The 922,746-nt window shown below is 40.5% G+C and carries 869 protein-coding genes, 2 other RNA genes, 22 pseudogenes, 11 riboswitches and 1 other annotated feature (2 of these 905 only partly in view); of the genes and pseudogenes, 221 read left to right on the top strand and 672 right to left on the bottom strand.

What is annotated here, in order from left to right; genetic code table 11:
* Together hutU and QUF73_05050 are read right to left on the bottom strand one after the other, a co-directional pair.
* A protein-coding gene (gene hutU / locus QUF73_05055) for a urocanate hydratase (protein MDM5225572.1) crosses the window boundary here: on the bottom strand, positions 1 to 956 show its 5' portion. The gene continues 706 nt to the left of window position 1, outside the view; the window shows 956 of its 1,662 coding nt (coding positions 1–956); the start codon lies at positions 954 to 956; its stop codon lies off the left edge, out of view.
* Between the two features lie 171 nt (positions 957 to 1,127).
* The gene (locus QUF73_05050) at positions 1,128 to 2,612 is read right to left on the bottom strand and encodes a helix-turn-helix domain-containing protein (GenBank protein ID MDM5225571.1); all 1,485 of its coding nucleotides are present in this window, start codon (positions 2,610 to 2,612) and stop codon (positions 1,128 to 1,130) included.
* A 148-nt stretch (positions 2,613 to 2,760) separates the two neighbouring features.
* Between QUF73_05050 and QUF73_05045 the strand changes: the two genes are divergently transcribed.
* On the top strand, positions 2,761 to 3,213 hold the full coding sequence (locus QUF73_05045; GenBank protein ID MDM5225570.1) for a hypothetical protein: 453 nt from the start codon (positions 2,761 to 2,763) through the stop codon (positions 3,211 to 3,213).
* Between the two features lie 195 nt (positions 3,214 to 3,408).
* Here the strand turns inward: QUF73_05045 and safA are convergent, their stop codons facing one another.
* Positions 3,409 to 4,035, bottom strand: a complete 627-nt coding sequence (gene safA / locus QUF73_05040; protein MDM5225569.1) for a SafA/ExsA family spore coat assembly protein — start codon at positions 4,033 to 4,035, stop codon at positions 3,409 to 3,411.
* 295 nt (positions 4,036 to 4,330) lie between these two features.
* On the opposite strand from safA, the gene pflB reads away from it, so the two are divergent.
* The 4 genes from pflB to QUF73_05020 all read left to right on the top strand — a co-directional run bounded on the left by pflB (position 4,331) and on the right by QUF73_05020 (position 9,336).
* Positions 4,331 to 6,556 carry a formate C-acetyltransferase gene (gene pflB, locus QUF73_05035; protein ID MDM5225568.1) on the top strand — a complete coding sequence of 742 codons (2,226 nt, stop codon included), beginning with the start codon at positions 4,331 to 4,333 and terminating at the stop codon, positions 6,554 to 6,556.
* Positions 6,557 to 6,650: 94 nt separating this feature from the next.
* Positions 6,651 to 7,379, top strand: a complete 729-nt coding sequence (pflA, locus tag QUF73_05030) for a pyruvate formate-lyase-activating protein (protein ID MDM5225567.1) — start codon at positions 6,651 to 6,653, stop codon at positions 7,377 to 7,379.
* A gap of 896 nt (positions 7,380 to 8,275) precedes the next feature.
* On the top strand, positions 8,276 to 8,653 hold the full coding sequence (locus tag QUF73_05025) for a hypothetical protein (protein MDM5225566.1): 378 nt from the start codon (positions 8,276 to 8,278) through the stop codon (positions 8,651 to 8,653).
* A gap of 101 nt (positions 8,654 to 8,754) precedes the next feature.
* On the top strand, positions 8,755 to 9,336 hold the full coding sequence (locus tag QUF73_05020; GenBank protein MDM5225565.1) for a hypothetical protein: 582 nt from the start codon (positions 8,755 to 8,757) through the stop codon (positions 9,334 to 9,336).
* A 39-nt stretch (positions 9,337 to 9,375) separates the two neighbouring features.
* On the opposite strand, the gene nadE is transcribed toward QUF73_05020, so the two are convergent.
* Both nadE and QUF73_05010 read right to left on the bottom strand, forming a co-directional pair.
* Positions 9,376 to 10,197 (bottom strand): ammonia-dependent NAD(+) synthetase, encoded by an 822-nt coding sequence (nadE, locus tag QUF73_05015; protein MDM5225564.1) that lies wholly within the window; start codon positions 10,195 to 10,197, stop codon positions 9,376 to 9,378.
* 27 nt (positions 10,198 to 10,224) lie between these two features.
* Positions 10,225 to 11,682: a nicotinate phosphoribosyltransferase gene (locus QUF73_05010; GenBank protein MDM5225563.1), complete on the bottom strand. Its 1,458-nt coding sequence runs from the start codon at positions 11,680 to 11,682 to the stop codon at positions 10,225 to 10,227.
* A gap of 406 nt (positions 11,683 to 12,088) precedes the next feature.
* Between QUF73_05010 and QUF73_05005 the strand changes: the two genes are divergently transcribed.
* Entirely contained in the window at positions 12,089 to 13,150 is a 1,062-nt protein-coding gene (locus tag QUF73_05005) for a DUF1906 domain-containing protein (GenBank protein MDM5225562.1), read from the top strand.
* Between the two features lie 175 nt (positions 13,151 to 13,325).
* On the opposite strand, the gene QUF73_05000 is transcribed toward QUF73_05005, so the two are convergent.
* A complete protein-coding gene (locus tag QUF73_05000) occupies positions 13,326 to 14,255 on the bottom strand; it encodes a lysylphosphatidylglycerol synthase domain-containing protein (protein MDM5225561.1) in 930 nt (309 codons plus the stop codon).
* Between the two features lie 637 nt (positions 14,256 to 14,892).
* Here QUF73_05000 and yidC point away from each other — a divergent pair.
* Complete coding sequence (yidC, locus tag QUF73_04995; GenBank protein ID MDM5225560.1) at positions 14,893 to 15,681, top strand: membrane protein insertase YidC; 789 nt, start codon at positions 14,893 to 14,895, stop codon at positions 15,679 to 15,681.
* Between the two features lie 114 nt (positions 15,682 to 15,795).
* A complete protein-coding gene (locus tag QUF73_04990) occupies positions 15,796 to 16,350 on the top strand; it encodes a YhcN/YlaJ family sporulation lipoprotein (protein MDM5225559.1) in 555 nt (184 codons plus the stop codon).
* A gap of 47 nt (positions 16,351 to 16,397) precedes the next feature.
* Here QUF73_04990 and QUF73_04985 read toward each other — a convergent pair whose 3' ends face one another.
* From QUF73_04985 to QUF73_04960, 6 genes are all read right to left on the bottom strand, one after another.
* Complete coding sequence (locus tag QUF73_04985) at positions 16,398 to 16,601, bottom strand: DUF6501 family protein (protein MDM5225558.1); 204 nt, start codon at positions 16,599 to 16,601, stop codon at positions 16,398 to 16,400.
* Positions 16,602 to 16,648: 47 nt separating this feature from the next.
* Complete coding sequence (locus QUF73_04980; GenBank protein MDM5225557.1) at positions 16,649 to 16,891, bottom strand: hypothetical protein; 243 nt, start codon at positions 16,889 to 16,891, stop codon at positions 16,649 to 16,651.
* A 197-nt stretch (positions 16,892 to 17,088) separates the two neighbouring features.
* Positions 17,089 to 17,958, bottom strand: coding sequence for a gamma-glutamylcyclotransferase (locus QUF73_04975; GenBank protein ID MDM5225556.1), 870 nt, complete (start codon positions 17,956 to 17,958; stop codon positions 17,089 to 17,091).
* Positions 17,959 to 18,599: 641 nt separating this feature from the next.
* Positions 18,600 to 20,288, bottom strand: coding sequence for an AMP-binding protein (locus QUF73_04970; GenBank protein ID MDM5225555.1), 1,689 nt, complete (start codon positions 20,286 to 20,288; stop codon positions 18,600 to 18,602).
* A 197-nt stretch (positions 20,289 to 20,485) separates the two neighbouring features.
* Positions 20,486 to 20,884 (bottom strand): secondary thiamine-phosphate synthase enzyme YjbQ, encoded by a 399-nt coding sequence (locus tag QUF73_04965; protein ID MDM5225554.1) that lies wholly within the window; start codon positions 20,882 to 20,884, stop codon positions 20,486 to 20,488.
* A gap of 13 nt (positions 20,885 to 20,897) precedes the next feature.
* Positions 20,898 to 21,692, bottom strand: a complete 795-nt coding sequence (locus QUF73_04960; GenBank protein ID MDM5225553.1) for a VOC family protein — start codon at positions 21,690 to 21,692, stop codon at positions 20,898 to 20,900.
* Between the two features lie 209 nt (positions 21,693 to 21,901).
* Here QUF73_04960 and sda point away from each other — a divergent pair, with 209 nt between their 5' ends.
* Positions 21,902 to 22,033, top strand: a complete 132-nt coding sequence (gene sda / locus QUF73_04955) for a sporulation histidine kinase inhibitor Sda (GenBank protein MDM5225552.1) — start codon at positions 21,902 to 21,904, stop codon at positions 22,031 to 22,033.
* 311 nt (positions 22,034 to 22,344) lie between these two features.
* Here the strand turns inward: sda and odhB are convergent, their stop codons facing one another.
* The 3 genes from odhB to QUF73_04940 form a co-directional block, all read right to left on the bottom strand.
* A complete protein-coding gene (gene odhB / locus QUF73_04950; protein MDM5225551.1) occupies positions 22,345 to 23,598 on the bottom strand; it encodes a 2-oxoglutarate dehydrogenase complex dihydrolipoyllysine-residue succinyltransferase in 1,254 nt (417 codons plus the stop codon).
* Position 23,599: 1 nt separating this feature from the next.
* The gene (sucA, locus tag QUF73_04945; protein MDM5225550.1) at positions 23,600 to 26,443 is read right to left on the bottom strand and encodes a 2-oxoglutarate dehydrogenase E1 component; all 2,844 of its coding nucleotides are present in this window, start codon (positions 26,441 to 26,443) and stop codon (positions 23,600 to 23,602) included.
* 335 nt (positions 26,444 to 26,778) lie between these two features.
* On the bottom strand, positions 26,779 to 27,018 hold the full coding sequence (locus QUF73_04940) for a hypothetical protein (protein MDM5225549.1): 240 nt from the start codon (positions 27,016 to 27,018) through the stop codon (positions 26,779 to 26,781).
* Between the two features lie 164 nt (positions 27,019 to 27,182).
* On the opposite strand from QUF73_04940, the gene QUF73_04935 reads away from it, so the two are divergent.
* The 6 genes from QUF73_04935 (at position 27,183) to QUF73_04910 (ending at position 35,987) form a co-directional block, all read left to right on the top strand.
* Entirely contained in the window at positions 27,183 to 27,362 is a 180-nt protein-coding gene (locus QUF73_04935) for an H-type small acid-soluble spore protein (protein ID MDM5225548.1), read from the top strand.
* Between the two features lie 197 nt (positions 27,363 to 27,559).
* A riboswitch (SAM riboswitch) is annotated at positions 27,560 to 27,676 on the top strand.
* A 76-nt stretch (positions 27,677 to 27,752) separates the two neighbouring features.
* Complete coding sequence (locus QUF73_04930) at positions 27,753 to 28,865, top strand: methionine biosynthesis PLP-dependent protein (protein MDM5225547.1); 1,113 nt, start codon at positions 27,753 to 27,755, stop codon at positions 28,863 to 28,865.
* The gene (gene metC, locus QUF73_04925; protein ID MDM5225546.1) at positions 28,862 to 30,046 is read left to right on the top strand and encodes a cystathionine beta-lyase; all 1,185 of its coding nucleotides are present in this window, start codon (positions 28,862 to 28,864) and stop codon (positions 30,044 to 30,046) included. The genes QUF73_04930 and metC overlap by 4 nt, the downstream gene beginning before the upstream one ends.
* A gap of 4 nt (positions 30,047 to 30,050) precedes the next feature.
* Positions 30,051 to 31,901: a bifunctional homocysteine S-methyltransferase/methylenetetrahydrofolate reductase gene (locus tag QUF73_04920; protein ID MDM5225545.1), complete on the top strand. Its 1,851-nt coding sequence runs from the start codon at positions 30,051 to 30,053 to the stop codon at positions 31,899 to 31,901.
* The gene (gene metH / locus QUF73_04915) at positions 31,894 to 35,340 is read left to right on the top strand and encodes a methionine synthase (protein MDM5225544.1); all 3,447 of its coding nucleotides are present in this window, start codon (positions 31,894 to 31,896) and stop codon (positions 35,338 to 35,340) included. The genes QUF73_04920 and metH overlap by 8 nt, the downstream gene beginning before the upstream one ends.
* A gap of 92 nt (positions 35,341 to 35,432) precedes the next feature.
* Positions 35,433 to 35,987 carry an HAD hydrolase-like protein gene (locus QUF73_04910; protein MDM5225543.1) on the top strand — a complete coding sequence of 185 codons (555 nt, stop codon included), beginning with the start codon at positions 35,433 to 35,435 and terminating at the stop codon, positions 35,985 to 35,987.
* Positions 35,988 to 36,037: 50 nt separating this feature from the next.
* Here the strand turns inward: QUF73_04910 and QUF73_04905 are convergent, their stop codons facing one another.
* From QUF73_04905 to QUF73_04895, 3 genes are read right to left on the bottom strand one after another with little or no spacing between them, the layout of a single operon-like run.
* A complete protein-coding gene (locus QUF73_04905; protein MDM5225542.1) occupies positions 36,038 to 36,373 on the bottom strand; it encodes a DUF3889 domain-containing protein in 336 nt (111 codons plus the stop codon).
* Between the two features lie 25 nt (positions 36,374 to 36,398).
* Positions 36,399 to 36,539 (bottom strand): hypothetical protein, encoded by a 141-nt coding sequence (locus QUF73_04900; protein ID MDM5225541.1) that lies wholly within the window; start codon positions 36,537 to 36,539, stop codon positions 36,399 to 36,401.
* Positions 36,539 to 37,063: a hypothetical protein gene (locus tag QUF73_04895; GenBank protein MDM5225540.1), complete on the bottom strand. Its 525-nt coding sequence runs from the start codon at positions 37,061 to 37,063 to the stop codon at positions 36,539 to 36,541. Before QUF73_04895 ends, QUF73_04900 begins: the two co-directional genes overlap by 1 nt.
* A gap of 153 nt (positions 37,064 to 37,216) precedes the next feature.
* On the opposite strand from QUF73_04895, the gene QUF73_04890 reads away from it, so the two are divergent.
* Complete coding sequence (locus QUF73_04890; GenBank protein MDM5225539.1) at positions 37,217 to 37,525, top strand: hypothetical protein; 309 nt, start codon at positions 37,217 to 37,219, stop codon at positions 37,523 to 37,525.
* A gap of 33 nt (positions 37,526 to 37,558) precedes the next feature.
* Here the strand turns inward: QUF73_04890 and QUF73_04885 are convergent, their stop codons facing one another.
* Positions 37,559 to 38,131: a hypothetical protein gene (locus tag QUF73_04885; protein ID MDM5225538.1), complete on the bottom strand. Its 573-nt coding sequence runs from the start codon at positions 38,129 to 38,131 to the stop codon at positions 37,559 to 37,561.
* A 161-nt stretch (positions 38,132 to 38,292) separates the two neighbouring features.
* On the opposite strand from QUF73_04885, the gene QUF73_04880 reads away from it, so the two are divergent.
* On the top strand, positions 38,293 to 38,493 hold the full coding sequence (locus QUF73_04880; protein MDM5225537.1) for a hypothetical protein: 201 nt from the start codon (positions 38,293 to 38,295) through the stop codon (positions 38,491 to 38,493).
* Positions 38,494 to 38,536: 43 nt separating this feature from the next.
* Here the strand turns inward: QUF73_04880 and QUF73_04875 are convergent, their stop codons facing one another.
* Both QUF73_04875 and QUF73_04870 read right to left on the bottom strand, forming a co-directional pair.
* Positions 38,537 to 39,364 carry an aldo/keto reductase gene (locus tag QUF73_04875; protein MDM5225536.1) on the bottom strand — a complete coding sequence of 276 codons (828 nt, stop codon included), beginning with the start codon at positions 39,362 to 39,364 and terminating at the stop codon, positions 38,537 to 38,539.
* Positions 39,365 to 39,490: 126 nt separating this feature from the next.
* The gene (locus tag QUF73_04870) at positions 39,491 to 39,697 is read right to left on the bottom strand and encodes a zinc ribbon domain-containing protein (GenBank protein ID MDM5225535.1); all 207 of its coding nucleotides are present in this window, start codon (positions 39,695 to 39,697) and stop codon (positions 39,491 to 39,493) included.
* A 148-nt stretch (positions 39,698 to 39,845) separates the two neighbouring features.
* Between QUF73_04870 and QUF73_04865 the strand changes: the two genes are divergently transcribed.
* Positions 39,846 to 40,232, top strand: a complete 387-nt coding sequence (locus QUF73_04865; protein MDM5225534.1) for a globin — start codon at positions 39,846 to 39,848, stop codon at positions 40,230 to 40,232.
* An 85-nt stretch (positions 40,233 to 40,317) separates the two neighbouring features.
* On the opposite strand, the gene QUF73_04860 is transcribed toward QUF73_04865, so the two are convergent.
* From QUF73_04860 to QUF73_04850, 3 genes are all read right to left on the bottom strand, one after another.
* A complete protein-coding gene (locus QUF73_04860; GenBank protein ID MDM5225533.1) occupies positions 40,318 to 40,713 on the bottom strand; it encodes a hypothetical protein in 396 nt (131 codons plus the stop codon).
* A gap of 104 nt (positions 40,714 to 40,817) precedes the next feature.
* The gene (locus tag QUF73_04855; protein ID MDM5225532.1) at positions 40,818 to 41,822 is read right to left on the bottom strand and encodes a DUF3231 family protein; all 1,005 of its coding nucleotides are present in this window, start codon (positions 41,820 to 41,822) and stop codon (positions 40,818 to 40,820) included.
* Positions 41,823 to 41,986: 164 nt separating this feature from the next.
* A complete protein-coding gene (locus tag QUF73_04850) occupies positions 41,987 to 44,155 on the bottom strand; it encodes a beta-propeller domain-containing protein (protein ID MDM5225531.1) in 2,169 nt (722 codons plus the stop codon).
* Positions 44,156 to 44,302: 147 nt separating this feature from the next.
* Between QUF73_04850 and QUF73_04845 the strand changes: the two genes are divergently transcribed.
* Entirely contained in the window at positions 44,303 to 45,241 is a 939-nt protein-coding gene (locus QUF73_04845) for a DMT family transporter (protein MDM5225530.1), read from the top strand.
* Between the two features lie 42 nt (positions 45,242 to 45,283).
* Here QUF73_04845 and QUF73_04840 read toward each other — a convergent pair whose 3' ends face one another.
* A complete protein-coding gene (locus QUF73_04840; protein MDM5225529.1) occupies positions 45,284 to 45,412 on the bottom strand; it encodes a hypothetical protein in 129 nt (42 codons plus the stop codon).
* A 270-nt stretch (positions 45,413 to 45,682) separates the two neighbouring features.
* On the opposite strand from QUF73_04840, the gene QUF73_04835 reads away from it, so the two are divergent.
* Entirely contained in the window at positions 45,683 to 45,829 is a 147-nt protein-coding gene (locus QUF73_04835; protein MDM5225528.1) for a hypothetical protein, read from the top strand.
* Positions 45,830 to 45,850: 21 nt separating this feature from the next.
* On the opposite strand, the pseudogene QUF73_04830 reads toward QUF73_04835, so the two are convergent.
* Positions 45,851 to 46,279, bottom strand: a pseudogene (locus QUF73_04830) (CAP domain-containing protein).
* Between the two features lie 562 nt (positions 46,280 to 46,841).
* Between QUF73_04830 and QUF73_04825 the strand changes: the two are divergent.
* On the top strand, positions 46,842 to 47,018 hold the full coding sequence (locus tag QUF73_04825; protein ID MDM5225527.1) for a hypothetical protein: 177 nt from the start codon (positions 46,842 to 46,844) through the stop codon (positions 47,016 to 47,018).
* Between the two features lie 46 nt (positions 47,019 to 47,064).
* On the opposite strand, the gene ltaE is transcribed toward QUF73_04825, so the two are convergent.
* On the bottom strand, positions 47,065 to 48,096 hold the full coding sequence (ltaE, locus tag QUF73_04820; GenBank protein ID MDM5225526.1) for a low-specificity L-threonine aldolase: 1,032 nt from the start codon (positions 48,094 to 48,096) through the stop codon (positions 47,065 to 47,067).
* Between the two features lie 463 nt (positions 48,097 to 48,559).
* Here ltaE and qoxA point away from each other — a divergent pair, with 463 nt between their 5' ends.
* Genes qoxA through qoxD form a run of 4 tightly spaced genes read left to right on the top strand, consistent with a single transcriptional unit; the run spans position 48,560 to position 52,416 of the window.
* The gene (qoxA, locus tag QUF73_04815) at positions 48,560 to 49,549 is read left to right on the top strand and encodes a cytochrome aa3 quinol oxidase subunit II (GenBank protein MDM5225525.1); all 990 of its coding nucleotides are present in this window, start codon (positions 48,560 to 48,562) and stop codon (positions 49,547 to 49,549) included.
* Positions 49,539 to 51,515 carry a cytochrome aa3 quinol oxidase subunit I gene (gene qoxB, locus QUF73_04810; GenBank protein MDM5225524.1) on the top strand — a complete coding sequence of 659 codons (1,977 nt, stop codon included), beginning with the start codon at positions 49,539 to 49,541 and terminating at the stop codon, positions 51,513 to 51,515. Before qoxA ends, qoxB begins: the two co-directional genes overlap by 11 nt.
* Positions 51,505 to 52,110, top strand: a complete 606-nt coding sequence (qoxC, locus tag QUF73_04805) for a cytochrome aa3 quinol oxidase subunit III (GenBank protein MDM5225523.1) — start codon at positions 51,505 to 51,507, stop codon at positions 52,108 to 52,110. Before qoxB ends, qoxC begins: the two co-directional genes overlap by 11 nt.
* On the top strand, positions 52,111 to 52,416 hold the full coding sequence (gene qoxD / locus QUF73_04800; protein ID MDM5225522.1) for a cytochrome aa3 quinol oxidase subunit IV: 306 nt from the start codon (positions 52,111 to 52,113) through the stop codon (positions 52,414 to 52,416).
* 37 nt (positions 52,417 to 52,453) lie between these two features.
* Here qoxD and QUF73_04795 read toward each other — a convergent pair whose 3' ends face one another.
* From QUF73_04795 to thiT, 3 genes are all read right to left on the bottom strand, one after another.
* Positions 52,454 to 52,693: a hypothetical protein gene (locus tag QUF73_04795; GenBank protein MDM5225521.1), complete on the bottom strand. Its 240-nt coding sequence runs from the start codon at positions 52,691 to 52,693 to the stop codon at positions 52,454 to 52,456.
* Positions 52,694 to 52,815: 122 nt separating this feature from the next.
* Positions 52,816 to 53,085 (bottom strand): hypothetical protein, encoded by a 270-nt coding sequence (locus tag QUF73_04790; GenBank protein ID MDM5225520.1) that lies wholly within the window; start codon positions 53,083 to 53,085, stop codon positions 52,816 to 52,818.
* A 99-nt stretch (positions 53,086 to 53,184) separates the two neighbouring features.
* On the bottom strand, positions 53,185 to 53,784 hold the full coding sequence (gene thiT, locus QUF73_04785; GenBank protein ID MDM5225519.1) for an energy-coupled thiamine transporter ThiT: 600 nt from the start codon (positions 53,782 to 53,784) through the stop codon (positions 53,185 to 53,187).
* Between the two features lie 66 nt (positions 53,785 to 53,850).
* Positions 53,851 to 53,953, bottom strand: a riboswitch (TPP riboswitch).
* A 265-nt stretch (positions 53,954 to 54,218) separates the two neighbouring features.
* Between thiT and QUF73_04780 the strand changes: the two genes are divergently transcribed.
* Positions 54,219 to 55,949: an AAA family ATPase gene (locus tag QUF73_04780; GenBank protein ID MDM5225518.1), complete on the top strand. Its 1,731-nt coding sequence runs from the start codon at positions 54,219 to 54,221 to the stop codon at positions 55,947 to 55,949.
* Positions 55,950 to 56,130: 181 nt separating this feature from the next.
* A complete protein-coding gene (locus QUF73_04775) occupies positions 56,131 to 57,438 on the top strand; it encodes an ATP-binding protein (GenBank protein ID MDM5225517.1) in 1,308 nt (435 codons plus the stop codon).
* Positions 57,439 to 57,561: 123 nt separating this feature from the next.
* Here QUF73_04775 and QUF73_04770 read toward each other — a convergent pair whose 3' ends face one another.
* Both QUF73_04770 and QUF73_04765 read right to left on the bottom strand, forming a co-directional pair.
* Entirely contained in the window at positions 57,562 to 57,714 is a 153-nt protein-coding gene (locus QUF73_04770) for a lmo0937 family membrane protein (GenBank protein ID MDM5225516.1), read from the bottom strand.
* Between the two features lie 143 nt (positions 57,715 to 57,857).
* The gene (locus tag QUF73_04765; GenBank protein MDM5225515.1) at positions 57,858 to 58,736 is read right to left on the bottom strand and encodes a TetR/AcrR family transcriptional regulator; all 879 of its coding nucleotides are present in this window, start codon (positions 58,734 to 58,736) and stop codon (positions 57,858 to 57,860) included.
* A 173-nt stretch (positions 58,737 to 58,909) separates the two neighbouring features.
* Between QUF73_04765 and QUF73_04760 the strand changes: the two genes are divergently transcribed.
* Positions 58,910 to 61,972, top strand: a complete 3,063-nt coding sequence (locus QUF73_04760; protein MDM5225514.1) for an efflux RND transporter permease subunit — start codon at positions 58,910 to 58,912, stop codon at positions 61,970 to 61,972.
* 232 nt (positions 61,973 to 62,204) lie between these two features.
* On the opposite strand, the gene QUF73_04755 is transcribed toward QUF73_04760, so the two are convergent.
* The 9 genes from QUF73_04755 to QUF73_04715 all read right to left on the bottom strand — a co-directional run bounded on the left by QUF73_04755 (position 62,205) and on the right by QUF73_04715 (position 69,814).
* On the bottom strand, positions 62,205 to 62,978 hold the full coding sequence (locus QUF73_04755) for a divergent polysaccharide deacetylase family protein (GenBank protein ID MDM5225513.1): 774 nt from the start codon (positions 62,976 to 62,978) through the stop codon (positions 62,205 to 62,207).
* An 86-nt stretch (positions 62,979 to 63,064) separates the two neighbouring features.
* Positions 63,065 to 64,138 (bottom strand): ABC transporter substrate-binding protein, encoded by a 1,074-nt coding sequence (locus QUF73_04750; GenBank protein MDM5225512.1) that lies wholly within the window; start codon positions 64,136 to 64,138, stop codon positions 63,065 to 63,067.
* Positions 64,135 to 64,938 carry an ABC transporter permease gene (locus tag QUF73_04745; GenBank protein ID MDM5225511.1) on the bottom strand — a complete coding sequence of 268 codons (804 nt, stop codon included), beginning with the start codon at positions 64,936 to 64,938 and terminating at the stop codon, positions 64,135 to 64,137. Before QUF73_04745 ends, QUF73_04750 begins: the two co-directional genes overlap by 4 nt.
* Positions 64,938 to 65,741, bottom strand: coding sequence for an ABC transporter permease (locus QUF73_04740; protein ID MDM5225510.1), 804 nt, complete (start codon positions 65,739 to 65,741; stop codon positions 64,938 to 64,940). The genes QUF73_04745 and QUF73_04740 overlap by 1 nt, the downstream gene beginning before the upstream one ends.
* Entirely contained in the window at positions 65,731 to 66,837 is a 1,107-nt protein-coding gene (locus QUF73_04735; GenBank protein ID MDM5225509.1) for an ABC transporter ATP-binding protein, read from the bottom strand. Before QUF73_04735 ends, QUF73_04740 begins: the two co-directional genes overlap by 11 nt.
* A gap of 148 nt (positions 66,838 to 66,985) precedes the next feature.
* A complete protein-coding gene (queE, locus tag QUF73_04730; protein MDM5225508.1) occupies positions 66,986 to 67,717 on the bottom strand; it encodes a 7-carboxy-7-deazaguanine synthase QueE in 732 nt (243 codons plus the stop codon).
* A complete protein-coding gene (queD, locus tag QUF73_04725; protein ID MDM5225507.1) occupies positions 67,710 to 68,186 on the bottom strand; it encodes a 6-carboxytetrahydropterin synthase QueD in 477 nt (158 codons plus the stop codon). The genes queE and queD overlap by 8 nt, the downstream gene beginning before the upstream one ends.
* Before the next feature lie 3 nt (positions 68,187 to 68,189).
* Positions 68,190 to 68,849: a 7-cyano-7-deazaguanine synthase QueC gene (gene queC / locus QUF73_04720; protein ID MDM5225506.1), complete on the bottom strand. Its 660-nt coding sequence runs from the start codon at positions 68,847 to 68,849 to the stop codon at positions 68,190 to 68,192.
* A gap of 52 nt (positions 68,850 to 68,901) precedes the next feature.
* Positions 68,902 to 68,944: riboswitch (PreQ1 riboswitch) on the bottom strand.
* A 147-nt stretch (positions 68,945 to 69,091) separates the two neighbouring features.
* The gene (locus tag QUF73_04715) at positions 69,092 to 69,814 is read right to left on the bottom strand and encodes a CBS domain-containing protein (protein MDM5225505.1); all 723 of its coding nucleotides are present in this window, start codon (positions 69,812 to 69,814) and stop codon (positions 69,092 to 69,094) included.
* A gap of 335 nt (positions 69,815 to 70,149) precedes the next feature.
* Here QUF73_04715 and pxpB point away from each other — a divergent pair, with 335 nt between their 5' ends.
* The 5 genes from pxpB (at position 70,150) to QUF73_04690 (ending at position 74,850) form a co-directional block, all read left to right on the top strand.
* Positions 70,150 to 70,860, top strand: coding sequence for a 5-oxoprolinase subunit PxpB (gene pxpB / locus QUF73_04710; protein ID MDM5225504.1), 711 nt, complete (start codon positions 70,150 to 70,152; stop codon positions 70,858 to 70,860).
* Complete coding sequence (locus QUF73_04705; protein ID MDM5225503.1) at positions 70,857 to 71,867, top strand: biotin-dependent carboxyltransferase family protein; 1,011 nt, start codon at positions 70,857 to 70,859, stop codon at positions 71,865 to 71,867. Before pxpB ends, QUF73_04705 begins: the two co-directional genes overlap by 4 nt.
* 1 nt (position 71,868) lies before the next feature.
* Positions 71,869 to 72,639 (top strand): 5-oxoprolinase subunit PxpA, encoded by a 771-nt coding sequence (locus QUF73_04700; protein ID MDM5225502.1) that lies wholly within the window; start codon positions 71,869 to 71,871, stop codon positions 72,637 to 72,639.
* Positions 72,640 to 72,847: 208 nt separating this feature from the next.
* Positions 72,848 to 74,038: a divalent metal cation transporter gene (locus tag QUF73_04695; protein ID MDM5225501.1), complete on the top strand. Its 1,191-nt coding sequence runs from the start codon at positions 72,848 to 72,850 to the stop codon at positions 74,036 to 74,038.
* Positions 74,039 to 74,058: 20 nt separating this feature from the next.
* Entirely contained in the window at positions 74,059 to 74,850 is a 792-nt protein-coding gene (locus tag QUF73_04690) for a putative hydro-lyase (protein ID MDM5225500.1), read from the top strand.
* A gap of 25 nt (positions 74,851 to 74,875) precedes the next feature.
* Here the strand turns inward: QUF73_04690 and QUF73_04685 are convergent, their stop codons facing one another.
* Both QUF73_04685 and QUF73_04680 read right to left on the bottom strand, forming a co-directional pair.
* Positions 74,876 to 76,018 (bottom strand): metallophosphoesterase, encoded by a 1,143-nt coding sequence (locus QUF73_04685; GenBank protein MDM5225499.1) that lies wholly within the window; start codon positions 76,016 to 76,018, stop codon positions 74,876 to 74,878.
* 199 nt (positions 76,019 to 76,217) lie between these two features.
* Positions 76,218 to 77,063 carry an SDR family oxidoreductase gene (locus QUF73_04680; GenBank protein ID MDM5225498.1) on the bottom strand — a complete coding sequence of 282 codons (846 nt, stop codon included), beginning with the start codon at positions 77,061 to 77,063 and terminating at the stop codon, positions 76,218 to 76,220.
* A 107-nt stretch (positions 77,064 to 77,170) separates the two neighbouring features.
* On the opposite strand from QUF73_04680, the gene QUF73_04675 reads away from it, so the two are divergent.
* Both QUF73_04675 and QUF73_04670 read left to right on the top strand, forming a co-directional pair.
* Positions 77,171 to 77,482 carry a hypothetical protein gene (locus QUF73_04675; GenBank protein MDM5225497.1) on the top strand — a complete coding sequence of 104 codons (312 nt, stop codon included), beginning with the start codon at positions 77,171 to 77,173 and terminating at the stop codon, positions 77,480 to 77,482.
* Positions 77,483 to 77,522: 40 nt separating this feature from the next.
* Positions 77,523 to 78,536: an AI-2E family transporter gene (locus QUF73_04670; GenBank protein MDM5225496.1), complete on the top strand. Its 1,014-nt coding sequence runs from the start codon at positions 77,523 to 77,525 to the stop codon at positions 78,534 to 78,536.
* A gap of 32 nt (positions 78,537 to 78,568) precedes the next feature.
* Here QUF73_04670 and QUF73_04665 read toward each other — a convergent pair whose 3' ends face one another.
* From QUF73_04665 to thiM, 11 genes are all read right to left on the bottom strand, one after another.
* Complete coding sequence (locus tag QUF73_04665) at positions 78,569 to 78,979, bottom strand: HIT family protein (protein ID MDM5225495.1); 411 nt, start codon at positions 78,977 to 78,979, stop codon at positions 78,569 to 78,571.
* Positions 78,980 to 79,828, bottom strand: coding sequence for a hypothetical protein (locus QUF73_04660; protein MDM5225494.1), 849 nt, complete (start codon positions 79,826 to 79,828; stop codon positions 78,980 to 78,982).
* A gap of 199 nt (positions 79,829 to 80,027) precedes the next feature.
* Positions 80,028 to 81,095 (bottom strand): undecaprenyldiphospho-muramoylpentapeptide beta-N-acetylglucosaminyltransferase, encoded by a 1,068-nt coding sequence (locus QUF73_04655; protein MDM5225493.1) that lies wholly within the window; start codon positions 81,093 to 81,095, stop codon positions 80,028 to 80,030.
* Positions 81,096 to 81,134: 39 nt separating this feature from the next.
* On the bottom strand, positions 81,135 to 81,449 hold the full coding sequence (locus QUF73_04650) for a multidrug efflux SMR transporter (GenBank protein MDM5225492.1): 315 nt from the start codon (positions 81,447 to 81,449) through the stop codon (positions 81,135 to 81,137).
* Positions 81,446 to 81,784, bottom strand: coding sequence for a multidrug efflux SMR transporter (locus QUF73_04645; GenBank protein ID MDM5225491.1), 339 nt, complete (start codon positions 81,782 to 81,784; stop codon positions 81,446 to 81,448). Before QUF73_04645 ends, QUF73_04650 begins: the two co-directional genes overlap by 4 nt.
* Positions 81,785 to 81,855: 71 nt before the next feature.
* A riboswitch (guanidine-I (ykkC/yxkD leader) is annotated at positions 81,856 to 81,955 on the bottom strand.
* A gap of 62 nt (positions 81,956 to 82,017) precedes the next feature.
* The gene (locus tag QUF73_04640) at positions 82,018 to 82,296 is read right to left on the bottom strand and encodes a hypothetical protein (GenBank protein ID MDM5225490.1); all 279 of its coding nucleotides are present in this window, start codon (positions 82,294 to 82,296) and stop codon (positions 82,018 to 82,020) included.
* A gap of 85 nt (positions 82,297 to 82,381) precedes the next feature.
* Positions 82,382 to 83,137: an exodeoxyribonuclease III gene (locus QUF73_04635; GenBank protein MDM5225489.1), complete on the bottom strand. Its 756-nt coding sequence runs from the start codon at positions 83,135 to 83,137 to the stop codon at positions 82,382 to 82,384.
* Positions 83,138 to 83,281: 144 nt separating this feature from the next.
* On the bottom strand, positions 83,282 to 83,596 hold the full coding sequence (locus QUF73_04630; GenBank protein MDM5225488.1) for a hypothetical protein: 315 nt from the start codon (positions 83,594 to 83,596) through the stop codon (positions 83,282 to 83,284).
* Between the two features lie 102 nt (positions 83,597 to 83,698).
* Positions 83,699 to 84,367, bottom strand: a complete 669-nt coding sequence (gene thiE, locus QUF73_04625; GenBank protein ID MDM5225487.1) for a thiamine phosphate synthase — start codon at positions 84,365 to 84,367, stop codon at positions 83,699 to 83,701.
* Positions 84,357 to 85,181 (bottom strand): bifunctional hydroxymethylpyrimidine kinase/phosphomethylpyrimidine kinase, encoded by an 825-nt coding sequence (gene thiD / locus QUF73_04620; GenBank protein MDM5225486.1) that lies wholly within the window; start codon positions 85,179 to 85,181, stop codon positions 84,357 to 84,359. Before thiD ends, thiE begins: the two co-directional genes overlap by 11 nt.
* A 12-nt stretch (positions 85,182 to 85,193) precedes the next feature.
* The gene (gene thiM, locus QUF73_04615) at positions 85,194 to 86,006 is read right to left on the bottom strand and encodes a hydroxyethylthiazole kinase (GenBank protein ID MDM5225485.1); all 813 of its coding nucleotides are present in this window, start codon (positions 86,004 to 86,006) and stop codon (positions 85,194 to 85,196) included.
* A 125-nt stretch (positions 86,007 to 86,131) separates the two neighbouring features.
* Positions 86,132 to 86,244, bottom strand: a riboswitch (TPP riboswitch).
* A gap of 116 nt (positions 86,245 to 86,360) precedes the next feature.
* Here thiM and QUF73_04610 point away from each other — a divergent pair.
* On the top strand, positions 86,361 to 86,822 hold the full coding sequence (locus QUF73_04610) for an OsmC family protein (protein MDM5225484.1): 462 nt from the start codon (positions 86,361 to 86,363) through the stop codon (positions 86,820 to 86,822).
* A gap of 33 nt (positions 86,823 to 86,855) precedes the next feature.
* Here QUF73_04610 and QUF73_04605 read toward each other — a convergent pair whose 3' ends face one another.
* Positions 86,856 to 87,605, bottom strand: coding sequence for a Cof-type HAD-IIB family hydrolase (locus QUF73_04605; protein MDM5225483.1), 750 nt, complete (start codon positions 87,603 to 87,605; stop codon positions 86,856 to 86,858).
* Positions 87,606 to 88,001: 396 nt separating this feature from the next.
* Here QUF73_04605 and QUF73_04600 point away from each other — a divergent pair, with 396 nt between their 5' ends.
* Both QUF73_04600 and QUF73_04595 read left to right on the top strand, forming a co-directional pair.
* Complete coding sequence (locus QUF73_04600) at positions 88,002 to 88,568, top strand: sigma-70 family RNA polymerase sigma factor (GenBank protein ID MDM5225482.1); 567 nt, start codon at positions 88,002 to 88,004, stop codon at positions 88,566 to 88,568.
* Positions 88,561 to 89,640, top strand: coding sequence for a hypothetical protein (locus QUF73_04595; GenBank protein ID MDM5225481.1), 1,080 nt, complete (start codon positions 88,561 to 88,563; stop codon positions 89,638 to 89,640). Before QUF73_04600 ends, QUF73_04595 begins: the two co-directional genes overlap by 8 nt.
* Positions 89,641 to 89,682: 42 nt before the next feature.
* On the opposite strand, the gene QUF73_04590 is transcribed toward QUF73_04595, so the two are convergent.
* A complete protein-coding gene (locus QUF73_04590; protein MDM5225480.1) occupies positions 89,683 to 89,973 on the bottom strand; it encodes a hypothetical protein in 291 nt (96 codons plus the stop codon).
* A gap of 140 nt (positions 89,974 to 90,113) precedes the next feature.
* On the opposite strand from QUF73_04590, the gene QUF73_04585 reads away from it, so the two are divergent.
* On the top strand, positions 90,114 to 91,175 hold the full coding sequence (locus tag QUF73_04585) for an AbrB family transcriptional regulator (GenBank protein ID MDM5225479.1): 1,062 nt from the start codon (positions 90,114 to 90,116) through the stop codon (positions 91,173 to 91,175).
* A gap of 55 nt (positions 91,176 to 91,230) precedes the next feature.
* Here the strand turns inward: QUF73_04585 and QUF73_04580 are convergent.
* Positions 91,231 to 92,426, bottom strand: a protein-coding gene (locus tag QUF73_04580) for an IS3 family transposase (GenBank protein MDM5225478.1) whose coding sequence is annotated in 2 segments (ribosomal slippage) — positions 91,231 to 92,120 and positions 92,120 to 92,426 — 1,197 coding nt in all. Because the reading frame shifts where the segments join, the coding sequence is not laid out codon by codon here.
* Positions 92,427 to 92,536: 110 nt separating this feature from the next.
* Positions 92,537 to 93,289, bottom strand: coding sequence for a C39 family peptidase (locus QUF73_04575; GenBank protein ID MDM5225477.1), 753 nt, complete (start codon positions 93,287 to 93,289; stop codon positions 92,537 to 92,539).
* Between the two features lie 299 nt (positions 93,290 to 93,588).
* Here QUF73_04575 and QUF73_04570 point away from each other — a divergent pair, with 299 nt between their 5' ends.
* Complete coding sequence (locus QUF73_04570; GenBank protein MDM5225476.1) at positions 93,589 to 94,524, top strand: MerR family transcriptional regulator; 936 nt, start codon at positions 93,589 to 93,591, stop codon at positions 94,522 to 94,524.
* Between the two features lie 156 nt (positions 94,525 to 94,680).
* On the opposite strand, the gene speD is transcribed toward QUF73_04570, so the two are convergent.
* Complete coding sequence (gene speD, locus QUF73_04565) at positions 94,681 to 95,505, bottom strand: adenosylmethionine decarboxylase (GenBank protein ID MDM5225475.1); 825 nt, start codon at positions 95,503 to 95,505, stop codon at positions 94,681 to 94,683.
* A 235-nt stretch (positions 95,506 to 95,740) separates the two neighbouring features.
* Here speD and QUF73_04560 point away from each other — a divergent pair, with 235 nt between their 5' ends.
* Together QUF73_04560 and QUF73_04555 are read left to right on the top strand one after the other, a co-directional pair.
* Positions 95,741 to 96,883, top strand: a complete 1,143-nt coding sequence (locus QUF73_04560; protein ID MDM5225474.1) for a CAP domain-containing protein — start codon at positions 95,741 to 95,743, stop codon at positions 96,881 to 96,883.
* A gap of 134 nt (positions 96,884 to 97,017) precedes the next feature.
* The gene (locus QUF73_04555) at positions 97,018 to 97,446 is read left to right on the top strand and encodes a cell wall hydrolase (protein MDM5225473.1); all 429 of its coding nucleotides are present in this window, start codon (positions 97,018 to 97,020) and stop codon (positions 97,444 to 97,446) included.
* A 44-nt stretch (positions 97,447 to 97,490) separates the two neighbouring features.
* Here QUF73_04555 and QUF73_04550 read toward each other — a convergent pair whose 3' ends face one another.
* The 9 genes from QUF73_04550 to QUF73_04510 form a co-directional block, all read right to left on the bottom strand.
* Positions 97,491 to 98,090, bottom strand: a complete 600-nt coding sequence (locus QUF73_04550; GenBank protein MDM5225472.1) for a YdcF family protein — start codon at positions 98,088 to 98,090, stop codon at positions 97,491 to 97,493.
* Positions 98,091 to 98,213: 123 nt separating this feature from the next.
* A complete protein-coding gene (locus tag QUF73_04545) occupies positions 98,214 to 98,849 on the bottom strand; it encodes an FMN-dependent NADH-azoreductase (GenBank protein ID MDM5225471.1) in 636 nt (211 codons plus the stop codon).
* 217 nt (positions 98,850 to 99,066) lie between these two features.
* Complete coding sequence (locus QUF73_04540; GenBank protein ID MDM5225470.1) at positions 99,067 to 99,216, bottom strand: hypothetical protein; 150 nt, start codon at positions 99,214 to 99,216, stop codon at positions 99,067 to 99,069.
* Positions 99,217 to 99,395: 179 nt separating this feature from the next.
* Positions 99,396 to 100,625: a CNNM domain-containing protein gene (locus QUF73_04535; GenBank protein MDM5225469.1), complete on the bottom strand. Its 1,230-nt coding sequence runs from the start codon at positions 100,623 to 100,625 to the stop codon at positions 99,396 to 99,398.
* Between the two features lie 347 nt (positions 100,626 to 100,972).
* The gene (locus QUF73_04530; protein ID MDM5225468.1) at positions 100,973 to 101,671 is read right to left on the bottom strand and encodes an ABC transporter ATP-binding protein; all 699 of its coding nucleotides are present in this window, start codon (positions 101,669 to 101,671) and stop codon (positions 100,973 to 100,975) included.
* Position 101,672: 1 nt separating this feature from the next.
* The gene (locus tag QUF73_04525) at positions 101,673 to 102,626 is read right to left on the bottom strand and encodes an ABC transporter permease subunit (GenBank protein MDM5225467.1); all 954 of its coding nucleotides are present in this window, start codon (positions 102,624 to 102,626) and stop codon (positions 101,673 to 101,675) included.
* 35 nt (positions 102,627 to 102,661) lie between these two features.
* Entirely contained in the window at positions 102,662 to 103,135 is a 474-nt protein-coding gene (locus tag QUF73_04520; GenBank protein MDM5225466.1) for a nitrous oxide reductase accessory protein NosL, read from the bottom strand.
* Positions 103,125 to 104,477, bottom strand: a complete 1,353-nt coding sequence (locus tag QUF73_04515; GenBank protein MDM5225465.1) for a NosD domain-containing protein — start codon at positions 104,475 to 104,477, stop codon at positions 103,125 to 103,127. Before QUF73_04515 ends, QUF73_04520 begins: the two co-directional genes overlap by 11 nt.
* 127 nt (positions 104,478 to 104,604) lie before the next feature.
* The gene (locus QUF73_04510) at positions 104,605 to 105,666 is read right to left on the bottom strand and encodes a multicopper oxidase domain-containing protein (protein MDM5225464.1); all 1,062 of its coding nucleotides are present in this window, start codon (positions 105,664 to 105,666) and stop codon (positions 104,605 to 104,607) included.
* A 357-nt stretch (positions 105,667 to 106,023) separates the two neighbouring features.
* Here QUF73_04510 and QUF73_04505 point away from each other — a divergent pair, with 357 nt between their 5' ends.
* Positions 106,024 to 106,854 (top strand): undecaprenyl-diphosphate phosphatase, encoded by an 831-nt coding sequence (locus QUF73_04505; protein ID MDM5225463.1) that lies wholly within the window; start codon positions 106,024 to 106,026, stop codon positions 106,852 to 106,854.
* A 1,420-nt stretch (positions 106,855 to 108,274) separates the two neighbouring features.
* Here the strand turns inward: QUF73_04505 and QUF73_04500 are convergent.
* Positions 108,275 to 108,841, bottom strand: a complete 567-nt coding sequence (locus tag QUF73_04500; GenBank protein ID MDM5225462.1) for a DUF1836 domain-containing protein — start codon at positions 108,839 to 108,841, stop codon at positions 108,275 to 108,277.
* Between the two features lie 139 nt (positions 108,842 to 108,980).
* Between QUF73_04500 and QUF73_04495 the strand changes: the two genes are divergently transcribed.
* Together QUF73_04495 and QUF73_04490 are read left to right on the top strand one after the other, a co-directional pair.
* On the top strand, positions 108,981 to 109,628 hold the full coding sequence (locus QUF73_04495; protein ID MDM5225461.1) for a hemolysin III family protein: 648 nt from the start codon (positions 108,981 to 108,983) through the stop codon (positions 109,626 to 109,628).
* A gap of 175 nt (positions 109,629 to 109,803) precedes the next feature.
* On the top strand, positions 109,804 to 110,472 hold the full coding sequence (locus QUF73_04490) for a CotY/CotZ family spore coat protein (GenBank protein ID MDM5225460.1): 669 nt from the start codon (positions 109,804 to 109,806) through the stop codon (positions 110,470 to 110,472).
* A gap of 82 nt (positions 110,473 to 110,554) precedes the next feature.
* Here QUF73_04490 and QUF73_04485 read toward each other — a convergent pair whose 3' ends face one another.
* Positions 110,555 to 110,923 (bottom strand): hypothetical protein, encoded by a 369-nt coding sequence (locus QUF73_04485; protein MDM5225459.1) that lies wholly within the window; start codon positions 110,921 to 110,923, stop codon positions 110,555 to 110,557.
* An 11-nt stretch (positions 110,924 to 110,934) separates the two neighbouring features.
* Positions 110,935 to 112,119: a ParM/StbA family protein gene (locus tag QUF73_04480; protein MDM5225458.1), complete on the bottom strand. Its 1,185-nt coding sequence runs from the start codon at positions 112,117 to 112,119 to the stop codon at positions 110,935 to 110,937.
* Between the two features lie 183 nt (positions 112,120 to 112,302).
* Here QUF73_04480 and QUF73_04475 point away from each other — a divergent pair, with 183 nt between their 5' ends.
* The 3 genes from QUF73_04475 to QUF73_04465 all read left to right on the top strand — a co-directional run bounded on the left by QUF73_04475 (position 112,303) and on the right by QUF73_04465 (position 116,589).
* Positions 112,303 to 113,088 (top strand): DUF3794 domain-containing protein, encoded by a 786-nt coding sequence (locus QUF73_04475; GenBank protein ID MDM5225457.1) that lies wholly within the window; start codon positions 112,303 to 112,305, stop codon positions 113,086 to 113,088.
* A 284-nt stretch (positions 113,089 to 113,372) separates the two neighbouring features.
* Complete coding sequence (locus QUF73_04470) at positions 113,373 to 114,149, top strand: DUF3794 domain-containing protein (protein MDM5225456.1); 777 nt, start codon at positions 113,373 to 113,375, stop codon at positions 114,147 to 114,149.
* Positions 114,150 to 114,231: 82 nt separating this feature from the next.
* A complete protein-coding gene (locus QUF73_04465; protein MDM5225455.1) occupies positions 114,232 to 116,589 on the top strand; it encodes a hypothetical protein in 2,358 nt (785 codons plus the stop codon).
* A 46-nt stretch (positions 116,590 to 116,635) separates the two neighbouring features.
* On the opposite strand, the gene QUF73_04460 is transcribed toward QUF73_04465, so the two are convergent.
* Positions 116,636 to 117,394 carry a hypothetical protein gene (locus QUF73_04460; protein MDM5225454.1) on the bottom strand — a complete coding sequence of 253 codons (759 nt, stop codon included), beginning with the start codon at positions 117,392 to 117,394 and terminating at the stop codon, positions 116,636 to 116,638.
* A 411-nt stretch (positions 117,395 to 117,805) separates the two neighbouring features.
* On the opposite strand from QUF73_04460, the gene QUF73_04455 reads away from it, so the two are divergent.
* Both QUF73_04455 and QUF73_04450 read left to right on the top strand, forming a co-directional pair.
* Positions 117,806 to 118,771 carry a glycosyltransferase gene (locus QUF73_04455; GenBank protein MDM5225453.1) on the top strand — a complete coding sequence of 322 codons (966 nt, stop codon included), beginning with the start codon at positions 117,806 to 117,808 and terminating at the stop codon, positions 118,769 to 118,771.
* Between the two features lie 18 nt (positions 118,772 to 118,789).
* Positions 118,790 to 119,452 carry a sulfotransferase family protein gene (locus QUF73_04450; protein MDM5225452.1) on the top strand — a complete coding sequence of 221 codons (663 nt, stop codon included), beginning with the start codon at positions 118,790 to 118,792 and terminating at the stop codon, positions 119,450 to 119,452.
* A gap of 110 nt (positions 119,453 to 119,562) precedes the next feature.
* On the opposite strand, the gene galU is transcribed toward QUF73_04450, so the two are convergent.
* Positions 119,563 to 120,444 (bottom strand): UTP--glucose-1-phosphate uridylyltransferase GalU, encoded by an 882-nt coding sequence (galU, locus tag QUF73_04445; GenBank protein MDM5225451.1) that lies wholly within the window; start codon positions 120,442 to 120,444, stop codon positions 119,563 to 119,565.
* 388 nt (positions 120,445 to 120,832) lie between these two features.
* On the opposite strand from galU, the gene QUF73_04440 reads away from it, so the two are divergent.
* From QUF73_04440 to QUF73_04430, 3 genes are all read left to right on the top strand, one after another.
* The gene (locus QUF73_04440; protein ID MDM5225450.1) at positions 120,833 to 122,371 is read left to right on the top strand and encodes a methyltransferase domain-containing protein; all 1,539 of its coding nucleotides are present in this window, start codon (positions 120,833 to 120,835) and stop codon (positions 122,369 to 122,371) included.
* Between the two features lie 84 nt (positions 122,372 to 122,455).
* Positions 122,456 to 123,199: a sulfotransferase family 2 domain-containing protein gene (locus QUF73_04435; protein ID MDM5225449.1), complete on the top strand. Its 744-nt coding sequence runs from the start codon at positions 122,456 to 122,458 to the stop codon at positions 123,197 to 123,199.
* Between the two features lie 66 nt (positions 123,200 to 123,265).
* A complete protein-coding gene (locus tag QUF73_04430; protein ID MDM5225448.1) occupies positions 123,266 to 123,982 on the top strand; it encodes a sulfotransferase family 2 domain-containing protein in 717 nt (238 codons plus the stop codon).
* A 216-nt stretch (positions 123,983 to 124,198) separates the two neighbouring features.
* Here the strand turns inward: QUF73_04430 and QUF73_04425 are convergent, their stop codons facing one another.
* Both QUF73_04425 and QUF73_04420 read right to left on the bottom strand, forming a co-directional pair.
* Positions 124,199 to 125,095 (bottom strand): sulfotransferase, encoded by an 897-nt coding sequence (locus QUF73_04425; GenBank protein MDM5225447.1) that lies wholly within the window; start codon positions 125,093 to 125,095, stop codon positions 124,199 to 124,201.
* Positions 125,092 to 126,678, bottom strand: coding sequence for a hypothetical protein (locus tag QUF73_04420; protein MDM5225446.1), 1,587 nt, complete (start codon positions 126,676 to 126,678; stop codon positions 125,092 to 125,094). Before QUF73_04420 ends, QUF73_04425 begins: the two co-directional genes overlap by 4 nt.
* 239 nt (positions 126,679 to 126,917) lie before the next feature.
* Between QUF73_04420 and QUF73_04415 the strand changes: the two genes are divergently transcribed.
* The 4 genes from QUF73_04415 to QUF73_04400 all read left to right on the top strand — a co-directional run bounded on the left by QUF73_04415 (position 126,918) and on the right by QUF73_04400 (position 130,615).
* On the top strand, positions 126,918 to 127,757 hold the full coding sequence (locus tag QUF73_04415) for a hypothetical protein (protein ID MDM5225445.1): 840 nt from the start codon (positions 126,918 to 126,920) through the stop codon (positions 127,755 to 127,757).
* A gap of 45 nt (positions 127,758 to 127,802) precedes the next feature.
* Entirely contained in the window at positions 127,803 to 128,771 is a 969-nt protein-coding gene (locus QUF73_04410) for a hypothetical protein (GenBank protein MDM5225444.1), read from the top strand.
* 76 nt (positions 128,772 to 128,847) lie between these two features.
* Entirely contained in the window at positions 128,848 to 129,843 is a 996-nt protein-coding gene (locus QUF73_04405; protein MDM5225443.1) for a hypothetical protein, read from the top strand.
* Between the two features lie 40 nt (positions 129,844 to 129,883).
* Complete coding sequence (locus QUF73_04400) at positions 129,884 to 130,615, top strand: methyltransferase domain-containing protein (protein ID MDM5225442.1); 732 nt, start codon at positions 129,884 to 129,886, stop codon at positions 130,613 to 130,615.
* Between the two features lie 86 nt (positions 130,616 to 130,701).
* Here the strand turns inward: QUF73_04400 and QUF73_04395 are convergent, their stop codons facing one another.
* Both QUF73_04395 and QUF73_04390 read right to left on the bottom strand, forming a co-directional pair.
* On the bottom strand, positions 130,702 to 131,667 hold the full coding sequence (locus tag QUF73_04395; protein MDM5225441.1) for a glycosyltransferase family 2 protein: 966 nt from the start codon (positions 131,665 to 131,667) through the stop codon (positions 130,702 to 130,704).
* A 282-nt stretch (positions 131,668 to 131,949) separates the two neighbouring features.
* Positions 131,950 to 132,915 carry a glycosyltransferase family 2 protein gene (locus QUF73_04390; GenBank protein ID MDM5225440.1) on the bottom strand — a complete coding sequence of 322 codons (966 nt, stop codon included), beginning with the start codon at positions 132,913 to 132,915 and terminating at the stop codon, positions 131,950 to 131,952.
* Between the two features lie 319 nt (positions 132,916 to 133,234).
* Here QUF73_04390 and QUF73_04385 point away from each other — a divergent pair, with 319 nt between their 5' ends.
* Positions 133,235 to 135,013: an SLC13 family permease gene (locus QUF73_04385; GenBank protein MDM5225439.1), complete on the top strand. Its 1,779-nt coding sequence runs from the start codon at positions 133,235 to 133,237 to the stop codon at positions 135,011 to 135,013.
* Positions 135,014 to 135,198: 185 nt separating this feature from the next.
* Here the strand turns inward: QUF73_04385 and QUF73_04380 are convergent, their stop codons facing one another.
* The 13 genes from QUF73_04380 to QUF73_04320 form a co-directional block, all read right to left on the bottom strand.
* On the bottom strand, positions 135,199 to 135,657 hold the full coding sequence (locus QUF73_04380) for a dTDP-4-dehydrorhamnose 3,5-epimerase family protein (protein ID MDM5225438.1): 459 nt from the start codon (positions 135,655 to 135,657) through the stop codon (positions 135,199 to 135,201).
* A complete protein-coding gene (rfbD, locus tag QUF73_04375) occupies positions 135,654 to 136,514 on the bottom strand; it encodes a dTDP-4-dehydrorhamnose reductase (GenBank protein ID MDM5225437.1) in 861 nt (286 codons plus the stop codon). Before rfbD ends, QUF73_04380 begins: the two co-directional genes overlap by 4 nt.
* A complete protein-coding gene (gene rfbB / locus QUF73_04370; GenBank protein ID MDM5225436.1) occupies positions 136,501 to 137,460 on the bottom strand; it encodes a dTDP-glucose 4,6-dehydratase in 960 nt (319 codons plus the stop codon). Before rfbB ends, rfbD begins: the two co-directional genes overlap by 14 nt.
* Positions 137,457 to 138,197, bottom strand: coding sequence for a sugar phosphate nucleotidyltransferase (locus QUF73_04365; protein ID MDM5225435.1), 741 nt, complete (start codon positions 138,195 to 138,197; stop codon positions 137,457 to 137,459). The genes rfbB and QUF73_04365 overlap by 4 nt, the downstream gene beginning before the upstream one ends.
* 507 nt (positions 138,198 to 138,704) lie before the next feature.
* Positions 138,705 to 138,998, bottom strand: a complete 294-nt coding sequence (locus QUF73_04360; protein MDM5225434.1) for a hypothetical protein — start codon at positions 138,996 to 138,998, stop codon at positions 138,705 to 138,707.
* Between the two features lie 156 nt (positions 138,999 to 139,154).
* A complete protein-coding gene (locus QUF73_04355) occupies positions 139,155 to 139,451 on the bottom strand; it encodes a Stf0 family sulfotransferase (protein MDM5225433.1) in 297 nt (98 codons plus the stop codon).
* Positions 139,452 to 139,846: 395 nt separating this feature from the next.
* Positions 139,847 to 140,707 carry a right-handed parallel beta-helix repeat-containing protein gene (locus tag QUF73_04350; protein MDM5225432.1) on the bottom strand — a complete coding sequence of 287 codons (861 nt, stop codon included), beginning with the start codon at positions 140,705 to 140,707 and terminating at the stop codon, positions 139,847 to 139,849.
* Positions 140,682 to 140,876: a hypothetical protein gene (locus QUF73_04345; protein MDM5225431.1), complete on the bottom strand. Its 195-nt coding sequence runs from the start codon at positions 140,874 to 140,876 to the stop codon at positions 140,682 to 140,684. The genes QUF73_04350 and QUF73_04345 overlap by 26 nt, the downstream gene beginning before the upstream one ends.
* A 299-nt stretch (positions 140,877 to 141,175) precedes the next feature.
* Positions 141,176 to 142,144, bottom strand: a complete 969-nt coding sequence (locus QUF73_04340; protein MDM5225430.1) for a right-handed parallel beta-helix repeat-containing protein — start codon at positions 142,142 to 142,144, stop codon at positions 141,176 to 141,178.
* 278 nt (positions 142,145 to 142,422) lie between these two features.
* A complete protein-coding gene (locus tag QUF73_04335; protein MDM5225429.1) occupies positions 142,423 to 143,445 on the bottom strand; it encodes a right-handed parallel beta-helix repeat-containing protein in 1,023 nt (340 codons plus the stop codon).
* A gap of 236 nt (positions 143,446 to 143,681) precedes the next feature.
* Complete coding sequence (locus QUF73_04330) at positions 143,682 to 144,719, bottom strand: right-handed parallel beta-helix repeat-containing protein (GenBank protein ID MDM5225428.1); 1,038 nt, start codon at positions 144,717 to 144,719, stop codon at positions 143,682 to 143,684.
* Between the two features lie 237 nt (positions 144,720 to 144,956).
* The gene (locus QUF73_04325) at positions 144,957 to 145,985 is read right to left on the bottom strand and encodes a right-handed parallel beta-helix repeat-containing protein (GenBank protein MDM5225427.1); all 1,029 of its coding nucleotides are present in this window, start codon (positions 145,983 to 145,985) and stop codon (positions 144,957 to 144,959) included.
* A gap of 239 nt (positions 145,986 to 146,224) precedes the next feature.
* Positions 146,225 to 147,253 carry a right-handed parallel beta-helix repeat-containing protein gene (locus tag QUF73_04320; protein MDM5225426.1) on the bottom strand — a complete coding sequence of 343 codons (1,029 nt, stop codon included), beginning with the start codon at positions 147,251 to 147,253 and terminating at the stop codon, positions 146,225 to 146,227.
* Between the two features lie 350 nt (positions 147,254 to 147,603).
* On the opposite strand from QUF73_04320, the gene QUF73_04315 reads away from it, so the two are divergent.
* The 5 genes from QUF73_04315 (at position 147,604) to sat (QUF73_04295) (ending at position 152,636) form a co-directional block, all read left to right on the top strand.
* The gene (locus QUF73_04315; GenBank protein MDM5225425.1) at positions 147,604 to 148,521 is read left to right on the top strand and encodes an NAD-dependent epimerase/dehydratase family protein; all 918 of its coding nucleotides are present in this window, start codon (positions 147,604 to 147,606) and stop codon (positions 148,519 to 148,521) included.
* A gap of 1 nt (position 148,522) precedes the next feature.
* Positions 148,523 to 149,851 (top strand): UDP-glucose/GDP-mannose dehydrogenase family protein, encoded by a 1,329-nt coding sequence (locus tag QUF73_04310; protein MDM5225424.1) that lies wholly within the window; start codon positions 148,523 to 148,525, stop codon positions 149,849 to 149,851.
* Entirely contained in the window at positions 149,852 to 150,796 is a 945-nt protein-coding gene (locus QUF73_04305) for an SDR family oxidoreductase (protein ID MDM5225423.1), read from the top strand.
* A 71-nt stretch (positions 150,797 to 150,867) separates the two neighbouring features.
* Positions 150,868 to 151,494, top strand: a complete 627-nt coding sequence (gene cysC / locus QUF73_04300) for an adenylyl-sulfate kinase (protein MDM5225422.1) — start codon at positions 150,868 to 150,870, stop codon at positions 151,492 to 151,494.
* A 5-nt stretch (positions 151,495 to 151,499) separates the two neighbouring features.
* Positions 151,500 to 152,636 (top strand): sulfate adenylyltransferase, encoded by a 1,137-nt coding sequence (gene sat / locus QUF73_04295; protein ID MDM5225421.1) that lies wholly within the window; start codon positions 151,500 to 151,502, stop codon positions 152,634 to 152,636.
* Between the two features lie 124 nt (positions 152,637 to 152,760).
* Here sat (QUF73_04295) and QUF73_04290 read toward each other — a convergent pair whose 3' ends face one another.
* The 4 genes from QUF73_04290 to QUF73_04275 all read right to left on the bottom strand — a co-directional run bounded on the left by QUF73_04290 (position 152,761) and on the right by QUF73_04275 (position 157,926).
* On the bottom strand, positions 152,761 to 153,423 hold the full coding sequence (locus QUF73_04290; GenBank protein ID MDM5225420.1) for an HAD hydrolase-like protein: 663 nt from the start codon (positions 153,421 to 153,423) through the stop codon (positions 152,761 to 152,763).
* Positions 153,424 to 153,563: 140 nt separating this feature from the next.
* Positions 153,564 to 154,382 carry a 3-deoxy-manno-octulosonate cytidylyltransferase gene (locus tag QUF73_04285; GenBank protein ID MDM5225419.1) on the bottom strand — a complete coding sequence of 273 codons (819 nt, stop codon included), beginning with the start codon at positions 154,380 to 154,382 and terminating at the stop codon, positions 153,564 to 153,566.
* 51 nt (positions 154,383 to 154,433) lie between these two features.
* Positions 154,434 to 156,041 (bottom strand): aldolase catalytic domain-containing protein, encoded by a 1,608-nt coding sequence (locus QUF73_04280; GenBank protein MDM5225418.1) that lies wholly within the window; start codon positions 156,039 to 156,041, stop codon positions 154,434 to 154,436.
* Positions 156,042 to 156,375: 334 nt separating this feature from the next.
* A complete protein-coding gene (locus QUF73_04275; GenBank protein ID MDM5225417.1) occupies positions 156,376 to 157,926 on the bottom strand; it encodes a hypothetical protein in 1,551 nt (516 codons plus the stop codon).
* A 449-nt stretch (positions 157,927 to 158,375) separates the two neighbouring features.
* Here QUF73_04275 and QUF73_04270 point away from each other — a divergent pair, with 449 nt between their 5' ends.
* Entirely contained in the window at positions 158,376 to 158,837 is a 462-nt protein-coding gene (locus QUF73_04270; protein MDM5225416.1) for a hypothetical protein, read from the top strand.
* A gap of 169 nt (positions 158,838 to 159,006) precedes the next feature.
* Here the strand turns inward: QUF73_04270 and QUF73_04265 are convergent, their stop codons facing one another.
* The 3 genes from QUF73_04265 to QUF73_04255 all read right to left on the bottom strand — a co-directional run bounded on the left by QUF73_04265 (position 159,007) and on the right by QUF73_04255 (position 160,700).
* The gene (locus QUF73_04265) at positions 159,007 to 159,510 is read right to left on the bottom strand and encodes an IS3 family transposase (GenBank protein ID MDM5225415.1); all 504 of its coding nucleotides are present in this window, start codon (positions 159,508 to 159,510) and stop codon (positions 159,007 to 159,009) included.
* Between the two features lie 8 nt (positions 159,511 to 159,518).
* Positions 159,519 to 159,815: a helix-turn-helix domain-containing protein gene (locus QUF73_04260; GenBank protein MDM5225414.1), complete on the bottom strand. Its 297-nt coding sequence runs from the start codon at positions 159,813 to 159,815 to the stop codon at positions 159,519 to 159,521.
* Positions 159,816 to 159,905: 90 nt separating this feature from the next.
* A complete protein-coding gene (locus QUF73_04255; protein MDM5225413.1) occupies positions 159,906 to 160,700 on the bottom strand; it encodes a PHP domain-containing protein in 795 nt (264 codons plus the stop codon).
* Between the two features lie 440 nt (positions 160,701 to 161,140).
* On the opposite strand from QUF73_04255, the gene QUF73_04250 reads away from it, so the two are divergent.
* Both QUF73_04250 and QUF73_04245 read left to right on the top strand, forming a co-directional pair.
* Complete coding sequence (locus tag QUF73_04250) at positions 161,141 to 161,905, top strand: type II toxin-antitoxin system SpoIISA family toxin (GenBank protein MDM5225412.1); 765 nt, start codon at positions 161,141 to 161,143, stop codon at positions 161,903 to 161,905.
* On the top strand, positions 161,886 to 162,059 hold the full coding sequence (locus QUF73_04245; GenBank protein MDM5225411.1) for a type II toxin-antitoxin system SpoIISB family antitoxin: 174 nt from the start codon (positions 161,886 to 161,888) through the stop codon (positions 162,057 to 162,059). Before QUF73_04250 ends, QUF73_04245 begins: the two co-directional genes overlap by 20 nt.
* Positions 162,060 to 162,331: 272 nt before the next feature.
* Here QUF73_04245 and QUF73_04240 read toward each other — a convergent pair whose 3' ends face one another.
* The 8 genes from QUF73_04240 to QUF73_04205 all read right to left on the bottom strand — a co-directional run bounded on the left by QUF73_04240 (position 162,332) and on the right by QUF73_04205 (position 170,749).
* The gene (locus tag QUF73_04240; GenBank protein ID MDM5225410.1) at positions 162,332 to 163,702 is read right to left on the bottom strand and encodes an aldehyde dehydrogenase; all 1,371 of its coding nucleotides are present in this window, start codon (positions 163,700 to 163,702) and stop codon (positions 162,332 to 162,334) included.
* Positions 163,703 to 163,824: 122 nt separating this feature from the next.
* Entirely contained in the window at positions 163,825 to 164,421 is a 597-nt protein-coding gene (locus tag QUF73_04235; GenBank protein ID MDM5225409.1) for a flavin reductase family protein, read from the bottom strand.
* Positions 164,422 to 164,441: 20 nt separating this feature from the next.
* Positions 164,442 to 165,689 (bottom strand): MFS transporter, encoded by a 1,248-nt coding sequence (locus QUF73_04230; GenBank protein ID MDM5225408.1) that lies wholly within the window; start codon positions 165,687 to 165,689, stop codon positions 164,442 to 164,444.
* Between the two features lie 24 nt (positions 165,690 to 165,713).
* Positions 165,714 to 167,222, bottom strand: a complete 1,509-nt coding sequence (locus QUF73_04225; GenBank protein MDM5225407.1) for a sodium:solute symporter family protein — start codon at positions 167,220 to 167,222, stop codon at positions 165,714 to 165,716.
* Entirely contained in the window at positions 167,219 to 167,479 is a 261-nt protein-coding gene (locus QUF73_04220; protein MDM5225406.1) for a hypothetical protein, read from the bottom strand. Before QUF73_04220 ends, QUF73_04225 begins: the two co-directional genes overlap by 4 nt.
* A gap of 25 nt (positions 167,480 to 167,504) precedes the next feature.
* The gene (gene leuD / locus QUF73_04215; protein MDM5225405.1) at positions 167,505 to 168,110 is read right to left on the bottom strand and encodes a 3-isopropylmalate dehydratase small subunit; all 606 of its coding nucleotides are present in this window, start codon (positions 168,108 to 168,110) and stop codon (positions 167,505 to 167,507) included.
* A complete protein-coding gene (gene leuC, locus QUF73_04210) occupies positions 168,107 to 169,534 on the bottom strand; it encodes a 3-isopropylmalate dehydratase large subunit (GenBank protein ID MDM5225404.1) in 1,428 nt (475 codons plus the stop codon). Before leuC ends, leuD begins: the two co-directional genes overlap by 4 nt.
* Before the next feature lie 12 nt (positions 169,535 to 169,546).
* Complete coding sequence (locus QUF73_04205; GenBank protein ID MDM5225403.1) at positions 169,547 to 170,749, bottom strand: CaiB/BaiF CoA-transferase family protein; 1,203 nt, start codon at positions 170,747 to 170,749, stop codon at positions 169,547 to 169,549.
* Positions 170,750 to 170,968: 219 nt separating this feature from the next.
* Between QUF73_04205 and QUF73_04200 the strand changes: the two genes are divergently transcribed.
* Together QUF73_04200 and QUF73_04195 are read left to right on the top strand one after the other, a co-directional pair.
* Positions 170,969 to 171,640, top strand: a complete 672-nt coding sequence (locus QUF73_04200) for a GntR family transcriptional regulator (GenBank protein ID MDM5225402.1) — start codon at positions 170,969 to 170,971, stop codon at positions 171,638 to 171,640.
* Positions 171,637 to 172,521, top strand: a complete 885-nt coding sequence (locus QUF73_04195) for a hydroxymethylglutaryl-CoA lyase (GenBank protein MDM5225401.1) — start codon at positions 171,637 to 171,639, stop codon at positions 172,519 to 172,521. The genes QUF73_04200 and QUF73_04195 overlap by 4 nt, the downstream gene beginning before the upstream one ends.
* A gap of 586 nt (positions 172,522 to 173,107) precedes the next feature.
* Here QUF73_04195 and QUF73_04190 read toward each other — a convergent pair.
* The 4 genes from QUF73_04190 to QUF73_04175 all read right to left on the bottom strand — a co-directional run bounded on the left by QUF73_04190 (position 173,108) and on the right by QUF73_04175 (position 176,417).
* Positions 173,108 to 173,425 carry a nuclease-related domain-containing protein gene (locus tag QUF73_04190; protein ID MDM5225400.1) on the bottom strand — a complete coding sequence of 106 codons (318 nt, stop codon included), beginning with the start codon at positions 173,423 to 173,425 and terminating at the stop codon, positions 173,108 to 173,110.
* A complete protein-coding gene (locus QUF73_04185; GenBank protein MDM5225399.1) occupies positions 173,422 to 173,688 on the bottom strand; it encodes a nuclease-related domain-containing protein in 267 nt (88 codons plus the stop codon). Before QUF73_04185 ends, QUF73_04190 begins: the two co-directional genes overlap by 4 nt.
* A 94-nt stretch (positions 173,689 to 173,782) precedes the next feature.
* On the bottom strand, positions 173,783 to 175,036 hold the full coding sequence (locus QUF73_04180) for a methyl-accepting chemotaxis protein (protein MDM5225398.1): 1,254 nt from the start codon (positions 175,034 to 175,036) through the stop codon (positions 173,783 to 173,785).
* 220 nt (positions 175,037 to 175,256) lie between these two features.
* Positions 175,257 to 176,417, bottom strand: a complete 1,161-nt coding sequence (locus QUF73_04175) for an MFS transporter (protein MDM5225397.1) — start codon at positions 176,415 to 176,417, stop codon at positions 175,257 to 175,259.
* A gap of 248 nt (positions 176,418 to 176,665) precedes the next feature.
* Between QUF73_04175 and QUF73_04170 the strand changes: the two genes are divergently transcribed.
* Together QUF73_04170 and QUF73_04165 are read left to right on the top strand one after the other, a co-directional pair.
* Positions 176,666 to 176,830: a hypothetical protein gene (locus QUF73_04170; protein MDM5225396.1), complete on the top strand. Its 165-nt coding sequence runs from the start codon at positions 176,666 to 176,668 to the stop codon at positions 176,828 to 176,830.
* A gap of 120 nt (positions 176,831 to 176,950) precedes the next feature.
* Positions 176,951 to 177,973, top strand: a complete 1,023-nt coding sequence (locus tag QUF73_04165; protein ID MDM5225395.1) for a DUF1646 family protein — start codon at positions 176,951 to 176,953, stop codon at positions 177,971 to 177,973.
* 53 nt (positions 177,974 to 178,026) lie between these two features.
* Here QUF73_04165 and QUF73_04160 read toward each other — a convergent pair.
* From QUF73_04160 to QUF73_03930, 47 genes and pseudogenes are all read right to left on the bottom strand, one after another.
* Positions 178,027 to 178,996 (bottom strand): annotated as a pseudogene (locus QUF73_04160) (zinc-binding dehydrogenase).
* A gap of 126 nt (positions 178,997 to 179,122) precedes the next feature.
* Positions 179,123 to 180,262 (bottom strand): glycerate kinase, encoded by a 1,140-nt coding sequence (locus QUF73_04155; GenBank protein ID MDM5225394.1) that lies wholly within the window; start codon positions 180,260 to 180,262, stop codon positions 179,123 to 179,125.
* Positions 180,263 to 180,283: 21 nt separating this feature from the next.
* Positions 180,284 to 181,567 carry a GntP family permease gene (locus QUF73_04150; GenBank protein MDM5225393.1) on the bottom strand — a complete coding sequence of 428 codons (1,284 nt, stop codon included), beginning with the start codon at positions 181,565 to 181,567 and terminating at the stop codon, positions 180,284 to 180,286.
* 107 nt (positions 181,568 to 181,674) lie between these two features.
* On the bottom strand, positions 181,675 to 182,775 hold the full coding sequence (locus QUF73_04145; protein MDM5225392.1) for a sugar diacid recognition domain-containing protein: 1,101 nt from the start codon (positions 182,773 to 182,775) through the stop codon (positions 181,675 to 181,677).
* A 102-nt stretch (positions 182,776 to 182,877) separates the two neighbouring features.
* Positions 182,878 to 183,486, bottom strand: coding sequence for an NAD(P)-dependent oxidoreductase (locus QUF73_04140; GenBank protein ID MDM5225391.1), 609 nt, complete (start codon positions 183,484 to 183,486; stop codon positions 182,878 to 182,880).
* On the bottom strand, positions 183,467 to 184,240 hold the full coding sequence (locus QUF73_04135; GenBank protein MDM5225390.1) for a sirohydrochlorin chelatase: 774 nt from the start codon (positions 184,238 to 184,240) through the stop codon (positions 183,467 to 183,469). Before QUF73_04135 ends, QUF73_04140 begins: the two co-directional genes overlap by 20 nt.
* Before the next feature lie 35 nt (positions 184,241 to 184,275).
* Positions 184,276 to 185,052, bottom strand: coding sequence for a uroporphyrinogen-III C-methyltransferase (cobA, locus tag QUF73_04130; GenBank protein MDM5225389.1), 777 nt, complete (start codon positions 185,050 to 185,052; stop codon positions 184,276 to 184,278).
* Positions 185,053 to 185,361: 309 nt separating this feature from the next.
* Positions 185,362 to 185,961: an adenylyl-sulfate kinase gene (gene cysC, locus QUF73_04125; protein MDM5225388.1), complete on the bottom strand. Its 600-nt coding sequence runs from the start codon at positions 185,959 to 185,961 to the stop codon at positions 185,362 to 185,364.
* 12 nt (positions 185,962 to 185,973) lie between these two features.
* The gene (gene sat, locus QUF73_04120; protein ID MDM5225387.1) at positions 185,974 to 187,119 is read right to left on the bottom strand and encodes a sulfate adenylyltransferase; all 1,146 of its coding nucleotides are present in this window, start codon (positions 187,117 to 187,119) and stop codon (positions 185,974 to 185,976) included.
* Between the two features lie 26 nt (positions 187,120 to 187,145).
* Positions 187,146 to 188,210, bottom strand: coding sequence for an inorganic phosphate transporter (locus QUF73_04115; GenBank protein ID MDM5225386.1), 1,065 nt, complete (start codon positions 188,208 to 188,210; stop codon positions 187,146 to 187,148).
* A 15-nt stretch (positions 188,211 to 188,225) separates the two neighbouring features.
* Complete coding sequence (locus QUF73_04110) at positions 188,226 to 188,942, bottom strand: phosphoadenylyl-sulfate reductase (GenBank protein ID MDM5225385.1); 717 nt, start codon at positions 188,940 to 188,942, stop codon at positions 188,226 to 188,228.
* A gap of 104 nt (positions 188,943 to 189,046) precedes the next feature.
* The gene (locus tag QUF73_04105; GenBank protein ID MDM5225384.1) at positions 189,047 to 189,205 is read right to left on the bottom strand and encodes a YezD family protein; all 159 of its coding nucleotides are present in this window, start codon (positions 189,203 to 189,205) and stop codon (positions 189,047 to 189,049) included.
* Between the two features lie 198 nt (positions 189,206 to 189,403).
* On the bottom strand, positions 189,404 to 190,468 hold the full coding sequence (locus tag QUF73_04100) for a M14 family zinc carboxypeptidase (protein ID MDM5225383.1): 1,065 nt from the start codon (positions 190,466 to 190,468) through the stop codon (positions 189,404 to 189,406).
* A 262-nt stretch (positions 190,469 to 190,730) separates the two neighbouring features.
* Positions 190,731 to 191,717 (bottom strand): Gfo/Idh/MocA family oxidoreductase, encoded by a 987-nt coding sequence (locus QUF73_04095; protein ID MDM5225382.1) that lies wholly within the window; start codon positions 191,715 to 191,717, stop codon positions 190,731 to 190,733.
* Between the two features lie 97 nt (positions 191,718 to 191,814).
* Positions 191,815 to 192,648, bottom strand: coding sequence for an ABC transporter ATP-binding protein (locus tag QUF73_04090; protein ID MDM5225381.1), 834 nt, complete (start codon positions 192,646 to 192,648; stop codon positions 191,815 to 191,817).
* 349 nt (positions 192,649 to 192,997) lie between these two features.
* Positions 192,998 to 193,540 carry a gamma carbonic anhydrase family protein gene (locus QUF73_04085; GenBank protein ID MDM5225380.1) on the bottom strand — a complete coding sequence of 181 codons (543 nt, stop codon included), beginning with the start codon at positions 193,538 to 193,540 and terminating at the stop codon, positions 192,998 to 193,000.
* A gap of 18 nt (positions 193,541 to 193,558) precedes the next feature.
* Positions 193,559 to 195,070 carry a tripartite tricarboxylate transporter permease gene (locus QUF73_04080; protein MDM5225379.1) on the bottom strand — a complete coding sequence of 504 codons (1,512 nt, stop codon included), beginning with the start codon at positions 195,068 to 195,070 and terminating at the stop codon, positions 193,559 to 193,561.
* A 30-nt stretch (positions 195,071 to 195,100) separates the two neighbouring features.
* Positions 195,101 to 195,607 carry a tripartite tricarboxylate transporter TctB family protein gene (locus QUF73_04075; protein ID MDM5225378.1) on the bottom strand — a complete coding sequence of 169 codons (507 nt, stop codon included), beginning with the start codon at positions 195,605 to 195,607 and terminating at the stop codon, positions 195,101 to 195,103.
* Positions 195,608 to 195,691: 84 nt separating this feature from the next.
* A complete protein-coding gene (locus tag QUF73_04070; GenBank protein ID MDM5225377.1) occupies positions 195,692 to 196,513 on the bottom strand; it encodes an enoyl-CoA hydratase-related protein in 822 nt (273 codons plus the stop codon).
* Between the two features lie 19 nt (positions 196,514 to 196,532).
* Complete coding sequence (locus QUF73_04065) at positions 196,533 to 197,753, bottom strand: CoA transferase (GenBank protein MDM5225376.1); 1,221 nt, start codon at positions 197,751 to 197,753, stop codon at positions 196,533 to 196,535.
* Positions 197,754 to 197,909: 156 nt separating this feature from the next.
* Positions 197,910 to 198,563 carry a GntR family transcriptional regulator gene (locus QUF73_04060; GenBank protein ID MDM5225375.1) on the bottom strand — a complete coding sequence of 218 codons (654 nt, stop codon included), beginning with the start codon at positions 198,561 to 198,563 and terminating at the stop codon, positions 197,910 to 197,912.
* Between the two features lie 279 nt (positions 198,564 to 198,842).
* Positions 198,843 to 199,832, bottom strand: a complete 990-nt coding sequence (locus tag QUF73_04055) for a tripartite tricarboxylate transporter substrate binding protein (GenBank protein ID MDM5225374.1) — start codon at positions 199,830 to 199,832, stop codon at positions 198,843 to 198,845.
* Between the two features lie 362 nt (positions 199,833 to 200,194).
* A complete protein-coding gene (locus QUF73_04050; protein ID MDM5225373.1) occupies positions 200,195 to 201,529 on the bottom strand; it encodes a (Fe-S)-binding protein in 1,335 nt (444 codons plus the stop codon).
* 18 nt (positions 201,530 to 201,547) lie between these two features.
* A complete protein-coding gene (locus QUF73_04045) occupies positions 201,548 to 202,984 on the bottom strand; it encodes an FAD-binding oxidoreductase (GenBank protein MDM5225372.1) in 1,437 nt (478 codons plus the stop codon).
* A gap of 12 nt (positions 202,985 to 202,996) precedes the next feature.
* Entirely contained in the window at positions 202,997 to 204,895 is a 1,899-nt protein-coding gene (locus QUF73_04040; protein MDM5225371.1) for a sigma 54-interacting transcriptional regulator, read from the bottom strand.
* A 113-nt stretch (positions 204,896 to 205,008) separates the two neighbouring features.
* Positions 205,009 to 205,707: a hypothetical protein gene (locus QUF73_04035; GenBank protein ID MDM5225370.1), complete on the bottom strand. Its 699-nt coding sequence runs from the start codon at positions 205,705 to 205,707 to the stop codon at positions 205,009 to 205,011.
* 29 nt (positions 205,708 to 205,736) lie between these two features.
* The gene (locus tag QUF73_04030) at positions 205,737 to 206,903 is read right to left on the bottom strand and encodes an alanine--glyoxylate aminotransferase family protein (protein ID MDM5225369.1); all 1,167 of its coding nucleotides are present in this window, start codon (positions 206,901 to 206,903) and stop codon (positions 205,737 to 205,739) included.
* Positions 206,904 to 207,828: 925 nt separating this feature from the next.
* Positions 207,829 to 208,020, bottom strand: a complete 192-nt coding sequence (locus QUF73_04025; GenBank protein MDM5225368.1) for an IDEAL domain-containing protein — start codon at positions 208,018 to 208,020, stop codon at positions 207,829 to 207,831.
* A 202-nt stretch (positions 208,021 to 208,222) separates the two neighbouring features.
* Complete coding sequence (gene mdh, locus QUF73_04020) at positions 208,223 to 209,173, bottom strand: malate dehydrogenase (GenBank protein ID MDM5225367.1); 951 nt, start codon at positions 209,171 to 209,173, stop codon at positions 208,223 to 208,225.
* A 36-nt stretch (positions 209,174 to 209,209) separates the two neighbouring features.
* Positions 209,210 to 209,596: a BMC domain-containing protein gene (locus QUF73_04015; GenBank protein ID MDM5225366.1), complete on the bottom strand. Its 387-nt coding sequence runs from the start codon at positions 209,594 to 209,596 to the stop codon at positions 209,210 to 209,212.
* Position 209,597: 1 nt separating this feature from the next.
* Entirely contained in the window at positions 209,598 to 209,870 is a 273-nt protein-coding gene (locus QUF73_04010; GenBank protein ID MDM5225365.1) for a EutN/CcmL family microcompartment protein, read from the bottom strand.
* Complete coding sequence (locus QUF73_04005; protein MDM5225364.1) at positions 209,852 to 210,526, bottom strand: hypothetical protein; 675 nt, start codon at positions 210,524 to 210,526, stop codon at positions 209,852 to 209,854. The genes QUF73_04010 and QUF73_04005 overlap by 19 nt, the downstream gene beginning before the upstream one ends.
* Positions 210,523 to 211,176: a phosphate propanoyltransferase gene (locus QUF73_04000; protein ID MDM5225363.1), complete on the bottom strand. Its 654-nt coding sequence runs from the start codon at positions 211,174 to 211,176 to the stop codon at positions 210,523 to 210,525. Before QUF73_04000 ends, QUF73_04005 begins: the two co-directional genes overlap by 4 nt.
* Positions 211,177 to 211,206: 30 nt before the next feature.
* On the bottom strand, positions 211,207 to 211,500 hold the full coding sequence (locus QUF73_03995) for a BMC domain-containing protein (protein ID MDM5225362.1): 294 nt from the start codon (positions 211,498 to 211,500) through the stop codon (positions 211,207 to 211,209).
* A 16-nt stretch (positions 211,501 to 211,516) separates the two neighbouring features.
* Positions 211,517 to 213,046 carry an aldehyde dehydrogenase family protein gene (locus QUF73_03990; GenBank protein ID MDM5225361.1) on the bottom strand — a complete coding sequence of 510 codons (1,530 nt, stop codon included), beginning with the start codon at positions 213,044 to 213,046 and terminating at the stop codon, positions 211,517 to 211,519.
* Between the two features lie 35 nt (positions 213,047 to 213,081).
* The gene (eutL, locus tag QUF73_03985; GenBank protein ID MDM5225360.1) at positions 213,082 to 213,735 is read right to left on the bottom strand and encodes an ethanolamine utilization microcompartment protein EutL; all 654 of its coding nucleotides are present in this window, start codon (positions 213,733 to 213,735) and stop codon (positions 213,082 to 213,084) included.
* A gap of 11 nt (positions 213,736 to 213,746) precedes the next feature.
* Positions 213,747 to 214,763 carry an ethanolamine ammonia-lyase subunit EutC gene (gene eutC / locus QUF73_03980; GenBank protein MDM5225359.1) on the bottom strand — a complete coding sequence of 339 codons (1,017 nt, stop codon included), beginning with the start codon at positions 214,761 to 214,763 and terminating at the stop codon, positions 213,747 to 213,749.
* A gap of 12 nt (positions 214,764 to 214,775) precedes the next feature.
* Positions 214,776 to 216,140 (bottom strand): ethanolamine ammonia-lyase subunit EutB, encoded by a 1,365-nt coding sequence (locus tag QUF73_03975; GenBank protein ID MDM5225358.1) that lies wholly within the window; start codon positions 216,138 to 216,140, stop codon positions 214,776 to 214,778.
* A 17-nt stretch (positions 216,141 to 216,157) separates the two neighbouring features.
* Positions 216,158 to 217,606, bottom strand: a complete 1,449-nt coding sequence (locus tag QUF73_03970; GenBank protein MDM5225357.1) for an ethanolamine ammonia-lyase reactivating factor EutA — start codon at positions 217,604 to 217,606, stop codon at positions 216,158 to 216,160.
* A gap of 164 nt (positions 217,607 to 217,770) precedes the next feature.
* Positions 217,771 to 218,271 carry a EutP/PduV family microcompartment system protein gene (locus QUF73_03965; GenBank protein ID MDM5225356.1) on the bottom strand — a complete coding sequence of 167 codons (501 nt, stop codon included), beginning with the start codon at positions 218,269 to 218,271 and terminating at the stop codon, positions 217,771 to 217,773.
* 13 nt (positions 218,272 to 218,284) lie between these two features.
* Entirely contained in the window at positions 218,285 to 218,626 is a 342-nt protein-coding gene (locus QUF73_03960; protein ID MDM5225355.1) for a BMC domain-containing protein, read from the bottom strand.
* A gap of 28 nt (positions 218,627 to 218,654) precedes the next feature.
* Positions 218,655 to 219,914, bottom strand: a complete 1,260-nt coding sequence (gene eutH / locus QUF73_03955; GenBank protein MDM5225354.1) for an ethanolamine utilization protein EutH — start codon at positions 219,912 to 219,914, stop codon at positions 218,655 to 218,657.
* A 179-nt stretch (positions 219,915 to 220,093) separates the two neighbouring features.
* Complete coding sequence (locus QUF73_03950) at positions 220,094 to 220,666, bottom strand: response regulator (protein MDM5225353.1); 573 nt, start codon at positions 220,664 to 220,666, stop codon at positions 220,094 to 220,096.
* Between the two features lie 2 nt (positions 220,667 to 220,668).
* A complete protein-coding gene (locus tag QUF73_03945; protein ID MDM5225352.1) occupies positions 220,669 to 222,093 on the bottom strand; it encodes a sensor histidine kinase in 1,425 nt (474 codons plus the stop codon).
* 180 nt (positions 222,094 to 222,273) lie between these two features.
* On the bottom strand, positions 222,274 to 223,140 hold the full coding sequence (gene eutC / locus QUF73_03940; GenBank protein ID MDM5225351.1) for an ethanolamine ammonia-lyase subunit EutC: 867 nt from the start codon (positions 223,138 to 223,140) through the stop codon (positions 222,274 to 222,276).
* A 16-nt stretch (positions 223,141 to 223,156) separates the two neighbouring features.
* Positions 223,157 to 224,515 carry an ethanolamine ammonia-lyase subunit EutB gene (locus tag QUF73_03935; protein ID MDM5225350.1) on the bottom strand — a complete coding sequence of 453 codons (1,359 nt, stop codon included), beginning with the start codon at positions 224,513 to 224,515 and terminating at the stop codon, positions 223,157 to 223,159.
* A 209-nt stretch (positions 224,516 to 224,724) separates the two neighbouring features.
* Complete coding sequence (locus QUF73_03930; GenBank protein ID MDM5225349.1) at positions 224,725 to 225,762, bottom strand: P1 family peptidase; 1,038 nt, start codon at positions 225,760 to 225,762, stop codon at positions 224,725 to 224,727.
* Positions 225,763 to 225,871: 109 nt separating this feature from the next.
* Here QUF73_03930 and QUF73_03925 point away from each other — a divergent pair, with 109 nt between their 5' ends.
* A complete protein-coding gene (locus QUF73_03925) occupies positions 225,872 to 227,047 on the top strand; it encodes an MFS transporter (GenBank protein MDM5225348.1) in 1,176 nt (391 codons plus the stop codon).
* Between the two features lie 742 nt (positions 227,048 to 227,789).
* Here the strand turns inward: QUF73_03925 and QUF73_03920 are convergent.
* Together QUF73_03920 and QUF73_03915 are read right to left on the bottom strand one after the other, a co-directional pair.
* The gene (locus QUF73_03920; GenBank protein MDM5225347.1) at positions 227,790 to 228,575 is read right to left on the bottom strand and encodes an SDR family oxidoreductase; all 786 of its coding nucleotides are present in this window, start codon (positions 228,573 to 228,575) and stop codon (positions 227,790 to 227,792) included.
* A gap of 12 nt (positions 228,576 to 228,587) precedes the next feature.
* Positions 228,588 to 229,361 (bottom strand): class I SAM-dependent methyltransferase, encoded by a 774-nt coding sequence (locus QUF73_03915; protein MDM5225346.1) that lies wholly within the window; start codon positions 229,359 to 229,361, stop codon positions 228,588 to 228,590.
* A 642-nt stretch (positions 229,362 to 230,003) separates the two neighbouring features.
* Between QUF73_03915 and QUF73_03910 the strand changes: the two genes are divergently transcribed.
* The gene (locus tag QUF73_03910) at positions 230,004 to 231,653 is read left to right on the top strand and encodes a M14 family metallocarboxypeptidase (protein ID MDM5225345.1); all 1,650 of its coding nucleotides are present in this window, start codon (positions 230,004 to 230,006) and stop codon (positions 231,651 to 231,653) included.
* A gap of 331 nt (positions 231,654 to 231,984) precedes the next feature.
* Here QUF73_03910 and QUF73_03905 read toward each other — a convergent pair whose 3' ends face one another.
* From QUF73_03905 to ssrS (QUF73_03885), 5 genes are all read right to left on the bottom strand, one after another.
* Positions 231,985 to 232,464, bottom strand: a complete 480-nt coding sequence (locus tag QUF73_03905; GenBank protein MDM5225344.1) for an SRPBCC family protein — start codon at positions 232,462 to 232,464, stop codon at positions 231,985 to 231,987.
* A gap of 47 nt (positions 232,465 to 232,511) precedes the next feature.
* The gene (locus QUF73_03900; GenBank protein ID MDM5225343.1) at positions 232,512 to 233,750 is read right to left on the bottom strand and encodes an MFS transporter; all 1,239 of its coding nucleotides are present in this window, start codon (positions 233,748 to 233,750) and stop codon (positions 232,512 to 232,514) included.
* A 107-nt stretch (positions 233,751 to 233,857) separates the two neighbouring features.
* On the bottom strand, positions 233,858 to 234,835 hold the full coding sequence (locus QUF73_03895) for a ring-cleaving dioxygenase (GenBank protein ID MDM5225342.1): 978 nt from the start codon (positions 234,833 to 234,835) through the stop codon (positions 233,858 to 233,860).
* Between the two features lie 105 nt (positions 234,836 to 234,940).
* Positions 234,941 to 235,081, bottom strand: a complete 141-nt coding sequence (locus QUF73_03890; protein MDM5225341.1) for a hypothetical protein — start codon at positions 235,079 to 235,081, stop codon at positions 234,941 to 234,943.
* Between the two features lie 104 nt (positions 235,082 to 235,185).
* Positions 235,186 to 235,381, bottom strand: a non-coding RNA gene (gene ssrS, locus QUF73_03885) — 6S RNA.
* Positions 235,382 to 235,697: 316 nt separating this feature from the next.
* On the opposite strand from ssrS (QUF73_03885), the gene QUF73_03880 reads away from it, so the two are divergent.
* Positions 235,698 to 235,859 (top strand): hypothetical protein, encoded by a 162-nt coding sequence (locus tag QUF73_03880; protein MDM5225340.1) that lies wholly within the window; start codon positions 235,698 to 235,700, stop codon positions 235,857 to 235,859.
* Between the two features lie 171 nt (positions 235,860 to 236,030).
* Here QUF73_03880 and QUF73_03875 read toward each other — a convergent pair whose 3' ends face one another.
* From QUF73_03875 to QUF73_03860, 4 genes are all read right to left on the bottom strand, one after another.
* Entirely contained in the window at positions 236,031 to 237,296 is a 1,266-nt protein-coding gene (locus tag QUF73_03875; GenBank protein MDM5225339.1) for an OFA family MFS transporter, read from the bottom strand.
* Positions 237,297 to 237,418: 122 nt separating this feature from the next.
* Positions 237,419 to 238,027, bottom strand: a complete 609-nt coding sequence (locus tag QUF73_03870; GenBank protein MDM5225338.1) for a TetR family transcriptional regulator — start codon at positions 238,025 to 238,027, stop codon at positions 237,419 to 237,421.
* A 13-nt stretch (positions 238,028 to 238,040) separates the two neighbouring features.
* Complete coding sequence (locus QUF73_03865) at positions 238,041 to 238,466, bottom strand: DUF5392 family protein (protein ID MDM5225337.1); 426 nt, start codon at positions 238,464 to 238,466, stop codon at positions 238,041 to 238,043.
* 14 nt (positions 238,467 to 238,480) lie between these two features.
* Positions 238,481 to 239,200 carry a GTP pyrophosphokinase family protein gene (locus QUF73_03860; protein MDM5225336.1) on the bottom strand — a complete coding sequence of 240 codons (720 nt, stop codon included), beginning with the start codon at positions 239,198 to 239,200 and terminating at the stop codon, positions 238,481 to 238,483.
* Positions 239,201 to 239,544: 344 nt separating this feature from the next.
* Between QUF73_03860 and QUF73_03855 the strand changes: the two genes are divergently transcribed.
* Positions 239,545 to 239,988: a MarR family transcriptional regulator gene (locus tag QUF73_03855; protein MDM5225335.1), complete on the top strand. Its 444-nt coding sequence runs from the start codon at positions 239,545 to 239,547 to the stop codon at positions 239,986 to 239,988.
* Between the two features lies 1 nt (position 239,989).
* A complete protein-coding gene (locus tag QUF73_03850) occupies positions 239,990 to 241,192 on the top strand; it encodes an MFS transporter (GenBank protein MDM5225334.1) in 1,203 nt (400 codons plus the stop codon).
* A gap of 65 nt (positions 241,193 to 241,257) precedes the next feature.
* On the opposite strand, the gene QUF73_03845 is transcribed toward QUF73_03850, so the two are convergent.
* Positions 241,258 to 244,770 (bottom strand): S8 family serine peptidase, encoded by a 3,513-nt coding sequence (locus QUF73_03845; GenBank protein MDM5225333.1) that lies wholly within the window; start codon positions 244,768 to 244,770, stop codon positions 241,258 to 241,260.
* A 386-nt stretch (positions 244,771 to 245,156) separates the two neighbouring features.
* On the opposite strand from QUF73_03845, the gene QUF73_03840 reads away from it, so the two are divergent.
* Positions 245,157 to 246,401, top strand: a complete 1,245-nt coding sequence (locus tag QUF73_03840; GenBank protein MDM5225332.1) for a helix-turn-helix transcriptional regulator — start codon at positions 245,157 to 245,159, stop codon at positions 246,399 to 246,401.
* 234 nt (positions 246,402 to 246,635) lie between these two features.
* On the top strand, positions 246,636 to 247,895 hold the full coding sequence (locus tag QUF73_03835) for a helix-turn-helix domain-containing protein (protein ID MDM5225331.1): 1,260 nt from the start codon (positions 246,636 to 246,638) through the stop codon (positions 247,893 to 247,895).
* A 46-nt stretch (positions 247,896 to 247,941) separates the two neighbouring features.
* Here the strand turns inward: QUF73_03835 and QUF73_03830 are convergent, their stop codons facing one another.
* The 3 genes from QUF73_03830 to QUF73_03820 all read right to left on the bottom strand — a co-directional run bounded on the left by QUF73_03830 (position 247,942) and on the right by QUF73_03820 (position 249,833).
* A complete protein-coding gene (locus QUF73_03830) occupies positions 247,942 to 248,541 on the bottom strand; it encodes a TasA family protein (protein MDM5225330.1) in 600 nt (199 codons plus the stop codon).
* Positions 248,542 to 248,620: 79 nt separating this feature from the next.
* Positions 248,621 to 249,163, bottom strand: coding sequence for a signal peptidase I (locus tag QUF73_03825; GenBank protein ID MDM5225329.1), 543 nt, complete (start codon positions 249,161 to 249,163; stop codon positions 248,621 to 248,623).
* The gene (locus tag QUF73_03820) at positions 249,135 to 249,833 is read right to left on the bottom strand and encodes a DUF4047 domain-containing protein (GenBank protein MDM5225328.1); all 699 of its coding nucleotides are present in this window, start codon (positions 249,831 to 249,833) and stop codon (positions 249,135 to 249,137) included. The genes QUF73_03825 and QUF73_03820 overlap by 29 nt, the downstream gene beginning before the upstream one ends.
* 227 nt (positions 249,834 to 250,060) lie before the next feature.
* Here QUF73_03820 and QUF73_03815 point away from each other — a divergent pair, with 227 nt between their 5' ends.
* Complete coding sequence (locus tag QUF73_03815; GenBank protein ID MDM5225327.1) at positions 250,061 to 251,842, top strand: M4 family metallopeptidase; 1,782 nt, start codon at positions 250,061 to 250,063, stop codon at positions 251,840 to 251,842.
* 58 nt (positions 251,843 to 251,900) lie between these two features.
* Here QUF73_03815 and QUF73_03810 read toward each other — a convergent pair whose 3' ends face one another.
* Positions 251,901 to 252,368 carry a hypothetical protein gene (locus tag QUF73_03810; protein MDM5225326.1) on the bottom strand — a complete coding sequence of 156 codons (468 nt, stop codon included), beginning with the start codon at positions 252,366 to 252,368 and terminating at the stop codon, positions 251,901 to 251,903.
* A 115-nt stretch (positions 252,369 to 252,483) separates the two neighbouring features.
* Entirely contained in the window at positions 252,484 to 253,200 is a 717-nt protein-coding gene (locus QUF73_03805) for a sulfite exporter TauE/SafE family protein (GenBank protein MDM5225325.1), read from the bottom strand.
* Positions 253,201 to 253,311: 111 nt separating this feature from the next.
* Here QUF73_03805 and QUF73_03800 point away from each other — a divergent pair, with 111 nt between their 5' ends.
* From QUF73_03800 to QUF73_03785, 4 genes are all read left to right on the top strand, one after another.
* Entirely contained in the window at positions 253,312 to 254,007 is a 696-nt protein-coding gene (locus QUF73_03800) for a response regulator transcription factor (protein ID MDM5225324.1), read from the top strand.
* Complete coding sequence (locus tag QUF73_03795; protein ID MDM5225323.1) at positions 254,000 to 255,004, top strand: sensor histidine kinase; 1,005 nt, start codon at positions 254,000 to 254,002, stop codon at positions 255,002 to 255,004. The genes QUF73_03800 and QUF73_03795 overlap by 8 nt, the downstream gene beginning before the upstream one ends.
* 99 nt (positions 255,005 to 255,103) lie before the next feature.
* Positions 255,104 to 255,865 carry an ABC transporter ATP-binding protein gene (locus QUF73_03790; GenBank protein ID MDM5225322.1) on the top strand — a complete coding sequence of 254 codons (762 nt, stop codon included), beginning with the start codon at positions 255,104 to 255,106 and terminating at the stop codon, positions 255,863 to 255,865.
* Positions 255,855 to 257,795 carry an ABC transporter permease gene (locus tag QUF73_03785; protein MDM5225321.1) on the top strand — a complete coding sequence of 647 codons (1,941 nt, stop codon included), beginning with the start codon at positions 255,855 to 255,857 and terminating at the stop codon, positions 257,793 to 257,795. Before QUF73_03790 ends, QUF73_03785 begins: the two co-directional genes overlap by 11 nt.
* Before the next feature lie 121 nt (positions 257,796 to 257,916).
* On the opposite strand, the gene QUF73_03780 is transcribed toward QUF73_03785, so the two are convergent.
* The 3 genes from QUF73_03780 to nagB form a co-directional block, all read right to left on the bottom strand.
* On the bottom strand, positions 257,917 to 258,012 hold the full coding sequence (locus QUF73_03780) for a hypothetical protein (protein ID MDM5225320.1): 96 nt from the start codon (positions 258,010 to 258,012) through the stop codon (positions 257,917 to 257,919).
* Between the two features lie 88 nt (positions 258,013 to 258,100).
* The gene (locus QUF73_03775; GenBank protein ID MDM5225319.1) at positions 258,101 to 258,838 is read right to left on the bottom strand and encodes an SIS domain-containing protein; all 738 of its coding nucleotides are present in this window, start codon (positions 258,836 to 258,838) and stop codon (positions 258,101 to 258,103) included.
* Between the two features lie 14 nt (positions 258,839 to 258,852).
* The gene (gene nagB / locus QUF73_03770) at positions 258,853 to 259,590 is read right to left on the bottom strand and encodes a glucosamine-6-phosphate deaminase (protein ID MDM5225318.1); all 738 of its coding nucleotides are present in this window, start codon (positions 259,588 to 259,590) and stop codon (positions 258,853 to 258,855) included.
* Between the two features lie 290 nt (positions 259,591 to 259,880).
* Here nagB and nagE point away from each other — a divergent pair, with 290 nt between their 5' ends.
* Entirely contained in the window at positions 259,881 to 261,257 is a 1,377-nt protein-coding gene (gene nagE, locus QUF73_03765; protein ID MDM5225317.1) for an N-acetylglucosamine-specific PTS transporter subunit IIBC, read from the top strand.
* A gap of 39 nt (positions 261,258 to 261,296) precedes the next feature.
* On the opposite strand, the gene chbG is transcribed toward nagE, so the two are convergent.
* From chbG to QUF73_03740, 5 genes are read right to left on the bottom strand one after another with little or no spacing between them, the layout of a single operon-like run.
* A complete protein-coding gene (chbG, locus tag QUF73_03760) occupies positions 261,297 to 261,995 on the bottom strand; it encodes a chitin disaccharide deacetylase (GenBank protein ID MDM5225316.1) in 699 nt (232 codons plus the stop codon).
* A 59-nt stretch (positions 261,996 to 262,054) separates the two neighbouring features.
* A complete protein-coding gene (locus tag QUF73_03755; GenBank protein ID MDM5225315.1) occupies positions 262,055 to 263,377 on the bottom strand; it encodes a 6-phospho-beta-glucosidase in 1,323 nt (440 codons plus the stop codon).
* Between the two features lie 13 nt (positions 263,378 to 263,390).
* Positions 263,391 to 263,705, bottom strand: a complete 315-nt coding sequence (locus tag QUF73_03750) for a PTS lactose/cellobiose transporter subunit IIA (protein ID MDM5225314.1) — start codon at positions 263,703 to 263,705, stop codon at positions 263,391 to 263,393.
* Between the two features lie 12 nt (positions 263,706 to 263,717).
* Positions 263,718 to 265,052 (bottom strand): PTS transporter subunit EIIC, encoded by a 1,335-nt coding sequence (locus tag QUF73_03745; protein MDM5225313.1) that lies wholly within the window; start codon positions 265,050 to 265,052, stop codon positions 263,718 to 263,720.
* 2 nt (positions 265,053 to 265,054) lie between these two features.
* Complete coding sequence (locus QUF73_03740; GenBank protein MDM5225312.1) at positions 265,055 to 265,360, bottom strand: PTS sugar transporter subunit IIB; 306 nt, start codon at positions 265,358 to 265,360, stop codon at positions 265,055 to 265,057.
* Between the two features lie 285 nt (positions 265,361 to 265,645).
* Here QUF73_03740 and QUF73_03735 point away from each other — a divergent pair, with 285 nt between their 5' ends.
* Positions 265,646 to 266,377: a GntR family transcriptional regulator gene (locus QUF73_03735; protein ID MDM5225311.1), complete on the top strand. Its 732-nt coding sequence runs from the start codon at positions 265,646 to 265,648 to the stop codon at positions 266,375 to 266,377.
* Between the two features lie 898 nt (positions 266,378 to 267,275).
* Here QUF73_03735 and QUF73_03730 read toward each other — a convergent pair.
* Both QUF73_03730 and QUF73_03725 read right to left on the bottom strand, forming a co-directional pair.
* Complete coding sequence (locus QUF73_03730; protein MDM5225310.1) at positions 267,276 to 267,797, bottom strand: GrpB family protein; 522 nt, start codon at positions 267,795 to 267,797, stop codon at positions 267,276 to 267,278.
* Positions 267,798 to 267,821: 24 nt separating this feature from the next.
* The gene (locus QUF73_03725; protein ID MDM5225309.1) at positions 267,822 to 268,520 is read right to left on the bottom strand and encodes a class I SAM-dependent methyltransferase; all 699 of its coding nucleotides are present in this window, start codon (positions 268,518 to 268,520) and stop codon (positions 267,822 to 267,824) included.
* A gap of 342 nt (positions 268,521 to 268,862) precedes the next feature.
* On the opposite strand from QUF73_03725, the gene QUF73_03720 reads away from it, so the two are divergent.
* A complete protein-coding gene (locus tag QUF73_03720) occupies positions 268,863 to 269,138 on the top strand; it encodes a YqhV family protein (protein MDM5225308.1) in 276 nt (91 codons plus the stop codon).
* A gap of 31 nt (positions 269,139 to 269,169) precedes the next feature.
* Here the strand turns inward: QUF73_03720 and QUF73_03715 are convergent, their stop codons facing one another.
* Both QUF73_03715 and ssrS (QUF73_03710) read right to left on the bottom strand, forming a co-directional pair.
* Complete coding sequence (locus QUF73_03715) at positions 269,170 to 269,880, bottom strand: polysaccharide deacetylase family protein (protein ID MDM5225307.1); 711 nt, start codon at positions 269,878 to 269,880, stop codon at positions 269,170 to 269,172.
* A 93-nt stretch (positions 269,881 to 269,973) separates the two neighbouring features.
* A non-coding RNA gene (ssrS, locus tag QUF73_03710) (6S RNA) lies at positions 269,974 to 270,169 on the bottom strand.
* Positions 270,170 to 270,317: 148 nt separating this feature from the next.
* Here ssrS (QUF73_03710) and QUF73_03705 point away from each other — a divergent pair.
* From QUF73_03705 to QUF73_03690, 4 genes are all read left to right on the top strand, one after another.
* A complete protein-coding gene (locus QUF73_03705) occupies positions 270,318 to 271,352 on the top strand; it encodes an ABC transporter permease (protein MDM5225306.1) in 1,035 nt (344 codons plus the stop codon).
* 1 nt (position 271,353) lies between these two features.
* On the top strand, positions 271,354 to 272,067 hold the full coding sequence (locus QUF73_03700; protein MDM5225305.1) for an ABC transporter ATP-binding protein: 714 nt from the start codon (positions 271,354 to 271,356) through the stop codon (positions 272,065 to 272,067).
* A 116-nt stretch (positions 272,068 to 272,183) separates the two neighbouring features.
* Positions 272,184 to 272,864, top strand: a complete 681-nt coding sequence (locus tag QUF73_03695; GenBank protein ID MDM5225304.1) for a response regulator transcription factor — start codon at positions 272,184 to 272,186, stop codon at positions 272,862 to 272,864.
* Positions 272,861 to 274,240: a HAMP domain-containing sensor histidine kinase gene (locus QUF73_03690; GenBank protein ID MDM5225303.1), complete on the top strand. Its 1,380-nt coding sequence runs from the start codon at positions 272,861 to 272,863 to the stop codon at positions 274,238 to 274,240. The genes QUF73_03695 and QUF73_03690 overlap by 4 nt, the downstream gene beginning before the upstream one ends.
* Before the next feature lie 361 nt (positions 274,241 to 274,601).
* On the opposite strand, the gene QUF73_03685 is transcribed toward QUF73_03690, so the two are convergent.
* The 3 genes from QUF73_03685 to QUF73_03675 form a co-directional block, all read right to left on the bottom strand.
* A complete protein-coding gene (locus tag QUF73_03685) occupies positions 274,602 to 276,962 on the bottom strand; it encodes an FdhF/YdeP family oxidoreductase (protein MDM5225302.1) in 2,361 nt (786 codons plus the stop codon).
* 296 nt (positions 276,963 to 277,258) lie between these two features.
* Positions 277,259 to 278,521, bottom strand: coding sequence for an OFA family MFS transporter (locus QUF73_03680; GenBank protein MDM5225301.1), 1,263 nt, complete (start codon positions 278,519 to 278,521; stop codon positions 277,259 to 277,261).
* 366 nt (positions 278,522 to 278,887) lie between these two features.
* The gene (locus QUF73_03675) at positions 278,888 to 279,739 is read right to left on the bottom strand and encodes a glycerophosphodiester phosphodiesterase (GenBank protein ID MDM5225300.1); all 852 of its coding nucleotides are present in this window, start codon (positions 279,737 to 279,739) and stop codon (positions 278,888 to 278,890) included.
* A 264-nt stretch (positions 279,740 to 280,003) separates the two neighbouring features.
* On the opposite strand from QUF73_03675, the gene QUF73_03670 reads away from it, so the two are divergent.
* The 3 genes from QUF73_03670 to QUF73_03660 all read left to right on the top strand — a co-directional run bounded on the left by QUF73_03670 (position 280,004) and on the right by QUF73_03660 (position 280,916).
* The gene (locus tag QUF73_03670; protein MDM5225299.1) at positions 280,004 to 280,177 is read left to right on the top strand and encodes an aspartyl-phosphate phosphatase Spo0E family protein; all 174 of its coding nucleotides are present in this window, start codon (positions 280,004 to 280,006) and stop codon (positions 280,175 to 280,177) included.
* Positions 280,178 to 280,403: 226 nt separating this feature from the next.
* Complete coding sequence (locus QUF73_03665; protein ID MDM5225298.1) at positions 280,404 to 280,571, top strand: hypothetical protein; 168 nt, start codon at positions 280,404 to 280,406, stop codon at positions 280,569 to 280,571.
* A gap of 18 nt (positions 280,572 to 280,589) precedes the next feature.
* Positions 280,590 to 280,916, top strand: a complete 327-nt coding sequence (locus tag QUF73_03660) for a redoxin domain-containing protein (protein ID MDM5225297.1) — start codon at positions 280,590 to 280,592, stop codon at positions 280,914 to 280,916.
* A gap of 558 nt (positions 280,917 to 281,474) precedes the next feature.
* Here the strand turns inward: QUF73_03660 and QUF73_03655 are convergent.
* The 7 genes from QUF73_03655 to proB form a co-directional block, all read right to left on the bottom strand.
* Positions 281,475 to 282,734, bottom strand: coding sequence for an ATP-binding protein (locus tag QUF73_03655; GenBank protein MDM5225296.1), 1,260 nt, complete (start codon positions 282,732 to 282,734; stop codon positions 281,475 to 281,477).
* Positions 282,735 to 282,896: 162 nt separating this feature from the next.
* Positions 282,897 to 283,904: a 4-hydroxythreonine-4-phosphate dehydrogenase PdxA gene (gene pdxA / locus QUF73_03650; protein MDM5225295.1), complete on the bottom strand. Its 1,008-nt coding sequence runs from the start codon at positions 283,902 to 283,904 to the stop codon at positions 282,897 to 282,899.
* Positions 283,891 to 285,198, bottom strand: coding sequence for a four-carbon acid sugar kinase family protein (locus QUF73_03645; GenBank protein ID MDM5225294.1), 1,308 nt, complete (start codon positions 285,196 to 285,198; stop codon positions 283,891 to 283,893). Before QUF73_03645 ends, pdxA begins: the two co-directional genes overlap by 14 nt.
* A 13-nt stretch (positions 285,199 to 285,211) precedes the next feature.
* Positions 285,212 to 286,204 carry a 2-keto-3-deoxygluconate permease gene (locus QUF73_03640; GenBank protein ID MDM5225293.1) on the bottom strand — a complete coding sequence of 331 codons (993 nt, stop codon included), beginning with the start codon at positions 286,202 to 286,204 and terminating at the stop codon, positions 285,212 to 285,214.
* Between the two features lie 185 nt (positions 286,205 to 286,389).
* Positions 286,390 to 288,084, bottom strand: coding sequence for a PrpR N-terminal domain-containing protein (locus tag QUF73_03635; GenBank protein MDM5225292.1), 1,695 nt, complete (start codon positions 288,082 to 288,084; stop codon positions 286,390 to 286,392).
* Positions 288,085 to 288,197: 113 nt separating this feature from the next.
* Positions 288,198 to 289,430 (bottom strand): glutamate-5-semialdehyde dehydrogenase, encoded by a 1,233-nt coding sequence (locus QUF73_03630; GenBank protein ID MDM5225291.1) that lies wholly within the window; start codon positions 289,428 to 289,430, stop codon positions 288,198 to 288,200.
* Positions 289,430 to 290,551, bottom strand: a complete 1,122-nt coding sequence (proB, locus tag QUF73_03625; protein ID MDM5225290.1) for a glutamate 5-kinase — start codon at positions 290,549 to 290,551, stop codon at positions 289,430 to 289,432. The genes QUF73_03630 and proB overlap by 1 nt, the downstream gene beginning before the upstream one ends.
* A gap of 45 nt (positions 290,552 to 290,596) precedes the next feature.
* Positions 290,597 to 290,821, bottom strand: a binding site (T-box leader).
* A gap of 176 nt (positions 290,822 to 290,997) precedes the next feature.
* Between proB and QUF73_03620 the strand changes: the two genes are divergently transcribed.
* The gene (locus QUF73_03620) at positions 290,998 to 292,671 is read left to right on the top strand and encodes a ribonuclease J (protein MDM5225289.1); all 1,674 of its coding nucleotides are present in this window, start codon (positions 290,998 to 291,000) and stop codon (positions 292,669 to 292,671) included.
* Between the two features lie 169 nt (positions 292,672 to 292,840).
* On the opposite strand, the gene QUF73_03615 is transcribed toward QUF73_03620, so the two are convergent.
* From QUF73_03615 to QUF73_03600, 4 genes are all read right to left on the bottom strand, one after another.
* A complete protein-coding gene (locus QUF73_03615) occupies positions 292,841 to 293,293 on the bottom strand; it encodes a S1 domain-containing RNA-binding protein (GenBank protein MDM5225288.1) in 453 nt (150 codons plus the stop codon).
* 391 nt (positions 293,294 to 293,684) lie between these two features.
* A complete protein-coding gene (locus QUF73_03610; GenBank protein ID MDM5225287.1) occupies positions 293,685 to 294,647 on the bottom strand; it encodes a bile acid:sodium symporter family protein in 963 nt (320 codons plus the stop codon).
* Between the two features lie 110 nt (positions 294,648 to 294,757).
* Positions 294,758 to 296,374: an AarF/ABC1/UbiB kinase family protein gene (locus tag QUF73_03605; protein MDM5225286.1), complete on the bottom strand. Its 1,617-nt coding sequence runs from the start codon at positions 296,372 to 296,374 to the stop codon at positions 294,758 to 294,760.
* Between the two features lie 122 nt (positions 296,375 to 296,496).
* On the bottom strand, positions 296,497 to 297,261 hold the full coding sequence (locus QUF73_03600) for an alpha/beta fold hydrolase (protein MDM5225285.1): 765 nt from the start codon (positions 297,259 to 297,261) through the stop codon (positions 296,497 to 296,499).
* An 815-nt stretch (positions 297,262 to 298,076) separates the two neighbouring features.
* On the opposite strand from QUF73_03600, the gene QUF73_03595 reads away from it, so the two are divergent.
* The 3 genes from QUF73_03595 to QUF73_03585 are packed head-to-tail and all read left to right on the top strand — an operon-like array spanning position 298,077 to position 301,214.
* Entirely contained in the window at positions 298,077 to 298,640 is a 564-nt protein-coding gene (locus QUF73_03595; protein MDM5225284.1) for a biotin transporter BioY, read from the top strand.
* Positions 298,641 to 298,675: 35 nt separating this feature from the next.
* A complete protein-coding gene (locus QUF73_03590; GenBank protein MDM5225283.1) occupies positions 298,676 to 300,127 on the top strand; it encodes an AMP-binding protein in 1,452 nt (483 codons plus the stop codon).
* Positions 300,123 to 301,214: an acetyl-CoA C-acyltransferase gene (locus QUF73_03585; protein MDM5225282.1), complete on the top strand. Its 1,092-nt coding sequence runs from the start codon at positions 300,123 to 300,125 to the stop codon at positions 301,212 to 301,214. The genes QUF73_03590 and QUF73_03585 overlap by 5 nt, the downstream gene beginning before the upstream one ends.
* A 167-nt stretch (positions 301,215 to 301,381) precedes the next feature.
* On the opposite strand, the gene QUF73_03580 is transcribed toward QUF73_03585, so the two are convergent.
* The 5 genes from QUF73_03580 to QUF73_03560 form a co-directional block, all read right to left on the bottom strand.
* Positions 301,382 to 301,969, bottom strand: coding sequence for a hypothetical protein (locus QUF73_03580; GenBank protein ID MDM5225281.1), 588 nt, complete (start codon positions 301,967 to 301,969; stop codon positions 301,382 to 301,384).
* A 12-nt stretch (positions 301,970 to 301,981) separates the two neighbouring features.
* Positions 301,982 to 302,626, bottom strand: a complete 645-nt coding sequence (locus tag QUF73_03575) for a hypothetical protein (protein MDM5225280.1) — start codon at positions 302,624 to 302,626, stop codon at positions 301,982 to 301,984.
* Between the two features lie 226 nt (positions 302,627 to 302,852).
* Positions 302,853 to 303,410 (bottom strand): GNAT family N-acetyltransferase, encoded by a 558-nt coding sequence (locus QUF73_03570; protein ID MDM5225279.1) that lies wholly within the window; start codon positions 303,408 to 303,410, stop codon positions 302,853 to 302,855.
* 123 nt (positions 303,411 to 303,533) lie between these two features.
* Positions 303,534 to 303,953, bottom strand: coding sequence for a hypothetical protein (locus tag QUF73_03565; protein MDM5225278.1), 420 nt, complete (start codon positions 303,951 to 303,953; stop codon positions 303,534 to 303,536).
* A 46-nt stretch (positions 303,954 to 303,999) separates the two neighbouring features.
* Positions 304,000 to 304,425, bottom strand: coding sequence for a VOC family protein (locus QUF73_03560; protein ID MDM5225277.1), 426 nt, complete (start codon positions 304,423 to 304,425; stop codon positions 304,000 to 304,002).
* A 202-nt stretch (positions 304,426 to 304,627) separates the two neighbouring features.
* Here QUF73_03560 and QUF73_03555 point away from each other — a divergent pair, with 202 nt between their 5' ends.
* Positions 304,628 to 304,852: a hypothetical protein gene (locus tag QUF73_03555; protein MDM5225276.1), complete on the top strand. Its 225-nt coding sequence runs from the start codon at positions 304,628 to 304,630 to the stop codon at positions 304,850 to 304,852.
* 32 nt (positions 304,853 to 304,884) lie between these two features.
* Here QUF73_03555 and QUF73_03550 read toward each other — a convergent pair whose 3' ends face one another.
* The 3 genes from QUF73_03550 to QUF73_03540 all read right to left on the bottom strand — a co-directional run bounded on the left by QUF73_03550 (position 304,885) and on the right by QUF73_03540 (position 308,317).
* Positions 304,885 to 305,889 carry a LysM peptidoglycan-binding domain-containing protein gene (locus QUF73_03550; protein MDM5225275.1) on the bottom strand — a complete coding sequence of 335 codons (1,005 nt, stop codon included), beginning with the start codon at positions 305,887 to 305,889 and terminating at the stop codon, positions 304,885 to 304,887.
* Positions 305,890 to 306,226: 337 nt separating this feature from the next.
* Complete coding sequence (locus QUF73_03545) at positions 306,227 to 307,228, bottom strand: LLM class flavin-dependent oxidoreductase (protein MDM5225274.1); 1,002 nt, start codon at positions 307,226 to 307,228, stop codon at positions 306,227 to 306,229.
* Between the two features lie 135 nt (positions 307,229 to 307,363).
* Positions 307,364 to 308,317: an EamA family transporter gene (locus QUF73_03540; GenBank protein ID MDM5225273.1), complete on the bottom strand. Its 954-nt coding sequence runs from the start codon at positions 308,315 to 308,317 to the stop codon at positions 307,364 to 307,366.
* A gap of 106 nt (positions 308,318 to 308,423) precedes the next feature.
* Between QUF73_03540 and QUF73_03535 the strand changes: the two genes are divergently transcribed.
* Positions 308,424 to 309,302: an AraC family transcriptional regulator gene (locus QUF73_03535; protein ID MDM5225272.1), complete on the top strand. Its 879-nt coding sequence runs from the start codon at positions 308,424 to 308,426 to the stop codon at positions 309,300 to 309,302.
* 10 nt (positions 309,303 to 309,312) lie between these two features.
* Here the strand turns inward: QUF73_03535 and QUF73_03530 are convergent, their stop codons facing one another.
* On the bottom strand, positions 309,313 to 309,921 hold the full coding sequence (locus tag QUF73_03530) for a hypothetical protein (GenBank protein MDM5225271.1): 609 nt from the start codon (positions 309,919 to 309,921) through the stop codon (positions 309,313 to 309,315).
* 218 nt (positions 309,922 to 310,139) lie between these two features.
* On the opposite strand from QUF73_03530, the gene QUF73_03525 reads away from it, so the two are divergent.
* Positions 310,140 to 310,619, top strand: coding sequence for a DinB family protein (locus QUF73_03525; protein ID MDM5225270.1), 480 nt, complete (start codon positions 310,140 to 310,142; stop codon positions 310,617 to 310,619).
* A gap of 59 nt (positions 310,620 to 310,678) precedes the next feature.
* Here QUF73_03525 and QUF73_03520 read toward each other — a convergent pair whose 3' ends face one another.
* The 4 genes from QUF73_03520 to QUF73_03505 form a co-directional block, all read right to left on the bottom strand.
* Positions 310,679 to 310,909 (bottom strand): hypothetical protein, encoded by a 231-nt coding sequence (locus QUF73_03520; GenBank protein MDM5225269.1) that lies wholly within the window; start codon positions 310,907 to 310,909, stop codon positions 310,679 to 310,681.
* A gap of 395 nt (positions 310,910 to 311,304) precedes the next feature.
* Positions 311,305 to 313,134 (bottom strand): LTA synthase family protein, encoded by a 1,830-nt coding sequence (locus QUF73_03515; GenBank protein MDM5225268.1) that lies wholly within the window; start codon positions 313,132 to 313,134, stop codon positions 311,305 to 311,307.
* A complete protein-coding gene (locus QUF73_03510) occupies positions 313,121 to 314,731 on the bottom strand; it encodes an aminotransferase class V-fold PLP-dependent enzyme (GenBank protein ID MDM5225267.1) in 1,611 nt (536 codons plus the stop codon). Before QUF73_03510 ends, QUF73_03515 begins: the two co-directional genes overlap by 14 nt.
* Before the next feature lie 3 nt (positions 314,732 to 314,734).
* Positions 314,735 to 315,313, bottom strand: a complete 579-nt coding sequence (locus tag QUF73_03505; protein ID MDM5225266.1) for a glycerol-3-phosphate acyltransferase — start codon at positions 315,311 to 315,313, stop codon at positions 314,735 to 314,737.
* Positions 315,314 to 315,664: 351 nt separating this feature from the next.
* Here QUF73_03505 and QUF73_03500 point away from each other — a divergent pair, with 351 nt between their 5' ends.
* From QUF73_03500 to QUF73_03485, 4 genes are all read left to right on the top strand, one after another.
* Entirely contained in the window at positions 315,665 to 316,411 is a 747-nt protein-coding gene (locus tag QUF73_03500) for a metal ABC transporter ATP-binding protein (GenBank protein ID MDM5225265.1), read from the top strand.
* Positions 316,411 to 317,268, top strand: coding sequence for a metal ABC transporter permease (locus tag QUF73_03495; GenBank protein ID MDM5225264.1), 858 nt, complete (start codon positions 316,411 to 316,413; stop codon positions 317,266 to 317,268). Before QUF73_03500 ends, QUF73_03495 begins: the two co-directional genes overlap by 1 nt.
* Before the next feature lie 35 nt (positions 317,269 to 317,303).
* Positions 317,304 to 318,245 (top strand): metal ABC transporter substrate-binding protein, encoded by a 942-nt coding sequence (locus QUF73_03490; protein ID MDM5225263.1) that lies wholly within the window; start codon positions 317,304 to 317,306, stop codon positions 318,243 to 318,245.
* A 618-nt stretch (positions 318,246 to 318,863) separates the two neighbouring features.
* Positions 318,864 to 319,238 carry a metal-dependent transcriptional regulator gene (locus tag QUF73_03485; protein ID MDM5225262.1) on the top strand — a complete coding sequence of 125 codons (375 nt, stop codon included), beginning with the start codon at positions 318,864 to 318,866 and terminating at the stop codon, positions 319,236 to 319,238.
* Between the two features lie 242 nt (positions 319,239 to 319,480).
* Here QUF73_03485 and QUF73_03480 read toward each other — a convergent pair whose 3' ends face one another.
* The 9 genes and pseudogenes from QUF73_03480 to QUF73_03440 all read right to left on the bottom strand — a co-directional run bounded on the left by QUF73_03480 (position 319,481) and on the right by QUF73_03440 (position 326,080).
* Complete coding sequence (locus QUF73_03480; protein MDM5225261.1) at positions 319,481 to 319,882, bottom strand: hypothetical protein; 402 nt, start codon at positions 319,880 to 319,882, stop codon at positions 319,481 to 319,483.
* 35 nt (positions 319,883 to 319,917) lie between these two features.
* Positions 319,918 to 320,265: a DUF3221 domain-containing protein gene (locus tag QUF73_03475; protein ID MDM5225260.1), complete on the bottom strand. Its 348-nt coding sequence runs from the start codon at positions 320,263 to 320,265 to the stop codon at positions 319,918 to 319,920.
* Between the two features lie 2 nt (positions 320,266 to 320,267).
* The gene (locus QUF73_03470; protein MDM5225259.1) at positions 320,268 to 321,029 is read right to left on the bottom strand and encodes a GNAT family N-acetyltransferase; all 762 of its coding nucleotides are present in this window, start codon (positions 321,027 to 321,029) and stop codon (positions 320,268 to 320,270) included.
* An 81-nt stretch (positions 321,030 to 321,110) separates the two neighbouring features.
* Entirely contained in the window at positions 321,111 to 323,351 is a 2,241-nt protein-coding gene (locus tag QUF73_03465; GenBank protein MDM5225258.1) for an excinuclease ABC subunit UvrA, read from the bottom strand.
* 164 nt (positions 323,352 to 323,515) lie between these two features.
* A pseudogene (locus QUF73_03460) lies at positions 323,516 to 323,665 on the bottom strand (GNAT family N-acetyltransferase).
* 429 nt (positions 323,666 to 324,094) lie between these two features.
* Positions 324,095 to 324,235, bottom strand: a complete 141-nt coding sequence (locus QUF73_03455; protein MDM5225257.1) for an FbpB family small basic protein — start codon at positions 324,233 to 324,235, stop codon at positions 324,095 to 324,097.
* Positions 324,236 to 324,267: 32 nt separating this feature from the next.
* Complete coding sequence (locus tag QUF73_03450) at positions 324,268 to 324,717, bottom strand: flavodoxin (GenBank protein ID MDM5225256.1); 450 nt, start codon at positions 324,715 to 324,717, stop codon at positions 324,268 to 324,270.
* Positions 324,718 to 324,732: 15 nt separating this feature from the next.
* Positions 324,733 to 325,620: a hypothetical protein gene (locus tag QUF73_03445; GenBank protein MDM5225255.1), complete on the bottom strand. Its 888-nt coding sequence runs from the start codon at positions 325,618 to 325,620 to the stop codon at positions 324,733 to 324,735.
* On the bottom strand, positions 325,613 to 326,080 hold the full coding sequence (locus QUF73_03440; protein ID MDM5225254.1) for a flavodoxin: 468 nt from the start codon (positions 326,078 to 326,080) through the stop codon (positions 325,613 to 325,615). Before QUF73_03440 ends, QUF73_03445 begins: the two co-directional genes overlap by 8 nt.
* Positions 326,081 to 326,256: 176 nt before the next feature.
* On the opposite strand from QUF73_03440, the gene QUF73_03435 reads away from it, so the two are divergent.
* Positions 326,257 to 327,090 (top strand): TIGR02206 family membrane protein, encoded by an 834-nt coding sequence (locus QUF73_03435; GenBank protein ID MDM5225253.1) that lies wholly within the window; start codon positions 326,257 to 326,259, stop codon positions 327,088 to 327,090.
* 527 nt (positions 327,091 to 327,617) lie between these two features.
* Here QUF73_03435 and QUF73_03430 read toward each other — a convergent pair.
* The 3 genes from QUF73_03430 to QUF73_03420 form a co-directional block, all read right to left on the bottom strand.
* Complete coding sequence (locus tag QUF73_03430; GenBank protein MDM5225252.1) at positions 327,618 to 328,967, bottom strand: S8 family peptidase; 1,350 nt, start codon at positions 328,965 to 328,967, stop codon at positions 327,618 to 327,620.
* 126 nt (positions 328,968 to 329,093) lie between these two features.
* On the bottom strand, positions 329,094 to 329,216 hold the full coding sequence (locus QUF73_03425; protein MDM5225251.1) for a 5'-3' exonuclease H3TH domain-containing protein: 123 nt from the start codon (positions 329,214 to 329,216) through the stop codon (positions 329,094 to 329,096).
* Positions 329,217 to 329,334: 118 nt separating this feature from the next.
* Positions 329,335 to 329,730, bottom strand: a complete 396-nt coding sequence (locus QUF73_03420; protein ID MDM5225250.1) for a hypothetical protein — start codon at positions 329,728 to 329,730, stop codon at positions 329,335 to 329,337.
* A gap of 910 nt (positions 329,731 to 330,640) precedes the next feature.
* On the opposite strand from QUF73_03420, the gene QUF73_03415 reads away from it, so the two are divergent.
* The 5 genes from QUF73_03415 to QUF73_03395 all read left to right on the top strand — a co-directional run bounded on the left by QUF73_03415 (position 330,641) and on the right by QUF73_03395 (position 332,917).
* Positions 330,641 to 331,453 carry a hypothetical protein gene (locus tag QUF73_03415; GenBank protein ID MDM5225249.1) on the top strand — a complete coding sequence of 271 codons (813 nt, stop codon included), beginning with the start codon at positions 330,641 to 330,643 and terminating at the stop codon, positions 331,451 to 331,453.
* 196 nt (positions 331,454 to 331,649) lie between these two features.
* Positions 331,650 to 332,153, top strand: a complete 504-nt coding sequence (locus tag QUF73_03410; GenBank protein ID MDM5225248.1) for a sigma-70 family RNA polymerase sigma factor — start codon at positions 331,650 to 331,652, stop codon at positions 332,151 to 332,153.
* A gap of 65 nt (positions 332,154 to 332,218) precedes the next feature.
* Positions 332,219 to 332,437 (top strand): DUF1659 domain-containing protein, encoded by a 219-nt coding sequence (locus tag QUF73_03405; GenBank protein ID MDM5225247.1) that lies wholly within the window; start codon positions 332,219 to 332,221, stop codon positions 332,435 to 332,437.
* Between the two features lie 43 nt (positions 332,438 to 332,480).
* The gene (locus QUF73_03400; protein MDM5225246.1) at positions 332,481 to 332,699 is read left to right on the top strand and encodes a DUF2922 domain-containing protein; all 219 of its coding nucleotides are present in this window, start codon (positions 332,481 to 332,483) and stop codon (positions 332,697 to 332,699) included.
* Positions 332,700 to 332,779: 80 nt separating this feature from the next.
* The gene (locus QUF73_03395; GenBank protein MDM5225245.1) at positions 332,780 to 332,917 is read left to right on the top strand and encodes a YvrJ family protein; all 138 of its coding nucleotides are present in this window, start codon (positions 332,780 to 332,782) and stop codon (positions 332,915 to 332,917) included.
* 57 nt (positions 332,918 to 332,974) lie between these two features.
* Here the strand turns inward: QUF73_03395 and QUF73_03390 are convergent, their stop codons facing one another.
* From QUF73_03390 to QUF73_03285, 22 genes are all read right to left on the bottom strand, one after another.
* Complete coding sequence (locus tag QUF73_03390) at positions 332,975 to 334,102, bottom strand: FAD-binding oxidoreductase (protein ID MDM5225244.1); 1,128 nt, start codon at positions 334,100 to 334,102, stop codon at positions 332,975 to 332,977.
* Positions 334,103 to 334,120: 18 nt separating this feature from the next.
* Positions 334,121 to 334,453, bottom strand: coding sequence for a DUF1904 family protein (locus QUF73_03385; GenBank protein MDM5225243.1), 333 nt, complete (start codon positions 334,451 to 334,453; stop codon positions 334,121 to 334,123).
* Positions 334,454 to 334,538: 85 nt separating this feature from the next.
* Complete coding sequence (locus QUF73_03380; GenBank protein ID MDM5225242.1) at positions 334,539 to 335,612, bottom strand: FAD-dependent oxidoreductase; 1,074 nt, start codon at positions 335,610 to 335,612, stop codon at positions 334,539 to 334,541.
* Positions 335,613 to 335,951 (bottom strand): (2Fe-2S)-binding protein, encoded by a 339-nt coding sequence (locus tag QUF73_03375; protein MDM5225241.1) that lies wholly within the window; start codon positions 335,949 to 335,951, stop codon positions 335,613 to 335,615.
* A 20-nt stretch (positions 335,952 to 335,971) separates the two neighbouring features.
* Positions 335,972 to 337,051, bottom strand: coding sequence for an NAD(P)/FAD-dependent oxidoreductase (locus QUF73_03370; protein ID MDM5225240.1), 1,080 nt, complete (start codon positions 337,049 to 337,051; stop codon positions 335,972 to 335,974).
* Positions 337,041 to 337,364: a (2Fe-2S)-binding protein gene (locus tag QUF73_03365; protein ID MDM5225239.1), complete on the bottom strand. Its 324-nt coding sequence runs from the start codon at positions 337,362 to 337,364 to the stop codon at positions 337,041 to 337,043. The genes QUF73_03370 and QUF73_03365 overlap by 11 nt, the downstream gene beginning before the upstream one ends.
* Positions 337,365 to 337,380: 16 nt before the next feature.
* Positions 337,381 to 338,181 carry an ABC transporter permease gene (locus QUF73_03360; GenBank protein ID MDM5225238.1) on the bottom strand — a complete coding sequence of 267 codons (801 nt, stop codon included), beginning with the start codon at positions 338,179 to 338,181 and terminating at the stop codon, positions 337,381 to 337,383.
* Positions 338,178 to 339,095, bottom strand: coding sequence for an ABC transporter permease (locus tag QUF73_03355; GenBank protein MDM5225237.1), 918 nt, complete (start codon positions 339,093 to 339,095; stop codon positions 338,178 to 338,180). Before QUF73_03355 ends, QUF73_03360 begins: the two co-directional genes overlap by 4 nt.
* A gap of 5 nt (positions 339,096 to 339,100) precedes the next feature.
* Entirely contained in the window at positions 339,101 to 340,177 is a 1,077-nt protein-coding gene (locus QUF73_03350; protein ID MDM5225236.1) for an ABC transporter ATP-binding protein, read from the bottom strand.
* Positions 340,178 to 340,193: 16 nt separating this feature from the next.
* The gene (locus QUF73_03345) at positions 340,194 to 341,285 is read right to left on the bottom strand and encodes an ABC transporter substrate-binding protein (protein ID MDM5225235.1); all 1,092 of its coding nucleotides are present in this window, start codon (positions 341,283 to 341,285) and stop codon (positions 340,194 to 340,196) included.
* Between the two features lie 200 nt (positions 341,286 to 341,485).
* On the bottom strand, positions 341,486 to 342,202 hold the full coding sequence (locus QUF73_03340) for a GntR family transcriptional regulator (protein MDM5225234.1): 717 nt from the start codon (positions 342,200 to 342,202) through the stop codon (positions 341,486 to 341,488).
* A gap of 1,157 nt (positions 342,203 to 343,359) precedes the next feature.
* Positions 343,360 to 344,496, bottom strand: coding sequence for a mannitol-1-phosphate 5-dehydrogenase (locus QUF73_03335; protein ID MDM5225233.1), 1,137 nt, complete (start codon positions 344,494 to 344,496; stop codon positions 343,360 to 343,362).
* 12 nt (positions 344,497 to 344,508) lie between these two features.
* Positions 344,509 to 346,599: a PRD domain-containing protein gene (locus QUF73_03330; GenBank protein ID MDM5225232.1), complete on the bottom strand. Its 2,091-nt coding sequence runs from the start codon at positions 346,597 to 346,599 to the stop codon at positions 344,509 to 344,511.
* A gap of 88 nt (positions 346,600 to 346,687) precedes the next feature.
* Complete coding sequence (locus QUF73_03325; protein ID MDM5225231.1) at positions 346,688 to 348,601, bottom strand: PTS mannitol transporter subunit IICBA; 1,914 nt, start codon at positions 348,599 to 348,601, stop codon at positions 346,688 to 346,690.
* A 158-nt stretch (positions 348,602 to 348,759) separates the two neighbouring features.
* Positions 348,760 to 349,215 (bottom strand): hypothetical protein, encoded by a 456-nt coding sequence (locus QUF73_03320; protein MDM5225230.1) that lies wholly within the window; start codon positions 349,213 to 349,215, stop codon positions 348,760 to 348,762.
* Positions 349,212 to 349,655 (bottom strand): DUF2243 domain-containing protein, encoded by a 444-nt coding sequence (locus QUF73_03315; GenBank protein MDM5225229.1) that lies wholly within the window; start codon positions 349,653 to 349,655, stop codon positions 349,212 to 349,214. Before QUF73_03315 ends, QUF73_03320 begins: the two co-directional genes overlap by 4 nt.
* Positions 349,656 to 349,769: 114 nt before the next feature.
* Positions 349,770 to 350,912 (bottom strand): Ger(x)C family spore germination protein, encoded by a 1,143-nt coding sequence (locus tag QUF73_03310; GenBank protein ID MDM5225228.1) that lies wholly within the window; start codon positions 350,910 to 350,912, stop codon positions 349,770 to 349,772.
* A complete protein-coding gene (locus QUF73_03305) occupies positions 350,912 to 352,372 on the bottom strand; it encodes a spore germination protein (GenBank protein ID MDM5225227.1) in 1,461 nt (486 codons plus the stop codon). Before QUF73_03305 ends, QUF73_03310 begins: the two co-directional genes overlap by 1 nt.
* Positions 352,332 to 353,465 carry an endospore germination permease gene (locus QUF73_03300; GenBank protein MDM5225226.1) on the bottom strand — a complete coding sequence of 378 codons (1,134 nt, stop codon included), beginning with the start codon at positions 353,463 to 353,465 and terminating at the stop codon, positions 352,332 to 352,334. Before QUF73_03300 ends, QUF73_03305 begins: the two co-directional genes overlap by 41 nt.
* 143 nt (positions 353,466 to 353,608) lie before the next feature.
* Positions 353,609 to 354,514, bottom strand: a complete 906-nt coding sequence (locus tag QUF73_03295) for a cupin domain-containing protein (protein MDM5225225.1) — start codon at positions 354,512 to 354,514, stop codon at positions 353,609 to 353,611.
* Positions 354,515 to 354,663: 149 nt separating this feature from the next.
* Positions 354,664 to 355,317 carry a DsbA family oxidoreductase gene (locus QUF73_03290; GenBank protein ID MDM5225224.1) on the bottom strand — a complete coding sequence of 218 codons (654 nt, stop codon included), beginning with the start codon at positions 355,315 to 355,317 and terminating at the stop codon, positions 354,664 to 354,666.
* Positions 355,318 to 355,779: 462 nt separating this feature from the next.
* A complete protein-coding gene (locus tag QUF73_03285) occupies positions 355,780 to 356,787 on the bottom strand; it encodes a DUF3231 family protein (GenBank protein MDM5225223.1) in 1,008 nt (335 codons plus the stop codon).
* A gap of 103 nt (positions 356,788 to 356,890) precedes the next feature.
* On the opposite strand from QUF73_03285, the gene QUF73_03280 reads away from it, so the two are divergent.
* Positions 356,891 to 357,433 carry a hypothetical protein gene (locus QUF73_03280; protein ID MDM5225222.1) on the top strand — a complete coding sequence of 181 codons (543 nt, stop codon included), beginning with the start codon at positions 356,891 to 356,893 and terminating at the stop codon, positions 357,431 to 357,433.
* A gap of 17 nt (positions 357,434 to 357,450) precedes the next feature.
* On the opposite strand, the gene QUF73_03275 is transcribed toward QUF73_03280, so the two are convergent.
* The 4 genes and pseudogenes from QUF73_03275 to QUF73_03260 all read right to left on the bottom strand — a co-directional run bounded on the left by QUF73_03275 (position 357,451) and on the right by QUF73_03260 (position 360,311).
* Entirely contained in the window at positions 357,451 to 358,566 is a 1,116-nt protein-coding gene (locus QUF73_03275) for a cysteine desulfurase family protein (GenBank protein ID MDM5225221.1), read from the bottom strand.
* A gap of 257 nt (positions 358,567 to 358,823) precedes the next feature.
* A pseudogene (locus QUF73_03270) lies at positions 358,824 to 359,519 on the bottom strand (peptidase E).
* 42 nt (positions 359,520 to 359,561) lie between these two features.
* Complete coding sequence (locus QUF73_03265) at positions 359,562 to 359,942, bottom strand: VOC family protein (GenBank protein ID MDM5225220.1); 381 nt, start codon at positions 359,940 to 359,942, stop codon at positions 359,562 to 359,564.
* Positions 359,943 to 360,035: 93 nt separating this feature from the next.
* Positions 360,036 to 360,311 carry a hypothetical protein gene (locus QUF73_03260; GenBank protein ID MDM5225219.1) on the bottom strand — a complete coding sequence of 92 codons (276 nt, stop codon included), beginning with the start codon at positions 360,309 to 360,311 and terminating at the stop codon, positions 360,036 to 360,038.
* Between the two features lie 174 nt (positions 360,312 to 360,485).
* Between QUF73_03260 and QUF73_03255 the strand changes: the two genes are divergently transcribed.
* Entirely contained in the window at positions 360,486 to 360,779 is a 294-nt protein-coding gene (locus tag QUF73_03255; protein MDM5225218.1) for a phospholipase, read from the top strand.
* Between the two features lie 113 nt (positions 360,780 to 360,892).
* Positions 360,893 to 361,264: a VOC family protein gene (locus QUF73_03250; protein MDM5225217.1), complete on the top strand. Its 372-nt coding sequence runs from the start codon at positions 360,893 to 360,895 to the stop codon at positions 361,262 to 361,264.
* Positions 361,265 to 361,330: 66 nt separating this feature from the next.
* On the opposite strand, the gene QUF73_03245 is transcribed toward QUF73_03250, so the two are convergent.
* Positions 361,331 to 361,558, bottom strand: a complete 228-nt coding sequence (locus tag QUF73_03245) for a hypothetical protein (protein ID MDM5225216.1) — start codon at positions 361,556 to 361,558, stop codon at positions 361,331 to 361,333.
* Positions 361,559 to 361,715: 157 nt separating this feature from the next.
* Between QUF73_03245 and QUF73_03240 the strand changes: the two genes are divergently transcribed.
* A complete protein-coding gene (locus QUF73_03240) occupies positions 361,716 to 362,585 on the top strand; it encodes an EamA family transporter (GenBank protein ID MDM5225215.1) in 870 nt (289 codons plus the stop codon).
* Between the two features lie 252 nt (positions 362,586 to 362,837).
* Here the strand turns inward: QUF73_03240 and QUF73_03235 are convergent, their stop codons facing one another.
* The gene (locus QUF73_03235; GenBank protein MDM5225214.1) at positions 362,838 to 363,683 is read right to left on the bottom strand and encodes a GNAT family N-acetyltransferase; all 846 of its coding nucleotides are present in this window, start codon (positions 363,681 to 363,683) and stop codon (positions 362,838 to 362,840) included.
* 69 nt (positions 363,684 to 363,752) lie between these two features.
* Positions 363,753 to 364,259, bottom strand: a complete 507-nt coding sequence (locus QUF73_03230; GenBank protein MDM5225213.1) for a hypothetical protein — start codon at positions 364,257 to 364,259, stop codon at positions 363,753 to 363,755.
* Between the two features lie 508 nt (positions 364,260 to 364,767).
* Here QUF73_03230 and QUF73_03225 point away from each other — a divergent pair.
* Positions 364,768 to 365,640, top strand: coding sequence for a methyltransferase domain-containing protein (locus QUF73_03225; GenBank protein ID MDM5225212.1), 873 nt, complete (start codon positions 364,768 to 364,770; stop codon positions 365,638 to 365,640).
* Positions 365,641 to 365,642: 2 nt separating this feature from the next.
* Positions 365,643 to 367,109 carry an ABC-F type ribosomal protection protein gene (gene abc-f / locus QUF73_03220; GenBank protein ID MDM5225211.1) on the top strand — a complete coding sequence of 489 codons (1,467 nt, stop codon included), beginning with the start codon at positions 365,643 to 365,645 and terminating at the stop codon, positions 367,107 to 367,109.
* A 56-nt stretch (positions 367,110 to 367,165) separates the two neighbouring features.
* Here the strand turns inward: abc-f and QUF73_03215 are convergent, their stop codons facing one another.
* The 5 genes from QUF73_03215 to blaOXA all read right to left on the bottom strand — a co-directional run bounded on the left by QUF73_03215 (position 367,166) and on the right by blaOXA (position 373,434).
* A complete protein-coding gene (locus tag QUF73_03215; GenBank protein MDM5225210.1) occupies positions 367,166 to 367,294 on the bottom strand; it encodes a hypothetical protein in 129 nt (42 codons plus the stop codon).
* 456 nt (positions 367,295 to 367,750) lie between these two features.
* Complete coding sequence (locus QUF73_03210) at positions 367,751 to 369,994, bottom strand: metallophosphoesterase (protein MDM5225209.1); 2,244 nt, start codon at positions 369,992 to 369,994, stop codon at positions 367,751 to 367,753.
* A 591-nt stretch (positions 369,995 to 370,585) separates the two neighbouring features.
* Entirely contained in the window at positions 370,586 to 371,161 is a 576-nt protein-coding gene (locus tag QUF73_03205) for a glycerol-3-phosphate responsive antiterminator (GenBank protein MDM5225208.1), read from the bottom strand.
* 238 nt (positions 371,162 to 371,399) lie between these two features.
* Positions 371,400 to 372,437, bottom strand: a complete 1,038-nt coding sequence (locus QUF73_03200) for an SDR family oxidoreductase (protein ID MDM5225207.1) — start codon at positions 372,435 to 372,437, stop codon at positions 371,400 to 371,402.
* Positions 372,438 to 372,636: 199 nt separating this feature from the next.
* Positions 372,637 to 373,434, bottom strand: coding sequence for a class D beta-lactamase (gene blaOXA, locus QUF73_03195; GenBank protein ID MDM5225206.1), 798 nt, complete (start codon positions 373,432 to 373,434; stop codon positions 372,637 to 372,639).
* 146 nt (positions 373,435 to 373,580) lie between these two features.
* On the opposite strand from blaOXA, the gene QUF73_03190 reads away from it, so the two are divergent.
* Positions 373,581 to 374,927: a PLP-dependent aminotransferase family protein gene (locus tag QUF73_03190; GenBank protein MDM5225205.1), complete on the top strand. Its 1,347-nt coding sequence runs from the start codon at positions 373,581 to 373,583 to the stop codon at positions 374,925 to 374,927.
* Between the two features lie 115 nt (positions 374,928 to 375,042).
* Entirely contained in the window at positions 375,043 to 375,534 is a 492-nt protein-coding gene (locus QUF73_03185; GenBank protein ID MDM5225204.1) for a hypothetical protein, read from the top strand.
* Between the two features lie 146 nt (positions 375,535 to 375,680).
* On the opposite strand, the gene QUF73_03180 is transcribed toward QUF73_03185, so the two are convergent.
* From QUF73_03180 to QUF73_03100, 17 genes are all read right to left on the bottom strand, one after another.
* Positions 375,681 to 376,853, bottom strand: coding sequence for an MFS transporter (locus QUF73_03180; GenBank protein MDM5225203.1), 1,173 nt, complete (start codon positions 376,851 to 376,853; stop codon positions 375,681 to 375,683).
* A 202-nt stretch (positions 376,854 to 377,055) separates the two neighbouring features.
* Positions 377,056 to 378,024, bottom strand: a complete 969-nt coding sequence (locus QUF73_03175) for a hydroxymethylglutaryl-CoA lyase (protein ID MDM5225202.1) — start codon at positions 378,022 to 378,024, stop codon at positions 377,056 to 377,058.
* A complete protein-coding gene (locus tag QUF73_03170; protein ID MDM5225201.1) occupies positions 378,024 to 379,229 on the bottom strand; it encodes a CoA transferase in 1,206 nt (401 codons plus the stop codon). Before QUF73_03170 ends, QUF73_03175 begins: the two co-directional genes overlap by 1 nt.
* Positions 379,230 to 379,511: 282 nt before the next feature.
* A complete protein-coding gene (locus QUF73_03165; GenBank protein ID MDM5225200.1) occupies positions 379,512 to 380,006 on the bottom strand; it encodes a 3-isopropylmalate dehydratase small subunit in 495 nt (164 codons plus the stop codon).
* Positions 379,997 to 381,250 (bottom strand): 3-isopropylmalate dehydratase large subunit, encoded by a 1,254-nt coding sequence (locus QUF73_03160; GenBank protein ID MDM5225199.1) that lies wholly within the window; start codon positions 381,248 to 381,250, stop codon positions 379,997 to 379,999. The genes QUF73_03165 and QUF73_03160 overlap by 10 nt, the downstream gene beginning before the upstream one ends.
* Before the next feature lie 42 nt (positions 381,251 to 381,292).
* Entirely contained in the window at positions 381,293 to 382,336 is a 1,044-nt protein-coding gene (locus tag QUF73_03155; protein ID MDM5225198.1) for an ABC transporter substrate-binding protein, read from the bottom strand.
* 20 nt (positions 382,337 to 382,356) lie between these two features.
* A complete protein-coding gene (locus QUF73_03150; protein ID MDM5225197.1) occupies positions 382,357 to 383,238 on the bottom strand; it encodes an ABC transporter permease in 882 nt (293 codons plus the stop codon).
* Complete coding sequence (locus tag QUF73_03145) at positions 383,190 to 383,966, bottom strand: ABC transporter ATP-binding protein (protein ID MDM5225196.1); 777 nt, start codon at positions 383,964 to 383,966, stop codon at positions 383,190 to 383,192. Before QUF73_03145 ends, QUF73_03150 begins: the two co-directional genes overlap by 49 nt.
* Before the next feature lie 2 nt (positions 383,967 to 383,968).
* Positions 383,969 to 384,760, bottom strand: coding sequence for an IclR family transcriptional regulator (locus QUF73_03140; GenBank protein ID MDM5225195.1), 792 nt, complete (start codon positions 384,758 to 384,760; stop codon positions 383,969 to 383,971).
* Between the two features lie 232 nt (positions 384,761 to 384,992).
* Positions 384,993 to 386,078, bottom strand: a complete 1,086-nt coding sequence (locus QUF73_03135; protein MDM5225194.1) for a hypothetical protein — start codon at positions 386,076 to 386,078, stop codon at positions 384,993 to 384,995.
* A gap of 73 nt (positions 386,079 to 386,151) precedes the next feature.
* Positions 386,152 to 387,258: an o-succinylbenzoate synthase gene (gene menC / locus QUF73_03130; protein ID MDM5225193.1), complete on the bottom strand. Its 1,107-nt coding sequence runs from the start codon at positions 387,256 to 387,258 to the stop codon at positions 386,152 to 386,154.
* A gap of 21 nt (positions 387,259 to 387,279) precedes the next feature.
* The gene (locus QUF73_03125; GenBank protein ID MDM5225192.1) at positions 387,280 to 388,098 is read right to left on the bottom strand and encodes a GNAT family N-acetyltransferase; all 819 of its coding nucleotides are present in this window, start codon (positions 388,096 to 388,098) and stop codon (positions 387,280 to 387,282) included.
* A gap of 2 nt (positions 388,099 to 388,100) precedes the next feature.
* Entirely contained in the window at positions 388,101 to 389,225 is a 1,125-nt protein-coding gene (locus QUF73_03120; protein ID MDM5225191.1) for a M20 peptidase aminoacylase family protein, read from the bottom strand.
* Positions 389,222 to 390,085: a MurR/RpiR family transcriptional regulator gene (locus QUF73_03115; GenBank protein ID MDM5225190.1), complete on the bottom strand. Its 864-nt coding sequence runs from the start codon at positions 390,083 to 390,085 to the stop codon at positions 389,222 to 389,224. The genes QUF73_03120 and QUF73_03115 overlap by 4 nt, the downstream gene beginning before the upstream one ends.
* A gap of 175 nt (positions 390,086 to 390,260) precedes the next feature.
* Entirely contained in the window at positions 390,261 to 391,340 is a 1,080-nt protein-coding gene (locus tag QUF73_03110; protein ID MDM5225189.1) for a Ger(x)C family spore germination protein, read from the bottom strand.
* Positions 391,337 to 392,428 carry a GerAB/ArcD/ProY family transporter gene (locus tag QUF73_03105; protein ID MDM5225188.1) on the bottom strand — a complete coding sequence of 364 codons (1,092 nt, stop codon included), beginning with the start codon at positions 392,426 to 392,428 and terminating at the stop codon, positions 391,337 to 391,339. Before QUF73_03105 ends, QUF73_03110 begins: the two co-directional genes overlap by 4 nt.
* 42 nt (positions 392,429 to 392,470) lie before the next feature.
* Positions 392,471 to 393,997: a spore germination protein gene (locus QUF73_03100; protein ID MDM5225187.1), complete on the bottom strand. Its 1,527-nt coding sequence runs from the start codon at positions 393,995 to 393,997 to the stop codon at positions 392,471 to 392,473.
* A gap of 49 nt (positions 393,998 to 394,046) precedes the next feature.
* Between QUF73_03100 and QUF73_03095 the strand changes: the two genes are divergently transcribed.
* On the top strand, positions 394,047 to 394,295 hold the full coding sequence (locus QUF73_03095) for a hypothetical protein (GenBank protein ID MDM5225186.1): 249 nt from the start codon (positions 394,047 to 394,049) through the stop codon (positions 394,293 to 394,295).
* Positions 394,296 to 394,790: 495 nt separating this feature from the next.
* Positions 394,791 to 395,303, top strand: a complete 513-nt coding sequence (locus QUF73_03090) for a DUF3189 family protein (GenBank protein ID MDM5225185.1) — start codon at positions 394,791 to 394,793, stop codon at positions 395,301 to 395,303.
* An 86-nt stretch (positions 395,304 to 395,389) separates the two neighbouring features.
* Here QUF73_03090 and QUF73_03085 read toward each other — a convergent pair whose 3' ends face one another.
* From QUF73_03085 to QUF73_03075, 3 genes are read right to left on the bottom strand one after another with little or no spacing between them, the layout of a single operon-like run.
* Positions 395,390 to 396,991, bottom strand: coding sequence for an ABC-2 transporter permease (locus QUF73_03085; GenBank protein ID MDM5225184.1), 1,602 nt, complete (start codon positions 396,989 to 396,991; stop codon positions 395,390 to 395,392).
* Positions 396,991 to 397,893, bottom strand: a complete 903-nt coding sequence (locus QUF73_03080) for an ABC transporter ATP-binding protein (GenBank protein ID MDM5225183.1) — start codon at positions 397,891 to 397,893, stop codon at positions 396,991 to 396,993. Before QUF73_03080 ends, QUF73_03085 begins: the two co-directional genes overlap by 1 nt.
* A gap of 2 nt (positions 397,894 to 397,895) precedes the next feature.
* Positions 397,896 to 398,498, bottom strand: a complete 603-nt coding sequence (locus QUF73_03075) for a TetR/AcrR family transcriptional regulator (GenBank protein MDM5225182.1) — start codon at positions 398,496 to 398,498, stop codon at positions 397,896 to 397,898.
* Positions 398,499 to 398,953: 455 nt separating this feature from the next.
* Between QUF73_03075 and QUF73_03070 the strand changes: the two genes are divergently transcribed.
* The 3 genes from QUF73_03070 to QUF73_03060 all read left to right on the top strand — a co-directional run bounded on the left by QUF73_03070 (position 398,954) and on the right by QUF73_03060 (position 401,480).
* Entirely contained in the window at positions 398,954 to 400,072 is a 1,119-nt protein-coding gene (locus QUF73_03070; protein ID MDM5225181.1) for a YibE/F family protein, read from the top strand.
* Positions 400,069 to 400,845 (top strand): YibE/F family protein, encoded by a 777-nt coding sequence (locus tag QUF73_03065; GenBank protein ID MDM5225180.1) that lies wholly within the window; start codon positions 400,069 to 400,071, stop codon positions 400,843 to 400,845. The genes QUF73_03070 and QUF73_03065 overlap by 4 nt, the downstream gene beginning before the upstream one ends.
* A 143-nt stretch (positions 400,846 to 400,988) precedes the next feature.
* A complete protein-coding gene (locus QUF73_03060) occupies positions 400,989 to 401,480 on the top strand; it encodes a CBO0543 family protein (GenBank protein MDM5225179.1) in 492 nt (163 codons plus the stop codon).
* 39 nt (positions 401,481 to 401,519) lie between these two features.
* Here QUF73_03060 and QUF73_03055 read toward each other — a convergent pair whose 3' ends face one another.
* The 6 genes from QUF73_03055 to QUF73_03030 all read right to left on the bottom strand — a co-directional run bounded on the left by QUF73_03055 (position 401,520) and on the right by QUF73_03030 (position 406,744).
* The gene (locus QUF73_03055) at positions 401,520 to 402,290 is read right to left on the bottom strand and encodes a DUF817 domain-containing protein (protein ID MDM5225178.1); all 771 of its coding nucleotides are present in this window, start codon (positions 402,288 to 402,290) and stop codon (positions 401,520 to 401,522) included.
* A 106-nt stretch (positions 402,291 to 402,396) separates the two neighbouring features.
* Positions 402,397 to 402,606, bottom strand: coding sequence for a helix-turn-helix transcriptional regulator (locus QUF73_03050; protein ID MDM5225177.1), 210 nt, complete (start codon positions 402,604 to 402,606; stop codon positions 402,397 to 402,399).
* Positions 402,607 to 402,615: 9 nt separating this feature from the next.
* Complete coding sequence (locus tag QUF73_03045) at positions 402,616 to 403,098, bottom strand: DUF2975 domain-containing protein (protein ID MDM5225176.1); 483 nt, start codon at positions 403,096 to 403,098, stop codon at positions 402,616 to 402,618.
* Positions 403,099 to 403,320: 222 nt separating this feature from the next.
* Positions 403,321 to 404,196: a GT-D fold domain-containing glycosyltransferase gene (locus QUF73_03040; protein ID MDM5225175.1), complete on the bottom strand. Its 876-nt coding sequence runs from the start codon at positions 404,194 to 404,196 to the stop codon at positions 403,321 to 403,323.
* A 32-nt stretch (positions 404,197 to 404,228) separates the two neighbouring features.
* Entirely contained in the window at positions 404,229 to 405,737 is a 1,509-nt protein-coding gene (locus tag QUF73_03035) for a glycosyltransferase (GenBank protein ID MDM5225174.1), read from the bottom strand.
* A 71-nt stretch (positions 405,738 to 405,808) separates the two neighbouring features.
* The gene (locus tag QUF73_03030; GenBank protein MDM5225173.1) at positions 405,809 to 406,744 is read right to left on the bottom strand and encodes a hypothetical protein; all 936 of its coding nucleotides are present in this window, start codon (positions 406,742 to 406,744) and stop codon (positions 405,809 to 405,811) included.
* A 128-nt stretch (positions 406,745 to 406,872) separates the two neighbouring features.
* On the opposite strand from QUF73_03030, the gene QUF73_03025 reads away from it, so the two are divergent.
* Complete coding sequence (locus tag QUF73_03025) at positions 406,873 to 407,757, top strand: glycosyltransferase (GenBank protein ID MDM5225172.1); 885 nt, start codon at positions 406,873 to 406,875, stop codon at positions 407,755 to 407,757.
* A gap of 9 nt (positions 407,758 to 407,766) precedes the next feature.
* Positions 407,767 to 408,612, top strand: coding sequence for a hypothetical protein (locus QUF73_03020; protein MDM5225171.1), 846 nt, complete (start codon positions 407,767 to 407,769; stop codon positions 408,610 to 408,612).
* A gap of 109 nt (positions 408,613 to 408,721) precedes the next feature.
* Here the strand turns inward: QUF73_03020 and QUF73_03015 are convergent, their stop codons facing one another.
* The 9 genes from QUF73_03015 to QUF73_02975 form a co-directional block, all read right to left on the bottom strand.
* Entirely contained in the window at positions 408,722 to 409,876 is a 1,155-nt protein-coding gene (locus tag QUF73_03015) for a M20 family metallopeptidase (GenBank protein MDM5225170.1), read from the bottom strand.
* Positions 409,877 to 409,907: 31 nt separating this feature from the next.
* Positions 409,908 to 411,590, bottom strand: a complete 1,683-nt coding sequence (gene ggt / locus QUF73_03010) for a gamma-glutamyltransferase (protein ID MDM5225169.1) — start codon at positions 411,588 to 411,590, stop codon at positions 409,908 to 409,910.
* A 299-nt stretch (positions 411,591 to 411,889) separates the two neighbouring features.
* On the bottom strand, positions 411,890 to 414,763 hold the full coding sequence (locus QUF73_03005) for an ATP-binding protein (protein MDM5225168.1): 2,874 nt from the start codon (positions 414,761 to 414,763) through the stop codon (positions 411,890 to 411,892).
* Positions 414,753 to 415,124: a response regulator gene (locus QUF73_03000; GenBank protein MDM5225167.1), complete on the bottom strand. Its 372-nt coding sequence runs from the start codon at positions 415,122 to 415,124 to the stop codon at positions 414,753 to 414,755. The genes QUF73_03005 and QUF73_03000 overlap by 11 nt, the downstream gene beginning before the upstream one ends.
* Positions 415,125 to 418,370, bottom strand: coding sequence for a hypothetical protein (locus tag QUF73_02995; GenBank protein MDM5225166.1), 3,246 nt, complete (start codon positions 418,368 to 418,370; stop codon positions 415,125 to 415,127).
* Entirely contained in the window at positions 418,367 to 419,776 is a 1,410-nt protein-coding gene (locus tag QUF73_02990; GenBank protein MDM5225165.1) for a glycosyltransferase, read from the bottom strand. The genes QUF73_02995 and QUF73_02990 overlap by 4 nt, the downstream gene beginning before the upstream one ends.
* Positions 419,777 to 419,778: 2 nt before the next feature.
* The gene (locus QUF73_02985; GenBank protein ID MDM5225164.1) at positions 419,779 to 420,822 is read right to left on the bottom strand and encodes a hypothetical protein; all 1,044 of its coding nucleotides are present in this window, start codon (positions 420,820 to 420,822) and stop codon (positions 419,779 to 419,781) included.
* Positions 420,823 to 422,445, bottom strand: a complete 1,623-nt coding sequence (locus QUF73_02980; GenBank protein ID MDM5225163.1) for a diguanylate cyclase — start codon at positions 422,443 to 422,445, stop codon at positions 420,823 to 420,825.
* 428 nt (positions 422,446 to 422,873) lie between these two features.
* Positions 422,874 to 423,428: a DUF3231 family protein gene (locus QUF73_02975; GenBank protein ID MDM5225162.1), complete on the bottom strand. Its 555-nt coding sequence runs from the start codon at positions 423,426 to 423,428 to the stop codon at positions 422,874 to 422,876.
* A gap of 166 nt (positions 423,429 to 423,594) precedes the next feature.
* On the opposite strand from QUF73_02975, the gene QUF73_02970 reads away from it, so the two are divergent.
* A complete protein-coding gene (locus tag QUF73_02970; protein MDM5225161.1) occupies positions 423,595 to 424,170 on the top strand; it encodes a CBO0543 family protein in 576 nt (191 codons plus the stop codon).
* Between the two features lie 49 nt (positions 424,171 to 424,219).
* On the opposite strand, the gene QUF73_02965 is transcribed toward QUF73_02970, so the two are convergent.
* Together QUF73_02965 and QUF73_02960 are read right to left on the bottom strand one after the other, a co-directional pair.
* Positions 424,220 to 424,900 (bottom strand): lysoplasmalogenase, encoded by a 681-nt coding sequence (locus tag QUF73_02965; protein ID MDM5225160.1) that lies wholly within the window; start codon positions 424,898 to 424,900, stop codon positions 424,220 to 424,222.
* 52 nt (positions 424,901 to 424,952) lie between these two features.
* Positions 424,953 to 425,519 (bottom strand): MOSC domain-containing protein, encoded by a 567-nt coding sequence (locus QUF73_02960; GenBank protein MDM5225159.1) that lies wholly within the window; start codon positions 425,517 to 425,519, stop codon positions 424,953 to 424,955.
* A 227-nt stretch (positions 425,520 to 425,746) separates the two neighbouring features.
* On the opposite strand from QUF73_02960, the gene QUF73_02955 reads away from it, so the two are divergent.
* Positions 425,747 to 426,331: a hypothetical protein gene (locus tag QUF73_02955; GenBank protein MDM5225158.1), complete on the top strand. Its 585-nt coding sequence runs from the start codon at positions 425,747 to 425,749 to the stop codon at positions 426,329 to 426,331.
* Between the two features lie 180 nt (positions 426,332 to 426,511).
* Here the strand turns inward: QUF73_02955 and QUF73_02950 are convergent, their stop codons facing one another.
* From QUF73_02950 to QUF73_02805, 30 genes and pseudogenes are all read right to left on the bottom strand, one after another.
* The gene (locus QUF73_02950; protein ID MDM5225157.1) at positions 426,512 to 427,006 is read right to left on the bottom strand and encodes a CBO0543 family protein; all 495 of its coding nucleotides are present in this window, start codon (positions 427,004 to 427,006) and stop codon (positions 426,512 to 426,514) included.
* A 146-nt stretch (positions 427,007 to 427,152) separates the two neighbouring features.
* Positions 427,153 to 428,349 carry a CbiX/SirB N-terminal domain-containing protein gene (locus QUF73_02945; protein ID MDM5225156.1) on the bottom strand — a complete coding sequence of 399 codons (1,197 nt, stop codon included), beginning with the start codon at positions 428,347 to 428,349 and terminating at the stop codon, positions 427,153 to 427,155.
* 296 nt (positions 428,350 to 428,645) lie between these two features.
* Positions 428,646 to 429,632 carry an ABC transporter substrate-binding protein gene (locus tag QUF73_02940; GenBank protein MDM5225155.1) on the bottom strand — a complete coding sequence of 329 codons (987 nt, stop codon included), beginning with the start codon at positions 429,630 to 429,632 and terminating at the stop codon, positions 428,646 to 428,648.
* A 23-nt stretch (positions 429,633 to 429,655) separates the two neighbouring features.
* Entirely contained in the window at positions 429,656 to 430,420 is a 765-nt protein-coding gene (locus tag QUF73_02935) for an ABC transporter ATP-binding protein (protein MDM5225154.1), read from the bottom strand.
* A 2-nt stretch (positions 430,421 to 430,422) separates the two neighbouring features.
* The gene (locus tag QUF73_02930; GenBank protein ID MDM5225153.1) at positions 430,423 to 431,463 is read right to left on the bottom strand and encodes an iron ABC transporter permease; all 1,041 of its coding nucleotides are present in this window, start codon (positions 431,461 to 431,463) and stop codon (positions 430,423 to 430,425) included.
* Positions 431,460 to 432,296, bottom strand: a complete 837-nt coding sequence (locus tag QUF73_02925) for a class I SAM-dependent methyltransferase (protein ID MDM5225152.1) — start codon at positions 432,294 to 432,296, stop codon at positions 431,460 to 431,462. The genes QUF73_02930 and QUF73_02925 overlap by 4 nt, the downstream gene beginning before the upstream one ends.
* A 64-nt stretch (positions 432,297 to 432,360) precedes the next feature.
* Entirely contained in the window at positions 432,361 to 432,900 is a 540-nt protein-coding gene (locus QUF73_02920; protein ID MDM5225151.1) for a cob(I)yrinic acid a,c-diamide adenosyltransferase, read from the bottom strand.
* 13 nt (positions 432,901 to 432,913) lie between these two features.
* The gene (locus QUF73_02915) at positions 432,914 to 433,468 is read right to left on the bottom strand and encodes a nitroreductase (GenBank protein ID MDM5225150.1); all 555 of its coding nucleotides are present in this window, start codon (positions 433,466 to 433,468) and stop codon (positions 432,914 to 432,916) included.
* Complete coding sequence (gene cobA, locus QUF73_02910; GenBank protein ID MDM5225149.1) at positions 433,462 to 434,223, bottom strand: uroporphyrinogen-III C-methyltransferase; 762 nt, start codon at positions 434,221 to 434,223, stop codon at positions 433,462 to 433,464. The genes QUF73_02915 and cobA (QUF73_02910) overlap by 7 nt, the downstream gene beginning before the upstream one ends.
* Positions 434,220 to 434,849, bottom strand: coding sequence for an NAD(P)-dependent oxidoreductase (locus QUF73_02905; protein ID MDM5225148.1), 630 nt, complete (start codon positions 434,847 to 434,849; stop codon positions 434,220 to 434,222). Before QUF73_02905 ends, cobA (QUF73_02910) begins: the two co-directional genes overlap by 4 nt.
* The gene (locus QUF73_02900) at positions 434,818 to 436,203 is read right to left on the bottom strand and encodes a cobyrinate a,c-diamide synthase (GenBank protein MDM5225147.1); all 1,386 of its coding nucleotides are present in this window, start codon (positions 436,201 to 436,203) and stop codon (positions 434,818 to 434,820) included. The genes QUF73_02905 and QUF73_02900 overlap by 32 nt, the downstream gene beginning before the upstream one ends.
* Positions 436,203 to 437,336: a cobalamin biosynthesis protein gene (locus tag QUF73_02895; GenBank protein MDM5225146.1), complete on the bottom strand. Its 1,134-nt coding sequence runs from the start codon at positions 437,334 to 437,336 to the stop codon at positions 436,203 to 436,205. The genes QUF73_02900 and QUF73_02895 overlap by 1 nt, the downstream gene beginning before the upstream one ends.
* A complete protein-coding gene (gene cobM, locus QUF73_02890) occupies positions 437,329 to 438,111 on the bottom strand; it encodes a precorrin-4 C(11)-methyltransferase (protein MDM5225145.1) in 783 nt (260 codons plus the stop codon). Before cobM ends, QUF73_02895 begins: the two co-directional genes overlap by 8 nt.
* Positions 438,108 to 438,812: a precorrin-2 C(20)-methyltransferase gene (gene cobI, locus QUF73_02885; GenBank protein ID MDM5225144.1), complete on the bottom strand. Its 705-nt coding sequence runs from the start codon at positions 438,810 to 438,812 to the stop codon at positions 438,108 to 438,110. Before cobI ends, cobM begins: the two co-directional genes overlap by 4 nt.
* Complete coding sequence (cbiE, locus tag QUF73_02880; GenBank protein MDM5225143.1) at positions 438,813 to 440,006, bottom strand: precorrin-6y C5,15-methyltransferase (decarboxylating) subunit CbiE; 1,194 nt, start codon at positions 440,004 to 440,006, stop codon at positions 438,813 to 438,815. It abuts the gene before it with no gap.
* The gene (locus QUF73_02875; protein ID MDM5225142.1) at positions 439,981 to 441,117 is read right to left on the bottom strand and encodes a cobalt-precorrin-5B (C(1))-methyltransferase; all 1,137 of its coding nucleotides are present in this window, start codon (positions 441,115 to 441,117) and stop codon (positions 439,981 to 439,983) included. Before QUF73_02875 ends, cbiE begins: the two co-directional genes overlap by 26 nt.
* Positions 441,092 to 441,766, bottom strand: coding sequence for a precorrin-8X methylmutase (locus QUF73_02870; protein MDM5225141.1), 675 nt, complete (start codon positions 441,764 to 441,766; stop codon positions 441,092 to 441,094). The genes QUF73_02875 and QUF73_02870 overlap by 26 nt, the downstream gene beginning before the upstream one ends.
* On the bottom strand, positions 441,754 to 442,524 hold the full coding sequence (gene cobK / locus QUF73_02865) for a precorrin-6A reductase (GenBank protein MDM5225140.1): 771 nt from the start codon (positions 442,522 to 442,524) through the stop codon (positions 441,754 to 441,756). Before cobK ends, QUF73_02870 begins: the two co-directional genes overlap by 13 nt.
* Positions 442,525 to 442,533: 9 nt before the next feature.
* Positions 442,534 to 444,156, bottom strand: coding sequence for a precorrin-3B C(17)-methyltransferase (cobJ, locus tag QUF73_02860; protein ID MDM5225139.1), 1,623 nt, complete (start codon positions 444,154 to 444,156; stop codon positions 442,534 to 442,536).
* Between the two features lie 231 nt (positions 444,157 to 444,387).
* A riboswitch (cobalamin riboswitch) is annotated at positions 444,388 to 444,566 on the bottom strand.
* Positions 444,567 to 444,796: 230 nt separating this feature from the next.
* Positions 444,797 to 446,131 carry a D-serine ammonia-lyase gene (gene dsdA, locus QUF73_02855; protein ID MDM5225138.1) on the bottom strand — a complete coding sequence of 445 codons (1,335 nt, stop codon included), beginning with the start codon at positions 446,129 to 446,131 and terminating at the stop codon, positions 444,797 to 444,799.
* Positions 446,132 to 446,157: 26 nt separating this feature from the next.
* Positions 446,158 to 446,478 carry a multidrug efflux SMR transporter gene (locus tag QUF73_02850; protein MDM5225137.1) on the bottom strand — a complete coding sequence of 107 codons (321 nt, stop codon included), beginning with the start codon at positions 446,476 to 446,478 and terminating at the stop codon, positions 446,158 to 446,160.
* Positions 446,479 to 446,519: 41 nt separating this feature from the next.
* Positions 446,520 to 446,849, bottom strand: coding sequence for a multidrug efflux SMR transporter (locus tag QUF73_02845; protein MDM5225136.1), 330 nt, complete (start codon positions 446,847 to 446,849; stop codon positions 446,520 to 446,522).
* Between the two features lie 33 nt (positions 446,850 to 446,882).
* Positions 446,883 to 447,749, bottom strand: a complete 867-nt coding sequence (locus tag QUF73_02840) for a Cof-type HAD-IIB family hydrolase (protein ID MDM5225135.1) — start codon at positions 447,747 to 447,749, stop codon at positions 446,883 to 446,885.
* A 37-nt stretch (positions 447,750 to 447,786) separates the two neighbouring features.
* On the bottom strand, positions 447,787 to 448,569 hold the full coding sequence (locus QUF73_02835) for a DeoR/GlpR family DNA-binding transcription regulator (GenBank protein MDM5225134.1): 783 nt from the start codon (positions 448,567 to 448,569) through the stop codon (positions 447,787 to 447,789).
* 24 nt (positions 448,570 to 448,593) lie between these two features.
* Positions 448,594 to 449,607, bottom strand: coding sequence for an ABC transporter ATP-binding protein (locus QUF73_02830; GenBank protein ID MDM5225133.1), 1,014 nt, complete (start codon positions 449,605 to 449,607; stop codon positions 448,594 to 448,596).
* Positions 449,604 to 450,479 (bottom strand): ABC transporter permease subunit, encoded by an 876-nt coding sequence (locus QUF73_02825; protein ID MDM5225132.1) that lies wholly within the window; start codon positions 450,477 to 450,479, stop codon positions 449,604 to 449,606. Before QUF73_02825 ends, QUF73_02830 begins: the two co-directional genes overlap by 4 nt.
* Positions 450,476 to 451,330 carry an ABC transporter permease subunit gene (locus QUF73_02820; protein ID MDM5225131.1) on the bottom strand — a complete coding sequence of 285 codons (855 nt, stop codon included), beginning with the start codon at positions 451,328 to 451,330 and terminating at the stop codon, positions 450,476 to 450,478. Before QUF73_02820 ends, QUF73_02825 begins: the two co-directional genes overlap by 4 nt.
* A 93-nt stretch (positions 451,331 to 451,423) precedes the next feature.
* Positions 451,424 to 452,257 carry an alkaline phosphatase family protein gene (locus QUF73_02815; GenBank protein ID MDM5225130.1) on the bottom strand — a complete coding sequence of 278 codons (834 nt, stop codon included), beginning with the start codon at positions 452,255 to 452,257 and terminating at the stop codon, positions 451,424 to 451,426.
* Entirely contained in the window at positions 452,247 to 453,359 is a 1,113-nt protein-coding gene (locus tag QUF73_02810; GenBank protein MDM5225129.1) for an extracellular solute-binding protein, read from the bottom strand. Before QUF73_02810 ends, QUF73_02815 begins: the two co-directional genes overlap by 11 nt.
* A gap of 384 nt (positions 453,360 to 453,743) precedes the next feature.
* Positions 453,744 to 453,872: pseudogene (locus tag QUF73_02805) on the bottom strand (DinB family protein).
* Positions 453,873 to 454,192: 320 nt separating this feature from the next.
* A riboswitch (purine riboswitch) is annotated at positions 454,193 to 454,292 on the top strand.
* Positions 454,293 to 454,373: 81 nt separating this feature from the next.
* Here QUF73_02805 and guaC point away from each other — a divergent pair.
* Complete coding sequence (gene guaC, locus QUF73_02800; GenBank protein ID MDM5225128.1) at positions 454,374 to 455,357, top strand: GMP reductase; 984 nt, start codon at positions 454,374 to 454,376, stop codon at positions 455,355 to 455,357.
* A gap of 350 nt (positions 455,358 to 455,707) precedes the next feature.
* Here the strand turns inward: guaC and QUF73_02795 are convergent, their stop codons facing one another.
* Together QUF73_02795 and QUF73_02790 are read right to left on the bottom strand one after the other, a co-directional pair.
* Positions 455,708 to 456,082 (bottom strand): BsuPI-related putative proteinase inhibitor, encoded by a 375-nt coding sequence (locus QUF73_02795; GenBank protein ID MDM5225127.1) that lies wholly within the window; start codon positions 456,080 to 456,082, stop codon positions 455,708 to 455,710.
* A 185-nt stretch (positions 456,083 to 456,267) separates the two neighbouring features.
* Entirely contained in the window at positions 456,268 to 460,011 is a 3,744-nt protein-coding gene (locus tag QUF73_02790; GenBank protein ID MDM5225126.1) for a S8 family serine peptidase, read from the bottom strand.
* Positions 460,012 to 461,562: 1,551 nt separating this feature from the next.
* Between QUF73_02790 and QUF73_02785 the strand changes: the two genes are divergently transcribed.
* Both QUF73_02785 and QUF73_02780 read left to right on the top strand, forming a co-directional pair.
* Complete coding sequence (locus QUF73_02785; GenBank protein ID MDM5225125.1) at positions 461,563 to 465,987, top strand: S8 family serine peptidase; 4,425 nt, start codon at positions 461,563 to 461,565, stop codon at positions 465,985 to 465,987.
* Between the two features lie 130 nt (positions 465,988 to 466,117).
* The gene (locus QUF73_02780) at positions 466,118 to 470,431 is read left to right on the top strand and encodes a S8 family serine peptidase (GenBank protein ID MDM5225124.1); all 4,314 of its coding nucleotides are present in this window, start codon (positions 466,118 to 466,120) and stop codon (positions 470,429 to 470,431) included.
* A gap of 446 nt (positions 470,432 to 470,877) precedes the next feature.
* Here QUF73_02780 and QUF73_02775 read toward each other — a convergent pair whose 3' ends face one another.
* From QUF73_02775 to QUF73_02750, 6 genes are all read right to left on the bottom strand, one after another.
* Positions 470,878 to 471,960 (bottom strand): hypothetical protein, encoded by a 1,083-nt coding sequence (locus tag QUF73_02775; protein MDM5225123.1) that lies wholly within the window; start codon positions 471,958 to 471,960, stop codon positions 470,878 to 470,880.
* A gap of 668 nt (positions 471,961 to 472,628) precedes the next feature.
* Entirely contained in the window at positions 472,629 to 477,023 is a 4,395-nt protein-coding gene (locus QUF73_02770; protein ID MDM5225122.1) for a S8 family serine peptidase, read from the bottom strand.
* Between the two features lie 1,160 nt (positions 477,024 to 478,183).
* Complete coding sequence (locus tag QUF73_02765; protein MDM5225121.1) at positions 478,184 to 482,332, bottom strand: S8 family serine peptidase; 4,149 nt, start codon at positions 482,330 to 482,332, stop codon at positions 478,184 to 478,186.
* A gap of 235 nt (positions 482,333 to 482,567) precedes the next feature.
* Complete coding sequence (locus QUF73_02760) at positions 482,568 to 483,209, bottom strand: response regulator transcription factor (GenBank protein MDM5225120.1); 642 nt, start codon at positions 483,207 to 483,209, stop codon at positions 482,568 to 482,570.
* Position 483,210: 1 nt separating this feature from the next.
* Positions 483,211 to 485,034, bottom strand: coding sequence for a GAF domain-containing sensor histidine kinase (locus QUF73_02755; protein ID MDM5225119.1), 1,824 nt, complete (start codon positions 485,032 to 485,034; stop codon positions 483,211 to 483,213).
* A 373-nt stretch (positions 485,035 to 485,407) separates the two neighbouring features.
* A complete protein-coding gene (locus tag QUF73_02750; protein MDM5225118.1) occupies positions 485,408 to 486,625 on the bottom strand; it encodes an MFS transporter in 1,218 nt (405 codons plus the stop codon).
* A gap of 510 nt (positions 486,626 to 487,135) precedes the next feature.
* On the opposite strand from QUF73_02750, the pseudogene QUF73_02745 reads away from it, so the two are divergent.
* Positions 487,136 to 487,441: pseudogene (locus tag QUF73_02745) on the top strand (aldehyde dehydrogenase family protein).
* Between the two features lie 72 nt (positions 487,442 to 487,513).
* On the opposite strand, the gene QUF73_02740 reads toward QUF73_02745, so the two are convergent.
* From QUF73_02740 to QUF73_02720, 5 genes are all read right to left on the bottom strand, one after another.
* Positions 487,514 to 488,128 (bottom strand): flavin reductase family protein, encoded by a 615-nt coding sequence (locus QUF73_02740; GenBank protein ID MDM5225117.1) that lies wholly within the window; start codon positions 488,126 to 488,128, stop codon positions 487,514 to 487,516.
* Between the two features lie 23 nt (positions 488,129 to 488,151).
* Positions 488,152 to 489,090, bottom strand: coding sequence for a ring-cleaving dioxygenase (locus QUF73_02735; protein MDM5225116.1), 939 nt, complete (start codon positions 489,088 to 489,090; stop codon positions 488,152 to 488,154).
* Between the two features lie 150 nt (positions 489,091 to 489,240).
* Positions 489,241 to 489,639: a DoxX family protein gene (locus QUF73_02730; protein ID MDM5225115.1), complete on the bottom strand. Its 399-nt coding sequence runs from the start codon at positions 489,637 to 489,639 to the stop codon at positions 489,241 to 489,243.
* A gap of 194 nt (positions 489,640 to 489,833) precedes the next feature.
* Positions 489,834 to 490,070: a DUF896 domain-containing protein gene (locus QUF73_02725; GenBank protein MDM5225114.1), complete on the bottom strand. Its 237-nt coding sequence runs from the start codon at positions 490,068 to 490,070 to the stop codon at positions 489,834 to 489,836.
* Positions 490,071 to 490,259: 189 nt separating this feature from the next.
* A complete protein-coding gene (locus tag QUF73_02720) occupies positions 490,260 to 490,967 on the bottom strand; it encodes a Crp/Fnr family transcriptional regulator (GenBank protein MDM5225113.1) in 708 nt (235 codons plus the stop codon).
* Between the two features lie 112 nt (positions 490,968 to 491,079).
* Here QUF73_02720 and QUF73_02715 point away from each other — a divergent pair, with 112 nt between their 5' ends.
* The gene (locus QUF73_02715; GenBank protein ID MDM5225112.1) at positions 491,080 to 491,433 is read left to right on the top strand and encodes a DoxX family protein; all 354 of its coding nucleotides are present in this window, start codon (positions 491,080 to 491,082) and stop codon (positions 491,431 to 491,433) included.
* Between the two features lie 354 nt (positions 491,434 to 491,787).
* On the opposite strand, the gene QUF73_02710 is transcribed toward QUF73_02715, so the two are convergent.
* The 4 genes and pseudogenes from QUF73_02710 to QUF73_02695 form a co-directional block, all read right to left on the bottom strand.
* Positions 491,788 to 492,645 (bottom strand): glycosyltransferase family 1 protein, encoded by an 858-nt coding sequence (locus QUF73_02710; protein ID MDM5225111.1) that lies wholly within the window; start codon positions 492,643 to 492,645, stop codon positions 491,788 to 491,790.
* Positions 492,646 to 492,656: 11 nt separating this feature from the next.
* A pseudogene (locus tag QUF73_02705) lies at positions 492,657 to 492,931 on the bottom strand (hypothetical protein).
* 22 nt (positions 492,932 to 492,953) lie between these two features.
* Entirely contained in the window at positions 492,954 to 493,532 is a 579-nt protein-coding gene (locus QUF73_02700) for a hypothetical protein (GenBank protein MDM5225110.1), read from the bottom strand.
* A 392-nt stretch (positions 493,533 to 493,924) separates the two neighbouring features.
* Positions 493,925 to 495,064 (bottom strand): low temperature requirement protein A, encoded by a 1,140-nt coding sequence (locus QUF73_02695; GenBank protein MDM5225109.1) that lies wholly within the window; start codon positions 495,062 to 495,064, stop codon positions 493,925 to 493,927.
* Positions 495,065 to 495,334: 270 nt separating this feature from the next.
* Here QUF73_02695 and QUF73_02690 point away from each other — a divergent pair, with 270 nt between their 5' ends.
* Together QUF73_02690 and ycaC are read left to right on the top strand one after the other, a co-directional pair.
* Complete coding sequence (locus QUF73_02690) at positions 495,335 to 495,892, top strand: NAD(P)H-dependent oxidoreductase (protein MDM5225108.1); 558 nt, start codon at positions 495,335 to 495,337, stop codon at positions 495,890 to 495,892.
* Between the two features lie 185 nt (positions 495,893 to 496,077).
* A complete protein-coding gene (ycaC, locus tag QUF73_02685) occupies positions 496,078 to 496,722 on the top strand; it encodes an isochorismate family cysteine hydrolase YcaC (protein ID MDM5225107.1) in 645 nt (214 codons plus the stop codon).
* A 508-nt stretch (positions 496,723 to 497,230) separates the two neighbouring features.
* Here the strand turns inward: ycaC and QUF73_02680 are convergent.
* The 4 genes from QUF73_02680 to QUF73_02665 all read right to left on the bottom strand — a co-directional run bounded on the left by QUF73_02680 (position 497,231) and on the right by QUF73_02665 (position 502,102).
* Positions 497,231 to 498,595: an amino acid permease gene (locus QUF73_02680; protein ID MDM5225106.1), complete on the bottom strand. Its 1,365-nt coding sequence runs from the start codon at positions 498,593 to 498,595 to the stop codon at positions 497,231 to 497,233.
* 129 nt (positions 498,596 to 498,724) lie between these two features.
* Complete coding sequence (locus tag QUF73_02675) at positions 498,725 to 500,359, bottom strand: M20 family metallopeptidase (GenBank protein MDM5225105.1); 1,635 nt, start codon at positions 500,357 to 500,359, stop codon at positions 498,725 to 498,727.
* Positions 500,360 to 500,403: 44 nt separating this feature from the next.
* On the bottom strand, positions 500,404 to 501,207 hold the full coding sequence (locus QUF73_02670; protein ID MDM5225104.1) for an arginine deiminase family protein: 804 nt from the start codon (positions 501,205 to 501,207) through the stop codon (positions 500,404 to 500,406).
* Between the two features lie 40 nt (positions 501,208 to 501,247).
* On the bottom strand, positions 501,248 to 502,102 hold the full coding sequence (locus tag QUF73_02665; GenBank protein ID MDM5225103.1) for an arginine deiminase family protein: 855 nt from the start codon (positions 502,100 to 502,102) through the stop codon (positions 501,248 to 501,250).
* 176 nt (positions 502,103 to 502,278) lie between these two features.
* Between QUF73_02665 and QUF73_02660 the strand changes: the two genes are divergently transcribed.
* Positions 502,279 to 503,016, top strand: a complete 738-nt coding sequence (locus tag QUF73_02660) for an IclR family transcriptional regulator (GenBank protein MDM5225102.1) — start codon at positions 502,279 to 502,281, stop codon at positions 503,014 to 503,016.
* A 181-nt stretch (positions 503,017 to 503,197) separates the two neighbouring features.
* Here the strand turns inward: QUF73_02660 and QUF73_02655 are convergent, their stop codons facing one another.
* Entirely contained in the window at positions 503,198 to 504,154 is a 957-nt protein-coding gene (locus QUF73_02655) for a DMT family transporter (protein ID MDM5225101.1), read from the bottom strand.
* 140 nt (positions 504,155 to 504,294) lie between these two features.
* Here QUF73_02655 and QUF73_02650 point away from each other — a divergent pair, with 140 nt between their 5' ends.
* The gene (locus QUF73_02650; protein MDM5225100.1) at positions 504,295 to 505,155 is read left to right on the top strand and encodes a LysR family transcriptional regulator; all 861 of its coding nucleotides are present in this window, start codon (positions 504,295 to 504,297) and stop codon (positions 505,153 to 505,155) included.
* 181 nt (positions 505,156 to 505,336) lie between these two features.
* Here QUF73_02650 and QUF73_02645 read toward each other — a convergent pair whose 3' ends face one another.
* Positions 505,337 to 506,221, bottom strand: a complete 885-nt coding sequence (locus QUF73_02645) for a diguanylate cyclase (protein MDM5225099.1) — start codon at positions 506,219 to 506,221, stop codon at positions 505,337 to 505,339.
* A gap of 248 nt (positions 506,222 to 506,469) precedes the next feature.
* On the opposite strand from QUF73_02645, the gene QUF73_02640 reads away from it, so the two are divergent.
* Positions 506,470 to 506,745 carry a transporter gene (locus QUF73_02640; protein ID MDM5225098.1) on the top strand — a complete coding sequence of 92 codons (276 nt, stop codon included), beginning with the start codon at positions 506,470 to 506,472 and terminating at the stop codon, positions 506,743 to 506,745.
* Positions 506,746 to 506,966: 221 nt separating this feature from the next.
* Here QUF73_02640 and QUF73_02635 read toward each other — a convergent pair whose 3' ends face one another.
* Together QUF73_02635 and QUF73_02630 are read right to left on the bottom strand one after the other, a co-directional pair.
* Positions 506,967 to 507,254 carry a hypothetical protein gene (locus tag QUF73_02635; GenBank protein MDM5225097.1) on the bottom strand — a complete coding sequence of 96 codons (288 nt, stop codon included), beginning with the start codon at positions 507,252 to 507,254 and terminating at the stop codon, positions 506,967 to 506,969.
* A gap of 539 nt (positions 507,255 to 507,793) precedes the next feature.
* Positions 507,794 to 508,354, bottom strand: a complete 561-nt coding sequence (locus tag QUF73_02630; protein ID MDM5225096.1) for a hypothetical protein — start codon at positions 508,352 to 508,354, stop codon at positions 507,794 to 507,796.
* A gap of 1,421 nt (positions 508,355 to 509,775) precedes the next feature.
* On the opposite strand from QUF73_02630, the gene QUF73_02625 reads away from it, so the two are divergent.
* Positions 509,776 to 510,162, top strand: a complete 387-nt coding sequence (locus QUF73_02625) for a hypothetical protein (GenBank protein MDM5225095.1) — start codon at positions 509,776 to 509,778, stop codon at positions 510,160 to 510,162.
* A gap of 381 nt (positions 510,163 to 510,543) precedes the next feature.
* On the opposite strand, the gene QUF73_02620 is transcribed toward QUF73_02625, so the two are convergent.
* The 5 genes from QUF73_02620 to QUF73_02600 form a co-directional block, all read right to left on the bottom strand.
* Positions 510,544 to 511,815 carry a hypothetical protein gene (locus QUF73_02620; GenBank protein MDM5225094.1) on the bottom strand — a complete coding sequence of 424 codons (1,272 nt, stop codon included), beginning with the start codon at positions 511,813 to 511,815 and terminating at the stop codon, positions 510,544 to 510,546.
* Entirely contained in the window at positions 511,808 to 513,148 is a 1,341-nt protein-coding gene (locus QUF73_02615; protein MDM5225093.1) for a type IV secretion system DNA-binding domain-containing protein, read from the bottom strand. The genes QUF73_02620 and QUF73_02615 overlap by 8 nt, the downstream gene beginning before the upstream one ends.
* Positions 513,149 to 513,167: 19 nt before the next feature.
* Positions 513,168 to 513,806, bottom strand: a complete 639-nt coding sequence (locus QUF73_02610; GenBank protein ID MDM5225092.1) for a hypothetical protein — start codon at positions 513,804 to 513,806, stop codon at positions 513,168 to 513,170.
* A 45-nt stretch (positions 513,807 to 513,851) separates the two neighbouring features.
* On the bottom strand, positions 513,852 to 514,931 hold the full coding sequence (locus tag QUF73_02605) for a hypothetical protein (GenBank protein MDM5225091.1): 1,080 nt from the start codon (positions 514,929 to 514,931) through the stop codon (positions 513,852 to 513,854).
* Between the two features lie 74 nt (positions 514,932 to 515,005).
* Positions 515,006 to 515,887: a M48 family metalloprotease gene (locus QUF73_02600; GenBank protein MDM5225090.1), complete on the bottom strand. Its 882-nt coding sequence runs from the start codon at positions 515,885 to 515,887 to the stop codon at positions 515,006 to 515,008.
* A 334-nt stretch (positions 515,888 to 516,221) separates the two neighbouring features.
* Between QUF73_02600 and QUF73_02595 the strand changes: the two genes are divergently transcribed.
* The 3 genes from QUF73_02595 (at position 516,222) to QUF73_02585 (ending at position 518,754) form a co-directional block, all read left to right on the top strand.
* Positions 516,222 to 516,809: a TetR/AcrR family transcriptional regulator gene (locus tag QUF73_02595; protein ID MDM5225089.1), complete on the top strand. Its 588-nt coding sequence runs from the start codon at positions 516,222 to 516,224 to the stop codon at positions 516,807 to 516,809.
* A gap of 469 nt (positions 516,810 to 517,278) precedes the next feature.
* On the top strand, positions 517,279 to 517,467 hold the full coding sequence (locus QUF73_02590) for a hypothetical protein (GenBank protein ID MDM5225088.1): 189 nt from the start codon (positions 517,279 to 517,281) through the stop codon (positions 517,465 to 517,467).
* Positions 517,468 to 517,650: 183 nt separating this feature from the next.
* Positions 517,651 to 518,754, top strand: a complete 1,104-nt coding sequence (locus tag QUF73_02585) for a GerAB/ArcD/ProY family transporter (GenBank protein MDM5225087.1) — start codon at positions 517,651 to 517,653, stop codon at positions 518,752 to 518,754.
* A 578-nt stretch (positions 518,755 to 519,332) separates the two neighbouring features.
* Here the strand turns inward: QUF73_02585 and QUF73_02580 are convergent.
* From QUF73_02580 to QUF73_02520, 13 genes and pseudogenes are all read right to left on the bottom strand, one after another.
* Positions 519,333 to 519,749, bottom strand: a complete 417-nt coding sequence (locus tag QUF73_02580) for a VOC family protein (GenBank protein MDM5225086.1) — start codon at positions 519,747 to 519,749, stop codon at positions 519,333 to 519,335.
* A gap of 171 nt (positions 519,750 to 519,920) precedes the next feature.
* A complete protein-coding gene (locus QUF73_02575; protein ID MDM5225085.1) occupies positions 519,921 to 520,670 on the bottom strand; it encodes a class I SAM-dependent methyltransferase in 750 nt (249 codons plus the stop codon).
* Positions 520,671 to 520,996: 326 nt separating this feature from the next.
* Positions 520,997 to 521,335 carry a VOC family protein gene (locus tag QUF73_02570; GenBank protein ID MDM5225084.1) on the bottom strand — a complete coding sequence of 113 codons (339 nt, stop codon included), beginning with the start codon at positions 521,333 to 521,335 and terminating at the stop codon, positions 520,997 to 520,999.
* Between the two features lie 519 nt (positions 521,336 to 521,854).
* Positions 521,855 to 523,036, bottom strand: a complete 1,182-nt coding sequence (locus tag QUF73_02565; GenBank protein MDM5225083.1) for a styrene monooxygenase — start codon at positions 523,034 to 523,036, stop codon at positions 521,855 to 521,857.
* Positions 523,037 to 523,511: 475 nt separating this feature from the next.
* Positions 523,512 to 524,447: a transporter substrate-binding domain-containing protein gene (locus QUF73_02560; protein MDM5225082.1), complete on the bottom strand. Its 936-nt coding sequence runs from the start codon at positions 524,445 to 524,447 to the stop codon at positions 523,512 to 523,514.
* A 307-nt stretch (positions 524,448 to 524,754) separates the two neighbouring features.
* On the bottom strand, positions 524,755 to 525,273 hold the full coding sequence (locus QUF73_02555) for a putative metal-dependent hydrolase (protein ID MDM5225081.1): 519 nt from the start codon (positions 525,271 to 525,273) through the stop codon (positions 524,755 to 524,757).
* Positions 525,274 to 525,503: 230 nt separating this feature from the next.
* Positions 525,504 to 525,857, bottom strand: a complete 354-nt coding sequence (locus QUF73_02550; GenBank protein MDM5225080.1) for a (2Fe-2S) ferredoxin domain-containing protein — start codon at positions 525,855 to 525,857, stop codon at positions 525,504 to 525,506.
* Between the two features lie 25 nt (positions 525,858 to 525,882).
* Positions 525,883 to 526,755 carry a hypothetical protein gene (locus QUF73_02545; protein ID MDM5225079.1) on the bottom strand — a complete coding sequence of 291 codons (873 nt, stop codon included), beginning with the start codon at positions 526,753 to 526,755 and terminating at the stop codon, positions 525,883 to 525,885.
* 28 nt (positions 526,756 to 526,783) lie between these two features.
* The gene (locus QUF73_02540; protein ID MDM5225078.1) at positions 526,784 to 529,204 is read right to left on the bottom strand and encodes a heavy metal translocating P-type ATPase; all 2,421 of its coding nucleotides are present in this window, start codon (positions 529,202 to 529,204) and stop codon (positions 526,784 to 526,786) included.
* Between the two features lie 92 nt (positions 529,205 to 529,296).
* The gene (gene copZ, locus QUF73_02535) at positions 529,297 to 529,536 is read right to left on the bottom strand and encodes a copper chaperone CopZ (protein ID MDM5225077.1); all 240 of its coding nucleotides are present in this window, start codon (positions 529,534 to 529,536) and stop codon (positions 529,297 to 529,299) included.
* Between the two features lie 97 nt (positions 529,537 to 529,633).
* Positions 529,634 to 529,840, bottom strand: coding sequence for a copper chaperone CopZ (copZ, locus tag QUF73_02530; protein MDM5225076.1), 207 nt, complete (start codon positions 529,838 to 529,840; stop codon positions 529,634 to 529,636).
* A 16-nt stretch (positions 529,841 to 529,856) separates the two neighbouring features.
* On the bottom strand, positions 529,857 to 530,204 hold the full coding sequence (locus QUF73_02525; protein ID MDM5225075.1) for a metal-sensitive transcriptional regulator: 348 nt from the start codon (positions 530,202 to 530,204) through the stop codon (positions 529,857 to 529,859).
* A gap of 795 nt (positions 530,205 to 530,999) precedes the next feature.
* A pseudogene (locus QUF73_02520) lies at positions 531,000 to 531,898 on the bottom strand (IS3 family transposase).
* A gap of 35 nt (positions 531,899 to 531,933) precedes the next feature.
* On the opposite strand from QUF73_02520, the pseudogene QUF73_02515 reads away from it, so the two are divergent.
* Positions 531,934 to 532,179, top strand: a pseudogene (locus QUF73_02515) (IS1595 family transposase).
* A 297-nt stretch (positions 532,180 to 532,476) separates the two neighbouring features.
* Here QUF73_02515 and QUF73_02510 read toward each other — a convergent pair.
* The 9 genes from QUF73_02510 to QUF73_02470 form a co-directional block, all read right to left on the bottom strand.
* Positions 532,477 to 534,534, bottom strand: coding sequence for a penicillin-binding protein 2 (locus QUF73_02510; protein MDM5225074.1), 2,058 nt, complete (start codon positions 534,532 to 534,534; stop codon positions 532,477 to 532,479).
* A gap of 135 nt (positions 534,535 to 534,669) precedes the next feature.
* Complete coding sequence (locus QUF73_02505; protein ID MDM5225073.1) at positions 534,670 to 536,463, bottom strand: BlaR1 family beta-lactam sensor/signal transducer; 1,794 nt, start codon at positions 536,461 to 536,463, stop codon at positions 534,670 to 534,672.
* Positions 536,463 to 536,852, bottom strand: coding sequence for a BlaI/MecI/CopY family transcriptional regulator (locus tag QUF73_02500; protein MDM5225072.1), 390 nt, complete (start codon positions 536,850 to 536,852; stop codon positions 536,463 to 536,465). The genes QUF73_02505 and QUF73_02500 overlap by 1 nt, the downstream gene beginning before the upstream one ends.
* A 128-nt stretch (positions 536,853 to 536,980) precedes the next feature.
* Positions 536,981 to 539,011: a penicillin-binding transpeptidase domain-containing protein gene (locus QUF73_02495; GenBank protein ID MDM5225071.1), complete on the bottom strand. Its 2,031-nt coding sequence runs from the start codon at positions 539,009 to 539,011 to the stop codon at positions 536,981 to 536,983.
* A 73-nt stretch (positions 539,012 to 539,084) separates the two neighbouring features.
* Entirely contained in the window at positions 539,085 to 539,258 is a 174-nt protein-coding gene (locus tag QUF73_02490) for a hypothetical protein (GenBank protein ID MDM5225070.1), read from the bottom strand.
* 645 nt (positions 539,259 to 539,903) lie between these two features.
* Positions 539,904 to 540,401, bottom strand: coding sequence for a DinB family protein (locus tag QUF73_02485; GenBank protein MDM5225069.1), 498 nt, complete (start codon positions 540,399 to 540,401; stop codon positions 539,904 to 539,906).
* A gap of 466 nt (positions 540,402 to 540,867) precedes the next feature.
* Entirely contained in the window at positions 540,868 to 541,338 is a 471-nt protein-coding gene (locus tag QUF73_02480; protein ID MDM5225068.1) for a DinB family protein, read from the bottom strand.
* A gap of 367 nt (positions 541,339 to 541,705) precedes the next feature.
* Positions 541,706 to 542,221 (bottom strand): SRPBCC domain-containing protein, encoded by a 516-nt coding sequence (locus QUF73_02475; protein MDM5225067.1) that lies wholly within the window; start codon positions 542,219 to 542,221, stop codon positions 541,706 to 541,708.
* An 87-nt stretch (positions 542,222 to 542,308) separates the two neighbouring features.
* On the bottom strand, positions 542,309 to 542,635 hold the full coding sequence (locus tag QUF73_02470) for a metalloregulator ArsR/SmtB family transcription factor (GenBank protein MDM5225066.1): 327 nt from the start codon (positions 542,633 to 542,635) through the stop codon (positions 542,309 to 542,311).
* Positions 542,636 to 542,935: 300 nt separating this feature from the next.
* On the opposite strand from QUF73_02470, the gene QUF73_02465 reads away from it, so the two are divergent.
* The gene (locus tag QUF73_02465) at positions 542,936 to 543,916 is read left to right on the top strand and encodes an NAD(P)-dependent alcohol dehydrogenase (protein ID MDM5225065.1); all 981 of its coding nucleotides are present in this window, start codon (positions 542,936 to 542,938) and stop codon (positions 543,914 to 543,916) included.
* 181 nt (positions 543,917 to 544,097) lie between these two features.
* Here the strand turns inward: QUF73_02465 and QUF73_02460 are convergent, their stop codons facing one another.
* Entirely contained in the window at positions 544,098 to 544,421 is a 324-nt protein-coding gene (locus QUF73_02460; protein MDM5225064.1) for a hypothetical protein, read from the bottom strand.
* A 315-nt stretch (positions 544,422 to 544,736) separates the two neighbouring features.
* The gene (locus QUF73_02455) at positions 544,737 to 545,282 is read right to left on the bottom strand and encodes an XRE family transcriptional regulator (protein ID MDM5225063.1); all 546 of its coding nucleotides are present in this window, start codon (positions 545,280 to 545,282) and stop codon (positions 544,737 to 544,739) included.
* 115 nt (positions 545,283 to 545,397) lie between these two features.
* Here QUF73_02455 and QUF73_02450 point away from each other — a divergent pair, with 115 nt between their 5' ends.
* The 3 genes from QUF73_02450 (at position 545,398) to QUF73_02440 (ending at position 547,484) form a co-directional block, all read left to right on the top strand.
* On the top strand, positions 545,398 to 546,021 hold the full coding sequence (locus QUF73_02450) for a LysE family translocator (GenBank protein ID MDM5225062.1): 624 nt from the start codon (positions 545,398 to 545,400) through the stop codon (positions 546,019 to 546,021).
* Positions 546,022 to 546,151: 130 nt separating this feature from the next.
* Complete coding sequence (locus tag QUF73_02445) at positions 546,152 to 546,499, top strand: PadR family transcriptional regulator (GenBank protein ID MDM5225061.1); 348 nt, start codon at positions 546,152 to 546,154, stop codon at positions 546,497 to 546,499.
* The gene (locus tag QUF73_02440) at positions 546,486 to 547,484 is read left to right on the top strand and encodes a hypothetical protein (protein MDM5225060.1); all 999 of its coding nucleotides are present in this window, start codon (positions 546,486 to 546,488) and stop codon (positions 547,482 to 547,484) included. The genes QUF73_02445 and QUF73_02440 overlap by 14 nt, the downstream gene beginning before the upstream one ends.
* A 62-nt stretch (positions 547,485 to 547,546) precedes the next feature.
* Here the strand turns inward: QUF73_02440 and QUF73_02435 are convergent, their stop codons facing one another.
* The 15 genes from QUF73_02435 to QUF73_02365 form a co-directional block, all read right to left on the bottom strand.
* On the bottom strand, positions 547,547 to 548,896 hold the full coding sequence (locus QUF73_02435; GenBank protein ID MDM5225059.1) for a cytosine permease: 1,350 nt from the start codon (positions 548,894 to 548,896) through the stop codon (positions 547,547 to 547,549).
* Between the two features lie 96 nt (positions 548,897 to 548,992).
* A complete protein-coding gene (locus QUF73_02430) occupies positions 548,993 to 549,322 on the bottom strand; it encodes a cupin domain-containing protein (GenBank protein MDM5225058.1) in 330 nt (109 codons plus the stop codon).
* Position 549,323: 1 nt separating this feature from the next.
* Positions 549,324 to 551,072 (bottom strand): hydantoinase B/oxoprolinase family protein, encoded by a 1,749-nt coding sequence (locus QUF73_02425; GenBank protein MDM5225057.1) that lies wholly within the window; start codon positions 551,070 to 551,072, stop codon positions 549,324 to 549,326.
* A complete protein-coding gene (locus tag QUF73_02420; protein ID MDM5225056.1) occupies positions 551,073 to 553,118 on the bottom strand; it encodes a hydantoinase/oxoprolinase family protein in 2,046 nt (681 codons plus the stop codon).
* Positions 553,119 to 553,161: 43 nt separating this feature from the next.
* Positions 553,162 to 553,707 carry an XRE family transcriptional regulator gene (locus QUF73_02415; protein MDM5225055.1) on the bottom strand — a complete coding sequence of 182 codons (546 nt, stop codon included), beginning with the start codon at positions 553,705 to 553,707 and terminating at the stop codon, positions 553,162 to 553,164.
* A 252-nt stretch (positions 553,708 to 553,959) separates the two neighbouring features.
* Positions 553,960 to 554,877, bottom strand: a complete 918-nt coding sequence (gene cyoE / locus QUF73_02410) for a heme o synthase (protein ID MDM5225054.1) — start codon at positions 554,875 to 554,877, stop codon at positions 553,960 to 553,962.
* A gap of 258 nt (positions 554,878 to 555,135) precedes the next feature.
* The gene (locus QUF73_02405; GenBank protein ID MDM5225053.1) at positions 555,136 to 555,882 is read right to left on the bottom strand and encodes a hypothetical protein; all 747 of its coding nucleotides are present in this window, start codon (positions 555,880 to 555,882) and stop codon (positions 555,136 to 555,138) included.
* A gap of 198 nt (positions 555,883 to 556,080) precedes the next feature.
* Entirely contained in the window at positions 556,081 to 556,440 is a 360-nt protein-coding gene (locus tag QUF73_02400) for a hypothetical protein (protein MDM5225052.1), read from the bottom strand.
* 164 nt (positions 556,441 to 556,604) lie between these two features.
* Positions 556,605 to 557,261, bottom strand: a complete 657-nt coding sequence (locus QUF73_02395; GenBank protein ID MDM5225051.1) for a malonate decarboxylase holo-ACP synthase — start codon at positions 557,259 to 557,261, stop codon at positions 556,605 to 556,607.
* The gene (gene mdcD / locus QUF73_02390; GenBank protein MDM5225050.1) at positions 557,255 to 558,946 is read right to left on the bottom strand and encodes a biotin-independent malonate decarboxylase subunit beta; all 1,692 of its coding nucleotides are present in this window, start codon (positions 558,944 to 558,946) and stop codon (positions 557,255 to 557,257) included. Before mdcD ends, QUF73_02395 begins: the two co-directional genes overlap by 7 nt.
* Positions 558,924 to 559,235, bottom strand: a complete 312-nt coding sequence (locus QUF73_02385) for a malonate decarboxylase subunit delta (protein MDM5225049.1) — start codon at positions 559,233 to 559,235, stop codon at positions 558,924 to 558,926. Before QUF73_02385 ends, mdcD begins: the two co-directional genes overlap by 23 nt.
* 18 nt (positions 559,236 to 559,253) lie before the next feature.
* Entirely contained in the window at positions 559,254 to 560,123 is an 870-nt protein-coding gene (locus tag QUF73_02380) for a triphosphoribosyl-dephospho-CoA synthase (GenBank protein ID MDM5225048.1), read from the bottom strand.
* A gap of 18 nt (positions 560,124 to 560,141) precedes the next feature.
* A complete protein-coding gene (gene mdcA, locus QUF73_02375; GenBank protein MDM5225047.1) occupies positions 560,142 to 561,788 on the bottom strand; it encodes a malonate decarboxylase subunit alpha in 1,647 nt (548 codons plus the stop codon).
* 31 nt (positions 561,789 to 561,819) lie between these two features.
* Entirely contained in the window at positions 561,820 to 562,746 is a 927-nt protein-coding gene (gene mdcH / locus QUF73_02370; GenBank protein ID MDM5225046.1) for a malonate decarboxylase subunit epsilon, read from the bottom strand.
* Between the two features lies 1 nt (position 562,747).
* Positions 562,748 to 563,407, bottom strand: coding sequence for a GntR family transcriptional regulator (locus tag QUF73_02365; protein MDM5225045.1), 660 nt, complete (start codon positions 563,405 to 563,407; stop codon positions 562,748 to 562,750).
* Between the two features lie 289 nt (positions 563,408 to 563,696).
* Between QUF73_02365 and madL the strand changes: the two genes are divergently transcribed.
* Together madL and madM are read left to right on the top strand one after the other, a co-directional pair.
* Positions 563,697 to 564,110, top strand: a complete 414-nt coding sequence (madL, locus tag QUF73_02360; protein ID MDM5225044.1) for a malonate transporter subunit MadL — start codon at positions 563,697 to 563,699, stop codon at positions 564,108 to 564,110.
* Positions 564,091 to 564,855 carry a malonate transporter subunit MadM gene (gene madM, locus QUF73_02355; GenBank protein ID MDM5225043.1) on the top strand — a complete coding sequence of 255 codons (765 nt, stop codon included), beginning with the start codon at positions 564,091 to 564,093 and terminating at the stop codon, positions 564,853 to 564,855. Before madL ends, madM begins: the two co-directional genes overlap by 20 nt.
* Positions 564,856 to 564,949: 94 nt before the next feature.
* Here the strand turns inward: madM and QUF73_02350 are convergent, their stop codons facing one another.
* Both QUF73_02350 and QUF73_02345 read right to left on the bottom strand, forming a co-directional pair.
* A complete protein-coding gene (locus QUF73_02350) occupies positions 564,950 to 565,516 on the bottom strand; it encodes a competence protein ComK (GenBank protein ID MDM5225042.1) in 567 nt (188 codons plus the stop codon).
* A 669-nt stretch (positions 565,517 to 566,185) separates the two neighbouring features.
* A complete protein-coding gene (locus tag QUF73_02345) occupies positions 566,186 to 566,824 on the bottom strand; it encodes a hypothetical protein (GenBank protein ID MDM5225041.1) in 639 nt (212 codons plus the stop codon).
* Between the two features lie 202 nt (positions 566,825 to 567,026).
* Between QUF73_02345 and QUF73_02340 the strand changes: the two genes are divergently transcribed.
* Entirely contained in the window at positions 567,027 to 567,491 is a 465-nt protein-coding gene (locus tag QUF73_02340; protein ID MDM5225040.1) for a hypothetical protein, read from the top strand.
* Between the two features lie 48 nt (positions 567,492 to 567,539).
* Here the strand turns inward: QUF73_02340 and QUF73_02335 are convergent, their stop codons facing one another.
* The 13 genes from QUF73_02335 to QUF73_02275 all read right to left on the bottom strand — a co-directional run bounded on the left by QUF73_02335 (position 567,540) and on the right by QUF73_02275 (position 584,148).
* Complete coding sequence (locus QUF73_02335) at positions 567,540 to 568,661, bottom strand: hypothetical protein (GenBank protein MDM5225039.1); 1,122 nt, start codon at positions 568,659 to 568,661, stop codon at positions 567,540 to 567,542.
* Between the two features lie 17 nt (positions 568,662 to 568,678).
* A complete protein-coding gene (locus QUF73_02330; protein ID MDM5225038.1) occupies positions 568,679 to 569,701 on the bottom strand; it encodes a Nif3-like dinuclear metal center hexameric protein in 1,023 nt (340 codons plus the stop codon).
* 417 nt (positions 569,702 to 570,118) lie between these two features.
* Positions 570,119 to 570,481: a Na-translocating system protein MpsC family protein gene (locus tag QUF73_02325; protein ID MDM5225037.1), complete on the bottom strand. Its 363-nt coding sequence runs from the start codon at positions 570,479 to 570,481 to the stop codon at positions 570,119 to 570,121.
* Positions 570,482 to 570,800: 319 nt separating this feature from the next.
* Positions 570,801 to 571,916: a Ger(x)C family spore germination protein gene (locus QUF73_02320; GenBank protein ID MDM5225036.1), complete on the bottom strand. Its 1,116-nt coding sequence runs from the start codon at positions 571,914 to 571,916 to the stop codon at positions 570,801 to 570,803.
* On the bottom strand, positions 571,913 to 573,010 hold the full coding sequence (locus QUF73_02315; GenBank protein MDM5225035.1) for an endospore germination permease: 1,098 nt from the start codon (positions 573,008 to 573,010) through the stop codon (positions 571,913 to 571,915). The genes QUF73_02320 and QUF73_02315 overlap by 4 nt, the downstream gene beginning before the upstream one ends.
* Complete coding sequence (locus tag QUF73_02310; GenBank protein MDM5225034.1) at positions 573,010 to 574,545, bottom strand: spore germination protein; 1,536 nt, start codon at positions 574,543 to 574,545, stop codon at positions 573,010 to 573,012. The genes QUF73_02315 and QUF73_02310 overlap by 1 nt, the downstream gene beginning before the upstream one ends.
* Positions 574,546 to 574,708: 163 nt before the next feature.
* Positions 574,709 to 575,875, bottom strand: a complete 1,167-nt coding sequence (locus QUF73_02305; protein ID MDM5225033.1) for an amidohydrolase family protein — start codon at positions 575,873 to 575,875, stop codon at positions 574,709 to 574,711.
* Positions 575,876 to 575,945: 70 nt separating this feature from the next.
* Positions 575,946 to 577,067 (bottom strand): Xaa-Pro peptidase family protein, encoded by a 1,122-nt coding sequence (locus QUF73_02300; GenBank protein MDM5225032.1) that lies wholly within the window; start codon positions 577,065 to 577,067, stop codon positions 575,946 to 575,948.
* 35 nt (positions 577,068 to 577,102) lie between these two features.
* The gene (locus QUF73_02295; protein ID MDM5225031.1) at positions 577,103 to 578,518 is read right to left on the bottom strand and encodes a sodium:solute symporter family protein; all 1,416 of its coding nucleotides are present in this window, start codon (positions 578,516 to 578,518) and stop codon (positions 577,103 to 577,105) included.
* 189 nt (positions 578,519 to 578,707) lie between these two features.
* On the bottom strand, positions 578,708 to 579,892 hold the full coding sequence (locus QUF73_02290; protein ID MDM5225030.1) for an amidohydrolase family protein: 1,185 nt from the start codon (positions 579,890 to 579,892) through the stop codon (positions 578,708 to 578,710).
* 110 nt (positions 579,893 to 580,002) lie between these two features.
* A complete protein-coding gene (locus QUF73_02285; protein MDM5225029.1) occupies positions 580,003 to 581,580 on the bottom strand; it encodes a helix-turn-helix domain-containing protein in 1,578 nt (525 codons plus the stop codon).
* A 160-nt stretch (positions 581,581 to 581,740) separates the two neighbouring features.
* Positions 581,741 to 582,856, bottom strand: coding sequence for an endospore germination permease (locus QUF73_02280; protein ID MDM5225028.1), 1,116 nt, complete (start codon positions 582,854 to 582,856; stop codon positions 581,741 to 581,743).
* Positions 582,857 to 582,942: 86 nt separating this feature from the next.
* The gene (locus tag QUF73_02275) at positions 582,943 to 584,148 is read right to left on the bottom strand and encodes a Ger(x)C family spore germination protein (protein ID MDM5225027.1); all 1,206 of its coding nucleotides are present in this window, start codon (positions 584,146 to 584,148) and stop codon (positions 582,943 to 582,945) included.
* Positions 584,149 to 584,339: 191 nt separating this feature from the next.
* Between QUF73_02275 and QUF73_02270 the strand changes: the two genes are divergently transcribed.
* Positions 584,340 to 585,923: a spore germination protein gene (locus QUF73_02270; protein ID MDM5225026.1), complete on the top strand. Its 1,584-nt coding sequence runs from the start codon at positions 584,340 to 584,342 to the stop codon at positions 585,921 to 585,923.
* A 95-nt stretch (positions 585,924 to 586,018) separates the two neighbouring features.
* On the opposite strand, the gene QUF73_02265 is transcribed toward QUF73_02270, so the two are convergent.
* Both QUF73_02265 and QUF73_02260 read right to left on the bottom strand, forming a co-directional pair.
* Positions 586,019 to 586,252 (bottom strand): hypothetical protein, encoded by a 234-nt coding sequence (locus tag QUF73_02265; protein MDM5225025.1) that lies wholly within the window; start codon positions 586,250 to 586,252, stop codon positions 586,019 to 586,021.
* 163 nt (positions 586,253 to 586,415) lie between these two features.
* Positions 586,416 to 587,012, bottom strand: coding sequence for a LysE family transporter (locus tag QUF73_02260; protein MDM5225024.1), 597 nt, complete (start codon positions 587,010 to 587,012; stop codon positions 586,416 to 586,418).
* A 113-nt stretch (positions 587,013 to 587,125) separates the two neighbouring features.
* On the opposite strand from QUF73_02260, the gene QUF73_02255 reads away from it, so the two are divergent.
* A complete protein-coding gene (locus tag QUF73_02255) occupies positions 587,126 to 587,683 on the top strand; it encodes an XRE family transcriptional regulator (GenBank protein ID MDM5225023.1) in 558 nt (185 codons plus the stop codon).
* Between the two features lie 162 nt (positions 587,684 to 587,845).
* On the opposite strand, the gene QUF73_02250 is transcribed toward QUF73_02255, so the two are convergent.
* The 5 genes from QUF73_02250 to QUF73_02230 all read right to left on the bottom strand — a co-directional run bounded on the left by QUF73_02250 (position 587,846) and on the right by QUF73_02230 (position 593,241).
* Positions 587,846 to 588,949, bottom strand: a complete 1,104-nt coding sequence (locus QUF73_02250) for an ABC transporter permease (protein MDM5225022.1) — start codon at positions 588,947 to 588,949, stop codon at positions 587,846 to 587,848.
* Positions 588,949 to 590,214 carry an ABC transporter permease gene (locus QUF73_02245; protein MDM5225021.1) on the bottom strand — a complete coding sequence of 422 codons (1,266 nt, stop codon included), beginning with the start codon at positions 590,212 to 590,214 and terminating at the stop codon, positions 588,949 to 588,951. The genes QUF73_02250 and QUF73_02245 overlap by 1 nt, the downstream gene beginning before the upstream one ends.
* A 12-nt stretch (positions 590,215 to 590,226) precedes the next feature.
* Positions 590,227 to 591,159 carry an ABC transporter ATP-binding protein gene (locus QUF73_02240; GenBank protein MDM5225020.1) on the bottom strand — a complete coding sequence of 311 codons (933 nt, stop codon included), beginning with the start codon at positions 591,157 to 591,159 and terminating at the stop codon, positions 590,227 to 590,229.
* 116 nt (positions 591,160 to 591,275) lie between these two features.
* On the bottom strand, positions 591,276 to 591,908 hold the full coding sequence (locus tag QUF73_02235) for a response regulator transcription factor (protein ID MDM5225019.1): 633 nt from the start codon (positions 591,906 to 591,908) through the stop codon (positions 591,276 to 591,278).
* A 211-nt stretch (positions 591,909 to 592,119) separates the two neighbouring features.
* Entirely contained in the window at positions 592,120 to 593,241 is a 1,122-nt protein-coding gene (locus tag QUF73_02230; GenBank protein ID MDM5225018.1) for a sensor histidine kinase, read from the bottom strand.
* A gap of 389 nt (positions 593,242 to 593,630) precedes the next feature.
* Here QUF73_02230 and sigJ point away from each other — a divergent pair, with 389 nt between their 5' ends.
* A complete protein-coding gene (sigJ, locus tag QUF73_02225) occupies positions 593,631 to 594,500 on the top strand; it encodes an RNA polymerase sigma factor SigJ (protein MDM5225017.1) in 870 nt (289 codons plus the stop codon).
* 122 nt (positions 594,501 to 594,622) lie between these two features.
* On the opposite strand, the gene QUF73_02220 is transcribed toward sigJ, so the two are convergent.
* The gene (locus QUF73_02220) at positions 594,623 to 595,099 is read right to left on the bottom strand and encodes a carboxymuconolactone decarboxylase family protein (protein MDM5225016.1); all 477 of its coding nucleotides are present in this window, start codon (positions 595,097 to 595,099) and stop codon (positions 594,623 to 594,625) included.
* Positions 595,100 to 595,513: 414 nt separating this feature from the next.
* On the opposite strand from QUF73_02220, the gene QUF73_02215 reads away from it, so the two are divergent.
* Positions 595,514 to 596,872 carry an IS1182 family transposase gene (locus QUF73_02215; GenBank protein MDM5225015.1) on the top strand — a complete coding sequence of 453 codons (1,359 nt, stop codon included), beginning with the start codon at positions 595,514 to 595,516 and terminating at the stop codon, positions 596,870 to 596,872.
* Between the two features lie 264 nt (positions 596,873 to 597,136).
* On the opposite strand, the gene QUF73_02210 is transcribed toward QUF73_02215, so the two are convergent.
* From QUF73_02210 to QUF73_02150, 13 genes are all read right to left on the bottom strand, one after another.
* The gene (locus QUF73_02210; protein MDM5225014.1) at positions 597,137 to 597,397 is read right to left on the bottom strand and encodes a nucleoside triphosphate pyrophosphohydrolase; all 261 of its coding nucleotides are present in this window, start codon (positions 597,395 to 597,397) and stop codon (positions 597,137 to 597,139) included.
* A 61-nt stretch (positions 597,398 to 597,458) separates the two neighbouring features.
* The gene (locus QUF73_02205; GenBank protein ID MDM5225013.1) at positions 597,459 to 599,699 is read right to left on the bottom strand and encodes an N-6 DNA methylase; all 2,241 of its coding nucleotides are present in this window, start codon (positions 599,697 to 599,699) and stop codon (positions 597,459 to 597,461) included.
* 538 nt (positions 599,700 to 600,237) lie between these two features.
* A complete protein-coding gene (locus QUF73_02200) occupies positions 600,238 to 600,942 on the bottom strand; it encodes an HNH endonuclease domain-containing protein (protein ID MDM5225012.1) in 705 nt (234 codons plus the stop codon).
* Positions 600,890 to 601,144, bottom strand: coding sequence for a hypothetical protein (locus QUF73_02195; GenBank protein ID MDM5225011.1), 255 nt, complete (start codon positions 601,142 to 601,144; stop codon positions 600,890 to 600,892). The genes QUF73_02200 and QUF73_02195 overlap by 53 nt, the downstream gene beginning before the upstream one ends.
* A 487-nt stretch (positions 601,145 to 601,631) precedes the next feature.
* A complete protein-coding gene (locus QUF73_02190; GenBank protein ID MDM5225010.1) occupies positions 601,632 to 601,910 on the bottom strand; it encodes a nucleoside triphosphate pyrophosphohydrolase in 279 nt (92 codons plus the stop codon).
* Between the two features lie 126 nt (positions 601,911 to 602,036).
* The gene (locus tag QUF73_02185) at positions 602,037 to 603,794 is read right to left on the bottom strand and encodes a DUF2075 domain-containing protein (protein ID MDM5225009.1); all 1,758 of its coding nucleotides are present in this window, start codon (positions 603,792 to 603,794) and stop codon (positions 602,037 to 602,039) included.
* Positions 603,787 to 605,250 carry an NUDIX domain-containing protein gene (locus QUF73_02180; GenBank protein MDM5225008.1) on the bottom strand — a complete coding sequence of 488 codons (1,464 nt, stop codon included), beginning with the start codon at positions 605,248 to 605,250 and terminating at the stop codon, positions 603,787 to 603,789. The genes QUF73_02185 and QUF73_02180 overlap by 8 nt, the downstream gene beginning before the upstream one ends.
* 570 nt (positions 605,251 to 605,820) lie before the next feature.
* A complete protein-coding gene (locus QUF73_02175; GenBank protein ID MDM5225007.1) occupies positions 605,821 to 607,857 on the bottom strand; it encodes an AIPR family protein in 2,037 nt (678 codons plus the stop codon).
* Positions 607,858 to 608,414: 557 nt separating this feature from the next.
* Positions 608,415 to 608,759, bottom strand: coding sequence for a hypothetical protein (locus QUF73_02170; protein ID MDM5225006.1), 345 nt, complete (start codon positions 608,757 to 608,759; stop codon positions 608,415 to 608,417).
* An 11-nt stretch (positions 608,760 to 608,770) separates the two neighbouring features.
* A complete protein-coding gene (locus QUF73_02165; GenBank protein MDM5225005.1) occupies positions 608,771 to 610,738 on the bottom strand; it encodes an AAA family ATPase in 1,968 nt (655 codons plus the stop codon).
* Between the two features lie 25 nt (positions 610,739 to 610,763).
* Entirely contained in the window at positions 610,764 to 610,943 is a 180-nt protein-coding gene (locus QUF73_02160) for a hypothetical protein (GenBank protein ID MDM5225004.1), read from the bottom strand.
* On the bottom strand, positions 610,936 to 613,047 hold the full coding sequence (locus QUF73_02155) for a DEAD/DEAH box helicase family protein (protein ID MDM5225003.1): 2,112 nt from the start codon (positions 613,045 to 613,047) through the stop codon (positions 610,936 to 610,938). The genes QUF73_02160 and QUF73_02155 overlap by 8 nt, the downstream gene beginning before the upstream one ends.
* Complete coding sequence (locus tag QUF73_02150; protein MDM5225002.1) at positions 613,038 to 613,577, bottom strand: hypothetical protein; 540 nt, start codon at positions 613,575 to 613,577, stop codon at positions 613,038 to 613,040. The genes QUF73_02155 and QUF73_02150 overlap by 10 nt, the downstream gene beginning before the upstream one ends.
* A 189-nt stretch (positions 613,578 to 613,766) precedes the next feature.
* On the opposite strand from QUF73_02150, the gene QUF73_02145 reads away from it, so the two are divergent.
* A complete protein-coding gene (locus QUF73_02145) occupies positions 613,767 to 614,735 on the top strand; it encodes a site-specific DNA-methyltransferase (GenBank protein MDM5225001.1) in 969 nt (322 codons plus the stop codon).
* Between the two features lie 341 nt (positions 614,736 to 615,076).
* Here QUF73_02145 and QUF73_02140 read toward each other — a convergent pair whose 3' ends face one another.
* From QUF73_02140 to QUF73_02125, 4 genes are all read right to left on the bottom strand, one after another.
* Positions 615,077 to 615,301: a hypothetical protein gene (locus QUF73_02140; protein MDM5225000.1), complete on the bottom strand. Its 225-nt coding sequence runs from the start codon at positions 615,299 to 615,301 to the stop codon at positions 615,077 to 615,079.
* Between the two features lie 93 nt (positions 615,302 to 615,394).
* Positions 615,395 to 616,429, bottom strand: coding sequence for a 5-methylcytosine-specific restriction endonuclease system specificity protein McrC (mcrC, locus tag QUF73_02135; protein MDM5224999.1), 1,035 nt, complete (start codon positions 616,427 to 616,429; stop codon positions 615,395 to 615,397).
* Positions 616,407 to 618,872 (bottom strand): AAA family ATPase, encoded by a 2,466-nt coding sequence (locus QUF73_02130; GenBank protein MDM5224998.1) that lies wholly within the window; start codon positions 618,870 to 618,872, stop codon positions 616,407 to 616,409. The genes mcrC and QUF73_02130 overlap by 23 nt, the downstream gene beginning before the upstream one ends.
* A 364-nt stretch (positions 618,873 to 619,236) precedes the next feature.
* Positions 619,237 to 621,453, bottom strand: a complete 2,217-nt coding sequence (locus QUF73_02125) for a hypothetical protein (protein ID MDM5224997.1) — start codon at positions 621,451 to 621,453, stop codon at positions 619,237 to 619,239.
* Positions 621,454 to 621,749: 296 nt separating this feature from the next.
* Here QUF73_02125 and QUF73_02120 point away from each other — a divergent pair, with 296 nt between their 5' ends.
* The 3 genes from QUF73_02120 (at position 621,750) to QUF73_02110 (ending at position 622,794) form a co-directional block, all read left to right on the top strand.
* Positions 621,750 to 621,920, top strand: coding sequence for a hypothetical protein (locus QUF73_02120; protein MDM5224996.1), 171 nt, complete (start codon positions 621,750 to 621,752; stop codon positions 621,918 to 621,920).
* A gap of 200 nt (positions 621,921 to 622,120) precedes the next feature.
* Positions 622,121 to 622,597, top strand: coding sequence for a YaiI/YqxD family protein (locus QUF73_02115; GenBank protein ID MDM5224995.1), 477 nt, complete (start codon positions 622,121 to 622,123; stop codon positions 622,595 to 622,597).
* Positions 622,598 to 622,602: 5 nt separating this feature from the next.
* Positions 622,603 to 622,794 carry a hypothetical protein gene (locus QUF73_02110; GenBank protein ID MDM5224994.1) on the top strand — a complete coding sequence of 64 codons (192 nt, stop codon included), beginning with the start codon at positions 622,603 to 622,605 and terminating at the stop codon, positions 622,792 to 622,794.
* 410 nt (positions 622,795 to 623,204) lie between these two features.
* On the opposite strand, the pseudogene QUF73_02105 reads toward QUF73_02110, so the two are convergent.
* The 4 genes and pseudogenes from QUF73_02105 to QUF73_02090 form a co-directional block, all read right to left on the bottom strand.
* Positions 623,205 to 623,410 (bottom strand): annotated as a pseudogene (locus QUF73_02105) (IS1595 family transposase).
* Between the two features lie 80 nt (positions 623,411 to 623,490).
* On the bottom strand, positions 623,491 to 624,591 hold the full coding sequence (locus QUF73_02100; GenBank protein ID MDM5224993.1) for a hypothetical protein: 1,101 nt from the start codon (positions 624,589 to 624,591) through the stop codon (positions 623,491 to 623,493).
* Complete coding sequence (locus tag QUF73_02095) at positions 624,588 to 626,039, bottom strand: hypothetical protein (GenBank protein ID MDM5224992.1); 1,452 nt, start codon at positions 626,037 to 626,039, stop codon at positions 624,588 to 624,590. Before QUF73_02095 ends, QUF73_02100 begins: the two co-directional genes overlap by 4 nt.
* Before the next feature lie 17 nt (positions 626,040 to 626,056).
* Complete coding sequence (locus tag QUF73_02090; GenBank protein MDM5224991.1) at positions 626,057 to 626,278, bottom strand: hypothetical protein; 222 nt, start codon at positions 626,276 to 626,278, stop codon at positions 626,057 to 626,059.
* Between the two features lie 1,708 nt (positions 626,279 to 627,986).
* Between QUF73_02090 and QUF73_02085 the strand changes: the two genes are divergently transcribed.
* Positions 627,987 to 629,030 (top strand): UvrB/UvrC motif-containing protein, encoded by a 1,044-nt coding sequence (locus tag QUF73_02085; GenBank protein MDM5224990.1) that lies wholly within the window; start codon positions 627,987 to 627,989, stop codon positions 629,028 to 629,030.
* A 229-nt stretch (positions 629,031 to 629,259) separates the two neighbouring features.
* Here QUF73_02085 and QUF73_02080 read toward each other — a convergent pair whose 3' ends face one another.
* From QUF73_02080 to QUF73_02010, 15 genes are all read right to left on the bottom strand, one after another.
* Positions 629,260 to 630,558 (bottom strand): (Fe-S)-binding protein, encoded by a 1,299-nt coding sequence (locus tag QUF73_02080; GenBank protein ID MDM5224989.1) that lies wholly within the window; start codon positions 630,556 to 630,558, stop codon positions 629,260 to 629,262.
* Complete coding sequence (locus QUF73_02075) at positions 630,555 to 631,955, bottom strand: FAD-linked oxidase C-terminal domain-containing protein (protein ID MDM5224988.1); 1,401 nt, start codon at positions 631,953 to 631,955, stop codon at positions 630,555 to 630,557. The genes QUF73_02080 and QUF73_02075 overlap by 4 nt, the downstream gene beginning before the upstream one ends.
* A gap of 17 nt (positions 631,956 to 631,972) precedes the next feature.
* A complete protein-coding gene (locus tag QUF73_02070) occupies positions 631,973 to 633,397 on the bottom strand; it encodes an NAD-dependent succinate-semialdehyde dehydrogenase (GenBank protein MDM5224987.1) in 1,425 nt (474 codons plus the stop codon).
* Positions 633,384 to 634,691 (bottom strand): aspartate aminotransferase family protein, encoded by a 1,308-nt coding sequence (locus QUF73_02065; protein MDM5224986.1) that lies wholly within the window; start codon positions 634,689 to 634,691, stop codon positions 633,384 to 633,386. The genes QUF73_02070 and QUF73_02065 overlap by 14 nt, the downstream gene beginning before the upstream one ends.
* Positions 634,688 to 635,215 (bottom strand): gamma carbonic anhydrase family protein, encoded by a 528-nt coding sequence (locus tag QUF73_02060; protein MDM5224985.1) that lies wholly within the window; start codon positions 635,213 to 635,215, stop codon positions 634,688 to 634,690. The genes QUF73_02065 and QUF73_02060 overlap by 4 nt, the downstream gene beginning before the upstream one ends.
* A 45-nt stretch (positions 635,216 to 635,260) precedes the next feature.
* A complete protein-coding gene (locus QUF73_02055; protein MDM5224984.1) occupies positions 635,261 to 636,406 on the bottom strand; it encodes a CoA transferase in 1,146 nt (381 codons plus the stop codon).
* Between the two features lie 37 nt (positions 636,407 to 636,443).
* A complete protein-coding gene (locus QUF73_02050) occupies positions 636,444 to 637,439 on the bottom strand; it encodes an aminopeptidase (protein ID MDM5224983.1) in 996 nt (331 codons plus the stop codon).
* A 46-nt stretch (positions 637,440 to 637,485) separates the two neighbouring features.
* Entirely contained in the window at positions 637,486 to 638,250 is a 765-nt protein-coding gene (locus tag QUF73_02045; GenBank protein ID MDM5224982.1) for an enoyl-CoA hydratase/isomerase family protein, read from the bottom strand.
* A gap of 8 nt (positions 638,251 to 638,258) precedes the next feature.
* Entirely contained in the window at positions 638,259 to 639,392 is a 1,134-nt protein-coding gene (locus QUF73_02040) for a 2-keto-3-deoxygluconate permease (protein ID MDM5224981.1), read from the bottom strand.
* A gap of 118 nt (positions 639,393 to 639,510) precedes the next feature.
* Positions 639,511 to 639,957, bottom strand: coding sequence for a tripartite tricarboxylate transporter TctB family protein (locus tag QUF73_02035; GenBank protein MDM5224980.1), 447 nt, complete (start codon positions 639,955 to 639,957; stop codon positions 639,511 to 639,513).
* A gap of 21 nt (positions 639,958 to 639,978) precedes the next feature.
* Positions 639,979 to 641,013, bottom strand: a complete 1,035-nt coding sequence (locus QUF73_02030) for a tripartite tricarboxylate transporter substrate binding protein (GenBank protein MDM5224979.1) — start codon at positions 641,011 to 641,013, stop codon at positions 639,979 to 639,981.
* Positions 641,010 to 642,527: a tripartite tricarboxylate transporter permease gene (locus QUF73_02025; protein ID MDM5224978.1), complete on the bottom strand. Its 1,518-nt coding sequence runs from the start codon at positions 642,525 to 642,527 to the stop codon at positions 641,010 to 641,012. Before QUF73_02025 ends, QUF73_02030 begins: the two co-directional genes overlap by 4 nt.
* Positions 642,528 to 642,542: 15 nt before the next feature.
* On the bottom strand, positions 642,543 to 643,523 hold the full coding sequence (locus QUF73_02020) for a hypothetical protein (protein ID MDM5224977.1): 981 nt from the start codon (positions 643,521 to 643,523) through the stop codon (positions 642,543 to 642,545).
* Between the two features lie 242 nt (positions 643,524 to 643,765).
* Positions 643,766 to 645,550: a sigma 54-interacting transcriptional regulator gene (locus QUF73_02015; GenBank protein ID MDM5224976.1), complete on the bottom strand. Its 1,785-nt coding sequence runs from the start codon at positions 645,548 to 645,550 to the stop codon at positions 643,766 to 643,768.
* A 347-nt stretch (positions 645,551 to 645,897) separates the two neighbouring features.
* On the bottom strand, positions 645,898 to 646,962 hold the full coding sequence (locus tag QUF73_02010) for a tetratricopeptide repeat protein (protein MDM5224975.1): 1,065 nt from the start codon (positions 646,960 to 646,962) through the stop codon (positions 645,898 to 645,900).
* Between the two features lie 294 nt (positions 646,963 to 647,256).
* On the opposite strand from QUF73_02010, the pseudogene QUF73_02005 reads away from it, so the two are divergent.
* Both QUF73_02005 and QUF73_02000 read left to right on the top strand, forming a co-directional pair.
* A pseudogene (locus QUF73_02005) lies at positions 647,257 to 647,569 on the top strand (DinB family protein).
* A 17-nt stretch (positions 647,570 to 647,586) separates the two neighbouring features.
* A pseudogene (locus QUF73_02000) lies at positions 647,587 to 647,865 on the top strand (hypothetical protein).
* A 49-nt stretch (positions 647,866 to 647,914) separates the two neighbouring features.
* Here the strand turns inward: QUF73_02000 and QUF73_01995 are convergent.
* Both QUF73_01995 and QUF73_01990 read right to left on the bottom strand, forming a co-directional pair.
* A complete protein-coding gene (locus tag QUF73_01995) occupies positions 647,915 to 649,732 on the bottom strand; it encodes a LysM peptidoglycan-binding domain-containing protein (protein MDM5224974.1) in 1,818 nt (605 codons plus the stop codon).
* 288 nt (positions 649,733 to 650,020) lie between these two features.
* A pseudogene (locus QUF73_01990) lies at positions 650,021 to 650,149 on the bottom strand (branched-chain amino acid ABC transporter permease).
* Positions 650,150 to 650,257: 108 nt separating this feature from the next.
* On the opposite strand from QUF73_01990, the gene QUF73_01985 reads away from it, so the two are divergent.
* On the top strand, positions 650,258 to 651,097 hold the full coding sequence (locus QUF73_01985; GenBank protein ID MDM5224973.1) for an isocitrate lyase/phosphoenolpyruvate mutase family protein: 840 nt from the start codon (positions 650,258 to 650,260) through the stop codon (positions 651,095 to 651,097).
* A 140-nt stretch (positions 651,098 to 651,237) separates the two neighbouring features.
* On the opposite strand, the gene QUF73_01980 is transcribed toward QUF73_01985, so the two are convergent.
* The 12 genes from QUF73_01980 to QUF73_01925 all read right to left on the bottom strand — a co-directional run bounded on the left by QUF73_01980 (position 651,238) and on the right by QUF73_01925 (position 662,353).
* Positions 651,238 to 652,200 (bottom strand): DUF3231 family protein, encoded by a 963-nt coding sequence (locus QUF73_01980; protein MDM5224972.1) that lies wholly within the window; start codon positions 652,198 to 652,200, stop codon positions 651,238 to 651,240.
* 134 nt (positions 652,201 to 652,334) lie between these two features.
* The gene (locus tag QUF73_01975; protein ID MDM5224971.1) at positions 652,335 to 652,799 is read right to left on the bottom strand and encodes a hypothetical protein; all 465 of its coding nucleotides are present in this window, start codon (positions 652,797 to 652,799) and stop codon (positions 652,335 to 652,337) included.
* A 305-nt stretch (positions 652,800 to 653,104) separates the two neighbouring features.
* Positions 653,105 to 654,058: a branched-chain amino acid ABC transporter permease gene (locus tag QUF73_01970; protein MDM5224970.1), complete on the bottom strand. Its 954-nt coding sequence runs from the start codon at positions 654,056 to 654,058 to the stop codon at positions 653,105 to 653,107.
* Between the two features lie 41 nt (positions 654,059 to 654,099).
* A complete protein-coding gene (locus tag QUF73_01965) occupies positions 654,100 to 654,969 on the bottom strand; it encodes a branched-chain amino acid ABC transporter permease (protein ID MDM5224969.1) in 870 nt (289 codons plus the stop codon).
* A 20-nt stretch (positions 654,970 to 654,989) separates the two neighbouring features.
* Positions 654,990 to 655,694 carry an ABC transporter ATP-binding protein gene (locus tag QUF73_01960; protein ID MDM5224968.1) on the bottom strand — a complete coding sequence of 235 codons (705 nt, stop codon included), beginning with the start codon at positions 655,692 to 655,694 and terminating at the stop codon, positions 654,990 to 654,992.
* Positions 655,672 to 656,445 (bottom strand): ABC transporter ATP-binding protein, encoded by a 774-nt coding sequence (locus tag QUF73_01955; protein ID MDM5224967.1) that lies wholly within the window; start codon positions 656,443 to 656,445, stop codon positions 655,672 to 655,674. Before QUF73_01955 ends, QUF73_01960 begins: the two co-directional genes overlap by 23 nt.
* Positions 656,446 to 656,484: 39 nt before the next feature.
* Positions 656,485 to 657,699, bottom strand: coding sequence for a substrate-binding domain-containing protein (locus QUF73_01950; GenBank protein MDM5224966.1), 1,215 nt, complete (start codon positions 657,697 to 657,699; stop codon positions 656,485 to 656,487).
* Positions 657,700 to 657,770: 71 nt separating this feature from the next.
* Positions 657,771 to 658,769: a 3-oxoacyl-ACP synthase gene (locus QUF73_01945; GenBank protein MDM5224965.1), complete on the bottom strand. Its 999-nt coding sequence runs from the start codon at positions 658,767 to 658,769 to the stop codon at positions 657,771 to 657,773.
* Positions 658,769 to 659,185: a MaoC family dehydratase gene (locus QUF73_01940; protein ID MDM5224964.1), complete on the bottom strand. Its 417-nt coding sequence runs from the start codon at positions 659,183 to 659,185 to the stop codon at positions 658,769 to 658,771. Before QUF73_01940 ends, QUF73_01945 begins: the two co-directional genes overlap by 1 nt.
* 4 nt (positions 659,186 to 659,189) lie before the next feature.
* Positions 659,190 to 660,671, bottom strand: a complete 1,482-nt coding sequence (locus QUF73_01935) for an o-succinylbenzoate--CoA ligase (GenBank protein MDM5224963.1) — start codon at positions 660,669 to 660,671, stop codon at positions 659,190 to 659,192.
* Between the two features lie 14 nt (positions 660,672 to 660,685).
* Positions 660,686 to 661,288 carry a TetR/AcrR family transcriptional regulator gene (locus QUF73_01930; GenBank protein ID MDM5224962.1) on the bottom strand — a complete coding sequence of 201 codons (603 nt, stop codon included), beginning with the start codon at positions 661,286 to 661,288 and terminating at the stop codon, positions 660,686 to 660,688.
* Between the two features lie 171 nt (positions 661,289 to 661,459).
* Positions 661,460 to 662,353, bottom strand: a complete 894-nt coding sequence (locus QUF73_01925; protein MDM5224961.1) for a Virginiamycin B lyase — start codon at positions 662,351 to 662,353, stop codon at positions 661,460 to 661,462.
* A gap of 467 nt (positions 662,354 to 662,820) precedes the next feature.
* Between QUF73_01925 and QUF73_01920 the strand changes: the two genes are divergently transcribed.
* Positions 662,821 to 664,077, top strand: coding sequence for a dicarboxylate/amino acid:cation symporter (locus QUF73_01920; protein ID MDM5224960.1), 1,257 nt, complete (start codon positions 662,821 to 662,823; stop codon positions 664,075 to 664,077).
* Between the two features lie 67 nt (positions 664,078 to 664,144).
* Here QUF73_01920 and QUF73_01915 read toward each other — a convergent pair whose 3' ends face one another.
* From QUF73_01915 to QUF73_01890, 6 genes are all read right to left on the bottom strand, one after another.
* Positions 664,145 to 664,606 (bottom strand): DUF3574 domain-containing protein, encoded by a 462-nt coding sequence (locus tag QUF73_01915; GenBank protein ID MDM5224959.1) that lies wholly within the window; start codon positions 664,604 to 664,606, stop codon positions 664,145 to 664,147.
* A gap of 217 nt (positions 664,607 to 664,823) precedes the next feature.
* Entirely contained in the window at positions 664,824 to 665,171 is a 348-nt protein-coding gene (locus QUF73_01910; GenBank protein MDM5224958.1) for a GIY-YIG nuclease family protein, read from the bottom strand.
* 17 nt (positions 665,172 to 665,188) lie between these two features.
* A complete protein-coding gene (locus QUF73_01905) occupies positions 665,189 to 665,944 on the bottom strand; it encodes a DUF2087 domain-containing protein (GenBank protein MDM5224957.1) in 756 nt (251 codons plus the stop codon).
* Positions 665,945 to 666,197: 253 nt separating this feature from the next.
* Positions 666,198 to 666,350 carry a hypothetical protein gene (locus QUF73_01900; GenBank protein MDM5224956.1) on the bottom strand — a complete coding sequence of 51 codons (153 nt, stop codon included), beginning with the start codon at positions 666,348 to 666,350 and terminating at the stop codon, positions 666,198 to 666,200.
* Between the two features lie 525 nt (positions 666,351 to 666,875).
* Positions 666,876 to 667,322 carry a CBO0543 family protein gene (locus QUF73_01895; protein MDM5224955.1) on the bottom strand — a complete coding sequence of 149 codons (447 nt, stop codon included), beginning with the start codon at positions 667,320 to 667,322 and terminating at the stop codon, positions 666,876 to 666,878.
* Positions 667,255 to 668,343 (bottom strand): DUF2515 family protein, encoded by a 1,089-nt coding sequence (locus QUF73_01890; GenBank protein ID MDM5224954.1) that lies wholly within the window; start codon positions 668,341 to 668,343, stop codon positions 667,255 to 667,257. The genes QUF73_01895 and QUF73_01890 overlap by 68 nt, the downstream gene beginning before the upstream one ends.
* Before the next feature lie 119 nt (positions 668,344 to 668,462).
* On the opposite strand from QUF73_01890, the gene QUF73_01885 reads away from it, so the two are divergent.
* Both QUF73_01885 and QUF73_01880 read left to right on the top strand, forming a co-directional pair.
* Positions 668,463 to 670,334 carry a prenyltransferase/squalene oxidase repeat-containing protein gene (locus QUF73_01885; GenBank protein MDM5224953.1) on the top strand — a complete coding sequence of 624 codons (1,872 nt, stop codon included), beginning with the start codon at positions 668,463 to 668,465 and terminating at the stop codon, positions 670,332 to 670,334.
* Positions 670,335 to 670,714: 380 nt separating this feature from the next.
* Positions 670,715 to 671,068: a hypothetical protein gene (locus QUF73_01880; protein MDM5224952.1), complete on the top strand. Its 354-nt coding sequence runs from the start codon at positions 670,715 to 670,717 to the stop codon at positions 671,066 to 671,068.
* A 163-nt stretch (positions 671,069 to 671,231) separates the two neighbouring features.
* On the opposite strand, the gene QUF73_01875 is transcribed toward QUF73_01880, so the two are convergent.
* From QUF73_01875 to QUF73_01825, 11 genes are all read right to left on the bottom strand, one after another.
* A complete protein-coding gene (locus tag QUF73_01875) occupies positions 671,232 to 672,044 on the bottom strand; it encodes a sugar phosphate isomerase/epimerase family protein (GenBank protein MDM5224951.1) in 813 nt (270 codons plus the stop codon).
* Positions 672,031 to 673,221, bottom strand: coding sequence for a dihydrodipicolinate synthase family protein (locus tag QUF73_01870; protein ID MDM5224950.1), 1,191 nt, complete (start codon positions 673,219 to 673,221; stop codon positions 672,031 to 672,033). Before QUF73_01870 ends, QUF73_01875 begins: the two co-directional genes overlap by 14 nt.
* Entirely contained in the window at positions 673,193 to 674,383 is a 1,191-nt protein-coding gene (locus tag QUF73_01865) for a Gfo/Idh/MocA family oxidoreductase (protein ID MDM5224949.1), read from the bottom strand. Before QUF73_01865 ends, QUF73_01870 begins: the two co-directional genes overlap by 29 nt.
* A gap of 194 nt (positions 674,384 to 674,577) precedes the next feature.
* Positions 674,578 to 675,846, bottom strand: a complete 1,269-nt coding sequence (locus QUF73_01860; protein MDM5224948.1) for a TRAP transporter large permease — start codon at positions 675,844 to 675,846, stop codon at positions 674,578 to 674,580.
* Positions 675,843 to 676,364: a TRAP transporter small permease gene (locus tag QUF73_01855; protein MDM5224947.1), complete on the bottom strand. Its 522-nt coding sequence runs from the start codon at positions 676,362 to 676,364 to the stop codon at positions 675,843 to 675,845. Before QUF73_01855 ends, QUF73_01860 begins: the two co-directional genes overlap by 4 nt.
* Before the next feature lie 66 nt (positions 676,365 to 676,430).
* Positions 676,431 to 677,465 (bottom strand): TRAP transporter substrate-binding protein, encoded by a 1,035-nt coding sequence (locus QUF73_01850; GenBank protein MDM5224946.1) that lies wholly within the window; start codon positions 677,463 to 677,465, stop codon positions 676,431 to 676,433.
* Positions 677,466 to 677,581: 116 nt separating this feature from the next.
* Complete coding sequence (locus tag QUF73_01845; GenBank protein ID MDM5224945.1) at positions 677,582 to 678,430, bottom strand: AraC family transcriptional regulator; 849 nt, start codon at positions 678,428 to 678,430, stop codon at positions 677,582 to 677,584.
* A 264-nt stretch (positions 678,431 to 678,694) separates the two neighbouring features.
* The gene (locus QUF73_01840) at positions 678,695 to 680,269 is read right to left on the bottom strand and encodes a SagB family peptide dehydrogenase (protein MDM5224944.1); all 1,575 of its coding nucleotides are present in this window, start codon (positions 680,267 to 680,269) and stop codon (positions 678,695 to 678,697) included.
* Between the two features lie 23 nt (positions 680,270 to 680,292).
* The gene (locus QUF73_01835) at positions 680,293 to 682,236 is read right to left on the bottom strand and encodes a TOMM precursor leader peptide-binding protein (protein MDM5224943.1); all 1,944 of its coding nucleotides are present in this window, start codon (positions 682,234 to 682,236) and stop codon (positions 680,293 to 680,295) included.
* Positions 682,233 to 684,161, bottom strand: coding sequence for a putative thiazole-containing bacteriocin maturation protein (locus QUF73_01830; GenBank protein ID MDM5224942.1), 1,929 nt, complete (start codon positions 684,159 to 684,161; stop codon positions 682,233 to 682,235). Before QUF73_01830 ends, QUF73_01835 begins: the two co-directional genes overlap by 4 nt.
* 171 nt (positions 684,162 to 684,332) lie before the next feature.
* A complete protein-coding gene (locus tag QUF73_01825; protein MDM5224941.1) occupies positions 684,333 to 684,569 on the bottom strand; it encodes a heterocycloanthracin/sonorensin family bacteriocin in 237 nt (78 codons plus the stop codon).
* A gap of 353 nt (positions 684,570 to 684,922) precedes the next feature.
* Between QUF73_01825 and QUF73_01820 the strand changes: the two genes are divergently transcribed.
* Positions 684,923 to 686,344, top strand: a complete 1,422-nt coding sequence (locus QUF73_01820) for a Na+/H+ antiporter NhaC family protein (protein ID MDM5224940.1) — start codon at positions 684,923 to 684,925, stop codon at positions 686,342 to 686,344.
* A 108-nt stretch (positions 686,345 to 686,452) separates the two neighbouring features.
* Positions 686,453 to 687,907, top strand: coding sequence for a flavin monoamine oxidase family protein (locus QUF73_01815; protein MDM5224939.1), 1,455 nt, complete (start codon positions 686,453 to 686,455; stop codon positions 687,905 to 687,907).
* A gap of 93 nt (positions 687,908 to 688,000) precedes the next feature.
* Here the strand turns inward: QUF73_01815 and QUF73_01810 are convergent, their stop codons facing one another.
* From QUF73_01810 to QUF73_01795, 4 genes are all read right to left on the bottom strand, one after another.
* Positions 688,001 to 689,905: an endonuclease MutS2 gene (locus tag QUF73_01810; protein ID MDM5224938.1), complete on the bottom strand. Its 1,905-nt coding sequence runs from the start codon at positions 689,903 to 689,905 to the stop codon at positions 688,001 to 688,003.
* Positions 689,906 to 690,944: 1,039 nt separating this feature from the next.
* Complete coding sequence (locus tag QUF73_01805; GenBank protein ID MDM5224937.1) at positions 690,945 to 691,118, bottom strand: hypothetical protein; 174 nt, start codon at positions 691,116 to 691,118, stop codon at positions 690,945 to 690,947.
* A 222-nt stretch (positions 691,119 to 691,340) separates the two neighbouring features.
* On the bottom strand, positions 691,341 to 691,607 hold the full coding sequence (locus QUF73_01800; protein MDM5224936.1) for a hypothetical protein: 267 nt from the start codon (positions 691,605 to 691,607) through the stop codon (positions 691,341 to 691,343).
* A 329-nt stretch (positions 691,608 to 691,936) separates the two neighbouring features.
* Positions 691,937 to 692,554, bottom strand: coding sequence for a GNAT family N-acetyltransferase (locus QUF73_01795; GenBank protein ID MDM5224935.1), 618 nt, complete (start codon positions 692,552 to 692,554; stop codon positions 691,937 to 691,939).
* Positions 692,555 to 692,775: 221 nt separating this feature from the next.
* Here QUF73_01795 and QUF73_01790 point away from each other — a divergent pair, with 221 nt between their 5' ends.
* Entirely contained in the window at positions 692,776 to 693,564 is a 789-nt protein-coding gene (locus QUF73_01790; GenBank protein ID MDM5224934.1) for an HAD family hydrolase, read from the top strand.
* Between the two features lie 154 nt (positions 693,565 to 693,718).
* Here the strand turns inward: QUF73_01790 and QUF73_01785 are convergent, their stop codons facing one another.
* The 25 genes from QUF73_01785 to QUF73_01665 form a co-directional block, all read right to left on the bottom strand.
* Positions 693,719 to 694,405: a copper homeostasis protein CutC gene (locus QUF73_01785; protein ID MDM5224933.1), complete on the bottom strand. Its 687-nt coding sequence runs from the start codon at positions 694,403 to 694,405 to the stop codon at positions 693,719 to 693,721.
* A gap of 46 nt (positions 694,406 to 694,451) precedes the next feature.
* Positions 694,452 to 695,468, bottom strand: coding sequence for an asparaginase (locus tag QUF73_01780; GenBank protein ID MDM5224932.1), 1,017 nt, complete (start codon positions 695,466 to 695,468; stop codon positions 694,452 to 694,454).
* 28 nt (positions 695,469 to 695,496) lie between these two features.
* On the bottom strand, positions 695,497 to 696,651 hold the full coding sequence (locus tag QUF73_01775) for an ROK family transcriptional regulator (GenBank protein MDM5224931.1): 1,155 nt from the start codon (positions 696,649 to 696,651) through the stop codon (positions 695,497 to 695,499).
* A gap of 231 nt (positions 696,652 to 696,882) precedes the next feature.
* Positions 696,883 to 697,770 (bottom strand): sugar phosphate isomerase/epimerase family protein, encoded by an 888-nt coding sequence (locus QUF73_01770; protein ID MDM5224930.1) that lies wholly within the window; start codon positions 697,768 to 697,770, stop codon positions 696,883 to 696,885.
* Between the two features lies 1 nt (position 697,771).
* A complete protein-coding gene (locus QUF73_01765; GenBank protein MDM5224929.1) occupies positions 697,772 to 698,833 on the bottom strand; it encodes a Gfo/Idh/MocA family oxidoreductase in 1,062 nt (353 codons plus the stop codon).
* A gap of 5 nt (positions 698,834 to 698,838) precedes the next feature.
* Positions 698,839 to 699,747, bottom strand: a complete 909-nt coding sequence (locus tag QUF73_01760; protein ID MDM5224928.1) for a sugar phosphate isomerase/epimerase family protein — start codon at positions 699,745 to 699,747, stop codon at positions 698,839 to 698,841.
* Between the two features lie 130 nt (positions 699,748 to 699,877).
* Positions 699,878 to 700,846: a dipeptide ABC transporter ATP-binding protein gene (locus QUF73_01755; protein ID MDM5224927.1), complete on the bottom strand. Its 969-nt coding sequence runs from the start codon at positions 700,844 to 700,846 to the stop codon at positions 699,878 to 699,880.
* Positions 700,839 to 701,828, bottom strand: a complete 990-nt coding sequence (locus QUF73_01750) for an ABC transporter ATP-binding protein (protein ID MDM5224926.1) — start codon at positions 701,826 to 701,828, stop codon at positions 700,839 to 700,841. The genes QUF73_01755 and QUF73_01750 overlap by 8 nt, the downstream gene beginning before the upstream one ends.
* A 14-nt stretch (positions 701,829 to 701,842) precedes the next feature.
* Positions 701,843 to 702,739, bottom strand: a complete 897-nt coding sequence (locus QUF73_01745) for an ABC transporter permease subunit (protein MDM5224925.1) — start codon at positions 702,737 to 702,739, stop codon at positions 701,843 to 701,845.
* Between the two features lie 12 nt (positions 702,740 to 702,751).
* Entirely contained in the window at positions 702,752 to 703,675 is a 924-nt protein-coding gene (gene gsiC / locus QUF73_01740) for a glutathione ABC transporter permease GsiC (GenBank protein MDM5224924.1), read from the bottom strand.
* 74 nt (positions 703,676 to 703,749) lie between these two features.
* Positions 703,750 to 705,333, bottom strand: a complete 1,584-nt coding sequence (locus tag QUF73_01735; protein ID MDM5224923.1) for a glutathione ABC transporter substrate-binding protein — start codon at positions 705,331 to 705,333, stop codon at positions 703,750 to 703,752.
* Positions 705,334 to 705,703: 370 nt separating this feature from the next.
* Positions 705,704 to 706,561 carry an ABC transporter permease subunit gene (locus QUF73_01730; protein MDM5224922.1) on the bottom strand — a complete coding sequence of 286 codons (858 nt, stop codon included), beginning with the start codon at positions 706,559 to 706,561 and terminating at the stop codon, positions 705,704 to 705,706.
* Complete coding sequence (locus QUF73_01725) at positions 706,561 to 707,346, bottom strand: ABC transporter permease subunit (GenBank protein ID MDM5224921.1); 786 nt, start codon at positions 707,344 to 707,346, stop codon at positions 706,561 to 706,563. Before QUF73_01725 ends, QUF73_01730 begins: the two co-directional genes overlap by 1 nt.
* Positions 707,336 to 708,124 carry a phosphonate ABC transporter ATP-binding protein gene (phnC, locus tag QUF73_01720; GenBank protein MDM5224920.1) on the bottom strand — a complete coding sequence of 263 codons (789 nt, stop codon included), beginning with the start codon at positions 708,122 to 708,124 and terminating at the stop codon, positions 707,336 to 707,338. Before phnC ends, QUF73_01725 begins: the two co-directional genes overlap by 11 nt.
* A gap of 91 nt (positions 708,125 to 708,215) precedes the next feature.
* Positions 708,216 to 709,250, bottom strand: a complete 1,035-nt coding sequence (phnD, locus tag QUF73_01715) for a phosphate/phosphite/phosphonate ABC transporter substrate-binding protein (GenBank protein MDM5224919.1) — start codon at positions 709,248 to 709,250, stop codon at positions 708,216 to 708,218.
* A gap of 118 nt (positions 709,251 to 709,368) precedes the next feature.
* Entirely contained in the window at positions 709,369 to 710,073 is a 705-nt protein-coding gene (locus QUF73_01710; GenBank protein ID MDM5224918.1) for an ATP-binding cassette domain-containing protein, read from the bottom strand.
* A gap of 29 nt (positions 710,074 to 710,102) precedes the next feature.
* On the bottom strand, positions 710,103 to 711,281 hold the full coding sequence (gene phnM / locus QUF73_01705) for a phosphonate metabolism protein PhnM (GenBank protein MDM5224917.1): 1,179 nt from the start codon (positions 711,279 to 711,281) through the stop codon (positions 710,103 to 710,105).
* Positions 711,282 to 711,318: 37 nt separating this feature from the next.
* Positions 711,319 to 712,164: an ATP-binding cassette domain-containing protein gene (locus QUF73_01700; GenBank protein ID MDM5224916.1), complete on the bottom strand. Its 846-nt coding sequence runs from the start codon at positions 712,162 to 712,164 to the stop codon at positions 711,319 to 711,321.
* Positions 712,165 to 713,019, bottom strand: coding sequence for an alpha-D-ribose 1-methylphosphonate 5-phosphate C-P-lyase PhnJ (locus QUF73_01695; protein MDM5224915.1), 855 nt, complete (start codon positions 713,017 to 713,019; stop codon positions 712,165 to 712,167).
* Complete coding sequence (locus tag QUF73_01690; protein MDM5224914.1) at positions 713,012 to 714,145, bottom strand: carbon-phosphorus lyase complex subunit PhnI; 1,134 nt, start codon at positions 714,143 to 714,145, stop codon at positions 713,012 to 713,014. Before QUF73_01690 ends, QUF73_01695 begins: the two co-directional genes overlap by 8 nt.
* Positions 714,133 to 714,753 (bottom strand): phosphonate C-P lyase system protein PhnH, encoded by a 621-nt coding sequence (gene phnH / locus QUF73_01685; protein ID MDM5224913.1) that lies wholly within the window; start codon positions 714,751 to 714,753, stop codon positions 714,133 to 714,135. Before phnH ends, QUF73_01690 begins: the two co-directional genes overlap by 13 nt.
* A gap of 18 nt (positions 714,754 to 714,771) precedes the next feature.
* The gene (phnG, locus tag QUF73_01680; protein ID MDM5224912.1) at positions 714,772 to 715,194 is read right to left on the bottom strand and encodes a phosphonate C-P lyase system protein PhnG; all 423 of its coding nucleotides are present in this window, start codon (positions 715,192 to 715,194) and stop codon (positions 714,772 to 714,774) included.
* Positions 715,195 to 715,317: 123 nt separating this feature from the next.
* Complete coding sequence (locus QUF73_01675; protein ID MDM5224911.1) at positions 715,318 to 716,019, bottom strand: GntR family transcriptional regulator; 702 nt, start codon at positions 716,017 to 716,019, stop codon at positions 715,318 to 715,320.
* A gap of 141 nt (positions 716,020 to 716,160) precedes the next feature.
* Positions 716,161 to 716,796, bottom strand: a complete 636-nt coding sequence (locus QUF73_01670) for a DapH/DapD/GlmU-related protein (protein MDM5224910.1) — start codon at positions 716,794 to 716,796, stop codon at positions 716,161 to 716,163.
* Positions 716,797 to 716,828: 32 nt separating this feature from the next.
* Complete coding sequence (locus QUF73_01665; protein ID MDM5224909.1) at positions 716,829 to 717,695, bottom strand: PHP domain-containing protein; 867 nt, start codon at positions 717,693 to 717,695, stop codon at positions 716,829 to 716,831.
* 208 nt (positions 717,696 to 717,903) lie between these two features.
* Between QUF73_01665 and QUF73_01660 the strand changes: the two genes are divergently transcribed.
* Positions 717,904 to 718,035 (top strand): hypothetical protein, encoded by a 132-nt coding sequence (locus QUF73_01660; GenBank protein ID MDM5224908.1) that lies wholly within the window; start codon positions 717,904 to 717,906, stop codon positions 718,033 to 718,035.
* Positions 718,036 to 718,087: 52 nt separating this feature from the next.
* Here QUF73_01660 and QUF73_01655 read toward each other — a convergent pair whose 3' ends face one another.
* From QUF73_01655 to QUF73_01645, 3 genes are all read right to left on the bottom strand, one after another.
* Positions 718,088 to 718,267: a twin-arginine translocase TatA/TatE family subunit gene (locus QUF73_01655; GenBank protein ID MDM5224907.1), complete on the bottom strand. Its 180-nt coding sequence runs from the start codon at positions 718,265 to 718,267 to the stop codon at positions 718,088 to 718,090.
* Positions 718,268 to 718,303: 36 nt separating this feature from the next.
* Complete coding sequence (locus tag QUF73_01650; GenBank protein MDM5224906.1) at positions 718,304 to 719,713, bottom strand: metallophosphoesterase; 1,410 nt, start codon at positions 719,711 to 719,713, stop codon at positions 718,304 to 718,306.
* A 78-nt stretch (positions 719,714 to 719,791) separates the two neighbouring features.
* Positions 719,792 to 720,994: a metallophosphoesterase family protein gene (locus QUF73_01645; GenBank protein ID MDM5224905.1), complete on the bottom strand. Its 1,203-nt coding sequence runs from the start codon at positions 720,992 to 720,994 to the stop codon at positions 719,792 to 719,794.
* 314 nt (positions 720,995 to 721,308) lie between these two features.
* Here QUF73_01645 and QUF73_01640 point away from each other — a divergent pair, with 314 nt between their 5' ends.
* The gene (locus tag QUF73_01640; GenBank protein MDM5224904.1) at positions 721,309 to 722,100 is read left to right on the top strand and encodes a DeoR/GlpR family DNA-binding transcription regulator; all 792 of its coding nucleotides are present in this window, start codon (positions 721,309 to 721,311) and stop codon (positions 722,098 to 722,100) included.
* A 140-nt stretch (positions 722,101 to 722,240) separates the two neighbouring features.
* Positions 722,241 to 722,399: a hypothetical protein gene (locus QUF73_01635; protein ID MDM5224903.1), complete on the top strand. Its 159-nt coding sequence runs from the start codon at positions 722,241 to 722,243 to the stop codon at positions 722,397 to 722,399.
* Positions 722,400 to 722,449: 50 nt separating this feature from the next.
* Here QUF73_01635 and QUF73_01630 read toward each other — a convergent pair whose 3' ends face one another.
* The 5 genes and pseudogenes from QUF73_01630 to QUF73_01610 all read right to left on the bottom strand — a co-directional run bounded on the left by QUF73_01630 (position 722,450) and on the right by QUF73_01610 (position 727,199).
* The gene (locus QUF73_01630; protein MDM5224902.1) at positions 722,450 to 723,421 is read right to left on the bottom strand and encodes an HD domain-containing protein; all 972 of its coding nucleotides are present in this window, start codon (positions 723,419 to 723,421) and stop codon (positions 722,450 to 722,452) included.
* A gap of 82 nt (positions 723,422 to 723,503) precedes the next feature.
* On the bottom strand, positions 723,504 to 724,220 hold the full coding sequence (locus QUF73_01625) for a TIGR02206 family membrane protein (protein ID MDM5224901.1): 717 nt from the start codon (positions 724,218 to 724,220) through the stop codon (positions 723,504 to 723,506).
* A gap of 393 nt (positions 724,221 to 724,613) precedes the next feature.
* Entirely contained in the window at positions 724,614 to 724,988 is a 375-nt protein-coding gene (locus QUF73_01620; GenBank protein MDM5224900.1) for a hypothetical protein, read from the bottom strand.
* A gap of 230 nt (positions 724,989 to 725,218) precedes the next feature.
* Positions 725,219 to 726,267: pseudogene (locus QUF73_01615) on the bottom strand (IS1595 family transposase).
* An 83-nt stretch (positions 726,268 to 726,350) separates the two neighbouring features.
* A complete protein-coding gene (locus QUF73_01610) occupies positions 726,351 to 727,199 on the bottom strand; it encodes an STAS domain-containing protein (GenBank protein ID MDM5224899.1) in 849 nt (282 codons plus the stop codon).
* A 741-nt stretch (positions 727,200 to 727,940) separates the two neighbouring features.
* Between QUF73_01610 and QUF73_01605 the strand changes: the two genes are divergently transcribed.
* Complete coding sequence (locus tag QUF73_01605) at positions 727,941 to 728,645, top strand: YqcI/YcgG family protein (GenBank protein ID MDM5224898.1); 705 nt, start codon at positions 727,941 to 727,943, stop codon at positions 728,643 to 728,645.
* Between the two features lie 24 nt (positions 728,646 to 728,669).
* Here QUF73_01605 and QUF73_01600 read toward each other — a convergent pair whose 3' ends face one another.
* A complete protein-coding gene (locus QUF73_01600; GenBank protein ID MDM5224897.1) occupies positions 728,670 to 729,359 on the bottom strand; it encodes a DUF421 domain-containing protein in 690 nt (229 codons plus the stop codon).
* Between the two features lie 179 nt (positions 729,360 to 729,538).
* Here QUF73_01600 and QUF73_01595 point away from each other — a divergent pair, with 179 nt between their 5' ends.
* From QUF73_01595 to QUF73_01580, 4 genes are read left to right on the top strand one after another with little or no spacing between them, the layout of a single operon-like run.
* The gene (locus tag QUF73_01595) at positions 729,539 to 731,665 is read left to right on the top strand and encodes an MMPL family transporter (protein ID MDM5224896.1); all 2,127 of its coding nucleotides are present in this window, start codon (positions 729,539 to 729,541) and stop codon (positions 731,663 to 731,665) included.
* Between the two features lie 42 nt (positions 731,666 to 731,707).
* Entirely contained in the window at positions 731,708 to 732,379 is a 672-nt protein-coding gene (locus tag QUF73_01590) for a response regulator transcription factor (protein MDM5224895.1), read from the top strand.
* Positions 732,376 to 733,770, top strand: a complete 1,395-nt coding sequence (locus tag QUF73_01585; protein MDM5224894.1) for an ATP-binding protein — start codon at positions 732,376 to 732,378, stop codon at positions 733,768 to 733,770. The genes QUF73_01590 and QUF73_01585 overlap by 4 nt, the downstream gene beginning before the upstream one ends.
* A gap of 6 nt (positions 733,771 to 733,776) precedes the next feature.
* Positions 733,777 to 734,175, top strand: coding sequence for a hypothetical protein (locus QUF73_01580; protein ID MDM5224893.1), 399 nt, complete (start codon positions 733,777 to 733,779; stop codon positions 734,173 to 734,175).
* A gap of 73 nt (positions 734,176 to 734,248) precedes the next feature.
* On the opposite strand, the gene QUF73_01575 is transcribed toward QUF73_01580, so the two are convergent.
* The 12 genes from QUF73_01575 to QUF73_01520 form a co-directional block, all read right to left on the bottom strand.
* Positions 734,249 to 734,605, bottom strand: coding sequence for a hypothetical protein (locus QUF73_01575; protein MDM5224892.1), 357 nt, complete (start codon positions 734,603 to 734,605; stop codon positions 734,249 to 734,251).
* 421 nt (positions 734,606 to 735,026) lie between these two features.
* A complete protein-coding gene (gene arsC, locus QUF73_01570; protein MDM5224891.1) occupies positions 735,027 to 735,446 on the bottom strand; it encodes an arsenate reductase (thioredoxin) in 420 nt (139 codons plus the stop codon).
* A 28-nt stretch (positions 735,447 to 735,474) separates the two neighbouring features.
* Entirely contained in the window at positions 735,475 to 736,770 is a 1,296-nt protein-coding gene (locus QUF73_01565; protein MDM5224890.1) for an arsenic transporter, read from the bottom strand.
* Positions 736,771 to 736,784: 14 nt separating this feature from the next.
* The gene (locus QUF73_01560; protein MDM5224889.1) at positions 736,785 to 737,129 is read right to left on the bottom strand and encodes a metalloregulator ArsR/SmtB family transcription factor; all 345 of its coding nucleotides are present in this window, start codon (positions 737,127 to 737,129) and stop codon (positions 736,785 to 736,787) included.
* Between the two features lie 570 nt (positions 737,130 to 737,699).
* Positions 737,700 to 738,197: an arsinothricin resistance N-acetyltransferase ArsN1 gene (locus QUF73_01555; GenBank protein MDM5224888.1), complete on the bottom strand. Its 498-nt coding sequence runs from the start codon at positions 738,195 to 738,197 to the stop codon at positions 737,700 to 737,702.
* Positions 738,198 to 738,208: 11 nt separating this feature from the next.
* Complete coding sequence (locus QUF73_01550) at positions 738,209 to 739,459, bottom strand: MFS transporter (GenBank protein MDM5224887.1); 1,251 nt, start codon at positions 739,457 to 739,459, stop codon at positions 738,209 to 738,211.
* An 18-nt stretch (positions 739,460 to 739,477) separates the two neighbouring features.
* A complete protein-coding gene (locus QUF73_01545; GenBank protein ID MDM5224886.1) occupies positions 739,478 to 739,687 on the bottom strand; it encodes a hypothetical protein in 210 nt (69 codons plus the stop codon).
* A gap of 39 nt (positions 739,688 to 739,726) precedes the next feature.
* On the bottom strand, positions 739,727 to 741,106 hold the full coding sequence (locus QUF73_01540; GenBank protein MDM5224885.1) for an FAD-dependent oxidoreductase: 1,380 nt from the start codon (positions 741,104 to 741,106) through the stop codon (positions 739,727 to 739,729).
* Positions 741,107 to 741,178: 72 nt separating this feature from the next.
* Positions 741,179 to 741,628: a MarR family winged helix-turn-helix transcriptional regulator gene (locus QUF73_01535; protein MDM5224884.1), complete on the bottom strand. Its 450-nt coding sequence runs from the start codon at positions 741,626 to 741,628 to the stop codon at positions 741,179 to 741,181.
* Between the two features lie 131 nt (positions 741,629 to 741,759).
* Positions 741,760 to 742,074, bottom strand: coding sequence for a multidrug efflux SMR transporter (locus QUF73_01530; protein ID MDM5224883.1), 315 nt, complete (start codon positions 742,072 to 742,074; stop codon positions 741,760 to 741,762).
* On the bottom strand, positions 742,074 to 742,409 hold the full coding sequence (locus QUF73_01525) for a multidrug efflux SMR transporter (protein MDM5224882.1): 336 nt from the start codon (positions 742,407 to 742,409) through the stop codon (positions 742,074 to 742,076). Before QUF73_01525 ends, QUF73_01530 begins: the two co-directional genes overlap by 1 nt.
* 75 nt (positions 742,410 to 742,484) lie before the next feature.
* A complete protein-coding gene (locus tag QUF73_01520; GenBank protein ID MDM5224881.1) occupies positions 742,485 to 743,069 on the bottom strand; it encodes a TetR family transcriptional regulator in 585 nt (194 codons plus the stop codon).
* Between the two features lie 193 nt (positions 743,070 to 743,262).
* On the opposite strand from QUF73_01520, the gene QUF73_01515 reads away from it, so the two are divergent.
* Positions 743,263 to 743,997 carry an SDR family oxidoreductase gene (locus tag QUF73_01515; GenBank protein ID MDM5224880.1) on the top strand — a complete coding sequence of 245 codons (735 nt, stop codon included), beginning with the start codon at positions 743,263 to 743,265 and terminating at the stop codon, positions 743,995 to 743,997.
* A gap of 98 nt (positions 743,998 to 744,095) precedes the next feature.
* On the opposite strand, the pseudogene QUF73_01510 reads toward QUF73_01515, so the two are convergent.
* Positions 744,096 to 744,846: pseudogene (locus QUF73_01510) on the bottom strand (SDR family oxidoreductase).
* 76 nt (positions 744,847 to 744,922) lie between these two features.
* Here QUF73_01510 and QUF73_01505 point away from each other — a divergent pair.
* Together QUF73_01505 and QUF73_01500 are read left to right on the top strand one after the other, a co-directional pair.
* Positions 744,923 to 745,429, top strand: a complete 507-nt coding sequence (locus tag QUF73_01505) for a PadR family transcriptional regulator (GenBank protein MDM5224879.1) — start codon at positions 744,923 to 744,925, stop codon at positions 745,427 to 745,429.
* A gap of 244 nt (positions 745,430 to 745,673) precedes the next feature.
* On the top strand, positions 745,674 to 746,864 hold the full coding sequence (locus QUF73_01500) for an MFS transporter (protein ID MDM5224878.1): 1,191 nt from the start codon (positions 745,674 to 745,676) through the stop codon (positions 746,862 to 746,864).
* 57 nt (positions 746,865 to 746,921) lie between these two features.
* On the opposite strand, the gene eutH (QUF73_01495) is transcribed toward QUF73_01500, so the two are convergent.
* The 15 genes from eutH (QUF73_01495) to QUF73_01425 all read right to left on the bottom strand — a co-directional run bounded on the left by eutH (QUF73_01495) (position 746,922) and on the right by QUF73_01425 (position 767,552).
* The gene (eutH, locus tag QUF73_01495) at positions 746,922 to 748,019 is read right to left on the bottom strand and encodes an ethanolamine utilization protein EutH (protein MDM5224877.1); all 1,098 of its coding nucleotides are present in this window, start codon (positions 748,017 to 748,019) and stop codon (positions 746,922 to 746,924) included.
* 96 nt (positions 748,020 to 748,115) lie between these two features.
* On the bottom strand, positions 748,116 to 749,234 hold the full coding sequence (locus QUF73_01490) for a Xaa-Pro peptidase family protein (protein ID MDM5224876.1): 1,119 nt from the start codon (positions 749,232 to 749,234) through the stop codon (positions 748,116 to 748,118).
* Positions 749,235 to 749,413: 179 nt separating this feature from the next.
* A complete protein-coding gene (locus QUF73_01485; GenBank protein MDM5224875.1) occupies positions 749,414 to 751,096 on the bottom strand; it encodes a sigma 54-interacting transcriptional regulator in 1,683 nt (560 codons plus the stop codon).
* Between the two features lie 189 nt (positions 751,097 to 751,285).
* Positions 751,286 to 751,630: a helix-turn-helix domain-containing protein gene (locus tag QUF73_01480; protein MDM5224874.1), complete on the bottom strand. Its 345-nt coding sequence runs from the start codon at positions 751,628 to 751,630 to the stop codon at positions 751,286 to 751,288.
* A 354-nt stretch (positions 751,631 to 751,984) separates the two neighbouring features.
* Positions 751,985 to 755,125, bottom strand: coding sequence for a beta-galactosidase subunit alpha (gene ebgA / locus QUF73_01475; GenBank protein MDM5224873.1), 3,141 nt, complete (start codon positions 755,123 to 755,125; stop codon positions 751,985 to 751,987).
* Positions 755,126 to 755,148: 23 nt separating this feature from the next.
* A complete protein-coding gene (locus tag QUF73_01470; GenBank protein ID MDM5224872.1) occupies positions 755,149 to 755,979 on the bottom strand; it encodes a carbohydrate ABC transporter permease in 831 nt (276 codons plus the stop codon).
* Positions 755,976 to 756,905, bottom strand: a complete 930-nt coding sequence (locus tag QUF73_01465) for a sugar ABC transporter permease (GenBank protein MDM5224871.1) — start codon at positions 756,903 to 756,905, stop codon at positions 755,976 to 755,978. The genes QUF73_01470 and QUF73_01465 overlap by 4 nt, the downstream gene beginning before the upstream one ends.
* Before the next feature lie 434 nt (positions 756,906 to 757,339).
* Positions 757,340 to 758,635 carry a sugar ABC transporter substrate-binding protein gene (locus QUF73_01460; GenBank protein ID MDM5224870.1) on the bottom strand — a complete coding sequence of 432 codons (1,296 nt, stop codon included), beginning with the start codon at positions 758,633 to 758,635 and terminating at the stop codon, positions 757,340 to 757,342.
* A 76-nt stretch (positions 758,636 to 758,711) separates the two neighbouring features.
* On the bottom strand, positions 758,712 to 760,283 hold the full coding sequence (gene gcvPB / locus QUF73_01455) for an aminomethyl-transferring glycine dehydrogenase subunit GcvPB (protein ID MDM5224869.1): 1,572 nt from the start codon (positions 760,281 to 760,283) through the stop codon (positions 758,712 to 758,714).
* Positions 760,284 to 760,310: 27 nt separating this feature from the next.
* Positions 760,311 to 761,699, bottom strand: a complete 1,389-nt coding sequence (gcvPA, locus tag QUF73_01450) for an aminomethyl-transferring glycine dehydrogenase subunit GcvPA (GenBank protein ID MDM5224868.1) — start codon at positions 761,697 to 761,699, stop codon at positions 760,311 to 760,313.
* A gap of 56 nt (positions 761,700 to 761,755) precedes the next feature.
* The gene (locus tag QUF73_01445) at positions 761,756 to 762,535 is read right to left on the bottom strand and encodes an SDR family oxidoreductase (protein ID MDM5224867.1); all 780 of its coding nucleotides are present in this window, start codon (positions 762,533 to 762,535) and stop codon (positions 761,756 to 761,758) included.
* Between the two features lie 45 nt (positions 762,536 to 762,580).
* Complete coding sequence (locus tag QUF73_01440) at positions 762,581 to 764,131, bottom strand: UDP-glucose--hexose-1-phosphate uridylyltransferase (protein ID MDM5224866.1); 1,551 nt, start codon at positions 764,129 to 764,131, stop codon at positions 762,581 to 762,583.
* 29 nt (positions 764,132 to 764,160) lie between these two features.
* A complete protein-coding gene (gene galE, locus QUF73_01435; GenBank protein ID MDM5224865.1) occupies positions 764,161 to 765,162 on the bottom strand; it encodes a UDP-glucose 4-epimerase GalE in 1,002 nt (333 codons plus the stop codon).
* A gap of 15 nt (positions 765,163 to 765,177) precedes the next feature.
* Positions 765,178 to 766,338, bottom strand: coding sequence for a galactokinase (locus tag QUF73_01430; protein ID MDM5224864.1), 1,161 nt, complete (start codon positions 766,336 to 766,338; stop codon positions 765,178 to 765,180).
* A 128-nt stretch (positions 766,339 to 766,466) separates the two neighbouring features.
* Positions 766,467 to 767,552 (bottom strand): M24 family metallopeptidase, encoded by a 1,086-nt coding sequence (locus QUF73_01425; protein ID MDM5224863.1) that lies wholly within the window; start codon positions 767,550 to 767,552, stop codon positions 766,467 to 766,469.
* A gap of 132 nt (positions 767,553 to 767,684) precedes the next feature.
* Here QUF73_01425 and QUF73_01420 point away from each other — a divergent pair, with 132 nt between their 5' ends.
* Positions 767,685 to 768,902, top strand: a complete 1,218-nt coding sequence (locus QUF73_01420) for an ROK family transcriptional regulator (GenBank protein MDM5224862.1) — start codon at positions 767,685 to 767,687, stop codon at positions 768,900 to 768,902.
* A gap of 117 nt (positions 768,903 to 769,019) precedes the next feature.
* Here QUF73_01420 and QUF73_01415 read toward each other — a convergent pair whose 3' ends face one another.
* The 6 genes from QUF73_01415 to QUF73_01390 all read right to left on the bottom strand — a co-directional run bounded on the left by QUF73_01415 (position 769,020) and on the right by QUF73_01390 (position 776,798).
* Positions 769,020 to 770,732, bottom strand: coding sequence for a trehalase family glycosidase (locus QUF73_01415; GenBank protein ID MDM5224861.1), 1,713 nt, complete (start codon positions 770,730 to 770,732; stop codon positions 769,020 to 769,022).
* Between the two features lie 43 nt (positions 770,733 to 770,775).
* On the bottom strand, positions 770,776 to 771,603 hold the full coding sequence (locus QUF73_01410) for a carbohydrate ABC transporter permease (protein MDM5224860.1): 828 nt from the start codon (positions 771,601 to 771,603) through the stop codon (positions 770,776 to 770,778).
* Positions 771,604 to 771,621: 18 nt separating this feature from the next.
* Positions 771,622 to 772,566 (bottom strand): sugar ABC transporter permease, encoded by a 945-nt coding sequence (locus QUF73_01405; GenBank protein MDM5224859.1) that lies wholly within the window; start codon positions 772,564 to 772,566, stop codon positions 771,622 to 771,624.
* A 14-nt stretch (positions 772,567 to 772,580) separates the two neighbouring features.
* Entirely contained in the window at positions 772,581 to 773,789 is a 1,209-nt protein-coding gene (locus QUF73_01400) for a sugar ABC transporter substrate-binding protein (protein ID MDM5224858.1), read from the bottom strand.
* Between the two features lie 164 nt (positions 773,790 to 773,953).
* On the bottom strand, positions 773,954 to 775,108 hold the full coding sequence (locus tag QUF73_01395) for a response regulator (protein MDM5224857.1): 1,155 nt from the start codon (positions 775,106 to 775,108) through the stop codon (positions 773,954 to 773,956).
* A complete protein-coding gene (locus QUF73_01390) occupies positions 775,089 to 776,798 on the bottom strand; it encodes a histidine kinase (protein ID MDM5224856.1) in 1,710 nt (569 codons plus the stop codon). Before QUF73_01390 ends, QUF73_01395 begins: the two co-directional genes overlap by 20 nt.
* 356 nt (positions 776,799 to 777,154) lie before the next feature.
* Here QUF73_01390 and QUF73_01385 point away from each other — a divergent pair, with 356 nt between their 5' ends.
* From QUF73_01385 to QUF73_01375, 3 genes are all read left to right on the top strand, one after another.
* Positions 777,155 to 777,664: a hypothetical protein gene (locus QUF73_01385; GenBank protein MDM5224855.1), complete on the top strand. Its 510-nt coding sequence runs from the start codon at positions 777,155 to 777,157 to the stop codon at positions 777,662 to 777,664.
* A gap of 129 nt (positions 777,665 to 777,793) precedes the next feature.
* Positions 777,794 to 778,378 carry a sigma-70 family RNA polymerase sigma factor gene (locus QUF73_01380; GenBank protein ID MDM5224854.1) on the top strand — a complete coding sequence of 195 codons (585 nt, stop codon included), beginning with the start codon at positions 777,794 to 777,796 and terminating at the stop codon, positions 778,376 to 778,378.
* The gene (locus tag QUF73_01375; protein ID MDM5224853.1) at positions 778,368 to 779,117 is read left to right on the top strand and encodes an anti-sigma factor; all 750 of its coding nucleotides are present in this window, start codon (positions 778,368 to 778,370) and stop codon (positions 779,115 to 779,117) included. The genes QUF73_01380 and QUF73_01375 overlap by 11 nt, the downstream gene beginning before the upstream one ends.
* A 49-nt stretch (positions 779,118 to 779,166) precedes the next feature.
* On the opposite strand, the gene QUF73_01370 is transcribed toward QUF73_01375, so the two are convergent.
* From QUF73_01370 to QUF73_01360, 3 genes are all read right to left on the bottom strand, one after another.
* Positions 779,167 to 779,610, bottom strand: coding sequence for a hypothetical protein (locus QUF73_01370; protein ID MDM5224852.1), 444 nt, complete (start codon positions 779,608 to 779,610; stop codon positions 779,167 to 779,169).
* 115 nt (positions 779,611 to 779,725) lie between these two features.
* A complete protein-coding gene (locus QUF73_01365) occupies positions 779,726 to 780,520 on the bottom strand; it encodes an extracellular solute-binding protein (GenBank protein ID MDM5224851.1) in 795 nt (264 codons plus the stop codon).
* Between the two features lie 184 nt (positions 780,521 to 780,704).
* Entirely contained in the window at positions 780,705 to 782,096 is a 1,392-nt protein-coding gene (locus QUF73_01360; GenBank protein MDM5224850.1) for a PLP-dependent aminotransferase family protein, read from the bottom strand.
* A 101-nt stretch (positions 782,097 to 782,197) separates the two neighbouring features.
* Here QUF73_01360 and QUF73_01355 point away from each other — a divergent pair, with 101 nt between their 5' ends.
* The 3 genes from QUF73_01355 to QUF73_01345 all read left to right on the top strand — a co-directional run bounded on the left by QUF73_01355 (position 782,198) and on the right by QUF73_01345 (position 785,234).
* A complete protein-coding gene (locus QUF73_01355) occupies positions 782,198 to 783,127 on the top strand; it encodes a DMT family transporter (GenBank protein MDM5224849.1) in 930 nt (309 codons plus the stop codon).
* A gap of 116 nt (positions 783,128 to 783,243) precedes the next feature.
* Entirely contained in the window at positions 783,244 to 784,287 is a 1,044-nt protein-coding gene (locus QUF73_01350) for a putative sulfate exporter family transporter (protein ID MDM5224848.1), read from the top strand.
* A 59-nt stretch (positions 784,288 to 784,346) separates the two neighbouring features.
* A complete protein-coding gene (locus QUF73_01345) occupies positions 784,347 to 785,234 on the top strand; it encodes a selenium metabolism-associated LysR family transcriptional regulator (protein ID MDM5224847.1) in 888 nt (295 codons plus the stop codon).
* A 1,026-nt stretch (positions 785,235 to 786,260) separates the two neighbouring features.
* Here the strand turns inward: QUF73_01345 and QUF73_01340 are convergent.
* From QUF73_01340 to QUF73_01310, 7 genes are all read right to left on the bottom strand, one after another.
* Complete coding sequence (locus QUF73_01340; GenBank protein ID MDM5224846.1) at positions 786,261 to 787,742, bottom strand: APC family permease; 1,482 nt, start codon at positions 787,740 to 787,742, stop codon at positions 786,261 to 786,263.
* A gap of 143 nt (positions 787,743 to 787,885) precedes the next feature.
* Positions 787,886 to 789,550: an amidohydrolase gene (locus tag QUF73_01335; protein ID MDM5224845.1), complete on the bottom strand. Its 1,665-nt coding sequence runs from the start codon at positions 789,548 to 789,550 to the stop codon at positions 787,886 to 787,888.
* A gap of 15 nt (positions 789,551 to 789,565) precedes the next feature.
* Positions 789,566 to 791,026 carry a sodium:solute symporter family protein gene (locus QUF73_01330; protein MDM5224844.1) on the bottom strand — a complete coding sequence of 487 codons (1,461 nt, stop codon included), beginning with the start codon at positions 791,024 to 791,026 and terminating at the stop codon, positions 789,566 to 789,568.
* 281 nt (positions 791,027 to 791,307) lie between these two features.
* Positions 791,308 to 793,077, bottom strand: coding sequence for a sulfoacetaldehyde acetyltransferase (gene xsc, locus QUF73_01325; protein ID MDM5224843.1), 1,770 nt, complete (start codon positions 793,075 to 793,077; stop codon positions 791,308 to 791,310).
* A 92-nt stretch (positions 793,078 to 793,169) separates the two neighbouring features.
* Complete coding sequence (locus tag QUF73_01320; protein MDM5224842.1) at positions 793,170 to 794,531, bottom strand: aspartate aminotransferase family protein; 1,362 nt, start codon at positions 794,529 to 794,531, stop codon at positions 793,170 to 793,172.
* Positions 794,532 to 794,582: 51 nt separating this feature from the next.
* The gene (gene ald, locus QUF73_01315) at positions 794,583 to 795,716 is read right to left on the bottom strand and encodes an alanine dehydrogenase (GenBank protein ID MDM5224841.1); all 1,134 of its coding nucleotides are present in this window, start codon (positions 795,714 to 795,716) and stop codon (positions 794,583 to 794,585) included.
* Positions 795,717 to 795,908: 192 nt separating this feature from the next.
* Entirely contained in the window at positions 795,909 to 796,634 is a 726-nt protein-coding gene (locus QUF73_01310) for a GntR family transcriptional regulator (protein ID MDM5224840.1), read from the bottom strand.
* A gap of 441 nt (positions 796,635 to 797,075) precedes the next feature.
* Here QUF73_01310 and QUF73_01305 point away from each other — a divergent pair, with 441 nt between their 5' ends.
* Positions 797,076 to 797,528, top strand: a complete 453-nt coding sequence (locus QUF73_01305) for a nucleoside deaminase (GenBank protein ID MDM5224839.1) — start codon at positions 797,076 to 797,078, stop codon at positions 797,526 to 797,528.
* 67 nt (positions 797,529 to 797,595) lie between these two features.
* On the opposite strand, the gene QUF73_01300 is transcribed toward QUF73_01305, so the two are convergent.
* Together QUF73_01300 and QUF73_01295 are read right to left on the bottom strand one after the other, a co-directional pair.
* A complete protein-coding gene (locus QUF73_01300) occupies positions 797,596 to 797,823 on the bottom strand; it encodes a hypothetical protein (protein ID MDM5224838.1) in 228 nt (75 codons plus the stop codon).
* Positions 797,824 to 797,889: 66 nt separating this feature from the next.
* Positions 797,890 to 798,510 (bottom strand): YitT family protein, encoded by a 621-nt coding sequence (locus QUF73_01295; GenBank protein ID MDM5224837.1) that lies wholly within the window; start codon positions 798,508 to 798,510, stop codon positions 797,890 to 797,892.
* 272 nt (positions 798,511 to 798,782) lie between these two features.
* On the opposite strand from QUF73_01295, the gene QUF73_01290 reads away from it, so the two are divergent.
* Entirely contained in the window at positions 798,783 to 799,427 is a 645-nt protein-coding gene (locus tag QUF73_01290) for a 2OG-Fe(II) oxygenase (protein ID MDM5224836.1), read from the top strand.
* Between the two features lie 627 nt (positions 799,428 to 800,054).
* On the opposite strand, the gene QUF73_01285 is transcribed toward QUF73_01290, so the two are convergent.
* Positions 800,055 to 800,816 carry an SDR family oxidoreductase gene (locus QUF73_01285; protein MDM5224835.1) on the bottom strand — a complete coding sequence of 254 codons (762 nt, stop codon included), beginning with the start codon at positions 800,814 to 800,816 and terminating at the stop codon, positions 800,055 to 800,057.
* A gap of 182 nt (positions 800,817 to 800,998) precedes the next feature.
* Here QUF73_01285 and QUF73_01280 point away from each other — a divergent pair, with 182 nt between their 5' ends.
* Together QUF73_01280 and QUF73_01275 are read left to right on the top strand one after the other, a co-directional pair.
* Positions 800,999 to 801,601 carry a TetR/AcrR family transcriptional regulator gene (locus tag QUF73_01280; GenBank protein MDM5224834.1) on the top strand — a complete coding sequence of 201 codons (603 nt, stop codon included), beginning with the start codon at positions 800,999 to 801,001 and terminating at the stop codon, positions 801,599 to 801,601.
* Positions 801,602 to 801,840: 239 nt separating this feature from the next.
* Positions 801,841 to 805,530 carry a polysaccharide deacetylase family protein gene (locus QUF73_01275; protein ID MDM5224833.1) on the top strand — a complete coding sequence of 1,230 codons (3,690 nt, stop codon included), beginning with the start codon at positions 801,841 to 801,843 and terminating at the stop codon, positions 805,528 to 805,530.
* 102 nt (positions 805,531 to 805,632) lie between these two features.
* Here QUF73_01275 and QUF73_01270 read toward each other — a convergent pair whose 3' ends face one another.
* The 3 genes from QUF73_01270 to QUF73_01260 form a co-directional block, all read right to left on the bottom strand.
* A complete protein-coding gene (locus QUF73_01270; GenBank protein MDM5224832.1) occupies positions 805,633 to 806,250 on the bottom strand; it encodes a hypothetical protein in 618 nt (205 codons plus the stop codon).
* Positions 806,251 to 806,375: 125 nt separating this feature from the next.
* Entirely contained in the window at positions 806,376 to 806,657 is a 282-nt protein-coding gene (locus QUF73_01265; protein MDM5224831.1) for a hypothetical protein, read from the bottom strand.
* A 135-nt stretch (positions 806,658 to 806,792) separates the two neighbouring features.
* Complete coding sequence (locus QUF73_01260) at positions 806,793 to 808,229, bottom strand: 6-phospho-beta-glucosidase (protein ID MDM5224830.1); 1,437 nt, start codon at positions 808,227 to 808,229, stop codon at positions 806,793 to 806,795.
* 231 nt (positions 808,230 to 808,460) lie between these two features.
* Here QUF73_01260 and QUF73_01255 point away from each other — a divergent pair, with 231 nt between their 5' ends.
* The 3 genes from QUF73_01255 (at position 808,461) to QUF73_01245 (ending at position 811,005) form a co-directional block, all read left to right on the top strand.
* Entirely contained in the window at positions 808,461 to 809,186 is a 726-nt protein-coding gene (locus QUF73_01255; GenBank protein MDM5224829.1) for a MurR/RpiR family transcriptional regulator, read from the top strand.
* 63 nt (positions 809,187 to 809,249) lie between these two features.
* Positions 809,250 to 809,633: a VOC family protein gene (locus QUF73_01250; GenBank protein MDM5224828.1), complete on the top strand. Its 384-nt coding sequence runs from the start codon at positions 809,250 to 809,252 to the stop codon at positions 809,631 to 809,633.
* A gap of 136 nt (positions 809,634 to 809,769) precedes the next feature.
* Positions 809,770 to 811,005 carry a Bcr/CflA family efflux MFS transporter gene (locus tag QUF73_01245; GenBank protein MDM5224827.1) on the top strand — a complete coding sequence of 412 codons (1,236 nt, stop codon included), beginning with the start codon at positions 809,770 to 809,772 and terminating at the stop codon, positions 811,003 to 811,005.
* Between the two features lie 32 nt (positions 811,006 to 811,037).
* Here the strand turns inward: QUF73_01245 and QUF73_01240 are convergent, their stop codons facing one another.
* On the bottom strand, positions 811,038 to 811,379 hold the full coding sequence (locus tag QUF73_01240; GenBank protein ID MDM5224826.1) for a n-acetylglutamate synthase: 342 nt from the start codon (positions 811,377 to 811,379) through the stop codon (positions 811,038 to 811,040).
* A gap of 68 nt (positions 811,380 to 811,447) precedes the next feature.
* The gene (locus QUF73_01235; protein MDM5224825.1) at positions 811,448 to 811,990 is read right to left on the bottom strand and encodes a GNAT family N-acetyltransferase; all 543 of its coding nucleotides are present in this window, start codon (positions 811,988 to 811,990) and stop codon (positions 811,448 to 811,450) included.
* A gap of 143 nt (positions 811,991 to 812,133) precedes the next feature.
* Between QUF73_01235 and QUF73_01230 the strand changes: the two genes are divergently transcribed.
* Together QUF73_01230 and QUF73_01225 are read left to right on the top strand one after the other, a co-directional pair.
* Positions 812,134 to 813,555, top strand: coding sequence for a VWA domain-containing protein (locus QUF73_01230; GenBank protein MDM5224824.1), 1,422 nt, complete (start codon positions 812,134 to 812,136; stop codon positions 813,553 to 813,555).
* 147 nt (positions 813,556 to 813,702) lie between these two features.
* Positions 813,703 to 814,659, top strand: a complete 957-nt coding sequence (locus tag QUF73_01225; GenBank protein MDM5224823.1) for a beta-ketoacyl-ACP synthase 3 — start codon at positions 813,703 to 813,705, stop codon at positions 814,657 to 814,659.
* A 53-nt stretch (positions 814,660 to 814,712) separates the two neighbouring features.
* Here QUF73_01225 and QUF73_01220 read toward each other — a convergent pair whose 3' ends face one another.
* The 3 genes from QUF73_01220 to QUF73_01210 all read right to left on the bottom strand — a co-directional run bounded on the left by QUF73_01220 (position 814,713) and on the right by QUF73_01210 (position 816,997).
* On the bottom strand, positions 814,713 to 814,913 hold the full coding sequence (locus QUF73_01220) for a hypothetical protein (GenBank protein MDM5224822.1): 201 nt from the start codon (positions 814,911 to 814,913) through the stop codon (positions 814,713 to 814,715).
* Between the two features lie 139 nt (positions 814,914 to 815,052).
* Positions 815,053 to 815,421, bottom strand: coding sequence for a hypothetical protein (locus tag QUF73_01215; GenBank protein ID MDM5224821.1), 369 nt, complete (start codon positions 815,419 to 815,421; stop codon positions 815,053 to 815,055).
* A 613-nt stretch (positions 815,422 to 816,034) separates the two neighbouring features.
* Positions 816,035 to 816,997: a LacI family DNA-binding transcriptional regulator gene (locus QUF73_01210; protein MDM5224820.1), complete on the bottom strand. Its 963-nt coding sequence runs from the start codon at positions 816,995 to 816,997 to the stop codon at positions 816,035 to 816,037.
* Between the two features lie 89 nt (positions 816,998 to 817,086).
* On the opposite strand from QUF73_01210, the gene QUF73_01205 reads away from it, so the two are divergent.
* Complete coding sequence (locus tag QUF73_01205) at positions 817,087 to 817,263, top strand: hypothetical protein (protein MDM5224819.1); 177 nt, start codon at positions 817,087 to 817,089, stop codon at positions 817,261 to 817,263.
* 117 nt (positions 817,264 to 817,380) lie between these two features.
* Entirely contained in the window at positions 817,381 to 817,623 is a 243-nt protein-coding gene (locus QUF73_01200) for a DUF2164 domain-containing protein (GenBank protein ID MDM5224818.1), read from the top strand.
* Between the two features lie 134 nt (positions 817,624 to 817,757).
* Here QUF73_01200 and QUF73_01195 read toward each other — a convergent pair whose 3' ends face one another.
* Positions 817,758 to 817,886, bottom strand: coding sequence for a hypothetical protein (locus QUF73_01195; GenBank protein ID MDM5224817.1), 129 nt, complete (start codon positions 817,884 to 817,886; stop codon positions 817,758 to 817,760).
* A gap of 206 nt (positions 817,887 to 818,092) precedes the next feature.
* Here QUF73_01195 and QUF73_01190 point away from each other — a divergent pair, with 206 nt between their 5' ends.
* Positions 818,093 to 818,581 carry a J domain-containing protein gene (locus tag QUF73_01190; protein ID MDM5224816.1) on the top strand — a complete coding sequence of 163 codons (489 nt, stop codon included), beginning with the start codon at positions 818,093 to 818,095 and terminating at the stop codon, positions 818,579 to 818,581.
* Here the strand turns inward: QUF73_01190 and QUF73_01185 are convergent.
* The 3 genes and pseudogenes from QUF73_01185 to QUF73_01175 all read right to left on the bottom strand — a co-directional run bounded on the left by QUF73_01185 (position 818,578) and on the right by QUF73_01175 (position 820,378).
* Positions 818,578 to 818,949: a GNAT family N-acetyltransferase gene (locus QUF73_01185; GenBank protein ID MDM5224815.1), complete on the bottom strand. Its 372-nt coding sequence runs from the start codon at positions 818,947 to 818,949 to the stop codon at positions 818,578 to 818,580. The two genes, QUF73_01190 and QUF73_01185, sit on opposite strands and share 4 nt — an antisense overlap.
* A 234-nt stretch (positions 818,950 to 819,183) precedes the next feature.
* Positions 819,184 to 819,923: pseudogene (locus QUF73_01180) on the bottom strand (class I SAM-dependent methyltransferase).
* Positions 819,920 to 820,378, bottom strand: coding sequence for an NUDIX domain-containing protein (locus QUF73_01175; GenBank protein ID MDM5224814.1), 459 nt, complete (start codon positions 820,376 to 820,378; stop codon positions 819,920 to 819,922). The pseudogene QUF73_01180 and the gene QUF73_01175 overlap by 4 nt, the downstream one beginning before the upstream one ends.
* Positions 820,379 to 820,593: 215 nt before the next feature.
* Between QUF73_01175 and QUF73_01170 the strand changes: the two genes are divergently transcribed.
* Positions 820,594 to 821,814 carry an MFS transporter gene (locus tag QUF73_01170; protein ID MDM5224813.1) on the top strand — a complete coding sequence of 407 codons (1,221 nt, stop codon included), beginning with the start codon at positions 820,594 to 820,596 and terminating at the stop codon, positions 821,812 to 821,814.
* A 53-nt stretch (positions 821,815 to 821,867) separates the two neighbouring features.
* On the opposite strand, the gene QUF73_01165 is transcribed toward QUF73_01170, so the two are convergent.
* The 8 genes from QUF73_01165 to QUF73_01130 form a co-directional block, all read right to left on the bottom strand.
* Positions 821,868 to 822,194 carry a YnfA family protein gene (locus QUF73_01165; protein ID MDM5224812.1) on the bottom strand — a complete coding sequence of 109 codons (327 nt, stop codon included), beginning with the start codon at positions 822,192 to 822,194 and terminating at the stop codon, positions 821,868 to 821,870.
* A gap of 29 nt (positions 822,195 to 822,223) precedes the next feature.
* The gene (locus tag QUF73_01160) at positions 822,224 to 822,964 is read right to left on the bottom strand and encodes an MOSC domain-containing protein (protein MDM5224811.1); all 741 of its coding nucleotides are present in this window, start codon (positions 822,962 to 822,964) and stop codon (positions 822,224 to 822,226) included.
* Positions 822,965 to 823,162: 198 nt separating this feature from the next.
* Positions 823,163 to 823,372 (bottom strand): DUF2187 family protein, encoded by a 210-nt coding sequence (locus QUF73_01155; GenBank protein ID MDM5224810.1) that lies wholly within the window; start codon positions 823,370 to 823,372, stop codon positions 823,163 to 823,165.
* Positions 823,373 to 823,475: 103 nt separating this feature from the next.
* On the bottom strand, positions 823,476 to 823,760 hold the full coding sequence (locus QUF73_01150; GenBank protein ID MDM5224809.1) for a YrhK family protein: 285 nt from the start codon (positions 823,758 to 823,760) through the stop codon (positions 823,476 to 823,478).
* A 76-nt stretch (positions 823,761 to 823,836) separates the two neighbouring features.
* Entirely contained in the window at positions 823,837 to 824,565 is a 729-nt protein-coding gene (locus tag QUF73_01145) for a ZIP family metal transporter (protein MDM5224808.1), read from the bottom strand.
* A gap of 117 nt (positions 824,566 to 824,682) precedes the next feature.
* Complete coding sequence (locus QUF73_01140) at positions 824,683 to 825,273, bottom strand: NADPH-dependent FMN reductase (GenBank protein ID MDM5224807.1); 591 nt, start codon at positions 825,271 to 825,273, stop codon at positions 824,683 to 824,685.
* 23 nt (positions 825,274 to 825,296) lie between these two features.
* On the bottom strand, positions 825,297 to 826,145 hold the full coding sequence (locus QUF73_01135) for a VOC family protein (GenBank protein ID MDM5224806.1): 849 nt from the start codon (positions 826,143 to 826,145) through the stop codon (positions 825,297 to 825,299).
* A 13-nt stretch (positions 826,146 to 826,158) separates the two neighbouring features.
* Positions 826,159 to 826,563: a DoxX family protein gene (locus QUF73_01130; GenBank protein ID MDM5224805.1), complete on the bottom strand. Its 405-nt coding sequence runs from the start codon at positions 826,561 to 826,563 to the stop codon at positions 826,159 to 826,161.
* Between the two features lie 142 nt (positions 826,564 to 826,705).
* Between QUF73_01130 and QUF73_01125 the strand changes: the two genes are divergently transcribed.
* Positions 826,706 to 827,011, top strand: coding sequence for a helix-turn-helix domain-containing protein (locus QUF73_01125; protein MDM5224804.1), 306 nt, complete (start codon positions 826,706 to 826,708; stop codon positions 827,009 to 827,011).
* Between the two features lie 652 nt (positions 827,012 to 827,663).
* Here QUF73_01125 and QUF73_01120 read toward each other — a convergent pair.
* The gene (locus tag QUF73_01120) at positions 827,664 to 828,539 is read right to left on the bottom strand and encodes a 5'-methylthioadenosine/S-adenosylhomocysteine nucleosidase (GenBank protein MDM5224803.1); all 876 of its coding nucleotides are present in this window, start codon (positions 828,537 to 828,539) and stop codon (positions 827,664 to 827,666) included.
* Between the two features lie 128 nt (positions 828,540 to 828,667).
* Positions 828,668 to 828,771, bottom strand: a riboswitch (purine riboswitch).
* 139 nt (positions 828,772 to 828,910) lie between these two features.
* On the bottom strand, positions 828,911 to 830,263 hold the full coding sequence (gene brnQ / locus QUF73_01115; GenBank protein MDM5224802.1) for a branched-chain amino acid transport system II carrier protein: 1,353 nt from the start codon (positions 830,261 to 830,263) through the stop codon (positions 828,911 to 828,913).
* Positions 830,264 to 830,557: 294 nt separating this feature from the next.
* Here brnQ and QUF73_01110 point away from each other — a divergent pair, with 294 nt between their 5' ends.
* Entirely contained in the window at positions 830,558 to 831,217 is a 660-nt protein-coding gene (locus tag QUF73_01110; GenBank protein ID MDM5224801.1) for a GntR family transcriptional regulator, read from the top strand.
* A 43-nt stretch (positions 831,218 to 831,260) separates the two neighbouring features.
* On the opposite strand, the gene clpP is transcribed toward QUF73_01110, so the two are convergent.
* The 8 genes from clpP to QUF73_01070 all read right to left on the bottom strand — a co-directional run bounded on the left by clpP (position 831,261) and on the right by QUF73_01070 (position 837,663).
* The gene (gene clpP, locus QUF73_01105) at positions 831,261 to 831,842 is read right to left on the bottom strand and encodes an ATP-dependent Clp endopeptidase proteolytic subunit ClpP (GenBank protein MDM5224800.1); all 582 of its coding nucleotides are present in this window, start codon (positions 831,840 to 831,842) and stop codon (positions 831,261 to 831,263) included.
* A 26-nt stretch (positions 831,843 to 831,868) separates the two neighbouring features.
* Positions 831,869 to 832,543 (bottom strand): sigma-70 family RNA polymerase sigma factor, encoded by a 675-nt coding sequence (locus QUF73_01100; protein MDM5224799.1) that lies wholly within the window; start codon positions 832,541 to 832,543, stop codon positions 831,869 to 831,871.
* A 183-nt stretch (positions 832,544 to 832,726) separates the two neighbouring features.
* Positions 832,727 to 833,926, bottom strand: coding sequence for a phosphoglycerate dehydrogenase (locus QUF73_01095; GenBank protein MDM5224798.1), 1,200 nt, complete (start codon positions 833,924 to 833,926; stop codon positions 832,727 to 832,729).
* 67 nt (positions 833,927 to 833,993) lie between these two features.
* Positions 833,994 to 834,072: riboswitch (ZMP/ZTP riboswitch) on the bottom strand.
* Between the two features lie 289 nt (positions 834,073 to 834,361).
* Positions 834,362 to 835,075, bottom strand: a complete 714-nt coding sequence (locus tag QUF73_01090) for a polymer-forming cytoskeletal protein (protein MDM5224797.1) — start codon at positions 835,073 to 835,075, stop codon at positions 834,362 to 834,364.
* A gap of 17 nt (positions 835,076 to 835,092) precedes the next feature.
* Positions 835,093 to 835,716, bottom strand: coding sequence for a YhbD family protein (locus QUF73_01085; GenBank protein ID MDM5224796.1), 624 nt, complete (start codon positions 835,714 to 835,716; stop codon positions 835,093 to 835,095).
* A 199-nt stretch (positions 835,717 to 835,915) separates the two neighbouring features.
* Positions 835,916 to 836,674 carry a GNAT family N-acetyltransferase gene (locus QUF73_01080; GenBank protein ID MDM5224795.1) on the bottom strand — a complete coding sequence of 253 codons (759 nt, stop codon included), beginning with the start codon at positions 836,672 to 836,674 and terminating at the stop codon, positions 835,916 to 835,918.
* Positions 836,675 to 836,726: 52 nt separating this feature from the next.
* Complete coding sequence (locus QUF73_01075; GenBank protein MDM5224794.1) at positions 836,727 to 837,218, bottom strand: tetratricopeptide repeat protein; 492 nt, start codon at positions 837,216 to 837,218, stop codon at positions 836,727 to 836,729.
* 91 nt (positions 837,219 to 837,309) lie between these two features.
* The gene (locus QUF73_01070) at positions 837,310 to 837,663 is read right to left on the bottom strand and encodes a YolD-like family protein (protein ID MDM5224793.1); all 354 of its coding nucleotides are present in this window, start codon (positions 837,661 to 837,663) and stop codon (positions 837,310 to 837,312) included.
* 142 nt (positions 837,664 to 837,805) lie between these two features.
* On the opposite strand from QUF73_01070, the gene QUF73_01065 reads away from it, so the two are divergent.
* On the top strand, positions 837,806 to 839,992 hold the full coding sequence (locus tag QUF73_01065; protein MDM5224792.1) for an FUSC family protein: 2,187 nt from the start codon (positions 837,806 to 837,808) through the stop codon (positions 839,990 to 839,992).
* A 220-nt stretch (positions 839,993 to 840,212) separates the two neighbouring features.
* Here the strand turns inward: QUF73_01065 and QUF73_01060 are convergent, their stop codons facing one another.
* The 9 genes and pseudogenes from QUF73_01060 to QUF73_01020 form a co-directional block, all read right to left on the bottom strand.
* A complete protein-coding gene (locus tag QUF73_01060) occupies positions 840,213 to 840,482 on the bottom strand; it encodes a DUF1450 domain-containing protein (protein MDM5224791.1) in 270 nt (89 codons plus the stop codon).
* A 323-nt stretch (positions 840,483 to 840,805) separates the two neighbouring features.
* On the bottom strand, positions 840,806 to 841,240 hold the full coding sequence (locus tag QUF73_01055; protein MDM5224790.1) for a MarR family transcriptional regulator: 435 nt from the start codon (positions 841,238 to 841,240) through the stop codon (positions 840,806 to 840,808).
* Positions 841,241 to 841,324: 84 nt separating this feature from the next.
* Complete coding sequence (locus tag QUF73_01050; GenBank protein MDM5224789.1) at positions 841,325 to 842,695, bottom strand: TrkH family potassium uptake protein; 1,371 nt, start codon at positions 842,693 to 842,695, stop codon at positions 841,325 to 841,327.
* Positions 842,696 to 842,737: 42 nt separating this feature from the next.
* Positions 842,738 to 843,394 carry a TrkA family potassium uptake protein gene (locus QUF73_01045; protein MDM5224788.1) on the bottom strand — a complete coding sequence of 219 codons (657 nt, stop codon included), beginning with the start codon at positions 843,392 to 843,394 and terminating at the stop codon, positions 842,738 to 842,740.
* A gap of 79 nt (positions 843,395 to 843,473) precedes the next feature.
* Positions 843,474 to 843,624, bottom strand: a riboswitch (cyclic di-AMP (ydaO/yuaA leader).
* Between the two features lie 114 nt (positions 843,625 to 843,738).
* A pseudogene (locus QUF73_01040) lies at positions 843,739 to 844,416 on the bottom strand (endonuclease).
* A gap of 60 nt (positions 844,417 to 844,476) precedes the next feature.
* Positions 844,477 to 844,836, bottom strand: a pseudogene (locus QUF73_01035) (DUF6359 domain-containing protein).
* A gap of 232 nt (positions 844,837 to 845,068) precedes the next feature.
* Positions 845,069 to 845,593 (bottom strand): DinB family protein, encoded by a 525-nt coding sequence (locus tag QUF73_01030; GenBank protein ID MDM5224787.1) that lies wholly within the window; start codon positions 845,591 to 845,593, stop codon positions 845,069 to 845,071.
* A gap of 64 nt (positions 845,594 to 845,657) precedes the next feature.
* On the bottom strand, positions 845,658 to 846,677 hold the full coding sequence (locus tag QUF73_01025) for a serine hydrolase (protein ID MDM5224786.1): 1,020 nt from the start codon (positions 846,675 to 846,677) through the stop codon (positions 845,658 to 845,660).
* Positions 846,678 to 846,827: 150 nt separating this feature from the next.
* On the bottom strand, positions 846,828 to 847,277 hold the full coding sequence (locus tag QUF73_01020; protein ID MDM5224785.1) for a GNAT family N-acetyltransferase: 450 nt from the start codon (positions 847,275 to 847,277) through the stop codon (positions 846,828 to 846,830).
* Between the two features lie 117 nt (positions 847,278 to 847,394).
* On the opposite strand from QUF73_01020, the gene QUF73_01015 reads away from it, so the two are divergent.
* Positions 847,395 to 847,919 carry a GNAT family N-acetyltransferase gene (locus QUF73_01015; GenBank protein MDM5224784.1) on the top strand — a complete coding sequence of 175 codons (525 nt, stop codon included), beginning with the start codon at positions 847,395 to 847,397 and terminating at the stop codon, positions 847,917 to 847,919.
* Here the strand turns inward: QUF73_01015 and QUF73_01010 are convergent.
* Positions 847,900 to 848,109, bottom strand: a complete 210-nt coding sequence (locus QUF73_01010; protein MDM5224783.1) for a hypothetical protein — start codon at positions 848,107 to 848,109, stop codon at positions 847,900 to 847,902. The two genes, QUF73_01015 and QUF73_01010, sit on opposite strands and share 20 nt — an antisense overlap.
* A 53-nt stretch (positions 848,110 to 848,162) precedes the next feature.
* Here QUF73_01010 and QUF73_01005 point away from each other — a divergent pair, with 53 nt between their 5' ends.
* The 5 genes from QUF73_01005 to QUF73_00985 all read left to right on the top strand — a co-directional run bounded on the left by QUF73_01005 (position 848,163) and on the right by QUF73_00985 (position 852,936).
* Complete coding sequence (locus QUF73_01005) at positions 848,163 to 848,348, top strand: hypothetical protein (GenBank protein MDM5224782.1); 186 nt, start codon at positions 848,163 to 848,165, stop codon at positions 848,346 to 848,348.
* 125 nt (positions 848,349 to 848,473) lie between these two features.
* A riboswitch (cyclic di-AMP (ydaO/yuaA leader) is annotated at positions 848,474 to 848,619 on the top strand.
* Between the two features lie 150 nt (positions 848,620 to 848,769).
* Positions 848,770 to 849,993, top strand: coding sequence for a dicarboxylate/amino acid:cation symporter (locus QUF73_01000; GenBank protein ID MDM5224781.1), 1,224 nt, complete (start codon positions 848,770 to 848,772; stop codon positions 849,991 to 849,993).
* 177 nt (positions 849,994 to 850,170) lie between these two features.
* Positions 850,171 to 850,542, top strand: a complete 372-nt coding sequence (locus QUF73_00995) for a MerR family transcriptional regulator (protein ID MDM5224780.1) — start codon at positions 850,171 to 850,173, stop codon at positions 850,540 to 850,542.
* A 137-nt stretch (positions 850,543 to 850,679) separates the two neighbouring features.
* Positions 850,680 to 851,990, top strand: a complete 1,311-nt coding sequence (locus QUF73_00990) for a hemolysin family protein (GenBank protein MDM5224779.1) — start codon at positions 850,680 to 850,682, stop codon at positions 851,988 to 851,990.
* Positions 851,991 to 852,330: 340 nt separating this feature from the next.
* Positions 852,331 to 852,936 (top strand): DedA family protein, encoded by a 606-nt coding sequence (locus tag QUF73_00985; GenBank protein MDM5224778.1) that lies wholly within the window; start codon positions 852,331 to 852,333, stop codon positions 852,934 to 852,936.
* A 142-nt stretch (positions 852,937 to 853,078) separates the two neighbouring features.
* Here QUF73_00985 and QUF73_00980 read toward each other — a convergent pair.
* The 11 genes and pseudogenes from QUF73_00980 to QUF73_00930 form a co-directional block, all read right to left on the bottom strand.
* Positions 853,079 to 853,622, bottom strand: a pseudogene (locus tag QUF73_00980) (DUF1572 family protein).
* A gap of 304 nt (positions 853,623 to 853,926) precedes the next feature.
* Positions 853,927 to 854,115 (bottom strand): annotated as a pseudogene (locus QUF73_00975) (hypothetical protein).
* Between the two features lie 351 nt (positions 854,116 to 854,466).
* Positions 854,467 to 855,012 carry a general stress protein gene (locus QUF73_00970; GenBank protein MDM5224777.1) on the bottom strand — a complete coding sequence of 182 codons (546 nt, stop codon included), beginning with the start codon at positions 855,010 to 855,012 and terminating at the stop codon, positions 854,467 to 854,469.
* A 102-nt stretch (positions 855,013 to 855,114) separates the two neighbouring features.
* Positions 855,115 to 855,480 carry a DUF805 domain-containing protein gene (locus QUF73_00965; protein ID MDM5224776.1) on the bottom strand — a complete coding sequence of 122 codons (366 nt, stop codon included), beginning with the start codon at positions 855,478 to 855,480 and terminating at the stop codon, positions 855,115 to 855,117.
* A 528-nt stretch (positions 855,481 to 856,008) separates the two neighbouring features.
* Positions 856,009 to 856,488, bottom strand: coding sequence for a hypothetical protein (locus tag QUF73_00960; GenBank protein ID MDM5224775.1), 480 nt, complete (start codon positions 856,486 to 856,488; stop codon positions 856,009 to 856,011).
* Positions 856,489 to 856,763: 275 nt separating this feature from the next.
* Positions 856,764 to 857,264: an RNA polymerase sigma factor gene (locus tag QUF73_00955; protein MDM5224774.1), complete on the bottom strand. Its 501-nt coding sequence runs from the start codon at positions 857,262 to 857,264 to the stop codon at positions 856,764 to 856,766.
* Positions 857,265 to 857,280: 16 nt separating this feature from the next.
* Positions 857,281 to 859,500 (bottom strand): HAMP domain-containing sensor histidine kinase, encoded by a 2,220-nt coding sequence (locus QUF73_00950; GenBank protein MDM5224773.1) that lies wholly within the window; start codon positions 859,498 to 859,500, stop codon positions 857,281 to 857,283.
* Positions 859,478 to 860,170 (bottom strand): response regulator transcription factor, encoded by a 693-nt coding sequence (locus tag QUF73_00945; GenBank protein MDM5224772.1) that lies wholly within the window; start codon positions 860,168 to 860,170, stop codon positions 859,478 to 859,480. Before QUF73_00945 ends, QUF73_00950 begins: the two co-directional genes overlap by 23 nt.
* 266 nt (positions 860,171 to 860,436) lie before the next feature.
* On the bottom strand, positions 860,437 to 861,564 hold the full coding sequence (gene dnaN, locus QUF73_00940; GenBank protein MDM5224771.1) for a DNA polymerase III subunit beta: 1,128 nt from the start codon (positions 861,562 to 861,564) through the stop codon (positions 860,437 to 860,439).
* A 69-nt stretch (positions 861,565 to 861,633) separates the two neighbouring features.
* Positions 861,634 to 862,089, bottom strand: coding sequence for an NUDIX hydrolase (locus QUF73_00935; GenBank protein MDM5224770.1), 456 nt, complete (start codon positions 862,087 to 862,089; stop codon positions 861,634 to 861,636).
* 20 nt (positions 862,090 to 862,109) lie between these two features.
* On the bottom strand, positions 862,110 to 862,922 hold the full coding sequence (locus QUF73_00930; protein ID MDM5224769.1) for a pentapeptide repeat-containing protein: 813 nt from the start codon (positions 862,920 to 862,922) through the stop codon (positions 862,110 to 862,112).
* 146 nt (positions 862,923 to 863,068) lie between these two features.
* Between QUF73_00930 and QUF73_00925 the strand changes: the two genes are divergently transcribed.
* Positions 863,069 to 863,410, top strand: coding sequence for a hypothetical protein (locus QUF73_00925; GenBank protein MDM5224768.1), 342 nt, complete (start codon positions 863,069 to 863,071; stop codon positions 863,408 to 863,410).
* A gap of 37 nt (positions 863,411 to 863,447) precedes the next feature.
* Here QUF73_00925 and QUF73_00920 read toward each other — a convergent pair whose 3' ends face one another.
* On the bottom strand, positions 863,448 to 864,236 hold the full coding sequence (locus QUF73_00920; protein ID MDM5224767.1) for a DUF4111 domain-containing protein: 789 nt from the start codon (positions 864,234 to 864,236) through the stop codon (positions 863,448 to 863,450).
* Between the two features lie 226 nt (positions 864,237 to 864,462).
* Here QUF73_00920 and QUF73_00915 point away from each other — a divergent pair, with 226 nt between their 5' ends.
* Both QUF73_00915 and QUF73_00910 read left to right on the top strand, forming a co-directional pair.
* Entirely contained in the window at positions 864,463 to 865,392 is a 930-nt protein-coding gene (locus QUF73_00915) for an ABC transporter ATP-binding protein (protein ID MDM5224766.1), read from the top strand.
* Complete coding sequence (locus QUF73_00910) at positions 865,352 to 866,515, top strand: ABC transporter permease (GenBank protein ID MDM5224765.1); 1,164 nt, start codon at positions 865,352 to 865,354, stop codon at positions 866,513 to 866,515. Before QUF73_00915 ends, QUF73_00910 begins: the two co-directional genes overlap by 41 nt.
* A gap of 98 nt (positions 866,516 to 866,613) precedes the next feature.
* Here the strand turns inward: QUF73_00910 and QUF73_00905 are convergent, their stop codons facing one another.
* Entirely contained in the window at positions 866,614 to 867,780 is a 1,167-nt protein-coding gene (locus QUF73_00905) for a TraB/GumN family protein (protein MDM5224764.1), read from the bottom strand.
* 224 nt (positions 867,781 to 868,004) lie between these two features.
* Between QUF73_00905 and QUF73_00900 the strand changes: the two genes are divergently transcribed.
* Positions 868,005 to 868,631: a metal-dependent hydrolase gene (locus QUF73_00900; GenBank protein MDM5224763.1), complete on the top strand. Its 627-nt coding sequence runs from the start codon at positions 868,005 to 868,007 to the stop codon at positions 868,629 to 868,631.
* Between the two features lie 28 nt (positions 868,632 to 868,659).
* Here the strand turns inward: QUF73_00900 and QUF73_00895 are convergent, their stop codons facing one another.
* The 8 genes from QUF73_00895 to QUF73_00860 all read right to left on the bottom strand — a co-directional run bounded on the left by QUF73_00895 (position 868,660) and on the right by QUF73_00860 (position 876,902).
* Positions 868,660 to 869,106 (bottom strand): GyrI-like domain-containing protein, encoded by a 447-nt coding sequence (locus tag QUF73_00895; GenBank protein MDM5224762.1) that lies wholly within the window; start codon positions 869,104 to 869,106, stop codon positions 868,660 to 868,662.
* Positions 869,107 to 869,227: 121 nt separating this feature from the next.
* Positions 869,228 to 869,437, bottom strand: coding sequence for a DNA-binding protein (locus QUF73_00890; GenBank protein MDM5224761.1), 210 nt, complete (start codon positions 869,435 to 869,437; stop codon positions 869,228 to 869,230).
* Between the two features lie 13 nt (positions 869,438 to 869,450).
* Positions 869,451 to 872,669: a DEAD/DEAH box helicase gene (locus QUF73_00885; GenBank protein ID MDM5224760.1), complete on the bottom strand. Its 3,219-nt coding sequence runs from the start codon at positions 872,667 to 872,669 to the stop codon at positions 869,451 to 869,453.
* Positions 872,670 to 872,788: 119 nt separating this feature from the next.
* Positions 872,789 to 873,253, bottom strand: coding sequence for a hypothetical protein (locus tag QUF73_00880; protein ID MDM5224759.1), 465 nt, complete (start codon positions 873,251 to 873,253; stop codon positions 872,789 to 872,791).
* 234 nt (positions 873,254 to 873,487) lie between these two features.
* Complete coding sequence (locus QUF73_00875) at positions 873,488 to 874,108, bottom strand: LysE family translocator (GenBank protein ID MDM5224758.1); 621 nt, start codon at positions 874,106 to 874,108, stop codon at positions 873,488 to 873,490.
* A 104-nt stretch (positions 874,109 to 874,212) separates the two neighbouring features.
* Entirely contained in the window at positions 874,213 to 875,163 is a 951-nt protein-coding gene (locus tag QUF73_00870) for a rhodanese-related sulfurtransferase (GenBank protein ID MDM5224757.1), read from the bottom strand.
* Between the two features lie 134 nt (positions 875,164 to 875,297).
* Positions 875,298 to 876,323 carry a DUF2332 domain-containing protein gene (locus tag QUF73_00865; GenBank protein ID MDM5224756.1) on the bottom strand — a complete coding sequence of 342 codons (1,026 nt, stop codon included), beginning with the start codon at positions 876,321 to 876,323 and terminating at the stop codon, positions 875,298 to 875,300.
* A 15-nt stretch (positions 876,324 to 876,338) separates the two neighbouring features.
* Complete coding sequence (locus tag QUF73_00860) at positions 876,339 to 876,902, bottom strand: histidine phosphatase family protein (protein ID MDM5224755.1); 564 nt, start codon at positions 876,900 to 876,902, stop codon at positions 876,339 to 876,341.
* A 68-nt stretch (positions 876,903 to 876,970) separates the two neighbouring features.
* On the opposite strand from QUF73_00860, the gene QUF73_00855 reads away from it, so the two are divergent.
* Positions 876,971 to 877,111 carry a hypothetical protein gene (locus tag QUF73_00855; GenBank protein ID MDM5224754.1) on the top strand — a complete coding sequence of 47 codons (141 nt, stop codon included), beginning with the start codon at positions 876,971 to 876,973 and terminating at the stop codon, positions 877,109 to 877,111.
* Positions 877,112 to 877,129: 18 nt separating this feature from the next.
* Here the strand turns inward: QUF73_00855 and QUF73_00850 are convergent, their stop codons facing one another.
* The 12 genes from QUF73_00850 to QUF73_00795 all read right to left on the bottom strand — a co-directional run bounded on the left by QUF73_00850 (position 877,130) and on the right by QUF73_00795 (position 887,478).
* A complete protein-coding gene (locus QUF73_00850; GenBank protein ID MDM5224753.1) occupies positions 877,130 to 877,744 on the bottom strand; it encodes a GNAT family N-acetyltransferase in 615 nt (204 codons plus the stop codon).
* Positions 877,741 to 878,229 (bottom strand): NUDIX domain-containing protein, encoded by a 489-nt coding sequence (locus tag QUF73_00845; GenBank protein MDM5224752.1) that lies wholly within the window; start codon positions 878,227 to 878,229, stop codon positions 877,741 to 877,743. Before QUF73_00845 ends, QUF73_00850 begins: the two co-directional genes overlap by 4 nt.
* Positions 878,230 to 878,251: 22 nt before the next feature.
* Positions 878,252 to 878,998, bottom strand: a complete 747-nt coding sequence (locus QUF73_00840; protein MDM5224751.1) for a class I SAM-dependent methyltransferase — start codon at positions 878,996 to 878,998, stop codon at positions 878,252 to 878,254.
* Between the two features lie 11 nt (positions 878,999 to 879,009).
* Positions 879,010 to 879,468 carry a GNAT family N-acetyltransferase gene (locus tag QUF73_00835; protein ID MDM5224750.1) on the bottom strand — a complete coding sequence of 153 codons (459 nt, stop codon included), beginning with the start codon at positions 879,466 to 879,468 and terminating at the stop codon, positions 879,010 to 879,012.
* Between the two features lie 15 nt (positions 879,469 to 879,483).
* Positions 879,484 to 880,143, bottom strand: coding sequence for a hypothetical protein (locus tag QUF73_00830; protein ID MDM5224749.1), 660 nt, complete (start codon positions 880,141 to 880,143; stop codon positions 879,484 to 879,486).
* Positions 880,144 to 880,157: 14 nt separating this feature from the next.
* Positions 880,158 to 880,310, bottom strand: a complete 153-nt coding sequence (locus QUF73_00825) for a hypothetical protein (GenBank protein MDM5224748.1) — start codon at positions 880,308 to 880,310, stop codon at positions 880,158 to 880,160.
* Positions 880,311 to 880,400: 90 nt separating this feature from the next.
* Complete coding sequence (locus QUF73_00820; protein MDM5224747.1) at positions 880,401 to 880,922, bottom strand: DinB family protein; 522 nt, start codon at positions 880,920 to 880,922, stop codon at positions 880,401 to 880,403.
* A gap of 63 nt (positions 880,923 to 880,985) precedes the next feature.
* Entirely contained in the window at positions 880,986 to 881,459 is a 474-nt protein-coding gene (locus QUF73_00815) for a GyrI-like domain-containing protein (protein MDM5224746.1), read from the bottom strand.
* A gap of 14 nt (positions 881,460 to 881,473) precedes the next feature.
* Complete coding sequence (locus QUF73_00810) at positions 881,474 to 882,634, bottom strand: alanine--glyoxylate aminotransferase family protein (protein ID MDM5224745.1); 1,161 nt, start codon at positions 882,632 to 882,634, stop codon at positions 881,474 to 881,476.
* Positions 882,635 to 882,704: 70 nt separating this feature from the next.
* Positions 882,705 to 883,547, bottom strand: a complete 843-nt coding sequence (locus QUF73_00805; GenBank protein MDM5224744.1) for a nuclease-related domain-containing protein — start codon at positions 883,545 to 883,547, stop codon at positions 882,705 to 882,707.
* 372 nt (positions 883,548 to 883,919) lie between these two features.
* A complete protein-coding gene (gene cysI / locus QUF73_00800; protein MDM5224743.1) occupies positions 883,920 to 885,641 on the bottom strand; it encodes an assimilatory sulfite reductase (NADPH) hemoprotein subunit in 1,722 nt (573 codons plus the stop codon).
* A gap of 25 nt (positions 885,642 to 885,666) precedes the next feature.
* A complete protein-coding gene (locus QUF73_00795; GenBank protein MDM5224742.1) occupies positions 885,667 to 887,478 on the bottom strand; it encodes an assimilatory sulfite reductase (NADPH) flavoprotein subunit in 1,812 nt (603 codons plus the stop codon).
* A gap of 195 nt (positions 887,479 to 887,673) precedes the next feature.
* Between QUF73_00795 and QUF73_00790 the strand changes: the two genes are divergently transcribed.
* Complete coding sequence (locus QUF73_00790; protein ID MDM5224741.1) at positions 887,674 to 888,573, top strand: LysR family transcriptional regulator; 900 nt, start codon at positions 887,674 to 887,676, stop codon at positions 888,571 to 888,573.
* A 120-nt stretch (positions 888,574 to 888,693) separates the two neighbouring features.
* Positions 888,694 to 888,903 (top strand): methionine aminopeptidase, encoded by a 210-nt coding sequence (locus tag QUF73_00785; protein MDM5224740.1) that lies wholly within the window; start codon positions 888,694 to 888,696, stop codon positions 888,901 to 888,903.
* Between the two features lie 53 nt (positions 888,904 to 888,956).
* On the opposite strand, the gene QUF73_00780 is transcribed toward QUF73_00785, so the two are convergent.
* Both QUF73_00780 and QUF73_00775 read right to left on the bottom strand, forming a co-directional pair.
* Positions 888,957 to 890,135, bottom strand: coding sequence for a M20 family metallopeptidase (locus QUF73_00780; GenBank protein MDM5224739.1), 1,179 nt, complete (start codon positions 890,133 to 890,135; stop codon positions 888,957 to 888,959).
* Positions 890,136 to 890,232: 97 nt separating this feature from the next.
* Positions 890,233 to 890,748 carry a YbaK/EbsC family protein gene (locus tag QUF73_00775; protein MDM5224738.1) on the bottom strand — a complete coding sequence of 172 codons (516 nt, stop codon included), beginning with the start codon at positions 890,746 to 890,748 and terminating at the stop codon, positions 890,233 to 890,235.
* 201 nt (positions 890,749 to 890,949) lie between these two features.
* Here QUF73_00775 and QUF73_00770 point away from each other — a divergent pair, with 201 nt between their 5' ends.
* The gene (locus QUF73_00770) at positions 890,950 to 892,062 is read left to right on the top strand and encodes an aromatic acid exporter family protein (GenBank protein MDM5224737.1); all 1,113 of its coding nucleotides are present in this window, start codon (positions 890,950 to 890,952) and stop codon (positions 892,060 to 892,062) included.
* A gap of 39 nt (positions 892,063 to 892,101) precedes the next feature.
* Here the strand turns inward: QUF73_00770 and QUF73_00765 are convergent, their stop codons facing one another.
* The 4 genes from QUF73_00765 to QUF73_00750 form a co-directional block, all read right to left on the bottom strand.
* Complete coding sequence (locus tag QUF73_00765) at positions 892,102 to 893,163, bottom strand: SDR family NAD(P)-dependent oxidoreductase (protein ID MDM5224736.1); 1,062 nt, start codon at positions 893,161 to 893,163, stop codon at positions 892,102 to 892,104.
* Positions 893,164 to 893,309: 146 nt separating this feature from the next.
* On the bottom strand, positions 893,310 to 894,077 hold the full coding sequence (locus QUF73_00760) for a hypothetical protein (protein ID MDM5224735.1): 768 nt from the start codon (positions 894,075 to 894,077) through the stop codon (positions 893,310 to 893,312).
* Between the two features lie 139 nt (positions 894,078 to 894,216).
* A complete protein-coding gene (locus QUF73_00755; GenBank protein ID MDM5224734.1) occupies positions 894,217 to 895,728 on the bottom strand; it encodes a helix-turn-helix domain-containing protein in 1,512 nt (503 codons plus the stop codon).
* Between the two features lie 154 nt (positions 895,729 to 895,882).
* Positions 895,883 to 896,563, bottom strand: coding sequence for a response regulator transcription factor (locus QUF73_00750; GenBank protein ID MDM5224733.1), 681 nt, complete (start codon positions 896,561 to 896,563; stop codon positions 895,883 to 895,885).
* Positions 896,564 to 896,762: 199 nt separating this feature from the next.
* Between QUF73_00750 and QUF73_00745 the strand changes: the two genes are divergently transcribed.
* The gene (locus QUF73_00745) at positions 896,763 to 898,811 is read left to right on the top strand and encodes a molybdopterin oxidoreductase family protein (GenBank protein ID MDM5224732.1); all 2,049 of its coding nucleotides are present in this window, start codon (positions 896,763 to 896,765) and stop codon (positions 898,809 to 898,811) included.
* A 30-nt stretch (positions 898,812 to 898,841) separates the two neighbouring features.
* Here QUF73_00745 and QUF73_00740 read toward each other — a convergent pair whose 3' ends face one another.
* Entirely contained in the window at positions 898,842 to 899,375 is a 534-nt protein-coding gene (locus QUF73_00740) for a topology modulation protein (protein MDM5224731.1), read from the bottom strand.
* A 125-nt stretch (positions 899,376 to 899,500) separates the two neighbouring features.
* Between QUF73_00740 and QUF73_00735 the strand changes: the two are divergent.
* Positions 899,501 to 900,520: pseudogene (locus tag QUF73_00735) on the top strand (DUF3231 family protein).
* 40 nt (positions 900,521 to 900,560) lie between these two features.
* Here QUF73_00735 and QUF73_00730 read toward each other — a convergent pair.
* Positions 900,561 to 901,061: an NUDIX domain-containing protein gene (locus tag QUF73_00730; GenBank protein MDM5224730.1), complete on the bottom strand. Its 501-nt coding sequence runs from the start codon at positions 901,059 to 901,061 to the stop codon at positions 900,561 to 900,563.
* A 148-nt stretch (positions 901,062 to 901,209) separates the two neighbouring features.
* Here QUF73_00730 and QUF73_00725 point away from each other — a divergent pair, with 148 nt between their 5' ends.
* Complete coding sequence (locus QUF73_00725) at positions 901,210 to 902,076, top strand: YitT family protein (GenBank protein ID MDM5224729.1); 867 nt, start codon at positions 901,210 to 901,212, stop codon at positions 902,074 to 902,076.
* Positions 902,077 to 902,120: 44 nt separating this feature from the next.
* Here the strand turns inward: QUF73_00725 and zupT are convergent, their stop codons facing one another.
* From zupT to QUF73_00685, 8 genes and pseudogenes are all read right to left on the bottom strand, one after another.
* Positions 902,121 to 902,930 (bottom strand): zinc transporter ZupT, encoded by an 810-nt coding sequence (zupT, locus tag QUF73_00720; protein ID MDM5224728.1) that lies wholly within the window; start codon positions 902,928 to 902,930, stop codon positions 902,121 to 902,123.
* A 259-nt stretch (positions 902,931 to 903,189) separates the two neighbouring features.
* Positions 903,190 to 903,783: pseudogene (locus QUF73_00715) on the bottom strand (glycosyltransferase family 2 protein).
* Positions 903,784 to 903,844: 61 nt separating this feature from the next.
* Positions 903,845 to 904,264 carry a DUF1801 domain-containing protein gene (locus QUF73_00710; GenBank protein ID MDM5224727.1) on the bottom strand — a complete coding sequence of 140 codons (420 nt, stop codon included), beginning with the start codon at positions 904,262 to 904,264 and terminating at the stop codon, positions 903,845 to 903,847.
* Positions 904,265 to 904,384: 120 nt separating this feature from the next.
* A complete protein-coding gene (locus tag QUF73_00705; GenBank protein MDM5224726.1) occupies positions 904,385 to 905,230 on the bottom strand; it encodes a pirin family protein in 846 nt (281 codons plus the stop codon).
* Positions 905,231 to 905,291: 61 nt separating this feature from the next.
* The gene (gene wrbA, locus QUF73_00700; protein MDM5224725.1) at positions 905,292 to 905,903 is read right to left on the bottom strand and encodes an NAD(P)H:quinone oxidoreductase; all 612 of its coding nucleotides are present in this window, start codon (positions 905,901 to 905,903) and stop codon (positions 905,292 to 905,294) included.
* Positions 905,904 to 906,014: 111 nt separating this feature from the next.
* Positions 906,015 to 906,617: an alpha/beta hydrolase gene (locus QUF73_00695; GenBank protein ID MDM5224724.1), complete on the bottom strand. Its 603-nt coding sequence runs from the start codon at positions 906,615 to 906,617 to the stop codon at positions 906,015 to 906,017.
* Between the two features lie 20 nt (positions 906,618 to 906,637).
* Complete coding sequence (locus QUF73_00690) at positions 906,638 to 907,576, bottom strand: ring-cleaving dioxygenase (protein MDM5224723.1); 939 nt, start codon at positions 907,574 to 907,576, stop codon at positions 906,638 to 906,640.
* A 94-nt stretch (positions 907,577 to 907,670) separates the two neighbouring features.
* A complete protein-coding gene (locus tag QUF73_00685; protein MDM5224722.1) occupies positions 907,671 to 908,099 on the bottom strand; it encodes a MarR family transcriptional regulator in 429 nt (142 codons plus the stop codon).
* A gap of 223 nt (positions 908,100 to 908,322) precedes the next feature.
* On the opposite strand from QUF73_00685, the gene QUF73_00680 reads away from it, so the two are divergent.
* On the top strand, positions 908,323 to 909,522 hold the full coding sequence (locus QUF73_00680; GenBank protein MDM5224721.1) for an iron-containing alcohol dehydrogenase: 1,200 nt from the start codon (positions 908,323 to 908,325) through the stop codon (positions 909,520 to 909,522).
* A gap of 33 nt (positions 909,523 to 909,555) precedes the next feature.
* Here QUF73_00680 and modB read toward each other — a convergent pair whose 3' ends face one another.
* From modB to QUF73_00645, 7 genes are all read right to left on the bottom strand, one after another.
* Positions 909,556 to 910,224, bottom strand: a complete 669-nt coding sequence (gene modB, locus QUF73_00675) for a molybdate ABC transporter permease subunit (protein MDM5224720.1) — start codon at positions 910,222 to 910,224, stop codon at positions 909,556 to 909,558.
* Positions 910,221 to 910,358, bottom strand: coding sequence for a hypothetical protein (locus QUF73_00670; protein ID MDM5224719.1), 138 nt, complete (start codon positions 910,356 to 910,358; stop codon positions 910,221 to 910,223). The genes modB and QUF73_00670 overlap by 4 nt, the downstream gene beginning before the upstream one ends.
* Before the next feature lie 84 nt (positions 910,359 to 910,442).
* Complete coding sequence (locus QUF73_00665; protein MDM5224718.1) at positions 910,443 to 910,970, bottom strand: GNAT family N-acetyltransferase; 528 nt, start codon at positions 910,968 to 910,970, stop codon at positions 910,443 to 910,445.
* Between the two features lie 160 nt (positions 910,971 to 911,130).
* The gene (gene corA, locus QUF73_00660; protein ID MDM5224717.1) at positions 911,131 to 912,087 is read right to left on the bottom strand and encodes a magnesium/cobalt transporter CorA; all 957 of its coding nucleotides are present in this window, start codon (positions 912,085 to 912,087) and stop codon (positions 911,131 to 911,133) included.
* Between the two features lie 162 nt (positions 912,088 to 912,249).
* On the bottom strand, positions 912,250 to 913,059 hold the full coding sequence (locus QUF73_00655; GenBank protein ID MDM5224716.1) for a GNAT family N-acetyltransferase: 810 nt from the start codon (positions 913,057 to 913,059) through the stop codon (positions 912,250 to 912,252).
* Positions 913,060 to 913,197: 138 nt separating this feature from the next.
* Positions 913,198 to 913,875, bottom strand: coding sequence for an NAD(P)H-dependent oxidoreductase (locus QUF73_00650; GenBank protein ID MDM5224715.1), 678 nt, complete (start codon positions 913,873 to 913,875; stop codon positions 913,198 to 913,200).
* 104 nt (positions 913,876 to 913,979) lie between these two features.
* Positions 913,980 to 914,450: a GNAT family N-acetyltransferase gene (locus tag QUF73_00645; protein ID MDM5224714.1), complete on the bottom strand. Its 471-nt coding sequence runs from the start codon at positions 914,448 to 914,450 to the stop codon at positions 913,980 to 913,982.
* A gap of 304 nt (positions 914,451 to 914,754) precedes the next feature.
* On the opposite strand from QUF73_00645, the gene QUF73_00640 reads away from it, so the two are divergent.
* The gene (locus QUF73_00640; GenBank protein ID MDM5224713.1) at positions 914,755 to 915,384 is read left to right on the top strand and encodes a flavodoxin family protein; all 630 of its coding nucleotides are present in this window, start codon (positions 914,755 to 914,757) and stop codon (positions 915,382 to 915,384) included.
* A gap of 57 nt (positions 915,385 to 915,441) precedes the next feature.
* On the opposite strand, the gene QUF73_00635 is transcribed toward QUF73_00640, so the two are convergent.
* The 7 genes from QUF73_00635 to QUF73_00605 all read right to left on the bottom strand — a co-directional run bounded on the left by QUF73_00635 (position 915,442) and on the right by QUF73_00605 (position 921,478).
* Positions 915,442 to 916,473 carry an STAS domain-containing protein gene (locus QUF73_00635; GenBank protein MDM5224712.1) on the bottom strand — a complete coding sequence of 344 codons (1,032 nt, stop codon included), beginning with the start codon at positions 916,471 to 916,473 and terminating at the stop codon, positions 915,442 to 915,444.
* 265 nt (positions 916,474 to 916,738) lie between these two features.
* On the bottom strand, positions 916,739 to 918,160 hold the full coding sequence (locus QUF73_00630; protein ID MDM5224711.1) for a HAMP domain-containing sensor histidine kinase: 1,422 nt from the start codon (positions 918,158 to 918,160) through the stop codon (positions 916,739 to 916,741).
* Positions 918,144 to 918,830 carry a response regulator transcription factor gene (locus QUF73_00625; GenBank protein ID MDM5224710.1) on the bottom strand — a complete coding sequence of 229 codons (687 nt, stop codon included), beginning with the start codon at positions 918,828 to 918,830 and terminating at the stop codon, positions 918,144 to 918,146. The genes QUF73_00630 and QUF73_00625 overlap by 17 nt, the downstream gene beginning before the upstream one ends.
* 70 nt (positions 918,831 to 918,900) lie before the next feature.
* Positions 918,901 to 919,107: a hypothetical protein gene (locus QUF73_00620; GenBank protein ID MDM5224709.1), complete on the bottom strand. Its 207-nt coding sequence runs from the start codon at positions 919,105 to 919,107 to the stop codon at positions 918,901 to 918,903.
* A gap of 139 nt (positions 919,108 to 919,246) precedes the next feature.
* Complete coding sequence (locus QUF73_00615; GenBank protein MDM5224708.1) at positions 919,247 to 920,617, bottom strand: MATE family efflux transporter; 1,371 nt, start codon at positions 920,615 to 920,617, stop codon at positions 919,247 to 919,249.
* 118 nt (positions 920,618 to 920,735) lie between these two features.
* Positions 920,736 to 921,062: a metalloregulator ArsR/SmtB family transcription factor gene (locus QUF73_00610; protein MDM5224707.1), complete on the bottom strand. Its 327-nt coding sequence runs from the start codon at positions 921,060 to 921,062 to the stop codon at positions 920,736 to 920,738.
* A complete protein-coding gene (locus QUF73_00605; protein ID MDM5224706.1) occupies positions 921,062 to 921,478 on the bottom strand; it encodes an SRPBCC domain-containing protein in 417 nt (138 codons plus the stop codon). Before QUF73_00605 ends, QUF73_00610 begins: the two co-directional genes overlap by 1 nt.
* A gap of 172 nt (positions 921,479 to 921,650) precedes the next feature.
* On the opposite strand from QUF73_00605, the gene QUF73_00600 reads away from it, so the two are divergent.
* Complete coding sequence (locus QUF73_00600; protein ID MDM5224705.1) at positions 921,651 to 922,451, top strand: DUF169 domain-containing protein; 801 nt, start codon at positions 921,651 to 921,653, stop codon at positions 922,449 to 922,451.
* A gap of 99 nt (positions 922,452 to 922,550) precedes the next feature.
* Positions 922,551 to 922,746, top strand: the start of a protein-coding gene (locus QUF73_00595) for a class I SAM-dependent methyltransferase (GenBank protein ID MDM5224704.1). Its footprint extends 407 nt past the window's final position; 196 of the gene's 603 nt are visible here — the first part of the coding sequence; its start codon is at positions 922,551 to 922,553; its stop codon lies off the right edge, out of view.

Genomic DNA, 922,746 nt, shown 5'->3' with positions numbered 1-922,746 from the left:
TCAAATGTGACTGCACCTTTCTTTTGCATGTCCAGCATAGCTTGAACATGTACAGCCATGCTTGCCTTTGATTTCTGAACATATTCAGCAGCATTTTCCTTTCGCAGAACAGCTGCTTTTTCTAAAGAATAGCCGATTGGAACATAGCCATTTAAAGGATCATGTGCAGAAGTCTGGTCAGTCAGGACATCCGGGATGAAGTTCATTTCAAGCATTTTTGGCAGAATTTCAGCTGCATTGCCTAAAAGACCGATAGAAATCGGGCGGCCTTCATGTTTTGCCTCTGATGCCAATTTAATAGCCTCTTCAATTGAATATACTTTTGTATCCAGATATTTGGTTTCAAGTCTGCGGTCAATGCGGTGTTCATCCACATCAATTGCAATGCAGACACCATCATTCATTGTTACTGCAAGCGGCTGAGCGCCACCCATTCCGCCAAGGCCTGCTGTTAAAGTAATGGTCTGTTTCAGTGAGCCGGAGAAGTGCTGTCTGCCTAGTTCGGCAAATGTTTCATAGGTTCCTTGTACGATTCCCTGGCTGCCGATGTAAATCCAGCTTCCGGCTGTCATTTGGCCATACATCATCAGGCCTTTCTTATCTAGCTCATGGAATGTATCCCAGTTTGCCCAGGCAGGCACTAGATTCGAGTTGGCGATCAATACCTTAGGTGCATCTTTATGTGATTTAAAGACCGCAACCGGTTTTCCTGATTGGACAAGAAGTGTTTCATCGTCTTCTAATTCATGCAATGTTTTTACAATCGCGTCATAGCAATCCCAATTTCGCGCTGCTTTCCCAATGCCGCCGTAGACAACCAGTTCTTCTGGAATCTCTGCAACTTCTTTGTCTAAGTTATTCATAAGCATGCGGAGTGCTGCTTCCTGAATCCAGCCCTTAGCATGAAGCTCACTGCCTTGATAGTTTTTTATTTCTCTTTTTGTTTCCGCTTTCATTGTTATCCCTCCAATGTTATCTCATATTTAGATTTTATAATGAGAACTATCTGAAAAGTATAATAATTAAGTTTGATTTTTTATAATTTTGTTAGATTTTTAAGTGTTTTTTTAAAAATTTTATATAAATTTAAGTATTTTTATAATTAAACCAAAAAAATAAACCCCCGGTTACACGGAGGTTTTATGCATGCTCTTTCTAAATTGATTTGGCGGCATTCCTTTAATCTTACTAAATACTTTATTGAAATATTGCTGATTGCGGAAACCGCACACAGACGCGATTTCCTTAATGCTTATTTCTGATTCCAGCAGCAGCTTGGCTGATTGCCTTATCCGGGTTTCATTAAGCAGCTCCCGGAACGACTTGCCGCATTTTTTTGCAAGCATGGAGCTGATATAATTTGGGTTTCGATCTGCATATTCAGCTGCCCTTTCAAGCGTAACCTTAGGGTCCCAGTAATTCGTTTCTATAAAGAATAGGACTCTGTCAGTAAGTTCCAGCTTCAGCTTTTTATCAGAGCGTATGGTTTCAAAAATATAGGAAATGAAGCTGATCATTTCGTTAATGACCCGGTAGATCAAGGGGGAATAAAGGATAGTCTGGAATAAACGTAGATATTCTTTCTCCATATCCCCGTCTGCCAGCCGGAACGTCTTCATATGCCTGCGAATTTGCGCAAGGATACTGGTCAGCCGAATTCTGATGAGACCCGGTTCCGGATAAGGGTCTGCCAAAATAAGAAACTCCTCGTAAAACCATGACTTTAGCGCTTCTAAATCAGACTGATTCAGGAAATCAATCCATCTGCTTTGTTCCTCAGGAGTTAAGAACGGATCAATCGAAAGCCACTTAGGCAATGAGTTCTCCTCAATTACCTGATTAAATCCCCGGTAAAAAGTTAACTCCATCAGTTTCCTGTTCGCGAGATAATGGTTTCTGACGGTTCCGCCGTCCTCCTTACCCGTATAAATGCTGATCGCAATTTGTTCTGCTGACGTTTCCTGCCAATCTCTCATAAACCTGAGGCTCTCCTCTTTCCAGGCCACATCAGATTTCTCAGCAATAATCAAAATCATATCACTCAAAATAAAATAGTGAACTGTTTTTTGGAAAGTATAGCTTTCAAGAAATTTATATAGCTTTGGAAGCTCCAGCGGATTTTCAGTCTTAATTCCGATAGATACAAGTGGTTTAACCGAATTAGATTCTTCTATAAATAAATCCTGGTAATTGAAGTCTTTTTCAGATTTCTGAATAGGATTTTGTTTAGCAGTCCGATTAGTCATCTGATTACGCCTATGAATCTTTCTCGCCGATTTTAATAAAATATCTGCTGAAATCGGCTTAAGTATTAAATCGGATACACCCATGTCGATGGCTCTTTTTGCTTGTGAAAAGGTCGCTTCCATTGTTAAGGCAATCAAATCCGGCCCTATGATCTGAGTGGTTTTTAAAAATGAACCATAACTTTCTTCATTTATTAGATCAAGTTCAAAAATCAATAGGTCTGGCTGAAAAGTTTCAAGCTTCTTAATAAGCCCTGATTCATTTTGAGCGGACTCTACTTGCCATGCGTTCATAGAAGATTTAAGAAGCCACTCTATGCCTTTTGTATCGTACTCATCCCGATTGGCCACAAGTACTTTGTACATGCTGCCACATCCTTTTTTAATTCTATTATGAAATAATATTTTGGCAGATGTAAAGAAATTATCGCAAAAATCTCAGAAATATTAGACAAGTTATGATGCCCTTCCTGCATATCTATATATGGACAACCAATTAGGAAGGAGTATGAGCATGCCTTTTCTTGTATTAAAGAAACGCAGCATCATTGCATTTGTCATCCTATTTTCAGTCATCGTTTCTGCGTCAGTATGGTTTTTTTCAAAGTCTGATAGTATGACGGTATTCAACCAGACGGAGGGCGAAAAAGTCCGGGAAATTCATATGGTTACAGGAGAATTTAAAGCCAAGCTGCCTGATGGCAAAGAAATTGAAGCTTATCGCTGGGATCCGGGAACTATTTTTCTGGAAAAAGGTGAAAAGGTAAATCTGAAGATTTGGGGAGTCAATGGAATGGAACATCCATACATCATAGAAGGAACTGATATTAAAGGTGTCGTAAAGAAAGCAGAAGAAACGGTTGTCCCTCTTCAATTTGATAAAGAAGGCGTTTACCGTCTAGTGTGTCTTACTCATCCGGATAAGGATAAAAGCGGACCGATGATCGCTTATATTGTAGTAGACTAATGGGAAAAGCAAAAGCACCGGAAAATCCGGTGCTTTTTTTAAATAAATAGAAAGCTTTGTACTCCAAAAACTGTCTAGCTCCAGCGCCTACCCCCTCGAGGTCACAAGCCAATCCTCCCAAAAGGCAAAGAACGCCTTTCCGGCAGGCTCGTCCTGTGCTTGTCGGGGGTGGGCAAGGCGCTTCCGCTTTTCTTCTTACCTCCCAATAAACATTTGTGTCCAGTAATGGCCATAATAACCGCCCTGTGCGTATCCCACTCCGATTTCTGTGAAATTGGCTGATAGGATGTTCTTGCGGTGACCCTCGCTGTTCATCCATGCTGTTACAACTTCCTGAGGGGTTTTTTGCCCTGCAGCAATGTTTTCTCCAGCGGTTCTGTAAGTAATTCCAAAGCTCTTCATCATATCAAACGGGCTTCCGTATGTAGGAGAGTTGTGATCGAAATACTTCTTATTGATCATATCCTGAGATTTGTATCTTGCCACTCTCGCAAGTTCCCAATTTGATTTTAATGGCTTTAATCCATACTTTGCCCTTTCCTGGTTTACGAGCTGAACCACCTGCTCTTCAACACCGGTTGTGGCTTTTGATACTGTTGGGATATTCACCTTTTGCCCAGGATAAATGAAGTTCGGATTTGAAATCTGCCCGTTTGCATTAATGATTTCAGGAACTCCCACCTGATACTTCAGGGCGATCTTCCACATTGTATCCCCTGGCTGAACGGTATGTATTGTTGATGCTTTTGCATCAAAATTGAATCCAAAGACAAGTGCGACAGACAACGTTAGAATGAATGAAATTTTTGATAGTGTTTTCATATTTATATTTAATCAAAATCTCTTATTCTATTAAACAGGTAATTGTTGGCGCTGATTGTAAGAATTTCATGATCTTCTCTTCAATTATCTTCAAGTTTGATTTTCAATCTCTATATAACAGTTCAAAAATACGACTGGTTTTATAGTACACATAAGCGTTATTAAATACAGTTTTACTATATTTCACAATACGTTCAAAATGTTTGTGATTTATTTCACATTATATCTGTTATATTGAATGTATAGTTAAGTTGTAATAACTGTTATACACATTGAAAATATGAGGTGAACTAATATGGAAAGTTGGAATGGCTTTAAAAAAGGCATTTGGACACATGAAATTGATGTTAGAGACTTTATTTTAAAGAATTACTCACCTTTTTTCGGGGATGAATCATTTTTGGAGGGTCCAACAGAAGCTACTTCTTCATTATGGGAACAAGTGATGGAACTGACGAAAAAGGAACGTGATAATGGCGGTGTGCTCGATATGGACACAGAAATCGTCTCAACCATTACCTCACATGGACCTGGTTACCTGGACCAAAAAAAAGAAAAAATCGTGGGTGTTCAGACTGACCGTCCGTTTAAGCGCTCTCTTCAGCCATTTGGCGGAGTCAGAATGGCTGTGGCAGCTTGTGAAGCATACGGCTATGAAGCCAGCAAAGAGATGGAAAAGATATTTACAGACTACCGCAAAACACATAACCAAGGCGTGTTTGATGCCTATACCGATGAAATGAAACTTGCCCGCAAAGTCGGCATTATTACTGGCCTGCCAGATGCATATGGCCGTGGCAGGATTATCGGTGATTACCGCAGGGTTGCTCTTTATGGAGTTGACCGCTTGATTGAAGCCAAAAAAGCGGATTTGAAATCAACTTCAGGTGTGATGACGGAAGACAATATTCGCCTTAGAGAAGAGATTTCAGAACAGATCAGGGCTCTGGATGAACTGAAGCAGCTGGCAAACAGCTATGGTTTTAATATTTCAAAGCCTGCAGGAAACGCTCTTGAGGCTTTCCAATGGCTGTATTTTGCCTATCTTGCTGCCATTAAAGAACAAAATGGAGCAGCTATGAGTCTTGGCCGTGTCTCGAGTTTTCTTGATATTTTCATAGAAAGAGATATCCAGAAGGGCTTGCTTACCGAGAAAGAAGCCCAGGAACTGGTCGATCACTTTGTAATGAAGCTGCGCCTTGTCAAATTTGCGAGAACGCCTGACTATAATGAATTATTCAGCGGCGATCCTACATGGGTTACTGAGTCCATTGGCGGGATGGCTCTTGATGGCCGACCGCTTGTCACGAAGAATTCTTACCGGTTCCTTCATACTTTGAATAATCTTGGTCCAGCACCTGAACCGAATTTAACAGTATTATGGTCCAGCAAGCTTCCGGAGAACTTCAAAAAATATTGCGCAAGGATGTCAATAGAAACAAGTTCAATTCAATATGAAAACGATGATATCATGCTTCCTGAATATGGGGATGATTATGGAATTGCCTGCTGTGTTTCTGCAATGGAGATCGGAAAACAAATGCAATTTTTCGGTGCAAGAGCAAACCTTGCAAAGGCCCTGTTATATAGCATTAATGGCGGAAAGGATGAAATACTCAGCGTTCAAGTCGGCCCTTCCTATGCCCCAATTGCCTCAGACATCCTTCAATATGAAGAAGTGATGGAGAAGTTTGATTTAATGATGGAATGGCTGGCAGATCTCTATATTAATACGCTGAATATCATTCATTACATGCATGATAAATATAGCTACGAACGGATCGAAATGGCTCTTCATGACTCCGGAATTCTCAGAACAATGGCTACTGGCATTGCGGGTCTGAGTGTAGCGGCCGACTCATTAAGTGCGATCAAATACGCAACTGTTAAGGCAATCCGTGATGAGAGTGGGCTAGTGATTGATTTTATGACAGAAGGAGATTTCCCGAAATACGGCAATAATGATGATCGCGTTGACAGCATAGCTATAGATCTGGTTGAACGGTTTATGAAAAAGCTCCGCAAGCATCCGTCATACAGAAACTCTATGCATACGATGTCTATATTAACCATTACATCCAATGTGGTATATGGCAAAAAAACCGGCAATACGCCTGATGGCCGACGTGCCGGCGAGCCATTCGCCCCGGGAGCAAATCCGATGCACGGGAGAGATACGAAAGGAACACTTGCTTCCCTGTCTTCTGTTGCAAAACTACCCTACAAACATGCGCTGGATGGCATCAGCAACACCTTCTCCATTGTCCCTAAAGCACTCGGAAAGGATGCTGATAGCCGTATTCGCAATCTGGTATCTATACTGGATGGATATTCCATAAAGTCCGGACATCACCTAAATGTAAATGTATTCAATAAAGAAACGCTTCTGGATGCCATGAAACACCCGGAGGAATATCCGCAGTTAACCATTAGGGTATCAGGCTATGCTGTGAACTTCATTAAGCTGACTAAAGAGCAGCAGCTTGACGTTATCAATCGAACATTCCATGAATCAATGTAACCAATAGGAGGGCGGGCCTTTATGCCCCCTCTTCAAAAAAAGCTTGAGCAAAGGTGCTGTAGCTGCGCCGGCTGTTTTGGAAAGGAAGATGAAGATGTACGGCAACATTCATTCAATTGAGTCATTCGGAACAGTAGATGGGCCTGGCATTCGTTATGTCATTTTTACACAGGGGTGCCTCCTTCGCTGTCAATTTTGCCATAATGCGGACACTTGGGAAATTGGGGCAGGAAAACAAATGTCCGTTTCAGAAATCATGAATGATCTGCAATCCTATCTCCCTTTTTTGGCGGCATCCGGAGGCGGCATTACAGTGAGCGGCGGTGAACCTTTGCTTCAGATCCCTTTTCTTATAGAACTTTTTAAAGAATGCAAGAAACTAGGCATTCATACTGCGATAGATTCATCGGGAGGCTGCTATTCCACCTCCCCGTTTTTTCAAACCCAGCTGAAAGAGCTCCTGGACTATACGGACCTGGTGCTGCTGGATTTGAAGCATATTGATAGGGATAAGCATAAAAAACTGACAGGTCTTACAAATGATCATATTCTTCAATTTGCCCAGTATCTGTCAGATAATCAGGTGCCGGTATGGATCCGCCACGTACTTGTGCCCACAATATCTGATGATGAAAGTGATCTGGAACAGCTGGGACGTTTCATTAAAGAGTTGAATAATGTGAAAAAAATTGAGGTTCTTCCCTATCACAAGCTTGGTGTTTATAAATGGGAAGCGCTCGGATTGGAATATCCGCTGAAGGATATTGAGCCGCCAAGTGAGGAAATGGCGGAATGGGCTTATCAGCTTTTGACTGGGTTATAAAAAGTTGGTTTTGAATTAGGATTTTAGATACAGCGTTTTACGTGGTTTGCCCCAATTGCGATTGGGGCTTTGTTTGTATCTTGTATTTGTTCGTTTTTGCAGTATATGTGTTGGGTTCGGACTCAAAACCGTGAACGGATGCTCGCTGAGTCCGAAGTTCGCTGAAGTTCGGACTCAAAACCGCGAACGGATGATCGCTGAGTCCGAAGTTGACCGGTGTTCGGACTCAAAATCGCGAACGGATGGTCGTTGTGTCCGAAGTTGACCGGTGTTCGGACTCAAAATCGCGAACGGATGGTCGTTGTGTCCGAAGTTGGGATGGGTTCGGACTCAAAACCGCGAACGGATGGTCGTTGTGTCCGAAGTTCGCTGAAGTTCGGACTCAAAACCGCGAACGGATGGTCGCTGAGTCCGAAGTTGACCGGTGTTCGGACTCAAAACCGCGAATGGATGCTCGCTGAGTCCGAAGTTGCCCGGTGTTCGGACTCAAAATCGCGAACGGATGCTCGCTGTGTCCGAAGTTGCCCGGTGTTCGGACTCAAAATCACGAATGGATGCTCGCTGTGTCCGAAGTTCGCTGAAGTTCGGACTCAAAATCGCGAACGGATGGTCGTTGTGTCCGAAGTTGACCGGTGTTCGGACTCAAAATCGCGAACGGATGGTCGTTGTGTCCGAAGTTGGGATGGGTTCGGACTCAAAACCGCGAACGGATGGTCGTTGTGTCCGAAGTTCGCTGAAGTTCGGACTCAAAACCGCGAACGGATGGTCGCTGAGTCCGAAGTTGACCGGTGTTCGGACTCAAAATCGTAATCAGATACTCGCTGAGTCCGAATTCAGCTTGATTTCAGTATCATTTCACCCTCTTATAAGCTATTATTAAATGGAGGTGGATAAATATGACAAATTCATTAAAAAGGCCTAAGTGGCTATGGTTTGGTGTACTAACATGTTTAATTCTGCTTTCCAACTATACCCTATATAGAACCCCCCTTTTTGATCCGGTTCCAGACGAAGCGGCGGTTGGCTCACTGTTTGATTTTCTGGTCGTTGTACCGCTATTGGCGTATTTCCTCATTCTGCGCAAGAGATATTCGCTAAAGTATTTAGGAGCAGTCATTTTAGCAGGATACGCTGCTGCTTATTTTATTATCCCTGCCAGTCATTTCCTTCAATTTGCTTTTTTGCCCTATTTAATCGTTTTTTCCGAAATGCTTTTTATGGGCTGGAGCTATTTATTGCCTATAAGATTCTTGCTAAACTGCCAGTACTTTTGAGAGAATATCGCAGGCTGAATGGAATCAATTCGCTTTTTCTATTTAATGCTAAGAGATCCGCGGATAAGCATTTACCCCATCATAAAATAGGGTCTGTTTTTGTGACTGAATTTGCAATGTTTAATTACTCCCTGTTTTCATGGAAAAAGAAAACTTTGATAAAGCATGGCGATTCTTTTACCTATCATAAAAAAACAAGTGTGAATGCTGTTTTTATTATGCTGATCCATGCGATTGCCATTGAATCAATCGGACTGCATTATTGGCTTCATGCATGGAATGCTATTGCTGCATATATCCTATTAATAGCAAATATTTATGGCATTTTGTACTTTCTGGCCGAGATAAACGCCACCCGCTTAACACCTTTCGTGCTTACTGATTCACACTTGCTGCTGCAGTCCGGATTCTCAAAAAGTATGTACCTTCCATTGGAAAATGTTAAAGAAATCATGTATTATGATGGTCCGGAAAAGTTCAGCAGACAAAAAATGAATGATTTATTTGATGCCAGAGTGCCTGATTTAATTCAAGAAAAGCCGATGTTCGAAATTCTGCTGAAAGATCCCCAAGTTTATGAATTAATGTATGGTTTAAAAAGACAGGCCAGCCGCATCGTGCTGAATGTGGATGAACCAGAACGGTTTTACCAGGAAATATTGAATAGGCTGAACCAAAAATAAAAGGAAAATCCCTTAATGGATTTTCCTTTTTAAGTGGGCTTATTTCCACCAGTTATCGTGCATGGATGCAGGCAGCTGGCGCTTGTGTTCAGAAACCAGGTAGCGTTTTTCAATTTTTTCTGCAGCTTCCGGATTTACTGATTTTCCTTCAAGGTAGTCATCCAGTTCATCGTATGAGATACCTAATTCAGTTTCATCAGCCTGTCCGGGTTTCTGGTCAAGAAGATCGGCTGTAGGCACTTTTAAGTATAGTCTTTCTTCTGCCCCAAGCTCTTTAAGAAGAGCTTTTCCCTGTCTTTTTGTCAGTCCGGACAGCGGCAGGACATCTGCGCCGCCATCGCCATATTTTGTAAAGAATCCAGTCACTGCTTCTGCAGCATGATCCGTGCCGATGACCAGCAAGCCATATTGGCCCCCAATCGCATATTGGGCAATCATTCTCATACGGGCTTTAACATTGCCTTTATGATAATCCTTCAGGGGTTCTTCCGGAATTATACGATCATACTCGGTTTTCACTTCATCGACTGCATTTTTAATATTAAAGACCACTTCTTTGTCAGCCTGAATAAAGGAAAGGGCAAGCTGGGCATCCTTCTCATCCTGCTGAACGCCGTACGGAAGGCGGACAGCTATAAATGTTGCTTCCTTCCCTTCTTTTCGAAGCTCTTCAACAGCAAGCTGGGCAAGTCTTCCTGCAAGAGTGGAATCCTGGCCGCCGCTTATGCCAAGTACATAACCTTTTGAATTTGTTTTAACAAGATAATCCTTTAGAAACTCAATTCGTTTCTTTATCTCTTCCTTTGGATCGATATTCGGATTTACATTTAAACTTTCCATAATTTCTTTTTGCAGATTCATTGCAGGTTCCTCCCTCTTCTTAAAGCTTCAGCCTTTTATATTTTGTTTCACCTGGCTGATCATTTTCATCTTATTATCCCAGCACTCCTGGCTAAGGTCGACTGGGTATTCCTCCGGATTTAGAGAACGGCGGTACTCATCCCATAAAACATTGAGATTTTCCTTTGCAAAGCTCTGCATCTCTTTTAAAGATGGAACTTTATAAGTAAGCTTGCCTTCCTGAAAAATCACTTTATGCAGTTCCCTGGCTTCGAAATTTGTAACGAACTTGCTTATAAACGTATGAACAGGATGGAACATCTTAAGCTTTGGCTCAGCTTGAGGGTTTTCATGATCCAGCGCAATATAGTCCCCTTCTGATTTGTGGTTATCACTGTTAATAATCCGATAAACTCTCTTTAATCCGGGAGTTGATACTTTCTCCGGGTTGCCGCTTATTTTTATGGTGTCAGCCATTTTGCCATCCTCATCTTCAATTGAAACGAGTTTATAAACAGCTCCTAATGCAGCCTGTTCGTACGCCGTGATCAGTTTTGTGCCAATTCCCCAAATATCGATTTTCGCTCCTTGAGCTTTCAGATTTATGATGGTGTATTCATCCAGATCATTTGAAGCAATAATCTTTGCTTCGGGAAAACCTGCATCATCCAGCATTTTTCTTGCTTTTTTAGAAAGGTAAGCCAGGTCCCCGCTATCAAGCCTTATACCTTTAAAGTTAATTTGACCCCGCATTTCCTTCGCCACTTTAATTGCGTTCGGTACTCCTGATTTAAGGGTATCATACGTATCGACGAGAAAAACACAGTCCTTATGGGTCTGGGCATATTTCTTAAAAGCTGTATACTCGTCCCGGTAAGCCTGTACAAATGAATGGGCATGGGTCCCTGCAACAGGAATGCCAAACTTCTTGCCTGCTCTAACATTAGATGTGGCATCAAAGCCGCCGATATAGGCAGCTCTTGTTCCCCAGATAGCTGCGTCCATTTCATGGGCTCTTCTTGAACCAAATTCCATGGCTGTTCCATCGCCAATTACTTCTCTGATTCGAGTTGCTTTTGTAGCAATCAATGTTTGGTAGTTAATGATATTCAAAATAGCTGTTTCAATGATCTGGGCTTCAGCCAGGGGAGCTTCGACACGCAAAATTGGCTCATTGCCAAATACAAGCTCACCTTCTTCCATTGATTTGATGGTCCCTGAAAACCTCATGTTTTTCAAGTATTCGAGGAAACCTTCTTCATAATTCAATTCGTTTTTTAAGTACTGCAGATCACTGTCTGTAAATCTGAAGTTTTCTATATATTCTATAACTCTTTCCAGGCCGGCAAAAATTCCATAGCCGTTGCCAAAAGGCAGCTTCCTGAAGAACACTTCAAAGACCGCCTTTTTATTATGTATGTTGTCTTCCCAGTAAGTCTGGGCCATATTTATTTGGTACAAATCAGTATGCAAGGATATACTATCATCCGTAAATTCCCTCTGCATTATCGAAAACCTCCTGTGACAAATATAACAATTCCTTTTAAAAATCTGTTATATGCTATTATCCCCCATTCAATTTTTTATCATCTTAAATGGATGAAAAATTTGGCTATTATTTTAATAGTAGTGAAATTCATCGTCTTTATCAAATTTTTCAACCTCTAAGCATACGGTTATTTACCCGTTAAGGATTTTTTTACACATTCTTTAGTGTTTGTTCGTTATATTGAACAATGATATTATCCTGTTATAACACTTTAAAATTATTTCCCGAGTGCCGCATGCCGCGATATTATATTGAAATAAGAAGCGGAAATATTGTCTCAGACTGCACTCCCCTATTCCTGCAATCACCAACTTTCCGCCCTCCGCATAAGATGTCATGAACTGACAAGGAGGGCTGTGAGATATGGAAAGACGGGGCCTTTTGCCTTTCGTTGTGACCGCATTTTTTGCCGTAATGATTTCGATCTTTGCTTTCTCCCTGATGGATTCAAAGGATGACGGGCCAAAAACTCAGACCATTCCAGATGGCCAAAGCAAAAGCAATGACAGTGATATCAGTAATCAAGTAAAAAATAATATAAAAGGCAATAAAGCCAATGTAAATAACTCAATCGACAATGATTTGAATAATGGTGAAGATAGCCAAATTGACAATAATGTTACGAATGACATTGAGGTAAATGTGGATGTTAATGTAACTAATACAATAAAAAATAAGGCTGATCAAAATCAGGACCCTGGTCAAACAGGAAATGGAAATGAAAACAGCGGCAGCGATAAAGGTGCGAAAAATGACCAGGAGGGAAAGCCAGAGGATGATGAAGTCGTTTGGGGTGTGGACTCGGCAAGTCTCACCACAAGCGACTTGCTTTCATGCGTACGGGAAAACTTCGGGTCTCCTAAAGTGTGGGGACGCTATTTAGGTGAAAAAGAAGGTGTATCAGCTGGCATCACACCTCAGGAGGCTGAACTTCTGCAAGGCAATGATATTAAATTACTCGTGATTTGGAATCGATTTAATGATGCAACAGGCCTTGAAAATGGACAGAGTGAGGCAAGAGCAGCTGTTCAATTGGCACAGGAGCTCGGGATACCGGAGGGTGTTGCGATTTTTGCCGATATTGAGCCTGATTATCCTGTTGATTCTTCCTTTATAGAAGGCTGGTATCAAGCAATGGAGGAGTCACCCTATCATCCTGGCATATATGGGATTTTTGATAAGGAACAGGCGCTGACTAAATCTTTCAGTCAAGCAGCAGCCGAAAATTCTTCCCTTCTTGAAAACACATTCATATGGACAGCTGCGCCAAATGTAGGAATCACTGAGCAGGAACAGGCACCTGGATATAAACCTGAAGCTCCTGCAAATTCATTGATTGCAGGCTGGCAGTACGGAATTGATGCGAAGGTGTGCAATATTGATACAAATTTATTCAGCAAAGACATTCTTGATGTTCTTTGGTGAGTGAGAAAAGCGGAAGCGCCTTGCCCACTAAGGAACGCAGACTAATAGCGCCACGTCCTGTGGCAACGTCTGCATGACCCGAGTCCCTAGGAGCCGCTGCTAGACAAGCTTGTGACCTCGAGGGGGTAGGCTGCTTGCGCTAGACAACAAAAATAAAGAGCCCACAAAGGCTCTTTTATATTTTGAAGCTGTTTTTCGGCATTCCGTTATTCCAAAACTGGTTCATGACAAACGGCGTGCCAATAAACACAGGAACTATATAATAGCTGAGACGGTAGAACATGAGAATCAAGAGCCCCAATTCGGTGGGAACACCTTGTGATTCCAGTCCGATCAAAAATACAAAATCAAAGGAACCAATGCCTCCAGGGATCATACTCGCAATGCCAGCGCAAGCTGAAATGATGACAATGGGAAACAGAACAAAAAATGAAATCGATACTTCAAGGGCCCGGGCAATTCCCCAGATACATATGATAATAAATAGCCACTCCGATAAAGAAACAGCCAGCAATTCCCCTGCAAATCCTTTTTTAATGTGCTTCGTATTCCAAAATGACGACTTGAAAAAGTAAACGCTCAGCAGCAGAGGTGTATAAGCCGCAACGGCCCAGACTGCAATCTTTATAAGTTTAACATCATCGTATAAATGTAAATCTGTAAAAAGGACGATCCATGACAATATAGACAAGCCGGTCAGGTAAAAAAGAGACAGCTTGGCAATTATTTTGATATATGGAGTACTGCCAGTCAGGTAATCCTTATAAAAATAGGACCTGAGTGTAGCTCCGGCCACACCACCAAATCCGATAAAGTTAGAGAATGCGTTGGCAGATAAAGAATAAAATAATAGCTTTTTTTTAGGAACTCTAATTCTGAAAAGCCTTTGGAGGATTTCATCATAAAAATACATTGGAAAAAGCGCAGCCAGTCCCAATAAAAGGATAAAAAATAGTCTGCGGAAAGTTAGCCGGTCAATATAAAGCTCAAGGAGAGCCCAATTAAAATCATTGAATATCCCTTTTGCCTCCAGCATGACAAACAGCAAAATGAATAAGGGTACGAGGAGTTTGGCAAGCGTTATAATTGTTTTTTGTTTTAACAAAGACAAAATACCCCACCATTCATGTATTGAACTAGAGATAATGATTAATTAATCTCCCTGATAGAGTGTATCATACTAAAGCCGAAAATATATATACTTTCTCCTATTATATTCCTGCATATGGACAATAGAATGGACATACGATAACTTTTTTGCAATTGGTTTACATCTGCAATTGTTTTCAATGCAGCATTCAATTATACTTAAATCTGTGAATAGAGGTGAAATAATATCTTTGAAATAATAACTGAATCGTCTTTTATTTCATCAGAATATACTCTTTATTTAACATATATCATTGGTTTAGCTGCAAAGCTGTTAATCATTTGGAAAATAGAGCCGACTTTATACAGTAATAGATATATTGATAACGAAAAAAGAGAATATGAAAGCCTTCCAGGGTTCTGCATGGATCGGGGCTTTATTTGCGATTCGATTCAGTCCTGGATTGCAAAACTTATACTAAAAAAAGGCGATCAAAGTGATGAGCCAGAAGGTCTCTCCCCTATTTAAAGAAAAAAATAGCGGGAGGTTTGACCTGTATGAGAAAAATTAGACTGTTACTAGCCATTACCATGATTACTGTACTGCCAATATCCCCTATTTAAAGAAAAAAATAGCGGGAGGTTTGACCTGTATGAGAAAAATTAGACTGTTACTAGCCATTACCATGATTACTGTACTGCCAATATTCTTATCTGCCTGCCAGGCTCAAGGAGGACAAGGCACAAGCTTTTTCCATCATTATTTTGTCGATCCGTTTGCATTGGCAATACATGGAACTGCTGTTTTCTTTCATGGCAATTTCGGCTTGGCCATTATCTTCATTACCATAATGATTAGGCTGATATTAATGCCTTTAATGCTAAAACAATATAAAAATCAAAGCGTAATGAAAGAAAAAATGGATAAGTTAAAACCTGAAATTGAAAAAATTCAGCAAAAGCTGAAAACATCGAAAAAGCCACAGGAGCAGCAAAAACTGCAGCAGGAAATGTTCGGTTTGTATCAATCTCACGGAGTGAATCCTTTGAATGCTGCGGGATGTCTGCCAATCTTTATTCAAATGCCCATTCTAATGGGGTTCTATTATGCCATAAGAGGAAATCAGGAAATTGCTGCACATTCATTTCTCTGGTTCAATCTTGGTCATTCTGATATTTGGATCACAATCATTGCAGGAATTGTTTACTATCTTCAGTACCGATTCACTCTAACTAATATGACTGTGCAAACGCCAAAACAAATGAAATTCATTGGTTTATTGTCTCCTGTAATGATTATGCTGGTTTCTTTAAATGCTCCTGCAGCTTTGCCGCTATATTGGACTGCGGGCGGAATTTTTTTAGTTTTTCAATCATGGCTTGGCAGAAGATTATATACAAAGAATAAACCTGATACTGTGCAGTTCATGTCAGAATCGTAATTACGGGGAGCGGGCTTAATGCCATGCTCCTTTTTTGTTTATTTTATTAAAGAAATCTGAATAACAGCGCCTATTTTTGGAAAGATAAGGGGGAAAACGGAAGGAGGTAAGTAAATGATCAAAGGTAAATTATTTATGGCAGGGGCATTGTCAGCTGCATTACTTGCAGGCTGCGGCATGAATGACGCGGATATGAATGAAACAGCTCAAAGAAACAGGGATTTGACAGAGCCTACAAAAGTGAACGACACCAACTATGGCGAAAATGGACGCACCACTGAACCGGGGATTGATCTTACCCGCACGGGAACAGACAATGAGAATCGAAATGAATCCCCGCGAATGAAGGTTGCTGATAAAGCTGCCGATAAAATTACCTCTATTCCAGAGGTTGAGTCTGCGAATGTAATCGTGACAGACAATAATGCATATGTTGCCGCACGCTTGAGTGATGGAAATGGAGAATTGACTAAGGATGTCGAGGGAAAGATTTCCGATCAGGTAAAAGGAGTCGATCAGGACATTGATAATGTATATGTTTCTGTTAACCCCGACTTTTATGATCGAATGACAGGATATACAGAAGACATTCAAGCCGGTCAGCCAATTGAAGGATTTTTTGATGAATTTACAGAAACTGTCCGGAGAATTTTTCCTGCACAAAGGTAAGCAATATAAAAAAACGGCCAATTTAACTGGCCGTTTTCTTCATTGGATTAAGCATCCTGGAAATAGTCTTTATAAAATCCGCTTACTTTTCCGGAATTGTCTACGATGAAATAGAATTCCTCAGTTTCATTTTTTACATCATAGATATTCCCTGCTGTTAAAGCCCTGTCTACAATGTATTTTGCTGCATCTGTATGCACGCATTTTACTTTTTTCAATGTTTCGCGTTCATGCCATTTTAAATGAATCAATATTGCCACTCCTTCACAGTCTGCATGCTTTATATGATTAGTATTTATTATAAAGAATACGAACTGCTGTCTGCAACTAGATTCTCTCTAACTTCTGGCATTAACTTCATTATTTTCCGGAATCTCCTGATTTTATCCGCCTCAAATGTATACACTTCTCCAGTTAGCGTGTTTTTCATTGTTACATAGTTAATTTCACAGATTTGGTCTATTCGTACAAACTCTAAATTATCATAATGTTCGCTATCATATTCCACTTCATAAAAGCCATTATCTGCTATAATTTTCATTTTGATGACCTTCTTTCTAAGATGATGGCAAAGGTAATATACCACCCGCTTAGCCTGTTTCAAACCACCAATTAAAAATTTTGCATTATTTTAATCCTTCCCATTCACTTAATTACATTGGACTGCCTTTATTGTAGAAGAATCAGCAAATATAGAAAAAAAGGATGAACTTTTGCTCATCCTTAAGTCTTACGCTGCTATGCATCCAATCTAATTTGAACACCCAGTTTTTCCAGCTGCTGTTCAAGCTTTCTGTAATAATCGTCACTTACTCTGCCTCTTGCTCCCCGGAGAATTTCAAGGGCGTAATGGTCAGGCGGGGGCAGCTCCCCCTTTTTATTGTAGACATGAAAAGTCAGGACATCTCCATAAAAATTATCTCCAACTTTGACATTAACAAAGGCAGGACGGTACCATTGCCCATAAAAACCTTCTCTATGGAACAGGTAGTCAACTGCTTCATAAGGAAGTTCATATAGAACTCCTTCAGTGACGCCGCCATTTTCTATAATGTCTGCCCTTCCTCCATCATCCCTGAAAAATAGGTATTGCATCGAATAACCGGCCAGCGTTCCCCCTCCGACGATGGTTTTGAAATGGTGATCTACCTTTGCCACGCAAAACCTCTCATCATCCATGCAAGAACCGTAAGCAAAATAAAAGGTCTTTTCCGGTTTATCCTTCATTAAGCGGTAAAGCTTCCAATCCCCGTGAAGAATGGGTTCGGCTAAGAGTTCATCCCGGCAGGAAACATATACAAGTGCACTTACATCTCCTGCATCAGTATGAACAGTCTGTTCCACCCTGTCATACAAATTATCTTTTCTTCCTGGGATATAATCCTCAAGTTCATCCAGGTCAGTGAAATGATCTAAATGCACTTCATAAAGCTCTCCATACACTTTTTGGTCAAGTGATGGTTTCATAGAGGGATAGCCAAGTCCTGTATCATATAATTCCCCATATACCCATGCCTGCTCGGCAATGCAGGCACTGCCTTTTAAAACGAAGTGATTTGACTCGTGTTTTCTTAAGGTTCCATAAACAAACAGCTTTTGAGTTGTCATTAGCACTTGCTCCCCCTTATTTCTCTTTTGTTTATTATACTATCATTTTCTGAAGATTCTTTTCAAAAGGCTCTTTTCGTATAAATTGTTGTTTTACTGCTATCAATATTGTCCGTTGATTTCCGCTCCAGGCTGCTCGCTTTCCGCGGGGCGGGCGGTGAGCCTCCTCAACGCTCCGCGTCTGCGGGGTCTCACCTGTCCCGCTACTCCCGCAGGAGTCTCGCGCCTTCCGCTGCAATCAACTCAGCAAATAATATACAAAAAGCAACAAAACTTGCGGAAACAGCCTTTAAAAAAATTAAGACGGAGAGTATTCTCCGTCCTAGCTGCATTGGCATACTGTGAACTTTTTTACTAAAGGAAGCTTTCAGCAAAATTTTTCCTTTGTATTATCTTGAAACGGATTGATTTGACTTAATTCTACTTTCTCCTTAAGCTTAGCTTTATTTAAAACTTCCATGACATAAATTTCTTCATACATGTTCTATTTCTCCCTTCAATTTATCTTTAATCTCATTTTATATACTTTCACGCAGTAAAACATTGGCTGTGGGATTGAGATTTATTAAGACTTATGAATGAAGGAAGGCGGAGTTTTATAAATAAACCTGCTGGAAGTGTCCCAGCAGGTTAAATGTACTTTATTTCAATGTATTTGCTTTTTCGATGACTTCTTTAGCTTGTTCACGCAATCTGAATTTCTGGATTTTTCCAGAAGCTGTCATTGGATAATCCTTCGTAAACTCTATATAGCGAGGGATTTTATGGTGTGAAATTTTCCCTTTGCAGTATTCGCGAAGTTCGTCTGGTGTTAATTCAGAGCCTTCTTTTACGATTATCCAGGCGACCACTTCCTCACCATAGATGGCATCTGGAACTCCAACCACCTGAACGTCCAGAATTGCTGGATGCGTATAAAGAAATTCTTCAATTTCGCGGGGATATATATTCTCTCCTCCGCGAATGATCATATCCTTTAGTCTTCCAGTAATTTTACAGTACCCGTTCTCATCCATAACAGCGAGATCACCTGTATGGAGCCAGCCATCTTCATCAATGGCTTCTTTTGTAGCATCAGGATTTTTATAATATCCCTTCATGACATGATAGCCTCTTGTACACAATTCCCCTTGTTCTCCAAACGGTACTTCGTTATTGGTGCCTGGTTCCACAATTTTCACTTCTACATTCGGCAGTGCTCTTCCCACAGATTCCACTCTCAGCTCAATCGGATCATCCGTCCGTGTCTGCGTAATGACTGGAGAGGATTCTGTTTGTCCATATGCAATGGTTATTTCGCTGGCACCCATCCTTTCAATTACGCCTTTCATGACTTCAATAGGGCAATTGGATCCAGCCATTATGCCAGTACGGAGATTCGATAGATCATACTTTGAGAAGCCAGGATCATTCAGCTCTGCAATAAACATTGTCGGCACCCCATGCAGGCCTGTACATTTCTCATCCTGGACCGTCTGCAGAACAGCTTTAGGACTGAACTCCTGCACCGGCACAATGGTTGCCCCGACGGATATGCATGCCATTGTTCCCAGTACGCACCCGAAGCAATGGAAAAACGGAACAGGAATACATAAGCGGTCATCTTTTGTTAAACGCATGCAATTAGCAATATTATAGCCATTGTTAACAATGTTGTTATGGGTTAGCATAACCCCTTTTGGAAAGCCTGTGGTCCCTGAAGTATATTGCATATTGATGGCATCGTCCGGGTCCAGGGTCCCCATGCGTTCATTGAGTTCTGCGTCTGTGACTGATTCGCCCATCCTGATAATATCTTCCCAGCTGTATGTTCCAGGAAAGCGTTTTTCTCCCATCACGATAACATTTTTTAAAAAAGGAAGTCTTTTGCTTTTCAGCTGCCCTGGCTCAGAATCCTTAAGTTCCGGGACGATACTGTATAGCATTTCTATGTAGGAGGTTTCTCTGAACTTTTCCATTAGAACAATAGTGGTACTGTCAGATTGCTTTAATAGATATTCAAGCTCAGCAGCTTGGTAGTTTGTATTAACTGTTACAAGGACAGCACCCATTTTGCCTGTTGAGAACTGGCATGTTAGCCATTCGGGCGTATTGGTTGACCATGCGGCAATATGCTCCCCTTTTTCAAGACCCAGCTTCATAAACCCTTTGGCAGTAAGCCTGCAATATTCATTAAACTCCTTATAACTCATTCGGAGCCCGCGATCTGCGTAAACTACAGCTTCATGATTCGGGTGAAGGCAGGCTTTCTCCTCCAGGAGCTTCCCTACTGTTAGATTCATTAGTTCCGTCATCCAGAAATCCTCCTTGGTATATGATGATCTAATCATTGTGTAAAGATTTCTCTAAGATGCTGATATAAAACGCTTTCATTTTATGTTATCATACATTGCTGAATATTCAATATTTTCATATATTTATAACTTATAAATTTTCCTGGCTCAGATTTCATAACTCTAGATTCATCAAATTTGTATTCTTTTATAATAAAAAACTGCCCCTTAATCCAGGAACAGCTTCCATATGTTCAAACTAAAATTTTTACATAAAATGTTCTCGTCCTTGGCCCATCAAATTCACAGAAGTAAATCCCTTGCCAGGTGCCCAGCAGCAGCTGCCCTTCTGTAATGATGATATGCTGTGAAGAACCGACAGTGACCGCTTTCATATGCGCTGCGGTATTCCCTTCTATATGAAGGTCTTTTTGCTGATCCCAGGGATATATTTCATTGAATCGGCGGATCATATCTGTCTTAACATCCGGATCAGCATTTTCATTTATGGTGATGCCGGCAGTTGTATGCGGGCAATAGACGATTGCTGCTCCTTCAGCGATTCCGCACTGGTTAATGTATGCCTGTACTTCTGAAGTTATTTCAAGGAACTGGTCTCGTTCTGAAGTGTTTACAGTGAATTTCCTTAACAATGGGCTCCCTCCTTTAAAAATAAACAGCTTCAAATAGGGTTATTTCTTTTTCAAGGCCAGGCGAAAACTGAACAGCAAAGGGCTTCTCCCCCCTTTTTTTCAGAATTTCCAAAGCCCTTCCTTCATCCTGCAATGGCTGGCAAAAGGTGAGTTTTAATGATCCAATTTCAATGGATGCTCTCTTCTCTTTATCATCGCTGCTTATGTAAACATCAGCGATGAAAATTGGCATAATCGCCTTCCATGACTCCGCAGACTTTTCACAATCATTGGAGGCTATAAATACTTCTTCAATTTTTTTATTTTCAAGGTTTTCATCAATAAAGCCAAGATGCCGCAGTTCTTCAAATCTTCTATCGTCTTCCATGCCCCAGTCAATAAAAAAAGGATATTTATAATGGGGGTTTTCTTTTATGAACAGCATCTTCCACGAAAGCATGCTTCCATCCTGCCTCTTCCTGCTTCCTTCAAAAATTGGAAGGGTCTCAAAGCCTTTCCTCTTTAATTCAGCCTTTAGGTTTTCAATATTACTGGTTCGGAAGCAGAGCTGCCCGATGCCTTCCCCTAACAGGAGTTCATCTGTCAGCTGATTAATGAGCGGGTTTTCAGCAGCAGCGGCAATATGATTTACTTCAATAGATAAATATTCAATGTATGCCTGCCCGATATATAAAAGGCTGTTATATGTCCCCCAGTTTTCATGGCTCCCTCCCAATACTGCTTTATATCCCACATTCTCCCATTTCGCCACTGCTCCAGATGGATCAGCTTTAATAAAGTGGACGAGATGGTCTAGTGCCAGATTCATTAGAGGCTTCCTCCTTTATACAATCTATTTATATAAATCTTACCTTCGGTTTGTATGCGAGTCCACTATCAGCTGCTGAAATGCGTCAACAAAAAATGTCATCATAATGAAATAAAACTTTTCTTTATAAAGGGTTCACAAAAACTTAAAAAACCTTTACAATAATTAAAAATAGAATATTCAATCCATTTAACCAGGAGGTATGCATAATGAAAATTATGAGTAATGAACAGCTGGTCGTCTCGTATCGTGATGCATTGAAGTCAGGGTCTGAAAAGGAATGGATTAGGATATTAAAAACTGAAATTCAAAAACGGGGATTGAAGCCGTTTAAAGAGTAAGTTTCAACTTAACTTTAATTTGCCAAATACTTAGTGGGTATGTAGAGCGGGAGCTATTCCCGCTTTTTTTAATATTTTCGCACGGATTTTGGCAGTTTATTTGCTTTTTTGATATTTTCATATTCTTGTTCACTTAGAACCCCTAATTTCTTTAACACTGTACTATATTGGAGTATCTTCATTTGTCTTCTTCTCAAGCTCATCACCTGCTTTTTTATTATAATATTCATAACAAGTACAATGTTTCCTTAATGCAAATTATTTTCCATAATAAAACCAGAGCGGAATTCCGCTCTGGTTTTATTATGTTATTATGCTTCAAATAGAAGGCTTTCTGGATCTTCAATCAGTTCCTTGACGCGTTTCAAGAATGTTACAGCTTCTTTTCCATCAACAATACGGTGGTCATAGGAAAGTGCGATATACATCATTGGACGGTTTTCCATTCTTTCAGCATCAATTGCAACCGGGCGCAATTGAATGGAATGCATTCCAAGAATACCAACCTGTGGTCCGTTCAGGATTGGCGTAGACATCATGGAGCCAAATACACCGCCATTTGTGATAGTGAAGCTTCCACCCTGCAGGTCTGATAAGGCAAGTTTGTTGTCTCTGGCCTTAACCGCAAGGTCCATGATATCCTTTTCGATTTCAGCAAAGTTTTTGCGGTCTGCATCACGTACAACCGGAACGACAAGACCTTCTGGTGCTGACACGGCAATACCTATGTCATAGAATTTTTTAAGGACAATTTCATTGCCTTGAATTTCAGCATTTAAATAAGGATTTTTCTTAAGGGATGCAACTACCGCTTTTGTGAAAAATGACATGAAGCCAAGCTTAACATCATTTTCTTCAAAGAATTTATCTTTGCGGTTCTTGCGAAGGTTCATCACATTTGTCATGTCCACTTCATTGAATGTTGTCAGCATCGCTGCAGTTTGCTGAACTTCTACAAGGCGGTTTGCAATTGTCTGGCGGCGGCGGGACATTTTGATTCGTTCCACTTCTTTTCCGCCAGCCTGCTGTTCTGCAGGTTTTGAAGCTGCTGCCGGTTTTGGTGCCTGAGCTTGCTGTTTTGCTTGATTTGGATTGAAAGACTCAACATCCTGGGTTCTGATTCTGCCCAGTGGATCAGCTGTCGGCACCTGGCTTAGGTCAATCCCTTTTTCTCTTGCCAGCTTGCGTGCTGCCGGAGAAGCGATCGGACGCTGTCCGCCTGCTTTTTCTTCAGCCGCTGGCTGTGCGGGCTGATCATCTGCTTTAGGCTGTTCAGCTTTAGGCGCCTCAGGCTTTTCTTCCGCTTTTTCTGGAGCAGGTGCAGCTTGTCCGCTTTCATTAACGATAGCAATGGTTTCACCTACATTAACAGTGTCGCCTTCCTGGGCTTTGATTTCCTGTAATACACCGCTATGTTCAGAGATTATTTCAACATTTACCTTATCCGTTTCAAGTTCTACAACATAGTCACCCTTATTTACAGTGTCACCAGGCTGTTTTAGCCACTGTGCCACCGTACCTTCTGTAATGGATTCCGCCAATTCTGGAACTATGATTTCTGCCACCTTAATTTCCTCCTTCTTGCTTGCGTGTTAGGGTTTCATCTATTATGCGTGCTTGTTCTTTCTTATGAACAGTCGGGTCACCTTCAGCAGGGCTTGAACGTCGTCTTCTTCCAATATAGGTGACGTCTATATCACTTCCGGCAATTTCTTTCAGTCTAGGTTCAACGAAATTCCATGCACCCATATTTTTTGGTTCTTCCTGAATCCAGACGATTTCTTCTACATTCGGATAGCGGGTTAAAATTTCTTTAATTTGATCCATTGGGAATGGATAGATTTCTTCCACACGTAAAATATGGAACCAATCCTGATCCTGGTAGTTTTTCAGGTTTTCGGATAAATCAATTGTGATTTTACCTGTTCCTAGAATTATGCGTTTAACTTTTTCGTGATTTTGACCAAGGCCAGGCTGTTCCATAACAGACTTGAATTCTCCTTCGCTCAATTCCAATCCATTTGAAGCGACATTCGGATTGCGCAGCAGACTCTTAGGAGACATGATCACTAATGGGCGAACTTCCTCTTTTCCGAGAATGGCAGCCTGTCTTCTTAAAATATGGAAGTACTGTGCTGAAGAAGAAAGATTGGCAACTGTCCAGTTGTTTTCTGCTGCAAGAGTCAGGAATCTTTCCAGGCGTGCACTTGAATGTTCAGGTCCCTGTCCTTCATAGCCATGCGGAAGAAGCATGACAAGACCTGATTTTTGGCCCCACTTCGCACGGCCTGCAGCAATAAACTGGTCAAACATTACCTGTGCCGCATTGGCAAAATCACCATACTGAGCTTCCCATAGAACAAGTGTTTCTGGAGCGAATACATTATATCCATATTCAAAGCCTACGACAGCAGCTTCAGATAATGGGCTATTATGAACCGCGAAAGATGCCTTGGCAGTTGAAAGCTTGTGCAATGGTGAATACGCTTTTCCAGTTGTATGATCGTGCAGAACAACGTTTCTTTGTGCAAATGTACCTCTCTCGGAATCCTGGCCAGTCAGTCTGACAGGGGTACCATCAGATAAGATGGTTGCAAAAGCCAGTGTTTCGGCAAGTCCCCAATCAATCTTGCCGTCTCCTTCAAGCGCTTCCAATCTGCGCTGTAAAATTTTGCCGAGTTTATCAAACACTTTGAAATCCTCTGGCCATTTTAATAATTCTTCGTTAATTTGCTTTAATTTATCGACAGTCACAGCTGTTTTAATTTTTGGCAGACCCTTTTCGACTGTTTCAGGTGGATTGGTTAACTCCGCCTCTTTCTTTTCATTTGGCACTTTTTCATAGGCAGCCTTCATTTTTTCCAGTACTTCATGATGAATGCCTTCTGCTTCTTCTTTGGAAATGATCTTTTCATTTAGAAGCTTATCAGCATACAGCGCTTTCACCGTTGGACGCTTGCGAATAATGTTATACATGAGAGGATTAGTCGTCATAGGCTCGTCCATCTCGTTGTGCCCAAATCTGCGGTATCCAATTAAGTCGATAAGGAAATCTTTTTGGAATTTAGCACGATATTCACAAGCAATTCTTGCCGCTGCGACTACTGCTTCAGGTTCATCTGCATTAACATGAAGAATCGGCATTTCATAACCTTTGGCAAGATCACTTGCATATCTGGTAGAACGTGAATCATGTGATTCTGTTGTGAAACCAATTGTATTATTGGCAATGATATGGATCGAACCGCCCGTATTATATCCAGTCAGCTGCCCAAGGTTCAGTGTTTCTGCTACAATTCCCTGTCCTGGGAATGCTGCGTCTCCATGAATGATAATGGCTAAAGCAGCTTTTGGATCTACTTCAGGATAACCGGCTTTTGTTCTATTATCCTGTGAAGCTCTAGTGTAGCCCTCAACCAGTGAACCTACAAATTCAAGATGGCTCGGATTGTTAGCTAATGTCAGTCTGGCTATGGTCGTATTCTCATCTTTGATCTGTTTATCAAGACCAAGGTGATATTTAACGTCACCTGTCCAGCCGTAATTGATTCCGACAGATCCTTCGGAAGGAACCAGTTCTTTATTTGGCGCATGCTGGAATTCCGCGAAGATCATTTCATATGGCTTTCCAAGCACATGTGCAAGAACATTTAACCTTCCCCGGTGGGCCATTCCGATGTTAATCGTTTTGGCTCCATCAGAAACAGATTCAGAAACAATTTCATCCAGTAATGGAACCATTGTATCAAGACCCTCAATTGAGAATCTTTTCTGTCCAACGAAAGTTTTATGAAGGAACTTTTCAAATTCCTCAACTTCAGTCAGCCTTCTTAAAACTTTCAGTTTTTCCGCCTTCTGCATTGACAGTTTGTGGCTGTTAGCCCCTATTTTACGGCGGAGCCAGTCTTTTTCGTTTTCATCAAATATATGCTGGAATTCAAAAGCAATTGGTCCCATATAAGCGCTTTTCAGGAATTCAATTGCTTCAAGTCCGTTGCGTAATGGATATGTGGCGTCTTTAGTAATGACCCCAGCAGGAATCTCTTTTAAATCATTTTCAGTTAAGCCATATTTACTCAGTTCGAATAATGCACTTTCAGATTTATTGTTACCCAGCGGATAAATATCTGCAGCCAAGTGGCCATATGTGCGGATATTATCAGCAAGGCGAATTGCAGCAAGTGTTTTTTCAAGCTGTCCGGCATTCATTGGCTGATTTGCTGATGAAGCCAATTGGTTTTTCCCTTCACTCGCCAGAGGGGACCCATTTCTTTCAAAGTAGTCTTTCATTTCAGGATCAATTGAAGATGGATCCTCTAAGTATCTTTCATATAGTTCAATAACGTAGCCAAGGTTGGGGCCATGAAATCCTTGTTCAAAAGGTCCCTCACCATTCAATGGCTTTTTCATGGAAAATTACCTCCATAACTGTTTTTAAGTAAATAATTCAAATGCATTTTTCTCCCCTGAAAATACAATACCCATCTAAAAGATGCATTAACGTTTTATTTTTACGAATAATAATATTTTTCAGAGGATAAAACGTTTCCACAGTTATTCTAACACGGAAAATCTAGTTGTACAAAGATAAAAACATGAATATAGTGGAAAACTATTAAAAATTTTTTTTTAGTAATTACTTATTCTAATAAAATGTTTTGTTAAATGTTAAACAATTATAAATAAGAAATAACTGGGTGGTTTTTATAAGAGGCAAAAATAAAAAGCCGAAGTGCTGTTCGGCTTTAAAAAGTCTCAACTAAGTTAATATAGATTTGTTTCGCTGCATTCGCATTTTTTCTGTTTTCTTTTAGGGAAGATTCAATTGCTTCTCTCGTTTCCACAGGAAAATCAAAATGGCCGCAAGTTGTACATTTTTCGAACATGGAACCAGAAACATTTACTTCAATGCCATCCATGGTCTGAAATACTGCTGGTCCTTCAGATTCCGCAAACCGGTGGCGGCAGTGGCTATGTTCACGCATATTAGCTTCCCTCCAAGAAAAATTTCATTTGCCTTCATTATAAAACAAATATTCAGAACTTTAAAGCGATCCACTTCTAACATTTTATGCCAAGGTTTTTTCAAAAGAATAATTTGTTTATTTTTTAGACACATTAAAATTATTCAAATTCAGGAGGTTTTTCCATGAATATTGGCAGAGCAAAAGAGATTGCTGAGTCTGCTGAAATGTACAGTGTTACTTTCAATGGCATCCCGATCATCATTCAGCATGTAGACGAGCAGACTAAGACAGCACGCATTTACACAAAAGCAGATTCTGAAAAAGAAATGGATGTGCCGGTTAACGATTTGGTTGAAGAATGAATACACTAAAAAACTTTCCAGAATGTAATGGAAAGTTTTTTTGTTCAAGCTCTTCCTCATCCCCCTTAAAACGTGCGCTTAGGACAAAAGGACTCAAGACACCTGAGCGGATATTTTTTATAACATAAAATATTCAAAAAAGTGTTGACGATTAGCGGTTTACTGTAGTAAAGTTTAGAGAAAATTTAATATTTGATTTCTTATCCAGAGAGGTCGAGGGTAAGGCCCGACGACGCCTCAGCAACCAGCAATCATTTTTTTGATTGAAAAGGTGCTAATTCCTGCAAGTTTCTTAAAAACTTGAAAGATAAGAAGAATGGCTGATCACATTAAAAAGTCTTCTTCTTATAGAAGGCTTTTTTTTATTTTTTCTAAGGAGTGGTTACAAGCATGTATAATATTGACACCAGATTAGCGCAAATCGGAAACAGGAGCGAGTCAGCAACAGGTGCAGTCAATCCGCCAGTATATTTTTCCACGGCATATCGCCATGAAGGCATCGGCCAGTCAACTGGCTTTGACTATAGCAGAACAGGCAATCCCACCCGCCAGCTGCTTGAAAAGGCAATCGCCGATCTTGAAGAAGGCGATCAAGGCTATGCCTGCAGCTCTGGAATGGCCGCAATTCTTACCATACTTTCTCTTTTTAAATCCGGAGATGAATGGATAGTATCCAAGGATTTATATGGCGGTACATATCGTCTTCTGGAACAGGGCTTCAAGAAGTGGGGACTTCAGAGCAAATATGTAAATACCAGCAATCCCGAAGATGTTGAAAATTTAATCACGGAAAAGACCAAGGCAATATTTCTGGAGACTCCAACTAATCCTCTGATGGAACAGACTGACATTCAATTGATAGCAGAAATTGCCCAAAAGCATAATATCCTCCTTATCGTTGATAACACGTTTTATACCCCCCTCCTTCAGCAGCCGTTAAAGCTTGGAGCTGATATTGTCATCCATAGTGCAACAAAGTATCTTGGCGGGCATAATGATGTCCTTGCCGGATTAATTGTTGCAAAGGGCAAAGAGTTATGTGAGGCACTGTCTATGAACCACAATGCCGCAGGTGCTGTCCTTAGCCCTTTTGATTCATGGCTGTTGATCAGAGGCATGAAGACACTCTCTCTCCGCATGGAACGGCATGGAGAAAATGCGAAGGAATTGGCAGAATTTTTATCAGTCCATGATGCAGTAACGGATGTCCTTTATCCCGGCAAGGGAGGCATGATATCTTTCCGAATCAAGGATGAATCCTGGGTGAATCCATTTCTGCAGAGCCTCTCCCTTATCTCCTTTGCAGAAAGCCTTGGCGGAGTCGAGAGTTTCATAACTTATCCAGCAACCCAGACACATGCGGACATTCCTGAAGAAATCCGCATTGAAACCGGTGTCTGTAATAGGCTTCTGCGTTTCTCGGTTGGAATAGAAAATGCAGAAGATTTGAAGGCGGATCTTGAACATGCTTTTGCTAAGGTTGTTAAGGAGGCAGTACGATGAGTTCGAATTACACATTCCAAACGAAATTACTTCACAATAATCAAAAATTCGACCCGGAAACAGGAGCTGTCAGTGTACCGATCCAGCATGCCTCCACTTTTCATCAAAAAGATATTGATGCTTTCGGAAAATATGATTACAGCCGCAGCCTGAATCCAACAAGGGAAGCGCTAGAAGAAGTCATAGCGGAGCTTGAAGAAGGTATTAGAGGGTTTGCCTTTTCTTCTGGAATGGCTGCCATTTCTACAGCATTCCTCCTCTTATCACAGGGAGATCATGTTGTCATTACAGAAGACGTATATGGCGGAACCTATCGCATGACAACAGAAGTCCTGTCCCGTTTTGGCATTGAGCACACATTTGTTGATATGACAAATCTTGAGGAAGTAAAAGAAGCAATCCGTCCCAACACAAAGGTTTTCTATGTAGAGACTCCTTCCAACCCGCTGCTGAAAGTGACAGATGTACAGGCCATCAGTTCAATTGCAAGACAGCATGGAGCCCTGACATTTGTGGATAATACATTCCTGACCCCTGCCCTTCAAAAACCGCTCTCTTTAGGTGCAGATATAGTACTGCACAGCGCAACCAAATTTTTATCCGGACACAGCGACGTCGTTGCTGGTCTGGCGGTTGTGAAAGATCCGGAATTAGGCGCAAGACTTGCTTTTCTCCAGAATTCCTTTGGAGCTGTTCTGGGTGTTCAGGATGCCTGGCTTGTGCTGAGAGGCATTAAAACGCTGCAGGTAAGGCTTGATCAGTCTGTGAAATCAGCTGAGAAAATTGCTGGCTTCCTTCATGATCACCCATCTGTTAAGAAAGTGCATTATCCAGGTTTTGCAGATCATCCCGGATATGAAATCCAGAAAAAGCAGGCTGTGAACGCAGGTGCCGTCTTATCTTTTGAGCTTGAAGATGAGCTATCAATGAGAACATTTGTTGAGAATGCCAAAATACCTGTTTTTGCAGTAAGTCTGGGAGCTGTTGAATCCATCCTCTCCTACCCTGCAAAAATGTCGCATGCAGCCATGCCTGCATCCGAACGGGAGCAGCGAGGAATAACGGACAGTCTTCTTCGTCTATCTGTTGGCCTGGAGAGCGCAGATGATATTATAGAAGATTTCAAGGCAGCTTTATCTGCTGCCGGACAAACAAAACATTCGATTTTACAGCGGGGGTGATATTTTGAGTTTCCTAAATAAATTAAAGAATGAAATCATCATAGCAGATGGCGCGATGGGAACTCTTCTTTACTCCTATGGTACCGACAGCTGTTTTGAGGAATTAAATCTATCACAATCTGAACAGATCCAGCACATCCATGAAGCATATATAGGCGCAGGGGCTGAATTGATCCAAACAAATACGTATGCGGCGAATTATCTGAAGCTGCAGCGATATGGACTGGAGGACTCTGTTAAGGAGATTAACAGTGCGGCAGCAAGAATTGCCAAAAAAGCTGCCAAGGGCCGCGCATATGTTGCTGGTACAATCGGCGGGATCAGAGGATTCAAGCCCAACATGATTACACTTGAAGAAATAAAAAGAAGCTTTAGAGAGCAGCTATATTGCCTGCTGCTTGAGGATGTAGATGGTATTTTGCTTGAAACCTATTATGACCTGGAAGAACTTGAGACAGTCCTTGCCATAGCCAGAAAAGAAACGGATTTGCCGATTATCGCACAGGTGTCTCTTCAGGAAGCGGGTGTTCTTCAGAACCAGACTTCTATCGCTGATGCTTTAACAAAGCTTGAAGGCATTGGTGCGGATGTTGTGGGAATCAATTGCAGGCTTGGTCCGCATCATATGCTGAAAACTCTAGAAAGTGTACCTTTGCCAAAGCATGCCTATCTTTCTGCTTATCCAAATGCCAGTATTCCAGCCTATACGGACGGCAAATTCCATTATGAAGGAGATGCAGAATATTTCCGGCAGTCAGCGATTGAATTCCGAAATCAGGGTGTCCGCCTGCTTGGAGGCTGCTGTGGAACAACACCTGACCATATCAAGGCGTTTTCTGACGTTTTAAAAGGAATTCCGCCAATCGAGGAAAAAGAGACAAAAGCAATCAATAAAGTCATTGTTTCTGAAAAGCCATCGTCGTCAAGAGAGCTCCCTCCTCTTCAGGATATTGTCAGGGAAAAGCCTTCTGTTATTGTAGAATTGGATCCCCCAAGGAAGCTTGATACTACACGCTTTTTTGAAGGTGCAAAAGCATTGAAGGAAGCCGGAATAGATTCTATTACACTTGCAGATAACTCCCTTGCTTCCCCCCGGGTTTGCAACTCTGCGCTTGGCTATCTCGTCAAGCAGCAGACAGGATTGCGCCCGCTTGTTCATGTGACCTGCAGGGATAGGAATATAATTGGTCTGCAATCCCATTTAATGGGGCTGCATGCACTTGGATTAAATGATATTCTTGCCGTTACGGGTGATCCTGCACGTGTCGGTGATTTTCCAGGAGCATCTTCCGTATATGATGTCTCATCATTTGAATTGATCAGTATGATCAAGCAGTTGAATGAAGGGTTATCTTTTTCAGGGAAAGATCTTGGCCAGAAAGCTGCTTTTTCAGTTGCAGGCGCTTTTAACCCCAATGTCCGCTCATTGGAAAAAGCTGTTGGACGGCTTGAAAAGAAAATTGAACATGGTGCGGATTATTTCATCTCGCAGCCTGTTTTTTCTGAAGAGAAGCTGCTGGAAGTTCATGAGGCTGTGAAAGATTTAGAAGCACCTGTTTATATAGGCCTAATGCCTCTTACCGGCAGCCGGAATGCCGAGTTTCTTCATAATGAAGTTCCGGGAATCAAAATTTCCGACAGCATTAGAAACCGAATGGCTTCATTGAAAGATGATCCTGCAAAGGCTGGAGCTGAAGGCATTGCTATTGCAAAGTCGCTGATCGATGCCGCGGCTGAGCTGTTTAATGGCATTTACCTTATCACTCCATTTATGCGCTATGAAATGACTGTCGAACTATCAAACTATGCCCGTGAGACAACCGAACGGCTTTCAAGGAGGAAACAACATGCATAAAACATCACTGCAGGAGCAGCTAAAAAAGAAAATCCTGATCATGGATGGAGCAATGGGCACCATGCTGCAGAGAGCCAATCTAACCGCCGATGACTTTGGCGGCGAAGAATATGAAGGCTGCAACGAGAATTTAAATATAACAGCTCCTTCTGTGATTGAACATATCCACCTTGAATACTTAAAAGCCGGAGCAGATATTATTGAAACCAATACCTTTGGCGCAACCAGCATTGTTCTGGCAGATTACGATCTGGAAGAAAAGGCTTATGAACTAAATAAAATTGCTGTTGAAATTGCCAGGGAAGCTGCAGACCGCATTTCAACTCCTGAATGGCCAAGATATGTGGCTGGTGCCATGGGACCTACGACGAAGACGCTTAGTGTAACCGGCGGGTCTTCATTTGAAGAAATGATCGCAGCTTATGAAGAACAAGCCACAGGGTTAATTGACGGTGGAGCCGACCTTCTCCTCCTGGAAACCAGCCAGGACATGCTGAATGTGAAGGCTGGTTTTATCGGCATTGAAAATGCATCAAAAAAGACGGGAATAAAACTTCCCCTCGTCGTTTCGGGAACGATTGAACCGATGGGCACAACTCTTGCAGGCCAATCGATTGAAGCATTTTATATTTCGCTGGAACACATGAAACCTCTGGCAGTCGGACTCAACTGTGCGACAGGTCCCGAATTCATGCAGGACCATATCCGTTCTTTATCAGGATTGGCTTCCACAGCTGTCAGCTGCTATCCCAATGCAGGATTGCCTGATGAAGAAGGACAGTACCATGAAACTCCGGAATCACTGGCGAGCAAGCTTGAGGGCTTTGCCAAGGAAGGCTGGCTGAATATTGTAGGCGGCTGCTGCGGAACCACACCTGAACATATCCAGGCAATTGCTGAATCAGTTAAAGGTTATAAACCAAGGAATTATGATGGGAATTCTCTGCACAAAGTTTCTGGAATTGAACCTCTGATTTATGACGACCCGACATTAAGGCCCATTATGGTCGGCGAGCGCACAAATGTAATTGGCTCACGCAAGTTTAAAAGGCTGATTGCTGAAGGAAAGTTTGAGGAAGCTGCTGAAATAGGCCGGGCACAGGTAAAAGGCGGAGCCCACGTTATTGATATTTGCCTTGCAGATCCTGACCGTGAAGAAATGCAGGATGTTGAAAATTTTATCAAGGAATTAGTAAAAAAAATTAAGGTTCCGCTGGTTATAGATTCTACTGACGAAACGGTTATCGAGAAGGCCCTCACCTATTCACAGGGTAAAGCCATAATAAATTCCATTAATCTGGAGGATGGCGAAGAAAGATTCGAAGCTATTGCTCCACTGATCCATCGATATGGTGCAGCTGTGGTAGTAGGTACAATAGATGAAGACGGAATGGGTGTTACGGCTGAAAGAAAACTTGAAATTGCAAAGCGTTCATATGATTTGCTTGTAAATAAGTATGAAATTCCGCCTGAGGATCTTATTTTTGACCCCCTCGTCTTCCCTGTCGGGACAGGGGATGAGCAATACATCGGGTCTGCAAAGGCAACGGTAGATGGTATAAGACTTATTAAAGAGGCTCTCCCGGAGGTACAAACCATTCTGGGAATCAGTAATGTTTCATTCGGCCTCCCTCCTGTCGGCAGGGAGATATTAAATTCAGTATTTCTGTATCACTGTACTCAAGCAGGCCTCGATTATGCGATTGTGAATACGGAAAAACTGGAAAGATTTGCCTCTATTTCAAAGGAAGAGGTCTTAATGGCTGAAAAACTTCTTTTCGAAACTACTGATGAATCACTTGCCATTTTCACTGATTTTTACCGGGATAAGAAGAAAGAAAGCAAAAGTGTTCTTCCAGATATGACACTTGAGGAACGCCTCGCCTATTATATTCTGGAGGGAACAAAAGAAGGGCTCCTGCCTGATCTTGATCTGGCCCTCCAAGCATACCCTGCTCCTCTTGATATCATTAATGGGCCTTTAATGAATGGAATGAAGGAAGTAGGAAGATTGTTCAATGATAACCAGCTGATTGTTGCAGAAGTCCTTCAAAGTGCGGAAGTTATGAAAGCATCTGTTGCTCATCTCGAACCTTATATGGAAAAAGATGCTGCACAATCTTCATCCAAGGGGAAAATCATCCTCGCAACCGTTAAAGGTGATGTCCATGATATAGGGAAAAATCTTGTGGATATTATTTTAAGCAATAATGGATATGAAGTAATAGACCTGGGTATCAAGGTCTCCCCTGCTGAACTGATTGAAAAAATCAGGCGTGAGAATCCGGATATGGTCGGCCTTTCAGGTCTGCTTGTAAAATCCGCACAGCAGATGGTCATTACGGCACATGACATGAAACAGGCAGGAATCGATATTCCGATATTAGTAGGCGGCGCTGCACTGTCGAGAAAGTTTACAGATACTAAGATCTCCAAGGAATATGATGGACTCGTGCTATATGCCAAGGATGCCATGAATGGACTTTCTCTAGCCAATCAGCTTCAGGAGCCCGAAGAAGCGGAGAAACTGCGGATTCAGCAGGCAGAAAAACAGGCAGCCGTGCTGAATGCAGTCCCATTTGACCGCGGATCGGTTGCAGTTGCAGTAAAGCCTAAACCAACAGTCAGCACAAAAGTGCCGGTATTTGTTCCAAAAGACTTAAAGCGGCATCTGCTGAAAACATATTCCCTCTCACATGTCGAGCCGTATATAAATAAGCAAATGCTGATTGGCCATCACCTTGGCTTAAAAGGAAACCTGCAAAAGCTGCTCGCAGAAAAAGATGAAAAAGCAATTAAGATTAACACAATGGTTGATGAACTGATTGCTGAAGCAAAAGAGAAAAACTGGATTGAACCAAAAGCAGTTTATCAATTCTTCCCTGCCCAGTCAGATGGCGATAAGGTGTATATCTATGATGAAGATGAAAAAACGGTCATTGAAACGTTTGAGTTCCCTCGCCAGGAAACGGAGCCATTTCTATGTCTGGCAGACTTTCTTAAATCAAAAGAAAGCGGTCAAATGGATTATGTTTCCTTCTTTACTGTGACAGCCGGGAAAGGAATACGCGGTATAGCAGACAGTTTAAAAGCCGAAGGCAGATTTTTGGAAAGCCACGCCCTGCAGTCGCTGGCTTTGGAGACAGCTGAAGGGCTTGCCGAGCTGATCCATCGTCAGATTCGGGATCGCTGGGGATTCCCTGATCCAGTTGAAATGACTATGAAAGACCGTTTTGCGGCGAAATACCAGGGACAGCGCTTTTCTTATGGATATCCTGCATGCCCAGAGCTTGAGGATCAGAAAAAGCTATTTAAACTTATACAGCCTGAAGATATCGGAGTTAAGCTTACAGAAGAATGTATGATGGAGCCGGAAGCCTCTGTATCTGCAATGGTTTTTGCCCATCCGGAAGCAAGATATTTTAATGTATTAAGATAGTAAAAATACCCGGCAAAATTTGCCGGGTATTTGCCTATTCCTTTTTAAAACCTTTACAATGGTTACATAGCATAGCAAGGAGGGAGATTTTTATGAATGTTCTCTGGGATTTAGATGGCACAATTCTTGATACATGGCCTACTTTGGTTCAGTCTTTTATTCGCATATCCGGCAAAGAGCTGGATCCACAAGAAGTTCTTACGCCCCTTAAAAACGGGACAGCATATCAGAAATTTAATGTTTCTCCGGAAAAAATTGCTGATTTTCGTCAAATGGAAGCAACTTTTAAGCATGATGAGAAGCCATTATTTCCACATGTAAGGAATATATTAGAGCAAAATAATGTAAACGTGCTGGTAACCCATCGGAACCGGCAATCCACGGAGGAGCTGCTTGAGTATTGGAAACTCACTTCCTATTTTGAAGAAGTTATCTGCCCTGAATTTGATGGGTTCTGTTTAAAGCCGCATCCGGAATCCTATGAATATCTTCATCGGCGTTATCATATTGATCTGGCTATTGGTGACCAGGATACAGATTTAATGCCTGCCAGACAGATCGGCATCAGTACCTGTGCGTTCCGCAATCCCAACCCATATGCAGACTTCGCGATTGATTGCTATTCAAATTTTGAATTTGAGAAATAAGGAACCGGGGACTTCAATATGATAAAGTCCCTGGTTTTATTCCGATCAAGTTAATTAGCTGATCTTCGCGTATTGATCCTGATTACTCTGTCAGTTTTGGAATCAAATTCAATATCAATGTATAAACCGAATTCTTTGCCCTCATCCTCTACCCATAGCTTGAACTTTTCGATCTCTGTCGTTTGTCTCTTTTCTCTGCCGATATGCAAGTAGTCAAGAATTTTAGCTTTAGGGTATTTCTTTTTTGCTGTTTCCATTGCAAGTCTGCCCCATTTAGCATATGCTGGCTCTGGTCTCTCAGCATGCGCTTCTACGGACAATGCCCGAATGGGAATGTATTCTGATAAAGCAATCAAAACCATAAGGCTGATAATTATTTTTTTCATTTTATACCTCTTTCAGTAAAAGATCTTAATCGTTATTCCCGTTATTCATTGTTTCTTCCTTCATCCGTTCTTCTTCTTCCTCTACACAGATATAAGCAATTTGTTCTTCCATTAGATGATGGAGAATATCTTTATCATCTGTACAGGACATGTCTCTTTTTTCCATTATCCTCTCTCCTCTCTCCCATTTATTCGGGACTTATTAAAATAATTCCTGAATCCGCCAACTGCCGCCGATAGCATTTTTTTATCCACAAATACCATATGGAAAACATACATAAATATTGATTTCATCAAGAACAGCATAAATAGCTTCAGCTGTGAAAAACGGAGAAGCTTCCAAATCCCGATCTTTTTGAACCAAGTATAAAAAGGGTAGGCGAAAAAGGCATCAACAACTGCATTCAAAAGGAAATACAGCAAGGGCCTTCCATAAGCTAATTTTAATATCCATATAGATCCTGCAAAAAAAGGCCCTAATATCATTGGCAGTTCTCCACTGAGCTTTGGATGAAGTCTTTCCTTAATAGTCCACCATTTGTTTTTTTCAGCGATAAACCCTTCTATCAGAACATAAAGGCACATAAAAATGGCTGCTGGATAAAAACGTTTAAAATCCCTTTTGCCTATGAACGGAACAGTCAGCCAGGAAAGGAGAATTATAAGCACCAAATATAGCTTCTTTTTCATCTTACTCCACCTTTTTTTTAAGGTTTTGTATTTAAAGGAAATTTATTCATTCTTTCCGGTTGAACGGCAGATATTTTAAAATTGCTTAAAATATGTGTTTTGAAAGTTCCGATGTGTGTAATAGATTAACAAGCATATAAGGAGCTGATCAGCATGTTAACAATGTATAAATGCAAAAATTTCAATAAAACTGGTAAAATTCTTCTCCCCAGCAAGTGGCGCAGCCAATTTGGGCTTTTGCCGGGAAAACTGGCTGATCTTCGCTTCGACCAGGATCAAATAATTATTGAGAAGGCCAATTTGGATTCAACTCATAATAAAAGACTTATTTCTGAAAATGGCTCTATCCATATCCCAAAGGAACTTCAGCATCTGCTTGATATAACGGAGGAAGAAGAATATTGCCTTTTCATTGATGAGGAAGATAAGAGTTTTGTCCTTAAGGTGATTTCAGAACGCTAAAAAAGCCGCAGCTATTTCCTTAGCAGCAGCTTTTTAGCAGATATATTTTCCTGTCAGCTTTGAAAGTGCCCTGCAAAACTTTTCCCAGCCTTTAGGGAATGCCTGAATCCCCTGACTCTCAAAAATATTTTCCTTTGTAATCAGCTTTATGGACCATGTCACACTATCCAATATGATTCCTGGGTTTTGGTATTCCTTCTGCCACTTCCAAATTTTCAGCCGATATAATTCTTTCTTGAATTCATCAATGCTGCCTGATGCTGCAGGCAGTTCATTTCTAGGTGAGAACGAACTTAAATGCCATTCAAAATATACAAATCGCCCGTTGATAAAGTCCACTTCAATTTTGTACCATGGCCCGGGATAACCGCCGAGGCTGATACTCAAAAGGATGGGGTCTTTATCAGGGTCAATCGTGACAATATTATTTTTTATATGGAAAATTTCTCTTTTTCTGCTTATGACAGATTTTACATGTGATAATTCAAGCGGTTTCCGGTTGGCATTCTGAAAGTTACTTAGTCTATTCATTTCGTCAAGCAAGGAAGGGATGGATATAGCCCCCTTTTTCTCCAAGATATCCAAAATATTCTCGAAAATACTCATTGTTTCTTCCTCCATCAAAACAGGGTGGGCTTATGTACCAAAGAATGTTTTCTTCCCTAATATCCTTTTTTCCCTCTGTGCAAACATTCTTTAGTGCTTAAGCATCGTGTGTGAATAAATTCCGCCTGCTCATTGCACGCTATTGATTGGGAGGTGCAGCCATGGATCCAATAAAACCAGGAAGCAAAAAGCTGCCGGATTTCGAAGAACTGGATGATCGATTGATTGCCGGGCATACTTCGGGGCCAACACTTGTGATAAAGACAAATCTTGATCCGGAAAATTCGACTGAAGATAATCCTTACTTTAAGAATGAAGGCGAAACGGCTACAGAAGAATTTCGGGATTATTTTGAGGAGTAAAAGCAAACCGGCAGGCTTATTGCCTGCCGGTTTGCTGCATTATTTAGAAATCGAAGTTGTCAGGGTCCGGACCTACTCGTCTATTTTCATTTAAGCTGCTGATTTTGTCCATATCTTCTGAAGAAAGCTCAAAGTCAAATACATCAGCATTTTCAATGATGCGATGTTCTTTTACTGACTTGGGTATTGTAACAATTTCGTTCTGAAGATCCCATCTTAAGATAACTTGTGCAACCGATTTGCTGTACTTTTGGGCAATTTCCTTCAATGCTGCGTTTTCAAGAAGCTCTCCCTGTCCCAGTGGTGACCATGCTTCTATTTGAATGTCCTGCTCCTTGCAGAAGTCCCTAAGCTCAGCCTGGTTCAGCAAAGGATGAAGCTCTACCTGGTTAACCATGGGGGTAATTTCAGCATCCTGCATCAGATCTTCAAGGTGGTGGATCTGGAAGTTGCTCACACCAATTGCCTTTACTCTCTTTTCTTTATAAAGAGTTTCAAGAGCTTTCCATGTTTCTTTATATTTCCCTTTCACAGGCCAATGGATCAGGTAAAGGTCAATATAATCAAGACCCAGCTTTTCAAGGCTGGTTTCAAATGCATTGATTGCAGAAACATAGCCCTGGTCAGAATTCCAAACTTTTGTGGTAATAAAAAGTTCTTTACGAGGTATGCCCGCTTCCTTGATTGCCTGGCCTACACCTTCTTCATTCTGATAGACTGCCGCCGTATCAATGCTTTTATATCCTGCTTTAAGGGCTGATTTAACAGACTGGACAACTTCCTCTCCGTCCTGTACCTTGAAAACACCCAGTCCCAGCCATGGCATTTTGACACCGTTATGTAATGATGCAGCAGATTGTAAATTTTTCATTCTTTCACCTCTTTTTATCAATTAGGGTACTGGATAATTTTCTCACATTCGTTTCAGTTAACAAAATTTATTGCTTAAAAAAAGAAAAACATTGCCCCATGTTGGGCAATGCATGATCAGTTACTTTTATCCGCCGAAGAAAAAATCGAGTACGTTTCCTGCAGTGGAAGAGTTTTTATTATAAAATTCTGAGTATCCGCAGTTTTTACAGTAAACTACCAGAAAACGGTTATGCTGAATATCAAACATTTTGGAAAGTCCCGTACCAGTCATGGCAACTTCTTTTTGGCCGGCATCACTGCTGCCGCATTTAATACAGCCTTTTTTCCCCATATTCTCACCCTTTCGATTTCTTTCTTTAATTTACGTTCACAACTGAAAAAAGTTTCGCCAATAATCATACTGTGATTTAAATCACATTTAAGTTAATATAACTTCTATATAATGAGAATGAAAAAAATGTAATTCAAGCAGGTGAAGAATCGTGCATGATTTTAAGACACTTTTTGAAGAAATAGGCGGAACTGAGACCATTGAAAAGCTAGTGGAGGCGTTTTATCCCCGTGTTTATGCAGATCCCGTATTAAGTCCCCTTTTTGAAGGTGATATAGAGGACATTAAGCGAAAACAGAGGATGTTTCTTACACAATTTCTTGGAGGACCGCCTCTATACAGCCAGGAGTTTGGCCCGCCTGCCATGAAACAAAGGCATCTGCCATTTGAGATTACACCTTTAAGAGCACAAAGATGGCTTGCCTGCATGAAAGAGGCCTTTAAGGAAACGGGGCTGGATCAAAACCCTGCATCTGCTCTATTCTATGATCGACTAATGCAGGTGGCGGCCATTATGGTTAATAGTCCAGAATAAAATTAGACCTTCCGTCCGGAAGGTCTAATATCAGTTAGATTAGAAAGTTTATAATTTTGATCGTCAAGTCCCAGTGCTTTTTCAGTTATAGTGATTCAAAATATTCTTTTGCATGGTCTGCTGACTGGAACATTTTAACTTCTGTTACCTCTTTTTCATCATAAGCTACTCCTAGAAATCCATCCGCAAGCTGCAGGATATCAGCAGATGAGGTGTTTTCATCTTCTGCGATAACTGTTTCTTCCATTTCAAGCTGCCCTTTTTCCGCCCAAGATTGTACTTCGGCCGAGTAAGTATCAATATTCATTCCCTCATCAATACGATCATCCAATTCAGTAACTGAGAGTGGCTTTTCTTCACCTTCTGTATTCGTAGCTTCGTTATATTCCTGGCTATTAGTTGAATCATTCTCTGCTTCTTCCTCTGCACTGCAAGCTGTCATCAGTATGCAGGCGGTAAAAGCAAGCATCCATTTAAGCATATCTGTTCATCTCCTTTTAATTATTCTAAGCTAGTAATCTATACCCCAAATTTTGGTCTGCATTCATAATAAAAAAATAAAGCACCCACAAAAAGGTGCTTCAGTTATTTACTCCTGAGCTCTTCTCTATCAAGTGATTGAGGCGGCTTTTCCAGCCAGCCGTTGTCAATCATAATTTTTGCTCCATCATCTGCAAAATCACCGATTTTAATCATCATTTTAGCATACTGAATAGCCAGGTCTTTTCTAATGCTCGCACCGATGGCTATGCCAAAGTCCATTACGCCGACCGCAGTTATGCTGGCGATCAGAAACATCATTAATCTATCCGAAAAAGGTGAGGTGGTTGAGTCTGTAATGGACCCATCCCATGTGCTTGGATAGGCAACATCGTCATTTTTCAAGACATTGAGAAAATATTCTACATGCTCCAGGCTCATTTCATACCCTTTTTTAAAATAGTCGCTTATTTTTTTTTGTTTGGCTACCTGGCTGAATGCCAAAAGCATGGTTTTGGCAATATTGGATAACTCGATATTCGTACCAAGATGGGCAATTTCAATGGCCAGCAGCTGCCTCCTTTTGCCTACAATTCCCCCCAGAAAACGATGGTCTGATACATACTTTACTTTCTTAGGATATTCTATATATGGTGATCGAATGAAAATTCCCTTTTCTTGCATAGCCTCAGCAGCCATATCAAAAAGTTTTTCAGTTTGTTCATAGTATTTTTTAAACATGCTGCGAACGTCTTTTCTTGCAGAAACTGACTTAGCAAGTGAATAGGCATTCAATCCGGTTCTTCCCAAATGATGCATGAATCTTAAATAGGTTATGTCTGAAAATAATTTGGGAGTGTCATTGTGCAGGTCTGTTTCATTAAATCCATCAGGTATTGGAAATTCTTCTTTTTTAAAGAGTGAGGCAATGTCGTCTATGTGATCCTGGGCGATAGATAGCGCGTACTTCAATACCGGCAAGACATCTGGATCTTCATTTGTTTTTATATAGTGCTTTATGCAGCAGACTGCTGCAGTATCTGCCACATATGTATTCCAAAGCATGGCCAATTCGGACGATATCAATTTAGGAATACTGCTGCCGTTCATATACTCACCAGCCGTTTAGTAAAATTATATTTATATATTATTAGCATTATATTTGCCTTCATTCAACATTTCTATTCAAATATATGGTAATTTATTTCCATTATTGTTTTTTATCGGCGGATTAAGAAAAAGAACCAGCCAGAAAAGAGGCCGGTTCCTTTAAATTAATTTAACTCAAGTTCTCCTGCTTTTTTGAATCCATCTATATGGTATGCATCAACTTTTTTTGGAGAAATGCTATAAATGTGGTCACCGATATAGATAAGCCTTTCGATTGTATCTTCCCATTCTTCATAGATTGCATTTTCTGTCTGATGGGTAATTTTACTTTGAAGCTCGATTCCATTTTGGGCAGTAATTTTGTATACTAACGCACCCTGGAAGTCGAATTTGGATTCAAACTGGCTTCCTTCTTTATTTTGGTAGATCGAAATGGGGAATCCATATAGATTATTCTTTTTATGAATGAGCAGTGCTTTGTGATCGTAATTTAAAGGTGAATATGTTCCGCGTCCTCCTATTATTTCTGTATCTTTTTCCACGGGCTTATTTGTATTGCTTACATCAAATAAAGATATTTTAACACCGTCCGTTGTAATAACAGGCTGACTGCCTGGTCCCTTGCCTCCTGTTATCTTCGTATCATGTCCGAAGCCAATGAGATGGTTTTCATCCAATGGGTGCAGATAATTGCTGAAGCCGGGAATTTTTAATTCACCCAGTACAGAAGGTTTTTCCGGATCTGACCCATCAATGACAAAGAGCGGGTCCGTTTCCTTAAAAGTAACCATATAAATTCGGTCATTCATAAACCTTGCAGAATAAATCCTTTCCCCTCTAGCCAGGTCTTCAAGCTGTCCAATCTGATTTAAATTTTTATCCAGAATATAAAGGCTGTTAGATGAGGGAGTTCTTTCGTCCCTGGCCTCCCCCTTGGTTGTTACCACTCTGAAGTTTCCATTATATTCATCCATTGAAAACTGATTTAAAACGGTGCCTTTTATTTCAGCTGATGTCTGAAACTCGACTCTTCCGCCTTTAATATTGAACTTATAGATGCTCGTATCCGGATGGGGCATCTGTCTGTCTGCGATGATTTCATTACTGTAATTGGCGGCTGATAAATATAGATTATTATTGGACATGTAGAATTCATTTCCGCTGCCTAAGTAGCTTGTGACAGATAGTGGCTCTCTGCTTGCTCTTACACTCAATACAGCTATATTAATATAATTTGCGTTTTGGGAACCAGGAAAATATTTTATCTCATCATAATCAACGATCTGCTGCTCCCTGCTCTTGGCAGTATCAAAATACCGAGGACGCAGATCTGCATTTTTATTTCTTTCCAGAATCCAATATTCGGGATAATAACTTGTAATCAAATATACCTTTCCATCCATTAGCCTGGAAGCAAGCAAACTGCCTTCGATGTCTGCCTCTCTAATTTGTTTTGGTTTTTGTTTATTTTCGATATTGAAAACAATCGTTTTTGTGGAATGAAATGCTGGAGCAATCTTTTTTTCTGAAGCCGCTTTTCCAATATGATCAGGAGCATCTTTATAGCTGTGGCCCACAACTATTAATTGATTCCCTTCTATAAATAATTGATAAGGAGAGAAGGCTTGATTAAATGTTAATTCAGAATCCATCTTCATTTTATCAGCCGGCATGGCCTTAATAATCTGGACTTTATTATCAGTGATTTTGTATATATGCGTGCCATCCGTTTTTATCAGATCAGCCTCATCTATACCGGCTACTTGAACATTTGTCCCGGAATAATCTGCACCTGCAGAATCTGCTGAGCTCTTTTCATTGCTGTTCTCCTCGCTCACTGCCATATCCCTTCCTGCAAGGAAAGTCCTTTCTTCATTTAGCATTTTTGAGAAGTAATTGTTCAATTTATTTCTTGAGCCGATTGCCGGCAGAGTATCTATAACTTTGAAAGCAGTTTTTACTGATTGATTCAGATTTTGCCCGCCCTCTGTTTTGATATCTTTTGTCAGGACCAAGGTATAATGTGGAGAATTTAGATTATATCCTTCAGCAGGGGGCTGAATTTCAATGGATTTATTATTATTCTCCAGAGAGATTTTTACCTGCTCTTTTCCCCCCTCTTCATTCAAAATATAAACGGAGCTGCTGTTGACACTATCTGGATTAAGTTCTTTTGAAAATGTGATTTCCCACACTTTATTATCCAGAACTGTAACTTCTCCATTATTTTCTGCCGGATTATTGACAATTTTCAATCTGTTAAGGAATGAAAAAGACGCCAGTAAAATAATGATCAGTGTGATTCCGCCTAGAAAAAGCCATTTTTTCTTCATAGAAGACACCCCTTTTTAAGTAAGTTGACGGGATAAATCTTCCAATAGTTACAAATTTATATTTATTTATTTTCTGAAATTAATGAATTTTATTGACATTAAAGGTAAAATTTATTTTATTACAGTGCAGGAAGAAGGTTTTCTCAAATGCTGGATGAGACAAACAAAAAGTACGGTTTTTTAATGCTGATTTTAGCGAACATGATTTGGGGAGGTAATTTTGTTATTGGCAGAATTGGTGTCGATTATTTTCCACCTCTCCTCTTTTCCCTAATGCGATGGATCATTGCATTCTTGCTTTTAACTCCATTTATGGTCAAGCAGCTAAAAAAAGATTGGAACATTATTTGGCAGCATAAGCGGATACTTTTGCTATTGGCGGTGACAGGCGTTGCCGGTTACAATACAATCATTTATTTTGCGCTGCAATACACCACTTCGATTAATGCATCAGTGGTAAATAGTACTACACCCCTATTTATCGCTATTCTAGCCATATTTATATTAAGAGAAAAGCTTCTAGCTCACCAGGCAGCAGGAATTCTCCTGTCAGTCTTTGGGATTTTATATATTATTTCAAAGGGATCGATTGAAATGTTTCTTTCATGGAAAATAAATGCTGGAGATTTATACGTATTGGCAGCAGTCATTATGTGGGCATTGTATTCGGTAATTGGTAAAAAATATTCAGACGTATTGCCTGTGCTATCTGCTTTTTATGCATCATCATTTCTCGGCATTTTACTATTGGCGCCCTTAAGCTTGATTGAATATTTGGTGATGGAAGAAGAGCCTGTCTTCTCCTTAACTTCAGCAGGAATCTTGCTGTATGTTGGTTTCCTGGCTTCAATTATGGCTTTTCTATCCTGGAATTTTGGAGTTTCCTTAATAGGTGCAGCCAAAGCAGGGGTTTTCCTGAATCTTCTTCCTGTTTTCGCCATCATATTCGCATTGTATTTTACTGAGGTAAAATTGTATTTGTATCAGTTAATCGGAGGAGGAATAGTCATCTTAGGTGTAGTAATATCTTCTGCAAAAACGCTTCGATTTAAGGATCAATTACAAGAAAATAAGTTTTCAGCATAAAAACTCCCCTCAGTTCCTGACTGAGGGGAGTTTCCAAATATATTACCAATCCTGGGTTCGCTCTAATAAATGATCAATTTCTACATGTCTGATCATATAGCCAAGTTCTTCTTCGGCAATTTCCGATGTGGCTTCTAATAGCTGATCAATATCCATTTGCACCAATCTCATAACCAGACCTCCTGATTTAATGAAACTAAAATCTCTTTCCTGCTATACTATTCGCTGTGTATCAGACAGGTATGGGGGCAGCCAAAAAAATTTATCAGTATTAATTCCCCAGCTGTTTTAGAACTTAAACATTTATAAAAAAACCAAGGTTGAATGATTGTTCACTATTTGTCACGGCTCCGCCGGAAAATAAATAGTATATAACAAGTTTTAAAAAATCTTAAAAGGGAATAGAGTCATAAAATACATTGCTGTTTGAAGGTGTCTATTATGAATACTAACTTTAGTGATTTTGCAAAGCTTTTGGAATCTGCTCTTGATAAAGGGCAAACAAATAACGAAATGACCATTCATGAATTGCTTGATGATATAAAAAATCAGCTTGAACCTTTAATCAACAAAAAAGAAATCGGCTAATTAGCATTAGCCGATTTCCTTTTATTTAGCTATAAACATTTGTGTCCAATAGGAGCCATTTTCCGTATATCCAACACCAATATGTGTGAAAGTGCCGTTTAAGATATTTTTCCGATGCCCTTCACTATCCATCCACGCTTGAACAACTTGTTCAGGAGTCTGCTGTCCCATTGCAATATTTTCGCCAGCGCTGCTGTAATTGACCCCAAAATCCCTCATCATATCAAATGGAGAACCATAAGTTGGGCTTGTATGAGAAAAGTAATTTTTCTGCTGCATATCATTTGATTTCGCTTGTGCAACATTACTTAGCGGATTATCTGATTTTAATGCATTTAGGCCATTTTTCTGACGTTCTGCATTTGTTAATTCGATTACTTTAGATTCAAAGTTATTTATTGCATCATTTTGAGCTGCGGGTGCCTGTCCGCTATCTCTACCTTCTTGTGGTGCAGCTGATTCTGGCTGCTGTCCGCCTCCCTGCCGATCTGGCTGCGCAAATTGGCGGCTTTCAGGCTGTTGGGGTGTCATCCCCTGATCTTGCTGCTGGTCTTCTCCGAATTGGAATAAGGGCATTCCGCCATCATCTGTTAATTGGCTGTGTGGAAATTCCTGACTTGGTGTTGCTGTACTGTAAGAATTCGGGTCAATGGTGAGATAGCCATTATTAACACGCTGCAATTCCAGAGGTGCTGCTCCCCGCCTTTCTCTATCCACATTCACATTATTCGTATTGCTTATTTCCTGGAGATCTTCCCCTGTTAATGCCCCGGAATCCATTCCTTGCTCAGCATTATTATTACATGCCGCAAGCATGAGAATCAGGAAGAGGCCAAGCAGAAAATTTTTCTTTAATTTCATTTTCAATTCTCCTTTAGAAAGTGTTATTTCAACTTTCTTATCATATGGAGTCAGTCATAAAGTATAGGTGGAAAAATTGAGAAATCATCGAAAGAGAACGTAAACATTGTTTGGCATATCTTATTGATAAAGATAACAAGGAGGGTTTTCTTTGGGGCAATATATAATTACAGGCATAGATGGTGCACATTATTATGGATATCCTCAGATGCACTATGGGGCCTGGTGGCAGCCTATTCATCAAGGCTATCCCTATCACAGCATTTGGCATCAAAGTCATTTTCATTCCAAGCATTACACTTTTGTTCCGATGCAAAGAATAATTTGAAACAGAAAAACGCATGTTTAACGGAGAACATGCGTTCTAAATCTGATTAAAAAGTTTGCTCAAGCGTTTTTTGAACGGCTTTTATTGCATGATCAAGTTGGAGCTTAGTCACGTCATAGTGAGTGACAAAACGCACATAAGAGGGTCCAAAAGTTCCTGAAAGCACGCCTTCATCTTTTAACCTTTCAACAAATTCAGATGAATTCATTTTAAGATTTTTTACATCAGCGACAATGATATTCGTATCAACTTGATTGACGATTTCAATGCCTTTGATTTGTCCAAGTCTCTGTTCAAGATATTGAGCATTTTCGTGATCCTCGGCTAAACGCTCTCTCATATTCGTTAATGCAACAAGTCCGGGAGCAGCTATAATCCCAGCCTGGCGGAGCCCCCCGCCCAATCTTTTCCGCCATTTTCTTGCTGCAGAAATAAATTCTCTGCTTCCTGCAAGAATGGAACCCACAGGAGCTCCGAGCCCCTTGGAGAGACATACTTGCACAGTGTCACAATGATACGCCAATTCAGAAGCTGGCAGGTTTAAGGCTGCGGCTGCATTAAACAATCTTGCCCCATCAATATGTACGGGTATATTATTGGTTTTTGCAATGCTGTATATTCCTTTCATATTATCTATAGGTATTACGGCACCGCCAGCTCTGTTATGAGTATTTTCCAGACAAATCAATCCTGTTTCCGGATAATGCTGATCTTCTCCCCTAATAGCAGACTCCACTTCAAAGGGATTCATTGCACCTCTTATTCCATTTAGCGTCCTTGTCTGAACGCCGGCAAATGCGGATGAAGCGCCGCTTTCATAATAAAAAATATGGCTTTCTGCTTCGAGAATGATTTCATTGCCCGGCCGGCAGTGTGTTAAGATGGCAATCTGGTTTCCCTGAGTGCCGCTCGTTACAAACAGAGCTGCCTCCTTACCAAGCACCTCAGCAGCAGTCTCTTCCAATTTATTGATTGATGGATCCTCTCCATATACGTCATCCCCAACTTCTGATTCATAAGCAGCTTTCCTCATTTCTTCAGTTGGCTTTGTAACTGTATCACTTCTTAAATCAATCATTTCCTCACCCTGTCCTTCTCTATTTTTAGTCCATGTTACTGTACTATTCAGTATTTTTCAACAAAGGGAGAATGAACTTTATTCATTCATTAATTATTGCATTTAAGTTTTTATTGGAGATTTATTGCTCGAGGTTAAAGTAATTCAGAAATTTAGGGTGTCGCATTAAAGTTCAAAATTTGTTCAAAAGTTGTTTTGATGACCAAAACCCTGCATTAATGCTATTTGTGCAAAATTATCAGATGCCCAATCCACTTACATTTATTTCCTTCCCACTTTTGTCACAACTTTTCACATTTGCTTATGTTAAGATCATTTACACAGTGATAACTAAGTTAAATAAAGGTTTAAAGGATGTTTATGTTTACCAGCTATATATTTTTTTGGCATCTTTGTGAAAACCCGCACATTATTTGTGAATTATTTAACAATAGTTTTTTGTCAAAAGGAGATGAAACATCAGATGAAGAAAATTCTGCTCTCTTTAACAGCTCTATTGCCCTTAATGGTTCTCAGCGGCTGCAATATGGTTGTATTTGAACCTCAGGGCCCCGTTGCAAGAAGCATAACCGAATTAATTAACTGGTCCCTGATCTGGATGCTTCTTGTCGTTGCAGTTGTTTTTGGATTGTTCGGCTATATTGTCTGGAAATACAGGGAACGACCTGAAAATAAAGATTATGAACCCCCGGAGGAGCATGGCAGTACACTCCTTGAAATTATCTGGACTGGGATTCCGATATTAATTGTCATTGCCCTAACAATCCCGACAGTAAAAACTCTTTACGCTCTGGAAGAAACACCAAAGGGCTATGAAGAAAAAGAACCTATTACAATACATGTAACATCTGCTGACTGGAAATGGATTTTCAGCTATCCTGAAGAAGGCATTGAGACAGTGAACTATGTAAATATACCGGAAGATACGCCAGTTCTCTTTAAGATGACATCTGCAAGCACCATGCAATCTTTCTGGGTACCAGCTCTTGGCGGACAAAAGTATACAATGCCAAAAATGGAAACAGAATTGTATCTTGCTGCAGACAACCCTGGATCTTATGAAGGCCAGAACACGAACTTTAACGGCCGAGGATATGCGGATATGAAATTTGAAGTGCTTGCACAAACCCAGGAAGATTTTGACCAATGGGTTGACGACGTTAAGGATACAGCTCCCAAGCTAACGGAAGATGAGTATGAAGGGCTGCTGAAGCCTACTCATTTAGGAAGACTGACATATTCCAATACTCATTTAGAATGGGTCAATCATGCTGATCCTAATTCGAAGGCTTATACAAATCCTGAGCTCTACAGAGGCCATGGATATCAAGGTAAAACGTTCGAAGAAGATGACAATTATAAAAATGAGAATCCAAACGTAATTGAAGGTCATGGCGAAGAAGAAAGCCATGATAGTCAAGAAAACCATGGAGGTGACCATCATGGGCATTAAATGGGATGAGTTTTTTATTACTGGGGACCCCCTTATACTAGGTTCACAGATAGCTATATTATTAACGATGATTGGTGCAGTCGCTGGCATCACTTATTTAAAAAAGTGGAAGTACCTGTGGACAGAATGGCTGACTACAGTTGATCATAAAAAAATCGGTATAATGTACATCATCTCCGCAGTATTGATGTTTTTCCGCGGCGGGATGGACGGACTGCTGATGAAAGCACAAACATCACAGCCTGAAATGGAATTTCTGAATTCCCAGCACTATAATGAAATCTTTACAACACACGGCGTTATTATGATTCTTTTCATGGCTATGCCGTTCTTAATTGGTTTAATGAACGTTGTCATTCCTCTGCAGATCGGTGCGCGTGACGTTGCCTTCCCACAGTTGAATGCACTGAGCTTCTGGCTGTTCTTCAGCGGAGCTATGCTATTTAATATTTCCTTTGTCATCGGGGGATCGCCTGATGCAGGATGGACTTCTTACTTCCCTCTTGCAGGCAAGGAATTCAGTCCGGGAATCGGAAATAACTATTATGCAGTCGCTCTGCAGATTGCCGGTATCGGTACTTTAATGTCAGGTATTAACTTTATCGTTACCATTTTGAAAATGAGAACAAAAGGCATGACATTGATGAAAATGCCGATGTTCTCTTGGACTACCTTTGTAACATCGATTCTAATTGTGGCTGCTTTCCCTATCTTCACAGTTGCATTGGCATTGATGACTTTTGACCGCCTTTATGGAACACATTTCTTTACAGTGTCAGGCGGAGGCATGGATATGCTTTGGGCAAACCTGTTCTGGCTATGGGGCCATCCTGAAGTATACATTGTTGCCCTTCCTGCTTTCGGGATTTTCTCTGAGGTTATTGCGACTTTCTCAAGAAAATCATTGTTTGGCTACAAATCGATGGTATTTTCCATCCTTGGAATTGCGCTTTTAAGTATGGTTGTATGGGTTCACCATTTCTATACAATGGGTTCAGGCCCTGCTGTTAACTCTTTCTTCTCCATCACGACGATGGCGATTGCCATACCGACTGGTGTTAAGATGTTCAACTGGCTGTTTACCATGCGAAAAGGACGCATTAAATTTACTTCCGCCATGCTTTGGGCACTGGCATTCGTCCCATGCTTCGTCATAGGCGGGGTTACAGGCGTAATGCTGGCAATGGGTGCAGCGGATTATCAGTATCACAATACATTATTCCTGGTTGCCCACTTCCACTATGTATTAATTCCGGGTGTAGTATTTGCCGTATTTGCAGGTCTGTACTACTGGTGGCCAAAAATGTTCGGCTTCATGCTGAATGAAAAAATCGGAAAATGGCATTTCTGGCTATTCGTTATCGGCTTTAACGTAACATTCATGCCTATGTTCTTCCTTGGATTAAACGGAGCTGTAAGGCGTGCTTACACTTACTCTGCTGAGTCAGGATTTGCGCCACTCTTCATGCTATCGGCAATTGGTTCTATCATTTTGGCAGCCGGATTTGCTGTATTCTGCTACAACATTTACTGGAGCATCCGCTATGCAGACAGAAACATCTCAAGCGACCCATGGGATGCAAGAACATTGGAATGGTCTACTGCGTCACCTGTTCAATTTTATAACTTTGCAAAACTGCCGGAAGTTAAATCCCTTGATCCTTTCTGGCACATGAAGAAAAAGAATGAAGGCTTAACTTTACATGACAGTGAAATCGAAGAGATTCATATGCCAAGCAATTCCTGGCTTCCAATTTATATGGGTGTCATCTTCGGCATCGCAGGCTTCTTCCTTGTATTTGAATGGCACATCGCTGCGGCTGTTGCTGCAATCGGCATTTTTGCTGGATTGATCATCCGTTCATTCGATTACAACGAAGGCTTCCATGTTACAAAAGATGAAATTCACAGAATTGAAAATGCCTGGAGAAAAACAGAAGGAGAGGTGCATGATCATGTCAGCTAAAGTGGATACTTCCTTGCCCCTTGAATATCAAACTGAGCAGGACCGGATGAATATTCTTGGCTTCTGGGTTTTCCTTGGCGCTGAAATCGTTCTATTTGCCACTCTGTTCGGAGTATATGGTGTATTATATGAACGCTATGCAGGAGGACCGACACATAAAGATATCTTTGTGATCAAGGATGTCATGATTCAGACAGTCCTCCTTTTGACAAGCAGCTTTACAATGGGCATCGCCATTTTTGAAATGCGCCGCCATAATCTTAAAGGGCTAATCACCTGGCTGGTGATTACCCTTGCTCTTGGCGCAGGATTCCTATTCATGGAGATTAATGAGTTTATCCATTATGCCCATGAAGGCGCAACGATGCAGACAAGTGCGTTCCTGTCCAGTTTATTTGTTTTGCTGGGAACACACGGAGCTCACGTAACATTGGGAATTGGCTGGGCAACTATGGTCATCATCCAGCTATTAAAAAGAGGCCTTACCCCTACTACAGCAAGAAAAACATTTATTATCGGCCTTTACTGGCACTTCCTTGATGTAGTCTGGATCTTTATTTTCACATTCGTGTATTTGAAAGGACTGGTGGCTTAAATGGAACATCATCAATCAAAAAGCTTCCCGATAAGCCATGTCATTGGATTTGTTGTCTCCCTTGTGCTGACATTTGCAGCAGCAGGTATTGCCCTCAAAACGAACCTTTCTTTTAAAGTGATCATGTGGATCATCGGCTCACTGGCTGTCATTCAGGCTGGCATGCAGCTGTTCATGTTCATGCACCTAAGAGAAGGTGAAGACGGCAAAACGAACTTAGTAAATATGATTTATGCCGTATTTATGGTTATCGTTATTGTAGTAGGTTCTATTTGGGTCTTAACCTCTGGGCATGCTTCACATTAATACAGTAAAAAACCGGTCTCCCATTTGGAGGCCGGTTTTATTTGTATTGTCTGATTCCTTTGCTTCCCTGCGTCATTTCCTCCATTACGTTGATAAAAAAGCCAAAACCAAATATCAGCATGGAAGAAACCATAACGCTTAAGCCAATTGATAAAACATATTGCCCTGTGAGACCGCTTACAAAAAAGCTTGAAATAAAGACAATTAATCCTAAAAGTATACCGGCTGCTGTTACATTCCTAAAAAAGTGAAGCACCTTTTGCTGTTTTAATGTCATGTTTTCATCCCCTTTTATTTAATATTCTAACTATGTTCACAAATTTGTCAAACTTTTTGTCACAAATCTGTCAAATTTAAATTAAGAAAGAAAAAAAGCCTTGCAAGATGCAAAGCGATTTTCTACTGATATAGTTTTTTAATGTTCTCCAAATCTTTCTTTAAACTGCATATTTCTTGCCTGGTCAGCATTAACGGCATTTGATCGTACAGTGTAATAATTTGTCCTCCCTCATCCTCCTCATGAAGGGATAAATAGTTATACAAATTTTCACATTGATTTTTGTTGAGGATTGACTGGGTGGTGAAACTTTTAACTTTTTGTATTTCAAAGGCACTGGTTTCTGCATCAAAGACACCTGTAATGATGTTACCCTGCAATGTGTTTAACAAACAATCACTCCCCTTTTTGAGTAATATACCCATTTTTCAGGAGCAATTTCCTTTTATATGAAAAAACCTCTTTGAAATTTTTCAAAGAGGCAGTTTTTATTATGAAGCACGTTTTTGAGTTCGAAGACCTTCATCCGATTTTCTTATGATTAATCTTGGTGCCGACGATATGATTAATGCTGCTAAAATGGAGCAGAGAATAGCTGCTCCAAGCATTGTCGCGCCATTTGCCAGGAAGGAGAATAGCACAGGCGACATCCCTTCTGGCGCATAGCTTCCGAAGAAAAATACACCTGCTATAAAATGCCAGAAATACCGGGCAAGACTTCCGGCAAACACAGCTAATATTACCCAGCCTAATGCCTTCTTCTTGTTTCCGCTGCGCAGCTGATTTTGAATTGGGAGGTAAAACAAACCGGCAAAACCAATACAGGCAAATGCCACAAAATACTCAATAAATGCCTGTAGCGGAGTAGCAATCCAGGCATCTCCCATGGCAATCTGCAAAATTCCCCATAAGAGGCCTGCGATGAAGCTTACCTTAAACCCCCACCTGAAAGCCAAAATAAAGATCGGAATCATCGCGGCAGAAATGGAAATGGACGGTGACAGCTTGATTGACGGCAGAAAATCCAGAATGATGGCAAATGCTGCAAAAAATGAAGCTTCAATCATCGCGGTTAAGCTTAATTTTTTCATAAAAAAATCCCCCTTTAATCGTATGACGATACCCCAAGGGAGAACAAGCAGGCAGAAATTCCCCTTCCGCCTTTTATTCCACATTCCTGCGCTAGCATTATCTAACAGGTTCAAAGGGTCAGAACAGCGAACTGTTCACTCTCAGCAAAATGCTCCCCTTGTGGCACGTTATTGAATTATCCGATTTTAGTATATATGAAATGAAAGATTGTGAAAAGGATTCTTTTAAAAAACTTTTTAGCTTTTCTGCCAGGTTTTCACCCTGCTTGTCACATTTTTTTCACATATAGATGCTATCTGAAAGCTGTTGTAGCACACTTTCTTATAAACTATATTATTTTTCCATAATTTACAACGTTTAAAAAGAGTAAAACCCTGTTATTAACAATATTATTTCCTTATAATGTAGGTATGTTCAATGAGGAGGGAAATAGTTGAAATCACGTCTTAAGAAGCCTTCGACGATTGTTTCTATTGCATTGGTGATCACTGTGATTTTGGCGGCGGTTATTTGGACCGTACAAGCAGGAAAAAAGGATGTGACAGTTCCGTTTTCTTCTGTGGAAAAAGTTATTGCCTCCCAGGATGGAAAGACTGTTGCAGTACAGGAATATAAAAATGGGAAACTGCTGATCACTGCCCCTGATGGCGAGTACATCTCCCATGTGCCTCCCAACAGTGAGATGGTTGATAAATTAGTAGAAACCTATAATATACAATATACGTTCGCAACCACAGAACCTTATGCCCCTTGGATTCTGGGCGGTGTAGTCCTTTTGCTCATAGCCATTGGAATTTACCTGTTTAAGTCTGGAAAAGGCGGAATGGGTGCTACAAATACAATGAAGCAAAGTGTTTCTAAGGCAAAGCCCCTTCCTTCCATTTCACTTGAAGATGTTGGAGGAATTCAGGAAGAAATGAAAGAGGAAATCATGCAGACTCTTTCAATATTAAAAGAACCTGAGCGCTCTCTGAAAATGGGCATTAAGCCGCCGAAGGGAATTCTATTATACGGGCCTCCTGGAACGGGGAAAACATTGCTGGCTCAGGCAATCGCTAAAGAACTTGGAGCAACATTTTTCTCAACCAGCGGTTCCGGTTTTAATGAATTGTTCGTTGGTGTGGGAGCATCGCGAGTAAGAAACCTTTTCCAAAATGCCAGAAAGCATGCTCCTGCCGTCGTCTTCATAGACGAAGTAGATGCACTTGCAGGACGAAGAAAGCAGCATGGCGGTGAAGAAAGCGAAAAAACATTAACTGAACTTCTAGTCCAGCTGGACGGCGGACATTCCAATGATGGAATCCTATTTATTGCCGCCACTAACCGGAAGGATATGCTCGATGAAGCCTTCCTTCGTCCCGGACGGATTGACTTCTCCTTCAATGTCCCTCTTCCTGATACAAAGGGCCGAAGAGAGATTATCAATATTCACACAAAAAATAGATTGCTTGCTGAGGATGTCATGATAACACTTGGCGATTTAGCAGAAAGCACTTCTGGATTCTCGGGAGCAGATCTTCATTCCCTTTTTGAAACGGCAAGCCGCAGAGCTGTCCGTAACGGCCAGGAAATTATCTCAAAGGAAGATTTGGATTATGCGCTTGACCGGACCATTTTGGGAACAACCACCCGGGCTTTACAGGATTACGGAACGAAGCAGCGCGTTGCCATACATGAAGCTGGCCATGCATTAGTGGCTGCTTTAACAAAACCCGGATCCGTCCGAAAAGCAACCATTATTCCGCGTGGCGAAGCACTTGGGTATGTAGCTCCTATACAAAAAGAACTTCACTTATCGACTTCAAGTGAATTGCTTGACCAGGTTGCCATGATTCTTGCAGGCGGTGTATCAGAGCGTATGATTCTTGGCGAGCATAGCATTGGAGTAAGCGGCGATGTTAAACAAGCCAAGCATATCATAGAGCAAATGGTTGATACCGGGTTACTGGATAACGGCTTTGAACTTACTTTTAACAAAGGACAAAAAGAAGCTAAAATGCAGGATCTTTTCCAAAAAGCATTGGAAAGATGCGAGTTGATCATCGCAAATCATCAGCCCCAATTTGATGCACTGGTAGAAGCCCTTCTTGAAAAAGAAACTCTGGAAGGCAGTGAAGTCCAGGAAATAGTTGGAGAATTGAAGACTGAAATGGTAATAGCATGATGAGGAACCAGCCTTCTTTGAAGGCTGGTTTTTTATTTAGGAAATGAGGAGACTTTGAATCAATCCATAATAATGTTATGTAAACAATCTTTATGGTAAAAAGCAGAATAAATAATTGTTCCCATATAAAGGATTCTTCCTCTCTTTTGTTTAATAATTATTATAGCTGCTTTTTGGAGGAATGGTTCTTTTGTATGACTTTATAGCTGACTTGATTCTGCACTTTTTGATTATGATGATGATCCCTTTTGCACATAAACTCATCTCTCGACGGGGAGTCCGCATGAGGATTGCATCACCTTTTTTATCTGTTCTAATATTAGTGCTTTTCCTGACTATCGCTTTTCCAGTGGAAATTGCAGGCAGTCAGTTTTTTGATTTAAAATTTATCCCTGTGTTTGTCGCTTTTTTTTACATTAGCCCTCTCTCAGGCTTTTTGACTATCTCTGTATTGGTTACTCTTAAGGGGTTTTTTTCACCCGGAGATATGTGGATTACGCTAATAAATTATTCAATTATTTCTGCTCTCTTTTTCTTAGCGTCGAAATTTTATCAAAAATGCACATTTAGACAAAAACTCAGTGTAGCTGTCTTATTTTATCTTCCCATTACGATAACCAGGTATGTGATTTTCCTTCAGGAAGATATTAATGAAGAAGCGGTGTATTTACTGCTGTTTTCAGCAAGTTCTATTGTGACTCTTTCTATGATCATCTATTTGATTGAAATGAATCTGCATCAGGAAAAGGTGATGCAAAAACTGAGAAATGCGGATAAATACAATGCGATCAGTCAGCTGGCCGCGTCGGTAGCACATGAAATCAGGAATCCAATGACTACTGTAAGAGGTTTTCTGCAATTACTTAAAAATGACAAAAACCTGACTGAAGACCAAAAGAAATTTATTAAAATTTCATTGGAAGAGCTGGATAGAACCAATCTTATAATTAGTGATTTCCTCTCACTTGCACGCCCGGATTCCCCTGTTTCAAGTAAAGTCTCACTATCTGAAGTATTGGTGGAAGTGGCTGAGTTTATGCGGCCATTTGGACTGATGGCAAAGGTTGAAATAAGGACAACTATATATGAGGGCCTTTTTATCAATGGCAATCAAAATGAAATAAAGCAATTATTTATTAACTTAATAAAAAATAGTGTAGAAGCTATGCCTAATGGCGGTCTTCTGGAGGTTTCAGCATTCAAAAACGATACATCAGCAGATATACATATTAAAGATGAAGGTGTTGGGATATCAAAAGATATACTCCAAATGCTCGGTCAGCCCTATTACTCTACAAAAACAAAAGGAACCGGCTTAGGATTAATGATTTCTTTTGACATTATCAATCGGCTGAAAGGAAATTATATAATAGAAAGTGCAGAGAACAAAGGAACCACCTTTACTATTAAGCTTCCATTATATATTTCCTCTGAAGAAATACAGCATCCTTCTTTCCAAAATCTGTCTAAAGGTCAGCGTAATAATTAGAGTTAACCCCAAATGCACCGGACGATTAATAAATAGCGCTCGATATACTATAGGATAGCTGATGACAATTAACTAGATAACAAGACCACTGAATAAAGCCTCCAATAAGGAAGGCTTTTTCCTCTATCCTCTGCCAGATGCTCTTCCTCTAATAAAGTTAACAACTATGATAATCGCTGCTATTACCAGCAGTATATGAATGATGCCTCCTGCAACTTTAAATATTAATCCGAGTATCCATAAAACAAGCAGAATACCTGCTATAGTCCAAAGCATACAATTCACCCCTTCCTGTTGATTTATTATTTACATACCCCTAACAATCAGGACTAATTCATGAGTAAATGAAAAATGCAAAAAAACATTGCCGCACTTTTTACAGTTCTGACAATGTTATGTTTTGCAATGGATGGATATATTTATTCAGAAAGTATTTCATTTTCCAGCACTTTTGCAGCAGCCGCTATTTCCACGTTCTCTTTTAATAAAGCGAATAGCCCTTTGATTACCACCATTTCAGGTCTGGATTTTCTTGTTTCTTCTGATATGCGATTGGCAATTTCTTTTATTGCAGATGCTTCACTTTTTTCCAAATCCTTAAGCTTGCTATAAAACGACTTCCATGCCTGCTCCCTTTTCTCAAATGAAATGAATGCACCTTCTTTGTCCATTTCAACAGAAAAATCCTTCATCATCTCTTCATCCAGAATCGGATGGCTGTTCCCCCTGATAAAGTCATTTGCCATTGCGTCGAGCTGTCTAACGATATGTTTCCCTATTTTTGCTGGTGAAATTTCCGCCTTTCCTGAAACCATGAGCATCATATAGGTCCGGTAAATGGATTGGATCATGAACAGCAAATCCCATTTATATGCTGAGACTTCTTCGCCATAGAGACTGATAAGACTCTTTTCCAGCCAGGAAAATAACCTTCCTCTCATTCTGTGTTCCATAGCGGAAATTTTTTTATTATTTGTAGCAGCTTCTCCTCTCATATGCATTTTCATATATGCTTTATATTCCAATATGCCTTCAAACTGTACTGTAAATTGCTTCTTAAGCTTTTGAAGCGGCGGCAGATCTTCATCCAGACCGATGATAAATACCCTCTCAAATACCAGCTGCTGATAATGTTCATAAATCGATATCATCAGATCTTCTTTAGAAGTAAAAAAAGAATAAAGGGATCCCTTGGAAATACCTACCCCATCGGCGATTTCCTGCATGGATGTCTGGTTGTACCCTTTCTCTGCAAAAAGGTTTACCGCCGTTTCTAAAATTGCTTCCCGTTTATTCATATCCTAAACACCTCATAACTGATTTTCGTCCGTCAGCACATCCATTCTTGACTCCATTAACAAAACACCTCAAAATGACTATTGAGTCAGGAGAAAAACCTTTATTTTTCAATATGTAAAAAGTATTTTATTTTCATTTTGACCCGAAAGTCAATTTTTAAGGAGGAGAATTTATGCTTGAATGGATTCTAAAACGCTCTAAAATCATATTAATCTTATTTTTATTGTTTATTATCGTAGGAGCCTTTACATTTTTACAGCTCCCTCAAAGGGAAATTCCTGAAACAGCCATTAATATCGGGACGGTAAATACGGTATATCCCGGAGCGACTGTTGACAGTGTGGAGAGAAATATTACCAATCCCATGGAGACTAAATTGCAGTCCATTGAAGGGATTGAAGAAATCAGTTCATCCTCAGCAGCAGGTTTCTCTGCTATTATCGTAACCGTATCTGACGGAGAAGACAAAAAAGAAGTGTTCAGCAATATCCGGCAGGCTGTTTCAGACGCTGCCGCCGGATTTCCTGAAGAAGCATTTGAGCCTGAAATTAATGAAACGAATGTAAAAATGCCAATCGTTTCTTACCACCTTACAAGTGACAGTATAGATAACCTTCTTCCTTTACAGGATGAACTGGCACGCTGGAAGGAAGAAGTTGAATCGTTAAAAGGTGTTGAAGGTGTAACTATAAAAGGTTTAGCAGAAGAAGAAATCGCTATACAGCTTGACCCTGAATCATTAAAAGAAAAAGGCATCATTCTGCCTGATGTGATCGAGGCAATAAATGAAGAATACTACCCTGCGCCCATAGGAAAACAAGAATTAAATTCAGAAATCGTTCAATTGACAGTCGATCATTTTACAACTGAGGATGAGATGGAAAATGTATATGTTGGAAAGACCCCTCAGGGTGAATCAGTCGTTCTTGGTGATATTGGCAATGTGGAAATTGTCCTGAAGGAAAAAGAAGATATTGTTACATTTAAAGGCAAACCTTCGATTTCATTCACAGCTTTTGTGGAAGCAGGACAGGATATTCCGTCAGTTAATGAAATCGTAAGCGAAAAAACGGAGGAACTCAGCGAATCCCTGCCTGAGAATGTGACTTTTGAGAAATATTATTCACAGGCGAATCTAGTCACCGAGATTTTTGACGGCCTGTTCCTATCCCTTTCCATCTCAGTCATTGCAGTAATATTAACAACCGCCCTTGGTCTTACTGTTTCAGGTGCATTCGTTGTTGCACTGGCTATACCGATTTCAGTATTAATGGGGCTTATTCCCCTGCCGGTTTCCGGAGTTGATTTAAATCAGATTTCGGTGATTGGTGCCATAATCGCATTAGGGATTTTGGTTGATGACTCCATAGTTGTTAATGATAATATCCAAAGACGGTATAAACTTGGAGACAATGCATTAAAAGGAGCTATAAATGGGACAAAAGAAATCTGGGTTTCGATTGTTACGTCCTCCCTTGCGATTGTTTTTACCTTCCTGCCGCTTATCTTTCTGTCTGGAGGGAATGGAGCATTTATCCGTGCGCTGCCGACAGTGCTGATAACTACCATTTTGGCTTCAACTTTGGTTGCGCTGATATTTGTGCCAATAATGCGCTACATGATGTACAGCAGAACGAGCAGGAAAATTTCGGATGCACCCGGTTTATTGGGAAAGCCGCTGAATAAATCAGCAGATCTATATGCTGACAAGCTTTTGAAGTCTTTTTCCAAGAAGCCTAAGCTTATTTCTTTCTTAGGCTTGATGGTTACTACAGCTATTTTAGGGCTTGCTGTGTTAACACCCTTTGAATTCTTCCCTGCTGCAGATCGTGAAGAAGTGACGATTGATGTGACTTTGCCAATCGGTACAACACTTGAAGAGACTGCCAAAGAACTCGAGAACATTGAAAAGATGCTTTTTAGCGACAAGGGTGTGAAGGAAACAAGTGTCTTTGCCGGGACAGGTTTGCCTAACTTGTTCAATAGCTCCCTTAATGCGACTGGTTCCAATACAGGTCAGATTGTTGCCCGGGTAGACCGTGAGAACCAGACGGCACAGGGGCTAATTGATGACTGGTCATCCATTTTGAGAGAGAAATATCCCGATTCAGAAATATTCATGGAAACGATACAGCAGGGGCCTCCTGCTGGTGCACCTGTGACGGTAACAGTCAAAGGGCCAGAGTTAGATAAACTTCTGGAACTCCGTGATAACCTCTCTAGGGAAATGAATGAAGCAGGAGCCGATTTTGTAGTCGATAATATTGGCAGTCTGCAACCAACTTTAAAATACGTACCTAAGAGAGAGCTTCTTGAGGAATATGGGATAACCGTAAACGAGATCAGTGAGCAGATTCGTCTGGCCACTGAAGGAATACCTCTTAAAGCTTTTGATAATGGTGTTGTTAAAAGAGATATGAGTATCCTTCTTGGTGATCAAGGTGCTGAACTTGACCTATCAAAACTGGAAATCCCGGCGGAAAGCACACAGGGTGGACCACCGGCTTTGATTTCCGCTGACACGCTCGTTGAGGCAGAAAGAACGGAGGAAATCCAGCGGATCCCTCACCTCAATGGAGAAAGGGCCATTACAATCAGGGCTTTCCCGAAGGATGAGAAAACCTTTAAGGAAACAGTGCAAAATCTAGTCGAAGACGAACGTGAAAAATTGAATGATCAAGATTACAGCATTTCAATAGGCGGGGAAAATCAGGCACAAAATGATTTCTTTGCCGAAATAACGGTATTGTTTATTATCGTGATTTTCCTTGTCTATTTGCTGATCGCATTTCAATTTAATTCGCTTGGCCTGCCATTCCTTGTGTTAGTTGCCGTATACCTGGCGATTGCCGGTGCAATTCTTGGCTTATTCGTTACACAAACGCCAATCAGTTTCCTTGCTGTAATGGGCATGGTTTCATTGACAGGCATAGTAGTCCGGAACTCTGTTGTTTTAATTGAATTTATGGAACAGGGATTAAAAACAGGAATGTCCATTCAAGAAGCAGTGGTTGAAGCTGGACGTGTCAGATTCAGGCCCATTATTCTGACTGCCCTTACTTCGATTGTTGCATTAATACCTGTTGCAGTAAGCGGCGACGCACTTTTCACTCCGCTTGCCATCACCATCATCTCAGGCATCTCATTCTCGGTCATCCTGACCCTGATCATTGTTCCGATGATGTATCTTGCGTTTAAAAAGGTGCCAGACACACATGCCACTCAAGATCAATAAGATCATACGAAACCTTCCTGCATTCAGGGAGGTTTTTTTGCATCCTTTTCCTATCACTGCATATACTATATTCACGGCAGCCCACCTCTTCTAACATCGCTTCGTTGCGGGACTAACCAGACCGGAATGTGGGCGGCCACCTTTTGGGGTGCCAGGCACCTATACCACCATTAAAACGCTTCTATACACACCATGAACAAAGCTGCAAACCTGGTTAGGTTTGCAGCTTTTTTTATGGTCCTTCGTCAATAAGTTCGTAGCCTGGAATCAGTTCTGACAGCGGCACTATTTCTGCTTTCTTTTTATAAACAGGTATATACTCTTTAAGCACATTAACCATTTTTGTTCCTGTGATGCCGACATGGCCTATTGCAATGATGCGTTCATTTTTCACCAGTTTTTCAGCGAGTCTGTCTGCCTGTTTTGTGATATGGGCAGTAGTGTATATGTCATCAAAGAAAATATTGTTTTCAACATATGGTACACCCATTTCATTTGCCAGTTTACCGACGACACTTTTCCCGGTTGTTTTGCTGTCGAGATAAAATAACCCGTGTTTTTTGCATACTTCAAGGACAATTCTCATGACCCGTTCATTTTCAGTGGCTCTCGAACCCATATGGTGATTCATCCCGACAGCATGCGGCACTTCTTTAATGGCACTCTCCACCCTGCTGCGGATTTCTTCATCGGTTAAATCTGTTGTGATTGCCCCCGGCCCCAGCCAGCTCCTCTTTCCTCTTTTCGGCTCCATCGGCATATGAACGATCACTTCATGCCCATTTTTACTCGCCAGTTCTGCATCATCTTTTGTCGTTGGCATGAAAGGCATGATGGCAACCGTTAAGGTCACCGGAAGCTCCATCATTTCTGCTGTTCCCTTCATGTTGTTTCCCAGATCGTCAATGACAATGGCCAATTCAGGTTTTAGCGGGGCAGCACTAATGGGAGTTCCTATACTTGCGAATGAAAAAATCAATAAAAATATACTGATGAATATTTTCATTTTCCATCCTCCTTTGAGCTAGCATACCCTGAATCTTTAAAACAGTTCCAATGCAAAAACTGCCAGGAATTGACCCTGGCAGCACTTTATTTTTTATGCATTTTAAACTCAAGGAAAAGCTCGTTATAATAAGCAAGCATCCTTTTTCCCAGGTTCTCATAAACCTCCAGCCGAGCTGTCATTTCTTCATCCGGATAGAATCGTTCATCTGAGATTGTTTCTTCATCCATATATTTCAGCGCTTCTTTATTCGGCGTTGAATATCCAACGTATTCTGTATTTTGTGCCGCATTTTCCGGGTCAAGAATGAAATTCATGAACTGGTGGGCCGCTTCTGGGTTTTTGGCAGTCTTAGGGATAACCATATTATCAAACCAAAGATTGGAGCCTTCTTCGGGAAGTACATATTCCAAATTATCCTTCTCCCACATGAGCTCCTGTGCCGTGCCGGACCAGACCACCCCTATGCCGGCTTCATCATTTTCCATCAGCATTCTGATTTCATCACCGACAATGGCTTTAATGTTAGGAGTAAGACTATCAAGTTTTTCTTTGGCTTCGATCAAATGGTCTCTATTTTTGTCATTCAGCGAATAATGGAGACTGTTGAGACCCATGCCCATTACTTCCCTTGCCCCATCAATCAGCAGGATCTGGTTCTTAAATTCAGGGTCCCATAAGTCATTCCAGCTTGTGATTTTTTTATCTCCTAAAATATCGGTGTTATAAAGGATTCCAACTGTGCCCCAGAAATAGGGAATCGAATATTCATTCCCGGGATCAAAAGGCAGGTCCATGAAACGCTGATCAATATATTTCAGATTCGGAATTTTCGAATGGTCGACCGGCAAAAGCAGGTCTTCTTCTTTCATTTTTTCTATCGCATATTCAGATGGAACTGCAATATCATAGGCTGTGCCGCCCTGTTCAATTTTCGTCATCATTGCTTCATTAGAATCGAATGTCTCATAGATGACTTTTATGCCTGTTTCCTGTTCGAACTTTTCCACCAAGTCTGCATCTATATAGTCGCCCCAGTTAAAAATGGTCAAAGTATTGCCGCTTGTGTAGCCCTGGGAGGAATTCAGCCCTGAAACGATGTACAATAAGGCAAATGAAACAATTAAAACGGCAGCGAGCGCCTGGACAAGCTTCTTCATTGCCTTACCCCCATTCCATTCGGCTTCTCATTTCGTTTTGTAATAAAGTAATAGCCTGTAACCAGAATGATTGTAAATAGGAAAAGCAAAGCAGATAAAGCATTGATATTTAAAGAAACTCCCCTTCTTGCCAGTGAATAAATCTCAACAGACAAAGTGGTAAAGCCGTTGCCTGTAACAAAGAAAGTTACCGCAAAATCATCCAGGGAATACGTCAGGGCCATAAAAAAGCCAGCGATAATTCCAGGAGTAATATAAGGGAGAATGACTTTAGTCAGCACATTAAACCTGCTTGCCCCAAGATCCATGGCTGCATAAATCATGGACGTGCTCATTTCTTCTATTTTAGGCAAAACCATCAGCACGACAATTGGAACACTAAAGGCTATGTGCGCAAGCAAAACAGATACAAATCCAAGCTTAAGCCCGATCATTGTAAACAGAATCAAAAACGAGGCGCCTATTATGACATCCGGACTGACAATCAGCACATTATTCAGTGATAGGAGTGTGTTTTTCACTCTGCGTTTTCTAGCATAAGCAATGGCAAGTGCTCCAGCCACTCCAATAATGGTCGAAATCGCTGCAGATAAAAGGGCAATAATAACGGTGTTAAGGACTATGATGAGTAATCGGGTATCAGCAAACAGCTCCCGATACCAATCCAAGGTGAAACCTTCGAATTGATACATGGTCCCTCCGATGTTGAATGAATAAAATATCAAGTAAAAGATCGGGGCGTACAGGATGATAAAGATAAGAGCCAAATAAATCGCAGGCCATTTCCTGTTCATTTTCATTATAGAATCCCCCGCTTTCTTCTGCCTGTCAGCACCATAATGAATACCATTGCAATAATCAGGAAGACAGCAATGGTCGAGCCCATTCCCCAGTCCTGTGTCACAAGGAAATGCTGTTCAATGGCTGTTCCAAGAGTGATGACACGGTTTCCTGCAATCAGCCTTGTCAGCATGAATAATGACAGTGCAGGGATAAAGACTATCTGGCATCCCGCTTTCACGCCATCAAGTGTCAAAGGAAAAATAACGCGTTTAAATGTTACCCAGGAAGACCCGCCTAAATCATTGCTGGCATCAAGAAGGGTTGGATTCAGTTCATCCAAAGAATTAAATATCGGCAAAATCATGAAAGGAAGAAAGATGTATACCGACACAAAGATAAAGCTGAAATCAGTGAACAGAATTTGCCTGCCCCCTATTCCCATCGCATCCAAAAAGCTATTCGCTGCACCATATGTTCCAAAGATGCCCAGGAAAGCATAGGCTTTCAAAAGCAAATTAATCCACGATGGCAGGATAATTAATAAGAGCCACAGCTGCTTATGTTTCGTCTTAGTAAGCAAATAGGCCGTCGGATAAGCGATCAGCAATGAAAATAACGTAATTAAAAAGGCATACCAAAAGGAGCTAAGGGTCATTTTTAAATAAACGGGTGTAAAGAACTTTCTATAATTCTCCAAAGTGAAGTGCCCTTCAATATCAAAAAACGAATAATACAGAACCAGAAGCAATGGCGCTACAACAAAGAGGGCAATCCAAAGGACATAAGGAATTAAATAAAAGTTGCGGGAATTAGTTCTCATGGCTTCCCTCTTCATATGCTTCAAGACGCTTATCAAATTCCTCTTCTGTTTCCCCATGCCTCATGACGTGTATAGCTTCGGGGTCGAAATGAAGGCCAATTTGAGCCCCGACTGTCGCCTTTTTGGTTGAATGGACCAGCCACTCATTGCCATCGCTGTCATAGCAGCTGATTTCATAATGGACTCCCCTAAAGAGCTGGGAGTCAACTTGTACCTTCAGTTTCCCATCTTCCGGTGCGGTAATAGCCAGGTCTTCAGGACGGATGACGATCTCCACATCTTCATTTGACTCAAAGCCGCCATCAACACACTCAAATAACTTTCCGGCAAACTGTACCTGATAATCTTTAATCATCGTTCCAGCAACAATATTGGATTCCCCAATGAAATCTGCTACAAAGCGATTGATCGGCTCGTCATAAATATCAGTAGGAGTTCCGCTTTGCTCGATGCTTCCGCTGTTAAGTACGAAAATTTCATCTGACATGGCCAATGCTTCTTCCTGGTCATGTGTGACAAAAATAAAAGTAATGCCAAGATTTCTCTGCAGTTCCCTCAGCTCGTATTGCATTTCGGTCCGGAGCTTTAGGTCAAGTGCGGATAAAGGTTCATCCAGGAGAATGACTTCTGGTTCATTTACAATGGCACGGGCGATGGCAACACGCTGGCGCTGTCCCCCTGACATTTCTTTAATTTCACGATTTTCGTAGCCTTCAAGGTTCACAAATTTTAGCGCTTCCTTTACTTTCCTCTCGATATCCGCTTTCTTCATTTTTTTGATTTTTAAGCCGAATGCAATATTTTCATACACATTCAGATGCGGAAATAGAGCGTAATCCTGAAAAACAGTGTTTACTTGCCTTTTGTTGGCTGGAACATTATTTATGATTCCCCCATTAAAAAAAATGTCCCCTTCGGAAGGCTCAGTAAAGCCGGCAATCAATCGCAATATGGTTGTTTTCCCGCAGCCCGATGGCCCTAAAAGGGTATAGAACTTCCCGCGTTCAATTTCAAAGCTGACATCCTTTAAAACTGGCGGATCATTATCATATCTTTTTGTTACGGAATTAAATCGAATAATGGTGTTATCTGTCATCTAACTCTCCCTATCTATAGAAATTTACAGCACTTATGTATTGTTAAGTTCAAACGTATAATATCATAAAATTATCGGAATCTGTCATAAATTGCTGAACATCCTTAACAAAAAAATCCCGCACCCATTGGTGCGGGATTATCAGATACTACACTCCCCGCTTATTGCCCCATACATATGTATGCAGCTGCGGAAGTACTTTAACATCTGTTAGATCACTGTCATGTATCGTTTTTTCAATGAGCCAATCATATTTATTAAGCAGTCTCTGCAATAAATTGCGGTCGTCTGCTGTAACAGTGTCATCATTTCCCACCTGCAGATAAAACGGAACACCGGGATAGCGCTTATGAACGTTTTTAGCATATTCATAATCCTTATCATCAAAAACAACAATCTTCAGTGAGAACTGCTGGTCAGCCTTTCTTTTGATCTGAAGATTATTCACGATATAATCGAGCACATCATAGTCTGTATTCATGCCTGAGCTAGGAGGTTTTGGGGAAAGGGTCAGTTCATCAATTTCATAAAACCAATCCTGCCATCGGCTGCCCTGTGTTTCCAGGCAGACCTTAATTTTTTCTGCTTTCAGCAAAGAAATGAGTTCATTCAAATTTTTTAATAAAGCTGGGTTGCCTCCCGAAATGGTCACAAATGAAAATCCATCCCCGCCCAGCTCTTTGAGCTCCTTCCAGATTTCATCCGTTTCCATTTGACGGATACTGTCTTTTGCACTTCCATCCCAGGTAAAGGAGGAATCACACCAGCTGCATGAATAATCACATCCTGCTGTACGGATGAACATCGTTTTCTGGCCGATCACCATTCCTTCCCCCTGAATGGTCGGTCCAAAAATTTCAAGAACAGGGATTTTACTCAACCTCCATCCACTCCCTTCTTGCTTCTGCATAGCTTGTAGGGGTTTCAAAAAGGCGCACAAATTCGACTCTTGCACCGATATATTGGTCATTTCTGTTTTGGAGGCTTTCTGTCATTTTTTCATAAATCCAGACAACCATATTCTCTGCCGTCGTATTCATTGGCGGCAGCGTTTCATTCAGATACTTGTGGTCGAGGAATATTTCAATTTCGTTTTTCCAGATTTCTTTAATGTCGCCGAAATCAATTATTAACCCTCTGTTATCCACAAATCCGCTTATGCCAAAAATCACCTTGTAGGTGTGCCCATGCAGGTTTTTGCATTTGCCTTCATAGCAATGCAGATGATGGGCTGAATCAAAAGTGAATTCCTTGCTGACCATTACACGCTTATGATGGTATTTCAGCTGATCGGGTTTAATATCCTCATTAATCTTCTGCAGTTTATCAACAATCCTGAAACCGTACATGGCTTAAAGTTCCTCCTTTTCCTTGAGGTATTCTTCAAGGCCATTTTTCCTTAAATGGCATGCAGGACACTCACCGCAGCCATCAGCCGGAATTCCGTTATAGCATGTCAGCGTTTTTTCTCGCACATAATCAAGGGCATTTAATTCGTCCGCCAGCTTCCATGTCTCTGCTTTGTTGAGCCACATTAAGGGCGTATGGATCACAAACTGTTCATCCATTGATAGATTAAGTGTGACATTCAATGATTTTATAAAAATATCTCTGCAATCAGGGTAGCCGCTGAAATCTGTTTCGCACACCCCGGTTATAATATGCTTTGCATTTATCTGACTGGCCAGCACACCAGCAAATGACAGGAATAAAAGGTTTCTCCCAGGCACAAATGTGGATGGAAGCTCGCCTTCCTCTCCATTCTTTACTTCAATCTCATCTCGGGTCAGTGCATTTGGTGCCAGCTGATTCAATAGGGACATATCTAGAATATGGTGCCTGATCCCCAGCTCTTTTGCTATTTGCTGTGCACATTCTATCTCCAGCTTATGACGCTGATTATAATTAAAAGTGACTGCTTCCACTTCTGCAAAACGTTCCTTTGCCCAGAATAAGCAAGTTGTACTATCCTGACCGCCGCTGAACACAACGAGCGCTTTATCATTTTTCATATAAAAATTCTCCTTTAAATAGAAAAACAGGACCACTAAGAAAGCAGACCCGTTTTCCTTAGTTTTTTAAAGAGGGTAGCTAGAACCTCTACCGTGTACACGGATTTTGCTATTGAACTATCAGTTTATATTATCATCTTTGTTGGCTTTTTAGAAGGTTTTAATTTATACAGCAAAAAGTTTTATTATTCAAAAGACTTCCACAAAAAAGGTGCAGCTGTTCAGTGCACCTTTTTTGCGTTTTAATTTTCGGAATCGGCTTCCAGGAGGTCCCAGGCTGTTATGATGCCTTTTGGTTTTTCAGTCGGCATTCCATTCTCGGTAACAATGATCCCTTCAAGCTTTTCATTTTTATTTCGGCAGTCCTCAAACATATCCTCTAATTCAAAGATAGACGCATCTTTGCCGGCAAACGAGATTTGATGCTTTGATTTCTTGTTGAAAAGCTCTTTAATTCTCACCTTTTTCAACTGGATTGTTTCTTCTGTAAAGTGCTCTGCCATCCATTTCACGATATCTGCCGAAGTTAATAGCCAGGAATATTCCTCTTTTCTCGAGTAAATCGGGAATTGGGAGTGTGAGAATTTGTTGATTATGGCCAGTACATCCGTTAGCTTGCCATCTTCATAAAAATAAAAAACTGGAGTTGCAGCTATGGAGAGTGCGGTTTTTGGCTTTTCAAAATGGCCGGCAATTTTTTCAATCTTCTCTACCGTCTCGAGATGAGGCTCAGCAATATAATAATCAAGGTCTATTTTTTCATGAACAATGGCATTCCGCAGCTTGGCAAACTGATGCAAATCATCTTCATATAATCGAATCAGGGAATGATTTTTCTGAATTTCTATAAGTTTATAAAATCTATCTGTTCTGGCGTTTTTAGCAGATTGTTTTAAGGCCTTGTGAATACGGTTAAAGGCAGCCTCAAATCTTGCTGATAAGTTCATTTCTATATCTGCTTCCAATATGATCTCTCCCTAAATGGTAATGTACCTCCTTTATTCCCAAAATAACGGACAAAATAAACTTTGAAGATATTGGTTCGCCTGCTAAAAGAATAATTTGCACAAATAGAATTTTCAATCTATTATATAATATTATATTCTTTAGCTGAGGACTTTGCATAAATATATAACTTTACTAATAAATTTTTTCGTTCTAGCGTTAAAATACATGACTTTACCTTTTTTTAGGAAAGAATAATGAATGTATTTCTTTTGAACGAAAATGAATATTTATTATTACCGAATAATATTTTGTTCCTCAGGACAAGAAATTTACTTCGAAAGCTGGTGAAATCATGAGATACACTTTACACCCATTGGGGGATGATGCCGTTCTTATTGAGCTTGGGAAAGAAATCAGCCAGGGAACACATCAGAAAGTTCAGTCACTGACTGCCTTTCTCGAAAAACATCCACCTGAATGGATGGTTGAATACATACCTGCTTATACAACTGTAACCATTTTTTACAATCCATTTGAAGCCTATCAGCTTTCAAATGGCCAGCTCCCGTTTGATTTCGTGTGTTCACTAATAAAACCGCTTATTGAAGAGCTGACGGAAACTGATGCATCGAAACCTCAAATTGTTGAAATCCCGGTATGCTATGGTGGAGAATTTGGGCCGGATCTTGATTTTGTTGCGGAGCATAATGGGATTACCCCTGAAGAAGTAATTGAAATTCACTCTTCAGGCAGTTACCTGGTCTATATGATTGGATTTGCACCAGGATTTCCTTTTATTGGCGGGATGTCAGAACAAATTGCCGCACCAAGAAGGGATTCGCCGCGTTTAAAGATTCCCGAGCGCACAGTAGGAATTGCCGGGATGCAGACAGGGATTTACCCCATTGAAACTCCAGGCGGCTGGCAGCTGATTGGACGTACTCCTGTTAAATTGTTTCGGCCGATGGAAGAATCCCCTACCCTCTTGAAAGCAGGCGACAAAATCAAATTCAAGCCAATCAGTCTGGAAGAATACAACCATTGGGAGGAGACGGAACAATGATTAAAGTTGTAAAGCCCGGACTCCTTTCAAGCATTCAGGACTTGGGAAGAACCGGCTATCAAAAGTTTGGCGTGATTGCCAGCGGGGCAATGGACCCTTTTTCGCATCGGATGGCCAATCTGCTCGCTGGAAACGAAGAAAATGATCCTGTATTAGAAATAACGATGATGGGTCCAATACTTACATTTGAAGATGATATATTAATTTCGATTTGCGGCGGGGACCTTTCCCCTTCCATCAATGGCAAGCCTGTTCGGACATGGAGATCTGTTTTTGTAAAAAAAGGCAGTGAACTTAAATTCGGCGGCTGTCATAAAGGGTGCCGAGCTTATCTGGCTGCTGCGGGCGGATTTGCCGTACCTGAAGTAATGAACAGCAAATCTACATATCTGCGTGCAGGTATCGGCGGTTATAAGGGCAGAGCATTAAAATCAGGGGATCTGCTGGAAACCGGCAAACCTTCACTCCAGTCATTGAAAATGACGGAGTATTTGACAAAACAGAGCCTTGATAGGACTTTTGCTGAAAACGACTGGGGTATTGCATCAGATCTCATACCGGACACAGCGGCAAATCCTGAAATCAGAATAACCAGGGGCCGCCAATTTGATTTATTTTCTAATGAAAGCAAGGTTCAGCTTTTAAATCATGCCTTTGAAGTGACCGCACAATCGGACAGGATGGGGTATAGACTGAAAGGCCCTGCCCTTGCGCTATCAGAACATGCTGAACAAATATCTGAGGCCGTAAATTTTGGTTCCATTCAAGTTCCTCCGGATGGAAATCCGATTGTATTGCTGGCTGACAGGCAAACAACTGGGGGTTACCCAAAAATTGGACAGGTTGCTGCGGTCGATCTTCCGCTTCTGGCGCAGGCCAAACCCGGAGACACCCTAAGTTTTGCAGAAATATCAAATAAACAGGCACAGCAGTTATTAATTAATAGAGAAATGAAATTAAAGGAATTAAAGCAAGGGATTTTTTTAAAAACCAGAGGAGGAAATTAAGATGCACATTGTAGACATCAATTGTGATATGGGAGAAAGCTTTGGCTCTTACAAGATGGGGCGCGATGAGGAAATTCTTGAACATATTACTTCTGCCAATATTGCATGCGGCTTTCATGCCGGCGACCCTGCGACCATGCGAAAAACAGTTAAGATGGCACTTGAGAAGAATGTTGGCCTGGGTGTCCATCCGGGACTCCAGGATCTGCATGGATTCGGACGAAGGGATATGAGCATAACCCCTCAGGAAGCTTATGACTTAGTGGTGTATCAAATTGGCGCTTTGTATGCTTTTGTGAAATCAGAAGGCGGAAAGCTTCAGCATGTAAAACCGCACGGTGCATTATTCAACATGGCCTCCAAAAGCGCGCCTTTATCAGAAGCAATCGCAGAAGCTGTTTATAAAGTGGATCCTGAACTGATTCTGTTCGGGCTCTCAGGAAGCGAATTAGTAAAAGCCGGCAGGAAAATTGGACTCCGCTCTGCAAATGAAGTGTTCTCAGACCGTAGCTACCAGGAGGATGGATCACTTACTTCAAGAAGGGAAAGCAATGCCCTTATTACAGATCACAGCGACGCTGTAAATCAGGTAATCCGCATGGTCAAGGAAGGGAAAGTTAATTCTGTCCAGGGCACTGACGTTTCCATAGAGGCCAATACGATATGCATCCATGGTGATGGGGAAAGCGCACTTGAATTTGCCCAATATATTCCTAAGGCACTGAACGAAGCAGGTATCCAGATAGCAAAAATCAGCGATTTTTTGAAATAAAATCGGAATTCATGGAGATAATGAAAAATTGGTGCCCCTTTATGGATGCTTAGGGATAAGCAAGCGCCAGTGGCACTTTTCGTCCGGAATAGTTCCGTTGAAGCTGACTAATTAAGCGCGAATGGCACTCAATCAGTACAGATAGTGCTGATGCAAGGTAAAAGAAGCAAGAATGATAACCACAAATAGAATAATTGGGGGAAATTGAATGAAAAAGCAATCAAATGCCAGTATACTGCTTGGTGCCGCATTCCTTATGGCCACTTCTGCCATTGGACCAGGCTTCCTGACACAAACGACAGTATTTACAGAAACCCTGCTTGCGAGTTTTGGATTTGTTATTTTAATTTCTATTATTATTGATATTGGTGCACAGATGAATATCTGGAGAATTATCGCCGTTTCAGAAAAGCGTGCACAGGATATTGCCAATGAAGTTCTTCCGGGTCTGGGTCATTTCCTTGCTGCCCTGATTATCATGGGCGGTCTTGCTTTTAATATCGGGAATATTGCTGGTGCCGGGTTAGGTACAAATGTTATTTTCGGCATATCCCCTGAAATGGGCGCCCTTTTAAGCGGAATTTTGGCAATCGGCATCTTTCTTGTAAAAGAAGCGGGCAGATTAATGGACCGCTTCACACAGATTTTAGGTTTTGTCATGATTGGATTAACTCTTTACGTAATGTTTACGGCCCAGCCTCCTGTTGGTGAAGCTGTTGTCAAAACGTTCGTGCCGGATAAAATTGATATCCTTGCCATTATTACGCTTGTCGGCGGAACAGTTGGAGGTTACATCACTTTTGCTGGAGGCCATCGCTTAATTGATGCAGGTGTCAAAGGAAAAGAATCACTGCCGGAAGTCACAAAGAGCTCTATCAGTGCAATCGGAATTGCCTCTATTATGCGTATCTTTCTTTTCCTTGCCGCGTTGGGTGTGATTTCACAAGGGTTGACACTCGATCCATCCAACCCTCCTGCTTCTGTCTTCCAGCTGGCGGCGGGCAATATTGGATATAAGATGTTTGGAGTAGTTATGTGGGCAGCTGCCATTACTTCTGTTGTCGGTGCAGCCTATACATCGGTCTCATTCATTCGGACATTGAGCCCTGCTGTCGAGAAGTATCATAAATGGGTAATTGTCGGTTTTATCGCCATTTCTACATTTGTTTTTGTTTTGATTGGCAAACCGGTGAAAATCCTGGTTTTAGTTGGTTCATTAAACGGGCTTATCCTGCCAATTGCATTAGGAGTAATGCTGATTGCTGCCTATAGAACCAAAATTGTCGGCGATTATAAACATCCGCTTTGGATGACGATTTTCGGAGTCATTATCGTGATTGCCATGTCTTACATGGGGGGGTACTCATTAATCAATGGAATCCCTGAGCTATTTAAATAAACACGAAAGGAGATTTTTACATGAACTCCCCTTCTCAATTGAATCCCGATGAGGCTCGCAAATTAATCCGTGTCAAGAGCTGGGATAATCCAACTGCAGGAATGGCTAATGGCTATATTCAGGCTAATCTGGCTATATTGCCAAAGGAACTGGCCTTTGAATTTCTGCTCTTCTGCCAGCGTAATCCTAAATCCTGTCCAATCATTGATGTGACTGAACCAGGTTCACCGGTGCCAATGCTGTCAGCTCCAAATGCTGATATTAGAACCGACCTGCCAAAATACAGGGTATATAAAAACGGAGAGCTCGCCGAGGAACTTTCAGACATAACATCTTATTGGAATGATGATATGGTAGCATTCCTGATCGGATGCAGTTTTACGTTCGAAGACGCTTTGCTTAAAAATAATATCCCTATACGCCATATTGAGGAAAATCGGAATGTCCCGATGTATAAAACAAATATTGGGTGTGTGGGTGCAGGCCGGTTTGAAGGGCCAATGGTAGTGAGTATGCGTCCGATGACAGAGAAAGAAGCCATTAGAGCTGTACAGGTGACAAGCCGCTTCCCATCTGTCCATGGGGCCCCTGTCCATATCGGAAATCCTGAAGCAATCGGCATTAACAATATTCAGCGCCCTGATTTTGGCGACAATGTAACCATTAAGGATGGGGAAGTACCAGTTTTCTGGGCCTGCGGTGTAACTCCTCAGGCAGTTGCCATGCATGTGAAGCCGGAGATTATGATTACACATGCTCCGGGACATATGTTTATTACTGATTTGAAAAATGAGGAGTTTTCGGTTTTATAAGAAAAAGGCGTCCAATGGGCGCCTTTTACTTTTTATTTTTCAAATAATTCAGGGCATCATTATGATCCTTTTTCATAATCTGTTCAATTAATGGGTCTGCGGGGATGGCTTCCCTGCTTTTTTTATTGATTGTCCGGTAAACGGGCCTGATCGACGAAAGACTGCTTTTAACTTTCCATTCGCTATCCTGAAAGACAATTTTCAAATCGATGAGACCAAGATGATTGCCCCAGTATCCAGCTTGGACAGCAGCTGTTCCGTTAATGGTACCAGCCTTTAAGTCAATTCCAGGCAGCTTCTGCAGTTCATCTTTGACAGGAAAAACAGAATGGCTGTGCCCGAATAGAATGGCATCTAATCCTTTAACTTTGCTGAGGGCATGAACTGAATTGCCCTTTTTTTCATCCAGCCCTTTATCGGATTGGAGACCGGTATGTGCAAGAGCAACAATGATATCTGCCCCTTTACTTTTCATAATAGGAATAAAATGCTCGGCAGTTTCCTTTATATTTTTCACTTTAAGGTTTCCGCGAAAATACTCTTTATTCCATTCCGCAACAATTGGTGTGATAAAGCCGATGACTCCAACTTTCAGCTTATGCTTCACCCCGGCTGTATCTGTCACTTCTTTCTCTATGATGGTGTAGGGATTAAAATAATTCAGATCATCCTCATCGAGCTGATTGCTGTCTTCAATATATATATTGGCATTGACATAAGGAAAGTTTGCTCCCCTGAGGCTCTCTTCCATAAAATCAATTCCGTAATTAAATTCATGATTTCCCACTGTCGCAGCATCATAAAGCAAAGTATTCATTGCTTTAAAAACAGGATGGACATTAGCCATGTCAAGCGGATGGCTTCTATAGGCATACTCATCGAGTCCGTTGCCTTCAAGAATGTCCCCATTATCAAATAGAAGGGAGTTAGGAGACTCATTTCTTGCCTGCTTAATCAAGCTGGCCGTTCTTGAAAGCCCAAACTCCACTGTTTTCTTGCGGTCTTCGTAATCATAACTCATCATGTTTCCATGCAAATCAGTGGTTTCCATCAGGCGCAGATGGATGGTTGGCGGTCCGGATACTTCAGCTTCCGTCTGGTTCCAGACAATCAGCAGGGCTATGAATAATAACAGCGTGATTAAGTACTTTTTCATTCCCTTTTTCATTCCATCTCCCCCAGATGATCAAAGATTGGTTTTCTTATTTTCTCTAGATGCATGAAAATTAATCAGAGATTGGGGACTTAAGAAAAAAGAATGAAAAAAGGAAACTTTTGAAACTTTATATCATTCTATTCGTTATAAAAAAAAAGGAGGTCCTGCATGGTAAAACCAAAAAAGTTCCGGGTTTGGGCATTGTAATTAATTAGTCTTTGTAGAGAGTTTTTAATACGATTTTCTCCCAGCTTTTCCAGTTCAGAAGGTTTTTCAGGCGTATTCTTGTGCGTACACCCTTTCCTACTGGGTACCTGAGTGCAGGTTCTTTTTCCTTAAGAATGCTCACTGCTTTTTTCGCAACGATTAGCGGATCTTCATAAAAGGGCTCGCCTTTATCAAGGTAATTTTGAATTTTTGTCATATATGGATAATAAGGTGAGTCTTTCTTCAATGATGGTTCCGCTATCTTTTTCCCTGTTGTCCAGATGCCAGTCCTGAAAGATCCTGGCTCAATCATCACAACATTTACGCCAAACGGTTTCATTTCAAGCCTAAGTGATTCACTCCACCCTTCTACAGCAAATTTTGATGCGGCATATGGCGATAAGCCTGGAAACCCGATTTTTCCGCTGATGGAACTTACATTTAAAATGGTTCCTGTTCTTTGTTTCCGCATAAATGGCAGAACCGCCTGTGTTACTGCAAACGTTCCAAAAACATTTGTCTCAAATTGATTTCTATACTCGTCCAGCGGTATTTCTTCCGCAAATCCTGCCCCTGCATAGCCTGCATTATTGATTAAAACATCAATTGAAGGCAATCGGAGGAGCAGGTTTTTAAAGCTTTCAATGGATGAGGGTGAGGTGACATCCAATTCGTGAATGGATATCTGCTCATGAACTCCCTCTCGTCTAGCTTTCTCCATTAATATTTTGCTTCTATTCATTTTTCTCATTGTTGCAATAACTTGAAAATCATTCTTTGCCAGCTCAATGGCCATTAAGGTTCCAAACCCGCTGGAACAGCCGGTAATGGCAGCATATTTCCTATCCAACTATCATCATCCTTTCTCCGTAATGAATTTTTCCATTTCGACTGTAAATAGATATATAATTAAATGATAAAGTATTATAAAATAGTAAATATATTGATAATAAAAGGATGAACAAGTTGGCACACATATTTTTAAGCATTTTCCTGCTTGTATCCGGTTTGTCTTCATCTGTGCAGCAAAGCAAGGAGCCGATTGATTTCAATGTACAACTGCAGGGTCATGCCATTGTTATTGATTCACCTGCCCTAAAATGCCCTGCATTGAGCAGCACATTAGCAGCTTCAGTAAAATTAACGGCGAAGCTGACCTATTATAAAGAAGACCGGACCCATTTTCAGGCGATACATTCCCGTGCAATTCACAGAAGTAATGAATACATGATTCCATATATGTTCCAGAGTAATTATCTCCGCATTTAGTGAAATTTAAAGAAACTTAAAACAGTGTGGAGGAATGAAATTGGAAACGATTAAGTCATTTTTAAATAATAACGGCATAAAACGATTCATTATTTTTGGAATAATTGTCCTTGCTCTTTACCTGCTGAGGAGCATGATTAATTTAATACTGATAACATTTATATTTTCATTTTTGATGGATAGGCTTGTGAAGCTTGTACTTTCGAGGTTTAAACTGAATAGGAAACTGACAGTTATAACCCTTTATATGGGAATCATCGGCCTGCTTTCTATAGGGATTATCAAGTACCTCCCTTTAATTGTATCTGAAATTTCACAGTTGTTTAAACAGGTTGAAAGCTTTTACACCCAAAAACATGACAATATTGTAATTACATATATTGTTCAAATGCTCGAAACAAATGAAATTACGAAATATCTTGAACAGGGCTTTGCGTTCCTGCTTCAATATTTTTCCGATATTAGTCATATTGCCATCCAGGTATTGCTTTCTTTAATACTAAGTTTGTTTTTCCTGCTTGAAAAACCGAAACTTATCGAATTTACCTTGAAATTTAAACACAGCAAAATCGCTGACTTTTATAATGAAATCGAGTATTTCGGAAGTAAATTTGTGCAAACATTCGGGAAAGTAATCGAGGCGCAGTTTGTCATTGCCACAGTCAATTGCATCCTGACAACACTTGCATTATGGATCATGGACTTTCCTCAGCTAATGGGATTATCAATTCTGATTTTCCTGCTGGGATTAATTCCTGTAGCAGGTGTCATTATTTCGCTTGTCCCGCTATGTACAATCGCCTATTCTCTCGGCGGATTCATCCAAGTATTTTATATAGTACTTGTCATTATGGTGATCCACGCCATTGAAGCGTATATTTTAAATCCGAAGCTTATGTCTTCCAAAACGGATTTGCCTGTCTTTTATACCTTTATTGTCCTGATTTTCTCTGAACATTTCTTCGGTGTTTGGGGATTAATCGTCGGTATACCAGTGTTTGTATTTATGCTGGATGTTCTTGAAGTCAAGAGCAATCCGCCGAAAATACAGTAATTTAAAAACACACAGTCCCGCTGTGTGTTTTTTCAGCTTTTCAGAAATCTCCTACTATTATCGGGCTGCTTCAGCCAATGCCTGAGCCCTTTTCCTGCGTGTGGTTCATCATTATATCTGGGTATGATGTGCAGATGGCTGTGAAGAATGGATTGATTTGAAGCTTCCCCCACATTCCAGCCAAGAGTGTATCCATCTGGTGCATACTTTTTATCTAAATAATCTTTAGCTTTTTGCAGAAGTTCATATGTATCTTTCCACTCTTCCTCCGTTAGGTGAAAAGCATCGGAATGATGCGCTTTTGGCACTATGACCCCGCAGCCCTCCAATACATCCTGTTCTTTATCGTGCTGAAGAAAATAACAAGTGCTGTTTTCAAAAATGATATTTTGGAGAGGGTCCTTTTGCGGACTGCAAAAAGGACAATGATCCTGATATGGCATTTAATTATTTCCTTTCTTTGCGGGGTGATTGATCAGCAAATTCTCCAAAGCGGCTTTATGTGAATGCTTATCATATTCAGAGTTATTGATTACAGTCTTTCGGATAGACAGCTCCTTCAAGATTTCCTCTTCAGCCTGTCTCCTTGCTTTAAGAACCTTTATAGTGCCATCTGCCCCGCTTAAATGATTTTTCTTTCCATATCCTTGATCGGTATAATAATGGATAAAACCTTCAGACCAGGATTGCGGCCGTTCTTTTAAGGCTTTCTTGAACGAAAAGTCAAGGTTATCCTGACTGATATAAATTAAAATCGGATTCAGCTTTTTCACCGAATTTTCCAATGCTAATACATAATTCAGAATCTTTGTAATTGGAGCTCCATATTTAATCATACCGACTGTTACAGGATTCTGTATAAAACAGCATTCAAAAATATGTACTTTTTTGCTGCTGGCAGCTCGATTGGAAAATCGTTCCCAATTCTTGATTATAAGTTTCATATTTTGATCCAAAGGAAGCTCATAGATATCATTTTTAAATGCTTTCTCATAAAATGTGTTTGGAATATCAGGTCCAAGCTTTTTATACGGCAATAAATAGCCTTTACCTTCCGGATAGCTTTTTTCGATAATTTGGTCTTTAAATGATCTGTATTCTTCCAGCAAACGATGCCACTCGTCATTCTCAAAAAAGGCGACGCTCTCATAATCTGCCGGATGATCCAGATCACCTTCGCAGAATAGCTCTGACTCGATACCCTTTTGCATCAAAATTTCATGAACTAATCTTGCAGTAGTGGATTTTCCTGAACCAGGAAGACCCTCGATTAAAATTAGTTTTGAATCCATTGAATCACCTTCACAATATTTAGAATTTCCATTCTATTGTAATGCATAAAAAGAAAAACAAACAGCATTATTAACTGTTTGTCGTTTGGATGAGGTTTATTTTATTGCCGGAATAATATTTATGGCTCTATGGCGACCAATCGGTAAAAAGCCTATGAATTTGACGCCGTGATCATATAAAAACCTGCACTCAAAATTATCAGCGGTGTTTTTGAATTTCCTTTATCAAAACAGTTAGTGCATCGCTTGTTGGCGAGGCTTGCATGTTATTAATGATTTGCCCTTTTCTTTTTTCGAGTTTATCCAGTGATTCAAGAAGGCTGTCTTTTGTTAAGTTCTCTTCATCCAATGTAAGCGAGAATCCTTTTTTTAAGAACGATTCAGCGTTTAGTATTTGGTCCCCCCTGCTTTGTTTTTTGGTTAGCGGAATGATGAGCATAGGAAGCTTCAAAGCAAGGAATTCAAAAATGGCATTGGACCCTCCCCTGGTGACGACTGTATCTGTTGCAGCGAGGATATCAGCAAGCTCATGGCTAATGTATTCGAATTGTCTGTAGCCTTTAATGTTTATTAAACTCTCATCCTTCTGGCCTTTGCCGCATAGATGAACAATTTGGTATTTAGAAGTCAGCTCCTGAAGGGATTCCCGGATCGTTTCATTAATTTTCTTAGCCCCCAGACTGCCTCCCATTACAGTCATAATTGGCTTTTTATCGGTAAATCTAAGAAACTCCCTTCCTCTCTCCTTATCACCTGAGAAGATTTCCCTTCTGATCGGAGATCCTATGGACGTAGTCTTTCGCGCAGGAAAATGTGCTGCAGCTTCATCGAATGAAGTAAAAATCCTGTCTGCAAACCGCTGAGAAATTTTGTTTGCAAGTCCTGGAGTCAGATCACTTTCATGAATAAAAATTGGTATTTTTAATGAGCTTGCCGCAATAATAACAGGCACCGATACAAATCCGCCTTTTGAAAATACAAGCTTTGGCTTAAGCCTTTTGAGCAGCTTTCGAGCTTCGATAATCCCTCTTAACACACGAAATAGATCTTTTGCATTTTCTTTATCCATGTAGCGTCGGAGTTTTCCGCTGCTAATTCCGTAATAAGGTATGTTAATCTCAGAAATCAATTCTTTTTCGATTCCTTTTATCGAACCGATATAGTGAATATCCCATTCTCCTTGAGAAAGTTCATTTATTATGGCGATATTCGGAGTCACATGCCCGGCAGAGCCGCCCCCTGTAAAAACAATCTTATTTTTCTTCATTTCCTACCTGCCTATCCAATTTTTAATTCCATTATATATCTAAGATACAAGTTTAAGTCCGATTGCAGCACTTAATACCATTGCAATAAAAAATATCCGTTTGGCATCTTTGGGCTCTCCGTACAGAATCATGCCAAGAATGGCTCCTCCAGAGGCACCGATTCCAGTCCAGACCGCATAAGCTGTACCCATCGGCAGTTCTTTCATTGCCAGCGCAAGAAATATGAAGCTGGCGCCAAAACTGCCAATCAGCAGGAATAATGATTGCCAATTTCGTTTTTTGTGCAAGCTGTTAATCATGGCGACACCTGTCATTTCAAAAAGCCCAGCCAGAATTAGAAACACCCAGCTCATGAACGTTCAGCTCCTTTTGATTTATCTTCATTTGTCACTAGCTTTAAGCCCAGAACACCTAATAACAAAATAAGAACAAGCAGTATTTTAGATAATTTCAATGGCTCTCCGAAAAATATGATTTCAGATAATACTGTACCGGCAGTGCCCAAGCCAACAAAGACTGCATATACAGTTCCCACAGGCAGGACTTTGCCAGCCATTATCATCAAATAAAAACTGACTGCTATGCATATGATGGTCCCTGCCCATGATAATGGATCATCCGCATGCTTTAAACCTATCACCCAAAACACTTCAAAAAACGCGGCTATAAATACCTTTAGCCATTGCATGAAATCAGCCCCTTTTTAACGTATTATTCCCGGAAAAAAGAAAAAAGCCCGGAAGATATCTGATGAACAGTATCTCCCAGGCTTTTATCCTTCCGTGGCATAGCTTTTATAGCTATGAGTTTTCTCTCGGACCAGGCCAGCAGAAGCTGCGGAACCCTAGAAAACCTTTTTATTAGATTTAATGGCATTATAACAAAATACACATAGATTTTCCATAATAATTAATGGAAATATCAAGACACATGATTAGCAAGGACATATTCTTTTTCCCAATTCCGGCTGTCTGATATTTCAGCTGATAAAGAATGCAATGAGGATATAGATGCGATATGACTGATTGATGGCGGATAGGGGCTTTTCCTAATATGACCTATTATGCAGCTCAAAGCCATCTCATAGTCGAATTCCCGGCAATAATTAAAATAATAATGAACGATTTCGTTCTTGATCCGAAAAGGCGGATATATTCTTTCAATAAGAACAAAAAGCTTCAGCATCTCTGTTTTGTTCATTCTACCATTCCTTTATTATAATGTTATTTCAATTATTGCCTGTTTTACTAAAACAAAACCCCTGCATCACCGCAGGGGTTTCGCTTTACATATCCAATTCAAGCGCTACCGGGCAATGATCGCTGCCCATAATGTCGCAGTGAACCTGTGAATCTATTATTCTTTCTTTTAGATTTTCGGACACGATAAAATAATCAATCCGCCAGCCTATATTCCGCTCTCTTACCTTGGCCATATACGACCACCAGGTATATGCTCCTTCGGCTTCAGGGTATTTATAGCGGAATGCATCAACAAACCCAGAACCAAGCAATCTGGTCATTTTTGCCCGTTCTTCATCCGTAAAACCTGAGTTGCCCATGTTGGATTTAGCATTTTTTAAATCTCTTTCGAAATGAGCCACGTTTAAGTCACCGCACATGATCACAGGCTTAATCTGATCCAGGCCGAGTAAATACTCCCGGATCCGCTCTTCCCATTCAAGACGGAATGGAAGCCGGGCCAGGTCACGCTGTGAATTCGGCGTATAGACATTAACGAGATAAAAGCTTTCATACTCAAGCGTGAGAATCCTGCCTTCAGGTTCTGTTTCGTCATCGCCCAATCCATAGCGAACAGAAAGCGGTTCTTTTTTTGTAAAAACAGCTGTACCGGAATATCCTTTTTTTATCGCATAATTCCAGTATTGGTGATAGCCTTCCAATATGAGCTCGATCTGTCCTTCCTGCAGTTTGGATTCCTGAATGCAAAAAATGTCTGCATCCACTTCTTTGAAGTAATCCATGAACCCTTTTTTCACACATGCCCTTATGCCATTCACATTCCATGAAACCAGTTTCATTGCTATTATATCTCCTTATGTTAAAAAATCTGCCTGTATACAACATTATCATGGATATTCATTACTTGCACAGGTAAAGTACTGTAACGTGAACGGCAATCAACAAAAATACGGGTAAATATATCATACTTTGAAAAGAGTGGCTTATTGCTTAAATATCATGGTTCCGGCATTCATCTGCACTAATTTGACCTTTTCACCCCGCTTAATACTTTCATATAATGTTGCCGTCAGCTCAAAGGATTTGCCATTATCCAGCCGAATCCAATATTCTTCGTGCGTGCTAAAGTTGCTCAAGTAATTATCAACCGAAGTCTGCCGATATTTTTCCTCTATTTTCCCTTCGAATTCAGCCATTTTTGTTTCCGCAGCCACAAGTCCTGAAAAGAAGCCATAATAGACGACCAGCAATACGGCTGCCATTTGAATATAGAGGCCTGTTTCCATCCACTTTTTCAATTGTTCATCCCTCTGTTTCTATTGTTTTTTAGTGAGCTACCCTCAATAGATTGGGATAAACATGAGAATTTCAAACGTCCTTATAATAAAAAAATGCCCAGATCAATGGGCATTTCTCATTATACTATTTACTGCATCATGTAATTGTTTTGCTGATTCTTCAGGTAAATCCGCCTGGCTGATTGCAGAAATGACAGATACACCGTCCGCTCCTGTCTTAATAATGGGAGGTGTATTTTCAGAAGTAATTCCGCCTATTCCTACAACAGGAATTTGGATATCAGCAGATCTCAATTCTGTCAAAAAAGTAAGCCCCTGAACGACTTTGGCATCTTCCTTTGTGGATGTTGGATAAATAGGCCCTATGCCAAGGTAATCTGCGCCTTGACGGATCGCTGTTTCAGCTTCCTTCATGCTGTGCACTGAGACTCCCAGGATTTTGCTGCCAATTTTCCTGCGGACCACATCGGCTGCTTCATCGTCCTGGCCTATATGGACACCATCTGCATTTATTTTTAGTGCCAATTCAATGTCATCATTTACAATAAAAGGGATATTGCTCTCTTTGCAGATTGCTTGGAACTTTTTTGCGAGCGATTCCTTTTCTTTTCCATGAAGGCAACCGGCTCCTTTTTCACGGAATTGAAATAACGTTATGCCTCCTTTGATGGCTGATTGAAGGACTTTTTCAGGATCATGATGGCAATTTGTGCTGCCCATTATAAAGTATACTTTTAATAAGTTTCTCATTTCCTGCGGATTAACAGCCATATACTTCAGTCTCCTTCTTTCTTCTATTGAACGCCCAGTGATTGGTAGGTCCATGACCGCTGCCAATTCCCAATTCATATTCAATTGCTGCCTGGATGAATTGTTTTGCCCGATCAACAGCTTCTGGCACGGTAAGGCCGTCAGCAAGGCCAGCGGTTATAGCAGCCGAAAAAGTGCAGCCTGTTCCATGTGTGTTGGCTGTTTGTATTCTGTTGCTCTTAAATTCCGAAAAACTTTCTCCGTCAAATAGAAGGTCTGCTGCTATGTCTTTTGCTTCATCATGCCCGCCTTTTATGATGACATTTTTCGCTCCAAGGTGATGCAGTTTTTTTGCTGCTTCTCTTTTATCCTCCAGTGAACGAATCCTTATATCCGTTAAAACCTCTGCCTCTGGAATATTCGGGGTAATCACCATAGAGAGAGGTATAAGATGCTTTTTCATCGCTAATACCGCTTCATTTTGAAGAAGACTTGCTCCTCCCTTTGCAATCATCACTGGATCAATGACGACATTTTCCCAGCCGTATCTCACAATTTCATTGGAAACACTCCCGATTATATCTGCACTAAAAAGCATTCCTGTCTTCACAGCGTCAGGTCTGAGGTCTTCTCCTATCGATTGAATTTGAGCAGAAACTGCCTCTGCTGTCATTGGATAAACTCCCTGAACGCCCTTGGTGTTTTGAGCTGTTACCGCAGTCAAAGCAGACATGCCAAAAACACCGAGTTCCTGAAATGTTTTTAAGTCTGCCTGAATGCCCGCGCCGCCGCCGCTATCCGAACCCGCTATGGTTAAAGCTTTGTTCACTTTCATTTATATTGCCTCCTATCCGTTCGTTTTTTCAAAAGAGCCATATGATGCAACATCTGCAGCAGAAATGTTATATAAGCTATTCAAAAACTCGATTTGGAAAGTGCCTGGGCCTTTGCCATCCGATTTTTCTGCAGCGATTTCTGCGGCAGTGCCATAAATGACCAATGAAGTTACTGACGCTTTTACAGGATCCTTTTCGACAGCAGCGAAAGCTCCTATTACAGAAGTAAGAAGACATCCGGCTCCCGTTACTTTCGTTAGAAGAGGATGGCCATTGTTAATGGCAAAAGTGGATCTTCCATCTGAAACGATATCCTGTTTTCCTGTGATAACAGTGACTGCACCAAGTTCTTTTGCTGCCGACACAGCAAGCTCTGAAGTATTTCCTGCTGCTTCAACTGCATCTACGCCCTTAATACTCCATTTCTGTCCAGCAGCGTTGGCAATTTCTGCAGCATTGCCTCTTATGATGGTAATATTTAATTCTTCTAATATTCTTTTAGCTGTTTCTGTGCGATAGGCCGTGGCGCCTACACCAACCGGGTCAAAAATGACTGGCACCCCATGCTGATTTGCTGATTTGCCCGCTATGAGCATACTTTTTACTTCTTTTTCAGTCAGTGTTCCCATATTGAGAACCAATGCACCTGCTATTTTAGCCATGTCAGCTGCCTCTTCATGTGCATATGCCATCACTGGTGATGCCCCGATTGCCAGCAGGCCATTTGCAGTAAAGTTTGTTACCACTACATTTGTAATATTATGTACAAGAGGGTTTGACTCTCTTATTTTTTCCAATAGACTGCTAATCTCCTGAATGTTCACATTAAATCCTCCTCTGCAATCTCCACTCAATAGCTTTTCCCCTTTTGCCCCTTGTGAATGAGAACAAAATAAAAACCAGATCCGCAATTGGACCTGGCTGAATAATCTAAGAGAAAGAACATCGTTCCCCGCAATTACTACTTTCCTACGCTGGTATGATCCAGATCTGGTCCGAAGGGTAAAAAACAGTCCGGTTTCTTTCTCAGCCCGCGAGCATCGGGCACCCCTAGCAGTAAAACTATTAAGTTGGCTGTTTTCATCTTAGCCTGAAACGTTAAATCTGTAAAGTCTTGCAATTCTGGCTGTCCCTCTTTAAGGTGTAAATAGAAATACATAACTTGGAGGAACCAAAGAATGGCTGAACATCAATTCCATTTAAAAGCACATTGGCCAGGACTTCGAAATGATGTCGGAGAAATTGAAACAGGCGGGCTTAAAACAAAGGTATCCATTCCGCCAGAAATGGAAGGTCCCGGAATCGGAACGAATCCGGATGAAATGCTGCTGGGGGCGGCGGCAACTTGTTATATTATTACCCTGGCAGCCATGATGGAACGGAGCAAACTCAAGAAAGAAAATCTTACGATGGAATCAATTGGAATTGTGGATGTAACCAAAGGAGTAATCACCTATAAGAAAATTATTCATCGTCCTGTTATCTTGTTAAACGCTGACGCGACTGAAAAGGATCATTCACTTGCGCGAAAGCTGGCTCAAAAAGCTGAGGCATCCTGTATGATTTCCAGAGCGATTAAAGGAAACGTAGAAGTAGAATTGGAAGAAACCATTCTAAATGCCAAAAAATCATCGAAATAAGCCAAAACCGGCATGATTGCCGGTTTTTATTCTTTAAAGAGCCCACTTTCGGATTGCCTGTGCAACACCAGCTTCATCATTTGTTCCCGTAACAGCATTGGCTGTTTCTTTCACAATATCCTGAGCATTTCCCATTGCTACTCCCCAGCCTGCTTCCCCGATCATGGCAATATCATTCAAGCTGTCACCCATTGCCATTACATTTTCCATCGAAATGCCAAGAAGCTCTGTTACCTTCTTGATACCTTTGGCTTTATTGATGCCCAGAGCATTTACCTCAATATTGGTTAAGCTGGAATTTGTAATTTCCAGGTCCCCTTTTGTTTGAAGCTCTTTATGAATGAGTTCCCTGATTTCATCATCTGATATATCAAACCCAAATTTAAGCCATTCATGGTCATGAATATTTTCAGGCATTTCATTCTTCCAAACCTGTTCACAGCTGGTTGCCCAGAAATTGGTCTTATGTGACTGGGATAGGTCCCACATCCATTCCATTACTTTAGAATCAACTGGGGTCCTTGAGATTGATTCACCATCAGGGCCAAATATTTCACTGCCGTTGACCGTGATCAAGTAGGAGTTCAACTCCAAAGAATCTGCATGATCGCCTGCCGTAAGCCTGGATCTTCCAGTGCTCAAAATAACTTCAATTCCTTTTTCCTTCGCCTCTCGTATGGCCTTACGGTTTTCATCAGGAATTTCCCCTCTGGAATTCAACAAGGTTCCATCCATATCAAGAGCGATTAATTTGATCTCTGGAGCAATATTTGATTGCGACATAATAATCTCCCTTCTTTCTTGCACAATATAGCCATTATATAAATAAACAATCCTCCCATCAAAAAGAAAACACTTGGGCAGAATCATTTTGTTAATATATGGATTATTATTCCCAACCTAAATGTATAGGCTGGAATTACTTAATTTGAACAAATGAGGTGATGATGAATGTCTTCCATATTATTTTGGTTCCTTCTGTTCTTAACCTATGCATTGATGTGTTTTTTTTAATCAGGATTAAATAATCAGGCGCACACCAAATGGTTTGCGGTTTTTTTGTATAATCTTAATAAATGCAAAAAGTTGAAGCGATATGCTTGTATCTGTCGTCTAACTGTCAGTCAAACAAAAGGCAGCCGAAATCGGCAGCTGGCATTTAAGCAAGGAGGCAGTCATGTGAGCACTGATGAGTATGTAAAACGGTCAATTGCTGATCAAGTGGACCGTGCTCTCGTTCTTGAAATGATCATGGATGAGTATGGAACCGTTCTGAAGAGATTAATATACAGTTATGTTAAAGACTGGAATGCTGCCAGTGATCTAACACAGGATACCTTTATTACTGTGTATGAAAAGCTGGAAAGTTTCCAGCAAAGATCTTCCTTTAAAACGTGGATTTTTACAATTGCTATTAATAAAAGCAAAGACTATCTTAAAAGCTGGCATTACCGCAATATGATTATGAATGAAAAGGTTTTTTTCCTGAAAAAGGATAGAGAAAAAGATCCTGAAGCATCCTTTCTTGAACAGGATGAACAGCATGAATTGCTAAAAACGATAGAATCCCTAGCAGTAAAATATCGCGAAGTCTTCCTTCTCCATTATTACCAGGATCTCAGTCTGGCTGAAATAAGTGAAGCTCTTAATATTCCCATTTCAACCGTAAAAACACGGCTGTACAGAGGACATGAAAAAGTCAGGAAGATAATATCTGCATCAGAAAGAGGTGAACAGCATGGCTGATCTGAATCATGAAGTGAAGAAAGTATTGAATGCTGCATGGACGAAAGATTCAGTTTTCACAGAAGAGGAAAAACAGAGAGTCAGAAACCGGATCGGCACTTCTGCTGTTAAAAGCAGAAAAAAAGACTATGTTCCAATGCTTCTTTCTGCAGCTGCAGCTGCTGGGTTTGTACTATTGATTGGCGGGATTGCCGGAATTCAGACAGATGTCTTTACCAAGCAAAATGGACAGGAGACCGTCATTGCAGATAAAGATTTTTATCCTGGCCTTACTGAGGGTGATATGCTAAACAACTGGAAATTGAATGGTTTTGAGAAGGACTCATATGGGCACCTATCTGCATTTTTTACTGGGAAGGCAGAGGTCACAGGCACTCTGGATTTTCGTGAAGAAAATGTATATTTTCTGCCAGATCGTGATTCCTTAAAATTGCTGCCGCTCATGGATGGCAAGAACATAAAAATGACTTTTAATGAAACGGATCAGGAGATGCTAAAAAAGGTATTTGGCGCAGCCGCACCAATTAAAGCAGAAGGTGTTTCTATAATTATAGGCGGATATCGCGCTGCGGAAGGCTCTGTACATCTGGCTGAAGTCTTGGAGGTGGCAGCGCCAAAAGAACCTGAATCGGAAGCTGTTCCATTCCAGCTGCCCCTGAATAATAATGCGGAACTGGTCCTTCGGGAGCCTTTAAACCATGTGTATAAAGAATTTTCTTTAAGAGGGACGGATGAGATCTTAAGAGGTTTAAGCCCGGCAGAAGTTTTCCAGCTGTACTTGTTTGCAGAGGAAATTGAGGATTATTATACTCAATATGCATTGTTTAACCATGATCCGGGTATCGAAAAACCGTTTCCTACCCTGAATCATTACCTTATTGCTATAACCGAGTCTCCATCTATCCCAGAAGAACAGACATTATTGCATCGAGTGAAGAACGCCCGTTTAGAAGTAGTCATTATTGATGACTCTTCAGCTTATATTTCAATTTCTGAGGAGGATGGGTTTGGCTTCGGCCTGAGCAAAAACAGCGAAGGAATATGGAAAGTAAACTGGATGCCAATCCAATAAATTGGCTGAGCTTGTACCCCTGATGGTGCAGGCTCTTTACATTTACCTAAATAGGCCCCCAAAGAACACGATGATCGCTAAGACGGATGAAAGAAACAGTGTGAGGATAATGGAAAATAATACATGAAAGCCCTCCTGCCAGTTTTGGACTTTCTTTAAGACAAAAATACTCACGAGGAAGACAAGGACTGTCAGGAGCAGGAGGAGCGAAAATGGACGATGGCCGATTTTATTCAGATAAATATCATACAGAGGCGAAAAACCCATCAGCAAAAACAAACCGAGGCATATAAACGATAAGATGAAAACAAAATGGCTTAATTTTTCCGGCATGGTTAGTCCCCCTTCTATAAAATGATCTTCTCTTTAATAAATTGTATGAAAACATATGATTTTATAAAACTTGTAATTCATTCATTGTTTTTATATGGTATAAATATCTTTAGGTATACTAAATAAAAGAAGGTTTTATTGTGAATAAGAATTTATTAATCACATTTTTTACTGCTGTATTGGGTGCAGTATTATTTTCTTTGCTGCATATTCCGGTCGCCTTTTTGCTTGGTGCATTGACTGCCGTTATGATTGGAAGCAGGCTCAGCAGGATTCCGTTTTATTGGCCTGCCGGATTTCGCGATGGCGGGATTATCCTCGTCGGATACAGCATCGGCCTTTCTTTTACACAGGAAGCGGTCCTGCTTATCCTTCAGAAGCTCCCTTTTATTTTGCTCGTTACCGTTTGCATGGTTCTCTTTAGCGCCATATCTGCATTTCTCATTGCGAAATTAATGGGCATCGACTATCCGACAGTTTTGATCGGCAGTATTCCCGGAGGTCTGTCACAAATGATTCTTCTGGCAGAGGAAGTCAAAGGAATCGATATCACGGTTGTTACCTTTATGCAGGTCGCACGGCTGACGATGATTATCTTCATCGTCCCTGTACTAGTATTCGGACCTTGGCTGAATGTATCTAGTGGTCCAGGTTTTGAAGCTGCAGAACCTCTATGGAGAGATTTATTCCCTGATATTTTCCTGTTTGTCTTCGTTTCAGCCGCTGGCATTATCCTAAGCAAACGCCTGAGGCTCCCTACGCCGTACTTGCTCGGTCCGATTATGGGAACCGCGGCTCTTGTCATTTCCGGTATAAATGGACCTGAACTCCCGCCAGCTGTTTTGGATTTATCACAGCTATTAATCGGGGCCCACATCGGCATGATGATGAAGCCGGAAAAGCTGGCCAATAAACTCAAAACCATTTCATTGGCTGCCTTAAGCGGCCTGCTGCTCATTACGGGTTCGGTGCTGCTTAGTTTTATGATTATGCACTTTTTTCACCTTTCACCTGCCACCAGCTTTTTGAGCCTGGCACCCGGAGGAATGGATCAAATGGCCATAATGGCCCATGAAACCGGCGCCGACTTAGCCATAGTAACAGGCTATCAGCTATTTCGGCTGTTTTTTATCTTCTTTGTAGTACCTCCATTTTTAAAATGGATTTTTTTAAAGTATGAGAAATTGGCATCCTCAAGCTAAAAAGAAGGGACTGCAAGTGGTCTTACCCCTGTCAAGTAGACAACCTTAAAAAAGACTAAGCAGCCAGTGTGAGTCGGTATTCAACCGGAGCACACTGGTTTAGTTTTTTCTGGAATCTTTTATAGTTATAGAGATACATGTATTCTTCAAGTATTTGAATTAATTCTTTTTCTGTTTTAAACTGTGATCGATATAGCTTCTCTGTCTTTAGATGAGAGAAGAAAGACTCAATACAGGCATTATCGAGGCAGTTTCCTTTGCGAGAATGGCTGCCTTGAATGCCTATTTTCTTTAACTTTTTGTGGTATTGATTAGACGTGTATTGGAAGCCTTGATCTGAATGCAGGATCGCACCATACACGTTTCTTTTTTGTGTTAATAGATCGATTGTATTAAGGACCAATTCTAAGTCATTTCTCTTTGAAATATTCCAGGCTAAAACCTCATTGTTATAAAGATCGAGTATAACGGAAAGGTAATAAAATGAATCTCCAACTTGAATATACGTAATGTCTGTTACGTATTTCTCATCTGGTTTTAGAGCCTTAAAGTTACGGTTTAATAAGTTTGAGTAAATAACGGAAGGCTTCCTTCCGAAGAAGTTTCGCTTCTTCCTAATTTCAGCTCGAATATTCATATCAGTCATTAATCGATATACCTTCTTATGATTAATATGAAATCCTTCGTCTTTAAGAGCTATTTTCATACGAGGGTAACCATAAAAAGGGTATGTATGATGAATAGCCATAATATGTGATTTTATTAGATATTCTTTGGTCTGCCTGTCCTCCCTAAGGGAGGTCGTTTTAAGCCACTTATAATAACCTGATCTTGAGACTTGCGCAATCTCAGCTAACCAAGCGATAGGGTAAATACCACTTAGTTCGTTTATGATTTCGAATCGTTCTGCTTTTGGGATGATCCCTCCTCGTGTAGATTTGGATACCGCTTTTTTAGGTATTCAACCTGAGCTTTATAATAATCCCTTTCCTCTTGGATACTTTTAAAGTTCGTTCTGGGGCGCCCTTTAAGTGGATTACTGTCTGTGTTACCGCCTGCACGTCCCCTTAAATCTTCAAAGGACTCTCCCTGATTAAATTTCATAACCCATTTCTTTAATTGGGTTGGACTTCGAAGACCTAGCTCTTCCGATACTGTTCGGTAACTTTTGTTTCCTTCTTTGTATAGGTTTACTGCTCTTATTTTAAAATCTTCTGTATATTTTTGATACGTTCTTCCTGTTTTCCCCATGAAAAATCCCCTCCAAGTTAAGTGTATCACCATTTTTTATGATGGTCTTTTTACACTGTCTACTTAGAGGGGATAATATCAAAGCGGCAGCCCCTTCTTTTGCTATTATGCTAGTTAATGACAATGGCCTGTGATCCCATTAGCTCCCAGGCTTCTATAAACTGCTGTTTGGGCACCTTTTTATTTTTTGTGCCATACGGGTCGTTAATATAGATATATTCCTCGTCATATCCGGTAATTGCAACACTATGCATTTGGAATGTCACATCGACTGGCCCGCCCGGTGTATTCCAGGTTTCGAAGGATGCTGCGGGCGATAGGCTTGCAGTTGTAATAATCCAGACCGGCGATCCTTCTGCAATTTTTTCAAGCACCACATCAAATGGTTTGCCAGTCAGATTCTCAGCACGTTCAGGAAAATACTTTTTCGCCACTTCGAAAATCGGCCCCTGATAAACGCCTAATCCTGGGCCATCCTCCATGTTGCCGACAAAGCCTTCATTGGGATTCCCGTATTCACCTCCGCTATACCTAAGCGGGACCCGTTTAATTTCCTGTGCTAATTTATTTTTAGATACCTGAATGCCTTCATAACTTATAATCATTGCTAAACTAGTAATCTCACACCCATTATACAGACGGGGACTATCCATTTGATTGTACAAGGGCACATCCAGGAGAACGGATTTCTTCTGAATTTCCTGCTTCACAATCGGTACATGGTTTGCCTCTGCATGCGGAACTGCACTATAGTGAATTTCTTTTTGTTTAGACGGCTCACCGCTCCCCATCTTTATGCTTCCAAAGGTCAGCGTCAAACCAACCCCGGCAGCAACAGACAAAGCAATAATTCTATTACCCAATTTAACCTGCTCCCTCTTAATCTCGATGTTTTTAATAACATTCTAGTCTCCTAAACTCAACTTCCATTTTGACATAGCCGCCCTGATATGACAAATAGCTTGCTGGCTGTCAAATTCTTCATGTTTTTTGTCAGAATGGCTCCTTTTTGCTTTTTTCTGATGAATATCGTCTTCTTTTGATAGCTTTTGTCAAGCGGCAGGAAAAAACGGGATATCATGCTGAATAGTTAGTTAGAAGTTGTTTCGGAACTGGCATCCGAATGTTTCAGAATCTATTTTTTATGAAAGGGCTGAGTAAAATGGATACGCAATATATGAAAGCTTATACAATTAAAGAGGTTTCGAAAATGCTGAATGTGCCTCCTGGAACACTAAGGCAATGGGAAAAGGATTTAAATGGACTTTTGATGATTCCCCGGTCAAAACAGGGAGCCCGATTTTATACAGACCATGAAATTGGATTGCTTGAAAAGGTTAAGCAGATGCGCGATAAAAATTTAAGCAAGGATATGATCCGTGAATTAATGCAAAAACATATGGACTTTGCTTTTGAAACCGGTTCAGAAGCAAATGAAACATCCTTGGCGGAAATAAATCAGGAAACAGCATTACATACAGAGAATCAGGCTGTCATGGACTCCAAACAGTTCATGGCATTGATGGATAGTTTCAGGGACAGTTTAATTGCAGATGTCAGAAATGAAATTCGCAGCGGCGTTCGAAAGGAAGTTTTAGACGAAGTGAAAAAAGAAATTAGCAAAGGATCTTTGCATACTGTTAAAAGCTTGTCGGATTCGATCTATAAATCAGGAGAAAAAACGAAAGAGGAAATTGAATCACTAGGCGCAAGGATTGTGCAGTCTTCTGAGAATACTTCCGAAGCGTTCGGAACTCTTTCGAAAAGAGTTGCGAAAAGTACGAAACGTACTTCAGATCAAATTCATCATTTGACAAACAAGCTGGCAGAATCCTCGGAAGCGTCTTCTGAAGAGTTCAAAACCATGATTCATTACATTTCATCTTCTGCTGAGGTGACCAGCACCGAAATCAGCTCGCTGATTGAAACGTTAAACACAGACAGAGAAATTTATATCGATACAATTAATAAAGAACGGGAACAATACTGGCATGAGGTAAAGCAGCGGGAAGAAGTTTTTCAGGATATGATCGTCTCATTCCGAAGCGCGGCTGCTGCACAGGAACCCGAGAAAAAATGGTGGGAGTTCTGGAAATAGATTATGTGATTATTTTTGGGTTGTGCCATTTAATTTATATATTTTCATTAAAAGAACCAGGAGTATATGCTGTTCTCCTGGTTATAATTTTGCCTTCGATCTGGTACTATTTGGTTTGGGTATTAAAAGATGTCCAATTCCTGAGGCTTTTCAAGTTTATTCTGCTATAGAACCGGGTTTAATATTTTTCCCGTAAAAAATTTCGTCCATCTCCGTAATAAGCCGTTCAGTGATCTCTTCTGCTTCCTCGGGATCAAGCTTTTCCTTCGTGTATCCAAATAAATAATTATCTAAATCAAAATCCCTTATTTTACATTTTGTGTGAAAGGTGTGAGCCTGATAAATATTCACATCGATCATATCAAAATCTTCTTTTACTTCTTCAGGAATATAATTTTGGATTGAACTGATGTCATGGTCGATATAGAGTTTTTTTCCGTCCGTGTCCCGTGTAAATCCCCTCACTCTGTAGTCGATTGTCATGATGTCCGTATCAAAGGAATGGATGAGGTAATTAAGGGCTTTTAGCGGGGAGATTTCTCCGCATGTTGATACATCAATATCGGCCCTGAATGTGCTGATTCCTTCGTCGGGATGATATTCAGGATAGGTATGGACGGTAATATGGCTTTTATCCAGCTGCATGACTACATTATCAGGCAGCGGGCCAGGAGATTCATCATAAGATTCATCCGGGACTTCTACTACCGGTCCTTCAGATACCAGGACGGTCACACTTGCACCTTGTGGCACATAATCCTGCTGTGCCACATTTAAGACATGGGCACCAATGATGTCCGAAACATTCTTTAAAATCTTTGTAAGCCGCTCCGCACTGTATTCTTCATCAATATAATCTATATAGGCTTCACGCTCTTCCCTCGTCTTTGTATAACAGACATCATACATATTAAAGCTGAGTGATTTCGTCAAATTATTAAAACCATGGAGTTCAATTCTTTGTTCCGGTGTTAATTTCAACATGCTTCCCCCTTTGCAGCAGCTATCCATCTATTCATTTTTATAATTATGTTACCCAAACTATCCTTTTAAAAACGGAAAATATCTAATCGCGCAGCCAAAAGCGTTAGAGAATATGCTAAACAGGGTAGAAAAATAAGGAAGGCATCAATGTTTTGCAATTCCGCATTTTTAAATCTTATAATGAATGGGCATACCTTTGATATGGGTTGAAAGGTATATGGGAGGAGATTTATTGAGGAAGTTTTTATTTATTTTTATCCTGTTATTTATCGGTTTCGTCTTTTCACAGCCAGAAGGGAAATTGGCAGATGAATCTAATTCAGGAACTGTAATTGATTATATAAAATCTGATATTCAGCTTTTTAAAGACAATGAAGAAGTGCTGGCTATTATAAATGGTGTGATGGAAGAGGCACAAAACTGGGCAGATGAATTCCTTCAGACAATCGGGCAATATACCGGTGACGAAAATGAAACTACAGAGGATAAAGCCAAAAAGCCTGTTTTGGAAGCTCCTGAAGAGCAAACCTTTTCTATTCATAATATAGAAATTGGCGATGAGAAGTCGGAAATAGAGAGCAAGCTCGGCTCCTCGAAACGTTCCTCCGCAAATGAATTTGGAACAGACTGGCATGCTTATCATGATCAATATCAAAATTTTGTAATGGTCGCTTATGACAAGCAAGAGAAAGCTGCAGGTATCTATACTAATCAGGATTTGATTTCTTCATCAAAAGAGATAGCCTATGGAACGCCAAAGTCTTCAGTTTTTCAGCAGCTTGGGGATCCGCTGGACAAAATGAGAAAGGGCTTTGTCATCTATCAGCTCGAAGAGAATCGGGATTATGATTTATACGAATTGGATGGGAATTATGTAACCATATTTTACGATAAGCATCGTGACAATACGGTAACTTCCATACAAATAATCAGCAAATCACTTGAAGAGCAAAAAGATTCCTTTTATGCCAATGCCAGCAGCTCTCTAAAGGAAGGATTTGAATATCAGCTTTTCGATATCACAAATGCCGAGAGAGTAAATCACGGGGTTCCTGTTCTGGAGTGGGATGAAACGGTTAAGGAAACGGCGCGAAAGCACAGCAGCGATATGGCGGATAACAATTATTTTGATCATACCAACCTGCAGGGCCTATCCCCTTTTGACAGAATGCAGGCGGATGAAGTTTCATTTATGGTCGCCGGCGAAAACCTTGCTTCCGGTCAATTCAGCAGTATCTTTGCTCATGAAGGATTAATGAACTCACTTGGCCACCGCAAAAATATTCTGCGTGCCGATTATGAATTTTTAGGTGTTGGCGTTGCTTTTAATTCAAAATCACTGCCTTATTATACGGAAAACTTTTATGCCAAATAAAAGCTGTTTGTAAAAATCCCCTTTAAATTATTCTGTTCGTTCAGCCTGGCGGGAAAATCCCGTATTTAACATTTCCCCTTTTTGTGCATACCATATATCAGCCTATAAAAAATAGGGAAATGAGGGTGAGACAGATGGCAGTGGTGAAGGCACGTGATCAAGATATAGATTTGCTTGCCCGCCTCCTTCGAGCTGAAGCAGAAGGAGAAGGCCAGCAGGGCATGTTAATGGTAGGAAATGTGGGAATTAACAGGATCAGGGCCAACTGCTCTGATTTCATTGGAATTCGGACCATTCCGGATATGATTTATCAGCCGCATGCTTTTGAAGCTGTCCAGAAGGGCTATTTTTATCAGCGGCCGAGAGAAGTGGAAAGGAGACTCGCACGGAGGGCTGTAGGAGGGGAACGGCTTTGGCCATCCAAATTTTCTTTATGGTATTTCAGGCCGCCGGGAGATTGTCCAGCTACATGGTATAATCAGCCTTTAGTAGGAAGATTCAAGCTTCATTGCTTTTATGAGCCTACAGCGGGAGAATGCGAGAACATTTACAATACATTTTAAAAGAATCCCTGCCATTTATTTTTGGCGGGGATTTTTCCTGAAGATTATATTTCCAGATCGATTAGAATGCCCTTTTTTACGTAGTCAATTAATTTCCCAGCTTCATCAAACACTCTTTTTCTCCCATAAGGATTTTGCATCCATTGTTCCTTCCCGGTTGCACCGTCATCAGAACATACAAGAGAATAGTGAATCCACTCTGGCATATACGTCAATAATGTCATGTGCAGCCTTCTCATGTGAAAAGGCGCCGTCACAATGATGATATTGGATATGTTCTCCAGACCGCACATACGATCCATAACCAGCATAGAGGCAAGCACATTTTCTTTCGTATGAAGAGAGATATTCTCAATGAAAAGGTCTTTTGGAGGAATTCCGTACCCTATTGCTTTTTTCATTAACATTTCTGCTTCAGTCAATTCATAGCCAGGCCACTTTACACCGCCGGAGAAAAGAAATTTATTAGCCCTGCCTTCTTGATAAAGTCTGATGGCTTGAGGAAGCCGATATTCTGCTGCCTTGCTGCTTCCTGGCACAAAAATTAAATCCCCTTTATCGAGATTATCTTCAATCCCAAAGTATAGCAGCTTGGATACAGCATCCTCATTTAAATGACTGGGGCTGAATTCCGAGATTTTCACAAATCTCCCTCCTTTCGTTCCCAGCTTTTTAATTGCCTTTATTATACTATTCATCAAGGACAAGAGCTCTACTTATATATGCCTAATTCATAAGAAAAAGCAGCGGAAATCCGCTGCTTTAGATTAGAATGTTTTCGCTTTGTCTTTTGCACGTGCAATAGCATCTGCTTTGATTTCTTCAGCTTTATCAGGCATTGCGTTGTGCCCTTCCACAAATAGACCCTCGAATGAAGGAACACCGAAGAATTGCATTAATACTGTCAAATAGCGGTGACCCATTTCCATCTCTGCTGCAGGTCCTTCGGAATAGATGCCTCCGCGAGCCTGGATGTGAATCGCTTTTTTATCAGTCAATAAACCAATTGGGCCTTCTGCCGTATACTTAAAAGTTTTGCCGGCTACTGCTACAGAATCAAGATACGCTTTCATTACTGGAGGGAATGAGAAGTTCCAAAGCGGTGTAACGAATACAAATTTATCGGCTGCAACGAATTGTTCGCTTAATTCGGATAAGCGGCCTACTTTCGCCTTTTCATCTTCTGATAGTTCCTCAAAACCTTTTCCGGACTGAAGTTTGCCCCATCCGCTGAATACATCCACATCAATTTGCGGGATATTTTCCTTGTATAAATCAATGTGAACTACTTCATCATTTGGATTAGCTTCCTTGTATGAATCAATAAAAGCCTTTCCTGCTGCCATACTATATGACACTTTATCGTCATGAGGGTGTGCTGTAATATACAAAACTTGAGCCATAATTCAATCACCTTTCTATTTTGAGTTGACATTTTAGTTTGAATCAGAAATAAAGTATGTATTCATCTGCAGTATGAACATTTTTATTCTTAATCCGAGATAATCATATTCAAAATAAAATAGAAATTCAAGTCATCTGCTCATGCCTATTTTTATTACCCTAATTATTTGAAATTTAATCCACTGAAAATAAAAAGACCCAGTACGGGTCCTCAGGTTATTCTTGTTCTTCAGTTGAGTATGGATTGGTTCCAATATTTTTTCTCATTTCGTCTGTCAGTTCAAAAGGAATGCTTGAGTTTGCTTTGTCATCTTTATCATAGTTCATTTGCACGCTTCCGTCATAATGGAATGGTTTATTTTCCATGCTAAGGTCACCCCGAATAGATTATTTTTATTTTATTATACACTGAAAAGGACCTATTTTATCAGAAAAATAGAAAAATTATATATTTATTTTCCTGCTCCTATTGTCCCCATGGAGCATCAATTTTTATTCTGTTTTCTTAAGAAATAAAAAACATTATTTCCATAAGGAAATAATGCTCAAGGGGTCTTTTTCTTGATTTCGACCAGTTTTAGCCTGTTGTCTTCAATTGATTTTATTTCAAAATGCAGGTGATGATAATCCAATGTTTCCCCTACTGCAGGAAAATGGCCTAGTTCTTTCAATAAGAAACCGGCAAGAATATCCTCATCTTCAGGGATTTTTGTTTTAAAAGCCTCATTAATTCTGCGGATTGAAAGTTTTGCGTGTACAATAATATGGTTTTCAGTCAATTCATCAATAAGGATCTCGCTGTCTTCATCCGTTTCATCCTCAATTTCCTGCCCCAGCATGGCTTCAAGAATATCTTCATGTGTGATAATCCCTTTTGTTCCGCCATATTCATCAAGAACAATTGCAAGGTGCTTCCTTTCTTTCATCATCATTTTGAAGACCTTATCAATGCTATGAAATTCATATACAAACAAAGGCTCCAGGTCAGTAAAATCTTTTAAGGTTTTCTCAGGCTGACTGGACCAGGCGAGCAATATCTTTGAATGAAAAACTCCGACAATATTATCCATATTGTCTTTATATACCGGATACCTTGTAAAACGGTTATCCATTACAATATACTTTGCCTCTTCTATCGTCGCGTCATAAGGAATGCCTTCAATGTCCATTCGCGGGGTTTTCAGTGCGTCGCTGACATCTAAATTATAAAAATCTATGATCCCTTTAATTCGTTGTGTTTCTTCTTCATGGAAAGTCCCTTCGCTTGTTGCGATATCAACCATGGTAATGAGCTCTTCTTTTGATACAGATACAGAATCTGCTTCATTTTTAGAAAGGAATTTAATGATGCCTCCCGTGAACTTGGATATTAAAAAAGTTACCGGCTTTAAGATAATCATGAGAACTCGAATTACCGGAAACACAAGGTAGGCAATTTTGTCGGCAAAGCTTGCCGCAACTGATTTTGGCAGAACTTCTGCAAATAAGATAAGTGCTACAGTCAAAATACCTGTTGCCACACCCACGTTAAATCCGTAATCAAGCGCAATGATGGTAACCAGTGTCGGCAGCATGATATTTGCAATATTATTGCCGATTAAAATAGAAGTAATCATCTCATCAGGTTTTGAAACAACCTCTAATATTCTTTGCGACTTTTTATCGTTGTTATCAGCTCTGGATTTTAATTTCATTTTGTTAACAGCAGTCAATGCCGTTTCACTTCCCGATAGGAAAAAGGACATAAACATAAAAAACAAAATAGCAATAAACAAAGTTGGTTTCCTCCATTTTTATATATCCATTCTTTTGTAATTGTTTTTACCCAATTCGCACACGCAAAAACTGTGCCTTGCAAATTTGAATAATTATCCATTCATTATAAAGTAAATGAAAGCTTATCTAAAATCATAAGCATTTCGAATGGCAGAACCTTTTGCAATAAAATAAATCTATTTGCCATTATAAACTTGAGCAAATTATTTGAGGGAAGAAGGACTAGCATTTTTTACTTCTTTGATGCTTCATGCTTATTATCCCGTCAGATGCATGGGGAGATACGGGAGACAATCAATAGAATACATATAAAAAAGCGGTTCCCAATTGGAATCGCTTTTTAAATTCACCCTGATTTATGTTCACTTTCATGAATCGAAAGAAATACTTCCTCCAGTGATGCGCATCTGTATTCTTTATATAATTGATCTAGTGTTCCATAAAATTTTAATTTCCCATTAAATAAAATGATTAGTTTGTCTGCGATCTCCATGGCATCTCTCATAATATGACTGCTGACAATGATGGTTTTATTCTCCTCTTTCAGTTCCTTAATTATTTTCTTTAGCTGAATTACCCAATAGGGGTCCAATCCGTCTGTCGGTTCATCGAGTATATAGATTTCCGTTTCCGCAAGCAGACACTGAGCAAGATTAAGCCGCTGGGACATCCCTTTTGAGAATCCTCCAGCTTTTTGGTTTCGCTCGTTCCACAAACCTGTTTTTTCTAATACCCATTTGATCGATTCCTTATTTTTATTTAGAAATCGCCTGTAATAATCAAGGATTTCGTAAGGTGTAAGTTCTGATGGGAAAATCATTTGGTCAGGCATATAAGCAAATGGCTTTCGCTGTTTCGAATGGAATACCACATTTCCTGTGGTCGGTCTTTCAACTCCTGTAAGCATTTTAATCATCGTACTTTTTCCGGCTCCATTTCCCCCGCATAAGACAATACAATCTCCCTTATTAATATGGAGATTCAACGGTGCCAATGCTGTCTTTTTTTTATATGCTTTGGATAAATCTTTCAATTCCAATATCATCTTACACACCTCTCTTCGTTAAAATCCGGGCTGATGATATGATAGTTATAAGAATAATGAGGATAATGGATAATGTCAGGGCAAGTGTGAGAGATCCATTTGTCCCCCACTTCTCGATCATTAAGTATTCCGGACCAAATACATATTCGGAATTCAGTTTTGATATAGACCATACACGAACGGACTCCACAGGGTTTAGAAGGATTAAAAAGAACAGACTAATTTGCTTAAATGAATAAGGAATCCATCCGGTAACTGAAAAAATGATGAATTCATATACAAACACAATAATGATCCAGAAAATAATAGCTGCTGACAGTCCTTGCATCCTTGATTTAGAAATAGCTCCAATCAGTAAAGAGGCTGCTGAGAATACAAGGATTAAAAGCATATTAACCAGCAGAAATACTTGATAAATATGTGCTGCAAAGGAACTGCCCGACAAAGAGAAAAAGAAGCCGAAGAGACCATATGATAGGCCAATTACAAAGAATAATGAGAGAACCAAAGACAGGAATTTGCTGATCAGGTAAAATCCTGCAGAAGCATGATAGGTTTTGTATAAGGATAACCTTCCATTTTCTTTATCGGCAATAATGGAACTGCCGCCAAGGATCATACAAATGATCGGCAGCATCCATAGAGAAAGGTTCATCAGCATAGCAATCGAACGATTGTATGCAGACTGGCTAAATCCAGATGTATGCCCCTCTTCCGGCTTTGTTTCTTTGAGGCCGTAATATTCAGGATTAACACCCATGGTTTCAATATTGTCATTCACACCTTCCAGTCCATATGAAACTTCAGCGGGATCTGATTTTACAGATTGAAGACCATACAAGTAAAGAAGTCCTGCCAGAAAGAAAAAAAGTATCATAAAATTTAAAAGCCACCTGCTTCTTAACAGCAGCCGAAGCTCATATTTAGTCATAGAATACAATAGTTCGGGATTCATATGGATTCCTCCTCATGCTGAGGGATATTTAAGCTTTAATGGCTGTGTTTCATTCCATCACTTTTAAAGTTCGTAATATCTGCTTTTAGAAGCTCTTCCATCGAATACGCTGTACCTCCGTGTTTTTTCTGATATTCCTCGGCTTTTTCCAATGATTCAAAAGCAGCAATCCCATAGCTCATGGGACTTTCTATATTGCCGTTCTGTATAAAAGTGCTTGCTTCAAGCGATATCCATTCGCTGCTGAGGTAATCATGTACAAAGGCAGCATCAAATTCAGGATTCCCAGTCTGTATATATTGAGTCATGCAGCCGATATCATCGAACAAAACAGGCTCACCGCTTTTCAAAATGAGCTGTGCTGCTGATTCCAGCTCTGCAATACCCATATTGCAGTTATCACAGCTATCCTTATTCTGTATAATTTCTGCCGGTTCCGAAGCTGATGACGCGCAGGCACTTAACAATATCATCAGAATTGCTATTAGGAGAATCGTTCTATATTTCATTGTGCTTCCTCCCAAAATTCAATATAAGCAAACTTGCCAAAGTGATCAGGAAAAAGAATAGGATTAAAGGAAATTCATGGCTATGATAGATATGATTTTTTTCTGAAATATATTTTTTCTGTTTCACAGGCGCAGGTTCAGCAAGTGGTGATTCATCTATGATAAATGCGTCTGATGGAATCGGAGTGTATTGTTCAATCATATTCCACAGCTCTACGGCTGGACTTTGATAAAAGACCTGCAATAACGGCTCTTCATCTGCCATCTGATAAAAAACATCTCCGCTTTTATAGGCAAAGTCCACTTTATGGTCATTATCCAAATTTAATAAATGATGATCATCAAAATAGTTTCCATAATTGTCTTTACTGAATAGATTCCTGTTATCTTTTTCCGAGATGACTTGCCTTGTATTCCCTGAAAAATTATTTAAATAAATGGTGTTATCATTTGAATTCTTTCCAATTTCCAGGCCGGTATCATTTTGCAGAACATTGTTAAATTCAAGTCTGTTCCTTTGTGCATTTTCAAGAATAATCCCCCTGAAATTGCCTTTTACAATGTTGGAAGATATTTTGGAATCGAATGTGTCATAAATAAAAATTCCTGCTCCGTCAATCTCTGTATTACTAAAGAAGTAGTTTTCAAGTATAAAAACTTCATAGCTTTGCATGATCATAAGGCCGTTAATGCTTTCGGTTACCTGATTGTCTGCTATTAATACATTGCGCGAATCCATCGTATGCACGCCATACCGTGCTTTAAACATGAAGTTCCCTGTGACTTCGCAAAAATCTGAATAGGACACATAAACTCCATCCTGTGTGTGATAGAAGTAATTATCCTTTACTGCAGTATTAGGAGCTTCAACTAAATAAATGCCAAAGCCTTTGTGCCGATTCATGCCATGGAAACTGGTAATGAGGTTATTTTCAAACCTGTGCCCATAGGATTTCCTTGCATAGATGCCGTGAAATACATTTCTCAGGGCTATATGATGAAGATAGGTGCGGTCTCCTTTCACATATATTCCAGCATTCTGTGATCCGCTTCCCTCCACTTCCAGATTTTCCACAATGACATCATCTGCTGCAATCGTAAGCACATGGCCTTTTTCTGTTCCCGTTATTCTTGTTCCTTTATCTCCAATAATGTGAACCTTTCTCTCTATAAGGAAATTCCCTTCATAAATTCCGGATTGTAATTTTATGATTGATACCTTGGGGTCTGACAAGGCCTCTTTCAGCTCTTTTGATGAGGCTGCAGTCAGTTCCTGGGCCGAAGCTTTTCCGGCCAGGATCAAACTGAAAAATAATAGTAACCATCCGATTTTTTTATACACTCAGCGTCACCTGCCCGGAAATTTGCATTCTGGCAGCCTATCAATTCTAAATAGACCGCCAGAAAAAGGATTCCATTTTTAATTTGTATCTTGTATAATTTATTTTAAGTTGAGTTTTTATTTATATTTAATGGCTCATTGTAGCCTTGCCGTCGTCTTCTCCGGTCTCAGTTACCTTCAGGATGGCGACGGCTCCTTTTTGTGCATGGTTAAATTGATGAGTAACAATTGGATAGCTGCCTGCCTTGGTAACTGTAAATTCCACTACTGCACCTCCGCTTGCCGGGAGCATGACCGTTTGGAGACCTTTATAGCGGTTATAAGGGTTGCCATCAATGTATACGTCATCAAACACAGTGCCAACCACATGGAAAGAGCTTACTTCATTTGGCCCTACATTATTTACATATATCCTCACTTTATCCCCTACTTTAGCAAGAAGCGGTTTATCCTTAAGTGTGAACGTATCCCCATTTGTATTAGGATCTCCTTCTTTTAAAGCTTTTGTGGAGAAAACCACATGACTGGGAACTCCGTTTGTAAAATCCTCCAGATCGTTGTACTTATACCATTCGTTTTGAATAATTGTATATTCTCTATCAATCTCTTTATCAGTCGGATAGCCGTCTTTAGGCTTTACAATTATAGTTCCGTGCATGCCATTTGCTATATGTGATAAAACCGGTGAAGTTCCGCAATGATACATAAACACGCCTGGTTTATTTGCAGGATAACTGAATGTTCCTGTTTCATCTGGCTGAACGTTGGAGAAGTCTTTTGAAGGAGCTGCGTGTACAGCGTGAAAGTCCATGCTGTGAGGTATTGCCGGATCCATGTTTTTTAAGGTGAAATTGATTGTGTCCCCTTCATTGACGACAACTACAGGGCCTGGTGCTTCACCATTAAACGTCCATGCTTTATAGAATTTTCCTTTGTCGATTTCAATATCCGTGATTTGGGAAGTCATTTCCACATTTACTTCATTCTCCCCGACTCTTTCAATTTTCAATGGAATGGGTTCCTGATTTAAGTCTTTATGCGGAGCGATTGCCTCGGGCTGAGCTGTTTCTGCCGCCAGAACCTTTTCCTCAGGCTGAAGGGAATTTTCCGGTGCTGCCCCCTGGCTGCATCCCGTTATTAAACCAATGCCTATAGCCGAAGCAAGCAGATATTTTACTCCTTTTTTCATCTTGATTTCCTCCTTATAATCGATTGGTTTATCTGCTTTTATCATATGGTAAATTTGGACTGAATTTGGTGATTTTTCTCACAAGACTTTGAAATTCTGTGAAGAGTTTGTGAATTAGTGATCGAACTTTTTGTTGATAAAAGAATAGAAGATTTATTACCTTGAACGGCTTTTATAATGCCATAATCGCCTGGTATGTCAATCATGCAGACGCATAAAGCACGTTTCAGCTAATTAATAGGCACTTTACATCTTTATTACTTTGTAAAAAATTGTTCCTATCTGTCTTAAATGGTTTATAATCATTAAATGGAGTTTAGTTGCATCAGATGGAATAAAAGGAGAATTAATTAGAAGATGGATTTTATTATGATACTAAAAGCAATTATTTTGGGATTTGTTGAAGGAATGACGGAGTTTGCTCCTGTGTCCTCTACAGGACATATGATTATTGTGGATGACATGTGGCTCAATACAAAAGAGTTTTTGTCAAAATATGAAGCTAATACATTTAAAGTCGTCATTCAGCTCGGTTCCATTTTAGCGGTTGTGATTATTTTTAAAGAACGGTTCATTGAAATGCTCGGTCTTGGGGGAAGGAGCAAAAACACTGAAGAAAAACAAAGCCGTCTGAAATTGTCTCAAGTGATTGTCGGGTTAATTCCTGCCGGGGTTCTTGGAGTGTTGTTTGAGGATTATATTGATGAACACCTGTTTTCAACTGAGACGGTACTGATTGGTTTGGTAATTGGTGCATTTCTGATGATTTTTGCCGATATTTTTGGAGGCAAAAGCCCGAAAACAGTTTCTGTTGATCAAATCACCTACAAACAGGCTTTATCTATTGGATTGATTCAGTGCTTCTCACTTTGGCCAGGTTTCTCACGTTCAGGTTCAACCATTTCAGGCGGCGTGCTGCTTGGCCTGTCGCACCGTGCTGCAGCTGATTTTACTTTTATCATGGCTGTGCCCATCATGGCTGGCGCGAGTTTTCTATCATTAATAAAAAATCTCGAGTACTTTTCAGTCGATGCGCTTCCATTCTTTATTGCAGGCTTCATCAGTGCATTTGTTTTTGCATTGATTTCAATCCGCTTCTTTTTGAAGATGATCAATAAAGTTAAACTTATTCCTTTTGCCATTTACAGAATTGTACTTGCAGGGGTTATATACTTCATATTCCTATAAAAGATGAACCCGGGCCTTTTGCTGCCCGGGTTTTGTTTTGGGTTATTGTGCGAAGCCGGGACTGGTTCGGACTCTGGCTCGGGGATTTCTCCTTTTTCTGTCCGATGTCATAGCAGGTTCGGACTCTGGTATGGGGATTTTCCCTTATCTGTCCGAAGTCATAGCAGGTTCGGACTCTCCCACGGGAGTTTTCCCTTTTTCTGTCCGAAGTCGTAGCAGGTTCGGACTCTGGTACGGGGATTCTCCTTTTTCTGCCTGAAGTCATAGCAGCTTCGGACTCTGCCACGGGAGTTTTCCTTTATCTGTCCGAAGTCGTAGCAGGTTCGGACTCTGCCACGGGGAGTTCTCCTTTTTCTGTCCGAAGTCGTAGCAGGTTCGGACTCTGGCTCGGGAGTTTCTCCTTTTTCTGTCCGAAGTCATAGCAGGTTCGGACTCTGGTACGGGGATTTCTACTTTTTCTGTCCGAAGTCGTAGCAGGTTCGGACTCTGGCTCGGGAGTTTCTCCTTTTTCTGTCCGAAGTCATAGCAGGTTCGGACTCTGGTACGGGGATTTCTCCTTTTTCTGTCCGAAGTCGTAGCAGGTTCGGACTCTGCCACGGGGAGTTCTCCTTTTTCTGTCCGAAGTCGTAGCAGGTTCGGACTCTGGTACGGGGATTCTCCTTTTTCTGCCTGAAGTCATAGCAGGTTCGGACTCTGGCTCGGGAGTTTCTCCTTTTTCTGTCCGAAGTCATAGCAGCTTCGGACTCTGGCTAGGGGATTTCTACTTTTTCTGTCCGAAGTCGTAGCAGGTTCGGACTCTGGCTCGGGAGTTTCTCCTTTTTCTGTCCGAAGTCATAGCAGCTTCGGACTCTGGTACGGGGATTTCTCCTTTTTCTGTCCGAAGTCGTAGCAGGTTCGGACTCTCCCACGGGAATTTTCCCTTTTTCTGTCCGAAGTCGTAGCAGGTTCGGACTCTGCCACGGGGAGTTCTCCTTTTTCTGTCCGAAGTCAAGGCAGGTTCGGACTCTGCCACGGGGAGTTCTCCTTTTTCTGTCCGAAGTCGTAGCAGGTTCGGACTCTGGCTCGGGAGTTTCTCCTTTTTCTGTCCGAAGTCAAGGCAGGTTCGGACTCTGCCACGGGAGTTTTTCCTTTTTCTGTCCGAAGTCAAGACGGGTTCGGACTCTGGCTCGGGAGTTTTCCCTTTTTCTGTCCGAAGACGAAACTGGATCGGACTCTATGAGCGTCATGTCGTTTTCTCCTGTCCGAACCAATTGCTTATTATTAAAACAAATTTTTAAAGAAGCTGAAAATCACCCTCGGAATCCACAGTAGGATCCGAAACAGTAATGAGATCACAATGGAATCCAGGAATTCGGACATAATTTCCCGCATCAGCCCTGGTTTTCGTTTTGGCTTTTTATTGATGGCGGTTCCCGCCTTCCTATTTTTGATCCGCTTCATTTTTTACATCGTCGACAATGCGTTCAGCAGCTTTTCGGTATAAGTTGCTCATGTGAACCAGTGAAGCTGCCAGCAGTACTTTTTCAAGCTCATCTGGCTGATCTTTATTTAGCTCTTTTGCTTCCTCTGCTGCCCTGGCTGCCTGATTATCCAGATCATTCCTAAATGCATCGACATTAAGTTTAGTTAAATCGAGGTAAAGCTGATAAAAATGGTCCAGATCCATCTTTCCTTCTGCTGTTTGAGTGTTGACGCCATTTAACAGGCTTTTAATATCGTTTATGGATAGAGCTCCTTTAAGCTGATAAATGAAAGCAATTAAAATAAGGTGCTCCTTTGAATATTTTTTATTTTTGACAGGAAAAAATAATTTCCCTTTTGCATAGTTATTTATCATTGTCTTAGTAAGCACTTTTTCCTCTTCGTTTCTCGTCGTACTGCCAAAAGTATTTTCAAATAGCTGGATCACTTGATCCATATATAAATCTATCTGCGGGATATCTTCCAATTGAATCTGATTATCCGCAATGAGTTTTTCCATTTCCATATTTATCCCTCAAATCCTCAGCTTATTATATAAATTCTACTTAAAAACGCGTAAGTTGTAAACATTGACTAGATATCGTTTTATATATTATATTAAGTAGTTATAAAAACTACATAAGAGAACATTAGGAGGAGATATTATGAATTCATACATCCGGGAGCCCATTAATGGACTGACCCATTTGGCAGGGGCCATTTTATCCTTTGCCGGATTGCTTGCCATGGTTATCAAAGCCTCACTGACAACATCGTCACCGCTTGCCATTACTGCTGTTGCCATTTTTGGAATCAGTTTGATGCTGCTCTATTCAGCATCAGCAACCTACCATATGGTGATAGCCAAAGATAAAGTCATTGCCTTTTTAAGAAAGCTTGATCATTCCATGATTTATGTATTGATTGCAGGTTCCTATACACCTTTTTGCCTTATTACCTTAAATGGTGTGACCGGCTGGGTTCTGTTTTCCATTGTTTCTGCTGTTGCTTTATCAGGGATTCTGTTTAAAATGATCTGGTTCAGCTGCCCCCGCTGGCTATCAACAGCCTTATACATTGCAATGGGATGGATTATTGTCTTTGCTTTTTCGCCTCTTTCTGAGTCTTTAAGCTATCCTGGAGTAATGCTTCTTTTGCTTGGAGGCATCCTATACACGATCGGCGGAGTGATTTATGCAATTAAACCAAAATTCCTGGAGTTCAAACATTTGGGTTTTCATGAGATTTTTCATATTTTCATTATGATGGGAAGCATGGCACATTTTCTTTGTGTGTTTATGTTTGTACTTTAGTCATATATTTATTAAGCATATTATTGGCACTCCTGCTCAATCTATAGGGTGCCTTAGTATAAATATAGTTTATTTTCTTAAATTTTTTCTCAAGTAATAGGCGAGATTCTCACTCAAAATCAACCAGTGTACCGTATGCTAATTTTGAGTAATTATTTAAAGGGAGTGAGAATCGATGTTTAAGTATAGTCATCAGGAAGATAAAGATGAAAGCAGCTGCTGCCATGACGACGATAAACATAGGGACTGCATGGAAGAAGAAAGCAGTGACGACTGCCATGATAAGGAGAAAAAAGAGAAGGATAAGGGTAAAAAAGATGATAAAGATGATAAAGATGATAAAGATAAAAAAGATCATCACAAACACCCTACACATCATAAAGTATGCGTAAGGGAAGTCTTAGCAGCCATTCTTAACGCTCAGAAAAAAGCGAAGCGTGATGATGAGTGTAAAACATCTTGCAATGAATCTATAAAAGAGCTTTTGGGAGATTCTAAAAAGCCAAAGAAAAATGCAATTCCTTTCATTCTTTATAATGAAGAAGCTGAACCTTTTAAAGCTAGTGGTGTAACCATCTTCAGCCATTCTAAGCAAAAGAAGTTTGCATGTATCGAATCTTTTATTTTCAAAATCAAAGATCTCGATGGTAAATGTGCCGTACTTGAATTATTAACCTTTAAACACGGAAAATGTTCAAAAGATCCATTCAAAAAGAGTATTTGTTCACCATGCAATCAAATTGACTGCGAGGATGTCTCAGATCTAATGGGGACTGGTATCTGTATTAATGTTGATCTTTCCTGTTTCTGTGCTGTTACGTGCTTGCCTGCTGTGCGTTTATAGCATGAACAAAGCAGCATGCTGGGAAAGAGTAAAAAAGGTGTACCTTCTATAACGGTGCACCTTTTTACATAGCTAATAATAATTAGCCGCCAAATGCCTCTAATACATCTTCTACCTCATTCAAATCAAGGTTAGATGTTTCGTTTAATTGTGTTAGTCCATTTCCAATTTGACCATTTCCTTTTGGAAGATAACCCATTTGCATCATTCTTTTAATTTCTCTTATTTCTTCAAGGAGTAAACTGTTGCCGCTGCTTATACTCTTTGGATGCAAATAGCTATTTAGAGCTGTTAATACCAAGTGGATAAGAGTACTATTGTTTGAATGATATTCAATTTGTTCCAGAACCTTAGGTAATACCTCAATGGATTCACCGGTTCTCACATCAATGAATTTGTCAGGAAGAGTAAGAGCAGTCTTATTAACATAGTCTGTATATGTCCTGAACATTTCCATCATCCCTAACCTTTAGTGGAAATTGCGTGATTTTCTTGTACTTTCTTTAACTGATTCATTTTAGCTAAAATCATTAAACCCTGAACATTTAACTTTTCCATGTCTTGCGGGAACATTAGCTCAATTGGCCGGCCCCTTTCATTCCACCTTACTGCTGCTTCCTGGATTTGCTTCCGTGCCAATTTCGCTGCTCCACCTACTGCAATATAGCGGACGGCTCCTTTGATTTCAGTTGTACTGCTTCTCACACGATCAAAATGCTCAAGATATTTAATAGCCATTGATTTTAACTGAGGGATAATATATTTGCTAATATCCTTTCTTACACCAGCAAATGGTTCAACATACCATTCTGATTGTCCCGCAGCCAATTTTTCCTCCAATTCAGCTCTTGAATCAAATCGGAACATTTCCTTTTTGCTTACTCTTTGGATAATATTATCAATAAATTGGTTGATCCCGAATGGTTCTCCCTCTACAGATGCAACAGGCCTATTATTTTTAATTCCCACAAAATCCACAGAGTCTCCACCGAGATCCCCAATTATGATTCCTTTAATTGATTCTTTAACCAGTTCTTCATTCTTTACTTCGAGAGTCTCATGATCTCTTGTTAACGCCAGGTATGCACAGGCTCCTTCAGCCCCAACAATGATATCTTTAATTTCTAATTTAACTTCTAATTCTTTAGGTTCTAACACTCCGGGCACTTTATGAAAAATGACTGTATGGGTACCTGCCAGCTTATCTTTTAATCGTGTTTTTCTTTCTTTATACTGAGTTGTTGGAAGTGATACAGCTAATTGGTCAATAGTGTACTGTATTTCTGTTTCTTCAGGAAACTGAAGCAATGCATGATAGGCTGCCAAACCAAACAACAGCAAATAGGTTCTGTCTTCATCGGCTTTTTGGTTGTTAAATGCAGTTAAACTAACATCTCTTTGTCTGGCAGCTCCTTTGCCAATATAGAAAATTTCTCTTTTATCAATCACAGCCGTGCTTTTGACTTCGACAATAAGGTTCTCTTCCAGCATGATATCCTCATCATCATATGGCTTTTCGTAAAATTCTTCATCAAACAGAGCAATAGCATTTGGCAGCTGATATTCTGAAAGAATTCCATTGTCTGATGCTAAAGCTTTATACCAGCTGTTTCCAATATCTACAGCAAGAAAATTTTGATTTTCCATAGATTCCTCACTCCTCCTTCTGAATCCTATGCGTGATAGGAGTCCAATTGTGCCCGTACTTTTATAATTTTTTTTAGACTAATATAGAAAAATTGGCCAAATTTCCACGTTTGTACTACTGCAAATAACCATGGAAACGCATAGGATAACATGAACCTAAAATCAAAGGGAGGAAAATAAAGAATGGATAAGAATAAAAATTGTATTGATTTAAATGTTTCTGCTTCTGTAGAACAATGTGAAAGTGTTTCTACCGGGGGACCGCCAACTACACCTGCAGGACGCAGAATTATAAGAGTACCAGTCGTTTTGGCTGAAAGATTGGTAAGTACCAGCCTCGTAGCGAATATTCATTTTCCAGAACCTGTGCTGGAAATTAAGGATATTAAAAAGACGTTAAAGATCGTTCAATGCCGCCTTCTGCTGCCATCAATCCCAGCTGGTTCACCGAATCTGTTCCCGCAGCGTGATCTAAATCTATTCCTAAAAGGATTTGTACGCAAAAATATACAATTTGCAACTCCATGTCCAAACACTTCCAGCTCCTGCGTTTCATCAGAAATTAGATCTTTAACAGTTGATGTGCCTTTTGAATGTGTGACCAGGATTCCAGCAGCAGATTTTGTCTCACCATTCACACCGCCTCAGCTGCCAATCCAAAACACACGAGAAGAATTTGATTTCTTTAGAGCTCAAGAATTAGGCAAGGGATTCCCTGAAAAAGACGAATTTCTTTCAAATGATTTATCCCAATTTCATCAAGTAAGTACGCAATTTTTCAATCAGCTTCCTTTCTGCGAATTAATTTCAAGCAGAATCACTGAATGGGATGAAGCAATTGACAGAGAACCCCTACCTGGCTCTGGACCATTAAAAGAAGGCACATTTACAACTATAGTGGAAAAGATGTTCTTAGAGTTTACTGTTAAGGTTCTGCAAAATCAGCAGGTCCGAGTGATGGTTGATTAATAAATCAATTAAGAATCCCTCCAACTTTGGCGAGTGGCAATAGGATTCTCCCAGGCGATATCTTGATTCTTTTGGAATCGGGGTATTGCCTTTTTCTTTCAAAATAATATATTCAATAGTTATGAAATTGACAAAAATAAAAATACATAGTGCCTTCACACTTTATTTTTTCCTATTTTTTAGGGAGTGGTACCTCCATTTCCGCAAATGCCCATGGGCAACCGCCCAAACATGGACGTTTATCATGCATAGGATGCAATATCTTGATTTTAGGAGGATCCCAAATGTCAGATAAACATAAAGATCATAAAAACCATGAATGCCAAGTAAAAACTACTCATTGTAATTGTGAAAGTCATGAAAACCACCATCCGCAAGTATCTATTGGAAAAATAGTTGCAAAGGTTCCAGTTGTCCTAGCTGAACTTACACTTCAAATAAATGTGGATGCGGTTATTACCTTCCCAGAACCAGTGCTGGAAATTAAAGATATCAAAAAACATGTAAAGTTAACTCAATGCAGATTGCTGCTCCCTACAAACAAGTTATTTATAAAAGGTTTTGTAAGGAAAAATATTCAATATGCAAGTCCGAGTCCGGAGATTGAACCAAGCACTTCGAAATCTGTTTCTTCCGATATTCATTCTTTCACGACAGATATTCCATTTCAGTGCACAACAGAGATTAAGAAGTTTCTAACCTGTCCTGTTATGCCTAAGACAAATAAACGCAATGAATTTGATTTCCTGGTTTCACAGCCTCTTCCATCAGGCTTCCCGGAAAAAGATGAATTGCAGTCAAATGATCTTTCCCAATTCCACCAGGAAAGCAAGCAATTTTATAATGAATTGCCTTTCTGTGAGTTAATTTCGAGTAAGATTATTGAATGGGATGAAGCAATTGATCGGGAGCCGCTGCCAACCTCATCTCCACTTGGAGAGGGATTTTTTACAAAAGTAGAAGAAAAAATGGTTCTTGATATTGACCTTAAAGTACTCCAAAAACAACAGATACGTGTAGCTTCAACAACCAATGATGATTGCTGCGACTGCTGTGATTAAGATTCTTACAGGAATCTCAAAGTAAGGAGGGGATTGGAGAGAATGGTTTATATACCAATATCTTCCATTTGATATGAATAATATGAATGATGCTTATAACCGTATTTATGGCTTCCATGAAAGAACTCCTTCAATAGAAGAACGCAACAATAAGCCCGATCCTCTCTTTTTTTCGCAGAAGGATCAGGTAAATAATCAGGAAATCAAGGGCCAACTGAATAACCAGGAGATGAAAACCAGGGAGCAGCCAGCTGCTCCAGGGAATTCATCAAGCAAAAGCGGATCTAAACCTTTCATATTGCCGCCGCCAAAGATAGAAGCACAGCAGTTAATTCGAAGACCGAGAGCTTCAAGAGAAACAAACAAAAATAAAGTTCCAAAAAATAAAGAAATTATTAAGGAAAAGAAGAGCCAAAAAATTGGAGAGAAAAAGAACTCATCAGACAAATCCCGGATAGATAATAAGGGAAGAGACTCTTTCATGCTTACTCCATTCTCTCCAATGCTTTCCTGGTCTCCAGCATTCCCTGAAAAAAAAGCTGCCGGAAGGACTCACTTCTATTTAAAGGATATGACTGCTTCTGAAGGAGTTGAGGAAGTTTTTTCAATGCTGAATGACCATCAGTTTTTTCATGATGAAAGTTCAAAGGAGAATTCTCCCTCCATTGAGGAATCGCATCCTTATTCTGGCGAATTTATGGCTGATAAAAGTAATGGAAATAGTAATGAACTTAATAAAAGTTCATTACTGGAGCAAGAATTTCTTTTGATGCTGCAAGGAAAAGAAACTGGAAGATCGGAGAGTTCAGATACTGCCATTGAAAGATTATCTTTTTTTGAAAATAAACTAACCAGCGGTGCGGAATCAGAGTCGCAGGATTATTTAGCTGCTCCTACAGAGGAGGAACTTCCCCTTGTGGAAAAATTTTACTCAATGCTCTATGAATCCTCCTCTGAGGAAGTACTTCGATCTCTATATAATCATCCCCCTTCGCAGCAGGATGAAGTTTTTTCAATGATGTCAGATTTGCATTCAGAACAAGAATCCTCTGCAGAGAAAAATGACTCTCTTGACACTTATCTAATGGTTGATGAGGAATCATCTGCTGCAAAAGAAATAAATCATGTAAATACCCTTAGTGCTAATGAAGAATCATCATCTTTAGTCAGCTTTCAGCCAGATGAAAAAGACCTGCACATATCACAGGATGAAGTGTATCTTGAGACTGATGAATCCGGACTTCCAGAAGATTATGACTTGGCTCCATATAAAGGCGAATTTTCATCCTTATTGGAAAAAGCCTATTCAATATTAGAGGATTCACATCCTGAAAATAATGATTTTCAAGGATTTCAGGGATATGACGATATAGAACCAAATTTAAAAATACAAGAAATATTTTCGAGTCTTCTCCAAGAAGCCCATGAATCAAAAAACAAGAACGAAAATATGATTGCAGAATCTGATGAAAATCTCCAAAAGGTCTCATATTTGCTTGAAAGTTTTTCTCACATTCTTAATTCTGAAAATGAAGAAACATCTTCAGCGATTGAGGACCTGGCTTTAACAGATATTGAGCTGCCTTCATGCGAGCTTGAGTCCGATTGTCAGGATAGTTCATGTTATTCAAATTTAGAGGAATCAAAGAATGCAGAATTTCTGGGTATAAGTGAGGAAGAGTCATCTTCACGTGAAAAATCCTTTTTGAATCTTGAAGAATCATCCTCTCACCCAGAATCCTGTTATGAGGATTATGAAGAATCATCATCAGAAGTTATAGAAAGCGCCTGCGAATCCTCTTCTCTTGAGGATGTTTTTGATCGGAAACTCTGTCCTGATGAAACGGGCGAAGAAAATTCATCCCATACAGCACACATTAAGAAATGCTTCCCAAAAGTCATTATGCCAACCGTAAAAGTACCCGTTCTTGTGGAAAAGCTGAACATTGAAATAGACATTTTTGATGCTTTCCCTATCCATTTGCCAATTAAGAACATCACTAAATTGGAATGGTCCATTCAAACACTGGAAACGAATGTTATTCTCCCTTCCAGTGTAATATTTTTAAAAGGGACACTTATAGCGGATCTTGAATATGTAGATAATGCTATAGGAGGTTCTCTTCATACAATGAAAATACCTGTAAAGTGGGATAAAACGGCAGATGCAGATTGGCTTTATCCTCCAGTAATGCCAATAGCGGGCTTCCAGAAGGAATATACCTTTAAGACAGATGACGATCAGGGGATAAGTTCACATTATGAAGCCGCTCAGTATTTTTCAGAGAAAATAGAAGCCCAATTACAAAGTATTCATTTTGTATGGCACAATGACATTCTAGAGAATGAAAAACCAGAAATCTATATTCAGGGAAGAGCTATTCTGGAAATTGATTTACTGCAGAAACAGTATGTGGATCTTAATTTAGTAAATAAATAATTTATTAATATAAGGGTGCCTAAAAATAAGGCACCCTTTTCCGCATTTATCTGCGGCGAGTAATTTTTTTAAATTTTGCGGCCATAGTCTCTGCGCCTGTTGAGCCATTTGGAGAAGGTTCTGCAACTTGCTGTTTTTGTGACAATTTAAGGAAAAGTACAACATTCATTTTTTCAGTAATTTTATTGAAACGTCCCCAGTTATCAAAATCACTCAGAATATCCCACTGATCTACTTGAGAGGCAAGCAATTTGCATTTAATCGGCTCATTATTGATTTCAAAAGTGATGGATCCGAAATTACAGCGATCTGCACTCATTCCATCTTTTGAAATCTCCCTGATTTCTAAATTGCCGCTGTCTTTGCTGCTGAATGGATCCTCGAAAGGAAAGGCTACAGGGTTAATAAGGTCAACAAAGTCAAAACATCTAAAAGGTACATTCACACTAAAATCCCTGACGCAGCTTCCACCGTCAACAAATTGAATATTTTTGTGCACAAACCCTTCTACGAATAGTTTCACTCTAAAAGGATCAGAAAAATCCGGTGTAGCCTTACATTGTGTTAAATGAACATTCTTTCTGATATTTTTAATATCAGTCGCAAAAGTAGGCAAATGAATATCTGCTTCTACCAATGTTTCTACTGTCACATCTGCCAAAACAACAGTTTCTTCAGTTCCTCCAATTAGAAACGTGTCAATATCACAGCCTGTGCTTTTTGATTTTACTTCGTGGCTTGCCGGCATTGGCGGGCACGCTTTATGATCATTGCAGCCACAGCCATGGCCAGTATTGTTTTTCATAAATTCCACTCCTTATAAGTTTTTGTCAACTATAACTTTAAGTGCAATACCGAAAATAGTAATTGACTTAAATTTTTGACTTACTTATATATATGTCTAAATCTATAAAAGGAATGGACTAGTGCCGATAGGTTTCTGTCTATTTTTCATTTTTTTGTAAGATTAATGCCTTACACACTACTATATAATGTTAACCCCCTGCAGGATTTTCTATTTACTGCTTCAATCTTTGGCCTTTAATGGCACTGAATGCACCTATTCTCACAATGATTGCTTTTTGACATATATTAAAAGCAGAATTAAAGTTCCATAACTAAAAACGATGCCGATACAGCGGGAGTGCACTTCATTTTATTTTAATTCTGAAAGAAAATGCATTTTTTTATTTCAATTAGATTTGGGTGATTATATATGAGAATCCTTTTTATAACTTCAGGATATAAAGGAATTTATGATTGGTTTGAATCATGGATACAAGCTGAATTAATTAAAGAGCATAAAGTGTCTTTTTATTATTTTAATCAGGGTGTAAAAGAACTGGAATCGATTTTACAGACATTTAAACCTGATCTTGCTTTAACACTAGTTGGGTACAAAATGACAAAAATGATGTTGGAAATCCTCAAACAATATGGGATTAAAACTTCGATTTGGCTGACAGAAGATCCCTATAATATCGATCGCTCCATTGGCCTTATGAACGATTTTGATTATTTATTTACTATCGACACGGCAGCGCTTGAGTTTTATGAAAAAAAGGGTCATAGCAGAGCTTACCATTTACCGCTGGCTGCAAACCCTGATGTTTTTTATCCCAAAAAGGTTCCAGAAGAATTCAAAAGTGATATTTGCTTTGTTGGTTACCCATATCCTGATCGTATACATCTGCTGGAATTCATACTTGAAAAAACATCTTACAAAGTTCGTGTGGTTGGAAATTGGAGCCGTTATTTACGGAGTTATCGGAAATATAGTAACTTAAACATAGATGAAGGATGGGTAGAGCCTCAAATAGCAGCAGACTATTATAATGGGGCAAAAATAGTGCTTAATTCTCATCGCCCCTCAAATTTGCGGCAAAATAAAAACAAGCTGGGTATTACAGGAAAAAGCATTAATAATCGTACATTTGATGTGGCAGCTTGTTCAGCATTTCAGCTTATAGAGTTTAGAGAAGATTTACCCAAACATTTTATTGAAAATAAAGAAATAATTGCTTTTAGAAATATGCAAGAACTTATTGAGAAAGTTCATTATTATATGAAAGCTGACAAAGAACGAGACGCTATCGCTAATAAAGCCAGAAGCCGAGTATTACAAGAACACACCTTTCAGCACCGTATAGAGCAAATGCTTTCACTAATTGGCAAACCATAATGCAAAGGAGTGTTAAGCATGGGGAAAAAAAGCAGTCTTTTTCTGGTTTTATGCCTTCACCGTTCTGGCTCTAGTGCAACTGCTGGGGTGATGCACTTATTAGGAATTCACATGGGAACTAAGCTCCTAACAGCCTCCCCTTTTAACCCCAAGGGCCATTTTGAAAATATGGACTTTGTAGCAATCAATCAGGAAATCCTTCAAGCTGCCAAAGCTTCATGGAATAATCCGCCCAGCAATAAAATAATCGGAGCTTCAAACTTCACAATATCTAAAATACAGAGCTTTATTGCTGATAACGTAAAACCTGTTTGGGGATTAAAAGATCCCAGGATATTATTAACTTTTGAAGTTTGGAAGCCATTGTTAGAAGAAGTGGCAGACATTACTTATGTTTTTATTCATCGGCCATTTGAAGCTTCTGTCCGTTCAATGGCAAATCGGGATCGTAAGGGAATTGTAAATGCATCACAAATATTAACACCATATTTGATAAATCTCTATCATTATCGTCATACCTATGGCATTCCATCTGAAAACATCATTGATGTTTATTTTGAGGATATGCTGACTAATCCGAAGCCGCTTGTTAAAAAGTTTAATGAAAAAATCGGAAATTCACCCGGTTACAACCTTAAGGAAGTTGAGAATTTTTTAGACAAAACCTTAAAAAAATTCTAATTAAAAGATCTAGATAAAAGCCATGGTTTTATAGGCTAAATTTTGATTTACTATATTAACATTTCTAAAAATAAAAACACCGCTCCGAAATTTAGGCGGTGTTTCTTGTATTATGAGAGCAAGCTATTCTTCCTGACAATATCAGCTAGAAAATGGAGAACTTCCTTTTCAAGATCTTCACGTTGTAATGCAAATTCAATTACAGTTTTCAGGTATCCAAGTTTATCGCCAATATCATAACTCTTGCCATTAAATACATGAGCATAGACTGATTCATAATTAAGAAGAGCAGAAATTGCATCAGTTAGCTGGATTTCATTTCCAACCCCAGGTTCTTGCTTATCTAGCAGCTCAAAAATCTTGGGAGTAAGAATATACCTTCCAAAAATAGCCAAATCGGATGGTGCATGTTCTCTGGCAGGCTTTTCAATTAAACTGAGAATATTATAAACTGGTCCTTTCCCCTTTTCTACGTCCACAATACCGTACTTATGCACGTCTGCTTCTTCAACATGCTTAATTCCTATTATTGAATTATGGCAGCTTTCAAAAACCCCCATCATATCCTTAAGACAGGACTTTTTTTCTTCCACAAGAGTATCTCCCAGTAAAACAGCAAAAGGTTCGTTTCCAACAAACTTTCTTGCACACCAAATTGCATGTCCTAATCCATTAGGCTCACTTTGTCGGATATAATGAATATTGGCTAACTGTGAAATCTTTTTTATTTCCTGCAGTTCCTCTAGCTTTCCTTTTTTATTTAATGTTTGTTCTAATAAAAAAGAAGAATCAAAATGATCCTCAATCGCTTTTTTCTCTTTCCCTGTTACAATTATGATGTCATTTATTCCTGCCTCAACTGCTTCTTCAATAATATACTGAATTGTTGGTTTATCAATTATAGGCAGCATTTCTTTAGGCAAGGCCTTCGTTAATGGCAGCAGTCTAGTTCCAAGGCCAGCTGCGGGAATAACCGCCTTTCTTACTTTCACTTTTCCATACACCTCCATTTGAAACAAACCTACATAATTTAGGTTATGGATTTAAACCTCCCTTTGGCACGGCTCATTCACTACATACAAAATTTGGTTTTAAGAACAGGAGAAATTTGTGAGAAGTATTGTTTTTTTTAGTTGTTAATTTATAAAAGCCCTTTGCAATTTGGACAATCAACTTAATATGGAATGATGAATAAAATGGTACAAAGTCAAGGCCTTTTATGCAGACTAAAGCAAAGCTTGTCAATGTAAAAAAGGGCTATTTATATCCGTTCTGCCATGACATATCAATGTAGATGTTCATATCTTATTAAGTAGTGGCATGTCTAAATGAAACTTAGTGATGAAAATATATCGTAACTTATTTAAGAAAGGAGAAGTTATGACACACAATTACTTTCAACTAAAGGATCGTGTTGCTGGCTGTAACCTATTAAATATTGATCAAAACCTTATAGGCCATAAAGATATATCCAGTTTCACACTTTCCTTTGTCAGTAATATAAAAGAAAAAAACATATTGGTGATTGGCTTCGGCTGTGAAAATCTCTGTTCACAGATGTTCACAGCTGGACTTGAAAATTACCAAATAATTGATTTAAAACAAGATGATTTTAGGGATGAAAATAATCACTTTACTGACTCCATAATAAATATGGAATTGAATAAAAAAATCGATAAATACGGTCAATTCTTCGATGTAATTATCATGAATGAAGTGATTGAGTATATTCCAATTTTCAAAATGGAACTGGTTTTGGAAGAATTAAAGCAAATTCTTAAGCCTGGCGGACATATTGTTTTAAGTATTTCTAACTGCAATAATCCATATGAAGATGGTCATGGATTTTTGAGTTTCAATTCATCAGGCATTCATGGTAATAAAGAAACTGTTGACATTGATACCTTATTAAAAACTTGTTTAAAACATAATTTCATCTGTTCTAAGGCTGATAAGAGGTTCTTTGGATTTGTTCGCAGAAGTGATATTAAGCATTTTGCTCCCCCAAAAAAGAATAATTATTTAGACAAATACATTCCATCCCTATCTAAAGACAAGCGCCATGCCAAACCTGATAAAGAAACTGGACGATTAATGATTGGATGTGTGACAGAAAACAATGCAAAGTATCAGCGGCAAACTTTAAATCTGGTAAAATCGATTCGCTGGTTTGGAGGGAAAATGGCTGGGGCAGATATATTTGTTTGCATCGTTGATGAAGCAGATGATGAATTTGTATTGGAGCTTAAAAAATGGGGAGCTTTTGTACGTATAGTAAAACGGTTCAGTGAACATCATCCGCAATCCAATAAACTTAGATTTTTTGAATTACCAGAAATTGACTTTTATGATACAATTATGTTTTTGGACTGTGACACAATTATTGTTCAAGACCCATTAAAATATATTGATGGAAAAAGCTTTCAGGCGGAAATGGCAGCAGGAGCAACTGTACCGCACGAATTATTTAAAGAAATTTTTTATCATTACCAATTAAAAGTGCCAGAACGAACATATAAGACAGCTTTATCAAGAATATCCACTATATGGTATTGCAATGCAGGTGTATTGATATTTCCGAAATCTATCCTCCAAACATTTTTCCCTGTATGGAGGGAGTACACTGAAGATCTTATAAAAAATAAGCACTTGCTAAAAGACTACTTTAAGTTCTGTGAACAAGCTTCATTGACATTGTCCTTTGTCAAAAACCCCGTTCCATTTAAGAAACTGCCGATGAAAATGAATTTTCCCCTGGTGGGCAGATATGCGCCGGAAATTCAACAATGCGACCCCGTCATTATTCATTATCATCATCGTTCTGAAGACTCGGGCTTTATTCTTGAGGTTACGAAAAGTCATTATGCACAAAAGAGAATTAAGGAATTCAACCAAATGTTAAAAAAATATGGCAATTAAATTTTTCCATGTATATTAGTAACCCTGCCACTTATTATTTCCAATAATTCAAATAACCATAATAAACATCAAGAGGTGAAAACGTTGGATAAAAGTAAGGAATTGATCATTCATACCCATATCCCCAAAACAGGCGGAATGACTTTGCGGTCTATCGCAAATAAAAATTACGATAAAGAAAAAATGTTAACGAATGTTTTTTCATCCAGTGTTTCGAAATTTATAAAGGATATTGGGGAGAAGACAGATATTGAATTTGTAACTGGCCACCACCCATTCGGCCTTCATAAATATACCAATAGACCTTGCGCTTATATCACTATGCTTCGGGACCCAGTTGAAAGGGTTATATCCATGTATTTTTATAACCTTCGCAAGGAAAATCACCCTCTTCATAAAAAAGTTAAGCAACTAACCTTTGAAGAATTTATAAATGATAAGGGGTTATTTCGACGAACAGTAAATCGGCAAACTCAAAAAATAATTGGAAGCTTAATACCCAAAGAAAGCGATTTGCAGAAGGCAAAAAACATTCTAAATAAACATTACAAAGTTGTTGGCATAACAGAAATGTTCGATGAATCAATCTATTTGATGAAAAAAGAACTTGGTTGGCAAAATATTAGCTATGAAAGAAAGAACTATACAGCGGATCGGCCAACAAGAGAACATTTTTCCAATGATGTTATAGAAAGAATTAAAGAGCTCAATCATTTAGATATGCAGCTATACACCTGGGCAAAAAGAAACTTCATAGAACGATTAGAAGCATTGGACAGTAGCTCCAAGCAGGAATTGGAGGTTTTTTTAAACAGAAATAATAATTGATTTAATAAGGTTGCAGAAAACCCTGCAAATCTTTATTAGTTTTAAAACAAAGGAGAAGTGACTGACATGAAAAATAAAATGCCTGCAGATGACCGTCTTCTTATTTTCATGCATATACCAAAAACCGGTGGAATGACATTGAAAAGAATAATTAAGAGACAGTATCCAGATAATATGATATTAAAAGATATTACGGACGGTAAAATCCAGGAATTCAAAGAAAAGTTGGAAGAAAGAGATTTCAAATTTGTATTCGGGCATCTTTCGTTTGGGCTGCACCTTCACACCACTAAACAATGTACTTATATTACAATGTTGAGAGAACCAATTGATCGAGTTATTTCCATGTACTATTATGTTTTAGGCAAAGAAAAGCATCCATTACACGGTATTGTAAAGGGGCTGTCATTTGAAGAGTTCCTTGATCATCCTGATTTAAAGAATCATACGAATAATATGCAAACCAAAAGAGCACTTGGCAAAAATTCGTTGATAACTACTGATCTTGAACTAGCGAAATTAAATTTGCTGAATCACTTCACAGTAATTGGCATAACAGAAATGTTTGATGATTCTATAAAGCTAATGAAAGAAAAATTAAATTGGAATGACATTTCATATGTTAGAAAAAACAAAACAAAAAAAAGGTTAAGCAAGGATGAACTTGGTCAGAGAATCATCAGCAAAATAACTGAAAATAATGAGCTGGATATAGAATTATACAACTGGGCCAAAAATAAATTAGAGGAAGATTTAAAATCTTCTAGTGACAGCTTTAAATAAATTAGATAAAAAAATAAAAAAAATTGATATTTTATTTACTCAATTAAGTGGATAACCGAGTGTTATTGACACAAGGCTTATCCACATTATTTTTAGAAATTTTTATTTCATTTTCTCTATCCATATCTAATTCTTAATAATATCAAACAAAATTTTTACATACTAAAAAGAGGGTCTAGCCCTCTTTTTTTCCAGCTCCATTATTTTTTTTTATGTTCAAAGGTTGTTAGAAAGTTGCTGTTTATACTTTTTGAAGAGATCGTCTTCAGGGAAAATCGTATTCAGACTCTCACCATTTTTCAGAACGAAATTTAACAACCTATTAATTTCGTTTTTATTCAATCGAGTACTCCATAATTCATTGCGATCTGGATTTATCTTATTTAATAAGGATTTCGGAAGAATTGCAGGCAAACCAAGGAAATTAAGACAGTTTGAGAGGATTTTCTCCGGCTGTGAGACTAAGTCCTCTTCTTTAATGATGAAAATACGATCAGAAGAAATGGAATTTGCAAATTCTGAAATTGCTTTGTTTGTTTCATACCAGTATTCTGCTAGATATCTTACATCACCGCCAGGGAAACAACGTTCTCGATCAATATGACTGGGGATAGCAGTGAAAAAGCATTCCCAGCAGCGAACAGTATCTGGATCATTTTTTGGGGGCCAATAATGAACCACATTACGGTTTAAAATCTTTTTTAGGCTTGCCGTTACACTCGGCATATCACGGTAAATCCATATGAATTTTGCATCTGGAAACAATTCATTAACAAAAGGCATTTTGTTCCCCAGATGAGGATTTTTGTTAAGAAATAAAGAGTTTTTCAGTTTTTTACTCCCCTTATTTTTCCTCATTTCATCTATAAATGCCTTTGAAAGTCTTTCTCTCTGTCCTGGTTTGACATCCTTTTCGGTTAAATGGGGACATTTGTGGTCAAATGTTTTTGGTGCTGCCATTGGAACCCCTGCTTCCCTTGACCATACCCTTCTTAATTCAAAAGGACAGTGGATAATATTTGGATGTGTGCCTAACAACTCTGCGAACAGTGTAGTTCCGCTTCGCATACATCCGACTAAAAAAACAGGCTTTTTAATATTTCTTATAGTCATGATCGTTCCTCCTTATTACAATATTCAATAAGACGTCTATTAAAGTATTGCACTCTGTTCCTCGCAAAAGAACTGGATGTTTTATCAATAATTAATCCTTTCTCGTCCACGTTGTTATGATAGTGAATGATAATTGGATCACAGTTTTTCACTTTAGAAAGATTACTTTCCAGGAGGTGAAAATTCATTTCCATCGGCAGTTTGCTAAACGGAATCGGATGAGCAGCGTAAGCTAGTGTGAGTGATGCTTGCTCGCAAAAGTTAAAATACCTTCCTAATAAATATTTTTTTTCTATAAGATTATGAGTATATTGTTTCCATATTGGATAAAAAACCTGAAGGATTTTCTTTGGGAATATCAAAACGCCTGCATTGCAGTATAACATCGTTGGCGTATTTGTCACTGCGGTTCTGTAATGAAGGGGAAGCAGCTTCAATCCGAAATGGGAAAAAAGACTTTTAAAAACATAGTGCGGAACAGTTGGGCCTGCAGCAAATTCAGCCTGAAAGTTCACTCCATCTATGAAAGGATACGGATCTTGGACGACAATTGTATCACAATCCATAAGCATAACAGTGTCGTAAAAACCTATTTCATCCAGTTCAAACAGCCTCAATTTATTTGATTGGGGATGATCTTCACTAAACCGTTTGACAATCCGGACAAATACTCCTAATTTCTTCAGTTTATCAACAAATTCCGGATCTGCCCTATCGACAATGCATACAAAAATATTAGCACCTGCCATATGACCGCCAAACCAGCGAACAGATTGTACTAATCTTAATGTCTGATCTCTATATTTTTCAATATTTTCTGTCACACAACCGATAAGCAGCCGGCCCGCACCAAGAACAACTTTTTCTATTTCTTCATCTTCATAGTTTTCTTTCATCTCAAGTCCATGTTCACTTAATATTTTTGTATGGCAGGAGAGGTACATTTCTTGCTTTTCCTTCTCAAATAAATGAAGATCAGACTTCAAAACCATTCCAAAACAATTGTTTTTATAGCTTGCCAAAATAAAACCCTGCTGCAGACATGTCCTTAAAATTGTATCGATTGTTTGCTTATGGCATCGTTCATCTAGAATCTGGTCTGGGGATTCGCATTCCTCTAAAGTATTTGGATTGTTAAATAAAATAGTTTTTAATACGATATAACCGCCCTGGCACAGTAAATTTTTTATTACCCCCCAAATTTTTTCCATTTCAAAAACTGGAATATATTCGATCATTTGATTTAGGGCGATGACATCGTAGGTTTTCCCTTCGCTTAGATTTTCTGGTTCACACCATTCATAATTTATTAATAAACCTTTAAGTCCTTCACAACAAATCTCTTCAGCAACTTCACTGTAATTTAATCCGGAATACTTCTTCATTCCATGGATAGATAACTCATTTTGATCTGCCTTTGTATATCCTATCTCTAGGGTCTTTTTATTTTTCAGTTTCGGAACGAAAAACTTTATAAAGTTATATAGAATATTGGACTCGAAGCAATTCTTCTTACGGTCCTTTTCCCTTTCAGCTATACCAATATAATCTTCCTGTAAATTTAGTGCAGGAAACCTTTCCATACCTCTCTCCCCTCTCATGGAAAGTGTTAGCCAAAAAATCATTCCTCCTTTTAGAATATGTAAGCCTCTATTGTTAGGGACTAGGTAAAAGCTGATTATTAGTTATGCGCTAATTGTATTAAATTACAATTTATAGTCTTTTTGGGCTATTGTAAGTGTCCGCTCTCACTTACAAACATATTTATATAAAACGGGATTAATGAGGATGGGTTTTCAGAAATTTTAAGGAGTGAAGCAGGTTGATATTTTGTACAATTGCACAGCCCAATCAATTAGCGGCAGCATTAATATTAGCCAAATCAATAAAGAAGCACCATCCCGAGGCAAAAATGGTGTTATGTTTAACAAGCAAAGAAATACCGGGGGCTGCAAAACGTTACCGCCATATTGATCATGTAGTATCTGAAAATGATTTTGGAAGTGGCCTTTTAAAAAATTTAAGCGAATTTTACTCAATTATAGATAGATCTCGTGCTCTCAAAGCGCCTTTTCTTAACTATCTATTCAACCAATTTACCAATGAGGATGTTTTTATCTATCTTGATTGTTTTACTAAGATTTTTGCCCCCTTTAGCGAACTATTATCAACTTTAGAACGGCATTCTATCATATATTCAACATATTGTCTGACATCTCCCTCTGAGAGCGGTATTTTAAATGAGTTCGATCTTTTAAAGAACGGTAATATTAATGGGGGATTCCTCGCTTTCAAAAGAACGGAAGAATCCACCCAATTTATAAAGAAATTTCATCGGCTTATTAAGAAAGACGTAAATAAAAACAAACGAGGATCAGTAGAAGGTTTGTTTATTGATGAAAGATGGCTTTGTTTAATGATTGGACTCTTTAATATTTATTTTTTTAAACATCCTTCCTATCATCTTGCTGTTTGGAATTTACATGAAAGTGAACGGAAAATTGAAAAAATAGATGGTGGAAGCTGGGGCATAAAAGGAAATCCAATTAAATCCTTGAACTTCGCCGACTTAAAAGGATCATTACACTGGACACTGAATGATAATATAGTTAATTTACTTCAGGAAAATTACAAAAAAAGGTTAGATTCAATAAAAAGCTAAAGTCCCTATTGATTAATACCATTCAATGTTTGGAGGAAAAAGACTTTGATCATTGCAACCGTTTCTTCTTTAAATTATTTGTACAAAGCAGAAGTTTTGGCAAAGTCAGTAAAAGAACAACACCCTGATGCTAAGGTAATCGTTTGTTTAGTGGAAAAAGAAATGCATCCAGATGCACAAAGTGTTCCATTCTTTGATGAAATAATACTTGCTAAAGATTTAGGAATTGCTGATTTTGATAAATATATATTTAAATATGATGCAGCTGAGGCTGCTTGGGCACTTAAAAGTCAGGTTTTAATGTATTTGTTAGTAAATGAAAAAAAGCATGACCAAATTATATATCTTGATTCAGATATTATGCTCTATAGCCCTTTAACTGAAGTTCAGGCAAAATTAAAGAAATATCCGATTGTTCTTACTCCACATGATATACAGAAGGGGCCCAGAGGAGTTTATTTATATAATGGAATTTTCAATGCTGGATTTATAGGCATAAGCAGGAGCCGTGAAGCAAAAAAATTTATTGACTGGTGGGCTAAAAGAGTTACACGTTACTGTTATAGAGATCGGAGTCTTCGTCTTTATGATGATCAAGGATGGTTAAAACTCGTTCCCACCTACTTTGAAACTTATATACTAAGACACCCAGGGTACAATATTGCATTTTGGAATTTACATGAAAGAAAATTAAGTTTATCAAATTTGAAAGAATATACAATAAACGATAATTATCCTCTCCGATTTTTCCACCACTCCCAGCATTCTGCTATTCTTAAAGAAGCTGTGGAGAAAGAAAAGAACAAAATTCTTTTAGATTTATATTTGGAATATACCGAAGAATTAATGCAGGCCAAATTGTTCCCTCTTTCTAAAAAACCCTGGAGTTATGATTTTTTCACAGATGGCAGCAAAATAAAAAAAATATCCAGAAGGAATTATTTAACTGATACCCGATTTCAAAAACAGGCAAATCCTTTCACTTTATCAAACGAAAAACTCACTGTATCTTAAATCGAATAAAACCGCTACCAACAAAAAATATAAAATTATGTTGGGAAACTGGAAAAAAAAGGGGGGGGATTAATCAGTGATTTTCATTAGTGTATCAACTTTAAATTATCTTCACAGAACGGAGATAATGGCTAAATCAATAAAAGAATTCCATCCTGACTCAAAAGTTATCATCTGTTTGATTGAAAGTGAAATGCAGCCTGAAGTTAAGAATATACAGGTATTTGATGAAATATTACTTGCTAAGGATTTAGGAATTCCGAATTTTGATCACTATATTTTTAAATATACCGCTTCTGAAGCTTCCTGGGCATTAAAAAGTGAATTAATGAGATATGTATATAAAAATGAGGTGCAAGAAAATTACTTTATTTATATTGATTCAGATACAAGGCTTTACAGCTCTATAATTGAAGTTCAGCCTATTTTGGACATGTACCCAATTGTATTAACGCCACACTGCATCAAAAAGCCAAAAGATGAGTACTTACAATTTGGGATCTTTAATGCGGGATTTTTGGGAATCAAAAGATCAGATGAAGCTGAAAACTTTATTAATTGGTGGGCTGATAAAGTAGAATGGCATTGTTACATGGACTGGGACCGATTTATATTTGTTGATCAAGGGTGGTTAAAACTCGTCCCAACCTACTATAACGCATACATTTTAACACATCCTGGATACAATGTTTCTTTTTGGAATTTCGACGAGCGAAAAGTTTACAAAGACCAAGATAAACAATACACAATAAATAATCTTCCACTGCGTTTTTTCCACTTCTCCCAACTTCTTACATCCCTTAAAGAAGCTGTAGAAAATTCCAACAATGAAGTAGTCCGAACTTTATATGGGGATTATTTAGAAGAGTTAAAGATTTCGAGTGTGTACCACCTGTCAGCTGAACCATGGAGTTACGCCTTCTTTGAAAACGGCGACAGGATCAAACACATAACACGCAAAACATATCTCCATCATTCTCAACTCAATTTATCTTTAAATCCATTTTCCTTATCAAATGATAAATTAAATGACTGTTTTCAGGAAGAAATACTTGTCTCCAAGTTTTTATAAATTATAAATCAAGAAAAAATTTAAGAAAGAAGTGATGTTGGTGTATACACACAAATTTTTTGAAGAAATCGAAAATGGAGCACAAAAATCTGCTGAGCAAATAGTACCAATTGTTATGGATTTAATAAACCCAACTTCTGTAGTAGATGTTGGATGCGGAACTGGGAACTGGCTATCAGTATTCAAAGATAATGGTGTTAAGGAAATATTAGGAATAGATGGTGACTATATCGATCGCAGCCAATTAAGGATTTCGGAAAGGGATTTTCTTCCGTTTAATTTGGAAAATTATGTTGATATAAATAAAAAATTTGACCTGGTTATTACCTTGGAGGTTGCAGAGCATCTGCCGGAAAAATGTGCGGATATCTTTGTACAATCTTTAGTGAATTTGGGGCAAATTATATTATTTTCAGCCGCTGTCCCCTTACAGGGAGGGTTAAACCATATCAACGAGCAGTGGCCGCCATATTGGATAGATCGCTTTAAAAATCACGGGTATGAGGTTATCGATTGCATTAGATACAAGATATGGAATAATAAAGATATTGCAGGTTATTATGTTCAAAATACACTGTTGTTTGTAAGAGAAGATATTTTGCACAACTATCCAAAACTCTTAACAGAACAAAAGAATAACCATTCTCTACATTCAATTGTTCATCCAGTTATGTTTGAATGGAAGGCAAGTCAAGTAGATTTGTTAAAAAAGAAAGTTAAAAAGCTCCAAAAACGATTAAAGGAAAAAAATAATAAAAAAAAAAAACAGTAACATCCCCAAAAAAAATAATATATCATTATAAAAAAGCGTACGCTATTTGTACGCTTTTTTCAATGATTTGAAGGAAAAGGGTTAAACTAATATTCCCTTTTTAACTTAAAAAACTCCTTTGCCATTTCTTCACAATTTTCCAGCAAGTTAAGAAGTGCATCTACTTCATTTTCTTTCGTATATTTAAGTTTAAGAGGCTTACAAAATGATAAATCTAAAGGTTTATGAACAAGGGTTATATCTTTCAATTCTGTTTCGCAATGGTAATCTCTCACTAATTGAATTAAGTCCTCCTCTGTCCTGCTTCTGCTATCCTTAATAATTTGAACAAACCTCTCTAAAAAATATAAGTTCTCAATTTTTTGTCTTGATAATCTATTGATCCAGGTAACAAGCAATTTCGACTTGAATTGCTCTAATGAGCGAATAGGAAAATGAGCAATCTTCAATTCTTTTAAAAAATTTTTCTTTACTTTCTTTTTTCCGCGATTTATTCGGTATTTATGATTGCCCTCTGAAAGAGTTCCAGGATATTTTTTTGCAAAATTAGCTGTTACAACAACTTTATGATTGGTCTCATGATAATCTGCTCTTGCATAGGTAATCCTTTTGGGAATAAACAACTCGTTCCTATTATCATACTCATTCAAAACGTACGTTCTCCAAGCTATATGATGCAGCTGATTTAAATCAATCTTGTTTAGAACGTCACAGGGATGTTCCAGGTGATCATTGGAAACTAAAAACTCATCTGCATCGAGGGGAAGGATAATATCGGGCTGAAACTGTTCAAATGTGTTCAACATTAATTGTGTTGTTTTTTTGCCCTGAGCGAATTCATGATCAGTGTCGTAAGAAATAAAGATTGGAAGACCTTCCTCCTTAAGCTTTTCAAGAATTTCAGGAGTTCTGTCAGAACTCATATTATCCAAAAACACCATCCCATCGAAAATATGCTGATGATACCTGACGAAAGATTCAATAATATCCGCCTCATTTTTCACCATGCTAACGGAGAAAATTTTCCTCTCTGTTCTTCCAGATTCCAGCACTATGAACCACCTTTTCCTTTTTTATTTTTAATTATTAAAGATATATCCATGGAGTACCGCAGATCATGTACTTTTTCGGCCCTTTATTAAACAAGCAAACAGCCCCTTCCATGCTGGCTGAATATGGTTTATAGGTATACGGAGAGTTTTCCGATTTCTTTATTCAGATCTCAGTTATCGAATAGATTTTTTGTTATTAAATCGCGATTTCTTTTTTGAGGACTCCCAAGCATAAAGTGTACATTTTTGACGCTTTTTCTATGCCAAACTATAGGATATTTTCTACTTATTGCGCTTTAACAATGCAAAATTCTTGGCCAATTCTTCACTGTTTTCTAGAAGGTTAAGAAAAGAATCCACTTCAATTGCATTTGTATATTTGAGATTAATGGATTTACAGAGAGATAGATCTATAGGTTGATTAACAATTTTTACATTTTCTATATCCGTTCTGAATGGGAAATGTTTGGCTAATTGGATTAAGTCATGCTCCGACTTACTTCTGCCTTCCTTAATAGCTTGAACAAACCTTTTTAAATATAATTCATTTGCATCTTTTCTTGCTAATCTATTGATCCATGCGATAAGCATTTTCGATTTGAATTGTTCTAAAGAACGAATAGGAAAATGAGCGAGTTTCAACTCTTCTATCATGTTTACCTTTACTTTTTCTTTTTTTCGTCCTATTAGAAAGTTATGATTCCCCGTCGTAAGAGTACCTCTAAAGTTATTAGCGAATAAATATGGAACCACTACTTTATGGCGATTTTCATGGTTATCTTTTCGAGCATAAGTAATCCTTTTTGGAATGAACAGCTCATTTTTATTTTCACCTTCATTCAAAACATATGTCCTCCACATAATATGGTGAAGCTGCTCTAAATTAATTTTGTTCAGGATGTCACGGGGATGATCAGTATTATTAGTTGAAACCAAAAACTCATCTGCATCGAGAGGGAGAATGATATCCGGATGGAATTGCTGAAAAGTGCTCCGCATTAATTGTGTTGTCTTTTTTCGCTGAGCATACTCATGATCAACGTCATATGAAATATAAATTGGAAGCCCTTCCTCCCTTAATTTTTCTAGGATTTCAGGGGTTCTGTCAGAACTCATATTATCCAAAAATACCATCCCATCGAAAATATGCTGATGATACCTGACAAATGATTCAATAATATCCGCTTCATTTTTTACCATGCTAATTGAGAAAATTTTCCTCCCTTTTTCCCTTGTATTTTTTCCCATCTTTTTCACTCCTTCTTAATCGGTTCATATTAAAGAGCTCTTTATAAATATATGTTTTCTGATGTTTTTAGTGTCGGCAGGAAAGAGTTAATAAAAATGGTCTTCATCACTGGGTTTATGCTTGTTTTCTGTTTATGCCGTATCCATTCATTCAAACCGCTCATAAACTGAAATTATGATATTTCTTAACGAAGGAAGGAGAATCTGTGATACGCGCCAAAAAATGCCTCGTAAGCTTTTAGATAAACTATAAATTTATCCTATATTCGGTAAAAAATATTCGAGACAGAATTATTTCATAGGAAGGAGCAATTTTCTTATGACATGGGAAATTGCATTTGTGTTAACTGCTATTTTAGGTATGCTCGGTTGTCTAATACTAGAAAAAGAAAGACCTGAAGTAATTGTTTTTATTACATTAGTCGTATTTTTATTAACCGGTATTATTTCTGCAGATGAAGCATTAAATGGTTTTTCTAATGAAGGCATGTTGACCATTGCATTGCTGTTCATAATAGCCGGTGCTATTCAGAAGAGTGATTTAGTTAAAATTACACTTTATAAACTTTTAAATCCCAAAGATAAAGAAAAAATGACGTTATTAAAAATCGTGTTTCCTATTTCTGCTATATCCGCATTTATGAATAATACACCTATAGTTACTACGTTTACTCCTATTTTAAGAAAATGGTGTGAAAACAATCAGCTCTCTGCTTCTAAGCTCCTAATTCCGTTATCATATGCAACGATTCTTGGCGGAACCATAACCATTATAGGAACCTCTACAAATTTGGTGGTGCATGGACTTCTTCTGGATTACAATCTTCCCGGTTTTTCTTTTTTTCAACTGGGGATAGTGGGGATTCCAATCACACTCTTGGGGATCTTTTACCTTTATACAATAGGCTATCATTTACTTCCTACTAATAAAGCCCAGAGAAATGTTGAAGAAATAAGCAGGGAGTATATAGGGGAAGTTAGGATCACTGAAGAATATGAGCATATTAATAAAACGATAAAGGAAGCGAAATTAAGGAAACTTGCTGGGCTTTACCTCTTGGGCATTATTCGTGACAATGACATGATAACACCAGTTACAAGTTCTACCATCATAAAGGCTAATGACCGACTAATTTTTACTGGTTTAATCTCGACCGTTGCTGAACTTCAGTCCATAAAAGGGGTTAATCTTGAAACAAATACAGGTCCTTTGCTGGATGGTTTAATAACTGGTAATTCCAAGCTGGTTGAAGCAGTTGTTTCTCATCATTCTTCTCTTTTGCACAAAAAAATAAATGAAACACATTTTCGTGGAAAATTTGATGCTGCCGTAATTGCTGTCCACCGAAAAAATGAAAGAATTAACTGCAAGATTGGAGAAATTGCTTTAAAGCCTGGAGATACTCTTTTAATGGTGACTGGCCATGATTTTAAAGAAAGAAATCACTCTCATGATTTCTATGTTGTAAATGCAGTAAATGAAGAAAAGCTGCCTGCTACTATTTCACGCCAAAAAGGATGGTTTACCATCGCAATTATGATTATGCTTATTTCTTTAGTCGCTCTAAATCTTTTAACTATGTTGAAAGCTGTAGCATTTGCCGCCGTTTCATTATTTATCTTAAGAATTATTACTCCAGAGGAAGCAAAAAGATTTATTAAATTTGATGTTTTACTAATTATTGCATCTTCATTTGGTATCGGAACAGCATTAATTAACTCGGGAACTGCAGAATGGATTGCCAATAGCATCTTATCATTTGTTCAGCCCTTTGGAATTTTCTTTCTGCTATTCGTAGTTTATCTAGTTACCAACCTCTTTACAGAAATAATTACAAATAATGCAGCAGCAGCGATGATGCTTCCTATTGCAATGGAGGTATCCTCACAAACTTCTATTAATCCTATAGCAATGGCAGTGATAGTCGCAATCTCTGCCTCAGCCGGATTTTCTACCCCGATTGGCTATCAAACCAACATGATTGTTTATGGTCCTGGAGGATATACTTTTAAGGATTATTTAAAGGTCGGTATTCCACTGAACATTATCGTTATGGCGGCAACGGTAATAATCGTATATTTTGTATGGGTAAAGTAATGAATAGGTATAAAAACGAAACAGCTGTTTATTTAGAATATACAAAAATTCCACAATTATTATTAGCTTGCTATATAAAGGAGAAAACAAAAACTAGCCGAGAAGATAAAATAGCATAATGCTTCCAGGCTTATGAACGGTGTAATCCCCGCTTGACTGATTCATTTATGTCCTTGCGGGGGTTTTTATCGGTTTTCAGTTATCCATTTAAAGTCTATAACAGGATCATTCCAGGGAATTCTCTTTTCATCTGGATCATTTGGGTTATATGATTCAGTTGTAAAATAAATTATCACTGCGGGCTCTTGCCCAAGTACTCTATACCCATGTGCGACACCTCTGGGAATAAAAAGCATAATGGGATTTTCCTCCCCCATATAATAAACATCTGTTGTTCCATTAGTCGGTGAATCTTCTCTTAAATCATAAAGAACAACTTGAGCATTACCGGTGGGAAAAAACCATAAATCATCCTGCTTTTCATGATAGTGAAAAGCTTTAATTACACCAGGGTAGCTCATAGACCACGACGCCTGCCCAAATTTTGGTAAAAACTCAGGTTCATTATCACGGATGAGTTCTGTAAAAAAGCCCCGGTCATCACAATGCTTAATAAGATTCTTTACTTTAATCCCTTTTATCATTCACCCAGCTCCTTCCTTAAAAACTCCTGTAGTGCTTCTTTCCAAGGCCTTAGAGGGTTTATCCCTTCTTTAAGCAGCGCATTTTGTTCCATGACTGAATAAAGGGGCCTTGGGCAAAGGGACCCATATTCTTTCGTCATTACAGGTATTATTAGTTCTGAATCGAAACCTGCACCTTTTAATATTGCTTTTGCAAACGTATTCCAAGTGCATGGACCGGAATTACATACATGATAAATGCCATTTTTTTTATCTAGTAACTGAATTATCGTTTCAGCCAGATCATTTGCATAAGTAGGACAGCCTATCTGATCGTTGACCACCTTAATTTCTTTGCCCTTCTTTGCATTTTGGATCATAGTTTTTACGAAATTGGCTCCATCGTGTCCAAAAAGCCATGAAGTTCGTATTATTGAAGCATTATTAAATAAACCTGCCAGCCTTTCACCAAGTAATTTGCTGATTCCATAAATAGATTGAGGATTTGGATCGTCATCTTCCGTATATGGAGATTGCTTTTTTCCATCAAATACATAATCGGTACTGATATAAAACATCCTTGCATGAATTTTATTAGCTGCTTGTGCCACGTATCCAGTACCGAGAGCATTTACTTCAAATGCTTTCTTACGGTCCATTTCACATTGATCAACTGAAGTAAATGCGGCAGTATGAATAATATATTGCGGCTGATAATCCGATATTACATTGACGACCTGGACATAATCTGTAATGTCCAAATCCTTTTTTCCGAGACCCGCTACTGAATGAAATTGGCCCAATTTTCTTACTAACTCCTTGCCTAATTGGCCATGAGCTCCAGTTATTAAAATATCCACCTTCTCACTTCCTGCCATCCATTCTCATTAAATACCATTCTATAGTCCTTTTAATTCCATCTTCGAAAGAGACTCTCGGTTTCCAGCCAAGTTCCCTATATATTTTCGATATATCCAAAGCGTACCGTCTATCATGACCTTTTCGATCCTGAATAAACTTTATTAATTGTGTATCCTTTTTTAAATATTTAAGTATAATTTGTATTATTTCTAAATTAGTCTTTTCTTCAGAGCCACCAATATTATAAACTTCACCTATTTTCCCGTTTTCAAGAACCAAATGAACAGCTTTACAATGGTCCTCAACATATATCCAGTCACGTATATTTAAACCATCACCGTATATGGGAATGTCCTTGCCTTTTTGGGCATGATAAATAGCTTTTGGAATTAACTTTTCAGAATGCTGCATGGGGCCGAAGTTATTGCTGCATCGGGTAATTATCAATGGGAGTTGATGTGTATGATAATATGATCTGACAAGCAAATCAGCGCTTGCTTTACTCGCAGAATACGGATTGTTAGGTGTAAGAGGACTAACTTCATTAAATGGAGGTTCAAATGGTTCTAGAGAGCCATATACTTCGTCTGTTGATATTTGGATCATCTTACGGGCTTTTCCCATTAGGACAGCTTGTAATAAATTAAAAGTGCCATTAATATTTGTTCGAATGAATGGAGCTGCATCTATGATGCTGCGGTCGACATGTGATTCTGCAGCAAAGTTAATAATAGCTTCATATTGCTGGTCAAATACTCCGACTAAATCAGTCTCTTTAGCAATATCGCAATTAATAAAATGATAGCGATTCGATTTTTCAAATTGTTGAATCATATTCTGATTTGCGGCATAGGTCAAAGAATCTGCGTTGGTGATATAATAATTTGTGTTGCACAACATATATGAAATAAAATTTGAACCTATAAACCCTGAACCGCCAGTTATTAGGAGGTGTTTTTTCAATAGGTATCATCCTCCAATTTATACTCGTTTACGTATTGAAAAGCTTTATAAAGTGATACGTGTGTACCTGCATCAATCCACCACCCCTTTAAGATGTCATATTGAAGCTCATTTTTCTTTGCATATAAATTATTCACATCTGTTATTTCAAGTTCATTCCGATTTGAAGGGTTAATGGCATCAATTAACTGAAATACTTTCTTGTCATACATATATATTCCGGTTACACAAAAGGAAGAAGGTGGATTGGCTGGTTTTTCAATGATGGATTTTATTCTCTTCATATTATCATCTAAATGGGGAACCCCGTATCTAGATAGATCTTTTACTTCTTTTAAAAGGACTCGGGCACCTTTATCCTGTTTTTGAAATGCCTGAATATAGGGAGTTAAAGATTCTTCGAAAATATTATCACCGAGGATGGTTATGAATTTTTCATTCTCTATAAAATCTTTCGCACACATAAGGGAATCTGCTATACCTCCTCCTTTATTTTTCTGTATCTCATAAGAAAGCTTAATATCGAGTTCCTTACCATCTCCCAATATCTTAAGAAATGAATTTAAATCGTTCTTATTCGTAATGATTATGATTTCATATATTCCCGCATCCCTTAATTTAAATATAGGCCAATAGATCATCGGGTAAGGACCAACGGGCAAAAGGTGCTTATTGATAATTTGGGTAAACGGCCTTAAACGAGAACCGGTTCCACCAGCAAGAATAACCCCTTTCATTTGTATAAAACCCCTTCTTCAGAAATTATTCCTTTATGAATTTCTATATAATATATGTGTAACATCTTTATTTGACTTTAATTCATTTTTATAATTATCCCTCTAAAATAAATGAAGTTCTAATCTGCTCCTTCTGAACTAAAATGTATATACTTAACTGATTAGTCCATTAGATATTAATAAAGCACTTGCAAATAGCAAGTGCCTATTATGGAAATAATAATTGTTGGTCAATAAATAATTTAACTAAGAAAATATTTGAAGGTCATACTAAAAGTTCAACTTGGCTTTTCGGTTCATCTAATTTGCATGATTATCGTCACAAGGTTATTTCTCTAGTAGGCTAGTACCGTAAGTTAAGCAATATCACAGCCTGCTGGGGCTTATCTAATACCCAATTCCTTAAAAATCCGCAGCGAAATAAAATTCAGCTTTAATCCATATAAAAAAGTATGTGAAAATGATAATAGAATATGGAGTATACTATTGTTATATTTAAAAACAATTTTAGATGTATTCTCTATCAGTTTTTTCAAGTAACGCTTCTTTAAATTTTAAAACAAAATCATTGGGTACTATTTTTTTGATTTTTCTCTCACCTAAAGAGTTAATGTCCAGTTTAACTCCAGCCTTTGCACCTATATCCAGCAAATAGTTCGGATAGTCATTTCTAATTTCTTCATATACCAAAGGTAAATAATTTATTCCTTGTTTCTTTATAAATCTTTGTAATTGCCTATCATGCCTATATGTCTTGTCATATATTCTATTAAAAAGCTCTGTATCTATATTATCAAGCAACTGATTTTCTTTAAGTGAATTGGAGTTTTTGGTCTTAATTTTTTTTCATCGATTATGTGCCATAAATTTGTTTTTGCTGATCTGTAGTGTGATAATGCTTGTTCAAATTTATTCTTACGCTGAATATATATAAAAGTTACATTTTCAAACTTTTCTTTAAAAACTGCAATGCAAGTTCACGATATTTTTAGTATTGGTTTCTGTGTCTAATACTCTATCACTTATCCAAAATCCAAACATATCAAGGTGGTTATACATCAATTTAATAGAATAAAAATCAGAGTTATTGAGGTTTCCATTTGAGGTAAAATATTCGACTAATTGTTCACCTGCTGTGCCTTTATTTTGATTAAGCACTTGCCAAAAATGTTCTTCTGGTGTGCCTAATACTCCAAGAGATTTTATATCTTCGCATAGCATAGTACTTCCACTTCGTTGTGTGGATAAAATCACCAAAGCTTTTTTTCCTTAAAAATTATTTCAGGTATCTCTTTTAATAAATTCTTTTGTTTGTACATACACCCCACCTTTTCCTTATTTTTATTTTAAATAGGGAGCAATCCATTTATGAAGAAGTAACAACGTTTTCAACAGTTCAGCCAGCTGCTTTGCGAATAAAAAACCTGTTTCTATTATTAATACATAATATGAATATTTCAGTAGAATGTATCCGACAAATGTGGACAAGTGATTAAAATGGATATTTAGAGGATAACCAAAAGCCCGTGGGTATTTCGATTATTAGTGACAGAATAGTAAAAGCCGCCTCTATAAAGTCAAATTGAGACAGCTTTTTCTTTAAATCATAATATTAGTTTCTTTTATCTGCTGGAGAACAGACTATTTCATTAGGAGCAGAGTCCAGGAGGGGAACTGGTTTGACAATTGTTTTCATCAAAGGTGTTATTTGTATCTGCTGGAGTATCTGCTTGAATATCGGGTATATTGCCACTTAGTGTATTCTCTCGAACAGCATTATCGTCTGCATCACTAGTTAGGTGTATGCCAGGACTTGCGTTCTTCTTCACCAGGTTTTGATCCACAATGTTTTCATTTGAGTCACTATCTAGTTCAATTCCTGTAAAAGCGTTCTTCTTAATCTTATTGCCAATGACGCGATTATTTTCTCCACCATTTAAATCGATGCCATCTCCATTGTTATTTTTCACATTGTTATTAAATAACAAGTTATTATCTAACCCATCCAGGAATATTGCATCGAGGGAGGAGCTGCGATTCACCCTATTCCCAAAGACAAGGTTACCATCTGAAAAAATAAAAACCCCACCTGCATTGTTTTTGACAACATTATCAATGATCAGTGTTCCGCTTCCACTATTAACTTCAATTCCCGTATTACTGTTGCCAATCACCCTATTCTTAAGGAAAAGATTGTTACTCCCTATTAAATCAATACCATCATCTTCATTTTCTATAATCTTACTTTCTACCACATAATTGTTATTTCCATCTAATTCAATTCCATCACTGCCGTTTTCTGTCGATGTTATATTAAAGATCAAGTTGCGATCTCCTTGAATATCGATTCCGTCATCTCCATTGTTTTGAACTTTAAGATCGCGGAGGATGTTGTCACTCGTATTGACTAGAATCCCATTAGAACTATAGTCTCTAACTGTAAATCCAGCAATTGTCACAAAAGCTGAGCCCACTGTAATACCATCACCACCGGAACCTGTCCCATCCAAAATTGTCTGGCCGATCCCAGCTCCAAGAAGTCTGAGGCGATCCAGTCCGAGCTGGAATGACAACATTTTCTTCAAAAACGCCTGCCGCTACACGAATTGTATCTCCAGGATTTGCTCCAACAAAAGCTGCGTTAATACTTCCGCCAGCAGGAACATTAATTACCGTCATCTAATCTCACCTCCTTTTAATTAACTTAATATATGATATGAATTTTTAATAGAATTGTATCGGACGAATGTGGACAAGTTAAAAAAATGTGTTCTTAGAGGATTGGTAATAGCCCGTAAACTATAAGTGCTTTCTGACATTGGAAAGAGAAAAGAAAAAGCTGATTCAAAAATTCATTTTTGATTCAGCTTTTTCTTTAATTCATTTACTTTTAGTCCTGTAGAGGGATTCTCTTATTTCATTGATTAGGAGCAGAGTCCTGGGGAGAGCTTGTTTGACAATCGTTTTCATCAAAAGTGTTATTTGTATCGAGCTGGAGTATCTGCTTGAATGTCCGGTGTATTGCCACTGAGTGTATTCTCTCGAACAGCGTTGTCATTTGCATCGGATGTTAAAAGGATTCCAGGACCAACGTTCTTTTTCACCAGGTTTTGGTCTACGATGTTTTCATCAGAGTCACTATCCAGTTCAATTCCTGTAAACGCGTTTTTCTTTACTTTATTGCCCACAATGCTATTGTTATCTCCGCCTGCTACATCAATCCCATCCTCGCTGTTATTTTTCACATTGTTATTAAAAACTAAGTTATTTGCAAACTCAGATAGATCGATTCCATCGCTGGTGTTGCGGTTAAAGTTATTCCCAAAGATGAAGTTACCATCGGAACCAACGTCGATCCCATCATCACCGTTGTTTTTGGAAACATTATCGATAACAATGTGTCCTCCTATTACTTCAATACCTTCAGAAGTGTTTCCAATTACCTTGTTACTTAATGCTAGATTGTTGACACCATGCAAAACAATGCCTATACTTTCATTTTCTTTAAACATACTTTCGATCACATAGTTACTGTTTCCATCTATGTGAATACCATCAGAACCATTCTCGTTTGATTCAACATTGATAACTAAGTTACGATCAGCGGCAGTATAGATTCCAAGATTTCCATTGTTTAGAACTTCAAGATCGCGGAGGATGTTGTCACTTGTATTGACTAGAATCCCATTAGAACTATAGTCTCTAACTGTAAATCCAGCAATTGTCACAAAAGCTGAGCCCACTGTAATACCATCACCACCGGAACCTGTCCCATCCAAAATTGTCTGGCCGATCCCAGCTCCAAGAAGTCTGAGGCGATCCAGTCCAGCTGGAATGACAACATTTTCTTCAAAAACGCCTGCCGCTACACGAATTGTATCTCCAGGATTTGCTCCAACAAAAGCTGCGTTAATACTTCCGCCAGCAGGAACATTAATTACTGTCATCTAATCTCACCTCCTTTCAATTAACTTAATATATGATATGAATTTTTAATAGAATTGTATCGGACGAATGTGGACAAGTTATTAAAATGTGCTTTTAGAGGATTACTAATAGCCCGTCGAAAAAGATAGGAAAAATACTATGAGTGATTTCCGACTTATTAAGAGTAGAAAAAAGAAAAAAGCTGACTCTGTATATTCATTTTTCAATGAATATTGAGGCAGCTTCTTCGTTTTAGTCCTGTTATCTTACCTTGATCTTGCAGGTGATATTCAATACTTTAGGAGCAGAGTCCTGGAGGGGAACTGGTTTGACAATCGTTTTCATCAAATGTGTTATTTGTATCTGCTGGTGTATCCGCTTGAATATCAGGGGTATTGCCGCTAAGTGTATTCTCACGAATAGCGTTGTCATTTGCAGTGGAGGTTAAAAGAATACCAGGTCCTGCGTTCTTTTTCACCAGGTTCTGGTCAACGATGTTCTCATCGGAATTAATATCTAGTTCAATTCCTGTCAAAGCGTTCTTCTTTACTTTATTGCCGATGACGCGATTGAATTCTCCGCCATCTAAATCAATCCCGTCCTCGTTGTTATTTTTCACATTGTTATTTAAGACCAGGTTATTGTTTACTCCTGATATTTCAATTCCATCAAATGAGTTACTGTTGAACTTATTCCCAAAGATAAGGTTACTTCCAGACACAATGTCAATCCCGTCGTCTTCATTGTTTTTGGAAACATTTTCGATAACAATATGTCCTCCATCTATTTCAAAACCATCACTCATATTGCCGATTGCCCTATTTCTCAATGCAAAATTATTTGTACCTGTTAATTCAACACCGTCGTCTTCATTTTCTATAAACTTACTTTCGAGCACATAATTGTTATCTCCACTGACAAAGATTCCATTATCGCCGTTCTCTGCTGATCTGATATTAAAAATCAAGTTGCGAGCTCCAAAAATACTGATGCCATTCCCGCCATTGTTTTGAGCTTCAAGATCACGGATTATATTATCTCCTGTATCAACCTGAATCCCATTGCCACTATAGTCTCTTACCGTAAAACCGGCGATGGTAACAAAGCTTGAGTTGACCACCAATCCATCCCCTGGGGACCCTGTCCCATCCAAAATCGTTTGGCCGATCCCTGCTCCAAGAAGTCTGAGTCGATCCAGTCCAGCTGGAATGACAACATTTTCTTCAAAAACGCCTGCAGCTACACGGATTGTATCTCCAGGGTTTGCTCCAGCGAAAGCTGCGTTAATACTGCCGCCAGCAGGAACATTTATTACTGCCATCTAATCTCACCTCCATTCTATTAAGTTAATATATGTTATGTAAATTTCGATAGGATGTATCGGACGATCGTGGACAAGTTTTAAAATGTGCAGATAAAGGATTGCTATAAGCCTATTGATAAGAGAAGAAAAAGAAAAAGCTGACTCTGTATATTCATTTTTCAATGAATATTGAGACAGCTTCTTTGATTTAGCCCTATTATCTTTCCTTGATCTTGCAGGTGATATTCAATAATTTAGGAGCAGAGTCCTGGAGGGGAACTAGTTTGACAATCGTTTTCATCAAACGTGTTATTCTCATCAGCCGGGTCATCTGCTTGAATGTCCGGTGTATTGCCGCTAAGTGTATTCTCACGAACAGCGTTGTCATTTGCAGTGGAGGTTAAAAGAATACCAGGTCCTACGTTCTTTTTCACCAGGTTCTGGTCAACGATGTTCTCATCGGAGTCAAAATCTAGTTCAATTCCTGTAAAAGCGTTCTTCTTTACTTTATTGCCGAGGATGCTGTTGTTATCTCCACCTTCTGCATCAATTCCATCACCACTGTTATTCTTCACATTGTTATTAAATAAGAGATTATCGTTAAATTCTCCCAGTTCAATGCCATCGCTTGTGTTGCGATTGGCCCGATTGCCAAAGATGAGGTTACCATTAGAAGAAACGGCAACCCCATCATCTCCATTGTTTTTAGAAACATTATTGATGACAAAACTTGGGCCGCTTCCAGCTACCTCAAAACCGCCACTTTGGTTGCCAGTCACCCTACTATTTAAAACTAAATTGTTTGCTCCATGCAAAACAATCCCGAAAGATTCATTTTCATTAGTCTTACATTCAATCACATAGTTGTAGTTTCCATCTAGGTGGATACCATCCTCACCGTTTTCTTCCGAAATTACTTTGAAAATCAAATTACGATCACCAGAGTCATTATCGATTCCACTTTGCCCATTGTTTAGAACTTCGACATCCCGAATGATGTTATTACTGGAAGTAATATTAATCCCGCTAAAATCATAGTCTCTGACCGTTAGTCCTTTGATTGTTACGTGGTTTGAATTAATATCAATCCCATCATCAGAGATACCTGTCCCGTCTAAAATCGTTTGGCCTATCCCTGCACCAATAAGTCTCAGGCGGTCCAGTCCTGCTGGAATTTCAACAAATTCATCAAAAGTGCCGGCTGCTACGCGGATTGTATCTCCAGGATTTGTGTTTGGATCATTAATGGCATCGTTAATACTTTCACCTGCATTTACAAAAATTACTGCCATCCAATCTCACCTCCTTTTATTAAGTTAATATATGTTATGTAAATTTTGATAGGATGTATCGGACGAATGTGGACAGGTTTTAAAAATGTGCAGATAGTGGATTGCTATAAGCCTATTAATGATAGAAGAAAAAGAAAAAAGCTGACTTTGTGTATTCATTTATCAATGAATATTAAGGCAGCTTCTTTGTTTTAGTCCTATTATCTTACCTTGGCCTTGCAGGTGATATTCAATACTTTAGGAGCAGAGTCCTGGAGGGGAACTGGTTTGACAATCGTTTTCATCAAAGGTGTTATTTGTATCCGCTGGGGTATCTGCTTGAATATCCGGGGTATTGCCGCTGAGTGAATTTTCTCTAACTGCATTATCGTCTGCATCACTTGTTAAAAGAATACCAGGACCTACGTTCTTTTTCACCAGGTTCTGATCAATGATGCTCTGATCAGAGTTTTCATCTAATTCAATACCCGTGAACGCGTTCTTCTTTACCTTATTCCCGATGACTCGATTGTTATCTCCGCCATCTAAATCAATCCCATCATCGCTGTTATTTTTCACATTATTATTAAAAACCAAGTTATTGTTATCATCAGCTAAAACTATTCCACCTAATGAGTTGCGATTGAACCTATTTCCAAAGATAAGATTACCTCCAGTGAAAGTGTCAATCCCATTTCTTTCGTTGTTTCTGGAAACATTATCGATAACAACGTGTCCTCCGTCTACTTCCAAACCATTGCCAAGGTTCCCGATTGACCTATTTCTAATAGCTAAATTATTTGTACCTCTTATATCCATGCCGGCGTCTTCATTTTCTATAAACTTACATTCGACTACATAGTTGTTATCACCATCAACTTGGATTCCATCACTGCCGTTCTCTGTCGCTTTTATATTAAGGACTAAGTTACGTTCGGCTATGGAAACAATAAAGATTCCATCTTCTCCATTGTTTCGAGTTTCAAGGTCACGAATGATATTATCACTGGTATCAATCAGAATCCCATTAGAACTATAGTCTCTTACCGTAAAACCTGAAATTGTCACAAAAGCTGAATCAACTGTAATTCCTGAACCTGCGGAACCTGTCCCGTCCAAAATCGTTTGACCGATCCCGGCTCCAAAAAGTCTCAGGCGGTCCAGTCCTGCTGGAATGACAACAACTTCATCAAAAGTGCCGGCAGCTACACGAATGGTATCTCCCGGATTTGCTCCAGCGAAAGCTGTGTTAATACTGCCGCCAGCAGGAACATTTATTACTGCCATATATTCTCAACACCTTTCTATTAAGTTAATATATGTTATGAAAATTTCGATACGATGTATCGGACGATCGTGGACAGGTTTTTAAAATGTGCAGATAGTGGATTGCTATAAGCCTATTCTAATGATAGAAGAAAAAGAAAAAAGCTGACTTTGTATATTCATTTTTCAATGAATATTGAGACAGCTTCTTTGTCTTAGTCCTATTTTCTAACCTTGACTTGCAGGTGATATTCAATACTTTAGGAACAGAGTCCTGGAGGGGAACTGGTTTGACAATCGTTTTCATCAAAGGTGTTATTTGTATCCGCTGGAGTATCTGCTTGAATATCCGGGGTATTGCCGCTGAGTGAATTTTCTCGAACTGCATTACCGTCTGCATCACTTGTCAGAAGAATACCAGGACCAATGTTCTTTTTCACCAGGTTTTGGTCAACGACGTTTTCATTTGAGTTAAAATCCAGTTCAACTCCTGTAAACGCGTTCTTCTTTACTTTGTTGCCTACGATCCTGTTGTTATCTCCGCCTGCACTAACAATCCCATCATTGCTGTTATTTTTCACATTGTTATTAATGACCAGGTTATTGTTAAATCCTGACATTTCAATTCCGTTGTCTGTGTTGCGATTGACCCTATTTCCAAAGATAAGGTTACCACCAGTAACAAGGTCAATCCCATCGGCTGCATTGTTTTTGAAAACATTGTCGATAACAATGTGTCCTCCATTTACTTCAATGCCATCAGCCATGTTACCATTAGCCCTATTTCGTATAGCTAAATTATTTGTACCATTTAATACAATACCGTCATCTTCATTTTCTATAATCTTACATTCGACCACATAGTTGTTATTTCCGTTAACAAGGATTCCATCGTTGTTGTTCTCTGTCGATTTTATCTTAAAAATCAAGTTGCGTTCTGCAACAGCTACGATTTCAATTCCCACTTGTCCATTATTTTGTACTTCGAGATTACGGATGATATTATCACTTGTATTAACCAGAATACCACTAGCAGTATAATCTCTTACCGTAAAACCGGCGATGGTCACAAAGCTTGAGTTTACCACCATTCCATCCCCTGGGGAACCTGTCCCATCCACAATTGTCTGACCGACCCCTGCACCCAGAAGTCTCAGTTGATCCAGGCCAGCTGAGATGACAATATTTTCTTGAAATACGCCTGCCTCTACCCGGATTGTATCACCAGGATTTGCTCCTGCGATAGCTGCGTTAATACTGCCGCCAGCAGGAACATTAATTACTGTCATTTAATCTCACCTCTTATCTATTAAGTTAATATATGTTATGTAAATTTTGATAGGATGTATCAGATGAATGTGGAAAAGTTTTTAAAATGTGTATAAAGCGGATTACCAAAAGCCTAAAGGTATCCTCTGGATTCTATAGAAAGATCATTAATTAAATTTTGCGTCTTTTAGAATCGAAGATACCAAAATCACTTCATAGTAAATAAGCTTTAACTGCCTTCCTATTTTTACAAACATGTTTATTTCTTGATACGGGCAGTTGCCGGTGTCGTATTTTGTTAAGAAGCATAATATAGAACACATGAGAAATACGAGGGTAAACTTAGTAAGGAAATAGGTGGTGAATTAACATGAAGGTACTAGTTACAGGGGGTTTAGGCTTTATAGGGTCGCATCTTGCAGACCGCTATGTGGACCTCGGTTATGAAGTAATTATTTTGGATAATCTTTCAACCGGTACACTAGCTAATCTAAATCCTAATGCCCGCTTTATTTCAATGTCTCTGTTAGATAATGAAGTCTCTGAATTAATAAAGAAAGAAAAACCCGACATCATTAATCACCATGCGGCACAAGTAAATGTAAGAAACTCAGTTGCTGATCCCTTTTACGATATTGAATTAAACTTGCTTGCGACTGTTAGGCTGTTGGAAGCTGCAGGCCACGCTGGTGTAAAAAAATTTATTTTCTCTTCATCGGGAGGCACGGTATATGGGGCAGCACCAAATAAGCCAACCTCAGAAGAACACAAAACAAATCCCATTTCTCCATATGGAATAAATAAACTTGCAGCAGAGTATTATATAGATTTCTACGCCAAATTTTATGGGTTTCAATCGGTCATATTACGTTATTCAAACGTATATGGAATCCGCCAAAATCCATTATCCGAGTCTGGTGTAATTTCAATTTTTGCGCATAGAATAAAAAATCAATTACAGCCTGTTATCTACGGTAACGGAGAGCAGGTTCGAGATTATATTCATGTCAGTGATGTTGTAAATGCCAATATTATATTCAGCCAACTAGATACTTCATTACAGGGAATTTTCAACGTAGGAACTGCTAAAGGCACTTCATTAAATGAACTTATCACCTTCTTTTATCAGTTTTTTCCAGAATCCATTCCCCCTCTATATAAAGACGCTAAGGACGGCGATTTGTTTTACAATGTACTATCAATTAATAAATTAGCTTCTTTAGGTTGGTCTCCCAAAATAAGCCTCGAAGAAGGGATTAAACAACTTTGTCAACACAGGGGGATATAACATGAAAATTTGTATTTTAGGTGCGGGCTATGTGGGTTTGGTTACCGGTACATGTTTTTCTGAATTAGGATATGATGTAGTTTGTGTTGACCATAACCCTGAAATTGTTGAAGAGTTAAATAAAGGTAAAATCCCCATCTATGAACCTGGATTAGAGGAATTGGTTAAGAAAAATGCTGCAGACGGACGTTTAACATTTACTGCTAATATCCAAAAAGCTATACAATCAAGTTTATTTATCTTTATTGCTGTTGGGACTCCTTCCGCTGAGGACAATTCTGCAGATCTCTCTTATGTGTTTAATGCAGCTGAACAGATAGGCACCTATTTGAACTCTTACTCTATTATTGTTAATAAATCAACTGTTCCAATTGGAACAGCAGAAAGAGTAAAAGGCATTGTCAGGCATGCTCTTAATAAGAGAGATTTACGTGATCTGGATTTTGACATTGTTTCCAATCCCGAGTTTTTAAGGGAAGGCAAGGCCATAAAGGACTTTTTAAATCCGGACCGCATCATAATAGGAAGTGATAATCCTCAAGCTGCAAATCAAATGAAAAAACTTTATGACCCTATTGCATATAAGGGGCATCCGCTGCTTGTAATGGATCTTCCTTCAGCTGAACTTACTAAATATGCAGCAAATGCCATGCTTGCAAGCCGCATTAGTTTTATTAATGAAATAGCTGAGATAGCTGATTCATTCGGTGCTGATATTAAAATGGTGCAGGAAGGAATCGGATTAGATCATAGGATAGGCCATGCTTTTTTATCACCAGGTATAGGATACGGAGGCTCTTGTTTTCCAAAGGATGTTAAGTCATTAATTAAAACTGCTTCAGATAAAAATATTCCCACATACTTGCTGGAATCAGTTGAAAAAGTGAATCTTTTCCAAAGAAAAAAACTGTTTAAAATGATTGTCGATCAATTCGGTGAATCAAATCTATCAAAGCTTAAATTTGCCTTATGGGGATTAGCTTTTAAACCTGAAACTGATGATATCCGTGAAGCCCCTTCAATTGAAATTCTTCGATTGTTAGTTAGACATGGAGCAGAAATCCATGCATGTGACCCTATTGCCAATGGCAGGGTTCGGAAAGTTTTTGATGATGATAGAATAGAATACTTTCAAGATCCATATTCAGCTATTTCAGGTACAGACGCTTTAATCATTTGTACAGAATGGCCACAATTTCTGCAAGCCGATTTAGATAGAATGAAGCAGCTTCTTAATAAGCCTATCATATTTGACGGACGTAATATTTATGACCCTAAGGTTATGAAAGAGAGAGGATTCATTTATAAATGTATAGGGAGGAACGCATAAATGAAAACCAAAAAAATTCTTATCACTGGGGGTTCTGGATTTTTAGGTTCTCATTTATGCCGATTCCTTTTACAACAAGGCCATGAAGTAATTTGCCTTGACAATTTATATACAGGACGAAAGGGAAATATAGCAGATCTAATAAGAAATAAGCGTTTTACATTTATCCTGCATGATATTGAACAGCCGATTGATATTAAAGCAGACGAAATCTACCATCTCGCATGTCCTGCATCCCCTCCCCACTATCAGCTTGACCCAGTTAAAACATTAACCACTAACTTTATTGGATCTATGAATCTGCTTGAACTGGCAAAAAAGTATAAAGCAAAGATACTATTCGCCTCAACCAGTGAGGTATATGGAGACCCCCTTATCCACCCGCAAAAAGAATCTTATAATGGGAATGTCAATCCAATTGGGCCAAGGGCCTGTTATGATGAAGGCAAACGATGTGCTGAGTCATTATTCTTTGAATATTTTAGGCAGCATCAAGTGAATATACGCGTGATCCGCATCTTTAATACGTATGGCCCTGGGATGGCACTAAACGACGGAAGAGTTGTCAGTAACTTTATCCTTCAAGCCCTTCAGGGAAACGATATAACTGTTTATGGTGATGGAAGCCAAACAAGATCATTTTGTTTTGTAGACGATCTGATTACTGGAATGATTTCCATGATGAATCATACTGAAGGTTTTCCAGGTCCGGTTAATATAGGAAACCCAGCAGAAGTTACTGTCATAGATTTAGCGAGAAAAATAACAAGTCAAATAGGCGACTCTGTAAAAATTACTTTTTTACCAATACCACAAGACGATCCTGCCCGCAGAAAACCTGACATCTCTCTTGCAAAGGATTTATTAGGCTGGATGCCAACTGTTTCCCTGGATGAGGGTCTCAAGAAGACAATTGAGTATTTTAGAAAAGAAAACAGCAGATAAGGCATCACAACTTTTAATTATTGGCTGTGATGCCCTTTCCAATGATGGGGCAAGGAAAGGAGATTGTAATAATGGCTGTGAACGAAAATAATAAAAACGTTATCTGGCATCATTCCGCAATAAAAAAAGAAGATAGACAAAAATTAAACGGGCACAAAAGTTTAATGATTTGGTTTACGGGTTTATCTGGATCAGGAAAATCCACTATCGCAAATGCTCTTCAGCATGAATTATACAAAAACAATTTAAACGTATATTTATTAGATGGAGATAACCTTAGGCATGGAATAAATTGTAATCTATCTTTTTCTTCGGAGGATAGGAAAGAGAATATAAGAAGAACTGCTGAGATTGGCAAACTTTTTGTAGATGCAGGGATTGTTGTGCTTGCTGCTGTTATTTCTCCATTTGAAAAAGACCGGTTACACGCAAGAAAAATATTCCTGCCTGATGAATTTATTGAAGTTTATGTGAAATGTTCATTGGAAGAGTGTGAAAAACGAGATCCTAAAGGCCTTTACAAAAAAGCAAGAAATGGTGAGATTAAACAGTTTACAGGTATTGACCAGCCTTATGAAGAACCCAAAAATCCAGATATCGTTCTTGATACCAATGAACTATCACTTGTCCAATCCGTTGAGCTGCTTTCTTCATATATTTTCGAAAAAGTTGGTCTCAAACAAAATACAAAGGAGTGATTAATTTGCCATTAAGTGTTCCTCATGGCGGAAAATTAATCAATCAAATAGACTTAAGCTTAGATGCCTCTGATATAACTGGAGAAATAGAAATTGATTCTATGGCACTGTCTGACTTAGAGCTAATTGCCAATGGGGCATACAGCCCGATTTCCGGTTTTCTTGGTAAAGAAGACTATGAATCTGTGATAAATAATATAAGGTTGTCAAATGGGGTTGTATGGAGTATCCCCATTACTCTCCCAGTTAGTGAAAATGCAGCGGAGAATCTAAAAATCGGGGAAAAAGTTAAGCTTAAATTTGAAAACATCGTCTATGGTATATTAGATCTTAAAGAAATTTATTCCCCTAATAAAACAGAGGAAGCAAAACATGTCTATCAAACAACAGATCAAAATCACCCAGGTGTAAAAAAGCTTTTTGAACGTCCTAATGTGTATTTGGCTGGCCCTATTACATTAACAAAGCTCCCCCCAAAAAAAACTGATTTTATAAAGTACTATAAAACTCCTTTAGAAACCAGGAGAGAATTCGAAAAGAATAACTGGAAAACAGTTGTTGGTTTTCAAACCAGAAACCCTATACACCGTGCCCACGAATATATTCAAAAATCAGCGTTGGAAATAGTGGATGGCCTGTTTTTAAATCCATTAGTTGGAGAAACAAAATCGGATGATATTCCAGCGAATATTCGTATGAATAGCTATAAAGCATTATTAAAAAACTATTTTCCCCCTGATAGGGTATATTTAGCGGTTTTCCCTGCTGCCATGAGGTACGCTGGACCAAAAGAGGCTATTTTCCATGCACTGGTTCGAAAAAACTTTGGCTGTACCCATTTTATTGTAGGAAGAGATCATGCCGGAGTGGGTAGTTATTACGGAACTTATGATGCACAAAAAATCTTTACCCAATTTAGTGCAGAAGAAATTGGGATTGTGATTCTTTCCTTTGAACATAGTTTTTATTGTACTAAATGTGAAAATATGGCCTCCGGAAAAACATGTCCCCATAACAAGGAAGACCATCTGCACTTATCCGGTACGAAAGTTCGAGATATGCTGCGGAAAGGAATTACTCCACCTTCGCAGTTCAGTCGTCCTGAAGTAATTAAAATTTTAATTGATGGTTTAAAGAAATAGTAATATAAAGAAGCTGACCTCATTTTTATAAGGTCAGCTTCTCTGTTTTTCAAACTTTTGCTGTTTCTATTTTAAAATAAAAAGAGAGACATTCAGATACTTATATTTTAATAGAGTGCAAAGTTTAATCTTTGGTTAGATCATACAATGAATTAATAACTAACTTAGCTTTCGTTCTGCACATTTCATCCTGCTTTTGGGATTGAACAGTATATTTTGCCATATATATAAAGTCTATTTTATGTTTTCCTGCAGCCACCATATCTGAGATGGCATCACCAATTAAAACTGCCTTTTTATTCGGATTATTTCTGAGTATATCTGCAATACATTCCAGTTTAGTTTTTGGGGACCCATAAATCGCTTGAAAGTAATGACTCAAATTTCTATCGATAAAGACATGATTTAATTCTTTTTCGTCGCTTCCAGAAGCAATGTATAATCGTTTTTTTAACACTTGCAGCTCTGTTAATAAGCTTATACATCCTTCTGTTATTTCAGAATCTCCATAAATTTGATTACATAATCTTCCGTACTTTTGCAAAAACTCATTGTAAATCTTTTCTTCGAATGGAACTTTAGCAAAATCACTTAAAAATTCTTTGAATTTTATATATCTTGATACACCAAAGGTTCTTTTACAATGTTCCACAAAATCATCAATTTTCTTTTGAGGGTAACCTTCCACTGCTTTTCCGAAAGCTTCACATTTTAACAAGTTTACATCCAAAATAACTCCGTCACAATCAAAAATAATAATATCATATTGATTTAATCTATCTTTCATTTATTTCCTCCCCATGCTTTTTGATCTATCCTAAAGAGCCAGTATGGGAAATGAATAATAATTAATTTTCTATGTTTTAAATCTCGACCTACATGAAAGCTATTCCAGCATACACGCATAATCCGCCATCATTAATTGTTTTAGAGCCCCCGCTCTTTTATTGCAGATTCTGCACGGTGGATATCTTCTGGTGTGTCAACTGCAATTGAATCACTAGATAGCTGAATCATTCGGACTTCCCATCCAAGTTCTAAAAAACGGAGAATTTCAATATCTTCTATACTTTCTAACACTGTTTTCTTTCTCAGGGATGCAAAATCCACTAATGCTTTCTTCGGAAAGGCATATGCACAAATTTGACGCCAAGCCTTTTCAAAACCGTGTTCTTTATTAGATGGTATGGCTGAACGAGACATGTATAACAATCGATAATCTGGCCGAAAAACCACTTTTGGAATTGAACTGCTTTTGAAAAGTAATTCATCATTAATTTGACAAAAACCATTTAAAACCTCGCCAGGAAAGTTCTCCGCTTCTAAAATAAGCTTTTCTAAATCTTTAGGGTTAAATAATGGTTCATCACCTTGAACATTTATATACACATCCGCATCCACCTGGTTTGCACACTCTGCAATTCGGTCAGTCCCGGTGAGACAGTCTTTTGATGTCATTAAGACTTGGATGCCATTTGCTTCACATATTTTTCGGATTCTATCATCATCTGTTGCAACATAAACCAGTTCCGAAGGGCATGCTTTAATGCATTGATGGTAGGTTCTGATTATCATCGGAATCCCCGCTAATTTAATTAGAGGTTTTCCTGGCAGCCTTGAAGATTTGTAACGGGCTGGAATTATGACACAATATTTCATAACAACCTCCAAACAATAGGTTCTATAAATTTTTCTGTTGTGAACATCAGATTTCAAATCTATGCATTGGCTCATGTATTTTGACATAATATCTATTCCAAAACAGGATCCTTTTTTCTTTGAAGCCAAAGGAACTTTTTATAAAACATAAATAGAAGTGGAATGAACTTTATATTGAGTTGGTGTAACTGCAGCTATTGGAGGTGTACCATGCAACTGCGAAAACCTGAATAATAATTGATCCACCTCATTGCTTCTTGGATCTCCTGTACCGTATCCGTCAAAACCGGCCAATAAAATTCGCGAGGCTTTGCCGCTTGCTGCAATAGCTAATGCATATGCAATGACAAGGGAGTTTGGCAGAACACAATAATTCTCTTCAAACCTAAAAGTTTTTTCCTTAATCGAAATACCGAAATCCAGTATGTTTTTGCCGCTATATGCATTGATTATTTTTTTTGGCAGCATGGAGAATGGGATAACAAGAGGCTGGGGCAAATTATTATGAATAGTGCTGTCTGTAAGCAGGCGTACAGGATGGCATGCTGCACGAATATCGATTAATTCTGAAGCAATTTGAGTTTGTGTGTTTAATGCAATAACAAAAGGCTTTTCTCTTTGAATGTAATCCTCCAATGCTTGACGATGCTTGACAATTCCTTGTCCGGTACCAATAATAACAACTTCCCTATCATTTATCATGTCTGCCGGATTCCAAGTTCCCTTTGGTTCATCAGCATAGAAGTTACGGGCTGCTTCTAAAGTGTTAATACTAAATTTTTTCCCGCCTTCGGATTTTAAGTGATCTATTATACCTAGTATGTCCTCCGCATTATAGCGTGAATCATTAAGCATCTCCTGAATGTAAGTGGGATGGATTCCGTATTTTCCTGCCAAATAATAATACGCATTAGTCCCCCATCCATATTCATGCTGCATCGGTTTAAAGAACTTTTGAATAACCTTCAACAAAGGAATAGGGTTGGAGTGCACCTGTCGCTGCGAATTCAGTTCTATAGCTATATATTCTGTTTTTGCATTTCCTGGACCACGGCCCATTCCTGTAACAGTACTATCAATCCAAGTAACCCCTTCTTCCACGGCACGCATAGAATTAGCCAAAGCAAATCCCATATTATCGTGCGTGTGTATACCCAAGGGTCCCTTCCAATCCTCACGGAGAATATTTATTATTTCCGACGTTCGTTCAGGATCTAAACTGCCCATACTGTCTGCAAAGTATAGAACATCAATAGGTGACCTATTCGCTGATGAGGCTAACTTTTTAATCTCTGGAATACTGCGGTCAGCCACTTGCATAAGATTGAATCCTACAGTATACCCCTTACCTTTTAGCCAGTGGCATGCTGGCAGCGCAGCCTCAAACTCATGTACATGACAAGCAAAGCGAACTAGGCTCACGGGTGAATCTGCTGCTGGTGTAAAAAAGTCAGATAAAAACGTTTCAATACCATTGGGATATTTTAACATATCACCTGCATTGACCATAACTCCTAATTTTAAGCTATCCGGAATGTCCAGACTGCGAATGAAATTGTCACTTGTATAAGCACAGGCACCTTTAAATCCCTCTTTGCTGAATCCTCGAAAACCTAATTCCACATAATCAACAGCCATCGCATCCATTGCGTATAAATATTCTTGGATAAGGGAACGATCAAAGTCCCAGGAGTTATAATACCCGCCATCTCGAAGTGTGCAGTCCAATAGCTTTAATTGATCCAATTCCTTTCCCTCTTTCTTAAAAAAATCCCATCATTAAATCAGTAAACTTAAAAGGCTAACTAGTTGATTAGGAGCAACAAATTTAAACAAAATTGTTTGGTTAAATAAAATAAATCATTTCCTTTAAACATAATATGTAACACGTTTAAAATGGTATGGACTATAGCCATTGTTGAGCAAATGTGGATTCGAACAGGGAACATGACCAAAACATTGCAAATGATGAAGTATGATCTAGAAGTGATTGCTGGTTATTCTTTTATTAAAAGGAAAAGAATATGGAGGGCCGTTATTAGGCTCCTCCTGCTAGCATCTTAAAAATGTTAAAATCCTGCTATTTTTTTGAAAGGAACTTTTGCAGCTTTTTCATGAAAATGGAGCAAACAACTTCTGGATCCACACTGTAGCTTACATTAGGTCCTTCATTTTGGTTTTTATCATTTAGGATGTTATTTACGAACTTTTCAGGGATTTTATAAATATAGGGGTGTTTGTGCAGGTTGATTCTTTTGATGGTATTTAAATGTGCCACACCATGTTTTCCACAAACATGGGCAACATACATAGTATCTGTAGAATAACTTGTTAAGAAAAAATCCACCTGTGATGCATAAGCAATTTTCTTATAAGAAGTACTTCCAATAAGATTAAAACTCGGAATCGATGGATCAATTATGTTTAATATTTGTTTTGCAACTTCTGCGTCCTCTCGGGCAATTTCCTTTCTGAATAGTTTTTCATTTTGTACTTCTGTAGAAGTTAAGCCATCTAACACAACTCCAACATTTGGATATAGTTTATGCACTTCCCGGACAATTTTTTCTATGCCTTCAACCTTTTCGACCCATGACCTTTTTTCACCGCATATTCCGAACCACAAAATTGGAAAGCAATCCTTTAATTTTTCAAATTTTCTTCTTTCCTTAGGGTGTGTTAATAATCTATCAATTGACTTACTGATCAGTAAATTATTTAAGTCTGAAAATAGCTTTTCCGAATAGCACCTATTGTTTGAAGATGGCTGAATAATAAATCCATAATTATCATATAGAATCTCGTTCAGGTCTTTTTTATCAACTGCTTGTTCTTCACAAGGAAGTGAATATAGGTTTTTTACTGAATAGAACATCCCATCTTCAAATGAAATAATCTTAGGAATATTGCTGAAATGATTATTTTTTTTTAATTCAAGACCTGATACATGGCGGAAATTGTGAATGATTGGCAAGAAATCTCTAAAATAATGATAAGGTCTTTGGCAGGAAACTAAAAGACCATAAAGAGATACCCTATTTCTCGATTGTAAAAAGATTAAAATTTTATCAAATATGCGAACCATTTCTCGGTTTAGTTGCTGTACATGTTTTATCAGGTTTTTATTTCTGTATTTTTTACCTGTAATCTCAATAACAATCTTCCTTGTAGGAAAATAAATACCAGTAAAACTAAATCGCTGAATTATATAAAAAGATTCATTTCCATCTATAAACCTTAGGAAATTCCTGCCCATATGCACAGGGAGATAAATGCTCTGCCTTGAACTAGCTTTTTCATTTCCAAAAATGCTATCTATTAGAATTTCATTTTTTTCTATAGCCATTACAAGGAGCTGATTGATAAAATTAGGCTCTTTTATTAAAGAATAGAGCTTTTTAATTTGGCTTTTTTCATGTTCATTAAACAATTTAGCTGTATTAACTTCATCTAAATTATTATAAAATGTCAGCTCTCCTGTTAGCCATTTATCTATATCCTCCATCGAAAGGCTTTGGAGGGCTTCTACATGTAAACTATTTATTTCGGAAAAGAGATCTTTATTATAATAATTCCAGCATTCCATGGCTAATTCAATATTAATATCATGCTTCGCTTGATCCGCGTTCAAATTTATAACACATCCTTATTGCTATTATAGTGACTCAAGTACATTCACCTGCTTAAATCTATTCGAGTATAGATAATTTATTTTTTTTAAAAAGAAAATTCTTAAAATACCATTAATTACAATATATGTTCGGTTAAAACACCTGTATAGTTCATCTACCCGAAAATATAAAAATTGTATGTTTCCATTGTATGTTTCCTTTAGAAGTTGAAATAGAAAGTTTGATCATCTCTAGTAAAAATTGCAACTTAAAAACAGAAGAAAACCAAAACTATTCAATTAAATCGAATACTATACATTTTATATCAACATACCCATACGATAGATCATTGATTCGCATACTATGTACTGAAAATATACATCATGGAGATAATGAAAGGAGTGATGAAGTGAAGAGTCTTTTCTTGTCAGATCGAGATATCCATTCCATAAAATTATGGTTATCTCGTATGAAGACTCCTAAAAATGTTAAAATAAAAAGAAAAGAGAAGGGTATACGGGCAGAAAGTATTTTACAGCTAAAATATGATATGATTGGCAGTGGCTCCCACCGAATTGTTTACGACCTCCAGAATGATTATGTATTAAAAATAGTCATTTCTCGCAAGGGATTTTTTAATAATGAAAATGAATATACCCTATACAATAACTGTCCTCCTGATTTAAAAAAGAATCTTTGTCCAGTAGTGGAAATTGGACAAGGCTGGATCATCATGGAAAAAATGGTACCCGGAATACCTATGGATGAAAAATATTCAGAAAAATTAACCCATTTGGAAAACAAATTTTTATATTATGGAATTACTCCTGTCGATGTAAAAAATACCAATCTAGCATTATCGTCCGAAGGAGAAATCGTTGTTATTGACTATGGGAATTTTGAAACCTTAAATAGGAATTCCTGGAACTGAATTCCTCCGTGATACAAGAAATTAAATCTACATCTCCCTTAAAATTAAAAAAGAATGTTCTGTTATTTTCATATTTGAACCGCTTTATCACCATTAAAAACAAATATAAAAAAGAGCTGTTTCAATTTGAAGTGACCCCTGTAAAGTAGACAATAATAAAAAAGAACAATTATGCAGCCTGAGTCCTGAATGGATAAGTCCTCAGGTTGTTTAATTTCTTTTGAAAACATCTATGATTATAGAAATTCATATATTTTTTTAAGGCGTCTTTATCCTCTTGAGCGGTTTTGAATGAATATAGATAAAAACATTCAGTCTTAAAATGGCTAAAGAAGTTTTCCATACAAGCATTGTCCCAACAGTTGCCCTTTCTATCTCTCATAAGTCGCTGTATCCGTTTGTGGTTAATGTGCAGTCCATATATTTTTTCTAACCACACCTGGACCCGTCGATAACCGTAAATTCCTCGTAGTTTTTTATGGCATTCCATGATTTTTTTCTTTACTTCCTCATCCTCCAGCTGCTTTGCGGTAGGAGACTCTTGTCGCTTTAACCACTTGTAATAGCCAATTTTAGAAACGCCAGCTATCTGACATAACAAAGAAATAGGATAATTCCTTTGAGACATTTCAAGGATGACTTCGAATTTCTTCGTTTTTGGAAGTTTAGTCATTCCTCCCTTCACATTTTTAAGAGCTTTTTTAGCATTTCATTCTCTGCTTCTAGTCGTTTTATTTTAGCTTCAGGATCTTCCGGAGAGGTTCGGGGTCTGCCTTGACCGGGTCCTTTTGCTTTCCTGCGTTTTTCTTCCAGCCCCTTTATCCCTTCAGCCTTAAAATGTTTAACCCAACGTCTTACCATTGAATGATTAATATTCAGTTCCTTAGCGACTGCTTCATAACCCATTCCCTCTTTTAAGTAAAGGTCTACGGCTCTTTTCTTAAATGTAACATCATATGTCTGTCTCGTTTTCCCCATCAAAAATCCCCCCATTGTAGACAGATTAGTACGCTTTCTTTTTTCTGTCTACTATAGGGGGATCATATCAATTTAACAGCTCTTTTTTTTTTATAAATCATATCCAAAATCTCCCATTAAGTGCTCTTCATTATGAAAGTCTGATCCGCCTGTAATTAGTTTTTTATACTTTTGTCCTAAACCTTTGTAACGATTGGCATCTTCCGGCTGGTGTTTACGATGCCAAACTTCAATTCCATCAAAAGAAAGCTGCATTAGCTCCTCTACTATTACATCATCCTGAATAAGGATAGGGTGCGCCAGGACTGCCACACCGCCTGACTGATGTATGAGCTTTATTCCCTCTTCAGGCGAAAGAACCATTTTATCTACTGCACATGGTTTTCCATCTCCTAAGTACAAATCAAAGACTTCCTGTGTATTTTTTGCATATCCCATGTCAACCACTGCTTTTGCAATATGAGGACGTGCTATAACTTCTCCCTTGCTATGCTTATGGACATCTTTTTCTGTGATAGTCATTCCCAGCTCACAAAATTTTTTTACAATTATTTGAGCCCTGTTTTCCCGGTAGTCTCGAATTTTCTTCAAAACTGCCAATAACTCTTTTGACTCGTGTAATTGATACCCTAAAATATCAATGTTCTTCCCCTTATATTTAGTGCTTAACTCGATTCCCGGAATAACATTTACATTCAGTTTTTTTCCTGCTTCCATTGCTTCTTTGATTCCATCCATAGTATCATGGTCAGTAATTGAAATGGTTTTGATCCCCTTTTCAGCTGCCTTTTCCACTATCTCTGAAGGTGAAAAGCTCCCATCTGACGCGGTAGTGTGCAAATGGAGATCAAATTGGCCATTTTTAATTATTATATTAAGTTCCATTATATTTAACTCCTTTCGATGTGTTGAACTCTTTTCTCCTGCAGCTGTCTCCTTGGATTCTATAATATGAGTGATCTTCAATATTGGCTGTCTTATCGCCCAAACAATTGATAAGTTTATTTTGTGTGTTTTGCTACCTAATGTTTTTTATTTTTTTCCCCTTTAACAGCTCACAATCCAATTAACCACTAAAAAATCCTTTTTAACCTGCGGAATCCCATTCCCTTCCTTACACAATTCCACCGCTTTCTGGATACTTCGGTGATTAATAATTGAAAGGATAATCAAGGCTAATATAATGATAAATAGGTATTTCCTCATATTTTTCCTCCGGCCCAATTTATTTTCAAATTTCTGACATAATCTCTGTTATAATGAAACTATAAGGCAAATTCCGCGAATTTTCCGAATTAAATCCATGGATGGACGAGGCGATTCTTTTGCTCCTTTTCTTTAAGATTGTGGTTTGGATAATTGTCGCTTGTCTCGGGTTTTATGTTTTTTCTGTTTGGAGATGGGAAAAGAAGGTTAAGGAAAGAATGTTTGCGATTCGGAAAACCTGGTATATCATTTATATACTGGGAGCAGTTATTTATTGGACCAAAGAGCCGGCTTCCATTTTTAATGACTGGCTGAATTACCTGATTGTCGCGATAATTTTTGCGCTTATTGACGCATTTGTGTTCCTGGGCTCATACCTGAAAAGAGTCGGCAATAATGAACTGGCTACGGATACGATGGAATTGCTCGAAGAAAATAATGACCTATTGAACTCACAGATGAATAAACTGAAATCCTTTCAGTATTTGTTGAAAAATGAACCGATCGACGTATATTATGGAGATATGGAAGCCTATATTGCCGGCATTGAAAAGCTTATGGCCGATTACTCGGAAAAAGTGGATATGAAAGCTTCTTTATGCAAATACATGACACAGGAAGATAAAGATTATTTGCTTGAGCACTATCCTGATAAAGCGTTAATTCACAGCCGGCTGGACCGCAAGGAAGTGTATTACGATGCCGATGAAAAATTGGCTTTGATTCCTTTTTCCATCCTTGAAGATTATTATGTTATTAAATTGACCTCCGATGATTTTGTCACCGAATTCGACTACTTATTATTCACTTCACTCATATCAATATACGACCTAATGCTCCCTGCTGAACAGGAGGACGAAGACCATGAAGGAACCAGCGGATAATGAAAAGCAGAGATTGAGTACAAAGAACAACATGAAAATCATGAAAAAGAAGTCGAGGATCAGACTTCCTGACTTTGAAGTCAGCCCACATACCGAACGGATTATAAAAGAGAATAAAAGATTGATAAGTGTTTATACAAAAAGCAAAGCATGAGCATACTATATGGCGTGGAGGAATTTTCCTTCCACGCCATTATTCATGTTCACTCATCAAGGACATATAATTTAAAAACACATTCTATTTAAAGGGCTGATCGAAATGAAAAAGCTGACTAAAAAAGTAAAAAATATAGACTTCCCCACCTTTTCTTTATCCCCTTATACGAAAAATCTTTCTAAAAAAACGGAAGCTGCGATTGAGACTTTAAACAAAGGGAAAAAGCTGCCCAAAAATAATGCATAAAAAACCGCCTTGCATGAAGACTGTTATTTTATAAAAAGCTTCACTTTTTTCAATGCATCCTTTGTAGTCGGATATCGGAATGGCAAATCGAATCTGGTGGTTTGCTTCAGTATGCTTTTTTCATGCGAAAACACATCAAAGCTTCCCTTTCCATGATAAGCGCCAATCCCGCTCTCTCCTACTCCCCCGAAAGGCAGATATGGTGAACTAAGATGATAAACAGTATCATTAATGCATCCCCCTCCAAAGGAAATGCTGCTTAATAACTGGTTTTGGACACCCTCACTTTCTGTGAAGATATATAGCGCTAAAGGTTTCGGGCGTGCTGTTACCTCTGCAATCATCCCGGACAAGTCGTCATATTCCAGCACCGGCAGGATCGGTCCAAATATTTCATCCTGCATGACCTCATCAGCCCATGTAATATTACCGAGAACGGTTGGTTCGATGCTTAAAGAATTTAAATCATGCCGGCCCCCGTGAATAGTGGTGCCATTTGTTAAAAATTTGGTGAGACGGCTGAAGTGTTTTTCACTGACGATTCTCGTGAAATGGCCGGATGCAATCGGATGTTCTCCATAAAGCTCCTGTATGGCTTGTTTTAATTCTTTCAGGAATTCTTCTTTAATCCTGCTGTGAACATAAATATAATCTGGAGCTACACAAGTTTGGCCGGCATTAATATACTTTCCCCAAGCAATTCTCTTAGCAGCAAGCTTCACGTTAGCATCTTCATGCACGATGCACGGACTCTTACCTCCCAATTCAAGGGTAACGGGAGTAAGGTGCCTGGATGCTGCTTCCATGATGATTTTTCCGACAGGGACACTGCCTGTGAAGAAAATATAATCGACCTTTTCATTTAATAGGGCTGTGCTTGTTTCTGCGTCGCCTTCAACAACTGAAATATACTCTTGCGGGAAATGATTGCTGATCATTTTTGACAGCAATGCCGAAGTTTTCGGTGTTAATTCTGAAGGCTTCAGAATTGCGCAATTCCCTGCGGCTATCGCTCCGATCAGGGGGGCAATCGCGAGCTGAAAAGGATAATTCCAGGGCGCTATGATTAGCGCAACTCCATATGGTTCAGGATATATATAGCTTTTCGAACCGAATTGGGCAATTGATGACTTCACTTTTCTGGGTTTGGCCCACTTTTTTAAATGTTTCAACGTATAGCGGATTTCCTCCAGCAGGATTCCAATCTCCGTCAAATACGCATCGAACTCACTTTTATTGAGATCCGCCTTTAACGCATCCATCAATTCCTGCTCATGCTGCTTAATGACCGAGCGAAGCTTGCCGAGCGCTTCCATTCGGAATGTGACATCCTTTGTTTTACCCTGGGTGAAGAAATTTCTTTGTTTTTGAATGAGATCCGCGTAGTTTTCCATGGAATACCTCCAGATGGGTCTAAGGTTTAAGGATATATTACCATCTTGACTGGCGGAAATACATAAATAGGTATACTCCCATTGCAAAAAAATGCCGGCCATAAGGTCCGGCATTTGAAAATTTATCTCGGCAGCTTGAAGAATTCGCTGCTTTCACTATAGTTTCCTGCCAGCCTTCCAAGCGGCTGCAGTTTTTCTAAATTCACTTTATAATTATCGAGATAGTAATCATCGTCAATATGATAATGTACCATTCTCCCAATAATAAGATGATCACTTCCCAGCTTAATTATCTGTTCCAGCTTGCATTCCATATGGATTGGTGCTTCTTTTACCCTCCTAGGTGCAACCAAACGACTTTCAGCATCGGAAAGCCCTGCCGCTTCAAACTCATCAGCCTCACGCGGGAGATTCTCTGCACTTTTTTGCATTTGGTTTCCCAATGGCGCAGGAACTACATTGATGACAAACTCTTTTGTTGCTCGAATATTGACCAATGTATCTTTTTCTGTTCCTTCCCTGTCGCCCACGCCAGGTCCAATTGAAATACAGAGCATGGGCGGATTTCTTGAAACAACAGTGAAAAAACTGAAAGGTGCGAGATTCTGGCCGCCTTCCTCAGATACAGTGGAAACCCAGGCAATCGGCCTTGGGACGACAGATCCGGTTAATAATTTGTACACTTCTTTTTCTCCAAGTTCCGAGGGGTTAAATTCCAAACGAATCACTCCTTCCACTTTTAAATAACAAAGTTATTCTTTTTATTCATCATCGATAATGCTGTCAGTAAAGTAAAAACTATAAACATCATACCTGTGATTAAAAACCACCCTGAAGAAAATTGACCAGTCTTATCCACGATTAAACCGAACAAGGGCGGAATGATAATGGCTCCGGCTGATCCCAGTGTGATACTGATCCCGCTTGAGATGCCAGCTTGTTCTTTCGGAACCAATTCACTTGCAAGATTCATCCAGATGCCATTGAATCCTGAAGCTGCAAATCCAAAAAGAGCTGTAATGGGAACCATTACCCAAAAAGGGGCTGAAGTTATGACAGCAGCTGACGTACTGGCCAATGCGGTAATAATGGTAATAATCATAAGGATTACAACACGCTTTCCTTCAAACAGCCTGTCGCTTATGATTCCCCAGGCAACCCTGCCAACGGTTCCGGATACTTCAGATATAACCAGGAGAATACCTGATAAAAAGATTGAAATTTTCAGCTGTTCATAGGCAAATAAAACAATATACGTATTTAAGCACATTTGCGTGCCATTCAAACCGAGAGCACTAAAGCTTATCAGCATTAAGGCTTTATTTTTAAACATTTTAAACATCGATCTATAAAATTGGAGCAAACTCATGCTGCTGCCTTTCGCTTGTTCCAGTTCAGGCGGATCCCGGTAAAAATGATAGGAGACGAATCCGCCCGCCAATAAAAGAATGCAGGCCGTAAGAAGTACAATTCTCCAGCCAAAAGTTACACTAAGCGGAAGCAGTATCAAACTGGCCAGAGCCGACCCTGCTGTGATGCCGGTTTGTTTTATTCCCATTGCTGTTCCCCGCTGTTTGAGCGGGAACCAATAAATGATGCCTCTATTTGTGATCGGGTGCATGGAACCATACCCAATTCCGCCGATAACAATCAATAACAGGACAAGCCAGAAATCATGAAGCAAGGTCATGAACAGAAAGCCTAACCCCATTAAAGCCGAAGCCAGGACCAATAATTTACGGGAGCCTGCCAGGTCAGTCAGAAAGCCGGCTGGAACTGAAATGATCGCCTGGCCCAAAAAGAGAGCCGCCGGGAGCATGCCAATTTGCGACTTGGTCAAGGAAAGATCCTCCCCGATTAAAACGCCCAGCGGTCCAATGCTTCTGCCGACAAATGCTACCATCAGCTGTGCGAGCAGAAGAAATAAAAGCATTTTCCATGGATTTTCATTGATGGCAAATTGTTTTTCTGCCAGTGAATTACTCATAATCAATCATCTCTTTTTTGGCTATTAAGCCTTTAAATTGATTGCAGTCAAATCTTCCTCCAGAACTTTGCTTTTCGAAACAGCCGGAGCTAAAAGGGAGCCTGCAATACAGATAAAGAAGTTCAGTCCCAGCCCAATGACGCCGCCGTGAATTCCATAGATCGTTTTATAGCCTGTAAGCGTAAGCACTCCTGCTAATATGGCGCCTGCAAGCATTCCCCAGAAAACAGCCTTTACTGATAAGCGCTTCCAATATAAGCCCAGTACAAAAGCCGGGAATACCTGAACAAGCAATTCGAATTTCAAGACGAAAATTTCATATAGCGTTCCCGGAGGATTCCAGGCAATCCACAGAAGAAAGATAATGGCAATGATTCCGCATACTTTCCCGACCATGACCTTCTTATGTTCAGATGCTTTAGGATTGATGAATTTTCCATATACGTCATTTGAGAGCATGGATGAAAAGCTGAGCAGAACAGAGTCGGCTGTAGAAATAATGGCAGCAACTATCCCGCCAAAGAAGATGATCATAATCCAGTAATAAAATGGATTAATGGCGGCAATCTCATTGGCCATCAGACCTACGAGCTGTTCAGAACCCGTCTTATCCAGTCCTGGAAAAAGCATAATTCCAATAATACCTACCATAAATACAAGCCCTGTTGTAATGGGCGGCATCCATGCCATGCGGGCAAATGATTTTTTCAGTGTTTTTTCGCTTTGCGCAGAATATATTCTTTGAACAGCGTGCGGATAAATACTTGCTCCCAGTCCAACAAGCAGGAGCATACTTAGCCAATTGATATTCACTTCCATTGGAGGGACTGCTGTTTTTGCAGGCTCCATTTCTGCTACATACCTGGTAACTTCAGAGAAATTTCCTCCGACAAGATACAAGCCGCCAATCAGGAAGACAATGATTCCGATCATAAGAACAATGCCCTGCATAACATCCGTAAAAGCAACTGCCTTCATTCCGCCCATCCACTCATAGGCAAGCATAACAGCTACAAAGACGATAACAGCTATTTGGTATGGGATAGTGCCGCCTGTCATCCCTGACACAGCCTGACCGATTGCTACCAGCTGTTCTAAAAGATAGTTTCCAAGCCCCCAAAGCATGAGAAAAATACTAAGCAGAGTGACTGCCTTTGATTTAAAGCGATGATCGATCCAGTCAGTAGGTGTAACAAAGTTTCTTTTCTTTGCAATAACATATAACCTTGGTGCGAACAGTAAATAAATTCCGATAATGATTGTCATAAATGAAATGGACTGAATCCACGAGAAACCTGTTCTATATGCAGTTGGTGCATATCCGACAATGGTATTTCCGCTATATTGCGTCGCATATAGGGTGAAAAAGAGTGCAATAAAACCGAGATTCCTTCCGGCAAGGTAGTACCCTGAAAGACTGTGATGTAGGTTCTTCTCACCTCTGCCGGATAAGTATCCAATTACCAGCATGATGATGGCAAAGGCTGATAAAATAATGATCCCATCTGTGCCTGCAAATGCTAAATCATTCATGATTTATCCCCCTTTGCTTGTTCGGCTTCTTCCTGGTCCTCCACGATATTCCACTCATTCACACAAAGCCAGCTTAAATATCCGCACATAATAATGGAAAAAGCTGTCGAAATAAATGCCCATAGCGGAAACCCGAGAATATAGGGCTCTGCAGCTGCATCCGGGAAATACCAGGGGACTACACCAAGTGTTATGATGGCGAGGACTATCCAAATCCACTTTTTTCGAATAGGTTCTTTTATCGTTCTGTTTTCCATATGGCTTCCTCCCTTTTACTGAAATTTAAATTCCCAGCTTATAGAAAATCTTATGTGCCGATTCAAATGAGTCTATTAATTCAGCCGATTGAAGGGTTGCTCCGATTTCGTCCAGCCCTTTTAACAGCTGGTCTTTTCGATAAGAAACGATATCGAATTCGGCTATATATCCGAAAGAGTCTTCAATTCTTTGATTTTCTAAATCTACCCTCAGCTGATAACCAGGTGATTCATTGCTTTTTTGAAATAAAACTTCTATATCCTTTTCAGGCAAGACCACTGGAAGGATGCCATTTTTAAAACAATTATTATAGAAAATATCAGCGAATGATGGTGCCAGGATCACTCTAATCCCATATTCTGCAATCGCCCAGGGTGCATGCTCTCTGGATGAACCACAGCCAAAGTTTTTCCTTGCCAGCAGAATTGGTGCATGCCGGTAGGGTTCACGATTTAGAATGAAATCCGATTTTTCCCTGCCATTTTCGTATCGCCATTCATAGAAGAGGAATTCGCCAAATCCAGTCCTTTCAATTCTTTTTAAAAACTGTTTTGGAATGATGGCATCTGTGTCAACATTTACAGCATCAAGCGGAGCTGCTATGCCAGTAAATCTGGTAAAAGACTTCATTGTACACTGACCTCCTTTCTATACTTAACAGGCCACTCCCTTACATCTATAAACCGGCCGGCAATGGCTGCTGCTGCAGCCATATCAGGACTGACCAAATGAGTCCTTGCATTTCTTCCCTGCCTGCCTTCAAAATTCCGGTTGGAAGTGGATGCACAGCGTTCTTCAGGAAGAACCAAATCCTCATTCATACCGAGGCACATGCTGCAGCCCGCTTCTCTCCATTGAAAACCGGCATTGATAAAAATTTGGTCGAGCCCTTCAGCTTCTGCCTGCATTTTTACAAGCTGTGAACCAGGAACAACAAGAGCATCCACATGTTCAGCAACTTTGTAACCGTTTACGATTTTTGCCGCTTTTCGAAGATCTTCTATTCGGCTGTTTGTACAGGAGCCGATAAAGACTTTATTGATCACTATTTCTGTGATAGGTGTTCCTGGCTGAAGGTCCATGTATTTTAATGCTTTTTTAGCTGGTCCTATTTGATCTGCAGGCAAATCTTCCATTAACGGTATATCTTCTGTAATACCTGCTACCTGGCCCGGATTCGTCCCCCAGGTAACCTGCGGGATTACTTCAGCTGCGTTAAAGTCAGCTGTCAGTTCAAATTCGGCATCTTCGTCAGTATAATATTTCTTCCATTCTGCAAGAGCCTCTTCCCACTCCATTCCAACAGGAACAGCTTTTTTTCCTTTCAAATAGTTAAAGGTTTTTTCGTCAGGCTGAATCAGTCCTGCCCTTGCTCCCATTTCAATGCTCATATTGCATACAGTCATTCGCTCTTCCATTGTTAAATTACGAATCGCTTCACCACGATACTCCACAACATAGCCTGTTGCAAAATCATGACCATACTTTCCAATGAGCGAAAGAATCAGATCTTTGGCAGTCGTTCCTTGCGGCAAATTGCCGCGTATATTAATTGCTAATGTTTTGGCTTTAAATTGCTTTAATGTTTGAGTGGCAAGGACATGCTCTACTTCACTCGTGCCAATGCCAAAGGCAAGTGCCCCGAAAGCTCCATGTGTAGAGGTATGACTGTCACCGCAAACGATGGTCATTCCTGGCTGTGTTAACCCAAGCTCCGGAGCAATGACGTGTACAATTCCCTGATTTCGGCTTTCCATGTCAAATAGCTGTATGCCGAACTCCCTGCAGTTTTTTGTCAGAGCGTCGACTTGCTTTTTGGCGATTTGGTCTTTAAAAGGAAGAGAACGGTCGGTCGTTGGAATGCTGTGATCCATGGTAGCCACAGTCAGATCCGGCCTTCTCACTTTGCGATTCTTAATTCTTAAGCCTTCAAATGCCTGAGGTGATGTGACCTCATGTACTAAATGAAGATCAATGTACAAAAGGGAAGGCTGATCCTGTTCCTCCATGACTGCATGCTTTTCCCAGATTTTCTCATATAAGGTCCGCCCCATTCTGAAGCCCTCCTAAATGATATTATTTTTCTTCAATTCTTCTAATCTCTCTTCATTGAAACCAAGAAAGCCTGTGTATATTTCATGATTATGCTTGCCCATTTCTTCCGGGCCGGCATGCTTCACTTCCCCTGGTGTCCTGCTTAATTTTGGGACAATGCCAGGCATCGGAAATTCTCCCAGCTGCGGATGCTCTACTTTAATAATCATGTCGCGTTCTTTATAATGCGGATCTTCCAGAATATCTTTAGCCGTATAAATTAGCCCTGATGGAACTCCCTTATCTTCAAGAATTTTAAGCGCTTCTTTAGCGGGGAGAGTCTTTGTCCATTCTTCAATCATGGAGTCAAGAAGCTTCATGTTTTCTCCTCTTGCATGGTGAGTCGCGAATCTTGAATCATCTGCCAATTCCGGCTGCTCCATGGCCTCGCATAACCTGCGGAACACTCCATCTGCATTGGCCCCTATGACGATGTATGTTTTATCATTCGTGAAGTAAATGTTAGATGGAGCTACACCTGGCAGGATATTGCCCATCCTTTCCCTTATGTATCCTGCTAAGAGATAATCCGGAATAATGCTTTCCATCACAGAGAAGACAGATTCATAGAGGGCCGTATCGACAACCTGTCCCTTTCCCGAACGCTCCCTCTCATGTAATGCAACCAGGCAGCCAATTGTAGCAAAAAGTGCAGCCAAAGTATCGCCCATTGAGACACCAATTCTTGAAGGCGGCCTGTCTGGGAAACCGGTTACATTTCTGAGCCCTCCCATTGCTTCACCGACACTTCCAAATCCAGCACGATGCTTATAGGGTCCTGTCTGTCCATAGCCCGAAGTCCGTACCATGATTAATTTAGGGTTGATTTCGGAAAGTGCTTCATAGGAAAGATTCCATTTTTCCATTGTACCCGGGCGGAAATTCTCAATGACAACATCAGCTCCTTTAATAAGCTCCCTTAAAATCTGCTGCCCTTCTTCCTCCCTAAGGTTTAATGTAATCGATTTTTTATTTCGCGATTGAATCGGCCACCAAAGGCCCACGCCATCCTTTGACTTCCCCCAGTTTCTCATAGGGTCTGATTTTCCCGGAGGCTCGACCTTGATGATTTCAGCACCGAAGTCCCCAAGAAGGCGTCCTGAAAATGGACCAGCTAAAAGTGTGCCAAGCTCCAGGACTTTTATATCTTCCAATGGAAGCTGTTTTTCTGACATGGATTTCCCTCCTGTTATCACTTTCATGTAATGTTAAATTTCAATTTTCTTAATCTTGTATACAAATTTAATTGTTTGTATACAATAAGTCAATGAGAATTTTAAAATTTTTCTGAAATTAAATGATAATCCTTTATTCTAAGCTATTTTCAATAAAATTTTCAGAATATTTGTTGTAATAATTCTTCCGTTTGTATACAATACAATTGAGGTGTTGATATGGATGCATACGAATTTATTAGAGATGCCATTATTGAAGGGAAATTTGCCCCTGGCATGCGGCTTGCGGAGGAATCATTGGCTAAAGAGATGAACCTTAGCCGCACACCTATTAGAGAGGCAATTAGACAGCTTGAAGCAGAAGGCCTCGTCATTCCATTAAAGCGCGGTGTCAGCGTAAGGCATTTTACAAAAGATGATATAAGGCAAATCTATGACCTGCGCACACTTCTGGAAGGGTACGCTGCCAGTCAGGCGGCGATCCACCGGACAGAAAATGACCTGCTGGAAATGGAAAGAGCCAATATTTTATATGAAGAAGCAATTAGCCGATATGTGGAATCCGATATGGAATGCCTGAAAGATATTGTTCAGGTAAACCAGAAATTTCATGAAACGATAGTGGCTGCTTCCAAAAATGAGCATATTCATTTCCACATTTCAAAGGTTGTCGTAGTTCCAATCGTGTTCAGGTCCTTCTATTGGTATAACAGCTTTCAGCTTAAACAATCCCTTGAAGTGCATAAAACCATTTTGGAAGCAATCCAAAATCGGGAACCCGAACGTGCCCGCATTGCCATGCATGAGCATATTTACCAGGGACGTGATCATGTTTTGAAGCACCTGGAGCAAATTAAAAATATTCAGCTGCTGAAGGAGGAAGTAAAGTGATTGAAATTTGTGAAGTTGGTCCACGTGATGGTCTGCAAAATGAGTGCAAAATTGTTCCAACGGAAACAAAAGTTAAATTGATTACTAGATTAATTGATTCCGGCATCCGTAATATAGAAGCCGTATCTTTTGTCAATCCGAAGGTTGTTCCTCCCATGGCTGATGCAGAGGAAGTTTTGAAATCGCTTCCTAAAAGGCATGGCGTCCGGTACGGCGGTCTGGTTTTAAGCCGCTCTGGCCTGGAACGTGCACTCAAAACTGATGTAGATTTTCTTCATGTTGTAACAACAACAAGTGATTCATTCAATTTACGGAATGTGAAAAGGACTGTTGAGCAGGCTGTTGATGAGCTCTCATTAGTGATTAAGGATGGTGCTGCATCTGGAAAGGGTGTGGCTGGGGTATTGGGAACAGCATTCGGCTGCCCTTTTGAAGGTGAAGTTCCAATGGATAACGTTCTGAAAGCAGCAGAGAAGTTTTTGGAAGCAGGCTGTACGGAAATCACCCTGGCTGATACAACGGGCATGGCGAATCCTATTCAGGTGCAAAAGATGGTAGATTCGTTTTTCGATGCGTTCGGAAGAGATTTTTCGCTTGGCCTTCATTTCCATAATACGCGCGGTTTGGGACTGGCAAATGTATTGGCGGGATATCAGGCGGGTGTCCGCCGCTTTGATTCCTCGATTGCCGGACTTGGCGGATGCCCATTTGCACCGAAAGCAGTCGGAAATGTTTGTACGGAAGATATGATCAATATGTTCCACGGAATGGGTGTGGATACGGGGACGAACCTTCCTTCTGTACTGGAAACAGCAAATTGGATGGAAACAGTGATGGAACGGCCGCTGGATGGAATGTTAATGAAGGCGGGAATAGCTTAATTGCGGGAAAAGCCATCTGGGGGATGGCTTTTTTTAGTCGTTATGGCTGAAAACGAACAATTTTTTATCTTTTGAATGCATCTTTTCCCCAGTTTGCTAGTTCTTTTCCTTATATTCTTGACTTGTTTCCCCATTTATTAAATTGCTTTCCTCTTTTTCTATGATCCTTTCCCCGATTTTTCAATTGTTTTCCTTTAGTTCATAATTGTAGATATTTTAAACTTTCAAATACACCCTTTGTGATCTTTCACCTTTATGTGGTATACCCATATTGGAAAGTAATCTCGTTGCTGAATTTAAGGAACTTACATGTGTGAATACTCTAAACTCCTTACTAGAGATGACTGGCTTTATCAGCAGAAAATAATCCTGGACAGCTTGATGATGAGCTTTGTCGGATATGGATTTGCAGGCAGGACAATGCCATTTCCCCCAATAAAAAATCATTGGGAGTGCAGAACATACGGGACAATATACACCCGTAAGTATGGTATCGGGATAAATGTTTAAATATTTCATTATATCAATTTCATACTCAACATGTTTATTTAAAAGTATATGGCTAATTTTTTTAATTGTTTTTCATTTAACTCTCAATAGAATATGATTTTTTTATGGAGTTAAGGTTACTTAAAAATCGGTGGGCATGCATAACTTTTTTTGAGGTTTGTTTAGATGGAGATTTGATGATGGTGGAAGGGCTGCTGATAATGACGGCAAATTCTATGGGGATATCCAGAAAAGCATTTGCCGCCAGCCACTTTTTTAATTGCCTGCTTTGGTGTTCAGCCTGGGAAATGGGGTCGTGGAAAGCTTCCTCCTTTTCGTTATGGATTCGAATGAGCTGGTGGAATTCGGGTTCAAAGATGATGGTTCCGTTCCAGTTTTTCACCTCAAGGATCATGGCAAATCTTTCGTTAGAAGTAAGGTATCAATCTGGAAAAATTGACTTCCATTCGAAAGCCAAAGGCCATGGTATATCCAATACTCCTTTCCGTCCAAAAAACTTAAATAATAATCCAGCTTTTGTTCCCCTATAAATCCAGCTCTGCGTTTGATCAATTCAGATACTGCCCTATCCCTCCCCTGCTCCATTTCAGGCATGCGCCTTATTAATGCTTCCAGTTTTGTTATGAAATCGGGCACCTTTCTTTCTTTTTTTAACAATTTAAATCACTCCTCTCCTTTTATAATTCTTTGAAGTGGTTAAATACCCTTCAAACTTATAAAAGAGTTCAGGTTTTCACCTAAACTCCTTTTACTACAGTTTAAATCTGCTGATCAACCCTTTCAAATCCTCCGCCATACTCGTAAGCTGGTCAGCTGAGAGTGATATTTCCTCCATTGATGCAGCCTGCTCTTCCGTTGAAGCCAGTACACTTTGTGTGGCCATGGCTGATTCATTTGCCACATGGGATATCTCGTCCATGGATTGAACCATTTGCTGTGAACCGACAGACATTTGCTGAATGGCTGATGCGACTTCCTCCATTTGATCCGTCACCGTGCTGACAGACTGCTGGATTTGTTTGAATGAATCGCCTGCATCCTTCATGACTTCCATTCCTTCTGTTACTTCATGATTAACCGTATCCATTGTTTGGACAACCTGATTGGTTTCTTCCTGGATTTTTGATATCAGCTGGCTGATTTGCAGGGTGGATTCCGCAGATTTTTCAGCGAGATTTCTAACCTCGTTTGCTACAACAGCAAAGCCTTTTCCCTGTTCTCCTGCGCGGGCCGCCTCAATAGCAGCATTTAAAGCCAGAAGATTTGTTTGGGCGGCAATGCCCGTAATTACTTCGATGATCTTTCCGATCTCTTGTGAACGCTGGCCAAGGCCTTTTACCACCTTGGATAAATCCTGTACATTTACATGAATGGAGTTCATTTGGCATCCTGCTGTTGAAATGGATGCAGAACCATGATTTGCTTTTTCCAGTGAATCGTTGATTTGTTCTGTAACCTGTTCTGAGTTTGCAGCGACGTGTGTCAGGCTTTCGGACATCTGCATGATGACATTGGAAGCAGTTCCGACTCCCTTGACCTGGTCATCGGCACCTGCTGCTACTTCTTCAATGACCTCAGCTATGTGACTTGTTGCCATATTGGTCTGCTGGGCACCAGATGATAGCTGCTGTGCATATTGTGTGACTTCGTTCGAAGCCAAAACCACTTTATTCAGCACTTCCTGCCAGGCAGATGCAGTATGATTCAATGCTGTAGCAATCGATCCAAGCTGCCCCACTGATTTTTCGTCAAGTCTTGTGGACATATGTCCATCTGCAAGTTCATCGATAAACCTATTAATTTTGCTGATGGGTGCAATAAACTTGCGGTAATTCATAAATGCGGATAATATTCCCGCAAGTGAACCGAGAATCACTATAAAAGCAATGGTGATCCAAAAAGCGCTTCCTTCCAATCCATTACCAACGCATACTGCAGCGCTTATGATCAATACAGTCGGGATAATGACGAGTAAAGTACGGAGCATATAGCTAAGTTGACTCATGAAACGGACCCCTTTTTCTATCATTTATTATAATAAAAAAATGATTTACAAATTCCTCCTCAAATATCTTCTTTTACCACCGGACAATTTGATTATAGTGGATAAAAGGAAAATATATCAATATATTTCGAAGGATTGTTTTTAAAATAATTGAAATAGTTCGTCATTTTTTTACAAATAGAAATGCCAGCCTTCCAAGAAGCTGGCATTTTAATCATATCTATTCAGCTGCAGCAGTCCTTCTCTCTTTTTTAGCCATGGAAAGAACGGCAGTGCCAAGAGCAATAATAATAAAAACACTGCCTGCTGCTGCATTGTATTCTACAGAGGTTGTCTCGATCATGATGCCGCCGATCATGCTGCCGAATGCCATTCCCATGTGAACTGCGGAGTTGTTCAATGTTTGCTGGATATCAGAAGTTTCCGGTGTTACTTCAATTAAATAGCTGTGTATGGCCGGTGTGATCGCCCAGCTGAGCATACTCCAAATGACTACCGCGATCAGGAAAACGGGCAGAGAAAAAGCGGCGAACGGCAATGAGAAAAGGGTAATCCCAAACATGGCAAGGAGAGTCAAAATGACAGATTTTGCACCAAAACGGTCAGCCAGGAGACCGCCGATTCCTCCTCCGATGACAGCAGCAATTCCAAAAATCAGGTAAACAATGCTGACCCAGCTGCCGTCAAGCCCCATTTTCATCTTCAGGAATGGAGTAAGGTAACCGTAAAAAGTTAAATGGCCAGTCATTAACAGGAACGATGTTATTTGTGTTAGAGCAATTTTGCGGCTTTTCAGGGTTTTAAGCTGGATGCCTATTGGAACAGCGGGCTTTGGAGCAACTTTGCCCATAAAGAAATGAACGCCTGCCATTGATATGACTGTCAGTGCAGATATGAGTACAAACGGAGCGCGCCAGCCAAAAACATTTCCAAGCATCAATCCAATGGGCACACCCAGCACAAGGGATGCACTAATCCCCATAAAGACGATGCCGATGGCACGTGCACGATATTCTTCTGTGACGATGTAGGAAGCCATTGTCATACATAATGCGATAAGCAGTGAGCCGCTGGCTGCCGCTAAAATCCGGCCAACTAATAATACACTGTAATGCGGGCTAAATACGGCAACAATATTTCCGGCCAAAAATACAGCCAATGATATCATCATTAAACGGCTGCGTTCCATTTTAACCGTTATCGTGAGCAGGACAGGCGCAGCAATGGCAAAGGCGAGCGAAAATACTGTAATTAACAGACCCGCCTGCCCCAAACTAACACCTAAATCAGAAGCTACAAGATCCAGCAGCCCCCCTATAATCAGTTCCACCATTCCAACAACAAACGATATGATTGCTAATAAATAGATGCGTTTATCCAAGCTAAACTTCCTCTCTAGTATTCAAGCTGTTCTCAGAAATTTTAATAAAATAACATCTTAACATACCAAATAGCTTTAGCTCAAAGGATAGAATAATCTAAAAATAATTAAGGCTATTTTGTAAATATAATTTCTTTTTTGGGATAAAATATAACTATCTTACTAAAACATCTTCCATAAATTTCATGTTTGAATATAACGATTAAATAGGAATGTAACTAACAAATACTGTAAGGGAGTTGATTCATTTGTTGGACAATCAACCAAAGAAAGAGCACAGTTTATCCCCTCTAACGTCACCTGCCATTGACGAAATACAGCCTGCGGGTACAACTCCTGCTGACACAAATGCCATAAATAGCATTGAGCCTGAATTTGATCTTACTGGAACAGTTTTAAATGACTATAACTAAGTGATAATCCCTGCGGTTCTCCAGCAGGGGTTTTTTTATGGCAAGTTTGTCCGATTCTCAGCATATGCATGTAGTATTCCTTGTGTTTAACTTGGAAAATAACCAAATGGAGCAGGATTTATGATTTATTTGTTAGTGGTTATTTTCATTATTGTCCTTGTCATGCCTTTTCTTTCTGAGTTTGTGGAAAAAAATCTGGAGATGTTTCTATTTGTAATGGGGCTTTCAGCTGCAATGGCAAGCGGAGTACTGAATAGCGGACTATTTGTAAAAGCAGCACAGGAACCTGTAAAAATTACTCTTGCTGTCTTTATTGCAGGACTTCTGTTTAAGTGGTTTCAGGCAAATTTGGAAAGAAGCATACTTTCAGTAAGCCGGATTATGCCTTTTCGTTTATTTGCAGCTTTAACTGTCATTTTTCTTGGGTTAATTTCAAGCGTTATTACAGCCATTATCGCTGCATTAGTTCTTGTATTAATCGTCAGTGCCCTTCGGCTGGACAGAAGCTCTGAAATCAGGCTGACCGTACTCGCCTGTTTTTCGATTGGTCTGGGCGCAGCATTGACGCCGATTGGCGAACCGCTTTCCACCATTGCAATCAGTAAAATGAAAGAAGATTTCTTCTTTTTGATGGAATTGGTTGGACCGCAAATCACCATCGCCCTCCTATTTTTCGGAATTATGGCCGCACTGGCTGTTAAGCCTCCTGCTTCAGGGAAAGCATCTTTTACAAAAAAGCCTGCCAGTGAAAACTATGAAGAGATTTTTGTGAGGGCTTTAAAAATATATTTCTTTGTCATGGGCCTGACGATGCTTGGGGCTGGTTTTGAACCGTTAATCAACCACTTCTTAATAGGGTTAAATCCGCTATTATTATATTGGATCAATATGATTTCTGCTGTACTGGACAATGCAACACTTGCAGCTGCTGAAATTAGCCCATCAATGGACTATTTTACCGTTCAATCCATTCTTCTTGGACTCCTGATCAGCGGCGGAATGCTTATTCCAGGCAATATTCCCAATATTATTGCTGCTGGTAAACTGCAGATTACGAGTAAAGAGTGGGCAGTATTCGGGGTTCCTTTTGGGCTGGTCACTATGATTGGTTATTTTGTGCTTATATTGGTCATGGGAAATTGAAAGGGGATTGGCCCCTTTTCAATTTCCTTTTTAATATTGTTTACATAATATTATTATCGTATATCCAGTAATATTTTACCGGTGCTCATCCTGCTTTCGATCAGCTTATGAGCTTCAGCTGCTTCTTCCAAAGGAAACCTGTGCCCAATTCTAATTTGCAGTTTCTCTTCTTTTAAAAACTGCATGACTTTTTGAGCTGAGTGATTCCGGACGCTTCTTTCTTGTTGTGCCGAGACTGTAGCCCAAGGCAGAACGGCAGCTCTTATGCAGGTCATTGGTATTTATGATCCCTTGTTTGCCGCTCGAATTGCCGAATTGAATAAGCCGGCCATAGTCAGCCAGACAACGGAAACTTTTCTGAGTTATGCTGCCGGCAAGAGAATCCAGGATAATATCCGCACCTTTTCCGCCGGTTATTTCAATTACCTTTTCTGCAAAATCATTCTGTTCGTATACAAGGACATGATCAGAACCTGCTTCCACAGCAGCAGGTACTTTCGTTTCACTGCCAACAGTTCCAATAACCAGACCTGCTCCTAATATCTTTGCCATTTGGATTGCAGTAGTGCCTACCCCGCCTGCTGCTGAATGAACCAGAACGGTTTCACCATTTTGGATTCTTGAAATATCTGCAAGCAATTTATAAGATAAAAAAGAAACAGTCAGGGATGCTGCAGCTATATCCAACTCTACTTCATCCGGCACTGCAAATGTCAGGTTTTCATCGGCTGCAGCGTACTCACCATAAGATCCTTCAGAAGGAAACGCTGCAACACGATCACCAATATTAAAATTTGTAATTTCACTCCCAATTTCCACTACTGCTCCTGCTGCATCAAGGCCGGGAATAAACGGAAATAGGCCAGTTCCTCCCTGCCCAATTCTCGCTTTCACATCAGCAAAATTGACGCTTGCTTTTTCCACTTTAATCAATACTTGATTCCGCTTTATTTTTGGAATTTCCATTTCTGTGTAAGTCAATACGTCCGGATTACCATATTGTGTTACTGCAATTGCTTTCATATGATTGGCCTCCATTTATGTAATCCTTTAACATATTCGATATTTGAGACCAATAAGCCTCTTTTTGCTAAGGCTGACAACTCGAATTAAGGCTATAAAAAAGAAGCTGCATTTCACAGCCTCTCATTATAGTGATCCACTCATTTTCATACTGGCAGCAATGTTCCTCGCTGTTCTTTCCATATATATTGCTGCCTTCTCCAAAGCTTCCGGAAGGGTTACAACACCTGGGACAATGCTGAATAGAGCATCGATTCCGTGTTCATGCACAATATCGCTGTCGTCTGATAAAGAACCTGCAAGACCGATTACCGGTATCCCATGTTTCTTTGCCGCTCTAGCCACACCGATTGGCGTTTTTCCATATATGGTTTGGCTGTCAATTTTTCCTTCTCCAGTAATGACAAGGTCCGCATCCTTTACCTCATTTTCAAAATCTACGGCATGAAGGACGATTTCGATCCCTTTTTTCAAGTCGGCATTTAAAATGGCAAGCAGACTTCCCCCTATTCCTCCGGCAGCACCTGCCCCCTCAATATGTCGGAACTGTTTGCCGAGGGCGTTTTCGATCACATCTGCGAAATGCCCTAAATTCTGATCCAGCAGCTCAACCATCTCAGGTGTCGCTCCTTTTTGAGGGCCAAAGATCGCGGAGGCACCTCTTGTACCGGTCAAAGGGTTATCAACGTCACAGGCCACTTCGAAATGGACATCTCGAAGTCTTGAATCAAGACCTGACAGGTCTATTGCTGCAAGCTGAGCAAGAGACCCTCCGCCTGGACCGATGTCACTTCCAGTTTTATTAAGGAGTTTACCGCCTAAGGCTTGAATCATTCCTGCTCCTGCATCATTTGTAGCACTTCCGCCAATTCCAATAATGATGTGCTGAACTCCTGAGTCCATTGCCGCTGCGATTAACTCACCTGTTCCCCAGGTTGATGTAATTAAGGGGTTCCGTTTTTCTGAAGGAACCAAATGCAAGCCTGACGCAGCTGCCATTTCAATGACAGCTGTCTTTCCATCCCCCATTAATCCAAAGAATGCCTTGACAGGTTCCCCGAGAGGTCCTGTAACAGTCCGCTCTATAATCGTACCTTCCGTTGCATCAACAAGCGATTGGACCGTTCCCTCTCCTCCGTCAGCCATCGGCATTTTTTTGTAATCTGCTTCGTGAAAAATAAATTTAAAGCCTCTTTCAATGGCATTTGCAGCCTCAAGTGCCGATAAACTTTCCTTAAATGAATCCGGGGCAATCACGATTTTCATATTTGACCCTCTCCCTTTCTATTAGCAAAAAAGCTTAAAGACTCCAAATATAAGTGTAGAAATGACTGCAAGAGTTAAACCGATAAGCGATTCATATGGCATCAGCTTCAAGCGCTCCTTAATATCCATATTGACACTTCCTGCCGTTGCGTGGAAAAAGCTTCCGTGCGGCAAATGGTCCAGTACGGTTGCTCCTGCATGGATCATGGCTGCGCCTGCAAGCGCCGATACTCCCAATCCTAAAATTGTACTGCCAAACACACCACTTGCCACTGCTGTGCCTGCAGTTGTGGATGCCGTAGCAGCTGACATGAAAATACCAGAGACAGGCGCCAGCAGATAGGCTGGAAGACCTGAAGATGTTAATCCATTAATTATCACATCTTTTAAGCTTGAGTTTGCAATGATTCCAGCCAGGGTTCCTGTTCCAAGAAGCATAATGGCAACGCCTGACATTTTGTTTAAACCGGAAATAGCATACTCATTGATTTTCCTTGTCTTCTTCATCGCAATGGCTCCGATAATTCCCCCGGCTGGAAGTGCCACCATCGGATCAATATTAATATCAAATAATGGGCGAAGCGCCAATAAAATAATTGTAACCAGCGGCGCAATCATGGCAGTGATAAATAATGGAAGCTTTGTATTGCTGTTCACTTCCACTTCGCCATCTGAGATAGCTGACCCCTTATTTATAAGTTTCTTTGTAATGAAATACGTAACAGCAAGTCCAAATATGGCCGGGATGATTCCTGCAGCCATAACCGAAGTAAGCGGAACACCGAATGCGTCTGAAGCTGCAATGGCATTCGGATTTGGTGACATGATGTTCCCTGCTTTCCCTCCGCCAATCATCGCCAGCAAAATGGCTGTTTTTGAAAGTTTTGCCCGCTTCGCGATAGCTAAGGCAATAGGTGATACGGTAATGACTGCCACATCAACAAATACACCGACCGTTGTCAGGATCATTGTTGCCACTGCTAAGGCTAGAAGCGCTCGGGTTTCTCCCAATTTTTTTACTATTGTTTCGGCAATTGAGGAAGCCGCGCCAGATTCAATCAGGACACCTGCTAATATGCCGGCAGCCAGGATTCTGAGCACCGCCGGTATGATGCCTTTTGCTCCTTCCATCATTAAATTAACAGTGCTTGCAATATCTGCACCTCCGACTAAGCCGCCTATTAAAGCACCTGCTACCATTCCATAAGCAGGCGGAACTTTTTTCAAGATTAATAGTATGGCAATGACTAAGGCTGTTATTGCTCCTAAAGCGCTTACAGTTACATCCACATTTAGCCCTCCCATGATGATTTGCTTATGAATCTATTGTAAGCGTTTGCCTTTTCTATTACATCGTGAATGCTGATGAAAAAAAACGGCTAGAACACTCTATTAATTGTGCATTTGCACAATTACTGTAAATCGTTTACTAATTTCGCCACATAAAGTTCGAATAGCATTTTCACATTGCGGGGGTCTTTTCCAGTAAATTCAGTTATCTTATCCAGACGGTATCTCAGGGTATTGCGGTGAATAAATAAATGATCCGCTATTTTGCCAAGATCTCCTCCTTCTTTTATGAAAACATCAAGAGTATGTGCCAGCTCCCCTTTTTTATCCTGGACAAGGAGCCGGTCATAAAAAGAAAATGTGTGTTCTTCTTTTTGGGCGAGCATGGATAGCTTTATTTCCAGCCAGTAATTTTCATAACTGTAATATTCGGCGTCACGGTGAATTTTTGGGCCAAGGACAGTCAGCTGCTGCGCATGCCGATAAGAGGACCTCAAGCCGCTTATGTTCTCCGATGTGTTTCCGATAGCAACTGCCGCTTTCCTCTTTGTAAGGCCGGCAATCCTCTTTAAAGCAGCGATTTGTTCTGAATGCTCCCCTGCTTTTAATATGACAATTTCATTATTGAACGTAACCCCTGTTAAATCCTGTTTTCCCAATTCAAAATGGATGTCATTGAAAAGCTTTTGATTCATGGTTCCAAGTTCTTCGTGCAGCTTGAGTACAATCACGGTTCTCGGGATTTTCATGTCATACCCGAGGAAGCCGGCCCTCTCTTCTAGCCACGCTTCATTTAATGGTTCTTCAGAAATAAGGAGGTTCACAATCTCACTTTGGAGCCGCTGCTTCCATTGTACTCTCTCCAAAAGAAACGATTGCTCCAAAACCAGTTCTGCTGCCATTTTAACAAGCTCTGCGAAATTCCTGATTTGCTCGGGTTCCCCCGTTATACCGACTACACCAATAATTTGATTATGAAAACGGATGGGCAGATTGATTCCAGGCTTGGCCCCTTTAAGCTCGGCGGCACTTCTTTCATCAATCTCCACACTTTCACCTTTTTTCAGGACCAGCAGAGCTCCATCATGAACCTGATTAATCCTTTCCTTTTCACCAGAACCGATAATAACGCCTTCTTCGTTCATAACATTTATGTTTTTGTTCAGGATTTTCATAGTCCGCTCCACTATTTCCTGAGCGAGTTCATAGGATAAAAAATGCACATTCCCCGCCGCCTTCCTGCTTCGTTACTATCAATGTACCATAGTAGATTTGCACAATAAACAAAATAAAAAACCGTGTGTCAGGACACGGTTGAGAGTCGATTATTTTAATGAGTTCAGATATGACCATTTACTTTCCCGCTCATCCTCCGACAGGCGATAGCGGTCATCCAGCAATTCGGCGAGAAGTTCATTTTTCTCAGCTGAATGGATAGAAAGTTTTTTAATATGTTCACGGCATTTTGCGAGAAATTCTGAATAACCCGTCCAGCTTTCATCAAATTGTTCATCCAGCTGTTTTTTTAGCTTTCGGGTCAGCTTTGGACTTGCACCATTAGAGGTGACTGCGATTTGAAGCGGTCCGCGCCTTACAGCTGCCGGAAAGACTACATTTCCTTCTCCTGCTTCATCGACAACACAGACAAGCTGACATGGATCCAGCGACTTAGCCAGATGCTGGTTGGTATCACGATTATTTGTGGCCAGAATCGATAAAAAAGCATCTTTAAAATCCTCAGGCTGCGCTTCCCGCTTAATGAGTTCATATCCTCTTTGACGGGCGAAAGGAATGATTTCGTCTGAAAAAACAGGAGCAACAAATGTAATATGGGCTCGTTCTCCATCAAGGGTTTTCGCTTTTCGAAAGGCAATTCTGCCGCCGCCTGCAATGACGATCTTCTTGCTGGTTAAATTAATGAATAACGGCTGCATTCACATTCTCCTCTCTATTCGCTTTTTCAGCGACAAGATTCTGAATAGCCCTATGCCGTCCTAATGTATCAGTTAGTTTCACAGAGCAGCCTTCTCTTATTTTCCTATTTACCTCTCTGATTACCTCACTTAATAAAAGCCCCGGGAATAATAAATATGGGATGACAATGACCCTTCCGCTGGCACCATTGCAAATAGAATCAAGTCCATCCTTGAAGGATGGGGAAGCAGCTGCCAAATAGCAGACTTGCACATTCCTTACACCAAGCCGCTGGCTGATTCCCCTTTTGATTGAGTCAAAGGATTTAAGAATAGAAGGGTCACTGCTTCCTCTTCCCACAATTAAAAGCGAATCATCAGAACGGATTGGCTGTGTTTCTGCTGTAACAAGCTCTGTAATTGCGTCAAGAATGCTGTCCTGGACTCCAAACGGATCCGCCATCCTTACAGTTATGGCCGAATATTTTGTTATTAATGGGGCAAGCGCTTCAGGGATATCCTGCTTAATATGACCCGCTGCCAGCAAAAATAGAGGCACAATCACAATTTCTGCTGCTCCCTCTTGGACGCAGTATTCAAATCCAGCCTCAATGTCCGGCTCTGTTAATTCAAGGAAACAAAGCTTTTGTATAGGAGCGTCTACCTTTTTCATGACACTCCCGATAAAAAAATTTGCTTCGGCAGCGCCTTTTTTAGAACGTGTGCCATGGCCGATGTAAAGGACAGCTTTCATTTGGCGGCTCCTTTCCTTGATGGACTTTCTTAATTCTGCTTAATCGCAGCACATCCCTATCCATGCACCACAGGCAGATGAGGCGCAATTTCCTCTTCGAACCAGTTGATTTTGTGATGCATTTTTACAACATCACCAATGACAATCATGCTTGGATTTGTGATGTTTGATTCTTTCACTTTGATCTCAATATTTGCAAGGGTGCCCGTTACTGTCCGCTGTTCTGAAAGTGTTCCCCAGTGCACGAGGGCGATTGGTGTTTGAGGGGATTTTCCGTTATGAATGAGATTTTTTACAATATTAGGCAAGTGGGAAACACCCATATACACACAAATCGTGTCAACTGCATGGGCCAGGTGGGCCCACTGGTGTTCGGCTTCTTCGTTTCCTGCCTGATGTCCGGTGACAAAAGCGAAACTTTTGCTTAAGGTACGGTGTGTTACAGGAATCCCCGCATAAGCAGATGCCGCGATTCCTGCAGTGACTCCAGGCACAATTTCAAATGGCACATCATTATTGGCACACTCTTCTGCCTCTTCCCCGCCCCTGCCGAATACAAATGGATCCCCGCCTTTTAGACGGCAAACCATCAAACCTTTTTTTGCATATTTCACAAGAAGATGATTGATGGTTTCCTGCTTCATGACGTGGTGATTGGGAAGCTTGCCGCAATACACCAGCTGTGCTTCTTTTTTTGCATGATTTAACAGTTCCCGGTTCACGAGACGATCATATAGAACGACATCCGCCTCCTCCAGGCAGCGCATTCCCTTAAGAGTCATAAGTTCCGGATCTCCCGGACCGGCACCTACTAAAAAAACTTTTCCCGTCATTCCCCATGACCGTCCTTTCTGTAATGTCTTCTAATATATGCATTTTAACGCTTTTCCTAAGCTAATAATCTAATTGTTTTCTATAATACCATTTTTCAGGGTGAAATAGTAGGAATTATTTTTTCAGAAAAGGAGTCTCCTATTAGAAAGAGACTCCCGGTTCTTATCGCAGTCTAACGGGCAGTAAGACCCCCACTTCATGACTCAGAGGAATCAATGGAGAATAAGTGGGGGTCCAACTGCCCGTAAAGGCCCGATTGGTTCAACTAACAATCAGCGGGAAAAACCCCCACTGATTGAAGTTTCACTTTATAGGATATTCTTTTCACGCAAATGTGTTAATATCTGCCCGACTGCTTCTTCTACTGTGAACTGGTCAGATCGGACCGTAATTTCAGGGTTTTCTGGTGCTTCATAGGGGGAATCGATTCCTGTAAAGTCCTTTATTTCCCCGCGCCGTGCTTTCTCATATAATTTCTTTGGATCCCGCCGTTCGCATTCTTCGAGCGGACAGTCTATGAAGACTTCAATAAATTCTCCTTCTTCAAACAGCGCCCTAACCGTTTCTCTGTCCGACCGGAATGGAGAGATAAAGGCAGTTGTGACGATCTTGCCGCTGTCCACAAACAGCTTTGCGACTTCCCCAATGCGCCTGATATTTTCATTTCTGTCAGCTTCTGAAAAGCCAAGGTCTTTATTTAATCCGTGTCTGACATTGTCGCCGTCCAGGACATATTCATTGATGCCCTGTCGAAACAGTTCGTGGGACACAGCATTTGCAATAGTGGATTTCCCGGAGCCTGATAGGCCGGTAAACCACAGAACCACACTTCCGTGGCCGTTCTGTGCCCGTCTGTCTTCCTTCATAATCGCAGCGTCATGCCAGGTGATGTTGGTTGCCTTTGTCATTATAACCGCCCCTTATACCGTTTCTTTTTCTCTCATGCCTTCAATTAATACTTCGACTACCTCTTTGCGGCTGAAAGTGGCTGGCGGCAGCTCCCCGTTCCGGAGCATTTCCCTTACCTTTGTGCCGGAAAGAATGACCCGGTCTTCTTTGCTGTGAGGGCAGGTTTTATCAGATGCCATGCCTTCGCACTTATTGCAGTAGAAGCTGTGCTCAAAGAACAGCGGTTTGATTCCAAGCTCTTCTTCTGTGAAATGGCTGAAAATATGCTGCGCATCATATGTGCCATAGTAATTGCCGACACCTGCATGGTCTCTTCCAACGATGAAGTGTGTACAGCCGAAGTTTTTACGGGCAATCGCATGGAAGATTGCTTCCCGCGGTCCCGCATATCTCATTGCTGCCGGATAAACAGCCAGCTGTGTGCGGTCTTTTGGATAGTAATTTTCCAGGAGAACCCGGTAGCTCTTAAGACGTACATCGGCCGGGATATCATCAGATTTTGTTTCACCCACAAGCGGGTTCAAAAACAGCCCATCCACCGTTTCCAAAGCAGCTTTTTGGATGTATTCGTGTGCCCGGTGTACAGGGTTCCTAGTCTGGAAACCAACCACTGTTTTCCATCCTTTCTCTTCAAACAGTGCTCTTGTTTCTTTTGGCTCAAACCACACATCTTCCGCTATGCCTTTTCCTGGCTTTTTAATCAGTGTTACCTCGCCCGCAACATAAACCGGACCGCGTTCAAAAAGTCTTTTTACTCCAGGATGGGCAGTTTCTTCAGTCTTGTAGACTTCACGCGCCTCTTTGCTTAAATCAGGCTCATACCATTCTGATACTGTAATAACTCCGTATTCTTCATCTTCGTGAACCAGCTTGAACTTCTCTCCGGCTGCAAGTTCTTTGGCTTTTTTCTCGGAAACCGGCAATGTAACCGGAATGGACCAAATAGTTCCGTCTGCTAATCTCATTTTTTCAACAACAGATTCATAGTCTGCTTTTCCAAGGAAACCTGTCAGAGGACTGAATAAGCCGACACCTATAAGTTCCAGATCACTTAGGGCGATGGCATCTATTAAAATTTCTTTTTCAATTCCTGTCAGGTCATAATTTGGATTATAGCTTTGAATTAATTTTCCTCCATGAGGTTTCGGCAGAGCCATTGTTCATCAACCTTTCTTTTTCAGATTTACTTTTTTTCAGTTATCGGCCTTGCGGCAGCAGGTGCCTGATTCATTAAGAATCTCACTCCAAAAACAGAGATTAGCACACCGGCCATGGCAATCACCGGATATACATTTTGTTCAATGAGCAGCTGAATGAGCGTATAGGATAGGACCATCGATAATACTGGTGAAACAACCCAAACGACTAATAGCTGAACGACGATGTCCTTCTTAAAGACTGATCGTCCCTGCTTTACAAATCCAATTCCGATGATGGAGGAAGTGGTGATTTGCGTTAAAGGGACAGGGATTCCAAAAACGGAAGCAATCGTAACAATTCCTGCTCCTGTTCCTGAAATGACACAGCCTTCTTCAAGACGGATTTTTGTAATCTTTTTGCCATTCGTTTCGAGGACATTTTTCCCCAGTAAAATGGCTCCTAAAGCGACAAACAGCCCGCCCCAGAAGATTCCGCTGCCTGTGCTCATAATGCCTGCACCTACAAGCGGACCGACTGCATTTGCAACATTATTCATGCCTGCAGAGAATGCTTCAAACACGCCCATAAAAATGACGAGTATGGCTAAAATCGGAGTAGCCTTAGGCTTTTTAATCAGGTTCTGTATAAAGTTTCTCTTTAAAAAAGCGGCTGCCGCTATGGCAATTAAAAAAGCGGCAAATGGAGTAAACAGCCAGAACATGACTATCCAGGCAAGCTTTCCGGCAAATACGGATTGGTAGACGATTCCTGCACCAACAACAGAACCGACAGTCACCTCACTGGTAGACAGCGGGATGCCGAATACATTTGCCAGAAACAGCGATAAAGCTGCAGATGCAATCACAATCAGCGCGATGGCTACAGTAAAGGTCTCTTTAGGAACAATACCGCTTCCCATTGTCTTTACCACTTCTCCTCCGCCAAGCCATGCTCCGAAGAAAACGGCCAATCCGCAAAGAACAAGAGCTAAAATGCGGTTTTTTAGGACACCTGAACCATACGCGATCCCCATGGATGCTGCTGCTCCGCTTGCCCCGATATTCATGGCGAAAAATAAACCGACTGTGACCGCTATAATCGTAAGCATGGTATCATCCTCCCTCTAGCTGGTGTGAAGGCCGCATTCCGTTTTGCCTGTGCCAGACCATCTTCCGGCACGGGAATCGCCATTTTCATCGACTGCCTGTGTACAGGGAAAACAGCCGATGCTTGGATATCCATTGTCATGCAAGGTGTTGTATGGCAGGTCTTTTTCCCTGATATAGGCCCAAACTTCATCCCATGTCCAGTGAATCAGCGGGCAGATTTTGATATTCTTGAACTTTTCATCCCTGTTAAGGAAATGAGTATTCGCTCTTGTCGGCGATTGCTCACGACGAAGGCCAGAGATCCAAGCCTGCTTCGGTGTTATCGCTTCTCTTAATGGAATCACTTTGCGGATCTGGCAGCATGAATTAGGCTCCCTTTTCCAAAGTGCCGAACCATATTCTGCAGCCTGCTGGTCCAGTGTCAGCCTGGGCTCTTTCCGCTCAATCCTAAGCGAGGGGAAACGCGCCTCGATTTTATCAATCACTTCATAGGTTTCGAGGAAGTGAAGCCCGGTGTCCAAAAAGACAATATGTGCATCAGGTTTGATTTCCTGGATTAAGTCAATCAGCACAATGGCTTCTGCTCCGAAACTCGATGCATAGACAATCTTGTCTTCTTGGTAATTTGTATAGGCCCATTCCAATACATTGCGGGCGCCTTTTAATTTATCATCAATTGGGAATGCATCAGAAATCTGATTCCAAATTTCATATGTCACTGCAGTGCTCATCTTGCAGTACTCCTTTCACTTTCCTGAAAATTTTTTCTCAACCAAAAAAGGCAGTTTTCCCGCCTGAAAAAATCTTTCAGGTGGAAAAACCGCCTCTAGTTTGTCTAGTCAGCGCGCTTATTTGGTTGAAGACGAACCTTTTCGTTCTTCTCAAGTTGTATGACTTTGCCATCCTGGACGACCAATGTGATCGATCCGAATTTAATGCTCCCGAGCATCTGCTTCAAGTGAGCAGATAACTCTTCCCAGTCAGCCTGTTTCAGTGAGGCTCGCCTCCTTTTTTAAGTATAGGAAAATATAAGTTTATTAGTTTATTTTTGTGATGTTGAGATTAATCCTACCATACCCATAGGAATTGTCAACAACTTATTTGAATAAAATTATAAAAATCTGATAAATGGGCTTTTTTTCCCTGATATCAACAAAAAACACCCCCGGCAATTGCCGGGGATGCAGCTCTTTTACTCATCAGCTTCTTCGTTTTGTCTTGTTGTCTGTTCAGGCAAAGTATCCCAGAAGCTTGTGTCAGCAGAATTGATTGAACCATCTGCTATTGCTTTTACTGTCGCATCGAGTGTTGTGATTGTCTGCTTGATGAGATAACCATTGCTCTTTTGTCCAAGGGCATAAGGCTCATAGTTGTGGTCGGACATTCCGCGCATTTCAAAAAGCAGGGTGGAAATGTCATAACGGACAGCTGCACCGTTTCGGCCAATGTTTTCACCTGTTCCGCCGACATATTTCCCAATATGGCCCCAGCCTGTATCGTGAAGTGCATTAAATACAACTGAACCCAGCTTTTTAGACTTTTCAAGAACCTCTGGCTTCACATTGCTGTTAGTTGGATAAAGAATTGATCCCGATACCAGCTTTCCTTCTGTTTCACTTAAGGTACCCTGATGATGAAGATCGATCATGTAATCGATCTTGTATTTTTGGAACACTTTTTCATGGAGAGCACGTGCCTCCGGCTCCATTTTGCTTGGTTCTTTATCATGTTCCCGATTTAAATCTACACGGTTTGCATTATAGCGGGTTAAATGGCGATCGCCATCGGCAAGATAATCGTCAAGTGAGAAGTTCACATCTCCCATTGCTCCATCCGCGTTCAGCATAGGTATCACAAGAATATTGACATCTTTAAGGACCCCGCTTGTCTTGCCCGTGCCCAGGTGCTTAATAAACTCCATCGCTCCTTCAGTTGTCAGCTGCTCATTCCCGTGCTGCTGAGTCAGAAAAAGAACCGTCGGATTTTCAGGATTGGATATGTATTTTGCCATGTAAATATCACGGCCTTTTACTGTCTGGCCGATTACTTCAAGCTGCATGGCCTCCTGCTTGGCATCCTGCGTCTTCAAATATTCTGTTAAACTATCATATGTATGCAGAATGGAAGTCTGAATGGATCCATTTCCTGTGCCCGGCCCATTCCCTACGGCACCTGCAGGCATCCCCACTGCTGTAACTGCACCCAAAGCCATTAAACCAGATAGTGATACAGAAAGAACTTTTTTCTTCAAAGTCATAAATTCATACCCCCAAATTAATAGTTATCTTTCACTATTAATTCTAGTGAACTAATTGAAGAGTGATAATAGAGTATGATGCCTATTCTTTTGACAAATTTCGCATACCGAAATAAGTATAAAAAGAGTAGTTTAATGACGAAATAGTGTGTAAAATTAATCCAAAATTACCAATTTAGCAAGAAAATCCCAAAAAATCCCTTTTGTTTATATGTAAAAAGAACTAAAAAGAACCGGACAATAGAATGTCCGGTCCTTCGTTTTACTTTCGATCTGCCGGGTAGACAACACCAATTTGCCTTCGAGCTTCTTCCATGATCTCCATTGTGATCATGGAGTTAGCGAAGGAGTTGATATCCGATTCTGTCTTTCCAGCCTGAACCAAACGGATGAATTCTTTGGCTTCGTAATACATAGAATCACTTAATTGGTCCTGAGTGAGATCCTCCCTCTCTCCGTTCCGATAATGCAATTCAACTTTTTCAGGTGCACTTATTTTATCTATAACGATATTTCCCTCTTCCCCTTGAATTTCTGCAGGCAGACTGGAATTGGTTATTTTGCTGTACATGATGACCGCATCCATGCCAGGGTATTTAAGGACAAGGCTTCCTTCCCCATCGACTCCAGATTCCAGCATATAGCCTGCTGCTTTAATCTCCTCTGGTTTACCGAATAAAGCCACAAGCGGATACACACAGTAAATCCCTATATCCATAAGTGAACCATTCGAAAAATCTGGATTGAATGCATTCAGCACGGTTCCCTGCCTGTATGCATCATAACGGGAAGAATATTGGCAAAAGCTTGCAAAATACCTGCGTACCTGTCCGATTTTATGGAGATTTTCTTTTACAGCCAAAAAATTAGGCATAAAGGTAGACTTTAAGGCTTCCATAAGAAGAACGCTGTTTTCCCTGGCTGCTGCAATCATGGTTTGCAATTCCTTTGTATTAGAAGCTATCGGCTTTTCACATAAAACATGAACTTTGTTTTCCATAAATATGACCGCCTGATCAGCATGCAGGGAATTCGGGCTCGCAATATAAACGGCGTCGATTTCACCGCTTGCGGCCATTGTTTTTAAATCAGTAAAAGTCCTCTCCACACCATATTTGCCTGCAAATTCTTTTGCTTTTTCTTCTGTACGTGAATAAACAGCAGCCAGCTGAAAATCTTCTGCCTGCAGTGCCGCTTTTAAAAATCTTTCTGTAATCCAGTTAGTGCCTACTAAACCGAAACGAACCAAGACCATTCCTCCATTATTTATGTATAAGATATCTTCATATAATGAAGGACAATTTGGTAAAAATCAACCGTTTGCCATTTTGCGAGGCAAATAGTTTTCATCGGTTTCCTGCTCCGATAAACTGGGATGCGACTTTTACCCGTACCCAAGGACGCCCATTTTCCCACTCTACTGTTATTGGTACACGGAATGTTTCTTCAAGGAGCGAATCCGTCAATGTTTCTCTTTTTTTGCCTTGTGAAATGACGTTTCCTCCCTTCAGCAGCATGGCATGGGTTATGGAAGGTACAATTTCCCCAATATGATGGGTAACATAAATGATCGTGGGACCATCCGGCTGAGCAGCCATTTTTTCAATCGAGCGAAGCAATTCTTCCTGCGAATAGATATCAAGCCCATTGCATGGTTCATCGAGAATAAGCAGCCTTGGTGAAGCCATTAAGGCTCTTGCAATCATTGCTTTTCGTTTTTCACCCTGTGAGAGGGATGTGAGAGTTTGATCCTGAACATGGCTAATATTGAACTGATGCATTAAGTCCTTTGCTTTATCCAGGTCCTGCTGTGTTATTTCTTGATAAAGGCCTATCGAGGCAAATCTTCCGCTCAAGACAATTTCAAGGGCAGTTTCTGATGGACGGAATTGAAATTTATCGTCCAGCGACGTGCTTACCCAGCCGATGGATTTTCTAAGCTCTGGTATATTCGTCTTGCCATAAAGATTTCCTAATACTGAAACTTGCCCGCCATTAGGCCACAGATAGCCGGTAATCATCTGCAGAATCGTTGTTTTCCCTGATCCATTCAAGCCTAATAGGGCCCAATGTTCTCCTTTTCTGACATTCCATGAAACTTTGTTCAGTATCTGCTTTCCGTTTCTTTTCCAGCTTATCTTATCCAGTGAGATAATACTGCTGCACTTCTCATGACTCATTTTTATCCTCCTTCTATTCTTTTGGCTCTTTTCGTATAAATTGTTGTTTTCGCCTATCAATGTTGTCCGTTGATTTCCGCTCCAGGCTGCTCGCTTTCCGCGGGGCGGGCGGTGAGCCTCCTCGACGCTCCGCGTCTGCGGGGTCTCACCTATCCCGCTACTCCCGCAGGAGTCTCGCACCTTCCGCTGCAATCAACTCAGCAAATAATATACAAATAGCAACAACCTTACGGAATCAGCCATTCTTTTCTAACTGAACCATAACCTTAAACTAAAAAGAGCTGAAGACAGTATAGACTTCCATAGAACCTTCTGGAAATCCTTTGTCTTTAGCTCATGCTTTTAAAAATTACTTCATTTTTGCATCAATCATCCCAGAAGCAATACCAGCCCGGCGAAATTTCACAGCGTTTTTTTGATAAAATTCTGCCCCTGCAAGGATACGCTCATGCAGTTCCTCCTTAACCGGCTTTAACGCTTTTGCGGGAACGCCGGCTGCAAGGATGTTTTTCTCAATCACTCTATTTTCACCGACTACTGCTCCAGCAGCTATGACGGCACCTTTCTTAATGATGGCACCGTTAAGTATAATCGCTCCCATGCCGATCAGGGCACCATCTTCAATGGTGCATCCATGAATCACACAATTATGGCCGATTGTGACATTTTGTCCAATGCTGACAGGGTAACCTTCATCCACATGAATCATTGTTCCCTCCTGTACATTGGTGCCCCTTCCAATACGAATGGAATCATTGTCCCCGCGCAGCACAGAATTGAACCAAATGGATACATCAGCCTCCAGTTTTACATTGCCGATGATATAGGTGTTAGGTGCCAAATAGACAGTTTCATGAACGTCTGGCTTCAGTCCTTCAAAATCAAAGATCATTTCCGGAACACCTCCTTCTTAAGAAGCTACAGTTTGATCTGTACCGCTTGCATTGTTTCTGCGCTTCTTAATCCACTTATTAATGAATGGATACAATATACTGATGATGGATAGGACAATGAAGGTTAAGGCAATCGGCCTTGTGAAGAAGATGGAAATATCATTGTTGGACATCTGCATGGCCCTTCTGAACTGGTCTTCAGCAATGGGACCGAGCACAACGCCAAGCACGATAGGTGCCAGCGGAAATTTGGCGTTTTCCAGATAGTAGCCGATAATTCCGAATACCAGCATCATAGCAACATCAAAAATCGAATTCCTGACTGCGAATGTGCCAACAATACAAAAGAGAACGATGAGTGGTCCAATGATTGTGTAGGGCACTTGCAAAATCTTAGAGAATACCGAAATAAACGGTTTGGCAATAACTAAAATCAGCAAGTTGGCAACAAGAAGTCCCATCAGGATGGTATAAATGAGAGAACCTTGTGTGGAAAACATCAAAGGCCCCGGCTGAATTCCATGCAGAATAAAAGCGCCGAGCAGTATAGCGGTTGTCGCGCTGCCCGGAATTCCCAGAGAAAGCAATGGCACCATGGCACCCATTGCTGCTGCATTATTGGCAGATTCAGGTGCAGCTACTCCTTCTGGAATTCCAGTTCCAAATTCTTTAGATCTTTTTGACCACCTGGCAGCCTCACTGTAGCTGAGCATGGCTGCAGTAGTTGCACCTATTCCCGGAAGGATTCCAATAAACACACCTAATAAGGAAGAACGTCCAACGACGCCAGAAATTCGTTTCATGACATTCCAGTTTGGAAGTTCGGAACTCACTTTTTGCTTTACATTCACCTTGTGGACCTGCTGGACTCTTCTCAGCACCTCTGAAATGGCGAATAATCCAATCAGAACAGGGATAAAGTCAATTCCCGACATTAACTGTCCTGAACCGAATGTAAATCTTGGCACACCAGTCATTGTATCGATGCCAATAGTGGCAATGAACAAACCGAAGGAAACACCAATGAATCCTTTAACCAGATTGCCTGCACTCAAAGAAGCTACTACCGTCAGACCCATTAGTGCCAATGCAAAATACTCCGGGGACGAAAATCTAAGAGCAAAAGAGGCAAGCAGCGGCGTCAAAAAGATTAATACCAGCGTTCCAAAAACACCCCCTGTGGCGGAACTGAAGATGGAAATGCCAAGGGCTTTTCCCCCTTCCCCCTTCTTGGCCATGGGATACCCGTCGAAAACCGTTGCCACCGCTTCTGGTGTGCCTGGGGTTCTAAACAGAATAGCGCTTATGGACCCTGAAAAAACAGATGTGGCATAAATGGAGGTCAGCAGCAAAAATGCTGCAGCCGGATCCATTGCATAACTGACAGGAAGAAGGATTATGACCAGCATGGTTCCGCTTATACCCGGGATCCCTCCACCAATGAAACCAAGCAGGACACCGACCATAAGAATGAAAAAATTAAAAGGCTCAAAAAGATTGCCAAAACCGCCTAAAAGTCCTTCTATCATTCCGTTCACCTCTTTTATTAAAGTTGGCTATTAATAAAACAGCAAGCTAAGTGAATAAAAAATCCCGGTTCCCCGCGGGAAAGGCAAATTCAATAAAATGGGAAACAGCACGATAGAACCGGCAGTTGCCAGAATACCTGTCAGCAGAGCTCGAATATAGCTTTTCATTCCAAACAAAAGCGCCATCACAAAAATCCCCAGAATCGTCGCAGCAATAAAACCAACATAACCAAGAAAAAAGATATAGATTGCAAGAACTGCAAACAAGAGGAAGAACTTTTTCGGATGAACGAGCTGCTCTTCATTATCTGCATCTGCTGAATCATTGTCATTACCCTTTATATTCGGAACGTTATTCACCTTTAGAGCCCTCATCAGCAGGATAACCGATAGAATTAGCATTAGGATCATTAAAGCTGCTGGCCATGTTCCTGCAGAAATGAAATTCCCTGTCCTATTTTCCACCTGGAGTGACATAACCAGAAAAAAAGATGAAAAAACGATCATGATAATCGAAAGATTTCGTTCCAGCTGCATCTCTTATCCCCCCAAAAATTCAATTTAATTGGAGGAGGCTGTGAGCCTCCCTGCGATTTTGATCACACTTCATTCCCTATCCACTTAAGAATATTTAAAATCAGGCTTCCGTTTTTCCAAAAATGAACGCACCCCTTCCCGATAATCCTCCGAAAGAAACGAGTCAATAACAAGCTCGGCTGTTGCAGGTGAATCTTCAATGGCTCCGGCAAGCACTTCATTAATGATTTTTTTTGAACCCCTGACTGACAGCTGAGCATTTCTGCAAATTAACTCTGCATATCTGACCGTTTCCTCCTTAATGGATTCTGCAGGATATATCCGATCGATGAGACCTATCCGATACGCTTCTCCTGTATCCAAAAGCCTTCCTGTGTAAAGAATATCTTTGGCTTTCGCCGGGCCGACAAGATCTACAACATTTTTGGTTCCCGGTGTATTGTATACTAGGCCAAGTTTTGCTGGAGTAATGCCGAACTTGCCCTGTTCATCAGAGAATCTAAAATCACAGGCAACCGCAATTTCACATCCGCCGCCAACACAAAAACCCTGTATCATGGCAATCGTTGGCTTTGATGCATCCATGATTGATTTTTCTGCTATCATCGTAGCCTTGTTATACTTTTCAGCGCCTTCTGCGGTATACCTTAAAGTCTTAAATTCGCTGATATCTGCGCCTGCCGAAAAAGCAGCAGATCCAGTACCTTTAAAAATGATTACTTTTACATTGGCATCATTTTCGCATTCCTCAATAAGCTGTGGAATCCTTAACCAGATTTCATGACTTAGGGCATTCCTTTTATCCGGCCGGTTGAAGCATATGAATGCAATTTCTCCTTCAACCTGAAGATAAACCGGTTCACTGTAAGTCTTATCCCCGCTGAATGCTTCCAGATTCTTAGACATATCACTAACGACCTTTCTTCTATTTTTTATTCAGGATGGGCCTTTCAACCAAGGTCTTCACAGCCCCGGATTTTGTTAAATTTCTTATGGAATCTTCGTCATAGCCCAAACCATTCAACACTTCAATCGTGTCCTGTCCGAAGAGAGGAGAGGGAGTTTTCACCTCACCTGGAGTTTTTGAAAATTTTGCGGGAATGCCAATCATCTTCATTTTTCCGATTAATGGATGCTCCACTTCCTGAATCATGCCTCTTGCTTCATAATGCGGATCCTGAACTGCCTCTGCAAAGTTGTTGATAGGCCCCGCAGGTACTCCTGCTATTTCACAAAGTTCAATCCAATACCTTGTATCTTGATGCATTAATACAGCCTCAATATCTTCTTCCAGCTCACTCACATGTTTGTTTCTCAATAAATTGGTTTTATAGCGCGGATCTGTCAGCCATTCAGGCTTTCCGGCTACGTCCTCGCAAAATCTTTCCCATGTCCTTTGATTGGCACATCCAAGCATCATATATCCCGATTTTGTTTTAACAGCCTGGTAAGGAGCAGACACACGGTGCCTCCAGCCGGTAGCTTCCGGTATCGTTCCTTCTGCAAAATAAGCTCCTGCCTCCCACGTAAACCATGGAAGCCCGATCTCAGCCAGGGCAATATCCACATGCTGTCCTTCCCCAGTCTTCATCTTATGGATAAAGGCGGCCAATATCGAATAGGCTGCAGTTATGCCTGCCCCGATATCATAAACGGCGATGCCGGATTTCATCGGACGCATTCCTTTTTCTCCGGTCATGCTCATAAGCCCTGTCATCCCCTGGGCCACCAGATCGAAACCGCCCTTATGGGAATAAGGGCCAGTCTGGCCATAACCTGAGATAGAACAATAGACTAACCCAGGATTAATCTTCTTTAGGCTTTCATAGTCTATGCCAAGTGATTTTGTTACTCCCGGGCGGTAATTTTCAACCACAACATCTGCTTCTTTAGCCAATTGATAGAAGATTTCTTTTCCTTCTTTGGTTTTAAGGTTTAATGCTATACTTTTTTTATTTCGGTTTATTTGAAAAAAGCAGGTAGATTCCCCATTTACATATGGGCCCATTTGGCGGGAATCGTCTCCTCCGTTCACTTTCTCCACTTTCATGACTTCCGCACCGAGATCTGCGAGGACCATAGTGCAATACGGACCAGCCATGATTTGCGATGCATCAAGGACTTTCATTCCTTGTAATGGTCCCATTCAGAACACCCCATTTGAAAATAATGTCTCAGAAGTGAGCCCGAAGTGACCGGCAGCTGTTCATTTCTATACATTCCTAATTTGTGCATGTTATAATAAAATCGATTTTCATGAGGATGGAGCATTTCTATTTTGGCGAGTGGAGATGCTCCTTTTTTATTTGCGGATCATATTCATTCCGCGCTCCAGATCGTTGCGCAGATGATTTTCTGCAGATTGATAGACAGCTATGTCGTCCCGGGCTTTAAGAGCATGAAGGATTTGGCGATGTTCCTTAAGAATTTCTCTATTATGCTCGTTGTTTTTTAGGATATTGGCCCGGTAAAGCAAAAGAAATGAACGTACTTGCTGCAGCAAGTGTACTGCCCGTTTGTTTGGGCTAGCTTCCAAGAGCCGATCATGAAACTTTGCATTCCATTCAAGTAACTGAAGATGGTTTCCTGCGGTAAAGGCATCTTCTGCTCTTTCAAGGATTTTTCCGATGACATCAAGCTTCTCATCTGTAATCGTTTTCAAAATAAGTCCCAATATTTGAGGCTCAAGCATGATGCGAGTTTCGTATAAATCATTAAAATCGGCTTCATCCAGTTTTACAATAGCCAGCCCCAGCTGATCCTGAACCAGCAGCCCTTCTATTTGCAGCTGGCGGAGAGCCTCTCGTAACGGAGTCCGGCTTATATTGTATTTTTCCGCCAGGTGAGAAACATTGATCTTCTCACCTGGTATTAATTCACCTGACAAAATGGAACTTTTTATAATGTCATAGATTTGCTGATAAAGCGGCTGCGTAAATTTCAGGCTTTGCACCATCTTTGCCTATCCTCCTTCTTTATCTTTTAGAAGAAATGTATTATCCTTTCCTCCTGCTGTATACTGTGTGCTGTATCCTGGATACAGCTACTATGGCGATCATATCTGCCAGTCGTAATGGCAGTCAATAACCTGAGCAAAAGCTCTCAAGATTATATAAAACTAGTTTTCCTTCGACAAAAATCTTCAGCAGCCTATCGGGCAAATCTATGAAAATCTATCATAAACCTTGCAGGAGGCAAAAGCAGATATCCTGCCTTTCGGGGCTATTTTATTCAATCATTCTTTTAATAGAGAACCGTAAGTGTCGATTAGCTTTTCAAATTCAGCATTATACTCTTCTGAATTTAGCCAGCCATCCCGAAGGTGCAGGTAATTGGCCATTTCATACTCTTTATAGTCCGGACGTTCTTTCGCTTCCTCAAGGGCTTTTTCAAGCGCTGAAATGATTTCCGGCGGTGTATCTGCGTGGACCATGAAGCCTCTGCCCTGGCCGTCTGTTACATTTATCCCCATTTCAGTTGAAATCGGCACGTCCTCAAAGCCTTCCATTTTGTCTTCAGTAAACGCAATCAGCATTTTAATATCTCCGCTTTCCAGCTGGGCGATCGATGGGCCAGGCTCCTCTGCAATGACATCGATATGTCCCCCGAGCAGTGCTGCTGTCATCTCTCCTGAGCCTTCAAATGAGATATAATTAAACTTTGTTCCAGTGGCTTTTTCAAACTGTTTGACTACCAGTTCATCAAAGCCTGCTGAACCTGTACCGCCAATCGTGATTTTGCCAGGTTTTTCCTTAGCCTTTGCGATAAGATCATCAATATCCTTGAACTTGCCATCGCTTTTGACTTGGAGGGTCATGGTATCATTTTGGACCCTTCCGACAGAAGTTAATTTGCTCAAATCATTTTTTTCCACACCTGCTGCAATATTTACGGGATGATTGGATGTTGCAGACCAGATGGTATAGCCGTCAGCAGGCTGCCTGGTCACATGGTCAGCGGAATTGATCCCCGCTGCACCAGGCATATTCACAACATTTATGTTTACACCAAGAATATCTTTAAGTTCTTTTGCAATGGCCCTTGCAAAATTGTCACTGCCCCCGCCCGCACCAAAGCCGACAATAATTTCAATCTGCCGCTCGGGATAATTGCCGCTGCTTTTCTTTTCCTCCGAGCTTGCTCCCTGAGGTGAAGAATTACATGCCTGCAAAAAGAATACCAATGCAATTGCAAGAGACAAAAACGAAATCCTCTTTAATTTCATGTTAATTTTCCCCCATATTAAGAAAAGTTTTAAATTTCTGTAAATTAGATGCGTAATTATTCCCTATTAAACAACTTAGAATAAATGTTACTTATTCTGATATGGATCTATTCCTGGGTCAGGATAGTCACCTCCCTATGAATGTAATGTGTCATTAAAGTACAATGCAATTTTTGTGCCGAAAAGCAAAAAACTTAATTAATATTTTTTTACGGAAATCAAAATCGTAAGCGGTTTCAAAACAAATAGGACATTCAGACTTTTAATGAATTTCATTTCTAAGTTTCTTCCAATACACTTAATAGTCATTTTTGTTCTCTTTTGAAACAATTTGTCCACTCTTCTGTTTCAATTTGAAACTCTTATTGTTCATTTGCAGATTCAGCCCTTTCAATTGACTCCATCAGATAGTCTGCAACATGCTTCGTTTCAATCTTATCTTCCATTCCTTCGCGGTAAACCCCCATTTTCATTTGGAGGAAACACCCTGGATTGGCTGTTATTAGAACAGCTGATTCAGTTTCTTTGACTCTGGACATTTTCTTATCCAATATTTCATTTGCAAGTCTTGGCTGCAATAAATTATAAATACCGGCAGAACCGCAGCAATATTTCTTTTCAGGAAGATCCACATACTCTGAGTTTGGAATTTCCTTCACCAATTTAGCTGGAGCATCCTTCACTTTCATAACATATTGCAGATGGCAGGAAGGCTGATAGGTTACTCTTTCGCCTCTTCCGGCAGTTTCAGGCATTTTGCCTTTTTCATAAATGATCTCACTGATATCCCTTATTTTGGCTGAGAATGCTTTTGCCCTCTCCAGCCAATGGGGATCCCCCCGAAATAAGTCCGCATATTCCGCAAGTGCAGCACCGCATCCTCCGGCATTGGTAATAATATAATCAACATTAGCTTCTTCAAAAGCCTGTATATTCGCTTTGGCCAATTCAATGGCCTTGTCTTTTTTTCCGCTATGATGGTGCAGTGCTCCGCAGCACATCTGTGCTTTTGGTGTAACAACATCAAAACCAGTCTTTGACAGCAGTTTAATAGAATTATCATTTGTTTCTCTAAACATTACATCCATAATACAGCCGTGGAAAAAGGCTACCCGGCCCCTTGCTGTCATCTCTTCATTAGTCCTTGGAGTATACTCGGGATGGTGTTTCCGACCTGAAGGCGGCAAAATGGAAGGTGTGATTCTTTCCATCTGCCTCATCTGCTCTGGGAAGAACTTTAAAATCCCCAGCCCTCTAGTTACAGTTTGAAGGCCGCTTTTTTGATAAAACCACAAAAGATTGCCAACAGTATTCAGCCTTTTTTGGTTGGCAAGAACATGATCAAAGAAGTAATCTTTAAAAGTCCGTGCCGGATATGCAGGTTTTTTTATATCCGTTTGAACAGGTGTTTCAGCCGCTGCTGCTATTCGCTCCTTGGCGAGCATGACGATATCAGGGACCTGAACATCGATTGGACAAGCATCCACACAGGCTGAGCATAACAGGCATCGATCGAGCTGATCTTTGATTTCCTGATTTACGGGGATATTGCCCTCAATCAGACTTCTTGCCATCAATACTCGGCCCCTGGGACCATCAGCTTCCCTGCCTGTGATATTTAATGTCGGGCAAACATTGCGGCAGGCACCGCAGCGCACACACGTTTGCATGGATTCTTCCGCCGTCAGCAATTTCATTTTCCGTTCACCTCCATCCTAGTTAGGCAGTGCCATCTTGCCTGGATTCAGAATATTTTTTGGATCAAGAGTCCTTTTAATAGCCCGCATTACTTCCATAGCAGGACCATGCTCAACATCCATATATTTGGCACGGACAATTCCCACCCCATGTTCAGCGGTCGTCGTTCCTTCCATTTTGATGGCCAGTTCGTGAATATCGTCGATCATTTTCTGCACATTTTCCATTTCAATTTCATTGTTCATGTTCACTACCGGTCCGGTATGCATATTTCCATCGCCAACATGGCCGTAAATTCCGCAGATAATTCCATATCGTTCTGCGATATTATGAATCTTCCGAAGCGTTTCAGGGAGTCTTGAAATTGGCACACAAATATCCTCGCCGCCATACACCCGGAAACCGCCCGGCTTCAATAGTCCAACAGCAGCACCAACAAGCTTTCTTGCCTGCCAGAGCTTTTCACACTCTTCCGGCTCATCGCTGAACTTTATATAATTAGTAAATTTTTCAACCACCTTCCTGAGCCGGTTCACCTGGGAGGTTACCTCCTCCTTGGCACCATCCACTTCAAAAACAAGTATAGCTTCATTATTCAGGGGAAGATTCAGCTCAGGCTTCATCATGTTGACAGCCTTCGTACAATTGAAGTCCATGATTTCAATGGCAGATGGCTGCAGGCCTGAAGAAAAAACAGCGTTAACCGCCTCTCCCGCATCTTCCAATCTTTCAAATGAGCATAGGACAATTCCTCTTGTGACGGGGAGCGGCAATAATTTCAGGCGAAGGCGGGTCACGATTCCAAGAGTGCCTTCCGAACCGATCATTAAGTGGGCAAGGTCGTACCCGGAGACCGATTTAAGAGCCTTCGATTTTACGCCGCCAGTCACAATGATGTCACCAGTGGGCAGTACGACTTCCATTCCCAGGACATAATGACGGGTAACACCATATTTGACTGCCCTCAGTCCGCTTGAATTGTTGGAAACCATGCCTCCCACTGTGCACATATTGGCGCTTCCCGGGTCAGGAGGGAACCTTAATCCATAGGGATGTAAAGCCTCATTTAAATCATTTTGGATGACTCCCGGCTCAATCATCACCTGCATATTCCTGTGATCAATTTCCAGTATTCGGTTCATTTTTGATAAATCCAGCATAATGCCGCCCTTAACCGGCACGGCTCCGCCTGTTTGTCCGGTGGCTGCCCCTCTCGGGTATAAAGGGATATTAAATTCGTTGGCCAGCCTGACACATTCACTGACCTCTTCAGTTGACAGTGCAATAACAGCCACTTGAGGCAGTTTCGGACGGAGCTGTGTTTCAAAGGATGCATCATAGGAGTAGGTCATCATATCAGTGCAATTGGTTAATAGCCGGTCCTCTCCGAAGATATCTCTTAATCGGGATATGACATTTTCATCCAGTGGAGGCGGTGTCATGGTTTCGTTCATTATTTCTCCTCCTTACAAACTATTTATTTTTCGCCAGAGGGTCGTTCTGCCGATCCCCAGAATCTTTGCTGCTTCTGTTTTATTGCCGTTTACCTGCTTCAGCACGTTCAGAATATACTCTTTCTCATAGTTTTGAAGCTTCGTTTCTTCATCAAGTTCTTCATTATTGCAGTATTGTTTTAGCTCATGTAATTTGGTAAAGTCTTTCCCGCCTGCTGCTATAACAGTTTCTGAATCAATCATATTTTCAGGGGAAAGGATCATTGCTCTTTCAACAATGTTCCTGAGCTGGCGTATATTACCCGGCCAATGATAGCTTTGCATAATTTTCATAGCTTCAGCAGTGAAACCTTCAATATTTCTCCGAATGCCCGGTTCCAATTCTTTTATAAAAAAATTACATAACAATGGAATATCAGGTATCCTCTCACGCAAGGACGGAATTGGGATGTCAAGAATATTGAGGCGATAATACAAATCAGCCCGGAAGCTCCCATCTTCGACCATCTTCTCAAAATCACGGTTTGAAGCAGCGATGACCCGAATATTAATGGGGATCACTCTTTCATCCCCAAGCCGCATCACTTCGCCTTCCTGCAAAACTCTAAGGAGCTGGGCCTGGAGGGATTCAGCGAGTTCGCCAATTTCATCAAGGAAAATGGTTCCCTGATGAGCCAATTCAAATAAGCCTGTTTTCCCTCCCTTTTTCGCTCCCGTAAAGGCTCCTTCGACATAGCCGAACAACTCGCTTTCCAGCAGGTTTTCAGGAATAGCCGCACAATTCACAGCAACGAATGGCCCTTCCGACCGCTTGCTGAAGCTATGGATCAAATGCGCGAACACTTCCTTTCCCACACCTGTTTCCCCCGTCAGCAGAATAGTAGAATCCACCTGTGAATATTTCTTCACCTTTTGGATCGCTTTTTGATACATCTCACTTTCCCCGACAATATTATTTAAACTGTATTTCGTAACATGTCCGCGGTGAAGGAGCTTTTTGCGGATTTCCTGCTCCTGCTGCTGAAGTCTATGAACCTCCTGAAACGTACAGACAGCACCAAAGACCTTTTGCTCGTGCCTGATGGGTATTCGATTTGCAACCACTTTTACACCATTGGCATCCTGGATGCGGTTCAGCTCTTCCTTACCAGTCGAAAGAACTTTTTGCATTTGTGAATTAACGAGAATATCATCAATCGACTTACCGATAACCGAATCATAGGGCAGGTTTAAGATGCTGTAAACGGAAGGATTGCATACTGTAATAATCCCTTTTTCATCCACAGCAATTACACCATCAGCAATAAAATCCAGAATTGCCTGGAGCTCCTTCGTTCGCTTCAGTTCTGTCCGCCTCACATCAATCAGGCTTCTTGCTTCATGAATGGCCTGGATGACCGATTCCACTCCAGACGTTAATATCACAGTTTGTATCGAATCATTTTTAACTCTGTTCGTAAAAATACTTTTGCCAATCAGGACATCAATCTCTTTTTTGCTGAGAGCTTCAACGGCTGCTTCAGCTTCCTCAGGTACTATTACGGTATGCTTTTCAATCGAAAGGCCCAGAACAGATTCAATTGTTTCGATTCCCTGCAAAACATCCCGGGTGTCAGCTATCCCAACCTTCTGTCCGAGTTTTTGTGCTTCTTTGATGGTTCGGAGCAGGTCATATCCGGTTATGGGAATCTGTACGACGGGTATGCTCAGGTCGGACTCAATGAGCTTTAATCCCATGGTTCCTCTGCTGATGATTACTTCTGTTCCGGCTTTTTCAAATTCTTTAGCAGCTGCAATAGCATTTCGGAAGGTCACTTTTCGTATAGCGACATCTTCTCCTGTTTTTTCCGCAGCTTCCTTTGATACCTGTATCAGCTCGTCAATTGGGGTTAGAATGGCTATTTCGGACATCACGTCACCTCATTTTCCTTTTTCTCTTGGACAAGTTTTATTATTATATTAAGTTAATATTATCAGATGCCAAGGAAAATTTCGGTAAGTTTTCGTAATAATCAGTCTATTTATTAAATTAGGAAAGTACCAGCTTTTACTTTAATTACACTTTCAACCTGACCAAAGGGGCCCCCAGGTGAAAACATCCCCACTGCTGTGCCGGAAAGCTGAAAAAAATAGGATAGATCCTTAAGGTCCTCATCATTCAGCTGTTCAAAAACAGTGCCTCCTAAAATCACTGCATTTCCTATTAAACTGTCATCAAAAATGTCAAGCAGATGGCTGCAGAGCATTTTACCGCTTACTTTTCCGTTTAAAGCTCCGTTGACTTCAATATAAGCTGTATCAGGTATGAACATATTAAACGATCCAGCTGCCAGGCAAGCCGCCATTGAATCAGGCGAGATGACGATGGGGATGGCTCCCCTTCCTCCCAGACACTTAATATCCCCATCTATTCCTGCGATGACCATGCCTTTCAGCGAAATATCTTCTGTACAGAAATGTTGGGACAAATCGCAATCTATTAGTCTTATTCCTTTTCCTTTACAGAACATACGGATGACTTCATCTTCTTCATCTCTAAGTGAAAATAGAATCTTGGCTGGATTTTTAGCGTTTTTGTAACCTTGTCTGTTAAAAGCTTTGATCACATTAAGTGAATTTTGGCCGCTGACGAATAGGAAATCTGGTGTCACATTGATCTGATCCCCTGGAATAACTGAATGCAGATTTGCCAGTTCGGCGAGTCGTTTTTCAAATAAATTCACCGGGATCACGTCTCCTTAGGACCAGCAATTTAGCAGTATGGATTTTCGAGCCAATGCCGCTGTGCGGCGGAAACTCCTGCACCTAACTCCACTTCGTGTCCGCTCTTCTTTAAAGCAAGCTCCATTGCAGCAAACATCTTCAGCATATCTGCCGCATCCGTATACCCCATATGGCCGAGACGCAAAATTTGATTCTTCACCTTTCCAAGACCGCCCCCCAATGCGATATGGAATTCTTCCCGCATCATCTTTCTGAATTCATCGGCATTATTTAATTTTACGGCTGTCAGGGTTGGACTGGCAGCCGAATCATCCACCAGCAATTCAAGACCTAATGCCCGCACCCCTGCCCTTGTCATATCCCGAAGAGCAGTATGCCTTTTGTATTCAGCTTTTATTCCTCCGCTTTTTTCTATCATATTGCAGGCCTCGAGCAGCCCGCACACAAGTGATATATTTGGCGTGTAAGGCGTTCCTGTTCCTGATTCCAAGCCTTTTTTATAAAGTTTAAGGTCAAAGTAAAAGGATGGGCACTGATGTTTATTCACAATGTTCCAGGCCTTTTCACTCAATGTTATTAATGCAAGCCCAGGCGGCAGCATTAACGCTTTCTGTCCTCCAGTTGCCACAATATCGATGCCCCACTCGTCCATATATAAAGGTGTTCCGACTATTGAGCTAACTGCATCCACGAGGAAAATGGCATCCGTTTCTTTTACAACGGCCGCTATCTCTTTAATATTATTGATTGCAGATGTGGATGTTTCACAGTGTGTCGCAAAGACAGCCTTTGCCTCAGGATTTTCCTTTAATGCATTTCTCACATCATCAGGATCTACAATCGTTCCCCATTCCGCATCGACCCGAACGGTTTTGCAGCCGAGATGGTCCGTAATTCCCTGAAGGTATTCCCCAAAGTAGCCGACTACACAAAGGATGATTGTATCATTGGGACTAACCGTATTGATAATAGCTGTTTCAAGAGCGGAAGCTCCGCTTGAGGTAAGCGGGATCACCAGGTTATCAGTCTGGAATATCATTTTGGACTTTTCAGTGGTTTCCTGAAGTACATCCTGGAAGGCTGGATTCCGGTAATCCATCATGGGATGATCAAAACTTCTTAGCATAGCACGCTGTATTTCTTTCGGAACCTGAACTGGCCCCGGCAATCTTAAGTCCAATTTTTCTTCAAACATAACTTCCTCCCCTTATCGTTTCTGATTAATATCTTGCTAATGGGATATGTTGCAATTTCCGTGCCAATTTTGAATGCCTTTTGTACAAAGGTTTGTTTGTTAGGGGAGTGTTCTAGTGTTTCATTTTGGAACGATTTGGAACAGGTTGGTGAAACAGCTGGTAGGGGATAGCGGGAAGATGTTGATTTGGGATTAGGAAATGTATGAAGCGGCAATGAAGGCGGTTTTCTTTGGCTGCTGTGGATTATGGGCTTCATGAAGGCTTATGACGTCGATTTTCTTTGTTTGCTCGGGATTTTGGGCTCCATGAAGCCTTTATGACGACGGTTTTCTTTGGCCGCTCGGAGTTTTAGGCTTCATGAAGCTTCTATGACGACTGGTTTCTTCAGCTGCTCGGGGTTTTGGGCTTCATGAAGCCTTTATGGCGACGATTTTCTTCAGCTGCTCGGGGTTTTGGGCTTCATGAAGCCTGTATGACGACATTTTTCTTTGGCTGCTTTGGATTTTGGGCTTCATGAAGACTTTATGACGACGGTTTTCCTTGACTGCTCGGGATTTTGGGCTTCATGAAGCCTTTATGACGACGGTTTTCTTCAGCTGCTCTGGATTTTGGGCTCCATGAAGCCTTTATGACGACGATTTTCTACAGCTGCTCTGGATTTTGGGCTTCATGAAGACTTTATGACGACGTTTTTCTTCAGCTGCTTGGGATTTTGGGCTTCATGAAGACCTTATTACGACGGTTTCCTTCGACTGCTCTGGATTTTGGGCTTCATGAAGCCTTTATGAAGACCTTATGACGACGATTTCCTTCGACTGCTCTGGATTTTGGGCTTCAAGTAGACCATAAGATTCTTCAAACAACAAAAGGCAGCCCCATTCTTTCGAACAGGCTGCCTTTTTTACATTTTTAATTGTGGGTTTTCTAAGAAATCTTTTTTAATTCATCTGTTAGGCGGATGAATTCTTCTTTGTTTCGGCTAGTTAGTGCTTCATCAATTTTTTCGCGAAGCTTTTCTTTTCGGTATTCCTTAAGAGCTTGATTTAGGACTTGTTCTGCTAACAATGACACGTTTTCCTCAGACTGTTCCGGCGAGTTAAGTAGACGTTTTTCCATTTAAAATCAACCCCTTGACCTTTTTTCTATTGTAACAGAAGTTTTCAGATTATTCAAATCATTATTTACTGGAAATTTTGTCAGCAGCTGCTAAGCTTGTTAATTACAATGTACCCGGTAAGTGAACAGTTTAAACAAAAACAAAGAAGCTGACTCATGAGAAGAATTAACTTCCTCACAAGTCAGCTTTCCCAATGCACACTTAGGCTTTGGCTGTTTCAAGTATGCTCATTACATTTTGTACAGACTTAACGGATTGATCAAGGGCTTTTTTCTCATCGGCAGTCAATGGAATTTCAATGACACTTTCTATTCCATTTCCGCCCAGGATTGTGGGCACTCCCAGATAGATGTTACTGTATCCATATTCACCTTCCAAATAGGCAATTGAAGGAAGGATGCGTTTTTTATCTTTCAGAATCGCTTCAGCCATCTCAACCATTGAAGCTGCAGGAGCATAATAGGCACTTCCCTGGCCAAGCAGATTTACAATTTCTCCTCCGCCTTTCCTGGTTCTTTCCACAATCGCTTCAATTCGGTCAGCAGGCAGAATTTTCTCCAGCGGAATTCCGCCAGCATAAGAATACCTGACGAGCGGAACCATGTCATCTCCATGGCCGCCAAGGACGAAACCTGAAATATCTTCAATGGAAACTCCAAGCTCTTGAGCCACAAAGGTATTAAAGCGGGCTGTATCCAATACTCCTGATTGGCCAATTACCCGATTCTTCGGAAAACCAGTGGTTTTATAGCAGACATAGGTCATGGCATCGACAGGATTGCTTAATACAATGATATAGCTTTCCGGGGCGTATTTTTTTATATTTTGAGATACTTCTCTCATAATCTTCTCATTGACAGCGACAAGATCGTCCCGGCTCATTCCGGGTTTTCTTGGCTTTCCGGCCGTAATCAATACTAAATCTGCATCTTGAATGTCTTCATAGCTTGAAGTGCCGGTTATGCTGGCATTGAAGCGCTGAACCGGGCCAGCTTCAAGCATATCAAGGGCCTTGCCTTTTGTTGGGTTCGTCTGTGAAGGTATATCTACTAAGATTATGTCACCCAATTCTTTTTGGGCCATCATTAGTGCTGCTGTCGCACCCGTAAAGCCTGAACCGATAACGGCAATCTTTCTTCTTTTAAAAGCCATGGCTATTCCTCCATTTCATCATACTAGTGGAGTACTCTATTTATCTTCTACGCTATCCAGTTCCGCCGCAGATATCTGTTTCTTTTTGCTTCCTCCCTTTTTTACGGGGAGTGATTCAGGAGCTGGTTCTTGTTTCATTTCCTTTGGTTTCCTGTCATCTAGCAAAGCTTTCTTGATATCTTCATCAGGATGAGGTATAACATGCGCTGACACGAGTTCACCCACTCTTGCAGCTGCTACCTTACCTGCATCCACAGCAGCCTGAACAGCACTTACATCCCCCTGAACCAAAACCGTTACTAAGGCGGCGTCCACTTTTTCCTGCTTCACCAAAGTAACATCGGCAGCTTTCAGCATGGCATCTGCTGCTTCAATGGACCCAATCAGCCCTCTTGTTTCAATCATGCCAAGTGCTCTAGCCATCCTATTTCACCTCTTTCTTTTCAACGTCAACAGAATCGATAATTCCAATAACCAATGCATCAATTGGCAATCTTATATTCCCGGACATGTTTGAAGCTGAACTTCCACGCGTTACGAGAACTTGATCACCGACTCCTGCCCCAATACGGTCAACCGCAACGAATGATTTTTCTGCTGAAAGTCCATGAGGCTCGACAACCAAAAATTTCAGGCCAGTTAAATCATCCTCTTTTCTTGTGGCCCATACATTGCCGATTACCGTTCCCATTTCCATGTGTTTTCAGCCCCTTTTGTATCCATTACAATGATGCTTTTTCCCAATTCCCGTGCTGTATCACGTGCTAAAGGTGTTATAATGGTCTGTTGATCTGCGAGGATTTCATTCATTTTGCATTCTTGAACATCTCTTTGTGTAATCAGCTTCTTTGAGTCTGGCTGAACTGCATTGATAGGCTTTGGCGCTGCAAAATCCTCCAGGCTATTGATTTCAACCCCGAACTTAAACAGCTTTTCCTTATACTCCATTAAACTTGAAAAATACTCCCTGTTTGTTTTCTTCTCTCCATTCAGGATTTTATAAAGAGTTGTTTTCGGAATTAAGGTAACAGGGACATAATCAATAATACAGGCTGAGAGAAGCTCGCTTTCCGGTGTATCGCAAATGCCCAGTGCCCCTTTCACAAACAAGTCCTGGGAAGCATCAAGAAAAATAACCTTCATAACAGTATGCAGCTCAGCTTCTTCACTAAAGTCATAAGGAAGGACATTCCAGTTTTCCTCTAACACTTCTAATATATTTGCATCGACTTTATCTAAATCCCCAACTGCGAGGATATTATGTTTAGCTTTAGTATTTGGAGCAGATTTAGCACCTAATAATTTTTTCACCACTTCTTCAACTATTTGCTCAATTAAATGCCGGTCAATCATAAGTTTACCTCTTGCCTTACTAGCCTGCCAGCTGTTTTTCCGGTAATCAGTCCTGCATTGGCTTCATCAGTATCAATATGCATTTCAAGTCTATACCGGGGTGAGACTCTAATTAGCACATTCCCAAAGGATATTGGACGTTCTCCCTCTGCCTCAACTTTGACGTATTCCCCATTTTCCACGCCAAAAGCTTCAGCATCTTCCGGAGCCATATGAATGTGTGCCTGCGCAATAATCAGACCTTCTTTTTTATAAATGCTGCCCTTGGGTCCTATCAGAGTAACAGGCGAAGATCCTTCTATATTCCCTGATTCGCGAAGCGGAGGTTTTAACCCCAGCTTGATCGAATCAGTACGGCTGACCTCTACCTGGGTCATATTGCGGGCAGGACCAAGAATTCGCACTTTTTCAAGGCTTCCTCTTGGTCCTGCGATGGTTATAGTTTCGTTAGCAGCGAATTGGCCAGGCTGAGATAAATCAGCTTTTTTTGTAAGCTGACAGCCTGTTCCAAAAAGAATCTCCAAATCACTTTGACTTAAATGACAGTGCCGGGCAGAGACAGCCATTGGAATTGAATGATCTTTTCCTGAGGAATCTTTTATCCTTGAGACGATTTCCTCTACAATCGATTGAATGGCTTGCTCGTTCATGGTTTAAGCTCCTAACTTAGTAATCTTGTATTAAAGCTCCACATCAATTTTTGGAAGAATGCTTTCCAATTCGTTATGAGGACGAGGAATGACATGAACCGATTTCAATTCTCCAACACGCTGTGCTGCTGCAGCTCCCGCATCAGTTGCCGCTTTGACAGCACCTACATCGCCGCGCACAAGGACCGTTACAATTCCCCCTCCTACATGCACCTTTCCGACTAAATGAACATTCGCAGCCTTCACCATGGCGTCAGCAGCTTCCACTGAAGCAACCAGCCCTTTAGTTTCAATCATTCCTAATGCAGTTAATTCTCTAGCCATTTTTATTTCCTCCTAATTAGTTAGTTTGATATTTTTTCATCACTTGATTGACCATGTCGGCAATCATCTTTGCATCCACTTCGCCATCTGGCGATACTTGCTGAAGAACCTGTTTAACAATATGATCAACATCCCGGCTTCCGGCTTGCTCTATTTCAGCTTTAGAAGATGATGCAGCCGGTTTTGGGATGGTGACTTCTTTCGTACCATAAGCCATTCTTTTAATATTGATCAGGTGGCGTACTGTCACATTGTCAGAGGTAATGTTGCCGCCGAATGAACCGCATCCCAGTGTCAGAGAAGGCATTAGTCCGGTTGTCGCCCCAACAGCACCAATCGAGGAAAGCGTGTTGACCATCATCCTCGAAACAGGCATTTCAAGGGCAAAATCCTTAGCCACTGCTTCATCATTCGTATGAATGGAGAGGCTATGCCCTCTTCCGCCCAAATTGAGGAGCTGCAGGCATATTTCTTTTGCCTCCTGATAGCTTTCTGCTGTATAAAGGGCAAAAACCGGAGATAGTTTTTCAATTGAAAATGGTATGTCTTTGCCTACTCCAGTTTCTTCAGCAATTAAAACTCTTGTATCTTCAGGGACTTGAATACTAGCCATGGCTGCGATTTTAACAGCACTCTGCCCGACGATATCCGGATTCAGCTTTCCCGGTGAAGGCGAAATGACTTTTTCCAAAGCCGCTTTTTCAAGCTTATTTAAGAGATAAGCTCCATTATTTCTGAGTTCTCTAGTGGTCATTTCTTTGATGTTGCGATCGACGACAATCGATTGTTCAGTAGCGCAAATCGTTCCATTATCAAAAGATTTACTGTCAATAATCATTCTGACCGACTGGGCCACCTTAGCGGTTTTTTCAATATAGCAAGGAACATTTCCAGGTCCTACTCCATAGGCAGGCTTGCCTGAGCTATACGCAGCCCTGACCAGTCCGCCGCCGCCTGTTGCCAAAATGAGATTGATGTCGCGATGCTTCATTAATTCGTTTGTTGCACTCATTGAAGGCTTTGAGATCCATCCAATCAATCCTTCAGGTGCACCAGCCTGAATGGCTGCTTCATTGACAATTTTTAGAGCTTCAACTGTACATCTCACTGCTCTTGGATGAGGGCTCACGACAATGGCATTTCTTGTTTTTAGAGCAATCAGTGCTTTAAAAAAGGCTGTTGAAGTTGGGTTAGTAGTTGGAATGATGCCTGCAATGATACCGTAAGGATAGGCAATTTCCGTTACTTTATTTGCCCGGTCCTCACTTATGATGCCTACTGTCTTTTCATCTTTGATAGACTCATAGACAGCCTTAGAACCGACTTCGTTTTTAATTTTTTTGTGCTCGGCTATGCCCATCCCTGTTTCCTCTACCGCCATCCGGGCAAGGTAAAGTGACTTGGCATAAGCAGCTTCAGCGGCAATTTTGACGATCTCGTCAACCTGCTCCTGCGTATAGGCCATATACTTTAACTGCGCTTCCTTGGCTCGCTTTACAGCATTCCGCATTTCCTGCATGGATTGAAGATCATGATCGAATTGCAAGATTCCCACGCTCCTTTCAGGATATTTTGAAAAAATTAGTACTTTATAGGATTCTGAGAAATTTCCAAAATGGCATCCCGGAAAGCATCAGCTGCTGCCTGGCATGCTGATTGAGAGCCGGTCAGCAGCCCTCCGCCAAAGTTAGTTTCCGAAGGCGGACCGAAAAATTTAACCATTTCTACATCCGCCGCTTTTAGAGCAGCGTCGAGTCCATAAACGGCTTCCAATGGCGGAGCTATTAAATACGCTATAGGCTCTCCGATTTTGATGCCTGCTTCCTTTGACAGATAGGACCCTGTTCTGGAAACAACATGTGCATAAATGGCATGCGCTTTTTCCTGATCAAGCGCTTCAAAATATGCATCGGATTCAGCTGTCTGAAGTACAGCCTCTATGCCGCTTTTGACTTCATCAGGGGAAGGCCCTGCCATAATTCCAATCATTTCACCTGATAATGGTCCAGAAGCATGAGCAGCACCCGCATAAAAGGACCTGGCATAAACTACTTCGACATCCGCTCTTTTAGTAGCTTCATCGAGTGCGGTATAGCCTACGTCATCGACTGTAGAGGTGAAAATTGCCAGGCTTCGGTGATGGGGCTGAAGCTGAAACTGCTTTGCAAGCTCCTGGTCCACATTAGGTATCACCCGAACAGCCAATATATCAGCGTGAATACGTTCTAATCCCATTTTTCCGCCTCCTACCCTTCCTTTTTAACGAGCGATACACCACTTGCTTCATACTTAATTACTTTTTGGATGACCGTTCCGAGATAGGCGCCAGCCTCTGCGGGAGGAATTCCTCCTTTATGTATATTGGAAATTACCATCCGGTCAGCTTCGATCGTTCCTTTTCGGGGCTCATAGCAAAGATAGGCACTCAGTGATTCTGCACTGACCAAACCAGGACGTTCGCCTATCAATAACACAACTACTTTGGGCTTCAGGAGTTCCCCTACTTCATCCATAACAGCCACCCTGCCTTTTTCGATATAAAAAGGGGTCCCCATATCGAGGCCTAAACTTTTTAGGGATTGCTGCAGGGATAAATAAACATCCTCGGCATTTTCTTGTATGGCACTTGAGCTAAGCCCGTCAGACAGAATGATTTGAACAGTTGGTGCCTTTTGGCATTTAGTAATAATGAGCTTTTTAGCTTCTTCTGAAAGCTTTCTGCCATAATCGGGCCTTCGGATATACACTTCTTTTTCATTCACAAGCGTATTGACTTTAAAGAGTCCTAGACGGTTTATAAGATCGTCATTTACATCTCCATAGACAGCATCGACTGCTGCTGCATGGTCGAAGCGGAATTTCAGCCATGTGTCTGTCTTCGGTCTGGAACCTGCTCTTCCCACCCCGATTCTTGCAGGTGTTTTGCTCTTGAGTGCCTCAAGTTCAACTGGATCTGCCGGATTATCAACGCCTGCCTTTTCTGAATAACTTTCGGTCATATCATGACTCGCTTTATCTGTTGAGGTCATTTTAAGATCATTTGTATTCTTATAGCTTTTTATTTTTATTAGACCGTCTGTATCCTGTTTGCCAGCCTCAATAGCCTCCACTGACATCTTGGATGATTGTTTGCTGGGGTTCGATGTATGGTTCCAAAATTTTACTCCTGCGCTGCTTTCTTGCCCTTTCACATCAGAGGTTTGCTGCGATTGAAGTTTTTCCACTACAAGACGTGTTACTTTTTCAATCAGTTCAGGATTCATTATTTTCAACTCCTATCGTGAAAAAATGGTTGGATCGCCTGCGATTTTGCTCAGCTTTCCATTTTCGAAGATTCCCATTTTCTCAAGCCAATCCCTGAATATTGGAGATGGCTGCTTGTCCATCGTCTGCCTAAGGGTGGCAACGTCATGATAGCTCATGGATTGGTAATTGAGCATGCAATCATCTCCCATTGGGGCAGCAATAATAAAATTCACTCCAGCTGCTGTCAGCAGCACGCCTAGGTCTTCGATATCATTTTGATCGGCTTTAATATGGTTCGTGTAGCAGATATCAACCCCCATTGGGATTCCGTGCATTTTCCCCATAAAATGGTCCTCAAGCCCAGCCCTGATGACTTGCTTATTGTTGTACAAATACTCAGGCCCAATGAACCCAACCACTGTATTTACGATGTAAGGGTCATAATGCCGGGCAAAGCCATAATTTCTCGATTCCAGTGTCATCTGATCCATTCCAAAATGAGCTTCAGCGGAAAGCTCTGAACCCTGGCCCGTTTCAAAATATAAGCGCTGAGGCCCGGTGCCGGTGCCGAGAGTTCTTGCCATATCATTTGCTTCCTCAAGAAGTGAGGCAGTAATTCCGAATGATCGGTTGGCAGCCTCTGTTCCGGCTATGCTTTGGAAGATCATATCGGCAGGTGCTCCCTGTTCGATTGCCTTCATTTGAGCTGTTACATGCGCAAGCACACAGTTTTGTGTTGGTATTTCCCAGTCCTTAATAAAAGCATGTGTGGCATGGAGCAGCCTTTTTACACTCTCAACCGAATCATCCACAGGGTTAATTCCTATCACAGCATCACCTATGCCGTAGGATAAACCTTCTTTGAGAGAGGCAATCATGCCATCCACATTATCGGTTGGATGATTAGGCTGCAGACGGGAAGCCAGGGTCCCTTTATATCCAATCGTTATATTGCATTTGGTTAGTATTTCGATTTTGTTTGCCGCGTGAACAAGATCAAGATTGGACATGATTTTTGCGGCAGCGGCAATCATTTCACTGTTTAATCCCCTGCTGATTCGTTTTAGATTTTCACCAGTCGTGTCATCACTCAGGATATATTCACGAAGTTCAGCAACTGACCAATTTTTTATGCTCTGATAGACGGGTTCATTAATCCCGCTTTCTATAATTCTCGAAACCTCATCCTCTTCAGGCGAAAGCATCGGATTTTCCCGGATATCTGCTAATGTTAAATGACTTAGTACCAATTTAGCGGCAATTCTTTCCTGAACGGTTTCCGCTGCGATTCCCGCGAGGCGGTCCCCTGACTTTTCTTCATTTGCTTTAGCGAATAAATCTTTCAGATTATTAAACTGATATACATTTCCTAAATGACTGGTTTGCAGCTTCATAAATAATCCCTCCTTTCTTACTGATGGAATGTCAATGTTTTAATGACAACAGGTACTACATTGGTTTGAAGCAGGTGGCCGATATCTATGTAATCGCCATGTTCGACCTTAATCTGGTCGATGCATACGATACTTTGCATTGTTTCCTGAACTTTAATCGTCTGGCCAAGGACTTTTGCGTGGTCGCTTTCTAATACGACAACAAGCGGCTGTTCTGGTATTGGCTTTGCTTGTAAGGATTTCAGCAAGACTGAAGATAACTCCTGAATATCACGAAAGCCCAAATATGGCAGTGCCGTTAAATACAGGGCGAAATTTTGTCCCTCCTTCTGGGGGTCATAAATTTCCACCGCCTTTTTTACTGCTTCTTGAATCTGATGGAGACCTTTTTCCAGATTGTGATCAAATCGGATCTGATAGACTGGCAAATTGCGAATTGGCAATTCATTGCCTTCAGCATGGATGGTTGCCCCGCTGATTTCTGTCGTTTGTGTACCTGCTCCGAGAACTGTTGCCCTGACCGTCTCATCCGGTTCCAACCATTTGAAGGAGGCCAGCTCACGGCAATTTTGTAATGACTGTGCCAGCTGTTTTCCAATATCGTCATATTGAGCAGGAGAGGAGTCAGCGTTTTCAAATTGGTACAGGCATTCACTGATTCCGCCGGAAAACATGATGTAATCTATTTCCTCTGTCCAATTTGGATCATGTCCCAGAAGCAGAGGCAAATCAGGTTGATGCAGATCTTTCCTAAGCATTCTGCCAATGACTTCTGCCATGTAGTCTGTCAGTTTTCCGATGATAGGGTGATTTCTGCTGTCCCCTCTTTTTAAATCAGTCCCCCATTGCCGAAGGATTTGTTGAACAGGAGGAGAAATACTCTTTATATTGCCGTCAGCAAATTCAATCAGTCTGCCGCCGATATGCAGCGTGCATGTCCCGCATAGCCTTCCTGAACGATAAACTGCGGCATTGGCAGTGCCTCCGCCAATATCAACATTAGCCACAGTTTTTCCAGTCCTTTTAGATAATTCATAAGCTCCTGATCCTTTTGCAGCAATGATTCCTTCTAAATCAGGGCCGGCTGTTGCAACAAGAAAATCTCCTGCATGGTCAGATAAGGTATGGACCATTTCTTCGGCATTCTGTTTTGTTGCCGTTTCTCCTGTTATAATGACAGCCCCTGTTTTAATATCAGCCGGCTCGATTCCCGCAGATATATACTCCTCTCTGACAAGCCTCTCTACAGCTTCAATATCAATAGATGAAGCAGTCAGAAGAGGAGTCCGGTAAATCGGGCTCCGGTAGAGCACTTCCTTATCGATAATTTCGATTCGCGGCATATGGGTTCCGCCAGCCATATTCATGAGAGAGAATCTGCTGATGACGAGTTTGGTCGTACTCGTTCCGATGTCGATTCCTGCGCTGATAATATTCTCTTTTTGTGCATCGTAACGCTTCAACATGATCCCCGCCTTACTGCAGCAATTTTAACTTATTTGCAGGAAAATAAAAAAAAGGCACCCCATATGAGCAACCATTAATTGATTGTTCATACAAGGCACCTTTGCCTGATATATTTTTTTGTATAATTAAAATATATTCTATTATCTTCATTTTGTAAAGGGTTTCATCTGAAAATTACGACATCATCCGGCAATGAATCTGCATAATCCTTCATTTCTTGAAGAGAATGGCATTTCACCAAGCAGCGTATTTCTTCTATTCCTTTTCCGGAAATAGCGGAGGTAATCACTATAGGCCCTTTTGGAACTGCATTTCTAAGCTGGCTGAGTGCTGAGTTTACATCCGCTTGTTCAGAATCGCTTTTTGTCACGACTCCGATTGGCAGCTTATTAAACCCATTGCTAAAACCCGGCGGAAAAATGGTTTTCCGCTTTGTAGAATCCTGCAAATATAGTACATGGGTCACTTCGAGTGCCGTAGCCATGATATTTTTATAGAAAAATGGATTCTCTGTATATTCCCCCGGCGTATCCACAATCCAGTCAAAATAGTTCAGTGCCTGTGTTTTAACCGCTTCCGCTTTGCGGCCAAGAAGAGCATTTGTTAAAGTCGACTTTCCAGCCCCGATGGAACCGATCAGCATCGCTCTGTTCATTTTGGACATTATATACAGCTCCTTATGATTTAGTTATTTCCGAAGGAGTGTACCTTAGTGTTTCAGATAAAAAGCGGTTGATTTCCTCCATGGCCATTTGCACAGCTGACACGGTTCCTACAATTACAAGGCTGCCTGTGAACCGGTCCAGGAATCCTATCTGCACGTCTGCAGCTTTTGTCGCCAGATCTCCTGCAATGATAACCGTTTCACTTGGTGTCAGTGTTAAAATCCCTAACGCACCTGCCTGCTGGATCCCCAGTTTTTCAAACATATCCGGATCGGGATTTGCGATTAAATGGCTGAGTGTTACTTGTTTTCCCGGCACAAATTCTTGAATAAATCGTTGTTTTTCTTCATTCATTGCTTCGGCCCTCCCAGGTGAATGCTGCTTATATTGCTTTTTTTACTTTTTCTTCTTTTGTTAAATATTCATCTTTTCCGATTATGCCAGCTTCACGGTCTTTTTTCTCCAATTCCAGAGCCTTAGGCACAGATAGCCAGTACGCTAAACCAATTCCGATGATCCCAGCAGAAATTTTACCGGCTATAATTGGAAGGATTAATGTTGGCTGGAAATTTGCTGTAAAGGATAAATGGTCACCAAGCAAAAAGGCCGCACAGACTGCAAAGGAAATATTAATGACTTTATCTTTAGGCGGCATTGTTCTGACCAATTTAAACATGGCCAGGATGTTAGCGATTGTGGCAACTATCCCTGCACTGCCTTCCTTGCTTAATCCCACCTTACGGCCAATTGCCTCCAGAGGGCCGCCGGCATACTTTTGCAGAAGATAGACCATCGGAAATGCACCTGCAAGCATGATTCCAATATAGCCGGCAGTCTCAAGCGCCCGGAACTGATCCTCCGAATCCGCCATGATTGGGTGGAAGCCCCAGCCTCCAAATACAGTTGAGAATAATCCAGTGAAAATTTCGACGATAGAAAAGACCAAAACCAGCTTAATTCCCGCATCTAAAATACGTCCAAACCACATGAACCCGTTGATCATTAAATCCGGCAGGAAATATAACCCCAGTGCAATCAGGACTACAAAGATTAAAAGCGGACTTAAATTCAATAAGATTTGTCCCAAACCGAGCGCGAACTGATATTTTGCCTCACCGGATGTGGAAATGAAATCCCTGAAGCTTGAGCTGGAAACCGCAATAATCACACTTGAAATGAAAGCACCGATTGGAATGGTCAGAACGCCTGACATCACACCAAGAGCCATATATTTATGGTCTCTCTTATCAAGCATGGCCAGGCCCATCGGTATGGAGAAAACGATGGTTGCACCCGCCATAAAACCGACAATCATCGCCATAATCCAGCCTTCCTGTGTTTGCTTTAACACTTCAGCTAACTGGTAGCCGCCCATATCGGTTGCCAATATGGCAGTTGCAGCTATTGCAGGATCTGCCCCGATCGCAGCAAAAAATGGACCGCAGACCTTATCGATAAACCACGATAAATATGGAATGGAAGCCATGATCCCGGCAGCCGGGACAAAAATGTGGCCAACAGCATGAAGCCCCTCCATAAATTGCTTGCCTAACCCTTCATCACTGTTACGGATGGCTGCAAAAGCTCCTGCTACAGCACAAGCCATGATAATGTAAATAACAATTTTACCTACCATTTCCATCATAAATCCCTCCCTAAAAAGTTTTATATGTTAACGGAATCCTGCAGCTTCTTTACAAGAAAATAGGATAAAATAGCAGTTTGATAGTATAAAAATAGGTAAAAAGACAAAAAGGTGCCGTACGTCAGCTGTTGCAGACGCATGGCACCTTTGCCTGTTCTATCCACTTGTAAAAGATATTAAGCGTTATATTTTACTATGATACGCTTTGCCACATTTTCCAGTGTAACCTGTTTGTTCATGCTGATCTTTCGCATTTTTCTAAAAGCATCGTCTTCAGGCATGTTAAACTTTTGCATTAAAATGCCTTTTGCTTTTTCAACTATTTTTCTTTCATTTAACTTTTGATTCATGGATTCCACTTGTTCCCGGAATGCATTTGCATTCTCTGCCTGCCTGAGGGCAATTTCAACCGCAGGAATCAGACTGGCTTCATTAACAGGCTTAACAAGGTAGCCGAGTATATTTGCCTGTTTGGCTTTATCAATATATTCCCGCTGACTGTATGCTGTAAGGATCAGGATGGGTGTATTGATTTTGTTGGAAATGATTTCACTTGCTTTTAGTCCATTCAGATTAGGCATCTTGATATCCATCAGGATTAAATCAGGCTTTAATGAAAAAGCAAGCTCAACCGCCCTTTCACCATCGCCTGCCTCAGCAACTACTTCATAGCCAGCATCCATTAGCATCAAACTTAAGTCCATGCGGACAATCGATTCATCCTCCACAACCATAATTCTTTTTTTCACAGCTATTCCGCCTTCCTTTCAAAGGGAAATTGCACAGCTGCAATGGTCCCTGATTCAGCCCGTTCGATTAAAAAATGACCGGATAGATCATGCTCGATCATCATTTTCACAATATCTAAGCCTAGAGAAGGTTTTGCTTCCGGGGAATACCCTTCACCGTTATCAATGACTTCAACCTTAATTTCGTCATTGGAATATTCGAAACAGACTTCGACTATCCCTTCATTCATATGTTTAAATGCGTGCTTTACACAATTCTGTATAAGTTCATTGATGACCAGAGACAGGGATACAGCTTTTTCAGAGTCGATTAAAAGCTTTGGTCCCCTGTACTGAATATGTATCTTTTTCTGCTCGTGTTTTGCTTCATGGACCAGCATATTGCCAACTTTCTCTATTAAGCTGTAAATATCTACTTCATCCACACTTGAGCTCGAGAGAATAATTTCATACACCGAAGCAATACTTGAAATGCGGTTCAGACTTTCCACGAAATGCACCTTGCTTTCTTCCGGCACACCCCTTCTCATCTGAAGCCTCAAAAGGCTGGCAACAGTCTGCAGGTTATTTTTAACACGGTGATGGATTTCCCGTATGGCCACAGATTTAACAGCAATCTCCCGTTCCTTTTCCCTGAGCTCTGTGAGATCTTTAAGTATGATGAAGGTTCCATTCGACTTACCGGCAAGATCAAGACTTATTTTCTTAACACGGAATACCTTATTCATCATTTTCATTTCTTTTACAAGGAGCTCTTCCGGCTCGTTAAGAATTTCTTGAATACATGGAAAACAATCAATCAGCGGAACACCGGGCCTGCAATTTTCCTTTCCAATTTCGTGAATGAGATTGGTTGCTGCAGGATTGTTATAGACAACTTTATTTTCATTGTCAATAAAGAATAGCGATTCCTCAATTACCTCTGGAATGATCGGCCGATCTTCTGCCATGCCAATGAGTATACCGCTCAAGGTTTCAGTCGCTTCTGATAACGCTTCCATTTTGAGCTGCCGCTGAAGCTTCTCACTGATGTCCTTCTCCATAATCAGCGCTCCGATGACACGGTCCTCTGATCCTTTAATCGGCACCACGCTTTGTTCCACCGTCTTGCCCTCCTGTGTTAAGGCGCGATTGAGAAACATATTTTTCCCTGTCCTCAGGGTATATAAAACGGCGGGTTCAAAAGCTTCATAGGCGAACTTGCCTGCTACAGGCTTCTGATAAACGGATTTAGCAGTATTTGGGGCAGCTTCAGCTACTACTATCGCATGTTTGCCTTCTTTAGTAGGGCAATCAACAAAAACGTTTGCCTGGTTCAAATCGGCGATTAATGAAAGATTTGCAGAGACCTCTTTAATTCTTTCGACATCCATTTTTGAAAGACTTGTATGAAGAGTGCATAACTCTTCGACTGAGAAGTTTGGCATAGGCGGAGATCTCCCAATAAATTTTTAAAAGTGTCAGAATATATAAAAATATTATAGGGAATGCAGAAGAATGTCAACATCGTTTTCGATTGTTTAATAGGAAATATGGTACAGTTATGGAATTCTCCTGGAGAATGGAAAAGGCAGCTGGAAAAAATGGAATCCTGCTGCCTTCCTACACTATTTAAGCTGTGCTAATTTTACACCGCTGGCTTTATGCTTTAATATTACCTCTATTAAATCGGCCAGATGGGCACCCGCCTCAACAGGGGGGACACCTCCCTCATGAATATTGCTGATAACAGTACGATCTGCTTCGACAGTGTCCTCATTAGGCTGGTATATCAGGTAGGCACTAATGCTTTTAGCGGTTGCCAATCCAGGCCTTTCTCCTATGAGTGAAATGACGCAATCACAATTGACAATAGAAGCTAAATCATCCTGAATCCAAACTCTGCTCCGCTTAATAAAAACTGGATTTCCAATGGTTATATTTTTCGATGATAAACCCTGGACTAGCGCAGGCAGCAGATCTCTTATATTTGCCTCAACACCTGTTGAACTCAATCCATCCGATACAATGATTTGAACCTGTTTATTTTTCGGAAGGTTTTCTGCAGCCCATTTTCTGGATGTATCATTGAGTTGTCTCCCGCTGTCCAGGTCCATTAAGTATTGGTCCATCGTTTCAGATTTTGAAAAGAGCACAGGCAGCTTTAATTCCTTCAGCAAATCCTCAGAAACGTCTTTAAACACTGCGTCCTGGGCTGCTGCGTGATCTATCCTGAATTCCAGGTAATTCTTTGTTTTCATTCGTGTTCCAGTATGTCCTATCCCAATTCTGGCTGGAGTAATGGATTGCACCTTCTCGATCTCTTCCCGATTGGCTGGCTGTTCTACACCCACTTGTTTGATCTGTTCGTAAATGATATTACGGACATTTGATTCCTCTGATTCTGCAGATTCTTTTGCCACATGCTGGCTTTTTATTTGCCCTTCTTTTTGGAGCTCTTCCATTACCTGCTTTACGATTGTCTGAATATCCATTAGTCTTTCCCCCTTCCTACTTAAAAATAGATAGATCTCCCGCACGTTCGGTTAGTTTGCCATTTTCCATAATTCCCATTTTCACAAGCCATATTTCGAATTCACGAAGGGGGCGGAGCCCAAGCATTTCTCTTAAGCTTGCATCATCATGATAGCTGGTATCCTGATAGCTTAGCATAACGTCGTCTCCTCCAGGCACGCCCATATAAAAATTCGCACCGGCAAGAGCAGTCAGCATACCGGCGATTTCCTGATCATTTTGATCTGCCTGCATATGGTTGGTATATGTAGGGGCTATCCCCATTGGAAGTCCATGCATTTTCCCCATAAACAGGTCCTCGAGATCTGCACGAATTACCTGTTTGCCGTCATAAATTGTCTCAGGCCCGATAAAACCTGATACATTATTAACCATGAACGGCTTCCAATGCCGGGCGTATCCATAGGTACGTGCTTCGAGTGTCTGCATATCTATTCCAAAATGGGCATCAAGCGATACTTCCGATCCCTGGCCAGTTTCAAAGTATAGCTGATTCGGGCCAGTAGATGTGCCTTGTGTGGCCATCAGCTGAAAGGCTTCATCAAGAATTTCCTTTGAAACTCCAAAATCATCATTTGCCGCCTGTGTCCCCGCAAGGCTTTGGAACATAAGAGCTATAGGGGCTCCTTTTTTGAGGGCATGCATTTGTGTTGTAATATGGGCAAGAACACAGTTCTGCGTTGGGATTTCCCACTTTTGAATAAAATCATGAGTCATATGTAAAATCCTCGAGACTGATTCCACAGAGTCATTGTTGGGGTTCACACCTATAACAGCATCACCCGAACCATAGGACAGGCCTTCTTTCATAGATGCAAGAATACCCTCGGGATTATCAATGGGATGATTTGGCTGACAGCGGAATGCCAGGCGTCCAGGCTCGCCAATCGTTGTATTGCAATGGGCAGTTGGCCTGATTTTCTGTGAAGCCATTACAAGGTCAATGCTCGACATCAGCTTTGCTGCAGCGGAGATCATTTCGCTCGTCAGACCCCTGCTGATTCTGAACAAATCCGAGGTACTGGTATGGTGTGACAAAATATAATTCCTTAATTCTCCAACAGACCAGTTTGCGATATCTTTATAAATAAAAAGATTAAGATCATCATAGATTATGCGGGTTACTTCATCCGTATCATATGCAATAACCGGATTCTCATATATTTCCTTAAGTGTTATTTCACTTAACACCACTTTGGCTGCCATTCGTTCAAGAGAAGATCCAGCAGCAATGCCTGCCATTTTATCCCCAGATTTCTCCTCACTGGCTTTTGCCAAAACATCTGCAATTGAACGGAATTGATAGGTTTCATTCTTTAATTTACATGTAAACATAAATTGCCTCCCTTCGAATATAGGGAGCGGTCTGCACCAGCTATAATCTTATTAGTAAGCGGTTACATTCTGCTCCATACAAAAAGGCGCCTTAACAGAATAAGCCATAAAACAGCTTACCTATTAAGGCGCCCTCACCTGGTATTTTCACTTGTCCATAATTATATCAAGTAATTAACTGAAAAGATAGACTTTTTCGAATAAATGTCTTATGAAAACATCCCCTCCACTACTCTTCCCTCCCGTCCTTTCGTCGTTACTCCCTGGGACAAGGAATTCAGAATCGCTTCCTCCGCGGCTTCTGCAGCACCTTGAAAAAGCCTATTCATAAGCGGATGGTCGTCTCTGATAAAACAGGCATTTTCCATCATATTGATGCTCCCGTGAGAAACTTTATTGGCAGTTGAAAAAGCAATGACGATATCCCCGCTGCCATTGCTGAAATGGCTGCCTGTCCTGCCGAGGCCAATGCCGCATCTTTTGGCAAGCCTTTTCAGCTGCCTGTCACTGACGGGTGCGTCCGTGGCCAGGATGATCATAATTGAGCCATCAGGCGTGTCTTTGGTTTCCTGCGGAATTTCTGACAGGCCGTATTTGCTGAATGGAAATTCGTCTTTATTGCCAAAATTGGTGACCACCAGACACCCGATTATGTAGTCTTTTGAGCTTTGTTCTTCGCTGATGATTCGCGATGACGCTCCTGCTCCGCCCTTATATCCGAAACACACCATGCCTTTCCCTGCTCCGACCGCACCTTCCTCCGCTCTTTCCGGATTGGCATTTTCAATGGCTGCTATTGCATGTTCCGGTCTCACAGGAAGTGTCCGAATGGAATTTAGGTACCCATCATTGCATTCTCCCACGACGATATTGACCGTTCCAGTTGTGTCTCCAATTTCAGGAGTGGTTCGTAACAAATATTCCAGGGTTCCATGTGTGACCGCCGGAACCCCAAATGTGTTTGTCAGCATAATGGGAGATTCAATCAGGCCTAATTCTTCAACCTGAACCAGACCCGTCGTTTTTCCAAAGCCATTGATGACATAGCTTGCTGCCGGGACCTTTTCACGGAATAAATTTCCTCCATGGGGCAAAACTGCGGTTACGCCGGTACAGGCATATTGGCCATTATTGAGAGGATAGTCCAGAGTGATTTGGCCCACCATGACCCCTTCTGCATCTGTGATGCAATTCTTTTTGCCAGGCTGCAGTTTTCCAATCGTTATTCCTCTTTCTCTAATCTTCATTTGGTTCCTCCTTAAAGTGGCATTCATTAGAATTTCCATTTGTTTTCATTTATAATAGAAAAATATTTAGATTACCTAATCATTTTACATCGTTTTTGGGAGGATTTATATGGCTCATACTCTAGCAAAAAAACAGAATGCAGGCTCTGAAAAGATTTGGTCCAGAGATTTTGTGCTCATATTGATGTCCAACTTTTTTATTTTTCTCGGATTTCAAATGACATTGCCCACCATCCCTCTTTTTGTAGAAAAATTGGGAGGAAATGACCAGCTGATCGGGATTGTAGTCGGCATTTTTACATTCTCTGCTCTGCTATTGCGCCCTTATGCAGGACATACGCTGGAGACAAAGGGAAGGCGTTTTGTCTATTTAACGGGCCTTGCGATTTTTGTACTTTCAGTTGGTTCATTTGGATTTGTTAATAGTCTAATCTTCTTATTTGTCTTAAGGATTGTCCAAGGATTTGGCTGGGGTTTTTCAACAACAGCCTCCGGAACCATTGCCACCGATTTGATACCTGCTAAGCGGCGCGGGGAAGGGATGGGCTACTTCGGTCTTTCCGGGAACATAGCCCTGGCTTTCGGTCCCACCCTGGGACTGGCGCTTGCCGGAGTTATATCTTTCAAACTCTTATTTTTAATTTGTGCCCTGCTGGGTTTAGCCGCACTGGTATTATCATCAAGAATCAAGTACAAGCAGGCTGAAAAACAAAGTGTTCCCTTGAAGCGATGGGATATCTATGAAAAAAGTGCCTTAAGGCCTTCATTTCTTTTATTTTTCATTACCGTTACCTTCGGCGGCATCGCTTCGTTTCTCCCAATATACTCTGCTCAAAAAGGCATAGGCGGAATACACTGGTATTTCCTGCTGTTTGCGATTGCCTTAATGATTTCCCGGACTTTTGCCGGCAGATTATATGATCAACGGGGACATCAGGCTGTGTTTTTACCTGGTGCGGTGCTGATTTTAGCAGCCATGTTTCTGCTGGCATGGCTGCCGAACAGCATGATCATGTATATAGCGGCCATTCTTTATGGTCTGGGATTTGGATCTGTCCAGCCTGCCCTACAGGCCTGGTCTGTCAAAGAAGCGCCTGCCAATCGCCGCGGGATGGCCAATGCAACGTTCTTCTCCTTTTTTGATCTCGGAGTTGGGATAGGTGCAATGGTCTTTGGCCAAATCGCCCATTTGTTTGGCTACAGCAGCATTTATATGACTGCAGCCGGTTCGGTAGGAATCTCCATACTATTATATATCTGGATACTGATTACAAAACGAGGTTAACGAGAATGACGATTTTCCTAAGAGATGCGGAAAATCGTCTTTTTTTTATGCTGAGTTTTCCAGCAGGTGCACCGGGTTTTTACTCTCACACCGGGATTTTCGATTTCTCTGTCCGAAGTTGGCCCGGGTTCGGGCTCTCACACCACGATTCTTGCCTTCACAGTCCAAAGCTGCACACGGGTTCGGTCTCTCACACCGGGTTTTTCGACTTCTCTGTCCGAAGTTGACCTGGGTTCGGACTCTCACGCCGGGTTTTTCGATTTCTCTGTCCGAAGTTGGCCTGGGTTCGGACTCTCACTCCGGATTTTTCGACTTCTCTGTCCGAAGTTGCACCGGGTTCGGACTCTCACTCCGGGTTTTTCGATTTCTCTGTCCGAAGTTGCACCGGGTTCGGACTCTCACGCCGGGTTTTTCGATTTCTCTGTCCGAAGTTGGCCTGGGTTCGGACTCTCACTCCGGGTTTTTCGACTTCTCTGTCCGAAGTTGCACCGGGTTCAGACTCTAAAACCTGGATTTTCGACTTCTCTATCCGAAGTTGCACGTGGTTCGGACTCTCACTCCGGGTTTTTCGACTTCTCTGTCCGAAGTTGGACCGGGTTCGGACTCTCACTCCGGGTTTTTCGATTTCTCTGTCCGAAGTTGGCCCGGGTTCGGACTCTCACACCACGATTCTTGTCTTCACAGTCCAAAGTTGCACACGGGTTCGGACTATCACTCTAGCTGTCCGAACAAAAAAAGCTTGCTATAAAGCTTTCACCATCCCGCCATCGACCAATATGGAGCTTCCCGTCACATAGCTGCTTGCGTCGGAAGCCAGGAAAGTTACGACATTCGCAAATTCTTCCGGGGTTCCATATCTGCGCAGCGGGATATTGCGTTTGGCTCTTTCTGCTACTTCTTCTTTGGAGATGTTTTGCTGGTCCGCGTTATGCTGATCCAGATAATCAACTCTGTCCGTCGCAATCCTTCCCGGAGCTACTGTATTGATTAAGATATTATAAGCTGCCAATTCCTCTGAGAGTGTTTTGGTCAGACCGACAATGCCCAACCGGAATGTATTGGACAGCAGAAGTCCTGGTATCGGCTGCTTAATGCTTGAAGAAGCAATATTAATGATCCTGCCGCCATTTTTCTTTAATTCGGGAAGTGCTTCCCGGATCAGTCTTACATGGCTTAATAAATTTAATTGAAATGCTTTTTCCCAATCTTCATCTGTTAAGGTTTCAAACGTTCCCCCGGGAGGTCCGCCTGCATTATTGATTAAAATATCGATTCCGCCAAGTGTTTCTGCCGTATATTTGACTAACAGTTTTATTTCTTCCGGATTTGTAACATCTGCACGGTGATACTGAACATCAACATGATATTGGTCACGGAATTCCTTTTGAACGGCTTGCAGTTTTGCTTCGTCCCTGCTTGTAATCATCACATCGGCGCCTTCCTGTGCAAGCTGTGCCGCAATTGCTTTTCCCAGCCCCTGGCTTGAAGCCACCACTAGCGCTTTTTTATTTTTCAGGTTTAAATCCATCACTGTTTCCTCCTATTTTTTCACGCAAAGTGCCATCCATTCATCCACTTTAAAGGATTGCACCCTGCCTTCATGAAATTCGATTTGAAAGTAATCCGCAGCAGCTTGATCAGCCTGCAAAATATAATCTTCCACTGCCTTAATCTGTTCGTCACTTTCGGCTGTCCTTCTTACCCAGGACGGAAATTCAAATTTTTTCTTCCTGCTCTTCGAGTTCATTTCATTCAGCCCGGAAGCAGCAAACAGCTTTCTCCACTCTCCTGTCGACAAACACCGGTAATGACTGTCATCCCGGAATTTCTCGACAGTGTTCATATAGTCAGCCAGCTCTTTTTCATCTGGTGTTACGTTATCGATCATCAGGAAATGGCCGCCTGGTTTTAAAACCCTTCCAGCTTCCGAAATGAACTTTTCCGGATTCGGAAAATGATGAGGGGCTATCCGGCAGGTGACCGCATCAAAGTATTGATCCAGAAATGGCAAAGCTTCAGCATCCGCGAGGACATACCAGATGTTTTTAAAGCCTTCCAGATGGCTTGCGGTATTGGCCAGCATTTCTTTTGTCATATCAGATGCAAAGACCTGAGAAACAAAAGGTGCCAGACTTTTGGCCACATGCCCGCCTCCTGTTGCGATATCTAATACCACCCAATCTTTCTGCGGTTTCAGAGTTTGAACGAGCTGGTTAAGCTCAGCTAAATCAGCATGAATTTTGCTTGTCACATATTTTTCTGCATTTTTACCGAATGTATTTTGCACCTTTTTCTTTACTCCATCCTTTTCCATATGAAATCACCCTCATTAAAAGTAGGATCAGCACTACTAATTATGTTCTATACAAATCCTTATAATCCTGTCAGTTTAATAGAAAAAGAGCCTGCCACTTGTTAAATGGCAGGCATCCGATTATCTTGCAGGTACAAGTATAAGGTTTCCTTTTGTTTGCCTCGACTGCATTCTTTCATGCACTTTGGCAGTCATCAAGAGGATGGATTTCCCCAATTGTCAGCTTCAGCTTTCCTTCAGCTGCATATGTCAATAATTCCTTCATGCTCGGCTGCAGCAGTTCGGGTTTTCTCATAATCTGCGGAAAGTAAAATCCGATTGCTAATTGGTTCCGTCCCATTAAGGATGAAGGATAAAACCGGCTTTGCTTATCAACTTATTTTCAGAAAATTTATAAATTTTATAATTTCAACTCCTAACCAAAGCACTGTTTTTATTGAGATAGGAAGTAGGGAATTTTTGCTAGTTAGAAACAATTCTATTTCGTTCCCCGAATTATATTAGAACTAAGCACCTACAATTACTTCTTTTTAAACAAATCATTCATTAAACTCCTCAATTTATACTATTCTAAATTTTTTGACACTTAAAATATTCTTCATCTATTATTGAATTGAAATTAGAAGAGGAGGAAATTAGCCGATGAAAAAACTAGTAAAAAAACGCACTATTCCTGTACTCCTGTCTGCTGCTTTATTGGCTGCACCCGTGGTTCAGGCAGAAACTCCCTATTACGGGAAATCATACAGCCAGCCTGAACAAGTAAGACACCTCTTTCCTGAAATCGAGGTGACTGACAAGACTCCTGCCTTTTCAAGGGACGGGGATGCATTTACTTCTCAAGAAGAAATGATGTCTTACATAAAGCAGCTCGAAGCTAAAAGTCCTTACCTGACTGTTAAATCAATCGGAACATCTCAAGAAGGCCGTGAAATACCAGCCCTTTATTTCACAAAGGATAAGCATATAAGACCAGGTTATTTATCAAAAAAGCCGATTGTATGGGTTCAGAGCCAGATTCATGGCAACGAACCTGCCAGTGGTGAATCTATCCTGGCCCTGGCCAACAGGCTTGCCGGTGATTTAGGCAAGGACGTTTTGGACGATATTAATGTCATTGTCATACCAAGAGTCAATCCTGATGGTTCCTACGCTTTTACAAGACAGCTTGCCAACGGCCTTGACGGAAATCGCGATCATATAAAACTCGAATCACCTGAGGTCAAGGCAATTCATGAAGAATTCAAAAAATATTCACCGGAAGTCGTGATTGATGCTCATGAATATTCAGTGTACAGCAGTGCTTTTAATCAAGTTGGAGAACAGGGCGCGTTGAAGTATCACGATATTCTGATCCAGTCTGGCCGAAACCTCAATATACCGGAAAAAATCCGTCAGGCATCTGACAGTATATTTGTTGAACCTGCTATGGAAGAGCTTGAGAATAATGGCATCTCCGCAGAAATTTACTATACAGCAGGCCTGGATGACCAAGGTGAAATTGAAATTATCGAGGGCTCCACTGAACCAAGAATTGGCCGGAATTCATTCGGACTTCAGCCAGCATTCTCCTTCCTGGTAGAAAGCAGAGGCATTGGCATCGGCCGTGAAGATTTTTCGCGCAGAGTGAACGCCCAAATTGCCACTCATGAGAGCATTCTTAAGCAAACAGCCAGTCATGCAAGACAAATTAAAAATCTAGTAGCATTTGAAAGACTTAATCTTATTAAAAAAGGCCTAAAACCAAATGACAATGACCCAATAATCATTGATAGCGAAAACAAAGAGATCGAGAATGAGACTCTTGAAATGGTTGATATTGCAACAGGCACTGTTCAGGATATCCCTGTTAAATACTTAAGTGCTACAGACGCAGAACCAACATTGGTTAGGGATAGACCTACTGCCTATTTAATAAAGCCAGGTCATGACGAAATCGCGGAAAAATTAAAGGATCAAGGGTTAAAGGGCTTTAAACTCCCGAAAAATGTAAGCCTTCCAGCTGAAGCCTTTACAGTTACCTCTAAGGAAGGTGCTGGGAATTATGAAGGCAGGGAGCTTGTTGAAGTTGAAACTGAGGTGACTAAGAAGGACATCACCTTCCCGAAAGGAACTTATGTTTTTCTGACCGCTCAGCCTCAGACAAATCTGCTTTCCCTGTCGCTTGAGCCTGAATCAGTGGACAGTTATACAACATTTGGCTATGTTCCTTCTGAAATTGGTAAGGAATTGCCGATTTACCGCTTCACCATTGATCCGAAGAAATCAAACATGAAACCGTTTATGAAATAGAAAAAATGCTGCCGCATAATTTTAAATAGTTCCGTTTTTGAGAAGAAACATGTAAATTGTATATGAATTAGCATATCAATTTGTAATTGGTATGCTTTTTTCATTGGTAAAGTAAAACGGTCCATCGGAAAATGTATATAGTGAGGTTTGGATGGCAGTAAAGAAAAAAGTTAACTATAAACTGGGATGATTATTCTATATACAAAAGTGTTCTTCCGAATATCACAAATTAAAATAAAAAAAGGATGGGGTTTCATTTAATATGGCCCCACCTTTTTTTGCTAAATATATTCTTATTCATTTTGCTAATATAAATTTATCAGCCCATTTATTATTGCTTTATGGCCTCAGTTGCTGCTTTATATTCTTCATACCAATTTTTCCATTCTTCTTTCCGGCTGCCTTCTTCTGCTCCATCAAGCAGACGTCCAATCTCATTAAGACACACATGCCATCCTGCAAGATCCCTTGGTGTATGATCTGTTATTTCACTTATTTTTTCAATTAAAATCAACTCTGTCCCGCCCTTTAATTCATTCAGCTCAAAGCGGACAATATCATCACCCCATGTGTATTCTAGGATCGCAGGCCTTTCAAACCCGAGGATTTCCATTTCCTCAAAGCTGCCATCACCCATATCAAATTTGAATTTTCCACCATTCTTTAAATCCTCAGCCTGCAGCTCAGGAAACCATTTTTTCAGCTGATGATTGTCAGTAAGCATCGCCCAGATTTCTTCCCTTGGATGTTTCAGCATTCGTTCAAAGACAGCAGTATAGCCATTTGTTTCTTTTTTTAATAAAGCTTTCATCATCTCGTCTCCTTTTTAATGATTTGTCCTCAAAATACTGCATAAAATTAGCCTTTAACCAATTGGCGTTCTTTTTCCTTTATTAACCCTGCACCCATCAGTCCAATCAATGAAAAGATGACCGGAATAATAAATCCATACTGGTATCCAGCTTCAAATGTATCCAAAACTTTACCGAAAATAAATGGCAGCAAAACTGCGCTCAGAAAACCACCGGTGTTGGCAAAACCTGAAACGACACCCACGTCTCGAATGTCAAATGATTTTCTGACAATCGCAAATGTCAGCGTACTTGCCCCATTCCCATAACCCATGACCAGGAAAAGAACAATCAGGAGCGGATATGGAGGTTTGCCTTGGAATACGAGAAAAACTGCCCAACCGAGAACGACGATTATGTGGGCAAAAAGATAAGGGCGTTTAATGCTGCCCATCCGTCCTGATATGAAGCTCATTAACGGAGCACCAATAATTGCCCCAATCAGTCCAATCATGACTAGCTGGCTGGATTCGGAACGGGTCAAATCATACATTTCCATTCCATATGGCACTGCCCATGAACCGATGAAGCCAACATAAGTGCCAACCACACCAAAGTGACACAAAAATGTGGCCCATGCCTGACGGTCAGAAAAAATTCTCTTTAATATGTTGGCTGTTTTCTCAGCTGGCTCCTTCTTACCTTTTGTTTTCTTAAGTTCTATGCCCATCCGGGATGGCTGCAAAATTAAAATAAAATACAGCAATAAGGCGAGGATGGTCAAAATAATGCCCACCGCCAAAAACGGAATGCGCCAGCCCCATATGGAAATCCAAATGGAAAATGGCACAGTCGCGAGCAAAAATCCAAAGCTCCCTGACATGCCCGCAAAACCAAGCAATTTCACAAATTCATTTACTTTAAACCATCTGCCTAAAATAATGACAACATTAATCCAGATGGTAGCATCACCTATTCCAACTAGCATCCTTGCCGCAAAAAGGATGTATTCATTCGCTGCAAAGCTGAATAATAAAGTCCCTATTCCGTTAAGAAGTGTTCCGGCGATTAAAAATACATTTGGGCCAAAACGGTCCGATAATATTCCAATGGGAACCTGCAGGCTTGCATAGGCGAAAAATTGGATGCTCGTCAGGAGACCAATTGCTGCAGCTGTCACGCCGAATTCCTTCATTAATTGATCAGTAATTAAACCAGGTGCTGTCCTTTGGCTTACGATTAAAAAGTATGTAAATAAAACCGCGCCAAAGACAAGCCACCTGTATTTGCTTTTATGTTTCTCCACTGCCCTCTGCTCCTATTTACTAAAGAATACCCTCCATTATACGCTAAAAAAAGGCAGCTGTCCTCCACTGCGTTAAAGCAGTGGAATGACAGGTGCCTTTGGCCTAGTTATTCTTTTACAAGATTCTTCGTGCTTCTTACTGTATCGATCGGACGGACATAGCTTTCGATTTGGTCCCTCTTCGGCTCCAGGAATGGCGGCAGTGACAGTTTTTCCCCAAGTGTTTCATATGGCTCGTCACCCATGAATCCAGGTCCATCTGTCGCGAATTCAAATAAAATCTGCGGAGCAACCCGGGAATATAAAGAACCGAAGAAAAAGCGATCTACAAATCCTGAAGTCTGGAAGCCAAAGCCTCTCAAATGCTGATCCCATTCCTCAAGAACAGACTTATCTTCCACGCGGAATGCGGCGTGATGGACTGTTCCATAGCCCTGGCGTGCCTGAGGAAGAGACGGGTTATATTCCACTATCACCTGAGCCCCATTTCCGCCTTCACCCACTTCAAACAAATGGAAGTCTCCCTCTTGTGCAATTTCCTTAAAATGCAGAACCTTTTCCATCATTTCCTTAAAATAATCAAATTGAGCTACCCTTACGAAAAGCGGCCCCAGGCCAGTGATCGCGTATTCTAACGGAATCGGCCCATTCTGCCAAGGTGTGCCCGATGTTACACCTTTATTGGTTTGATCTGAGATCAATTGGTATTTTTGATCATCGAAATCTGTGAAGGACAGGGTCTTCTTGCCGAACTGCTCTTTGATCCCGGAATGAGGAACCTCTAAGCGGTCAAACCGCTTTACCCAATAATCGAGTGCCTCATCTGTCGGAACCCGGAATGAAGTTTTTGATATTTCATCCGTTCCATGTGATCCCTTTGGAATACCAGGAAAATCAAAAAATGTCATATCCGTTCCCGGACTTCCTGCATCATCTGCAAAAAATAAGTGATACGTTTGAATGTCATCCTGATTAACTGTTTTCTTTACTAAACGCATTCCTAATGTATATGTGAAGAACTCATAATTTTTTTCAGCACTGCTTGTTATAGCGGTGACATGGTGAATACCTTTTAATTGTTTCAAGTTAACTTCCTCCCCTATGTTATTTATCTTAAAATAAAATATCTTTAATTCGAGATAATTTTACTTTATCACGGCTTACTAATGGTGTCAATATTACTGGGGGCTTTAGAAAAAGGATTTAATGATGTCTTCCTCATGATTGCATTCCTTGCAGATGTATTCAATTTCCAGTGCATCTTCCCTGGCAATGTGAAAAGTTTCTTTTCCGCAGACTTCGCAAAATCTCTTTTCCGTAATTTCTTTCATTATTACATCTCCTGTTAATGTGTCGTTTATCTTGGTTTAACCAGAATTTTGATTTCTAAACGCAAAAAAACCAGCTCTCCTTGAGAACTGGTTAATTTTCATATATACAGCCGCCATTGCCGTAAATAATGATAAGAAAGTTTTAAACCACCACTCCTCAAAGTGGGTGTTCGCAGAAACATTCCTGCTTGTCCTCCTTGTCATATAGACGAAGGCCTGTCATTCCCGTTTCAATGTAAAACTCCCTGTTACAGCTTAAAGGTTAAAACTTTATTATGATTACGAACAATGCAGCTTGTATTTATATAGTAACGGATATTGGCGGATTTTTCAATGGGCATGCTCAGTCTTTTTATTGTACGAAAAACAAATATTAAAAAGGGGTTGAACAGTTATTGTTGAATATATTTTACACTAGTGAACCAATCGGAGGATTTTAAATGAAACAAAACCCTATTATTTTTTCTATCCTATGGCGACAGTCTTGACTTCTTGATCCATAGCGCCCGCATTCTATCCTTTACCCCTGCCAATTACGGCCATTTTGTAATACATTTCCCATTTTCAACAAATACTTTTTAAATTGTATGAATGAATAGGTGGTGGTGCAGTATGAATGGAGGAAATTTCACTTTACCTGGAGGAAAAGGAAATCGAAGTGAAGCCGGGACAGTCGATTTTTGAGGCGGCAAGGGATCATCATCCTTTTCTCCCGGGAATTTGTTCTTCCCAGCCGGATTTGGTAGTTGGCGTCATTCAGAATTGTGATACATGCTAGCTGGAGAGCCGAAACAAAGGTCTGTGAAATCTGCGGGTACAGGGAGGAACATGAATACAGCTTTGATATGCTGATTATTTGCCCGGAATGCTCCAATGACCGTGTTCATCCATTCTCCTTTGAAAATTAATAAAGAACTCCTGCCAGCTAATCCGGCAGGAGTTCTTCTCTTTATTCAATGACAAGCTGTCCGCTTGCTCTTTTTTGATTCTTCGCAGTTCTGATTTTCTTGATGTCGCGTTTCATCAGCAGTGAGACGATGAAGCCGATGGCAAGCATGGTGCCAAATACATAGAAAGTAATCGTATAGCTTTGCGTATTTTCATATATGCTGGATACGAGCATAGGGCCGACCACACCAGCGATGGACCACGAAGTAAGCAGATAACCATGAATAGCGCCAAGCTGTTTGGTACCAAACAGGTCTCCAATAAAGGCAGGAAGCGATGCAAATCCACCTCCATAGCATGAAACAATGATATAGAGGAATACAGAAAAGATAAATGAGTTTGTAATGAATGGAAGTATGAAGAAGGCAGCAACCTGGATCAGGAAGAAGGTCATATATGTATTTCCTCTTCCAAGGTAATCTGATGCAGATGCCCAGCCAATTCTTCCTCCGCCATTAAAGAGTCCCATTATGCCAACGATGCTTGCAGCCGTGATGGCGCTTGCCCCAGTGATTTCCTGTGCCATTGGTGCGGCAACCGAGAGAATCATGATACCTGCAGAAATATTGATGAACATCATAATCCAAAGAAGCCAGAAACGCTTGGTCTTAATTGCTTCATTGGCAGTCAGCTGTGCCAGATCTGCCTTTACCGGCCGCTCTTCCGTGTTCTCTTCCATTCCTTCTGGTGCCCATCCTTGAGGCGGCTTTGCGATATAAAGCGATCCCAAAATCATCAGAATAAAATAACTGATTCCCAGGACATAGAAGGTTGTCGGAATCGAAGTTGCGATCATTAATCTGCTTGCAATGGGGCTAGTGATCAGGGCCCCAGCACCGAAGCCCATAACTGCCATTCCTGTGGCAAGTCCCCTTCTGTCAGGAAACCACTTAACCAATGTGGAGACAGGCGCAATATAGCCGAACCCGAGACCCAGTCCCCCAATGACACCAAAAAAAATCAGGAATAGGACATAGTTCTCCAATTGTATGGCGAATCCGGACCCAATAATCCCAATTCCAAAGAAGACTGCGGCAATCATGGCTGAAACTCTTGGTCCCCGCTTTTCCACAAACCGCCCAAAAAAGGCTGCCGCAATCCCAAGGATAAAAATCGCAATGGTAAATGCCAGTGAGACATCGGTTTTTTCCCAGCCAAGCGTTTCTTTCAATGGGTTTTGATAGACGCTGTACGCATACACCGAACCAATCGATAAATGAATGGCGACAGCTGAAAGGGCAATCAGCCATCTATTCTTGTTCGCCATATATAACCCCTTTCCTGAAAATTGTTTTATATATTCCCCTAATAGGGAATAAGCTCCATGCTATTTTTTACGTTCCCAAAAAAGCCTGTCTCTAATCCTTTTAGAGACAGGCTTTCCGAAAATCATCCTGATACAAACCCTTTTTTTAATAAATAGATTTCTGTTCTATAATTATTTACTGCTTCATCGAATGGCAGTTCCCCCGCAAATTTTTTTACGATATTGTGGAATGTGACGGAGGAAATAATCTGCATCATATGAAAAAGTTCATGCTCGTCCTGTATATTCAGCCGCTCCTTATTAATCAGATTGCTGATTTTCTTGAAATTCTCATTCAGGTCATTTTCACCGAAGCTTCTTGCCATAACATTTTCGATTCGATGCGTCATATTGAGAAATAAATTCCTCAGAAACTGCAGATTTTCTTTTTCCTCGGTAATGATGGCTGTATAAAAATCGATCATCGCATCAAAAATATCGCCCTTATTTTTGCGGAGCGCTTCCAGAAAGTGAAGCTTATATGCAGAAACATGGCTATTCAATAAGTAGAAAAACGCATCTTCTTTGTCGTCAAAATATTGATAAAAGCTGCCGCGCGGGATTTTGGCATCTTTTATGATATTGGATATGGATGCCTGATAAAGCGGGACGCGGGCAAATTCCTTTTTCGCCGCATGGACTAAGCTTCCCCGTTTGTCTTCAGGCAAATTGAAAAAAGTAATTTTGGGCAAGTTCGGTTCCTCCTTACTGCCAGTCTCTTTTTTCCTCCTTTAAAAATTGGATAAAATAAGGGACTGCCTTTCTGGGATTCTCATTGATCAGTGCTTGATATCTCGTTTTAATAGGGTAAGAAGCCCATTGGCTTTTAGTGATCCGTTCTTTAATGTACTGAGAGCTCAGTTTCTGAATTTCCAGCTGCTGATGTTTCCCTTCTTTAGAAAGCGCGAAACCGAGCGCACCAATAATGGCGTAAATCAGAATGGTTACCGGCGATGTTTTCTCATCCTGCACGGTGAAAAATAAGGTCATGAGATTGATTAATGACAGAATAATCAAAGGTGTTGACCAAAAAATATATCTGGATGCTTTTTTCATTACGGGGGATACTTTTTCTTCAAGCTGCTCCAGCTCTCTTTTTACGAAATTCGGCATATCTGTCCACACTTGCATCTATTTCGTCTCCTTTAAGTTCTTATCCCTTTCCTGGCCAGCAGAAATTGAAGGCTTTCAGGGGAAAAAATCATGGCTTCATCATCTTCCAGCTGTTTTAGACCAATCATTTCCTCATGGATATTCTCCATTTTCCGATCGAGGCGTGAAGCCGTGTCAGCTGCCTCTTTCAGTTCATTCACTATTCTTTGCGGAATTTCTTTATTGTACTTGTAGTAAATCTTGTGCTCCAGGCTCGCCCAGAAGTCCATGGCGATCGTCCTGATTTGAATCTCAACAGGAACCAGCTCTTCCCTGTCAGACATAAAAATGGGGATCTGGACAATCAGATGCAGGCTCTGATAGCCATTTGGCTTTGGGTTCTGAATATAATCCTTGCATTCGAGCACGGTTATATCCTTCTGGCTTTCAAGCATGGCTTTGATTTTATATATATCGGACACAAACGAACATGTAATGCGGACGCCCGCAATATCCCGAATATTTTGCTGAATGGATTCTAAAGAAATCTCCAAATTTTTTCGCTGAAGCTTTTTAAATATACTTTCAGGAGATTTAATTCGTGATTTTACATGCTCAATCGGATTATAGTCATGCACATACTGAAATTCTTCTTTCAGGATATTTATTTTCGTGTTTATTTCTTCCAATGCGAACTTGTAGGACATCATAAAACGCACTAAATCAGTCCTTAGTTCTTTCAGTGACATTTGCTCAGGCATATTTGTGACCATATGGGCTCCTTTGAATTTTCGCCTTATTATTGAGAGGTTTAATATTGGATGGCTTTTTGCAGACTGCTGCATTTACTCCCTGTTTCTGCAATTCAGAAATAAGCAATTGAATTTTGGACAATGCTTTCACCTCGATGTGACACTGTGTCATCCTTACAATTGAATTGTATATGACATGGTGTCACACGTCAACTGGATATGACACAATGTCATAAATTTGCCTTCTTTTGATTTAATGGATAGCTCTTTTAGAAACAAAGCTCTGGCCTATTTACATGTCATCACTTTGAGCTGTATAATAAATAATTAGTTACTCTTGATAACTATTACTCAAGGTAACCAAATTGGAGGTTTTTAAGATCGAAACATTTCAGCGGTTTTTTCATCAGCTTGTGCTATTGTATCGCCCATTTGAGAATAGGCTGAACAATGAATTAAGCAGGCATCATTTATACAGGGCTCAATGGTCCATCATGTATTACTTGAATAACGATGGCTCCGGTACACTGGTGGAGCTTTCACATTATCTTGGCGTTGAAAAACCAACGGTGACAAGGACGATTGCAAAATTGGAGGAAATGGGCTATTTAGAACCTGTTCCGACTAAAGACAAACGGGAAAAAAGAATGCAGCTGACCGATACTGGCAGGAAGGTTTATCAGGAGGTCCGCGTTACTATTGATGAATTCGAACAGGACATTTTAAGAGGAATTTCAGAGGAGGAACAGCTGGAAGGGATTCGTCTGATGAGCGAAATCCGCAAAAATTTAATGCAGGGAGAGTTATAAATTGAATCAGCCTAAACCGAAGCTTTGGACAAAAGATTTTATTATTGTGTCATCCGTTAATTTTTTCTTAACATTGATTTTCTATTTGCTGATGGTGACCATTGCTGTCTTTGCAGTGGATTACTATAGTGCCACAACTAGCCAGGCCGGGCTTGTTACGGGAATCTTTATTATTGGAACGCTCATTGGCAGGCTTTATATCGGGCGGGCAATTGATAACATCGGGCGTAAGAAAACACTTTTTATCGGTTTGATCTTTTTTACGCTGACGACTCTTTTATATTTCGTGAACATTGGAATTGCTTTCCTTCTGGTTACCAGGTTTATACACGGCATTGCTTTAGGTGTGGCGAGTACGGCGACTGGGACCATCGCAGCACAAATTATTCCTGCAGCCCGAAAAGGAGAAGGAATTGGCTACTTCAGCATGAGCACTACGCTTTCGACAGCTGTTGGACCATTTATTGGCTTATTGATGCTGCAAAAAGTTTCTTTCCAAATGATTTTTGTCTTCTGTCTGGCCATCGGCATCATTGCCCTGATTACATCCTTCATTTTATATGTTCCTGCAATAGAAACCTCAGGTGTGAAAAAGCAGGGCTTCCAAATTTCCAGCTTTATCGAGCCAAAAGCAGTCCCGATTGCATTCATCACACTGGCAATCGCATTCGGTTATTCCGGGGTCCTCTCTTTTATCAATTTTTATGCGATAGAAGTCGATTTAGTCAAGGCTGCGAGCTTTTTCTTTCTTATCTACTCGGCCGCTGTCCTGGTTTCACGTCCATTTACCGGGCGGCTGATGGATCTTAAAGGAGCAAATTATGTTATGTACCCCGCTTTTATCTTATTTGCGGCAGGCATGTTTGTGCTTAGCGCAGCCAACAGCAGTTTTACCCTGCTATTGGCTGGAGCGCTGATTGGGCTGGGATTTGGAAACATGCAGTCCTGCACCCAGGCAGTGGCCGTCAAGCTGACACCTGCACATCGGATGGGGCTTGCGACATCAACTTTCTTCATATTTCTTGATGCAGGCTTGGGATTTGGACCTTATTTGCTGGGATTCGTTATTCCGATTACAGGCTATGGGAAACTCTATGGTATGATGGCAATCTTTGTTTTATTATCAGCCATTTTATATTATTTCCTGCATGGGAAGAAAGAAGCTTCAGCTCTAAAAAAATTGAACACATCTGTTTCTGCCTGAACCTAAGGCATTGCAAAATATTAAAAAGCCATGGACCTTTTTACCGTCCATGGCTTTTGATCGTTTTAGTTCTGAAATACTGTAACAGTTTTAGGACTCGTGGTCACTTTAAAGCCCTGCTTACTTGATACATCCGCACTAATGGTGTAAGTTCCATTCGGAAGATCTGCGTCTGGAGTCCACTTCAAGTGAATTTCATGTTCGTTTTCCACATTGATTGTGTCAACGGTTTTTCCTGCTTCATCTTTAATGTTCACTGTCCAGTTTACGCGGTTATTTGCAAATGCATTGATGCCGGCAGGCGTGTTTGCATTCACATTTTTATTAGGATAAACACTGAAGTAGCTCACCAGCATTCCTTCATTAATATAGGAAGGATCGCCCCATACAGCATAGCTCTGGTTTAATGCATGGTCGACACCCAATACGACGACGCTCTTCGGTTCTTCTTTTACAAGGGCTGAAGTTTTTCCAGGTTCCAGCGGCATATACTTCCCGTTATACCAGATGATTGCACCATTATAGCCGCTCCCCCCTTCGTTATCTTCTGACTTGAAGGAAATCTCATATTGGCCGTCCTTTGGCTTTACTTGAATATCCGAGACTATTGGTGCAACTGAGTCTACGTGAACCGGAAGCCTTACTTCCTGAGGTTTGGCATCCTTGTAATCAAGTGTTGTCTTGATCACATATTGATAAGTGCCATCTTTAACGAATTTCCCGTTTTGATCCTTAACGTCCCATAAATAGCCGTTAATCATATAGTCACGGAAAGCCATGATATTTTTGCGGAATTTCCATGGTTTTCCTGTATATTCACTGAAGTCGCCTAAATAATTTATGGTTTCCCCTTTATCATTCTCCACGTACATTTCTGTCTTTTGTAAATTGCGGAGAGCTGTAAAGGTTGGGAATACACCAGGCAATACAGCATTTGGAGAAATGACAATTCGATCCATATTAAATGTTCCAGTATATGGGTCATATCCCATTGGGAATTGCGCGCCTTCATCGTTCCAAAGCACGGTATATCCTAAAAAAGCATCTTTCTCCCATGCAGCTGGGTCGAGGTTTTGCGGCTTGTCCCATTGTCCAAAGTAGCCCATATATGGAATTGTTAGCGGCACAGCGGCGTCATTGTTTTTACCCGTTGGCACAAGACGGACATATCCTTCGACAAATGTGCCCTTTTTCAGGCTATCCGGCAATTGAATCTGTACATCCAAACTCTTATTTTGTCCTGGCTTAATTTTAAGCGTTTTTCCTTCTTTGCCGGTCACTTTTTCACCATTTACGATGGCAGAAGCACCTGAAATCCGCTTGCTGGTCATTGTTAAATATTCCTTGGTATCCAAATTACCGTCATTGTCCAAGTCAAACTCTTTTGTTTCAGTTTCGTCGGTTAAAACATCAACGTACACTTTATATTCCAATTCTTTCACTTCAGCATTTTGAAGTGCTTCGACATTCAGTTTGAAGTGTGCTTTCTCATTAATCTCCTTAAGAGCAACCGCTCCTGCCTGTTCCAAAGGAGCATTTTTATTTGTGACAAGTACAGGTGTTTTGATCGCATTTTGTATTTGCATTAATCCGGATCCCTGTAGGCGTGGTGAGTAAGGGACCTGGCTATTTGCCCGCGGATCCTGAATGATTTTTGACGTATTCATTAAGGCGATTTTCGCTTTTAATGCCGTTTCTTTGGATTGCGGCAATCCTTTTTCATATAAAGCCTGAAGCAGCAAAGCTGATCCGCCTGCGACATGAGGCGCCGCCATGGACGTACCGCTCATTATTTCATATTCATTGCCGGGAACAGTGGAATAAATCCCTCCGCCTGGTGCTGATAGCTCAGGTTTGATGTCAAGCGTGTGCGGCGTTCCAAAAGATGAAAAGTCTGACATGTTATCTTTATCAGCATTATCCACCCAAACACCTTTGCTCATCTGCATCTTCACTGTTTGTCCCTTAGACAGCTGCGAAATTAAAGCATTCCCGTCCTCCTTGCTGGTTGTTGCTGCAGGGGTTAAGTACGGGCTAAAATACAAGAAAGGATAATCAGCTTCATCATGAGGCGGTACAAGGATAACCGCCTTGGCACCATTTTTTCTGGCTTCAGATTGTACATATGAATATAAACCATATTTTTGTTCTGGCTTTGCCACGACAATTTTGCCTGCAACATCTTTCCCGGCAAAATCAGCTGTCTTTCCTTCCCCTACATAGACCATTTCATAACTTTCTCCTGATGATAGAACTTTTGATAGCTTGAAGTTTACATGGGTCTGATCCTGATATGGAAGTTGCAAACCGCTTTCATCAGTAAGTGCATTCATATGCAATTTAGTATTTTCATAGGATGCTACTGATAGCGCAAACGGGCTTACAGAAGGTTCTCCGACAGTGCCGATATCCGGATTTTCCGCGTATGGCTTGGCAGAAGCCTCCAAAATATTATTTTTTGTGCTGTAAGATGAATTGCCTCCAGCAACTACCACTAGGGTGCCCTGCTCAGTTGCTTCCCGGATTGACTTTTGGATTGGATCATTTTCTTCTCCAACAAAGCCGGCATCTGACCCAAGACTCATGTTAATGACATCAGCCCTCATTGTCACAGCGTGTTCAATTCCAGCAATAATATCATCTTCATAAGCTCCTCCGCCGTTATCAGAAAATACCTTTTCGGCTAATAACTGGACACCGGGAGCAATCCCCTTGACCCCATCATTTTCCTCATCGCCATTAGCACCTACTGTACCGGCGACATGCATGCCATGTGGACTTCCATACTGTCCGCGGGGTATGACATCCGCATCTTGATCGGCCCAGTCATAGCCTGTCGGCACTTTGTCACTATACCAGACGTCATTAATTTCTGTTTCAGAGAGTTTTGCCTGAATTCCTCCCTCAGACCATTTCTGCTTGTCTTTCCCATCATCCGTCAATATCATATCCTGGTGTGTATAGTCCAATCCGGAGTCAACGACAGCAACAAGCAGCCCTTCGCCTTCATAGCCATGCTCCTCCCAAACCTTCTGTGCCTGCACTAATTCCTTGCTGGCACCCATGGATGGCTGAAATGTTCTCGCAATATGTACGTTAGTGACACCAGGAATTGCCTGAATTTCTTTTAAATTACGAAACTCGGTTTCCAGGCTGAAACCATTAAACCCCTCATAAAAGCGATGCTTCACTTTCTTGAAAGTTTTTTTCTTGGAAAGCGCTGAAATAACCTCGTCTTGTTTTGCCTTCATTTTACTTTTTTTGCTTTGTTTCGTTTTTTCAGCATCTGCAGGCTGTTCGACCTCAACAATTACACGTAAAATTTCATTTGGCTCATATGGTTTCGTTAACCCTTTTTCTTTCAGATCCTTATATCCCAGCTTGTCCACTGCCTTTGCTTCAGCCTGATATTGCTGGTCCAAAAATATTTTCTGCCCCTGCTTAACAATGTCTTCAACACTTGGAGCCTCGATCTGATCTTCCTGAGCTCCTTGTGCCGAGACTGTTCCCCCGAATAGCATTGCTGCTGCCAATGCAGAAGCCAGCACCTTATAGGGTACCCCTTTTTTCACTTTCATTTCTTCCCCGCCCTTTCCCACTGATAAATCTATATTTTTTAACTATTCATACAATTAATTGTAGGGCCGGGTCTGAGAGAAGTAAATTGGGGGAATTTAAAAGGAGTCATCTGTTGAATTTCAGAACTTTATATCCAGATCTCAGGATCTCCTTCTATTAAAATAGTATTAAAGACATATTCCCTAACCTAATTTCTATTAACTTTCTCACATTCTGGTAAAAAAGGCTCTTTTGAATTACCCCAAATTGAAATCTTTAAAAACCTCTTAGGAATAATATCCCAAGATCCTTTGGAAAAAACAGACATCTGACATTTCCTGGCTATCTGTTTCCAGCCAATAAGGTATGCTACGATACTATTCAGAACCACAGGGGGGATGCTGTTTTGAAGGAAGGCTTAATTATAAAATATTACCGGGAACGCGCTGGATTAACCCAAACGCAGCTGGGCGAAGGGATTTGTTCTGTGACTCATATCAGTAAAATAGAGCGGGGACATACACAATATTCGTCTGAAATCACAAATCTGATCTGTAAACGGCTGAACATAGATCTTATAAAAGAGCTTGAAAAGTTTGATATGCTGGAAACTAAACTTCATGAGTGGCTGGATGCCATGGTTAAACAGCAAAAAGAAGATATAGAATTAATTAAAGAGGAATTAGCCCAAAATCCTTACCTGCATTTTTCAGAAACAAAATATTTTCATTCAATCCTTTTGGCTCGCTACCACCTCATGCAAGGAGAGTTTGATAAGAGCAAAGTGCTTTTAGACAGCTGCCAGAAAGCTTGGAATACACTTGATCGTTTTGAAAGAAGTCTCCTCGAACATATATGGGGCATTTATTTTCTAAACTTACAGAATTGCAAAGAAGCCATCATCCATTTAAAGAATATAAATCCTAAAGATTATAATAACCATGAATTTTATTTTCACCTCGCAACCTCTTCCCATTTGATGAATGATAAGGTAAAAGCCTATCACTATGGCACTCTTGCACTATCCTATTTTCGGGAAACTAATAATTTCAAAAGAATTCTTGATACAGAAACCGTTTTGCTGATACAAATGGGTACATACGACCTTTGCCAATTTGAAGAAACCGTCAAGCAGTATCGTACTTTAATCAAATCCTGCCGGACTCATAAAGAAGAAGCCAGGGAAATGAACCTTTGGCATAATCTTGCCGTTGAATACTTTGCAAAAGGCTTTTATTCAGAAGCGAGCGAAGTTTATAAAAAGCTATTGAAACAATGCGAGGTTAATCCAAACCCATCTTTAAAATTAAGCGCTATTAGAGGCTATGTTCATAGCTGCCTTAATCTGGATCATTATAAGAAACAAAATCTCAGATCCTTGCTGGACGATGGTCACAGGCTAGCTGAACAATTTCAAAATAAAACCTATCAATATGTTTTTTATATGCTCGATATCCTTTTAGAAGATAAAGACATAAATGATTACTATCTCTTTTTAGAAAACACATTCCTTCCCCACCTTCTTGAATTAGGGAATAGCACATTAATCAATCTCTATGAAAAAGAATTATTCCATTATTTCAGGAAGTCTTCACAGCATGAAAAAGCAAGTAGGCTTGCAGCCAAGTACTTCGAGCCGCTCATCCATTAAACAGCAGAAAAATCTCCTTATCTTTCTTAGGAGATTTTTCTTTTTGCACTCTTTTCTGCTTTCTCCCAGTTGAGCCTTTTCTCCTTATTTCCTGTTCACTCCCCCAAAGGTGCTATGTCTTATGACTCTAAAAATTCCCCCAAAAAGGAAAATCTTAGATTAAAGATAATTAAGTATTTAAGAGACAGCTGCCTGGCATATTCACCTATTATTAATAGATAAGGAGAGGGTCACATGCTGGAAGGGGAAATTATTAAATTCTACCGGGAAAAGTCTGGTCTTACACAAGCTATGTTAGGTGAAGGGATATGTACTCCTACCCATGTAAGCAAGATTGAAAGAGGGAAAACAGCCTATTCACCGGAAATCATTTCGCTTTTCTCTGCCGTATTAAATATTGACATTCAAAAGGAGATTGAATACTTCCGGGATCTGGACAAGCGCCTGCAGGAATGGCATAAAGCTATCATCATGTATAGAACAGCCAAGGCTGATGAACTCAAAAATGAACTGGAAAGCTCGCCTTTTATTCAAGCTTCTAAATATGCAGCCCACTATCTGCTATTAAAGGCAAGATATCATTTGCTGCACCAGGATTTAGAGGAAGCATCCCGGATTATTAAGCAAATAAGCAATGAGTTTCCTAACCTCCCCCTTTTTGAGAGAAATTTATTTTACCATGTTCAAGGGATGTATTATATTAATCAAGCAATAAAACCTGATAGCCCGGATCAGCAAACAGCACTTCAAGTCTTAAAAAATATCGATATAAATGAATATGGCAATGAAGAATACTTTTATCACCTGGCAATTGCCTATCATTATATTGATTCAAAAATCATGGCTTACATGTTTGCGGAAAAATCATTACAGCATTTCAAAAACACGAACAACTACACGATGGCGATAAAAGCTGAATCCATTATCCTCCTGCAGATCAGCAGTGATATCTTAACCGACATGGATAAACTGGCAGAACGTTATCATCATTTAATCTGGGACTGTGAACGAATTGGATTTCATGACTATAAAGGGCTCCTCTACAATAATTTAGGATTTGAGTATTTTAATAGGGAACAATATGCTAAGGCAAAGGATTGCTATACACAGGCCTTGCGTTTAGCTGACATGAATACAATCATTTATCTTCAGCGGTTATATTCTTACCTTAATTGCTGTATTGAAGGCAAATTATCCGGCAAAACAGCTCTACTTAAAAAAGCATGCGAAGGGATCCAGGTTTCAAAGGAATTAAAAAGCACTTTATACTTATCATTATTTAAACTTTCCAGGTATCAGCTTGAAAATCAGCCTGAGAAGTATTTTAAGTATTTGGAAGAAAAAGCTTTTCCTGAATTTGTTAAAATTAAGCATATGATTCTCATGCGCAGGTATGGAAAAAAACTTTATGAATATTACATTGAGACAGGAAAACATGAAAAAGCCATTCATCTGAACAGGCAGCTAGAAGGCAAAGAATTAATTAAAGTGTAAAAAATCCCTTGAATCTTCCTTCAAGGGATTTTTTTGTCCGCCTATATTATTTTACTGTTCCTTCAGCCTGTTCTGCATTGAATTTCCATTCTACCTGCAGCGCATCTCCCTGGAATTCGTTTTGGTCCTCTCCGTTATCCACAAATTCGAACAGCGCTATTATTTTATCGGTTTCCCCAGGTTTCAGGCCATCCGGTACTGTTCCCCCTCCTACAAAGTTATCAATGGCTGTTAAATCCGGAGTTTGTGATTGCAGTTCATGCAAAGTCGTCTCTGCAACCTGGACGGTTGCGTTAGCCTGATTATATAGGATCGTGACTTTAATATGCTTGCCGAAATCATCTGCATTTGCAGCCCCATTTAATTTTGCATCTTCCACCTGATAATTTGTATGCAGCAAGATCTTGGAGATATCAAGAGTGCCGCTATTTGTGATGGTAAATTCACGTGAAACTTCATCACCTGGCTTTAAATCGCCAATATTGACGATTGTTTCAGGGTTTACCGCCAAATCCAGGGTACCTGCTGCAAATGTGTTATTCGTAACCTCCGTATCGCTGAAGTAAGCGTATGTACCCCCACCCATTAATGAAAAACCTAAAGCAGCTGTCAAAAGTCCTTTACTTACCTTTTTTGCAAATCCCATGTGTTACTTCCTCCTTTAAATACTATTAATTTATTTAACTCTTATTTACCTGTGGCAGATAAGAGGCATAACCGAAGTATTAAGCGTTTTTAGTTTCGTATTCTTTAAGAGCCAGAAAGATAGTCCTCCCTGCAGATAGCAGCAGGAGCAGTCCCGGGATAAACAGCAGGAGTGCGGCTCCTTCCTTGGATGCTGCATACTCAGCAGCATAGCCTGCATATGGAATGGTAAAACCCGCATATTTACCGGTTATATTTTCAGGCTGCACATATTCCATATCCGGAGCGTCATTATTGTCGCCTTTCGTTTGATATAAAATCCCGGTTTTCGCTTTCTTTACTTCGACAATTCTATGGGTAATTAATTTGTCTCCTGATTTAAAGGTAATAATATCTTCCGTTTTTAAATTTTCTTTACTGTCCAGCTCTTTCACCAGTATGATGGATCCTGTCATGAAGGCCGGTTCCATCGATCCCGATAAAACAGCTTTTGCCTGATACCCTGCAAGGGACGGTTCTCCTCCGGATGCTTTTGAGGATATCACCCAAATAGCAAGCAGGCAGAGGAGCATCAATCCTGCTGCACTGATACATTTACTCAGTATTTTCAGGACTTTCTTCATTGGCTATTTCCTCCTCTTCATTCTTCTGTGTTTGATCGCTGATCACAGAATGTTCCTCCATAAGGTTCGCTTGTTCTTCATTTGTCTCTTCTTGGTCAATCTTTTGCTTCGGTATTTCTATTTTTCCTTCTTCATCCAACTTGTTTGTTTTAAGGCCTTCGCCTTGCTGCTCTATCTTCAGCTCCTGCAATTTTTGATTAAAAAGCTGTTCCAGCTCCTGAAGATAAAGAGAATCATTTATTCTCATAAGGAGCTTGTCTACTTTTAGAAAACCTTCACTTACAAACTCATATCCTTCTTTTTTTTCTGCTTGCCGGTCCAGTTTTTCCAGTTCAGCTCTTATTCTATGAAGTTCCTCCAAGCTGGCTATTATCTGTTCTTTTTTTCTCAAAAATTCAGAGGGCGGATCTGCGGTCCCATTTAAGAGCCCGTTCTTAACAGATGTTTCTAAACCCGCCTGCTCTTTTACTATTTGTTCACTGCTTATCCTCGCTTTCTCTTCAAGCCCGTGAATATATGACGGGAAGACAAAAGCAGTGGAGATTATAATTGGCTTTGCCTCTGCCTGGCTTGTAAAGGCAGCTTCTGTTTTCCCGACAAGCTGAGTGCCCGTATAAAAACTCAGGCAGCAAAGACATGGCAACAAGAGTTTATTCAATCCCTTCTTCATCCCCCGCTCTCCTCTCGAAAAGGTGTCTGTGGAACAAGCATACGAGAGGTCATATGCAAAGTAAATTGGGTTATTTTGCGGCATTCCAAGGCAAAATACAGGCTATTTTGATTTCCGAATTCATAAAAGACAGTCATTTCGCTGATCCCAATAACCCAATTGACCATTTGTGGAATTTTCAGAATAATGAACTTTGAAATACCAATCCAAACTAAGAGGTGATCCGTTTGAAAAAAAATCAGCTGAAAAAGAAAGTCCTCCCTGCAGTTCTGGCAGCTTCGTTTGCCATCTCAGGACTATCACTGCCCGCCAAAAATGTGCTGGCAAATGAAGAAATCGTTAAGTATCATCAGGAATTAAAGACGCCTTCCTACATAATTGGGAACTGGCAAGCTCCGGAAGGACTGAGCAAGGAAGAAGCCGTATATGCATTCCTTCAATCAAAGGCAAACGTATTCAAAAATGCGGGCTACGAGGCCAAGGATCAATTTAAAATCATTGATCAATTTAATGACAAGGAAACAAACTCACACCATTTCAGAACTGTAGAGCAATACAATGGAATTCCTGTATATGGATCACAGCAGACTATTGCTTTGGATGACAAAAACAATGTGACAGCATTCTTCGGCAAGGTTACTCCAAATTTAGCGCGTTCTATTATTCCTACAGATGCGAAACTGGGCGAAGATGAAGCATTGGAAAAGGTAAAGGAAAGCATTAAAGATAAAATCGGAGAAGTGAAGAGTTTTGATGGTATAGAAGGAGAACTTGTTATTTATCCGCATAATGGGCAAAAGCATCTGGCTTATTATGTAAAAGCTTCCACCTCAGCGCCGGTACCGGGGTATTGGCATTATTTTGTAGATGCTGCAACTGGAAACTTCATTCATAGCTATAATGCCATCGCGGAACTGACACCATCTTTGCCTGAACAACCAGATGCACAGCAGACTGCTTCTTCCCAGCCTGCACCGAAAGCACTGCCGACTGTTTCAGAACCTGTTCAAGCAAGAGGAATGGATATTTTCGGGACACTTCAATCATTCCAGGCGGTTAAAGACCCGGAAACAGGAACTCACTATTTATTCGATGGGACAAGATCTGAAGGTGTCCATACATTTAAAGCGAACCGCATGCCTGAAAACGCGTTTATAATCCTTTCAGGTCTGCTTGGAATGACGGGGTTCGAGGTGGAAAGCAGAAACAACTTCTTCTATGATCCTTCTGCGGTGTCTGCCCATGTGAACGCAGGAAAAGTTTATGATTATTATAAAAAGGTTCATGGCCGGGATTCCCTTGATGGTGATGGGATGAAATTAGTTTCAACTGTCCATATCGGTTCGAAGTGGAACAATGCTGCATGGAATGGGAAGCAGATGCTATACGGTGATGGTGACGGGACTCGCATGATTTCCCTCTCTGGCGGTCTTGATGTGATCGGGCATGAAATGACACATGGAGTGATCACCAATACAGCTGATTTAATTTATGAAAATGAATCCGGTGCAATCAATGAATCCATTGCAGATATTTTAGGGGCTTTCGCTGAAAATAAAACAGGCGAAGATCTTTGGTTATTAGGTGAAGATATTTGGACGCCAAATACACCAGGTGACGGTCTTCGTTCGATGAGTGACCCGGCTTCTGTCTATATTGGCGGCTATACAGAATCAGGCTACTACCCTGATCACTACAGCCAACGTTATATAGGAGATCTTGATAAAGGCGGTGTCCATATCAACAGCAGCATCAACAACAAAGCTGCCCACCTGATCACAGATGGAGGCACTCATTACGGTGTTTCGGTTACCGGCATTGGAAAAACAAAAGCCGAGAAGATCTTCTACAGAGCACTTACCCATTACCTGACAGCAAGCTCCGACTTCAGCCAAATGCGCCAGGCAGCCATCCAGGCAGCAAGAGACCTGCATCCAGATCGAAACGGACAGCCTTCAGCTGAGGTAAACGCAGTCATGGCAGCATATGATGCTGTTGGTGTTCAGTAAAATTATCTTCTAAAATAAAGAGAAACTCGCCACATATTTATTTAGTGTGGCGAGTTTTTTAATATAACTTTGCCTTCCTCATAGCTGAAAGGATGCCTAAAATTACGGTGATGATATGGGTTAAGAAAAAGGTGTAAACATTAAAATAAAGACTATTTGTGTATTGATTGAACAAGCCAAAACGATAAATTCTTGATTCTGGGTTATCGGGTGTTCCTCCAAGAGCAATGATCAGCTCTCTTGTGTAATCATGAATTGCAATAATCAGCAAAACACAGCAGGCAAGTGAAAAAAGTAAAATTCCTATAGTCATTTTATTATTTTTTACAAACTTTGCTTTTGCCAGCTTATAAGTAAAGATCCAACTCGAAATAAAGACAGGTGTAAAAAGAAAGATTATGAGAATGCCTAAATTTCCATTGCCGGAAATCACATTCGGGTCTACCGTAAATAGATGTTCTATAAGGTAAAAACCTGAAAATGAAAACAGGAAGGATAAAATCCAATGGATAAGTTTTTTACTCAAGAGCAGACACCCTTTTCGTGATTTGCTTTCTGCCGTATTTCAATTAATGTCAAGGCAGCTTAATACTAATTAACACTATTTTAATAGCCCTGCCTTTTGGGTTCATGCTGACTTACTAACTCACACTCTCAACCAGCAGGTAAATCCCTGTAAAAATCAATATAATGTATGTAAAGACCTTGAAAAAACGCTGATTGATTTTAACAAATAAAATTTGTCCCAGGTATAGACCCAGCAGCACCAGCGGCAAAGCATTCAAGCTTGAAAGCCAAATCGTCTTATTGGTCCCAGCAAAGATAATCTGAAATAACAGACTGGCCGAGTAGATAAACAAGTAGAAAGCCAAGGTGGTTCCCCTAAGCCGCTCTTTTTGAGTATCAGTTCCTGAAAAATACAACAGGAGCGGCGGGCCGGGCATGCCAATGCTTGTTGTCATTATTCCTGACAATCCGCCCGCTGAATAATCCCTCCGGCTTGTTTCTTTCACACGGAAATTCGCCATCAAAAGGATCGTTAAAAGCAAAATAATTAAGCTGACAGCTAACTTCAGCCTGGAGATGTCCAAAAATAAAAAAATGGCAATACCGATAGGCAGCCCGGCTGCACTTCCAATGGCAAACCTTTTCAAAACTCCAAAGTCTGTATCCTTCCTGATTTTTGAAAATAATGCAGCAGAAATAATTAAAGATAAAATCAAATTAATTTGAATGGCTTCTCTAGGTTCAAAAAGAAGCAGCAAAAATGGTGTTGCCAGGATTGAGAAGCCAAAACCCGTGCTTGTCTGTAAAATGGATGCAATTAAAATAATTAGGATGAAAAGAAAGATTTCCATGCACAAAACCTGCTTTTTACCCTATTTTAACACAGCACGGAAACAATCTGGCACACCTTGAGCTTTTCCTATACAATAATGGAAGGAATATGCAAAAGTGTGGTGAGTTGATTGTTTAAAGTGCTTTTAATTGAGGACGATGCCTCCCTTTTTTCTGAAATCAAAGATCGACTCTCCCAGTGGTCTTATGAAGTTTATGGAATTCAGGACTTCAGTGGAGTCATGAAAGAGTTTGCTGGCATTCAGCCTGATTTGGTCATTATCGATATCCAGCTTCCGAAGTTCGACGGGTTTCATTGGTGCCGGATGATTCGTTCACATTCCAATGTGCCGATTATTTTCCTGTCATCCCGGGATCATCCAACAGATATGGTCATGTCCATGCAGCTTGGCGCTGACGATTTTGTCCAAAAGCCCTTCCACTTCGAAGTCCTGATTGCCAAAATACAGGCAATCCTCAGACGTGTCTATAACTATAGTTCAGTTCAGAATAACCTCAAGACCTGGTGCGGTGCGGCGGTTGATTTCGAAAAGAATACCGTTACAAATGAGATTGGGTGCATAGATTTAACGAAAAATGAAATTTACATATTAAGGCTTCTGATAGAAAGAAAAAATCAAATTGTCAGCAGGGATGATATCATTAATAGCCTATGGGATGACAAACGATTCATTAGTGACAATACTCTTACGGTCAATATTAATAGACTAAGGAAGAAGCTTGATGAAATCGGGCTTGGTGTCAGGATCGAAACAAAAGTCGGCCAGGGATATATGGCAATTGAAGAGGATGCCTCACATGTTTAGGAAATATATCAGGGAACGGTTAAGCTGGATCCTGCTGTTCGGTTTCCTTCAGGTGCTTGCTGCCTTTGTAGTATATATGGATTCGGCCATATCCCTTAAGCCCTTCCTTTATTACACCTTTTTATCTGCAATCATTTTCACTGGGTTCATCTTTCTCCGATATCAAAAAGAAACACGATTTTACAGAGAAGTAGCCGAGCGGGAAGATAATTTAGATTTATCGAGCATACCGGAGTCTGAAAGCCCATTTGAAAAAATAGTGGAGTCTGGGCTGGTTAGCCAAACCGAACGGTTTAAAAAGGAGTTCACCCAGAACTGGACACTTCTCGAGCAGGAAAAAGATGAACTGCTGTCCTGGATTCATGAAGTAAAAACACCCCTGACTGCCATGCATCTCATGATTGACCGGATTGGGGATCAGAACCTTAAATCCGCCCTTACTTATGAATGGCTTCGCATCCACCTTCTTCTTGATCAGCAGCTGCATCAAAAAAGGATTCCTTCTATGGAAAATGACTTGTATATTGACATGATTAATCTTGAAGACATCCTATTCAGTGAAATCAAATCTCTGCAGTCCTGGTGCATGCAAAAAGGCATTGGCTTTGAAATTGAATTGGAAGAAACAGAAGCTCTGAGCGACGCGAAATGGTTCAGTTTTATCATTCGCCAGCTTTTAACCAATGCTGTGAAGTATAGTGAGGAATCAGATATTATTATTTCGAGTTCCCAGCATGACGGTAACATATCCTTGAGGATTCAGGATTTTGGCAGAGGCATTGATCAGAGGGATTTGCCGCGAATCTTTGAGAAGGGGTTCACATCTACTGCCAATCACCATGAAAACGCAGCAACAGGCATGGGGTTATATTTAGCCAAAAAAGCAGCAGACCAGCTAAAAATAAAAATCCATGTGGAGTCTTGTTTAGGCAAAGGCACAATCATGACACTTGTCTTCCCAACAAGAAATGATTTCGTCAGCATAACAGGCATGTGACAAAAATGTCACATGCTTTTGCTGTTTGTTCGTTCAATCGAAGGATTTACATAAACGTAACCTTCTATAATCAAGCTATCAAAGAAAGGATGGTTACACATGTTTGTACTTGAAGCCAAAAAAATTCATAAAAGCTACGGCAATAAATTTAATAGGCAGGAAGTATTAAAAGGAATTGATTTAAAAATTGAAACGGGTGAATTTGTAAGCATTATGGGCGCTTCAGGTTCCGGGAAGACCACTCTTCTCAATGTACTCTCATCTATTGACAGTGTAAGCGGCGGAGAAATTAAAATTGAAGAAAAGGAAATGACAAGGCTGAAGGAAAAGCAGCTAGCCCAGTTCCGCAAGAAGCATCTTGGGTTTATTTTTCAGGAATATAATCTCCTGGATACATTGACAGTGAAGGAAAATATTCTTCTCCCACTTTCCATCAGCAAAACACCAAAAAAAGAGGCAGATGAAAAGTTTGCAGCGGTTGCGGGTGAGCTGGGTATATTCGAGTTAAAGGATAAATACCCTAATGAGATTTCCGGCGGGCAAAAGCAGCGGACTTCTGCAGCTCGTGCTTTCATTCATGAACCAAGCATCATTTTCGCGGATGAGCCGACGGGTGCGCTGGATTCGAAATCAGCATCAGACTTATTAAATAAGTTAAGTGATTTAAATGAGAAAAGGAAAGCAACGATCATCATGGTCACCCATGATCCTGTGGCGGCCAGCTTCTGCAGCCGGGTTATTTTCATCAAGGATGGTCAAATTTATACTCAGCTGAATAAGGGTGATCAATCAAGACAGGCTTTTTTCAAGGATATTATGAAAACACAAGGCGTTTTGGGCGGTGTGCAGCATGAGCATTAATGCTATCATCCTCCGCAATCTGAAAAAGAATCTGAAAAATTATTATCTCTATGTGTTCGCTCTCATTTTCAGTGTTGCGCTCTATTTCGCCTTTGTCACCCTCCAATATGATCCATCGATGTCTGAAGCAAAAGGCTCGATTAAGGGTGCAGCAGCAATCAAAACCGCTTCTATCCTGCTCGTGGCGATCGTTTCCATCTTTCTTCTGTACGCCAACACTATTTTTATCAAAAGGCGAAGCAAAGAAATCGGGCTTTTTCAGCTGATTGGAATGACAAAAAATGAAATTTTCAGGCTGCTTAGCCTGGAAAATCTTATACTGTACTTTGGGTCCTTAATCATTGGAATCTTTATCGGCTTTTCAGTTTCGAAATTAATACTGATGATCCTTTTTAAATTGACAGGTGTTGAAGGCATTGCTTCATTGCATTTTTCAAGTGAGGCGCTTTTGCAGACAGTCATCGTCTTTACGGTTATTTATGTTTTCATCATGCTGATGAACTTTGTTTTTATCAAAAGGCAAACCATTCTATCTTTATTCAGAGTGGTTTCGGTTGCAGAAGGAAAAGTCAAAAAGCTGTCCATATTGGAAATGATATTAGGCGTGCTTGGTTTAGCCCTGATCATTGCCGGCTATTATATCTCTTCCCTTTTATTTGGCGGGGATTTCACATCCATGAACGAGCTGTTCCTCGCGATGGTGGTCATCCTTGCCTCCGTTATCATTGGAACCTATCTTTTCTACAAAGGATCGGTCAGCTTTATCGCCAGCCTGATCCGCAAAAGGAAAGATGGATACCTGAATGTAAACGAAGTGCTTTCATTATCCTCCATCATGTTCCGCATGAAGTCGAGTGCACTGCTTTTAACAATTATTACAACTGTGTCCGCCCTTGCGATCGGGCTGCTGTCATTAAGCTATATTTCTTACTACTCAGCGGAAAAATCGGCCCAGGATAGCCTGCCCTCCCACTTTTCGTTCACTGACAAGGAAGATGCAGGGAAGTTTACTGGGAGCCTTCATAAAGAGGGCTTAGAGTATAAGGAACAAAGCATTGAGGTATTGCAGGTGGATGCTGATATGGAGGACATCCTGGATGTCAATCTGGAAGAAATGAATTTTGATTCGCCAACCATGCTTTTGCCGGTTGTAAGCGAAAAGTCCATAGCTGGCATGGAACTTTCCCCTAAAGAAACCGTGCTGACTGGATATAATGATGCACTGCAGAAGTTCATGACGCTGAAGGAATCAGGAAAGCTTGAGTTTAAGGGAAAAACAAATACCATTAAACAAAATTATTTAGGGCTAAATAAAGACTTTGTCATCCCGTTTTATTTTACAGCAGGCGGGCTGCCGGTGGCCATTGTGGATGAGCAGGTGTATGAAGAGCTGAAAGCTGACCTTAATCCTGAGATCCAGCTGGAGGATTCGCTTTTCATCGGAGTGGATATGAAGAATGACAGCGATATTGAAAAAGCCAATACACTCTTCAAAGAGATGGAGTTCAGCGGCAGAGCCGATTCCCAGCAAGAGATGAGCACAAGGCAAAAAATGAACATGGGACTGATCATGTTTATTGTCGGTTTTCTCGGCTTAACCTTCCTGGTCACTTCGGGCTGCATTCTATATTTTAAACAAATGGATCAGAGTGAGGATGAAAAACCAAACTATACAATCCTGCGGAAACTTGGCTTTACACAGGGAGACCTGCTGCGAGGAATTCAATCCAAAATGGCTTTCAACTTTGGAATTCCGCTTATCGTCGGCCTCCTGCACAGCTACTTTGCCGTAAAATCCGGCTGGTTCTTCTTCGGAAGCGAGCTTTGGATGCCGATGATCCTGGTTATGGTGCTTTACACGGTGCTTTATTCGATTTTCGGAATATTGTCTGTGATCTATTCGAAAAAAGTGATAAAAGATGCACTATAAAATGAAAAAACCGTTCAGGTATGCTGGCCTGAGCGGTTTTTTCTGCAGTTTTCCAGAGCTTGTTTGCAAGTTTTCTAAGTTTATTTGCAAATTTCTGGATTTGTTTGCATTTTCTTCGCATTTATTTGCAAATTGTCTCTTTAGGTTCATACTTTTTAATACTTTTCATTAGCTGTGATTCAACAATTAACTTATCCAGTTCCCGGCTTAATTTCAAGGCCTTTTCATCAGTTAGTCCCCTTTAATAAATGCAATCAATCATAGCTTGCCTGGTCTGTTCAATTGCCTTAACCAATTCCATTTCTTTATCCTTCCAGCAGCGGAATTCGGGATATATATTTTTTAACCAGCTCGGGGTTATGCTGTTCTGCTCCGTCTACATTGCCGCTTTTAAAGATAGGTGGTTCGAACCCGTTTTCAATCATCATTTCCACTGCTTCCGCCATCAGGCTGTTTACAATCGCAAACCCAATAATAGATGAGGCGGAGCCAAAACGGATGCCCAATGCTGAATGCTCCATTAATGCGTCCCCTGGTTCTATATGATTGTCGATCGCCAAATCCACAGATGAATAAAGATATTTTCCGTCTTTGTGCCGGGAGGATTGTGTATTCGCATAACGCGGGGATGTGATCCCAATAACGAATGCTCCACTCACTTTTGAGATTTCAGCTACATCGATCGGGACTGGATTTCGTCCTGATGTTGATGCTACAATGACGACATCACCAGGCAGGATATCAGCATTCTCCATAAAGCTTCCCGCAAGATCATTTTGTTTTTCCATGAAAGAGGAACGGACTGCTCCTTTATGAAGCATTAAATCCTCTACAAAGATAGGCTTAATCGGGGCCAGCCCACCTGCCCGGTAAAACAGCTCTTCCCCGAGCATATGAGAGTGTCCGCATCCAAATACATGAATAATCCCATTGTTTTGAATACACTCAGCCAAAGCACGGGCGGCATTTTTCAATTTATGACTCTCTTCTTTTTCCACAAGGGTCAATAATTCTTTTACTTCATTCAAATATTTCGCAAGCATTGCTACTACCCCATTTATACCGAGACTTTTGATGCGCTTAGAGCCGCTTCGTCGGCAATCACTTTCACGTTTGGATGATTTTTTAAGATAGATGCCGGGAAATGTTCATTAACACCATTTCCAAGAAGCCTTTGAATGGCATCCGCTTTTGCTTCACCTGAAGCGAGAAGAAGGATCTCCCTGCTCTGCATGATCGTTGAGATTCCCATTGTAATGGCTTGGGTCGGCACCTCTTCGATCGTATTAAAAAACCTGGCATTGGCTTTAATAGTAGAATCTGCTAAATCAACAATATGAGTTTTAGATAAAAAAGACGTTCCAGGCTCATTGAAGCCAATATGTCCATTATTGCCGATCCCCAAAATTTGCAGATCTATGCCGCCATGGTTTTTCAGCTTACTTTCATAATTACGGCATTCTTCTCCCAAATCCTCAAGCGTACCATTGGGAACAAAAGTATTTCCCTTTTGGATGTCCAGAAGATTAAACAATACTGAATCCATAAAATAACGGTAGCTTTGCGGATTTTCCCCTGAAAGACCAATATATTCATCCAGATTAAAAGTTGTTACGTTTTTATATGATGTTTTGTTGTCCTGATGATCTTCAATCAACTTTTTATAGGTTCCCACAGGAGTGCTTCCGGTTGCCAATCCCAGTGTTGCTTCAGGAAGCTTTCGGACCTTCCTGATGATATAATCTGCTGCGGTTTTACTCATTTGTTCATAGCTGGTTACTTTAATAATCTCCATACTGAGTTTCCTCCTTGCTTAAAAAGCTGAATAAGAATATATTTGCACTTTTACATGCAAAATATAGTAATTAAATAAACCCATTTATATTAAATATCGTATCATCCTAAAGTATAGTTGTCTATACCAATTTCATTGTTAGAAAAGTCTTAATATAAGAAAGAAAATCCTGCACTTTAGAATTTTTTCTTTTAAAATGGTATAGACAACTATATTTATATTTTGGTATGATTACGACAGTTTAGTAAAACGCTTTCTTATTCATTATTTTTTATTAAGGAGAGATCAATATGTTAGGATTCTTACAAAGAATTGGTAAGGCATTAATGCTTCCGATTGCCGTCTTGCCTGCCGCCGGTCTTCTGCTCCGCTTTGGACAAGATGATTTATTGGGCATTCCGTTTATCGCAAATGCCGGCAATGCCATTTTCGCCAACCTGGCACTTATTTTTGCCATCGGGGTTGCGATGGGATTCGCAAAAGACAGTAATGGTGCAGCTGCCCTTTCAGGCGCCATCGGTTTTCTTGTATTAACCGAAGGGGCAATTGCCATCGATGAAAATATTAATATGGGAGTACTGGGCGGTATTATTGCCGGTATTATTGCTGGATTATTATATAACCGCTTCCATGATATCAAACTTCCGGATTGGCTCGGATTCTTCAGCGGCCGCCGCTTCGTTCCGATTATTACTTCAGTAACGATGATTCTGCTGGCTGCCATCGCAGGTTTTGCCTGGCCTCCAATTCAGGGCGCAATCGATTCATTGGGCAACTGGATTATTGGTCTTGGCGCTTTGGGATCAGGACTATTTGGATTCTTAAACCGCCTGCTTATTCCATTAGGACTTCATCACGTATTGAATAGTTTATTCTGGTTCCAGTTCGGCGAATTTGAAGGAGTTAATGGAGATATTGCCCGCTTCTTTGCCGGAGACCCGTCAGCAGGCGCTTACATGACTGGATTCTTCCCTGTTATGATGTTCGGTCTTCCAGCTGCTGCATTTGCAATCATTGCAACAGCTAAGCCTGAAAAAAGAAAAGCGGTATCAGGAATGTTCATCGGTCTTGCACTAACTTCATTCCTGACTGGTATTACGGAGCCAATCGAGTTCTCATTTATGTTTATTGCACCGCTCCTATATGGAGTGCACGCAATCTTAACCGGAGTTTCCATGTGGGTTACCTCTCTATTGGGCATCCGCGATGGCTTCACATTCTCAGCAGGCGCACTCGATTTTGCGCTGAACTTTAATATCGCTGAAAAGCCGCTGCTGCTTTTGGGAATTGGCGTCATTTACGCTATTCTTTACTTCGTTATCTTCTATGCCTTAATAAAAGCGTTTGACCTGAAAACGCCTGGACGTGAAGATGAAACAGACACAGTTGAAGAAGAAGAGGCACCTGCTAGTCAGGGCAATAATAAGTATGAAGTTATGGCCAGCCATTTTATCAAAGATATTGGCGGAGCTGACAACATCACTTCCATTGATAACTGTGCAACACGCCTTCGCTTAAATATTGCTGATATGGAAAAGGTTAAGGAAAGTGCTCTGAAGGCACATGGTGCAAAAGGAATCATGAAATTAAGCAAGACAAACCTTCAGATCATTGTTGGAACAGATGTGGAGTTTGTAGCAGATGAAATGAAGAAAATAAAGAAGTAAAGACTAAAAAACAGTGTCCTCTACCGGGCACTGTTTTTCTTATAGAAGATTTATTTCAGGTGGAAGGTTTGTGGAGCACAGTATTTCCAGCTCTTTTAAACGCTTTAAATTATAAGATGACCCTTCCATTAGCAATTGATCTGCGAATGCCGGATGGCACATGACTTCCACTGTTTCCCCGTCCTCCGCCTTTTCTGCCAGCATGCTGAAATAATCTTCCTGAATGCCATCTCCGTAAAAATCGAATAAGCATCTGTTAGAATAGCTTTTGACCCCTTCAAGCGGAAAGTCGCCATTGACTCTGAAAGGGAGATCGTATTTATTGGACAGGTTTTGAACCACTGGGAGAAGCTCTTCGCGTGTATGAACGTGATGATGGCTATCCAAATGGGAAGGCGCAAGACCAGCCCTGAGAAAACGGTCAATTTGTGCAGACCACTCAAGCTCGAGCTCTTCTGCGGATATTCCCTCCAAATCTGCCTGTGTTCTGAAGTATCCATCTTTATTCGTTAAGGTTCTTAAATGGGATAATAACGGCTTCCCGCATGTCAGAACTAAATGAACGCCAGTTCGTAAACCCGGGTATTGTCTGGCCATTGCCAGGGCCTGCCCAGTTCCGGGCATGTTCATCATCATGGTGGCGGAATTGACAATTCCAAATAGGTGGCTGTGCAAAATTCCATAGTTAACTCCGGGACTATAGCCGAAATCATCAGCATTGACGATGAGTTTGATCATAATTATTTTCCTCCGGTTGCATAGCTGCAAGGCAGCATGAAATGGCTGCCCTGCAAGTTTTATTGAAATTGCGGCAAATAGGTACGATGAGCTTCGAGCATTTCATCAAGTATCTTTTTAGCTATTTTATCGGAATCCACCAGCGGATTGATTGTCATCGCTAGAAGAGCAGTATTGTAATCACCAGTCAGGGCCGCTTCTATGGTCACTCTTTCAAAGGATTTAATAGTTTGAACCAGTCCTCTGACTGCAACTGGGAGTTCACCGACCGCTATCGGCTTCGGTCCATCCTTCGTAATTACGCAGCTGACTTCCACGGCTGAATCAGACGGAAGGCCTGCAATGGCACCATTATTACGGGTATTAACCGGCTGTATATCCCTTTTATCAGTATATATCGAATGAATCAGCCTGCATGCTGCATCACTATAGTAAGCCCCTCCCCTTTTTTCAAGCTGCGGAGGCTTTTCAGCAAGATCTGGATTCTGATATAACTGGAACAGCTCTTCCTCCAGCTTTTTAACCACTTCAGCCCGAGTCCCGCCTTCAGAAGCTGCCTTGACTTCTTCTTCCACCATTTCACGTGTTTTATAGTAATAATTATGGTAAGGACAAGGAAGCACATTCAATGCCTGCAGAAATTCCGGTTCCCACCCCATCGCATGGATGTTTTTCATCGTGATCGAATGTTCTTTGTACATAAGCTTTTTCAGAAGCTCTTCCTTGACGCTCACTCCATCGACATAGACGTCGAGCCCGTAAACGAGGTGGTTGAGTCCCGCAAAGTCAATTCTTACTCTGCTGTGATCCACATTCATTAACTGGGCTGCCCCCATCTCCATCCCAATCGGCACATTGCATAAACCAACCACTTTTTTGATATTGCTGTTTCGCAGGACTGCTTCTGTAATCATTCCTGCCGGATTGGTAAAATTGATCAGCCATGCATTGGGGCACAATTCTTCCATTTCACGGCAGATCTCCATAATGACTGGAATCGTTCTGAGTGCCTTGAAAAATCCTCCCGGGCCATTGGTTTCCTGGCCCAGCACTCCATATTTCAAAGGAATTCTCTCGTCTTTTGCTCTTGCATCCAAAAGCCCGACACGGAATTGGGTTGTAACAAAATCGGCATTCTTAAGCGCTTTTTTCCTATCTAAAGTTAGCTGAATCTGTATGGGAACCCCGGCTTTTTCAACCATCCGCTTCGCTAATTGGCCGACAATCTCAAGCTTATTTCTTCCTTCCTCCACATCCACAAGCCAAATTTCCCTGACAGGCAATTCCTGATGTCTATTGATGAAGCCTTCAATCAATTCAGGTGTATAGCTTGAACCTCCGCCTATTACGGCTATTTTTATACTATCTGGTTGCTGTGCCATTCGTTTACCTCTCTTAGTCAAGTTTCTTGTATAAGTCGATAAATTCCTGTGCCATGTCTTTGACAGTCAGTGCATTCATCAAATGATCCTGGGCATGGACAAGAATGATGGGCAGATCGAATTGAGTCCCGGAAGCCTCCCCCTGAATTAACTCAGTTTGATGTCTGTGTGCCAGGACAAACTCCTCCTCGGCTTCCCGGATTTTTGCTTCCGCTGCTTCGAACTTTCCGGCCTTTGCTTTCTGGATGGATTCCATGGCGAGACTTCTGGCATTCCCGCTGTGCAAAATAAGCTGAAATGATATTTGATAAAGCTTTTCTTTATCCATTCATTAACCCGCCTAACCTTGAATTGATGGTGTTTGTTCTGGCTGCACCTGCTTCAGTTTCTTTTCATCCATTTTCCCTGTTACATATACGAATGGAAGATAAATGGAAATGGAAATCGCTAAATTCACAAGTGCCAGCACTGCACCGGAGATATGTCCCCCTGTAGCAAGATAGCCGCCAATTCCTGCAGGCGTCACCCAGGGAATGCTTGCCACAACGACCGGATATACAAGGCCCCATTTAATAGCCAGATACGCCACTACAGTCATAATGACCGGTGCTGAAATAAACGGTATTAGCCAGATTGGATTTAACACAATCGGAAGACCGAATAAAAGCGGTTCATTGATTTGGAAGATTCCTGGCGGCGTTCCCAATGCCAGCATTTGCTTGTGCCTCTTTCGTCCTGCAATAAACATGGCAATGATAAGGCCAAGCGTTGCTCCAGAGCCGCCGAGATATACGAAGGCATCCAGAAATGGACCTGCCAGAATGGCATATTTATCAAGATCTGCCACACCCTGAGCATACAAATCTGTATTTTTGGTTCCGAGAGATGTGAATAAAGGCGTTGTAACACCTCCTAGAATATTAGGCCCATGAAGGCCAACCGCCCAGAAGCCATGAACAAGAAAGACAATAAGGATCGCAAATAGCAGTGAATCCGCTGCATTTGTCAAAGGTGCGACAAGTGTTGCATTAAGCCAGTCATTCAAAAATTCCCCATTTGTCATTTTTCTGAACAGAAGGCCTGCCACTCCAAACAAGAAAATCGTCAGCATGCCCGGCACCAATTTGGCAAATGCCCCAGCAACGGCAGGAGGTACTCCATCCGGCAGTCTGATAATAAAGGCTTTTACCCTGGTCAAACGTATAAATAATTCTGTTGCAAGAAGGGCCACCACAATCCCTGTAAATAAAGCCGCAGCATTAAAGTATCCATAGCCAATGAACCCCCAGACGCCTTCCGTATCCGGCACCTGGCCAACCTGAGGGACTAAGAGGAAGAAGCAGGCTGCAGCAACCAGCATGGCCTCGAATCCATCATCCCCATAGGATTTGGCAAGTCTGTGGGATATGCCAAACACGGCGAATATGGTTAAAAAGGCAAACGTTCCCCACCAAATATCTCCGCCCAGTGTTTTCCAGGATTCGCCGAAAATGCTTTCCATGAGCCTCCCGTATGGCTTAATGATTTCCCCCAAATTATTAAATAGAACAGCAAATGATCCTACCATCGTGATGGCAATCATCCCGATCAAGGCATCCCGGATAGCAAGCAAATGCCTGTTATTGCCGAATTTCATAGCATAAGGCATGATATATTTCTCAATAAACGTCATCATCACTATTCACCCTTTATTAATGAAATAGCTTGCTTTAATACTTCCTCTCCATTGCATAAGCCATAATGCATTGGGTTTATGGGAGCTACAGGGATCCTGCCGCCTGCCTCTTTCTTCAGCTGCTCGGTCATAAACCGAATCTGCGGTCCCAGCAGCAGTACATCTGCGGAATCAATATGGTTTCTAACCTCCCCGTTGCCAACAGCCCAGATTTTACAGTCGATCCCCTGGCTATCAGCACTTGCCTGCATTTTTGTCACTAGAAGACTCGTAGACATTCCAGCCGAACAGCATAACAAAATATTCATGATTGACCCCCTTTTCTCTGTAAGCGATTTCAAAAAAATAGAATGATTGCTTATCCTAATAGTACCATCAATAAAACAGATTATTCAGTCAATTTAAAAGAAAAATATTCCTTTTTTGAAGTCATTCACCCCCCTTCAATATCCTATGCTTGAAATCAATTGTAATTACAAATATTTAATTTTTCAATACCTTTTTTAAATTTGTTATTACAAATTATTTTGTAATTGATATGACAATAAGTTTTATGGAATAATAGAATGAAGAACAGAGTAGGAGGAACGGGTATGAAAGACGGTTTCACCGAGGATAGTGCCCTGCATTTGAAGGTTAAAGAAAGCATTCTTGAACTTATAGCTAATGGAGAATACAAACCGGATACAAAATTGCCGACAGAAGCGGAGTTTTGTGAAAAATATGGAGTCAGCCGGACGACCATTAGAACAGCACTCCAGCAGCTGAGCTCAGAAGGCCATATTTATCGCCAGCAAGGCAGAGGCACTTTTGTATCAAGCAATAAAGTTAAGCAGCGGCTGACTTCTACCGTCGAAAACTTTTCAAAGCAAATGACGTTGCAGGGAAAAAACCCGCTTATAAAAGTAATAAACCTGGAAGTCATCCCTGCCGATCCCTTCTTAGCAGATGTCTTTGAGCTGTCAGAAGGCGATCCCGTAAATGTTCTCGAACGAATCAGATATGCGGATGACGAGCCGCTTCAATATGAAAAAGCCTTTCTGCCATGGAAAAAGACCCCCAGCTTGAACCGGCAGGCCTGTGAAAAATCCTTATACAATTTACTGCAGACTCAATACGACTTAAAAATCAAAAAGACAGTCGAGCATTTAGAAATTTCATTTCCGGAAGAGGAAATTAGTGACTTGTTAAAAATCAAAACTGAAACACCGTGTTTCTCTCTTGAAACCTATGCCCATATTGAAGACGGAAGCTTAATCGAGTATTCCAAAACGATGTTCCGCGGGGATTATGCTCATTTTATTATTGAACGGAATTATGAATAAAAGCTTGGCGGAGGATATTGTTTAACCGGGAACTCTCTTGGTGGCGGGTGAATACGCAGCTGACTTGGACAGCGGGATCTGCGAATGGGCCTTTGCTTTCTGAATGCGCAGCTGGTTCGGACACTATCAACTGCAATTTGACTTTTTCTGTCAGAATGCGTGCCTGGTTCGGACAGTGGGAACAGCGGTTTGGCCTTTGCTGTCAGAATGCGTGCCTGGTTCGGACACCATCAACTGCGATTTAGCATTTTTTTGTCCGAATGCGTGCCTGGTTCGGACAGCACCAACTGTGATTTAACCTTTACTGTTCGAATGCGTGCCTGGTTCGGACACCATCAACTGCGATTTGACCTTTTCTGTCCGAATGCGTGCCTGGTTCGGACACCATCAACTGCGATTTAGCATTTGCTGTCCGAATGTATGCCTGATTCGGACACCATCAACTGCGATTTGGCCTTTGCTGTCAGAATGCATGCCTGGTTCGGACACCATCAACTGCGATTTGACCTTTTCTGTCCGAATGCGTGCCTGGTTCGGACAGCACCAACTGTGATTTAACCTTTACTGTCCGAATGCGTGCCTGGTTCGGACAGCACCAACTGTGATTTAACCTTTTCTGTCCGAATGCGTGCCTGGTTCGGACACCATCAACTGCGATTTAACCTTTGCTGTCAGAATGCGTGCCTGGTTCGGACACCATCAACTGCGATTTGACCTTTTCTGTCCGAATGCGTGCCTGGTTCGGACACCATCAACTGCGATTTAACCTTTGCTGTCCGAATGCATGCCTGGTTCGGACAGAGCAAGCAGGGATATGTCTTTTTGCTGTCCGAATAGGGATTAAAAGTTTTATAGGTATTCTCATTTTTGATTTGATAAAGAATAATAGTGGATTAACTTAGCATAATGCCTCATGCCACTTTATTGCCTTCATCTCAATTTCCCGCACCAGTGCTTCTTTCCCTTCTATGTATGCATCAATGTCTAAAGGGTACTGTTTCGCTAACTCCATTTTTAAAGCTCCATATTGTTTTGCTTCTTCGCCGTTTAATCGTAAATAATCACGAAATGCAAGATGCCGGGTGATATGAGGATTCCCTATTTCGTAGATATGGACATGATGAGTCCGCTGATTGCCGCCCTTCTGAAAATACCGCCGGCCAGGCAGTCCGTTTTCTCCGCGGGGTTCATATCCCAGTGAAATCATTTCCGGATTGAAGCGATCAACCATTTCAATTTTATTTACTATAGGCATTATATCGATGACCGGCTTTGCTGCCAGACCTGGAATGGACGTGCTGCCTATATGGTGGATGTCCAAAATCTCTCTTTTAAAAATCGTCTTGAGGAGTGCTGCCTCGCTTTTAAATAAGGATGGCCAATCGGGATTATATGGAGCAACTGCCACTTTCCTTGTCATGATTTCCTCCTAATTTGAAAACTTCTATTTTAACCGCATCAAACTGGCCCATAAAAAATCTTCTCCAAAGAGATTGCTAGGCTGCTGAATATTTTTCATTTTTCTAAACTCAATGAGATTAAAGTCATTGTTAAAGATCGCTTTCAATCGTTCTTCAGTATACCCGATGCCTCCCTTTAAGCTGCCGCTGTGATATACCTCCCAGTCCGGAGTAGGAAGCGCGCCATCAGTATTAAAGCAAACAAGTCCGAACTTTCCCCCTGGCTTCAGTGCAGCTTTGATTATTTCCAAATATGTCAGCCTTCTATGCGGGGGAAGATGATGGAACATGCCGCTGTCATAAATAAAATCATAGGTGTGTGGTTCAAAATGGAAATCAAAAAGAGATACACATTTAAAATTTATATCGGCTTGTGCTTCTTTGGCTCTTTCGCCAGCCCAATTGATCGCCTTTTCGGAAAAATCAATGGCATCCACTTTCGCTCCACTCTTCGCCAGAAAGATGGCATTCCTCCCCGGACCGCAGCCAATCTCAAGGGTTTTTCCCGGCCGCAAGCCATTTTGAACATATGCATTCAAGTTTTCATCTGGCCCCTTCGCTATGAAAAATGGAATCTCTTTGTCCCGGTCTTCATAAAAATTTTCCCAGAAGGCTTTTGGTTCTCTTAACAATCCATCCAGCATTTCCAGTAAATCATCGTAATGTAAAATCGCTTTCTCCATGGCAATGCCCCCTTTCCTTTATTTTACTAAAACCCTCATAATCAAGGATTACAGCTCCGTTAAAAAAAGAATATTTATGCAAAATCGAACTTCCGATCCTTCATTATTTTTCCAATTAGAGATCCTGTAAGGGGGTATTTTCAATACAAATAGTCTAATAAATACTTTAAGTCTTTTAACATAAAAAATCCCGGAAACGCTCACTATGCACATTTGGCAACCTTCACCATTTACTCCTTCGTCATATTCGTAACATTTATGAAATATTTTCTTCTGAAAACCTGTCCTTCATTTGGATTAGCTCACATATAATGACTGACAAGAAGGTATAGGAGGTACATGATGTTTTTTTTCCTTGATAAAGCGATTCTCGGTATGGCAATTCTGCGGATTATTTCAGGAAGCATTGAAATCTTTGTTGCACTATTGATCTTAAGAATGAATGATATTGAAAAAGCACTGATTGCAAATAGTTCACTAGCCCTTATTGGACCGCCAGTGCTTCTCTTGACGACAGTCATCGGATTGACTGGAATGGCAGATAAAGTTTCACTAAGCAAGATATTATGGGTACTTTGCGGAGTTGGCTGCATTCTTTATGGGGTAAAAGGCAACTAATCCAATAAGAAAAAGAGCTGTACGGACAGCTCTACTTCTGATGTTTCAGCAATTCGGAAACCGTAGTCATATGGTAACCCTGCTCTTTTAATGAAGAAATAATTTTCTTAACAGATTTCAATGACTCTTCCCGGCTTTCATACATGACATGAAGAAGAATGATGGAGCCTGGTTCTATATTCTCCGCCACATGCTCCGTGATTTTATTGGCATCCCCTTCTATTTCCGGATGACTTTCAGGCTCAATGTTCCATAGGATCGTCTTACGCTCCTCTTTAGATAAGTAGTAAGGCAGAAAAAATAGTTTTTTTCCGTATGGAGGGCGGAAATGAATTTCTCCCTCATAACCTGTCTGCCTGATCAAATCATCTGTTTTCTCAATTTCATCTTTAATAAAAGAGGGAGATTTTAGGACCATTCGTGTATGAGAATAGGAATGATTGCCAATTTCATGCCCTTCTTCCGCAATCCTTTTGGCATCGTCCATATGCTGCTCAATCTCTTGCCCTGTCAGGTAAAAAGTGGCTTTAATTTCTTCCTCCTGCAGAATATCCAATATCTCCTCCGTGTTGACGCCTGGTCCATCATCAAATGTTAATGCTGCCACTTTTTCCTCTGTTTCTGCTTTATTAACAAGGCCGCCGAAAAACTGAAAGTTCCTTGACTTGGAAATTTCAAACAGCAAAAAGCAAATTCCCAAAATCAGAGTGATAGAAATGCTGATTTTTAGCAGTTTTTTCATAATTCCTCCAGACAGCTATAGTATCAGGGTTATTATAATTTTTATATAATAAAAAAACCAGCCCCCGATTGGAAACTGGTTTGATAATATAAGTATGGAGCCGCTTTTGCCGTAACTGTTATAAGAAAGTTTTAAACCACCACTCCTCAAAGTGGGTGTCCGCAGAAACATTCCTGCATGTCCTCCTTGTCAAATAGACAGAGGCTTGTCATTCCTGTTCCGATGTTAAACTCCCTATTTCAGCTTAAAGGTTAAAACTTTAGTATGATTACGTACAATGCAGCTTGTTTTATTATAATAAGATAATTTCAGGTCTTTTTCAATGGTAATAAATTCTTGGCAGACACCCCACTGCTAAAAATGTAAAGATTCGTTCATCCTCTGTTCATATTGAAGGTCTAATCTAAGAATGTAAAAAAGAGATTGGAGGAATTCTGATGAGTCTTGCATTGAAAGAAATGAAGAAAAATAAAATACGGTTTTTGATTTTAGGTTCAATCGTCTTTCTAATAAGTTTGCTGACGTTTATTATCTCAGGCTTAGCGAACGGATTATCTCAGGATAATGCTGCATTAATTAAAGACCTGCCCAATGGACAATTTTATATGAATGAAGATGCAGACGAAACCTATAATCTATCGAGGATAGATAGCAATTTACAGGAAAAATGGTTAAACGGGCAAGAAGATGCTGCGGCACTCTCCATTCAAATGGGCTTTTTAAATGATAAGAATGAAAAACAGCAAAGCGTAGCTTTTGTCACCTCAACCGAATCAAAATGGTTTGAGAATGTAAAGCCTGGTGAGGTCGTATTGGACAGATCTATGGAGGATAAAGGAATCAAAGCCGGAGATGTCTTAACAAATAATCAATTTAGCGACGAGTTTGTTGTAAAAGGGTTTGTAGATCAAAAGAAATTCAGCCATGCACCAGTTGCTTTTATAAATATAGAAAACTACAAAGAGATGTACAGAGTTGATGAAATGCAATTGATTTATGTACCTGGCCAGGATAAGGCACAGGAAGCTGACGGCCTGCAATCATTTTCAAAGAAACAATTTCTCGAAACGATACCAAGTTATAGCGCAGAACAAATGTCTCTTAATATGATTGTTTGGTTTTTGGTGGTAATTAGCGGAATGCTGTTCGCAATTTTCTTCTATATGATGAACGTTCAAAAAATTGGGCTGTACGGTATACTAAAAGCGATTGGATTAAAAACAAGTGCCTTATTTAAAATGATGTGGACACAAATGATTTTCATAACCGGAATAGCACTTGTTTTGTCAGCTGCACTCAGTCAGGGTTTTAATATGATCGCACCAGATGGTATGCCTTTTACTTTAACCCTTGAAACCACAGGCATGTTGTCAATGGTGTTTTTAATTATCGGATTCATTGGAGCTACTCTTTCAGGCATTCAAGTTAAAAAAATCGAACCATTACAGGCGATTCAGCAAGGAGAGGTTTAATATGGAATTTTTTACTGTAAATGGCATAGAAAAAGCATTCACTAATGGTGAAATAAAGGAAGAAATATTAAAAGGAATCAATCTTTCACTAAAAAAAGGAAAAATTACAGCATTGGTGGGCGCTTCGGGGTCTGGTAAAAGTACGCTGCTTACCATTGCAGCAGGCCTTCAGCCTGCTTCAGAGGGTCAAATACTATTTGAAGGAAAAAATATAAATGCTATGAATCAAGAGCAAATCCGCAAAATTCGGGCAAATAAATTTGGCTTTGTCTTTCAATTTGCACACCTTGTTCCTTTTCTTACAGTAGAAGAACAGCTAATGCTTATGCTGGATGTTTCTGAAACGAAATTAACCAAAAAGGAACAAAAAAGTGAAGTGAACAGAATACTAAAACTAGTGGGGATTGACCACCGGAAAAAAGCTTACCCTTCCTCACTTTCAGGTGGTGAAAAACAGAGGGTTGCGTTTGCGCGTGCAATTATTCATAAGCCCATGGTTCTCTTTGCTGATGAACCAACTGCAAGCCTGGATTCAAAAAAATCTAAAGAGATGATGACCTTAATACGAGAGCTGACAAAAACCCTGAACATCACTACCCTCATGGTTACACATGATGAAGAAATGCTTTCTTATGTCGACCATATTATTAAAATGAGTGATGGGCTAATTCTCCAAACTGATGAGTCAACCGCTGTGCCTCAAGTAATCTCTTGAAATTGTGCTTTCTAAATAAAGATAATAGCCCTTCTATTGTGCTGGGCTATTTTTTTGTATACAGTTTTATTAATGGTAAGCATTAGAAAGATGAAGAAAAAAATGGGAGAAAAATAATGACTAATATTTTAATTGCTGATGACGACAGCCTTGTGTTAAACCTAATCGATATCCACTTAACTGAACAAGGTTATAAAGTATTTAAAGCTTATAACGGAATCGAGGCTCTAGAGATTCTTAATAAGGAATTATGCAGTTTAGCAGTAGTTGACGTAATGATGCCATTTATGGATGGTTATACATTAACAAAAGAGATACGAAATCAATTTAATATACCTGTCATCCTTTTAACAGCTAAAAATCAAATTGAGGATAAGGAGAGAGGGTTTCACGCAGGTACGGATGATTACCTTGTTAAACCTTTTGAACCGAAAGAATTGAGCTTTCGTATAAAAGCATTGCTTAGGCGCTACGATAACAATCCTGATGAGTACATTGTCCGCATAGGCAACACAATTATAAACAAGAAAAGCTATGAAGTGAAGGTGGGAAAACGAACAATCCTATTACCTTTAAAGGAGTTTGAACTTTTATATTTTTTAATGTCAAAACCTATGCAAGTGTTTTCCAGAGACCACCTGATTGATCAAATATGGGGGATGGATTATGAAGGGGATGAACGAACAGTTGATGTTCATATAAAAAGGCTGAGAGAACGTTTTTCTAAATTGACAGATCATTTTCAAATTAAAACAGTACGCGGAGTTGGATATTCCCTGGAGGTCAATCGAGAATGAAATCTCTTTATATAAAATTTTTTGTTATTACCATCGGAATCATGATTATTAGCAGCGTTTTTGCTTTTTTAATCTCCAATACTTATTACCAGCAGAAATTAAAACCTTATAATGATCATAAAATTACACGTTTTGCAGAATCAATCGCAGCGTTTGCTGATGAGCACCCTACTATAAACTTGAATGATTACTTAGATAACATTTCTTCAGTTGGCTATCAAATTTACCTGGTTGATGGCAGGGGCGATGAATCTTTTTTTGGTGCACCATTCAGGGATAAAGGTCTCTCTGTTTCTACCCAGGAGCATGTTTTAAACGGAAATATTTATCATGGCATTCTCCATTTTCCGCACAGAACATTTGTAACAGGCTTTTTTGCAAATGAATTGAAAAATACAATAGGTGTTCCACTAACACATGATGGCAAAAAATATGCTCTTTTCATCAGGCCGGATTTAAAACTCCTTTTTAATGAAATGCATCTTTTATTTGGGTGGATGCTCGCATTAACCATTATATTAAGCATCGTTATGGTTATTTTCAGCACAAAATATTTAGTAAAACCCATTTCGAAACTCACAAAAGCCACAAAATCACTTTCCAAAGGCGAGTTCAATGTTAACCTTGATATTACTCGTCATGATGAGTTGGGAGAGCTATCACAGAATTTTTTAAAAATGGCGAGAAAATTAGAACAAATGGATGAAATGAGAAAGGAGTTCATCTCCAACATTTCTCATGATATTCAGTCTCCCCTATCAAATATAAAGGGATATACAAACTTAATGGGAAAAGAATCAATAAAACAAGAAGAACGGGTCCATTACGTTTCAATTATCAATGGAGAGATCAGAAGACTATCTACTTTAACAAAACAATTGCTGCTTCTTGCCTCATTAGATCGAAATAACGATATTTTGAAAAAAAAGGCATTCAATGTAGGTCGGCAGATTCATGAATTGGTAAAGAATTATCAATGGCGAATTAATGAAAAAGGAATAATGCTCAGCCACTCTTTACCCGATACGGAAATCATCGGTGACCCCTCTTTACTTAATACAGTTTGGGATAACCTATTGGCAAACGCCATTAAATATAATAAACCTGATGGCAGTATTGATATATCAATTGAAGAAAAAGGAGAATCAATATTTGTAACCATTGAAGATACCGGAATAGGATTGACTAATTCAGAAATTGACAGGATATTTGATCGCTTTTATCGGGCAGATACCGCACGGACACGAACAATAGAGGGCACAGGGCTTGGTTTATCTATTGTCTGGTCCATTGTCAATTTACATGGTGGCCATGTTCATGTAAATAGTAAAGGGAAAGAGGGAACTGCTTTTACTATTGAGCTTCCGATTAAATAGTTATTGGTTATTTCGAACCGATTTCCTGTTATACAGCGAGCCTGCCAATTGTGCCATCCTTTTTTCCTGGGGTTGCTCTCTTTTCGTCACTATTCACCCGGATTAACTACCATTTTTTCTGCGGCTGCTCTCTTTTCGTCGTTATTCACTCGGATTAACTACCATTTTAGCAGTTGCTGCTCTTTTTTCGTCGTTATTCACTCGGATTAACTACCATTTTAGCGGTTGCTGTTCTTTTTTCGTCCCTATTCACTCTGCTTTGCAACCTTTTTTCGATAGAGATCCATTTTCATCGTTTATCGCGATATTTTCTCAAATTCACAGATAAAAGAGAGATGGCCTAAAGCCATCTCTCTCCCCTTTATGCTGGTGCATCAATTTCATCTTCAGCAATGTGTTTTTCGTTATATTCCACGTCTTTGCGTGCATTGTAGCGGTCTGCTTTTTCGAGGGTAACCGTGATGTTGTAGTCAGGGATACCAGCGAATTTTTCGTAGCGGCCTCTTGGCAATAGGAAGTTTCCTTCCGGGAAGTGGACTTCGACGTTGCCGCGGGCGATATCGACGAATTTGGCTCTTCCCTGGAATACACCGAATCCATTGTATAGGACAATCCCTTCACCCTCTGCAATGCTTAAATCCTTTCCATCCTCGGCGTTCATCAGTACATCATATCGTCCGGCACCATTCAGCGGGTCCACCTCTTTATAGACCATGGAATTAAACTGCTTCCCTCGGCGTGACGTTACAATGAATTGCCCTTCTTTCTTTCCAAGGTCGGGAATATCCACAGTAATAAGTGTGCCTTTTCCATCCGGAGTCGGGCAGATGCCGTCCTCACATAACCATGCTCCGCCCCACTGGAAGACATCACCTGCTTTTTTCAGGTGCTGAATGCCATCATAACTAGGGTTAGCCTCTGCAATTTCGTCACGGATTTCCTGTGCATTTTTAAATTTAACGAGATGAGCAGTTTCAGGCTTAACACGTTTGGCAAGATCAATGTAGATTTTCCATTCTTCGCGTGCCTCTTCAATTTTATTCTTATTCCCTTCAATTTCCGGACTGAAATACACCATGCGTTCCGTAGAAGTGGATGTACCGCCGCCCTCCTGCTCGTATCGGGTTTTAGCCGGGAGCACGATGACCGCTTCCTTCGCATCAACCAGTGTAGAAGTGTTTAAAATTATATCCTGATGAACACGAATGTCCAGTTCAGAAAGAGCTTTTTCAATAAAATCAGGATCTGGCATTGTCTCAAGGAAGTTACCGCCTGAAAGATAGTAAAGCTTGATTTTCCGTTCATGGTCTTCTGGGAGCAGGATATTCTCCAGTGTCACCCCTACAATATCACCCTGCCATTTCTCAAGCTCGAAGCCCCAAAGATTTTGAATGCGGGCAAAATTGTCACCATAAAAGTCACCGCCAGGCAATACGAATGGATCTGCCCCCATCTCACCGCTTCCCTGCACAGATGAATGTCCGCGGAAAGGCATTAGGCCATTATGCTTTCGGCCCAGATGACCGCGAAGCAGCGCAAGATTCGCAACCTGTGAAATGTTATCTGTCGCAAAAGAATGCATGGTCAGGCCAAGAGCCCAGGCATAGACGGCGTTTTTGCTGTTCGCAAGCAGTTCCGCAAGCTCGATGATACGCTCTTTGCTTACACCGGAAGATTTAATAATCTCTTCCCATGACTGCTCTTTCACTTTCATTTTCAAATCTTCGTATCCATTTACATGCTCGTTCACAAACTTATGATTGATGGCAGAACCGCGCTCCGCTTTCTCCATTTCAAACCAGTGCTTCATGATCCCGTGCATAAAGGCAATGTCTCCGCCGATATTTACCTGATAAAAATCATCTGCGATTTTTGTGCCAAACAATGCAGATTCCGGATTCGACGGAATCCAGTATTTGTCCATCGCCGGTTCTTTATATGGATTGACGACGATAATTTTCGTGCCGTTTTTCTTCGCTTCAAGCATGTATTTGGATGATACAGGCGAACTGTTTGATGCCACACTGCCCCAGAATAACAGGACATCCGTTCCGATCCAGTCAAGGTAATTGGCTGTGGAAGCCCCTACTCCGATGGAACGCTTTAACGCGGTTTTTGAAGGCGAATGGCAAATGCGGCTCGCATTATCGATGTGATTCGTTCCAAGAAAGCGGGCAACCTTGCCTGCCACATAATAAGATTCATTCGTAATTCCGCGGCTTGTCAGGTAGAACGCATATTGTTTAGGATCGAGCACCTTCATTTTTTCAGCAATCATGTTCATGGCATCATCCCAAGTGATCCGGGAGAACTTGCGCTCTCCCTTTCTGCGGATCATCGGATAAGGAATGCGGCCCAATTTACGAAGCTCGGTGCTGTCATATTTGCGCAGCTCATCAATATCGGCATGCAGAATTTCCGGTTTGATGGCGCCGGCAGTATTCAAACGAAGGACATTTAACCTTGTAGTACATACGTGCGGCCCCTTAAGAGTCTGGTCATAAAGACCGGAAACGCCAAGGGCACATCCGTCACACACACCTTTTGTTAAAATATTTGTGGCATATCCAATATTATCTTTGTTTTCCCATAGGATTTTTGCTGTATCCCTCATATGCTTCGGCTTTATTTTGCCAAGCCCAAATGGAATAGGGCTCACCCAATGTTTCGGATCCGGCATTGCCTTTTTATTCTGAGGTCCTGGATGTTTTGTTTTTCCCACCTGAAACACTCCCTTGATTTTTTCTATTTAATAGAGATCCTGAATCTCTTAATTTCCAATGTTCAAATAGCATTTATTATTGTATATGGGCAAATAGAATAAATTTGCCCTTTTTTCAAAAAAAACCACCGCAAAAAGCCTCTAACTAATAGATGCTGATTTCTGCGGCGGTTAGTCTTTAGCAGGTTCGCTGCCAAGTGCCATACCAATAGGAAAGCGGAAGCGCCTTGCTCAGCCCCGAGGGGCTAGGCGCTGGAGCTAGACACTATCTATCTTGAATGTTATTTTTATTAAATTTAACCTGCCATACGCTCATTTGCTTCATTTTGCTTGCGCAATTTTTTAATATCAAAACGGATCAGGATTGACACTATAAGCGCCACCACAAAAAGTCCTGCAAAGCTTGTCAGACTTGAAGCATAGCTTCCTGTTGAATCCTTCATCCACGCTGCAAACATTGGACCGGCAAGTCCTGCGGCAGCCCACGCTGTAAGAATATAGCCGTGAATGGCGCCAAGCTGCTTTGTTCCAAATACATCACCGATAAATGCCGGGATGGATGAGAATCCGCCACCGTACATAGTGTACACAATGGCCAGCATAATCTGGAAAAGAATGGCTTCTTTTGTTATCGGCAGCAGCAGGAATAAGGCGATCTGTGATACGAAGAAAATCGTATACGTATTCGGGCGGCCGATATAATCAGAAATGGATGCCCATGCCAGACGGCCAAGTCCATTAAAGATACCGAGTACGCCGACAAGCGTCGCTGCTTCTGCCGTTGTCAGGCCTATGCTTTCCTGTGCCAGCGGTTTTGCAGCTGACAAAATCGCAATTCCGCATGTTACATTAATGAACAGCATGATCCATAAATAATAGAATCGGGATGTCTTTACTGCTTCATTCGCCGTTAACTGTGCCAAATCCTGTTTGATTTTGATTTTTCCGGCTGCAGCTTTTTCTTTCATGCCTTCAGGTGCCCAATCTGCAGGCGGTCTTTCTAAATATAAAGATGATAATGTCATGATGATTAAGTAAGCTGCACCTAAAATAAAGAACGTGTTTGCTGTCCCAACAGATTTAATCAGTCCATCCATGACCGGGCTCGCTACCGCTGCAGCGAAGCCAAATCCCATGATGGCGAGGCCGGTTGCGAATCCGCGGCGGTCCGGGAACCATTTTACCAGTGTGGAGACCGGTGCAATATAGCCGACTCCCAAACCAATTCCCCCAAGAACACCGTATGTTATGTACAAAAATGGCAAGGAACCCATATTTACTGCCAACCCGGCTCCAAGCATGCCGGCTCCAAAGAATCCTGCTGCCAGAAGACCAGCTTTTTTTGGTCCATGCTTTTCAACAAAGTGGCCAAGGAATGCCGCTGATAACCCCAAAAAGAGAATCGCCAAACTGAAGGTCAACTGTACCTCCTTTGATGTCCAGCCAAACTGCTCAATCAATGGATTGGTAAAATTGCTCCAGGCATAAACCGAACCGATTGAGATATGAATCCCTACGGCCGAGGCGGCAATCAGCCACCGATTTTTTGTCTTTTTCACTCTTTTTCCCCCTCATAATGCTCGTACCCTGCTTTTTAAAGCGGTTACAGGATTGTTTCTTGAATTAAAAAAACCGCCAATCTCTCCCGCATTCCCAAATTTGGGTATGCTGAAGCAGGATTGACGGTTAGTATCAAGCAGGATTCGCTGCTTAAAGGACCAACTGTTAATCAAAATAGAATCTGAGGACATTTTAACCGACGACAGGTTCGCTATCTCAAATCAAAATGTGACAGATTTTTGAACTATTAAAAATCATATCACTTTGAAATAACATGTTCAAGCCCTTTTTAGCAATTTTCCACTATGGCAGTGTTGGTTTATATACAAAAGAACTCCGGAAATGATCTCCGGAGTTCTTTCTATTTATCTCCCTTTTTTCACGTCATGCAGCAAGTCAGGATGGTTTGTGAACATGCCGGTTACTCCCCAGTTAATCAGCTGCTTCATTCTTTCCTTGTCATTGACAGTATAAGGGTGCAGTTCAAGGCCGCTGTTGACAACCTTTTGTACATATTCCTCATTTAAATATGTATGATTAGGACCGATGCCCATCGCGTACTGCTTGATTTCCTTAATCTCTGCATCAGTAATTTCTGCGTTCGCTTTATATGAGATTAATTGTACGAGTTTAATAGAGGGGTCCAATTCATTCATCACTTTAAGACTTTGAGGGCTGAATGATTGGACTAGCAGTTTATTTTTATTAATATTATACTTATCAACCAGACGAAGCAGTTCTTTTTCCATACCAGGGTAAACATCCGGTGATTTTGTTTCTATGTAGTAGCTGTTGTTTTTTCCAAATTTCTTGAAAACCTCTTCAAGTGTCGGCACCTTTAAGCCTTCGTATTCCGCTTTAGAGGCATACGGGTACTTTTCGTTAAACCAGCTGCCTGCATCAAGCTGCTTAATTTCTTCTAATGTATAATCCTTTACGGGCCCTGTTCCATTAGTCGTCCGATCAAGCGTTACGTCATGCATCGCAATGAGATGTCCATCCTTTGTCATCTGCAAATCAATTTCAATATAATCCCCGTGCATTTTCTCGCCCATGTCATATGAAGCGATTGTATGTTCAGGTACATAAGCAGAAGCCCCGCGATGTGACACATTTACAATGTCCTTATGCATATCCTTTGCCAGCGCCGAACCTCCTCCAAACGCATTTAGCCCAATTACTGCCGCACCAATAACAGAAATCATTTTCTTCTTCAATGTCTTCGTCCCCTATCTATAATGGTTTACACCTTAAGAATAGTGACAAAATATTAACTCTGTTATAAATCTATGTAAAATCTGGAAGAATAATAGTTTACAGGAATATTAATACAAGCATTTCGGATTAGGTCTTTTTCACTAGGAAATCCCTATTGTAGAAACTTGTAATCTTTTTATAAGTTTTGTCGAATCTGTTTATTTGCAGTTTAATTTGTCGATAATAGAATATAGTATTTCATCCCCTGATTAGGAGCCGAATCAATGACCACAACTTCGACTACTATAAAAAAACTTCATCATGACATCGATGTCCTGCGCAAAAAGATGATTTCTGTTGGAAAAAACAAGGGATTGTCACACCCTGAAACGCTCATGTACTCAGAGGAGCTCGATAAGCTCATTTATAGAGTGCAGCGAAGCAAATTCATCCTTTAGAACATCCCCGGTTATTACCTCAAAAGTAATAAATATTCCATAAAACGCACACTCTTATAAAAAGGAGTGTGTTTGTTTTATGATTGAGCGCTTAATCTTATGGAGGCGTTATGGTTCCTCAGGATAAAAGGGAGAAAATCAGCAGAAACTTTAAGCATTTTTATTGAGAAAAACAAAAAATATAGCCATAATGAGAGGATAACATCAACAAGGAAATGGAGATCTTATGAAGAAAAAATTCATGATTTTATTGGCAATCGTCCTTCTTGTTCTGACAGCCTGCGGTAAAGATCAGGCACAGGAAGCGATCACCTTAAAGGATCAAACCGGAAATGAAGTTACTTTCCCCCAGGACAAGCCAAGTGTTTTCTTCTTTATCACTACATACACCTGAGGACTCTGTCAGCAGCAACTGGTCGAGTTGCATCAGAATATGGATAAATTAGAAGGCATGGACGCCAACATGTACATTGTCAGCAATGATCAGCCTGAGCAGCAGCTTGAACTGTATAATGCTCTTGAAGAAAAAATGGGGCACAGCCTCCCATTTGTGTCAGACCCTGAAATGAAGCTCATTGAACGGGCTGATATGAAAAATGGCGACGCCGCCTACAGAGGCTACGCTTTAATGGATACAAAAGGCAATATTGTGTTCAACAAGGTCAATGACCATTGGGGAGAAGAAATCGATAAAACCGCAGAAGACTTAAAGAAAGAATATGAGGAGCTTTCCAAATAAAGACGAAAAAAACACGCTTGAGAGCGTGTTCATGAATCCCTGTCTTTATCTGTGAACTGGAGCATGGCGATAACAAACATACCGAAACTGATCATCAAAGACAACACTTCAAAGGTACCCATTTATACATCGCCTCCTTATCTTCAGCCTTCCCGGAACCAAACTTGTCCTATACTCAGGATAAGTGCCCATTTGAAAATCCGTCCAAAAGGCCTAAAAAGAGCCGGCCACATGGCAAAATTGCATGTGACTGGCTCTTTTTTTGTTAAAAACCGCAATTTTCTTTAGCTTGCATCGAAAATTGCTCCGTTTTTATATGCTATTAATTCAGATTTATTTGCGCAAAGCTTGAATTTATATGGGCTATCCAAATTTATGTGCGAATAAGCGATTTTTACTTGCGGATAGCCAAATTTATGTGCGGATAAGCGATTTTTACTTGCGGATAGAAAAATTTATGTGCGTTTAGCTTTTATACCGGCCTTTCTTTCCTGAATGTCAACTGGGATAATAAAAAAACAGCGCATTTTCATGCACTGTCAGCTCCCGCTCAACCATTTAAATTAAAACGATGTTTCCGTTTTGATCATTTTCTGCATGAATCGAATCCCCTTCATATGGGAGTTCTATCTCAATCTTCGTGCCTTCCCCAACTTTACTTTCGACTATTAAGCGGCCATTATGGTTTTCGATAATTTTGTAGCAAATCATCAGTCCCAGACCGGTTCCTTTTTCCTTTGTCGTATAAAAAGGCTCTCCCAGACTTGAAATCCGGTCTTCTGATATGCCTACACCCTGATCGATGAATTGAATGGAAATAGTGTTGCCGGTCTTTTTAAAGACTTTAATGTTTAACTGGCCTCCGCCTGGCATTGCTTCAATGGCATTCTTAATAATGTTAATGAATACTTGTTTCAGCTGGTTCTTTTCACAATGAATCTTTGGGGCGCGGAGATTATTTTGTACTGCTATTTCGACATTGTTTAAAATAGAATGGGTACTGCTTAAAAGAATCACTTCGCTGATTAATTTAGTAAGGTCCTGCTTTTCGAAAATGTCTGCAGTCGGCTTTGCAAGCACTAAAAATTCACCTACGATTCCATTTATGCGGTCCAATTCTGAAAGTACAATGTCAAAGTATTCATCTTTCTGGCTATTTGACTTGAAGAGCTGAACAAACCCTTTGATCGAAGTGAGAGGGTTGCGGATTTCATGTGCGATTCCAGCTGCCATTTGACCCAGAAGTGCCAGCTTTTCTGATTTTTGCAGGAGCTTTTCCTGTTCCTCTTTTTTATCAGAAATATCAGTTCCAATAGAGAGTATGGCCTCTTTTCCTTCAAATTCAACATAAAGTGATGAAACTTCAAAAAATCTAGAGGTTCCATCAAAACGTTTTATTTTATATTCAATATTGTTTAAAAGCTGCTTCTCTGACTTTATGTACTGATAACGTTCCTGCAAACGGCCCTTATAGTCCATTTCTATAAAGTCAAGAAGCGACCTGCCAATTAATGAACCTTTATCTGATGCCGACAATTCAGCGACTGCAGTGGAGTTTGCATACAAAATTTCAAAGTCCTTATGTATGAGCACGGAAACCGGGAGTGATTCCAGAAGCAATTTGTGGCTCTTTTCGCTGGCCCGTGCTTTTTCTGCATAGTACCTGCTTTTGTCAAACTGCCAGCCGACAAACCAGGCAATACATGTAAATAGAAAAAAATCAAAAGTAAAAAACGTTTCTTGCGAGAAAATGGATTGATAAGAGGTAAACAAAACCGAAATAAGCACAAGTGAAATTTGACCTGTCCGTTTACTCATATAGTCCTCTTTTTTGTGTATTTTCTATTATTTTAGCATCAAATGTGAGGTTAATGGTATCATTTTCAAAAAAATTTATTATGTGAAAAAGTCTCTTATCTATTAAATTATAAAAAAACCCGCCCGGGGGTGCTGATTATCCCCGGGCAGGTTAAAATAAGCCTATTTCTTCTTTGGAGCCAGCTCTACTGCCTGACGCATGGCTTCCATTAAGCTTTTCTCGTCAGCTATGCCTTTTCCGGCAATATCGAAGGCTGTTCCGTGATCAACGCTTGTACGAATGATGGGAAGGCCGACTGTGATATTAACCCCGGCATCCAGTCCTAATACCTTAACAGGCCCATGTCCCTGATCATGGTACATAGCAACTACAATATCAAAGTCGCCGCGGACAGCTCTGAAAAATAATGTGTCAGCTGGCAGTGGCCCTATAGCATCAATGCCCTCTGCCTGTGCTTTCTCCACTCCAGGAACTACTTTTTCTTCCTCTTCGCCATATCCGAATAATCCATTTTCGCCTGCATGAGGATTGATTCCGCAAACAGCAATTTTAGGTGATTCAATGCCCGCTTTTTTCAATGTGTCATGGGCCAGCTTCAGCACGTGGTACACTCTTTCAGGATTAATCATTTTAACTGCATCAATAATACCAACATGTGTTGTCACATGGATAACCCTTAAGTTTGGTGCGGAAAGCATCATGGAATAATCTGCGGTATTGGTCAAATCCGCTAAAATCTCTGTATGACCTGGATACATATGGCCACCCTTTTGCAATGCTTCTTTGTTTAAGGGTGCAGTACAGATCGCATCAATTCGGTTTTCTTTTGCCATTTCGATCGCTTTAGCCAAATATTGAAATGCAGCGTCGCCAGCTTCGGGTGAAACCTTGCCAATTGGCAGGTCTTCCGGCAAAAGGTCCAAATCAAGGCAATGTACTACTCCATGCTTATAAGGGATCTCGTTTAACTGCTCTGCCTTTACTGCTTCAATAACAAGCCCGCTGTCAACAAATGATTTGGCCCGCTCTAAAATTTTTCTATCACCAATGACAAGCGGGTTGCTTATTTCATACATTTCAGCATCTGCCAGGCTTTTTAAAATAATTTCCGGCCCTACGCCTGCTGCATCCCCCATTGTAATGCCTACTACTGGTTTAGTTTGACTCATTGCACTCAACCTTTCTTGTCATATAATGTATTGCGTTAACCAGGGATTGCTCATTTCCGAATCCCCCTGCTTTTGTAACAGCCCAATAGCTTTTTTCCTTGCTGCGAAGCCGGCCAAAAGGGAGACCCGGTTCTATTTCTGTGTGGAGCTCCATTTCCTGAATTCCCAATTCTGAACAAGCAGCTTTTGCTATGTCTCCGCCTGTTAAAATCAAGCCGTCGAGTTCCGGGAACTTATTTACAAGTCTGTTTGCAAGCTGCCCCAGTCCCATGGCAATCCTCTCACCAATCTGACGCCCTGATAATCCTATTGCTTCTCCCGCTATACGGGCTGCATCCCGGTTCTGATTGGAGGAATCAACATAAACAACAAAATGGTTTTTATCCTGGTTTTGTCCAATTTCTTCAATGACTGCTTCAAGGTCTATTGAATGATTAACCAATTGAACAGGATTGATTTCTGCAAAATAAGATTGATCAAGTTCTCTAATCCGGGAAAGCTGTTTTTTTGTAACCTGGGACAGACTCCCTGAAATTGTGAGTGTTTTCCTGATGTTATTATCCTCGTATTCATTTTCATGATGAGATCTTAGCTTTAGTGCATCCGGTAAATATTCAACTAGAGCACCAGAGCCAGTCCAAATCGTTTTTTTCTGAAGGCTTGTGAAAACCTCGGCAATTACCTGCAGATCCTCTTCCCTTTCACTGTCGCATACAATCCAGTTTTTACCCGCCGCTACAGCTTCTTCAATAAATTCAAGAATATCTGCTTTGTCTCCGCGGATCAAATCCAGGTCAAGCAGGGCAATATCCTTTCCTGCATACTTTTTTAACATGAGAGGAAGAAAGCTTTCCGTTACAGGTGTCTTTGGATCTCTTCCAAACTCTGTTTCTGTAATCAGTTTACCATTTACATAATGATGTCCAGACACCGTTGTACGATTCATTTTGGGAAATGCAGGGGCAATAACAACGATTTCCGGGCGATATACCTTTTCAAGCGCTGCCAGTTCAACTGATATATTTCCTCTTAATGTTGAATCCACTTTTTTATAGACATGAGCATAGCCTTTTTCAAAAAGAAGAGAAGCAGCTTTTTCCACTGCTTCATATGATTCTTCTTGTGTTTTTGCGCGGCTATCAGTATCAACAATTAAGACATCAGGATCAGATTGAATGTTTTTCCCGGTAAAATCCATCATAACTGTGGCAGCCAGCCCTTTTTTCGCCAGCTGTACTCCTGAATCATTAGCACCCGTTAAATCATCCGCTATAATTCCAAATTTCTCAAACACAAGAACCACATCCTTAGCCATTAACTTTCGTCAGGTTTCCTTCTTTAAACTCATAGCCTTTTCTCTCTAGACGCTTAACCAAAAACGCTATATACAGCGGAAGCAGGATTGCGGTTGTCACAGTTGATGCCGCCACTTGAACTGTAGCCAATTCAGCATACTGAGCAAAACCTGCACTTGCTGCTGCAATGGCAGCTGGTGTCGCTACAGCATTCCCGGCAGTCGAGCCTTCGGCAGCACCTACAATTGGGTTCCACTTAAACGCTTTAAACACTAGATATCCAGCTGTACCAGTTACGAATACTGTTAATAGACCAAGAATAATACCTGACAGACCGCCTTCTACAATTGCACCGAAGTCAATTCCCATTCCAAGGGCGAAAGCGAAAAATGGAATGAGCATGGAACTTCCATTATCAAGGAATACACGCATTTCTTCATCCAGGTTACCCAATACCATACCTACCAGGATTGGAAGCAGTACGGCAATGAATGATTGCAATGAGAACATACCATCAACAAAGCCCATTGCACCAAATATGGATAGAGCCACCATTGTTAAAAATGGACCGTCATTTAGAGCCAGCAATGAATAAGCTGCACGGTCTTCCTTGCTTCCGTACTGGCCAACAAGTGCAACGAATAGGCCGCCATTACTGTTAGTCATAGCTGCAATAATCGCAATTGGCGCCAAACCCAGCCAAAGGCCATTTTCGCCTGCAAACATGTAAGCGATTAACCCAAATGCCGCACCAACTACCCACTTCGTTGTTAGAAGGGTCGCCCCTTTTCCTATTGAAACACCAAAAGATTTTACGTTAATTTGTGCACCTGTACATAATAGGAATAAAGCGATTAAAGCTGATGCACCGTCAACAAACAATGCTTGAGTAAAATTTCCGATACGGAGTAAATCAGGTGCAAAAGTGTTAAGTATTGCTGCAATTAGCAACGGAACTACCATCATCCCGCCTGGAATACGTTCAAGAGTTGCTTTGATCTTCATAATTTTAACATCCCCTTTATTTATGTTTCAATTTTAAACAATTAATGAAAACGATTACAGTTTTATATTAAACGCTTTCAATGCAAAATTCAACACTTTTCGCAGAAAAATAGATTGGTATTTTCTACTTTTATATTATTTGTTGCATTTTTAAACACTTATTAAAACAAAAAAGAAGCTGAATATTATTGCTTCAGCTTCCTCCACAATGTCGACCGATTAATGCCTAACCGTTTTGACACCTTTGTTTGATTTTGGTTTTCTTCCTTCATAATTGCTTCGATAATTCGTTTTTCAATCTGATCCAGCGTTCCATTTAACAGACTTTCTTCAATTTGAACTGGCCGGTGCTTCCGATTCAGCTGTCTTGAAACAGACTCTTTACTGATGGTATAGCCTTTCTCAGCTGCCAAGACATCAAAAAGGAATGCTTTCAGCTCAGCGGTGTTGCCAGGCCATTTATATTGCTCCAGCAGCTCCATCGCATCCTCCCTGATTTTTACTGCGGAGGTTCCATATTGCTGATGAAAATATGCAATAAAATAAGCTGTTAAAGCTCTTATATCATCCTTGCGTTCTGTTAAAGAGGGAATATAAATGCGAACTGTTTCTTCGTAAAAAAGAAGGGAATAAAACTCTTGAATTTCACTGGATAGGGAGAGAATCACTTCTTTACCCGATTCTGCCCATTTCTGACACTGCTTGAACAATTGTGGTTTCTCTTCTGCTGAAATGTCCTCAGCACCATAAACATATATGGATCGGATGTCGTCATCAAGGGGATCCAAGTTTCTTCTTGTTTCCTTTGCATGTATAGAAAGCAGCAAACCGGCCCCCTGGTGCTTTAAGTAATGGATATAGCGTGCTAATAATCCTTTTCCAGTGCCTGCAGCACCAATTAAAAGCCATAAATTTCGGTTTGTTCCTGCAGATATAGCCTTCAGACAATCTTTCATTGCTTCACTTTCATGGATGATCATCGGCAGCTGAGACACTGATTCCAAGTTAAGATCTTCTGAAGAACTCTTCATATTATTAAGCTCTTTAATAATAAATTGAGTATAGATTTCATCGGCAATTTCAAGGCTTGAAACCTGAACTTTAAGCATATCTCCCTTTATACCTTCAATCATTGCAACGGATTCTGCATTTCCATTCCGGTGTACAAGGCTCTGTAAATCATTTACGAGTATGGGAGGAGAAGAAAATGTATTCCATTGTTCAAATACACATTCAGCATTACTGTCAAAAATGATAATATTGTCAGTGTTCTCCTTAATAATTGCCCGAAGAAGGTCGTTTTCCTGCTGTTTTCTGCGAAAAGAATGATACACCGATTTCACTTTAAGGAATGCATCAAAGATAGCTTCACGGCCGGATTGTATAAGGATTCCCTCGAGGCCTGCTTTAGCAGCAGCTTCCATAGTTACAACATCACCCATGATCAATTCAAAACCCTTGGATTTCAGTTCTAGAACAAGGGCTTCTACTTCCTCTTCCTTTTGAATCGTAAAAACCTCTATACCAATATCCAATATGTCAGTAATCGTTTTTGCACCAAGCGTTATGTTGGAAAAGCCCACAATCGCTTTCTTACCTGGAAAATCATTGGCAAGGGTTAGCACCCGAAGCATATCGTACCCGGATACCTGAATATCAATAACAGGGATATTTGTTTCCTGTTGGACCAGCTTTGCTGTTCCACCCCTGCTGATGATCATTTCAATACCTTCAGATTCGGCATTTTTCACATGCGGGAGTGCCTGACCCAGATTTCCAGTTGCTATTTTAATGTCCAGTTCTTTTTCCTCTTTCCTGCATTCCTCAATTAATGGAAGCATAGCAGGATAAGGAGCAATAAATAATGTCTTTATTTTCATCACATTCACCTAAATGTATCTTACCATTCATTTTAAAGGCTCACCAATAATTAGGAAAATAGCTTCGAAATCCAGTTTATAACAAAATACAAGCTGGTCAATGTATCGGCCAGTTATTTCTTTATCTGCCCATTCCCTTTCACAATATATTTCGTCGAAGTCAGAGCAGGCAGTCCCATCGGACCACGGGCATGGAGCTTTTGGGTGCTGATCCCGATTTCAGCGCCGAACCCATACTCGAATCCATCCGTGAAGCGTGTGGATGCATTATGATAAACAGCCGCTGCATCGACTTCATTCAAGAATTTTTCCACATTATCAGGGTTTGAAGAAACAATGGCCTCAGAATGGCTGGTGCCATAGCGATTAATATGAATGATTGCCTCATCCACGCTTTCCGCCACTTTCAATGCGACCTCTAAGCCTAAATATTCATTGGCCCAATCTTCTTCCGCAGCTGGGATGATCTTTTCCCCGCATACACCTTCATCGCCGTGAATGGTAACCCCTTTTTCCTTTAGTGCAAGCACAAGTTCGTTCAGGCCATCCCAATCTCTGTGCACAATGATCGTTTCACATGCATTACAAACGGATGGACGCTGTGTTTTCGCATTGATGGCAATGTTAATCGCCATTTCCTTATCAGCACTTTCATCAATATAGACATGACAATTGCCGGCACCTGTCTCAAGCACTGGGACTGTGGAATTTTCAACAACGGTCTTAATTAGCTTTGCTCCTCCCCGCGGAATCAGGACATCCAGGTAATCGTTCAGTCTGAACATTCCCGAAGCGGTTGCCCGGCTTGTATCTTCAATAAGCTGAACTGCATCAGCTGGCAGGTCGCTCTTTTCCAATGCATGATGAATCACTTTCACAATTGCTTTATTGGAATGAATAGCAGTAGAACTTCCGCGCAGCATAACAGCATTTCCCGTCTTCAAACATAAGCTGGATGCATCGACTGTTACATTTGGACGCGCTTCATAGATCATGCCGACAACGCCAAGCGGGACCCTTACTTGTGTAATGGCGAGTCCGTTGGGACGTTCCCATGCAGATATAACCTCCCCAACCGGATCGTCCAGGTGAGTAAGCTGAATTAATGCGTCTGCCATATCGTGAAGCCGGACTTCATCAAGCCGAAGCCGGTCGAGCAATGATTCATTCATGCCGTTGTTTTTTCCCGCAGAAAGGTCTTTTTCATTTTCGGCTAAAATAAAGTGCTTCTCAGCCTTTAGCTGTTTTGAAATTAATGCCAATGCCCGGTTCTTTTGGTCCGTTGACATATTCGCCATCTTCCCCGCAGCTATCTTTGCTTTTTCCCCTTTTTGAATCAATTCCATTATCTCGTCTCCCTTCTTTTTTGGCTTACCCAATGATCACGATGAATGACCACATTGCGATCGCTGTTAGCAATCACCATGGCTTCAGAGCTTGGCAGCCCTTTGATATCGCTCAATTCTTCAGATGAAAAATTAACCTGGCCTTTGCCGATGATGTCTCCTTTTGGCCCTATAACTTCAACCACATCATTTACCAGGAAGTGCCCGGTTATGTTCGTAACACCCGCAGGCAGAAGGCTTTTTCCTTGTGATAACATCGCATGTGCCGCACCCTGATCCACTTCAATTTTCCCATTAGGTACTGAATGCAGAGCCAGCCACTGCTTGGATGTCCTAACGCTTGCCTTTGAACTGTTGCCAACATAAGTGCCGTTCCCTTTTCCATTGAGGATATCGACTAATTTTTCCGGCCCGCTGCCAACCCCAATAAACACCTGTACTCCCAGCGCAAGAGCTGTCCGTGCCGCCTCCAGCTTTGTCACCATACCGCCGGTCCCTACCTTGGAGCCCGAACCAGAAGCAGCTTTCATCATTTCTTTTGTGATTTCTGTGATAAAATGATATTTTTTCGCACTGGGGTTTGTTCGCGGATTTGAATCATAAATGCCATTGATATCTGTCAGAATGATTAAATGCTGTGCTTGTACAAGTCCGCTTACGAGAGCAGAAAGCATATCATTATCGCCGAATGCCAGCTCCTCCACCGATACCGAATCGTTTTCATTAATAATTGGGAGAACATTTCGCTTTAAAAGTTCCCCTAAAGTTGCATTCGCATTTTGATATTGTTCTTTGTGCAGGAAGTTCTGCCTTGTGAGCAGCAGTTGTGCAGCTACAATCCCATGTTTCTTAAACTTTTCAGTATATCCCTGCAGCAGCAGCCCTTGCCCGACTGCAGCAGCCGCCTGTTTTCCGGCAATGGTCACAGGCCGGGAAGGGTAGCCCAAGTCAGCAAAACCTGCTGCTACTGCCCCGGATGAAATCAGGATGACATCATGGCCAAGCTGTTTTAAACGGGTAAGTGCAGCTGCATGCTCCTCAAGTTTTTCGATGCAAAGTCCGCCATTTGTATTTGTCAGTGAACTGCTTCCTATTTTGACGACAATTCGTTTTCTTTTCACACTATCCACCATCCAATCAAATAAAAAAAGCCCTCCCATCCCTTTAAAAAGGACGGAAGAGCTTAGTCTTTCGCGGTACCACCTTCATTGGCACTTCACACAGCAAGTGCCCGCTTTGAAAATCCTTTAACGCAGGAAATTCGGCCAGGTTTGCCTGGCAGCTCAAGGGCTAGGTTCAATAGCTTTGCAGGCTGCAGGATCTTTCAGCCGGTGAATCCCGCTCTCTTTTTGCCTGATTTCTACTTACTGGTTCCCTGTCATGGCTGTTGAATTCTTCTTATAATTAGAATAATTATGCATCCTTCAGAATTTTATGTCAATAATAAATTCGCTGATTTAAAGGAGTAAAATCCCCACACAAACTTTCAAACTGTGTGCAACACGGTATGATAAAGCAGGCACAATCGGGAATGCTAATAAAAAATGACTAGTGGGAGGATTTACATATGGAGTCAAACGGAAAGCAATTATCCATATTTTCTCTGGGCGGCATCAATGAAATTGGAAAAAACATGTATGTGATCCAATATGATGACGATATTGTCGTGATTGATGCTGGGGGTAAATTCCCTGATGAGACTTTATTGGGAATCGATTTGATCATTCCGGACATCACATACCTTGAGGAAAACAGGGATAAAATCCGCGGGCTGATTGTAACACATGGACATGAGGATCATATTGGCGGGGTTCCCTATCTTCTCAAAAAAATCAATATGCCGGTTTATGCCACGCGATTTACGCTTGGGCTGATTGAATTAAAATTAACGGAGCATCGCCTGCTTGGTGATTCAGAGCTAATAAGCATTAATTCTGACTCTCGCCTTGATTTTGGTGAGATAGGGGTGAGCTTTTTCAAGGTGAATCACAGCATCCCAGACTGTCTGGGAATTGTTTTCAATACGCCAGAAGGCAATGTTGTCCATACCGGTGATTTCAAATTTGACTTAACCCCTGTAAATCAGGAGCATGCTGATATCCATAAGATGGCTGAAATCGGCCGCAGTGGAGTGCTGGCCCTTCTTTCAGAAAGCACAAACGCTGAGCGGACTGGCTTTTCTCCAACAGAACATATTGTCGGAGAAAACATTGAGGAAGCATTTATGAAAGCACCGCGCAAAATCATCATCTCAACTTTCGCTTCCAATGTGAGCCGTGTTCAGCAGGTTGTGGCCGCCGCGATAAAAACAAACCGAAAGCTGGTCCTGCTTGGGCGAAGTATGGTAAATGTTGTGGATGTGGCCATTGAACGCGGATACCTGACAGTTCCCGAGGGGATGATTGCCAATCCAAGAGAAGCCATGAATCTGGCTCCTGAAAAGGTGTGCATACTATGTACCGGCAGCCAGGGTGAGCCGATGGCTGCCCTCTCACGCCTCTCTGCCGGAAATTACCGTGATGCTGAGATTCATCCTGAGGATACCGTGATTTTAGCAGCATCCCCAATTCCGGGCAACGAACGCGATGTCTCAAAAATCATTGACAATCTGTTTAAGCTGGGAGCCCGCGTGATATACGGTTCAGGAAGCTCAACAGGGATGCATGTGTCCGGCCACGGCTATCAGGAAGATTTAAAGCTTATGCTCACATTGATGAAGCCGAAATACTTTATTCCGATACACGGTGAATACAGAATGCTTCACCACCATAAATTGCTTGCCGAATCCATCGGTGTTGAAAACGGGCATACTTTCATCATTAGAAATGGGGATGTCGTTGATATTGAGAACGGAGAAGCACGCCAGACAAGGCGGGTACCTGCCGGAGATACTTATGTTGATGGGGTGGGTGTTGGTGATATTGGCAGCATCGTGCTCCGCGACAGAAAGCAGCTGTCCGAGGATGGCATGATTGTGATCGTGCTGACCATGAGCAAGAGTGAGCGCAAAATGATATCAAGACCTGATACGATATCACGAGGTTTCGTCTACGCACGGGAATCCGAAGATCTGCTGAGAGAAATAAATCGGATTGCGGAAAAAACCGTCAATGATCTCCCAGAACAGGATAAAAGCCAGTGGAATGTCATCAAGCAGAGCATTAAGAAATCACTCGGGCAGTATTTATTTGAAAAAACAAAACGCAAACCGATGATTCTGCCGATTATAATTGAAATTTAAACGAAAAGAGGCAAGCCTAAAACGGCTTGCCTTTATCGCAGTCTAATGGTCAGTAAGCCCCACCCTTTGATCCATAGGTTCAGCGGCTGTCAAACTGACCGTATAGGCCCGATTGGTTCAACTAACAATCAGCTCACTGATTGAAGCTTCACTCTATCTAAAGGGCTGCTTATCCGCGGCGTCCGCCTCGGCCGCCCCGCTTTCCTTCAGTATTGCGCTTTAATGACGAAATATTTTCTTCACTCGATTTTAAGAATTTTGCCATTTTGTCTTCAAAGCTTTCCTTCGGCTTAAAGTTTCCTTTAGAACGGAAATCTCTGGAACCGCCGCGGCGATCATCTCTTCCCTGGCGCGGCGGGCGCTGAGAATAAGAAGATTGGCCTTCCGGTCTGTCCACTGCTTTTTTGATGGAAAGGGCAATTTTGCCTTCCTTCTCGCTAAGCACTTTAACAGTTACCTCATCGCCAACTTTTAAATGCTCATTCACATCTTTAACATAGCTGTCAGCTACCTCACTAATGTGAACAAGACCTGTCGTACCGCCTGGCAATTCGACAAAAGCTCCGAAATTTGTAATACCTGTTACTTTTCCTTGTACCTTACTTCCAATTTCGATTGACAAAAAAACTTCCCCCTCGGTAGTGTTAACAACGTCTTATTATAACTTTTTTTTAAGATAATTTCAATGCCGGCGATATCCCCACGATATTCTACCCGTTAAAATTTGGGATAAATCATATTTTTGGGTCAAATTTATTAAAATTTATGTACTTAATTGCTAGTTGGGCCATTATTTAAGCTAATTTTGTATGCGCATTGCACCCTTTTATATAAAAAAAATTTTTTATGTGCGGATACCGCGTTTTTATGTGCAGAGAAAAATTTTTATGTGCGCATAACGCTTTGTTATGTGCGGATAGCTGGATTTTATGTGCGGAAGGTTAATTTAATCAAAAATTTATTTTTAAGACAATAATGGCAAAAAAAAAGCTCCTGAAACAGGAGCTTAAACCTTACACAGTATGACCTTCCTGCAGAACCTTCCTGCTGAAATGGCGCTTCATTATGATCCCATACAGGGACGCCAATACCTGCTGAAAGAGCATGCCTATGACAACAGGAACGGCAACAGGAGCGGGAAAGTAAGTGACTGCAAGGACTGAGCCAACGCTGATATTCCTCATTCCGCCATTAAACGTAACAGCCACAGTCGTGCCCTGATCGTATTTCAGTAAATTTGCAATGATGAAAGAGATAAGATAGCCCATAAACGCCACACAAAATACAGCAAGCCCGATGAGGACCAATTTAAGATTTATCTCCTTCAGATACGGGGCGACGACAGCTCCATTCAGCATGACCACAATAGCCATTCCAAGCTTTGAAAAAGGAGAGAGGCGACTGCTTAAGGCTGCAGCGCTTTTTCCTGCAAATTGATTGAAGAGCATGCCAAGAAAAGAAGGGAGAACAATCATGCCGAATAATCCAGCCATCATCGGCACAGCATCGATCTGTACAGATTTCTGGAAAAATACCGACAATGTCAGCGGAACAATAAATGGTGACAGAAAGGTATCTACCAGAATGATGGACAATGTCAGCGGAATATTTCCGCGATAAATGGAAACCCAGATGAAGCTCGATATGCCGGTCGGAATGGCCATAGCCAATACCAGCCCGGTAATGGTTAAAGAATCATCACCGAACGCAAGTGTACCGGTGCTCCATGCAAAAAGAGGCATTAAAATATGAAGCAGAAACAATATGAGAAAAAGCGGCTTTGGATGATGAATGATTTCTTTTAAACTGCTAAAACTAGAGTTCAGACTGCCTGAAAACGTCATAAACGCAAAAACCCAAGGGATGATAAAGGCAACATCCTTGATATAACCAGCGATCATAACACCTAGAACCACGCTTATTGGAGTAATCAATGGCATCATTTTCTCCAGCTGTTTATTGATTTGAATTAGCACACTGAGTACTCTCCTTTTCCGTATAATTGTTTACCTAACTAATTATTTTATCATAATCTGGCTGGCTATATATCAAAATAGTAAAAAAAGCCTAAAATCGGCTCTTTTGATTATCTCCGTTTTTCCGGCATATATTTCAGCCATTTTCCCAGTCTCCAGCTATTCACTCCAAACGCTGCAAGCGCAATGGCTGCGATGCCTGCGGATAACTGCATGATCAGCATTTCATCTAAATAAATGCCAAAGCCTGACCCAGTTAAACCTAGGAGGAATAGCTGAAAAAGCTGCTTTTTCCGATTTTCATAGATCGTAAACTGAAACTCCCTTCTTTGCCCTGCCTCTTTCATTTTTTCCAATTTTCGCGGTGTTTCCAGGAATTCCGCTGCTGAATGAAAAATTTTAAAGAGCGGCTGGGATTGAATAATGCTCCAAATAAATGACCATTTATTCCCTTGTGAGCTTAACCACTCTGTAAAAACTGGTTTGCTAAGCTCAAGAAGATCATCTTCTGGTGCCAGGTGGCGAACAATCCCTTCTATTGTCATAAATGACCTGCCCAGAAAAACAAAGCGGGTTGGCACCTGGATCGGAAGAGCAGCAATTAGATCATTTAGTTCAAGCTTAAGGGCCACTAGATCCATATCCTTTCCCTGAGATAGGTCAAATGACAACCATTCTGACAGAAGCTTCTCCATTGTTCCCGCATTAGCATCCGGCAGCAAAAATCCTAGCTGTGACAGACATTCGACCGCTTTGCTGTAGTTTTTAGCGAGAATGGATTCAATTAAATTCTGAAAAGAGACTGCATCTTTTTTTGAAATTTCACCGGCCATTCCGAAATCGAGAAGAATAATCCGCCCTTCCCTTGTAAACAGCACATTTCCTGGATGGGGATCGGCATGAAACATCCCAGGTTCCAGCCATTGCGGCATGAAAATCTTCATCAAACGGCGGGCCAGATCCTGACGGGGTATCTCAAGCTTTTCAACCGCTGCCGAATCATTGAGCCTTTTTCCCTCCACCCATTCCATGACAAGCACTTTTGAGGTGCAAAGCTCCTGATGCACGCCAGGAATTTTAACCATCTCATTATCTTTAAATCGCTCCTGAAAATAAAGCAGGGTATCCTTTTCCTTTGTAAAGTCTAGCTCCCTCTCAATAACCTGCTTAAGCTCCTGAAATAGGACTTTTAAATTAATGAATCCCTTCGGAATAGGGACAAACCGATCCGCAAACCAGACAAGAATACTTAGGGTACGGAAATCGGTATGTACGATTGATTGAATATCTGGACGCTGTACTTTAATGGCTACAATTGAGCCGTCCTGCAGAGCGCCTTTATATACCTCCCCAATCGAAGCTGATGCTATGGCTTCTTTTTCAATCGCTACCACCTTTTTAGAGAGCTCACTGCCCCACTCTTCGTTTAAAATCCTCTGGATTTCACTCCATTCCGATGCCGGTACCTTATCGGTCAGGTCTTGAAGCTCCTGGATGAAGGCATTTGGAAGCAAATCAGAACGAATACTGATGAACTGACCAATCTTAATCAGCAGCCCTTCCAATTCAAATAGTGTTGTCCGGAATCTTTTCCCGATGCCAGACCATAATTTTTCCCATTCTGCTTCTGATTTGCGTGTCCATTTATACCAGTAAATTTGAACTATAATGAGAAGTGCCAAAGAAAACACTTTGTACATACGGAACCATTTACTTCTCTCCTTCATTTCCATCATCCTCTTCCCAAGTAAGATGTACTGAATTATTCTGTAATGCAGGCTGAATACCCTTTTCTTTTTTTCCGATATCATGTTTAGAAAGTTTCATGACATAAAAAAACAGCCCGTCCTTACACAAAGGACAAGCTGCCTGCTTGATTCTGCTGGATATACTGATGAGTTATGTTAACAATCTTTTCTTTATCATGGTCCATGGATGCCACATGATAGGAGTTATAAAGCGATATAGCTTTCTTTTTCGCTGAGCCAATCTTCTCAAAAATAAAATCTGTACATTCTGCAGGCACAACATGATCTTCTATCGACTTAAAGCCTAATACAGGTGTTTTAATGGAAGGTAATAAGTCTGGTGTTCTTTCCATGATTTTCTGCAATTCGAAGATGGAGGGGACCGGAACTTTCCCGTACGTAATTTCCTCTACATCCTCTTTTTTAATATCAGGTGCACCTTCATCAATGTACCTGGGATTTGTTTTCCCTTTTAAATATTCATAACACGGAACCCGGAGAGCGGCATTTATTAACACAATACCTGCAATTTCAGGATATTTATTAGCCAGCCAAAGTGTCAATGCGCCACCCATCGATTGACCTGCAGCATAAACAAATGTGCATCTTTCTTTTAGAAATTGATAACCCTTTTCCGCTTCAGCAAACCAATCCTCATAAGAGGTTTTTTCCATATCTTTATAATGTGTGCCGTGGCCTTTAAGCCTTGGAGCAAAGACGGTATAGCCAAGCTTGGCAAATGACTCTCCCAAAAACCGGACACTCTGGGGAGTTCCAAGAAAACCATGTGTGATCAGGATCCCGATCTCATTGCCTTCATAGTAGAATGATTCTGCACCGTTCATAACAGGATAACGTTCATTCATAGTCTGTTCCTCCCTCAGAATTAATTATTCATATTATATAACCAACTATTCCGACCTGTCAACTTGTATTTAATCAGAAGAAAGACCGTCCAAAACATATATGGAGCGGTTAGACTATAGAAAGTATTAACACCCTGATAAGGATGGCGTAACATACACCAAAGATAATACCCCTCACATTAGAGTGTCGTGTGCACCTCCCTTAACTTCCCAATTTCCGAGGAGCCCATTTCAACCCTCCTTTTTTCTTATAATAAAGAGAATCGGGCTTGCAAGACTTAATACAGCAATTCCCAGGAAGAGCAAACTGGCGGTTCCGTCCCCGCCTAAACCTGGCTCATCTGCGATAATAGCGTCAAAAATCAAGACTTGGCCAGAGATGATAATTAATATAAGTGATATAAACACAACCGCTGTTCCGCTAATACCTCTGGCTTTTGAAGTTAAAACAAAAATGAGCAGTATAACGGCGGCCAATAAAAAGCTATAAAATACTGGCTACAATAAGGTAAATGACCCATCTGTTACAAATGACTCGTAAGTGTATATATTCCCTCCTAAAAAAACCCTTTTATACTATTATTATACTATTATCAAAAAAAGAGTACATCTTTAAAATTAAGCTTTGTATCTAAATTTCACCTATTCTGAAAAAAATAAATTAAATACCTGTTTACCTGCGGATAATCTCCTTTTGAAAGCCTCTTTAGAAAATCAAATATAAATGTAAACTAAAAATTTATCAGGTTGACAAACTTTTATGTAAACCATAGAATGAAACCAGTTAACCTATTAATCTGAATTGGAGAGGTATTATGAAAGTTAAAGAGATGACTTATGTGGCTTTATTTGCAGCAGTGATGGGAGCCCTCGGTCTTGTTCCTCCTATCATGCTGTCTTTTACTCCCGTTCCAATTACTTTGCAGACACTTGGCGTCCTTTTGGCCGGCGGTGTTTTAGGAGCAAGGCTTGGCGGAATCAGCATGGCAGTATTTTTACTCATGGTTGCTGCAGGAGCGCCTTTATTATCAGGAGGCCGGGGCGGCATTGGGGTTTTCTTCGGGCCCAGCGCAGGGTACTTGATTGCCTATCCGCTTACAGCATTTTTTATCGGCTATTTACTCTCACGCTTCAAGACGTTAAAATTAAAGAATATCCTGTTCATAAACCTGACCGTCGGAATATTCCTAATCTACCTATTTGGCATTCCGGTACAGGCATATATGATGAATATACCTTTGGCTGATGCCATCAAACTAAGCCTCGTTTATATCCCGGGAGATGTGTTAAAGGCGACTCTCGCATCATTCCTGGTATACAGACTGCATAAGCATCCGATAATCAATAAGCAATTTTCTAAATCTCTGGAGACACTATAAGGTGTCTCCTTTTCCATAAGGAGAGGAACAACCCGTTGACCAATATAACATCCAATATAAAAAAGCTCGCCGAAGAATTTCCAAATAAAGCAGCAATCATTTCGAAAAGCCAAACTTTAAGCTATAAAGAATGGAGCTCTCATCTATGCAAAACTGCTAACTGGCTTAATTCTTTATCTGTAACCAATAAAACTGCAGCAATCCTGCTGCCAAATGGAATTCCTTTTCTGCAATTATTCACAGGTGCCTCCATGGCTGGATGGACAGCTGTACCTTTCGACTTAAAATGGAAGGCCGAAGAACTTAATAAGCGGATCGAGATATCCAACCCTTCTGTTGTGATTACACTTAAAGAATACTATGACCAGATTGCCCGCCTGCACCCTTTCGTGCTTATCTGGGAGGATGCCCTGGAAGAAATCTGCGGTCAAAGCACTTCGTTTCACATCGATTCAGAAAGGAACAGCCCATTTTATATGGGATTTACCTCAGGCACGACAGGAAGCCCTAAAGCGTTTATCCGCTCCCATAAATCCTGGGCGGCCAGCTTCAAGGTGAACCATCATGATTTTAAGATGAATGAGAAGGAACACGTCCTGATTCCAGGGGCACTTATCCACTCTCATTTCTTGTATGGAGCTGTAAGTACGCTTTGTACGGGCGGAACGGTTCACCTGCTCGAAAAATTCAGTGCACCCCAGGTTCTCTCATGTATCGGGGAGCAGCCCATCAGCACACTTTATACAGTTCCGACGATGGTTTCAGCTATTTTAAAAGAAAAAAAAATCATAGAGAAACCGATAAAAATCTTTTCCTCAGGTGCGAAATGGGATGAAACTTCGAAACTGGAAATCAGGAAAATATTCCCCCAGCTCTCAATGATCGAATTTTATGGAGCCAGTGAACTAAGCTATGTAACGTTTCTTTCGGATGAAGATATAGCAGGATCAGTCGGAAAGCCCTGCCATGGTGTTGAAATCGAAATTAGAGGAACAGACGGCAAGAAACTTGCTCCTTATGAAATTGGCAAAATATTTGTCAGAAGCGAACTTATTTTCGATGGTTACCTTTCAAATGAAACAATCCATTCCATTCAGGATCAGGATGGATGGGCAACCGTTGATGATATGGGCTATGTTGATGATAAAGGATATTTATACATCAGCGGCCGTGAAAAGAACATGATATTATATGGAGCTATTAATATCTTTCCTGAAGAAATTGAAAAAGTGATCAGTTTGCACCCGGATGTCGAGGAGGCTGCTGTGATTGGACTGGAGGATCAATATTGGGGGCAAATTGCAGCTGCGGTCATCAAGGGCAAAACTGATGCCCTAGAGTTAAAGCGCCTATGTAAAAAACATTTAGCCTCATATAAGGTTCCGCGCAGATGGATTTTCACAGAAGAAATACCCTACACAGCCGGCGGAAAAATTGCCCGTGCCCAGCTGAAGGAATCCATCGAAAGTAAGGTGATTAGCCATTAAGAAAGCAGTGATTGTACAGGCAAAAAGAACACCTATCGGAAAAGTAAATGGGATGCTTAAGGACAATGAGCCACATGAACTTGCTGCCCCGCTTCTAAATTATCTGGCAGAAGGTATAGAAGATAAAATTGATGACGTCATTTTGGGCAATGTCGTAGGACCTGGCGGGAATGTAGCCCGCTTGTCTGCATTGGAAGCAGGACTCCCTCTGTCTGTTCCGGGAATAACCTTGGACAGGCAATGCAGTGCGGGTCTTGAAGCCATTCGATTGGCATGCTATTACATCCAGGGAGGTGCCGGGACTTGTTATATAGCGGGTGGTACAGAAAGTGCCAGCACCTCGCCATTTTCCAAAAGGGCCCGCTTCTCCCCGGACAAAATCGGAGACCCCGATATGGGTGCAGCAGCGGAAAATGTAGCCGAGATGTACAGCATATCAAGGGAAAGTCAGGATACATACGCAAAATTGAGCTATGAACGGAGCTGGAAAGCTTTTGAAAATGGACTGCTGACAGAGGAAATGATCCCAATTGGAAGCCATCTGCATGATGAAGAGTTTTTTAGAAAAAGAAAAATGGAGACTCTTCTTAAACGTGCAAAGCCTATATTTAAAAAGGATGGCACTGTAACAGCAGCTAATAGCTGCGGCATCCATGACGGGGCAGCTGCTGCGCTGGTCATGGAGGAAGAAACAGCAATAACAAATGGATACAGGCCCATTCTGCGTTTTGCCGATAGTGCAATAGCAGGTGTACACCCCAACTATCCGGGATTTGCACCTGTCCCAGCCATACAAGCTATTCTGGAAAGAAATTATTTAACAATTGACGATATTGATTTAATTGAAATTAATGAGGCATTCGCCTCAAAAATAGCAGCATGCGCCAATGAACTTTCCATTCCTTATGAAAAACTGAATGTTAATGGAGGTGCCCTTACAATTGGCCACCCTTATGGAGCTTCAGGTGCTGTGATGATTACAAAATTATTTTATGACATCCAAAGAAGACCTTCTTCCAAATATGTATTAGCAGCCATTGGAAGCGGTGGTGGCGTCGGAGTTGCCGTTTTGTTTGAAGGGGTATAATAAAACTGTAAGTTAGCCTGGAGTAGTGTTATTCCAGGTTTTTTTGTACAAACAACGGTAAATTCCGACGAATTAGCGCAAAGATACTATCTGCTAGCATATAGCTATGCGACACATATCAACTGATATCATCATGATAACCGTTTATTTTCTCTATTAATGCAAAATCATACATTTTCCTCAGCTGCCTGGATTATTACATAAGCGCCAAGAGATGCACCAATGAATTCCAGCCATCCCCCTGCTGCCAGAAGCAGTCTTTTTTGTATGCTCTTTTCATCTTCTATAAGAATTCCTATAGCGTCAAGGATGGCCGATACGGAAATTAATGAGTAACCCAGAGTCTCGAGATTGCTGAGCATATTGTTTTCCCCGTTTTCAACTCCCGCAGCTTCCAATGCTGCACCCATGGATTGAATGGTACTGCCCAGTGAATTAAAGGCTGACACAGAAACTGATGGATCTTGAATTTCGATATTGATTGCAGCAGTGTTGATGGAGTTGCCGCCTGCCTGTGTAAAGCTTCCGATAATTCCATATAAATTAACTGCTTCTTCATTTCCTTCAGCTATGCGTATCCTTCCAAATCCCTGCAGGCTATTGCCAACCGCCTGGACTCCGTTTCCGTCGCGTATTAATTTTTTGTTGAAATTGTTTTCATCTGGCTTCATGGTTTCACCAATCGCAGAAATAAATGTGCCCGCAACCAAAAAATAAGCTCCGATTGTTAAAAGAACATCTCCTTCTAGATACATGATTACCCCTCTCTAAAGAAGTTCTTCATTTAGCCACACAGAAGATTTTGAGTCAGGTTCATTGTTTTCTTCACTGCTCTCAGAAGAAGTCTCCTGATTCTCCTCCTGAAGCTGGCCAATTACTGATAAAACAGAGCCGACTGCCTGAATCCAGCTTCCAATGGCAATAATGTTATTTGCGCTTTCTCCCGATTCTCCCCTCTCTTTTTCCCTGAGATTAATTGTACCTCCGATTGCCTGAAGGGAATTGCCAATCGATTGAAGCAGATTGCCGGTTATATTAAAAATCTGCCCCGCTGCAGTGGGATCCTCAAATTCATCTCCAAGTGCTGTCGCTCCGCCAAGAGCCTGAAGCCAGTTTCCTGCGATCACTAATTTCTCTTCATTTTCACCTTCTAAGTCTAAAGTTAATCCGGCAATGACTATACTGTTTCCGATTGCCTGTATTTCATTGCCGAGCTTTTCAAGTGATGGCCCACTCTGTCCTTCTGCTTCAAGAGCGTTTCCTGTTGCTTGAAGGCTGTTCCCCACGATATCAAGGCCCTCAAAGAGTTTTTCCATTTTTTCTGACTTTGCAGGTATGGTCGAGACAGCTGAAATGATCGTTCCTATCGCAGCTAAAGTTACTCCGACTATCTCTTTTAGTTGATTGTCCATAACATACTCCTTAGCTGACGTATGTTAAATTATATTCAATTATTATATAAGGGGTACGGTGTTGTGGAAATGATGAGAAGCAGTTCCGGGATCCGAGTATAATGAATTAGACAGCAGACTTGGATTTGATATCCAAGAAAACAGCGAAGCAAAATTCTTCGGGGCAACTCCGCCGTGTTTTACTCCTTCATGTATTCTCTTCTTGCTTTGAGGCGCGCAAAAATATTCATCTTAGAGTTTTATCACTAATCCTTCCCATTGCGATAGTGCTGTAATATTTGCCATCAGACAGCTGCTTATCCATTTTTAATATTCCTTCAATTTCAAAGCCATTATGCTCATAAAGCTTAATTGCTTTCTCGTTTGTTTCTAGAACATTTAAAGTAATTTTCTTAATATGATGAGACTCCGCCCATTGAATAGACTGAGCTAATAGGTTTTTTCCAATAGCAAAGCCCCAGAATTCCTTGAGCACACATACTCCAAATTCCACTTTATGACCGCTTCTTTTCAGTTCGCTGCCTTCACATCTGGAGAAGCCGGCAATTCTCCCATTCACTTCCGCAACCAAAAATATATTCTGGCCACTAATGGAATCTTTATTAACTAACTCCTTAAAACCTTTTTCATCTATGTATGCTTCGCCTGCCTCCCGGTCCATGTTCTCCGTTTCGCCATCAATCTGCACCCTAACTTCAGATAATTCCTTTGCATCTTCCTCGACTGCAGATCTTATAATATAGTTCAAATTTTTAACTATGTATTCTTTTGATTTTATTATCATAAAAATCCCCTCTCTTTTTCTCAATAGATATTTCTATCATGAACTATGACCAAGCCAAAATTAAACAAGTTCATTAAAAAAGAGCCGATTCCTCCTCCATAAAGGAATGGCTCAAACAGACATTTATTTGCTGATGACAAGCAATGATTTTTCAAGTACTTCAATCTTATCGATATCAAAGTCATGAAGGTTAATACAGTCCTTGTATTCAGGCTGTTCCGCTTCGTCGCCAACCCAGCAGGTATACAATTCACAATAATCCCCTGATGCAAGGTGCTGATCTAAAAAAGCACATAAAGATTTGAAGATTTGCTGCCCTTCTTCGTGACCTTTTGGATAGTCTTTTTTGTAGTATTTATTAAACCAAATGCTGCCGTGTTGACTAGAGGATACCTCGTAGATATATTTTGCTGACAGATGTTTATGTACCTCTGCCCTCATTTCTTCATCTGAGAAGAAATCACCTATAATGATTTCATCATCACTCTCAGGATCACTGACTGGCAATAGAACATTACAGCCAAGATAATTAACGATGCTCATCTTCTAACTCCTATTTTATGGAGTGGGTTCTATATTTTTGCCTGACTTAATGCTCGCCCTCTGTATAGATTTGAAAATTCACTCCGAATTTGTCAATTACGCTTCCATATGCAGGGCTGAAAAATGTTTCCTGTAGAGGCATCGTCACTTGCCCGCCCTGCTGTAGAGCTTCAAAAAATTTCTGCGATTTTTGAGAATCTGATGTAGAAAGGCAAATGGTCACCTGATTGCCGATTTGATGATTCTGGCCTGGGAATGTATCGCTAAACATGAGTTCGTTCTCCCCGACTTTTACAGTTGCATGCATAATGCGGTCCTTTGCTTCTTCAGGCAACGGATATTCAGGGTTTTCCGGCCCTTCCCCAAATGTCTGCTTATACAGAACTTCCGCTTCTAATGCTTCTCTGTAAAATTCAATTGCTTCATTCGCATTTCCGTCCATCACTAAATAAGGAATCACTTTAACTGTCATTTTAATCAACTCCCCAATTTTTTCATTTTTCTTAACATTTATTACAAATTGATTTTACTACAAAGAACGTACGTTCGCAACTATTATTTTTATTCTTAATGAAAAATTAATATTATCGGTCTATTTTTATCACTAAGCCTATATTTTATAGAAAAGGTGCAATAACTTGTACCAGATTCCATAGAAAAAAGGTGTGATGAGAATGTTTACGGTGTATTATCTTGATGGGAGAAATGTTTTATTAAACCAGCTTCGCAAAAGTGTTCCAAATGAAGGCGAAGAGGTCAAAATTAAAGGACGCAAAGGCAAGGTGACCAGCGTAACGGCAGTAGAGGAAAGTAAAATTCATGTACAGGTAGAGCTTGAAAGTGTAAATAAAGCAAAGCTTGCAGCAGAAGATGATAAAAAGAAAAAGAAAAAGCGATGAGAAAAACCCGCACCAGCTGCGGGTTTTTCTCATTAGTGCAATGTTCCTCTGATTTCCTGCATTTTGTTCCTAACTAGAGGATAAAAGTTATTCTTAGCGCTTGCAGTCGAATTCCCGCCAAAAAATTCAGTGCCGGGGCAGGTTTTCACTGCATGTCCATGACTGCTATCCAGCACCCGTTCACCGGAGTTAATATCCCACCAATGGTGATAGGTAATGCTGTCAATGGATGGCGCCAGGCCATATTTCAGCATCAGAAGAGCTGTGACTGTCACAATCGTTTCTTTTTGTTCCGCAGTCATATGATTATCGTCAAAATTCCCAAGATTTTCAATCGCTATCGCATCCGCTTCGATCTTGTGCATAGCTTCTTTATTCTGCAGTCCAAATGATCCTTCCGGTGCTAAATCGAACGGCCTCCCCACTGCCACCTTTCCATCCGGGAAAGTGGTCAATTGCTGACTGATCATACTCCACTTCATGCCGCTTACATGATACTCCTCCATTCCCTTCATTAAAGCAAAATGATTTGAGCCATTGAACTGTTTGTAAGATGGCTGATAGGTGTGATGCTGCTGAACTTTGGCCACTTTTCTCGTAAATTTCTGATTGAAAATCCAATCCCGGAATTCCTCTCTCGTCATGAGGACGAACTTACCATCCATGGCTAATTTCTTAGGAACAATTTTTAATTTTTGCCCTGCATTCAAACCGTCGGCAGAAAGCCCATTAGCTGCTTTAATAATCGGCACAGCCGAATCAAATTTTTCCGCCAGCTTCCAGAGTGTATCACCGGGTGCCACTTTGTATATAATTGGAACACGCAGCTTTTGGCCTATTAAAAGTCTGTCTGTCTGCAAGCCGTTATATTGCTTTAAGTCCCCTGCCGTTGTTCTATATGTTTTGGCAATCATTGTCAAGGTATCCCCCTGCTTTACCTCATAAATATTGCGGGGATTGTTTTCCGCCTGTACAGCGGTCCAATTGGTTTGCCAGACTAATGCAAGACTGAAGAAAAGAAATATGCATTTTTTCATGATCAATGTCCTTTCCATTTAGTTTTTATTATTTTTATAAAACTAAAGGAAATTATCCTCACTTTTTGGCATGACTAATAAAACTGCAGGGTATTCTCTAAACCAGGGAAAGCTAATAAAATGGACGTAGGTTGTGTATCAGCATGAAACACCAATACTTTTCAGAGGTTTGTGTACCAATGCTAGCCCTGTACAAACAGCAAATCATAGATATCCCCTAATTTCCAGGGATCTTCATTTTCCGCCAATAAAAGTCACGATACGACCGCTGAGTGCAAGAAAAGTCTAATCCTGCGCTTTCCCGAGAAATACAAAAAAGCGGGGAATATTTCCCCGCTCATTTGCCGTCTGTAATTTCTTTAAATATTTCATATGAACGTTTTTGTTTTTCTTCATCATAGATATAAGAAACCGCCATGATTTCGTCGACATTGTACATATCCTGGAACTGTTCCAGCTGCCCCTTGACTGTTTCTTTGCTGCCCATAAAGGTCACGCTTGACATTCCCTCTGCCGCTTCCTTTTCCATTGGGTTCCAGATCGAATCCAAGTCCTCGACTGGCGGGCTCAATTTCATGGAAGTTCCTCTGACAACATTCAAGAAGAACTGCTTCATCGTGGTAGATAAGAATTCGGCTTCTTCATCCGTTTCCGCTGCAATGACATTTAAGCAAACCATCATATATGGCTTATCGAGATACTTCGAAGGCTTAAAGTTGGCACGGTAGATCCGGATGGCATCCTCCATCCATCTTGGAGCAAAGTGTGAGGCAAATACATACGGAAGCCCAAGCTCTGCAGCCAAATAGGCAGAATCTGTCGAAGAGCCAAGAATATAAATCGGAATGTTCGTTTCCACTCCCGGGTGTGCTTTTACATAGCTTTGCTCCTCTAATGGACCAAAATATGTCAGCAGCCGCTTAACATCATCTGGGAATGTATAAACAGAATCATTCTTCGAGCGGCGAAGCGCATTAGCCGTCATCATATCCGTACCAGGTGCCCTTCCGAGACCAAGATCAACACGATCCGGATAAATGGTCGCCATCGTTCCGAATTGCTCGGCAACAACTAATGGTGCATGGTTCGGCAGCATAATTCCGCCGGAGCCAATGCGAATGGTTTTTGTATGTTCCAATGCATGTTTTATTAAAATAGCAGTGGCAGAACTAACCAATGTTGGAGTATTATGATGCTCCGCTATCCAATAGCGTTTGTAGCCCATCTCCTCTGTTGCCTGAGCCAGATCAACAAGATCCTCGATCGCCTGCCTGCTTTCCTTCCCCTCCCGTATCGGGGCAAGGTTCAAAACAGAAACAGGTATTTGTATATTAGTCATTTTATTATCTCCTTCATGAAGAATTGACTTTATTTTAACAACCGAAATAAATTTAGGAAAATATAATGCTTAGTTTGAGCGAAATTGCCAAACCTAAGCAAGAAAAAACCAGCCCCCTTTTAAAGGGACTGGTTCTCAGCTCACTCTTAGCGGTTCATCTTTTTCAGCACAATCACTATTCTTTGCAGGTTTCTGTTTATTCAATGCCAGCAGCAGAATCATGCCAAAGATACAGGCTGTACCCGCCCATTGGAACATTCCGAATGGTTCATTCAGCCAGATAACAGTAGTAAATACTGCTGCGAGGGGCTCCAGGCTGCTTAAAAGACTGGTTTCCGTTGGAGAAAGGGTTTGGAGACTTTCAATATAGAACCAGAACGCAAGCATTGTCCCAAAAATAATAACGAAAACCAAATACAGGTATGCTTCAGCCGTTAAGCTGCCGAAATTCATTTGCCAAGGGGGATGGATGAAACTCAATGCAGATCCGCCAATAACCATCGCCCATCCAACCACGACAAGGGAATCATATTCCTTCAGCAGCGGGACAGCATACAAAGTATAAAATGCGAGTGCCACACCAGATAGAACTCCCCATACAATGGCCGGTGCCGGTACGGATAGCTGAGAAACAGAACCGTTGGTCAAAAGAAAGAAGCATCCTGCCAGGGCAAGGGAAACTGTTACAAAATCCTGTCTTGAAAATACCGATTGTTTCCGTAAAACCAGGTAAATAATAATCATAGCCGGTGCCAGATATTGAAGCAATGTGGCAACAGCCGCATTGCCATGATGAATGGAAGCCATATAGGTATACTGCACGGCCAGCATGCCTGCCAGGCCAAAAATCAAGAGCATGATGGCTGCCCTTTTATTTTTCCAGACTCCAAATACCTGAGAGCGGTCTTTCAGCAGAAATTGAACGGCTAACAGAAGAACACCTGCTGTCAGAAGACGGGCAGTGACAAGCCAATCAACAGAGATGCCAAATTCCTGAAAAAGCTTTTGGGCAACTGTTCCGCCAACACCCCAAAATGAAGCTCCAAAAATAACAAGCAATAAACCTGTACTCCTTGAACGTCCCTTCATGTTAAATTCCACCTTAAATATAATAATAGTGTTATAATAATTCAAATCCTGTGATAAAAATAGCTAAATATCATAAAAAAATATAACTATATTGAGGTGGCTTTTTTTGCAGATTAAAGATTTTAAAGTGGATGAAAGCCTGAAAGAGCTGACGAGCCACAGGACAGTGGTGATGCCTGTGGCCTGCTACGAAACGAAGATTGCAGACAATATCCAAGGCAAAATCCCTTTGCACTGGCATGAGGAGATTCAATTTATCCTGTCAGTAAAAGGCGAAGCTATTGTCCAAATCAATGAGGAAAAATTGTCAGTTAAAGAAGGTGAGGGTATTTTCATCAATAGCGGCTGTCTCCATTCGGCCGAGGATTTAAACGGAGATTGCGTTTATATTTGTTTAAATGTCTCCCCTCATTTCCTGCTTCCCCAGGAATTATACAGCAGCTATATTTATCCATATATATCAGCAACAAATCTTCCATACATAATCCTGAACCGCTGCGAGGATTGGGGAAAAAGCATATTAGAAAGCATCATGGAAATCAAGGAATTAATGAATGACAATTCTCCATTTTACGAGATTAACATAACCAGTCTGCTGACGTTCATTTGGCAGCAGTTAATCAGAAACGGATTCCAATTGGAATACAGCCAGACTGAAGTTGAAAAGCATATGCGGATGAAGGAAATGCTGAATTGGATTCATCAGCATTTTGCTGAAAAAGTCACTCTTGCTGATATTGCCAAAGCTGGAAGGCTGAGCAATTCCGAATGCTGCCGATACTTTAAAAAAATCTTAAAGACCACACCCATTAACTACTTGATTCATTACCGCATACAAAAAAGTCTCCCCCTGCTACAAGAAAGAGACTCAAATGTTACAGAAGTTGCCTTTAAAGTAGGCTTCAACAGCAGCAGTTACTTTATTGAAAAATTTCGCAAGTATATGAATATGACACCTTTAGCGTACAAAAAGAATCGAAATTAATTGCAGCACATTAGGAAATTGCCATTGATTGTCCGAACTGATCCTGGCCATGGGATGAAACGTATGTGTTTATATTTATAGTCTGGCTGTCTATATTCAGGAAATACTCTTCCAGGTTTCCCTGAAAATCAACATGGGAATTTTCCATTTCCATAAATTCATGTGGTATAACAAGCGAGGGCGGTTTAGTAAAACGAACAATCTCACACCTCTGTAAGACAGTTGCTACAAATTGAGAGCAGAAAAAAGCATTATTTCTAGAGAGTTGTTTATTAAACATGATTGCAAATAGACCAAGCAGATTATAGGCGTAATCTTCTTTTTCAGATTCTATCTTATTTATGAATGCTTTAAGCTTGTTCAACTGTGCATCTGTAACAGAACAGCTAATGACTGTACATCTTGAGTTGCTAAAAAATTCTCCTCGGATATTTTCTTTAACAAAACCGCCTATGAATGGATTTTTCGCCGTTTTTCTGCCGAAACTGTAAACTTCTTTTAACTCAGGATCAAGTGAAATTGAAGCATGATTATACGGCTTTTTTGTGTAAAGCTTAATAAGCCGGGTAAATAACGTTCCGGTATCCGTAAGGAGTATATAGATCTTTTGATTAGACATAACGTATCTCCTTATCAAAAATATGATTATATTTTTATAATAAAGATACACGGTCTATAGATTAAGAAGCCTGCGCTGTATATGCTTATAGGACTTGAGACTTAAGGTCATTAATTTTCATTCATAGCTCTTTTATATAAAAATAAATATAGATGTAGGAAAATGAAGTGAATTCCTAGAACATTATCCAATGAGCATGATTATGGAGGGTGAGTGTATTGGAACAGACTATTTTTGACCATATGGAAACAGTGCGGGGCATTACTGAAAAATCGATCAAACAGATACCTGAAGAAATGGCTGATATCATTCCAGAAGGGTTTAACAATAGTATCCGCTGGAACTTCGGGCATATTGCATTTGTGCAGGAAAAGCTAGTCTTTGGAATATCAGGTGAAGAAATGAACGTCCCGTTGAACTATGAACGCTTATTTGGTGCTGGAACTAAGCCTGCCGATTGGACTGAACCACCGCCGTCTTTCGTCGAAATTGCATCTGTCTTAACCGAACAAAAACCCAGAATAAAGACATTTCTTCATGGGCGTATGGATCAAAAACTGCCCAGCCCATATACAAACCGCGGTGGAATAACCTTTCACACAACTGGAGAGGCATTTCTATTTGGCTTTTATCATGAAGCGATGCATATGGAAACAATCAAACGCATCTATCGATCCATTTCTTCTATGCTGGACTAAATATTTATGAAAAGACTGTTGAGAAAGAAATTTCTCAACAGTCTTTAATCAAATTCAGTTTACCATGGACAGCAATTTCTGCGTCTTCTATCATCATCACTTCTTCTGCGATCTCTTCTATCATCCTCGACAACAATAACCCTATTGGCACGGATAAATACATTATCCACATCAATATCTCTTCTTCTGTCATCGCGATCAAATGCACCTGCTACATTATCAAATCTTCTTCTTCTGTCATCACGATCAAATGCACCTGCTACATTATCAAATCTTCTTCCACATGACATCTAAATCACCTCCTTGTCCCATTTACTTTAAAATATGCATTCTGTGAAAGAATGCTTGGATAAGCACCCTAATGATGTCATCTATTTTTCTATTGGGGAAAGATTCATTTTTTCGAATAAGAAAATCCTCTTCTGGCTCAGTACTTTCTTAAAAACCAAAATATTCTAACCGTAGAATCGATTAACTTAAAACAAAGCATATGAAGACTTTTCACGAACCTGCAAAGAAAATGGCTCCAGCGAATAGCTGGAACCACCTTAATAATATTATTCAAGTTTTCTTTCAAATGAATCTTATTCCCTATTGGCAGCATTCCTAAAATACCAGTAATACTAATCACTTCTCTTTGCGGTCAAAAAACGGATTTCTTGCAATCCTCTCTTTATTTACTATTTTATTCCATAAACCTCATCAAATCCCCATGCACAATATCATCAGATAGCCCAAGCTCTTTTCTCGAGATATCCATTAATGGTTCACAGCTATTGATGTCTGTTTCTTCTTCCGATTCGCTCTTGAAGCATTTACCGGCTTTGTAAAAGTAGTCTTTAGCCATAAAACTTCCATCCCGGAAAATAACTGGATGATTGGGATCCCTTGTAAAAAGGTTTTGCCCGAAGCTAAAGTTATCTTCAGAACTAATTCCGAGCAGATGAAGGATCGTTGCCCTAATATCAACTTCCCCGCCAATGTTCGAAAACGTTTTGCCTTCCACTCCTGGCACATGAATAATAAGCGGCACACTCTGCAGCTGCATTCGGTTAACAATGGTATCTTCCTGCCCCAGCATCTCCAGAACGCCATGTTCGTATTTGTCCGATATGCCATAATGGTCGCCATACAATACAAACATTGTATTTTCATAGAGTCCGCTTGCTTTTAAGTCCTGGAAGAATGTTTTAATGGCTTCATCCTGATATCTAACGGTTGTCACATAGCGGTTAACGACCATTTCACTCGTGCTGGCTTCAGGAATGAACTGATCTTCCTCCTCCAGCAAAAATGGGAAATGGTTTGTCAGTGTGATAAACCTGGCATAGAAAGGCTTCTGCAGTTTTTCCAGATGCTGTATGGATTGCTGGAAAAATGGGATATCCTTTATGCCGTAGTTCACTGAATTCTCTTCTGTGACCAAATAATCGGCTTTTGAAAAATATCGGTTATACCCCAGAGAATCATACATGGCCTCCCGATTCCAGAACGTAGCGTCATTCCCATGGAAAACAGCTGAGTAATAATCCTCATCAGAAAGAATATGCGGCAGGCTTCGATAAGCATTCTCCGTTTTTCTGACAAACGCCGATCCGCTGGATAATGGATAAAGGCCTGTATCGATCATGAATTCAGAGTCGGACGTTTTCCCCTGTGCTGTCTGATCATAGACCTTGCTGAAATAAAAGCTGTCTTCAATCAGTGAATTAAGGAATGGCGTTATTTCCTGGCCATTCACCTTCTGATTGATAACAAAATTCTGTGTGGACTCCATACTGATCAGAACGACATTCATTCCTTTTGCCGCACCAAAGTAATCTGATTGCTTATCTTCTTGAGATTGGACATACTCCGCTGAGGCCTCAGCGTCAGATGGACTGGCAAAAGCGCGATTGAGCGGGTATGATGCGGCGATGCCAATATCATAGAGATGATACTGATACAAGCCAATATGCTTAACAAGCTGCTGGCGATTATATGATTCCGAAAATAAATGAGGCACTTTCACGATGCCGAGAATGATGGTCATGATTACAAATCCCAGACTGACAGCCGTGTATAATCTTTTTGATTTAGCTGTGATTTGCACATGTACTGACTTCCGTTTTAGATAGAAAAGCCAAAAAACGGCCAGATCAGCAAATAACAGAAGATCCCATGGACTAATCAATTCAAATGTACTCGGTCCAATCCCTCCGACATTTTTAAACTGAAAAAGGATCGGAACGGTTACAAAATCAGTATAAAAACGATAATAAAGCAAATCCCCAAAAAGAATGCCTGTCAAAATCACCATCGTTGCAAAAATGGCTGCCGGTTTCACCTTTCGCTTAAAATAAATATTAACTCCAAGAATGACCATTATGGCCCCGATCGGGCTTAAAAGCATAAATAAAATATCAGTCCAGTTCTCCGGATGCAAATTAAATCCGATAAAGGATACAATGACCGTTTTAATCCAGGTAAAAATGACGGCAAACCAAATGGGTGAAAGTCTTTTAAATAACTTCATAATCATACCGCTTTTCATATTGTTTTTCTAAAATACCTGCCATCATTTCGATGGATGACATGACCTTCTGCTCATCCTGTGCCCCCATTAGAGCCACCTGAACCCAATTTCTATCAAGCAGGTACCTGCTTTCATAGCTTAGAAGAATTCCTATCTGTTTGCATGCGTCTCCAAATTCCCTGCTGGAAATGCACTGCGGCAAACTGATAGTCAGGATGCCAGGCGAATAATCATCGTCCCCCAGAACGGAAAATCCGCTTTCTTTCAGCTTCATCCTTGCTTTTCCAGACAAAAGATTTAATTTCTCATAATCTATCAGCTTTATACTCTCTTTTAATGCGCAGACCAGATTGGAAGAATGGGTGTATGGAATGCTTTGGTTTTCTTCGTACATCTTTAAGTCCAAGTATCTTGGAACTGCACTGTTCTCTTTAATATTGTCACGATGGAACACGATTGCCAGACCCGGATAGGAACCAAATCCCTTTCCGCTGACGGTCGATGCAAAATAAATATTCTTAAGGTTCAGCGGAATAATTCCGGCCGTGCTGCACGCATCCACGCAAAGCTCGGCACCATGCTCCCCGCATAGCTCTTGAATGCCTCTGATATCGAATACATACCCGGTTGAAGTTTCACAATGCACGGTCCACACCCATTTTATGGAGGGGTTTTCTTTCAGCATGCAGGCTATTTCTTCGTGGGAAATCGGTTCATTCCACTCTCTTTCAATCGTTTGAAAAGATAATTGAAACCTTCTTGCATGATCAATGAGACGAAAGCCAAATTCACCATTGGCCAGGATCAGCCCATCCCCCTCGATGTTTTTCAGCTGTGCTGCCACAAGATCATTGGAAAGTGTTCCCGTGCCAACAACAACTTCAGCATGAGAGGCATCTGTTAACTTGCATAATTGAGTACGCAAGTCTTTCAAACCGCTGATAAAATCATGATTGCGATGAGATATGGCTTCTTCTGAAAAAGCCCTTTTCACTTTTGCATGAATGGGCACAGGACCCGGCAAAAATGAATGCTGAACGGCGGGTCCTGAATTTCTGGCCATTAAGCGTTCAAAGGCTTTCGTTGAACGTTCGAAATTCTCTTTTGTTAAATACATGGGCTGAAACCGGGCTCCCTCCTCTCCTATCAGAGGACCAAAAGGCAGAAACCCAATCCGCTTATATAATTTCAGCTGTCTGACCGTGCCCGATATCAGCGCCATCGTATAATTTTTTTCGAGGCAAAGCTCTACAAGCTTTTCACAAAGCTGATAAAAAACACGCGTGCTGCGATACTCTTTTTTGACTGACAGCAAGCGGACCTCACAAAATTCCCCTTTAACAGGCAAGTATTCTTCGAGATTGGGAAGTTTATAATCAAGCGAAAATGGCCTTTTGGCACGGATTACGATCATTCCTGCGACTTCCTCGCCAGCCTTGGCAATGACATATGTATTTTCTTCATGAAATTTATCAATTAAATGCTGTTCTTCATTTTGCTTATGCTGAGGAATTTCTTCCACAAAAGTCTGGTAGTTCAGCTGATGAATTTGTTCAAATTCATTAGGTTCGGTTGCGATTTTGCAGATAATATTCACAGTTTACCTCCTATGTTTAGGCATGATGAAGTTGGTATGGGAAATCAGGACAATGAAAAGTAGCAGCAGAAGTCCTGCAGATATGATGAATGAGTCACCAATCACCCAGGCTGTTATCGGTATGGAAGCCATGGAAATAAAACCTGATATTGTATACTTCCGGAGAACTGCATAGGCAATTCCCATCATGATGGCCATTATCGCTATTGTTAGTGGTTCCAAATACAAGGCAGAAGCCAAGTAGACAACCACTCCTTTCCCGCCATGAAACCCCAGCTGAATTGGAAATAAATGGCCGATAAGCACGCAAACAGCGCTAAGGATTAAAAAATAATCACCTTCAGACAAAAGATCAGTTAAATATAAAGCGGCCCATGCCTTTCCAGCATCAATTGCTATTGTGAGCAAGAACCCCTTCTTTCCGAGTGCTCTGCCTGCATTGGTAGCCCCTACATTCCCGCTCCCCTTTTTTCTTATATCCTCTTTTGCTATGTATTTAACCACATAATAAGCCCCGGTTACGCTACCTAATGTGTAAGAAAAGATCATAACCATCAGAGCAGTCCACACGTCATCGATCATAAGCACATATCCCGCCTTATACTAATTAAACGATCAAAAAGGGTAAAAAGTTTCATATATTTACAAAATTACAATCTATTAACTAATAAAGATAGTATAACACCCCTAATTTTACCATTAAACAAATTGAATGCCAGAGCCTGATTTCATAATTCACCTATTTTAATGCCAACATTAAACTTTCTGTAAAAATAATTATTTTGTGTTGACATTGTTTAGCAATCGCATATAATTTGCATTAAGGCAAAACTTTTTAATAAAACCATAATTCTTGTCCATGTGACGTATAATTGCACATAAACAATTAATTTGAACCAATTTAAATATGGGAAATAAAGGGGGATAAAAATAATGAAGGATTCAGCAATTAGCATAGACGATTTGCATGTTTCCTATTTTGGAAATGAAGCGGTGACTGGAGTTAGCCTTTCCGTTAATACAGGTAATCTGGTAGGAATTATCGGGCCAAACGGCGCAGGAAAATCAACTTTTCTAAAAGCCATGCTAAATCTCATACCAAAGGATAAAGGTGCAGTAAAAGTACTGGGAAAACCTATTTCTGAAGTGCGCAAGAGTATTGCCTATGTGCCGCAGCGGAATGACATTGACTGGGATTTCCCAATCACTGTGCTTGATGTAGTTCTTATTGGGACCTACCCCCATTTAAAACTGTTCCGCCGTCCAAAGAAAAAGGATAAAGAGTGGGCCATGGAATGCCTTCAGCGAGTTGGCATGCAGGAGTTCAGCAAAAGGCAGATTGGGGAACTATCAGGCGGCCAGCAGCAGAGAGTTTTTCTGGCGAGAGCACTTGCCCAAAAAGCGGATTTGTTCTTTCTGGATGAGCCATTTGTTGGAGTTGATGTATCCAGTGAGGAAACCATTGTGAACATTTTGAAGGAGCTCTGCAGACAAGGAAAAACTGTGATTGTTGTACACCATGATTTAAGTAAAGCAAATGATTATTTCAATCAGTTAATTCTCCTAAATAAGGAATTGATCAGTTTTGGGACCGTTGAAGAAGTGTTTAAACCTGAAGTAATTGCAAAAGCATACAAGGGGCAATTTGCTTTTATGAATGAGATTGGGGTGTCGCTATAATGGCTTTTATTGAAGCGGTCATGCAATATGGTTTTCTGCAAAAAGCGTTATTAACCTCGGTTATGGTAGGAATTATCTGCGGAGTCATTGGGTGCTTTATCATCCTCAGAGGAATGGCTCTCATGGGAGATGCCATATCACATGCCGTACTTCCGGGCGTCGCTATTTCGTATATGCTGGGGGTTAACTTCTTCTTTGGGGCAGTCATCAGCGGTGTGATTACAGCTATCGCCATTGGTTTTGTATCCCAAAACAGCCGGATAAAGCATGATACCTCGATTGGAATTATGTTTACAGCGGCATTTGCTTCAGGAATCATAATAATTACCATGCTAAAAAGCAGTACAGATCTATACCATATTTTATTTGGTAATGTACTGGCCGTAAGATTATCCGACATGTGGATCACATTGGGCATCAGCCTGATTGTATTGACGGCTGTTTACCTTTTTTACAAAGAATTATTGGTCACCTCGTTTGACGAAACGATGGGAGCAGCTTACGGACTGCCAGTGCGTTTCATTCATTATTTCCTAATGACTCTTTTGACAATGGTAACCGTTGCCTCCCTCCAGACAGTTGGTATAATCCTGGTTGTTGCCATGCTGATTACTCCGGCGGCGGCAGCTTATCTGTTAACCGAGCGCCTGTGGATGATGATTTTCCTTGCGGCTGGAATTGGTGTGATTTCATCCATCGTAGGACTATACTTTAGCTTCACCTACAACTTAGCTTCAGGAGCTACGATTGTCATTTCTGCCACTGCTATTTTCATTCTCGTTTTCTTATTCTCACCTAAGCATGGGCTAATATGGAAATCGCTGAAAGTAAAGAAGAAGAGAGCTTCATTAGTTTAATTTAAATATAATCAAATTTTTCAGGAGGTAAAACGATGATTAAAAAAGGCTTTCTTTTATTAGCTGCATCCCTTCTTTCTGTGTTATTCCTGTCAGCCTGCAGCAGCGGAAAAACAAGTACATCAGCAAATGAAGATGGAAAAATCCAAGTGGTGACTACCTATTCGATTGTGTATGACATTGTTAAAAATGTAGGCGGGGATTTGGTTGAGATTCATAGTTTAGCTCCCGTTGGATCCAATCCCCACGAATATGACCCGCTTCCTGAGGATGTGCAAAAAACAACGGATGCAGATGCTGTATTTTACAACGGGCTGAATCTGGAGGCCGGCAACTCATGGTTCAATAAATTGATGGAAACTGCCGGAAAAGACGGTGAAGATGCGCCAGTGTTCCTGATGAGCAAAGGCGTTGATGCCATGCACTTAACCACAAAGGGCAAAGAAAGTGAAGAAGATCCGCATGCATGGCTGGACATTCGAAATGGGATAAAATACGCGGAAAATGCCAGAGATGGACTTATTAAAGCAGATCCAGACAATAAAGAAGTTTACGAAAAAAACGCGGAAGAATATATTGCAAAGCTTCAAGAGCTGCATGATGAAGCGGTTAAACAATTTAATGAAATTCCAGAAAATGATCGGGTTCTCGTTACAAGTGAAGGTGCTTTTAAATATTTCAGCGAAGCCTACGGATTCCAGGCAGAATACATTTGGGAAATCAATCAGGAAAACCAGGGAACACCAGAACAAATAACAAGAATTGTGGATATTATTAATGAAAAAAGAATTACCGGACTATTCCTGGAAACAAGCATTGACGCAAGAAGCATGGAAGCCGTATCAGATGAAACCAATGTTCCTATCATGGGAAAAGTGTTTACAGACTCCTTGGCAAAGCCGGGTGAAGACGGCGATACGTACATCTCGATGATGGAATGGAATATTAAAACCATTAAAGAAGGCTTGACCCGGTAAATGAAATATTGAAGCAGAATGGGTGTATAGCCCGGAGTGGTTCCATTTCTCTTAGTCTTGTAGCAATGAAAGGCACGATTCTTATGCTTTTGTTCCCTTCAGGTCTGGCTTTTGCCTTTGAAGGGCACGATTCTTACGCTTTTGTACCTTTCAGCTCTGTTTTTTGAATTTGAAGGGCACGATTCTCAGGCTTTTGTGCCCTTCAGCTCTGTTTTTTGCCTTTGAAGGGCACGATTCTTATGCTTTTGTGCCTTTCAGCTCTGTTTTTTGACTTTGAAGGGCACGATTCTTATACTTTTGTGCCTTTCAGCTTGTTTTTTGAATTTGAAGGGCACGATTCTTATGCTTTTGTACCTTTCAGCTCTGTTTTTTGCCTTTGAAGGGCACGATTCTTACGCTTTTGTACCCTTCAGCTCTGTCTTTTGGCTTTGAAGGGCACGATTCTTATGCTTTTGTGCCTTTCAGCTTGTTTTTTGACTTTGAAGGGCACGATTCTTATGCTTTTGTGCCCTTTAGCTCTGTTTTTTGAATTTGAAGGGCACGATTCTTCCCCATATGTACCCTTCTACTTATTCTATTATTTATAAAGGACACAATTCCAGCAAGTAGGTGAAACCTGTGATCCCCATTAGTTCAAAGAGATATATTCTGGAGATTTATCTATTACAGGAAGCACATGGGCATGCGACCATTTCCGGCATCGCAAAGGTTTTGAGGGTTACCGCCTCAGCTGCATCCAAAATGGCTGGAAAGCTTAAATCGGACGGTTACATTCACTTTCAGCCCTATGGAACAGTAAAACTGACAGAACAAGGTTTAGAAATTGGCAAAAACCTATTTCAGGATCACCAGGTATTAATGGAGTTTTATCAAATAATTGGAATTGAAGAGAAACTGATCCGTAAGAACGTTAGAGAAGTTGAAATGCATATCGGAACGGAAGTTATTATTAAAATAAAGAGCTTTATAGAAGATCATAAGAAAAACGCTTGAGATGTTCATTGAACATTCAAGCGTTTTTTTGCCCTGATTTATTCCGTTTTCATTATAAAAAGTGACAAGATTACAATGAAGATGGCTAATATCAAACTAATTTTAAAAACCAATGCTGATCCAGCTGCTGCTCGATCAGGTCCTGCCCCGGCATCATCCAGGACTTTCTTTCAAGTTTTGACAATTCCCACCATTCATAGTCTAATCTCCGACTTAAATGCCTAAGGAGGCAGGTTAAAATATTAAGGCCTATACCCGTATGCAAAAGAAAATAAAAATAGGAAAAACATAAAAAGAATAACTGATGGAATCAAACTAATAAGAATAAGAATTTTTGCCTTCTTACTTTGCACCTTGGTAAACCATTTAAAATAAATGAAAATCAGGATTGCTGCAAGCGGAAGAAATAAGTAATTAGCTATTTTGTCAACCCATCCTGAATTTTGATCCCAATAAGCATCAGGGACCGGCAACACTTCTTTAAATTCATTATCAATCCTATTTTTTACAGTTATAAAATAATAGGAAACTATTATATAATAGGCCACGATTAAGCTCTTTACCCACCAAAATATATACTTGCTGAAAACCACAATGGTAAAAATGAGCAGCAGTGTAATGAAAAAGCCTGTGTATTGTTCCATTTAGAATAGCCCCTCCCAAATAACATAATTCCTATTTACAATTTCTCTATTTTTAACACCTTTACCTGTGCCGGAAAGGATTCCAGTATTTCAGAGTACCAGATTTTCACCTTATCTCCACTCTTTAATCCACTCAAAACAGCATTATTCAATTTATAAACAGATCTATAATTTCCGATTATTTCATTAACAGATCGTGTTTCTGCATCTGCCTTCGTAAATCCGTTATCTTCAATAAACAGCACGATATTTTCTTTCATAACGATTATTCCTTCCAAAGTGGAAGTCCCCTCATTAACCTGAGCCTGCTGACTTAAATTGCCCATAAACCATAGCAATAACAATGCTATTAGTAAGAAAAAAAAGGCGATTACTCTTTTCATTGTTATATTCTCTCCAACCGTGTATTATCCATCATTCTTGAGTATCCAGAAAATGAATACTCTAAGGAGTAAACAGAGTTACTCTCCTGTATACACCCATTCGTCTCCATAATTTTTCTCATTTCGACATTATCGGCGCGGGTTGCCCCGAGATATTTTTCTGCTTTAAAATCATATTGCAATCTATGGAGCCCTATTAAATGCAGGTTCTTACCATACCCTTTACCCTTAAAATCAGGGTGGATGCCGATCCAAAACATCCTTCCTTCCCGGTCCCGGTCAGGTTCCAAATGAGGAAAAACGGCTCCAGCCGGTTCAGAATTAACAGTATAAACCGTAAACATTTTATCTGCTTGTTCAGGCAGCTCTGTCTTCATGCTCTTTAAAAATTTCTCAGCAAGTTCATAAGTAAAATTCATAACTTCAGATAAAAAGGCAATGGAACTTTTGTTAAGGAGCGGCCAAACTTCATAAGGAGGGACTTTTTCATTCTCACATTCTGCAAACTGCTTTTTAAAAATAACTCTTTCACCAATCACTTTCATTTTTCCTCGCGTGACCATTAATTTATCCAAAATTCCTTGAGGGCACTCCAGCTTTACTTTTTCAATGCTGCTCTCCTCCAAGGTAAGAAGCCTATTTATTAAATAATCTACTTTATTGAGACATATTAGTTCATCTTGAAAGATTTCCAAAATAATCCCGGAATCACTTTTTATACTGTGTACACCTGCTGCTTTCAGGTCTTTTAATAGTTTATCCATAGTAATCACCTCCACTTAAGCGATAAGGAAAATGGCCATTGAAAAAATTCCATGGCCATTTGGTCTCTTATACTTATTTCATTACAGATGCTGTGCAGTAACCGATCGCTCACATTCCAAAATTCCTGCCGGCGGTCCTTCATACAGGATTTCACCGCCTCCAGCTCCTCCATCCGGACCTAAATCAACGATCCAATCACTTTTTCGGATAACATCGAGATTATGTTCAATGACTATAACGGTATTGCCCTTTTCCACCAATTTATGAATGATTTCCAGTATATTAGCGACATCGGACATATGCAATCCAGTAGTTGGTTCATCGAGTATATAAATGTTTCCTTTAGTATTCAGTTCCTTTGCAAGCTTTAGCCTTTGACATTCGCCTCCTGACAAAGTAGTCAGCGGCTGTCCCAATGACAAATAGCCAAGACCGACAGTCTCCAGAGCTTTGAGTTTTTTCTGAATATCTTTTGCATCAAAGAACTCCACAGCATCCGCTACTGACATCTCCATAATTTCAACAATATTTTTTCCCTTATATAAGTATTGGAGCACGTCCTGCCTAAAACGGCTTCCGTGACATTCGCTGCATTCGACTTCCATTGTATCCATAAAAGATAAATTGATTTCAACCGACCCAGTGCCTCCGCATGACGGACAGCCCCCGGTCGAATTATAGCTGAATAACCCGCTCTCCACTCCATTGGCATCTGAAAAAGATTTGCGAATCGAATTCATAATGCCAGTGAAAGTTGCCGGATTGGACCGTATGTTCGCGTGGACCGGGCTTTGATCAATACGGATTGCCTCCGGAAAATCTTTTGCAAACACTTCGTTCACAAGTGTGCTTTTCCCGGAACCCGCTACTCCGGTAATAACAGTAAAAACCCCTTTTGGAACTGAAAGACTCGCATTCTTCAAATTGTGGAGGCTGCTTTTCCTGCTTTCCATAAACTCGGAAACCTGTCTCGGATCTGCGTTAATTTCTGCACTGCGGTTTAAATAATTGGCAGTTAATGTGTCAGAAGATAAGAAATCCTGGTAACTGCCGGTATACATAATCTCTCCCCCGTGTGTTCCGGCTTGAGGCCCAACATCAACGATATGATCGGCTATTTGGATGACGTCCGGATCATGCTCGACAACTAGTACGGTATTGCCCCTGTCCCGCAGCCGAACCAGCAATTCATTTAACCGGTGGACATCCCGCGGATGCAGGCCGGTGCTGGGTTCATCAAATATGTACATGAGGCCGGTTAAGTTACTGGATAAATATTTTACCATTTTCACCCTTTGGGATTCACCGCCCGATAGTGTTGGTGTTTCCCTTGTCAAATCCATATAGCCAAGCCCAATATCACAAAGATTTTCCAATCGTTCCATGATCCCTTCAGCGATTGGCTTAGCTTCCGGTGGTGTAATCTCTGGAAGGGTGTTAATTAGCTGATCCAATTGCATGGACGTCAGGTCATAAATGGAATAGCCTTTGATTGTGGATGAAAGAACCTTCTCATTGTACCGCTTTCCTCCGCAGGAAGGGCATTCAGTCATGGTGCTGAAGTTCTTCAGGAGCTTCTCGCCTGCTTTTGAAGTCTCCTTGTCCCTTTTCACATGCTGCCGCATAAATTTGACGGCCAGGCCTTCATAGGTTGCATTCATATCATTATTCATATAGCTGACTGTAACTTTTTGCGGCTCTGCATAGACAAGCTTATTAAATTCTTCTTCTGTATAATCTTTAATCTTTTTATCAATATCGAAGAATCCTGATTCCGCATACGCTTTCCATTGCCATGTTCCAGGCCCAAAACCCGGAAGCAGAATAGCTCCTTCATTTAAGCTTTTTTCCTTATCAAGAGCAGCATCGAGGTTTAGCGTAATTATTCTCCCAATCCCTTCACATTTCGGGCACATGCCGCTGGGATCATTAAATGAATATGCGTTGCTGTAACCTATATGAGGTTCTGCAAACCTGGAGAATAACAGGCGAAGAAGAGGATTAATATCTGTAGCGGTTCCAAGTGTGGATCGGGCATTTCCGCCGAGCCGCTTCTGATCGACTACAACGGCAGTAGAAAGATTGTTGATTTCATCTGCTTCCGGACGGCTATATTTTGGAAGAAAAAGCCGCTGAAAACTGCTGTACGTCTCATTTAACTGGCGGCCTGCCTCCTGGGCAATCGTATCAAAAACGATAGATGATTTGCCTGAACCGGAGACACCTGTAAATATCGTGATCTTTCCTTTTGGAATCTGCAGATCAATATTTTTCAGGTTGTTCACTCTGGCATTGAAAATTTCGATGAATTCCTGCTTCACATAATCAGCTCCTTTTGAAATCACTTTTCTTATGTATGAAATATGCGCGGAGAACCATCATACCAATAATGAAAATCAAATTGCAACAATATTCTCTAATTATTTTTAAGTGGAAAAACGACCCTTCCCATAAGATCGGCTCGCTGCTGCCGATGAGTGATAGATTATATAGAAGGAATGACAACAGCCCTGCAAGCTTTCTCATAAAACTCTATTGGCCCTGCTCCTCCAATAATGGCATATTCATAACCTATTTCTTTCATATCTCTTAAGCAATGATGAAGCAATGCATTTCCTATGCCTTTTACTGAATGGCTCAAGTTAAACACACCTTCACAATTTTTTATCCAAAAGCACCTTGCCTTGAAAAATGAATTCTCCTAAAATGTATTAATTCCTGCCAAATGTTTACAATCTAATAATTCCCAAAGGAAAATGTAAGAAGTTAACGAAGTAAAAAGATAAGGAGGTGAAAAACGATGACTCTCCTTTTTTACAAAGCGATGGAGGCGTTTAAGAAGGATGCTGAGCGTCTGGAAAAAGAAAAGCTTCAAAAGGAAAAGTCGAATGAGAAAAAATCAAAATAATGAGTTATTCTTTCATTCCCCATGGGGGGATTTTTTTTGAAATTTAAAACAGCAGCAGTTTTCCCCAAACGGTAAAAAACGGACTGCTGATATAAAATATGCGTCCCTGCATATTGCAGAAACGCATATTTCTTTACTTTTCCAGCCTGAATATTCCTATTGATTTACTCTTGTTTTTTCTGTCTCCATCAAAATATTTTCATCAATCCTTCGATAAATTTCTTCCAATTGATCTTTATCTTTTAGGATAGTTTTCATGTTTTCTTCTACTAGTTTATGAAATGTTTTCTTTTTCATTAAGGCCATCCTTTCTAAGCTTGCTGCCATACTCAGCAGGTTTCCTTTAACATCAAAGCTTCAGAGACAAACTTTTTTATTTCCTCTTCGTCTTCCGGTTCCGGATTAAACTCTATTCTCAGGGGATTTCCGACAACTGTTCCCCCCTGTTCTTCTATAAGTCTTCGAAGGTGATCAAGGGCGCCGCAAAATTCAGGGTAGGTGGTATCTCCTGATCCAAAGATGGCAAAGGAATGATTTTCGAGATCCAGCTGTTCGAGTTCTTCAATCATATCGAGACATTCATCAGGATAGTCACCATCTCCCCATGTATACATTCCAATAAAAGTAAGATCATAGTTTAGCAGTTCAGCAGCACTTTGAACACTCATAAAATCTTCTAAATCCACATCATGATTTTGATCCTTCAGCTCCCCCGAGATTATGTCCGCAATTGCTTCAGTGTTCCCCGACATACTTGCATAAAATACGCCAATTTTCATTCCTCTTCACTCCTATCAATGAATTAATGCTGTTGTATTATAACTGTGGCTTATCCATTTACTTTCTCTATGTGAACAGATAAAAAGCTGGTCTTCAAAGCCCGCACCCCTGAATCCATGTCCAGCTACGGTTTCAATGGGATTCAGGGACAGGCTTTTCTTATGGACTTCGTAGATTCTTGAAAAACCGTCTTCATCCTGACTCGTCGTGGCATATACTTTTTCATTCGCCTCAAAAATATCCAGGAAAGCTCTTTCTGCTATAGGCTGCTGGCATACACTCCATCTATTCGTAAAAGGATTCAGCATCTCAATCGTTCCCATACCGGATCGGGCGTTTCCCTTTGCAATGATAAGAAGGTCATTTTCATCTCTATAAATCGAGGAAATCATTGAATGCTTTTCTTTTTTTATGAGCTGTAATTCCCCGCTTCCAACATAATATCTCCATAACCCTCCATTCTGGGAGTTGATTTGTGTTCCAATATAAATGCTCCCCTGATGATATAGCAGAGATCGGATAAGGGGCTTTTGGGACATATTTTGAAATGGAGTTAAAACAGACCAATCAGAACCAAAATTATGTGATATGTATAAGCAGCTGCCCCCATGGGTTACGATATATCCCCTCTGGTTTCCTGTAATATCCCACAGCCGCTGGGCGGTTGGGAATGAGGTCTGATTCCATTTTTTCCGTTGCAGATCGTACCGGATAATTGTGCCATTGTCACCGATTCCGAATATGAAATGACCTAATTGCACAAGTTTGTATATATTTTGTGTTAACCCATACTGAAGGAACCAGTCTCCATCCTCAAAGGAATAAATGCCCGCGTGCTTTACTGCTACTATGAAAGGAAGATCTGGGGTTGATAGCACTGCAGTGGAGCCCTTATCAAACATGTTCCATCTCCTCATTTTTCACTGCCCATTCATAGGCAGCTTCGGCAAATTGCTGACACTCAAGAATCTGCTCATCTGTTTCAGGGTTGAGTTCTATTTTTAACCTTTGCTGAAAAACATTGGCTCCTCTTTCAATCAATTTGTCAGCAAGCGTATCCACTGCTGCACAAAATTTTGGATAAGCATAATCACCAGAACCAAAGCACGCAGCATGTATTCCTGTTAAATCGTGATCATTCAATTCTTCAAAAAAATCCTCAGCTTCATAAGGAAGATCGCCATCCCCCCATGTATAAGCACCAATGAAAATACAGTCATAGGCAAGGATACTATGAATTTCTGCCAATTCCAGGCTTTCCATATCCACTTCACATCCTTTAGATGCAAGAACTTTTTTCAGTATGGAAGCCATATCTTCCGTATTTCCTGACATACTTAAATATCCAATGAAAACCTTCATTCCACAGCCTCCTAACTGATAATGATTTTCAATTATTGTTAAACTGATAATAAATGATAATGATTATCAATGTCAATTGTTTTATTCATATTTGAGACCTTTTTCCTAACGGATGTAAAAACGGGGTGTGAAGCCAGATGAGAAGAAATATTTTAAAAAGGTGTTTCCTTAAATGAATGAGTCGAAAATTCAGACTTCATGCAATAGCGAATAAACGCATAAAAACCCCAGGCGATGCACATATTATGCCTGTTTCACTAATCAGACTCGGGGTGTGCACGATGGAATGGTTTGGCAGCAGTCATAAGTCTTTTCATTTCGAAATGTTTTCTGCCAGTCATCTTATTACTTTAGCTATCTTTTTACTTATATCATGTGCGATTTTTCTATACCGGAAAAAGATGAATGGTGATGTGTGGAGAAGAGTTGAAATTGGATCCGCCATTTCTTTATTATTGATTGAAATACTGAATCATGTTTGGATGATCGTGAATGGAGTCTGGAAATTTGGCCGATCCATGCCATTGGAGTTGTGTAATATCGGTCTTATTTTATGTATCGTTTTACTATTGACTAGAAAGAAAATTATTTTCGAACTGCTATTTTTTATAGCGATATTGGGTGCCACTCAAGCTATATTTACTCCTGCGCTAACATACGGCTTCCCCCATTTTCGCTATATTCACTTTTTCTATGCCCACATGATGGTTGTATGGGTAGCCTTATATTTTTTGTGGGCCATAAAGTATTATCTAACCTTCCATTCGGTGGTAAAACTAATTGTTTTTATCAATCTGCTTTTGCCTGTCATTCTGTTGATAAACAATCAAATGGACGGAAATTATTGGTTTTTGCGCCATAAACCTAAAACCCCAAGCTTCTTTGACGTGCTTGGTCCTTATCCGTGGTATATTTTCACTTTGGAGAGTTTATTGATTGTCATCTGCTTAATCACATGGCTAATCATGAGAAAACGGGAGAAAAGCAATGAAGGACGCTCTCATTTTTAATGAACGGGTCTGATTTCAAAAGAAAAGCTGCCTGAAGATTAACGGGTTCCGTTCTGGAGGAAAAAAATTCAAAATCACATTTTAATTAAGATATATAATCGCAAAAAAATAGGCAGCCATTTCGCTTTCTTTTTTTATGGTTTTTATCCTTTTTCGTTTGTCCTTATTAAACACAGGATCCCCTATAGTTGAAATGAGGAAATTAAGATGCCTTTGTCTGAAACAACTTTATTCAGACAGCTCAGCCTCTCTAGACCTAAATAATTTCCTAAAGCATATTTTTTACATTTTTAGTCACTATCCTGCAGAAACAGAAATAATTTCTCTTCCACCCTCAACTAGCTGTTCAATTACTAGTATATTTGGTTAATACCTCTTTGCCTTACTTCATTAAACAAAGAAATACTCTTTCTTGTCACTCGTTCCCGCTTAAGAAAATTCAATTTATTATTTCTCTGCAATTCTGATATTATATTCCCTAAATAGAAGAAAGCGATTCACTCTGAGAGAATCGCACTGTAAAACAATTATTGATTGTTTGTTTCAAGGATTGAATTTTTGGCGCTAATATATCCGGAACCATAGATGTATTTATTATTCGGATTCTGTGGATTTCCCCATGTTTCAGCACCCATCATAAGTTTCTCTTTTACCTGATTCGGTTTCAGCTGCCTATTGCTCTCAAGAATTAACGCTGCAACTCCTGCACAAATTGGCGTTGCCATTGATGTACCGGATAGTGAGAAATAATCAGTGCCAACTCGAGCTGATTTTTGCAGTTTATCTAAATAGGAATTTGGCGAACGCAGTGAAATAATATTAACACCCGGTGCGACAATATCAGGTTTTGCTCCGCCACTCGGTGTAGGCCCAATGCTTGAGAACCCGGCGATTACATCACCTTCACGTACCGGAGTGTTCCGGTCATCCATTGCCCCGACTGTTATTACTTTTTCACTAATGCCAGGACTGGAAATTGTACCAGCATCCGGACCTGAATTCCCTGCCGCAACACAAACAACAATACCTGCGTCCCATGCTGCATTAACCGCTCTTACCATCATATCGTCCTCAGGATCTCCAACAGGTGAACTTCCCAGTGACAGGCTGATGATGTCAATTTTCGGCTGATCATCTTGAAGGCTGCTATTATAATCAATGCACCATTGTATCCCTGCCATGACAGTGGATAGAGATCCAGAACCAAGCTTGTCAAGTACTTTTACGCCTATTATATTAGCGTTCGGAGCAGGTGCCCGATAAACTCCGCCTGATGCCGTACCATCACCCGCAGCATCTCCGGCACAATGTGTGCCATGGCCATTATCATCATACGCAACAGTACGTTCATTTACAAAGTCCATGAAGTTTATAAGGCGATCCCCTAAATCCTGATGCGGGTACACTCCTGTGTCAACTACTGCAATGGTCACATCTTGTCCTGTTAAAGAGCTTTCACTTATTACATCTCCTGCCTCTGCAGAGGGAGTAGCGACATCAAGCAGGGCTTGGACTTCTCGGTCATAATATATTTTCTGTATATGTGAGCAAGAAGATAATAGATCTTCCAATGCGGCTGGCGTCATATCCATACTGCAGCAGGAAATGCTTGAAAAGCTTCTGTTTACCTTTGTCCTAAAATGTCTTTCAGAAACAACTTGACATTCCTTGAAAGCATCAGAGAAACAGGAGTCAGCCTTGAATTCAACGACTACAGGAAAGCTTTTTGTTTTTTTCAGGACTTTTTCTAGAGGAGAATGCAAAAAACAAGGTGTCCATTTAAACGGCGTGTAAAGATGTAGTAAATCTTGGCGCAGGGGGAGATCCAGCTTTTCTGCATGAGTTCGAACCATTTTTATCATTGAAAATCCAAACATGTTTGTCCTCCTTTCCAATAGCTAATAATAAGCTATGAAAAGGCTGAAAAAATGAAGCGGTGTTTGTCCCCTATAACACAAAAAAAGGGATAGATACTGCATTCACGTTATGTTTGGCGAAAAATTCTATAAACTTGTATTATAATCTGGCTCCACTTCCATTAACCCCATAGCTCCTTTTTCTCCTATACCTGGGACCCCGGGAATATTATCAGAGGAATCTCCCATTATTGCTTTAAGTTCAATGATTTGAATAGGTTCTAAACCTTCATATTTAGACTTAATGGGAAAGATGAGTTATAAAAACGAAAAAAAGAAAAATAAGCTAACGCTCAGGCACGTTAGCTTTATTTGCTGTTTACTCACTTTAAATGGCCTTGGCTATGTAATATTCCAATTCCTCTTTCAGGCTGCAGGTTTCGCTCAGCTTTCTGCTATTCTCTGCAAAAGAGTCCTTGTCCCCCGCTTCAAGATCCTGATCAATTTTATATTGCAGATAATTGATTTTCAGGTCTATATCCAACTGTGATGATATGCATTCACTCATGAAATATTTCTCAATATCCTCTATAGCCATGTAAAATGCCTGCTGTCCATTAATCACCACAAGCGCATAGCATCCCAGCATTGTATATTTACGCTCAGGAGTGACCTCAATTAAATCTCCCTTTTGAAAATGCAGTATATTAACATGATCAGCATCCGGGCAAAAGCAATCGATTTGATGATCAAAATGATCTATTGCAAAATAAAGTTCACTCATTTTTCAACTCTCCTACATGTCATATTCAGCTGCCTCGATATGATCCAAACCGCAGCAAGGGCAGTGGGCTTCGTAATTTTCATCAGATTCAGTATCCGCCATATAGCCGCACCAGCCGCAAATGTGATGTTTAATCGACTTATATCCCTCCCTCAGATTAGATTATTATTATGTAAACCAAATTGAGTGATAATGATTATCATTGGTGAAATTTATTTTAAATGAAAATGATTATCATTGTCAAGAAAATTGAATAATTGATGATAATTTAGTTTTATAGTTTTGGGGGACCGTTTTTCTTGAACCTCCGTATTTTCGTCTTCATAGACCTCTTATGGCGACCCTTTTCCTTGAACTTCCGTATTTTCGTCTTCATGAACCACTTATGGCGACCCTTTTTCCTTGAACCTCAGTAATTTCGTCTTCATAGACCTCTTATGACGACCGTTTTGCCTCGGACCTCAGTAATTTCGTCTTCATAGACCTCTTATGGCGACCGTTTTTCCTGATGCCTCCGATTTTTCGTCGTCATGAACCTCTTATGGCGACCATTTTTACTTGGACCTCCGATTTTTCGTCTTCATAGACCCCTTATGGCGACCGTTTTTCCTGATGCCTCCGATTTTTCGTCGTCATGAACCTCTTATGCCGACCATTTTTACTTGGACCTCGGAATTTTCGTCCCCATAGAGCCCTTATGACGACCGTTTTTCCTGGTGTCTACGGTCTTTCGTCGTCATAAATCTTATATGGCGACTTTTTTTCTATGAAGCTTTGTACTTTCGTCGCCATGCTTCCCACAGCTAATGCATAAACCGCCGTTCACGATTCCGTCACAATCCCCCCAAAAACACCCCATCCTTCTCCCCCCTTCCTATGTATTTAGAAGGTGAAAGGGTGGTGCATTTATATGAATTTAAAATCAGGCAGAATAGAGCAATTTGAAGGATATTCCCAATTTAAGAATCTTAAGGAGTTTAATGCTCATGTGGAGATGTGGCTTTCGGTGCATAAGGAAAAGTTCTCAAAGGGTGAACTAGTTGGTTTAAAGAGACTGGTTCGTTTTGCTGCGAAAATTCCGGGAGTCTCCAATGCTAAAATTGGCACCGTTTTAAAAGCCATTCACGAAGAATATAACGGCAATGGCATTTCCCGATCCACTTTTAAAAGAATGATTGCCAAAGCTTTAGAGTTAGGGATTATTACTGTACTTGAAACTGAGAGAAAAAACGGGTCTCAGTCCAGTAATTTGTATGTTTTTAATCGTTTTCCCAAGATTGAACCACCCAAGAAAGAAAAATTGGACCACCCTAATAAAACTATCAATCTTTCTAAAGCTAATAAAAATCAAAAGATTAATAAACGTAACGAAATTGTCCTCGATCACACCTATACAAGTGATCGTGTACCAGAATCATTCACCCGCACTGTAAAATACTTTTTTCCGGAAGCAAAGCAAGTTGAGGAGTTTTGGAAAATGGCATCCATTGCAGCATATAAACACAATTGTGAACAAAATGTGAACGCTGTTTTGGCTGCTGCCATCCATTCGTTTAAGCAGCTGATCGGAAAGATGAAAACCCGCGCCATTGCTAATCCTGTCGCTTATTTCTATGGAATCTTGACTAAGAAATTTGAAGAAATGTACTTTGAGGATTTGTTTGAAATGGGATTTTTGACTGAAGAAAATGACTTCCTCACAAATTTTTTTTACAAAAAATAAAAAAACATGCTAACTCCCCGTTTTTCGTGAGTTAGACCCCCTAAGCCCGGGACTTAGACCCCTTAACTCCGGACTTAGGGGGGTTAACTCTCTGATCTGGGACTTTTTCTTAATTCGCCATAATTTTGTTTACAGGCTATGTTTGAGCTACCCGGGAATACATAGAGAGCGCGCTTTCCTTGAAAGGATCGTATTCATGGAGAGTTTTGAACAGTTAGCAGCACAATATGAGCCGATGATTCATCAAATCATGCATAGCCTGAACATTTATAAAAACAAAGAGGAATTCTACCAGCTGGGATTAATTACACTTTGGCAGGCGTGGAAAAATCATGACGCTGAAAAAGGGACCTTGCTTTCCTATGCCTACAGTATGATAAAAGGAAAATTCATGCACGAATTAACAAGACAAAATAATCAAAGTCAGCAATATTTTTATCCGAAAGATGAATTCTGGGAACTTATTGAAGCCCCCTCCCCATTCCCCTCCACAGATCATACACACGAGCTGCTAAAAAGTTGCGGACTATTATCTGCAAATCAAATGAAATGGCTGCAGTATACTTTATGTGATCAGATGTCTGTCAAGGAAATAGCTGAAAAAGAACAAGTCACTCCGTCAGCAGTCAAAAACTGGCGGCATGGTGCCCGTGAGAAGCTGAAAAATATAATGGAAAATAATCGCTTTTTAAAAGATTAATTAATTTTACCCTGTCCTTATCTCCCCCTAATACGTATATAGAGGATGAAAGGAGGCGAACAAAGATGGCACAAGCAATTATCACTGATTCCAAACTTCGTCTAGTGTTTGAAACAGGCCTTAACGAGCAGGGCAAGCCGATCCACAAATCCAAAACCTACAGCAGCGTTAAGCAATCGGCAACAGCAGACCAGCTTTTCTCAGTGGGACAAGCGATCTCTGGACTATGCAGCTATCCACTAGCTGAAATGAATAGAAATGACAGCTTCGAAATCCTGGGCTAATTCATTCTATTAAAACACAAAAGATTTAAAGGAGGGAATTAAAATGGCTAAATCTTTAGAGATGACTTTTTTGTCAGAGCTGGGTAAACCAACGAAATTATCCATCGATAACCCCATCGAGCCGATTGATCCTGCAGCTGTGAAAGCAGCTATGGAACAAATCATTGCTGCCAATGCTTTTGTTGGCAATGGCGGTGACTTGATTACAGCGGATAGTGTCAGGCTTGTTGAGCGAAATATAACTGATTATGAATTAATGTAAGGTGCAGTGGCCGGATTCTTTGGAACCCGGCCATTTTTACAATTCGGTTAAAGTTAATTCATGAGAAAGGAGCAGCTGCCATGGAACAGATGGTTACATTGATCAGCGAACTCGGCTTCCCAATCGTTGTCACATTTTTTCTGCTGAACCGGATCGAAGCGAAACTTGATGTTGTGGTGTCTTCCATTCAGGGATTGCCGGATCGATTGAAGGAGTAGTAAAACAAATAAGCTGCCATAAAACATATGGCAGCTCCTTTTTATCTAGATATAGTTTCACTTTATTTCTGCTTCCAAGCCTTTTCTTAATGGATCATAAGGTGATAGATCTATTTCCATCTCCCTTTTTAAAGCAAGATCTGCAGCCAAGGTACCCACATAAGGTCCCATCGTAAGCCCTGATGCCCCTAGTCCTGTTGCGATAACCAGCCCCTCTGCAGCAGGAACCGTGCCCAGCAGCGGCAAAATATCAGGGCCAGCCGGACGGAAGCCAATCCTTACTTCTTTTAGCGTGCTTTCAGCTAATCCTGGTGCCACCGCTAATGCTTCATCCAGCACTTCTTTCACACCTGCGGCCGTTAGTCTATAGTCAAACCCGGATCCCGTTTCCCTGGTAGCTCCAGCCACCACTTTAGAATGGTCGAAAGCCACTAAGTAATGAGAGCTTTGGGGAAGGACAACCGGCCAGCTGGAGGTGTCCATACTGTCTATTTCCAGATGGGCAATTTGCCCGCGCTGAGGCTCGATTTTAAGATCAATGCCTAACGGGGCAAGTAAATCTTTAGCCCATGCACCGGCAGTAACGATAACTGCATCGGCAGCAATGACGTCCCCGTTCACTATTACACCTGTAACCTTATTATTTTGAAATACAAGGTCAGCTTCACCTTCAATTTTTGCTGCACCATGTTTTTTTGCACCATTTAGCATGGCGTCTCTTAACAGCCTGCCATCCAGCCTGGCTGCACCCGTAACATGGACAGCCTGCAGATCCTCACGGAGCGGCGGATAAAGTTCCCGGGCTTCCGCTGCTGTTAATCTCGTAATCTCCCCAACCTCAGGGGTTTCAGCTTTTTTTTGCCGAACACTTTGCTCGATCTCATCCAGCTCAGCAGAACTGCTGCTGACTGCCAGAGCTCCTACCATTCCATATCCAAAATCCGCTTCTTCATCTTGTTTAAGGTTCGCTATTAAAGATGGATAGTAAAGAGCGCCTCGTTTTGCAATGGTGTACCAGTCTTTGTGATTTGCTCTGGAAATCCACGGGCAAATGATTCCTGCTCCTGCTGCCGTTGCCTGTCCCTGATGTGCCTTATCAATAATAACTACCTCTGCACCTTCTCTGGAGAGATGATAGGCTGCACTTGAACCGACAATTCCCGAGCCTATGATAGCTATCTTCATGGTTGAACTTCCCCCCTTTTAATCCGCAAAACTCTTCCCATTCAAATAATAATCAGCCTCTAAAAAAGCAGTAAATGCGACTTCTACCTCCGGAACTCCAAGCGACTCAACATGTTTCGAAACAATTTCGGCAAATTGGTTTTGAACTGCCTTGCCCCTGTCAAACCACTTTACTTCTATAAATGGATATGCTGAAACTTCTTTTTTATCAAATACAAAAGTAGAATTCAAAACTTCCAGTGTAAAGTTATCTTCTCCGCAGTCACAAAGCCGAGCCAGGTCTTCTACCAGCTGGGCACTGATTTCCTTAGTCTGATTCACTGAAATTCCCCTTATAAATAAATGCGGCATCCTATTTCCTCCAATCTTGTTTACATAATATTTTTCCTGACAACCTGATAAAAAGTTATAATATTATAACTTAATATGATTCACTCTAACCAAACCTGCTTAAAGAATACCTGTCGATCGGAATCGAAGTTTCCCCATCCATTATTAACTCTGTTATAAGGGTACCAATTAAAGGAGAAAGTGTAACTCCGCTATGGGTGGCGGCTACATAAAGGTTTTCATAGCCTGGTACATTACCAAGTATCGGAAAACCGTCCTCTGGCATAGCCCGGATTCCGGAAAAGGCGCGGACAATTTTGGCTTTTCTTAATCCAGGAACATACCGGACTGCCATATTGGCTGTTTCCTGAATCACATCAAGTGTTGTAGCCCGATTAAATCCAGCTTCTTCCATTGAATACCCCATCAGAACTTCACCATTGTTGGCCTGCCTTAATCCGCTGATTGTAAAATTTAAGAAAGGCTTCAATGGTTCAGACACCAGGATCTGTCCTCTTAATTGATTAACAGGAATCTTAACGCCAAGCATGTCACCGATTTCTCTCGACCAGGTTCCGCCAGCAAGAATCAGGTTTTTACATTCAAACGCACCCTTATCTGATACAACTAAATATTTTCCGTTCACTTGCCTTATCTCAGTAACTCTATTATAAGTAGAATAGCGGACGCCATTTCTTTTAGCTGCTCTCATATACATATCTATAAGGCGGAATGGATTGACATTGCCATCAATGGAACTGTAGGTAGCCCCGGCTACTTCCGGATTCATATAGGGCTCTTTTTCGAGAACTTCTTCCCTGGATAAGACTTTGATTTTGATTCCGATTTTTCGATAAGATTCCGCGAGCTTCTGTGCCTTTTCACGATCACTTTCATTGAAAAAAGGCGATAGTCCCCCTGTCCGCTTGTATTCTACGTCTCCGATCTTTTTAGACAGATAAGGATATAGTTCCGCACTATACATACTAAATTCCGCATACCAGGAAGGCGTTTTATTATGTACCCATACCCAGGCCTGGGTGGATCCGGAAGTGCCTGACATGGGGTATTTTTTATCAAGTACAAGCACGCCTTCTTTGTATCGTTCAGAAAGGTGGTAAGCAATTCCGCTGCCCACTACACCCCCTCCAATAACAATTGTTTCATAATTTGTTTCCAATTACCTCACCTTCCCTTCTTCAAGTTCCACCTCATCAAGAACAGATTTGACGGCACTAAAGGATGTACTGTTCGTTGCCAGTGTTTCAAGCTTAATGGGGGATAGCGGCATCCTCATCCTCGGCAGCGGAATCTCTGAAGGTGACAGCCCAGTCTGCTGATGAATAATTTCTGCCACCATGCTGGTGCAGATTTTAGCCTGGCAAGGACCCATTCCACAGCGGGTAATCCTCTTAACATCATCAAAGGTCCTTCCTCCATTGCTGATAACTTCTTCTACTTCTTCACAGCTGATTTCTTCACATCTGCAGATGATCGTCGTTTTATCCAACTTATTCACCTTCTTCTCTCTTTTCCTAACTAGGAGATAAATTGATCTTTCAGTAATGGGCTTGTAAAGTTCTCGAGATGTTTGATTCTTCCGCTGTACACTTCTTTGTCCTCCAATAATCCGAGTTCTTTCCAAAGTGCCTCTCTCATCTCATTTGCCTCTGCCGGGCTGATTGCCTGCAGTTCTTCACTTACACTGATGCCAGCAATCATACCTGTTAGAAGCAACGGACCCTGCGTGCTAATGCCAGCAGCATTCCCGGCTAAATATACATCCTCCCTGCCGGTTTGGAGTGTATGATTATATTGCGGAACCCAGCCGCCCAGCTCCTCTTGAAATCCAAAGGAACAGCCCAACTGGTAAAAAACATCCAGTATGGGCGCCCTGCCTCCATCCATACAAACGAGGTCCACACTCAGGGTAATCACTTCATCTGGCAGCTCAATATCAATCTGTTCCACCTGCCCATTTCCTCTTGCTTCTTTTATAAAACTATTAAAATAAAATGGAATTCCATTCTTTGACAGTTCACTCGCTTTTTCCTGTTCTTTTGCCAAAGCTCCACTTTGTTTTTCTATAATTGCTTTCACCCGAATGCCCACATCCATCAGCTGTATTGCCGTTTCCATAGCAAAATCACTGGAGCCCACAATAACAGCTTCTTTCCCAGGCATCACAAAATCACGGTTGATTAATGTCTGTGCAGCACCGATTGTCATGATCCCCGGCATTGTCCATTTTGGAAAAGCGACGGCCTTTTCAGCTGCGCCGGAAGCCACAATAATCTTTTTTGCTTTTACCGGGAATACATTTTCTTCATCGGTAATTCCGGCACTTCCATCTGCGTAAAATCCAACCACACGGTGATTCAGGAGCAGCCTTACATTAAAACCCTTAATCTGCTCGATTAGTTTATTTGCCAATTCAAAGCCACGCATGGGTTCATATACAGAAGGAAGCGGACGCAGCACTTGAGTCTGCTGGTTAAGCTGCCCGCCAAGTTGGGAAGCTTCGTCAACAATCGTTACATCCAGTCCCCTTGATGCTGTCTCAATTGCTGCTGAAAGACCTGCGGGACCGCCTCCAATGATCAGTACATCAGTCTTCATCAATCTCCCTCCTTACCTCGGGGTCATCCATATTCGGGTATATTCGCATGCCTTCTTCAACCTCTGTCAAACAGCTCCGTACATGGTCTTCACCGTCAATGGTCATATAGCAGCTGCAGCATCTCCCGCGCGAGCAGAATAACCCTCTGGATTGGACCAGCTTTCGGCTGACACCCAATTTTTTAATTCCATTTGCCATTAAGGCGGCAGCGACTGATTGCTGCGTATAGGCCTGATATGGCTGGTCATTGAAATAAATGGTTACAGGCTTGTGTAGCTGCCTGCCAAGAACGGGATGTTTCTCAATATGCATAAAAGACATCTCCTATTTAATTTTTCGAGGAAAATACTTTCCCTACACCAAGCACTCTTTCAATTACGAGCATTAATACAACAGTGAAAAGAATCATGATGCTTGATACGGATGTTATAATCGGATCATATTGATATTGCATGTATGTGTAGATTCGCACTGGCAGTGTCACAACGTCGGTGCTGACAATGAATAAGGCGACTGTTAAATCATCAAATGAAGTAATAAAGGCAAAAATGGCACCGGCTATTACGCCTGATTTAATGATCGGCAGAGTGATTTGAAAGAAAACTTTCATCGGTCCTGCACCAAGGTTCAAGGCCGCTTGTTCGATAGAACGGTCAAAACCTACAAGGCTTGCAACAACCAGGCGCATTACAAAAGGAACCGTTAAGATGATGTGACCTAAAATTAATGCAAGCGGGCTCGCAGCTAAGCCAATCCATGAATAAAACTGCAAGAGAGCCACACCAAACACAACAGATGGGATCAAGAGAGGCGAACCCACTAATTGAACAATCGCTGTCTTCCCTTTAAATTGGCGCCGGACGACCGCAAGAGAAGCCAACGTCCCAATGGCAGTGGAAATAATGGCGGTACCGAACGCCACAATAATACTCAGTGTAAAGGACTGCATAAATTCAGGATGTTCAATTAATTCTGTGTACCATCTGAGGGTCAGGCCTTCTGGCGGGAATACAATGTATTCGGTAGTTGTTAAGGAAGAAAGCAATACAACCACGATTGGCGCCAGCAGGAAAATATAAACCAGTAAACAAACAAAGTTAAAGAAATACTTGGGCAGCTTCCTGCTCATTGTATGGCCACTCCTTTCTCAGACCTGGCAAGGATTTTGCTGTATACGATGATTGTAATGGTGGCAATCAGGATCAGCAGGAAGCCAATTGCGCCTCCATACGGCCAGTTCAGCATGACAGCTACCTGTTCATACGTTAAATAGGACATAACCTTCACCTGCGGACCGCCAAGAATGGCAGGTGTAACAAAAGAGCTGACGCTTAAGCTAAACACCATAACCGAACCGGCGAAAACACCTGGCAAGGTTAACGGAAGCAAAATGGAAAAGAAAGTTCTGAAGGAGCTGGCCCCAAGATTCTGCGAGGCTCTGATGACAGAAGGGTCTATTTTTTCGAGTGAGCCCATGATGCTCAGCACCATGTACGGGAAAAGAACATGCACCATCCCGATGACCACACTCAATTCGGTGTATAAGAGGGTTAAAGGCTGATCAATCCAGCCCAGCTTTAATAGTGTATTGTTGACTACACCATTGTTGGATAAAAGAATCACCCAGCCGTAGCAGCGTATAACCATGCTGATCAGAAGCGGAGAAAGCACCAGAAGGGTTAAATAATTTCTGGCTCTTCCTTTTGATCTTGAAATCTGAAATGCTACCGGGTAAGAGATAATGATAGTAATCAATGTTGTTAAAAGAGCGATTTTTACAGTGCGCCAGACCACTCCAAGGTAAAAAGGATCTGACATGAACTTGATGTAGTTCTGGAGCGTCCACTCATTTCCCACTCCCGTGCTGGCATCAAAATTTTTAAAGCTTGTAATAAATAAGAAAAACAATGGCAGCAAAAAGAAGAATATGAAGATTCCCAGCGTCGGAAGTAAAAGCAGCCACGTATCAAGCCGTTTTTTAGTCAAATTCTTTTTCTTTTGCTGAAGCAATAAGTCATGTTCCGTTCCGATTCCGGCTTGCATGTGAGTCACCTCGCCATTCTGGAAGGCAGCAGGTCTTCAGGGTTCCAATAAGTGTAGACACTGTTTCCTTCTTTAATTTCGGTGGGATTTAATACAGTATTGGAAATATCTGCAATCAGATGCCGGTCATGTACTTTCAGAATGTATCTTGTCTTGGCTCCGAGAAACATTTTCCTTTCCACCTTGGTTTGAAAAGCCTCATTTCTTTCATTTGATTCGGCTAATGCGATTTGGATTTTTTCCGGCCGTATGAAAAAGTGAACTTCGGAATTCTTCACAGATGGGACTGAAACGATCTGTTCATTCCCAAAAAAGTGCAGTTTGCATTTCTTATTCTCATAGGTTTCCAGGACTTTCCCCTGAATGTGGTTGACTTCCCCTATGAACTGAGACACGAAATCAGTCTTTGGATGGTTATATATGGATGCCGGATCATCTACCTGTTCAATCCGGCCCTCGTACATGACCGCGATCCGGTCCGATATAGCCAAAGCTTCCTCCTGGTCATGTGTGACAAATATTGTTGTAATCCCCACCTGCTTTTGAATATCCACAATTTCTTCGCGCATTTCCTGGCGCAGCTTGGCATCTAGATTGCTCAATGGTTCATCAAGGAGAAGCACCTTCGGTTTAATGACCAGTGCCCTCGCCAATGAAACCCGCTGCTGCTGTCCTCCGGATAGTTCCTTTGGATAGCGCTTTTCATAGCCAGCCAGACGAACCATCTCCAATGCTTCAAGCACCCTTTTGTTTATTTCATTTTTTGGCACTTTACGGAGCTTAAGTCCATAGGCGACATTATCAAAAACTGTCATGTGAGGAAATAAAGCATAATTTTGGAACACCATGCCCATCTCTCTTTTATTGGGAGGAAGCAGGTGAACGGGTTTGCCGTCCACCTCAATCTTCCCGCCATCCACCTCCAGAAATCCGGCGATCATATTAAGAGTCGTCGTTTTTCCGCAGCCCGAAGGCCCCAAAAAGGAGACCAGTTCCCCTTTTTGGATGTCAAGGCTGAGCTTTTTAACCACTTCTGTTTTATTAAAGGTCTTGACCACGTTTTCCAGGCTTAAGTAACTCATTCGTTTCCCCTCTCTTTTAATGGGCTACTTCGATTTCTTTATTGGCCCGTTCTGTCCACTCTGCCCGTTTTGCATTTACAGTTTCCCAGTCGACTTTGATCAATTTGGCAATCTCGTCTTCCCCATAAGCCACTTTATCGACAATATCACCTTCAAGCTTCACATTCTTATTAACAGGACCGTCAAACAAGGAGTTGGCAAATAGAAGCTGAGCTTCTTCATCCAGAACAAAATTGACAAATTCCTGTGCAAGATCCTCATTTGGAGCATCCTTCACCACGCTGACGGTAGCCATCAAGGCCGGAGCCCCTTCTTCGGGAATGACATACTCAATCGGGAATCCGCTATCCTGAAGGGTAAATACCCGGCTGCTTCCCCATGCACTTGCGACTGTCTGCCCTTGCAGGAAGTAGTTTGATACGTCAGCTGTTTTATCAAAAGTGATCGCGTTTTGGGCAATTTCCTTCATTTTTTCAAAACCTGGTTCAATGTTTTCTTCATCTCCGCCATTGGCAATCGCAGTCATAAGCAGAAAATGAACTCCGTACGTATTGGCAATGGAAGGCAGTACAAGTTTTCCTTTAAACTTTGGATCGGCCAAATCATTCCAGGATGTCGGCGGTTCCCAGCCATTCTGTTCGAAGACATCCTTGTTATAAGCCAAGCCGGTTGAAATGATCCCGAATCCAACGCCGACATTATCCTTGTCTTTTGCAATATCATAGACATTTGCCAGATTCGTAACAACACCCTCATCCATTGGCGCCAGCAATCCAAACGCCTTTGCCTGTGCTTGAGGACCATCATCAAGGAAAGCTACATCAATTTGAGGATTATCCTTTTGAGCTTGAAGCTTGGATAAGGTATCAACAGAGCTTCCAGTAATATATTTCACTTTTACGCCATGCTCTTTCTCAAACTTTGGGATCAAGTCCTCCTTCATCTTTTGTTCATAGCTTCCTCCATATGCCGCTAAGACAAGTGTCTTTCCATCACTTTTTCCTGATTCTTCATCTGCAGAACTCCCTGTTTGGCCGCTGCATCCTGCAGCCGTGACAAGCAATAAACAAAGCAATACAATTAAATAAGCTTTCTTTTTCAAACTCATTTCCCCCTCGTTTATTTTTGCTTTCGTGAACTCTTAAGGAGCTGTTCTAAGATGAAGACTTGATAAAAGAGATACCCCCTTTTTAATTTGGATCAATCTATTTAAAGAGATTGATTTATATATAAAATATAAAGATATAATATTATAACTTTATATCTTTTATGTTTATAAAATGTCCTATGGTATTTCAGCAATTTTTTTTACAATTGAACCTCAGTATAATAAACCTCTTTGTCACTGCGGATATAGAATTTAGAGAACTCAATGATGTCTTCTTGTTTTGTATATGTAATCCGCTCCCACTCAAAAACAGGAGTTCCCGCTTCTACTTGAAGCAGCTTTGCCTGATGATCAGGAAGAATATATGGCCTGATAAATACCTTTGCCCGTTTTAATGCTATATGGAATCTATTTTTTAAGATGTTAAAAATTAAGTCGTTATTGATCATTTCAGGCGAAAGTCCCTGACATTTATCCGCCGGAAGATAGGTATATTCCAGTGCAAGAGGGTCATTGTTTTCTATTTTTAATCTTTCAATTTTTATAACCTCATCCTCAGGATCAATTCTTAACTTCTGGGCAATTTCAGAACCTGCTTTTTCATATTTAAAGCTGAGCATTTCATGCGGATGTTCTTGCTCCGCACCGGAAAGCGAAATGATTGAATTAAGGTCCTGCTCTTTGGCAGCTCCAGAAACAAAGGTTCCCTTTCCTCGCTGTCTGAAGAGATAACCTTTATTCACAAGCTCAATCACGGCTCTTTTAACCGTAATGGTGCTTACATCGAAACGATCGGATAGCTCCTGCTCAGTCGGCAGCTGGCTACCAATCTCCCATTGCCCTGATATGATTTTCTCTTCCAGAATCTGCTCTACTTGTCTATACAGAGGTATATGTAAACTCTTATCTATCTGCATTTATGTATCTCCCTTGAAAGAATATAATGTTATAACTTTATATTATTTTATAATTTATCTGTTTTTTGAATAGTTGTCAATATTTTTTGAAAATTAAATATTTAGAACGAGTATTTAATTTAAACAGCATTGTTCAGGGCAATCCCACTGGAATCTGATTAATCACCAGTCATAAAAAATCTGCTAGTTTTAGCGCTGTTGCTTCTGATTAACTCCTAGTTTGACGGCTGGCTCTGAGATTTCGTCGTTATTCCCTTTGATTAACCCCCAGTTTGATCGCTGGCTCCGAATTTTCGTCGTTATTCCCCTTGATTAATTCCCATTTTGATCGCTGCCTCTGGGATTTCATCGTTATTCCCTTTGAATAATTCCCATTTTGATCGCTGGCTTCGGCATTTCGTCGTTATTCCCTTTGATTAACTCCCAGTTTGATCGCTGGCTCCGAATTTTCGTCGTTATTCCCCTTGATTAATTCCCATTTTGATCGCTGGCTCTAAGATATCGTCGTTATTCCTTTTGATTAACTCCCATTTTGATTGCTGGCCCAGGGTTTTCGTCTTTGTTTCCAGAGTTCAATTCGCTTTGGACCTTAAGAAGACAGAAGTTATGGATTTCATGAATTTGGGCCTCATGAGCCATCCATGGCGACCATTTCTTTGGAACCCTACCCATTTCGGGACTCATAAGCCCTTCATGGCGACCATTTCTTCCGATCTCCACCTATTTTGGGCTTCATGAGACCTCCATGGCGACCATTTCCTCGGCTCTCCACCTATTTTGGGCTTCATGAGCCCTTCATGACTACCATTTCCTCAACACTGCACCCTTTTTGGGCTTCATAAGCCCTCCATGACTTCCATTTCCTCGGCTCCTCATCCATTTTGGGCTTCATGAGACCTCCATGACTTCCATTTCCTCGGCTCCTCATCCATTTTGGGCTTCATAAGCCCTCCATGACGACCATTTCCTCGGTACCTCATCCATTTTGGGCCACATAAGCCCTCCATGAAACCTACTTTCCTGACGGTCCACCAACTTTGCCTGTCATGCACACATAGCTCCGTAAAATTCATTGCCGCACCCACGGTTTACAGCGGGCCAAGGAAAAATTCCAAAAAATAAGGCTGCCGAAACATTTCAGCAGCCTTAAATCCAATTTATTTTTTCAATGCTTCAAACTGTTTCAGTATTTCTTTCGCAAGCTCGCTTGCTTCTTCAAGTCCGCATACTTCTTTCAGCACGTAGGCTACTCCGTTTTCTTGGATCATCTCCTGGAGCTTTACCGCTTCTTCGTCTTCCCTGTTATCAAACATTAGTGCCGCCGCAATGGCTTTAGCCAGGTTTGTGTAAGATAAGCCGGCTTTTTGAGCCTGCAGGGCCGGGCGAACCAGTCTGTCTTCAGGGCCAAGCTTCCTTATTGGCGAACGGCCAACTCTAGTAACACCGTCATTCAAGTGGGCATTTTGGAAACGGCCGATAATTTTATCGATATATTTCTGATGCTCGTCCGGATTCAGATCATATCGATTAATCAAATAGGCACCTGTTTCACGGAGTGTAGCCTGAACCTGTTTATAAATTTCTTCATCTGAAAGTGTCTGGTCGATGGTTTCTTTTCCTCCCAGGTATCCAAAATAAGCAATAACGGCATGGCCTGTGTTAACTGTGAACAGCTTTCTTTCGATAAAGGGTGCAAGTTCCGGAACGATTTTCATCCCTTCGATATGCGCAATGTCTTCAGTCGTTTCCACAACCCATTCATGGTACGGTTCAACAAGAACATCCAGTGATCCCTGGTTGTTTTGGATTGGGACAATTCGGTCTACAGCTGAGTTTAAAAAGGATACACCCGCCATATTTACATCGCTGTCAAGATGCTCCATTATATAGCCTTTTAAAAGGTCAGTCGCAGAAATCTGATTTTCACATGCAATGACATAAAGCTTCTCGTTAATTCCTGCATCTGCTCTTGCAGTCAAGCCTTTTGCAATTAATGGGGCAATCCGCGGAAGGATGTTAGGGCCAATCGCCGTTGTTAGGAAGTCAGCCTGCTTAATTGCCTCTATCACTTCATCCTCCTGTTTCAGATTATTCAATCCTGAAACATTCTCAATTGTCATGGTTTCCTGTTCATCAGCAGCCAGCAGCACTTGATATTGTTTTTCTTCGTTCAGCTGATTAATGATTTCGTCGGCTATATCAACAAAAGTTACATGGTAGCCTGACTGTGAAAATAGGGCTCCAATGAATCCTCTTCCTATGTTTCCTGCTCCAAAATGCACTGCTTGTTTCATCGAATCATTCCTTTACTGATTTATTTTAAAATGAGTCTGCAGGTATTCTGTAAAAATCGATTCTAGCTTCTTGTAAATCATGTCTTCATTGGCTGAAGAAAAAATTAGAATCGCTTCCTCTGTCTCAATGATATTTGTGCTGATTAAGCTTAATATCTCCTGCTCTCTTCTGCTTAGCTCGAGCGGTGCCAGCATGAGCAGAAGGTTTTTCATTACCACTTCTCTCCCGTCCATCCCCTTCACCATGCATGGCTCGGGCAGATGGGCAATCTGGAAAATAAGTTCACGGACGTTTTTACTGCGGGCATGAAAGAGAGCCATATTGGTTTCAGGTATGCCAAGTCCGCCTTTTTGTTCCCGTTCCCTTAATGATTGCAGGACATCTTCAGCATTCGTCAGCAAATGATCTCCTTCGGCATTCCCAATCATTTTCTTAAGAATCTGCTCCTGGCTTTCTCCTCCATCCATCCGGTAAAAACGAAAGTTATGAAGAAGAGACTCGATGCTCTCCTGAATATCTCTTACTTCCTCAAGCATTACGGATAAAGAAAGGTTTCTCTGTTCAGCCTGTTTGAACCCATCCTCAGGCTGATATTCTTTTCCTTTTGTCAGTCTTTCAATATTGTTCTGCAAGTAGTTTTTTATGGTAAGAATATTTTCATCGCTTAATAGCGGATTCACCAATATGTACTCAGCATTTATAAAAGGAAGTCTGACTGTAGAAAGGATTAAATCATATTCTTTCAGATCAGCCCCCTCTGAAATTTCCTTCATCGACTTGATTTCGATCACATCAATTTCAGCTGCTTCTTTTTTCAGCCTGCTCTTGAGCATCTTGGATGTGCCGATGCCTGTCGGACAAATGACAAGCGCCTTAATGGAAAGATTCTCTTCCTGCATGACCAGGGCTGAGCCAAAGTGAAGGACGATGAACGCGATCTCGTCATCGGAAAATTGATCAATATCAGTAAATTCCTCTTCAAGACTATTTTTTACAGCCATGAACAGAACCGGATATTTGCGCATAATTTCTTCTTTAAGCGGGTTATAAGATTCCATATTCTGTTTCATGCGGAATATGGATGGCTCCATGTGGGCCAGCAGTCCCTGAAATAAGGAAAAATCCTTTGTTAAATCCACATGCAGCTGTTCCGAAACCGATTTAATCACGTTCTTGATCATTTGGGAGAGCATAAGGCTGTCATATGGAAAAAGGTCGGCTCCGCTCAATTTGGTCCCTTTAAGTATTCGCGCCAGGTAAAGGACATCCCCTTCTGAAAAAATGCAGTCAAATTTTCGTTCCAGATTGCTTGTTACCTGCTGCATCAAACCGTATTCAACCATAACTTCCTTTTCAGGAAGGGTATCACTTTGAACCACTAAACGCTGTTTTAGAGTCCTCTGCAGTGAAATGCATACATGCAGCACAACCTCCAGGTATCCGCTATCAGCAAACCGGGCAGGTGCACCGGAAAAAACAGTCTGAACAATGCTGTTCACTTGGAAAAGATAATCCGGTTCAAAGTAATGGAGGATCCTTTCTTCACCAAGCTTCCTTTTTTCCAGCAAAAATAGTTTCTCAATTAATTCTTCATGAAAATATTGAAGGAAGAAATGCGCAAGCGCTCTTCGTTTGTTCGCTTCTGCTCCGTGAAGTTCTACTCCGACTCCCCGCTTTCTCGTAAGCTGCACCTGGAAAACGGATAGCCATTGGGCAAGTTCATCCAGATAGGCTGACAGGGTTGCCGTGCTGATGCCGAGGTAGCTTGCCAGAACCTGAGTCTTGTATAGGTCTTCTTCCAAAATGGCTATAAGAAGGCGCAGCTTCTTTTCCTGAGGAGGCTGGTCGATCGGTTCACTGCTGGTCAAATGCTGAATCAGCCGGAAAATCTGCTCATTTTTCCCTTCAATAGCAAGGCCCTGATTTAGATTGCGGGTTAACTTCAAATCGAACTCACTGACGATTTTCTCAACTGCCTTTAAATCCCTCTGAATCGTCCTCGCACTGACATTCAAAGAAGTGGCAATGGATAATGCCGTGTGTTTACCCGATGTTTTTATAATAGATTCAATAATGGCTTTTTCCCTCGATGTAATATACATGAGATCAGCTCATTTCTAAAATTAGTGACAAAAACACGGAATAGAAAAGCGCAGAATGACGCTTTTCTATTCGGTATTAGCTTAAGTTTTATTTTTTGCCGATAATATCCATAATGGTCTGTACAGATTCAGCCGCAGCCAATTTTTCGATATTATCCATGTCAGAACATGTTACTGCGATTCCTGATAGGATTTCAAGATGTGTGCCGTCTTTGCCTGCAATTCCGAAGATCAGACGGACCTTTTGGCCATCGAAATCAACACCATTTGGCACCTGGATAACGGTAAAGCCGGATTTAATCACAGCTTTTTTCGCTTCTTCGGTTCCATGCGGGATCGCTACATCATTTCCCATATAAGTGGAAGTGATATTATCACGTTCAATCATCGCTTCAATATAGCTTTCTTCCACATAGCCTGCATCGACAAGCACTCTTCCTGCAAAGCGGATCGCTTCATCTTTATCAGCAAACTCTTTGTTCAGGAAAATATTTTCCGGACGCAATAAATCGTCTTCATGAGCCATTTCTTCGTCCACGATGTCAGGAACATTTTCTTCAGCATCTTCAACGATTTCGTGAAGTTCCGAGTTAGCCGGGAACTGAAGGGAGCTGATCAGCTTGTCATACTCCGGACTTGAAAGGAAGTTATCAACCGATACATGGAATGCATTCGGCACTTTTTGGCGTGCCCTTGGTGTCAGTTCTTCCTGTGTAATGACGATTTCAGCATCTGCTGGCAAATTGGAAATCGCTGTATTCGTAACATCAATGTCCATGCCCGCTTCCTTCACCTTTTTGCGGAGAAGTGATGCACCCATTGCACTTGAGCCCATTCCTGCATCACAGGCAAAATAAATTTTGGAAACATGATCAGGCATTGCAGACTGATTGCCTTCAAACACGTTGGAAACAGAGCTTTTCTTGCCTTTCATTTCCTGCATCTTTTTCGCAGCTTCTTCAATATCTTCTTCACCCTGCTTGCCTGTTTTCATAATAAATGCAGAGACGATAAATGACACAGCAGCAGCGACAAGCACACCAGCGAAGTTTGCAATATACGCACTTGCATGATGAGGTGTTACAGCCGTAATGGCGATGATACTGCCAGGTGATGATGGAGCGAATAATCCGCCTCCTAATAGAACCAGTGTGAACACACCGCTCATTCCGCCTAGGATGACAGCAATAATGAGCATAGGACGCATTAAGATGTACGGGAAATAAATTTCATGAATTCCGCCGAAGAAGTGAATGATTCCCGCACCAGGAGCAGATTTCTTGGCATTGCCTTTTCCAAAGAACATATACGCAAGCAAGACGCCGATACCAGGTCCAGGGTTTGCTTCAAGCAGGAACAGGATGGATTGGCCTGTTTCTTTTACCTGTTCTACGCCGATTGGCGAAAGAACACCGTGGTTGATGGCATTATTAAGGAATAATACTTTTGCCGGTTCAATTAAGATGCTTGTCAGCGGCAGAAGCCCTGTGCCGATAAGCCAGTCAACGCCAGCTACTAGCCAGCCCGTAAATACATTAACAGCAGGCCCTACTCCAAGGAATGCAAGTATGGCAAGAATTGCCCCAAGAATTCCTGCTGAGAAGTTGTTTACAAGCATTTCGAAGCCGGCACGCACCCTGCCTTCGATCAGCTTATCAAATGCCTTCATCACATAAGCAGCCAAAGGACCAATAATCATGGCGCCTAAGAACATAGGAATTTCCGCTCCTGCGATGACCCCCATAGTCGCGATGGCACCAACAACGGCACCGCGCTGATCATGTACAAGCTTACCTCCTGTATAACCAATTAGAAGCGGAAGCAAGTATTTCACCATTGGGTCGACCATTTTGGCAAGGCTTTCATTTGGGAAGAAGCCGGTAGGTATAAATAAAGCTGTAATAAGACCCCAAGCTATAAAAGCAGAGATATTCGGCATAACCATTGAGCTCAGAAAATTACCGAACTTCTGTACAGCTACTTTTAGATTAGATTGAGCCATGTACACTCATCCTTTCAAAATAAAGTACTTTATTATTAATGGTAAAGTACAAATGGCCTATACTCAACAAAGGAGAAACCTAACTTTGTCGCGCCATGGATGACAAAACTGCGGTTTCTCATTTAATAGCTGACTGTTCTTGATTCCAAACCCTTCCCTTACTGGTCCACATCAATAGTCATACTGGCCTTAACGGGTTTGCCGCTGGACATTAAAGCTCCGTGATTGTTCGAATTAAGTGACACGGTGATTTCATTTTTTCCCTCTTTCAGTTTGCCTATATGATAATACTCTCCGTATAAACGGCTGATTTTCTCTCCATTTATGTATAAATGGGCATGGCCCTCGTTATAGCTTGGCCCGGTCTCACCGACTTTTTCAGGGGCAAAAGAAAAATGAAGCAGCTCCAGCTTTAAAAGCCATGTATCCGATCCATCCGGAGCCACACTTATGCTGACAGCGGGAACTTCATGATCCTTTGGGATTTCCACATAGCTATGTCCCATATGCTGGTCTGCCCCCGTCTGGCTGTGGGGATTCTGACTTGTGTAAAAATAAAAGAAACCTAAAAAGATGATGCAAAAACCGATAAAACTTCTTGCTCTTTTCATCATGCTTCCTTCTCCATTCTCTTGATCATAAGCCCAATCAAGACAAGCAATAGCCCAATGGCTAGAAAGGCTAAATCATAGAATAATGGATTTTCGGCTAATGGTTTGACACGATGAACCTGGAGGATATGATGGTCCACAATCCCTTCGACAAGGTTAAATGTGCCTCCCCCAATAAAAATACCGCCAATAAATATCTTCCAGCTTGTGCCCAATTCATTTTTCCGGGCATCCTGAAAAATTTTCATTCCTCCCCAAAGCAGCTTGGCAGAAAATAGAGCAGTGAATAAGCCATCTGTAAAGATTTCAAGTTGGATATTGGGGCTCAAAATCATATGATGCCATTGCAGCAGCTGATGAAATACAATGCCATCAATCGCCCCAACAAGCCCCAGCCCAAGTATTAAACCGGCAATAAATAGGTTTTTATTTTCCTTTTTCATTAAAGCACCCTCCGAAGAACATTTATACTTCGATTAGTGCCCAAAATTTAGCATTATTATTCATTTATTAAATTTACCATAAAAAAAGAAGAGACATTCCATCTCTTCCCAGCCTCATTCATTATATTTATAGCTGTTGAAGCTAAAAATCTGAACTTTTACCTTGATATCAGTAAGAGAGTCTTCTTCCAGATAGAATTGGCCTGTTTTTTGTAATTCTGCAAATTTCTCAGGGTGCATGCGAAACCATTTCTCGCCGGCATTCAGATAATCAATCTTAGTTTCCACTCCATCCAAATATAGTGTTCTTAGTTTCTTTTTTATTTCCTCCTCAACCAGACTTGTTAATCGGTTCATGGAAATGTCCTGCACTTTTTCCAGTAAATCAGCCCGAATGGATAAATCAATTGAAAATTTTGGGGTGGAGGAATCTTCATCATACTTGATTTTCAGCTTCGGACTTTCCAGCTTTACTGCTGCAGCCAATTTACCATCTTCTTCGACCCTTTCATCAACAGCAATATATTTTTCCATCAGCCAGCCTAGAAATAAAGAATCTTCAAATGCAAGCTCCTTCATATGTTTCCTGTTTTGAAAAATTGAATAGCCATCAAAATATAATACCGGATAATCCTTTTCAGCCTTCCAGCTTGTTTTATCAATTTTGACGAAAGGCAGTCGTGCAGCATTCATTGGTTCATAATATTCCCGCAGAAAATTCATTAATGCTACCGGCCTAATTTCATTTTGTGCTACCTCGTAAGCATCCTTTTTAAATAATACTGTATAAACGGCTGGATAATTAAATAAGGCATTTATATTAAAAACCTCTTCAATTTCTTCATCTGTTGTGACGACATGAAGCGTAGGGCGAATGGAACGATTCTTTCCAACCTCCTCCACCACTTCCTCAAATTTGTGCTGAACAATCCGGTTTGTGATCACAAGAGTCTTTACATGGCCGAAATATAAAGGAGGTTCGGACATTTTATACAGCTTCCTTACAGCTAAATTTAACGTTTCTCCTTTGGCCGAAGCCACAAAAATAGGGACAGGCTCTGCTGATTTTCCGCCTTCCTGCTTGGCGACATTTAAAAAGTTTAGACCCTGTAGATATACCGTATATTCATCTTTTTCTTCATCAAAATCCATTCCGATTGATACAATATAGGTTAAATCCTGTATATTTTTGATGCCCGAGCATCCTGAAAGCATTAGACAGCATGCGGCAATCATCAGCACCACGTTTCTGGCCATTATTTCTCCCCCCTCGTGGGATCGTCAGGGCTGGTGGACGTGGAGCGGGATTTATAAAATTGTACAGGCAGCATCAGAAATGCCTTTATGCTTTCTCTCCAACTGATTGGAGCTAAAGCCGAGAGGTAAGGCACTCCAAAGGATGAGAGCGTCGAAAAGTATAAAACAGTGATAATATAGCATAAGATGACCCCAAACAAGCCTAAAAAAGTACTCATGATGATAACGAAGAATCTAACTATGGTAATGGCAGAACTAAGGGACTGACTCACAAGGGTAAAAGATGAAATATACGTAATCGCCGCAACAACCAGCATCGTTGGGGAGGTTAAGCCTGCTCTTATAGCTGCATCACCGACAATTAAACCTCCCAGTACGGCCACTGTCTGCCCAATGGCTCTGGGCAGCCTGATTCCTGCTTCATTAAAAAGCTCAAACAAAAGTAGTATGATGAACATTTCAATTGGGGCACTTAAAGGCAGGCCAAATCTGGACACTGATATAGTGGCAACCAGCAGGTAAGGAATCTGTTCAATATTAAAAGCGGAAAAAGCGATCCATACCCCTGGGAGGAAACCCGATACCGTTATACCAATCATTCTTATAAATCTTTCCATACTCACAAACGCATAATTCATGTAAAAATCTTCAGGCGATTTAGTCTGCAATAATAAATTGACTGGGGCAAAGGTGACGGTTGGATTTCCATCCACCAGTATGGCGAACCGCCCCTGATTCAGTGCCTGAACGATAAAATCCGGACGGCCGGTATAATCAAGACTGGGGAAAATTGAATAGGGGCGATCCCTAATTAACGAGTCGAGTTCATGGATGCTCGTCAAAATATCGAGCTCAACCTTGCCAAGCCTTTTATGGATCTCTTCCAGCACACGCTTATCAATAATATCTTCCATATACATAAGGGCCACTTTCGTTTTGCTTCGTTTTCCAAATGTATATTTTTCAACACATAAAGTGCTGGTATTGAGCCTTCTGCGTATTAAAGATATATTGGTCTGCAGATCTTCTACAAATCCATCCTTTGGGCCTCTAATGGATGTCTCCAGCGCAGATTCTTCAGGCTGCCTTTTTGGAAGGTTTGCTGCCTTAATACTTAATAGGTCCTTGTCAGCCAGGAACAGAAAATTCCCTTCAAAAAGCATTTGGGACAAGTCATCAATGGACTTATCCGTTATAAGGTCAGCTTGAAATAAAGTCCTGAGCTTATCTTTTGACAGGCCCTTCTTCTCGGCTGCAATCATCGGCAGGATATATTGATCCAAATATTGAGTATCGACCAAGGTATCGAAATATAACATTTCAAACTGATCTTTCTCTGTAACATGGGATTTCTTCACAAAATCGCTGCTTTTGCAAAATTGCTGCTCTAGTTCTTCTGCCTTTGCGCAGCCATTCTCTTTAGGTTGAGGATTGGACTTTAGAATTTTTGTTCTTGCCATGTTTTTCATCCCTTTTCTTCAGAACTAATACAATCAGGGCAGACAAAAGGATATAAGACAGAAAAAACATCATACTGACTGGAAGATAATACTTATAGATAAATTGATAAAAAGTGTGAGTTTCGATTTTTATGCTCATCAATCCAAACAAAACAACGTATAAAGCAAGGACCAATTTGGGATTCAATCGATAATGTTTCTTTTTGACTTGAAAAAAAGCACCTATTAAATACATAAATAAGCCAATTCTGATTAATGCACCGCTCAGCCACTGATATAAGGCGAGAAAGTCCATATGAGAGATGTACTCTCCAATGCTTAAGACTCTCCATTGCTCATGGGCAGGGTAAAGAAATTTCGTCGCCTCCACAGGACCAAATTCCATAATCGAGGCTGTAAGCGGCCCCAAAGTTAATCCTGTCAGAAGCGTCAAAAGGAAAACTAAATGCTTGAATTTAAAGGGTTTCTGTGAATATGGCTGCAGTAAGAGGATGATATAAACCTCAAGCAATCCCGAAAGAGTATAGAAAATTCCGCTTATGAAAGGTTCTCCACCGCCTGAAAATAATGGAAACAACAGGCTGGGGTCTTTCAATCTGGTGTTTGTAATGGAAATAAAGACCCCGAAAAGCATCACAAAAGGCAGCAGTACACCGCTTGATATAGCCATATATTTCACACCGGCCATAGTCATTATGGAACAAACAATTATTAAAATGATGTTAATCATTAATACTGAGGCATCTGCCAGGAAAAACGCATTTAACCAAATCATTAAGTCCCTGAATGTTATATAGGAGCTCGTAATTAAAAAAACAATAACAGGAACCGATAAGAGAACGGAAAACGTCTTTCCGAGACGCTGTCTCAGCATGGAGAAGAAACCTTCATCTGATGAGTTTTTAAGTATGTAGTAAATAAGCCACATGAAAATCAGCGAGATTGGATAGGCTGCAATCACACTCAGCCAGCTGTCTCTTCCGGCAGCTGTCAATAAATTCGGAATCAAAATGACATGGTTAAGCAAGCCTGTGGACAGGATGAGCAACAGAAACAGTTGTCTGGGTATTAGGACTTTAACTAAATTTTGCATAACTTTCTCCAGCTATTAGTTTTATTAAGTATACTTACCAGACAAGAGCAATTTATGTAATGAGATTCTAATCCCAATAAAAGAGGGATGAAATGAAACGAAAGCGAATGTCACCTGACCGCTTTCGTTTCATCCCTTTTCTTTTAATTTCCGTGCTGATGCTCCTCAGCTGCCATCGCATCTGCTTTCGTTTGATGCACGGTTCCAAATGGGTGCTGCGGCGGCGCGTAGATGGAGTATAGCTTGAGAGGCTTACTGCCTGTATTGATGACGTTATGGTATTTTCCTGCAGGGATTATGATGGCAAAATCGTCTGCAACTTTCCGCTGAAAGTCTAACCGATCCTTGCTGTCCCCCATCTGGACGATCCCTTCACCATCTTCTATTCTTAAGAATTGATCAAGTTCAGGATGAATTTCCAGGCCTATATCCTCACCAGGATTTATGCTCATCAATGTCAGCTGCAAATGCTGTCCTGTCCAAATAGCCGTCCGGAAAGTGTTATTTTGCTTTGTCGTTTCCTCTATATCAACGACAAATGGCTGAGGGCCATAGTCGGTAATCCGGTCATTTAGTGAAACAAGACGCGCAGCATTTTCCTGTTCCCCTGTCATAGCCCAAATGAACACATTTTGAACCTGCGGAAGCTGAGAAAGTGCGGACCCTCGCTGATTTTCCTGGAAACCTTCCATTTCCAATTGATAAGCCCTATGCAAGCCATCGCGGTAATGATCAATGGATACTTCGCCAATCTGATACTCCGGCTGTGTTCCCGTTAAATTGTAATAAAGATTGCAGAAATGGGTTAAATGGACTTTCTTCCCTTCAATAGCCTGGATAATATTTTGTTTATGCTCTTCATTAGGGGCTTGTTCTGCGAGCTGCGTGTATAGCTCAAGTACCGAAGCTTCCCTTTTGACTCCTTCAAGAACCGTTTCACAAAGCTGCTGAAAATGATTCTGATTGCTTCTTAACATGTCATCAGTATGAAATACAGGTGCATTTACAAAAGGGTAATATGGGTAGGAATACGCATTAGGATGATACAATACATGTCATTCCCTTCACAGATTTATCAACACATCATATGCCTATAAAAAAAGAAGGTACGTTGATTTCTCAAGTTGGGCTTACGGATGAATTAAAAAGAACCAGTCTCGGCCTTTTTAAAGGACAGTTAGACTGGTTCTTTTTCGTATTATTTTTCAGGAATCTCACAGCCGTCATCATCACAGATCATACCGTCATTATCATTTAAAACAGTAATCTCATCCTCTGCAATAATCTTCTGCAAAGCTTGAACAAACATCTCAGTTGGCTGTGCTCCGCTAAGTGCATACTTTTTATTGATAAGGAAGAATGGAACCCCGGTGATGCGGTATTGCTGTGCCAATTGCTCATCTGCACGGACTTCATCTGCAAACTCATTGCCGGCAAGCATTTTTTCTGCTTCCTCACGGTTCAGGCCAACTTCTTCGGCTAATTCTGCTAAAGCGGCATGATCTCCTATATGCCTGGAATCTGTAAAATAAGCCCGGAGCAGCCGTTCAGTCATTTCTTTCATTAGCCCTTTCGTTTTGGCATACATCGTCAGACGATGAGCATCAAACGTGTTAGTAAGAACGACGGTATCAATGTTGAATTCAAGCCCGGCATTTCTCGCCATCTGCACCATGTTTTTCGTGTTGGCTTTCGCCTGTTCAATCGTCATCCCATATTTTTTGGATAACTTTTCATACATATTATCCTTTATATCCCGTTCAGCCGTCGGGTCCAGCTCGAAGCATCTATAAGTCACTTCAATTGGATGATTAATCTGTTTAATGGCATCCTCCAGATGCCTTTTGCCAATATAGCAAAAAGGTCAAGCGAAGTCAGTCCACATTTCAATATGCATATCCGATTCCTCCAATACTGTATATTCTTCTTTAGTATAGTAGGCGGGGGTTTATTTTTCACGGAATAAGCTTAAGGCTGCCGATTTGGGAATTACACCAAATTCATTCTGGTTATTGTCATTTTGGTTCTTATACATTACGATTAATTGCCATTTCCTGAGGTGCACTGCCTTTTTCGTCGTTATTCATTTCGATTAACTACCATTTCTTACGGAGACTCGCCTTTTTCGTCGTTATTCATTTCGATTAACTACCATTTCTTACGGAGCTCGCCTTTTTCGTCGGTAATCCTTACGATTAACTACCATTTCCTGCGGTGCACTGCTTTTTATGTCGTTATTCAGTGAGATGTAATTATTAAAGGTAAGCAAAACCAGGATGGAAAAAGCATAAGTCCTTTTCCCAGCCTTCATCAATTATATATTTGCCAGTTCATCATGGTCTGCCGGATGCGGCGGCTCCTCGAACCAGCCATTTTTTATGAGAATGTTTGCACCATCTTCAGCAAAATTAGCAATTTCAGCAGACAAACGAATGAAATTAATCGCAATATCTTTTCGCGCACTTGAAGCAGCACTTGTTGCATAAACCCCTGCACTTAAAGCAATGAGGGATGTGGTCATAAACATCATTAATTTATCTGAAAAGGGTGGATCGGTGGAATCTGTTACTTCCATATCCCAAGTCATGCTCACAGGCAAATAACTTTCTTCGAGCATCCCTGCAAATACTTGTGTATGTTTGGCAGCTATGTCCCTGCCTCTTACCATGAATTGGCCAACTTCCTTCGATTGGGCGACCTGGCTGAATCCAACCATAATCGTTTTTCCCATGGCATTCCTTTTCAAATTCATATAAATATTAGTAATTTCAATCACATTCGGGGGCCTTTTATCGCCGAACAATCCGCCCATGAATTTTTTGCTTTCTACAAAACTGGTTTCTTTTACTGGGATGACATGAGGTGATTTCATATATATGCCTTTGTTTAGCAGCATCTTTTTTAGCTTTGTTTCATACTCATTGATTTCCATCAAGCAATTGTTAAAATATTCAAGGATATCAGACCTGACAGACAGTGTTTTGGCAAGCGCATAAAAATTGACAGCAAACATGGCAATATTATATAGAAAATTCAGTGTGAAATTTTCTGAATACAGCCTTGGAGCATTAGCCTTTACATCCTCCTCAGCTTTAAATCCATATGGCACGGATAACCCTTCGTTTTCAAAAAAGCCAGTCAGCTTCTGTAAATGTGTTTCAGTCAATTGAATACTATCCTGAAGCATAGACTGTAGTTCCTGGTCTTCAACAGTATGTAAAAAGTAGGTGAAAATACAATTACACATGCTGCTGTTCAAATAAGCCGACCATAATTGCGCTATTTCAGCTGCAGTTAATTCCGTGTTTTGATTATCACTCATTGGCTGCACGTCCCTCTTTTTATTCTATTATTACCAAAAAGATAAAATAAAAATGAAATTTTTATCAATTTTCGCCTTATGCTGGACAACCTATTAAAGGGAGGTGTTTCTTTTGATCGTTTATCACGGTTCCATAAGGAAATTTGGCCACTTTCATAAAGAGCAGGCTATTCAAAAAGCAATGAAAGAGTTCGATACGCTTGGCATATGGTTTTCATCAGACTTTGATTCTGCTAAGTCCTTTGCCATTGGAACAGAAACCGTTATCGAAAAGTCGGACACCGAGTTCTGGGAAGATGGTTTGCCGAAAGTGGTTGAATATGACAAGCAAGTCCTGGGATTCATTTATAAAGTGTATATAGATGAACCAATATTAAAGGACTACGATTCCTTTGAACATTTCATGAACGAACGGGACCCCTATTGTGACTATGCAAGCACAAAAAAAAGACACCTAACCTGGAAAGATAAGGCGATCTTAATGAATAAAGATGAAGCCAATGCCGAATTTCGCAAAAGTCTTACGAAACAAGGCTACGATGGTATTGCCGTACGGAAAATGGCCATTGAATCCGTTGACAAGGATATGTATTGCATTTTTTCGGATGATCTTCTGCAGATTGCCGATGTCTTTTCACTGGAATAAGCGGCTGCCTAGAGCTCTTAAACTGTTTCTTTCAGCCAGGAAACCGCCTGATCAAGTTCCTCTTTTATCGTATATCTTCCAAGACTGAATCTGACAGCACCCATTCCAACATGTTCAGGAACCTTCATTTCCCTCAAAACAGGAGACAAATCCACTTTGCCTGAATGGCAGGCTGATCCTGTAGAGGCAGCAAGCTGTGGGATGGCGGCTAAAATGTCCTGGCCAACCCCATTGATAAAACTGACATTCAGAGTATTCGGGAGCCGCTTTTCTTCATGGCCATTAAGGGCAACCTCATCACCAAATGTCTCCTTCAATTGACCCCAAAAATAATTCGTTAATTCAGCAAGCTTGCGGTCCCAGACATGCTCCTGAGCCAACTCACAGGCTTTTCCGAGCCCAGCTGCCAGCAGAGTGTTCTCTGTTCCTGCACGCAATCCAAACTCGTGTCCGGCCCCATGAATGAGCGGCTCAAGCTCTATGCCTTTTCTGATATATAAGGCGCCAATTCCTTTAGGGGCATACAATTTATGGCCTGCTATAGTGAGCATATCCACATTCAGAAGATCGACATCAACGGGTACCTTGCCCGCGGATTGAGAAGCATCGGTATGAAAAGCGATCCTGTGTCTTCTGGCGATTCCCCCTATTTCATCAATCGGCTGAAGGGTCCCCACTTCATTGTTTGAATGCATGATGGTGATCAGGATTGTATCTTCCCGTATGGCATTTTCAACATCCTCAGGATATACCATCCCAAATGCATCTACATCCACCATGGTGATTTCAGCACCGAGACGCTCCAGAAATTTCAGGGGCTCTACAATGGCAGGATGCTCGACTTTTGACGTAATAATGTGTTTGCCTTTTTGCTGATGTTTGAAATAATAACCCTTTAATGCCAAATTATTCGCTTCACTTCCGCCGCTTGTAAAAATAACCTCTTCCGGCAAACATGACAACAAGCCAGCCACCTGTTTCCTTGCAATCATCAGCTTCTCTTTTACTGGCTGCCCAGCCCAATGCAGTGCGGAAGGATTCCCATAAAAGTCCGACAGCAGCGGATTCATGGCATCCACAACCTCCGGTGCCAAAGGTGTGCTTGCATTGTAATCGAGATAAACTTTTTTCATTCCCTTTTCCCCCTTTGCCATAAGAATATCAAAATCATGAAAATAGAGGAAATAGAGCTGCTTCGGGCTCATAGGAAAAGGGATGCCAGCGAATTCCTATAATACATTTAACAAAAACTTTACAGGCCATTTATTTTCTATTAATAAAGATCACTTAGAATAAAACTAAGCATAATCGAAAGGAGCTGGCGGAATGCTTGAGAAACTGTTCAGATTAGTGGTCCTGACGATTTTTTGTACGCTTTTCCCGTAAGTTGTTATCCTAAAAATTCAGCTTCAAGCACTTCTTCTTTTACCTCTCCATCAAAATATACTTTATACGCGCTTGCATCAGGCCTTGAGCTGACAATCCTCAGAATATCCTGGTCTATGTAGTGAATGGCAGCTCCATCATCTGCCGTTATACCGGCTTTGATTTTGTTTTCAGACAAAAATCGATGATAGGAAGGCCTTCTATTTAATTCACCATCATAATGAGGACAATTGCTGCCTTTTAAAAATCCTAAACATTTTATCGGATCCAGCTTTTCATCGCCAAAGGAATCTGTGACGCCTTCTTCAAACCAGCATAAAGAGCCGGCGCTTATGCCAGCCATAATAATCCCTTGATTCCATGCTTTATTAAGCAATGCATCTAATCCCCATTCCTTCCACAAAGCAACGAGATTTTTCGTGCTGCCTCCACCAACATAAATAATATCTTTTACCATTATATATCCTTCAATATCTCTGGTTGGCGGTTTAAATAAAGATAAATGGGATGGCTGACAGGGCATTTTTTCAAAAGAATGATAGAATCTGTTTGTTTATTGGTCGGAATCACCGCTTGCAGTAGGGACAAAACAAATCTTGGGATTCGGTTTGCCAGAATGTTTAAGTATATACTCATCTAATGATGGATTGTCGGGCTCCATAGAAAACCCTCCGCCTCCGAGAGCAATAATTTGTTTCATCTCTCCACACCTCTCAATTTAGCAGCTCTTCCAATCCCTTTCTCACTTTTTCTCCATCACAGCAAAGTAATTTTCTTCCCCATCAGCAAAGTTAAAAACCCGGCCGGAAGGCATGTCTACAATTTCTCCAACGGGAATGTCCTTTTTTGAAAAGTCGCTATACAGTTGTTCAATATTTTCTGTGAAGAACATCAATGATGGGGTGCCCAGGTTTAACCCCGGCGACATCTTCTCTACCCACTCCTTATTGTGGAGAATGATGCTCGTTTCCGCCTCCTTTGATGGAGCCACTTCGATCCATCTCATTCTCTGGCCATTATCTTCTTCGGCTATTACCTTAAACCCGGCTTTTTCAGTCCAAAAATTCACTGCTTCATCCTGATTGTTAACGTATAGCATTATTTGTCCGACTTGTTTAATCATGCTCTCACACTCCTATCTTTATTTAATACTAAACAATTCGGAAAATTAAATCAATTAAAAGAGAGCCCTGCCGCATGACAAAGCTCTTTCCCCTTAATAATAGTAAGGATATGGCGGGTAAGGATAGTATGGATAGTATGGATATCCAAAGCCTGGCCCAGGTGCCAGCAATGCTCCGGCCGCAAGCCCCCCTAAAAATCCAAGTCCAAGCCCAAACCCAGGTCCTCCAAACCCGAATCCTGGACGCCCAAAACCAAATCCTGGTCTTCCGAATCCAAACCCAGGCCGGACTCGATGGTCATTGAAATACATGCCATTGTGCGGAATATACTCCTGTGTCACTGGCATGTGCTGATATTGGTAATCCAAACGGAACTCCTCCTCTGTATATGTCCTACAGTAAAGGATATGCGTCAGATGCCTATGGGGTATGGGCCCCTGCCCTTTATCCGAAAACAATCTTCATTTAGTAGATATGTAACCACACCTCTAATAGGATTCTGCCATATCTATAATTAAATTGATATTAAAAGAGGGATACTATTGACAAGAAGAAAACAGATTCCTTGCCTTTTCCCCGGATACAGATGGTGCGGTCCCGGATGCAGCGGACCAGAAGCCCCTATTAATGGCGTGGATGCCTGCTGCAAGGCACATGATAAATGCTGGACAAGCGGGAGATCAAAATGCAGCTGTGACCAGGAATTCCTCAGATGCCTGAAGCCTAAAACAAATAGGCATGGTGAAGAAGGAACAATTGCGTCGATCATTTATATTTATATGAAAATCCAAACCGATTTTACCTGCAGCCGGTTCAGGAGAAGAAGACTGTATTAAAAAAGCGGCGCTAGCCGCTTTTTTAATGACAACTCTATTGCTTTATAAAATGGCTTCGATTAAACTCAAGGAGTGTTATCTGAATTATATAAAAACTTATCCAAGGAGGAACTATGAAACTGGGAGCATTTTCAGTAAGTTTAACTGTTAAAGACATTAAGAAGTCAAAAGAGTTTTACGAAAAACTTGGTTTTGAAGCATTAGGCGGGGATATTGCGCAAAACTGGCTGATCTTAAAGAATGAAAACTGTGTGATAGGTCTATTCCAAGGCATGTTCGAGAAAAACATCCTTACATTTAACCCTGGCTGGAACCAAAACGCAGAAAATTTAGAGGGATTCACTGACATTCGGGACCTTCAAAAGCAGCTGAAGGAACAAGGAATTCATATTATAAACGAAGCAGATGAGTCAGGCTCCGGCCCTGCAAGCTTCACCCTCGAAGATCCGGATGGCAACGCCATTCTTTTCGACCAGCATAGGTAGAAATTCTGGTTACATAAAAATAGAAACAGCAGTGCAAATTGACACTGCTGTTTTAGCTTAAAACAATTACCGTTCATTTCCCCGTTTAAAGTTCCCCGTTATCTTCGCCATAATTAATTGCCTGCTCTTTTCATCTTCAGCATCATTCATTTTTTTTAGAAACTTCTCTGCATCTTTTCCTTTTAGAATTTTCACTTGTTTTCCATTATAATCAAGAAATACTGTGCTATTCTTATTTACCCGAAAACTAAATGGTTCATCATCCAAGCGGTTCCTTTTATCAATTTGATCCATTTTCTGCCTCCTTGCTTAATCAAACTATAATATAGATTACTCAACAGGAAAACAGAATTTTATGAATTATACTAATGGAAACAGAGAATATTCTATAGGCACTTCAGTAAAATAAAATGTATATATTAATCCCATTGAAGAAATGGAGAACATGTCTATGAGCATCATTTTAGCTCTGCTTGCCGCAGTATTTGCATCCTTCACAGCCATCCTCGCAAAAATTGGCATTGAAAAAGTTGATTCCAATCTGGCTACAGCAGTCCGGACGATTGTGGTGGTCATCATGGCCTATCTAATGGTCGTGATTACCGGAGAAACAGAAAGCATCTTGACTATTTCTGTAAAATCGTACATATTTCTCGTTCTTTCAGGCCTGACAACAGGCTTATCATGGATCTGTTTCTTTAAAGCCATTCAGATCGGAGATGTGTCAAAAGTAGTACCCATTGATAAGTCGAGCGTCGTCTTAACCATCCTGTTATCATTTATTATTCTAAGGGAACCCGCTACAGCTTTAGTTGTTTCAGGGGGAGTCATTATCTCCATTGGAACCTTTGTTTTAATCGGCAAAGACAGGAAAAAGAGCCGCAAGAGGAAAGTATTCAATACAAAATCGTATATTTTCCTGGCGGTATTGTCTGCGGTATTTGCTGCAGCCACCAATATTTTAGCAAAGATAGGAATTGAAGACGTTGACTCCAATGTGGCTACTTTCATCCGAACTGTGGTCATCATTATTTTCGCATGGGGAATTGTGTTTTTTCAGGGGACGTTTAAGGATCTTAAAAACATTTCTAAAAAGTCTTATCTATTTCTTTTCCTCTCGGGAGCCGCAACCGGATTATCCTGGCTGTGCTATTTCGGCGCTCTCGCCATCGGCAAGGTTAGTGTGGTTAACCCCATCGATAAGTTTAGTGTGGTGCTGACAATGATATTAAGTTTTATTATTTTAAAAGAAAGACCGACTATGAATACAATTGCAGGCGCAATTTTGATTACGATCGGGACGGCATTGCTGATTATCTAGGAAATAATTAAAGATAATTACATAAAAAAACGGCTTAAACCCTGAGTTTGAGCCGTTTTTATTGATTTTGTATGGAGATTGGGCTTCCCGTAGTCGCTTTTCAGAAACTATTTAAGCATTATTTATGTGCTAACATAATTTACGTGCGGATAGACCAAATTTACATGCGGATAAAATATTTTATTTGCACATAGCACTATTTTATGTGCGGATAAAAATATTTATTTGCGCATAGCCAATTTCATCATTCCCCTATCCAAAAGCCTGCGAAGCAATAGCATATAAGGAATGGTTCCTCTGCGGCATAGCTGCTGAATTTTTCATCATGACTGGGGGAGTATTTGCTTTAACGAAACCGCTTCGCTCCAAATAGGACATAAAATCCGTTCTTCCCTCTGGAACATCAATTCGCAGCTTCCCTTTATGATGTAAAGCCAATTTTTCTACGATTAAAGCAGCTGTTTCAGAATCTGGAGCTGCAATGGGTCCGAGAATTAAATTTACTGGCCCATGTATGGATAATCCATATCCAATGATTTCTCCATTATTATTTTTAGCAACAAGACATTGTTTGGACTGGCGGATTCGATTGCGCAGAAAAGCGCTTCGCTTATCTCCAAAGGCAGCAGCATCTATTTCGAGGATTTTCGGAAAATCTGACTGAATAAATGCTTCAATAGAAAGTCCATCTTCAGACTTATCTGAAGCAACCTCATCACAAATATATTTGTGAATAAAATCCACAGTGATGAAGCCCATTTTCTCATACAAAGGCTTGCCTTCCTTTGTCGCAATTAACATTACGGCTATATCGCCAGGGACACTGGATGCACACCTTTGAGCTGCTTCCTTTCCCAGCCCTAATCCTCTATATTCTTCATGAACAATAACCATGCCAATAGAGGCCAAATTAGTATCATAACGAATGATTGCTGCACTCGAAACAATACTGCCCTCAGCATTTTTATGCCCGAAAACTCTGCCGGATCTCAACAGGGTTCCAACCTCATGTTCGTCATAATCCCAGCCAACTGAAGCCGACAGATCAATCAGTCCGGGAATATCGCTTTCATTTAGTTCTCCTAGCTCTAATATCATTTGGTTTCTCCCTCTATATCCCTTCTGTTAAAATTTACTCCCTCATTATAATTAAAGATTGCTAATACATTATCCTTCCTGCTTTCCACATCCCTTTAATGTACCTTGTAAAACTGCCGGTCCCAGATTACCGGAACGGGAATTGGATAGACGCAATTGCACGATTGCATCAGGAGAAAGCTCTGCGGATATTTCGTCATACCTGCCGACCCATAGTGAGCCCCCAAACCAGCTTGGCTGATCTTCCTGAACAGCATACATTTTAAATCTCCAGCTGATCACACCAGGTATTTGTGCAAACCCTTCATATTGATCATAATCGCCAAATGCTGAAGGCAAGGGCATCCAGTCAGCGTAGATTCCAATAGCTGTCCGTTCTCTGACAGGACTCCCCGGCTTATCTGAATATGGTTTCTTCACTTTAGTTATAAGAGCTGTCCCCTGGATATTCGGGATGTCTTTTACAGACTCCAGCACAATGCTGCAGGGATAGGAAAGGGACCCTGCATGAGCTGCATCTATTTGAGATGTAAAAAATGCAACAAATGCCGCTAAAATTAAGAATCTTTTTTTCATTGGATTTCCTCCGTTTCAAAGACTAATTTTCCCCTTCCTTCGCTTTAAAATTCGGAGGAACCTTTGACTTTTTTAATAGATGAATTTATAATAACCACTGTATCTACTTATTTTAGGAGGATTATTAAAAAATGACACACGCAATGAGACTTCGATTCCCAACTTTGAACCAGTAATTTAATACGTTCAAAGGCTCTGTTTGTGTTAACAGAGTAAACGGGATTAGTCTGTCCTTTTTTAATAATCTTCAATTCATATTGAAATAGCCCATATTGGTGTTATTTCTTATTTTGCCAATAATCTATGGCAATTTTGATATGGATGGAAAGGCGGATTTTTCTGCCTTTCTTTTTTTATGTCTATTCACCTTTCCGATGACAAACAAAAGGAAGGTTTATTTTCTGACGGCTCCTGATCAGCCCCTAACCGAATTAGGATGGGTCCTCTTCCCTTTACTCTGAATCACAGGCAGATGCCTGTGATTTTTTTATTGAAAGGAAGAAGAAAAATGGAGATTCATGCAAAATATAAAAATTTCAGAAATGCACTTAGATGCCCGCTCTGTCAAGGCTCACTTCAGGTTGTTCAATCGAAAAGCCTGATTTGCCCGAGCAGGCATACCTTTGATATTTCACACCATGGCTATGTGAACACGCTCAGCCATTCACCGAAGAGCCGGTACAATAAAGCCTTATTTGAAGCCAGGAAGAAAATCATTATGGAGAGTGAACTTTTTAAACTGCTTCATGAGAAAATATCAGCCGTAATTGACACCTATTCCGCCGATTCTGACACCCCTGCCTTAATCCTTGATGCAGGATGCGGTGAAGGATCACATCTGGAAAAGATATTGGGCAAATCCAGAAATGAAACATTGACAGGAATTGGCCTGGATTTATCCAAAGCCGGTATTGCTCAGGCTGCAAAAAGTTATAAACATCCGATTTGGCTTGTCGGGGATCTGGCAAAATCTCCTCTAGCTGATCACTCTATGAATATGATTTTAAATATCTTTTCTCCTTCTAATTACAGGGAGTTTAAAAGGATGTTAGTTCCAGATGGGCTCATCATTAAGGTGGTTCCGCGAGCTGCCCATTTGAAAGAGCTGCGGGATGCCATTCATGGAAGCAAAGAGAATAGTCTTTACAAGAATGATGAAACCATTTCACTTTTTAAAAAGCATTTTACACTCACTGACAAAATCACTGTGTCGGATGCAAGAGAGCTGAATAAAAGTGAACGGACACATTTAGTGCAGATGTCTCCACTTGCCTGGGATTCAAGTGAGACAGCTTTGGATGCATTTATCACCAAGAGCAGCAAAATAACCATCGACGCAGATATTTTAATCGGATTAAACCAAAAAGAAATGAGGTTATAAGAATGGAAAATGTACTTTTTGAATTAGAAACTATTGAAGTGTCCTATTTAGATAGATTAGTATTAAATATTCCCCGGTTGGCCGTGCATCAGTTTGACCGGATTGGCATTGTCGGAAAAAACGGGGCTGGTAAAAGCACCCTTCTGAAGCTGATGGCTGGACAGTTAAAGTCTGAAAAAGGACTGGTTAAAAGATTTGCTGATTTTGCCTATTTTGATCAGCTGTCAGCGCCAGAAGCGAGTGAAATAGATTATAAACTGGCTGGTCAATTATCGATTCCTCAAACCGAAATAGAAAATTTAAGCGGCGGGGAAAGAACCAGGAGGAAATTGGCGCAACTATTCTCAAGCTATTACGAAGGCTTATTAATTGATGAGCCAACCACCCACCTTGATAAAGAAGGCACACAATTCTTTATTGAAGAGCTGACCTATTATTATGGAGCCCTTGTGCTGGTAAGCCATGACCGGTATGTGCTTGACAAGCTCGTCACGAAAATTTGGGAAATTGAAGATGGATCTGTGACAGAATATACGGGTAACTATTCTGATTACACCGAACAAAAAGACCTGCAGAGAAAACAGCAGCTCGAGCAGCATGAAAAATATGTGAAAGAGAAGTCCCGCCTATTAAAAGCGGCTGAGGAAAAAATGAAAAAGGCTGATAAAATTACACAGGCCAATGGACATATCTCCAAAAAGGAAACAAAGGCCAAAGCCAATAAAATGTTTATGACAAAATCCAAGGATACAAGCCAAAAAGCTGTCCAGCGCGCTGCCAAAGCAATTGAACAGCGGGTACAGATGCTGGAGAATGTGGATGCGCCAAAGGAAGAAATGACAGTTCGTTTTCATCAGCAGCCGGCACTGGAAATGCACAATAAATTTCCGATTATGGGCGATCGGGTAACTTTAAAAGGCGGAGAAAGAACACTTCTGAAAGAAGCAGGCTTCCAATTCCCCCTTGGCGATACCATTGCCATTACAGGAAAAAACGGATCAGGAAAAACAACTCTGCTCAACCACATCCTGAATCGCGGCGAGGGCATAACCATCTCTCCGAAAGCGGTTATAGGCGCCTATGAACAGATGGATTATCAATTCGATAAAAGCAAAACCGTGCTGGAATATATGAAAGAAAAAAGCGATTATGATGATAGTAAAATTCGTTCTGTTCTTCACTCCATGAGTTTTACAGGAAATGACCTGAAAAAGGATGTGCGCAGTTTGAGCGGCGGTGAAGCTATCCGTCTAGTGCTGTGCCAGCTTTTCCTGGGCAGATATAATGTACTGATTTTAGATGAGCCGACAAATTTCCTGGATATTTTCTGTATTGAAGCTCTGGAGACATTTATTAAAGCATATGAAGGAACCATCCTGCTGGTATCCCATGATAAAGTATTTGTGGAACGAGTGGCTGATTGTGTGTATGCCATAGAAGATCATGTGCTGGTTCTAAAGAAGAGCTAAAAGAAAAATGGACCCGACTGCTTTTGCAGGAGGGTCCATTTCTTTAGTTATGCGGCTTATTTGGCGTTTTTGGGTAAAGCAGCAACCGATTCTATCTCAACTAATCCGGTGTCACCGTTTTGGGTTATAGCAGCTAATGTTTGGATGTCCAAATAAAGCTGTTGAAGAAACTGGGTTTTCTCCATTAACTCCACCCTTGGCAGTTATATAATATGTAATTTTAAATTATTGACTTTATAAGTGATTCATCATCTACATTGTCATAGTAAAACTTTTTTATTAAATCAGTATTGTTATTAAGGAATTTTATTGTTAAAAATTTTTCACATTTCAACTAGATTTAGAGTTTAAATACCATAATTCAGAATAGAAGCATGCAGCTTTACGCAGTTGGGAGTAAATAATTTTATTATCACTGAACAACTCCGTGTAATTGGATTTTTTTGCATTTAGTCCCATGTTTCGCTTTTGGTTGCCGTACCCCCATTAAATATCAAGATAATAGGTCTCCCCTTAGCTTTATAATTTAAACAAAAAACCCCGAATAACGGAGTATTTTAAAATATCCGCTCTTCGAGGTGTAAAGACTATTCTCAAACTCAATCATGGCTATGATAGTTGGATTCTACTAATTCCATGCATTACTTTTCATTCTTTTTTTCATTTTTAACCATCACATCATCGAAGTAGCTATTCGGATTTTCCCAAGCATATAAAGCTACCGTACCTTTTGAATGGGAATCATCTATAATAGGCTCTCCAAATATATCGATTCCGTCCTGGTATGCCTGGATCTGATTCCCAACCACCTTGATTTCTAGTTCAAAATTGGCGCCTTGGATATATCCTGGTTTATCCACATGGGCCAGTGTTGTTTCCACTCCGTCGACGACTTTGAAGAGCTTGGAGAATTGACGCTCCTTGTCCAATTCTAGTTTATAGTAATTATCTGGATCCTGATAGCGGAACATCAGACCAATTCCGTCATTATCGGTAGAGCGTAATGTAGTGGAAAATGAGTAATCCTTCCAATTGAAGGCACTGTGCTTGTCGTAATAAGCAAAGGTACCCTTACGATTGTCAACAGCAGGAACATCCGGAGCATAGATGTTGGAAGATTGTACAACTTCTCCTCTCACAACCGACCATTTAGATGGTGCGTCAATCGTTCCCTCATCCACGACTGTCCAGTCTTCCATAGGACCGGCATCATCACGGTTCTTGCCCCTGCTAAAATCATCCTTCAAGAGTTCCCTAGATTGTGTAACATCTTTAACCAGCACATCATCATAGTAGTTACTCTGATTTCCCCATGAATATAAAGCTACCGTACCTTTTGAATGGGAATCATCGATAATAGGCCCTCCAAATATATCGATTCCATCTCGGTATGCCTGGATCTGATTCCCAACCACTTTGATTTCTAGTTCAAATTTGGTGCCTGGGATATACGCTGGTTCAGCCACATGAGCCAGGGTTGTTTCCACTCCATCAACGACTTTGAAGAGCTTGGAGAATTTACGCTGGTTGTCCAATTCTAGTTTATAGTAGTTATCTGGATCCTGATAGCGGAACATCAGACCAATTCCGTCATTATCGGTGGCGCGTAATATTGAGGAAAAGGTGTAATCCTCCCAATTGAAGGCACCGCTCTTGTCGTAATATGCAAAGGTCCCCTTACGATTGTCAACAGCAGAAACATTCGGACCATAGATGTTGGAAGATTGTACAACTTCCCCATTCACAACTGACCATTTGGATGGTGCGTCAATCGTTCCCTCATCCACGATCGTCCAGTCTTTCATATGCCCGTCATCATCACGTTTCTTATCCTCGCTAAAATCATCATTGAAGAGATACCTAGTTTTTTTAACATCTGAATCAGGTGTACCAAGCTCAGCGTTTGTAAATTGGAATTCATTTTGCCAGTCTGTTTTGTATTCATCTAGATAAGGGGAGTAACTGGTTGCTTTTATCGTCCCTGCTTCCGGATCGATTTCCAGAAGACGAATAAAACCATTTCCTCCATTTGCTTGCATCTGGTAGTTAGATAGCATTTGGTAGACTTTATTTCCATAATCTCCTACAGATACACGACGACCTTGACCATCATTCAACACGTGTCCATTAAGTACCATTGAGATATTTGGATGCAGCTTAACGAATTTCTGCCACATTTCTTCCCCGTCATTAACTCCACCTGGCTCTGAAGCTACACCATAATTATGGGCATTCCAGGAATGTCCTGTATTTTGACGTGTCTCATCAGAAAACATATAGCTATGCGTTACTACTATGACACGGTGATTGGGATGAGAAGAAACAACCTCGTTCGCCCAATCCAATACAGGATCTCTTGGTCCAAATTCCAGCGAAAGTACTAACCAGTCCGCTCCTCCAGCGTTGAAGGTATGATAATTGTTATCATACTTATCTGGTTCAGCTGGATAAACACCCCCAAAAGTCCCAGTTCCGGAAAAATCACTTACCGGAAAATAGGTATTAAATAAAGTGGTATCTCGTGTATTTGCCGAACCGCCTGTACCCATATCATGGTTTCCAGGTAAAACCGTATAAGGAACAACCCCATCTAAAGTTCGCATCGCATCATAAGCAACCTCCCACTGGGGTATATTGTTATTGTTAGTGATGTCTCCCTCGTGAACGACAAACTTGATATTCTGTTCCTCCGAGTTGTCGGCAATCCACTGCGTTTGGGCGCGAAAGATTTCCGGATGGTTACTTGCTAAGTTTTGGGTATCAGGAAGGACAGCAATTTTAAAAGCAGATGAGCTTGCCTCTGCTTGGTTGGATCCTTGGAAAGAAGGAACCACTACTAAACTGAAAATCATCATCAAAACAAAAACGAATTTAGTTGCTTTCATCTTTTACATCCATCCTTTTTAATTTTTGGGATAAGAATCTCGAGGTCCTCTTACCTAGTCAATGCCAATGGCGAAACATTCGTCATTTAACGAGGTTGCGTACAGAAAGTGATAAACCTGATGCTACTCGCATAACTGGATTTTTCTAAATACTCTAATAACTAATCCCCCATTTCAAAATATAGGTTTTTATATTGAAACCACTTTCGTGGAGATCAATTGACAGAGACAGCGCAGTAAGATTTACAAGTAAGCTCATTAAGATCTTCAATCTCTACTTTTGATTGGTATATTCAATTTGTTACCTCATCCTAAATTGACTAAAGAAACCAACAAAAAAACCCACGTATAGCCAGACTTAAAAAACATGTTCATGTTTAATAAGACTAGTAACTATACCTGGGTTTTCTCCATTAACTCCACCCTCGGCAGTTAATAATATTCGATTTTAAATTTTCTGCTATGTTAGTGATTCATAATCTACACTTTCATAGTAAAACTTTTTTATTTAGACAGTATTGGCAGTAAGTAAATTTATTATTAAATTTTATTACAATAATCAAGTTCATTAATCCTGCTAATTTCCATATTTCAAATAGATTTATAGTCTGTATTCCATAATTCAGGTTCACCGATCGCTACACCGTGTGCTCCAGCCTCTAACACCTCTTTTATTTCATTCGGATGTTTAATTAATCCAGCTGTAATAATTGGACAATCTATCTTTTCGTAAAACTCCCGTATGACTCTTGGCATTAATCCGGGCATAATCTCAATTGCATCAGGCTGTACATTAGATACGTTTCGAATTCCATTTTCATATGCTTGTGTATCTAGCATAAATAAATGCTGAATCGCTAATAATCCCTCTTTTTTAGCTGCCTGAATCAATTGATTTTTTGTCGAAACAATACCATCTGGCTTTACTTTTTGAGACAAGTATTTTATTCCTTCCCGATCATTCGCTATTCCTTTAATGAGATCAACATGCAGATAAATCGACTTATGATATTTCCTGCTTTCTTCAACGCAATGCTTAATTGAAAAAATATCACCTGTCATCAGAAAGATCGTCTCCACAGGTGAAAGAACAGCCTTCTCAATTAATGAGACATCACGTACAGCAGCTATAATAGGATTATTTTCCACTAAAACTTTTTTCTCCATCACTTCCACCTCCAATAATATGTTTATAGCACTTTGTCATTAAGAAATAGGTACCCTTTTGTAAAGGATTATTAAGTTTCTGAGTAGTCAAAAGGCAGAAGGACGGTAACTGATAGTTTACAAATAGATTGGTAAGTGTAAAAAAAAATGACAGTGTAATTCGTACCTGTCATTTTTTATTAGCACTATTTTTAGTAAGGTAAGTACAGCCTAATATGGACGTTGGGATAATACCCCATCACAAAGTATCCTTTTTATCTTTTTGAAACCAGGCGTCCAGCAGCTCTTGCTCTTTTTCACGAGATATCCCTGCTTTTCGTCCGGAATCCTGTCTCCCCTTCTCCCATTGATATACATCATGAATTGTATCTTCAAGCGGCCTGAATGAAAGTCCGTTTTCTATGGCCTTTTTTACGCTGATGCACATGTGCCACGGTTTATCTTCTCCATCTAACGGGAAATGTTCAGGAATCCATAACGGCATTTCAGTCCATGGCTTTATTTGATGATCCAATACAAATTGTTCATCGGTCCAGACAAATTTAGCATTGCTGTTTGTAACTGACTTACATGTATTCAAAAGCTCCTCCATCGTCAATTCATAATCGGGGCCTGTAAGATTGTACGTTCCAGCTTTGCTATTTTCCGCCATATTAAAGCCCCATGCTGCTATATCCTTCACGTCGATCAATTGAATTGGACGATCCGGACGTCCCGGCACCACTATATTTCCGCCTTCCGAGACACGCTGAACCCAGTATGGGAGCCGATCTGTATAGTCAAACGGTCCAACCAGCTGACCTGCCCTGATATGCAGCACTCGCCCCGGCCAATGTTTTTCTGCTTCCGCTTCGCATAAGACCTTCAACGCGCCGTAATACTCGTAAGGAGAAATTCTGCCTTCCTCAACGTCTTTCAATCGATCCTGCGGCATGGACTGTAAATGATAGTCTTCCGTGAGATTGAGCGGAATCCAGTCTTTATATACAGAGATGCTAGAAATATACGTATAATGTTCGATGCTATCTCCAAGAACTGCTGCGATTTTGTTAATTTGGTTCGGCGCGAATCCGCATGTATCCATTACGGCATCCCATTTTCGGTTTTTGAGCTGGGACACATCACCATCTCTATCACCTACGAGCTGTTCCACTTCGGAAAACGCTTCCTTATTATTTCCGCGATTGAATAATGTGATATCGTGACCTCTTTTCAAGCCTTCTTCTGCCAGCGCTTTTCCTAAAAAACGAGTACCTCCCAATATTAAAACCTTCATACTTTTCCCCCGTTCACTTTAATAGCTGCAATAAATACATTCATCTTATATAACGTTTTTCCTTCTTAAAAAGATACGGAGAGTATTAAGAAATATGGGAATTTTGGTAAAGCATTTTATCTATAAGCTATTTATTCCTGCTTAGTTTTTACAATTGGGAAACCATAAGCATGGTTTCCCTCATTAGGTTCAGTTAAAATTACTTTTTAATGATTTTTTTCTCCTTCAGTACTTCCACAGCAATATTCTTAGCCTCGGTACCTGTTCCATCAATATTCACCGAAAACACCCATGTGCCCTTCTCTGTTTCAATAAAGCCAACGTACCAGCCCAGTCCCATGTCAGACAATCTTGTCCCGGTTTTGCCGTGCAGGATGAAATGATCCTGTTCATCCTGAATCATCATACGTTTGACTGTCTTTTGGTTCTTTTGTGAAAAAGGCAAGTCTTCTTCAACCAGTTTTTCGACAAAATCAGCTTGCTCTGCTGCGGATATTCTCAGGCTGCTGTCCAGCCAAAAAGCATCAATCCCACCGGATATATCCTGGTTGCCATACTCTATCCTTGAAACGTACTCATTCATCTTCTTTTCACCAATCGTTCTCGCCAGGTCCTGATAAAACCATATAGCTGATTCCCTCATGGCAGAAGCAAGCGAATGGTCCCGGTTCCAGCTTTCAAATTCGCGTTCAACTCCATCCCACCTTTTCACTTCGTATTCATCTCTAACAGCGGCAGTTTCCAGTCCGATTAGGGCATTGGCGACCTTAAAGGTTGATTCAGGCGTCAGCCTCTCTTTGCTCCTCTCCTTGTTGTAGACATAAACTTTGTCATTCTTAAGATTTTTGAGAACCATAGTGCCCTCTTTTCCTGCAAAAGCTTCTTCAAGGTGCATCTCTTTTGTGTTTTCTTTTCCGCCTAATGCCTCAGCACCTGTACCAGTCAGCAGCAATAACCCGGAAAGGACCACAATACCCGCTCTTCTCATCCACTTCATCTTTTCTTCCTCCTTCATAAAATAGGATTTCCGTCATGATGTCAGCTCTGATATTTGTCCCTTATACTATAAACAGCATGATGGATACAGAAAAGAACAGTTTTGGCCAACTGTACCCATACAAATCCCACGAGAGGAGTATATTCATGGGCACTAAATATGATGAAATCATAGAGGAAATCCAAACCAGATTGGATAATGAACGCATGAAAGCCGGAGAAAAGCTCCCTTCCATCCGCAGATTTGCCAAAGAATTCAACTGCGGCATCAACACAGTGATGAAAGCTTACAGTGAATTGGAAAAGGCACACCTCATCTACTCTGTACCAAAAAGCGGCTATTTTGCGGTAGGCTCTGATAGGCCAAAAAAACCAAAACCTATGATCATTGACTTTATCTCAGCAGGACCGGATAAAAGCAAGATGCCATACCGTGATTACCAGCATTGTATGAATCAGGCAATTGAGCTTTATAAGGAGGAAATGTTTCAGTATTCCCATCCCCTCGGTTTGCCGAGTCTTCGGCATCAGCTTTCAGCTCAGCTTCAGGATCTGCAGGTTTTCGCCCCGCCTGAAAGAATTGCGGTTGTATCCGGCTCCCAGCAGGCTCTGGATCTCTTGGTCTCACTCCCTTTTCCCAATAGAAAAAAAGAGATCTGCGTGGAACAGCCAACCCACTTCAGTTTCATAGATTCCATCACTTCCCGCGGCTTGAAGCCTATTGGCATAGAGGTGAATCAGAAAGGAATTGACCTCAATTACTTAGAAAAGATATTCAGAGAGAGAAACATCAAGTTTTTCTACACCGTTTCCAGATTTCAAAACCCTACAGGCTGCAGCTACTCCAACCAGGAAAAAAAGCATATGGTCGAGCTTGCTCAGAAATATGATGTCTATATAGTGGAGGATGACTATATGGGAGATCTCGATACAAGGAAAAAGGCAGATCCCATGTTTGCCTATGATCCTTCCGGAAGAGTCATATACACAAAAAGCTTTTCGAAAGTTTTGCTGCCAGGGCTGCGATTAGGATTGGCAGTTCTTCCAGAAGCCTTAATGAAACGTTTTACACAAGCCAAATTTGCAGCGGACGTCCATACACCCGTCCTTACACAAGGGGCACTTGAGATTTACTTAAGCAGCGGTATGTTTAAAGCCCATATTGATAAACTCCGGCAGCAATACAAAAAGAAAGGTTCCATTCTCAAAAAGGCATACCTGGAGCATTTGCCTCCCGATTCTTCATTTACTGGCGGGGATTCGGGATTCTATTCGACAGTTGTCCTCCCGGGCAGAATGAAAGCGAAGCATCTTGTGAAGCATCTCCAAAAGAAAAATGTATTGGTTCAGGATGCTGCACCCATGTATCTTCCAGAATATCTAAAGCAAAATAGAATTCGATTGAGTGTCTCCCAGGTGGAGGACCGGAAAATTGCAGTTGGAGTGAAGAAGATCGGGGACGGGATTCGTGCGTTAGCCCATTCTTATATCTAAAAGATAAGCTTAAATAAGGACTAACCGCCACCTTACAAGATGACATGACACCCGATTAACAAACATATCTATAATGATGATGGGGTTCCAATATCCATAAAAGGAGATGGTTCGATTGAATCCTTATTATTATCCATATTATCGGGCAACTAGCTGGAGAGATATTTTAACGCTGCTGCAGCAAAGTTTATATGCTGAACAAATGGTTTGTTCGATGAGCTCTGAACTTTTCCATATTCCCGAGACCAAAGATTTAAAAGGAAATGCGGAGATGCACAATCACCTGGTTCCGGCTTCGTATCACCGCGTGACCGCTGTTGGATGTGCCCATAGACTAGTAAATGGAGAGCAGCGGCAATCGATCATCGCCACAATGGCGGCTTGCATCGTGAATGCGGAAAATCAGGATAAAAAGGTGCGTGAAGGACTAAAAACAATGGAGGAAAATGCAGGTCCTGAGTATAAGGCGTTTATAAGTTTGATCATCAGATGGCAGGACCAGGCAGAAAATTACCTAACACAAGCTAAAGAAGCTTTGCGTACGATGGGTGTAACTTTTCCTTCAGCTGGAAGCGGACCGGAGAATGGAGAATATAATCTTTATTGAGAGCAGGTCCATTTAATAAAATAATAATGGAATACTAGAAGTAGGTTGAAAGAAATGAATTAATAATAGGAAGCTCAGGTCGCCCTGAGCTTTCTGAAGGGTGACTTTACCCTGTTATAAACAAATATATTCTTCTGGAGTTCACATTAAAATGTTTCCTTTTTTCCTTCTACTAAACTCGTCTTTCTTCCTCCGAGCAACAAAATGCCCCCAACGATCCAAAATACAGCAGACATACTAATAAAATCTGCAATAGCTCCGAAAATAACCGGTGCTGACATCTGAGTCAGTCGATTTGCTGTTAATCGAAGGCCAAGCCCTTCTCCCACTTTTTCGTTTGGCAAGTAGTTAATAGTTGTAGATATAGAAAGCGGCTGACCAAGCCCTAAGCCTATACCTAAAATGAAGGAAAACAAAGATAAAACTGATATGCTATTAAAAAATGGCAAGAGAAGGAAACACATACCAGATAAAATAATTGAGCTAATGGCAATGGTGTTCCGGGAAGATGTACGTAAAAGAAAAGGTAAAGACCACCTGATCAAAATGCCTGCAATAGCATTAATCGATATGATTACGCCTATGGCTGAAACAGTCAATTCAAATTCTAAGGCTAATAGTGGAAAGTAGGCAGTGTAAATATCTTTACCAAGCAATACAAAAATACTCACTAAAAAAGCCTTCCTTAGATTGGGATTCTTTAATAATTTCACAGAATCAAGTATGTTGTTCTTTTTCTTAAATTTGTTTTCAAGAGATTCTATTTTTCCTCTTAAAAAAATTGAAAGAATAACTGACATAAAACCTATGCTGCCTAAAGTCCCTATAGCAAATGGGTACCCATATTTCTCACCTATAATTCCTCCGGCTAACGGACCGATAAAACTGCCCAAAGCAACACCAATGCTGAATTTCATAATATACTTCTCTCTCGTGGATTCCTCCGTGCTTAATTGTCCAGCCATGGCCTGTGCAGAAACCACAAAAATTGTTTGCCCAATGCCTGCGGCTAATTGAGAAATATAAACAGCTGTCAGACTTACAAAAAACATCGGAATAATTAGAGAGCACGTGCACAATATTGTGCTGAAAATGATAGGCTTCTTATATCCTACCCAATCAACATAATAGCCAATTTTTATAGCAAAAAAAGTCGGAAGCAATGGAAAAAGGGCAATGATGATCCCTATCTCTATCGGGGTTGCATTTAAATCATTTGAAAGCAATGAAATTAAAGGGCGTGTCCCCATAATTCCAATCATGATCAAAAATGTAATTATTGTGATTAAATGCTCCTCGAAATAATTAAGAAATTTCAATGTGGCCGTCACCCTTCAGTGGATTGACTGTTCTAGAGAAAATATTTCGATCATAAAAGGATATTATTTTATTATTTATTATGATGGCTTGACAGGTTTTCATGCCAGATCTAAATCTTGTATAAAAAAGCCGATTTCTCCCTTAAGGATAATCGGCCTTCTACTTAACTAAAAAGCTTCTTAGTTATTAGTTATTTTTGAGTTAATTCACAGACTCCAATTTATGTTGTTTATCAGGTTTAGTGCTTAGTTGTGAATTAGGTCCTGCTTGTAACATATAGCTGCTTTTCTCCTTTTTCCCTAGCATCTCATTTATCTTATTCGCTGCTATGATTGCATTATCCAAATCTATACCTGTTTCAATCCCCATTTCGTGGAAACTATGAACTAAATCTTCAGTTGCAATGTTCCCGCTGGCTCCCGGGGCGTATGGACAGCCTCCAAGTCCTGCAATAGAACTGTCAAAATTAAAAATGCCCTGTTGAAGAGCAGCAACTGCATTTGCAAATGCCATTCCTCGTGTATCATGCAAATGCATCGAAAAAGTTATATCAGGATATTGTACCTGAAGTACACCTAAGTAGTTGTATACCTGATAAGGGTTACCCATACCGGTTGTATCGGCTAAAGAAATTTCTTTTATGCCCATCGACTTATATCGATCCATGATAGGAATAATTTTTTTTAGAGGCACTAATCCTTCATAAGGACAGCCAAAAATGACAGAAATAGAGCCCCCAACATCAACATTGTGTTTTACTGCCAAATTAATGATTGGTTCTAATGCATTTTGGGCTTCTTCCACATTTGAGTTGGCGTTCGAGATACTATGTGAGTCTGTAGCTGAAAGCATGAGTTTAAGCTTTTTTATACCAGCATCAATAGCTCTTTGCGCACCTCTTACATTAGGTACTAGTGCTCGAAATTTTATTCCCTCTAACTCTTCTGTTTGCAAAGCAAGTGCTGCGACCATCTCTGCATCTTTTAATTGTGGAATGGCTTTTGGATGAACAAATGAAGTTAATTCAATCGACTGCACTCCTGTCCTTGCCAGCAGCTTTATGATTTCAAGTTTTTTTTCTGTAGGAATCCATGTATGTTCAGCTTGAAATCCATCACGAGGAGCAACTTCACAAATGATTACTTTCTTGGGAATTAATAGTCGATCCATTAGATAATCCCCCTCTCTTTGAGGATGGTAAGCTCATCCTGTGTCAACCCTAACTGATCTCGTAATATTTCGTTATTATGTTCACCTAATTCAGGTGCACGGCAGCGGATTGAACCAGGAGTTTCAGAAAATTTAGGTACAATACCAGGTACCTTTAATTTGCCTAAACGCGGATGCTCCACTTCGACTATATTTTGCCGTGCAGCATAGTGTGGATCTTTAAAAATATCTTCTATGCTTAAAATCGGACTCATTGGCACACCATATTCATCCAACTTTTCTTGAAGTTCAGTTAGAGTAAGCTGTTTAATAAAACGAATTACGATCTCTTGAACTTCATGATCATTTTTTAACCGTACAGCATTCGTGTAATACCTGTCATCCTCAAGCATATCTTTTCGATTCATTGCGTCGGCTAATCTATTAAAGGTTGCATCCGAACTGCAGACAAGCACTACAAATTTCCCATCCTTTGTTTCATATGTTCCTGCAGGACTTGAGTGTCCTGCAAGACCTGGACTTCTCCCTCTTACAACTTCATTTTGATCAAATTCAGCAATTAAAAAATCGAACATTCTAAAAATCGATTCATAAAGTCCCATTTCTACTACTTGACCGGCACCTCCCACATTATTGTCCCGATAATATAATGCACTCACTGTAGAGAACGCAGCATATATTCCAGTTACATAGTCTAATAGAGAGTATGATGGACTTACAGGAGGACGATCTGGAAAGCCTTGTATATATGTATGTCCGCTAAATGCAGTGCCTGGAGTCCCAAAACCCGCTTTTTCCCTATATGGGCCTGTCTGGCCATAACCCGAAATGCGGACCATGATTAATTTTTTGTTTATTTCTTTTAAAACCTCATAACCAAGTCCCCATTTTTCCAATGTACCTGGACGAAAATTCTCTATAAGAACATCAACATCTTTTATTAACTTTAAAAAGATCTCTTTACCCTCAGGAGAATTGATATTTAATGTAACAGATTTTTTATTGCGTGAAATACCTGGCCATCTTAGAGGCTCATCATCTTTCCAGGGACCAACTGATCTTAGGCTATCTCCTTTTGGATGCTCTATTTTTGTTACATCCGCACCTAAGTCAGCTAATAATGTTGCACCAAATGGAGCCGCAATCATAGTCGAGATATCAAGAATTTTCACCCCTGTTAAGGGACCAAAATTTGTTCCAGTCATATTATCCCTCCGTTAAAAAATCTAAATTATGCTGATGTAACCCTTGATGATAGATATTTATTAAGTCCCGAGGTTTACTTAAAGAAAAACACTCACGGCTGAAATATATATTAGAGTCGACTAACCATAAAAACAGGAGCTAATATGAGTGTTAAGTATTCAATTATTTAAAGGAAATCATATTCCAAGCATTTTGGACACGATTCTTATCGCTTATATACTTTTTTTGAGAGTCAATTATTTACAATTCCACCTTTAAAATGAGCAGGTTATACCGTATTTCTAAATGCTATAGTTCTTATTTGTTTTTAAATATGAAGCCAATCCACCGGCATTTAGGATGTGAATCATGACTTCAGGCATTTTTGTTCCAAAGTATTCATTATTAGCTGTTACATTTATCACTCTTCCACTTTCTAAATCTACTGATATTTCATCTTGATTTTTAATTTTATGGTGCGGAATTTCAATTAGCGGAAGACCTATATTTATTGCATTCCTATAAAAAATCCGTGCAAAGGACTTGGCGATAACAACTGATACGCCTGCCGCTTTTAAGGCTAGGGGAGCTTGTTCACGAGATGACCCGCAGCCAAAGTTGCTGCCTCCAACAAGGATATCTCCAGCTGTTAATCGGGAACGGAAATCAGGATCCAAATCTTCTAAAACATGATTGGCCAAATCATTTAAATTTAAGGTCTTAGTATATTTTCCTGGGATAATTCTATCAGTATCTATATCATCACCATATACATGTGCTATTCCATTTAGATGCATTCAGGTTCCACCTCCATTGCATAACGAGGATCTGCTATTTTGCCCTGCAAAGCAGAATATGCAACAACAGCAGGTGAAGCTAAGTAAATATTGGAATGCCGATTGCCCATTCTTCCTCTGAAGTTGCGGTTGCTGGAGGAAATGATATTCTCTTCATTTCCTGGAACTCCCAAATGAGTCCCTACACAAGGTCCGCATCCGGAAGTAAGAAAGCTGGCACCGGCTAATGTAAGTGTTTCTACAGTTCCATCTCTCAATGCCTTTAAATATACTTCCTTGGATGCAGGAGCAATCAGCATTCGTACACGAGGATGAATAGTCTTCCCCTTTAGAAATTTAGCTGCCTCCTGTAAATCTTCCAATCTTCCATTTGTACAGCTGCCCAGAAAAGCTTGCTGAACCGGAACTCCTTCAACTTCAGAAATATTCCTTACATCGTCCGGCGAATGCGGTATTGAAACTTGGGGTTCAAGCTGCGATACATCAAATTGAAACACTTTTTCATACGATGCATCATGATCAGGCTCGAGATGTTCAAAAGAATAATCAAGTTTTAACCCATAGGTACTCACTAAACCTGCTTTTGCTCCCATTTCAATCGCCATATTCGCAATGGTCATTCTGCTGTCTAAGGAAAGAGGAGCAATTCCTTCTCCGCAAAATTCGATAGATTTGTAGTTAGCACCCGCAATGCCTAATTTTCCAACTAAAAATAAAATAAGATCTTTAGCAGACACACCATGTTTAATGTTACCTGTCAATTCAATCTTTATAGATTCAGGCACTTTCATCCAAGTTTTTCCTGTTAACATGACACCAGCCAAGTCTGTAGATCCAACTCCTGTTGAAAAAGCTCCCAAGGCTCCATAGGTACATGTATGAGAATCGGCACCCAAAATTAAATTACCTGGCTTTACATGACCTTTTTCTATCATAAGCTGATGACAAATACCTTCTCCAACGTCATAGAGTCGAATCCCTTTTTCGTAAGCAAACTCCCTCATTATTTTATGAAGATTTGCAATTTTCTCATTAGGAGCAGGGGAAGCATGATCGATTACAAACGTTACCTTCGATGGGTCCCAAACCCTTTCTCCACCCATATCCTCAAAAGCCTTAATGGCCAAAGGAGCTGTCGTATCAGATGCCATTACACCATCAACAGTTACTATCGTCAATTCTCCAGCGAGTACACTTTTACCTGAATGTTCAGATATAATTTTTTCTGCTATCGTTTGTCCCATATTCAGGTCCCCTTTTACATTTCAAAGTTCTATTCTCTAAAACTATTGCTCTACTTTTTCAGCAAAATCATTATTTACAACATCCTCAAAAGGCACTTCAATTCCCTCAAAGGTAACATTCATATCATAGCCTTCCTTCGTAATGATTGGGCTGGTTGCAAAAGCTGGGTAATTGTTTTTGTATGCTACATCATATACTTCATCTTCAATGTCACTAAAGGATTTTTTCAATACTTCTTTCGCACCGTCCTCATCTGTTTTTAGGAAATTTTCTGCCTTTGCAATGGCGCGAGTCACCTTCTCAAATAATTCCGGATTTGACTCCATAACTTCCTTCTTTGCTACTAGCCCTGTGTAAAGAAACCCATCTAAACTTTCTACTTCACCTTTCGATAAGTTCAAAAGCATCATGCCCTTATCCATTGCTCCAATATCTGATGTTGGAGAGGAGAATGCAAAGGCATCAATCTGACCGTTTTTGAATGCTGGAATGACAGCTTCACTCTTCCCAAGGGGAACGAGTTCCACTTCTTTATCAGGATTAATGTTTTCCATCGCCAAAAGATGTCTGACAAGTTTGTCACTCGAACTGCCTGGAGAGGTTATAGCAATCTTTAGCCCTTGTAAGGCCTTTATTTTTTCTGAAATAGAGGAATTTTCGTCAATACCTTTTTCTTTGGCTGCTTCTTTACTGACAACTACATTGGATGCATATTGGTTCATCATGGAAGCAAAAATTTGCACATCCTGGCCTTTTTCAGCTGCGTCCATTACATTTCCTAATGTTGTGCCTCCTATGTCAACACTTCCCCCAATGACTGCTGCCATAACTTTGGAGCCCCCACCTGTTGTAATAACTTCTACTTCAAGCCCTTCTTCATCAAAGAATCCTTTTTCTTGTGCGATATATAATGGAGCAAACAAAAATCCATGAGTAGTCTGGGCAATAGTGATTTTTTGTTTTCCTTTAGAGGCACCACTTGAAGCATTGGTTTTATCCTGCAAATTTGCCCTCTCACCGCATGCACTCATAAACATTAATATCAAACCGGCAAGGACGATTAACAGCAATTTCCTTCTTTGCATAGCAATTTCCCCCTCTTAAATTAATTTACATTTGTTTGTTTCCAGCGAAGCAAACGTTTTTCCATTATCCCCAGCCCAAAATTAAGTAATACTGACATGAACATCAAGATTAAAATAGCTGCAAAGGTTCCAGCTGTATCAAATTGCCCTGCTGAATAGCTGATCAAAAATCCTACCCCGCGGTTAGAGGCAGTAATTTCGCCAATAACAGCTCCTATTAAGGCATAAGGCACAGACATTTTTAAACCAACAAAAACCCAATTTAAAGCTGAAGGAATGGTAACCTTCATTAAGATCTGCCGTTCTGTTGCCCCCATTAAGCGGATGTTGTCCAGCAAATCATTATCTACATTTTTAACACCAGCGTAAGTATTAAAAAACACAAGGTAGAAAACAATGACAGCAGCAAAAACGATTTTCATTTCAATTCCTATGCCAAACCACAGAATAAATAGCGGGGCTAGGGCAACCTTAGGCAAACTATACAAAGCCATGATAAATGGATCTAAGATCTTTGCAACGTATTCCAGCCTACCTAAAATAAAACCCAAAATAGCACCGCCTGTTGCTCCTATAAAAAATCCAATAAACATTTCCTGAGCCGTTATTCCCATATGGAAAAAAAGTTCTCCTGAAAGGAGCCATGAATAGAGAGTTAGGAAAATATCACTTGGCTGGCTCATCCAAAATTTATCAATTAGTGTACCGGAGGCTAACTCCCAAACTAGGAGAACAGCGGCAAGCAAAGCAAGACGAATACCTGCCAGTTTAATATTTTCCTTTAGGGGATTTATTTTTATTTCTTCTTCCAAAGCTAAATGATCTGAACTCTTAGAGTTAGCGACACTTACACTCATACTCCAATTACCTCCTCTATAAATTCTTCTTTTAGCGCGTCCCACAGATTTGTATGCACTTTACTGAATTCATCAGTAAAACGGATGTTAAATGTGTCACGGGGCCTTGGAAGATTAACGTCCTGAATTAATTTAATCGTTCCAGGCCGTTTACTAAAAACGGCTACCCGATCCCCTAATGTTATGGCTTCTTCCAAATCATGAGTGACAAAGATAATGGTTTTCTTCGTTTCTTTCCAAATCTCCATTAATTTAGCCTGAAGTATTAACCGCAGCTGTGCATCTAGGGCACCAAATGGCTCATCCATCAGTAGAGTTTCAGGATTATAAGCAAGTATTTTAGCTAAACTGACTCTCTTTCTCATGCCGCCTGAAAGTTCTTGAGGGTAGTGCTTTTCAAACCCTTGAAGACCCACCATTTCAATAAATTTTGAACTCTCCTTTTCTCTATCTTTTGCACTCAAGCCTTTTATCTCGAGACCAACTTCAACATTTCCTTTTACAGTGCGCCAAGGCAGCAGATTATCTTTTTGGGTCATATAACCAACTTTTGTATTAATTTTTTCTACCTGCTTGCCCCGATAGTATATTTCACCGCCATTTGGCTTCATTAATCCTGCACACATATTCAATACAGTTGACTTACCGCATCCACTCGGTCCTATTACGGTAATAAATTCACCTTCCTGGATATCGAGATTAATATTTTTTGCAGCCCAGAAAGAATTCCCCTCTCTCTCAAACCGTTTTGAAACATTTTTAAATTGAATCAAGCCTATTCCTCCCCATTGGCAAAATTTTTGTCATTGCTTGAATGTCCTAACGTTCTCGAGATTTCCATTGCTACGACTTGAACCTTTTCTGTTAACATGGGAATGCGTTCCTCTGACAATCGCTGAATTGGTCCTGCAATAGCAATCCCGCCTACCAGCTGGTTTGAATAGTCAAAGACGGGAGCAGCCACGGAAAAAGATCCTCTAATTCTCTCTTCTTTTGAAAGTGCATAACCCTTCTCGCGAATTATGGATAATTCTTTATATAAGTCTTCTTCATTAACTTGAAACTGCTCATTCTTGATAGCGCTTTCAATTATTTGCTTAATTTCATGCTGAGGCAGGTTTGCCAAAAGAACTTTACCTGATGCACCTAACCACAGACAATTTTTTTGGCCCACCCTGACAAAATTACGTACAATTTCCCTGCTTTCTATCTTTTCAATACAAACTCGTTCACCTTGATCAATAACATTTAAATCAACGGTTTCAGATGTTTCTTCAGAGAGCTGGCGCATAAAAGGCAGGGCCGAACTTCTTAAATCCATATTCCCCATTACAACAGCACCGAGATGAAATAATTTAAATCCTAAGCTGTATTTTTGACTTACTAAGTCCTGCTGAATATAGCCATTTTGCTCAAGAGTAGCCAATAGGCGGAATACTGTACTTTTTGATAACGATGTTAAATGTGATAGTTCAGTAACTGAACGATGCGGATTCTCTAAAGTAAAACATTCTAGAAGTCGTAATGCACGATCAATTGATTGAACTGTTGGAATAGATTTTTTCATGTAGTCACCCCAAATGTTAGTGATGCGTGTTCCACATTGTGGAACACGTTCCGTATAGTGGTTATTCTTAAGTACATGGTATCATAATTTTCTGTATTTTCAATAATATTTTGTTATTTTTTTCGAAATCCGAAAATAAAGTTTTGGGAGACCATTATAAAAAGGCAAAAAATAAAAAAGAAGAACCGGAACACAATTCCAGTCCTTTTTTATTATCAATATTTTTAAGTTATTACGATTTAACTCCAACCCCACTCCAATATCTCCCGGCAGCCTTCCTCTTCCCCCTAAACCAGGCAAACACAATCGCCGCAATCAGTGTAAATCCCATGTACCCCATTAAAGGATAAACCGTACCGACCAAAGTGATGAATCCTATAAAACTGGCACCGAAAGCAGCAGCCCCGAATAATACGGCAAAGAAGTTGAACTTAGGATTTTCTCTTTTCACGATCCTGGCCGTAAATGCATAAAGCATACCAACAGCGGTGTTGTAAATCATGCCAAGCAATACAATGAACATCAATAATCCAAACACCGGTGAAATTTCATTGGCAAGAGCAAGAATCGGCATGTCTGATCCACCCACAATATCCATTTTGACCAGCATGGCTGCATTGATAAGTAAAATGAGTACACCCAGTCCAACACCGCCCAGGATGCCGCCCAACCCTGCCTGCTTTTCATCATTGGTTGTTCCGCCCATTACAGCCAGCATCGCTGCACCAGCCGCAATATTGTAGGAAACATATAATAGTCCGCCCAAGAGCCAGTTAGAAGCGGCAGGTGTTTGGCTTTCTGCCAATTTCTGTACTTCAGAGAAATTAATCCCCATCGTGCTTAGGGCATAACCGCCAATCACAATCACCATTACTAAAAGAAATGGTGTGACCAGGCTGATAATTGAAATCACTTTTTGGATGTTCAGACAAACGGTCAGGATCGTCAATACGGCCATGATGATATTGCCCGCTATGCTCGGAATCCCGAACTGCTCTTCAAAAATGGATCCCGATCCGGCAAGCATGACAGCGGCCACTCCAAAAAGGAAGAAGGTAATGATGAAGTCGACTGCCATTCCCAGATATCTGCCGCAAATATGGTAAATGACATCTTTATGGGAATCTGTCTGCAGACGGCTTCCAAGCTGAGTTAAATTCATGCCAAGAAAAGCAAAGAAAAAGGTCGCCAGAATGGCTCCGGCAATCCCCATCCAGCCAAAGCCCGTGAAAAACTGCAAAATCTCCTGGCCTGAAGCAAAGCCTGCGCCTACGATGACCCCGATAAAAGCACCGGCAATTTGAATACTCTTTTTCATACTAATCCCCCTTTTAGATATTTGAATTTTTTGACAATTTTGTTTAAAAGAGAAAGAGAGAATTCTCTCTCCCTTAAGAAAAGCTTTTTTCAAAAACAGTAAACTGTTTAATGGTTTCATAATTTGGTTCATATCCCAGACCTGGTTTTCCAGGAACCTTAATCATTCCATCTTCAACAGTTACTTCAGGATCAATCAGATCCTTCTCCCAATAGCGGGATGATGCAGCTGTGTCCCCAGGCATAATGAAGTTTGATAGTGTGGTTAAGGCAATATTGTGCGCCCTGCCGATTCCGGATTCCAGCATGCCTCCGCACCATACCGGAATGTCCCGTGCCTGGCAGAGATCATGAATTCTCCTGGATTCTGTCAGCCCGCCGACCCGGCCGATTTTGATATTAATAATTTTGCAGCTTCCCAGCTCAATCGCCTTGCGCGCATCTTCATAGGAATGAATGCTTTCATCGAGGCAGACAGGCGTTCTGAGTTCTCTCTGAAGTACAGCATGATCGATAATATCATCTGATGCCAGCGGCTGCTCAATCATCATTAAATCAAACTCATCCAGCTGCTTTAAAAGATCGATATCTTCCAGTGTGTATGCTGAGTTTGCATCAGCCATAAGCGCAATATCCGGGAAACGCTTTCTCACTTCCCTCATGACCTCAACATCCCAGCCTGGCTTGATTTTCACTTTAATTCGCTTATATCCTTCGTTTACATATTCATCGATGAGGTTCAGCAGGTCATCCACACTATCCTGAATCCCGATGCTGATGCCAACCTCAATCTCATTCGCTGTTCCCCCAAGGGCCTTTGCAAGCGGAAGTCCCTTTTGCCTGGCATATAACTCCCAAACCGCCCCTTCGAATGCTGATTTCGCCATATTGTTTTTCCGTATGTAGGAGAGAGTTTCCGAAACTTCATCAGGATGCTGCATTTCTTTGTTTAATAGATTCGGAATGATGAAATCTTCAAGCATATGCCAGTTTGTTTTCAGTGTTTCTTCGTTATACCATGGTGAATGAAAGGCAACAGATTCTCCCCAGCCGCTCACACCATTCTCATCCTTCGCTTCCAGCAAGAGAAACTCTTTATCCTGAAACGTGCCGAAGCTTGTTGTAAATGGAGCTTTCATTCTCATTTTCATATGCCTCAATACGACTTCTGTCACTTTCATATTCATTCCCGCCTTTTCCTATTAGTTGAGTTTAAGCTGATTCCTCTGAACGAATACATAGTAATGCACCGGGCCTTTCAGCCCTTTTTGAAATCCAGCCATGGCGTACCCCTTAGAAAATAACTCCTGAAAAATCCTTCTTGTTTTAAAGCGCCAATCGATCGCAAGCTCGAAATTCTTATTTTTAATACTCTGGAAGTTTGCCGGAATTGGAACAAGAACTGGACATCCTGCAGCATCCCATTCAGTATTTAATAAAACAGGAAAGTCATCCTCAGATACTCCCCAATCGTATGGATTCTTTGCGGTCGCTGTTTCCATGCTCCATGGCTCCTCCACATGTGAACTGGTAATCCACCACTCTGCCTTTAAACGGTCTGTCGGCAGCCCATGATTCAGGCTATCATCCATTTCTCCGTAGCAATTCTCCACATAAGTGGAGCAAACCGCATTCAGCTTGGAAAGATTCAAGTAAGCATTCCTGCTTTCCAGCGGATCAAAAGTCCAGGTGATCAGGTCATAGCCCATCCCGGATGCCAGTTCTTTTTGCTTCTGCTTCAATAATGCCCCCATTCCCTTATCCTGGTGTTCAGGGTGAATGCCCAGCATATGTGAGCATAAATAGCCTTTTCCCTTATGGAAACCTGGAAATCCGTAGCTGAATCCCACAAGACTATCTTCTATAAATGCCCCGAGGAGCAGCCCTCCATTCTGGGCAGCTGTGATGGTTTGATGAACCGGAAGGGGAGCCATATTCCAGATTTTCTGCTCCAGCTTTTGAATAAGCTTCATATCGGATGCTGTCTTTAATACCCGTAAATCCATTGTCACAGCAGCCATCTTCACTCCTCCTTTTCCAAAGTCGCCATTACGGCTTTGGCCAGAATTTCCATTCCCGAGTAAATCGCTTCCCGATTGAACGTCATATCCGGATGATGGAGCCCCGGCTTTAAATCACAGCCTAATCCAAGCATCGCGGCCTTTATATTCGGCTTCTTAAGAGTATAAAAATGGAAGTCCTCCCCGCCCGAAGTCACGATTGGCTCCTTTAATCGGTCAGCTCCCAGGACATCTACTATAGCCTTCTCCAGAAAATGCTGAGCTTCTTCATCTACTTCAGCTGCTGCCACATTCGCCTTCGTCTCAAGGCTGATTTTGACTCCATATAGCTTGGATAAATACTCAGTGATCGTTTCAATTTTTTCTCCCAGTGCATGAATGACTTCATTTGTTTGTGCCCTCAGATCCAGGCTAAAGGAAGCCTTTCCCGGAATGATATTGCCTGAGTCACTGCCGGCATGGAATTTGGTCATCTTGGCCGTGTGCGGGACCATCGGATCCAAATGAATATTTTTGATTTCATGAATAAAGGAAGCGCCGATCTCTATGGCATTCTGCCCAAGGTGAGGGCGGGCGCCATGGGCATCTTCCCCGATAATTTCCCCGGTCAGAAATCTTGCTGCTCCATGGTAAATGGCTGCAGACGCTTCTCCATCCCTTATTTCCTGGATTGGCCTCAGATGTACACCGTACAAGTAATCCACATCATCCAGCACGCCATGCTCAATCATTTTCAGGGCACCAGTGCCTTTTTCTTCAGCCGGCTGGAAGATGAATTTCAGTTTGCCTTTTTTAGGGAAGCCTGCCTTTTGAAGCAGCAGCATGGCCCCAACCCCCATTGTCATGTGGGCATCATGTCCGCACGAATGATTGGCCTGAAACTTGCCGTCCACTTCCTGCCAAAGTGCGTCCATATCCGCTCTCAGCGCGACGCATGGACTCCCTTCCCCCACTTCAACAACCAGACCAGTGCAATCCCCAAACAGCTGAACCTGGAACCCCCGGCATTCCAGGAATTTTTGCAAGTACTCAGTGGTCTTATATTCCCTCCAGCTCACTTCCGGGTTTTCGTGCAAATGATTAAAAACCATATCCAATGCAGGTTTAATCTCTTCAATTTCCTTCAATCCATCTTCCCTCCCGGCTGAATAAAAAAATGTTCACTTTCCAGCTTTTCATATTGCTCTTTCCTTGTTTGAAATCGGTCACAATCTTGAATCGACACACCCGCAATCACCGCATTTAAAAAGGAAAAGAGTGCTGGCGCAGCATCAATCGTCGATTTTTCCGATGAATGGATTTGAAAAAGTAAGTCGGCATGCTCTTTAATCGGTGCGATTGCTGAATCCGTGATGCCAATTACAAATGCTCCCTGCTTTTTCGCCAGTTCCGCCATTTTAATCGTATCTTTCATGTAGCGGTCGAATGAAATGGCAATAAACGTCGCTTCTTTATCCATTTCAGTGATCGTCAGCAGCAGATCATCCGTATCCGGCCGGATCAGCTTCGCATTTCCCCTTACAACACCAAGTGTAAAAGAAAGCCAGCTAGCTGCCGCAAAGGAAGACCGCAATCCTGAAACATATACTTTTTTCGTTTTTATCAAGCGTTCAACTAAAACATCAAAATCGTCCTGACTTATATTTTGAATCGTTTCCCTGATATGGAAACAATCTTTCTCCATCACACTGGCCAGGAATTCCGGCTTTTCCGCCAGTTCCACCTTGCTCGTAAAATACTGCCCCAGTGTGCTATTCGCCTTCAGCAGCTGTTCCCTTACCATCTTTTGCAGCTCCGAATAGCCGGAAAGCTGAATCGAATAGCAGAATCGGATGACTGTCGTTTCGCTTATCCCGATTCTCTTGCCAATCTCACCCGCTGACTTCACAGCAAACTCCTTAGGGTGATCCAGTAAATACTTAGCGGCCTTCTGCTGGCCTTTGGAGAGGTTATTAAACTCTGTTTCGATTGCTTCTTTTAATATCATTTAGACTCACCTTAAATTTATGAAGTTTAAGCTGTATTCTTTAAATTTTTGAAGTCTGAACTTCGTTTTAACTAAACTATCATATATTTCTTTGGAAAACAATAATAATTCTGATAATTTTATAATTAAAAATGACACCCTTATCGGATGCCAATTTCTTTAATGATATACATGATCATTCTATAATCCCCGATTGAACAGCATGCACTTCTGCTTCAATCTTAATTTCCATTTGACTATACTGCTCTTTCCATTCCTTCCGATTAAAATCGGAGCGCTGCCTGGCCTTTTCCCCGATGCGAAGGGGATCTGCATCCAATTCCTGAAATCTCTTGACCATTTTCTCTGCTCTCTCAGTTATTTCCTTTTCCACTGCTTTTTCAATTCTCTCAATCGTTTTTTTATCCGTAAGATCTAAATTAACCCCTTCCATGGCTCTTCCGCTTACTTTTACCTTAAAAGTGGTTTTATATTTCCCATTCTTCTTTTCCACTGATATTTTAGTTTTAGAAGATAGATTTTCAAGACTTACATCTTCGCCGCCGCTAAGCTCCACTTCAAATTGTCCCCGCCGGAATTTCTCATATAGTATTTTAAAGATATATGCGTCGCCAAAGCTGATTGTATCAACTAGCTTATCGTCTTTAAAAATTCCCAGTCCGCTTACTTTCAAATGCTTACCCTGCTTTTCAATTAATGGTAAAAAAGGGTCAGCATCTTTACTGTAATAGTGAACAAGAAATCGGTGTAAATTGATTTCTGGAATGGTTTGTTTGAGATTCTGTTCGACTACATCTATTAAATACTGAGACACGGAATCACTTTGTGAGTAATTCGAATCAATGATATCTTTCGCCTTCTCTTTCGATACAACAAGCAGCAATTTCCGGCCAATGCTGGGGTTTCTCTGCAGACTGTCTATCTGATTTTCAATACCATGCTCTGCAAGTTCCTGGTTGAAAATGACTAATCCCACCCTGCCAACGACTATGGGTCTTGCCGCTTCCCCCTGCATTTTTTGCCTGATCCGTTTACCTGTTTTTCCTGTTGCAGTAAAGACCTCATTTACCGGCAATGACTGTTCTCCTGGAGGAATGTTGGAAGAGCCTGCTGTTCCCTCAAATTCGTCATCGTTGACATAATCATAGCCAAATGTCTGAACCAATTGGATATCCTCCAATATTTTTGTACTTGGAATACATCCTGCAAGAAGGAGTGGAATAAATGTACACCATAAAAAGTTATTTATTTTCATCCTTTTTTCACCTTCATAATGATAAATTGCAGAACCAGCAAAAATGGTAAATAAAAATAGATGAGATAAAATCCAACACGTGAATATGCATCATGCAGCACACTGATTTGCTGTCTATCCGTCAATAAAATGCTGATGATAAAAAGCAAAAGACAAAAGATCCTTAAGGCACTTCTTTGAGAAATTCGAAACAGCCGGTTCATTCCCCGGCTTGCACACCAGAGTCCAATGCAAATATTAGGAAGAATGATAAAGAACCATATTGAAATTCCTATATACTCGAACCTTTCAACAATGATAAGATCTACGATTTTCCATAGAGTCAGCGTTGCCCAAATGGTGCTTTTTAACTGTTCCAGGTTGAAATAGACAAAAGTAACAAAAGCAGTGAGCAGGTAAATAAAAATGCTGTATAACACGCCAAAATAGGCCCATTTTTCCGATTTTGGGGCATTCTTAATAAAAGGATAAAACATAAAAAGCGTCTCAAACCCGAGAAAATTCAGGGTCATTTCTTTTGAAGATTTAAATAAATCAGCAGGTGAAGCATTTAAGATTGGAAGCAGATTTCCATAGTCGGCATACTGCAAAGGAAAAATTTTCACAAATAATAAAGGCAGCCCGTATAAAATCCCTAAATAACTTAACCCTGTAACGACACGAAAACCTCCTGATACATAAGAGTAGGATAAAAAAATGATTATCAGCAGGAAGATCCAGTGAGAAACTTCAGGAAACACCCATACCTGAAGGACTTCCACATAAGATCTAAGTACAATCAAGGCATAAGCAAGGTAATAAAACAAAAAAAGAAAGCTAAAAAAACCTCCAATCCATTTCCCCATAATTTCAGCATGTATGGCCACGATATCGTTGTTCCCCTTGTTTAAGATCCGATAGGAAACCCAAATTAATCCGATAATTGAGGCGCCTGATGTTAATATTGCTATCCAGGCATCATGGCCAGCAGACTGGGCAATAATTCTTTCAAAACCTAGAATCCCTACACCTATTTGCGCAGCATGCATTAAATAAAAAACAAAATAGGGAGACACCTTTTTATCCTCTTTCGGCAATGGAAACATCATCTAGCCCCCTTTATCGGAATATATTTTTCCTATCGATTCGCCTTAATCTTCTATGTCTCTTTTAGGTTTCTTATGGCCTTTAGACTGAAAACGAGCTGGAAAAGGCGATCTTACCTGCAGCGGCCGCTTCGTTTGCATGAAAAACGGGAGCCGGAAGAGTGAATCCCTTAAATCATTCAGCCGCAATGGATACACTGGTGCCAGATAAGGACGTCCAAGTGAAGTCATTTTTAGCAAGTGACTTAAAATATAGGCGAAACAAAAGGTAACTCCCAGGAGTCCCCATAATTGGGCAGTGATTAAAAAAGGAAAGCGGATTAAGCGGATCGTGTTGCCCATTTGATAAACAGGTGTAGTAAAGGACGCCAGTGCCGCCAGAGCCACGATGATAAGCAGCACGTTACTCGTCAGCCCGGCCTGTACAGCCGCAGTCCCGATGACGATACCGCCTACGATACCAATCGTCTGCCCGATTTTGGTCGGCAGTCTTGCTCCTGCCTCACGCAGCAGCTCTATGGTTAATTCCAAAATAATTGCTTCTAAGATCGGAGGAAACGGTATTCCGCTCCTCGATGCGATAAGGGGATTAAGCAGGTTCTCCGGAATCATTTCGTAATGGTAGGTCAGCACAGCGACATAAAGAGAAGTCGACAATACCGAAAAGAATACGGCAAACAGACGTACAAGCCGAAAAATAGAGGCAATATGCCACGATAAAAAATAATCTTCAAAGGCAGAAAAAAACTCTACTAAGGTAGTAGGACCTGTCAGAGCATGCGGTGAGCCATCAACAATTATCGTTATCTTCCCTTCCGATAGAACACTCGCTACCCTGTCAGGCCTTTCTGTGTCAATTAAATGGGGAAAAGGAGATTTATGATTGTCGGATATGATCTGGTTAATAAATGAACTGTCCACAACTTGATCAAATTCAATGTCATTAAGGCGCTGAAGAACCGTATTCACGTTTTCTTTGTCCGCAACCCCTTCAATATAAAGAACTGCCACCCTTGTTTTCGTCAGGCTTCCTACCTTTACTTCCTCCACGATAAGATCAGGAATAGGCAGCCTCTTCCTGACCAGATTGATATTAGCATCAAGCGATTCGACAAAAGCTTCCTTTGGCCCCACAACACTGTACTCGACTTCCGGCAAGCTGACGGGCCTTTTTTCAAGCGATACAGCAGAAATAACTAGAGCCTCTTGCAGTGAACCTTTCACTTCTATAACAACACAGCCTGTCAGCAATTTATCCCTTATTTCATGAACATTATCTATTATTTCAGTATTATCAATGGGAATAGCCTGCTGAAGATCAAAAAGGGTTTTGCTGGCATTATCCTTGACATAAGGCAGGATATATTGATGAAGAATATTAATATCCACAATTGTCTGGTAATAATGGATGTAGAATGGACAGGATTCCGAATATCTGTACGAGACAAAATCTGTAGATTCTTTACAGCGATGAAGGAGTTCATCAATCCGCAATTCATGCTCACTATTTTCATTCTTCTTTTGTTTGTTGTCCCTATTAAACCTTTTTAATTTTGATTTAAAAAAACCCACCGGGCACTCCTCCAAAACTTAACAAATCGTAGTTTTAGTATGTGCGGGGATGTTTGATTTATGCTTTCCGCATGAAGCGTTTTTCTCAGGATTCCCTTTTGCTTGGATAGCATGGACAGGATTTTGGTTTCTGCTGACCGAACATATGGCGGAATCGGACAAGTTCTGGATTTTGACTTCTGCTGTCCGAGTTCAGGCCAGATTCAGACAGCTTCTTCAGGATTTGGCTTTTTCTGTCCGAATTCAGGGCGGATTCAGACAGCATCTTCAGGATTTTGACTTTTGCTGTCCGAATTAAGGGCGCATTCAGACAGTTTCTTCAGGATTTTGACTTCTGCTGTCCGAATTCAGTGCGGATTCGGACAGTTTCTTCAGGATTTTGACTTCTGCTGTCCGAACTCATGGTGAATTTGGAAAGGATGAATATGAATGAAATTATTATTCCTTCCAAGTACGTACCATCAGTAAAAAGAAACTTATAAGATTTATCTTGAGAAAGTTTTAATTAACTTATCTTGAATATTAATTTTTCGGATAATAAACAGGCTCAATATTTTTAATAATCCTTTATAAGGATCTTCACTTCCCACAAGTCAGAAACAAATGTTAAAAACATGGATATTTAAATAAGAAATTGGAAAGAAAAAGGATAATATATTGTTTTCTGCCTTCTTCATGATTTTTAATGATAAATTTAATGTTCAATTAACCTCGACAGCCCATATTGGGTAAGAAAATTATTGAGTATGAGGTATTAGCTTTTACTGAAAAACAAGAAATAGGAGCGAGTAATTTGATATACATATACCATGATTTTGGCGGTACACATACCACTTCATTGGCTGCTGCCTATCACTTAAACATCTTAAGTGAGTCTAACCAAATCCCTTCAAGGGAAGAGATACTTGCCGTTCCATATTTTAATAAATTGCAGAAAAAAGATGCAGGAAGATTTATTTTTCATGGGAAAGATCAGGAAGGCAATAGTGTTTATACACTTGGCAGACGGTCATCAAAAATTACCGTTAAAACACTGTTCCACTTTTGTGAGACATTAGTTAACAATAACCAGCTTAATGAAAAAATTATTCTCTCAAACACTTCACCCGTTGTTCCCTTTGCCATGACTTTAGGAGGTTTCTTTTCAAGGGGTTTAGGTATAGATGCAATAGGAGTTCCACTGCTAATTCAGGGAGCACAAAAATGCTGTGGAAATATCATACAGTTAGTAAATGAGACGAAAAACATTGCCAAGGAATCCAGCCTATTAATTGTTAAAATTGATAATAAGGAATACCAAGCATAAAAAATAAGACTCCCCTTGATGAAAATGGGGAGTCTTAGTTATATATTTATCTAAAAAATGAGAAAGCATAATTCCCTTCGTTTCAATTAAAGATCAATGTCCCGTTTATTAAATCCAATAAATCCTGCAGCTGCCAGCACACCGGCAAACAGGCATAATAGCAGCAGCGGGATGATTGAAAATTCTTCAACCGGCGCCTGCGGTACATGGCCAAAAGGAGAAATGCTGCCGATCCAGTCAGAGAATTGGAATAATCCACCTAAATACAGCACAATAAAGGAGTATAAAACGTAAAGCCAAATAAAACTTGTGAATTTTGGCAGAAATCCGATCAGAAATACAGACAGCCCAATCATAACCAGCATGGCGGGATAATAGGAAAGTGCTGCCCCAAAGATCATTCCAAAGGATAAACCTCCTTCAACTGCAGCTGTTCCAGCAGACCATAGTCCGAGTGCTGCCAGCGAAATCATGAGAAATCCATTAATGACAGAAATAACGAAATAGCTGCCTAACAGTTTTGTCCGTGAAACGGCTCTGCTCAGCAGGTGAACAATTCTTTCCTTTTTCTCCTCGCCGCGGAGTTTATTCATGGCCATCACTGGAGGAATGGTTGCCATCAGTGAGATGACAATCATCAGCATTGGAATGAATTGTTCTACCAATGTTACCCCTTCTGTTGGCTTAAGGAGCTGCTTCATGGCTTCATTATCCGAGAAAAATGATTCCAGATCACCTAATACTGAACCGTAAGAAGCACCCAGCACAAACATGCCTATTGCCCATGAAATGATGCCGGTCCGCTGCAATCTTAACGCAAGACCGATTGGACTCTGCAAAAAGCGTGATGCATATTTTTTTCCGGGCCTGGATGGTAAAAATCCACGATCCAGATCTCGAATAGCGTTCAAATAATTCGCGACGGCAAAAAGAACCAGGGCTGCAGCAATCATTAATACAATTGGCCACCAATTATTAGAATCATAGACTTCTGCTTTGGTTACCCATGCGAGCGGCGAAAGCCAGGATAATGATTCATTGCTGATGTCTGTGATTGCTCTAAAAAGATAAGAAATAAGAAGAATGGCTATCGAATAACCGATTGTTCCCCGTGAACTATCGGAAGCTTGAGCAAATACAGCTGTTACACCTGCGAAAAATAGACCCGTCGACCCTAATGCAGCACCATAAAGCAATGACCCTTCCAGATCCATGCTTTCAATTCCAAGGGCATAAAGGCCAAATCCATTAATCAAAGCCAATATGATGCAAGCTGCTGATACTACAAGCAGTGATGCATTTAAATAGGATAGACGCCCTACAGGCAGCGAACGGAGCAATTCCAGGCGACCATCCTCTTCATCAGCCCTAGTATGTCGCGTAACCAGCAGGATGCTCATTAAACCGGTCACAGCAGCAGTCATTAAAAGCATTTGATGGGCTGTCATGACACCAATCGTATAGTTGCTCAAATCCGCGGGACCAGTCATGGCTGTCATCGCCGGGTTGGCCATCGTTTGTGCCATAGCGTCTCTCTCCTGCTGAGAACTGTATAATCCCTTGAAGGCTGTTGGAACAATTATCGTAAAAAAGGTAAGTGCCACCACCCAGATTGGGACTCGCAACCGATCCAGCCGGAATATAAATTTTGACAGGTAAGCGGTTTTTGCCAAGTGATTGCCTGCCATCAGCGGACACCTCCAGTATCCTTTGCCCCTTCATAATGGCGCATAAATAAATCCTCTAGAGTTGGCGGGGCGCTTTCCAGCCTGATAATCCCAAATGGAGAGATATGTTTGATTACAGCATCCATTTCCAGCGTATCCACCTGAAAGGTAATCCCATGTTCACTTTCTTCAATGTCATAAATGCCCTGCAGTTCATTTAGACCTGTAATCGGCAGCTTCGTGTCAACAAGCATTTGAGTCCGGGTTAAGTGGCGAAGTTCACTTAAGGTTCCCGACTCAATAATTTTGCCTTGTCGGATAATGCTTACCCGGTCGCACAGCTTTTCTACCTCTGATAAAATATGGCTGGACAGGAGAACACTCTTTCCTTGTCTTTTAACTTCCATCACACATTCCTGAAAAACTTTTTCCATTAAGGGATCAAGACCGGATGTTGGCTCATCCAAAATGAACAGGTCTGCATCAGATGAAAAGGCCGCAACTAAAGCAACCTTTTGCCTGTTTCCTTTAGAGTAGGTTCTGCATTTCTTGGATGGATCCAAATCAAATTTTTCTATTAACTCCTCACGTCTTGCCTTATTGGCAGTTCCATTCAATTTTATAAATAAATCAATGACCTCTCCCCCTGTTAAGTTCGGCCATAAATTTACATCACCAGGCACATATGCAACCCTCTTGTGAATGTCGACAGCATCCTGCCAGGCATCCTTGCTGAAAATCTTTACTTCTCCATCTGTCGCCTTTAAAATCCCCAATAACACCCGGATTGTGGTTGACTTGCCTGCGCCATTGGGTCCGATGAAGCCCAGTACTTCACCTTTATCCAACTTAAGATTTACCCCATCCAATGCCGTAAACTTGCCGAATTTCTTTGTTAGATTGGTTACTTTTAAAAGGCTCATGATCATTCCTCCCCGTTCTTATAAAAACAGCGATTTAAAATCTCTTTATAGCTGTCCCATTCGTTAAACATCTCAACACCGGCATTTTCAAAGGACTTGATTTTCTTAATCTGCAGCTCCGCGAAACCAGCCATTGTCCAATTAAGGATATTCATCGCTTTTTCAGGATCTATATCCTCCCGAAGTTTTGACCAGTCAATATTTTCATAGATTCTTTTCATGCCATCTTTCTGAATGTTTCCCAATAATTGATGTATATCATTTTTTACTTCCGGAGCATCTTCTTCAAGCAGCGATTTTAAGAAATCAAATACTAGAGGATATTTCTTTTGAATGTTCAACTTAATGAGCCCCACCTGACTGATTCTCTCAAAAATGTCCCTTTCACTCATGTCTATTTCAACATAGATTTGTTCAATGATGTTTACTGCATTCTGAATCAAAAAGAAATACAAATCCTTTTTATTGCTGAAATAGTTGAACAATGAGCCTTTACTTATTTGTGCATCCTTTACCATTTCATTTGTTGAAGCCTTCTCATACCCGCTCTTTACAAATTCTTTCATGGCTGCATTGATAATTCGTTCCTGTTTTTCGATTTTCAAACTGTAAAAAGTAGTATTAATTATATTGCACTCCTTTCACATTAATGACCGATGTGGTCATTTTTAAGATAACAAAATTGACCACACTGGTCAATGGTTCTTCACACACACATTTTGACAAAAATTATCAATTTTTTATTCTTAGTTTTAATTAAAAATACAGGGGGGATACATGCTAATAAGGAGGTGATCAAAATGACTTTGCTTTTCTATAAAGCAATGGAGGCTTTCAAGAAGGATGCAGAAAACCAGAAAAAAGAGAAACAGCAAACAGAAATTTCGAATGTGCAAAAGAAATAGTTATATGAATCAGCTGCTCTTTCATCCTTTTGGATGATTTTTTTTTGAGTGATAAGTCTCTTCCAGACTGGTATAAACTTGACTATCCGAAAAAGTTACTGATATCCTTAGTCCGTTGCAAAGATCTTGTATTTTTATACTCCTGGAGGTTTATTTTGAAAAACATCCCTATTAACAAGTTATATTTTTATATCATATTGGCAATATGTATAGCGGCCTCCATACTGTTTGTCCAGAACAATGATTCTTTCTATGAACGCACAATAGCTGAAGTAAAGGAAGTTCAACTTGTTCACTCTGAAGATGTAACGGATATTTATGATAATGAAGACCGCGTATATGAACAGCATATTATAGCTGAAATTTCGAATGGAAAAGCAAAAGGACAGCAGATTCTCTTAACAAATCAGTATTCTAAATCCAAAGCTTATGACTATGAAATTCAAAGCGGCCAAAAATTATTTGTGTCCATAAAGGAGAAAAAAGAAGGTACTGCAGAATTAAGCGGAGATATCCTTGATCTGAAGCGCGATCATTACATATTATTGGCAGGATGGATCTTTATCCTGATACTCCTCTTTGTCGGTAAAAAGCAAGGTCTCTTTTCCATCATCAGCCTGGCACTCAATGCCGTGCTGCTTTCCTATGCATTGGATGTATATCTGAAGAATCCGGAAATAAGCCTGCTGCTGATATGCAGTGCGGCAGTCATCTTATTTACCGTTACCTCCCTTCTGCTCGTCAACGGCTTTAACGAAAAAACATATGCTGCCATTATCGCAACGCTTGCAGCAACATTCTTGTCATTATTGGTCACCTGCCTTGTCATATGGTTAACTGGCGGGAAGGGGCTAAGATTCGAAGAACTCCAGTTTATAACCAGACCCTATCAGATGGTATTCTTAGCCGGTTTATTTATCGGCTCATTAGGAGCGGTTATGGATGTCGCCATTACCATGTCATCTTCACTGTTTAGCTTATATGAAAAAAACAACAGCATTCCGGTGCAGGCGCTTAAACGCTCTGGAATGGAAGTGGGCAAAGACATTATGGGCACCATGACGAATATCTTGTTTTTCGCCTATATCAGCGGTTCCATTCCGATGCTTATTTTGTATATTAAAAATGACTCTCCGCTCGGATTCAGCCTATCCATGAACCTTTCACTGGAATTAGCCCGGGCACTTGCCGGAGGAATCGGAATCGTGATCACCATTCCGATTGGCTTATATACTGCCATATACTTCATTAATAGAAAGAGGGCACGAAAATGAATGCAATACTATTGCTGGCAGCCATATTATTTATTCTGATGATCCTTATTGGCGGAAAAAAAGGAGCCAGATCATTTTTTGCGATCTTCCTCAACTTCGGAGTGATTATTTTCGTCCTTTTCTTTATGAACGATCCAAACATCAATCCGATTATCGTTACATTATTCGCCTGTGCCTTCATCGGCTGTATTAATCTTTTCTTTATAAATGAAGTGAACATTAAGACGATAACCGCATTTCTTGCTTCGATCATTACCACGGTCGTTCTTATTGTGTTCATTGTCATCATTGCAGAAAAGGCAATGATCCAGGGGTTTGGTGAAGAGGAAATAGAAGAGTTGAGCATATTTTCGCTTTATATTGGTGTTGATTATGTTAAAGTGGCTGCGTCTGTCATCATCATGAGTACTATCGGCGCCATAACAGATGCTGCCATGGCAATCTCTTCCCCAATGCGGGAAATCCATTATCATCACCCGGACATCAGCAGAAAAGACTTGTTCCAAGCTGGCATCAGCATTGGAAAGGATATTCTCGGAACAAGCACCAACACATTATTTTTCGCCTTCTTTGGCGGATATTTAGCACTGCTTATATGGTTTAAAGACCTATCTTATTCACCAGGTGAAATTATCAATTCTAAGATTTTCAGCGGCGAGATGATTACGATCTTCTGTGCAGGAATTGGGGTAACAATGGTAATTCCCGTCACTTCTTGGATTACCGCACTGTACTTAGTGAAAAGAGGAAATACTGCTGATTCCGCCGAATAGCTATCCCGAGGTAAGAGAGGCTTCAACAGTAATCTTGTTTCCCACAAAACCACCACAAGGATGAATTACCCATTTTTTTACAGTTAATGGTATTTAATAACAATTAACGTCCATACTAATTAACAGTAAAATGAGGTGAACCTATGCATTGCATCCTTGTAATATTGGTTATCTTCCTTTCTTATATAAAAGGAGACTGGAAAAATTGGGAAATATATTATCCTACCATGCTTTATATATCTGTGGCGTCTTTCATTTATGAATTTATTTCACACAGCCATTTTCACTTATGGGAACTTGAAAAGGGCCTATTAAATCTGATGGGCGTCCATCTAGTGCATAACATCGTTATTAATCCTTTGATTGGCTTTATGTTTTTATCTAATTATCCCAGCAATCTAAAAGATACAATTTTTTATTATGCAAAATGGATGGTATTGTTTTGGGCGGCCGAATGGCTGGCATCCCGCTTTAGTTTCATAACCTACCATAATGGATGGAATATCTGGTGGTCTTTTCTATTTGTGGCCATTATGTTTCCTATGATCCGTTTACATTACACCCATAAACTGCGGGCATTAACTCTTTCGGCACTGATAGCTGCCCTTTATTTGTTCTTGTTTGATTATCTATAGTGAACGTGCGGATTGATGCCAGCCAAATAAACTCGATTGTTAGTGACCGGAAGACTTCCCCTTAACCTGCTTTAGCGTAGCCACTATAAGGAAGCTGACAATCACCAGCAAGAGCCATGAACTCACCTTCCCCAGATGAACGAGACTCCATGCATCGGCCTGATTGGGGTATTCCCATGCCCCAAAGAATGTTGCGATATTTTCCGCTATCCATATGAAGAATCCAATTAGCACAAAAGAAAGTGCAAGCGGCATACGGTACCGGATTCCGCCTACCTCGTAACTGACCCAGGATCTCCAAAAAACGATCAGAACCATTCCGGACAGCCACCAGCGGATATCAATCCAATAATGGTGGGTGAAAAAATTCAAATAAATCGCAGCGGCAAGAGGCACTACTGCCAGGAATGGCGGCCACTTGACCAGATCAACCTTCAGCCTCCGCCACGCCTGGCACAGATAACTTGCTACACTGGCGTACATGAAACCGCTGTACAAAGGAACTCCAAAAACTTTGGAATAACCCTCCTCCGGATAAGCCCATGAGCCCATATGTACCTTAAATAGTTCTAGTGCAAGGCCAATAATATGGAACAAAGTGATAACCTTCAGTTCATCCTTCGTTTCAAGCCCCGATCTCACCATCGCCCACTGCATCAGAAGACAGATGATCAGCAGCCAGTCATACCGCGGCAGAATGGGCAGCGGCAGGAATTTGGTGAAAGCTAAAGAAGCAAAAATGACAACGGGAAACAAACAGGACAAAGCCTGCTCCCAGCCAAAACGAAAGAGCTGCTTTAGGGATCTCATCGGCTGAGCTTCCAATTTGCGAATAGGCAAATGCATATGTTATCCCTCCATTTTTGGGACAGGTTCTTAGTCCATTTGGGACATGGAACCTGTCCCTTTGTCCCACTCATTCATCACTGCGGTATTCCAGGATATCTCCAGGCTGGCAGTCCAATGCCTTGCAAATCGCCTCCAAAGTTGAAAACCGGATCGCTTTTGCTTTTCCATTTTTTAATATAGAGAGATTGGCCATTGTGATTCCTACCCTCTCTGAGAGTTCAGTTACACTCATTTTCCTTTTCGCCAGCATCACATCAACATTTATAATAATAGCCATGTTCTCACCTCAGACCGTTAAATCGTTTTCTGATTTTATATCGATTGCCTCTTGCAAAAGCTTTTGGAGTACAGCCGCAAATACCGCGATAACCATCGAAGCAAAAGGAACCAGCAAGCCAACGAAGATAACACCCGGGGCATCGTCAAATTCTGCAAAGAGATAGAAGACAGGCAGTACCAGCACATGCAAACAGGCGATGGTGATGGCGCAATATTTTATTTTCTTTAAAGCTATAACAGATAAATCAGAGAAAGCTTTATTTTTGTCAATATAGCGCAAAAGTTTGAAAGCCTGGTATAGCGCAAAGTAAAAAGGGACCGTCGAAGCATAAAAAACAATGTAAACCAGATATTTAATGAAAGAAAACTTCGGCAGCAATTCACCTGCGACTTTTCCCAGCTCAGGAACCAAAAAAATGCACAAAATCAGAATTGGGACTCCTAACAGAATTACGGCTATCTTTAAAAACAATGTTGTTACTTTTTCCATAGCAGGCACCTCATTTCTTATTTTCAATTTGATTTTAATCTATTATTTATCGTTTTTCAATAAATAATTAATGATTTTTATTATATTTTTATTGAAAATAGAACCTGCTTATTGAATCAGACAAGATAAAAAAGAGCATTTCTTATTGCAAAGAAATGCTCTTTAACACCTATCGATATAAAATTGATTAGTTGCAGTTGATAGCAGTGCATTACCAATGACTTATTTTGCAATTTGCTTTGTGTTATTAATCAGTTCATCAATTAAGTGCCCGAAATCAATGGCAATTTTATTGCATTTGGCCAATTCTACACAAATTAAATTGGCTGGTATTCCCGCAGACACGAGGGCCACATCGAAATCATATTTTTGTGCCTCGGAAAGTACCTGGGGAACAGAATAAATATTCTCAACTGGAATTGAACCTGCAATATTATTAAACCCGGCATTGCGGAGAACGGTTTCTCCCTCCATCATCCGATTTCCTATCAGCAATATTCTCTGATTGCTCAGCAGGTCCTGAAAAAGCGTTGTCTCCAGATGGAGTTCATAATTGATTACTGACCTGGTTAGGTTCATGTGATCCAGCGGCCAATTGTGGTGCTTTGCCAGCTTGTTAAACAGCTGCTGGAATGTCGGTCTTCTAAGAAACGGAATGCCCACCATATCGGCTTCCAGCAAATTATTTGCTAATAAGTCCCTGATGCTGTGATCGGGCAAATTCACACCGGCATATGATAAGAAATTAAGTCTAGGAATGCTTTTTATATCTTCTGTTGAAACAAGCAGGTCGTGAGCAAGAGTCAATAACTCCCCATCCCCAACCCTAATCAGTGAGTATCCTTTATTTTTATTCATCGCCTGCTTTATTTCCTCTTGAACCTCCTTGGGTGTCTTAAGCTTAATGAACTTTTTTGATAAGCTGGAGACCCCCGCTTCCAATATTTCTTCCACAGAAAATGGAAGAACATAATCAGCGCCAACCAGCTCCTCCACATGCTTCTCTCCGCCGCTGAAATATGCTTCATAAGTGAGATCTTCTAAGTATCCGAAGTTTTTTAATTTTTCCCAATCCTTCTCTGAATACATAGACATCATTTTGTCCTCCATTCATATAAAAAATGAAACTCTTATAATTTTTTATTTACCTCTAATTCATCAAGGAATTTCCTCTTTCTGTTCCCATCAGAAAAACTGCCTCTTTCATTTGTTGCCGAAAAAAGATAGGATAGCCCTTCAATATAATCTCCAACAAGGTTCTCGTTCTTTGCAGCGTCATTCAAATAAATGAGTTTAGTGCTTACCTGGACAATTGAAACTGGCAGGTTGAGTTCCAATATTTTGAGATAGGCCAATGGAGGGATCAAAATAGAAGAATAACCTATTTTTTGAAGTGCTTTCCTGCTGATGATATGAGGCTGTTCAGCCAAGCCATTATTCAGGAGTTCAGGTCTCTTAACTGCTATATTCAAAAAATATTTTATGCTATTAATCTGATCAATTGGATGGATTTCATCTAAATTATGAACTTCATCTAAAAGAACCAGATCCGCCCCATTTTCCGCTTCTTTAAACAGTCTTTCCAATTCTTCTGCAGGCAGAGTTCTCCTATCTTCGAGAAAAAGGATGCTTTCCCCAGATGCAAGGATTGCTCCTATAGCTCTTTTTAAAAAAATATCGTCATTAATAAACCAGGGAATTAAAGTTACCTCTAAATCACGTAATCTATCTATTTTTGTCTGGTCCTGACTGCTTAATACAACCAGGACTTCCTCTATATTCGTTTCATTTAATGTCTTAATGACATCAGACACTAGGTCAATGTCCAGATTTTCTACATCACAGATGACCGCACTTCGCATCACTGTTTTCGCCGCTTTTGACCGTTTTACATTCTCAAGCATTGTTCCATGTTTCTTATCGGGACGTCCTCCTCTTTTTCCTTTTTCCCTAATAAGATAATGCACAGCAGATAAATGATCCCCAAAAATCACATCCTCGATCCGGTTATAGGGTGAATCACTGCATTTTTCAATATGAATGTCCGGCCTGATTTTATTTTTGCTTACAACATCGACATATCCAGGCGCAACAATCGACATTTGCTTTCTCATGGCTATTGCTTGTGCTAAAGGCGGATTGGCCAGGCTGCGCCAGTTAATTTCCTGCAATGCAAGCCGGCTGATTGCATGCGGAACAGCGACCATGGAGTTAATCGATAACCCATGATAACCAAACAGTTCGTTAAGTGCCTTTTTGACAACAGATACAGAATGTGGCCGCTGTTTGTTATTCATAATTGACTCCAGATTATTTAAGGCAATATCATGGCCTTGCTCAATTGCATCAATAAATGGATAAAGTTCTTCATAGGGAATAAGAATATCACCATCTAGAAACAGCAGAATGTCCCCCTTCGCATAATAAGCGCCAATTGCCCTGCCCACATCATGTCCTAAAGGCTCTTCATAAGTTATAACCTTACATTCCATTGCTTGGGCAATTTCTTCTGATTTATCCCTCGATCCGTTTATGACCGTAATGATTTCTAAAGGATTCAACTTCTTGACTTCTTTTAAAATCATGGCTAATTTTTCTTCTTCATTCATTATGGGAATCACAACAGAAACCTTTCTCATGATACTCACCACCTTCCTCTGTATGGTAAAAGAAAGCCCTCTTCCCCATTTTCACTTAATAGTAATTTCAGTCATTCTTTCTCCCTGACACCTTTTATCAATTCAGCACATAACTTGTTTATTATGGGGAGATGAAACGAAAAGCTGCTTCTTACTTCCAAATTGGCAAGCCCAAATATACAAAGCTTGATATTGAAGCCTAGATCATTTGGATCACGCTTAAGAAGCGAATTTTCCATTGCTTTAAAGGCCATCTTTAGGATTGAAAATGCCTCTCCATTAGCGTTTGCTGGATTATTTTTGCCGGGTTCAATTGAAGGTGGTATAGTATCTGCATCAGAAGCATACAGAAGGGATTTTGCTTCTCGCAATCCTGCCGTCACTCCTGGAAGAGGTGTGGTTGTTACATTTGGTGCAGAAGTGGTTGTTACATTTGGTGCAGGTGTGGTTGTCATATCAGGGGCAAGTGATGTTATCGTTACACTTGGCTGAAGATAATTTGCTTCATCATGCTGCTGTTTAAGATATGGGGCTTTGAAAAAATACCCTTCAATTGAAATGGGTTCACCTGCATTCTTCCTGTTAAAAAAAGCGATGACCTGCAGCTTTTGATCTGAACCATTTCCAATGAAGTCTTCCTCTTTAAATCTTCCATTCTTCTCCATATTCAGCAGTGTAATACCCAGTGTTTCATTTTGGGCAAGTCCTAATTCAGGCTGCTCAGGCTGAAGGGTCATTTGAAGTTTACTTTCTTTCGTTTCTTTAGAAACAGATAATCTCCAGGAAGCAGGCTTTATATCGAGAATTCTTGCATCTGCTTCCTTTAATGAACCAATATTCAATGTTAAACTAACTAATTTTAGGTCTGGCCCGGAATGAGGTAAAGGGCTCTTATTTTCAAAAGTGAGATGAGCCATTTTACCGTCTTCGGATATGTCAACTTGACCAATCACAGTAACGATTTCATCATTTTTGCCAATTCCTAACAACTGGGTTTGAATGCCCATTTTCTTCATCCTTTCATTACTAAAAAACATACAAGTCTAATGCTACAATATGCTTGTCTTATAAGAGTGTGCTGGATGAAAGAATTAATTTTTGACTTTTTCAACTTTTTAATCATGGAGGGGGAAATATGAGACCTGAAAAATTAGTAAAAACGTCTCTTATTCTGCCTGTCAAAAATGAAGGAATACACATAAAAAACACCATTCTCTCCATACTTAAATCCAAAACGAATGATCCTTATGAAATCATTGTGGTTGATGACGGATCAGAGGATAAATGCTGTTTTTTTTTAGAGGAGGGTCATGATGAAAATGTTAAACTCATAAAAGTGAATAACGCAGGTGCAGCTAAGGCTAGAAATATAGGAGCAGAGCATGCCTCGGGGAAATACTTCATATTTTGTGATGCGCATATGTTTTTCAAAGACTATTTTATAGATTCCTTAGTGGCTCCTATTGAAAATGGCATTGCAGATGCGGTGAATCCCGGCATTGCGGATTTTATGAACCCTGACCAAAAAGGATACGGGTATACCTGGAATGAACAGTTGGAGCCTAAGTGGAAAACGGATATAAAGAAATTATCAAAAGTTCCTCTTTTAGCTGGCGGATGTCTCGCCATTTCTAAAGAGGTTTTTCAAAAAATTAATGGATTTGAAAATGGATTTAAGGTTTGGGGAAGAGAAGATGAAGAGATTTCCTTAAAATTATGGCTGATGGGATATAGATGCTTTGCAGAACCAAAATGCACTGTTTTCCATGTCTTTCGTATGGGGGTTCCTCCATTTCTTATAACCTGGGAGGATATTAATTATAATCTGATGCGTATGGCATACAGCCATTTTAATGAGAAAAGAGTGGAAAAGTGTAAAAAATTAATTAAGTACACTGACCCAGATCTCATTATCGATAGAGTATTGAAAAGTGATGTTATGGTGCAGAGAGAACAGTACTTCCAAAAAAGAGTTCATGACGACGATTGGTTTATGAATCTTTTTGGCATCAATTTTTAGAGGTGCAAAATGAAGAGAGCAATAGTTGTTTACGTGGAAGGAAAAAGAGATTTACTGCTGCAGTTTGGCTGCTTATTCACTTCTTACCGCTCTATTCAAAGCAAGGATACAGATTTGGTTGTTTTCGGTCCAAAACAGACGCTAGAATTATTGCCGGACGAATGCATAAAAATAGAGTACGATTCGCCATACCATGACTATCCATATCTTAATTCCATTAGCTGTATTGCCAGCATTCAGCCTGATTCCGTTCTGAATAATTATGATTATATCCTGCGGACCGATGCTGATACTTTTTTAACACCGGCCTGGAGTTCATTTTACCCAGTACATTTTACAGCAGGCTTAGGAAAATATGCTTTTGATTCCAATGTCAGCAGCAAACTTAAGGAACTTTCCCGTCATTTAGGACTAAATCATCGCGGTATCCATAATATCGGAACCTCCCATTACGGAAAGCCCCTGCAAGTAAAGAAAGTTTGCGAACTATCAAGGTTAATAGCAGAATATATACTTGCTGCAGAATTTAATGAATCAGAAGGAAGCTGGCCAGGGTGGTATAGAGGCGTAACTTCGATGTACAGTAATGAAATTGCCATAAACCATCTAATTGACCACTTGGTAATTGAACCAGATAAGCTGGATTTTTCCAGTACATCTGATGATCGGATTGAAAGCCACCCCCATATTCACTGCTGGCATACAGATGAGCCTTTTTCAAAATTCCAGTTTGCAGAGGGAAACTATAATAATATTAATCTGGCAGATTTGAATCCTTCGATCATCAAAGATTATTGTACGTTTATTTCTCTTAAGGCATTGATCGAATTAAATGTAATGAAGAGTGTATTCTAATAAAAAAGGAGACGAATGAATCACTTTCATTGTCTCCTTTTTAGCAATTGCTGTTGTCTTTTAATTCCCTGCCTGCAGATTTGCTGGCCATATCAATGTGAAGCAATCATCACTGCTCTATCCTGCTTAACCTTTCAATCGTTCTTGCCAGTAAAGCTGTTCGCTTCGGAAATGTTTTTAAATCGATATACTCATCTGTCTCACTGTGGGAAAATTCTCCGAGCGGCCCCATGCCGTCCACAGTTGGGACCCCTTCAGTGGATGTATATGCTGCATCCGAACCTCCACCGGTGCTGACTTCCCTAATAGACATTCCAAGTTCTTCTCCTGCAGCCTTTATTTCCTCAATCAATTTGTCCGTTCCTGCAACTTTTTCCATTGGCGGTCTTCCAATTTTACCTGATAAGCTGGTTTCTGTACCCTGCACTTCCTCCTCCTCTGCAATTTCTGTGATTTTTGCAGTAATCTCCTTTGCCTGTTCCATGTTCTTCACTCGAACATCCACTTGCGCTTCTGCATCTGGGGCGACGGTATTGGAAGAGATGCCGCCGTCAATTAAGCCCACATTGACCGATAATCCCCTCTCGTAATCATTTAAATCATGAAGTTTAACTACTTTATGTGCAAGTTCGTCGATGGCGCTTCGTCCTCTTTCGGGTTCAACCCCAGCATGAGCACTTTTTCCTTTAACATCGAAGATAAATCTGCCAATTCCCTTTCTTTCTGTGACTATGCCGTCATCCGGCCTTCCGGATTCAACGACAAGTGAGAATTTTTTACCTATCGACGCCTCTTTAATAATGGCTTTTGATTTTCGTGATCCGATTTCTTCATCACTATTAAAAATCAGGTGTACATTTTTATATGCATCCGAGCCTCTTTCCTTAAGAAGTTTCATTGCGTACAAAACAGATACATGGCTGGCCTTTTCATCACTGACTCCCGGTCCATAGGCTTTATCCCCAATCATTTTGAAAGGGCGTTTTTCCGCTTCTCCTTCTGGAAATACGGTATCCATATGGGCAATAATGATGATTTTGGGGTCGCTATCCTTTTCGGCTTTTATCTCCAGATGGTCTCCATACTCCGATTCACGGTGAACAAGAACATCCATTTCCAAATCCTCAAATTCTTTTCTTAAGACAGCGCCAACCTTGTCCACTCCTTCTTTATGATAAGAGCCGCTGTCTATATTAACGAGTTCCTCGAGCAAGTTCATCATTTCAGGCATTTTGTCTTCTAAATAGGCTTCATATTGATTCAACAAAATCACTCCTTTTAAAATAATCACCGGGTCACGCTTCGTTAATTCCAATCGCTGATCCTGGCCTGCTTGAATCAGCAGCACCATGCAGCATGCCTGTTTTGTGATCCATAAGAATGGCCTGGACATTTCCAATTGGCCTGTCCGTATCATCGAACTGAAATCCCATTTCTCGGAGCTTATCAATTTCACTCTGGCCAATACCTTGCTCGGACCAAACATCTGGACCCACACTGTTATAAATCCTGGGTTCTTCAATTGCATCTTTTACATCCATTTCAAAGTCGAGTATATGGCTGATAACTTGTGAAACTGAAGCAACAATAGTGGGGCCGCCAGGAGAGCCCAGCGTTAAAACAGGCACCCCATCTCTGAATACTATTGCAGGTACTTTTGCACTGACCGGCTGTTTATTTGGTGCCAGGCTATTAATATGATCTGGTTCCGGTGTAAAATCGGTCAAATCATTGTTCAGCAAAAATCCGTAACCTGGTACCATGATGCCTGAACCCATAATATGCTCATTTGAAGACGTGCAGGCTGCAATGTTCCCCCATCTGTCCGCAACGGTAAAATGCGTAGTATCTTTGCCTGTTTGATATACTTTTACTTCACCCTTGGCACGATCGCTGCCTTGGTATTTCCAAGGGTTGCCGCAGTCAATTTCCGGATTTCTCGATTTCCAGTCAATCTTCCCCCGCCGTTCTTCTAAATATTCTTTATGAAGCAGCCCTTCAACCGGAATTTGTGAAAAATTTGGATCTCCCATATAAGCCAGCTTATCAGTGAAAGCTAATCTCATAGCCTCTGAGAATAAATAATACTTTTCCCAGGAAGATACTTCATACTTATTAAGCTCAAACCCTTCCAGAATTCCTAATAGCTCCAGCAGTGCGATCCCTCCTCCATTAGGTGGTCCTGGAACGGCAATTTCATAGTCTCTGTAGGTTCCCATCACCGGTTCTTCAATTTGAGCCCGATAGTTTTGCAGGTCCTGTTTCGTCATAATACCGCCCTGATTCTTAAGCGTCTTGATGATGGCATCTGCAATTTCGCCTTCATAAAGAGCCCTGATCCCTTCCCTTTGCAGGATTCTAAGCGTCTTTGCCAGGTCTTTGTTTCGAACCCATTCTCCCTTCACTATCGGAACTCCTTCCGGCATAAAAAGCTTCTTTGCTTCTTCCCCCATTCTGATATGAAGAATTTCGATGACTTCGTCCCATTGCCAGTTCACCCTAAAGCCTTCTTCAGCCAGTTTAACCGCAGGCTCAATCAGGTCCTCCAGCGGCTTTGTTCCAAACTTTTGATGCCCTTCATCCATAGCCTTCATGATTCCGGGAATGCCTACTGACTTGGCATCAATGGTCTGCTGAAAGTAAGGAGTAATCTCTCCTTTTTTATTTAAGAACTGATCTTTATCTGCTCCTGATGGGGTCTGTGAATGACCGTTGATCACCTTTGTCTTTTTTGTTTTCTGATCATAATACACGACATATCCGCTTGCTCCTATGCCAGTGTTAAACACTTCAACTACACTAAGAGCAAATTGAATGGCAACAAGGGCATCCATGGCGTTGCCGCCGTTTCTTAAGATTTCGGCACCCGCTTCTGTTGCTTCATGAACCGCAGAAGCAGCCATCCCATGAGTGCCAGTCGCCTTCTGCCGCTTGTTCTCAGTATCCCTTGCCATATGCCTGGTATCTACCTTATCCATTGAAATCCCTCCTATAGGGGTATCACCCAAATCTCATTCATATCTCTTAAAAGATTCTAAAATCTACTTTTACTTTAAAAGCTTTTAATTTCTTGTACCCGGCTATAAATAGCTGAAACATACAAAAAAAGGCACCGGAGCTTAAGCCATTTTGATGACTAAAGATCCGGGTGCCTGTTATTAATAAATCTTTTACTGAAATTAGAATCTTAAATGCTGGAGCAGCTGATGCCAGGTCTGTATTCGAATGCCGGAAGATTTTCACGATGGAAATTTTATAAATGGAGTGCATGGTTTAATCAATCACCGGGTGAATCTTCAGGAATCAGTATTTGGCCCGCCTTTCCAACCTTAAGCAATGTCTGCAAAATGGCCATAGATAAGCTTCCCGACTGATATGGCTTTATGAAGTAATCATGCGCTCCCAGTGACAGGCCTTTTTCTTTTTCATCCAAGGCCGTTGAGATAATAATTGGAATATGACTGAGCACTTCATTTCGCTTCAATATTTTCATAATACTCCATCCATCAAGACCTTCATCAAGCATGATATCAAGTACAATCGCATCAGGAAGGTGATTTTCCATATACGCCAGGGCATCCCTTCCGGTATTGAAATGCTTCGCATGCAAATTGGTTTCCGTTAGTTCCTGAATAATCAATTCTGCCAAGCTTTGATCATCTTCAATGACCAGCACCTCATAGCGTGTTCCGCTTTGATGAATGTTCTCATCCAAACCGTGGGAAGGCTTATAGACAGCGGGAATGGAAACTCTGAAAGTACTTCCTTCCCCGTACTTTGAAAAGACATTTATATCTCCATCATGCGCCTTCACAATTTCCTGGACGATTGAAAGTCCCAGCCCCGTTCCGCCAATCCTCCGCCTATCTGAATTATCCACTCTATAAAACTTTTTAAAAATATCAACTGCTGCATTTTCCGGAATCCCTAGTCCATGATCTTCCACTTCAATATGAAGCAAGCCGTTTTCCTCGAATAATCTTATATAAACAGGCCCTCCAGAGGGTGAATATTTGATGGCATTGCTTATTAAATTGGAAAATACCTGTTCAATTTTGCAGGAATCTCCAAGAATAAGGTCATTTCCATCAAATGATTCCAAAATAATCCTGTGAACATCCGTCTGCACCTGCTGATTATCTATTACCTTCTCAATAATAGGGAGAAGTTCAATATATTTTTTTTCGTACGTTTGTTTACCGGATTCCATCCGCTGGACATCAAGAAAATCATTGATCAGCGAAGTAAGCCTCTTAGCCTCATTTAATATTGTCATCAAATATTTCTTCTGCTTTTCCGCCTTGAGCTCCCGGTTCAGCAGAAGCTCCGAGAAACCTAAAATGCTGGCAAGCGGTGTTCTCAATTCATGGCTGACGGTGCTGACAAACTCCGATTTCATTTCATCCACTTTAAATTCCCTCGTAATATCCCTATGAACCAATACAGTTCCTACACGCTCATTATTCTGATAAAGGGCTTCACAGTACATCTGGCATACATGCCCTCTATCCTTGGTTTTATATACAAACGTTTCCCCGCTGGATGTTTCACCATTAAAAGCACGCCAGATGAATTCGGTAAAAACATCTTCATCCACTACCTGCTTCTTTAGAAGAACGCTCCACTTATCCCAGGTCTGTCCAACAATCCCATCAAAGCCATCCTCGCAGTGGAATATTTCGCAAAGCTGTTTGTTGACTTGCATGATGCAGCCGTCCCTGTCAACATACTGCAGACCTTCCTTTACAGTGTTGAGGATATCCTGATTTAATTTTCTATCAGCTTCAGAGTTTTCATAGGTGCTGATTTTATCAAGCGACAATCCAATCTGTTTGGATAATGCCGTGTATTCATCCATATGCTTCTGTATAAAAGGAAATCCGTATCTGGTGAACACCATGACAGCTTTAACCTCTTGGTTTGAAGAGATAATCGGCAAATACAGATCATAGCCGAAAACGGTTTTTTTATGGTAGCCTTTTTCCTCTTGAAGCAATTGTCTCTTAACAGCAAAACCTTCTTTTGTTTGCTTCAGCCTCTCAATTAATCCGCTTGTTAAATGATTCTTGAATTGTTCAACTCCAAATGATGAAATCCCAAATGAAGCAGATTCATTATTTTCAAGCATCACAATTAACCCGCAGTCTGCTTCAATGACATAGGACATATTCATCACAATGCTCTCCAGCACTTCCTGTTTTTGCAGCGAATTGGAGATGCCATTGATCAAATCATTCCGCCGCTCAAGTTTTCTCTCATTTGACCGCATGGTTCCCAGTGCCTCTTCCAATGCTTCACTCTGAACTTGAAGCTCGTCCTGCTGGGCAAGCAGCTCCTCATTTTGAGCAAGCAAATCCTGCTCTTTTTCCTGCAGTGTTTTCACCATTTTACTAAAGGCAACAGACAAGACTGCCAATTCATCCATCCGATCCTGTCCTACATTCAGTTCCGCATTTCCTCCCCTGGCAATTTCATCAGCAGCATGAGCAAACTGAGTGAGAGGCTGACCAACCTTCTTGAACATAATTCTGATCATCCTAAACAAGATTACCAGAATAATAACAAGAAAGAGAAAAAAACCTGTTTGAATGTAGGATTGTTGTATTATTAATAGCTGAACCCTATCGTCTAGATCAGATTTTAATTTTTGCAGAAAGTGATGCGTATCATTCTGAAAGTTATTAATTCTTGCAGTTGTTCCCGATTCAGCCATTTTAATAACTTCATCCATGTGTCCTGATTCAAAATACTCGACAGAAATAGGAAGCCTTTCAATAAAATAAAAATCTGCAAACTCGTTCATTTCTTTGCCAAACGCCTTTTCTTCTGAAGTCTCCGCTGTCTCATTAAAATCGCTAATCAGTTTTCTGATCTCCGGCCTTAAGGAAATGGCATTGGTTTTTAATTCGGAATTGTTATAAGCGAAATAACCTCTGATATTAAAGAAGACCAAATTAAAGCTGCTCTCAATCTCCTGAACAATAGCTTCTTTCTTTACAAGTTTTTCACGGTCCTGGTAAAAAGAATCATTAATATGCTCCTCCAGCAATAGTAGAATGGCCAATCCCACTGAGAGCATTAAAGCAAATAACATCATTAGAGCCACAATTTGTCTGGTCAGGCTCTTCTTTATATAATTGCTAAGCTTCATCTAGTATTTCTCCAACCTTCTCAAATAATTGAAGAGGGCTGAATGGTTTAACAATGAAATAATCGGCCCCTGCCTTTAAAACCTCTTCCTGTTCATTTTGCTGGCTTTTGGCAGATAACATTAATATTTTCACTTCTTTGTTAAGAGCCTGCTCACACCGGATTTTCCTGATGACATCAAGGCCAGTAAGTACAGGCATCATATAATCCAGGATGACCAAATCAAATTGCTTTTTTTCCAGCAGCATCAGGGCTTCTTCTCCATCTTCAGCTTCATCGACTTCAAAATCCCCATCTTCCAGAGTGTCAGCAATAAGCATGCGCAGAATTTCTTCATCCTCTGCAATCAATATCTTTTTCATTTACTTCTCTCCCGACTCTATGGAGTCAAATAATTTTTTCATAATATGATAGGACTTTTTAAGCCTTTCATGGTAATCTGGCTCTTCCCACAGTTCCCAGGAATAATAGGCAGAATCTTTTCCATGTAGCACTCCATCTTGCATCTTTGGAAAAGAATCCAAGATACCTTCTCTGTCCGCCGACACTGCACTAATTCTTAATCCCTCAATTGTTTGGCTGCCTGCGAGACCTTCTCTCCATAGATCCCCAAATATCTCTTTTTGGCTGGGATCCTTTATATTTAGCAAGGCCCACGGAAGTCTGATCTCCATTACTTTTTTACTCTTGCTAATGCTTATATCGGTTAATGAATTGAAGTTTTCATGAGCAGGATTTGCATTCCCAAACTGTAAATTACCTGTCTCATAGGACTTGAACGGTTTCGTTTCCCCTGTTGTTGGAATAGTTAATTCCTTATTCAGTGCTAACCTGATGGGATGGAAGACTCCATTATCCTTTTTATTGGCATAGCTATCATTCGGAATCATTTTCAGCATATGGCTATAATGATAGTAGAAAGTATCATAATAGCTATCTATTAAAAGCCTGGAATTCTGTCCGCCTATTTCTGCCATAAAGTCAACTCCGAAGTCCGTTTTGACCTTTCCTGTCAGAACCGGAATCGAAGTTTGTCCCTGCTCTGCAATGGTATCGATCAGCAAACGGGTGGTCTCATTCTCTATGTCAATAGGACGGTTATAATCCAGCCGGATATATAAGTGTTCCTCATCAGAGCGAACATACATATTCTTCAAGTAAGAATTCTCACTCCCGGAACTGTAGACAGGTTTCGCATTCAGCTTTTTCCAATCACCTGTAATGCCATCCACATATATTCCAGCTTCATTTTTACCAGGCTCAAAGCTCAGCAGCCCGAAATGCTGTTCATTTGTTTGCCTGTTCGACCAGTATGGGCGCCTGTCAGGATTATCATAATCCATTGTATTCCATGTTCGCTTGAACCATTCATCCTGCCAGGAAAACACAAGGCCGCCGGCATATCCTTCTGAAACGATGGACTTAAACAGCCGGCTGTTTATTTTTCCTTGCTCTTCCTCGGAGTGAAATCCCTGATTCATGCCCCCAACGTTCTCATGGGTCATCCCCCTGGACGAAGGGACTCCGAATTCCGCTACCATAACTGGCATCTTGTGGACAGCGATTAAATCATGAAGATAGCCTGCATAATTATTCCTTTCCCCTTTTGAATCGATGTAATTGACATACTTCTCTTCATAGTTAAGGAAGTCAGGATAATAAGGATACACATGATAGGAAGCGAAAAGTCCGGCATGAAGCTTATCTGTTTTTTTTATATGGTTAGGGTTGACAGTGACCATATCTTCCTTAATGGAAGGCTCTGAAGGATGAGTCAAAAGATCGGTTGTTACCCAGTTGGTAAAGCTCATGGTATGCTGCCATTGATAGTTCTCTGTTTCATATTTCACAGCATAATCCATCATTTCTGCCAGCCATACTTCAAATGGTTCAGCACCCTCTGTTTGAAAATACTCACCTGAAAATTGCTGCAGGCCTTTATGTTTATCGTTGGTGCCTGCAACCGCCTCCGGATCCCACTCGATTCCAATCATAAAACCCAGCACGTATGGGGAGATATCATAAATATATTCACCTGACGCATGGCCTGGTCTCTCCTCAATAACAGCATTACCATGAACGATATCGACCATTTGCTTCATTTCATTTTTGAAATCTGCTGTAACAGCATCTGAGAATGCGTCTTGCTCCTTAACCAGTGTTTCTTCATTGACCCAGACACCATGGAATAAAAATAATGGCTTTTCCGCAATCTGGTTGTATTTGTGAAAGGCTTCATAAAACGCAGGCGGATGCAATGTATATATCCTGATGGCATTGGCATTCATATCTCCAATCGCTTTGAACCATCGGAAATATTCTGCTTCTGTTATTCCCGTTTCACCAGGAAAGGTGCCAGGCTTTGCAACCCCCATGTTTACCCCTTTTACCAATAAGTCCTCCCAGGTGCCATCTTTTAGAATCTGTATATATTCTTCACCGGTCTTGCTGTTCGTTCTTATTCCATCGTGGCTGGCTGTTTCGGGCGCATGCTGACTATCCACGCTTCCCGGCTTGTCCTGCAGCATTTTTTTCATCATTGGAACGTAGGCTTCCCAGTAAAAAGAATCATTCGCACTAAAGTATTCCTTCCACTTCGCTAATCCCCTCGTCTGAAAAATATCAGGAACTTCTGCTTCATCTGCAAAATCCCCTGCAAAATAAAAGGAAGAGAATGCTGCGTTTTTATGCTGGATTACAGCTGGGAAGGTGTCAGGAATTCCGGCATCCTGCAGTTTGCGTTTTCCCGCTTCAGTAAGCGGCAATGAATAGTCCGCTAATATTTCATCCGGATTTCTTGCCTCGATCACATCAAACCAGTATTGATAAGGTGCATTTCTCTTCCTCCCGAAGTAATCCTCTCCCTTATCAGTGAACCGGAAATTAACCCCTTCACCCTTCATTTCATTTTCATCCACAACTACTACATAATCCTTGGAGTTCACAAACACCAGGCCTGGACCATTAAAATCCCAGTTTCCTTCTTCATAGTTTTCCTTAACCCAAACCGGAACCTCGCTGCTTGACAAATCCGGGAAATATCTGCCAATCCATCCGCTCCAGTTAATATTCAATAAATTGGTCAATCGCTGCCGAGCTTCATTTGAGGATGGGCTCGCAAAGGTATTGAATTCAGCAATCAGGGTTTTCCCTTTGGAAGAAATCAGTGTATTCTCCAGCTGAATGACTTCCTCTTCCTGAAGACCGCCATAAAGACTTGAAGATCGTTCTCCAAGGGGATTGCTCCCATAAAACTCTTCCTCATAAACCCCATACGCATCGGCAAGGTAGAGAATTTCATATTTTTCAAGATTATCAGGGAATGGCTTAATGGTATATTCACTGTTCCTGCCAGGCTTAAAGCCGCTGTAATCCGCCTCAATACTATATCGGTCCCCATCTGTTTTAATATATTTTTCATTATTTAAAATCCATACGAGCCCCTTATGCTCCCGATAAGAGTCATCCGGCACTGTTTTGTCCATAATAAACACATTCAGTTTTTGATCCTGCTTTAGCCACCATGCCCAGAACGGACTGGAAACAACGGTCAGCACGGCAAAAACAAACAGAAAAACGGCTGTTTGCCCTTTAGTAAATTGTCTCATCCGGAAACACCTTTTCTTTTCATTTCTCCCCAGCTTGTGTCGCCTTTGATCAGCTGCCAAATCCCTTCACATCTCCAAAAAACCGTCAAAGGCCGGTACCATAACGTTTCAGTCAATGAATAGAAAAACAGTTTGATTAAATCAGAGATTTTTGGAAATTTCCTCAAGCTCCATTCCTCAAGCAAAACGGCAGCCATGGAGAAAAGAGAACCATATAAACACGATAGCAGAAAAATGAGGATTGCAAACTCAAGATAGATACCGCCCAAAAATAGGGAGATAACCACATAAATGTATCCCAATAATTCAACTATCGGACCTAAAAACTCTACTATCCAAAAGTATGGAAAGGATATAAATCCTATCGGGCCGTATCTTGGATTAAACGTCATTTTCCTGTGTGTCCACAGGCTTTCAAATAATCCACGATGCCACCTCCGCCTTTGTCTTCTTAGGTAGGTCATGCTTTCCGGAACTTCTGTCCAGCAAACAGGGTCAGGGACATAGACGATTTTTTTCTTTTGCTTTTTATCTCTGATAAGCCTATGGAGCCTTACGACCAGCTCCATATCCTCGCCAACTGTATTGGTTTTATAGCCACCCGCTTCAATGACCCATTGCTTGGAAAAAACACCGAAGGCTCCAGAAACAATCAGAAGTAAATTATGCCGGCTTAACCCAATCCTTCCCATTAAAAAGGCCCTTAAATATTCGATTATTTGCATGATTACCAAAGGCTCCCCGGCTAAGCCAACCTTTAAAATATTTCCGTCCTGTATTTCACAGCCATTCGCGATGCGGATGCTTCCGCTCGAAGCAATCACTTCCCCATCAGAATCCAATATAGGCTTCATTACCTTTAAGAAAGCATCCCTTTCCAGTACAGAATCTCCATCCAATGAACAAAAATAAGGATAATGGGAAAAGTTAATCCCTGCGTTCAACGCATCAGCTTTTCCCCCATTCTCTTTGTCTATTAAAAAAAGATTTGGAAGAGAAGCGGACTGATAAATTTTTTTTACAGACTTTGTTTCAACCTGCTTCCTGACGGCTGCATTAATTTCCTTCATTTGATACTGTGTAATCATTTTTTCTATGGTGGCATCTTTTGAACCGTCATTGACAACGATAATTTCAAAAGAAGGATAGTCTATACTCAAAAGGGAGCGTACACTGGCAACAATCCCCGCTTCTTCGTTATATGCTGGAACAATGATGGAAACCGGTTTTGCGAAGGATTCATTCATATATTCGTCAAATGACTGATTCCGGTCCAGCAAATATTCCTTTCTTAGCTGAAATACAGAGATTAATAAAATAATTGAGTAGAAACTGATGACCAGCACCATAAAGACTGCTATAAATGCAGCAAATCCGACCAATATATTTCCCCACATAAGAGCCATAATTAACCAAATTCTCCTTTATTCATCCATTCCCAGGCCATGTCCCTTGCATATGAATCATTCGAGGTATCCAATACAATCTGCAATTCTTCCTTTCCATCAGGAAACATCATAATGGATTGTCCAGCCTGAGATCGCACCCACCAGGAACGATCATGGAGAAGGTCAAGCAAATGTGGCAACAGTTCCCGTTCCTTTAGGGATCCAAAGAGTTTTGCAGCCATCATCCTTTCCTTCCAATCCTCGGAATGACGTAATTTCAGGTAGGGTGTTATGTCCTTGACCACCCCTAATGAAGAAAGTGCCTTTACTGCTCTTAAACGAGTCTCTCCATCATGGCTGGCATAGACTGACTCAATGAAATGTAAATATCTTAATTCTTTTCTTATTCCAGCGGCATCTATTATGGCATATTTTAATGAGTTTACAGCCCTATGAAAATCTGTAATTAAACGACTGAACAAGTTTTCATTCAGCCGGAGGATGATATTTCTTAATTCACCATCCGATAGTTTTTCACTATTATACAGAAGAAGATCATTAATTCCTTCGAATTGAAATGCCGCAAGTATCCTCAAGGATTGTACCCTTTCATCGTGTGATATTCTCTCTTTAATGGCTGCCTCCAAAACTTGAGGCTGTAATTCAATGAAATGAAGATCTTCGATATTGTAGAGAGCATTCATTCTAATGCTCCACCTTCTGCTTTTTAACTGTCTCTGGAAGTAATTTCTCAGGTTCCTGTCAGCAAACTCCCTAAGTTTCCTCGTTTCCTCTTCTCCTGTTAAATTGGCTGCGAACTTAGACAGAATCTCTTCTGCAGCCTTCTTTTTTATATCATTATCCAAATGGAGGTGCCGGCTTATTTCTCCTTCTGAGATAAATTCAAAGATCAGCGGACCAAGCGTTTCAATGCATTCATTAATTTTCCTGCGCTCTCGATGCTCCAGCCATTTTCTTATGACCAGGTACAAAAGAATCAGAAGCAGCACTCCTGAAATGACAGCAGCTGATGCACCGAGAATGTATATTTCATTCTTCAGCATCTAGGTCAGCCTCTTAATTAATCGCTGAATTCGAGCTTCCAGTTCTGTAAGACTAAATGGCTTTGTCACATAATCTTCAGCACCTAGCTTCAATGCACGGGCAATATCCTGTTCACTTTTCCGCCCTGTCAGCATAAGAACATGAATGTCCTTGGCTCTCTTCGACTTTTTCACTTCCTGCATAACCTCAAGACCATCCATTACAGGCATAATCCCATCAAGAATCAGAAAATGTGGTCCTATTTCTTCTATTCGGTTCGAATGCAGAAACTTCCGGCCATCTTCAAAGACCTGGATATCCAGGTCTGCATGATCGAACTCCATATTGCTGAGGACCTTTGTTAACATCATTCTTATTATCGAATCATCGTCAATAACGGAGACATATAGCTTTTTCTTATGCTGTGCAATTGGATCGGCTTTAGCACATTCCACTCTTGCTCTTCCCTTTTGTTTTGCTTCATATAAGGCCTGATCTGCTGCTCTGACAATCGTTTCTTTCTCTATCCCCGGCTTATCGACCATAATAACTCCTGCAGAAAAAGTAACGCTAAATGAATTGCCTCCCTGTTCAAATCGTTTTTCCGAAAATCCTTTTAATATCTTTTCAAGGGCTATTTTGCTTTCTGCTTCTGAAGCGCCAGAAAATAAAATGACAAATTCCTCGCCGCCATATCGGAACACATAATCTGTTTGGCGGACATTTTCTTTTAAGTACTTTGCAAATTCAGCAAGGACTAAATCACCTGCCGGATGGCCATAAGTATCATTAATTTTTTTGAAAAAATCAAGATCAAGTATAGCCAGTGAAAATGGCCGATGATTTCTTGATAATTCATTCATAAATACTACTAAACTGTCATCAAAAAACCTTCTATTATATACTCGGGTTAATTCATCTATCATTGCTGATTGATCGAATAATTTCTTATTCGCTAAGTGCCGTTCTATCTTTAAGAGAAATTCCTCTAAGTCAATTGGCTTGGATATAAAATCATCTGCACCCATTTTATACGAGGTTAACCTAGTTTCACGATCGTTTTTTACACTGATCATAATCTTTGGAATATACTTATTTCGAGTATATTTCTGTAAAATTTCTAATAACTTAAAACCACTTTCCTTTTCCAAATTTATATCCACAATTAAACAATCTGGACGATGATCATAATACTGCTCTGTTGCAACTTCCAGCTCAGTACTGGCAATAACCATCCAGCCCTTGCTTTCGAGTGCATCTTTCAGAAGGATCAGCATTGAAATATCATCATCAATCAGCTGAATTAGAGGGGCATTTTCCACCCTTATCGAAGGCTGCTGTTTTAATGTGCTTTCAAAATGCTCATATTCATAGCTCATCTCAATCAAATCGAATAGATAATTTCTTAAAGCTTCCTTATCCCAATCCTCTTTTTCTTCCATATTATCAATATCCGATATTAGATTATCTGCCAGCTGATGGAGCCCTGAGAGCTGCAGCGTTCCAGCAGTACCCTTTATGGAATGCAGGAACCTGTATACCTCTTCTCTATTTATTGATTCATACAGATTACCTTCAAACCAGGCTGTAATCTGCCTTTTTATTTTCTCAAATAATAGAACTTTATATTTTTTTAGCTCCATTACCTACACCTCGTTTATAAAAGTAGCTAGTGGCTGTTCAAAATGACTTTATGTATTTTTCAGTAAGACCACTAAATTAGTGATTGTAAAATAACAAATATTTTCCATATCTTTAGTCTAAATCAATGATTAAAGGCTTTCAAACCTGGATGTTCTTTATATGTCCTTTTCTGCCTGCAGGAACATCAATTAGAGCATCATTTATCTAAAATCCTGCTGAGAAAAATTGGATTCAATATACTATAGTTGATAATGATATTGATTGTAAATAAGCATTAGTTTTTTTAAGAGCTTTTTTCTACCCGCATAAGATACGTATTGAATAGCAGCTGGAAAAATAATTGACAGCTGCTTTGCTCCTACTCAATATTCTATCTTGGTATCTTATACGAAAGAGTAAAAACCCAACTCTGGCATGAATTGGGTTTTTACCTTTTTGGTGTACCTGGAGCATAGTAATAGGGCGGCACCTTCAGCCATCCCCGCTTCCTCATCAAAGTTTTTAAAGTTCCGCCAAAGATCGTCCATTCTAAAAAGAACTCAGTCCACATATTGCCTACATCATTACGTACGGAGTCTGCTTGTCCTTTAGCACAGGCAGTGGAACATGTCACTAACTTGAATGCGACCCCATTGGTAATTTCATCATCAGTCAGCTTAACTCCTAAAGGAACCTCATTTGGAGCAGAATTAGGTTTTGCTGATGTTACCTCAGGTAAAGGAATTCCTTCTTTTCTCATAAACGTGCTTAATCTCTTAACCTGTGACTCGCATATTTTTACTACATCGGTAAGCATTTCTTTCACTTCGTCATCTGTAGTCGTGTTTAATCCAATTTCTTCGTATCGTATAAATTCCTCCACCAAAGTTAAATATGTCCAGGTGTCCCCAACTTCAATTACGTGCAAGGGAGATTTAGGTTCATTGGTATTATCAAACGCAATTCTGAGCATATTAAAAATTGCTTCTAAAGGATTAGGCATCTTTTTTACCTCCTATATTGTATATGTTGTCTATAGACTGAGAAAAAATGCATAGCTTTCGTTAGAATCTCAGCTTAATATGCATAGCAGAATCAACTTGCGAAGCCTTTGCAAAGAAGAATGAATGACCTAAAATAATCTAATTAGAAAGAATGGGTGATTGGACATGGCATTTGAAAAAGGACTGGCCAAGTCTGAACAAGCATACGATAAATATACGGAAATAAGCACTGCATTCGCGGATATAGTGAAGGACGAATTTATTACTACGTGGCAGTGGTGGGCTGGACTGGCTTTGTTTATTATTCCCTGGCTAATATGGTTTAAGTATAGGAAGAAAGACAGCACTGGGCGTCTTCTCTTAGCTGGTTTATTAGTCATCATATTGTCTCTTATTATCGATTTAGCTGCATTATCTATGGGGTTATGGTCCTACCCTATGATCATTATTCCCCTCGCACCATTTTTATTTTTGCCGTATCACTTTTCATTAGCTCCAGTCGGGGTCATGTTCGCCCTTCAAATAAAGCCTAAAATGAATAGCTTGTTTAAAGGAATAATCTTCTCTGCCATTGGAGCTTTTGGAGGAATGAATTTTTTTAATGCCATCGACTTTTATAATCCAAAAAACTGGTCTACTTTATATGATTTTGTCATCTTTCTCACTCTTTATTACAGTGGTTATTGGATAACGAGGATGGAGAGTTTACATGGTCTGGAAAATGGATCAGGAAAAAAATAAAAGACTTTCTTTTTATCGGAAAGTCCTTTTTTTGCTTTTAGTTTACAAATCACAGCTGCTGTTTAACATCCAGTATCGTTGCTCTATTCCCTGCCGATTCCCCCAATGCAGTAAGGCTGCTGGCAATCAGGAATTGGGCAGAGTAGTAAGTGGTCATAATAAACACAGCTGAATAAACAATATCTGAAACAAACATATTCCATGAAAGGATTGAATCAGAGATAACAAACAAAATGCTTCCGGCAATGGCCCGCTTGTTCCCGGTTAGTATGGCTGATAACGCCATTAATGAAATGACCAGCATGTAGGCAATAACCGGGATCACTAATGCATCATTTTCTTCTTCAGATAAGGAAGCAATCAGCTGGCTGCCAATGATCAAAGAATAGAAGCCTATCGGGATTATGGCTGCCAGGCGGAGCTTCGTCATGCGTGACATTTTTAAAAATCCAGTCAAATAAAATAGATGCCCAACAAGAAAAGCTCCAAGCCCAGCTACAAACGACACAGCAATGAATCCATCCCCAAGCATGCAGAAAAACAGGCCAATAACGACTAAACGCAATGCCGGCGAAGGGCTGGCAGGGAGCTTAAGGAATGTATAAATAATAATTAGTGCCATAGGAATCAGCTTAAAGGTAATTTTGATTGCCAGAGGCTCAGGAGGAACAATGAAAATATATAAGAAAGCCATCAGTCCAATTAAAATAGGAATCAGCAGATTTTTCAATAGTATCCATCTCCCTGTGTCCGAATGTAAGTTGCCCTTTGATTAACAGGTATTAAACCCGTTCTAGCTTTTTAAAAGGCTTTGGCGGTAATTCAACACGAATTTCATCGCCTGGCTTTACTTCTCCGCTCTCTAAAACGATTCCCATAATACCAGCTTTCCTAATGAGATTTCCATTTTCATCCTTCTCTATCACTGCATTTAAAAGCCCAGGCTGAAATTGATCGATTTGAGCACAGGGATTGCGCAGTCCTGTAATCTTGATCACAGCAAAATTACCCAAAAATAGGATTGTGTTTAAGGGCAATTCAAGAAGATTGATTCCGGCAGTTGTAATATTTTCACCCATTTGGCCAGGTTCAATATGAAAACGGCCTGCTAACTCCTCAAATAACTCACTGTGGATTAAATGAACCTGTCTTAGATTCGGCTGGTCAGGGTTTTGTGCCACTCTTGACCGGTGCTTAATCGTTAAACCACAATGGGCATCCCCTTCGATCCCAAAACCCTTCACCAGTTTAATGAGATTTTGATTTTTTTTACTGAAAGTGTGCTTTTTGCTTATGCTTACCGCTATGACTGTACCCACAAGTGAATATTTCTCTATTTCATCCTGCATTTATTCCACACAGCCTTCCTTTTCTTTAGACTCCTTTTACTTATTATTCCATAAAGAATTAATTAGTCCTTCCCTCCAATCCATGATGTTTGACATTGTTTGATTAGCGATAAGTTAAAAATAAGGATTAATCATTGCTCAAAATCCTTATAAGATCACACATATAAAAATAAATAATTAGGAAATATAAACATAACTAACTCGCAGTTAAAAGGGGTTCATTTGCCGTGGAGGAAAACCGGATAAAAGAATTCGATCATATTGTCGAAATGGGTAAAGAGGGACAAAAAGCTTTAAATAATTACTGGGTGGAATACAGCATTTATACTTCTTTTGAATATTGGTTTATGGTTACGCTATTTTTTGTTCCTCTAATTGTGTTATTTTTCAAAATTGACAAAAGTAAATTATTTTTCATGGGGTTTTATGGTTATAGTATTCATATGCTATTTGGCTATATCGACTTGATCAATAAAAATTCCGGGCTGCTGAATTATCCTTTTCCTATGATTCCAATGGTTCCAGGTTTATCCCTTGACTCAAGTTTCGTTCCTGTTACATTTATGCTTGTTTATCAATGGACATTAAATCATAAAAAAAATTACTATGTTTATACTGTGCTGACTTCTGCCGTGTTAGCCTTTGTTTTTAAGCCTCTTCTTATTGGTCTCGGTCTATTCAGGCTATATGGAAGCACGAATTATTTCTTTCTTTTTGTATGTTACCTAATCGTAATTATATTAGCTAAGGTGATTACAAACGTTTTTTTATGGACAGAGCGTAAATTTAATAACCGTAATCATCCACATTAAACGTGGATAATTTATATCATGGTGTTCTTTTATTTATGATAAATTCCGGTTGTGCACTAATACCTGCTGCCTTTCTGAGACTGGCATGGAGTCAGATTTACATCGACAATATACATAAGAAATGCTGCCTAAATGGCAGCATTTTTTATGAGTGATAGTAAGGTGGTTTGCAAAGCATGATTAACTTTCCAGCTCAGGTAAGTTCCGATTATTCTTTAATCGATCCAATATTTTAATAAACCCAACAAAACCTCTAATAGTGAATAAGGTAAAATTAACACTGCCAAAGGTATGGAAAATGGACCATTTCCTCCACTTGAATAGTCTGGTGTTTTTCTCAAAGTACCATTGGCCGAAGCTCATTGGGACACTGAATATCAAACTTTTGAGAAAGATATTTCTTAATTTGTCATTGTAAGAAATCTTAACCCAAATCACACTTAAAAGCGGAAAAAACAAAATATCATAAATCAGGTTGGTTTTAAAAATTCTTGGAAAAGGGCGGATGGGATATTCAACTCTTTTCGTTCCAACAACATAGGCATCAATCAGAGTGGCAAGAACTCCTTTCGAGAAAAAAATAACTAAATTCTCCCTCATTTTTTTCCCTTTAAACAAAAATGGAACTGAAAAAATGCACAATCCGAGAAGCAGGTTTAATAATTTTTTCTCCATTGAAGACCAGCCTTTCTATTACAGATAGTACTAAATTCACCCATTTTGAATTTATTTATTCTTGAACCTGTTAATTCTAAGCATTTTATAAAAAATAAAGCTGCCATTTGGCAGCCGGATCGATTTTCATATAGGAATTATTTATTTTAATGATGGTGATGATGCTCATAGCCATGTTCTTCGGCATACTTACGGAAATTTTCCAGGTCCTGTATTCCTGTCGAAGTGCCGTCAAGGGCTTGATTCATACGCTCTAATAACACTGTTCTCAACTTTGGATGGTAGCCGAAGTATTCAGCAATATCAATGGATATATGAGGATAGCTTTCTTTAAACTGTTCGGCCATTTTATTCATTCTTTCCATTAAAATGCCGGTAAATAAGAAATATGGCAGCATGATAATCTTTTTGGCGCCCAGTTTAATGCAGCGTTCCATCCCATCCTTAACGGTTGGCGCTGTGACCCCCATGAAGGCACATTCAACGGATGATACATTTAACTTTTCCCACAGCAATCTGCTGATCTTATAAAAATCAGCATTGGCATATGGATCGCTGCCGCCTCGTCCGATTAATAAAATGGCTGTATCTTCATGCGTTTGATTCACATCAAAACCGGTTTCGGCAAGTCTTGTTTTTAATATTTCAAGGACCTCATCATGAACACCGATCGTCTGGCCATAGGTAAACTGAATATCCGGGAAATGCTCTTTGGCATGTTCAATTTCTGCTGGAATGTGCAGTTTGGAGTGTCCGGCGTGCAATAGGATGATGGGAATGACATGGATTTCATCTGCCCCTTTTTCAACACAAAGCTGAATTCCATCTTCAATATTGGGGGATGCAAATTCCAAGAAGCAGGTTTCTACCAAAAGGTCTGGGTCAATGTAGTCTCTCATTTGATCGACGAATCGGCGGACTTCCTTATTCCCTGCCTCCATCCTGCTGCCATGCCCGACAAATAAGACAGCTTTTTTCATTGTTCCTTTTCCTTTCTTGTATTTATCGATTCCTTTAATGCGGTCTTCATTGCGTTTGCGTTCGCCCTGTTCCATGGAGTAAATGATTGCCTCTTCCTTCACTGCTTCATGAACAATGCCGCGGGCTGTTTCTTCTTGCTGGACCGAATACCAGGTTCCTTTTGGGTAATCAATGACGACGCATTTATCTTTGCAGCGGCCGTTGCAGCGGGTACGGGATGTATGAATATGCTCGTCCAGTCGGTTTTTCCGGATTTCATCGCGTATTTGCTGTGTGACTTCTTCTGCGCCTGCACCCATACAGGTTGCGCCATTGCAGATGAGCAGGTGACGCTGCATTTGGGTTAGGTTCCAGGTTGTCATTATGTGACCTCCCTCTATTTATTTTGTTTCTCTATCTTGTAATTTTGTTTAGGCTTAGTATTAAGCCCGTTGCTTTCCGCTGCGGGCACTTGCTTTCCGTGGGGCGTGCGGTGAGCCTCCTCGGCTTCGCCTGCGGGGTCTCACCTGTCCCGCTGCTCCCACTGGACATTGAATAATCTACCCTGAATCAACACCGCACGAAGAAAATGCGAATGCATTTTCGAGGATCAAGTGCCCTCCGCTCCAATCAACTCAGCAGATAAATCTATTTTGAAATCTAAACCCTCACAGACAACCTAATTTTTAAAAGCTTCCGGATAAAAACCTTTTGTCAAAACCTCCAGCGCTTCCCCTACACGAACCCCTTCAGATGCTGCTGATAAAGGCAAAATGACAAAGCGTTCGTTTTGTACGGCAGGTGTCTGGCTTAAGGCCGGGTCTTTTTTAAGGAATTCTATTTTTTGTTCCGCAGTTGTTGAGCCATAATCAATCACTACTATGACATCAGGTTCACGTTCGACTGCATCTTCTTTGGAGACAGTCGCCCAGTTTCCTTTTACATCCCCGAAGACATTGTGGCCGCCTGACATTGTGACAAGTGTGTTCATGAAGTTTTGTGTGGCTGTGAATACATCTGTTTCGCCGCTGTCGTAAACCAGGACATCCAATGGCTCTTTTACTTCTGGCAATTGTGATGTAATGGCTTCAATCTCTTGATTCATTTGGGCAATTAGTTTTTCACCGCGTTCTTCCACCCGGAAAATTTTTGAAATGTTGCGGATGTCACTATAGATATCTTCCAGAGTGGGTGCCACTTTCACAGATGAAGATTGCAAGTAGCTATTAATGCCCAGCTCCTTTAATTCTTCGCGTGTTGCAATGTTTTTCTCATTGAAGGCACTGTCCCAGCCGCCATATAGAAAGTCGGCTTCTGCGGAGATGACTTGTTCTTTTGATGGATATTGCTCGGCTAATACTGGTACCTTGTCGTATGCCTCCTGTAATGGCTCATAAATCTCGTTATCCAAAAATGCAGTGCCAGCCATTGAATCTTCCAAACCAAGCGCCAGCATGATTTCAGTCACATGCTGATTTAATGATATCGCACGCTTTGGCGCTTCTTCGTATTCATTCACAAAGCCTTCATTTTCAATAACAACTTTCTCCGTTTGCTCCGCTTGTTCACTTTTCACCTTTGCTGTGTTTGCCTCTTCTGCTGAGCATGCGGCCAATAATAATGCTGCCGCTAAGACCAGAAAAGCCCAAATTCTGCTATTTTTCATGTTCATAGGTCCCTCGATTCCATTTAATCGTTTGTGTAAAAAAATAAATGAAGTTTTTTGGTAAATGGATTTTTCGAAACACCTGCCTGCATACGGAAGACTTCTCTTAATGTCTCTTCTGTCAGGACTTGCTCCGGTGTCCCCGCCATATAAAGAGCTCCATCGTTCATGACAAGGAGTTCATCACAATACCCTGCTGCCAGGTTTAGATCATGGAGGGCTGCCACAATGGTGATCGGCAGATCCTTCACTAAATCCATTAATTGATATTGATGTTCAATATCCAGGTGATTGGTCGGTTCATCCAGAATTAATATGTTAGCCTGCTGTGCAAGGGCGCGTGCGAGCATCACCCTTTTTTTCTCGCCGCCGGATAGTTGGCTAAACGTGCGGTTTTCCAAGTGAAGGACATTTGCGAGCATCATGCTTTCTTCCACAATGGCAAAGTCCTCCCGGTTATCAGCGGCAAGCCATTTTTTGTAAGGCGTGCGCCCCATCATGACCAAATCTTTTACGGTAAAATCAAAGAGTACCGGTGTTTCCTGACTTACAACAGCTAACTCCTGAGCAAGCTTTTTCTGTGAGATATCGAGAATATCTTTTTCATATAACGTCACTAAACCGCTCGTTTGTTTTAAATGACGGTAAATGATTTTTAGCATCGTCGATTTTCCGCTTCCATTCGGTCCAATGATGCCAACGAATTTTCCCTGTTCCACTGTAAAATTGATACTATTTAAAATTTGCTTGTCCGGCACTGAAAAGGACAGATTTTTGACCTGGATCATACCTATTCACCGTCCCCAAAAGAATAACGCTTTCGCCTAAGCATCCAGATAAAGAATGGGCTTCCGCAAATAGCGGTTATAATCCCGATTGGCATTTCTTCAGGCGCCAGCACTATACGTGCGGCCATATCCGCCCAAACTAAGAAAATGGCACCGATTAGGGCGCTTATTGGCAGAACCATTTTGTAATTAGACCCCACCATCATCCTCACGATGTGAGGAATAATCAGCCCGACGAAGCCAATGCTTCCGCTAACCGCGACGACCACACCGGTCAGAAGGGATACAAAGAGAATGATAAAGATTCGAAACCGGTCCAGATTAACGCCAAGTGTCGCGGCCGTTTCCTCACCAAGCAATAAAGCATTAAGCTGCCTATAATTCATGAGAAGAAGAATAAAAACGAGAAGCAGTGAAAAAAATGGGATGCCCAGATTGGACCATTTCGCGCCTGCCAGACTGCCGAGCATCCAGTGCATGACCGCTTGAATGCCGCCCTGCTGTTTGGACATCATCAGCATAAAATTGGTTATGGCGGATAATACCATCGAAACCGCAATCCCTGCCAAAAGAAGACGAACAACCGATATGCGTCCATTGACACGTGCTAAAAAAAACACGATTATGACCGCAAAAATGGCCCCTAAGAATGCGGCAAGGGATATGGCATACACCCCCAGAACGCTGAATGCACCGAGTAAAATGACAGATGCAGCTCCGACAGATGCACCTGAAGATACACCCAGAATGTAGGGATCTGCGATTGAATTCTTTACTAACGCTTGTATGGCTGCCCCGCAAATGGCCAGTGCAGCACCCACTATGGCCGCAAGTACAATACGGGGGAATCGTATATCCCAAATAATAACCGTCTGTGCCTTAGAAGCATCTGTTGCTATGAATATACCCAGCTTGGAGAACAGCACTTCCCAAATAAGGTTCGGGGTAATGTCCACAGATCCTACCATCACGGCAAAAATCATGGAAGCAAGCAGCCCCGCTGCCAGGGCAGCCATCAGTAATGTAAACCGGGCCCTGGTCATATAAGATTCACAGGCTCCCAGCTGATGATTGCCGCATGGAAAGGATAACGGTACACATACTGTCCATCTTCTTTGGAAATGAATCGTTCCAATGAGGCTCCCACATGTGCTTGTTCAAACCGGTGCGATAAGATTTTCTTGCTCCCGGCATCAATTAACTGCTGCCATGTATCATAACGATGCTCCCGCTCAAGCTTTATCATTTCACAATCTGCATAAATGCCTAACTGGTACAGCATGTTGAGGATCATGATATAATCCCGGCGCGGGTATTTAATGTCATAGCCAAACTGCTCATCCAATAGGACGTAATGCGGCTGAATAGGGCCGGTCGTTAAGCCGATTATGGCACGCTTTTTTGCCAGCCTGTTCATTTTCTTCAGCACTTCATTCATTTCATACATCCGATAAAAGCAGTTCACCCCAACCACGACATCGTGAGGCTCCAATTGTGCTTCTTCCCATTTGCTGTGGACAAATTGGATAGGGGCATCCTCTTCAAAGTACTGCTTTAAGTAAGCGAGCACACTTTTTGAACCATCCACCAGCGTTAACCTTCTGACATCCTGGCTGAGCGGAAAGGTATAGTTGCCCCATCCCGGACCGAATTCAATACAGCTTGAGTCTTCCGGGATATGCGGTTTCATTTTTTCGTAGATCGTTTTGGCATATTCATCTGTTTGCTTGTATCTTTTTTTCTTCATGGACTGCATCCAAAAGGCTTCTTCCAGCCCATCATCAACCATTCGCTCCGGCATCCTGCCATGCCAATCCAGCATGCCTTCCTTCCAGAGCTTCTCAAAATCGTATTGCAAAGGGGATTCTTTTATCATTGAAATTCTCCTCAATTTCCAAAACCTAAATAGATACAGGGTCCTAAATACTCGGTCAGGCTGCTTAAAACTCCAGCCCCTTCATGGCTTTAACATCCTGTTCGGCATAATAATGCTTGGTGGCATCGATGGTTGACACTAAATCGGCTAAATCGAGAATGGCAGGATGAGCAGAACGCCCTGTGATCACCAGATGCATCTTTTTTGGACGGTTTTGAATGGCGTCTAATACCTCAGAGAATGGCAGCACATCGTCAATTGGAAACCGTGTAATGGCCAGGGCATTATTCAATTCATCCAGCACCAGCACATCTGTTGTTTCATCTTTTAATTCTTCTTTTACCGTCTGCCAGGCGTTTGCAAGTGCTTCGCGATGCTCCTCCGGTGTTTTTGTCCATGTAAATCCGATTCCTAATTGAACAGTTTCAACACCCAGTTTTCTTAGTGCCAGCTGTTCACCATATGTACGTTCCGGTGATTTAATAAATTGATAGTATTTCACCTTCATGCCGCGGCCAATTGCCCTTAATGCGACACCAAGCGAGGCGGTTGTTTTTCCTTTGCCATCGCCTGTATAAACCAGCAGCATCCCGTTTTGTGCCATAGAACATTCCTCCTTAAAGCCAGGTTGTCTTTTCAGCAAATGGTGTACGCTTTTTCTCGGAAGATATTTCTTCTGCCGGGTAGCCAATGCATAGAGTCCCCACCAATTGCTCCTGGTCAGATGCACCGATAAAGTCATGCAGTGCGGTATCATGCACTAAGCCAACGCCTCTTGTACGCCATACCATGCCTAACCCCAGCTGTTCGGCCATCAGCCACATCGACATGATGGCACTGCTTACGGCAAAGACATTATCTTTTGTCGCCCCTTCATCGCCTTCCACAATGGCAGATGTCACGACAATGATCAAGGGTGTGTTCGTGATGGCTTTCATGGAGCTTTCCACTAAATGCGGCTTCGCCGGAAAGCGTTTTTGCAAGTAATCAAGGGCCACCTGCTCGTAGCGTTTTAAGCTTCCTGCCTGCAATACATAGAAATGCCATGGCTCACGCATGCGGTCATTTGGTGCATATGTGGCTGCTGCTAATAATGTCTCGATTCTGTCCCGTTCTACTTCGCGCGATTCAAAGTTTCGAATCGCACGGCGTTTTTTCAAGGCTTCTAACATAATTCATGCTCCTTTTCTATAAACCAGGCAATTTGATCCCGTACTCCAACCACATCTCCAACCAAAATCATCGATGGATTCGAGATGCCATGAACCTGGATATCCTCTGCAATCGTTTCGAGTGTCCCTGTAATCGTCCGCTGATTGGCAGTTGTGCCCCATTCAATCACAGCAACAGGGGTTGTTCCGCTTTTGCCATTGGCTATTAAACTTTTCGTAATGTGAGCAATATTGCCAATGCTCATGTAAAAGGCGACCGTGTCAATTTGAGCAAGCGCAGACCACTTTAAAAAGTCCTGTTCCTTTTCGGCACGGCCATGCCCTGTCACAATCGCAAAGCTTGCCGCATGATCACGATGTGTCACGGGAATCCCTGCGTAAGCAGGCGCAGCAATCCCGGCGGTTATACCAGGCACGATTTCAAAGGGAATACCTGCTTCCCGCAAGATTGCAGCTTCTTCCGCACCTCGTCCAAATACAAAAGGGTCACCGCCCTTTAAGCGCAGTACCTGCCTGCCCAGGTTTGCCTGTTCAACCAGCACCCGATGGATTTCATCCTGTATCAATCCATGCCTGCCCGGCTCTTTCCCGCAATAAATCAGCTCTGCATCCGCTTTTGCATGTGTTAACATTTCCGCATTCACAAGTCGGTCATATAAAATCACATCAGCCTGCTGAATGCACTCCAATCCGCGAATCGTCAGCAGTTTAGGGTCACCAGGTCCAGCTCCAACAATATAGACAAATCCGCTCACAGTTCTTCTCCTATCCGCTGCTGCAGCCAGGCTTCACACTTCTGCACATTGCCTTGCTCCATCCACTCCAAAACTTGAGGATCCAATAGCTCTGCCAATAGCTGCTTTTTCTCATCCCCCGTAAACTTCTTTAAAATTCGCTGACGGGCTTCCTTTAAAAAAGACACATACTGCGCGTAATGCTCTCCATATTGCTCTGCTAATTCTGACTTCACGCTGCGGGTCAGACCGGGGCTTGCGCCAGATGTAGATACGGTCAAGACGAATTCACCGCGGCGTACAACTGCGGGATTAATGAAATCAACACGGCCCTTTGCATCTGCACGGCTAAGCAGCTGCCAATGCTGGGCTGCTTCTTCCACTGCATTGTTTACTTCTTCGTCGTTCGTGACAGCGAATATCAGTGCTGCATCATCTAAATCAGCCGGTTCGAAGGATTTTTCTTTCCATGTCAAATATCCTTCATTAATATAGTGCAGCAATTTTTCAGTCACCGTTGGGCTGATCACAGTTACTTGGGCTTTTGTCGGAAGCAGCGCTTCAGCCTTCTGGCGTGCCACATGTCCGCCTCCGACAATAACCACCTTTTTATAGTCAAGATTCATTAATAACGGGAAATAATTCATGTTCTGCCTCCAAACAAGCTGCCAGCCAATTTTTCACAAGCTGTGGATTCGATGCAAAATGAAAGTGTGTATAGCCGGCAACAAGATTATCAGTTAAATAGCCTTCCTGCTGAGAGCGGAAGCGGCCTTTGCTAAAATAAGCAGGTGATGAATGCTCTCCTTCATATGAAGAGTAATGGAACTCATGCCCTTTTGCCTGGTCTCCTTCATTCATTAGGAAGTTGCCCGGAACACCTGTAATTTCACGATACCCGAGCGCAGCCAATTTATCCTGCATCCTTACCCGGCCCGGAATCACACCGATCATCGGGAATGCCTGTCCTTTTCGATCCACGATTTCTTCTGTTAAATACATAAATCCTCCGCATTCTGCCAATGTCGGCAGCCCCCGCTCCAGCGCGGCCTTGATGGAAAGCTTCACTGCTTCATTTTTTGCCAAAGCTTCAGCAAACTCTTCCGGGAAGCCGCCGCCGATGTAAAGCCCCTGCGCTATTTCAGGAACTTCCTCGTTGTCCAATGGAGAGAAGAAATGCAATGTGGCACCATGGGCACGCAGCAATTCTAAGTTTTCTTCATAGTAAAAATTAAAGGCCGCATCTCTGGCAACCGCAATATGTACTTCCTGTCTGTCTGGCTGTGCATCAAAAATCGAAGAGGAAATCTCCAGGACTTGGGCGTTCGTTAGTTCCAGAAGCTGATCAATATCGACTGTTTCTTCAATCGCTTCTGCCAAACTGTCAAAATAGGAATCTAAATCACCGCGTTCTATGGCCGGCACCAAGCCCAGATGACGGCTTGGCATCTTAGCTATAGCTCCCTTTGGGAGATAGCCAATGACAGGAATTCCGCATTCTTGTTCAATCGCTGATTTGACAATGTCATAATGGCTTTTGCTTCCTAATTGATTGGCGAGAACAGCAACGATATGGGAGTTTTCATCAAGCATTTGAAACCCTTTGACAATCGCCGCTGCACTTCTTGCCATACTTGCCGCATTGACAATTAAAATAACGGGACTTTTTGTAATCCCGCTAATATGGGCAGCTGATCCTTCATTGGATAATGGTGATTTGCCGTCATAAAAACCCATCACTCCCTCAATCACTGATACGTCTGTATCGCGGCTCGCTCTTGCGACAATGGCACGCACCGTATCATGGGACATCATGAAACTATCAATATTTCGGGAAGGGCGTCTGGTGACAGCTGTATGATACGCTGGGTCAATGTAATCGGGGCCGCATTTAAAGCCCTGTACGGTTAACCCGCGCTTCATCAGCGCACGCATAATGCCGATGGTGAAGGTTGTTTTTCCGACACCGCTTCCCGTTCCGGCCAGAACAAATCGATTCATCATCTTCCCTCCTCAAAGTTGACGTGTGCAATGCTGATGGTCACATTGCCGCTTTTCTTTTTCTCCAGCAGCAATTCCTTCGCATTCGCATACCTCATGGACGCCGGCTCACTGACCCCATACGCGCCAGTATATTTAAAGACGGTGTCTGACGGATTCTGCATCGGAATCTCATTCAGCTCTTCAGGTGTGTATGTAACAAACGGCCAGTTATATTTAGATGTTAATTCAAGCAGGCCTGCCTCGTTTTTCTTTAGATTAATAGACGCAACGGCTTTCACACTTTTCTTGCTCAACTTCATTTCTGCCAATGTTTCATCGATGACTCGTTCAATCTCAGCCATTGAGGTTCCGCGATTGCAGCCAATGCCGAGAACAATTGATTTTGGACGGTACAGGACGCCGTTTTCGATCAGTGCCTCCTCATGCGGTTCTAGGATACGGTCTGTAATAAGAAGTGCCGCTTGCGGCTTTGCCTTGATGGCTTCCTCTATTGATGGATAAATCTTTAGATTGTCCGGCAATTCCCGATCATACGTCCACCAATTCTTTTCCCCGCTTTCCTGCACGATCGCCACATGTTCTTCATTGACAACCGATGCACTGACAGGGGTTAATTTTTCTTCGCTATCCCACATCCACCCAAATTGGGCTCCAAATAAATCCACGGGAATCGTTTTTTGAACATCTGATGCGGTGGTCACAACGGGTGCCGCCCCAATCGCATGGGCAAATTCATGGGTTAATGCATTGGCACCGCCAATATGGCCGGATAAAACGCTGACAACAAATTGTCCTTTATCATCAACCACCAGCACGGCAGGGTCTTTCTTTTTATCGATCAAAAGCGGGGCAATCATGCGGACGACAGCACCGAGGGAAATGATGCAGATAATCCCTTTATACTGCTGGAACAACGCTGGCAGTAACAGGCGGACCGTGCCATCAAATAACTGAATTTGCCGTGCTTCTTCATCACCCTGTTCGAATTTTTTCATATAATAAAGGTCTGCATACGGAAATTTTTCTACATAGCTTCTTGCATGCGCCACCCCATGCTTTGTAATGGCAACAAGGGCATAGGGTTTGCGCTTTTCGATTACCGGCATTTCACCTTCGCGCAAACTAATCATTCGCCGTCACACCTTTGCGGAAGCCATGTGTGAACGTTTTGTCATATAGCTTCGAGCGGTATTCTTTTTCATGGATATGCGGGTCCAATGCCCAGCCTGCCAGAATCATCGCATGCTTGCGGATGCCGTTGACACGCATCGCTTCGTCCAGCTCAGACAGTGTGGTGCGGACAATTTTCTGATCCGGCCATGAAGCACGCTGCACAACCGCAACCGGTGTATTGTCTGCCCATCCCGCTGCCTGCAGTTCTTTTGTGATTTTCTTTGTTAAGGTAGCACTTAGAAACATCGCGATTGTACAGTGATGGCTGGCTAAAGCCTGTAATTTTTCACGCTCCGGCACTGGTGTCCGCCCTTCAGCCCTTGTTAATATAAGTGTTTGTGTTAAATCCGGAATGGTCAGCTCTGCACCCACTGCGGCCGCGGAGGCAAAAACAGAACTGACGCCTGGCACAACTTCACAGCTGATATCGTGCTGTTTTAATAGTGCCACCTGCTCCATCGTTGCCCCGTACATCGCCGGGTCGCCTGTATGTAAACGTACGACTGTTTTGCCTGCATTGACGCGCTCAGCGATGCATTCCACCATTTCTTCAAGATGCATTCCGGCTGTGCGGATAATCTCTGCGGACTCCTTGGCTTCCGCCACTAATGTCTCGCTGACAAGTGAATCGGTATACATAACAACATCAGCCTTATTTAATAGCTTTAAGCCTTTTACCGTAATTAAATCGGGATCTCCAGGACCTGCTCCGATAATCCAAATTTTCTTCATTTGCGCACCACCATACATGACAAGTAATTTAATTCAGCACCACGGAGCTCATGTACATTCCAAATGACCTCTTCGTCTGATGTAACCTTTGTTACAACATGTGTTTTATCTAATAAATTCATTTCCTCCAATAGATTCAGCATATCGTCCAATACTTTCGCTACTTTAATGAAGACGATCGCATCATGAGTCTCAATCACCCGCCGCATTTCTTCCATATTTTCCGTTGCCGGAATCATCGCGACATGGTCATCCCCATCAGCCAGGGCAATTCCTAAGCGATTAACAGAACCATTAAAGGATGAGATACCAGCTACCGTTTCAATTGGAACATCCGGGTGCATCGTCTGCATCAGCTTCATTAAATGAATAAATGTGCTGAACAGCATCGGGTCCCCTTCCGTCACGAATGCCACATCTTTTCCCTGAGACAGAAAGCCATAAATAGTTTGTGCGGATTTTGTCCACTCAGTTATTAGTGTATCTTCATCTTTTGTCATTGGAAAAACCAAACCAAGCATCTCTTTTTCATCCGGGTTTATATACATGTCAACAATACGATGGGCGTAGGATTTACTGCCACGTAATTTTTTGGGATAAGCAATGACCGGGCTTTCCTGCAATTTGCGGAATGCTTTTACCGTGATTAATTCCGGATCTCCCGGCCCGACTCCCAATCCATATAAAGTTCCGATTCTCATTTAGTTCTTTCCTTTCTTTGCCGTCACAATAAAAATTGGATTTAACGGTTCAAAGCGCGTTAAATGCAAGATTGGCTTGCTTTTTGAAATCTGCGCCTGCAATATGGATACTTCACAGCCCAGATTTTTTAAATGCTGCATGGCTTCTGCGAGATTTTCGATCGTGGCAATATTCATTACGAGTCGGCCTTGTGACTGCAGGCGAGAAATGCATGTCTGCAATAAATGCTCCATATTCCCGCCATTGCCGCCAATAAAAATCGCATGCGGATCTGGAAATTCCTCCAGACGGTCAGGCGCCTTTCCTAGGACAGCAGTAAAATCTGTACGATGGATCAATTGATTTTCAAGGCAGTTTTCCAGGTCGCCCTCATTCTTTTCAATCGCATACACGGCACCTTCCCGCGCTATTTTCGCTGCTTCAATTGCAACCGATCCGGTGCAGGTACCGATATCCCAGACGATGCTGTTTTCCTTCAGCTCTAATTCCTGCAGACAAAGAGTCCTGATCTCCTTTTTCGTAATCAAGCCTTTATCCGGCTTTCTCTGCATGAACCTATCATCCGGAATTCCCAGGGAAGCACGCTCCACTGCCACACGCTGCTTTAAAATCACCACATTCAATGGAAAAAAAGACGATTGCTCCATTTCGTCCAAGGTGAAAAAGCGGCACCGCTCCTCTTCCCCCTGCAGATTTTCAGCAACAAATGCATCATACTCGGTCATGCCGAACTTCTTTAAATACGCTGCAATGGCCTGTGGTGAATTCTTTTCGTCTGTTAAAATAGCAATCTTTTTCCGCCCGTCGATTCTTTGGGCAAAGCCTTTAATAGAACGGCCGTGCAGGCTGACAATATACGCATCCTGCCAGCTTTCCTGCATTTTCGAAAAAGCGAGCTGAACAGAGCTTGTATAAGGATAAATCTCCAATGGAAGCTTTCTCGCCAATACACTGCCTAGCCCGTAAAACAGCGGATCACCTGAAACCAAAATAACTGTATTGCGTGTTTCCTGCTGCAAGTCAGCCGTTAATGCAGACAAGCCGCCTTTGATTACTTTTTTCTCTCCAGTAAATTCCGGGAAAAATTGCAAATGACGCTCCCCGCCGACCAGGACATCACATTCATGAATCCAGTCTATGTATGAGGGGAGCAATCCTTCTGCGCCATTATCCCCGATACCAATCATCTTCATCCAATTTGTCAATATTCTCAGCCTTTCCTAGACAGCTTCCCTTCATGGCATACAGAGTTGTCGATACTTTGACGTTTGCGTTCATATGATTCAGTGCATAGTAGCAGCAGTTTCGGCAAAGGGCTTCAAAGAATGCTTCGTTTTCCTGAAGAATGTCACCCACCTGCGAAGCCGTATTCGCCTGTAAAATGTCCCGCTGGATATCTTCCTCAACACCCACTTTATTTGCCATGCCTGCTAAAAACTCAAAACTGACTGGTGCGCTTTTGGAGTGAACCATCATTACGCCTTGGGCAACTTTTGAGAACTTCCCCATCATCCCCACCAGAGAGACTCTCGGTATTTTCTTACGTGCAATATTTTTTAAAGTAAACCCGACAAAGTCGCCCATTTCAATAAAGGCTTCTTCTGGCAAGTGAGGATACTGCTTCATGGCAAATTTTTCACTGCGTCCGCCTGTTGTAATGACTAAATGCTCACATCCTGCTTCTTTTGCGACATTGATCGCCTGAGCGATACTTGCCATATAGGCTGAACTGGAAAATGGCACCACGGTTCCCCGTGTACCTAAAATTGAGATGCCTCCAATAATGCCTAATCGGCCATTCAATGTTTTTTCAGCTATTTCTACACCGTCCGGAACCGAAATGACCACTTCAATGCCGCGATTTACTTTATATTTGTCTATTGCTTCCTGGACGACACCATGGATCATTTTACGCGGCACAGGGTTGATCGCTGCCTGCCCTACCGCTACTGGCAGCCCAGCTTTTGTGACTCGTCCTACACCGATCCCGCCATCTAAATGGATGCCTTCTTTTTTCGCATATGTGACCGTACTTTGAATTCGTGCCTGATGGGTGGCGTCCGGGTCGTCCCCTGCATCTTTGATCGTTTCGCACATGACCCGGCCATCTGACCTATCAAAAGCCGTCACTTTAAAAGTGGCATACTGGCCAACCGGCAGATAAATCGTAACTTCATTTGGCACCTCTCCGGTCACAAGTGCCTGCAGTGCTGCCTTTGTCATGGCTGCGGCACAAGCACCTGTTGTATAGCCGTGCCGCATTTGGGATGGATCTTTTTTATTTCGCTGCTTTTGCCCGTTCATCCGCCATAATCGAAATGGCATTCAATGCAGCGACCGTCACTGTACTGCCACCCTTTCTCCCTGCATTCGTAATAAATGGGATTCCTTCAAGCACGGCCAGTTCGGCTTTGGACTCTGCCGCTGATACAAAGCCGACTGGCATGCCAATAATCAAGTCAGGTTTTGCTAGGCCATCTTTAATTAAACGAATCAATTCAAGCAATGCTGTTGGCGCATTGCCGATGGCATAGATTCCTCCTTCATGAAGACTCGTTGCTTTTTGCATAGAAATAATCGCACGTGTTGTTCCCTGAGACTTCGCTTCTTTTGAGACATCTTCATCCGCAATATAACAATGCAGGTCCCCGCCATGCTTTTGGAATCGCTTGCGTCCTGACCCGCTTTCAATCATCTGTACATCTGCCACGACATGACGGCCCGCTAAAATAGATTGAACCCCTGCCTCAATGGCATCTGATGTAAAAATCATGCTTCTGCCCAGCTCGAAATCTGCCGAGGCATGGATGACTCGCCGAACCACCAGCCACTGCTCATCTGTAAATGAATGTTCGCCCATTTCTTCTTTAATAATCGCGAAGCTGTGATCATAAATTTTATCCGGATCTACCGTTAACGGTACAAATGTGGTATTAAAGTTCATGTTTGCCATGTGTATAATCCTCCCAATTTTCGAGTCACTTCTTCGAAAGAAGTGCAGAAGTTTTCATAATGCAGAGGCGGCCGCTTAATCAAAATAACAGGAATCCCCATCTCCAGAGCAGCGGTCATTTTTTCATCCACCGATCCCACTTTGCCGCTTTCTTTTGTAATCATCAAGGTCACTTCATATTGCTCACAAAGAGCTTTGTTTAATGATTCAGAAAATGGTCCCTGGATCGCAATAATGTCCTTTTGTTTAACGCCAAGCTTATGACATTTTTCCATGTTTCCCATGTTTGGAAGCATCCTGCATACAAGCCGGATATCATCACGCATTAAATACTTTGTAAAGATTTCCAGCGTTTTGCTGCCGGTTGTCAGCATGATTGTCCCTTTATGCGTTTGAGCCACTTTTGCTGCTTCCTCATAACTTTCAGCCTCAGTTATGAGTGGTGATGTAAACTGTTCATTTGGCCTTTCATAACGTATGTAAGGAATGTTGCAGGCTTTGGCTGCTGCCATTGCCGTTTTTGACGCTTCTTCCGCATAAGGGTGACTGGCATCAATCACAGTGGTCATCTCTTGCATCCTAATTAGTTCAATCATGTCTTTTTCGGACAGCCGCCCCACTTTATAAGAAATGCCTTCAGCTTTCAAGCTGTCCGCTGCCGATTCTGTGACAACAGTTGCCAATATGGGATAACCTTGATTTTTCAATTGAATGGCTAATGCTCTCGCATCACTTGTGCCTGCTAAAAATAAAATCATGAGATCCTCCTAATCCCCGCAAGGTGCCGGCTCGACTTCGATCCTGGAGCTCATATCCTGATAAGTAAAATACTGAATTTTTTTCACGCGCTTAAAATATTTAAAAAGCCGTTCATTTGGATGCGCATTTTCTTTGTATTCTTCTATAATCTCCTTTAATAACGGCACCAGCTGATCAGGCTCAATCCCCTCTGCCACCGGCTGGGCAGCATGGGCTGTACGGCCAACCGGCTTTGCCCCGATAAATAAATCAAACTTCTTCTTGCGGTAAACAATGCCGATATCATCAAATACGGCCCGATAGCAGGCCATACCGCAGCCATTAAAGCCAATATGCAGTTCCTTTGGAAGCTTTAAGCCCCCTAGTTCAGCAGCAATTTCCTCTGCATACGGAATGGATTCTGCTTTCTCCCCGTAGCAAAAATCACAGGCTTTTACATTTAAAACATCACCCACTGGCATAACTGTCAGCTGATTTTGTTCGAGTTTTTCCACAATCGACTGAGGCCGTCCGGTTGGAATTTTGATTAAAAATCGGTGATCCGGTGTATATTCCATGGTGCCTTTCTCGCCAACAGCTTCTGCCAATACTCGCATTTGGTCTGGCGTAATAAATTTATTGGCAACCCCAGGCGAAACCGCAAATTCAAAAATATCTTCGATTGGCTGCTGCACCAAATGTGTCTGGTCAATCTCCGATTTCGTCACCATCGATAAAGCCTTAAAAGCCATATCCAGTGAGCTGGCTTCTTGTTTTTTGCTTTCAATCTGCTCGTATCCGGCCTGTGCCTCCCCGGTTTCCTGATTTAATGCCCATGGCTCCGCTTCCTTTTTCAAACGCTGATGCGGCTTTAAGCTTTGATTCTCTTCACCAAGCGTGTACTTTCGCTGATAGCCTCTCGGCGTAATGATCTTATTGTCATAAAAGAAAGTGGAGGAATTCCCAATCACAACTGTTGTCAGCATGCCTATATCGTGATCAAGCATTTCCGCCAGTGTAGTCAGAATGACATTCTGATTTTCGCGGTATGCACTTTTCACAAGCCCCACTGGTGTATCAGGAGAACGATATTTTAATAGAATTCTTTGTGCTTCGACAATTTGTCGTGTTCTCCTGCCGCTTTTGGGGTTATATAAAGCGATGACAAAATCCGCCATGCCGGCTGCTTCAATGCGCTTCTCGATTACCGTCCAGGGTGTTAAATGGTCACTCAGACTGATGGTGCAGGAGTCATGCATGACAGGTGCACCCAGTAAACTCGCACATGAATTAATCGCAGAGATGCCAGGAACAATTTCCACTTCGATTCCTTCTTCTTCCGTCCATCCCATTTCGATCAGCACTTCATACACTAAGCCGGCCATGCCGTAAACGCCCGAGTCACCGCTCGAAATCACGGAAACAATATCGCCAGCTTCCGCTCGTTTCACTGCATCCTGCGCACGGGATACCTCCTCAGTCATTCCTGTGCTGACAATGGAACTTGCTGTTACAAATGGCATGATCAGATCTACGTAGGTTTTGTAGCCAATTATGCAATCACTCTGCTGCAGCGCATCCACAGCCCGTTTAGTTATATGCTCACGATCACCTGGACCGAAGCCGACAACAAATATTTTTCCCTTCTTCATAGGCTAACCTCCAATTAAGAAAAGCACATGTGCCTTGCCTGCTGCCGAGTTAGGGAGCAGGCGCCCTGCGCCAGACAATTCTCAAAGTTCAATGCTTCTTGCCAAATAAAAAATGCCTGCACTCCTTTTCAAAGGAATACAGGCATATGAAATGACAGTATAAAAATAAGCATACTGAAACTCAAAAACAATTGATCATAATTGTCCCGCCTATACCTCTCCCTCCGAAAAGCAAGTGTCGTTCAAATAAGCAGGTTTCCTGACTTAAGCTTCTTCTTACTCTTACACCTTCCCGATTTCTCAGTGGCATTGTAATTTCATCAGCTATTACAGTAGCGGGGGCTGTACCAGACTTTCACTGGTTTCCCTTTTACCTCACCAAAGTGAGCACTTATTCAAATTGATATATTAATTTTTTTCTAATATAACATAGAATGACCAAATTTGACATATTATTTTTTTCATAATTTTTTTAATGCTATGTTAATGCCTTTGACTTTTTGAGATAAGATTTGATAAAAGACATCATCAAGTGTACTCTCCACAAAACGAAACTCGCCGATTGGCGAGTTCTTAAGGACGTTTCATGAGCAATAGCTGATTTTCTGCGTCTAAAATTCATGGAAATCGGCGATTAGAATTATAGTTCTGCACCTTTTTTATAATATTCGTCCATTGTTTCTTTCGGAACCATGCTGCCGCCAGTCGCCCACATGAGATGGACAGCATTTTTCATTTGATCATTTAAGTTATGATTCTGAACATATTCTTTCCCTTGTTTCTCAGCCGCTAACTTTACTGGACCTATGACGCCTGCCAATGCTGAAGGCTCAAGGAGAATATTTTCTGTGTCGGCCAATACGCTTAATAGTTTAAATAATTCATGATCACTTACCGTATAGCTTCCGCTTAATAATGGTTCAATCGTTTGACCAACGAATCCTGATGGTCTTCCAACGGCAAGCCCGTCAGCTGATGTGATGTTGTCAATTCCAAAATCCTGGACCGAAACTTTATCATGCAATCCTGTTACGAGTCCAAGCAGCATACATGGAGAATGAGTAGGCTCTGCAAAGAAGCAATGTACATGATCTTGATAGATTAATTTTAAACCAAAAGCAACTCCCCCCGGTCCGCCTCCTACACCACATGGCAGATAAACAAAAAGCGGATGGTTTTCATCTACAATTATATTTAATTCTTCTAACTGTTTTTTTAAACGAAAGGCTGCCACTGCATATCCTAAAAACAAATCACGGGAGTTCTCATCATCAATGAAGTAGCAATTCGGATCACTATCAGCCTGTTTGCGCCCCTCTTCGACCGCTTTGCTGTAATCTTCCTTATTTTCAATCACCGTTACTCCTTTGCTTCTAAGGAGATCTTTCTTCCACTTCTTCGCATCCGCAGACATGTGGACCGTTACTTTAAAACCCAGTTTGGCACTCATAATGCCTATACTTAGCCCTAAATTGCCTGTAGAGCCGACGGCAATGGAGTATTCGGAAAAGAAGTTTCTGAATTTCTCACGATCAAGGATCGAATAATCATCCTCTACTGATAATAAACCATGTTGAATCGCCAATGTTTCTGCGTGTTTCAACACTTCGTAAATGCCTCCGCGCGCTTTAATGGAACCTGATATCGGAAGATGGCTGTCACATTTCAGCAAAAATTCTCCTTCTAATGGATGTTCATACATTTGTGATAATTTTTCACGCATCGCGGGGATGGAGACAATAGGAGATTCAATGATTCCGTTATTCTCCCTTGTTTCTGGAAAAACCTTTGCGATGTAAGGAGCAAAACGCATTAACCTTTCCTCTGCATCTTTTACATCATTTTCATTAAGCGGAAGTTTCTTTGCTCCTGTTTGATATGGTTCCTTTTTCGGGTTCGTCCAAAATACTTCCTTTACAGCTGCAAGCTCACTTATTATAGGATATTCTTGCATCCAATCTTGAATCGTTTTCATCTCTTTGCTCCCCTCCAAATGGCGACTTAATGTCCTGAAGTTATTTTAACACCGACAGCCCCTGCAATAATACACATAATCCATATGGTTGATCTTAAACTTCTAGGTTCATTGAAAAAGATCATGCCGGCTAAAACGCTGCCGACTGAGCCTATGGCAGTCCATATTGCATAAGCAGTCCCCACTGGAAGCGATGATACTGACAAAGAAAGAAAGTAAAAGCTTAAACTTCCGAAAACAAGACAACTGATCGTAGACGGCCATTTTCTAAACCCATCTGCACGCTTCAGACTGATCACACTTCCAATCTCGGCAAAGCCGGCAATAAGAAGAAAAAACCAATCCAATTAAATCAACTCCCAACCCTTTACCTATCATTCAATTCCTTCTATGTTTCAGGTTCCGCTTGGCTTACTTTTAGTCCAATAATCCCTGTGATCATTAACGCGACAAAAAATATTTTCCATAGATTAATAGTCTCTCCCCAAAAAATCATCCCGGCTGCGACAGTTCCCACCGTTCCTAATCCAGTAAAAACGGCATAGCCTGTTCCTATAGGAACGGAATGAAACGATTTTGAAAGCAGAAAAAAACTCAAGAGTATTAATGCTGCTGTTATGACGCTTGGGATCAGGATGGTAAATCCATGTGAGTATTTAAGACCTATTACCCAGATAATTTCTAAAAGCCCTGCCATGATCAGATAGATCCACGCCATATGCTTGATCTCTCCTTCTTCCGGCATGGATGCCTATTTTGCAGCAGCGAAGCTCTCCATATATCGATGGATGGCATAAGCTACCCCATTCTCAACGTTCGTAAGGGTTGTCATTGTACAAACCGCTTTTATCTCATCTTTCGCATTTCCCATCGCCACACTGCATCCAACTTTTTCGAACATGGATAAATCATTGTTGCTGTCTCCGATAGCCATTGCCCTGTCTAAGGTGCCATTCAGCATGAACGCCAATTTTTCAAGGGCCATTCCTTTTGTTGCTCCTTTATTCGTAATTTCAATGTTATGATCGGCAGATGAAACAACCATTAACTCATCGAACGTCTTAAATTCGTTCCATGCTTCCACCAATTTCATTTTGTCAAAGGAACATGCCAAAATATTATTAAATTCTTCAGCTTGACCTAGAATATCCTGGCAGCTTTCAACCAATACAAATCCAAACTGATCAAATTGCCTTTCCGCTTCTGCGGCTAATTCTGTCATTTCCGAATCTGCACTTTTCAAGCTTTGAATCTCTTTATAGAATTGTTCTCGTTCTTTTTTCAGAGCATAAATCGCTTGATCCGTGAACACCTCGTAGTAATAATTCCGTTCATCGAGCCATTGAAGAATTGATTCAGCACGATCTTTCGCTAGAGTAATAGAAGAAAGACATTCCCCATTTTTGGCATGAATGGTTGCTCCATTTGTCCCGATGACATACGGGGATATTCCAGCTTTTTCACAAATGGTTCGAACATCAAAATAGGCCCGCCCTGTTGAAATCACAACTTCAAAACCATTCTCTTGAGCAGATTGAATCGCCTTTATATTTTCTTCATTAATTTCGTTCTGGTCGTTCAATAATGTTCCATCTAAATCTATTGCAATAAAACTCATAAATAATGCTCCTTTCTACCTAAAGAGAGGAAAAGGATTATGCTTGAATCCAGTTCATCTTCCCTAATTCTTGATGGTCCTTCCATTCCTCTGGAAATGACTGTTCGCAGACAACGACATCAATTTTTTCAAAAGGACAAACTTTACTAAACGTATCAACGCCAATTTTGGAGGAATCCGTCAGCAATATCACTTGCTTAGATACTTCAACCATTTTGCGTGAAACCAACGTTTCATGTAAATGATAATTACTGACTCCTTTTTTAATAGAAAAACCGCCCGCTGAAATGAAAGCTTTATCGATATTAAATTGATTCAGCATTTGTTCAGTAAGACTTCCGGAAATCGATTGGTGCTTTGGATCAATTTGCCCTCCAAGCAGCAAAACTTGACCTGTGAACATATTTTGATTGAGAGATTCCGTCAATACAGATGATACAGGAAGAGAATTAGTGATAATGGTAATATCCTTTTTCTTTTCAATCTGCTTAGCAAATTCAAGCATGGTTGTTCCCACATCAATGGCAATCACATCTCCGTCAGAAATTAGTTCAACAGCTTTTTTGCCAACCTTCACTTTTGCTTCTTGATTCACAGATGTACGTTGAACAAAAGGGGGTTCCTCAGATTGAAAAACAGCATGAATCGCTCCGCCGTAAACCCTTTTTAATAATCCTTTTTCCTCTAAGATCATCAAATCGCGTCTGATCGTTTCTTCAGAAACCTGAAATTGCTCAACTAATTCCACAACTTTTACTTTTCCAGTTTTCTTAAGTTCTTTTAATATTTCATTTTTCCTTTCTTCAGGCAAAACGGACATAGCTCATCCTCCAAGAAAAATCATTTATAAAATTAGGCATTCTTTCTTTGGTAAAATAATTTGAATCTGTGTTCCTTGGTCAAACATTGCCCCTCGGTGGTGAAGATCGTCTACATGGAAAGAATACTCCTCTGATTCGACTTCATATCTTAATACATTGCCTGTCATAGAGACATCTTTAATGACCCCTTTTAGTCGCCAATTCTCTTGTAAACCCTGGCTCTCTTCACCAATAGGAAGCAGCTTTAACACTTCAGGCCGAAAGGCAACTTCATCCCCTTTTAATTCCGTACTGCGAACGAGTTTGCGAAATGTTTCCATTTTAAAGACATTGTAATTCCCTATGAAATTTGCTACAAATGTGTTGACGGGAGTTGTATAAATTTCCGTTGGAGAACCGGATTGGACAACATTTCCTTTATTCATTACAAAAATTCGATCTGACATCGTCATTGCTTCTTCCTGATCGTGTGTAACAAAAATGGTGGTAATGTTTAATTCCTTTTGAATTCTCTTTAATTCCTTTTGCAAGCTTTTCCTAATTTTAGCATCCAATGCGCTTAACGGTTCATCTAAAAGCAATACTTTTGGCTCCATAACAAGCGCACGAGCCAAAGCAACCCGCTGCTGCTGTCCGCCAGATAATTGATGAGGAAAAGAGGCTTCCTTTCCGGTTAAGTCAACCATCTCAATCATCTTTGCCACTTTTGATTTTAAATTTTTTACCTTTTTCATTTTAAGGCCGTATGCGATATTATCAAAAACATTCATATTTGGGAAAAGAGCATATGACTGAAACACCATCCCAACCTCACGCTGACGCGGAGATAAGTTTGTAATGTCTTTTCCATCAATTAAGATTTTTCCTGCATCAACATCTTCAAGCCCTGCAATTGAACGCAGCAATGTGCTCTTTCCGCATCCGCTTTGCCCAAGCAAAGTAGCAAATTCCCCTTTGTTTAAGGTAATAGAAATATCGTTTAATACCACTTGCTTATCATACTTCTTAATTACTTGATCGATGGTTACATAGCTCATGAGTTTTCACCTTCTAATACAATTTTTTTATCACGGCTTTGTTTTCTTAATAATGAAAGAACGCGGCTCTTTTTTGACTCGGCTGGATTTTTATCGTTTTTAAAAGTAAGTTTTAATACAGTCCCCGTTAAAAGTAAAATCACGGAATAATACGTAATGACAATTGCACTTGTTAAGTGACCGCTACTATTCAGTTTATCTGCAAGATAGATTTGCAGCGTTTCAAATCTGCCTCCAACAAGCAAATTAGCCAAAGCAAATTCACTAAACAATAGTGCGACTGATAATAATGTAGACACTAAAATACCAGAGATAATATTTGGAAACACTACTGTACGGAACGCCTGAAACTTTGTGGCACCGAGTAATTCAGCAGCATCAACAAGCTGTACCGCATTAAGTGTTCGCAGGCTGTTGCGAATACCTTGATACATAAACGGCAGAATGGTTATGAAGTAAGCTCCAATTAATATCCAAGGTGTTCCGGCAATTGGAATTGGGCCATCTGAATATAACTTGATTAATCCTACTGCTCCAACAATGGGAGGTATTCCATATGGAAGCATTGCTGCAGCCTGAAGCAATCGTTCCCATTTACTGAAATATACGGTGATGATAAAGATCGTTGGAAGCATGATAACAATACTAAGACCTACTGACATTACGATTAAAAACAGCGTTCGCTGAAATGCATCAAAAAAGCGTTCATCTTGAAATAATTCAATATACCATTTCATTGTATAACTCTCAGGTAAAATCGTATGATCCCATTTACCTGCGATCGAGAACAAGAATGTTCCTATAAGCGGAATTAATAAATAGATTACCAGAAGTCCAACGAGTGCTTTATGAAAAGACAATAAAGATTTCATCGTAAATCCCTCCTAATGCGGCGCATCATTTGTTCATTGAACCATAACGCACCTATCATCGTCGCTGCTAAAAGAACTCCCATCGCACTGCCCAGCTGCGGCTTTAATGCTACATCACTTGCAACCAGGGACGCGATTTGCAATGACAACAAGTTATAGTTGCTTCCGACCAATGCATAGGCTGTAGCATAAGCTCCCATCGCATTGGCAAACAAAATACTGAACGTACCTACAATACTAGGCAGCAGAACTGGAATTCCGATACGGTGCCAAAATGAAAACTTTGAACCGCCTAATAGGGAAGAAGCTTCTTTCCATTGTTTTTTAATTCCTTGATAAGATGGGTAGATGAGCATAACAGCAAGCGGAATTTGAAAATAGATATAAACAAGAATGAGGCCTGTCCATGAGTATAAATTAAAGTCCGCAAACACATCCAAACCCATTTTAGAAAAAAGCAAAGTAAACAATCCGTTGTTTCCAAGCAAAATAATGTATGAAAATGAAAGGGGGATTCCCTCAAAATTCGAAGTCATATTTGTAATCATCAGCAGCCGGTTTTGTATTTTTTGTGAGAACTTTGTAATTGAATACGCTGCAATAACCGCTATAATCACAGAAATTACAGCAGATATTAAGGAAATAACAAGGCTATTCTGAATGGCCTTCATGTAAAAATCACTTTTAAAAATGGTTAAATATTGATTAATCGTAACTTGAATTCCATCGTCAGCATAAAAGCTATTTTTAATCATTGCTGCTAATGGTCCGATTTCAAAACCAATGACAAACAAAATAAATGGCAGTAAAAGAGCTAATAAGTAAATTTTTTGTTTTTTTATTTTTCGCAAGACTTCTCGCTCCTCTATGTTCTCTATCAATTTGGGAATTGGTTTAACCATGCGTACGTTAAACCAATTCCAGTCAATCTTCATTTTACTTATTTAAATGCTAATTTTTCCTTTAAGACCCGGCAATTGATAGGAAATCATTTTATTGGATGGCTCAATATTTAAAAGTTCACAAACGAGCGGTGCGAAAGCCAATTGTGGAACCACTTCACTATAAACGCCAGGCTCAACTTTTGGACTGATCATAAAGAGTGGTACATCACGCTCACCATCTGTTATGCCTCCATGATTGCCCGTTTCACTCATCCCATGATCAGAAGTTATTAAAATGTGGTAGCCTTCTTTGATCCAAATTGGCAGAAGCTGAGCCAAAATGCTACCCATCTTTAAGATCTGTTCACGATATTCTTTCGATTCCGAACCATAGACTTCTCCTTTTACATCTACACCAAGCGGATGGATATATAAAAAGTGCGGGTCATACTTTCTTCGCAAAGCTTCTGCATCCATGAGCACATGACTGTCTGGATAATCATCATCCCAATAAAATTTTCCGTATTGAATTGGCTTGGATGGATCCTCTTGCTCACGGTCTTCAATAAAATGGAACGGAGCACGATTATAAAGTTCGCTTACCCAGTAATACGATGCCGATCCGTTTCTTAAACCATTCTCTTTCGTCAGATGAAAGAGACTTTTCTCGCCAGATAGCCGAACCGCTTGATTGGACGTAATGCCGTTCACTGATGACGGTGTACCTGTTAACAGCACTTCATACAATGGACGGGAAAGACTGGGAAGCTCCGACTTCACTTTGTAAAGGGATGCCTGATTCGTTTCAACTAAATGCTGAAGAAATCCTAAGGCCTCACATGCTTTATCATATCTCATACCATCCACAACAATGGCGATTACTTTATTTGACATGGACTAACACCTCTTCCTGCCAAACCTGTGGCAATGTTTTTACTGATTCTTCCCAAGCTTTGGAGTCTTCGATAGGTTTTGCCTTTTTGTACTGTTCTTCTGGAACCATTTTTTCAGCTACTTCTTTCGGAAGTTCCACGTCACGAATCGGGCGGGCGAATCCTTTAGCCAAGTTAATTTGTCCTTCATCGCTTAAAATATATTCTCTAGTCGCCATCGCTGCATGAGGATGCTTTGCATATTTGTTAATAATTGTTGCATAACCGCTTACTACTGAACCCTCACTTGGAATGCTTACATCAAATTGATCACGCTTGATTTGTTCAGCGTAACCAAGAGCATTGAAGTCCCATACTAAGGCCACTTCCACTTCTCCTTTTTCGATATTAGCTGGTTTAGCATCTGTTAAGCTTAGACGGCCTTGCTTAGCAAGCTTAGTAAAAAAGTCAATTCCCGGCTGAAGATTTGTTTCATCACCGCCATAAGCCATCGCAGCAGCAAGAACGGCCATTTGGTTCTGTGCACCGCGCTGTACATCTCCAACGGTTACTTTATAATCTCCATTTAAGATGTCATCCCAAGATTTTGGCGGATTTTTTACTAGCTCTTTATTCGTTAAGAATGCAATCGTTCCTTGGTAGCCAACAACCCAATCCCCATTGTCATCTTTTGCCCATTCAGGTAACTCGTCCCAATAGGAAGTTTTATAAGGAAGCGTTAATTCTTTTTGTTCTGCGATTGGTCCAAAGGAAACCCCTACATCACCGATATCAGCAGTTGCATTTTCTTTTTCAGATTCCATTTTGGCGATCTCTTCGGCACTGGATAAATCTGTATCTGTGTGTTTCAATGTATAGTTATCTGTAACTTCTGTCCACGTTTCACCCCAGTTGGCCCATGAATCTGGCATACCAACACTATTAATTTCTCCCTCTTCTGTTGCTTTTGTTTCAATTTCTTGCAAGGTTAATGATTCTGTATCACTTACAGCTGGAGCAGCTTTTTCTTTATTTGCTCCACAAGCAGTTAGTCCTACTACACTTACACCTAACATCATAGCTTGAATAAACTTGTAACCTTTTTTCTTTAATGTGTAATTCATTAAAAGTTCCTCCAATTAATGTGGATTTTTTAATTTTTATTACTGTTTGTTACGGTTTCATCATAATCCGACAATGTTAATTCCACATTAATCAAATATTAAGGTTTTGTAAAACCACTGTTTATTTGTCATTTTCGGTCTTATATGCTTTATCGATCGTAAGCACAAAATGCTGATGGAGTGGGTTCCATCTCCGTTCTTTGATGACTATCAATCTCAAAAAATACCAAAATCAGGTTCCGTTCTCACACTTAGATGACCATAAATCTCTAAAAACACTAAAAAAGGTTCTATTCCTGCTCTTCGATGACCATTAATCAAAAAAAATACCCCTTTATTCCAAATGGAATAAAGGGGTATTTACTTGGTGGCTATTTATATGATCTCTCCAGATGGTTTCCAGATAGCCTGTTCGGCTGTAAGTCCTTCTTTAGCATGTTTAAACGGTGCATATCAACTCTCTTTATCAAATGTTAAATCTAGCACGTTTAAAAGCAAGTCAATTCGTTGCAAAGTAATCTCCTCCCTAAATAGTTAGAGTTTCAAAAATCTCCTAATAACTCTGTTGAGATTCTACATTTTTTAATAAACATCCTGCTTTTTAACTACCCTGCTAATCTTATTCCACAATCCTCCCCGTTATTCAAAGAAGAAATTCGATGCTCTGGAAAAAACAAAAAATGATTAAATATATTGATTTAATTTCCTCCCACCTTTTATAAAAACCAATTTTTTTGATGATAATGTTTAAATCCCTTTTAATTTTCAATGAAAATCCGAATAATAAACGTTTACATTTAATAAAAGTTCGTTTATAATCAAATTTGTGTTTAAATAAATTATTTAAAATCATTCGTATATTCTTAGAATTATGGTCTAAGAGTTTCTACTAGGAGCCTAAAAATCCTAACTACGAATGGGTGAGTTTACTTTACCCATTTATAGTTAGGATTTTTTCACCTTAAGATTTTGACGAACATTACTATTAAAATTATTCTTTTAGGAGTGTATTTCATGGAAAATGTATTTGATTATGAAGATATTCAGTTAATTCCTGCTAAATGTGTGGTTAACAGCCGTTCTGAGTGTGATACCACTGTGACACTGGGAGGTCGTCAATTTAAACTTCCTGTTGTGCCAGCCAATATGCAAACAATCATTGATGAAAAGATAGCCCTTTATCTTGCTGAAAATAATTATTTTTATATTATGCATCGCTTTGAGCCAGAAAAACGGCGGTCATTTGTAGAGGATATACAAGCAAAAGGTTTCTACGCTTCAATTAGTGTTGGAGTGAAAGAAGAAGAATATCAATTCATTGAAGAGCTTGCAAAGGCAGAGCTTACCCCTGAATTCATAACGATCGACATTGCACATGGTCATTCAAATGCTGTCATTAATATGATTCAGCATATAAAAAAATACCTACCCGAGAGCTTTGTCATTGCTGGTAATGTTGGTACTCCTGAAGCTGTGCGAGAACTTGAGAATGCCGGTGCTGATGCGACAAAAGTTGGGATTGGTCCTGGTAAAGTATGTATCACAAAAATTAAAACAGGATTCGGGACTGGAGGCTGGCAGTTGGCAGCACTTCGTTGGTGTGCAAAAGCAGCAAGTAAACCGATTATTGCTGATGGTGGAATACGAACACACGGTGATATAGCCAAATCAATCCGTTTCGGTGCATCGATGGTCATGATTGGCTCCCTTTTTGCCGGACATGAAGAATCACCAGGAGAAACCATCAAAAAAGATGGAAAGTTTGTTAAAGAATATTTTGGCTCTGCTTCTGAATATCAAAAAGGTGAAAAGAAGAACGTAGAAGGTAAGAAAATGTACGTTGAGCATAAAGGTTCCTTACAGGATACGTTAACTGAAATGGAACAAGATCTCCAATCTTCTATTTCATATGCTGGTGGAACCACTTTAGACTCCATTCGTCACGTAGATTATGTTATTGTCAAAAACTCTATTTTTAATGGCGATAAAGTATATTAAAGCCTTCTACTCAATTGTTCATTAGGATTTTCCTCTGGCTGCGTAGATGTCACGGGTTCGAGCCCCCTTTGCTCCATACACGAAAACCCTTGCGCAGCAAGGGTTTTTAGTATTTTATGGTTATGTTATTATTTAATATTTGTCAAAGTGTACATCTTTAGTTAACTAAAGATGTACTTATAAAAACCTGTGTGTTATTCGTATACTCCACATCAACTGCGGAAAGTTCTTTGGTGGCTCTGGCACAAAGATTACATTTACTTGAAAGAGGTAAAAGATTCCTAATAGGATCTGTTATTATACAGCCATTCCAAATAGATTATACCTGTCTAAATGCTGTATATATTTTTTTAAGAGACGGTAAACATATTCTTTGCTATAGGTGTTTTTACACCTTCCTCATTACCAGCTAACGTTACCAACACGATATACTCACCAGGCTCCACACGTTTTCCATCACATTTATAGTCCCAAGTTTCTTCCCATTTACGGGTTTCACCAGGATCAAAATTCACTTGTTCAATTGCTTGTGTAAAAAATCTGCCTTTAGAGTATCGATACACTTCTTTTCCCTCTGGATTAAGCACGTGAATATCGTATTGTTGACCGGTTCTAAAGATAAAAATCTTTTCAAAATCAGTATTATTCAGTAACGCAATGATAAACTTCACACTTTCTGAATTTTCCCAAGCATGAACAGACAATTGAACTCCTTTATTTTCCAAGTTTCCTGACACCTCTTTCCACTTTAATAATGAAACTTAAATTTGCACCTTACATTTTTATTAAAAGTGGTCAAATTTATTATGAGACTCCAACTGAATTCGCAGTATATTATGACTATTTAACACACTAGTAAATATAATAGCATACCCTTCACCAGCTGAGGGGTATGCTATTAATCTCGATATTACCTCAAACCATATGCCTTAATTACTTCCTGAGAAATTTTATTTTCTTGATCATCCCAAGCGGCTGCACGGAGGGAAACATATTTGTTTGAGTTAGGATTGTTAATTTTAGCAGTCCAACGATCATACGCAGTACGCTCAAGTTTTACTTTCTGCCATGACTCTCCTTCATTAAAGGAAACCTCTAATGTAGCACCCTCTAATTTTCCATAGCCCTCCACATCATCAAGTTTTGCAACAGATAGCTCGAGTGCAGTCGATGGTGCTGCATGTGCGTTACCGTTCATATCGGTCTCAACCTTATAATCCAGCGAATAGAATGGGAGGAAAGTTTCGAAAAACTCTTCGCTTTTTTGAGACCAGAATGTCCATTCTGTATGCGTGCTTAACGATGTTTTCCAGCGATTCGGATCACGCTTAACATCACTTACTAACCTGTATTGCGTTTTTTCTTCCGGGAATGGAGTATTTAAGTCCATAGCTTGTCCTTTTCTTTCACTAACAAGGGTATCTCCCTGGTACAATTTAAGTGTTTGATGTTTTTTGGATTCTTCATATACTTCACCGCCTGTAGAGCCATTCCCTGAATCGGCCAAAGCAGGAATATTAAAGTGTAAAGTGTTGTTTTGGCGGCTAGGTGGAAAATAGCCTTCACCCAAACGCGGACGAACTACTGGAGAGAACCATTCTTCCTGAAGTCTTTGTCCTTTCTCATACGTAACTGCAGGCTGGCGAACTTCCCATGGACTGTCTAATACCGCTGCTTTGTGATACCATCTAGTATCTTTTACTGCTGAAACCCACTCTGTTCGAACAGAAGGCAACTGTATTTTTTGTAAATCCCCAACACCCTTTGAATACGGACGCAAATCATAACGGAACTCTCCTCCAGGTGCATCACGGTCTGATTTGTAACGCGTGTCGATCTTAACGAGTTCATCGTTAGATGGAGCATATTTTAAATTCTTTGGAATTTGGTCTTGATGAAGATCCATCAAATCATATACATATGGTGTATTTGTTTCACCTTCAACAAACAGTTTCATGTTGCCAGAACGTGCTGCTGTGATCACTTTATCTCCTTCACCTTTACTGATTCCAACAACTGCAAGAGGGATGTCCGTTCTATCCGGATTTCCTGCAAACGCACTGAATTCCTTATCTTCATTGTTTACGATGATCAACAGCTTTGCACCCGCTGCATGTGCAGCAGCGGCCTGCTCAGAAGGCGTAACTTCGCTGTTGCGTTCTACAACAACCGCTTTTCCTTTTGCTTTTAGACGCTCATAATCTGCTGAAGTCCCTTTTCCTGCATAAACCGTTAATAAGTTATATTTTCCATCGAGCATTGTGCTTCCTGCAAATGGTACGTCATCCAATTCTTTTCCTTTAAAGTTAATCTCAAGCAATGGTTTCGTTAAACGCCAGCGAGTCAAATATTCGAAGTCTCCTGTTTTAACTTCCTTTGTTGGGACAGCATACATTTTATCGATCCATGGAAGCATGGTATTAGAATGAGTCAATGGTTTGCCGCCAAGGGAACGGTAGTATTGCATGCGCTGATAGCTTGGTTCTGTATTATTCTGTACTTCTGCTGAAATTTCTTTTGCTTCTCGAGCATCAAGTTCCACGGTTTGAGGACCGTCCAGCTTGATTTCAGGATCACCGACTAATGCTATACCACTATGATCTGTTTCAGTATCCACTGACATATAAGACATGGCTGAATACGTGCCGGGGGGTAATCGTAATTCTGTTGATCCGTTTACAGCAATGAATTCAGGTTTTTCCAGGTCTTTGTTAACAAGCGCGACAGCCGTAAGGGCAGGATTTCCATTACGGTCCGTAGCGTTAAACGTTAGCGGATATTTTTCTTCTTCTTTCACCATGCCCATTGAAGTATGAGCCACTTGCTTGCCTTCAGAATCAGTTGCTGTTAGATGTCCTTCATAACGCGTGCCTAAGTCTCCAAGTTGTGGATTCAATGTAACGGTTACGTCTTTAGCCCCGTTAGCCGGAATGGTAATTTGACTCTCAGAAACCGTTAGCATACCATTTGGTGCGGAATTACCTTTTGAATTCTTAAAATCTGCATGAAGATCTAAGGTTACAGCTGAGTCGCTGTCGTTTGTGTAAGTAACTGTTTTTTGTACAGATTGCGCATTATCATTTGGCCATTTGAAGAACCCAAACGATATTGAACCAGTTGCTCTCACTGTACTAAATGCCGCTGCTGGTACATCTAATCGACCTGATCCAATATGATAAGGCGAATAATTTAATTTCTTGGATGTACTCATCAACGCTTCTTTTAGCTGTGTACCATTCCAATTAGGATTCTTCTGCAGAAGAATCGCGGCTGCTCCTGCTACATGAGGGGTTGCCATGGATGTACCACTCAGACTCTTGTAAGATCCGCTTCCTGATGTTAGTCCAGATCGGGCTGCAACAATCCCAACACCTGGTGCAGACAGGTCAGGTTTCAATCCCATATCTCCATATCGAGGTCCTTTTGATGTAAAAGAAGCAATCCTGTCAGTCTTATCCACAGCACCGATCGTTAAAGCAGCATCAGCAGTTCCTGGTGTACCGACGGCTCCTTCATAACCTGCGTTTCCGGCAGCAATAACAAATAGGGCACCTGTTTCTTCACTTAGTCTATTTACGGCTTGAGCCATCGGGTCTGTTCCGTCACTTGGCCCGCCTCCCAAACTCATGCTTACAATCTTGGCGTTGTCTGCAGCCCATTCCATACCGTCTATGATCCAAGACTCCATACCACTTCCTTTGTTGTTTAACACTTTACCTACGAGCAATCGGGCCTCAGGAGCAACTCCTTTATTCTTGCCCTCAGAAGCAGCCCCTGTTCCCAGCACTGTTGAAGCGACATGAGTACCGTGACCATTACCATCATCAACTGTTTCTTCCGGTACGAAACTTTTCGCCTCGTCTATTTGATCCGCAAGATCAGGATGATTTGGGTCGATTCCTGTGTCAAGTACCGCTACCTTAACGCCCTTACCTGTGTAACCTGACTCCCAAACGGCTGGCGCACCAATCTGAGGTACACTTTGATCTAATGTGGCTTCCACTCGGCCATCCAGCCAGATCTTTTCAATGCCCTTGTCGAACAAAGCATTGTTTGATTTGGCTTTTGCTGTTGCTGCAGCCTCAGGTGTGACATCTTTCCAGAATGTATCCGCTTCCATTTTGGAAGCAGAGAGGGCAGCAGCGTTAATACTCTCTAATACTCGAACCGTTTTTGCGCCTTTTGGCTCAGCTTTTGGTCGATCAGCTTTACCTTTTGATTCCGTGTACTCCACGATTATGGGTAGAGAAGAAAGACTTTTGTCATCATAGCCATTTTTAATCAATTCCGTTATATTAAACAAATCCATATCCAACTTATCAGCTGCTAAGTATGGGATAGCTGAATTTGGAATAACATACGTCTCTTCACCAATATCCAGTATTTGAGCACCTGCACCATTTTGGTCAACATGCTCTACGTTAATAACACTCTTGCCGCCTTCAAGCTTTTTAATGGTAACGACATCACCTGTGATAAGCGTGATTTTTTGTTCATCAGCACCATCAATACTGTTTACATTGGCCGAATGCTCAGGTGGTGTCTTTTCATTTGTTGTTTTATCGATTGCATTTACACTATGAAAGGTAGATGCAAGCAAAACCGTAGATAAAGAGGTTGCTATAATCTTTTTCATTTTCATATTTTTCACCATACTTCCTCCAGAAAAACCAATTAATAGAATAAGAGCATCTAATGAGATAATGTCTTGATGCAGGGATTCACTGTTTATCGCTACACTTCGATGCGTTTTATACTCTCTTGTGATGTTTAAATCTTCTGCTTTGTATGTGGCCACATTTTTCTATGATTTCAATGATTGCACAAACTGTTTACATACCCACAGCCTTCCTGTAAGGATCTTCCTTATTATTTCTGCTCCTCATTCCATCCCCTCCCAATCGATAATTTTAACGAATAACAAATTAAAATAGTAAATTGCCATTCTCTTTTTCATTATCGTATATTCATATTTTTCTGAAAATAAAACATAGGATGTAACTTTTATAGCTATTGGTTCTATACCAACATAAAACCAAAGATCTATTCTAGACCTTTTTATTTGAGTAAGTGCTTACAATATGAAACACCAAGCTTGAAAAAAAAATGGTCAGGCATAACTAATAGTTAATGCCCGACCGTTTCTATCGATTTATTTATATACCTCTTTCAAATAAATGCACTCTTTGCACCTGAACCCGTTTTACTGGCCAACTAAACTCAAGAGCTAACAAGAGAAATAATTTTACAGAAAGAACGACCACATTTAAAATTTAGATGCGTTTTAAAGTTATGTATTTTAGGTAGAATGATATGCAAAATGAATGTAAAAAGTTTTGTTATTTATTTGTGAAGTTTAGTTAAAAAGCTATCCACTTTCCCCCATTTTCCAGTGATTTGGTTAGCTTATTTTTTTGCATATTTTGACAACCTCTTTTATTTAATTCCAGTATCAGATTACTATTTAACTGCAAAAATTTAATCTGGTTAATATATATGAAATATTCCCAAAAATAATACTTAATTCCTTATTAATCTCCATATTACCCCAATTACACAAGAATATATTCCTATGTAATCTTAATATCCTTATTATTTGTTTATTTTTTTACTTTTTAATAATAAAATGTCTATTTTTGTAATTATTTGTATTATTATCGAAAAAATTGACGGCAAAAAAAGCCCATTTTCCCCCAATACACAAGTTTTATTATTTCGATTATTATTTATTTGTATCTAAGATTTGGGCAAAATCCCACTTCTTGGATATTACTTTTTTAAGGATTAATTAATCTAGTAAAATGCTCAACAAAGGGGGGACTATCAAGTTGAGAAAAGAATTATAGGGGTTTCATGGGATGAAAAAAAGTTCTAAGAAAACAATTGCTTTACGCAGAGAAGCCTTTATGGAAATGCATCCACTGAGCATATGGGAATTATTGAGGAGAATTCTAAAAACACCATAGGTTTACATAAGCTCGAGATGAAAAGGAATACGTGGATGGTTAAATCAGGCAAATGGATCTTCAAAACAGGGCAGCCAAATGGAATTTATACCATAACACTTTGGTGTTGATGAGTTCGGATTTAAAGTTACGACAGCACGAACCACAATTAATGCAGTTAATAATCAATAAAAATTCGAATTTAGAGTTCCAAATATTAACGCCAGTCTTAATGCCATCAAATTTCAGGGGGAATCAAATTGATAAAAAGGAAAAGACATGGCTATGGCCACGTCGCATTTAGTTTTTTTTTATGTGCATTATTGCTGCTCTCTACTTTTTCACCGCAATTCGCTTTGGCTAATTCCAACTCCAAAGCAAGTATTACTCTTCATGAAACTTCTAAGGCAGCATCTAAAAATGCGAAAACACATGAAAGTTCAGAAGCAGCATCTAAAAATGTTGATACAAAGGTAGATAAAGAACTGAAGGAACAGTTTAATAAGGATAAAACCGTAACATTTTTATTAAAATTTAAAGATCAAGTTGATACAAACAAAGTTGCCATTGAAACAGCTAAAAAAGCTAAAGCTCAAAAACAAACTGCTGCCAAAACCGAATTAATGAAACGTTCGGCTGTCGTCTCCACTCTTCGAGCTAAGGCCAATGAAACTCAATACTCAATCAAAACCTATTTGAATCAAGAGAAAAAGAAAGGAAATGTCAAAGAGTTTCAATCCTTCTATATCGTCAACGGCATGGCGGTAACAGGAACTAAACAAGTGATGGATAAACTTGCAGCCTTTCCTGAAGTCGAAAAAATTATGCCTAACGAAACGGTACAGATGATCCCGAATGAAAGCAGTAATAAATCCACTCAGCCAACAGCTGATGCTAAAGCAAAAACTCAAACTGACACCCAAGCGGACACTCAGGAAGACACTCAAACAGACACCACTTCAGTCCCATGGAATATTGCAAAAATTGACGTACCACAAGTCTGGAAGATGGGCTTTGATGGTACGGGAACTGTAGTCGCTAGTATCGATACAGGAGTCCAGTGGGATCACCCTGCTTTAAAAGAAAAGTATCGGGGTTACAACCCAGCCAATCCAGATCAGCCTGACCATACCTTCAGCTGGTTTGATGCTGTTAATGGGAAGCCGACTCCATATGATGACTCTAAACAAGGTACCCGCGGCACAGGAATCATGGTAGGTTCTGAACCTAATGGTTCAAATCAAATTGGGGTTGCTCCAGGTGCAAAATGGATCGCCGTGAAAGCCACTAAAGGCTATGGTGGTAGCGGAACCCAAGTCGATCTACTGGAAGCCGGAGAATGGATTCTAGCTCCAAAAGATGCTGAGGGCAACCCACATCCAGAAAAAGCACCTGATGTAGTGAACAACTCATGGGGTACAGTTCAAGAAGGAGTCGATGAATGGTTCCGTCCAATGGTGCAAAACTGGCGTGCAGCTGAGATTTTCCCTGTGTTCGCTGCTGGAAATTCAAGCTATAAAGAAGGGTTAATCTGGACTCCAGCCAACTATCCGGAATCGTTTGCTGTTGGGTATACAGATAGTAATAATCTGCGGGGGTTTCACTCCTCACGCGGTCCTTCGGCATATGGAGTAATGAAGCCAGACATTTCCGCTCCAGGTGAGAACATTCGCTCTTCCGACCTAGGTGGCAGCTATTCGACTTTATCTTTGACTATGTGGGGTGCACCACACATTTCTGGAGTCGTTGCCTTGATGAGGCAGGTGAATCCATCTCTTACTGTTGATGAAATTGAAAAAATTTTAAAAGATTCAGCAACACCATTAACTGATTCCACCTATCCAACTTCACCAAACAATGGGTATGGTCATGGACTAGTAAACGCCTATATGGCTGTATCATCCATAGCCAGCGGACTTGGCCGCGTTCAGGGACAAGTGGGTCAGGAAGGTCAGGATACTGAGAATCCAACTTATCAGCATACCGCTCCAACTGAAAACTTTGCAAATATGACATTACCTCTTACTGTTCAAGTACAAGACAATGTCAGTGTTATAAGAGTAGAGCTACAATACCGTGCAAGCGAAACTGCCGAATGGCAAACAGCAGCAGCAACTCGTACCGCAGGTAACTATAAGAGCGGAACGTACCAAGCCGTGATTCCGGCTGATGCCATACAGGTTCCAACCCTTACCTATCGTTGGCACATCACGGACTATGGACAAAACGCGGTTACTTCTGACGATTACAAAGTACCAGTCAAAGCGGGTATTAGCACTGGTTATTATCAAGATTTTGAATCTATACCGAACGGCTGGACTTCTTATGGTACGAAAAACACTTGGCAATGGGGAGTACCTGCCTACGACAATGGACCAGCAACGGCCGCTTCCGGTGAAAAAGTGTACGGAACCAAGTTAAGTGGTCCATATGACGCTAAAGCCAATATGAGCTTGATGATGCCTCGAATCATCGTGCCTGAAGGTAATACTTATCTGCAGTATAAAGACTGGCATCAAATTGAAAGCGGTTACGATAATGGTTATGTGCTTGTGTCAACAGACAAACAAAACTGGCAACAGTTGTCCAGCATCACTGGTAACTCTCTTGAATGGACTCAACGCCAAATCGATCTAACCGCATATGCTGGTCAAGAAATCTATATCGCCTTTAACCTCACCACAGACGAATTGGGCCAAAGAGCAGGCTGGTATATCGATGATGTCGCCTTAAGCAATACAGCACTTACTTCAGCCAATGCAGAACTAGAAGATGCAAGACAACTGGAAAACGCGGATACCATCAAAACAATAAAAACACAAAACGTGATGGCACCTACCGCCGCGATCACACCGGCAGCAGTCCAACCCATGACCCTGCCGCTTGAGGCTACAGTGAGCGTGCTCGAATCAGGACGTTCTGCTATCACCAACCCAGTTGATGGCAGCTTTACCATGAGACATCCTGCTGGTGAGTTCACCTTACGTGCAGAGTCATATGGATATGTCTCTTCCGATAAACGAGTGAAGATTCCTAAAGATGGTACGTTAGATACCAACTTTACCTTAAAACCGGCATCGAAAGGAACAGTTAACGGAACGGTCACAAATAAGCAAACAGGTCAGCCGCTAGCTAACGCAACACTCTCTCTGATCGAAGACGCGGTCATTCAACCTGTACAAACAGATGAAAACGGACATTTCACTATCACTGCCTATGAAGGAACCTATACATTACATGTGTCCGCGCCTTTCTTTTTCGCCCAAGATATCACCATCTCCATCCCAGCAAACGGGCAGAGTGAACAAAATGTTGGGTTACCACCATTTGTAGGCTATTCAAGTGAGATAGGCTATGATGATGGGACAGCGGAAAATGCTAAAGTTTGGAATGCTCCTGGAAATGCTTGGGCTGTAAAAATTTCTCTGCCTGAGGGCAAAAAAAGCGCCTTAGTCACTGCAGGTCTCGTCCGCTTCTGGGATAAAGGATGGCCGTCTCCAGGTGGAACAGACTTTAAGCTTGCCATCTATGATAATAGTGGAAATCAAGGTGCTCCTGGCAAAAAAATAGCGGGTCCATTTGATTCGACTGCACTAACGAATGGGCAATGGTCGGCTGTCGATTTGTCAAATGAAAGCATCTTCGTAAACGACGACTTCTATTTTGTCTATCTTCAAGAAGGCCTTTACCCGCATGCTCCAGGACTTGCTATTGATACAAACAGTAAAAGCGCGGGTCGGAGCTGGGAAATGTTAGGTGGAGTTTGGATACCGTTCGCTCCAGCTCAGGGAAATATTATGATTCGGGCACAGGTACAATATGAAGCGATGACTCCAGTGATTACAACACCAAAAGATGCAGCCATTACCAATCAATCTACTTTCACAGTAGAAGGGCAAGCTTCACCTGCTACCCAAGTTCATCTTTTCAATAAAGGGAAAGAAGAGGCTACCACAACAGCTAGAGAGGATGGCACTTTCTCTGTAGATGTGCCCCTTCAAAAAGGTGAAAACGTGCTGACAGCTATCTCTTCATCTAATCAAGGTAGTACGGATCCGTCCGAGCCAGTGAAGATCACCCTTGACCAGGCAAAACCAGAACTAACCATCACCAAACCTGCTGATGGTTTCAAAACAAATCAGACGGCAGTTACGATTGAAGGAAAAGTGACCGACCTGCATCTATCCGAAGTCACTATAAATGGTCAAAAAGTGAATGTCACAGAAGATGGCTCTTACTCCCTGCGCCTGCTACTCAAAAATGGAAAAAATGAATTTACGGTCACTGCAAAGGACCGTGCTGGAAACGAAACTAGCAAAAGAGTCACTATTTACGCCAAGTTTACTCCACCTGCAATCACAAATTTAAAACCAGCTCAAGATGTGGTGATAAATAAGGGTAATAAGTTGACTGTCGAACTAGACAGTGAGCCAGGAATTAGCGGCTCTTTCATTGTTCGCTTACCTTCAACCTATGCAGCCGCAGCCACAACAACAACAGCAACCGCCACTTCTGTTGAAATACCATTAACAGAGCAAGGAAACGGTCACTATGTTGGTACCTGGACGGCTCCAAAAGACAAGATTAAAGGTGCTGTAATCGAAGTGGTTATGAGAGACGATTACGGAAATGAATCTCGTCAAACAGCTGCTGGTAAACTGTATGTCAACGTAAAACCTAGATAAATCATAGATTGATAGATTCAATTAAAGAAAGTTGGTGGCCATCTACAACAGTTGGTGGCCATCTACAACAATTAAAAATACTGCTCCCTTACGCAAGTCTTAATGCAAGCAGATTTAAGGAGGATTCAAATTGATAAAAAGGAAAAAACAAGGCCACGTCAAATTTAGTTTTATTTTATGTGCATTATTGTTGATCTCTACTTTTTTACCAAATTTCGCTTTGGCTGAACCCAACTCCAAAGAAAGTATTTCTCTTCAGGAAAGTTCTGATGGAGAATCTAAGAGTGTGGAAACAAAGATAGCCAAAAAACTGAACGATCAGTTTAATAAGAATAAAACCGTTACATTTTTATTAGAATTTAAAGATCAAGTGGATACAAAGCAAGTTGCAATCGAAACAGCTAAAAAAGCTAAAGCTCAAAAACAAACAGCAGCAAAAACCGAATTGATGAAACGCTCAGCTATCGTCTCCACTCTCCGAGCTAAAGCCAATGAAACTCAATACTCGGTCAAAACTTATCTGGAACAAGAAAAAAAGAAAGGAAATGTTAAAGAGTTTGAATCTTTCTATGTCGTAAACGGCATGGCGGTAACAGGAACCAAACAAGTGATGGAAAAACTTGCTACCTTCCCTGAAGTCGAAGAAATTCTACCTAACGAAAAGGTACAGTTGATCCCAACTGAAAGCAGTAACAAATCCACTCAATCACTAGCTGATCCTCTCGATTCAATCGAATGGAATATGGCAAAAATCGAGGCACCACCAGTTTGGAAGATGGGCATTGATGGTACAGGAATTGTAGTTGCTAGTATTGATTCAGGAGTCCAGTGGAATCACCCAGCTTTAAAAACAAAGTATCGGGGTTACGACCCAGCCAATCCAGATCAACCTGATAACACTTACAACTGGTTTGACGCTATTAGTGGGAAAGCTGCACCTTATGATGATAATGGTCACGGAACTCACACCGTAGGTACGATGGTGGGTTCTGAGCCAAATGGCACGAACCAAATCGGTGTCGCTCCAGGTGCAAAATGGATTGCTGTAAAAGCCTTTTCCTCGGCGGGTGCAACCACTGATGATCTACTGGCAGCTGGAGAATGGGTTCTAGCTCCAAAGGATGCCCAGGGCAATCCGCATCCAGAAAAAGCACCAGACATAGTGAACAACTCTTGGGGTTCCGGCCCTTTTATCGATGATTTTTACCGACAAATGGTGCAAAACTGGCGTGCAGCTGAAATTTTCCCTGCATTCTCTGCTGGAAATTCCGGTCCTGCTGATGGAACCGTCGGCTTGCCAGGCAATTATCCGGAATCGTTTGCTACTGGCGCAACAGATATGAAAAATGAGATTGCTGGTTTCTCCTCACGTGGTCCTTCGGCATATGGAGTAATGAAGCCAGATATCTCTGCTCCAGGTGTGGGCATTCGCTCTTCTTTACCAGGCAGCAGCTATGGACTCTTGAGCGGAACTTCGATGGCTTCACCAGCCCTTGCTGGAGTCGTTGCTTTGATAAAGCAGGCGAATAAATCTCTTTCCGTTGATGCTATTGAACAAATATTAACTGAAACGGCAATCCCATTAACTGACTCTAGATATCCAACTTCGCCAAACAATGGTTATGGTCATGGTCTAGTTAACGCCTATAACGCTGTCTCCTCCATTTTAACCGGAATAGGCGGAGTTCAAGGACAAGTGGATCATGAAGGTCAAGATACTGAAAATCCAACTTATGAGCATACCGCTCCAAAAGAAACCTATACGAATATGGTATTACCTCTAACTGTTCAAGCACAAGACAATGTCAGCGTAAACAGTGTAGAGCTGCAATACCGTGCAAGCGAAACTGCCGATTGGCAAACAGTAATGGCAAGCCGTACCACAGGTAACTATAAAGGCGGAACGTACCAAGCTGTCATTCCGGCTGAAGCAGTACAGAACTCAACCCTCACCTATCGTTGGCGCATCACAGATTATGGTGCACACGAGGTTACATCTGATAATTACAACGTACCTGTCAAAGCTGGAATCAGCACCGGATATTTTCAAGATTTTGAATCTGCACCGAACAGCTGGATTTCTTATGGTACCCAAAACTCTTGGGAATGGGGAGTAACTACCGCTGGGCCATTAAAGGCCGCTTCTGGTGAAAAAGTGTACGGAACCAAGTTAAATGGTAATGTTGATTTCAATGCCAATATGAACTTGATGATGCCTCCAATCATCTTGCCTGAAGGTAACAGCTATCTTCAGTTTAAAGACTGGTATCAACTTGAAGGCAAAGAAGGCAAAGACTTTGGTAATGTGTTTGTGTCGACAGACAAACAAAACTGGCAGCAGCTGTCCAGCTTTACTGGTAACTCTTCGACATGGACCCAACACCAAATCGATTTATCCGCATATGCTGGTAAACTAATTTATATCACCTTTAACGTCACCACAGACGAGAAATTCAGGACAACAGGGTGGTATATCGATGATGTCGCTTTAAGTAATACAGCACTTACCACAGCAAATATAGATCTAGAAGATGTGCAATTGGAAAACTCGGAAGCAATCAAACCAACAGAAATCCAAGACGTGATGGCACCAACCGCCACGGTAACGGTATCGCCAACAGCAGACAAACCTATGTCCCTGCCACTTGGAGGTACAGTGAGCGTGCTTGAAACAGGACGTTCTGTGGCCACCAACCCAGCTGATGGCAGCTATGTTATGTCGACTCATCCTGCTGGTGAGTTCACCTTACGTGCGGAGTCATATGGATACTACTCTTCAGATCAACGAGTGAAGATTGCTCCCGATGGTGAAGCAGAAGCCAATTTTACCTTAAAACCGCTTCCGCAAGGAACGATTAACGGAACGATCACGAACAAGCAAACAGGTCAGCCGATAGCTAACGCAACACTCTCTCTGATCGAAGACGCGATTGTTCAACCTGTACAAACAGATGAAAACGGACGCTTCTCTATCACTGCCTATGAAGGGGACTATACCTTGCATGTGTCCGCGCCTTTCTATCTGAACCAGGATATCAGGATTACTGTCCCTGCAAACGGAAATATCGAACAAAATGTCTCGTTACAACCATTTGTCGGCTATCCTAGTGAGATAGGCTATGATGATGGGACAGCAGAAGCCCATCGCACATGGGATACCGCTAATAGTGGTTATGCTGTAAAAATGTTTCTACCTGAAGGCAAAACTAGCGCCTTAGTCACTGCTGGTCTCTTCCGTTTCGCGGATCCATCTACCACAGGTATAAAACCAGGTGGAACAGACTTTCAGGTTGCCATTTATGATAATAGTGGACCTGGCGTGAATGGTTCTCCTGGTAAAATAGTGGCGGGGCCATTTGATGCAACTGCTGTGCAAAATGGGGAATGGACGGTTGTCGATCTGTCAGACAAAGGAATCGTGGTTAAAGACAGATTCTATATGGTCTATATCCAAAAAAACGTCAGCCCGAATACACCAGCAATTTCATCTGATACAAGCAGTACACCTGCGAGACACAGTTGGGTAATGTATGATGGAGCTTTTGGACCAGCCCCTTACGAGAATATTATGATTCGGGCACAGGTAAAATATGAATCGATGACTCCAGTGATTACAACGCCTAAGGATGCAGCCATTACCAATCAATCTACTATCACAGTAGAAGGGCAAGCTTCACCTACTAACCAAGTTCATCTTTTCAATAAAGGCGAAGAAGTGGCTGCCACAACAGCTAGAGAAGATGGCACTTTCTCTGTAGATGTTAACCTGCAAAATGGTGAAAACGTACTGACAGCTACCTCTTCATCTGATCGAGGCAGTACGAAACCGTCCGATCCAGTGAAGATCACCCTTGACCAAGCAAAACCAGAACTAACCATTACCAAACCTGCTGATGGTTTTAAGACGAATCAACAAGCAGTTAAAATCGAAGGAAAAGCGACCGACCAGCATTTATCCGAAGTCACAATTAATGGTCAAAAAGCAAATGTCACAGAGGATGGCTCCTACTCACTAGATGCCCTGCTCAATAATGGAGAAAATAAATTCATTGTCACTGCAAAGGACCGTGCAGGTAACGAAACTAACAAGGAAGTCACTGTTTACGCCAAGTTTAATACACCTGCGATCGAAAACTTAAAGCCAAGTCAAAATGTGGTGATAAAAACGGGTGGTAAGTTGACCGTCGAACTAGACAGTGAGCCAGGAATGAGTGGTTTCTTCTCGTTCAGCGTGCCTTCAGCCAATGCAACCGCAGCTGCAGCCGCCTCTTCTTTTGAAATACCATTAAAAGAGCAAGGAAACGGTCACTATGTTGGTACCTGGACGGCTCCAAAAGACAAGATTAACGGTGCTGTAATCGAAGTAGTTATGAGAGACGAATACGGAAATGAATCTCGTAAAACAGCTGCTGGTAAACTGTATGTCAACGTAAAACCTAGGTAAATCATAGATTGAATGAAGACAATAGAATCACCTTTCACATACCCTTTTGGTGAAATTAGTACTCTAAAATGAATACAGCCGGTAATTGGTTGATGGGTTTTGCCAATATGCTGCGAGATGCTGAATATGTGCTGTCACAATAATAGTTCATTTTTGAAAAGATAGAGGAAACCGATCCTAGCATGGTTCGAGTTATAAAGAAAACAGACGATCATTGTATGGTCGTCTGTTTGTCTATTAGGGGTTTAAGGAGCTAAGCTACGATATACTGCAAACCAGGTTCCGAATTTTGGGAGCAAGGATCTAAATTAGTGGCCGAAGGCATTTCGGTGGCGAAATATGGTTTAAAGGTAAATTAAATTGACCCGTTGTTCTTCAACTAATTGGTGCCTTCCTTTAATAAGAAGGTGTCTTTTCGTAGTGGCCAGGGTCTACAACCTTAAATGCTAGCCAGCCGGCAAGTTTTCTTTATTTAAATTTTTAATGAGTAATTTAGCGATTTCCATCGCCTGATCATTTAATCTCATTGTGGAATAATAATTAAATAATTCTTTATTCGAGCGTTCAATTAAATAATAAAATCCATTTTTATTAAACATTGGTAATGCTTTATCGGCTAAATATTGATGATATTCTTTCTCTTTACATTTTAATAAATAAATGAGGAGCTTAAATAGATGAATATATATTAATGAATTCTTATTTTTTGCAATCGTAAATCCATTTTCTGCAAGTTTAATAAGTTCATTTTTTGGTAAAAGTCCTCCTTCTAATGAACTTCGAATATACCCATCTAAAGAAAGTAAGTAGGAATTCGATTCTTGATCTTTCATTGCCATTGATTCTTTATAATAAATACTTGCTAGCTCATAGTTTGACCTTCGTAAATATTCAAATGCAAGATTATGCAATACTCTTGCTTTCCGATCAAGGGCATTACATAATTCACAACTCTTAATCAAATTTTTAAATCGTTTAATAATTTCTTCATCCTTATTGAAGTCATCTTTTACTTGAATAAGCATGAGCATCTCAGCATCAATAACTCTAAGATAGTTATTGATGTTCTTAAAATATTGATGTGACTTTTCAGCATAATAATATGCTAACACAGGTGATTGTGTCGTATGATAAGCAATTGCAAGATGATAATAATATTCTGGGTTATTATAAATAGTAGTTTGAATTGATGTGAATGATTGTATTGCACTTATATAATCTTGTTTTTCTAAATAATAAATACCAAATGTATGCTTGAATAAATTGGTTTCATAAGGTGAGAGTCTATTTAAATTTCTTTGAATATTTTTGAGGATTTTAAATGCCTCATTTGACTTATGATACATAAGCAAATACCTGGCTCGGAGTAATTGATGCATGTATACATATTTCGAAATCTTTAATAATTCCTCATGCACCAGCTCACTATTAATTTGATCCATTTCATTATAAAGCTGCATAATAATCGTTTCTTGCCAATATAGTATTTTTTGTTTGATATTTGTAAGTTTAGATAACTCTTCTTCCATATTAATCTCAAGGCGTTCACATAATAAATTAGTAATATCCGTTGCGTAAGTTGTTTGGGCACACTCTATTTTACTAAGATGAGTTGTTGAACATATATCTTTTCCTAATTGTTCTTGAGTGAGTTTTTTTTTTCTCGATAAAACTTAATGATTTTCCCCTCATACATAACCAATGTCCCCCTATTTAATATCGATAATAATAAATTTCTACATTCACCAAAAAATTAAGTATTACCACTTTAGGAGCTAAGTCCACATCCTCTTCCTCCTTTGTGTGTCTATAAAGAAGATTCAGTATACTTATAAATACAAATCGTGGCTTTTTAGTTTCATAGTTCGGCCTCCAGGTGCAAGGCAGAAGGCAGCCTTAGAAAAGACTGCCTTTCCTCATACAAAATAAATCCTACTTGTTTTCGTATTGGGCACCGTCATCCGTTTGTTTGGCATTGACCTTGAATGTGGTGCTGTATTCTGCACCTTGATATTCATTAACTGTGTGTTTACCTAGTTTAGTTCCTATTACAAGCAAGGTTAAATATTTGTCATGATCTTGATCATTTTAACTTGAATTCCCCCTTGAAAAAACAGCTTTATTTAATAGGGGTGTGCACAAAATACATGTTTTGTGCACACCCCTATGTGTTAATGCATGAAATTCTATATCGCCGTTAATTATTAGGTTCAAGACCAATCGTACGTAAGAAATCCTCTAGACCTTTGTTTCCTAATTTTTCTTTCGGTTTTTTATTATTAGGTGCATCAGGTCCTACTTGTAAAAAGTTCTTTTCAATAAAGCGAATATCTATTTCATCAACAATGCCATCCTGATTCATATCCGCCTGTTTATTATCCTTACCGTACTGGGCTACAACATGCATGACATCAAGGATATCAATCATGCTGTCACCATTCACGTCACCTGCAGCAGCCATCGGCTGGGAACCTGATTTGGTAACAAACTGTCCTATATCTTCGCCCCAGGTTGTTTTTGTACCAAGAGTCACGGTTTGTATACTCTTTAAATGTCCAGGAGCTTCTACTATGATATTGTATGGATCTTTTGATAAAGGAATATCTGGCACAAATGCTTTACCGCTTTTAGATATTGTTCCAGGATATTTCACTCCGTCAGAACCTTGTGCATATACACTTGCACCTACCGTTGATAAATCCTTACTCCAGTTGCCGTTGAATGCTTCCAGTTTTGCAAATGAAGTTACAAATGAATGTTTCATGATAATTTTATAGCTGTCGATTTGATTAAATGATGTTATATTTGTTGGCATAGTTTCACCATACTTAACATAACTAAATGTTTTCGTATTTTCTTCAGGGTCCATTGTATTCCAAATAATATCGTAAGCATCGCTGTATAGCTTAAACTGTACATCAAGAAATGGCATGTCGCCGCTAAATCCTTTGAAAGCTGATTCACCAGAAAGGTGAGCGCCTACGTTTACCATATCCATAGAATTAGGAAGTTTCGGATGGTCCTTTACTTCCGGATTGTCAACGGTTACCGTCACTCCGTGGTCATCTGCCCATTTCTGGAATTCTGGATTCACTTTTACCTTTAAAAATTGAAAGATAAAATCATAGAAGCCAACATCGTATTTACCTGACATGAGGTTTTCAACATTGTTCAAGGTTAGCGTCATTGTTAACGTATCGTTTTTATACACTTTTTCTTTATCGTAACTCGGCACTACATAAGGAGTACCTTCCTTAACAAAGGCATAAGGTTGAAATCCATTTAATAGATGGGCATTTGTTGCATTATCCATTGGGAATAAAGTAACAGTTGCCGGCCCATTCTCAATATCACTTTTCTCAATACCGAATTTTACGTCTCCGTTAGCTTCAACAGGAAAATCCCCATCTGGGAAGGCTTTCTGATTAAAATAATACCAAAGGACGTTCGAAGACTGTGTGATACCAAGTGGTGCTAATTGTTTTGTGCCTTCATCAAATAGGTTTGCATGAACCCAAAATGCGTTGTAGGTATTACCGTTCATGGTTTCATTTGTAAAGTCTGAATCTTTTAGCTCATATACCTTACCTGGAGCGTGATCTTTAAATTTAAGTTTAGGTAATGTATTGTCAATAATAAACAGATTATCTTGCTCGTAAGTTTTACCATCTGCATCCACAGCTTTCAACTTCAATGTATATTGGCCTTCTGGCAATGTTTTAAGCGGTGCATTCGTATCTGTTTTCTCTTCTTTCGGATCTCCAACAAACGGATAATAAGATGAACTAAATTGTGTATAATAATACGTATCAGGCTTTACCATCGTAGCATCTTGCGGTTTTGGACTCGTACTGCCTAATGGTTTACCATCTTCATCATAAATCACCATAAAGATGGTATTAACTGGGCTATTTAATTTAAATCTCAAACCGGATTGACCAGGTGCTGCCATAAATGGATGCGGTGGATTCCATTTTACCGTGCTGATAGCCGAACGATCTATGCCAACAGCCTCTATTCCTTTATCAACAACGTGAACAGCGAAAGGTAAGCGATAGCTTTCTTGTGGATTCGCATGATTGACCATATTCACATATCCTTCGTATCTGCCTTTTTCTGCTGTTCCAGGTATTTTAATCGTAGCTGTTAGTTCCGTTGATTGACCCGCTTCCACCGTAATAGCCTGTGAAGAAGTTGTAATTTCTACTTTATTGGACACGGCATCAAGAACACCCGTTTTTGCTTTTGAATATTCATAACTGATATCAAATGTTTTTGACCCTGCTCCATTGTTTTTAATCATTACTTTTCGGCTGTCTACGTTTGTATCGTTTTCTTTTTTATAAATGGTACCGTATGCAATGGAGCCTGTTGGATCATCAATTGTAACTAGGTTACCATTTTGATCTTTATTCTCTGTTTTGTCCATTACTTTAACAGAAACATCTGAAAGAACTGCTTCTTTTACATCGACTAATCCCGCACCTACTTCGTAAACAGAATAGTCATCAGATAACTTATCAGCTCTATTCATTAACGCTGCTTTTACATCAAACGGCGTATATTCAGGATGTTTTTGTAAAATTAGAGCTGCGATTCCTGCCACATGCGGAGATGCCATTGACGTTCCTGAAAGACGTGCGTATGCTGACGAATAATCAATTCCTTCTTCTGGACTATTCATATATTCCGGATAAGTGGAATATACAGAAACACCAGGCGCTACTATATCAGGTTTAATATCATAGTTTTTCGTTACTGGACCCCTTGAGCTGAAACCTGCTAAATGAGTTCCTTGTGTCGTAACTGATCCAACACTTGTAAATGTAATCGAAGAAGCTGCAGCAGCTTTTAAACGCTCTCCGTCTGCTTTCGTTAAACGAAAAGCTGGGATGAAGTTCGTTTCTTTCGCTAAATACTGGTCAATTTCCCCATCAATATTGTTATATATAATGACTGCGGCTGCCCCAGCTTTTTTAGCGTTGGCCACTTTATCAACAAACGAATACGTTCCACGTTGAATCAATGCCACTTTTCCAGATAAATCAATGGGTTGACCATTTGCATCCTTAAAATCGTTTTCTCCACCTAAACCAGCATAAACAACAGGATAGGATTGATTCACTAACGTTTCTAAATTGTCATTAAAACCTCTTCCTAATAGTTTCATATTATCGAAAGTTTCACTTCCAGCAGTTGCTGATACTGTAGGAATAGACATAGGAAAGTCACTTGCTCCAACCGTAATGGCAAAAGCTGATGTTCCTGGAGATCCTAATGTTTTCTCACCTGGTCCGGAGTTTCCTGCAGATATAACACTTGTCACTCCTGCAAGAGTCGCATAATTAATCGCTACGGATTCCGCCAGTAATGGATCGTTTACTGGAGCACCTAAAGATAAGTTAATAACGTCCATTCCATCCTTTACAGCTTTATCTATCCCCCCAATAATGCCGCTTGTGTATCCAGAACCGTATGGACCTAACACACGGTAAGAATATAAATCAACATCAGGTGCTACACCTTGTGCCGGTGAATCAACTGTATTTTCTCCTTGACCTGCAATCGTTCCCGAAACGTGAGTACCATGTGATGTATAATACGTACCACCAGGAGATTCCGGTTTTCCAGCATTTACCCAATCTTGATATGTCGTTTCCATTGGGTCTGCATCATTATCTACAAAATCCCACCCCTTTACAGTATTCGGATCAATCGTCTTAGGATCTTGTCCATCTGTTTTTCGATACCCTTGATAGACATTCTTTAAGTCTGGATGATTGTAATCAATACCTGTATCAAGGACACCGACTTTAATTCCAGTACCCGTAACGTTATCTTTATGCAAATCTTCAATACCGGGAAGAGGAATATAGTTCTCTTTTAATGCTTCAGATGAAGTATTTTGCTCAGATACCTTCTGCTGCTGAGTGGACGTTGTCTTAGCTGTATCTTGCTTGTTTCCAGCAGACACATTTTCAGTAAAGGAACCATCTAGCTCTTTTGGATCAACCTTCACCACTCGATCTTCAAAAATGCGATTGACTAAGTCAGATTCTAATAGTTTTTCTACATCTGTTCCTGCAAGAGTCATCGATACTCCGTTGAAGGCATGTTTGTATTCATTCGTAATCTCAATGGTCGATTGAGTATTATAAGGTGTGATGGCACCTGCTCCAGCTTTTTGTTCCTTCATTTTTTGAACAAAGTCTCTAAATTTTTTATGGGAATCATTTACGTCTTTTTTAGCGTCTGTCAACGAAATCCGTTTTCCTAAAATTTTCTGCTGAATGACTGCTACTTCTGCTGGAGCTTGTTTAAACTCTACAATAATACGAATAGGATTGGGATTGTGAACATTGATTGATGGTGAAATTTTCACTTCACTCTCTTGGCTAATCGTATTCAATGCTTCAAGCTGCTCAGGGGTTAATTGATATGTCCCCGTTTGAGATTGACTACTCGAAATAGGATCTTGAATAGTGTTTTGGATTTGGTTAGCAGCCATAACATTAAAAGGAATGACAGAAGACATCAATAAGCATCCAAGAGTTGTCTTAGCAAGAATTTTTTTAAATCTACTTTTCCTCAATTTACTTCTCCCCCTTAATAACCATAATTGAACAACTAAACATAATATTTCGACAATTTTTCTTTCTATTTATCATTTTACTTAGCGCGTTAGTAGAATAGTAAATCAGGGTAATTTACCTCTTTATAAGGCAAGTCCACCCAATTGATCTAACGCCTTTCTTTGTTCCGGAGACAGGCTCTTTAGAATTTCTTCCGCATGGTCAACTGGTTCAGCTCATATGGAGCCGCCTAGAGATAGTAACATGCCAACAGCCACGTTCCTGTAAGGATCTTTCTGATTTTTTACATTTATTACTTCCTCTCCTTATTGATTTTTTTAAAAAGGCTCTTTTCGTATAGATTGTTGTTTTTAGAATATTAAGCTTGTCCATTGATTTCCGCTCCACGCACTTGCTTTCCGCGGGAAGGGATGTAGCTCCTCGGCGTTGCTGCCTGTGGGGTCTGCTTCTTCCCTCTTTTTCCCACAGGAGTCAAGTGCCCTCCGCTACAATCAACTCAATCGGTATAGTTAATCTACAACAAAAAATCAACAGACTTTCAAAAACAGCCTTTAAAAAATGACAAATAAAACTACGATTCTGTCTTTATCTTCCCATATTTTCATTTTTCGGGAAATTATACATAAGAAGTAACTTTTATGGCTATTAGTTCTATGCCAACATAAAACAAAAGATCTACCATAGCCTTTTTATTTGAGTAAGTGCCTACATATCTTTCATTTAATATCAGTTTGTTATTAAAAAAATTACAAGCAAACAGGGTAAAGCACGAATCTCTGAAATGAAAAAACAGTCAGGCGTAACAAAAAGTTAACGCATGACCGTTCCTATTGATCTATTTAAATCTTTCCACAAAAATATTCATTTGAATATTTGGAGTTTTAAGACACGATTGTTTTTCTTCAATTATCTCAATCTAGTTTGTTAAGAAGGAATTTCTTCCTTTTCTTTGCCGCATTTTTTTTTTCTCCTTTTCCTTTAAGACATAGCTGAGCAAATCTAGTAATATACGGGCAGCTACTTGTCCGGCCATGCCGGTTGGATCATATGGAGGCTAAAAAGAGAGGATTTATCAACCTTTCTTAACTCTACTATTCTTAGTTTATAAAAAGAAAGGGAGAAATGCTTCTGCATTCCGCCCCTTCTATCAACACCCCTGTTATTGCTTCGGCTCAAGACCGACAAGACGCAGGAAGTATGCTAAATCTTTTTTGCCATTGCCAAGTGATTCTTTTGGCTCCTTTTTAGCAGGTGCATCCGGCCCCTTCGCTAAGAAGTTTTTCTCAACGAAACGAATATCTGCTTCGTCCACCACGCCGTCTTGATTGAGATCTTGCGGCACGATCGATGGATCATTCGTGCCATAGGCCTCTGCTATACTTTGAATATCGAGAATATCAATCATGCTGTCACCATTCACGTCGCCTGCAAGATTTTTAGCACTTATTCTAACATTTTGCCCGCGCAGCTCATCTCCTACAAAATACCCCGGAATGAATTTTTTCATCGCTTTGAGATGTCCCGGAACATCAATAACAACTGTGTATGCTTCACTAGAAGCTGGGATGCCTTTGATCTCGTATAATCCTCGTTCATTAATCGTTCCTTTATATTTTTCGCCGCTTGGAGACATCGCATATACTTGGGCACCGATTTTTGTATAATCCGCTTTCGACAAAGAACCGTCATTTCTCAAAAACGCTTCCGGTCCGATATTACCATACGCTCTCGTATGCGTTGGATTCAAGTTAAAGCTTTCCGTACCGAAATAAGGGATGACATTAGCTGCTGTTTGTCCCGCTTTCATATAAGACGCCTGTTTTACATTAAACTGGTAAGCACCCACAACAATATCGTAATATTCATCTACTACTTTGAACGTGACATCAAGGAAAGGCAGATCTCCGTCCATACCACTAAATGCATTCCCTTTCATAGATCCGCCAACTTTCACCGTATTACTGTAAGTTCCTTCTGTCACCACAGGTTCTTGCATTGATACTTCCAAACCTCTCTCCTTCGCGTACTCGTCTGCCGCATTGTTAAGCTTCACATTCTCAAACTTGAGAAAATCTTTTCTGAAGTCGACCTGGAATTCCCCGGATACAAGCTGCTTCACATTATTGAGACTGATTGTCATCGTAACTGTATCGCCGACTTTTACGTCTTTCTTATCAAAACTAGAAGTCGTATATTCCGTACCTTCTTTTACGAAAACATAGTTTTGTTTACCAATTGCGGTTGCAATATCATACGTAGCCAAAGTCAAATTTAGAGGTTTCGTTGCAATATCACTTTCCTCAATACCGAATTTTACATCTCCATTTGCTTGTATCGGGAAATATCCCCCTATTTGACTAGAATTTGCATAGTAAGCCATTTGATTAGAGGACTGATCATAATCCAAGCCTTTGGACTTCAATAAATCCACTGTCGCATCCTTTGCTGTTCCATGCATCCATACTGCTCTGTGTCCATCCTCCTCTGTAAACATGGATTCATTAATTTCAATTACACCTGGTTTCTTATCCATATTTACTTCTGGTGCTGTATTGTCCACAATAAGCGGATTTTCTGCAACATATGATTTTCCTTCCTCATCGTGTGCAATCAGTTCCATTATATAATCGCCAGCCGGAAGCTTTACAGGAAGATCAGCAATCGGCTTGGAAGGATCATTGGTAAATGGATAGACAGTACCGATAAATGCATTCATAAGAAATGTTTCTCTGTCTATTAGTAATTTACTAGTATCCGCTGTTCCTACAAAACCAACAGCTTTCCCTGTTTTACTGTCCTTAACAAGCACATCAATGGTTTTCATAGGGCTATTCAACTTCATGATGACATGGACAAACGGGTACATATATTGCCAGAAAGGCGTCGTATTTGTCACGGATGGACTGCTCGTTTTCGCATAATCAAATCCCTTTTCCGTCACCATGACAGCAAATGGAATTTGATAGGTTTCCGCTGGATTGTTCGCATTGGTTACATGAATATACCCTTCATATCTGCCTGTCGCTGCGCTGGTTGGTATCGTGATTTTTGGCTGGAGCTCCTGTACTTGGCCACTTCCCACTGTAATCGAAGAAGGCACTGCCACTTTCACACCGTTCTTCACTGCGTCTTGGATGCCTTTACGCTCGCCATGATACTCCACTTCTAGGTTAAAAGATTTTTCTTCCAGGCTGTTATTTTGAACCGTCACCTTTCTACTCGCCTCAATTGGCTGATCTCCATTTTTATAATATCTGCCGAATACAATGGAGCCGGTCTGTTCATCAATTTCTACGATGTTCCCATTTTCGATATTTTTTGTCTTATCCCATACTGTGATGGAGGTATCGGTATGAACCGCTTGATAGGCATCGATTCGCCCTGCACCCACTTCGTATACAGAATTATCGCCTTTTAAATCGTCCGATGTATTCATGAGTGCCGCTTTTACATCGAAAGGAGTATATTCCGGATTCTCCTGCAAAATTAATGCTGCTGTACCTGCTGTGTGAGGAGCAGCCATAGATGTGCCAGATAAGCGTACATAGGCATTGCCGTAATTAATGCCCTCTTGTGGATCATTAATATACTCCGGTGCTGTAGAGAAAATAGATACACCTGGAGCGACTACATCCGGCTTAATATCATAATTTCCATTTACCGGTCCGCGCGAACTGAAATCTGCTAAGTGATCGCCTTCCGTTTTTGTGTTACTTAACGTTTCAAATGTGAAAGATGCCTCTCCAAGCGCCTTTAAACGTTCACCATCTGCTTTTGAAAGGCGGAAAGACGGGATTAAGCCGACAGCCTCACCTAAATAGGCAGGTATTTGCCCGTCAACATTGTTGTACACAATCACTGCTTTAGCCCCAGCGTTTTTAGCATTTTTGATTTTTTCATCAAACGTTATTTCCCCGCGCTGAATCAACGCAATTTTCCCATTGACATCTTTCCCAGCAAAGTCAGCTGCTTTACCAAGTCCTGCAAATACTATTGGTAAGGATTGTCCTTGTAAATCTTCTAAGTTATTAGAAAAATCTTTACCTAGCAGCTGCACATTTTCAAATTTTTCAGCGGAAGCGCTTCCATTGAATGTCGGAATGGTCATAGAAACGTCGCTTGCCCCAACTGAAATACCGAGAGCAGCCGTTCCTGGAGAACCGAGCGTTTTTTCGTTCGGTCCGGCGTTTCCTGCGGCAACAACGGTCACCACGCCTGAAAGCATCGCGTTATTTACTGCGACAGAAGTGGCATATAACGGATCGTTCGTCTGGGCGCCTAGCGACATGTTAATGACGTCCATACCATCTTCAATCGCTTGATCGATTCCAGCAAGGATTCCCGCTGAATCTCCCCCTCCCCAAGGTCCTAATACTCTATAAGCATATAAATCTACTTCAGGTGCTACCCCTTTTACAGCGTAATCGACATTGTTTTTCTCTTGGGCCGCAATCGTCCCCGCGACATGTGTCCCGTGGTTTGTGTAATACACTAAACCAGGATATTCTGGCTTGCCGGCATTGATCCAATCCTCGTATGTCGTTTCCATTGGATCGGCATCATTATCGATAAAATCATATCCGCCTTTATAAGCTTCTTTTAAGTCAGGATGATTGTAGTCAACACCTGTATCAAGAACACCGACTTTAATGCCCTTACCGGTAATGTTCTCGGCATGCAGCTTGTCCACGCCAATTTGCGGGATACTGTCTGCCATTTTCGGATCAATGGCTTCTTTCGTTTTTACCGGCGGTTCCACTTTTACTTCGTAATCTTTAAAAATACGTTTCACTACTCCAGATTGCAGTAAATCCTGCACGGCTACTCCAGGCAGTGTCATCGCTACACCGTTAATGGCGTTTGTATACTCTCTTGTGATGTTAATATCTTCTGCTTTGTATTTGGTTACGTTCTTCTGTGATTTCAATGATTGCACATGTTCTTTAAAAGCTTTTTGAGATTCTTTTACTTTTTCATTCGCATCAGCAGAAGATAGATTCGTTCCTTTCGCCGCTTGCTTCAATACTTCAATTTTCGCCGGTGCCTGTTCGAATTCCACGATGACTTTGACTAATTCTGGACTATTCACATTAATATCCTGAGAAATCGTAAAGTTTGGTTTGGCATCCAATTGCTCTAACGCTTTTCTTTGTTCTGAAGACAGGCTCTTTAGAACTTCTTCCGCATGATCCACTGGATTCAGTTCATAGGTGCTTTTCGCCAATACGTTATATGGAGTGCCTTGAGATAATAACATGCCTAAAGCCAATGTTCCTGTAAGGATCTTCCTTATTTTTTTCCTCTTCATATCGCATCCCCTTGTCCTATTTAATTGTTTTTTACTTACAAGTCATATAAAAATGAATGTATGCAACTAGCAAACTATGTTTCGACAATTATCATCCCACATTTCTACTTTTCTGAAAATTAAACATAGGACGTAAATTTTGCTGGTATTGGTTCTATACCAATAAAACAAAAGTACTATTCCAAGAGTAAACTAATCAGGAAAAGTACTTTTTTGACGTTTAAATTATTTTTAATTAAGAAAAAGGAACAAGATGATTTCGAACGGCATATATAACTGCCTGTGAACGGCTTTTCACATTCAGCTTTTTGAAAATCTTATTGATGTGAATTTTGACGGTCTTATCACTGATAAATAAGGCTTCAGCGATTTCTTTGTTGCTAAGACCTTTGACCAATTCAAACAGTATTTCTTTTTCACGCTCTGTCAGCGCATTTTCAGTTGATTCGGATTTCGTTTGCTGGTGATGATGCGTGATCAGCTTTTTGGTCATGCGGGGATGAATAACCGAATCTCCTTGTGATACCATTCGAATCGCTTCCACCACTTGTTCAGATGACGAGTCCTTCAATAAATAGCCATCTGCCCCCGCACGAAGTGCTTCCATTAAATATTCATCATCTTCAAACATCGTCAAAACAAGAACGCGGCAATTCGGATACTGACTTTTCACGAGGGTCGTGACCTCAATGCCATTTTTTCCTGGGAGATTAATGTCCATCAAAATACAATCAGGTCGATACTCTTCTACTTTCTTCAATACCTCATCCCCGGAAACGGCTTCTCCTGCGACTTGGATGTCAGATTCGAGATCCAATATGCTCCGAATTCCATCCCTCAAAACTGTATGATCATCCACTAATAATATTTGAATCATGTTACCCCTCCTTTGTTTCTGAATCTGGAATTAATAATGTAATTTCTGTACCTTTTCCTATGGAACTATCAATCTGAAGGGTAGCACCCAGCTGTTCAGCTTGTTCATTCATATTCAAAATGCCATAATGAGGCTCATGCTTTGTTTTAATCATGGATTCAAAAAGGGAAAAACCAACCCCGTTGTCCTTCACTTTTAAAAGCACATGTTCACGCTGATAGCTTAGAAGAATATCAACTTCGTCTGCTTTTGCATGCTTTACAATATTCTGCAGGCTTTCCTGTAAAGTATCGAAGATGACTCTTTCTTTCGTAAAACTGAGTGGTCGTGAACGGCCCCTTTCATGATATTTAATCGCCAGATCATAGTCTTGTTTGATCGATTGAATTTTATTTGCAATGGCTTGTTTTAGCCCTAGTCTTTGGGTAGGATATGGCTTTAAAGCATAGATAGAATAGCGGACTTCACCTAAACTGTTCCGTAATTTTTTTATACTTTTGTCTACCGCCTGCTCCATGTTTCCTGATTGATCTGCGGACTGCCTCAGAGATGATTCCAGCTGAAATATGACCCCGGCTAATACTTGTGCAATTCCATCGTGAATTTCCCGGGCAAGCCGATTTCTTTCTTCCAGGATCATTCGTTTTTCCTGCTCCGAGACGAGCGACCGTGTTTTAAGCAAGCTGCCCAATTGATTGGCAAAGGTAGATAAGGACTGTATATCTTCGGGAATAAAACTCGCCCCCCTGCTTTTACCCGCAACAAACATCCCTACCAATTCATGATTTACTTTGAGTGGCAGATAGACAAGGGAACGTATGACATCTTCAAATATTTCATCACCCGGAGCCATACCTGTTTTCCAATCAGCAGCAACAAAAGTTTCGGATATCTCTTCAAAATTCGGATTAGAAGAGCTTGAACGATTAGAATGCACCTTTCCATCCTTTAACAGAAGCATCCAGTCTCCTTCTTCTTTTGTCCATAATGCATACGCCTGTATCCCCAAGAATCCTTGGAGTGTTTGTTTCATCTTATGTAAGTTTCTGGCAGAGAGCCCGTGACTTAACTCTGTCGTAACAGAAAATAGGTTATATAATCGTTCTTTTTCAATCCGTATTTGCCGAATAAAGGAGCTGAGGATGCAAATTGCTACAAGCGGGAAAAAGAAGAACAAAACGGTAACTCCATCCAATTCTCCCTGATATCGGTGTTCAATAATATATATAAGGGAGGCGTAACTTAAACAAAAACTTGCGCTCAAAAATAATAATATATTTTTCTTGTACCACTGTTCCAGTGAATATGGCTGCGGAAGAAGAACCATTAAAAGATCGTATAAAAGGGTGTTGATCAGGCAAAAAAATATGGTAAATATAAGGAAGCTTATTAATTCTTCATATAAAACTGGGAGGTTCATCTCCGTAAAAAAAGAAATACATTTGCTGGAAACCCATTCTGCCAAAATGATACTAAAAGCAAATTGGGTGCAATTAAATAATGTCCTTTGCATTGGCAAGCGACGAAGGGTATGAGTGAAGACCATTGCACATACACAAGCAACAACCGTTATATGGATTCCAAACTCCCAACTCATTGGATAAATCAGCGTCAGGCTGAGTGTAACACCTCCTCTTCCAATCCGGATCGGAAAATACTCAGTAATCCCCATAAACACTGCTAACAGCAAAAGAGTTATGGGTTCAGAAGGCATTTCACTTTTAAATATAGAAAAGATAACAGTAATCACACCAAGAAAAGAAATAGAATAAATATAAAAACTTGCTATTCGTTCCCTCCTAGTGATGGAGTCTATCTTTTTCAAAACGGCACCTTCCTTTATTTCAAAGAATCTATTTATCCATTATTATCTAACAAAAAACCGGCACTGGCAAAATGGAAAAATATCCACTAGCCAATCACCGGCTGTAAGCTCATCCTAAAATGGAGCTACTATATTAGTATAATGCCTATTACTTTATTTGCCTGCTCATCAAATGTTATAATTTGTAAGTACCTTTTGTTATAGATGTATAGTACAAAAGATATAGACGAATCCCATTAATCTTTATTTCGATTGCTGAATAATTCTTATTTTGATTTTAATCAAACCTGCCTTGCCATCTTATTTGCAGCACATAATGAAGCTCTTGCACCCGTTACTTTCACAAAGTTAGTACAAATAGATGTTGTTAAATTTATTTAAAATGACCTTTTGTCCCTTTGACATTATTAAATTCATGCCGTTTATAACGGACCATGGATACAATACCAAGAATCGGTCCAATCGCTAAACATGCAAAGACCCATTCCCAACCAACTAACCTCTGAATAATAGGGATTAGATTTATAGAAAATATGGTGATGAGGAAACCAATACACATTTGAAAAGTCAGGGCTGTTCCTACATACTCAACTTCTGCAACTTCTGAAACTGCGGCAGAAAACTGGGCAGAATCTGAGATGACAGACATTCCCCAAATGATAGAAAGGAGTAGAATTAACCAAATATATTGACCAAAAGTAAAACCAATCAAGATACAGCAAATGGCACTGATAACCATTGAAATAATCGTTAGGTTAGCTCTTCCAATTTTATCTGAGAGTAGTCCACCTGCTACACAGCCAATTCCCCCTGCAATTCCAATTATAATAAAAGAGGATAATGCAATGAACCAAGGAGGAATCCCTGGTGAATAGGTTGTAAAACTAGCGGTCAAAAAGATAGGAATCCAAGTCCACATCGCATACAATTCCCACATATGCCCAAAATAACCGTAGTTCGCAAGCATTACTGGTTTATTCGATACTACCTTTTTAATTAATTTAAAAGAGAAAGGTAATTTTTTTGTTGTTACTGGAGCATCTTTTAAAACCCAATTGACAATTATAGCTGCCAGGAGAGCCAATAGTGAACTGCAAATAATCACTAATTGCCAATTTAAAGAAGAAGAGAATATAACAATAAAATGCGGCAAAGAGGATCCTAGAGTTAAGGCGGCTATTAAGATACCAACAGCAATCCCGCGTTTTTTGGGAAACCATTGTGATAAAATTTTTACAGCTATCGGGTATACCCCAGCCAGTGTTACACCGGTTAATATCCTAAGCAGGATACCGAAAAAAGCCTGATCAACAAGTATAAGTAAGAAATTCAATAGTGCCCCTAGAAACGCTGAAACGGCAAGAACCTTTCGGGGATTAAAACGATCTGCTATCCCAAAATATGAACTAACTAATGCACCTATTACAAAGCCAATTGGGACAGAAGCAGACAGCCATGCTTCTGAGCTGGAGCTAAGATTCCATACTTGAATTAGTTCAGGGGCTATAACCGAAGCACTAAACCACAGGCTTAATGCGAATAATTCAGCTAATCCAATCCATACTAACGCTATCCATGAACCTGGAATCATAATGTCCCCCTTTTTAATAAATTTATTTAATTGTAGCTTCATGGGAAAAAATCCATACTTCCAATTCTATTTATAATATATATTCGCTAAGTGCAAACTTTTACCTTTATTTAGATAACCTGCCCCGTTGTAAAAAAAGAATAGGCGATCGGTATACATTAGAACTGTAAATTAGAAGATTGCTCTTTACTTATATTAATTGATGCCGTCAATTATATCCAAACAAACTATTAAAGGCTGCATCCTATTTTGATAATGTTAAAGCACCTTTTAGAAAAATAATTATCACTTGAAAATGGCATTTCTGTTTATCTTTTTATAAACATCGCACTTTATTTTAAGGCAACACCTTGTTCAACAATCTGTTACATTAGATAACGCATCTATCATTCAAGAAATGTCCCCTCCTGCCCCTCTAGTTCAACAAGAAAAAGCCGCCTGTTTTGGCAGCTAAATCTTTTTTATTGAGGATCGCTATCGTTTAGTCTTATTTAAATACAATCTTCCCATGGGGCAATCGTTGCTGCAGGTGGAGCCAGTGAAGACAATATCCTCCTCCCTGCTGTTTTTCCAGGAGTGGAGCCAGCATCTAAGGTGTCATGTCAGGAGGTTTTCGCTCCTGTTTTAATAAACAAAGTCAACTCTGTTGAGGAAGCGATTGATTTTATTAATGATTCCCGTTTTGGGCTGCAGGCTGGCATTTATACAGATAATATTCACACTGCTTTACAGGCATCAAAGAAAATGCATGTTGGCGGAGTCCTCATTAATGATATATCCACCTTCCGAGTTGACCAAATGCCTTATGGCGGTGTAACCATTGCCGTAATGTGATGGATACCTGAAGTGATTTGCAAAAATCATTCCCCCCACTTCTTTAAGTGTGACTTAATTCTGCTTTGGTCTTTCGATAGAAAACATCTCGCCAATCTTTGCATAATGGATGCCAGCCAAACGGCTCACTGCAGCAAGCCCCCTTGGATCAATTCTTCCTTTTTCATAGATGTTTTCATCAATATGGAATTGAACAACTTTTCCAATGATAAGATCACAGCCAGGAGTATCCGTACCTCCTAATGAAAGCGATTGTTCCAAGGTACACTCCATACGGATTTTCGCTTCCATCACTCCAGGTACAGAGATTTTCGTACTTTCAGCTGGAGTTAATTGTGCTAATTCTATTTCACTTTGATCAGGAGGCAGAGCTGCTGCTGTCTTATTTATTTTTTCTACATTCTCCTCATCGACAATATGAACAACAAATTCCTTTGTGCTGATAATATTTCTGGCCGTATCCTTTTGGGTTCCTTCATTTCTTTGAATCGCCAAGGATATCATTGGGGGATTTGATGTTACGATATTGAAATAACTGAATGGTGCCCCATTCAATACACCTTCATTTGAGATAGTTGTTACAAAAGCAATCGGCCTTGGTATGATGCTTCCTATTAAAAATTTGTAATTTTCTCTTTCACTATTGTCAGTTGGGTCAATTGAAAGCATAGCGGGCATCACCTCTTTTAAATTTAATCCAATTCTCTGACTGTAAACGGAAGCAGAACACTTTCTATCTTATCCCTTTGTGGCTCATATTGTTCAGGCAGCATTAATTTCCCGCCCATTGTTTCCTGGGATTCATCATGGGCAAACCCTGGAGGATCAGTAGCAATTTCAAATAAAATTTCCCCATGTTCCCTAAAATAGATAGCATTAAAGTAGTTTCGGTCCCGAACTGATGTAACACCATATCCATTATCGGCAACATATTTTTGCCAATCCAATTGATCCTGATCATCAATAGCCCTCCAGGCAATATGATGGACGGTTCCCACACCCATTCTTCCCCGTCCAATTGGAGTTAATTTAAGATCAATGATATTTCCAATATCAGCAGAAGATCGGTAACGTATAAAATCTCCTTCCTGGCCTACAACTTCAAGTCCCATAATGTTTTCCAGCAGATCTGCAGTCTTCTCTGGCTGAGTTGATAAGAGAGTTGCTCCACCGAATCCTTTTATAGCTGCTTCAGGGGTAACCTCCCCGATAGTCCAGGAATTTACTTCTCCTTCTTCTCTTTCAACGATCTCCAAATGAAGTCCATGAGGATCATCAAATTCCAAATATTGCTCTCCGAAACGTTTCATTTTTGTATATGGCACTTCAAATTTTTCAAGCCTTTCTTCCCAAAACTTCATGGCACCTACAGGAACGACATACGAGGTAACTCCTACCTGGCCATCGCCAATAACCCCTTGACGGGCACCTGCCCAAGGAAAGAAAGTAATGATTGTTCCTGGCTTGCCGCCCTCATTTCCAAAGTAAAGGTGATAAGTGCCTGGATCATCAAAATTGACCGTTTGCTTGACTAAACGCAGCCCTAAAACTCCAGCATAGAAATCTACATTCTCTTGAGGATGGCCAACAATTGCAGTTATATGATGAATCCCAATTGTTTTTTTCCCCATATTTTCCACACTCCTTTTAAATTTGGATTGATATATTCTGTAGCTAGTGACATGCCTTGCTATCAATTCAGTTATACAATGAATATACAAGCTGAAAAGGAACAAAATTTTATGAAAGCTTTATTTAAAGTATTTCTAATTCGAGATAGTTTAGAATAAAAAGAAATCCAATGCATATCGGCCTGGGCCAATTAATGCGATACCAATGGCTACAGAGATTAAAGTTAAGTTATATTCATATCCATTAGATGTTGCCCATAATCCATTTGGACCATGCACCTTAACGATAGCCATTATCATAGTTCCTGCAATCATTAATGCTGCGAGTGGTGTTAAAAATCCTGATGCAAACAAGATTCCCCCTATAAGTTCCGCTAATCCTGCGGAAAGGGCCATCATGACTCCCGGCTTCATTCCAATGGAATCAAACCAGCCTCCGGTTCCTTTTAATCCATGACCCCCAAACCACCCAAATAATTTTTGAGCTCCGTGACCAATGAATAATACGCCAATTACCAGCCTAATAATTAGTAAACCTAAATCCATCATTTTTAATTCCTCCTAATTTTAATTATCTCGAATTCGAGATAATTTACAAAAAAAATATTTGCTTTTTTTAACTTTTCGAGAAGTTGAACTAATGCCTCAGTTCCTCTTCATTTAATAATCTAACCATATCAATTAAATTGATGATTGTTTTGTTTTCCTTTGTAAATGCTAACTGCATTCTGGATAGTTATGATTTACCATATGGGCTTAACTTTATGTCTTGCCTGGGCTCGCTTTAATTTCTCCGGAGTTACATTATCTCCTATAGGATCAACGATGGTTGTGTTTAATAGCAGCTCTTCCATAGATCCGCGAAATTCTTTAATATATTGACTGCGCAATTTGACTATTTCTGCATTTTCAATTTGTGTTAAGCCTACCTTCTTTCTTTTTAATGCGAGTTCATTTATTCTTTTTAGAATCTCATGCATATGGCTTACTCCTTTCAAGTAATGGTTCAACAAATATCTCGAAATCAAATATCTTGAATTAAAGATAATATATTTTATTCATTTTGTCAACACCCTTCTCTTGATTATTCAGTTGGTAATTTTTCATCTTTGCGATACTTTGCGAGTATTTTAAATTGATCTAATGCACTCTGCAATAAGTGCTGATTTTTATCCTTCCTCTTTTAATGCACATTTTAGGCGTACACGATGAACTTCCATGGTTCCTCGCCTTCCTGATTTGCGTACAATTCCTTCTGCATTAAATTCATTTAATAGTGCTGTCACTGTTTCACGGATACTGCCCATCATCATTGCTAATTCTTGATGAGTTATGTAAATATCAAGTGCAACCCATTCTCCCGGACTGCTGCTTGACAATTTATCCCCAAACTTCTCTGTAAGTTTATTTAACAGGAATAAAAGCCGTTTCCTTGCACTGCTATATGCCATATACTCCAGTAACTCTTCGACTTCCTTTAAACGGCTGGAGATTATTTCAAGAAGCTTTAAAGAAATACTTGGATTTTCATGTATTATTTTTTCAAAATGCACTCTATCTATTCTGCAAATAACAGAATCTTCCCATGCCTCAGCATATAAATTTTCAGAACCTGTTGTAAAAGTACCAATTTCTCCAAACACATGCCCAGTTTCTAAAATATCAACTGTAAACTCTTTCCCGCTTTCAGTTAATCTATATAAACGAACTCTACCCGATTTGATTAAATACAATATCTTTTGATCCATATGAGGAGAACTAAAAACTGTACCTTTTTCCACAACTTTCATAGGTGTGACCGGTTCATATTTCTTTAATTCCTCCAACTCCAGATGATCAAAAAGCTGTATTCTCGATAAATACTTAATTTTATCCATATAGCTCTCCGCAAATTCTGCCGAATGTATTCCAGACTACATACTCACTAAACTAATAAGCCTAGAATTTATATATAGCAGCTACGTCTATTATACAAAAGGAGGAAACTGTGTGGATGTTCTAACTATGACCATTCAAATTATTTTAATTTTTATTTTCGCCATATCCATTTCGGTGAAAGTAACACGTACCGAGTCAATGGTTAAGCACTGGGTCGAATATCGCTACCCCCTATGGTTTATGCAATTAACTGCTTTCTTGGAAATATTGAGCGTATGTGGATTGATCATAGGATTTTGGCTTCCTAAATTTATTTTGCTTTCAGGATCCCTCATTACTATTCTTATGCTGGGTGCCCTGCACGCTCACTTCTTAAGAGCCAGACATAGGCCGATTATGGGATTAAATGCCTTAACCATGCTTATTTTAGCTATCGTAATCACATTTTTTCAAATTAATAAGTAGTTGAGAATAACTCAAGTTTCCATTGTCCGGCATTCAGTTCGAAGACTGAAGAACTTAGGATATACCGTTACCATTTCTGAAGCCTCTTAGTCCCCAAAAAAACTGACCAAACGCCTAAATTAATGATCCATTCATATAATCCTCCAAAACACCTCTACCCCCATCTAATACAAGACGGGGGTCATAAATCTTTAATAGGAAGTTAAGGGGATAATCTTAATGTTCCTTTAAAATCATTCAAGCTGAGGCATAGAAGTTCCGCCAGAACGGTGGCTCGATTATGAGCTGCTTTTTAGTGGCAGTTATATTTTTGCAGTTCAACTCAAGCTTTTGCTGCATTATGGCACCCTGTAATTATTTCTCAAATGCAATCTTCTGTAAATTCACTCCGGAAAGGATTGAGGTCGTCATTTTCTTCTCTCCACTCTCCCCTATAACCGCTTTATATTCACCAATTACATTATCAAAGATTTCATCCCACTTCTGCTTTAACGCATAATCCCTGCCTTCAAACCCCATTCGGCTTCTGACTTTATGGTTCTCGAGCAGATTTGTGATGGTAGCAGAGAAATCCTTTGCATTTCCTGGTTCACACAAATAGCCTGTTACACCATTCTGAATAATGCTTTTTACTCCGCCTGCGTCCGCACCAATTACAGGCGTTCCACTGGCCATTGATTCTAGAACAACATTTCCAAAGGTTTCTGTAGGAGATGGAAAGACAACCAAGTGTGATGCTGAGTACACCTCAGCAAGCTGCCGGGCTGTTAAATAACCCGTAAAAGTCATGTTTTTTGGCGCTGCTTCCTGTATTTGTGTTCGAAGTGGTCCGTCCCCAACAATTAGCCAATGAATATCTTCTTCAAAATGAGGAGGGAGTATTTGAGCTATATCAAGGAGGATATCTGCATTTTTTTCAGGTGCCAATCTGCCCGCATAGGTGAGAAGGTATTTTTTGCTGACAGAGTATTGCCTGCGGACTGATAATTTATCATAGTATGAGTAGAAAAGCTTGCAGTCGACACCTCTTGGCCATATTTCCAGATTTCTAAATCCATGCAGTCTTAATTGCTGCAGTGTTTCAGACGAGGGAACAAAGATTTTTTTAAAAGTGCTGTGAAACCAGGTCATATATTTCCAAAGTATGTTTGACAGAAATTTGAGGTCGTAGAATTCAAGGTAATGGTCAAAGTCAGTATGGTATGATCCCACTAAGGGAATATTTAACTTTTTAGCGTAGTAAAGACCACTAAGTGTATGAAATAAGGCCTTCCCATTGAAATATAGCTGATTGAATGTCTGCTGATGTCTAGAAGAGAGTAGCAGTTTCTCCCGTCAATTATTCCCGCCTGCAGAAAAAACGGCCCAATCCTCTTGTCTTTTCCAATCCCGTATGCAACTTCTTCCATGTTGGCTCCGGTTTTTTCACATATTGCTGCAATTTCATAATAAAGCTAATTTTGGCAGCGAGGAAGGCATTTGATGCAAATTTAATCATTTCAGCACTTCGCATATCAGTCTTAATGATAGGTATTTTTAGAGAAGATAAGCTCCTCCAATTTTGCTGCTGCGCTTTTTGACTTGGTTCCTACTATTATTCGGTCACCATTAAAAAAATCAAAGATAGCCGAGCCTTCTGGCATAAATTCAGGATTGGAAACAACCTCTGCCTGGTGAGGCGGAGGTTTTACACTTTGAATAATTTCTTTGATTTTTTCATTTGTCCCCACAGGAACTGTGCTCTTTGTACAGACAATAACATCATTTTCAATACATATTCCAATAGAATAAGCTGCTGCATGAACGTAATCCAGATTACTTGTCCCGTCATGGTTTTCCGGTGTACCACCTGCAATAAAGATTATTTCTGCATCTTTATATGCAATTTTAGGGTTTACAGTGAATGCTAAACGGCCGCTTAAGAGGTTATTCTTCAGCATCGGCTCTAGTCCCGGCTCGAAAATAGGCGATCGCCCCGTTTTAAGAAGCTGAATTTTTTCATCCATTATATCTGTGCAAATCACCTGATGGCCCATTTCTGCTAAACAAACACCTGTAATTAATCCCACATAACCCGTTCCAGCAACAGCTATTTTCATGCAATCCCTCCTTTTTATCTATACTGACATTGTAGTGCTGGAAATTTAAACCTTTCTTTAGGACGTGTTAAATTATTGTAAAAAATATGTTTTCTGCCAACCCTTTCTTTCAATAAAAAACAGCCCTAATTGGGCTGTCAGTACTTGCTATTCCTCTATTCTCCCATCTATTCCTGCAAGCCAAAAAGCCACAGCAATGGAACCAAAGATCACAAAACTCGTTGACTGAAAATGTTCAAAAAATATTCGAGGCAACAAATGTGTCATTTGACTGCCTCCCCACCAATTATGAATAACATCTATTACTTTAAAATGTTCATCTTCAATAACATTTCGAGTAGCCAGTTCAAGACATCCTCTCTCAATCTCAATAAAAGTTTTTATTATCCTCTTCAATTTTGGGTTCTCGGATGAACCTCATTTGTCAACGGTTGTTTTTTATTAGAAATTGTTAGTTTAGTAAAGATAATAAAAAACAAGGTTAATTCAGCTATTATCAATATATTTGGTACTGCAATAATCAAATTAATAATAAAAAAGACGGTTAAAATTCCTAAAAATAACCCTAAATGATAAATTTTCAATCGGTGGTGCACATGTCTATATTGATGGAAAACAAAGGTAGTTGACAGGAAATAGAGCAAAACAGATCCAAAAGTAAAAAATAAAATAAATGAGTAATGGACCTCATGTAAAAACAATAGTCTGATAGATGCTGCAATCATGCTCAAAGACATTAATATAAACAGATGACCATAAATAATGATTTGGCCGGATGATTGTAAAGACTTATCAATTTTCTTCTCCATGTTATCAAAATATTGCCACCACATCGATATAATCAGGATAAATGAAATGATCACAAAGCCTATTGAATCCCAATTTCCTTGTGCAGGCTGAATGATCGCAAGTGTACTAATAAGAGCTTCCCCAAAGAGAATGATGGTAAATAAACCAAATCGCTCTAATAAATGTGCCGTATTTGTGGGAACCTTTTCTAAGCATTTTCGTCCAAGCACTGGGACAATGATATCAATAAGGATTCCCGTATACAACACAGCATATCGAACCCAGGAATCAAAAAAGACGGACAATAATGAAATGACGATTCCAATCCAAAAATACCTACCCAAAAAAAGGGCTGCTTGTTTTCGAACTCCCGTTTCTATACGCTGGACAATCAGATATTGGATCGCAGTCACTGCTCTTAAGCCAATATAACCAATTAAAAAAGAAAGATAATATGGATCAAAATCAACTGATAAACTTGATGTCATAATTAGTACAAAAAACATTTGCAGAATTAAGAAGATACGTTGATGAAATAAATCTTTTCCAAACCGGTTAATAAATATGGTTTGCCCTACCCAAGCCCACCAGATCGGAATAAAAATTAATACAAACTTTACTAAATACTCTGCATGGATATGACCATCTTCAACATGAAGTAAAACATGAGTCGCAGCCGCAGCAGCCGCCACAAATAACAAATCATAAAAAAGTTCTAACCAGGTCACTTTCTTTTCTTCCATTTCTGCACTCCCTCCAATTCTTTATAGTTACTAGTATGATAGAAATATATAGTGATTGAAAGAGAAAATCAAATTGACATAGACCATTTGCCATTGCTCGCAAAACACCTGCCGAGTAATAAGAAAACTAAAGAGAAATCCTTACATCCTAGATTTTTTGTAATAAACACTTCATTAAATTAAAATAATCAGACAATTAGGTATAACGACACTCTTCTATTTTGGTATATTATGGTAGAATAAAAATGATTTTAAACGAGGAGGAAATGTATGTCTAAGACCATCGGCCTTATTTGTGGCAGTTTACGAAAAAACTCTTATAATCGAATCATTGGTCAATCATTAACAGAGCTGGATGATTCCCATCAATTTCGTTGGATCGAGATTAATGATCTGCCTTTGTTCAACGAAGACTTAGAAATAAGTGTTCCAGAAACAGTGACATCATTCAAATCTGCTATCCAGGACGTTGACGGTATCATTATTATTAGTCCAGAGTACAATTCTGGAATTCCAGGCGTTTTAAAGAATGCTTTAGACTGGGCATCAAGACCGCGGGAATCCGCCGTTCTTAGCAGAAAGCCGGTTGGTTTAATTGGCGCAACTCCTGGGGGATTAGGTACTGCCTTTGCTCAATTGCAAATCAGACAAGTACTAGAGGCTATGCAGGTTCATGTTCTTCCATTTCAAAAAGTGCTGATTTCCCAAGTACATAAAAAGATTGATTCTGATCAGAAAATCCTTACAGATGAACAAACAAAACGTTATCTTCAACAATATTTACATCAATTTATTCATTGGATCAATCACACTCCAGCTCTAGATTAATTGAAAAAGTCCAAGCTTTTTCAATCATTTTTATTAAAATACTCCCAACACATAACGAGTTTTTTGAAAACGAATTCCAGTAATCTGTTCAATTACATTGGAACAAACGAAAAAACTTAACATCCATTTTCCAATCTATGAATCTTCTTCGATTACTTATACTTAATTAAAGGGAGGACAGTTAAATGTCTGATTTCTATTCTCGTCTTAATAAAGATGATGCTGCCGTTCTTTTAGTTGATCATCAAACCGGCCTTATCTCCGGTCTTGTGCGTGACTATGGTGTTGATGAATTCAAGAACAATGTTATGGCTCTTGCTAACACTGCTAAGTTTTTTGATTTACCAGTTATTTTAACAACAAGCTTTGAAAACGGGCCTAATGGACCACTCATGCAAGAGCTGGTTGAACTTTTTCCTCATGCGCCAAAAATAGCCCGTCCTGGACAAATTAACGCATGGGATAATGAAGATTTTGTCAAAGCAATCGAAGAAACTGGAAGAAAACAACTGATCATTGCGGGCGTAGTAACAGATGTTTGTGTAGCATTTCCTGCACTTTCCGCTGTGAACGCTGGTTATGAAGTATTTGTTGCTACTGATGCTTCTGGAACATTCAGTAAACAAGTAGCGGATGCTGCATTAACGCGTATGGCCCATGGTGGGGTGCAGCTTCTGAACTGGTTTAGCATAGCGTGCGAATTACAACGTGATTGGCGCAATGATGTTGAAGGTTTTGGCGCTTTAATTTCCAGCCATCTTCCTGGTTATCAAAATCTTATTGGAAGCTATAGGGGAGCTCAGAGAGATTTCAGCAAGCAGCCTAACTAAAATAGCAGCTTATTTATAACTCACTTTTTCCAATATAAAGCTTCTTGCTTATTAAGGAAAAAGGCGTTTTTTGAAGTAAATAAAGCCTAATTTTTAACTAATAATACCTGATATGCAAGGGGTTCACGGAGACAAATTTAATCCTGTTTTCTTTTTAAAATATGATCTGGGTTTAACTGATAAGTACCTGTTGGCACCATAACTATTTGGGCAATCTTCTTATTCGGGTTATAACTCATTTTAAAGCCTCCTGGTATTTGAGTAATGTCCTTTTCACATCCCGGCTTCAGGACTCTCTCATTCTACCAAGAGGTTATTTTTTTGTTCAAACTCCATTTTCCTTTAATTACAGAAAAGCACAATAAGAAAAATCTTCCTAATTCAGCAGCTAAAATTGACCATAAACACCTTTTCATTAGGCTGTGTTAAACATAAAATAAGGGAACTTAATAAAAAGTTCCCAACGGTATGATCTAATTAGTTTTTATGTTATTCAGGATAATTGCTTTCATGCACCAATTTCATTATTTGGACTAACTTCCTCCGTCTTTCGATGTTTGAAGTAATAGAAAATATAGCTGACAAGCAGGAATCCTATCCCAATAAGCAGTCCTGCCAGCTGAGTCGGGTCAAATGCCAAGAATACCAGAATAGAGACACAGAATATGATGCAAATCAGCGGGATGATTGGGTAAAATGGGACTTTGTATTTTAGATCCTCTACCTTTCCACCTGCTTGTATATACTTACGTCGGAACATGAATTGAGAGAGAGCGATTCCCATCCATGAGATGGTGACAGAAATACCAGCAATGGACATTAATAATACAAACACGGTCTCAGCTGCAAATACACTTGTGAGTAATGATAAAAGTGAAAATATCATGGTGAATACGAGAGCAGTGAACGGCACCTTCCGTTTTGAGAGTTTTCCAAAAACTCTAGGTGCCATTCCATCATGAGCCATCGCCCAAAGTAAGCGGGTCGAAGCATAAATACATGAGTTTCCTACAGATAAAATAGCTGTTAAAATAACAAAATTCATGATATCAGGTGCAAATGGAATTCCAGCCAAGTCCATCAAGGTTACAAACGGGCTTTCTAATATCCCGAGCTCTTTTGTTGGGAAAATGGCGGATAGAATAATAATAGAAGCAATATAAAAAATGATGATTCTAAAAAGGACATTTCGAATCGCACGAGGAATATTCTTTTGAGGCTCCTCGCTTTCACCGGCCGCAATTCCGATTAATTCTGATCCCTGATAGGAAAAGATGACATTCATCATCGTTACAAACACGATGGCAATTCCAGCAGGGAAAAGGCCTTTTGGAGCTAAATGTTCCATATATGGCGCCGGCCTGTCCGCCAGTGGTATGATGCCCAAGATAGCACTAAAGCCAATAATAATAAAGAAGATCACAGCTACAACTTTAATGCCTGAAAACCAATATTCCGCCTCAGCAAAGCCTCTTGTTGTTAAGGCATTGAGTGCGAATAAAAGAAGGATGAATATTGCACACCATACCCAAACGGAGATATCCGGAAACCAGCGTTTCATCAAAATTCCGGCAGCTGTAAATTCTACTCCTGCTGTTGTGGCTGAACCAATGAAATACATCCATCCTAATGAGAAACCAGCCGAAGGACTAATGAATTTACTGGCATAAGTCTGGAATGACCCCGTAACAGGCATGAACACAGCAAGCTCCCCCAGACAAACCATGACAAGATACAAAATGACTCCACCGAATAAATACCCGATTAAAGCCCCTCCTGCCCCTGCTTGATTGATCGTGTAGCCGGCGTTTAAAAACAATCCAGTCCCTATTACTCCTCCCAAAGAAAGCATAAACAAATGACGACGCTTCATCGACCGGTTTAATTGATTCTTCTGACCCTCTTGCTCTATCAACTAGATCACATCCCTTAATTAAATTGGCATCCGGCACATTAATCTTGCGCGAATTGTCCACCCTGAATGGACGAAATCACCATTTTGTCAACTAGTGGCGCCTGACACCATCAGGTGCTTTTTTGCCAGCATTTTAACCATTCCTTCTACAAGGGCGGGTACTTCTTCGAAGGCGCTTTTGATGTGGAGGCGTTCGGTTCGTTTGTGAGCGTCTTTTCCGAATGGACCTACGTTTAGTACCGGTGCCTGAAGCTGTGTCATTTCATCGAATGGGATACTGTAGCTGCTGCCCCATACCGGCGTGTTTTCTTTAAATACGAACCAGCCGTCACCAGCATCCTGATAATTGACATAGCTTAAATCGCTAATCCCATTAAAATAGTGAACTTGGTTAACAGGCAGTCCAAACTTTTCAAAGCCTTGTTGTTTTACATATTCGATGCATTCTGCTACCAGCTCATCCTCAGAGGAATTGACTGCCGGATAATAAGGCGGTGCATAAAGCAGAACGATTGCCGGTGTCAGCTCCTGACACTTAATGATTAACGCATCAGCAATTCGAATAGATTTCTCCCGATCATCCCATTCCGCTTTTTTCTGTACCAAGTCTTTGATACCCATAACAACATCTGCACCAAATTTTCGAATAGCATGCTTTTCCAGTTCTTCATAGCGCAGCACCCGCACCTCACCTACGGGAGATACATTCCGTTCACTGCAAATTACTTTATAGGCTTGGTTGCAGGCGTGAGCTGCATTTTGCGCTACCTTTTCAAATATATCCATGATTTCATCGGCATTCCGTTTCATTAAAAATACATTGTACAAAGCCGATGAACGATACGGTGTTTGAGCTGAATACTCCAGACGAAGATCCTTTTGCTGCAGTGTCACGGGAAGAGGAGTTTGCTCCCCCATCTCTGTTTCCTGCAGTGCTGTATTCCACTCCATTCTTTGTGTTAAAAACGAGGCAATATAAGGTGCAGTTATACCGCTAAGCGGTTCCCCCACATGCGTTTCTTTTCCATAAAAAAGGGCGGCCGGCATGATTTTGCCAATAGAGCCTGAATACACATAATAGTTTCTGTCACCCGGTTCTTGCGTAAATACCGGTTCCCCATTCAAGAAAAGCTTATAGGTGAGCTGATGTTTTTCCTTCAATTCTAAAAGTTTCTGAACAGCTGCCCGCATTCCGGATGAATTCACTTCTTCATCTGGAACCGTCAGCAAAATAAGATTAATAGGCCAATGTTCAACAGTTGCTTTTTCTAATACTCCCATATGCATAACAAGCCCCATTTTCATATCCATCGTGCCCCTGCCAAATAAGAACTCTCCCGAGAGAAGATCCTGCCTGGCTTCTTCCGGCAGCTCATCAAGCCTGGAGTGAAGCAATTTCGTCAATTCCTTCGGGAGATGCGCGTACTCCTGAAGATCGCCATATTCTTCGGTATTTACTGTATCAAAATGGCTGATTAACACGATTGTTTCCGTGGCATCAGGGTGTTTATATAAAGCGGTTACAAAGCGACGACCTAAATCGGTATCATGGAGCCCCAAGTGATCAGGATTCTCCCGAAAATAGGTCAACTCCTTGAGCTTGGCTGCCACTTTAAAAGAAAATTTACGCTCTCCGTCCGAAAGTGTCATACTTTTCCAGCTTACTACTTCACACAATAATCTGCGCAATGCATCTGGGGTTCCCCACCTTAGCTGTGTCATAACTAAACGCTCCTTCTATGCGAATTAAAACTTTTAACTAATATTTAAAAACGCAGTGATAAACAGCTTAAGCCCCCATCAAGTTTACGGAACTCAGATGTATCAAGTTCAATCGTCCGGAATCCCGCTTCATTAATTTTCCGCTTTGTTTGCGGGTAGCCGGACGGGATGATGATATAGTCATTGACGCGAATACAGTTTGCTGCATACTCCTCTTCCGGAGGAACAACAATTTTTTGATAGGAATTGAAATCCGGGTGGTCGACAAATTCTCCTGCAACGACAATCGTTTGATTGCCTAAATAAGCTATTCCAGTTTTCAAGTGGAAGAATTTCTGTAAGGGAATGATGGTTGCATTATAGTTTTGGGATTCTAAAATTTGTTTAAGCTGCTCGGCGCCTTCCTGGTTCGTCCTGGCAGAGATCCCGATGTAAAAGTGATCTTCGATTTGTAAAATGTCGCCGCCGTCAAGTGTGCCAGGCGCTTTAATATAGTAGATTTTATCAAAGAAGGATTTGACTGCCGGCTCTATTTCGTGAATCTCTCCATTTCTTTTTTCCGCACCAGGGTTGGAAATGACTGCGAACTCTGGAGTTAAAACAGCTGTATCTTCTACAAAGGTAGAGTCGGGAAATTGATCATTGCTTGAAAGAACAGTTACTTCTGTACCGCATGCTTTAAGTGCTTCAATATAGGCATCATGCTGCTCTATTGCTTTTTCTAAAATAGGTGTTCCAAGGTCAGATGTTGTTAATCCATTGATAAAAGTTGAGCCGGGCCTTTTTACAATTGTCTTATGAAACATTTTTTCAGCTTGTGCTGATTTTGTTGTTGATTCTCTTAACATGTATTATTCCTCCATCATTTTTCTGATTTGTAATCTTTGGTTAAACACGTTCCACGGGGCAAGTGAGGCATGTTGGTCCTCCAGTGCCTAAATATGAAATTTCATTACCTTCATATTCATAGACAGTCGCCCCTGCATCCAGTAGCCCTTGTTTGGTTTGAGGGTTTCCGGAAACAATGACACAAACGCGCGGTGCAACAGCCAGCACATTACAGCCGAGCCGCCGGTATTCATCGTCCGGTACTTCAACCAGCTGGAAGCCGCGTTTTAAAAGCATCTGTCTTAGAAATACCGGCATAAGCCGTGAATACACCACTGCAAGATTTTCATCTACGATGCTTATAAAAGACATAAGGTGAAGACATTCCTCTTCTCCTTGATCATGCGGGAGCTGAACAACTATACATTCATCAACTATATCCTTTGTCATTTCTTTAATTTGGCGAATCGCCTCATCGTTTGTTCGATAACCGCGTCCAATTAATAAAGTGCGGTCATCTAACCAAACAAGATCTCCCCCGTCAGCTACAGCATCACCAGTTAATTCTCCCAGAATCGGAATATTTTTTTCCTGTAAAAATTCTTTATAAATTTCTGCCTCCGGCTGGCGTAATTTCTTCCCTGATTTTAAAATCATTGCACCTTTTTTCGTAAATTTTACTGGATCATGTGCATAAAGCGAATCCAGCCCCACCCTTTCTGAAACAGGCAGAAATTCAATATGGCTGACATGCTTCTTAATAAGGGATAGAAACTGTTCGTATTCCTGGTGGGCTTTCATATAATCCGGCTCACTGATATAGTTGAACTTTTCCCACTCACTCCTTAAATGCTCTTGACTGATAAAGGCTTCTTTTGGATGCTTTACAATGACAGTATTTAGCTTTTTGTACATTGAAGTCACCAATTAGCTTAACCTCCTTTTCCACATATCGGAATCAGTTTCCTCTGACAGGAAAACTTATAATATGATATTATAGTGATAGATTCTTCATGTCAATATATTTTGAATTTACTGAATAATTTATTTCAATATAATTTTTTAAAATAAAAGGATTGGAAGGATAAAAGATGCAGACAATCGATCGTGCCATGCAGGTAATCAAGGTTTTGGCTAAAAACGATTCAAAAATGTGGATTTCCATTACAGATTTATCAAAGGAATGCGACTTGCCTGTCAGTACACTTCATCGCCTCCTGCAATCCATGAAGCAGCACGGGCTTATTCAGCAGGACCCCGATTTGAAATTATATTCCATGGGTAACACCTGGTTAGAATATGGACTTAAAATGTATGACACCTTTGATTTTGTTGGACTGATTCGCCCAGAGATGGAAAAATTAATGCATGAGGTGGAAGAAAGTGTGTATTTCAGCAAGCCAATTGGATTAGAATCACTAGTAGTTGAAAGAATTGATTGTCTCAACAATCCTATTCGAATCAATGATCAGCTGGGGATTCGAATCCCGTTGAATATTGGGGCAGCCAACAAAGTGCTGTTAGCTAATATGCCAAACTCCGAGACTGTTAAAGCTGTTAATTCCTTAGTCCCATCTGAGGAAAGAGATTCGTTTATAAAACTATTAAGCAAAGTTAGAAGGCAGGGCTATGGGGAGAGTCATGGTGAACAAACGCCTGGAACCTCTTCTGTCGCCGCGCCTATTTTCGATCACGCAAATGAACTCCTTGGAGCCATAAGCATTGGATATGTTAATTTCAATATCACAGAAGAAAGACAAAACTGCTTAATCGAAAAAGTAATCGAATACGGCATGCGAATCTCCAATAAATTAGGGAGTAAATACTGAGTAATTAAAAAAGAGTTCATTTTAACAACTATTAGGAAGAAAATTGCCCATAACAATAAACGCCCAAAACCTTTTATACCAGGGTTTGGGCGTTTTAAACCGTTGCCATTAAGTGTTCGGGTACAAGCCTTTGGAAGCTTTTCGCCGCAGAATCCAAGAATAGGTAAAAGACACGCTTTTATCATTTAGGCTGTGATTGAAGAACAGCTGCTATATCTAGCCTCTTTTGTATCCTTACATAAAGATTATTAGACAAAAGTGAAACAATGATAAATACAGTACCAAGAAGATCGAACATCGTTACTTGATTATCTTGAAAAATTGAAATTAGGAGTGTTGTAACAGGAACTAAGTTAAAAAACAACAAGGCATTTAATGGTGATAATAAACTCACACCTATGTTCCAGCCAAGCAGCGCAATGAGACCAGGGAATATAATCATAAACAATAAATGCGGAATCACTGCTTTGATATCTGCTTCTGATGGAACAGATATATATCCGAACAGCGTTGCCCCTCCTATAATAACAACGGATGTGAGCGTTCCAAGCAAACAGCTTAAAGTTGAATACCGCAAAGCGGACCAACCGCTAAACTCACTTCTGCCCATCGTGTAAATGACGCATCCAATAACCGCGATTAAAATAAGCATGGAAGGTATAAAGTGATTCGCTGCACCAAGAAATGCTTTAATATCACCTTTTGTAATCACTAACAGAGCACCAATAAATGACACAAGTACACATATTAATGTGAATAAATGGGGGTTATTTTTAAAAATCACCCATCCAATTACAATGGAAATCATCGGCATTAGGGATTCCATAATTGACGCCACCATTACGCCTGATTCACCCAATAAATCTTCTCCCCAAAAGATAAATAGATTATAGACCGTAAACGCCATTGTACCGAAAAACCATAAGTGAAGACCTTTTCCTTCAAAGCGAAAAGCCTGCCTTCCTTCTTTCCATAATAGAATCGCTAATAAAATGATCGTAACAGAGACATATCGAATGATTGTAAAATAGAAGGGATCAATATGTTTGAAAGCCGCATGTGCTACAGGAAACATTGCTCCCCATGAAACTGCAGCAATTAAACATAAAATTGCTCCTAACAATACACTATTTGTCATTTTCCAATTCCTCCTTCATAATAGCTGACATATTCATCATAGATCGATTCAGGTTTCTTATAAAACGAATAATAATGATGATTTTTATCATTTTTAATGATATCATCGGAACGAAAACAAAAATTGAAGGGTGTAAAAAAATGGAGTTTAAGGACTTAGAGATCTTTCAGATTGTGGCGGAAAAAGGAACAATCACAGAAGCGGCGAAAGAATTTAATTATGTACAATCGAACATTACATCGAGAATTAAGAAGCTCGAAACTGAACTGAATACCCCTTTGTTTAACCGGCATCGTCGTGGTATGAGTTTGACACCTGAAGGGAAAAAACTATTAACTTATAGTAAGAAAATATTATTGTTAACAGATGAAATGAGAAAAGCCATTCAAAGTAATGATGAACCGTCTGGAAAATTAGAAATTGGAACTGTTGAAACCCTAATTCATTTACCAAAAATATTATCCAGCTATATTAAGAAATATAAAAATGTCGATCTATCGCTAATTACTGGTGTCACAGAAACACTAGCAGAAGAAGTATTAAATCATAAGCTGGACGGAGCATTCGTTATAGAATCAGACTTTCATCCCGATCTTGTATCGCATGAAGTGTTTCAAGAGAACCTTGTTTTAATTTCAGATATGCGTCCATCCACACTGGAAGAGCTGAAAGAGGAACCGTTCTTATGCTTTAGTAAAGGCTGTGGATACCGGGCGCGTCTTGAAACTTGGTATAAAGACCAAAACATCACACCGCAAAAAATGATGGAATTCGGTACACTGGAAACAATCTTACAGAGTGTTGCCATGGGACTTGGCGTTACATTCGTTCCGGAGTCATCAGTCAGCCATATGAAACAAAGCGGACTCATACAATATCATAAGATTCCAGATCAATACAGTAAGTTTAAAATCGTTTTTATAAGAAGAAACGATACTTACTTAACTTCAACAATCGAAAAATTTATCGAAACATTAGAAACGAATAAGCAAGCTTATTAAGAGTAGAGACCAAGTTGATTTCGATTATTAACCACTATACTTTCTCTGTTACTTCGTCATAAATTAACGCATATACAACATCTATTCTCTTCACGCTTAACACCTCTTGGCTCAAACGAATTTCAACAAAAATAGCGTTAATCCTTTGGGATCAACGCTCATAATAAAGTCATAACTAGCTTTATCTGTTCTGTGAAATTTGATAATTATTTTTTCCGTTCTGTTTTGCTTGATACATAGCTCCATCAGCATATTTCAGCAAATTCCTGACATCTACATTGTAAGCATCGCAAAAGGCAATGCCGATACTGGGAGTTATTGAGATTACAATATTCTGCACCGACACTTTATCAGATAAAGTGTCGATGATCCGTTCGGCAACATGTTTGGCATTGTCGATTGTCGTTTCCGGAAGCAAAATGGTGAATTCATCCCCTGCAAGCCTGGCCACAGTATCCTTATTTCCTGCACAAGAGGTAAGCATGCTTGCGACTTCTTTTAACAATAAGTCTCCTAAGTCATGACCAAAGGTATCATTTATTTGCTTAAACCCATCCAAATCAAGATACATTACTGCGACAAACCCTTTATTGAAATCGGCTGATTCTATTGCATGATTAAGTCTTTCTTCAAATAATCTCCGATTTGGCAATTGGGTTAGAAAGTCATAATGAGCCATTTGTTTCAATATTTTCTCTGAGTTTTTACGATCGGTTATATCTTGTATTTGAGAAATAAGAAATAATGGCTTCTTCCCCTCCCGCACAATGGATACAGATAATAACACCCATACGATCTTCCCGCTTTTATGGACATACCGTTTTTCCATCTCAAAAGAGTCTCTTTTTCCTTCAGCTAATTCTTGTGTGTAAGATAAATCTGCATCTAAGTCCTTTGGATAGGTTAAGGTTTGAAAGTTCGTGGTAAGGAGTTCATCCTCTGTATAACCAGTAATTTTAGATAAAGCATGATTTACCTTAATCCATTTTCCCTCTAATGAAACTATCGCCATCCCAATCGGAGCAAAAAAAAAGGCCTGATTAAATAAATCTATATTCTTAAACATATTTATACCCTTTTCATTAAAAGTTGAAATGCATTCCCAATTTTTTCATTGTATCTCATACTAAACTGGCTAGCAATAATTTCAACTTTCTTGGTTAGCTTATCAGACTGCAATGGAGTGTAAAGGCTCCCAACATGGTTAATCTAACTGAAGAATTACTGCAAAATCTTTAGTTTTCGCTTTAAATAATCCTATTACTTCTTTACAACATATAATGAGGTTAACCTAACTAAAAGGAGTGAAATCACATGGGATATTTCCCACGCCAGGGGACATTGAGTCCACAATACCCTCCTCCAACATTTATACCAACAAAACCTTCTGTGTCCTATATCGTCGACTGTCTATATCAAAATACTTATGTATGGCTTATAAATGGCACACAATTTTGGTTCTACCCTACTCGTGTGGAATATGGAGAAGTATCTGGATATAGATGGAACGGTGCTTTCTGGCAATTCTACGGTATTGACCCAAGACTTATAGATGCTGTTTCCTGTCCTCCTATCCCTACCCCATACTAAAATCCAAAAAAGTCTTGTGGTAATTTAAGACCCAAGACTTTTTCCTTTATAATTGGCTTAAATTAATTACACATTTCCAGGATTTAATCCACTCTAAGTAGTTATTAATTATTTCACTAAACTACCCCTTTTGTCTAAAAAGAGCAAACACAATCTAGATGTAAAAGTAATGCATCCGTGTAATTATTCACAAACTAGATGCCCACCCTAAGCAGATAGTTCTACATTGTTTCTGTTCCTTTTTCTTTAAAGACACCAACCAACAATACAATAAGCCCTAAGATGAAAAAAATTGGAAACAAGACCCACATTATTAATCCAGCCCAACCATTTCTAACAATAAATGCATATGTTAAGCCAATTGAAAATGAAAGGAAAGGTGCGATTGCTATCATAATGGTAATGCCCCAAATAATATACTTTCTTTTTTTTGACTTTCCTTTGCTAAATTGCCAAGCAACTACTGAACTAAGTATTGCTATCGCTAATGCTACCATAATTGCTGTCAATTATTTTTTCCCCCTTTATATTATTGAATAAATATATTCTGGAAGAAAATACAAATTCCTTCTTCGACTAACTTGCCCCGTTATTTTAAGTACATTTCTTCACAACCTCTTACTAATTTTGGCTTAATTCTCCATTTAGGTTACTCAACAATCGCGGGCAAAAACCCTTGTAATACAAGAAAAAGGACACTGAAAAGCGCCCTAAATGAAAATAAACGCTGAACCTCTATTTCAGGAAAGCGCCCGATAATTAAAGTGTTAAACCTTTACGAGCTTAGTTTAATGGAATAATAGAAAACTTTATTACATCTGTAAAGTGCTTGCCCTCTAACTCCCTCCACTTTTGCCAAAAATAAGGCCTTAAAAAATAGTTGGCCATATTTAGAAGTTAATGATAGAGAATGTGCCTTGAATCATTTATGTTAGGAGACATTTTGACTTATGTCTTGATCATGTCATGCCATGTATAATTTAAAAGGTACTAAGGTAAAAACAACTTAATTATAATTTGAAGAATGACTAGTATTCCATATTCTATATTAGGAGGATAATTTAATCAGGCTTACTGAACTAGCCACTCCATTATCGCCACATGTTTGTAATTGCGGACCAATATTTCTTAATTCAACCAATGCATTTTCTGGAATAAAGAATATACTTCCTAGAGTAACATTTGTGCATTCGAATCTATCGGGTTCACCGTTGAAAATTAAGCCTCTAGATTGTCGATTAGGTACTTCTGTATTATTTATGAATATACCTACGAAAGCTGCATCCGGTCGTTCAGTTGCCATAAATACAGATACTGTGTATTCAACATAATAGAATCCGGCTTGTGTTACATGGATTTGTGTGGGGGAACTTAAAAATACACCACCCGATGATGCGCCAGTATTTGTCCATTCCATGGCTTGGTTAGATTCTAGAATAATATTTTCAGGGCTTCTAAAAAAGTTTCCAAAAGCTGTTGAAAACGATGTATTTTGTCCGCCTTGAACTGTATTATTAAACGTCAGATTGTTAGTTGGGTTTGAAACATTCCTAATCTTATTATTTGAGCAACAACATGGTTTACGCTTACAATGGCAGTTTATGCCCATTTATACTCCTCCTTCGAAAAATTTTATTACTATGATTACATCTTATTCTATTACTATTTTAGATGTATGAGCATTTGAAAGAGGATGAATGCGGATTTTTCAATAATAAACTGCACCTCTATTTATATTAAAGGTTCATCGCCATTAATCGACAAATTTACCTTCTAATAGTTTAATCAATAGTACTTACTAAACAATCTTGCCCTTTAAGGAAAAATAAGCGCTTATCCTTATTCAAGGATAGCGGCCGTTAATGGAATAACTATTATAAAGTCCTAAAATCAATTAATTCTTCTTCCACTAAAGCACCCGTTCACTTAAGTACAAGCACCGATTGAGTAGCTTTACAAAAAATATAAGCCAGATCATTCTCTAGCTGCCCTTTAACAAGAATAGTCAAGGTGTATAAAGGGTAATTAAGATTCCTCACTAACTCGGCGTTTCCCCCATATTGCATCAAGTGCCTGATACCATTTAACATTAACCTTAGTCGAGATAAGTTAACGCCCATAGAACTAAAACAGATGGTGACATTCTTACCTTTATAAAAATTTGGGAATATAAAATGGCCAAGTTGTAATGCAACAATTATTTAAATAATAATTTACAAAATTCCGAATATATGGTATTTTAATTTTAAGAATGTTCTAACTACCCTCCTTTCTTATAGCTGAATTATCTTCCGACTCCCGTATGCTTATCTTATTTGAGGTAGGTATACGGGAGGAGTGGAAGATCATTATAATGACGGTCGCTATGTTGCATCTGTCTGTTAATGTCAGTTATAGAAAGGAGTGCGAAGATGAAAAAATCTAAAAACTTATTACTTTTAGTAATAGTAGCATTTGTGACATTGTGGTTGTTATCAGATCGTATTGAGTCGGCCGTTGTAAACGACTGGAATTCACAAGATTCGCGATTGAAACCAATTGTTGCATATGTTATTACTGGTATTGGATTGTATTTCACCTTCAAGAAAAAAAGTAGTTAGACATTCTAAGTAGGTTTAAAGATTATTCTTTAAGCCTATTTTTTATCCCCCAAATATGAAATTTCACATCCGATAAACAAAAAAATATAATGTTCTAGGGCTTTTCCCTCGATACAAATACTACATATCTTATTGAAATTACCTATTCAAAAACATTATAATGATCTTTCTACCTCAACAGGTACAAATACCATATTTTTGTCCTTTTATAAAATTAAAAAAATTTGAATTATTTTGTGTTCTTAATGTATAATTTAATGGTCAGCAATTCATTCCTCCTTTAGTTCCCATGATTCTGCCGCCCTCCGTATTTACATTAATCTCGATTGGTGTAAATACGGAGGAGGGGCCAGAATTATTGTGTTTAGTAGTACCTAGCTACTTGCACAAGTGGGAAGTCTAGGCAATTATTTATGAGGGAGGACTCTTCATGCCTAAGCCTAAAGCTAAGGACCTGCTTGTAGTAGAGTTTAGAAAACAAGGGAATTTCGTTCTTTTTAAAGCGGGGGAGAAAGGAAGCAATATCCATGAGTTACTGCAGGAACTAACAAATAAGCACGCTGGTTTTATTACCAGTCTGAAGGGTAATTCTGAAGAACTTCAAAAACTTCATGAAATTTTCATTGATTATAACAACCTATTGATTAATTTACATGACAGTTTTTCTACAGAAAAATCTGCTTCTGCCGCAGTAAAATCAGCGAAAAAACGTAACCAAATTGTTATCGTACTAGTTACAGCAATTGTCTCTTTTCTTGGACTCTTGTCAAATACCGCTTTAAGAGATTCTCTGTTTAGTTGGCTTGGCTTGAAATAGTTTGCTGATAAAGATGCCCATGGGCATCTTTTTTAATAAAAAACAAAATAATATATTTGTATATCAATGTTTAAGGACCCAAAACCTTTGTATGGTTGCCTCGCTTAACGGCTTGGATTTTGAACGACGGATATAACTCTTTATTGGGTTGGTTACCAACCTTTTAGTTTTATTAAGAATAAGCTTTGTACTATCTTCTCCGTATATTAGGACTTGATAGTTTTTGGAACTGCCTTTTCCAATAAAGAAACCGGTAAAGCTATCCTAAATAGATAATGTAAGTTGACTTTTTGCGGGCTGTCTTTTTCTTTTGTAAAAAAATTCCTTAAATCAAAAAATAGTCAAGGCCATCAAATCGCCTTGACTCCATTGCCACACCTGTTATAAGCTGAGCTTTCTTTTTTTGTTCACAGTTTTGGAGAAGAGAATGAGTTCTTTTGCTTTTAAAGCGCGAAAAACTTCTGGTCTATATATTGGCTTTACTTGTTTACTAGTTCCCATATTCGTCACTCTATATTCCTGTCTTTCCACTACACCTTGAGATCCAAACCCACCTTTTCCTTTACCGGTTTCATTTGAGTTTGGACTATACCCCCATGATACTTGGGTACTTTCATGGTAACCGCAAAAATCAGACCAATACTGACAATTTGCATTTGAACTTTGGGTAAAAATAGCAAAGGTTTTACATTTATCAATGAATTGATTCCCACTCAGTTTAATTTGTTCCGAAACATCTTCAACTGTAAACACACTGCTTACATTATTAGTTTGGTTTAGCTGAAGGATGTTATTGAATAAATCCATATTTTGCATACGAATGCCATCAAAAACGAATAAAGCTCCGTCATCTATTTTCCTATTACTAAAATTCTTTAATAATAGCTTCATTAACAGTTGAATCGTGGCTTCGCTTGATTCTTTATTGATCGACTGTTCAACCGTTATTACAAGGATGTTTCCGGAATTGAGTATATCCTCAATATTTTCTTCACCTGAAAAAATATCTCCTAAGCCCTTCTCATTAATTAAATCGAAATACGTTTCATAAAGTACCACAAACTCAAAAGACTTGATAAATCTTTGAGTCCGCTGCCTCTCTCCTTCTGGCAGCCCCGATTCCATGATTAGATTTGCTGCAACCCTATGATCACCGTAATCAATTAACTCATTTAGCTTTATGGATTGATTAGATGACATAAGTGCTTTAATGATCATATTTACATACCGCCCAATATTGATAGATTCTGTTTCATTCATAGGTCGCTGTTGTTTAAGAATATCCATAATCAAATCTTTTATTTCCGTAACCGCCAAATTTGAAAATGGATTAATAGTATCGGATTTTGAAAAATTAGAAAAATCAAGATTCCAAATTTTTTTTTGCCCCGTCATTTCTTGTTGAAAGGCAGTTAAACTATTATTTAATAGGGAATCTTTATTCGTAAAGATCACAATCGATTTATTTTCCATTAAAGATTGAAGAAGCAGGTTTTTAATAAAGAGGGCTTGACCTTCGTTCGGAACCCCTGACATTAAAACATTTCCAATCAGTTTATTCGTATTCTCCTGTGTTTGAGCAGTAGTTAAATAGCCTCCGATAAATTGCATTAATGGATTATGATCATGATTAAATGATGGTAAATTACTCATGGGTCCTCTCCTTTATATATTCATTAAATTGAAATTTAATCGGGTTTTGACCTGGTAAGGCTACAATTCCTTCTCCAATGGCTAAATTCATAATGTCCCAGTCCTCCACAACATTCCCAGTAACAATATGCTCTGCATTATGGAATGAGGTGTTGTGATGTAATATTTTTCTTGTTTGGGTGCCAAATAGTCCTTTAATAAAATCTCTGGTAGCAGGATCGGTCACTCGAAAGGATACGGTCGTACTTATTCCAGATAAAATACTATTGGCCAATTCATTGCCATAATTCTTTGGATCCCGGATCTGCTCCACGTTTTGCATGGCAATGATAAATTTTGCTCCAAGGCTTCGGCCAAAGTTAATGCCGCTTTCGATATGATAAAGGTTAGGTAACAGCTTAAACTCATCAATAATGAAATACACATTTCCCTCGCTTTTTTTACGGGACAGTGCCTCTTTAATAGCTAGGTCAAACAGCAGCTTATAAATGGGACCTAACACACTGCCAATGGAAATATCGTACTCAATGAATAAGATTTTGCCGCCTTTGTTTCGGATAAACTCCCGAATTGAAAAATCACCGTCTTTTTTAAAATTCCCAATAAATACTTCGCTGCAGACTTGCCTCAAATCGGACATTACTCCTAAAGCCTGCCCCATGCTTTTTCTCGAAATCATATCGTTCAATGCTTTTAAGTCTTCGTGTTCTTGGAACTCCTCGTTTAAATCTTGAATCTGAACGGACTGAATATAGCCGCTGAGACATTCATTGCTAATAATATTGAAGTATTCCTCGTCATGAATATCTACTGTACCGCTATTTTCATGGATCCTTACTAAAAACTTCATGATTCCGATTAATACATCTCGTGCCGCTGCAGGGAAAAAAGAATTGCCTCCACTATTTTTAATCTTTATATCGAATAAAGCCGTTGCCATTTCTCTTATCGCAGTTTCCACATCTTCTTCTCCATCTAGAAGCGCTTCTTGAAGCATGTTCCAATAGTGAGTAGAGGTTGCATCATTACTGATTACAACATCCACTCCTTCCCGATAAAACTCGTTATAAAAGTCTCCTTTCGTATCAAAAATGACCATGACATCATCGTCATTTAGATGATTCACTAATTGGTCGACCAATTGAAACATAGCATTCGTCTTTCCTGTTCCAATACCGCCGATAAATAATAAATGTTTTTCCAAAACGCTTTTAGGAAGCGGAATCTGCTGTTGATTCCCGATGAATTGTATTTTTTCTTGTGGAGTATTTAATCTATATTGATTTTCTAATCGCATTCCTTCTAAAATTTCGATTTCATTTTTAGTAAACACTTCTATCTCTCCTTTTTTTCTATCTAGATCGAGAAGGTCCCATACTTCTAGCTGGAGATTGACGAGGCACATTTCTCCTGTTAACCGTCCTTGGACGAAGTCGGCTATGCTGAAACTTGTTTGATTTTTTTTGTGTATGTTTTTGAGCGGCTCTCCTATTGCGTATCTTTTGAGGATAACTTTGTTTGTTCTTTTTATTTTTATCTTTCGAAGCTCCTCGATTTTTTGCACCTTTTACGTTGTTGACTATATTTTTTTTATTCTTTTGTTCTTTTGAATTAATCTGATTTCTTGCACTTTTTACGTTCTTAACCATATTTTTTTTGTGTTTTTGTTTTTTGGAAGCACCCTGTTTTTTTGTGCTTTTTACGTTCTCGACAGTATTTTTTTGGTTCTTATCGCCCCTCTTTTGTTCCTTGCTCGGCTGCTCTTTCTTTTGTTCCTTGCTCGGCTGCTCTTTCTTTTGCCCCTTGCTCGGTTCTTTTTTCTTTTGCTCCTTGCTCGGTTCTTTTTTCTTTTGCTCATTGCTCGGTTCTTTTTCTTTTGCCCCTTGCTCGGTTCTTTTTCTTTTGCTCATTGCTCGGTTGTTCTTTCTTTTGCTCATTGCTCGGTTGTTCTTTCTTTTGCTCATTGCTCGGTTGTTCTTTCTTTTGCTCATTGCTCGGTTGTTCTTTCTTTTGACCTTTGCTCGGTTCCTCTTTCTTTAGTAGGGGCTCTTTTTTGCCATCGGCTTCTTTAATTCTGACTGCTTCAGTGTTTTGTTCTGTTCCTCAGGCTTTTTTCCTTTTGGTTTGCTTTGGCGTTTTCTTTCATTTTTATTTCTTTTTGCTTCTCTCTCTCGCCTTTTTTCCCTGTATTTCTCCGCAATTTTGCCGAATTTTTGTTTTAGATCCTTATAAGTAGACTTTACCTTGTTATAATCTTCTTTTATACGTCCTTTAATTTTTGGTGTGGCTCTTATAAGACCTTCCACTTCTTTTGAAAAATTCCCTGCGGTTTTAGCAAACTCTCTTTTTAGATTTGTTCGCGTTCTGCCGCTTTGGCGATTACGCTGGTTTTTTCGTTGTTTTATTACTTCTTTAGAAGTTCCTGTGTTTTTCCCTTTTACAGGTATTTTTCTTTTCTCATTAGCATGAGACCTTGACTGTTGCTTTTTAATCCCTTTCGTATTCCTCCAATTTACGGGTGATTGTCTCTTCTCATTAGCATGAGACCCTGACTGCTTCTTTTTAATCCCTTTCGTATTCCTACGATTTACGGGTGATTGTCTCTTCCCATTGAAGGTGGACCTTAACGGTTTCATGTTAGATGATCTGTTTTTCCCTAACTCCTGTTTTTTTCTATAATGTTTATTGGCAGCAATCCTTTTGCTCCTGCTCTTCCTATTAGCTTTCTGTCTATTAACTCCGTTCTTCCCACGATCTTTTTGACCTTTGCTTCGGTTAGAATTCTTCTTTAATTTGTCATATGTACTTGTTCGATTTTTTCTCCTTTTAGCCCCATTACTCCGTGAACTAAGGCGTCGATTTGGCTGTTTATTAGGTAATTTACTTTTTTTAGGCCTTGTTTGATTCCCGTTAGATTTATTATTTTTTTGATTAGCCGTATTCAGCCGCTTAGTACTCTCACTTCTTGGCGGGAATTTATGTCCCTTGTTGTCATTTGACTGATCCTTCCTCCCCTTCCCTTCACGCTTAGAAATTTTTTCAATTTCTTGAGAAACTAATTCTTTTACAGCCAAACAAAAAGCAATAGCAGCCTCTATTACTCTTAAAAAGCTCAAAGTACCCTTCTCCCTTACTAATTGCATAAAAAAGTTACCAATATTATTAAATATCAGTAACTTCTATCCATATCTTAATAAGCTACATATTCAGCTCCTAAATCTTGAAGTCTCCCAATTCTTTCGTCCGTATCAGGATGTGTGGAATACATCGCTTTTAATATTCCAATATCCGGACTTTGACCAGCAACACGGTCTAATGCTGAAGCTAACTCTGATCCATAGCCCAAATCTGCTGCAAAACGATCTGCTTCAAATTCGTTTTGCCGAGAAGATGCTTGAATAAACAGCAAGCCAAACCTTGTCCAGGCCCAAACAGGAAATTGAATGATAACCCCATGCAACTTTTCACCTAGATCTTCTGATAGCATCCTAAGTACAATTCCTAAAGGAATGGTAAGGATAATCCAAACAAGCCTAATGAACCAAAGTGCAATATTAACAAATATATTTCCGACTGTAATAGCTAATAAAAAATCTGTATCCTTATGTGAAAGATGTCCGAATTCATGGGCTAAAATCGCTTCTACTTCATCCTCAGGGATATCCAGCAAACCTTGGGTTACACAGACAGTTTTTCTGCCCACTGCAAAAGCATTGGGAATAGGACTCTTGTGGATAAATAACTTTATATTGCCTGGTAAAGCAGGATCCTTGATTTTTGCTTTTTGATAAACATTATCAAATAAGGGTCTTAGTTTTCTTTCTAAATCCCGCCTTTTAATAGGCCTTGATCCAGTTCTAAGTCTTAAAATAAATTCACCTAATGGAGACAGCATGGCAGCAAGTGAAATCAAATAAAATAAAACACAGAAGAAGATTAGGGACAATGTTTCTCTAAGACTCGTTCCAGATTGAAATAATGGTAAAAAAAGCAAGGAATTTAGTAACATATAAATAATGATTCCCCAATTGCTCTTCTTTTTGAGATTTTTCAAAAAGCTTACTAAGTACATTTAAAGTCTCCTCCTTTTAAGTTAAACAAACTTACTCATATGGAAATTTTTACTCGTAAATAAAAATTTTATTATTTGATAAAATTCGATATATCATTACATACATTAATCTTTCTATATTTTGTTGGCTGAGTGAGAACATTAACATCCAAAAGGGGCAGTTAGTTTATAATAAGGCAGAATATATATTCTCCAATAACTAACAACTAGTTTGATTGATTTCAACTTTATTGACCGACCGGACGGTTGTAATCTGACTTTATTTTATTTGCATTTTTCTGATAACTCAATGGGCTTTTTTACCAATTAATAAAAATACATGGGGGGAATTAATATGCCTAAGGAATTAGGAAAAGGAACAAAAAAACTTATATTAGATGTGGCTTACGGACTATTTGCCGAACTTGGATATGAACAGACGCCAGTCAGTTTAATTATGGAAAGAGCGGGTAAATCAAAAGCTACATTTTATTCCCATTATAAAAAAAAAGAAGATATCATGTTGGATATTATTGACCAGCAAGTTTATCGAAATTTTAATTTTATTCAAGAGGTAGTTATCCCCTATATCCGTCAAGATAATTTTGAAATATTGGAGTTTTTCACTGGATACTTTCAAATAGGTCTCCATTTAGAAGATCGGAAAGATTGGACATTAGTATATAATGACCTCATTCGGCTTTCTGTACACGACGAAGTGATTAGAATGAAACTTTCTAAAGCACATGATAGCTGGATTGAACTGTTTGACACAGCCATAAAAAGAGGGATTGAATTAAAACAGCTTCCAGAAGATTTGAATAAAGAGGCTATTATAAATTCCATTCTTTCTTTATATAAGGGAATCCATCTAGAAAGAGTTTATGGAAGCGGGCCAAATATGGAACAAATTTATTATATTTTAAAACGATTACTCTCCTAATAAAACAAGCCAGGGCATTTGACTTGTTCCAAAATAAATGAGGAAAATAAAAATACTGACGAAAAAGGTCGTTCAAGTTACTGGCCCTTTAGTGTCCTAACAGAAAAAGCTTGAATGGCAACAGGATATTTAGTAGCATTAATCGTTCTTAACATTAATTATGATATAAATAAAAAAATGCCCAATCCCTTATATACCAAGGGTTTGGACAATAATTTAATCACGTTTATGAAAGCGTTAAATTGTATTATACGAAGTTATATACCATTTTATTACATATATGGATTATACCGTACTTTTCTTGCTTACTAAAAGGAACCTATACCAGGTTCCTTTTTTATTTGCCCAGATTATATTTCCCCTATATAACTGCCTAACCGCCACACCTTCCTTTTTTATTGCCTTCCATTCATAAGTTTTCCAAAACCGGCAACAATAAGCGTAATGCCGAAAATAATGGGATTTACTTATGAGTGAAGGTCTCGCATATCTTCCGGAAGAGGGTTTCCGGGAAATTGAGGACACTAAACAGCTTGTACCAGTTGCAGATGTGCAGATTTGTGATGACCCTTCATTAATCGAACAAAAAATTTTAATGGCTACGTCATGCTTACGAGAACTTAAGCATTTATATCCGCCAAGGGTTACAGATTTGTAAGATGCGATTATCAGGCTTCCATTTCAAATGCAATTCAAGAGGCCACTCTATTTGCGAACTAAAGTTCCTTTCCGCTTTAGCAAGAAAAAAGCATAAGAGAAAAAGGATATTGATGAATAACGCAGGAGCCGGAACGCAGTTTGACCGCAGCCAGTTACCAATCATGAAACGGAGGTGAACCAGATACAGGAGCAGCCAGTACCAGACAGATTGAAGATATCCCCATTTCTAGTATTTTATTTAATTATGTCCATGCAAATTGGCATTGGGGTTCTTGGCTATCAGAGAGTCATCGCAAAGGATGCAGGCTATGATGCCTGGATTTCCATCCTGTTTGCCGGGGGATGCATACATGTCCTCATTTGGATGATTTATAAAATTGCCGAAACGGTTGATGGTGATTTTGTGACAGCCCATAAGTACCTTACAGGCAATTTGATCGGCAAAGCAATCAGCTCCATTTTCATAGGCTACTTTTTTTTGTACGTCTTAGCTATCCTACGAACATTTATCGAGGTCATTCAAGTGTGGATGTTTCCGGATCTTAGCACTTTCTGGTTCTCCTTTGGATTCATGATTCTTTGTACATATATCATTTTTGGAGGGTTCAGAACGGTAGTCGGTACAGCCTTTTTCGGCCTAGTATTGCCGGCTTATCTCCTTCTGACATTTGGCTGGGCCATTAAATTCTCAAATTTCTATAATCTCCTCCCTATTTGGGATCATTCAGTTAAGGAACTTCTCATGGGTTCCTACAATATGTCGCTTACCATCATCGGTTTTGAGATTATTCCGTTCATTTATCCTTTTATAAAAGAACCAAAGAAATCCAAAAAGTGGGCTCACCTTGCTGTTTTAACCACTACCTTGATATATACTATTTTAGCAGTTATTACGTTTGCCTATTATTCGGAAGATCTGCTTGCTAAACAAGCCTGGCCCACTTTGACCATGTGGAAAATTGTTGAAATGCCTTTTGTGGAACGTTTCGAATATATTGGAATTGCAAACTGGAACTTAGTTATGCTTCCGAATGTGTGTATTGCTATTTGGATTTCTTCCAGACTTATCAAGAGAATCTTTAATATTAGACAAAAAATCGGTGTGTTTTTTGTTGTCAGTGCTTTATTATTAGTGATTAACTTTATTAATACGCGCGAAAAGATCAGTCTGCTTAATGACTTTTTTGGGAAAATAGGGTTTGGCTTTACATTCATTTATATTCCCATGCTCTTTGCCGCCATCATGATTGCCAAGAGGGTAAAAAAGAAGGGGAAAAAGAAATGAAAAGGCTTATCTTAATGTGTATGGTTCTGCTGCTTGCCGGATGTGTGGAAAAGTAGATAATTAATGATATATATGTATGTACACAACTGTAAGAGGTACGTTTTACTCTTTTACTTATTTAATGGAATTCACAAGTAACTTCTATTAGCTTTTTTTGAAAATCAAATCCTATTGAAGGTATCCCTATTAGGTTAGAAAAAAGACTAATCAAAAACACGTCTTATTATGTTGATTTTCCAAATATAAAGAGCCTGCTTTTGAAAAAAAGATTGATCAAAACAGGCTCTTTAAATATTTCACGAGGACGATTTTTATAAAAAAGTTTGATCATTTTCTATCTGTGTTGCTCAACAATCGCGCCCTATTCTGGAATAGTCCTTTTACTAATATTACCTCGTAAAGTCCTTTTGTACCTTTTCACTTTTCTTGTGCTTTTTGTCTTCAGAATAGTAGTTGAATACCGAACAGTTAGGGTAAGCATAATATAAAAATTGAGACAGCCACTGCACAGATAATTGCTACACCCCTACAGTGCTACTTTCCAAGCCTCAGTCCACTCTGAATGCCGACGGCTAGGGTTACACTTTTCTGGTCGAACCCAGTACCTCCAAATAGTGCTTATTGTACATAATGCCTAGGATATTCCCAAAGGGATCGACCACGGAAGCAGTGATGAACCCCTCGCCACGCTCTGTGGGTGCCTCGTACTCTTTCGCTCCCATAGACAGCAGCTTCTTGAAAGTTGCTGTTACATCGTCGACGTGCCAGTACACTATAGCGCCGGCAAGGCCGGTCGCTGAACCATCGGGCGCGTAGCTGCTATCGATCAGGCCCAGCTCGTGATGATAGTCGCCGATGCGAAACTCGGCATATCCTGGACGTTCGAAGTATGGTTCAATGCCCAATACCTTGGTGTACCACTTCTTTGCCGCTGCTAGATCATCCGTCCAAAAACTAACTGTGGTGAGTCCTCGTAATGTCTGTGTATTACTCATAATCGCTTTCCTCCTTAATGTTGAGTAGTATTTCTTGATAGTCAACTAAATAACATCTTCTGGTTAACTTCGATTTATTAACGATTAATCCCTTCTCTTAATCAACAAATATGGCCCTTTTACGCAAAAAGTACGCTATCCTTGTCCCGGAATGCGCCCTCTAATTGAAGTTTACATATTCCTAAAAAGATATATCCCAAATCCAAGGGTATCTCTGCCCCATTTCAGATAAGAACTTCTCCACGTTCGGATCTTTTGTAACATCGCATCGCGATCTGGATCATCAGGATGTTCGTAGCAATAATTCTCAATGGACATAGCAAAAAGCCACTCATATTCATCCCATTCATCGTCGTTAGTAGTGTAAGACCAGAGTGGAATTAGGCCTAGTTTTTCTCCAACCTTTACATTTTCAGAGTGGCTTAGTAATTCGGATTCTTCTGCTCCTCCGAGCGCCTCCAAATATTCTTTACTTGGCTGTTTCTTCCAGTAGCCTTCACCAATTAGCACATATCCACCTTTATTTACACACTTGCTCAGCGTATCCAACGTTTCATGCAATCCGCCTAATGCGTGAGTTGAACCAATACAAATCGCTGCATTAAACTTCTCATTTATTGTCTTAATTGCTACTTTTGCATCTTCTGTAATGATTTCAATATTCTTTAAAACCCCTCTATTTTTAGCATTTACTTGAAGTTGTTCTGTGAAATCACTATATTTCTCGATAGCAATACATTTAGACCTGTACCTTTCAATAATCCGAAGAAGAATTTCACCTTTTCCAGCACCTATATCAATTACTTTGTCATTTTCTTTTAAAGAAAGTAACTCAATAACTTTGTCTATCTTTGTTGGATTAATCGGATTATAAAAAGTATGGTTTTGATGTGCTATTGCTGAATATCTGTTTCTATCCATATTACCTCCAGTGACTTATTTTATTTACCTCTACCATATTGTAAAAGTAAGGGGAAGCTTATTCAATTATCTGACTCTTAAGTGGAAAATAAGCGCTTATCCTTGTTCCAGGAAGGCGCCCGATTATGGTGTATTAAAATAACTTCTCATTTATTTATCCTACTAATTGGGTTGCTTAACACTTCATTTCTCATCAATTGCATCTGCACTCTACTGGAACATGATCCTTTTCTTGGACACCTCCATTGCTTTTAAATCATTTAGGTCACGTGCATCGACTGATGCTTTAGAGCATGAGATAACCCATGTAACGAAATATGCCTTACTCAACTAAGAACCTCCACTGTAAATCCGCCTGGGGCTTTAACATAGAATGTCCATCGGTGAGCCATTTTGGGCGGTTTCACATCAAATCCATCATCCTTCAATCGTTGATTGATCTCGTTTACTCTTTCTTTACTCTCTAGAGAGAAGCCAATATGAAAGGACCTAGGGTAGTTGGCCCGTGTATCTTTCATCAAAGCTAGTAACAATCCGTCATCGTCAGTCATTACAGCAAATGAATCGCTATTTATGCTCTTGGTTTGCAAGTCAAAATATTTCTCCAGGAACTCTCGAGCAGCATTAACGTCAGTGACCGTAAGATTGATATGGTTTAATTTCATAGAGTACACTTCCTTTTCTTAGCAATATTTTCAAAACCGCTTTACAAAGCTTGATGTAGACTTCTTGCTTCATCGTCTCTATTGTATCGATTAAAACAGATTCAGAAATCGATAATTGGAATGAAGTTCCCTGCAACTTTAGATTAAAGATAAGTCTTGGTTATTGATCGTTTTGTACATTAATCGTAATTTACTGTTAAGGCTGCCCTCATATGTAAAACAGGCGCTTATCCTTATTCAAGACAAGCGCCCGATTGCTAAACAAGAAAAGAATTTTTTTTAAGGCCTATTGAACATTAATAAGAAAATTACAAATTACTCGTTCAACCACTAATTATATTTTTTACTTTCTATATTGAATTTCTCTTTAGTTTGAGGAATACAAGAAATATCATTTTCTAGAGTTAATATAAATCAATATTAATGATTTTTTTCTGATATTCCCGTCTTCTTTAAACAGACTAAATGTAGGTACATTTGAAATAGGGGTCATCATATCACTTTTATTTTGTTCTGTTCTTAATGTAGATTAGATGGTTGAAAAAAAGCTTCATAAGCTTTTCGCGGATCCGCAAACCATTCTGCCACTTCATCTGCGATCTTTTGATTTTCTGAACCCGCTAACAGGATTTGAACAACATGCTGAGGCAGTACCTGAGTCATTGCATTTGTCCATTCTGTTACTTCTTTTACAAATGTTTTTGTTCGATCCCAATATGTCTCTCCAAGTTGGATGTCCCAGTTTGAATTTCTATATTGAATCAAAGTTTCGTACAATTGTTCAGCACAATAAGAAGAAAGATTACAGCCTTGGCCAGTAATCGGATCATTAAGAAAAACACTATCTCCACAAGCAACTACTAGTTTATTTTTAAAGGTTGCGTAAGGTTTTCTAATTCTAGGCTTTATGGCAACTTGAAGGAAGGCATTATCATCGGAAAGAGCAAAGATATCTTGTTCGATACGTTCGTGGATGTCTTGGAAATATTTTCGTGTTACATTTTTCATTTGATTTGTAAATTCTTTTCCGTGCTTAATTTCTTTAAATACATCTAACTCTCTGTCTGGAATTGCCATAATGAACAATATAGTAACAGGCCCGTGTTCTGTGATTGCAGGAATCTCAAACATTTCACCTATTTCAGGCAGAACTGTTACGCTTACACCAAGAGGATTATTTGGCTTTACCCCAAAAAAATAACCAACGATACATTTTCGTTGAGGCACTTGGAAAGGAGAAAGCTCCTTTTCAAGTGGAAATGGAAAGAGAGGGCCCGATTTTCCAGTACAATCAATCATTAAATCAAACTCATCTGCCAAACTTTCTAGCTGATCTTTATTTACTCTTAAAAGCCGGAAAGGGACACCCTTGTCTTCAAGATCCTTCAAGCAGTATGAAAAGTAGAAACGCTGGTCAACAGATAATGCTGGCTCTTTTAGCTTTCCAATAAAGAGTTTTTGATTACCAATCGTAATATGGATACTTTTAAGAAGAGTTTTATCTTCCCATTTTGGCATATTAAAGCGATTTTCTCGGGTTCTTGTTGAGCCAAAGTGTACTTGGGTAGACATAATTCGTCCATTTCGAATCTTATCCGAAGAGTTTGAGTGTATAACAGTCACATCAAATTCTTCTTTAAGAGAATAAGCCAGCTGTATACCTGCAGTGCCACTGCCTATAATACATATTTTCTTTCTCAAGATTCTCTCCCCTTTGTTATTTGGTAGCCGTAAAGATGGTGTAATAACATTGGTAATTTTCTGACTTTTATAGTCTAAATAAAACAAAGAGTGATGTAAATGCGTCGATTTATTTAATTTCCATATTATTGATGTCTAAGATAAACTATCACTTTTTCCGCAATCTGGCCCTTTAATTGAATAATTGTGTATGACAAAATTGATGTGTAGATCTATGCATAGAAAAATTGTGACCCCTTGTAGTTAAAGAAGCACTTCAAAATAAGCGTTAATTCATAAAACAAGCGTTAATCCTTCTTAACGCAAATATGGTATAATTTAAAAATGCCCAAACCCTTGTACACCAAGGGATTGGACGTTTCTTAAGCCAGGTTTATGAATGCGTTAATTTGGATTATACGAACTTTATCTCCTTTATATAAATTACTAATCTTATTTATTGCATAGGATATAGGAGCCTTGCCTATCTTTTCTATTATTCTCCCTTATTGTAAACCCATTTATCTTTTAATCGGTCAAATTCTCCATTGAGCTCCATCTCCTCCATCCAGAGATTGACCCAGTTCTGGAATACCGCATCCCCGCGATGCATAAGGTAGCCTTTCTGGCTCTTCGTGAACGTATTGTCCGTCAGAGCCGCATAAAGCCTGGAATCCTGGCTTGCATAGTAGATGGCCTCAATGCTGTCGGTTATCATCACGTCTACTTTTTCTTCAGCAACCATGTTCGGAATATCCAGATTGTTTTCGATAACGACAACCTTTGCCTCTGTAATGTTGGCATTCACGAATTTTTGGTTGGTTCCCCCTGGGTTTACACCGATGGTGACATCCGGCTGGTCAATCGCTTCCAAGCTTGTATATTTCTCCTTATCCTCCTGTCGGATTAAAGGAGCCTTTCCGTCATTAATATAAGGATGCGTTAAGTGTGCTGTTTTTTGCCGATCAGTATTACGGCTTATCCCGCCAACCGCTATATCAAACTTATTTTTATGGAGATCCTCCATTAAGGTTGGCCAGGTAGTTTTAACGAAAGTGATTTTCACCCCAAGGTCTGCTGCCATTAATTTAGCCGCTTCGATATCATAGCCTTCATACTCTTTTGTTTTCGGATTAAAGTACGTAAATGGCTTATAGTCACCAGTTGTACCTACCCGAATCACACCTTTCTTTAAGATACGGTCGAGCCTTGAGCCAATGACGAATGTATTGGCCTTTTTATGTTCATCCCCTCCTGCAGCCTGGACCACCTGTTTCACTGTTACATAAGGCTTTCCATTTACAGAAACCGTGCTTAACATCTTTCCGTTTAACTCAAGCTGCTCGGTTTGGCTGCCGGCAAGCGACATGCTTGTCCCTCCGGTAATCAATAGTGCAAAAAGAGCAAACACAATGAGTACTTTTTTTGGCAAACTGTTTCCCTCCTATTCAATTGGTTATGTCCATTATCTTTAGGAAGGTACATAAAGTAAATCCGTTTTCTGAATTTTCAATAAAACAGTTCGTTTATACGAGGATAATAGTCACTATATTATTTAAACACAATAACGTTCGGCCCTTAGCCAAGTTAATTATGCACCTGGTATTCCGCTAATGGTCCTGAAATGTAAAGAAGCACTTTCCTTGTTACAGAAAAGCGCCTTTTAATGGAGTAATTTAAATTTGAAATTGGGGTTATTTAGGTAAACTTTTTGAGCAATAATATAGCAAATTATCACATTACCAACCTAATCGATCTCGAGCAGAAGTAATATGCGCCACATGATGTCGCCCGTGCCAAGCGTAGATCCCAATATTAATACCTAACTTAACAACACCTGATTCTGGGTGTTGAAAAGTCTTCCCTAGATCATCTGATTTCATAGAACGCAACAGACAAACCCATCTACTGTGTAAAGCTTCTATTAGTTTTAATGAAATGTCTATTGGTAACTTCGAATCAGGGAGCTCAGCCCATTTCCCTTCTTCATACAGTTTAATGGTGGGATTGTTTTCTGTTAGGGCTAACTTAAAACGAGAGTAGCTATTTAAATGGCTGTCGGCAATATGATGGACCACTTGACGAATGGTCCACCCTTCAGAGCGATAAGCTGTATCTAACTGCTCATCTCTTAAACCCTCCACAGCTTCTGTTAATTGTAATGGAAGTTCTTCAATCTCTATTATCCACTTCTCTAATACTTCGGTTGTAGGCTCACCTTCATATTTAAACTTTCCAATCGGATAACGTAAATCCATTCAAACGGCTCCTTTCAATACTTACTAATTGGGCATTGTCTATAGATGAGTAATAAATAACACCTGTGCAATAAATCTTTAAACTCATTTTTAGGTTGTTTTAGAGTCATTTGATAATTTTTTCCCTAATGGTGTTAGAATGCCATCAATGGTAGAGGAGTTTTTATCACGCAAATAATTTATATCTATTCTAAAATATAAATTCTATATCATTACGGTGAATACCTTTTTCAGCTAAACTCCTCTGATGTCAGTTCACTTTCATGGTTCTTAAAGGTTTTCCCATCATGGTAGTAAAGTTCAAAGCCTAAATTATTATTTCGTTCTTCTTTCAATTGAAGAATAAGTTCTTCACTTTTTGTTTTATTCATTTCTTTATACCAGGTTCCTTGTGGATATAGAACAGCAATCGGACCATGCTTGCATTGACCGTTGCATAATGTTTTTGTTGTGTGAATCTCCCTATTCAGACCTAAACTTTTCAATTCTCCCCTAATGGTTTCCGTTACTTCTTCTGCTCCATTTTTCATGCATGTTTTCCCGTTGCAAATTAATATATGTTTGCTAACCCCATCCAAATTCATAAAAATTCCCCTTTTTGCTTCCTTTTTATTTGACCTCTATAACAAATGGATAGCTATTGACTTTACCATCAAATTTAAATTCTCCCCACACTTTATAGATCCCAGGTTTATCAAATTTTGTATTAAATTGTGTCTTTTCTTCTGATGCAGGGTGCACATGAACAAATTTCTCACCCTTTTCATCTAAAATTACGACATGCCCTAAAGCCCCCAGGTAGGGCTCTGGTATAATCCCTTTTGTATCAAAGTTTAACGTAACATCTTTGTTTATTCCTAGCTCTGAAGTTATTAATTTAACAGTCTTTCCATTGATTGTTTTTGTTAAATTTGTATCAGTCTTCAGCGAATTTTCCTCATGTTCGCCATGACCTTTCCCCACATGCAGCTTGATCGGACTAATTTGATAGGCAAGGTTTTTTGGTTTAATATCAACAAACGTTTTATAAGAGTTTTCAGCCAGGTCGAATTTCAGAGTATATACACCATTTCCTTTTTCCTCAGGATGCAGATGGTAATAATCTTCTAAGTCTGCACTTACAATAATTAGATGCATAATCTTTTCATGTGAAATTTCTAATTCAGGAGAATTTTGATCTTTATCCTTCACATCTATATTAATAAAACCATTTTCATATTTTACGTTTGTGACCACTTCACTTTCGGATTTATCTCCATGATCAGAATGCTCTGATTCCTTGCCATCACTTCCATGGCTAGCATGATTATCGTTATGCGCTTGCTCATTAATAGACTTTTCCTCATTACCATTTGCTGACTCATGGCTATCCGTGTGATCGTTACTGCCGTCCAAGCTAGCATACACAGTATAGCTTCCAATGACTAACCCGAGATAAACAATGGCTGAAATCGCCCAGGTCAACAAGCTTTTTTGTTTCATATAAACACTCCTCTTTTTAATTGATAAATTATCCTTTTAACTTAATCCTTTGTAACCTGAGTGCGTTTAAAACAACCGAAACTGAACTAAATGCCATTGCTACTCCTGCAAGCCATGGTGCCAGAAAGCCTAGTGCCGCAATTGGAACTCCTAAAGTATTATAAGCAAATGCCCAAAATAGATTTTGCTTGATATTTCGAATAGTCATTTTACTCATAAAGATGGCATCGGCAATACTATTTAAGTCTCCTCTGATTAAGGTGATATCAGCAGCCTCCATTGCTACATCAGTACCAGTACCGATTGCCATGCCAATATCTGCAGTCGCTAACGCTGGTGCATCGTTAATACCGTCGCCAACCATCGCCACTTTCTTTCCAGCTTTTTGAAGCTTTTTAACTTCCTCTGCCTTTCCTTCTGGCAGAACTTCTGCTATTACATGGTCAATTCCGACCTCATTTGCAATTGCTTGAGCTGTCTGCTTGTTATCTCCAGTAATCATCACAACCTCTAGACCCATATTTTTTAACCTTTCAATTGCTTTTTGAGAGGTCTCTTTTATTGTGTCTGCGACTGCAATCACTCCAGCAAATTGATGATCGATTGCGACTAGCATTGCTGTCTTACCTTGCATTTCTAAGTTCTCCATCTTAGGTAATAGGTTTCCAACATCAATGTTATTTCTCTCCATAAGTCGGCGCGTTCCGATAAGCAAGGATTTACTTTCAACTATAGATTCGATTCCAAAGCCAGGAATGGCTTCAAAATGTTCAGAGCTCCCCAGCTCAATACCTTTTTCTTTAATGCCCTCAACAATGGCCTCAGCTAACGGATGTTCAGAATTTCTTTCTGCGGAACCGACTAACTTTAAAAATTCCTTTTCTTCAAATCCATTTGAGAGAATAACATCTGTAAGTGCTGGTTTTCCATTTGTTACAGTTCCAGTTTTATCAAGGATCACTGTATCCAATCGATGAGTCGTTTCAAGATGCTCCCCGCCTTTAAACAAAATTCCATATTCAGCGGCTCGGCCTGACCCTGCCATAATTGACGTAGGAGTAGCTAGGCCCAGTGCACATGGACATGCGATAACTAACACGGCAATTAATTTTTCAAGAGCTACTGCAAACTCTCCGGGACTTACTGCAAAGTACCAAACCAGAAATGTCACAATAGCGATCCCAACGACAATTGGAACAAAAATTCCTGAAATAACATCGGCTAAACGTTGGATTGGTGCTTTTGATCCTTGAGCTTCTTCGACTACTTTGATGATTTGAGCTAAGGCACTATCTTTTCCTACCTTTGTTGCTTTTACCTTTATAAATCCGTTCTTGTTAATGGTTGATCCTATGACTAAATCTCCAACTGTTTTATCGACTGGAATACTTTCACCTGTAATCATTGACTCATCAAGAGCAGATCTTCCTTCAAAAATCACTCCATCTACAGGTACCTTTTCACCTGGTTTCACATATACGATATCACCAGCGATTACCTCTTCAATTGGTAATTTCAATTCTTTCCCTTCTCTTAATACTGTGGCCGTTTTCGCCTGTAAGCCCATAAGCTTCTTAATAGCTTCAGATGAACGTCCCTTTGCTTTTGCTTCAAACAGTTTACCTAATATAATAAGAGTAATTAACACAGCACTTGTTTCAAAATACAATTCCACCATATGTGCTTCAGAGCCTTTTGATAAAATACTCAAGTAGATACTGTAGAAATAAGCTGCAGAGGTGCCAAGCGCAACCAAAACATCCATGTTTGCACTTTTATTCCTTAATGCTTTATAAGCACCTACGTAAAATTGACCGCCGACTAAAAATTGAACTGGAGTCGCAAGCGCGAGTTGAACCCATGGATTCATGAACATTTCTGGCAGCCAAATGAAAGAAGTAAATTCAAAATGACTGACCATAGCCCAAAGTAAAGGGATGGATAAAATAGCGGAGAAAATAAATTTTCCTTTTTGCTTTTCAATTTCTTTTTGTCTATGATCCACTTTTTCGCCTTTAGATTCTTGCTTTTGTTCCAAACGATAACCCAATTTTTCAATGGCCTCCTTCATATCTGAGACCGAAACTTCATCAGGATTGTATTCTACAAGGCCTGATTCTAAGGCGAAGTTTACAGTTGCGGTTTGGACACCATTTAACTTATTCAAACGTTTTTCAATTTTATTAGCACACGCTGCACACGTCATGCCACTTATATCAAATTCTGCTTTCTCACTCATTACTTTATATCCTAAAGACTGCACTTTTTCTTTCAATTGATTTACATTTGCTTTAGACGGATCAAATGTTACTTTTGATTTTTCTAATGCGAAATTTACGCTTGCATCCTCTACTCCATCTACTTTTTTGAGACCTTTTTCTATTCTCACGGCACAAGCAGCACACGTCATGCCAGCTATTTGAAGTGTTGTTTCTCTTTTATCGCTCATTACTTTACACTCCTATCACCACATACTATAGTGGGGTATATTTTGCGGGGAATTAAAACGTGCCGGGCGAGACAGCACGTTTTTTCAACTCCTTAGTGACAGCTTTGATCTTTAGCCGATTTACTCAATGCTACATCATAACCTTGATCTTCTATAACGTCAGTGATTTCCTTTAAGGCAATCATCTTTGAATCAAATGATACATCTACTTTTTCATCATTTAAGTAAACCTTTACAACATGAACACCATTTAATTTTCCTACGTTTCCTTCGATGGAATTCACACAATGCCCACACGACATTCCTTTAACAATTAATATTACATTCTCCATTCTATACTCTCCTTTATTATTTATATTACTATACCTAGGTATAGTATATTTAATCTGTAAAGAAATCGTGCTTTATTTGCACATTCTTTACTCAAATTTATTGAACATCATAACCTTGATCGTCAATTATTTCTTTGATTTTATCAAGAGTAACTTCATTTGGGTTAAATTCCACATTTACAGTTCCTGAATCCAAGTTTACTTTAACTTTGGTAACTCCGGCTAATTCGCCTACACTACCTTCAATTGCATTAATACAATGGCCACATGACATACCTTTTACGTTTAGAGTCATTTTTTCCATATCGTATCGTCCCCTTTTATTTTTTCATTAATTTTTGAATGGTTACCATTACCTCATCTAAGATCTCCGTATCTCCTTCTTCAATTTTCTCTAGAACACATGTCTTCATATGCCCTTCAAGTAAAATCCGAGCAACACTATTTAAAGCAGATTGCGTTGCAGATATTTGAGTAATAACATCATCACAGTACGTATCTTTTTCAATTAACCCTTTTATTCCTCGAATTTGTCCTTCAATTCGATTTAATCTTGTTGTTAAGTTATTCTTTACTTTATCTGAGTGGTGGCTTTTTCTTTCACCGTCTGATGAGCAGCATTGATCGATTCCAACAATATCATCCAGATTTTCTGAATTCATCGACATTGCCTCACCTCCTTAATCACATAATACTATACCCCTCCATAGTATGTGAAGGTTTTTTTTATAAAAAATTTAAAATAGGTATTTGACATAGAATTTTATTGGTGATAAAAGGATCTTTTCAGCAACTTCCTATTAGCTGAAAAGCTACGTCCAAACCCTTGTACACCAAGAGTTTGGACGTTTCCATAACCAAGTTTATGAAAGCGTTAATTTGTATTATCCGAACATTTATTCCATAATTTTACATCAGTTGATCACGCAGTTCTTTTTTTGCTTCATGATATAAACAAGCATACAGCTGTGATTGTAGCGGGCCGTTAAGTTCTAATAGAACCTTTATACATGCTAACGGCATGCCCTTACGTGCTAAATGAGCAGCAAATGCAGGGCGAGATATGAACACCCAGCTCTTACCAATGGGAGTGTGACCTCGCGTGCGTATAAAAAGGCTTTTCTGATGTTCCCCACACTCTTATGTAAATAGTACAATTCGCTCTTTTTTACCTTTCTGTTTTTGGGATCGTTATCATGACTTCCGGCCAATTAATATCCACTTTTTTTATGTCAACTAACTCTATAAGGCAAACAGCCCTGGTATAATGTCATAATGAAAGTAAGTTGTTCCCTTAGAGAGTAAGTTGTACTCTAGAAAATCCAAAGGAATGTCCCAATTTTGAAGACATTCCTTTTTCTAATTAGAAATATTTAGTTCCTCTTCTTAAATAAAGCACCCTTCGTATTATAAGGTCAGCCAGATATTTCTGATTGTCTGATTCCTTTTGATTGAACACATTTTTCAAACTCATCACTGGTATACTGAGATCCTAGATCCGTATGGAGAATCAGCGCTATTTCGGGTTTTTGCGTTTCATACGCATTATTGAACGCTTTAATGACTAGATCCGTAGTCATTGTTCGTGAAAATGAATAACCAATAATTTTTTTTGAATGTAAATCCATGACAGAAGCCAAGTAGCACCAACCATCCCTAAGCGTCTTGATATAGGTGATGTCTCCAACCCATTTTTCATTAATGGTTTCGGTGGCGAAATCCTGTTCAAGCAGATTTTCACGTTCTTCCACTGTGTGTTTACTGGAAGAAAGGCGATATTTTTTCTGTGTGATCGAACGAATCCCGGCCTTTTTCATCAAACGCTGCACTCTTTTAAGGCTCACCAAATAGCCTTCTTTTTGAAGGATAATGTGTATTTTTGGCGCACCATAGCGTTGTTTATTTACTGTATGGATTTCTGTGATTTTCCTGGTTAATTCTTTATTTTCCCGTTCACGGTTGGATTCAACTTCTTGTAAAGACTGATAATACGTACTTCTAGGAATCTCTAATACATCACATAAAACCTGAACAGAATATTCGTTTTTATGTTGTTCAATGATGGTGGATAACTCAGAAATGCTTATTTTTTCGCGAATATGGCCATAGCCTTTTTTAATATTTCATTTTCCTCTTGAAGACGACGCATTTGCTTTTGTAGTTGGATAAAATCATCGGAAGTAATAGAAGATCCGTCTTCCAAATTAATGGGGGAATACTTTTTAACCCATTTATAAATCGTAACATCAGAAACGCCATATTCACTGCTTAAATTGATTACGGAGCTACCAGAACGGTAAAGATCAACCACCATTTTTTTGAAATCTTCATTGAATTTTTTGCTTGCATTTTGATTACCCATAAGAGACACATCCCTTCATTTTCATTATGGTCAACTATATGAAAACTTAACTAAAAGGAATCTATCATATACAACACGTCAATAATTTTCATAATCGACTTAAAAAGTGGATGGAACGATTTCAAGGTATTGCGACAAAATACTTAGATAATTACCTCTATTGGTTCCGCTGGCTTGACTTAGGAAAGAATCTAGCATTTGAAAAACAGGTTGAACAAATGCTTATTTTGGCGTGCCAAAAATCAAGTCAAATGACTGTCGAAATGCTGAGATGTGCATAAAAAATAGCCTCAAAAAGAGGCATAGCTTAATTTGTAGTTTATGATGGTGAATTCGTTGTAAGAAAGTACAAAATGTTTAATATGACGAGGATTACTAAAATAGCTAATACTACCTTTTTCAAAGCTATACCTCCCTTAAATGGTCATATTTTACTCTATTAATACAATACACAATTTATTCTACTAATTCGTATTTTAAAAAACAACAATCTTTACGAAAACAGCCTTATTTAAAGACTAATATTATTGTAAAGATTTCATGTGCCTTTCCGGAATGGAAAAATTGATATGTTATCCTCATTTTGTTGTTTGTTGATCTTTTTCTTCTTGTGCAAAATATGCCCGAAAAACTCGCTGGCTGATAATATTAGCAGCGCTGTGCGGCTGTGCGTAACCATCACGGTAGGCATTCGGCACTATAACTGCAATGGCAATATCGGGATCATCAAATGGTGCATATCCTGCAAAGGATAGATTCCATGTCTTTACCCCGTTTTTATAAGATTCAGAGGTACCGGTTTTACCCGCTGCATTGTACGGTTCGTCCTTAAAAAATCCTCTCGCTGTCCCTTGCGAACCATGGGTAACCAGCCAAAAGCCCTGTTGGACACGCTTCATCATTTTAGCACTCATATCCACCTTATTCAGCACAACTGGGTTAATTTCATTGATTACATTTCCTGGTTCATCACCATTCTTGGAGGGTTCGCGGATCTCCTTAACCAATTGAGGCTTCATACGGTAGCCGCCATTCGCTATGGTTGTAATATACTGGGCAATCTGCATCGGTGTATAGGTATCCAATTGTCCGATTGCAATTTGAAAATAATTTCGCACGTCATTCCCTTTTATACCTGCTGTTTCATTGTCAAAACCTATTCCTGTAGGGACACCTAACCCATATTGATTGAAATAGTAACGAATTGTTTCTATTTTTTCTGAATCCATATTTAGGGACTGATTTGGATGATATTGACCTCCCAGAATCTCAATAGCAGTTTTCCACATATATACGTTTGATGAGCGTTCAAGCGCTTTTAAATCGTTGATGGTACCCATATTCGCATAGGAAGAAATTTGTTTAGTCCCTTTAATTTGCAAGGGTGCATCATAATCAAATTCCCCAATATCCCTTACACTGGTCTGGTATCCGGTTAATACGGTGGCCCCTTTTACAACAGATCCCTGTTCAAAAGCGTAAGTGAAGGTTCCCGGTGTAAAATCGATAAATTCCCTAGATTGCCTGTTATACACCTTTCCTGACATAGACAGAATGCGGCCGGTCTTGGGCTCCATTGCCACAACAAAAGCAGTGTCAAGTGTATCAGTATGCGGCTTTTGTATCGCATTTGCTAACTCTTCCTGCATGATTTTTTCCACTTGGGCTTGGAACTCCATATCAATGGTCAGGACAATATCCTTGCCGATCTGCCCTTCAGAAACAATCTCTGTATCCACCACATCTCCTTTTTGATCTGTAACCGTTTTTATTTTTTCCTTTTGCCCTTGCAATACGTCTTCATAAAGCTCTTCAATATAGCTTTTCCCGATCCGGTCATTAAGTTTGTATCCTTTAGCCTTATAGGAATCTACGTTTTCTGCAGGTATGCCTTCATCTGCACTCGTAACTTTACCAAGCATATTCTTATATGTATCTCCGTAAGTATAGCCCCTCTTCCAGTCGGTTGTTATATCAACACCCGGCAAATTTTCCAGATTTTCACTCACCTTAGCATATTCTTCTTCTGTGACATTTTCATTTTTGATCATCGACGGGGTTAAAGCGATGGCGGTTGATAGCTTCCGGTATATGGCTGCCACATTTTTGTCTACACCCTGGAGGTCACTTTTTTTTATTCGGCTCAATTTTAATTGATATAAATCCTTATCGGTCAACTTTTCCTGTTTGTATAATCTCTCTTCCTTCTTTGTGATAAAATTCTGACCATTATTATGTTCCAGAAGCCAGATATCTTTAATATCCCGATCTGTCACTTTATCGATATCTTTATTATTCATGGAAAGAAAAATATCTAACTTTTTTGACAGTTCAAGCAATTCGCCCGGCTGTGGATTTTTCGGTGGTGTATAGGTAATTGCTTTTTCCGGGATATTATAGACTACTAATTTGTGATTCTTGTCATATATTTTTCCGCGCGGAACGGATAAATTAATGGGCGTCACCTCCGTGTTATCAGCTTGCGCCGCATAGGACTCCCCTTTTAAAATTTGGACGACCCCAAGTCGAAGAATCAGGATGGAAAAAAGAATAAAAACCATGAAAAAGAGACTATTCATTCTCAATCGCATCTGATTTTTTAATATGTTGTATTTTTTCTGCCTTCTTTGCCTCAAAACACATCACCCCTTTCATGTAAAGAATCGAATCAACTGGGAAGTTTGTGTATTCCGCACCAAATACTACAACTGTAGTATTTGGTGCGGAGATAGCCCCAAAAGGTATAGTTCATCCTTATTGGGGTACTATTTTTAATAAATCCTTTTATCGTGCAGGATTTGCTTAGCAATCTCCGCAGCCTTGCTTCCTTTTGCATGACCATCCTTATCTTGAATATTGATGGCAAAATAATAACGATGCTCTCCTTTATATACAAAGCCAATGAACCAGCCATTTACATTCTTTCCATTGATCGTACCGGTTCCCGTTTTTCCAAATAATTGTCCATTTTTTTGCTTATCAATTAAGATTGCTTGTTTAACCGCTTGAATATTTTCCTCTTTAAAACCAAATTTATTTTCTTCCAATGCATGTAATAATTGCACTTGTTCGATTGGTGAAATTTTTAATGAAGATTCCATCCAATAAGTATCTAAATTCCCTGAAAGGTCCTCATTTCCATATTTCACCTTGTGGAAATAATCTTGCAGATGCTTCCTCCCTATTTCTCTATCGGTATTTTGGAAATACCAATTCACCGAATGGCTCAATGCAGTAGATAGATTTTGATCTTGATTCCATTCTTGATAGGGTTGAACATTTCCATCCCAAGCCTGTTCATTGTTATTCGTGGAAATAACACTTGATTCCAATGCAAATAAGGCAGAAAATATTTTATAGGTGCTATTAGGAGAAACCCTCTGTTCACTCATATCTCGATTATAGATTTGATATTGTCCCTTAGCATCATCATATAAAACAAAACTACCGTTATAGCCATGGAAATAGGAACTTAAATCTTCATAAATTGTATTCTTCTCACTAAAATGATACATATCATCCGAGCTGGCAATAACAGTGGTGATTGGAGTAATAGCTAACACAAAAATCCCCGAAACCACACAGATGACTTTGCTTTTCCATTTCAATAATGGTGAATCTCCAGAGAAGGCAGCAATACGCTGGATTCTTTGTTTGATTTGTTTTTGGGTCCCTCCCATTCCAGGTGCAATCTGTGCATAAGTCCGATCATACTTTTTATCCGCAAAACGAATGATGGTATGCCCATACTCAATGCATCCACTCTCATCCAAGAGATTGAGTACAGAAGCATCACATGCCAATTCCCGATCGATTCGCATCCTTTTTAAGGCAACCCACATGAATGGGTTAAACCAATAAATTATTTGAACGATTAACATGACGTAATTAACGAACACATCTTTGTTTTTATGGTGGTGCAGCTCGTGAAGAAAAACGTATTTTAATTCATTTAATGAGAGAGCTTCTCGCGTTTTCCTTGGTAAAAAAATATAGGGCTGGAAAATCCCGAACGTAATTGGAGAGGTAATAAGTGCGTTTTCCCGCAGCTTTACTTTTCTCTTAATACCAACACTCTCTTTGCACAATTCTAACAGTTCATTTATCCTTTGATTCTTAACAGGAGTAGCTGACTTTTTCATCTGATAGATTTGATAGGCGGAGTAAATCACCAAACCTATGAACAAAATCATTCCTATAACCCAAATTGTGAAAATTATATGGTAGACAAAATCAGGTGTTGATTTGTTCACTGATACTGTGAAATCATGCATTAAATCCGTATTTGACGCCTGAGAGACATTCAATACATTCTTTTCATTCTTAGATGCGGTGTCTTTCTGAAAGAAAAGCAAGCTTTTCAAATATTGGGTTCCTTTTCCAAGGTGAAAATCCTTCCAGGGTACAAACGCAGCAAGGATTGGAATGAAAAGAAAATACCAAATTTGATAATGTGCCTTTACCGTCAAATGTTTGTGGAAAAGCCTCTTGATCAATAGAATCATGAAAATAAGGAGTGATACCACGATTGTACTTAATAAAACCCGCAGTAGAATGGTGTCCATTATTTTTCTCCTTCTTTCTGATCCTTCTTTGATAATATTTTCTTTAACTCAGAAATATCCTCATTTGATAACTGTTCATTTTCAATAAAATTCAATACCATTGAATTTAACGTGCCTCCGAAAAACTGTTGAAGAAAGGACTTACTTTTTTGCTCAACATACTTGTGTTCTTCGATTAGGGATGTATAAATAAATACTCTTCCTTCTTTTCGTGCCTGCAAAGCATTTTTCTTGACTAGACGTGCAAGCATGGTATGAATGGTATTCGGTTTCCAGTCACTCTTTTTCGATAATTTCTCCACTACCTCAGGAGTCGAAATGGACTCATATTTCCATACAACTTTCATCACTTCATATTCAGCTTCTGATATTTGCGGAATCTCTCTCATCATACCCCTCCTATTTTTACATCTGTAGTATTTAATATAGCAAAAAGGGGCAAAGGCTTAAAGCATAAACGTGTACTTTAGCATAATGTAAATAATCCCTGTATACTAATGAACTGATCCCAGTGACTTCATTTAAAATATGAAAAAAGCTCCTCTATAAATGATTGGTTCAGTTGGGTGGCCGAACTGCCTGGTGTATAATGTTCTACAAGTGAAAGAAGAAGAAATGAATCTTTTTCCGCATCAAAAGCAAGTAAAAAACTATTTTCATTCCCCTTTTCACCTTGTTTCATTTTTAGCTCTGCTGTTCCGGTCTTGGCAGCCAACTGATGGGCAGGGTTGAATAAAAGATGGGCCGTTCCATTTGGGTCACTTACCACCGCTGTTAAATTCTTCATCATTTCACTGGCCGTTAAACTAGAAATGGCTGATTTTGTTTTTCGTTCGCTTTTATCATTCAACAATTTTGGATAAACAATTTTTCCTTCGTTTTGAAAAACAGAATACATGGTTGCTTGTTGAATGGGTGTAATCATTAATTCTCCTTGGCCGTATGCCGTATCTGCCAGCAGGATTTCTGACTGAAATGTATTTTGCTTAGATATTTGAGCTGGATTCATGACAATCGGTAAATCTAATTCCTCTCCAAAGATAAACTGATTCAAACCATTTCTAAACGTTTTTTCACCCATTTCTATAGCCTCTTGTGCGAAATAAATATTGTCTGAATAAATTAACGCTTTACTCATATCTACATTTTGCACATCAGAAACACGGGTAACTGAATACCTTCCCCATGTTCCGTCTTTTTGCCAGCTTAAACCTCTTATGTTTCTAAGCTTATCTGGATAGGTCACTTTGGCATCAAGGCCAATACTTGCGGTTATCGTTTTAAAGGTAGAGCCAGGTGCATAACCAACAGCATACCTTGAAATAAATGGCTTGTTCTCATCCTTCACATATAGATCATATTCCTGCTGCGATATTCCTTGGACCATTTTATTCGGATCAAATGAAGGGGAACTCACTAAGGCATAAAGCCCTCCCTCTTTAGGATTCATAACGACAGTAGAACCAGCTTTTCCTTTTAAATGTTTAAATGCTTCTCTTTGGATATAAGAATCAATGGTTAATTGGATATCTTCTCCGTCTATCTTTTCTACCTTTTGAAATTCGTGCTTTTTATTTCCCAGTTCATCGACAATCAGTATTTCTCCCCCATCTTTACCTCGTAACTCCTTGTCAAAAGCTTTTTCCAATCCAGCTTTTCCAATTATGTTCCTATCCGATAAGTTTGGATTTTTATCCAAATCCTCTTTTGTTGCATTTCCTACATAGCCAATTAAGTGAGCTGCTGCTTCTTTTAGTGGGTAATAACGAAGTTTTATATTTTGATAGGCCGCTCCTGGCATGATTTTGGCTTTATTAGATTCAATTATTTTTAAAGGAACAAAAAGATCATCCTTTACCCAGCTCTGATTTAATTTTTGATTAATTTCCTCTATAGGAATCTCGAATTGCTGACTAATCCTTTGCAGTGTATTGTCTTTTTCGATTCCTTGCCCTAATTCTAACGGTACTACCCCTACCCATTTAAAATCTTCATTTACCGCCAAACCGTTCCCAGAATGATCTTTAATCTCTCCACGCTCTGCTTCCTTATAGTGAAAAACTGCTTTATCTTTTCCTTCCATTCCAGGAAAGATTAATGAAGGATCCCATTTAACCAAATATTTACCGTCTGTTTTATTGATCTTTGTTTTATAGTTCAAGTTCTCCACTGTCCCTAAAGGAGTTGTAAAGCTTAATTGATAAGATAACTCATACCCATGGTTTTTGACTTTTTCCATTTCAATTTTGGAAGCATGTATATTCGAAATATTGATTCCGTTAAATATACGATCATATTTATCAATGACTTCTTCCAAGGTATAATCTAATGAAGTGTACGATTGTTTTTCAAGCACATTCCCTAATTTTTCATACTCTTTGTATTCTAATACTTGAATAAAAGTATTCGCTACTTCCTGAACTTCACTGTGGCCTTTTTTGTCCATGATTTGGAACCATATAACACCCCCAATCCCTGCTAAAATGAAGAATAACAAGAAATAATAAGGGTTAATTTTCTTCTTTTTTCTTTGTACTCTACTATACAAGCTCTCTCACATCATTTCCTTCAGGATAAATACTACATATGTAGTATTTAGAAGGATTATAGCATATATTTTTTTATAAGCAAACCAACTCTTGAATGCTATCAACATATAAATCATTATTTACATGGTGAGATCCATCGTTAGCCCAGGAAAGTAAAGGATTACAAACTACATTATCTTTATCAGGAAACCCTTCAACAATTTGATTAACATCAATGTTACTGAAGAATTTAAAGTAATTCTCCAATACCCTTCTACTAAAGTTTGTCGTTGTTATTGAATATGAATTTCTCGTAATTCATTCCAAAGTAGTTCATATTCCGGGAATTTCCCGGACCCTCCGTCTAAACTAACCAAAAGGAATTAAAAGGTGGGTAAGAAAACGATACTTCCATCGGAGAACTTTAAATACATAAAAAAACGACAGAAAATCTGTGTTATAAACCATTCCTACAAAATTATTACCTCCAGGTATAGTTTGAAATCCCCTACAACTTTAGATGTAAAATTATCTTAATTCACTATTCAATAAACCTGCCCCGTTGGTCAAACAAAAAAAGAGCTGCCGATCCATACTGATCTTCAACTCTTGCACCCGTTACTTTAAGTACAGGACTTCACAATCTATTTTACACCTCATTAAACTCAATCCCTAAATGTGTTGTACATGCAAAAAGACGCCTTCTTATTCAAGAAAAGCGCCCGACTGTTGAACAATGAAATATGAGAAAGATCGCTCTGCAAATACGTTCTAATTTATTTTACTAATACACCCGTTTAGCCATCCATAAAGCAGGAAAATCACCCGCTTTACCATAAAGAATGAAAAAGGCTGCACACCGTCAATACTGCTTCTGCGGCTGGGCAAGGAAGGTCGCTGAATTATGGTGCTTTAGGACCAATCAACGCCACCCCAAGAGGATTGCAACTTTCGCAAAAGCACAATTTGGCCGAGATGATACGTATCGTGCATCATGATATGGCTGAGTAAACGCTCAATAGAGTACCTGTTAGCTGCATACGGAACTTTTAACTTTTCATCGTCAAGGTCCGCAATGACCGTTTTTAATTTATTCATGACTTCAGTAAGGCGCTGCACTGTCTGGGCCCACCCAATTTCGTCTTCTGGATCCCCCGGATTTCCAAAGGTTTCTTCATTGTCTTCTGCCTTATGCGGATTCTCTGTGCCCTTAATTCGATGGATTACGTCTTCATTCCAAAATATCAAGTGGTTGACAATCTGCCAAATCGAATTGCTGATTCCCGAACTTGTCCATGCTGCCTCAGCTGCGATGACTCCATGAAGCGCCTGATCCATGGATGCAAACCAATCATTCTCATGGCAATGCATGTCGAGTTGTTCTAAAAACATTTTGGTTACAACTTGCATACTACCAATCTCCTCACTGTTTAGTGTAATCTTTCAAAGTTAAAAGACAAGAAAAAATCTGACTGTAGTATAAATTAATTGGTCCTAAAAAGGTAAATCCCAAATCCAAGTGGTCCCTTCCATATTGGACATACCTTTCTCTCCAGCTTCTAATCCTCTCCGACACGGCAGGGTAATCCGAAATTTCAAGGTGACGATAACAATAATCCTCAATCAATATCGAAAAAAGCCATTCATACGCATAAAATAACCTTCATTTTCGACTGTCGCCCATATAACTTATTTTGAGAATACAACAAATCCATGATCACTATGACTTATTCGGCTCATCCAGCTTTTATTCCTTCATCATGACAAATAAAGTACCCTATAGGGCAGACCTTTTAGCATACTATAATATAACATTCTATTTCATTGAAAAATGTTGACAAACTATTAGCTGGTTTAGTGGAAGAAGCTAAATATTTTATTTCTGCTTTTCCCTAAAAGCCTTTTTAACTCTTTCAATTTGATCGAGATGTCCACGTATATGGCCGACTCGGAAATCCAACAAATCTTTGAATGTCAATCTCGCACCATCTGGATACACTGCAACTCTCTCAAGTTGTTCAGTTGTTAAATCATGGAGAATAGGAAGCATACTGGAACGAAGCATTTTAAAAAGTAGAAGGTATTGTTCACGATCTAATTGTTCATAAACCAATGAGCTTGCCCAAGCATCTTGATCAGGTGCTGGTAAAAGTGGTTCGGGCTCTGACAAAACTTTTTTCATTCTATGTGTAGCCACCAATTCAGAATCTGTTATATGAATAATTATCTGATGTATACTCCATTTATCCTTTCCTGGCTTGTACCTAATCTCTTCCTCAGATAACTCACTTATGGATTCCCTTAACATCGTAAATCCTCGACTGTACTCCTCAATTAACGCCTTCATCTTATGTTCCTCCTTTACATAATATTTTCAATCTCTCTTATTTCAAGATAAGGATTAATATTACCTGCTTTACATTGGGTTTCTTCATCAACAAAACTCCCTCAATAAAAGAAGCGAATAAACCCGTACACTGATCAATGAGAATAAGAGCTGTTGAAGCAACTCCTCGTTTAAAAAAGCAGCCGTTCGTGTTAGGAGGTTTTTAAACTCCTTATATTTCCATAAAGAATGCAGACAGACAAAAAATTCATCTAACTTGTTCTCAAATTTGCGTTAATTCATAAAATAAGCGTTAATCCTTCTTGGATCAACGCCTTGTTAATTAATAAATTTGCAGCAAAACTTGCCTTCTGTATGTTCAATTTCGTTATTTGATCTCGTTCAAATGCTCTTCCAGACGATTCCAAGTATCTGTTATTCCCTGCAGCATACCCATTTCCATTACGGACTGGAGGGCCTCTGCGGATACATATTCTCCACGGTTAATTAATTTTGTTTTTCCGTCCTCATCAACAAATTCCAGTGTCACTTCGGTAGATGGCATTTCCTCGTTAATAGTCCCTTCAGCATCGGAAAAATAGTCAGTATAGCTGATACTTTCCGGCTCGCTAATCTCCTTGTATATCCCCTTGCCCCAGGATTCCATGCCATAGAATTGGCCCTGATTCCGATCAACACACTTCATGCAGTAATGCCATACTCCCCCAGGTCTGAAGTCGACGGTGCAAACCGGTAGCTCCCAGCCTCTCGGGCCCCACCAATGTTTCAGGTGTTCCGGCTCTTTAAACATTTTAAAAACAAGCTCGCGCGGTGCATCGAATACGCGCTCCAATACCAGCACTCGTTCATCTTCGACTCTCGAAAGCATTGCATTATTTGACATTGTAACTCCTCCATTAAAAGCTGTATTTGAAAAACCGTCTGTAACTCAATAGACAGACCTTATTGAGCTTATTCAATTTTCTTGCCATTAATTCAAAGGTTTTTTGCCCTGCAATACATTAAGGTAATCATCCAGCCTATCCATCCTGCCTTCCCATAATCGGCGGTAGGAGTCAAGCCACTTGTCCAGTTCTTGAAAAGGTTCGGGTCTGATCCTATAAATCCGGCGGTTTGCGATTGGCTGAACCTCCACGAGGCCAGCGTCACAAAGAACGCGAAGATGCTTGGAAGTTTGAGGCTGGTTCAACTCAAGTTTTTTTGCAATATCCCCCACCGGAAGTCCCCCTTCCAGCAGCAGGTCAATGATATCCAGGCGGTTGGGCTCAGCCAGGGCACTGAAAATTTGCCCGTTCATGTTGAATCATCTCCCAGCGTTATTGTGTTCACATTTTCCATTTCTATTGTCGATCCCACCCCCGCTTCCTTATAGTAACTTTCCTTATTAACAATATACTCCATTAGGAATATTCCTGTAAAGGAATATTATAAAAAATTTAAAAAATAGGCTATATGGACCCATAAAGGCCTTCTTCATCAGCAAAAAATTCAATCAGCAAAGCAGGATTATAGTCTTGAATATTTTTTCCAAGAATAGTATTAATAGACATCTTAAACGATATTTATGTATTACCTGAATAATTAGGAGGGATTTTTTCTGAAAGCAATCGTATATCAAAAATATGGTTCTCCAGATAATCTTAGATTTACAGATATAGACAAACCAGTTCCCAAGGATCATGAGGTACTCGTAAAGGTACACGCAGCATCTGTGAATTACGGAAATCTTGCCCTTTTAAAAGGTAAACCATTCCTGGTCCGCTTTGCCTACGGTCTATTAAAACCAAAGCACACGACACCAGGAGGTGACATAGCTGGCCAGGTGGAAGCAGTGGGCAAAGAAGTCACACAGTTTCAGCCAGGCGATTATGTGTTCGGAGACCTATCCGGCTGCGGCTGGGGCGGTTATGCTGAATATGTATCTGTCCCTGAAAAGGCCCTTGCTTTAAAACCAGTCAATATTTCCTTCGAGGAAGCAGCCGCAGTGCCTATGGCGGGAGTCACAGCTTTACAGGCCTTAAGGGATAAAGGAAACATTCAAGCAGGCCAAAAGGTCTTGATTAATGGTGCCTCAGGCGGTGTGGGAACTTTCGCCGTACAAATTGCCAAATCATTTGGTGCTGAGGTTACCGGCGTATGCAGTACAAGAAATTTAGACATTTTGAATGCTATTGGAGCGGACCATGCCATCGATTATCAAAAGGAGGATTTCACCAAAAGAACAGAAAAGTATGACCTGATTCTGGCTGTTAACGGGTATCAGCCGATTTCAGCTTATAAGCGGGCTTTAAAATCTGAAGGAACTTATGTGCTTGCCGGAGGTTCAGGAGCACAATTTACACAGGCAATGGTCCTGGGGCCGTGGATTTCTTTAACAGGGAATAAAAAAATGAGCATCATGCTGCAGAGGCAAAACCAGAAAGACCTGATTTATATGAAAGAACTTCTTGAAGCAGGCAAAGTAAAGCCAGTCATTGATCGATTGTTTAAATTAAATGAAGTAGACAAAGCCTTAAGATACTTTGAAGAAGGTCACGCTCAAGGAAAAGTAATTATTACAATTGCGGAAGCTTACTAGCGGTTAAGATTCATTGTGTGTACAGTGAAGGGGGAAAAGAAGTAGCCCTAAACCTATAGGCAGCCATCCTCTCCCCTCATATCAAAAATTTCACTGGTAAGATTATAGAACCTTTGCTTAGTCAATTTTAGGAACCACTTCTAGGGGTAGAGTAGCATAATAATGTTATTAAGTTGTAGTATTAGAATTTTTCCATCCAGCTGGCTAATTTATTGTCTTTTTCCCCATTCCCTTTAAATAATGGAAGTAGTAGAGAGATAATTACAAGTAGTACACTATAAATAATTCCTCCCATTAAAACAGCATTAAAGATAAAAAATAAGCTGTTTGGAAGGAACAAAACCATCCCAGATGAAACAATTAATATAGGAAGTGCAATTAAAAGCTTTTTCAAAATTAAGGATGGTGAACTATATTTTGTCTTAATTAATTTTCGCATTTGACCGATTAAAAAGAGATATATCAGCGTTAAAGTAACGTCAAATAAAGATAATAACCAATCCATATTTACTTCCCTCCACTGTTGGAATTTTTATTAAGATAAGTATAGCAATACCTTTATTATGCTAAATGATTTTCGAAGGTATAGAATTAATTGCTTATATTAATGAAAGCATCATTCATCAGTATGGATGGACACTTGCCTATTCCTTTCTTTTAACCTTGTGACTTTTTCATTGCTGCCCATCCATAAATGGAAGCCTTGGGCCGCCTAGGTTTTAGCATTTATAAGCATTCTTCTATGGATAATCTTTGATCCCCCGCTTCCTAAGTAAATGAATCCGGCCCGCTGCCCGGACACATAGGATGCGGGTCCAGATTAAAAGGATGGAGGGGTCACAGAGAAAAGAATAGCAGCTTTTTCATCAAAGTTATTTTCCCACATATGCTTCATATAGGCTGGTATTTTGACACTGTCACCAGCTTCTAATATGTATTCCGCTTCATCCAGATACACCTTAATTTTCCCTTCCAATACATAAGCAACCTCTTCCCCTTTATGCTCCAATAGCTTCTCCGACGAGGAGGTGTCCGGTGGGATATTCATGATCGCGGTTGCCAGAGTTCCTGTAAAATCAGGAGACAATAATTCATAAGAAATGTTTTCAACAACCATTTTTTTACGTTCATTGAATCGCACAACTAAATCTTCCGTATTCGTTTCTTCGAGTAAAAAACTAAAGGTCGGAACCTCAAGGGCTTTGGCTAAAACTTTCAGTGTCTGAATGGAAGGGTTCGCTATCCCCCGTTCAATCTGGCTTAACATGGATGGTGTAATTTCAGCTATTTTGGCTAATTCTCTGCTGCTATAGCCCTTCTCCTTCCTGAATTTCTCCACTTTTTTGCCAATATCTATATTTTCCATAATCCCGCTCCTTAAATTTTTAAAAAATATTTGAACAAAATATCATTATCTTGTGTTAAATTATATTTAACATTTGTTAAATCATATTTTAACATAACAGCAAGGAGTGAAGGAAATGAATGATTTCTTTACGTTTTTGGTTCTTTCATTGTTTGTGGTAATGAGTCCAGGGATCGATACAGCCCTTATTACAAAAAGGACGATTGCAGACGGAAGAGCAGATGGCTATAAAATGGGACTTGGAATTACAGCCGGCTCTTTAGTGCATACCTTTGCGGCTGCTTTTGGCCTATCAGCCATCTTAATGCAGTCTGCTGCTGCATTTGAAATCATTAAATATGCCGGGGCTGTCTATTTGATTTATCTCGGGTTAACTTCATTCATCTCGATGAAAAAGAAGAAAGATGCTGGTATCGAAACTGAAGTTAAATCAAATATGAAGAAGTCTGCTTTTAAACAAGGACTCCTTTCAAATGTGCTCAATCCCAAGGTTGCGATGTTCTTCTTAACCTTTCTGCCGCAATTTGTGAAGACAGGTGAAAACGCATCACAGCAGCTTATCATCATGGGAATTATTTACACACTGCTGAGCATATCCTGGTTTTTCATATACGTCTACTTTATAAATTACATGCGGGAATGGCTGATGTCCCCGAAAGTTCAAAGGGTTATGGATAAAGCAACGGGGCTTGTGCTAATTGGATTTGGTTTAAAGTTAGCCTTGGATAAACAGCATTAACCATTGGGTAAATCCAATGGTTTTTTCTTTTAGATGAAAAAATAATTTGTTCTTGTCACACAAATACTGTATGATACATAGTATAAACCATATAGTGTATGACATATAGTATATCAAGCGAGGTGATTGAATGAGTACGCTGCTGAATTCGTTAACAACAGAACTTCGGAGAGGAACATTGACACTGGCGGTGCTGAGCCAGCTGCGGACATCGCAATACGGGTATTCGCTGGTTCAATTATTGGAGGACTCCGGCATAAATATTGATCAGAGCACGTTATATCCATTGCTGCGGCGTCTGGAAAAACAGGAGCTCGTGACCAGCAATTGGGATCATACCGAGAGCAGGCCACGCAAGTATTATGTTTTGAGTGAACTGGGAATGGAGACTTTTCTGCAGTTAAGAGAGGAATGGATTAAGAATTCAAAACAGCTTTACCGGCTGTTGAAAGGGGATGAGGAAGATGGATTTAATTGAGGTATATATACAGGAAGTGACCCGTAGGCTGCCTGAAAAGAGCCGTGCCGACATCGCACTTGAGCTGCAGTCAACGATTGGGGATATGCTTCCGGATGATTACAATGAGGAGGAAGTTAAGGATGTCCTCAGTAAATTGGGCAGTCCCGCAGCTTTAGCGGCCGGATACCGGGATCAGCCGATGCATCTCATCGGGCCGCGCTATTTTGATGTTTATGTGTCATTATTAAAAATGATCCTGCCGATTGCAGCAGCGATTTCATTGATTTCCGTTGCTGCCGAGTTTATTTTTGACTTTAACCGCGATGATACTATCATCAATGCGGTGCTCGGTTTCTTGGGATATGGGATTTGGAGACTGATTGAAGTGGCAGTTCAGGTATTCTTTTGGCTGACGATTGTGTTCGCTGTTATTGAGAGGATGGATAAAGGAAAGGAACAGCATCCTTTGTCACCAAGCTTAAAACCATGGACTCCAGATGATTTAAAAAGCATCACTTATATTCCGAAGAAAAAAGTCATCCCAAAGTGTGAAGTTTTCGGAAGTTTAATGTGGACAGCAATTTGGGCAACACTTTACTTTTATGCAGAGCGGCTAATGGGTGTCTATAGAGGCGGCGGTGAAGGACTGGAGTTTAAAATTCCCGCGGTCAACCAGGATGTTCTCCTTGCTTATTGGCCAGCTGTCGTTGTAATCATTGCACTCGAAGTTGGATTGGCTCTCTACAAATTAATCGTTGGCCAATGGACTAAAAGAATGGCTATATTCAATACCATCCTTGAACTGTTCGCAACCGCCGTTTTCATCGCCATCTTACTGAACCCGAATTTGCTCCAGCAGGAATTTATAGCATATATGACCGATTTATTTTCGATTTCAGCTGCTCAATTTAAGAACTGGCTGCTTGGCGGCATCATGATTGTATTTATCTTTTATGCTGGAATGAGTATCTTTGATGGGATACGCAAATCCAAAATACAATAAAGTATCTCCACAATGATTATGCCTGTTCTAAAAAAATAGAGAACAGGCATAATTGAATAGATTTACAGAATTTTGACGTTATCAGAAGAAAATGAGTCTGGCTGGCTGCTAATCTCTGTAAAGTGATCTGGTGCCACTTTTGCTTTGATTTTCATCGCTATGATATAAACAAATGCAGAAGCAATGATTGACTGGACAGCTGGGAGGCCAAAAGAATGTACATATTGAGTATAATAGCCAACCAAAGTTCCTACTACTAATGCAATGGTCGCCATCCAATTCCATCCTTTATTGTCGGTCCATTGCTGTTTTCTGATAAAAAAGAAATCTGCCATCATAACACCGCCAATGGCTGGATAAATTAAAGCCGTCATATAAAGAAAATCCATAAAATAATCCAGTATGCCTGCTAAAGCAATGACAATGGAAATGATCGTACCAGCCAAAGTCAGCAATGCTCTCCCTTTGTTAGAGTTAACATTCAGCATATTAGCCAGTGCCAGACCCATACTATAGTTATTTACTAATTGACTAGTCCAAGTCGCTAACCATAGGATGAGGAATCCCCATACCGGAAATCCTAAGTTCATCATGACATTTACAATATCCGCATCGCCAACTCCAATGGACATGATGGCGCCAACATAAAAAAGCGGGAAACCAACAGCAATTATTCCCAAGGGTATTAGTACATTGTCTTTTACAGAAGGCTTTGCATAGCGTGTATAATCTGAGGCAATAACCCATTGTGAAACGTTTATACCAATAACTAAACTGACGGCAGCAAGAAAAGTCATTTGTGGTTCAGGGTTCCAGGATGCTATCTTTTCCCAGCCGATATTTTTTAAAGCATAGAAAATACCGCCTGCAATTAATAATAATCCAGCTGGGACAGCTAAATAATCTGTCCACTTCATGGATGAGTATCCAATAATGGATGGAAGTGCAAATAGAAGGCCAGCTATGATTGTAACAATTGCCCAAAGGAACCACTCAGTCTTATAATCTATTCCAAACATCGCTGCTATGGCATTTCCTGCAACAGCTGTCTGGAGCGCCCACCACCCCATTGAAACGATAAATATAGTCAAGCCTACAATAAATCTTGCCTGATTTGAACCAAAGCTTGTTCTGGCAATTACTGACGATGAGCGGCCAGTTTTTGCACCGATGTATCCTGAAAGGGCATTACCGATCCATTGGAAAAAAAACAAAGCTGCTGCCAAGATCCAAAATAGCTTTCCGAGACCAAAGCTTGCTGTTAATGTTGCACCAACCATTAAAACCGGAATTGTAAATTCAAGTCCCCCAAAAATGATTGCAGGTGATATCCAGTGCTGCCTTTCATTTATTGGCACGGAAGCGAGAGCTTCATCTTTTCCTCCGCTTTTCCTTAAAGACACATCCTCCATCCCTATCCAACTCCTTTTTATTTCATATCGGAATATTCTGTAAAATCTTCTTATAATAAAGACCTTGCCCATGCAAGGTCTTTATGGTGAAAGTTGTTAACCAACCAAAACCCACACAATTTCACAATCCTCATCACTGTCATTGTAGGCAATATGTTCTTGCCCTGCAGGAATAAAGGTTGCATCTCCGCTTGAAACCCGATAGGTTTTTCCCTTCGTTTCTGTTACAATTGAACCTTTTACTATAATCGAATATTCATTTTCTTTATGATTAGAAACTCCTGTTAAAGGGACTCGCTTTCCTGGCGGAATTACAACTGTACCAACTTTCAAGTCTCCAGCTAATGCTTTTTGTGAGAATACTGTTTTAAGAGGAACTGCGGCATTCGAATCAGCCTGGATATTCTCTATATTTAATACATCCACTTTATTCACCTCTCTTCTGACGTTCTTCTGTTAAACCTTCAACTTCATATGTTTTCTCATTTACTATTACTCCGAAGTCAGCTTCTGCCTGCGCTGCAGTGATATAGCCATTTTTTACATCTTTGGCTACTTTTTCTGCAGGGCGCTTGAAAGACTCACCGTATCCCCCGCCTGTAGCAGTCACCAATTTAACGACATCCCCTTTATTCAGCGGGTATCTCGGATAGATCCCAAATGGGCCATCGACTTCACCATTTGCTTTCTCAATATAAACCTTGTTAGCTGATCCATCATTCCCATCATTCATACCCCAAGGAACAAATTTATTCCGTCCGAAAGTTACAGAAACCATTTGGTTGTCAGTTAGGGCTTTATAAGAGCGAATGACACCAGAACCGCCAATATACTCTCCTGCTCCTGCACCATCTGTATGCAAGCTGTACTCATCAACCATAATTCCATACCTTGTTTCAGCTACCTCAACTGGGACATTATACGTTTCGCCATCTCCAATACAGAATTGTCCTCTCGCACCATCCTGACCTTCAGATGCACCCCAGCCGCCAACAGAAGGCTCAACAATTAAAAATGGTTCATCTGTATCCTGATGCAATCCTGATAATACAACCGAACAAACAGATAAAAGGTGACCGGCATTTAGCCTATGTGGAATAACTGGAGCAAGAGCTTTCCATATCAAGTCTGCTCCTGCAAGCATGCTCTCCCAATAGATTGAAACAGGAGCTGGCCGTTCCGCTGAAAGAACTGAGCCTTTATCCGTAATAACCTCCAATGGACGAAACACTCCATCGTTCGCATCTTGCGAAGGGTTTGTAATGGCAAGGAAAATAGTCCGTACTGCCGAAACAAGTGCAGTATAAGAACAGTTAACAGGCCCTGGAACCTGAGGGTGGCTTCCCCTAAAATCAGCAACGAATTTTTCATCAGTGATGGTTACTTTGACTTTGATCTGGAAAGGGCCATTTCCAAAACCATCATCATCAATAAACCCTTCTGCATGAAAAGTGCCTTTTGGCAGTTTGGTTAATTCCTGACGCGCAAGCTGTTCTCCGTGGTCAAGGAGATAATCTACTGATGACAAAAATAATTGCTTCCCATGCTTTTCACATAATTCCTTAACACGTTTTTCACCTGTTTTAAGGGCTGCAACCTGAGCCCACATATCTCCCAGCGACAATTCCGGGAATCGGACATTGGCTTCGATGATATCGACAATAGCCTGATTGATTTCACCTTCATTGAAGAGCTTTACACTTGGAAACTGCAAGCCTTCCTGAAATATATCTGTAGCATCGTTACTGAAGGAACCTGGATCTTTTCCTCCTACTTCTGTCCAATGGGCCTTATTGGCAGAAAAAGCAACAATTTCTCCTTTATAAAATATGGGCATGACAAGTCCAACATCGGAAAGGTGGGAACCGCCTCCGCCATAAGAGTCATTAATGATGATAATATCGCCCTCTTTAAGATTTCCATCCCCGAATTTCTTGAGTGTTTGCTTTACCATATCTGAAAGCATCCCAATAAATCCTGTAACACCATTCCCCTGCGTCAAAAGCTGCCCCTTCGCATCAGTAAGTCCGCTTGCATAATCCAGGACTTCATAAATAATGGGGCTCATTGATGTTTTGGCAAGTGCAATAAACATCTCATCGCCGATGGCAACAAGTGAATCTTTTACAATTTCAAGTGTAAATGGATCTACCTTACTGCGAACAATTTGCGTCATTTATTCCACCCCTGTTTCAATGATTAAGTTTCCATACTCATCTACAGTCAAGGACTGACCTGGATAAATAACCGTAGATGCAGACTGCTCCTCTACTATGGCTGGCCCGGAAATTAGCATGCCTTTACCAAATAAACTGCGGTGATATACCTTTGTTTCAATCCAGCCTTCCTCTTCAAAATAGACCGGCCGTGTCTCTTTGTAAGCTTCCTGGATATTGCTGTTTATAGAATTAAGTTTTTTCAATTTTGGCTTTAACACCTTCCCAAAAGCTGTTAAATGCAGATTAACAATTTCTGCTGGTGTTCCTTCAAGCTTAAAAGTATAGTGCTGTTCATGAAGATCACCAAAGCGATTTACTACTTCCGAGAGGGTTTCCTTAGACCATTCCCCATTCGGAACAGTAACCTTTACAGTATGCTCCTGGCCTAGATAGCGTATATCTGCAAATCTTGTAAAAAGCACCTTGTCTTGAGCTACTCCTTCTTCTTGATACTGTTTTTGTGCTTGTATTTCTATTGAATTCCATTCTTTATTCAGCTCAGCAGGATTGAGATCATTTATTCTTCTAATATATGTTTGGATGTAGTCATGCCTTAAATCAGTCATTAGCATTCCCCAAGCTGAAAACACAGAAGAAGCTACTGGTACAATTACTTTTTTAACACCCAGTTCTTTAGCCAAAGCAGGTGCATGCATTGATCCTCCGCCGCCAAAAGCGACCAATGAGAATTCACGGGGATTATGTCCTTTTCTTACTGATATAAGCTTTAATGCATTCAGCATATTGGAGTTTGCAATTCGAATAATCCCTAATGCAGCTTCTTCAACCGTCATTTCAAAATGATCGGCAACTTTCTCTTTAATGGCAGCCTTTACTTTATCTAAATCAACTTCATAGTCGAAGTTTTTCGGAGAAAGCCTTCCCGTTACAAGGTTCGCATCCGTGGTTGTTGGTTCCGTTCCACCTTGACCATACGCCACCGGACCAGGTAAAGCGCCTGCTGATTGAGGACCAACCTTTAAAGAACCCGCTCCATCTATCCATGCGATTGAACCTCCTCCATTGCCAATTTCAACGATATCAACAACTGGTACTTTTATTGGATAACCAGCACTTCGTTCATTTTTCTCGATAAAATAATCAGTTGAAACCTTTACTTCTCCCTGATTAATCAAGGAACATTTTGCTGTGGTTCCGCCAATATCAAAAGCAATAATATTTTTCTCATTCAAGATTTCACCAAGAACTGCCGCACCATAAATCCCTGCTACAGGTCCGGACTCTACCATATTAATAGGGGTTTGTTTTGCACTATTAAAGGTTGTTGTACCGCCGTTTGACTGCATTATGTAATTCTGGCTGTCAGTCTTGTTTTCTACTAATTTATTTTGCAGACGGTTTACATAGGTAGCCGCAATCGGCTTAACATATGAATTAAGAACCGTAGTACTGGTCCGCTCATATTCCCGCCATTCCTTTGTCACTTCATATGATGCTGTAACGGCTGCTTCAGGCCATATCTTTTTTATTAATTCCACTGTCTCAATTTCATGAACAGGATTAACATAAGAGTGTAAGTAGGCGACAGCAATAGCTTCTACTTTTTGTTCCTTGAAATAGTTAATAACTGTCGTTAACTGTTCCTTGTTTAACGGAGAAAGCACCTCACCTCTATAATTCAAGCGCTCCTCTACTTCCTGGCGTAAATAGCGCTCAACAAAAGGCACCGGCTTTTCGTATCGTACATTAAAAAGATCCGGACGATTTCCTCTTGCAATTTCGAGCACATCACGGAAACCATTGGTTGTAATTAAACCTGTCTTGACCCCTTTACGTTCAGTAAGTGCATTGATAATAACTGTTGTACCATGGATAAATGTCTGGATAGCTGTCTGATCGATCCCGCTTTTCTCAATAACATCAATTACACCCTTTTCAAAATTGGGAGGTGTGGTATGGCTTTTAGCAACACCTATTTCTCCATTCTCATTGACATAAACCAGGTCAGTGAAAGTTCCGCCAATATCTGTAGCTACACGCATGATATTCCACCTTTCATAAAATGAGATATTTATTATCAGCCAATTAAAAAATAACTGGCGTTAAAACACAAAGTAATCTTGATTCTTCATTTATTGGATTTTCCATCGTGTGCGGGTAAGCGGATGGAAAGTGAATGGAATCACCTTCCCTGACAACATATTCCTTCCCATCTACATGAAAAATAACAAATCCCTTTAATACGTAATAATATTCCTCACCTGGATGGCCAAATTGCTGTATCTGTTTTTGGTTCGGGGCTAATGTAACCAAGAGCGGTTCAAGGCTTCTGCCTGGAAATTCACCGTTTACTCGAACATAAGTAAACTCCGAGCCCTTGATATTAAACGGCTTATGCTCACTGACCTTCACCATAAAATTCTGATTTGGTTTCTCGTCTTCGAAAAACTCAGAAATTTTAACATTTAACGCATCCGCTATTTTTTTTAAAGAGGTAATAGCTAAGGAAGTTGCCCCTCTCTCTACTTGAGAAAGAAAGCTGATTGACAAATCAGTACGTTCACTTAATTCTTTTAAGGTATAGCCATGCTGAAGTCTTAAATCTTTAATTTTCTTATAAATTTCTTCCATATTGAACTCCTTTGAAGCAGAACTGAAAAATTATAGTATGGGTGTAATAAGTTTTTAGTAATACTGTAATTAAAAAGTATAGTATCATAAAATATTTAAAATTAAAAGAAAATTTAAAATAAAAAATCAGCAATTATTAATTTTACAAGTTAATGTGATCTATTGACTCTCATTGGTTACCTTTAACCCTCACAAGTTTATACTGACAACAAGAAAAAGACACACTGATTGCACAGTGTGTCTTTTTCTTGTTTACAAATCAAAAATAATCCCCATAATCGAATAAATAATAACCGTCGAAAACAGGACTGTCATATGCACAAGCGAAAAGATAAACAGTGATTTTGCCCATTTTTCCGGGTCCATCCGTTTATAGCCGTACACACTGAGCGCGAGCCAGGCAATTCCCAAAAGCAGGGCAACCAGCATAAGGCCAGTGCTTAAGGAACCTAACAGAAAACTGATCCCGATCAGAATGATCAAATAAATATTCGTCTGGATATAAGTTCTTCTGACCCCTTTTACAACGGGCAGCATCGGAACATTTGCCGCTTTATATTCATCATGTTTCCGAATGGCAATTGCATAGAAGTGCGGCATTTGCCAAATGACAGTGATGATAAACAAACCAAGGATCGCAGGATGCGTGATATCCGGATGGATGGCAGCCCAGCCAATGAGCGGCGGCATCGCACCGGAAATGCTTCCGATCTCGGTATTGTAAATGGTTCTTCTCTTGCTCCACATCGTATAAGGGACCACATAAAAAAACAGCCCCAAAAACCCAAGGAAGCCCGCCAAAGGAGTCGTGAAGGCAAGAGCGAGAATTCCAAAAACAGACATGAAGGCGCCAAGCCACAAAACCTGTTTTGGCTTGATTTCCCCTGTGACAGTTGGTCTGCTTTGGGTCCTCTTCATAATCGAGTCGATGTCACGGTCATATAAGTTATTAAAAGCCCCGGCTGCCCCCATTACCAGGCTTGAGCCAATAAAGGCCAGTAAAATTTCAGGCAGCTTCTCCAAAAGGCCGAAGTCATAGGTATATAAGGCCAATGTTAATCCTGCAAACATCGGGATCAGGTTTGATTTTATAATCCCTGTCTTGACTGTCAGTGCGAGGATCTTTGATAAAGGCCGTCCCTGCATTTTCAGGGTTGCTTCCTCTTTCATGATCGATCTATTCCCCTTTTATTGATTATCTCTCTTCTCTATCTAAAAAAATACTAATTAGATAAACAGTATACACTTATTATAACAGGAGTTGCCACTTAATGATTTCTGAAAAATCACTGTGCTGAAATGCTGATGACAAATTGAAAAGAGAACCTTGCTCAGATGCATAGTTCTCTTTGTCCATTCTACCATTATTCATATTGTAAAAGTGCTTATAATCGTGACAGCTTTGTATCACTTTACTGTATACGCAGTCTAAAAAATAATTCCGCCGTCTCCTGCTGCAATTTCTTCTCGTTCTACCTTCTGAATATAAGTTTCCTGTTCAAAGGTATGGATGTACCTGCTTAACTTATAATAGCCAATATCGTTGATCGTATAAAAAACGACTGTCGGTTTTCCATTTTGATAGAAGAAATGAGGATTCAGGATATCGGGAATTTCTTGCAATTCATCCCACGGGTGAATAAAATTCAAATAATCTTCTATGCTGGAATCTGCATCTGTATCGTCAAGTTCAGAAAGCATTTCTTCCTTGTAATCATCCGTAAACGGCAATATCCGATCCTGTCCCCAGGAACAGCCATGCCATATTGCCCCAAATTCATAAAACTCATGCAAGGCAATCGCCGCCTGCAGATAAGATAATGGAGATTTATCACCATCAATCGCACCCATAAAATCATCCAGGGCGATTTCTGGCTTTGGCGGGCTAAGAAACAGTTCATCTAAACGGTCACAGGCGTCAGGATGAGGAAGTTCCTCTGAAGCTGGGATCGCCCACACTATTCCATTGCCATTTCTTCCGCTGAAATATTGATAGCCTCTTAGCTTGTATTCTTTCTTTATCGTTAATTGAGAGAAGCCATGAATGATCTCTTCAGGATTTTCAGCCGAGATGCTCCAGCCGGCTGGTGGTTCGATTCGGTCTGCATCATCTGCAGAATTCACCATTAGATTTGGTTTAGCCGCTGAGGCTGTGAAAATGGTCAGGTTTTTCATGTTTGTTTATCTCCCTTTAAATTATGTCATTATCTTTATTCATAATTATAATAGGCAGGCCTATTAAATTTTCAGATGGGTGGATCAGAAAAACTAAAACACCTGCCCTTTTGTCCTATACGGTACATGAAGGCCAGGTGCTTGTTTTTGGAAAAAATTATTTTAGATGAAGAAGTGAAGAAGGATTCTTTATGAGGATCATTGATTGTTCATTTTATAAATCTGCCTGGAGTGTTCAGAAATCTTTTGGTCATAATAAGCAAGGTCATGCTTCGTAGCCACGGATGTTTTAATATCAGAAATCTGCTCTATGGCTTGGTCTACTTTCGCATCAATAACAGACAATTCTTCATTCATTTCGTTCATTTTTACATTTGTCGCAGCAACACTATGAATCAATTGCTGTATAAGGTCTTCATGCCTTTTCAGGTCTGCTGTCAGTCTTTTGTCCATAGAGCTGACCTTTTGATCCAAGGTGTCCAGTCTTTTATCCATATTACCAACTTTGAGATCTAATGATTCAAGCTTGTTTAAAATTAAATTAAGTACTTTTTCCAATTCTATCACCTCCTTTTTTACTGATTATATCAGGCTTACTGGAATTATGTCGAAACTCCAAAAGGATTCCTGATTTCTTGAGACACTTTTTCTCACATCCCTTTAAAACAGCCATCCGGCAGTTAAAAAAATTGAAGGAGTGCCAAAGCTCCAAAAAACCCCTCTTAATTTACCAAGGGGGGTTTTTCCAGAAGTTCCATTAATTTATTCATTTCCCTTTTCCAAGGGTTTTCACAGAGTACTGGTCCAAATTTCGTTTTTATCAGTATTGTGGCTGAACCATTCGCATACTCCAATAAAGAAAACGAACCCGCTGGCGTTTCAGCCTGTATATCGACTCTTGCAGGGCAGCTCTTCATTGCATTCATTATCTCTGCTGCTATATGAATAGGGATCGGCTTTGGAGCACGAAGTATAATATCAAGATCGCTCTCAGCTGTTACAGTCACATTCCCGGTGGCCAATTCAAATCCGGCACTTCCCCCTGGCCCCCATACCAGCTTATATTTCGCCAATATCTCACTTGCTATTTTAAGAGATAAGAACACAGGTGATGGCTTATTTTCCCAAAGAGTGCTTTCACTTAAATCCTCAGGCTTGATTTGGTAAATGAACGCATCAGCTGGCAGAAATGCACCGAATCTTTCATTCCTGGCCTTTCCCCTAATCCCTACAGCGATCTGCCCTTTCGGAGCATGTGCCCTCCGGACAACCACATAGGGTGCCATGTTCAATGCTTGAATCGCCCAGTCCGGAATTGGCGAATGGCTTATGAGATGTTTTGCGTCAATCTTCAATAAGTCATGCGGCTCGATCACCATTTGTCCGCCAGGATCTTTCTGACTAAAATGGAAGCGGATCTTCCTCCTTCTTTGGCAAAGTCCGATGAAAGCCTGTTGCTCAGATCACGCGGACTATTTTGGATGTCCTCGATTGCCGCCAGAATACTGTTGTAGATTACATCACGGTCAGCGTCCCCTGGTGCATCAGCATTTAGATCGAAAATCAGTTCGTGGAGCGCTCCCAATTTTTCAAATGACCGGATATCATAAGCCATGGACGGCACTTTTTTTGCAGCTTCTTCAAGTTCTTCAATGGTTCTCTGCGTGATTCTTGCAGCTGATTTCTTGGACATCACATGGACATTGACACCTTCATCATCTAAGGCGATTAATCGGTTCGCCTGCAATCCATGGGATAAAAAGGCACCTGAAATAGCCTTTCCTGGAATAAATGCAATGACCGGATGGCCGGCCAATCTTGCTGTTGCATAGGCATCTGCAGCTGCAGCACATGCCTGATGGATTCCCAACAGCTCTTCACGGTACCCATAAGCCTGGCTTGGAACATCAACAACCGCTACAATTGCACGTTTTTCTTCCTTATAGTTATCTTCTTCTATCGCATCACGGACATGCTTGGCGATCATCCATCCCTGCTCCACGCCAAATTCACCAGAACGGGCTCGAGGGAACCGGCTTGATTCATCCGGGACAACTGCCAGGAAACGAACTGATTCATTGTCGATTTTTGAATCGGAACATAAAACCGAAGGAACTGCACTGATGTTTTTGCTGCCGGCTGACAAAAGGTTAAACCATCTATGCCCCCTGCTTTTGATTTTTACAACATTATTCTTATTAGCGCGATCGTACTCTTCTGATGGATAATAGTCAGATTCTACCCACAATTCTTGAACTTTCTGAGGAGTAAGCACGGCTGAAGTATTTATAGAGCTCAGAAAAGCAAGATATCTTTCAACCTGTGAGCTTCTTGGCTTTTCCACAGGTCCCTGCAGGATCGCAGACAATATGGCTTTTCTGAAAGAAGTGATGTCATCCTCAGCCTCAATATCGGCAAAACCGGCAGCCACCCTTTGTCTGCCTCCAATCGTGCTCCAAATCAGCTGGCGGTCTGTTGAATCAAACTCCTGTATCCCCGCTTCCTGCTCGATTACCTCTGGCCCATTTAAACCAAGGCGGCCTTCACGCGTAATGATTAACGTACTGCATAATCCTGCATTAATGGACATCCCGCCAAAAGCGCCAATTTTCCCGGGAATGACTCCTATAACAGGCACGTATGCCCTTAATGCTACGATCGCTGCGCCTATTTCGGCAATGGATAAGAGTCCGTAGTTGGCTTCCTGGAGTCTGACACCCCCTGTATCAAAGATAAAAATGGGATAGATGGCATTGCCGGACTTATTTTCATCAAGTGCCATCTCTAAAGCACCAGCTATCTTCGCACCGGAAACTTCTCCGATTCCGCCTCCCTGAAAGCTGCCTTCTATGGAAATGACGACTGCCGGCCTTCCCTCTATCTTTCCTTTAGCAATCACAACCCCATCATCACTTTGGGGAACAATTCCCTGCGGTTCCAGATGTGGGGATTCAAGACCTTCAAATGGTCCCAAAAGCTCCCTGAATGTGCCTTCATCCATAAGCACTCTTGCACGCTCTCTGCCTCCGCACTCTACAAAGCTATTTTTTAATGTATCCAGCATTTCTGCCCACCTCCAATGCCTGTGAGAGCCTCAATGAGACAACGCCCGGAGTTGCCCCAAAATCATTGATTTTAATGGTTGCTGAAATAGCATGATGGCTGAAAAACCGTTCTAATACCTTTTCCCATATTTGATTAAAGCCTGTTGTACCAGTACGGACTGTCACATCTGCATAACCCTGGTCGGATGGCTCCATTAAAATCTCCAGGTCGCCTGATCCTACAACTCCCACATGGGCATTTGATTCAAGCATTTGAGTTGCTGGAAAGCGAAAGTTCAATTTCTCCATTCGGCAGCTCTCCTTCTGCTATATTTGTAAGGCTTCTAATCTCTTAAACTCGCTTTTCGCATTCTGTTCCAGATAATCCAGGAAAATGGCAGCGGCAAGCAAATCAGCGCTTCCGCCCGGTGATACATTCATGCTGCATAATGATTGATCCAATTGTTCTAATAGCTGCCATCCTTTGTCGTCAGAAACCCCTCCTGCCCTGACTATTTCCTGTGCATGAGCCCTTGTGCTTTCGAGAGCTTCCAAGCCTCCCCTATGCAAAATACACGTGTCATTTAGCTCTGCCATCAGTGCGATCAGTACGTTTAGTCTGCAAAAATCCTCATTCAGACCTCTTTCTCTTGATTCTTCAAGAACTGGCAGCGCTATCTGTCTGATATGGGGAAAGCCTTGCTCCGCCTCCCCCCTTGCTCCATCCACTCCAAATCTTGCTTTCACACGGCTGCCATTTGTATGATCAGCAGGCACGTTTCGATCTTCATATAGAGCAAGCTTTCCTGCCTGAACCGCTACCTCTTTGCCTGGGCTATTTCCCAGGTCCATTGCAGCACTTGAAACGAGCAGGCCTAATGCCCATATCGCTCCTTTGTGGGTATTTATGCCACCCGTGGCCTTAAACATTTCCTGTTCTCCCCGCCTGCCTATCACGGCAATCTCTTCGCGCAGCCCCTGGGAAGGGGTCCGGTTAAAGCTTGTTTCAGCTATCTCCCTGAATGTATCTTCAAGTGCAATAGCTGACCGTATCATTGTGTTCAAAGACATATCTCTATGCGAGCCGGAGCTTTTCTTATCGACCAGTCCTGGTTTTGGGGTCAGCTCAGCTTCTTCAATGAGCGATTGTACTGCCAGCTGTCCGAGATATAGGCTGTAAGATTCTAAGTCTTTCATTGTTTCCAATCAGCCCCTTTACCAGCTTCTAAATTTGGCAGGCGGTTCATATAACCCTTCCGACCATTCCACAAGCTCCTCAACATTTTTGGCAGCCAGCAGGGATCGTTTTGCATCGGTCCTTCTAATCCCGAGATCCTCCGGAAGAGCGATTAACCCTTCTCTTCTTAATTTTTCCGATGCCTTTATATCGTGCTTCAGGCCAATTGGGGTTACACCGGCAATGGCTGCGATGGCCTGCCTCCGCTCCTCCATGCTGTCCGTTTTATATAGATAGGCAATGCCCTCCTCGGTGACTATATGTGTCACATCCTGCCCATAAATCATAACAGGCGCTGTTTCAAGGCCTATATCTGCTTTAGCACCTGCAGCATCCAGCGATTCAACAAATACAGGTTTATTTCCGTTTTGGAAGGTTTCAACTACCTGAACAACCAATTTTCTTCCGCGTGCAAGCGGGTCAGTGTCCGTCATCATGTCAAGCCACGCTTGAGAGGAATGGCGCCTTCCTCCCGGATCATGTCCCATGTTCGGCGCTCCCCCAAAGCCGGCAAGGCGCCCCCTCGTTACGGTTGAAGAATTCCCTGCTTCGTCAATCTGCAGGCTGGAGCCTACAAATAGATCGACAGCATATTGTCCTGCAAGCTGGCAAAGTGTCCGGTTTGAGCGCAAGCTTCCATCATGGCCGGTAAAAAACACATCACGCCGGGCAGCAACGTATTTTTCCATTCCTACTTCTCCGCCAAAACAATGGACACTCTCTACCCATCCGCTTTCAATAGCCGGGATGAGTGTAGGATGAGGATTCAAAGCCCAGTGCCTGCAAATTTTCCCCTTCAAGCCTAAGGATTCACCGTAGGTTGGCAGAAGCAGTTCAATCGCGGCAGTATTATAGCCTATCCCGTGATTCAGTGATTTTACTCCGTGTTTTTCATAGATTCCCCTTATGACCATCATGGCCTGCAGAATCTGAATATCTGTAATATGGCGAGGGTCACGTGTAAATAGCGGCTCAAGCTGATAAGGCTTGTCAGCAACAACGACAAAATCAATCCATGAGCCAGGAATGTCTACGCGAGGCAATTCATCAGTCAGTTCATTCACCTGTGCAATGACAATTCCGCTGCTGAAGCCTGCTGCTTCAACAAGAGTCGGTGTTTCCTCCGTATTAGGACCAGTATACAAGTTGCCTTCTGAATCAGCTTTATCCGCAGCCACTAAAGCCACTGAAGGAATCAAATCAATGAAGAGCCTTCCATATAACTCTACATATGTATGAATCTCTCCCATTGTCAGCTTCCCATCCTCAAGCATTTGCGCCATCCTGAGACTTTGCGGTCCAGCATATGAAAAGTCCACTTTGCTGGCAATGCCGTACTCAAATAAATCCAGGTGTTCAGGACGGGAAATGCTGGACATGATCATATGCAAATCGAATAATTTTTTCGGGTCAGCCTGAGCAAGAGCAGCTGAAAGGAAGGATGCCTGCTTTTGATTATTTCCTTCAAGCACCACCCGATCCCCCGGCATAATCAGTGTTTCCAGTGCCTCAACAATTTGGCGGGTTGGAATAATTCGATTGCTGGTGATGCCCTTCATTTTCTCTAATCGTTTTTGCTTGGCTTCAAGACGTGTATTCCAGGATCGCTGTTTGGCAGCCTGCATGATAAAATCCCCTTTCTATTAATAAATTATTTTAAGAACAAAATCTCTTTGCCAGGAAAAGGCAATTGTCTAACCCGTTTTCATCCACGGAGACAGAGCGGGCACCCGGCAGTGTTCTTTTATTTAAAGTGGTCAGGACATTCCCTGGGGGCATCTCGATCAAAAGCCTTGTGCCATGTTCACAAAGCAAAGAGCTGATTTCATACCAGCGAACTGGATGCGAAACATTATAAGCGAGGTCTTCTCGAATTTGCTCAGAATCCCTTAATAGTCTTGCTGTCCGATTTGCGGCATATGGGATATAAGGGACACGGATATTGACAGAAGCAAGCTTGTCATATAAGGAATCTCCGACAGAATTCAGCAAAGGACAATGGGATGGCACACTTACATTCAGAAGCTCGGCCGTCCTTGCACCGCGTTGACCGGCTTGATCCAGAACCTCTTTGATGCCTGGAATGGAGCCGGAAATGGTTACTTGATCTGCTGCATTAATATTCGAGCGATATACCGGGTTCTCTTCTGAAGAAATGGCTGCAGCTAATTCATTTACAGTCCTGGCATCAAAACCAGTAATCACCCCCATCCCGTAACCCGATGGAAAAGCCTGTTCCATCAGCTCTCCTCTCAGCTTTACCATCTCCAAAGCATCGGAAAAATCCATCGCCCCGCACATAACGGCAGCTCCAAAGGCTCCGGCTGAATGACCTGCCACAAAATCCGGGATCACCCCTTCTGCTTTAAATGCTTTTGATACAGCCACTGACGAAATAAGCAAAGACAATTGAACCGAAACAGTGGACTTTAAGGCTTTGTCAGTATCAAGAACCAAGACATTTTCACCGATTACTTCTCTTGCTTCCTGCAGTACTTCAAGAGCGGCTGGATGGTCCGGCAGGCTGTGCAGCATACCATTTTTTTGGGAGCCCTGGCCGGGAAATACGAATGCAAGCTTCATTTCATTCCCTCCCGCTTCCCATCTTTCTTTTCATGCTGGCTATTACATCCTGATTATGCCTTGTCAGCAACTCTGCTGCCTCGTCTAATTTTCCATCTTTTAAAAGGTCCATTAATAGATCATGTTCACGCACTGACTTTTCAATATTTCCCTGGCTGGCAAATGAAAGACTCTGTATTCTCAGCAATGGCCATCCAAGCCGGGAATACATGGTCTTAATCGTTTCACTATTGCTCATTTCTACAAGTGCAGTATGAAAAGAGTGGTTCAGCTGTGTATACTGATGAACATCCGTAACATCGTTCATCATGTCTAGAAGTTCTTTCATTCTTTTCAGCCCATCCCGATCGATTCCGTTTCTGCTGATTCTATCCATAGCCATTGACTCCAGCATTATACGGATTTCCAGCAAATCATAAATTTCATTCTCCGTATAATCTTTAACGATCGCTCCTTTTCGGGGGATCCGTTCAACAAGCCCTTCAATGGAAAGCAAGTAAATGGCCTCTCTTACTGGTGCACGGCTTGTTCCATACTCATCGGCGTAAATGTGCTCAATCAATTTATCCCCAGGAACCAGCTCTCCCTTTATGATTTGTTCGGTGATATGCTCCGCTATATGATTTGATAAAGCATTTTGATTAAATTTATCTGCTTTCATGACACTGTCTCCTTCAATACAAAATGTTTGGTCGACTGTCGATTTAATTATACCTCCTCATTTTAAATAATTCAATATTTTAAGAAAATTGTAAAAATTAATTGACTTCGTCTTTTCATTCGTTTTATTATGAGTTCTAGGAATACAGTCGACTGTAGATTACAAAAAATGCAAACGCTTTCTTTGTTTCGAACTTTGATTACCGACCCCTATGTTCAGTCAGAATACTAGATTCTTTACTTCTCTGTTCCTTAGCCCAAAGCAAAAATATGTAAAAAGGAGAGATGAGATGGTTATTTACGGGGTTGCTTTGTTATCGATTTGCTTATTATCGGGTGTATTTTTGGGAGATCTTCTCGGAAACATTCTGGGAATCAACGCAAATGTCGGCGGTGTAGGCATTGCCATGCTGATGTTAATCCTTCTGGCTGAATACTTAAAGAAGAAAGATAAATTAAAGGCTCCGACCCAGGAAGGGCTATCGTTCTGGAGCGCCATGTATATTCCCATCGTTATTGCCATGTCAGCTCAGCAAAATGTGGTTGCAGCTCTGGACGGAGGACCTCTTGCCCTAACCGCGGGAGTTGCTGCAGTCTTGATCAGCTGGGCGATTGTACCTATTCTAAGCAAGGGCGGTAATGCAAACGAAACGCTGGAAAATGAAATGACGGGAGGGGATCAGCGTGTTAGAAATATTAGGTAATGCTCTTACAAACAATGGTCTCATCGTTGCTTTTACTGTCGTTGGGCTGACAATGCTAGTCTCGTATTTTCTTTCTGATAAACTAACAAAAGGCAGAATTCATGGTTCAGCCATTGCCATTGCTCTTGGGTTAGTGCTCGCCTATATTGGTGGAGTGGTAACGGGAGGTGAAAAAGGCCTATCGGACATCGGCATATTCGCTGGAATCGGATTAATGGGCGGTGGGATGCTCCGTGACTTTGCCATTGTGGCCACTGCCTTTGGCGCCAATTTCAGCGAAATCAAAAAAGCCGGTGTAAATGGCGTTGTTTCCCTCTTTTTGGGTGTTATCCTCTCCTTTGTGATCGGAGTAGGTATTGCCCTGGCATTTGGATATACAGACGCGGTCAGCCTTACCACGATTGGTGCCGGCACTGCAACATACATAGTTGGGCCCGTAACAGGTACGGCGATTGGAGCAAGCTCTGAAGTCATTACTCTCAGTATCGCAGCTGGTTTAGTAAAATCCATTCTAACGATGATCGGAACACCTTTTGTCGCAAAGTATATTGGCCTTAATAATCCTCGCACGGCAATGGTTTACGGAGGACTTATGGGAACGACAAGCGGTGTAGCCGGAGGTTTGGCTGCAACGGATCCAAAGCTGGTCCCATATGGAGCGGTTACGGCAACCTTTTACACGGGACTGGGCTGTCTGATGGCACCTTCTGTTTTATTTTTAATGACAAAAGCCGTATTCGGTTAAATACATTAAATCATTAAAAGCGGCAATTGCCGCTTTTTTCCTCTGTATCAATAATGAGCGCCTGCCCCCAGTTTATCGGAACAGGCACCAGCTTCTACTTATCTTTTTTCCTTGTGATAATGTAATTCCTCTTCCCTTTTTCAACGATGTAGGTATTCGTTGTTCTTTCCATAATAAAGCTGAAGGTGTTGACCGTGCGTTTGGATATTCTTGATTCCAGCTTCTCTGTCCGATCATATTTGTAAGTAAGATCCTTTTCAGCAGCGTTCAGCTTAAAGCAATGTCCGCCGCTCACATAAACGTTTGAAAGGTCATGATCTTCAGGCAAGATAGCTTCAACATGATGTAGAGCAAACCACACACACTCCTCCTGCCCCGGCGAAGTATGAGGAAACCAATACATGTTAATCTCTCCTGGAATTCTTACAGGCACAGCCTTGCATGGGCCAAGTATGGCTCTTGAACCGCTGATGGCACCATTCAAGTCAAATCCATAATATTTAAGGCTTTCATCAATGATCTCGATCGGTTTCATATCTACCTTAAACGTATAGTCACCTTCCAAAACCAGACTGTGGCATTCCCCATTATCATTAAACTCCGCTCTAATCGATTTCGTTTCAGGAACAATAATATAACTGCTTAATTGTGTTGCTTCCATTATTAGTAATAGCCTCCTTTTAATTTAACTATTTAAAAAATGAAATTTAAGGAGTATACTAACTTATGAGCTGGTATACTCCATCTCACTGAGACTCTCAGGCTATCGTCTGCCAGGACCCGCCTGAGGGTTTTTATTTTGCTTACAAATTTCTCACCTCCTTTGAGACTCCAGCTGAGTGACCAATACCTTTTCACCAGATTGTACAGTACTCATAGTTTCTTGCTGATGAACCAAAATTTGTCATATCCCTCTTCCCGAGGTCTATTATAGGCATTTTGTCTGATTATTGTAAATTATTTTTTTTTGATAAACTATGACATTATCACTACTTATTCTTGATTTTATTTATTTAGGCTGTTGCCATAGATTGACAAACAGGGGAAGAGAAAATATAATGTGTACTTTCATTTTCTGGATTCAAATTATGACTGCTATTTGTGATGTATGTCACAAACAACACCTAGCCTCCCACTTTTTAGCCATTGCCAGAAAAGTCATGGATGAAAAAAAGAAATTTATTTTCTAATTTCGAATATTTTGTGAACTTCTTCCGTAAAACAAGTTGAGAATGAACAGAGACTGTCTCTGGCTAAGCTTAATGATTAATAAATTCTATAAAAAAATACGTGCCCTATCTTAACAAGGCACGCATTTTTCATTTACTTTTTAAGATTCTTTCCCTGTCTCTTCCATCGCATCCGGATAAATGACTTCATCAAAGACCTCGCCTGTCGATGTATCCTTAACCAAAATCTTTACTTCGTATTCCTCTGGACCCACCCCATTGAATAGCTGATAAAACATTCCGGATAATCCGAGTCCAAACACGGCAAATCCATCAAAGCTATTTTCATAAGCTTCTCTTTCCACTTCTAAAGTAAACTCAGAGTAGTCCTTGTTGTAAGAAACCTCTTTCACCGATGGATAATCTTCGCCATTCTTCGTATCCGCAATGGTTTTTTGCAGCTCAGTTTCCATCTCCTTCATCATTTCCTTATGCTTAGATTTAGACATTTTATAAGTGACTGAGCCATCATCATTCCTGGTGACTTTAATGCCTTCCTTTTCGGCCTCTGCAATGGAGCTATCCATATCTTCACCTTCGAACATGGAAGCTGGCAGCATCACCTCTACATTTAGCAGACCTTTATCCACTTTTACTGACTCGTTTTCATCTTCACTCTTCTTATCAGCTTCCTTTGACGTTTGTTCCGTTCCTGTATCCTTTTTTTCCTCACTGCTGCATCCAGTAATGAATAGAAATGCTGCCAGTATCACCAGGCCTAATACGTGCTTGCTTCTCATAATTTTTTCCCCCTGTTATTGAGTTTCTCATGTTGAATACCAGTTAGCTGGTTCATATACATCTTAACAGGCAGGGTTCTCAAAAAAACGGAATGGTTCGTGAATAATAGATATGATCATAAATAGTGATGGAAACATAGCAGATATTTTTGCATTTTAGAGCATAAACATCAGTATCGACTAACAGAAATGAGGGAGAGCCATGTCCTTTATCGGATTTGAACTGATAGCCAAAAGAGCATGGACCGTTTTGCCTGGCCACGCTTTTTCAATGTCTATCCAATGGAACAAAAAGAAAATCCCTTCATCCATCGGAAGGGACATCTATCATGAACCTGGACTGATTCTCCCTGATAAAAGAATTGCAGCTACAGGGAGGATTCACCATTTGTCTGATAGTACAATAAATCACTATGAGCCTTTACAAACAGCGCCTTGTAAGCTTATTTGCCGGCCTGTCTTCCCACTGGATGATCTTAAAATTGAACTTCTTGCGCCAAAGAAAGGGATTATGGAGCCCATTCATCAAACGGCCGTTCTTTTCTTATGGAGCGAGGAAAACAATCTTTTAAGCAAAACAGAGCTCCACCTGGATCCCCAATCAATTGAAAGGAACCCTCGAGATCAATATTTTATCGATCTATCTTTTTTACTGGGTAAAATATAGATCTTATAAACAATACTTAAAGCCATTTTTTCACCTTCACTCCGAGCATTAAACTAATATGGGCGTTAAGAAATAAACAATTAAAAAGGCTGTCAATATACGCATAATGATTCCTAATACAGCTGCTCCCAATGCTTCTTTTTCACTGAGGTCAGAATTAGCTGCCCATATAACCGGAATTTGACCAAAGATTGTTGACAGGGGTAATCCCGATGACGCCAGCACGAAAGATCCAATCACCAAGCGCGGATCCAAAGAACCCGCAACTTCTGATAACTGGGCCATTGCAAGCGCCGGACTAGCCAAAATTGAAAGAATACCGGTCTCAGGATGAATATTTAGAGCTAACAATACTGCTGATAAGCCGGATTCAAATTTTGACCAAATTCCGATATAGTCCAAAACACCAATAGCAGCAAACACGACAGCTGCAGCCGGAATAATGAGAAGGAATAAAAGCTCTGCTCCCTCCCTGGCTGCATTAAATAGAGTAGGAAGAAATCCGGTATTGGGTGTGAACTGAGGCAGCTTTCCAATTTGGACAGATTTAGTATCCCGATAAATGGTTTTAGATAGTAGAAACGGGACAATTATGACAGGCATGAAAACAGCTAACACAACGACTACAAAAGCATTGGCCCCTACTGCCGTTAAGGCAACCATACCTAACATAAATGTAGCAAAGGATTGCTGTGATTGAACCATGGTGGCTACCGCTATTTTTTGCTCTGCTTTTGTTGCTCCCGAACGGATCAAAATCGGTCCGGCAATTTTTCCGGCAGCATTAATATCGCCAAGAATATTATATATACTTGGAATGATAACAGCTGAATTGACTTTCATCAGCTTTGTAACAGGGATGAATATTCGAATTAACGCATCTGTAAACCCCAGCCTTTCCAGTACCCGGCCGATTATGACACTAACAATTATGGAAACTCCTACCGTACCGGTTAAAAATATCTCTACGATAACTGGGAAAACTTGATCGACAATGGAAGTAAATAACCCGGCTAATGTTCCTGGAGTGATTAACAATACCAACAGTGAGATTATGACTAAACCAAGACCGACTACTTCGATTTGTGTCCATTTTCTCGTTAAAGGAATCGGGACACTAGTCTCTTCTATTTCTAAATTTTTTTGTACTAAGGATTTAACCTCGCTCATCTACCTGCACTCCTTTTTTATAGTGTATTAACAGCCGTTTTTTTCAATAGATAACCAGCAGCCATTTCTTCTGCATATTTCTTTAAATGAGGAGATCCCATTTCATTTATGGATATGCTTGTCACACGTTCTCGAAAAACAACGACTTCAACACCAGGCAGCAGCATGTCTAAGGCATAAGCTAGTGGTAAACCATTTTCGAGAATTTCCAGCACATGGCAGTTGCCAATAATAAAATTAAGTCCTAATTCCTTAGCCGTTTCAATAAGTGGATGTCCATCATAAACCCTGCTAATGGAAGCGAGAACAGTGTCAGCTTCCGGGTGTTCTTTGATGACCTGACGCAAATGATCAGGGGAAAATCCCGTATGCGGGAAAATGTGAATAATATTGTTCACGGGGCTGGTTTTTTCTCCATGAACAATTCTCCCCCGCGTCACTGTACTTGTTTCAGTCAGAGATGAACTATTGCGAATTTCCTTTTCAGTATGTAGAAGTTCCTCTTCATCTCTCAAACCCATAAAATTGTCCAGCCGTGTTAAAATATCTCCGAGAGTGTTCACCTCTGGGATTACTTTTCCTGCGTATAAAATATTTCCGTGTACTCCTCCATAAGAAACCTCTGTCCGGTATACCTGATGGCCGTGCAAAAAAGGGATGCCAGGATGTAATCCATGGAAAGCTTCATGCAATTCAAATGCTGCTACATTATATAGATCCAGATAGTTTTTCAAAATAACACCACCTGAATTAGCCGCTTCAGCTATCGGATGATGAGCGACAATTGCATCGACACCAGTAGCGCCGGCAAGTTCTATGCATCCTTCTGTCATTGTCATAGCAACTGCTATTTTTTTTACTTCCTTTTTCCTATCACCATAGACAAGTCCTGGCGTTTCAATGATCTCTTTCCCGGGAATGTTGGAAGACTTCATGAGGACAAAGGGATGCTCACCTCTAGTAATATCATTAAGAGATTTAATCACTCTTCCTCCTGTAAGGTCATCCAGCGCAATCAATACATCTTCTACTGTTTTCATAATATTGCCTCCTTATTATTTTTGGCTCTTTTCGTATAAATTGTTGTTTTTCGCCTATCAATGTTGTCCGTTGATTTCCGCTCCAGGATGCTCGCTTTCCGCGGGGCGGGCGTTGAGCCTCCTCGACGCTCCGCGTCTGCGGGGTCTCACCTGTCCCGCTACTCCCGCAGGACTTTGAATAAGCTTCCTTGAGTAAACACCGCACGAAGAAAATGCGAATGCATTCTCGAGGATCTCGCACCTTCCGCTGCAATCAACTCAGCAAATAATATACAAAAAGCAACAAACCTTGCGAAAACAGCCCTATTTTTATAAAAAAAACCGTCAGCACAAATCAAACAGACGCAAGTCTGAAAGCTTGTACTGACGGTTTTAATGCACTCTTAAGAGTTCAATGGACCAGTCACCAATATTTAGTTACCTGGAAATATAGGCACTTGTATCTCGATCCAGGGTAATGATAGTACCTGAAAGTTCAGTAACGGGGTCATAGTCCTTTAAAATAGAAAGCACCTTCATCCCATATTTTTCTTCTAGGACATCCCTTAAATGTTCCTTGTAGCTATCTATGATGGCAATGTCAGTCATTCGGGTTACAAAGCGATTAATCTCGTCCAAATGTTTAAGAGATGGAATTCTCTTATGATAGGCGAAAATTAATATCTTATCCCCCAAAAAGTCGATTCTTTGACTTTTGACACCAATGTTAAACAAAAGAAGGTTGATATTGTTATAGTCCTTGATAAGTTCCTGTTTAAATGGGCCAGCAGTCCAACTCATTTACTCACACCATCTTTTAGAAATTTCAGAATAAATTGATAAATAGAATTTATCATAGTTAAAACTATCTGTAAAGTGTTTATACTAAAAAATAATTGAAGTTAAATTATATGTTAGATTTGATATTAGAATTTTCTTGTATTGTTTTATGATTGATATTCAAAAGAGCAAGGAAACCTGAAAAGGAGACAGATTTCCCTTAGTTCTCTGCCTCCATGTTTTCAATGACATCCAATAGGCTTTTACTTAAAAAAATAATCGTTATCAGAAGATCCTGTAAAACCTTTGATGCCATTTCATTTACCTTTGATCCTGCTATTCAGTTTATAGCACCCATTGATTTTATGTCTATATCCAAGGAAACATCAATGTTTGCTTCTGCAAGTGCCTCACCCCAATGATCCTCAACTTTTTTATATTGTTCATATTGATAGGCTCTCGCATAAATTCCGAGTCCGATGGGATCAATTTTGTTTTCCTGGATCTTTTTAATAAGACCTTCAAATCGGGATTTCAATTCATGCTCAATCATCTTCTCCAGTTCATTTTCATTTACAGTATCTGAAGGAAATAGCTGTTCCACAATATTTGCGGTCATATGAATCTTATAGTTGAAATGAAATTTATCCTGGTTGTATTTAGTCTTTACTTTAGATTTAATCCTGCTAAGATCTATACTTAACTCGTTCCTATTAAAAATTCCTCCCTCATTCTCTAACGATGGCAGTGGAATGGAAAGGGTTAATTCTTCCGTTTGTTTATCCTTTAAAATAATCAGGAGTGTCGACTCTTTCATACTAAGAGTGTCAACATACTTTCCATTCTGATCCAACAATGATACTCCAGCTAATTCAACCTCTTGACCATTTTTCAATTCCGATATCGAAGGAGTTATTCCCTTCTCGTACATTTGCCTATGGAGTGTCTGAGGAGTGGCTAATACAGTCCTCGATCTATCAATGTTCTTATCAATAACTTCCTTCAAAAGCAAAGGTAATTGAGGTTTATCTTCCGGTTCATAATGGATAACGTCAGATACAGGACCATCAACCACTATGACTCTTGAATTTACGGAAAATGTGGGATTCCGATATATCGTATCCAAGACATAAAACCAATCTTCATGTTCTAGTACTCGTTTTCCTATCAGAAGCACTTGAATTTTCCCGGCAGTGATCGCTCCCGGTGTCAAAGTGTCAAAATTCCTCCTCGAATCCCGTATTGTTTTTGCTTTTAATTCATATGTTTCAATTTTTTTCTTGGCATCTTTATTAAACACTGGGCTTGATTCAGAAATGATTAGATTATCTTCTTCATCAAGATCAACACCAAGTATTAAGGAAATCGCTAAATCCTCTAAAGGGATATTTCGTCCACAGCTTGAAAGTATTGCAGCAAGAAAAAAGAAAAGAATCACAAGGAACCAACGTTTCATTTGCTTGCCCTCCTTTTAAACAGGCCGTGCAGCCAGACATATCCCCATAAACATATAGGAAAAACAAACGCCAGTATCAGCCCAGCTTGATCGATCATTTTTTGAAGAGAGAAATTATTATCGAAAGTTGGGGGAAACAACACAGCCAATACACATTCAATTAGTAAAAACCACGCTATATGTCTGCTATGATCTTGTTTTCCAGCCAGCTGACTTGTACAAAATACTGTCATAAACATTAATGGCAGCACTGTTGTAGAAATGACAAAAATATAAAAAGAGAAAAACACAATTTCCAGCCGTTCGATAAATTCAAATTCAATGACCTTTAAAATTATTATGGTTGGTTCATTATATATGGTAATTTCGTCAGGGCTAAAAAAGACAAATGCTCCTATGGTTATCATCAAGTACATGAGCAGCGAAAGTGTATTCGCAACTACAATACCCAAGGAGGCTTTCTCCTTCTTTTGTAAGAAAGGATAGAGAAAAAAGGCAATTTCGAAACCTACAAAAGAAAGAATGGCCGTTTTTACAGCGGAAAAAATCGGAATCCATCCTTCCTTAAGTACAGGCAGCAAATGAAGCCACTCAGCATGTTTCATAGGAATTAAATAAATGAGAATTGACCATAATGTCATGAAAAAAACGAATTCTGAATACCTGGCTAATATACTGATGTTTTTTCGAACGATTAAATAGCTTGGAATCGATAACAACAAAATTAATATCAAGATATTGGTACGAGGTAAAATCCACGCTTGGATGAAGAGAGCCTCTCTAATAAAAAGAACATGGGTCAATATAGCAAAATACAATGCAAATATTATGGTACCTGCTTTTCCTACCCATTTCCCGAAATAATGGGTTAACAGATCAAGGATCGTTCCATTCGGGTACTTCTTCATAATTTGTATAATGATTAAACTAGTCAATGTCGAAAAAAACCAGCAAATGATGATGGCAATCCAGCCATCTGTCCCTGCTTTTTCAGCTAATTCCCTTGGCAGTGTTAAGATTCCGACTCCCATTTGCACACCATGAATCAATAAAATATATTGCATCGGCGTAATTTGATTTTTTATGTTTATCATCACTGTTCGTCACCCTTTGGACGATGAGAATTTGCTTTTTTCATTTGAACGGCACTTGTACTTAAAGGGCGTTTTTTGATTGACCACTGCGGTAGTCGAATAAATACATCATTCCAATCTGGAAATCGCAAGGGGGCGATTGGACTGCCATAAGGCATTCCTAATGATTCAAGCGCAATGAAGTGTACAAGTAAGATCATTAATCCAATCGCAAGCCCCACAAATCCGAAAAGAGAAGCAAGTATCATCATCGGGAACCGGACCATTCGAATGGCTGAACCCATTTCATAATTTGGAATGATAAAAGAGGCAATAGCTGTCAATGCTACAACAATCACCATTACATTACTTACAATTCCTGCCTCCACAGCTGCTTGTCCTATGACAATACCACCAACAATGCCAACTGTTTGTCCAATTTTCGCCGGAAGCCGGACACCTGCTTCCCTTAGCATTTCCAGAGTAATCTCCATGATAAATGCCTCAAGATAAGGAGGAAAGGGAACACGTTCTCTTGATTCGCCTATGGATAATAGCAGCTTTAAAGGAATGACTTCAAAATGAAAGAAAATGATGGCGATGTAGATTGATGGCAGAAATATTGCGATTAAAAAACCGAAATATCTCATTAGACGAATGAAAGAAGCTACCATCCAACGGGAGCTATAATCATCTATAGTTTTGAAAAAAGACTCAAATGTTGCCGGGCCAATTATGACATTAGGCGATCGGTCTACCACTATTGCGATTCTTCCTTGTAAAATTTCCGAAGCCGCAAAATCAGGACGTTCTGTCAATAATAGCTGCGGAAAAGGAGAATAGGGATTGTCCTCAATGTATTCTGCAAGTACACCCGCGTTTATAATGCTATCGACATCTACTTTCTGGATTCGTTCCTCAATCTCCTTCAACACTTCATGATTCACGACATCTGCCAGATACAAGATAGCTAGCTTCGATTTTCCCCTTTCACCAACAGTCATTTCCTTTATTTTCAGTTCCCGGTTGTGAATTTGCTTACGAATTAACGCTACATTATCACCTCCGGTCTCTGTAAATCCCACATGTGCTCCAAATAATGAAGATTCAACTGGTGACGCTTCAATGGACCTTTTAGGAAAAGAAGAAGTAAAATAAATTAAAGCCTCTGTACGATTATCTACAAACAAGACGCCTTCACCATTCAAAATCGCACTTTCAATCTGCTGCCACGTATTCGTTTCTTTTATGTGACCCAATGATACCCTCAAATCCGTTTCACTATTATCACTGCCGTTCTCAAATAGAAGCGGTTTTAACACATGATTATAAATCGTCTGACTATCGGTTATTCCGCTCAGATAGACAAGTGCTGCTTGTCTATTTGATTGTTTTATGAGGAAATTCCTCACAACAAGATCTGGTGTCTCACAGAAGATTGACTGGATTTCTGCAATATTGGCCATTAATTCGGAGCTTATCAGATTTTGGTGGTGGTTATGTTTTTGCCGTTGAGAAGAACTCCGCTGCTTTTTGTACTTACGAACGAATATCATTAGAGAGATTCCCACCTATAATTATGATAACTTAGTATGTATCTTAGGCTGGAAAAACATGCAAACTGCTCTTATTTATCTATGGGCAACTGGCACCAGCTCCTCGAGCATATAAAAAAAGACATTCCAACATGAAATGTCTTTTCTTACTATCTTAGGATAATTAAAATATTTCTCCCCTTACTAAAACCATCTCTATACTTTCTAAATTACTCAGACACTCAAGCGGATTTTCTTTAAGCAAGATCAGATTTGCCCTGTAGCCCTCTTTAATTTGCCCAACGTCGCGTCCTAAAATTTTCCCGGCATTTACTGTTGCTGTTTTTAGCACCTCTTTTGCATCAGGAATCATCTCATACATGGTATACAATTCATCCAGCAGTGCCCGGTGAGATGTACATGGTGAACCAGCATCTGAACCGGCCCCAATTAAGATATTCCGGTAAAAATAGGATTCAAATGCATTCCGGTGAATGCTGACAATTTCCTCTGCTTTGTCTCTTGCATAAGATGGAATCCCCTCCTGTGTAGCAATTTGCTTATAGACGAACAATGTTGGAATCCAGGCTGTATTCCGTTCTTCCATTAAGGCAGCCAGTTCATCGTCCAGAAAATGGCCATGCTCAATCGTATCGATGCCCGCAATAATCGAATTCAATATTCCATCACGGCCAATAGCATGGGACGCAACTTTGAGTCCAAAACGATGCGCCTCTTTACAGATGACTTCCTGCTCTTCCAGGCTAAGCTCTGCATTTCCGACTTGTTCCCCTTCTATTCTTCCATAGACCCCGCCAGTAGAACTTACTTTAATCACTTCAGCACCCTTAAAAATTTGTTCGCGTACACCCTTTAAAGCCTCTTCCTTTCCATCCACAAATCTTGCCCAGAACGGATCATGGCCGCCTGTCATGGTTAATGTTTTTCCGCTGGCAATCACATCAGGACCTGAAATGAGCCCCCTTTTGATTCCTTTTGCTACATGCAGAGCAATGTCATCAACAGAGCCAATGTCCCTGACAGTCGTTATTCCGTTACGAAGATATGTTTGACAATTAGAAACAGCCCGTAGCAGCATCTGCTCATAGCCTTCTGTTTCGGAGGTTTGAACTGGATTTAATGAACCGTCCCACATCATATGAACATGTAAATCTATTAAGCCTGGAGCCAAATACCCTCCATTCCCATCCATAACCTTTACGTTGGCTGGCAGTTTGGATTCAGGAATTATGTCTTTTATCATTTCGTCCTTTATCCAAAGAGCTAAACCCTTTTTACATTCCAATTCTTCGCCATATAATAGCTGTACATTCGAAATCACAAACTCCATCACATATTCCTCCTATCACTTTTAAAAGGGAGAAGTATACTCCTTCTCCCTTTCTAGTTTGATATTTAAGTTAAAAAAGCAGGGACTGCATATCACGTGGATATTCTGTAATTAATCGGCATCCATCAGATGTAATAAGAACAGTATCAGAGTGTCTAAAACCGCCAACCCCCGGTATATAGATCCCAGGTTCAATTGAGAATGCCATTCCTTCCTCTACCACATCATGATGGTCATAACGCAAAAATGGCTGCTCATGAGCTGAAACACCTATTCCGTGTCCAGTACGGTGAATCGCATATTTTTCAAGTCCCGTTTTTTCAAACACTTGACGGGCAACACCATCTACCTCTGAAAATTTCACACCTGGTTTAATAAAATCAATCGCACGCTGCTGAGCTTCTATTGCAGCCTGAAATGCCTTTTCCTGCTGGGATGTTGGCTTCCCAACAATCACGGTTCTCTCTAATTCAGCACGATACCCATTTAGCCCAACCTGTCTGCTGTGAATAATGACATCTCCCGCTTCTATTTTTCTTGTATTGGAAAAGACGTGCGGCATAATACTTCGTTTTAACCCGGAAGGAGACATAACCACAATATCAATAACCGAATCCGGATATTGTGCAGCAGTTGCTTCAAAAAGGGCCGCATTTCCCGCTGCATCTATTTCCATTTCCGTTATTCCCGCTTGAATTTGCGCTAATGACTTGCTTACTGCCAGGTTCACTAATTGTCCGGCCTGCTCCAGCATGTGAATTTCTTCTTCATCCTTGATAAATCGCATTTGATAAATAAATGGCCCGACATCAACCACCTGATAGCCTGATTCCTGAAGATAGAGAAGAACCTCACCCGGAATAAACGCTAAATCCACACCAATTTTTGATGAGTCAGGACTTTGTTTTACCGATGCACTTATATGCTCCATATGTGATGTCTCATCCCTGCCAGCACCAGGATGCTCATAATAGACCAGAACATCATCTGCATGTGAATGTTCCAGAGCATGGGTTTCTTCAAGGCCGGGAACAATCATGGCTGTCTTTTCCTGTAAATGAAAGATGATGGGCCGTGAATAAATTAAAGCTTTAAAATTCGTTAAATAAAATTGATGGTCAGGATTAAATACAAATACGGCAGAAATTGCTTGTTCTTTCATATACTCCTTTAATCGATTGATTCGTTTCATTGAATCCACGCTTTCCAACTCCTTTTAAAGTCATATTAGCTTGTATGATCAGTCGTAAGGTCAGCAGAGACACTTTTATTTCTGGTTGCCAAACTGACAATAATGAGTGTTAAAACTGACAATGGCAAGGCAAACAGAACACTATTCCAATCTAAAGGCCGGTCAAGGCCGATTTCCCAAATCATAGTTGCAGAACCACCCACAATCATGGAGCTGATTACGCCTGCTTTTGTTGCATTCTTCCATAATACGGTTGCAAGAATGGCAGGAGTTAAGGACGCACCATACATCGTATACGAATACATTTGGATGGCCAGGACACTTGGGAAGAATTGCCCTAATACATAGGCAAGGACCCCTAATATCACGACAATGACACGGTTGTACCCTAGAAGTTTACTTTCAGATAGCTTCCTTTTGCTTGAACGCTGAATCAAGTCACTAACAATATTTCCTGATGCTGATAAAAGGTAAGAAGTAGCTGTTGTGATAATAAAGGCAACGGCTGAACAAAGAATAAGCAAACCGATTACAAGGGGTACACCATCAATCGCAAGTGATAAAATGGCTGTATCTGGTTTAATGGCAGGAAAAAGCACGATTGAGGTAGTTGCCAGAATGATCGTTAAACCAATGACAAAAACACTGCCAACAAAAAAGCCGATAGTGGATTTCCGGGCTACGTTCGGATCTTTCGCAGCAGAAAATCGCTGATACATGTTTTGATCACCTAGTACGAGTAAAAACAATGGCAGAAAGAAACCGAGAAGCTGCGGAAAGGATAAGCCGCCATTCCAGGTCTTATTTGTCTCCGGCAAAGATAGAGCTAATCCTTCAAAGCCCCCTACAGCATTCAATGCAAAGGGAACCCCGAAAAGAAAGCCAACAATAATTAAAATGGCACTAAGTGCATCCGTATACGCAACCGAAAAAAGCCCGCCGCTTACAGTTAAGAAGATGACTAGAGCACACATAATGATGGCTCCTATTTCTAATGGAATGCCAGTGGTTAATTTCAGGACGTATGCTCCGCCTGTAAACTGATAGGCTGTTATTCCGACAAAGGCAAAGATGATAATAACGGATGATATATAAAGAGCTGTTTTTCCAAAACGCCGTTCTAAAAGATCTGGTACTGTATAGATTTCAATCTCGCGAATTTTAGAAGCTATAAAATATAAAATGATAGCTCCAACAATTCCGCCTGAAAGATTAAAAATAGCGGCAAACGGTCCGTATTGGTAAATAAAGCTCGCCCCGCCGACCACAGTTCCAGACCCAACGAACGTTGCCAGAAGAGTACCCATTACGACGAATAGCGGCAAACTTCGTCCTGCAACCATGAAATCATCACTGTTTTTGACAGATTTTTTTCCGAAATACACACCAATCAACGCCATTAGAATCAGATAAAGAATGACTGCAGCTAAGTAAATGTTCAATAAGCTCACTCCTTTTACTATTTTTATATAAGGCTGTGTGGAAGCTTAATGCAGATCTAATCCTGGAACAGCGATCCATGTTTCCTAATTAATTTACTTTAGGAACGATGTATACAAGGGAGACTCCGCAATCGCAGAGCCCCGTTGCAGTTTCCTTTACAGCTTAATGAAATTATGACAAACACTGTCAACAGTATCTCAGCTGACCAAAACACCATTTTTCATAACAAGCTTGTCTCCCCGCAAACTATTTAAATCAAGCAGAGGATTGCTGTCTGTGATCAGCAGATCGGCGAACTTTCCTGGAGAAATACTGCCACGCTGATCTTCAATCCCGAGACATTCAGCAGCAACATTCGTAGATGCTTTGATGACTTCCATTTCCGACATTCCGGCTTCATGCATAATCGCTAATTCATCATAATAATAGCGGGGCGGGGTTAAAGGTGAGCCACAGTCAGTACCTGTTGCAATCTTCACTCCGATTTGAACAGCCTCCTGCAGCATGGAAAAATGCGGTCCCACTACTTGCTTAGCTTTTTCAAGTGCAAATGCCGGAATGTCCGGGCTGCTTATAAGCTGTCTCATGACAGCCATTGTCGGCACCAAAAAGGTTCCCTGATTTTTCATAATTTCAAGTGCCTGACGATCAGCATAGATACCATGTTCGATTGTATCAATCCCGACCTCTAAACAATTCATAATTCCTTCAATTCCATCTGCATGGGCAGAGACCTTCTTATTCTTCTTTAGTGCCTCTTCTTTTGCAGCACTTAGTTCTTCTATTGTTAATTGTACGGAACCTGGCTCTTCCCCTTTGGTATAAATACCGCCAGTTGCCATCACTTTTACCAGGTCTGCCCCTTCCTTGAGCACCCTTCTAGTATTCTTGCGCACTTCGTCCGGCCCATCCGATTCGTAGCCTAAATAATATACATGTCCGCCTGTCATGCAAATGGGTGCTCCCGAAGCAATAATAGTAGGTCCTAAAAGCAAGCCGGAATCAATAACATTTCTTACATGCAATACTGTCCGATCCGGTGCACCCAAATCTCTTACAGTAGTGACTCCTAATTTCAGTGTATCTAATGCATGCTTATAGGCTTCTAAAGCGATTCTGTCATTCTCTTCATTCTTTATGACGGATTGCGGGTCTGCACTTCCATTCCAAACGAGATGTACATGGCAGTCAATCAGGCCGGGAAGTATATGCTTTCCGGTACAATCAATGATTTCAAACCCTTCTGTTTCACCTGGCTCCCCTTCTTTGACCTCAGTTATTTTCCCGTTTTCAACCTTGATGTATGAATTCTCCAGTACCTCATCATTTAATCCGTCAATTATACTGCCATTTTTTAAAATCCATTTCGTGTCTGCTGGCATTTAAAGTCCTCCTATTATTTGATTATTCAAAATCATAACAATAGAAAGATTATTTATCATTGTACACTACAAACAAAAAAGGGACATGAATTTGTCCCTTTTAAACAATTCTATTGAAATTGATCTGCCTTCTGTTTATAGCTGTGTATGGAAAATGCCAGCATCAGCATTGAATAATTGGATGGATTTTGTATATCCACCTGCATTAATTCGGTTATTTTCTGCAATCTGTACTTTACCGTATTAGGATGCACAAATAATTCGCTGCTCGATTTCTGCAGATTGAAAAAGTGTTTTAAGTATGTATATAGTGTTTCGGTTAAGGAAGCATTTTTTTCCTGATCATAGACAAACAACGGCCCCAGTAATTCTTCATCGAAGTTTTGAAACAAATGATGTGATTGCAAATTATAGGCTATTTTTTCAATCCCCATCTCATCCCAAAATACCAATTGTTCATCATGAATTTGGCCATGCAGTAACCCCACAGATGATTGGTCATACATAGCTTTAATGTTGCTGCAATGATTCACTTCTTCTATCGCACTTACACCAATACGGACTCCTGGATAATCTGTCAGGATTTTTGCTAACCGATCTCTGTCTAAAATCGAATCAATCACCCCGACAATTTTTCTGTTATAAATCCATAATCGGGAGTTTGTTTCATTTTCTATTAAACTCTCAGAAAGCATTTGAAGTTTTAACTGAAGTGTTTCCGGAGAGGAGGATTGCACCTGAAAAATACATTTTACTTTCTTAAGATCCATATAAAAGTCAGATAGACTCTTATCATCGGACTCACCTTGAAAAATACTTTCAAGCATTTCTATGTCTTTGCTTTTTTGGTAGTGGAGCAATGTATTTTTATTATAGGCAGCTAAACTTAAAGCACGTATACCATTCTTAATGACCTCTTCTGAAAACTTATCCGCTGTTCCATTTCGACAAATAATCAGATAACCAAGAAAGTTCATCTTAGAAAACAGCGGGGCTACCTTGAAATTTTGATCAGAAAAACCATCCATTTTCACTGCTATATTTGTTTCGCGATTGGTGAAGCGTACTTTTAACACATTCTCTTTATGCTGATTAATTATTAAATTAATCAGGTGCTTAATCTCATCCCTGGTTTGCCCTTTCGTTTTCCAATACGCCATCAAATCAAAATACGGGTCTAACACACACACAATATTGTTTATATATTCTCCTATTACTTTTACAATGGAATTCAAATCCTTCTCCAGGAGAACAATTTCCATCAGTTTTTCATTTAATTTATGTATTTTCGAAGCCTGTTCATTTTCCCTTTGATTTACTAGCTTATTATATTTTTCGTGGATGATATAGTAAGGGACCTCTTGGGGGATTTCAAAAAGCGGGAAAGAATGGGTATTGGAGTAGTCAATAACTTCCCTTGGAATTGTTTTCAATGAGGCTGTATGAAAACCAATTCCACTAATTCCGATCTCCTGCATCCATTCCAAGTGGCTAATCATTTGCTTCACATCTTTAAAAGCGTGAAACGTGGTCATAACAAACCCTTTTTCTTTCATGCGGGATGTTTTTTCAGTAAGCTCCATGCTGGTTAAGTAAGCAATCTCTTTATTCATATTTTGCCTGCCGCCGCTCACCAGCAAAATATTATCCCTCTCTAACACATCTGCAAACTCTTTCACTGTAATCATAAGATCCCCCCTTATCTATGAATCCCTTATGTTTATCCAATAGTTTATTTATATTATAAAGGCAACTTCTGCTAAATAAAATCGAAATACACAAAGACTGCCTTTAAGCAGGCAGCCTATTAATTAAATCTCCTATTCACGCAAAAATGACCGGTGCCCTCTATGATTGCTTCTGACGAAGTTTTTTTCTCCGGATGAAATAAACCAATAACAGAGTGAATGGAAGCAGAAAGCCAATTGTAGCGGATAAAAGCGGGAAAATTTCCATGTCAAAGCTTGCAGAATGGATTGTATTCGGGTGCAGCCTCAAGGAAGCCGCCGTCAAAATCAGCCCTAAAGGCAGTGTCAGCGGACGGTAATCTTTGATACGCAAAATTTGTGCAAGACCAGCTGTACCCGCATAAAAATATATTGTCATTTTAAAGTAGATCGTGATAAACCACATTATCGCCACGACAGCTTCCAGCCGCTGCAGAAAATTTCCGACGTTGATCTTCCTGGCCAGTGTATAGCTTGGATACATCTGCCTTGCTGTATTATCAGCACCCAGCACTAATACGGTAAGCCCAATCAAAACAGTCAAACTGATTCCTGCAAAAAAGATTCCAAGAAGGAAGCTTTTTTCAGCTTCTTTTGGCTGATTGACAGAAACGGGAAAGATCATTAACAGAACGACCAATGGCAAGGAAAAAACACTTGTAAAAATAAAAATAGCCTTTACCACCGGCTTCACGCCTGCTTCGAATACTGGAAGGATCTGGTCAATATTTATTTCTGTCGGAGGCAGGATTAATGTAACGACCATAAGCAAAAACAAAAACACAAATAGAGGAAATAATAATTCCGCAGTGCGGGCAAGCGTTTCAATGCCCAAGCGAATCCCCATCACTAAAATGCAGGCAAAAATGATATGGACTGCCTCTCGCGGAGTTTCTGTAAGGACTTGTACAGTTAAGAAAGTCCCAACATAATACAGAAGTTCTGCGGCACCATATAATGAAAATAAGATAAACACTAACGAAACAGGGATGCCGAACCATTTGCCAAGAAGAATTTCATTCATCTCTACGAGTGTCTTCGCAGGAAACAATCGGCCAACCGCAATGTACAAGGACGCTACGGCTAAACCAAAAACTGTACCGATCCCGGCAGCAAGCCAGGCATCCTGCTGAACTACCTGAGCCATGATTCCGGGAATCACTAAAATGGTAGTGCCAATAGAAAATAAAATAACGAATATCTTAAATTGCCGAACACTTATTTTTTGGTTGATCATATACAACTTCCTATTGTCAGGATTTCTTTTGCCCTTTCAAGACCAGCATTAAATACTTCTCCTTATGTCACTTCTTCAGTGTAAATTTACTTATCCTTCATTTTATTGAGTGGTGAGTCTACAATTGTGCCAACTCCCCTTATTGTCACATTTACTTTTACCTCCACCGGCATTTCTGCAAAACGGTGCGCCCACTCCTTTTTGGTTTTTTTCCAATAATCCGGATGGGAACGATGGAGCGCTTCACCGAAACCAAATAAATCGGATTCATATTTTTCTTTTGCTGCAGTTACGGTCTTCTCAATTTTGGATTTGATATCCTTTTCCACTTTCTTTTCAAGTTCGGTTAAGGTATCCGCTTTCGTTAAATCAAGAGACCTGCACGCTACATCCCCAACATTTCCTTCTGCCTGAACCGTAATCGTTCCTTTCGGAATTTCATTTTTAAGTTGTGCCTTTATTTCGCCTTTAGATTGGATTATTTCAATTCCCGCTTTTCCTTCGTCCTGGCATTTCACCTTCACGATCGTGCTATCCACTTCATCTAAGGAGTAGGTAAGTCCTTTGCTCTCGTCTTCATCCAGCCATCCGGCCAATTTGTCCCCTTTAAACACACCTATCCCCTTATATTTCAATTCGGTTCTGTCTTTTGTTTGCTGGACATTCACCAGCTGTTCGCCTTTTTGGATATCCCCTTCTATGATAACTCCCGTTAATTTCGCATTAATGCCATCACTGACCAAGTCCGCAATCAAATCATCTAATGTCACTGCAAAAGTTGGTGCCCATGCTTTTTCTGATGTTTCAAGAGCATCATATAACTTATTGGCTGGAATACTCTCGAGTGATGTCAACACTTTTAATACATGCTCCGCTCTCGTATCTTTTGATACGGCAATAAAAAAATCAGATCGTACTTGATGGTCTCTGGATAAAAAATCCAATGCTTCTGAGATGCCTTCACTTGCTAATTCTTCTCCTATAATCACGATCCTTAGATGCGCCAAATACATTTTTCTCGGGGAATTGGTGGTGACCCTTCGTATTGCTTCAAACAGATTCTCCCCTTTTTCCTGAAAAACTACAATGGGGGTTCTCTGTCCGCTGCCTGTTTTTGAAGCCACTTCACCAGGGTTGACTACCTGAAGAGTAACCAAATATTCATCATCTGCTTTATCAATGCCTAACCCTAAGACAATGCCAAGCTCATTCAATTCCCTTCTGTTCCAGCATCCGGAAAGCAGGGATGCCATGCTGATGAAAATGAACAGGATCGCAATCTTTCTCTTCATCCGCTAACCCCTCTGCAAATTTTTAAGATTATTAATACATTCTCCCAAAAATGGCTATATTAATCAGACAAATAACTGATAGCTGAATAGACCGGGCTTCAGGAAACTGAACTCTTTTCTCCTCTGCCATTCATTTTGGCTTCAAAGTGTCTCTCCATCACCAGAAATACAGCTAAAAATAGGGGTATAATATGAGATTTCAACACAAAAAATTACTCAGCAGAAAAACAAAAGCCAAACAACAGGCCGATGACCCAAAACAATCAGAGAAGAATCCATTACATACAAATGTAAAAGAAAATATAAGGGTAATAAAAGAAACACTTGGAAACAGTGATGACATCATCACACGTGAGATTCGATTTGGCAAAGAAAAACGAATCAAAGCCGGCCTGATTTATATGGATGGCCTGACAGACAGTGCTTCCATCCAAAACTTTATTATGGAATCGTTAATGGTGGATTGGGATGTAGATGCAGAGAAGATAGGTTTTGGAGATCTTCTTCTATATTTAAAAGAAACGGTTATCACGGCAGGCGGGATATCGAATGTGCCGGACTATGACTCCCTTTATGATTGCCTTTTAACGGGTTATGTCATTGTCTTACTGGAAGGATATCCGAAAGGGATTGCCGTTTGCATGAAAGGAGGACAGGAAAGAAGCGTAAATGAACCGTCCTCAGAAATCTCCATCCGCGGCCCAAAAGATGCATTTACAGAAAATATTCGAACAAATACGGCTTTAATCCGCCGAAAAATAAATAATCCAAATCTATGGATGGAAACCAAAAGAATCGGAAAAGAAACGAAGACACACGTGACTGTCATGTACATCAAAGGAATTGCAAATGACAAAGTAGTCGAGGAAGTAAGGCAGCGGCTTGACAGAATCAGCATTGACAGTATTTTGGACACCTCTTATATTGAAGAATTAATTCAGGATGAGACCTATTCGCCATTTCCGACGCTTCGCCACTCTGAGCGGCCGGATGTCGTATCAGCAAGTCTTCTCGAAGGGCGTGTGGCTATTCTTGTTGACGGGACGCCTTATGTACTGATGGTCCCTGCTTTATTTGTACAATTTCTGCAATCGCCGGACGATTATTATAACCGGGCAGACATTAGCACGCTGATCAGATTCCTGCGGTATATCGGGTTTTTTATCGCGCTTTTAGGGCCATCCGTCTATATTGCCATCACCACTTTTCACCAGGAAATGCTGCCTACCGCCTTATTGATCAGCCTGGCAGGGCAGCGTGAAGGAGTTCCTTTTCCAGCCTTTATCGAAGCACTCATGATGGAAGTGACATTTGAAATCTTGAGGGAAGCAGGCATCCGATTGCCAAAAGCAATTGGGCAGGCTGTATCGATTGTGGGAACGCTGGTCATTGGAACGGCAGCTGTAGATGCCGGCATAGTATCAGCAGCCATGGTCATCGTCGTGTCCATCACGGCCATTTCAAGCTTCATCGTCAGTTCATATAATTTATCCATTTCAATCAGAATGCTGCGCTTTCCATTCATGGCATTGGCCGCTTCATTCGGTTTATTCGGCATGATCGTTGGCTTGATTGCCCTTACTCTTCATTTATGCAGCTTACGTTCATTTGGGATTCCATATATGTCACCTTTTGGTCCATTTATTGAAGAAGATCAAAAGGACGCCATTTTTCGGCTGCCAAGATGGGCCATGTCATCACGTCCCAGGTTAATCAGCCAGAAAAATATAAATCGGGAGAATACCCCTGCTCCTAAACCTGGCCAAAAGAAATAGGAATCAGCGTTAGAAATTTTAACAGCGGAAGTTAAGGGCCATGCTGGAAAATGGTAAAATTTCATCCCGTGTATCCCGCATACTGCCCTCCCTTTTCATGTTAAAAAGTTGTTCATCATGTCTGAAAGCGGCTTATAGATTGCGGTAAGCCAATCCAGCGGATTTGGAAGCTTAACGTCCAGGGCATATAGCATACATAATGCAGTTCCAAAAATCATCAGGATGGAAAATGCCCATAGTTCCTTTTTTTGTTTTTTTCTCCAGAGAGGACGGGCATCGATCGCAATGATAATAGCGATAACAATCAGTACTCCTGCAACTGCGATCATTTACATCAGTTCCTTCCGATTTCCAAATGGGAAATTGGCACATTTATACTGCCATGCCAATTTTTCAGGCTAATTATTATTCTTAACAAATAAGGGGGGTTTAAACATGAATGGGATACAGCTGCGGGCTGTATCCCATTTTATTGAACAATCATTCTATTTTTCACCGAATGAAATACCCCACAAGAATCGACCCGGCACTATACACCAGCAGCAAAGCCATTATCACATTAAACTGACTTCTATACTTCGCCAGGAAGGATTGAAAAACGGACCCAAAAACCCCCCAGCTAAAAGTACTGAGAAAACCAACAAAGGCAAGGAAAATGGAAAAGAAAATAAGACTCGTGTGTGAGGTGTGGTATGGAAGGATAAAGGTTGATATAACCGTAATTCCATACAAGATCCCCTTCGGATTAATAAATTGTAAAAGCATCCCGATTAAGAAGCCGTTATGCTTTTCCTCACTATTGTTTTGATCATCAGGTTTACTGGTCATGATTTTAAATGCCAAAAACAGCATATAAATGACCCCAATGATGGTCATGATCCATTCAATCTTTGGAATGAATTGATGAAGCATTAAATTAAAATAACTGCTGAGTATCATAATGACAAAGAACCCTGCGCTTACCCCCAAACAAAATCGAATCGTTTTTCTTAAACCGAATCGGTTAGCGAACAGCATAGCCATAATATTGTTTGGACCTGGAGTAAAGCTGGTAACAAAAACATATAAGAAAAAAGATAATAAGGACATAGCTACTTTCCTCCTTTGCATGTATGTTATAATGTGCGAAAAAGACAATATAACGATTTACTATATATTGTATATCATGGACGTTATATTGTACACACGGAAGGAATATAGATATGGAGGAAATTCATTTAATTCTTGCTAAGAATTTAAAAGCATTTCGAGAAAACAAAAAATTAAGTTTAGAGAAGGTGGCCGAATTAACGGGAGTAAGCAAAACGATGATCGGCCAAATTGAACGGGGCGAATCAAGCCCTACGATCACAACCATCTGGAAGATTGCAAATGGGTTAAAGATCTCTTTTACCTCACTGATTAATCATCCCCAGCCGGATACTCAAGTTGTTTTAAAAAAGGAAATTCAGACATTAACAGAGGATCATGGCAGGTATCGGGTATATCCTTACTTTCCTTTCGAAAACGATAAGCGATTTGAAGTGTACACCGTCGAAATTGACAAAGGAGGATATCTTAGTGCTGAACCACATATCGAAGGAACTGAAGAGTTAATCGTGGTCTTTGATGGGGAAATCACCATACGGGTTAATAACGATGAATATACGTTAGAAAGCGGTGACTCCATCAGATTCAAAGCTGATAGGCCCCATACCTATCATAATTCTGGGAAGTCTTTGGCACGTGTCAGTATGATTTTATTTTATCCGGCAGAATAAATGTATTGCTAAATTTTGTACCATAAAAATGCCTGCCCTTTATCAGAAAAGGCAGGCACATTTATTTTATGAAAACCACTTTAGAACAGCATGAGGGAACAATAAGGAAAGTCGCTGCTCCAGATGCCGAGAATGGCAGCCCTCGTATTTGCTACTTCCACCTTACCGCCTGCCCCGCTCCCCTAAATTAATCCCAATCCCCATATAAATAACTGCAATTAACAGCATTAACGAAACCGGCAGCAGAATCTCACTCCAGTCAGCACCAAAGAGAGCAGCATTCATCATCGCTTCGTGCGCATAGCCTAGAGGGAACAGGTCAGCAATAAAGGTGAATACCGGATTATCCATTACGCCCGGCGGTACATAAACACCGCTGATAATCGGGATCATCGGAATAACAGATGGATAAACCATATTGAACTTTTCCGGCGTTTTGGTAAAGCCGGCAACAAGCATAGCCATGCTAACACTGCTTAATGTAAAGACGGCTGCTATCGTCAGAATGATTGGAAGCGGCCCAATTTCATAGTTCATGACATATTTGAATATCAGAAAAACATCAGCCATTTGAAAAAATCCAATGAAAAAGCTATACAGTAAATGACCGGTATACATATTGGTTTTACTTACTGGCGAAAGGTTCAGACGGTTCCACACCCCGCTGACTTTATCCGCATTAATGCCATTGACCTTAAATCCAATGGTGAACATGGCAATAAACAAGGTAAAGCCAAACAGCAGCTGGGTCCCCATATTATGGCTGGTCAATTCTCCGCCATTCACGCTTTTGGTTGTAACGGTCAGTGGCGGTTTTTCCAGGTAGCGTTCGATTTCTTCTCTTAATTCTGCTGTATCTGCTGAGCCTGCAATCGCCTGAAGCTGTGCTTCCTCCGTAAATGCTTTATGAACTTCCTGCTCTATTAGCTGGATGTTGGGCATATCAGATGCGGTTATTAAGCGATAATCCTGTTCCATTAATAGAATGGCAACATCTCTTTTTCCCTCTCTAACCTGTTCACGTGCTGCCCCTTCTTCTGAAATCACATATTCAGTATTTTCATTATCCTTATTTAATAACTTAACCCATTTTTGTTCAATCTCCTCTGCATTTGGCCCGGAGGCAAACACAGCAACAGAGGCATTCGTCTGCCAGGCTGAGTTTCCAAAAATAAGAGTAGCTAAAATGCTTATGCCAATAAATAAGAGGATTAGAAGCGGTTTTCGTTTGTCCTTTAAAAATTGCGCGTAAAACACTGGATACATCAGCTTCGCCCCCTTTTTGGAAAGATTGACACACTGATGGCAAAACAAATGATAAATACACCCATCAGAAAAATAATCGGGAATAGCAAGTCATTGAAATGGCTATATTGAACCCATTCAATAAGGGCTGTCTGTGTCAGGCCATTTGGTGTCCATTCCCCGATTTTTTGAATGGGCTCCGGAAGTCCTTCAAGCGGAAAGAAGCTGCCGCCCAGAACGCCAAACCCCATAATGATCAGAGTAGAAATTCCACTTGCTGCATTACTGTCGCTTAAATGGAGAGTGAGAGCCGTAAATAAAGCAGAAAGTCCCCCTACTGTTAAGGCAAATGCCAGCATGACAACCATTAATCCCGCCCAAAACGTGATTGATTTTTCCGGAAATACATTTAACAGCAATTGAACTGTCGTCAGGGTAATCGCGAATTGTATAATGGAGAGAACAAAAGCTGAGACCGTTTTCCCAATTAAGAAGGACAATGGATGGCTATTCGTTAATAAAATCCGATTAAACACCTGCTCCCGCTTTTCTGTCATCGTCTTTAACGAAACGGTTTGAGCCATAAATAAGGCAAAAAGGGTGCCGACTGCGATCGTGAAATATTGGGAAATCGTATAAGCATCCGCACCATCATCCCCCTCAACCACTTCCTTGCCTCCCTTTGGCAAAATGGGTTCTGCTGCGGCCTGGACTCCTTTACTCCCAAGGGCAAACTGTGTATTTAAAGTATTAATAAAGCTATGGACGACCTCTTGCAGGGTGCTGACCTCTGCTGATTCCTCCTCCGCTAAAATGGTTATGGATCCTTGAGATGTTTCCCCTAATAGAACATGTGATAGCGACTCAAACGTAAACCCTTCTGGAATCTTAATAATCGCATCCAGTTCCCCGTTTTTCACTTGTTCCGCTGCTTCCTGTTCACTCAGGTCCTTTACAGTCACCCATTCCTTCAAATCAGAGCTGTTCAGAAAATCCTGAATAAGCTTTACAGGATCAAGCTTTTCTGCTTCTGCAAGGACTGCACTTTTTTCTTCAGATGATATTCCCTTCGCCTCTACAGCAGCTGCAAATTGCTCCTTCCCCTTCTTCACATCATCTTCCTTCACCACTGAAATATCTATTTGCATCGTTTTTTCATCCTTGAAAAGGCCTGAAAAGGCAAAATTCAAGATCACAATGATTAGGATAGGAAGCAATAATGCCATTAAGATCTCTTTGCGGTCTCTCCAGAAAACCAGAAGATCTTTTTTAATAAAAGCGCCCATTTTCACCTCTCCTTAATCCCGCAATGTTTTACCTGTCAGGTGAAGAAAGACGTCCTCCAGGCTTGGAATTTCTACTTGATAGTTCATGATTTGAATGCCTTCTTTTTCTGCAGCATGCACAAGGCTGCTTAAAAGATGATGATTCTTTTTCGCCAGAATGCGTAGCCCTTCATTCGTTTGCTCCACTTGAAGAACATCTGGCAATGTTTTAATTTTATCCGTGAATTCTTCACTTCTCTTGCTGAGCTGAACCCCGATGGTATCTTCACTGGATAAGATGCTCAGCAATTCTTCCTTGCTGCCCGTTGCGATGATTTTTCCATGGTCCATGATGTAGACACGATTGCATAATTGCTCGACCTCCTCCATGTAATGGCTCGTATACAGGACAGTAGTGCCTTGGGTTTGATTTAATTCACGAACGGTTTCTAATATATGGTTTCGTGACTGGGGGTCAATGCCGACAGTCGGTTCATCGAGTATGAGGATTTTCGGGTTATGCAGCAGAGCAGCAGCGATGTTGATTCTTCGTTTCATTCCGCCTGAAAAGGTTTTAATCAGCTCCTTTTGGCGATCCTTTAAGCCGACCATATCCAGCACTTCCTGAATACGGACTTCCAGGGTTTCTTTTTCAACACGATAGGCTTTTCCGAAAAACTTCAGATTTTCATAGGCTGATAGCTCCTCGTATAATGCGATTTCCTGTGGGACTACCCCCAGCACTTTTCTGAGATCAGAAGGGTTTTGAATCGTGCTTTTCCCATCAAGCTTTACATCCCCGGACGTCGGCCGAATAAGGGATGCAATCATGGAAATCGTCGTTGATTTACCGGCGCCATTCGGTCCGAGCAGGCCGACTGATTCGCCCGCATGCAAGTATAGGTTAATTTCATCCACCACTTTTTTATCTTTAAAACTTTTCGTCAGTTTTACCGTTTCGAGCATGGTTCCACACTCCTTTATTTAATTGATACATTTAAGATATAAAAAAGGAAACAGCATCACTACTGTCTCCCGTCACGAGTTATGTATTTCACCATTACTTTCATCATTTTATCTGATTAGACAAGGTTATGGCGGATGGCATAGATGGCGAGCTGTGTCCGGTCTCTTAAATCCAGCTTCGTCAAAATCTGGCTCGTATTATTTTTTACGGTTCCTGTTGAAATGGCGAGCCGTTCTGCGATTTCGCCATTGCTGAGCCCTTCCCCGATACACTTTAAGATGGCTCGTTCCCTGGGTGTTAGCGAAGGATCGGGTTCCTTGGTGTCCTGCTGCTTCATTAATTGAGGAACGACCTTTGCAGCTACCCCCTCTTCTATGGATAATCCGCCCTTAAGTGCACTTCGGATTGAACGGAGCAGTGAATCCGTGTCACCGTTTTTTAAAATGTAGCCGCTCACGCCGATGCGAAGCGCCTCCATGACATAATTATCGTCATCGAAGGTTGTCAGCATTAGGATTTTGGTATGGGGCCAGCGGGATTGGATGGTCTTTGCTGCTTTTAGTCCATCCATTACAGGCATGCGGATATCAAGGATGGCAATGTCAAATTGCCTTTTTTCACAAAGTGCGATGGCTTCTTTGCCGTTATCTGTTTCGCCTGTGACTTTGAACTCAGGTTCAGTTTCAATCATCATTTTTAAGCCCTGTCTTACCATTACCTGGTCTTCTGCGAGGAGTATTCGAATCATGGTATCACCTCTCTTATAGATAGTCTTTGAATTTAGCCCGTTGATTTCCGCTGCAGGCACTCGCTTTCCGTGGGGCTACCGGGAGCCTCCTCGCCGCTGCGCGTCTGCGGGGTCTCCCCTGGTTCGCTACTCCCACAGGAGTCTCGCGCCTTCCGCTGCAATCAACTCAGTGAATATATTCAAATAAGCGCCCAAAAAGCCTTTACGAAAACTACCTTATTTTAATGAATCCGTTAACTATGAAGTGTCCTTCAGTTTGGTACACCTTCATTCCACCATTATGTTTCTCTAACCGCTGCCGCATTTGGCTTAGTCCGAAGCCTTCGTGATAACTATCCGTTCCAGTGGACGGGTTTCGAATTTCGAAACGGAATATGCTTCCGCCTGGTGCTTCGAAGGTGATTTCTGCTTCTTTGGCATCACTGTGCTTCATGATATTGGTTAATGCTTCCTGGACTGATCTGTAGATTACAAAGGATTGTTCACCAGTCAACGGAGCAGAGAAGGCACCGTATTTGACAGAGAAATGAATGTGCATCATGTTTTCCAATTCGAGCCTGCGAATTAATCGCAGGATGCCTGGCAGCCCGCCGGTGTCATTTGCCTTGAGAGATTTTACGGCCCTGCGTGTTTCGTTGAGGCTTTCATTAGCCAGTTCCTTTAATGATTCCACTCTTTCCTGTTCGTTCTCTGAGGCTTGCAGGCGGAACATTTCGAGCTGCATGATAAGGGCGGTCAGCTTATGGCCAACTGAATCATGGATTTCATGGGCAATCAGCACCCGCTCCTCTTGCCTGGCAAGCTCCTCCTCTGAGACAGCTCTCCGTTTTAAATCGCGAAATTCACTGAAAATAGCCTCGTGGCGTGCTTCAAGATCCATTAGATGATCCTTTGTTTTTTTATAATGGATGAGAGCAATCAAAAGGAATATGATATTTACAGTTATGAAAGTCTGAAAGAACCAGCCCAGAGTACTATGTAAAGTGGTGAAGCCTAATGCGAATGCCCCAATTGCCCCATTCACAATACTGTATCGAAACGGAAGCCGATAAAAGCCCTCAGCGATTAGAAGGGAAAGGATGAGAATAAGAAAGGGATTAAAATGATCATTGTAAGGAAATAGGGTTGCTGCTGCAATAACCGTATTTGTACCTAATATAAAAAACAAAACAATGGGCTTTTTCTCGATCAAAGGAACGAGAAAAAATAGCAGGAAATAAAAAGCTACTCCAATTATGTAAACTGGTAATTGATTTATAGGAAGGTTAAGATAAGCAATAGCAAAAGGCCAAACAACCATATTTAATAGGATCCATAGCCAGTAGGATTTCATAAAATCCCCCCTTTTCTTAAGGGTTTACAACTGTAAATTTTATCATTTAATAACCAAATTAACCATAATTTGTTCTTATAAGCAACGTGGCTCAGATATAATATATATATAAATTCAAGACTAAAAGCAGATACACCTGTTTATCAAAAAGTCGCCTTTGATTTTCTGCTTTATATATTAAAATGCGGTATTTCAACACCACAGCCGTTTATTGATAGTAAAAAATCAAACTCTTCCTAAGCCAACACACATATTAAATACAAAGAAGTTTGTGTACTAATTTCAGGAGCACCTCTGCACTTTGTCACAAAATTTCTCCTTACCTCGTTTTATTTTTGTAGCCTTTCCTGTAAATCAGCATTTGGCAGAATAAGAATGGAAGTGAAATGATGCAAGAAATGTACATGCAATATAAAGGATTGCTGTTTAAGCTCGCCTATCAATTGACAGGATCTGCCTCTGATGCAGAGGATGTTGTGCATGATGTTTTTTTGAAACTATATGATGTTCCAAAGGAGAAGCTGACTGAGCCTAAAGCTTATCTTTGTAAAATGGTCACAAATCGATGTTATGATTTACAAAAATCGGCGCGCAAAAAACGAGAGCAGTATTTTGGAGAATGGCTTCCCGAGCCCCTGTTTCAATCGGGTTCGAATGATGATTCCATAGAATCAGTCGAGCGCGGTGATTTATTGTCTTATGCCATGATTGTACTGCTTGAACGGCTTACACCAACGGAGCGTGTTGTTTTTGTCCTGCGTGAGGCACTGGGCTTTGACTATGAAGAAATTGCAGAGCTCATGGAAAAAAGCACGGTGAACTGCCGTAAACTGTTCAGCCGTGCGCGTTCAAAAATGGGGATCACCTCTGAAGAGCTTGTTCATACTGAAACAGCCCCTAACGAACTGATTACTGACTTTCTGGCAGCACTCAAACAGGGAAACATGAAGCGAATGGTATCTATGCTTGATCCTAACGTTATACTGGTCTCTGATGGAGGAGGAAAAGCAAAGGCTGCTATTTTTCCAATTAAAACGAGTGATCACGTTGTTCGCTTTCTCATGGGAACTGTACGCAAAGCATCCATGGCTGAGGGAGCTCCGCAAATTGAAATCAGTCAGATTAACGAACAACCTGCTTTTATACAACGTTCTCATGATGGCATTCATACGGTGGGAATCATTCATACAGAGGAAAATTTGATCCGGAACATATACATTGTCCGAAACCCAGACAAACTGAAGCATACAGGGATATAAACAAAAACTACATCCGGGTTCTATTTATACGGAGACCGATAAGATGATTTCTTCCATCTTACCGGTCTTTTTTTGTTGGACTCAAGCTGTAAAAGCACATGAAAATTACGGGTTTATACCACTCATAGTCCAGCTTTAGTTAATCCAAACGCAGTGTCAGCAGAACCCGGCACATTTTTGAAAGCTATGCTGATACGGTTCCAGGCATTGATTGCCATGATGGAGAAGGTAAGATCTGATAGTTCTTTTTCTGATAGCTGCTCACGAACACTGTCATAAATATCATCAGGAACACCGTGTGCAGGTAGCTTAGTCAAAATCTCTGTCCATTCAAGTGCTGCCCGTTCGCGTGGGCTAAATAGAGTGGATTCGCGCCAAATCGGGATATGATAAAGGCGAAGCTCTCTCTCGCCATGGATTTTTGCCTCCTTGATATGCATATCCAGGCAAAATCCGCACCCATTCATTTGGGAAGCTCTAATGTGGACGAGATGACGGATTTTTTCCTCAATTGAACTTTCCTTCTCTGCATTGCTCAGTGCCATCATCTTGTTGAAAAATTCCGGTGAATGCTGCATGTAATTAATACGTTGTGTCATTATTGTTGTACCCCTTTTCTATAATAATTTTGTTTTCTACTCACATGTGAACTAAGGCTTTATCGAATCGAATATGCAAGCTCCTTGGACGGTTCCGAAATACAGGTGAATTTATTCATTTTAGCAGTCATCGTTTTCTGTTTAGATTTCTGCCTTGACTTTTTTCACCTCCCCTCTAAATCGCGTTCATAAATATAACGATCCTAGGATTCTTTTTGTGACATTCTGATTGTTAAAAAGTATTTGAGTGCAAAACTAGGAAGGTTAAAGTGGAAAGGTGCTCGAACTTAAGACAAATAAAAAGACACCTCATAGAAGTGTCTTCAGACTGTCGACAAACTCGATGAAAATCGTGCTTGTCTGCAGTCTTTTTTGTTTTAAAATAGAAGTAATACAATGTTTGAGGTGATTTAAATGCTTTCAAAACATAATCCAATTCAACGGGATCAAATTGAAATGGTTGCTTTAGACGAGCTTGTACCAGCAGATCACTTGGTTCGTAAAATTGAAGCAGTGATTGATTTCTCATTCATCTATGACTTGGTAAAAGATAAGTATTCGGAAAAAGGACGCCCAAGTATTGACCCTGTAATATTAATTAAACTCACATTAATTCAATATACCTTCGGTATTCGTTCCATGCGTCAAACCATTGAAGAATTGAAAACGAATATGGCTTATCGTTGGTTTTTAGGTTATGGATTCCACGATAAAGTTCCTCACTTCTCAACTTTCGGTAAAAACTATGAACGCCGATTTAAGAACACCGATCTCTTTGAACAGATATTTTACCGTATCTTAAAAACTGCAGCTGAAAAGAATTTAATTAGTGCTGAACACGTTTTTATAGATTCTACGCATGTAAAAGCGAGTGCAAATAAACGCAAATTTGAAAAGAAAGTTGTTCGAAAAGAAACCCGCGCCTATCAGGAACGCCTTCAAGAGGAAATTAACCAAGACCGTGAGGATCATGGAAAAAAGCCGTTTCCACCAGATAAGTTTGATAAGGAAGAACACAAAGAAATTAAGGAAAGTACAACAGATCCAGAGAGTGGCTACTATGTAAAAGATGAGCGTACAAAACAGTTCGCCTATTCTTTTCATACGGCCGCAGACCGCAACGGCTTTGTGTTAGGCACAATTGTAACTCCTGGTAACACGCATGATAGTCATATTTTAGAGCCATTGGTAGAACAAGTCATTGAGAAAGTTAGTAAACCTGAAGCTGTTGCGGCAGACGCAGCGTATAAAACACCTGCTATCACGAGCTACTTATTGAAAAACGACATCACACCTGCTTTACCTTACACACGACCTCGTACAAACAAGGGATTCTTCAGAAAACATGAGTATGTTTATGATGAGCATTTTGACTGCTACATTTGCCCAGCTGTTGAGATATTAAAATACACAACGACTACAAAGGAAGGGTATCGTCAATATAAATCTGATCCGCGAATTTGTGCTGAATGCCCCTTCTTGTCTCAATGCACACTGAGTCAAGCGCAACAAAAGCTGATTCAACGTCACGTGTGGGAGGAACCCGTGGAAGAAGCAGATCATCTTCGCCACCATCAAGTCGTCAAACCGATTTATGAAAAACGCAAGGAAACAATTGAACGAGTATTCGCGGATGCAAAAGAAAAGCATGGCATGCGTTGGACAACCCTCAGGGGACTTGAAAAATTGTCGATGCAGGCGATGCTTACTTTCGCTGCCATGAATTTAAAGAAAATGGCCAATTGGACTTGGAAAGGTCCAAAAATGGCTTAAATGATAACCTCGGAGAGGTCTGCAATTCGCTTTAATTGCTTCAAATTCAATGAAAAATCAAAAAGGGGTTCGGAATGAGACCATTCCGAACCCCTTTTGTCTACAAACTGAAGACACCTCATAGAAGTGTCTTTTTATCGTGAATTTATTTTTCTGTTTTATAGTGCAATAGGCTTTATAGAATGTTTTACTGTAGCGGGCTCATTATTCTTCGACCTCGATTAAAAATATTTTCTCTTTAAAACCTCCACATTCTGCAGCTTTTTATTTCCGTAATTTCTCTAAATTCTCAATCGATGTACCATGAAAATCGGCAAGTGCATGGACAATTTCAAGTAAGCCAGCAAGTTCTTCTAAAGCAACTTCATTATAAATCGCGTTTGCATATTCCTGTAATTCTTCGAAACACTTTTTCCTGAGTTCTTTAACGTATTCTGACTGGTCAAGAAATTTTATTGAATAGTTCCTCCCTGTTCCTGCAATGATTTGTGGAATACGGTCACGAACTAGCTTGTTATAGTGCAGGCCTTATATATTGTATTCCTTAATCTTTTTTTACTATTTAATTCGTATCTTTTTTACTCAACTAGTTTCTAATTAAACTTTCAATAATATTACTAATATTATCCTCAGGTATAGTAATCTCTGAATCCCTATCAAAATAATAAGAAACCATTCTAACCCCATTTTTATCGATCCTGTTATAAAAATAACACGCATTTTCCTCTGTGCTTGGACTAGGCATTAATCTAATAAACGGTAATAACTCTAATGGGTCATGACTACTATCTTCAACAAAGTATAATTTATTAATATCTAAACCACTTGTTGTCTTTATCGCTACATCTTTAAAAGACGATCTAGTTCCCATTAGTAAAGAGCACCGACTATGAAATAACCCATTTTCGAAATGCCCTTGTCCTGGTTTTATAAGCTGAGTATCTTCAAATACATCTCCAAAAACCTCTCTTATTTTTACTAGCTCAGCCTCTAATAACTTTAATCTACTCTTGGATTCTCTAACACCTTCTACTCCACCATGACCCTTCCAATCATTCCGATAATCTTTTGTAATCTTTAATACCTGATATACTTTTTTACTACAAATAACTTCAATTAATTCTTTCTTTTTTGTTCTAAACATACGTAAACATCTATCTTTATGGTTACTAGACATATGCGTCCTTATTAATTTTGCTAACTGTTCGCCAAAAATTACCCAAGAACCAAAAGTACTTCTGGATATTTTTTCAATATCTAAGTTTATTTCATTTGATAAAAGTTCCTTATCATTATTAAATGCGCTTAACATCAAAACAACTTCAAATTGAGCTAATGCTTCGAAAAAATAGAGTAAGAAGTCCTTTTTATTACGCACATCTTTAGTAGCGTAATATTTCCAAAGTATGGAGGCTAAAGGGAAAGGAAGTTTTTCTATCCACTCTTCTAAACCTGTATTTCTGTTTAATTCTCTTAATCTTAATTTTATATTTCTATAGCTTGCAGGATTTTTCCAGAGATGACCCTCTATACTGCTTAACTCCGCTCTTAGATTAGTAATTTTAGAGTGGAGATCTACAATATGTATTTGAGTTTCATAAGTGGGTAAGTAAACAATAGCGTTCATTATACTTGATTTACTAATACGTTGAATTGTAGTTCCATTCATTAAGCTTTCTCTAACTAAAATACCTAAATCTGTATTAAACCAATTTGCAATAAAATCTGCAGATGCTTTTTTAGGATCAATAACTATTTGAACATAATTTTGTGGCTTTAACGTTATCTCATCTAATCTTGACACAGTGTTTGACAAACCTATTAATGGTAAATATATTGTATTAGGTTTTTCTTCAAAACCATTATCTAAATTTTTGTTACTTATTTTAATTTCTGAAGCGAATGATTGAATTTGAAAAGGTGTTAAATTCGATTTACTAACAAGCCTTTCGATTTCTAATTCTTTCTCTATCTTTTCAAAAGAAAGAAAATGGTCTGTTTTTGTTAAATAACCCAGTGAAAAAACTTTTCCCTTTTTTCTATATTTCCAATTTTCAAGAATTGTATTTATATTTTCCTTATTACCAAGTTCAGCTATAAATAATTCTCCAAATTTTACTCTACTTGTGACAATTAAATATGAAGCAATTGAAGTGTTTTTAAAAGTTCCTGGAGGTAAATAAAAAATAGCATCAATAAATAAATCAAATTTTTTTAAAGATTTTCTAACAGATTTTTCTGTTGCATTATTAAAAAAACTGGGTGGAACTACAAAAAACCCTTTACCATCTTGTGATAACAAATTAGATGCTTTTAACATTAATAAGTTAAACTCCGAATCAAAGATCTCATTTCCACCAATTTTTTGACTTTTTTTTATGGAACTAAACGGAAAACAACTTAATATAAGACTAAATTTTTCATTTATATATTCTAATTCTTTGTGTGGGTCCCCCTTTATCAACTGTAAATTTTTATTTGAACTTAACATTTTACTCGCTATTATAAGGTCTTTGTTATAAAGGTTTATTCCTATAGATTTAACCGTACTACTACTTACAGAGTTTAACAATTCCCCAAAGTGGCACCAAGGATCTAAGACCTTTAAATTTTGTTTATCCTTTACAAAAGATTCAAGAAATTCACATATGATTTTAGGTACTAAATACTCCCTACTATTCCAAAAGCTATTAAAATTATAAATTTCATCAAAATTTAATTTTATATTTTCCTCTACCAACTTTTCAAGTAAAGTACTTACCGAAAATTCTTTTTCTTCTCTTAAATTATTTGCTATTTCGAAAATTTTTTCATCAGACATACTCATAATAAACACTCCTTAAAGGAAATCATTAAGATATAACAAGAAAATGTTGTATATAACTTGAATTAATTATATTTTTCTACACAAAATACTAAACACCTTCATTATAGGTTCGAAAACCAAATATAATACTTTATTAATTGATATCGAATTTACTTCATCAAATCTCGGTAAGTCTGCTACTAAATCAAAAAGTACCATTTCCTATAATGTTATTCATTAATAAATTTGTATAATTTTCCTTTCTTTATTCTTCCCTTTTAAATCACATCTTTTCAGCCAATTATTTTTATAGTGCACTCATTAAAAAAAATTAAAAATTAATAAATGTAAATTCCCACTGAAAATTTTATGTTTATGTATGAATCAATCAACGATTGTATAAGAGAAGGTTTACTTCTCAGTAATATAACTATGGAATTATAAGTTATGTATTATTTATTCTGCTCGATACATTCCCAGACTGTAATTTGGTTTTCCTCAGAATTCCATCATATTAAAAGATGTACCACTACAAGAACAGAAATAAATAAAAGTTAATTCACCAAGCAAGTTTTAGAATTAGTAACTGAAAACTCTTTAACTTATTATTTACTTTTATCCTTAATTGCAGCTTTAGTTTATTACTATTAGGATGATTATTTTTAATAAAATTTTCGTTTCGTTCTAATAGCTTTTCTACATAATACCGATGTGGAAGGTTATCACTTTTTTGCATGTTACAGAATTCATGAGATAGAACTAGATTCCAAATTTCATCATGATATAGAAATTGTCGGGGGATAACATGATCTACATGAACATCATCTTCAGATATAAGTTCACCACAATAGAAACACACGTTGTTCTGATAGCCATTTAGCACTTCACGATTTTTCGTTATATCAGTCCTCTCATGGCCATTAACTAAATATATATTTCTTATATCATTCATTAATTTACTATTACTTCTCTTTATCTCAAAAGCACCCTCAAGCAAGTCCCATCGAGAATCTAACTCATTATTGAGCTGACTATTATTCTTATCCGAAAAAATTTCAAATACATTATCAAATATAACCAATCCATTTTCAGTTTTCTCGTAAAACTTAACAGGTACTTCTTGTTTTTCTACAGTATGGAATCTCCTTATAACGTCGTTAAATGCTTCTCTTTCAACTTTTTCAATAGCTTGAGTCCTATTGAGTTTCCCATTATTGTATAACGCTATTTTTCTCCATTGCAGTTTGTCTATTAGGTGTCGCAAGTTGTGCTTTTCCCTCTTTTAAACGTTCTCGATAAATTTCAAAAAAATCTTCTGCTAATTCATTCATTGATATATTTGTTTCTCCTTGCGTTGAAAACCTGATTAAAGATTTTCCTAGAGCAATTATATATGTAGATTGATTTAAGCCATATAAAATGATTGCTCTCCAAAAATCTTCTTTTTTGAAATCATTTATATTCACACTTCGCCACTCCTTAGAAATAAATTTGACTATTCCTCACCTTTAAAAAACCAAAGTGGATCTACATTCAAGATTTTGAAAATATAATATAATTCATAGCCTTTAACACCACTGACACATCTTTCGATCTCTGAAATATCTGATTGAGTGATCTTTATATTGTACTCAATCTCCAGTGCATCTGCTAATTCAATCCATTTTTGCATTGTATCGAGCTTGCTTTATTCTAAAACCGCTTGTATTTGCTTTTTGCATATCGCTCAGCCCTTTTCAATCTTGTATTCTTTAAACATTAAAAATAAAGACATCCTCCGTAGACGATAAACGTCTACAAAGAATGTCTTTTCTAAAAAATTCTATTTTATGTAAATAAAAAGAAACAGCTATTATACTGCTTCAAATTTTTCTTGAAATTACTCATATATATCATGTAAAAGACATATTACTCCTCTACATCAATCAAAAAGACTTTCTCCTTAAATCCACCTCATTTCTCTGCCTTACTTCTTCGAACATTTTCTAAATCTTCAATTGAAAAACCATGATACTCAGTAAAAGCATGTATGATTTCAAGGATATCTGCCAATTCTTCAAGAGTATCATGAGGATTCGTAGTATTCATATACTCTTCTAACTCTTCGTAACTTTTCTTTTTTAACTTTTTTATGTATTCATTGTCTTCCAATATTCTAGTAGTAAAGGTATTTCCTGTATTATCAATGACTTCTGGAATACGGTCTCGAACAAGTTTATTGTAAACTGGCATTATGTTACCTCCTTTAGTTATGCATAATTATAACAAATAAATACTTGAAGACTCCAAGTAAACTGCTCCTATTTTACTCTCTGCGGATCACAGTAATAACTAGTCCAAATAAAGAACCATTTAACCTTAATTCCTACAAATAATTACCCCATCTCTTCCCCTAGTTAGAAGTACTCTATATGCATTTAACTTCATTTGATAAGGATCATTAGCATCATGTTTTAAATGATTAAAAGTCCATTTTCCATTTTTCCATTTTAAATCACTACCCCAATAGACTATTGCCATATCCAGTTCAAGTCCTTGCACTTGAAATTCTGTGGCTGCATAATCTAGTTTTTTACAATAATAAGGAGAGTCGGGATAATTGAAATAAGCCACATGATGTTTTGGAACAAAATTTCGTTGACTAAAAGGTACTAACTTAACACCTTCCGGATATTTTATTCCTGAAGATATGACAATTCCATAGGTTTTATCTGTTCCCTCATATAATTTTTGAACATATTCTTTTGCGTCACCAAGATTGTCTACAAACTTTAAAGTATATCGTTCTTTTGTTAGTTTTTCTTGAAGCTTTTTGCAACGATCAATATCCCCAGCAAAAAAGGATTCAACCCATTCAAAATACATTAAAGCATTATGTGTTCGTAAAGAAGTATTTAAATGTAGTTCTCGATTTTCATGATAAGTAAGAGCGTTAGGGAAAATTTTTTGGTGGTGTTTGGCATGAACATGTACATCCTTACCTTTAATAGCTTCATTCCATAGCCCTATCCCACCTTCTTCACCAATATGAATTTCTTGGCCTTCTCCAATCAACCCAACTACAACGGACCATGATTTGTGTTTTGCTATTTCAATTATTACATCTGGTTCGCTTTTTTCCCCTTTCATCTTTTTTGCATCCCAAGCTCGTTGCGCTTCATCAAAGATGAGAACATGCTCATAAGGCACAATACGGTATTTTAGATAGTCAGTCTTATATCCATATAGTGATTGGACAAAGGTTTTGTCTTTCAAGCTATCTTGAAGTACATCTACAAGTGGACCATTACCTGATAAATAAACAGCTTTCTCAATATCGTGAGCAAGTGTCAACCCTACAAAAGTTTTCCCTGCACCGGGCACACCAGATACTAATACAAGATGATGAGTGTGATCGCGCTTTGCTTTTTCAACGATCAACTTCACCTCTTCAACTACCTTATCAAAGTTACTACTTTTTAAAGTTTTAATTTGAGGCAAAGGTTCATCTCTCATGATAGCTCTTGCAGATTCAATGATAGACGGAAGTGGTTGAAATCTACCTTGTATAAAGTCTTGATCAGAAATGAGAGGGACATCTCTTAAATTCCCTTCGAGCCTTTTAAGTATCTGACGTAATCCGCTTTTCCCTAAGTGGTAAATTTGATATTCGGGGATTAAATCAAAGGCATTATCGTCATTCGTCAAAACTAATGCTCCACGCACTTTTAAAGAATATTCGTGTACAGCTGAGTGGTACAACTGAATATCACGAATATATAATGATGTTTGGGTGTATTCTGGGTCATTAACATACGAATATCTTTTGAATTCCAATACTATTAGTTCGCCTGGTAGGAACAATAATACATCAGGACGTCGCCTTCCACTTCGTAATATTTCATATTCAAAAATTAGAAAGCCAGGCAAATGTTGAAAAACAGTAACTTCCTTCTTTAAATAATCAATACAATCGAACCATGACTTTATTTGAGAATAGGTACTTTCCTCAATTGGATTATTCCGTGCTTCCTCTAAAGATTGGTTGTATATTTGTAGACATAAACAATTAACGATATCATCATTATCTGTCTCAATTAGTTCTTTAAATGTACCTTTCCAGCCATAGTTATTCATTAGGTCCCCCTCTACTTATTAACTTGTTCACAAGTGGAATATCAGCGGGCAAGAAATCATAGTCACTCAATTCTTCAACATTTATAAATTTCACTTCTTCATGAACATCAAGTTTAAAGTCACCATCAACTCTTCTCACATAGTATGCCATTAGTCTTATTACACCGGACTTATACTTATATATACTTTCTCCAAAGTACTTTCGAACTCTAACTTTAATACCTAACTCCTCATATAATTCCCTTCGCAACCCCCTCTCAGGAGTTTCTTTCTTTTTAACCTTACCTCCTGGGAATTCCCACTTACCAGCTAAATCATCATTTCCACTTCTTTTAGCAATGAGTACCTTGCCTTCTTCAATTAGTATTCCAGCTACAACTGTAGTAACGCTTGCTGCATGATGGTATTCTCGATGGCAATTAGGACAAAGAGCAACAGCATTCTCAACAGTATCCTCCCCACCTTCTGATAGAGGACGAAGATGATGAACCTCTAAATAAGGAGAAAAATCATTAGCTCTAACAAATGGAGCCGGTTTACGACACTTTTCACAAATACCTTTCGCTCGTTCTAACACTTCAGCTATTACATCTGGGTTACGCTTAAACTGTGTTGAAGTGACAGTTAACTTTGAAGGAATTTTTTCAGCCTCATTTAAACGATTTCGCCTATCTTTCCTATCAACTTTTTTTGATGATCTGACCTGTTTATTTAGCTCTTGGTTATATTCTTCCTCAGTCATCACTTTCTTTGTTTCAAGTGAATTAACTTTATTAAGAATAAACCACCTTGAACCATCTTCAGGATCATGGTGATCACTTGCATAACAAAAAATACCTTTAAGAGTAAGCTTTGTATCATCCTTCTGAAATACATAGATAGGTGTGTTTGTATCAATAGAATTTAATATGGCCGAGTTATACTTATATTCTTTCTTAAAAATATCTCTTAAACTATACATATAGTATTTCAGGACATTGTTTGGTTCAATCCATTCATTGGGATATTTCCCCTCTTCAAAGGTTGCTTTCACAAAGATTGCTTGGTAGTTCGGCTCTTCTCCAATAAGGTAAATGCCTGACTGTGTATCGTACGTCTGAGCATATATGGAGATGTCCCAGGATGTATAATCCTTCCCTAAAACAAAGTCATCCAGTACTGTAACGTCATCAATATAATTAGAAAATCTTTGGACAAACTCTGGGTAAAGATCTTCATATGTTTTTAGATTTAATGCTTTAAATCGATCGTACAGTTCTCTCTTGGGATCACCTACTTGTGGAACAAACTCAAATCTTTTTAGATATCTGTATAAGTCACCGATTTTTTTTATTCTATGTACAATTGTTTTTGATCGCCTAACTTTATTTTTTAAAGAATCTTCTAAGCTTGGATGTTCTAAAGCCGGATCTTCAACTTCTTCAACAACAAATCTTATTGCATCTTCAATACTCATGGGGGGCACCTCTCTTTTAGCCGGTCAATAGAAACCTTGTTATAATTAAGAATGTCTATACAACCATTCACATGAAATTTTTAATCAAGTATAAGTCTGTAACAGATATAGTATAGAATTCTCACCCCTAATTCTTCATTTAATCCACTCCAGATAGCTCATCAAGAAAAAACCACCATAATGGCATCTGATCTATAACTTTTGCACTAGATTTAGTAGCTAGTTATTATTCTGGATCATACTCCATTAACTTAAGATATTTAACAACATTTAGAATTTTAGAAGACGTAGAAGGCCAGAAATATTTACTATGAAAATTGGATAATATCATAAGAGCTTGAAAGATTTGTAATATCCATATGACCCTTTCTACATAGTCATATATGTTTATCAGTAATATATGAAGATGATTTTTCCTTCGGTGCTGTGCTATTGAACAAGAGAACAAACCTATCTTGATAATTTAAAAGGCTGCCACACGGCAACCTAGATATATAGCACCTATTGTTAAATAAATTGATTACTTTATTTTGTTTATGTAAACAATTCCACATCTATAAACATTCTTATTTATTTTTCATATCTTCTTGATTTTTCTATTTTTTTGTTCAAATTTGATACAAGGTGGTAAATACTTTCCAATATCATATTTGAATATTTCTTTCTTTCTTCTCTATTATCAAAATCAACACTAATAAATATATCCGAAAAATCAGGTAAATCCGCAGCGAAATCCATCATATTATACTTTTTAATAAATACAAGTAGTTCCTCAAACCGACTTTCAAAATTAAATCTAAGATCACCATCTTTTTTCATACTATCAAAAGGTGATAAATATACATCAATATTATTTACAAAATACTTTACATTCTTTAATTCTACTTCAGTCAATTCTATATCAATATACATTAATAATGAATTAACTGTACTCAATGTTTTATTTGCCTCTAGATCATCTAAATTCTTAATAACCTTATCCAAGATAGATATAGCTTGTTCTATTAATAAATTAAACTTTTCTTGATCTATTAGTTGTTTGATAAGTAGAATACAGTATTCATCCATTTTTCTCGAATTAAGTTGTGGTTGTTTTTCATTTTTCCAAACAAGCTGAGATATGATTAGTTGTATATGATACTGAAATTTCAAATAGGAATTACCAATTCTATCGTTTCTAAATTGATTCTCTATATAATAATTCAATAATGCGGAAGTATAGTACATTATAGGGTTATGATCTTGCACGAAGATTTTTTTGCTTATTTCATCTTGAAGTTTTCCAAAAAATCTACTCGCATTGTGTGGTTCTTGTAAAAAAATAGAGGCAAAGGATCTAACTTGTTTCTCTGGTGAAACGATTTCTATTGGCGAAACTTCTGCATTCCCTCTATATTGTCCATCTCTTCGTTCATAATATAATTGTTTAAATTCAGTAAAACTATTATAATAACTTTCTAACTTCTCTTGATAATCGTCCATTGATAATAATTGTATCTCTTCTACTTCAGTTTGATTATTTGTTGCTTTCACTATATTTTTTATAATATCATCTTCATTAGTTATAACTATCTTTACACTTATCCACATTTCTTGGTCAATTTGCTCTCTATTATTATAAAGAACATTGGTTGTCTGACAGCCATTTACTATGTAAAAATTTTTAAGTGTATATTTACCTTGCCCTTTTGTTAAAGATTTCCCTACAATTGTAATACCATTATTTAGCAATCCAAAAGAATGCTTATCCTTAGACAATATTGTTGCTTCTATGTCTTGATTAACACGATTTTCATCAATACCACCAAAATCCCTTACATTTAATTCAAAAATTCCTCTTCTAATTTTATTATCATTATCAACTACTATATTTAAATACTCACTAATCGGCATTACAGCAAAATATGCTTCTTTAACTTTTTCAATGAATGGCAAATCAATTTTGGATTTCAGTTCAAAGGTTGCACTGTTTTGTACCTTTGTCATCTCGTATTGAGTTCTAATATAGTCACTTCCAAGCATATTTATTTCTATATTTTCATCTGTAAATAAATCCAAACTTTTGATATTATTCCTTACATTTTCAACTGAAGACTTAAGGTTTTCATCCTCAACATATTTACCAGTTGTTACATAATATAATTTACATTTTCTATCGAGTGTATATTCGTAGTTATCTAATATCTTACGGATCATTTTATACTTTTCTTTTAATGAATCATTCATTTTTTTCTTTGTTTCATCTTCTTGTTTAAAAGTATCTACTACACCACTACCGAAATTCAATATTTCTTTACTTTCAAATGAAGAAGATGTCTTAGACTGAATGTAATAAAACTCGACTGTAAATTCCATTCCAGATCCTATTAAATGTTCTAACTCACTTAAATCTGTAATAAATCTATTATTTAACACAACTGCTAATCCATCTATTGCTCCGTCTTCTCCACCACCTATACTTACGGATGGAAGATTAAAGTTGTTAATATTCTTAGTAGAAAGTGTAATGTAGTTTACAAATTTTTCAAAGTTGGTAGTTGTATGACCTCCTTCAATATTTTGTTCACTTAGAAACTTTTTGAAATAGTTACTTGTAATAATATCCATTTTAATATCCTCTCATTGGTTAAGTCTAAATTAAATGTAATTTTATTTTATAATAATTTCATAAATTTTTACTGTTATAATTAATATTAATATTAGTTTTCACTAGGAGAAAAATGGCCTGTCCCCTCACTAAATAACATATTAACACAGTCGGGGTCAGGCCCTTTCTTCGAGTTAACCCTCTTTGCATTTGTTTCTTTCTTAAAGAACCGAACAGCTTCCTAGAAACGTGGGCAAGCTGCTATAAGTTCCTCTTCTTTAAAAAAGTTAACAGGAATTTTTGTCTTATTTTGAATTCTCAGCCTTATCCTATCCATTCAATACTCCCTTTATATATTTTTTAAATATAAGCATAAAAAATCTCCTGTTTAACCCTGGAATAATTTAAGTCAGAATGGAAGCTGCTTCATTTTTATAGTATTTTTGTTTTTGCATTTTACATTAATTGTTCTACGAAAAAACTCTGGTCGGAACCTTCTAAAAAGTGCTTAGCAACCTTGTTTAAATATGACTTATGGTAATCATACTTATCATCAATACTCTTGATGGAATATAGCTTAATCCATAAAGTCCATAATGTTAAAGTCTCTGTTATCTCTGATTTCTATACCTATATACTCAATTCCTTTATTGTATAAATATTCAATTACTCTATATGGTTCTTGTATCTCTGGATATAAGGCTGTTATAATCGCCTTAATCTCTCCATCTGAATCAAAACTTCCTACATTCCAAATTGTATCTGTACCCTCTGAGTAACCAATAGACAGGTCGTTTTTAATTGCAACTGCAAAACCAAACTTTGCAACGTGAATTTGCTCTTTAAAATAGAATTCAGACATGAGTTTTTCGACAATTAATCTATTGTCAGCAGTCAGTCCTATAGTTCTTTTATCTGACATTTAGGTTCCCCCTATTTTTCTATAATTTCTGTATGCCTTGCACTTAATCTTTGAAGTTTATATTCAGCCTTTAATCTTCCTAGCAGTTCATCACGAGCAATCTCAGGCTTTAATTCCCCTTCAAAAACCAGTAACATTACTTGAGGAGCCATAATTTCTAAAGATTTTAAAACATTCCTTTTATGCTGCTCATCTAAACGAATAAAAGGGGAATCCATAATTACTGGGCCTCTTAAAGGCGTATTTTTTTGAAGAGCACCAATGAGGGATAATGCAACAATTTGTTCAGCTCCAGCAGACCTTATCGGGACTGTCTTATTATCACGGTGTACGATTGTAAGTCCGTAATTTTCATTTATGGATAAATTAGTATAATCTGGCTCAGTTGTCATCTTAATAAATAGTTTAGAGGCATCAACTTCCACCTTTGATCTTAATTGCTCTCTATACATTGCTACCCCATCATTAAATAATGAGTATAAATCGTTATATAATTCTCTCCTTTTTCTTTCTTTTGAAATATCCATACCACTAATTTTGTCTAATTGACTTTGTAATTTCTTTAGACTTTCTTCAATTTTTACAATTACTGTTCTTTGAGCTTTAATTCCTTCTTCCAAAATAGTTAATTCTTTAATAGTCTGATCATATAAGAATCTTTGACTTTTTATATTAGATGTATCTTTGTCCCCTATTGAGTCCTCAATTTCCGATATCCTATCCATTTTAGTTACCGTCTCAATATAAATATCATCTATGTTTTCTGATATTTCTTTTATTAAATCTCTGGAATTGATAGATTGGAAATTAGAAAAATTAGCAAACATTAACCTTAGCCTATTAATCTCTCTTTCATCAATATCTTGCTCTTGTTGAACTTCCAATGATAAGTTTTCCAGTTTTTTTAATGCGTCTGCATCCATACTTCTTAAACACGTGGGACAATTACCTTGATCTAATGCCGCCCTAATGTTTTTTATCATCTCTTCCTTTACAGCCTTTTTCATTAATTGTGCTTCCATATTTTCAATCTTCCTAGATAGATCTTTTCTTATTTTATCAATTTTACCGCCAATCACGCTTTGCCAAGCTCTACTCATTAACTCTTTTAGTTTTATTTCCTTCTCATTTCTCTTTTCCTCAAGCTTTGGTAATTCTTCTTGCAGCTTATCTCTTTCCATTATGAGATCTTCTACTCTTTGGGTTTTCCTCATCTCTTCTTCAAGGCTTTTCTTATTACCCTTCAATCTCTCATAATCATTTAATAATCGTTTCAACTCATTTTCTTGATGTAATTTCTGCTCCCCATTATTTGCAAGTAAATTGCCTAATTCTCGAGTTTTCTGGTCTCTTTGAGCAGCTTTAGATTCCTCTTTTTGGGCATTTTGAAGAAGCTCCCTAACGTCTCCTCTTGCATTAGTTAGTATAGGAACACCAAGTATTCGTTCAATTGACTCCCTAATTTTTTGCCCCATTGTACTGTCATCACTTAATAATTCCTCGTACTCATCCAAAAGCTCCCCATCAAATAAGAAAAACCTAGATACTGACTCTGGCATTATTCTTGCTAAATGATTTTCTTTATCTTCTGGGCTAAGTACAGTTCCATTTTTTCTAAGAAAGTTTTCCTCCGAATAGTCCATATCTGATTGAGGAATTTCAACTTCGTTTCTGAGTTTACATTCTCTTACTAATTCGTAGTCCTCATTATTGTAAGAAAAAGTTAAGGTAACTTTAAACCCATACTTACCTTCACTAGCATTTTCAGAGTTACTAATTTTATGAAGTGATATTTCTTTAGAACCCCTTCCAATTACTTTTCCAAATAAAGAATACCTTATTGCATTAAGTAAAGAAGTTTTCCCTCTCATGTTTTCTCCATATACCAACGTTACGCCTTCATGGCTCGGGAATGCAATAATAGTTTTTTCTTTGTATGGACCGAATCCTTCAATTTCAATATTTTTAAACCATAACATTTTATTATATTCACCTCAGTAATAATCATTTAGAGTCAATGTATGCTTCTACCAACTGACTAATTTTCTTTAAAACATTAGTACGATTTTCTAATGACTCTTCCTCAATACTTAAGATAGAGTCTACAATTTCTTTAGGAATATGATTGAAATGAGTACTTCTTAAACTTTCAATTGTTTCATGTAGTCCTTTTTCCTTAGTCATCAACTTCAATTCCTTTCTCTGTAATTGTGCTATAGTCGATATCAAAATTTAACAAGATTCTCTTCAATTCATATATAGCACTAGGATTTTGCGCTCCTTCACCAAATTCGACAGCTCTTGCCATTTCACCTAGAATAATACCTTTGCTAAACTCGTCATCCTCATTTATATTTGGTTTTACTAAAACATCATAAATAAATGCGATAGGTTTATTTGGTGCTTTTCTTAATACCCGCCCTCGTCTCTGAATGAACTCTCTTGGATTCTTTGAAGAAGCAAGGATTAGAGCATGTGTAACAGAGGGAATATCAACACCTTCGTCTAAGCACTTTATTGAAACTATAATTCCTCCGTTAGACTCGAAATATTTTAAGGTTTCCATTCTATCTCCGCTCATATCTGAGTGATACTCTAAAGCTTGAAAATTGTTCCTACGTAAATCATTTAGTACTATGTTAAGTTGAGTTTGTGAATCACAGTAAACTATCCAACGTTGCCCATCCCTGAAATTTTCCAATAAAATCTTTCTTGCCAGTTCTATTTTATTATCTGCGCTTTTAATAATCCTTGCTCTTTCTATCAATAATTTATTTATTCTATTCTGCAGGGAGTCGTTCGTGTTTTGAGAGCTATTTTTAGATTGTGCGAACAGCTTTCGAATTCTTTTAGTTAAGCTATTCCATGAATCTTGTTCTTCATCCGTTAAAAATATACTATGTACATAATACATATAAGGGGTTAATGCGTTATCTCTAATGGCATCACTCAAAGTATAAGGTGGTGGTACTACGCCATTAAAGTAGTCCATAATAGCTTTTGTTCCTTCCGGATCTCCTGCTCTCCTAGGTGTCGCACTTAATGCTACCCGTGGTCCGGATTTAAAACTCATTATTTTTTGATATTGTGGACTACCCAACCTATGTGCTTCATCAGCGACAAAAAGAATGTGTCCACCTTGGCTAATATTCCTTAAGAAATCATCTCTATATGCTGTACTCATTGAAGCAATAACAATTCTGGAATCCCCGCTCTGTTTTGTCCATCTTCTAAGAAGTGAGTTTTCTTTCCAGCGTGTATTTCCTCCACCGCAAATCAATACTTTGGGGTCTAAATCTGACAAAGTTTCCTTGACTTCTTTATTCCACTGTTTTAATAAAAGGTCACTTGGTACGAATATTATAGGTGTTTCACTCTTTTCAAGAGAATCCCTTATAATACATAATGCTGTAAAGGTTTTCCCACTGCCGGTAGCATGTTCAAAAATTCCTCTTCTATTTCTTTTATTCCATTCCTCTATCGCATTAAGTTGATGATGCCTTGGTGTCCTACCTCCAACTCTTTTATCAGCAGAAAGTTTTTTTGCAACTTCTATTTCAGTACAAATTTCATCCACTAAATCCGGCCAATCATTTACATCAGCAGAAGATAAAAATTCCTCTTTTAAAACTTTTGGAAAATCCTTTACAGTAATAGTTGAATAATCGTTTTCCCATAAACGTTCAAAATAATTCTTTGCTTCAAAAACCCTTTCTTTGTCGCGGCTATCATCCCAGGATAAGAAAACATCTACAGATTCTAGATTTCCGTCATTAGACAATCCTGTCCAAGTTTCATTCATTGAGCCTTTAAAAACTACATTATTATCAGATAAATCACTAAAAATACCAACCTTGTCGTGAAATATTCTTTTTATATTAGAATCCGTATTTTTACTAAGTGTTGCAATTTTTATTTCTAAGTAACCTAAAGCAATTAAAGACGATAATACTTTCGTAGGTTTCCTTAAAAAAGGAATTTCTAGCATTTGATTAAATTCTTTTCTAATCAATTCAATATTTTCTTGATCCTTTATTTCATGCCCGTTTTCGAGGGCTTCAAGATCATTTCTATTTAAAAGTGGAGAACAAACGATCCTTATTTTCCCTCTGTTTGAGACTAAACTTTTTAATGCAGGCCAACAAAGGGAATAAATGGTACTACTAAAGAATCCTACTGCTCTATCATATCTATTTGAGTTACTCATACATGGTATATAAAAATTATTAGCAATATCGTGTTGCCCTTTATGATACATAGGAAGTAGATTCAAATTACTTAAATCCATTTTAATCCCCCGTTCATAACTCGTTCTTCAGTTTTATGCATTCGTAATACAAGTGCATCTCTTAAGTTTTCACCTGTTGTTGTGATTACGGTTTCTTTCCCTTGTCCTCTTATAACTCTTTCTTGCATTCCTATTTCACCTGCAAGAGCTCTATACACTGTATTTGCTTTAACTTGAACATTTCTTGAGTAAGCAAAATTAGGGTATAACCCCGCATCCCAAAGAGCAAAAACACCGAGATCAGATTCATAACCTGCCAGTACTACAATTCTTCCTTTAGAATCATCAAAATCAGCACGATTCCCTCTTTTTTGACCAGGGACTATTAATTGTATTTTATGGTCACCAAATGACCTTTCTCCTAGCGGCTGTGTCATATTATAAATATATAATCTTATTTTCACAGGCAGTGGTGGACACAAATCAATTTCGATTGGCTTACTACCAATATCAGAGTAATTTATTATCGAATCTGAAAGATGTTCAATAAAAATAGTGTTTAGTTTTTGCTGAGTTAAATTAAGTGCCATTAAACCACCATACCCTAAGAAATTTATACTAATAAAACAATTTTATCATTTTCAAATATTGGAAGGAACATATATGAAGTAAAAAATACTTATGGCTAGTTTATTTTTTTATTTTTAGGGCTTTATTAATGTATTTTTTTTGTTATAATTATTGCAGCTGATTTTTTGCTAGAAAGTAGGTGTCACTCTTTGCTAAGTAACATCGTAGAAAATATAAAACCTTATTTCTCAACCCAAAATGGAGAAGCATATCACGCCGACACTATCAACCTTTTGAAAAATATGAAAACAGAATCAATCGATTTGATAGTTACATCTCCTCCTTTTGCACTAATAAGAAAGAAAAAATATGGAAATGAGTCAGCGTCAGAATATATAGAATGGTTTATTAACAACTTCGCCTTCGAATTTAAAAGAATACTTAAACCATCAGGTAGCCTTGTAATAGACATTGGCGGAACATGGATTAAAGGAAGCCCTACTCGTTCACTTTATCACTTTGAATTGCTTATTGACCTATGTAAGAAAAAGAATGGTTATCCAGGGTTTCATCTAGCACAGGAGTTTTATTGGTATAATCCAGCAAAAATGCCAACACCTGCTCCTTGGGTTACTATAGAAAGATTAAGAGTAAAAGATGCAGTAAACCCGGTTTGGTGGCTATCAAAAGAAGAAAGACCTAAAGCAAATAATAGAAATGTTCTTACACCCTACAAAAGTGGAATGAAAAAACTACTCCAAAATGGTTACAATGATGGTCTTAGACCTTCGGAACATAACATTTCTCAGGTTTGGGATAGAGATAATGGCGGAGCTATTCCTCCAAATCTATTAACCATTTCTAATACACGTTCTACTGACAGTTATTTGCAAGCATGTAAAAAACTTAATGTTAAACCCCATCCTGCTCGTTTTCCATTTGAGTTACCGGAGTTTTTTATCAAATTTTTAACTGATCCCGGTGATTTGGTGTTTGACCCATTTGGCGGCAGTTGTGTTACTGGAAGAGTTGCAGAGGATTTAGGTCGAAGATGGATTACCTCAGAATTAAATGAAGAATACGTACATGCTTCTCAATATAGATTTTTTGATTTACCTGAAGAAGATGGGACACAACAATTGTCAGTCGAAGAATTCCTCTCTAATAACAAAAATTGATATCCTGGCAAGCAGACAGTGGAATAATAATAATGATTTAAGCGGCTTAGCTCTATACTCCATAGGGCTAAGGCCGTTTAACCTTTTTTGGTATCATTCATGATTATAAAAATGTATGACTCATCCATCGCGTTAGTATGTTCATCATGTGATACACAGGACGGTTCTGGCGTTTCCCCATGGTATTGGACTCCCCTTATCGAAAATACTAAAGATTTCTTTTGTTCTTTTACGTAAAAGGGGGCCTGTCCCCTCACTAAATAACGTATTAACGCAGCAAGGGTCAGGCCCTTTCTTCCCTTTTGTTCCCTCTCTCGACATGCATCGTCTGCGTAAATTTTTTAATTCAATTGAACCATCAAATTAGAAATTGCACTTTCAATAGCTAATTTTTTATTATTTGAATGGTATCCAGAACCAACTATGCTATCTCCATTTATATTAATGTTCTCTTGGAAAGAAGCAAAGACTTGTATACCAGTATCAATATGAAAAATTTCAACATAATAAATTTTTCCATTTTTAGTATAATTACTAATTATTTGCGCTGAATTTACATTTATCATTTTTACCACTCTTTCTTAGGATCTGTATTTATGAATATAAAAAGGTTATCAACCATTTTAACTATCAATTTCTTTTAATCTGTTCTTAGGATTTTAATTTACAATTCCTTTTAACCTTGTATGAATGCTTAACCAATCTCGGTTCAAATTAACAGTATTGATTTTAACTGAAAACTCTTTAATTCTATAAGCTAACATCAATTCCTTGCCAGTTTTGGGATAAAGGAGCATCCCCATTATTTCTTTCCCTTCTGCCTTCCTATGATTACTTAAATAAGCAAACATCTGATACAAATTACCACTTATCAATTTCTGTGAGCCAAAATTCTTTGTTAAAGTATTCTGGTAATACTTTGTATCCATAATAATCTTTCGCTCACTACTTTCAAGAGAAATATCCGTTTGCATTAAAGGAAGGTAACTAGTCTCCTCCCCCTCAGCATCCCAATAAATATTTTCACGAAACACCTTAAATTCTGGCATTTCCTTTTTGTAAAAGTTACGCACAAATTCCTCAAATAATCGAGCCATTGCCTTGGGATCCCGTTCAAAATCAGCAAATTGGGATTCGCCATTGTCTTCGGTTAATAGCAATGATTCATAAAGAAAACGGCAGATATCTAGCACAAAACGATAGTGCTGATTGCTTCTGTGCAATTTAATCTCCTGAAAGATTCTCAGATTTAACTTAATGATGGCAACTTCAGCAAAGTAAGGATACAACTGCTGGATCTCTTCTTTCAATTGATTATCAAGCTGCTGGTTTTGCAGTAGGGAGAATAAAGTTGACTTGATTACCTGATTATGAACAATATCATGGGTCATTTCTTCAAATTCACAGTGCATTTTACCTCTTTTAAAAGAAAACGTGTTGATAGATTCCTGAAAAAGAATCCTCCCTTTTAAAGTTCCTGTTTCCTCCTGATAGGATTTATATTCCCGGTAAAAGCCCCGCTTGATGAGCGAGCGGAGCTTTACAAGGAGTATTCTTGTTAAAAGGTGCTGAATGTCCCTTTCATCTTCTCGGGCTACATCGGCCATGTCTTTCTCCGCAAGATGGTCCCATGCATAGCAAAGCATATAATATAGGTTTTTAATCGGTATTTTAGAGTCTGTCAAGGAGTTCATCGACTTTGTCCTCCTGATCGAACCAGTATTCCTTTAATAGTGGAGCGATTTCTAGGCGAATGATTCGCTCATACCATTTTTGTTCATCATCTACCTGTTCTGTTGTTGGACAGAAATAACTATGACCGATTTCATAACCTTTACCTAGATTAATCGTGTCATTTGTAATTGCCTGATTAATGTCCATAATGCCAGCAATAAGCTTATCAATAAATCCCTGGCTAATTCCCTTGTTGATTAAATAATCATGAAATTGCTCTGTATGGAAAGCTGGTTCTAAATTGATAAAGGAAAATCTTCTCCTTAATGCATAATCAACCAAAGCCAAAGATCTGTCTGCAGTGTTCATGGTTCCAATGAGGTAAAGGTTTTTGGGAATGTAGAAGGTTTCTTCTCCCACGCTGTATGCAAGCTTAACCGCGAATTTATTACCTCGTTTGTCTGCCTCGATTAACATCATGAGCTCACCAAAAATTTTAGATAAATTCCCCCTGTTAATTTCATCAATAATCATATAGTAATTGTTATCTTGATCTTCTATCGCTTTCTTACAGAATGAATAGAAAATACCATCTTTTAGAGTGAAATACCCTTGCTTATTAGGCTTATATCCACGAATGAAGTCTTCATATGAATAGGATTGGTGGAATTGCAGCATTTCCACTTTGCTGTCATCTTTTGTTCCCATATGAAGATAAGCAAGGCGCTTGGCTACAAATGTTTTTCCAACACCTGGTGGGCCTTGTAGGATAATGTTCTTCTTATAATCCAAAGTTTCAAGGATATCCTCCACTTTATCTTGTGTCATGAATACCTCACTGAGAAGCTGTTCATGTGTGTAAGGAATCGTTACCTTTTCACTTTCCTTTACTAATGTGGAATTATCCTCTGAGGTTGGATATACCGTTTTTGCTTCTTTACCAATAGAAGCAAGCAACCTTTCCAAGTACTCATCATATGGTGTGATGTTTGTTAAGGTTTTACTATGAAGTGTTGTTTCTACATCCCACTCTCCTTGTGATATCCACTCAACTTTACGTAATGATTTGAAAGATTCTCTTGCAGGATCAAATTTGTATTCCGATACAATTTTACCGTATCCGATTAGCTTGTGTGTCCCTCGTTTAATAAGTACATAATCACCTACACTTATTTCGTTGGCAAACTGATAGTTAGCGAGTGCATCATTACTTGGGTTATAGTCAACTTCATAGAGCTCCTTTAGAGCCTCCATTATTTCTCGTTTGCTTCCATAAGCTTTTAAGTCACCTAATTCATCCCACCCAATTGCAATATGCTCATTTTCCTTGAAATCCTCCCACATGAAGTTTCCTTCTCCAGCAGCCAAAAGCCAGTACTGAGGAATCGTTTCTTCTTCAGTAATAACAGTTTCTTTCTTGCTAAAATTCTCAAAAAGATAGCTAAAAAATTGATCTATTTCATAGAAAATTGGAAGGGTGGTTTGTTTGCCAACTACCTCCAAGTACTTTTCCACTATTCCATTTTCCTTGAGGCATTTCTGAAATTTGATGAACTTTTCACCAAATGTATCTCCTCGTGCATATCCAGGAGTTAGTTCAAGTATATTTTCTGCCGCTACTCGGTCTCTCTGGTTATAAAAGCAGAATTCTTCAGGAAAAATATTCCCTATAAGCTCACTGACCACGCTATACCCAAAGCCGAATAGCTTATAATCTTCATGATGGACAAATTGGTCCATTCGTCTTTTAAGCGGTTCTGTTCCATGAATTAAATAGTTAAAACTATTGCGGTAATGTTCAATGGATGCATTAGGATATCCAAGAGCTCTTTTTTTAGCGAGTGCCATCCTGAAAGCATTGATGTGCTCACCAAGCTCCTGCACATCCTCCCACTCTATTGTGTTTAAATGGTCTTTTTGCTTGAAGTGACTGAAAAATTGATAACTTTTTTGTAAGTAATCCGAGTTATTTTCAAACCAATTTTCAGCATGATCCTTAAAAGAATGAAGATATTTTTCAACAATTGACATATTTAGTTTTTCAGCCAATTTCTCTGGTGATTCCCATAGCTGGTATAGGCGATCAAATTCCTCGTCCGTTAGTCTGTAGTTCGTGTTTTGCGGCATTCTAAAGATCATTAAATTCGTGATTTCAGGAAGTTCTTTTAATTCATGACGCAAAAGCATACCAGTCTCAGAAGCTAATCGCTTCTCAAGAATTCTGAGATCAACCTTATCGTTTTCATCATCTTCGTATGGCTCGGATACAATTTCACAAAAGGCAATAACACCTCCAGTGTTTTTATTGCCACCATCCGATCTCCAAATGAACACCTTATCCCCAGCTTGTACCTCATCCAAAAATTGCTTTTGCCGAATATTCCAATCGACTATTTCATTTTTTTCTATATATGTATCAACATCAAATTGTTTCGGATTGCCTTGAAAAATCCAGTTCCCCATTTGCCATTCCTCCCGGAAATATCTTTATATACCGTTCATATGGTAATAGTATACCAGTTAACCTGTTCAAAAAATAAGAGGGGTAAAAGAACTTCCCCCTTATATAGTAAGGGGGAAGTAGCATTGTGTTATATCATGGCATTATGTGTGTACGGTAATATATGTGACCATAAGATGCAAACCTCTTCATCTTGCTTATCAAAACACCTGAAAGTAACCGAGAATAGATTGGCAATCCTTTAGTTTCACCTGATAGCTTCGTCCCTTTTTTTGAAATGTCGTTTCCCCGTTAAGTCTTCACCCATTCCTAGATACACCAATTTAGAGATTTCCAAATAGTATACTTCCATACTCCGATATTCATTTATGGCTGTAGCAGCTTTCCACCCTTAGTGGAAATGGATTCTCTTACAATTTTTCGAATATCTTTTAAATATTCGTGTGAATCAATTGTTGTCGTTTCCCCTGGTATTGGACCTGCCTTATCGAAAATACTAAAGATTTCTTTTGTTCGTTTTATGCTCGAATTTTCTCCTCGGTATTCATAGGCAACATTCCATTGTGTAAAATGCGTTTTCCAGAAACGGGATGTGCAATAATCAAGTATCTTCATATGAACGTCCCTTGCAATTTTATCTGCAGCAAGCTTTTTCTGCTCCTCATCATGTGTTTCAGGAACCCAGTACACGGGATGATTTAACATTCTTCTTACTTGCTCCATCAGAAAATCTGTTATTTCGGCCACTGGTCGGAGGTCTCGAAATTCACCATCATCGAAATCCAATGCCTTTCGTTTCGACAATGCCTTTATCGTAGCCCAATGCCGCTTCTGGTCTCCACTTAACCGACTGTCCCACAATTCGTGAAAGCCTTTCGTTGCTTTTTGGATGGCGATCACTAAATTTGCCTCATCATATACAGGAATCACATCTGAATCTACAGGATTAAAGATGCTTATCTGCAGAAACCGAAGCAATTTTTCTAACTCTTCCTTTGTATGCTTGTTTCCTTCATCCACCACTTTATCTAGCTTTTCTAGATAAAAAGATTGATTGGACAGGTTTGTGTCCATATTTAATGCGATTTCAGGTCCTAATCGCTCCCGAATATAGTTAGCTGCTTGATTTAACGATGCATTTACATGACGAACTCTACTCTTCCGGTTACGTAGGCTGTCCCCAGATAGTTCATCCATATGGGTAAAACAAATACGAAGTTTAGCAATATTTCCACTGGCAGCTACACTTCTCAAAACGGCTAACGAAGCTGCTTGCATCGGGTGCTTTGCACTATCTACTAATAAAACTACATCACTTTTCTCAAACTTCCGTAACGTTTGAGCAGGGATGCTAGAGGAAGTTGAAGCCGTATGTCCTAATCCCTGCCCGTCAATAAGCACTAGCTTTAGCACACGTTCACTCCACTCAGGTTTAAATGGACCTTTCACACGAATTCCTTGTACGAGTGGGGTAAGAAGCCTACCAAATTGTGGAGCATAGTTACTTGAAAATTTTCTTATTGTTTGAATAAATGCTTCGCGATTGTCTGTACTGAATTTCCAAGTAATCGGCCAATCTCCATTACGTTGAATTATTTCGCCAACTTGTAGCTGCTCAAAGCGAAGTGCCATCTCTTCAATCATATCGTCTACTAATGAATGAAACGTTTTACTTTGTCTAAGCTCTTCATCTAATAACTCCTCAAATGCATTCCGGTCAACAGAGCTTAATTCTTGATAATTCACATTTAGCTCATTTCCTAGCTGCTCCATTACCTTTTTACTTAATTTTGTAAGCTCTGCTACCTGATCCAAATACCCACTAATGACATTCGCAAAAGCTTTCTTTTCCTCAAGAGAAACCGCTTCCTCAAAGGTAATATCATCCTCATCTGTCTCGTCTTCGTCCACCTCATACTCACCAAGCACATAGAAGAAACGGAAGCGCTGCTCACTATGTTCTAACAAATGCTGTGCTACAGTCCAATTATCTTCTCCCTTAAGCATTGCAAGAACGGCAGCCATCACACAATCCTCTAAATGCAAACGAATTTCTCGCTGATCAAAGAAAGTGACAACTCCCTCATAAGCACCATCAGCACAAATAACTTCTGTATCCGACACCGTTGTTTTGTTTGGCGAAGTAGAAGGAAAACGCTCCTTTTTCGGATCCGTCCCAATTACCTGACGAAGCAGCGTTGTCTTTCCTGCACCTGTAGTACCAACAAAAAGGACATTCGCGTAACCTTGATTAGAGGTTGGCAAAGGCAGCTGCTCATCCCTTAGTTCTGTATAATTTATCTTTTTTGCCTCCAACGCATCATAAAAGGCAGAAACAATTTTTTCATCATATTTTAAGCTGGCCTTCTCCTTAGAGGAGACATTCCACATCGATTCATCTGCTAAAATTTCATTCAATTGGGCAACCAACATATCAGCTCTACCTTCATCAGTAGTCCCTAATCCCCTCCGCACACGTAATCCAACTTTCCCGTACTGATCCTTTTTGACGGGGTGGCGAAATACAATCGACCAAGATTCCCTTCCCTTGCCTCTCGCTTTACTTGCTGTATACTTTCCCATTTCTGATACCCCTCTCCATTTTATTTTACGGAACACCGAATTCCTCTATATTCAAGTGTGTGTTCCTGTGTATGTTAAAAGGTATGTTCTCTAGGCTTGTCTGTATTCCAAATTATAAAATGAAAATACAAAAGCACCTCCTCAACGTACATAAGATAATTTATTATAAAAATAAGATGAAGGAATTGAGGAAAATGCACTATATGCCCTAGGAAAAGGGGCCTTTCCCCTCACTAAATAACGTATTAACGTAGCTTGGGTCAGGCCCTTTCTACTCAGAATTAGCAAAAGATTTAATGAGATTTGAAGTTGTTCCAAAGAAAATTCATAAAATTACATTTCCAGAAAATCTAGATAGAAAGTTTTATACAGATGTTATCATGGGCTACATTGACGGAGACGGGACCCTCTGCCTTGCTAAAAATAATCAGTATACTATGGATATTGAGGGCACAGAAGACTTTTAGATTTAATAAAAGCAGATGATTTAGCAACCTATTTTGTGGGCAATTGAACCACCGTTTGCCAACACAATTCTATAAAGTATAATATGAGGAAAGAAAAATAAAGCAAAAGGAAGAACTCTTGATTATTTTTAAACAAAGTCACCAGGCCCTTTGAAAAGGTTAAGTTAAATTAAGTCGAACTTCTTAACAGGAGGGGAAAGATGAAAATTTATGTGGATGCAGATGCTTGTCCGGTGAAAGATATTATTATTTCTGAAGCAAGGAATTTTGAAATTCCGGTTATCCTTGTTACAAGCTTTTCTCATTTTTCTAATGCAAAACAGCCATCCGGAGTGAAAATCATTTATGTTGATTCTGGAGCAGAAGCTGCAGATTATCGGATTGTGAAGTTAGTGGAAAAAGGAGATATTATCGTGACGCAAGATTATGGTCTTGCGTCACTAGGTTTAGCAAAAGGAATTATCGTACTCCACCATAAAGGATTTAGATATACAAATGAAAATATTGACCAATTATTACAAACACGTTATTTAAGTGCTATGGCTAGAAAAAGCGGACAGCGAACAAAGGGACCAAAGCCTTTTACAGCAGAAGACCGGGAGCAATTTAGGGATCTTTTTAGAGAGGTTATTTCTATTAAAAATAAAGCTAAACTCAGAGATTCAGAAAGGAGATAAATATTGTGAAGTATTTAAAATCGCAAATGCAACAACTAATTAAGGAAAATAAAGAACTGCATACACGCTTTAAAGAACTGAAGGCTGAGCATGGTCTTGAAAAAAACAATGCCCTCAAGGCCTTGTACCATTCAGAAGTTACTGATGGAGGAAAGTATCAGGTAGCTTACCAAGCACTTGATCAGCCCAAAAAGTAGACACTTATATCTTATTTATACTACTAAAAATTCTGTTATAAATGTTGGATGGTTATTAGTGGATTAAGTTAGTGACAAAAATATGAAGTGGGTTGCTGCGCTGTACAACCATACTATATAATAGCAAATGAAACTCCAGAATCGTGCGTAATGCGAAAACCATACGACTAATTCCACTGTTAAATACGAAAGAATAGGCTTTTTCACTTCAAAACCCTTGATGTTTTGCTATTGGTCAACGTATTGGCGGCAATTGGTAAAATTCGTGGCACCAGCTGGTAATAAGTATGGCAGAGATGGTAAATTCTTGTTGTAATTTCTGATGAAACTATTACCTATTCTGGAAAAGGGGGGCCTGTCCCCTCTATAAATAACGTATTAACGCAACCGGGGTCAGGCCCTTTCTACTCCCGCTGCCGACCTTGCCATTTACCGTACCGAACAATATGCTGGCTGTCCCTTCCGGAAATCGCGTTTCGCGCATTTCATCAAGAAGCCGTCCGCCGACAGAGTAAGCAGGGTCAACATAGCACTTCAACCAATGGTAGACGCGTTCATGTTCGGTTGGATTCAATTTTCCCAAGTGTTTCAGTAAATTGCTGAACGCTTTGCTCATCGCCGCTGCCTCCATTAGAGTTTCATACTCTAATTATAGCACATATGTTCGCATTTTTTGCCGGATATCAACATTAACGTTTAACAGAGCCTAAAATAAAGAGCCTCGCAAACTATATCAAGAATTATATCATCAAACTCTTTCTTCGAGATATTCATTGATGATAAGAACATCTTGTTCTTTTTAAAGGACTTCCACAAAAGTTTTTTATCCCTATCATCTAATTTAATTTTATATAAAAGATTTGATAATGCGATTATCAAATCTTTATGTGAGGAACATAAAACTTCATTAGCTTTTCCGTTACCTTCAGAAATAAATTTGCTGAAGTCTTCTTCATTATACTTTGGTTGCAAACCTAATATCGGATTTACAAGCAATTGTGTTGATGCTGACATCAAATTCACATAAGCTCCTAATTCATACTGCTGAGCTTCGGTCATTTGATTATAATCCACTCCAAATGATTCTATCTTTTCAATCGCATCGTTGAGTTTAACACTTTCGTCTCTTATACGAGAAATGCGTTCATTAAGCTCAATAATTGCAAGTTCATATGATTTTTTATCTCGCTTACTTATCAATGTAAAAATGTTTTCAAGTCGATTCTGATCACTTTTAGTCTTCCAAAAAAGAAGGCCACTACCCAAAAGTGCAATACCTGCAATTGCCCAACCAACAGGTCCAGCAAGGGCTAAGAAAGCATTTCCGGCAACCATACCGCCACCACCTGCGGCAAGTGCTCCACCACCTAACCACGCTAATGCAGCATTAGTGGCTGCAGCACCACTCAAAGCGGATATAGCCGTACCTGTTGATGCAACACCGAAAGTTGTAGCTATTCCCATTGCTGCAGTAGGACCAAGGGCGACTACTGCAACACCTGCGCCAACACCTGTTACACCTTTTCCAGCATTCTTGGCGACAGCATTTTTATAATCAGACTCGATTTTTTCAACCTGTTGTTTCCAATTCAAACGAACTTCTTTTAGTTTTATATATTCCAAGTGTTTCTGACTTGGCACGTTCCTAATTTTATCAAATAGCTCCTGAATATCGTTTAATGCAGTATAAAGATTGCTAGTATATTTTCCAAGCTCCTCTATTTTATCATTTGTTTTTTTGATGGTTGATTCAGCTTGTTCTTGAGCAATCTGTAAATTTGATCTCTTCTTACTCACACTTTATTTCCTCCCAAAAAATAAGAATCTATTTCCATCTTATTTCTTAATATTTCATTATTTGGCACATTTCTCTTTTTAGCTAACATAATAGATTTTTCAAAAGCGTGTATATACATATCACTATTCTTGAAATCAGTTATAAAATTCAAAAGATTTTTATCTTCATATAATTCCGATAATAGTTTAAGTCCCTCAATATAATTTTCTACAACTAATTTTTCTTTTCTCGCAAAGATTATTTCTCTTTCTGCTTTTTGTATGCCAATTTCACGCTTAAATTCACCGTATAAGGAAATAGTAAGTCGTCCAACCCCTACGATGTTAAGACGCAAGAAAAACTCAGTCGGATTAAAAGATCCTGCACCTGTTACAAAACCACGAACAGTAGCATCACCTATATCTATAAGACAAAACGTCCCATGTGCTACAGTCAACATTCTTTTAACAGTTGGATTTGAAAAAGGCTCACACTTTTTCCACATAAGTGAAAACGAACGAGTTTCTTTATCGGTTTCAGCAAAATATTTTATAAGTCTTCTGATAGCAAAAACAAGTCGAACTAACATCTCGTTTATAAAAACTGGAATGGCTTGAGTCGTCTGGAATCGAGCATCATATCCTTCTTTATATATATTTATAGCTAGCTCGTTTATTGAGTTATCAAACTGTGACACAGGAATATTCAAAGACCTTTTTAATGCAATAATATCATTTGTCCATGTCCATAAAGGAGACGGAATCCCCATTCCACGACCCTTGCTACCTGATGAGCCTGACATATCAGATATTAAATGACCAAACCAATTAGCAAATGCACAGAATAATTTGCTTGGTATGTTGTTTCCTCTTAACTCGAATTCCCCATCTGCATCAGCTAAAGATATAAGTTCACCTCCGGAAATAAAATGCGAAGAATTAGTAAACTGGTCTAATATTGAAAAGAACAAACCAAGCAAACTAGGATTATGTGCGAGTGATTTAAAATGATGATTTGTCGGATTTAAATCAAAAATAAAACTTGCCGCATCACCAGCTCCACGCTGATCATATGGAATTTTAAACTTATTTTCAAGAAAACGGATTGCTGAAGACGAAGAGTTCTCTCCTTTATCTTTCCATCCGCACACTTTAGCAAAATCAGTTGTTCGATCAGCAAACCATTTATCAGTAATATCCCCGAGGGGTGATTCTCCAGGTTTACCAACCAAGAAAATATCAATAATGCCGCACAATGCACCTGAACTCGCAGCTAATATATAGTCCAATTTATCACAATTAGGCTTTAAGCATTGAATTGACTCAATTGTTTCATCTAAATTATATATTTCTAATTCTGCTTGATTTAGTGCTGCGACAATAGACGATGTGAAGTCATATTCACCATCCACAACGCTCATCTCAAGCAACAATTTTGTATTTTGATTTTCTCTAAGTTTCTCACCCACCTATGCACACCTCATTATCACTTATTTTCGTTCTTCCGAAGATCGTGATATGTAATTTTAACCTCTGCATCCAACCTGAATTCATCGTAAGAATTAAATTTCTTCTCGCCATCAACAGTGACTAATTCTACTTCACCCTCATCGGTTAGCCAACCAGTAATAATATCATAATCCACATTTACCGTAATGTTTGTATATCCAACGTCTTCAAAAGATTTTACTACATCTTCATAGTTCATCCACTTTGCCTCCTTCAATGGACTCCATTACTACGTGATGTTTAATCCCTTCACGTACAGCAATTTCTCTCATCGAAAGACCATTTGCCAACATATGCAGTCTTCTCTGCTGCATTTTAGTTAAATGTCAAAGGAGGATTGTAAAGTTCAACCGTATATGTCTTATAACTAAGCCTGTATGCTCTAGGTTTTTTTCTAAATACTTTAATAAAGCCGTATCATCAATATAATAATACAATTTGCAGTACTACAAATCCCGGTATATCCCTTCTTAATATTTCCAATGGTATGTGTTTGGCAAGGTTCTATGAATAAATTGGTTGCCGTTTTATACTTGCCAGACACAAACTAACAATATTACGGATTCCAGAGTGTATGTGGCAACACATGAGATGTTTGGTGAGTTTACATTCGTTTTTTAACAGCCAGCAAAAATTCAACTCCTTTCATTAAAGAACCCGTTTGTAGAATATTGATTTCCTATTTCTTAGTATATTTGTACTGCGCAGCTGGAAAGTTGTTCTTCTTAAAGATAAGCACCCTACTGACCAAAAAGAGTTAGTGGGTTAATCCTTTACATCTGCCTTGCATATTTCACTAACTAGCTGCTTAACGCGTTGCTTTCATTATTTTCGGTCCAGACCTATTGCAATTTTTCCCAAATGGCAATGATGCCTCCAGTATATTTATTGCCACCATCCGATCTCCAAATGAACACCTTATCCCCAGCTTGAATCTCATCCAAAAATTGCTTTTGTCGTATATTCCAATCGACTATTTCATTTTTTTCTATATATGTATAACATCAAATTGTTTCGGATTGCCTTGAAAAATCCAGTTCCCCATTATGCCAGGACCTCCTCGAATAAAAATTAACATAGCTTTCTTATGGTAATAGTATACCAGTTAACCCTTTCAAAAATTAAGAGGGGTAAAAAATCCCCCCTTTCTAAAAAGGGGGAATGATTCTTATACCTAATTAAGCTTTTCTTTATAATAACCTTTGTGGATTCACACAAAGGGAAAAGGGACCTGTCCCCTCACTAAATAACGTATTAACGTAGCCGGGGCCCTTTCTACCAAATTAGATATCGAATAACCCTCTCAAAAAATAAAAATGGTCTATTAAAATAGAAATAGAGACAGAAAAATCTGTCTCCGGTAATTATTACTTACTACAAATACCAATTATTAATAGAAAAGAACACAGTGGCTGTTTTCATGTTTCACTTTCGGAGTAAAAACACGCGAACCGTCTCTTCGTATTCATTTGCGACTTCCTCTGACAATAATGTTGAAGTAATAACCTTACCATCCTCCCACTCTCTGCTCTCCATCACACTAAGAATATCACTAAATTAAATTCAACTCGCTCAAAGTCATCTCATCTAAAAGGACAAAGTAAGGAAAATCTGGTTGCTTTTGAGCTGCTATGAAAACACAGGGTCGGTTCTCTTGTTTCCCTTTCAATGTATAAACGCGCGAACCGTCCCCTTGTTTCGGGAAGGTATAACTAGATAAATGAAGAATTTAGGCTTTTTTTCTTTAAAAAAAGGCAAAGTTTCTGGGCAACACCAAAATCAGAGAAATAGCTATGAAATTTCATCCCATGATAAAATACTAAATATATATTCTAGTAAAGGAATGAATGGCTATTAATCTCCCAGACAAGGTGAAAAACCTGCCCTTAACTCCAGGCGTATATCTGATGAAGGATTCCCAAGGTCAAGTTCTGTATGTGGGGAAGGCGAAGAATCTAAAGAATCGGGTTCAGTCTTATTTCCGGGCATCCAATAATCATTCTCCCAAGATCAAAAAGCTGGTCAAACACTTAAGGGATTTTGACTATATCCTGACAGATACTGAATTCGAGGCTTTTATGCTTGAATGCCAATTAATTAAAAGTATAAAGCCGCTCTATAATCGAATGATGAAGAGTCCGCAGTCATTCATTTATATTTCGATCAGCCTTACCGGCAATCACCGTAAGATTGATACTGCCTATAATCCGAACGGAAATGATGGCAAGGTTTATTTTGGCCCTTACACAAGCCGATGCAATGTGGAAAGAGCACTCCGGGGGTTAAAGGAATGCTTTAAGCTGGACTGCAGCAATCCCAATGGATCGAACTCTGCCTGCCTGAATTATTCCTTAGGCTCCTGCCTTGGCCGGTGTCTTGGCGGGTCTGCGGAACAAAAGTACAATGACATTCTGGACAGGTTTATCGGTTTTCTGAAAGGCACTGACATGAGTATCCTCGAGGACATGAATCAAATGATGTTGAATGCCTCTGAAGCATTTGATTTTGAAGCGGCATCCGCCTATCGGGATCAAATACAGGCAGTAAGCTCCCTGTTAAAAAAAGAAAAAGTGATCGAATTCACCGAAGAAAATCATAACATTGTCGCTATCGAAAGATTAACAGATTCAACGATTAAACTTTTCCTTATTAAAAGGACCGATATTCTGTTCAGCCACAACTATGCAGCAGCAGGCAACATGGAGGAAAAAATAAAAGCGAACATTCTAGCTTGTTTTAAAAAAGATGAAGCAAATGCGGCCGAAGACGTTAGCAGACATGAAATCGATGCAGCGCATATTATTTACCGTTATTTACACAGCGGCAGCTGCTCTTATCTCATCATTCCAGAAAACTGGCTGGACCCTGAGAATCATTCCATCCTGGATCTGGCACTAAAGAATTTACTAAATAACCCTCAACACTTCCAGCCCCCCATCTATAATGAATAAGGGGGCTGTTCTTATTTTTCACCTCTCCATCGGTACCCATTCTGCCATAGAAATCACGCAGAAGTGAGGGGCCAGTCCCCACACACATTAAAGCAATAAACTTTAATACAAAAACCGCACAGTATTCTACTGTGCGGGTGCTGCCCACTTTTTTCATTAATACCCTGTTTTTAAAGGCGGTTATATGGGGATGACTGTTGAATCCATTGGAGCTGCTACTTCATTTTTATTATTTAGAAACTGCTCCAGCTTCTATAAGCAAATCAACAAGATGAACAGCCCTTACACTCTTCTCAAGCCCTTCCCTTTGAATACCTAATTTCATTTGCAGTAAACAGCCTGGATTGGCGGTTACAATAATGGATGTATTGGTCTCTTTTACATTTTTCATTTTACTATCCAATATTTCCATTGAATCCTCATAGTTAACAATATTATAGATGCCAGCAGATCCACAGCACCGTTCTTTGTCTTTCATTTCCCGATACCCATTGCTTTTTACTTGCTTCAATAAAGATAATGGCTCTTCCCTAACCTTTTGAACATTGATCATATGACAGGATGGCTGAAAGGTTATGGTTCCATTCACTTCCTTTGTAAAGCTCAAACCATCTAATTCAGATAGCACCTGTGAAATATCTCTTACCTTATTAGAAAAAGCTTGTGCACGGCTTTCCCACTCGATGTCTCCCTTAAACAGTTCACCATATTCCAAAAGCGTCGCACCGCAGCCTCCAGCATTGTTAACGATGTATTCCACTTCTTCCTTTTCAAATGCCTCTATATTTCTTTTGGCAAGAACTTTAGCGTCCGCTATTTTTCCGGCATGTGCATGAAGCGCTCCACAGCATGTCTGATTTTGAGGAATAAGTACGTCAGCTCCTGCCTTGGTCAGCAGGTCGATTGTGTTCCGATTCGTCTCATAGAAGATGGCATCCATAACACAGCCGGTAATGAATCCAACAGTGACTTTCCTGGAACCAATGGCTTTGAAGAGGCGAGCCCTGCTTTTCCGTTCTGCGGGTGATGGAAGATCAGGGAGAACGTACTCAAATTTCCCCAGATGAAGAGGGGCAAATTGGGTTATCCCTGTTCTTTGAGCAATTTTTTGCAGCCCGGACTTTTGATAAAACCACGAAAAATTTCCAATGGTATTCATCCATCTCTTTGATGGAAATATTTGATCAAAAATCAAGGATTCAGTTATATTTTGTGTTCTCGATTTTTGCTCTGCATTTTCTAACACTTCTTTAGCGCCTTCTAATATCTTCCCATACTGCACGCTGGTCGGACAGGCTGTTTCGCAGGCTCGGCATCCCAGGCATTTTTCGATTGGTTCCCGCAAATCCTCTGCCTTGATTTTGTCTTCTGCCAGCATTTTGACCAGATTAATGCGGCCACGCGGTGAATGCACCTCGCTCTTCATCGTTTCGTAAGTGGGGCAAACCGGCAGGCAATATCCGCATTGGACACAATTAAACGTCTCTTTATAATGTAATCTATCTTTTAGACCGGCTGCCGTACTCATTCCCTAAGCACCAGCTTTTGTCCTTCTTCAGGAAAGATTTTACCGGGATTTAAGATGTTATTGGGATCCCAAATTTGTTTAATTCGTTTCATCATATCCAGGCCGGCAGCACCCAATTCCATTTCCATAAAGGGAGCTTTCAATGTTCCAATTCCATGTTCACCGGAGAGTGTCCCTCCTAGTTCAACAGCAGCTTTAAAGATTTCCTCAACCGCTTTTTCAACCCGGATCATTTCCTCCGTATCTCTTTTATCACAGATAATATTTGGATGAAGGTTTCCGTCACCCGCATGCCCAAACACTACGAGATGAACATCATATTTTTCCCGGATTTCCTTTAGCTTTTGGAACATATCGGGAATCTTGCTGCGGGGTACTGTTGCATCTTCAGATACTTTAGTCGGCTTTATTTTTACAATAGCCGGGGAAACCAGCTTCCTTGCCCTCCAGTAACTCTGGGCTTCGTCCTGATTTTCTGCTATTTTCACTTTCACAGATTCAAAGTCAACAAAAATCTCTTCTATTTTTTTCATTTCTTCTTCAATAGCCAGAGGGTGGCCATCCAGTTCTATTAAGAGGATGGCTTCTGCATCAACAGGGAGTCCCAGTGGCTGATAGTTCTCCACAGCTATTATGGAAGACTGATCCATTATTTCCAATTTGGCAGGCAGAATTCCGGATGTTAATATTTTCGAAATCGCTTGTCCCGACTGGACAAGATCATCAAAGACAGCCATCATCGTCTTTGTTGCTGGCGGTTTTGGCACTAATTTCAGTGTCGCTTCCGTAATAATGCCAAGTGTGCCTTCCGATCCAACAATCAATTTGGTTAAGTCATACCCAGTTACATTCTTAATTGTTTTTCCGCCTGTTTTGATGATTTCTCCCTCAGGGGTTACCACTTCCAAACCGATAACATAATCCTTCGTTACCCCATATTTTAAGCCCCTGGGGCCGCCAGAGTTTTCCGCTAAGTTCCCTCCTATCGTTGATACATGGGCACTGCTTGGATCAGGAGGATACATGAGTCCAAACTTTTCTGCTTCCTCATTGATGTTCGCTGTCAGTACACCAGGTGATACGACTGCGACCAAATCATCCGGGTAAATGTTTAAATCACCATTCCATTGGGACATGTCTAAGACAATCCCCCCTTTAACAGGGAGAGGACCTCCGCTTAAAGAAGTCCCCTGTCCTCTTGGGTATACCGGGATATTAAATGTATTGGCCAATTTCAGAAGTGAAGAAATCTCCTCCTTATTTTTCACCTGGATGACCAGTTCAGGAAGATAGCTTCCAAATGAAGCATCATAACTATAACTATATCGATCAGCTAAACTCGTTAAAATTTGGTCTGAAGGTATAATGCTTCTAATTTCCTCCATTACTAATTCCATTCTGATGGCCCCTTTGATTATCCAATATTCAATGAGACAAACTTCTCTTCCAGATACTCCATTAACCCGTACTTGCCCCCTTCTCTTCCTACGCCGCTTTCCTTCATTCCTCCGAACGGGGCTTGTGCTGTTGTCGGCATCGCATCATTAATGCCAATAATGCCATATTCGAGAGATTCCATTACCCGGAAAGCGCGATTTAAATCAGAAGTGAAGCAGTAAGATGCAAGTCCGTATTCTGGATGATTTGCCCGTTCGATTGCTTCTTCTTCCGTTTCGAAGGTGAAAATCGGCACCACTGGGCCAAATGTTTCTTCTCTTGCAATCTTCATCGATTCATTTGCATGCTGTATAACAGTAGGCTGATAGAATACACCTTTAGCATTCATATCGGCCTGGGACCCTCCGCAAAGAACCACACCGCCTTTTTCTTTGGCATCCTCCACATGTTCAATGACTTTATCAAGGCTTTCCTCATTAATTAATGGCCCAATATCTGTATCATCATCCATGCCATTTCCGATTTGCAGACGGTTTACCTTTTCTGCAAACAAGCGGGTAAATTCATCTGCAACCTTTTGCTGAACATAAATCCGGTTTGTGCATACACATGTTTGACCTGCATTCCTGAACTTGCTGGCAACCGCTGCTTCAGCGGCTTTCTCTAAATCAGCATCCTCAAATACGATAAAAGGGGCATGGCCGCCTAATTCCATTGAAACTTTTTTGACCGTATTGGACGCGTCCCTCATTAATTTTTTTCCAACTGCCGTAGACCCTGTGAAAGTTAATTTTCGCACCTGCATGCTGTCTAATAAGGTTTGAGCAATCTCATTAGAAGGTCCAATAATCAAATTGGCTACTCCTTTAGGTAAACCAGCCTGATGAATGGCTTCAAAAATTTTCACTGCCGTTAAGGGAGTGGCTGAAGCTGGTTTTAAGATGACAGGACATCCGGCAGCTAACGCTGGTGCAATTTTGCGGGTAACCATGGCGGCTGGAAAGTTCCATGGTGTAATCGCGCCCGTCACTCCAACAGGCTCCTGCAGCACCAGTATGCGCTTATCTCTGCTGGAAGCAGGAATCGTCTCTCCATAAATCCGCTTCGCTTCCTCTGCATACCAATCCATATAAGAAATCGCGAGTTTGACTTCACCAATGGATTCTTTAAGTGGTTTGCCCATCTCTTTTGTAATGGTTACTGCCAGATCTTCTTCTTTGTCTCTTAAACGTTCTGCAATTTTTTTAAGGTATTGCGATTTCTCATCCGCACTTGTTTTCTTCCAGTCCTGAAAGGCAGCGGATGCAGCCTGGATTGCTTCCTCGGTTTCTTCTTTTCCTCCATAAGCGACCACACCGAATTTTTCTAATGTAGCAGGATTATACACCGCAATCGATTCATTTTTATATGAAGATTTCCATTCCCCATTAATATATAGCATGACCGCTCTCCTTTTTAGCGAGTTGCTGCAATCCTTCCTTCAGTACAGTAACTGCTTGATCAAGTTCCTCTTTTAATACCGTTGCTGGCGGGATAAACCGCAAAACATTCTTCTCAGTGCCGCAGGTTAAAAGAATGACTCCGTTTTCTAACGCAAAATTCTTCAGCCAGTTGACTGTACTGGCATCTGGGCTGCCTTTTTCATCAATGAACTCTATGCCAATCATCAGGCCCAGACCTCTAACATCGCCAATACCGGCAAACTCTGACTGTAAATCATATAATTGCTGCTTTAGATATCCCCCTAAAGTTTGGGCATTATCTATTCCTTCCCGTTTTAAAATTTCTATAGAAGCCAGGGCTGCCGCGCAGGAGACAGGGTTTCCGCCGTATGTGCCTCCATGTGTTCCCGGCTCCCATTTTTCCATAATTTCTTTCTTGGCAATGATGGCACTTAAAGGGAAGCCTGAAGCAATTCCCTTTCCTAAGGTAAGAATGTCCGGCTCTACTCCAAAGTGTTCATAGGCAAACATTTTCCCTGTTCGTCCGAAACCGGTTTGTACTTCATCAAAAATTAGCAAGATCCCATGCTGATCACAGATTTCTCTTATTTGCTTCAAAAATTCTTTCGGAGGTACAATATACCCTCCCTCGCCCTGTACAGGTTCAAGGATTATGGCTGCCACCTGGGATGGAGCAACTTGATAATGAAAAACCTCATGGATGCTTTGAATACATCTTTTCGTCTCTTCTTCATAACTCAGCCCTGTTCTAAAAGGATATGGATATTCACAGGCATATACGCTTGGAAGAAGGCCTTCATAATCCTGACGATAAGCTGAACTTGAGAAAGTAATCGATGTCGCTGCGAGTGTACGTCCATGGAATCCCCGTTTAAAGGATAGGATCGCTGGACGCTTTGTCGCTTTTTTCGCTAATTTGATGGCTCCCTCATTCGCTTCTGCTCCGCTATTTGAGAAGTACACCATTTTCTGATTTCCGGTTAATTCGTTTAGCTCCTCAGCTAATTGAATATAGGATGGATAGTAAGCCACATTATGGCCAACGTGAATCATGGTATCCATCTGCTGCTTTACCGCTTCAATCACCTCGGGGTGGCAGTGTCCAACATTATTTACTCCTACACCGCTCGCAAAATCGAGATATTTTTTCCCGTTCTCGTCCTCTACTGTTGATCCATATGCCTTCATTACGCCTATCTTCGTTGCTCTGTTGGCTACCGGGGGCAGAACACGGTTGCCTCTTTCTGCTAAACTTATATTCTCTTCAATCATAATGTCTCCTCACTCTCTTCAAGATAATCGCGTTTCCATAGCTCGATGTATTCTTCAGCATTTTTTTCCAGGTCATGTATTTCATTCTCTGTTAATTCACGAACGATTTTTGCAGGAACGCCAACAGCTAAGCTGCCTTTAGGAATCACCTTCCCTGGAGGAACTAACGCACCCGCTCCAACTTGTGCCCCCTTTTCAATGACAGCCCCATCTAAAATAATGGAACCTATGCCAATCAAAGCTCCATCCTCGATCGTACAGGCATGTAAAATGGCACCATGCCCTACTGTCACCATTTTCCCTATCCTTAAAGGAGCCTCAGGTGTCACATGGCAGATACAGCCGTCCTGGATATTGCTTCCTTCACCTATTTCGATAAAATTATCATCGTCTGCTCTTAAGACTGATTGAGGCCAGACACTGACATTTTTGGCTATTCTGACGTCACCAATCACTTGTGCCGAGCCGTGTATCATGGTTTCGGCATGAATGGAAGGAACCCGGCCTTTTAATTGTTCAATCATCCATATCCTTCTCCTTACTAGAAATGAGGATTATTCTGTCACACATTATTTAGCCACAAGCCCTAATTCTTTTAAGATTTCGTCTTTATGCTCTCCCAGCACAGGAGCAGCTTTCGCAACCTTTCCAGGAGTCTTTGATAGTTTGACAGGAATCCCTAATGCTTTTATTTTCCCGGCAACAGGGTGCTCAACCTCTTCTATCATTCTTCGGGATAGTGTGTGCTGGTCTGTTAAAGATTCAGGATACGTATTTATGGGGCCAGCAGGAATTCCCGCCTCCTCGAATTTTTCCAGCCAGTAATGTCTTGGGTGCAAACTCGTTTTCTCTTCAATTAATCTGACAAATTCATTTAAGTGCTGGATCCGAGATGCGTCATCAACAAATCGGTCATCAGATAAGAACTCCGGCCTTCCGATGATCCGGCAAAATACAGGCCAATGATGCGGTGTATCTGCGCCAACTGTAAAATAACCATCGCTTGCCCGAAATGCCTGATAAGGAGCAGACAAGCGGTGTCCGCTTCCGGTAGGTGCCGGTGTTTCTCCCGTAAACCAATATTGGGTGCTTTCCCAGACCGATAATGCGATCCCCGTATCATATAAAGAAGCGTCAATATACTGTCCCTCATTGGAATGAACCCTGGAATACAATGCGGATAAGATGCCATAGACTGAAAACAGGCCAGAACCCAAATCGATAATCGGAAGGCCGCACTTTACCGGGTTCCCATTCCGTTCACCCGTCACACTCATAATCCCGGTCATTCCCTGTGCGATTAAATCATAACCGCCACGGGAAGAATAAGGGCCATACTGGCCAAATCCAGAAATAGAGCAGTAGATCAGCTTTGGGTTAATCTGATTGAGTGTTTCATAGTCAACGCCGAGACGCTTAACTACTCCAGGGCGGAAATTTTCGATCAAAATATCCGCGGTTTCAATTAACTTATAAAACACTTTTTGATCCTCGCCATCTTTTAAATCAAGCGTTATGCTGCGCTTGTTCCGATTGATCGCCATAAACGCACCGCTTTCCCCTTCCTTATAAGGGGACCATCTTCTGGTGCTCTCTCCTTTTGGCGGTTCAACTTTTATGACATCAGCACCCATATCTGCCAGCAGCATTCCGCAATACGGCCCTGCCATGACCTGGCTTAAGTCAATCACTCTAATGCCTTGTAATGCACTCATTAAACCATCTCCTTCTATCAAAATGGATTCAATTCTCTCAAAGTCTATTTAAGGCTTTATCTTCAAATAAATAGAGTTCCTGGTTGTCCAGAATGAGTTTCCCGTCGATTTCTACCTGCGGATCCTTTACGACCATATCGTAATGGCCTTTGGCCTTAACCGTTCCCCCAATATATGCATTCGTACCTAGAGCAATGTGGATGGTTCCATAAACACCTTCATCACTTAGCATGCTGTTTTCCAATTCACATTCAGGATTCATGCCAATGCCAAACTCACCGGCAAAATAGATATTTCCTTCTTCATCATTCTTCTCCATCAATATTTTCCTGAATTGCTCAGCTTCTCTGCCTCCTGTAATCGAAACCGCCTTTCCTTCCTTAAACACTACTTCAACAGGAGTCTCAATTAGACCAACCCCTGGAATACTCCCGTCTACCACTAAAATTCCTTCAGCGGTTCCTTCAACCGGAGCAATGCTGGATTCAATGCAGTGGGCTGCCGAAACATCCGTACTATTTGCAAACCCAGTTAAGGCTCTTCCTGACCTGCCTTTGATGGAAAATCTTAAGTCTGTGCCAAGAGCTGTCGTGATGTGGACAGATTCTCCAGCTGTCAATATGTCTGCCAGTTTCTCCACTTGGGGTCTTAGTGCAGCAAAGTCAGCTTTTAACCCCTTGCTTAATAAAATGTCTTCATGTGCTTCTGGTAAGATTAATACTCTGGCTCCCGCCCTTTGTGCATCGTGCCGGGCTTTTGTATGGGCAATGTTATAGGTTGTCGGTGCGATGATCACATCAGCTTCCTTCATAGCCGCTGCGACTGCATCCGGCAATGCATCTCCATGACCTTTTCTTGGCGGCATTGAGATCGTGATGGGCTCAGCGTCCAGTGAACAGACTACAGATGCCAGTATTTTTGTGATTCCATCAGTCAAAAAATCTGTTAAGATTACTACCTTTTCCCCACTCTTAACACCTGCCAGAACTTTTACGAGTGCATCAGCTGCCGGGTACATTAGTGCTTCTTTCATCTTTTATAACAACTCCCTGATTCATCAATTTTTGTAAAGTTCAAACCTACATCCCTTTAAAAGCTGGCTGCTTCTTGTTAAAGAATGAATCAATCGCATGCCTGTGATCCCATGTATCCTGGCATTCAATAAATGCATCCAGTTCCTGTTTCATTGCTTCCTGCCACTCGGCATCCATGGTTTTTTGAATCGTGTTCTTCGCATGTCTTACTGCGATTGGAGCACGGGAAGCAATCAGCTCCGCCCATTCCATTGCTTCTGTTATTAAATTGTCAGGGGATACCACCCTGCTCGCCAACCCTCTTTGAAATGCCTCTTCAGCTGTTATCGTTTTGCCTGTCAATATCACTTCTTTGGCATATGCTTCACCCAATAGCCTGACTAACCGGGTTGGGCCGACAACCAGCCCAACCTTTACCCCTGCCGCACAAAGCTTTGCACGTTCCGACATGATGCGAATATCACAGGCTAAGGCAAGCTCGAACCCTCCGCCAAATGCATAGCCATTAACTGCAGCAATCACAGGCTGGGGCATTTCATTGACAATATCGTAAATCCTGCAATCTTCTTCTAAGAACTGCCGGACAGATTCAGGAGTCAGCTCTCCTTCTTCGTTTAAATCGGCTCCCGCACAAAAGGCCCGATCCCCTTCTCCAGTAAGGACAATAACCCGGACATCCGAGGAGGTTTTCAGCTTCTCCATATAGGGAACGAACTCTTCCCGGAATTCTTTTGTCAAAATATTCATTGGCGGATTCTTAATGGTAATGGTGCAAATAAAATCAGATATTTCAGCATGGATTTTTTCCAAACCTTTCATCACCCTTCTATTGATTCCTGTTCGAGCTCAGCAGAGATCTTTATTTTTTTGCCGGGTATATCCTCCAGACGGCCATCAATGCCTTTGCTTCTTTGATACTTATCCCACAAAATAACGGCTATTGGGCATAATATCGAAGTAGTTATAGTAGAAATTGAAATTTGTATTGTTGCTAAATTAGCAATTTCCTGAAAACTTTGAGCCTTCTCCACCGTCATCAGTCCTGCCCCCGCTGCCACTGATGCTGCTGCTGCGATTGCAGCAGGTGTACCCACTGCATTCCCTGCAGTTGATGCTTCTGCAACAGGTCCAATCGTGCTTTTTTCTCCAAATAGCCTATAAACCAGGATTCCGGTTAATGCCGTAAAAATCACTGTGGCAAACCCGAGAGCTAACCCTCCCCAAACAGCTTCAGGATTAAAGAAACTCATAAAATTCATTCCTGCTCCGAGACAGAAAGCAAAGAATGGTACAAGCAGCGTTTCACCAGGCTTTAAAAATTCCCGAATGTCTTCATCCAGATTCCCTAACAGCATTCCTAGTGCAATTGGAAGCAAGACAGCAATGAATGCGATTAAAGGAAAATTAACGCCAACCATTCCCAAAGCCAGCATGGTGAAAAAAGGACCGTCATTCAGAGTCAGGACGGAAATAGCTCCCACATCTGACCGATTCCCGTATTGACCTGTCAAAACGGCATACATTCCTTCATTTCCGTTGGTCATGGCGGCAATAATAGCCAGGGTTGATAATCCAAGCAGACCGTTCATTGGGTCAAAAAACATTCCAAATAAAATACCGATCGCAATCCCGGTTAAACACTTGCTTCCTGTTAATAGAATTCCTTTCTTTAAGGCTTTTCCGCCTACTCGCAAGTTCATCTGGCTGCCTGCACAAAATAAGAACAAGCCAATGAGTGTTAACGTTCCTGTTTTAAATAGTGCCTCAGAGAAACCTCCGATTTTCATAAACTCATAAATTCCTTCTTCAGCCGGCGATACCCCTATGCTCTTAAGGAAATTCATAATAAATGGAATGTGAAGCTGATCAATCGTATTAAATAAAGCGCCAAGCATCAGCGGGATGACCATCAGACCTCCGGGCACTTTTTCAATTGTTTGCTTTATCCTCATATAAATCACCGCCATATCTATTATTTGATATCCTTATACATTGAACTCTTTAAATCCTGATTCCTCGCCTAGCATTGAATAGTTGGATCAATTAAAAGAGTAAATAATAATTTCGTGTTTACGGTAATCGAATATACATGAGCTTTTCAAAAACCACATAAATGAATCCAATCATCCCTATGGATATGAATGTAGCCGTATACCAGCGAACTTCCCTATAATACAGGATGCCAATAAGTAAAAAGATTAAAGTAGAAAACAGAAAACCGATGAAGGGGATTAACAGGAACATATATACCACTGTCATAAGTATATATAGAAGCCCTCTTTTCATTTCTAGCATCGAAAGGGACTCTGCTTCCTCTTCACGCTCTTTTTTCTTTCTGATGGTCTGAACAAACTGCCAGATTGATAGACCTGTTAAACAATAGCCAAGAAGCATGGGAAACGAACGGGAAGAATTTAAAAAATGCTCTCCTGGCGGGAAGTTAAAGCTGCCTATTACTAAAAAGAGACCAATCGCTAAAACAATGCCCGCCAAAAGATAATCTTTATTTATCCTCATCTTTTCTCCTTTCTATCACTTTTATGGCCGGCTGATTCCTACCTCTTCTGGTGACCGTTTTCCTACACCAATGTCCCAAAGCAGCCAGCTTGTTTTTTCTGTGATTTCTTTTGTATATTCTTGACTATCCTCAATATCTGTAAGAACAATTGCCCGTTTCTTTGTAAATTCCTTAAATTCATCACTGTTTATTGCTTTGTTGTATGCGTCCCTTATCTTATTTACAATCTCTTCTGGAGTTCCGCTCTTCACGCTTGGCCCCCACCATGTTCCTTCCGGTACATATTTATCCAAGTCTGAAACAAAATCAGTTACCGGCGGGATTGATTCAAGGTCATCAACTTCAAACGGTTTATTATCCATAACAGCCAGTGAACGTAAATCCCCTGCCCGAAGCAGATCCACTACCTCATTAACCCCGCTGATCGAAAAATCCACCTCACCTTTCATGGCAGCCATAGCAGCATTTGAACCAGAGTCATACGTGATAATTTCGGCATCCCCGCCCACAACACTATTTACAATTTCCAGAGTGAGGTGCCAGGGGTCTCCAATGGCCGCCACACCAACTTTCGCTTTTCCATCTTTCAAGAGCTGAACGACATCATCAAACGTTTTTAGGCTCGAGTTGTCTTTAACTGTAAAATTGGCAATACCCATTGCGCCAATTCCAATTTGTTCGAAATCCTTATAGGTTAAATCTGTCATGCCCATTGTTGGAAATACACGGACCAGATCTGTTTGAAATAGGATTGTGTGTCCGTCAGACTCTTGTTCGTTAACATACTCAAGGGCAAGTGCACTGGATGCACCTGGCATGTTTCTCACCGCAATGGATTCTCCTAATTCTTTCTGAAGGATAGGCTGCAGTGTCCTTGCCATAGTGTCAGTACCGCCGCCCTCACCAAAACCCACAATAATTTCAATTGGCTGCGAAGGGTATGCACCTTTCGCTTCCTTGCTGCCAGATGCCTTTTGATTTGATTGATTACCAGAACATGCACCTAATATCAGAACCCCTGAAAATAGAGTCAGAACCATCATTTTTAATTTCATAAGTTCGCCTCCTTAGGCTTTATTTTCCCCCACACATTCTTTAAACGTTTTGATAAAAATTGATTCTGATTTAAAATCAGGAATACAATACAGACCAGTAAAAAAAGACTGATTGGGCGTGTAATAAATGGAACAAAGGAATAATCCGAACTCACCATCGCTCTTCGGAAATTTTGTTCCGCCATTAAACCAAGGATCAATCCTAACACCAAAGGAGGGGCAGCCAATCCGACTTTCCTCATAAGAAAACCGATTATGCCAAAAAGAAACATGATTCCAATATCAAATGGCCGATTATTTACTGCAAAAGTACCTACAACACTAAATACTGTTACAGCAAGCAATACTATACTTCTGGGAACAGAAAGGATTTTCTGGAATAAGTAAGAGAAAAATAATCCAAACACAAGCATGAACGCAGCAGATATTGTTAAGATAATAAAAAACTGATTTAATATATTTGGATTTTGTGTCAGCAAAAGAGGACCAGGCTGCAATCCGTGAAGTAAAAGCCCCCCTATAATAACTGCCGTGACTGCATCACCAGGGATACCAAGGGCCAGCATTGGTATATATGTACCTGGAACACAAGCATTATTTGCCGTTTCTGCAGCAACGATTCCTTCTGGATTCCCTTTGCCAAAAGTTTCAGGTTTCTTACTTCTTCGACGGGCCACATCGTAGGATACCCAGGCTGCTACATCTGCTCCAACACCTGGAATAGCTCCTATCGCGGCACCAATGACAGAAGATCTTCCGCCGGCAGGCAAAAACTTCAATAACATCTTCCACGGGGGAATGCTTGATTGGAATTTTTCTGCTTTCAAAGGCGGCTTCAGCTTCATAATAGAGTCAATTACCTCAGCAATTCCAAATACTCCGATTAAGACTGCAATTAGACTTAAGCCATCCATGAGAGCACTTTCTCCAAAAGTAAAACGCTGGGCACCTGTGATCTTATCCATTCCTACAGTGGCTAGCGCTAACCCTAGTAACCCGGAAATAAGCCCTTTCGACAATGATGCAGCCGTTAGGTTTGCACTCAAAATAATTCCAAACATGGCAAGCAGAAAATACTCCCATGATCCAAAATTCATACTTAGATCCAGCAGGAGCGGCGCCCCTATTAAAAATAAAACAGCTGCCAGAATAGTACCTAAAAAGGATTGGAAGGTTGCCAGTCCTCTTGCCAGTCCTCCTTCCCCCCGCTGAGCCATTGGATAACCATCCATAGCAGTCGCAGCTGATGCCGGGGTACCCGGGATATTTAAGAATATGGCGGGCGTGGACCCTCCATAGGTTCCTCCTATATGAACAGACACTATTAAAACCATTGCTTCTATCCATTCCATCCCCCAGGTAAATGAAATCAGCAAGGATACTCCCATGGTAGTAGTTAGACCTGGAAGTGCACCTACAGCCATTCCTGCAATTGTGCCAATAAGAAATAAAAGCATGATTTTAACTGTAAAGAAACTGGCCAGCGATTCGCCGATTAGACTTATTTCTCCCAAAAAAACCTCCTCCCCCTAATCTATATAAAGTTCTCCGACTTTCATCAGGATTTTCCCATCCACTTTGATAGTCGGTTTTCGAATCACTAAATCACAATGCCCAGGGGCTCTGATACTGCTTCCAAATGTAATTCCGTTGCCAATTCCAATATGCATCGTTCCAAACTCTGCCTCGTCTTCAAGCTGGCCTCCTCTGCCAATTTTCGCCTTTGGGTTCATGCCAATTCCCATTTCTACTGCGCAATATACATTGGGATGATTGTAACTTTCCAGCGTTTGCTTAAGCATTTCAGCATCTTCTTTACCTTCAATGGAAATGATTCTTCCTTCACTAAAGACGACTTTAACCGGATCTTCACAAGCCCTTCCCGGCACAATGGCCCCATCAATGTACATGACTCCTTCTGTCGTTCCTTCTATTGGTGCCACTGCTGTTTCAATACAAGGAGGCGGTGAAATACTTCCAGGTTCATGACAAATTCCAGTTTGAGGTACAGCATGGCGTCCTGAAATGGACATGGTCAGCTCTGTCCCTAAATTGGTTGTAATGCTCAATCTTTCTCCTTTTTCAAGAATGGCGGATACTTTATCGATTATTTTCTTTTGCGCAAAATAATCGATATCAAGCGAACCATCTAAGAAAACCTCCTCATTTGCATCAGGCATAAATATCAATCTTGCACCTGCATTACTTGCTTCTTTTCTGGCAGTTGAATGATTAATAGAAAAAGTTGTCGGAGCAACGATCGCATCAGCTGCTTTCATTGCTTCTGCAATGATTCTTGGCGGTTCATCGCCATGCCTTGTGGTGGGATTCATAATTGTCATAACAACTTCTGCTCCCATCCCTTCTCCAACAAGTGCGAAAACCTCTCCAATTTCTGTCGTATTTGTATCCGTTAGAATCAATAAGTTTTCTCCAGGTTTTACATTGAGACATGTCTTTAATAAAGTCTGGACGGACTTCATCATGAACATTTTATTGATCATTTTCATTGCACTCCCCCTCGATTCTTTATACACTTCTTAAGAATGCAAGTATCATGCCAAGTTTTGAATTTTCCGAAACATTTTCGAAAACCTATCTGTATAAGGGAAATGCATTACAACTTCTGCATTTTTAAAATCATCAAAACCAATCGTTATTCGCAAATTGCAAAAAAAAACATAGAAGATCTGTCCAGATTATAAAGAAAAGACAAATCTACTATGTTTTTAACGTAATCGCAATTTGCGAACTATAATTGCATTTTGCGATTAAGCTCGTATTTATTAATTTTCCTGTATAGGGTTGCTACATTAATACCAAGTTCATCTGCTGCTTGTTTTTTTCCATTCAATGTATCACTATATCTCTTTAATACATCCATTATCATTCTTTCTTCCATTTCTGCCAGAGTAATATTTTCTTTATCACCATTCAGGTGATTTTGTTCACGGATTCTTGGAGGCAGATTTTCTACTTCAATCCAGTGATCAGTTGCCATATTTATGGCATATTCCACAGCATTTTGAAGTTCACGTATATTACCGGGCCAGTTGTACGAACATAACATTTCCTCCGCATCAGGAGTAAAACCTCTCACTTTTTTTCCAGTAATTTTGTCATAATGCTGCACAAAATGCTGAAGCAGGACTAGAATGTCACCATCTCTTTCCCGCAATGGTGGAATATGAAGCGGAATGACACTTAGCCTAAAAAATAAATCCTGCCGAAATTCCCCATCAGCTACCATTTTTTCTAAGTTTTTATGGGTTGCTGCAACGACTCTAATATCAATATCTATTGAGTTATTAGAACCAATCCGTTCAATCTTTCTTTCCTCTAATACTCTTAACAGCTTCACTTGTAAATGCAATGGCATATCACCTATTTCATCCAGAAAAATGGTGCCTCCTTGTGCCATTTCAAATTTTCCGGGCTTTCCATTTTTCCTTGCACCCGTAAACGCACCCTCACTATAGCCAAACAATTCACTTTCCAGTAAATGTTCAGGAATAGCTGCACAATTAATGGCCCGAAATGGTTTATTTACTCTTTTGCTTTCTTGATGGAGTGCTCTGGCAAAAAGCTCCTTCCCTGTTCCGCTCTCCCCCAAAAAGATGACTGTAGAATCTGTAGCCGCAACTTTTTTGGCTGCAGCCTTTGTCTGCAATATAGCCGGGCTTTTCCCCACAATAATATCGAATGTAGAATCATCTACCTCTGATGTTATAGAATAGGCAAACTTTTGAACTTCAGCTAAATCTTTGAGCGTAATCGCACATCCGATTATTTGGCCGTTATGAATCAAAGGGTTGGCACTGATTATGACTTGAATCATTTTTCCATTCACAACAAGAGAACATTCTTTATCCGAATATCCTTGTCCAGTCGTAAATACTTTGGTAATAGGAAGGTTTTGAATAACATCTGAAATATTCAAAGTTAAAACATTGTGTTTTTTTATATTTAATATTTCTTCTGCGGAACGATTCATCTCTAAAATGTACCCTTTCTGATCAACAGCAATGATTCCCTCGTACATGGATTGAATCGTAACTTGAAGCATCTGAGAGGTCGATAAATATTTCTTTAAAAGCGATGTTCCATTTATTTTGCTGCTGATTAAATCTGCCATTTTCCCGAGATAATTTGATAAAATACGATGCTTCTCTTTAAACTCATTTTTTTGTTTTTCAGAGAATGCTGTTAAACTGATAACCCCGACAATTTCGCCCTCATGTGTTAAAGGAAATGAAACATCTGATTTTTCAGGGCAATTTTGATGAAGGATACAGCTTTTGCATACGTCATGAAAACCTGGCTCTAAATTGTAAACAGGCTGATTTGTGTTTAAGACTTCTTCGATGATATGCCCTCGAACTGGCTCACCCACAACTGCATGCGTGCCCCCTCCTGTGGCCGTAACAACAACTTTATTTTTATCATAAATAATTACTTCTAAAGTCAAAACAGATTTAATAGCTTCTGCTACTAAGTTCACTTCTTCTTGAATTTCAAAAAGGATTGATTTACCCATTCATATCCTCCTCGTTCATTGGTTCCTCCTAATTAGCAGGAAGATCGTTCAGTCTTTATTAGATTTAGGATTATATATATCATTCGATTCGACACGAAAAAAACCTCTGGAAAATTCTGAATATTACTTAGGCATTTGCGGGATTTTACAAAAAATGATGCAATAAATATGGACCAGGCATTTTACATAATTGAATTCAAGATACGGATTATCCCGGAAACTTACACCCAAGTCTTAGCCAATATACAAATAGAAGCTGCTCATTTTGAGCAGCTTCTCACAGATTATAGACTTTGCTTCATTAAAGAAGGAATTAAAATTACCAAAGGGCGATGATAGTCCAGTCATCAGTTCACATAATCTTTTCCAAATGCATCATCCACCCTAAACAAAACAGTAAAAGGAACCGACTCATTAAAATAATAAGCAGTCTCCCCCCTGTACTGGGAAACATCAATAATCTCAGGTATCTCTATTGATCTTAAAGCTCCTCTCAGTCTTTCAATAGATTTGATAAAGGTGTTCTTCTTCACCTCTCCATCACTGCCAGTCCTTCCAAAGAAATCACGCATGGTAATTCTCGTGCATGGATTCTCCTTGCTGGAGGACAGCAGGAAGTGTCTGATTAAATTGGCCTGGGTTGGGGTGATGATGGCTTCCTCCCCATTAAATAAGAGAATATTTTCGCGGTCATTAAAGTACAGTACTAGTTCATTGGGTTCGCTGTTTTCATAGAGGTCTTCACATGCTTCCTTTGAACATGTTTCGGTATTATTTTTTGTAATTTTGTAGAACCCGTGGTTATGTAAATATTTTTCATTCAATGACAATGTTTCAAATAATGGTGACAGCTCTGGATTCGGCAGTTGCTCCTCCTGTAAATATGGGAGCTTTTCCATCGTTTCATATGTCTGGCTGGCAACATATAAAGCGCTGTTGGCCAAATACATATGCGCATGGAATTCCTGCTGCTGATTTAGGGCGTAGTTCGGATCATCCTGAAGACGCTTATCCATTGCCTGCTGAAAATAGCGGACAGCAGAACCGTACTTTCCATGCTTATAAGCCAGGAAACCCAAACGGTAGTAAGCGATGGGAAGTTTTTGTTCTAACCCGATCGCCTTAATGAGTGACTCTACAGCAGTCCCGTCATCCTTGAAATGATTCATTTTTAAGCAGGTTCCGAATTTTATAAGGTGAGTGACCAGCAGCTTTTTCGTATATTGAAGTGAGTGATCATATTCCGGTCCGTTTGTTCTTGCTAAGCTTTTTAGTTTTTTATACATGGTTTCATAGATGGTTACCAGCTGCATGTAATAGCCGTAATCACTTCTTTCTCCGTTTTCGTGAAGATCCTGTTCAAGCAGCTCCAGCTCATCCAGGGTTAAGTCTTTTATCTTTAAGGTCCTCATCTCAACATACCTCATTTCTATTTAAAAAGTGCCTTTTGCTAATAAAACAGACACTTTATATCTTAGGAACACTTTTCACTATATAGAATTCAGCCCCTTGTTTTGCGCAAATATTGTCGAAAGAAATATGAATTTTTTGTAACGAATTCTAACCATACCCATTTTTGCAAGATAAGTCTCATAGATCTTTTAGGGGTATATCAACATTTTCCTAATTAACATAATACTGTTTCTTAAAAAATGCGAACAACGTTTTGTGATTTACCTAATAAATCCAGAATAGGAGGAATGATTATGTACGTTACCATCTCAGAATTTATTAAGGAATGGAATAGAGAGGCAAAGCTAACTCAAAAGGTGTTGGACGGATTAACAGATGACTCTTTAAAGGAGCAGGTTTACCCAGAGGGACGCACATTAGGGAGAATTGCGTGGCATTTATCAGCAAGCATTCCAGATTATTTAACTCATTTCGGGTTGAACATGAAACAAAGTTAATAATGAAGAAAATGTTCCCGATTCAGCAAAAGAGATTACAGAAACATTTATCAGGCTAAGTGAGGAAGCAGCTCAGGCGATTGAACAGCAGTGGACAGATGACTCATTGAGCCAAACACCGACTGAGGATCATGCAGCTCAAGCAGTGTGCTTGATGGAATTTGTTTAGAAAAACTGGGAATCCCTTCTGCAGCCATTTGTACAGATAAGTTTATTGTACAGGGGACGACAGCAGCACAGGTGCAGGGATTTAAGGACTATCATATCGTTGAAGTGTTTCACCCAATCGCTACGGCCCTTCCCGCTGCATTGAAGCAGGAAGCACAAAGAATCATCGGTGAAGTTCTATTTGTTCTGACGAAAGAACTATTACATACAAAAAGCCTTTCATCGCTTGATGAATAGGCTTTTTGTCTTTTAATCCAACTATTGTGAATCAACAGGCCCCCTTGTTCTATAAAAAGACTAAACTCGAAGCTATTTTCTTCAAATGCGGCTGGTCTGCCCATAAGATGAAGTAATTGTAGGTTTCTCCTTGGATTGTAATCGGAGTTGGATACCTTACGATTAAAGCTGATTGATTCAGCATTTCTGCTGGCTGGTCCGCAGAGGGGAAAATGTAGCAGGCTTCCTGGTTTTGAATTCGAGCCTTCAAGATGCTTGGCATGGATCCATAGGGCCTTAATGGATGGAAAGCTTCCCCATGGCACACCTCATCTAAGTTTTCACCTGCTGAAATAGCCGATATTTGAAAAAAGCCGTCAGCACCTTCGTACCTTTCCTCGTTCACTTTTCGCCAGTTTGACGGATATTGGAAAATAACCTTGTAGTTCGTGTTCGTATAGGTCTTTTGAGTACCATTCAATATGGCAGTTGGAGACCATTGAAGTGACTGAATGTTAACTCCTGCAATTAGCCGTATCGGGACGGGGTGACGGAGGTCGATAGCCCACATTTCACTTGCAAATTCCTGTTCCTTGCATCCACTAAGATAGGCTATTTTTGTTCCGTCTGCTGACCACGTGACAGGTGATGCAAAACAATTGGAAATAGCCCAAATTCGATCCTCTTCTCCTCGCCTCCCCACCGTTCGAACTTGTGAAAAATACCCTCTATCTTCAAAGGCCGTAGCGCTATAGGCTATATTAAAAGAATTAGAAGACCATGTCGGATAATAATTTTTTGCAAGGGGCCCGCCTTTTACTTCAAACACATTGCCTGTTGAAAGCTCAACGGTGTGAATGATGGAGATACTGACACCTGGTGTTGTATAAAGGACAAAGCTTCCGTCGGGTGATAGCTGGGCATTATTAAGCCGACCTCCTGTGTTACGTGTAATTTGCTGTTTCCCGGATCCGTCGGTTTGAATTCGGAAAAGCTGGCTATTTCCTGATTCATCCGGTGCCTGAAAAAGCAGTTCCCTGCCGCTCGGAAACCATTGAACATCTGTTGAGTCAGGCTGTTGAATGCTTTGCGCTTGAAGAGACAGGACGTTGTACATGATAATGCGACCTTGCTTCGTATAAGCAATTTGGCTGCTGTCAGGCGACCAATCCAATTTGAATTCAGCACTTTCTTCCATCTGGTCGATTTGAGCGATCGCACTAGATGCAACATCCACAACATATATAATTCTGTTCTTTCCAATAAACGCAATTCTCCTGCTATTAGGTGACCATTCTGGACTTGAAAAAGAGGCACCCAATCCACTGGTGAGCTGCACGTTCTCTCCTGTCCGGGGAATATATAACCAAATATCATATTGCCCTCCTCGATCAGCAGTATAGGCAATCAGGCCTTGGCCACCAGGAGGGGCGTATGGAATCCTTAACTTCATTCCGGGAAATAGCTGCGAGGATGGAAGCTGGTTTACAATCCGAATAAGCTCAAAATTTGGCTCCCCATTCGTAATGACATTAAAACGCATTGCAAGCCGATAAAGTGTATCCCCTTGCTGGACGATATAATATTGAACACCTGGCGGAACCTTTAATAATTGACCGGCCTGAATGACATAGGGTGGCTGAAGCTGATTCGCCTCTATGATCACTGAAGGCGGAACTTTGTATAATTGTGAAATTCGATACACTGAATCTCCTTGCCTAACACGCACAGCATCAACCCCAGGTGGAACGGACAGCTGCTGACCTATATAAATCGTGTAAGGGGGCTTCAAATTATTTGCCGCAATAAGGGAATCGGCCGGGATTTCCCATCTCCTGGAAATCCCGTACAGCGTATCACCTGAACGTACTGTATAAAAAATTTGCATGATCTTCACTTCCCAAAGAATAAATTTCCATTGAGGAATTAAATGCGCACACACTATTTGCCCATAGTCTATTCAATAGAAAGTGCGAGGTTCAGTGCAAATGAGGAAGAATTAGATAAAAAAGAAATTTAATTCCTATATAGATAGCTCTATTACAAATCTGTATAGCATGATTCGATTCAAGAAAAGCCTGAAGGAATCATTATTAGCGAAAAAAATTGTGGTAAAAAGATAAAAAACTTTCAAATGGAAAGGTCTTTTACTAAGCAGCCCTCCTCTCTTCGTCATCGCAAGCTCTGAAAGATAATGTCTTAAGAATTCGATGATCCCCGCCGCTCCTGCAAAGGCATCATCCAGGGTTTCGAATCCTCCGATCATCGCCATTAAGAGAGCATCCACAGTGGCTTCAATTGAGAAAAATATATGCATTCCATATTTCGATGAAAATCGAAATGTTTAGCCTTTACAATAGAAAATGAAGCAATAAGAAACTTAAATCTAAATCAGTAAAAGGAGCATAATTTTATGAGTAGCAAAGAACAATCATTAAAGGCAAAAACCTTTCACCGCTTACATCAGCAATCGTCAACATTTGTTCTGCCAAATGCATGGGATGTAATCAGTGCAAAAATGTTTGAAGAATGCGGATTTAAAGCGATTGGAACAACAAGTGCTGGCATTGCTGCTTCTTTGGGGTATTTGGATGGGCAAAGTATACCTCTTAGCAAAATGGTTGAAACGATTGAAAATATCGCCAAATCAGTAAATGTTCCCGTGAGCGCAGACATTGAGGCAGGTTATGGACAGACGGTTGAAGAGGTTTTAGAGACCGTAAAAGCAGTCGCTGCTGCTGGGGCTATCGGGATAAATCTGGAGGACGGTACAGGTGATCCAAACCGGCCACTATTTGATATTTCATCTCAAGTGGAAAAAATAACAGCTATCAAAGAACTTTCGGAATCCAGAAATTTGCCGTTATTCATCAATGCTCGAACAGATCTATATTGGTTAAATATTGGGGATTCTTCAATGCGTTTACGAGAAGCTTTAAAGCGGGCAAAAGCCTATCAAGCTGCAGGAGCAGATTGCATTTTCATTCCTGGTTTAACTGATAGGAAGATTATTAAAAAAATTAGAGAGGAAATTTCTTGTCCGATCAATTTATTGGTTGACCCAGAGATGCCTTCTTTACCGGAGTTATCTGAGATTGGAATCGAAAGGCTTAGCTGTGGTTCCGGCCCATTCAGAGCAACCTTAACCTATTTACAGTCTATCAGTGAAGAGATTGTAAACCGCCAGACCTTTCATCAAATGACAAATGGGGATGTTCTTTCTTATAGAAGATTAACTGAATTCATTCAATAAATAAAAATCGAACTCCTAATACCCAACAACAAATTTATGAATTTTATTATTTTGAGAAGCCGATTTTTCTATAATCAACAAATCGGCTTTTTGTTCTTCTTCCCAGATGATTTTCCGTGAATGTTTTAGATTATTTGACTCTAACTATCAATTGACCAGTTGGTTACCGGCGGCTCATTAAACCAGTCTTTCCTTACTATTAACTTAAACCCTTGCTCTGAATAGCTTTCCACCTGTTCCATTAATTCCTTTAGTTTTTTCACGTGACTTTTTTTATAACTGGAAATCACAGCAGTTTGCAGATTGCCGATTCCGATGGGATTTAAGAACATGATTAAGTTAGCCATTAGTTTATCTGAAAATGGGGATTTATTCACCTTATGAACGTGAGCCTCTAATCCGGTGGTTATCGGGACTCCGTTTTCTCTATATATTTCGGATAAAACATCCACTTGATGATAGGACAATTTGATTCCATCCTGCAAAAAACTCTTTGTATCTTCATCCATTGCAACATCCGAAAAAGCAGTACATAGAGCTAAACCAACATTATTACATTGAAATGAACCAAACATACTTGCTAATTCAACAGCATTAAGCGGCCTCTGCTGGGTTGATGCCACTTTAAATAATTTGTTTTGTCTGTCTTCAGCATTTTTGTATGAAAAAGACCTGTTTTGCAGTAAACCTTTGTGCTCCAGCAAATTTAAAATCGTAATGTCAATTTGAATTAACTTATTGAGTATTTCTTTATAAAAATTCTTAACCTTTGGGACAGTTAATTCTGTATATTGAAAAGAAATTAGACCCAGTCCATTACTGGTTATATGCTTAAGAACTTCTATCATTAATTGATCAGAAAATAACTTTTCTGAGGGGCTATGTAAATCATTTTCACTAAAAAACGGTGTAATATTTAATCCATTATCAGATAAGAATTGCAAAGCCTCTTGTTCCTGGAATGATGAAAGTGTTTTAATCTCAGTTAAAACATCTTTCAAATCAGTATCTTCAGCAGTTTCAATAAGATTTCCCAAAAAAATATTGACCATATTTGAACTTGAATGTAAATACCAAAGAAAGCCTAATTCGTTTAAATTCATCTAAAAGGCCCCTCCACAATTTATTCTTTTCTTAGTTTGTAATTGAATATGGTAATTATTCATTAAATAGTATTACGTCTAAATATCTTCCATTGCCTATCATTAAAGGATTTAACAATAAAATGCTGCCTTGTTTAAAATGGTTCAATGTGTTTTTTCCTTATTATCTTCATTAAAAAAAAACCCACACTGGCACCTGGTATTACACACAATATGGGCAGCCAAATGGGCCCTAATAATACCCCAAAAAGCTTAAAGGTAGAGGAATATATACACCCCACCGTAACAAAGTAAGCAGAAGACACAAACGGAAGAAAAGAATAACTGTTTTTCCCTCCTCCCGCATCTTTAAAAGAATCCCACATCGCAAAGAAATACAAACAAGGGTAAAACATCAGCCACAAATAATCGGTTTCTGCGATTGCGTTTTCAATATCTCCATGAAAACTTGAAATAATGACCCCGTTGAAATTCGCTTGTACATTTATAAGGAACTCTAAAAATACAATAACCATTCCCTTTATTAGTTTTCCATTTAAAAATTGCCCAAAACCAGGAAGTGCAATACTCCATAATAGCCTCTCTATAGATGTCGCCATTCTCTTCAATCCCCTAACCATGTCTCTTTATGTGTTCACATTCTCTTCCTATAATCCCCTTTTAAAGGGCAGTAAAATATTTGTCACCTTGAAAATAGCTTTCACTTTTACCTAGCAACACACTTATTATTATGTAAGTACTCTCCTTAAACTAAACTCCCTTTTAATAGAAGAAAAAAAGCTGCCGAACTGGCAGCTGATCCTGGTTATGATATTGAACCTCTATTCCATATGGCAAAAAATGATAAGTGTTTTTGCAATTAACAAAAACCTTACCCATGATGGCAAGGTTTTTTTATTTCACACTAAGCTGCCCGCTCCACTTCTCTTTTCTTCTTCTCCTTCCTCCCCTTTTTCAATGTGAACTTTTTAATAAATCCTGCGAAACCGGAAGGGAATCCAAGCAGCACCACTATATATAAGAACCCGAGGATAATCGTCCATCTTTCGAAAATGGGGTAAGTCATCGCAAGCTCTGAAAGATAATGTCTTAAGAATTCGATGATCCCCGCTCCTGCTATGGCACCAGCCAGGGTTCCCAGTCCTCCGATCATCGTCATTAAAAGAGCATCGAGCGTGACTTCAATGGAAAAGACATTGGTATTGATGAACCTCAGTGACACTGCATATAGAGCCCCGCTGAAGGAAGCTGCCACACCTGCCGTTACGCTGGCAATCAGTTTATAATGAAGCGATTTATACCCTAATGCTTCTGCGCGATATTCATTCTGTGAAATAGCTTTTAACACTTTGCCAGTGGACGATTCTGTGAAAAGCTTCAGCAGGATGAAAACAACGGCCACACTGAAGAGCGTAATATAATAGAAGGAAGTACGGTCTTTGAATACGTCAGGCACACTGAATGTAAATCCGTCACCGCCATGCGTCAGTCCTCTCCACTTTTCTGCCAGGACAAGGAACAGCTGGGAGACAGCCAGTGTCAGCATGGCATAAAAGTGGCTTTTGAGCCTTAGTGATAATAAACCAATGATATAGCTAACTAAAGCGGACAGAAGGATGCCTATAACCAATCCTATTAAAAAGTTTGGCAGAGTTGCCTCCATATGATTAAAAATAATGGCCGTACTATAAGCACCTATTCCAAAGAACATACAATGCCCAAAAGATACGATTCCGGTATATCCTAACAGAATATCGAAACTCATCGCAAATATAGCAAAAATGAAAATTTGAGTCAGCAAAATCAGCGTGCTTCGGGAGTCATTGACAAAGGGGAACAGAAGCATAAACAGCATGATTGCAAGCCCCCAATACAGCGGCACTTTATGAAATACCCCTCTCATACGGCACTCCCCTTTTCTCCCAGCAGCCCTGTTGGTTTCACCAATAAGACTATGGCCAATAGGAGCATATTCAAGGCCAATGACAAATCAGGCAAATAATACGCCATAAACGCACCCGCTACTCCTACGATCAGGGAAGCCAGTGCCGATCCCTGCAGGCTGCCCATCCCGCCAATGATTACCACAATGAAAGCCAATATAGCATACTGCATGCCCATTTCCGCAAAAACCACTCCTGAATATGGCGCCAGAAGGGCTCCGCCTAAAGCAGCCAATGCCGCGCCCAGCAGGAATACGAAGGTAAAGAGAGCCTTTACATTGATTCCGAGCGCCTGAACCATTTCCTTATCCAGCACTCCAGCCCTGATCATAAGGCCAATCTGTGTACGGCTGAGCAGAAGCCATAATGCCAGATACAGCAGCAGTCCAACCACAATCACAAACACACGGTATTTTATGATGATGATTCCATCAAACTGATAGCTTCCTTCAAGCCATCCCGGAAGGTTTACCCTAATCGGATTCGGTCCCCAGAAAATTTTGATGCTTTCTGATAATACCAGCATGCCGCCTAATGTAATCAGCAGCTGCCGGACATGATTCCCATAGACAGGACGGATAAGAAACCTTTCCAATACCCAGCCCAATACCATTCCGATTGCAATGGCTCCCGCAATCGCTAATAGAAAACTGTTTGTTTCTTTAAAGATCCACGCTCCTGAAAAAGCGCCCCAGACGAATAATCCGCCATGGGCGAAGTTCAGTACACTCATTAGTCCGAAGATTAAAGTAAGTCCAGCAGCCAGAAGGAATATCAAAAGCCCAGTTGAAACCCCATTGACCAATAAATTAATAAAGACTTCCATTTCCAGCCCCCCTTCACAGCTTACGCGATGCCCAAGTATTTCTGGCAGGTTTCCTTGTCTTCCTTTAGATCCTGCATCCAGCCATCATGGACTATTTTTCCGTCGTCCATAATGTAAAAGTAATCGCCGATTTCACTCGCCATGAGGAAATTCTGCTCCACAAGCAGTATCGTTGTTTTTTCCTTCATCTTTTGAATCGATTCCATCAGCTTTTCAACCATAATCGGTGACAGGCCTTTGCTTGGTTCATCGATCAGCAGAAGTCCATCTCCATTGATATACGCTCTGGCAATTGCCAGCATCTGCTTTTGTCCGCCTGAAAGCAACCCGCTTTTCTTGCGCCAGAATTTCTTTAAATCCGGGAAGAGCTCCAGCATCCACTCCATTTTTCCCTCTGAATCTCCTGTGCTCTTTGCCATGGCCAGATTTAGCGTTTCTTCTATTGTCAGCGCACTGAATATTCCCTGATTTTCCGGCACATAGCCGATTCCTTTTCTGGATATCAGGTGTGTAGGGATTCCGCTGATTTTCTGATCGTGATAATGCACAGAACCCGTGGTGGATGGATTGAAGCCCATAATAGAGCGCAGTGTTGTCGTTTTGCCTGCTCCATTTCTTCCGAACAGAACGGTGATGCTTCCCTCTTCAACGGACATGGACACTCCCTGAAGGATGTGATATTGACCCAAATAGGTCTCAAGATTATCCAGTTTTAATAGACTCACGATGCAAGCCTCCCAAGTATGCCGTTTGAACTCTCTGATCCTTTATAATTTCCGTCGGATTGCCGCTTGCCAGAAGCTCTCCATTGAATAGAACCACTAAAGTATCGGAAAGATGCATGACCATCTCCATTTTGTGTTCGATTAAGACAATGGTGCACATGCCTTCCTTCTTAATGTTCTCGATCACTTCCAATATCGCCGGAATCTCTTCGATCGATATGCCTGCTGTCGGCTCATCTAGCAGAAGCAGTTCTGTTTTGAGAGCCAGCAGCATGGCCAGCTCCAGTTTTCTTTTTTCCCCATGTGCCAGATCCTGTGCCAGCACATCTTCCTTGCCGCTCAGCATGCACCGCTCCATGGCAGCTTTTGCTTCATCCTGCTGGCGGCTCATGAAAGAAAACCTCGGTAAGATCGAATAGTAATCTTTGCTCGATGACTGGATGGCGAGCCTGATATTTTCCAGAACCGTCAGCTCCGGAAAAATATTGGTGAGCTGGAAGGAACGGCCGATGCCCCTTCTCGCCCGTAATGGTACAGAAAGCTTTGTTACATTATCGTTTTTAAAATAAATCTCTCCCTTAGTCGGAGCGATCTGGCCGCTCAGCAGATTAAAGAGTGTGGTCTTGCCTGCCCCATTGGGACCGATAATCGAAGTCAGCTTGCCTCGCTCTATTTCCAGGTTTACTTCTTTTATGACATCATGTTCGCCAAATGAAACAGATAGGCTTTTTGTTTCCAGAATTTTTTCCAACTTGGCGACCCCTCCTATAAATCTAATTATTCTGAAGTTTTAATTGCCATTCCGGATTGGCGGCTCGGTTTCTTCCATATTCAATTCCCTGATCAGGACCGGCACCGGATGATCCACCCCTTCCTGCTCCTCGAGAGTTACTGCATACAGAGACTGCAAGGCCTGGTGATCCTCAGCCCGGAATTTCATCGTTCCTTTCGGTGTCTCAAATTCCATGTTTTCCATTGTGGTGATCAAGCCATCCACATCTTTATCGCCTTCTGTTTTCTTTAGTGCCTCTACAATGGAGATGGCTGCTGTCATTCCGCCAGCGGTAAACAGGTCCGGAATTTCACCATCAAATTTTTTCTTATGCTCTTCCACCAGCCAGTCGTTCACTTTATTATCCGGAAGGGTGTGATAGTAAATGGAAAAGCCGCTCATGCCAATTAAAGAATCCATCGTTTTTAGTGAAGCAATGTCCTGTGCGGCAGTGGAAATTTTAATTCCCTGCTCCTCCAGCTGCATATCCTTTAACTGTTTCCATGGTGCATTGGATCCTGCCCAGACGATATAAAGGTAATCAGGCTTTTCATTTATGATGCTTTGAATATTCGCTGTGAAGTCAGTGGAATTCGGGTCTGCATATTGCTCATTCACAATGGTGGCACCAAGCTTCTCCGCTCCTTCTTTAAAAGCAGCGATTCCTTCCCGTCCATAAGCATTATCCTGTGCGAAGGTCGCGATTTTCACATCTTTTTCAGCAATTGCGGCCGCACCGGCTACAGCATCCTGAGATGAATTCCTTCCTGTCCTGAAGATGTATTTGTTCCAGTTCTTTCCTGTGATGCTATCTGCAACCGCAGGCTCCACCACCATGATTTTTTCGTATTCTTCAGCGAGCGGCAATACGGCCAGTGTATCTCCAGAGCTAGAGGAACCCACTAAGAAATCCACTTCATCCTCTTCCAGCAGCTTGGTCGCTTTTCTTACGGCGACATCTGGCTTTGTTTCCGTATCTTCCACAATGAACTCAACCTTTTTGCCTGCTACTTCATTGGATCCCTCAGTTGCATAATCCAGTCCAAGTTCAAATCCCGCGACTGTTTGCTTTCCATAGGTCTCGAGCGGACCGGTTAAGGATGCTAGAACACCAATTTTAACCGTATCTTCTTCTGAACTTGCCGTGTCTCCGGAACATCCGGAAGTAATGATAAGAGTGAGTGCAGTTCCAAGCATTAATAGTGACTTAAAACTCTTTAATTTGAATTTCATAGCCATTCCCCCTATATTCATTTTCTTTCGGCCATGTTAAATCTCGCTGCTTATCTATGAATCTTACTATTTTAATTCCACTTCACAACAGTCGCAGCCCACGTATACCCAGTTCCTGCACTGACTGCAACCGCAATATCTCCAGGATTTAAAAGTCCGCGCTCCTGTGCAAAATGCAGACCGATGCATGGGTCGAGTGAAGACATGTGTCCATGGCGATTTAAGTAGATTGCTTTTTCTTCTGGAAGTTCGAGAGAATGTAAGAGTTCTTTGAACATGGAACGTTTTGTGTGCAGTGGCAATAGGAGTTTCATATCTTGAGGAGTATAACCGCTTCTATGAAGTGCTTCGCGAACGACATAATCAAAATTTGCAATCGATACAGGATCGAGTCTTTCTTTCATGGATTGCGGATCCTTCACATCAATATAATGAAGGTTTTTTTCGACTGTTTCGCGGCTGGCAAAATGTTTGGATCCCCCAGCAGGCGTTCGGACATCATCATGGAAGGAACCATCTGTCAGGATGGCACTTCCGAGAATTTCGCTCTGGGAGGAATCCCTGGTGACCAGTGCAGCAGTGCCCCCATCTGCAAAGTTGAACATGAAGCGGGAGCGCGGGTTCGCATAATCGATAATTTGTGACTCTTTGCATCCACCAACAAGCAGGATATTTTGAATGGATTGATCTGAAGCAATCATGTCTTTTGCCACCTTCAAAGCAATCGGAAAACAGGAGCTGACATTCATGATTTCAAACGCGTAGGCATTTTTCGCCCCTAATTCATGCTGTATTTTCGGAGCGCTTGACCAGACATAATAATCCTTATGAGGGCTGCCAAAATAGATGACGACATCGATGGACAGCGGGTCACTCCCTTCAATCGCCTGCCTTCCCGCGGCAATCGCGAGATCGGAAGCATGCAGGCTGTCATCTGCAACATGCTTTTGGACCAAACCGAACTTTTCGATAATCACCTGTTCAGGTATTCCCGTCTTCACAGCCAGATCGGCTGCCGTTTCGATTCCAGGAGGAAAAAAAACTCCTGTTGCTTTAATGCCGATTCCCATCAAATTACCCCTCCCTCTTCAGGCACCATCATCTTAGCCGTGCCTGTCAAAATTTTTGTTCCATCCTGATTGAAGCACTCTGTCAGCAAAGTCAGTATTCGCCTTTCGCTGTCAATCTCCTGAACCGTTCCTTGTGCGGTAATCGTATCGCCTATAAAAACCGGTGCCTTAAACCGGATGGTCTGTTCAACATAAATGGATCCTTTTCCTGGCAGATGCACACCCAATAGCTGGGATAACAAGCTGGATGTTAAGAGACCATGGGCTATACGCTTTTTAAATCTAGTTTTTTTTGCGTATTCCCCGTCTATGTGGACCGGGTTGAAGTCGCCGCTCAATCCCGCAAACATAACAAAGTCTGTTTCCGTAATGGTTTTGCTGCAGGAGGCCTGCTGGCCGACACTATAATTGATCACCTTTTCACCCTCTTACTAAAAGTTGTGTTTTCTGTATTTTTCCCGTCGCATTTTTCGGGAGCTCATTTAAAAATGTTACTTTCTTTGGAATCTTATATTTTGCGAGGTTTCCGTGACAGTATTGAATAACATCATCCACGGTTAAAGCGCTTCCATTTTCTTTAACAATAAACGCTTCAGGCACTTCACCCCAAAGAGGGTCAGCATTCCCAACCACGGCAACCTCGGCAACATCCTTTAATTGACTGATCACTTGCTCCACTTCAAGCGGATAGATATTTTCCCCGCCGGAAATGATCATTTCTTTCTTCCGGCCAACAATATATAGGAATCCTTCTTCATCTGTTTTCGCTAGATCCCCTGTCAGGAGCCATCCTTCTTTCAGTGCATCCTTTGTGGCATCAGGCCGATTCCAATATGCCTTCATGATATTTGGCCCTCTCACCGCAAGCTCGCCAACTTTACCTTTTGCAGCCTCATTGCCCTCTGAATCTATTAGCTTGTATTCGGAAAATAATACCGGCTTGCCGATCGATCCTCTCTTCCGCGATGCGTCTTCTTTTGTGAGCATGAATAGTGTAGGAGATGTCTCCGTCATTCCAAAGCCCTGGCCAAACAGAAACCCTCTATCAAAATAGGCATCTATTAATTCACGCGGACATGGCGCTCCTCCATTATAGAACCAGCGGACTGTGCTTAAATCAGCCGTTTTGAATGGTGGGCTTGTCAGCAGTGCCTGATGAATGGTTGGAACCCCCATCACAATGGTCACCTTATGCTTCTCAATCATCGTGAGGGCTTTTTGAGGCTCAAACTTGCCAGGAATGACAATGGTTCCGCCTGAAAACAGGGACGGAAATGCAAACAGCCCAATTCCCCCGATATGAAACAGCGGAAGCAGCACGATGCAGCGATCCTCTGACGTTAAATCGATCGCAAGCTTGTTATTCACTGCATTCCAGAACATATTGCTCTGTGTCAGCACGGCCCCTTTCGGTTTGCCGGTGGTCCCGGAGGTGTAGCAGATAATGTATGGAGCTTCCTCGTCAATTGGATTCTCATTAGCAAAGCTCGTTTTAGTACCCTGGCATAAGTCCTCCATAAACTCCAAACTCTGGATTTCGCTTTGTTCAACAAGGGAGGCTGCAAACTCTGCATTTTCTTTTTCGGCAAAGATAAGTTTTGAGCCGCTATCGTTGAGCTGAAAAATAAGCTCTTTCGCACTTAGCCGAATATTGAGCGGGACGGCCACACATTCTGCCTTTGCAATGGCAAATAAAAGGACTATGTATTCAATCCGGTTGTGCGACAGAATGGCGATGCGTTCCCCTTTTCTTCCCTGCAGCTTTTCATGGATTTTCACAGCAGCTGAATCGATCATCTTATCCAGCTGCCTGTAGGACACCTTTTCGTTATCTGTTATGACTGCTGTTCGATCTGGATGTGTATATGCCCATTTTTGTATCCAATAGGCAATCCCTTTCATCGAACTCCCCCTCTTTACTTTTTTAGCCCCTGAAAGATTAGTGTCATCGCCGCATCGAATGCTTCTTCAGGAACTTCTTTCTTTTCCCAATACACCCACCTCATGCCGAGGAACTGTCCTATCGACATTAAGCAGTATGCAACTGTCTCCTGGTCCAGGTCCTTAAACTCTCCCGCTTCAATCCCTTGAGATAGACTCTTTAAAAATCCGTTGGCGAGCTTCCCGTAATACCAGCGGAACAGCTCCTGGTCCACCACAACGGCCTGCTGGACAATGCTGTATAAATTTGGATGATTTTTGACCCAGCTGAAGAAAGCGAAGAAGCCATTTCTCTGTGCTTCCTCAAATGAAGAGCTTCCTGCCATTCCTTCTTTAATCGCAATGCGCAGATCCCGGCTGTAGCTGCGGATCAGCTCATCATAAATATCTTTCTTTGAAGGAAAGTAATTATAAAAGGTTCCCTGAGCAACTTTGGCTTCCTGAGATATATTGACGATGGAGGTCTCAAAATATCCCTTCTGCCCAAAAACCTCTTCAGCTGCTTTTAACAGTTTTTCACGCGTTTCCATTCCTCTTGGAGTTAGTGCTTTTTCCTCGGTTACATTCTTAACTGACACCTGAATCACCTCTCAACTTTATTATAAATAATATTCTTAAAATTACAACAACAAATTTTACAATTTTTTCGGAGTATTCAGTGTTGGTGTTTATAATCCAATTAGAAGAACCCCGTATACTAGTTGTAACGGGGTTGAATGCTCTATTAAATTTCCTCTTAAAAAATGAGATTAATCATTCATAATAGATAGTTTCCCAATCTTATCACACTCCAGTGCAAACCAGATGGTTTTCCCATCGCTGCTTGAAATGCCATGCGGTTCAGCATTTGGGGTTTCGATAAGATATTCCTCAATAATCCCATTGTCTGTAATTCTCCCAATCTTATTTGCTCCCCACTCTGTAAACCATAAGTCATTTCCAGCACCAGCTGTAATGGCATGCGGCCGGGCGCTTGGTGTTGGAATTTCATATTCCGTTATTTCTCCAGATGTCGTAATGCGCCCTATTTTATTGCCGATAATCTCCACAAACCACTTTGCACCATCGTTTCCTTTCGTAATCCCAACCGGCCCTGATGCTGGTGTAGGAATTGTAAACTCTGTCACTTCTCCATTTTCCGTAATTCTTCCAATCGCATTATTTTGGTTTTCTGTGAACCATAAGGCATCATCAGATCCCAGCGTAATAAATGATGGATATGAACCTTGAGTTGGAAGGTCGTATTCATTGATTGAACCGTCTTCCTGAATCCGCCCAATGCGGTTTCCATTCATTTCGGTAAACCATATATCCCCGTTCGGCCCTTCTGTAATCCCATAGGGTGCTGAATCTGGATGGGGCAAGGGATATTCATGAATAGTGCCTTCTTTTGTTATTCTCCCAATGTTGTTGGCTGCATTCTCGGTAAACCAGACCTCTCCTTTTGACGACACCATTACACACATGACTTTTGCATCCGGTGTCGGCAGCGGGTACTCTGTCATTTCCCCATCCAAACCGATGCAGCTTATCTTATTGGCTTTATGCTGTGTAAACCAGACTTCTCCCTTGTCTGAAACAGCAATTCCGTATGGGCCTGTATCTTTACTGGCAAGATCAATTTCCTGTAATTGAAATTCCATACTGTTCCCTCCGAACACCAAAATGTTTTTTCAAAACAAAAAGCCTCCTATCTCATTTTCCCGAGACAGGAGGCATTGCGCACATAAATAGACTTAAATAAGCTTTTCGATTAGTTCAGCCTCTTTTCAAGTCAAAAAGCACACACATTAATCCTATCTCAGAAAAACAATCGATAAATTAAGCCCATTCAAACACATTTTTAGACTGACTCTGGTGCTAAATATCGATTTTCTCTAAAGCTAGGATTATAGGATCATGTGCTTTTCTTCACCCTTTCGATTATTGGATGTTTTAACTGTAAGTTAATTAATGACTGATGTCAATTGATGCTTGGCCAAAAATGGAAGATATTTTCCACAGAAAGCCAAATCAGACAGAATATTAAGAAATATTCCAGCAGCCTTCTTTTGAGGCACAATTTAATTATATAATAGAGTTTCGGAATATATAGAAAGGTTGAGACAACATGAAAAAGGTTCTTTCAAATTACAAACTAACCATCTTCCTGCTCCTTTCCATCCTGATCGGCGGAATTGCCGGAGTGGTTTTTGGCCCGAAGACAGCGGTGGTTAAGCCGCTTGGGGATTTATTCATAAATTTATTGTTTATGATCATTGTGCCGCTCGTCTTTTTTAGCATCGCTTCGAGCCTTGCGAATATGGGCGGAATGAAAAGGCTTGGTAAGATTATGACCGGGATATTCACCGTCTTTTTCATTACGGCTGTCATATCTGCCATCCTGGGTTTCATCGGGATTTCCATTGTGGATCCGCTCAAAAATACAGATATCTCAGCCATTAAGAGCATTATGACTGAGGCAGCTGTTGATCCTGAAGCAGAAGATGTCACGTTCCTGGGACAGCTGGTTCAGGCGTTCACGGTGCCTGATTTCCAGATGCTGTTCTCGAAGAACAACATGCTGCAGCTGATTGTGTTCTCAATCTTATTCGGACTGGCAACTGCGATGTCAGGTGAAAAAGGCAAGCCGATTGCGAATCTTCTTTCTTCTGGTTCAGCTGTCATGATGAAGATTGTTGGATTTGTGATGTATTATGCGCCAATTGGACTTGGCTGTTATTTCGCGACCATCATTGGTGAGCTTGGCCCGCAGATTCTTGGCGGATATGTACGTGTATTTGTTCTTTATCTTGTATTAACGCTCATTTACTTCTTTGGATTCTTTACGCTGTATGCCTTTGCGGCTGGCGGAAAGGATGGAGTCAAGGTGTTCTGGAAGAATGCCATCACTCCTTCTGTCAGTGCGATTGCCACATGCTCCAGTGCAGCTTGTATTCCGATTAACCTTGCGGCTGTCAGAAAGATGGGTGTTCCTCAGGATATTGCGGAGACGATGATCCCGCTTGGGGCTAATACCCATAAAGATGGGTCTGTTCTTGGCGGAGTGTTTAAGATTGTTTTCCTGTTCAGCCTTTTTGGAAAGGACATGTCGAGCATGACAAGCATTCTAACCATTCTTGCTGTTTCATTCCTGGTTGGAGCTGTTATGGGGGCAATCCCTGGCGGCGGTATGATTGGCGAGATGCTGATTTTAAGCGTATTCGGCTTTCCGCCTGAAGTACTGCCAATCATAGCGGTCATCTCTACAATCATTGATGCACCGGCAACCCTTCTGAATTCAGCCGGCAACACGGTTTCGGCCATGATGGTCAGCCGATTTGTTGAGGGGAAGAATTGGCTGAAGGAATCATTAGCCTTGAAATAAAGCTATTGGAGAGAGCAATAAGATAGGCTGGAAGGATACACACCTTCCAGCCTATCTTTTTGATAGATCATTCAATAAAATACATCTTTCCGTTGACCTCAAGTGATACGGATGATTGTTTCATTTCTTCCTTTAAAGCCCTGGCATAATCCACTACCTGCTTAATCTTTTTCTTGTCGAGATCCTCTGCAAAGCTGTACACGATGGTCACTTTCTCCTTTACAAGCTGCTCATCGTCAGAAAGCCATGCTCCTGTTCCATCAACAGCTGTTGCCCCTCCAAACATTCCCGAAAATTTTTCTAGAGTTTTGTTCACATATGGAGTATTATCAATTGGCTGATCAACATCATAGGTGGATGGTACATAAATTTTTACCACGTCTTCAAGATAATATTGCCCTTTTAAAGCCGAAGAGTGCTTACTGCTCGCCGCTTCCGGCTGCCCTGCAGCATAGACAGCACTTCCCAAAAAGCAAATGACCAGGATGAGAGGGATAACCCAATAGGCAATTCTTTTCCTATCCAACACTGCCACTCCTTTGTTTGTAAGTTCGCTGACGAAACACCGGTGCCTTCCTCTCAATGATTATAGCTTCTGGTTTCGAACAAATCATGGTATATTTTTCCTTATTTTCTTTAATTTTGCGGGCTTTAGTATGTATCCTTTTAACTAAATCACTCCCGCCACTTTAAAAGAAAAAGGGAATGACGAGATACACGCCATTCCCTTTTTGTCAGCCCTTTAGCTATTTGTTATATCCTTTGTCCCCATACGGCTGCAGCTCCTCCAGCCACTTTTCTTCCAGCTTCTCCAGGGCTTCCTTCTCGTTGAAATACGGATCATTTTTCTTTTTCAGCTTCTCCAGAATGTCAAAAGTAAAAGCGTCTTTCCCGTATTGATTCCACTCGTCCTGCAGCTCCCGATTAGGCATATAGCCGTTTGTTTCGAGTGAAAATCTTACTCCGTTTAGGCTTTTTAAATTATTCGTGCTGCCAAGGAAGATTTTATTGTTCACTGTATTCTTTATTTGATAAACCCCCGCTTCAATGGGCGTTTCTTTAAACTGCTGCTTTAATTCTCTTTTCCGTTCCATGGTAATCCCCCGTTTTTCTATTTTTTAAGCCAATACTCGCTGCCATCCAGCTTTCGGTCCAAAAAGCCATAGTCGATCAAATATCTTCTGATCAGAGCATAATCCTCATAAAAGTCCTTCAATGCCTGATTTAACTCTTTCTCGCCATATGTGCGGTCAGGCTGAAGCTGGCTGGCTAACTCCCGCAGCACAATCAGTCTTTGCTTCTCCTTTGGCGGAAATTTTACGAGAGGCTTATCGGTGCCTTCAGGGAAGTATTTCTTAAGGATTTTCTCCTGTTCTTCTTCTGTAATGTTGTAGCGATCATCCACCATCGTGGCTGTTTTATGAACAGGCAAGAACGCTGGTGCATACTCATCCTTTTCCTTCAGCAATTCCATGATTGCCAAAAAGGTTTTCGCCTGCCGTTCCTTTTCCTTTAAAGCAAAGCGGTGATGACGAATGGTCGATGTGCTCCCCATGTCTAATTCTTTCTGAATGTCCTTATCGCTTTTTCCCTGATAAAAAAGCTGCAGAAGACTTTTTTGATGATCGGTAACCCCTGTAAGCTTCTTATCCATGGACAGCAAATAATCAAACACCGAGTTGTGCGCTGTTTCGATATGAAGGCGAATATACCGTTCCGCTTCGTACAATCTATCTTTATATGGATATACAATTCCTTTTTCCGTCTTTTCCCCGCATAGCAGGCATATAAATGAATCCTTTTCTTCAATATATCCCTGTTTTAGCTCCTCCAAAGAAGCGTCCCAGAACAAATTTGATAATTCCATTAACCAAAACACATCCTAATCAATATAAAAATAAACAAATTATCATTTTGTTTGCTTTATGATAAACATATTAAAACAAAGTTTAAGTTTAGTCAACCACAAAACAAACATCCCTATAATATGTTTATTTATTTCCAAACGAAAGACAAAAAGGTTTGTGCAAATATAGTGATAACAATAAAAAAAGACCTCCGGTTAAGAAGGTCTAGCATCATTAACTCCATTTACACCTCTGCTTCATATGCCTAGGGATTTAATTTCCTCTTTTTTCAAAGTCCCTGAAATGTATGATCTCAGAAAGAATCTTACATCCATTTGCTTTCTCAAACTCCGTTCTGGCTTCCTCTTTATTGTCATACTCAAACATTTTGACTTTGTCATGTAAAAAAAGTGTTAGAATCCACAAATCTTATACCTCCCTGATTATAAGATGCTTGAAGAATGAGCACAATCCGCAGAACCCTCTATCGTTTATGGGAGTGAGAAGATGGGTTCATTTTAAAAACAGATTAAAAGCAACCGTAATTAGCCAGCCGAGTGCAAAAGTAAGGGAAATATATGTACCGACATAAAGTAAAACCTCCGCCATGATTCCTCCCCCAATGATTTTGACGTGAATTTTTCTTTATAGATGGGTTAATTCTTGCTGAGGTTTGTCAAATCGTATTAAAACTAAAAATACTTAGCCGTTTTCATCTCCCTCCCTCTTAAAATACTGTCATTATATCAAGTGATTTTTAAAAAAATGTCGAACAATTGGATCTTCACCGATTTGTTAATAGAGTGTTAACTTTCTTTAATAAATCTAATTTTTGTATTGTAACTGACAAATAGTTGTCTTTTTTTTCCGATGCCAATTTACGTTGATGCGGATTAATTGATTAACGAAACAGAAAAAAGCCTATTTCCACATAGGCTTTTAAAAATTTGATTATTGTTTCTTTCCATTCATCCATCCATGAAACGCAGATATTAATCCGATAAATAGGCAGTATCCGACGAAGGTATAAAGATGATGCCAGTTTTCTGCATGTACAAACATTCCCATACCCTCTGCCACTTTTTCCAGGGCTGCCATTGCTAAACTGATGGACAAAACAAATATCCATTTTAACCAGCCATTCAGGCTTTGCATGATTTTTAATAAAAGGATCATAAAGATTGGAAGGACTGCCAGGGTGAACAGAATATTGATTGAGAAAATGGCCGAGAATGGCCGGATCGGGAAGTCGTACATTCCCTTCCCGATAAAATACAGATCTAAGTATGTGCCTAACAGCGATGCCAATAGCATGGCCGGCATATACCTTCTAATTCCAGACGGCTTTTTTGGCAAGGGCTGCGAGCTCGAGTCTTTCAAGTGTTTTACAGTATGCATGCTGGATCTCCCCATTGATCATATCGTCTAACTCCAGAAAATACTCCATGACGTGAAAATCTCTAAACCAATCCCCTGGTTCGGCTTCAGGCTGGCTCACATTTTTCCAGGCCATTTCAAGGCTTGGGCTAAAAATCCGTCTTCCCCCCGGCCTCAGCTGGCATGATTTTAATTGAAACTGATATTGCTCGCCTGGCATTCCTTCATGGACATCATTGAAAATATGCGGCCAATAATCCTTCCTTGAACCCGTATGGGGGCGAGCATATGCCCATTGTTCCGTTAAGGCAAGCACCTCTTTATCCTTAAACAGGACATCATACAGTTTTTTCCCTAATAAGATCCGTTCATGAAGCGATTCAAAATGATTCAATGTCTGGCCCTTCATATGGGTAACACCATTCTTTTCATAAGGAAAAAGGATGTGATTCAAGGACAGAAGCTCCTGCAGCTTAAATTCAAGCTTATGAAAAACCTCTTGTTTATATAGCGGATTTTGAATCACCCTTTTTTCTAAATAGCTTTGTTCATTTATGATAAGGGCAATGGTGAGAAGGTAAGGATCGGGCTTTTTCCAAAAACAGCTCCAGACCGTCTCCATGAAGACCGAAACATTAAAGAACGGAAACAGGAAAAATAATGGCTTATTTCTTTTCAGGCTTTCCCGGTAAATCAAAAATTGCGGATAGGCATCCTGAAAGATTAGCCAATTCCCTCTTTCCAGAAAGGAAAAGAAGGAATGTTTTTCGCGATCCGGTAATAACCGGGCCAGAATCTCTCCTTTTAAATCGGTCATATTCCAGCCGCCATTGCGGGAAACCATATGTCCCAAAAAGGCCCAGTGGATTTCCGGACGCTGCCGGTAGAAATCAAGATAGGCTTTTGTCCTGGTGACATTATTCAGATTCCAGCCCATTGTCTCCCGTTTAATATGGCCGAGAATCCCCTTCTCCTCTTCTGAAAGATGAATTGATTTTTGAGTCCCTGTCCTTTTCTTTAATTCTTCCTTTAACCAGCCCATCGGGGACTTCCCTTGTTTCCTTTGAAAAAAGATGAGCATCCCCTCCTCCATGAATTCTCTTTCAGCCAGATGAATATGTATCTAAAGGATCCATTTTACTTGAGAGGAATGTGCATGAAATGACTGATACGGTTTCCGGCATGAACGATCTCATCACCCTATTAAGAAAAGAACAGTCTCCTTATGGCTCCTGGAATTATCCATTTGAAACTGGCATTTCAACAGATGCTTATATGATCATTTTATTAAGGACACTGGAGATACATGATGAAAATTTAATACAAGGGCTGGCAGCAAGGATCCTACGCAAGCAAGAGGAAAATGGCGCCTGGAAGATTTTCGAGGATGAAACGGATGGAAATGCAACTGCCACTTTGGAGGCTTATTACGGGCTCTTGTATTCGGGCTATATTCAGAAGGAAGATTCCAGAATGAAAGCTGCCAGGAAATTTATACTGGAGCATGGCGGTATGGAGAGCGTGAATGTTTTTACGAAAATTATGCTTTCCTCTACGGGGCAATATCAATGGCCTGAATCCTTTCCGATTCCTGTGGAGATTATGCTTCTGCCTCTTTCCTTCCCATTTAACTTTTATCAGTTTTCCGTGTATGGGCGTGTAAATCTGGCTCCGATTTTGATTCTGGCAGAGAAGAAGTTCAGCATTAAAACGAAAAATAGCCCTGACCTTTCAGATTTACTTTTAACAAGGTCAGGAGAAATACCATGGGGTATCCAGCCGGAATACCGGTCATTATTATCATTCATCAAAGAAGGTGTTGAAGATCTTTTAGGGCTGCCTGAAAAGTTTCACTCATTGGCTATTGACCGGGCAAAAAAATATATGCTTGAGCGGATTGAACCAGATGGAACATTCTATAGTTATTTCAGCTCAACCTTTTTAATGATCTTTGCGCTCCTGTCTCTTGGTCATTCCAAAGACGATCCCATTATAAAAAATGCGGTAGCGGGGCTGAAATCGCTCAGGACTGATATCGATGGTCTCCCTCATATGCAATATGCTAACGCCGGTGTTTGGAATACTTCTCTTATTAATGCCGCTCTTCAATTAGCCGGCCTTTCGCCAGAAGATCCTGCTGTAAAGAAAGCAAATACCTATTTGCTGAAGCGGCAGCATGATCAGTTTGGGGATTGGGTCATTCATAATCCGAATGCTTTGCCGGGGGGATGGGGATTTTCGGACGTAAATACCCGCAATCCCGATATAGACGATACAACTGCTTCGTTAAGATCGATCGCCAGAAATGTACAGGATAGTTCAGTCAATGAGGAATCTTGGGATCGGGGCATTCAGTGGCTATTATCTATGCAGAATGAGGATGGCGGATGGCCTTCCTTTGAAAGAAACACCGAGAATCCATGGCTCGGCTTCCTGCCGATTGAAAAGGGTGAATATATGTTTGGAGACCCAACCTCTGCCGATCTGACCGGGAGGACGCTGGAGTTTTTGGGTAACTATACCAATCTGCCTGATCATGACCCTTCTGTTCAAAACGCCAGTAACTGGCTGTTGAACAACCAGGAACAGAATGGATCATGGTATGGAAGATGGGGTGTCTGCTATATTTATGGAACGTGGGCGGCCGTAACAGGGCTTATTGCGTCTGGCCTTTCAAAAGACCATCATTCTATCCGAAAGTCTGCTGACTGGCTGAAGGGCATTCAAAACGAGGATGGCGGCTGGGGGGAATCCTGCCTGAGCGACAGTGAAAAATCATATGTTCCTTTGAATGCAAGTACCTTAACAGATACGGCATGGGCGCTTGATGCTTTAATTGCAGCCGAGGACCAGCCAACAGAAGCAATCCAAAAAGGAATTCATTACCTGGTCCATTCAATCAATAAAGAGGATTGGACAACAGCCTATCCAAAAGGGCAGGCCATGGCAGGAAGCTTCTACATCCATTATCATAGCTATCGGTATATTTTTCCCCTTATGGCACTGGCTCATTATCATCTTAAGTTTGGATGAAGCGTTGATTCCATTAGCCCTTGGCTAATCACCTTCTTCCGCTTAATGCACCATATTTCCGCACACAAAAAAGAAGCGGCAAATATAGTAACGGGTTCGGATGTTGAGTACAAAATTGAAAAAAGCAATAGAAATGGGAGTCCAATTCGCATATGAATTGGACTCCCTTTATTTGTTGATATATCAATGTTTATTTGGAATTTTCAACATAAATAGCACGAAAATTAGCATAGTAAATAACAAGTGACTGTTGACCAACAGGCGATGTTCGAAAAGCATGTCAAAACAGAAGCTAAATGGGTGATTGTTTTAATTTTACAAGGGGTTTTGTCATTTTATGTTAAATTAAGTAATAAGAACTTTATTTGGAGTGAAGAAATATGCCAATGGAACAAGAAACGATGGGTATGTTAATAGGTGGTTTATCAACCATTATGGGGATTTCATTTATCGTGGTATTAATATTGTTATTCTCGAAAAAAGGTAAATCATATAGAATGGCTTATGGATTAGTGTTGGGACATTTAGTTTTCTTTAGTTGGGCAGTTAGCCAAGCCTTAAAAGCAATCAGTTTTGACACAAACCATCCAATGGCATCCGAAGAAATATCTTTGCAACTCGGCATCTCAGGAGCTCTTTGGGCTATCAGTATGGTATTTTTAGTGATTGGCTTGATAAAATTTTCGTTTACCAAAAAAACGAATGTAGCAACACCGCACAAACAACAAATGTAATGTCTAAAAAAGGCATCGGTTCCTGACCGATGCCTTTTTAATGCTATTTTCTTTGCTAAATTTGGTTCGAAATTTATGCTATTTATATTTTTATTTGGTATGCTAATTTGAGTTTTGTACCACTGAATCGAACCCGTTACAAATATAGTCGCTTCATTTTTTACTACACGTGCTTCAAGTAGCTCTCTTTCATTTGAATTAATGTATCATCGGCAGGCTGGCTCCAGATTTGATCATTGAAAATTTCCACTTCAATAGGCCCGGAGTAGCCTGTTTTCTCTACAGCCTTGCGGATGCGGCTGATTTCAATTACACCGTCGCCCATCATTCCCCGCCCCTTTAGCATATCTAGAGTGGGGACCAGCCAATCGGAAACATGGAAGCCCAGGATTCGGCCTTTGGCCCGGCTGATCTGGTTATATAAGTCCGGATCCCACCATACATGAAAGACATCGACAACCACTCCGACCTGTTCAGGCCTGTATGCTTCCGCGAGAGTGTTAGCAAGGTCCATTGAAACGACCACCGACCGTTCCGCCGCATACATAGGGTGCAGCGGCTCGATTCCTAATTTCACCCCATGCGATTCCGCGAAAGGAACCAGCTGGGCGATTCCTTCCTCGACCATTTGCCGGGCAGATACAATGTCCCGGTCAGGAGACGGCCCGCAGACCAGAACGAGAACATCCGTCCCCAGCTCGGCCGCTTCTTCCACCGCTCTTTTATTATCGTCAATTCTTTTTTGCCTCTCAGATGCAGTTCCAGCCGGGAACATGCCGCCTCTGCATAAACTGGAAACCTTTAATCCGGCATCCTTGATCAGCCGCTTGCTTGTGCTTAAGCCCAACTCCTCTACCTTATGCCGCCAGGGGGCGATCCAGGGAACTTCCGCCCGGGCGCATCCCTCGATGGCTTCTTTTAAACTCCATTGCTCTGTCGTAATTTGATTCAGACTAAGACGCTCATAGTTTTCCACTGGAATACTCCTCCTGACGGATCCCCGCTAAATTCAATACCATCTTCATTCTTTCTGCAGCAAGCTCAGGGTCCGACAGCAGTCCGGCCTTGTCTGCCAATACAAACAGTTCCGACAGATGCACGATTGACCTTGCACTCTCAGCCCCGCCAATCATGCGGAAATGGGATTGGTGCCCGTTTAAATATGCCATGAAGACGATACCTGTTTTATAGGAATAAGTTGGAGCCTGGAAAATATGACGTGACAGCGGGACTGTTTTTTCCAATAAGGCATAATAGGATTCATAGTCACCTTCATCCAGAGCATGCAGGGCTGCAGCTGCCGCTGGTGCGATGGCGTCAAAAATCCCCAGGAAGGCATGGCTGTATCCGTGTTCATCCCCTTTAATCAATTCAGGATAATTGAAATCATCGCCGGTATACATTTTTACACCTGGAGGAAGAAGCCTGCGCATTTCAATTTCACGGGAAGCATCAAGAAGGGAAATTTTAATTCCGTCGACTTTGTCTTTGTTATCCCAAATGACATTCAGACAGACCTCCATTGCATCATCCAGATTCTTGTAGCCCCAGTATCCTTTTAAGGATGGATCGAACATGTCGCCAAGCCAGTGAAGGATAACCGGATTAGAGACCTGTCTTAGAATATTGGCATAAATCCTCTCATAATCCTCAGGGCCTTGAGCACAATCTGCCAGTGCCCTGCTTGCCATCAGGATGATTTGCGAGTTATGCTGTTCTACAAATTCGCATTGCTCCTCATAGGCAGCCTGAACATCCGCTAAGGTGACGGAAGGGCCAGGGAGCAGCTGATCTGTCCCGGCTCCGCATGCTATCCTGCCGCCTTCTGCTTTAGCCTCCGCAGCCGATCGGCGAATGAGCTCCTTTGCGTGCTCCCAATTAAGACCCATACCGCGCTGGGCCGTATCCATTGCCTCTGCCACCGAGAGACCCATAGACCATAGATGTCTTCGATATGCTAAAGTGTTTTCCCAGTCGATCTTTGCCTTTAAAATGGGATCGGAATCTGTAAGAGGATCACAAACCACATGTGCAGCTGAAAAGGCGATCCTGCTTTTGAAAGGGCCTTCCGGCAGGATGAAAGCTTTATTATTCCCGGCGTGATATTCATATGACTTGCCGTTTTTATCTGGCAGAGTTAACTGCTTCACCATTCTTTCTCACCTCCAGGCTTAATTCCGGTACATCAATCCAGCGCCGTTCCTCCCACGATTTAAGCCCTAGTTCAGCCAGCTGAGTTCCTTTGGCACCTTCGAGCAAATCCCAAGGAAACGGTTCGCCGGCTGCAATATGCTTTAAAAACAGCTCCCACTGGACCTTGAAGCCATTATCAAAAACCTGGTTATCCGGAACTGTTTGCCATTGTTCTGTAAATGCAAAAGGATTCTCAATGTCAGGATTCCAGACAGGCTTTGGTGTATTGATGCGATGCTGAATCTTGCAATCTCTTAAACCGGCTACTGCGCTTCCGTGAGTGCCATCTACTTGTATCGTTAATAAATCTTCCCGATTAACCCGGACAGTCCAGGAAGAATTCACCTGTGCAATAATGCCGCCTTCGAGCTCAAATGTTGCATATGCAGCATCATCGGCCGTGCATACATACGTATTGCCTTTCTCATCGACCCGTTTAGGAATATGGGTTTTACCCAGGCAGGAAACAGATTCTACATTTCCAAATAAGTTATCAAGGACATATCGCCAATGGGCAAACATATCAACAATAATCCCGCCTCCATCTTCCTTCCGGTAATTCCATGATGGACGCTGTCCGGCCTGCCAGTCTCCTTCAAATACCCAGTAGCCAAATTCCATTTGAACGGATAGGATTTTGCCGAAAAAACCAGAATCTATCAGTCTTTTTAATTTTAATAGTCCAGGCAGGAATAATTTATCCTGAACTACTCCATTTTTCACGCCAGCCTCGTAAGCGAGCTTGGCAAGTTCAATAGATTCTTCCAAACTTGCGGCAGTTGGTTTTTCACAGTAAATGTGCTTTCCAGCTTTTATTGCTTTCCGAATGGCATCCGCCCTTCGGACGGTGGTTTGAGAATCAAAATAGATCACATTATGCGGATCAGCCAGGCACTCATCCAGGTCTGTACTCCATCGGCTTATATTGTGCTTTTCAGCAAGCGATTGCAGTTTATCTTTGTTTCTTCCAACAAGAATGGGGTCCGGCATAATAACATCCCCATTCGCAAGCTCCACCCCGCCTTGCTCGCGGATTGCCACGATAGATCTCACTAAATGCTGATTGGTTCCCATCCTTCCGGTCACACCGTTCATAATAATTCCGATATTCTTAACTGCCATAACTCTTTTCCTCCTTTTTGACTATAAAGCCAAGTAATTTGTTGTTTAGCTTACTTTTATTCTAAAAATTTCTGAAAGGATTATCTCATCCATATCGGAAGGCTTTTTGCAATATCGGAGATAAGAGGGAAAATCTATTAGATTAATGGCAAAAAAACACCCCTTCCTTTTGGAAGAGGCGAAAATGAAGAATATTATTGGTAAACAAAATCTGCTAAATATAGAGAAAGCTGTGGCACATACGTAATCACCATTAGTGCTGCAATCAGCACAAATATAAACGGCATGGTACCCCGTGTTACACCAGCCAGCGACATTTTGCTGATGCCTGAGGCCACAAATAGATTCAATCCAAATGGCGGAGTCAGCATTCCGATTGCCAGATTGATAATCATGATAACGCCGAAATGAATCGGATCTATTCCCATTTCAAGCACCACCGGCAAAAACAGCGGGACAAGAATCAGCACTGCTGCGCTTGAATCCATGAACATTCCCACGATCAGCAGGATAATATTGACAAGAATTAAGAAAACAAAAGGAGTTGATGCATACTCTATTAATTTCCCTGCAACGGTAGAAGGAATTTGTTCATAGGTTAAATACCAGCTGAATACCTTCGATGCAGAAATGACGAGCATAATCATGGCAGACGTTACAATTGATCTTTTTGTAACGGCAAATAATTCCTTAAAAGTCAGTTCCTTATAGATGAAAAATCCGACAATCATGCTGTATACAATCGCGACCGCCGCGGCTTCGGTCGGGGTGAAAACACCAAAGTAAATTCCCCCAAGGACGATCACTGGCATCAAAATTCCCCAGATGGCAGAAACCGTTGATTTCCATAATTCCTTTCCTGTCGGTCTTGGGTCTGGCTTATGTCCCTGTTTTTTTGCAATAACATACCCGACAGTCATAAGAATCAGTCCGATGAAGATTCCCGGTATGACTCCGGCAATAAACAATTTGCCGATTGAAACCTCCGCAACAGAGCCATAGACTAGAAACGTTATACTGGGAGGGATGATGATGCCGAGCGATCCGGATGCACACATTAATCCAACCGAGAATTTTTCGGAAAAGCGCGCTTCCTTTAAAGATGGGATCATGATGCCCCCAATCGCCGCAACCGTTGCAGGGCTTGAACCTGAAAGGGCGGCAAAAAACATGGACGATAGCACCCCTGCAATTGGCAGGCCTCCGGTTGTCCATCCGACCCATTTCTTCGTGAAATCTATTAATCTCTTGGATGTTCCCCCTGCCAGCATTAAATCTCCTGCAAATACAAAGAAAGGAATGGCCATTAGTGAAAAGGAATCTACTCCAGAAAACATGGTCCTCGCCAATGTATCCATCGGGACATTGCTTTGAAGGATGACGACAATCGTACTTAACGCAATGGAAATTGCAATTGGAACCCCCAATAATAGAAGAAGCAGAAAGATGATTAATAGCATCATAGTTTTGGAGCCTCCTCTTTTGGAGGAATAATGGTTTCGTTTACTGAACGTAAGCTTTTAACATCCTGAACTAAAAGCTGCAGAAAGCGAATCATCATCAGGCTTGCACCTACCGGGAGAGCCAGATAAGGGATAAACATCGGCATTCCGGTAGCCGGTGTAACACTGCCGAATTCGATAACACTGGAAACGATTCCGCTGCCTGACCAAATTAAAAAGACACAGAAAACAATTGAAATTAGATTGGCAATCGTTGAAAAGACTTTTTTTCCTCTATCAGGCAAATAAGTAACAAGAGCATCCATTGTGGCATGTGCTTTTTCCCTGACAGCAATGCTGCTCCCTATAAATACAAACCATACTATCAAGTACCTGGCCACCTCTTCTGACCAGGAAAGCGAATAATTGAAAAAGTATCTGAGCACCACTTGGACAAACACAAGCAATGAAGTAAAGATTAAGGAAATAACTCCCACATATTCTTCAAAATAATTCAAAATGTGATTGATTCTCTGCAATGAAGATCCCTCCTTCTTGAAAAAGAGACGGCCATCAGCCGTCCTTGATTGTCATTTTTTACAGCTCTACTTTATTTCGGCGTCCTTTATGGCATCCAGCAATTCCTGGCCGCCTTCCACTTTCTTAAAGTCTTCATAAACTTCACTAGTAGCCTCAATAAATGCCTCTTTATCCGATTCAGTCAGTTCGGTAATTTCAATACCGGATTCTTCTAACGTTTTCATATAAGCTTCTTCATCCGCAGCAGATTGTTCCCATTGCCAATCCGTTACCTCAGCAGATACTTCATCAACAGCTTTCTGAAGATCTGCAGGAAGCTTCTGATAGAATTGCTCACTGATTAATAACGGATAAGCCATATATCCATGACTGCTTAAAGTTAAATAATCCTGGACTTCATAGAATTTTTTGCTGACGATATTGCTTAAAGGATTTTCCTGCCCATCAACCGTTTTGGTTTGAAGAGCTGTATATAATTCCGCAAAGTCAATGGAAACTCCGCCTGCGCCCATCGCCTGGAACTGGGAAATTAAGAGCGGGCTTTGGGAAACACGCATCTTCAGGCCATCCAGATCCTCCGGCTTTTGAATCGTTTGCCTGGAATTCGTCAGATGCTTGAATCCTCCGTCCCAATATCCCAAGGCACGAAGACCCTGTTTCTCCAGGTGCTGGTTGAAAATTTCACCCACTTTTCCATTTACAGCGCTTTTCACATGGTCACGATCTTTAAATAAATAGGGCAGGTCAAACACTTCAAATTGTTTAACAAAGGCGGGCAAAACGCCAGTAAAAGGAGCGTTCACCTGAATGGTTCCAGACTGCATTTGTTCCGTGATTTCCCTGTCAGCTCCCAATTGGGAATCCGGGAAGACTTCCACTTTAATTTGGCCGTCTGTCCGCTCCTCCAATAGCTCTTTAAACTTCTCGGCAGCTTTGCCCTTTGCTGTTGAAGCGCTTACAACATGTGCAAATTTTATAACATATTCCCCTTTTTCTTCAGCCTTGCCGCTTCCCCCTGTTGCTCCTGAATTTCCACAGCCAGCTGTAAACATAGCAAGCATCAGAATACAAATTGAAAATAATCCCCATTTTCTTTTCATGTCCCTTTGGCCCTCCTAAATAAAATATTTTTCTCTCTTGTTTACTATTTTGAATTTTCTTTCAACTATTGTCTTATGAGATTGAGAGAAAAATTCTTAATTTTGGAGATAGGCCATCAGGAAACGGTATCTGAAACATCTGAAGCTGACTGCGAGGACAAGCGGAATTTATTCGGTGAAATCCCCACCAGATTTCTGAAAGTACGATAAAAGGTTGATAATGTTTCATATCCAACCTCAAAGCAAATGGATACGATATCCTGATCAGATTGGAGCAGCAATTCCTTTGCATGGTTAATCCTTACCTTCTGAAGATATTGCAGGGGGGTATCATTAAACTTCCTCTTAAAAATATCATTCATGTATCTTGTTGAGATTCCAAACACAGCAGACAGACTTTCTGCCGTGATATTATTGAAATAATGCCTCTCTATGTATTCCTTCATTTGTATGGATCGAATATCATTCGCATCCTGAACAAATGAAAAATTCTGCTGACGCAGAAGGTGAATGATGATTTCAATCAGATACACAGGCATGGACAGCTTTCCAAATAAGTCCCCATTTTTTTGCTCATACAGCATTTTTCTAATTAACGGCCGAATTTCACTTGCCGTATATAAATCAAGTTCAAAATACCGGGCGCTTTTCTGAATTAAAGAAAGCAATTCATTTTGCATGGTAATTTTCAGCAAAGGTACTGAAAATGCAAGAACCAAAACTGTCATTTTAGTAGTCGCTTTTATAGAGTGAACACAGTTTGGAGTAATCAGCACTACCTTATCTTTAGAAAAATTATAAGCCTTTCCATCAAGGGTAATCTCCCCTTCACCTTCAAGCGCATAGAGAATTTGAAAATGATCATGATAATGTTCAGCCACAAACTTGCCTCTGAGATGCTTGCTTTCATACAAATTAATTCCTGTTTCAGGAAAATCAAATCTTCTGTAAAGCTTTTTGTCCATGAGAGCCTCCTAAAAAATCGATTAATTTTTGTTGATAATAAATATTCTATATATGAAAGGGTTACCCTTTAATAAATTTCTGCGAAGCAAAATGATATAAGGCTCCTGTTATTGAATTTTCCATTCAAAAACAGGAGCCTTAATTATTTAAAAATATCAATTTTATAGAACATGTAAATATTCTTTATCATCCTAATTGAATCATTCTATTATTTAAAAAGTTATTCCACTCGTGAATTAGAATTTCCTATATCATCACTCCACCTAGCTAATTAAATTCCCCCTCAGCCATGGACGTGCCCGGTAGAAGCCAATCGGGATTTGGATAAGGCTAGTTTTTCCCTGTGATTCCATCCTATAAATTTCATCGCACATTTTCGCATCAAATCCGAGTAGCGGATGCCCGCCCATCCCAAGGGCTGTAGCAGCTAAAAGCAGCCGCTGCACAAGCATTCCTGCTTCCATTTGCTGGATTCGATAGCCTCTGTAGCCCATTTCTGTTTTATGGAAATCTTTATCTCCTGCTACATGAAAGCAGAGCGGGACTTGGTACAGATTCACATTGCCAGCAGGCATTCCGTATTGAAGTGCTAGGCGATGATCTCCGGGATTAAGCTCCCTTAGTGAATGAGCATCGCTGTCGTAATAATAAGCTCCATCCGGAATCCCTTCGACATTATTCAAACACACAAATAGAGTTACACGTGACGCACGGTTTTCAAGTGCCATATCTAAGTCGTTTCGATACAAGCAGGATTCGGCCGCCTCCTTAAGCAGTGCAGATAGCTGATCCTGGCTAACCTTTCCTGAAACGAAATCCATGTCCGGTGAAAATCGCTTCCGGCAGACTGACGCCAAATCATACGATATCCTATTTACATGAGGAAGAGACACAGGCCGGCCCTCACAATTGGTCTCATGAGGAGTGATTTGACGAAACGATTTAGCTGATTCCTGCATGGACGCTTTATTGATGCTGGTTAACATCGGAAATTCTTTCACTCTGTTTGACCTGACCCATTCATTAGTCTGAATAGAGGTTACTTCCTCACACAATTCGGAGGCAGAGGCCATTCCGTCCCTGCTGCTTCTGTTCGCAGCCCAGCTGGTCGGTTCAACTGACAGCGGGATAACGGCATATACGCTCTCTTCCTGATCAGACAGTCCAAGGAGATGGTTGAGGGCACGATCAAGAAATTGGAAGTAAACTCCCGCTGCAAACCCAAACCTCTTTGTAACCTCCAATAACTGTCCAATCACTGCACCTGCATCCAAGCCCTGCAGACGGTAAGCAAAGTTATTGTATTTAAAGTAATTTTTCCAGAACATGGTCGTCACAAACACAGTCCCAAAACAAGATGACACATCACAGCGATTGCCAAGAGCACGGGCTATATATGAATCGAAATTCCCCTTGCGCAGCAGCACCAGGCGGTGGTGCAGTACATCATAATGGTATATCCCCACCGGTAAATCATCTATTTTCAGAAACATGTATAATTCGTTAGGATACAGCGCTCCGCCAGAAGGTACGGACCGCCGAAACGACTGCATAAACCCATCGGCACCTTCACTGGAACCAGTTGAAGAGACAGATTGGCTAAACTGATTAACGCCGAATGTATACCAAAGAAAATGACCAATTCTCCTAAGGTCAGGCTTTGCCGGTGCCTCCCATTCTTTAAAGGAAAGGGGAACCTCCTGTGAAAGGGGTACAACTGGCAAGCCTCGGTATAGCTTATAGGCAAGCGGTGCATCTTCCCAATCCACTTCCCAATCTGGCGGGCTTATCTGGTCAATATCAAAATGCAAATTGTGCAGAAATGTATCTAGATTCATCCTGTTTACCTCCAAGTCAGGCCTTATGGAAATGGGTGGGGATGCGGATTAAGCTGTTCAACTGTAAGCGGTTCTTTTGCATATCCAAGTTTCATTGGGACCTTTAACACCCTCTCAAGCCCTGTTACACGTGTCAGGTGGTGTCCAAATGTCATTGGCAGCATACCTGGGATCAGCACTTTGACACAATGCAGCCCGCTCCGCTTTACTTCAGGTGTTGTCTGATCCACTACTATTACATCAAGCTTTTGCCGGTGCAATGCCTGAAGGATGTCCTGCAGATCCTCTGTCAGGTCTGCATGTCTCTCCTCCCAATTGAACTCCTCGGAAAATGTTCGGAACGGACGATTTTCATCCAGCAAAAACTTCAGGCGCTCTTCCGCTTGCGGTAAACCGTAAAGCATCCCATGATCATCCATTTTCCCGACGAGGGAAGAATCCTGCAGCATTCCCAAAAATTCCTTCTTGTTTTCTTCTAATTTATCGTCAAGTGTCATCATCATCCCAGCCAATTCGTGAACCGCACTTTTTACCGCTCGTATCGGGTCTAGATGGGCTCCGGCCGCACAAATGAGATTCAATCCTTTTTTCTTCCTGTTTTTCGCCATCGCCCAAACACTTGGAATTCCGTGCTCCATTGTCGCGTTATACAGATGCAGATCATATCCCCCTACTGTCCTGACCCGATCAATCATCAGCTGTAATTCCCGGTCATTGGAGGAATAAGGATCAAGACGCGGAAGGGCCAGCTGTCCGTACCAGGTCATCAGGAATGAGTCACGCTCCACCACTTCCATAATTCCGTAGAAAATCGCCTCTTCCAGGCTGCCGCCCAGTGCGCACCCGTTGGACGTTTCATAGACAAATCCATTCCCGCAGCCCAAGCTGTAATAAGCAAGAAGCTCAGGAACCAAAATTGGGCGCTCCTGCAAAAACGAATAACCCCATACCCAATTCATCGGGATATCAGGATCAAATTTTTTAAATGGAAAGTGCGGCCGTGCATATTGTTCATCTGCATGCACACCTACTTTTACAGGATTAAGAGCCCGATCTTCCAAGTTGCGGAAACTGTCATAGACTGCTGTCCTCTTTCCACGGGGCGATATGCCGCAGGAACGCTCAAGCCCCTCCAAAATGGCTGTCAGCTCGCTCACCTTATAGGAATGAGTGCGGCCTGCCACGCCTTCGTCCCCTCTAAACAGCGGCAGGTTAACCACTACATCCGCAAACGGAGGTGTGAAATCATACATTTTACCATTTAATAATCCAGTCCGCGGATCCAAATAATTTCTGACGAGCGTTTGATCTAAATCTTCCAACGAGCGGCAGCGGTAACTGTCTGCGCTTATTTTTGGACTTGGCATCATGATAATTCGCGCAGCTTCCTGTGAATCTTCAGGCAGGGAGCTGCAGACTGGGCACAATGAATCGGGCAGTATGTGGTGGCAAGAGGTTTTAAGTGTTTTCAGGCTGACCAAAAACATTCGCCGATCCAAATCCTCCAAGCTGCCCTTCAGGACCCTCTGCACCTCCGACAAAAGCAGGTAAGACATCTGTAAGAGTCCCGTCCGCGATGCCCAGGCATCACGCTCTAATCCGCTGCTCCCTTCGAGTCTCTGCTGCAGTTCCCACATCTCTTCCCGGTCACGCCCTGCCAGGAGTTTTCGCATGTCTCCACACTGTGAGCACCCCGGCGTGGAAGGGTGAACGAATGGTCCAATCACACCCTCTCCAAATGACACAAAGCCCCGCAGCCAGGGAATACCTGATGACCGTGACACCTCTTCCGCCTTTTTATGAACGGCTGGCAGCCAGGTATCGTGCAGCACCAGAATCAAATCAGTCCCGCCCGGCAGTTCTGGCTCGAAATTCAATTGACGAACTACCTTATATTCTGCGGGCAGTTCTTTGCATACGCTGTCCGCCAGCAGTCCTTCTCCGACAACTACTACGACAGCACTCACTGCGATTCCTCCTCTCGTATGAACACCCCATACACCCCTGCGAGACTCTCTTTTAAAAATGGTTCGAACGAAAATTCACAGACTAAGAGCCGTTTGCTGTTCTCTTCCAGCACCTGTCTGGCAGACAGCAAAACCTGGGATTGTTCCTTCTCTTCACACGGAGGGATGACAATACTTTGAGGCTCCTTTTCTTCCAAAAGCACAGATGACACTTCCACGGCAGTTGCCTTATGTCTGTTCATGTCGTTTTGCACCTGTATAATCGCGTGCTGCAGCGCTTTCCTCAGAGCTAATGTTCTATTAAAGCCAACACTGCCAAACCAGCGATCGTTCGTACCGACCCAGACCACAGGGAAACCGGCCACTTCCTCACCCTGGCAGATTCTCGGTGCTCTATGCAGCGTTGTCAATGCGTCCAAATAGTACCTGCAGCGTTCATCTTCTACTGCACTCAAATGCAGCGGAACAACGGCTTTCTGAATCTCTTGACACTGAGCCAGTTCCTCTTCCAAACACCTATCCAGCCCGCGTAAAACTCCCTCTGCAAATGTTTCTCCTGCACCCACACCAGCAAATCCCGGCGGAAGCTGAGCTGCAGCAAGCTGTCCAGCCATCCTTGACACATATGCTTCTATTCCGGTCAGTCCCGCTTCCCGGCGTGCCTCCGTATGGCTCAATTCGGTGCAGACAATGTTCGGCAGGAGCTCTGCCGGTCCCTTTGACAACGGATCGACTGCCTGAACCTCGCATTGCGCTAACGGAAGCTGCTTTAAATCTCCCTCCTCCCATTTATGAAAAATACCTGACTCTTTGGAAGTCAATTGACTGAAAAAGAGAAACAAACTGTCTGGCTTAGTTCTGTCGGAACTATGTCCGATCCTCTGATCAACATCCTGAATCCATTCTACAGCTGTATTTCCTGTCAATAGCGGATGAGGCAGGTAGGAATGCCAATTACCTTCAAGCGTCTCCAGATTCAGCAGGAAAAACTGATTTCTCTGTTCAGCACTTAGCAATCCCGTAACCTCTTTAAACAATTCAAACACGATCATATTAGCCAGCATGGCTCGTGCAGTAGAGGAGATGGTGTGCACTTCCTTGTCTTCGCAAAACGCGGATTGATGTACGCGATGCCAGGCAGAATCCCAGCACCCTTCTGATTCCGGATGCACGAGCGGACCTGCCATACCAGCCTGTTTGTGGAAAACTGCAGGAAGAAATATCTTTTTCTCTTTCCTGCAAGCGGCATTTATAGCCTGCAGCTCCTCTACATTTCCTGCTTCCGACACATATAAAATAGAATCATACGGCTGTATCAATTCCTCCAAGGTATGATCTTCCTCACTGCCGAGGGTTATCTCCTCTGCAGAAACCTCCGGATCTGTTTGCCTGGCATGTGCGACAATATCCTTCAGCCGCTTTGTATTAGTCGATTCAGGGTCCGTTATGAGCATATGAACCTTAGGCAATCCGGACTCAATGAGCGATGAAACCAGGGAAACAAAAAAAGGGCCAGATCCTGCTGCCAGCACTTTTGAATGCCGGTAGGCCTGGAATCGGTATGCACCTGAATCACCGAAGCTTTCCAATAATTCGATCTGAGAAGCAAACTTTTTAAGAACATGATCTTGCAATTGGTGAGGCTGGTCGTGGCTTACATCCCGAACAAAGCCATTCCGATACAGCACTTCTGCAATTTCAAACACCCGATCCCTATGCGGGCCCGGCAAACCTGCTGTCAAATCCCCCAAGGTATAGCCACCATTAAACATTGGCATCAGCTTTTGAACCCACTGATCGATCATGCTGCCTTCCATTTGGAAGGAGCTTTCATTGTTCCGAAAATACACACCCTTATTTGGATCCGGGAGAAAAAACGTGTCCCTTTTTACCTTCAGCCGCATAGAAGGGGTCAAATTTTTCATTTCGCGCCTCCTTACCCGTAAACTGTTCCTATTTATTAAACATTACTTTCTCTATAATCCTATGTACCGGGATTTGTCTCATATGTCTAACCTTCAAGAGAAAATCCCCTGCAAAATGCAGGGGATTTCCTTTTGCTATCCAGCCGGGATTGTATTATAGATTCATGGTTATTAACCACCGCAGCGGCCGCCACAACGGTGTCCGCAGCGACCTCCGCACCTAAAACAATTAGAGCATCTGAAACAGTTGAAACAGTTAAAGCAGTTGAAACAGAAGAAGAAAAAGCAGCTAAAACAGCGGCCAAAACCGCCGCCAAAACCACCGCATTGCCGAGCCTGATCCATATAGTATTGATTTTGATCCCAAGGAACCGCCTCGTTCGCATGGAAATCACCAACATTCAACATTTGAAGATCTCTTTGAAAATCATTCATGTCCATACCTCCGTATATATTTAATAAGATGTGCCCGCAACATAAAGGGGCATAACGAAGAACATCAGAAATCAATCATGAACCCATCAGTTCTTCGAATACTCTCTTCATCAAAATATGTATCGTGATGGGGGATTGTTACTGAATCAAACACCCATATTAGTGGGTTTCATTTATTAAAGCAAAAAAGGATGTACCTGCTAATAGCTTACAGTACCCTTCACTACAGGAAAAAACGTATCATTTTGCGGTCAAATTTCAGGAATTTACCTCTCTTCCCTGGCAATACTAAATAAGTAATGGCATTTTCATTGGAGGGCAGAAACTTGAATAACACCTGGCTATCGCTCATACCATTTTTAATCGTAATCGGAATGTCCATCTGGCTGAAAAACATCCTGCCAGGACTGGTTGTTGGCATTCTTGTTGGCTCCATTATTGTTTCGGCAGATTTACTGTCTGGAACGGAGCAATCGGTTGCTTATATTGTGACAACGCTTTCGGATGAAACGAATATTAAAATTGTCGGGTTTTTATATTTGTTCGGAGGCCTTGTCGGAATGATGAATATTGCCGGTGGCATTAAGGGTTTCTCAGAGTGGGCCGGAAAACGGATCCGGTCAGAAAGGGGACTTCTGGTGTTTATTTGGATCACCCTCCCTTTTACCTTCATGATGCCGATGTTCCGGATTATGATGATTGGGCCCATTATCAAATCCTTGATTAAAAAAATGAATTTGTCCAAGCAAAAAGTGGGCATGACTCTCGATATTTCAACGGAATCGGTGATTGTGCTGCTTCCGGTTGCAACTGCATTTGTAGGCTTCATGGTATCTTTGGTTGAAGGCGGCATCAGCGGGCTGAACCTGGGTATGTCGGCATATGAGATTTTCTTATTAAGTATTTTGTTTAACTTTTACGCGATCATTATGCTGCTGATCGGTATTGTTCAGACATTTTGGCCGCGAAGAACAAAGCAAGGGCAGGAGCAAACCCATACAGATCTGGAGGAAAAAGAGCATGAGTTCCACCGGAAGGGAATTAAGAAGGAATTATCACTTGTAAAAGCCCAGCCGTGGCATTTAATTTTCCCGGTGGTTTTATTGCTTGCGTTTTCTTTGTTCCTGTTATGGCAGGATGGGATGGCACAGGGCGCAAATACAATATTCGAGGCCTTTTCCATGGCAGATGCAACATTTGTGATGCTGCTCGCTGTTTTTATTACCCTCGTTTTAACCTTTATTTTTTACATAATTAGACGGGAGAAGATGAACGAAATTCTTTATCATTTTTATGATGGAGGCAATCAGATGATGGAAGCGATCAGTCTGCTCATTCTTATTTGGGCGCTGACCCTTGCTGCGGAGGATCTTGGATTTTCCGAATTCATTGGGAGTTCACTGGGAAGCTTCCTGCCTGCCTTCCTGACTCCAGCAGCCATCTTTGTACTCGGTTCTGTGGTAGGCTACTTTATAGGAAGCTCATGGGGAACCTGGGGATTATTCATGCCGCTTGGAATTACCCTGGCGGTTTCGACTGGTGCCTCCATTCCGCTTACCGTTGGAGCGGTATTCGCAAGCGGGGCATTCGGAGCGTTAACCTCACCGCTCGGAGATACGACCATTACCACTGCTTCCATTCTCGATATGGATTTAGTAGATTATGCCCGGTATAAATTGAAGATTTCAGCGATTGGCGGTGTGATTGCTGCCGGGTTATTCATTGCAAGCGGGATTTTCATTTCCTAAGAAGTTTGTAATCACTCCTGGACTGAGCAGTCCCTTTTCCTCTTATGCACATAGTGATTCATGCAGATGAATATACTGCAATGAATCCTATTGCAAAGGGGCGGAGAGATGACTTGGAAGAAAAAGCCGGAATTAACGAATGATCAAATGCTGAATGTGATTCATCACGGCCTTCGTAAGACACAGTCGCCAAAGCATATCGTCATTGTTGGTGCAGGTATGGCTGGTCTGGTGGCAGGTTCTTTATTAAAGGAATCCGGGCATAAGATCACCATTCTGGAAGCAAATGACAGAATAGGCGGCCGTGTTTATACTATGCGCTCCCCTTTCAGCAAAGGATTATACTTTAACGCAGGCCCAATGAGGATACCTCATATCCATTCGCTGACTTTATCCTATATAAAAAAATTCAAGCTCCCTATAAATGTTTTTATAAACCGCAACCCTATGGATATTCTTTACGCAAATGGCATCAAAACACGGCTTGAGGTGTATGAACGCTATCCAGGCATATTAAATTTCCCCATTCATCCTAATGAGAGAGGAAAATCGGCTGAAGAGCTTCTGCTTACAGTCGTCCAGCCTTTTATTGACTTTGTCAATAAAGACCCGGCAAGAAATTGGCCAATTCTCGAAAAACAATATGAAAAATACTCGTTTGGCTTTATATTAAACACGTATTTTTCAGCAGGTGCAATTGACATGATCGGTGTGCTTCTGGACTTGGAGGCATTTATGGGCATGTCTTTCACTGAAGTTTTACGTGAGCTGATAATATTCACTTCTCCTGGATCTTATTATGAAATTACTGGCGGAATGGACCGATTGCCAAAGGCTTTTCTTCCTCAATTGAAAGATAATATTCACTTCGATCTAAAAATGACTGGAATTATTCAGGATCCAAACAGTGTTGCTATTCAAGTAACCCATCAAGAGTCTAAGGTGACTTACATCATTACAGGGGACCTTGCCATTGTGACCATCCCATTTTCCGTTATGCGCTTTGTAGATATTCAGCCCTTTCATTCATTTTCCTATTATAAGCGCAGATCCATTCGCGAGATCAATTATATGGCAGCAACCAAAATTGCCATTGAGTTTAAGTCCCGATTCTGGGAAAAAGCAGGCCAGCTGGGCGGGAAAACCATTACGGACCTGCCGATTCGATTTACCTATCTTCCAAGTTATGGGGTTGGCACAAGCGGCCCTGCCATCCTAATTGCCAGCTATACCTGGGCGGATGAGGCTCATACGTGGGATAGTCAGCCGGAGGAAAAGCGTATTCAATATGCACTAAAAAACCTGGCGGAGATTTACGGTAATATCGTTTATAGCCAATTTGTTGCAGGAGCTTCATACAGCTGGGCACTGAATCCTTATGCCGCTGGCGGATTTTCATTCTTTGAACCTGGACAGGAAACCGAATTGTTTCCCGGTATTGTTTCATCTGAGGGGCGTGTCCATTTTGCGGGAGAGCACACATCCAAAACCCGGACCTGGGTTCAAGGGGCAATCGAATCCGGAATACGAGCTGCCTATGAGGTAAATGATTTGACTAAGTAGTATTATTTCTTAATAAAATGCTGGATAACTATTATCCAAAACAAAAAAGGCGATTTCCCCCAAAATCGAGGATCGCCTTCTTACCATTAGATACTATTCCTGCTTTCTATTTCTAATCTCCTTTTGCACCCTTCTCAATGCCTTTTTCGATCCTCTTTCCAGATCATGCTGCAGCTTCCGTGCATGGTAACTGGTAAATAAGGTATTCATATCATATCCTTCTGGATAAAGCTCGCTTGCTTTAATGTCCAATTCAATCCGCTTACTGTTCACTTCCACTATTTCATCTTTATAGAACAGCTTGATGTTATTAAATTTATCTATTGGCTCATACACAATGGCGTAATCATCCTGGCTGATCCATTTTACCCGGTCACCGATTTCATAATGATATTCTTCCATGATCTGCTTCACTTCAATCACTGGCTTCTTTATTCTGTTCTCTCTTACTGCTTCCAGATTATAATCCTTGTTTTCAATATACATTTGCGCACGCTTCAGGACATGTTCGCGGATATTCATCTTTCTGGAAATCCAAAGCGCATTGCTCTCTCCTGATTCACCTATTAAGAGCTTATACATCGGCTTCAATTCCTCACTGTCGAATAACATGGCAGCATTCATAAAATCATCATGCATTTCAGAATAACGTTTAATCTCACCGTAGTGAGTAGTGGCAATCGTGATGCATCCCATATGATAAAACTCTTCTAAAATGGCAATGGCTAAAGCGGCCCCTTCATTCGGCTCTGTTCCGCTGCCAATCTCATCGAATAACAGCAGCGTATTATTAGTGGAAGCACTCATGATCTCTGAAATGTTCTTCATATGGGAAGAAAACGTGCTCAGGGCGTTCTCTATGCTTTGATTATCTCCAATATCAACAAACACATGATCAAAGATGGCGATTTCACTTCCCGGTTTCGCCATAATATGAAACCCGGACATGACAGCCAGAGTGAGGATTCCGATTGTCTTTAAGACGACGGTTTTCCCGCCTGCATTTGGGCCTGTTATGACTAAGCTTCTATAATCTTTCCCGATTTCAAAATCCAGCGGGACAATGTTTCCTTCTAATAAAGGGTGTTTACTGCTTACTAATTTGATATACCCATGATTATTAATCTCCGGTTCAATGGCGTCCGTACTTTTGCTGTACTTCGCTTTCGCAAAAATCATGTCGTACTGGCTGATGCATTCAATATTGATGCGGATCTCATGAATGGCTTCAAGAATCGCTCCGGAAAGCGTGGCTAATATTTGATATTCCTCTACCGACTCCTCCGATTTTAGCATCGCCAATTCAACATTGAGCTTTGAAACTGCATCAGGCTCTATGAAAACAGTCGACCCTTTCGAGGATGTTTCAACCACTGTTCCCGCTACTTGATTTTTAAAGGATGCTTTTATCGGGATCGTGAAGCGGTCATCCTTCTTGCTAATATAGAATTCCTGGATGTATTCCTTATTTGCTCCGCTTCTCAAAAACTTATTCAATCGTTCTTCGATTTTTCCTTCTGTTTTCGCAATGTGGTTTCTAATTCGTTTCAGCTCTTTGCTGGCACCAGAATCAACCATGTTTCCTTTAATCGCATATAAGATCTCTTCTTCGATATTTCTAAATTCAGTCATAGATAGCGCATAAGTGTACAGGACTGGCGCAAAAAATTCTTTATCAGCCATAAACTTTTTGATTTTCCGGCAGCCTCTTAAAAAATCGGATACAGCGTTTAACTCTGATGGAGTTAATATGATGCCTTTTTCCAATTTTTCAATATGGCTTGTGATATTGGAAATGCCGGTTAATGGCAGATGCTTTTCGGCGTCCAGCAGCCTTCGAGCCTCGCTTGTTTCATTTAATCGATTGCGGACGGCTTTCATATTCGAGCTCGGCTGCAACCGGTCGATCAGCTCTTTCCCTAAACTGCTGACGCAATGCTGTTTCACTTTATTCTTCAATTCGTGGTATTGTAATTTCTCAAAAGTCATTTGATTCATTCTCTCTGCCTCATTCCAAATAAAATAGCCCGCAAAAGCCTTCCCCACCGCCAATTTGAATTGGGCAGAAAGCTTCCGCGGGCGTATATTTCGAACAGGCATAAACAAACTAATCCCTAAAGCAGGCTTAGTGTCTAAAGCTACACGAATATATAGAAATGGAAGCAGTCTTGTAGCAGGTATTCAAACAAGTGATGTTTGAAAAAAGGCATTCTTAATAAACTGGCTAAAACCAGAAAATAAACACCTTATTCAACTAATAACAATTAGTTGACACCTACTACCGACATACTTCACCACACCTTTTTGTATTATGAAATTAATGTAGCACGGAACTGCCAGTCTCGTCAAACTACTTATGGAATTATTTGTACATTGTTTAAGGCTATTTTCGTATAAATTGTTGTTTTTCGTCTATCAATGTTGTCCGCTGATTTCCGCTCTAGGCTGCTCGCTTTCCGCGGGGCGGGCGGTGAGCCTCCTCGACGCTGCGCGTCTGCGGGGTCTCACCTGTCCCGCTACTCCCGCAGGACTTTGAGTAAGCATCCAAGAATAATCACCGCACGAAGAAAATGCGATAGCATTTTCGAGGATATCGCACCTTTCGCTAGAATCAACTCAGTAAATGATATACAAAAACCAACGAGGAGAAAACGGTCGCCATGAGGCTGTCATGAAGCCGAAAAAGTGAGGAGCGAAAAGAAAATGGTCGCCATGAAGGCTTCTTGAAGCCGAAAAATCGAGGAGCGAGGAGGAAACGGTCGCCCTGGGGCTGTCATGAAGCCGAAAAAGTAAGGAGCGAAAAGAAAATAGTCGTCATGAATGCTTCATGAAGCCGAAAAATCGTGTAGGGAGAAGAAAAGGATCGCCATGAATGCTTCAAGTAGCCGAAAAATCGTGTAGCGAGAAGAAAATGGTCGTCAAGAAGGCTCCATGAAGCCGAAAAATCGAGTTTGCTAAAACAACCTGTTTAAAAAGCTGTTTTTCCAAAAGAAAAGTGCACCTTCCCAAAAGGCGCACTTTCTTTGAATTTGAATCTTTACTCTGTTTCCTCTTCAGATCCTTCTTCAGTTCCTTCTTCAGTGCCTTCTTCTGTTCCCGTATCTTCAGTTTCCTCTGTGTTAGTCTCGTCAGTGTCATCTTCATTGTTGCAGCCTGTAGCCACACCTGTAATCATTAAAACTGCCATCATAGCTAATAACCATTTTTTCATTTCCAATTCCTCCTTGGCTGCTATATTTGTTACAGTAGTAATCATAGAAGAATCTGCACGGAAATAGAAGGTCATGATCCATTATTTTACATACATTAACCTTCTTTTAAGAAAGTTCATGAAAATATAACATAGCTTTTTCAAACACCGGGACCAAAAGCCCTTCACAATTGGGTACCTTGGAACTCATGGTCTAGGTTATTCCCGGTAAACTGCCGGCACTCATTCTCCCCCGCCATCTCCTCCATCATCGCTGTCTTCTGTATTACTCTCATCGCCGTTCCCAGCATGTTCGGCTTCATCAAAAAATCCTTTAATAGAATCCAGTATATTTTTATTTGTATCTGCACTTTCATTCCAGTGATGTGCATTTAAAAAACTCTCCAAAGTAAATACCTGAACCGCTTGTTTTTTATATCTGGTAATAAAGTAAAGACAAAGGATTATAATCAGCAAGATAATAAGTGTAAGAATCCAGCCATTAATCACTGCAACCACCGCTCCTTATTTTTCTTTTTCTATGACCCTATTAAGTAAAATAAAAGACTCTTACAAAAAAATGAGCTAACGGGTCCTAATCTGAATCCGATAGAGTATCTCTTCTTTGAATACAGATGCCATTGATAATAATCTCCTTCTTAGAAATATTTTTTTAATCGAATTCCATGCAAAGTATAATTGATGTCTTTACTTTACCTCTATTAAGCTTCTTTTTCGTGGAAATAAACCTGACAGTATTCCTTTTCTATTTTTATATAAATGGTTTCAAATCAAATATACAGCATTAGGGTTTCTCAGCTCGTCTATTAGCCATCACATCAGAGGATAGGCCCCAGGGAATCAACTTCTTTCTTCTTCAAATGCTTCATATAGACAAGATTATTGACACCACTTCTTTCACTATGCTTTTGAGGTATACGCATAAACTCTGCAAATCCCAGTTTTTCATAAAGCTTGATTGCATTTGTATTGGTATCTGCTACCTCTAGAACATATTCGCAATATGAAGTTGAATCCATTATCGATTTTAGCAGTTCAGTCGCCACACCCTGTCCTCTATAATTAACCGAAGTTGCTACAAACTCTATTGCACCCATATTTTCAGATATTTGAAAGGGATATTGCTTTTTCTCAAATTCTTTTTTGAGAATGATATAAGCAATACTTCCCATGATTAAACCAAGATGCTTTATACATTCACTATATTTCAATTTCACTGAAGGTATATTGTTTGTGCAGGCGGCTATAGCCGTAATATGATTGCCAACTGTAGCTGTATAGAAGACCTCTGTATTAAACATATGTACAAATGTCCTGTAAAGTTTAGCTTTATCCTTTGAAAAATAATGCAGCCATTGATAGAAGCCGTCTACAAAAATAACACTCATCTCATTTCTTATATTTCCTTTTGCTTCACAAGCACGAATAATATTCATAGTCTATCCCTCTATTCATTGTGAAAGTTAGGCACAGCAAAAATTTAACCTTAATCAAAAGACCGATCACTTCTTCTTAAACCCCTGTTAATGAAATAACATTTTTATCCTGAAGAAGCATTTTCTGCTTCAAAAAAACACGTAATCTATACACTGAGTTTACCTGGCATTAATATTCAGAGGATATGATTGGTTTAACAACGAATGAGGAGGCAGTATAAATGAATATGCGTGCAATATTTATTGATATGGATGGTACACTCCTTAAAGCCTCAAATTACATTTCTGAAAGAAATAAGGAAGCCATTTATCGGCTCATAGATCAGGGAGTCATGGTGTTTCTAGCCACTGGCCGACATTATGAAGTAACCGCTCCCTACCATAAAGAAATTGGATTACAAACTCCTATGATTTGTTTGAATGGTGCCGCTATTCACGATGCAGAGACAGGAAGGGCTACGCAAATAAAAACCGTACGATTGAATGAAGAACGCTTTCACCATCTGACCTCAGAAAGTCCATGCAATGTAATAATCCATACAGCAACTGGGCTATTTTGTAAGGAAACGAACGAAGAAATCGATTATTGGACAAAGGTTGGGAAAATTCCGCCGCAGTATATTGGAGATTTAAGACAGGCAACTTATCAGGATGTTCTTAAATATAGTGTTCGAACAGGTGCAGCAAGTCCTGAATTATCCGCTTTGTTTAAATCGGAAGCAGGGGTCATCGATTGGGATGACGGGTTTGAGCTGGTTGCTCCAGATGTTTCCAAATGGGCTGCTATCAAAAGCTTACTTGCTGAATTTCAAATTAGTCCCAATGAAGTTGCAGCCATTGGAGACGGCCCCAATGATATAGAGATGCTTCGTCATGCCGGTACTGGTGTGGCAATGGGGAACGCCAGCGAAAAGGTTAAAGCAGCAGCTGATTTTGTTACAGAGCACCACGAAAATGATGGATTAGCTGAGTTTATAGAACGTTATCTTCTAAAATCTTATGCGGTTTAATTTATTTTTATAGGTTTTTTCGTAATATAAAAAGACAGGTGATTTCCCTGTCTTTTTTAATGGCAATATTCTTATATTATTATGTGATAAAAACTCCCTCACACACAATACCCCATAACTCATCAGGTCGCATTCCGCTAAAGCCCTTTTCACATTATGCACCGATTATTTTCTTTACCTTTAGCACTCTCTCAGGATCAATCGCGTGCTCATAGCTGGATTTTACACGGACTCCTGTACCAAAATGAACTTCAGAGACTGGCACCACATCCAAAAATGATCTGATATTTTCAATTGAAAGACCTGAACCCGCCATGATCTTTATATGACTATCTGCTGTAAGATCATGCAGGCTTTTTAGTCTTTCTGCTGCATCTGCAGCACTTTTTCGGCCGCCGGATGTAAGGATCCTCGAAATTTGCGGATACTGCTTTAGACTTTCCAAAGCTGCAAATTGATCACCGGCCTCATCAAAGGCGCGATGGTAGGTAATGTCCATTCCATCTGCTGCATCGATTAGCCGCTTTAAATGATCGTTATGTACTTGTTGGTCAGGTGTAAGAACGCCAAACACTACACCTGCCGCTCCTGATTTATTGCATATTTTAATATCCTGAATCATAATGTCAATGTCTTCTTCCGAATAGCAAAACCCGCGGCTGTGCGGACGAATCATTACATTCACTGGGATTTTTAATTCCTTGCACACTCTTTCAATGACGCCATAACCTGGTGTCAGACCTCCCTCTGCGAGCCCGGTTACCAGTTCAATTCTGCCGGCGCCGGCTTCCTGGGCAATTAGCGCATCACTTAGGGTGTCTGCAATAACTTCTATTAACATGTTTATGTATCTCCTTTAATAGTGCGTTCTCATTAGTTGAACTTAATTAATTTAAAGGCAATTTCTCAGACTGGAATATTTCCTTTATAGATCCCACTTCCATTCCAGCATCATTTCGAATAACGGAAGGCCTTAGGTTTCTCAGCTTTTTAATGGTTTCGTGATTGCTGTATTGTATTTGTTCAAGAATAGATGCTACAATATTTGGCCAGACGTCCTCAGATCCATTTAATACTTTGAGGGCAAATCCAGCCCGTTCTTTTTTTAGTCCGAAGCAATACACACCCTGGGCTCCGCCTTTAGCAACAATATTCTTGTCTTCCAATAAAATCGAACAGATAAAATGCTGTGATGCAACCATATTGAACTGGTTATTCATAATGCCCGTCATCTTAATAACTGCCTGCTGCAGCTGGGGATCCTGAATCAGATCGGGACAAGCCAGCTTCAGGTATACTTCAGACATCCTCTTTAAAGGAATGGCAAAAACGGGGGCCCCGCAGCCATCAATCCCAATATGAATAGCAGAGACCGGGATGCCCGATAAATGAGAAAGAATATCCATGATGTGCTTTTGCAGGGGATGGTCTTCTTTCCAATATCCCTCTACCGGAAATCCCCATTCACGGCATACTGTAATAAATCCCATATGTTTGCCTGCGCAATTGTGATAAAGCTTCCTTTTCTGAATCCCTTGTCTGATCATCTCTTCTCTTGGCTGTATATTTAAAGGATAAGAAGGAGGGCAATAAAGCTCTTCTTCCTTTACAGGGAGTTTTGCTAACATCGATTCCAGAGCCTCAATATGGTAGGGTTCTCCTCGATGGGAAGCTGTAAACAATGCTGCTTCCTGCTCTGTTAATCCGTACTTATCAATTATGTCAGTCAGAAAGACCGGCAGCGCCTGGATTGGCTTAGAAGCAGAGCGAAAGTATGTGTAATTCTCTTCATCACCAACCTGATAAAAGGATTCGAATTGATCATCCACACCGCAAATAATCCCGGTATGAATATTCTCAACCAATCCTCCCCTGACTTCCTCTACTAATGCATTGTATTTCACTTCAGTTCTCTCCTTAATATTGGCTTATCTACTCAAGCTCCAGCATAAGATTTTGGGCCTGAATGGCCGATCCTAACACAACTCCATAATCACTTAATTCTGAATATACAATTCTCACTGTTTGCTTCAGCGGCTCCCATATATATAACTCGCATTTTTGCTCAATGACTTCCTTCATTTCAGGAAGTTTTTCAATCGTATTGCCGCTTAGAATAATGACTTCAGGATTATACAGACAAAGGAGATTGCTGATGGCCAAAGCAATATAAGTGGAGGCTCTATCCATAATATTTAGTGCCCAGGGCTCCCGGTCCCTGTAGGATTGGAACACATCTTCTATAGAAGAAATATCCTTCACCTTCCTGCTGTCAGCAAGAATCGCACCTTCAGAAATATAGGTTGCCAGACAGCCTATTTTGCCGCAATTGCAGACATTGCCCGTAGGATCAATCACCGTATGCCCGATTTCCCCTGCATTATTGGTTTCCCCTCTGTAAATGTCTCCATTAAGCATGATAGAAGAACCAATTCCTGAACCAATTCCTACTAATATGGAATTCTGCGAATCCTTTGCTTTGCCTGTAAAGCTCTCAGCCACAATCTTCATTTTTAATTCATTATCAACAATGACATTAAAAGAGGTAAGCTTTTGCAGATCTTCAGCCAGGCTTGCATCTTTCCACTTTAACTGATCAGATACCTTCACAATCCCGTTTTTATAATCTATATATCCTGGCAAACCGACTGCCAGGCCCATTATCTTATTGGCAGGAATCTGGTTTTCTTGCATGATTTTTCGAATGATCGCGTTTATTTTATGAAGTGTTTCGATGTAACTCTCTGATTCATTTCTAATATTTTTATGTATTGAAACCATTTCACCAACATAATTAACAATTCCAACCTTCAGCAGTGATTTATCTATTTCAATGCCAATTGTATAAAGCACATCACCGCAAACTTCCAGCAAAGTCGCTTTTCTCCCGACTCCGGATGCAACTGCTTTTGTCTCCCTTACGTATCCCTGCAGCTGAAGCTCATTGACAATACGTGTTATGGAAGTAGGGCTCATCCCTGTCATTTTCGCGATATCAATCCTTGATATAGGAGACTTAGTCTTTAAAATATCAAGAACAAGATTTTTATTTTGTCTTTTCATTAAGAGCTGATCATGTTTCTCCATTATCCTACCTTCTTTATGCCTGCAGATTTAGACTTACCACTCTGAAGGTGCATTTAAAGAATCGTGTTGACTCTCGCCTTCATTGGGAAAACCAACATCATCCTTTAAAAACTTGAGCACTTTTCTGCGCCAGTTCGTTTAAGCTTCCAAAAGAAAAAACTCTATCCCTTTTGGAAGCTTACATTGGAAATCCCTCTCCCATTATACACTTTGTTCAAAGCATGAATCCATTTACCTAAAGTTTTTGATGAATTCTACTGCTTCCGCAATATCACGGATTGGATTTTGGCCCACTTCTCTTTCAATGGTTAAGTACCCCTGATAATTGATTTCGTTCAAAGCATCAAAGTAAGCCTGGAAATCAACCTCTCCCTTTCCGAGAGGCAGCTCCCTAAAATACTCACCAGAGGCAACCATTTCTGCAATTTTTGCATGGTCTGTGCCTCCTCCATATCCGAGGAACCCGTATACATCACGGGGATCAGCAGGCTTTAGCCTCCTGCCATCCTTCACATGGGTATGGACAATATAATCCTTAAGGAGTCTTACCCCCTCTGCCGGGTCATCACCGGTTACCATCACCATATTCGCCGGATCAAAATTAACTGATACCCCATTCGTGCTCAGGGTATCCAGAAAGTTTTTGAGCCTGACAGATGGTTCAGGACCTGTCTCAATGGCAAAATAGGCATCCATGCTTCTTGCGTAAACAGCCAGCTCTTCACATGCTGCCTGCATGGCTGCGTAAATGGGGCTATCCTGCTCCTCTGGTATAATGCCAATATGCGTCGTCACAATATTTGTACCCAATTCTGCAGCGAGATCCAAAATGCGTTTGGATTTTTCGATTTTAATTAGATTTTGCTCAGCATCCTGAAACCCATGTCCCCCGAGGTCACCGCAAAGGGCAGATATTTCAAGGCCAATGGAATCTAAATAGCTCTTAAGTTTTTTACGGGAAGTTTGATCCATATTTTCAGGAGCCATTTCTCCTTCAACCGCATATATTTGTACACCATCAGCCCCCATATCCTTGCAGACTTTAAGTCCTTCATACAAGGGCAGACGCAGGCTATCTACCATAACTCCGATTTTATTTGAGAGTTTTACAGTCTTCATTTTAGGCAAATGTCACCTCACATTTCTTATCAGCCGCTTCATAAATGCCAGCAAGGATCTTCATCATTTCCACCCCATCTTCTACAGGGGACAATGGATTTGTACCTGCTATACAGCTCGAAACAAAGGAATCAATCTGATTCTGAAAGGCATTGGCAAAATCAAATGTTAAATGGTCCATTTGCGGGTGAATATTCAAAATGGTGTTATTTTCTTCACTTATAATGGCCAATTCAGGCTCCAGTTCTGCCCCGCCTTTTGTGCCATATAATTTGACTCCAATTTCATCTTGTTTCGCATGAAGTGTATAAGATACATCCACAAATAAAGATGCTCCGTTCTCAAAGGTAATCAGGGCGTTCGCTAAATCTTCTACTGTATTCCGGTCTTTATGATAATCTGCCGCTTTATAAAAACTTAAATTCTCGACATTTCCTCTGTTCCCCAGCTTGCTGTATACGTTACCGGAAATAGACTTCACTTTTGGACGGCCCATTAGGTACCAGCACACATCGATGACATGGACACCAAGGTCAATTAAAGGGCCTCCCCCTGATCGATCCTTGTCTGCAAACCAGCCTCCGGGATTCCCCAGGCGGCGCAGACACGAGGCTTTTGCATAATAAATGTCGCCTAATGTTCCATTATCTATAAATGATTTCAGCACTTTCGTATTTGTAGCAAATCTTCGGACAAACCCTACCTGCAGGTTTTTCTCACTATTCCTCGCAGCTGCTTCCACTTTCAGGGCTTCTTCAACATTCATGGCCAAAGGCTTTTCTACCAGGACATGTTTTCCAGCATTGAGTGCGCCAGCTGATAACTCCGCATGGCTATTATTCCAGGTGCAAATGCTTACTGCATCGACATTTGGGTCACTGTACACTTCTTCTATATTCCTATATACATGGCTGATCCCATATTGCAGCGCCTTCGCTTCCGCTCTTTCCTCAGAATAATCAAAAACTCCATACAGAATGGCGTCAGGATTATTGGCAAAAGACTTGAAGTGCATATCAGATATCGATCCGGTTCCTATGATACAGACTCTTAAAGGCTCCATTTTCTTCACCCTTTCAACACTGGCTTAGAATCATTCACTGCCTGCACTTCATTCCATAATCTTCTTACATTATCCATGCCAATCTTCGAACCAGTCCTGCAATCTTCCATGCCTTCAAATTCTACTGTCAAGTACCCATCATAACCGGAACCCTTAATTAATCTAATAATCTCGCGTATATTTAGATCTCCGTGGCCAACGATGGCTCCGCGCAAATAGTTTTCATTTACAGTTCTGAACCAGACCCCATCACCCGGATTCTCAAAATATGGGCGAATATAGAAATCTTTTAAATGGACCGTTGCTGCGTATTTTAGATTCTTTTTCACCCCAACAAGCGGTTCCTCATCAATGCAAAGGAAGTTGCCGACATCAAGAGTTGTTTTGAAGTTAGGACGGTTAACCGCATGAATAACACGCTGTACACGGTCGCTCGATTGGACATTGAATCCGTGGTTTTCAATGGTAGTCGTAATGCCGTATTGTGCTGCATAGTCTGCGATTTGACGGCTTCCTTCTACTAACTTATCAAAATGCTCTTCAAAGTAATGAATTGTCATTTCTTCTGGCTTAAGCTGAAATGCTGTTACATCATGGCGCATAATCTTAATACCCATGAGATTAACGATATCAACATGCTCTTTCAGCCTCTCCACTTCTTGTTCGAATGCTTCCTGTGTTGGCTGAACAAAATTGGCCGGCAGGGAATAGGCAGAAAGTTCAATCCCAGCTGATTCTGCTCTTGTCTTAATTTGATGTGCCAGCTCCGCATTATCCACAACCGAAAAACCATAAGGGACAATTTCCATATGCTCCCCGCCATTTTCGGCAATCCAGTCGATCACATCCAGAACCGTCATATTGCCATCTCTTAATTCTCTTACTAAACTGTACGTGCTAAGTCCAACCTTCATGAAAATCCTCTCCTATTTCCAGTATTTTTATAGTGAATTTGCAGGAATGCTGAAATACCGCCAAGTGACCGATAAATTCCTGCAGAGCGAAAAAACCTTAAGAAATATCTCATTGAAACGGCACGTTTGGCTAATCCATTAAATGACATGCAACAAAATGATCATCAGCCAGCCCTTTTTTCACCTCTGGTTCCACAGTTCTGCAAATATCCATACAGGCAGGACACCTTGTATGAAAGCGGCACCCGGAAGGCGGGTTAACCGGACTCGGCAAGTCTCCCTGCAGGACAATCCGCTCCCTTCTCAGCCTTGGATCCGGGACTGGCACAGAAGATAACAGTGCTTTTGTATAAGGATGCTGCGGATTTGAGAAGATGACATCCTTTGGGCCTGATTCAACGATTGTGCCAAGATACATAACTCCAATGCTGTCGCTGATGTGTTCGACTACACTTAAATCATGTGAAATAAATAGGTAGGTAAGATTAAATTCAGTCTGCAAATCTTTTAATAAGTTCAGGATTTGAGACTGGATGGAAACATCAAGAGCGGATACGGGTTCATCAGCTATAATGAGCTTAGGCTTCATAATCAGCGCCCTGGCAATGCCGATCCGCTGGCGCTGGCCGCCGCTGAATTCATGAGCATACCGGTCTGCATGATGTTCTGTCAGTCCAACGACTTCGAGCATTTCTGAAACTAGATGATTCCGTTCGGCTTTTGATAGTTTCGTATGAATCACAAGCGGTTCGGCAATAATCTCTCTTACTTTCATTCTTGGATTAAGAGATGCATACGGGTCCTGAAAGATCATCTGCACCTTTTTTCTTACCAATTTCAGCTGCGATTCTTTCTTTTGTGAAATTTCTTCGCCATCAATCCAGATTTCACCGTGGCTGGGAGTCAGCAGCCTTGAGATCAGCCGTCCTGTTGTAGACTTGCCGCACCCGCTTTCTCCAACCAGACTGTATGTAGTTCCCTGCTCAATGCCGAACGACACATCATGAACTGCCTTTAATGATCTTTTTTTGGCAAACATGCCACCCGGAAGCGTGAATGACTTTTTCAGCCCGTTTATTTTCAGCAGTGTCTCAGGCATATACATTCTTCCTCCCTTCTTCAATCATCCAGCAGCTGCACATTCTCCCATCTCCCAAATCGGTGGCACCCGGCTCTTCCTCTAAACAAATAGCCATGGCATCATTGCATCTAGGAGCAAATTTGCAGCCCTTTGGCATATTGCTGGGGTCGGGAACATTCCCTTTAATGGATGTCAGTTTATCCTTTCTCTGCCCGATTTTTGGAACAGATCCTATCAGTCCTTTCGTATAAGGATGCATAGGGCTTTCAAATAAATCGAATACATTCGCTTCCTCTACTACTCGGCCTGCATACATGACTGCTACCCGGTCACACATTTCCGCCACTACACCCAAATCATGGGTTATTAATAGAACGGACATGCCTTCCTCTCGCTGCAGCTGTTTCATCAATTCCAGTATCTGCGCCTGAATCGTTACATCCAGTGCAGTCGTCGGTTCATCTGCTATTAGAAGCTGTGGATTGCAGGCCATGGCCATGGCAATCATAATCCTTTGCCGCATCCCTCCAGACAGCTGATGGGGAAATTCATAAACGATTTCCTCTGCCCGGGGAATCCCAACTTTCTTTAAAATAAAAATCACATGCTCCTTAGCCTGTTTTTCGTTTAAATTAAGATGCAGCCGGATGGGCTCCAGCAGCTGTTCTCCTATTTTCATTACGGGATTTAATGAAGTCATCGGCTCCTGAAAAATCATGGCCATTTGTTTTCCGCGGATCTTTCTCATTTCCCTCTCTGATTTATGAGTAAGATCCTCGCCTTTGAAGGAAATGCTTCCGCCCGATATTTCTCCGCTTGTGCCTTTAAATAATTTCATGATCGACAGGGAGGTTAAACTTTTGCCGCAGCCGGATTCTCCTACGAGCCCAAGCACCTCTCCTTTATTGATATGAAAACTGACACCCCGTAAAATTTTCAGCTTTTGCTTATCCTTTGTAAATTGTGTCTCCAGCTGGTTTATCTGCAATAGCTTCTCCATTTTTTCAATCTCCCTTACTCATTCTTCGTTTTAGGGTCCAGGACATCACGGAGCCCATCTCCGACAAGATTGAAAGCAAGCACTGTCAAAAAGATCGCTAATCCCGGCATCATGACAACATGGGAAGCTGTTCCTAAATAATCACGGCCAAGGCTGAGCATAGCACCCCAATCCGGTGTTTCAGGACTGGCTCCAAGACCCAGGAAACTCAAACTGGAGGCCGCTAAAATAGCCGTTCCAATTCTCATCGTAATAAAGACAATCAAACTTCCCAGAGTTTCAGGAAAAATATGCTTGAACATAATCCTCCGGTGCGAGGCCCCCATTGATTTCGCCGCTTCCACAAAGACGGTCTCTTTCCCCTCTAATGTCGAGCCTCTCACAAGTCTTGCAAAAGACGGGATGCTGAAAATGGACACGGCAATCACCACATTTGTTAATCCCGGTCCTAAAATGGCCACAATGGCGATTGCCAGCAGCAGATCCGGAAACGCAAACATAACATCACTGCCCCGCATGATTAGACGATCCAGCCAGCCGCCAAAATAACCGCTCATTAATCCAAGAATAATTCCTCCAGCCGCTCCCAAAAAAACAGCCAGAAAACTGACACCAAGTGAAATTCTCGCACCGACGAGCAAACGGCTGAAAATATCGCGTCCGTATTCATCCGTCCCTGCCCAGTGTTCCTTGCTTGGACCCTGGAGCGTCGTGTTGTAATCCGGCTCGTACGGATCAAAGGGTGCAATATACGGTCCAATGATGGCAATGATGATTAGCAGCAGAATAAACATGCTTGCCCAAAATGCCGTTTTTTGCTTTTTCCAGTTCTTAAAGAATTCTTTAACAGGTGAGTATTTTTTCTTTGGAATCACTGGGGTATAGGCATTTACTTCTTTTATGATTTCCATGATTCCCCTCCTCTAGGAAACGTAGCGTATTTTCGGATTCAGCATACTGTACATGATGTCTACGATTAAATTAACAAGAATAAATTCAATGGAAAAAAGCAATAGCTCGGCCTGAATGACTGGATAGTCTCTGAAGGCAATGGAATCAATCAGCAATCTCCCCATTCCCGGAAAGCTAAATACAGTCTCCACGACAACCGATCCGCCCAGCAGGAAGCCAAACTGCAGCCCGGCAATGGTTACGACGGGAATTAAAGAGTTTCTCAATGCATGCTTTGGAATGACTACAGATTCCTTGAGGCCTTTTGCTCTTCCGGTCCGGATAAAATCTGCTCTTAACGTCTCAAGCAAAGATGACCTGGTAAACCTGGCAAGCATGGACATGATGCCTGCCCCTAAAGTGAGGGAAGGCAATATATAGCTTTTCCAGCTCTCAGCCCCCCCTGTCGGAAACCACCCCAGCTTGACAGAAAAAATCTGGATAAGAATCAAGCCAAGCCAAAATCCCGGCATGGAAATTCCTGAAACGGCAGTGACCATCCCAAGATAATCCGGCCATTTATTTTTGAATACCGCTGACAGTGTGCCAATTAACAAGCCAAGCACCAATGCCCAGCCCATACTCATAAACGTTAAATAGATGGAGGGCATAAAGCGGTCTGCAAACATCTCTGAAACCGGAAGACCTGTCTTTAAGGAAGTCCCCAAATCTCCCTGAAATAAATTGCTCATGTATGTAATGTATTGATCCCAAATCGGTTTATCGAGTCCCAGCTCCGCCCTGATTATATTGACCTCTTCAAGAGTTGCATCCTTTCCGGCAACTAATCTGGCAGGATCTCCAGGAATTAAATGAGTGAAAAAAAAGATTAATATGGAAACAATAAATAGGATTGGGATCATTTCCAGGATTCTCTTTAAAATATATTGAAGCAAAATGAAAACCCCTTTCTTAGAAAGGAAGAGGCATGTGGTCTAGTAAACCTTTGCCTCTTCTGATTGCCTGGATTTTACTTAAGATTCGCGTCTGTCACGTTAATTCCGCCTGTTGGAGAAATGAAGACACCCTCGACATTAGATCTTGAACCTGCTAAGATCTCATCTACCCCAAGGAAAATCCAAGGTGCATCTTTGTAGATAGTTGATTGAATATTGCTGTAGATTTCTGCCTGCTTGTCAGGATCTGCTGTTTGATTTACCTCTGTAATCCACTTATCTACATCATCATTTTTGTAGTATGCAGTATTCGCTCCATCCGGCGGGAATGAGCTGCTGCTGAACAATGGCTTCGTTGCATTGGTAGTGTCGGAAGGATACGCAGACCAGCTGACATACCACATTTGCACCTTTGCCTCTTCCGGTGTCTGAGCTCCATAAATCTCATCTGACAGCGTGCCTTCTTCCATTGATTTAATCTCAACCGTAATGCCAATTTCTTTTAACTGCTGCTGAATAAACTGCATTCCCTTCAATGTGTCTGAATTGGTGTTCCCCCAAATTTCAGCATTGAAGCCATCTTCAAATCCAGCCTCTTTCATTAATTCTTTTGCTTTCTCAATGTTGTGATCATAGGTTTCCTGTTTGGAGTAGAACTGGGTTTTGCTTGGAATAATCGAGTCCAGCGGCAAACCGTAGCCGGAATTTACAACACTTATAAAAGCCTCTTTATTCACAGCATAGTTAATTGCCTGGCGAATGCGGACGTCATCATACGGTTCTTTCATCGTATTGATGGATACATATCGGGCAATCGTGGAAGGAATTTTATGAATTTCAACGTCTGAATTGCTCTCCAATTCCTTTAAGTTTTGTACTGGCGCCGGATAGATCACATGTGCTTCGCCTGTTTTAAGCATAGCTACACGAGAGCCATTTTCCGGAACAGGCTTGTACGTAATCTTTTTCACACGATCAGCCTTATTCCAATAATCATCAAATCTTTCAACTGTTAAATGGTCCCCCTGAACCCATTCCACAAACTTGAATGGACCGGTGCCAACTGGTGTTTTGCCAATATCACCGGAAGAATCATTGATTAACTTCGGACTTAAGATTTTAGCGGAAACAAATCTTGTCAGCATACCTGCATATGGTTCTTTTAATGTGACTTTTACTTGATAATCATCAATCACATCAATGCTGGTAATAAGATTAAATCCCCTGCTATTCAATCGGAGGCTTTCATCATTCATAATCCTTTCAAAGCTGGTTTTAACCGCCTCTGCATTGAAAGACTCTCCATCATGGAAGGTAACACCCTGACGAAGCTTAAATGAATATTCCAGTGCATCATCACTCACACTGTATTCCTCAGCCAGCTGCGGAATGATTTGCCCTTCTTCATCCGATCCCAGCAATCCCTCTAACATGGCAGTCTGGACGGAATTTGAATTCGTATCGCCCGTATTATGCGGGTCCATGGATATGAAGTTTTCGTTTACTGCAATAACTAATTCCTGATCCTTGCCGCTGGCTGATTTCCCTGAATTCTCCTTTTCAGAAGTTCCGCCGCTTTCTTCGCTGGAACAGCCAGCCAGTAAGATCGCAGATACTAAAGCAACAAACAGCATTTTCCACACGTTTACCCTTCTCAAATTTCTTTCCCCCTCAACCAATTTTGTCTTTTTTGCTTTTCTCAGATGTTAAATATGAAAGATTTTAAAAACGACAATTATTTTCATCATGTTAGTAATTATGCAAAATATTATATGTATTTTTCATCATTAAGTTTATTTTGCCTATTATTTTCTCCACTGATGAAAATAATTAAATTCATTATAGATTGATAATCTTGTAATTTCAATAGTAAATTCTGAAAATTTCATATTTTTAATTTTCACCGGATTCATCTATTCTTTTTCAAAGATTCACAGAACATAAATTTTTAACCAGCGAGAGTCATAATGTAAAGCAACATATAAAAGACCAGGCACATCAGGGCCTGGTCAAACAATGGCTTATTCACTATGCTGTTTTCAGCTTTCTCTTAATCCTGGCAGCAAAGACTTCAAGGATGATCGCAACGGCCAGGATAAAATAAGTAATTGCCCCGATTTCCCTCATATCCAGATAAAAGCTGCTTGCCATGAACATGTCAAATCCAATTCCGCCGGCTCCTGCTGCTGCTCCCATGGCAACGGCTACTGCAAAGTTAATCTCAAAGCGGAGAAATGTCCAGGAAATCATATAGGTGATGGAGGATGGAATCACAGCTTGGAAGACAATTTGCCACCAATTGGCTCCGCTCGCCTGCAGCGCTTCAATCACTCCCCTATCCAATTCTTCAAAGGACTCAGAATAGGCTTTGATTAAATAGCCGATCGAGTGAAAGGTCATTCCAATAACTGCAGCTGTACTTCCAAGGCCGGCTGCAACCGCAAAGATCAGGACCCACAAGACGGTCGGCACAGCTCTTATAAAGGCGACCATGCTTTTAATGACTATTGAAACTTTTTTCGAAGAAAGATTCTCAGCCGCCAGCAATCCAAAAAGAACTGCGATGATGGCGCCAAACAAGGTAGTCAGAAAAGCTAGGCCGAGTGTAACCATCACTTGATAAAGGGCATGGCCAAAGGAGAAATGCTTCAAGTGCGGTTCAAGGAATATGGTTTTTAAATTGGCGAATGTGCCGAGAAGCGCATCCATAAAGTCCAGTTCCTTATAATCAAAGCTGTAAAATGCATAGATTGTCAGCACAGCCAGGGTAAAGAGAGTTAATCTCGTCACAATAACTGCTTTATTAAATGGCTTAGCCGGCATTCTTTGGCCAATCGAATGATCGGCTGGGACTGTAACATTCCGGAGCTGTTCCTTCACCTCCATTACAAAATCACCTTCCTTACATAATTGGATGCATATTCAATCATTAGAATAGCAGCTATGATGACAACAACGACCAAACTTGCTGTGTCATAGGCCAGGCTTTTATAGTATAGGTTGAACGTAAAGCCTATTCCTGAACCGGTCAGCAATCCTATTAATGTGGCACTGCGGATATTCGTTTCGATCATGAACAAAATCCAGCTGATCATTTGCGGTATGCTTGATGGAATCACCGATTGAAAGATGATGGAAAAGTATCCTGCGCCTGTCGCTTTTAACGCCTCCACAGAACCCCCGCTCACTTCATCAATTGTTTCTGTAAAAGCTCTGGTTAAGAATCCAAATGACCCAAAAAACAAAGCAAAATAACCAGTTAACGCGCTTTGTCCAAATGAAAACAGCAAAATCAGCGCCCATGCGGCAACATCGATATTTCTAAAGACAGTGGCAATTCCTCTGGTAATAGCTCCAAAAAAGGCATTTACCCTTGTTGTATTTGATCCGAAAATCGAAAATAAAAGGGCGAATACAGCAGCTGCTGACGTAGCAGCAATCGAAACCAGGAGTGTTTCCTGCAGCTTTTCAAGAATAACTGGCAGCTTTTCTAAGGATTCTGCGGTTGGATAAAAGTTCGCCATTCCCCATTGAATGGCTTTCGGGATTGAAGCAAAGCCCTTTAAAGCATTGTACTCAGTAATAATCATGGCAAGGATCGTCACGGCTCCAAGGAGTAAGAGGAAAGCAAGTGTGTTTCGTTTTTTCTTAGCAAAGATATCAGCCTGCATGGATGCCTCCTATGTCAAAGATTAAATCTTCAGCTTCCGATCCATATATTCGCTGAATGTCTTCAGAAGTCATTCCTTTAGCCGTTCCGTTATATACTGCCTGTCCCTTGTTAATGCCGATGATTCTGTCCGAATACTTGATGGCTACATCTACTTGATGAAGATTGACAACAACGGTAATGCCCATCGTTGTTGAAACCTTCTTTAAATAGTCCATGATCACTTTTGCCGAATTAGGATCAAGGGACGCAATGGGCTCGTCGCACAAAAGCATCCGCGGATTTTGGATAAGCGCGCGGGCAATCCCTACCCTCTGTTTTTGCCCCCCGCTTAATTGGTCTGCACGCTTATAAATCATTTCGTTCAGGCCAAGCACATTCAAAATCTGGATTGCCTGCTGCTTTTCCTCTTTGCTGTAAATTCCCAAAACGCCTGCCAGTGTTGATTTGGTTCCCAATTTTCCGTGCAGAGTGTTTTCAATTACCGATAATCGATTCACTAAATTATAGTGCTGAAAGATCATGCCAATTTTGGTTCGGACCTGCTTTAATTCTTTTTTCTTCAAGTCCATTACATGTAGATCCTGGAAGCGGATGTCACCCCCTGTAGCGTCAATCATTCGGTTGATGCAGCGGAGGAGAGTTGATTTCCCTGCTCCTGATGGACCGATAATGGAAACGAACTCCCCTTCCTGAACTGAAAAGCTTACATCTGTTAATGCTTTCGAACCTTTGCCAAATTGCTTTGTAAGGTGATTAACTTCCAATAATGCTGTCATGAGTTAACCCCTCCTATCCAAATGTTTTATGCTGCTTAATCGGGCAGTAAATCTTCCAAAAATGGCTGGCCCTGCTGATATGTGATTCCCCTTATTTTGCTAACTCACGGATTGGGTTGAACCACTTATCTTCTACTTCCACCAAACGCTCATTGCCGGACTTTTTGCTGAATAAACCTGAAAATTCGGAGTCCTCCGGAACAAAGATTTTTTCATTATTTGCCACTTCATCCGATGTCATGATTTCAAGCAGCTGTTTTTGGTCTTCTTCGCTCAATGTACCGGAATTAATCACAAATGGTGCATTTAATACAGGAGTGACTGAGATCAAGCTGAATTCTTTTCCTGCAACCGTGTTCAATGGTTCAGCAGCATCATCTTTCACTTTGTAAACTGCACCTTGCTTGTTCACTTCGCCTTCTTTAAGCTCCACATAATTGTTCACACATGTATCACAGAATGCCGCTACATCCGCTTTCCCGCTTAATAGATTAACGGCAGAACCCTGATGAGAGCCGCCAAATAATACTTCACTGAAGAATTTGTCCTCTCCGCCTTCAAGCAAATCCTCTGCAGTCAAACTCTTAAACTCTTCTTTTGCGCTGAAATAATCAGTAATGCCTGTAGAAGGAACCTTGAATCCTGATGTTGAACTATTAGATACAAAGGAGAATCTCTTTCCTTGAATATTGTCTATGGCAAACTCCCCGCCACTTTTGTAATCATCCGCCTTTTCATTCTGAACAGCCAGCCAGCTGTAATACACGGCGTCCTCCAAAGTGCCGGACTCGCCGCTTGGAACAACCAGCGGAAGAACCTTTTCATTCTTGTTATGTGCTTCTATGTATCCTTGCGCACCTAGGAACGCCATATCTGCGTTGCCGTTCGCAATCGCTTCAATCGCCACAATATAATCAGTCGTTGTTTGATGCTCTACTTTTTTGCCTGTTTTCTCTTTTATCAGTTTCCCAATTTCGTCACGGGCCTCGCCTAAATCAGCGCCAGATTCATTTGGAAGCCAGGCGATCGTCAGCGTATCGTCCTTCTCTGAATTTGCAGTAAACGAACATCCTGTAAATACAACGGTGATCGCAATAGAAAGCAAAAATAGCGCCATTTTCTTCATGATTTTTTCCCCTCTCTTATTTGGAAAAGTTTTTATCATACCTTCGACCTAACTATAGCGAAAGAATATTAATCTACTGATAAGGCATTATGTGAAATCGTTAAGCATTAGTAAAGAATTAATGTGATAATGTAAAAACACCATTCTGCATGTTGTATTCCCTATCACATAAATTGTTCATAAATTCGAGATCATGGAAGATTCCCAGCATCGTCGTGCCTTCATGCATTAATTGCTCAATTAAGACTTTTACCTTCATTTTAGATTCATAGTCCAGGCTTGCCGTCGGTTCATCCAAAAGAAGCAGTCTTGGCTTCTTGACCATAGCCCGGGCAATGTTGAGCCTTAGCTTTTCCCCGCCTGAAAAGGTGGCAGGATAGCTGTCCCATAGCTCTGGATCCAGCTCGAAATGCGAAAGGATTTTTTTCGTCTCTATTTCTGCCTGATCCTGATCCCGGCCCATTTCAAAAATGGCCTGCTTTACAAGCTGTCTGGCAGTCGTTCTTGGCATAACATTCAGAAATTGAGACACATAGCCAATTTCATGCTTGCGCAAATAAATCATTTGTCTATTTGTTGCCTCTGCCAAATTAAGAGGACCGAACTTTTTCGAATTGTACCAAATGCTTCCGTGCTGAAGTCTATATGTTCCAAAAATGCATTTCAGGATTGTTGATTTACCGCTCCCGCTTTTTCCTGTAATCCCAACAAAGCTTCCTTCCATCAGCCTGATATCAATTCCGCTCACTGCATGGATATTTTTCCCGAGATTATGAAGGGTAAATGATTTGGACAGATCCCTGATTTCCAATAGATTTTCCACCGGTCCACCTGCTTTCTCTCAATGTAGTATCAAATTCTGTAATTCGTTTTTTGGATAAGCTTCCCATCAACGAATACGCCCGTTATCACAGGAAAATCGTCTGCCAATTTTTCAATGATCAGAAGATCGGCTTTTTTTCCTGCCTCGATCGAACCGATTTCTTCATCCATGTTCACGGCTTTTGCCGGATTTATGGTGACAAGCCTGATCATGTCTGCCAGGTCCATCCCATAATTCCTTACCAGTTCAAAAATGGCATGAAGCATGGCTGCCGGATAATAGTCACTGCACAATATATCAATCGACTCATTCTGAATCGCATCCGCTGCACCCAGATTTCCGCTGTGGGAGCCTCCAAGCAGTACATTTGGGGCACCGGCCACCGTATACATGCCAAGCTCCTTCGCCTTATACGCCACCTCCTGGGTAATTGGAAATTCACTGATGGTCGTGCCAAAGCTTTTGACCAGCTCCAGTTTTTCGAAACTGTCATCATCATGTGAAGCAACTGCTATTCCATGTGCCCGGGCGTGCTCGGCAATGTCCTTCATATCCAGGGCAGTGAGCTTTTCCTTCGTTTGGTGATTACGGATTAAAACATCTATAGCCGCATCACTCATACTGTTATAGCTTTTAACGGTGTTCCGGTAAATTTCCAGATGGCGATATTGCCCTTGTCCAGGTGTATGGTCCATAAACGAAATCAGGTGCACCTTATCTTCGCTTATATAGCTTTTGAGGTTCTCGATTTCATCCACATTATCAATTTCCATTCGTGCATGGAAACGATGGCGCACAAGATGCTTTGTACTGTGTGTCTCATCAATCAGGTCAATGAGCTTTCTGACATTTTCCGGTTCCCGAATTGGCTTGTATGCATATTCTGTTTCTTTGAATAGGGAAAGGGAGTGGAACATCGTTGTGATCCCATGAGAAATGAGCTCCTTCTCTGCTTCCCTGAGGCTTAAATGAAAGTTCATTAATGAAGTTGGCCTCGGTGCTGCCATATGCTCAATATAGTCGGAATGGATATCGATAAATCCCGGCGAGACATAGCCGCCCGCTGCATCTATCACCTCCATGGCATCCTCAAATTTCATTTCTCCCTTTGGAGCAATTCTGCTGATCCTATCATCCTCTATCAGAAGATCATAGCCTTGCAGAATCGTATCCTCTGTAATTAGTTTTCCGTTTGTAATGACGTACAAGTGTGCTTCCCCCTAATTTGGAATTTTCCGATTATCCTTAAAGAAGCGAATGAACCAAGCTTTGAGTAAATGGAGCTTGAGGATCTTCAAGTATTTGATCTGTCAGCCCCTGTTCAATAACCTGACCTTCCAGCATCACCAACGTTCTGTCGGCGAGCATCCGAATAACACCCATATCATGTGAAACCAGAACAATACTTATATTCATCTCCCTCTGCAGGCTCTGAATTAAGTCCAGAACGCTTGCCTGTACGGATAGATCCAATCCCGTCGTAACCTCATCCAAAAGCAGAATCGGCGGCTGATTCGAAAGGGCCTTGGCAATTTGCACACGCTGCTGCATTCCCCCGGAAAAATTCTTTGGAGCTTCTTTCCGGCGATGGACGGGAATATTCACCTTGCTGAGCAGCTCTGATCCCCTGTCTTCCATCATTCCCGCATTCCTGCTGCCGGCTGCAATCAATTTTTCGGCAATATTTCCAATCGAAGAAAAGTCGATTTTTAATCCCAATAGAGGGTTTTGATAGACTTTCCCCATTAAATGGTTGCGGATATACCGTTTTTGCTGGGAAGACTCCTTAAAAAGATTCTTCACCCCATTCTGATAGGAAGAAATATAGGCTTCCCCTGAGGTCGTTTCCTGGTCAAAGTACAGGCATTGCATTAAAGTGGACTTGCCACTTCCGCTTTCCCCTACAATCCCGAGCACCTCTCCCGGGTAGACATCGAAGGACACATCCCTGCACGCATACACCGTTCCGCACACACTGCAATAATTTTTGATCAGGGTCACCGGTTCAGGATTCCTGCAATGATCGCAGCCAGGACCGAATTGCTTGTTTAAGTTTTTAATAGATAAGACCGGAACCTCAAATTCAGTCATTTAATTCACTCCTGCCTTTTCAGCTTCGTTTAATATTTCACAGCAATAGCTTGTATCATTGCATTGATAAAACGTCTCTCCCGTTGCCTCATCGATCAGTTCGTCAAGGAACACTCCCTCAGAGCCGCACAATCTGCAGCATTTTCCATCAAAACTTTCCCCTTCAAACGGATAATCTTCAAAATCAAGTGAAACGATTCTCGTAAATGGCGGAACTGCATATATCTTCTTTTCGCGCCCTGCTCCCAATAATATGAGTGCTTCGTTTTCATCCATTTTCGGATTATCAAAGCGCGGGATTGGGCTTGGTGCCATTACATAGCGTCCGTGAACCATGACCGGATGATCTGCCCCTGTTGTCATGCTTCCGTATTTCATGATCTGTTCAAAGAGCATGAGCCAGGCACCGCTGTATTCTTTTTCCGCATGAAGCTTTTTCGTTTCATGCTCGCTTGGTTCAAAATAACGGAGCGGTTCAGGAAGCGGCACCTGCAAAACAAGGATTTGGTCTGTTCTCAGCGGCACCTCAGGAATTCTGTGACGGGATTGGATGATGGTTGCCTGAGAGGTATAGTCCGTTATTTGGACATCAGTTGTATCCTTTACAAGCTTTTTGATGCTGACTGCATTGACAGATTCATCTGATCCCTGATCGATTACCTTCAATACATCTTCTTTCCCAATGAGCGAAAGTGTCAGCTGCAGGCCGCCTGTCCCCCAGCCTCTTCCGATCGGCATTTCCCTCGAAGCAAACGGAACCTGATAACCCGGGATCGCAATCGCTTTTAATGTGGCTCTTCTAATCTCCCGCTTCGAACCTTCGTCAAAGAATGCAAAGTTATAGGCGTTATTCATATGCTTGCACCTCTTCCCGTTCTTCTGCTTTCGCTTTTGTCTTTCTCACACTGTCAAGCTTCGACTGGAACGTTACATAATGCGGCATCTTCAAGTGTGATATAAAGCCAGTTGACTCCACCGAATCTATATGAAGGAGGACAAATTCTTCATTATGACTGGGGAAGCTATTATCAGGATGCTCCAGGCAATTATCGAGAATGCCCATGGCAATGGCTTTTGTCTCGTTCTGGCCGAAACACAATCCGTATCCGATTTCAAACTCCAATTCCTTTTTTCCTTTTGCCTTTTCTATCATGAATGGCATCAGCATTTCCGCTTCTGTTGTTTTAATCTCACCAATGTAATATTCATCTTCATCACTGCCAGCTTCATTCGGATGCTCAACATTTATTGGAAGGCTTCCAACTCTCAGCTCCCCGACAGTTGGATGGAGAGCACCATATCCCCGGATGACCGCATAGGCGAGTGAAGTAACCGCTCCTGTCTCTCCTCTTGTCAGAATTTGCAGGCGCTGACTTCGGCTTGATGGGAACTCAAGGCTTTCCCTTGTCACATCATCAGGCTCAGCATCATTGTTTTCAAGAGGAGGAATGAGTCCTTCTTTTCTCAAATAATCCAGCACTTTTGGCAGTGCAAGTTCAGGTGCATCCTGCAGCATTTCATTTGCTCTATGTTCCAAAGCATAATTTGACAGCCATTCGCTAACTGACTCTTCCGTTTCCTTCATAAGATTGAAATCCAGGAGGCGGTGGGTATAATCAGTTGTTGCACCAAGGATTTGCCCGCCGGGAATATCCTTGAAGCTGGCTGAAATCCGGCGTTCCACCTTCATCTGCCCGGTTTCAATGATTTGAGAAGAGTGCTTTCTCGGGAGTGTTGAGCGGTATGCACGAAGCAGGAATACCGCTTCTTCCGGATTTCCTTCAGCCTGCTTAATCGCTAATGCGGCAAGCTTTTCATCATAAAGACTGCTCTCTGACATCACCTGATCGATTAAGCCTCTCATCCCGCCTTCAATTTGCCGTGTTTCAAGCACTTGTTCCTTGTGAAGTCTTTCATATTTCAAGCGTTTAATCGACTCTTCAATGGCGAGTGTTCCGCCTTTCACTGCTACATAACCCATTCTTTTTCCACCTCCCTGCTTTTTGTTATTTGAGTCGTTCTTGGCAGGGATAAAAGCTGATGATTCCGGTCCACGAATACCAGGTCGACCCCTGTTGGATACTCCTTATTTTTTTCATTGCGTTTTTCAATCCAATTTCCAGCCAGTTCTACATTGATTTCTGTGCTTGTTTGAATACCCGGTCCGCTTAATAGCAGTTTTCCACCTTCCGTAATCAATCCTGTTTCTGCTATAATCGTTGCGGATTTATGCGGGTTTATGAACGTTCCCGGATTCCCCATTTCAATGGCATGTTCCAGAGACCCTGACCCGGCATCCTGAAGGAGAATTAAAAAATCGGCCTGATCTGCCTGTACCGCTTTTGCGAATGTTAATTGATTTATTTCCTTTTCAAGTGCTTCAGCGTTACCGCCGTATACTTTAAACGTAACCTCAGGATCGAGCAGCGTTAATGCCAGCAGTAAAATGGAGCTGGAGCAGCCTGCTTCATTCTCTCCGTCGAGAGTCGCAGCCTCCTGGCCTAGGTCTGATATCAGCCCTGGCCTTGAGGTGCTATCGACTAATTTTCTATATACAGCTTGCAGGTCATGAACAACATCTAATTTCAACGCCTGTTCCTCCTTCTATTAAACATCCATCGTCTCAAAGCTGACTTTTGTTCTTAAAATTTCTTCATTCTTCGCTTTTCTTTTCTGGTCTATATAGTACTTTTCAATTTCGAGTATCCCGGCCCATGGTTTGGTTTCAGGAAGATTTCCCAGAAAGGCCGCGTCAATCACGGCAAGCTGATAAGCCAGATCCGGATGATCTCCTTTCACAATCCCCATGCCGATCTTTCCTTCCACCTTAGCCTTGCATTCTGTCACGAGTACTTCTCCTAAATAAAACAGGCTTTTCCTGGAAGTCTCCCGAACCTTTAACATCACAAGTCCATGTTCCGGCTCCTGTATAACAGAAACTGAATATTTTTGTTCAATTTCATTCGCTAAAGATTTTGCCAATTCATGTGAACCTTCAATCAATATTTCTGTTCGCTGTTTTCTTTTCACCTTTTGGCCTCCATCTGTTTTTGTTCTGCATCTTAAATCTATCTTGTTGCCAAGCTGGCGGATGTAAAAGAAGTGTAAATTATGTAAGAGTTTTATTAACCTGATATTTGCACCAAAGCCAGTTTAAATTAAATAGGTAAAGCAATCGCTTCTATATTTGATTCTTGAGAATTCCAGTACTGTACCCGTTTCCTTATCCATGCAGAGGGACTCCAGGAGCAGAAGCGGAATTAGACTCGAGCATTGCAGAATTTTCCGTTCAGGCTCTATTGGGAAAACCACACTCAGCTGGCTTTGGCCCGATGTAAATTCTTTAAAGCCATGGCTTCTATAGTAGTGAAAAATGGATTTGATCCCAGGTCCATCCTTATCAATTTGCGGAAAAACCGATTTGGCTGCATAGGATGTGTGCAAGGCAATCGGGCAGCCGTCCACGATTCTTAACCTGGAAATTTTATAGACTTCATCCTGCGGATTGACTTTTAGCGCATGAAAGACTTCAGAATCAAAGCGGATTTTTTCACAGCAAATATTCTCCGACCTGAAGTCATACTCAAGCTCTTTCATCTTTTCACTAAAGCTGATATCCCCTGTTAAAATCAGCGGAATCTGCTGCTTCCTATTTTGGACATAACTGCCCCTTCCCTGCTTGGAAAAAATGAACCCCAGATCCTGCAATTGTTCATACGCTTTCCGTACAACCATCCTTGGGATCCTATATTGATCTGCAAGCTCATTCTCAGAAGGAAGTTTTTCATTCGGTTTGTACTTCCCTTCCTTTATTTTTGTAATCAGCTCATCTACCAGCATCATTTTTTCACTCATACAGGCGGCGCCCCTTTCGAAATCCAGAAACAATTTAAGTCTAAAGAATGAATTTAAATGGAAAGTTACGTAATTGTAATATTTTTATGAATATAAAAAAGACCCAATCTTTTTGGTGACTGGGTCTTTGTAAGTCTGTATTTAGCTTCCAAATTTCCTTATAAAAGCTTCCGTATCATTTAGTTCTTCAAAATGGGCTTCAAGCTTCTCCCTTGGCCAATCCCACCATGCAATTTCAAGCAGTTTTTCAGCTGTCTTTTCTGAAAACCTTCTTTTTAATGGCCTTGCCGGCACGCCCGCTGCAATCGTATAGGGTTCAACATCCTTTGTAACGACAGCCCCGGAACCGATGACTGCCCCCGTGCCAATTTCGACACCCTTCATGATGATTGCACCGTGCCCAATCCATACATCATGTCCTATTTTAACCCGGTTTGTACGGCGCCAATCAAAAAATTCAAGATCGTCCTGATTGCCGAAGCCATAGTCGACTTTCCGATAGGTCATATGATGCTGGGTCACCCGGTCCATCGGATGCTGAACAGGATTAATGCATGCATGAGAAGCAATGGAACAGAATTTACCGATTTCAGTATAGTTGACTGTTACATCATCCATTGTATAAGTGTAGTCGCCAAATTTCGATTCGATAATTTTATTTCTTTCTCCGATTGACGTCCATTCTCCCGCATAGCTGTCAATGATGAAGCTGGAATGATGTACAGCAGGAGAAACGGAGAGCTTTTCATCCTTTTTTGGTTTAAAAATCATTGACATGTGCATATCCCACTCCTTTTTTAATGTGAAGCCTATACTCGCTGGCTTTTCAGTCTCTGCCGTCTCGCAGCTAATTCATGCACTCTCTCCACCCCCGGAGACATGCTTCCAAGCACTACCGGTTTTTCGCCGTATGCACCATGAAAGTCGGATCCTCCTGTCATGGTTAAACCATATTGAACGGCCAGTTTCCTTGCCATTTCTTCATGCTGTCCGCTGTGAAGGGGATGCCACACTTCTATCCCCTGCAGGCCGGCTTCAACCAGCTCAGGCACCTTTTCAAAATTTCCGTATTGGCCAGGGTGGGCAAGTACGGGCACACCGCCTGCTTCAAGAATTGCCTCAACAGCAAGACTCGCATCCACATATTCCATCGGGATAAAAGCCACTCCTTTCGATTCTCCATTTTGACCGCGGCTAAATAATTTTTTATATAGTGAACCGTAAATGGAATCAGCATATCCTGCCTCTATAAGGGCTGCCATGATATGCTGCTTATAAACTCCGGTTCCACCCTCAGAAAGCTCCAGACATCGCTCCCAGGCAATGCTGTATCCTGCTGAAATCAGCCTTTGAACCATTTCAAACGAAAGCTTATTCCTCCGCTCAATGATCGGCTGGCACAGCGTTTCAATTGCCTTATGCCCCGGTTCGATAAAATAGCCCAGAATGTGAACCCGGCGTCCCCTATCAAAGTCAAAAGCAGAAATTTCAATCCCGGGGATCACCTCCACTCCATACCTCTTTCCACGATCAATTGCTTCCTGCAGCCCTTTTGTCGTGTCATGGTTCGTAATGGCCAAGTGTGAAACCTCATTGGCAATGGCCAGATTCAATACCTCATCAATCGATAGCGGGCAATCAGATACATTCGTATGGCAATGCAGCTCTGCTTTCATTTTCATTCCTCCTATTCATAGCCTTTTTTACTAGAATAACTTGGTGCCAAGCGAGATAGGTTAATAGGATGTAAATTTCTGTTAAGAATTTGTAATTCCTATCATGTTATTTACAACTTAGTGGAACTGCCTTATTAAAAGCCCGGCATTAAAGTAACTGACCGATATATTGGAAAATTGACCGATATATCGGGAAAGTGACTGATATATGCTATTACTGACCGATAAACATCCGAAAGTGGCCGATATCCCTATTTTTACTAGACTAGATGACGAAACAAATGTCTTATTTAACGAAGAATTTAAGAAAAAACAGGAAGTCAGCTTATTTTTTAAATAAATCATTCACGAAATAGGGCCAGCTTCAAAAAAGCAGGCCCATTTCTGTTTTGTTATTTAGTTTTGCTGCTGTCTTCCTGGTTCTCTGACAGCAATTCTTTTGTTGAGCTTTTAAATTCCCTCAAAGTTGAGCCGAATGCCCGGCCAATTTCCGGCAGCTTCGATGGACCAAAAATGATAAGTGCGATAACTAATACTAATATTAGTCCAGGTATACCTATATTTTGCAGCATGTTCATCCCCCCAGCTGAGTTTGTTGCTAATCGTCTTTATAAAACGGTATTTGCTGCAGCCAATGTTTTCGTCTTCCCTAAAGCTCTCAAAGGCTTCTTACATACATTCCCAAAAGCATCCAGTGCATGCACCTCAATTTGATAGGCTGTATTTGCCTGTAATCCTTCAATTGTTAACGTTAACGGGTTTGGCACAGGATCTTTATAAAATTCCGAGAAAGCTAGAAATTCCTTCACGACTTCCTCTGAATTTGCATGTCTTGCCACTACCTTGTAGTCATGAACCAGCAGGTCATCCTTCGCTTGCGTAAACATAATGGCCACGCCAGTGGCTGATGTCATTTCTTGATTAATGGAAAGCATCGCATCTTTTGTAAAAAAAGGCGCTTTCATATCTCTGTCTTCTGTGTAAGTAAATTTCCGTTTATTTGCCGGATAGCTGATTTCAAATGGCTCTCCTGTCCAATCATTATTATGAATATCGCGTCGCTTAATCAGCACCTTATTATTATGCACTTCCACAATTAGTGCCTGATTCAGGACATCCGCACCCTCAGGCACTTCCCCTTGAATTCTGCCGGCATCCAGCCACAAATAGGCGCCGGTTGAGGTTCCAATTGTAGTAAAATCCTTCTGGTGAATGATTCTCGGGTCATCAAGAGGATAGTGCGTATGACCTGAAAATGAGATGACTTGCGGATATTCCTTCAAAGTGTCATAAAATAGGTCTCTATTTTGAGTAAATCCCCATTCGCTTCCATAGACCGTCCCTTTAATCGGCTGATGATGGAAAACAAAAATTGGCTTTTTCCAATCATCTTCATGCGCAATCTTCAGCTGTTCACCAAGCCAATTTATTTGTTCAACGGAAAAGGTGCCCTCTGTTAATCCATCTTCTGTTCCCAGAATGATAAAATGGTAGCCTTTGATTACCTTGTGATAATAGATAGATTCCATGCCTGTTTTTGTAAGGAAGCGCTTTTGTGCATCTGCTGCTGATAAACCATTCCAATAGTCATGATTCCCTATTGCAAACATGGAAACAGTGCCTGGCTGTTTGTGGACATTATAGGCTGACATAAACTTATCGAATTCGGATTCATATCCATAATCAGTTAAATCTCCCACAGCCAAAAAAGCATCCTGCTTCGGTACAGCCTTATTTAATTGTTCCAATGTTGTTATAAACTTTTCAAGGGTTTTATTGCTGCTGTTATGGATATGAATATCACTAATAACCGGGAAAACTAAATCCGGATTCTTGCCAGCAGAGTTCATGATCGAAGCAGAAGAGGCAGCACTTGCTGTAATTAAATTAAGAGAGTTAGCAAGAGATAATCCAATTGTTGCACTGGCAGCTAAGGTAGTTTTCTGCAAAAATGCACGGCGATCCATTTCTTTAATAAATATATTTCCATCTTTTTGTCCAGTCCGATTATCTTTCATGATTTATAAACTCCTTCTCCAATTTTTCCAGACTACTCTTAACACAGTCCCTTATTAAGACCGGAGGCCTGCTTTAGCCTATTTTATCTCCAGCGGCAGCGGATCAATGCTCTGGTCGTTGGCTGTTAAATCAATTCCGTAATCTTTGGCAAAAACCATATGTGTGTCGACCAAAACACCTTCATGATTTTCATCTAAATTAAACACTCTCGCTCCCCGAAGTCTGTTTCTGTCGGGGCCAGAAAGACCGTAAGTGCCAAAACCGGTATTCCCGGCATACCCGAGCAGAATTCCATAATAGCTGCCGCAATATGTATTAATATGGTCATGGCCGCAGAATACACCTTTCACATCCCCTCTATCCAGCATGGCTGTAAACAAGCCGCTGTTTATCGGGCCGGGGCACTCATCTTCATTCCGCTCCCCATTGATTTGATGCCTGGCCACAGCCAAATCATGCCCGGCTTGTGTTCTGCCGTCCACACTTCCCCACCACATAAAACGGTGCTCCCATAGAGGAATATGGATGAATACAAGAGAAGGCACTTTAAAGCCATAGCGCTTTTCTATTGCTTTGGATCTTTCATAATACCAATTGACCTGATTAAATCGCAGCCAATCCCATGTTGGATAGCCCTTGAAATCCTGGCCGGCGATCGTTTGAGGGGCATATCTGCCGCTGTCTAAAAGCCAGAGATTAAATGCTGCCTTATTCCCACTGGATTTTTTGATTAATAGATTCATATTTCCTGTTCCCGTAATGCCTTTTTGTCCAGGTGTGTTCATATTATGCTTGTATTTCATATAGAACTTGAGCATATCACTCTCATCCATGCCACTCTTTGGAGTTGAATCCTCATCATGGTTTCCAAAGGTAGCCGCCCAGCGGATCTTCCTTAGCTCCATTGGCTGGACAACATTATTCATAGCTTGCTTCATTTCTAATTCTGTGTCACAGCCGCCTGTTATATTGTCACCATTTAAAACGACAAAATCAGGCTTCTCTGAATCCAGCACCTTTTCCATCAGCTGTATGGTCCGTCTGTCGATCCGTTCATCATCCTGAGTATCATTGAATTGTACAACTTTAAATTTCCCATTGGAATTGAAGGAAAGCCTCGGCCCTTCCAGCTTTTCATTTATCTCTTCCGCTTGAACCCTGCTTTCGAATAAGTCTCCAGGCAAGCCTGCAGCTGCCATGGTTAAAGCTAGTGTTCCTGCTCCTCCCGCTTTAATAAATGCCCTTCTGTCCATCCCTTTGCTTTCATTTTCTTTCTTCATCAGCCTTACCTCCATGAATTGATAAAAAATTTTCCCCTACGGTTAAAATCCTAGAGTAAATCTATTAAAGAAGTATTAATATCAATAGATTGTTTAGTAAAGAAAACAAAGGCAAAAAGATAAACAAAAATATGATTTTCAATTATTCATCTGAGATTAATAGGAAGGAAGAATGAAATTCGGGACTTTCCTCTCTTTGTATTCTTTTGTTTTCATTTCTGTTTTAAAACTTTTATATAAATTAATATTTTTGACCTCAATTTTTAAAACTTCAGCCCTATAATGTCCATAACATGAAAGCGGGGGTACCAATAATGAAAAAAGGGTTCGTTGCAGAAAGGCACAGGAGGATTATCAGGGAATTAGAAATAAAAAATAAAGTGAGTGTAGCGGATCTCTCCTGCAAGTTAAATGTCACACCAGAAACGATCCGGAGTGACTTGAGACGGCTTGAGAAGAGAAACAAACTGCGGAGAATTCATGGAGGAGCGATATGCTATTTTGGCTTAGAGAAGGAGGAGCAGTTTAATAAAAGGATTGGCATTAGCCTGCCCATCAAAAAGAAAATTGGTGAAGCTGCCGCAAGCTTTATTTCAGATGGAGAAACAATCGTTTTGGATGTCGGCTCCACAACTCTTCATATTGCCGGTTCGATTGAAAATGTTGAGAATGTAACAATCGTAACCAATTCCCTGGCTGCTGAAGAAATATTAAATACGCGAATGGAAAATAAACTGTTCAATGGTACGGTCATTCTGATTGGCGGAACCGTGAATCCTCTGCAGCGCTCAACCTCAGGTTCACTAACTAATCAGATGCTGGAACACTTTTACTTTGACAAGGCCTTTATCTCGTGTGGAGGAATGAACCGCGATGGTATATGCGATTATACTATTGATGAAGCTGCCGCCTCTTCCATCATGATAAAAAGATCTAAACAGGTTTATGTGGCGGCCGATTCCTCAAAACTGAATCAGAGGGCATTTTTCCATATTAGCCCTTTTTCGGCTATTGATTTTGTCATTACTGATGCCGATTTACCGTACGATTGGCCGGAGGAGGAAATCAAATTCAATGGGCTAAAATGGGTGAAAGTCTATACATAAAATTAAACAGGACTCTCAGGTCACTGTTTAGCCGGAATGCCTGAGAGCTCTCTTAGAAAATGGCAATCTTATACGGAATTGTTTATTTCCTTCTAAAAAGGAAACATTAAAAACATAAATTAAAAAGGGAGGCTAATAATATGAGCGAAAAAACTCCACAGGATGTAAACCGCATTCAGGAAGAAGCACAAAAACAGGATCGTGAAGCGCAGAAAGCACAGGAAGTTGTTGAAGACGCGATTTCCAAAATGACACCGCAGCGGCAGTATGAAAAAGAAAAGGAACAGAATAAACGATAAAAAGAAAAAGCCTTATTCCTGTCCGCCAGCAGGGATAAGGCTTTCATTTCTCATAAGATTTTTATATACACACCTTCTTTAGCTTTTTCATATGCTTTTTGTCCTCTGTTTTTAACCTCTTCTGACAGTTTTGATGCTCTGATCAGCTTGCTGTTAATCAATACGGAAGGGTCAATCAATCTTATTTTCCCTTTGAAGTGAATATCATAGTCTGCTCTGTTTTCTTCTGCCCTGACCTTATGATCAATTTTCTCAAGCAGACGCTGCACTTCCTGATCCCCTGACTCACTAATTTTTACTAATACCTCTTCATCTTTGCCAAGCAGATCATCCAAATGAAGAAGTTCTGTTTCGAGAGATCTTTTTAGGACCTTTGCAAGAGTGTCATTGGCATAAATATTTAAGGGTTCCATGAAGAAATCAATGACTTCTCTATAATAAGTTTTTACAAACCACTCAGCTGCCCCAATATCAGATATGTACATCCGGCCCTCTACAACTGTCAGATGATCCAGAAAATGATGGGCTTCTGCTAAAGAAATATAACCATATCGGTACATATCCCTTAACGTGTAGTCCAGCCGGTCTGCACAAAGTTCGGGTGCCGGCTGTTCTAATAAAGTCCATTGTGAATCCTCAAAAAGGATACATTCATAATTAAGATGATGCCTTTTTAAAATGGCCGGAATCTCAGATTCAAGGAGAACACGATCAAAAATATGTTCATGATAATCTTCTGCTTCATTTTCCAAAACCCCATCAATCACATGAGAAAAGGCAGTGTGAGAAACATCATGAAGCAAACCGGCAATTTGCTCTTCCAAAGAACCGCCCAGTTTCCTTATTAACAGCATTACGCCTAATGAATGTTCGTACCTTGTTACATTCCATTTTTCATTGACAAGATAGCTCGCTCCGCCCTGGTGTACACCTTTCAGCCTTTGCACCGGCTTGCTGTTGATTAATTCTTCTAATACTGTTTCAAGCTTGTATTCTCCGTAAAGCTCATCTTCAACCAGCATAATTCCTCCTGCTTTGATAAATATGTACTTACATTATATATGTTTAAAGAAAAAAGCCCTAATCCCGGCAGGATTAAGGCTTTCATTTTCCACGGACCCTTTTTTGTTCAGCTGCCTGCATGTAATGCATCGGTAAATAAGTAATAAAAAAGACAAGCAGCGCAGCAGCTTCAAGCGTTACATAGTACCAGACACCTCTCCCGAAAAACGACAGCAGGGTTTGTGTTTCTGTCGGGCTGGCCAAATAGAAGAAATTTGTCCCAACCAGCATATTCAAAAAGAAGACTGGCACCGCAATTACGTTGAGTGTTAAAAAGCCTGTCAGCACTGCTTTTTTAGGGACCCTGTATCCTTCAAACAAAATAAAATATAATACGGCAAGCGGAATGGCTGAATGATGAAGAAAGTATTTGATGTAGCGGTAATGAGGAAATTGGTAAACCATATCAGGTGTCACCATGCTTAAAATTGGAGGAATTGCACCAATAAAATACAGCAGCCAAAAAGCCTTTTTATTAGGCTTCAAAAACAAGTAAAGAGCAATGAAAGTACTGAAAGAGCATAGCTGGAGAGGCAGATCTGCCACATCCCACTGATTTGTCAGAACCAGCCATATGTGATGCGTCACTTCACAAGCCAGCAGCGCACCAAACAGCGACCATTTTATGATTTTCTGATAGGCCCTAAGCACCTGCCTGTAATACACCAGCCACCAGGCGGTAAAAAAGAAAAGAATCAGTGTAACAAGGTGCATAAGCGAAAACATTTCAAATCCCTGCATACCCGTTACCGAAAACACGATGTCATCACCCCTCAATATGCATTGAAGTGCTGTTTGATTCATTGTATTCACGGCCGCGAAAATTAACACGGTTTATATGCGGAAAAACCAGATTTTATACACGGTAAAGAGGAAAATTATATTAACCTTTAAGTGGAAGTTTTATGAGGATAGGAATGATTTTAATCCGGAAATTGAAAAGAGGGTTGACATTACTATTTCTATTTTTGGATCAGGATACCTAATCTTTTTCAAAAAAGGCTCTGTTAAAGTTTAATGTTGATATTACTTATAAAAATGGAAGTTCTCAATTTGTGGAAGTTCCATTTTTATAATATTTGCTTGTTAAACTAACGCACCCCTTTAGTTTAAGTGTAATTGTTCACAAACTTATTAATTAAATAGTTACATCTATTTTTTTTCAATCGCCATACGCAAGTTCGAGATAACTCCAATAAGCAATACTAACGAACAAACCATTTTTTCAAAAGGTGTTCCAAACAATTGTTGTATAAATCCAAAAAACCAAAGTACAACAAAAAACCAACATATAACGGTTATTCTTCTTTTGTATTTATATAGTTTAATTCTACCAACAATCAACGTAAAAACTACTCCAATAATAGAAATAACGATATTTATAACAGATATTGGTAGCTGTTCAGCGAATGATTCAGACCTTCCACCATTAACCCATGTGAATGGAATACTTTTGCTTATAATAAGAAAGTGGATTAAGATAGTCAAAGAGTAAAAAATAATTCCCATAAATACAGCAGTTTTCATATTAATTTTCCTGAGTTTTTCTAAAATAAAATCACCTCATTTTTCTTCCTGTTTCAATTTTATTAATCCAGTAATATACTATTCCTATATCTCTTACCATCTGACAGGTAACTGAAAGTAAGATTTCGAAGAGTTATCAAAAATCACCATTATTCTTAAACAGAGCAAAAAACATCGGCTAGGTATTCTTGTTGAACTAAACTGCCCGTTAGTTGAACAAGCAGTAACGTTTATATCGTGAATCTAGATAACCTAATTGTATCATATGTTTCCATATTTTGTATTAAATTCCCTTTAATCATCAAGTCATTCATAGTAATAGGATTCCTTTGATGTTGAATGGATTCTAACACCTGAAACCAAGCAAGGTAATTATTCAGATATTTAGTTGCAACTCCATTAAAACGTTGTATCCATCCTTTAAGCCTTCGGTGATAATTGTTAACGTTCTGGATATGGTATAGACCCTTTGTGCGAACCTTACCATCAGACTTGAATTGATAAATATCCATCCCTTTTTCAGCAGCATATGTTTTAAAGGCACGCCAAGAATCGGTGCATAAATCATTTTCAATTGAAAGTTTATGTCCGATAGCCTTGTCTAACTGCTCTTTTGTTAATCGACCCATTCCCAAGTCTGCGAAAAAGTCATCTTTTCACGGTCTCTTGCGACTAAGACACAAACTTGTTCGTTGCTTATGCCCCGTTTCTTAGCAGAACCTCCACGTTTGCGGGGTTTTCTGTCTTTTATCTTTCTTTGTCCTTTTTCTGAGTATAGAAAATAGGTCTCGTCCATTTCAACGATACCTTCAAAATTAGATATTTCCATTTGTTTTAATGATGATACGAGTTTGTGCCTCCAGTAAAACAATGTAACGTGAGTAACGTTACCAACTAATTCAGCAGATTTACGCAGAGAATATCCCTCTATCATACATTCGATGAATTTAATCCATTGATTGAGATGGCGTGTTCGATATAGAGCAGTATTTGTTAGGTCAGTAAATGTCTTTTTACACGCTTTACATCGATAACGTTGCTTTTCTACTTCATCGCCATCAACAATCGTTGAGTATGTGCCATACCGAACGATATGTTCTGATTCGCAGTCAGGACAATGATAACCGCTCTTATTTTTGCGTTCAGCTATTTCTTGCAGAACAGTTCCTGTCGAAGAAGATGCAGTAAGTGTATCAATTAAATACTCTCGTAGTCGGTGTTTTTCTGCTGGATTTAGTTTTTGAATGGCTTTAAGAATATCAGTTGCTCTCACGTTCATCACCAACTTTTATATAGTTAACCCTACTTTAACAGAGCAAAAAAAAAGCAGAGTGAATTCAATTTGAATTCCTCTGCTATTTCTTATGCTCGCGCATGCAGCTCTTCAAAAGCCTGATACACATTGGCTTTTACCTGAATGCCATTCAGCTTAATGCCCAGCGTGACTATCGTCTGCGCCACTTCCGGACGGATTCCTGTAATGATCGTTTTTACCCCAATCAGCGAAAGTGCTTCAATTACTTTAAACAGCTGATCTGCTACCATCGTATCAACAATCATCACGCCTGAAATGTCTAAAATTAAATGCGACAGCTTAAGGTTCGCAGACTGTTTTAACGTTTCTTCCATCAGAAGCCGCGCTCTCTCTGTATCAATGTTGCCAATTAACGGCAGGATGCCAACCCCTTTTGAAAGCGGAACAACCGGCACAGATAACTCAAGGAAAGCCTGCTTTGCATTTTCGAGTGTTACCTGATGGTATTTGACATAAGACATGCTGAAGCAATGGATGGAATGATCCAGCAGGGGATCTATCAAATAGATAACCTTAAAAACCTCTGCTGCAGGCATCTCAAGCTCCATCATAGATTCCTCTAAAGATTTCCAGATATGTTTCCGATAATAACCCGCATCTTTTAAAGCTTCATCCAAAGGGATTCCAAGCTTAAAGAAATATTCTCCTGTCTCCTTGCACCATTTCTCAATCTTTTCCATCGATTCAACTTTACCTTCATGATTCAGCAATGCTTCACCGAACAATCCAATAAACTCAGCACGAATCTGAATAATCTGCGCTTCCATTTTGTCAGCCTGCATTCTCTCGATTTCTGTCATCACGACTCCACTCATTCGATCCTTATGCAGTTTTTTTGCGATCATATCTTTCTCTCTTAAAATCTTTTCCCCTAAAAGACGCATCTGATTACTCATGTTCTCCCCCTATAGTACCTGGATTTTATTCATTATGTATGGGTCCGCTTCATCCTAAACATATCTCTTTACCCGGGTGTGTTTTAGAATAAACTTCTTAATTTAAGATTAATTAAGTTAATTTGAGGGAGAGTTGTGAGTGACTACGGATTTGGGCCGCGGAATTATCTTCGTTATATATTTCGTTTAACTACTATTTTTCTTGGACTGCCGGCTTTTGGTCTTTATTCATTCTGATTAACTCCCATTTTTCCTGCTATGTCGGTTTTTGGTCGTTATTCATCCAAATTAACACCCATTTTCGCTTACCTCCCCGTTTTTTGGTCGTTATTCCTCTTGATTAACTACCATTTTTCATTGATCTCCACTTTTATCGTCGTTATTCCCTCTGATTAACTACCATTTTCCTTGGTCTCTGGATATTTCGTCGTTATCGCTGTGTCCATGACTACAATTTCCGTCTCTCCATTTTTTCGTCGCCATGAACCCGCCATGGCTACCATTTCCCCTTCTCTCCATCCTTTTTCGTCGCCATAAGCCCACGATGCCTACCAAATTCCAGCCCACTCCTATTTCTCCTCGCCATCCCCCGCCAAACCCACAACGCCACCCACCGCCACCGCCTCCGTCCGCCCATTTTTACCATGGACACTCACCTGCCTTATCCTATTTTGAATATAGTGTAAGAGTCAGAAGGGAGTGACTAAAATCACCAGTCTATATACTGCGAACTCCTCCGGCATGCATAGTTTAAAAGATTGGCAGCAGATTGCTTTTGATAGTTTTCAGACAAAGATGACAAATAAAGAAAAGCCTTTTCCCTGCGTACCTGCAACTATTGGGTTTGCCAAGAATCAGCTCTGTTATGGGTTTGCTGACGACCCAAGGGATCCGGCCTCCATTCAGCAAACCGCAGCCATGCTGAAGGAATTCTCTGTACATTCAAGAGAGTTCGGAAGCTACACTTCCCTGATCATTTTTTACAATACATGGGATGAATTGAGTGTGGAGGAATATGAGCAGCATTTTTGGGAGCAGCTCACGGGGTTATCTGAGATGGATAATGCTGAGTGGCCAAACGAAATCCCAAAAGACCCGCATGATCCACTTTGGGAGTTTTGCTTTCACGGAGAAAAGTACTTTGTCTATTGTGCCACCCCTGCGCATAAAAATCGGCAGAGCCGGCATTTTGATACGATGATGCTCGCCATCACACCGAGGTGGGTTCTGCAGGAGTTCATGAAAAAGGAAACATTAGCATCCCGCCTTAAAAATCAAATCCGCAAACGGCTCCAAAAATATGATGCCGTCTCCATCCATCCTGATCTGAACAGTTATGGCGCCGATGACAATTTTGAATGGAAGCAATATTTCCTTCGGGACGATGCCACCACGATCTCGAAATGCCCCTTTCATCGTCTACTGAAAACTTCAAGGAATAAATAGGAGGACGGAAGCCGCTTCTGTTCTCTATTTGTTTTTTGTATCAATATAAAGAGTGCCATCCTGCTGAACTTGTGCAAAAAATACATCTTCGATTGATTGGATATTCGCTTTTTCCAGTTCTCTGTCAAGCCAATTCCTATCAATTTTTAATTTTGAAAGGTTTTCTGTGTTGACTTTTCCATCAGAGATGACTTCTGTAGGCAAAGGAAAAAGGATTTTTTTGGGTCTGCTGATGTTTAGATCCCTCTTCGTAACCGGCTGTTCGCTCTCCTTTTTCAAAATAGATAATTCTCCGTTTGTCTCCAAGATTGCGTAATCAACATTCTTAAGAGAAAATATATCCTTCTGCCTTAATAATGCCTGAAGCTCTTCAAGGTCCACCCTCGATTCTTTGAGTGCCCCTTCCATTATCCTGCCAGCTTTAATGACAATCAATGGATCACCCGTTGTGACTCTTCTTCCCTGTTTTGATTTGAGGTCGATCATATCCAGCATTATGGTGAAAAGCGTCCAAACAATCAGCGCGATTACTCCATCTTTGATGGGGCTGCTAGCATTCACAGCAAGGTTCCCGGCGATTGACCCGATTCCAATCGCAGTTGCCCAGTTGAAAAAGGTCATCTGGCCAATTTCCTTGCGCCCCATCAGCCTTGCTAATAAAAAGAGTACTAAAAACGCAATGGTTACACGCAGAATAGTCTCATTTACCGTCAACATCCATCACCCCTATTTATTTCTGATATGGTCCCCCTAACCAAGCTGCCTTCATATAATTGTATTTTCTTTACAAACCGCTTATTTCATACGCATTTGCTTAATGTAAACAAAAGTTGATCTTAAGTTTATTTTCATTTTGTAAGATAGGCATTGAAATAAGTTAAGGAGGCATTCATGTGAAAAAACTGCTGCATTCGATTACAGATTGGGTTTCCACCAAACGGGGAATGTGGATCACGATTTTCGCCTGGCTTGTGCTGATGATTGGCTTAAGTGCAGGTCCAAAGCTAGGCGATTATAGTACAAATAATTTCCAGTCACTTCCTGATGAGGCAAAATCCATTATTGCCGAAAATAAAACAGAGGAATATTTTCCAAACGAACAAGGAACTCCGGGTATCCTGGTTTTCCATAATGAAAATGGCGAGGTGAATATCGAAGAAGCCAAACAGATATTAGAAGGGATCATGCTTGAGGACATCGATGGAATCAAGACGATTATTGACATCAGCAAGCTTCCCCCTCAAGCCTTGGGTTCTTTCATTTCTGAAGACAGGACCACGATGATTGTCCCGATGGAGCTTAAAAACGGACTTGGCAATGCCCAGTATGCCGAGATTAACGACCATGCTTCCGAAGTAGGCAATAAAATTGCAGAGGATCTCGAAAATACTGCATTTTATATCACTGGTCCAGCCGGTATAGCGGGTGACACAGTTAAACTTTTTGAACAGGCGGACTTTGTTCTCCTGATTGCCACCGTTCTCATCATTCTTGTATTGCTTATTGCGATTTACCGTTCACCATTGCTTGCTGTCATTCCGCTGCTGGCAACGGCGATTGTCTACCAGGTCGTAAACCAGAGTGTAGCTTTAATGGGTGCTGGCGGACTTGAGGTCAATAATCAGACGACCTCGATCATGAGTATTTTGCTGTTTGCTGCTGTTATTGATTATTCATTATTTGTTTTCTCCCGTTATCGCGAGGAGCTCAACCATTACGAAAACAAATATGAAGCGATGAAGCATGCGATGCGCACAACAGGCGAGCCTGTTTTCTTTGCGGGCGGAACTGTTCTTGCTGCCATGCTGGTTCTGTTCTTCGCGGATTTCCGGGATTATCAGAACTTTGCCCCTATTTTTGGAACAGCCATGTTTTTTATCATGCTCGCATCCGTTACGCTGGTTCCTGCTTTATTCACCTTGTTCGGGCGTAAGGCTTTTTGGCCGAAAGTTCCAAAATACGGAACTGAAACAGAAGTTAACCATAAAGTATGGGGTCAGATTGCCAGATTTGTTGTGAACAAGCCTGGCATAGCAGGCGGAATTGTCGGCATTTTTATGCTCATCACAGCGTTAAATATTTTTAATCTTGATTATGAATTTGATATGGTTAAAAAATTCCCGGATGACCTGCCATCCCGTGTCGGCTATGAAATTGTGGAATCCAGATATGACAAAGGAGAACTGGCTCCATCGACACTTCTGATTGTCAGTGATCAAAAAATGGATGAAACCGATGCAAGTGCGATAACCGATAAGCTGCAGGAATTTGATGAAATAGCTTCTGTCCGCCTGACAGCACTTTCAGAAGACGGCAAGGCTGCAAAACTGAGCGTCGCATTATCCATCAACCCCTATTCAACGGAAGCCATAACCTTTATGGAAGATTTGCGTGAAGACACACCGGAGCTCATGAAAGAAGCCGGTGTGGAAGCTGAATCTTACTACAGCGGGGTCACTGCAAAAATAGTGGACGAACAGGATGTCAACAACGGTGATATAATAAAAATTGTTCTGCTTGAGACGGTCCTGATTCTTGCGCTGTTATTTGCGCTTACGAAATCCATAAAGATGCCGATCTACATGATGGCTACCATTCTGCTCTCATTTGTCTCGGCTTTAGGACTGGGCATATTCCTTGTTGATGTATTTTTTGGCTTTGAATCCATCAGTTCCCGTGTGCCTGTCTATTCATTTATTTTCCTTGTAGCATTGGGGATAGATTATAACATCATCCTTGTTTCACGCTTTATCGAGGAAAGGAAGACACATAGAGTGAAGGACGCTCTTGAAATTGCCATCCGGAATACCGGCGGCGTCATCTCTTCGGCTGGCCTCATTCTGGCTGCTACATTTGCTGCCCTGATGACCATGCCGATAGCGGACTTATTCGTTTTTGGATTCATCGTTGCCATGGGAATATTGATTGACACCTTCCTTGTCAGGGGGATGCTGCTTCCGGCATTAATTCTGTTATTTGAAAAAGACAAGGAAACTTCCGGGCAAAAAATTTCGGAATAGAGAGAGGGGTCCCTCCCTATTCCCCTGTGAGGAGGTCCTATTATGAAAATACTTGTCGTAGACGATGATGTGAATATACAGAAACTCGTCACGATTCATCTAAATCGTGAAGGCTATCAAGTTCTGCGCGCAAACAATGCTCAAGAAGCATTAGCACTCTTAGAAGAACAAACCGCGGATTTAGCGGTTGTCGATGTCATGATGCCTGGTATGGATGGATTCGAACTCACCAGGCTTCTGACAGATGACTTCGGAATCCCTGTTATTCTTTTAACAGCCAAAGGGCAGCTCAGTGATAAAGAGCAGGGCTTTTTATCCGGATCTGAAGATTATATTGTAAAGCCGTTTGAAGTGAAGGAGCTCCTTTTCCGGGTAGCGGTCGTGTTAAGAAGGGCCGAGCGGGCGATGGATACAGTCGTCAAAGCAGGAAACCTGTTAATTGACAGAAAAAGCTTTGAAGTGGAAATCAATCAGGAGACCATCCTTTTTCCATTAAAGGAATTTGAGCTGCTCAGCTTGCTTTCGGCACGCAAAAATAAAATCACCCAGCGGGCTGCATTGATTGAACAGGCTTGGGGAGCGGATTATGAGGGCAGCGAACAGACTTTAAATACCCACATCAACCGAATTCGCGACCGCTTGAAAAAATACGGTGCAACCGTTGAGATCCAGACAGTTCGCGGCATTGGGTATAAGCTCGAGGAAATAAAATGAAGACTCTCTACAGGAAATTCATTGCAGCTACACTCGTGATCTTAGCCATAAGCATCGTGCTTTCCTTCAGTTTAACGAATTGGGTCTATATGACTTCGACAAAGGGGAAAATCGACAGGCAAAATGTTGTGATTGCAGAGGAAATCGCTAATGGCCTGGAGCATATGCATTCCTCTGGTCCTACTTATGAAACTTACTTAAATTCCATGAGCAAGCTCGGCTATCAGCTCTATATCGTGACGGAATCGGGTGAAGGGGAATTCTTCGGGCAGCCGTTCAATAAGACCGAACTGCCTGATGAAGCTGCCAAAGTGCTGACCGATCAAGAAGTCTATCATGGTATGGATAGTTTTGCCGGCCAATTTCTGATGATGGGCCATTTTTCAAACGATCTGGAAAATACCGTCGGGGTCCCTTTTACTATGAACGGTCAGAATTACGGGCTATTCCTTCGCCCGAATAATAAGCTGCTTTTCTCGGACATTCATATGATTTTCGCGTGGTTCTTTGTCGCCATTGCCGTTGTGAGCATTACCGGAGTGATCTGGTTCGCCAAGCATCTTATCAAGCCAATAACAAAGCTGACGGAAGCGACCAGGGAAATCACCCGGGAGAATTTTAACTTTCCACTGAATATTGCTCGCAGGGATGAAATCGGACAGCTGGCAGAAAGCTTCGGCCGCATGCAGGAACAGCTTCAGCACAATGACGAGGCCCGCAAGTCATTCATCAACAATGTGTCTCATGACTTTCAGTCCCCTCTTATGAATATTCAAGGGTATGCAGAACTTCTGCAGACACAGAAACTGACTACAGAAGAACATTTCGAATATGTGCAGATTATCGATCAGGAATCGAAGCGGCTCTCCAATCTGACAAAACAGCTTTTGCTTTTGACTTCACTTGATCAGAAATCGTATCCGATGAAGCTTTCGGAAGTGAAATTGGACGATCAGATCAAGGAAACCATCCGCAGGCATCAATGGCGGCTGGAAGAAAAAGAAATTGAGGTTTCATACAAGCTATCCCCTGTCATTTTTAAGGGGGATCCGGAGCTTTTGGTAAATATCTGGGACAACCTGCTGACGAATGCGATAAAATATAACTCTCATGGCGGAAGCATTTTGATCAGCCTGTCTCAAACTGAATCTGCGATTGAAGTTATTTTTAAAGACACCGGGATCGGAATATCCGAGGATACGATCAGCCAGATTTTTGACCGCTTTTACCGGGTGGACTCAGCAAGAAAAAAAGATGGCACAGGACTCGGGCTTTCGATTGTGAAACAGATTATTGAGCTGCATAATGGGGAAATCAGGGCAGACAGCCAGACTGGCAAAGGAACCACTTTTACCATCACATTTTATAGGGAGAAACATTGGGAGGAATAAAAAACTATGGAACAAAAATGGAGTATCAGATTAATAAGATTTGCAGCCATCTTTGGCATTATCGGGACCTATCTTGGATCGCATATGTCCGGGCAGATGGATTATTCTTTAAGGCCAATTCATGCCCACATCCTGCTGGTAGGATGGCTATCCGTATTTGCATGGGGAATCTTTTATAAAGTATACCGCGTAAAATATAAAAAGCTTGTTTCCATTCACAGCATACTTGGAATGGCAGGAGCACTTGGATTGACAATTGGAATGTGGATGTATACATTAAATCCATTTAATTTAGGAGATACGCTTGTTCTGGTCTTCTTTATCGTCGGCGGAACCTTGCTTCTGCTAGCCTTTGCACTGTTTGTGGCGATAACCTTTTTGACTGAAAAAACTTCGGAACGTTAGTTAAAATAGCAATGCAATCTTCATTTGGAGGCTGCATTGCTTTTTTGTTATGCTCACTATCAATCTTAAATAATTATTTGTTCCAATATGCTTTAGCTTCTGCTTCCAGAACTTTTAATCTCTTATAATAGTCAGGAAACTCGTTAAGATGCGCCAATGCAATTTTTCCCGTAAGAAGCGGATCATCTCCTGTAACATTTGTTTGATTTGACTGTTTCCCATGTTCAAGTTCTATATTTACGCCCATCCAGAATTCGTTCAAATCAAACCTGCTTTTCGTAAAATCGATTCCTAACAATAATGCAATTGCTGTTGCTTCCTCTTTGGAAAAGCTTGCTCTTGCTCTGTTGAAATGATTACTTCGAAAAGCCTGATGGTTACCAAGGCTGATATTAAAGTGAGGCACATATGGATTATATGAGTAATACAACAACATTCACTCCTCAATTCCAGTTACCATAATGTATGTGAATGATTTATTTAGGAGCATGGATTAGATCAAATAAAAAGGACCCCTAAAGGCCCTCTTCTAACAGCATCTTCCCGTATTCCCGATCATCGAAATCCCGCTTCCGCTTCCGTTTCCGCTTCGCTCTAAAACAAGGTCTTCGGTGTTTGGTTCAATAATAGGGTCGATTGCTACTTTGATTTCATTGATTGTGACAATAATATCATCTGCTGCCGGCTCATCCAGAGCCAGTCCTATTCTTGGCTGTCCTCAGCCATAGCCATCAAAAAAGATGCGAATGCTGCTCGCATTTTGTTCTTCCAGCATTTTTCTTAATTCATCACGCGCATTGTCTGTGATTATCATGTCTGTTCCCTCCCTTGAATGTTTTTTAGTATATTATTTACTTTCCTGTTTCGGCAAATGTTTTAATGCGGCCGCCAATTTCATCACGGACACGCTGGAAGAAAGCCCATTTTTCTGCTTCTGTTCCTTCTGCTTTTGCAGGGTCATCAAATCCCCAGTGCTCGCGCTTCACATGTGGAGGTGTCATCGGGCATTTATCAGCAGCGTCTCCGCAAAGCGTTACAACCAAATCTGCATTATTTAGAATCTCAGGATCTATGATATCAGAAGTCTGATTGGAAATATCAATGCCTGCTTCTTTCATTGCTTTTACAGCGTTAGGATTCAAACCATGTGCTTCGATCCCTGCACTATAAACATTCCATTCATCACCTAAATGCCGCTTGGCCCATCCTTCTGCCATCTGGCTGCGGCATGAGTTGCCTGTGCATAGGAAGTAGATAGTTTTTTTTGTCATGTCGTATTTCTCCTTTTAGGTAAGTTTTTTAAAGTATCTGCAGCCAAATATATAGACCGGCTAATGTTATAAATAATGTTGGAATGGTTAATACAATCCCTGTTTTAAAATACGTTCCCCATGAGATTTTTACACCCTTTAGGGACAATACATGAAGCCATAGCAAGGTTGCCAGGGAACCAATCGGCGTGATTTTCGGTCCCAAATCAGATCCAATTACGTTCGCATAAATAAGAGCTTCACGCATGATTCCGCTTGTATTCGTATCAGCAATGGCCAGTGCGTCAATCATAACGGTTGGCATATTGTTCATGACAGAGGAAAGGATAGCCGCAATGAATCCCATTCCGATCGTTGCCGCAAATAGTCCCTGGTCAGCTGTCATTTGAATTAAATCAGCCAATATATTTGTAAGACCTGCGTTTCTTAGTCCGTAAACCACTACATACATGCCTATTGAAAAGAAAACAATTGCCCATGGAGCACCTTTGATGACAGTGCGTGTATTCACGGCCGTGCTTCTTCGCGCCATAATCAGGAAGAAAATCGTTATAATGCCGGCAATGAATGAAACTGGAACACCAATCCATTCACTTGCAAAATAACCTATTAATAAGATGCCTAAAACGAGCCATGACAATCGGAACATTTTGCTGTCTTTAACTGCTGCTGCTGGTTTTTTCAAATGAGATAAATCATAATTCTTTGGTATGCTTTTTCTAAAGTATACGAATAAGACCAAAATGCTGGCTGCCAGTGAAAAGAAGTTCGGAATAATCATGCGGGACGCATATTCCACAAAGCCGATGCCAAAAAAATCAGCTGAGACAATATTAACAAGGTTGCTGACGACCAATGGAAGGGATGTTGTATCCGCAATAAATCCGCTGGCAATGATAAAAGGAAAAACCATTTTTTCATTAAAATTAAGGTTTCTCACCATGGCAAGGACGATTGGCGTAAGAATGAGGGCCGCTCCATCATTCGCAAAGAATGCTGCGACAACTGATCCCAAAATGGAAACGTAAATGAACATTTTCACTCCGCTGCCCTTTGCCGCTCTCGCCATATGTAAAGCTGCCCACTCAAAAAACCCAATTTCATCTAAAATAAGAGATATAATGATGATGGCAATAAAGGTTAATGTGGCATTCCAGACAATGGATGTAACATCTATAACATCATTGAAGTCCACCACACCAGCAATTAGAGCGAGTATGGCTCCGCCGCATGCTGACCAGCCGATGGATAGCCCTCTTGGCTGCCAAATGACTAATATGAGGGTGACTAAGAAAATCACCGATGCTAAAATTATTTGAGTCAATGTGTTTCCCCCTCTTACTCACAGGAAATTCGCAATCCCTGCTCTTCCAGTTCTTCTAATAAATAATCTATGCTTGGAAGGTGATCGAGCACAGTTTGTACCAATGGATAGCAGTCACTATCCTGATTCAATGAATAAATAATCCACTGACCTCTCCTGGTCTCCCTTACCACACCTGCATCCTTAAGTTTCCTGAGATGCTGGCTAATGGCTGGCTGGCTCATTTTAAAAATCTCCACAAACTCACACACGCAACAATCATGGTTATTTAAAAGTTTGACCATTGTGAGCCGTGTTTTATCGCCTAATAATTTTAAAATGGATGATGCTTTGTCGATTTCAACTGTGGACACTATCATGATCTTATCACCTCCGCTTTGCACATATTAACATATAATAATTTGCTTATATAAGTAAATAGTTTTTTTCTTATTTACGAAAACTTTACGTATAGTCTGCTTTTTTATTTCCGTTGTATTCGTTTGGGTCACTGATTTGACAAATGAGCTGATTGTAACAGACACGTTTTATTTGTGTGGCTGACTTACTTAAGGCTTTCTCGAACAAGGAGATGATACTTTGAAGAGCTGACTAAAGATTGATCTCCATTCTTCGGACAGGCAAGGAATAAATCTTAGAGATCCTGTCCGAACTTAGTCCAACTTCAGACTGATAATCAGGAAATCCATGAGATCCTGTCCGAACTTAGTCCCACTTCGGACTGATAATCAGGTAATCCGGGAGATCCTGTCTGAACTTAGCCCCACTTCGGACTGATTATCAGGTAATCCGGGAGATCCTGTCTGAACTTAGTCCAACTTCAGACTGATAATCAGGATCTCCGGGAGATTCTGTCCGAACTTGGCATCCCACCGAACTTTTAAGGAAAACCCAACAAAAAACGGCTAAATGAATAGCCGCACATTTATTTAAAGCAGCTTCTCCATAGCCATCACATCAACAAATTCTCCATCCAAAACACCCTGGTTTTGAAATGTGCCAACTTCACGATACCCCATTTTCTTGTACAGTCCCTGCCCCAGGCCATTAAAAGGAAAAGTAAACAAAACCAGCTTATGGAACTTATTTTCTCTTGCTTTCATTTCGAGAGCTGAAAGCAGCTTCCCTCCTGCTCCTTTGCCCCTGAATGCCCTGGAGATATAGACTGATAGGTCTGCCACTCCATCATAAGCACAGCGGCTGCTATACGGATTCAAGGAAGCCCATCCAATCACTTGATCCCCTTCTTCTGCGGCAAGCACGCTATATCGTCCTTGATGCTGTTCAAACCAGTTTGTCATATAGGAAAGATCTTTTGCCTCTGTTTCCAATGTAGCTATTCGATCTTCTATTCCCTGATTATAAATCTCCAGAATAGCCTCTAAATCTGTCTTTCTGGCTTCACGAACAACTGCCTCACTTAACATTTCAGTCCCCCCTAATAGGATTCATAGATCTCTTTTTTTATTGATGTGTTCAGCCTCTTTGCTAAAACTGACCAAATCATGGCTAAAATAAGCAGGATTATTGAACCGCCCCAATATAAAAATGTAAAACCAGCCTCTAATTGGATTAATATGTAACTAATTGCCGGCCCTAAAGCTGCTCCTAGATCTTGAGAGATGGAGTATATCGTAAGGAAAGAAACCACGTTTGCAGTTTTTGCTGTGTCCAGAGCTATCGTATCCAGAATGGTTGATAAAATAGTAGCTCCGGCCATCACTAAAAGAGTAATTGCTATCCACAGCCCTAATGGAAGTCTAAAGGATACTATTCCAAAGACAAATCCTGCTGAGATCAAAGAAACGATAAAAATCGGCAGCCTCCCCTGCGCCCCATCAGACCAGTGACCTACTGTCCTTCCCAGAAAAGGTTCCCATGTCCACCTTACCGCTTGGATGATGCCTGATAAAAATGTAACACTGACAACCACATTCCATATTGATATACTCTCTCCGTAAAAATGTTCAATCAGCGAACTCATTGTGGATGTCACTATTCCTTGATATAGCATGGCAACGAGAAAGCCTGAAACAATTATCGCTGCTTTATATGCGGTCCTGCCAATGAAAGGCTTCTCTTCAGCCATTTTATCTCTTTTATCAGGTGTCTCCACAATTTGTTTGATTTTAGAATTCAGCAATAAAGGAAGCCCCAAAAGGGACAATAACCCAAATGCAATTGAAACTGTGCTCAAGCCTAGAATCGGAATGAGCAAGCCCCCAGCCAGCATTCCAACCAGGCTTCCTGTTCGGTAGAGCCCGTTATATAAGCCCATAGAACTTCCACGCTTATTGTTTTCAGCATATACGGCAACAACCGACAATCCTCCGATTCGAAAAAATGACCAGGCAATCCCCCATAATGCACGGAGAATCATCCAGGCAGCAAATCCTTCGAAAACACCGTAGCCTATAGTTGTGAATCCGCCTAACAGAATGGCAATGATCAGGCCAGCCTTTAATGAAATATGTTTATACATCCAGCCTGCTAAGGGATTAAAAGGCAATCGTATGAAACGGTTTATTGATAGGAGCACACCTACTTGCCAAATGGAATCCAGGCCAGCACTTTCCCAATAAATAGGCAAGGCAATATACAGCATGGAATCACCTAAAAGACTTAAAGCTGTGACTATGGCGACTACTATTATAGGTTTTGAAGATAATTGATTTTTAATAGCCGCCATAAGTCATTCTCTCCTTTCTTAATCATTCGAATGATTCAGTAAATCCCGATAAGCCAAAAGAAATTGTGTATACGTTTCCTGCCCCATTTCACTTTCCAGCGATCGAAACAGCCTTTCAAATGTTTTATCTTTAGCTTCCTCAACAGAACATCCGAAAGCATTCCTGATTAGTTTCATATATGAGATAAAATATTCTTTTTTGAGCGCTCCAGCATGATTGATGGTCATTGGCATCACCTTTATTTGGGATGTAATTCTCCCCTTTAATTAATTGCAGCAGGAAGATGCAGGTTCATCACAGGAACTTTTTAGATTAACACTGCAAACACCCGTTTCCGGCAAATCGAGCTCTACTTTTTCAGCAGCGGCGAAATCACCGCTTAGATAAGCTGCCACTGACCTAACCTGCTCATAGCCTGTCGCCATCAAAAAGGTTGGAGCACGGCCATAGCTTTTTGAACCCACGATATAAAAATTCTTCTCAGGCTGTCTTAACTCCTTTTCTCCATGGGGGCGAACTGTACCGCAGCTATGAAGATTAGGATCAATTAATGGTGCCAATGCTTCTACACTTTCAGTTGCAGAATCTATAGAAGTACGGAGTTCGTTTATCATTGAAAAATCCGGACGGCTTCCTGTATTGACAATCATTTCATCGATTCCATCCAGGCTGCCCGGCTTGCCATTATGGCTGCCTGCTAACTCGATTCCCGTTTCTGACTTTTTGACCAGCTGGATGCGAAATGGAGTAATGGCCTCCACTTGACCTTTATCAACCAATTGGCGGATTCTGCTTCCGAGGCGGCCGCGTGCTTCAAGTGCATCTTTTTCTTCTCCACCGTAGGCATCCTCAACCTGATTTCTTCTCATAATCCACAGAATTTCCGTTTCGGGATAGGACTCTTTCAATGTGGCTAAATCCAGCAAAGCGTTAATGGCTGAATGGCCTCCCCCGACAACTGCTATACGTTTATTCCGATAGCGCTGCTGCTCACTCCCTAATATATCGGGTATACCATAAAATATTTTTTCCTTCAGCTGCTGTTCTTCAGCCAGCCAAATTCCGCTTGACGCAGCTGGATTTGGATTTCCCCAGGTGCCTGCAGCATCAATTACTGCTTTCGATTCGTATGTTTTGTACTCTCCATTCTGCTCAGCATGGATAACAAACGGAATATTTCCCCGTTTTGCGGTTTTCATTTTATCGGTGTCTTTTCTGCCAACTGACAAAACTTTCGTATTTAGGTGAATGAAAGGCTTTATTTCAGGTAACCTGGACAGCGGCTTCAGATAGTGTTCAACTAGCTCATCCCCTGTAGGCAAAGCTTCCAGTTGCGGCTGTACCCAGCCATTGGCGCTTAATAACTTTGAAGCAGCTTTATCAATATTGTATCGCCATGGTGAGAATAAGCGAATATGTCCCCAGCTTTTAATATTTGCTCCTGCTTGCTTCCCCGACTCCAGCAAAATAAATGATTGCCCCCTGCTTGCCAGGTGTGCAGCAGCTGCCAGCCCAACCGGCCCGGCGCCAATTATAGCTACAGGTAACTCTCTTCTTTCATCCTCGCTTAGTGAAGTCTTTTCTGACTCGTTTTTCTTAGGCGTGCAGCATCCTTTAACAACAATAAGGTCATTCAGATTGGTCATGGTTTCTCCTCTTTTCTCCAAATTTGGATTGATTAATCTTACTTGCAAAGTGCAAGTATTATACCCAGGGAATTACCCCTGAATAGGCTTACAGCATGCACTGGACTTTGCCATTGCATTATTTAACAAATGAATCGAGCGGATGACTGTTTCTTTTTCAAACTCATTCATTTGTGAAAAAACCTCATGTAAAAATGAATTCATCTGCTGATCTATTGAACCTGCAATATATTTGCCTTCAGCAGTCAGCGAAAGAATACTGATTCTCTTATCAGCAGGATCCGGCGTTTTTTTAACCAAGTTCATCTTCACTAAAGATTGAACCTGCCTGCTGAAAGTTGTAATATCCGTCCCTAACGTATCTGCAATCTGCTGCATTGACGGGTTATGCTGATTGTCAATCTCATAAAGAATATGGCTTTGAATGAGGGAAATATCGCATCCGCCGACACTGCAGCAATTTTTATTGAGTAAGCCAAAACGGCGCGTCATTACTTGAAACAAACTGCGAAGGTTTTCCATTATTTTCACCTCTTGGTTACATTATAATTATGTTATTTGTAATTTGCAACTAATTTCAATTTATATTTTACCAAAAAGCAGACCAGCATATTTCAGGTCTGCTTCCGATATTCTCATAGCTTAAAACCTTCTTAAGATGTCATCCCCAGACCAATTACTCCAATTAAGATAAACGCCAGGGATAAAAATTGCTTATATCCGAATTTTTCTTTAAACCAAAACAAACCAGCCAGCGTAATGCCAATGCTCCCTACTCCTGTCCAAATAGCATAGGCCACACCGGCTGGAATCCTTTGCATGGCCATGGATAAACAGAAGAAAGAGAAAATAAAACCAACTACCATTACAACAATCGGCCATTTCTTTCTCGTTCCATCCATGTATTTCATGGCGATTGTGGCAATCACTTCTTCGATCCCCGCCAGGACCAATAATCCCCAAGCCATTAAGATTCACCTCTCGCTTCAGTGTTTTCCTGTTTCGTAAAAGTCTTCATGCCAATGATACCTGCCAATAATATCACCAGAAAGAATACTTGAGTTACCGAAAAAGGCTCCCCCATTATCACACCTAAAATATAAGTGCCTACAGTTCCAATCCCGACGAATACTGTATAAGCCGCCGCAACAGGTATTACCTTATATGAGCGGATCAATAATATGAAACTTGCTGCTATCAGCACTGTGGTTATCGTCCAATCCAAGAATGAATCTGCATATTTTAAACCTGAAGCCCACATCACTTCAAGGATGCCGGCTGCAAATACTAACATCCATTTCATTTGCTCTCAACTCCCTATGAATGACAGTCAGTCATTTTTCTTTAAAGAAAAATTATTGGAAGCAGTCCAATAATTTTAGCCTGTGATTAATGATTTCCTGATAAATTTAAAAAGCTCTTCTTTATAAACCGTCAGGGGCTCATCCTGCTCGCCGCCAATATAATATCTTTCAGCAGCATTTTCGATAAGGTTAATGATGGTCCTTGAGGTCCACTTCAAATTAATGTTTGTATAAATTTCTTCTTTTTGAACTGCCTTGCTGATTTCAATCTCAAGCCATTCGTAATATGGCCGGTACACTTCCTCCCATTTTTCCAAGGAATGATTGACAGCGAGTCCTGAGTATACAAGTACTATAATATCTTTATGTTCATCTGTAACCTTAAAGGTCTCGTCAATTACGGCATCTAGAGTACTCCAGAAGCTTGCTGCCCCATGTACCTTCCTCTTCATCCGATCGAGAATTTTGGTGAGAAGTGAATTGGCGATCGCAGGTACCAAATCACTTTTTGAAGAAAAATATAAATAGAACGTTCCCTGAGCGATGCCTGCTTTCTTAACGATCTCTGATACCGAGGACTTTTCAAGGCCTTTTTCAGAAATAACCTCTATAGATGCGTTCAGTATTCTACTGTATTTATCATCTGGACGATCCTGCATGGATATATCCTCCTTGCCCAAAAGTGACTGACTGTCATTCATTATACCAATTCTTGCCCTTTCTATCAATAATAATGAAAAGTCCCTTAAAACTTGGTATTTTTCCAAATCTAATTACTTTGCACAAAGTATAATATCGATTATACTTGATTTGTAAACGCTTTTTAAAAAGAGAAATTAAGGGGGAAATATAATGGGGAAATTCGATAATAAAATTGTATTGGTTACTGGCGGAGCATCCGGCATGGGAAAACGAATGACTGAGCTTTTAGTCGAAGAAGGCGCTTATGTTATTGCAGCGGACATTAATAAAGAGCTCTTGGACGTTGTCAGCCAAAATGATTCAGTGGAAGGCAAAATGCTGAATGTCATGTCAGAGGATGATTGGAAAAAGGCAGTGGAAGAAATCGTTGCCGATCATGGAAGAATCGATGTTCTAATTAATAATGCCGGCATTTCAAGTGAGAAGCATATGGATGATGTGACAATTGAAGATTGGGATCTCATGATGCGCATCAATGGTTTCGGGCCATTTGCAGGAATGAAGCATGTATTGCCGCAGATGGTCAAACAGCAAAGCGGTGCCGTTGTGAATATTTCAAGCTACACAGCCATGGTTGGAATGGGAACAAACACATACACGGCTTCAAAAGGTGCTGTCAGAGCCATCTCCAGAGCGGCAAGCACACAGTTTGGCCGTTTCGGTATCAGGGTTAATGCCGTTTTCCCTGGCGTTATTAAAACACCAATGACCGAAAACCTGTCAGAATCCAGTGAAGTGCTGCAAAGATTAATTCAGGCAACTCCGCTCCAAAGACTTGGTGAAGCTGATGACGTGGCACGCGCTGTATTGTTCCTTGCTTCAGATGATGCTTCTTATATTACAGGAGCTGAACTAGTTATTGACGGCGGGTTTTCAGCACAATAGAAAAGTGGAAGGCGCCCGGAGCTAGGCCGTTATCTAACTTCAGAGTAGATATGCTTATCCTTAAACAAAGAAACTGTCCAAGCGGACAGTTTCTTTGTTTAGGTTAACTTTTGCGTACCCCCGTCTACCATAATTGTCTGTCCGGTAATGTAGGAGCTGCTTTCGCTGCTTAAGAATACAGCCACTTCCCCAATATCCTTTTCAGGGTCTCCCATGCGGCCAAGCGGGATTCCATTGAGTACCTGCTCATATTGATCTGGGAAGTTCCCGCTCCAATTTTTCACGCCTTCAGTATAAGCAATTGGTGAGATTAAATTGACATTAATCTGATCCTTAGCCCACTCATTTGCAACAGTTCGCGTTAAACCGCGAATCGCTTCTTTAGCAGATCCATAGGAGGCCTGGTTCACCTGGCCCGAAATGCCGGCACCTGAAGCAAAGTTAATCACGAATCCTTTATTTTTCTTAAGCTGTTCGTAGGAGGCTTGCATTAAATTGACAGTAGGGTAAAATCCTGTATTAAAGGATAATTCAAAGTCTTCCAGTGTGGTATTCACAAATGGCATCTGTCTGGAAACATGCGCGTTGTTGACAAGGATGTCCAATTTTCCATACTGTGAGATTGTCTCCTGCACAAGGTCAACGGCATCTTTCCTTGCGGGATATGTCTTTTTCAATAAAATGAATCGATCCAAACTGACTTAATTGCTGTACAGCTGCTTCTCCGGCCTCCTGGTTGATATCTGCAATCACAACTTTAGCGCCATGTTTCAGCATGGCTGTGGCTATGCCCTTGCCAATGCCGCCGGCACCGCCTGTTATTAATGCAACTTTGTCCTTTAGATTCATATGATCTCCTCCTCACTTTTATTATAAATCCACCCATTACTTTGTGCAAAGTAATTGTTTAAAAGGAGCTGCTACTATGTCCATGCAAATCGTAATTCTCGGGCTTTTAAAAGAGAAAGAATATCATCCATATGAAATGAAAAAAGTCATTTTAGAACACAAATGGGATCAGCTATTCCCCGTTACGGACGGCAATTTATATCACGCCATCCGCAAACTCGAAAAGCACAAGTGGATCCAGGCGGAGAAGCAGGAACAGGTGAATAATCGGCCAAACCGGACCATTTACCAGATAACTGAAGAAGGAAAAAATCAGCTTTCAGAAGAAATCATTGAGGTGTTTAAAAAGCGGATGCCTGAACCGCGCTCCCTTTATCCAGCCCTATTATTTATCGAATCACCAGAAGTCCCTGCAGCAGCAGAACATATTAAATCCTGGATCTCCGAGCTGAATGCAGAAAGTGAAGGAAAGCATGACTACCAAGACGTCATTCCGAACCTGATCCAGGAGCATTATAAAGGATTAAATGAGTTTTATATGAATTGGCTTAATAAAATTCTCGATGCATTAGAATCAATTTAAAAATAGAAGTAAGGGGACCTCCCCTTACTATATTTTATTTACCAGCTGTTTCCTCAGATTTACTTCTCTCTAATAAACTGTATAAATATTGCCATTTTGCTTAAAAGCTATGTACTTTTAGGTGAAAAACAATTATACTATTCTGAATATTATCTTTCGTTACGCGAAGGATTTTCGAAATACCTTGAAGGAGTGTCTTTAGTTGAGAAGTTCAGCAAAATTTGATTCAAAAACCTTTTTCCTGATGGCCGGCATTATTTTTGTGGCTTTTAATTTACGCCCTGCGATTACATCTGTCGGGCCATTGATCGGGGCAATCCGGGATGAAACGGGAATTTCCAATGGTGCAGCAGGCCTTCTGACTACCCTTCCTCTCGTTGCCTTTGCCCTGCTCTCTCCATTTGTTCCGAGGATTGCCCAAAAGCTTGGAAGTGAATGGAGCATTCTTTTGGGTTTGACTATTTTGGGAACCGGCATTGCGGCCCGTTCTTTGGGAATGCTTCCTCCGCTCTACATAGGAACTATATTAATAGGGTTAGGCGTAGGTCTTTGCAACGTGCTTCTTCCTGGAATGGTCAAGGAAAAGTTTCCGCAGAAGGTTGGTCTGCTTACAGGCATTTATACATTTTCAATGGGGATTTGTGCAGGACTAGCGCCAGGATTCAGTATCCCGCTTGCAAAGGATCTTGGCCTGGGATGGCGGCTTTCCCTTGGTGTATGGACCATCTTAATTCTTATCGCCATTATTGTCTGGATTCCGCAGATCAGATTACGAAAGAAAAAGACGGAAGCACCTAAAGTATCTGCTCCAAAGGGTTCAATCTGGTCCTCACCCATCGCCTGGCAGGTCACACTGTTTATGGGATTGCAATCAATGGTCTATTTCAGCACCACCACCTGGCTCCCTGAAATTCTACATAGCCAGGGACGGGAAATTGACGCAGCTGGATGGATGGTAACGGTTTTCCAGTTTTCAGGACTCCCTGTTAATTTTATTATTCCCGTTCTTGCCGATCGGCTTCCTAACCAAAAGGGGATTGCTCTTGGCATCGGCATTTTCACTTTTGCAGGTATAACGGGTCTCCTGGTGAATGTCAATGCCTTCATCTCTAACATCAGCATCGTTCTCCTCGGGATTGGTCTTGGAGCTGCGATCAGCCATTCCTTAACCCTGATCGGCCTTCGTGCTGAAAATGCCAAACAGGCAGCCAGCCTTTCAGGAATGGCTCAATCCGTCGGCTACCTGCTTGCGGCGGCAGGACCGATTCTCATCGGCTCACTGTATGACCTGTTCCACTCCTGGACCGTTCCACTGATCTTCCTAATCTTCATTACTGCCATCTTTACTATTTCCGGAATTGGTGCAGGGCGTAATCAATTTGTTTTGCAGGATAAGCTCAATAAGCAGGATAAAACTGCTTCAACTATTGCATAATGCAAAAAACAGCAGCCAGTTCACATAAGACCGGCTGCTGTTTTAATTTCTGTCAGTTTATTTGAGCGTACAAGTACTTTTATCCTTAACCTCATCATCCATAACGAAATAAGCTATGATTGCAGCTAAAATTCCAGCAGACAGCTTTCCAAAAATCATTGGAACAATAAAGCTTTTGTCAACAGAGGCAACAAAGCCCAGATGACTCCCCATCACAAAGGAGCCGCTAACTGCAAAAGCTGTATTGACGACTTTACCTCTCGCATCTAAAAGGTCAAATTTCGAGAACATTGGAACATGGTGAGCCAATGATGATAATAATCCGACTAGAGATTGATGCGTGAGCCCAATTTTATTGCCTGCTTTTTCAAATGGCTTTTTTAGCACATGCTGCAGAAAGAAGACCAATGGATATGCACCGGCAAGCATGATGGTAATATCCCCGATGGTTTTAAAGCTCTCATGAATAGGAACTAATTTCTTAATAAATTCTACTCCTGTTAGTGTTTGGAAAATCACAATGACTAAGCCTGATATTAATACAGCCTCAATGATTTTTGAGAACCCAATGAACATTTTCGTTGTAGCTTTGGGAATTTTTAATAATGAGATCATGATAATAATGGATAATAGAATCGTTGGAAGCAGATTTTTAATCATCCATAATAAATGAAAACCAGAAACCCTTCCGCCAATCAAGCAGCCAATTGGAATAGTCATTAAGCCGATCAAGATACCTTTTGCAAAATTGGCCTGGTCTTTTTTTTGAATTAAATTTAATGCAACAGGGATGGTGAACACCAGTGTTGGTCCCATCATGGTACCTAAAAATACCCAGGAAAAATTCGCTGCATCTATATCATTTGCCATTTCAGTCGCAAGTTTATAACCGCCCATATCCAGAGCAAATAGTGTTGATGCAAACATGGAAGGGTCAGCCCCAAAAAAGGAATAAACAGGTGATATTATTGGTATTAATATATCTGCCAATACAGGAGATATAGAAATAATGCCAACCATCGATAGTGACAGGGCTCCCATACTATAAAAAGCTTTTGAAAACTCTTCGCCAATCTTAAATTTATTTCCTAGAATCCTATCGATTCCACCAATAGCAACAAATATAGCTATTATGTAAATAATGAAATTCTCCATTTATGTCCCACCTTGATGTTTAAGAACCGGATGGAAATCCGTCTCTTTCATGCTGCAGTTTTGAGCATCACGCTCCTCAGCTTACCTTGTAAGTTATTATTTCCAATCAGTCTTTTTCCCTTTTACGACATGCAAGTTTTTCTTAAACTTCGTTAATACCTCTACTCCTTCTGCCCCTATCACTACATCATCCTCTATTCTCACCCCGCCTACACCGGGGATATAGATGCCTGGTTCTACAGTCAGCACCATACCTTCCCGGAGAATTTCCTCATTTTCAGCGTGTAAAGAAGGTTCTTCGTGCACTTCTATTCCCAGGCCATGGCCAATTCTATGAGGAAAGTATTCTCCAAATCCGCCATTGCTTATTACTTTTCTGGCCGCTTCATCTATTTTTCTCATTTTATTGCCTGCCCAGCACTCTAGCAGAGCAGCCAAATTAGCTTTCAACACTAAATCATACATCTCTTTGACTTCGTCCCTTAATTCCTTAAAGACAAATGTTCGAGTGATATCCGAACAATATCCTTCATATTTAACACCCAAATCAAATATGATGGTATCTCCGGGCTGCAGTTTATTCTCCCCCGGAACTCCATGAGGATTGCTTGAATTGCTGCCAAAAAGCACCATTGTGCTGAAAGACATATCACGCAATCCTGCTTTTTTAATTTTATTTTCAATTTCACCCAGCACTTCTAACTCTGATACACCTTCATATAAGGCATCTATCCCAGCTTGTATTGCATAATCTGCATATTGGGCTGCTATCCTTAATTTCTTTATTTCCTCAGGGTTTTTTTGAATCCTCATTTCAGAAAGCGCCTGATCTAAATTTTGCAGATGGATATTTGGCAGCATTTGCTGCAGCATACGAACATATTTAAGAGAAATATAGGTCTCTTCTACTGCAAAATCTGTGATCATGTTTAAATTTTCTTTGAGATGATCTGTAATCATCCTCCATACATTATCTGAGTCTTTATAACAGATATAGTCATTTCTCCAGCCTGCTTCCAAGAGCATTTTCAACTCCATTTCAGGCAATACAATTAATGGGGATCTTCCCGGAAAAATAAAAATTCCAACAAAGCGTTCATGCGGTTCGTAATCAAAACCGGTTAAGTAAAAAATGTTCTGCCGTGATGTAATGAGTCCCCCCGTCCAGTTTCTCTTTTCTAAGAATTTCTCTAAAGATGCTATTTTGTTATTCATAAAAAATCTCCTTTCTCTTATTCAATATGCAATTATCGTGCCAACCTCAACCAGCATTTATGGCAAGCTCCTTATATGAATGGGTTGTTCATTTTCTTTAACACCAATCCGTTAAGTGTAAAGATTTCTTTACAATAAAAAAGAAGAAGAAATCATCAATGATCCCTTTCTTCTTCTTATTACCAATCGGATATATTTAATTTTTTCATCTTATTATATAAAGTAGTTCTTGTTATGCCCAACCGCTTTGCCGCTTCTGATTTATTTCCATTTTCTCCTTTTAGTGCATCAAGGATTTTTTGTTTTTCGAATCTGTTTATTTCGTTCTGCAATTCATTGGCAGACGGCAAGAAAAAATGAGGTTTCTCCTTTAGTATCTTTTCCGGCAATGTATTAGGCAATATGGAACCATTTTCAGATAAAAGAACCATTCTATCTACTGCATTTTTAAGTTCTCTAATATTCCCTTTCCATTCATACTCAAGCAGCAATTGTGTAATTTGAGGTGCAATAAAGGTAATGTCCAGGCCATATTTTAAAGATGATTCATGAATAAACAGATGAAATAACTCTAAGATATCCTGTCTTCTTTTTCTTAATGGCGGGATAAATATCGTTAAGGTATTCAGTCGGTAGAACAAATCTTCTCTGAACTCGCCCCTCTCAACCATTGCTTCTAAATTCTTATTGGTTGCAGCTATTATTCTGCAGTTGGCAGCTTTCACCTTCAAACCACCTACCGAATAATAGGTTTTGTTTTCAAGGACTCTCAACAATTTTACCTGCTGATCTAAAGGCAGATCCCCCACTTCATCCAGAAACAATGTTCCTTTATCAGCAAGCTCTATTTTTCCAGGCTTCCCGTTAGGATCTCCCCCTGAGAAAGCACCTTTTTCATAGCCAAACAATTCACTTTCAAACAATGCTGGAGAAATGGCACCACAATTCAAAGCAATAAAAGGCTTTGATAATCGGCATTGGTCATGTATAGCCTTTGCAAATACTTCTTTTCCCGCTCCTGTTTCACCCAGCAGTAATACATTCTCATCCGTTTTAGCCATCTTTTTTGCCAGGGATATGGCGTTTTTAATTTCAACACTTGATCCTTTAACATTTTGAAAAGGATCCCTAGTATTATTAAGTCTGGAAACTTCGTTTTGCAGCTGCTGAATTTTAGAAGATGCACTCAATAACTCCTGGCTCAGCATGACCTGGCTCGTTATGTCCGTTTCCGCGGCTACAGCCCCAATAATTTTCCCTTTGACAACAACTGGATTAATATTTATCAGTACAAAAAGATCTTCTCTTGGTTTATGAAGATGATGTTTAAACGCTTTGCCAGTCAGAAGTGTTTCCTGATTTAAAAGCATCTCTTCAGAAAAGAAATTTTTCATTTCTTTTCCCAGAATATCTTCTTTGCGGATAGAGAATATTCTTTCAGCCCCTTCTGTCCAGACGATTGTTTTCCCTTCCTTGTCCACGGCTGATACCGAATTCTCAATGGTATCGATTATAGTATGAAAATAAGCCTGTAATTCTTCAAAATCATTGCTGAGTTCCTTTAGCAGATCCTGGCACTTGACGTAACCGAGTATTCTGTTTTCAGAGTCAGTGAATACAATTAGTTCAGTTAAAAAATCCTTTGCGAGAAGGCTTAAATCAAAATCATCCATTAAGATTACTAAACACTTCTTCCAAAATAATTCTTCAGCTTGCTGTTTATAGAAGGAATATTCCTCTCTATCCATATAAAATAAATCGCTGTTCTTATATTGAAGCAGTATATTATTTTTTTTATGATCATGGTCATGTTCAAAACAAAAATCAGTACGTATATACTTTTTATAATATAAATTTTCCACAATGTTTCACCGCCCGGGTAGTTCAATAACTATCTTACTTCATTCCTGATTCTATTATAGGATTATCAAAAAAGAAAATTTATTAATTCATATAACATCAAGCATAAAAAACAGCAGCCTGTGCATGGGCTGCTGTTTTCATTGCTATTCGGCTTACATTACTTCTCCTGATTCATCAGTTCATTAAAATCATGCATAGTCTGATAAGACAGGTAGTGACCGCCTTCTACTTTCAATATTACTTAAATAGGAGGTAGAAATCTCTAGCTCTTCAGCTGCCTGGTTTAAGGATAAATTGAATTTCTCCCTGATTTCCCTTATTTTTTCGCCCGCTATCTCTGTGTTTTCATCCATACTGGAAATTCCTTTTTGTATCTGTTTAATGTCATTTTTGTAGTGCCAGGATCCAATCAGTCCATCCTCATGAAGGGTATCAAGCGCTTTCTCCAGTCGATCCCGTGTTCTCGAAGGAGTTTGTTCATTTATTTCTGCCCCAATGGCTTCAAGGAGAGTTGAGACTTTATTCGGCTGCAAATAGTCTCCTTTTCTTGCCAGAATCCGCCAGCACCAACTCAGGTACCTCCCGATTCTCTTTTCCCATGTCTTTCTGTACGGATCATATTGCAATACCTTCAATGGCAGTAGAGCTACCTGTCTGCCCGACCAAATAAATATCGGGAAATAACCTTAAAATGCAGGAAACATTTTGTTGTTTGGAGATTTGAGTACCACTAACTTTGAGGACAATTCAGGATAATCCAGACAAAACTAACTAGTAAAAGTTTAACATAAGTTTTTTATTCTCCGTATTTTCAGAAAGTTGTAATCCCGATAAAAAGGACAGCAAGTTCCTGTAACCTGCTGTCCTTTTTAATCTATAAAGTATCTTTATTTATTATTAGTTAATACTTCTTCTGCACTAATTTGATATTTCAGCTCTTTTGCCTTTTCCCTGGCTAATCCGGCACTTCCTGAGAAGGGCAAGAAAGTCACTTTATAGCGGAAGGCTTTAGGTTTTAACTCATATTCAGGCAATGGGCCTGGCCCGCAGCTATTGCTTCCAATTCCATTCACCTGATAATCCAGATTTAAAGTTATATAGCTTCGCTGCTTTAATTGGTACAAATGTTTTGCTGCTTCAAGATCTTCCTTTGTATAATAATGCGCACTGAAATTCATTAGGTGATCCCCCGCAGCCAGCAATCCAAGGCTCATGCCATTATGAAAGCTTGCCCATTCTGTATCTGATCGGTTGCCATTTTCCTGAGGGTGTATATACGGGAAGAAAAGATTTTCGACTTTCATGCTGTATTCACCTATTTTGCAGGCAAGCTTACTGTCCGGGTAACTTTCCCCCGGGCCTCTTCCAAACCATGATGCATGTGATAAATCAAGAGGAAGCTTCATTTCAATGCCGACTTTCGGCCACGTTGCAGGGAGGCTGCCATACGGCTGACCCTCAACAGCTATTTCTACCTGGCCATTTGCATGAATAGTATAATCATAACTGCCATTAACTCCCCAGGCCATCACCCTTGGTGCCACATTTGCTTCCACCCTGATTTTTATTCTGTTTCGGTCAATTTGTTCAACTTTTATTGAACGGGCATCATGCTCCATCATATGAAGATACGATTCTTTCCATTCCTTTGAAATATACATTTCATTATCGGTCATCGCACGCCAGAAGTTCATCTTTGGTCCCGCTTTCATCAAGCTTTGTCCCTTGAAGCTCCAGCTTGTAATTGTTCCTTCTGCCTTTGAAAATGTCAGCTCAAACTCTGAACCTTCCACTATAATAGCTGCGCTGGTTTCATGAATGGCAAGTGGTCCGTACCTAAGGTTGTATTCTTTTATTTCTGTGGCACTTGTCTTCAGCTGCGGCAGCTTGTATTGTTCCCAACTTATTTCATGTCCTTGCTTAGCCCATGGAAAATCTCTCTTCAGGCTGAACGACAGATTCAAATATGGATTTTCTCCGTAAGCAGGAGAATTTTTATTATATGGAATATGAAGCTGGTAACTTTGGCCTGCAGAAATAGAAGGCAATGACATTGAACCGCTATCCAGCACAGAGACTCCATCCATAATACTCCAAGAAAGGAATAAATGGTCCAGGCTAATAAAATCATAGCGATTTTCAATGATTACAATACCGTTTTCAAGGTCAACCGCTTTCGTTTTAACAGGCTCAATAACCTTTTTATATTGGTGCAAACTTGGGGAAGGTGTTCTATCCGGGAGGAGTAATCCATCCAGGCAGAAGTTTCCGTTATTTGGCTCATCTCCAAAATCCCCTCCGTAGGCATAAAATTCTCCTCCATCTTCTGTGTATTGGTGTAAGCCGTGGTCAATCCATTCCCATATAAAGCCGCCTTGAAGACGTTTATATTGGTAAAAGGCATCCCAATATTCCTTTAAGCCGCCAGGGCCATTCCCCATTGCATGTGCATATTCACACAATATATGGGGTTTTTCCCAATTTTCTTCGTTAGCAAAACCGATTATTTTTTCAACAGATGAGTACATGGTACTGTAAATATCAGCTGCCTCTGTATCACGGTCTCCTTCATAATGTACGATTCTAGTAGAATCCAATTGCTTGCACCTTTTATACATGGCTTTAAAATTGGAGCCAAAACCAGATTCATTGCCAAGTGACCACATGATGATGCTCGGATGATTCTTATCCCGCTCCACCATTCGTTCCATTCTGTCAACATATGCTGCTTCCCATTCAGGATCATTACTGAGAAGGTTTGCATCTCCTGTCAGCTCAAAGCCATGGCATTCAAGATCGGTTTCATCAATGACATATAAACCATATTCATCGCACAAATCATAAAAGCGGGGGTCATTCGGGTAATGAGCGGTACGAACGGCATTAATATTATATTGCTTCATCATAATGATATCTTGTTTCATCGTTTCATAAGAAACTGTCCGGCCAGTGTCCGGATCATGGTCATGGCGATTAACCCCCTTAAACATCACCACTTTCCCATTTATCATAAGATTTCTTTCTTTTATTTCAACTGTCCGAAAGCCGATCTTATAAGAAATCGTTTCAAGAACTTCTCCCAGTTCATTCTTTAAAATTAGAAGAAGCGTATACAAATGAGGTTCCTCGGCTGACCATTTTTTTGGTGCATGGATATGGGAAGAGTGGAAAAGCTGTTTTTCTTTCATTTGGCCAATTTCATCGCCCTGTGAAACAGTGCCTTGTCCCACACAAGCTGTTTCGTCAAGGATTTTATATTCAATTTGGAATTTCTGCGGTTTTTCATTTGTATTTTTCAACTTAATATCGATACTTAATAAGCCATCTTCATACTGATCATCCAATTCAGCCCTAACAAAAAAATCATAGACATGAAGCTTGGGCACAGATAATAAATAAACATCCCGGAAAATGCCGCTTAGCCACCACATGTCCTGATCTTCCAAATATGAGCCATCACTCCATTGGTACACTTGAACTGCAATGATGTTTTTGCCCTCTGTCAAAAATGATGTAATGTCAAACTCAGATGTTAAGCGGCTCCCTTTACTGAACCCGGCTTCATGGCCGTTTACCCATAAATGAAAGGAACTGTCTACTCCCTCAAAGCAGAGATGCACATTTTGGCTATCCCACCCTTCTGGAAGAAAGAACTCCTTCCTGTAGCATCCTGTAGGATTCTTTTCCGGCACAATCGGCGGATTTACAGGAAAAGGATAATATAGGTCTGTATAATGAGGTTTTCCATATCCCTGGAGCTGCCATAATCCCGGTACCTGGATTTGATCCAGGCTGCTTGAATCAAAATCCTCTTTAAAAAAATCTTTTGGTGCCAGGATCGGATGCTCAGTATAAACAAATTTCCATTTGCCGTTCAGCAAATAAAAGGAAGAAGACATTTCACGATTCATTTTCAACGCTTCCCTTTCATCCCTGTAAGACACATAATGAGTTCTTGGTTTTAACCTGTGTTTATGCAAAATAAGCTGATTATTAATATCTCCTCTTGTAAACACTGAATATTCCATTCAGATCACCTCTGTATGCTTGTTTATTCTTTAACAGAACCGCCCAAAATCCCGGAAATAAAATGTTTCTGCATAAGCAGAAAAATGATCATAATCGGGATAGTCGATAACGTTGTTCCCAGCATTACCTGCCCATAATCAATACGGGCCATTCCTATCAAACTTGATAAGGCAACAGGAAGCGTGAACATTTCTTTGCTATTAAGAGTAATGAGTGGCCAAATTAGGCTATTCCACTGAGACATGAAAAGAAATATTGAAACAGCCGCAAGAGCTGGCCGAACTACCGGCAAAATGACCGTAAAGAATATCCTTATCTCACCAGCCCCGTCTACTCTTGATGCCTCAATCAGGGAGTCTGGAACCGCCTTCATATTTTGCCTCATCAAATAAATGGCAAAAGGCGAAGCAAGACTCGGAAGAATGATTGCTTGATAGGTATTCAGCCAATTAAAGCGGACCATCATTTCAAATAAAGGAATCAAGGTCACTTGATACGGTATCATCAAGGAGCATAATATAACAAAAAAAATTAGGTTCCGTCCTCTAAAGCGGAATTTCGCAAACGCATAGCCTGCCATCGAGCATATAAGTGTGCTAAGCATAGTAAAAACGACAGCGATGAATAAAGAGTTCCAGAAAACTTTCACTATCCCCAGTGAATCATTAAATGACCTGAAATTTTCTGCCAGATGATCCCCAGGCAGTATTTTAGGCGGGACATGGAAAATTTCTCCTGACTTCAGTGTTGAACCAACGATCATCCAGTAGAAGGGGGCAATAGATATAACGACACCCACTAAAAGCAAAACATAAATCCAGATTTTAGACGATATATTTTTAGTTGATTTCATTCTTCCAAATCACCTACCCATTTCATCTGTATCCAGGAAATCACAGCAATAATTATGACTAAAATATAGGCGATAGCCGATGCATATCCAAACTCGAAATACTTGAATCCAGTTTCGTATAAATAAAGTGTAATGGTCATGGTTGCACTATTCGGTCCGCCTTGTGTCAAAATGAATGGCTCATCAAAAAGCTGGAGAGTCCCGATCGTCGACATAACCACAGTGAAAATAAAGACTGGCTTTAATTGAGGGATTGTGATAAGAAAAAACTGCTTTACCTTACTTGCCCCATCAATGCTTGCTGCTTCATACAATTCTTTAGGAATGGCCTGTAATCCTGCAAGAAAAATGACCATATTGTATCCAGTCCATCTCCAAGTCATGACTGCAATAACCGAGACTTTTGCCCAAAATGGAGAAGTAAGCCAGTGAATGGGCTCCAGTCCCATCAAGGATAGGAGATAGTTAACTAAACCGAAATGCTCGTCCAATAAAATCATAAAGACTATTGATGCAGCTACGAGAGCTGTAATTGCAGGCATAAAATAAGCTATACGGAAAAATGCCTTAAATCTCACTAATGAAGAGTGAAGACCTGCAGCAATCAGCAAAGAGATAAAGAGCATGATGGGCACCTGGACAATCAAAATTTGAAAAGTATTCAAAAGAGATTTATAGAATACAGGGTCGTGAAATAACCTTGTATAATTCGCAAGTCCAACAAACGTCTTTTCTGCTCCCCTTACCTCCTGGAAGCTTAAAATAAAGGAAGAAATCACAGGGTAAATAGTAAATATAATGATCAATATCAGAGAAGGTCCAATAAAAAAATATGGTGCATTTTTTGGTGTAATGAGAGTTTTTCTTTTTTTAACGTTTACCCGATAATTTGCAGCGGTGCTAATTATTTTTTCCGGTTGAGCCATACTGACACTCCTAACGAATTGGATAGATTCTTCCTGCTGTAAAGGAGGAGATGAGAATTCAGCTTCACTCTCATCTCCTTTAGAAAAGCGCAAGCGCCTTGCCCACAAAGGAACGCAGAATAAGAACGCCACGTCCTTTGGCAACGTCTGCATGACCCACTTCCTGTGGGCCTCAAGCACAAGACGTGCCTCACCGGAAGGCGTTCTTTGCCTTTTTGGGAGGATTGCCCGAAATGTGGAGGCGACTGCCCAGGGACGACAAGCATAAGACTAGCCCTGCAAGAAGGTGTTCTTTCCTTCTGAAAGGGATTGGCTTATGTCTCGAGTCCCTAGGAGCCGCAACTAGACAAGCTTGTGACCTCGAGGGGGTAGGCGCTGGAGCTAGACAGTAATCGACTTTCAGAAAATTTTCTTATTTTGTTATAAAAAAACGCTTATTTTTTTATTTCATTTTTCAGTTGATTTTTAGCATCTTTCAGCGCAGATTCTACTTTTTTATCTTCCAGCAAAATAGCTGCCTGGGTATTGCTCATCATTGAACTTCCACGTGCATAATTCTCATCGAGAGTAATTTCCGGAACCTGTTCCACAATATCAGCGAATTTTTTGAAAATGGGACTATTATTAAAATATTTGCTATTTCCCTTAAGGATTGGCGATTCATACGTTTTCTTTAACGAAGGGAATAAACCGAATTTTTCAAAGCCCAGCAGCTGGGTTTCTTCATCGGTAGTAAAAAACTCCACAAAGGCGTATGCAGCTGATTGGTTTTCGCTGTAAGAAGGAATTAACAGGGATGAACCTCCAACATTCGCGTATCTTGTACCTCCTTCAGAAAAGCCCGGCAAATAAAATACGTCCCATTTCCCCTTTAAGTCAGGGGCCTGATCCATGATTGTACCGGCATACCATACACCGTAAGGAACAGTCGCAACGCTTCCATTTACAGTCGCCGTAACTATGCCATCCCATCCGCTGTTGTTAAGGATTAAATCATTTTCATGAAAGCTCTTGATTACTTCCATTGCCCGAATAGCTTCATCTGAGTCAAGCAATATATTTCCTTCTTTATCAAAATAAGAGATTCCCTGCTGCTGCAGCATCATATGAAAGACTCCGTCATAGTTTGCAATATCGATAGGAAGAAGCTTGACACCAGTAGCATCTTTTATTTTCTTTCCAGCTTCAATATAATCATTCCATGTTTGAATAGATTCAGGATCTACATTGGCTTTCTCAAAAAAATCGGTACGGTAGAACACTCCGGCAGGCCCGATATCCCAAGGTGCCGCGATCAAATTCCCCTCTTTATCCTGAACTGAAGCAATTTTGGCTGGATTGAAAGCATTCTTATATTTGTCGTAGCCAAGTTTGTCAAGCTGTGTGAAACCATCAGGAAACTGGTGGATATATCCTGGGACTCTCTCATCCTCCATGAGCACCACATCAGGCAGTCCTGATCCTCTGGCAGCCATGCCAACGGTTAGTTTCTCATATAAATCGCCGCTGCTGAAATCTTCCACCTTCACTTCCACATCCGGATACTGTTTCTTGAATTTTTCGACAGATAGTTTCATTGTTTCAGCAGCTACATCCCACCCCCAAACCGTAATTGTCCCTGACGGATGGTCGGTATCACCAGTCTTCGCTTCATTTCCATTTGATTTGTTGGAGCAGGCTGATACGAACAAAAGAAGCAGGATCAAGATGAAAGGTAATGATTTCTTCATTTTCAACTCCCCTTTTCTATTCATTAGTGTGATGGGAGGCTAATTTTATCTTTATCATATTTGCCTCCGTTTTTTTTTACACACTTTGATGCTCTTTCGCCTTTTTAAGATATGAACGCCAGGTGATGCACCATTTTTTTGGGTTATCCAGAAAATCCCGTTCATCCATTTTGTGAATCGTGCTATTATGCGGGGCATTTTTAATGATGTCAGGATTTTCATAGGCTTCTTTTGAGATTTGCTCCAAAGCGGAGATATATTCATCCAAGTCCTGTTTAGAGTATGATTCTGTCGGCTCCAGAGTAAACGGCTGTTTCACAATGTATGGATGGTGGCTGGTCCAGTAATGCAGCCCAAAATCGGTCATTCGCAATTGGACGTCCTCTGTTGTTATTCCTGTTTCCTTTGTCAGCTGCTCCCAGCTGTAGCGGACCTGTTCGAGCCTGTGGCCCTTCACATATGGTGCACCTGCCCCTTTGATATTCAGCACTCTGTGATACATATAGTTATTGTTAAGTACTGCAATTTTGGCCACTTCCTTTAAACCTTCAGGACCAAGAGAGCGAATCCAGGCATAGGAACGCAAGACCGTTTGGGCCACACCATGAAAAGCACGGACTTTGCCAATGGAATGCTTTAAATCATATTTTAAAGTGTATTTGTCATCTTTATATTCAACAATTGGCACTGGCAGATATTCTTTTAGTGCTTCTGTAACACCGAGTGCACCTGTTGCAGGACCGCCACACATATGCGGGGCAGCGAAGGTTTTATGAAGATTAAAGAAGCACATGTCAAAGCCCGCTTCCTTTGCCCTTGTAATACCCAATAGTCCATTGGCATTGGCCTGGTCATAGTAGCAAATCCCCCCAGCATCATGGACTATTTTTGTAAACTCTTTAATTTTCGGATTGAAAATTCCTGTATCTTCAGGATTTGCCACCACAAATCCTGCCGTTCTCTCCGATACAGCAGCTTTTAATTTTTCAATATCCGGGAAACCATTTTCATCCGGATGCAGGGTGATAATTTTATAGCCCTTTACAGCTGCAGTTGCTGCTTGGGATGGGTGAGAGAATATAGTTGTAATAATTTCATTTCTCTGATCTCCCTCTCCTCTTTGCTCATGATATTTTCTCACGATGGATGCCATTGCGAACAATGCTTGAGTTCCTCCGCTTGGCTGGAATGAGAAATAATCCATTCCAGAAATCTCTCTCATGCAAAGATCAAGGTTATAGAAAATTTCCAGCATTCCCTGTACAGTACTTTCAGGCTGGAGGGGATGCAATTTCATTATTTTAGGATTACGTATAAGCATTTCATTTATTTTTGGGATATACTTCATCGTACAGGTTCCCTGGCCAATTTCCACATTGAAGTCAGAACCAAGCGTTTCCTGAGAAAGCCGCAAATAATGCCTTAACACTTTGGCCTGGCCTATTTCAGGAATAGAAGGTTTGCTTTTCCTTTGCATGGATTCAGGTATAATAGAAATTCCATCGCCAACCGCTATTGCAATTTCTTCATTAACAGGCGGGGGCTCCACTCCTTTTTCCCCAGACTGATGAAGCTCAAAGATAATGGGCTCATTCCATTTTGCCTGATGAAAATCTCTGGTTTTGCTGTTACGGTTAATTAATTTCATGAATAAAACTCCTCTCTTTATGATCTTTTATTTCTCTAAAACTCCCTTTAACGATGCAGCCAGGTAATCAATATCTTCTTTTGTATGGATCTCGGTTACACAAAATAATGCCGTCTGGCCAAGCTCGGGATATTCTTTTGACAGATCTTTACCGCCAAAAACTTTACACTCCAGCAGCCCTTGATTAATCTCTTCGATGGTTTTGCCTGTTTTGTTGAAATCAACAATAAATTCTTTGAAAAATGGGGATTCAAACAGTGAACCTTTTACACTCTGTATTTTATTTATTTCCTGTACGGCATACTGGCTGTTTTGCATGATGGTCTGGCCGACTTCCTGTATGCCACTTGGCCCCATTAAAGCTAAATAGACACCTGCGGTAATTCCCCATAACGCTGTCTGCGTTCCTACCGATTCTTTCCCCTTTTCACGATGGGCAAAGGAAGTTCGTTCGTAGGCAACATCTCCAAATCCGTATTCTCCTTCCTTTACAGTCGGTACGATCCCGAATAGCCGGGAAGGATATTCATTAATGAATGTTTCATCATCATGTGTTGCAATAAAACCTGCCTGGCCGCCGCTGTAATTCATATGCATGCCAAGAGGCTGAAGATCTCCGCACACAATATCCGCCCCATAATGGCTTGGAGGTGCCAGCACACCAAGTGAAATCGGATCAACTCCAACAATCATCAAGGCTTTTTTCTCTTTTAAAAGCTTCGATATTTCTGGTCCTTGTGATTCAATAAATCCAAGGTAAGATGGATTTTCCAGATAGAGTGCTGCAACATCATAATTTAACTTAGCTTTAAGATCTTCAAGATCCATCAATCCCGATTTAATATCAAAGTCCACAAATTCGCATTCCAGTTCAGGTGATCCATAATTCATGATGATCTTACTCCGTTCAGGAGCAACCGATTTTGCCATTAAAATTTTCTTCCTGCCAGTGATCCGGCCCGCCATCCTGACAGAAGTGGCGGCTGCCTGTCCCCAATCGAAAGTAGGCACATTCACTACATCCATATCTACTAATTCAGCTAATAAGCTTTGATATTCAAAGAGTGCCTGATACCGTCCATGGTCTTCATAAGGTTCACCTGCATAGGCAGTTAAAAATTCAGAACGCTGATTAATTTCATCACAAACCGCTGGTATAAAATGCTGCCAGCAGCCGGCACCCAAGAAATTCACATACTCATTGGCCCCTGTGTTCTTATTTAGTGATTTTTCGATGTGGCGGCGCAGTTCCCACTCTGTAAGCGCTTTTGGAATATGCATTTCTTCCTTCAGTTTAATCTCATCTGGTATACAGGAGTAAAGCTCATCAACTGTGTTTGCTCCAATCACCTTTAACATTTTTTCTTGAACTTCCGGTACCATATTCGGTATATAAGGATGTACTTTTTGCGGCATTGTTTATAACCTCCTGGTAAAATTAATATGTTTGTTGAACTCTGCCTTCATTCCATTTAAGCGAGCCCTCCGCCATCGACGATTAATTCTGTACCTGTCACCCATGATGACAGATCGCTGGCAAGGTAAAGGACACCTTTTGCAATATCCTTTGGTGTTCCAATCCTTGCTAGTGGCCTTCCAATTGCAGATGAAGCAAGAAATGAATCTTCGTGCTTTTTTAGTTGCTTAGCTTCTTCCCTTAGAAGAGGGGTATCTGTATCACCAGGGCATATACAGTTGACCCGGATGTTTGCCGGCCCGTGATCAATGGCCATCGCTTTAGTCAGGTTTACTACACCTGCTTTGGCGGCGCAGTATGCAGCTGCCTGATCTCCCCCTTTTATCCCCCAGCCAGAACCGGTGTTAATAATACTGCCTCCGCCACCCTTTTGCATCAGAGGGATTAAAAATTTCGATAAGAGGAATACACCTTTTAAAGAAACATCAATAACCAAATCCCATTCATGTTCCTCTAAATCAACTACTGATTTTCTTCTAATCACTCCAGCATTATTAAATAGGACGTCTACCGTAGGGTAATGTTCTTCAAGATACTCTTTAACTGTTATGCAATCATGAATATTCGTTACATCACACTTGACATACTCTGCAGCATATCCTTTGCTTTTAATGTCGCTGGCTGCTTTTTTCCCATTCTTTTCGTTAATATCCAGCAAAATAACCTTAGCACCCACCTCACCCAATAGCATGGCGGTTTCAAAGCCTATTCCTGAAGCACCACCAGTTACGACACATACCTTATTATTTAATTGAAAATAATCTAAATGTGGCATGATTAACCTCCTTCGATTCTTATTTAGTTTAATTAACAAAGAGACCTAAAGAGAAGAAATGGTTTCCCGGTTTTTCACAAAATCTATAAATCTTTTGAAAGCTTTTTTTCCCTTCAGATCCCGTTTAAATACTGCAGCATGCTCCAAAACCTTTAAAAACACCATTCCTATTTCCTTCTTTATGATTTGCTGGACATTGCCTGAATGAATATCAGGATACTTCTCCCTAATTTCCAATGCCCAATCAGCATGCTTGGCTGCAGCAGAGTCCTTAGTCAGCTTCTCAATTGTATAGCCATTTTGAAGCCACTTTGATACGGTTTCCAACTCCTCCTTCAAGCGTCCGGGAAGAACGGCAAGGCCCATCACTTCAATCAAGCCGATATTCTCTTTTTTTATATGGTGAACCTCTTCATGAGGATGAAAGATTCCAAATGGGTATCTTTCAGTTTGACGATTATTTCTGAGAACTAAGTCCAACTCGAACTCATTTCCCTTTTTTCTTGCTACAGGGGTAATTGTGTTATGTGCAACTTTACCTGTAAAAGCCTTGATATCAACGGATTCATCTGAATATCCTTGCCATGCGGACAATATGCTTCCGCCAAGTTCTCCTAAAGCTTTCCTGTCACTGCCTATAAGACGGATGACAGACATTGGCCATCTGACAATGCCTCCTTTAATAGATTCAAAACCCGGGAAGGTACACACATAATCCAGTTCAGCTTGTTCCATAGGAAAGGAATGATTGCCGCCCTGAAAGTGATCATGGCTCAAGATTGATCCTCCTACAATTGGCATATCTGCATTCGATCCAATGAAATAGTGAGGAAATTGCTCAGTAAAATCAAGCAGGCACTCGAATGTATGTTGTGCGATTTTCATTGGCCTATGGTCTTTGGCAAATATGATTGCATGTTCCGTGTAATAAATATATGGAGAATATTGCAGGTACCAATCCTCTTGCTTCAATCTTAAAGGTATCGTCCTTAATGTTTGTCTTGCAGGGTGATCAGCCCTCCCTTCATAGCCTTCATTTTCTTTGCATAGCAGGCATTCAGGATAAATTGTGTCCTGATTTATGCTTTCTTTTATAATGGCCTGGGGATCCTTCTCAGGTTTTGACAGATTCACCGTCACTTCCAATTCACCATAATCAGTGCTGACCATCCAGTGATCATTTTTGGCTATGCGGTCATTTCTAATATAATTTGAGTCCTGAGCTAAACGATATAAATACGATGTTGCCGTTTCAGGACCTGCATGCCGATGCAGAAATGCAAAAGTATCCGCCACTTCTGATGGCCTTGGCATCATAGCTCCCATTAGCTTTGTGTCTAATAAATCGCGATAAGTGACAGAACTGATCTCCAGCCGCCCATTATCAGCTGCCCATTTCAAAATCCTTTCAAGAATTTCATCGAGCCGCTTTTCTCTAGAACCAGTTGGCGGAGGGGCATTCCATTTTCCCAGCTCTAATATGCTCAACAGCTGATTCCGGACAAACTCCCGATCATGCAAAATATATAATTTTCTTTCCACTCCATAATCCAGCAGCTCCTGAATATAGGAAAAGATTTTATCATCCAACATCATCTCTCCTTTCTTCATTTCTTCTGAAAGGCTCATCTTCCATATCGGTCCTGATAGCCCTCCGGAAATAGCTGCACCCATTTCCAGGCACTTTCAATAATTGAATGAATAGATGTATATGCGGGACACCATCCTAATTCCTTTTTTGCTTTAAGGAAAGATGCTTGAAGGATTGCCGGGTCTCCAGGGCGTCTTGGCGCGATTTCGGCATCAATGTCCTTATTTGTCACTTCCTTCGCAGCATCAAGTATTTCCCTGACGGAAAACCCGCAACCATTTCCCAAATTGTAAATCCTGCTGATGTTCTCTTCCCTAAGTTTTTCTAGAGCCAAAATATGTGCATCTGCTAGATCCACAACATGAATATAGTCTCGAATACATGTACCATCAGGAGTTTGATAATCGTCTCCGTAAATTAGCAGCTTATCTCTTTTGCCGCATGCAGCCTCAAGGATAATGGGAATCAGGTGAGTTTCAGGAAAATGATCCTCTCCAATTTCTCCGGATAAATGAGCTCCTGCAACGTTAAAATACCGGAGTATCATATAGCGGATTCCATATGCCTGTTCACACCAGCGAAGCAATTTTTCAATAGCCAATTTTGTTTCGCCATATGGATTCTCAGGCTTGGTTCGCTCTGTTTCTGTTATAGGAATTTTCTCCGGTTCCCCGTATACTGCTGCTGTAGAGGAGAACACCAATTTGTCCACCCCAAAAGTTTTCATGGTTTTTAACAGGCACAAAGTTCCATATAAATTGTTATCATAATACTTTAGAGGATCTTTCATGCTTTCTCCCACAAGGGAATTAGCGGCAAAATGCATCACTGCTTGAATGGAAGCGGATCCAAAAACCTTTTCTAAAAAGACGCGATCCCGAATATCTCCCTGAAAAAATGTGCATTCTCCCGGTACGGCTTTTCTATGGCCAGTTTCCAGATTATCGATGACTATCACTTCTTCGTTTCTATCAAGCAGTTGTCTCACAGCATGACTCCCTACATATCCTGCCCCGCCAACAACTAAAACAGCCATTTAGTCACCCTCCTTTCAACTTATCTTCCTGGCGCCGCTTCCAATCTGCACTTGGTAAAAATCCGCCTGGATTCCAAAGTTTTCATAATAAATACCCCCAACATTCTCCTTAAATGAATTAACATTCTGTTTCTCAATAATATTTATGGTGCATCCCCCAAAGCCGGCACCTGTCATCCTGGCCCCTATTGCCCCTTCTTTCCATGCAGCCTCAACAAGTAGATCCAATTCCTTTGAAGACACTTCATAATCATCCCTGAGAGAAAGATGCGATTGATTCATAAGTAATCCTAAACCCGCCATGTCTCCATTTTTCATTTTTTGGACAGCTTGTTTGGTTCTATCGTTCTCGTAAACCGCATGCTTTGCACGTTTGCGGAAAGTGTCAGATTTAATGAGAGTTTTATAAGCTTCAAATTCCCGGACGGAAACTTCCCCAAGTGAGTTTACAGATAACACTGTTTGAAGATCAGCGAGAGCCAATTCACATTCTGTTCGCCTTTCATTATATTTTGAATCTGCCAATCCCCTGCTCTTGTTTGTATTTGCAATAATGAGTTCCAAATCTGCCAGCATGACCGGGCAATATGTATAATCTAACGTTTGGCAGTCCAGAAGGATTGCATGATCTTTTTTTCCCATCCCTATCGCAAACTGATCCATTATTCCGCAATTAACACCGATATACCAATTTTCAGCCTGCTGGCTTAATTTAACCATTGTCAGCATATCCAGATTCAAACGAAAAAGGTCATTTAGAAGTACGGCAGTCACAAGTTCAATGGATGCTGAGGAAGAAAGGCCTGCTTTATTGGGAATATTGCCTAAGTAAACAACATCAAATCCTTTCTCTATCAAGCTTCCATGTCTTTGAAAGGTGTCAATCACGCCTTTTGGGTAATTGGCCCAGGAATGGTTACTATCATATTGGAGGTGGCCAATCTTCACTTCCAATACTCCAAGTTCGGAAAAATTTTTCGAAAACATCCGAATCTTCCCATCGGAGCGCTTTCTGGCAACAGCATAGGTTCCCACCGTTAAGGCACATGGAAATACAAACCCTCCATTATAATCCGTATGCTCTCCAATTAAGTTCACTCTTCCGGGAGCAAAATAAATCTCCAGCTCACCAAAATGGCCAAATTTCTCATTGAAAAGGCGAATGGCTTCCTCCATAAAAACTTCCTCGCTATCTTAGTTAATTAATTTACTTTATAAACTTATTATAAAATTACAATCTTTTCAGAAAATTGTCAATGATATTCTCGAAATCTATTATTCTTTTTATCTGTTCCATCAAAACTTCAGCGAACTAAAATGTCAGGCCTTAAATAACTGGTTTTCCCGTATTTAACCTCCAGGTAGTCCCATGTCTTTGTTTCAGTTAAAAATTCAATGCCATTAGACAGAACGAGAATCGTATCTTCTGATTTTATACCTGGTAAAGCAGGGTTCCAGGCATATGCCTGGTTTTCCATCACTACTTCAGTTGAGGCAGGGGTAGCCAGATATTCTCTTGATGAGAACCCTGTTAATCCACCTTGATGCAAAAGCTTCCAATCTTCAGGGAAGCCAGCAAGACCATATTGCTTGATTCCTTCTTTAATGATACTGCTAATCCTCTTGCCTGGAACTGTGTTTGCGTTCATTACAGCATCAATTCTCGCCAGCTTTTCCTTATTGACGATAAGAGCCGGAGGGAGTGGTCCAAAATGAACAAACCTTGTTGCATTTGCAACTAATCCCCCTCTTTCTGCACAAATGACTATCATAATATATTTGTCCAATTTTTTATTTGTTGGAATCGGGTGGCGGTATTTAAAGATTCGCTCATCAGCGGCCGCTAATGCCACCTGCACATTCAGGTCCCGTTCAAGCGCTTTCCTGAATAATAGTGCACAAGTCTCTAATTCTGTCATACCTTGCTTCAATTCTTTGCAGGTTTGTTCCAGAATGCTTGCCGTATCCTGGCAAACACCCCTATAGTTCTCGATTTCCTTTTCACTTAAAACAGAACGGATAACCGAAAGGTCTTTATCAGCCATTTTCCAATCCCGAAATGGAACATCGGTGACAACATGTTTTCCTGCGGTAAGTTCATTAATAATACCTTCAGACGATTCATACCACTCTGTGATGAGGGTATCAAACTCAAAGCTCAAATTTCTGCACTCCTCTTCCAGCATTCTCCTTTTTTCCATTTTATTCGTGATGAGAAAAATCTTGTCTTTAAAGATTAACCAGTCCGCAACCCCATTTGGTTCACACAATACAATGTGGTTTTTTCTTCCCTCTGTCAGCCATGAAAAGTTGTTTCTCTTTCTAAGCAGGATACCGTCATAACCTTTTTGTTCCAGATATTTCTTAATTTTGTTAATAGGCTGCATCATTTTATCTTCCTCCCAAAGTAACTTTATTAATTAATTTTACTAATTATGTTATAATGAATGCAATCCTTTTTCCAACTTATAAAAAAAATAATGTAAACTATTAATAATCGTATTTTTTGGAGGTCGAAGTAATTGCAAAAAGGCACTTTTCAATGGATGAAATCAATAAATAAAACTATTGTTTTAAATAAAATTCGAATGAGCGGTCCTATATCCCGCGCGCAGATTGCAAAAGAAACAAATCTTACACCACCTACTGTCAGCAGTATTGTGAAGGAATTATTGGATGAGCAATTTGTTGTCGAGAGCCAGCAGGGTCAATCCAGCGGCGGCCGTAAACCGACCATGCTTGTTCTTAACCATAAAGGGTTTTATGTCCTGGGTGTGGATGTGGGTCCAGTTAAAATACGAACCGTCTTAACGGATTTAAATGGGAAAGTGTTATTTAGCCATTCTGCCTATTTGCCTGCATACGTTACCAATAACTCACTGCTCGACATGCTGAAAGCGGAAATTTCCAATATGCTGAAAAATGCATCTACCTCAACAGGCCAATTACTTGGAATTGGAATCGGCATGCATGGGGTAGTTGAACATAAGCATGGCATCAGTTTGTTTGCACCAAGTCTAAATTTGCGCAACATACCCATTAAGGAAGAATTGGAACTTTATTTCCAAGTGACCGTAAAGGTAGAAAATGATGCCAGGGCGATGGCGCTTGGGGAAACTTGGTTTGTAAGTGATCAAAATGATAGCGGAACGGTGGTTACGATAAATGTAGGAAATGGAATAGGTGCGGGTATTGTCGTAGATGGCAAACTTCTGCATGGCGAGCATAATTTGGCTGGGGAAATTGGCCATATGTCCATTGATTTAGGTGGCAGCAAATGCACATGCGGCAATTTTGGCTGCCTGCAAACTTTAGCATCCGGGATGGCGATTAAAGAACGGGCACTGAAGGAATTAACGATGGGCAAAGAAAGTTATCTGAATGAAATCGTCGATGGAGACCTAGACAGGATTGAAGCCCGGACAGTCTACCAGGCAGCCTGTCATGGAGATGCTTTGAGCATTGATTTATTGACGAACACAGGAATTTATCTTGGCATCGGCATTACCAATTTAATTCATCTATTAAACCCCAATAAAATAATTATTTCCGGAGGAATTTCCAATGCAAAAGACTTTCTTTTACCTTCCATAATAGAAACCGTATCCGCCCGTGCTTTGACAGTGCAAGCCAAAAATACGGAAATTATAGCATCTAAACTCGGTGAGTACTCAGCCGCGATTGGATCTGTCGTGCTGATTTTGGCTGCTATTTTTTCAGTTGATCTGGTTGAATGCTGAATATTCTATCGTGATTTTTCAGATTCTGGTGCTGCTATGATAAGATGTTACTGACTGTCCGCCATAACGAAACCCCGTCCATCACAGAACGGGGTTTCGTTATACCAAAAATGAACTTCATGCCATTTCCTTTTGTAATTCATGTGCAAGGATCAGAAAGACACTGGAGGTCCAGGTGAAAGCAGGATCCCTCAATCCCGCCCCTGTCAGGGCGTTGAAATTTTCCGCCATACCTGATTTGGCAGCCATCTCGCAAAACTTTTGGGCTGTTTTTCTTGAAAGTTCGTACTCCCCTATCGCTTTCAGTCCATCTGTCAACAGCATGGTAGAAGGTGCCCATATCGGACCTCTCCAATATCCATCTGGCCTGTAAAAGGGACTGTCAATGCTTTCGGTTGCAAATCCATGCTCTGTTTCAAAATGATGCTTAGTAATCAAACTATCTATTAAAATTGTTTTTTGTTTATCGGTTAATCTGTCTCCTAATATAAGCGGAATAAACAAAATTAGGCTTTCTGAGATAATTGGTTTATGGGAATCCGACAGGCATGCACGAAATCCCCCATCTGTCCAAAAATGCTTCATCATTTTCGTAAACGTTTCATCAGCTTTCTTTTTCCATCTTAACGCATCTTCATTCTTGCCAATCTTATCGGCGATAGATGCCAATACATCCATTTGAATTATTAGGTATGCTGCCAAATCAGGCATTTCAACAGGCTTGCCATCACAAAACACGGTGCTGTTATCCCAGCCGCTATCATTGCCATGATTATACTGGGGAATGCCATCCTGGTCATGGTCCCTGTATCGGAACCACCATTCAGTCCATTTGGCCAAAGGCTGATACACCTCTGCCAGCTTATCCTCCGAGATCCAATCGGAACGATCCATCATCCACTTGAGTGTCCAGCCATGTATTGGAGGCTTACAACAGTTCCAAAGTGAATACTGGTCGTTGGAAAAATCAGGCAATGCACCGCTTTCATCCTGCAAATCAAAAAACAAACAATATTGATCCCATGCCAATTGGGGCTGATTCTGGATTAGTGCCATCGCATTAAAGCAATGGTCCCAGCTCCAGATATTAGTCATCCAATTTTTAGACATATACATTGCTGGGCGTGTCAGCAATCCCTCTGCATTTACAATGGAAGACCATGTGATATATGCAGCAGCTTCTCTGGCATTTTCGTAATGTTTGGGTACCTTTAGCGTGTTTTCTTTCCATATTTCAAAATCATCTGCTGCACTTTGTGCAGACGAATGAAAGCTAGTTTCGATGCTCAAATCCTTCTCATAGTTAATTTTATAATCTGTTAAAGCCACTTCATAAGCTTTATTAAGGTGGCCCGGGCTGCATAGTATTCTAATAAATTTGCTTTTTTCCTCTTCAAATGGGGCATCAACCTCCATTTTTCCTTCGATCGGGATTAAGCGGAATCTCCTTTTTTCTGCAAAGCTATTTATTTCAAAAGTGCCGTCAGGGCATGCTAATGCATAATCGTAAGCTCCTGTAATGGCGGTTAATTCCAGCCTAACCCCATATCCTCTCATGCGGATTGTATGTTCCGAGCTAAAGCAAACCTCTAAAATTCCAGCTTTAGCAAATATCCTCAATAAATGGGGAGTCATTTCAACCTCGTAATTCTGATGCTCATCTGTCTCATCCAATACATTAATTTTGAAAACAGCGCCAGTCTTTTCATCTCCCCCTCTGATCATGCGAATGTATAATGCATTCGAATCATGGCCTCGTTTATGAATTGGCGATATGACCAGATAGGAGCCTTTGCGGCTGAATGGAAGTTTCATCTCTTTCACTTTCATTTAATTTCCCTCCGAAAAAACCAGAATGGAGCATTCATTTCAATTATTTAAAACCAGTTGATGATACACCATTGACAATATATTTTTGGGCAAAGAAAAATAAAATAAGCGGGGGCAAGCTAATCAGGAATGTTACTGCCATGATTCCTTCCATATTTACATCATACATTCCATTAAATTGAGCTAAACCCAGTGTTAAGGTATATTTGCTTTGATCATTCAGGAAGATTAGCGGTCCAAGGTAATCATTCCAGCTTGATAAAAAGTTAAAGACTCCAATAAGTACGATAATTGGCCACATTAGAGGCAAATGAATTCGATAATAAATCTGGAAAGAATTCGCCCCGTCCATCCTTGCTGCCTCATCAAGTTCTTTAGGAATAGACATAATGAACTGACGCAGCAGAAAGATGTAAAATGGGGCACCAAACCAAGCTGGCACTATCAGCGGCTTTAAGGTGTTGATCCACCCAAAATAATTAAATTCCATATATTGCGGGATCATCGTTACTTCCCATGGAATCATCATAGTAGCCAATAGAACCATGAATAAAAAATCCCGGCCTTTAAATTTAAATCTGGCAAATCCATAGGCAATTAATGTGGATGACACAATTTGTCCTAGTGTTGTTAAAAACGTCACGATCACACTATTCATTAAAAAAGTGTTAAAAGGCTGGCTGTTCCAGGCCTTGCCAAAGTTCTCAAATTGCCAGGAGGATGGAAACCATTTTGGAGGAAACATATATAATTCATCAGGAGACTTTAAAGCTGTTGTTACCATCCAGAAAAAAGGCGCCAAAAACAGCAGGGATAAAAATACTAAAACGATATATAAAGTTCCACTGCGGATTAATCGCTTGCTTTTCAAAAGAATCACCTCTTTTCATTACTTTGAATTCTTGACTTCATTTTCATAATAAACCCAAACGGAAGAAGATTTAAAAACCAGCATGGTCAAAAACAGAACAATCAGGAACATAATCCATGCGTTAGCTGATGAATAGCCCATTTTAAAGTATTTAAAAGCATTTTCATAGACATACATTGCGTAGAAATATGTGGAACCAAGCGGCCCTCCCCCTGTCAGAACCAGGGCAAGCGTCAATTGCTGAAAAGCACTGATGATGGTGGTAATGAGATTAAATAACAAAGTTGGTGTTAGCAGAGGCAACGTTATTTTAAAGAAGCAATATACTTTTCCGGCTCCATCTATTTCAGCTGCCTCATACAAATCCTTGGGGATATTTTTCAGACCGGCCAGGAATATCAGCATCATCGTACCTTGCCCCCACAAACTCGCAATAACCATTGCCAGCAGTGCCCATCTCTGGTTATTAAGCCAATCCGGCCCCTCAATTCCGGCTAACGAAAGAAAGTAATTTAAAATTCCGTATTCCCCGTTATATACCCATCCCCAAATCATCGCTAAAGCAACACCGGAAATTACAGAGGGAACGTAAAAAAAAGTTCTGAACAATGAGCTTGCTTTCAGCTTTTTATTAAGAAGAATCGCCAGGAATAAAGAGATGATAATATTAAGCGGAACAAACAGCATGGCAAATTTTACTGTCACCCAAAGGGAATGCCAGAAAAGGGGGTCATCCGTAAACATCGTGGCATAATTTGAAAAACCAACAAATGTTTTCTCTCCCACGATTGGCCAATCAAAAAAACTTATAAAAAGTGAAAATAAAAGCGGTCCCAATGTAAATAACAAAAAACCAATAATCCAGGGCGATATGAAAATATAAGGGGCAAGTCTGCCCCAATTTATTTTTCTTTTGGTCTGTACGGAAACATTTTCTGTGCTGACGATTAAATCATGCTTCATGATACCCCTCCAAGCTATTGGCCTACATATTTTTCAGAATCCTCGACTGCTTTATTTAATAGTTCATCTGCATCCTGGCCAAGCATTACCGCATTTATGGCAGCCGATAAATTTCGGTTAATTTCATTCCAGTTGGAGTTCAAAAGAAAAGCAGGTGTATTGGATGAATTCTCAAGCATCATATAAAAAGGCTTGTACAACTCATCTTCTGCAGTATTATTTGCTTCCACAACGCTCTTGCGTACTGGTAAGTCTGCTGTCCTCATCTGGATGGCTTTTTCAGAAGAATAAAACTTTACAAATTCCCAAGCCAAATCCTTCTCTTTTGAATCTTTTGCGATTGATACTGCCGATGAAGCAATTAAACCTTTAACAGGCTTGCTTCCAAACGCAGGCATTGCCACTGTGCCTACATCAATGCCAGCCTCTTTGAATCCTTCGAGCGGCCAAATGCCGCTTATATACATTCCTAGCTTCCCGGCTTTAAAAATATCCGTTCCGCTCTGCTGATTTTTGCCTCCAGTCAAAACCGCTGTGCCCTCTTTCACCATATCGCCATATATTTGGATCGCTTCGATTGTTTCAGGGCTGTTCATATACCCATCAATTTTCTTCCCATCTTCACTTACAAAGCTTCCACCATTGCTCCAAACCGTCCCTTGCAAATCATAAGTATCAGGCTCTGCTGTAACCCCAAACCCATATTGCTTTTTGCTTTTATCTGTCAGTTTTTTGGCAATTCCCTTAAACTCATCCCATGTCCAGCCTTCTTTAGGGTATGAAATGTTATGTTGATCAAATAATTTTTTATTATAATAGACAACCATGGTGGTAAAACCAGCTGGCATCCCGTACAATTCCCCGTCCACACTGGAGTAATTGAATAATCCTTCATAAAAATCATCCATTTTAATAGAAGAATCCTTGTCCACAAAAGTATCCAAAGGCTCTAAAGATTGGTGGTAAGTGGAAAAATCCCACATATACATAACATCTGGAGGATTCTTTGCTCCAAACGAAGCAGCAAGCTTTTGATCAAACCCGTCACCATACGCTTCCACTTGTACTTTTACTTTGGGGTTGTCCTTTTCAAATTCTTTTGCAATATCCTGCTGAATTTTTAATGTTTCACCTGAGTCCCATGTTGCGAAACGAAGAATCGTTTTCCCATCTTTATCTTTTCCGTCACTTGAGGCTGTATTGGAACTGCAGGCTGCAGTCATCCATATAACCGCCATAATGATTAAAACATTCCACCACTTTTTCTGTTTCAATGACCTTCCCCCTTTTAAGTATCTAAATTTTCAAAAAATATAACCGCTTTCATTGTAACTTTTTTGAAAGCGGTTAAAAACTGCAATTCGTTTCTTCAATTGTGCAATTTTGTTTAACTGAGGGATTTATTTGTTTGATTATTTTCGTTTTTTTGTTTTATTCGAAATTCAGTGGGCGTAATTCCACAACAGCGCTTGAACCATTTACTGAAATACTTTGCATCTGCGATGCCAGTCAAATCGGCAATTTCCTGGATCGTTAACGGAGAGGAGCTCAAAAGTCTTTTTGACATAACTACCCTCTTGCTGTTAATAAATGATTGAATGCCTAATCCTGTTTTACTTTTAAACAGAGTGCTCAAATAGCTTCTGCTTACTCCTGCAGCTTCGGCTATTTCTGTTACTGATATAGGTGTGGATAAATGTTTAACGATATAGTCTATTGCAAATAGTATAACTTTTGGATACTCTCTGCAGTTCCCTTGAAGATGATGCACATTACTTATTGCCCGAATGGAAGCCATCCATTCCTCTTTCCCGCAAAAAGGCCCAGCGTACTTCCAATTATTAAAAAATCGATCTTTATTTTCATCAGATAAATAACTTAGAAGACGGACTTGATATGCTGCCTCAATAAAGAAAACTATTCGATCTTCCGATAGGCTCAAGAAAAGATTATTGGACGACTTAACCGGAAAATTAATAGGATTTGGGGTCTTATCGAGTATATATACATAAAACGGAGAATCTAACCATTTCCATTCTTTCTTAAAGAAGATATCTGCATCTAAAAGAAAATCTTTCTCTTCAATATCTCCCTGAAGCCATAACAATAACTTCTTTTGAAAACTGGGAATTTGGTCGGGAACTTGGCCCCTTATTTCCTTGTTAAATACTGAGAGAAAATGGTTCAGGTCTTCATCTTCAAAAGCTGTTTTCAGTAAATAGCCTGATGCTCCTAATTTAAGGCCTTCTTGAGCAAATTCAAAATCCTTATGACAGCTTAGCAGCAAAATTTTTGTTTGAGGAAATTCAGCTTTAATTTTCCTAGCTAAATCAAGGCCATTTTCCTCTGGCATCACAATATCTGTAATCACTATTTCCGGCTCATGTTTTAAAAACTCTTCCCAGCCTCTTTTTCCATTAGGAGCTTCCGCTGCGACTCTCATTCCATATTTGTCCCAATCAACTGTCGCCTTTAGGCCCTTGCGGACAATCGTATCATCATCGACGAGCAAGACCTTTAGCTCACGTGTGTTGTCTGTCATTCTTAACCCACCTTTTTGGCCAATAGATTGAAATTGCCGTTCCTTTTCCTATTTCAGAATCTGCTTCTATCAGAAAATGCTTGCCAAAGTGGAATCTGAACTTTTGGTAAATATTATCTAAACCAATTCCCCCTTTTTTTAAAGAAGGAGGTTTCTTAAACAAGGATTCCAGCTTTTCCTGGTGAATTCCTTTTCCATTATCCTTTAAAATCAGCTGGAAACTGGATTGTTTCTCTAGCACATGAAGAGAAATCTCACCTGTTCCATCTTCAAAAGCATGAAAAAAGATATTTTCAATCATCGGCTGAAGAGTCATTCGGGGAATCAAAGCGTCTCCTAATCCGCTTTCCATCTCAGTCTGAAAGGAGAAATGTGCCCCATACCTTAATTCTTGAATAGCAAGGTAGTGTTTAAGCGCTTTCAATTCATCTTCTAATGGAACAAGACCAATATCAAAATTAAGATTTCCTTCTAATACCATAATTAGATGAGTCAGCATTTTGCTAATTTCCGGGTTTCCGTCGATCCTGGCTTTCCACTGAATGATATTTAAAGTATTAAAAAGCAAATGGGGATTGATTTGATAGTGCACTGCTCTCATTTCAGCTTCAAGCTTAATCGCTTCTTTTTCTTTAACTTCCTCAACAAGCTGATTAATCTGAAATAACATTCTATTAAAATGGTAACCTAGCTGTCCTATCTCATCTTCTGTCTCAATAGATGGTTTTGAATCCAGGCTTCCTTTACTCACATCATCCATGGCAAGCTTCAACCTTAAAATCTTGCTGGAAAATTGTCTGGAAAATAAAAAAGATAAAGCGAGCGCCAGCAATAGTGCAAAAACTGCTCCGATCATAACGACACGAAAAATGATTGCTGATGACCTGTAAAATTCATCCTGAGGAATTCTAAATCGGATGCTCCAGTTATTGGTGAAAGTCGTTTCCTTCCAAATGATATCACTCGAATGATCTTTTCTTGTACTTATGGTTGCATAAAAGTATTCCCCCGCTTCATTTTGGATAGATATGCGGGCTTTCAGGTCGTCCTCTAAAACTTTTACCATTGAAAAAATTTCATCTGCATCCGCTTCAATTAAAAGATAACTATGATTTAAAACTCCATGTGTATCTAAAGGCATCAGTAATCCGATTAATCTATCCGGATTATTTGATTTATAATGATCAGATTTATAGACGGAAACTTCCGTTTTTCCGCTTGCAAGTGCCTGTTTCCATATCTCCCTTTGCTTAAAGGATTTAATATCAATATTGTAATCACCAAAATAATAACCTGAGGAGGTAATTAAATAAATCCCTTTAATGTTTCCTTTTTTATGGATTTCCATTAAACGCTCCAAATTACTTTCTTCCTTAAAATCCATATAAGTTTGCGGTTCCTGAGAACTAAGATTGACTGATGTCTGATCAGCAATATATTGCTTGATCGCCGCGGCGCTGAAAAACATGTCGTTAAATGTGCGGTCAAGTTCTTTTTGTATTTTCTCACCGGCAAAGTGATTGTAATTTTTAAGCTGTTCGTTTACTACTTTTGAAGACTGATAATATGAAATGGCTCCTAAAGCCAATAAGGGAATTAATGCTGCAAGCAGAAACATAAATAGAAGCTTACTCTGGATATTTAAAAATACTAAATGGTTAAAAATGTTGGTAGTCCACTTATTTCTCATCGCCATTATCCTTTTTAAAAGGATAATATCGCATTAAACAGTAAAATGAAATAATTATTTTTATTATTCCGACACTTTGGAAATCCCTTTGTATAATTGATCCTGCCACTTTAGCAGGACAAAATAGGTTACACTCCAGGTAAATTTAGTCCTCTTTATAAAGAGTAAGGAATCAATATTCCAATAATAAATTTTATATACAGACATAATCTATTTCATTTACCAATGGCAGGTTGGCGGTTGTTTGATTCCACCCTGATTTAAGGAATATAGAAAAAATTTAAATTTATATCGAACCGTTTTATCACTTCGACCGTTATCTGAATTGATAAGATTAAATAACGGAGGGATTAATCATGAAAACAAAAATTCATTTTTACACAATTCTTTTAGCAGGCATACTTTTTGCAGGATGCAGTTCTCAGGAAAAAACAGAAAGTACAGATACAAAGGAACAAGCACAAGAAACAACAACAGAGGTTAACAACGAAGCAGAAAAAGATCTTGCAGAATCGGACACAGAACTTCAACTGATGGAAAACGAAAAAATTGGTAAATATCTTACAGATGCTGAAGGTATGGCACTTTACTACTTTGCAAAAGATCAGCCAAACACATCAAATTGCAGTGGAGATTGTCTAGAAAACTGGCCAGCTTTCTACTCTGAAGACCTTGCCGTTCCGGAAGGATTTAATAAAGAAGACTTTGGAACGATTACCCGCGCTGACACTGGTGAGAAACAAACGACCTACAAAGGCTACCCGCTATACTACTTCATAAAGGACGGAGCATCTGGTGATGTAAAGGGACAAGGCGTCAAAGATGTTTGGTTTATTGTAAACAGCGAAACGAAATTTACACAATAATGCATGTTACTGAAGGAACTGCCTGGTTTATCGGCAGTTCTTTTTTTCCTCCCCTATCAAATTTCTCCGCCAATCTATGTTAAGATCTATACTAAATAATTTCGTTTAAAAAGGGAGAGATTTCCGTCAATGAAGTCTAAGTCAGATGAAGAACTAATAGAATTAATTGTTCAAAATCATCGGCCAGCACTTGAAGAGCTGTATGACCGATATGTAAAACTGATTTACAGCTTCTCCATAAAAATAACCAAGGGAGATACTGAAAAAACGAAAGAAATTGTTCAGCAGGTGTTCCTTCGGCTTTGGACGACAAAACGCACCTATAATCCATCACAAGGACAGTTTGTGAACTGGCTTCTTACCATAACTCGAAACATTTCCATAGATCTTATCCGTAAAGAACAAAAATATAAAGGAACGGTCCAATTGGAGCTTGAAGAATGGCAGCAAATACAAGGTCTTCAATCTGATGATGTCCAGCAGCAAGTTTCAAGAAATCTGCTAAAACAGCAGATTCAAGAAGCAAAACGACATCTCTCTGAACCACAGCAGCGCCTTATCAACTTATTATATTGGGAAGGCTACTCCTTAAGTGAAATTGCAGAACTTGAACAAAAGCCGCTGGGTACGATTAAAAGCCGCCTGCATCAGGCCTTAAAAAAGCTTCGGAATAATTTCAACGGGAAAATAGGAGGTGTTCGGCATGGAGAATAAATGTGATAATTTATCTTTATATATTATAAATGAACTTACAAACCAAGATAAAAAACAGTTCGAAGACCATCTGCTAAAATGCGCAAAATGCCAGCAGGAACTGAAATCTATACAAGAAACATGGCAAATGCTTTCTTATGATGTAGAAGAAACAGAGGTACCGGAATCATTGAAATCAGAAGTGATGGATTTTGTCTTTGAAGAAAATAAATTTCTTAAACATGAAGAAAAAATAGAAACCGAACCGATTAGCTTTAAAGAACGAATTTTATCAGTTGCCAAAAGGCATTTTTCACCCATATCTACTGCTGTAACAGCTATTTTAATCATTTGTTTAATTGGGTTTTATTGGAACAGCCTTCAATTGAAAGATACGATTAAGTCATTAGAGAATAAAGCTGCTGATCCGACACAAATTGTTACGACTTATTCCTTAACAGGGCAAAGCTTAGCTGCTTCTGCTACCGGCAGCGCATACCTTCTTCAGGAAGGTACGGAAACAAGCCTTGTCATTGCTCTGAATAATATGCCTATTACGAAGGGTGATGAGGTTTACCAAGTATGGCTGTTAAAAAACGGAAACCGGCAAAGTGCTGGCACTTTGATACCTGATCAAAACGGCAGCGGACTTATCACCTACCGCCTGCCTCCAGAATATTCGTTTGAAGATATTGGGGTTACATTGGAACCTAATCCATTTAACACTCAGCCGCAAGGACAAAAAGTGCTGGGGACCTAATATAATGAAATAAACCTGCCCAATAAAATTTAGGGCAGGTTTAAACTCATTATTTTTCAGCTAATTTCTCATTAAATGACTCTAATTTTTCCTTTGTTTCGGTAACCAGTTCCTTCATTTTTGCTGAGTCACCCTGATCTTTTTGAGATTCACTAATTAGCGGATATAAGCTCTCTTCAATACTTTTGTAGTCTTCAGGAAAATTCTCCTCCACTTTCTTCTCAATCTCATCCCAGTTTTCCTCAAGGTCTTTGCCCGTTTTTTGTATCAGTTCCGAGTTTTCCGCCTTATTTTCCAAATTAGCTTGTAAATCATCCAGAACCGCCATTACCTCATCACTGCCATTTAAAAGCTTATCAGCCATTTGTCCGTCTGAGTTGCTTGCTCCTTCGCTGTTTTCATTTTTCTGCATCTCATTCTCTCCATTGGAACTGCAGCCAGCTGCCAATATAATAATCACCAAAATGGATATAAATGAAAGTATTTTTTTCATTTGATCCCTCCTCGCCCATTTCATTCCCTCTTGTATTATTATCAAACTGGATAAGAGGTCACAGCCTGTTGTTTTTCGATAGAAATATAGGCATGTTTAATAGCAGTTTACTCACTTAGTTCCATCCCCATTTTTGGAAAATCTTATGGGCTGATTCCGTTTGCAGATACTCTATGAATTTTTTTGCCTCTTTTTTATGCTGCGAAGCTTTGGTAATAGCAATAGGTGTCCCTCTGTAAATCTTTTCATCATCCGGCATCTGGATTAATTCTGTTTCCTCTTTCAAGCGATAATGCCAGGACTCATATGTGATCCATGCATCCAGCTTTGAATTTGTCTTCCAAAGATCAATGGCTTCAGCACTGGTTTTGACTGAAATATCAATGTTTTGATTTAAACCAGCGATCAGGCCCTTTCTACCTGCCAGGTCTTCCCAAAGGCCAAGCTGGCCTGCACCGTTAACATCCACTATTTTAATTCCTGGCTTTGTTAAATCCTCTAGGGATTCTATTTTTTTGGGATTTCCTTTTCTCACAAGAATACCAGCAGCACGAGCATACAGCTCTGTTCTTGATTTTTCGTCTATCATTCCAGGATGGTTAAAAACAAAGCTTTGCATCATATACTCTGAACCTCCGTAAATCAGGTCTGCATCCTCCTTTGCCTGCTGAATCCAATTGGATTCCGGTCCAGCCGTTACGTTCACCATAATACCTGTTTCCGCAGAAAACTTTTCTGCAGCCTCCTTTATCGGGCCCAAAGGACCACCTGGACCATAAACTTGAACAGCTTCAGTCTGTGCGGCTTCAACTGAAGAATTTTCCGGCTCTCCAGAGTTCGAATATGCTGTGAAACCCGCTGCACCTGCTAAAAAAAATAGACATACCATCAGGAAAGAAAACTTTTTCATTCAAGAAAACCTCCATCTAATTTTACAGGCTAAAGCCTGTTATAAATGGAAACGTACTGAATGGACAAACAGTTCGCTTTACTTGGTAAAATGAGCATTAATAACTACTTTAGAAATCCTGCAAATGTTCTCCACATTATGGTTCTTGATAAGCTGCGAATGCTAAATCACCACTTTTTAGGTTTTACAATTCAAACCATGCCCTGGCCAACACCCTTATTGCTTCAAATATCTCTTCTTCGGATAGTAAGGCAAAACCAAGCAATACAGTGTGACCGTCATTTTTTCCAAATTGAGATACTGGATAAATTTTTATTCCTGCCTCTAAGGCTTTCATGATCAGCTGCTGTTCATTCATTTCATTATTTGGCCGAAGTAAGATGTGCAAACCTGAGTCCTGTCCAATTACTTCAGAACCTGGTGGGAAATAACTCAATATGGCAGCAATTAGGATATCTCTTTTCTTACGATAAACGACCCTCATTTTCTGAATATGCTTATCCCAGTACTCCTCCTGAAGAAATTTAACCAAAATCTCCTGATCTGTCCGGGAAACAGTTTGCGCATAAAAGAAATAATCTTCCTGATAAATCTCCAGCAAAGGTATCGGAAGGACCATATAACTAATCCTAAGAGAAGGAAGCAGAGCTTTCGAGAATGTGCCCATATAAATTACTTTTTCATCTTTATCCAATCCCTGGAGGGCCGGAATCGGCTTGCCTGTGTAGCGGAATTCACTGTCATAATCATCTTCAATAATATAACGGCCAGGTTTTTCCTTTGCCCATTTTAAAAGCTGCATCCTTCTGGCAATAGGCATAATCATTCCGCAAGGGAATTGGTGTGATGGTGTGACAAAGACAATGTTTGCCCCTGATTTTTTCAGCTTTGATAAAATAAGTCCATCTATATCAAGAGGAATGTCCCTCACATTGTCCATTCCTTTTTCAAAGATGACGAGCTTGCGGTGATATCCCGGATTTTCGACAGCAAAAATACTTCCATCCAGCAGCTGCAATAAAATTTTCATTAGATATTGTGTCCCGGAACCAAGAATGATTTGGCTTGAGGAACAATTTACACCCCTGGATTTATACAGATATTTCGCGATCTGGTTCCGCAATTCCAGCTCACCTTGAGGATGGCCAAGCATCAGTACCTCGCCATTTTCCTTTGTCAGGACTTGATTTGTTAATTTCCGGAAAACAGAAAAAGGGAACGTCCTGATATCCACCCCTGAATGAGTAAAATGATAAATGTACTTACCCTCTGTATGCTGTTTTTCTTCAGCGAAAGGCTCTTCATTTTCTGAAGCAAAATGGTACTGTTCAACTTCACACACAAAATATCCTTTGCGCGCCTTCGATTCGATATAACCTTCAGCCATAAGCTGTTCATACGCAGATTCAATTGTGTTCTCACTGACCTCAAGATATCTGGCAAATTTCCTTTTGGAAGGGAGCTTTGCCATTACCGCCAGATTACCTGTTTTAATTTCGTTTTTAATATATTTATATAATTGCACATATAGTGCCTCACCGCTTGTAAAGTCTAGATTTGGCGTTAACTCGGACATTAAACTGGACCCCTTCAATAATAAAAATCTGGCCCTTCTAACAACACCAGTTATTATCTATAATACATGATAATTACAAATATAGTAAGGAGACACACAACATGAGCAATTCACGCAGGCTGGGACTGGCCATGATCATAAGCGGAGCTTCTTTGTGGGGATTATCTGGTCCAATGCTGCAGTGGTTTTTTCAGGAAACCCACTTATCATCAAGCGATTATTTAGTTGTCAGATTGATTGCGGCAGGAATTTTCACGCTCATTTTCTTATCATGCCGGAAAGTAAATGTATTTGCGATTTGGAAGTATCCCCGCCACTGGATACAGCTTCTCCTTTTTGCTGTTTTGGGGATGCTTGGAGGGCAATATGCTTTTATTGAAACCATTCAGGTGAGCAATGCAGTGACAGCAACCCTGTTCCAATTCGCTGGTCCGGTGCTGATTACGATTTATGTGGCAATTGAGTCCAGGAGATGGCCGTCCAAGATTCATTTGCTTGCCATTGTGACCGCTCTATCAGGGATTTTTCTGCTTATTACTAATGGATCTCTGGACCAGATTCTGTTATCGGATAAGGCTTTATTAATCGGGTTTTTAACGGCACTGGGATTTGCCTTTTATACATTGCAGCCTGTTTCTCTCATTAAGACCTGGGGGACGATGACGATCATCGGGTGGGGAATGCTGCTTGGCGGAATCGTCCTATATTTGCTGACGCCTTCATTCAGCTTTTCCAACATGGCAGGAGCCCTTAATATTGGCACATTATCTATGTTAATTAGCATTATTGTGATCAGCACCCTCTCTTTTTTGCTCTATATAGGGAGTCTGAAGTATCTTTTACCCACAGAAACCAGTCTTTTATCCAGTATTGAGCCTCTTGTTGCAGCTATGATATCTTTCCTGTGGCTAAAAGAAACCTTCGGAAGCTATCAATTGCTTGGCGGAGTATTCATCATTGCAGGAGTATTATTCCTTTCAATGAAAGAAAAAGAAGAAGAAGTCATTATTTTGCAGCAAAAAGGGGCTTAAGCCATACACGTTTGAATCATTAAAAAATCCAATAAGCCTTATTAAACAATCGGTGAAGCGGTTCTCCTTTCCTATGATACGGTTAAGGTATCAAATGAACGAAAGGGGATCTTCCTGTGGAAGCTCAAAAAATTCAAGAATATGTAATAGAAGAACCTAAAAAAAAACAAAAGACTATCGGGTTTGCGAAAGGATTATTGCTGACCCTCCTCCTTGCGGTTCTGGCTGGCCAAATTGCCAATCTACCCTTTTTCTCCATTCTCGGAATCATGATCCTCTCCATTCTGCTGGGAGGCATTTGGGGAAATACGCTATCTGTACCTGCGGACGCTCATTCAGGTGTACAGTTCTCAAGCAAGGTATTGCTTCGTGCAGGGATTATTTTACTGGGCTTTAGGCTGAATTTGCAGGAAATTATATCAGCAGGTTTTTCAATCATGATCATTGATGTTGTGGTCATCGTCTTTACCATGAGTTTCATCCTGCTTTTGGGGAAAGCGTTCAGAATCAATAAGAAATTGTCAGCTTTACTTGCTGCTGGCACTGCTATTTGCGGAGCGGCAGCCATTATTGCGATTGCGCCAATTGTCAAAAGCAAGGAAGAGCAAACCGCTGTTGCAGTTTCATGCATAGCCGTTTTAGGGACCATTGGGGCTATTTTGTATATTGTTTTATTCCCTCTGCTGCCTATTAGCGAGCAGGAATATGGTGTGTTAGCCGGTGCAACCCTGCACGAACTTGCCCATGTAGTGGCGGCAGGTGTTCCAGGCGGAGATGTCAGCAGTGACTCTGCCATTCTGGTTAAACTCGGAAGAGTATTATTGCTGATACCAGTTGCCCTTATTATCAGTATTGTTTACAGCAGAAAAAACGGCGGCAAAAGCCGGAATATAGGGAAGCTGCCAATCCCATGGTTTATATTTGGATTTCTCCTTACCAGCCTGATCAATACTATCTTCTCCATTCCCGGAAGTGTCATCAGCATTCTTTTGCTGCTTAGCACCTACCTCCTCGCAATGGGAATGGCAGGGCTTGGGCTAAATATTAAATGGAAAGACTTCGTGAAAGTAGGCTTTAAACCAGTAGCTGTTGCCATAGCAGGTTTTCTGGGTCTTCTTGCCATAACCCCTCTGCTGCTCTTGATATATAAAATTTTTTAAATGTCCCTCTATCGATTACAATAGAGAGAGGGAAGTTACATGATTGAAGGAGAATACTTATGAACCTCGACTATTTGAAAGTATTTTATGTCACAGCAAATAATAAAAGTTTTTCCCAGACTGCCAAGGATCTTCACCTCTCTCAATCCAGTGTCAGCCTTCAAATCAAACAACTCGAAGAACAGTGGGATTGTCAGCTCTTTGAACGGACAACAAAAAAAATCTCACTGACTCCTGCAGGCGAAATCCTCTATCATAAAGTCAAAAAGCTGATAGCTTTAATGAATGAAACTGAAAATGAACTTGAAGAATTAAAGGGAAGTGTACATGGGGACTTAAAGGTCGGAGCCAGCTTAACAATCGGGGAGCATGTACTCCCCTTTTTATTAGCTGACTTTTCGAGTCTCTATCCAAAAGTCAGCTTGCATTTAAATGTATATAACTCCAGGCATATCGTTGAGAAGCTGTTAAACCATGAAATCAATTTAGGGTTCATTGAATCCATGCTCTCCTACCCAGCCTTTAAACAAGTTCCTTTTGCCAAAGATGAGTTGATTATCATAGCCTCTCCTGAGAATAAATTCATTAAGACGGACAATATAACCATTGAGGAGCTGCTGTCAGTTCCTATTATTATCCGGGAAAAAGGTTCAGGAACAAGGCAAGTGATGGAGGATTCCTTTAGAAGATGCCATGTAGATGCATCCAAATTGAATGTCATTATGGAGCTGAAACACACCGAAGCCATTAAATCCTGCGTAGAAGCGGGATTAGGAATTTCCATCATCTCAAAATCTGCTGTAAAAAAAGAACTTCGGCTCGGAACTTTAAAACAATTAAATATAGACGGAATTACAATGCAGCGGGACTTTTACATGATCTATCATGAGGAAGCACTGAAACATACCAGCAGGAAGCTGATGGAATTTATATCATCAAGACAATAAAGACATTGGCAAGATTACAGTAGAAATAGGAGCTGCAGACTGGGTAGTTAAGTTTTTGTGAAGAAGTCCTATAAAATATCAAGTTGCCCCAATCACATAATGATTGGGGCAATAATTATTCCTGTTAAAGTTATTATTAATTGAGCTTTGGGCTATGAAGGAGCTGCACGTGGAATAACCTATTCTTCATGATAACTATCTAATACAACTTGTTCATTAAAGTATTCATTCTTCTATTTAATTACGGCTGTTTTGTAATAACCCATTTATTGGACAAGAGTTGGATTGATCCGGATCTACCTGTTCAGCTGCTCCATCTTCAGACAAGCAAGCCAATTCTTAGTATTCCTGTCTGAACCTGCCCTATCTTCGGACACCAGCAGGCGATTTCCACTTCTCCTTGTCTGAACACGCCCCTTCTTCGGACACAAACAGGCGATTTCCGGTTTTCCCTGTCTGAACCTGCCTCGTCTTTGGACACAAACAGGGTATTTCCGGTTCTCCCTGTCTGAACCTGCCCCTTCTTCGGACACAAACAGGCTTTTTCCGGTTCTCTCTGTCTGAACTAGCCCTATCTTCGGACACCAGCAGGCGATTTCCGGTTCTCCCTGTCTGAACCAGCCTTATCTTCGGACACAAACAGGCGATTTCCGGTTTTCCCTGTCTGAACCTGCCTCGTCTTTGGACACAAACAGGGTATTTCCGGTTCTCCCTGTCTGAACCTGCCCCTTCTTACCACACCAGCAGGCGATTTCCAGTTCTCCCTGGCTGAACTTGCCCCTTCTTCGGACACCAACAAGCTAAATCTTGGCATCCCTGTCTGAACTAACAACATCTTCGGGCTATTTGGTCTCTCCTGTCTAAATCCGCCCCGTCTTCGAACTAGAATTGGAAATCCAGCTCTATTTTTGCCAAACCTTCTATTCCCTGTTAATTTGATAGATCAATTTTCGGCAGTTAAATGATCTATGTTGAATAGCATCTCCTGACGTTATCGGAACTTCTCAGGCGACTGACCTTAAGCTATTAAGCATCTATTTTGATACTAGCCTGGCTATCAGTCTTATCTTCCATCCCATTTGGATCTGTACTGCCTAAAATATAATAATCAAGTGTACTTTTAGGTATTTGATTGTATTCTTTCCTTTTATATAGATAGAAAGCTAATCCTAATACTGTCCAAACGATTAAGGCGATCAGTGAAGGTGCTCCAAGCGCTGATGAAGACCCGGGAACGAGCAGCAATCCAAGAAATGCAAGTCCGCTTAGTGCACCTATCAGAGCAACCAGTTTTTTGCCGGGTGAGACCATTTTCCCATCGGCTGCTTTTGTCCAGCTGAATAGCTTATAGGCTGTGTAACAAGTATAAAAGTATGCAATGGTTACTCCTGTTGCTGACATGTCAACAATCCATAATAGGACGGGCCTGCCAAACCACGGAGCAAACAGGCACAGGGCACATGTGAACAGGACTCCTACATAAGGTGTGCCATGCTTCGGGTGAAGCTTGGAAAATGCTTTAGGAACTACTTTAGCTCTCCCCATCGCAAACAATAAACGGCTGGAAGATACATAGAATCCGTTAAGCCCTGTGAATACTCCCATACAAAGGGAGATTGCGAGCAGAAGCACTCCGAAGGCACCTAAAGTATCAGAGATGACATCACCTGTCCCCCAAATCGGCTTACCGGCAACAAGGTTTTGCCATGGCATTGCCACTGCTGTTGCAATAATCATAAAGGAGTATAGAGCACAAGCTACAATTAACGAATAAATAATAAGCTTAAATGCCTTTTTGGGAGGAAAATCAAACTCTTCAGCCGCCTGCGGGATGTTATCAAACCCAACATATGCCCATGGAGCAATAGCAATGATTGCGATGATTCCAGAAAGAGCAGGAATCCCCGGTTTAAAAAAAGGCTGAAGATTTGACAGATCTGAAGATGGACTTAAAATCATGCTGATGGTGAGAAGAAACACACCAGCAACGAGGATAATACAGAATATATATTGGAGACTGCCAGAAATGGAAGCACCCTTTATATTAAAATAGGCAAAGATTAGAAGTGCAGCAGTCGCTATTACTACTTCACCCAGATATACCTGCCAGCCGCCAATTTCATATAGCAAGCCGATGTTTGTCAGCGAGGGAAGCATAAACTTTCCGAGCAATGCCAATGCAGATGCATTCAGGGCGACAATACAGATATAGCCAAGTGTTAGAAACCATCCGCAAATAAAGGCATGTTTCCTCCCAAACCCGATATAGGCATAAGCAAACTCACCACCGGAAACAGGATACTTTTCAATTAGAACTCCATAGCTGACGGCAATCACCATCATTAACAAAGCACCAATGGTTAATCCGATTACCGCACCAATTGGCCCTGCTTTCCCCATCCATTCAGCCGGCAGAATAAAGGCTCCCCAGCCAATGGCAGAACCAAGTGCAATAGCCCAAACCCATTGCGGCTTAAACGTTTTTTCCAGCTGTACCCTTTCTTCCATGTTTTCCCCTCCATTTTTAAGGCTTCTCTCAAATCTACTAATGACTGCTTAATCTTGTTGAGCTAATACCTTATCCTTAAACGAAGCAAAAGCTGACCCCCAACGTTTGCTTCAGTATTGAGGATCTTTTGAATAGTGGTTATCTATGAATGTGTATAAGCTTTTTCTTTATTCTCCCACACAACCTTACCGGAAATAATGGTCGCCAATATAGGAATATCCTTTAATTCCATTGCTGGACAAGTAAGAGGATCGGCATCCAGGACAACAAAATCTCCTCTTTTCCCTTCTTCAATAGTGCCAGCGGAATCTTCTTCAAAGTTCAGAGCTGCCCCGTAAGATGTCATTGCTTTTAAAGCGTCCAGAACATCAATTTTTTGATCGTCTCCAAGCACATCACCTTCTAAAGTGATTCGGTACACAGCCGCCCATATGGAAAACAGGGGTGAAATTGGTGTAATAGGACAATCAGAATGCAGCGTGAACAGCAAATTGTGGTCAACCGCATCAGCCAATGGATTAATTCTGGCCGCTCTCTTTTCACCCAGGAATATTCTGCGGTGCCGATCTCCCCAATAGTAAACATGATTGATGAAAAAGGAAGCAGCAACACCTAATCTTTGCATGGCCTCAAGGTCTTCACTGCCTGCAGTCTGTACATGTTCAATCCGATGCCTGTGGTCTTCCATCGGACTTTTTGACAAAACATAATCGAAAGCCTCAAGGATAGATCCGATTGCCCGATCTCCATTTCCATGAATCGCAATCCTAAATCCTCTATTATGGAGATCCAGCATTTCTTCTGCTAATGTGTCCTGATCATGCAGCAGCTCACCATATACAGATTCATCACAATAATAAGGGTCGCGGAGTGCACCTGTAAGTCCCTGGATGGAGCCATCCTGAAATAATTTGGCACTATCGAGTGATACTTTGTTTTTGGTGCGCCTCTTTAATTCAAGATCGAGCTGATCAGCAGTATAACCGGAAAAAACACTTCCCTCTCTTAAAAGATGATGCAAGATCATTAGCCGCATATTCATCGGATTCTTTCCTGAATTAATTGCGGCAATATGCGCATTTAATTCCTCTATTCCTCTGTCAAGGCCCACACCGGCATCTGTACATGTGGTTATTCCCTGAGACAGGTACACCTTCGCCGCATTCCCGATATTCCTGATTTGTTCATTGCTTGACGGAGATGGCAGCACTGGAAAAATAAATTCCAGGGCAGGAATTTCGTGAATGACACCATCCAGCCTTCCATTATCATCACGTGTAAAGTACCCGCCATGAGGATTCGAAATGCTTTCATCAATTCCAGCCAATTCAAGAGCATTGGAATTTGCAGCACCAAAGTGCCCTGAAATATGCCGGATAAAAACGGGATTATTTGGGGCAGCTTGATCTAAATCAGACCTGTTCGGATGCCTCTTGTCCTCCAGGAGGGTATCATCATATCCCCACCCCATGATCCACTCTCCAGGTTTCGCTTTACCGGCCCTCTCTTTTATTTTCTCTTTTATACCGGCAATATTTTTATTTTGCGGAGTTCTGCAATCAACATAATTCAGCATTTGCCCATACATTAATAAATGACTATGTGTATCAATAAAACCCGGAAGCAAAGCAGCTCCTTTTAAATCCTTGATCTCGATGTCAGGACTATTTGGAATTTCCGAAAGGTCCGGTTCTGTTTTATCCCAAATTTTTTCGATGATGCCATTTCTGACAAGCAATGATTTTGCCTTAGTATTATGTTTATCAAGCGTGATGATATTTGCATTTTTTATGATAAGGATACTCACCCTTATCCCTCCTTATTAGACAGCTTTGTTTTCTGCTGAATCGATATCGTCTATCTTTCTATTTGCTGAAGGAAGGTCTTCCCAGTAAACAGCCTTTACATTTTCTGCTGATGAATGTTTGGTCCAGAGACTAATCAAGACAAGCGAACTAAAAGATATGATAAAGCCGGGAATTGTCTGATCTATTCCTGTTTTGAGAAGAGGCCAAAGTATGGTAGTGAAACAAGCCAGAAGCATGCTGGTAATGACAGCGGTGTTGGTTGTCCTCCTCCAAAACATAATGGCCAGAAACGGAAACACAAGAGTTGTTGCTGATAGCCTGAGTGCCCATTGATACATGCTGACTATATCTGTTAAAGCAAAGGCGACTACCAGAGATAATACTGATATAATCACTACACTCAAGCGGGAAACAAACATCATTTGCTTTTCAGTGGCATTGGGGTTTAATAGCCGGTGATACAAATCCTGAGTAATATTAGAGCTTCCTTGTAAAATGAAGGAGTCTGCACCTGTCATAAGTGCTGATAGGAGTCCGATCAGAATAATGCCTCCAATATACGGAGGAAGCATTTCCACGGTTACATAGGAGAAAATTAAATCTGGGTGAATATCGGCTGGCACAAATTGCCTTGCCATAATTCCTATACTATATGGAAGCACTGAAATACATAGGGTAATGGCATAACCTGTTAAGCCAGCTTTAATGGCAATATCCTCTGTCTTGGAAGCAAAGATCCGCTGCCATGTGGATTGCCAAACTAAGTAGAACGGAGCTACAGAAAGGGCAAATAGCAGGACATCCCCGAGTCCATTCGCACCCAGCGGAGTTAAAAAATCTCTCGGCGTGTTACTGAGAATGTGTTCCATCCCTCCGCCAAATTGCAAGGCAGCATATGCAAGCATAACAATCCCTACAATCAGAATTACGCTTTGAATGGCATCCGTTACAATTGTCGCTACTAAGCCACCCAAAATCGTAAAGCCGAGAATCAAAATAAAAGACAGCACAATTCCAGTTTTCACATTCATATTAAAAGCAATGCTGAATACGGTACTCATCCCTACAATCTGCAGGGCAGTAGTGGGAACTGAGTATATGAAAGCAGATAACACGGATGGAATGATACCGGTTTTTGCTCCAAATCTTTCACTAAAAAGGTCAGCAAGTGTATACAATCTCTGTCTCCTTAATGGACGGCTAAAGAAGAAGATCAAGAGCATACTGACAAGCATGGCTGGTAAAGCAAATTTAAAAAATCCCGATACGCCCATTGTGAATCCCATTCCAATCCAGCCAATAAAAACCGCAGCCCCGCAGTTCGTGCTGATAATCGTTCCGACAATATTCCAAAAACCCATATTCCAGCCTGCAATTAAATAACTGTCTGAGGTTTTAATTTTTGTAAAATAATAGATTCCAATAGCGAACATGAAAATAAAATACGCTAGAATGTATCCAAAATACCAGCTCATCGACTGCCTCCTTTTTATTTTCTTAATATTCTGTAAATTGTAGGCAGTAATATGTTGCACCTCTTCTATTTGATTCCACTTTATCGGTCACTTTCCCATGATTATCGGTCAGATTTTGAATTTATCGGCCAGTTTTCATTTTTATCGGCCGCTTTTCCAATATATCGGTCAGTTCGCGTCATAGCAACTTTCTAACATCAGCACAGTACAATATAATTCAGACTCGCAGCTTTCTTTTAAAAGGAGCTTAATCGAAATCTATTAAGCTCCTTCCACTTTACCTACCAGTTTTTATGATCAAGGTGAGCATATTTCGGCAGGAGACGAGTCGGCATCTTTAACGCATCTTTGCGGAATGGAGGTGCCAATTGTGTGCCATCCACCTGGATATCAATGACTGTCGGTTTATTGGATTCTATTGCCTGGAGAATAGCTGGCCCTACGTCCTCAGGTTTGTCTACACTCATTCCCTGTGCCCCCATGGACCTTGCCACTTCTGCAAAATCAGGATTCTGGATATCCGCTCCTACAAAGCGATTATTATAAAAATCTACTTGGTTTTTCTTTTCCGCACACCAGGCATTGTTATTAAAAACACATGCAACTACTGGAATGTTCTCCTCCACAGCCGTACTTACTTCATGCAGGCTCATTCCCCATGCGCCATCCCCTACGATGGCTACTACAGGGCTATTCGGATTTGCAAGCTTTGCACCTAATGCTGACGGATAGGCAAAGCCTGTATTCCCAAATGTTAAGGCTGCAACATGCTTGCGGCCGGAATTGAATTTTAAATAGGCATTTGCGGTAGAAGATACATTCCCGATATCTGTAGTAACAATTGCGTTTTCCGGCAGGACCTTCGTAAGCTCCAGGAGCGCCCTTCGCGGATTAATTGGACTTCCTTCCACCATGGCCAGATCGACAAGTTCTTTTTCCCATTGTTCTTTTTCATTTGTGACTTTTGCCATTCTCTCAGAATTGATTTGCTTATTTGGCACTTTTTCTTTTAACCTTTTTGCGATTTCAACTGAAGCTGCTTTTGCATCTCCAATGATCCCGATCTCTACTGGATGGGTCCTGGCGATATTGCGGGGATTGATATCGATTTGGATAATCTTTGCGTTTTTCGGAAAGTAATCGATGTCATAGCATGGCAATGTTCCAAAGACAGATAATCTAGTCCCGATAGCGAGCACCACATCTGCATCCTTTAGTGTATTCATAGCTGCTTTTGACCCCATATACCCAATAGGTCCAACTGCTAAAGGTTCATTTGCCGGGAAGGCATCATTGTGCATATATGAAACAGCTACAGGAATCGTTAAATGATCGGCAATTTCCTTCACTGCCTCTATTCCATCTGAATCTACTACCCCCCTGCCGGAAATGATGACAGGGTTCTTGGCTGAAGCAAGCAATTCCACAGCCTGATCAATCTGCTCTAATGATCCGCAGCCCCTATTATCCACACGATACTGATGAGGTTCAAGGATTACATCTTCCACTTCCCCATAAAAATAATCCCGCGGAATATCAAATAGCACTGGACCTCTCTCTGCGTAAGCGATTCTAAAGGCAGTCCTCAGGCAATCCGCCACACGCCCCGGATGTGTGACCCGAACGGTTTCCTTTGTAATTGCTTTAAAAACTGAAACCTGATCGCACTCCTGGAAACCGTCCCATCCGACAGTAGGTGTTCCTGCTGAAGGAGAAATGACGACCATAGGAGTGTGAGCCTGATTCGCAGCCGCAACCGACGTTACCATATTGGTGATTCCTGGTCCATTCTGGCCAATCACCACCCCGGCAACTCCGCTTACTCGAGTATAGGCATCTTCCATATGGGCAGCGCTTTGCTCATGCCGCACGCCGATGAAGCGGATCCCGGCAGTTGGAAGCAAGTCTAATAGATCCATGAAAGCTGATCCCAAAATCCCGGAAATATGTGTGACACCTTCCTTAACTAATGTTTCTACAATAGCCTCACTTGGTGTCATTTTCACCTTTTTTGTTTTGATAGCTGCTAATTCTTTTTCTGCTTTTGCCATTACGGGCACTTCCTTTCCGGTTTATGAAGTTTCATTTATTTAAAAGGATAGGAGACCTGTCAAAAGAGCTCTTATCCAGATTCTGCTTTCTTCTAAATTTCTTTAAATGCACTTTTGACCGTCTCAACAACAAATTTTAAGTCATCTTCTGTAGAAGAAAGCGGTGGTGCAATAATAAGGACATTATTGAAACCAGGCACTGTATCCCCATTTCTGCCAATGATCAGGCCTTTTTCTTTACATAGTGCAATGACCTTTGCCAGTAATTGATCAGAAGCGGGCTGTTTCGTTTCCTTGTCTTCAACCATTTCAATGCCATATAAGAAACCGGCGCTTCTGACTTCGCCTACATTCTTATGAGACTGCAAATCTTTTAAGCTGCCTAAAATGCTTTCACCCAGCACCTCTACCCTGCTGACAATATTCTCCCTTTCGATAATTTCGATATTTTTCAATGCTACTGCACAGCTTGCCGGATGTCCCCCATATGTTGAGACGTGGCGGAAATGGTTATCTGTGCCTTGCTCCTTAAATTTCTCATAAATTCTGGAATGAACTGCAGTAGCTCCAAGCGGCAGATAGCCGCTGGTCAACCCTTTTGCCATCGTTACGATATCAGGCTGAACACCCTCCGAATGCATAAATCCAAACATTTTGCCCGTTCGCCCGAATCCGGATACAACCTCATCCATTATCAGGAGGACATCATGTTTTTTGCAGATTTGTGCCACCCTCTGCAGATATTCAGAAGAAGGGATAATAACTCCCCCGCCTGAAATGAAAGGCTCCATTATGACTGCAGCAACCGTTTCGGCACCTTCCCATTGGATGACCTGGTCTATCATGTCAGCTGCGACTTTATCGCAATCCTTCACATCCTCGCCAAATGGACAGCGATAGCTGTAAGGAGGAGGAACATGCAGGAATCCCGGCATGCCAGGATCGTATTTCACTCTCCTATTGGCCTGTGCAGTAGCACTTAAAGCACCTAAAGTTGAACCATGATAGGCACGGTAGCGTGAAATAAATTTATATTTACCCGGATTGCCATTCTGATTATGGTATTGCCTCGCTATTTTGAATGCGGTTTCATTCGCTTCGGAACCGCTATTTGAGAAAAAGGTTTTATAGGAATCCCCCAGCAATTCACTAATTTTTGCAGATAACTTAATGGCTGGTGCATGGCTTAATGTCAGAGGGAAATACGACAGCTGCATCATTTGCTCTGCAGCGGCGTCTGCAATTTCTTTCCGCCCGTGTCCCAGGTTCAGGCACCAAAGACCGGATACACCATCCAAATATCGATTGCCATCCATATCAGTAAACCAGGAGCCTTCACCTGATTTGGCAATCATCGGACTGCTTCCTTCTGTATGCCGGCTCATCGCATGCCATAAGTGTTCCTGATCCTGATCAGTTAACTTTTTGTTATCATTCAGTTCTACTGTAGACATAATGCTTGCCTCCTCAATTTAATAAACATTCAGGTTTGCATCTTATGGGAATCATGTTGCGGCTGGAATTTTATGTGTTAATTCATGGGTGGGTGTATAAGGGTAGTTTTGCGCCTCTGCAACTCTCTGATGAGTGACCTTTCCATTCATGGTATTGACCCCTTTTTCAAGAAAAGGATACTTTAAAATAGAATTTTCGATCCCAGTATTAGCGAGCATTATAGCATATGGTGCTGTAGTATTGGCGAGGGCATAGGTGGAAGTTCTTGCTACAGCGCCCGGGATGTTTGGAACAGCATAATGCAAAACACCATGCTTTACATATGTTGGAGTATCATGTGAGGTAATATGATCGATGGTTTCGATTGAACCGCCCTGATCAATGGCAACATCAATAATGACCGACTTCTTTTCCATTTGCATAACCATTTCTTCGGTTACTAACTGAGGTGCTTTTGCACCGGGGATGAGAACAGCCCCTATCACTAAATCGGCACTTTTTACTTCCTGGGCGATATTGAAAGGATTTGACATGACCGTTCTCACCCTGCCTGAAAAAAGATCGTCCAGCTGACGGAGTCTTTCAGCGCTTATATCGATGATGCTAACATCTGCACCGAGGCCAACTGCCATTTTTGCGGCATTTGTCCCAACAACTCCACCGCCAATAATCACCACTTTTCCAGGCTTCACACCAGGAACTCCGCCTAAGAGGACTCCTTTTCCACCATGAATCTTTTCAAGAAATTGAGCTCCAAGCTGGACAGACATCCTTCCGGCAACTTCGCTCATAGGAGTTAGGAGCGGCAATGATTTGTTATCCAGCTGAATGGTTTCATATGCAACCGAGGTAACTTTTTTATCGACCAAAGCCTTTGTCAATTCTGGTTCGGCTGCCAGATGCAAGTAAGTAAAGAGAATTAATCCTTTTCGAAAATATTGATATTCATCTGGCTGCGGCTCTTTAACCTTCATGACCATATCCGCAGACCATGCCTCTTTTGCACTTGAAACAACCGTTGCACCAGCCCTTTCATATTCCTGGTCAGAGATGCCGCTTCCTGCACCTGCCCCCTTCTCAATCCAGACCGTATGGCCGGCATTAACAAATGCAGAAACACTTGCCGGTACAACGGAAACCCGGTTTTCATTATTCTTTACTTCTTTTGGCACACCAATAATCATGTCATCACTCCATCCTGCAAAATAGAAATATTAATCTTCTCGTCATGACGTCATGTCGTCCGTACCAGTTGTTGTATGACTAGCCTCAGTTGTAATTAAAACACACCCATAATTACTTTTCAATATTTTCTAAAAATTTTATATTATCGGAATTATTAATAGGTATTATTGTAGAATTGAATAACACTGAATTTAACTATAATTCTTTGATAGTTTTATTCTAAATGAGTACATATCCGAACGAAAATAAGCAGAGTAGTATTCTATTAAGTTTCCATTTATGTCTGTTAATAGCCGTTCTATGTGAAGCACACTTAAGGAACATGGAACACCAAGCAGGTCTGCTTCTTCTTTGGATAAATAAGTACTTGTAATCATCTGTTCAGCTTCTGCAAACTTTAAGTCTAAACTTTGTTCAAGCAGATCATACAATGTCCCCTTTTCAATATCATATTGGGCGAGATTTTCACCAATTTCAATAGGATAATACTGACTTTCAAGGGCCAATGGCTTATCGTTTGCATAGCGAATCCGCTTTATAAAGTATGCCTCTGTAAGTCCGCTGGCTTCCACAATTTCTTTTGCTGGAACAATGATGCCATTGTCCAATAATTTTGCATCCGGCTTCATCCCCATTTTTTTAATCACTTCTGTTGTACTTGTAATATTCCCAAGCCACTCCTCAATCGGTTTCTTTGAAATAAAAGTGCCTTTTCCATGGACTTTCTTTAGCACACCTTCGTTTACTAAATGGGAAACTGCCTCTCTCACTGTGCTTCTGCTCACTTTATATGTATCCATCAACTCTCTTTCACTTGGAATTTTCTCATTGAAAGTACGATTGTCTATGAGCTCCTGCAGCTTATTCTTTAGCTGTATGTGAAGCGGAATAGGACTTTTGGAATCTAACTCTGTCATAATGGATCCTCCTTATATTTTTTTAGGCTCTTTTCGTATAAATTGTTGTTTTTCGCCTATCAATGTGTCCGTTGATTTCCGCTCCAGGCTGCTCGCTTTCCGCGGGGCGGGCGGTGAGCCTCCTCAACGCTCCGCGTCTGCGGGGTCTCACCTGTCCCGCTACTCCCGCAGGAGTCTCGCACCTTCCGCTGCAATCAACTCAGCAAATAGTATACAAATAGCAACAAACCTTGCGAAAACAGCTTTTTTTTTAAAATCAAAATATATAATTAATTATATAGATTGCGTGAATTAATATCCATCCTTTTACAGCAGATCCAGAGGCGTGAATTTGAAAATTTTACTATTAACTGTTTGTAAATTCAGCAGATTATTTGGAGAACAAACAAAAAAATGATATTAATTTAATTAGTATCAAATAATTAAAAAGGATGATTAAAAATGGATCACTTCATGAAACGGGCTATTGAACTGGCTATTAACAATGTAAAAGACGGAGGCCAGCCCTTCGGTGCAGTTCTGGTGAAAGATCAGGACATCGTTGCTGAAGGCGTGAATGAATTGCATAAAAAGCATGATGTCAGCGGGCATGCGGAAATGCTTGCTATCCGGCGGGCACAGGAGCAGTTTCAAACGAATGATTTAGCCGGCTTTACGATGTATGCAAGCGGGGAACCTTGCCCGATGTGTTTAACTGCCATGTATTTCGCAGGCATCGACAAGGTGTACTATTGCCAATCAGTTGACGACGCTTTTAATGCAGGTTTAGGCAAGTCTAAAATGATTTATGAGGATTTGAAAAACTCAAGAGATGAACGGGGACTTAAAATGGTGCAAATGCCATTAAATGTGGATCAAGACAATCCAATGAAGCTTTGGAAAAAGAAAGTTTAACCATTAACATCCCATCTGCTTAGAGATGGGATGTTTATTGTAATAGAGGCGTGTACCTACCAATAGTCTATATTCTTTTTTTTACATCATTTCTAATGATCTGGATCATCTCCTCAGACAAATTCGCTGGAAGCGACGAGCCTTCATTAAATACCCAGGCGTTGATCACCTCAAGATCTCCTTTTTTAAATGTTATGCTATAAGTATTATTTTCCTGGAGAAATTCAGTTGTGACATATTCTTCTCCATCAAATTCATCATCAATAATCATGCTGGTAATTTCGTATGGATTCACAAGTAATCTCCTTCAGCTTTTTTACCACTTAGGATGCACCTGGCCCATCAAATTATTCGAAAATGTTTAAGACTTCATTATAATGGTATCTATGGTTTTATAAGCAACAAAAAATGTTGCAAGGGAGTATGCGGCTTCTGTGATGCCGAATAAAAAAACAGAACTGCCAAAGATAATGGTATTCATTAAAAGGATGCATTGCCCGATAGTTAAAGGCAAACGCTCACTGAATAAAATCGCCAAAACTTCTGTACCATCCAGACAGGCTCCAAACCGAATAATGAGACCCACTCCCATACCCAGCAAAAGGCCGCCCAGAATAATGATCAGCAGGGGATGGTTAGTCACTTCCTCAAATGGGGCCAATATGTATGTCTCCCCTGCCAGCACGGAACTGGCAAACAGGCTTAACACCAAAAATCTTCCCCCTAAAAAGAAAAAGCCTGCCACTAAAAAGGGGAGATTTAACACCAGGATCAAGGCACCTACATCTACATGAAAGACATGTGAAAGGATGATGCTCAATCCAACAATGCCTCCATCAATAACATAATTTTTCACAAGGAATAATTGCAGGGAAACAGCCACAAGTGTTGCTCCGAATATGATAATCAGCCCATTTTTAAAGGTGGAAAAATTACCCTTTCGTCTTTGGCTTAAATAGTATTGAACGCTTTTTCTATACACTGGCCATCTCCTTTTGTTCAGACTGGCTTATGTATTGAAATATATTCCGGAAAATCAATAAAATGCAGAAGCCTTCTTTCTATTTTCATAGTTTTCAAGTAAAAAAAAGATAGAATTCCTTCATATCAGAGTGTAAAATATATTCAGCCAGTTGAAAAACTGACACAGACATCCATTTGTATAGGAGGAAGGAACGCACAAATAGGAATACTTCAAGCAGCCTTTAAATATATTGAATTTTCAGAAAACTAAATAAAAAGAGGTTGATTTACATGGAAATGGATGCATCTTATAAAGAACAAACGATTTTTGATCATGTTGGAAATAAGATTATTACAGAAGATCGGGAAATTCATATAATTGCCAGATTTGCAGAACCATTGATCGTGATTCTGGGGAATGTTTTAAGCCATGAAGAATGTGACCAGCTGATTCAGCAATCAAAAGATCGCATGCAGCGTTCAAAAGTTGCCAACTCCCTTGAAGCTGATGAATTAAGAACCAGCAGCAGTACTTTTTTCCATGAAGGGGAAAATGAAACTGTCGCGAGAATCGAAAAAAGAGTATCACAAATCATGAACATTCCAGTTGAGCATGGTGAAGGGCTTCAGATCCTTAATTATAAAATAGGCCAGGAATATAAAGCTCATTTTGACTTCTTCTCTTCTACCAGCAGAGCAGCAAGCAATCCGAGAATCAGCACGCTTGTCATGTACCTGAATGATGTGGAACAGGGCGGGGAAACGTATTTTCCAAAGCTTAACATTTCCGTTTCTCCACAAAAAGGCATGGCAGTGTATTTCGAATACTTTTATAATGATCAGAACTTAAACGACCTGACTCTTCATGGCGGAGCACCTGTTGTCATCGGTGATAAATGGGCAGCTACGCAATGGATGAGGAGAAAGAAATTATAGATAGAAAAACACTTGGGAAATTCTTTCTCCAAGTGTTTTTTAAAATACAATAGTTTGTAATTGTCCAGCTTTAGCGCCTGCCCCCCTCGAGGTCACGAGACGGGGGTGGGCAAGGCGCTTCCGCTTTTCTTAGAACCACAGTCTCTTATGATAGTCATACTCAGAGGTATCGTACCCCTCTTCCCCTTCTAAATTAGGGGCACACTTTTCACAAGGTTCTTCCTGCTGGCCATGTTCACATTGTTCCATTAAAAGTTCCACCTGAACGCATCCCCTTTCCTACTTTGTTATTTTAATTATAATGAAAGCGTTTACAGCTGTCTTGTACAATTTGTTGGAAAATCGTTAAAAAGTGCCTATCCAATGGCACATTTTAACGTCAAAAACAGACATTCCTGTCACATTTTTGCTGAATGTGTAATCCTAATATAATGCTAAAGTGCCTCCTTCCGGGTATATGCCTACTTCATCATACTCCCGGACAACTCCACCTTATGTATCTTTTATAAAAAACCATTAAAGTTTTCTTACTCAAGGTCTTCAGGTTTTAGCCCAACCTTGTGATTCTTTCCACAAAAAAAGCCATCAAATCAATATGATTTAATGACTTAAAAATCAGGCTATTTCTTAGAACGCTGCTGTCCATCCGCCATCAGCAACAATCACGGATCCATTAACAAAGCTGGAATCATCAGATGCCAGGAATAATGCAACCTGTGCAATTTCCTCCGGCTTTCCGACTCTTGGCATAACACCCTGAACAGCCTTCGTACGGCCGAATCCAAATTCATTCAGGTTTTTCATTGAAGAAGCGATGTTTGTTTCCACACCGCCTGGTGCAATGGCGTTACAGCGGATGCCGCTGTTTGCGTACATATAGGCAGTGTTTTTCGTAAGCCCTATTACGGCATGCTTTGATGCCCCATAAGCAGCACCTGCATGGGCACCATTTAATCCGCCTGTAGAAGCAGTATTGATGATTACCCCTTTCCCTTTTGCTAAAAAGAGCGGGATGGCTTTTCTCATGGCGCGCATGACGCCTTTCGTATTGATATCAAATATTAAATCCCATCGTTCATCCTGGATGTCACCAACAGGTTCAAATCCGTCCATAATTCCTGCGTTATTCACCAGAATATCCAGCGTTCCAAATTCATGTACTGCTTGATCTATCATTCTTTCAATATCTTCTTGTTTTGAAACATTAACCTGAACAGCTTTGGCCTTTCCGCCATTCGCAGTAATTTCCTTTGCCGCAGCCTCGGCCCCTTCCAGGTTCAGGTCAGCCGCAATGACGCTTGCACCTTCCTTTGCGTACAACTCCGCAATCGCTTTTCCCATTCCTGATGCTGCACCTGTTACAATCGCTACTTTATCCTGAAGCTTCATTTAGATTTCCTCCGTTCGGCTGAATGTTTTAGTGAACACTTGTTGATTATCTCTTACATCTTTATAATATGTTAATAAAGACGCCCATTCAATCAGCAAATTAGCAGCGATTTGTCTACTATTGAACACATTCATTGTATTTTGATTATTTTTTCATTCTTTTTCAACAATGGAGGCCATTTATGTCCAATAAGCAAAATCTCCCTATAGACCGAAGAATAACAAAATCGAAACAAGCCTTAATGGATGCCCTATTATCCTTACTGCAAACGAAAGAATTCAAAAAAATTAGCGTAACAGATATCGTGAAGACAGCCAATCTCAACAGGGGAACATTTTATAAGCATTATGAATACAAAGAGGATATCCTCGATGAAATGGTCGATGATGTTATAGAAGATTTAATCTCCTCCTATCGCGAACCATACAAAAACACAGAAACCTTCGAGTTAAAGACCCTTACCTCTTCTGCCATTAAAATCTTTGAACATGTTAGTCATAAAAAAGAATTCTATTCCCTAATGGTAAAATCTAATGCATTATCTGGATTGCAAAGCAAATTGTGCGATGTACTGAAAGAGGTAACTTTGAAAGACCTTAAAGGTTTACAGTTTAACCCAAAAATCAATCGTGAATTGCAGACAAGCTTCTATGTACATGCAATACTGGGAATGATTACGGAATGGATAAATCATGGATTTGAATATGATTCAAACTATATGTCGGAACAGCTTCTGGAAATCTTAAAGAGCAGACAAGGAGATAATGTGTTCAAATTAACTTGAATGAAACAAATATCACCTATTTACATTGAATCATCGTAAATCGCGTTAATTACCATAAAAAAACAAACACATTTTTTCATCCTACCCCCAAAATTGTATAATGACAACCTAAATTTTTAGTTGATGGTCATTTTTTGTCGAAATAATGATCCGCTGGATGTTTGGAGTAAATTGTATTTACACTCCTAAGCTATTAATTATTATACATAATTCGACATTACTTCTTAGGGGGAATGAATGTGGATCGTTTTTTCAGGTGGATTGTCAGATCTTTGTTTGCACCTGTCTCCGGAAATGCAGGAGCAATTGCAAGCACTCTAGGTTTTTTTCTGGCATTTTTACCTTTGGATAGTTTTAGAATTCCATTATTGTTTGTTTGTTCACTGCTGCTGCGTCTTAATATTATTGCCTTATTCCTGGGCACTCTGATTACTGTGTTTATACCATACATACACGAGCTGCCTTACATGGATTTTGGCCCATTTGAAGATTACTGGCTAATTTCATCCCTTAAAAGCAAAATATTAACTTCTGAATCAATTGCATCAGGAATCTTCGGAGGTTTAGTTGGACTAGTCTGCTATTTTTTCTTCCACTGGTTTTATAACCTGGGGCTGAAAAAAAATGAGGAAAAACAGGAATATATATTTCTTGACCCTGCTAAAAGCCGGTGGTCCCTCATTAAACGAATGAGTGCGGGCTTCACTCTATTAATTGTTATTATATTTACATTTTTTATAGAGAGCATGAATACAACTCCCAAGTTTCCTGAGCTGCATCTGGATCAAAGCCCATCAAGTACAAATATAGATCCGATTAGCAATGCCTTTAGTGAAGAAGATTTGGCATCTCAGATTCAAAAGATAAATTCTGAAGCAGATAAATCAGAAAAGCTAAACATGTCACAAACTACACAAAAACAAGAGGTGTATGGATTCTATGTCAATTGGGACAAGAATAGCAAAACATCTTTCAAGAAAAATAAAGAGTCCATAACCACTCTAGTCCCTGAGTGGATGCATGTTACACCAGATCTATATCTCAAGTCCTCAATTGACTGGTCCATTGTAAAAGAAGCAAAAAAACATGAAATCAAAATTCTGCCATTAGTGAATAATTTTATAGACAACAAATGGGATTCAGATGTTCTCCACCGGTTATTCACGGCTCCAGGTGCTGAAGACCGCTTTATTGAAGATATGCTTTTTTATGTGAAAATAAATGAATTTGAAGGTATTAATATTGACTTTGAAGCAATTAAACCAGCTGACAAGGATCATTTTACTCAGTTCATGAGCAAGGTTTATAAAGCCTTCCACAAGGAAGGTTTAATGGTGACATTGGATGTTCCGCCGAATGATGAAAGCTACGATTATGCTTCTTTAGCAAAATACGCTGACCGTGTGATTGTCATGCTCTATGACCAGCATTATTCCATGAGCACACCAGGTCCTGTAGCTCAAACCAATTGGGTAAAGGAGAACTTGAATCAAGCTGATATTCCCTCCGGAAAATTGGTTGCAGGCTTAGGAACATACGGTTACGACTGGGAAGAAGATTCTGGTAAGCCCGCAGCTGACTTGACTTTTGGAGATATTATGAAGCTGGGGAGCGAGGCTAACCTCAATATCAATTGGAGTAAGGAAGCTGGAAACCCGTACTTACGGTACAGACAAAATGGAAAAAATCATACTGTCTGGTTTTTGGATGCTGCTACATTTTATAACCAGATGAACCTTGCAATAAATCACGGCTCTACCGGAATAGCAATATGGCGTCTCGGTTCCGAGGATCCCTCTATCTGGAGATTTCTTAACAAGCCTAAGGAAAACATTAATCCTTCTCCAGTGCTAAGTACTGTTGAAAGTCCTTTCTCAGCACTTCATACAGGGAACGGAGAGGTTTTGAAAATCGCTTCACAAACTGAAAAAGGAAAAAGGACGATAGAAATGGATTCCAATGGAATGATAAAAAAGGAATCCTATGTTAAATATCCAAAGCCTTTTGAAGTAATCCGCCATGGTAATTCCAGCAAAAAAGAAATCGTCCTTACTTTTGATGACGGTCCGGATCCAGCCTACACACCAAAAATATTGGACATATTGAAGAGATATGAGGTAAAAGGCACCTTTTTTATCGTTGGAGAAAATGCAATGATGCATCCTCAGCTGGTTAACAGGATTTATGATGAAGGGCACGAAATCGGAAATCATACCTTTACACACCCTGATATTACATCCATCACACCATCTCGTTTACGTATGGAATTGAATGCAACTCAACGCTTAATTCAAGGCATAACCGGCCATTCTATGACACTTTTTCGCCCTCCATACATAGCAGATACGGAACTGGGCACAAGAAACGAGCAGCTTCCTATTATGGAAGCTCAGAAGCTGGGCTATACCATGGTCGGCCAATCCATTGACTCTGGTGATTGGCAAGGATCTTCAGCAGATGAACTTGTAAATCTAACCTTGGATCAGCTGTCCCAAGGTAACGTCATTTTGCTTCATGATGCTGGCGGTGACCGCTCCAAAACAGTGGAAGCCCTTCCGATTATTATTGAAACACTTAAAAATCGCGGCTACACGTTTACGACAACTGCTGGTTTAATTGGGAAAACTGATAGTGAGATCATGCCTATTGCTGATCAGGAAAACCCTTATTCTGTTTATGATAAGGCGGTATTTAAGATCATTAAAAGCTGGAACACTGGAATTAGCTTTTTGTTTTACTCAGCCATTCTTTTAGGTATTTTCCGTATTATTTTTCTTGTTTTCCTGTCCAGGAAACAGGTCAAAAGGTATAAAGAGATCAAGATTGACCCTTGCTTTACTCCTCATGTCAGTGTAGTAATTGCTGCTTATAATGAGGAAAAAGTCATATGCAAAACCGTAGATTCAATTTTATCCAGTGACTATCCGGATTTTGAAATACTGATTATAGATGATGGCTCAAAGGATCATACTGCTCGTGCAGTTGAAGAAGCTTTTGCAGACAACCCCCGCGTGAGGTTAATTAGAAAAACAAATGGCGGAAAATCTTCGGCTGTAAACCTTGGATTTAAGGAAGCTAAGGGGGAAATAGTGATTGCTTTAGATGCTGATACCCTCATCGCAGAAAATGCCATTTCTTTGCTTGTTAGCCATTTTAAAGATGATCAAGTGGCTGCTGTTTCAGGTAATGTAAAGGTTGGCAATAAGGGGAATCTCCTAACGAACTGGCAGCATATTGAATATGTGACAGGCTTTAACCTGGAAAGAAGAGCCTTTGCAGCTCTCAATTGCATTACCGTGGTACCAGGTGCCATCGGTGCATGGAAAAAGTCTGCAGTTGAAGAAGCTGGTTACTTTAGTGAGGATACACTTGCAGAGGATACGGATATCACACTTGCACTATTGCGCAAAGGGAAGAAAATTGAATTCGAAGAAAAGGCATATGCTTATACAGAAGTGCCTGAAGATATTAAAAGCCTGGCAAAGCAGCGCTACAGATGGGTATATGGTACTCTCCAATGCCTTTGGAAACATCGTGAGGCATTATTTAACAAAAAACATCATTCATTAGGTTATGTTGCTCTTCCTAACATGTGGCTTTTTCAATATGTTTATCAAACTATTTCTCCTATTGCAGATATATTGTTTATCTTTGCTCTTTTCAGCACAAAACCTGAAAAAGCAGCCATTGGATTTGTTCTTTTTTACTTGATGGATTTCTTTACCTCCCTATATGCTTTCAGGCTGGAGAAAGAAAGCCCTAAACCACTGGCCTCATTGTTTTTACAGAGAATTTTATATAAGCAGCTGATGACCTATGTTGTCGTAAAATCGATATTCTCCGCTATAAAAGGTGTAACCGTTGGCTGGAATAAACTTAAACGAAAAGGCAATGTAACCCAGGATAATTCTATTGTGAATAGTAAATGATTCTAATGGCCTTTCCCAGTTGGGGAGAGGCCTTTTAGCTGAATAAACTATTGACTATAAAGAAAAAGGACCACCGTCTCCTGATGATCCTTTCTGATAGATTTAATGATTTTTCCCATTGTTTTCTTCGTCTTCTTTTCCTTTGCTAACCCGATTACTCTCAGCTTTTTCTTTTGCGGCTTGGGAAACCTGCTGACCATGGTTGAGTGTTTTTGCAGGAGGACTTGTTGTGCTAACTCCTCCTGTGCCAGAGGCAGGTGTGTTTGGATCTTTTGTGCTGGCCTCAGGTTTCGCTGCTTCATTTGTTGTCTTGCTTCCCGCAGGCGCAGAGGCTGGCTCCGGTACTGATGGTTTTTCGTTTGAGGCAGATACAGCTTTTGAAACAGGATTAACAGCAGGTTTTCGATTGGATATTTCGGTATTCGTTTGAACAGCAACAATCATCTTATTGCTTTTCTCTTCCTTTTTTAATGATTCTTCAAAAGCAGGAACATCTTCAGTAATCGGCTTTTGTTTCTCATTCTCTTGCGCAGCCGGTACTTTTGCTTCCCCCTTCTTGTTAACTTGTCTGTTTACTTCAGATTTTTGTTGAATACCTGATAAAACAGAAGAGTGTTCCTCTGAAAAAAGTTTAGTAGCTTTCAGTATGCCATTGGCAACTGAAAACGTGATAGACCCTGCTATTACCATCGCAAGGGCTCCCTTAGCTGGTGATTTCATATTTTTCTCCTCGTGACTTGTGTTTGATTATATTCAAAGAATACGAAGGAGAATCTTTATATTATGGGGGTATAATAAAACATATATTTTAATTAAAGCGAGACTCGGCTTTTTTCTTCATTTCCCTATTCACCAGTTTTCCTGAATGCAAGGATTTGTGTTTTTAAGGAAGAATATAAGCCTGATGCCGCATTTCCATAAAAAAAGCCCATGAAAATTCCCGCCCACAGATTATTCCTGTGCGCAAAGAAAACCGAAATGATTAATCCAAGGATATTAGCCAGCCCAGGAATAAATGGTTTTGGAATTTTAAAGAGCACTTTGCCCAGTTGAGTCAGCAGAACCACTAAGGGCACTGCGATTATAGCATCCCAGAAGTTAGTATGAATGATTGGAAATGCCTCCATTTTAGCACCTCTGCAATATTATTTCCGTTACTTGTCCATATTTTGCTCCATTCAGATGTTTTCATTAGTTAATGTCTCCTAAACAAGCCTTTAATAAACAATTAAAGGCTGCCCCTGGCAGCCATTTTGAGTTTGTTATAGTTTTTCTCCGTTTGACTCTATTACATCTTTATACCAATAAAAAGACTTCTTCTTCTTTCGTTCTAATGTTCCGCTTCCGTCATCATGCTTATCTACATAAATATAGCCATAACGTTTTGAAAACTCGCCTGTTGACATGCTGACCATATCGATGCAGCCCCAGCTTGTATAGCCCATTAACTCAACGCCATCTTCTATTGCTTCACCCATTGCTTTTATATGCTTCCGAAGATAGTCAATCCGGTAGTCGTCATGGATGCTGCCATCCTCTTCTTCCTTATCATAGGCCCCAAGTCCATTTTCTACGACAAAGAGCGGTTTCTGATAGCGGTCATATAACTTGTTCAAGCTGATCCGCAAACCCTCAGGGTCGATTTCCCAGCCCCAGTCACTTGTTTCCAGGAAAGGATTCCTTACCCCGCCAATGATGTTCCCTTCCGAGGAATCTGCATCTGATTTAACCTTCTTTTCAGTGCGGGACATATAATAGCTGAAGCCAATATAATCAACAGTGCCGTCCTTTAACAAATCCAGGTCGCCTTCCTGTATGTCCAGGCTGATATGATGTTCCTTAAAGTACCTTTTAATAAAAGCCGGATACTCCCCGCGCACCTGTACATCACCACAAAAGTAATTGAAAAGCTGCTCTTCCTGCAGAGCATACATGACATTTTCCGGGTTGCTGTCATAGGCATACACAGGCGCAAATAAAATCATGCAGCCAATTTTTGACTCAGGAATGATCTCATGGCATGCCTTTACCCCGATTGCGCTTGCGACTAATTGATGGTGATAGGCCTGGAATGTCGGCTGGTATTTATCTTCTTCACTTTGATAAGAGAAGCCAAGCCCATTAATTGGCATGACCAATCCGCTATTGATCTCATTAAAAGTCATCCAGTACTTTACTTTATCTTTATACCGGCACAGAATCGCTTTAGCGAACCTCTCGAAATAGCTGACAACTTTGCGGTTTCTCCATCCGCCATATTCTTTTACTAAGTGAAGAGGCATTTCGTAATGGGAAATCGTTACAACCGGCTCAATTCCATATTTCTGCAATTCATCAAAAACACGATCATAAAAAGCAAGTCCTTCTTCATTTGGCTCCGTCTCATCACCATTCGGAAAAATGCGGGTCCAGGCTATCGACATGCGGAATGACTTGAAGCCCATCTCGGCAAATAAGGCAATATCTTCTTCATATCGATGATAGAAATCGATTGCTTCATGATTGGGATAATAAAATTGATCCTCATGAATTTCGAAGTCAAACCCAGGCTTCATTAAGATATTGTATCGTTCTTTTCCTCCGGGAAGGACATCCGCAATATTCAAGCCTTTTTTCCCTTCCTTATATCCGCCTTCAATTTGGTTCGCTGCAGTGGCGCCTCCCCACAAAAAACCTTTAGGAAAATCGTATTTTTTCAATTCATTCCCTCCAATACCTGCTATTTTTTAATATTTGTTTAAATGGAGTTTTTATGTTACCCGAAAAGGGATATAGAAAAAGCTTAAATCGAGTCAAAGGGTATGTAAATAATTAGAGTTAATTAAGTCTTGTTTAACCGCATTTTGATATTTGTTACATCAAAGTAACATATTGTTTCTCCATGTGATAGAATAAGCCTGACTATTTTTACGCCGGAGGATTACTGAATCATGTTTTCAAACGAAATCATCGCATCTTTCAATGATTTAGAAACATCCATATACCACTACATTTGTCAAAACAAAGAAAAGATTCCTTATATGCGGATTCGTGAACTTGCTGATGAAACCCATGTTTCTACTGCCACCATCTTACGGTTCTGCAGAAAGCTGAATTGTGAGGGTTATACTGAATTTAAGATAAAGTTTAAATTATATTTGCAGGAAAATAAAAAGTCCTCTATACAAGGTTCCAAGCAATCTATCGTCGAGTTCTTCGAGCGAACGCTAAGGGGTGATTTAGAGGAAAAAATCAGAGAGGCAGCAGAACTTATTAATACGGCAGATAACGTTATATTTATAGGAATCGGAAGCTCAGGCATACTGGCTGAGTACGGAGCCAGATATTTCTCGAGTCTTGGCAAGTTTTCACTGTATATCAAAGATCCTCATTTTCCGATCTATTCCAGCATCCGCAGCAGCAGTGTCACAATTGCCTTATCTGTCTCAGGGGAAACTCCTTTTACAATCACCCATCTTAACCAGCTGAAGCAGGAAGGCAGTAAAATCATCAGCATCACAAACAGCCGGCTCTCAACTATTGCGAAGGTTTCTGATTTGAACATCGCCTATTATGTGACAGAGGAAACGTTTGAGCAGTCCAATATTACGACTCAAGTTCCAGTTGTGTACATTTTGGAAGCTGCCGCCAGGGAAATACACAAGCTAAACCCTTAAATTAAAGGGTTTTTCCATCTTATGGTGAATATGTAAAATAATCATAATGAAAGCGGTGAGTATATGAAATCAATTGCTTCCCCGATTGCAAGCAAAGTGAACAATGTTTTTATTCATGTCAGCGACCTGAAAAAGTCGGCTGAATGGTATAGCATCCTGCTTGGATTGCCTTTTCATAAGGATACTGTAGAATCCCCGGTATACAACATTCCTGTCACCTCTAAAACCGGTCTTACACTGGATGACCACACCTTTGATCCATCCTTCAGCTTGGATCCTTCCGGTCACGTTTTATTTAATTTCTTCGTCCAGGATATTGATGAGGCATACACGTTTGTTAAAGATCAGGGAATTACCATTGTAAAGGAAATAGAGCGTATTGGAGATTTTGCTTTTTTCAACTTCCAGGACTTGGATGGAAATGTATTGATGATCTGCAATTGTTAATGATTAAGTCTGTGGCTATTCGGCCATGGATTTTTTTATTTACAGCATTCTCCGCTGGACATCCTCCTTTTCCTCGCGTATACTAGCGATATTTATGTAAAAGATTAACAGATTCATAGAAAGAAAGGTGTTTAACATGATTCACAATCCGACTGGAAAAGAGAGGCTTGCGCTGGCTTTTCTTCTTAGCATGCTTGGAATTTTGGGGCCATTCAATATTGATATGTATTTGCCAGGCTTTCCAGATATCGCTGACGATTTCAGTGCCCGAGCTTCACTTGTTCAGATGAGTTTAACAGCCTGTTTGATTGGACTTGCGGCCGGACAGGTTATTGTCGGACCGCTCAGTGATTCGCATGGAAGAAGAAAACCTCTTCTAATCGGGATCTCTCTATTTGCCGTATCTTCCCTTTTATGCGCCATTTCACCTAATATTGCAGCCTTTATTGCAGCCCGCTTTCTGCAGGGATTAACCGCCTCTGCTGGAATCGTCCTATCCCGGGCAGTTGTCCGTGATGTGTTCAGCGGAAAAGAGCTCACGAAATTTTTTGCCTTGCTTATGGTCATTAATGCAACGGCTCCGATGATAGCGCCAATGACAGGCGGCGCCTTGCTTCTGATTCCTTTCGCAAGCTGGGAAACCATATTTTATTTTCTAAGCTTTTTGGGATTATTTATTACCATTGTGATCTATTTCCGATTAAAAGAAACCCTTCCTCCAGAAAAACGGATCCCAAGCTCCATTGGAAATTCCGTTAAAAGCATGGGTGGCCTTTTCAGGGACCGCTCCTTCATCGGGTATGCCCTTATCGTAGGATTCATACATGGCGGAAGCTTTGCTTATGTTTCGGGGACACCTTTTGTCTATCAGGGGATTTATGGGGTATCGCCTCAGGTGTTCAGCATCCTGTTTGGCATTAATGGATTGGCCATCATTACGGGGAGTTTCCTAATTGGCCGCCTGGCAGGTGTCATTCCGGAAAGAAGTCTGCTCCGGACAGCCGTCTGCATTGCCGTCAGTGCCACTTCTTTACTTTTAATCATGACCATCATTAAAGGGCCGCTATTTATGCTTGTCATTCCGATTTTTATCTATATGACTTCAATGGGTATGATCATCACCAGCTCGTTTACATTGGCCATGAAAAATCAGGGGCACCGTGCTGGCAGTGCCAGCGCCGTTATTGGCATGCTTCCTTTAGTGCTGGGTTCAGCTGTTTCCCCTTTAGTGAGCATTGATGAAAACACTGCCGTACCAATGGGTGCCATTTTGTTTATTACATCATTCATCGGCTTTGTTTTCTTCTTCACGTTAACGAAAGAAAAAACAAAAAGAAGCAGACAGAACCTGAAGCTGCATGCGGAGGGATAATTCCCTCCGGCGCCCATGCCGCCTATAAAGCTTTATTCTTTTACTTCCTCGATAATCGAATGACCTTCAGTCCCTTCATCATCCTGCCATTGCCATTTTTCATATAGCCTGATGCGGCCGTCTTGCAATATTTCAGGTTTTGAATGACATTTTCCACCGCGTATTTCATTTTTGTTATTCACATGGTTATATCTAAATTCTAAACTGCCATCTTCATTTACAATTCCAATAAGTGTCCCCTGAATAATCTCTCCCCCGCCATAAGCAGCAGATATAATGTTTCCCTCCTGTTTATACTGAAAAAAGGTCTTTGATGATACTTCACCATTCTCTGTATTTTGAACAGAAACAAAGGTACGGCCATTGTAGTTCATTAAAATATCCTCCCAGCGGATTGATTTTTTCACTCAAACCCAATATGTATTCCAAAACTCCAGTACTTCTACAAATCTCCTTTTAAAATAGAGTACATATACAAATCATCAAATTTTCCATTTGCATATTCATAATGCCTAAGTAAACCTTCTCTCGTGAATCCCTGCCTCTCAACCAGCTTCTGGGATGAGAGATTTTTAGGCTCTATCAGGGCTTCTATTCTTTCAAGCTCAAGGTGTTCAAATCCGAATTTTAAAACTCTCTCAAGGGCTTCATTGGCTATCCCTTTCCCCCAATGCTCTCTGCTTAGTTCATAACCGACTTCACTTCGGAAATGTCTGGGGTTCCTGTTCAGGAAACCGCAGCTCCCGATGACCTTCCCGGAATCCTTTAGGGTGATACCCCAGCGCATTCCCGTGCGATTTTTATAAATGGATTTATACCATTCAATTTCATCCAGCACCTCTTCGACAGATTCACAGGCCGAGATTCCCATATGCTTTACAACCAGGTGATCTGACAGGTATACAAACATATCTTTTGCATCTTCTTCAATTGCTTCTCTTAAAATTAATCTTTCTGTTTCAAGGATCGGAAATACTGTTACCAACGGATTGCCTCCTCTGCTATATCTTTCTTCAACTATACCAAATTGCTGTAAAAAAATCCTATCATATGGAAATTACTTCAAACCCAGCTTTATCCATGTTAAACTCTATTATTAGTAAAACTTAAACAAAGAGGAGAATTTCTGTGAAACGTTATGCTTTATGGCTGCTGTTTGCCGCATTGATTCTTTCAGCATGCAGCAATGACAAAGAGAAAGCGGCAGCTGATTCATCAGGTAAAGGAGAACAGACACAAGAAGACAAGAAAGAAAAAAAGCAGGAAAGCATTTTAGCAGAGTCTGAGAATATTAATTTAGAGATTTCTGAAGAAAGCCTGCTGAAACTGGCCCCTGGAACACTAATGGAAGGGCTCACATACGAAAAGGACATTGAGGCCATTGAATTCAATGTACCTGAAACTGATCCTGAGCTTATAAGCAAGATGACCCCCAAACTAGAAGAGCTTACGAAAGAAGCCAAAGATACAGACTCGATAAAAAAAGGGCTTCTTTCCCTGCTGGCGAGTCCGAATTATAAAAACATCATTGAAAAGTCCAATTCCTACAAACCGGATTTTGAAGAGCCTTACCTGCCGGATCCCGCTAAATCAGAACCTGGGGAAGAAAAAAAGGCATCAGAACAGGCCATTATTCTTCTTGATGCCAGTTCAAGCATGCTGCTGCAGGCAGGCGGCAAAATGAAAATGGATATTGCTAAAAGTGCCGTAAAGAGTTTCGCCCAGACAATTGGCCAAAGCAGCGAAGTTTCCCTAGTTGTATATGGCCATAAAGGCTCTGAAACGGACGCTGATAAGGAAATTTCCTGCTCAGGAGTAGAGGAAGTCTACCCAATGGGGAAATATTCCAAGAAGGAGTTCCACGAAGCGGTGGATTCATTTGAAAGCAAAGGCTGGACACCGCTTGCCGGTGCCATTCAAAAGGCTGCAGAAATGAGCAGCGGTTATGATGGGTCCACAACGATCTACATTGTCAGTGACGGTGCCGAAACATGTGATGGCGACCCCGTCCTGGCCAGTAAAAACCTTGTGAAAAACAACAGCAGCAATACTGTGAATATCATTGGGTTTGATGTAGATGGGAAAGCCGAGAACCAATTAAGAGCAGTAGCCGAAGCCGGCAATGGGGAATATTTAAAAGCGGATAACCCGGATGAATTGAAAAACACGATCCAATACGAGTGGCTTCCTTCTGCTGGCGACCTGGCCTGGGCATTTACATTGTCGCCAAGCCCATGGGAAATGATGGATGAGTATGAACTGGGAGAAGTTTATCCCAGCCAATTATTTACAATCGGCAGGCGTGAAGCACATCGAATCCTTGATGCTGTTACAGTCATGGGAGACAATGGCTGGATCACTGATGAGCAGCGATCAGAACTTCGTGATTGGGGCTATGAACGAAGCGAGCAAATGAAGGACCTCTATTTAGAACTCTATGAAAAAAACCGAAATACAGCTGAGGCGGAAAGTGATGAAATCAAGCAGAGAGTCGATGAATGGGTTGAAAAAATGAAGGCTCTAAAAAAAGAGCGCGGTGACATTTGGTAAAAGCACTAATGAAATGAAGATTGCTCAGGGCGAAATGCTCTGAGTATTTTTTTTACGAAATTATAAAACTCTCAATACTGCAAAATTTGTCCAATTATGTGATAAAATGTAATGGTAAAAATTAACTCATTTCAGGAGGTCATTGCTTTGTTCAGTGCAGGTGTTTTAGGAATCGGTGTAAACATTCCAGAAAATATTATAACAAATGAGATGATTGCCAGACGTTTCGGTATTACACAAGAAGAAATATGCAGAAAAACGGGCATACTGGAAAGACGCTACGAATCTCCCGACTCATCACTTACAGATATGTGCGAAATTGCTGGAAAACGTGCGATAGAAGACGCAGGGGTCAACCCGATGGATATTGACATGGTCATTATTGGAACAAACACGCATGACACCCACATTACCGCTGCGCTGGTTCAGGACAGAATCGGTGCTGCACATTGTGCTGGGCTGGACCTTCATTCAGGCTGTTCCAGCTTTATCACAGCCCTGGCAACCGGGGCCCAGTTTGTTCAGACAGGATTGTATAAAAACGTATTAGTCATTGCTGTCGACAAATGCTCCTCCCTCTTGAATCCGATGGATAAAAAGACGGCGCTGCTGTTTTCAGATGGCGCTGCTGCTGTTGTATTAGGTCAGGTGGATAAAAGCAATGGTATTCTCGGCATCCATATGCAAATGGATGGAAGCGGGGGAAAATATCTTCATCTTGATGAAAACAAGCACATCAAAATGGACGGAAGAGCCGTTTTCGAATTTGCAGTAGACAGATTTCCCCAAGCGGTACATAAAGTTTTGGAACTATCTGGCCTGAGCTTGCAGGAAGTCGATTTCATCATCCCTCACCAATCCAACTTGCGGATCATTGAAGCAGGTACAGCACGCCTAGGCTTTCCCATGGAAAAAGTTCATACCAAAACCATACAATATTACGGAAACTCTTCTGCACCTACGATAGCTATTGGTCTTCATGAAGAGGTAAAGGAAGGCAAAATTAAAGACGGGGATGTGGTTGTACTGGCTGGATATGGTGCAGGTCTCGGCTGGGGAGCAATTGCCATGCGCTGGGGACAAACATCGAAACTACTAATTTAAGGCCGCCTAAATGGGGCTTTTTTATTATTTCACAGCACAATAAAGGGGCAGAATTAATCCTCTTTGGAAGCATAGCTGTGCATTAAAGTAAAATGCCTGTTCAGCTCGCTTTCATTAACAGAAATCCTGATCGTTAAGTCTTTTGTCCGCAGAACATACTCTTTAATGCCAATAAATTCAGATTCAGCAATCAGGTAAAAGTGCGTTCCCTTTTTTAATCCTTTAAAATGATTCTTTAATTTATATTTTTTCATGTTCTTATCTTGGTGCTCCTATAGCTTTTCAGATTAATTGAGATTGAATCTCCAGAATATATATTATACACCTTTAAGCAGAAAATGATCATGAAAACAGAAAAATGCGGCCATGCTGATGTGGCCGCTTATCGTTTGTCTATTCTGCTGCTGAAAGCTGTTCTTTGGATTTGAGCACCTGGATATAAACTCCTGTCAGTGTTTGAGTCAGCAGAAAGATAGGAAAAGAGTGAGCGATCCGATACCCTTTCTGCAGCGTAATGATTCCCGCAGCAGTTAACACCCCTTGAAAGACAACACCAGATAACGCCCATGCCAAAACATATATAATGAATGTTCTTTTGCCGATCTTCATTTTTTCATAAAAATAAAAAAAGAAGTAGCCGAATGGGGCGAATAATAAATAATAAAGAACATCTGTCACTTCATAATTATTTAAATCGTTTATCTTATAAAAATCAGTCCTGCCTCCGCCTATTGTGAAATCATATAGAAAACCAATAGACATTCCCCAAAGCAGGCTCAGGATTCTGATTTGCTTGGCTAGCTTATCCGGCCTTCTGATAAGAGATGAGCCTTGTTCGGACTCACTCTCCCGGATTTCATCTTCTCCTGTCCGAAGATGAGCCTTGTTCGGACTCGTTCCCTCGTATTTCTTTCTCCCCTGTCCGAAGATGAGCCTTGTTCGGACTCACTTCCACGAATTTATTCTTCCCCTGTCCAAAGATGAGCCTTGTTCGGACTCACTCTCCCGGATTTCATCTTCTCCTGTCCGAAGATGAGCCTTGTTCGGACTCACTTCCACGGATTTCTTCTTCCCCTGTCTGAAGATGAGCCTTGTTCGGACTCACTTCCACAGATTTCTTCTTCCCCTGTCCGAAGATGAGCCTTGTTCGGACTCACTCTCCCGGATTTCATCTTCTCCTGTCCGAAGATGAGCCTTGTTCGGACTCGTTCCCTCGGATTTCTTTCTCCCCTGTCTGAAGATGAGCCGTGTTCGGACTCACTTCATAAGGCTTCTCTTTCAGCTGTCCGAATGGACGCCCTCTGATATCTTTTAAAATGCAACAAACTAATAAATAAAAAAACGGCTGGGGCCAGCCGCTTCAGCCATCATTCTGCTATACGGTTTGGCGTTCGATCAGCTTCACGGATATCTCCTCATGTGTGTGCTTTTCACCATCAATTGCTTGAAGAAGCAGCTGCCTTCCTATTTGAACCAGCGGAATTTCAAGTGTTGTAATGTGCATGATTTTGGCAATCGGCTGGTTATCAAATCCCATGATTGCCAGGTCATCCGGAATATGGATGCCTTTTTCCCTGCAGGAAGTTACAATTCCGGCAGCAGCTAAATCACTTGTTACCAGTAAAGCTGTCGGGGGATTATCCATGTTTAATAAGCGTCGAACCACTTCTTCGCCATGCTCAAAATGCAGACACTCATAAAAGATATATTCTTCATTATACGGTTCGCCAATTCGGCTTAAAAAATCTGTGTATGCCTTTCTGCGCTGCCTGCTGTTGGCACCAGTCTTCCTTCCAATACAATACCCGATTTTCTGATGCCCTTTATTATGTAAGTACACTAAAGCATTAGAGAAACTCATGTAATGGTCGATAAAGGTAGAGGACACATTATGATTTCTCGCATCTTCACAGAGAACAATGGGGCCATAATCGGTAAACTGATTGATGACATCCCAGCCGCAGATTCTTGAACAGATGATTAAAGAGTCGATTTGTTTATGCTGCAGCATCTTGAGAGCTTCAATCTCCCTGTCTTCCTCGTAATTTGTTTGAAAAAGAACTAATTTATAGTTGTTTTTCATGGCCTCATTTGCAATACCTTCTACAAGCAGCCCAAAGTAAGGGTGATTGGTAAAAGGAACCACGACACCTATAAGAAGTGTTTCCCCTTTGCTTAAATGAACAGCATTGATATTCCGCTGATAATTGAATTCCTCCATTGCCCGCAAGACAGCTTCCCTTTTATCCTCACTCACATAAGGATGATTATTCAGCACTCTGGAAACGGTCGTAACTGAAACTCCCGCCTTTTTAGCGATGTCTTTTATATTCGCCATAAAACCACCTAATTTTTTTCGCTTTTTTCTTGCTCTGAAATGCGTTTCATAATTTAAGCTTTTTTTAACAACTCAAGGAGGTATCCTAAATGTTCATTCTTTCTGGAATTTTATATCTGGTTCTATTATGCAGTTCGATTCTTGCCTTGTCATCTATCACTATTTCTCTCTATCCGAAAAAGAAGGCTGCAAACAAAGACATTTATGCAAAAGATTATTACAGCCTTCTCTTTGATGTGTATGGTGATGAATCATCACATAAGTAACTGGCAGGAGTTATCCATTTTCCTGCTGTACATATTTCTTTTAAAAATAACAGCCTCCCTTTTGATGATATTTCCCTGTATAGTAACAGGTATCCAAAACCGAAAGGAATGCATGGCATGTTTTTAAAAATGACAAAAGAGCAGCAGCAAAAGATGATCGAGGATATCCAGATTTTTTTCTCTGAAGAAAGAGATGAGGAAATATCTGAATTCGGTGCAGAAAGGGTGCTGGATTTTGTTAAAGTGTCATTGGCCCCGCATTTCTACAATGCTGCGATTTCAGATGTAAAGCATGTAGTGGAGCAGCAATATGCTTCAATGGAGGATGAAATCCTGACTCTCGAGCGTCCTATAAAGTAATTGATTGTTTAACGGGCATACGACTCCCTCATCAAACTCAAATATTTCGAATGAGGATGTACGGGAGTCCAACTGCCCATACAGGTCTGATTGGATCAGCTAACATACAATATTAAACATAGGATCTTTTCAACTTATTTCTTATCATTAAACAAGTCATTCACAAACATGGCAGAGTTGCCGCTCGAATCAAAAAAGATTGTCCATAGCAGAAGAAACGGAAAAGCAGCGACCCATACTGCAAATTTGAACATTTTCTTCATATTTTCTCTACCCTTCCACGTCCATTTTTTTACATTATATCAAGATCCCTCCTCATTTTCTAATAATTTCAGTTATTCGAAATGATAGCGTTACCAGTGTAAATAAACTTTAATACTATGTCATCTGCTTGTTATTTTTCTGAAAGTGTTCAGTGATATGATGTTTTTGACTGCTAAATAGATTTTATAGAGAGTGAGCATGAAGGATGAACATTACTGATGCTGTGGCACAATTACATAAAGCTGGAATAAGGGCGAATGGCGCAGACGTTGAGCGCTGGATAGAAGAAGGAAAAATTAAAGCGGAACGAAGTCCGAGGAGGCAAATCAGCTACACAATAAAGACGAAGGATCTCACTGATTTCATCATCAAAAAACAAGAAGAGCTTTATCAGCAAAAACTGGAGGGGATCCTCCTGCAAGTTAAAGATCTTAAAGGACAAATGGAGATCCTGAATACCCGTGTCCAAATAGAAGAATCCAAAGTTAAATCATTGAAGAAAATGATACAAGCACAAAAGATGATCGCTGATGAAGAAATCAAGCCTGCAAAGCTCCTGGGCCTGAAGCCTGATGAGGATTTGCAATTGATCCGCAAAGAATTCAAGAAACTTCTAAAAGCCCTCCATCCTGACCGCGGTGGTGATGAAAGGCTTTTTAAGGTGTTTACTGAACATTATAAAAACATCTTCTAGAATTCTAAACGTTTGATATGGAATATACATACATCATTTCCCGCTCTGAGGATTGTTTTTTCCTTTTTCATGCCAGCTTTTTCGGCAACACGGATAGAAGCAAGATTTTTCTCATTTATAATGGAAACCAGCTTTTTATATTTTAAGCTTTTAAACCCATATTCTTTAAAGGCTAATGCCGCTTCCGTCGCATAGCCTTTTCCCCATTCACGCCTGGCAAACAAATAGCCAATCTCCATTTCTGTGACGCCTCCTGTATCCTGGGGGTAATTCCGCACTGCCCCAAAAACCTGCCGGATGTTTTTTCTTCCGCAATCCAAAGGCCAACACCATACGTCCGATAATTCTGCAGGGTCCAGCTGATCCAATCTTCTGCCTGCTCTCTCGTTTTGGTTGAGCGATAAAATCTCATGGCCTCCGAGTCAGAAAAAATTTCCATTAAATCAGACAGATCGCTACTTTTCATCTTTCTTAAAATTAATCTGTCTGTTTTTATAATTGGAGTAGCCACCTTCATTCCCCTTTCGCTGCCTTAAAGCCCGTTTCTTTCCTTTCTTGCAGGCATTAACATTTGATACTCAAATAAATAGTTCAGCAGCTTGTTATTTCCTACATTCATAAACAGGAAAAGATTGTCCGTCCCCATACCCATCTCTAACTTCATGAACGGCGATTTGCCTAAACCCGCTATCTTTGAGAACTCTATTGAATTCACCTGGATCATAAAGCCGTATAGGAAAATCCATCAATTCTGTTCTTTCCACGATTCCCTCTCCAATGGCATCATACTTCAGCTGGATAAGCAGGATTTTCGTTTCATCATCATAAGCTATTTTTCTATTTTCTATAATGGTCTGCCCATCTAATTCCTTCCTGTTCGTTTCTGTCCATTCTGCAACTTCTTCTATTTCATTATCTTTTTCTACAATGGTAAGAAGCATTTTACCGCCTTCATTTAGGGCGTTCTTTAGATTTTGAAGACTTATATTTACCAGGGGGTCAGGCAAAGTGAAAAAGAACCATAAGGAATCATAATTAAATCGTATTTTTTAGTACTATTAAACTTTTCTATCTTTTCCTGAAAAACATTTGGCTTTAAGTTTAATTTCCTAGCTTTTTCCTTACAGACTTTCAGCATGTCTTCTGAAATATCAAAACCATCAGTGTCGACGCCATGCTGCATGAAAGGTATGAGCATTCTTCCATTTCCGCACATCGGCTCCAATACTTTCATTTTCCTGCCTTTTACATATGACAGGTAAAAGCTCAACTCTGGACCCTCTGCCATTGATTTATCACTTTCATACATCTTTGTGCAGAGTTCACCGTAGTAGGCAATCATTCATCATCCCCCTCCTGCTTTTTATATCTTATTCCTTCCCGAACCGCCCAAATGTGGTGCCCGTGAACAAGTACTTCTGCTAATCTTCGAATTTCAATCCATTTCATTACATGATCTTCTTCAGTCGGCTCTTTTATTTTATCCGCCAGATCAGCCAGATAAAAATAACCGTCACTTAGCATTGGCCTTTTCTTGGTCTGAGGCAAATAGCTCTTTGCATTACCAATAAAGAAGTAATTTGAAATCTCATAGCCGGTCTCCTCCAGCACTTCTCTTTTCAGGCATTCGATCTCACTTTCACCTTTTTCTATTCCTCCGCCTGGCAGAAAGTAATGGCCAGACTGAGTTTGCACAGTTAATACTTTTTCATTTTCTGGATTGAATATAACAGCGTAAGCACCCTTGCGTATTTTATAATCAAGTCCTATTATTTGGTTCCCGAATACATTGTTCATTTTCTTACCTTCTTTGTATAATGGCTGCTTGTATCAGTAAATTTACTTTTGCTTCCAGGAGTTTTACCAATCATTTATTCCACATTCTTATGTGAATATCCTTTATGAAGAAGGCCAAAATCGGTAAATCTAAATTCTGAAATTTCGTATTGCGAATTAAATTCAAAATCTTTAAAATAAAACAGAAAACATCTTGGAAAACTAGGGAGACACACATGAACCGCAAAATTTTTCTGTATGTAAAAGCTTTTTCCGATTTGGGTACGTTCATGGACCTGATTGCCATTAATGTGCTCATGTATGCGGGCACCGGAAGCTCCGCCTGGCTTGCAGCGACAATGGCCATCAGGACACTTGGCGGCGTTTTATCAAGTCTTTTCTCAGGGGTTCTGGCCGATCGCTTTGACCGCCGAAAAATTATGATTTGGACGGATGTATTCCGGGCTGTCATCATTTTAGGCTTAATCCCTTTTCCAAATCCAATCATGATTCTCATTGTTTGCTTCTTTATCGGATTGACCTCCAGCTTTTTTGCAGTTAGCTACAGCGCTGAAATTCCTCAGATTTTTGGCGAGGATAAAGTACTGGAGACGAATGCGTTAATTTCCCGATTAACATCAGTCAGCCTGGTGTTTGGTTTTATCGGGGCTGGAGTCATAACTGATTTCCTCGGATATCAGGTAACTTTAATCATTGATGCCGCAACCTACGTCATTTCAGCACTCGTTCTATTAAAAATGAAATGGCAAACGTCGGAATCAGCCGTAAATAAAAGGATCAGCAGCGGCTTTAAAGAGAAACTGGCAAGCATCGGCAGAGATTTGAAAGAAGTTTATTCCTTTATTTTGCTGAAACCGATGCTTCTTCTTGTCAATATTGTATTCCTTATTGGGGCATTCGCAGGTGCTTCGCATAATTTGGGGATTCCGCTGCTGGCGGAAAATATCGACAGCAGCAAACAGAGTTTTTACTATGGGTTAATCTGGGGTGTTTGGGGGATTGGATCTGTTTTAGCAACCATGATCCTGCCAAAATTGAAAAACCTTCGGCAAAACCGCCTTTATTTTGCATGCTTTGTATCAGCCATGCTTATGTCTGCAGGATTTATCACCTTCCTGTCCAATAATAGCTTATGGACCATTCTTCCGTTTGCCTTTTTAACTGGGATTTTTGATGCGTGTTTCACTACTCTGCATGCCACAATCCTGCAAAAGACAGACAACCATATCAGAGGGAGAATTTTTGGAGTAGGAATGCTTTTAAAATCATTGGGCTTTGCGCTTGGATTTGTTGCAGCGCCTCTTCTATTGGAAGTATTATCATTAGCTAAAATGGTTTGGGTCTTCCATGGGACATTGATTTCTACATGTATTTTCGTCCTAATTTTTGCTGCAGGGATGCATAAAAAGGTGAAGAGAATGAGTCAGGGTGTATAATAAATAGCCCAGTTCATGAACTGGGCAAGCTTTATTTTGCATGAAACCTTAGATTAGTGACGAGGTGCAAACAAGATCACAGATGCCCCTATTAGACATATACCTGCACCAAGCCAATCATAAAAGTCAGGTGCTTTCTTATCTATGCCCCATCCCCATAAAATGGATAGAATGATAAAAACACCCCCGTAAGCTGCATACACTCTTCCAAAAGACGGGAAGGCCTGGAATGCAGCAATAACACCGTATAATGCAAGGATAAATCCGCCGCTGACTCCCCAATAATAAGGCCTTCCTTCGCGTATCCATTGCCAAATTAAATAGCCTCCGCCAATTTCGGCTAAACCAGCCAGTATAAATAAAATGATAGCCTGAAACATATTTTCACTCCCAGAAACATTCATTGTTTCTAGTTTACATGTACTTTATCAAAAAGGTAAACCTCATCCCCTGACGAAATCTCACCCGTTTTCAGGACAGAAGAATACACACCAAAGTGATTATCCCTTTCACTAATAACCTTTTTATGCAAACTTGTATCCCTCTCCCCGCTCTCTGGATCTACTGTAATAATCATACACCGTTCGCAATGCCGCTTAACTTTAATCTCCACACTTCCAATTTTCATTATCTTCCCAAACCATTTATCCTCAGCAAAAGGATCATCCTTTATCAGGGAAATGACTAAATTCGGGCGAAACCGCTGGAAGTCCAGCTTCTCTTTGCCCCACATCTCTTTCATTTTTTGCAGGGACGCGTCTGTCACTAATAGAATATTTTCCTCTTCAATTGCTCCTTCAGGTACATGGGCAGGACTATATTTCACCGGAGTGATTTTTCTGGAAGAACGGTCCTCAATTTCTTTTAACAATTCTTCATCATCCCAGGGGATCTGTCTGCCGACCGGAGTAGTAATACTTACAGGAGGATATATGTTCTCATTTTCCTCTCCCCTAAACCCTGCTTTATACCTGACCATTTCCGGATACTGAGTAATCGTTAAATATTTCCCTGGCCTTGATTCATCCAGGTAGGCATGGCTGCGATCCCCATACAGTCCATAATCCATAACCTTTGTTTTTACCACACTTTCCCCGTGAAAGCTTTTCACCGGATAGCGGACAATCTCTTTAACATGTCCAATTAGCACCTTCCATTCCACTCCCTTCAGCCAATAGAAAAATCCATGCCAGCACGTTCGGCTGTCATGGATATCATTTACTGCGGCCGTTTTGTTTGCCGCTTTGCTTTTTCATCCCTGTCCGATTGAATAATTTTTTTACGGACGTCAGGAGGTATGGACGCAGATGTTCGTTTTGGCTCAGATTTCACCTTTAACCCTCCCTCTTTATTTAACGACTTTATAGCGCTTATGGCTGATCACCGTTTTTATGGGCTCATCCTTTTTCGGATTAATACCAAGCTCTACAATGACTGAGTTATCCCGTACCACGATTACTCTGCCTTTTTTCCCTTTTTCGGAACCGCTTAAGATGCTGATCGTATCGCCGACATCTGCTTTTTTTCCTTTGCTTACCTTTTCTGTTTCTTCAGCCATCGCCATTCTCCTTTAAAAACTTTTATTTTTTAGCTGGTTTTCGCTATGTCGCTAGTATTGCCGTTTCATCCTTCTGCAAAACGCAATTCATTTTCAAATTGACTTACTTTTTCTTTGTTCCTGTAATCTTATTAATATGAAGGTCCTTCAATATATTTAAGCCTGCCCTGATGATCATCAAAATACTTCCTGCAAGGAAAAAGGATATCGAAACTGCCTGGCTGGCATCTGTTAAAAATAATATGCTTCCGATAAAATATAAAACACCCAGGAGCAGATCATTGATAAATGATACAACCCTGTATCGCTTTTCAATGATCATTTCGTAGTCCCCTATCTTAATATGCACATCTTCCTGCTGCTCCCTTACAATATTTCTAATCTTCATGAATAACACCCCTGTTTTGTCTTTTCCACATAAAGTGCCAAACATTCATGTTTTGGGAGTTATTTTCTGAATGATTTCAAGAAAAATGATCAAGCACCAATGAAGCCAGCAAGCCGATTGCTGCAATAAATCCGGTCATCGGACCGCTGTCCTCAAATGCTTCAGGCATCATCGTGGATGCAACCATGGCAATAATCGCGCCACCTGCAAATCCAGCAATTCCTGACAGGACCTCTTTTGAAGCTCCATCCAAAAATATGTATCCAGCCGTCGAAGCAATTCCCGAAATGACAAATACCGAACTCCAAAGGAGGATGATTTTCTTTTTTGAATAGCCGCTCTTTTTCATTCCCGAGGTACTGGAAAGGCCTTCTGGAAAGTTGCTGATAAAAATGGCTGTAACCAATAGAAAACTCACCTTACCTCCTTCAAGCAGGCTTGTCCCGATCATGATTGATTCTGGAATGGCATCCATAATGGTCCCGGTAAAAAGGACTATTCCGCTGCTGGCTGCTGCTTTATGGCCGGATCTCTTCCGGTTCTTAGCCCCCTTGTTTGAAATCATAATATCAAAAAGGGTAAAGATACTAGCTCCGGCCACAAATCCAATGCCTGTCGGCAGTAAGCCCCCGTTATGGACTGACTCCCCAAGAAGCTCATATGAGGCAGCACCAATCAGGACACCTGTTCCGAATGCCATAATGTATCCCATCATTTTTTTCCGGATGGGCAAAAACATGGCTGCCAATGCGCCTAAAAGGACAGCTGATCCAGAGACCCCTCCCCATAATGCAGCATTCCACATCAAGTTCACTCCTTCCATTTTGGTTTGCTACTTTAGTTATTTCCTTTTGATCCTCCCTAAAAACCGCTATTCAGAATAAGATTAAAAAAGCAGAACCACGAGGGTTCTGCTTTTACTCTATCTAATGGTTTTTAATGCACCGCTCCAGGATATTACTTGGTCAATCATTGCGTTCACATTATCGAGATGAAGATCTTGAGGTTTAAATACTGTACCATTTTCAAAATCAGTAAATAAAGACAATGTTGGATGCACGCGCACATCAGCGATCATTAATTCACCCATGATTCCGCGCAGATGTTCAGCAGCTCTCGCACCACCTGTTGAGCCATAGCTTACAATTCCTGCAGCTTTATTGTTCCAAGGTTCACGAGCTAGGTCAAGTGCATTTTTTAATGCCCCTGTAATACTGTGGTTGTATTCTTGAACAATGAATATGAATCCATCCAGACTGTTAAGCTTCTCATTCCAAGCAGCAATTCCTGGTGAATCCGCTTCTCCTAAGAATGGCAATTTGAAATCAGCTATATCTATAATCTCATAATTAGCATCCCCGCGTTTATCGGCAATTTCTTTAACCCATGAACCGACCTGAGGGCTAACTCTCCCCTGACGTGTGCTTCCTAAGATAATACCAATGTTTAATTTCTCGCTCATTGTTTGTTCCTCCTTAGATTTTCTTCCAAATAATTGATTAAAAAAACCCATGACTCACACCACCTGATGATATTTTAAAATCCTAAAATAATTCGATTCCCCGAAGGGTCTGCTGTAATCACCTCATTATTTTCAACTGCTGCAGCCGCACCTATCTTTTTCAAATTTTCTACTGCCTGATCTATGGCTGCTTCATTTTCAAAAATGAGCTTGAAGGATTGAAGCCCAGCACTATTCGCTGAAGGCTGCGGAGCTCCCACTCCATTCCATGTATTCAAACCAATATGGTGGTGATATTTTCCGCTCGAAATGAACAGTGCCTGTGCGCCATAGCGGCAGACTGCTTCAAATCCCAGCCCCTCTGTGTAAAACGTTTCGGTATTCGCCAGTTCTGCCACATGCAAATGAATATGCCCCATGACCGTACCGCCGGGCAGGCCTCTCCAGCACTGCTGCTGACCAATTGACAGCAGGTCAGGGAAGTCCAGGGGATCAACGGTCATCATTACTTCGCCGTTTTTCCATGTCCATTCGGAAGGGTTACGGTCAGTGTATATTTCTATCCCATTGCCATCAGGATCTGACAGATAGAGTGCTTCGCTGACAAGATGGTCGGAAGATCCAACTTGCAGCCCAATTTCAACGAAGTGACGCACTATCTTAGCCAAATCAGAACGCTTTGGGAGAAGCAGCGCGAAATGATACAAACCTGTTGTTCTTCCCATTGCAGGTTCGACATTTTCCGGCTGTTCGATGGTCAGCAATGCAGTTTTTCCATCAGCAGTCAGCTGGGCAGTTCTTTCTGTTTTTGTTAACACTTTAAATCCTATTACTTCTTTATAGAATGCCAATGATCGTTCCAGATCCTGCACTTTCAGATTGACCTGAGCAACAAAGGTTATCGGTTTTTGATGAAAGTTCATGTAAATTCCTCCCTTAGTTTGCCTTTGATTGTATTAATTTGCTCCCAATAGACAGTGGTGATTCCTTTGCTAATACAAAATAGATCGATGCAGCAAGTAAGATTAAATCTAATTCATATCCCGCCATTTGACCGTTCCCCAGCAGGCCCGCAGGCAGCTTGGCAGTAAAGATAGCTCCCAGCATAATGACAGCAAATAGTACAGAAACAATTTTTGTGCCAATTCCCAAAATAAGCGCTATGCCTCCTGCCAGCTCGATTACGGCAACGGCATAAGCCATAAAACCAGGAATACCGATACTATCGAAGAAACCAGCAGTATTGCTTATGCCCCCCTGAAATTTAGATAATCCATGAATAAAGAAAATAAATCCTAAAATTACACGCAGAATGAAATTGCCTAATTCGTTTTTGTTCATGTTTTCCTCCTTGAATGTTAGTTGCTTACTTTATGTAAGTTAGTATATAATTGATATTAGATAACGTCAAGTAATTTTTTTATAAAAAGTGATTTAATTATTTCCGGTTTATGACTATAATAAGAAACAAGGAGTGATACTTATGGATAAGTCGCTAATTTGTCCAAGATTTGAAAAAGCCATTGGCATATTGAGCCAGCGATGGACAGGATTGATCATTTATCAATTGCTTAACGGGCCACAGCGGTTCTGCAGTATCGAATCCGCAATCGGGATAAGCGGCAAAGTTCTTTCAGACCGGTTAAAGGACCTGGAGAATGAGGGGGTCGTAAAACGCGAGGTTTACCCTGAAACTCCTGTAAGAATCGAATATTCCCTGACAGAAAAAGGCCTGGCCATGGAGCCGCTGATGAAAGAAATAGAAAAATGGTCGCAGAACTGGTTATAGGGTTAATTTATATATTGATATCAAAAAAGAGTCTTCCCAATTTGGAAGACTCTTTTTTGAGTTATCTCTTTGTTTGTGTTTATTCCTATTTTGACTGGCGAACGTGTTTGGACTCATTTTTTCGGATTCTTGCTTCTTTTTATCCAAAGGTAGTCTGAGTTCGGACTCATTCTCTCGAAATCTTGCTTCTTCTGTCCGAAGGTGCCTCGACTTCGGACTCATTTCCTCGGATTTTTCCTTACCCTGTCCGAAGGTGCCCTGAGTTCGGACTCATTCTCTCGGATTCTTACTTATCCTGTCCGAAAGTGCCTCGACTTCGAACTCATTTTCTCGAAATCTTGCTTCTTCTGTCCGAAGGTGCATCGACTTCGGACTCATTTCCTCGGATTTTTTCTTACCCTGTCCGAAGGTGCCCTGAGTTCGGACTCTTTCTCTCGAAATCTTACTTATCCTGTCCGAAAGTGTACCAAGTTCGGACTCTTTCCCTCGGATTCTCACTCTCCCTGTCCGATAGTGTACCGAGTTCGGACTAATTCTCTCGGATTCTTCCTTTACCTGTCCGAATGCACTCCGGATTCGGACACGTTCACCAGGATTTTCCCCTGCCCTGTCCGAATGGGCACAGCATACGAACCAAACGAAAACTGCCTTTTTAATTTTTATTTCCTTTTATCTCTGAAATATACTGTTTTACGACTTCATATACGTAATCCTGGTTTGCAGCAGCAGTGTTGGGGTCGTATTGGCCTCCGTTTGTTTTGTTATTAGAAAGAATACGAATTCCCAGGAATGGAACATCGTATGCTCCGGCAATCTGCGCTGCTGCGGCGCCTTCCATTTCTTCTACCGATGTTCCGTAGTTTTCATGGAACCATTTGATGCGGTCAACTTCGTTATTCCATAAATCCGCTGAACCGATTGTCCCCTCGACTACTTTGCCCTTCTTGTGCTTATCTTTTACTGCTTTGGCAGCAGCAAGAAGATTTTCATCTCCCTCATAATAACGAATCTTTTCTGCATCAGGGTCTTCACCGGCACTTCCCTCAGAAGCCATCAGGTCCATCGGGATCCAATTGGTTGGCTCAATCCCTTTCCCTTCTTCCAAATGACCAGTCTTCAATGATCCGATATTGACAGTTCTTTCTCCTAAAACGATATCGTACACATTCAAGCTTGGATCATGGCCGCCTGAAGTCCCCTGATTGATGATGGCTGCTGGATCATACTTTTCAATGGCGATTGCTGTGGCAGCCGCCGTATTTTCCATGCCTTTTCCGGTTTTAGCAACGATAACTGGGTACTTGTCCAGCTTTCCTTTATAAAAAACAAAGTTCCCTGATTTTTCAACTTTAACTTTATCTAATCGTTCAGCAAACTTTTCGGCCTCGATCGGCATTGGCCCTTGGATAAGAATTGGCTTTTGGGCTCCTTCAGCCTCGGTTTCGAATTTTGCTGCCGACGAGCATCCTGAAAGCATCGCTGCAGACAGTGCTGCAATCGCAGCGAGTGAAGCTAATTTCTTTTTCATTGTACGTTCTCCCCTTTTCTTGTTGTCTGATACACCCGAAGTTCTGATCATAGAAAAAGGCCTGTAAAAGCAGAATGATTTCTACCTTTCAGACCATAGAGTTAAAGCAGCTGCAATAAGCTTGCACTTATTCTTATACTTTAACCCGTAGTCCGGTTCTTTCAATGGGAACCAGGTAGAAACACTCAGACCATATTACCGAGCATATACGAGTGATGAAATTAGTATTATTACAATGCCAATATAACAAATAGTTTGTGGGAATTCAACAAAAACACGAACTATTAGTACATATTTACTAATTAATATTCGTGATCGGTCAATATATGTCCATAAAAAAACCTCCAGTTTAAAACTGGAGGTTGCAATGATTATGCTGCTTTTTTGGCTTCAGCAGAATGTGATTGGCTGTCATTCTTTATGGCAGCAGCAGCCAAACCGATCAGACCACCTGCGATAGCAGGAACAATCCAGCCTAACCCAACATCATATAAAGGAAGGATCGCACTGAATAGGTCATTGATTGGCGCAAACGTAATGCCTGCTGCATTTAAACCATCAAACAAACTTACCACAAATGTGAAAAGCATGCTGCCCTGGTAAACTTCTTTCTTGCCTTTAAAAATCGGATGCAGGAATGTAAGAGCCATCAATGCAATAGCCAATGGATAGATTCCCACCAAGACTGGCACAGAAATGGCGATAAGCTGGCTTAAGCCAAAGTTGGCAAAAACCGCGCTGAATATAGATAAAACAATCACGAACATTTTGTAAGAAACTCTTGGCATCAGTTTATTGAAGTATGAAGAACAGGCTGTAATTAAACCGATGCTGGTTGTCAAACATGCTCCAAAAACAATGACACTTAATAGCAGTGCACCAAATGAGCCAAAGTAATGGGAAGAGGCACCAGATAGAACAGCACCGCCATTATCCAATGCTCCTAGACCGCTGACACTTGAAGCCCCAATAAAGGAAAGCGATGTATAAATGACTGCTAATAGACCAGAAGCAATCACACCTGCCTTCGCAATGGATACCATGATATCCTTCTTAGTTACTGCGCCTTTTTCCTTCACAGCATTTACAACGATAATACCGAATACAAATGCTGCCAATGCATCCATTGTCAGATAGCCTTCCTGGAACCCTTTAAAGAACGCACCGTTCATATAAGCTTCAGACGGAGCCTGGAATGCACCCATTGGATTAAAGAATGCAGCGCCTATTAAAACTGCGATTACAATTAGAAGAATCGGTGTTAAATATTTTCCTACGATATCAACAATCTTTGAAGAATTTAAAGAGAAAAAAGCGGTAATTCCAAAGAAAATAACTGAACATACGATCAAGCCGACTGATCCGCTTCCTTCTGATAGATAAGGCTTAATTCCGATTTCGTATGACACTGTAGCTGTTCTCGGAATGGCAAAAAGCGGTCCAATTGATAAGTACAGGGCCACTGTGAAGGCTAGTCCGAACAATGGATTGACGCGGCTCGCCAGTGATTGCAGATCACTTTTTCCCGAGAAGCCCAAAGCCAGTATACCAAGAAGAGGCAAACCTACACCTGTGATAATGAAGCCAGCGTTCGCTGACCATACATTCGTTCCTGCCGATTGGCCAAGCATCGCAGGGAAAATTAAGTTTCCTGCCCCAAAAAATAAGGCAAAGAGCATAAAACCAACTGTTACAATATATGAGAATGGTATTTTGCTGGTCATTTCAATTCCTCCTATTAATCTGTCTGTCTTAAATGATTTACTTATTTTGTTAAATTCAAATTTTCCGAAAAATTATTGCGCTGTAACATTATTATTTTTGCACGCTAGTAATATATTGCATAACTCAAGATAACATATTCAAAATACTTATGCAATATATCGCACAAAACTTTTTGTCGAATCATGCGATATATTGAATTTTTCAAGATACTTCTATATACTAAATTTATAATCTATTGGAAATAACTATAATTTCACAGATAAATTGCATGAAATGAAAAGGTGGTTACAGCTATGCCGATACCCTCCAATTATTCATCACCTACCCGAGTGTCAGCCAAGGATCGCGCCTTCTCCCAAATCCAGGAGTGGATCATTGACGGCACACTCCAGCCAAAAGAAAAATTGAATGATGCCGATCTGGCAAAAGCATTAGGCGTCAGCCGAACCCCCATCAGGGAAGCTCTTCAGCTGCTGAATGTACAGGGGTTCGTCGAAATGTTTCCCGGAGTTGGAACGCAGGTCACTTCAGTTAATCCTGAAGATATTAGTAAAATCCTGCCCCCATTAGGCGTATTGCAGGCACTTGCTGCAGAATTGGCTGCTCCTGTTATCAGCCAGGAAACGATTGATATACTTAGGGATATTAATCATAAATTTGCTAAAGCTCTAATTGCAGGAGATACCTTCACAGCTTTGAAGCAGGATGAGAAGTTTCATAATATTATTATAGATCTAGCTCAGAATCCTTATATCTCGAATACAGCTTCCATGCTTCAGGCACATGTCATGCGGCTTTACTACAATAAAACAATTATTTTGAAAGAACGTTCTATAGAAGAACATGAAGATATCTTAAAAGCTTTTGAACAAAAAGACAGAGAAAAAGCCGGGCACATTGCACGCGTTAACTGGCTTCGGGCAATTGACGAATATTACTCAGAAGATAAATAATAAAACGGAAAAAGCAGCCTTCATCGGCTGCTTTTCCTCTTTCCTAGCTTTTATAGATAATCTCATCGATAATCCCGTATTCCTTTGCTTCTTCGGCAGTCATGAAATAATCGCGGTCCGTATCCCTAGCGACTTTTTCTGCAGGCTGGCCAGTTCTTTCAGCAATAATTCCATTAATATGCTCCCTCAGTTTTAAGATCCGCTTTGCCGATATTTCGATTTCGGTTGCCTGGCCGCGAGCACCGCCAAGCGGCTGATGGATCATGATTTCACTGTTCGGCAGACTGTAGCGTTTCCCCTTTTTCCCTGCCAGAAGAAGCATCGCACCAAATGATGCGGCCATTCCTGTGCAAATCGTCCTCACATCAGGCTTTATATACTGAATCGTATCATAGATGGCAAATCCTGCAGTTGTCGAACCGCCCGGACTATTAATATAAAGGGAGATATCCTTTTCAGGAGATTCCGCTGCAAGAAAAAGCAGCTGGGCGATTACACTGTTGGCAACGACATCATTAATTTCTTCACCAATCATGATAATCCTGTCTTTTAACAGCCGTGAGTAAATATCATATGAACGTTCTCCCTTGCTTGACTGCTCAATAACATATGGTATTGCTGTCACCTGTATCCCTCCAGTTCATTGCGGATCTATGCCGCCATGCAGAGAGTATTAGAAGGAGATGGAACTGGCAGTACAGGCTTCTGGGCATGACTTTCCAGGGATCGGAGGAATGGTATGGTTTTTACCAGGATGGACGGATCTTCCGAAGCCACTGATTGCTGCAGCAGATGAAAAAGCTTTTCTTCTTCATCATTTGCGAAAGAACCCTCAGTCTCATCTTCAACTGGGTGCTGAAGCTGCTTCCGTGCACGGTTCAGCGAGGACTTCACTGCAATTTCAGTGGTCTGCAGGATATCTGCAATCTCTTTTGTTTTGTATCGAAACCCTTCCTTCAGTGTAAAAATAACTGCCTGCTTTAATGTCAGACGGTTAATGAGATGGCTGATTGCTTCTCCTCCATTGGGGCTGGAATTCTTCTTTTCACTTTCAGGCGACTCTTCCAGCTGCTCCCGCTTTCTGTTTCGAAGAGTGTCCATCCAGCAATTATAGACAATCTTCTTCAAAAGTGCCTGATTAATTTTCTCAGGCGAATAGCTTTTATAAGCGCGGATGATTGCCTCATGGGCTATATCGTCCCCGTCCCAGCTGTTATGTGCAAGAAACCGGCTATAACGCTGAAGTGAAGGATAGATATCTGCCATACAGCTTTCCTTCTGCTTTAAGAAATCCCTTGATTCAGCCTGAACTTTCCCTTGCTTCATAAACCTGTTCACTCCTTTAATACATCTCTGCTTCTATAACGGAATAAGAGAACAAAAAGATACGGGGGATTATAATTTTTTATCAGTTTATTCTAAGGATAGCTGATTTTATACTGCTCATATACCTTTTTTGATTTCAGTCCAAAAAAAAGCCCCAATCCAATTGGAATTGAGGCTGCATTTTTATATTATTCGTGACGTAACAATGCCTTCAATTTGATTAATCTGTTCAAGCAGTCCAGGGATCACATCGCCATTGACTTTATTATCGATATCGATCATGGTATACGCATATTCACCGCGGCTGCGGTTCACCATGTCCGCGATATTCAGCTGGTAGCTTGATATGGCTAGTGTGATTTGGCCGACCATATTAGGGATGTTTTTATGAAAAGCAGTGACACGCCGCTTGCCTGTGTAAGGAAGTGCAGCATTTGGGAAATTCACTGAGTTTTTGACATTGCCCGTTTCAAGGAAGTGCTTTACCTGTCGTGCTGCCATGACAGCGCAGTTTTCCTCAGATTCTTTTGTTGACGCGCCAAGGTGCGGAATTGCCACTGCGTTTTTCATTTTCAGGATATTTTCATTTGGGAAGTCTGTAATATACTTGCCCACTTTTCCGCTTTCAAGGGCGGCTGCCATATCTGATTCCTTCACAAGCTCTCCCCGTGAGAAATTCAGGATATGAATACCATTCTTCATCATGCTGAATGTATCTTCATTGAACATTTCCCTTGTATCATCGGTTAACGGAACATGTACAGTGATATAGTCGGATTCTGCAAACACCTGCTCAATGGTCATGGCACGCTGAACATTGCGGGACAAGTTCCAGGCAGTGTCAACAGAAATGAATGGATCAAAGCCTACGACATCCATATCAAGTTCAAGTGCATCATTGGCAACTAGTGCCCCGATTGCCCCCAATCCGATGACACCGAGAGTTTTCCCCTTAATTTCTTTTCCGACAAATTGCTTTTTCCCTGCTTCTACAAGCTTTGGAATCTGGTCTCCTTCATCTTTCAGCGTTTTGGTCCAGGAGATGCCGGCAAAAAGATTTCTGGATGAAGCCATTAAGGAAGTAAGCACCATTTCTTTTACTGCATTCGCATTGGCACCAGGTGTATTAAAAACAACAATTCCCTGCTCAGTGCATTTCTCAACCGGGATATTATTCACACCCGCGCCTGCACGGGCAATTGCTTTTAATCGATCGCCCAATTCCATTGCATGCATATTAAAGCTCCGGAGGACAATCGCATCCGGATTGCCGCTTTCATTATCGATTGTAAATTGATCCTTGTTAAACACCTCAAGACCGCTTGGCGCAATTGCATTCAGTGTTTTAATCGTCTTCACTCTGTCTAAAGTCATGGTACTCACTGGATTCTCCCCTTTTCAACTAACTTTGTCAGATTTTAAAACAGAAAGAGGCAAGGGTAGAATCCCTTACCTCTGCCCAGGCGAACGGCTTCGACACTATGTGCTCCCTCGCGGTGATCCGCGTCTCGCCAGTTACACATAGCCTTTTCGGTTTTTTAAATCTTATCAAAGTCTTCTGAAAACTTCAACCCTTTAAAGCGCTTACATTATTAAAATTATTTTTTATTTTTCTACATTATATTTTTCTTATTTTGTACACTATGCTTTTCGAAGTAGTTATTGGGATAACATTTTCATTTCAGCTATGTGCGCAAATAATTTCTGTTATCCAGTCATAAAAACGGCTTATCAGAAAATATAGCATTTTATCTGGAAATAAAATGGGACTATCCGAAAGTAAATGTCAAAACTGCTTCCCTTCACCTCTTTCCTTTATCAGATTCTGTGAAGTTCTTTAACTGCCGAATCTGCTGCACATTCATAATCGCCAGAGTATTCCACAAGTCCAATCTCGCAATTTTTGCCGATTTTTACATTTTTCCCTCTTACGACAAGAGCTGCTGTGCCTTCGAGTTCGATGTCATCCCCTTCAATTAAATCCGCCTCCAGCTTCAAGGGAAAGATGGATTTGATTAATTTAAAAAGGCTTTCTCTATGCTGTACCACCTTAATTTTTCTGCCGCCAATCTCTTTCGCTTTACTGTCTCCAAAAAGCTTAATATCAATCGTTTCTGCATTCAGTAAACCATCTACTGAAAATGTCCCTTCAGCACGGAAAATCTCCGCTTCACAGTCACCCTCAATAGTTACTTTCCCATTCACAGCGATTACATCGCATTTTACAGAGCCTCCGATAGAGGATTTTCCAGCGACCTCAAGCTTTTGACAGCTGACAGCTTCTGAAATGGCAGCAGAGCCATTGATAACAAGGGTTTCGGCTTTAACAGCTCCATGGATCTTTGCTGCACCACTGATCTTTCCTTTTTCGGTTTTTACGTTCCCATGGATAGTGCCCGTACCGTTACAATAGAATCTCTCGCATTCTATATCACTGTTTACCGTCCCCTTGCCATTTAATTCAACCTTTTCAAATAAACCACCATTGGATGATCCCATTCCATTAATTTTTAAGTTCCCCAGTGTTTTCATATTCACAGCAAGTCCCCCTATACCAATTTGGATTTTAATTCCTCTGCACAATGCTCTATCGATAAAGTAGCTGCCACTTTTGTCCCTTTTTCAAGCAGGACTTGTTCCCCGTTAGCCGAAATCAGGCAGCTGGACATGCCGAGTTTGCGAATAAAGCAGATCACAGCTTTTGGCTGCTGCAGGATACTTCGATGATCGTTCAATAACTGAAGGAGCATTTTCCCTTCTTCGATATGGATATCTCCCGATTCAAGCAGGATGGAAAGAATATAGAGCTTTAAAATCTCATGGTAATTGAATTCGTTAAGCTCCCCCTGTGTTTGGAGAAAGATATTCATAACTGGTTCAGAAGCTATTCCTTTAGCAATCAGACTTTCCTTTGTCAGCTTCAGATTTGAAGCATTTAGGGAAAACAAATCTGCCAGCTCATCCAGCGAAAGGCTATCCTTCATCTTCTGTATTTTTTCGACCCGCTCCAGAATTTTCTCTTTTGGGAAAAATGTCTCCTGCCCTGTAAAAGTTGATTTTCTGACAAACCAATCCTCCGGTATCAGGCTTTTCCTTTTCCACCGATAAAGCTGCCCATAAGAAATACCAGTTAGATCCAGGACTTCTTTTTTTGAAATTAATTCTTCGCTCAATTCCAGAACTCCTTTCTGATGGTACCATTGTAACATAACACTGTTACGTTAAGTATGCTGTTTTATTCATTCTTTCCTGCGGTTTTTCGACAAAGTTCCGGTTTTACACCACGTAATCAATCCTAGATGCACTTTCCTAAACGAAACAATGTTCTATTTACACAAAAAAACCTGGCTCACTAAAGAACCAGGCTTCTCTTCATTCATATATTTTTAAAAGGTTATACTGCTTTCCAAGATACTGATAATTTTGCCTGCGGTACATTTCCTTTGGAGTATCTTCTCCATCTGCAACAAGGACGATGGTTTTATCCTTAAACTGATCCATCACTGATTTCTGCAGGCGGCTGCCGATGCCCTTTTTCTGAAAATCCTCATGGACCATCAATCCATCAATTTCAGCAGTGCTTTCCTTGATAATCACATCTACAGATCCGGCAGCTTTCCCTTTATAAAATGCAATCAACTGCTTAATACTTTCATCGTTAAAATTCCTTAAATGCTGATCTCTCTTTTTCTCGGCATAATCAATCCCGTAAACCGAATCCTGCTCATGCTGGAATTCCAGGTAATCATTCCATGTTTTATCCGTAACATTTTCGACTATAATTTCTTCCTTTTCCTGAACATCAGGAAAATCAGCTGGATGAATCGCAAATAACTCTAAATATCCAACCGTAAAATCATCATCTTTCTCAAAGATGGCCAGAAGGTCTCCAGAAAGCTCCTCGTCATCAGGAAAATAAAATCTTACATGCTTTTGGCCATACTTTTGATGAAAATCTCTCAAATATTGATGTGCCCCCTCAAACTCTTGAACAGAAGGGATTCTTTTAAAAGCAAGAAAATTGCTGTCATACTGCAGAAGCATGTCAGGGTTATGGTTGTGAATAAAAAGTTCATTTTCCAGTATTGTGTGTCCTGGTTTATAGATATTATTAAAAGTGATTTTTTCCATCGGCTTCTCCTGCTAATATCAAGTATGATTATTATTTTTGGATATCTTTTCTCTAATCTTTATCAAATATTTCATCAAGTTTGTCTGCATAAAAGGTAATTGATTTTTTATATTGCAAAACTTCCGGGTCATCAGAAGTTTCGGCCACACACTTTAGGAGCATCTCCATTGCCCGGCTATGCTGGCCTAAATTATGGAGCGTCATGGAATAAAACACCTGGATTGCACGATTAGACGGAAACTGGGAGATTCCTTTCTCGAACACTATCTTTGACTTTTCATATTCCCCAAGTGTCCGGTATGTGCTCCCAAGACCCAAAATGGCGCCTGGCAGATCCGATTCAGGCAGCCCAAGTTCGATCGCTTTTTCATAATGAGAAACAGCTTTCAATTCCTCCCCTAGAACGTCAAAACTCCAGGCGCACTGATAATGAATGACCGGGTTTACAGGATACTCTTCAGCCAATTTTACAAGCAGAAGGCTGGAATCTTTGTATTTCCCGAGATTGCGAAGTACAATCGCTTTTTCTAAGTCCGTGCTCATATGTACCTCCGATCACCGCTTTCTTTCTATTATATCTAAAAATTGCAAATAATGGGTATGGTAAAGCTTTAACTTTTCTGCAAAAATTGAATTATGGCTTTCTGCACTGTTCTTTCACTTCAACCGAAGCTATTTCATCAAACATGACCTTCTCAAGAAACCCTTCTTCCGATTCCAGATAAATTTTCCTGCAGATGCCGTCCAGCCTGTTTACCCTCCCTGTGTATTCGTGGAAAAATCCTTCCCGCCAAACTTTTACTTTTAGAAAGAAGGCATATTCCATTGCATAGTGAATTTTGTTTTCAAAATCCTCCAATTCATATTCATCAATAAGCGGCTTGTTTTGTGCCATTTGTTCAGTTTCCAATTTTCTTAGCATAGCCCGGTGTTCAGGCATGAAGTGGGCTGGCTGCCATTTTATTTTCCCTCTGTCTTTTAGCGGCATAGTAAATCCCTCCATCTTTTATTATAGAACATTCGTTCTGTTTTTAAACCTGTAAAGCATAAAATCTCAAGCTGGTTCATTTGGATAATAAAAGTACGAGTGGTAAAATAATCTTTAACTCTCTAAAAAGATTGGTGAAACAATGAAGCAATTTCCTATAAAACACCGGTGGCTCGGACGTTTGCTGGCATCCGATCCCGGGCTTATCCGATTTCAAAAAGCTGGACGGGCCACCTTAAGTTTAATGGCTTCGGTCTTTACGACTTTGCTCATCATGCAATTGGCTGGTGCTGGTTCTGCTGCCGCTCTCACTCCGTCGATAGTGTCCGGAATGGCTGGCATGCTTGGCATCATGATTGTGATGGATGACACTAAAAAAGGTAAGATGCTCACAACTGGCTTACTTGGACTTTCAGCCATGGCAGGTGTATCGATGGGTTCCCTATTGGGGGGAAGCACAGTCTTTGTCGATATTGCAATGGTTCTGTTAATCTTCTCAAGCTTTTATTTGACCCGCTTTGGAGTGCGGTATTTTTCTTTATGCATGATTGCATTCATGACACTTTATTTTTCATCTATTCTAAAGTTATCAGGCAGTCAGCTTCCCTCCTTTTACTTCGGCATCTGGATTGGGATCGCGTATGCTTTCCTGTTCAATTTCATCCTTTTTCAGGACACTGCGAAAAACCTGAAAAGAAGCATCCGCTCCTTTCATTTCCAAAGTAATTTTACGTTCAATCTCTTAATTGAGGGGATGCAGAAAGAGAATATGACTTCTCATCAGCGGGAGGAATTGCAGAGAAACGTGCTGAAGCTCAGGGATTATGCTGTCATGGTTTCGGAGTATGTAAATGATGAAGATGTTCAAAAATTATGGCCTGGGCTGACCTCTTCCCAGCTGAGGTTATATATATTTGATGCGGGTATGCTGATTGAAACACTGACAGACTCAATTCGAAGCTTAAAAAAAGCGAATGCTCTTGAAATTGATGAGCTGAGAAAACTCCTGGTTTGGGTAACCCGTTCTCTTCGCGATGCTGAAGTTCTTGCCCAACAGTATGAAGAACAAAATCTTCGTGAAGCAGAGCTTGCTGTACAGGCACTTCGCCTTCTTATTATTGATTTGTTCAACCGGGAAGACAAACCTGCAGGATGGCTGTTTTTGATCAGGCGGATCGAGTCCATTGCGAACCATGTCATCGAGGGCGGCATAACCATACAGCAGGCACTTCATAAAGTGAACGACAATGAGAATAAAATATCCGAAGAGACAGCTGATGGCGATACTGAAGATGAACCATCTGAAGATGATAAGAGCATCAAACCTTCCACCAAAAAGGCTTTCCAGGCATTGACTGCTGCAATCATTTCAATCATTGCTGGTGAGATCCTTTCGCCTGACCAGCCTTATTGGGTTCTTTTAACAGCTTTTATTGTTTTGCTCGGAACCGAGTCAATCGGGCGCATTTATACGAAAGGTTTTCAGCGTTCGGTTGGAACGATTATTGGAGCAGTAATAGGATTTACACTTGCAAGAGTGGTCAGCGGCCATTCTTTCCTGGAAATTACGCTGATTTTTGCAGCGGTTTTTTTCGCCTTTTATTTGTTTGAGGTATCCTATACGTTAATGAGCATGTTCATTACGATGCTGGTTGCTTTTATGTATGATCTTTTACTGGGAGGTATTTCATTTTCGCTTATCAGCGCAAGGGTTATCGATACAATTGCCGGTGCCGGCATTGCATTCGGAGTTTCCTTATTTATTTTCCCAAAGAAAACGAAGGAAAAAGTGGCGGATACCTTAAATGACTACTTACAAGAACTGAAACCGTATGTCACTGAGTATGTGAGAAGTTTCCGGGAAGATGTGAACGTTAAGGAGCTTTCAGGCAAAGGCTTCTTATTGGATCAAAAACTTAAAACCATAAACGTTGAAGCGCAATCCCTGATAAAGAAACCCGGATCCCCGCGCCATGCTGATGTTAATAAATGGATTACACTATTTTCAGCTATCAATTACTATGCAAGACACCTTGTAGCTTCCTCCTACCGAAAAGGATTCGACTATCCCGATGAGCTGACCGATGTTTTTATAAGCATTGAAGAAAAGCTTGAATTAAATATTGAGACATTAATGGATCTGATTAAAGACAGCGGAGACGGCATGCTTGTCTATAGTCTTGAAAATGAAAGGGAACAAATTGAACGATTGGCACCAGCAAGGCAGCAATCCCAGCGTGATTTGATTCATCACCTTTATTTCGTCTGGAGAATCAACAAAGCGATTATGGAATTGGCAGAAGATCTTGGTGCAGGGAAGGAGCAATAATGCTCCTTCTTTTTTATATGAATGAGGCGATGCTCCTTCAGGATCAGTAATAGATTAATTAGTACATTCGCTTTCTCAATCTACCTCCCAAAAAAGAGAGATGCACTAAATGCATCACTCTGACTTTGTTTTTGTTATTTTGAGCAGCCGTAAACCATTCAAGGTTACGCCAGAAAAATTAATATTGTATAAAAAAGGAATCGGATCGCTCCAATTCCTTCTATTTCTTTACTTCTTCTTTCAATTTTATCAATAATTCATCCGAATTCTCCGCTGCAATCAGCTTCCCGTCTACCTGTGCAAAGGGTGATTGCCTGCATTCTTTGCATCTGCTCTGACATTCGTATTCTTTATAATTAATATTCTTCTGGCTCAGAAATTGATTAAATGCAGCAAAACTCTCTTCTTTTAAAAATTCATCCAGATTCCGCTGACAAAATTCAATCGAAGCCGTTTTTTGCTTTGAGAATAGTTTGTTGATGAGTTTCACCTGATCAAACTTCCTTCTTATTTTTCTTTAAAAACTCTAATGGCAGCAAGCCTATTTCGGGGGACTTCATAATTATATCGAATCTGTTCCCCTTCTGTCGTCTTAATTGCTTCATTTCCAACAATTTTAAATATTATTTATGAAGGAACTGAATCGATTTACCTGCTAATTCAGATAGTTCAAGTTTTAAATTGCACATAAAATGATTCTCTTTAGAGTAAAGAATAGATTTATGGCGACCTTATTCTGCTTCATGACCTTCAAAAAAAACAGGATAGAGCCTCCCACTCTATCCTGCACCGTCCACAATCTTAATCTTAATTTTAATTATTACCCTCCACATTTCTTCTCATTTTCATTAAAACATCATCAACAATACTCAGCTCTTCCTTCGTAATACCCGATGTGACGATCGAGTGAAATTCCTCTGTGATTGGATATACATACTCACTGAGATTTTTGCCGTTTTCAGTTAGATAGACATTCAGAGATCTGCTGTCTTCTTTATTCATGCTTTTTTTGATAAACCCTTTCTTTTCAAGACTGCTCAGCATTCTGGTAATATTGGATTTATCTTTATCCAGCCGCCTGGCGATTTCATTTTGGCTTAATCCGTCTTCTTCCCAGAGAAGCATAAGAATCAGGTTCTGCTCTGGGGCAATATTTAAGTGGGCTAATTTAGCCTTAATATAGCTTGTTAAGGTCAGGTCTATTTGATGGATCTTAATGCTTATATAGTCATTAAATCTGGTTTTCATTTAAAATCTCCTATCCTCTTTATGGTGGAAAATTTTATTGAATTTAAATTATTCTGTCATGTACACCAGATAACTTTCCTTTACTTAGCCAATCATGATTTTCTCTTCTGCAAATTTAAATTTGGCCTTTCCTTTTCTTCGTGCAAGTGCAAAAGCAATTGTGATTGGTCCGACTCTTCCTGCAAACATCATAAATGCAATTAACCCTTTTCCTGTTGCACTCAATTCAGGTGTCAGCCCCATCGACATGCCTACCGTCCCAAAAGCGGATATCACTTCGAATAAAAGAACGTTTAATGGAGCATTTTCTGTTATTGATAAAATAAATAGAATAAAGAAAATGAACCCTATTGAATATACGGTTATTGTAAAAGCTCTGACAATAAGATCCTTCGGAATTCGCCTTCCCATCAGGCTCACGTCATCTTCTTCCTTTATCAGCGCTCTGACTGCAAGGAAAATCAAAACAAAAGTAGTTACTTTTATGCCGCCTGCAGTACCGCCAGATCCCCCTCCAATGAACATGAGCAGCATTGTTACCAGCTGAGACCCTAATGTTAATTCGCCCATATTCAGCGAATTAAAGCCAGCCGTTCTTGGAACTACCCCATGAAAATACGCACCCAATAGTTTATCTTTTAAAGGCAAATTGGCAAGCGTACCAGGATTATTATATTCAAGCGCGAAGATAAATACTGTTCCCAGCAAATTAAGAATGAGCGTCATCAGCAGAACTAATTTTGTATGCAAAGAAAGTTTTTTCAAACTCTTGGTTCTTTTCACATCAAGTACAACGATATAGCCAATCCCTCCGATAATTAAAAGGGAGCTGAGCGTCATTATGACAGTAAAATCCCCAACATATTCAGTAACGCTCCTGAATTGGCCCATTATGTCAAAACCTGCATTATTAAAGGCAGAAACCGAATGGAAAATGCCATAATATATTGAGCGGGGAAAGCCAAAATCAGACGACCAGCGTATGGCCAAAATTAATGCACCAATTGCTTCAGCAGCTAAGGTAAAGCCTACTACGAATTTAACCAGCCTGACCATTCCTTCTAACGAAAGCTGATTTAGTGACTCCTGGATCATCAGCCTGCCTTTTAAACCAATATTCTTTCCAAGCATGATGGCAATGAGAACCCCAAATGTCATAAATCCAAGGCCCCCTATCTGTATAAGGACCATAAGTACTACCTGGCCAAAAACTGTAAATGTTGTTTGTGTATCCACTACGACTAACCCTGTAACACAAACAGCAGATGTCGCTTCAAACAATGCATCAATAAACGATAGATGATGCCGGTCTTTCGTAGCAAAAGGCAGCATTAGAAGCAAAGTGCCAATCCCTATTAGAATTAAAAAGCCAACAGACAAAGCCTGGGCTGGATTCATACTGATCCATTTGGTGGGCCGTTCAATTCTCCTTGTCCTCTTGTTTTCTTTGTACATGGTCCATAATCTCCTTCATTAAAATGGATTTTTTAAAATAGCTTATACACCATGCCTCTCAAACCTGCCGATCCCTTTATTGTGCCCCATTACAATCAGGACGTCTCCCCTTAGAATGACCTCTTCAGCGGGCGGAGTAACGATAATTTCCTTCCCGCGCTGAATCCCCACGATATTACAGCCATACTTAGCCCTTATATTCAATTCAGATAGGGATTTATTGGCTATTTTATCTGATGCCACAATCTCAACCATACTGTAATCTTCAGACAGCTCAATATAATCAATCATTTTTTCTGAAACAATATGGTGGGCAATCCGCTTTGCCATATCCCGCTCCGGATGGATAACACGATCGACGCCAATTTTATCGAGCACCCTGGCGTGGTACTCATTATGTGCCTTTGCCCACACCTTTGGAATTCCCATTTCTTTTAATAACAATGATGTCAGTATGCTTGACTCAATGTTTTCACCAAATGAAACGAATGCGTGATCAATATTTTTTATGCCTGATTGCTTTATCGCAGCTTCATCAACACCATTAATTTGAACTGCATAAGTAACAAACTGGGCATATTGATTGACTTTCTCCTGATCGACATCAATTGCGAGCACTTCCACTCCCAATTGATGAAATTCCTTTACAAGACTTCCGCCAAAGCGGCCTAAACCAAATACAGCATACTGTTTTTTCATTGAAGAAATTCCCTTCTTTTTTAAAAATGAACACAAAAAAACCACTCTTAATAAAAGAATGGCTAATGGTTTCCATCAACCCTTCTCTCGATTCGGCTTACGGAGTTAGCTGTCGGATTAGGGATTGAGAGTATCCCTTCTTAGCTTTAATATGCTAAGATTCACCCCAAGATAAACCAGGTTTATCAAAATTGGTTCCCCCGCTCATAATGATTCAGCAAAAAGGTTTACTTTGAAATTAATAAATATAAATTACTCCCATGGAAATCTCTTGTCAATCTTTTTTTAACATAATAAGTAAAATAAAAAGCACTCCCCTGTAACGGAAAGTGCTTTCCCAATGATTATTCCCAAATCGCTGATGCCCACTCGGGATGATCTATAAATGGATTGCGGTTATGCTGGTAATCAGAATAGATGATTTCGTTTCTTCTCCGCTCGTTATCATCTACTGGATCTTCCTTATGCCACTCAAGCAGGACAGACATTTTGCCATGATAAGGAGCAGAGCCATTATTAACCTGATTGTTTAGCTCCAGATCCACTTCTCCGCTGTCTCCTTCATAACGGACAGCCATATAAAAAAGCATCCTCGCAACATCGCCTTTTACTGCATCCCTGGGTTCCCAGGAATCTGAATCATAGTAGTTTCCCAGTGCCTCTGTATGCTGGGTGCCCCCATCGTCAAAGTCAAGATTCCCTCTCGAGCTATTTACAGAAACATCTGTTGGCCGCAAATGATGCAAGTCTGTTCCCGCACCCATTGCTGTTCCAAAGTCCCCGTGAGATTTAGCCCAAACATGCTCCCTGTTCCAATCATTAACTCCCGAACCATTGGTGAATTTCCCCTGAGAACGGCCAGTATACAAAAGAATGACGTTATTGGGATTGGCAGGATCTTCATCTGTTTCGCGCAGAGCTTCCCATACATTCGAATAGGAAATTTCCGTGTGGTCATCAATGATCGTATGGAGGGCTGTTTTTAAAGACACTCCTGTTTTACCGTTTGCAGCATCATAATATCCTCCTGGTTCAGGGCCGGGATCGGCTGTTCCATCACCAGCTTGTTCGAAGCCCGTCCCATCTTTTAGCCCAGGATGAGAAAAATAGGCGGTAAGCGTTCCGGTTACCTTAATTTTTTCTCCAATCAAAGATGGATTGGATTTTAAGCCGAAAGCTGAGCGAAACGCGGAAGGAATTTGAACATAAAGCATCCTGGCTGTGCTGGTTTCTGATGGATTATCCGCCAGGGCCAAAGCATAGTCATTTGGAAACCCGCTGGCAATAACCGTATTTGCCGCTGTCGGCTGTCCAACCACATAGCCTTGAACAGTTTTGGAAGAGTTGTTTTGAGTATTGATTCCCTGTGAAACGGAATAAGGTGATGACCAGGAGCCATCCCCGGCAGCTGCCCTGGTTATAGAATTTTGAATGGGCTGCATCACGATCAGAATGACAGTAACCAGAATAAAAGTTAACAGCAGGCCTTTTTTCTTACGATTCAGCATTCATTCGCCTCCATATTTTTTTGAAAGGACTTATAAATAATCAGAAGAGTCACAATCATCTCCAAGTATAAATGAACACCTTCGGCCATATCATGAGGTTTTGGTCCCAAAACTTTACTTTTCACGCAGAATTTACAAAACTTAACCTTGGTGCAATTTAAAATGCTTACTTTTTTAAAATGCCCAGATACTCAATCCAAGGACCAACATCAGTCCTGTATCTATTTGCCAATACTCGTGAAATCTGTGAAATATGCGTAAGGTCATGCACAGCCCAAGTGGAAATCAATTCTCTGACTCTTACTCGACCAAATGCTGGATGAAGCCCTGTCTTTTCGAAATGAATTTCCAGATCAGTTATACCCCTAAGTGTGGCCAAATTCTTCATTCTAAGGGTTTTGAAGACTTCAAGCTTTTCTTCAAGTGATAGTTCCTCTGACACATTTAAATGAGCAAAGCGGTCAAATGAGAGGAAGGGCTTGCTTTCCCCTTCCTGCAGAATAAATTTCAGCCGTGGAATCCAATTTTTCTCCTCGCCATCAATCAAATGATCAACCACTTCGGCAGCATTCCACGTGCCTTCCCCTTCATTGCCATTAAGCCATTCCGAAGATAGACCGCTTAGTAATGCATCCAGCGTATGGGGTGTACATTCAAGAATCTCAATAGCTTCTCTTAAATTAAAATTCATATAACCGCTCCTTTTTAAACAGGCCCGATCAGATACAAAACTGAACGTCTGTATCTAAGCTTCACTAAAAGTCCTTTTCAATTTCTTTCATTACAGTAAATGGCCCATATGATTTATTTGATGGCACCACAAGGGTTATTCCGCTAACAGGATAATAGGCTGAATAAAAGCTGACTCCCGGGTCATAGCCCATGAGGTGATATTTGAAGATGACTTCGTTTTTCTTGCTGATCCATACTCCGTAGCCGTAATACTCATTCTCATCTGCTTTGGCATGCGGGGTCATTAGCTTTTCAGTATACTCCTCGCTCAGAAGCTTATCATTACACAATGCTTCCCAAAATAAGATCATATCCTGAGCAGTAACATAGGCTCCTCCGTCAGAACCGCCTCTGATGGGCAATGAGTAAATATTGGTTCTCCATGTCCCATCTTCTTCACTATCTATATAACCAATTGCTGTTTTTTCAGGAAGATTGTCAAATCGGAAAAAGCCTGAATCCTTCATTACACATGGTTCAAAAATATGGGACTGGATATAATCCTGGAAACTCAGTCCTGTCTTCTTCTCTATAATTAAACCCAAAAGTATATATCCGGCATTATTATAATGAAATTTCTCCCCCGCCTTAAACATCATCTTTTTATTCTGGAACATAGGCAGAAAATCTCTAAGATGATTTAATAGATACATTGGCCTTTCTTTCCACAGCTCCTCAAAATCATCCATAACTGACTCATCAAAATAGTCAGGCACTCCGGATGAATGGGTTAACAGGTGATGAATGGTAATTGTCTCATCAAATAAGGGGAAAATATCCTCCAATACATCTTTAAGTTTTGATTCGAATGATATGAATCCATTCTCGACCAATTGACAAATAGCAACCGCCGTAAAAATCTTACACCCGGAGGCAATGCCAAACCTGGTGCCTGGATTATTGGGGGTTTCATTTGCTCTATCAGCCTCCCCCTCTGCTAATTGAAGGATCATTTCCTCCTTTTCTTTAACAAGTACCACACCAGAAAAACCAGCATTTTTAATTACAGAACTTAACCTTTTAACATAATTTCTAATTAACATGAGTACTCCCCTTTAAGGTATTATTCCAATAACCTAAAGCAATTGCGGGACAGTAATAGCGGACTCTATAAAAACATATCATAAATTTCCATATTTTTGTTAAAAAGAGCGACTCTTCCAAATGAAAGATTCGCTTAACCATTTAGTGTTTTATAAAAATTTCTCAAATGCAGTAATAGTCAGTGATTCATTAATTTCCATTTTCTCAAGCTCTTTAAAACCATTCTTTATATAAAAAGCGACAGCAGGGGTATTCTTAGAGCCTGTTGTGACAATCATTTTTTCAATCATCGGCCTCAGTTCAATGAAGTTCAGCAGCTTTTGTGCAATTCCTTTTCTAAAATGTTCAGGATGTACAATCAGTCTATGAATATCTAAGACATTATTTTTCTCTTTAAAAGAAATCGCACCGCATAATTTTTCACCAGTAAAATACCCAAAGAAGGTCTCTCCGGTTATACGCAAGGCATCAGCCGTATCCTTCAAAGGCGGCAAATCAGGACATCCAATGATTTCAGCTTCAATTTTATACGCGGGAAGCTGTACGCTTAGAACCTGCTCGGCAGCTTTTCGATCTTTAATATTAATTTCCTTAATCATTATGGTCCCTCTTTTTATATTAGTTTTTAAATTAATTTCTCTATCAAAGATAATTTTCCTCTTTTTAGACGAATGAAGGCATTCCAATATAAAATGAAAACTAAAGGGGTGAATAGGATGAATTTAAAATATGAAGTGATAACAGAAGAAAAAATCAGCCTTTGCCGGGATTTATGCAATGAGCTGATGGCTTTTCAGAAATCTAAGGCACATATAACACCTGAGCGTTTTGACAGCATGAATTTTGAAACAAGAATGATTCCATCCGTAAAATCTGCTATACATAATTATATTGTGTTCGTTAAGGACGATGAAGAAATCGTGGGCTATGTCTATTCCAACGTTTCTCCTAAGGAAGCCTACTCCAATGATTTCGCTACTTTTTTTGATCTAACTACAGTCGGGAAAGACAATGTTGGCTGCTTATCACAATTCTATATAAAAGATGGCTACAGACAATATGGAATTGGATCAATCCTATTTAACATGTCGATGGAATGGTTAAGTCAATTTAAAGATGTGGAAGATTATTTTATCTATGTGTCAAATGGGAATACAGAGGCCCTTGAATTTTATACACGTAAAGGGTTTACTGTTAGTCATGATATTCTGGACGGCTTTATTACTGTTTTGCGCAAATAGGAAATATCATTCCCCCAGAAGCTGACAACATGAAAAATCCTTTCCAATAATCAATAAGCTGCAGAACCAATTTTATAAATGCAGAAGCTAATCCAGCGTAAATCTTAGCTGGATTTTTATTATACATATTTTCAACAGCAAATTCCCCATAACCCATATTCCCATAATCCTTAAAAATAATGGTGGACATTATAATAAATCTTGTTATAATTCTATAAGAAATTACTTTGAAAAGGGTGCTTTATGGGAAATACATGCAGATATGTTGTGAGTGCCACTGGGAAAAACGGCGAGACTTATTATACGCAATGCAAGGATAAAGAAGAGTTAAAAGAGTGGCTGGCCGAACATGAAGACAAGCTGAATAAGAAGGAACTGAAAGTGAAGGACAAAAAAAGACATCCACTTTTAAGCTGGCTTAAATTCTAATCTTATTGCTCAAAAATCCAATTGACCTTTCCTATTAAATTACTATTTGAATTATAGTAATCATAGATAAGAAGATCGTATGATTTACAACTTTTATGGTTATTGTTAATATATTAAAAAAACACTAATAATTTTCGCTTAATCTTAATTGAGCGGGGGAACCAATCGTACTTTTTTAATAAAAGTACCTGGGGTGAATCCTTTTACAGGTAGGGTACTCTCAAGACCCGAATCCGGCAGCTAACCTCGTAAGCGTGTTGAGAGGGAAGCACTGCATAAATGCACAGTGGTTATTACCTCTGTGTTTTTTTGTTGCCTTTTTAAGTTAGGTTTATGTTTATTTGGGGTAATAAAGGAAAGGCAAAATGTTTTTTTGCATCTATTTTACATTTTTTTACTTTATCCATTGGAGGAACCGTGTATGAAATTATCTACTAAAATTATTCTTGCTTTGATCGCCGGGGGAATAACAGGGCTTCTGATTAACTTATTTGCGCCTGGAATCTTCCCTGAGCTAGACAAGTTTTTATTTACACCGCTAGGAAAAATCTTTTTGAATCTGATTAACATGCTTGTTGTTCCGATCGTTTTCTTTTCAATCGCTCTTGGTACAGCAGGCCTCGGTGATCCAAAGAAATTAGGAAGAATTGGGATTAAGACAATCTCTTACTTCCTGATTACCACCAGCATCGCTATCGTTATCGGGCTTGCATTGGCTTATATTTTTCAGCCAGGTAACGTTGGGGAATTTGACGTAACAAACGTGGAGTACGAATCTGAAGAAGCTCCACCTGTCTCTGAGACACTTTTGAATATTATACCAACCAATCCGGTAAAAGCCTTTACGGAAGGCAACATGCTTCAGATTATCACCTTTTCCATTTTTGTCGGATTTGCATTAACCATGCTTGGGAATAAAACTAAAGGCATTTTAAACCTTATTGAACAAGGCAATGACATGATGATGTACCTTGTTAACCTGGTTATGAAATTTGCTCCTTATGGAACGTTCGGCCTGATCGTTTCTGCTGTAGGCAGCCAGGGTCTAAGTGCCATTAAAGCTATGGGACTTTATATGATCGTAGTTCTTCTTGCATTATTTATACATGCAATCTTAACCTATGGAGGTTCTATTGCTTTACTTGCAAAGAAAAACCCCCTATGGTTCTTTAAAGGCTTTGCGCCGGCCATGGGTGTTGCTTTCAGTACATCAAGCAGTAATGCGACACTGCCGATTTCCATGAATACTGCCCAAAAAAATCTGAAAGTTCCTGAATCAATCAGCAGCTTTGTTCAGCCTCTCGGTGCAACCATTAATATGGATGGAACAGCCATTATGCAGGGTGTTGCAACTATTTTCATTGCCCAGGTATATAATGTTGATTTAACATTGACACAGCTAATCACGGTTGTCCTTACTGCCGTTCTTGCAAGCGTTGGTACAGCTGGTGTGCCTGGTGTCGGTTTGATTATGCTTGCAATGGTCCTTAACTCTGTCAATCTTCCTGTTGAAGGTATCGCATTAATCATTGGTATTGACCGTCTGCTTGATATGACCCGAACAGCAGTCAACATTACAGGTGATGCTGCATGCGCAGTGATTGTAGCGGAAACAGAAGCAAAGAAAGAGGCCGTTAAAGCCTAAATGCAAAATAGCACCGGTTATCCGGTGTTATTTTTTTGTGGATATCTCTTCCACCCTGCTTGCTTCTTTATTCAAATTCATTGATTTTCTATTATTTTTTAGTATAATTAGATTCATAACCATCACGTAACAGTTTGGAGGAATCCTCATGGGGCTGAGAAGTTAAGAATAGGTGAATTGGCTGAAAAAGCAAAGGTTACTAAGAGAACGATTGATTACTATACTTCACTTGGCCTGCTAAAAGCAGAACGTTCCCCTTCAAATTATCGCTATTATGATTATTCCGCCATCGAACGTATTGCTTTTATCGAAAAATGTAAAGCGGATGGTTTGTCGCTGGAGGAAATAAAGAAAAAAGTTATCAGCCGATTTTCTGAAGAGGTAGATGTTCTTGAACTAAGGCTCAAAATTCAGGATCTGGAGGAAGATGTGACAAAAGCACTTTCTCAGCTTAAAAAATCTGATCCCGAAAAATACGAATATGTCAAAAAGAATATTTCACATGAAAGCTTATCATTAATTCAGACATTGCTTTTACTGCTCAACTGATATCCTGTGCCAAAACTGTTTTTTTGGGTTTTTGGAGCATTATGGATATCTATTTGGGCACAATTTAAGTAGTGAACTTTATAAGGATCATTACCATTTTAGGAGGTGTATGTCTTACTTTTAAGTAAGACTGCTCGTTGACAACCATAAATTTATTACTGATTGCATTATTAATAGCATTAACCGCATTCTTCGTAGCAACTGAGTTTGCGATTGTAAAAGTACGTGTTTCCCGAATTGATCAGCTGATTGCTGAGGGCAATAAAAGGGCTATTGCAGCTAAGAGAGTCGTCACTCACCTTGATGAGTATTTATCAGCCTGTCAGCTGGGGATTACCATTACCGCATTAGGTTTGGGCTGGCTAGGTGAGCCTACTGTTGAAAAGTTATTGCACCCGGTATTTGCAAGATTTGAAATCGCCGAATCGCTTACCCATATTTTATCATTTGGCATTGCCTTTGCTTTAGTCACCTTTCTGCATGTGGTTGTGGGTGAACTTGCACCAAAAACCGCTGCCATTCAAAAAGCTGAGGCAGTTACAATGGCGTTCGCAACACCGATTATTTGGTTCTACCGTTTGATGTTCCCTTTCATTTGGTTCTTAAATGGATCTGCTCGTGTACTGGTTGGCATATTTGGTTTAAAACCGGCTTCCGAGCATGAAATCGCCCATTCCGAAGAAGAACTGCGAATTCTTTTATCCGAGAGTTATAAAAGCGGTGAGATTAATAAAAATGAGTTAAAGTACGTGAACAATATCTTTGAATTTGATGAAAGAATTGCAAAAGAAATCATGGTTCCGCGTACTGAGATGATTACGATTGCTTCTGATGACACAATAGAAGATATTATGCAAACCATCCAGACAGAGAATTACACACGATATCCAGTGGAAGATGGGGATAAAGACAATATTCGAGGGTTTATTAATGTAAAAGAATTTCTGACGGCCAGTCTTACAAACAGGATCACCCCGGAGAATCTTGAGCTTGACTCGTTTATTAATCCGGTTATCCATGTAATTGAAAGCATTCCGATTCATGACCTGCTTGTCAAAATGCAAAAAGAACGCATCCATATTGCCATTTTAATGGATGAATATGGCGGAACTTCCGGATTGGTGACTGTCGAAGACATTCTTGAAGAAATTGTCGGAGAAATCCGTGATGAATTTGATGAAGATGAAGTTCCTGAAATTAGAAAGCTAAACGATAACCACTATATTTTGGATTCCAAGCTTCTTATAGACGATGTCAATAATCTGCTAGGCACAGATTTTGAGCATGAAGACGTTGATACAATCGGCGGCTGGTTCCTGACACAGCATATGGAAGCAGAGATAGGAACAGAGATTGAAGCTGATGGATTCACATTCAAGGTCCACGAAAAAGATGGACACCAGCTGCATTATCTGGAGGTTTTTAAAAGCAAGCCCCTATTGGCCTAGGAAGAACGGCGGCTCCGATTTCGGCAGCTGCCGTTTCTTTTTTGCATGTCTATATAAATACTTGATTGTTTTCCTATTACCCGTTAGACTGACTTATGTACGTTTTATATCTTCGAATTTCGTGAACTGTCCAGCGCAAGCGCCTACCCCCTCGAGGTGTCGGGGGTGGGCAAGGCGCTTGCGCTTTTCTTATTATCTAGCTCCAGCGCCTACCCCCTCGAGGTCACAAGCCAATCCTCCCAAAAAGGCAAAGAACGCCTTTCCGAGAGGCTCGTCTTGTGCTTGTCGGGGGTGGGCAAGGCGCTTGCGCTTTTCTTATTAATCAACAGGATGTGTGGCTATGTCAGAAATTATCATCAGCTTTATTGAATTTTTAAAACAGTTTTCTTACTTTGGAATATTGCTTTCACTATGCTTTGAGTTTGTTCCGGCAGAAGTAGTTCTTCCATTAGCGGGCTTTTGGGTCTTCCAGGGAGACTTTAATTATTATTTAGTTGTATTAGCAGGTACAGTGGGGGGAACGATTGGACCACTGACATTATATGCACTTGGCCGATATGGCGGGCGCCCAATGGTATTAAAATACGGAAAATATTTCTTAGTCTCCCAAAAACAAATTGATGCTTCGGACAAGTTCTTTGATAAATATGGCTCGGGGGTTGCTTTCTTTGCCCGTTTTATGCCAGTTGTGCGTACAGCGATTTCCATTCCATGCGGGATGGCCAAAATGAATGTGTGGAAATTCTCTATCTATACCTTCGTCGCAATGCTGCCGATTACCGCATTCTATGTTTATTTGGGATATAAACTGGGCCCTCATTATAAAGAAGCAGAGGAAATCTTTAATAGCTATGCCTTGCCTCTTGCCCTGATCATCATTGCAGCAATCATTATTGTGTTCACTTACAAATATGTAAACAAGCGCAAAAAAAGTCAAAGCATATAAATATAAAAAGAAAACGGCACTGGATGGACAGTGCCGTTTTCTTTTTATGTTTTATACAAAAAACTTTGAAGCCCATGCAATATATATTCTTAGTTTACTAAATGATTTGCCCCCCCCCCCCGATTGCAAATGAATAAACCGCCTATTTTCCGGCATCGTGTTTGCCGAGCATTTCCTTAAGAAATTCATCAGATTTCCCTCTCGGAATACTAAGGCTTTCCCACTCCCCGTTTTTTATTAGCTTGCCGATATAAACAATCTGCCCAACATGGTAAGAATAATGTGCCATCTGCCTTTCTATTGCATCCATAACTAGATGGCTCTCGCCTCGAATAGTGATATTTTTAAGCAGATCCTGCTCATTTAAACTATCTAAAGCGGAAAACAGTACCTTCCACCCTTTTTCCCAAATCACTATTAGTTCATCCTTTGAAGCTGCGGCTGTCGAAAACTCCTCATCCCTGTTTCGATAAGGCTTTTCTCCATCTGATGTCAAAAAATCGGTCCACCGTGAAACCATATTGCCGCTCATATGCCTGATAATTACCGCTGTACTATTGGACTCTTCATTGCAAGCCCAATTCAAATCCTCATTGGAAAGCCGCTGAATGGTTATATCCGCTAATTCCTTCGCTGCCTTGAATCATTTTCTTTACGATCATTAGATAATTTGCACCTAAGCTCATAGAATGGCCTCCTTTATAACTTCAGTAAGATTGGGATTCATTAGAAACCTAATGGGAGAAATAAAATGCAGACTGATGAAACCGTTTTTGAAGCAAATACAGGATTAACTACTCTTTTCCTTCGACCCTCGCCTTTTTCATCGTTATACTTCTCGATTAACTCCCATTTTCCTTCGACCCTTGTCTTTTTCGTCGTTATTCTTCATAAAGCATCTGGTGCAGTACCCTTTATTTGTTATTTACCTGCTCATAGGCATGGAATAAGTCTTCTACAGAAATACCATTGATCTTCATGCCGCTGATGTCCATGCGGGTAATCGTTTGGCCCTTTACTGATGCCCCCATTTACCGCTTGACTTTTGTCATTTTCTATCTTAACTGGCCAATATCCCCAATTCGGTTCTTCAATCTCCCATCCGAAAACATTTGAATAAAACTCAGCTGCTTTTTCCGGATCCTGGCTGTTTAATTCAAATCCAATTACTTTCGCCATAAGTTTCGCCTGCTTTCTTCTATTAACATGTTATGTCTCAATGAACCATTCCGAGTATCTTTTCCACCCTATCACTTTTTTCTTCCAGCCCAACCTTGTGACAATAAATCCGTATTGTTCTCTCCTATCGAACCGCCATAGAAAACAGACAATACATTTTGATCATGGATCAAATCCTTTTCAATGGAATGCATTTATTCTTTTTCTATGTCGTGGAAGTTCAGAATCTCTTCCTTTGTATTTAGCATATAATCCCATTCACACCTGGCCAACTCCCATATACATTATTCCTTCTAAACCTTACCGATTCTGCTGATTCTACCAGTTCCCTGTCATGTCTGTTCCGTATGTTCACCGTAAATTCCTGCTTTCTCCTTTTAATTTTTTCAGCCTTTTAAAATCCTTGCTCAAAGATGCTTGTTTAAAGCGCTTTGACTGCTTGAGGCTGTTAATGTCAGAGCGATTATCATAAGATAGCTGAATATGAAAATAGTTAACATACTCAAGGATGGCAAAGATATAAATAAAGGCGGCAATCGTCAGTCCCTGAGGTGTTGACGGAAGCCACATAATATAATCTGCTATGAAGGCAGCCGGAATTATTATTATCATAGCAATGTTCCATTTTTTTATGGCCCATAACTGCTCAACTAGCCTGATCGGGGCAGCTGATGTATTTTCCTTTTTTAGGCGCTTCCATTTTACAAACCAATAAATGGATCCTTGAAGGAGTAAGAACTCCAGCAGCAGAAATGATGACCAGAAAGAAAATAGTGAATATAAATGGAGATCAGAATATGTATAATTCACCAGATAACTGATAAAAACAAACATTATGAGGCTCGTTGTTTCACCAGTAAAAAGATAGGAAAGTCTCTTCAATATTCTATTCCTCATCTAAATACCTCACTTCCGGGTAAAGATACCATTTAAATGTAATACGAATTTTCTAAAAAATAGTTTCAAAAAAAATTCCAGCCGAGGCGGCTGGAGATTTTTTTATATTGCTTTTTTAGGATTAGGCCCGTATTTATTTGTTCCAGGTTCACTGTCCATTAGAGTAAAGATGAGGATAATAATCCCTCCGATTAAAGGAATCAAAGATATTAAGATCCACCAGCCGCTTTTCCCGGTGTCGTGCAGTCTTCTGAAAGTTACAGAAAGACTCGGAATTAACATAATCAGAGAGAAGAGAGTTGTAAGGATGCCAATGTCCTCTGTAATCTCCCATCCAAACATCATCTCAATAATAGTTAAAATGATTGAGATGACAAATGTAAACAAAATAAACATCCAATATTCTCTTCGTCTGGATCTTCCGCTGAAATTAAATGATTCTTTAAGCACATTAATAAATGCATTCATGCTGTTTTCACCTCCGCTGTACACATCCATCTATTATATCAATAGTAAAAACCTTTTTTAATCAGGGGAAAATATGGTTTTATCGAAAATTGAATGATCTCCCCCAAAAATGCAATAAAAAACTCCTGCCTCTGATAATTGAAGCAGGAGTCTTTTGTTCATTTTTTTCTCATATTACCAAATACATGGACTGGCACAGAAAGTTTTTACGGCGTATTCCTATAGTGGTGATAAAAATGAAAATACTAAGAATAATTCGAGATGTGATAAAGCAGGAGGCCGGGAAATTGTTCAATAACAGAATGGCCAGGCATAAAGATAGGCTCCCAAACAAATAAATGAGCTTCCTGCACAAGCAGGAAGCTTTAATTTGAGCTAATAAAATGAAAATGCCAGCGCAAGCTGCAAAATAATAGGGAGCATGATATCACCATTTCCAGGAGAAATAATTTGACATGTACCTGATTACAATCAGATTAATGTCCAAAGAAAGATAAGGAAACCAATAAATACACGCCTTATATTGTTTCAATACTTTTTATGTAAAGAACTTTTCTGCTCTAATAAAATCATTAATTTATAAAATAAAACGAGAGTCAGCAGAAGAAATGGATCTACCATAATCGAATACCATATCTTCCATGTACCATAATTAAAGTAACCCCATGGTTCAGGAAGCAGAGCTGCCATTTCATAAAGGATAATTCCCGTAACAAAGAAAAGCAGAAAAACCATTTTTTTAAAGACGCTTTTTGAAAAAGGGTATCCATTCAAAAAAATGATGTTTACCGGCGGAATTAAGAATAACCTCGGCAACAAGCCTGCCCAATCAACACCTGGAGAAAAGTACCAATAATGATGATGTTTGAATTCAACAATTAAATCAAATAACATCTGAAAAGCTACCGTAAAAGTCCAGATTTGCAATACTTGGCTCGGAGTAATTTTTTTATTTATTTTGAAGGCAGCCATATTAAAGGCGATTATTGAAACAATAAGTAAGATCATATCTATTCCTTATGTCTCTTTCTCGAAAGTTTATATTATTATTTCCTAATTCGGACGTCTGCTATGCAAAAGCTGGGAAGACAATTGACCTGATATTTCCCTTGAGGCAAAACAAGAGTTTGAAAATGGAACGGATCTAAAAACCATCCGCACCAATATCGATAAGAAGTACGAGTCTATTGGAACGGAGTCTGCTCCGGTGCCAATGGCGGAAGGATAAATTTAAAAGAGAGCAAACGGCCGATATTATTGGCCGTTTGCTCTCTTATTCGTTGTTAAGCCCCCATTTGCACCATCATTTTCAGCTGCTTTCGAGCCCTGAAGATCCTGGTTTTTACAGTTGATGGATTTAAATTAAGCATAGCCGCTATTTCCCTTTCTTTTAATCCCCGGTCTATCTTCAGCAAAAGAATATCTCTATAGCTGTCTGTCAGCTGCTTTACTGCCCCGGTGATTTCTTTAGCAGCAAAGCCGGATTCAACTTCCTGCTCGACATTCTGTTTTGTAGTTACACCGAGGCTTTCAAGCATGTCCTGCTCCATCGGCACAGCAGCCTTCCGCCTTTCACTGCGAATAACGTCCAGGGCGGTCCTTCGGGCAATGACAGACAGCCATGCCCCCGCTTTTTCTTCATCGATAATCGTTTCCGCTTTCTTCATGGCTTTAATAAAAGTTTCTTGAACGATATCCTCCGCAAGATAAGCGTCTCTTGTCATCGAGAAACATATATGATATAGGCGTTTATAATGACTTGTATACAGCTCGGTAATATCCATAATTCATCCTCTTCCCTTACTCCTCTATATTCAGTGAAATGCTCACCTTGAACAAGTCACCATCTGTATCTATTTCAAGACTTCCATCATGAAGATCAATAATCGATTTGGCAATAGCGAGGCCCAGGCCAGAACCATCTGTATGCCTTGATTTATCTCCTCGTTTAAACCGTTCAAATAATTCTTCACTTTGGTCATCCAGTTCGTATTTAGAAACATTTTTAAACGTAATGACTGCCTGGCCTTTCATTTTCGTTATCGCAATATAGACCCGTGAATTTTCCAAAGAATATTTTAGAATATTGCCTATTAAATTATCATAAACACGCCAGAGCTTTTGGCCATCCACATATGCGATTGCCGGATGATCGGGCTTGGTTACACGGAAATGCAGATTGGATTCACTAATGGCGTTATCATGCTCTGCAAGCGCCTGCTGCAGCAACTGTACAAGGTCCACTCTTTCCTTCCGAAGCTCAATATTGCCGCTCGCCATTTTCGAGACTTCGAATAAATCATCAATCAAAACTTTTAATCGTTTTGACTTTCGGTCAATGATTTCAAGGTAGGCTGAGCGATCGTCTTGTGAAACCTCACCTGACTTCAGAAGCTCCGTATACGTAATAATTGAAGTCAATGGTGTCCTTAAATCATGGCTGACATTTGTAATCAGTTCCGTTTTCAGCCTCTCACTTTTTGCCTGTTCGCTTAGAGATGTTTTAACACCCTGTTTCAATACATTCATGTTTCCTGCGAGTGCAGCCAGAACACCTTTTCCTTTAACCGGCAAGTCCTGTCCCATGTGGCCCGTTGCCAATTCATTTGCGGTCTCGACAATTCGGTTGAAATAGCCTGCGCGCCTGATTAGTGCCATAACTAACGGAATACCTGCAAACGTTAATACCATTACATAAAACAGGGCAAATAGCGGGTGAAAGAACATGACAATTGAACCCATTCCCATTCCAAAGATGATTAATAAAACAACAAACAGCTGCGTTCCTGTACTCCGGTTTAAAAAGGCTTCCTGCAGGCTGGTTTTCAAACCGCCAGCCGCTCTATAGACCAGACTCTTTTTCAAAACTGCCTTTGCGTTTTCCAGATCCTTAAATTCACCAGCGATATATTTGAACTGAACAATTGTCAAACCGCAAAGAACCGATGCTCCCAGAAGCACAATAATTAATTCAATAACACGCGGCAGGATATTGTAGGAGTCTATGAGAAAATCATTTATCAGAAATAGCGCCAAACTGCTGCCTATTACTGCCAACCCCAAGAAAATTATTCTTAAATCTATAGGCAGCTTATTGTATAAAGGCTCCCACCTTTTGATTTCAGCAGACAGGGCCTTTGATTTTTTGCCTGCAATCAATGCAGCGATAATGGCCAATACCGCTGAGCCGCCATAAATTAATAATACAATCTGCTTTTGTTTGAAATGATTATTTTGGTCAATGAACATATTTGAATCAGGAAGGTTTTTAGCCAGGCCTATTTGTCCTTTAAAGTAGCCTGATTGCGATTCTGTAAGAGACTGTTCAAACTCCTCATACCCCCCCATAATAAAACGAAGGAAATAATTTTTGTCCATGGTGTAATCAGTACGATAAACCATCTCTTTTTTCATTGCTTCATCCGGAGACTCATTTTTGGACAAAGTTAAATTCGTGTATACTTCACCAGTGGAAGTGTCCTCAAAATAGTAAGTAAATGAATCCTCATAATAATCATACTGATCCCGCAATTGTTCTTTTTCCTTGAAAAACTCTTCTATCTTTTCTTCTTTTTCTTTTACCACTTTGGGACGTACGTGTTCATCACTCTCAAAGTTCTTCGTAATATCCTCGATTCTTTTGTTCATCTGATCGGATAAAGCCTTGGCAAATTCATTATTTTCAGTGTCCTTTGCCTCCTGGATTCTATATTCATATTGGCTTCTAATATTATCTATTTGTTCAGGAAGAGTCCCATAACGATAGCGATGTTCATGTATGTCCTCTTCCGACACCTCTATTGCTTCCTTAGCTTTTTCGAGGGTAACATTATTCAGTTCGAACATTTCCAGATATCCGGCATACTGATCCAAATCACTTCTAAACTGATTTGTGTGAAAATAGTCCGGGTTCGCATATTCCCTTCCGTTTATGAGAACAGACAAAACGCCGCTCGCTCCGAAAGCAAATAAAACCGTTATCATCGCAATGATGAATTTATTTTTCCATCTTGTATCCAATTCCCCATACCACCTTTAAATATCTCGGATTCTTCGGGTCAATTTCAATCTTTTCACGGATTTTCCGAATATGGACTGCCACCGTATTTTCTGCGTTATAGCATGGCTCGTTCCATACCCGTTCATAAATTTCATTAATTGAAAAAACGCGTCCGGCATTCGTCATTAATAGTTCCACAATTTTATACTCGATCGGAGTCATTTTCACTGGCTCTCCATTAACACTCACTTCTTTTGCTTCCTTATCCAGCATGAGACCGTTCAGATCAATCACCTTTTTGACTCCTTCGAACGTTCCGAATGTCACATATCTTCTCAGCTGTGATTTCACACGGGCAACCAATTCCATGGGATTGAAAGGCTTGGTCACATAATCATCAGCTCCTACCTGCAGCCCCAGGATTTTATCTGTATCCTCTGTTTTGGCACTCAGGATAATAATCGGGATGTTTTTCTTTTCGCGAATTTTATATGTAGCTGAAATGCCATCGAGCTTTGGCATCATGACATCCAAAATGATCAGATGCACCTGATTCTCATTTAATATCTCCAGAGCTTCGATTCCATCTTTCGCTTTCAATACAGTAATGCCTTCATTTTTAAGATAAATTTCAATGGCATCTCTTATCTCTTTTTCATCATCTACGACGAGTACATAATAGTTATCCATAATCCCCCTGCTTTCAAGGTGCTCTTTTCATATTTTTATACTAAACGCAAAATCTTAACATTAATGTAATAGAAATCTTAAGAATTTCTTAAGATTGAATCTGCATTTCTTAAGTTTTACATCCTTCTATTTTATAATGGGTGGAAATGGAAATATAGACTTGAAATTGTAAGTCATAAAAAAGCACCATCCGCCTGCTGTCCTAGCTGGTGAATGGTGCAAAAAGTTATTTAGACATGTTATTTCTTTGCGTAAGAATACTGCTCTCAATACGAACGGACGGGTGAAACAAGCTGAATATAAGACTCGTCGCTGACAGGCTTGATTATAACCGGCTTCATTGTGCCGCTGAAGCATAAAAGAACATGCTCTTCCTGTATAGCTTTTAGGGCATCCATTAAAAAATTCCCATCAAGTGATATGGATAGTTCCCGCTCGCCAGTAATTTCTAATAGAGGCTGCATTTCTTCAATTTTTCCAATGGCAGAGGAAACAGAAGATATTTTCAATGTTCCTTCTTTTATCTCCAAGAGGACATTGTTATTCTTCCATTCGAGGGCAAACAGGCAGGCGCGGTCAATTCCCTTTAATAGTTTCTTTGCATCCAGTTTTATAACTGTTTTCGTTTCATTCGGGATGAGTCCAGTTACATCCGGATACTTGCCTTCAATAAGCCGTGAACAGAGCATGATTGATTTTGTTTTGAAAACTAAATAGCTCGCTGATGAGAAGATTTGTATTTCGCTTTCTTCCTGATGAGCCAATAGCTTTAAAAGTTCCTTTAGGCTGGATCCTGGAACTATGAAAGACCCTTTGGAAGAAGAAACGATCCTTGTCTCCAGAAATGCTAATCGATGTGAGTCGGTTGCCGCACACGAAAAGTGATTTTCTTTAATAATCATATGCACTCCTGTGAGCACCGGCCTTGCATCTTTCTTTGAAACTGCAAACACGGTCTGCTTTATTATTCCTGATAATTTTACAGAAGAAATTTGGATCCCATGCGAATTTTCAAATTCAGGAAGTTTTGGATACTGTTCTGCTGGAAAACCGTTTATAAATGTCATAACTTCATCTGATAGGATTGTCACGTTATGCTTTTCATTGACTTTGATATGTATGTCACCCGGCAGCTTTTTAATTAGCTCTGTCAGATATCTGGATGTTACTACAACACTTCCAGTCTTTACTATTTCCAGTACTGCCCCTTCATCAGCAGCAGGAATGACTTTTTCAATCACAATATCAGAGTTGCTTCCAGTGAGTCTTAAATTGTCCTCACATGCAGTCAGCTTTATTCCGGTTAAAATAGGAAAAGGTGTCTTAGCAGAAATTGCACTGCTTACTTCTCCAATGGCTTTATTAAAATATTCATTCTTAATTTTAAACTCCATCCATACCCCACCTAATTTTATCGATAGGGTATTCTTTCGACAAAATTCCTAAAAATTCCTTTTACCTCATCAGCTTAACTTTGTTTGAAACAGCTCCAAGGGATAAATTTTATCAGCTTTTACGGCATTTAGTATTTGCCTTATGACTTTGGCATCGCGAAGTTCCTCGTCTTTCAAGTTATTAAGGTTTGACAGGTTCACCCACGTACTATCGGCAATTTCCTCTTCCTGATGGTTTAAAAAGCCCCCTCTTATTTGAGCAATAAAATGGAATAAGATGACCTGATGGTCCGTACTGCTGATAAAGTTATAGATTCCAGTTGTATGGGTCAGGTTTACGTCCAAGCCCGTTTCTTCTTTAACTTCTCTGCAGGCAGCCGCAAGGATATCTTCACCTTTTTCAACACGGCCGGACGGGAAATTCCATTTATTCTTTACAGTGGCTTTATTCTCTTTTATCATCAGCACTTTGCCTTCCTGTATAATTGATGTGCTGACAACAAGCACGATTTCGTTCTGTGTCATTCGGCATCTCTTCTTTCCTTTTAATTCACCCAATGCTGTGGTCTCTGTAAACCCTTTGGCAGCTTCGTATACATGTCCCCTGTTGCTGAATTAACCTGAGCCTGTGTAAGAAAAATACTTCCCATTAGATTGGCTCCGCTTAAATTTGCGTCCCTAAAGTCTGCACCAATAAGGTCCGTATACCTCAAGTCAGCTTTGCGCAGGTCAGCTGCAATAAACAAGGAACCTCTTAAATTCGCTCCGCACAACACCTCGCCACTTAATTTGGCTCCGATAAAATCTCTCCGGCCGCTATATTTTTTCGCGGATTTTTGATTCAATCCTGAGTTTATCCTGACAAACTCACTGGCTTTTAGAAGCAGTTTATTGACTTCATCCCTATGTGCCTGGACATCAATAGCCATAATCAAACCCGGTTCCATATTAGTTAAAGCCTCTGTTTTGTCCAACATTTCTCCGACTTCACCATGAATAGGCATAGCGGCTTCCAAATATAGAATTTCTGTTAAGTAGAAAAGCATTTCATGAAGCTGATGCATAATGGGAAACACATCAAACATCTCTTTCTCAAGTCCAGGATGGCTGCGCCAGTCTCTATTCTTAAAAGTGTTTTGAGATACTTTTTGGCCTGCTCCAAAGCATTCAAATGAGGTGCATCCTCTGAAGCCTTTTCCCCTGAGGTCTGCATGTATTTGACAGCGAAAATCAGCTTGCAGATTGGGACATGGTTGACCTGCTTCCTTATCCAAAGCAAAGTCAGCAGATTTTGCATAAGGGAGGGCCACACAGCAAAGCCCAAAACAATTTTCACAATCGGGTATTAAATTACTCATTTGTTTAGGCAAAATACACACTTCCTTTCGTTCATAGCACAGAATATTTTTTCATATGTTACTGTTCTTGACTTTCCTGCCGGTAATGTTTATTCTTTCTGCAAATGGAAATTATTCTTAATATCTCATTATGAAGGAGTGACTTCATGTCCAGGAATAAATATAAAGAAAAGGCAATGAGTGCCGTAAGCAAGCTAAAAGCTAACCTTAAAGGGAAGCTTTATGAAATGGCAGAGATTCCTTCCATTTCTGTTAAGCAGCTGTCAGAATTTATCCAGCAGCATCCCGATACGCAAATAACCAAGAAAGAACTCCTTGGATACACCTACACTTTCTATCGTCTAAATGCGAATGATGACTTTCTGTATATGGAAACAATTAATGAACGGATTCTTCAATTGGATGGATCCTCACACGGAAAAAGATTTGTCTCTTATCGATCCTATCGGGATTCCCATAACTTGAATACTCCAATGAGGATAACGTAACGGCCTTCAGTCAAGTGAGCTTCACATCAAGGGAAGCTCACCTATTTTTGATTGCTGCTGATTGGCTTATAAGATATTTTGACAGTTTAATAGTCTCTTCAATTCGATCACGCTTTCTTGCATAATGTCTATTTTCCTCACCTCTGCGAATATTGAGGGCATCCACTATGATTGGGTGCCATTTTTCCGGCAAATGCTTTAATGAGTACTCCCCGGCCCCTTGCTTAGAGAAAATATCCTTCTCTCTCAATGTGTAAAACAGGCGCAATATGCCGAGCACCGTCCATTCAACTTCTTTATCAATCTCAGAGTCGGCTATTTGTGTAAGTTCATCAATCGATTTCTCGAATGTCTGGATTCGATTCGCCCAATATGTATTCATGTTCTCATAAGTGTATGAAACCAAATCATAGTCATTTATCTCTATAACCGGAACAGTCCCATAAATGACAATACCCTTCTTTTTTAAAAGCCACCAGGTGACTGGATTCAGGAAATGCCCATAATTCATTGTCCCGTTATTATAGAAGAAACATTCACAAAGCGTTCCCAGTTCATTTTGAGTTAAATAAACCCCATCCATCACAGGAAACTGATATTTGTCTGCTATTATCCTATGGATCTCCTCAGCCTTTTTCAATTCTGATTCAGTTAAACCTCTTTGTGTAACCGCAATAAAATCAATATCGCTTGATCCTTCTGCAAAAGCATCCAGTGCAAGCGATCCGTGCAAATAAAGGCCTGCAAGCTGATTGGGCATATATTCATTTACTAAATCTATGTACTTATTTAATAGATCATCAACCACTATTGGAAGTTCTCTCATTTACACTTCTCCCCTAACTTCTGATAGAAAAAGCCTTTCACCCATCATTTTAAAACACAGCAATCATCTTTTCTATATGGGTTTGTCCCATATTATGGAACCAGTATCGATATTATTAAGTTTACTAAAAAAATGAATTTTTTCAAAAAAAGTAACGTATTAAATAGAAGGTTAGGAATTTTGCATGATGCTGATAGCCAACTTGTCATGAAAGCGAGGAAGAGGAATGACTGTTTTAGAAGTAAGGAATCTACAAAAATCCTTTGGCCTAATAAAGGCTGTCCAGGATATAAGTTTCTCGGTTAATGCCGGGGAAGTCTTCACGATTATCGGTCCAAACGGAGCTGGCAAAACGACTACACTGGAAATGATTGAGGGTCTTGTTTCACCCGATAACGGTGAAATCCATTTTGGCGACCTCGATTGGAATAAGCATGCCGTTTCAATAAAGAAGAAAATTGGCGTCCAGCCACAGTCAAGTGCCATGTTTGATTTATTAACACCAGAAGAAAACCTGAACCTTTTTGCATCCTTTTACGACCATGCACGGCCAGCCAAAGAAATCCTGGAAATAGTCAATCTTACTGAGCACCGCAAAAATCATGTAAAAAAACTTTCAGGCGGCCAGAGGCAAAGACTTGCCATTGGACTGGCGCTGATTAGTGACCCTGAAATCATTTTTCTGGATGAACCGACTACCGGCCTTGATCCACAGGCCAGAAGAAATATTTGGGACATCATTCTTCATCTTAAAGAACTAGGGAAAACGACCATCCTTACCACTCATTACATGGAAGAAGCAGAGAAATTAAGTGATCGTGTATGCATTGTGGACCAGGGGAACGTGATTACACTTGACTCTCCTTCCGCACTCATAGAGAAACTTACAGATGAACGGGAAATAAGATTGAGTTTTCTTGATGGCGATGGTGCTGCAGAGGATGCTGATAGGTTCTCGAAGGATCTGGAATCCGTATCCAAAACGGAACGGGAAGGGGCAACTCTGAAAATATGGGCAGCAAAGCCTGAAGAAACCCTTTTGGACTTATTTAAGTTTACAAAAGAAAAATCATACGGGGTGGAACAGGTCTCCATAAGGGAAATGAGCCTGGAAGATGTGTTTATTGCGTTTACCGGCAAAGAATGGAGGGATTAAGATTAATAGATACCATCAATTTAAAATGATGTTTTTGGCACAGCTGAAATTGACTCTTCGCGAAAAACAGGCATGGTTCTGGGGCATCTTTTTCCCGGTTATTCTAATGGTTATCTTCATGGTCATCTTCAGCGGAAATTCAGATGAAGAGTTTAAAACCGAAGTGGCTGTTGTGGATCCAAGCCCGAATCCAGCTTCAGAGATGATGCTTTCACAAATCAGCGGACTTCCCGTTTTTGAAGTCAAATCAGGTAAGCCTGTCACAAGGGATAAAGCGGAGGAATGGGTAAAAGATCAGGAAGTGGATGCCGCCATCATCCTGCCGGAGTCAGCAGAAGCTTCCTCTGTTTTCCTTGTAATAAATAAAGAAAATGAACAGGGTGCCGCAGCCCAGGCTGTTTCCGGCATTCTGGATAAGTTTGTCCAGCAGGCCAATTTAATGGCTGCAGGTGCTTCTCCGAAATATGATCTGCAATATGAATCGATAACCTCTGGCACCAATGAACTGGAATATACAGATTTCCTTTTAACCGGGATGATTGCTTTATCCATTGCCCAGGGCGGCATGTTTGGCATGGTGGATCTGGTGGAAATGCGCAGAAAGGGATTAATCAAAAGGCTGCGAATGACACCGGCAAATATGGGCATCTTCGGATTAAGTGATATGGTTATGAGGCTGTTGTTCAGTATTGTGCAGATCATCCTGCTTTCATTAATAGGTGTCCTCGTATTTGGCGCCAACCTTTATATTAATCCTTTTACCTTGATTATCGTATTCCTGATCGGGGCTTTATCCTTTAATGCACTTGGCTACTTCTTCTCATCTTTCAGCAAAACGACAGAAGCTTATATGGGAGTAGCTAATATCTGCAGTTTTCTCATGATGTTTTTAAGCGGTGTGTTCTTCCCTATTGAAACGATGCCTGAATGGATCCAGCCAATATCCAGCATCCTGCCGCTAACCTATTTTGCTGAAGGCTTAAGGGAAAGCATGGTGTATGAAACCGGTATTGCTACAGTAGCACTTTGGGCAGGAATAGGCGTGATGGTGATCTGGGGAGCCGTTACTTTTCTTTTGGGGTCCTTACTTTATAAGAGAAAAGCGATTGCTGCTGACAGATAATGAAAAAAGTGCTAGCATCCCGAACCAGAAGCTAGCACTTTTTTCTTTATTGATAATTCATAGTCAACGGCCTTTCAGGTTTGGCATCAAAAATCTCATTAAATATTCTCAAAAAATGTTTTTAAAACATCGGCTCCGCCAATAAAAGTACCGATCGAGCTTCCAATATTGGAAAGTACCACGATGAGTAATATACGGGTTACTTTATTGCGCCAAAATCCTTTTACAGTAAAAACATCCTCTGAAAGAGTTTCGAAATCACGGACATTTGGGCGGCGAACATATGCCTGCGCCAGACCAGCAAACCAGCCTGATGCCAATAGAGGGTTTAAGGAGGTTATTGGCGCTGCTATAAATGCTGTCAGAATCGTAAGCGGATGACCCAATGCAACCGCTGCCCCAAGAGCTGATAAAGATCCATGCCATAGAATCCAGCTAAAAGTCTGGGAAAGCCCTGCTGTTGGGTTTGCTATGAACGTATAGGCAATGATGGCAATAATCATAATAGGAATACTCCAGCCGACAATCTTTGGAATATTGGATTTTGGCGGGCGCTCTGTCAATTTAGCCATATCCTGTTCTTTTTTGATTTCCTCTTTGATCCCCGGTACATGGGCTGCCCCAAGCACCGCCACTATTTTTTCTCCTGGTGCATCTTTAATTTTTTGTGCAAGGTATTGATCCCGCTCGTCAATGAGTGGTTTCTTTAATCGCGGAAAACTATCTGTAAATTCATTTAGAATCGCATTTATCGTATCCTGATTTTTCATTTTCTCAAGTTCTTCTTCAGTTATGGTATCTTTGCTGAAAATACTTGCTATTACTTGACTAAGAAGCAGGGATTTTCCTTTTAAACCGAGGTTGCCCCAAATCCTTGCAAAGGTAATCTGAATATTCCGGTCAGCCAGAACAAGCTTTGCCCCGGCAGCCTTGGCTGATTCAATTCCCTGAATCATTTCCTGGCCGGCTTTAATGCCGAATTGGTCAGCCATGCGGTTTTGAAAGGATGAAATCGCCAGATTCATTAAAAGCAGCGATGCCTTCTTCTCCTTAATTACCTGGATAATATCCATTTCCTTCCACTTGCTGCCTTCTGTAATCGATTGGTATCTCTGTTCATCCAATTCCACACAAACAGAGTCAGGCTGTTCAGCCTCAATGACTTCCTTTACCTGTTCTGCACTGTGCTTTGAAACATGTGCTGTTCCTATCAGTATGTATTCCTTGCCGTCTAAATGAATCCTCGTTATGTTTTCCTCTGACATAAATACCTTCCTTAGATACAAATTCTATTATGTATACATATAGCTCAATGTACTGTTCATTATACCATGAACTCTTTTAAGTATGCCCAGGATAATGAACTCTGAGGAGAATTTAGCCCTAAATAACAAAATAATCTATCAAACCCTAAAACAGAACAAATGTTTTGATATAATATAAGAATGCATGAAAAAAATGCAAATATATTATAAAGGTGGAATTTATATTGAATGGTACCGCCCATGCAGCGATTGGAGCAGCAGCAGGATACGTGGTTGCGAACACTGTTCATGCCAGCCCATCCACAACTCTATTATTAGTAGGACTCGGCAGCGTTTCTGGATTAATCCCGGACCTCGACATTGATGGAAAACTTCGTGACCGGCTTACACTTTCACATGAAGTCGTTCGGACAGTTGCCCAAATCATAGGAATTTTAATGATCATTTATAGCTTCTATGAAGGCTCCCCGAAAGAGAAATGGCTGGGAATCGCTATAGGGATCAGTATGACCGCCATTTCTGCGAAAATCAGGCAAAAGCATATGCTGACCATTACGGGAATTGGCGTCCTGGCAGGAGGCATCTCTTTGCAGGAACTTTGGCTGATATTATTTGGGATTTATATATTGATAGCTTCCTTCGTTTCCCACCGCAGTTATACTCATTCCATCCTGGGTGTTATTTTTTTTGGATTCATCTCTGCCAAATTTGAAACATCACTTGGCATAGAGGGGGTATTTTATACATGCCTTGCCGGTTATATAAGCCATTTGATAGCCGATTCAAAATTGCTTCCATTTAATAAAAGGGGCATAAAGCTCTTTCTCCCGATTTCGGCGAAAGAGATCTAAGACAGACAGCCGCTCAGAATTTGAGCGGTTAGTTTTTGACTGGAATGTATACTTCTGCATCCTCTTCTTCATTTTCAACCGGATAATAAACTTCCAAAATATAATGATCAGGGGAATCCTGCGTATTGCCCTGCTCCTTAATCCAATTGTTAAGACGTGTATACAGGCCGCCCATGTCGGCTCCCTTTCCTCTGATTGATGCATAAGTATGCTGTACCTCTATATATTCCATCCCATCCGGCAGTGTCTCAGGTTTCTCATGAACTAAGTAACCGACTAAAAATATTCCCTCAAAGTGGTCTTCCCCTCTCTTAGGTTCATAAATGGACACTTCAAGTCCGCTGCTATGCTGTACAAGATGGCCCTGCTTCAAGAAACTTTGAGCTGCTTCAGGCACCAAATGGGCATAATCCTTAAATAGCCCTTTGTTCCTTATGACTACTGCTTTAAATTCCTGCGATACAACTTTACACATTAAGAATCCCTCCAAACTTTTATTAATAATAATTTCTCTAACTATTGGAAAATTCCTCCTTTAAGCTGTTTTCCCTTGGATTGATAAAAAAAGACGCGTCTCAAGAGTCGCGTCTTCCATACTAAACTTTAAATGACCATCCTCTGTCTGCCATTGCCTTACGGAGTTTTGCCATGGCATTCGGGCCCATTCCGTGAAGATCCAGCAATTCTGCTTCAGTAGCAGCGGTTAACTGTTCCAGTGTAAAATAGCCTGCCCCTTCAAGTGCACGCACTGCTGGCTTTGCCAGCTTTTCAGGGAAGCCGCTCCCCTTCAGATTATTTTCAGGCATGGAATTTCTCCTTTTAGATCATTAATATTTCGCATATATCTTCTTCCGTCAGGCTTTCGGCTGCACTATCATTCGAATCGATGATTTCTTCAATTAGGTTTTTCTTCTTAACCTGAAGTTCATTCATCTTCTCTTCGATGGTGCCTCTCGACAATAATTTTATAACCTGGACGGTATTCTTCTGCCCTATGCGATGAGCCCGGTCGGCTGCCTGTTCCTCAACGGCAGGGTTCCACCACAAATCATATAAGATGACTGTATCTGCACCAGTCAAATTTAGACCCGTACCGCCTGCTTTTAATGAAATCAGGAAAAAATCGCGCTCTCCCTCATTAAATCGGCGGCAGATTTCCACCCTTTCCCCGGAAGGTGTCTGTCCATCCAGGTAGAAAAACGGCAGACCCAGAAGGGCAAGTTCTCTGCCAATTAGGTCTAGCATTTTAGTGAACTGCGAAAAGATAAGCACTCTTCTCCCTGACAACCTGGATTCTTCTATAATTCTCTTGAGCTGTTCAAATTTTGCCGAACTCCCTTTATATCCATCCACAAATAAAGCAGGGTGGCAGCAAATCTGACGGAGCCGTGTCAAACCGGCAAGAATTCTTATGCGGTTTTTTCTGAGTGTGTCTTTATTTAAATGCTTTAAGGTATCTTCTCTCAGTTTTGCCAGATAAGCCGCATAGAGCTTCTTCTGTTCCGGCAGCAATTCAGCCGAATCAATAAGCTCCATCTTTTCAGGCAGCTCTGAGAGAACATCTTCTTTCAGCCTCCTGAGCATGAAGGGACTTACCCTTCTGGCAATCGTCTTCCTTGTTAAATTGCCGTAATCCTTTAAGCCGCCAAACAATTCAGGGAAGACGACATGAAAAATAGACCACAGTTCTTCCGCGGAATTTTCAACGGGAGTGCCTGTTAAAGCAAAGCGATATTTGGCTTTAATTTTCTTTACTGCTCTCGCTGTTTGAGTTACCGGATTTTTAAATGCCTGTGCTTCATCGAAAAAAACCGTGTAAAAATCCTGCATCTCATACCATTTAATATCTTTAAGCACAAGCGGATAGGAAGTTATCACCACATCAATGCCAGATAGGTCCTTCTGTAGCTCAGCCCGGTCATTTTGAGTTCCGTCGATGACAATTGCCTGGATGTCCGGTGTGAACTTCGTCAGTTCGCTTAACCAGTTATACGTCAAGGATGAAGGGCACACAATAAGTGCAGGACCGGTATATTCCCGAATAGCCTTAAGATCAGACTGAATAAACGCAATGCTTTGCAGTGTCTTCCCCAGTCCCATATCATCAGCTAAGATGCCGCCAAATCCATAATGAGCCATTGTCTTTAACCATTTAAAGCCGTTTTTCTGATATTCCCTCAAAATAGGATTCAGGCTTTCCGGCACAGGAGTCTGGAGGCATGATGGATTCTGAAGCTCTTCTAAAAACTCCCTGAAGGATTCCTCATGAAGGAACATCTCCGGATCACCAGCTGCGTCCAGCATTCTAAGACCAGATACAATCGGCATGTTCAAGCCGCTCTCCAGGTCCTCAGCCTGCTCAGGCACAGCTTTCAGAAAACGCTGGATTTCCTCAAATTCTCTTGTTTCCAAAGAAAGGAGCGCGCCATTTTTCAGGCGATAGAATTTCCGTTTCTCCTCAAGTGCAAATAATACATCCCGTATCTCCTGATCAGCTATGCCGGTCAATTCAAACTTGAATTCCAGCCAATTCGTCCGCTCTTTTTTCATTTTTATCCGTATCTGCGGTTTGGCATTCTCCCTGAAAATACGGTTTCTGACAGACGTAGTCGCATATATTTGCACTAGTTTTTGCAGTTTAGGGATAACATGATAAAGGAATTCATATTCCAGCTCTTCATTTTGCAGAAAATAGCCGCCATCCGTCTTTGCAAAAGAGCTTTCCTCCATAAGCTGAAGGATCTCATCCTCTAATTCCACATCTCTAATAATCCGCGTGCCTCCCTTCGGCTCTCTTCTCTCCAGCGGATTGATCACGATATTTTCATAATGAAATTCAATTCCTGCCAGAAGCCGGTTCCGCAGACGATCTAAGTATAGCTTGGCAATCAAAGGTGTTTTCATAAATTTTTGTGACATGTCTTCAGAAATATGGACATCCCCCAGCTTTCTAAGTCCTGGGACCACTTTTTCCAGAAACAGTTCCATTTGTTCAGCAGCAATCGGAATCTGGCTTCTCCCGGCTGACTCCAGCATTTGTGTTAAATCATATAATCGCTGGCAATCTTCTTTATTGAGCGTGATGAATTTGCCGCCAGATAGAACAGCATTATACGAATCCAGGATCAGCATTCGATCCAGGCCAAAAACATTTAAATAACATTTCTCCTCTTTTTCGCTGAGTTCAAACCTTAAAGGCAGCCTTTCCTTTGAAAAAGCCATCCTTTCAAATGTTTTCCCCATTATCTCTAGCCTTACTTTCTCAGCGAGCGCCAAAACAGGCTTCAGCCGTTCCCACGATGATGGAGGAATTAAGAGCATATGCTTGGTCGCAGTATAATCGAAATCACCCATTAAAGCATTTATATAAATGGATTCATCGTGTATAAGCTGTATCAGCTGCTGAAGGACTGCATCAGCTTCTGCCGCGAAACAATGCAAAGCGGGGTCGCAGGTAAAAGATAATGATAATCGGCTTGGTTCTCCCTCTTTAACTGAGTGAAGAAATTGCCGGATATCAAGGACAGCGATTGGGCCGATGGTACATTTTATTGCTAACAAATAATGCCCCTTCCCTAAATGTACAGGCACACATGTGAATTCTGGATGGAGCACCTGCCTGTTTTCAAAATGAAGCTGGTGTCTGCTTGACCTTCTTGGCTGTTCACTGAAAAGTGTCATGAGACCATCCGTTAAGGCGTGTTCGGGAGAAACCCCAAGGGTGCCTGCTGAATCCTTTATCATGGGCGATCTGTGCTGCTGCATTTCATAAATTGCCAGCAGCACAGCCGCTGCATGCTGGCATTCTTTATCAAACGAAGCTAGCTTTGGACAGCTGCACAATGTCTTAAAACTGTTTCCGGATGTTTTCTCGACCGAAACGAAAAAATCCTCACCAGCAGATACTGCTGCTTCACAAATCTCATCATTGTATTTCTTTATCGTTACCTTCTTATTACGGAAAAAAGCGTCCCCTCTTTTGAAGGAGACAGTGCCGCACATTTCTTTTATCAATTTGTGAGTCAATTTAATATCCACAAACGTTCTCCTTCCGGGAATATGTATACTTAAATTGTATCACAGTCATCTGCCATAAATCATTTCATCTAACACAAAAAGGGAGAGCACATCTCCCTTTTAAATCATCATTTATATTATTATTTAAGCTCCTCTTCCAGCCTCGTAATCAGCTTATAGAATTTGACCATCAATAAAAGCAGCATGGGATCAAGTATAGCTGCATGCCATAATCTCCACCAGCCATAATTAAAATAGCCCCAGGGCTCGGGCAATAAAGCAATGACTTCATACAGCAAAATGGCAACTACCCAAAAAATGATATAAGAAAAACGTTTAATGAGATCCCCTCTAAAAGGATACCAATTCAGAAACATCATGTTAACTGGGGGTACCAGAACAATATGTGCCAGCAGTCCTGCCCAGTTTGGCTCCTTATCAAAGTACCAATATCCCCAGTATTTAAACTCAATCATGATATCAAATATAAGCTGAGCTGAAATTGTGAATGTCCATATATGTAAAATTTGATTTTTATTCAGACGCTTTTTTGTTGTAAATGCAATGAAATTAAAAAGAATGGCAGCTATTATCAGTCCAAACATGAGCAGAGTCCTTTTTATTTGTTAATGTCTCTTAGATGGCTTTTATTATTCATGATTTGGTAACATTATTCATATACCAATTCATATTAGAAGGAGATTTTGATGGAGTGCTCATTACTTTCAAAGTATCTTCCGGCCATTGAAAAGCTGCCAAAAGGCGAGCCGCTGATGAAGGATCAATTAAACTATTAAAAAAACTGCTTTAACCTTTTTAGAGGTTAAGCAGTCGCTTCCTTAAGGCTGTTTCTCAAGTGCCAATTTAATGCCAAAGCCCATTAAGACCACACCAGAAACTCCTTGAATTGCATTATTAACAGAAGGTTTTCTCAGCCAGGCCCTAAAGAAGTCAATCAAATATACATAGAAAAAGAACCAGATGATTGTTATAAGAGTATATATTAAGCCCATCGCAAGAAATTGCGCAAAGTGATTCCCTTCCGAACTTAAAAACTGAGGAAAGAATGTTAAAAAGAACACAGCTACTTTTGGGTTGGACACACAAGTAAAAAATCCTTGCAGAAAATGCGATTTGTTCTTCTTATGCTTTCTATCCGTATCAGCTGGTTCTTGTTTATTGGATAGAGACTTTAACGAAACGATGCCCAAATAAATAAGATATAGCGCACCAGCATACTTAATAAAAGAAAAAATGTAAGCAGACTTTACAATTAATGCCGATAAGCCAAATACAACAGCCATTGTATGGACCATCAGCCCTGCGACAGATCCGAACATCGTTTTAATGCCGCTTTTTTTCCCGCTTGAGATCGTATTTTGAATCAGGATTCCTGTATCAGGTCCCGGCAAAATGACGAGCAGAAACGACATAAACAGAAATAATAATATATTCTCCATATCCCATCCACCTCATAAAAATTATTAAGAATATTATATCAGCTTTCACGAAGTTTCCTATAAAAAAGAGCAGTTTCCATAAAGGAAAATCTGCTCTAATCGTCTTATGCTCTTACTTTTTCTAATCTTCCTTCCACTTCTGCCTCGGAAAGGCCATGTTCAGCAACATAACGGTTTCGTGGGTGCGTGCGGCATTCATCAGAACAGCTGCGCATATATTTATGCTCATTTTCTTCAGAGCATAGGATCTTTTTATTGCATGCAGGATTTGCACAGTTGACATAGCGTTCACAAGGCTCACCTGTGAAGTAATCCTTCCCTACGATTACATGCTCCTTTTGGTTAACCGGAATGCCAATGCGATCATCGAATACATAAAGCTGGCCGTCCCAAAGCTGTCCCTGTACTTCCGGATCTTTTCCATAAGTGACAATTCCTCCATGAAGCTGTGCTACATTTTCAAATCCTTCTTTTACAAGCCAGCCGGAGAACTTTTCACAGCGGATGCCGCCTGTGCAATACGTAATTATCTTTTTATCGCCAAGCAATTCTTTATTTTCACGGACCCAATCCGGCAGATCACGGAAATTTTTGATATCAGGCCTGATCGCCCCTCTAAAGTGGCCCAGATCATATTCATAATCATTTCGTGCATCTAACACAATTGTGTCTTCATCCTGAAGTCTTTCGAAGAACTCTTTTGGCTCCAAGTATTTGCCAGTAACCTCGTTCGGGTTCACATCGTCTTCAAGGCGAAGAGTTACAAGCTCGGGACGTGCACGAACCTTCATCTTAGGAAATGCATGTCCATCCGCTTCATCTATTTTGACAACCATCTCTGCAAAGCGCGGATCCTGCTTCATTGCTTCCATATACCGGTCGGTCTGTTCCACTGGTCCGGAAACAGTCCCGTTTATGCCTTCATTCGCAACAAGAATACGCCCCTTAAGGCCCAGCTCAGTGCAAATTGCTTTATGCTCTTTTGCAAACTCCTCAGGGTCCTCAATCGGAACATACATGTAGTAAAGTAAAACTCTGTATGGTTTTTGACTCATTTGTATTTCCACCTATCACTTAATATTTGCAAGATATATCTGTTAATAGGTTAAAACAATATATACTTACCTAGATAAGTATAACAGATGATGTCAAGTTTCAAAATTTTAGCGGTACGAAATAGTAATGAAGCTTAATTCAATTCCCATGTGAACCACTTTCCATGCCCCTCTGTTTGGCCGACCAATTTCTTATATTCTTTGGAATCCAGATAATAATCAAGATGCAGATTCCGGTCCTGGATATTGTTATAAAGATGAAAGATATCCCTGATTTGTCCGCTTGCTTTTATTTTTCCAAGCAGATTCTCTTTTACTTCTAAGGGCATTTGATTCGCCACATGGGTGTGGAAAACACAGATTGAATGTTCATCAGGTATACCTTCAATCAGACTTGTCAAAAGCTCAACACCATCTCCTTCTATCAGGCTGATTGGATTTTCTTTCACACATTGGGCAGCTTTTTCGAATAAAGTTCTTCTCTCCTGGTGTTCAGGCCAGATAAGTGATTTCAGCCATAGAAAATCTTCCCCATTATTCAGGTCATTTATATGCAGATCGACTCCAGTTCTTGAAGCTATCGGCGGCATTTCTGGCGGAAAAATCGGGACATGGGCTCCTTTGACTTCAGAGGTTAAATGAACATTCGCGTTTGGATTCCCGTATGTTTCACCGGTTCCATAAGAGTAGCTGTATTTATCCCAAAAAAGCTGCAGGCCGGCGCTTGTCCCGATTTCAATCAAGGCAAGGGGCTTTTTGGTTTGCTGAAAAATCCAGGCAAACACCGGGTATAAGTAAGCACAGCGCCTAACTTCATTCGTCTGGACTAATTTTTCTTTTACTATTTCTTCAATTTCCTGTGAATTTAGCCTGCAGAAATCTTTAAAGCTCTGGAAAGACTCCTGAGGGTTTCTTGGATTCTCCACTAAACCTGGATAAAATCCCTTCAGTTCATGCTCTTTCCCGCTTAAAAGCAGATAATGAATGGCCCCAAGAAATAAATTTGGCACAGGCTGGCCGTCTCTCGCTTCAGATGCCAAAACCAGCAATTCCTCATCCCCTGCAATTTTGTAAGACAAGAACTCATAAAAATCACTGGATCCGTGACATTCATATTGTCCAAATGTTTTAAATCTCGATGAAAGATTATGTGTTAACATTCTCCATCCCCTCCGTTATGAGATGTAAGTATTTGCATTCCAGTGCTTTGAACCTGTTTTCCTCTTCCCGATCCACCCAGCTTTTTGAAGTTCCCTCGCAATTAAAAGGTTGAAAAAACCGTGACCTACGAGAACAGCAAAGTGATGTTCTTTTGCAATAGAGGTTAATGTTAATGATGCTTGCTTTGCCCGTAATTTTGCATCCCTGTATGATTCACAGCCTTGTGAATAGCCGCATAACCATAGTAATCTTAATAACACAGCCCAGGTATTTGGCCTTAATCTCATACCCGGAAATTTACCGGCAGGTATGGGCAATTCAGTTTCCCTGAATAATGGATCTGTCTGTATCTTTGCAGAAGGATTTATGCTTTTGGCCGACTCGATTGACCTTTTTAAATCACTTGTGAGTAAAAAAGATGCTGAAATTCCTTTTTCTTTTGCGTCAGAAGAGCAAGTCTCACCCTCAAGAATCCCTAAGTGGTTATACATTTTAACCCATTTTTTAAATTCACGGTTATTCATGCGGTGATTTTCCATTAGCGATGACCTGCCATGTCTGATAAGTGTTATTTCCATTTAAAAACCCCAAAATTTATATATTTTTTTCCTTTATGGATAATTTAATTAACATGGAGGTGAATACCATGCGGGAACAAAAATATCCAAACGTAAAACTCGGCGGCAAAAAGGTACAGGAAAAAGGAAATGGCGGAGACCAGGTCCGTGGACATGAACAGGAAAACAGAAATGGCACATTTAATACAAACTCAAAATCAGATAGATAATGGAATGACGGGACACCCTCAAAGTGGGAGGGTGTCTTTTGCTGTTATGTAATTATGTGCTGCTGTTTTTATATTAGATACCCAATCCTTTTTTCTGATAATGTAATGGAAATATGGTTCACCGTCGATTTCCATTTCTCCAGCAAGCTGAAATCCGCACTTTCGCAGAACGCGAATGGAACTGGAATTGCTTGTTAATGCAACGGCATTCAGTGTTTCAAGAACTGTTTTTTCAAATAGAAATCCCATTAGCCCTTTTGCAGCAAGCGTGGAATATCCTTTATTTCGGTAGTGTTTTGAGAGGGCATAGCCAATTTCCCTGTTCGGCTCCGGCAATTCATCTTTTATTCCTGTATTGCAAAAACCAATAAACTCTCCAGTTTCCTTTAGTATGATTCCCAAATTCAAAAATCCTGCATCTTTCAGGTCAGGCATCGAGGACCTAAATTTTTTATTCGCAGGAATTTCATAATTCTCCATCCAGTTAATACGCTGTTCAAGCGCAGCCTGCGCACCCGGAATAAACTTATAAACTTCGGGCTGTAAAGTAATTTCATAAAGTGCTGGCACATCTTCCATCCTGTATTCCCTAAGGATGATCTCACCGCAATCGATCATTATTTCTTCATTCATTTTTTCATATCCATTGGATACACATCCAGTGTGTGTTCTTCGATCAAATCTATGTATCTTTTATGTTTAACATATTCCAAGATGTGATCTTTCATATTAGGATACAACACTATATTGGTCAGCTCTGAAAGCGGCACCCACTTAACACCTGTCTGGTTAGGATCCGGGGCTGAAGGCATTTTAGGCGATGAGCCTTCCCTTAACCGGCTTTCAAACATTAGGCCCAGTGAATGTATCTGGCCATACCGAAATTCATTTAAGTGAGGGGCATATTCATAAACGAATGCCAATGGGCCGACCATCACATCCACAGATGCTTCTTCTTTCGCTTCCCTTTTCACTGCATCTAAAACAGATTCATTAGGTTCAACCCCTCCTGCAGGCAAATTGTAATGAAGGCCTCTTTCATCCTGAAACTCAATCATTAGAATCGAATTATTTTCTATAATAACTGCACCTGCTCTGACTCTGATATGATAGGTCATTCGGTCTCAACCTCCTTTTCTTCTAAAGCTTTCTGCATTTAATAATAAAAGCAGCGGGTATAGCTCTCGTTTTTTCATAGGAATACCATCGGTTGGCATGCCGCTGAACATCTTCCTCAGTAAGGCTGACATCTTCAATTACCCTTTCAATCACAAACCCGTTTTCTATTAATAGATTGATATATGTACTTAGTTTATATTGCTGCATAATGGCAGGCTGGTTCCAGGCTATATGCTGATAGGAGCCTTCATCAAGATAGGATTTATCCATAATTAATGCTCCATTTTCAGCCTTAATCCGGTTATACATCGGATGTTCCCAGCTGAAAATAAACATCCCTCCTGATTTAAGGTAGTGATGAACGTTTTTAAGCGTCCTGTCTAAATTCGTGGTCCAGCCGATGGCATAGATGGAAAAAACGACATCGAAATAATCAGCAGGGATTCCCGGATTTTGTTCCATCGGGGATTCAAACAGTTTTACTCGTGAAGATGAATTTACTAGAAGCTCCTTTGCGGATTCGATTTGCCTGGAAGACAAATCCAATCCCCATAATTCACCTGCTCCGAGCTGGTCCAAATATTTTAGGGAATGGCCGCTTCCGCACCCGATCTCCAGCATCTTTAAGCTGCGCACATCTCCGAACAATTGAAGATAATCTTCAGTTGGCGCCAGCGGTCCATATTCAGGCAGCGGATTGCGCCCATAAAATCTTCTAGCCGCTTCATCCCAGCTTTTCTTATTTATTTCCAGTGTTTCAATAATCATAAATATCTCCTTTATACCGAAAAATAGTAAACTTCTTCCTCTCCCCAAATCTCTCCGGTCGGGGAAAATCCGAAGTTCTTATACAGATTCCTTGCGTGATGATTATCTTTATGAATAGTTAAGCGGATTTCCTCGCATTGGGGAAATTTAGTTTTTATCCAGCTGATCATCTCGGCTAAAGCTGCACCGCCATAGCCTCTGCCCTGATAATTCTGGTCAATAAAAAAACCGTTAATCCAATACATGTCAGCCGTATCCGGTTCATAGGCATGCATGATAAAACCAACCATTTTTTCATTGTCATATATTGAAAATGGAATATACTCTACTGCATCCCCATCTGGTTTAATATATACCTTTGCAAGTGAAACGGCAGCTGAAGGAACGAAATCACGCTGCGTTTCTTTTACCTTCATCTTAATGGCTTCTTCCCAGTTGTCTCTTGTGACGGGTTTTAACTCAATGTTCATTTCTTCAGCACCTTCTTATAATTTCCTGTTTTTATCACCTGACTTAATAATGATGCTTACATAAGCAGCTTCTCCACTCTCAACGTGGTTTTTGATTTGTGACACATCAATCTCTTTCTCAATATGAACAACCTTTGCTTCGTTAGGGAGCAGTTTAACGTTATTGAGTTCTCCACTGTTCATTAATGAAAACATCTGGAAATCCTCTTCAGTTAAATATCTGTCCTTGAAGCCGATTGTAAAAGACACTTCATCATTGCTGTAATTTTCAAATGGCAGCTCACAAATTCCCTTCAATGTTTCTTCACTAATCATTTCAAATGTACACAAACTTTCATCTTTAACATAGGAAACGGCATAAATCCCATCTGCCAGCGTTTTTTGGTAGGCTTCCGCCAGAAAAGGAGGTAGAAGGGAAACGATGATGATAACGGCAAAGAAAGATCGCAAATGATATCTTTCAAGTGAACGATGTAGAAAGACCATGCCCAGCACAAGTAAAAGGAGAATGAAAACCCCTGCATAATGAAATCCATCTGCTGATTTTATGGGAATATTTAAAATCATTAATGCTGCTTCACCTAGTGGATTTTCATGGGGAAAAGGAAAGTTTAAAGCTATGGAAATAACGATTAAGGCAACCGATGCCACAAAGAGCTTTTTATTTTTTATCAAGGCAGATTTCCCCTTTACTCCTTTTTTGCGGATCCAAACGATGCCCCTAAAGAAACTCCCATGGCAATGCCCAATGCCCAATTTTCAAAAAGCATTCCAAAAACTAAACCAAGCGACAGACCATATACCATTCCGAATCCTGAATGACCCCAGTATTTTTTGTTCATAATTTTTAACCGCCTATAAATGTGTTACCTTTTATACGAACAAAAGATACATTAGTTTCATATTTTTGGAAAAACCAGACGGTTGCCTTATCACCTCTGAGTTGCCAGCTGTCTTTTTATCACTCTTATTTGTCCGCGATGGCTAATTTCATCCTCCATAACGTGATACCAGAACCAATAATTATTAAAGGTCACTCCGTTGCTCCACTTTCCTTCGTCGTATAGCCAGCAATCTTTTTTGGATGCTAGAAGTTTTAACGTTTTTCCTCTTATTGCAGACAGTTCCTCCAAATAATATTCAAGAGGATGACCATTAATTTCATTCCTTGCCTTCTCGCCCAGTTCATATGCGGCGGCCCATCTTGAATGTTCTTCATCATTAAGATCTCTATTTTCAAAAGTAATGATTTGGTGAACATATTCAATAAATCCTATATGCTTCAAAAGTGAGCCAATTGAATTGCTGCCTGGATCAGGAAGAAAATCCAATTCAGCCTGTGTTAAGCCTGATATATCTTCCAGAGTTACTTCTCTGGCATGTTCAAGCATTGACACAAGTTCTCCTATTTTTTCATCGTTGCCCTTCCCATGCTTAATACGGTAATCGATCATACTTGCATTCTCCAATCCTGTAATGTTCAGGAAAAAGACTGCCGGGAAGGCAGTCTTTTAACATTATGCTATCGTGTCCATCAGCTCTATATCTAAATCCTCAATACTCTTCCAGCTATGATGGATTTCTATGTGCCACTTATTTTTCAGCCGCTTGTATCCCTTTTCTTCAATCCAGCTGTGCAATTCCCTATAGGAATTTCCAATCTCACCATTAGGTCCTTTGTGCCGGATAGAAGCATATTTTTGCGGTGGAATTTCCAATGAGAACATACCATCAGGAACACTAATAAATTCCTTTACCTCAATGCCAATCCAATATCCGTCTTCTTCAGGAGAGTCTTCCTCCACTTTGAAGGCACCAACAAGCCGATCTGGATTTACAGCTCCCTTAATTTCTGTAAGGCGGCCCGATAATAGATTTATAGCCTGCGGAATTTCAGCTAGATACTGATCCGGCGGGCATAAGACGCGGATCCCTATCAGTTTCAATTCTCCGAGTTCTGTCTCAGCCGCTCGCAAAGTCAAATCAGACATCTTTTCCCTCCTTACTAAGCAACAGGCAATGCAAGTTCTCTAAACCTATCAACTGCTTTTTGGATATCAGCTTCAAAGCCCGCTTCGTTCATTGTCTCACCGATCAGCACAATGGCTTTTTCAAGCATGTCTTCAGTCGTATTCCCCATATGGCCGATTCGGAACGCTTTTCCTGCTAGATGAGCCAGTGCTCCGGCAACAATGACACCTTTTTTCGCCAGAGATGCACGGAATTCAGCATCATCCATTCCTTCAGGGTAAAGGATACAGCTCAAAGTTGCTGCTGCGGCATTTTCAGCGGCAATTGCCTTCATTCCATATTCAGCAAGTGCAGCCCTGACAGCTTTTCCATATGCTTCATGGCGCTTGTACCGATTATCCATTCCTTCAGCCAAGACCAGTTTCATGCCCTCATCATAGGCATAAATCAGATTAACAGGCGGTGTAGCAAAGTACTTTTGAGGGTCATGCATAATCGGAATCCAATTATAGATATCGCAATAGTAGGCAGGAACCCGTTCCATTTGTTCCCTGGCAGCCAGTGCTGTCCCATTGAATGCGACAACAGCGAGTCCTGGCGGGACACCAATCGCCTTCTGTGAACCTGTCAAAACGACATCAATTTTCCCTTCGCCATATGACTTGCTCATATCCTCCTCCATTGCGGCTGTCGCACAGACCCCATCTAAAATGACAAGAGCCCCGTGCTTTTTAATGATAGGAACTAATGTATCCAGGTCAGCCGCAACACCAGTAGAAGTATCAGCATGGGTAATCGTCACAGCTTTATAGGAATGGGACGCAAGTTTTTCCTCAACCGCTGCGGGATCCACCTGCTTTCCCCATTCGGACTGAATGATATCTGCCTTGATTCCGAACGCCTTGGCTAAGTGCTGAAAACGATCACCAAAGAAGCCCTGACTTATAATCAAAATTCTTTCTCCAGCTGCAACCGTGTTAACCAGAGCCATCTCCATTGCAATCGTCCCGGACCCAGAGATTACAAACACTTCCCCATCCGTCTTCAGCATCTCCCTAGTCTTCTCAATCGCATTTTTATAAATAGCCGCAAACCTGGGATCCGTATGCCCCCTTGTCTCCTGTGCCATCGCATCATAAATCGAATCTACAACAGGCGTCGGCCCTGGAATCAAAAGCATTTCCTCGTTTGGCATGAATATTCCTCCTTGATAGGTTTATAGATATCTAAATGTTTCGACATTTACTATCAAATACCTCTTTTAATTACCTTTTGATTGGTGTTTCTTCGGAGAAAATTAGTGTATATCTTCTATTTTTATGAGAGCCGGTTTGCGGGAGATTGAGGGATTGGAGGAGTCGGGTTGCGGTATAGGAAGAAGAAATATGCAGAAAGTTTCTGAGTTCCTTGTTCGTGATGGCAGCCCCCAGCAAAAGGCTGTAGTCATGCAATGCTTTCATATGTGCTTCTTTGCTGGTTATCTTGCATTTAGGACATCTCCAGGTGCGACTTACTCTTTCGAGAGGCAGAAAGCTGCAGGCAGGGCAGAATACACCCGTAAGAATTTCAGATTGATTTATCTGGAATCTTGATAGTATTGAGCTTTCCTGCTCTGTATTTTGCTTTTTTAATAAGCGAATGACCTTTTTAAGGAGTTTATCACTGATTTCTCTATTAATGGACTTTCCTATTTGCTCAATTTTAATAGGGAGAGTATTTCGGTGTATAACTTTACGACTGAGGTCAATATGTGGAGGAATGACTTTTATTCCTGTATGCGGATTACTTATGACTACAAATGAATAGACCGGTAAATTTTCAATACTGACATTGGCATTAAACCAACTTCTAAGTTGCGATGCCTGTCTATTCACCTGAATTATAGGGCAGGGAAAAACTTGCTCTTTTCCATTCTTTATACGAATTAATTGATTATATAATGTATCAAAATGCAGGATACCTGTTATATTTTTCACTTCAAGTATTAGAGCAAACTTTTTTGTAAGTATAAGAGTATCGATTTGGAAAAAGCGGACATTATCTGGCAGGCGGAGATCATGAAGGATAAAATATTCCTTACTATCTAGAAAATCAAGAGGAAAATCCAATGAAGCTTCTCCTTTATAGCCTGCAAGTCTTTTATTCAGTTCTTCGTTAATGATAGGGATTTTTGGGTGATGAGCTGGAAGCCTGCGGAGGAGAGCTTCTGTTTTACGGATTAAAAGAGGGATTTTTCGTTCTTTAAGGATCATTTTTTCACTCCATTCTTGTTTCATTCCAAAAAATTCTACAATACTCCGTCAAATCCTCTAAGAAAAACTTCAAAGATAATGTTTATGTGCGGATAGCCAAAAATTATGTGCGGATAAACAATTTTGTGTGCGTATAGGCAGAAATATGTGCGGATAGAAATATTTACGTGCGTTCGGCTCCGGCACACAAAGAAAAAAGACAGGGCCCCCGCCCCGTCTTTCTCAAGCTCAATCATGAAAATTAGTCCCGTCCGTTGTCGCTTCAATAATCCCCGCCCGGACCACGAAATCGCCAAAATGCTCGCTGACCTGTCGTTCACGGGCGTAGCGCGGCAGGATGATGCGCAGCTCGTTCAGGATTTCTTCTTCGCCAATGTTTTCGCGGTACATTTTGCTGAGGCGGCTGCCGTCAAATGCTGCCCCGAGATACATATTGTACTTGCCAACAGCCTTGCCGATAAAGCCGATTTCGCCGAGTGCGTGACGGGCGCAGCCGTTCGGGCAGCCGGTCATGCGGATCGTGATTTCTTCATTCCGCAATCCCGCCTCATCAGCGATCTCCTCAATTTTATCGACCAATCCAGGAAGATAGCGTTCTGCCTCGGCCATTGCCAGGCCGCATGTCGGAAGGGCCACACAGGCCATGGATCCGCGGCGCAATGCACTATAGCGGCTTCCGTCTGTTAAGCCATATTCATTAATCAGCGCCTCGATCTTTGCCTTATCTTTTGTTGACACACTTCCGATAATGAGGTTCTGGTTGGCAGTCAGCCTGAAATCGCCTTTATGAACTCTGGCAATCTCACGCAATGCTGTTTTCAGTTTATATCCATCGAAGTCTGCCACACGGCCGCCTTCGATGAACATCGTAAAATGCCATTTTCCGCGGACACCCTTTACCCATCCGTAGCGGTCTCCGTTGGAATCAAACTTGAATCCGCGAGCTTCATCCAGTTTCCAGCCCAGCCGGTTTTCCAGCTCTACAATAACTGTTTCCAGACCAAGGCGGTCAACCGTATATTTAAAACGGGCATTTTTCCGGACTGAGCGGTTGCCGTAATCGCGCTGAATCGTAATTATCTTCTCGGCCACTTCATAAATCTTATCAGGTGTCACAAAGCCGATCACTTTCGAAAGCTGCGGATAGGTCGCCTTATCTCCATGGGAAAAGCCCATTCCGCCGCCGATTGCCACGTTAAAGCCTGCCAGCTTGCCGTTTTCCACAATAGCAATGAAGCCAAGATCCTGGGAAAAGACATCAATGTCATTGGAAGGCGGTACAGCAATCCCGATTTTAAATTTACGGGGCAAATAAAGCGGGCCATACATCGGCTCAACCTCTTCATCCACTTCAGGAGAGCCGGCTACTTTTTCTTCATCCAGCCATATTTCATGATAGGCACGTGTGCGAGGCAGAAGATCGTTACTTAGCATCTTTGCCAGCTCATACACTTCCGAATGAATCTCAGATTGATCGGGATTGGAGATGCACATTACATTACGGTTTACATCGCCGCAAGCCGCTATCGTATCAAGCATCGTCGAATGGATTGCCTGGATTGTCTTTTTCATATTCCATTTTAGGATTCCATGCATCTGGAAGGTCTGGCGCGTAGTCAGTTTTAAGGTGCCGTTGCCATATTTCTCAGCTAAATCATCCACGACAAGCCATTGCTCTGGTGTTGCGACTCCGCCGGGAAGGCGCAGCCGGAGCATAAACTGGTAGGCAGGCTCAAGCTTCTGCTTCTGGCGTTCATTCCGCAGATCCCGGTCATCCTGCAGATAGCTCCCGTGGTGCTTCATTAATCTGTTATCATCATCGGGAATTCCGGCGCTGATTCTGTCCTGCATAACTTCCGCCAGCGTTCCGCGCAAATAGTTGCTTCGATCCTTAATTCCCTCAACATCACTCGGAGGGCCATCCGGTGCTTTTAAGTTTGGGTTTACCATACTGTAAAACTCCTTTCCTTCCAAATCAATATACGTCGCGCTGGTAGCGTTTATTTTTCTGCATGCCGGCAAGATATTCTGAAGCCTGATCCCGGCTTAAACCGCCTTCTTTTTCAATAATATCTATGAGTGTGTTATGGACATCATGCGCCATGTTTTTCTCATCGCCGCAGATATAGACGGCTGCTCCTTCCTGAAGCCACTGGAATAATTCCTTGCTATTTTCCTGCATTCTATGCTGAACATAAACCTTCTCATCATCATCACGGGAAAAAGCGACATCCAGCTTCGACAAGACTCCATCCTTGAGCCACTTTTGCCATTCAGTCTGATAAAGGAAATCAGTCACAAAATGCTGGTCGCCAAAGAATAACCATGATTTCCCATCCGCGCCGCTTTCTTCACGCTCCTGCATAAATGATCGGAATGGTGCAATTCCGGTTCCAGGACCAACCATAATGATTGGTGTGTCCGGATTTTCAGGCAGTTTAAAGTTTTCGTTGTGCTGAATAAATACTGGCAGTGTATCGCCAGGCTGGAGACGCTCCGCACATAAAATGGAGCAGACCCCTTTGCGTTCACGGCCATGGGCATCATAGCGGACAGCACCGATTGTCAAATGAACTTCCTCGGGATTCGCCTCGAAGCTGCTTGAAATGGAATAAAGACGCGCAGACATCTTACGCAGTATAGAGACAAACTCCTGTGCCGAACTGTTCCATGGTTTAAAGTCACGGACTAAATCAATCAAGTCCCGCCCGTCCATATAGGATTTCAGTTGATTTCTGTCTGACACTAGCTGGTGCAGATCTTCATTTCCAGAAAGCTTTGCAGCCTTTTCAACAAGCGGTTTGGTCAGGACAGTAATCTCAAAGTGAGCCGTTAGCGCTTCTTTTAACGTTACTGTTTCCTCCTTCACTCCGACTGCTTCCTCAGGATCCCAGCTCATCTCAGCTAAAAGCAAGTCAACCAATTCAGGATCGTTTTCAGGATATACCCCAAGACTGTCACCAGGCTGATAAGTAAGACCTGAACCCTCTAGAGAAATCTCGAGATGGCGGGTTTCTTTATTGGAGCCGCGTCCATTGAGATTCAGATTTTCCAGAACTTCTGCCCGGAAAGGGTTGGACCGGGAATAGACTGACTCGGCAGGTGCTGAAGCTGAAACTGAAGCTGCTTCTGCAGGAGAAGGACTGCTGCTTTCCCCTTCGCTCAATCCGGCTAAAACTGCTTCCGCCCACTCTGCTGCAGGCTCCTCGAAATCAAGATCACAGTCCACTCTTGGCGTTATTCTTGTTCCGCCTAGTTCCTCCAGACGCTTATCAAAATCTTTTCCCGTTTGGCAGAAGAATTCATAGGAGCTATCGCCAAGTGCCAAAACAGAGTAACGGAAATCTTCCAGTTTTGGCGCCCTTTTTCCGTGAACAAATTCATGGAATGTCAAAGCGTTGTCTGGCGGATCTCCCTCACCATGGGTACTTACGACAATTAACAGGTTTTTGACCTTTTTAAGATTATTGGGCTTAAAATCACTCATTGCTGAAACCGTTACTTGAAAACCTCTCTCTTCAAGCGTTTTACCAGCTTTCTTTGCCAGATTCTGTGCATTCCCGGTTTGTGATCCAAATAAGATGGTCACATCCTTTGGAATGGCCTTCACCGCTGCCGGTGCCGGACGTTCTTCCACTGCCGGGGCAGCCTGCAATGATGAGGACTGTATCGCTGCAAGATATCCGCTCAGCCAGAGGGATTGTGTCTCTGTCAGAGTCGGAAGAAGACGATTAAGGAGCTCTGCCTGCTCCTGATTAAACGGACTGTTCATTACCTGAAGTTGCAACATGATCCACCTCGCAAACCAGCGCAAAAGGCTGGTTTTATAGTATTTCTTTAAATTTCCTCTTTTCCTATAAAAAAAGTCGGTTTTATACGTAAAAAATATATATCTATTACTTTACCGAATGATATTCCATTAGTAAAATAAATATTAATTATTGCAGCTATTAATATTACTAATTATAGAAAGGGTGATATTTTGTACTATGATGCGTTAAAAACATTCGTCACATTGGCTGAAGTGAAAAACTTTACGAAGACGGCCGAGCTTCTTCTTATGTCACAGCCCAGTGTCAGCCTGCATATTAAAAACCTGGAAAAGGAATTTCAGACCAAACTATTTCAACGCTCTCCAAAATACTTGAAAATTACGCCCAGCGGTGAAATATTATATGACCGGGCCAAGCAGATGATTACCATTTACGAGCAAACCAGGCAGGAAATTTTAGAGCAGCAAAACACCATTAAAGGAGATCTGAAAATTGCGGCCAGTTTCACTATAGGGGAATACATCCTGCCTCCCCTGCTGCTTGATTTGCAGAATCAGTATCCTGAGCTAAATCTCCAGGTGACCATTGCCAATACGGAGGAAGTTGTTCAGTCAACCCGTTCCCATCATGTGGATATAGGGCTAATTGAGGGCCAGACAAATGAAAGAGAGCTTATCGTGACTCCCTTCTTAGAGGATGAATTATTTATTGTGACTTCCAACCAGCATCCATTGGTACAAAAAGAAGAAGCAACAATTGCTGACCTTCAAGATCAGGCATGGATTATGAGGGAAAACGGGTCAGGGACACGTGAGTATTTTAACCATGTAGTCAGATCAAATGGTCTTAAAGTGAAATCACTTTTAACGATCAGCAGCAACCAGGGGATAAAAGAAACACTCATCAACGGGCTGGGAATAAGCATTCTTTCTGGAAGCGTCGTCGAAAGGGACGTTAATCAAAATAACCTGTCTATAATCAAAGTGAAAAATCAGGAATTCAAACGCACTCTTTCCTATGTTCTTTCGCCCATTATGCAGGAAAAAAAGAATGTCAGCATTTTTATCGAAGCACTCGGCGAAAAATGGAAGAACCCTAAGGGAAAATAGCCATTTTTGAACAAGCTTTTTTTCACACTAGTCCCACTTTATTCATATATTAAAGTAGCGAATTGTATAAAATCTGCCCATTTTATTCAAAATAAGGAAAAAATGGCTGAGGTGAAAAAGATGGGATTATTGAATGCCTTTAATGAATGGCGCGAAAGCAGATATCAAAATCATGTCAATCGCATGAAGGAAGAAAATAAGTGTCCGGACTGTTACGGCAGGGGTTTTTCACTCTATCCGGGGAATGAGTTCGCTTATCATGCAAACCAATTTGACTGCCAGGGCTGCAATGGAACCGGACTGTATTCAGAATGGGATAGTTTATCATAATATAATGGCCATGATCCTCATACTTCTTATGGATCATGGCCTTATTTTGGATTTTAAGCTAATGCCTTGTTTGACTCGAATTCTTCTTTAATCTGTTTTAGAAGCTCCTGATTGGTTAACACTTCATACCCCGTAAGTGCCATTGCCTTGGCCCCAAGGATCATGGCTTCTCTAGCCTGCTCACTCATAGCAGCTTCTCGGAATTCATGTGTGTGGCAAGCATATGCCTCATTGCAGATTTTAATATAAGGATGGATGGAAGGTGCCGCCTGGCTGACATTCCCCATGTCAAGAGAACCTGACCCGTCCTTCTGTTCCAGAATTTCCTCCTCATTCACACCAAGGGAAATCAGTTCTTTATTGAATGCTTCTGATAAGGGGCTGTTCGTAACCATATCATCATAAGAGAACTCATAAAATGACCACTTCATTTCGGCACCAGTCTGCAGAGCTGCCCCTTCTGCACATTTCTTGACCTTTTCTACAAGTTCATTCACATACTCACGTTTGGCTGCACGAACATAAAATTGGGCAACCGCATAGTCCGGAACCACGTTTGCAGCTTTGCCCCCTTCCGTTATAATTCCATGGATTCTGGCATCAGGTTTAATATGCTGGCGCAGAGCGTTTATGCTGCTAAACGTTTGCAGGACAGCGTCCAAAGCATTTATTCCCAAATGCGGGCTGGCAGCTGCATGTGCCGATTTTCCAAAAAATTCAAATTGTATAGCATCCATTGCCAGTGATGTCCCGCTCTTCACATAATTGTCAAGGGGATGTACCATGATCGCTGCATCCAAAACATCAAAAATACCAGCTTCGGCCATGGTCACCTTACCGCCCTTCGTCTCCTCTGCCGGCGTGCCAAAGACAATAACCTTTCCTCCAGTTTCATGAATCACTTTACTTAGTCCTATTCCTGCAGCAATCCCCATCGTGCCGATTAGATTATGACCGCATGCATGCCCTACTTCAGGCAATGCATCGTATTCAGACATATATCCAATCACAGGACCTTCTTTTCCGCTGTCATAAGTTGCCGTAAAGGCAGTCGGTAAACCGCATGTGCCGATTTCTAGAGAAAAACCATGCTTTTCAAGCTCCTCTGTCAATACTTTGCATGCCTTGTACTCTTCATGTCCCAGTTCGGGATTCTCGCCGATATAAGTGCTTATTCTATTAAAGTCATCCTGAAGTTCATCAATTTGTTTAACAATCAGATTCTTTCCCATGAATTATCTGCTCTCCTAATCTGTAAATCTATATATTTATTCATCAATAATTATAATAATACAACACTATTTTGATTTCAGCACGAAAATATGACTTCTATTTCGTTATTTTTTCCAGTGGCCGCTCAATGATCAGCGCATCTTCCCAGTCCTTGCACACATCCACCCAGGCTTTTGCATCTGAATATGTATTAATTTCAGCAGGTGTCAGTTCAATGGCGGAATTGCTGCTTCCGCATGCAGGGAAAAGGGTCTCGAATCTTTTCATAGATTCATCCAGATATACATCCAGGTCATTCTTCAGTCCAAATGGACAAACTCCTCCTACGGCATGGCCGGTCTGTTCGAGAACTTCCTCCGCTGAAAGCATCCGGGCTTTGAAACCGAACGTTTTCCGGAACTTCTTGTTATCAATTTTGGCATCGCCTGCTGCCACCACAAGAATTGCTTCATCCCCATCACTCCTGAAGGATAGAGTCTTGGCAATTTGTGCAGGGCAGACACCGATTGTTTCAGCAGCCTGTTCCACTGTTGCGCTTAAAGAATCAAACTCCATTACATCTTGTTCCCGATCCCATTTTTTAAAATGGGCTTTCACACTTTCAATTGACATTCAAACTCACCCTTCCCCTAAGTCCGTAAAATCTTATATATATTCAATATTTATACTTTATAGTTGTCTATTTTAACATACTATCAGATCATGTCACCGGGATAATTTCTTTTTATCAGAAGATTCACATTTGCTCTTATTGGTTTCTTGCACTAATATAAATTTATATTTTGAAACCACAGATTTAAAGAAGGATTATGTATGAAACAGACTTTTCCATATAAATTTATAGGAGGAAGAATCGCCAAAACCGGACTGGCTGTTTTTATAACAGCTTTTATTTGCCATATGCTGGATTGGCCAGCCATGTTTGCTGTGATTACGGCCATCGTTACGATTGAGCCCACTGTTGCAGACTCCATTCGGAAAGCATATGTCAGGTTTCCGGCGGCAGCCATTGGTGCGGGATTTGCTGTATTATTTACGTTCATTTTCGGGGACAGCCCGTATAGTTATGCTTCCGTATCACTTGCGACAATCATTGTCTGCCATAAGCTGAAGCTTCATGATGGAATGCTGGTGGCTACATTGACGGGTGTCGCTATGATTTCAACGGTACAGGACCATTATTTGTCCTCTTTTTTCATTCGATTGGGGACTACCACTACCGGAATTGTCGTTTCCACAGCTGTTAACTTTTTTGTCATGCCGCCCAATTACTCCAAATCAATCATAAAAAATATACATGCCCTTTACAGACGATCCGGTGACACTTTACATAAAAGAGGCCTTGAAATTTTCAATTCACAGGGATCTGACGGCACTGTCCGTTCTGATTTTCAAAGACTTATTAAAGATATCGATAAAACGGAAACTTTATGCCATTATCAAAAAGCTGAATACAGGTATCACCGATTTAGCCGCGAAGATATGCGCGACTTTCATTATGAATATAAAAAACTGACTATATTAAGGCAGATTACCTATCACGTGGGAAACTTGATCTTTTTGCCGACTGGCCTGCCGGAGCTGGAGGAAGACAGGAAAAAGGCTGCCGCAGCTGTTCTTGAGGATATAAAAAACAGCCTATATGACCCGTGCTTTCTTATTACAGAAAGACATCATAAAAAAATCAGCGAAGTAACACAGTGGTTTATTGAGCAAAAACAGCTGAACCCTGCGGGCGGTTTAAAACCGCGCACACACCACCATGTCCAGCCTGAAACAGCCATTCTATATGAGATTCTCTCTATCCAAGACTTAATTGAGGAATTGAATCAAATTCAGACTATGGAAATTAAGCACCGGAAGCTTTTAAAGGCCCCCCTTGAAGCAGGTGCCCATAAAAAGCGGGGAGCAGGCATGAATGAATAAATGAAGACCGGGAATTCAAATCCCCGGTCTTTTCTTTCGTCAGGAAGGTATACTCGCTTTATCGAGCAAATATCCTGCTATTATTCTTGTTAATACATCTCGGTCCATCTTCAGCATGGGAACCCCTGCATCTGCAAGCAGCTTTTCCGTATTGTCTGATGGAAAATCAATGGTCCGCTGGAAATAACTGTGGAAAATGCTCATTGAATTATGAAATGCCTTTTCCTCACTTGTCATTTCTGCAGAGGATCTAGGGACATACATCTCCAATTGCGGAAAATCCAGCACCTCTTTTACTATTTCATATACATCTGATTGCAGAGGCGGATTAGAGTTTGTAATATTGTATATCCCGCCATTTTCGGCATGAATCAAGGCGGCATTCAGTGTATCGATAACATAATTCACAGGCACAAAATTCTGGGCAACTTCAGGATCCAGGTAGATTCTGCAGCTTTGGCCGTCTTGTCTTCGCTTGGCCCGTTTTTTTAAGATCTTAATGCCTTTTAGAAATCCATATAAACCGAAGTTTGTATCAGCTTCACCTGTTCTGGAATCACCGATGATAATACCGGGACGGAGAATAACAATATCAAGTTTATCCCGGAATGTATATACGAGGTGTTCTGCCTCGCATTTGGAAGCTTCATAGGGATTTACAAAACGCCTGTCCGAAGAGTAAAGAGCCTCCGCCCCCAAAATCTCTGTCCCAACCGTATAGGCGGTACTGATATATAAAACTTTTGAACAATTTATTTCCAAAGAAAAATTCAGAACATTTTCTGTTCCTCCCACATTCACTTTAAAAGTCTTATCCCGATCCTTTTCATCAAATGATAGAAGTGCTGCACTATGGTATAAGGCATCTATCTTTCCATTTAAAGAATTCACAAGTTCTCTATTTAATCCAAGATGCTCTTCTGTAACATCGCCTTCCAATATATGAATCTGTCTGGAAAAATCGCTTCCTTCGCCTTGCATGAAGGCATCCAGCCGCTTTCTGCTTCTGACTAATAAATAAAGTTCATGCCCCTGTTCCAAAAGCTTTAATGAAAGCTTTTTCCCTAAAAAACCGTTTGCACCTGTAATTAGTATATTCAAAGAAGAATCGCAACCTTTCTATCTAACATCCCTGTAAAAACTTTAGCGGGAAATGCATTTAAAAGCAATGGAAATACATTCACCCTGAATCGGTTCTGCATGTTCATAAATTACAGAAGCGCCTGGTTTTTCCCCAGGCGCCTTTTTTAGGATAAGTATTTTTGTTTTCTCTCATTCTTTTCATCCCTGTCGCAGACTCCCTGAAAAGGACAGGCTGGACACTCATTCAAATTGTACAAATCCGAGAACTGCTTTGTGTCTTCAAGAAGCGTCTTCATCATCTGCAGATAGTTTAATCCCGCTTCAAGGCTATCTTTATTGGGAATGAAAACATGCCTTTCACCATCCATTAATGTCACGACCTCAATTCTGGCCGGCCTTATTCCAAATACCTTTTCTGAAAAAACCACTGTTAAATGACAATAAAGCTCAAGCATTTGCTCGTCAGCATCCACCAGGAATTTCTTTACTATAAAAGAATCCTGCTGCCATTCCGCGACATCGAAAGTTAAAGAAAGATCTACATTCAGCTCTTTTAGTTTCATTTTAAACCTTTCATACAAAAACAGCGGCTGAGCAATTTCAGATTCACTGCTTAAGTTTCTCATTAATCCATCTGTTACGGCTGCAGCAGCCATATAATATTGGAGGCGGGTATCAAACATGCGCAGCTCCAGCCTGCCCCAATATTGATCGATCAGCATTATAACATTTGCAGGGGTCCGATGGCTTTGCGGCAGCTGAAAATAGGATGAAACGACTTTATTGATAATATGCTGAATGGCCTGACGCCAGCCAAGAGGATGTTTTTTCTTTTCAATATGTGTGTAATAAAATTTATAAGGACACCGGATAAAGTCCGTTAGATTCTGGTCAGTCATTGTGCGGACGGATACTTGAGGGTTTTTGATCAACTCCTCGCCTCCTTAAAATCAAAACTATGTATGAATGAAAACAATTATCATCTATCTTTATTTTAATTGATAATGATTATCAAAATCAATATGTTTTAAAAAATAAATAAAAAAACACCTCCAGCTTGAAGGCGTCTCCTTATGTGTATGGCTCATCCTGCTTTTCATAGGGATAGATAATCTCTTTATCCAGGTCCATTTGCTTTAGAAAATGATCATGTATGAATTGCCTGATTTCCATAAGCTCTGAACCTGTCGGAAATGCAGAAATATTTATGGCTGGCAGGTCCCCTATCAGCTTCGATAAATTCAAATCGGTTGAAATGACCAGATCAAACTCTTCATATTCCGAAATTAAATCGGTGCTTGATGAATCCAGCGTTGATATAGTAAGCCGTTTGCCAAAATGATATTTTAGCACTTCCCTAATATAATCTTTTTCATAATATGTCCGGCACACAAGCGCAGCCTGTATAACATGCCTATTCCTCCTTCGCAGAATAGCAGCCTGGAGAAGTGTAAAGATTTCAAGAACATCCAGCTTTTTAAAGATAAGGGGCACTTTAGAGAATGTTTTGAATCCCAGGTCCTCTATCGTTTTGAAAAGTGGATTAGTCTCATAATATGGCAGGTATTGTATCATTGAGCTATGGAGTGTTTCGGTATTAAATTCTTTTTCAAGATATATTCTCTTAAATGTCTGGTAAATGTGAAATAAAAAGATATCATCATCTGTTAAGTTGAAGCCAGCTATATTCGAAAGGTTTTCTAAGTAGACAGAAAAAGGATGTTCCCTTTCGCCTATCCTCCTCCTGCGCAGATAATGCAGATGCTGCGATCTATTCGTCGGCCTTTCCTCACTCATTAAATAAATGGCAAAGAAAAGTATTTCCTGGAGCTGTGTTTCCCTGGATGGAACTTTGGCTTTAGCCATATAATGCACTAAGTCTTTAGCCGCCAGGAAAAATTTACTTTCCTTATACGCATCCACCAAAGTTTGTGGAAATGAAACAAAATAACCCATAGACATACGCAAATATGAAATATATAAGATCATTTTGAGGCGTTGAATGGCTCCTGTCCGGAGAGTCATCGAATAGCTCGAGGTCAGCTCAAGCAATGCCGACTGAAAATCCCCGAAATGCAGCCAATCCTTCTCAGGATCCGGTTTATAGCTCATTAAATCTAAATATTGCATGATAAAACGCCTGATATTTCTTTCATCTCCCACTACTTTGAATGGACTCGAAGTTAATGTAAGCTGTGATTCCTTTAAAACCTCCTGAAGCTTTTCAATGTGGCGGTATGCGGTTGAACGGCTTATATGCACCTCATTGGATATCTGAGAAATGTCTATTCCATCGCTTAATAAAATCAGCTTTAACGTATGGAAATAAGTATTCTTATCGCGAATTTCTCTCAAAATGCTTTCCAGAGTGCCGCTTTCAGGCTTTCTCAGCCTAACGCCAAAAGTCTCATGCTTTTCCAGCTTCCAATCTTCCGGCAGAATCGTCTCCAGGAATTCCAAATCACGCCATATCGTGCTTTTTGAAAAACCTGTTCGTTCTGCCAGTTGAGCTAAACTGATCCATTTATTTTCACTGAGCAAATGAAAGATTAAATCTGAGTAGCGTTTATAAAACCGGTTCATTTTATCACCTATCTTTTCAAGCTCTTCAAAGTTATCTTTTCTATTACCGTCTTTGCTTACTCATCCTTTTTACTGCTATCTCAACGTAAAAAAAGGCATGCTCAGGAGAACATGTCTTTAAAGTAAAGGGTGAATTTTGAATTACACATTGGTTCTAACCGATTCTGACCCAGCCCTTTTTGATGGCGAGAAGGACTGCCTGTGTCCGATCATGAACTTTTATCTTTTTCAAAATGCTGCTTACATGATTTTTAACCGTTTTATCGCTAATAAAAAGGGCTTTACTGATGCCAGCATTGCTATTCCCATCAGCAAGCAGCTGAAGCACCTCGCATTCGCGGCGAGTCAATATATGCAGAGGACGCTGATAGTTCTGACTTGACTCATGATTGCTGCCTGAATTTAATTCTGTAAGCCTTTTGTATTCCTTTATAATATTTTGCGTAACCTTGGGATCCAGATAACTGCCTCCACTGGCAACAATCCTGATCGCTTCGATTAGCCCTTTTGCACCAATATCTTTAAGCACGTATCCGGCTGCACCATTCTGGAGCACCCGTGTGACATAATTCTCATCATCATAAAAAGATAAAATAATGACTTTGCTTTTTGATTTGTTTTCATTCAGCTTATCCGTTGCTTTGATGCCATTCATATTAGGCATATCGATATCCATAATCATAACGTCAGGCTTATAATTCTTTTCAATTATGAGTGCATCACGGCCATCTTCCCCTTCAGCAACTACTTCAAGGTCCTCTTCCATTTCCAGTATCCGTTTGACCCCTTCTCTGAAGAGCTTATGATCATCTACAATCGCAATTTTTAGCGCCATTTCCCTGTTCACCTGCTCGGATGTATTCTGAACCAATAAAATCTACCAAACCTATTTTACAAAAGTTTTTTCAAAGAATAGTTTCAAATATGAGGTTTGGTGTTTCATTATAGAAATTTACTGGATACCTCCAGACGCACATCAAATAATCTGAATTTTATGTTATGATCGAAATACTATGTGGAAGGAGTATGTGGACATGAACTCTTACAGCAAAACCTTAAATGGTGTTTTCCCATCCGTTTGCTCCTTAGATTGCCCCGATCAATGCGGACTTCTCGTTCATAAAAAAGAAGGAAAAATCGTAAAAATTGAAGGAGATCCCAATCATCCCGTAACACAGGGGAATATATGCAATAAGGTCCGCAGCATGCCATCAAGGATCTATGATAAAAATCGCCTCAAATATCCAATGAAGCGTGCTGGCACCAAAGGTGATGGCCACTTTGAACGGATTGGGTGGAAAGAGGCGATAGACACGATCACCTCCCGATGGAAGGACCTAATTGTCAAGAATGGACCTGAAAGCATCCTGCCATATAGTTTTTACGGAAATATGGGCAGATTAAACGCAGAAGGAATGGACCGCCGTTTTTTCCATAAACTCGGAGCATCACACCTTGACAGGACGATTTGTCAATCTGCCGGTACAGCTGGATATACGTATACAATGGGCGGGAGCTTTGGAATAGACCCGGAGGATACCATCCATTCAAAGCTCATTATTCTATGGGGCATTAATGCAGTCAGCACGAACATGCATCAAATGATTCTCGCACAAAAAGCAAGAAAAAGTGGTGCGAAAATCGTTGTGATTGACGTCCATAAAAACCAGACTGGAAAAATGGCCGACTGGTTTATACCGATTACTCCCGGCACTGATGCTGCTCTGGCTCTTGGCATGATGCATGTCTTGTTTGACGAAAATATGGAAGATGAGAACTTTCTGAAAAAATATACGATTGGTCACCCGGAACTTCGTGAACATGTAAAGGATTATGATCCTGAAACAGTAGCCCGCATAACAGGGGTGCCGAAAGATGATATTTTGAAATTAGCCCGTATGTATGGAAAGACTTCCCCTGCTTTTATCCGGATCGGCAACGGGCCCCAGCATCACGACAATGGCGGAATGTGCATCCGCACCATTTCATGTCTTCCTGCAATTACAGGGCACTGGCTCTTAAAGGGCGGCGGTGCCATCAAGGGAAATTCCGGCTATCTTGCTTTTAATACTGGAGCCCTCCAAAGGCCTGACCTCCTGCACAAAAAGGATACACGCATCATTAATATGAACCGGATCGGTTCTGCACTGCTTGAACTGGAAGAACCGATTAAATCTATGTACGTATATGGAACCAACCCTGCTGTTGTTGCACCGGAAGGAAATAAGGTCCGTCAAGGGCTGCAGAGGGAGGACTTGTTCCTTGTTGTCCATGATCTGTTCTTAACCGAAACGGCCAAGTATGCTGATATTGTACTGCCGGCGGCTTCTTCATTTGAGAATACGGACATCTATTCATCCTATTGGCACCACTACATGCAAATTCAGGAGCCAGTTATAGAGCCATACGGGGAGTCAAAATCTAATGTCGAAGTGTTTCGGCTTCTTGCAGAAGGAATGGGCTTTCATGAGGCTGCATTTAAAGAAACAGAAGAAGAAATGATTGATGCCGCATTAGATTTTCCAGCTAACCCCTTAATTGAGGAAATCAATGCTGAATCCCTGAAGAAAAACAAGTTTATCAAAGCGAGGGTAAAACCGCTTTTCCCTGGCAGGCTGCCCACGCCAAGCGGAAAAATAGAATTATACTCGCAGAGAATGAAAGATGGTGGATATCCTCCTCTGCCGACATACATACCGCTGAAGGAAGAAAATAATTTCCCTTTTCTGTTTGTGCCTGCACCGAACCATAACTTTTTGAATTCAACTTTTTCCAATAATACAAAACATGCTGCGCTGGAGAAGGAACCGCGTCTTCACATAAACACAAGGGATGCTTTAAATGCTGAAATTAATAATGGTGACTGGGTTCGTATCTGGAATGAACGAGGAGAATGCAACCTCAAAGCGGCTGTTGGAGACCTTGTTCTTCCTGGTACAGTTGTTTCACAGGGAATATGGGCAGACGCCCCAGGAACAAAACATCTGGTCAATTCGCTGACTCCGGACCGGCTTTCCGATATGGGCGGCGGTGCCGTGTTCTTTTCAGGCCGGGTAAATATTTCGAAAATCAGTAAAGAATAACCCCTGCAAAAATGCAGGGGTTTTTGTATTCTATGAAGCATTGTTAGTCTTAATATCAAAATCTTCTATGTATGAATCAATATCCGATTTATTTTTCAATACTATAACTTTTTTACCTTCTGCTGCAAATCTGTCAAGCCGTTCAGCCATTTTCTTTTTGCGGGGTCCGTAAGTTGTCAGAATGAATTCAATAAATTTCCAGTCCATTTTCTCTTTGCACCCGGCTGCCATATCAGGCCGGGTTTTACCAAGATTGGTCAGCCACCTCTTCAATACCCTATACAGGCAGAGATACAGGGGAAGTTCCAGATATATGACCGTATCACACGCAGCTGACCTGATTTCAAAAGTATTGCTGTAATTGCCTTCAATAATCCACTGCTGTTTTTTCACAAGTTCACGCTGGGCATCCGAAAATTCCTGAAGTCCGCTTTCCACCCATCCGGGCTTCCAGAAAACAGCATCCAGATGATGTACCTCAATGCCTGTTTTTTCACCCAATTTTCTGGCAAAGGTTGATTTTCCTGCGCCTGCTGAAATCCCAATCACCATAATTCTTTTCAAATAATCAGACTCCTTTCCAAAGCTGATTCATGACTCTTTATCCAGTCTTTACGAAATAGAATAAGAACCACATTAAAGGAAAAAATATCAATCATAGTTACTAATCGTACGATGGAGGCAATCCAATGCAGAAGAATAAGACACGGCTCACAGCAGCTGAAATTGCATCTTTGTGGACTTCCTATATGAATGACAGCATGGCTAAGTGCATTTTAGGGTTTATGCTTAAAGATCTGAAGGACAAAGAAATTAAGGGAGCAGTCCAATACGCATATGATTTGAGCGCAACCCATTTAAAAAAACTTGTCAGGTTTTTTCAGCAGAGTGAGCTGCCGGTGCCAAATGGTTTTTCTGATAACGATGTCATTATGTCTGCCCCATGGCTCTTTTCTGATATATTCTGCTTAACGTATATAAACCATATGGCTCGGACAGGTCTAATTTCTTATGCCGGCTTTCTCTCCATGAGTTCAAGGGAAGATATATGTGAATATTTTACAAATGGGCTTCAAGAAACTTCCGTTCTATATAATAAGTCAACCCGTATTGCCCTTACCAAAGGCCTGCTGGCAAGGCACCCTTCTATTGAAACGCCCCCTGTGACTGAATATATAGACAGCAAGAGTTATTAAAGCGGGCTGAATCCTTTGTCCAATAAAAGACCATTAAATGCAATAGAAATATCACATCTGTATATGAATGTCATGACCAATGCCATGGGGGTAAACTTAAGCCTCAGTTTTGCTCAGACCTCACCAGTAAAAGAGGTTTCAGATTTTATGCTCAGAGGTGCAGAAATAGCCAATAAACATATTAAAATCTTTACAGATATTCTGCTGCAAAATGATATTCCAACCCCCCGTCTGCCTGATGTCAGTGTCAGCAATTCGGTTACACAGACTTTTTCAGATAAGCTGATTATGTTCCATATGAGTCTAATCAGTGCAGCGGGAACCGGAAATTATGCAACAGCAGCAGCTGCCAGCCAGCGCAGTGATCTGGCAATGAATTATGAACGCTTGTCCATTGAAATTGCCAAATATGCCAAAACTGGAGCAGACATTATGATTAAACATCATTGGATGGAAAAGCCGCCCGGCACAAAAGACCGAAAAAAACTGGCACAGAATAAAAACGGTTCATAATGGAAAAAGGAGCAGCCCTGCTCTTTTTCCTTATGGTTCATCATAAGAAGGATCTCCTTTTTATTGCGGAGTTTAATGCCTCAGCAAGTGTTTCATGCCATCCCTCGGAAAGATCAGCTATTTGCAGAGGATCGACCAGCATCCTTTCTGATGACTCATAAAGGGCTTTAAAGTCGAACATTCTTTCTATGTCCATATGATAAAAAACCTGATAGCCTATTTGGGGATATGCGCTTCTTTCAGTCCACAGCAGATTCTCGCTATGGTCAACGATAATATATCCCACTTGTGTGCACTGCCCTACCACACAGCCTTCTTCCATGGCTTCTCTCTTAAAACATTGTTCGGGGCTTTCACCCTTTTCGATGTGTCCACCGGGAATATCCCACCCCCGGTTCTCCAAATTTACTAATAAAACCTTTCCTTCTAAAAAGCAAATCCCATGGGCGCTCGTAATATATTCACTCTCTGGAGGATATGCTGCCTCCTTCCAGGTTAATTTTATCCTTGCTCCGCCCCAATCCACGTAAGCAGCAGTCATATATCTACCTCGTTTTTTTTAATCCGCTTAATTACATTCAACACTTGTGGTTTTATTTCCTCTTTTGCAGCTGAGTGGTTCCTGCTTAAAAATTTTTCTTATAAAGTGCTATAATATGAAAGTATTAAAAAAAGAAGGGCTTGATTATATGGCAATGACAAAGAAAAAACGGGTGTTAAAAGAGATAAGACAGCTCATCATGATCACGATAGGTGCGGTGATTGCAGCGGCAGGACTTGAGTTTTTTCTCGTTCCCAATAATATTCTCGATGGCGGGGTTATCGGTCTTTCCATTATCGCTGCTGAACTGACCGGGATGACCATGAGTATATTCCTGATTGTTTTAAACCTGCCATTTCTCTATATTGGCTTCCGTAAAATAGGAATGAAATTTACGATACATACGTTATACGGTGTTATTGTTTTATCTGCCAGTACCGCTTACCTGCATCATTTTGAGCCGGTAACCAATGATTTATTTTTAGCGACAGTCATTGGAGCTGTTATTCTCGGTACAGGGGTCGGCCTTGTGATCAGAACTGGCGGAGCTTTGGATGGATCAGAAATCATCGCCATCCTGGTCAGCAAGAAGCGACCAGTGTCTGTCGGCCAATTTATTATGATTGTCAACGTATTTATATTTATTCTTGCGGCCTTCCTCGTTTTCAGCTGGGAAACTGCCATGTACTCCATTATTACCTACTATATTGCTTATAAAATGATTGATATCGTTGTGGAAGGTATGGAAGAGCTGAAGTCGGTTACGATCATTTCCGATATGCCTGAAGAAATCTCTGCAGAGCTTATGAAGCAATTGGGGCGGGGAATGACCTATATTCAGGGCCAGGGTGTTTTTACGGGGGAGCCGAAAAAAATCATTTATACCATCGTAACACGGATTGAATTATCTACGCTTCGTTCGATTGTGGAAGATATCGACCCGAATGCATTAGTGGCTATAGAAAATATTGCCGATGTCAGCGGCAGCAACTTTGACAAAGGCACAGCTCATTAATGAAGAAAGCAGCCTCCTGCACAATAGGAGACTGCTTTTCTTTGTTATAAAAACAGCAGCAAACTGAGCGCCATGACAGCCATTCCTGCCACTAGACCATAAATGGAGGTATGGGCTTCATCATACTTCTTGGCAGCCGGCAATAATTCATCGAGAGAAATGAACACCATTATTCCGGCAACTGCGGCAAAAATGACACCAAACATTACATCGTTTAAATATGGCATTAAAATCAAGTATGCCACAAATGCGCCAATTGGCTCTGACAGCCCTGATAAAAATGAGAGCTTAAAAGCCTTCTTCTTGCTCCCAGTGGCATAATAGACAGGAACTGAGACAGCAATCCCCTCTGGAATATTATGGATTGCGATAGCCGCCGCAATGGCGATTCCAAGCGATGGGTCCTGAAGCGCAGATGTAAAAGTTGCAATTCCTTCCGGGAAGTTATGAATCGCAATCGCCAAAGCGGCAAAGGTCCCCATTTTTAAGAGTGCCGGATCTTCGACGACCTTGCCTGCATCATTCATCTCTTCAACTGTTCTTACTTCATGCGGATTATCCTTTTTAGGAATAAACCGATCAATTAGTGCAATAAGGACTATTCCCCCAAAAAAACCTCCAACAGTTGCCCAGTTGCCGTTTACTTGACCTAAGGCTCCTACAAGTGCATCTTTAGCTTTTACAAAGATTTCAATCATGGAAACATAAATCATTACACCTGCGGAAAAGCCAAGTGCCAATGATAAAAACTTCGTATTCGTTCTAGAAGTAAAAAAAGCCATTAAACTGCCAATACCTGTCGCTAAGCCGGCAAACAATGTGAGACCTAATGCAAATAATACTTCCTGCGACATTTCACTCTCTCCTTTTTCACGGTTGCCAAAAAGTTTCTCCAGGGCAACTTTTGCCTTAAAAAAATATATATCTAGGATTACTAAAAGTATATGCGCCTATCTTAAAAAGTTTACTTTGGTAAACATTTTATCTCCAATGCAAACCAAAAGCAATAAAAAGAACTCTGCAATTCATTTTTCTTCAATATTATAAGAACGATTCAGGAAAATGTGCATTAAAAAAGCCAAAAAAACCTCCGCCATTTACCGCAGCGAAGGATCAATCCCAAACACGCTTTAACTTGAAAAGTTCCTGAAAGTACCCCCATACAGATATGGGCGACATAATCATCTGATAGAAAAGGATAAATGTAAAAAACCCTAATATATTTTTTCTTACTTTCAGATTCAGATTTTTAAAAACATAATGCTTTTGATACATATATAAAATACCGTAACTTAAAATGGTAAGCGGCAAGACAAACAAGGTCATCGGGCCAACTATCCAGAAATAACCGAAGAATGCCAGCATCAATCCGGGGATCCAGAAAAAAGTATACACCATGTCCAGATATAGCATAACCAGGTTTACGCCCGTTAAGTATTTTGTGTAAATTTGGGGCTGATTCCATGGTTTAATTTCATTCAAGCCCTCAATCATTCCCCTTGCCCACCTGGACCTTTGCTTTGCAAAGTGTGATAGATTGGAAGGAACATCCGTAAATGCTGCAGCCAGCGGCTCAAAATACACTTTCCATTCTTTCTGAAGAAGTCTCCATGTCAATACAATATCTTCTCCAATGGCATCGGGCCAGCCATTTACCTGGCGGACGGAATCTGTTTTGTACAAACTGAATGCCCCTTGAGCAACCAGCCGGATGAATCTTGCAATTCTGCCGCATGGGTTCGAGAATATTTATATGCTGGACTTCCTATTATTCCGGGTAAGTCTCCCTTAAAAAATCTATTGATTGAACAATTAATTCCTTTAGCACTTCTGCATCGATATCTGCAATCTTATTTATGTAAACACAAGCTTTTCCAGTTGTATGCTTCCCAAACCTTTCAAGCAATTCATCTCTTTTTTTATCCCCAGGTGCAAAATAAAGGCTAATTTTTGCCTTTCTTGGCGAAAAGCCAACAAGTGGTGCATCCCCTTCATGACCAGTTGCATATTTATAATGATACGAACCAAAGCCAATGATGCTTGGTCCCCACATTTTTGCCTGATAACCGGTCGTTTCTGTAAAGATATCCAGCAGCCTATATGCATCCTCCCTCTTTTTAGGGCTCTCAACTTTTTCTATAAATTCAATTACACTGTTATCGTTCTCTTTTGTTTTTACTTCGTACATAATAGCCCAGCTCCTTATTTGGATTTGATTAGTACTTCTCTAAAAACAGGTAATTTCCTTCTGAAAGCATACCTCAAAAACAATAAAGAGCAACCATATGATTGCTCCTCACCCATATTCTTATTTTAAAAAGGTTCCTTCCATATATTCCTTATAAGCGGTTCGCATTTCTTCTTCAGTGTTCATAACAAACGGTCCACGTGCAACAACTTTTTCTTTGACTGGCTCGCCTGCATATAGTAAAAAGCGCAAAGGCTCTTCGGCTTTAACGAAAATTTCGCTTTCTGCGTCCCCGCCATTTCCCAATTCAAGGACCTGGCCTTTTGCTGCATGTGCTTCATTTTCTCCAAAAGTCCCGCTGCCTTCTAAAATATAGATGAAGCCTTTGTAGCTTCCAGGCAAGTCTTGCGAGGCTGACGCGCCTTTTTTCATCCTTGCTTCAACCATCGTTACAGGCACATGATTTAAGGCAGGTGATACAACCCCCTTTGAAGAACCGGAGAAGACTTTAAAAATAACGCCCTCTTCCTCTCTGACAGGAACTTCACTGCCTTTAAGATTTTGATATCTTGGCGCTGTCATTTTCTTCCCGCTGGGAAGATTGATCCACAGCTGCAGCGAATGGGCCGTTATTCCTTCTGATGGCACTTCGTTATGAACGACCCCGCTGCCTGCTGTCATCCATTGAACATCTCCAGGCCCTAACACGCCTCCCTCACCGGAATGACTATCGAAATGCTCAATAGTCCCTTCAATGACATAAGTAACGGTTTCTATACCGCGATGGGGATGGACGTCAAACGCGCCTTTTTGAAATTTATCCTCCATCATCAGAAGGAATGGGTCAAACTTTTCCCAATTCCCTGGTTCTATCACAGGGCCTGCTGCATGAATCGGGCTATGCTCCTGCAGATTTACCTTCCTGATAGAAGCAATTTCCCGCTTAGTTATCTCCTCATTTTCCATATGCCATTTCTCCCCTTTACATGTAAAGGGAGCAATTGCAGAACAATTGCTCCCTCTATGATTATTGATTACCTTTTTTAACCCATCCGGCAACTGTGACAGTTCTTTTCGCCTGATGCTTAACAGCTTCCTTCACATCTTCGATCATTTTTCCATCCTGGTCAACCGTTACACTTGTTCCATATGGATTGCCGCCTGCTCCGAAGAGAACCGGATCTGTATAGCCAGGAGCAGCCACAATCGCACCCCAATGATACATGGTAGTATAAAGCGAAAGAATAGTTGCTTCCTGGCCGCCATGCGGATTTTGGGCTGATGTCATTGCGCTTACTGCCTTATTCGCAAGCTTTCCTTTCGCCCAAAGACCGCCAGTTGTATCAAGGAACTGCTTCATTTGGGAAGGCATATTGCCGAAACGGGTTGGTACGCTGAATATAATGGCATCTGCCCATTCAAGATCGTCCGGCTTAATTTCAGGCACATCCTTTGTCGCCTCGACAGTTGCTTTCCATGCAGGATTGCCTTCAATTGCTGATTGCGGCGCCAGTTCTGGAACCTTAAAAACTTTAACTTCCGCACCAGCTTCTTTGCCGCCTTCCTCCGCCCATTTAGATAATTGATAGTTTGTTCCGCCCATGCTGTAAAAAATGACTGCCAATTTTACATTTTCCATATTAATCGTCTCCTTTTTAGTTGAATTTCCAAATAACCTTGATAGGATACCCATGTCTGCACCGCCTATTCTTTCATTCTCTTCCCTTTTAATTCATTAGATTAACTATTTTTATATTTGTTTATACCAGCGGGCTGCAGCCTGAACCTCACCCATGGTTAATTGGTGACCAAAACTTTCCCAGTGAAGTTCGACCTTCGCTCCTGCACTTTCCAATAAAGACTGTAAATCAGTGGATTCTTCGGCAGGACATATCGGGTCATTGGTTCCTGCAGCGATAAATACTGATGTTCCGCCTAGATCTGGCAATTCAGCACCACGCCTTGGAACCATTGGATGGTGCAGAATCGCTGCTCTTAAGGAGTTTTCATGATGGAATAATAGGCTTCCTGCAATATTAGCTCCATTTGAATAGCCAATTGCCACAATGTTTTCACGCTCAAATTCGTACTTTTGTGCAGCTTCATCTAAAAAGCCGTTTAATTCTTTTGTGCGAAAAACAAGATCTTCTTCATCAAAGACACCTTCTGCGAGCCTGCGGAAAAATCTCGGCATGCCATTTTCCAGCACATTTCCGCGCACACTTAGAACAGAGGCCTCCGGATCAATATGCCCTGCAAGCGGAAGCAGGTCAGTCTCTGTACCTCCCGTTCCGTGAAGCAGCAATAATACAGGTCTAGAAGGATCTTTTCCTTTTTGAAAAATATGTTTCATAGTATCTTCCCCTCTTCGTTTTAATCCAGTTCCCTAACTTCAAAAGGGATTAATTTCCGCTCGATGCGATTTCTCATATCCTCATATTGTTCAGGAAGCATCAGCTTCTCTCCCATTTTCCCAGGTGATTCATCATGCGCAAATCCAGGAGGGTCGGTTGCAATCTCAAAAAGAATTTCCCCTTGCTCCCGAAAATAAATGGCATTAAAATAATTCCGGTCTCTGACTGGCGTGACGCCATAGCCATTTGACCTCACATATTCCTGCCACTCCAATTGATCCTCGTCATCTTCTGCCCGCCAGGCGATATGATGGACAGTGCCGACACCCATCTGGCCGCGCTTGCCGGAAATCTTTTTCAGGTCTATGACATTGCCGATTTGGGCTGAGGATTGGAACCGGATCATTTCTCCTTCTTCTCCAATGCGTTCAAGGCCCATTACCTTTTCAAGCAGATGTGCCGTTTGTTCAGGCTGGGATGAATAAAGAGTCGCCCCAGCAAAACCCTTTATTGCAACATCAGGAGTGATGCCTCCAAAAGACCATGTATTAGGCTCTCCCTCATCTCTTTCTACCATTTCTAATACGAGGCCATGCGGATCAAGAAGCTTTATTGATTCTTCTCCGAATCTTTTTTCTATTGTGTAAGAAATTTTGAGTTCCTTAAATCTGTCTTGCCAAAATCCAAGGGCACCCTTGGGAATGGCATAGGAAGTGACCCCAACCTGGCCATCCCCTATTACTCCATGGAAGGCATTTGCCCATGGAAAGAAAGTAATAATTGTCCCCGGCTTTCCTTCTCCATTGCCAAAGTACAGATGATAAGTGCCGGGGTCGTCAAAATTCACGGTCTGCTTGACCATTCTCAAACCTAGTACTCCTGCATAGAAATCGACATTCTCCTGCGGATGGCCGACGATGGCAGTGATATGATGGATCCCACTAGTTTTTCTGCCCACTTTTTACACCTCTTCCTATTTAATGTAACCTAAATTCAGCCAATAAAACTCATTACAATTCAAATATTTTTATTTCAAGATATTAAACCAGGATTTAAATCTCTGTTCGTCTTTTCACTTTTTGAAGTAAATTTATTAAATGATCCAGCTCAGCTGAATTCAATTCTTCAAAAAAAGAGTTCACCCATTGCTGGTGTTTTGGCATAATCTCTTCCAATAACTTATTGCCTTTGTCAGTTAAACCAATATGAATCGCCCGGCGGTCATTCGGACATGCGATCCGTTTGGCATATCCCTTTTCCACAAGCTTATCAATCACATAAGTCATCGAGCCGCTCGTAATTAATATCCTCTTACCAATTTCGTGTATCGTTTGCATATCTTTGTGGTATAGAGCTTCCAGCACTGCAAATTCGGTCATGCTAAGACTATAATTGGTGATACTGTCCTTAATGCATTCATGGATGGACTTGGATGTCTGCATGAGAATCAGGAATGCCGGGTTAGGGCACGACCTTTTCATATTATCACCTGCCAATACCTCGAATTAATTTATCTTGATTTCGAGATAATTATAAATTACTTCTTTGATTGTGTCAATCTTCCGGATTGAAGAACTCTTTCTTCATTCTGCAGCGAAAACGCACTGAACATTTTATTTCATTAGGCATATTGACTTCTTCTTTAACATAAAGGTATATATGAATTGCAATATTAGAATTTTTCAATAAATTAGAGGTGAGGGGATGTATAATGCATACTGCCGAATGTATCAAAAAATCTTCAAGCTGGCATCGCCTTTTCTGCCATGGCGGGAACCGGAATTATTAGAAGGTGCAAATAGCCTGGACAAACTTCCTGACGTTATTAAAGATAAAAACATCAGCAGAATTCTGATTGTAACTGACAGCGGCATCAGTGCTCTTGGCCTAATGAATGAGTTGCTGTCAAATTTACAGAAAAAGAACATTGAATTTTTTATATATGATAAAACCATTCCAAATCCGACAATTACTAATATTGAAGAAGGACTGGAAGTTTATAAAAAGAATAATTGCCAGGGGATTATTGCTTTTGGCGGAGGTTCTCCGATGGATTGCGCCAAAGGAGTTGGTGCAAGAGTTGCGAGGCCAGAGAAAAGCATTTCACAATTGAAAGGCCAATTTAAGGTTAGAAAAGAGCTCCCTCCCATTTATGCAGTCCCGACCACAGCAGGTACTGGAAGTGAAGCCACTGTTGCAGCGGTCATTACCGACACCAAATCACATGAAAAATATGCGATCATTGATTTGAACCTAATCCCGCATTATGCAGTTCTTGACCCGTTGATTACATTAAAAATGCCTCCTCATATAACAGCTGCAACCGGTATGGATGCATTAACCCATGCCATCGAAGCCTACATTGGCAGAAGCAATACAGCAGAGACTAGAAAATTCAGCATGGATGCAGTCCGGCTAATTTATGATAATCTTTATGAAACATACCAGAATGGTGAAAACCTGACGGCAAGAGCCAATATGCAAAAAGCTGCCTATCTCGCAGGACTGGCTTTCACCAGGGCCTATGTTGGCAATGTTCATGCTATTGCCCATACGCTCGGAGGTTTTTATTCAGTCCCTCACGGTTTGGCAAATGCCGTCATCCTTCCATATGTCCTGGAGCATTATGGAGAGGCAGTGTGGAATCCTTTGGCTGAGCTGGCAGTGGCCGCTGGTATCGGCGATGCAGCAGATTCGGCTGAAGAAAATGCAAAGAACTTTATCCTCAGCATAAAATCCCTTAACAGTAAAATGGGGATTCCGCCAAAAGTGAGTGGAATTCAAGACAGTGACATTCCACTCATGGCTGAACGTGCCTTAATGGAAGCCAATCCCCTGTATCCTGTTCCGAAAATCTTCAGCAGAGATGATATGTTTAGACTGTACCAGCTGATAAAAGATTAAGAGGCAGATTGCACTTGACTGCAATCTGCCTTTCTAAAATCGTTTCTTTATAAAATTCATAAACACAAGCATGGAAGTTGATATCAGCAATATAATTATAACCCACATCCACGCAAGTTCCATATCCCCTGAATCCATAGCAACGTAGATCGCGGTGGGAAGTGTTTGTGTCTTTCCGGGAATATTGCCTGCAAACATTAATGTGGCCCCAAATTCTCCTATTGCCCTTGCAAAGCTTAATATTGCTCCTGTCATGATGGCTTTAGAAGCCAGCGGCATCGTTACATACAGAAAAACCTTTAAATCAGATGCACCATCGACTCTTGAGGCGTCTTCAATCTCATTGTCAATGGATTCAAAACCTGCCCTGGCAGATTGATACATCAGAGGAAAGGCTACAACGGCCGCTGCAATAACAGCAGCCCACCACGAGAAAATGACTGGCCCGTTAAACAGCCATTCAAACCCTCGGCCGACAAAAGATTGCTTTCCGAAAACCACAATCAGCAGAAATCCTACAACGGAAGGCGGAAGGACCAATGGTAAAAGCAGTAAAGTATCAATAATTGCCTGGCCTTTAAATGTCCGATTTGCCATCAGTTTTGCAGCAAAAACCCCTATCACTAAAACAGCGAGAAGCGATATAGAGGCAATTTCTAATGAGAGTTTAACCGGTGACCAAAAGTATTCGGATTGAATCATTTCAGCTGGTTAGAAAAACCGTATTGCTCCATTTTAGACATACCTTGTTCGGATTGCATAAATCCGCAGAAAAGCTGTGCCGACTCCCGGTTTTTACTCTCATTTAAAACTCCCAGCGGATAGAAATTAATCATATAAACTCCTTTGTAAATAGAAATACATCTGTTAAATATAATATACCTTATCATTATAAATGAAAAATTAAGAGCAGCATTCTATTAACTTGGATTTTTTGTGTCAAAAGTGATGTTTAGATTTTTATAGTAAATCACTGTAGCCTCCAGTTGGCCTTGGGCAGACTGAGCGAAGCCTGGTATGATGCCTGCTTTAACATATCCTGCTGATTGATAAAGGATATTGGAAACATCACCTTCTCTAGTGTCAAGCACTAGAAGGCTTCGGCCATCCTGCTTCGCTTTATCTTCTGCCGCTTTTAATAGCAAGCGTCCCAGACCCTTTCTGCGGATGGAGGGGTCTGTCATTAATTTTGCAATTTCCGCACGATGGCTTCCATTTTCTTTCTGAGATAAATGGAGCTGGATTGTTCCAGCAGCTTTCCCATCCATTACAGCTAAAAATAAAACCACATCATCGTTTTTTAATAAATTTCCCCAATACTCCTCTGCATCTACATGTTCAAGCGGGGGCAGAAACCCTATTGACGCTCCCTCATTTACCACCTTAATCAATAGTTTAGACAGGTCTTCCTTATATGCTTCAATCGATTTAACCTCGAAAATATCCATTCCCGTTCACCCGTTTCTTTAATTTATCAAACAAATTCCCTTCTTAGCGAATCTAATACATTAACATTCAATATAAGTAAAAGTTCTCCTCCCTTCCTCAAAACAAAATTCCAATAAAAAAGCTCTGCCAATAATTTCAGGCAAAGCTTTCATTATTCTTTTACCGAAACCAGCCCTTCTTCTTAAACCACCAAAACATGCCTAAGGCAATAATAAACATTAAAAACAGCGTTTCAAAGTATCCATATTTCCATGTTAATTCCGGCATGTTTTCAAAATTCATTCCGTAAACGCCCGCTATGAAGGTTAATGGCATAAAAATGGTGGTTATCACGGTAAGGACTCTCATCACCCGGTTTGTCTGATGGGAGTTGATCGATAAATAACTGTCACGGATATCGGTCGTCAATTCCCTGTTTCCATCAATCATTTCAGTCAATTTCAATAAGTGGTCATGAATATCAGCAAAGTATTCGTATCTTTCCTTTACCCCTTTAAGTCTATGGGAATTAATTACACGGTATATTAAATCCCGCATCGGAATGACAGTATATCTTATCTGCAATAAATGATGGCGGATATCAAATAATTTCTCCAATAATTCTTCCATAGTTTCATCATTTGGATTATCTTCAATGAGACTCAAACGATCTTCCAGCTGATAAACGATGGGAAAATAATTATCCACTATTTTATCAATGATATGGTACATGACCAGATAGGGGTCCCATTTATTAATTTTCTTACTTAGGCTCAGCCTTTCCCAAACATCATTCATTTCTTTGGAGAGTTCATGGTGGTACGATACTATGTAATTTGAACCAATAAAAAAGTTGATTTCCTGCTTTTCTTCGTTAATAGGATTCAAGCTATGGGTGACAAAAAAGCTGTAGTCTTCATAATAATCCATTTTGGGGCGCTGGAGTTTGACAACACAATCCTCTATTGCCAGGGGATGAAAATGAAAAGTCTTGTCGAGTTCAGCTGTTTCCTCTTCGGTTGGCTGATCAAAATCAACCCAAAACCACTTATAACTTTCCCACTCTGCTTTCAGCGTCTCAAATGTAAGATCTTTCTGCAGTTCATTTTTTTTATTAACAGCTTGTATTCTAATCATGATTGTCTCCTAGTCTTTCCATTCTGTAACCGTATTTTTTCCACTTTTGATAACGATATCCTAGTGAGGACTCTTCCACTGGGATATTTATTGTTTACCTCTTCACCTTGCTTTGTTAAACTAGAAAATACTTTGGTGATTAAAGTCAAATCATGTATGGTTTTATTCCCTTATCCAGATTGCTTTTGTATATCCAATTTTCAAACCTGCTTTTTCCATATTATTCTGACTTGCTGAACCAAACCTTGCCTGACCTGTCACCAGCTCGCAATTATTTGTAATCGCCTGATAAATGCGGGCTTGAATAAGTGCGCTGTGTACTCCCCTGTTTCTGAATGAAGGCAAAACAGCAGCAGCCGCAAGATTTGCTACCCCTTCTTCCATAAAAATGGCACCTATTCCAGCTGGTTCATTGTTTACAAATGCGAGGTAAAAAACCCAGTTTTTATTGTCATAAAGCACCTTATTATTTTCAGCTATACCCTGGCTAAGGAATCCAGGCATGCCAAATCCTTTTGTATACACCTCACCGAAAAGACCAAAATCCTTTCTTTGCATCCTGCGTATATCAATACCAGCATGAATGGGAAAGTCCATAAGATCTGAAGGCTCCGCAAACAAAGTGGTATGGAAATCACATTGATAAAATCCTTTTTGATGAAGCATCTTCAGTAAATCTGATGATCCGTTTGATGGTGTGATCTCCAATCGAATTGGGATTCCTTTTCCCAGGTAAAAATCGACTATTTGATCCAGTACTTCGGCATCAGCTTCGTTAAATCCTTTTACAAGATTGAAGGATGGACCCGGAATATTCCTGGCATAAAAAGCAGTTGTCTGGCCAATTCTTTCGATTTCCACGCCCATTGGGTTTCCATCCCGATTTTTAATAGCCGTCAATTTGGAGTGCAGCACATCTGTCTCTGCCTGGTCCAGCCTCTCAGCTAAGTCACTTTTCATCACTAGATTCATAGATTACACCTCATTTATTAAAAAGTAAGCCAGAATATAAGAAAAATAACCAGCCACCATCTTTCAAAAGTATTGTTCTCTCTTTGAGCTGAATTTTCCTTTAAAAAACTAAAAAGGAAAAGAGTCAAAGCTCTTTTCCTAATCAATCCACTTTACAATATCATCGAATGGTCTGCGTGTTTTCGGCCTTGGGTCTTTCACTCTGTACCCAAAAGCACACATTACCGACAGCCCGAAGCTTCCTTCTTCAAGTAAACCTTCCTCATCCAGCAGCTTATTCATTTTTGCAATGTCAAAACCTTCAATTGGGCAGGAATCTATGCCAATTTGTGCAGCAGCGGTCATCATATTCCCAAGTGCGATGTAGCTTTGCTTGCAGGCCCAATCAAAGAGAGGGCGGTCTCCTTCCAGAAGATCAAAATCGGACTTCTGGAATTCCTCAATCCGCTGCAAATATTTTTCCATCATTTCTTCCGGCATCCCCAGGGTATTTCTGAAATGATCCTGCAGATACTGGGAATCATATTTAGTATCTTTTTTCGTTCTTGCCAGAATTAAAACAAAATGGCTTGCTTCAGGCAATTTACCGAATGCTCCCCAGGAGGCATTCTTAATTTTCTCACGGAGCTCCTGGTTCTGAACAACCACAAAACGCCATGGTTCAAAACCAAATGAACTTGGTGACAGACGGCCTGTCTCCAATATAAATCGAAAATCTTCTTCGGGGATTTCTTTATTTCGATCAAATTCCTTTGTCGCATGCCTGAATTGATAAGCATTCAGAATGTCTTCCTTTAAAGTTTCCTTTTCACGCAAACCCAAACACTCCTTTTCTGACTGATCTAATTTTAACGTAACACATTAAAGCATAACATTCATGAAATCAGCTTTAAGTTTGCCCTTTTCCCTGCCGTTCCTAATTATTTGGGACACTTTAATGGTAAATCCATAGACAGTCTGATCATATCCCGGCAATGAATTCCATTTTCAAGGATATCTTCTTTGTAATGCCGCACAAAAAAATCTCTATCGACCCCAGTGATTCTAAAACCGCATTTTTGGTAAAGAGCCAGCTGCCCGATACTGGAATTCCCCGTACCAATTTCAAGGGTCTTATTTCCACCTTGAAAAGCAAGCTCTATTGCATGCTGAAGAAGTTTTCTGCCTATGCCCTCTCCCTGAAATTTTTCACTAACGGCAATATTAACAATCTCACAGGTTCCTGGCCTTGTGGCAAGAAGGATAAAAGCGCCGACTGCTGCTCCGTTTAGTTCAGCAATATATGTTTCCCCTCGATTTACATAATCCTCAATAAATTCAACTGAAGGATCTGCCAATAAAAGCAGATTTATAGGAGGGGGCTCTGAATGATCAATTTTTCGTATCTTCACTACGTCCTCCTTTTTATGTCAAGGCTTGCAAAATAATCTTTGAAAATACTTTCTATCTGTTCTTTCGGCTCAAAAACGAAATGTCCTGACCCTGCAATCACCTTTTCTTTTAATGAAGGATGAAGTCTTCCTTTCTTTCCTAAAATGATCCATAGCAGTCATCTCCTAGTTTCTCATCAGCCCTTAAACTCATTCCAATTTATGTAATTCGTTAAAATCATCACATTTCCTTTATTTTATTGTTTTTGAACGAAAGTAAAGGGAATTAAGAGTAGTGGACAATAGAAAGGGAGTTGAATAAATTATGACAATTAAGACTTTGGTTTTAAACTGTACACTTAAAAAGAGCAGTGAACCTTCCAATACAGGTGCACTTATAGATGAGGTTATTAAATTTTTTGATGAAACAGAAGTGGAAACAGAGGTCATTACAGCTGCAGACTTTCAGATTGGATATGGCATTACTTCTGAAGCTGTGGATCAGGAGGATGAATGGCCGGATATTTTTAAGAAGGTTGAAGAAGCAGATATCCTTATCATTGGTTCTCCCATCTGGCTTGGCGAGCAAAGCAGCATCACCACTAAAGTAATTGAAAGATTATATGGAGGCAGCAGTCTAACCAATGAAAAAGGCCAGTATATTTATTACAACAAGGTTGGCGGGGTTGTCGTGACTGGCAATGAAGATGGCGCCAAGCATGTGTCCCGTTCAGTGTTATATTCTCTTTCCCATATGGGATTCACCATCCCGCCAAATGTTGACACCTATTGGGTGGGAGAAGCAGGACCTGGGCCATCTTTCATAGAAGCGAAGGGCTATGAAAATGACTTCACAAGACAGCATGCCAAAATAATGGCCTATAATTTAATACATTTTGCTAGAATGTTAAAAGCTCATCCGATACCAGCAGATGGAAATATCGTCAAAGGATAGTTGCATTAATAAGCAGTAAAAAACCAGCATTGGCCCTAAATGCTGGTTTTTTACTCTTTATTTTTTAGGAGAAATCTCCAATCCCAATTGATTTAGTGCGTGGGTGATTCCCTGCTGCAGAATAGAAAAACATGGAATTTGTGTTTCTTTATTTCCGCTCTCTATTATTTGGAGGCTAAGATCAGGTGAAATCCCGACAAATATGCAGTTGCTGCCCAGTAGTGAAGCGGCTCTGACGAATTTCTTCAGGAAATCGAGAGTATATTGATCGACACCCTTTAATGCAGTTAAGTCCAGTATTAAATACTCAGCTTTATATCGGGGAAGATTCAGTAATGTTCTGTTTAGCAATTCCTCTGCCCGCAGCTCTTCATATCTACCCACTAAAGGGATGACCAAAATGGAGTCGATTACAGGTATAATAGGAGAAGAAATCTCTTTAATGATTTCTGACAATACTCTGGTCTGCTCAGCAATTTCCTTTTCCAGCTCTTTCTGGGCGCTTTGAGTCTGCTCTCTTATCCTTGCGCTAATATTCTGGGAAGGTGTAATTTCGGATTCAAAAAATTCGAATTCGGAATACTGATCTCCCTGGACCTGGCTTTGCCTCACTTTATACCATATATTTGTTTCAAACAGTCCGCTTAACACACCTGCCCAATGTCCAGGCAAAAAAGTGCCTTCTGTTTCTTTCTTTTGAGCAACATTAATCTTATATTCCCAGCCATTTTTAACACGTACAATCGCTTTCATTTCTTCAAGACAGAAGGAAACAATATCTGTTTTCCCCCAGCCGGCAGTTAAATAAATATTGGGGAGATGATTTATAATCTCTTCTTTTTCTTTATTTGATTCCAAATAAAATTTGCTGACAATTTTCCCTGTACGGTACCCTGCTGTTTCTAGCACAAGCTCGGCCGACTTTTCACCTGAGATTTCTTCAATGGAGTCCAGCAGTGTCTTGAAAGCTGTGTTAACCCAAAATACCACCACTTCGTCATTCTCAAATCTAAACGTTGCATCATCCAAATCCCAATCGAATAAAGATCCATTTACATTTATTTCATACTTGGAAGAGTTAGTCTCCATCGAATGCCCCCTCTTTTTATACATACACTGCTGTCTAGTCATCTATTTAAAGAACATTATTATTCTACCCTCAAGATTATTTCGAAGTCAAAAATGTATATGCTTCAGTTAAACCCTTATTTAATATGCAAAAATCCATGTAAAATAGCTCCTGAAATTTGCCGTCTGCGAGCCCAAAATCCATTCAGCTTTCCGCATCTTATCGTGCAGAGTTTTTTATTCACCTCCAAAAAAGGATAGGCAAGCAAGTCTTCCCCGCTTATACCTACCCTTCTTCTTCCCACTTAATCGTAAATGTACTGCCTTTTGCAGAACTTTCTTTTAAAAATAAATTTGCGTTCAGAGCATCAGCCAGCAGTTTGCTGAAAGGAAGCCCCAAGCCGAGCCCTCTTACTTTCAGCTTCTTCTGTTCACCCCTGTAAAAACGCTCAAAAATATAAGGCTGCTCCTCTTCGGCTATTCCTGATCCATTATCATGAACTTCAATAAATCTCTCACTCAATATAACAGTAATGCTGCCATCTTCATCAATGGCATGATAAGCATTATTCAACAAATTAATCATAATCTGCTGCAGACGGTACGGGTCTGTTGATCTGCAGATGGTTTCAGCGGGCACTTCAACTCTATAGTGAAAGTTGCCTTTCTGTGCTAGTGCCCATTGCCTTACAATATCTTTCACGAGCTTATTCATATCACAGTATTCGGGCCTGATTGAAAAAGCACCGGACGAAAGTGAATTGAAATCGAGTAAATCCTCAATCATTTTCTGCAATCGGCTGACTTCTTTTAAAGAAATATCAAGAAATTCCTCTTTTTCTTCACCGCTTACAACATCATCACGCACTGCCTGAATTAGACCGCTTATAGATGTGACAGGTGTTTTCAAATCATGTGTGACCCCAGCCAGCAATTCTGCCCTAAGTTTTTCAAGGTGCATAAGCCTCTCTGTCATTTCTTTAAACGATATGATTAAATTATGAATCTCTTCCTCATTGGCACTGGCTTTCAGATCGATTTTATAGTCACCTTCGCTGACTTTCGAGGCAGCTTGAGCTACTTCCTGAATGGGCCTCGAAATCTTCCTGGAAAGAAAATAAATGACACTCCATCCAAGAAGCCCCAATCCTGTGAGCATGATAAATAACAGGGAATATTCCTGATTTACGTTCGTCAAATCATCTGCGCTTTGAACCACTACGACCCATCCAACCTGGTTATTATCGAATGTTATATCCGACTTGACCGCATACACGGCCTGCCCGTCCTGTATATCCAGTTTTTGGACGTCCTTTTGGTTCTCAAGCAAATCTGCAGGCAGAGTTCCGAGATTGGGACCAGCCTGGTTATTTCTCTGCATACGTCCAGAGCTTTTATATAATATTTGGCCATTTAAATCGCTTATAAAAACCTGGGGATCAAACTTAAATTCCAGCAGCTTCGCTCTTTCCTCCAGCATTCTGTTAAAAAATGGATCAAATTCGATGCCGCCGTCCTGCTGCACGACACGATCTGCTGTTTCAACAGCAACGTACTGCAGCAAATTCAGCCGGTTTTCAAGCGTTGTCTGCCTGATCCACCACATAGATCCTGCTGCCAGTATGATAAGTCCGATGACAAGCGTAAAAAGATAGCGGGTTGTCCAATAGCGGAGAAGTGTTGTTCTTTTGTTATTTTTCATAAACATGGAATTGGTACCCCATTCCTCTGAGCGTCCTTATTTCACCTTCTGTTTCCGGCCAGTCCGTTAATGCCTGCCGTATCCTCTTTACGGCCAAATCGACAGCACGGTCGCTTCCGTCATAATCCATTCCCCAGACATGTTCAATCAGCTGATCCCTGGTGAAAGTTCTGTTAGGCCTTTCTGCCAAAAACAGCAGCAAAGATAAATCCCGCGGAGTCAAACTTACTTCCTTGCCATTCAGGAAAATGGTATACGCATCAAAATTTATCGTTAAGCTTCCATATTGCTTTATATGTTCATCCATGTACACATTTGCTGATCGCCGCAATACGGCATTCACACGTGCAATAACCTCATCCCCGATAAAAGGCTTTGAAATATAATCATCTGCACCTGTATTCAAGCCCTTCAACTTGTAATCAATATCCCCCAGCGCTGTAAGCATGATGACAGGACATGCGCTTTTTTCACGAATTTTTTCGAGCACACTCCAGCCATCCATGCCAGGCATCATGATATCCAGGATCACAAGCTGAGGTGAGTGATTGAAAAATTGCTCAAGGGCATTGCTGCCGTCATATGCTGTTAGAACTTCAAACCCTTCTCGATGCAAATAGGCGCTTAAAACTTTGGAAATAGCCAATTCATCTTCTGCCACAAGGATCTTTTTCATATTACCTTCCTCCAATAAGTTAACTATACAGAAAAATCCCCGAATTTGTACACGAGGATTTTTAAAACTATTACAAAGAACCTGAATCTGTACTTGTATCAGTTTGATCTTCTTTAGATACCCGCTGCTTCATGCTGCCATCTTTGCCATGCCCATGACTGCCTCTCATTTCCTTTTTTTCTGCAGAAGCTTCTGTATCTGCTGCAAAAGATGTTGTTGCATACCCCCCTGCCAGTAATAAACCTGCAAGGCTAAAACCAATGATTGTTTTTTTCATTACTATGCCTCCTGATCATTTTCAAGGCCAAGCATTCTTAACCTCGACTTTACTATATCGGTGCAATATGTCAGGAAGAAGTCAAAAAAACTCAACAATAAAAAAACCGTCAATGCCGCAATAATCGGCAGGACGGTTTTTAGCCAGCTTCCCGTATTTCTTCATTGATAAATTTCTTCTTCTGGATAAAGATGAGCCTCATTGAAAGACAAACACCTGCAGCAAGAAGCCCGAATGTAAGGCCAAGCCAATAACCAGTTGCCCCGAGGCTGGTATGATGTGCAAGAACGTAGCCAGCAGGCAGACAGATCAGCCAATAGGCAATCAATGTAATAACAAAAGAAATATTCACATCTTTATATCCTCTTAATGCAGCTTGTGCAGTAGCTTGGATGGCATCAGAAATCTGGAAAAACAGAGCGTAAATTAGAAAATGGGCAGTTAAGGCAATAACAGCACTATCAGTAGAATAAAAACCTGCAACTTCATAGCGGAAAAATACGACCAGCAGCCCAGTAAACAAGGCAATCAATACAGCTAAATAGATGCCAAGCCAGCTGTAGGACTTTGCATCCTTATACCTGCCTGCACCTACTTCAAATCCGACTAACACTGTCTGCGCCATGGAAATGCTGATTGGGATCATATACAGGAAGGAAACAATGTTTAATGCAGACTGATAAGCGGCAATAGTTGTCACATTAAACTTGCTGATTAAGATGGTCACCACGGCAAACATACTCGTTTCAAAAAAGATTGACAATCCCATGGGTACTCCAATCTTTAAGATTTCTTTGCAATTATCCCATGAAAAATCATTAAGACCCCTGAATATCGCATAGCTTGAAAAAGGCTCTTTTGTTTTTATAATAAAAGCAGTCATGACAAGGATGAACCAGTAAGTAAAAGAAGTTGCATAACCTCCTCCTGCTCCTCCTAATTCAGGAAATCCCCAATAGCCAAATATCAGGACATAGTTCAGGAAGAAATTGATTGGAAGCGAACAAAACAAAATCACCATCACAACTCTCGTTTTGCCGAGTGCATAGATGAAAGATCTTAAAACATTAAATATGAATAAAGGAATGATTCCAAAGCTGAGTCCCACAAGATAGCCCCTAGCCGTTGCTTCCACTGCATTAGGCAGATTCATGCTATCAAGCAGCGGGTCAAGCAAAAATGAACCCAATAGGATGACTGCAAAGGCAATAACAAAGCCCAAAAATATTCCATTTTTTACAATAGAAGTAACTTCATTGTTCTTTTTCTCTCCAAACGCTTGAGCCGCAATCGGAGATACAGCCATTAATATCCCGCTTAGCCCGGTAAAAACAGGATTCCAAATGGAGGAGCCTATCGCTACGCCAGCAAGGTCGGAGGCATTATATCTGCCCGACATGATCGTATTAAAAAAGACCATTGCAAACATGCCAAGCTGCGTAATTAGAATAGGAATTAACATGATCATAATTTGCCTGATCTTCTCCTGAAAAGTAAACGTCTGATACATCCTAAGGTCTCCTTCACAAAATATTAAACACAAATATCATTATATTATATCTTTAAGAAGAAAGACCTTACTTTTATACAAAAGAAAAAAGAGCTGCAGAAGCTCTTTTTCCAGGGCATCACTCATTTTCTTCTTCAACTATATATTTAAGTTTTTGCAGCTTATTATTCCAGAATTGTTCATAATAGGACAGCCATTGCTTCAATTCTGTAAGCGGCTCAGGCTGGAGATGGTAGATTCTTTCTCTGCCTGACTTTTTCCCTTTTACTAACTCAGCTTCAGAAAGAATATGAAGATGTTTTGATATGGCGGTCCGGCTTATGGGAAAATGAGCACTTATCTCTGAGATCGGGCGTTCTTTTTCAGCCAGCAGTCTCAATACTTCTCTCCTCGTTGGATCGGCGATTGCCTGAAACACATCATGTTTCCTGGCAGATGCACCCATTATTCCTCAACAACCTTGCCGAGCTTCGCAAGAATTCCAGTCCATCCCTGAGACATTCTTTCACGGATAACCGCACTCTCAGCTTGAGCTTTCGCAACCAGTTCATCTGACTGTTTCCAGCCGCCATGTATCAGAGTAAATTCAGTTTTGCCGCCCAAATCTTTCAAAAGGAAAGATACAAACCATCCGTCTGTATCCCATTTAAAAGAAAGCCGATTAGGTTCATCCAGTTCTGTGACCTTACACGGGGACGGACCAAATGGGGACTGAATATGAAATTCATAGCCCAGCTCAGCCTTAAAATCATTTGGCATAAACCAGGCTTCGATCCCTTCCGATGTAGAGACTGTCTTCCAGACTTTTTCAATTGGCGCATTAAGTATGACTGTTTGTTTAATATCCTGAAGTGTTTCCATTTTCATGCTCTCCTTTAATTATAAAATACAACCTTTTGGTTTCATTTAAATCATATACAACCTTTTGGTTTTATGTCAACTGGAATATTATGATGTTTCCTAAAATAAAGCCTAAATATGCAGGTTAATCCATATAATTTACAGAATTATTCTTATATCTAAAGGAGGGATCATGATGCAGGAAACGATTTATGCCAAAAAACTTTCTGATCTGGAAACTGCGATTCATACATATGTGCGACCCGACACCTTTCCGCTGGCTATAAGAGTTTTGAAAAAAGAGGAGACACTGCCTGACAGGGTAAAGCGTCCGGCAAGAGACTTTGGCAAAACATTCAGCATCTGTCAGGGTGTGACAATGTCAAGAAGATATGGCTGGTCCATTGCCATGGGCAAAGAAGACTTATCATGCCCAATTGCCAAAATCGCTTTTGGATTTGAAGAGGAACTGGACTATTACTCAAAAGGAAGCTTAACAGATGGCATGTATACAAAAACCTGTGACCTTGGTGCCTTAACCGAAGCGGCAGTTCCTAAATTTTCAAAAGAGGAAGCAGGAACTATTTTAATGGCTCCTCTGGGGAGAGCAGCATTTGAACCGGAAGTAATCACTGTTTATGGGAATTCAGCCCAAGTCATGAGAATGGTTGCCGGTGCCCTCTATCACACGGGCGGAGAAATTACATCCACTTTTACTGCAAGAGCTGACTGTGCCGATATCGTTATCAGGACCATAAAAACCGGTAAGCCGCAAGTGATCCTGCCATGCTATGGAGATCGGGTTTTCGGGCAGACACATGATCACGAAATGGCCTTCACTATTCCTTTTTCCATGGCAGATGAATTTGCTGAGGGATTAAAGCAAACCCACAAAGGCGGTGTACGCTACCCTGTCCCAACCTACCTTCAGTATGAGGCAAAGTACCCGGACACATATGAGAAGCTGAACGAGATGTTCGAAAGCCTCCCTTGATTTATTGATGCTGGTGCCCCTAAGAGTGGTACCGGCTTGTTTCATTTTGGGAAAAGAGTAAAATAGAAAAAGACAACTATTAAGAAAAGAGTGAAATTTTTGAGCAGCTTATTCCCATCCCTATATGATTTGGCCATGAAGCCACTTGAAAAAAGAAAATTCAGGAAAATCAGAAGTAAAATTCTTTACATGGCAGACGGCCGGGTACTCGAAGTTGGTGCCGGCACAGGCATTAACTTCCCATTATACAAAAATGCGGATCGGGTCGATGCCATTGAACCAAATCAGGCAATGA

Origin of the sequence: Cytobacillus sp. NJ13 (genome assembly GCA_030348385.1) — a bacterium.
GTDB lineage: Bacteria > Bacillota > Bacilli > Bacillales > Cytobacillaceae > Cytobacillus.
This window is presented reverse-complemented; position numbering and strand designations above follow the sequence as displayed.

Coding starts and splice junctions, on each gene's coding strand:
- QUF73_03050 (MDM5225177.1), bottom strand. CDS start 402,606: ATGGCTATTATTATAAATGTTGATGTGATGCTGGCGAAAAGGAAAATG.
- QUF73_00705 (MDM5224726.1), bottom strand. CDS start 905,230: ATGGAAAATGAGGAGATAACTAAGCGGGAAATTGCTTCTATCAGGAAG.
- QUF73_04660 (MDM5225494.1), bottom strand. CDS start 79,828: ATGGATTCAAAACTAATTTTAATCGAGGGTCTTCCTGGTTCAGGAAAA.
- QUF73_00985 (MDM5224778.1), top strand. CDS start 852,331: ATGTCAGAAATTATCATCAGCTTTATTGAATTTTTAAAACAGTTTTCT.
- sucA (MDM5225550.1), bottom strand. CDS start 26,443: ATGAAAAAGCCATTGAATGGTGAGGGACCTTTTGAACAAGGATTTCAT.
- QUF73_02230 (MDM5225018.1), bottom strand. CDS start 593,241: ATGAAATCCTACTGGCTATGGATCCTATTAAATATGGTTGTTTGGCCT.
- QUF73_03945 (MDM5225352.1), bottom strand. CDS start 222,093: ATGCCAAACTTCTCAGTCGAAGAGTTATGCACTCTTCATACAAGTCTT.
- QUF73_00615 (MDM5224708.1), bottom strand. CDS start 920,617: ATGTATCAGACGTTTACTTTTCAGGAGAAGATCAGGCAAATTATGATC.
- QUF73_04465 (MDM5225455.1), top strand. CDS start 114,232: ATGAATGATGCTTATAACCGTATTTATGGCTTCCATGAAAGAACTCCT.
- QUF73_01220 (MDM5224822.1), bottom strand. CDS start 814,913: ATGAAAAAATATAAATTAAAGAATCATTTTAAAGGATTAAAAAAGGGA.
- QUF73_00840 (MDM5224751.1), bottom strand. CDS start 878,998: ATGATTATTGAAACACTGGAAATAAATAAGAAAAGCTGGGATGAAGCG.
- QUF73_03440 (MDM5225254.1), bottom strand. CDS start 326,080: ATGAAGGTTTTCATTGGATATTTAAGTATGTCAGGAAATACGGAAGAT.
- QUF73_01650 (MDM5224906.1), bottom strand. CDS start 719,713: ATGAAAGATAATCGGACTGGACAAAAAGATGGAAATATATTTATTAAA.
- QUF73_05050 (MDM5225571.1), bottom strand. CDS start 2,612: ATGTACAAAGTACTTGTGGCCAATCGGGATGAGTACGATACAAAAGGC.
- QUF73_04845 (MDM5225530.1), top strand. CDS start 44,303: ATGCTGGATGAGACAAACAAAAAGTACGGTTTTTTAATGCTGATTTTA.
- copZ (MDM5225077.1), bottom strand. CDS start 529,536: ATGGAGAATGTAATATTAATTGTTAAAGGAATGTCGTGTGGGCATTGT.
- qoxB (MDM5225524.1), top strand. CDS start 49,539: ATGGGCATTAAATGGGATGAGTTTTTTATTACTGGGGACCCCCTTATA.
- QUF73_02485 (MDM5225069.1), bottom strand. CDS start 540,401: ATGCAAGTTGTAACCAAAATGTTTTTAGAACAACTCGACATGCATTGC.
- QUF73_02015 (MDM5224976.1), bottom strand. CDS start 645,550: ATGGGTAAATCAATCCTTTTTGAAATTCAAGAAGAAGTGAACTTAGTA.
- QUF73_00635 (MDM5224712.1), bottom strand. CDS start 916,473: ATGGAGACTAACTCTTCCAAGTATGAAATAAATGTAAATGGATCTTTA.
- QUF73_04240 (MDM5225410.1), bottom strand. CDS start 163,702: ATGGAAAACTACGCGGATCTCATTCAAAAACAAAGAAATTTCTTCACC.
- QUF73_00935 (MDM5224770.1), bottom strand. CDS start 862,089: ATGACACAGAACGAAATCGTGCTTGTTGTCAGCACATCAATTATACAG.
- QUF73_00630 (MDM5224711.1), bottom strand. CDS start 918,160: ATGTTTATGAAAAATAACAAAAGAACAACACTTCTCCGCTATTGGACA.
- QUF73_00610 (MDM5224707.1), bottom strand. CDS start 921,062: ATGGGTGCATCTGCCAGGAAACATGATGTGTTTCAGGCAATCGCCGAT.
- QUF73_04345 (MDM5225431.1), bottom strand. CDS start 140,876: ATGACGGTAATTAATGTTCCTGCTGGCGGAAGTATTAACGCAGCTTTT.
- QUF73_01560 (MDM5224889.1), bottom strand. CDS start 737,129: ATGATAGTGTCCACAGTTGAAATCGACAAAGCATCATCCATTTTAAAA.
- QUF73_00865 (MDM5224756.1), bottom strand. CDS start 876,323: ATGTTAACACATAATCTTTCATCGAGATTTAAAACATTTGGACAATAT.
- QUF73_00845 (MDM5224752.1), bottom strand. CDS start 878,229: ATGACCTATCATATCAGAGTCAGAGCAGGTGCAGTTATTATAGAAAAT.
- QUF73_02915 (MDM5225150.1), bottom strand. CDS start 433,468: ATGTTAGAAGCCTTGAAAAAACGCCGTGCGATTCGAAACTTTGAATCG.
- QUF73_02645 (MDM5225099.1), bottom strand. CDS start 506,221: ATGTTTAAGAATATAGATTTATTTAATCAGGCCTTTTTTTTTGCTCCG.
- QUF73_04310 (MDM5225424.1), top strand. CDS start 148,523: ATGAAAATTTGTATTTTAGGTGCGGGCTATGTGGGTTTGGTTACCGGT.
- cysC (MDM5225388.1), bottom strand. CDS start 185,961: ATGACAAAGGCAACCAACATCACCTGGCATGACGCTGCGATTATGAAG.
- QUF73_02130 (MDM5224998.1), bottom strand. CDS start 618,872: ATGGGGAACTGGATTTTTCAAGGCAATCCGAAACAATTTGATGTTGAT.
- QUF73_04440 (MDM5225450.1), top strand. CDS start 120,833: ATGACACACAATTACTTTCAACTAAAGGATCGTGTTGCTGGCTGTAAC.
- QUF73_01360 (MDM5224850.1), bottom strand. CDS start 782,096: ATGTCCGAGTTAACGCCAAATCTAGACTTTACAAGCGGTGAGGCACTA.
- QUF73_02545 (MDM5225079.1), bottom strand. CDS start 526,755: ATGAAACAAAAAAGCTTGTTGACCTGGGCGATTTCAGCCATTGTTTAT.
- QUF73_03080 (MDM5225183.1), bottom strand. CDS start 397,893: ATGAGCCTTTTAAAAGTAACCAATCTAACAAAGAAATTCGGCAAGTTT.
- QUF73_00915 (MDM5224766.1), top strand. CDS start 864,463: ATGACTGTTTTAGAAGTAAGGAATCTACAAAAATCCTTTGGCCTAATA.
- QUF73_03555 (MDM5225276.1), top strand. CDS start 304,628: ATGTTTACGGTGTATTATCTTGATGGGAGAAATGTTTTATTAAACCAG.
- QUF73_02620 (MDM5225094.1), bottom strand. CDS start 511,815: ATGAGTAATTTACCATCATTTAATCATGATCATAATCCATTAATGCAA.
- qoxA (MDM5225525.1), top strand. CDS start 48,560: ATGAAGAAAATTCTGCTCTCTTTAACAGCTCTATTGCCCTTAATGGTT.
- pdxA (MDM5225295.1), bottom strand. CDS start 283,904: ATGAGTCAAACTAAACCAGTAGTAGGCATTACAATGGGGGATGCAGCA.
- QUF73_03040 (MDM5225175.1), bottom strand. CDS start 404,196: ATGATGTCTATGTATTCAGAGAAGGATTGGGAAAAATTAAAAAACTTC.
- eutC (MDM5225351.1), bottom strand. CDS start 223,140: ATGGATATTCAGACAATCGTAAAGCAGGTAATGGAAGAGCTCCAAAAA.
- QUF73_04245 (MDM5225411.1), top strand. CDS start 161,886: ATGAAGGAACCAGCGGATAATGAAAAGCAGAGATTGAGTACAAAGAAC.
- QUF73_01775 (MDM5224931.1), bottom strand. CDS start 696,651: ATGGAGAAACATGATCAGCTCTTAATGAAAAGACAAAATAAAAATCTT.
- QUF73_00905 (MDM5224764.1), bottom strand. CDS start 867,780: ATGTCAGAGGAAAACATAACGAGGATTCATTTAGACGGCAAGGAATAC.
- QUF73_02985 (MDM5225164.1), bottom strand. CDS start 420,822: ATGCTGAAGAATGAAATATACATTCTCGGTGCATCAGCTGCTGTCATT.
- nadE (MDM5225564.1), bottom strand. CDS start 10,197: ATGAATCTGCAAAAAGAAATTATGGAAAGTTTAAATGTAAATCCGAAT.
- cobM (MDM5225145.1), bottom strand. CDS start 438,111: ATGAAGAAAATTTGGATTATCGGAGCAGGTCCTGGAGATCCCGATTTA.
- QUF73_04110 (MDM5225385.1), bottom strand. CDS start 188,942: ATGAGCACTGCAGTGACATATGAAATTTGGAATCAGATTTCTGATGCA.
- QUF73_02325 (MDM5225037.1), bottom strand. CDS start 570,481: ATGAGTTGGACTGCTGGCCCATTTAAACAGGAACTTATCAAGGACTAT.
- QUF73_03020 (MDM5225171.1), top strand. CDS start 407,767: ATGAAGAGAGCAATAGTTGTTTACGTGGAAGGAAAAAGAGATTTACTG.
- queC (MDM5225506.1), bottom strand. CDS start 68,849: ATGAAAAATGATAAAGCGCTCGTTGTGTTCAGCGGCGGTCAGGATAGT.
- QUF73_02455 (MDM5225063.1), bottom strand. CDS start 545,282: ATGGAAAATATAGATATTGGCAAAAAAGTGGAGAAATTCAGGAAGGAG.
- QUF73_01055 (MDM5224790.1), bottom strand. CDS start 841,240: ATGAAAACCAGATTTAATGACTATATAAGCATTAAGATCCATCAAATA.
- QUF73_03160 (MDM5225199.1), bottom strand. CDS start 381,250: ATGGGACAAACGATAGCAGAAAAAATTATATCTGAACATTCAGGTAAA.
- QUF73_04555 (MDM5225473.1), top strand. CDS start 97,018: ATGGCAGTGGTGAAGGCACGTGATCAAGATATAGATTTGCTTGCCCGC.
- QUF73_04085 (MDM5225380.1), bottom strand. CDS start 193,540: ATGATCTTTGATTTTGAAGGACTGAAGCCAGACGTTCATGAAACTGTC.
- QUF73_01310 (MDM5224840.1), bottom strand. CDS start 796,634: ATGACAGAGTTAGATTCCAAAAGTCCTATTCCGCTTCACATACAGCTA.
- blaOXA (MDM5225206.1), bottom strand. CDS start 373,434: ATGAAGTGGATGAGAAGAGCGGGTATTGTGGTCCTTTCCGGGTTATTG.
- QUF73_02335 (MDM5225039.1), bottom strand. CDS start 568,661: ATGAGCGAGGTTAAATCCTTAGTACAAAAAAATTTAGAAATAGAAGAG.
- QUF73_02845 (MDM5225136.1), bottom strand. CDS start 446,849: ATGGCGTGGATCTATCTGATCATGGCAGGGCTTTTAGAAATTATCTGG.
- QUF73_02445 (MDM5225061.1), top strand. CDS start 546,152: ATGAGTACGCTGCTGAATTCGTTAACAACAGAACTTCGGAGAGGAACA.
- rfbD (MDM5225437.1), bottom strand. CDS start 136,514: ATGGCAGGAAGTGAGAAGGTGGATATTTTAATAACTGGAGCTCATGGC.
- QUF73_03095 (MDM5225186.1), top strand. CDS start 394,047: ATGTTTGATTTATGCTTTCCGCATGAAGCGTTTTTCTCAGGATTCCCT.
- QUF73_01635 (MDM5224903.1), top strand. CDS start 722,241: ATGAGCGAAAAAACTCCACAGGATGTAAACCGCATTCAGGAAGAAGCA.
- QUF73_00875 (MDM5224758.1), bottom strand. CDS start 874,108: ATGGAGAATATATTATTATTTCTGTTTATGTCGTTTCTGCTCGTCATT.
- QUF73_02610 (MDM5225092.1), bottom strand. CDS start 513,806: ATGAGCAAAAGAAAGAACAACCGAGCAATGAGCAAAAGAAAGAACAAC.
- QUF73_00955 (MDM5224774.1), bottom strand. CDS start 857,264: ATGGATATTACCGAGCTGTATACAAGTCATTATAAACGCCTATATCAT.
- QUF73_03475 (MDM5225260.1), bottom strand. CDS start 320,265: ATGAAAAGAGTAATCGCCTTTTTTTTCTTACTAATAGCATTGTTATTG.
- QUF73_01000 (MDM5224781.1), top strand. CDS start 848,770: ATGAAATTATCTACTAAAATTATTCTTGCTTTGATCGCCGGGGGAATA.
- QUF73_02575 (MDM5225085.1), bottom strand. CDS start 520,670: ATGGATAGAAACAGATATTCAGCAATAGCACATCAAAACCATACTTTT.
- QUF73_03905 (MDM5225344.1), bottom strand. CDS start 232,464: ATGAAAGCTTTATTAAAAAAAGAAACAAATGGCTATACTGCTGTCTTT.
- QUF73_03230 (MDM5225213.1), bottom strand. CDS start 364,259: ATGAAAAAAAGATTCTTAATTTTAGCGGCATTTGTTGCATTTTTTACA.
- QUF73_01890 (MDM5224954.1), bottom strand. CDS start 668,343: ATGGGCTGGTTAAAGGAAGAATTAAAGAAAAGGACAGGGACTCAAAAA.
- QUF73_04705 (MDM5225503.1), top strand. CDS start 70,857: ATGATTAAAGTTGTAAAGCCCGGACTCCTTTCAAGCATTCAGGACTTG.
- QUF73_01810 (MDM5224938.1), bottom strand. CDS start 689,905: ATGAATCAAATGACTTTTGAGAAATTACAATACCACGAATTGAAGAAT.
- QUF73_00695 (MDM5224724.1), bottom strand. CDS start 906,617: ATGAAACATATTTTTCAAAAAGGAAAAGATCCTTCTAGACCTGTATTA.
- QUF73_03215 (MDM5225210.1), bottom strand. CDS start 367,294: ATGGAGAAAACCCAGTTTCTTCAACAGCTTTATTTGGACATCCAAACA.
- QUF73_02675 (MDM5225105.1), bottom strand. CDS start 500,359: ATGACACAGCTAAGGTGGGGAACCCCAGATGCATTGCGCAGATTATTG.
- QUF73_03690 (MDM5225303.1), top strand. CDS start 272,861: ATGAAATCTCTTTATATAAAATTTTTTGTTATTACCATCGGAATCATG.
- QUF73_01075 (MDM5224794.1), bottom strand. CDS start 837,218: ATGAGCACGGACTTAGAAAAAGCGATTGTACTTCGCAATCTCGGGAAA.
- QUF73_04740 (MDM5225510.1), bottom strand. CDS start 65,741: ATGAGAACTAATTCCCGCAACTTTTATTTAATTCCTTATGTCCTTTGG.
- QUF73_04180 (MDM5225398.1), bottom strand. CDS start 175,036: ATGAGTCAACTTAGCTATATGCTCCGTACTTTACTCGTCATTATCCCG.
- QUF73_03845 (MDM5225333.1), bottom strand. CDS start 244,770: ATGAAAGTGAAAAAAGGGGTACCCTATAAGGTGCTGGCTTCTGCATTG.
- QUF73_02260 (MDM5225024.1), bottom strand. CDS start 587,012: ATGTCCTTATTATCTTTTTTCTTATATGTTTTTGTTACCAGCTTTACT.
- QUF73_01840 (MDM5224944.1), bottom strand. CDS start 680,269: ATGAATCTAGATACATTTCTGCACAATTTGCATTTTGATATTGACCAG.
- QUF73_00710 (MDM5224727.1), bottom strand. CDS start 904,264: ATGTACGAAGTAAAAACAAAAGAGAACGATAACAGTGTAATTGAATTT.
- qoxC (MDM5225523.1), top strand. CDS start 51,505: ATGTCAGCTAAAGTGGATACTTCCTTGCCCCTTGAATATCAAACTGAG.
- QUF73_04080 (MDM5225379.1), bottom strand. CDS start 195,070: ATGATAGAAGGACTTTTAGGCGGTTTTGGCAATCTTTTTGAGCCTTTT.
- QUF73_00925 (MDM5224768.1), top strand. CDS start 863,069: ATGTCCAGGAATAAATATAAAGAAAAGGCAATGAGTGCCGTAAGCAAG.
- QUF73_04060 (MDM5225375.1), bottom strand. CDS start 198,563: ATGGTGCAAAGCCTGAAATTTACGCAGCCGCTTTATCAGCAAATCTAT.
- QUF73_01330 (MDM5224844.1), bottom strand. CDS start 791,026: ATGAGCTGGTATTTTGGATACATTCTAGCGTATTTTATTTTCATGTTC.
- QUF73_01965 (MDM5224969.1), bottom strand. CDS start 654,969: ATGGAAGTCTTTATTAATTTATTGGTCAATGGGGTTTCAACTGGGCTT.
- QUF73_03605 (MDM5225286.1), bottom strand. CDS start 296,374: ATGAAGGAGAGAAGTAAATGGTTCCGTATGTACAAAGTGTTTTCTTTG.
- QUF73_03205 (MDM5225208.1), bottom strand. CDS start 371,161: ATGGAGAAAAAAGTTTTAGTGGAAAATAATCCTATTATAGCTGCTGTA.
- QUF73_04320 (MDM5225426.1), bottom strand. CDS start 147,253: ATGACAGTAATTAATGTTCCTGCTGGCGGCAGTATTAACGCAGCTATC.
- QUF73_02280 (MDM5225028.1), bottom strand. CDS start 582,856: ATGATCAACCAAAAAATAAGTGTTCGGCAATTTAAGATATTCGTTATT.
- QUF73_01490 (MDM5224876.1), bottom strand. CDS start 749,234: ATGAATAACAAAATAGCATCTTTAGAGAAATTCTTAGAAAAGAGAAAC.
- QUF73_01425 (MDM5224863.1), bottom strand. CDS start 767,552: ATGATGCAGCCTATTAACAAAATTAAGAAATATCTGGAACAAAAAGGT.
- QUF73_03600 (MDM5225285.1), bottom strand. CDS start 297,261: ATGAATGAACGTTATCCTGTTATGAACGGTGCAGAATCATTCTACTAT.
- QUF73_04835 (MDM5225528.1), top strand. CDS start 45,683: ATGAATACTAACTTTAGTGATTTTGCAAAGCTTTTGGAATCTGCTCTT.
- QUF73_01365 (MDM5224851.1), bottom strand. CDS start 780,520: ATGAAAAAGTTTTCTTTCCTGATGGTATGTCTATTTTTTTTAGCAGGT.
- QUF73_01995 (MDM5224974.1), bottom strand. CDS start 649,732: ATGCAAATTTTTTATACAGTACGTTCAGGTGATACGCTGTACGGGATT.
- QUF73_04470 (MDM5225456.1), top strand. CDS start 113,373: ATGTCAGATAAACATAAAGATCATAAAAACCATGAATGCCAAGTAAAA.
- QUF73_00820 (MDM5224747.1), bottom strand. CDS start 880,922: ATGATCGATTACCGTATTAAGCATGGGAAGGGCAACGATGAAAAAATA.
- QUF73_03735 (MDM5225311.1), top strand. CDS start 265,646: ATGAAAGACGGTTTCACCGAGGATAGTGCCCTGCATTTGAAGGTTAAA.
- QUF73_01975 (MDM5224971.1), bottom strand. CDS start 652,799: ATGGCGACATCTATAGAGAGGCTATTATGGAGTATTGCACTTCCTGGT.
- QUF73_02305 (MDM5225033.1), bottom strand. CDS start 575,875: ATGGAGTTTGTGATTTCGAATGTACAGCTATTATATGGCGAAGAATTG.
- QUF73_01140 (MDM5224807.1), bottom strand. CDS start 825,273: ATGGGTTTTTTTAATCAATTATTTGGAAGAAAATCTAAGGAGGAACAA.
- QUF73_04525 (MDM5225467.1), bottom strand. CDS start 102,626: ATGAATCCCGAACTATTGTATTCTATGACTAAATATGAGCTTCGGCTG.
- QUF73_03200 (MDM5225207.1), bottom strand. CDS start 372,437: ATGAAGGTTTTAATATTGGGAGGTACTCGTTTTTTAGGAAAAGCGCTG.
- QUF73_03750 (MDM5225314.1), bottom strand. CDS start 263,705: ATGGATAAAGAAAAGCTTTATCAAATATCATTTCAGCTTATTTTGCAC.
- QUF73_02450 (MDM5225062.1), top strand. CDS start 545,398: ATGAATGATTTCTTTACGTTTTTGGTTCTTTCATTGTTTGTGGTAATG.
- QUF73_04000 (MDM5225363.1), bottom strand. CDS start 211,176: ATGAACGAGCAAGCCATTCAATCGATTGTAGAGGAAATCGTCTCAAGG.
- QUF73_01860 (MDM5224948.1), bottom strand. CDS start 675,846: ATGATGCTATTAATCATCTTTCTGCTTCTTCTATTATTGGGGGTTCCA.
- QUF73_01150 (MDM5224809.1), bottom strand. CDS start 823,760: ATGAAGATTAGAAATATTGTAAGGGAGCAGCAGGAAGATGTGCATATT.
- QUF73_01305 (MDM5224839.1), top strand. CDS start 797,076: ATGGATCACTTCATGAAACGGGCTATTGAACTGGCTATTAACAATGTA.
- QUF73_03570 (MDM5225279.1), bottom strand. CDS start 303,410: ATGATAATAAAATCAAAAGAATACATAGTTAAAAATTTGAACTATATT.
- QUF73_01020 (MDM5224785.1), bottom strand. CDS start 847,277: ATGATTAAGGAAATTAATATTAAAGATCGAAAAGCTGCCGAGCAGGTT.
- QUF73_03920 (MDM5225347.1), bottom strand. CDS start 228,575: ATGGATTTAAACCTGAAAAATAAAAAAGCGCTAGTGGTGGCTTCAAGC.
- QUF73_01190 (MDM5224816.1), top strand. CDS start 818,093: ATGAACATTACTGATGCTGTGGCACAATTACATAAAGCTGGAATAAGG.
- QUF73_02580 (MDM5225086.1), bottom strand. CDS start 519,749: ATGAGTAATACACAGACATTACGAGGACTCACCACAGTTAGTTTTTGG.
- QUF73_04010 (MDM5225365.1), bottom strand. CDS start 209,870: ATGGAAATGGGAACGGTAATCGGCAATGTATGGGCCACAAGAAAAGAG.
- QUF73_03825 (MDM5225329.1), bottom strand. CDS start 249,163: ATGAAGAAAGTCCTGAAAATACTGAGTAAATGTATCAGTGCAGCAGGA.
- QUF73_03715 (MDM5225307.1), bottom strand. CDS start 269,880: ATGAAAAAACTGCTAAAAATCAGCATTTCTATCACTCTGATTTTGGGA.
- QUF73_01500 (MDM5224878.1), top strand. CDS start 745,674: ATGGCCGGCATTATTTTTGTGGCTTTTAATTTACGCCCTGCGATTACA.
- QUF73_01730 (MDM5224922.1), bottom strand. CDS start 706,561: ATGGAGGTGAAGGAACAGCTCCGGAATGTTACAGTCCCAGCCGATCAT.
- QUF73_04385 (MDM5225439.1), top strand. CDS start 133,235: ATGACATGGGAAATTGCATTTGTGTTAACTGCTATTTTAGGTATGCTC.
- QUF73_02065 (MDM5224986.1), bottom strand. CDS start 634,691: ATGATTGAAGAGAATATAAGTTTAGCAGAAAGAGGCAACCGTGTTCTG.
- QUF73_00625 (MDM5224710.1), bottom strand. CDS start 918,830: ATGAAAAAGATCCTTGTGGCAGAAGATGAATTGGCTATTTCCAAAGTT.
- QUF73_04480 (MDM5225458.1), bottom strand. CDS start 112,119: ATGGAAAATCAAAATTTTCTTGCTGTAGATATTGGAAACAGCTGGTAT.
- cysI (MDM5224743.1), bottom strand. CDS start 885,641: ATGGTAAACCCAAACTTAAAAGCACCGGATGGCCCTCCGAGTGATGTT.
- yidC (MDM5225560.1), top strand. CDS start 14,893: ATGAGAAAAATTAGACTGTTACTAGCCATTACCATGATTACTGTACTG.
- QUF73_01610 (MDM5224899.1), bottom strand. CDS start 727,199: ATGAGTAATCAGATGCGTCTTTTAGGGGAAAAGATTTTAAGAGAGAAA.
- QUF73_03995 (MDM5225362.1), bottom strand. CDS start 211,500: ATGGCTAGAGAATTAACTGCATTAGGAATGATTGAAACTAAAGGGCTG.
- QUF73_01270 (MDM5224832.1), bottom strand. CDS start 806,250: ATGAAATCACCAGCTAAGGGAGCCCTTGCGATGGTAATAGCAGGGTCT.
- QUF73_01390 (MDM5224856.1), bottom strand. CDS start 776,798: ATGAGAAATAAGTGGACTACCAACATTTTTAACCATTTAGTATTTTTA.
- QUF73_04770 (MDM5225516.1), bottom strand. CDS start 57,714: ATGCTTTGGACTATAGCAGGTATTCTGCTTGTTTTATGGATACTCGGA.
- QUF73_01345 (MDM5224847.1), top strand. CDS start 784,347: ATGAACCTCGACTATTTGAAAGTATTTTATGTCACAGCAAATAATAAA.
- QUF73_01670 (MDM5224910.1), bottom strand. CDS start 716,796: ATGTCAATGATTTTTAAACCAAAAAAGGATGAAAAGCTCTCCGTTTCT.
- nagE (MDM5225317.1), top strand. CDS start 259,881: ATGTTAGGATTCTTACAAAGAATTGGTAAGGCATTAATGCTTCCGATT.
- QUF73_02140 (MDM5225000.1), bottom strand. CDS start 615,301: ATGATAAATGTAAATTCAGCGCAAATAATTAGTAATTATACTAAAAAT.
- QUF73_01210 (MDM5224820.1), bottom strand. CDS start 816,997: ATGGCGAATATAAAAGACATCGCTAAAAAGGCGGGAGTTTCAGTTACG.
- QUF73_02010 (MDM5224975.1), bottom strand. CDS start 646,962: ATGAGGACCTTAAAGATAAAAGACTTAACCCTGGATGAGCTGGAGCTG.
- QUF73_00600 (MDM5224705.1), top strand. CDS start 921,651: ATGATGCAGGAAACGATTTATGCCAAAAAACTTTCTGATCTGGAAACT.
- QUF73_02760 (MDM5225120.1), bottom strand. CDS start 483,209: ATGATTCAAATATTATTAGTGGATGATCATACAGTTTTGAGGGATGGA.
- QUF73_04900 (MDM5225541.1), bottom strand. CDS start 36,539: ATGGAAAAAAGAGACATGTCCTGTACAGATGATAAAGATATTCTCCAT.
- QUF73_03325 (MDM5225231.1), bottom strand. CDS start 348,601: ATGGCTCAATCTAATCTAAAAGTAGCTGTACAGAAGTTCGGTAATTTT.
- QUF73_02285 (MDM5225029.1), bottom strand. CDS start 581,580: ATGATTACAGTGAAAGAGTTTGCAGATGTGTTAGAGAGGGATAATATT.
- QUF73_03005 (MDM5225168.1), bottom strand. CDS start 414,763: ATGAAGCTTAGCAATTATATAAAGAAGAGCCTGACCAGACAAATTGTG.
- QUF73_02775 (MDM5225123.1), bottom strand. CDS start 471,960: ATGGAAGAAGAGTTATCTAAACTTACAAATATCAAACAAAAAATACTA.
- QUF73_02405 (MDM5225053.1), bottom strand. CDS start 555,882: ATGAAAAACCTGACCATTTTCACAGCCTCAGCGGCTAAACCAAATCTA.
- QUF73_04420 (MDM5225446.1), bottom strand. CDS start 126,678: ATGGAAAGGTTTCCTGCACTAAATTTACAGGAAGATTATATTGGTATA.
- QUF73_01870 (MDM5224950.1), bottom strand. CDS start 673,221: ATGGTGAAGCAGTTAACTCTGCCAGATAAAAACGGCAAGTCATATGAA.
- QUF73_04425 (MDM5225447.1), bottom strand. CDS start 125,095: ATGACTATAAGAAATATTAAAAAGCCTGTTTTTTTAGTCGGATGTATG.
- QUF73_04045 (MDM5225372.1), bottom strand. CDS start 202,984: ATGAACGAAACCATGACACCGCCTCCACTGGATGAAAATGTCATATCC.
- QUF73_02595 (MDM5225089.1), top strand. CDS start 516,222: ATGCCTAAGGAATTAGGAAAAGGAACAAAAAAACTTATATTAGATGTG.
- QUF73_01430 (MDM5224864.1), bottom strand. CDS start 766,338: ATGGAGGAAGCCATTCGCCTTTTCAATGAGAAATTTGGCCATTTTGGT.
- QUF73_04430 (MDM5225448.1), top strand. CDS start 123,266: ATGAAAAATAAAATGCCTGCAGATGACCGTCTTCTTATTTTCATGCAT.
- QUF73_04500 (MDM5225462.1), bottom strand. CDS start 108,841: ATGGAAATGGAAAAACTCATTGCGGATAATCAGATTCAATTGGAAGAT.
- safA (MDM5225569.1), bottom strand. CDS start 4,035: ATGAAAACACTATCAAAAATTTCATTCATTCTAACGTTGTCTGTCGCA.
- QUF73_02505 (MDM5225073.1), bottom strand. CDS start 536,463: ATGGACACCATTCTACTGCGGGTTTTATTAAGTACAATCGTGGTATCA.
- phnD (MDM5224919.1), bottom strand. CDS start 709,250: ATGAAGAAAATGGCGCTATTTTTGCTTTCTATTGCGATCACCGTTGTA.
- QUF73_04285 (MDM5225419.1), bottom strand. CDS start 154,382: ATGTCAAAATACATGAGCCAATGCATAGATTTGAAATCTGATGTTCAC.
- QUF73_01010 (MDM5224783.1), bottom strand. CDS start 848,109: ATGTCCACCATTATTTTTAAGGATTATGGGAATATGGGTTATGGGGAA.
- QUF73_03575 (MDM5225280.1), bottom strand. CDS start 302,626: ATGGACAATCAACTAAAAGAGATAGTCGGAGTAACTTTAGCTGCGATA.
- QUF73_04655 (MDM5225493.1), bottom strand. CDS start 81,095: ATGAAGAAAAATAAGATTGTTTTTACAGGGGGCGGCTCTGCCGGGCAT.
- mdcA (MDM5225047.1), bottom strand. CDS start 561,788: ATGCAGGCTGCCAAACAGCGATCCTGGAATACACGTCTTGAAGCCAAG.
- thiE (MDM5225487.1), bottom strand. CDS start 84,367: ATGGCTGTTAATCCGCAGGAAATGAGAAACTTATTAAAAGTATACTTT.
- QUF73_04255 (MDM5225413.1), bottom strand. CDS start 160,700: ATGGAACTTAATATAATAATTAAAAATGGCCAATTTGATCTCCATTTG.
- QUF73_03415 (MDM5225249.1), top strand. CDS start 330,641: ATGAATTTAAAATCAGGCAGAATAGAGCAATTTGAAGGATATTCCCAA.
- QUF73_04695 (MDM5225501.1), top strand. CDS start 72,848: ATGAAAAAGCAATCAAATGCCAGTATACTGCTTGGTGCCGCATTCCTT.
- QUF73_03925 (MDM5225348.1), top strand. CDS start 225,872: ATGGCTCATACTCTAGCAAAAAAACAGAATGCAGGCTCTGAAAAGATT.
- QUF73_03490 (MDM5225263.1), top strand. CDS start 317,304: ATGATTAAAAAAGGCTTTCTTTTATTAGCTGCATCCCTTCTTTCTGTG.
- QUF73_04335 (MDM5225429.1), bottom strand. CDS start 143,445: ATGGCAGTAATAAATGTTCCTGCTGGCGGCAGTATTAACGCAGCTTTC.
- QUF73_02695 (MDM5225109.1), bottom strand. CDS start 495,064: ATGGAAGAAAAGAAAGTGACCTGGTTAGAACTTTTTTATGATTTGTTA.
- pflA (MDM5225567.1), top strand. CDS start 6,651: ATGTACGGCAACATTCATTCAATTGAGTCATTCGGAACAGTAGATGGG.
- QUF73_03320 (MDM5225230.1), bottom strand. CDS start 349,215: ATGATGAAAAGAGCAAGAAGTTTTATCGGTTTTTGCATCATCTTTTTA.
- QUF73_00680 (MDM5224721.1), top strand. CDS start 908,323: ATGTATAATGCATACTGCCGAATGTATCAAAAAATCTTCAAGCTGGCA.
- QUF73_02900 (MDM5225147.1), bottom strand. CDS start 436,203: ATGAATCGATTTGTTCTGGCCGGAACGGGAAGCGGTGTCGGAAAAACA.
- QUF73_04065 (MDM5225376.1), bottom strand. CDS start 197,753: ATGGGACCATTACAAGGAATGAAAGTCCTTGATGCATCGCAAATCATG.
- QUF73_01050 (MDM5224789.1), bottom strand. CDS start 842,695: ATGTACAAAGAAAACAAGAGGACAAGGAGAATTGAACGGCCCACCAAA.
- QUF73_00665 (MDM5224718.1), bottom strand. CDS start 910,970: ATGGATATTTTCGAGGTTAAATCGATTGAAGCATATAAGGAAGACCTG.
- QUF73_01895 (MDM5224955.1), bottom strand. CDS start 667,322: ATGCATACTGTAAAACACTTGAAAGACTCGAGCTCGCAGCCCTTGCCA.
- QUF73_03635 (MDM5225292.1), bottom strand. CDS start 288,084: ATGAAAATAAAGACATTATTTATTGCTCCTTATCCTGCTATGCTTCCA.
- QUF73_01195 (MDM5224817.1), bottom strand. CDS start 817,886: ATGAAGAAAATGTTCAAATTTGCAGTATGGGTCGCTGCTTTTCCGTTT.
- QUF73_02035 (MDM5224980.1), bottom strand. CDS start 639,957: ATGAGGATAAATAAAGATTATCTTTTGGCGGGCATTGTTTTAGCGATT.
- QUF73_01405 (MDM5224859.1), bottom strand. CDS start 772,566: ATGAAGCATGATTTAATCGTCAGCACAGAAAATGTTTCCGTACAGACC.
- QUF73_04495 (MDM5225461.1), top strand. CDS start 108,981: ATGAATTCATACATCCGGGAGCCCATTAATGGACTGACCCATTTGGCA.
- QUF73_02075 (MDM5224988.1), bottom strand. CDS start 631,955: ATGGAATTAGTAATGGAGGAAATTAGAAGCATTATACCTTCAGACCAA.
- QUF73_00685 (MDM5224722.1), bottom strand. CDS start 908,099: ATGAAAAGGTCGTGCCCTAACCCGGCATTCCTGATTCTCATGCAGACA.
- QUF73_04675 (MDM5225497.1), top strand. CDS start 77,171: ATGAACAAGTTGGCACACATATTTTTAAGCATTTTCCTGCTTGTATCC.
- QUF73_02810 (MDM5225129.1), bottom strand. CDS start 453,359: ATGAATTACACATTAAAGAAAAAAGGTTACAAGTTTATTCAAGCTATG.
- QUF73_00605 (MDM5224706.1), bottom strand. CDS start 921,478: ATGGAAACACTTCAGGATATTAAACAAACAGTCATACTTAATGCGCCA.
- QUF73_03915 (MDM5225346.1), bottom strand. CDS start 229,361: ATGGAAAAGGATGGAGTAAAGAAAAAGGTGCAAAATACATTCGGTAAA.
- QUF73_03935 (MDM5225350.1), bottom strand. CDS start 224,515: ATGTTTACATGTAAATTAAAGAATGAAACCTATCAATTCCGTTCAATT.
- cyoE (MDM5225054.1), bottom strand. CDS start 554,877: ATGAAAGAGGAAGCAACCCTGAAAATGCAGGGACGGCCTTTATCAAAG.
- QUF73_01550 (MDM5224887.1), bottom strand. CDS start 739,459: ATGGCGGCTATTAAAAATCAATTATCTTCAAAACCTATAATAGTAGTC.
- qoxD (MDM5225522.1), top strand. CDS start 52,111: ATGGAACATCATCAATCAAAAAGCTTCCCGATAAGCCATGTCATTGGA.
- QUF73_02650 (MDM5225100.1), top strand. CDS start 504,295: ATGGAGTTTAAGGACTTAGAGATCTTTCAGATTGTGGCGGAAAAAGGA.
- arsC (MDM5224891.1), bottom strand. CDS start 735,446: ATGACAAAAAAAACTATCTACTTCCTATGCACAGGCAACTCATGCCGC.
- QUF73_03345 (MDM5225235.1), bottom strand. CDS start 341,285: ATGAGTTTGAAAAAGAAAGCTTATTTAATTGTATTGCTTTGTTTATTG.
- QUF73_01070 (MDM5224793.1), bottom strand. CDS start 837,663: ATGCCGCTAAAAGACAGAGGGAAAATAAAATGGCAGCCAGCCCACTTC.
- QUF73_04030 (MDM5225369.1), bottom strand. CDS start 206,903: ATGTTTGAAGAAAAATTGGACTTAAGATTGCCGGGGCCAGTTCAGGTT.
- QUF73_00930 (MDM5224769.1), bottom strand. CDS start 862,922: ATGAGTAATTTAATACCCGATTGTGAAAATTGTTTTGGGCTTTGCTGT.
- QUF73_04540 (MDM5225470.1), bottom strand. CDS start 99,216: ATGGAAAATAAACCATTCCATTATGACGGAAGCGTGCAAATGAACTAT.
- QUF73_04260 (MDM5225414.1), bottom strand. CDS start 159,815: ATGGGGAAAACGAGACAGACATATGATGTTACATTTAAGAAAAGAGCC.
- QUF73_02835 (MDM5225134.1), bottom strand. CDS start 448,569: ATGTCCGTTTTGCCTGAAGAAAGGAAAAATGAAATATTAAAAGAACTT.
- QUF73_03000 (MDM5225167.1), bottom strand. CDS start 415,124: ATGAAAAAGATATTGATTGCAGAGGATGAAGAAATTCTGCGCATGCTT.
- QUF73_04505 (MDM5225463.1), top strand. CDS start 106,024: ATGGATTTTATTATGATACTAAAAGCAATTATTTTGGGATTTGTTGAA.
- QUF73_00750 (MDM5224733.1), bottom strand. CDS start 896,563: ATGGCGCTAAAAATTGCGATTGTAGATGATCATAAGCTCTTCAGAGAA.
- QUF73_02570 (MDM5225084.1), bottom strand. CDS start 521,335: ATGAAATTAAACCATATCAATCTTACGGTCACTGACGTTAATGCTGCT.
- QUF73_01400 (MDM5224858.1), bottom strand. CDS start 773,789: ATGACTGCAGCCTGCAGTTCCAATACAGCCTCAAGTGACGGAAAAGAT.
- QUF73_03335 (MDM5225233.1), bottom strand. CDS start 344,496: ATGAAACAAGCAGTGCATTTTGGAGCAGGAAACATAGGAAGAGGATTC.
- QUF73_01090 (MDM5224797.1), bottom strand. CDS start 835,075: ATGAAAACACTGGGGAACTTAAAAATTAATGGAATGGGATCATCCAAT.
- QUF73_01030 (MDM5224787.1), bottom strand. CDS start 845,593: ATGAATTTTAATTTAAGAGAAGCTATTGAGATTCTTGAATGTACACCC.
- QUF73_03790 (MDM5225322.1), top strand. CDS start 255,104: ATGTTTGTACTTGAAGCCAAAAAAATTCATAAAAGCTACGGCAATAAA.
- QUF73_00870 (MDM5224757.1), bottom strand. CDS start 875,163: ATGAGTCAAAAACCATACAGAGTTTTACTTTACTACATGTATGTTCCG.
- QUF73_02995 (MDM5225166.1), bottom strand. CDS start 418,370: ATGAGACAATTTACTAAAGGGCAAACAGCCGTTTTTCTGTTTGTTTTT.
- QUF73_02420 (MDM5225056.1), bottom strand. CDS start 553,118: ATGCGTGTAGCTACAGATATTGGCGGAACTTTCACTGACCTGGTTTAT.
- QUF73_01700 (MDM5224916.1), bottom strand. CDS start 712,164: ATGACTGAATTTGAGGTTCCGGTCTTATCTATTAAAAACTTAAACAAG.
- QUF73_04970 (MDM5225555.1), bottom strand. CDS start 20,288: ATGATTAGATCATCATATACCAAGGAGGATTTCTGGATGACGGAACTA.
- QUF73_03430 (MDM5225252.1), bottom strand. CDS start 328,967: ATGTTTGGATTTTCAATGATAAAAATGGTTCGAACTCATGCAGAAAAG.
- QUF73_00920 (MDM5224767.1), bottom strand. CDS start 864,236: ATGAGAGAACTTCCAATAGTGGTTGATGATCTATTAAATAAGTACATA.
- QUF73_03225 (MDM5225212.1), top strand. CDS start 364,768: ATGGAGATTCATGCAAAATATAAAAATTTCAGAAATGCACTTAGATGC.
- abc-f (MDM5225211.1), top strand. CDS start 365,643: ATGGAAAATGTACTTTTTGAATTAGAAACTATTGAAGTGTCCTATTTA.
- QUF73_03365 (MDM5225239.1), bottom strand. CDS start 337,364: ATGCATATTGAGAAACATCCCGTTCTTGGCAGGCAGCTACACAAGCCT.
- QUF73_04960 (MDM5225553.1), bottom strand. CDS start 21,692: ATGAATCTGGCACTAGACCATCTCGTCCACTTTATTAAAGCTGATCCA.
- QUF73_03140 (MDM5225195.1), bottom strand. CDS start 384,760: ATGAAAAAATCTATTCCAACAGTTCAATCAATTGATCGTGCATTACGA.
- QUF73_03970 (MDM5225357.1), bottom strand. CDS start 217,606: ATGTTGAAGCGTTACGATGCACAAAAAGAGAATATTATCAGCGCAGGA.
- QUF73_04745 (MDM5225511.1), bottom strand. CDS start 64,938: ATGAAAATGAACAGGAAATGGCCTGCGATTTATTTGGCTCTTATCTTT.
- QUF73_01695 (MDM5224915.1), bottom strand. CDS start 713,019: ATGAATAACGCCTATAACTTTGCATTCTTTGACGAAGGTTCGAAGCGG.
- mdcD (MDM5225050.1), bottom strand. CDS start 558,946: ATGCTGGATACATTAAAAAATAGCTTTGTAGAGTGCGGAGGCAGAGAG.
- QUF73_02245 (MDM5225021.1), bottom strand. CDS start 590,214: ATGGGCGCTTTTATTAAAAAAGATCTTCTGGTTTTCTGGAGAGACCGC.
- QUF73_04100 (MDM5225383.1), bottom strand. CDS start 190,468: ATGACTTTGAAGAAAAAAGTTCTTTCTGTATCACTATCTGGTTTAATG.
- QUF73_03085 (MDM5225184.1), bottom strand. CDS start 396,991: ATGGCAGGCAATCACTTGGCAAAAACCGCTTACCTGTCAAAATTTATA.
- QUF73_03360 (MDM5225238.1), bottom strand. CDS start 338,181: ATGAGCAGGAAGCTGCCCAAGTATTTCTTTAACTTTGTTTGTTTACTG.
- QUF73_04490 (MDM5225460.1), top strand. CDS start 109,804: ATGTTTAAGTATAGTCATCAGGAAGATAAAGATGAAAGCAGCTGCTGC.
- QUF73_01795 (MDM5224935.1), bottom strand. CDS start 692,554: ATGAATATTATTCGTGCTTGTGAAGCAAAAGGAAATATAAGAAATGAG.
- QUF73_04940 (MDM5225549.1), bottom strand. CDS start 27,018: ATGCGTGAACATAGCCACTGCCGCCACCGGTTTGCGGAATCTGAAGGA.
- QUF73_01910 (MDM5224958.1), bottom strand. CDS start 665,171: ATGGAACGGAAAAGAGAATTAAAGCAGCAGTTTAAAGAAACGCCCATT.
- QUF73_02750 (MDM5225118.1), bottom strand. CDS start 486,625: ATGATTCCAGGTTCATGGATAGCGTTAGTATGGATTGGATTAGCTGAA.
- QUF73_02265 (MDM5225025.1), bottom strand. CDS start 586,252: ATGATCGCAGTTGCAGGAGTACTGATTGTTATCGCTATTATCATTGCG.
- modB (MDM5224720.1), bottom strand. CDS start 910,224: ATGATTCAATCCGAATACTTTTGGTCACCGGTTAAACTCTCATTAGAA.
- QUF73_02830 (MDM5225133.1), bottom strand. CDS start 449,607: ATGAGCTATGTAACCATCGATCAAGTAATTAAGAAGTATGATAAGCAA.
- QUF73_02315 (MDM5225035.1), bottom strand. CDS start 573,010: ATGATAAACATAAAAAATCAAATTACGCCGATGCAATATATTTTATTG.
- QUF73_02980 (MDM5225163.1), bottom strand. CDS start 422,445: ATGGAGCTAAAAAAATATAAAGTTCTATTATTTGAGAAAATAAAAAGG.
- eutC (MDM5225359.1), bottom strand. CDS start 214,763: ATGAATCCTGAACTGATTGAAAAAGTAACACGTCTTGTAGTGGAAAAA.
- QUF73_04590 (MDM5225480.1), bottom strand. CDS start 89,973: ATGCCGGAAAAATTAAGCCATTTTGTTTTCATCTTATCGTTTATATGC.
- QUF73_03400 (MDM5225246.1), top strand. CDS start 332,481: ATGGCTAAATCTTTAGAGATGACTTTTTTGTCAGAGCTGGGTAAACCA.
- QUF73_03045 (MDM5225176.1), bottom strand. CDS start 403,098: ATGGAAAAAGTAACAACATTGTTTTTAAAGATAGCCGTAATTCTGTTA.
- QUF73_01605 (MDM5224898.1), top strand. CDS start 727,941: ATGCATAGTTTAAAAGATTGGCAGCAGATTGCTTTTGATAGTTTTCAG.
- QUF73_01980 (MDM5224972.1), bottom strand. CDS start 652,200: ATGAATTTAAACGAATTAGGCTTTCTTTGGTATTTACATTCAAGTTCA.
- QUF73_02275 (MDM5225027.1), bottom strand. CDS start 584,148: ATGAAGAGAAAGATTGCGATCCTGTTCATTTTCATCAGCATGGCATCC.
- QUF73_04935 (MDM5225548.1), top strand. CDS start 27,183: ATGAATATTGGCAGAGCAAAAGAGATTGCTGAGTCTGCTGAAATGTAC.
- chbG (MDM5225316.1), bottom strand. CDS start 261,995: ATGATCAAACTCATCGTCAATGCTGATGATTTCGGCTATAGTCCCGGA.
- QUF73_01660 (MDM5224908.1), top strand. CDS start 717,904: ATGCTATTACTGACCGATAAACATCCGAAAGTGGCCGATATCCCTATT.
- QUF73_01445 (MDM5224867.1), bottom strand. CDS start 762,535: ATGCCACATTTAGATTATTTTCAATTAAATAATAAGGTATGTGTCGTA.
- ggt (MDM5225169.1), bottom strand. CDS start 411,590: ATGGATAAGGTAGATACCAGGCATATGGCAAGGGATACTGAGAACAAG.
- QUF73_04855 (MDM5225532.1), bottom strand. CDS start 41,822: ATGAACGGCAGCAGTATTCCTAAATTGATATCGTCCGAATTGGCCATG.
- QUF73_01155 (MDM5224810.1), bottom strand. CDS start 823,372: ATGGCTGAAGAAACAGAAAAGGTAAGCAAAGGAAAAAAAGCAGATGTC.
- cobJ (MDM5225139.1), bottom strand. CDS start 444,156: ATGAAGAAGGGAAAAATATTTGTTGTCGGCTTCGGTCCAGGTGATCGT.
- QUF73_02875 (MDM5225142.1), bottom strand. CDS start 441,117: ATGAACGGGCAAAAGCAGCGAAATAAAAAAGATCCATCCCAAATGCGG.
- QUF73_02925 (MDM5225152.1), bottom strand. CDS start 432,296: ATGATAAAAGAATCCCCTTTGCAATACGATTTTGAGAAGCTCTGGAAG.
- QUF73_02625 (MDM5225095.1), top strand. CDS start 509,776: ATGCCTAAGCCTAAAGCTAAGGACCTGCTTGTAGTAGAGTTTAGAAAA.
- QUF73_01555 (MDM5224888.1), bottom strand. CDS start 738,197: ATGTTAAGTGAGGCAGTTGTTCGTGAAGCCAGAAAGACAGATTTAGAG.
- QUF73_01005 (MDM5224782.1), top strand. CDS start 848,163: ATGGGAAATACATGCAGATATGTTGTGAGTGCCACTGGGAAAAACGGC.
- QUF73_01865 (MDM5224949.1), bottom strand. CDS start 674,383: ATGGCAGTTAAGAATATCGGAATTATTATGAACGGTGTGACCGGAAGG.
- QUF73_03500 (MDM5225265.1), top strand. CDS start 315,665: ATGAAGGATTCAGCAATTAGCATAGACGATTTGCATGTTTCCTATTTT.
- QUF73_03390 (MDM5225244.1), bottom strand. CDS start 334,102: ATGAAGATAGCTATCATAGGCTCGGGAATTGTCGGTTCAAGTGCAGCC.
- mdh (MDM5225367.1), bottom strand. CDS start 209,173: ATGGCTTTTAAAAGAAGAAAGATTGCCGTTATCGGTTCAGGCTTTACG.
- QUF73_02840 (MDM5225135.1), bottom strand. CDS start 447,749: ATGAGTTTTATTGCAATAGATTTAGATGGAACATTATTGAACGACCAG.
- QUF73_01380 (MDM5224854.1), top strand. CDS start 777,794: ATGAAGTCTAAGTCAGATGAAGAACTAATAGAATTAATTGTTCAAAAT.
- QUF73_05025 (MDM5225566.1), top strand. CDS start 8,276: ATGACAAATTCATTAAAAAGGCCTAAGTGGCTATGGTTTGGTGTACTA.
- QUF73_01100 (MDM5224799.1), bottom strand. CDS start 832,543: ATGAAGCAAGGGAAAGTTCAGGCTGAATCAAGGGATTTCTTAAAGCAG.
- QUF73_03705 (MDM5225306.1), top strand. CDS start 270,318: ATGAGTCTTGCATTGAAAGAAATGAAGAAAAATAAAATACGGTTTTTG.
- QUF73_03370 (MDM5225240.1), bottom strand. CDS start 337,051: ATGAAGACTGATGTACTGATCATTGGAGGCGGTCCCGCAGGTCTTTCA.
- QUF73_02345 (MDM5225041.1), bottom strand. CDS start 566,824: ATGAGAAGCAAGCACGTATTAGGCCTGGTGATACTGGCAGCATTTCTA.
- QUF73_03315 (MDM5225229.1), bottom strand. CDS start 349,655: ATGAAAAAGGAAAATAAAAACCTATTTATTGCCGGTTTAATACTTGGG.
- QUF73_01845 (MDM5224945.1), bottom strand. CDS start 678,430: ATGGACAAAAAGCTTTACAGAAGATTTGATTTTCCTGAAACAGGAATT.
- QUF73_00725 (MDM5224729.1), top strand. CDS start 901,210: ATGGCAATGACAAAGAAAAAACGGGTGTTAAAAGAGATAAGACAGCTC.
- QUF73_01045 (MDM5224788.1), bottom strand. CDS start 843,394: ATGAAAAAACAGTATGCTGTATTTGGTTTAGGCCGCTTTGGCGGAAGT.
- QUF73_04795 (MDM5225521.1), bottom strand. CDS start 52,693: ATGACATTAAAACAGCAAAAGGTGCTTCACTTTTTTAGGAATGTAACA.
- QUF73_04305 (MDM5225423.1), top strand. CDS start 149,852: ATGAAAACCAAAAAAATTCTTATCACTGGGGGTTCTGGATTTTTAGGT.
- QUF73_01015 (MDM5224784.1), top strand. CDS start 847,395: ATGAATTTAAAATATGAAGTGATAACAGAAGAAAAAATCAGCCTTTGC.
- QUF73_04150 (MDM5225393.1), bottom strand. CDS start 181,567: ATGGGAGGGCTAAATGTGGATGTAACTGTAAGCGCTTTAGGAGCAATA.
- QUF73_02720 (MDM5225113.1), bottom strand. CDS start 490,967: ATGGATAAAATTAAGTATTTATCGAGAATACAGCTTTTTGATCATCTG.
- QUF73_02500 (MDM5225072.1), bottom strand. CDS start 536,852: ATGAGAGAGATTCCGCAAATATCAGAAGCTGAATATGAAGTGATGAAA.
- QUF73_03350 (MDM5225236.1), bottom strand. CDS start 340,177: ATGAGTTACTTAAGCCTGGAAAACGTGGTCAAGACCTTTAATAAAACA.
- QUF73_03455 (MDM5225257.1), bottom strand. CDS start 324,235: ATGAAAAAGAAAACATTTCATAAACTAGTAGAAGAAAACATGAAAACT.
- QUF73_03265 (MDM5225220.1), bottom strand. CDS start 359,942: ATGATTAAACAAGTCGGACAAATAATGCTATACGTTAACAATCAGGAT.
- metH (MDM5225544.1), top strand. CDS start 31,894: ATGCATAAAACATCACTGCAGGAGCAGCTAAAAAAGAAAATCCTGATC.
- QUF73_04325 (MDM5225427.1), bottom strand. CDS start 145,985: ATGGCAGTAATAAATGTTCCTGCTGGCGGCAGTATTAACACAGCTTTC.
- QUF73_03395 (MDM5225245.1), top strand. CDS start 332,780: ATGGAACAGATGGTTACATTGATCAGCGAACTCGGCTTCCCAATCGTT.
- mcrC (MDM5224999.1), bottom strand. CDS start 616,429: ATGAACTCCTTGACAGACTCTAAAATACCGATTAAAAACCTATATTAT.
- QUF73_00970 (MDM5224777.1), bottom strand. CDS start 855,012: ATGAGGAATAGAATATTGAAGAGACTTTCCTATCTTTTTACTGGTGAA.
- QUF73_01245 (MDM5224827.1), top strand. CDS start 809,770: ATGATTCACAATCCGACTGGAAAAGAGAGGCTTGCGCTGGCTTTTCTT.
- QUF73_04050 (MDM5225373.1), bottom strand. CDS start 201,529: ATGAAATTGCTGACGGCGGAAGAATCCATGCAAACGTGTGTGCGCTGC.
- QUF73_03620 (MDM5225289.1), top strand. CDS start 290,998: ATGGAGTCAAACGGAAAGCAATTATCCATATTTTCTCTGGGCGGCATC.
- QUF73_01535 (MDM5224884.1), bottom strand. CDS start 741,628: ATGGAAAACCTTCGCAGTTTGTTTCAAGTAATGACGCGCCGTTTTGGC.
- QUF73_03355 (MDM5225237.1), bottom strand. CDS start 339,095: ATGCAAGCCGGAATCGGAACGGAACATGACTTATTGCTTCAGCAAAAG.
- QUF73_02040 (MDM5224981.1), bottom strand. CDS start 639,392: ATGAGGATAAAGCAAACAATTGAAAAAGTGCCCGGAGGTCTGATGGTC.
- QUF73_00780 (MDM5224739.1), bottom strand. CDS start 890,135: ATGGGAAAGAATCTGATTGTTAAACAAATTGATGAACTTCAGGATGAC.
- QUF73_03640 (MDM5225293.1), bottom strand. CDS start 286,204: ATGAAGATCAAAGCAACTCTTGAACGTATTCCAGGCGGGATGATGGTA.
- QUF73_04635 (MDM5225489.1), bottom strand. CDS start 83,137: ATGAAACTGGTTTCATGGAATGTGAATGGCATAAGGGCATGTGTGAAA.
- QUF73_03890 (MDM5225341.1), bottom strand. CDS start 235,081: ATGAAAGAAATTACGGAAAAGAGATTTTGCGAAGTCTGCGGAAAAGAA.
- QUF73_01265 (MDM5224831.1), bottom strand. CDS start 806,657: ATGGAGGCATTTCCAATCATTCATACTAACTTCTGGGATGCTATAATC.
- QUF73_02070 (MDM5224987.1), bottom strand. CDS start 633,397: ATGCTATATATTAATGGGGAATGGAAATCTTCATATAAAAATGAATCG.
- QUF73_02165 (MDM5225005.1), bottom strand. CDS start 610,738: ATGTTATGGTTTAAAAATATTGAAATTGAAGGATTCGGTCCATACAAA.
- QUF73_04595 (MDM5225481.1), top strand. CDS start 88,561: ATGGCTGATCTGAATCATGAAGTGAAGAAAGTATTGAATGCTGCATGG.
- QUF73_03470 (MDM5225259.1), bottom strand. CDS start 321,029: ATGGATAAACTATTAAAAGACCTGAAAGCAGCAGGTGTACACAGTATA.
- QUF73_03960 (MDM5225355.1), bottom strand. CDS start 218,626: ATGAATGAAGAAAAACAACGATTTATTCAAGAATTTGTGCCGGGAAAA.
- QUF73_00965 (MDM5224776.1), bottom strand. CDS start 855,480: ATGAATGCATTTATTAATGTGCTTAAAGAATCATTTAATTTCAGCGGA.
- QUF73_04460 (MDM5225454.1), bottom strand. CDS start 117,394: ATGAAAAACAATACTGGCCATGGCTGTGGCTGCAATGATCATAAAGCG.
- QUF73_02235 (MDM5225019.1), bottom strand. CDS start 591,908: ATGATTCGAATACTCCTCGCAGAAGACCAGGTAATGGTAAGACAGGGC.
- QUF73_01905 (MDM5224957.1), bottom strand. CDS start 665,944: ATGGAATTATCAAATTTGTTCTGGGACGCTTCTTTGGAGGAGCTAAAA.
- QUF73_02460 (MDM5225064.1), bottom strand. CDS start 544,421: ATGGATTGGTTATTATCTTTATTTGACGTTACTTTAACGCTGATATAT.
- QUF73_02825 (MDM5225132.1), bottom strand. CDS start 450,479: ATGAAATCTTTATTGTCTTTTCATAAAGCACTCGTTGGACTTCTGGTA.
- galE (MDM5224865.1), bottom strand. CDS start 765,162: ATGGCTGTTTTAGTTGTTGGCGGGGCAGGATATGTAGGGAGTCATGCT.
- QUF73_03775 (MDM5225319.1), bottom strand. CDS start 258,838: ATGCTTGCGAAATATTTGAATGAAGTAAAAGAATTATTGACCCTTGTG.
- QUF73_03210 (MDM5225209.1), bottom strand. CDS start 369,994: ATGAAAGCAACTAAATTCGTTTTTGTTTTGATGATGATTTTCAGTTTA.
- QUF73_01945 (MDM5224965.1), bottom strand. CDS start 658,769: ATGGGAATCGGCATTAAAGCAACAGGAGTTTTTTTTCCTCCTGGAATC.
- QUF73_03745 (MDM5225313.1), bottom strand. CDS start 265,052: ATGATGACGTTTATTGAGAAATATATCATGCCTTATGCTATGAAATTC.
- QUF73_02160 (MDM5225004.1), bottom strand. CDS start 610,943: ATGACTAAGGAAAAAGGACTACATGAAACAATTGAAAGTTTAAGAAGT.
- ebgA (MDM5224873.1), bottom strand. CDS start 755,125: ATGGAATATTCAGTGTTTACAAGAGGAGATATTAATAATCAGCTTATT.
- QUF73_02655 (MDM5225101.1), bottom strand. CDS start 504,154: ATGACAAATAGTGTATTGTTAGGAGCAATTTTATGTTTAATTGCTGCA.
- QUF73_03835 (MDM5225331.1), top strand. CDS start 246,636: ATGCTGGAAGGGGAAATTATTAAATTCTACCGGGAAAAGTCTGGTCTT.
- QUF73_04075 (MDM5225378.1), bottom strand. CDS start 195,607: ATGCAGCTGGAACGAAATCTTTCGATTATCATGATCGTTTTTTCATCT.
- QUF73_02670 (MDM5225104.1), bottom strand. CDS start 501,207: ATGTTAAGAGAATCAACAACAAAATCAGCACAAGCTGAAAAAATGTTT.
- QUF73_01470 (MDM5224872.1), bottom strand. CDS start 755,979: ATGAAATCAACTAAAAATATATCGTCTAAAATCTGGATTTATGTTTTG.
- QUF73_02085 (MDM5224990.1), top strand. CDS start 627,987: ATGAAGGATTCCCAAGGTCAAGTTCTGTATGTGGGGAAGGCGAAGAAT.
- QUF73_04545 (MDM5225471.1), bottom strand. CDS start 98,849: ATGGCTCAAGTTTTGTATATTACAGCACACCCTCATGACGATAAAGTG.
- QUF73_01765 (MDM5224929.1), bottom strand. CDS start 698,833: ATGGAGCCTTTAAGAGTCTGTATCATAGGAACCGGATCGATATCTGAT.
- thiT (MDM5225519.1), bottom strand. CDS start 53,784: ATGAAAAAATTAAGCTTAACCGCGATGATTGAAGCTTCATTTTTTGCA.
- QUF73_02730 (MDM5225115.1), bottom strand. CDS start 489,639: ATGATGGATTTAGGTTTACTAATTATTAGGCTGGTAATTGGCGTATTA.
- QUF73_01135 (MDM5224806.1), bottom strand. CDS start 826,145: ATGAACTTTCATCAAAAACCGATAACCTTTGTTGCTCAGGTCAATCTG.
- queD (MDM5225507.1), bottom strand. CDS start 68,186: ATGTACGGTTTCAGGATTGTTGATAAACTGCAGAAGATTAATGAGGAT.
- QUF73_00825 (MDM5224748.1), bottom strand. CDS start 880,310: ATGAACAAAAAATACTGGGGTCATTCAGGATTCGGAATGGTATATGGT.
- QUF73_01175 (MDM5224814.1), bottom strand. CDS start 820,378: ATGAACAATGTATTCGGGAACCAAATAATAGGACTTGATTATAAAATA.
- QUF73_02205 (MDM5225013.1), bottom strand. CDS start 599,699: ATGAGTATGTCTGATGAAAAAATTTTCGAAATAGCAAATAATTTAAGA.
- QUF73_03830 (MDM5225330.1), bottom strand. CDS start 248,541: ATGGGATTTGCAAAAAAGGTAAGTAAAGGACTTTTGACAGCTGCTTTA.
- QUF73_02870 (MDM5225141.1), bottom strand. CDS start 441,766: ATGGCAAACATGAACTTTAATACCACATTTGTACCGTTAACGGTAGAT.
- QUF73_04930 (MDM5225547.1), top strand. CDS start 27,753: ATGTATAATATTGACACCAGATTAGCGCAAATCGGAAACAGGAGCGAG.
- QUF73_04265 (MDM5225415.1), bottom strand. CDS start 159,510: ATGACTAAACTTCCAAAAACGAAGAAATTCGAAGTCATCCTTGAAATG.
- QUF73_04190 (MDM5225400.1), bottom strand. CDS start 173,425: ATGATCCTTGAGGTGAAAAACTGGAACGGAACCATCATCTTTGAACCC.
- menC (MDM5225193.1), bottom strand. CDS start 387,258: ATGAAAGTGACAGAAGTCGTATTGAGGCATATGAAAATGAGAATGAAA.
- QUF73_04645 (MDM5225491.1), bottom strand. CDS start 81,784: ATGCAATGGCTAAAGGTATTTATAGCCGCGTTTTTTGAAGTGTTTTGG.
- QUF73_01130 (MDM5224805.1), bottom strand. CDS start 826,563: ATGAACAAAAACGAATTAGGCAATTTCATTCTGCGTGTAATTTTAGGA.
- QUF73_00670 (MDM5224719.1), bottom strand. CDS start 910,358: ATGATTAATTTCTATCCGCTGGGAGTTTTAAATGAGAGTAAAAACCGG.
- QUF73_02330 (MDM5225038.1), bottom strand. CDS start 569,701: ATGAAAACAGTAGAAGATGTATTGATTGCGCTGGATGACCTTACAGGA.
- sigJ (MDM5225017.1), top strand. CDS start 593,631: ATGCAAGAAATGTACATGCAATATAAAGGATTGCTGTTTAAGCTCGCC.
- QUF73_01580 (MDM5224893.1), top strand. CDS start 733,777: ATGGAACAAAAATGGAGTATCAGATTAATAAGATTTGCAGCCATCTTT.
- QUF73_04870 (MDM5225535.1), bottom strand. CDS start 39,697: ATGGGGAAAAAAGGCTGTATTAAATGCGGCAGCAGTGATGCCGGCCAA.
- QUF73_04880 (MDM5225537.1), top strand. CDS start 38,293: ATGGATCCAATAAAACCAGGAAGCAAAAAGCTGCCGGATTTCGAAGAA.
- QUF73_02425 (MDM5225057.1), bottom strand. CDS start 551,072: ATGACGCAAATTGTTCGCAGTAAGGTAGATCCATTTACACTTGAAATT.
- QUF73_01690 (MDM5224914.1), bottom strand. CDS start 714,145: ATGGGTTATGTAGCAGTGAAAGGCGGAACACTCGCCATTGAAGAGTCG.
- QUF73_03695 (MDM5225304.1), top strand. CDS start 272,184: ATGACTAATATTTTAATTGCTGATGACGACAGCCTTGTGTTAAACCTA.
- copZ (MDM5225076.1), bottom strand. CDS start 529,840: ATGGAAAAAATGACTCTAAACGTAAAAGGTATGTCATGTGGCCATTGT.
- QUF73_04365 (MDM5225435.1), bottom strand. CDS start 138,197: ATGAAAGGGGTTATTCTTGCTGGTGGAACCGGTTCTCGTTTAAGGCCG.
- QUF73_02525 (MDM5225075.1), bottom strand. CDS start 530,204: ATGTCGATGAATTCAGAAAATCTGGATGATATTGTTGGAATCGATCAA.
- QUF73_01120 (MDM5224803.1), bottom strand. CDS start 828,539: ATGAAAAAGAAATTAGCTTCACTCGCTGCGATTGCAGCACTGTCTGCA.
- QUF73_03170 (MDM5225201.1), bottom strand. CDS start 379,229: ATGACTGGAACAAATTTTGGTCCCTTAACAGGGGTGAAAATTCTTGAT.
- QUF73_03300 (MDM5225226.1), bottom strand. CDS start 353,465: ATGCAAAATTTAGTTAAAGTCCTAATACCCAGACAACTGTTTCTGTTG.
- QUF73_02735 (MDM5225116.1), bottom strand. CDS start 489,090: ATGGGGAAAAAAACAATTGGGATTCATCATATAACTGCAATTGTTGGC.
- QUF73_02920 (MDM5225151.1), bottom strand. CDS start 432,900: ATGGCACAAAACGGGATGCTGCTGGTTTATACAGGCGATGGCAAAGGA.
- QUF73_03540 (MDM5225273.1), bottom strand. CDS start 308,317: ATGAAGGGACGTTCAAGGAGTACAGGTTTATTGCTTGTTATTTTTGGA.
- QUF73_02960 (MDM5225159.1), bottom strand. CDS start 425,519: ATGCAGGATGAAATAGAGAAATATTCACTTGTGGGTACAGTCATAGCG.
- QUF73_02740 (MDM5225117.1), bottom strand. CDS start 488,128: ATGCTTTCAATTGACCCAACTGACAATAGTGAAAGAGAAAATTACAAA.
- thiD (MDM5225486.1), bottom strand. CDS start 85,181: ATGAAAGTGAACAAAGCTTTAACCATAGCGGGTTCGGATAGCGGCGGC.
- QUF73_04070 (MDM5225377.1), bottom strand. CDS start 196,513: ATGTCTAAGAATCTGGAAGCATTCAGCGGGGATAAGACTTACAGTGAA.
- QUF73_03930 (MDM5225349.1), bottom strand. CDS start 225,762: ATGAAGATTAGAGAAAGAGGAATAACGATTGGAAAACTGCAGCCTGGC.
- QUF73_03135 (MDM5225194.1), bottom strand. CDS start 386,078: ATGAAAAAGAGTATTCAAATTGCCGGTGCTTTTATCGGGGTCATCGTA.
- QUF73_02030 (MDM5224979.1), bottom strand. CDS start 641,013: ATGAAATTAAAAATGATGGTTCTGACTCTATTTTCAGGGGTTCTGATA.
- QUF73_03060 (MDM5225179.1), top strand. CDS start 400,989: ATGCATTGCATCCTTGTAATATTGGTTATCTTCCTTTCTTATATAAAA.
- QUF73_00835 (MDM5224750.1), bottom strand. CDS start 879,468: ATGAACATTGAGTTAAAACCCGTCACAAGAGACAACTGGGAAGAAGCC.
- QUF73_04990 (MDM5225559.1), top strand. CDS start 15,796: ATGATCAAAGGTAAATTATTTATGGCAGGGGCATTGTCAGCTGCATTA.
- QUF73_02815 (MDM5225130.1), bottom strand. CDS start 452,257: ATGTCAAATAAAGTAATCGCCATTGTTGTGGATGGTATGAGATATGAT.
- QUF73_02320 (MDM5225036.1), bottom strand. CDS start 571,916: ATGAAACGTTGGTTCCTTGTGATTCTTTTCTTTTTTCTTGCTGCAATA.
- guaC (MDM5225128.1), top strand. CDS start 454,374: ATGGAAAATGTATTTGATTATGAAGATATTCAGTTAATTCCTGCTAAA.
- QUF73_03545 (MDM5225274.1), bottom strand. CDS start 307,228: ATGACTAATATACAAATACCTGTTTCTGTTTTGAACCTTGCCCCGATA.
- zupT (MDM5224728.1), bottom strand. CDS start 902,930: ATGTCGCAGGAAGTATTATTTGCATTAGGTCTCACATTGTTTGCCGGC.
- dsdA (MDM5225138.1), bottom strand. CDS start 446,131: ATGAAAACGATTCAAGATTGGATGCAAGAATATCCTATAATAAGTGAG.
- QUF73_03665 (MDM5225298.1), top strand. CDS start 280,404: ATGAAGAAAAAATTCATGATTTTATTGGCAATCGTCCTTCTTGTTCTG.
- QUF73_01080 (MDM5224795.1), bottom strand. CDS start 836,674: ATGGAAAAAATCACTTTTAATAATATCTATAAACCAGGACACACAATA.
- QUF73_00960 (MDM5224775.1), bottom strand. CDS start 856,488: ATGATCTTACTTATTGTTTCAATAATCGCCTTTAATATGGCTGCCTTC.
- QUF73_03275 (MDM5225221.1), bottom strand. CDS start 358,566: ATGAAAAAAGTTTATCTCGATTACAATGCAAGCACACCTTTGGCACCG.
- cobA (MDM5225389.1), bottom strand. CDS start 185,052: ATGACGGGAAAAGTTTTTTTAGTAGGTGCCGGTCCGGGAGATCCGGAA.
- QUF73_03700 (MDM5225305.1), top strand. CDS start 271,354: ATGGAATTTTTTACTGTAAATGGCATAGAAAAAGCATTCACTAATGGT.
- QUF73_01375 (MDM5224853.1), top strand. CDS start 778,368: ATGGAGAATAAATGTGATAATTTATCTTTATATATTATAAATGAACTT.
- leuC (MDM5225404.1), bottom strand. CDS start 169,534: ATGGGGCGGACCTTATATGAGAAAATCTGGGAAAAGCATGCAGTCATG.
- QUF73_03565 (MDM5225278.1), bottom strand. CDS start 303,953: ATGAGCATCGTTAATTATCTTGGCTGTAATGTTCTATTGCCAGTCAGT.
- QUF73_00910 (MDM5224765.1), top strand. CDS start 865,352: ATGTGTTTATTGCGTTTACCGGCAAAGAATGGAGGGATTAAGATTAAT.
- QUF73_02300 (MDM5225032.1), bottom strand. CDS start 577,067: ATGAAACGAATCAATCGATTAAAGGAGTATATGAAAGAACAAGCAATT.
- QUF73_02480 (MDM5225068.1), bottom strand. CDS start 541,338: ATGAAGGCGTTAATTGAGGAGTACAGTCGAGGATTTACGATGTTAAGG.
- QUF73_01250 (MDM5224828.1), top strand. CDS start 809,250: ATGAAATCAATTGCTTCCCCGATTGCAAGCAAAGTGAACAATGTTTTT.
- QUF73_03480 (MDM5225261.1), bottom strand. CDS start 319,882: ATGGAACAATACACAGGCTTTTTCATTACACTGCTGCTCATTTTTACC.
- QUF73_03520 (MDM5225269.1), bottom strand. CDS start 310,909: ATGTCATGTGGAAGAAGATTTGATAATGTAGCAGGTGCATTTGATCGT.
- QUF73_01770 (MDM5224930.1), bottom strand. CDS start 697,770: ATGAAGACTGTAAAACTCTCAAATAAAATCGGAGTTATGGTAGATAGC.
- QUF73_04690 (MDM5225500.1), top strand. CDS start 74,059: ATGAACTCCCCTTCTCAATTGAATCCCGATGAGGCTCGCAAATTAATC.
- QUF73_04005 (MDM5225364.1), bottom strand. CDS start 210,526: ATGATTGACCGGCATTTAATTGAGCAAATAGTTGAAGAAGTGGTGAAA.
- QUF73_03030 (MDM5225173.1), bottom strand. CDS start 406,744: ATGGGCATTCAAACCCAGTTGTTAGGAATTGGCAAAAATGATGAAATC.
- QUF73_02240 (MDM5225020.1), bottom strand. CDS start 591,159: ATGCTCGAAACGGTAAAACTGACGAAAAGTTTTAAAGATAAAAAAGTG.
- QUF73_04315 (MDM5225425.1), top strand. CDS start 147,604: ATGAAGGTACTAGTTACAGGGGGTTTAGGCTTTATAGGGTCGCATCTT.
- QUF73_04115 (MDM5225386.1), bottom strand. CDS start 188,210: ATGCTTACGATTATAGCGGTCACAGTCGGTTTATTTTTCGCCATGAAT.
- QUF73_02975 (MDM5225162.1), bottom strand. CDS start 423,428: ATGCCTAATCCTTTAGAAGCAATTTTTAATATGCTCAGAATTGCGTTT.
- QUF73_00895 (MDM5224762.1), bottom strand. CDS start 869,106: ATGTGTAAAGTTGTATCGCAGGAATTTAAAGCAGTAGTCATAAGGAAC.
- nagB (MDM5225318.1), bottom strand. CDS start 259,590: ATGGAGATTATTAAAGTAACCAGCTATGAACAAATGAGTAAAACCGCA.
- QUF73_02290 (MDM5225030.1), bottom strand. CDS start 579,892: ATGCCAGCAGACACGAAATGGATTTTAAAAAATGGCAGTATAATTGAC.
- QUF73_01280 (MDM5224834.1), top strand. CDS start 800,999: ATGTCCAATAAGCAAAATCTCCCTATAGACCGAAGAATAACAAAATCG.
- QUF73_02690 (MDM5225108.1), top strand. CDS start 495,335: ATGTCTAAGACCATCGGCCTTATTTGTGGCAGTTTACGAAAAAACTCT.
- QUF73_03445 (MDM5225255.1), bottom strand. CDS start 325,620: ATGTTTGATAAGGGCTCCACTGCAGTGCTATCAACCCCAGATCTTCCT.
- QUF73_02125 (MDM5224997.1), bottom strand. CDS start 621,453: ATGGGAAAGTATACAGCAAGTAAAGCGAGAGGCAAGGGAAGGGAATCT.
- QUF73_04290 (MDM5225420.1), bottom strand. CDS start 153,423: ATGAAAGATAGATTAAATCAATATGATATTATTATTTTTGATTGTGAC.
- QUF73_00785 (MDM5224740.1), top strand. CDS start 888,694: ATGGGATTATTGAATGCCTTTAATGAATGGCGCGAAAGCAGATATCAA.
- QUF73_02155 (MDM5225003.1), bottom strand. CDS start 613,047: ATGGATTTAAGTAATTTGAATCTACTTCCTATGTATCATAAAGGGCAA.
- QUF73_03875 (MDM5225339.1), bottom strand. CDS start 237,296: ATGGCGAACAAGAATAGATGGCTGATTGCCCTTTCAGCTGTCGCCATT.
- QUF73_01290 (MDM5224836.1), top strand. CDS start 798,783: ATGGAAATGGATGCATCTTATAAAGAACAAACGATTTTTGATCATGTT.
- QUF73_01165 (MDM5224812.1), bottom strand. CDS start 822,194: ATGTTTCAGGCTATCATTTTATTTATACTGGCTGGTTTAGCCGAAATT.
- QUF73_01675 (MDM5224911.1), bottom strand. CDS start 716,019: ATGAGTGAAAAAATGATGCTGGTAGATGAGCTGATTACAAAAATAAAG.
- metC (MDM5225546.1), top strand. CDS start 28,862: ATGAGTTCGAATTACACATTCCAAACGAAATTACTTCACAATAATCAA.
- QUF73_05045 (MDM5225570.1), top strand. CDS start 2,761: ATGCCTTTTCTTGTATTAAAGAAACGCAGCATCATTGCATTTGTCATC.
- QUF73_00860 (MDM5224755.1), bottom strand. CDS start 876,902: ATGGAAATAACACTTATCAGACATGGCAGGTCATCGCTAATGGAAAAT.
- QUF73_04755 (MDM5225513.1), bottom strand. CDS start 62,978: ATGAAAATATTCATCAGTATATTTTTATTGATTTTTTCATTCGCAAGT.
- QUF73_04015 (MDM5225366.1), bottom strand. CDS start 209,596: ATGGCTAGAGCACTTGGCATGATTGAAACAAGAGGGCTGATTGGGTCC.
- QUF73_02475 (MDM5225067.1), bottom strand. CDS start 542,221: ATGTCAAATAATGCAATGCTTTCGAGAGTCGAAGATGAACGAGTGCTG.
- QUF73_03595 (MDM5225284.1), top strand. CDS start 298,077: ATGAAAGTTAAAGAGATGACTTATGTGGCTTTATTTGCAGCAGTGATG.
- QUF73_02440 (MDM5225060.1), top strand. CDS start 546,486: ATGGATTTAATTGAGGTATATATACAGGAAGTGACCCGTAGGCTGCCT.
- QUF73_04975 (MDM5225556.1), bottom strand. CDS start 17,958: ATGACAACTCAAAAGCTGTTTGTTTATGGAACCTTAAGAAAACACGAG.
- pxpB (MDM5225504.1), top strand. CDS start 70,150: ATGAGATACACTTTACACCCATTGGGGGATGATGCCGTTCTTATTGAG.
- QUF73_03340 (MDM5225234.1), bottom strand. CDS start 342,202: ATGCAGATAGATAAGAGTTTACATATACCTCTGTATAGACAAGTAGAG.
- QUF73_02640 (MDM5225098.1), top strand. CDS start 506,470: ATGGGATATTTCCCACGCCAGGGGACATTGAGTCCACAATACCCTCCT.
- QUF73_03655 (MDM5225296.1), bottom strand. CDS start 282,734: ATGAGTAAACGGACAGGTCAAATTTCACTTGTGCTTATTTCGGTTTTG.
- QUF73_03720 (MDM5225308.1), top strand. CDS start 268,863: ATGTTTTTTTTCCTTGATAAAGCGATTCTCGGTATGGCAATTCTGCGG.
- eutL (MDM5225360.1), bottom strand. CDS start 213,735: ATGGGATTAGAACGTATTCACGCTGATATATTGGCTGTTCGGGTGATA.
- QUF73_02765 (MDM5225121.1), bottom strand. CDS start 482,332: ATGAAGAGGAAAAAAATAAGGAAGATCCTTACAGGAACATTGGCTTTA.
- QUF73_02665 (MDM5225103.1), bottom strand. CDS start 502,102: ATGTACAAAAAGCTAAATACTGTCATTGTAAAGCATCCAAAAGAAGCC.
- QUF73_03450 (MDM5225256.1), bottom strand. CDS start 324,717: ATGAAAATTGGCGTATTTTATGCAAGTATGTCGGGGAACACTGAAGCA.
- QUF73_02930 (MDM5225153.1), bottom strand. CDS start 431,463: ATGACCAGGGCCCGGTTTACATTACTGATGGCTGCCCTGGCAGCGGGG.
- QUF73_01815 (MDM5224939.1), top strand. CDS start 686,453: ATGACTTGGAAGAAAAAGCCGGAATTAACGAATGATCAAATGCTGAAT.
- QUF73_02590 (MDM5225088.1), top strand. CDS start 517,279: ATGAGTGAAGGTCTCGCATATCTTCCGGAAGAGGGTTTCCGGGAAATT.
- QUF73_03035 (MDM5225174.1), bottom strand. CDS start 405,737: ATGAGAAAGGTTTCTGTTGTGATTCCCATAATGAATGAAGAAGAAAAA.
- QUF73_02020 (MDM5224977.1), bottom strand. CDS start 643,523: ATGAAAATGATCAATAAAATGTTCATGATGAAGTCCGTCCAGACTTTA.
- QUF73_02555 (MDM5225081.1), bottom strand. CDS start 525,273: ATGGATTTACGTTATCCGATTGGAAAGTTTAAATATGAAGGTGAGCCT.
- QUF73_01285 (MDM5224835.1), bottom strand. CDS start 800,816: ATGAAGCTTCAGGATAAAGTAGCGATTGTAACAGGTGCAGCATCAGGA.
- QUF73_04765 (MDM5225515.1), bottom strand. CDS start 58,736: ATGAATAAACGGGAAGCAATTTTAGAAACGGCGGTAAACCTTTTTGCA.
- QUF73_01145 (MDM5224808.1), bottom strand. CDS start 824,565: ATGTGGAATGCTGCATTATGGGGAGGGGTCTCTGGATCAGCTGTCCTT.
- QUF73_04775 (MDM5225517.1), top strand. CDS start 56,131: ATGGTTCTTTTGTATGACTTTATAGCTGACTTGATTCTGCACTTTTTG.
- QUF73_04875 (MDM5225536.1), bottom strand. CDS start 39,364: ATGAAAAATTTACAATCTGCTGCATCATTACATAACGGTGTCAAAATG.
- QUF73_01805 (MDM5224937.1), bottom strand. CDS start 691,118: ATGAAAAAATGGTTATTAGCTATGATGGCAGTTTTAATGATTACAGGT.
- QUF73_01340 (MDM5224846.1), bottom strand. CDS start 787,742: ATGGAAGAAAGGGTACAGCTGGAAAAAACGTTTAAGCCGCAATGGGTT.
- QUF73_02895 (MDM5225146.1), bottom strand. CDS start 437,336: ATGATTAGTTTGCGCGAAGGTGAAATGCCGGTAATCGAAAAGCGCAAA.
- QUF73_02310 (MDM5225034.1), bottom strand. CDS start 574,545: ATGATATTCGTTCGTAAGTACAAAAAGCAGCGGAGTTCTTCTCAACGG.
- QUF73_02395 (MDM5225051.1), bottom strand. CDS start 557,261: ATGGTGATCGAGCCGCATGACTTATTGAAGATTGACGCAAAACATCTC.
- QUF73_04650 (MDM5225492.1), bottom strand. CDS start 81,449: ATGAGCTGGGTGTTTCTAATTCTGGCTGGGCTTTTTGAAATGACAGGT.
- QUF73_00655 (MDM5224716.1), bottom strand. CDS start 913,059: ATGAATCTAGTGATGAAAAGTGACTTAGCTGAGAGGCTGGACCAGGCA.
- QUF73_03310 (MDM5225228.1), bottom strand. CDS start 350,912: ATGGCCAGAAACGTGGTGCTGATGATTGCCGCATGCTGTCTAATGCTT.
- QUF73_03560 (MDM5225277.1), bottom strand. CDS start 304,425: ATGACAGTTAAAGTGATTCCTTATTTAGTGATGGACGGAAATGCGAAT.
- QUF73_04735 (MDM5225509.1), bottom strand. CDS start 66,837: ATGACAGATAACACCATTATTCGATTTAATTCCGTAACAAAAAGATAT.
- QUF73_01725 (MDM5224921.1), bottom strand. CDS start 707,346: ATGCAGGCTGATATCTTTGCTAAGAAAAAACGAAACACACTTGCTTTC.
- QUF73_00945 (MDM5224772.1), bottom strand. CDS start 860,170: ATGGATAACTATTATGTACTCGTCGTAGATGATGAAAAAGAGATAAGA.
- QUF73_02905 (MDM5225148.1), bottom strand. CDS start 434,849: ATGAATTATTTCCCGTTATTAATGAATCTTGACTATAAAAAGGTGGTT.
- QUF73_01825 (MDM5224941.1), bottom strand. CDS start 684,569: ATGTTGAATGTTGGTGATTTCCATGCGAACGAGGCGGTTCCTTGGGAT.
- cbiE (MDM5225143.1), bottom strand. CDS start 440,006: ATGAAGATGATTGGTATCGGGGATAATGGCGCAGAAGGATTGCTCCCC.
- gcvPB (MDM5224869.1), bottom strand. CDS start 760,283: ATGAAATTAATTAACCGTAACAGCAAAACCAGAGATTTTCATCAGGCA.
- QUF73_02055 (MDM5224984.1), bottom strand. CDS start 636,406: ATGAGTGCATTACAAGGCATTAGAGTGATTGACTTAAGCCAGGTCATG.
- QUF73_01630 (MDM5224902.1), bottom strand. CDS start 723,421: ATGCTGGTTGAAGATGAGCTTTACGGAGAATACAAGCTTGAAACAGTA.
- QUF73_01745 (MDM5224925.1), bottom strand. CDS start 702,739: ATGGAAATCATAAAAGAAGTAAATGCCTATACCCCAGTGATTCCAAAG.
- QUF73_03235 (MDM5225214.1), bottom strand. CDS start 363,683: ATGATATTAGAGCTAGGAGAACTAAATGAAAGCGATATTCCCGGACTG.
- QUF73_01885 (MDM5224953.1), top strand. CDS start 668,463: ATGACTGATACGGTTTCCGGCATGAACGATCTCATCACCCTATTAAGA.
- QUF73_01065 (MDM5224792.1), top strand. CDS start 837,806: ATGAAGCAATTTCCTATAAAACACCGGTGGCTCGGACGTTTGCTGGCA.
- QUF73_03785 (MDM5225321.1), top strand. CDS start 255,855: ATGAGCATTAATGCTATCATCCTCCGCAATCTGAAAAAGAATCTGAAA.
- QUF73_02790 (MDM5225126.1), bottom strand. CDS start 460,011: ATGGTGAAAAATATGAAAATGAAAAAGATTATAGCAACCTCTTTATCT.
- ycaC (MDM5225107.1), top strand. CDS start 496,078: ATGTCTGATTTCTATTCTCGTCTTAATAAAGATGATGCTGCCGTTCTT.
- QUF73_04220 (MDM5225406.1), bottom strand. CDS start 167,479: ATGGAAAACAGAACGATAAAAGAACCTATTCGAAAAAAGTGGATTTGG.
- QUF73_02215 (MDM5225015.1), top strand. CDS start 595,514: ATGCTTTCAAAACATAATCCAATTCAACGGGATCAAATTGAAATGGTT.
- QUF73_01525 (MDM5224882.1), bottom strand. CDS start 742,409: ATGAAATGGATGTTAGTATTTGCAGCCGGCATCCTTGAAGTGATGTGG.
- QUF73_04895 (MDM5225540.1), bottom strand. CDS start 37,063: ATGAAAAAGAAGCTATATTTGGTGCTTATAATTCTCCTTTCCTGGCTG.
- QUF73_03865 (MDM5225337.1), bottom strand. CDS start 238,466: ATGCAAGTGTGGACAGATATGCCGAATTTCGTAAAAAGAGAGCTGGAG.
- QUF73_03110 (MDM5225189.1), bottom strand. CDS start 391,340: ATGAAAATAAATAACTTTTTATGGTGTACATTTATTCCACTCCTTCTT.
- QUF73_02990 (MDM5225165.1), bottom strand. CDS start 419,776: ATGGCTCTTATGTGGGGAAATATATTGGTCGGATTTGCTGCATTTATA.
- QUF73_02700 (MDM5225110.1), bottom strand. CDS start 493,532: ATGAAAATAGCTGTTGCTGGAACGGGTTATGTGGGATTAATTACAGGT.
- QUF73_02945 (MDM5225156.1), bottom strand. CDS start 428,349: ATGACAACCTGGAACCTAACCCAAATGCAGCGTCACCTGCTCATCTGC.
- QUF73_04205 (MDM5225403.1), bottom strand. CDS start 170,749: ATGTCAGAAAAACAGCTTCCATTGGAAGATATAAAAGTCCTGGAGCTT.
- QUF73_03065 (MDM5225180.1), top strand. CDS start 400,069: ATGAATGCAATACTATTGCTGGCAGCCATATTATTTATTCTGATGATC.
- QUF73_02950 (MDM5225157.1), bottom strand. CDS start 427,006: ATGGAGAAAAAATTATTAAACCTGCTTCTCGGATTGTGCATTTTTTCA.
- QUF73_02935 (MDM5225154.1), bottom strand. CDS start 430,420: ATGATCCAGGTCAAAAATCTGTCCTTTTCAGTGCCGGACAAGCAAATT.
- QUF73_01850 (MDM5224946.1), bottom strand. CDS start 677,465: ATGAAAAGAAAATGGGGATTATTTTCAATTTGTATTCTGATGCTTGCT.
- QUF73_04055 (MDM5225374.1), bottom strand. CDS start 199,832: ATGAAATTAAAGAGGATTTCGTTTTTGTCTCTTGCAATTGCATTGGTA.
- QUF73_00810 (MDM5224745.1), bottom strand. CDS start 882,634: ATGCCAAACGAGGAAATGCTTTTGATTCCAGGGCCGACGCCTGTTGTA.
- phnC (MDM5224920.1), bottom strand. CDS start 708,124: ATGACAGCATTATTGGAAGTTAATCACCTTACAAAGCAATTTGGCAAA.
- QUF73_03410 (MDM5225248.1), top strand. CDS start 331,650: ATGGAGAGTTTTGAACAGTTAGCAGCACAATATGAGCCGATGATTCAT.
- QUF73_01925 (MDM5224961.1), bottom strand. CDS start 662,353: ATGGAATTTCAATTACAGGAAATTGATCTTGCCAGTAAAGATACAGGC.
- QUF73_03505 (MDM5225266.1), bottom strand. CDS start 315,313: ATGATCGATGACGTGTGGACTGCTCTGATGGTTATGATCTTTTCTTAC.
- QUF73_00745 (MDM5224732.1), top strand. CDS start 896,763: ATGAACTCTTACAGCAAAACCTTAAATGGTGTTTTCCCATCCGTTTGC.
- QUF73_04850 (MDM5225531.1), bottom strand. CDS start 44,155: ATGAAGAAAAAATGGCTTTTTCTAGGCGGAATCACACTGATCATTATT.
- QUF73_00880 (MDM5224759.1), bottom strand. CDS start 873,253: ATGTTTGGACTGATAATAGCTGCCATTCTTTTTAATTTCATTGCATTT.
- QUF73_01540 (MDM5224885.1), bottom strand. CDS start 741,106: ATGACCAATCTGAATGACCTTATTGTTGTTAAAGGATGCTGCACGCCT.
- QUF73_01985 (MDM5224973.1), top strand. CDS start 650,258: ATGAGTAGCAAAGAACAATCATTAAAGGCAAAAACCTTTCACCGCTTA.
- QUF73_03245 (MDM5225216.1), bottom strand. CDS start 361,558: ATGGATCAAATTGATAAAAGGAACCGCTTGGATGATGAACCATTTAGT.
- QUF73_02680 (MDM5225106.1), bottom strand. CDS start 498,595: ATGAAGCGTCGTCATTTGTTTATGCTTTCTTTGGGAGGAGTAATAGGG.
- QUF73_04570 (MDM5225476.1), top strand. CDS start 93,589: ATGGATACGCAATATATGAAAGCTTATACAATTAAAGAGGTTTCGAAA.
- QUF73_04520 (MDM5225466.1), bottom strand. CDS start 103,135: ATGAAATATAGAACGATTCTCCTAATAGCAATTCTGATGATATTGTTA.
- QUF73_01240 (MDM5224826.1), bottom strand. CDS start 811,379: ATGAACTACAATGGCCGTACCTTTGTTTCTGTTCAAAATACAGAGAAT.
- QUF73_03740 (MDM5225312.1), bottom strand. CDS start 265,360: ATGAATATTTTGTTATGCTGTTCGGCTGGAATGTCTACGAGTCTTCTA.
- QUF73_04230 (MDM5225408.1), bottom strand. CDS start 165,689: ATGAGTAATTCACTGGCAGAAAAACAATTTGCCATCAATGAAAATCCA.
- QUF73_03285 (MDM5225223.1), bottom strand. CDS start 356,787: ATGAGTGATAATCAAAACACGGAATTAACTGCAGCTGAAATAGCGCAA.
- QUF73_01620 (MDM5224900.1), bottom strand. CDS start 724,988: ATGAAAACTGCTGTATTTATGGGAATTATTTTTTACTCTTTGACTATC.
- QUF73_04155 (MDM5225394.1), bottom strand. CDS start 180,262: ATGAAAATCGTGATTGCCCCGGATTCATTTAAGGAAAGTTTATCGGCA.
- QUF73_04860 (MDM5225533.1), bottom strand. CDS start 40,713: ATGCTTAAATGGATGCTTGCTTTTACCGCCTGCATACTGATGACAGCT.
- QUF73_04380 (MDM5225438.1), bottom strand. CDS start 135,657: ATGATAAAAGGGATTAAAGTAAAGAATCTTATTAAGCATTGTGATGAC.
- QUF73_03055 (MDM5225178.1), bottom strand. CDS start 402,290: ATGAGATCCCTAAAGCAGCTCTTTCGTTTTGGCTGGGAGCAGGCTTTG.
- pflB (MDM5225568.1), top strand. CDS start 4,331: ATGGAAAGTTGGAATGGCTTTAAAAAAGGCATTTGGACACATGAAATT.
- QUF73_03165 (MDM5225200.1), bottom strand. CDS start 380,006: ATGCATCTAAATGGAATAGCACATGTATATGGTGATGATATAGATACT.
- QUF73_02415 (MDM5225055.1), bottom strand. CDS start 553,707: ATGGAAGAAATTTATAAGAAAATTAAAGATTTAAGACTTCAGCATGGC.
- QUF73_00890 (MDM5224761.1), bottom strand. CDS start 869,437: ATGCCTGAAAATAATCTGAAGGGGAGCGGCTTCCCTGAAAAGCTGGCA.
- QUF73_04605 (MDM5225483.1), bottom strand. CDS start 87,605: ATGTCGCAATCAAATATTGCTCCAGAGATCAAATTAATCGCTCTTGAT.
- dnaN (MDM5224771.1), bottom strand. CDS start 861,564: ATGGAGTTTAAAATTAAGAATGAATATTTTAATAAAGCCATTGGAGAA.
- QUF73_04090 (MDM5225381.1), bottom strand. CDS start 192,648: ATGAGTCATGAGAAGTGCAGCAGTATTATCTCACTGGATAAGATAAGC.
- QUF73_02190 (MDM5225010.1), bottom strand. CDS start 601,910: ATGCCAGTTTACAATAAACTTGTTCGAGACCGTATTCCAGAAGTCATT.
- QUF73_00775 (MDM5224738.1), bottom strand. CDS start 890,748: ATGTCAATTGAAAGTGTGAAAGCCCATTTTAAAAAATGGGATCGGGAA.
- QUF73_04025 (MDM5225368.1), bottom strand. CDS start 208,020: ATGGAAAAACGTCTACTTAACTCGCCGGAACAGTCTGAGGAAAACGTG.
- QUF73_04610 (MDM5225484.1), top strand. CDS start 86,361: ATGGCTGAACATCAATTCCATTTAAAAGCACATTGGCCAGGACTTCGA.
- QUF73_03975 (MDM5225358.1), bottom strand. CDS start 216,140: ATGAAGCTGCAAACCAGTCATTTAGGAAATGTATATCAGTTTAATAAT.
- QUF73_03580 (MDM5225281.1), bottom strand. CDS start 301,969: ATGTATCTAGAAGGAGATGTTCTTTTAACAATCGGAGCTTATTTTTTG.
- QUF73_04750 (MDM5225512.1), bottom strand. CDS start 64,138: ATGAAGAAGCTTGTCCAGGCGCTCGCTGCCGTTTTAATTGTTTCATTT.
- QUF73_02340 (MDM5225040.1), top strand. CDS start 567,027: ATGTCCTTTATCGGATTTGAACTGATAGCCAAAAGAGCATGGACCGTT.
- QUF73_02175 (MDM5225007.1), bottom strand. CDS start 607,857: ATGGATATTATTACAAGTAACTATTTCAAAAAGTTTCTAAGTGAACAA.
- QUF73_01355 (MDM5224849.1), top strand. CDS start 782,198: ATGAGCAATTCACGCAGGCTGGGACTGGCCATGATCATAAGCGGAGCT.
- QUF73_02150 (MDM5225002.1), bottom strand. CDS start 613,577: ATGGCACTTAATTTAACTCAGCAAAAACTAAACACTATTTTTATTGAA.
- QUF73_01125 (MDM5224804.1), top strand. CDS start 826,706: ATGGATAAGTCGCTAATTTGTCCAAGATTTGAAAAAGCCATTGGCATA.
- corA (MDM5224717.1), bottom strand. CDS start 912,087: ATGATTAGAATACAAGCTGTTAATAAAAAAAATGAACTGCAGAAAGAT.
- QUF73_04485 (MDM5225459.1), bottom strand. CDS start 110,923: ATGTTCAGGACATATACAGACTATGTTAATAAGACTGCTCTTACTCTT.
- QUF73_03730 (MDM5225310.1), bottom strand. CDS start 267,797: ATGACAAGGAAAGTGGCAGTTGCTCCATATAATCCCGATTGGCCATCC.
- cobK (MDM5225140.1), bottom strand. CDS start 442,524: ATGATTTTATTTTTAGCAGGCACAAGTGATGCGAGAGCATTAGCCATT.
- QUF73_01590 (MDM5224895.1), top strand. CDS start 731,708: ATGAAAATACTTGTCGTAGACGATGATGTGAATATACAGAAACTCGTC.
- QUF73_02660 (MDM5225102.1), top strand. CDS start 502,279: ATGCAGACAATCGATCGTGCCATGCAGGTAATCAAGGTTTTGGCTAAA.
- QUF73_01655 (MDM5224907.1), bottom strand. CDS start 718,267: ATGCTGCAAAATATAGGTATACCTGGACTAATATTAGTATTAGTTATC.
- eutH (MDM5225354.1), bottom strand. CDS start 219,914: ATGGAAATGGTAGGTAAAATTGTTATTTACATTATCATGGCTTGTGCT.
- QUF73_01395 (MDM5224857.1), bottom strand. CDS start 775,108: ATGACAGACAACACACGTGAGCTAAAGGTCTTGCTCGTCGATGATGAT.
- QUF73_01205 (MDM5224819.1), top strand. CDS start 817,087: ATGTTCATTCTTTCTGGAATTTTATATCTGGTTCTATTATGCAGTTCG.
- QUF73_03250 (MDM5225217.1), top strand. CDS start 360,893: ATGAAACTGGGAGCATTTTCAGTAAGTTTAACTGTTAAAGACATTAAG.
- QUF73_04140 (MDM5225391.1), bottom strand. CDS start 183,486: ATGCAGCCGTTATTCATTAATTTAACCAGCAAGAAGATCGTCATTGCA.
- QUF73_01790 (MDM5224934.1), top strand. CDS start 692,776: ATGAATATGCGTGCAATATTTATTGATATGGATGGTACACTCCTTAAA.
- QUF73_04340 (MDM5225430.1), bottom strand. CDS start 142,144: ATGACAGTAATTAATGTTCCTGCTGGCGGAAGTATTAACGCAGCTTTT.
- gcvPA (MDM5224868.1), bottom strand. CDS start 761,699: ATGCCGCAAAAAGTACATCCTTATATACCGAATATGGTACCGGAAGTT.
- QUF73_01025 (MDM5224786.1), bottom strand. CDS start 846,677: ATGTTAATTAGAAATTATGTTAAAAGGTTAAGTTCTGTAATTAAAAAT.
- QUF73_01880 (MDM5224952.1), top strand. CDS start 670,715: ATGCCAATGGAACAAGAAACGATGGGTATGTTAATAGGTGGTTTATCA.
- QUF73_04330 (MDM5225428.1), bottom strand. CDS start 144,719: ATGGCAGTAATTTTTGTAAATGCAGGTGAAAGTATTAACGATGCCATT.
- QUF73_04475 (MDM5225457.1), top strand. CDS start 112,303: ATGGATAAGAATAAAAATTGTATTGATTTAAATGTTTCTGCTTCTGTA.
- QUF73_04760 (MDM5225514.1), top strand. CDS start 58,910: ATGCTTGAATGGATTCTAAAACGCTCTAAAATCATATTAATCTTATTT.
- QUF73_04910 (MDM5225543.1), top strand. CDS start 35,433: ATGAATGTTCTCTGGGATTTAGATGGCACAATTCTTGATACATGGCCT.
- QUF73_03385 (MDM5225243.1), bottom strand. CDS start 334,453: ATGCCGCATTTATTTATAAGGGGAATTTCAGTGAATCAGACTAAGGAA.
- QUF73_03125 (MDM5225192.1), bottom strand. CDS start 388,098: ATGGCTGCTGTGACAATGGATTTACGGGTATTAAAGACAGCATCCGAT.
- QUF73_03805 (MDM5225325.1), bottom strand. CDS start 253,200: ATGGAAATCTTTCTTTTCATCCTAATTATTTTAATTGCATCCATTTTA.
- QUF73_03725 (MDM5225309.1), bottom strand. CDS start 268,520: ATGGAGAAAGCGATTTTACATTACGATGATTTACTGGAAATGCTGGAT.
- QUF73_03190 (MDM5225205.1), top strand. CDS start 373,581: ATGGGCACTAAATATGATGAAATCATAGAGGAAATCCAAACCAGATTG.
- madL (MDM5225044.1), top strand. CDS start 563,697: ATGGTTATTTACGGGGTTGCTTTGTTATCGATTTGCTTATTATCGGGT.
- QUF73_02255 (MDM5225023.1), top strand. CDS start 587,126: ATGGAGGAAATTCATTTAATTCTTGCTAAGAATTTAAAAGCATTTCGA.
- QUF73_03330 (MDM5225232.1), bottom strand. CDS start 346,599: ATGTATATTACATCGAGGGAAAAAGCCATTATTGAATCTATTATAAAA.
- QUF73_01585 (MDM5224894.1), top strand. CDS start 732,376: ATGAAGACTCTCTACAGGAAATTCATTGCAGCTACACTCGTGATCTTA.
- mdcH (MDM5225046.1), bottom strand. CDS start 562,746: ATGAAGCTTGCATTCGTATTTCCCGGCCAGGGCTCCCAAAAAAATGGT.
- QUF73_01460 (MDM5224870.1), bottom strand. CDS start 758,635: ATGAAGAAATCATTACCTTTCATCTTGATCCTGCTTCTTTTGTTCGTA.
- eutH (MDM5224877.1), bottom strand. CDS start 748,019: ATGGAGAATTTCATTATTTACATAATAGCTATATTTGTTGCTATTGGT.
- QUF73_03550 (MDM5225275.1), bottom strand. CDS start 305,889: ATGAAAAAATGCATATTTCTTTTCTTCAGTCTTGCATTAGTCTGGCAA.
- QUF73_00730 (MDM5224730.1), bottom strand. CDS start 901,061: ATGACTGCTGCTTACGTGGATTGGGGCGGAGCAAGGATAAAATTAACC.
- QUF73_00815 (MDM5224746.1), bottom strand. CDS start 881,459: ATGTCTGATTTGACTTTGCGAGCGGCTGAGACAGAACTCGGAGAATTG.
- QUF73_03910 (MDM5225345.1), top strand. CDS start 230,004: ATGAAAAAACTAGTAAAAAAACGCACTATTCCTGTACTCCTGTCTGCT.
- QUF73_02220 (MDM5225016.1), bottom strand. CDS start 595,099: ATGACACAACGTATTAATTACATGCAGCATTCACCGGAATTTTTCAAC.
- QUF73_02540 (MDM5225078.1), bottom strand. CDS start 529,204: ATGAGCGATAAAAGAGAAACAACACTTCAAATAGCTGGCATGACGTGT.
- QUF73_03305 (MDM5225227.1), bottom strand. CDS start 352,372: ATGGCAAGAACAAAAATTCTAAAGTCCAATCCTCAACCTAAAGAGAAT.
- QUF73_03420 (MDM5225250.1), bottom strand. CDS start 329,730: ATGAGTGAACTTTATTTTGCAATAGATCATTTTGATCATCAAATCGAT.
- QUF73_05010 (MDM5225563.1), bottom strand. CDS start 11,682: ATGCAGAGGGAATTTACGGATGATAGTATATCCTTGCATACTGATTTG.
- QUF73_00770 (MDM5224737.1), top strand. CDS start 890,950: ATGAAACAGACTTTTCCATATAAATTTATAGGAGGAAGAATCGCCAAA.
- QUF73_01465 (MDM5224871.1), bottom strand. CDS start 756,905: ATGGCTCAACCGGAAAAAATAATTAGCACCGCTGCAAATTATCGGGTA.
- QUF73_02365 (MDM5225045.1), bottom strand. CDS start 563,407: ATGAAAGCAGATAAATTTAATCAAAATGCTTTATCAAATCATATAGCG.
- QUF73_03105 (MDM5225188.1), bottom strand. CDS start 392,428: ATGATGTTTCCATTGCCGAAAGAGGATAAAAAGGTGTCTCCCTATTTT.
- QUF73_04980 (MDM5225557.1), bottom strand. CDS start 16,891: ATGAAAATTATAGCAGATAATGGCTTTTATGAAGTGGAATATGATAGC.
- QUF73_02940 (MDM5225155.1), bottom strand. CDS start 429,632: ATGAAAAATAGCAGAATTTGGGCTTTTCTGGTCTTAGCGGCAGCATTA.
- QUF73_01530 (MDM5224883.1), bottom strand. CDS start 742,074: ATGGCTTGGGGATTATTGGTCCTGGCGGGGATCGAAGAAGTGATTGCC.
- brnQ (MDM5224802.1), bottom strand. CDS start 830,263: ATGACCAGCAAAATACCATTCTCATATATTGTAACAGTTGGTTTTATG.
- QUF73_02385 (MDM5225049.1), bottom strand. CDS start 559,235: ATGGAGAAATTGAACTTTCGCTTTCCAGCAACTCAAATGCTTGAATCA.
- QUF73_01935 (MDM5224963.1), bottom strand. CDS start 660,671: ATGAAAGGGATTGCCTATTGGATACAAAAATGGGCATATACACATCCA.
- QUF73_03630 (MDM5225291.1), bottom strand. CDS start 289,430: ATGGAATTGATTCAAAAAGGGGAAAAAGCAAAGATAGCTGCGGGGAAG.
- QUF73_03820 (MDM5225328.1), bottom strand. CDS start 249,833: ATGAAGAAGGGATTGAATAAACTCTTGTTGCCATGTCTTTGCTGCCTG.
- QUF73_00620 (MDM5224709.1), bottom strand. CDS start 919,107: ATGAAAAAAACAATCATTGGTTTTAGCCTTGCAGGTTTATTACTGGCA.
- QUF73_02270 (MDM5225026.1), top strand. CDS start 584,340: ATGAGATTTCAACACAAAAAATTACTCAGCAGAAAAACAAAAGCCAAA.
- QUF73_04455 (MDM5225453.1), top strand. CDS start 117,806: ATGAGAATCCTTTTTATAACTTCAGGATATAAAGGAATTTATGATTGG.
- QUF73_01920 (MDM5224960.1), top strand. CDS start 662,821: ATGAAAAAGGTTCTTTCAAATTACAAACTAACCATCTTCCTGCTCCTT.
- QUF73_01320 (MDM5224842.1), bottom strand. CDS start 794,531: ATGTCTACAGTAGAACTGAATGATAACAAAAAGTTAACTGATCAGGAT.
- QUF73_04530 (MDM5225468.1), bottom strand. CDS start 101,671: ATGATATTGGAATTGAAAGATTTATCCAAAGCATATAAAAAAAAGACA.
- QUF73_04665 (MDM5225495.1), bottom strand. CDS start 78,979: ATGCCATATCAGGATCATTGTCCTTTTTGCAGTCCGCAAAAGGACCCT.
- QUF73_03025 (MDM5225172.1), top strand. CDS start 406,873: ATGAGACCTGAAAAATTAGTAAAAACGTCTCTTATTCTGCCTGTCAAA.
- QUF73_04905 (MDM5225542.1), bottom strand. CDS start 36,373: ATGAAAAAAATAATTATCAGCCTTATGGTTTTGATTGCTTTATCAGAA.
- wrbA (MDM5224725.1), bottom strand. CDS start 905,903: ATGGAAAATGTAAAATTGGCAGTCATTTTTTACAGCATGGGCGGAACA.
- QUF73_04390 (MDM5225440.1), bottom strand. CDS start 132,915: ATGGGAAAAAATACAAGGGAAAAAGGGAGGAAAATTTTCTCAATTAGC.
- ltaE (MDM5225526.1), bottom strand. CDS start 48,096: ATGATTGATTTAAGAAGTGATACAGTTACAAAGCCAACTGAAGAAATG.
- ald (MDM5224841.1), bottom strand. CDS start 795,716: ATGATTATTGGTGTGCCAAAAGAAGTAAAGAATAATGAAAACCGGGTT.
- QUF73_02185 (MDM5225009.1), bottom strand. CDS start 603,794: ATGAATAACTATGGCTGGAAAGGTACATTTAAAGAACTAATTGAGACA.
- QUF73_03670 (MDM5225299.1), top strand. CDS start 280,004: ATGACCACAACTTCGACTACTATAAAAAAACTTCATCATGACATCGAT.
- QUF73_02630 (MDM5225096.1), bottom strand. CDS start 508,354: ATGGGCATAAACTGCCATTGTAAGCGTAAACCATGTTGTTGCTCAAAT.
- QUF73_02600 (MDM5225090.1), bottom strand. CDS start 515,887: ATGTACTTAGTAAGCTTTTTGAAAAATCTCAAAAAGAAGAGCAATTGG.
- QUF73_02435 (MDM5225059.1), bottom strand. CDS start 548,896: ATGGAGGATGTGTCTTTAAGGAAAAGCGGAGGAAAAGATGAAGCTCTC.
- QUF73_00850 (MDM5224753.1), bottom strand. CDS start 877,744: ATGAATGAAGAAATAATGATCGATTGCGGTGAGATCATCCTTAGGGAA.
- QUF73_00855 (MDM5224754.1), top strand. CDS start 876,971: ATGCGGGAACAAAAATATCCAAACGTAAAACTCGGCGGCAAAAAGGTA.
- QUF73_01440 (MDM5224866.1), bottom strand. CDS start 764,131: ATGATGTTGGATGATAAAATCTTTTCCTATATTCAGGAGCTGCTGGAT.
- QUF73_02350 (MDM5225042.1), bottom strand. CDS start 565,516: ATGGAAGCAACACAATTAAGCAGTTATATTATTGTTCCTGAAACGAAA.
- QUF73_01785 (MDM5224933.1), bottom strand. CDS start 694,405: ATGTTAATAGAAGTTATTGCAGACACCCTAAGTGATGCGCTAATTGCC.
- QUF73_01520 (MDM5224881.1), bottom strand. CDS start 743,069: ATGCAGGATCGTCCAGATGATAAATACAGTAGAATACTGAACGCATCT.
- QUF73_03860 (MDM5225336.1), bottom strand. CDS start 239,200: ATGGTCACAAATATGCCTGAGCAAATGTCACTGAAAGAACTAAGGACT.
- QUF73_01215 (MDM5224821.1), bottom strand. CDS start 815,421: ATGTCTATTGGTTTTCTATATGATTTCACAATAGGCGGAGGCAGGACT.
- QUF73_03240 (MDM5225215.1), top strand. CDS start 361,716: ATGAGCATCATTTTAGCTCTGCTTGCCGCAGTATTTGCATCCTTCACA.
- QUF73_04640 (MDM5225490.1), bottom strand. CDS start 82,296: ATGAACAAAACAGAGATGCTGAAGCTTTTTGTTCTTATTGAAAGAATA.
- sat (MDM5225387.1), bottom strand. CDS start 187,119: ATGGCTCTGCCGAAACCTCATGGAGGAAAATTAATTCAAAGCTATAAT.
- QUF73_04885 (MDM5225538.1), bottom strand. CDS start 38,131: ATGAGTATTTTCGAGAATATTTTGGATATCTTGGAGAAAAAGGGGGCT.
- xsc (MDM5224843.1), bottom strand. CDS start 793,077: ATGGCAAAAGCAGAAAAAGAATTAGCAGCTATCAAAACAAAAAAGGTG.
- QUF73_02380 (MDM5225048.1), bottom strand. CDS start 560,123: ATGAAAGACTTAGAATCTTACAGCCTATATCTCGGACAGCTGGCAGTA.
- QUF73_01665 (MDM5224909.1), bottom strand. CDS start 717,695: ATGAAAGCAGAGCTGCATTGCCATACGAATGTATCTGATTGCCCGCTA.
- QUF73_03965 (MDM5225356.1), bottom strand. CDS start 218,271: ATGTCCAAAATGAACAGAGCGATGCTGATCGGTTCCATCGGGGCTGGA.
- QUF73_04510 (MDM5225464.1), bottom strand. CDS start 105,666: ATGAAAAAAGGAGTAAAATATCTGCTTGCTTCGGCTATAGGCATTGGT.
- QUF73_03175 (MDM5225202.1), bottom strand. CDS start 378,024: ATGGATCGACTATTAATTCCCAAGAAAGTAATCATTTGTGAAGTTGCT.
- QUF73_02250 (MDM5225022.1), bottom strand. CDS start 588,949: ATGTATCCAGTGTTTTACGCGCAATTTTTAAAGGACAAACGAAAACCG.
- QUF73_04225 (MDM5225407.1), bottom strand. CDS start 167,222: ATGAATGATTTAGCATTTGCAGGCACAGATGGGATCATTATTTTATCA.
- QUF73_04840 (MDM5225529.1), bottom strand. CDS start 45,412: ATGAGATTGGTGCAAATGGATATTGATCAGCTATTAGAAGCCACATCG.
- QUF73_04700 (MDM5225502.1), top strand. CDS start 71,869: ATGCACATTGTAGACATCAATTGTGATATGGGAGAAAGCTTTGGCTCT.
- QUF73_00755 (MDM5224734.1), bottom strand. CDS start 895,728: ATGAACCGGTTTTATAAACGCTACTCAGATTTAATCTTTCATTTGCTC.
- QUF73_03515 (MDM5225268.1), bottom strand. CDS start 313,134: ATGAAGTTATTTAAAAGACTTTCACCCATTTGGTTTGCCGTCATTTTT.
- QUF73_05005 (MDM5225562.1), top strand. CDS start 12,089: ATGGAAAGACGGGGCCTTTTGCCTTTCGTTGTGACCGCATTTTTTGCC.
- QUF73_03530 (MDM5225271.1), bottom strand. CDS start 309,921: ATGTCTAATCAAAAGATCTATATACTCCTTACGGATACCGGAACGTTA.
- QUF73_01750 (MDM5224926.1), bottom strand. CDS start 701,828: ATGGAGAAGCTATTGCAGATAAACCAGCTGGAGACACAATTTACAAAG.
- QUF73_00640 (MDM5224713.1), top strand. CDS start 914,755: ATGACAATTAAGACTTTGGTTTTAAACTGTACACTTAAAAAGAGCAGT.
- QUF73_02180 (MDM5225008.1), bottom strand. CDS start 605,250: ATGAGTATTGAAGATGCAATAAGATTTGTTGTTGAAGAAGTTGAAGAT.
- cysC (MDM5225422.1), top strand. CDS start 150,868: ATGGCTGTGAACGAAAATAATAAAAACGTTATCTGGCATCATTCCGCA.
- QUF73_01200 (MDM5224818.1), top strand. CDS start 817,381: ATGTTTTTAAAAATGACAAAAGAGCAGCAGCAAAAGATGATCGAGGAT.
- QUF73_02080 (MDM5224989.1), bottom strand. CDS start 630,558: ATGAGTACGGCAGCCGGTCTAAAAGATAGATTACATTATAAAGAGACG.
- QUF73_01515 (MDM5224880.1), top strand. CDS start 743,263: ATGGGGAAATTCGATAATAAAATTGTATTGGTTACTGGCGGAGCATCC.
- QUF73_04890 (MDM5225539.1), top strand. CDS start 37,217: ATGTTAACAATGTATAAATGCAAAAATTTCAATAAAACTGGTAAAATT.
- QUF73_03795 (MDM5225323.1), top strand. CDS start 254,000: ATGTTTAGGAAATATATCAGGGAACGGTTAAGCTGGATCCTGCTGTTC.
- QUF73_03880 (MDM5225340.1), top strand. CDS start 235,698: ATGGAGGAAATTTCACTTTACCTGGAGGAAAAGGAAATCGAAGTGAAG.
- QUF73_04040 (MDM5225371.1), bottom strand. CDS start 204,895: ATGTCCGAAATAGCCATTCTAACCCCAATTGACGAGCTGATACAGGTA.
- QUF73_01170 (MDM5224813.1), top strand. CDS start 820,594: ATGAACCGCAAAATTTTTCTGTATGTAAAAGCTTTTTCCGATTTGGGT.
- QUF73_02470 (MDM5225066.1), bottom strand. CDS start 542,635: ATGAACGGGCAAATTTTCAGTGCCCTGGCTGAGCCCAACCGCCTGGAT.
- QUF73_02090 (MDM5224991.1), bottom strand. CDS start 626,278: ATGAACTATGAAGATGTAGTAAAATCTTTTGAAGACGTTGGATATACA.
- QUF73_01370 (MDM5224852.1), bottom strand. CDS start 779,610: ATGAAAAAAATACTTTCATTTATATCCATTTTGGTGATTATTATATTG.
- QUF73_04270 (MDM5225416.1), top strand. CDS start 158,376: ATGAAGACTCCTAAAAATGTTAAAATAAAAAGAAAAGAGAAGGGTATA.
- QUF73_02060 (MDM5224985.1), bottom strand. CDS start 635,215: ATGATTGAACAATTAAAAGGCCGGGTTCCTTCCATTCATGCCGAAACC.
- QUF73_01110 (MDM5224801.1), top strand. CDS start 830,558: ATGCCGATACCCTCCAATTATTCATCACCTACCCGAGTGTCAGCCAAG.
- QUF73_01640 (MDM5224904.1), top strand. CDS start 721,309: ATGAAAAAAGGGTTCGTTGCAGAAAGGCACAGGAGGATTATCAGGGAA.
- QUF73_01415 (MDM5224861.1), bottom strand. CDS start 770,732: ATGAAAGTGAAAGAGATGAAACTTCCATTCAGCCGCAAAGGCTCCTAT.
- QUF73_04450 (MDM5225452.1), top strand. CDS start 118,790: ATGGGGAAAAAAAGCAGTCTTTTTCTGGTTTTATGCCTTCACCGTTCT.
- QUF73_01645 (MDM5224905.1), bottom strand. CDS start 720,994: ATGAAGAAAGAAAATGAAAGCAAAGGGATGGACAGAAGGGCATTTATT.
- QUF73_03495 (MDM5225264.1), top strand. CDS start 316,411: ATGGCTTTTATTGAAGCGGTCATGCAATATGGTTTTCTGCAAAAAGCG.
- QUF73_02050 (MDM5224983.1), bottom strand. CDS start 637,439: ATGAAAGAAGCACTAATGTACCCGGCAGCTGATGCACTCGTAAAAGTT.
- QUF73_02725 (MDM5225114.1), bottom strand. CDS start 490,070: ATGCATGAGATTCTAAAAAGAATAAATGAACTCGCATTAAAAAGAAAG.
- QUF73_03155 (MDM5225198.1), bottom strand. CDS start 382,336: ATGCAAAGAAGGAAATTGCTGTTAATCGTCCTTGCCGGTTTGATATTA.
- QUF73_04685 (MDM5225499.1), bottom strand. CDS start 76,018: ATGAAAAAGGGAATGAAAAAGTACTTAATCACGCTGTTATTATTCATA.
- QUF73_01505 (MDM5224879.1), top strand. CDS start 744,923: ATGTCCATGCAAATCGTAATTCTCGGGCTTTTAAAAGAGAAAGAATAT.
- QUF73_02115 (MDM5224995.1), top strand. CDS start 622,121: ATGAAAATTTATGTGGATGCAGATGCTTGTCCGGTGAAAGATATTATT.
- sda (MDM5225552.1), top strand. CDS start 21,902: ATGAAAATTATGAGTAATGAACAGCTGGTCGTCTCGTATCGTGATGCA.
- QUF73_01545 (MDM5224886.1), bottom strand. CDS start 739,687: ATGACCATCAATCATGCTGGAGCGCTCAAAAAAGAATATTTTATCTCA.
- QUF73_01950 (MDM5224966.1), bottom strand. CDS start 657,699: ATGAAATTCAAATTAAAGAGTTTTAAGTCACTATTAATGCTTGGAACT.
- QUF73_03405 (MDM5225247.1), top strand. CDS start 332,219: ATGGCACAAGCAATTATCACTGATTCCAAACTTCGTCTAGTGTTTGAA.
- QUF73_01830 (MDM5224942.1), bottom strand. CDS start 684,161: ATGAAAAATTTGACCCCTTCTATGCGGCTGAAGGTAAAAAGGGACACG.
- cobI (MDM5225144.1), bottom strand. CDS start 438,812: ATGAGAATCGGAACTTTATATGGATTGGGAGTCGGGCCGGGAGATCCG.
- QUF73_02550 (MDM5225080.1), bottom strand. CDS start 525,857: ATGAATTTGGATGGGGTTAGCAAACATATATTAATTTGCAACGGGAAA.
- QUF73_01255 (MDM5224829.1), top strand. CDS start 808,461: ATGTTTTCAAACGAAATCATCGCATCTTTCAATGATTTAGAAACATCC.
- QUF73_01385 (MDM5224855.1), top strand. CDS start 777,155: ATGAAAACAAAAATTCATTTTTACACAATTCTTTTAGCAGGCATACTT.
- QUF73_02970 (MDM5225161.1), top strand. CDS start 423,595: ATGGCATTTGAAAAAGGACTGGCCAAGTCTGAACAAGCATACGATAAA.
- QUF73_04165 (MDM5225395.1), top strand. CDS start 176,951: ATGATTTATTTGTTAGTGGTTATTTTCATTATTGTCCTTGTCATGCCT.
- QUF73_01760 (MDM5224928.1), bottom strand. CDS start 699,747: ATGAAGGTTGGACTTAGCACGTACAGTTTAGTAAGAGAATTAAGAGAT.
- QUF73_02120 (MDM5224996.1), top strand. CDS start 621,750: ATGAGATTTGAAGTTGTTCCAAAGAAAATTCATAAAATTACATTTCCA.
- leuD (MDM5225405.1), bottom strand. CDS start 168,110: ATGAAGTCTTTTACCAGATTTACTGGCATAGCAGCTCCGCTTGATGCT.
- QUF73_02170 (MDM5225006.1), bottom strand. CDS start 608,759: ATGTCAGATAAAAGAACTATAGGACTGACTGCTGACAATAGATTAATT.
- QUF73_03755 (MDM5225315.1), bottom strand. CDS start 263,377: ATGGCACAGCAACCAGATAGTATAAAAATAGCCGTAATAGGCGGAGGT.
- QUF73_01755 (MDM5224927.1), bottom strand. CDS start 700,846: ATGCCTGAGACACTGCTGAAAATAAACGGGCTGAAAAAGTCATTCACG.
- QUF73_03115 (MDM5225190.1), bottom strand. CDS start 390,085: ATGATATTAAAAGAAGCAATCGAAACAGAGTTTAATAACCTCTCCAAA.
- QUF73_04200 (MDM5225402.1), top strand. CDS start 170,969: ATGGATGCATACGAATTTATTAGAGATGCCATTATTGAAGGGAAATTT.
- QUF73_03435 (MDM5225253.1), top strand. CDS start 326,257: ATGAGTCGAAAATTCAGACTTCATGCAATAGCGAATAAACGCATAAAA.